The 901,123-nt window shown below is 68.1% G+C and carries 765 protein-coding genes, 3 tRNA genes, 1 other RNA gene, 23 pseudogenes and 1 riboswitch; of the genes and pseudogenes, 325 read left to right on the top strand and 467 right to left on the bottom strand.

Going from position 1 to position 901,123, the window contains the following annotated elements; all coding sequences use genetic code 11:
* The coding region (locus tag ABH933_RS04410) for a transposase domain-containing protein (protein WP_429415802.1) at nucleotides 1-275 on the bottom strand (275 nt) is incomplete at its 3' end.
* 1,168 nt (nucleotides 276-1,443) lie between these two features.
* Between ABH933_RS04410 and ABH933_RS04405 the strand changes: the two genes are divergently transcribed.
* Together ABH933_RS04405 and ABH933_RS04400 are read left to right on the top strand one after the other, a co-directional pair.
* On the top strand, nucleotides 1,444-3,903 hold the full coding sequence (locus tag ABH933_RS04405; protein ID WP_429415522.1) for a hypothetical protein: 2,460 nt from the start codon (nucleotides 1,444-1,446) through the stop codon (nucleotides 3,901-3,903).
* 579 nt (nucleotides 3,904-4,482) lie between these two features.
* Nucleotides 4,483-4,749 (top strand): NUDIX hydrolase, encoded by a 267-nt coding sequence (locus tag ABH933_RS04400; RefSeq protein ID WP_429415519.1) that lies wholly within the window; start codon nucleotides 4,483-4,485, stop codon nucleotides 4,747-4,749.
* Nucleotides 4,750-4,883: 134 nt separating this feature from the next.
* Here ABH933_RS04400 and ABH933_RS04395 read toward each other — a convergent pair whose 3' ends face one another.
* Nucleotides 4,884-5,024: a hypothetical protein gene (locus tag ABH933_RS04395; RefSeq protein ID WP_429415516.1), complete on the bottom strand. Its 141-nt coding sequence runs from the start codon at nucleotides 5,022-5,024 to the stop codon at nucleotides 4,884-4,886.
* A 25-nt stretch (nucleotides 5,025-5,049) separates the two neighbouring features.
* On the opposite strand from ABH933_RS04395, the gene ABH933_RS04390 reads away from it, so the two are divergent.
* The gene (locus ABH933_RS04390; protein ID WP_429415513.1) at nucleotides 5,050-5,595 is read left to right on the top strand and encodes a hypothetical protein; all 546 of its coding nucleotides are present in this window, start codon (nucleotides 5,050-5,052) and stop codon (nucleotides 5,593-5,595) included.
* Between the two features lie 31 nt (nucleotides 5,596-5,626).
* Here the strand turns inward: ABH933_RS04390 and ABH933_RS04385 are convergent, their stop codons facing one another.
* From ABH933_RS04385 to ABH933_RS04375, 3 genes and pseudogenes are all read right to left on the bottom strand, one after another.
* Nucleotides 5,627-6,394 carry a hypothetical protein gene (locus ABH933_RS04385; RefSeq protein ID WP_429415511.1) on the bottom strand — a complete coding sequence of 256 codons (768 nt, stop codon included), beginning with the start codon at nucleotides 6,392-6,394 and terminating at the stop codon, nucleotides 5,627-5,629.
* Nucleotides 6,395-7,073: 679 nt separating this feature from the next.
* The gene (locus ABH933_RS04380) at nucleotides 7,074-7,571 is read right to left on the bottom strand and encodes a hypothetical protein (protein WP_429415508.1); all 498 of its coding nucleotides are present in this window, start codon (nucleotides 7,569-7,571) and stop codon (nucleotides 7,074-7,076) included.
* 579 nt (nucleotides 7,572-8,150) lie between these two features.
* Nucleotides 8,151-8,309 (bottom strand): annotated as a pseudogene (locus ABH933_RS04375) (helix-turn-helix domain-containing protein); the annotation flags it as partial.
* Between the two features lie 213 nt (nucleotides 8,310-8,522).
* Here ABH933_RS04375 and ABH933_RS04370 point away from each other — a divergent pair.
* Complete coding sequence (locus ABH933_RS04370) at nucleotides 8,523-9,413, top strand: alpha/beta fold hydrolase (protein WP_429415505.1); 891 nt, start codon at nucleotides 8,523-8,525, stop codon at nucleotides 9,411-9,413.
* Nucleotides 9,414-9,883: 470 nt separating this feature from the next.
* Here the strand turns inward: ABH933_RS04370 and ABH933_RS04365 are convergent.
* Nucleotides 9,884-10,153: pseudogene (locus ABH933_RS04365) on the bottom strand (transposase); the annotation flags it as partial.
* A 153-nt stretch (nucleotides 10,154-10,306) separates the two neighbouring features.
* On the opposite strand from ABH933_RS04365, the gene ABH933_RS04360 reads away from it, so the two are divergent.
* Together ABH933_RS04360 and ABH933_RS04355 are read left to right on the top strand one after the other, a co-directional pair.
* Nucleotides 10,307-10,999 carry an alpha/beta fold hydrolase gene (locus ABH933_RS04360; RefSeq protein WP_429415502.1) on the top strand — a complete coding sequence of 231 codons (693 nt, stop codon included), beginning with the start codon at nucleotides 10,307-10,309 and terminating at the stop codon, nucleotides 10,997-10,999.
* Nucleotides 11,000-11,013: 14 nt separating this feature from the next.
* Nucleotides 11,014-12,006, top strand: a complete 993-nt coding sequence (locus ABH933_RS04355) for an MFS transporter (RefSeq protein WP_429415500.1) — start codon at nucleotides 11,014-11,016, stop codon at nucleotides 12,004-12,006.
* Here ABH933_RS04355 and ABH933_RS04350 read toward each other — a convergent pair.
* The gene (locus ABH933_RS04350; RefSeq protein ID WP_429415800.1) at nucleotides 11,919-12,734 is read right to left on the bottom strand and encodes an SDR family NAD(P)-dependent oxidoreductase; all 816 of its coding nucleotides are present in this window, start codon (nucleotides 12,732-12,734) and stop codon (nucleotides 11,919-11,921) included. The two genes, ABH933_RS04355 and ABH933_RS04350, sit on opposite strands and share 88 nt — an antisense overlap.
* Nucleotides 12,735-12,850: 116 nt before the next feature.
* Here ABH933_RS04350 and ABH933_RS04345 point away from each other — a divergent pair, with 116 nt between their 5' ends.
* Nucleotides 12,851-16,099: a protein kinase domain-containing protein gene (locus ABH933_RS04345; RefSeq protein ID WP_429415497.1), complete on the top strand. Its 3,249-nt coding sequence runs from the start codon at nucleotides 12,851-12,853 to the stop codon at nucleotides 16,097-16,099.
* An 870-nt stretch (nucleotides 16,100-16,969) separates the two neighbouring features.
* Here ABH933_RS04345 and ABH933_RS04340 read toward each other — a convergent pair.
* The 6 genes and pseudogenes from ABH933_RS04340 to ABH933_RS04315 form a co-directional block, all read right to left on the bottom strand.
* Nucleotides 16,970-18,100 (bottom strand): ankyrin repeat domain-containing protein, encoded by a 1,131-nt coding sequence (locus ABH933_RS04340; protein ID WP_429415797.1) that lies wholly within the window; start codon nucleotides 18,098-18,100, stop codon nucleotides 16,970-16,972.
* Nucleotides 18,101-18,167: 67 nt separating this feature from the next.
* A pseudogene (locus ABH933_RS04335) lies at nucleotides 18,168-18,380 on the bottom strand (IS256 family transposase); the annotation flags it as partial.
* Nucleotides 18,335-18,673, bottom strand: a pseudogene (locus ABH933_RS04330) (heat-shock protein HtpX). The pseudogenes ABH933_RS04335 and ABH933_RS04330, both read right to left, overlap by 46 nt.
* Nucleotides 18,674-18,979: 306 nt before the next feature.
* Complete coding sequence (locus tag ABH933_RS04325) at nucleotides 18,980-19,684, bottom strand: DUF5995 family protein (protein WP_429454915.1); 705 nt, start codon at nucleotides 19,682-19,684, stop codon at nucleotides 18,980-18,982.
* Nucleotides 19,685-20,410: 726 nt separating this feature from the next.
* The gene (locus ABH933_RS04320; RefSeq protein WP_429454914.1) at nucleotides 20,411-20,596 is read right to left on the bottom strand and encodes a hypothetical protein; all 186 of its coding nucleotides are present in this window, start codon (nucleotides 20,594-20,596) and stop codon (nucleotides 20,411-20,413) included.
* Between the two features lie 219 nt (nucleotides 20,597-20,815).
* Nucleotides 20,816-20,938: pseudogene (locus ABH933_RS04315) on the bottom strand (acyl-CoA dehydrogenase family protein); the annotation flags it as partial.
* 620 nt (nucleotides 20,939-21,558) lie between these two features.
* On the opposite strand from ABH933_RS04315, the gene ABH933_RS04310 reads away from it, so the two are divergent.
* The 3 genes from ABH933_RS04310 to ABH933_RS04300 all read left to right on the top strand — a co-directional run bounded on the left by ABH933_RS04310 (nucleotide 21,559) and on the right by ABH933_RS04300 (nucleotide 22,957).
* Nucleotides 21,559-22,206 (top strand): hypothetical protein, encoded by a 648-nt coding sequence (locus ABH933_RS04310; RefSeq protein ID WP_429415488.1) that lies wholly within the window; start codon nucleotides 21,559-21,561, stop codon nucleotides 22,204-22,206.
* 159 nt (nucleotides 22,207-22,365) lie between these two features.
* Entirely contained in the window at nucleotides 22,366-22,572 is a 207-nt protein-coding gene (locus ABH933_RS04305; RefSeq protein WP_429415485.1) for a hypothetical protein, read from the top strand.
* A 34-nt stretch (nucleotides 22,573-22,606) separates the two neighbouring features.
* On the top strand, nucleotides 22,607-22,957 hold the full coding sequence (locus tag ABH933_RS04300; RefSeq protein ID WP_429415482.1) for a sigma factor-like helix-turn-helix DNA-binding protein: 351 nt from the start codon (nucleotides 22,607-22,609) through the stop codon (nucleotides 22,955-22,957).
* On the opposite strand, the gene ABH933_RS04295 is transcribed toward ABH933_RS04300, so the two are convergent.
* The 4 genes from ABH933_RS04295 to ABH933_RS04280 form a co-directional block, all read right to left on the bottom strand.
* Nucleotides 22,920-23,621, bottom strand: coding sequence for a hypothetical protein (locus tag ABH933_RS04295; protein WP_429415479.1), 702 nt, complete (start codon nucleotides 23,619-23,621; stop codon nucleotides 22,920-22,922). The two genes, ABH933_RS04300 and ABH933_RS04295, sit on opposite strands and share 38 nt — an antisense overlap.
* Nucleotides 23,622-23,915: 294 nt before the next feature.
* Nucleotides 23,916-24,881 carry an aldo/keto reductase gene (locus ABH933_RS04290; protein WP_429415477.1) on the bottom strand — a complete coding sequence of 322 codons (966 nt, stop codon included), beginning with the start codon at nucleotides 24,879-24,881 and terminating at the stop codon, nucleotides 23,916-23,918.
* A 57-nt stretch (nucleotides 24,882-24,938) separates the two neighbouring features.
* A complete protein-coding gene (locus ABH933_RS04285; RefSeq protein WP_429415474.1) occupies nucleotides 24,939-25,577 on the bottom strand; it encodes a TetR/AcrR family transcriptional regulator in 639 nt (212 codons plus the stop codon).
* Nucleotides 25,574-26,473, bottom strand: a complete 900-nt coding sequence (locus ABH933_RS04280) for an NAD(P)-dependent oxidoreductase (protein WP_429415471.1) — start codon at nucleotides 26,471-26,473, stop codon at nucleotides 25,574-25,576. Before ABH933_RS04280 ends, ABH933_RS04285 begins: the two co-directional genes overlap by 4 nt.
* A 306-nt stretch (nucleotides 26,474-26,779) precedes the next feature.
* Between ABH933_RS04280 and ABH933_RS04275 the strand changes: the two genes are divergently transcribed.
* Complete coding sequence (locus tag ABH933_RS04275; protein WP_429415468.1) at nucleotides 26,780-27,475, top strand: aquaporin; 696 nt, start codon at nucleotides 26,780-26,782, stop codon at nucleotides 27,473-27,475.
* A gap of 211 nt (nucleotides 27,476-27,686) precedes the next feature.
* On the opposite strand, the gene ABH933_RS04270 is transcribed toward ABH933_RS04275, so the two are convergent.
* From ABH933_RS04270 to ABH933_RS04250, 5 genes and pseudogenes are all read right to left on the bottom strand, one after another.
* Nucleotides 27,687-28,097 carry a thiocyanate hydrolase gene (locus ABH933_RS04270; RefSeq protein WP_429415465.1) on the bottom strand — a complete coding sequence of 137 codons (411 nt, stop codon included), beginning with the start codon at nucleotides 28,095-28,097 and terminating at the stop codon, nucleotides 27,687-27,689.
* Nucleotide 28,098: 1 nt separating this feature from the next.
* Entirely contained in the window at nucleotides 28,099-28,806 is a 708-nt protein-coding gene (scnC, locus tag ABH933_RS04265; RefSeq protein WP_429415462.1) for a thiocyanate hydrolase subunit gamma, read from the bottom strand.
* 38 nt (nucleotides 28,807-28,844) lie between these two features.
* A complete protein-coding gene (locus tag ABH933_RS04260) occupies nucleotides 28,845-29,687 on the bottom strand; it encodes an SH3-like domain-containing protein (protein WP_429415459.1) in 843 nt (280 codons plus the stop codon).
* 330 nt (nucleotides 29,688-30,017) lie between these two features.
* Complete coding sequence (locus tag ABH933_RS04255; RefSeq protein ID WP_308166740.1) at nucleotides 30,018-30,656, bottom strand: HD domain-containing protein; 639 nt, start codon at nucleotides 30,654-30,656, stop codon at nucleotides 30,018-30,020.
* 46 nt (nucleotides 30,657-30,702) lie between these two features.
* Nucleotides 30,703-31,008, bottom strand: a pseudogene (locus tag ABH933_RS04250) (catalase); the annotation flags it as partial.
* Between ABH933_RS04250 and ABH933_RS04245 the strand changes: the two are divergent.
* A pseudogene (locus ABH933_RS04245) lies at nucleotides 31,008-31,236 on the top strand (catalase); the annotation flags it as partial. The pseudogenes ABH933_RS04250 and ABH933_RS04245 overlap by 1 nt on opposite strands.
* A 96-nt stretch (nucleotides 31,237-31,332) precedes the next feature.
* Here the strand turns inward: ABH933_RS04245 and ABH933_RS04240 are convergent.
* The 4 genes from ABH933_RS04240 to ABH933_RS04225 form a co-directional block, all read right to left on the bottom strand.
* The gene (locus ABH933_RS04240) at nucleotides 31,333-31,824 is read right to left on the bottom strand and encodes a MarR family winged helix-turn-helix transcriptional regulator (protein ID WP_429415455.1); all 492 of its coding nucleotides are present in this window, start codon (nucleotides 31,822-31,824) and stop codon (nucleotides 31,333-31,335) included.
* Nucleotides 31,825-31,895: 71 nt separating this feature from the next.
* Nucleotides 31,896-32,597 carry an SDR family NAD(P)-dependent oxidoreductase gene (locus ABH933_RS04235; RefSeq protein ID WP_429415453.1) on the bottom strand — a complete coding sequence of 234 codons (702 nt, stop codon included), beginning with the start codon at nucleotides 32,595-32,597 and terminating at the stop codon, nucleotides 31,896-31,898.
* Nucleotides 32,594-33,598: a quinone oxidoreductase family protein gene (locus tag ABH933_RS04230; RefSeq protein WP_429415451.1), complete on the bottom strand. Its 1,005-nt coding sequence runs from the start codon at nucleotides 33,596-33,598 to the stop codon at nucleotides 32,594-32,596. Before ABH933_RS04230 ends, ABH933_RS04235 begins: the two co-directional genes overlap by 4 nt.
* A 557-nt stretch (nucleotides 33,599-34,155) precedes the next feature.
* Complete coding sequence (locus ABH933_RS04225) at nucleotides 34,156-35,088, bottom strand: GlxA family transcriptional regulator (RefSeq protein WP_429415448.1); 933 nt, start codon at nucleotides 35,086-35,088, stop codon at nucleotides 34,156-34,158.
* 71 nt (nucleotides 35,089-35,159) lie between these two features.
* Between ABH933_RS04225 and ABH933_RS04220 the strand changes: the two genes are divergently transcribed.
* From ABH933_RS04220 to ABH933_RS04205, 4 genes and pseudogenes are all read left to right on the top strand, one after another.
* A complete protein-coding gene (locus ABH933_RS04220) occupies nucleotides 35,160-35,846 on the top strand; it encodes an HD domain-containing protein (RefSeq protein ID WP_429415445.1) in 687 nt (228 codons plus the stop codon).
* A gap of 38 nt (nucleotides 35,847-35,884) precedes the next feature.
* The gene (locus ABH933_RS04215; protein WP_429415443.1) at nucleotides 35,885-36,304 is read left to right on the top strand and encodes a Rid family hydrolase; all 420 of its coding nucleotides are present in this window, start codon (nucleotides 35,885-35,887) and stop codon (nucleotides 36,302-36,304) included.
* Nucleotides 36,305-36,369: 65 nt separating this feature from the next.
* On the top strand, nucleotides 36,370-37,584 hold the full coding sequence (locus tag ABH933_RS04210; RefSeq protein WP_429415440.1) for an MFS transporter: 1,215 nt from the start codon (nucleotides 36,370-36,372) through the stop codon (nucleotides 37,582-37,584).
* 1 nt (nucleotide 37,585) lies between these two features.
* A pseudogene (locus ABH933_RS04205) lies at nucleotides 37,586-38,041 on the top strand (NADH:flavin oxidoreductase/NADH oxidase); the annotation flags it as partial.
* 49 nt (nucleotides 38,042-38,090) lie between these two features.
* Here the strand turns inward: ABH933_RS04205 and ligD are convergent.
* The 4 genes from ligD to ABH933_RS04185 all read right to left on the bottom strand — a co-directional run bounded on the left by ligD (nucleotide 38,091) and on the right by ABH933_RS04185 (nucleotide 41,536).
* Complete coding sequence (gene ligD / locus ABH933_RS04200) at nucleotides 38,091-39,053, bottom strand: non-homologous end-joining DNA ligase (RefSeq protein WP_429415437.1); 963 nt, start codon at nucleotides 39,051-39,053, stop codon at nucleotides 38,091-38,093.
* Nucleotides 39,054-39,187: 134 nt separating this feature from the next.
* Nucleotides 39,188-39,382, bottom strand: coding sequence for a hypothetical protein (locus ABH933_RS04195; RefSeq protein WP_429415435.1), 195 nt, complete (start codon nucleotides 39,380-39,382; stop codon nucleotides 39,188-39,190).
* A 403-nt stretch (nucleotides 39,383-39,785) separates the two neighbouring features.
* Entirely contained in the window at nucleotides 39,786-39,998 is a 213-nt protein-coding gene (locus tag ABH933_RS04190) for a hypothetical protein (RefSeq protein ID WP_429415432.1), read from the bottom strand.
* Nucleotides 39,999-40,297: 299 nt separating this feature from the next.
* A complete protein-coding gene (locus tag ABH933_RS04185) occupies nucleotides 40,298-41,536 on the bottom strand; it encodes a thiolase family protein (RefSeq protein WP_215919440.1) in 1,239 nt (412 codons plus the stop codon).
* Nucleotides 41,537-41,949: 413 nt separating this feature from the next.
* Here ABH933_RS04185 and ABH933_RS04180 point away from each other — a divergent pair, with 413 nt between their 5' ends.
* The 4 genes from ABH933_RS04180 (at nucleotide 41,950) to ABH933_RS04165 (ending at nucleotide 46,505) form a co-directional block, all read left to right on the top strand.
* Nucleotides 41,950-42,144, top strand: a complete 195-nt coding sequence (locus tag ABH933_RS04180; protein ID WP_429415429.1) for a hypothetical protein — start codon at nucleotides 41,950-41,952, stop codon at nucleotides 42,142-42,144.
* A 178-nt stretch (nucleotides 42,145-42,322) separates the two neighbouring features.
* On the top strand, nucleotides 42,323-44,854 hold the full coding sequence (locus ABH933_RS04175; protein ID WP_429415427.1) for an ATP-binding protein: 2,532 nt from the start codon (nucleotides 42,323-42,325) through the stop codon (nucleotides 44,852-44,854).
* Between the two features lie 438 nt (nucleotides 44,855-45,292).
* Nucleotides 45,293-46,156, top strand: a complete 864-nt coding sequence (locus ABH933_RS04170; RefSeq protein WP_429415424.1) for an isocitrate lyase/PEP mutase family protein — start codon at nucleotides 45,293-45,295, stop codon at nucleotides 46,154-46,156.
* Nucleotides 46,157-46,193: 37 nt separating this feature from the next.
* Nucleotides 46,194-46,505 (top strand): hypothetical protein, encoded by a 312-nt coding sequence (locus ABH933_RS04165; RefSeq protein WP_429415421.1) that lies wholly within the window; start codon nucleotides 46,194-46,196, stop codon nucleotides 46,503-46,505.
* On the opposite strand, the gene ABH933_RS04160 is transcribed toward ABH933_RS04165, so the two are convergent.
* Both ABH933_RS04160 and ABH933_RS04155 read right to left on the bottom strand, forming a co-directional pair.
* Nucleotides 46,483-47,439 (bottom strand): cyclase family protein, encoded by a 957-nt coding sequence (locus tag ABH933_RS04160; protein WP_429415418.1) that lies wholly within the window; start codon nucleotides 47,437-47,439, stop codon nucleotides 46,483-46,485. The genes ABH933_RS04165 and ABH933_RS04160 overlap by 23 nt on opposite strands.
* A 221-nt stretch (nucleotides 47,440-47,660) precedes the next feature.
* Entirely contained in the window at nucleotides 47,661-48,800 is a 1,140-nt protein-coding gene (locus tag ABH933_RS04155) for an alpha/beta hydrolase (protein ID WP_429415415.1), read from the bottom strand.
* 209 nt (nucleotides 48,801-49,009) lie between these two features.
* On the opposite strand from ABH933_RS04155, the gene ABH933_RS04150 reads away from it, so the two are divergent.
* Entirely contained in the window at nucleotides 49,010-49,675 is a 666-nt protein-coding gene (locus tag ABH933_RS04150) for a HEAT repeat domain-containing protein (RefSeq protein ID WP_429415412.1), read from the top strand.
* A gap of 4 nt (nucleotides 49,676-49,679) precedes the next feature.
* Nucleotides 49,680-50,687, top strand: coding sequence for a HEAT repeat domain-containing protein (locus ABH933_RS04145; protein ID WP_429415409.1), 1,008 nt, complete (start codon nucleotides 49,680-49,682; stop codon nucleotides 50,685-50,687).
* Nucleotides 50,688-50,841: 154 nt separating this feature from the next.
* On the opposite strand, the gene ABH933_RS04140 is transcribed toward ABH933_RS04145, so the two are convergent.
* Nucleotides 50,842-51,405, bottom strand: coding sequence for a TetR/AcrR family transcriptional regulator (locus ABH933_RS04140; protein ID WP_429415406.1), 564 nt, complete (start codon nucleotides 51,403-51,405; stop codon nucleotides 50,842-50,844).
* Between the two features lie 123 nt (nucleotides 51,406-51,528).
* Between ABH933_RS04140 and ABH933_RS04135 the strand changes: the two genes are divergently transcribed.
* Nucleotides 51,529-52,371, top strand: a complete 843-nt coding sequence (locus ABH933_RS04135) for an alpha/beta fold hydrolase (protein ID WP_429415403.1) — start codon at nucleotides 51,529-51,531, stop codon at nucleotides 52,369-52,371.
* A gap of 51 nt (nucleotides 52,372-52,422) precedes the next feature.
* Here ABH933_RS04135 and ABH933_RS04130 read toward each other — a convergent pair whose 3' ends face one another.
* Nucleotides 52,423-53,841: a PLP-dependent aminotransferase family protein gene (locus ABH933_RS04130; protein ID WP_429415401.1), complete on the bottom strand. Its 1,419-nt coding sequence runs from the start codon at nucleotides 53,839-53,841 to the stop codon at nucleotides 52,423-52,425.
* Between the two features lie 109 nt (nucleotides 53,842-53,950).
* Here ABH933_RS04130 and ABH933_RS04125 point away from each other — a divergent pair, with 109 nt between their 5' ends.
* The 8 genes from ABH933_RS04125 to ABH933_RS04090 all read left to right on the top strand — a co-directional run bounded on the left by ABH933_RS04125 (nucleotide 53,951) and on the right by ABH933_RS04090 (nucleotide 63,323).
* The gene (locus ABH933_RS04125; protein WP_215919393.1) at nucleotides 53,951-54,799 is read left to right on the top strand and encodes a nitrilase-related carbon-nitrogen hydrolase; all 849 of its coding nucleotides are present in this window, start codon (nucleotides 53,951-53,953) and stop codon (nucleotides 54,797-54,799) included.
* A gap of 15 nt (nucleotides 54,800-54,814) precedes the next feature.
* The gene (hydA, locus tag ABH933_RS04120; protein WP_429415398.1) at nucleotides 54,815-56,236 is read left to right on the top strand and encodes a dihydropyrimidinase; all 1,422 of its coding nucleotides are present in this window, start codon (nucleotides 54,815-54,817) and stop codon (nucleotides 56,234-56,236) included.
* 14 nt (nucleotides 56,237-56,250) lie between these two features.
* A complete protein-coding gene (locus tag ABH933_RS04115; protein ID WP_429415395.1) occupies nucleotides 56,251-57,276 on the top strand; it encodes a TIGR03842 family LLM class F420-dependent oxidoreductase in 1,026 nt (341 codons plus the stop codon).
* Nucleotides 57,273-58,592: an aspartate aminotransferase family protein gene (locus ABH933_RS04110; protein WP_429415392.1), complete on the top strand. Its 1,320-nt coding sequence runs from the start codon at nucleotides 57,273-57,275 to the stop codon at nucleotides 58,590-58,592. Before ABH933_RS04115 ends, ABH933_RS04110 begins: the two co-directional genes overlap by 4 nt.
* A gap of 56 nt (nucleotides 58,593-58,648) precedes the next feature.
* The gene (locus ABH933_RS04105) at nucleotides 58,649-60,148 is read left to right on the top strand and encodes a CoA-acylating methylmalonate-semialdehyde dehydrogenase (RefSeq protein WP_429415390.1); all 1,500 of its coding nucleotides are present in this window, start codon (nucleotides 58,649-58,651) and stop codon (nucleotides 60,146-60,148) included.
* A gap of 27 nt (nucleotides 60,149-60,175) precedes the next feature.
* Entirely contained in the window at nucleotides 60,176-61,624 is a 1,449-nt protein-coding gene (locus ABH933_RS04100) for an NCS1 family nucleobase:cation symporter-1 (RefSeq protein WP_429415388.1), read from the top strand.
* Nucleotides 61,625-61,798: 174 nt separating this feature from the next.
* Nucleotides 61,799-62,629, top strand: a complete 831-nt coding sequence (locus ABH933_RS04095; protein ID WP_215919384.1) for an IclR family transcriptional regulator — start codon at nucleotides 61,799-61,801, stop codon at nucleotides 62,627-62,629.
* 88 nt (nucleotides 62,630-62,717) lie between these two features.
* Nucleotides 62,718-63,323, top strand: a complete 606-nt coding sequence (locus ABH933_RS04090; protein ID WP_215919382.1) for a TetR/AcrR family transcriptional regulator — start codon at nucleotides 62,718-62,720, stop codon at nucleotides 63,321-63,323.
* Between the two features lie 11 nt (nucleotides 63,324-63,334).
* Here the strand turns inward: ABH933_RS04090 and ABH933_RS04085 are convergent, their stop codons facing one another.
* From ABH933_RS04085 to ABH933_RS04065, 5 genes are all read right to left on the bottom strand, one after another.
* A complete protein-coding gene (locus ABH933_RS04085) occupies nucleotides 63,335-64,216 on the bottom strand; it encodes a TIGR03619 family F420-dependent LLM class oxidoreductase (protein ID WP_429415384.1) in 882 nt (293 codons plus the stop codon).
* Between the two features lie 157 nt (nucleotides 64,217-64,373).
* A complete protein-coding gene (locus ABH933_RS04080) occupies nucleotides 64,374-64,781 on the bottom strand; it encodes a hypothetical protein (RefSeq protein WP_429415381.1) in 408 nt (135 codons plus the stop codon).
* Entirely contained in the window at nucleotides 64,744-65,763 is a 1,020-nt protein-coding gene (locus ABH933_RS04075) for a hypothetical protein (protein WP_429415378.1), read from the bottom strand. Before ABH933_RS04075 ends, ABH933_RS04080 begins: the two co-directional genes overlap by 38 nt.
* A gap of 318 nt (nucleotides 65,764-66,081) precedes the next feature.
* Complete coding sequence (locus tag ABH933_RS04070) at nucleotides 66,082-67,848, bottom strand: sulfatase (protein ID WP_429415376.1); 1,767 nt, start codon at nucleotides 67,846-67,848, stop codon at nucleotides 66,082-66,084.
* A gap of 70 nt (nucleotides 67,849-67,918) precedes the next feature.
* Entirely contained in the window at nucleotides 67,919-68,749 is an 831-nt protein-coding gene (locus tag ABH933_RS04065; RefSeq protein ID WP_429415373.1) for a formylglycine-generating enzyme family protein, read from the bottom strand.
* A gap of 353 nt (nucleotides 68,750-69,102) precedes the next feature.
* On the opposite strand from ABH933_RS04065, the gene ABH933_RS04060 reads away from it, so the two are divergent.
* The 5 genes from ABH933_RS04060 (at nucleotide 69,103) to ABH933_RS04040 (ending at nucleotide 77,419) form a co-directional block, all read left to right on the top strand.
* Nucleotides 69,103-70,986 carry a sulfatase family protein gene (locus ABH933_RS04060; protein WP_429415370.1) on the top strand — a complete coding sequence of 628 codons (1,884 nt, stop codon included), beginning with the start codon at nucleotides 69,103-69,105 and terminating at the stop codon, nucleotides 70,984-70,986.
* 11 nt (nucleotides 70,987-70,997) lie between these two features.
* Nucleotides 70,998-71,873, top strand: coding sequence for an alpha/beta hydrolase (locus ABH933_RS04055; RefSeq protein WP_429454913.1), 876 nt, complete (start codon nucleotides 70,998-71,000; stop codon nucleotides 71,871-71,873).
* On the top strand, nucleotides 71,870-73,150 hold the full coding sequence (locus tag ABH933_RS04050; RefSeq protein WP_429415364.1) for an MFS transporter: 1,281 nt from the start codon (nucleotides 71,870-71,872) through the stop codon (nucleotides 73,148-73,150). The genes ABH933_RS04055 and ABH933_RS04050 overlap by 4 nt, the downstream gene beginning before the upstream one ends.
* A gap of 325 nt (nucleotides 73,151-73,475) precedes the next feature.
* The gene (locus ABH933_RS04045; RefSeq protein ID WP_429415361.1) at nucleotides 73,476-74,882 is read left to right on the top strand and encodes a sulfatase family protein; all 1,407 of its coding nucleotides are present in this window, start codon (nucleotides 73,476-73,478) and stop codon (nucleotides 74,880-74,882) included.
* 44 nt (nucleotides 74,883-74,926) lie between these two features.
* On the top strand, nucleotides 74,927-77,419 hold the full coding sequence (locus ABH933_RS04040) for a beta-glucosidase (protein WP_429415358.1): 2,493 nt from the start codon (nucleotides 74,927-74,929) through the stop codon (nucleotides 77,417-77,419).
* Nucleotides 77,420-77,632: 213 nt separating this feature from the next.
* On the opposite strand, the gene ABH933_RS04035 is transcribed toward ABH933_RS04040, so the two are convergent.
* Complete coding sequence (locus tag ABH933_RS04035; protein WP_429415355.1) at nucleotides 77,633-78,280, bottom strand: PadR family transcriptional regulator; 648 nt, start codon at nucleotides 78,278-78,280, stop codon at nucleotides 77,633-77,635.
* Between the two features lie 96 nt (nucleotides 78,281-78,376).
* Complete coding sequence (locus tag ABH933_RS04030) at nucleotides 78,377-78,550, bottom strand: hypothetical protein (RefSeq protein ID WP_429415352.1); 174 nt, start codon at nucleotides 78,548-78,550, stop codon at nucleotides 78,377-78,379.
* 26 nt (nucleotides 78,551-78,576) lie between these two features.
* Between ABH933_RS04030 and ABH933_RS04025 the strand changes: the two genes are divergently transcribed.
* Entirely contained in the window at nucleotides 78,577-79,419 is an 843-nt protein-coding gene (locus ABH933_RS04025; protein ID WP_429415349.1) for an LLM class flavin-dependent oxidoreductase, read from the top strand.
* Nucleotides 79,420-79,522: 103 nt separating this feature from the next.
* Here ABH933_RS04025 and ABH933_RS04020 read toward each other — a convergent pair whose 3' ends face one another.
* The gene (locus ABH933_RS04020) at nucleotides 79,523-79,894 is read right to left on the bottom strand and encodes a winged helix-turn-helix transcriptional regulator (protein WP_308166736.1); all 372 of its coding nucleotides are present in this window, start codon (nucleotides 79,892-79,894) and stop codon (nucleotides 79,523-79,525) included.
* A gap of 49 nt (nucleotides 79,895-79,943) precedes the next feature.
* Here ABH933_RS04020 and ABH933_RS04015 point away from each other — a divergent pair, with 49 nt between their 5' ends.
* Nucleotides 79,944-80,294, top strand: a complete 351-nt coding sequence (locus ABH933_RS04015; RefSeq protein WP_429415345.1) for a DoxX family protein — start codon at nucleotides 79,944-79,946, stop codon at nucleotides 80,292-80,294.
* Between the two features lie 213 nt (nucleotides 80,295-80,507).
* Here ABH933_RS04015 and ABH933_RS04010 read toward each other — a convergent pair whose 3' ends face one another.
* The gene (locus ABH933_RS04010; protein ID WP_429415342.1) at nucleotides 80,508-81,221 is read right to left on the bottom strand and encodes an alpha/beta fold hydrolase; all 714 of its coding nucleotides are present in this window, start codon (nucleotides 81,219-81,221) and stop codon (nucleotides 80,508-80,510) included.
* Nucleotides 81,208-81,729, bottom strand: a complete 522-nt coding sequence (locus ABH933_RS04005) for a hypothetical protein (protein WP_429415339.1) — start codon at nucleotides 81,727-81,729, stop codon at nucleotides 81,208-81,210. Before ABH933_RS04005 ends, ABH933_RS04010 begins: the two co-directional genes overlap by 14 nt.
* Nucleotides 81,730-81,746: 17 nt before the next feature.
* Between ABH933_RS04005 and ABH933_RS04000 the strand changes: the two genes are divergently transcribed.
* Nucleotides 81,747-82,316, top strand: a complete 570-nt coding sequence (locus tag ABH933_RS04000) for a hypothetical protein (protein ID WP_429415336.1) — start codon at nucleotides 81,747-81,749, stop codon at nucleotides 82,314-82,316.
* Nucleotides 82,317-82,378: 62 nt separating this feature from the next.
* Nucleotides 82,379-82,579: pseudogene (locus ABH933_RS03995) on the top strand (tyrosine-type recombinase/integrase); the annotation flags it as partial.
* Here the strand turns inward: ABH933_RS03995 and ABH933_RS03990 are convergent.
* Nucleotides 82,576-83,049 (bottom strand): YbhB/YbcL family Raf kinase inhibitor-like protein, encoded by a 474-nt coding sequence (locus ABH933_RS03990; RefSeq protein ID WP_429415333.1) that lies wholly within the window; start codon nucleotides 83,047-83,049, stop codon nucleotides 82,576-82,578. The pseudogene ABH933_RS03995 and the gene ABH933_RS03990 sit on opposite strands and share 4 nt — an antisense overlap.
* An 828-nt stretch (nucleotides 83,050-83,877) precedes the next feature.
* On the opposite strand from ABH933_RS03990, the gene ABH933_RS03985 reads away from it, so the two are divergent.
* On the top strand, nucleotides 83,878-85,014 hold the full coding sequence (locus tag ABH933_RS03985; protein WP_429415330.1) for a pyridoxal phosphate-dependent aminotransferase: 1,137 nt from the start codon (nucleotides 83,878-83,880) through the stop codon (nucleotides 85,012-85,014).
* A 2-nt stretch (nucleotides 85,015-85,016) separates the two neighbouring features.
* On the opposite strand, the gene ABH933_RS03980 is transcribed toward ABH933_RS03985, so the two are convergent.
* A complete protein-coding gene (locus ABH933_RS03980) occupies nucleotides 85,017-85,754 on the bottom strand; it encodes a GntR family transcriptional regulator (protein ID WP_429415327.1) in 738 nt (245 codons plus the stop codon).
* Between the two features lie 220 nt (nucleotides 85,755-85,974).
* Between ABH933_RS03980 and ABH933_RS03975 the strand changes: the two genes are divergently transcribed.
* The 5 genes from ABH933_RS03975 to ABH933_RS03955 all read left to right on the top strand — a co-directional run bounded on the left by ABH933_RS03975 (nucleotide 85,975) and on the right by ABH933_RS03955 (nucleotide 92,799).
* Entirely contained in the window at nucleotides 85,975-88,086 is a 2,112-nt protein-coding gene (locus ABH933_RS03975) for a hydantoinase/oxoprolinase family protein (protein WP_429415324.1), read from the top strand.
* Entirely contained in the window at nucleotides 88,083-89,846 is a 1,764-nt protein-coding gene (locus tag ABH933_RS03970) for a hydantoinase B/oxoprolinase family protein (RefSeq protein WP_429415321.1), read from the top strand. The genes ABH933_RS03975 and ABH933_RS03970 overlap by 4 nt, the downstream gene beginning before the upstream one ends.
* Nucleotides 89,843-91,192 carry an MFS transporter gene (locus ABH933_RS03965; protein ID WP_429415318.1) on the top strand — a complete coding sequence of 450 codons (1,350 nt, stop codon included), beginning with the start codon at nucleotides 89,843-89,845 and terminating at the stop codon, nucleotides 91,190-91,192. Before ABH933_RS03970 ends, ABH933_RS03965 begins: the two co-directional genes overlap by 4 nt.
* Entirely contained in the window at nucleotides 91,189-91,770 is a 582-nt protein-coding gene (locus ABH933_RS03960) for a cysteine hydrolase family protein (RefSeq protein WP_429415315.1), read from the top strand. The genes ABH933_RS03965 and ABH933_RS03960 overlap by 4 nt, the downstream gene beginning before the upstream one ends.
* A gap of 205 nt (nucleotides 91,771-91,975) precedes the next feature.
* A protein-coding gene (locus tag ABH933_RS03955) for an IS5 family transposase (protein WP_429415312.1) occupies nucleotides 91,976-92,799 on the top strand; the annotation gives its coding sequence in 2 pieces (ribosomal slippage) (nucleotides 91,976-92,332 and nucleotides 92,335-92,799; 822 coding nt in all).
* Nucleotides 92,800-92,955: 156 nt separating this feature from the next.
* On the opposite strand, the gene ABH933_RS03950 is transcribed toward ABH933_RS03955, so the two are convergent.
* From ABH933_RS03950 to ABH933_RS03895, 12 genes and pseudogenes are all read right to left on the bottom strand, one after another.
* Nucleotides 92,956-93,777 carry a class I SAM-dependent methyltransferase gene (locus ABH933_RS03950; RefSeq protein WP_429415309.1) on the bottom strand — a complete coding sequence of 274 codons (822 nt, stop codon included), beginning with the start codon at nucleotides 93,775-93,777 and terminating at the stop codon, nucleotides 92,956-92,958.
* 93 nt (nucleotides 93,778-93,870) lie between these two features.
* On the bottom strand, nucleotides 93,871-94,155 hold the full coding sequence (locus ABH933_RS03945; RefSeq protein WP_429415794.1) for a LysR family transcriptional regulator: 285 nt from the start codon (nucleotides 94,153-94,155) through the stop codon (nucleotides 93,871-93,873).
* Nucleotides 94,156-95,006: 851 nt separating this feature from the next.
* Nucleotides 95,007-95,678, bottom strand: coding sequence for a lysophospholipid acyltransferase family protein (locus ABH933_RS03940; RefSeq protein ID WP_429415306.1), 672 nt, complete (start codon nucleotides 95,676-95,678; stop codon nucleotides 95,007-95,009).
* 854 nt (nucleotides 95,679-96,532) lie between these two features.
* Nucleotides 96,533-96,826: pseudogene (locus ABH933_RS03935) on the bottom strand (IS256 family transposase); the annotation flags it as partial.
* A gap of 157 nt (nucleotides 96,827-96,983) precedes the next feature.
* Nucleotides 96,984-98,129, bottom strand: a complete 1,146-nt coding sequence (locus ABH933_RS03930; RefSeq protein ID WP_429415304.1) for an acyl-CoA dehydrogenase family protein — start codon at nucleotides 98,127-98,129, stop codon at nucleotides 96,984-96,986.
* A 158-nt stretch (nucleotides 98,130-98,287) separates the two neighbouring features.
* Complete coding sequence (locus ABH933_RS03925; protein WP_429415301.1) at nucleotides 98,288-99,160, bottom strand: lysophospholipid acyltransferase family protein; 873 nt, start codon at nucleotides 99,158-99,160, stop codon at nucleotides 98,288-98,290.
* Nucleotides 99,161-99,279: 119 nt separating this feature from the next.
* The gene (locus ABH933_RS03920; RefSeq protein ID WP_429415299.1) at nucleotides 99,280-99,831 is read right to left on the bottom strand and encodes a nuclear transport factor 2 family protein; all 552 of its coding nucleotides are present in this window, start codon (nucleotides 99,829-99,831) and stop codon (nucleotides 99,280-99,282) included.
* Nucleotides 99,832-99,874: 43 nt separating this feature from the next.
* Nucleotides 99,875-100,918 (bottom strand): PucR family transcriptional regulator, encoded by a 1,044-nt coding sequence (locus tag ABH933_RS03915; protein WP_429415296.1) that lies wholly within the window; start codon nucleotides 100,916-100,918, stop codon nucleotides 99,875-99,877.
* A gap of 41 nt (nucleotides 100,919-100,959) precedes the next feature.
* Complete coding sequence (gene hflX / locus ABH933_RS03910) at nucleotides 100,960-102,480, bottom strand: GTPase HflX (RefSeq protein ID WP_429415293.1); 1,521 nt, start codon at nucleotides 102,478-102,480, stop codon at nucleotides 100,960-100,962.
* A 70-nt stretch (nucleotides 102,481-102,550) separates the two neighbouring features.
* The gene (gene dapF, locus ABH933_RS03905; RefSeq protein ID WP_215919661.1) at nucleotides 102,551-103,444 is read right to left on the bottom strand and encodes a diaminopimelate epimerase; all 894 of its coding nucleotides are present in this window, start codon (nucleotides 103,442-103,444) and stop codon (nucleotides 102,551-102,553) included.
* A 129-nt stretch (nucleotides 103,445-103,573) separates the two neighbouring features.
* Complete coding sequence (gene miaA, locus ABH933_RS03900) at nucleotides 103,574-104,485, bottom strand: tRNA (adenosine(37)-N6)-dimethylallyltransferase MiaA (RefSeq protein ID WP_429415290.1); 912 nt, start codon at nucleotides 104,483-104,485, stop codon at nucleotides 103,574-103,576.
* The gene (locus tag ABH933_RS03895) at nucleotides 104,482-105,264 is read right to left on the bottom strand and encodes a hypothetical protein (RefSeq protein WP_429415287.1); all 783 of its coding nucleotides are present in this window, start codon (nucleotides 105,262-105,264) and stop codon (nucleotides 104,482-104,484) included. The genes miaA and ABH933_RS03895 overlap by 4 nt, the downstream gene beginning before the upstream one ends.
* A gap of 351 nt (nucleotides 105,265-105,615) precedes the next feature.
* Here ABH933_RS03895 and ABH933_RS03890 point away from each other — a divergent pair, with 351 nt between their 5' ends.
* Together ABH933_RS03890 and ABH933_RS03885 are read left to right on the top strand one after the other, a co-directional pair.
* Nucleotides 105,616-107,142, top strand: a complete 1,527-nt coding sequence (locus ABH933_RS03890; RefSeq protein WP_429415284.1) for a DUF349 domain-containing protein — start codon at nucleotides 105,616-105,618, stop codon at nucleotides 107,140-107,142.
* Nucleotides 107,143-107,282: 140 nt separating this feature from the next.
* Entirely contained in the window at nucleotides 107,283-107,906 is a 624-nt protein-coding gene (locus ABH933_RS03885; RefSeq protein WP_215919305.1) for a flavin reductase family protein, read from the top strand.
* A 13-nt stretch (nucleotides 107,907-107,919) separates the two neighbouring features.
* On the opposite strand, the gene ABH933_RS03880 is transcribed toward ABH933_RS03885, so the two are convergent.
* From ABH933_RS03880 to miaB, 3 genes are all read right to left on the bottom strand, one after another.
* Nucleotides 107,920-109,548: a hypothetical protein gene (locus ABH933_RS03880; RefSeq protein WP_429415281.1), complete on the bottom strand. Its 1,629-nt coding sequence runs from the start codon at nucleotides 109,546-109,548 to the stop codon at nucleotides 107,920-107,922.
* A 238-nt stretch (nucleotides 109,549-109,786) separates the two neighbouring features.
* On the bottom strand, nucleotides 109,787-110,536 hold the full coding sequence (locus ABH933_RS03875; protein WP_429415278.1) for an Rv2732c family membrane protein: 750 nt from the start codon (nucleotides 110,534-110,536) through the stop codon (nucleotides 109,787-109,789).
* A 223-nt stretch (nucleotides 110,537-110,759) separates the two neighbouring features.
* Nucleotides 110,760-112,298, bottom strand: a complete 1,539-nt coding sequence (gene miaB / locus ABH933_RS03870; protein ID WP_429415275.1) for a tRNA (N6-isopentenyl adenosine(37)-C2)-methylthiotransferase MiaB — start codon at nucleotides 112,296-112,298, stop codon at nucleotides 110,760-110,762.
* Nucleotides 112,299-112,407: 109 nt separating this feature from the next.
* Between miaB and ABH933_RS03865 the strand changes: the two genes are divergently transcribed.
* Nucleotides 112,408-113,136, top strand: coding sequence for an amino acid ABC transporter ATP-binding protein (locus ABH933_RS03865; RefSeq protein WP_215919656.1), 729 nt, complete (start codon nucleotides 112,408-112,410; stop codon nucleotides 113,134-113,136).
* Nucleotides 113,137-113,201: 65 nt separating this feature from the next.
* Nucleotides 113,202-114,029, top strand: a complete 828-nt coding sequence (locus tag ABH933_RS03860; protein ID WP_429415272.1) for a glutamate ABC transporter substrate-binding protein — start codon at nucleotides 113,202-113,204, stop codon at nucleotides 114,027-114,029.
* A 135-nt stretch (nucleotides 114,030-114,164) separates the two neighbouring features.
* Here ABH933_RS03860 and ABH933_RS03855 read toward each other — a convergent pair whose 3' ends face one another.
* On the bottom strand, nucleotides 114,165-114,842 hold the full coding sequence (locus ABH933_RS03855) for a LysR substrate-binding domain-containing protein (protein ID WP_429415269.1): 678 nt from the start codon (nucleotides 114,840-114,842) through the stop codon (nucleotides 114,165-114,167).
* A gap of 98 nt (nucleotides 114,843-114,940) precedes the next feature.
* Here ABH933_RS03855 and ABH933_RS03850 point away from each other — a divergent pair.
* The 3 genes and pseudogenes from ABH933_RS03850 to ABH933_RS03840 form a co-directional block, all read left to right on the top strand.
* A pseudogene (locus tag ABH933_RS03850) lies at nucleotides 114,941-115,684 on the top strand (FAD-dependent monooxygenase); the annotation flags it as partial.
* A gap of 165 nt (nucleotides 115,685-115,849) precedes the next feature.
* Nucleotides 115,850-117,193 carry a bifunctional o-acetylhomoserine/o-acetylserine sulfhydrylase gene (locus ABH933_RS03845; RefSeq protein ID WP_429415790.1) on the top strand — a complete coding sequence of 448 codons (1,344 nt, stop codon included), beginning with the start codon at nucleotides 115,850-115,852 and terminating at the stop codon, nucleotides 117,191-117,193.
* A gap of 306 nt (nucleotides 117,194-117,499) precedes the next feature.
* Complete coding sequence (locus ABH933_RS03840) at nucleotides 117,500-118,741, top strand: serine hydrolase (RefSeq protein ID WP_429415266.1); 1,242 nt, start codon at nucleotides 117,500-117,502, stop codon at nucleotides 118,739-118,741.
* Between the two features lie 167 nt (nucleotides 118,742-118,908).
* On the opposite strand, the gene ABH933_RS03835 is transcribed toward ABH933_RS03840, so the two are convergent.
* Complete coding sequence (locus ABH933_RS03835) at nucleotides 118,909-119,814, bottom strand: serine hydrolase (protein WP_429415264.1); 906 nt, start codon at nucleotides 119,812-119,814, stop codon at nucleotides 118,909-118,911.
* A 26-nt stretch (nucleotides 119,815-119,840) separates the two neighbouring features.
* Nucleotides 119,841-120,752 (bottom strand): LysR family transcriptional regulator, encoded by a 912-nt coding sequence (locus tag ABH933_RS03830; protein WP_429415787.1) that lies wholly within the window; start codon nucleotides 120,750-120,752, stop codon nucleotides 119,841-119,843.
* A gap of 230 nt (nucleotides 120,753-120,982) precedes the next feature.
* On the opposite strand from ABH933_RS03830, the gene bla reads away from it, so the two are divergent.
* The 3 genes from bla to ABH933_RS03815 all read left to right on the top strand — a co-directional run bounded on the left by bla (nucleotide 120,983) and on the right by ABH933_RS03815 (nucleotide 124,182).
* Nucleotides 120,983-121,855 (top strand): class A beta-lactamase, encoded by an 873-nt coding sequence (gene bla / locus ABH933_RS03825; protein WP_429415784.1) that lies wholly within the window; start codon nucleotides 120,983-120,985, stop codon nucleotides 121,853-121,855.
* Nucleotides 121,856-121,975: 120 nt separating this feature from the next.
* Nucleotides 121,976-122,959, top strand: coding sequence for an MBL fold metallo-hydrolase (locus ABH933_RS03820; protein WP_429415262.1), 984 nt, complete (start codon nucleotides 121,976-121,978; stop codon nucleotides 122,957-122,959).
* 47 nt (nucleotides 122,960-123,006) lie between these two features.
* Nucleotides 123,007-124,182: an erythromycin esterase family protein gene (locus tag ABH933_RS03815; RefSeq protein WP_429415259.1), complete on the top strand. Its 1,176-nt coding sequence runs from the start codon at nucleotides 123,007-123,009 to the stop codon at nucleotides 124,180-124,182.
* A 310-nt stretch (nucleotides 124,183-124,492) separates the two neighbouring features.
* Here the strand turns inward: ABH933_RS03815 and recX are convergent.
* The 3 genes and pseudogenes from recX to ABH933_RS03800 all read right to left on the bottom strand — a co-directional run.
* A pseudogene (recX, locus tag ABH933_RS03810) lies at nucleotides 124,493-125,104 on the bottom strand (recombination regulator RecX); the annotation flags it as partial.
* 607 nt (nucleotides 125,105-125,711) lie between these two features.
* Nucleotides 125,712-126,755 (bottom strand): recombinase RecA, encoded by a 1,044-nt coding sequence (gene recA / locus ABH933_RS03805; protein WP_429415256.1) that lies wholly within the window; start codon nucleotides 126,753-126,755, stop codon nucleotides 125,712-125,714.
* Between the two features lie 198 nt (nucleotides 126,756-126,953).
* Nucleotides 126,954-127,127: a hypothetical protein gene (locus ABH933_RS03800; protein WP_429415253.1), complete on the bottom strand. Its 174-nt coding sequence runs from the start codon at nucleotides 127,125-127,127 to the stop codon at nucleotides 126,954-126,956.
* Here ABH933_RS03800 and ABH933_RS03795 point away from each other — a divergent pair.
* Nucleotides 127,096-127,176 (top strand): annotated as a pseudogene (locus ABH933_RS03795) (CGNR zinc finger domain-containing protein); the annotation flags it as partial. The gene ABH933_RS03800 and the pseudogene ABH933_RS03795 overlap by 32 nt on opposite strands.
* 15 nt (nucleotides 127,177-127,191) lie before the next feature.
* On the opposite strand, the gene ABH933_RS03790 reads toward ABH933_RS03795, so the two are convergent.
* Together ABH933_RS03790 and ABH933_RS03785 are read right to left on the bottom strand one after the other, a co-directional pair.
* Complete coding sequence (locus tag ABH933_RS03790) at nucleotides 127,192-127,386, bottom strand: DUF3046 domain-containing protein (RefSeq protein ID WP_215919285.1); 195 nt, start codon at nucleotides 127,384-127,386, stop codon at nucleotides 127,192-127,194.
* A gap of 49 nt (nucleotides 127,387-127,435) precedes the next feature.
* Complete coding sequence (locus ABH933_RS03785; protein WP_429415250.1) at nucleotides 127,436-128,593, bottom strand: glycosyltransferase; 1,158 nt, start codon at nucleotides 128,591-128,593, stop codon at nucleotides 127,436-127,438.
* A gap of 212 nt (nucleotides 128,594-128,805) precedes the next feature.
* Here ABH933_RS03785 and ABH933_RS03780 point away from each other — a divergent pair, with 212 nt between their 5' ends.
* Both ABH933_RS03780 and ABH933_RS03775 read left to right on the top strand, forming a co-directional pair.
* Nucleotides 128,806-129,276 carry a cupin domain-containing protein gene (locus tag ABH933_RS03780; protein WP_215919281.1) on the top strand — a complete coding sequence of 157 codons (471 nt, stop codon included), beginning with the start codon at nucleotides 128,806-128,808 and terminating at the stop codon, nucleotides 129,274-129,276.
* Between the two features lie 19 nt (nucleotides 129,277-129,295).
* Complete coding sequence (locus tag ABH933_RS03775) at nucleotides 129,296-129,853, top strand: HD domain-containing protein (RefSeq protein ID WP_429415246.1); 558 nt, start codon at nucleotides 129,296-129,298, stop codon at nucleotides 129,851-129,853.
* Between the two features lie 13 nt (nucleotides 129,854-129,866).
* Here the strand turns inward: ABH933_RS03775 and ABH933_RS03770 are convergent, their stop codons facing one another.
* The 5 genes from ABH933_RS03770 to ABH933_RS03750 all read right to left on the bottom strand — a co-directional run bounded on the left by ABH933_RS03770 (nucleotide 129,867) and on the right by ABH933_RS03750 (nucleotide 134,788).
* Nucleotides 129,867-130,577 carry a PIG-L deacetylase family protein gene (locus tag ABH933_RS03770; RefSeq protein WP_429415243.1) on the bottom strand — a complete coding sequence of 237 codons (711 nt, stop codon included), beginning with the start codon at nucleotides 130,575-130,577 and terminating at the stop codon, nucleotides 129,867-129,869.
* 77 nt (nucleotides 130,578-130,654) lie between these two features.
* Nucleotides 130,655-130,825, bottom strand: a complete 171-nt coding sequence (locus ABH933_RS03765; RefSeq protein ID WP_215919272.1) for a hypothetical protein — start codon at nucleotides 130,823-130,825, stop codon at nucleotides 130,655-130,657.
* 337 nt (nucleotides 130,826-131,162) lie between these two features.
* Entirely contained in the window at nucleotides 131,163-132,098 is a 936-nt protein-coding gene (locus ABH933_RS03760) for a hypothetical protein (RefSeq protein ID WP_429415240.1), read from the bottom strand.
* A gap of 282 nt (nucleotides 132,099-132,380) precedes the next feature.
* Nucleotides 132,381-133,376, bottom strand: a complete 996-nt coding sequence (locus ABH933_RS03755; protein WP_429415237.1) for a helix-turn-helix transcriptional regulator — start codon at nucleotides 133,374-133,376, stop codon at nucleotides 132,381-132,383.
* Nucleotides 133,377-133,423: 47 nt separating this feature from the next.
* Nucleotides 133,424-134,788, bottom strand: coding sequence for an FAD-binding oxidoreductase (locus ABH933_RS03750; protein ID WP_429415234.1), 1,365 nt, complete (start codon nucleotides 134,786-134,788; stop codon nucleotides 133,424-133,426).
* 71 nt (nucleotides 134,789-134,859) lie between these two features.
* Here ABH933_RS03750 and ABH933_RS03745 point away from each other — a divergent pair, with 71 nt between their 5' ends.
* Nucleotides 134,860-135,777, top strand: a complete 918-nt coding sequence (locus ABH933_RS03745; protein WP_429415231.1) for a LysR family transcriptional regulator — start codon at nucleotides 134,860-134,862, stop codon at nucleotides 135,775-135,777.
* 10 nt (nucleotides 135,778-135,787) lie between these two features.
* Here ABH933_RS03745 and ABH933_RS03740 read toward each other — a convergent pair whose 3' ends face one another.
* The 5 genes from ABH933_RS03740 to ABH933_RS03720 form a co-directional block, all read right to left on the bottom strand.
* On the bottom strand, nucleotides 135,788-136,267 hold the full coding sequence (locus tag ABH933_RS03740) for a DUF4383 domain-containing protein (protein ID WP_429415228.1): 480 nt from the start codon (nucleotides 136,265-136,267) through the stop codon (nucleotides 135,788-135,790).
* A gap of 86 nt (nucleotides 136,268-136,353) precedes the next feature.
* Nucleotides 136,354-137,145, bottom strand: a complete 792-nt coding sequence (locus ABH933_RS03735; protein WP_429415225.1) for an amino acid ABC transporter ATP-binding protein — start codon at nucleotides 137,143-137,145, stop codon at nucleotides 136,354-136,356.
* On the bottom strand, nucleotides 137,142-138,050 hold the full coding sequence (locus ABH933_RS03730; protein WP_429415781.1) for an amino acid ABC transporter permease: 909 nt from the start codon (nucleotides 138,048-138,050) through the stop codon (nucleotides 137,142-137,144). Before ABH933_RS03730 ends, ABH933_RS03735 begins: the two co-directional genes overlap by 4 nt.
* 70 nt (nucleotides 138,051-138,120) lie before the next feature.
* Entirely contained in the window at nucleotides 138,121-139,029 is a 909-nt protein-coding gene (locus ABH933_RS03725) for an ABC transporter substrate-binding protein (RefSeq protein WP_429415222.1), read from the bottom strand.
* A gap of 455 nt (nucleotides 139,030-139,484) precedes the next feature.
* Nucleotides 139,485-140,690 carry an AI-2E family transporter gene (locus tag ABH933_RS03720; RefSeq protein WP_429415219.1) on the bottom strand — a complete coding sequence of 402 codons (1,206 nt, stop codon included), beginning with the start codon at nucleotides 140,688-140,690 and terminating at the stop codon, nucleotides 139,485-139,487.
* A gap of 555 nt (nucleotides 140,691-141,245) precedes the next feature.
* Here ABH933_RS03720 and ABH933_RS03715 point away from each other — a divergent pair.
* Nucleotides 141,246-141,401, top strand: coding sequence for a DUF6131 family protein (locus ABH933_RS03715; RefSeq protein WP_085998611.1), 156 nt, complete (start codon nucleotides 141,246-141,248; stop codon nucleotides 141,399-141,401).
* A 188-nt stretch (nucleotides 141,402-141,589) separates the two neighbouring features.
* Here the strand turns inward: ABH933_RS03715 and ABH933_RS03710 are convergent, their stop codons facing one another.
* Nucleotides 141,590-142,456, bottom strand: a complete 867-nt coding sequence (locus tag ABH933_RS03710) for a phosphatidylinositol mannoside acyltransferase (protein WP_429415216.1) — start codon at nucleotides 142,454-142,456, stop codon at nucleotides 141,590-141,592.
* A gap of 194 nt (nucleotides 142,457-142,650) precedes the next feature.
* Here ABH933_RS03710 and ABH933_RS03705 point away from each other — a divergent pair, with 194 nt between their 5' ends.
* The 4 genes from ABH933_RS03705 to ABH933_RS03690 all read left to right on the top strand — a co-directional run bounded on the left by ABH933_RS03705 (nucleotide 142,651) and on the right by ABH933_RS03690 (nucleotide 144,085).
* Nucleotides 142,651-142,878 carry a hypothetical protein gene (locus ABH933_RS03705; RefSeq protein WP_429415213.1) on the top strand — a complete coding sequence of 76 codons (228 nt, stop codon included), beginning with the start codon at nucleotides 142,651-142,653 and terminating at the stop codon, nucleotides 142,876-142,878.
* A gap of 96 nt (nucleotides 142,879-142,974) precedes the next feature.
* Nucleotides 142,975-143,445: a CsbD family protein gene (locus ABH933_RS03700; RefSeq protein WP_429415210.1), complete on the top strand. Its 471-nt coding sequence runs from the start codon at nucleotides 142,975-142,977 to the stop codon at nucleotides 143,443-143,445.
* Nucleotides 143,446-143,510: 65 nt separating this feature from the next.
* Complete coding sequence (locus tag ABH933_RS03695) at nucleotides 143,511-143,666, top strand: DUF6131 family protein (RefSeq protein WP_169816363.1); 156 nt, start codon at nucleotides 143,511-143,513, stop codon at nucleotides 143,664-143,666.
* 137 nt (nucleotides 143,667-143,803) lie between these two features.
* Nucleotides 143,804-144,085: an amidohydrolase family protein gene (locus tag ABH933_RS03690; RefSeq protein WP_429415206.1), complete on the top strand. Its 282-nt coding sequence runs from the start codon at nucleotides 143,804-143,806 to the stop codon at nucleotides 144,083-144,085.
* Nucleotides 144,086-144,359: 274 nt separating this feature from the next.
* On the opposite strand, the gene ABH933_RS03685 is transcribed toward ABH933_RS03690, so the two are convergent.
* Nucleotides 144,360-144,968, bottom strand: coding sequence for a TetR/AcrR family transcriptional regulator (locus ABH933_RS03685; RefSeq protein WP_429415203.1), 609 nt, complete (start codon nucleotides 144,966-144,968; stop codon nucleotides 144,360-144,362).
* 158 nt (nucleotides 144,969-145,126) lie between these two features.
* Between ABH933_RS03685 and ABH933_RS03680 the strand changes: the two genes are divergently transcribed.
* The 4 genes and pseudogenes from ABH933_RS03680 to ABH933_RS03665 form a co-directional block, all read left to right on the top strand.
* A complete protein-coding gene (locus ABH933_RS03680) occupies nucleotides 145,127-145,627 on the top strand; it encodes a nitroreductase family deazaflavin-dependent oxidoreductase (protein WP_429415200.1) in 501 nt (166 codons plus the stop codon).
* Nucleotides 145,628-145,718: 91 nt separating this feature from the next.
* Nucleotides 145,719-145,958, top strand: a complete 240-nt coding sequence (locus tag ABH933_RS03675; RefSeq protein ID WP_429415197.1) for a DUF6374 family protein — start codon at nucleotides 145,719-145,721, stop codon at nucleotides 145,956-145,958.
* Between the two features lie 554 nt (nucleotides 145,959-146,512).
* On the top strand, nucleotides 146,513-146,752 hold the full coding sequence (locus tag ABH933_RS03670) for a hypothetical protein (protein ID WP_429415194.1): 240 nt from the start codon (nucleotides 146,513-146,515) through the stop codon (nucleotides 146,750-146,752).
* A 12-nt stretch (nucleotides 146,753-146,764) separates the two neighbouring features.
* Nucleotides 146,765-146,938: pseudogene (locus tag ABH933_RS03665) on the top strand (response regulator transcription factor); the annotation flags it as partial.
* A 43-nt stretch (nucleotides 146,939-146,981) separates the two neighbouring features.
* Here the strand turns inward: ABH933_RS03665 and ABH933_RS03660 are convergent.
* The 4 genes from ABH933_RS03660 to eccD all read right to left on the bottom strand — a co-directional run bounded on the left by ABH933_RS03660 (nucleotide 146,982) and on the right by eccD (nucleotide 155,494).
* Entirely contained in the window at nucleotides 146,982-148,421 is a 1,440-nt protein-coding gene (locus ABH933_RS03660) for a hypothetical protein (RefSeq protein ID WP_429415192.1), read from the bottom strand.
* A 15-nt stretch (nucleotides 148,422-148,436) separates the two neighbouring features.
* Nucleotides 148,437-152,462, bottom strand: a complete 4,026-nt coding sequence (gene eccCa / locus ABH933_RS03655) for a type VII secretion protein EccCa (protein ID WP_429415189.1) — start codon at nucleotides 152,460-152,462, stop codon at nucleotides 148,437-148,439.
* 102 nt (nucleotides 152,463-152,564) lie between these two features.
* Nucleotides 152,565-153,920, bottom strand: a complete 1,356-nt coding sequence (mycP, locus tag ABH933_RS03650) for a type VII secretion-associated serine protease mycosin (RefSeq protein ID WP_429415778.1) — start codon at nucleotides 153,918-153,920, stop codon at nucleotides 152,565-152,567.
* A 104-nt stretch (nucleotides 153,921-154,024) separates the two neighbouring features.
* Complete coding sequence (eccD, locus tag ABH933_RS03645; RefSeq protein ID WP_429415186.1) at nucleotides 154,025-155,494, bottom strand: type VII secretion integral membrane protein EccD; 1,470 nt, start codon at nucleotides 155,492-155,494, stop codon at nucleotides 154,025-154,027.
* Between the two features lie 189 nt (nucleotides 155,495-155,683).
* On the opposite strand from eccD, the gene eccA reads away from it, so the two are divergent.
* Entirely contained in the window at nucleotides 155,684-157,504 is a 1,821-nt protein-coding gene (gene eccA, locus ABH933_RS03640; protein ID WP_429415775.1) for a type VII secretion AAA-ATPase EccA, read from the top strand.
* Nucleotides 157,505-157,543: 39 nt separating this feature from the next.
* On the opposite strand, the gene eccB is transcribed toward eccA, so the two are convergent.
* The 12 genes from eccB to ABH933_RS03580 form a co-directional block, all read right to left on the bottom strand.
* Entirely contained in the window at nucleotides 157,544-158,956 is a 1,413-nt protein-coding gene (gene eccB, locus ABH933_RS03635; RefSeq protein WP_429415183.1) for a type VII secretion protein EccB, read from the bottom strand.
* An 88-nt stretch (nucleotides 158,957-159,044) separates the two neighbouring features.
* Nucleotides 159,045-159,347, bottom strand: a complete 303-nt coding sequence (locus ABH933_RS03630; protein WP_429415180.1) for a WXG100 family type VII secretion target — start codon at nucleotides 159,345-159,347, stop codon at nucleotides 159,045-159,047.
* Between the two features lie 17 nt (nucleotides 159,348-159,364).
* Nucleotides 159,365-159,679: a WXG100 family type VII secretion target gene (locus ABH933_RS03625; protein ID WP_429415177.1), complete on the bottom strand. Its 315-nt coding sequence runs from the start codon at nucleotides 159,677-159,679 to the stop codon at nucleotides 159,365-159,367.
* Nucleotides 159,680-159,731: 52 nt separating this feature from the next.
* Nucleotides 159,732-161,102, bottom strand: coding sequence for a hypothetical protein (locus tag ABH933_RS03620; protein ID WP_429415174.1), 1,371 nt, complete (start codon nucleotides 161,100-161,102; stop codon nucleotides 159,732-159,734).
* Between the two features lie 22 nt (nucleotides 161,103-161,124).
* Nucleotides 161,125-161,814 carry a hypothetical protein gene (locus tag ABH933_RS03615; protein ID WP_429415171.1) on the bottom strand — a complete coding sequence of 230 codons (690 nt, stop codon included), beginning with the start codon at nucleotides 161,812-161,814 and terminating at the stop codon, nucleotides 161,125-161,127.
* The gene (locus ABH933_RS03610; RefSeq protein ID WP_429415168.1) at nucleotides 161,805-162,155 is read right to left on the bottom strand and encodes a YbaB/EbfC family nucleoid-associated protein; all 351 of its coding nucleotides are present in this window, start codon (nucleotides 162,153-162,155) and stop codon (nucleotides 161,805-161,807) included. The genes ABH933_RS03615 and ABH933_RS03610 overlap by 10 nt, the downstream gene beginning before the upstream one ends.
* A complete protein-coding gene (locus ABH933_RS03605; RefSeq protein WP_429415165.1) occupies nucleotides 162,155-162,496 on the bottom strand; it encodes a hypothetical protein in 342 nt (113 codons plus the stop codon). Before ABH933_RS03605 ends, ABH933_RS03610 begins: the two co-directional genes overlap by 1 nt.
* A gap of 224 nt (nucleotides 162,497-162,720) precedes the next feature.
* The gene (locus ABH933_RS03600; protein WP_429415163.1) at nucleotides 162,721-162,996 is read right to left on the bottom strand and encodes a hypothetical protein; all 276 of its coding nucleotides are present in this window, start codon (nucleotides 162,994-162,996) and stop codon (nucleotides 162,721-162,723) included.
* Nucleotides 162,977-206,143, bottom strand: a complete 43,167-nt coding sequence (locus ABH933_RS03595; protein ID WP_429415160.1) for a LuxR C-terminal-related transcriptional regulator — start codon at nucleotides 206,141-206,143, stop codon at nucleotides 162,977-162,979. Before ABH933_RS03595 ends, ABH933_RS03600 begins: the two co-directional genes overlap by 20 nt.
* A 32-nt stretch (nucleotides 206,144-206,175) precedes the next feature.
* A complete protein-coding gene (locus ABH933_RS03590; RefSeq protein WP_429415157.1) occupies nucleotides 206,176-206,643 on the bottom strand; it encodes a YbaB/EbfC family nucleoid-associated protein in 468 nt (155 codons plus the stop codon).
* 8 nt (nucleotides 206,644-206,651) lie between these two features.
* Nucleotides 206,652-206,999 (bottom strand): hypothetical protein, encoded by a 348-nt coding sequence (locus ABH933_RS03585; protein WP_429415154.1) that lies wholly within the window; start codon nucleotides 206,997-206,999, stop codon nucleotides 206,652-206,654.
* Nucleotides 206,996-208,189, bottom strand: a complete 1,194-nt coding sequence (locus tag ABH933_RS03580; RefSeq protein WP_429415152.1) for a hypothetical protein — start codon at nucleotides 208,187-208,189, stop codon at nucleotides 206,996-206,998. The genes ABH933_RS03585 and ABH933_RS03580 overlap by 4 nt, the downstream gene beginning before the upstream one ends.
* 183 nt (nucleotides 208,190-208,372) lie before the next feature.
* Here ABH933_RS03580 and ABH933_RS03575 point away from each other — a divergent pair, with 183 nt between their 5' ends.
* On the top strand, nucleotides 208,373-209,056 hold the full coding sequence (locus ABH933_RS03575; protein WP_429415149.1) for a response regulator transcription factor: 684 nt from the start codon (nucleotides 208,373-208,375) through the stop codon (nucleotides 209,054-209,056).
* Between the two features lie 67 nt (nucleotides 209,057-209,123).
* On the opposite strand, the gene ABH933_RS03570 is transcribed toward ABH933_RS03575, so the two are convergent.
* The 6 genes and pseudogenes from ABH933_RS03570 to ABH933_RS03545 form a co-directional block, all read right to left on the bottom strand.
* Nucleotides 209,124-209,423 (bottom strand): hypothetical protein, encoded by a 300-nt coding sequence (locus ABH933_RS03570; RefSeq protein WP_429415146.1) that lies wholly within the window; start codon nucleotides 209,421-209,423, stop codon nucleotides 209,124-209,126.
* Nucleotides 209,424-209,441: 18 nt separating this feature from the next.
* Nucleotides 209,442-209,747 carry a hypothetical protein gene (locus tag ABH933_RS03565; protein WP_429415143.1) on the bottom strand — a complete coding sequence of 102 codons (306 nt, stop codon included), beginning with the start codon at nucleotides 209,745-209,747 and terminating at the stop codon, nucleotides 209,442-209,444.
* A gap of 57 nt (nucleotides 209,748-209,804) precedes the next feature.
* Nucleotides 209,805-210,593 carry an ESX secretion-associated protein EspG gene (locus tag ABH933_RS03560; RefSeq protein WP_429415140.1) on the bottom strand — a complete coding sequence of 263 codons (789 nt, stop codon included), beginning with the start codon at nucleotides 210,591-210,593 and terminating at the stop codon, nucleotides 209,805-209,807.
* Entirely contained in the window at nucleotides 210,590-212,923 is a 2,334-nt protein-coding gene (locus ABH933_RS03555; RefSeq protein ID WP_429415137.1) for a hypothetical protein, read from the bottom strand. Before ABH933_RS03555 ends, ABH933_RS03560 begins: the two co-directional genes overlap by 4 nt.
* A 279-nt stretch (nucleotides 212,924-213,202) precedes the next feature.
* Nucleotides 213,203-213,340, bottom strand: a complete 138-nt coding sequence (locus tag ABH933_RS03550) for a hypothetical protein (protein WP_429415805.1) — start codon at nucleotides 213,338-213,340, stop codon at nucleotides 213,203-213,205.
* A gap of 140 nt (nucleotides 213,341-213,480) precedes the next feature.
* Nucleotides 213,481-213,636: pseudogene (locus ABH933_RS03545) on the bottom strand (YaeQ family protein); the annotation flags it as partial.
* Nucleotide 213,637: 1 nt separating this feature from the next.
* Here ABH933_RS03545 and ABH933_RS03540 point away from each other — a divergent pair.
* Nucleotides 213,638-213,691 carry a hypothetical protein gene (locus ABH933_RS03540; protein ID WP_429415772.1) on the top strand — a complete coding sequence of 18 codons (54 nt, stop codon included), beginning with the start codon at nucleotides 213,638-213,640 and terminating at the stop codon, nucleotides 213,689-213,691.
* Nucleotides 213,692-213,888: 197 nt separating this feature from the next.
* Here the strand turns inward: ABH933_RS03540 and ABH933_RS03535 are convergent, their stop codons facing one another.
* Both ABH933_RS03535 and ABH933_RS03530 read right to left on the bottom strand, forming a co-directional pair.
* On the bottom strand, nucleotides 213,889-214,278 hold the full coding sequence (locus ABH933_RS03535; protein WP_429415134.1) for a VOC family protein: 390 nt from the start codon (nucleotides 214,276-214,278) through the stop codon (nucleotides 213,889-213,891).
* Nucleotides 214,279-214,331: 53 nt separating this feature from the next.
* On the bottom strand, nucleotides 214,332-214,676 hold the full coding sequence (locus tag ABH933_RS03530; protein ID WP_429415131.1) for a saccharopine dehydrogenase NADP-binding domain-containing protein: 345 nt from the start codon (nucleotides 214,674-214,676) through the stop codon (nucleotides 214,332-214,334).
* Nucleotides 214,677-214,827: 151 nt separating this feature from the next.
* On the opposite strand from ABH933_RS03530, the gene ABH933_RS03525 reads away from it, so the two are divergent.
* Nucleotides 214,828-215,844: an AraC family transcriptional regulator gene (locus ABH933_RS03525; protein WP_429415128.1), complete on the top strand. Its 1,017-nt coding sequence runs from the start codon at nucleotides 214,828-214,830 to the stop codon at nucleotides 215,842-215,844.
* Between the two features lie 503 nt (nucleotides 215,845-216,347).
* The gene (locus ABH933_RS03520; RefSeq protein WP_429415125.1) at nucleotides 216,348-216,476 is read left to right on the top strand and encodes a hypothetical protein; all 129 of its coding nucleotides are present in this window, start codon (nucleotides 216,348-216,350) and stop codon (nucleotides 216,474-216,476) included.
* Here the strand turns inward: ABH933_RS03520 and ABH933_RS03515 are convergent.
* Together ABH933_RS03515 and ABH933_RS03510 are read right to left on the bottom strand one after the other, a co-directional pair.
* Nucleotides 216,470-217,270 carry an MBL fold metallo-hydrolase gene (locus ABH933_RS03515; RefSeq protein WP_067898530.1) on the bottom strand — a complete coding sequence of 267 codons (801 nt, stop codon included), beginning with the start codon at nucleotides 217,268-217,270 and terminating at the stop codon, nucleotides 216,470-216,472. The genes ABH933_RS03520 and ABH933_RS03515 overlap by 7 nt on opposite strands.
* A 286-nt stretch (nucleotides 217,271-217,556) precedes the next feature.
* Complete coding sequence (locus tag ABH933_RS03510; protein ID WP_429415121.1) at nucleotides 217,557-218,363, bottom strand: alpha/beta hydrolase; 807 nt, start codon at nucleotides 218,361-218,363, stop codon at nucleotides 217,557-217,559.
* Between the two features lie 187 nt (nucleotides 218,364-218,550).
* On the opposite strand from ABH933_RS03510, the gene ABH933_RS03505 reads away from it, so the two are divergent.
* Entirely contained in the window at nucleotides 218,551-218,751 is a 201-nt protein-coding gene (locus ABH933_RS03505; protein ID WP_429415118.1) for a hypothetical protein, read from the top strand.
* On the opposite strand, the gene ABH933_RS03500 is transcribed toward ABH933_RS03505, so the two are convergent.
* The 6 genes from ABH933_RS03500 to ABH933_RS03475 form a co-directional block, all read right to left on the bottom strand.
* Nucleotides 218,752-219,162 (bottom strand): DUF4345 domain-containing protein, encoded by a 411-nt coding sequence (locus ABH933_RS03500; protein ID WP_067898540.1) that lies wholly within the window; start codon nucleotides 219,160-219,162, stop codon nucleotides 218,752-218,754.
* Nucleotides 219,159-219,344 (bottom strand): MspA family porin, encoded by a 186-nt coding sequence (locus ABH933_RS03495; RefSeq protein WP_429415769.1) that lies wholly within the window; start codon nucleotides 219,342-219,344, stop codon nucleotides 219,159-219,161. Before ABH933_RS03495 ends, ABH933_RS03500 begins: the two co-directional genes overlap by 4 nt.
* A gap of 115 nt (nucleotides 219,345-219,459) precedes the next feature.
* On the bottom strand, nucleotides 219,460-220,029 hold the full coding sequence (locus tag ABH933_RS03490; RefSeq protein WP_429415766.1) for an anthrone oxygenase family protein: 570 nt from the start codon (nucleotides 220,027-220,029) through the stop codon (nucleotides 219,460-219,462).
* A 53-nt stretch (nucleotides 220,030-220,082) separates the two neighbouring features.
* Nucleotides 220,083-220,973 carry an alpha/beta fold hydrolase gene (locus tag ABH933_RS03485; RefSeq protein ID WP_429415115.1) on the bottom strand — a complete coding sequence of 297 codons (891 nt, stop codon included), beginning with the start codon at nucleotides 220,971-220,973 and terminating at the stop codon, nucleotides 220,083-220,085.
* Nucleotides 220,970-222,076 (bottom strand): alpha/beta hydrolase, encoded by a 1,107-nt coding sequence (locus tag ABH933_RS03480; RefSeq protein WP_429415112.1) that lies wholly within the window; start codon nucleotides 222,074-222,076, stop codon nucleotides 220,970-220,972. Before ABH933_RS03480 ends, ABH933_RS03485 begins: the two co-directional genes overlap by 4 nt.
* On the bottom strand, nucleotides 222,022-222,261 hold the full coding sequence (locus tag ABH933_RS03475; RefSeq protein ID WP_429415110.1) for a hypothetical protein: 240 nt from the start codon (nucleotides 222,259-222,261) through the stop codon (nucleotides 222,022-222,024). The genes ABH933_RS03480 and ABH933_RS03475 overlap by 55 nt, the downstream gene beginning before the upstream one ends.
* Before the next feature lie 414 nt (nucleotides 222,262-222,675).
* Here ABH933_RS03475 and ABH933_RS03470 point away from each other — a divergent pair, with 414 nt between their 5' ends.
* From ABH933_RS03470 to ABH933_RS03455, 4 genes are all read left to right on the top strand, one after another.
* A complete protein-coding gene (locus tag ABH933_RS03470; RefSeq protein ID WP_429415107.1) occupies nucleotides 222,676-225,471 on the top strand; it encodes a LuxR C-terminal-related transcriptional regulator in 2,796 nt (931 codons plus the stop codon).
* Nucleotides 225,472-225,741: 270 nt separating this feature from the next.
* Nucleotides 225,742-226,476, top strand: coding sequence for an SDR family oxidoreductase (locus tag ABH933_RS03465; protein ID WP_429415104.1), 735 nt, complete (start codon nucleotides 225,742-225,744; stop codon nucleotides 226,474-226,476).
* A gap of 163 nt (nucleotides 226,477-226,639) precedes the next feature.
* Nucleotides 226,640-227,356, top strand: coding sequence for a class I SAM-dependent methyltransferase (locus ABH933_RS03460; RefSeq protein WP_429415101.1), 717 nt, complete (start codon nucleotides 226,640-226,642; stop codon nucleotides 227,354-227,356).
* 60 nt (nucleotides 227,357-227,416) lie between these two features.
* Nucleotides 227,417-228,250 carry an SDR family oxidoreductase gene (locus ABH933_RS03455; protein ID WP_429415099.1) on the top strand — a complete coding sequence of 278 codons (834 nt, stop codon included), beginning with the start codon at nucleotides 227,417-227,419 and terminating at the stop codon, nucleotides 228,248-228,250.
* A 197-nt stretch (nucleotides 228,251-228,447) separates the two neighbouring features.
* Here ABH933_RS03455 and ABH933_RS03450 read toward each other — a convergent pair whose 3' ends face one another.
* Nucleotides 228,448-228,894: a MarR family transcriptional regulator gene (locus tag ABH933_RS03450; RefSeq protein ID WP_429415096.1), complete on the bottom strand. Its 447-nt coding sequence runs from the start codon at nucleotides 228,892-228,894 to the stop codon at nucleotides 228,448-228,450.
* Nucleotides 228,895-229,091: 197 nt separating this feature from the next.
* Nucleotides 229,092-230,024 carry a haloalkane dehalogenase gene (locus tag ABH933_RS03445; RefSeq protein ID WP_429415763.1) on the bottom strand — a complete coding sequence of 311 codons (933 nt, stop codon included), beginning with the start codon at nucleotides 230,022-230,024 and terminating at the stop codon, nucleotides 229,092-229,094.
* 137 nt (nucleotides 230,025-230,161) lie between these two features.
* On the opposite strand from ABH933_RS03445, the gene ABH933_RS03440 reads away from it, so the two are divergent.
* Both ABH933_RS03440 and ABH933_RS03435 read left to right on the top strand, forming a co-directional pair.
* Entirely contained in the window at nucleotides 230,162-230,371 is a 210-nt protein-coding gene (locus tag ABH933_RS03440) for a hypothetical protein (protein ID WP_429415093.1), read from the top strand.
* 310 nt (nucleotides 230,372-230,681) lie between these two features.
* Entirely contained in the window at nucleotides 230,682-231,287 is a 606-nt protein-coding gene (locus ABH933_RS03435) for a hemerythrin domain-containing protein (protein WP_429415090.1), read from the top strand.
* A 41-nt stretch (nucleotides 231,288-231,328) separates the two neighbouring features.
* Here the strand turns inward: ABH933_RS03435 and ABH933_RS03430 are convergent, their stop codons facing one another.
* On the bottom strand, nucleotides 231,329-231,658 hold the full coding sequence (locus ABH933_RS03430) for a multicopper oxidase domain-containing protein (protein WP_429415087.1): 330 nt from the start codon (nucleotides 231,656-231,658) through the stop codon (nucleotides 231,329-231,331).
* 42 nt (nucleotides 231,659-231,700) lie between these two features.
* Nucleotides 231,701-232,087 (bottom strand): DUF6223 family protein, encoded by a 387-nt coding sequence (locus ABH933_RS03425; RefSeq protein WP_429415084.1) that lies wholly within the window; start codon nucleotides 232,085-232,087, stop codon nucleotides 231,701-231,703.
* Between the two features lie 230 nt (nucleotides 232,088-232,317).
* Here ABH933_RS03425 and ABH933_RS03420 point away from each other — a divergent pair, with 230 nt between their 5' ends.
* Entirely contained in the window at nucleotides 232,318-233,574 is a 1,257-nt protein-coding gene (locus ABH933_RS03420; RefSeq protein WP_429415081.1) for a sensor histidine kinase, read from the top strand.
* Entirely contained in the window at nucleotides 233,571-234,263 is a 693-nt protein-coding gene (locus ABH933_RS03415) for a response regulator transcription factor (RefSeq protein ID WP_429415078.1), read from the top strand. Before ABH933_RS03420 ends, ABH933_RS03415 begins: the two co-directional genes overlap by 4 nt.
* Nucleotides 234,264-234,691: 428 nt before the next feature.
* On the opposite strand, the gene ABH933_RS03410 is transcribed toward ABH933_RS03415, so the two are convergent.
* Together ABH933_RS03410 and ABH933_RS03405 are read right to left on the bottom strand one after the other, a co-directional pair.
* Nucleotides 234,692-235,771, bottom strand: a complete 1,080-nt coding sequence (locus tag ABH933_RS03410; protein WP_429415075.1) for an isocitrate/isopropylmalate dehydrogenase family protein — start codon at nucleotides 235,769-235,771, stop codon at nucleotides 234,692-234,694.
* Between the two features lie 140 nt (nucleotides 235,772-235,911).
* The gene (locus ABH933_RS03405) at nucleotides 235,912-237,849 is read right to left on the bottom strand and encodes an alkyl/aryl-sulfatase (protein ID WP_429415072.1); all 1,938 of its coding nucleotides are present in this window, start codon (nucleotides 237,847-237,849) and stop codon (nucleotides 235,912-235,914) included.
* Nucleotides 237,850-238,161: 312 nt separating this feature from the next.
* Between ABH933_RS03405 and trxA the strand changes: the two genes are divergently transcribed.
* Entirely contained in the window at nucleotides 238,162-238,530 is a 369-nt protein-coding gene (gene trxA / locus ABH933_RS03400; protein ID WP_215919241.1) for a thioredoxin, read from the top strand.
* An 87-nt stretch (nucleotides 238,531-238,617) separates the two neighbouring features.
* Here the strand turns inward: trxA and ABH933_RS03395 are convergent, their stop codons facing one another.
* The 9 genes and pseudogenes from ABH933_RS03395 to ABH933_RS03355 all read right to left on the bottom strand — a co-directional run bounded on the left by ABH933_RS03395 (nucleotide 238,618) and on the right by ABH933_RS03355 (nucleotide 249,198).
* Nucleotides 238,618-239,055 carry a 2-keto-3-deoxygluconate kinase gene (locus ABH933_RS03395; RefSeq protein WP_429415069.1) on the bottom strand — a complete coding sequence of 146 codons (438 nt, stop codon included), beginning with the start codon at nucleotides 239,053-239,055 and terminating at the stop codon, nucleotides 238,618-238,620.
* A 447-nt stretch (nucleotides 239,056-239,502) separates the two neighbouring features.
* A complete protein-coding gene (locus ABH933_RS03390; protein ID WP_429415066.1) occupies nucleotides 239,503-239,700 on the bottom strand; it encodes a DUF4351 domain-containing protein in 198 nt (65 codons plus the stop codon).
* A 350-nt stretch (nucleotides 239,701-240,050) separates the two neighbouring features.
* Nucleotides 240,051-242,786: a DNA polymerase I gene (gene polA / locus ABH933_RS03385; protein ID WP_429415063.1), complete on the bottom strand. Its 2,736-nt coding sequence runs from the start codon at nucleotides 242,784-242,786 to the stop codon at nucleotides 240,051-240,053.
* Between the two features lie 83 nt (nucleotides 242,787-242,869).
* Nucleotides 242,870-243,565, bottom strand: a complete 696-nt coding sequence (locus tag ABH933_RS03380; RefSeq protein ID WP_245401359.1) for an ABC transporter ATP-binding protein — start codon at nucleotides 243,563-243,565, stop codon at nucleotides 242,870-242,872.
* Between the two features lie 249 nt (nucleotides 243,566-243,814).
* Nucleotides 243,815-244,759, bottom strand: a pseudogene (locus ABH933_RS03375) (ABC transporter ATP-binding protein); the annotation flags it as partial.
* A complete protein-coding gene (locus ABH933_RS03370) occupies nucleotides 244,756-245,985 on the bottom strand; it encodes a branched-chain amino acid ABC transporter permease (RefSeq protein WP_429415060.1) in 1,230 nt (409 codons plus the stop codon). The pseudogene ABH933_RS03375 and the gene ABH933_RS03370, both read right to left, overlap by 4 nt.
* A complete protein-coding gene (locus ABH933_RS03365; RefSeq protein ID WP_429415057.1) occupies nucleotides 245,985-247,022 on the bottom strand; it encodes a branched-chain amino acid ABC transporter permease in 1,038 nt (345 codons plus the stop codon). Before ABH933_RS03365 ends, ABH933_RS03370 begins: the two co-directional genes overlap by 1 nt.
* 134 nt (nucleotides 247,023-247,156) lie before the next feature.
* Nucleotides 247,157-248,353: a branched-chain amino acid ABC transporter substrate-binding protein gene (locus ABH933_RS03360; RefSeq protein WP_429415759.1), complete on the bottom strand. Its 1,197-nt coding sequence runs from the start codon at nucleotides 248,351-248,353 to the stop codon at nucleotides 247,157-247,159.
* Between the two features lie 227 nt (nucleotides 248,354-248,580).
* On the bottom strand, nucleotides 248,581-249,198 hold the full coding sequence (locus ABH933_RS03355; RefSeq protein WP_429415054.1) for an ANTAR domain-containing response regulator: 618 nt from the start codon (nucleotides 249,196-249,198) through the stop codon (nucleotides 248,581-248,583).
* Between the two features lie 199 nt (nucleotides 249,199-249,397).
* Between ABH933_RS03355 and ABH933_RS03350 the strand changes: the two genes are divergently transcribed.
* The 4 genes from ABH933_RS03350 to ABH933_RS03335 all read left to right on the top strand — a co-directional run bounded on the left by ABH933_RS03350 (nucleotide 249,398) and on the right by ABH933_RS03335 (nucleotide 251,528).
* A tRNA-Leu gene (locus ABH933_RS03350) sits at nucleotides 249,398-249,484 on the top strand.
* A gap of 165 nt (nucleotides 249,485-249,649) precedes the next feature.
* A complete protein-coding gene (locus tag ABH933_RS03345; protein WP_429415051.1) occupies nucleotides 249,650-250,162 on the top strand; it encodes a phenylacetaldoxime dehydratase family protein in 513 nt (170 codons plus the stop codon).
* Between the two features lie 150 nt (nucleotides 250,163-250,312).
* On the top strand, nucleotides 250,313-250,960 hold the full coding sequence (locus tag ABH933_RS03340) for a low molecular weight phosphatase family protein (protein ID WP_429415048.1): 648 nt from the start codon (nucleotides 250,313-250,315) through the stop codon (nucleotides 250,958-250,960).
* A 193-nt stretch (nucleotides 250,961-251,153) separates the two neighbouring features.
* Nucleotides 251,154-251,528 carry a hypothetical protein gene (locus ABH933_RS03335; protein ID WP_429415045.1) on the top strand — a complete coding sequence of 125 codons (375 nt, stop codon included), beginning with the start codon at nucleotides 251,154-251,156 and terminating at the stop codon, nucleotides 251,526-251,528.
* A 123-nt stretch (nucleotides 251,529-251,651) separates the two neighbouring features.
* On the opposite strand, the gene ABH933_RS03330 is transcribed toward ABH933_RS03335, so the two are convergent.
* From ABH933_RS03330 to ABH933_RS03280, 11 genes are all read right to left on the bottom strand, one after another.
* Nucleotides 251,652-252,566 carry an acyl-CoA thioesterase gene (locus ABH933_RS03330; protein ID WP_429415042.1) on the bottom strand — a complete coding sequence of 305 codons (915 nt, stop codon included), beginning with the start codon at nucleotides 252,564-252,566 and terminating at the stop codon, nucleotides 251,652-251,654.
* 1 nt (nucleotide 252,567) lies between these two features.
* Nucleotides 252,568-253,989: a pyruvate kinase gene (gene pyk / locus ABH933_RS03325; protein ID WP_429415040.1), complete on the bottom strand. Its 1,422-nt coding sequence runs from the start codon at nucleotides 253,987-253,989 to the stop codon at nucleotides 252,568-252,570.
* Between the two features lie 81 nt (nucleotides 253,990-254,070).
* Nucleotides 254,071-254,739 (bottom strand): amino acid ABC transporter permease, encoded by a 669-nt coding sequence (locus ABH933_RS03320; protein WP_215919229.1) that lies wholly within the window; start codon nucleotides 254,737-254,739, stop codon nucleotides 254,071-254,073.
* A gap of 15 nt (nucleotides 254,740-254,754) precedes the next feature.
* Nucleotides 254,755-255,513: a transporter substrate-binding domain-containing protein gene (locus tag ABH933_RS03315; RefSeq protein WP_429415036.1), complete on the bottom strand. Its 759-nt coding sequence runs from the start codon at nucleotides 255,511-255,513 to the stop codon at nucleotides 254,755-254,757.
* A gap of 121 nt (nucleotides 255,514-255,634) precedes the next feature.
* Nucleotides 255,635-256,126, bottom strand: a complete 492-nt coding sequence (locus tag ABH933_RS03310; protein WP_429415033.1) for a TM2 domain-containing protein — start codon at nucleotides 256,124-256,126, stop codon at nucleotides 255,635-255,637.
* A 240-nt stretch (nucleotides 256,127-256,366) separates the two neighbouring features.
* Nucleotides 256,367-257,548, bottom strand: coding sequence for a prolipoprotein diacylglyceryl transferase (lgt, locus tag ABH933_RS03305; RefSeq protein WP_429415031.1), 1,182 nt, complete (start codon nucleotides 257,546-257,548; stop codon nucleotides 256,367-256,369).
* Nucleotides 257,549-257,621: 73 nt separating this feature from the next.
* Nucleotides 257,622-258,413: a tryptophan synthase subunit alpha gene (gene trpA, locus ABH933_RS03300; RefSeq protein ID WP_429415028.1), complete on the bottom strand. Its 792-nt coding sequence runs from the start codon at nucleotides 258,411-258,413 to the stop codon at nucleotides 257,622-257,624.
* A gap of 290 nt (nucleotides 258,414-258,703) precedes the next feature.
* Nucleotides 258,704-259,966: a tryptophan synthase subunit beta gene (gene trpB, locus ABH933_RS03295; RefSeq protein WP_429415025.1), complete on the bottom strand. Its 1,263-nt coding sequence runs from the start codon at nucleotides 259,964-259,966 to the stop codon at nucleotides 258,704-258,706.
* Entirely contained in the window at nucleotides 259,963-260,787 is an 825-nt protein-coding gene (trpC, locus tag ABH933_RS03290) for an indole-3-glycerol phosphate synthase TrpC (protein WP_429415022.1), read from the bottom strand. Before trpC ends, trpB begins: the two co-directional genes overlap by 4 nt.
* 213 nt (nucleotides 260,788-261,000) lie before the next feature.
* The gene (locus ABH933_RS03285) at nucleotides 261,001-261,807 is read right to left on the bottom strand and encodes a Trp biosynthesis-associated membrane protein (protein WP_429415756.1); all 807 of its coding nucleotides are present in this window, start codon (nucleotides 261,805-261,807) and stop codon (nucleotides 261,001-261,003) included.
* 25 nt (nucleotides 261,808-261,832) lie between these two features.
* Complete coding sequence (locus ABH933_RS03280) at nucleotides 261,833-263,392, bottom strand: anthranilate synthase component I (protein WP_429415019.1); 1,560 nt, start codon at nucleotides 263,390-263,392, stop codon at nucleotides 261,833-261,835.
* Between the two features lie 504 nt (nucleotides 263,393-263,896).
* On the opposite strand from ABH933_RS03280, the gene ABH933_RS03275 reads away from it, so the two are divergent.
* The 3 genes from ABH933_RS03275 (at nucleotide 263,897) to ABH933_RS03265 (ending at nucleotide 265,602) form a co-directional block, all read left to right on the top strand.
* A complete protein-coding gene (locus ABH933_RS03275) occupies nucleotides 263,897-264,217 on the top strand; it encodes a hypothetical protein (protein ID WP_429415017.1) in 321 nt (106 codons plus the stop codon).
* A 115-nt stretch (nucleotides 264,218-264,332) separates the two neighbouring features.
* Nucleotides 264,333-264,935, top strand: a complete 603-nt coding sequence (locus ABH933_RS03270; protein WP_429415014.1) for a permease — start codon at nucleotides 264,333-264,335, stop codon at nucleotides 264,933-264,935.
* Between the two features lie 157 nt (nucleotides 264,936-265,092).
* Nucleotides 265,093-265,602 (top strand): MarR family winged helix-turn-helix transcriptional regulator, encoded by a 510-nt coding sequence (locus ABH933_RS03265; RefSeq protein WP_308166731.1) that lies wholly within the window; start codon nucleotides 265,093-265,095, stop codon nucleotides 265,600-265,602.
* Between the two features lie 30 nt (nucleotides 265,603-265,632).
* Here the strand turns inward: ABH933_RS03265 and hisI are convergent, their stop codons facing one another.
* The 4 genes from hisI to priA all read right to left on the bottom strand — a co-directional run bounded on the left by hisI (nucleotide 265,633) and on the right by priA (nucleotide 268,403).
* The gene (gene hisI, locus ABH933_RS03260) at nucleotides 265,633-265,989 is read right to left on the bottom strand and encodes a phosphoribosyl-AMP cyclohydrolase (protein WP_429415011.1); all 357 of its coding nucleotides are present in this window, start codon (nucleotides 265,987-265,989) and stop codon (nucleotides 265,633-265,635) included.
* A 67-nt stretch (nucleotides 265,990-266,056) separates the two neighbouring features.
* On the bottom strand, nucleotides 266,057-266,830 hold the full coding sequence (gene hisF, locus ABH933_RS03255; RefSeq protein WP_429415008.1) for an imidazole glycerol phosphate synthase subunit HisF: 774 nt from the start codon (nucleotides 266,828-266,830) through the stop codon (nucleotides 266,057-266,059).
* A gap of 4 nt (nucleotides 266,831-266,834) precedes the next feature.
* Nucleotides 266,835-267,668 carry an inositol monophosphatase family protein gene (locus ABH933_RS03250; protein WP_215919206.1) on the bottom strand — a complete coding sequence of 278 codons (834 nt, stop codon included), beginning with the start codon at nucleotides 267,666-267,668 and terminating at the stop codon, nucleotides 266,835-266,837.
* Nucleotides 267,669-267,671: 3 nt separating this feature from the next.
* On the bottom strand, nucleotides 267,672-268,403 hold the full coding sequence (gene priA / locus ABH933_RS03245; RefSeq protein ID WP_215919204.1) for a bifunctional 1-(5-phosphoribosyl)-5-((5-phosphoribosylamino)methylideneamino)imidazole-4-carboxamide isomerase/phosphoribosylanthranilate isomerase PriA: 732 nt from the start codon (nucleotides 268,401-268,403) through the stop codon (nucleotides 267,672-267,674).
* A gap of 219 nt (nucleotides 268,404-268,622) precedes the next feature.
* Between priA and ABH933_RS03240 the strand changes: the two genes are divergently transcribed.
* Nucleotides 268,623-269,153, top strand: a complete 531-nt coding sequence (locus ABH933_RS03240) for a hypothetical protein (RefSeq protein ID WP_429415005.1) — start codon at nucleotides 268,623-268,625, stop codon at nucleotides 269,151-269,153.
* 125 nt (nucleotides 269,154-269,278) lie between these two features.
* Here ABH933_RS03240 and hisH read toward each other — a convergent pair whose 3' ends face one another.
* Genes hisH through hisD form a run of 4 tightly spaced genes read right to left on the bottom strand, consistent with a single transcriptional unit; the run spans nucleotide 269,279 to nucleotide 273,082 of the window.
* A complete protein-coding gene (hisH, locus tag ABH933_RS03235) occupies nucleotides 269,279-269,947 on the bottom strand; it encodes an imidazole glycerol phosphate synthase subunit HisH (RefSeq protein ID WP_429415002.1) in 669 nt (222 codons plus the stop codon).
* On the bottom strand, nucleotides 269,944-270,612 hold the full coding sequence (hisB, locus tag ABH933_RS03230; protein ID WP_429414999.1) for an imidazoleglycerol-phosphate dehydratase HisB: 669 nt from the start codon (nucleotides 270,610-270,612) through the stop codon (nucleotides 269,944-269,946). The genes hisH and hisB overlap by 4 nt, the downstream gene beginning before the upstream one ends.
* A gap of 2 nt (nucleotides 270,613-270,614) precedes the next feature.
* Entirely contained in the window at nucleotides 270,615-271,739 is a 1,125-nt protein-coding gene (locus tag ABH933_RS03225) for a histidinol-phosphate transaminase (RefSeq protein WP_429415753.1), read from the bottom strand.
* A 5-nt stretch (nucleotides 271,740-271,744) separates the two neighbouring features.
* Nucleotides 271,745-273,082 carry a histidinol dehydrogenase gene (hisD, locus tag ABH933_RS03220; RefSeq protein WP_429414996.1) on the bottom strand — a complete coding sequence of 446 codons (1,338 nt, stop codon included), beginning with the start codon at nucleotides 273,080-273,082 and terminating at the stop codon, nucleotides 271,745-271,747.
* Nucleotides 273,083-273,271: 189 nt separating this feature from the next.
* Between hisD and ABH933_RS03215 the strand changes: the two genes are divergently transcribed.
* Nucleotides 273,272-273,673 carry a PPOX class F420-dependent oxidoreductase gene (locus ABH933_RS03215; RefSeq protein ID WP_429414993.1) on the top strand — a complete coding sequence of 134 codons (402 nt, stop codon included), beginning with the start codon at nucleotides 273,272-273,274 and terminating at the stop codon, nucleotides 273,671-273,673.
* A 70-nt stretch (nucleotides 273,674-273,743) separates the two neighbouring features.
* Here the strand turns inward: ABH933_RS03215 and ABH933_RS03210 are convergent, their stop codons facing one another.
* On the bottom strand, nucleotides 273,744-275,306 hold the full coding sequence (locus ABH933_RS03210; RefSeq protein WP_429414990.1) for a serine/threonine-protein kinase: 1,563 nt from the start codon (nucleotides 275,304-275,306) through the stop codon (nucleotides 273,744-273,746).
* A gap of 258 nt (nucleotides 275,307-275,564) precedes the next feature.
* Entirely contained in the window at nucleotides 275,565-276,455 is an 891-nt protein-coding gene (locus ABH933_RS03205) for an arylamine N-acetyltransferase family protein (RefSeq protein WP_429414987.1), read from the bottom strand.
* A gap of 170 nt (nucleotides 276,456-276,625) precedes the next feature.
* On the opposite strand from ABH933_RS03205, the gene ABH933_RS03200 reads away from it, so the two are divergent.
* Nucleotides 276,626-277,798: a winged helix DNA-binding domain-containing protein gene (locus tag ABH933_RS03200; protein ID WP_429414985.1), complete on the top strand. Its 1,173-nt coding sequence runs from the start codon at nucleotides 276,626-276,628 to the stop codon at nucleotides 277,796-277,798.
* Between the two features lie 126 nt (nucleotides 277,799-277,924).
* Here ABH933_RS03200 and nadC read toward each other — a convergent pair whose 3' ends face one another.
* From nadC to nadA, 3 genes are all read right to left on the bottom strand, one after another.
* Nucleotides 277,925-278,785: a carboxylating nicotinate-nucleotide diphosphorylase gene (nadC, locus tag ABH933_RS03195; protein WP_429414982.1), complete on the bottom strand. Its 861-nt coding sequence runs from the start codon at nucleotides 278,783-278,785 to the stop codon at nucleotides 277,925-277,927.
* Nucleotides 278,786-278,851: 66 nt separating this feature from the next.
* The gene (locus ABH933_RS03190; protein WP_429414979.1) at nucleotides 278,852-280,642 is read right to left on the bottom strand and encodes an L-aspartate oxidase; all 1,791 of its coding nucleotides are present in this window, start codon (nucleotides 280,640-280,642) and stop codon (nucleotides 278,852-278,854) included.
* A 2-nt stretch (nucleotides 280,643-280,644) separates the two neighbouring features.
* The gene (nadA, locus tag ABH933_RS03185) at nucleotides 280,645-281,670 is read right to left on the bottom strand and encodes a quinolinate synthase NadA (protein ID WP_429414976.1); all 1,026 of its coding nucleotides are present in this window, start codon (nucleotides 281,668-281,670) and stop codon (nucleotides 280,645-280,647) included.
* A gap of 77 nt (nucleotides 281,671-281,747) precedes the next feature.
* Here nadA and ABH933_RS03180 point away from each other — a divergent pair, with 77 nt between their 5' ends.
* Together ABH933_RS03180 and ABH933_RS03175 are read left to right on the top strand one after the other, a co-directional pair.
* On the top strand, nucleotides 281,748-282,506 hold the full coding sequence (locus ABH933_RS03180) for an NUDIX hydrolase (protein ID WP_308166729.1): 759 nt from the start codon (nucleotides 281,748-281,750) through the stop codon (nucleotides 282,504-282,506).
* A gap of 91 nt (nucleotides 282,507-282,597) precedes the next feature.
* Nucleotides 282,598-283,242, top strand: coding sequence for a DedA family protein (locus ABH933_RS03175; RefSeq protein WP_429414973.1), 645 nt, complete (start codon nucleotides 282,598-282,600; stop codon nucleotides 283,240-283,242).
* A gap of 14 nt (nucleotides 283,243-283,256) precedes the next feature.
* Here the strand turns inward: ABH933_RS03175 and ABH933_RS03170 are convergent, their stop codons facing one another.
* From ABH933_RS03170 to bioB, 5 genes are all read right to left on the bottom strand, one after another.
* Nucleotides 283,257-284,453, bottom strand: coding sequence for a dipeptidase (locus ABH933_RS03170; RefSeq protein ID WP_429414971.1), 1,197 nt, complete (start codon nucleotides 284,451-284,453; stop codon nucleotides 283,257-283,259).
* Nucleotides 284,454-284,524: 71 nt separating this feature from the next.
* Nucleotides 284,525-284,719, bottom strand: a complete 195-nt coding sequence (locus ABH933_RS03165) for a hypothetical protein (RefSeq protein ID WP_215919180.1) — start codon at nucleotides 284,717-284,719, stop codon at nucleotides 284,525-284,527.
* A gap of 260 nt (nucleotides 284,720-284,979) precedes the next feature.
* Complete coding sequence (locus ABH933_RS03160) at nucleotides 284,980-285,699, bottom strand: DUF2567 domain-containing protein (protein WP_429414968.1); 720 nt, start codon at nucleotides 285,697-285,699, stop codon at nucleotides 284,980-284,982.
* Entirely contained in the window at nucleotides 285,699-285,941 is a 243-nt protein-coding gene (locus ABH933_RS03155) for a hypothetical protein (protein ID WP_429414965.1), read from the bottom strand. The genes ABH933_RS03160 and ABH933_RS03155 overlap by 1 nt, the downstream gene beginning before the upstream one ends.
* 88 nt (nucleotides 285,942-286,029) lie before the next feature.
* Nucleotides 286,030-287,049, bottom strand: a complete 1,020-nt coding sequence (bioB, locus tag ABH933_RS03150; protein ID WP_215919178.1) for a biotin synthase BioB — start codon at nucleotides 287,047-287,049, stop codon at nucleotides 286,030-286,032.
* Nucleotides 287,050-287,161: 112 nt separating this feature from the next.
* Between bioB and ABH933_RS03145 the strand changes: the two genes are divergently transcribed.
* A complete protein-coding gene (locus tag ABH933_RS03145; protein ID WP_429414961.1) occupies nucleotides 287,162-287,764 on the top strand; it encodes a TetR/AcrR family transcriptional regulator C-terminal domain-containing protein in 603 nt (200 codons plus the stop codon).
* A 111-nt stretch (nucleotides 287,765-287,875) separates the two neighbouring features.
* On the opposite strand, the gene bioD is transcribed toward ABH933_RS03145, so the two are convergent.
* Both bioD and ABH933_RS03135 read right to left on the bottom strand, forming a co-directional pair.
* On the bottom strand, nucleotides 287,876-288,556 hold the full coding sequence (gene bioD, locus ABH933_RS03140) for a dethiobiotin synthase (RefSeq protein WP_429414958.1): 681 nt from the start codon (nucleotides 288,554-288,556) through the stop codon (nucleotides 287,876-287,878).
* Between the two features lie 34 nt (nucleotides 288,557-288,590).
* The gene (locus ABH933_RS03135; RefSeq protein WP_429415750.1) at nucleotides 288,591-289,778 is read right to left on the bottom strand and encodes an 8-amino-7-oxononanoate synthase; all 1,188 of its coding nucleotides are present in this window, start codon (nucleotides 289,776-289,778) and stop codon (nucleotides 288,591-288,593) included.
* A gap of 201 nt (nucleotides 289,779-289,979) precedes the next feature.
* Here ABH933_RS03135 and ABH933_RS03130 point away from each other — a divergent pair, with 201 nt between their 5' ends.
* Nucleotides 289,980-290,162, top strand: coding sequence for a hypothetical protein (locus ABH933_RS03130; protein WP_429414955.1), 183 nt, complete (start codon nucleotides 289,980-289,982; stop codon nucleotides 290,160-290,162).
* A gap of 11 nt (nucleotides 290,163-290,173) precedes the next feature.
* Here the strand turns inward: ABH933_RS03130 and ABH933_RS03125 are convergent, their stop codons facing one another.
* From ABH933_RS03125 to ABH933_RS03110, 4 genes are all read right to left on the bottom strand, one after another.
* Nucleotides 290,174-291,034 (bottom strand): class I SAM-dependent methyltransferase, encoded by an 861-nt coding sequence (locus tag ABH933_RS03125; protein WP_429414953.1) that lies wholly within the window; start codon nucleotides 291,032-291,034, stop codon nucleotides 290,174-290,176.
* 141 nt (nucleotides 291,035-291,175) lie between these two features.
* Entirely contained in the window at nucleotides 291,176-292,444 is a 1,269-nt protein-coding gene (locus tag ABH933_RS03120) for an adenosylmethionine--8-amino-7-oxononanoate transaminase (RefSeq protein WP_429414950.1), read from the bottom strand.
* Nucleotides 292,445-292,557: 113 nt separating this feature from the next.
* Nucleotides 292,558-292,956 carry a DNA-binding protein gene (locus ABH933_RS03115; RefSeq protein WP_429414947.1) on the bottom strand — a complete coding sequence of 133 codons (399 nt, stop codon included), beginning with the start codon at nucleotides 292,954-292,956 and terminating at the stop codon, nucleotides 292,558-292,560.
* Nucleotides 292,957-292,958: 2 nt separating this feature from the next.
* Nucleotides 292,959-293,210 (bottom strand): hypothetical protein, encoded by a 252-nt coding sequence (locus ABH933_RS03110; protein ID WP_429414944.1) that lies wholly within the window; start codon nucleotides 293,208-293,210, stop codon nucleotides 292,959-292,961.
* A 7-nt stretch (nucleotides 293,211-293,217) separates the two neighbouring features.
* Here ABH933_RS03110 and ABH933_RS03105 point away from each other — a divergent pair, with 7 nt between their 5' ends.
* On the top strand, nucleotides 293,218-293,583 hold the full coding sequence (locus ABH933_RS03105; protein WP_429414942.1) for a GNAT family N-acetyltransferase: 366 nt from the start codon (nucleotides 293,218-293,220) through the stop codon (nucleotides 293,581-293,583).
* Nucleotides 293,584-293,588: 5 nt separating this feature from the next.
* Here ABH933_RS03105 and ABH933_RS03100 read toward each other — a convergent pair whose 3' ends face one another.
* Together ABH933_RS03100 and ABH933_RS03095 are read right to left on the bottom strand one after the other, a co-directional pair.
* A complete protein-coding gene (locus ABH933_RS03100) occupies nucleotides 293,589-294,569 on the bottom strand; it encodes a quinone oxidoreductase family protein (RefSeq protein WP_429414939.1) in 981 nt (326 codons plus the stop codon).
* 69 nt (nucleotides 294,570-294,638) lie between these two features.
* Nucleotides 294,639-295,487, bottom strand: coding sequence for a helix-turn-helix transcriptional regulator (locus tag ABH933_RS03095; RefSeq protein ID WP_429414936.1), 849 nt, complete (start codon nucleotides 295,485-295,487; stop codon nucleotides 294,639-294,641).
* Between the two features lie 219 nt (nucleotides 295,488-295,706).
* Between ABH933_RS03095 and glgX the strand changes: the two are divergent.
* Nucleotides 295,707-297,836: pseudogene (glgX, locus tag ABH933_RS03090) on the top strand (glycogen debranching protein GlgX); the annotation flags it as partial.
* Nucleotides 297,837-297,949: 113 nt separating this feature from the next.
* Nucleotides 297,950-300,361 (top strand): malto-oligosyltrehalose synthase, encoded by a 2,412-nt coding sequence (gene treY / locus ABH933_RS03085; protein WP_429414930.1) that lies wholly within the window; start codon nucleotides 297,950-297,952, stop codon nucleotides 300,359-300,361.
* A 19-nt stretch (nucleotides 300,362-300,380) separates the two neighbouring features.
* Here the strand turns inward: treY and ABH933_RS03080 are convergent, their stop codons facing one another.
* Complete coding sequence (locus ABH933_RS03080) at nucleotides 300,381-301,553, bottom strand: DUF2235 domain-containing protein (protein WP_429414927.1); 1,173 nt, start codon at nucleotides 301,551-301,553, stop codon at nucleotides 300,381-300,383.
* Between the two features lie 316 nt (nucleotides 301,554-301,869).
* Between ABH933_RS03080 and dnaE the strand changes: the two genes are divergently transcribed.
* Nucleotides 301,870-305,421, top strand: coding sequence for a DNA polymerase III subunit alpha (gene dnaE / locus ABH933_RS03075; RefSeq protein WP_429414925.1), 3,552 nt, complete (start codon nucleotides 301,870-301,872; stop codon nucleotides 305,419-305,421).
* A 21-nt stretch (nucleotides 305,422-305,442) separates the two neighbouring features.
* Here the strand turns inward: dnaE and ABH933_RS03070 are convergent, their stop codons facing one another.
* Together ABH933_RS03070 and ABH933_RS03065 are read right to left on the bottom strand one after the other, a co-directional pair.
* A complete protein-coding gene (locus ABH933_RS03070) occupies nucleotides 305,443-306,480 on the bottom strand; it encodes a LacI family DNA-binding transcriptional regulator (RefSeq protein WP_429414922.1) in 1,038 nt (345 codons plus the stop codon).
* A gap of 342 nt (nucleotides 306,481-306,822) precedes the next feature.
* On the bottom strand, nucleotides 306,823-307,047 hold the full coding sequence (locus ABH933_RS03065; protein WP_429414919.1) for a hypothetical protein: 225 nt from the start codon (nucleotides 307,045-307,047) through the stop codon (nucleotides 306,823-306,825).
* 221 nt (nucleotides 307,048-307,268) lie between these two features.
* Here ABH933_RS03065 and ilvA point away from each other — a divergent pair, with 221 nt between their 5' ends.
* A complete protein-coding gene (gene ilvA / locus ABH933_RS03060) occupies nucleotides 307,269-308,624 on the top strand; it encodes a threonine ammonia-lyase IlvA (RefSeq protein WP_429414916.1) in 1,356 nt (451 codons plus the stop codon).
* Between the two features lie 172 nt (nucleotides 308,625-308,796).
* Here ilvA and ABH933_RS03055 read toward each other — a convergent pair whose 3' ends face one another.
* Nucleotides 308,797-310,065, bottom strand: a complete 1,269-nt coding sequence (locus ABH933_RS03055) for a serine hydrolase domain-containing protein (protein ID WP_429414914.1) — start codon at nucleotides 310,063-310,065, stop codon at nucleotides 308,797-308,799.
* 431 nt (nucleotides 310,066-310,496) lie between these two features.
* Between ABH933_RS03055 and ABH933_RS03050 the strand changes: the two genes are divergently transcribed.
* Complete coding sequence (locus ABH933_RS03050) at nucleotides 310,497-311,261, top strand: class I SAM-dependent methyltransferase (RefSeq protein WP_429414911.1); 765 nt, start codon at nucleotides 310,497-310,499, stop codon at nucleotides 311,259-311,261.
* 459 nt (nucleotides 311,262-311,720) lie between these two features.
* Entirely contained in the window at nucleotides 311,721-311,849 is a 129-nt protein-coding gene (locus ABH933_RS03045) for a hypothetical protein (protein ID WP_429414908.1), read from the top strand.
* 34 nt (nucleotides 311,850-311,883) lie between these two features.
* On the opposite strand, the gene treZ is transcribed toward ABH933_RS03045, so the two are convergent.
* Nucleotides 311,884-313,623 carry a malto-oligosyltrehalose trehalohydrolase gene (gene treZ, locus ABH933_RS03040; RefSeq protein WP_429414905.1) on the bottom strand — a complete coding sequence of 580 codons (1,740 nt, stop codon included), beginning with the start codon at nucleotides 313,621-313,623 and terminating at the stop codon, nucleotides 311,884-311,886.
* 211 nt (nucleotides 313,624-313,834) lie between these two features.
* Here treZ and ABH933_RS03035 point away from each other — a divergent pair, with 211 nt between their 5' ends.
* Complete coding sequence (locus ABH933_RS03035) at nucleotides 313,835-314,452, top strand: class I SAM-dependent methyltransferase (protein WP_429414902.1); 618 nt, start codon at nucleotides 313,835-313,837, stop codon at nucleotides 314,450-314,452.
* A 13-nt stretch (nucleotides 314,453-314,465) separates the two neighbouring features.
* Here the strand turns inward: ABH933_RS03035 and ABH933_RS03030 are convergent, their stop codons facing one another.
* The gene (locus ABH933_RS03030) at nucleotides 314,466-315,185 is read right to left on the bottom strand and encodes a response regulator (protein ID WP_429414900.1); all 720 of its coding nucleotides are present in this window, start codon (nucleotides 315,183-315,185) and stop codon (nucleotides 314,466-314,468) included.
* Nucleotides 315,182-316,960 (bottom strand): ATP-binding protein, encoded by a 1,779-nt coding sequence (locus ABH933_RS03025; RefSeq protein WP_429454917.1) that lies wholly within the window; start codon nucleotides 316,958-316,960, stop codon nucleotides 315,182-315,184. Before ABH933_RS03025 ends, ABH933_RS03030 begins: the two co-directional genes overlap by 4 nt.
* A gap of 418 nt (nucleotides 316,961-317,378) precedes the next feature.
* On the opposite strand from ABH933_RS03025, the gene ABH933_RS03020 reads away from it, so the two are divergent.
* Entirely contained in the window at nucleotides 317,379-318,644 is a 1,266-nt protein-coding gene (locus tag ABH933_RS03020) for an SLC13 family permease (protein WP_429414894.1), read from the top strand.
* A gap of 50 nt (nucleotides 318,645-318,694) precedes the next feature.
* Here ABH933_RS03020 and ABH933_RS03015 read toward each other — a convergent pair whose 3' ends face one another.
* From ABH933_RS03015 to ABH933_RS03000, 4 genes are all read right to left on the bottom strand, one after another.
* Entirely contained in the window at nucleotides 318,695-319,093 is a 399-nt protein-coding gene (locus ABH933_RS03015; RefSeq protein WP_429414891.1) for a VOC family protein, read from the bottom strand.
* A 106-nt stretch (nucleotides 319,094-319,199) separates the two neighbouring features.
* Nucleotides 319,200-319,559, bottom strand: a complete 360-nt coding sequence (locus ABH933_RS03010) for a hypothetical protein (RefSeq protein ID WP_429414888.1) — start codon at nucleotides 319,557-319,559, stop codon at nucleotides 319,200-319,202.
* Nucleotides 319,556-319,729, bottom strand: a complete 174-nt coding sequence (locus ABH933_RS03005; RefSeq protein WP_429414885.1) for a hypothetical protein — start codon at nucleotides 319,727-319,729, stop codon at nucleotides 319,556-319,558. The genes ABH933_RS03010 and ABH933_RS03005 overlap by 4 nt, the downstream gene beginning before the upstream one ends.
* A 198-nt stretch (nucleotides 319,730-319,927) precedes the next feature.
* Entirely contained in the window at nucleotides 319,928-320,509 is a 582-nt protein-coding gene (locus ABH933_RS03000; protein WP_429414882.1) for a TetR/AcrR family transcriptional regulator, read from the bottom strand.
* A gap of 117 nt (nucleotides 320,510-320,626) precedes the next feature.
* On the opposite strand from ABH933_RS03000, the gene ABH933_RS02995 reads away from it, so the two are divergent.
* Nucleotides 320,627-321,673 carry a beta-ketoacyl-ACP synthase III gene (locus ABH933_RS02995; RefSeq protein ID WP_429414879.1) on the top strand — a complete coding sequence of 349 codons (1,047 nt, stop codon included), beginning with the start codon at nucleotides 320,627-320,629 and terminating at the stop codon, nucleotides 321,671-321,673.
* A 36-nt stretch (nucleotides 321,674-321,709) separates the two neighbouring features.
* On the opposite strand, the gene ABH933_RS02990 is transcribed toward ABH933_RS02995, so the two are convergent.
* Together ABH933_RS02990 and ABH933_RS02985 are read right to left on the bottom strand one after the other, a co-directional pair.
* Entirely contained in the window at nucleotides 321,710-322,528 is an 819-nt protein-coding gene (locus tag ABH933_RS02990; RefSeq protein WP_429414876.1) for a PhzF family phenazine biosynthesis protein, read from the bottom strand.
* Nucleotides 322,529-322,645: 117 nt separating this feature from the next.
* On the bottom strand, nucleotides 322,646-325,117 hold the full coding sequence (locus ABH933_RS02985) for a cation-translocating P-type ATPase (RefSeq protein ID WP_429414872.1): 2,472 nt from the start codon (nucleotides 325,115-325,117) through the stop codon (nucleotides 322,646-322,648).
* Nucleotides 325,118-325,250: 133 nt separating this feature from the next.
* Here ABH933_RS02985 and ABH933_RS02980 point away from each other — a divergent pair, with 133 nt between their 5' ends.
* A complete protein-coding gene (locus ABH933_RS02980) occupies nucleotides 325,251-325,865 on the top strand; it encodes a Uma2 family endonuclease (RefSeq protein ID WP_429414870.1) in 615 nt (204 codons plus the stop codon).
* A 169-nt stretch (nucleotides 325,866-326,034) separates the two neighbouring features.
* On the opposite strand, the gene ABH933_RS02975 is transcribed toward ABH933_RS02980, so the two are convergent.
* The 3 genes from ABH933_RS02975 to lspA all read right to left on the bottom strand — a co-directional run bounded on the left by ABH933_RS02975 (nucleotide 326,035) and on the right by lspA (nucleotide 328,349).
* Complete coding sequence (locus ABH933_RS02975) at nucleotides 326,035-326,715, bottom strand: hypothetical protein (protein WP_429414868.1); 681 nt, start codon at nucleotides 326,713-326,715, stop codon at nucleotides 326,035-326,037.
* On the bottom strand, nucleotides 326,687-327,613 hold the full coding sequence (locus ABH933_RS02970) for an RluA family pseudouridine synthase (RefSeq protein ID WP_429414865.1): 927 nt from the start codon (nucleotides 327,611-327,613) through the stop codon (nucleotides 326,687-326,689). The genes ABH933_RS02975 and ABH933_RS02970 overlap by 29 nt, the downstream gene beginning before the upstream one ends.
* Nucleotides 327,614-327,689: 76 nt before the next feature.
* Complete coding sequence (gene lspA / locus ABH933_RS02965; protein ID WP_429414862.1) at nucleotides 327,690-328,349, bottom strand: signal peptidase II; 660 nt, start codon at nucleotides 328,347-328,349, stop codon at nucleotides 327,690-327,692.
* An 87-nt stretch (nucleotides 328,350-328,436) separates the two neighbouring features.
* On the opposite strand from lspA, the gene ABH933_RS02960 reads away from it, so the two are divergent.
* Entirely contained in the window at nucleotides 328,437-329,387 is a 951-nt protein-coding gene (locus ABH933_RS02960) for a hypothetical protein (protein ID WP_429414859.1), read from the top strand.
* Nucleotides 329,384-330,106, top strand: a complete 723-nt coding sequence (locus ABH933_RS02955; protein ID WP_215919131.1) for a sensor domain-containing protein — start codon at nucleotides 329,384-329,386, stop codon at nucleotides 330,104-330,106. Before ABH933_RS02960 ends, ABH933_RS02955 begins: the two co-directional genes overlap by 4 nt.
* Nucleotides 330,107-330,187: 81 nt before the next feature.
* Here ABH933_RS02955 and ABH933_RS02950 read toward each other — a convergent pair whose 3' ends face one another.
* From ABH933_RS02950 to ABH933_RS02940, 3 genes are all read right to left on the bottom strand, one after another.
* On the bottom strand, nucleotides 330,188-333,451 hold the full coding sequence (locus ABH933_RS02950) for an arabinosyltransferase domain-containing protein (protein ID WP_429415747.1): 3,264 nt from the start codon (nucleotides 333,449-333,451) through the stop codon (nucleotides 330,188-330,190).
* A gap of 177 nt (nucleotides 333,452-333,628) precedes the next feature.
* Nucleotides 333,629-334,156: a hypothetical protein gene (locus tag ABH933_RS02945; protein ID WP_429414855.1), complete on the bottom strand. Its 528-nt coding sequence runs from the start codon at nucleotides 334,154-334,156 to the stop codon at nucleotides 333,629-333,631.
* Between the two features lie 106 nt (nucleotides 334,157-334,262).
* Nucleotides 334,263-335,858, bottom strand: coding sequence for a DNA polymerase IV (locus ABH933_RS02940; protein ID WP_429414852.1), 1,596 nt, complete (start codon nucleotides 335,856-335,858; stop codon nucleotides 334,263-334,265).
* 62 nt (nucleotides 335,859-335,920) lie between these two features.
* Here ABH933_RS02940 and ABH933_RS02935 point away from each other — a divergent pair, with 62 nt between their 5' ends.
* Together ABH933_RS02935 and ABH933_RS02930 are read left to right on the top strand one after the other, a co-directional pair.
* Nucleotides 335,921-336,799, top strand: a complete 879-nt coding sequence (locus tag ABH933_RS02935; RefSeq protein ID WP_429414849.1) for a UTP--glucose-1-phosphate uridylyltransferase — start codon at nucleotides 335,921-335,923, stop codon at nucleotides 336,797-336,799.
* Between the two features lie 83 nt (nucleotides 336,800-336,882).
* On the top strand, nucleotides 336,883-337,170 hold the full coding sequence (locus ABH933_RS02930) for a hypothetical protein (protein ID WP_429414846.1): 288 nt from the start codon (nucleotides 336,883-336,885) through the stop codon (nucleotides 337,168-337,170).
* A gap of 41 nt (nucleotides 337,171-337,211) precedes the next feature.
* On the opposite strand, the gene ABH933_RS02925 is transcribed toward ABH933_RS02930, so the two are convergent.
* From ABH933_RS02925 to ABH933_RS02915, 3 genes are all read right to left on the bottom strand, one after another.
* Nucleotides 337,212-337,790: a C40 family peptidase gene (locus tag ABH933_RS02925; RefSeq protein WP_429414843.1), complete on the bottom strand. Its 579-nt coding sequence runs from the start codon at nucleotides 337,788-337,790 to the stop codon at nucleotides 337,212-337,214.
* Nucleotides 337,791-338,206: 416 nt separating this feature from the next.
* Nucleotides 338,207-338,668 carry an MFS transporter gene (locus ABH933_RS02920; RefSeq protein ID WP_429414841.1) on the bottom strand — a complete coding sequence of 154 codons (462 nt, stop codon included), beginning with the start codon at nucleotides 338,666-338,668 and terminating at the stop codon, nucleotides 338,207-338,209.
* Between the two features lie 4 nt (nucleotides 338,669-338,672).
* Entirely contained in the window at nucleotides 338,673-338,918 is a 246-nt protein-coding gene (locus ABH933_RS02915) for a hypothetical protein (protein WP_429414838.1), read from the bottom strand.
* Between the two features lie 91 nt (nucleotides 338,919-339,009).
* Here ABH933_RS02915 and ABH933_RS02910 point away from each other — a divergent pair, with 91 nt between their 5' ends.
* Together ABH933_RS02910 and ABH933_RS02905 are read left to right on the top strand one after the other, a co-directional pair.
* Nucleotides 339,010-339,264 carry a hypothetical protein gene (locus ABH933_RS02910; RefSeq protein ID WP_429414835.1) on the top strand — a complete coding sequence of 85 codons (255 nt, stop codon included), beginning with the start codon at nucleotides 339,010-339,012 and terminating at the stop codon, nucleotides 339,262-339,264.
* On the top strand, nucleotides 339,261-339,578 hold the full coding sequence (locus ABH933_RS02905) for a type II toxin-antitoxin system PemK/MazF family toxin (RefSeq protein ID WP_429414832.1): 318 nt from the start codon (nucleotides 339,261-339,263) through the stop codon (nucleotides 339,576-339,578). The genes ABH933_RS02910 and ABH933_RS02905 overlap by 4 nt, the downstream gene beginning before the upstream one ends.
* A gap of 289 nt (nucleotides 339,579-339,867) precedes the next feature.
* On the opposite strand, the gene ABH933_RS02900 is transcribed toward ABH933_RS02905, so the two are convergent.
* Nucleotides 339,868-340,842, bottom strand: a complete 975-nt coding sequence (locus ABH933_RS02900; RefSeq protein WP_429414829.1) for a proline dehydrogenase family protein — start codon at nucleotides 340,840-340,842, stop codon at nucleotides 339,868-339,870.
* Between the two features lie 4 nt (nucleotides 340,843-340,846).
* Nucleotides 340,847-342,496 carry an L-glutamate gamma-semialdehyde dehydrogenase gene (pruA, locus tag ABH933_RS02895; protein ID WP_429414826.1) on the bottom strand — a complete coding sequence of 550 codons (1,650 nt, stop codon included), beginning with the start codon at nucleotides 342,494-342,496 and terminating at the stop codon, nucleotides 340,847-340,849.
* 88 nt (nucleotides 342,497-342,584) lie between these two features.
* Between pruA and ABH933_RS02890 the strand changes: the two genes are divergently transcribed.
* Complete coding sequence (locus tag ABH933_RS02890) at nucleotides 342,585-344,231, top strand: PucR family transcriptional regulator (protein ID WP_429414823.1); 1,647 nt, start codon at nucleotides 342,585-342,587, stop codon at nucleotides 344,229-344,231.
* Nucleotides 344,232-344,395: 164 nt separating this feature from the next.
* Entirely contained in the window at nucleotides 344,396-345,058 is a 663-nt protein-coding gene (locus ABH933_RS02885; RefSeq protein WP_215919103.1) for a VOC family protein, read from the top strand.
* 73 nt (nucleotides 345,059-345,131) lie between these two features.
* Here ABH933_RS02885 and ileS read toward each other — a convergent pair whose 3' ends face one another.
* The 22 genes from ileS to ABH933_RS02775 form a co-directional block, all read right to left on the bottom strand.
* Nucleotides 345,132-348,308: an isoleucine--tRNA ligase gene (gene ileS / locus ABH933_RS02880; RefSeq protein ID WP_429414820.1), complete on the bottom strand. Its 3,177-nt coding sequence runs from the start codon at nucleotides 348,306-348,308 to the stop codon at nucleotides 345,132-345,134.
* 312 nt (nucleotides 348,309-348,620) lie between these two features.
* The gene (locus tag ABH933_RS02875; protein ID WP_429415744.1) at nucleotides 348,621-348,821 is read right to left on the bottom strand and encodes a hypothetical protein; all 201 of its coding nucleotides are present in this window, start codon (nucleotides 348,819-348,821) and stop codon (nucleotides 348,621-348,623) included.
* A gap of 100 nt (nucleotides 348,822-348,921) precedes the next feature.
* A complete protein-coding gene (gene wag31 / locus ABH933_RS02870) occupies nucleotides 348,922-349,755 on the bottom strand; it encodes a DivIVA-like cell division protein Wag31 (RefSeq protein WP_429414817.1) in 834 nt (277 codons plus the stop codon).
* Between the two features lie 73 nt (nucleotides 349,756-349,828).
* Nucleotides 349,829-350,131: a YggT family protein gene (locus ABH933_RS02865; RefSeq protein WP_215919099.1), complete on the bottom strand. Its 303-nt coding sequence runs from the start codon at nucleotides 350,129-350,131 to the stop codon at nucleotides 349,829-349,831.
* Nucleotides 350,132-350,255: 124 nt separating this feature from the next.
* On the bottom strand, nucleotides 350,256-351,044 hold the full coding sequence (locus tag ABH933_RS02860; RefSeq protein ID WP_215919098.1) for a cell division protein SepF: 789 nt from the start codon (nucleotides 351,042-351,044) through the stop codon (nucleotides 350,256-350,258).
* A gap of 128 nt (nucleotides 351,045-351,172) precedes the next feature.
* Entirely contained in the window at nucleotides 351,173-351,925 is a 753-nt protein-coding gene (locus ABH933_RS02855) for a YggS family pyridoxal phosphate-dependent enzyme (protein WP_429414813.1), read from the bottom strand.
* Nucleotides 351,926-352,001: 76 nt separating this feature from the next.
* On the bottom strand, nucleotides 352,002-352,727 hold the full coding sequence (gene pgeF / locus ABH933_RS02850) for a peptidoglycan editing factor PgeF (RefSeq protein WP_429414810.1): 726 nt from the start codon (nucleotides 352,725-352,727) through the stop codon (nucleotides 352,002-352,004).
* A 254-nt stretch (nucleotides 352,728-352,981) separates the two neighbouring features.
* Nucleotides 352,982-354,205 (bottom strand): cell division protein FtsZ, encoded by a 1,224-nt coding sequence (gene ftsZ / locus ABH933_RS02845; protein ID WP_215919094.1) that lies wholly within the window; start codon nucleotides 354,203-354,205, stop codon nucleotides 352,982-352,984.
* Between the two features lie 361 nt (nucleotides 354,206-354,566).
* The gene (locus tag ABH933_RS02840) at nucleotides 354,567-355,250 is read right to left on the bottom strand and encodes a cell division protein FtsQ/DivIB (protein ID WP_429414807.1); all 684 of its coding nucleotides are present in this window, start codon (nucleotides 355,248-355,250) and stop codon (nucleotides 354,567-354,569) included.
* Complete coding sequence (murC, locus tag ABH933_RS02835) at nucleotides 355,247-356,806, bottom strand: UDP-N-acetylmuramate--L-alanine ligase (RefSeq protein ID WP_429414804.1); 1,560 nt, start codon at nucleotides 356,804-356,806, stop codon at nucleotides 355,247-355,249. The genes ABH933_RS02840 and murC overlap by 4 nt, the downstream gene beginning before the upstream one ends.
* Nucleotides 356,803-357,966: an undecaprenyldiphospho-muramoylpentapeptide beta-N-acetylglucosaminyltransferase gene (murG, locus tag ABH933_RS02830; RefSeq protein WP_429414801.1), complete on the bottom strand. Its 1,164-nt coding sequence runs from the start codon at nucleotides 357,964-357,966 to the stop codon at nucleotides 356,803-356,805. Before murG ends, murC begins: the two co-directional genes overlap by 4 nt.
* Complete coding sequence (gene ftsW, locus ABH933_RS02825; protein ID WP_429414798.1) at nucleotides 357,963-359,426, bottom strand: putative lipid II flippase FtsW; 1,464 nt, start codon at nucleotides 359,424-359,426, stop codon at nucleotides 357,963-357,965. The genes murG and ftsW overlap by 4 nt, the downstream gene beginning before the upstream one ends.
* 167 nt (nucleotides 359,427-359,593) lie before the next feature.
* Nucleotides 359,594-361,042 carry a UDP-N-acetylmuramoyl-L-alanine--D-glutamate ligase gene (gene murD / locus ABH933_RS02820; protein WP_429415741.1) on the bottom strand — a complete coding sequence of 483 codons (1,449 nt, stop codon included), beginning with the start codon at nucleotides 361,040-361,042 and terminating at the stop codon, nucleotides 359,594-359,596.
* Between the two features lie 49 nt (nucleotides 361,043-361,091).
* A complete protein-coding gene (mraY, locus tag ABH933_RS02815) occupies nucleotides 361,092-362,168 on the bottom strand; it encodes a phospho-N-acetylmuramoyl-pentapeptide-transferase (protein WP_215919089.1) in 1,077 nt (358 codons plus the stop codon).
* Nucleotides 362,165-363,658, bottom strand: coding sequence for a UDP-N-acetylmuramoyl-tripeptide--D-alanyl-D-alanine ligase (locus ABH933_RS02810; protein ID WP_429414794.1), 1,494 nt, complete (start codon nucleotides 363,656-363,658; stop codon nucleotides 362,165-362,167). Before ABH933_RS02810 ends, mraY (ABH933_RS02815) begins: the two co-directional genes overlap by 4 nt.
* Complete coding sequence (locus ABH933_RS02805; RefSeq protein WP_429414791.1) at nucleotides 363,655-365,346, bottom strand: UDP-N-acetylmuramoyl-L-alanyl-D-glutamate--2,6-diaminopimelate ligase; 1,692 nt, start codon at nucleotides 365,344-365,346, stop codon at nucleotides 363,655-363,657. The genes ABH933_RS02810 and ABH933_RS02805 overlap by 4 nt, the downstream gene beginning before the upstream one ends.
* A gap of 174 nt (nucleotides 365,347-365,520) precedes the next feature.
* On the bottom strand, nucleotides 365,521-367,281 hold the full coding sequence (locus ABH933_RS02800) for a peptidoglycan D,D-transpeptidase FtsI family protein (RefSeq protein ID WP_429415738.1): 1,761 nt from the start codon (nucleotides 367,279-367,281) through the stop codon (nucleotides 365,521-365,523).
* 146 nt (nucleotides 367,282-367,427) lie between these two features.
* The gene (locus tag ABH933_RS02795) at nucleotides 367,428-368,456 is read right to left on the bottom strand and encodes a hypothetical protein (protein ID WP_429414788.1); all 1,029 of its coding nucleotides are present in this window, start codon (nucleotides 368,454-368,456) and stop codon (nucleotides 367,428-367,430) included.
* A 40-nt stretch (nucleotides 368,457-368,496) separates the two neighbouring features.
* A complete protein-coding gene (gene rsmH / locus ABH933_RS02790; RefSeq protein ID WP_429414785.1) occupies nucleotides 368,497-369,468 on the bottom strand; it encodes a 16S rRNA (cytosine(1402)-N(4))-methyltransferase RsmH in 972 nt (323 codons plus the stop codon).
* Between the two features lie 186 nt (nucleotides 369,469-369,654).
* A complete protein-coding gene (mraZ, locus tag ABH933_RS02785; RefSeq protein ID WP_429414782.1) occupies nucleotides 369,655-370,086 on the bottom strand; it encodes a division/cell wall cluster transcriptional repressor MraZ in 432 nt (143 codons plus the stop codon).
* A gap of 439 nt (nucleotides 370,087-370,525) precedes the next feature.
* Complete coding sequence (locus ABH933_RS02780) at nucleotides 370,526-370,945, bottom strand: DUF3040 domain-containing protein (protein WP_429414779.1); 420 nt, start codon at nucleotides 370,943-370,945, stop codon at nucleotides 370,526-370,528.
* 122 nt (nucleotides 370,946-371,067) lie between these two features.
* A complete protein-coding gene (locus tag ABH933_RS02775) occupies nucleotides 371,068-371,508 on the bottom strand; it encodes an SAV_6107 family HEPN domain-containing protein (protein WP_245401279.1) in 441 nt (146 codons plus the stop codon).
* Between the two features lie 239 nt (nucleotides 371,509-371,747).
* Between ABH933_RS02775 and ABH933_RS02770 the strand changes: the two genes are divergently transcribed.
* The 5 genes from ABH933_RS02770 to ABH933_RS02750 all read left to right on the top strand — a co-directional run bounded on the left by ABH933_RS02770 (nucleotide 371,748) and on the right by ABH933_RS02750 (nucleotide 376,979).
* On the top strand, nucleotides 371,748-372,398 hold the full coding sequence (locus ABH933_RS02770) for a GNAT family N-acetyltransferase (RefSeq protein ID WP_429414776.1): 651 nt from the start codon (nucleotides 371,748-371,750) through the stop codon (nucleotides 372,396-372,398).
* Nucleotides 372,395-373,993 carry a phytoene desaturase family protein gene (locus ABH933_RS02765; protein ID WP_429414773.1) on the top strand — a complete coding sequence of 533 codons (1,599 nt, stop codon included), beginning with the start codon at nucleotides 372,395-372,397 and terminating at the stop codon, nucleotides 373,991-373,993. Before ABH933_RS02770 ends, ABH933_RS02765 begins: the two co-directional genes overlap by 4 nt.
* Nucleotides 373,990-374,766, top strand: a complete 777-nt coding sequence (locus ABH933_RS02760; RefSeq protein WP_429414770.1) for a carotenoid biosynthesis protein — start codon at nucleotides 373,990-373,992, stop codon at nucleotides 374,764-374,766. The genes ABH933_RS02765 and ABH933_RS02760 overlap by 4 nt, the downstream gene beginning before the upstream one ends.
* A 148-nt stretch (nucleotides 374,767-374,914) precedes the next feature.
* Entirely contained in the window at nucleotides 374,915-375,607 is a 693-nt protein-coding gene (locus ABH933_RS02755) for an LppM family (lipo)protein (protein ID WP_215919072.1), read from the top strand.
* Nucleotides 375,608-375,770: 163 nt separating this feature from the next.
* Complete coding sequence (locus ABH933_RS02750; protein WP_429414766.1) at nucleotides 375,771-376,979, top strand: glycosyltransferase; 1,209 nt, start codon at nucleotides 375,771-375,773, stop codon at nucleotides 376,977-376,979.
* On the opposite strand, the gene ABH933_RS02745 is transcribed toward ABH933_RS02750, so the two are convergent.
* Together ABH933_RS02745 and ABH933_RS02740 are read right to left on the bottom strand one after the other, a co-directional pair.
* Complete coding sequence (locus ABH933_RS02745) at nucleotides 376,963-377,727, bottom strand: hypothetical protein (protein WP_429415735.1); 765 nt, start codon at nucleotides 377,725-377,727, stop codon at nucleotides 376,963-376,965. The genes ABH933_RS02750 and ABH933_RS02745 overlap by 17 nt on opposite strands.
* Nucleotides 377,728-377,891: 164 nt before the next feature.
* Nucleotides 377,892-378,911: a methylenetetrahydrofolate reductase gene (locus ABH933_RS02740; RefSeq protein ID WP_429414763.1), complete on the bottom strand. Its 1,020-nt coding sequence runs from the start codon at nucleotides 378,909-378,911 to the stop codon at nucleotides 377,892-377,894.
* A 257-nt stretch (nucleotides 378,912-379,168) separates the two neighbouring features.
* Here ABH933_RS02740 and ABH933_RS02735 point away from each other — a divergent pair, with 257 nt between their 5' ends.
* The 4 genes from ABH933_RS02735 to ABH933_RS02720 all read left to right on the top strand — a co-directional run bounded on the left by ABH933_RS02735 (nucleotide 379,169) and on the right by ABH933_RS02720 (nucleotide 384,609).
* On the top strand, nucleotides 379,169-380,335 hold the full coding sequence (locus tag ABH933_RS02735; RefSeq protein ID WP_429414760.1) for a polyprenyl synthetase family protein: 1,167 nt from the start codon (nucleotides 379,169-379,171) through the stop codon (nucleotides 380,333-380,335).
* A gap of 21 nt (nucleotides 380,336-380,356) precedes the next feature.
* Nucleotides 380,357-381,883, top strand: a complete 1,527-nt coding sequence (crtI, locus tag ABH933_RS02730; RefSeq protein ID WP_429415732.1) for a phytoene desaturase family protein — start codon at nucleotides 380,357-380,359, stop codon at nucleotides 381,881-381,883.
* Nucleotides 381,884-382,012: 129 nt separating this feature from the next.
* On the top strand, nucleotides 382,013-383,638 hold the full coding sequence (locus tag ABH933_RS02725; protein WP_429414757.1) for an alpha-(1->6)-mannopyranosyltransferase A: 1,626 nt from the start codon (nucleotides 382,013-382,015) through the stop codon (nucleotides 383,636-383,638).
* Between the two features lie 44 nt (nucleotides 383,639-383,682).
* Nucleotides 383,683-384,609, top strand: a complete 927-nt coding sequence (locus tag ABH933_RS02720; protein ID WP_429415729.1) for a phytoene/squalene synthase family protein — start codon at nucleotides 383,683-383,685, stop codon at nucleotides 384,607-384,609.
* Between the two features lie 49 nt (nucleotides 384,610-384,658).
* Here ABH933_RS02720 and ABH933_RS02715 read toward each other — a convergent pair whose 3' ends face one another.
* Nucleotides 384,659-385,027, bottom strand: coding sequence for an Rv2175c family DNA-binding protein (locus tag ABH933_RS02715; RefSeq protein WP_429414754.1), 369 nt, complete (start codon nucleotides 385,025-385,027; stop codon nucleotides 384,659-384,661).
* Between the two features lie 184 nt (nucleotides 385,028-385,211).
* Between ABH933_RS02715 and pknB the strand changes: the two genes are divergently transcribed.
* Nucleotides 385,212-387,143: a Stk1 family PASTA domain-containing Ser/Thr kinase gene (gene pknB, locus ABH933_RS02710; protein WP_429415726.1), complete on the top strand. Its 1,932-nt coding sequence runs from the start codon at nucleotides 385,212-385,214 to the stop codon at nucleotides 387,141-387,143.
* Here pknB and ABH933_RS02705 read toward each other — a convergent pair.
* The 3 genes from ABH933_RS02705 to ABH933_RS02695 all read right to left on the bottom strand — a co-directional run bounded on the left by ABH933_RS02705 (nucleotide 387,118) and on the right by ABH933_RS02695 (nucleotide 389,784).
* On the bottom strand, nucleotides 387,118-387,690 hold the full coding sequence (locus ABH933_RS02705) for a hypothetical protein (protein ID WP_429414751.1): 573 nt from the start codon (nucleotides 387,688-387,690) through the stop codon (nucleotides 387,118-387,120). The genes pknB and ABH933_RS02705 overlap by 26 nt on opposite strands.
* A 368-nt stretch (nucleotides 387,691-388,058) precedes the next feature.
* Nucleotides 388,059-388,385, bottom strand: coding sequence for a hypothetical protein (locus tag ABH933_RS02700; protein ID WP_215919062.1), 327 nt, complete (start codon nucleotides 388,383-388,385; stop codon nucleotides 388,059-388,061).
* Between the two features lie 13 nt (nucleotides 388,386-388,398).
* On the bottom strand, nucleotides 388,399-389,784 hold the full coding sequence (locus tag ABH933_RS02695; protein WP_429414748.1) for a class II 3-deoxy-7-phosphoheptulonate synthase: 1,386 nt from the start codon (nucleotides 389,782-389,784) through the stop codon (nucleotides 388,399-388,401).
* 162 nt (nucleotides 389,785-389,946) lie between these two features.
* Here ABH933_RS02695 and ABH933_RS02690 point away from each other — a divergent pair, with 162 nt between their 5' ends.
* A complete protein-coding gene (locus tag ABH933_RS02690; RefSeq protein ID WP_215919611.1) occupies nucleotides 389,947-390,444 on the top strand; it encodes a polyadenylate-specific 3'-exoribonuclease AS in 498 nt (165 codons plus the stop codon).
* 4 nt (nucleotides 390,445-390,448) lie between these two features.
* Here the strand turns inward: ABH933_RS02690 and ABH933_RS02685 are convergent, their stop codons facing one another.
* The 8 genes and pseudogenes from ABH933_RS02685 to ABH933_RS02650 all read right to left on the bottom strand — a co-directional run bounded on the left by ABH933_RS02685 (nucleotide 390,449) and on the right by ABH933_RS02650 (nucleotide 397,308).
* Nucleotides 390,449-391,069 (bottom strand): MBL fold metallo-hydrolase, encoded by a 621-nt coding sequence (locus ABH933_RS02685; RefSeq protein WP_429414746.1) that lies wholly within the window; start codon nucleotides 391,067-391,069, stop codon nucleotides 390,449-390,451.
* A gap of 89 nt (nucleotides 391,070-391,158) precedes the next feature.
* Nucleotides 391,159-391,884 (bottom strand): lysophospholipid acyltransferase family protein, encoded by a 726-nt coding sequence (locus ABH933_RS02680; protein ID WP_429414744.1) that lies wholly within the window; start codon nucleotides 391,882-391,884, stop codon nucleotides 391,159-391,161.
* 436 nt (nucleotides 391,885-392,320) lie between these two features.
* Nucleotides 392,321-393,295: pseudogene (locus tag ABH933_RS02675) on the bottom strand (ROK family protein); the annotation flags it as partial.
* Nucleotides 393,292-393,819 (bottom strand): hypothetical protein, encoded by a 528-nt coding sequence (locus ABH933_RS02670; protein WP_429414742.1) that lies wholly within the window; start codon nucleotides 393,817-393,819, stop codon nucleotides 393,292-393,294. The gene ABH933_RS02670 and the pseudogene ABH933_RS02675, both read right to left, overlap by 4 nt.
* The gene (locus tag ABH933_RS02665; protein ID WP_429415722.1) at nucleotides 393,816-395,114 is read right to left on the bottom strand and encodes an ArsA family ATPase; all 1,299 of its coding nucleotides are present in this window, start codon (nucleotides 395,112-395,114) and stop codon (nucleotides 393,816-393,818) included. The genes ABH933_RS02670 and ABH933_RS02665 overlap by 4 nt, the downstream gene beginning before the upstream one ends.
* A 44-nt stretch (nucleotides 395,115-395,158) precedes the next feature.
* Nucleotides 395,159-395,596 carry an SRPBCC family protein gene (locus ABH933_RS02660; protein ID WP_429414739.1) on the bottom strand — a complete coding sequence of 146 codons (438 nt, stop codon included), beginning with the start codon at nucleotides 395,594-395,596 and terminating at the stop codon, nucleotides 395,159-395,161.
* A gap of 46 nt (nucleotides 395,597-395,642) precedes the next feature.
* Nucleotides 395,643-396,053 carry a polyketide cyclase / dehydrase and lipid transport gene (locus ABH933_RS02655; RefSeq protein ID WP_429414736.1) on the bottom strand — a complete coding sequence of 137 codons (411 nt, stop codon included), beginning with the start codon at nucleotides 396,051-396,053 and terminating at the stop codon, nucleotides 395,643-395,645.
* Between the two features lie 91 nt (nucleotides 396,054-396,144).
* Nucleotides 396,145-397,308 carry a glycosyltransferase family 4 protein gene (locus ABH933_RS02650; RefSeq protein WP_429414733.1) on the bottom strand — a complete coding sequence of 388 codons (1,164 nt, stop codon included), beginning with the start codon at nucleotides 397,306-397,308 and terminating at the stop codon, nucleotides 396,145-396,147.
* A gap of 101 nt (nucleotides 397,309-397,409) precedes the next feature.
* On the opposite strand from ABH933_RS02650, the gene ABH933_RS02645 reads away from it, so the two are divergent.
* Complete coding sequence (locus tag ABH933_RS02645) at nucleotides 397,410-397,583, top strand: nuclear transport factor 2 family protein (protein ID WP_429415720.1); 174 nt, start codon at nucleotides 397,410-397,412, stop codon at nucleotides 397,581-397,583.
* Between the two features lie 54 nt (nucleotides 397,584-397,637).
* Here ABH933_RS02645 and ABH933_RS02640 read toward each other — a convergent pair whose 3' ends face one another.
* The 3 genes from ABH933_RS02640 to ABH933_RS02630 form a co-directional block, all read right to left on the bottom strand.
* Entirely contained in the window at nucleotides 397,638-398,645 is a 1,008-nt protein-coding gene (locus ABH933_RS02640; protein ID WP_429414731.1) for a hypothetical protein, read from the bottom strand.
* A gap of 30 nt (nucleotides 398,646-398,675) precedes the next feature.
* Nucleotides 398,676-399,686 (bottom strand): NlpC/P60 family protein, encoded by a 1,011-nt coding sequence (locus ABH933_RS02635; protein ID WP_429414728.1) that lies wholly within the window; start codon nucleotides 399,684-399,686, stop codon nucleotides 398,676-398,678.
* A gap of 194 nt (nucleotides 399,687-399,880) precedes the next feature.
* Nucleotides 399,881-400,468, bottom strand: a complete 588-nt coding sequence (locus tag ABH933_RS02630; RefSeq protein ID WP_429414726.1) for a C40 family peptidase — start codon at nucleotides 400,466-400,468, stop codon at nucleotides 399,881-399,883.
* Nucleotides 400,469-401,020: 552 nt separating this feature from the next.
* Here ABH933_RS02630 and ABH933_RS02625 point away from each other — a divergent pair.
* Nucleotides 401,021-402,865 (top strand): DEDD exonuclease domain-containing protein, encoded by a 1,845-nt coding sequence (locus ABH933_RS02625; RefSeq protein WP_429414723.1) that lies wholly within the window; start codon nucleotides 401,021-401,023, stop codon nucleotides 402,863-402,865.
* A gap of 78 nt (nucleotides 402,866-402,943) precedes the next feature.
* Nucleotides 402,944-403,219, top strand: coding sequence for an Lrp/AsnC family transcriptional regulator (locus ABH933_RS02620; RefSeq protein WP_215919045.1), 276 nt, complete (start codon nucleotides 402,944-402,946; stop codon nucleotides 403,217-403,219).
* A 40-nt stretch (nucleotides 403,220-403,259) separates the two neighbouring features.
* On the opposite strand, the gene ABH933_RS02615 is transcribed toward ABH933_RS02620, so the two are convergent.
* On the bottom strand, nucleotides 403,260-403,550 hold the full coding sequence (locus tag ABH933_RS02615; RefSeq protein WP_429414720.1) for a hypothetical protein: 291 nt from the start codon (nucleotides 403,548-403,550) through the stop codon (nucleotides 403,260-403,262).
* 150 nt (nucleotides 403,551-403,700) lie between these two features.
* On the opposite strand from ABH933_RS02615, the gene ABH933_RS02610 reads away from it, so the two are divergent.
* Together ABH933_RS02610 and ABH933_RS02605 are read left to right on the top strand one after the other, a co-directional pair.
* Nucleotides 403,701-404,420 carry a DUF2637 domain-containing protein gene (locus ABH933_RS02610; protein ID WP_429454912.1) on the top strand — a complete coding sequence of 240 codons (720 nt, stop codon included), beginning with the start codon at nucleotides 403,701-403,703 and terminating at the stop codon, nucleotides 404,418-404,420.
* Between the two features lie 44 nt (nucleotides 404,421-404,464).
* Nucleotides 404,465-404,881: a hypothetical protein gene (locus ABH933_RS02605; RefSeq protein ID WP_429414714.1), complete on the top strand. Its 417-nt coding sequence runs from the start codon at nucleotides 404,465-404,467 to the stop codon at nucleotides 404,879-404,881.
* Between the two features lie 61 nt (nucleotides 404,882-404,942).
* Here the strand turns inward: ABH933_RS02605 and qcrB are convergent, their stop codons facing one another.
* From qcrB to ctaE, 4 genes are read right to left on the bottom strand one after another with little or no spacing between them, the layout of a single operon-like run.
* A complete protein-coding gene (qcrB, locus tag ABH933_RS02600; RefSeq protein WP_429414711.1) occupies nucleotides 404,943-406,571 on the bottom strand; it encodes a cytochrome bc1 complex cytochrome b subunit in 1,629 nt (542 codons plus the stop codon).
* Nucleotides 406,568-407,722 (bottom strand): cytochrome bc1 complex Rieske iron-sulfur subunit, encoded by a 1,155-nt coding sequence (gene qcrA, locus ABH933_RS02595; RefSeq protein WP_429415717.1) that lies wholly within the window; start codon nucleotides 407,720-407,722, stop codon nucleotides 406,568-406,570. The genes qcrB and qcrA overlap by 4 nt, the downstream gene beginning before the upstream one ends.
* Before the next feature lie 20 nt (nucleotides 407,723-407,742).
* On the bottom strand, nucleotides 407,743-408,627 hold the full coding sequence (gene qcrC, locus ABH933_RS02590; RefSeq protein ID WP_429414708.1) for a cytochrome bc1 complex diheme cytochrome c subunit: 885 nt from the start codon (nucleotides 408,625-408,627) through the stop codon (nucleotides 407,743-407,745).
* A gap of 57 nt (nucleotides 408,628-408,684) precedes the next feature.
* On the bottom strand, nucleotides 408,685-409,296 hold the full coding sequence (gene ctaE / locus ABH933_RS02585; RefSeq protein ID WP_215919038.1) for an aa3-type cytochrome oxidase subunit III: 612 nt from the start codon (nucleotides 409,294-409,296) through the stop codon (nucleotides 408,685-408,687).
* 328 nt (nucleotides 409,297-409,624) lie between these two features.
* Between ctaE and ABH933_RS02580 the strand changes: the two genes are divergently transcribed.
* From ABH933_RS02580 to ABH933_RS02570, 3 genes are all read left to right on the top strand, one after another.
* The gene (locus tag ABH933_RS02580; protein ID WP_429414705.1) at nucleotides 409,625-410,071 is read left to right on the top strand and encodes a hypothetical protein; all 447 of its coding nucleotides are present in this window, start codon (nucleotides 409,625-409,627) and stop codon (nucleotides 410,069-410,071) included.
* A gap of 65 nt (nucleotides 410,072-410,136) precedes the next feature.
* Entirely contained in the window at nucleotides 410,137-411,192 is a 1,056-nt protein-coding gene (gene trpD / locus ABH933_RS02575) for an anthranilate phosphoribosyltransferase (RefSeq protein WP_429414702.1), read from the top strand.
* A gap of 100 nt (nucleotides 411,193-411,292) precedes the next feature.
* Nucleotides 411,293-411,754: a nitroreductase family deazaflavin-dependent oxidoreductase gene (locus ABH933_RS02570; protein ID WP_429414699.1), complete on the top strand. Its 462-nt coding sequence runs from the start codon at nucleotides 411,293-411,295 to the stop codon at nucleotides 411,752-411,754.
* 65 nt (nucleotides 411,755-411,819) lie between these two features.
* Here the strand turns inward: ABH933_RS02570 and ABH933_RS02565 are convergent, their stop codons facing one another.
* From ABH933_RS02565 to ABH933_RS02550, 4 genes are read right to left on the bottom strand one after another with little or no spacing between them, the layout of a single operon-like run.
* Nucleotides 411,820-412,272 carry a MaoC family dehydratase gene (locus ABH933_RS02565; protein ID WP_429414696.1) on the bottom strand — a complete coding sequence of 151 codons (453 nt, stop codon included), beginning with the start codon at nucleotides 412,270-412,272 and terminating at the stop codon, nucleotides 411,820-411,822.
* On the bottom strand, nucleotides 412,269-412,508 hold the full coding sequence (locus ABH933_RS02560) for an AMP-binding enzyme (RefSeq protein ID WP_429415714.1): 240 nt from the start codon (nucleotides 412,506-412,508) through the stop codon (nucleotides 412,269-412,271). The genes ABH933_RS02565 and ABH933_RS02560 overlap by 4 nt, the downstream gene beginning before the upstream one ends.
* A 30-nt stretch (nucleotides 412,509-412,538) precedes the next feature.
* Nucleotides 412,539-413,348: a 3-oxoacyl-ACP reductase FabG gene (gene fabG, locus ABH933_RS02555; protein ID WP_429414694.1), complete on the bottom strand. Its 810-nt coding sequence runs from the start codon at nucleotides 413,346-413,348 to the stop codon at nucleotides 412,539-412,541.
* A gap of 34 nt (nucleotides 413,349-413,382) precedes the next feature.
* Nucleotides 413,383-414,534 carry an acyl-CoA dehydrogenase family protein gene (locus ABH933_RS02550; RefSeq protein WP_429414691.1) on the bottom strand — a complete coding sequence of 384 codons (1,152 nt, stop codon included), beginning with the start codon at nucleotides 414,532-414,534 and terminating at the stop codon, nucleotides 413,383-413,385.
* Nucleotides 414,535-414,670: 136 nt separating this feature from the next.
* Here ABH933_RS02550 and ABH933_RS02545 point away from each other — a divergent pair, with 136 nt between their 5' ends.
* Nucleotides 414,671-415,333 (top strand): TetR/AcrR family transcriptional regulator, encoded by a 663-nt coding sequence (locus tag ABH933_RS02545; protein ID WP_429414688.1) that lies wholly within the window; start codon nucleotides 414,671-414,673, stop codon nucleotides 415,331-415,333.
* A 22-nt stretch (nucleotides 415,334-415,355) separates the two neighbouring features.
* Here ABH933_RS02545 and ABH933_RS02540 read toward each other — a convergent pair whose 3' ends face one another.
* On the bottom strand, nucleotides 415,356-416,270 hold the full coding sequence (locus tag ABH933_RS02540; protein ID WP_429414685.1) for a LysR family transcriptional regulator: 915 nt from the start codon (nucleotides 416,268-416,270) through the stop codon (nucleotides 415,356-415,358).
* Between the two features lie 69 nt (nucleotides 416,271-416,339).
* On the opposite strand from ABH933_RS02540, the gene ABH933_RS02535 reads away from it, so the two are divergent.
* Nucleotides 416,340-416,837: a GNAT family N-acetyltransferase gene (locus ABH933_RS02535; RefSeq protein WP_429414682.1), complete on the top strand. Its 498-nt coding sequence runs from the start codon at nucleotides 416,340-416,342 to the stop codon at nucleotides 416,835-416,837.
* Nucleotides 416,838-416,844: 7 nt separating this feature from the next.
* Here ABH933_RS02535 and ABH933_RS02530 read toward each other — a convergent pair whose 3' ends face one another.
* A complete protein-coding gene (locus tag ABH933_RS02530; protein ID WP_429415711.1) occupies nucleotides 416,845-417,798 on the bottom strand; it encodes an alpha/beta hydrolase in 954 nt (317 codons plus the stop codon).
* 287 nt (nucleotides 417,799-418,085) lie between these two features.
* Here ABH933_RS02530 and ABH933_RS02525 point away from each other — a divergent pair, with 287 nt between their 5' ends.
* Nucleotides 418,086-418,499: a hypothetical protein gene (locus ABH933_RS02525; protein ID WP_429414680.1), complete on the top strand. Its 414-nt coding sequence runs from the start codon at nucleotides 418,086-418,088 to the stop codon at nucleotides 418,497-418,499.
* 115 nt (nucleotides 418,500-418,614) lie between these two features.
* Here ABH933_RS02525 and ABH933_RS02520 read toward each other — a convergent pair whose 3' ends face one another.
* Nucleotides 418,615-419,160 carry a helix-turn-helix domain-containing protein gene (locus tag ABH933_RS02520; RefSeq protein ID WP_429414677.1) on the bottom strand — a complete coding sequence of 182 codons (546 nt, stop codon included), beginning with the start codon at nucleotides 419,158-419,160 and terminating at the stop codon, nucleotides 418,615-418,617.
* Nucleotides 419,161-419,217: 57 nt separating this feature from the next.
* On the opposite strand from ABH933_RS02520, the gene ABH933_RS02515 reads away from it, so the two are divergent.
* Both ABH933_RS02515 and ABH933_RS02510 read left to right on the top strand, forming a co-directional pair.
* On the top strand, nucleotides 419,218-420,525 hold the full coding sequence (locus tag ABH933_RS02515; protein WP_429414674.1) for an alpha/beta hydrolase family protein: 1,308 nt from the start codon (nucleotides 419,218-419,220) through the stop codon (nucleotides 420,523-420,525).
* A gap of 20 nt (nucleotides 420,526-420,545) precedes the next feature.
* Complete coding sequence (locus ABH933_RS02510) at nucleotides 420,546-421,781, top strand: serine hydrolase (protein WP_429414671.1); 1,236 nt, start codon at nucleotides 420,546-420,548, stop codon at nucleotides 421,779-421,781.
* A gap of 102 nt (nucleotides 421,782-421,883) precedes the next feature.
* On the opposite strand, the gene ABH933_RS02505 is transcribed toward ABH933_RS02510, so the two are convergent.
* The 5 genes from ABH933_RS02505 to cysD form a co-directional block, all read right to left on the bottom strand.
* The gene (locus tag ABH933_RS02505; RefSeq protein ID WP_429414668.1) at nucleotides 421,884-423,017 is read right to left on the bottom strand and encodes a sulfotransferase family protein; all 1,134 of its coding nucleotides are present in this window, start codon (nucleotides 423,015-423,017) and stop codon (nucleotides 421,884-421,886) included.
* Nucleotides 423,018-423,028: 11 nt separating this feature from the next.
* Nucleotides 423,029-423,808, bottom strand: a complete 780-nt coding sequence (locus ABH933_RS02500) for an SDR family oxidoreductase (RefSeq protein ID WP_215918999.1) — start codon at nucleotides 423,806-423,808, stop codon at nucleotides 423,029-423,031.
* A complete protein-coding gene (locus tag ABH933_RS02495) occupies nucleotides 423,808-425,010 on the bottom strand; it encodes a hypothetical protein (RefSeq protein WP_429414663.1) in 1,203 nt (400 codons plus the stop codon). The genes ABH933_RS02500 and ABH933_RS02495 overlap by 1 nt, the downstream gene beginning before the upstream one ends.
* A 36-nt stretch (nucleotides 425,011-425,046) precedes the next feature.
* On the bottom strand, nucleotides 425,047-426,906 hold the full coding sequence (gene cysC / locus ABH933_RS02490; protein ID WP_429414660.1) for an adenylyl-sulfate kinase: 1,860 nt from the start codon (nucleotides 426,904-426,906) through the stop codon (nucleotides 425,047-425,049).
* A 153-nt stretch (nucleotides 426,907-427,059) separates the two neighbouring features.
* Nucleotides 427,060-427,965: a sulfate adenylyltransferase subunit CysD gene (gene cysD, locus ABH933_RS02485; protein WP_429415708.1), complete on the bottom strand. Its 906-nt coding sequence runs from the start codon at nucleotides 427,963-427,965 to the stop codon at nucleotides 427,060-427,062.
* Nucleotides 427,966-428,197: 232 nt separating this feature from the next.
* On the opposite strand from cysD, the gene ABH933_RS02480 reads away from it, so the two are divergent.
* Nucleotides 428,198-429,016, top strand: a complete 819-nt coding sequence (locus ABH933_RS02480) for a helix-turn-helix domain-containing protein (protein ID WP_429414657.1) — start codon at nucleotides 428,198-428,200, stop codon at nucleotides 429,014-429,016.
* 149 nt (nucleotides 429,017-429,165) lie between these two features.
* Here ABH933_RS02480 and ABH933_RS02475 read toward each other — a convergent pair whose 3' ends face one another.
* Nucleotides 429,166-429,927: an SDR family oxidoreductase gene (locus tag ABH933_RS02475; protein WP_215918991.1), complete on the bottom strand. Its 762-nt coding sequence runs from the start codon at nucleotides 429,925-429,927 to the stop codon at nucleotides 429,166-429,168.
* 444 nt (nucleotides 429,928-430,371) lie between these two features.
* On the opposite strand from ABH933_RS02475, the gene ABH933_RS02470 reads away from it, so the two are divergent.
* Entirely contained in the window at nucleotides 430,372-431,664 is a 1,293-nt protein-coding gene (locus ABH933_RS02470) for an FAD-binding oxidoreductase (protein WP_215918989.1), read from the top strand.
* 104 nt (nucleotides 431,665-431,768) lie between these two features.
* Here the strand turns inward: ABH933_RS02470 and ABH933_RS02465 are convergent, their stop codons facing one another.
* Both ABH933_RS02465 and ctaC read right to left on the bottom strand, forming a co-directional pair.
* Entirely contained in the window at nucleotides 431,769-432,185 is a 417-nt protein-coding gene (locus ABH933_RS02465) for a cytochrome c oxidase subunit 4 (RefSeq protein WP_215918987.1), read from the bottom strand.
* A gap of 13 nt (nucleotides 432,186-432,198) precedes the next feature.
* Complete coding sequence (gene ctaC, locus ABH933_RS02460) at nucleotides 432,199-433,227, bottom strand: aa3-type cytochrome oxidase subunit II (RefSeq protein ID WP_245401314.1); 1,029 nt, start codon at nucleotides 433,225-433,227, stop codon at nucleotides 432,199-432,201.
* A gap of 432 nt (nucleotides 433,228-433,659) precedes the next feature.
* On the opposite strand from ctaC, the gene asnB reads away from it, so the two are divergent.
* Nucleotides 433,660-435,630, top strand: coding sequence for an asparagine synthase (glutamine-hydrolyzing) (gene asnB / locus ABH933_RS02455; RefSeq protein ID WP_429414652.1), 1,971 nt, complete (start codon nucleotides 433,660-433,662; stop codon nucleotides 435,628-435,630).
* An 82-nt stretch (nucleotides 435,631-435,712) separates the two neighbouring features.
* Here asnB and ABH933_RS02450 read toward each other — a convergent pair whose 3' ends face one another.
* Nucleotides 435,713-438,814, bottom strand: a complete 3,102-nt coding sequence (locus ABH933_RS02450) for an alpha-mannosidase (RefSeq protein WP_429414649.1) — start codon at nucleotides 438,812-438,814, stop codon at nucleotides 435,713-435,715.
* Between the two features lie 460 nt (nucleotides 438,815-439,274).
* Here ABH933_RS02450 and ABH933_RS02445 point away from each other — a divergent pair, with 460 nt between their 5' ends.
* Nucleotides 439,275-440,939: a purple acid phosphatase family protein gene (locus tag ABH933_RS02445; RefSeq protein ID WP_429415704.1), complete on the top strand. Its 1,665-nt coding sequence runs from the start codon at nucleotides 439,275-439,277 to the stop codon at nucleotides 440,937-440,939.
* A 418-nt stretch (nucleotides 440,940-441,357) separates the two neighbouring features.
* Here the strand turns inward: ABH933_RS02445 and ABH933_RS02440 are convergent, their stop codons facing one another.
* Together ABH933_RS02440 and cobT are read right to left on the bottom strand one after the other, a co-directional pair.
* Nucleotides 441,358-442,107, bottom strand: coding sequence for an adenosylcobinamide-GDP ribazoletransferase (locus ABH933_RS02440; RefSeq protein ID WP_429414646.1), 750 nt, complete (start codon nucleotides 442,105-442,107; stop codon nucleotides 441,358-441,360).
* A gap of 460 nt (nucleotides 442,108-442,567) precedes the next feature.
* Nucleotides 442,568-444,403 (bottom strand): nicotinate-nucleotide--dimethylbenzimidazole phosphoribosyltransferase, encoded by a 1,836-nt coding sequence (gene cobT, locus ABH933_RS02435; protein ID WP_429415701.1) that lies wholly within the window; start codon nucleotides 444,401-444,403, stop codon nucleotides 442,568-442,570.
* 340 nt (nucleotides 444,404-444,743) lie between these two features.
* Between cobT and ABH933_RS02430 the strand changes: the two genes are divergently transcribed.
* Nucleotides 444,744-445,118 carry a ClpX C4-type zinc finger protein gene (locus ABH933_RS02430; RefSeq protein ID WP_215918980.1) on the top strand — a complete coding sequence of 125 codons (375 nt, stop codon included), beginning with the start codon at nucleotides 444,744-444,746 and terminating at the stop codon, nucleotides 445,116-445,118.
* A gap of 127 nt (nucleotides 445,119-445,245) precedes the next feature.
* On the opposite strand, the gene ABH933_RS02425 is transcribed toward ABH933_RS02430, so the two are convergent.
* Nucleotides 445,246-446,202, bottom strand: coding sequence for a helix-turn-helix domain-containing protein (locus tag ABH933_RS02425; protein WP_429414642.1), 957 nt, complete (start codon nucleotides 446,200-446,202; stop codon nucleotides 445,246-445,248).
* Between the two features lie 86 nt (nucleotides 446,203-446,288).
* On the opposite strand from ABH933_RS02425, the gene ABH933_RS02420 reads away from it, so the two are divergent.
* Both ABH933_RS02420 and ABH933_RS02415 read left to right on the top strand, forming a co-directional pair.
* Nucleotides 446,289-446,453, top strand: a complete 165-nt coding sequence (locus ABH933_RS02420) for a hypothetical protein (RefSeq protein WP_215918978.1) — start codon at nucleotides 446,289-446,291, stop codon at nucleotides 446,451-446,453.
* Between the two features lie 8 nt (nucleotides 446,454-446,461).
* Complete coding sequence (locus tag ABH933_RS02415) at nucleotides 446,462-446,626, top strand: hypothetical protein (protein ID WP_429414639.1); 165 nt, start codon at nucleotides 446,462-446,464, stop codon at nucleotides 446,624-446,626.
* A gap of 92 nt (nucleotides 446,627-446,718) precedes the next feature.
* Here ABH933_RS02415 and ABH933_RS02410 read toward each other — a convergent pair whose 3' ends face one another.
* On the bottom strand, nucleotides 446,719-447,375 hold the full coding sequence (locus tag ABH933_RS02410) for a DUF3043 domain-containing protein (RefSeq protein ID WP_429414636.1): 657 nt from the start codon (nucleotides 447,373-447,375) through the stop codon (nucleotides 446,719-446,721).
* Between the two features lie 281 nt (nucleotides 447,376-447,656).
* On the opposite strand from ABH933_RS02410, the gene ABH933_RS02405 reads away from it, so the two are divergent.
* The 3 genes from ABH933_RS02405 (at nucleotide 447,657) to ABH933_RS02395 (ending at nucleotide 449,913) form a co-directional block, all read left to right on the top strand.
* Entirely contained in the window at nucleotides 447,657-448,007 is a 351-nt protein-coding gene (locus ABH933_RS02405; RefSeq protein WP_429414633.1) for a HesB/IscA family protein, read from the top strand.
* A 150-nt stretch (nucleotides 448,008-448,157) separates the two neighbouring features.
* A complete protein-coding gene (locus ABH933_RS02400; RefSeq protein ID WP_429414630.1) occupies nucleotides 448,158-449,129 on the top strand; it encodes a carbohydrate kinase family protein in 972 nt (323 codons plus the stop codon).
* 70 nt (nucleotides 449,130-449,199) lie between these two features.
* Nucleotides 449,200-449,913 carry an MBL fold metallo-hydrolase gene (locus tag ABH933_RS02395; RefSeq protein ID WP_429414627.1) on the top strand — a complete coding sequence of 238 codons (714 nt, stop codon included), beginning with the start codon at nucleotides 449,200-449,202 and terminating at the stop codon, nucleotides 449,911-449,913.
* A 93-nt stretch (nucleotides 449,914-450,006) separates the two neighbouring features.
* Here the strand turns inward: ABH933_RS02395 and ABH933_RS02390 are convergent, their stop codons facing one another.
* A complete protein-coding gene (locus ABH933_RS02390; protein ID WP_429414624.1) occupies nucleotides 450,007-451,107 on the bottom strand; it encodes a branched-chain amino acid aminotransferase in 1,101 nt (366 codons plus the stop codon).
* A 497-nt stretch (nucleotides 451,108-451,604) separates the two neighbouring features.
* Nucleotides 451,605-452,714: a glycine cleavage system aminomethyltransferase GcvT gene (gene gcvT, locus ABH933_RS02385; RefSeq protein ID WP_429414621.1), complete on the bottom strand. Its 1,110-nt coding sequence runs from the start codon at nucleotides 452,712-452,714 to the stop codon at nucleotides 451,605-451,607.
* A 283-nt stretch (nucleotides 452,715-452,997) separates the two neighbouring features.
* On the opposite strand from gcvT, the gene ABH933_RS02380 reads away from it, so the two are divergent.
* A complete protein-coding gene (locus ABH933_RS02380) occupies nucleotides 452,998-454,515 on the top strand; it encodes a leucyl aminopeptidase (RefSeq protein WP_429414619.1) in 1,518 nt (505 codons plus the stop codon).
* A gap of 45 nt (nucleotides 454,516-454,560) precedes the next feature.
* Here ABH933_RS02380 and ABH933_RS02375 read toward each other — a convergent pair whose 3' ends face one another.
* Nucleotides 454,561-454,917 carry an oxidoreductase gene (locus tag ABH933_RS02375; protein WP_429414616.1) on the bottom strand — a complete coding sequence of 119 codons (357 nt, stop codon included), beginning with the start codon at nucleotides 454,915-454,917 and terminating at the stop codon, nucleotides 454,561-454,563.
* 412 nt (nucleotides 454,918-455,329) lie between these two features.
* Between ABH933_RS02375 and sucB the strand changes: the two genes are divergently transcribed.
* The 7 genes from sucB (at nucleotide 455,330) to ABH933_RS02340 (ending at nucleotide 463,698) form a co-directional block, all read left to right on the top strand.
* On the top strand, nucleotides 455,330-457,108 hold the full coding sequence (gene sucB, locus ABH933_RS02370) for a 2-oxoglutarate dehydrogenase, E2 component, dihydrolipoamide succinyltransferase (RefSeq protein ID WP_429414613.1): 1,779 nt from the start codon (nucleotides 455,330-455,332) through the stop codon (nucleotides 457,106-457,108).
* A 31-nt stretch (nucleotides 457,109-457,139) separates the two neighbouring features.
* Nucleotides 457,140-458,033: a TIGR01777 family oxidoreductase gene (locus tag ABH933_RS02365; RefSeq protein ID WP_215923644.1), complete on the top strand. Its 894-nt coding sequence runs from the start codon at nucleotides 457,140-457,142 to the stop codon at nucleotides 458,031-458,033.
* Nucleotides 458,034-458,151: 118 nt separating this feature from the next.
* The gene (locus ABH933_RS02360) at nucleotides 458,152-458,691 is read left to right on the top strand and encodes an N-acetyltransferase family protein (RefSeq protein WP_429415698.1); all 540 of its coding nucleotides are present in this window, start codon (nucleotides 458,152-458,154) and stop codon (nucleotides 458,689-458,691) included.
* Nucleotides 458,692-458,762: 71 nt separating this feature from the next.
* On the top strand, nucleotides 458,763-459,497 hold the full coding sequence (lipB, locus tag ABH933_RS02355; RefSeq protein ID WP_429415696.1) for a lipoyl(octanoyl) transferase LipB: 735 nt from the start codon (nucleotides 458,763-458,765) through the stop codon (nucleotides 459,495-459,497).
* Nucleotides 459,498-459,521: 24 nt separating this feature from the next.
* On the top strand, nucleotides 459,522-460,571 hold the full coding sequence (lipA, locus tag ABH933_RS02350; RefSeq protein WP_429414610.1) for a lipoyl synthase: 1,050 nt from the start codon (nucleotides 459,522-459,524) through the stop codon (nucleotides 460,569-460,571).
* A gap of 117 nt (nucleotides 460,572-460,688) precedes the next feature.
* On the top strand, nucleotides 460,689-462,905 hold the full coding sequence (locus ABH933_RS02345) for an elongation factor G-like protein EF-G2 (protein WP_429414607.1): 2,217 nt from the start codon (nucleotides 460,689-460,691) through the stop codon (nucleotides 462,903-462,905).
* A gap of 43 nt (nucleotides 462,906-462,948) precedes the next feature.
* Nucleotides 462,949-463,698 carry a DUF4191 domain-containing protein gene (locus tag ABH933_RS02340; protein WP_429414605.1) on the top strand — a complete coding sequence of 250 codons (750 nt, stop codon included), beginning with the start codon at nucleotides 462,949-462,951 and terminating at the stop codon, nucleotides 463,696-463,698.
* 50 nt (nucleotides 463,699-463,748) lie between these two features.
* On the opposite strand, the gene ABH933_RS02335 is transcribed toward ABH933_RS02340, so the two are convergent.
* The gene (locus ABH933_RS02335) at nucleotides 463,749-464,273 is read right to left on the bottom strand and encodes an RDD family protein (RefSeq protein WP_215923648.1); all 525 of its coding nucleotides are present in this window, start codon (nucleotides 464,271-464,273) and stop codon (nucleotides 463,749-463,751) included.
* 375 nt (nucleotides 464,274-464,648) lie between these two features.
* On the opposite strand from ABH933_RS02335, the gene glnA (ABH933_RS02330) reads away from it, so the two are divergent.
* Nucleotides 464,649-466,085: a type I glutamate--ammonia ligase gene (gene glnA, locus ABH933_RS02330; RefSeq protein WP_429414601.1), complete on the top strand. Its 1,437-nt coding sequence runs from the start codon at nucleotides 464,649-464,651 to the stop codon at nucleotides 466,083-466,085.
* A 378-nt stretch (nucleotides 466,086-466,463) separates the two neighbouring features.
* Here glnA (ABH933_RS02330) and ABH933_RS02325 read toward each other — a convergent pair whose 3' ends face one another.
* From ABH933_RS02325 to ABH933_RS02290, 8 genes and pseudogenes are all read right to left on the bottom strand, one after another.
* Nucleotides 466,464-466,979, bottom strand: a complete 516-nt coding sequence (locus tag ABH933_RS02325) for an AMP-binding protein (RefSeq protein WP_429414598.1) — start codon at nucleotides 466,977-466,979, stop codon at nucleotides 466,464-466,466.
* A gap of 74 nt (nucleotides 466,980-467,053) precedes the next feature.
* Entirely contained in the window at nucleotides 467,054-468,274 is a 1,221-nt protein-coding gene (locus ABH933_RS02320; protein WP_429414595.1) for an MFS transporter, read from the bottom strand.
* Nucleotides 468,275-468,395: 121 nt separating this feature from the next.
* A pseudogene (locus ABH933_RS02315) lies at nucleotides 468,396-468,716 on the bottom strand (3-keto-5-aminohexanoate cleavage protein); the annotation flags it as partial.
* Nucleotides 468,717-469,527: 811 nt separating this feature from the next.
* Nucleotides 469,528-469,707 carry a hypothetical protein gene (locus ABH933_RS02310; protein WP_215923744.1) on the bottom strand — a complete coding sequence of 60 codons (180 nt, stop codon included), beginning with the start codon at nucleotides 469,705-469,707 and terminating at the stop codon, nucleotides 469,528-469,530.
* Between the two features lie 250 nt (nucleotides 469,708-469,957).
* Nucleotides 469,958-470,236: a 50S ribosomal protein bL37 gene (locus ABH933_RS02305; protein WP_429414591.1), complete on the bottom strand. Its 279-nt coding sequence runs from the start codon at nucleotides 470,234-470,236 to the stop codon at nucleotides 469,958-469,960.
* A gap of 18 nt (nucleotides 470,237-470,254) precedes the next feature.
* Nucleotides 470,255-471,178: an SDR family NAD(P)-dependent oxidoreductase gene (locus ABH933_RS02300; protein WP_429414588.1), complete on the bottom strand. Its 924-nt coding sequence runs from the start codon at nucleotides 471,176-471,178 to the stop codon at nucleotides 470,255-470,257.
* Between the two features lie 275 nt (nucleotides 471,179-471,453).
* Nucleotides 471,454-471,606 (bottom strand): hypothetical protein, encoded by a 153-nt coding sequence (locus ABH933_RS02295; protein ID WP_429454911.1) that lies wholly within the window; start codon nucleotides 471,604-471,606, stop codon nucleotides 471,454-471,456.
* 101 nt (nucleotides 471,607-471,707) lie between these two features.
* Entirely contained in the window at nucleotides 471,708-472,562 is an 855-nt protein-coding gene (locus tag ABH933_RS02290; protein WP_429414585.1) for a sigma-70 family RNA polymerase sigma factor, read from the bottom strand.
* A gap of 405 nt (nucleotides 472,563-472,967) precedes the next feature.
* Between ABH933_RS02290 and ABH933_RS02285 the strand changes: the two genes are divergently transcribed.
* Nucleotides 472,968-473,879 carry an oxygenase MpaB family protein gene (locus ABH933_RS02285; RefSeq protein WP_429414582.1) on the top strand — a complete coding sequence of 304 codons (912 nt, stop codon included), beginning with the start codon at nucleotides 472,968-472,970 and terminating at the stop codon, nucleotides 473,877-473,879.
* Between the two features lie 12 nt (nucleotides 473,880-473,891).
* Here ABH933_RS02285 and ABH933_RS02280 read toward each other — a convergent pair whose 3' ends face one another.
* Nucleotides 473,892-474,389: a nucleoside deaminase gene (locus ABH933_RS02280; protein ID WP_215923662.1), complete on the bottom strand. Its 498-nt coding sequence runs from the start codon at nucleotides 474,387-474,389 to the stop codon at nucleotides 473,892-473,894.
* The gene (locus tag ABH933_RS02275; RefSeq protein WP_429414579.1) at nucleotides 474,386-474,685 is read right to left on the bottom strand and encodes a hypothetical protein; all 300 of its coding nucleotides are present in this window, start codon (nucleotides 474,683-474,685) and stop codon (nucleotides 474,386-474,388) included. Before ABH933_RS02275 ends, ABH933_RS02280 begins: the two co-directional genes overlap by 4 nt.
* A gap of 97 nt (nucleotides 474,686-474,782) precedes the next feature.
* Here ABH933_RS02275 and ABH933_RS02270 point away from each other — a divergent pair, with 97 nt between their 5' ends.
* The 3 genes from ABH933_RS02270 (at nucleotide 474,783) to ABH933_RS02260 (ending at nucleotide 476,427) form a co-directional block, all read left to right on the top strand.
* On the top strand, nucleotides 474,783-474,905 hold the full coding sequence (locus ABH933_RS02270) for a helix-turn-helix domain-containing protein (RefSeq protein ID WP_429414576.1): 123 nt from the start codon (nucleotides 474,783-474,785) through the stop codon (nucleotides 474,903-474,905).
* A gap of 126 nt (nucleotides 474,906-475,031) precedes the next feature.
* A complete protein-coding gene (locus ABH933_RS02265; RefSeq protein ID WP_429414574.1) occupies nucleotides 475,032-475,871 on the top strand; it encodes a lysophospholipase in 840 nt (279 codons plus the stop codon).
* A gap of 94 nt (nucleotides 475,872-475,965) precedes the next feature.
* Entirely contained in the window at nucleotides 475,966-476,427 is a 462-nt protein-coding gene (locus tag ABH933_RS02260; protein WP_429414571.1) for a 6,7-dimethyl-8-ribityllumazine synthase, read from the top strand.
* Between the two features lie 136 nt (nucleotides 476,428-476,563).
* Here ABH933_RS02260 and ABH933_RS02255 read toward each other — a convergent pair whose 3' ends face one another.
* The 4 genes from ABH933_RS02255 to ABH933_RS02240 form a co-directional block, all read right to left on the bottom strand.
* Entirely contained in the window at nucleotides 476,564-477,778 is a 1,215-nt protein-coding gene (locus tag ABH933_RS02255; protein ID WP_429414568.1) for a serine hydrolase domain-containing protein, read from the bottom strand.
* Nucleotides 477,779-477,854: 76 nt separating this feature from the next.
* Nucleotides 477,855-479,153 carry an MFS transporter gene (locus tag ABH933_RS02250; RefSeq protein ID WP_429414565.1) on the bottom strand — a complete coding sequence of 433 codons (1,299 nt, stop codon included), beginning with the start codon at nucleotides 479,151-479,153 and terminating at the stop codon, nucleotides 477,855-477,857.
* A 46-nt stretch (nucleotides 479,154-479,199) separates the two neighbouring features.
* Nucleotides 479,200-479,595 (bottom strand): VOC family protein, encoded by a 396-nt coding sequence (locus ABH933_RS02245; RefSeq protein WP_429414562.1) that lies wholly within the window; start codon nucleotides 479,593-479,595, stop codon nucleotides 479,200-479,202.
* 23 nt (nucleotides 479,596-479,618) lie between these two features.
* Complete coding sequence (locus tag ABH933_RS02240; RefSeq protein WP_429414560.1) at nucleotides 479,619-480,992, bottom strand: bifunctional lysylphosphatidylglycerol flippase/synthetase MprF; 1,374 nt, start codon at nucleotides 480,990-480,992, stop codon at nucleotides 479,619-479,621.
* Nucleotides 480,993-481,551: 559 nt separating this feature from the next.
* On the opposite strand from ABH933_RS02240, the gene ABH933_RS02235 reads away from it, so the two are divergent.
* Entirely contained in the window at nucleotides 481,552-481,968 is a 417-nt protein-coding gene (locus ABH933_RS02235; protein ID WP_429414557.1) for a nuclear transport factor 2 family protein, read from the top strand.
* Between the two features lie 151 nt (nucleotides 481,969-482,119).
* Here the strand turns inward: ABH933_RS02235 and ABH933_RS02230 are convergent, their stop codons facing one another.
* From ABH933_RS02230 to ABH933_RS02220, 3 genes are all read right to left on the bottom strand, one after another.
* Nucleotides 482,120-485,134, bottom strand: coding sequence for a bifunctional [glutamine synthetase] adenylyltransferase/[glutamine synthetase]-adenylyl-L-tyrosine phosphorylase (locus ABH933_RS02230; RefSeq protein ID WP_429414554.1), 3,015 nt, complete (start codon nucleotides 485,132-485,134; stop codon nucleotides 482,120-482,122).
* A gap of 99 nt (nucleotides 485,135-485,233) precedes the next feature.
* Nucleotides 485,234-486,574: a type I glutamate--ammonia ligase gene (gene glnA, locus ABH933_RS02225; RefSeq protein WP_215923672.1), complete on the bottom strand. Its 1,341-nt coding sequence runs from the start codon at nucleotides 486,572-486,574 to the stop codon at nucleotides 485,234-485,236.
* A gap of 85 nt (nucleotides 486,575-486,659) precedes the next feature.
* Nucleotides 486,660-488,150 carry an alpha/beta hydrolase gene (locus ABH933_RS02220; protein WP_429415693.1) on the bottom strand — a complete coding sequence of 497 codons (1,491 nt, stop codon included), beginning with the start codon at nucleotides 488,148-488,150 and terminating at the stop codon, nucleotides 486,660-486,662.
* Between the two features lie 224 nt (nucleotides 488,151-488,374).
* Between ABH933_RS02220 and panB the strand changes: the two genes are divergently transcribed.
* The 6 genes from panB (at nucleotide 488,375) to ABH933_RS02190 (ending at nucleotide 493,979) form a co-directional block, all read left to right on the top strand.
* Nucleotides 488,375-489,223, top strand: a complete 849-nt coding sequence (gene panB, locus ABH933_RS02215; RefSeq protein WP_429414551.1) for a 3-methyl-2-oxobutanoate hydroxymethyltransferase — start codon at nucleotides 488,375-488,377, stop codon at nucleotides 489,221-489,223.
* Nucleotides 489,224-489,399: 176 nt separating this feature from the next.
* Nucleotides 489,400-490,482 (top strand): DUF4185 domain-containing protein, encoded by a 1,083-nt coding sequence (locus ABH933_RS02210; protein ID WP_429414548.1) that lies wholly within the window; start codon nucleotides 489,400-489,402, stop codon nucleotides 490,480-490,482.
* A 4-nt stretch (nucleotides 490,483-490,486) separates the two neighbouring features.
* Nucleotides 490,487-491,050, top strand: coding sequence for a hypothetical protein (locus tag ABH933_RS02205; RefSeq protein WP_429414545.1), 564 nt, complete (start codon nucleotides 490,487-490,489; stop codon nucleotides 491,048-491,050).
* Nucleotides 491,050-492,078: a prolyl aminopeptidase gene (gene pip, locus ABH933_RS02200; protein ID WP_429414542.1), complete on the top strand. Its 1,029-nt coding sequence runs from the start codon at nucleotides 491,050-491,052 to the stop codon at nucleotides 492,076-492,078. Before ABH933_RS02205 ends, pip begins: the two co-directional genes overlap by 1 nt.
* Nucleotides 492,078-492,977: a CHAD domain-containing protein gene (locus ABH933_RS02195; RefSeq protein WP_429414539.1), complete on the top strand. Its 900-nt coding sequence runs from the start codon at nucleotides 492,078-492,080 to the stop codon at nucleotides 492,975-492,977. The genes pip and ABH933_RS02195 overlap by 1 nt, the downstream gene beginning before the upstream one ends.
* 51 nt (nucleotides 492,978-493,028) lie before the next feature.
* On the top strand, nucleotides 493,029-493,979 hold the full coding sequence (locus ABH933_RS02190; protein ID WP_429414536.1) for an ADP-ribosylglycohydrolase family protein: 951 nt from the start codon (nucleotides 493,029-493,031) through the stop codon (nucleotides 493,977-493,979).
* 128 nt (nucleotides 493,980-494,107) lie between these two features.
* On the opposite strand, the gene ABH933_RS02185 is transcribed toward ABH933_RS02190, so the two are convergent.
* The 3 genes from ABH933_RS02185 to rnpB all read right to left on the bottom strand — a co-directional run bounded on the left by ABH933_RS02185 (nucleotide 494,108) and on the right by rnpB (nucleotide 496,691).
* Complete coding sequence (locus ABH933_RS02185; protein WP_429414534.1) at nucleotides 494,108-494,440, bottom strand: hypothetical protein; 333 nt, start codon at nucleotides 494,438-494,440, stop codon at nucleotides 494,108-494,110.
* A 758-nt stretch (nucleotides 494,441-495,198) separates the two neighbouring features.
* On the bottom strand, nucleotides 495,199-496,191 hold the full coding sequence (locus tag ABH933_RS02180; protein WP_429414531.1) for an SPFH domain-containing protein: 993 nt from the start codon (nucleotides 496,189-496,191) through the stop codon (nucleotides 495,199-495,201).
* Between the two features lie 91 nt (nucleotides 496,192-496,282).
* Nucleotides 496,283-496,691: RNase P RNA component class A (gene rnpB / locus ABH933_RS02175), an RNA gene on the bottom strand.
* 126 nt (nucleotides 496,692-496,817) lie between these two features.
* Here rnpB and ABH933_RS02170 point away from each other — a divergent pair.
* On the top strand, nucleotides 496,818-497,705 hold the full coding sequence (locus ABH933_RS02170) for an alpha/beta hydrolase (protein WP_215923678.1): 888 nt from the start codon (nucleotides 496,818-496,820) through the stop codon (nucleotides 497,703-497,705).
* A 48-nt stretch (nucleotides 497,706-497,753) separates the two neighbouring features.
* On the top strand, nucleotides 497,754-498,227 hold the full coding sequence (locus ABH933_RS02165) for an N-acetyltransferase family protein (RefSeq protein WP_429414528.1): 474 nt from the start codon (nucleotides 497,754-497,756) through the stop codon (nucleotides 498,225-498,227).
* 30 nt (nucleotides 498,228-498,257) lie between these two features.
* Here ABH933_RS02165 and ABH933_RS02160 read toward each other — a convergent pair whose 3' ends face one another.
* A complete protein-coding gene (locus ABH933_RS02160; protein ID WP_429414526.1) occupies nucleotides 498,258-499,436 on the bottom strand; it encodes a bifunctional RNase H/acid phosphatase in 1,179 nt (392 codons plus the stop codon).
* A gap of 81 nt (nucleotides 499,437-499,517) precedes the next feature.
* A complete protein-coding gene (locus ABH933_RS02155; RefSeq protein WP_429414523.1) occupies nucleotides 499,518-500,255 on the bottom strand; it encodes a zinc ribbon domain-containing protein in 738 nt (245 codons plus the stop codon).
* 176 nt (nucleotides 500,256-500,431) lie between these two features.
* On the opposite strand from ABH933_RS02155, the gene ABH933_RS02150 reads away from it, so the two are divergent.
* Nucleotides 500,432-500,875, top strand: a complete 444-nt coding sequence (locus tag ABH933_RS02150) for an OsmC family protein (protein WP_215923682.1) — start codon at nucleotides 500,432-500,434, stop codon at nucleotides 500,873-500,875.
* Nucleotides 500,876-500,896: 21 nt separating this feature from the next.
* Here the strand turns inward: ABH933_RS02150 and ABH933_RS02145 are convergent, their stop codons facing one another.
* Together ABH933_RS02145 and cobC are read right to left on the bottom strand one after the other, a co-directional pair.
* The gene (locus ABH933_RS02145; RefSeq protein ID WP_429414520.1) at nucleotides 500,897-502,027 is read right to left on the bottom strand and encodes a Nif3-like dinuclear metal center hexameric protein; all 1,131 of its coding nucleotides are present in this window, start codon (nucleotides 502,025-502,027) and stop codon (nucleotides 500,897-500,899) included.
* 165 nt (nucleotides 502,028-502,192) lie between these two features.
* The gene (cobC, locus tag ABH933_RS02140; RefSeq protein WP_429414517.1) at nucleotides 502,193-503,443 is read right to left on the bottom strand and encodes an Rv2231c family pyridoxal phosphate-dependent protein CobC; all 1,251 of its coding nucleotides are present in this window, start codon (nucleotides 503,441-503,443) and stop codon (nucleotides 502,193-502,195) included.
* A 44-nt stretch (nucleotides 503,444-503,487) separates the two neighbouring features.
* On the opposite strand from cobC, the gene ABH933_RS02135 reads away from it, so the two are divergent.
* The gene (locus tag ABH933_RS02135; protein ID WP_429414515.1) at nucleotides 503,488-504,003 is read left to right on the top strand and encodes a low molecular weight protein-tyrosine-phosphatase; all 516 of its coding nucleotides are present in this window, start codon (nucleotides 503,488-503,490) and stop codon (nucleotides 504,001-504,003) included.
* A 5-nt stretch (nucleotides 504,004-504,008) separates the two neighbouring features.
* Nucleotides 504,009-504,953: an SURF1 family cytochrome oxidase biogenesis protein gene (locus ABH933_RS02130; RefSeq protein ID WP_429415690.1), complete on the top strand. Its 945-nt coding sequence runs from the start codon at nucleotides 504,009-504,011 to the stop codon at nucleotides 504,951-504,953.
* Nucleotides 504,954-505,199: 246 nt separating this feature from the next.
* Here the strand turns inward: ABH933_RS02130 and ABH933_RS02125 are convergent, their stop codons facing one another.
* Complete coding sequence (locus tag ABH933_RS02125; protein WP_429414512.1) at nucleotides 505,200-505,334, bottom strand: hypothetical protein; 135 nt, start codon at nucleotides 505,332-505,334, stop codon at nucleotides 505,200-505,202.
* A 45-nt stretch (nucleotides 505,335-505,379) separates the two neighbouring features.
* Between ABH933_RS02125 and ABH933_RS02120 the strand changes: the two genes are divergently transcribed.
* Entirely contained in the window at nucleotides 505,380-506,951 is a 1,572-nt protein-coding gene (locus tag ABH933_RS02120) for a cation:proton antiporter (protein WP_429414509.1), read from the top strand.
* A gap of 434 nt (nucleotides 506,952-507,385) precedes the next feature.
* Here the strand turns inward: ABH933_RS02120 and ABH933_RS02115 are convergent, their stop codons facing one another.
* Nucleotides 507,386-508,285 carry a cobalamin biosynthesis protein gene (locus tag ABH933_RS02115; RefSeq protein WP_429415687.1) on the bottom strand — a complete coding sequence of 300 codons (900 nt, stop codon included), beginning with the start codon at nucleotides 508,283-508,285 and terminating at the stop codon, nucleotides 507,386-507,388.
* 477 nt (nucleotides 508,286-508,762) lie between these two features.
* On the opposite strand from ABH933_RS02115, the gene sigJ reads away from it, so the two are divergent.
* Entirely contained in the window at nucleotides 508,763-509,698 is a 936-nt protein-coding gene (gene sigJ, locus ABH933_RS02110) for an RNA polymerase sigma factor SigJ (protein ID WP_429414506.1), read from the top strand.
* A 25-nt stretch (nucleotides 509,699-509,723) separates the two neighbouring features.
* Here sigJ and ald read toward each other — a convergent pair whose 3' ends face one another.
* The gene (ald, locus tag ABH933_RS02105; RefSeq protein ID WP_429414503.1) at nucleotides 509,724-510,836 is read right to left on the bottom strand and encodes an alanine dehydrogenase; all 1,113 of its coding nucleotides are present in this window, start codon (nucleotides 510,834-510,836) and stop codon (nucleotides 509,724-509,726) included.
* A gap of 163 nt (nucleotides 510,837-510,999) precedes the next feature.
* Here ald and ABH933_RS02100 point away from each other — a divergent pair, with 163 nt between their 5' ends.
* From ABH933_RS02100 to ABH933_RS02090, 3 genes are all read left to right on the top strand, one after another.
* Nucleotides 511,000-511,515, top strand: a complete 516-nt coding sequence (locus ABH933_RS02100; protein WP_429414500.1) for a gamma carbonic anhydrase family protein — start codon at nucleotides 511,000-511,002, stop codon at nucleotides 511,513-511,515.
* Nucleotides 511,516-511,667: 152 nt separating this feature from the next.
* Entirely contained in the window at nucleotides 511,668-511,847 is a 180-nt protein-coding gene (locus tag ABH933_RS02095; RefSeq protein ID WP_215923696.1) for a hypothetical protein, read from the top strand.
* A 108-nt stretch (nucleotides 511,848-511,955) separates the two neighbouring features.
* Complete coding sequence (locus tag ABH933_RS02090) at nucleotides 511,956-512,576, top strand: TetR/AcrR family transcriptional regulator (protein ID WP_429414496.1); 621 nt, start codon at nucleotides 511,956-511,958, stop codon at nucleotides 512,574-512,576.
* On the opposite strand, the gene ABH933_RS02085 is transcribed toward ABH933_RS02090, so the two are convergent.
* On the bottom strand, nucleotides 512,573-514,315 hold the full coding sequence (locus ABH933_RS02085; RefSeq protein WP_429414493.1) for an Eco57I restriction-modification methylase domain-containing protein: 1,743 nt from the start codon (nucleotides 514,313-514,315) through the stop codon (nucleotides 512,573-512,575). The two genes, ABH933_RS02090 and ABH933_RS02085, sit on opposite strands and share 4 nt — an antisense overlap.
* A 772-nt stretch (nucleotides 514,316-515,087) precedes the next feature.
* On the opposite strand from ABH933_RS02085, the gene ABH933_RS02080 reads away from it, so the two are divergent.
* Nucleotides 515,088-515,348, top strand: coding sequence for a hypothetical protein (locus ABH933_RS02080; protein WP_429454910.1), 261 nt, complete (start codon nucleotides 515,088-515,090; stop codon nucleotides 515,346-515,348).
* Here the strand turns inward: ABH933_RS02080 and ABH933_RS02075 are convergent.
* The 3 genes from ABH933_RS02075 to ABH933_RS02065 form a co-directional block, all read right to left on the bottom strand.
* Nucleotides 515,335-516,141 carry an MspA family porin gene (locus ABH933_RS02075; protein ID WP_429414487.1) on the bottom strand — a complete coding sequence of 269 codons (807 nt, stop codon included), beginning with the start codon at nucleotides 516,139-516,141 and terminating at the stop codon, nucleotides 515,335-515,337. The genes ABH933_RS02080 and ABH933_RS02075 overlap by 14 nt on opposite strands.
* Nucleotides 516,142-516,215: 74 nt before the next feature.
* On the bottom strand, nucleotides 516,216-516,821 hold the full coding sequence (locus ABH933_RS02070) for an MspA family porin (protein WP_429414484.1): 606 nt from the start codon (nucleotides 516,819-516,821) through the stop codon (nucleotides 516,216-516,218).
* A 225-nt stretch (nucleotides 516,822-517,046) separates the two neighbouring features.
* A complete protein-coding gene (locus ABH933_RS02065; RefSeq protein WP_215923702.1) occupies nucleotides 517,047-517,850 on the bottom strand; it encodes a nuclear transport factor 2 family protein in 804 nt (267 codons plus the stop codon).
* 125 nt (nucleotides 517,851-517,975) lie between these two features.
* On the opposite strand from ABH933_RS02065, the gene ABH933_RS02060 reads away from it, so the two are divergent.
* Nucleotides 517,976-518,683: a SanA/YdcF family protein gene (locus ABH933_RS02060; protein WP_215923703.1), complete on the top strand. Its 708-nt coding sequence runs from the start codon at nucleotides 517,976-517,978 to the stop codon at nucleotides 518,681-518,683.
* Between the two features lie 4 nt (nucleotides 518,684-518,687).
* Here the strand turns inward: ABH933_RS02060 and ABH933_RS02055 are convergent, their stop codons facing one another.
* On the bottom strand, nucleotides 518,688-519,626 hold the full coding sequence (locus ABH933_RS02055; RefSeq protein ID WP_429414479.1) for a GlxA family transcriptional regulator: 939 nt from the start codon (nucleotides 519,624-519,626) through the stop codon (nucleotides 518,688-518,690).
* Nucleotides 519,627-519,768: 142 nt separating this feature from the next.
* On the opposite strand from ABH933_RS02055, the gene ABH933_RS02050 reads away from it, so the two are divergent.
* Nucleotides 519,769-520,188, top strand: a complete 420-nt coding sequence (locus ABH933_RS02050; RefSeq protein WP_429414476.1) for a DUF6010 family protein — start codon at nucleotides 519,769-519,771, stop codon at nucleotides 520,186-520,188.
* Nucleotides 520,189-520,231: 43 nt separating this feature from the next.
* Here the strand turns inward: ABH933_RS02050 and ABH933_RS02045 are convergent, their stop codons facing one another.
* Complete coding sequence (locus ABH933_RS02045) at nucleotides 520,232-520,891, bottom strand: methyltransferase domain-containing protein (RefSeq protein WP_429414473.1); 660 nt, start codon at nucleotides 520,889-520,891, stop codon at nucleotides 520,232-520,234.
* A 57-nt stretch (nucleotides 520,892-520,948) separates the two neighbouring features.
* Nucleotides 520,949-522,559: a dolichyl-phosphate-mannose--protein mannosyltransferase gene (locus ABH933_RS02040; protein ID WP_429414470.1), complete on the bottom strand. Its 1,611-nt coding sequence runs from the start codon at nucleotides 522,557-522,559 to the stop codon at nucleotides 520,949-520,951.
* A 14-nt stretch (nucleotides 522,560-522,573) separates the two neighbouring features.
* On the opposite strand from ABH933_RS02040, the gene ABH933_RS02035 reads away from it, so the two are divergent.
* Together ABH933_RS02035 and ABH933_RS02030 are read left to right on the top strand one after the other, a co-directional pair.
* Nucleotides 522,574-522,822, top strand: coding sequence for a hypothetical protein (locus tag ABH933_RS02035; RefSeq protein WP_429414467.1), 249 nt, complete (start codon nucleotides 522,574-522,576; stop codon nucleotides 522,820-522,822).
* Between the two features lie 171 nt (nucleotides 522,823-522,993).
* Complete coding sequence (locus tag ABH933_RS02030) at nucleotides 522,994-523,953, top strand: alpha/beta hydrolase family protein (RefSeq protein ID WP_429414464.1); 960 nt, start codon at nucleotides 522,994-522,996, stop codon at nucleotides 523,951-523,953.
* Nucleotides 523,954-524,090: 137 nt separating this feature from the next.
* Here ABH933_RS02030 and ABH933_RS02025 read toward each other — a convergent pair whose 3' ends face one another.
* Nucleotides 524,091-524,927: a hypothetical protein gene (locus tag ABH933_RS02025; RefSeq protein WP_429414461.1), complete on the bottom strand. Its 837-nt coding sequence runs from the start codon at nucleotides 524,925-524,927 to the stop codon at nucleotides 524,091-524,093.
* A gap of 119 nt (nucleotides 524,928-525,046) precedes the next feature.
* Here ABH933_RS02025 and ABH933_RS02020 point away from each other — a divergent pair, with 119 nt between their 5' ends.
* Nucleotides 525,047-525,499 carry an Lrp/AsnC family transcriptional regulator gene (locus tag ABH933_RS02020; RefSeq protein WP_215923710.1) on the top strand — a complete coding sequence of 151 codons (453 nt, stop codon included), beginning with the start codon at nucleotides 525,047-525,049 and terminating at the stop codon, nucleotides 525,497-525,499.
* 129 nt (nucleotides 525,500-525,628) lie between these two features.
* Here ABH933_RS02020 and ABH933_RS02015 read toward each other — a convergent pair whose 3' ends face one another.
* Nucleotides 525,629-527,020, bottom strand: a complete 1,392-nt coding sequence (locus ABH933_RS02015) for an AMP-binding protein (protein WP_429414457.1) — start codon at nucleotides 527,018-527,020, stop codon at nucleotides 525,629-525,631.
* A gap of 210 nt (nucleotides 527,021-527,230) precedes the next feature.
* Here ABH933_RS02015 and ABH933_RS02010 point away from each other — a divergent pair, with 210 nt between their 5' ends.
* Nucleotides 527,231-528,025 carry an SDR family NAD(P)-dependent oxidoreductase gene (locus ABH933_RS02010; protein ID WP_429414454.1) on the top strand — a complete coding sequence of 265 codons (795 nt, stop codon included), beginning with the start codon at nucleotides 527,231-527,233 and terminating at the stop codon, nucleotides 528,023-528,025.
* Between the two features lie 44 nt (nucleotides 528,026-528,069).
* Here the strand turns inward: ABH933_RS02010 and ABH933_RS02005 are convergent, their stop codons facing one another.
* The 4 genes from ABH933_RS02005 to ABH933_RS01990 form a co-directional block, all read right to left on the bottom strand.
* Nucleotides 528,070-528,744, bottom strand: a complete 675-nt coding sequence (locus ABH933_RS02005) for a Uma2 family endonuclease (RefSeq protein WP_429414452.1) — start codon at nucleotides 528,742-528,744, stop codon at nucleotides 528,070-528,072.
* A gap of 132 nt (nucleotides 528,745-528,876) precedes the next feature.
* Nucleotides 528,877-530,343, bottom strand: a complete 1,467-nt coding sequence (locus ABH933_RS02000) for an MFS transporter (protein ID WP_429415684.1) — start codon at nucleotides 530,341-530,343, stop codon at nucleotides 528,877-528,879.
* A gap of 159 nt (nucleotides 530,344-530,502) precedes the next feature.
* Nucleotides 530,503-531,771, bottom strand: coding sequence for a uroporphyrinogen-III C-methyltransferase (cobA, locus tag ABH933_RS01995; protein ID WP_429414449.1), 1,269 nt, complete (start codon nucleotides 531,769-531,771; stop codon nucleotides 530,503-530,505).
* A gap of 110 nt (nucleotides 531,772-531,881) precedes the next feature.
* On the bottom strand, nucleotides 531,882-532,289 hold the full coding sequence (locus ABH933_RS01990; protein ID WP_429414447.1) for a PPOX class F420-dependent oxidoreductase: 408 nt from the start codon (nucleotides 532,287-532,289) through the stop codon (nucleotides 531,882-531,884).
* Between the two features lie 232 nt (nucleotides 532,290-532,521).
* On the opposite strand from ABH933_RS01990, the gene ABH933_RS01985 reads away from it, so the two are divergent.
* The 3 genes from ABH933_RS01985 to ABH933_RS01975 are packed head-to-tail and all read left to right on the top strand — an operon-like array spanning nucleotide 532,522 to nucleotide 535,820.
* Nucleotides 532,522-533,199, top strand: a complete 678-nt coding sequence (locus tag ABH933_RS01985; RefSeq protein ID WP_429414444.1) for a TetR/AcrR family transcriptional regulator — start codon at nucleotides 532,522-532,524, stop codon at nucleotides 533,197-533,199.
* 4 nt (nucleotides 533,200-533,203) lie between these two features.
* Complete coding sequence (locus ABH933_RS01980; protein WP_429414442.1) at nucleotides 533,204-534,187, top strand: SDR family NAD(P)-dependent oxidoreductase; 984 nt, start codon at nucleotides 533,204-533,206, stop codon at nucleotides 534,185-534,187.
* 13 nt (nucleotides 534,188-534,200) lie between these two features.
* Nucleotides 534,201-535,820, top strand: a complete 1,620-nt coding sequence (locus ABH933_RS01975) for an AMP-binding protein (protein ID WP_429415681.1) — start codon at nucleotides 534,201-534,203, stop codon at nucleotides 535,818-535,820.
* Between the two features lie 27 nt (nucleotides 535,821-535,847).
* On the opposite strand, the gene ABH933_RS01970 is transcribed toward ABH933_RS01975, so the two are convergent.
* Complete coding sequence (locus ABH933_RS01970; RefSeq protein WP_429414440.1) at nucleotides 535,848-537,230, bottom strand: DoxX family protein; 1,383 nt, start codon at nucleotides 537,228-537,230, stop codon at nucleotides 535,848-535,850.
* Nucleotides 537,231-537,541: 311 nt separating this feature from the next.
* On the opposite strand from ABH933_RS01970, the gene ABH933_RS01965 reads away from it, so the two are divergent.
* The 4 genes from ABH933_RS01965 to ABH933_RS01950 all read left to right on the top strand — a co-directional run bounded on the left by ABH933_RS01965 (nucleotide 537,542) and on the right by ABH933_RS01950 (nucleotide 541,493).
* The gene (locus tag ABH933_RS01965; protein WP_429414437.1) at nucleotides 537,542-538,684 is read left to right on the top strand and encodes a phosphotransferase family protein; all 1,143 of its coding nucleotides are present in this window, start codon (nucleotides 537,542-537,544) and stop codon (nucleotides 538,682-538,684) included.
* 6 nt (nucleotides 538,685-538,690) lie between these two features.
* Nucleotides 538,691-539,809 (top strand): hypothetical protein, encoded by a 1,119-nt coding sequence (locus tag ABH933_RS01960; protein ID WP_429414435.1) that lies wholly within the window; start codon nucleotides 538,691-538,693, stop codon nucleotides 539,807-539,809.
* Nucleotides 539,810-539,938: 129 nt separating this feature from the next.
* Nucleotides 539,939-540,379 carry a hypothetical protein gene (locus ABH933_RS01955; protein WP_215923719.1) on the top strand — a complete coding sequence of 147 codons (441 nt, stop codon included), beginning with the start codon at nucleotides 539,939-539,941 and terminating at the stop codon, nucleotides 540,377-540,379.
* Between the two features lie 82 nt (nucleotides 540,380-540,461).
* Nucleotides 540,462-541,493, top strand: a complete 1,032-nt coding sequence (locus ABH933_RS01950; RefSeq protein WP_429414431.1) for a DUF2293 domain-containing protein — start codon at nucleotides 540,462-540,464, stop codon at nucleotides 541,491-541,493.
* Nucleotide 541,494: 1 nt separating this feature from the next.
* On the opposite strand, the gene ABH933_RS01945 is transcribed toward ABH933_RS01950, so the two are convergent.
* From ABH933_RS01945 to ABH933_RS01900, 10 genes and pseudogenes are all read right to left on the bottom strand, one after another.
* Entirely contained in the window at nucleotides 541,495-542,169 is a 675-nt protein-coding gene (locus ABH933_RS01945) for a cobalamin biosynthesis protein (protein ID WP_429414429.1), read from the bottom strand.
* A 90-nt stretch (nucleotides 542,170-542,259) separates the two neighbouring features.
* Nucleotides 542,260-543,819 carry a cobyrinate a,c-diamide synthase gene (locus tag ABH933_RS01940; protein WP_429415678.1) on the bottom strand — a complete coding sequence of 520 codons (1,560 nt, stop codon included), beginning with the start codon at nucleotides 543,817-543,819 and terminating at the stop codon, nucleotides 542,260-542,262.
* A gap of 121 nt (nucleotides 543,820-543,940) precedes the next feature.
* Entirely contained in the window at nucleotides 543,941-544,555 is a 615-nt protein-coding gene (gene cobO / locus ABH933_RS01935) for a cob(I)yrinic acid a,c-diamide adenosyltransferase (protein ID WP_429414426.1), read from the bottom strand.
* Nucleotides 544,556-545,203: 648 nt separating this feature from the next.
* Nucleotides 545,204-545,497 (bottom strand): annotated as a pseudogene (locus ABH933_RS01930) (MerR family transcriptional regulator); the annotation flags it as partial.
* Nucleotides 545,498-545,631: 134 nt separating this feature from the next.
* Complete coding sequence (locus tag ABH933_RS01925; protein ID WP_429414423.1) at nucleotides 545,632-546,231, bottom strand: cation transporter; 600 nt, start codon at nucleotides 546,229-546,231, stop codon at nucleotides 545,632-545,634.
* Nucleotides 546,232-546,372: 141 nt separating this feature from the next.
* Nucleotides 546,373-546,810 carry an NUDIX hydrolase gene (locus ABH933_RS01920; RefSeq protein WP_429414420.1) on the bottom strand — a complete coding sequence of 146 codons (438 nt, stop codon included), beginning with the start codon at nucleotides 546,808-546,810 and terminating at the stop codon, nucleotides 546,373-546,375.
* 90 nt (nucleotides 546,811-546,900) lie between these two features.
* On the bottom strand, nucleotides 546,901-548,067 hold the full coding sequence (locus ABH933_RS01915) for a DegT/DnrJ/EryC1/StrS family aminotransferase (protein WP_429414417.1): 1,167 nt from the start codon (nucleotides 548,065-548,067) through the stop codon (nucleotides 546,901-546,903).
* Nucleotides 548,064-548,702, bottom strand: coding sequence for a Gfo/Idh/MocA family protein (locus tag ABH933_RS01910; protein ID WP_429415675.1), 639 nt, complete (start codon nucleotides 548,700-548,702; stop codon nucleotides 548,064-548,066). The genes ABH933_RS01915 and ABH933_RS01910 overlap by 4 nt, the downstream gene beginning before the upstream one ends.
* 51 nt (nucleotides 548,703-548,753) lie before the next feature.
* A pseudogene (locus ABH933_RS01905) lies at nucleotides 548,754-549,148 on the bottom strand (Gfo/Idh/MocA family protein); the annotation flags it as partial.
* A complete protein-coding gene (locus ABH933_RS01900; RefSeq protein WP_429414414.1) occupies nucleotides 549,145-549,417 on the bottom strand; it encodes a hypothetical protein in 273 nt (90 codons plus the stop codon). The gene ABH933_RS01900 and the pseudogene ABH933_RS01905, both read right to left, overlap by 4 nt.
* 490 nt (nucleotides 549,418-549,907) lie before the next feature.
* On the opposite strand from ABH933_RS01900, the gene ABH933_RS01895 reads away from it, so the two are divergent.
* Nucleotides 549,908-550,747, top strand: coding sequence for an NAD-dependent protein deacetylase (locus tag ABH933_RS01895; protein WP_429414411.1), 840 nt, complete (start codon nucleotides 549,908-549,910; stop codon nucleotides 550,745-550,747).
* A gap of 267 nt (nucleotides 550,748-551,014) precedes the next feature.
* On the opposite strand, the gene ABH933_RS01890 is transcribed toward ABH933_RS01895, so the two are convergent.
* Nucleotides 551,015-553,087, bottom strand: a complete 2,073-nt coding sequence (locus ABH933_RS01890; protein ID WP_429414408.1) for a magnesium chelatase subunit D family protein — start codon at nucleotides 553,085-553,087, stop codon at nucleotides 551,015-551,017.
* Nucleotides 553,088-553,411: 324 nt separating this feature from the next.
* Here ABH933_RS01890 and ABH933_RS01885 point away from each other — a divergent pair, with 324 nt between their 5' ends.
* The gene (locus tag ABH933_RS01885) at nucleotides 553,412-554,155 is read left to right on the top strand and encodes an EI24 domain-containing protein (protein WP_429415672.1); all 744 of its coding nucleotides are present in this window, start codon (nucleotides 553,412-553,414) and stop codon (nucleotides 554,153-554,155) included.
* Between the two features lie 50 nt (nucleotides 554,156-554,205).
* On the opposite strand, the gene ABH933_RS01880 is transcribed toward ABH933_RS01885, so the two are convergent.
* Nucleotides 554,206-554,655 (bottom strand): GNAT family N-acetyltransferase, encoded by a 450-nt coding sequence (locus ABH933_RS01880; protein ID WP_429414405.1) that lies wholly within the window; start codon nucleotides 554,653-554,655, stop codon nucleotides 554,206-554,208.
* A gap of 21 nt (nucleotides 554,656-554,676) precedes the next feature.
* Nucleotides 554,677-556,191: a malate dehydrogenase (quinone) gene (gene mqo / locus ABH933_RS01875; protein ID WP_308166709.1), complete on the bottom strand. Its 1,515-nt coding sequence runs from the start codon at nucleotides 556,189-556,191 to the stop codon at nucleotides 554,677-554,679.
* A gap of 244 nt (nucleotides 556,192-556,435) precedes the next feature.
* On the opposite strand from mqo, the gene ABH933_RS01870 reads away from it, so the two are divergent.
* On the top strand, nucleotides 556,436-557,551 hold the full coding sequence (locus tag ABH933_RS01870; RefSeq protein ID WP_429414402.1) for an alpha/beta hydrolase: 1,116 nt from the start codon (nucleotides 556,436-556,438) through the stop codon (nucleotides 557,549-557,551).
* A 1-nt stretch (nucleotide 557,552) separates the two neighbouring features.
* On the opposite strand, the gene ABH933_RS01865 is transcribed toward ABH933_RS01870, so the two are convergent.
* The 3 genes from ABH933_RS01865 to map form a co-directional block, all read right to left on the bottom strand.
* Nucleotides 557,553-558,116: an alpha/beta hydrolase gene (locus ABH933_RS01865; RefSeq protein WP_429414399.1), complete on the bottom strand. Its 564-nt coding sequence runs from the start codon at nucleotides 558,114-558,116 to the stop codon at nucleotides 557,553-557,555.
* A gap of 67 nt (nucleotides 558,117-558,183) precedes the next feature.
* Nucleotides 558,184-559,758, bottom strand: a complete 1,575-nt coding sequence (locus tag ABH933_RS01860; protein WP_429415668.1) for a cobyric acid synthase — start codon at nucleotides 559,756-559,758, stop codon at nucleotides 558,184-558,186.
* Nucleotides 559,759-559,837: 79 nt separating this feature from the next.
* The gene (gene map / locus ABH933_RS01855; RefSeq protein WP_429414396.1) at nucleotides 559,838-560,701 is read right to left on the bottom strand and encodes a type I methionyl aminopeptidase; all 864 of its coding nucleotides are present in this window, start codon (nucleotides 560,699-560,701) and stop codon (nucleotides 559,838-559,840) included.
* A gap of 152 nt (nucleotides 560,702-560,853) precedes the next feature.
* Here map and ABH933_RS01850 point away from each other — a divergent pair, with 152 nt between their 5' ends.
* Nucleotides 560,854-561,861: an LLM class flavin-dependent oxidoreductase gene (locus tag ABH933_RS01850; protein ID WP_429414393.1), complete on the top strand. Its 1,008-nt coding sequence runs from the start codon at nucleotides 560,854-560,856 to the stop codon at nucleotides 561,859-561,861.
* 12 nt (nucleotides 561,862-561,873) lie between these two features.
* Here ABH933_RS01850 and ABH933_RS01845 read toward each other — a convergent pair whose 3' ends face one another.
* On the bottom strand, nucleotides 561,874-562,563 hold the full coding sequence (locus tag ABH933_RS01845) for a GntR family transcriptional regulator (protein ID WP_429415665.1): 690 nt from the start codon (nucleotides 562,561-562,563) through the stop codon (nucleotides 561,874-561,876).
* 248 nt (nucleotides 562,564-562,811) lie between these two features.
* On the opposite strand from ABH933_RS01845, the gene ABH933_RS01840 reads away from it, so the two are divergent.
* From ABH933_RS01840 to ABH933_RS01815, 6 genes are all read left to right on the top strand, one after another.
* A complete protein-coding gene (locus ABH933_RS01840; RefSeq protein WP_429414390.1) occupies nucleotides 562,812-563,927 on the top strand; it encodes a TIGR03364 family FAD-dependent oxidoreductase in 1,116 nt (371 codons plus the stop codon).
* Nucleotides 563,928-563,974: 47 nt separating this feature from the next.
* A complete protein-coding gene (locus tag ABH933_RS01835; RefSeq protein ID WP_429415662.1) occupies nucleotides 563,975-564,622 on the top strand; it encodes an HAD-IA family hydrolase in 648 nt (215 codons plus the stop codon).
* A gap of 122 nt (nucleotides 564,623-564,744) precedes the next feature.
* Nucleotides 564,745-565,806, top strand: coding sequence for a 2-aminoethylphosphonate ABC transporter substrate-binding protein (locus ABH933_RS01830; protein WP_215918848.1), 1,062 nt, complete (start codon nucleotides 564,745-564,747; stop codon nucleotides 565,804-565,806).
* Nucleotides 565,807-565,829: 23 nt separating this feature from the next.
* Nucleotides 565,830-567,032 (top strand): ABC transporter ATP-binding protein, encoded by a 1,203-nt coding sequence (locus ABH933_RS01825; protein ID WP_429414387.1) that lies wholly within the window; start codon nucleotides 565,830-565,832, stop codon nucleotides 567,030-567,032.
* Nucleotides 567,033-567,189: 157 nt separating this feature from the next.
* The gene (locus tag ABH933_RS01820) at nucleotides 567,190-568,077 is read left to right on the top strand and encodes a 2-aminoethylphosphonate ABC transporter permease subunit (RefSeq protein WP_429414384.1); all 888 of its coding nucleotides are present in this window, start codon (nucleotides 567,190-567,192) and stop codon (nucleotides 568,075-568,077) included.
* Nucleotides 568,078-568,079: 2 nt separating this feature from the next.
* Nucleotides 568,080-568,877 carry an ABC transporter permease gene (locus ABH933_RS01815; protein WP_429414381.1) on the top strand — a complete coding sequence of 266 codons (798 nt, stop codon included), beginning with the start codon at nucleotides 568,080-568,082 and terminating at the stop codon, nucleotides 568,875-568,877.
* 109 nt (nucleotides 568,878-568,986) lie between these two features.
* On the opposite strand, the gene ABH933_RS01810 is transcribed toward ABH933_RS01815, so the two are convergent.
* Nucleotides 568,987-569,346 (bottom strand): DUF4254 domain-containing protein, encoded by a 360-nt coding sequence (locus ABH933_RS01810; RefSeq protein WP_215918955.1) that lies wholly within the window; start codon nucleotides 569,344-569,346, stop codon nucleotides 568,987-568,989.
* Between the two features lie 550 nt (nucleotides 569,347-569,896).
* Here ABH933_RS01810 and ABH933_RS01805 point away from each other — a divergent pair.
* Nucleotides 569,897-570,760 (top strand): helix-turn-helix domain-containing protein, encoded by an 864-nt coding sequence (locus tag ABH933_RS01805; RefSeq protein ID WP_429414378.1) that lies wholly within the window; start codon nucleotides 569,897-569,899, stop codon nucleotides 570,758-570,760.
* 1 nt (nucleotide 570,761) lies between these two features.
* On the opposite strand, the gene ABH933_RS01800 is transcribed toward ABH933_RS01805, so the two are convergent.
* On the bottom strand, nucleotides 570,762-571,568 hold the full coding sequence (locus tag ABH933_RS01800; protein ID WP_429414376.1) for an ABC transporter permease: 807 nt from the start codon (nucleotides 571,566-571,568) through the stop codon (nucleotides 570,762-570,764).
* Nucleotides 571,565-572,377, bottom strand: coding sequence for an ABC transporter permease (locus ABH933_RS01795; protein ID WP_429414373.1), 813 nt, complete (start codon nucleotides 572,375-572,377; stop codon nucleotides 571,565-571,567). The genes ABH933_RS01800 and ABH933_RS01795 overlap by 4 nt, the downstream gene beginning before the upstream one ends.
* A 291-nt stretch (nucleotides 572,378-572,668) precedes the next feature.
* Between ABH933_RS01795 and ABH933_RS01790 the strand changes: the two genes are divergently transcribed.
* The 6 genes from ABH933_RS01790 to ABH933_RS01765 all read left to right on the top strand — a co-directional run bounded on the left by ABH933_RS01790 (nucleotide 572,669) and on the right by ABH933_RS01765 (nucleotide 588,342).
* Nucleotides 572,669-573,124 carry an AMP-binding protein gene (locus ABH933_RS01790; RefSeq protein ID WP_429414370.1) on the top strand — a complete coding sequence of 152 codons (456 nt, stop codon included), beginning with the start codon at nucleotides 572,669-572,671 and terminating at the stop codon, nucleotides 573,122-573,124.
* A gap of 52 nt (nucleotides 573,125-573,176) precedes the next feature.
* Nucleotides 573,177-585,083, top strand: a complete 11,907-nt coding sequence (locus tag ABH933_RS01785; protein ID WP_429414367.1) for an amino acid adenylation domain-containing protein — start codon at nucleotides 573,177-573,179, stop codon at nucleotides 585,081-585,083.
* Nucleotides 585,083-586,072 (top strand): ATP-binding cassette domain-containing protein, encoded by a 990-nt coding sequence (locus tag ABH933_RS01780; RefSeq protein ID WP_429414364.1) that lies wholly within the window; start codon nucleotides 585,083-585,085, stop codon nucleotides 586,070-586,072. The genes ABH933_RS01785 and ABH933_RS01780 overlap by 1 nt, the downstream gene beginning before the upstream one ends.
* Entirely contained in the window at nucleotides 586,069-586,917 is an 849-nt protein-coding gene (locus tag ABH933_RS01775) for an antibiotic transporter (protein ID WP_429414361.1), read from the top strand. The genes ABH933_RS01780 and ABH933_RS01775 overlap by 4 nt, the downstream gene beginning before the upstream one ends.
* Nucleotides 586,918-586,920: 3 nt before the next feature.
* Complete coding sequence (locus ABH933_RS01770) at nucleotides 586,921-587,739, top strand: ABC transporter permease (protein WP_245401188.1); 819 nt, start codon at nucleotides 586,921-586,923, stop codon at nucleotides 587,737-587,739.
* Nucleotides 587,740-587,829: 90 nt separating this feature from the next.
* Nucleotides 587,830-588,342, top strand: a complete 513-nt coding sequence (locus tag ABH933_RS01765) for a peroxynitrite isomerase (protein WP_429414357.1) — start codon at nucleotides 587,830-587,832, stop codon at nucleotides 588,340-588,342.
* A 399-nt stretch (nucleotides 588,343-588,741) separates the two neighbouring features.
* On the opposite strand, the gene ABH933_RS01760 is transcribed toward ABH933_RS01765, so the two are convergent.
* Both ABH933_RS01760 and ABH933_RS01755 read right to left on the bottom strand, forming a co-directional pair.
* Nucleotides 588,742-590,574 carry a penicillin-binding transpeptidase domain-containing protein gene (locus tag ABH933_RS01760; protein WP_429414354.1) on the bottom strand — a complete coding sequence of 611 codons (1,833 nt, stop codon included), beginning with the start codon at nucleotides 590,572-590,574 and terminating at the stop codon, nucleotides 588,742-588,744.
* Nucleotides 590,575-590,645: 71 nt separating this feature from the next.
* The gene (locus ABH933_RS01755; protein ID WP_429414351.1) at nucleotides 590,646-590,912 is read right to left on the bottom strand and encodes a PucR family transcriptional regulator; all 267 of its coding nucleotides are present in this window, start codon (nucleotides 590,910-590,912) and stop codon (nucleotides 590,646-590,648) included.
* A 198-nt stretch (nucleotides 590,913-591,110) separates the two neighbouring features.
* Here ABH933_RS01755 and ABH933_RS01750 point away from each other — a divergent pair, with 198 nt between their 5' ends.
* Entirely contained in the window at nucleotides 591,111-594,401 is a 3,291-nt protein-coding gene (locus ABH933_RS01750) for a protein kinase domain-containing protein (RefSeq protein WP_429414348.1), read from the top strand.
* A 372-nt stretch (nucleotides 594,402-594,773) separates the two neighbouring features.
* Here the strand turns inward: ABH933_RS01750 and ABH933_RS01745 are convergent, their stop codons facing one another.
* Nucleotides 594,774-595,580: a GntR family transcriptional regulator gene (locus tag ABH933_RS01745; RefSeq protein ID WP_429414345.1), complete on the bottom strand. Its 807-nt coding sequence runs from the start codon at nucleotides 595,578-595,580 to the stop codon at nucleotides 594,774-594,776.
* A gap of 76 nt (nucleotides 595,581-595,656) precedes the next feature.
* Between ABH933_RS01745 and ABH933_RS01740 the strand changes: the two genes are divergently transcribed.
* The 9 genes from ABH933_RS01740 to ABH933_RS01700 all read left to right on the top strand — a co-directional run bounded on the left by ABH933_RS01740 (nucleotide 595,657) and on the right by ABH933_RS01700 (nucleotide 604,908).
* The gene (locus ABH933_RS01740) at nucleotides 595,657-596,904 is read left to right on the top strand and encodes an aconitase X (protein ID WP_429414342.1); all 1,248 of its coding nucleotides are present in this window, start codon (nucleotides 595,657-595,659) and stop codon (nucleotides 596,902-596,904) included.
* Nucleotides 596,901-597,314: an aconitase X swivel domain-containing protein gene (locus ABH933_RS01735; protein ID WP_429414339.1), complete on the top strand. Its 414-nt coding sequence runs from the start codon at nucleotides 596,901-596,903 to the stop codon at nucleotides 597,312-597,314. Before ABH933_RS01740 ends, ABH933_RS01735 begins: the two co-directional genes overlap by 4 nt.
* 224 nt (nucleotides 597,315-597,538) lie before the next feature.
* Nucleotides 597,539-598,810, top strand: coding sequence for an SLC13 family permease (locus ABH933_RS01730; RefSeq protein WP_429414336.1), 1,272 nt, complete (start codon nucleotides 597,539-597,541; stop codon nucleotides 598,808-598,810).
* Nucleotides 598,811-598,846: 36 nt separating this feature from the next.
* A complete protein-coding gene (locus tag ABH933_RS01725; protein ID WP_429414333.1) occupies nucleotides 598,847-599,236 on the top strand; it encodes a YidH family protein in 390 nt (129 codons plus the stop codon).
* Between the two features lie 5 nt (nucleotides 599,237-599,241).
* Nucleotides 599,242-599,565 (top strand): DUF202 domain-containing protein, encoded by a 324-nt coding sequence (locus ABH933_RS01720; protein WP_429415658.1) that lies wholly within the window; start codon nucleotides 599,242-599,244, stop codon nucleotides 599,563-599,565.
* Between the two features lie 678 nt (nucleotides 599,566-600,243).
* Nucleotides 600,244-601,695, top strand: coding sequence for an FAD-linked oxidase C-terminal domain-containing protein (locus ABH933_RS01715; RefSeq protein ID WP_429414330.1), 1,452 nt, complete (start codon nucleotides 600,244-600,246; stop codon nucleotides 601,693-601,695).
* Nucleotides 601,696-601,751: 56 nt separating this feature from the next.
* Complete coding sequence (locus ABH933_RS01710) at nucleotides 601,752-602,945, top strand: FAD-binding oxidoreductase (protein ID WP_429415655.1); 1,194 nt, start codon at nucleotides 601,752-601,754, stop codon at nucleotides 602,943-602,945.
* Nucleotides 602,942-604,270 carry a (Fe-S)-binding protein gene (locus tag ABH933_RS01705; protein WP_429414327.1) on the top strand — a complete coding sequence of 443 codons (1,329 nt, stop codon included), beginning with the start codon at nucleotides 602,942-602,944 and terminating at the stop codon, nucleotides 604,268-604,270. The genes ABH933_RS01710 and ABH933_RS01705 overlap by 4 nt, the downstream gene beginning before the upstream one ends.
* Nucleotides 604,271-604,626: 356 nt before the next feature.
* Nucleotides 604,627-604,908 carry an FAD-dependent oxidoreductase gene (locus tag ABH933_RS01700; RefSeq protein ID WP_429415652.1) on the top strand — a complete coding sequence of 94 codons (282 nt, stop codon included), beginning with the start codon at nucleotides 604,627-604,629 and terminating at the stop codon, nucleotides 604,906-604,908.
* Between the two features lie 16 nt (nucleotides 604,909-604,924).
* Here the strand turns inward: ABH933_RS01700 and ABH933_RS01695 are convergent, their stop codons facing one another.
* The 3 genes from ABH933_RS01695 to ABH933_RS01685 form a co-directional block, all read right to left on the bottom strand.
* Nucleotides 604,925-605,791, bottom strand: coding sequence for a GNAT family N-acetyltransferase (locus tag ABH933_RS01695; protein ID WP_429414324.1), 867 nt, complete (start codon nucleotides 605,789-605,791; stop codon nucleotides 604,925-604,927).
* A 51-nt stretch (nucleotides 605,792-605,842) separates the two neighbouring features.
* The gene (gene ispG, locus ABH933_RS01690; RefSeq protein ID WP_215918831.1) at nucleotides 605,843-607,000 is read right to left on the bottom strand and encodes a flavodoxin-dependent (E)-4-hydroxy-3-methylbut-2-enyl-diphosphate synthase; all 1,158 of its coding nucleotides are present in this window, start codon (nucleotides 606,998-607,000) and stop codon (nucleotides 605,843-605,845) included.
* Between the two features lie 120 nt (nucleotides 607,001-607,120).
* Complete coding sequence (locus tag ABH933_RS01685) at nucleotides 607,121-608,020, bottom strand: helix-turn-helix domain-containing protein (protein ID WP_429454909.1); 900 nt, start codon at nucleotides 608,018-608,020, stop codon at nucleotides 607,121-607,123.
* 86 nt (nucleotides 608,021-608,106) lie between these two features.
* On the opposite strand from ABH933_RS01685, the gene ABH933_RS01680 reads away from it, so the two are divergent.
* Together ABH933_RS01680 and ABH933_RS01675 are read left to right on the top strand one after the other, a co-directional pair.
* Nucleotides 608,107-608,580 carry an RrF2 family transcriptional regulator gene (locus ABH933_RS01680; RefSeq protein ID WP_429414317.1) on the top strand — a complete coding sequence of 158 codons (474 nt, stop codon included), beginning with the start codon at nucleotides 608,107-608,109 and terminating at the stop codon, nucleotides 608,578-608,580.
* 91 nt (nucleotides 608,581-608,671) lie between these two features.
* Nucleotides 608,672-609,883: an NAD(P)/FAD-dependent oxidoreductase gene (locus tag ABH933_RS01675; protein ID WP_429414314.1), complete on the top strand. Its 1,212-nt coding sequence runs from the start codon at nucleotides 608,672-608,674 to the stop codon at nucleotides 609,881-609,883.
* Nucleotides 609,884-609,952: 69 nt separating this feature from the next.
* Here ABH933_RS01675 and ABH933_RS01670 read toward each other — a convergent pair whose 3' ends face one another.
* Both ABH933_RS01670 and ABH933_RS01665 read right to left on the bottom strand, forming a co-directional pair.
* Nucleotides 609,953-610,357, bottom strand: coding sequence for a hypothetical protein (locus ABH933_RS01670; protein ID WP_429454908.1), 405 nt, complete (start codon nucleotides 610,355-610,357; stop codon nucleotides 609,953-609,955).
* Between the two features lie 139 nt (nucleotides 610,358-610,496).
* The gene (locus tag ABH933_RS01665) at nucleotides 610,497-610,640 is read right to left on the bottom strand and encodes a hypothetical protein (RefSeq protein ID WP_429414308.1); all 144 of its coding nucleotides are present in this window, start codon (nucleotides 610,638-610,640) and stop codon (nucleotides 610,497-610,499) included.
* A gap of 255 nt (nucleotides 610,641-610,895) precedes the next feature.
* Here ABH933_RS01665 and ABH933_RS01660 point away from each other — a divergent pair, with 255 nt between their 5' ends.
* Nucleotides 610,896-611,573, top strand: a complete 678-nt coding sequence (locus ABH933_RS01660) for an endonuclease V (RefSeq protein ID WP_429414305.1) — start codon at nucleotides 610,896-610,898, stop codon at nucleotides 611,571-611,573.
* Here ABH933_RS01660 and ABH933_RS01655 read toward each other — a convergent pair.
* Together ABH933_RS01655 and dxr are read right to left on the bottom strand one after the other, a co-directional pair.
* Entirely contained in the window at nucleotides 611,566-612,783 is a 1,218-nt protein-coding gene (locus ABH933_RS01655) for a M50 family metallopeptidase (RefSeq protein WP_429414302.1), read from the bottom strand. The genes ABH933_RS01660 and ABH933_RS01655 overlap by 8 nt on opposite strands.
* 17 nt (nucleotides 612,784-612,800) lie before the next feature.
* Entirely contained in the window at nucleotides 612,801-613,946 is a 1,146-nt protein-coding gene (gene dxr, locus ABH933_RS01650; protein WP_429414299.1) for a 1-deoxy-D-xylulose-5-phosphate reductoisomerase, read from the bottom strand.
* Nucleotides 613,947-614,050: 104 nt separating this feature from the next.
* Here dxr and ABH933_RS01645 point away from each other — a divergent pair, with 104 nt between their 5' ends.
* Nucleotides 614,051-614,347 (top strand): DUF2631 domain-containing protein, encoded by a 297-nt coding sequence (locus ABH933_RS01645; protein WP_429414296.1) that lies wholly within the window; start codon nucleotides 614,051-614,053, stop codon nucleotides 614,345-614,347.
* Nucleotides 614,348-614,465: 118 nt separating this feature from the next.
* Here the strand turns inward: ABH933_RS01645 and ABH933_RS01640 are convergent, their stop codons facing one another.
* The 3 genes from ABH933_RS01640 to ABH933_RS01630 form a co-directional block, all read right to left on the bottom strand.
* On the bottom strand, nucleotides 614,466-615,287 hold the full coding sequence (locus tag ABH933_RS01640) for a LysR family substrate-binding domain-containing protein (protein ID WP_429414293.1): 822 nt from the start codon (nucleotides 615,285-615,287) through the stop codon (nucleotides 614,466-614,468).
* 22 nt (nucleotides 615,288-615,309) lie between these two features.
* Nucleotides 615,310-615,594 (bottom strand): hypothetical protein, encoded by a 285-nt coding sequence (locus ABH933_RS01635; protein WP_429414290.1) that lies wholly within the window; start codon nucleotides 615,592-615,594, stop codon nucleotides 615,310-615,312.
* A 122-nt stretch (nucleotides 615,595-615,716) separates the two neighbouring features.
* Complete coding sequence (locus tag ABH933_RS01630; RefSeq protein WP_429414287.1) at nucleotides 615,717-616,214, bottom strand: hypothetical protein; 498 nt, start codon at nucleotides 616,212-616,214, stop codon at nucleotides 615,717-615,719.
* A 661-nt stretch (nucleotides 616,215-616,875) separates the two neighbouring features.
* Here ABH933_RS01630 and ABH933_RS01625 point away from each other — a divergent pair.
* Nucleotides 616,876-619,359 carry an ATP-binding protein gene (locus ABH933_RS01625; protein WP_429414284.1) on the top strand — a complete coding sequence of 828 codons (2,484 nt, stop codon included), beginning with the start codon at nucleotides 616,876-616,878 and terminating at the stop codon, nucleotides 619,357-619,359.
* Nucleotides 619,360-619,414: 55 nt separating this feature from the next.
* On the opposite strand, the gene ABH933_RS01620 is transcribed toward ABH933_RS01625, so the two are convergent.
* The gene (locus ABH933_RS01620) at nucleotides 619,415-620,437 is read right to left on the bottom strand and encodes an NAD(P)/FAD-dependent oxidoreductase (RefSeq protein ID WP_429414281.1); all 1,023 of its coding nucleotides are present in this window, start codon (nucleotides 620,435-620,437) and stop codon (nucleotides 619,415-619,417) included.
* 336 nt (nucleotides 620,438-620,773) lie between these two features.
* On the opposite strand from ABH933_RS01620, the gene ABH933_RS01615 reads away from it, so the two are divergent.
* The 3 genes from ABH933_RS01615 to efeB all read left to right on the top strand — a co-directional run bounded on the left by ABH933_RS01615 (nucleotide 620,774) and on the right by efeB (nucleotide 624,562).
* Nucleotides 620,774-620,983, top strand: coding sequence for a hypothetical protein (locus ABH933_RS01615; protein WP_429414278.1), 210 nt, complete (start codon nucleotides 620,774-620,776; stop codon nucleotides 620,981-620,983).
* Nucleotides 620,984-621,052: 69 nt separating this feature from the next.
* Complete coding sequence (gene efeU, locus ABH933_RS01610; RefSeq protein ID WP_429414275.1) at nucleotides 621,053-623,275, top strand: iron uptake transporter permease EfeU; 2,223 nt, start codon at nucleotides 621,053-621,055, stop codon at nucleotides 623,273-623,275.
* Nucleotides 623,276-623,332: 57 nt separating this feature from the next.
* Complete coding sequence (efeB, locus tag ABH933_RS01605; protein WP_429414272.1) at nucleotides 623,333-624,562, top strand: iron uptake transporter deferrochelatase/peroxidase subunit; 1,230 nt, start codon at nucleotides 623,333-623,335, stop codon at nucleotides 624,560-624,562.
* Here efeB and ABH933_RS01600 read toward each other — a convergent pair whose 3' ends face one another.
* Nucleotides 624,563-625,540, bottom strand: a complete 978-nt coding sequence (locus tag ABH933_RS01600) for an ATP-binding protein (protein WP_429414269.1) — start codon at nucleotides 625,538-625,540, stop codon at nucleotides 624,563-624,565.
* Nucleotides 625,541-625,717: 177 nt separating this feature from the next.
* Here ABH933_RS01600 and ABH933_RS01595 point away from each other — a divergent pair, with 177 nt between their 5' ends.
* Complete coding sequence (locus tag ABH933_RS01595; protein ID WP_429414266.1) at nucleotides 625,718-626,275, top strand: hypothetical protein; 558 nt, start codon at nucleotides 625,718-625,720, stop codon at nucleotides 626,273-626,275.
* Between the two features lie 4 nt (nucleotides 626,276-626,279).
* On the opposite strand, the gene ABH933_RS01590 is transcribed toward ABH933_RS01595, so the two are convergent.
* From ABH933_RS01590 to ABH933_RS01580, 3 genes are all read right to left on the bottom strand, one after another.
* Entirely contained in the window at nucleotides 626,280-626,942 is a 663-nt protein-coding gene (locus tag ABH933_RS01590) for a Crp/Fnr family transcriptional regulator (protein ID WP_429414263.1), read from the bottom strand.
* A complete protein-coding gene (locus ABH933_RS01585; RefSeq protein ID WP_429414260.1) occupies nucleotides 626,939-628,924 on the bottom strand; it encodes an adenylate/guanylate cyclase domain-containing protein in 1,986 nt (661 codons plus the stop codon). Before ABH933_RS01585 ends, ABH933_RS01590 begins: the two co-directional genes overlap by 4 nt.
* A 97-nt stretch (nucleotides 628,925-629,021) precedes the next feature.
* A complete protein-coding gene (locus tag ABH933_RS01580) occupies nucleotides 629,022-629,621 on the bottom strand; it encodes a TetR/AcrR family transcriptional regulator (RefSeq protein WP_429415649.1) in 600 nt (199 codons plus the stop codon).
* 57 nt (nucleotides 629,622-629,678) lie between these two features.
* Between ABH933_RS01580 and ABH933_RS01575 the strand changes: the two genes are divergently transcribed.
* Complete coding sequence (locus tag ABH933_RS01575) at nucleotides 629,679-630,701, top strand: hypothetical protein (protein WP_429414257.1); 1,023 nt, start codon at nucleotides 629,679-629,681, stop codon at nucleotides 630,699-630,701.
* A gap of 143 nt (nucleotides 630,702-630,844) precedes the next feature.
* Here the strand turns inward: ABH933_RS01575 and ABH933_RS01570 are convergent, their stop codons facing one another.
* The 3 genes from ABH933_RS01570 to ABH933_RS01560 all read right to left on the bottom strand — a co-directional run bounded on the left by ABH933_RS01570 (nucleotide 630,845) and on the right by ABH933_RS01560 (nucleotide 634,651).
* Nucleotides 630,845-631,687, bottom strand: a complete 843-nt coding sequence (locus ABH933_RS01570) for an SAM-dependent methyltransferase (protein WP_215918790.1) — start codon at nucleotides 631,685-631,687, stop codon at nucleotides 630,845-630,847.
* Between the two features lie 233 nt (nucleotides 631,688-631,920).
* Entirely contained in the window at nucleotides 631,921-633,543 is a 1,623-nt protein-coding gene (locus tag ABH933_RS01565) for a prenyltransferase/squalene oxidase repeat-containing protein (protein WP_429414255.1), read from the bottom strand.
* A gap of 259 nt (nucleotides 633,544-633,802) precedes the next feature.
* A complete protein-coding gene (locus ABH933_RS01560) occupies nucleotides 633,803-634,651 on the bottom strand; it encodes a helix-turn-helix transcriptional regulator (protein ID WP_429414252.1) in 849 nt (282 codons plus the stop codon).
* Between the two features lie 139 nt (nucleotides 634,652-634,790).
* Here ABH933_RS01560 and ABH933_RS01555 point away from each other — a divergent pair, with 139 nt between their 5' ends.
* On the top strand, nucleotides 634,791-635,726 hold the full coding sequence (locus ABH933_RS01555; RefSeq protein ID WP_429414249.1) for an SDR family NAD(P)-dependent oxidoreductase: 936 nt from the start codon (nucleotides 634,791-634,793) through the stop codon (nucleotides 635,724-635,726).
* A 7-nt stretch (nucleotides 635,727-635,733) separates the two neighbouring features.
* Here ABH933_RS01555 and ABH933_RS01550 read toward each other — a convergent pair whose 3' ends face one another.
* Nucleotides 635,734-636,699 (bottom strand): Lrp/AsnC family transcriptional regulator, encoded by a 966-nt coding sequence (locus ABH933_RS01550; protein ID WP_429414247.1) that lies wholly within the window; start codon nucleotides 636,697-636,699, stop codon nucleotides 635,734-635,736.
* A 131-nt stretch (nucleotides 636,700-636,830) separates the two neighbouring features.
* Between ABH933_RS01550 and ABH933_RS01545 the strand changes: the two genes are divergently transcribed.
* Nucleotides 636,831-638,309, top strand: a complete 1,479-nt coding sequence (locus ABH933_RS01545; RefSeq protein ID WP_429414245.1) for an FAD-dependent monooxygenase — start codon at nucleotides 636,831-636,833, stop codon at nucleotides 638,307-638,309.
* Between the two features lie 46 nt (nucleotides 638,310-638,355).
* Here ABH933_RS01545 and ABH933_RS01540 read toward each other — a convergent pair whose 3' ends face one another.
* Complete coding sequence (locus ABH933_RS01540) at nucleotides 638,356-639,807, bottom strand: amidase (RefSeq protein ID WP_429414242.1); 1,452 nt, start codon at nucleotides 639,805-639,807, stop codon at nucleotides 638,356-638,358.
* A 127-nt stretch (nucleotides 639,808-639,934) separates the two neighbouring features.
* Here ABH933_RS01540 and ABH933_RS01535 point away from each other — a divergent pair, with 127 nt between their 5' ends.
* Nucleotides 639,935-640,639: a flavodoxin family protein gene (locus tag ABH933_RS01535; protein ID WP_429414239.1), complete on the top strand. Its 705-nt coding sequence runs from the start codon at nucleotides 639,935-639,937 to the stop codon at nucleotides 640,637-640,639.
* A gap of 55 nt (nucleotides 640,640-640,694) precedes the next feature.
* Here the strand turns inward: ABH933_RS01535 and ABH933_RS01530 are convergent, their stop codons facing one another.
* Complete coding sequence (locus tag ABH933_RS01530; protein WP_429414237.1) at nucleotides 640,695-642,176, bottom strand: hypothetical protein; 1,482 nt, start codon at nucleotides 642,174-642,176, stop codon at nucleotides 640,695-640,697.
* Nucleotides 642,169-643,914, bottom strand: coding sequence for an NAD(P)/FAD-dependent oxidoreductase (locus tag ABH933_RS01525; RefSeq protein WP_429414234.1), 1,746 nt, complete (start codon nucleotides 643,912-643,914; stop codon nucleotides 642,169-642,171). The genes ABH933_RS01530 and ABH933_RS01525 overlap by 8 nt, the downstream gene beginning before the upstream one ends.
* A gap of 167 nt (nucleotides 643,915-644,081) precedes the next feature.
* Here ABH933_RS01525 and ABH933_RS01520 point away from each other — a divergent pair, with 167 nt between their 5' ends.
* A complete protein-coding gene (locus ABH933_RS01520) occupies nucleotides 644,082-644,270 on the top strand; it encodes a hypothetical protein (protein ID WP_429414231.1) in 189 nt (62 codons plus the stop codon).
* Here ABH933_RS01520 and ABH933_RS01515 read toward each other — a convergent pair.
* Nucleotides 644,252-645,913, bottom strand: coding sequence for a bifunctional 3'-5' exonuclease/DNA polymerase (locus ABH933_RS01515; RefSeq protein WP_429414228.1), 1,662 nt, complete (start codon nucleotides 645,911-645,913; stop codon nucleotides 644,252-644,254). The two genes, ABH933_RS01520 and ABH933_RS01515, sit on opposite strands and share 19 nt — an antisense overlap.
* Before the next feature lie 116 nt (nucleotides 645,914-646,029).
* The gene (locus ABH933_RS01510; protein WP_429414225.1) at nucleotides 646,030-646,905 is read right to left on the bottom strand and encodes a fructosamine kinase family protein; all 876 of its coding nucleotides are present in this window, start codon (nucleotides 646,903-646,905) and stop codon (nucleotides 646,030-646,032) included.
* A gap of 213 nt (nucleotides 646,906-647,118) precedes the next feature.
* On the opposite strand from ABH933_RS01510, the gene ABH933_RS01505 reads away from it, so the two are divergent.
* The 5 genes from ABH933_RS01505 (at nucleotide 647,119) to ABH933_RS01485 (ending at nucleotide 651,362) form a co-directional block, all read left to right on the top strand.
* The gene (locus ABH933_RS01505; RefSeq protein ID WP_429414223.1) at nucleotides 647,119-648,585 is read left to right on the top strand and encodes an LCP family protein; all 1,467 of its coding nucleotides are present in this window, start codon (nucleotides 647,119-647,121) and stop codon (nucleotides 648,583-648,585) included.
* Between the two features lie 152 nt (nucleotides 648,586-648,737).
* Nucleotides 648,738-649,925, top strand: a complete 1,188-nt coding sequence (locus tag ABH933_RS01500; RefSeq protein ID WP_429414220.1) for a CE1758 family FMN-dependent luciferase-like monooxygenase — start codon at nucleotides 648,738-648,740, stop codon at nucleotides 649,923-649,925.
* The gene (locus ABH933_RS01495; protein WP_215918775.1) at nucleotides 649,922-650,410 is read left to right on the top strand and encodes a MarR family winged helix-turn-helix transcriptional regulator; all 489 of its coding nucleotides are present in this window, start codon (nucleotides 649,922-649,924) and stop codon (nucleotides 650,408-650,410) included. Before ABH933_RS01500 ends, ABH933_RS01495 begins: the two co-directional genes overlap by 4 nt.
* Complete coding sequence (locus ABH933_RS01490) at nucleotides 650,407-651,105, top strand: CE1759 family FMN reductase (RefSeq protein ID WP_429414216.1); 699 nt, start codon at nucleotides 650,407-650,409, stop codon at nucleotides 651,103-651,105. The genes ABH933_RS01495 and ABH933_RS01490 overlap by 4 nt, the downstream gene beginning before the upstream one ends.
* A complete protein-coding gene (locus tag ABH933_RS01485) occupies nucleotides 651,102-651,362 on the top strand; it encodes a (4Fe-4S)-binding protein (protein ID WP_429414213.1) in 261 nt (86 codons plus the stop codon). Before ABH933_RS01490 ends, ABH933_RS01485 begins: the two co-directional genes overlap by 4 nt.
* 36 nt (nucleotides 651,363-651,398) lie before the next feature.
* On the opposite strand, the gene ABH933_RS01480 is transcribed toward ABH933_RS01485, so the two are convergent.
* Complete coding sequence (locus tag ABH933_RS01480; protein ID WP_429414211.1) at nucleotides 651,399-652,565, bottom strand: epoxide hydrolase; 1,167 nt, start codon at nucleotides 652,563-652,565, stop codon at nucleotides 651,399-651,401.
* A 157-nt stretch (nucleotides 652,566-652,722) separates the two neighbouring features.
* Here ABH933_RS01480 and ABH933_RS01475 point away from each other — a divergent pair, with 157 nt between their 5' ends.
* The 6 genes from ABH933_RS01475 (at nucleotide 652,723) to ABH933_RS01450 (ending at nucleotide 661,982) form a co-directional block, all read left to right on the top strand.
* Nucleotides 652,723-653,295 carry a CGNR zinc finger domain-containing protein gene (locus ABH933_RS01475; RefSeq protein WP_429414208.1) on the top strand — a complete coding sequence of 191 codons (573 nt, stop codon included), beginning with the start codon at nucleotides 652,723-652,725 and terminating at the stop codon, nucleotides 653,293-653,295.
* Nucleotides 653,296-653,417: 122 nt separating this feature from the next.
* On the top strand, nucleotides 653,418-654,854 hold the full coding sequence (locus ABH933_RS01470; protein WP_429414205.1) for an ATP-binding protein: 1,437 nt from the start codon (nucleotides 653,418-653,420) through the stop codon (nucleotides 654,852-654,854).
* A 475-nt stretch (nucleotides 654,855-655,329) separates the two neighbouring features.
* Nucleotides 655,330-656,166, top strand: a complete 837-nt coding sequence (locus ABH933_RS01465; protein WP_429414202.1) for a vWA domain-containing protein — start codon at nucleotides 655,330-655,332, stop codon at nucleotides 656,164-656,166.
* On the top strand, nucleotides 656,166-656,984 hold the full coding sequence (locus ABH933_RS01460; RefSeq protein ID WP_429414199.1) for a hypothetical protein: 819 nt from the start codon (nucleotides 656,166-656,168) through the stop codon (nucleotides 656,982-656,984). The genes ABH933_RS01465 and ABH933_RS01460 overlap by 1 nt, the downstream gene beginning before the upstream one ends.
* Nucleotides 656,985-656,989: 5 nt before the next feature.
* Complete coding sequence (locus ABH933_RS01455; RefSeq protein WP_429414196.1) at nucleotides 656,990-659,131, top strand: hypothetical protein; 2,142 nt, start codon at nucleotides 656,990-656,992, stop codon at nucleotides 659,129-659,131.
* Between the two features lie 73 nt (nucleotides 659,132-659,204).
* Nucleotides 659,205-661,982, top strand: coding sequence for an AAA domain-containing protein (locus ABH933_RS01450; protein ID WP_429414193.1), 2,778 nt, complete (start codon nucleotides 659,205-659,207; stop codon nucleotides 661,980-661,982).
* A gap of 57 nt (nucleotides 661,983-662,039) precedes the next feature.
* Here ABH933_RS01450 and rlmN read toward each other — a convergent pair whose 3' ends face one another.
* The 5 genes from rlmN to ABH933_RS01425 all read right to left on the bottom strand — a co-directional run bounded on the left by rlmN (nucleotide 662,040) and on the right by ABH933_RS01425 (nucleotide 666,614).
* Nucleotides 662,040-663,149: a 23S rRNA (adenine(2503)-C(2))-methyltransferase RlmN gene (gene rlmN, locus ABH933_RS01445; RefSeq protein ID WP_429414191.1), complete on the bottom strand. Its 1,110-nt coding sequence runs from the start codon at nucleotides 663,147-663,149 to the stop codon at nucleotides 662,040-662,042.
* A 272-nt stretch (nucleotides 663,150-663,421) separates the two neighbouring features.
* The gene (locus ABH933_RS01440; RefSeq protein WP_429414188.1) at nucleotides 663,422-663,961 is read right to left on the bottom strand and encodes a Dabb family protein; all 540 of its coding nucleotides are present in this window, start codon (nucleotides 663,959-663,961) and stop codon (nucleotides 663,422-663,424) included.
* The gene (locus tag ABH933_RS01435) at nucleotides 663,958-664,272 is read right to left on the bottom strand and encodes a hypothetical protein (protein ID WP_429414185.1); all 315 of its coding nucleotides are present in this window, start codon (nucleotides 664,270-664,272) and stop codon (nucleotides 663,958-663,960) included. Before ABH933_RS01435 ends, ABH933_RS01440 begins: the two co-directional genes overlap by 4 nt.
* Before the next feature lie 103 nt (nucleotides 664,273-664,375).
* The gene (locus tag ABH933_RS01430) at nucleotides 664,376-665,290 is read right to left on the bottom strand and encodes an LLM class F420-dependent oxidoreductase (protein WP_429414182.1); all 915 of its coding nucleotides are present in this window, start codon (nucleotides 665,288-665,290) and stop codon (nucleotides 664,376-664,378) included.
* Nucleotides 665,291-665,378: 88 nt separating this feature from the next.
* A complete protein-coding gene (locus ABH933_RS01425) occupies nucleotides 665,379-666,614 on the bottom strand; it encodes an ROK family protein (RefSeq protein WP_429414179.1) in 1,236 nt (411 codons plus the stop codon).
* A 138-nt stretch (nucleotides 666,615-666,752) separates the two neighbouring features.
* Here ABH933_RS01425 and ABH933_RS01420 point away from each other — a divergent pair, with 138 nt between their 5' ends.
* The 5 genes from ABH933_RS01420 to dgoD are packed head-to-tail and all read left to right on the top strand — an operon-like array spanning nucleotide 666,753 to nucleotide 672,446.
* Nucleotides 666,753-667,802 carry a substrate-binding domain-containing protein gene (locus ABH933_RS01420; RefSeq protein WP_215918763.1) on the top strand — a complete coding sequence of 350 codons (1,050 nt, stop codon included), beginning with the start codon at nucleotides 666,753-666,755 and terminating at the stop codon, nucleotides 667,800-667,802.
* Nucleotides 667,793-669,328, top strand: coding sequence for a sugar ABC transporter ATP-binding protein (locus ABH933_RS01415; protein ID WP_429414175.1), 1,536 nt, complete (start codon nucleotides 667,793-667,795; stop codon nucleotides 669,326-669,328). Before ABH933_RS01420 ends, ABH933_RS01415 begins: the two co-directional genes overlap by 10 nt.
* Before the next feature lie 56 nt (nucleotides 669,329-669,384).
* Entirely contained in the window at nucleotides 669,385-670,467 is a 1,083-nt protein-coding gene (locus tag ABH933_RS01410) for an ABC transporter permease (protein WP_429414173.1), read from the top strand.
* Between the two features lie 57 nt (nucleotides 670,468-670,524).
* Nucleotides 670,525-671,304, top strand: a complete 780-nt coding sequence (locus ABH933_RS01405) for an SDR family NAD(P)-dependent oxidoreductase (RefSeq protein ID WP_429414169.1) — start codon at nucleotides 670,525-670,527, stop codon at nucleotides 671,302-671,304.
* On the top strand, nucleotides 671,301-672,446 hold the full coding sequence (gene dgoD, locus ABH933_RS01400) for a galactonate dehydratase (RefSeq protein WP_429414166.1): 1,146 nt from the start codon (nucleotides 671,301-671,303) through the stop codon (nucleotides 672,444-672,446). The genes ABH933_RS01405 and dgoD overlap by 4 nt, the downstream gene beginning before the upstream one ends.
* An 18-nt stretch (nucleotides 672,447-672,464) precedes the next feature.
* Here dgoD and ABH933_RS01395 read toward each other — a convergent pair whose 3' ends face one another.
* From ABH933_RS01395 to rpsB, 7 genes are all read right to left on the bottom strand, one after another.
* Nucleotides 672,465-674,141, bottom strand: a complete 1,677-nt coding sequence (locus tag ABH933_RS01395; RefSeq protein ID WP_215918758.1) for a metallophosphoesterase — start codon at nucleotides 674,139-674,141, stop codon at nucleotides 672,465-672,467.
* Nucleotides 674,142-674,310: 169 nt separating this feature from the next.
* Nucleotides 674,311-674,535, bottom strand: a complete 225-nt coding sequence (locus ABH933_RS01390) for a hypothetical protein (RefSeq protein WP_429414163.1) — start codon at nucleotides 674,533-674,535, stop codon at nucleotides 674,311-674,313.
* A 122-nt stretch (nucleotides 674,536-674,657) separates the two neighbouring features.
* Nucleotides 674,658-675,590 (bottom strand): phosphatidate cytidylyltransferase, encoded by a 933-nt coding sequence (locus ABH933_RS01385; protein ID WP_429415646.1) that lies wholly within the window; start codon nucleotides 675,588-675,590, stop codon nucleotides 674,658-674,660.
* A gap of 69 nt (nucleotides 675,591-675,659) precedes the next feature.
* Nucleotides 675,660-676,217, bottom strand: a complete 558-nt coding sequence (gene frr, locus ABH933_RS01380; protein WP_215918757.1) for a ribosome recycling factor — start codon at nucleotides 676,215-676,217, stop codon at nucleotides 675,660-675,662.
* Between the two features lie 69 nt (nucleotides 676,218-676,286).
* Complete coding sequence (pyrH, locus tag ABH933_RS01375) at nucleotides 676,287-677,015, bottom strand: UMP kinase (protein ID WP_215918756.1); 729 nt, start codon at nucleotides 677,013-677,015, stop codon at nucleotides 676,287-676,289.
* Between the two features lie 247 nt (nucleotides 677,016-677,262).
* Nucleotides 677,263-678,087, bottom strand: a complete 825-nt coding sequence (gene tsf, locus ABH933_RS01370) for a translation elongation factor Ts (protein WP_215918755.1) — start codon at nucleotides 678,085-678,087, stop codon at nucleotides 677,263-677,265.
* A 106-nt stretch (nucleotides 678,088-678,193) separates the two neighbouring features.
* A complete protein-coding gene (rpsB, locus tag ABH933_RS01365; RefSeq protein WP_215918754.1) occupies nucleotides 678,194-679,030 on the bottom strand; it encodes a 30S ribosomal protein S2 in 837 nt (278 codons plus the stop codon).
* Between the two features lie 999 nt (nucleotides 679,031-680,029).
* On the opposite strand from rpsB, the gene ABH933_RS01360 reads away from it, so the two are divergent.
* Nucleotides 680,030-680,497, top strand: coding sequence for a M23 family metallopeptidase (locus tag ABH933_RS01360; RefSeq protein WP_429414157.1), 468 nt, complete (start codon nucleotides 680,030-680,032; stop codon nucleotides 680,495-680,497).
* An 83-nt stretch (nucleotides 680,498-680,580) separates the two neighbouring features.
* Here ABH933_RS01360 and ABH933_RS01355 read toward each other — a convergent pair whose 3' ends face one another.
* Entirely contained in the window at nucleotides 680,581-681,345 is a 765-nt protein-coding gene (locus ABH933_RS01355; protein WP_429414154.1) for a siderophore-interacting protein, read from the bottom strand.
* A 266-nt stretch (nucleotides 681,346-681,611) separates the two neighbouring features.
* On the opposite strand from ABH933_RS01355, the gene ABH933_RS01350 reads away from it, so the two are divergent.
* Complete coding sequence (locus ABH933_RS01350; RefSeq protein WP_429414151.1) at nucleotides 681,612-682,127, top strand: DUF1990 family protein; 516 nt, start codon at nucleotides 681,612-681,614, stop codon at nucleotides 682,125-682,127.
* A gap of 208 nt (nucleotides 682,128-682,335) precedes the next feature.
* Here the strand turns inward: ABH933_RS01350 and ABH933_RS01345 are convergent, their stop codons facing one another.
* The 18 genes and pseudogenes from ABH933_RS01345 to ABH933_RS01260 all read right to left on the bottom strand — a co-directional run bounded on the left by ABH933_RS01345 (nucleotide 682,336) and on the right by ABH933_RS01260 (nucleotide 698,341).
* Nucleotides 682,336-683,259, bottom strand: coding sequence for a tyrosine recombinase XerC (locus ABH933_RS01345; protein WP_429414149.1), 924 nt, complete (start codon nucleotides 683,257-683,259; stop codon nucleotides 682,336-682,338).
* Between the two features lie 122 nt (nucleotides 683,260-683,381).
* Nucleotides 683,382-683,709, bottom strand: a pseudogene (locus ABH933_RS01340) (transposase); the annotation flags it as partial.
* 42 nt (nucleotides 683,710-683,751) lie between these two features.
* Complete coding sequence (dprA, locus tag ABH933_RS01335) at nucleotides 683,752-684,870, bottom strand: DNA-processing protein DprA (protein ID WP_429415643.1); 1,119 nt, start codon at nucleotides 684,868-684,870, stop codon at nucleotides 683,752-683,754.
* Between the two features lie 658 nt (nucleotides 684,871-685,528).
* Nucleotides 685,529-687,037 carry a YifB family Mg chelatase-like AAA ATPase gene (locus tag ABH933_RS01330; protein ID WP_429414146.1) on the bottom strand — a complete coding sequence of 503 codons (1,509 nt, stop codon included), beginning with the start codon at nucleotides 687,035-687,037 and terminating at the stop codon, nucleotides 685,529-685,531.
* Nucleotides 687,037-687,393 (bottom strand): YraN family protein, encoded by a 357-nt coding sequence (locus tag ABH933_RS01325; RefSeq protein WP_429454907.1) that lies wholly within the window; start codon nucleotides 687,391-687,393, stop codon nucleotides 687,037-687,039. Before ABH933_RS01325 ends, ABH933_RS01330 begins: the two co-directional genes overlap by 1 nt.
* Before the next feature lie 177 nt (nucleotides 687,394-687,570).
* The gene (locus ABH933_RS01320) at nucleotides 687,571-687,876 is read right to left on the bottom strand and encodes a DUF2469 domain-containing protein (RefSeq protein WP_011210678.1); all 306 of its coding nucleotides are present in this window, start codon (nucleotides 687,874-687,876) and stop codon (nucleotides 687,571-687,573) included.
* 122 nt (nucleotides 687,877-687,998) lie between these two features.
* Nucleotides 687,999-688,742: a ribonuclease HII gene (locus ABH933_RS01315; protein ID WP_429415640.1), complete on the bottom strand. Its 744-nt coding sequence runs from the start codon at nucleotides 688,740-688,742 to the stop codon at nucleotides 687,999-688,001.
* Between the two features lie 39 nt (nucleotides 688,743-688,781).
* Nucleotides 688,782-689,609 (bottom strand): signal peptidase I, encoded by an 828-nt coding sequence (gene lepB, locus ABH933_RS01310; protein WP_215918746.1) that lies wholly within the window; start codon nucleotides 689,607-689,609, stop codon nucleotides 688,782-688,784.
* Between the two features lie 106 nt (nucleotides 689,610-689,715).
* Nucleotides 689,716-690,057, bottom strand: a complete 342-nt coding sequence (gene rplS, locus ABH933_RS01305) for a 50S ribosomal protein L19 (protein ID WP_040826229.1) — start codon at nucleotides 690,055-690,057, stop codon at nucleotides 689,716-689,718.
* A gap of 147 nt (nucleotides 690,058-690,204) precedes the next feature.
* On the bottom strand, nucleotides 690,205-691,095 hold the full coding sequence (locus tag ABH933_RS01300) for a hypothetical protein (protein ID WP_429414139.1): 891 nt from the start codon (nucleotides 691,093-691,095) through the stop codon (nucleotides 690,205-690,207).
* A gap of 240 nt (nucleotides 691,096-691,335) precedes the next feature.
* Nucleotides 691,336-693,675: a Tex family protein gene (locus tag ABH933_RS01295; protein WP_429415637.1), complete on the bottom strand. Its 2,340-nt coding sequence runs from the start codon at nucleotides 693,673-693,675 to the stop codon at nucleotides 691,336-691,338.
* A gap of 284 nt (nucleotides 693,676-693,959) precedes the next feature.
* Nucleotides 693,960-694,196, bottom strand: a complete 237-nt coding sequence (locus tag ABH933_RS01290) for a hypothetical protein (RefSeq protein WP_429414136.1) — start codon at nucleotides 694,194-694,196, stop codon at nucleotides 693,960-693,962.
* A gap of 50 nt (nucleotides 694,197-694,246) precedes the next feature.
* Nucleotides 694,247-694,930: a tRNA (guanosine(37)-N1)-methyltransferase TrmD gene (gene trmD, locus ABH933_RS01285; protein ID WP_429415634.1), complete on the bottom strand. Its 684-nt coding sequence runs from the start codon at nucleotides 694,928-694,930 to the stop codon at nucleotides 694,247-694,249.
* A gap of 102 nt (nucleotides 694,931-695,032) precedes the next feature.
* A complete protein-coding gene (rimM, locus tag ABH933_RS01280; protein ID WP_429414133.1) occupies nucleotides 695,033-695,584 on the bottom strand; it encodes a ribosome maturation factor RimM in 552 nt (183 codons plus the stop codon).
* Nucleotides 695,585-695,827, bottom strand: a complete 243-nt coding sequence (locus tag ABH933_RS01275) for an RNA-binding protein (protein ID WP_067669576.1) — start codon at nucleotides 695,825-695,827, stop codon at nucleotides 695,585-695,587.
* A gap of 1 nt (nucleotide 695,828) precedes the next feature.
* A complete protein-coding gene (gene rpsP, locus ABH933_RS01270; protein WP_429414129.1) occupies nucleotides 695,829-696,266 on the bottom strand; it encodes a 30S ribosomal protein S16 in 438 nt (145 codons plus the stop codon).
* A 204-nt stretch (nucleotides 696,267-696,470) separates the two neighbouring features.
* Nucleotides 696,471-696,986, bottom strand: a complete 516-nt coding sequence (locus ABH933_RS01265; protein WP_429414126.1) for a Uma2 family endonuclease — start codon at nucleotides 696,984-696,986, stop codon at nucleotides 696,471-696,473.
* A 254-nt stretch (nucleotides 696,987-697,240) separates the two neighbouring features.
* Nucleotides 697,241-698,341, bottom strand: a complete 1,101-nt coding sequence (locus ABH933_RS01260) for an amidohydrolase family protein (RefSeq protein ID WP_429414123.1) — start codon at nucleotides 698,339-698,341, stop codon at nucleotides 697,241-697,243.
* 455 nt (nucleotides 698,342-698,796) lie between these two features.
* Here ABH933_RS01260 and ABH933_RS01255 point away from each other — a divergent pair, with 455 nt between their 5' ends.
* The 3 genes from ABH933_RS01255 to ABH933_RS01245 all read left to right on the top strand — a co-directional run bounded on the left by ABH933_RS01255 (nucleotide 698,797) and on the right by ABH933_RS01245 (nucleotide 735,254).
* Nucleotides 698,797-733,443, top strand: a complete 34,647-nt coding sequence (locus ABH933_RS01255; protein WP_429414120.1) for an ADP-ribosyltransferase — start codon at nucleotides 698,797-698,799, stop codon at nucleotides 733,441-733,443.
* A 2-nt stretch (nucleotides 733,444-733,445) separates the two neighbouring features.
* Nucleotides 733,446-734,222: a hypothetical protein gene (locus tag ABH933_RS01250; RefSeq protein ID WP_429414118.1), complete on the top strand. Its 777-nt coding sequence runs from the start codon at nucleotides 733,446-733,448 to the stop codon at nucleotides 734,220-734,222.
* A gap of 66 nt (nucleotides 734,223-734,288) precedes the next feature.
* Nucleotides 734,289-735,254, top strand: a complete 966-nt coding sequence (locus ABH933_RS01245; RefSeq protein ID WP_429414115.1) for a hypothetical protein — start codon at nucleotides 734,289-734,291, stop codon at nucleotides 735,252-735,254.
* A 78-nt stretch (nucleotides 735,255-735,332) separates the two neighbouring features.
* On the opposite strand, the gene ABH933_RS01240 is transcribed toward ABH933_RS01245, so the two are convergent.
* The 9 genes from ABH933_RS01240 to ABH933_RS01200 form a co-directional block, all read right to left on the bottom strand.
* Nucleotides 735,333-736,757 carry a glycosyltransferase family 39 protein gene (locus tag ABH933_RS01240; RefSeq protein ID WP_429414112.1) on the bottom strand — a complete coding sequence of 475 codons (1,425 nt, stop codon included), beginning with the start codon at nucleotides 736,755-736,757 and terminating at the stop codon, nucleotides 735,333-735,335.
* 296 nt (nucleotides 736,758-737,053) lie between these two features.
* Nucleotides 737,054-739,366 (bottom strand): hypothetical protein, encoded by a 2,313-nt coding sequence (locus ABH933_RS01235; RefSeq protein ID WP_429414110.1) that lies wholly within the window; start codon nucleotides 739,364-739,366, stop codon nucleotides 737,054-737,056.
* A 353-nt stretch (nucleotides 739,367-739,719) separates the two neighbouring features.
* Nucleotides 739,720-741,288 carry a signal recognition particle protein gene (gene ffh, locus ABH933_RS01230; protein WP_215918733.1) on the bottom strand — a complete coding sequence of 523 codons (1,569 nt, stop codon included), beginning with the start codon at nucleotides 741,286-741,288 and terminating at the stop codon, nucleotides 739,720-739,722.
* Between the two features lie 148 nt (nucleotides 741,289-741,436).
* On the bottom strand, nucleotides 741,437-741,748 hold the full coding sequence (locus tag ABH933_RS01225) for a hypothetical protein (RefSeq protein WP_429414106.1): 312 nt from the start codon (nucleotides 741,746-741,748) through the stop codon (nucleotides 741,437-741,439).
* Between the two features lie 242 nt (nucleotides 741,749-741,990).
* A complete protein-coding gene (locus ABH933_RS01220) occupies nucleotides 741,991-744,402 on the bottom strand; it encodes a [protein-PII] uridylyltransferase (RefSeq protein ID WP_429415631.1) in 2,412 nt (803 codons plus the stop codon).
* Between the two features lie 122 nt (nucleotides 744,403-744,524).
* The gene (locus ABH933_RS01215; protein ID WP_429414103.1) at nucleotides 744,525-744,863 is read right to left on the bottom strand and encodes a P-II family nitrogen regulator; all 339 of its coding nucleotides are present in this window, start codon (nucleotides 744,861-744,863) and stop codon (nucleotides 744,525-744,527) included.
* 4 nt (nucleotides 744,864-744,867) lie between these two features.
* Complete coding sequence (locus ABH933_RS01210) at nucleotides 744,868-746,229, bottom strand: ammonium transporter (RefSeq protein ID WP_429415628.1); 1,362 nt, start codon at nucleotides 746,227-746,229, stop codon at nucleotides 744,868-744,870.
* 272 nt (nucleotides 746,230-746,501) lie between these two features.
* Nucleotides 746,502-748,049, bottom strand: coding sequence for a signal recognition particle-docking protein FtsY (gene ftsY, locus ABH933_RS01205; RefSeq protein WP_429414100.1), 1,548 nt, complete (start codon nucleotides 748,047-748,049; stop codon nucleotides 746,502-746,504).
* Nucleotides 748,050-748,237: 188 nt separating this feature from the next.
* The gene (locus ABH933_RS01200; RefSeq protein ID WP_215918729.1) at nucleotides 748,238-748,645 is read right to left on the bottom strand and encodes an RpiB/LacA/LacB family sugar-phosphate isomerase; all 408 of its coding nucleotides are present in this window, start codon (nucleotides 748,643-748,645) and stop codon (nucleotides 748,238-748,240) included.
* Nucleotides 748,646-748,809: 164 nt separating this feature from the next.
* Between ABH933_RS01200 and ABH933_RS01195 the strand changes: the two genes are divergently transcribed.
* The 3 genes from ABH933_RS01195 (at nucleotide 748,810) to ABH933_RS01185 (ending at nucleotide 749,940) form a co-directional block, all read left to right on the top strand.
* On the top strand, nucleotides 748,810-749,199 hold the full coding sequence (locus ABH933_RS01195; RefSeq protein WP_215918728.1) for a DUF2237 family protein: 390 nt from the start codon (nucleotides 748,810-748,812) through the stop codon (nucleotides 749,197-749,199).
* A 100-nt stretch (nucleotides 749,200-749,299) separates the two neighbouring features.
* Nucleotides 749,300-749,551, top strand: coding sequence for a hypothetical protein (locus ABH933_RS01190; protein ID WP_429414096.1), 252 nt, complete (start codon nucleotides 749,300-749,302; stop codon nucleotides 749,549-749,551).
* Nucleotides 749,548-749,940, top strand: coding sequence for a GNAT family N-acetyltransferase (locus tag ABH933_RS01185; protein ID WP_429414093.1), 393 nt, complete (start codon nucleotides 749,548-749,550; stop codon nucleotides 749,938-749,940). The genes ABH933_RS01190 and ABH933_RS01185 overlap by 4 nt, the downstream gene beginning before the upstream one ends.
* A 61-nt stretch (nucleotides 749,941-750,001) precedes the next feature.
* Here ABH933_RS01185 and ABH933_RS01180 read toward each other — a convergent pair whose 3' ends face one another.
* Complete coding sequence (locus ABH933_RS01180) at nucleotides 750,002-750,766, bottom strand: TetR/AcrR family transcriptional regulator (protein WP_429414090.1); 765 nt, start codon at nucleotides 750,764-750,766, stop codon at nucleotides 750,002-750,004.
* A 107-nt stretch (nucleotides 750,767-750,873) separates the two neighbouring features.
* Between ABH933_RS01180 and ABH933_RS01175 the strand changes: the two genes are divergently transcribed.
* Together ABH933_RS01175 and ABH933_RS01170 are read left to right on the top strand one after the other, a co-directional pair.
* A complete protein-coding gene (locus tag ABH933_RS01175) occupies nucleotides 750,874-751,779 on the top strand; it encodes an NmrA family NAD(P)-binding protein (protein WP_429414087.1) in 906 nt (301 codons plus the stop codon).
* Between the two features lie 28 nt (nucleotides 751,780-751,807).
* Nucleotides 751,808-752,647: an enoyl-CoA hydratase/isomerase family protein gene (locus ABH933_RS01170; protein ID WP_215918723.1), complete on the top strand. Its 840-nt coding sequence runs from the start codon at nucleotides 751,808-751,810 to the stop codon at nucleotides 752,645-752,647.
* A 23-nt stretch (nucleotides 752,648-752,670) separates the two neighbouring features.
* Here the strand turns inward: ABH933_RS01170 and smc are convergent, their stop codons facing one another.
* From smc to ABH933_RS01155, 3 genes are all read right to left on the bottom strand, one after another.
* Nucleotides 752,671-756,279, bottom strand: a complete 3,609-nt coding sequence (gene smc / locus ABH933_RS01165; protein ID WP_429414084.1) for a chromosome segregation protein SMC — start codon at nucleotides 756,277-756,279, stop codon at nucleotides 752,671-752,673.
* An 87-nt stretch (nucleotides 756,280-756,366) separates the two neighbouring features.
* Nucleotides 756,367-756,927 (bottom strand): dihydrofolate reductase family protein, encoded by a 561-nt coding sequence (locus tag ABH933_RS01160; protein ID WP_429414082.1) that lies wholly within the window; start codon nucleotides 756,925-756,927, stop codon nucleotides 756,367-756,369.
* A 107-nt stretch (nucleotides 756,928-757,034) separates the two neighbouring features.
* Nucleotides 757,035-757,487, bottom strand: a complete 453-nt coding sequence (locus ABH933_RS01155) for a DUF1707 SHOCT-like domain-containing protein (protein WP_429414079.1) — start codon at nucleotides 757,485-757,487, stop codon at nucleotides 757,035-757,037.
* 208 nt (nucleotides 757,488-757,695) lie between these two features.
* Here ABH933_RS01155 and ABH933_RS01150 point away from each other — a divergent pair, with 208 nt between their 5' ends.
* The 4 genes from ABH933_RS01150 (at nucleotide 757,696) to ABH933_RS01135 (ending at nucleotide 762,494) form a co-directional block, all read left to right on the top strand.
* Nucleotides 757,696-758,928 carry an acyl-CoA dehydrogenase family protein gene (locus tag ABH933_RS01150; RefSeq protein ID WP_429414076.1) on the top strand — a complete coding sequence of 411 codons (1,233 nt, stop codon included), beginning with the start codon at nucleotides 757,696-757,698 and terminating at the stop codon, nucleotides 758,926-758,928.
* Between the two features lie 16 nt (nucleotides 758,929-758,944).
* On the top strand, nucleotides 758,945-760,093 hold the full coding sequence (locus ABH933_RS01145) for an acyl-CoA dehydrogenase family protein (RefSeq protein ID WP_429414073.1): 1,149 nt from the start codon (nucleotides 758,945-758,947) through the stop codon (nucleotides 760,091-760,093).
* Nucleotides 760,094-760,245: 152 nt separating this feature from the next.
* Nucleotides 760,246-761,598 carry an MFS transporter gene (locus ABH933_RS01140; protein ID WP_429454906.1) on the top strand — a complete coding sequence of 451 codons (1,353 nt, stop codon included), beginning with the start codon at nucleotides 760,246-760,248 and terminating at the stop codon, nucleotides 761,596-761,598.
* Nucleotides 761,599-761,654: 56 nt separating this feature from the next.
* Nucleotides 761,655-762,494, top strand: coding sequence for a DUF72 domain-containing protein (locus tag ABH933_RS01135; protein ID WP_429414067.1), 840 nt, complete (start codon nucleotides 761,655-761,657; stop codon nucleotides 762,492-762,494).
* Between the two features lie 54 nt (nucleotides 762,495-762,548).
* Here the strand turns inward: ABH933_RS01135 and thpD are convergent, their stop codons facing one another.
* The 6 genes from thpD to ABH933_RS01105 form a co-directional block, all read right to left on the bottom strand.
* Entirely contained in the window at nucleotides 762,549-763,445 is an 897-nt protein-coding gene (gene thpD, locus ABH933_RS01130) for an ectoine hydroxylase (RefSeq protein WP_429414065.1), read from the bottom strand.
* A gap of 15 nt (nucleotides 763,446-763,460) precedes the next feature.
* Entirely contained in the window at nucleotides 763,461-763,859 is a 399-nt protein-coding gene (locus ABH933_RS01125; RefSeq protein WP_429414062.1) for an ectoine synthase, read from the bottom strand.
* Between the two features lie 2 nt (nucleotides 763,860-763,861).
* Entirely contained in the window at nucleotides 763,862-765,121 is a 1,260-nt protein-coding gene (ectB, locus tag ABH933_RS01120; RefSeq protein ID WP_429414059.1) for a diaminobutyrate--2-oxoglutarate transaminase, read from the bottom strand.
* On the bottom strand, nucleotides 765,118-765,654 hold the full coding sequence (gene ectA / locus ABH933_RS01115; RefSeq protein WP_308166712.1) for a diaminobutyrate acetyltransferase: 537 nt from the start codon (nucleotides 765,652-765,654) through the stop codon (nucleotides 765,118-765,120). Before ectA ends, ectB begins: the two co-directional genes overlap by 4 nt.
* Nucleotides 765,655-765,785: 131 nt before the next feature.
* Entirely contained in the window at nucleotides 765,786-766,835 is a 1,050-nt protein-coding gene (locus ABH933_RS01110) for a HAMP domain-containing sensor histidine kinase (RefSeq protein ID WP_429414056.1), read from the bottom strand.
* 2 nt (nucleotides 766,836-766,837) lie between these two features.
* The gene (locus ABH933_RS01105) at nucleotides 766,838-767,548 is read right to left on the bottom strand and encodes a response regulator transcription factor (RefSeq protein ID WP_429414053.1); all 711 of its coding nucleotides are present in this window, start codon (nucleotides 767,546-767,548) and stop codon (nucleotides 766,838-766,840) included.
* A gap of 572 nt (nucleotides 767,549-768,120) precedes the next feature.
* Here ABH933_RS01105 and ABH933_RS01100 point away from each other — a divergent pair.
* On the top strand, nucleotides 768,121-769,311 hold the full coding sequence (locus ABH933_RS01100; protein ID WP_429415624.1) for a L,D-transpeptidase: 1,191 nt from the start codon (nucleotides 768,121-768,123) through the stop codon (nucleotides 769,309-769,311).
* Nucleotides 769,312-769,440: 129 nt separating this feature from the next.
* Here the strand turns inward: ABH933_RS01100 and ABH933_RS01095 are convergent, their stop codons facing one another.
* Genes ABH933_RS01095 through kdpF form a run of 4 tightly spaced genes read right to left on the bottom strand, consistent with a single transcriptional unit; the run spans nucleotide 769,441 to nucleotide 774,333 of the window.
* Nucleotides 769,441-770,415, bottom strand: a complete 975-nt coding sequence (locus ABH933_RS01095; RefSeq protein WP_429414050.1) for a potassium-transporting ATPase subunit C — start codon at nucleotides 770,413-770,415, stop codon at nucleotides 769,441-769,443.
* Nucleotides 770,415-772,571 (bottom strand): potassium-transporting ATPase subunit KdpB, encoded by a 2,157-nt coding sequence (gene kdpB / locus ABH933_RS01090; protein WP_429414047.1) that lies wholly within the window; start codon nucleotides 772,569-772,571, stop codon nucleotides 770,415-770,417. The genes ABH933_RS01095 and kdpB overlap by 1 nt, the downstream gene beginning before the upstream one ends.
* A 1-nt stretch (nucleotide 772,572) precedes the next feature.
* On the bottom strand, nucleotides 772,573-774,246 hold the full coding sequence (gene kdpA, locus ABH933_RS01085; protein ID WP_429414044.1) for a potassium-transporting ATPase subunit KdpA: 1,674 nt from the start codon (nucleotides 774,244-774,246) through the stop codon (nucleotides 772,573-772,575).
* Entirely contained in the window at nucleotides 774,247-774,333 is an 87-nt protein-coding gene (gene kdpF, locus ABH933_RS01080) for a K(+)-transporting ATPase subunit F (RefSeq protein WP_215918931.1), read from the bottom strand. It abuts the gene before it with no gap.
* A gap of 399 nt (nucleotides 774,334-774,732) precedes the next feature.
* Here kdpF and ABH933_RS01075 point away from each other — a divergent pair, with 399 nt between their 5' ends.
* The 7 genes from ABH933_RS01075 to ABH933_RS01045 all read left to right on the top strand — a co-directional run bounded on the left by ABH933_RS01075 (nucleotide 774,733) and on the right by ABH933_RS01045 (nucleotide 781,341).
* On the top strand, nucleotides 774,733-774,888 hold the full coding sequence (locus tag ABH933_RS01075) for a hypothetical protein (protein WP_429414041.1): 156 nt from the start codon (nucleotides 774,733-774,735) through the stop codon (nucleotides 774,886-774,888).
* Entirely contained in the window at nucleotides 774,885-777,392 is a 2,508-nt protein-coding gene (locus tag ABH933_RS01070) for an ATP-binding protein (RefSeq protein ID WP_429414038.1), read from the top strand. Before ABH933_RS01075 ends, ABH933_RS01070 begins: the two co-directional genes overlap by 4 nt.
* An 86-nt stretch (nucleotides 777,393-777,478) precedes the next feature.
* On the top strand, nucleotides 777,479-778,162 hold the full coding sequence (locus ABH933_RS01065) for a response regulator (protein ID WP_215918929.1): 684 nt from the start codon (nucleotides 777,479-777,481) through the stop codon (nucleotides 778,160-778,162).
* 127 nt (nucleotides 778,163-778,289) lie between these two features.
* Complete coding sequence (locus ABH933_RS01060) at nucleotides 778,290-778,772, top strand: OsmC family protein (protein WP_215918705.1); 483 nt, start codon at nucleotides 778,290-778,292, stop codon at nucleotides 778,770-778,772.
* Nucleotides 778,773-778,797: 25 nt separating this feature from the next.
* Nucleotides 778,798-779,079 carry an acylphosphatase gene (locus ABH933_RS01055; protein WP_429414034.1) on the top strand — a complete coding sequence of 94 codons (282 nt, stop codon included), beginning with the start codon at nucleotides 778,798-778,800 and terminating at the stop codon, nucleotides 779,077-779,079.
* A 24-nt stretch (nucleotides 779,080-779,103) separates the two neighbouring features.
* Nucleotides 779,104-780,168, top strand: a complete 1,065-nt coding sequence (locus ABH933_RS01050) for a hypothetical protein (RefSeq protein WP_429414031.1) — start codon at nucleotides 779,104-779,106, stop codon at nucleotides 780,166-780,168.
* A 3-nt stretch (nucleotides 780,169-780,171) separates the two neighbouring features.
* Nucleotides 780,172-781,341 carry a glutathionylspermidine synthase family protein gene (locus ABH933_RS01045; RefSeq protein WP_429414028.1) on the top strand — a complete coding sequence of 390 codons (1,170 nt, stop codon included), beginning with the start codon at nucleotides 780,172-780,174 and terminating at the stop codon, nucleotides 781,339-781,341.
* Between the two features lie 31 nt (nucleotides 781,342-781,372).
* On the opposite strand, the gene coaD is transcribed toward ABH933_RS01045, so the two are convergent.
* Complete coding sequence (coaD, locus tag ABH933_RS01040) at nucleotides 781,373-781,858, bottom strand: pantetheine-phosphate adenylyltransferase (protein ID WP_215918702.1); 486 nt, start codon at nucleotides 781,856-781,858, stop codon at nucleotides 781,373-781,375.
* A complete protein-coding gene (locus ABH933_RS01035; RefSeq protein ID WP_429414024.1) occupies nucleotides 781,819-782,490 on the bottom strand; it encodes a GtrA family protein in 672 nt (223 codons plus the stop codon). Before ABH933_RS01035 ends, coaD begins: the two co-directional genes overlap by 40 nt.
* A gap of 223 nt (nucleotides 782,491-782,713) precedes the next feature.
* Here ABH933_RS01035 and ABH933_RS01030 point away from each other — a divergent pair, with 223 nt between their 5' ends.
* The 9 genes from ABH933_RS01030 (at nucleotide 782,714) to ABH933_RS00990 (ending at nucleotide 788,446) form a co-directional block, all read left to right on the top strand.
* A complete protein-coding gene (locus ABH933_RS01030) occupies nucleotides 782,714-783,460 on the top strand; it encodes a DivIVA domain-containing protein (protein WP_429414021.1) in 747 nt (248 codons plus the stop codon).
* A gap of 133 nt (nucleotides 783,461-783,593) precedes the next feature.
* Nucleotides 783,594-784,196, top strand: coding sequence for a YceD family protein (locus tag ABH933_RS01025; protein WP_429414018.1), 603 nt, complete (start codon nucleotides 783,594-783,596; stop codon nucleotides 784,194-784,196).
* A 64-nt stretch (nucleotides 784,197-784,260) separates the two neighbouring features.
* Nucleotides 784,261-784,443, top strand: coding sequence for a 50S ribosomal protein L32 (gene rpmF / locus ABH933_RS01020; RefSeq protein WP_215918699.1), 183 nt, complete (start codon nucleotides 784,261-784,263; stop codon nucleotides 784,441-784,443).
* Between the two features lie 18 nt (nucleotides 784,444-784,461).
* The gene (gene rnc, locus ABH933_RS01015; RefSeq protein WP_215918698.1) at nucleotides 784,462-785,193 is read left to right on the top strand and encodes a ribonuclease III; all 732 of its coding nucleotides are present in this window, start codon (nucleotides 784,462-784,464) and stop codon (nucleotides 785,191-785,193) included.
* A complete protein-coding gene (gene mutM, locus ABH933_RS01010) occupies nucleotides 785,194-786,048 on the top strand; it encodes a bifunctional DNA-formamidopyrimidine glycosylase/DNA-(apurinic or apyrimidinic site) lyase (RefSeq protein WP_429414013.1) in 855 nt (284 codons plus the stop codon).
* Nucleotides 786,049-786,078: 30 nt separating this feature from the next.
* On the top strand, nucleotides 786,079-786,294 hold the full coding sequence (locus ABH933_RS01005) for a hypothetical protein (protein WP_429414010.1): 216 nt from the start codon (nucleotides 786,079-786,081) through the stop codon (nucleotides 786,292-786,294).
* On the top strand, nucleotides 786,294-786,719 hold the full coding sequence (locus ABH933_RS01000; RefSeq protein WP_429414008.1) for a PIN domain-containing protein: 426 nt from the start codon (nucleotides 786,294-786,296) through the stop codon (nucleotides 786,717-786,719). The genes ABH933_RS01005 and ABH933_RS01000 overlap by 1 nt, the downstream gene beginning before the upstream one ends.
* A 15-nt stretch (nucleotides 786,720-786,734) precedes the next feature.
* Entirely contained in the window at nucleotides 786,735-787,817 is a 1,083-nt protein-coding gene (locus tag ABH933_RS00995) for a PHP domain-containing protein (protein WP_429414005.1), read from the top strand.
* Nucleotides 787,818-787,969: 152 nt separating this feature from the next.
* The gene (locus ABH933_RS00990; RefSeq protein ID WP_215918695.1) at nucleotides 787,970-788,446 is read left to right on the top strand and encodes a DUF3060 domain-containing protein; all 477 of its coding nucleotides are present in this window, start codon (nucleotides 787,970-787,972) and stop codon (nucleotides 788,444-788,446) included.
* A gap of 63 nt (nucleotides 788,447-788,509) precedes the next feature.
* Here the strand turns inward: ABH933_RS00990 and ABH933_RS00985 are convergent, their stop codons facing one another.
* A complete protein-coding gene (locus ABH933_RS00985; RefSeq protein WP_429414002.1) occupies nucleotides 788,510-789,133 on the bottom strand; it encodes a LysE/ArgO family amino acid transporter in 624 nt (207 codons plus the stop codon).
* 71 nt (nucleotides 789,134-789,204) lie between these two features.
* Here ABH933_RS00985 and ABH933_RS00980 point away from each other — a divergent pair, with 71 nt between their 5' ends.
* On the top strand, nucleotides 789,205-790,110 hold the full coding sequence (locus ABH933_RS00980; RefSeq protein WP_429413999.1) for a LysR family transcriptional regulator ArgP: 906 nt from the start codon (nucleotides 789,205-789,207) through the stop codon (nucleotides 790,108-790,110).
* Nucleotides 790,111-790,260: 150 nt separating this feature from the next.
* On the opposite strand, the gene rsmD is transcribed toward ABH933_RS00980, so the two are convergent.
* Nucleotides 790,261-790,818 carry a 16S rRNA (guanine(966)-N(2))-methyltransferase RsmD gene (gene rsmD / locus ABH933_RS00975; RefSeq protein WP_429413996.1) on the bottom strand — a complete coding sequence of 186 codons (558 nt, stop codon included), beginning with the start codon at nucleotides 790,816-790,818 and terminating at the stop codon, nucleotides 790,261-790,263.
* A gap of 99 nt (nucleotides 790,819-790,917) precedes the next feature.
* Nucleotides 790,918-794,322, bottom strand: coding sequence for a pyruvate carboxylase (locus ABH933_RS00970; protein WP_429413993.1), 3,405 nt, complete (start codon nucleotides 794,320-794,322; stop codon nucleotides 790,918-790,920).
* Between the two features lie 218 nt (nucleotides 794,323-794,540).
* Nucleotides 794,541-794,759, top strand: a riboswitch (cobalamin riboswitch).
* A gap of 122 nt (nucleotides 794,760-794,881) precedes the next feature.
* Between ABH933_RS00970 and metE the strand changes: the two genes are divergently transcribed.
* From metE to ABH933_RS00955, 3 genes are all read left to right on the top strand, one after another.
* Nucleotides 794,882-797,152, top strand: a complete 2,271-nt coding sequence (gene metE, locus ABH933_RS00965) for a 5-methyltetrahydropteroyltriglutamate--homocysteine S-methyltransferase (protein ID WP_429413990.1) — start codon at nucleotides 794,882-794,884, stop codon at nucleotides 797,150-797,152.
* 74 nt (nucleotides 797,153-797,226) lie between these two features.
* Nucleotides 797,227-797,403 (top strand): DUF1737 domain-containing protein, encoded by a 177-nt coding sequence (locus tag ABH933_RS00960; protein ID WP_215918689.1) that lies wholly within the window; start codon nucleotides 797,227-797,229, stop codon nucleotides 797,401-797,403.
* 223 nt (nucleotides 797,404-797,626) lie between these two features.
* Complete coding sequence (locus ABH933_RS00955; RefSeq protein ID WP_429413986.1) at nucleotides 797,627-799,048, top strand: short-chain fatty acyl-CoA regulator family protein; 1,422 nt, start codon at nucleotides 797,627-797,629, stop codon at nucleotides 799,046-799,048.
* A gap of 194 nt (nucleotides 799,049-799,242) precedes the next feature.
* Here the strand turns inward: ABH933_RS00955 and ABH933_RS00950 are convergent, their stop codons facing one another.
* On the bottom strand, nucleotides 799,243-800,154 hold the full coding sequence (locus ABH933_RS00950) for an EamA family transporter (protein WP_429413983.1): 912 nt from the start codon (nucleotides 800,152-800,154) through the stop codon (nucleotides 799,243-799,245).
* A 163-nt stretch (nucleotides 800,155-800,317) separates the two neighbouring features.
* Between ABH933_RS00950 and ABH933_RS00945 the strand changes: the two genes are divergently transcribed.
* Nucleotides 800,318-800,464: a hypothetical protein gene (locus ABH933_RS00945; RefSeq protein WP_429413980.1), complete on the top strand. Its 147-nt coding sequence runs from the start codon at nucleotides 800,318-800,320 to the stop codon at nucleotides 800,462-800,464.
* Nucleotides 800,465-800,474: 10 nt separating this feature from the next.
* Here the strand turns inward: ABH933_RS00945 and recG are convergent, their stop codons facing one another.
* Together recG and ABH933_RS00935 are read right to left on the bottom strand one after the other, a co-directional pair.
* On the bottom strand, nucleotides 800,475-802,751 hold the full coding sequence (gene recG / locus ABH933_RS00940; protein WP_429413977.1) for an ATP-dependent DNA helicase RecG: 2,277 nt from the start codon (nucleotides 802,749-802,751) through the stop codon (nucleotides 800,475-800,477).
* A gap of 2 nt (nucleotides 802,752-802,753) precedes the next feature.
* Nucleotides 802,754-804,517: a DAK2 domain-containing protein gene (locus ABH933_RS00935; RefSeq protein WP_429413974.1), complete on the bottom strand. Its 1,764-nt coding sequence runs from the start codon at nucleotides 804,515-804,517 to the stop codon at nucleotides 802,754-802,756.
* 322 nt (nucleotides 804,518-804,839) lie between these two features.
* Here ABH933_RS00935 and rpmB point away from each other — a divergent pair, with 322 nt between their 5' ends.
* Together rpmB and ABH933_RS00925 are read left to right on the top strand one after the other, a co-directional pair.
* Nucleotides 804,840-805,031, top strand: coding sequence for a 50S ribosomal protein L28 (rpmB, locus tag ABH933_RS00930; RefSeq protein ID WP_011210730.1), 192 nt, complete (start codon nucleotides 804,840-804,842; stop codon nucleotides 805,029-805,031).
* A gap of 75 nt (nucleotides 805,032-805,106) precedes the next feature.
* A complete protein-coding gene (locus ABH933_RS00925) occupies nucleotides 805,107-805,667 on the top strand; it encodes an N-acetyltransferase family protein (protein WP_429413971.1) in 561 nt (186 codons plus the stop codon).
* Between the two features lie 10 nt (nucleotides 805,668-805,677).
* On the opposite strand, the gene ABH933_RS00920 is transcribed toward ABH933_RS00925, so the two are convergent.
* The 3 genes from ABH933_RS00920 to ABH933_RS00910 all read right to left on the bottom strand — a co-directional run bounded on the left by ABH933_RS00920 (nucleotide 805,678) and on the right by ABH933_RS00910 (nucleotide 807,726).
* Complete coding sequence (locus ABH933_RS00920; RefSeq protein WP_429413968.1) at nucleotides 805,678-805,944, bottom strand: hypothetical protein; 267 nt, start codon at nucleotides 805,942-805,944, stop codon at nucleotides 805,678-805,680.
* Between the two features lie 85 nt (nucleotides 805,945-806,029).
* Complete coding sequence (locus tag ABH933_RS00915) at nucleotides 806,030-806,707, bottom strand: uracil-DNA glycosylase (protein WP_429413965.1); 678 nt, start codon at nucleotides 806,705-806,707, stop codon at nucleotides 806,030-806,032.
* A gap of 62 nt (nucleotides 806,708-806,769) precedes the next feature.
* Nucleotides 806,770-807,726 carry a thiamine-phosphate kinase gene (locus ABH933_RS00910; RefSeq protein ID WP_429415620.1) on the bottom strand — a complete coding sequence of 319 codons (957 nt, stop codon included), beginning with the start codon at nucleotides 807,724-807,726 and terminating at the stop codon, nucleotides 806,770-806,772.
* Between the two features lie 121 nt (nucleotides 807,727-807,847).
* Here ABH933_RS00910 and ABH933_RS00905 point away from each other — a divergent pair, with 121 nt between their 5' ends.
* Nucleotides 807,848-808,492: a DUF3515 domain-containing protein gene (locus tag ABH933_RS00905; protein ID WP_429413962.1), complete on the top strand. Its 645-nt coding sequence runs from the start codon at nucleotides 807,848-807,850 to the stop codon at nucleotides 808,490-808,492.
* A 15-nt stretch (nucleotides 808,493-808,507) separates the two neighbouring features.
* Here ABH933_RS00905 and ABH933_RS00900 read toward each other — a convergent pair whose 3' ends face one another.
* Both ABH933_RS00900 and ABH933_RS00895 read right to left on the bottom strand, forming a co-directional pair.
* Nucleotides 808,508-809,605, bottom strand: a complete 1,098-nt coding sequence (locus tag ABH933_RS00900) for a D-alanine--D-alanine ligase family protein (RefSeq protein ID WP_215918680.1) — start codon at nucleotides 809,603-809,605, stop codon at nucleotides 808,508-808,510.
* Between the two features lie 33 nt (nucleotides 809,606-809,638).
* Complete coding sequence (locus tag ABH933_RS00895) at nucleotides 809,639-810,634, bottom strand: NAD(P)H-dependent glycerol-3-phosphate dehydrogenase (RefSeq protein WP_429413959.1); 996 nt, start codon at nucleotides 810,632-810,634, stop codon at nucleotides 809,639-809,641.
* A 117-nt stretch (nucleotides 810,635-810,751) separates the two neighbouring features.
* On the opposite strand from ABH933_RS00895, the gene cofC reads away from it, so the two are divergent.
* From cofC to ABH933_RS00880, 3 genes are all read left to right on the top strand, one after another.
* Entirely contained in the window at nucleotides 810,752-811,453 is a 702-nt protein-coding gene (gene cofC, locus ABH933_RS00890) for a 2-phospho-L-lactate guanylyltransferase (protein ID WP_429413956.1), read from the top strand.
* A gap of 89 nt (nucleotides 811,454-811,542) precedes the next feature.
* Nucleotides 811,543-813,756, top strand: a complete 2,214-nt coding sequence (locus tag ABH933_RS00885) for an RNA degradosome polyphosphate kinase (RefSeq protein WP_429415617.1) — start codon at nucleotides 811,543-811,545, stop codon at nucleotides 813,754-813,756.
* 130 nt (nucleotides 813,757-813,886) lie between these two features.
* Complete coding sequence (locus ABH933_RS00880; RefSeq protein ID WP_429413953.1) at nucleotides 813,887-814,786, top strand: NUDIX hydrolase; 900 nt, start codon at nucleotides 813,887-813,889, stop codon at nucleotides 814,784-814,786.
* A gap of 106 nt (nucleotides 814,787-814,892) precedes the next feature.
* Here the strand turns inward: ABH933_RS00880 and ABH933_RS00875 are convergent, their stop codons facing one another.
* The 3 genes from ABH933_RS00875 to leuC all read right to left on the bottom strand — a co-directional run bounded on the left by ABH933_RS00875 (nucleotide 814,893) and on the right by leuC (nucleotide 817,731).
* Nucleotides 814,893-815,516, bottom strand: a complete 624-nt coding sequence (locus ABH933_RS00875; RefSeq protein WP_429413950.1) for an HU family DNA-binding protein — start codon at nucleotides 815,514-815,516, stop codon at nucleotides 814,893-814,895.
* Between the two features lie 155 nt (nucleotides 815,517-815,671).
* Entirely contained in the window at nucleotides 815,672-816,280 is a 609-nt protein-coding gene (gene leuD, locus ABH933_RS00870; protein ID WP_215918675.1) for a 3-isopropylmalate dehydratase small subunit, read from the bottom strand.
* A 26-nt stretch (nucleotides 816,281-816,306) separates the two neighbouring features.
* Complete coding sequence (gene leuC, locus ABH933_RS00865; protein WP_215918674.1) at nucleotides 816,307-817,731, bottom strand: 3-isopropylmalate dehydratase large subunit; 1,425 nt, start codon at nucleotides 817,729-817,731, stop codon at nucleotides 816,307-816,309.
* 113 nt (nucleotides 817,732-817,844) lie between these two features.
* Here leuC and ABH933_RS00860 point away from each other — a divergent pair, with 113 nt between their 5' ends.
* Nucleotides 817,845-818,546, top strand: coding sequence for an IclR family transcriptional regulator (locus tag ABH933_RS00860; protein WP_215918673.1), 702 nt, complete (start codon nucleotides 817,845-817,847; stop codon nucleotides 818,544-818,546).
* Between the two features lie 101 nt (nucleotides 818,547-818,647).
* Complete coding sequence (locus tag ABH933_RS00855) at nucleotides 818,648-819,145, top strand: pyridoxamine 5'-phosphate oxidase family protein (RefSeq protein ID WP_215918672.1); 498 nt, start codon at nucleotides 818,648-818,650, stop codon at nucleotides 819,143-819,145.
* A gap of 289 nt (nucleotides 819,146-819,434) precedes the next feature.
* On the opposite strand, the gene ABH933_RS00850 is transcribed toward ABH933_RS00855, so the two are convergent.
* The 4 genes from ABH933_RS00850 to ABH933_RS00835 form a co-directional block, all read right to left on the bottom strand.
* Nucleotides 819,435-819,507 (bottom strand) — tRNA-Glu (locus ABH933_RS00850).
* A gap of 66 nt (nucleotides 819,508-819,573) precedes the next feature.
* A tRNA-Gln gene (locus tag ABH933_RS00845) sits at nucleotides 819,574-819,645 on the bottom strand.
* A gap of 130 nt (nucleotides 819,646-819,775) precedes the next feature.
* On the bottom strand, nucleotides 819,776-821,239 hold the full coding sequence (gene gltX / locus ABH933_RS00840) for a glutamate--tRNA ligase (protein WP_429413945.1): 1,464 nt from the start codon (nucleotides 821,237-821,239) through the stop codon (nucleotides 819,776-819,778).
* 14 nt (nucleotides 821,240-821,253) lie between these two features.
* Nucleotides 821,254-822,027 (bottom strand): fumarylacetoacetate hydrolase family protein, encoded by a 774-nt coding sequence (locus ABH933_RS00835; RefSeq protein WP_215918670.1) that lies wholly within the window; start codon nucleotides 822,025-822,027, stop codon nucleotides 821,254-821,256.
* Between the two features lie 149 nt (nucleotides 822,028-822,176).
* On the opposite strand from ABH933_RS00835, the gene ABH933_RS00830 reads away from it, so the two are divergent.
* Nucleotides 822,177-823,355 (top strand): MFS transporter, encoded by a 1,179-nt coding sequence (locus ABH933_RS00830; protein ID WP_429413941.1) that lies wholly within the window; start codon nucleotides 822,177-822,179, stop codon nucleotides 823,353-823,355.
* 67 nt (nucleotides 823,356-823,422) lie between these two features.
* Here the strand turns inward: ABH933_RS00830 and ABH933_RS00825 are convergent, their stop codons facing one another.
* Nucleotides 823,423-824,430 carry a 3-isopropylmalate dehydrogenase gene (locus tag ABH933_RS00825; protein ID WP_429413938.1) on the bottom strand — a complete coding sequence of 336 codons (1,008 nt, stop codon included), beginning with the start codon at nucleotides 824,428-824,430 and terminating at the stop codon, nucleotides 823,423-823,425.
* A gap of 138 nt (nucleotides 824,431-824,568) precedes the next feature.
* On the opposite strand from ABH933_RS00825, the gene ABH933_RS00820 reads away from it, so the two are divergent.
* Complete coding sequence (locus tag ABH933_RS00820) at nucleotides 824,569-824,808, top strand: hypothetical protein (RefSeq protein ID WP_429413935.1); 240 nt, start codon at nucleotides 824,569-824,571, stop codon at nucleotides 824,806-824,808.
* A gap of 75 nt (nucleotides 824,809-824,883) precedes the next feature.
* Here the strand turns inward: ABH933_RS00820 and serA are convergent, their stop codons facing one another.
* The 13 genes from serA to ABH933_RS00755 form a co-directional block, all read right to left on the bottom strand.
* Entirely contained in the window at nucleotides 824,884-826,482 is a 1,599-nt protein-coding gene (gene serA / locus ABH933_RS00815; protein WP_429413932.1) for a phosphoglycerate dehydrogenase, read from the bottom strand.
* Nucleotides 826,483-826,834: 352 nt separating this feature from the next.
* The gene (locus tag ABH933_RS00810) at nucleotides 826,835-828,886 is read right to left on the bottom strand and encodes an ATP-binding protein (protein ID WP_429413929.1); all 2,052 of its coding nucleotides are present in this window, start codon (nucleotides 828,884-828,886) and stop codon (nucleotides 826,835-826,837) included.
* A gap of 244 nt (nucleotides 828,887-829,130) precedes the next feature.
* The gene (locus ABH933_RS00805; protein WP_215918917.1) at nucleotides 829,131-829,334 is read right to left on the bottom strand and encodes a cold-shock protein; all 204 of its coding nucleotides are present in this window, start codon (nucleotides 829,332-829,334) and stop codon (nucleotides 829,131-829,133) included.
* 321 nt (nucleotides 829,335-829,655) lie between these two features.
* Nucleotides 829,656-829,787, bottom strand: a complete 132-nt coding sequence (locus tag ABH933_RS00800; RefSeq protein WP_429413926.1) for a hypothetical protein — start codon at nucleotides 829,785-829,787, stop codon at nucleotides 829,656-829,658.
* A gap of 122 nt (nucleotides 829,788-829,909) precedes the next feature.
* A complete protein-coding gene (locus tag ABH933_RS00795; protein WP_429413923.1) occupies nucleotides 829,910-830,119 on the bottom strand; it encodes a cold-shock protein in 210 nt (69 codons plus the stop codon).
* A 101-nt stretch (nucleotides 830,120-830,220) separates the two neighbouring features.
* Entirely contained in the window at nucleotides 830,221-832,062 is a 1,842-nt protein-coding gene (iolD, locus tag ABH933_RS00790; protein WP_429413920.1) for a 3D-(3,5/4)-trihydroxycyclohexane-1,2-dione acylhydrolase (decyclizing), read from the bottom strand.
* The gene (iolB, locus tag ABH933_RS00785) at nucleotides 832,059-832,952 is read right to left on the bottom strand and encodes a 5-deoxy-glucuronate isomerase (RefSeq protein ID WP_215918662.1); all 894 of its coding nucleotides are present in this window, start codon (nucleotides 832,950-832,952) and stop codon (nucleotides 832,059-832,061) included. The genes iolD and iolB overlap by 4 nt, the downstream gene beginning before the upstream one ends.
* A 90-nt stretch (nucleotides 832,953-833,042) precedes the next feature.
* Nucleotides 833,043-833,936 carry a Cgl0159 family (beta/alpha)8-fold protein gene (locus ABH933_RS00780; RefSeq protein WP_308166696.1) on the bottom strand — a complete coding sequence of 298 codons (894 nt, stop codon included), beginning with the start codon at nucleotides 833,934-833,936 and terminating at the stop codon, nucleotides 833,043-833,045.
* Nucleotides 833,937-833,976: 40 nt separating this feature from the next.
* Nucleotides 833,977-834,924, bottom strand: a complete 948-nt coding sequence (gene iolC / locus ABH933_RS00775; RefSeq protein ID WP_429413916.1) for a 5-dehydro-2-deoxygluconokinase — start codon at nucleotides 834,922-834,924, stop codon at nucleotides 833,977-833,979.
* Nucleotides 834,921-835,703, bottom strand: a complete 783-nt coding sequence (locus tag ABH933_RS00770) for an ATP-binding cassette domain-containing protein (RefSeq protein WP_429413913.1) — start codon at nucleotides 835,701-835,703, stop codon at nucleotides 834,921-834,923. The genes iolC and ABH933_RS00770 overlap by 4 nt, the downstream gene beginning before the upstream one ends.
* Nucleotides 835,700-836,767, bottom strand: coding sequence for an ABC transporter permease (locus tag ABH933_RS00765; RefSeq protein ID WP_429413910.1), 1,068 nt, complete (start codon nucleotides 836,765-836,767; stop codon nucleotides 835,700-835,702). Before ABH933_RS00765 ends, ABH933_RS00770 begins: the two co-directional genes overlap by 4 nt.
* Nucleotides 836,768-836,778: 11 nt before the next feature.
* The gene (locus tag ABH933_RS00760) at nucleotides 836,779-837,789 is read right to left on the bottom strand and encodes a sugar ABC transporter substrate-binding protein (protein WP_429413907.1); all 1,011 of its coding nucleotides are present in this window, start codon (nucleotides 837,787-837,789) and stop codon (nucleotides 836,779-836,781) included.
* 8 nt (nucleotides 837,790-837,797) lie between these two features.
* On the bottom strand, nucleotides 837,798-838,700 hold the full coding sequence (locus tag ABH933_RS00755) for a TIM barrel protein (RefSeq protein WP_429413904.1): 903 nt from the start codon (nucleotides 838,698-838,700) through the stop codon (nucleotides 837,798-837,800).
* Nucleotides 838,701-838,961: 261 nt separating this feature from the next.
* On the opposite strand from ABH933_RS00755, the gene ABH933_RS00750 reads away from it, so the two are divergent.
* The 3 genes from ABH933_RS00750 to ABH933_RS00740 all read left to right on the top strand — a co-directional run bounded on the left by ABH933_RS00750 (nucleotide 838,962) and on the right by ABH933_RS00740 (nucleotide 842,613).
* A complete protein-coding gene (locus ABH933_RS00750; RefSeq protein WP_429454905.1) occupies nucleotides 838,962-839,993 on the top strand; it encodes a LacI family DNA-binding transcriptional regulator in 1,032 nt (343 codons plus the stop codon).
* Between the two features lie 88 nt (nucleotides 839,994-840,081).
* Entirely contained in the window at nucleotides 840,082-841,089 is a 1,008-nt protein-coding gene (locus ABH933_RS00745) for a Gfo/Idh/MocA family protein (RefSeq protein WP_429413898.1), read from the top strand.
* An 84-nt stretch (nucleotides 841,090-841,173) separates the two neighbouring features.
* Nucleotides 841,174-842,613, top strand: a complete 1,440-nt coding sequence (locus ABH933_RS00740; protein ID WP_429413895.1) for an alpha/beta hydrolase — start codon at nucleotides 841,174-841,176, stop codon at nucleotides 842,611-842,613.
* A gap of 6 nt (nucleotides 842,614-842,619) precedes the next feature.
* On the opposite strand, the gene mraY (ABH933_RS00735) is transcribed toward ABH933_RS00740, so the two are convergent.
* The 4 genes from mraY (ABH933_RS00735) to ABH933_RS00720 form a co-directional block, all read right to left on the bottom strand.
* Nucleotides 842,620-843,696: a phospho-N-acetylmuramoyl-pentapeptide-transferase gene (gene mraY / locus ABH933_RS00735; RefSeq protein WP_429413892.1), complete on the bottom strand. Its 1,077-nt coding sequence runs from the start codon at nucleotides 843,694-843,696 to the stop codon at nucleotides 842,620-842,622.
* Between the two features lie 80 nt (nucleotides 843,697-843,776).
* The gene (locus ABH933_RS00730) at nucleotides 843,777-844,613 is read right to left on the bottom strand and encodes a hypothetical protein (RefSeq protein ID WP_429413889.1); all 837 of its coding nucleotides are present in this window, start codon (nucleotides 844,611-844,613) and stop codon (nucleotides 843,777-843,779) included.
* A gap of 11 nt (nucleotides 844,614-844,624) precedes the next feature.
* Nucleotides 844,625-845,404 (bottom strand): DUF4239 domain-containing protein, encoded by a 780-nt coding sequence (locus tag ABH933_RS00725; RefSeq protein ID WP_429413886.1) that lies wholly within the window; start codon nucleotides 845,402-845,404, stop codon nucleotides 844,625-844,627.
* A gap of 72 nt (nucleotides 845,405-845,476) precedes the next feature.
* On the bottom strand, nucleotides 845,477-846,019 hold the full coding sequence (locus ABH933_RS00720; protein WP_429413883.1) for an NUDIX domain-containing protein: 543 nt from the start codon (nucleotides 846,017-846,019) through the stop codon (nucleotides 845,477-845,479).
* A gap of 132 nt (nucleotides 846,020-846,151) precedes the next feature.
* Between ABH933_RS00720 and ABH933_RS00715 the strand changes: the two genes are divergently transcribed.
* A complete protein-coding gene (locus ABH933_RS00715) occupies nucleotides 846,152-847,144 on the top strand; it encodes a GIY-YIG nuclease family protein (protein ID WP_215918651.1) in 993 nt (330 codons plus the stop codon).
* Between the two features lie 2 nt (nucleotides 847,145-847,146).
* Here the strand turns inward: ABH933_RS00715 and ABH933_RS00710 are convergent, their stop codons facing one another.
* Nucleotides 847,147-847,488, bottom strand: a complete 342-nt coding sequence (locus ABH933_RS00710) for a VOC family protein (protein ID WP_429413879.1) — start codon at nucleotides 847,486-847,488, stop codon at nucleotides 847,147-847,149.
* 105 nt (nucleotides 847,489-847,593) lie between these two features.
* On the opposite strand from ABH933_RS00710, the gene ABH933_RS00705 reads away from it, so the two are divergent.
* Nucleotides 847,594-848,067, top strand: coding sequence for a DUF4352 domain-containing protein (locus ABH933_RS00705; protein ID WP_429413876.1), 474 nt, complete (start codon nucleotides 847,594-847,596; stop codon nucleotides 848,065-848,067).
* A 22-nt stretch (nucleotides 848,068-848,089) separates the two neighbouring features.
* Here ABH933_RS00705 and ABH933_RS00700 read toward each other — a convergent pair whose 3' ends face one another.
* The 3 genes from ABH933_RS00700 to ABH933_RS00690 form a co-directional block, all read right to left on the bottom strand.
* On the bottom strand, nucleotides 848,090-848,404 hold the full coding sequence (locus tag ABH933_RS00700; protein WP_429413873.1) for a nuclear transport factor 2 family protein: 315 nt from the start codon (nucleotides 848,402-848,404) through the stop codon (nucleotides 848,090-848,092).
* A gap of 32 nt (nucleotides 848,405-848,436) precedes the next feature.
* Nucleotides 848,437-848,787, bottom strand: coding sequence for an MmcQ/YjbR family DNA-binding protein (locus ABH933_RS00695; protein ID WP_429413870.1), 351 nt, complete (start codon nucleotides 848,785-848,787; stop codon nucleotides 848,437-848,439).
* A 268-nt stretch (nucleotides 848,788-849,055) separates the two neighbouring features.
* On the bottom strand, nucleotides 849,056-849,490 hold the full coding sequence (locus tag ABH933_RS00690; RefSeq protein ID WP_429413867.1) for a ribonuclease domain-containing protein: 435 nt from the start codon (nucleotides 849,488-849,490) through the stop codon (nucleotides 849,056-849,058).
* A gap of 206 nt (nucleotides 849,491-849,696) precedes the next feature.
* On the opposite strand from ABH933_RS00690, the gene ABH933_RS00685 reads away from it, so the two are divergent.
* Complete coding sequence (locus tag ABH933_RS00685; protein ID WP_429413864.1) at nucleotides 849,697-850,131, top strand: nuclear transport factor 2 family protein; 435 nt, start codon at nucleotides 849,697-849,699, stop codon at nucleotides 850,129-850,131.
* Nucleotides 850,132-850,357: 226 nt separating this feature from the next.
* Nucleotides 850,358-850,711, top strand: a complete 354-nt coding sequence (locus tag ABH933_RS00680; RefSeq protein WP_215918647.1) for a VOC family protein — start codon at nucleotides 850,358-850,360, stop codon at nucleotides 850,709-850,711.
* Between the two features lie 50 nt (nucleotides 850,712-850,761).
* Here ABH933_RS00680 and ABH933_RS00675 read toward each other — a convergent pair whose 3' ends face one another.
* On the bottom strand, nucleotides 850,762-851,259 hold the full coding sequence (locus ABH933_RS00675) for a hypothetical protein (RefSeq protein ID WP_429413861.1): 498 nt from the start codon (nucleotides 851,257-851,259) through the stop codon (nucleotides 850,762-850,764).
* Nucleotides 851,260-852,246: 987 nt separating this feature from the next.
* Here ABH933_RS00675 and ABH933_RS00670 point away from each other — a divergent pair.
* Nucleotides 852,247-853,035 carry a hypothetical protein gene (locus ABH933_RS00670; protein ID WP_429413858.1) on the top strand — a complete coding sequence of 263 codons (789 nt, stop codon included), beginning with the start codon at nucleotides 852,247-852,249 and terminating at the stop codon, nucleotides 853,033-853,035.
* Here the strand turns inward: ABH933_RS00670 and ABH933_RS00665 are convergent.
* Complete coding sequence (locus ABH933_RS00665; RefSeq protein WP_429413855.1) at nucleotides 853,032-853,679, bottom strand: HAD family hydrolase; 648 nt, start codon at nucleotides 853,677-853,679, stop codon at nucleotides 853,032-853,034. The two genes, ABH933_RS00670 and ABH933_RS00665, sit on opposite strands and share 4 nt — an antisense overlap.
* 215 nt (nucleotides 853,680-853,894) lie before the next feature.
* Between ABH933_RS00665 and ABH933_RS00660 the strand changes: the two genes are divergently transcribed.
* Nucleotides 853,895-854,779: an HNH endonuclease gene (locus tag ABH933_RS00660; protein WP_429413852.1), complete on the top strand. Its 885-nt coding sequence runs from the start codon at nucleotides 853,895-853,897 to the stop codon at nucleotides 854,777-854,779.
* A gap of 251 nt (nucleotides 854,780-855,030) precedes the next feature.
* On the opposite strand, the gene ABH933_RS00655 is transcribed toward ABH933_RS00660, so the two are convergent.
* Complete coding sequence (locus ABH933_RS00655; RefSeq protein WP_429413849.1) at nucleotides 855,031-855,651, bottom strand: HEPN domain-containing protein; 621 nt, start codon at nucleotides 855,649-855,651, stop codon at nucleotides 855,031-855,033.
* Nucleotides 855,652-855,664: 13 nt separating this feature from the next.
* Nucleotides 855,665-856,903 (bottom strand): DUF262 domain-containing protein, encoded by a 1,239-nt coding sequence (locus tag ABH933_RS00650; protein ID WP_429413846.1) that lies wholly within the window; start codon nucleotides 856,901-856,903, stop codon nucleotides 855,665-855,667.
* A 295-nt stretch (nucleotides 856,904-857,198) separates the two neighbouring features.
* On the opposite strand from ABH933_RS00650, the gene ABH933_RS00645 reads away from it, so the two are divergent.
* Nucleotides 857,199-857,615, top strand: coding sequence for a PPOX class F420-dependent oxidoreductase (locus ABH933_RS00645; protein WP_429413843.1), 417 nt, complete (start codon nucleotides 857,199-857,201; stop codon nucleotides 857,613-857,615).
* Between the two features lie 451 nt (nucleotides 857,616-858,066).
* Here the strand turns inward: ABH933_RS00645 and ABH933_RS00640 are convergent, their stop codons facing one another.
* Nucleotides 858,067-858,687 carry a DedA family protein gene (locus tag ABH933_RS00640; protein ID WP_429413841.1) on the bottom strand — a complete coding sequence of 207 codons (621 nt, stop codon included), beginning with the start codon at nucleotides 858,685-858,687 and terminating at the stop codon, nucleotides 858,067-858,069.
* A 575-nt stretch (nucleotides 858,688-859,262) separates the two neighbouring features.
* Here ABH933_RS00640 and ABH933_RS00635 point away from each other — a divergent pair.
* Both ABH933_RS00635 and ABH933_RS00630 read left to right on the top strand, forming a co-directional pair.
* Nucleotides 859,263-859,502, top strand: coding sequence for a hypothetical protein (locus tag ABH933_RS00635; protein WP_429413839.1), 240 nt, complete (start codon nucleotides 859,263-859,265; stop codon nucleotides 859,500-859,502).
* Between the two features lie 123 nt (nucleotides 859,503-859,625).
* Nucleotides 859,626-860,417 carry an SAM-dependent methyltransferase gene (locus tag ABH933_RS00630; RefSeq protein ID WP_429413836.1) on the top strand — a complete coding sequence of 264 codons (792 nt, stop codon included), beginning with the start codon at nucleotides 859,626-859,628 and terminating at the stop codon, nucleotides 860,415-860,417.
* Nucleotides 860,418-860,498: 81 nt separating this feature from the next.
* Here ABH933_RS00630 and ilvC read toward each other — a convergent pair whose 3' ends face one another.
* The 3 genes from ilvC to ABH933_RS00615 form a co-directional block, all read right to left on the bottom strand.
* Nucleotides 860,499-861,500, bottom strand: coding sequence for a ketol-acid reductoisomerase (gene ilvC / locus ABH933_RS00625; protein ID WP_215918912.1), 1,002 nt, complete (start codon nucleotides 861,498-861,500; stop codon nucleotides 860,499-860,501).
* Nucleotides 861,501-861,718: 218 nt separating this feature from the next.
* Complete coding sequence (gene ilvN, locus ABH933_RS00620) at nucleotides 861,719-862,222, bottom strand: acetolactate synthase small subunit (protein ID WP_429413833.1); 504 nt, start codon at nucleotides 862,220-862,222, stop codon at nucleotides 861,719-861,721.
* Nucleotides 862,219-864,147, bottom strand: a complete 1,929-nt coding sequence (locus ABH933_RS00615) for an acetolactate synthase large subunit (RefSeq protein ID WP_429413830.1) — start codon at nucleotides 864,145-864,147, stop codon at nucleotides 862,219-862,221. Before ABH933_RS00615 ends, ilvN begins: the two co-directional genes overlap by 4 nt.
* 356 nt (nucleotides 864,148-864,503) lie before the next feature.
* Here ABH933_RS00615 and ABH933_RS00610 point away from each other — a divergent pair, with 356 nt between their 5' ends.
* Both ABH933_RS00610 and ilvD read left to right on the top strand, forming a co-directional pair.
* Nucleotides 864,504-865,046: a PH domain-containing protein gene (locus ABH933_RS00610; RefSeq protein ID WP_429413827.1), complete on the top strand. Its 543-nt coding sequence runs from the start codon at nucleotides 864,504-864,506 to the stop codon at nucleotides 865,044-865,046.
* A 303-nt stretch (nucleotides 865,047-865,349) separates the two neighbouring features.
* Nucleotides 865,350-867,191, top strand: coding sequence for a dihydroxy-acid dehydratase (ilvD, locus tag ABH933_RS00605; protein WP_429413824.1), 1,842 nt, complete (start codon nucleotides 865,350-865,352; stop codon nucleotides 867,189-867,191).
* 94 nt (nucleotides 867,192-867,285) lie between these two features.
* On the opposite strand, the gene ABH933_RS00600 is transcribed toward ilvD, so the two are convergent.
* Nucleotides 867,286-868,098, bottom strand: coding sequence for a DoxX family protein (locus ABH933_RS00600; protein ID WP_429413821.1), 813 nt, complete (start codon nucleotides 868,096-868,098; stop codon nucleotides 867,286-867,288).
* A gap of 156 nt (nucleotides 868,099-868,254) precedes the next feature.
* Here ABH933_RS00600 and ABH933_RS00595 point away from each other — a divergent pair, with 156 nt between their 5' ends.
* Nucleotides 868,255-869,385: a PQQ-dependent sugar dehydrogenase gene (locus ABH933_RS00595; protein ID WP_429413819.1), complete on the top strand. Its 1,131-nt coding sequence runs from the start codon at nucleotides 868,255-868,257 to the stop codon at nucleotides 869,383-869,385.
* Between the two features lie 75 nt (nucleotides 869,386-869,460).
* On the opposite strand, the gene gatB is transcribed toward ABH933_RS00595, so the two are convergent.
* From gatB to ABH933_RS00575, 4 genes are all read right to left on the bottom strand, one after another.
* Complete coding sequence (gene gatB / locus ABH933_RS00590) at nucleotides 869,461-870,972, bottom strand: Asp-tRNA(Asn)/Glu-tRNA(Gln) amidotransferase subunit GatB (RefSeq protein ID WP_429413816.1); 1,512 nt, start codon at nucleotides 870,970-870,972, stop codon at nucleotides 869,461-869,463.
* A gap of 112 nt (nucleotides 870,973-871,084) precedes the next feature.
* Entirely contained in the window at nucleotides 871,085-873,589 is a 2,505-nt protein-coding gene (locus ABH933_RS00585; RefSeq protein ID WP_429413813.1) for an ABC transporter permease, read from the bottom strand.
* The gene (locus ABH933_RS00580) at nucleotides 873,586-874,386 is read right to left on the bottom strand and encodes an ABC transporter ATP-binding protein (protein ID WP_429413810.1); all 801 of its coding nucleotides are present in this window, start codon (nucleotides 874,384-874,386) and stop codon (nucleotides 873,586-873,588) included. The genes ABH933_RS00585 and ABH933_RS00580 overlap by 4 nt, the downstream gene beginning before the upstream one ends.
* 20 nt (nucleotides 874,387-874,406) lie before the next feature.
* On the bottom strand, nucleotides 874,407-874,727 hold the full coding sequence (locus ABH933_RS00575) for a hypothetical protein (RefSeq protein WP_429413807.1): 321 nt from the start codon (nucleotides 874,725-874,727) through the stop codon (nucleotides 874,407-874,409).
* A gap of 180 nt (nucleotides 874,728-874,907) precedes the next feature.
* Here ABH933_RS00575 and ABH933_RS00570 point away from each other — a divergent pair, with 180 nt between their 5' ends.
* The 5 genes from ABH933_RS00570 (at nucleotide 874,908) to ABH933_RS00550 (ending at nucleotide 881,732) form a co-directional block, all read left to right on the top strand.
* Complete coding sequence (locus tag ABH933_RS00570) at nucleotides 874,908-876,272, top strand: sensor histidine kinase (protein ID WP_429413804.1); 1,365 nt, start codon at nucleotides 874,908-874,910, stop codon at nucleotides 876,270-876,272.
* A gap of 50 nt (nucleotides 876,273-876,322) precedes the next feature.
* A complete protein-coding gene (locus ABH933_RS00565) occupies nucleotides 876,323-876,976 on the top strand; it encodes a response regulator transcription factor (protein ID WP_429415613.1) in 654 nt (217 codons plus the stop codon).
* Nucleotides 876,977-877,048: 72 nt separating this feature from the next.
* Nucleotides 877,049-879,583 (top strand): protein kinase domain-containing protein, encoded by a 2,535-nt coding sequence (locus tag ABH933_RS00560; RefSeq protein WP_429413801.1) that lies wholly within the window; start codon nucleotides 877,049-877,051, stop codon nucleotides 879,581-879,583.
* A gap of 145 nt (nucleotides 879,584-879,728) precedes the next feature.
* On the top strand, nucleotides 879,729-880,625 hold the full coding sequence (locus tag ABH933_RS00555; RefSeq protein ID WP_429413798.1) for a hypothetical protein: 897 nt from the start codon (nucleotides 879,729-879,731) through the stop codon (nucleotides 880,623-880,625).
* Nucleotides 880,626-880,700: 75 nt separating this feature from the next.
* Nucleotides 880,701-881,732: an ATP-dependent 6-phosphofructokinase gene (locus ABH933_RS00550; protein WP_215918630.1), complete on the top strand. Its 1,032-nt coding sequence runs from the start codon at nucleotides 880,701-880,703 to the stop codon at nucleotides 881,730-881,732.
* Nucleotides 881,733-881,749: 17 nt separating this feature from the next.
* On the opposite strand, the gene ABH933_RS00545 is transcribed toward ABH933_RS00550, so the two are convergent.
* The 5 genes from ABH933_RS00545 to ABH933_RS00525 form a co-directional block, all read right to left on the bottom strand.
* Nucleotides 881,750-882,904, bottom strand: a complete 1,155-nt coding sequence (locus tag ABH933_RS00545) for a hypothetical protein (RefSeq protein WP_429413795.1) — start codon at nucleotides 882,902-882,904, stop codon at nucleotides 881,750-881,752.
* A gap of 40 nt (nucleotides 882,905-882,944) precedes the next feature.
* Nucleotides 882,945-884,762: a serine/threonine-protein kinase gene (locus tag ABH933_RS00540; RefSeq protein WP_429413793.1), complete on the bottom strand. Its 1,818-nt coding sequence runs from the start codon at nucleotides 884,760-884,762 to the stop codon at nucleotides 882,945-882,947.
* Between the two features lie 62 nt (nucleotides 884,763-884,824).
* On the bottom strand, nucleotides 884,825-885,484 hold the full coding sequence (locus ABH933_RS00535; RefSeq protein ID WP_215918627.1) for a response regulator: 660 nt from the start codon (nucleotides 885,482-885,484) through the stop codon (nucleotides 884,825-884,827).
* Nucleotides 885,485-885,491: 7 nt separating this feature from the next.
* On the bottom strand, nucleotides 885,492-886,490 hold the full coding sequence (locus ABH933_RS00530; protein WP_429413790.1) for an undecaprenyl-diphosphate phosphatase: 999 nt from the start codon (nucleotides 886,488-886,490) through the stop codon (nucleotides 885,492-885,494).
* Between the two features lie 269 nt (nucleotides 886,491-886,759).
* On the bottom strand, nucleotides 886,760-888,043 hold the full coding sequence (locus ABH933_RS00525) for a sensor histidine kinase (protein ID WP_429413787.1): 1,284 nt from the start codon (nucleotides 888,041-888,043) through the stop codon (nucleotides 886,760-886,762).
* Between the two features lie 419 nt (nucleotides 888,044-888,462).
* Between ABH933_RS00525 and ABH933_RS00520 the strand changes: the two genes are divergently transcribed.
* A complete protein-coding gene (locus ABH933_RS00520; RefSeq protein WP_429413784.1) occupies nucleotides 888,463-889,299 on the top strand; it encodes a hypothetical protein in 837 nt (278 codons plus the stop codon).
* A gap of 98 nt (nucleotides 889,300-889,397) precedes the next feature.
* Nucleotides 889,398-890,768, top strand: a complete 1,371-nt coding sequence (locus tag ABH933_RS00515; RefSeq protein WP_429413781.1) for an alpha/beta-hydrolase family protein — start codon at nucleotides 889,398-889,400, stop codon at nucleotides 890,766-890,768.
* A 281-nt stretch (nucleotides 890,769-891,049) separates the two neighbouring features.
* Here the strand turns inward: ABH933_RS00515 and gatA are convergent, their stop codons facing one another.
* Nucleotides 891,050-892,519, bottom strand: coding sequence for an Asp-tRNA(Asn)/Glu-tRNA(Gln) amidotransferase subunit GatA (gene gatA, locus ABH933_RS00510; RefSeq protein ID WP_215918624.1), 1,470 nt, complete (start codon nucleotides 892,517-892,519; stop codon nucleotides 891,050-891,052).
* Nucleotides 892,516-892,812: an Asp-tRNA(Asn)/Glu-tRNA(Gln) amidotransferase subunit GatC gene (gatC, locus tag ABH933_RS00505; RefSeq protein WP_429413778.1), complete on the bottom strand. Its 297-nt coding sequence runs from the start codon at nucleotides 892,810-892,812 to the stop codon at nucleotides 892,516-892,518. Before gatC ends, gatA begins: the two co-directional genes overlap by 4 nt.
* A gap of 286 nt (nucleotides 892,813-893,098) precedes the next feature.
* Here gatC and ABH933_RS00500 point away from each other — a divergent pair, with 286 nt between their 5' ends.
* Nucleotides 893,099-893,749: an amino acid-binding protein gene (locus tag ABH933_RS00500; RefSeq protein WP_429413775.1), complete on the top strand. Its 651-nt coding sequence runs from the start codon at nucleotides 893,099-893,101 to the stop codon at nucleotides 893,747-893,749.
* A 38-nt stretch (nucleotides 893,750-893,787) separates the two neighbouring features.
* Here ABH933_RS00500 and ABH933_RS00495 read toward each other — a convergent pair whose 3' ends face one another.
* Together ABH933_RS00495 and ligA are read right to left on the bottom strand one after the other, a co-directional pair.
* A complete protein-coding gene (locus ABH933_RS00495) occupies nucleotides 893,788-894,318 on the bottom strand; it encodes a GNAT family N-acetyltransferase (protein WP_429413772.1) in 531 nt (176 codons plus the stop codon).
* Between the two features lie 135 nt (nucleotides 894,319-894,453).
* Nucleotides 894,454-896,589, bottom strand: a complete 2,136-nt coding sequence (ligA, locus tag ABH933_RS00490) for an NAD-dependent DNA ligase LigA (RefSeq protein ID WP_429413769.1) — start codon at nucleotides 896,587-896,589, stop codon at nucleotides 894,454-894,456.
* A 110-nt stretch (nucleotides 896,590-896,699) separates the two neighbouring features.
* On the opposite strand from ligA, the gene ABH933_RS00485 reads away from it, so the two are divergent.
* Nucleotides 896,700-897,119 carry a PPOX class F420-dependent oxidoreductase gene (locus ABH933_RS00485; protein ID WP_429413766.1) on the top strand — a complete coding sequence of 140 codons (420 nt, stop codon included), beginning with the start codon at nucleotides 896,700-896,702 and terminating at the stop codon, nucleotides 897,117-897,119.
* A gap of 84 nt (nucleotides 897,120-897,203) precedes the next feature.
* On the opposite strand, the gene ABH933_RS00480 is transcribed toward ABH933_RS00485, so the two are convergent.
* Nucleotides 897,204-898,625 carry a nucleobase:cation symporter-2 family protein gene (locus tag ABH933_RS00480; RefSeq protein ID WP_429413763.1) on the bottom strand — a complete coding sequence of 474 codons (1,422 nt, stop codon included), beginning with the start codon at nucleotides 898,623-898,625 and terminating at the stop codon, nucleotides 897,204-897,206.
* Nucleotides 898,626-898,871: 246 nt separating this feature from the next.
* Nucleotides 898,872-899,022, bottom strand: a pseudogene (locus ABH933_RS00475) (nucleotidyltransferase domain-containing protein); the annotation flags it as partial.
* Between the two features lie 171 nt (nucleotides 899,023-899,193).
* On the opposite strand from ABH933_RS00475, the gene ABH933_RS00470 reads away from it, so the two are divergent.
* The 3 genes from ABH933_RS00470 to ABH933_RS00460 all read left to right on the top strand — a co-directional run bounded on the left by ABH933_RS00470 (nucleotide 899,194) and on the right by ABH933_RS00460 (nucleotide 900,935).
* On the top strand, nucleotides 899,194-899,517 hold the full coding sequence (locus ABH933_RS00470; RefSeq protein ID WP_429413760.1) for a hypothetical protein: 324 nt from the start codon (nucleotides 899,194-899,196) through the stop codon (nucleotides 899,515-899,517).
* Between the two features lie 52 nt (nucleotides 899,518-899,569).
* Nucleotides 899,570-900,532, top strand: coding sequence for an NAD(P)H-dependent flavin oxidoreductase (locus tag ABH933_RS00465; protein WP_429413757.1), 963 nt, complete (start codon nucleotides 899,570-899,572; stop codon nucleotides 900,530-900,532).
* 208 nt (nucleotides 900,533-900,740) lie between these two features.
* On the top strand, nucleotides 900,741-900,935 hold the full coding sequence (locus ABH933_RS00460) for a hypothetical protein (RefSeq protein WP_429413754.1): 195 nt from the start codon (nucleotides 900,741-900,743) through the stop codon (nucleotides 900,933-900,935).
* 39 nt (nucleotides 900,936-900,974) lie between these two features.
* Here the strand turns inward: ABH933_RS00460 and ABH933_RS00455 are convergent, their stop codons facing one another.
* The gene (locus tag ABH933_RS00455; protein ID WP_429413751.1) at nucleotides 900,975-901,121 is read right to left on the bottom strand and encodes a DUF1059 domain-containing protein; all 147 of its coding nucleotides are present in this window, start codon (nucleotides 901,119-901,121) and stop codon (nucleotides 900,975-900,977) included.
* Between the last annotated feature and the right edge of the window lie 2 nt (nucleotides 901,122-901,123).

The following is a 901,123-nucleotide window of genomic DNA, read 5'->3' as shown; positions in this document are numbered from 1 at the left end:
GGGGCGGGCAAGGGTATCCCGGCCAGCGAGGCCGTGAGTTTGTCCCAGACCGCCCGATAACCCACCTCGGGGAACAAGCACATCGCCAGGAGGAAGTAGACCCCGACCCGAGACGGGAGATCACGCAACCGGCGCTGCACCGACCGGGTCTCCTCAAGGACCGCGTCGACAAGCTCGAAGGGCACCACCACGGTCAACTCGCCCAGATGACCGGCAGCGAACCGGCCCGCGGCCACGGTCACCGACCGAGTGATCGCCGCCAACGCGGGAGGCAGGGGAGAATGAAACGGCAACGGAGCTCCTCGGCGACAGGCTGTCTTGGTCGACTACCTGAACCAACGAGCTCCGTTGCCCTATGCCTGAAATCCTCAAATCGCTTGCGCCACCAGCGAAAACACTAACTACCCGGCCTTGGGTGAACCTCAGTTAGCAACAGTGCTGTCCCAGCTGTAGTGGGATGCGGGATCGTCGTCGTACTTGCTACCCCCACCGAGCCGGCGGTACTCCAACTTCAACATCACCAGCCACGCCTGCCGCCCCTCCGCGGATGGCAACGATGACAACTTGCCCTCAGCCACTAGGACCCTCATCCGATGTCAGCGGCGCGCCCCTCTGCCAGTAGCGCCGATCGAAAGTCAGTATGCCAAGGGGGACCGACACCTTTCGGGCACTACCCGGCCACCTACCAGAGCTCCGGACCACGCCCGGCCACTCAACGTGACTGCCGGGCTCACCAACCGCGCCACCGCTGCCCGGCCCCGTCGGTCCTCGGTCCCGAACAGCTGCCCCTCGAGATCGACACCGTGTAACCAAACTCCCGAGACAGCACACCTAGAGCGCGGCAGATGTTCAGCGCCCACAGCGATTTCGCGCCTTCGATGACGCAAACGCATCAAACCCCCCCATTGCCGGAAGGCCCGAACCCTCTTCTTGTGGTCGAATGTCCGAAACCCGCACCCGCCGCTGGCAACTCAACCGCGACCGAGAAGCTGGCCAGCCACGCCAACCGCAGCATCCGTATCCAACCCCGCCCCCTTGTGGTCCCGTCCCCACGCGCCCCGCTCGCCAACGCAACGTACGCGCCCAGCCCTCCTTTGTGGTTCGCTCCTTTGTGGTCTCTCTTCCTTGTGGTCCTCTTCTTCTTGGTGGTCTTGAAAACCTGCCCTGAGATCTTGATGGGTTTCCGTGCGCCGAAGGCGCATGTCAGGGCAGGTTTTCAAGACCACCTGCCGGGACTCTGCCGGGACTAGTTGAGTCCCGGCAGAGTCTCGGCACTATCCCGGCAGAATCCCGGCCGTTCTGCCGGTCAGACCGGATGGAAGCGCAACCCAACCATCACGAGAGAGCACCGCTGGCTGGTTTGTCGATATTGAGCACTGCACGGAGACCACACCATAAGATCAATCTGTCAAAGCAGTCTGACGATCGAAGTAGGGAACCGGATTGGAATCCAACCGAACCGATGAGTACGAAACCGACGGCTGGAGCAACGCCGAGCTGGCGGTACTGGAGGCGATCCGCCGGGGCGAGACGCTCGATCTGGGCTCCGGGGAATCATTAAATGAGCCGCTATCCGAAGCACGTCATTGGGGGGCTGACCGAATAGTTCGCGCGAGTGTCCTCACCCAACTTATTTTGAGCCCCCCTAAACACGACGAAAATGTTCCATTACGAATTACGCTGGCTGGCGCGCGAGTAACCGGCACTCTTGATCTCGGCTGCGGAGATTTGGCGCCATTTAACTTTACTCGATGCGCTTTTGACGAGCGCCCTAATCTCAATGATGCGAATGCGTCTTTCGTAGGCTTTGTAGGCTGTCGACTACCCGGCCTCAGTGCTAAGCGACTCAAATGCGAAGGAGCTATATGGCTAGACAAATTGGAATCAAGTTCCGAAGTTTCGTTTGAGGATGCCGAAATCTTCAGCCTGTCTGCGCGACAGGCTGAAGTCTCAGATAGTGCCGCATCTCATGCAGTTTGCTTATGTGGCGCGCGTATTTTGCACGATCTCAACATATCGGGAATTATTTCAAATGGATCCATCGGCGCTAATACGACCCGAGTCGGTGGAAATTTTTCGCTGGGCGACGCGAAACTTTCCGCTTCTAAAGGGTATGCATTGTCCGCTCGACTGCTCCGCACAGGAGGGTCTCTTAATTTCGGTGAGAAATTTCAATCGACCGGCAGCATACATCTAGACGGGGCCGAGATAGGCGGTTCAGTGAATATGGTGCGGGTAACAATCTCGGGAGATGGCGGGAATGCCGTTGACCTTGACCATGCCGTTGTCAAGCATGGGATCCATGCCCGGTTTGCTCATTTGAAGGGCTCATTGTCTTTTCATCACGCTACCATATCGTGCCAGGTCAACCTCGGAGGGGCACAGCTCGATGGGGATCGAGGAGATTCGATACGGGCTGATCACGCGTTCGTCGACGGAACTCTGCTCCTTAATAACAACATGACCGCGAAAGGTTCGATATACCTCCACGGGGCGCGAGTTGAATGCAACGTCAACATTGATACGCTGAAGTTAACTACCGATGACAACCGTAGGGTCGGCATAAGCGCTGATCATATTGAAATCGGTGGCGACTTGCTAGCAAAAGACGTGGACATTCGAGGTGGAATGGATCTGCAGGCCGCAACTATTAGCGGTGGAATATTCATGAGAAATGGTCACTGGGTTCCGCCAGCCCAAGGGGCTGCGCTAGCACTCGATAGAATGACGGCCAGTGGGATTGCGGCCGGGGGTTTGAAGTGCGAGGGCGTAATTTCGATGTCAGAGGCCCAACTCAATGGGCCAGTTGATTTCAGCGAGTCTACGATCGGTTCGGTATCTCAAAAGTCAATCAGCTTGGGTGGAGCAAAGATTGATGGGCCTTTTATTGCCGATCGGGCAATATTCAATGGAGCATTCGATGCTCCTAATTGTAATTTTAGAGGGGACCTCCGTCTGGCCGACGCAACCTTGAACGGTACGCCGGCGCATGGCGCTAGCTTGGGCACTCCAGCCGATCGTCGATACCGTGGCCATTGGCGAGGTACGTCGGTCCGGTTGACAGGAACATCTGTTCTTGGTGACGTGGACCTGCGAAGCGCCACGCTTACCCAATCCTTAGTGGTAAATTCGATGGAAATCGGCAGAACCCTAGACATAACTCGTGCAACACTGAGTGGACGTGATGTTCCGGCGCTAGTTGCGGACAATATTCACGCAGCTACACTAAAATTTTCCCCAAGTTCAATGCCTTTAGGGGAGGTGCGAATAGATAATGGTTCTGTCGAAACTCTGGAAGACGATCTAGCGGCGTGGCCTAAAGAGGGCAAGAGCAATATCGAGGGTCTTACCTATACGAAACTTGCATCTTCGACTACTACTAACGACCGTATTAACTGGCTGCTTGATGCCACCCCCAAATTCTCTCCACAACCATACGAGCAACTCGCATCTATATATGCATCTCAAGGGCTATTGGATGATGAACGTGATGTTCGTTTAGCTGCGGCTCGTCGCGCATACGAAGGCCGACGGTTGCCGACACGGATATGGGGAATGGTTCAGGACATATTGATCGGATTCGGCTACCGTCCCGTTCGAGTGCTGATCTGGGCATGTGCTATGTGGATTATTGGCGCACTTCTGCTAAAATTTGGGACAGGACACTGCAATGTGGGCGGTATAATTCAGTCAGGTTTATGTCCGGTCCGGGCGTCTGATCACCCGACTTGGAATCCATTTTTATACTCGCTTGACCTCCTCCTGCCATTTTCTTCGTTCGGGCAGGTCAATTCATGGAGGACAGGAGGACTGTCTATGGTCGTATCAGTGGTTTTAAGGGTTGGCGGTTGGCTATTGGTAACAACTGTGGCGGCCGCAATCGCGCGAAGCATACGGAGATGATTGAGTCCGTGTATTCGTAGGAACTCTGGGTAGTTGTTGAACTTCCGGGAGTTGGGGACCATCTGGGGACCACACGCCCTTGCGCTCCCACGAACATCTCCCGATCAGGCGGCATTCGAGTCAACATGCACATCGTGTTTGACGTGCGAAAATGGATCGGCTCCATTCCTGGGGGTCAGGTGGTCGCAGGTTCAAATCCTGTCAGCCCGACAGAAGAAAACCCCTTCCGACCTTGATCGGAAGGGGTTTCTTGCTATCTGACGATTCTGAGTTGGGGACCATCTGGGGACCGTCCTGGTACGCGGAGGTGCAGGGACAGCAGATTCCCGTCGTCCTGCAGGGCAGAACGACGCGCCGAAGCCGCAGAATCAGAGGTTCTGAAGGTTTATCCGCATCGGAACTCGATTCCAGCAGACCTCTGGGTTCGCCTGTTGGACAGCACCGCCGCCGAGCTCGACATCCTTCCGGCACTTCACCTGCGGCACACTTGCCCGCCGGCGACTTGTTCGAGACGTACATGACGAGCTTCGAGCATGTATGGAACGGAGCTCAACCAGCCCGCTTCGGAGAGGTTCACCGGTGACCCGGACCGATTACTTCCAGGACCCGAACGCCCCGACGCCGAACAGCATCAAGGTTGCGGCAAGTGCGCTCGTCCTCGACGGTCATGGACGGATCTTGATGATCCACAAGACCGACAACAACTTGTATTCGATTCCGGGTGGTGGACTCGAGACCGGCGAGACGGTATCCGAAGCCGTCATTCGTGAAGTCAACGTTCCAGCGAGCTACAACGACTGCGATGGATGCGGCCACGATCGGAGCGAGCGGAGCGAAGACCGGTAGCCAGTCCACCAGCGCACTTCCACGCGGCGGATCGGCAGTAGCGAGCCAGGACAATGACATGATTGGATGCTGCCATCCGCCAACATCTTTCGCTTACCTTCGCAGACGCTGCCGCCCCCGGGCGTGGGACGGGATCACTCGACCGGTACGAGATCCTGGATCCGCATCGGCCACGGATACCGGCCGGGCGCGTCCTGGACGGACTGGATCGTCGCGTGGTCACCGTCGATCTCGAGCACCTCGAACACGTTGACCCCGTGCTCGCCGATCCGCACATGCTGCCCGTTGAGAGGATCACCAATGACCCGCCATTTCGACCACTACGAGAGCCGGACTCCGGCGCCGGGCACCGTCGCAGCCTGGCTCAGACTCGGCACCGCACCCTCCGAACGCGTCCCCTGGTGGGCCGCGCAATGGCTCGCAGACGGCCACGACGGCCCAGCGCTGCGGGAACTGGCGGGTCTGAACGGGCGCGAACCCCGTACGGTGCGCGACCTGCTGCCCGCGGCCCTGGCCGAGGCCGGTGTCGAACTGACCATGACGCTCTCGGCCGCGGCGAGTGAAGCCTTCGGGCTCATCGCCGAACTGCACCTGACCGGGCAGGCCAGCGCACTATGGGTCGCCCAACAAGTCGAGCAGATCGTCTTCCACGCCGACTACGACGCCGAAGTCCAGATGCTTCCTCTGGCGATCTCTACGGGCTCGCCGACGAATGGGAGGGCGGCTGGGGCCGCACCGTGGAGAAGATTGAAGCCGAGGTCCGCGAACGCTGCATCGAGCAAACGCAGGCCACGTAGCACCCGCGGGGTCCTTGGGCAGACAGCCTCCGGACATCCGTGTGCGTGAGTACGGAAACCGACAATCGCCGTCGAGCTTGTCAGCACCAGGGCAGGCGAAGCGCTTCGAGTCCCGGCGCGGCCCGGAGCTCCTCGATCAGCTCGGTCGGGCCGGCCACCTTGGTGGCGCACAGGTCCCAATCTGACCAGGTGATCCAGGATCGGTCGGCGGCCCACAGATTCGAGGGTGAGCCGACGCCGCTCGGATGGTCGTACAGGTCCACAGCGCCGCCGAGAGGGCCCGAGACCGTGACTCCGGTGTCGAACTCACCACTGACCGCGGGGCCGAAGTACGCCACGCACGGGGTGCCAGCACCGCCAGGGGACCACGCGATCAGAACATCGATCAGCGTCTGCCACGACTCCCGATCGAGGGAGCCCTCAGCGGGCGGGCGGATGCTCACCGGCCAACTCCCGCTCGTGTGTGCGCCAGACAGGCTGCGGGAACCGGGGTACCGGCCCTCATCAACCGTCGGCTCGCCCAGCCGAGCCGCGAGTTCGGTCCAGCGCAGTCTCTTCCAGCCCGCTCCGGGGTGCTCGGAGCGGCCCAGCTCGTTGCCGATCACGACCGAGTTGGCTTCGAGGTCGAAGCCGGGGACCACCATCGGCTTCTCGTGTCCGGCAGCTAGCCGCTGCCGCCACTCCTGGTCGTAGGTGAGTTCCACTGAGCCCGACTCGCGTTCGTACATCGCGTTCAGCAGCCACACCGCATCCGGTCGTGAATCGATCTTGTACCCACACCATCCGAGATCAGTTTCGGGCGTACCGAGCCACGAAACCAGTTCTCGATCGGCGACATTCCAGTCCACGTCGGCGAGCGTACCCAGCTCCACAGCGATTTCGCGCCGCCGTTGACGCATATGCATCAAACCCCCATCACCGGAAGGCCCGAACCCTCTTCTCGTGGTCGAATGCCCGAAACCCGCACCGGTGGTCGGCCGTCGGCGTAGGGCAGTGAGTACCGCACGCGGCCGATCCATCCGCCGTCGTATCCGGTGGGCTTGCGGACCACCCGGGCACCTGGCCGTACTGGTGGCCGATCCGGCACCTCGTTCCTGTCGACCGCTGACAGATCCGGCTACGCGTCTTTCGGGCTGGTTTTGACCTTCCCGTCGCGGATGGACCAGGGGCAGATCATCGCACCGCCGGTACCACTCGACGACGTCCCGGACTTCCTCCCGCCCGGCCCGGCTACCCCGCCACCGGCCGATCCCGTCCCAGAGCCGCCGCCGGAACCAGAGCTACAGGAGACCGGTTCCACCGGCGGGCTTCGGCGGTGGCTGCGACGACGGTAACCATCATCGAATACCGTTCTCTACCAGGAATATACGGCAATATCCGCCCGTTTCTCGGCGGATACTACGGCGACCCCTGGAAGGACTGCTCATCGCACAGCCGAGGGGATTACGTGCGATGTGCTGATTCGGACATAAATCCTGGGGGACGCCGAGCCGCCGAAACCGGCTCCGACCTGCGCCGCAGGGTCGTTCAGGGTGGGCTGATTTGGTCGGCCCCCCGAGTGGCCCCCCGGTGTTTTGCGCCGTTCGCCGCCGGCTGCCGCGTACGAACTCGGTGACGAGCACGCGCGGTAGCGCTGAGCGCCAGTGCGACAGGGGCGGCCACGGCGAGGAGTTGGAGGCCGAAATGTTCGCCCGAGAGCTTGGTCCCGAAGAGATACTCGGGCCGGGGCGTCGCGTAGTTCTGACGGCGGGAGTTCAGGTCCACCGCCTTTGCCGCGACGGTGGCCATAGCCTGGCACCGGGCCTGCTCCCGCTCGTGATCGCAGGCGCTCCGCATTCGCTGTTCGAGCGCGGTGTCGACGGCTCGGCGCGCCCACGGGCCCAGCGGCTGCCCGTGGGCGTCGGCGTAGCGCAACATGTCGTAGCCGAGGTCGTGCGCCTGGCACGCGGTCCGGAATTCGGCGGGCAAGCGCACCGGCGAGGAACATTCGCCACCCGGATCGACCAGCAGCCCGTCCGTGATCACGGGCCGGTATCCACTTTCGTCGGCGAAATCCGTCGGAATCGCGACCGTCCCCGGATGTGCTCCGGTCAACTCCGCGACAGCCGCACGGGCTGCGGGATTTTCCGCAGCCGCAGGCGCACGGGCTGCGGGATTTTCCGCACCCGCAGAACCCACGGCCGCCCCGGCAACCGGCTGCGGGACAACGAACACCACGAGAGCCCCGAGCGCACCGAGGCCCGCCAACACCTGCCTCCGCCGCGATTTCCAGGTGACCCCAGCTAGGGAACGAGCAGTGCCAGGGCGGCGAGAATGCCCACGACCGGGACGGTTCAGCGCAGCCACGGCACGAAAGCGGTGCGCGACAGCAGGAATACGGCTGTCGGTCTCCGCAACGGGTGCATGATTGCTGACATCGCGCGGGAGTGTCGGAGCCTTCGAGTGCATGATCGGATCCCAGGGTCTCGGTGGCGGCGGTGTTCGTACCTCCAATTTCCCTGTTCGGCGGTACCTGCGACAGCAACCCTCGAGATCACTCCCGGCCCCCCGAGGGTGGGGCGGGATCTCACCCCAGGGTGCGGGCCCGGGAGTGAATCATTCGACCAGCTCGCGCATGTCCTGCCGGTAGACCGCGAGCACCAGCGCTTCGCGGGTCGGGAAGTGCCGGTACAGCGTGCCCTGCCCGACGTCGGCTCGTTTCGCGATCGTATGCAGGCTGACCTCCCCGGAGCCGGCCAGCGCCGCCCGCGCGACGTTCAGGATCCGGGTCCGGTTGCGCCCGGCGTCCGAGCGCCGCGAGGCCGAGCGGGGGAACGAGCAGTCTTTTTGCGACCGCCGGTCCGTCCTGCGTTGCTGATGCATCCCCGACCTAAGTCGCAGACTCCATCGTTCAATGGTGGTCAATCCAGTCGGGTAGGTGTTTCGCGAATGCGATCCGCAGCAGCTACTCCGTAAGCTTCGCCCGAGGAGGTTGACATGTCCGAAGACACACCGGCAATTCCGTCCTGGGTGCCCCGAGACTCATACCCCTTCGAGCACCGCTATCTCGACCTGGCCGGCACTCGCGTCCATTACGTCGACGAAGGCGTCGGTCCACCCATGCTACTTCTGCACGGCAACCCCACCTGGTCGTTTCTCTACCGTGAGTTGATCACCCATCTCGGCGGCCAATTTCGCTGCATCGCTTTGGATTACCCCGGGTTCGGCCTCTCACGCCCGGGCCCTGGATACGGTTTCACGCCCGCCGAGCACGCGAGGGTCGTCGAGCGATTCGTCACCGAGCTCGACCTGTCGGGTGTGACGCTCATGGTGCAGGATTGGGGCGGACCGATCGGGTTCGCGGTCGCGACGCGGCATCCGGATCGGTTCGCCGCGTTCGTGATCGGCAATACCTGGGCCTGGCCGAAATCGGATCTGGGAACGCAGGTGTTCTCCCGGACACTGGGCGGTCCGATCGGCCGCTACCTGATTCTGCGTCGAAACTTCTTCGTCGAGAGGCTCATACCGCTCGGTGTCCGGCACCGGAAGCTATCGGAGTCGGTGATGGACGCCTACCGTGGGCCGTTCCCGACGTCCGAGTCGAGGCGTCCGATGCACGTGTTCCCTCGCGAAATCCTCGGCAGCCGACCGTTTCTCGCCGAGATCGAGCGAGGGCTACCCGCCCTGGGTAACAAGCCCGCGTTGCTGGTGTGGCCGACGAAGGATGTGGCGTTCCGCGAACCGGAGCGTCGCCGCTGGGAGCGGGTCTTTCCCCAGCATCGCACCGTCATCCTGGAGGGCGCGGGCCACTACATCCAGGAAGACGCGCCCGAGCAGATCATCGCCGCGATCCGGGAATGGGCGCCGCAACGCGACGGCGAAGGTTGAACCAGCGACAGAACCGGGTGGTTGGCGTCGTTACCGGTGGCACTGTCGACCAATCCGGCTGACGCCCGCGCCAGCACGAACCTGGCCAGCCCACGCCTCCTCGACTTCACCCACTGTGAAGAACCATCAGTGGACCACTCATCCGGTCGACGGCGATGATGACAGTTCATTCTCTGGTTCTGCGGCAAGGGGAACCACACAACCGCTGGTCCAGTACAAGGCCCCGCGAGCAGGTGGCTGAGGAACCCGGCGGAGGCATCTGACGCAGGTGATTTCTGCTCGTGTGGGCGCTAAGGCTGATGGAAGCCATCCGGCTTATCCGGACTACGCTCAGCCTCTAGCTTCCGGATGGCGCAGCCGCGAGACTGGTTGTCGGAGTAGGCGAATCGTCCTCAGCTCGCGATTGGTGCTTCGTCCTCGCCGAATGTCGCTTGGCAGGGTGATGGGACCACCCTGGTCGATGTTCACTACGGCCGCCCACCGGCACGGCCTCGACGCCGCCGGTGCGCGGCCTGGTCCGCCGGGACCGGGATAGTCGCGGCGATCCCGTGACGACGCAACCACTCCCGGTTACCACGGCTGGAATACGCCTTGTCGGCCAACACCCGATCCGGTCGCACCCGCGCCCGGCCGCCACCGAGTTTCGGAACCGAAATACCGTCCAGCACCGCAGTGAACTGCGGGCTGTCACCGGCCTGACCGGCGGTGACCAGGACCGACAACACCCAGCAGCGCCGATCGTCCCTACGGAGCACTGTTTGTCTGGAATCTGGCGCAGCCGGCCAGAGGCGGCCCGCATGGCCAATTGACGGGATCGAGCGACATGCGCGTCCACCACGTAAAGTGACACGTTGGACGCCATCATGCATTGATACCGTTGAGGAGGAAATGCTATGGCCAGCAAGGCTAGCATCGTGTTTGCCCACGGGCTCTGGGCCGACGGATCGTGCTTCAACAAGCTCATCCCCACCCTCCAGGCTGAAGGCCATGAGGTGTTCGCCTCGCAGCACGGCCTCGACTCGCTCGAAAGCGATGTCGCGGCCGTTACCTTCACCATCAACCACGTGCCCGGCCCGGTCGTGCTCGTCGGTCACTCCTACGGCGGGACCCTGATCACCAAGGCGGGCGTTCACGACCGCGTCAAGGCTCTGGTGTACATTGCCGCACTCGGCCCGGATGAGAACGAGACGTCGCAGGACGAGCAGGACAAGTTCGAGAAGACGCCCGTCTTCTCGAAGATCGAGGTCAAGGACAACCGCGTCTGGCTCAAGCCCGAGGGCGTCGCCGACTTCTGCGGTGACCTCCCGGAAGCCGAGCAGCAGCTGGTCGTGTCCGTGGGCGCCGTGCCGGTCGCCGACCTCTTCAACCAGCAGGTTCCCGGCGTGGCTTGGCGCACGAAGCCGAGCTGGTACATCGTCTGCAACAATGACCGTACCGTGAACCCCGACCTGGAGCGGGCCGCCGCCAAGCGCATGGGCGCGAAGACCTATGACATCGACAGCAGCCACGTCCCGATGCTCTCGCACCCTGAATTCGTCCTCGACGTGATCCGTGACGCCGCCAGGACCGTCGAGGCACAGGCGTAGGCCTTCAGTCTTTCTTGATCAATGTGCCGGTGGCCATCATCGCGTTCATCGCGGTCCCGCGACTCGTTCCGACGAAACCTCGTGTGCGGCAGGACAACACCCGGCTCGACGGCATCGGCGCGGCATTGGTCACCGGAGCCGTCGCCGCACTTGACCTCGGACTGGTTGACAGCGGGCGAGCGGCAGGCACGACCACGGCAATCCGGATCGCCATCGGCGTCGGCTTGCTCGCGGCCTTCATGGTGCGGGAAATGCGTTACGCCACACCGTTGATCCCGCTTGACTTCTTCCGCGATCGAGACCGCGCTGTCGCGAACACGGCCAATGTGCTGTTCTGCTCGGCCATTCTGTCGATGTTGCTGTTCGTCTCGCTGTATATGCAACAGGTGCTGCACTACAGTCCGGCGCGCACTGGGTTGGCCTGGCTTCCGTTCTGTGCGTTGGTCACTGCGGGATTCGGTGCCGCCATGGGCTTCACGCCACGCCTCGGCGTCCGGCCGGTACTCACGACGGCGATGGCGGCAGCTGCGTGCGGCATGTTTCTGCTCTCGCGCCTCTCTCCCACCGGCAGCTACCTTGCGTTGCTGCCCGGCCTGTTGATCGCCGGGTTCGGCATGGGCCTGGGGTTCGTCTCGATCACGATCGCAGCGGTCGGCGAAACTCACGAGGACATCACGGGATTGGCGTCGGGGCTGGTGACCACGACACAACAGTTGGGCGGTGCGTTCGGCCTCGGCGTGTTCAGCACGGTGGCGTTTCATCGCAGCACCGGGCTCCTCGGCACCGGCGCGACGCCCGAAACCGCACTGACCCAAGGATTCCGGATCGCGTTCGAAGCCAGCACCGCAATCCTCGCGCTCGCCGCCTTACTCGCCGCATTCGGCGTCACCGCCGCCGCAGGGCGACCGGCCGAGGTAGCTCAGCCGCCCGCGAAGGAGGGCAGCACGTCTACCCAGGACGTCAGCGAGGCCGACGGATCGCGGGTGAGTTCGTCGCCGATGAGGTAGGCGGCAACATCGAGCATGCTGTCCATATCTTCGCCGTAGCGATCGGTGAGCGCGACACGAAGGTCGGCGATGGCGGCCTCGGGGGCCAAGTCGAGGGTTTCGCTGCTGCGACCGGTGAGATCGGCGATGGCGGCGAAGTCGGGGGCGTCGATTCCGTGGCCCGCCGACTTCTGCCACATCGCGCCACGCCAGAGCGCGGCCAGATCATCGTCGGTCGCATCGGACCGCAGCGCCGCCCGCAGGTCGGTGTCGCGGTCGCTGAACAGGCAGGACCGAATGCGACCGTCAGCGGTCAGCCGGGTGTGATACCGAGCGCCGGCGTGTGCGGCGAGCCCGGCGACCGACGAGATCCGGATCAGCCGGCCGCCGCCTTGGGCGCGCAGGTGGGGCAGGGCCGCGCGAGCCGTCTGGACGGCGCCGAGCAGGTTCGTCGTGATCTGGTGTGTGACCTGCTCGTCGGTGATCTCCTCCGCCGCGCCGAACAAGCCGTAGCCAGCGTTCACGACCACGACGTCGATCCGGCCCAGGTCCGCGAAGGCTGCGTCCACGACTTCGCGGACCTTCGGCAGATCGGTGACGTCGAGATGCCCGAGCCAGAACCGGTCGCCATACGCGGCTTTCAGGTCGTCGGCCGAACCTTCTCGGCGGACCGTGCCGGCAACCCGGTCGCCGCGCGCGAGCAGCTGCCCGGCCAGCTCGAGGCCGAAACCGCTGTTGACGCCGGTGATGAACCACGTGCGCGTTCGACCAGGCTGCTGTGCCGGCCACGGTGGGCGTCATGGTCCGGCATTGACGGCGAGGCTACTCTGGCTAGGACCCGCTAAGGTTAGGTCACGAGTAGCCGATGGTCGAGAGCAATCCGTTCCAAACACAGCGTGATGTTGGTGTTGCTGCCGTCACGGAGTTGAGTGCTGCCGGTTTCGAGGATGCGGAGGAAATCGGGCGGGGCGGTTTCGGCGAGGTGTATCGGTGTAGCCAGCGGGCTCTGGATCGCGTGGTGGCGGTAAAGGTGCTGACCGGAGAGGTCGACGAGAATAGGGCGCGTTTCTTTCGCGAGCAACGTGCGATGGGGCGGCTGACGGGGCATCCCAATATCGTCGATGTGCTCGAGGTCGGTGAGACCGCGAGCGGTCTGCCCTACCTGGTGATGCCATACCACTCCCACGGCTCCCTCGATGCACGCATTCGCCGCGACGGTCCGTTGTCGGTCGGAGAAGCGCTGCACCTAGGGGTGAAGATCGCGGGTGCGCTGGAAACGGCGCATCGGGCGGAGATTCTGCACCGCGATATCAAGCCGGGAAACATTCTGCTCACCGACTACGGCGAACCCGCCTTGACTGACTTCGGGATCGCCCATATCGCCGGTGGATTCGAGACGGCGACCGGCACGGTCACCGGTTCACCCGCGTTCACCGCGCCGGAGGTCCTCAATGGCGACGCCCCGAGCCGGGCCTCGGATGTGTACGGGGTGGGATCCACGCTGTTCTGTGCGCTGACCGGCCACGCGGCCTTCGAGCGCCGCAGCGGTGAGCAGGTGGTCGCGCAATTTCTGCGGATAACGAGGCAACCGGTCCCCGATCTGCGCAAGAGCGGCATGCCCGAGGGCGTGCGCGCGGTGATCGAGGCGGCGATGTCGCGCGACTCTCGGAACCGCCCAACCGCTGCGGAATTGGGTCGGCAACTGCAGCAGGTAGAGCACAATCATGGTTTCGTCGTTGATGAGATGGCCCTGCGTGGTGATGCAGGAGCCAACCGGGTATCGGCGGTGATGTCGATGCCGGTGGTAGAGAGCGGCATCGGGAACCTTCCCCTCGAACTCACCAGCTTCGTCGGTCGGCGGATCCAGGTGGCCGAGGTCAAGAATCTGCTGGCGGGGTCGCGTCTGGTGACGCTGACCGGAATGGGCGGGGTCGGCAAGACCCGGCTCGCACTGCGCGTCGCTCACAAGGTGAAGGGGGATTTCGCCGACGGCGTGCGGCTGGTCGAGTTGGGGGGTCTGCGGGATACGACATTGGTGGTCGACGTCGTGGCCGCCGCCCTCGGGCTGCGGAACCAGAGTGCCCGGCCGATGCTCGAGGTGGTGGCGGAATCGTTGGCCTCGCGCAATCTGCTGCTGGTGCTCGACAACTGCGAACAGGTGATCGATGCGGTCGCGACGCTGACCGAATCGCTGCTGAGGACCTGCCCACAGCTGCGGATTCTGGCGACCAGTCGCGAGGCCCTGAGCGTGGGCGGGGAATCAGTGTTCGCGGTGCCCCCCTTGGGAATTCCTGATCCGACGGACAAGTCGGCGGCGCGCTCCGACGCGGTGACCTTGTTCGCCGAACGTGCTGCCGCAGCTGTGCCGGGCTTCGACGTAACCGACGACACCAAGCTCACCGTGGCCCGGATCTGCGCCCGCCTGGATGGGTTACCGCTGGCGATCGAGCTGGCCGCGGCCCGATTGCGGACGATGTCGCCCCAGCAGATCCTGTCCCGGCTCGACGACCGTTACGACCTGCTGACTCGCGGGCGTCGCGGTGCCCCGATGCGGCAGCAGACACTGCGGTTGTGCATCGGCTGGAGCTATGACCTGTGTACGCCGGTCGAACAGCTGCTGTGGAATCAGCTGTCGGTATTCGCCTGCGGTTTCGAGCCCGACGCCGCCGAACAGGTGTGCGGCACCGACCTGACCGAGTCGGAATTGTTCGATGCGCTGTCCGCGCTGGTGGACAAGTCGATCCTGATCCGCGACGAAACTGACGGCGCGATCCGCTTCCGGATGCTCGAGACCGTCCAGGAATACGGCAAGGAGAAGGCCGAAGCCAGTGGGAAGTACCTCGAATACGCTCGGCGGCATCGACAGTGGTGCGAACGGCTCGCGACCCAGGCGGAGACCGAATGGGTCGGGCCACACCAGCTGCCATTGGTTGCCCGGCTGGAGCGGGAACTGCCCAATCTGCGCAAAGCGCTGGAATTCAGCCTGGCCGAGTCCAACGATTGCACGTTGCGGATGACCGCCGCCCTCCACATGTTCTGGACCCTGCGTGGACGGCTCAGCGAGGGCCGCCACTGGTGCGAGCGCGCGCTCGGCCACACGACCGGTGCGCCGACCACCGACCGGGCAAAGGCACTCCACGTAGCCGGTGTCACGGCCGCGATGCAGGGTGACCTCCCGGTCGTCACCGACACCATGACACAGCTCCGGACCCTGGCCGAGCAGACTGCCGAGCCGCTGGTCGCAGCCCTGCTCGCGCACGCCGAGGGAAATATGTGTCTTGCCGGAGGTAACGGTGATCTGGCTCGCGCAGGCGCCCTCCTCGCCGATGCCGTCGACACCTACGAAGCATCAGGAAACCTTAAACTGCAGCTGGACGCCCGGATTTCGCTCGGATGGGCCTACGCAGTGCACGGGGATACCGAACGGGCTCTCGCGGACCTCGACAAGGGGCTCGCAATCACCGAATCCGCCGGTGAGACGATGCTTCGTGCATGGTTGTCGTGGGCAGCGGGATTTACTGTGTGGCGAAGAGGTGATCCTGAGCGCGCCATGCATCTGCTGCAGCAGGGGATTCGATCGTCCCGGCTGGTGGCAGATCCGCTCGTCGCCGGGGCCTGTTTGGAGACGCTGGCCTGGATCGCAGCCGACCAGCACCATGCCCGGCGCGCCGCTGTCCTGATGGGTGCCGCCAATTCGCTGGGCCGTGTTACCGGGGGCTCCGCGCTCATGTTTCGCGATTTACACGTCTATCGTGAGGAATGCGTCCGGTCCAGCCGTAAGGCACTCGGCGAACGAGCATTCGTGGCAGCCCGCCAGCGAGGCGCCGCGATGAGTTTCGATACCGCGGCGGGCTTCGCACTCGGCGAGCGAGCCGAAGCCACCGAGCCGGACTTCCGTTCAGCAGGAAACCTGACCAAGCGCGAGCATCAGGTCGCCGATCTCGTTGCCCGAGGTCTGACCAACAAGGCCATCGCCGCCCGGCTGGTGATTTCACAGCGCACAGCCGAGGGACACGTGGAACATATCCTGAGAAAACTGGGCTTCACCTCACGCTTACAGATCGCCGCATGGGCCGCCGAACACAACACCCTGCAACCGGGCACCTCGGCCTAGCCGGACTTCGGCGCTTTACCTCCACGTGTCGAGACGCGCCTATCAGTAGCGGTGATGGGTACGCCAGTGTCGACAACTGGATCCATCGACGTCTGCGTACACGCCGCGTGGAGCAGTTCCCGAATGCATCGAGCGAAGCCTCAAACCCTCCACCGATGATCTTCGACAGCACCGTGTGGCAGGCGACCAACGCCCGCGACTACGAGTGTGACTGACGCCGGTGCATTAGCTGGCTGGGCACGCGGTCACAACAACCCGATCAGATACACCGCCGTGTTGCTGCGCGCCGGGCTCGCCACTGCCGTGGTGGTGAGCGCTGGCGTATTGCTGGAGTCCACACTCGAGTAGCCTCTCCCGGTTGTGCCGTTTCAATGCAAGCTGATCACTCATGCCGGTCGAGCACAGGATCTCTCGACGATCAGAGGGCCGTTGCACGACGCGGCGGCGGTGTGCCGATCTGCGGCAGCGTGATCGCCCTGTTCGTGCCAGCGATCTCCTGGATCGGCGTCGCGTTGGGGCTGATCGCCAAGAATCCCGGCGGTTTCGTGTAGATGCTGACCTGTCAATGCTGTAAGAGCCGCGCCGAGGGCCCGAACCTGCGATGGGTGCGGCTCCTTTCCAGTGGCTGTTGATCATGCTGCGAGTTGATAGTCGTTGGTGTGGACGCGCTGGTGTTCTCCGGCGATGTGGAAGTCCCAGTAGGCGGTTAGGTCTGCGTTGTCGATGAGGGCTCGGAGAGCGTCAAAGGGGCCAACATCGCAGCCCGCGTCGCATGGTTCCACTGGGCTCTTCTTTCATCTACTTCACAACGGCTTCCCCGCCGCGGAAACCCAGAAGGTAGAGCCCGCCAAAGAAGCGCAGGAGATATTGTCAAGAGCTGTGGATGCGGAGGCGCCTCCCTGGCCATTGGGAATCCGGTTGGATGTACGCCAATGCGAGGGTCGCGTTCCGGCGCACGACCGCATCCTCGTCATGGCAGAGGGCGACCACAGCTCTGAATGCCTCGACGTCGGTGGCGGAAGCGAGTTCCTGCAAGGCGAAAGCAACCGCTGCTCGTACCTCAGCGGCCGGATGACTGGCGTGTAGCAGGATTTCCGGCATGGCTCGGGCGTCGAAGTGGTGTCCGAGCCCCACGAGCACTCGCTCCAGCACAGTCGGCTCCTGTTCATCGGCGGCCCGTCGGCGCAGCAGATCCACTGTCCTGTCGTTCAACGATCCGACATCGTCGCCGAGGTCGACTCCGAAGCGCAGCAACACCTCCGCCGCGAAATGCCGTTGTCGCGGGTCAGGGGAAACGATCGCCGCTGTAGCGAGAACGAATGTCTCCTCGTCCCCCCGGGACTCCAGGACCCACGCCGGAAACCTTCGGCCGATGTGATCGGGATCTTCGTAGGTGAGGCCTCTTGCCATCAGCTCGGCGAAGGCGGGCCGGATCCCGAAGCTTTTCTCCAGCTCGGTCGCTATCGCGGCATGGCCGGTCTGGATCATCAAATGACCATTCGGTGTGCTGACCCGGATCGTCTCGACCGAGCCCAGCCCCTCGTCGGGCGCCTGTCCGCGCTCCACAACCATCTCGTCGCCGTCCGCTGCCCCGAGACGCCGACGCAGTTCCACCTCCGGATCCACCGTGAGCCATCGGGAAGCAATGTCCAAGGCGTCACGGCCTTCGTTGTTGCGGTGCCACAGTTCGACCGAGGCGGACATCAGTGCGATCGCAGCCGAGAGCGCTCCAGCATCGGCTGCCAGCATCAGTGGTGTCATGCCACCACTCGAGCGAGCGTTCGGGTCGGCACCCCACGACAGGAGAAGCTCGACAAGTTGCGCGTTGGCTCGGGCCGCGGCAATCCCTAGCATGGTGTTGCCGTCCGCGTCAGTTGCGTTGGTATCCGCACCAGCCTCCAACTGCGCTTCTGCTTGCCGCAGATCGCCATCCTGCACCGCCGCGATCAGTGCTGCGTTATCTCCCATGGAGTGATGGTGCCTGCTCCCTGTGAACGTCATGTCTCCCACTTGTGGCGGTTCTTCCCGCAGAAACGAGATGCCGTCAAGACTTCTGCTTCAACGAGTTTCACGCGACCTCCGTCCGGGTGGTCTCAGCCGGGTCCGTTGACCGGGTCGGCGTGATGTCGACGGGTCGTTCGAGCAGTTTGCCCTTGTGGAACAGCGCGCCGGCTCGGACGAGCGCGACCAGTTCGGGCGCGTTGACCTTGCGCAAGCGGGCTTGTACGGATTCGATCAGCTTGTAGGCCATCGCGATCCCGGCTGCTCGCGAGCCCGGCCCTGCCCGCGGATCGGGCGCACGGCGTCCACGCCTTTGGCCTGCGAGGTCTTCCAGGACCCAGTCGCGGTAGTCCACGCCCGGGAGTACGGGCAGACATCGCCGCAACCCATGGTGATCACGACATCGGAGGTATGGACCGTGTCCGGGGCGAGGATCTTCGGTGTCTGGGCGGTGATGTCGATGCCGAGTTCGGCCATCGCCTCGACCACAGCCGGGTCGATGGCCTGCGCAGGGGCCACGCGTGGGTTCTGACAAGCATGACCACCCAAGTGCTGCAGGCGTTTCGGCGACATCAGGCCGGGTAGCGCCGTTCGATGCCCGAGACCTGGAATGCGAGGTTCGGACTGATGCCTTATCGAGGTCAGGCGGCGCCCAGATAACGGCACGGCCACGCGCTCGGTTGAAGGTAGTGTCACCGAGGGCCGACCGCGGGCTGCCCCGGAGATCAGCCTGATATCCGGGGCAGCTTTCCGATCAAGCCGCAGCAACGCCGACCGGCTGATAGGGATGTGCTTCAGACTCGGTTTTCGACAGGGTCAGGAAATCGTCAGTGCCTGGGCAACATTCGTCATGCCCGGGTTGTCGAGTTCGCTGGCCTGTCAGCGTGGCATTGGAACGACGGGTGTGAGGAGCATTCGACCGGCGGTCGCGACGGATTGCTCGAGAGTTCGTAGTGTCATCCCGAACAGCTGCTTGTTGTCGCGCTGCATCCAGAGCACCTGGGTCGTGACCCACGCGGCGTCGCGGGCGCGGGCGATGCTGAAACTACTCAGGATGTGCTTGAGCGCTTCGGCGTCCTTGCTGGCCAGCTTCAGTAGCGCGGGCTCGTATTCTGCCCGGACCTGAGCCTCGATCCTGGCGAGCAACTCGTTCACCTTCAGGTAGTCGGCATGCACCGGTTTGGTATCCGGCGTGGTGCCCCGCTCCTTGCAGGTCTTGACCACCGCCAGCGCCAGATCGTGATTGATGTGCGCATTCATACCCGCCAGTGCGAACTGTAACGGCCACACGGTCCGATTCGACCGGGAATCGAAGACCGGTCTCCAGACCTCGTTGGGCTGGTTGCCGCGCTTGTCTGCGTCGACCGCGTCGAAATACAGCTGCGCGAAGATGACATCGAGACGTTCGATGAACGCGGAGTCCGCGAAGAAACCAGCGGTGAGCTGCTCTCCGACCAGTTCGGTGACCCGCAGATACATGTTGTTGAAACTCGCCACTCCATCCCGCGGATCGAGTTCGTCCTTGATGGCGCGCATTCGCCGGATAACTTCATCGACGGGGCCGGGGATCTGGACAGATGTCATGCTGTCAGCCTCCATGGGGTCGTTTCGTCCGTCATGCGGCATCGTGCCGACGCCGCGCTGAATGCATTGCGTAAACCATTCGTACGGTGTCGTTCTCGGTAAGATGTGATCACGCGGAAGCGGAACTCGACTAGTCCGCGGTGTCCATCCCTCCATCCCGGTCTCCGACGGGGTGGCTTCGGCACATCACCGAGAGTACAGATGGCAGACCCATCGCAGACGCACAATCGACGAATTCGGACACGCAGCCGGGCCGGGCTAGGCGGATGTGGCTGAGGCCATGTAGGCGGCCAGGATGATGGCGGTTCGCCGGGACCGCGGCATCACGCATCCACGCCAAATCCGACCTGCGCCTGTGCTTCTATTGGTACACCGACCACCAGCTCACCCCGCTCACCGTCGCCCGCACCGAGGCCGAACGGTACATGCGATAGATGCAGGAGATCCGCCACTTCAAACCCGCGACCGTCGCCCACCACCTGGCGGTGGTCGCTCGCTATCGGCGCGAAGTTCGTTCTCTGGGGGTCCGGGTCTGCGAGGCGACCGGTTGATGAACATCTTTGCAGCTCAGCGTCTTTCACAGCGACTGTGGCAGATTGCAACAGGTGTTGTGTAAGCACGACGATGACCGTGCTGCCGGTCTCGGAGTTGAGGGTGTCGATGAGGTCCGAACATGACTGCAACTCGCTGATCGACCTGGTTTGCTGGGCATCTGTGCGCTGCTGGTCATGGCCCGAGGAATAGTCGTTCGCATGGCAGGCGCCGCAGCAGTCGGCGGTCCTCGATGGTGCCGCGGATCAATTCGATCGTGCACCAATGCTTTCGTCTCCAGTCGTGGATCAAGTTGCGCACCGCCTCTGCGGTGGCCGTGTAGTCGAAGGCCACGCCGGCCAGCCAGATCCGAAGGTGCACATCACCTTCGGGTGGGAACAACCTTTCGGCGGTCACGGCCTATCACTTTCTCGGGCAACACAACGAAGGTAGTTCGCCAGCTTCCGGCCTTCCTTCGAAGTCACCGACCGGGACGCCATCGACGCCGCAATCCAATACCTCTCCACGGTCAATTCCTCATTCCTGTTTGCGCCGACACCAGGGGCTCGGTGTCCACTGGCCTGGGTGCCGGGCGGCTGATCACTGACGATTGCGTTGCACCCGGGCGTCGGCGTACATGCGTGCGATCGGGTATTCGAGCATGTAGCCGTAGCCGCCGAAGAGCTGGACGCAACGATCCACCACCTTGCCCTGGGCCTCGGTGGATGGCGTCCATTGCGACGCCGACGCGGCGCACCCACGGTTTGCGGTCGAGGTGTGGCGGTGAACGAAGGCGGGCGAGCGTGATCGGTCTCGACTTCGCCGCAGTAGCAGCCCTCGCAGTCGGCGCAGGCGGTGCTCGTCCGGGTTGTGCGGAGCGGATCGGGGGTGGGGAATCGGGAGGTTCCAGGCAAAACAGTCTTCCGGTCTTCTTCGGGTGATCTTGGTAACCGGGCCTCGCTGCGTCTTTACAGTCATTGATGTCAGCTATCGGTCGGGAGAGAGGCTGTGTGGAGATGGCGGACTGGGATTCGACGCGTGAGGAACGGACCGCTCGGCTGGGGGCGATTGCGGAGGGGTCCTGTTCGAAGGCAGCAACTACGTCCGATACAACAACTCGATCCAGGCTGTCGTGAGCTGACAAACCTGGCGCGGTGGGCGCGGGCGGATCTGAGCCCGCTGCGACCACCGGCGTCGGCCTGGGTGACGCACGATCGCAGAATGCGTCCGGGCGCTGCGACCGCCTGCTATTCGATGGCACATCGTCCCAGATACCTTGGCCGACAACTGTTTCCGATCATTTGTTTCGATGTGTTCGAAGTGATGAAAGGAAGAGGGAAGCGATGTCCGATCCCGATTACGAGTACATGTGTTTCCGGCTGGCATCGGTCCACCGCGGCTGGCGCGACAGAATGGGCTTCGGGAATACGCAGCCCACCGACGACGAGCTCGAGCAGAAAATCCTGGACCTGGACCGGACAAACCCGACGCTGAAAGCGGAACTGACCGCCGAGGCGATCGACTGGTGCGCCCGCGACGACGCCGCCTACGCCAAGTACCGGCCGGTACCGCCACCGGCGCCCACCGGCCGATACGCGTACAACGAACCGTTCATTCCACTGAGCCTGGACCTGGTCGATGGCCTGATCAGCAGGGGAATCGAGCAAGCACTCGACAGCGGCGACACGGTAGTCGTGCCGCTCGAGGTCGTCGAAAAAAACGCGAACTGGTTGTTCTTCATCGACGCCATCGATGTGGCGTGGGGCGGGAAACGTATCGCCGACTTCATCGCCGAGGTGAAGTCCAATGGAACCGAGCAGCGGGCCGCCGAGATCCTCTACCACCGGGTGATCCAAGACCCACGCCCGGCCTTCCTGCGGTTTACCTCCTGTCGCATCACCGCCCAATACAACGGGCAGAACAACCACAGCCGAAGTGACTCCCCGCAGTACGGTGATCCCCAGGACACACTGGACGGGCGAGTGGTTTAGCGCTGATCCAGCACAGCTGAAGTGACCGCGATTTCTCCGGGCCTGCCCCGGACTTCGGTCAGGGGCAGGCCGATCGCCACTGGAGCCCGGCCAAGAGATCCGGCACCCGAGCACTCACGCAACGCTGGTATGTCGGGATGGGTCAGTATCGTCCCGGTCATGACCGACCTCAGCCCGCTCGCCGCAGCCGCTCGGGCCGCGTTCGGCGACGCTGGTGTGCACGCGATCGTTCGGGCTGCCGCACCGTCCACGCCGTGCCGGGCCAGCCGCACCGGGCACGCGGTCGTGCTCGGGCAGTGGGTCGGCTTTCTTACGCCGCCGAAACGCCCCGTCACCACAGCCAAGCTCGCCTCCGAGACGGGTTGATTAGTCCGAACCATGTTGCCTCGCAGATTGTTCTGTGGTCGGATACCGATGCTTGACCGGGGTGCGCGGGCGCGGCATCAGGCGGCGGCGGATCGTCGTTCAGCGCCGGAGGAGCACGGCCGTATCGTCCAGCGAGCACGTCCAGGCTGTACGACACCGGGCGGCGATCATCTTGTCCCGCCTGCCCCCGCGCTACCGGACGGTGCTGGAGCTGCGCTTCCTGCAGGGCCGTACGCTCCGGCAGGCAGCGGTGGCACTCGGAACCAGCGTTGGCAACGCGACGGTCCTGCAACACTGCGCCCTTCGCCTGGCGGCGAAACTCGGCACCGGTGATCCGGCTGCGGACTTCACGGTCCCGGAGGGAAGACGCCCTGGCCCGGAGTGAGGATTCCGTCGGGGTCGTAGCGTTCATGGGCCGCCTCGAAGGCGTCCCATGCAAGGCCGTAGTGGGTGCGCCACTCCTCACGCGTGGTGGGTATGGAGCCGACCGGGTACTGGTAACCCCCGACGGCGCGGGCGCGCAGGTAGAGGGAACGGTTGGCCTCCACCATGTCCTGCGGGCTCTCGGCTCCGGGCGAGGCGGTTCTGAGCAGTGTGAACAGGACCACGCCGCTGGCGCCGACCTCGGTCTCGGTCAGGTCCTTGATGGCGGCCTCCACAAAGGCGTCGGTGCGGCTCGCGGGCAGGAACATGTTCGACCAGGGGTGCGGGCGGTACCACTCGCCGGTGGACTTCAAAGAGGCGACACCCGCGGCGAGCCGGTTGAGGAACTCGAAGTAGGACATGTCCTTGATCTGCCGGTCGCGGGGCTGGTCGCCCAGACCGCCGAGAAGCCTGGCGTCGTCGGGCGGGGTCGTGCCGTTGAAGAAGGCGACCGCTTCAAGCTGGTAACTCCAGCCACCGGAGTCGATCGGCAGCCCGAGCTCTCCCTCCACGTAGGCGAAGCGGCGGTCGTTGACCACGAGCCGCTGGTCGGCGGTCAGCGCGGCGACGCTCGGGTAGGAGAGCAGGTAGTGGCGGACCGTCGCAGGGGCGGGCAGCAGGCGCACGGTGGCCGTGGTGATGATGCCGCACTGTCCTCTTCCAGCCAGGGCCGCGTGGAAGAGGTCAGGGCGCGTCCCCTCGGAACACCTCCTCAGGGCGGCCTCCCCCGTGACGACCTCCAGCTCCACAACGTTGTCGGCTTGGGATAGTTCGAGTTGAAATTGCTGTCGGCCAGGATGTTTCGAGGCCGGATGTCGTCGAGAACGGTGTCGGCGATGTCGTCGCCCGCCTCGTGCCGGACGACTCGTTCGTGGGGAGGGAGATGGATCGGTGTGTGACGCAAGCCCGGTCCGTGGTGGTCAGGGCTGCCGTTGGGGATCGATCTCGGCGAGATCGTTCTCGGTGAGCCGGAGATCGGCGGCGGCGATGATCGGATCGACCTGCTCGGGCCGTCGGTAGCCGGTTATCGCGGCGTCCACTGCGGGGTTGCTCAGCGTCCACGCGACCGCGACGGCGCCGGGTGTGAGGCCGTAGCGGTCGGCGACCGTGCGCAGCCGCTGGGTGGTCGAAAGATGTTGCGACAGTTGCGGCTCGGTAAAGCGGGCGTCGTGTGCGCGCCAGTCGTTGCCGGGCAGCTGCGCTGCCCGTTCCCGGGTCATCGCACCGGTCAGCAACCCCGAACCCATCGGTGAGTAGACGATGACTCCGATGCCGGTCTTTTCGGCGTAGGGCAGGGCCTCGGCTTCGGCGGCCCGGTCGACCAGCGAGTAGGGCGGTTGCAGTGTCTCGACCGGTGCGATCGAGGCGATGCGGCGCAACTGGGCGACATCGAAGTTGGACACCCCGATATGCCGGACGATGCCCTGTTCCTTCAATTCCGCGAGCGCGGCCCAGCCTTCCTCGATGTCCGAATCCGGGTCGGGCCAATGGATCTGATACAGGTCGATAGCGTCCACACCGAGCCGCTCCAGGCTGGCCTCGGCCTCCCGGAGCACCGAATCCCGGCGCAGGCTGTGCCGGACATGTCCGGTGCCATCGTCGAGCAACGAGCATTTGGTGAACACGAACGGGCGCTTCTCGCTGTCCCGCAGCGCCACGCCGACCACGCGTTCGGATCGGCCGAAACCATAGGCGGCCGCGGTGTCGATCCAGTTGACACCGGCCTCGAGTGCGTGCTGGATTGTCGCGATGGACTCGGAATCCTGCTGTGGTCCCCAGCCGAACTCCCACTCACCGCCTCCGATGGCCCATGCACCGAAGCCGACGCGGGTGATCTGCATGCCGGTCGAGCCGAGTTCCGTGGTGGTCAACGCCTTGGTTGTCATATGTCCTCCTAGGGTGTTCGGTGAATCTGTGCAGTCCGGGCAGTTCGGCGACGACAGTCAGGGGTCCTGCCGGAGCTGCGGCCGGGTGATCGTGGTGTCGGTTCGAGGCCGGATACCGTCCAGGACGATGTCGACGATGTCCTCGACGAAGGTCTGATCGAGCGGGGCGTGGCCGTGCATCAGCCGGTGGTAGACGGGGCCGTAGAGCAGGTCCAGGACGGCTTCGGTGTGTGTGCGGGCGGGGATCTCGCCTCGGGCGATGGCTTGCTGCAGGATCAGGCGTCCGTGTTCACGGCGCTGGTCCAGGAAACGTGTGCGGTAATGGAGTGCGAAATCGGGGTCGGCGCGGACCCGGACGAGCAGGCCGGCGATGACCCGTCCGTAGGGGCGTCGGGTGAGCAGTTCTGTCCACGGCCACAGCAGGTTTCGCAGGTCATCGCGTAGCGATCCGGTGTCGGGGGGCTCGGGAACGGACCCCCATGTGCGGTACAGAGCGTCCATGGCGAGGGTTTCCTTGCCGGGCCACCAGCGGTAGATGGTGGCCTTGCTGACCCCAGCCGCTGCCGCCACCAGGTCCATGTTCATGGCGGTGACACCGTGCTCGAGTAGCGAGTCCATCGCCGCGTCCAGGATCGCCTCGCGAGCTTTCTCGTCGCGGGGCCGGCCGCGGTGCATCGTCGAGGGGGCCTCGGTCACCGTCGGCTCCCGATCCGCTCGTCGGTCGCCGGTATCCGGCCGTGCAGGGCTGCGTACAGCCCGGCCAGGTCGCGGTTGGCGTACCCGTGATCCACGGCGCGCTCGACCGCGTCGCGGGCGACTGTTGCGGTGGCCATGTGCATTCCGAGACCGGCCGCGGTGTCGGTCGCGAGGCACAGGTCCTTGCGCATGGCGCGGATATCGAACCACGCACGCTGGGGTAGATGCAGGGCCATCGGCGCGCGTGCCTGCAGCGCGGGCGACCCGATGGGGCTGTCGGTCATTATCGAGGCGGCCTGTGCGGGGTCGATCCCTGCTTTTTCGGCCAGCATCAGCGCTTCGCTGAAGGCGAGGATCTGGTTGGCGAGGCTGACGTTGATCGCCAGTTTGAGTGTCAGGGCCTGGGTTCGGGTTCCGACGTAGGCGACCTGGCGGCCCAGCCGGTACAGCAAAGGTTCGATGGCGGTGACCGCGCCGAACGGTCCACCGGCCATGATGACCAGGCTGCCCTCGGCGGCCGCGGGCACACTGCCGGACACCGGCGCGCTGACCATATGAGCGCCCCGGGACTCGACCTGGTCGGCGATTTCTGCCACGGTGCCGGGACCGACCGTGCTCATGTCGACCACGACCTGCCCGGACCGCAATCCGGCCACGATGCCGTCGGGGCCCTCGTACACCGCCTGCAACGCCGCATTGTCGGACACGGCCGTGAATACGACGTCCGCCGAGTCGGCGACCTGGCGTGGTGTGTCCCGCCAGATCATGCCGCGCGCGACGAGATCGGCCGCTTTCGCGGTTGTGCGGTTGGTGCCGTACACGGTGTTGCCGTCGAGCAGACGACGCGCGAAGCGACTTCCCATAGCTCCCAGGCCAACGAAACCTATTGCCGCCATGCGCATTTCCTTCCTGTCCCGGATACCGGCGCGATCCTGCGCGTATCAGTGATCGCTGCCGGGCGTCGACCGGATGATTGCGGTTGCCCGGATCGGACTCCGGGCTTCCACCCTCCGGTTCGACATCTCTGACAATTACAGTACTCCGAGTTTTGTATATCGCAAGGTGTGATACGTGAGCGTAACCCTGGGGTTGTCCTCGTAACCGGGCTGCAGCTGCAAACATAGGTCGCTCTGAGCATGAGACGGCTCGGCCTGCCTACCGTCATATATACGAGCCTGTCAGTTTCGGAAAGGTGGATCCTCATGCCAGATACGACAAATATCGACACGACCCGCGCCGACACGCTACGCGCGGACTCGGCGCTCGATATCGCCCGCAAACTCGCTGTCGAGGCGATCGGCACGTTCTTCGTGGTCTTCGCCGTCGGAGCCACCGCGCGCAGCGGAACTGCGCTGGCGCCGCTGGCCGTCGGAGCCGTACTGATGGTGATGGTGTACGCGGGCGAGCGCGTATCCGGCGGCCATTACAACCCCGCGGTCACCTTCGCGGCGCTCGTGCGCGGCCGGATCCGCCCTGGCACTGCCTGCGGCTACTGGCTCACCCAGGTGATGGCCGGACTGGTTGCCGCACTGGTCGTTCCGGCGGTCGTCGGCTCGCGTGCACCACAGCACATCGACCCCAGCCCCCGGATGCTGGTCGGCTCGCTTGCGATAGAACTCGCGTTCACCTTCGCGTTGGCGTTCGTGGTGCTCAATGTCGCCGCCGTTGGGCCACGGTTTCCCAACCCGATGCCAGCCTTGGCGATCGGATCCACAGTCGCGGCGGGAGGGGTCATCGTCGGCGGGATATTCGGTGCCGCCTTCAATCCGGCCGTCGTCCTCGGCGCGATCACGATGAACCTGTTCACGCCCGCCACACTGCTCTACATCCCCGCCCAACTCGCCGGTGCAGCAGGGGCAGGCCTCGCATTCCGACGGTTCCCTCCCCGCGACACCTGACCGGCATGTACTACGGCGGGCGGAACTCACTGTGGGAAAACGGAACTCGGCAGCGACAGCTGACGCAAGTCGTCGTTCCCGATACACCGCGTGGCTGCGCTGGTGAATCTCGACGCCGTTTATCGGGCAGTCCGACGGGCACTCCGAGTCGACTGCGGCGCTGTGGGATCGGCGGCCAGCAGATCGGACGGTGACGCTGGCATCGGCGATGTCAGGTTTCGAGGCGTTGCCGCACGGTCGCCATGCGATCGCGCAGCGCGTCCTGGTCGATGACACCGCGCCAGACCAGCGAATGGGCCAGCGCGAGCAATTGACTCTCGGGGAACGGCAGGTCCACGTACCGCTCCTGGGACAGGGCGTCCTCTTCGTTGCGACGGTCCCGGAACGACAGGACCGTTCCCGGCTGTACCAGGGAAGCGTCGTCGAGTGCGTCGCACATCCCGTCGAGACTGCTCTTCCACGGTGGCACGGGATTGTCGACCGACCACTTCCGGCTCAGCGCCGGCCACAGCTGCTCGTGGCGAGAGGCAAGGTCATCGAGCACTGGGACGTGAGTAGTCAATAGCGATGGGTCGACTTTCGCGACCACAGCGGACCGGTGCCGCTCGTCCGTGCCTGCCATGTCAGTTCCCTCCTCGATGCGCCTCGCGGATCCGGTCGGCCGTGACGTTCGCGCTCACGCCAGGCTTGGGCAGGGCGACGCCGATGAGGCAGTCGCGCGTGACGATCCGGGCCAGCTCGTCCTCGGACCAGTTCTCGGTGCCGTCGGGACGCATCGGCAGCACCATGAACCGATGCTTCTGGTTGGAGTCCTCGATGCGGATCTCGACGTCGGCGGGCAGGTAGGTGCCGAACTCGGCGAGGACGTCGCGCGGGTACCGGGCAACCCGGCGACGATAGTTGGGCGTGCGGTACCACTCGGGCGAGTTGCCCAGCAGCGGCCGCGGGTAACAGGAGCAGAGCGTGCAGACGATGACGTGATGCAGCGTCGGGGTGTCCTCGAGGATGTGCAGTGCGGTGAAGTCGCTGGGCGTGCCGAAGCCTGTGGGTTCCAGCCAGTCGACTCCGACGGCCTTGCACGCCTCGATCGGCTCGGCCAGGGCGGTGCGTTTGAACTCCTCGTCGAGCCAGCACTTGGCGACAAGCCGCGCTGCGGGCAGCGGGCCGATGCGTTCGGCGAACTCGGTGAACGCGCGATGGTCCTGCGCGGTGAAGATGCCCTTCTCGAGGCAGAGTTCGCGGACCGCGACCTCCAGGACCTCGAAGTCGGACACCTCTTCGACCATGGGTGCGGGCGGACGGTGATCGTGCTCGTGCCCAATCGTTGACATAGGTTTTTGAAGCCTTTCCGGAGGCGGAGTTTCGCGTCTCAAACGGCCTGGAGCCAGCGCTCGGGTAACTCGGTTTGCAGAGTGTCGGTCTCCTCGCCGGTGTAGTCCGGCCAGAGTTCGGTCATCTTGAAGCGGACGATGTAGAACCACTCGGGCCGGGGTGAACCGATGGCCTCGTAATCGAACGCCTCGTCTTCGGCGGCCGGAGCCTCGTAGGCGAGCGTCACGATCTCGCCGACGGCGCCGCGAACGAACTCCTGGGTACGGGTGTAGAACAGCGCCTGCCCGTCACGGACCCGCACCGCATCACCGACCGCGAATTCGGCCGGAGGCGCTTGACCGGCGTACACCTGCGGATCGCCCTTGCCGACCGCGTGCAGGTGGTGCTTGTTGCGGGGAATGTCCTTGCCGTCGGCGATGGTTCGCGGCTTCGGCTCCAGCAACTCGTGCGGCGCCAGATCGGCGACACGGGCCTTCACCTCGTTGTACCTGGCGGTGAGTTCGGTCAACGAGACCAGGTGCTTATCGATCAACACCCGCGCGACACCCAGCAACCACCGGCCGTAATAGGGCAGCCCCAAGTACATCGTGTTGCCCAGGTCGACGTTGTGCAGGCGCCTGCGCTCCTCCGAGAGCCAGATGCCACGCCACCCGAGCACCTCGGCCATCACATACGTGCTGTGCTCCCAGTGCTCGCCTTCCTTCTCGAGGAATTCGATCGGCGCATCGCGCATCCCGCCGACGTCGTGCGAGGTCTTCAGATATGCCTCGATGCGATCGTTCGACAGCTCGTACGGAGCATCCGGCAGGTCCTGAAAGGCGGACCGCAACCGACCGAGGAGGTCGAGCCGGTCGGCCCGCTCGCGCGCGGTAATCGTCATGACGGGATTCCCTTCCGTGAGCGATCTCGACAGGTAGCCGCTTTGCGTGTCAGCGCATGTTCCGGATGGCGCCTCGATCCTGTGCCCGCGGCCCGCGGACGGGTACTGACGTCACCGGGATAGTTCACATCCGTCCCCCTCAGGCCGGGAAACCCGTACGCCCCCTGGGTGCGAACCTCGAGGATCGTGTTGCTTCTTCGGACCTGCCGGGCTAAGAGCCAGTTACTCTCCCAACGGTAGCTCTATACGAGCCGAACGGCTATCACCAACGCACTCGATCGGGCCCTAGCCGCCGAGGCGTCGGCCGCCATCCACCGGACTCCCCAGTCCCTAGTTGGGCCAGGGGTTGTCCTCGATGACCTCGACCATGTCGGTTCGGGTGAACCCGGGCACGAAATGGGCGAGAACATCGGCGTTCATCGTCCCGAATGTGGTCTCCGGGCGATCGGCGAAGCCATGGGTGAAAGCCGCGAGAATCTGACGCTTGAAGTCTGGGCGAGGATGGGCAGCGACCACGGCCCGGATATCGGCTGGATCCAGATCGTGATAGCCGATTCCCAGAACGTCGGTCTCCACGCCCGCCGTGACCAGCGCGACCTCGGGCTCCATATGCTCAGGAATACCGGGGGTGGTGTGCAGCGCGATAGCGGTCCACACCCGCCGCAGGCTGTCGTCGTCGAGGCTGTGTGCGCCGAGAAAGCGTCGCGCCTCGTCGGCGCCATCGACCTCGAACCGTTGCCTCGTGGTGCGGTAGGCATCGGTCAGGCCCAGGTCGTGGAACATCGCACCGACGTAGAGCAACTCCTGATCGGGCTCCAAACCGCGCCGGCGTCCTTGAAGCATCCCGAAAAGGTAGACGCGGCGCGAATGATGGAACAGCAGTGGCGGCGAGCAGTCGCGCACCAATTCGGTCGCTTCGGCAGTCAGCCGGCTATCAGGAATTGGAATACCTGCAATGTGCTCGGTCACGAATGTCCTCCTTTCGTTTGGCCTGGCAACTTGTTCGAATTCGTCCGGCGCGCGGTCCGCCCTTCGAGTTGGGCACATACACCGGATCGCCAGGGTTCTGGTAGCGCATGGCGCCGTCTTTCGCCCACGATCGGACCTCGGTAGCGTGTGGCGAATTGACCGGATGCCGGTGTGCGTCGGCGTAGGAGAACCAGCGCCCGAGCAGTATCTTGTCGGGGCTGGGACCTGTGCCGGGGACCGCGTTGCTCGGCTCGAACGCCGATTCTTCGATGTCGGTGAAGTAGTTGGCCGGGTTACGGTTCAAGGTCATCCTTCCGACCTCGATCAGCGGATAATCGCCGTGCGGCCATATATTCTAGCCACACCTATATGTGGATCAACGCCGCAGGCGAACGGTTCTGGGTCAAGTACCATCTCGAGACCGAGCAGGGCATCAAGTTCTTGACCCAGAACGAAGCCGATCACATGTTCTCCATCGACACCGACTACCACCAGCGTGACCTGTGGTGGGGCGATCGAAGGCGGTGAGTATCCGAGCTGGACTCTGAAGATGCAGATCATGCCCCGCGACCGGTGCGAGGAAGGGAACGAACCACCGCGGCGCGGCCTCCTGTCGGGCAGGTCCGAGTTCGCCAACTGCGTTGCGGCGTCCATGAACTGAACGACGGAGGAAGGGCTAGGCGCCGTCCGATGGCGACGCGGCTATCGACAGATTCGCCGCGACTGATTCCAGCAGGCGCAGCAGCTGGCGCTGCTGGTTCTCGTTCATGTCACCAACCGTGTCGGCCTCGAGTTCGGTCCACAGCTGCTCGATGCGGTGACGCAAAGCCGTTCCGGCCGGGGTGGATTCGACGAGGGTGGCCCGCCCGTCCGTGGGGTCCGGGCGACGGCGAACAAACCCGGCCCGCTCGAGCCGCTGCACCGTCCGAGTCATGGACGCGGAATCGGTGTCGAACTCCACGGCCAGATCCGATTGCCGCTGCGGCCCTCGATCCCACAGATGCATGAGCAGTAGCTCATGGCCCGTGTGCAAGCCCAGGCCCTGAAGCAACTGCCGTGCCCGCATAGCGTGCAGCCGAGTGACTCGAATGAGGGCATTACTGACCGGGCCACCGGCGGCCGCGGTCGACGCGGGAACGCGGCCGCGGGGCTGTGGACCGGATGTCATGAGGAACAACATAGTGCTGTCTCGAACAGGTATCGGGGTGGCCGCGGACGGCGCTGTCGGGGCCACTGCGGTCAGCGCAGCACCAGACCGCCGTCGGCGACCAGGGTTTGACCGGTCAGCGCCGCGCCCGCGTCGGAGGCCAGGAACGCGACGGTCGCCGCCGTGTCGGTAGGGACCAGACGGCGGGGCAGGGCTTGCCGCGCGACCTGGGCCGCGAAATCGTCGTCCGAGTTGACCGTGCGTGACCCCGGCGTATCGGTCAGTCCCGGCGCCACCGCGGTCACCGCGATCCCGTCGGGACCGAGCGCCCGCGCCAGCGAGCGCATGATCCCTGTCAGTGCGCCCTTGCTGGCGACATAAGGGAGCAGGACCGGTGCGGGCGGTTCCCACAGTGTGTCGGAGGTGACGAAAATGATGCGGCCGAAGCCGCGTTCGGCCATGCCGGGCGTGAACGCCTGCGCGAGCCACAGCACCGATTCCACATTCACCGCCTGGACGTGGCGCCAGAGCCCGGCATCCAGCTCCTGGAGCGAAGCCTGGTCGAAGGCGCCCGCGCTGTGCACGAGAACGTCTGCGCGGCCGTAGCTTTCGAGGACCTGCGTGGCGGCCCGCCGGGTAGACCGCTCGTCGGCTAGATCGACGTCGATATCGCCACCGCGGTCGAGCACGACCGTGCGGTGCCCGCTCGCCCGCATTGCGTGCTCAATCGCGGAGCCGATCGCGCCCGCGCCGCCGGTGATGACGGCGACCCGTTCAGGTGTCGCGGCGGTCATGGCTTCAGCACCAATTTGCCGGTGGTGAAGCCCTTTTCGAGGCGGCGGTGGGCCTCGGCGGCCTCGGCCAGCGGCAGGATGTGAATCTCGGGGACGGCGATCGCACCGGAGGCGATCCGGTCGACCAACCGTCCCAGTGCGGCGCCCGCGTCGGTGAGGCGGTGCTCGAACCAGGTGCCGAGATTGAAGCCGATCAGGGCCTGGCTCGGGGCAGGGTCGTAGAGGAGCGGTTGCAGGGCGGCGGGGTTCAGGCCCGTTACGGTTCCGGAGACCGAACCGTAGACGATGACCCGCCCGAACGGCGCGAGGATCTTCAGCGTCTCCATCAGGCGTGCGGGGCCAGTCATCTCGAGGGCGACGTCGACGCCGCGTCCGCCAGTGAGCGCCGCAACTTGATCGGTCCAGTCCGGGGCGGTGTAGTCGACGGCGTGATCGGCCCCGAGCTTCAGCGCAATCTCACGCTTGGCGGCGGTACTTGCCCCGGCGATCACGGTGGCGCCCTTCAGTTTCGCGATCTTAACCGCATAGCTGCCCACACCCCCGGCCGCGGCTGGGACGAAGACGGTCTCGCCGGGCTCGAGGCGGGCGAGGTCTTCCAGCATCACGGTGGCGGCCAAGCCCGACACAACAATGCCCGCGCCCGCCTCAGGGGTCAGACCGGCGGGAATCGGGATCAGGCTCGCACCCCAGGCCACCGCGAGCTCCGCGTAACCGCCCGAGGCGTCGGTCCCGACGGTGCCGAAGACAGGGGTCCCGATCGGAAGGTTGTCGACGCCCGCTCCGACGGCGGCAACAGTCCCGGCCACCTCCGCGCCCGGGACGAATGGGCTGGGCGTCGGGACCGGGTAGACGTCGCCGCGGCGGCGCATGACGTCGGAGAAGTTGACCGCGGCGGCCTCGACCCGGACCAGCACTTGGCCCGGACCGGGCACCGGGTCGGGCAACTCCACCAGCCGCAATACCTCTGGGCCACCCTGGTGCGTCATCTGGATTGCTTTCACGTCAGAACTCCTCGGCCGCTTCACGTCACGGCGTCGTCGATCCGACGGCGCCGGCGGTCAGGCATTTACCTGTCCTGGTCAGGTAAACAGGCTTGATTGGGGTCCTATTCCTTGTAGAAGTAAGAACCTGTCCAGGTAGTCGGAAGTGCGCTGCACGCAGGCATCACCAGAATCCGGTGATGCCGGCTAGCCAAGATTGTTGCGATGCTCACGCCGGTTACCGCAATCCGAGGATCGGATCGAACTGGCGGACATCATGGTCAATCCTACTGCTGGTCTGACGCACGCCGGGAGGATTTCGATCGGTGCCCGGCAGGTACAACCGGCGGGCCGGACCAGTGCGGGCCCTCGCGCTCGGGATCGAACTCCCCGCACCAGCAGCAGTACGCCTCGTCGGTGACCGGTTCGAACCTTCGCGGATTGCCCATCGGCAGCCACCGCCGAGGAAGTCGCTGCTGCGCAAGAGGAAATCGTCAGAGGCATGGGCTGGTAGCCGGGCCTGGTGGGCCTGGCTGCCCGGCGGGGCCTGTGGCGAACGTGCGTCTGGCGTGCCGGCTTCAGCTCCTGAAGGTGCGCCGGTAGGCGGTGGGGGTGGTGTCCAGTACGCGCCGGAAGTGCAGTCGCAGGTTGGCGGCTGTGCCGAGCCCGCAGTCATGTGCGACGCGGTCCACTGGGTGATCGGTGGTCTCCAGTAGTTCTCGTGCCCGGCCAAGACGGGCGTGGAGCAACCACTGCAATGGGGTCGTGCCGGTCTCCTCGGTGAACCGGCGCATGAGTGTGCGCTGTGAGAGGCCTGCGTGCCGGGCGAGTTGGCGTAGTGTGACCGGCTCGCGGAGGCGTTGCAGAGCCCATTCGCGGGTGTCGGACAGCGACGCGTCGCCGGCTGCCGCGACGGGGGCGGGCACGTACTGAGCTTGTCCGCCTTCGCGGTGCGGGGCGGCGACCAGGCCGCGGGCGATACGGTTGGCTACTACCGCGCCGAGGTCGCGGCGCACGATGTGCAGACACAGGTCGATGCCGCAGCACACTCCGGCCGAGGTGAGGACGTCTCCCTCGTCGACATAGAGCACGTCGCGATCCACCGACACAGCGGGGAAATCGCGTTCGAAGTCATCGATGTACTGCCAGTGGGTGGTGGCGTGCAGACCGTCCAGCACGCCGGCCGCGGCCAGCGCGAAGGCGCCCGTGCAGATCGACACCATCCGCTTGCCCCGCTCGTGCGCCTCGGCCAGTGCGGCGAGTACCGGTTCCGGTGGTCGGCGGGGTGGCTCGGACCCCGGCACGACCACGGTGTCGGCGGCGCGCACCTGCTCCAGGTCTCCCTCGGCGAGCACCGTGAAGCCCCCAGTGGTGTGCACCTTCGCGGCGAAGGTGCACACGGTCATCTCGTACGGGGTCTCCGGCCGAGTGGAGAAGATCTGCGCGGGGATCGCCAGATCAAGGGGCATGACCCCGTCCAGGGCCAGGATCGCGATCCGATGAGCCGTCATGGCAATATTCTAACGGAGTGGGGCAATTTTGCCTATCGCCAGGTAAGAGCGGTTCCAGGCACGCTGGGGACATGACCGAAGCTACCCATGAGGCGACCACTGAGGGGTCGGCCGACCTGATCACGCTGCCCGGTACACCGCTCACCGAGGCCGTGGTGGATCTGATCCGCTCGGTGGAGACGCCGTCGGTGTTCAACCACAGCGTCCGCAGTTACCTGTTCGCCCGGCTGATGGCCGGCCGCCTCGGCCTGTCCGCGGGCAGCGACTACGACGACGACCTGTTGTTCTCCGCGTGCGCGATGCACGACCTCGGTGTGGCGCCGGACGGCCCGCACAGCCAGCGGTTCGAGATCGAAGGCGCCGATCGCGCCGCCGAATTCCTCGTCGAACGCGGGGTGTCCACATCGGACGCCGATCAGGTGTGGCAGGCGATCGCGTTGCACACCTCGCCAGGCATCGCGGAGCGCCGCGGCACACTGTGCGTGCTCGTCCGCGGAGGCGTCGGCCTCGACTTCGGCGGCCCGGTGGTAACCGACCACATCGACGCGCTCACCGACGAGCAAGCCGATGCCGTGCACGCCGTGTACCCGCGGCTGGACATGATCCGTTCGCTCACCGACGCGGTCGTCGCGCAAGCCGCGAAAAACCCGAAGAACGCGCCCCGCTACACGATCCCCGGCGAGTTCCTCCGTGAACGCGAGGCCTTCGGCCGGACCCGGATGGAGCACTCCTGCCGTTCGTCCCGCTGGGGCAACTGAACCCACGATTCGGTCACAACGAAAGGGAAACACTGAAAATGGCCATCCACACCGTCGAGATCCCCCAGGACTCCGAAGTCTTCGGAAAAACTGTCAGCGCTTTCGCGAGCTTCGGCTACTCCGCCGCGGTTCGCTCGCACGGGCATCTGTTCATTGCCGGCACGATCGGCCGCCGCGCCGATGGCACCATCCCCGACGACATCGAGGAACAAACCGAGATCGCCATCCGGCGCATCGAGGAAATCCTCCGGCTCGAAGGCCTCGACCTCTCCGCGCTCGTCGATGTGACCAGCTACCACGTCGACATCCACCAGCACCTGCCCGGCTTCGCCAAGGCCAAGGCGCAGCTGATCAACCCTCCCTACCCGACCTGGTCACTGATCGGCGTCAGCGGACTGGCCAGCCCCGGGCTGCTCGTCGAAATCCGCGCTACCGCCGCCTATCCCGACGCATCCTGACAGACCACCGTTCCTGGGCCCGGCTCCCGGGCCCAGGAACGGGTTACCACCTATTGGAATTCATCATGAAGACTGCCCGGCGCCCAGGCCTCCTGTTGCCGGCCTCGATCATCGTCTCGTTCCTGGCCTCCTCCAGCGCACCGACGCCGCTCTATGCCACGTATGCGGACCAATGGCATTTCTCCCCGATAACAACTACTGCCGTGTTCGGCACGTACGCCATCGCCGTCCTGGCCGCACTGCTGCTGCTCGGCAGGGCATCCGACCACCTCGGTCGCAAGCCGGTGCTGCTGGGCGCGCTGGCGTTACAGATCGCCGCCATGGTCGTGTTCAGCACAGCCGGCGACATCGGAGCCCTGCTCGCCGGGCGGATCCTGCAGGGAGTCGCCACCGGTGGCGCGTTGGGCACGCTCGGCGCGGCGATGCTGGACATCGACCGCGAACGCGGCACCCGCGCCAACGCCGCCGCCCCCGGGCTGGGGTCCGGGATCGGCGCGTTGTTCTCCGGCTTGATCGTCCAGTATCTGCCGGCACCCACCCGGCTCGTCTACGTCGTGTTCATCGGGGTCTTCGCCGTGCAGGCCCTCGGCGTGGCGCTGCTGCCGGAAACCACCGGCCGCAGGCCCGGACTGCGTGCCGCTCTCGTACCCGAACTCGCGGTGCCCCCGCACCTGCGTCGTGCTCTCCTCGCAGTGGCACCGGTGTTGTTCGCCGTGTGGTCACTCGGTGGCTTCTACGGCTCACTCGCCCCGGCACTGGCTCGGCAGTTGTCGGGCTCGGGCTCCGTGGTGATCGGCGGTCTCGGGCTGTTCGTGCTCACCGTGGTCTCGTCCGTCACCACCGTCGCATTCGTGCGCACACCACCCAGGACTGTGATGTTCGTGGGGTCCGCGCTACTTGTCCTCGGCTCGCTGGGGACCTTGCTGGCTGTCGAGGCGTCTTCGGTCACAGGATTTTTCGCCGGCACCTTCGTCTCCGGGATCGGTTTCGGTGCGGGATCCCAGGGCGGGATGCGCACCGTCGTGCCACTGGTCGCGGAACACGAGCGCTCAGGCGTTCTCTCCTCGATCTACGTGCTCTGCTACCTGGGCATGAGCCTGCCCGTCATCGTCGCCGGGATCCTCGTCGTGCACGGCGGTGGCCTGCCGGCCGCGACCCGGGACTACTCACTGTTCGTGGTCGCGTTCGCGGGCGCGACACTGATCACCCTCCTGCGCAGCAGCGGTACGAGACGCCCCGTGGACCTGACCAGCGCCGCGCACCACCAGGACATCCGCTGAGGTGCATTCGGCACACGGGTACCTGCTCCACGAGTTCCTCTCCCCGTTGTCCAACAGGCGGCCGGACTCCTACGGCGACTCGTTTCGGAACCGGGTGCGGTTTCTCATCGAAGTCGTCGACGCGGTCCGGACGGCCATACCCGACAGCACGCCTTTGCTCGTCAGGCTGTCCGCGACCGACTGGGTCGACGGGGGGTGGACGCTCGAGGAGACGATCGACCTGTCGGCCTTGCTGGCCGAGCGCGGAGTGGACCTCGTCGACCTGAGTTCCGCGGGCAACGATCCCCGGCAGCGGATTCCCCTGAGCCCTGGCTACCAGGTGCCGTTCGCACGCGCCGTACGGACCAAAACAGGAGTGCGCACTGCGGCGGTCGGCTTGATCACTGAACCGCGGCAGGCTGAGGAGATCCTGGCCGAGGGTGCCGCCGACGCAGTTTTCCTCGGCCGAGCGGCACTGCGTGAGCCGGCCTGTGACCAGAACCGCGCTACCTCCCATGGCCGGAAGGTCAGTTGTGCTCCGGCACCGAGACTTCCGTCGGCGAGCGGTCGAATCGGAGCCCGCGCCAGGACGGGTGGCGCAGACCGGTGGCGGTGCGTTCGCGGTAGGCGATATCGCCGACCAGATGCGGGGCGACCCAGTGCGCGGCGGCCGTGATCGACGGCGGGATCTCACCGGTGACCGGCGGTGCGGGAACGGCCAGGGCCAGCAGCTCGCGCTGTAGCGAGCGGCGGGTGGTGTCGCTGAACCCGGTCCCGACTGCCCCGAGCAGCACCAGCCGCCGGTGCTCGTCGTGGGCGGCGACGAGCAGGGATCCGAACATTTCGCTGCTGGTGTGGCCGGCCAGCCAGCCGACCACGATCACCTCGGTGGAGCGGCGAAGCGGGAGTTTGCGCCATGCCTGCGACCGCCCGGCCCGGTAGGTGCTGTCCATGCGCTTGCCGATGACGCCTTCGATGTCGTGCTCGGCGGCGACCTGCAGCATCCGAGACGCCGGGATGTCGCGGTAGGACGGCGAGAGCAGGACCGGGCCATGGGGCAGGCCCAGCCGGTCGAGGCGTTCACGGCGTTCCCGGTAGGTCAGTGTGCGCAGGTCACGGTCGCCGAAGCCCAGCAGATCGAACACGTACAGGCACGCCGGTACCGCCCGGATCAGCGCCGGGCTCGGTCTCGTCACGCCCAGGCGGTGCCCGATCCGGGAGAACCGCGGCACCCCGTCGCGGTCCGGGGCCACCAGTTCACCGTCGAGGGTGATCTCCCGCCCCGCGGCCAGCGATGCCAGGGCGTGGGAGATCTCGGGGAAGGCCGCGTTGAGGGAGTTGCCGTTGCGGCTGACCATGTGGCACACGCCGCCGGAAATCCATGCCAGGCAGCGGATTCCGTCGTACTTCCATTCGTAGGCGTACCGGGTGTCGTCGTCGGCGGGAGCGGGCCCGGTCGTGGCGAGCATCGGCGCCGGATGGCGCACCATACGCCGAACCCTACCCGCGAAAGATACCGAACGGTCGCATCATCGTGATGCTCCGGAATCCCGTACCCCGGGTGGAATTCGTCGGACTGTCCGTGCCGGGAACTACCGTTGTGTGCCGATCGAGCCGGTTCCGGTCATGTGGGTGTGGGTGGCTCGGCGGTGGGGTGCATGATGGCGTGCCACCACGATTCGAGCCGACTCGGCTCCGGCCAGCGCACCACCGGCAGATCGTCATCGGAATCGCTGGTGATGGCGGGTGTGGTCGTGTGCCGCTTTCCCGGTCGGCGAGCGAACGTGTCACTGCGTGGTTCGCGTGGGGTTGCTGTCATGGCGCACCTCCGAATTCCTGGCCCGACGCCCGGTCTCACCGGGGCGGGCTGGATTCGCAACTCGCGGCGGTGGTGTACGCCGGGGTCGACCGCGCGCGAGGAATGCCACATGGACCCGGGGGCAATGCCGAGGGGTCAGCGCCATCGCAGAGGGGCCGACCTGCGCCAGAGTAGGCATTCAAGGTCAACGGCAGGCTACGTCCGAGCCAATTTCCGGGACCTACACCCCGAGATCGAAACCTGGCAGGCCGCGTTCGGGAAACGATGAGCTGACGAACGTCAGCGCCCGGTCTGAACCGCCTGCGCTGTGACTCTCAGCGGCGGCCTAACACCACCGCGAGTGTCGCACGATCCCCGGCATCCGCCTCTCAGGTGCGGGCCGAGTCGTTTCCGGGGACGGGGTTCACGCGCGGGCCAGCTCCTCGGACATGCGGGCGGTGATGGTGACCAGCACGCGGGCCGCGATGGCCAGCTCCTCGGCGGAGACCGCACCGTAGGCGGCGCCCAGGATCTTGCCGGACGCGGCGCGCACCTGCGCGACCATGTCGCGACCGGCTTCGGTCGCTACATCGCCACCCGGCGACTGGTCCTCACCGCCCCCACTCTGATGGGCCACGTCGAATACCACCGTTCCGGTATCGAGAAACAGGTAATCGCCTGCACCACGCCTTCGCGGCAATCCCCACCGCCCTGGAACTCACGCCGGGCAGCGCGAAACAGCGTTGAGGAACCGTCCCGCCGGCTGCCCGCCGCCCCTTCACCGATGCGTGACGACTTCCGCTGATTCAGTGAACGTGCGGCATGGCGGCAGGCACCGCGCTGTCATGCCGCTGACGGTGCTGACCGAACCGGCCGGCGTGGGGAATCGGAAGATCCACTGGCCGTGCCGATCCGAGGCCGGCAGAACGAGATTTCTCAGGCGGCGGAAGGGTTTTCGAGGACGATTGCGACTCCTTGCCCGGATCCGACGCAGACTCCGATCGCGCCGTAGCGTGCATTGCGTTCCCGCAGTTCGGTTGCCAAGGTCAGGACGTAGCGGGCGCCGGTGGCGCCGAACGGATGACCGATTGCCACCGCGCCGCCGTTCGGTGTCAGCTTCTCGTCGGGAATGATGAAACCGCCCAGCTGGTTGGGCAGTTCACGCAGCACGCCCAGGGCTTGGGCGCTGAATGCCTCGTGTACTTCCCACACGTCGATCTGCTCGGGTGTCAGACCCGCGCGTCGAATCGCCAGCGGCAGAGCCCACGCCGGCGCCAGACCCATGTAGAGCGGATCGATCCCGTACACCGCGGACGACACCACCCGCGCCAGCGGTTCGACGCCGAGTTCGGCCGCGCGTTCACCCGAGGCCAGCACCAGTGCGCTGGCTCCATCGGTCAGGGGAGTCGAGTTCCCGGCGGTCATCTGCGTCGTCCCCGGCTGCGGGGGCAGCGACGCCAGCCTTTCGGCGGTGGTGTCGTCACGGATGAATTCGTCGTGTTCGAACAGGCGGGCGGGGGTCTTCCTCGTCGCGGCGATCTCTACCGGCATGATCTCTTTGGCCAGCCGCCCGGAATCCCGGGCCGCCTTGGCGTTTCGCTGCGTCCGGAGCGCGAACGCGTCGATCTCCTCTCTGGTCAGCCCGTAGCGGTCGGCGACGTTCTGTGCTGTCTCGATCATTCCGATGTAAGCATTGCGCGCCAGCAGCACCGGATTGGCGGGACCGCCCGCGCCCGCCCACATGGTGTCGAGCAGGATGACCGGGCCACGGGGGCCGAACGGGCTGTCGCCCTTCATGTACGCCCATCCCGACCGCGACATCGACTCGACGCCACAGGCGATCCCGACGCCCAGATCCCCCGCTTTGATCGCGTGCGCGACATTGACGGTCGCACTCAGAGACGACCCGCAGAACCGGTTGATCGTCGCCCCGGCCACCGTGTCGGGGAATCCCGCCGCCAGCGCCGCCCACCGCGCGACATCACCCATCCCCTCGTGGGCCGGATTGACGCAGCCCGCGACAATGTCCTCGATCTGATCGAGACCCACGCCGACGCGCTCGCACGCACCCTTCATCGTCATCCCCAGCAGGTCGTCGGCCCGAATGTGCGACAACGAACCACCGTATCGAGCGAACGGCGTCCGGACGCCACCGAGCACGAACGCTTCCGTCATCACGATCTCCTTCGAGAGTGTCGTCAGGGTCTCAACGATCGACCCGTCGCTGCTGCTTTCGATCTTGCCTCGATCCCGGAAAGGATTCCTCTCAGCCCAAAGGGACACCAGCACCGAGGCTACATTCGTCAGAATCCTGGCAGTATCGGACAGTCCGGCGAGCGAGCCGGGAGTCGAGGGACAGATCCGCGAAAAGGCACGCTGAGCGGTTTGGCTAGTCCGACAACGGCTGGCGGCGCATCCTCATCCCGCCGCACACCGTCACCACAATCCGCGACGCGATCGAGGACCTGCGCACCTCCGGACGGCCCAATCCGCTCGGGCTGCTGTTCCTCTCACGCACCGGTACCCCACACAGCCCCAACAACTTCGGCCGCGCATGGCGCGCCGCCCGCGGAGACAATTTCGCCTGGGTGACACCGCGCACCTTCCGCCGCGGCGCCGGCACCGCGATCGACCACGCCTGCGAAGACGCCGACCGCGCCGCACGGCAACTGGGCAACACCAAAGCCGTTGCCCAGCAGCGCTACATCGACGTGCCCGAGACGGTCCCCGACAACCGGGCCGTGCTCGAACGCTGGGCAACCGGCGACACAACGACCGAATAGGCCCCCCGCCTTGGCGTTTCGAACTGTACTTCACCACGCGCGCCGACCGTTGACCGTACAGACCCGTGCTTTCTGCCGGCGTGCCGGGCGACTACTCTTGGGGCGCATGTCGGCGTCGGATCAAAGCCATAGGAGTCCATCGGCGGCCGGTGGTGATTTCGTCGGCCGAGGTTCGGAGTTGGACAAGATCCGCACTTTGCTACTCGGTTCCGCTCCGTTGATTACGTTGACCGGTGCCGGTGGCATCGGGAAAACACGACTCGCGACCGAGACCCTGCGTGGATTCCGCAAGGCCAGTCGCACGATGGTCTACTGGGTCCGGCTGGCGCAGCTGGCGCGGGGCTCCGATGTCGACGCGATCGAGGCTGCGGTTGCACGGTCGGTGGTCGACGCCGACTCCTCGCGACGATCAGCCTGGGACACGATTGTCGATACGCTGACCGGTACGGATGCGGTGGGGCGGAGCCTGCAGACGGTGTTGGTGATGGACAACTGTGAGCATGTCCTCCTCGCGGCTGGACAGTTGATCGCCGAGTTGCTCGAGGCGGTGCCGGGGTTAACTATCCTGGCGACCAGCCGCGAACCGGTGGGGTGGGTCGACGAGCACGTGGTCTTGGTTCCTCCGTTGACGCAGAAGCAGGCTGTGACCTTGTTTCGTCAACGTGCCGAGCTCGTCGGCCACGTCGTGACCGGCGCTGACGAGATAGCGATGGCAACCCTGGTCTGCCGTCACCTACACGATCATCCGCTGTTTATCCGGCTGGCCGCCGCACGGCTGCGGTACCAACCGTTGGCCATGATCCTTCAGGAATTGAGCGGCGCGGCGACCGACAAGCGGCTGAAGTGGTCGCACGGGCCAAGCGTCGGTGCCGAACCACGCCACCGGGGGATCCGGGATGTCATTTCCTGGTCGTATGCCCTGTGCCAGGACAACGAACGGCTGCTGCTGGATCGCATGTCGGTCTTCGCCGCCGGATACGACACCAACCTCCAAGAGGACACCAGCTCCGTGCTGGATGTCGGGGCTGACCTGGAAGCCATCGAAGCGGTGTGCTCTGATCATCCGACACCGATCCTCGATCGCAATCAGGGGGAGCCGACGGTCGGTGTGGCGCATGAGGAGGTCGAGGGCTTGCTCGAGCGGCTCGCCGACCGGTCGCTGGTCATGGTGCACATCACGCCGACGACGGTACGGTACTCGCTGCTGGAAAGTATTCGGTTATTCGCCCAGCAGCGGCTGGCGGAACGGTCCACCAGCGAGGTGGACGAATCAGCGCGGATCGCCCAGCGTTACTGCCGATACTACCGAGACAAACTCGTCGCAGTACAGCGCAATTGGTACAGCCTCGACGAACAGCACTGGGCCCGCGGGGCGTGGGATAACATCGTGACCGCGATCGAGACAAGCATCGCTTCGGGCGAGCCCGCACTCGGCCTGGAAATCGCCGCAAACCTGATCGCCCTACCCGTCTTCAAGGGTTCATCCAGAGAGATACGCCAGTGGGCCGAACGCACACTGGAGGCTAGCCGCGCACTGACTCCGCAGCCGACCGAGCTCCAAATAGGCGCAATGACTTCGATCGGGTGGTTGTCGATGGTGCAAGGCAGCTACGAGGATCTGGAGCGGATGCTGGAGGAATGCGCGGCCGCCTGCATCGAAGATCCGAACGTCAGACAGAATTGGCGGACGGCACCGGAAACCGATATCGGTCTTCCCGCTCCGCTCGAATTCTTGTGGGGAGCGCAGCTGATGTTCGCTCAACGCGATGCGAGAGCTGTCACCGTGTTGTCGCGGGCCCGCGAAAAGTTCCATGCTCTTGGTGACTCCGGTGGTGAGGGGAGAAGCGAGCTCTACGAGGCATGGGCCACTGCCACGTTCGGATCTGCTCAGCAGGCGCTGCAGATTACACGTCGCCACCTCGATCACGCCACCGCGTCAGGAGTCGGATGGGCGAATTCCTGGGCCGAGTTGTGTCGTGCGGTGGCATTGGCCAAACACGGTGATCCCACCGAGGCATTGGCAATCGGCCGCACAACACTCGCGCGGCAGATGGCCGCGCACGACCAGTTCGGCGCGTCGCTGACGGTCGCTGTTCGGACATGGTCACTGGCGCAGATCATTACAGACTTGATCTCGACCGGAAGTACCGATCGGGCAAGACTGAGGACACTGGCCACCGAAATCGCTCAGCTCTCCGGAGGAGCCAAAACGCTGCGGGAAGGGTCGGGTTTCGATTTGGAGAATCTGGCGCTTATTGCCTATGAAAACAACAAAGCAAACGACGTCGCCCGTCAAGTATTGAGAGACGAGGTGTTCGCAGCCGCTTACCGGCAGGGCTCCCTACTGCGTCCCGAGTCTTGCGAGGTGCAGCGGCTGGCGCTGGGCACTTTGTCCATCGACAGGATGCCGCTGGACCATCCCGCCAGAGCGAACCTCCACTCGCGCTGGGACGAGCTGTCGAAAGCCGAGCGGCAGGTCGCGACGCTGGCCGCGGCAGGATGGACGAACACCGCGATCGCGGCCCGTAGAGGTAATTCCGCCAGGACGGTCGACGCACAAATGGCCGCGATCCTCCACAAGCTGACAATCACCTCACGAAAAGACATCATCAAGCTTATTCCCCAAGACCAGATCGGCCTGGTCCGGAAAGAAGTAGAAGAAGCAGCGAAGCGGCCGCCCCGTAGACGAATGATTGCTTCCAAGACTTAGACCGTATCTCACGCGGCTGCTATATTGCCCCGATGCCTGGGAGGGGCAGCGTGTGCAGAGCTGTGGATCGGGGCGATCATGATCAGGTCCGGACTATGACGGGTTCTGCCGGAGGCGAGCGGAGATGAAGGCGACAGGCAGCGTGGGCCCGCTGTTCTGGCGATCAGATTCCTGACGTTGCCGGCCATCATCGACGAGGCGGAAGACCGGCGAGGCTCAGGGCCGACCTCCGCAAGGTACGTCGGGTGCGTTCTCAGCGGCGAAGGAGCAGTCTGTAGATATCGGTTCCCGCCAGCGCAAGGCCCGGCGTCGCCGGGTCCGTGCTGCATCACCATCTCGGGGGTGAGCGGAGGTCGAGCTGTTCCACCGGATTCAGCCATCGTGACGGTCGGCCGGTCTCGCCGGCCGAGCGCCCTGCACAGCGGAAGGCAGAAGATCATGCAGTACGGCACTGCGTTGCGCGAGGAGATCGGCCGTTCGGCGGTGACACCGTTGATCGGTATTTTCGACATGTATTCGGCATCGATCGCCGCGCAGTATTTCGATGGGATGTTCGTGTCCGGTTTCGGGTTCGCTGCATCCTACTATGGGCTACCCGACGTCGGGTTCATCGCCTGGCCTGACATGGTCGGGTTCGTGCAGCGGTTGCGTCTGGCGTTTCCGGACCGGCATTTGCTGGTCGACATCGATGACGGCTACGCCGACGTGGAGGTCGCCTGCCATGTGGTCGAGCAGCTGGAGATGCAGGGCGCCTCGGGGGCGATTCTGGAGGACCAGCAGCGTCCGCGCCGGTGCGGTCATCTGGCGGGTAAACAGATCCTGCCGCTCGAGCAGTATCTGGAGAAGCTGAACCTGGTGCTGCAGACGCGCACCGATCTGGTGGTGGTCGCGCGGACCGACGCCACCGACGAGGACGAGATCCTGCGTCGTGCGGAGGCTTTGGCCGCAACCGACGCCGATGCTGTGTTGGTCGACGGTGTGCGCAGTGTGGAGAGGATCCGGCAGGTCCGCGGTGTGATCGGCGCGAAACCGCTGGTGTTCAACCAGATCGCCGGCGGGCTCTCGCCGCGGCTGTCGTTGACCGAACTCGAGGCTCTCGGAGTCGGTGCGGCGATCTACTCCACGGCGTGCCTGTTCGCGGCGCACGCGGCGATGACCGAGGAGCTGCTGAGACTGGGTTCCGAGGACGGACGCCTACGCCTGCCCGAGATCGGCGCCAGCGATGTGGGTGTGGCCTCGTCGACTGCCTTGCTGGAGGCCAACATCTCCCGCCACCACCACCGGCGCGCCGACCTCGCGTAGGCACGGTGACGCGGACCTCATCGCGCACCTGCTGAAATTGCTGATCGAACGCCCTCGCCCGGCTGGTGAACTGACGCTGCTGCCGACCCTCGGCGGGTGGGCGATGCCCTCGACACACGCCGCAATCACCGCGGCGCTCGCCGGCACGGTGTACCTCGTGACCGACTGGCGTTCGGCCCGGCTGCCGCGCCTCGCCGGAGCTGGACTGGCGGCCGCGGTGATCGTTGTCGCCGCATGCACTACCAGCGCATGCACTACCAGCGCCCAACTGGCCGAGTACCACGGGTGCGGGCCCGTCATGGCGTTGCACCCCTCGCGCGCCGCGGTCAGAACGTGGCGATCGGGTTGACCGGGCTGCCGGACGTACCAGCGAAGCGGACCGGCGCGACTGCGAGGTGGAAGTCCCACTGGCCGAGCGCGGCGGCGGTCGTCGCGCACAACTCCAGGTCACAGTTGTCGAGCAGCCACAGGCCCATCGCGACAAGACCCACAGTGTGAACCGGCAACGCCATGTCTTCGTACCCGGACGGCTGAACATCCTGGGGGGTGTCGGCGCCGATCAGCGCGACCTCCCGTTCGTGCAGCCAGGGCAGGCAGGACGCGTGCCAGCCGGCCTGCGTGACACCGCTGGTCGGACCGGCCTCGTGCCGGACGCGGCCGTAGCCGGTCCGCAGGAGTACCGCATCGCCGGATCGCACCCGCACCCCCTGGCGACGCTCGGCCTCCTCGAGATCTTCGGGAAACACTCCCTGTCCTGGTTCCAACCACGGCACATCGCGAACATTCGCGATGTCCAGCAGGACGCCACGGGTGATGATCCCGTTCGCCGCCGCCGTGACGGCCGCCCACGCCGATCCTGTGGTGGCATCGACCAATGAGTGTGGCCGCCCGTTGTACATCGTGCCGTCCCAGAAGATGTGGCACGGCGAGTCGAGGTGGGTGATGGTGTTGCCGTGGAACAGGATGCCGAGCCGCTCGTTCGAATAGCCCCAGTGCCGGTCGTTCCGGAATCCGGGCAGCAGCATGTTCCCCATCCCCGGCATATCGGCGGCGCACCGGCAGGTCGTCGTCGACCGCTCCATCTCCTCCGGCACAGCAACCTCCCACGCGCAGGACACGCTCCTGCCGTGGCGCACAGCCCGCGCCGCCGCCAGCCGGACGTCGTCGGTGATGTGGTTCAGCGTGCCGAGCTCGTCGTCATCGCCCCACCGTCCCCAGTTCGACAGCGTGTTGGAGTACCCGAGCACGTCGTCCTGTGTGGGCATCGGTCGCCCTGCCGTCATACCCAGCCTCAACTCCTCCGGCTACACGATTCGACGCACCGCGGACAGCGTATCCCGGTCCCCTTGGCCGCCATGGTCATTCGGCGCCATCCGTCGTCCGGCAACGCCCTCTCGGGTGTTCCAATCGACCGCGCTGGTCGTCGAGGAGAGGCCGCACCGAGGGCTCGCTACCGCGCTCTGACACTGCAGGCCGGTAACGCGCTGGCGGACGGGCCGCAGGTTCAGAATCCGTGGGCGCCCAGCCAGCTGTCGAGGTCGTTACGGAACTGTGCGGCTGTGGGTTCCACGGTCAGGCCGTGGGTGGCGCCGTCCAGGATGTCCGAGGTGACGTCGGTACTACCGGTGAACAGCTTCCCTTGGTAACGGGCACGATTCACGTCGAACACGCGGTCGTTGGTGCCGGTGAGGGTCAGCACCGGCACATGGATCGCACCGAGCCGAAGCGGGTCGATCGCGGTCGCCTCGGTCAGGGAGACCATGTCACCGCACGGGTTGATCGCACGCAGCGGAAGTGCGGCGGCGAGTACGGCCGGCGGCGACTGAGCCAGGAAGTCCTGGCGATAGGCGTCGACGCTCGGGGTCAGATAGCTGTATCCGGACGCACCGGCCGGGGACTTCCGGCCACCGGTGAGGCAGGTGGTTCCCCAGGACAGGGTGCCGGCCAGCAGCTCGGGTGTCAGGGCCAGATCGGAGTACGAGAGCACCCCGACGGCGTCCACATCACCGAACGAATACGCCTCGATCTGCGTGATCGCACCACCGAGCGAATGTCCCAGCAGCGCAACGTGTTCGAACGCCACCACCCCGCCGTCGGCCGAATAATCGCCCGATCGCAATTCCTGCACGATCTGGTGCGCGACAGTCGCCTGGCCGCCAACACAACTGAGCGTTCCCGCCGGCTGACCGCTGGCGCCGTAGCCGAGGCGGTCGATCGTGACCGACACGTGCCCGCGCGCGGTCATCTCCCGCACGTGGTTGTAGCCGGGCACGGCGCCGAACCGCCAGAACCACTCACCGACCTCGAGTCCGTGCAGATACAGTGCCGCGCCGGCGGCGGTGTGCCCGGCCAGCGCGCGCGCCGGACCGGTGAGGTGCCCGTGCACCGTGTAGCTTCGGCCGTCGGTTCCGCACGGCACCCCGGAGGCGTTCACGTTGCGCACCGAGAAGCTGATCTCCCGGTCGACGATGCCGTCACCGGGCGCCGCCGCGGCTCGAGGAACGGCCGGAATGGCAAGTGCCAGTAGGGAAATCACGGCGGCCAGAACGAAATGGGAAAAGCGCATTGATTCGGACCTTTCCGCAAGGCGCCGAGCCGCCTGCTTCTCGTAGTGGGTGACCCAGTGCTGATGTTCTGTGCTCACACGCTCAGCGGGGTGGTGGTCCCGCGTCGACCGCCAGGCCCGGGGCGTCGCAAGGTGCTCGCGGGCGAAGGCGCGAGAGAACGCCACCTCGGACGTGAATCCTACGGCCTCGACGCGTCGAGCGGAGTGCCGAGGTTTGCGGACTCTCGGTCATGAACTTGACCTTGCCACCGTGACAAGGTCTTCACTGGCCGTCGGAGGTGATTCCCATGAATTCGGTACACAGGAATACGCAGGACCCGCGATTGCTCGACGCGCTGGCGGCCGGGGATGCGTCGGTGCGGTTGCGGGCGGCGCTCGCGATCGGCACCCGCGGCGAGCCCGGTGACGTCGACGCGCTGGTGGCACGGTCCGCGATCGAGCCGGACTTCTTCGTCCGCGACATGCTCACGTGGGCGCTGACCCGCCTGCCGTCGCGGATCACGGTGCCGGCACTGTGCGGCGAACTGCGTTCCGAACGAACGCAGGCCCGCAGTCAGGCATTGCACACGTTGTCCAAGATCGCGGATCCGGAGGCCTGGCCCGCGATTACGCGGTCGTTGCTGCACGACGCCAACGACGAAGTGGCGCGAAGTGCCTGGCGCGCCGCGGTTGCCCTCGTACCCGAGGACGAGCGGGCCGGGCTGGCCGCGGAACTCGCCATGCAGTTCGGCCGCGGGGACCGGCAGCTACGCTCGAGCCTGAGTCGCGCGCTCGTCGCGCTCGGCGAGGTGGTCGAGCCGGTCCTGCAGGCGGCGGCGGCGAGCCCGGAACCGGCGGTGCGTGCGCATGCCGAGGCCACGCTGCGGCTGCTGCGCGATCCCGATGCCGCATTCGAATCGGATGTCGATGAGGCGAAGCGGGTCGTGGCGCTCGGTGCGGACGGGAGGAGATGACCGCGTGTTGATCGGTGAGGTGGCGCGCCGCTCGGGTGTGAGTGCGCGGATGCTCCGCCACTACGACGCCCTCGGGCTGGTCCGGCCGACGGGCCGCACCGTGGGCGGCTACCGGGAGTACCGCCCCGCCGACATCCGGCGGATCTTCCAGGTGGAGGGGCTGCGGTCGCTCGGGTTGTCGCTGCGCGAGATCGGCCGCGCCCTGGACGATCCCGGATTCGCCCCGTCCGCGCTGGTCAGGGACCTCATCCGGAACACCGAGGACCGGTTGAACCGGGAACGGGAACTACTCGAGCGGCTCCGGACGGTCGATGCGGCCGGCCCCTCCGACTGGCGGGACGTCCTGCGCCTGGTCGGACTCCTGCACGGACTGGGGTCGGAGAACGCCGCGCGGCGGCAGCAGGTGGTCCTGTCCCCCGCCGACGAGGTGCCGCTGCCCGCCGAACTGCTCGCCGAGGCGGTGCTGACCGAATCCGATCCGAACGTTGCCGGCGCCCTGCGCTGGGCGCTGGCGCGGACCGGCGGCGACGGCGTGGCGAGCATGGCCTCGGCCCTGCGTTCGGAGGACACCGACGTGCGGCGGCGCGCGGTCCAGGCCTTGGCCGAGTTGTCCGGCGACGACGTGACCCGGCTGCTCGCCGACGCGCTCGGCGATCCGGACTCGACGGTTCGCAGGCGCGCCGCCCTTGCCGCCGGGGCGCGCGGCCTCACCCGGGCAATCCCGGTACTGGTCGACATCGTGGTCGAGGGCCCCAACGACGTCGAGGCGGCCGAACTGCTCGGAGCATTCGCTGGGGACGCGCGGTGGGCGAACCGGATCATGGATGCACTCGATGCCGAACTCGTTGCGCACGAGGCGAATCCGGCGGTACGACTTCGCGTGACCCAGGCCCTCGCCGAAATGCCCGGCACCATCGCGCTTCCCACGCTGCAAGGGCTGGTCCGCGACAGCGATCGGGCCGTTGCCCTGCTCGCCTCGGCCCTCGTCGGTACGCTGAGCGCACCGAGCTGACTGCGGATCGAAAGCCGGTTCCAACTCTGAATGCACTGTTGCGCAACAGCATTCATGCTCATCGTCTGAGGGGCGAGATGGCCCGCGGCAAGGAGTAGGCGCTGTCGCTCATCGCCGGTCACTCCACCGCCGACACTCGTCGATGGGTCGGCCGCTACCGGAGCGCGACATCGAGGAGGATTTGTGCCGCGGCGCGGGCCTGATGGGCAGCCTCCGGCGTGCCCGCGATCGCGGCCGTGGTCTGCGCCCCCTCGGCGAGCAGGGCGATCTGGGGCGCCAACTCCGGCGGTGCGCCGACCTCGGCGACGAGCCGGGCGACATACTCGCCGAACGCGCGCTTCTGCGCCCGCACCGCGTCCCGCACCGCCGGGGACCCCGAGCTCAGCTCCCCGTAGGCGTTGATGAACGCGCACCCCCGAAAGTCCGGCGAACGGAACCACTGGTCGAGGAAATCGAAGATCGACAACAATCGCTCCCGGGCGGTCATCCCCGGTCCCACGACCGATGCCAGGCCGTCGTCCCACATGGCGGACCGGCGCCGCAATACCGCGGCGATCAGCTCGTCCTTCGAACCGAACAGCGAATAGATCCGCTTGAGCGAGACCCCGGCCGCCTCCCGCACCGCGTCCATGCCCACCGCCTGGATCCCGCGCTCGTAGAACAACGCGTCGGCGGCGTGGATGACCCGCGCACGAACGTCGTCAACCGGACTCTGCACCTGGTGATCCACCTCACACCTCTCTTTCACTTGCGCGGAGAACGCACGTTCTCTACGGTAGCAGATGCCACGGAGAACGATCGTTCTCTGGAGGTAGGGCATCACAATCGCGAGGAGTCAGTCATGGGATCCATCACCGTCGGCACCGAGAACAGCACCGACATCGAGCTGTACTACGAGGACCACGGCACCGGACAGCCGGTGGTGCTGATCCACGGCTACCCGCTCAACGGGGACAGCTGGGAGCTGCAGGCCCGCGAACTGCTGGATGCCGGATATCGCGTGATCACCTACGATCGCCGCGGGTTCGGGCGGTCGTCGAAGGTCGGCACCGGGTACAACTACGACACCTTCGCCGCCGATCTGAACGCGGTGCTCACCGCGCTGGATCTGCGCGACGTCATCCTGGCCGGATTCTCGATGGGCACGGGCGAGCTGGCCCGGTACATCAAGATCTACGGGCCCGAACGGATCGCGAAGCTGGCGTTCCTGGCGTCGCTGGAGCCGTTCCTGGTGCGGCGCGAGGACAACCCCGAGGGCGTGCCGCAGGAGGTGTTCGACGGCATCGCCGCCGCAGCGCGGGCCGACCGCTACGCCTGGTACACCCAGTTCTACAAGGATTTCTACAACCTGGACGAGAACCTCGGCACCCGCATCAGCGAGGAGGTCGTCCGGGCGAACTGGACCACCGCCACGACGAGCGCGCCGGTCGCCGCCTACGCGGTCGTCCCGACCTGGATCGAGGACTTCCGCGCCGACGTCGAGGCGGTGCGGGCCGCGGCGCTGCCGACCCTGATCCTGCACGGCACCGGCGATAACATCCTGCCGATCGACGCCACGGGCCGGCGGTTCGCGAAGCTGGTCCCGGGCGCGGAGTACGTCGAGATCGACGGCGCGCCCCACGGCCTGCTGTGGACGCACGCCGAGGAGGTCAACGCGGCGCTGCTGCGCTTCGTCAAGGCCTGATCGCGGGAGCGAACGGCCGGATGGCTCACCCCATCCGGCCGTTTTCGCGCGTTATCGCATGCCCTGTGTCGTCGGGCCGTTGGCACGGTGGGTCACGGATTCCCGATCCGGTCGGCCGAGGGAGAAGTAGTCACCGGACTGAGGTTCGCTGGAGGCGGCGAGGATTCGGGCCACTTCTTCGCCGCCGCCGCGCAACGGGGAGATCGTCACCCGGACCGCTTGCGGATGGTTGCGGGGCGCGGCGTAGAAGGGGCCGCCGGGTGCGACGCGAATTCCGTTGGCGGCCAACTGGACCAGCGCCGCGCGTTCGTCGGCGACGGGGACCCAGACATTGAGGCCCTCGCCGGGCGGGACCACGACTCCGTTGCGATCCAGGGCGTCGGCGAAACCGCTTCTGCGGATTCGGTATTGGGTGCGGGCGTTGTCGACCGCGCGGGTGGCGGTGTCGTCCCGCAGGAGTTCGTACAGCAGGCGCTGGAGAATCCGGGGAGTCCAGCCGGGACCCAGCATGCGGGTGGCCACGACCCGATCGATGACCTCCTCGGGACCGGACAGCGCCGCTATGCGCAGGTCCGGGCCATGGGATTTGGAGTAGCTGCGCACGTGCAGAACCCGGTCGGGCAGCCAGCGGCCGATGCTCAGGTCCAGGGCGGGGACGATGCTTCCGGAGTGGTCGTCCTCGAGGACCATGCAGTGGGTTTCGCTGCGGCGCAAGATCTTTGCCAGCTCCTCGATGCGTTCGGCGTCCATCGAGGCGCCGGTGGGATTCTGGGCGCGGGGCTGGATGAGGGCGGCGGCCGGCGCCAGGGTCAGGGCGCGCTCGAATTCGTCCGGGAGCACTCCCCTTTCGTCCATTGCCACCGGGATGGGTTGTGCACCTATGGATTCCAGATAGTCCAGGAAGTGGGGGAAGGTGGGGTTCTCCACGATCACCCGGTCGCCGTAGCGCACCACCGCGCGCAGGCCGCGCGCGACCGCATCCATCGCGCCGTCCACCACGGTGAGGCCGCCCGAGTCGGTGGGCCAGTCCCGCTGCAGCAGGCGCCCGAGTTCGGGCACCACCGGGGCCTGGTGATAGTCCGTGGGTTCGGAATTGAGCGCCACATGCGCCAGCAGCGGGCCGAGTTCGGGAAGCAGCGCCGGATCGGGGGTGCCGAGCGACAGATCGAGGCGGGCGGCGGTAGCCCCCTTGACCATTCGGCCCGCGCGCGGCGGCGCGGGCTGCGGGGCCGCGGACGTCGACTCGGCGACGAAGGTTCCGCTGCGGCCGCGCGAGACCACCAGCCCGGCCTGGGAAAGCGCCTGCCAGCCGTGACTCACCGTCGCGGGGCTGACGCCGAGTTGGGCGGAAAGCTCGCGCACGGTCGGAAGGCGATCGCCCGGGGCCAGCTCGCCGCTGCTGATCATGCGCGCGATGGCGCCCGCGATCCCGGCGGGGGTCGGATCATCGATTTCGATCGGTCTGCTCATTTTCACCTCGGGACGCGTCCGGCAGGTTTACCCTTCCGGTACTCGATGAAATATTCACGAAATGTTTAGCACCAAGAATAACAAAACATCGAGAAGGAGGAACCCCCCGATGACAACCATCAAGGCAGCCATCACCCAGGCCACATGGACCGGAGACAAGGAATCCATGCTGGCCAAGCACGAGAAGTTCGTCGAGGCGGCGGCCGCCGAGGGCGTGCAGGTGATCTGCTTCCAGGAGCTGTTCTACGGTCCGTACTTCGGAAATGTTCAGGACAAGAAGTACTACGAGTACGCCGAATCCGTGCCCGGGCCGACCACCGCGCGGTTCAGCGAGCTGGCCCGCAGGCACAACATGGTCATCGTGCTGCCGGTGTACGAGGAGGATCAGCCCGGGGTGCTGTACAACACCGCCGCGGTGATCGACGCGGACGGCAGCTACCTGGGCAAATACCGCAAGCACCACATTCCGCACCTGCCCTCCTTCTGGGAGAAGTTCTACTTCCGCCCCGGCAATCTCGGCTATCCGGTATTCGACACCGCCGTCGGCCGGGTCGGGGTCTACATCTGCTACGACCGCCACTTCCCCGAGGGCTGGCGGGCGCTGGGACTGAACGGCGCGGAGCTGGTCTTCAACCCGTCGGCCACCAAACCCGGTCTGTCCAATCGTCTCTGGGAGCTCGAGCAGCCCGCGGCGGCCGCGGCGAACCAGTACTACATCGCCGCCAACAACCGAATCGGCACCGAGAGTGACGAATTCGGCGATGCGGCCGTAACCTTCTACGGCAGTTCGTATTTCGTGGACCCGCGCGGCAACTACGTCGGCGAGGTCGCCTCCACCGGCACCGAGGAGCTGGTGATCCGCGAACTGGATCTGGGCCTGGTCCGCGAGGTGCGCGGGGACTGGCAGTTCTACCGCGACCGCCGCCCGGACTCCTACGACGCCATCGTCGCGCCGTGATCTGAAAGGCTCAGCATGCCAACCACTCTGATCACCGGCGGCACGGTCGTCTCCTCGACCGGCCGCACGAACGCGGACATCCTCGTCGACGGCGAGCGCATCGTCGCCCTGCTCGAGCCCGGCAGCACCGTGTTGGGCGCGAACCTGGCCGAGACCGCCGACACCGTCATCGACGCCACCGGAAAGTATGTCGTCCCCGGCGGCATCGACGCGCACACCCACATGTCGATGCCCTTCGGCGGCACCACCGCCTCCGACGATTTCGAGACTGGCACCCGCGCGGCGGCCTGGGGCGGCACCACCACGATCATCGACTTCGCGGTGCAGAAATTCGGGGAGCGGCTGCAGGACAGCCTGGCGACCTGGCACAAGATGGCCGAGGGCCAGTGCGCGATCGACTACTCGTTCCATCAGATCGTGGGCGATGTGAACAATGCCTCGCTGCAGGCGCTTCGCGAGCTGCCGAACGAGGGCATCACCAGCTACAAGCTGTTCATGGCCTATCCGGGGGTGTTCTACAGCGACGACGCGCAGATCCTGCGTGCGATGCAGACCGGCGCGGAGACCGGCCTGATGACGATGATGCACGCCGAGAACGGCCCCGCCATCGACGTGCTGGTGAGCCAGCTGCTCGAGCAGGGCAAGACCGACCCGTACTACCACGGCATCGCGCGGGCCTGGCAGCTCGAGGAGGAGGCCACCCACCGCGCCATCATGCTGGCCGACCTGACCGGCGCCCCACTCTATGTCGTGCACGTCTCGGCGAAACAGGCCGTGGCGCAGCTGGCCGCGGCGCGCGATCGGGGCCGCAACGTGTTCGGCGAGACCTGCCCGCAGTATCTGTACCTGTCCCTGGAGGATCAGCTGGGCGCGCCGGGTTTCGAGGGCGCCAAGTGGGTGTGCTCGACGCCACTGCGCGCGAAGGCGGACCACCACCAGGACCATATGTGGCAGGCGTTGCGCACCAACGATATTCAGATGGTCGCCACCGATCACTGCCCCTTCTGCATGAAGGGGCAGAAGGACATGGGAGTCGGCGACTTCTCCAAGATCCCCAACGGGATCGGCTCGGTCGAGCACCGGATGGACCTGATGTATCAGGGCGTGGCCGACGGCAAGATCACCCTGGAGCGCTGGGTCGAGATCACCTCCACCACACCGGCACGCATGTTCGGGCTGTACGGCCGCAAGGGCGTGCTTGCCCCGGGCGCCGACGCCGACGTGGTGATCTACGACCCGAACGGCCACACCTCCATCGGCCTGAACAAGACCCACCACATGAACATGGATCACTCCGCCTGGGAGGGCTACGAGATCGACGGGCACGTCGACACGGTGATCTCGCGCGGCAAGGTCGTCATCGATGACGGAAAGTACCTGGGCCGCAAGGGCGATGGGCGTTTCGTGCGCCGCGACCCCTGTCAGTATCTGATCTAGAATAGGAGCGGGCCATGCAATTCGGCGCTGTGTTGCAGTGTGATGCGCCCTCGGCGCGCACGGTGCACCTTGCGAAACTGGCCGAGGCATACGGCTTCAGCCATGTGTGGACCTTCGATTCACACATCCTGTGGCAGGAGCCGTACGTGCTCTACAGCCGAATCCTCAACGAGACCAAGCGGATCACCGTCGGCCCCATGGTCACCAATCCCGCGACGCGGGACTGGGCGGTGACCGCCTCCACCTACGCCACCCTCAACGAGGCGTACGGCAACCGGACGATCTGCGGTATCGGCCGCGGCGATTCGGCGGTACGGGTGGGCGGCGGCAAGCCCACGACCTTGCAGACCCTGCGCGATTCGATCCACGTGATCCGGGAGCTGGCCAACTCCCGGCCCGTCGAATGCGACGGGCGCACACTGCAATTCCCGTGGAGCACCGGTTCCGAGCTCGACGTGTGGGTCGCGGCCTACGGCCCGAAGGCCCTGGCGCTGACCGGCGAGGTGGCCGACGGATTCATCCTGCAACTCGCCGACCTCGACATCGCCGAGTGGATGATCGGCACCGTCAAGCAGGCCGCCGCACGGGCCGGCCGCGATCCGGACGCGGTGAAGATCTGCGTGGCCGCGCCGATCTACATCGGCACCGACCGCCAGCACATGCGCGATCAGTGCCGATGGTTCGGCGGCATGGTCGGCAATCACGTCGCCGATATCGTCGCCCGCTACGGCGCGGACGGCAGCGTCCCGCAGGCCCTGACCGACTACATCGCCGGGCGGCACGGCTACGACTACAACAAACACGGCCGCGCCGGAAACACCCACGCGGACTTCGTCACCGACGAGATCGTCGAGCGGTTCTGCATCCTCGGAACCCCCGCCGAGCACCTGGCAAAACTGCAACGCCTGGCCGAACTCGGCGTCGATCAGTTCGCCGGATATCTGCAGCACGACAACAAGGAGGAGACCATGCGCGTGTACGGGGATGTCCTCATCCCACAGCTGACGCCGGCGATCACGGCTGTGCAGGTGCCACAATGACCACGACACAGACCGACCTGGACGCCTACACCTACGACCTGGACCGCGCCCACGTCTTCCATTCCTGGTCGGCGCAGGCCACACTGCACCCGCTGGTGATCGCGGGCGGCCGGGGCACCACGGTCTGGGACCATGCGGGCCGGGAATACCTGGATTTCGCCAGCCAGATGGTGAATGTCAATATCGGGCACCAGCATCCGGGCGTGATCGAGGCGATCACCGCGCAGGCCGCGCGCCTGGCCACCATCGGTCCCCCGCAGGCCAATCTCGCCCGTGGCGAGGCCGCCCAGCGGATCACCGCCCTCGCGCCCGACGGATTCAACAAGGTGTTCTTCACCAACGGCGGCGCCGACGCCAACGAGAACGCCATCCGCATGGCGCGCCTGCACACCGGCCGGGACAAGGTGCTCTCGACCTATCGCTCCTACCACGGCAATACCGGTGCCGCGGTGGTCGCGACCGGCGACTGGCGGCGCATGCCCAACGAATACGCCCGCGGCCATGTGCATTTCTTCGGGCCCTACCTGTATCGCAGTGAGTTCTGGGCGGATTCGCCCGAACAGGAATCCGAACGCGCGCTGCGCCATCTCGAGCGGGTGGTGCAATCCGAAGGGCCGCAGACGATCGCGGCGATCCTGTTGGAGAGCGTGCCCGGCACCGCGGGCATCCTGGTGCCGCCGCCGGGCTATCTGGCCGGTGTCCGCGAGATCGCCGACCGCTACGGCATTCTGCTGATCTTCGACGAGGTGATGTGCGGATTCGGCCGCACCGGACGCTGGTTCGCGTTCGACGGCCACGGCGGGAAGCCGGACCTGATCACCTTCGCCAAGGGCGTCAACTCCGGCTACGTGCCCGTCGGCGGCGTCATCGTCTCCGATGCGGTGGCGCACACCTTCGACGATCGGGTGTTCCCGGGTGGGCTCACCTACAGCGGGCATCCGCTGGCCTGCGCCTCGATCGTGGGCGCACTGGATGCGATGGCGTCCGAGGGCATCGTCGAGCACGCCGCGCAGATCGGCCGCGAGGCGATCGGCCCTGCCCTTGCCGAACTGGCACAGGACATTCCGCTCGTCGGCGAGGTGCGCGGCGAGGGCGTGTTCTGGGCGATCGAGCTGGTCTCCGACCGGGCCGAGCGCACCCCCGTGTCCGCGGACACCATGGCGCGCATCAAATCCGGGCTGACCGAACGCGGCGTGCTGGTGTTCGGGGCCGACAACAGAATTCACGTGGTACCGCCGTGCGTGGTCACCGCCGACGAGGTGAAGACCGCGGCGGCCGCGCTCCGCGAGGTGCTCGCCGCAGCTCAGGAAGGCTAGTACTCACCCACCCCGCCGGCTCCGCAAGCTCCGCCGGCTCACCATCCCCGAAGGAGATGACTGTGACAAACATCCTCGACCACTGGGTGGACGGCAAGCCGTGGTCCGGCGAATCCGACCGCGTCGCACCGGTTTTCGACCCGGCCCTCGGCACGACGCAGCGCGAGGTGCGCATGGCCACGACCGCGGACGTGGGCGCGGCCGTCGCCTCGGCGGCGGCGGCGCTGCCCGGCTGGCGCGACAGCTCGATCGCCACCCGCAGCCGATTCCTGCTGACCTACCGCGAAATGCTCAACGCCCGCAAGGACGAACTGGCGCAGATCCTCACCGCCGAGCACGGCAAGGTGCTCAGCGACGCCGCCGGGGAGATCGCCCGCGGCCTCGAGGTCGTCGAATTCGCCCTGTCCATGCCGCATCTGACCAAGGGTGAGTTCAGCCAGAACGCGTCCACGGGCGTGGATGTGTACTCGGTGCGCGAGCCCGTCGGCGTCGTCGGCCTGATCACCCCGTTCAACTTCCCCGCCATGGTGCCGCTCTGGTTCTTCCCGATCGCGATCGCCGCGGGAAATACCGTGGTGCTCAAGCCGAGTGAGAAGGATCCCTCGGCCTCGAACTGGCTCGCGGAGCTCGCCAGCGAGGCCGGGTTGCCGCCCGGGGTATTGAATGTCGTGCACGGCGACAAGGAGGCCGTGGACGCGCTGCTGACCCATCCGGACGTCGCGGCGATCTCCTTCGTCGGCTCCACCCCCATCGCGCGCTACGTCTATCAGACCGCCTCCGCGCACGACAAGCGCGTGCAGGCCCTGGGCGGGGCCAAGAACCACATGCTGGTGCTGCCGGACGCCGATCTGGATCTGGCCGCCGACGCCGCCATCAACGCCGGATTCGGTTCCGCCGGCGAGCGATGCATGGCCGTGAGCGTGGTGCTGGCCGTCGACTCGATCGCCGACGAGCTGGTCGAAAAGATCGCCGAGCGGATGGGCGGGCTGCGCACCGGCGACGGCCGCCGCGGCTGCGATATGGGCCCGCTGATCACCCGGGCGCACCGCGACACCGTCGCCGGATATCTCGACATCGCCGCGCGCGACGGCGCCGATATCGTCGTAGACGGCCGCGAGGGTGAATTCGACGGCGCGGCAGAGGGTTTCTGGCTCGGCCCCACGCTCATCGACAACGTGCCGACCGGCTCGGAGGTGTACCGCGACGAGATCTTCGGCCCGGTGCTGTCGGTCGTGCGCGTGGACGGCTTCGAGGCCGGCGTCGAGTTGATCAATGCGTCACCCTACGGCAACGGGGTTGCCATATTCACCAACGACGGTGGTGCGGCACGGCGGTTCCAGCGCCAGGTGACCGTCGGGATGATCGGAGTCAATGTGCCTATTCCCGTCCCGGTGGCGTATCACAGTTTCGGCGGTTGGAAGGCGTCGATATTCGGTGACGCCAAGGCATACGGACCCTCCGGGTTCGCCTTCTTCACCCGTGAGAAGGCGGTCACCTCGCGCTGGCTTGATCCGAGCCACGGCGGCATCAATCTCGGGTTCCCGCAAAATAGTTAGCCCTCCCGGGAAGAGTTAGGAAAAGAGATGACAGATACACAGGTTCGGGAGCCCGAGGGCACACCGGAACGTTCGGCGCTGGTCAATCCGGACCTGACGCCCACCACGAGTGAGAATGCGGTGTGGCGCACCTGGGACCTGTTCTGTCTCTGGATGACCTCGGCGCACAGCATCGGCAGCTACGGCTTCGCGGTTGGCATGCTGGCACTCGGGCTGACCGGCTGGCAGACCATGCTGGCGCTGTTCGTCGGCGTGCTGATGCTCTGGGGCGGCAGCAATCTGATCGGCGTGGCCGGGCAGCGGGTCGGGGTGCCGTTCCCGGTGTTCGCCCGCGGCGCGTTCGGGATATTCGGCGCGAATATCCCGGCGCTGCTGCGGGCGCTGGTGGCGGTGTTCTGGTACGGCATCCAGACGTATCTGGCCTCCACCGCGCTGATCGTGCTGCTGCTGCGCGTGGCGCCCGGTCTGAAATCGCTGACCGTGCATAGCTTCATCGGGCTGTCCACGCTGGGCTGGATGTCGTTCCTGGTGTTGTGGGCGGTGCAGCTGCTGATCATCAGCTACGGCATGAATGTCGTGCGCAAGGCCTCGGATTTCGCGGGGCCGGTGGTGTGGATCGGCATGCTGGCCCTCGCGATCTGGATTTTCGCGAAGGCGGGCTGGAGCATCGATTTCGGCGCACGATCGGGCGCGGCGCTCTCGGGCGGCAAGACCGTGGCCGCCTTCGTCGGGGTGGCATTCCTGATGGTGGCGTTCATGGCCGGGCCGCTGGTGAACTACGCCGATTTCGCGCGTTTCTCGCCCAGCAAGAAGGCCATCGTGCGCGGTAATGCCTGGGGTATTCCGGTCAACGAGACCGCGTTCGTGGTGATTTCGATCATCATCTCGCTGGCCACCCTGAAGGTGTACGGCAAGGTGCTCTCGGATCCGGTGGAATTGGTTGCCCACATTCACGACAACACGATCGTGATCATCGCCGCGGCCGTGTTCGCGATCGCGACCGTCGGCATCAATGTGGTGCTGAACTTCGTCTCCCCGTCCTACGACATCTCCAATACCGCACCGAAATACATCTCGTTCCGCACCGGCGGCGTCATCACCGCCGTGCTGTCGATCCTGGTGCTGCCCTGGAAGCTGTGGGAGAACCAGAATTTCATCGTCTACTTCCTGGGCGGGGTCGGGGCACTGATGGGCCCGGTGTTCGGCATCCTGATCGTCGACTACTACCTGCTGCGCCGCCAGCGCACCGTTGTCGCCGATCTGTATTCCGAGGCGCCGCAGGGCCTTTACCACTACACCCGCGGCTTCAACCCGCGCGCGCTGATCGCCCTGGTGATCGCGGGCGTGGCTGGGGTGCTGGTGGCGCTGGTGCCGCATTCGCAGTACGTGACCGCGCTGTCGTGGCCGGTCGGCGCGCTGTTCGGCGGCGGACTGATGTATGTACTCAGCGCCGGGAGTCGTCCCGCGGCGGAGTGAGCCCGCTGCGCCGGCCGGTCTCGCGATCGGCCGGCGCAGCATCAACCCCAGATGCCCGTCGCACCCGGACCACCGAAAACTCGCGTTCCGAGCCGCGTGAAAACCCTGTGCAACGACGCGCCACACTGCTACCGTCTAACTAGAATCAATTTCAGTTTTTCGAAGGCGGATGGCATGACCTCGATGGTGAGCACCGATGCCCGATCCACGCCCGAGCGGCACACGCTGCCGCCCTCGATGATCGAGCGGGTCTCGTTGATCATGGATTGCTTCGATCGCCCGCACACCCGGCGGGCCCTAGAGCAGATCGCGCAGCAGACCGGCCTGCCCCGGTCCACCGCCTACCGGATCCTCGAACAACTGGTCCGGCTGCGCTGGCTGCGGCGCACGGCGAGCGGCTATCGGCTCGGGGAACGCGCCCTGTGCCTGGGCGGCCGCGAGACCGGGCACGACGCGTTGCGCGCCGCCGCGGCGCCGGTCCTGTTCGACCTGGCGCTGCGCACCGAGCTCGTCGTGCACCTGGCCGTCCTCGACGGCCCCGAGGTGTACTACCTGGACAAGGTGGGCGGTCGCGCGGCGGCCGACATACCGTCGCGGGTCGGCGGACGCGCCCCGGCCTCGTGTACCGCGCTCGGCAAGGCGATGCTGGCATGGCTCCCCCCGGAGCAGATCGATACCGAATACTCGCCCCGCCTGGTGCGCCGCACCCCGCGCAGCATCGGCGAGGGCGGGGTGCTGCACCAGCAGCTGGGCCGGATCCGGCGCGCCGGCGGGGTGGCCTACGAGCGCGGCGAATGTGTGCCGGGCATCGGCTGTGCCGCGGCCGCGGTACGCGGGCCCGACGGTCCGATCGGCGCGATCTCGCTGGTGGGTGCGTCCGATGCCGCGCTGGAAAGGGTTGCGCCGCAACTGATTCAGGCGGTACGCACGGTCTCCGGTGAAATGCACGGCTACCTGCGCACGATCGTCCCCGGCGCGCACGTGGGGCAGGCCTTCGCATCCTGACCGTGATCGGCAATCCGGCGCGTGGGCTCTATTCTGGGTGTTCCGTTTGTCCGTTGTCGTCTCCACTGCTCTTCAGGAAGGTACGAATATGGCGCGAATCGCCGAGGTGCGTTCACCGGCCGCGCCCGTATCCGAACGGCAGATGGTGCGGCGCGAGCGGATCCTGGACGCCGCCGCCGAGCTCGGGTCCGCCGCGGACTACGACCGGGTCCAGATGGTCGACGTCGCCAAGGCGGCGGGGGTGGCAATCGGCACGCTGTATCGCTACTTCCCGTCCAAGACGCACCTGTTCGCGGCCCTGTTCGATGCGAAGATAGGCCGGTTCCTGGACGCGCGGTGGGCCACCGGCGGCCCGGATCCGATCGCCGAGCTCGGCGAGAATCTGGTGGCGCTGAACCGCGAGCTGCTGCGCACGCCGCGCCTGTGCGGCGCGATGCTGCAGGCCGCCGCCGGAACCTACATGACGGGCCCCACCGAGGACGGCCTGATGTCGCAAACCGTACTGCCCCAGGCGATTCTGCGCACCCTCACCGAGCTGGCGCCCGACCGCGCGAACATGGACGTGATCCGCTTGCTCGTCTACAGCTGGTGGGGCGTGCTGGTATCGGCGTTGGGGCACAAGACCTCTCCGCGCCGCGCGGAGGACGACGTGCGCCTGGCAACGCGACTACTCCTGGCCGACTACGCCCGCTGAGCCGGTCGCGCTCAGGCCTGGACCGCCGGATCGGACCGTCGGGTGAGACCGAAACGTTCGGCGAATTGTGACATCCGGTCGAGCTGCTCCTCGGGCGCGCCGCCGCCGAAATCGACGACGAGACGGTCGACCCCATGGTCCGCGAGTTCCCGGACCTGGTCGGCGGACATGTCGGCCGATCCCCGCCTGGTGTACTCGAGTGCCTCCGGGTCGCGTCCCGCGTCGACCGCGGCCCGGCGGGCGAGCTCGAACTGCCGGTCGCGCTCGTGCTCGGTGAGCATGCCGCCGGGGAAGAAGCCGTTGCCGCGTCGTCCCGCGCGCCGGGCCGCGGCCGGGCTCGAGCCGCCGACATGGATCGGAAGCTCGCTTACGCCATGGGGTTTCGGGTAGCTGCAGATGTTGTCGAGGGCGAAGAACTCGCCGTCGTAACTGACACCGTCCGCCCCGCCGGACCACAGCAGGCGCAGCACATCGATGGCCTCGTCGGCGCGCCTGCCGCGACTGCGGAAGTCCACCCCCATGGCGTCGGCCTCCCCCGGCAGCGTGCCGATCCCGACGGTGAGCAACCGCAGACGCCCCCGCGACAGCACATCGATGGTCGCCAAGCGCTTGGCCAGCACCACCGGATGCCGGTACGGCAGCAGGAGCACACCCGTGCCGAGCAGTATCCGATGTGTCTGCCCGGCAACGAAACTCAGGCAATCGAGCGGATCGAAATACGGCAGCGTCGAGGGCAGCTCGCCCGCCCCGAACCGCGCGCCGGGATACAGCGCGATGTGATCGGTGACGTACAACCCCTCGAACCCACACCTCTCGGCATGCTGTGCGTAGGTGACGAGCCGATCGGGATCGGTGCCGTTGAACGCCGTGTAGTAGCTGGTAGCAAATCGCATACGGAAACTCCTGGGGTCGGTGCCGCCCGGCGGTGACCGAACGACGATGCCGCCGAACGCTAAACCCTGCCGCGAGCGTCAAGGCAAGACCGCGGTCGATCTCCGTGCCGCGCCGCCCAGAAGACCTGACCGCCTGAGGCATGTGCGACATACCCTTTCAGCCTTTGCCGCTGCCGCTGCCGCTGCTGGAGCCGGTGGCCAGCTTCGGCACCCGCAGCACAGAGTCGGGCACGCCGGCGCCGTCGGTTCCCTCGCCGTTCTTGGCGTAGGGGCTCGTGCCCGGCGGGGCGGCCAGGGTCTGGGGGTAGTTCCACGCGCCCCAGGCCGCCGCGCCGCCGCCCGCCAGAATCGTGCCGGCCAGCCCGCCGACCCCGGCGAACACGCCGATGATCGGCAGACCGGTGAGCAGGCAGCCCACGGTGAGGATCGCGCACGTGGCGAGCGCGACGACCGCGCCGAGGACCGCGCCCGCCACCGCGCCGGCCAGCGGGCCCAGCGCCGAGGCCAGACCCAGCTGGGCGAGACTGTCATTGGCGGCGCGCTGATTCTCGAGCGGCGAGGCCACCGGCTGGGCCAGGGGCCGCGCGCTGCTCAGGTCGGCGGCCAGTCGCAGGGTTCGGCCGTCGTGCGAAATCGACTGGCGGACATCGTATCCGCGGTCGGCCAGGCGAATCGACAGCGGCAGCTGCCCGACGGTCCGGCCGAGCTCGTCGACCACGAGGATGGAGTGCCCGTCCGGGGCGGCGGTGAAGTGCCCGGCACCCAATGATGTTGTCACCCAGCCGTTGTCGACGACGGTCCGGAAATCCACGCCGGCTCTGCGGCAGGCCGGGCAGCTGATCGGCGTACTTGCTGTGCCCGGGCGGTGCGGTCATGGTCGTGTAGTAATTCCACAGGCCCGCAATCAATCCGGGGGCGCCGCCGAGGGCGAGCCCGGCCAGCCCGCCGACCCCGCCCATCAGGGTCACGATCGGCACCACGGCGAGCACGCAGCCGATGGTCAGCACCAGGCACGAGGCGCCCGACACAACCAGACCGGCCCCGATGCCGACGACCGCGCCGATAACGGTGCCGATCAGCGAGCCCGCGGACAGGCCGAAGCTGACGGAGTTGATCAGGTCGTTCATGGCCAGCTGGTTCTCCAGCGGGGACGCGACCGGCGTCGCCACCCTGTGGCCCGCGGGCAGTCGCGGAGTCATGCGCAGGGTCTTGCCGTCGGGCGAGATCTGGGCGTCGATCGAATATTCCGCGTTGTCCAGGACGAAAGACAAAGGCACGGTGTCCTTTACCGCGCCCTGCGGGTCTCGCAGCTCGATGGAGCGGTTGCCGAGGGTGAAGGCCCCGGTCCGGATGGTCGCGAGCACGGCACCATCGACCACGTGCGCCCGGTATCCGGCGGCGACGGCCGCCGCGACGGTGTCGGGCACGACGGTCGCTTGGCTGGGAAGTGGGGCTGCTGAACTCGGGACGGCGACGGTGTTCGCGGCGGTGGCCACCGCGACCCCGGCGGCGAGCATTACGGCGCAGGTACCTTTGCGAATTCTCATGGGATTTCCTAAATAATTCGAGACACTCGCCCGGGTCGATGAATGAGGGTTGTCGAATCCGAGCGGCATCGATAAGGCCGCTGTAGCTTCCAGCGGCCGCGCGCGCTAGTGAACGACACTAGTTCACAGGAGGTTCTCATGGAGGGTTTTCGAGTCATTCAGGAAGATAAATTCAGCGCCCCGAACAGCTGCCGTCCGAAACAAAAAATGGCCGTGGCCTGCACATGTGCAGGCCACGGCCAGACAAATTCCCCCGACGCCTTACAGCGACGGTAATGCTCCAGAATTATGATCCGAGAATTTCGGCGAGCGGCAGCATCAGAGCATGGCGAGCTCTTTCGCCAGTTCCTGCAGACCCGCTACCGACACAATTCCGGCGGCCATGGACGCGAAATCGTAGAGCGCGAGCGGCCCGAGCATTTGCAGGAATTCCGAATCCGCGATCGCGGGCACGTGCCGGCGCAGCGCCTCGAGGGCCGCGGGATCGGCGATCAGGGTGTGTAGCGGCGATTCGAGCGACAAACGTCCCTGCGGGAATTCGTCCCGGCCCGGAAGCGGTTCCGCCGCGATCAACGCCTGCTCGCGTTGCGCCCGCACCAGCAGATGCTCGGCCCCGACCGGTCCTTCGACGGGCAGTCCGAGTCGCTCGAACTGGCTCGGCGGCGCATCGTTCGCGCGCATCAGCTCTACCATCAAATCGGCCATGCGGGACTCTATTTCGTCATCGACGAGCGGTTCGAGCTGGCCGGGATCGGCGAGCAGGTCGAACAGCAAGGTGCCGTGCATGAACGGGTTGACCAGCGATCGGCCCGATATGCGCAGCGGCCGAACGCCTTTGGTGAATTCGAACGGATCGGTCAGCTCCATCCCGTGCAGTTCCTGGGGCGTGAAACGGCCGCGCATGTGGGTCGGCATCAGCGTGTGCTCGAGCAGCGGCTCGTTGGCCGCCGTGGCGCAGGCGCGCATGTATACATAGCGGCCGTCGGTGACATTGACGTGGCCGCCGAAGATTCCGAACAGTCCGGCCGTGCGGGCACCGCTGCCCGCCGCGATCGGCAGCGGCGTGCCCTGCACGTCGGCGGGAATCCCCACGCCGAAGTAGTCGAGCAACGTGGGCGCCAGATCTATGGTCTGCACCAGCGACCCGCGCCGCTCCCCCGCGACCCCGGCGCGCGGATCCCATGCGAACAGCGGCAGGTGAACCAGCTCGTTGTACCAGGGCTGCACGGCCTTTCCCCACCAGCCGCGCTCGCCGAGCAGGAATCCGTGGTCCGTGTTGACGATCAGCATGGTGTCGTCCCACAGGTTCAGCTCGTCCATCATGTCCAGCACCCGCCCCAGCGAGTGGTCGCACATGGACAGCAGCGCCGCGTACTCGAGGCGGGCGTGCTCGACCTGGTCCGCGGTCTCGGTGACCCGCTTGTAGTCGGGCCAGTCGAAGTGCGGGCCATCGTAGTCGTGCGGGTAGAGATCCTTGTAGTTCTTGTGGCTGAAGAACGGCTCGTGCGGATCGAAGGTCTCGATCTGTACGAACCAGCGATCCGACGCCGCATTCGTACAAATGAATTCCAGGCCCGCGTCGAAGGTCAGCGTCTGCGAGTGCTCCGCCTCGGTCGGCATGTGCTGCCGGTTCACCCAGTCCTGGGTGTATTGCGGGGTGCGCATCCGCTCGAGGTCGTCGGCGGGCATCTCCGGCGGCGTGATCTGCCCCTTCCAGGGATCGGCCTCCTGCCCGCGGAAGAACTCCCAGGTGGTGTACCGGCCGTGATAGGTCGCGCCGCCATCCTCCCAGTAGTGCGGGTGGTCGCTGGCCAGGTGGGTGTGAATTCCGTACTGCTTCAACAGCTCCGGCATGGAGTCGTCGAACGGCTCGAGCGGGCCCCAGCTGCGGTGCAGGAAGTTGTATCGGCCGGTGTGGATTTCGCGGCGGGCGGGCATGCACGGCATCGATCCGGCGTAGGCGTTGTCGAAGGTGACGGTGCGCTCGGCGAGCCGGGCGAAGTTGGGCGCATGTGTCCAGTCGCATCCGTAGGGCGGCAGCATGCGCCGGTTCAGGCTGTCGAACATCACCATGATGGCCTTCACTGGCAGTCTCCTGGTCTCGTGGTGTCGGAACTCCGGTGCACGGTTACCGTGCCGGAATGATGTGCGGTGTTTATGCGGCGCAACGGAATCCGGTGTGCCCCGCGGCACTGTCCGGACTGTTGGCCGAGCGGGCCGCGACCCGGTAGCGGAAGCAATAGGATTCGTGACACATATGCGAGCCGCCGCGAATCACCTTGTCGCGGCCCGCGACCGGGCCGGTGGGGTCGATCGAGTCCGGCCGGTGTTCGGGCGAGAACCAGTCCGCACACCACTCCCAGACGTTGCCGCACATGTTGTACAGCCCGAACCCGTTGGGCTCGAACGCATCCACCGGGGCGGTGCCGCGGAACCCGTCGGCGGCGGTGTTCTTGCTGGGGAAGCTGCCGCGCCAGATGTTGCAGCGGTATTCCCCGCCGGGATCCAGTTCGTCTCCCCACGGATAGCGCGCGCCCGCGAGCCCACCACGGGCGGCGTACTCCCATTCCGCCTCGGTCGGCAGGCGCTTGCCCGCCCACCGGGCGTAGGCGTCCGCGTCGTTCCACGACACGTGCACGACGGGGTGGTTGCCGCGGCCGGCCAGGTCGCTGTCGGGACCCTCGGGCCGGTCCCACCGCGCGCCGCTCACCCCGCACCACCACGGGGTGCGCTCGGGGCGCGGGGACTCCCGCCGCAGGGCCGCGGGCAGGAAGCCCGCGAAGACGTACGACCATCCGAAGCGCTCGGCCTCGGTGCGATAGTCGGTGGCGTCGACGAAACGGGCGAACTGGTCATTGGTCACCGCGGCGGCGTCGATCAGGAACGGGGACAGGCGCACCTGGCGCACCGGCCCCTCACCGTCCCCCGGATAGCCGATCGGATCCGCGGTACCCATGGCGAACTCGCCGCCGGGCAGCGCGACCATGCCCGCGGTGTCCGGGCGACCCGGGTCGCCACCACGGCTCGGGCACGGCATCGCGGGGGCTGCCGCCGCGCCGCCACGGGCGGGGGGACAACAGCTTGGCCGCTCGGCAGCATGGTCGGTCGGGTGCATCGGATCCTAGACCTCCTGGCTCGGCTCGGCTCGGTCGCGCCCCCGCCGAGTGGGTGACGCGGCGCGTCGTTCCACACTCGCAAACTATGCCACTAGTGTTATAGCACCACCACTCGACAAATGGAATAGTTTCCACCTCGAAAACTATGGCACTTGTGGTATAGCTGGAGTGGACCCGCGCTCCCCGCGGCACGTTTCCCCTCTTCCTCAGAAGGACCGATCCCATGCCACTCGACCGGCCCAATATCCTCTGGATCGTCAGCGAGGACTGTCCGCCTCGCTTCGGCTGCTACGGCGATCCGCTGGCCGCCACCCCGAACCTCGACCGCCTGGCCGGCGACGGCGTCGTGTTCGATCACGCCTTCAGCGTCGCGCCGGTCTGCGCGCCCTCCCGCTTCGCCATGCTCACCGGGCTGCGCCCGGAAAGCCATGCACCCGCCAACCACATGCGCGCGCTCGCGCCGATGCCGTCCTGGCTGCGCACCTACCCCGAAATCATGCGCGACCAGGGCTATTACTGCACCAACAACGCCAAGACCGATTACAACGCGGCCGTCGACCCCGACGCGATCTGGGCCGAGTCCTCGAGCACCGCGCACTGGCGCAACCGCGCGCCCGGGGCACCCTTCCTGGCGGTGTTCAACTTCGACGGCACCCACGAGAGCTCGGTGTTCATGCCGACCGAACCCGGTGTAGACCCTGCCCGGGTGCGTGTGCCCGCCTACCTTCCCGGCACGCCCGAGATCCGCGGTGATATCGCACGCTACTACGACCGCATCGCCGCGATGGACGCCTACGTCGGCACCCTGCTCGCCCAGCTCGACGAGGATGGACTGACCGATTCCACGATCGTCATCCACACCTCCGACCACGGCGGGGTGAATCCGCGCTCGAAGCGCTTCTGCTACGACGAGGGGCTGCGGGTGCCGCTGATCGTCAAGGCGCCTGCGCGGTATGCCGGACTCTTCCCGGCGCCGGGCACCCGGGTGGCCGCCGCCGTCACCACCGACCGCATCCCGGCCACCCTGCTCGATGTGGCCGGCGCGACGCTGCCCGGTCACATGGATGGAAAGAGCCTGGCGCACAACGCATTCGATCCGGATGCCAGCTACGCGTTCGGCGGCCGCAGCCGCATGGACGAGCGCCTGGACGTGATCCGCACGGTCCGCGACCGGCGCTACCGCTACATCCGCAACTATCACCCGCACCGGCCGTGGGGGCAGCATCAGCCGTTCGCCTGGCTGGCCGCGGGCTACCAGTCCTGGGAGACCGAGCATCTCGCAGGCCGGTTGAACGAGACCCGGTCCACATTCTGGAACCCCAAGCCGGGCATCGAACTGTACGACCTCGACACCGATCCGGACGAGGTCCACAACCTCGCCGGTGACCCGGCCCACGCCGAGGTCGAGCGGCGGCTGGCCACGGTGTTGCGCGGGCACACCCTGGCCGTGCACGACAACGGTTTCCTGCCCGAGGGGTCGCCGCACGAGGGTTACGACGCCTCGCGCGCACCCGGCGCGTATCCGCTCGAGCGCGTCCTCGATATCGCCGATGCGGCGTCGGAACGAGGACCCGGCGCCACGGCCCGCTTCCTCGACGCGCTCGCAGACCCCGACGCCACGGTGCGACGCTGGGCAGCGATCGGCCTGCTGGCCAGCGGCGCCCCCGGGGAGGCTACCCGTGCCCGGCTGGCCACCGCCGTCGAGACCGAATCCGACGCCTTCGTGCTGATCCCCTGCCTCGAGACGCTCGCCCGCTACTGCGGCGACGAGCACGCGGTGGCGCGGCTGGCCGGGTATGTGTCCGCCGCCCAGCCGCTGCCGGTGCGGCTGGAGGCTCTCGCCGCCCTGACCGCATTGCCCGATGCCCGGCTGCTCCCGCACCGCGAGGCCCTCGCCGACGCTGCCAACGGTGTCGGCGGCTATGTCTCCGGCGCGGCGCGCTACCTGCTGGCCCGGCTCGACGGCACCTACACCCCGAGCATGGTGCTGTTCTCCGTCCCGGCCGAAACCGTGGCGCTGGCGGCAAAAATGAGCCCCCAGGCGGCGCAGATGATGGCGCGATTCCAGCAGATGCTGGCGCGACTCCAGCAGACCGGTCCCAGGTAGTCGAGGAAACAATGGTGAACAAAACCCGCCTGACCGGTTTCGTAGCCGCCGCGGCACTGCTGAGTGCGCTCGCGGTCCCCGGCATCGCCTCGGCACAACTCGCCGCACCCGGCATCGATGAGACCACCTACCCCACCGATCACGGCCCGATGCCCATGACGGTGTACCGACCGGCCGCCGAGCGGCCCGGAAACCATTATCCCGCAGCAATTTTCGTGCACGGCGGCGCGTGGGTGCAGGGCAGCCGGCAGCTCCTGGACAGCGAGGCGCGCGCTGCCGCGCAGCGTGGCCTGGTCGTCTTCGATATCGACTACGACCTGTCCGCGCCCCGCGCCCCCCGCGAGTACCGCGACGTCGAGGCGGCGATCGGCTATGTCCGCGCCGCCGCGGATCGCTTCGGGGTGGACCGCGACCGGATCGGCGGGCTCGGCACCTCGGCCGGGGCGAATCTGCTCATGCAGGCCGTGATCACCGACCATGCGCCGCTGGCCGCCGTCGTGGGGTGGTCGGGCCCTTACGATCTCACCGCGCACACCTCACCGAAGGACGTGACGATGGCGACGGGCTCTGCCGCGGCATATCTCGGATGCGTTGCGGTACTGCCGAATTGCCGGGACCGGGCCGCCGCGGCCTCGCCCGTACTGCACGTCTCTCCCGGCGCCCCGCCCGCCCTGCTGTTCAACTCCAGCGACGAACTCGTTGCCGCCACGCAGATAACCGAGCTCGCCGACCGGCTCCGCGCGGCCGGCGCGACGGTCAGCACCCAGCTCGTCCCGGGGCATCGTCACGCCGTCGCCTACAGCGATGTCGCGCTCGGGCCGACGCTGGACTTCCTGACCGAGCGCCTGAGCGTCACCAGCGACCGGCCGTCCGCGGGAGACCGATGAGCGAGCAACCCCCCGCTGGCGGCACCGGGGTTGCCATGAGTCTCGATGTGCCTGCGGCCGAACCGGTTTCGGAGGCCCGGCTACGCCGGCTGTTCCGGACCATTCCGTTCGCCAGCGTCTGCCCGCAGTTCAGTTACGGGATCGTCGGCTATTTCGCGGCCCTGCAGATCCAGAGCTTCGACAGCGTCCACAAGGTCGAGACGCTCGCGGTGCTGCACGCGTCCGTGGCGATCGCCTCGATGGTGGCCCAGCCACTGGTGGGCCTGATGTCCGATCGCACCCGCACGCGCTGGGGCGCGCGGACCCCCTGGATTCTCGCGGGCGCGCTCGTCGGCTGCGTCGGATTGGTCGCTGCGGGCGTATCGCGTTCCGTGGCAATGCTTCTCGCGGCCGCCGTGGTGGCGCACGTCGGATTCAACGCGCTCGGCGCACCGCTGACGGCGATCCAGCCGGACCGGGTCCCGGTGCACCGGCGCGGGCGCTATTCGGCGTTGGCCGGGCTCGGGACCATCAGCGGGGCCATGCTCGCGCCCGTCGTCGGCTCGTCCTTCGCCACCCGGATCGCAGCAGGCTACCTGGTGGGGGCCATCGCCATCGCGCTCACGGTGACGATCTTCCTGATCCTGAATCCGGACCGGGACAACCGCGCCGCACCGCGCCCGGACTTCTCGATCGGCGGATTCCTGCGATCCCTGTGGGTGAATCCGGTGCGGCATCCCGATTTCGCGTGGGTCTTCCTGGGGCGCTTCCTCATCTGCGGCGGCTACTACATGGTCCTGACCTTCCAGCTCTACATCCTCGAGGACTACATCGGGCTCAGCGTGCACGACGCCACCCATATGGCGCCGGTGCTGAGCATCGCGAGCCTGCCCGGATTCCTGCTCGCCACCAGCGTTTCGGGCGTGATATCCGACCGGATCGGGCGGCGCAAGCCCATCGTGCTGGTCGGCGGACTGATCATCGCCGGTTCCGCACTCATCCCGCTCGCCAGCCCGACCCGCGTCGGGCTGATCTGCTCGATCGTGGTTCTCACCATCGGCTTCGGCACTTTCCTCGCCGTCGACCAGGCGCTGGTGACCGAGGTGCTGCCCGGGAAAAGCAGCGCGGCAACCGATCTGGGAATCATCAATATCGCCGCAACCCTGCCGAACACCATCGCCCCGATGACCGCAGCGGCGATCGTCTCCGTCACCGGCGGGTACGGCGCGCTGTATCCGATCGTCGCGGCCGTCGCCGGACTCGGCGCGCTGGCCATCGTGCCGGTCAAGGCGCGCTGAATCGCGGGAAGGAGAAAGCCTATGACCAGGTTCGGCCACGCCACGATCGCCGGGCTCACCACGGTAATCACCCTGATGAGCGGAGTCGCAACGGCGGCACCGGTCGGTCATCGCGACAACGGGCTCACACGGGCGGACCATCGCACAACGGCCCCACCCGGCACTCCCGTCGAGGTTCAGGCGATCACGCCGCTGCCGTGCTGGACGACTGCGGTGCCCGCTGATTCACAGCCCATCCACGAGCACCGAAAGATGCTGAACCAGCGGCCAGTTCGGCATCACCAACGGCGTCATCGGGCACGCCGGCCAAGCCGCCCAGTACCGCATGGACACCGGCCACGCCCCACAGCTGCCCCGCCCGCTGCTCGGGCAGTACCTGGGTCTGTGCGGCTACTACACCGCCGCGATCTCGAGTTTCGCCGAGCGCCACCGCGCCCACTACTTCCTGGGCAACTTCCGCGAATCCATGCGCGCCACACCGGAGTTCGGCGACGAGCCCGCGAATGCCGTGACCGACAAGGCGATCGAGTGGATCGCGGGGCATCAGGACGAGGAGAACTGGTATCTGCACCTGACCTACTGGGACCCGCACACCGACTACCTGCAGGACCGGGAGTGGACCGAGCGGGCGGCTGCGGCGGGGCCGGCGCCGGCGTGGCCGGACCAGGCGGCGATCGATGCCCACCAGGACATCTACGGCCCCCGCACGGCCCGGGATCTGCACTACGCGACGGTTCCCCGCAAGAGCCGGGTGCCGCACAACATGCCCGACCAGATCGCCGACCGCGCCGATTTCGAGCACCTGATCAACGGCTATGACGGCGGAATCATGTTCTGGGACCACCACTTCGGACGACTGCGCGACGCCATCGCCGAGCTCGGCCTGACCGAGGACATCGCGATCATCATCAGCGCGGACCACGGCGAGTCCTTCGGCGAGCAGGGCTCCTACGCCGAGCACGGCCTGGCCAACGAGGCGGTCCACCACCTGCCGATGGTCGTGTACTGGCCCGGCGTCACCGATCGCGCCGAACGCCGGCGCAACGACGCGCTGCTGTACAACATCGACTACGCCCCGACCCTCTGCGAGCTGCTGGGCCTGCCGATTCCGTCCAAGTGGCAGGGCCGTTCGTTCGCCGGGGCGGTGCGCGGCGAGGCGATCGAGTCCCGCGACTACCTGGTGTGGGGGCACGGCGCACACACGTATCAGCGCGCGGTCCGCACCCATGACCACCTCTACATCCGCACCTATCATCCCGGGTGCTTCAAGGCCGAGTGGGAGTCGCTGTTCGACGTGAGCGCCGACCCCCACCTGACCCGGAATCTGATCACCGACGAGCCGGAGCTGGCCGACGCCATGCGCTCGAAGCTGCAGCAGTGGTGGGACTTCTACGCCGGAACGCCCGGCGCGCTCCCGGATCCGATGCAGGTCACCCTGCAGAACGGGCCGGTCCTGTACAACCAGCCCGAACAGTACATGGAACATCTGCGCGCCACCGGCCGCGCCGAGCAGGCCGAGGATCTGCACCGGCGGCTGCACCCGGACAACGGCGCGCTCGGGGCGTCCTGGACCGCGCAGGGCCCGCTGATGAATCCCGAGGAGCGCGCGCTGTTCCAGCGGTTCTTCGACGCGGCCAGGACCGAAGGATCCGGGGAGACCAAGGACAACGCCGCGATGTTCGCCCGCCTGCTCGGAGTGCGCTCCACCGCACCGCAGCAGGCCGACGCGTGAACCGAATCCCGCCACCACCAACACTTTCAGAGACCGGAGTACTCGTGAATACACCCCTGCACACCGACGCGCCCGAGCTCGAGGGCCATCTCGCGGCACTGGCCGATAAATTGAGCCTGGAACAGAAGGTCCGACTGCTCAGCGGCGCCTCGGTGTGGTCACTGCACGACGAGCCCGCCATCGGGCTGCGCTCGATCGTCATGTCCGACGGCCCGTCCGGTGTGCGCGGCGTCTCGATGGACGACCGCGACCCCTCCGCGAGCCTGCCGTCGGCCACCGCGGTCGCCGCGACCTGGGACGTGGACAAGATTCGCCGCCTCGGCGCGCTGATCGCCGCCGAGGCCCGCGCCAAGGGGGTCGATGTCGTGCTGGGCCCCACGGTGAACCTGCACCGATCCCCGCGCGGTGGAAGGCATTTCGAGTCGTTCAGCGAGGACCCGTGGCTGTCGGGAGTGCTCGGCGCCGCCTACGTCCGGGCGGTCCAGGCACACGGGGTCGCGGCCACGGCCAAGCACTACGTCGCCAACGACAGTGAGACCGACCGCTTCACCATGGACGTCCGAGTGGACGAGCGCACGCTGCGCGAGGTCTATTTGGCTCCGTTCGAGCGCATGGTCGCCGAAGGCGGTGCGTGGCTGGTGATGTCGTCCTACAACCAGGTCAACGGCGCCACCATGAGCGCCAATCCCCTGCTGCGCGAACCGCTCAAGGACGAGTGGGGATTCGACGGGGCCGTGGTCTCGGACTGGACCGCGGTGCGCGACACCGTCGAATCCGCCTCGTCCGGCCAGGATCTGGTCATGCCCGGCCCCGACACCGCGTGGGGCGAGGCGCTGCTGCGGGCCGTGCGCGCCGGGCAGGTCGACGCGGCCGTTATCGACGACAAGGTTCTGCGTCTGCTGCGGCTCGCCGCGCGCGTGGGGGCGCTGGATTCGGTTGCGCCCGTGGCAGATCAGCCCGCGCCGTGGTCGAATGCCGAGATTCGCTCGCTGTTGCGCGAGGTCGCCGCGGACGCCATGGTGCTGGTGCGCAACGACGGGTTGCTGCCGGTCGCACCGGCGGCCGGGACCCGGCTCGCGGTCATCGGCCATCATGCCCGCCGGGGCCGCAATCAGGGCGGCGGGTCGGCGATGGTCTTCCCGGAGGTCGTAGTCTCGCCGCTGGACGGGCTGCGCGAGACCTTCGGCGAGGCGCGGGTCGATTACGCCGCGGGGGTTATCCCGGAGCCGGAATTGTATGCCTTCGAACGGAATTCGGTCGTCGATCCCGGGACCGGGGCTGCCGGCGTCCGCGTGCGCTACCTCGATGCCGAGGGCACCGCGTTCGACGAGGAGATCTTCCCGACCGGACGTTTCGGGTGGATCGGCGACGAGCGGCTCGCCCGCGCCGCCACGATCGACGTGACCGCGCGCTACACCCCGGCCGCCGGCGGCTTGCATCGGATCGGCTTCTCCTGTCTCGGCGAGGTCGTCTTCCGGGTGGACGGCCGGGTGTTGAGCTCGGACATCGTGCGCCCGGAGGGCGATGACGTGGTCAAGGCGATCATGCACCCGCCCGCCCAGGTATTTGACATCGAGCTGGAATCCGCTCGCCCCGTGGACATCTCGCTCACCCTGCGGCCCGAGCTGCCGGGCGGGTTCCCGATCGCGCGCGTCACGCTCGGCACCGAGGACGTCTACGGCACACCGGCGCAGGAGCTCGAGCGCGCCGTGCGCCTGGCCGCCGACAGCGATGTCGCGGTCGTGGTGGTGGGCACCACCGAGAACCTCGAATCCGAGGGCTTCGACCGCTCCACCCTGGCGCTGCCCGAGGGCCAGGACGAGCTGGTGCGCCGCGTGCTGGCCGTCAACCCCCGCACCGTCGTGGTCGTCAATTCCGGCGGCCCGGTCGTCATGCCCTGGCTGGAGGAGGTCCCGGCCGTCCTGCTCACCTGGTTCCCGGGCCAGGAGTTCGGTGGCGCGCTGGCCGATGTCCTGTGCGGCGCAACCGAACCCGGCGGCCGCATCCCGACCACCTGGGCCGCTGCCGAGGCCGACGTCCCGGTCTGGGACGTGGAACCCCGCGACGGCCGGCTGGAGTACACCGAGGGCATCCACCTCGGATATCGCGCGTGGCTGCGGCTGGCAGCCGGCGGCGGGCCCGCGCCCGCCATCCCGTTCGGATACGGCCTCGGCTACACCACGTGGCGAATCGGCGAGCCGGAGGCGGTGGAGAACTCGGACGGGTCGGTCTCCGTCGTCGTGGACGTCGCCAATACCGGCGATCGGGCCGGCAAACACGTGGTGCAGGCCTACCTTTCGGTGTCCGGACCCTCCGCGGTCGATCGGCCGGTCCGCTGGCTGGCCGGGTACGCCGTCGTGCGCGCCAAGGCCGGGCAGACCGTCACCGCGCGGATGGAGATCGAGCCGCGCGCCCTGCGGCACTGGTCGGCCGAGCGTCACGAGTGGCTGCGCGAACCGGTCACCTTCGAAGTCCGCGTCGGCTCCAGCGTGACCGACCTCAGCGCGCCCACCGCGATTTCCCCAGCACGGCGCTGAGTCCCCCTCCGCGCGCTCGGCCGGGACGGCATTGCGCCATTCCGGCCGAGCGCGTTCACGATCTCGGCGGGCTGATCCTGCCCCGGCTGGCCGGGGTGGCCGATAACGCCTGGTTCGGCGCCGCCGATCGCACGTGGGCGGAGTATCGCGCGAACCTCGCGCCGCACGCGCGATGGTGGCGGCGCACCGGGTGGGACTACTTTCCCTCACCGCTCATCGACTCGTCGTGACGCGCTTGCCCTTCGGGGCCGGGGCTTGCGCGCCGTCGGCCGCGCCCTGGAGTGTGGCGCGGCCCTCCGCGCGCAGGCGGCCGCTGACCAGGTCCTCGCGCAGGCGCGCGATGTGCTCTATGTACAGGTCGATGCCATTGGAGCCCCACTCGTGCAACCGATTTCCGATGCCGAACTCGAGTTCGGCATCAAAGGCCGGGACCGCGTCGTAGTCCAGACTGCGGTCCCGATTGCGGTCACGCGCCACCTGCGCGCGCCTGGTGTCCAGCTCGGTATCGATCAGCCGCAGCAACTCGTCCTCGGTCAAGTAGCCGGCGAAGCTCAGGCGCGCCACGAATTCCCGGTCGGTGAACCACTCCGGCGGCGTGTACGGGCCCGCGAGCCACTCGCGCAGCGCGGTCAATCCCGCATCGGTCAGGTGATAGGTCTTGGCGTCCTGCGGGCCGGGGCGCGGATCCACCTCGAAGCGGACCCAGCCGTCCTCGTTCATCTTCGCCAGCGCGCGATACACCTGGCTCATCTGGGTATTCGCCCGCAGGAAGCGACCGTGCGCGTCGAAGTACTTCTTCAGCTCGTACCCGGTGGCCGGACGCAAGCCGAGGATGCCGAGCAGTAGCAGTTCCAGTTTCACCCCAGTGTCCTTCCACAGGTCATCCGGAGTGAGTATTCCACTAGTTGAGTAGAATTACCACTCGCCGGCATCGGCGTACCGGGCTCCGACGCGGCGTCAGTCCTCGACGAGTGCGGTGTGCGAGGTGTCTTCGAGGAACCGCCCCAGCAGGGTGGCAGGGGTTTCCAGGTCCTGCTCGGGCCACTGGGTCAGGGCGCGCTCGAGATGCCGTGCCGCACCGCCTCCCGGAGCAGCTGCCGCGCGTTCGCCGCTACCGTCAGCACTGACCACCCACCGACGCCGAGGAAGACGCTCGATTGAAAGTCTTTGCCGCCCTGGATCCGCGCCTGCCGCTCACGCAGGTGCCGGGCACCGCCCGCCGAGTCGAGGAGCTGGGATACGACGGGCTCCACGTCCCCGAGACGATCCACGACTCCTTCGCGGTCGCCCTGCTGGCCGCCGAGCACACCACCCGGATCACCCTGCGCACCGCGATCACCCTCGCCTTCGTCCGCAGCCCGACGCTGGTGGCCTACAACGCCTGGGACCTCGCGACGTTCTCCCGCGGCCGTTTCGAACTGGGCCTGGGCACCCAGATCAAGCAGAACATCGAGGACCGTTTCGGCATGCCGTGGACCGAACCGGTCACCCGCATGGGCGATTACGTGGCCGCGCTGCGAGAGTTGTTCGCCGCCTTCGCCACCGGCGGACCGGTGCATCACGAGGGCGAGAACTACCGGCTGACCCGGCTGCAGCCCTATTTCAACCCCGGACCCGGCGACACCGCCGCCCCACCGGTCTTCCTCGGTGCGGTCAATGCCGGAATGTGCCGTCTCGCGGGCCAATTCGCCGACGGCGTGATCACCCACTCCACCAACTCCGATCCGGGCTACCTGGCCGAGGTGGTCCGCCCGGCGCTGCGGGAGGGCGCCGACCGGGGCTCACGGACCCCGCCCGGCATCGTCGTGGCCGCCCCTATCGCCACCGGCGGCGACGAGACCGCGGTGCGGCGCGAACGCGAGCGCGCCGACTACGACACCCTGCCCGAACTCGTCCGCGAGCGCTACGACGGACTGGCCGAGGGCATCGTGCTGCCGCTGCCACCGACCGGACCGGCGGACGCGAGGCTGCGGCTCGCCATCGAATCGCTGCGTGGCTAGGGCCCGCAGTGACGTGTAGACCGGCAGGTCAGCGTCGCGGAAGCTGACTCTGATGGAACTAATTGTGCCGCAGTGGTTTTGAATGCAATTGAGCTGCCGTAACCTAGTACGTCTGGTTCGCGGCCGCTGATTCCTGAAAGTCGACGAGTGCTTCCCCGTGCGCTTGCGCCCACTCCGTCAGCATCGCTATCGGCTCCTGGAGCGTCCGGCCGAGCGGGGTCAGGCTGTATTCCACTCGTGGGGGCACTTCGGCATACCGCTGTCGATCGATGAGGCCGTTGCTCTGCAGGCGGCGCAGGGTCTGGGTCAGCACCTTCCGCGAGATCCCGCCGGACAGGGCAACAAGTTCACTGTGCCGCATGGGGCCATCTTTGAGCGCGTAGAGGGTGACTACGGACCACTTGTTCGCGATGACCTCGAGTGCAGTGCGCGCGGGACAGTCCGACATGAACATGATTTCGGTAGGGGCACTCACGGTCCGAAGGTTACCAAAAGGTACCTATCGGATTCCTAGGTTAGCCGTTATGCACATCGCAGCTCTGATCTTGTCCGTCCTACTCGCCGTAGCAATGCTCCAGTCCGGGGCGATGAAGTTCGTCCGCCCCGCGTGGATACGCCAATTTGCGGAAGCGGTCCACCTCACCACCTCCCAACTCACCGTCCTCGGGAGCCTGCAGATCGCGGCGACGGTCGGCCTCCTCTGGGGAATCTGGTTCCCGCCCTTCGCGATCGCCGCCGCGATCGGGCTGGCGCTCTACTTCACCGGCGCGATCGGGGCCCACATCCGCAGCGGCGACCGGAACATGCTGGGCGCCATGATCTTCCTGGCGCTCTCGATCGCGACGTCAGTCGTGCTCATTCTCACTGTCGCCTGAACTCTGAGAAGCAGTTCGATACGCCCTCAGGAATTTTCGGGGGCGGAGGCCTCCACTTCCAGCCTCACAGCAGGAACCACGCGGCGACGGCCGCCGCCGGTGACCAGTGGCTCACGCTCCCATCACCGGCATCACGGCTACCGTCTCCTCTCGCGCCTTATGCGAGCTACCGGCGGGGTAGCGGGTGCTCGTGGAGGCGGGATCGAACCCTGCTCAGGACGCTGCCAGTGCGTCGTCGCGTCGGCGCAGGCTGTCGAGCCAGTCGATGATGGTGCGCAGGGCGAGCCCGAAATTGCCTACCTGGCAGTGATTTTGGGCCTGCTCATGGCGGGTGAAGACGCGGGCGGTGAGCGAGCTGGTGGCGGTGAGCAGCGCGACCTGGTCGACGAAGTGCTGGTTCGGGATGTAGTGGTCCTCGTTGCCGTGCAACAGCAGCACATCCTGGGTCACCAGCGCCGAGACCGATGCTGTCTCGTAGTCGCGGTAGGTCTGGAACATCTCGAATGTGGTGTCGGTGGCGGTGGTGTGCTTGCCCTGCTCGATCGCCCATTCCAGCAGCAGGCTCTGCGCGGCGGCCTTGCTCATGAAGTCGTCGAGTTCGGCGGCGTCACCGTTGTCGAGCCACGAGAGCAGCTGCGCGCGAACCGATTCCGGGAAGATGTGCAGGTTGACATCCAGGAACGAGGTCATCACGCCGTAGCTGACGGTGCGGCGAACGCGCGGTTCGTGCGCGGCGGCGCGCAGGACCAGCCCGCCGCCCATCGAGAAGCCCATCAAAGTGACGTCGTCGAGATCGTAGAAGTCCAGCACGGCCGCGACCGGCGTCTGCCAGTCGGCCTGGAACGGCACGTGGGCCTCCTCGAGCGTCGCGCCCTGGCCCGGACCCTCGAACAGCACGACGTCGTAGCCCGCATCACGTAGGGCCAAGCCGGCCGCCAGCCACTCCTCGATAGGAGTCGAACCCGCCGAACACCACGATGGTGCCGAGCGACTCGGCCGGGGTGAATCGGTAGGCCGACAGCCAGCCCTGCTGGAACGGGATGCGGCCGTGGCTCTCGGCAGGCACCCGGTAGTGGTCGAGCACGGTCCGGATGAACCGGTCACGAGTAGGCAGCTTCCGAGCGTCGCCGGTGGGCAGAAAGAACTCGGCGATCCGAATGTAGGCGGCCCCCTTCAGGTTTTCGCCCGCAGACAGGGCCTTCTCGCCCAAGCCCAGGAAGATGCGGGCGAAGGTCGGGTAGTCGTCCACGTCGGCAACGGCCTCGCGCATCTCCGACAGCATGGTGGGGCCACCGACCCAGCTGTAGAAGCGGTTCATCTGGTAGTTGACACTCGCATCGGGATGCAGGTCGTGGTAGCCGATGGGGAGCGCGGCAAGCCGTCGGTCCAGTTCTTCACGAGCGGGCAGCGTAGAGACGGAAAGTGTCGAGCTCATGAGGTTCTTACTTACCATTGACCCAACCGGTCGATCCAACAACAACATTCGCGCCGCTGGGAACAACGAAGCGTTGTCGTGACGTTTCGCTAGAATCACTCATGACGCCGAGGCAACTGTTCTTCCAACTGAGAGCTGATCGCCGACGACAGGTGCACCTATCGCTGTGCGAGGATGCCCTGCCGACCTGGATCGGTTACGTCCAGGGCGAGCGCGCCCCGCTTCGCTACCGCGACTCGGTTGTCGGGATGTGGCACCACGTGGATGTCGAGCTTCCGGCCGATGCCCTTCGCTCCGCTCATGCCGGTGTGGATCTCGCGGATATCGGCAGCAGGTACCTCGAGCCCATCACCGCACTGCAAGACGACGATCTGGCCTTCCCCGACCCGGTCGAGTTCGCCTACTACGCGATCTACAACTGTTTTCGCAAGTACGCCCGCGGTGACGACATACCAGATTGGCTGATCGTCAACCAGGCCTTGTCGGTTCACGACGATAGCGAAGTGGCGTCGCGCCTGACGCGGACGATCGACGATGTCGGTCCAACTACGAGCGGGAATGCCGAGGATGTCGGACCGATGGAATAACGCCCCTCGCGTGCGGACGGCCTGCCTTGACCGGTCCCCCATGACGGGACCACAATCCGTGGTGCGCCGACGGGATGGGTGACCGCTTTCGCGCGGTCGCCAAGCAGGCGAAAGTGCCCGACTACTTCACGTGGCACGATCTGCGTCACTTCTACGCGCCGGCGCTCATTCGGAATGGCGCCTCGGTCAAGACCGTTCAGGTCAGGCTCAGAGCACCATTCTCCGTTCACGGCACGCCGCCCCGCATGAAAGCCTCGGGCTAGCGCGCGAACCGCCCGACGAGGGTGCCGCTGGCCAGCTCGTGGCCGCGCAACGCCGCCAGGAGATCGCGCGCGGTCGCGCCCGCCTTCAGCCCGAGCGGCTGGTCGGCGGCGAAGAGCGTGAAGACATAGCGGTGTGCGCGGTCACCCTTCGGCGGCCGCGGCCCAGCCCAGCCGGACCGCCCAAAGTCGTTCCGGCCCGCCGTCGCCCCAACAGGCAGGCCGTTCTCGCCGATGCCGGTCGTGGTGGGCGGGATTCCGGAGACGACCCAGTGCACGAACGTGCCCCGCGGTGCGTCCGGATCCTCGCAGACCAGCTCCAGCTCCGCAGTGCCGGCGGGGACGCGCTCCCACGTCAGCGGCGGTGACGCGTTACCCCCGTCGAGAGCGAAGTGCTCGGGAATCAACGCACGGTCGGCAAACGCGCTGCTACTAAGTTCAATGGCGTCGTTTACCTGCGGTCTCTCCGCCATCACACCCTCCTCCCATTGACTGAGCTACGGGTAGAAGCTTAGATACACTCCAGCAACCAAGTACAGCAATGGATTACTGCGGGCAGACATCCCGGAATCGGCATGGCAGGATCCTCGAGACAGCACAGCTAGCGAGTGTTCCAGTGGTTAGCCGCCGATGCGCCATTGCTAGACGTTCGTGGTCAACCCCCAACTGGAGACGGCCGCTTTGAAATGGTCGGTCAGCGCCTTCGTGCTGATCTCGGTCACCTTCACCTGTGTTCCACGCAACCCGCTGTAGGCCATACCTGGGCAGCGGAGCCGGCATTATGCGCGCGGAGGCGGTGGAGATGCGATTGGCGCCCGGATCGGGCCGCCGGCGATGGATCGGTCCGAGGCACGCAGCCGTCGTGGCGGTGTGCACGCGCAGGTGAGCGCTCGGCCGCTGCGCGGCGCCGGCGGCAACCCTGCTCCGGTCATTTGCGATGGGGCATTTCGATGCGCCGGTGTGGGCCCATTTCGGCGTCGAGCTGTTCGAGCTGCGGCCCATACGAGGCGAGAGTGCAGGCGGGCGCGGTGGTTTCGGACCAGCCTTGGACCCAGTGACGGCTGAGGGGGGTTGCGCCACCCGGCAATTCTGGACTGCCACGTTCGGATCGCTAGGTTCAACAGCCTCTGCTCGAACAGCTTCGAGCGGTGGCAACGAGCGCTTGTTGCGGGCTCTACGGTTCCCAGCCGAGTAGTCGGCCACCAGTCCTTCGACGGTGACGGCACCGGAACGGCGTGCCGAATCTCCGGCCGACGGTTAGTATCTTAACTCCACCAATGAAAGATACTAGAGGTGATTCGATGCTGGAGAGATTGCCAGCGCTAGTGCTATCCGAGCGTGTCGACGCCAAGGTTCGCGAAGGCCGGTCCTTCGTGCCGGTGCAAGGTGTCCCGATTCTGCCGATGCCTCCCCACGTTCTGGATGCGGCGCGGTGGACAGCCGAACATCCCGGTCCACGGATCAGCCGGGGGATGCCGGAGTTGAGGCAGGTGATAGCCGAGAAGCTGACCGAGGATATCGGGATCACGGTTCGCCCCGATTCCGGCTTGCTGATCACTCATGGCGCTCAGCACGGCATGAGTATCGCGTTGCGAGCATTGATAGCGCCAGGTGACGAGGTGCTCGTTCCAGCGCCCACCTACTTCTTCGACGGCCTGGTCCGGCTCGCAGGTGGCACTCCGCGCTACATACACACCACTGCCCGCGACGGGTGGCGCATCGATGTGAACGCCATCGCGGCGGCGATTTCGGCGCGAACGCGCGCGATCTTGCTCTGTAATCCGAACAATCCCACCGGTGACGTACCGACCCGAGAGTGTCTTCGCGACATCGTCACCCTGGCCGAGAGCCACGGACTCATCGTGTTCTCCGATGAGTCGTATGAACGCTACGTCCACGACGGTCCTGGCTACGTGCCGTTGATGTCCTTCAGCGGAATATCGGATCGGCTGGTCACGGTGACCAGTCTGAGCAAGAACTATGCCTTCACGAACTGGCGTGTCGGCTACGTCCACTCGAGCAAGCGCCTGATAGCCAAGATCCACACCGCGCTCGAGTGCGATGTAATCAACGTCGGCGACGTGCCGCAAGCCGCCGCCGTCGCTGCCCTCACCGGGCCATCGGACTGGCTGGACGGAGAGTTCGCAACGATGCGAGAGCGTCGAGACATACTCATGACCTGTCTGGCAGAGGCGAGTGTTCCCGCGGTAAGACCGGCAGCAGGGGTCTTTGTCTTAGCGGATCTCGCGGTGACGGGCAGGCATGGCAGCGATCTGGAAGAACTGCTGCTGGATGCGGGCATCCCGGCACTGTCCGGCCAAGGATTCAAGGGGCCGGCCGATCACGTTCGACTGTTGTATGGCGCCGCGCGGCCGGATGTCGAGGAACTCGGGCGGCGTATCGGATCAGTGGTATCCAACCCGCTGACGCGGGTTTGATGTCAGCCGTCGACGCCGATATCGGGAAGCGATATCGGCGTCGAGGTCACCGAGTGGCTGCGAGTCAGGGCATCGATGATCTCTCGGCGTGCTGCCTGCGTCCGACGTTGCATCGCATCGCGGGCGGCTACCGGGTCGCGGGCAACGATTGCGTCGAGGATCGCTCTTCGCTGCTCGGTGCGACCCGGTGGCATGGTGGGCGACAGCGTCACTGCCAGGCGAACGATCCGCTCGATCTCGTCGAACACGCTCACAATGCTCGCGGCGAGGCGCTGATTGCCGCTCCCGTTGGCGACTATCGCCTCGAACTCATAGTTCTGCCGTAGGCGCTCGTCCAAATGAGGTCCCGCGAGCTGGCCATATTCTTCGTCGACGCAAAGCTCTTCGAGGCGTGCGCGTTCCCGGTCGAGCAGTCCCCGTCGGGCCGTTAGCGCTGCTGCTTCGCTCTGGAGGAGAGTCCGCATGTCGCACAGGTCGGCCGCATCACCCAGAGTGATCGTCGAAACGACATAACCTGCCCGCGGTTGAGGAGTGACGAGTCCGTCGCGATGCAGCCGCGCGAGCGCCTCGCGGACCGGGGTCTTGCTGAGCCCGAGAACTGCGGCGACATCCTGTTCCGTGAAGTGCTGGCCGGGTGGTCGCTGCATCTCGATGATCTCGCGCTTGAGTCGCCTGTAGGCCCGATCCATCATCGTGCCCTCAGCATCTTTCTGCTGCAGGATCGCTGGTTGATACCGCACTGAGCCCCCGTTCGACGACTTGTACTGATACTACCGCCCTCCCAGAGACGTACCCGAAGGGGGTTGAAAGATATCAATTGCATCTTGTTGATATCTTTCAACCCCCCTATAGTCGAGTGACGCAGGACACTCCGACGGGTGACACATCGGCTACGCCGTACTCATGCCGTGCACCCGCGCTGCTGCGACATCGGATCGGAACAACGAATCAGGGAGATCGATGACCCCGTCAGATACACCCCGGCAGGACTCGGTCGGACATCCAGGGCTATGGCGCATCGGCGCCGACATCGGCGGCACCTTCACCGACGTGATAGCACTGGGACCAGATGCCCGGGTCGTGCCGATGAAGGTGCTCTCGACACCACCGGATTTCGAAAACGGTGTCATCACGGGTGTGACCACCGCGCTCACCGAGGCCGACATCGAAGCCGGCCAGGTCGCAGCCCTACTGCACGCGACAACGGTGGCGACCAACGCGATCCTGGAGATGGATGGCGCGCGCACCGCGCTGGTGACCACGAAAGGGTTCCGCGACGTACTCGAGCTGGGTCGGCTGCGTCGTCCGCTGCTGTACGACCTGTCGTGGAAGAAGCCGACCCCGCTGGCACGCCGCCGCTACAGGTACGAACTCGACCAGCGTATCCACGCGGACGGGCAGGTCGGCCGACCGGTGGACGACCGCGAACTGGTTGCCCTGGCCGACCGAATGGCCACCGACAACATCGAAGCCGTAGCGGTCTGCCTGATCAATTCTCACGTCCGCCCCGATGAAGAGCGAGAGGTGGCGCGTCGGCTACGAGAACTCCTGCCGCACGCCTACATCACCGCGTCGGTGGACATCTCTCCCGAGCCCGGAGAGTACGAGCGAACCAGCACCGCAATCGTGAATTCCTATATCGGCCCGGTAGTCGCCGATTACGTCACCGAGCTCGACCGCGGCATCCGGGGACGCGGCATCGACGCCCCGTTCTCGATCATGCAATCCTCGGGTGGACTGCTGGATGCCCCGTCCGTGATCGAGCGACCGGTGAACATCATCGAATCAGGTCCTGCAGCCGGTGTAATCGCGGTACAGAAACTGGCACAGCTTCTCGAACTCGACAACGTCGTCGCGTTCGACATGGGTGGCACGACCGCCAAGGCCTCGCTCATCGAGAATGGACAGCCGTTCGTTGCCAGCGACTATGAGGTCGGTGGCGGAATGAACATCACCCGGAGTATGAGCAAGGGCGCGGGATACGCCGTGCGGGTTTCCTCCATCGATATCGCCGAAGTGGGCGCGGGTGGTGGCAGCGTGATCGGCGTCGATGCTGCCGGCGCGCTACATGTAGGTCCCACCAGTGCCGGATCCCGGCCTGGGCCGGCCTGCTACGGCCATGGCGGCAACCGCCCAACACTGACCGACGCCAATGTCGTGCTCGGCTATATCAATCCCGACGTCATTGCCGGCGGCAGGGTCCGAATCCACGCTGAACTGGCCGACAAGGTCCTGCACACCATCGCCGACGTGATCGACACCGACACCGAGTCGGCGGCTTTGGGCGCATATCAAGTTGCTGTGTCGAACATGACCAAAGCCGTGAAGGCAGTCACCAGTGAGCGCGGTCGAGATCCGCGTGAGGCGACACTCATCGCTTTCGGCGGGGCAGGTCCGCTCTACGGCGCGGCACTGGCGCGTGAGCTCGGTATCGCCACCGTCATCGTGCCTGTCCATACCGGCCTGTTCAGCAGTCTTGGTCTGCTGGTAGCAGATAGCGAATATCAGGTGGTCAGTTCCAATCCCACGGAGATGCTGGATCCTGCTGCTATCGGTGCCGAGTTCGAGCGGCTCACCGAGACGGTGCTCGGTCACCTCGGTGCCGCGGAGGAGGTGCGGATCGAGCGCATCGTCGACATGCGATACCGCGGTCAGCGGTTCGCACTACGAATTCCACTGCCTTCCGGAACAGTCGATGCCGCCCTGCTCGCACAGACCTATGCGCTGTTCCATGCCGAACATCGCAAGACCTACGGACGTGCAGGGACCGATGATCTCGTTGAGATCGTCAACGTGCGGGTGCGCGGATTCGTTCCGAATCCGGTTGGTATCGACGAACTGCTGGCACTGCCCGCTGAGCACAGGGCGGCCTCGGCCACGCGGCGATGCCAGTTCGGTACCGCCATCGACACTCCGGTCATCTCGCGAGGTCAACTGACCACCGTTGGCAGACCTGGACCACTGGTAGTGGAGGACATGGACTCGACCACCCTTGTACCGCCGGGAGCCACCGCGCGGCTGGACATCTACAACAACATCATCATCGAGTGGAACAGCGAGGTAGAGGCATGAGTTCCAACATCATTCAGGACCCCGCTACCTTCGAGGTGTTCCGCAATGCGGTCTCGGGCCTTGCCGACGAAATGGCGATCACTATCCTGCGGACCGCTCATTCTCAAATCGTGGCGTCGAGCATGGACTTCTCGGCGGCGGTCTGCGACAGCAAGGGACGCATCATCGCCCAGGCCAATACGTGCCCGGTCCATCTCGGCTCCATCCCGGAGGCGATGGACGCAGTGTTGTCCGCCTTCGGTGATTCGATCCACGACGGTGACGTCTATATCCTGAACGACCCTGATCTGGGCGGAATGCACCTGCCCGACATCTTTGTCATAGCCCCGACCTACCACGACGATCAACTGCTCGGGTTCTCGGTGACCGTGGTCAACCACACCGATGTCGGTGGGTGGGCGGCAGGCTCGATGGCGGTGCAATCGACCTCGATCTTTGGTGAGGGCATCCAGATCCCGCCATCTCGCCTCACCGACGCGGGAGTCACCAACAGCGCCTTCTTCGAGCTCATCTTGCGCAATGTGCGAGAGCCCGACATGCTGCGCGGCGACCTGCAATCCCAACTCGCCGCCTGCTACGCCGGAAACGCCGGCCTGCGCGCTTTGGCAGACAAGCACGGGCGCACCGATTTCGAGCGGCTCACCGACGAATTGCTCGACTATTCCGAAGCTCTCGTGCGGCATGCGCTCACCGAGGCACCGGACGGCGTTTACACCTTCGACGACCAGATCGACGACGACGGCCTGGGAAGCGGACCGATCCCCTTCCGAGTCCGTGCCACCATAGCGGGCAGCACCATCGATTTCGACTTCGCCGGCTCGTCCAACCAGGTGCCGTCGGCGCTCAACGCCACCGCCTCGTTCACCCGCTCGGCGTGCTACGCCTCTGTGCAAGGTGTACTCGGCGCGGACATCCCCGCCAACAGTGGCTTCTATCGACCGTTCAGCTTCGAGATCCCCGCTGGTTCGATCCTCAGCGGCCGGCGACCAGCTGCTCGCGGCGCTCGTGGCCTTGTCGCATACCGGATTATCGACACGGTGCTGGGGGCACTGGCTCCCGCGTTCCCCGATCGAGTTCCGGCGGCCGGCGACGGCGGCCCGAACTCCGTCGCCGTCGGCGTGACCGAATCCCAGGGAACATCCGTCGTGCTGTGGGACATCCTTTGCGGATCATGGGGCGCCACCCCCACCGGGGACGGCAACGACGGAATCAGCCCACTGGGAGCCAATCTCGCCAATACTCCCGTCGAGGAGCTCGAACAGTCGGGACATGTGCGAATCGACGGTTACGGCTACCTGCCCGACACCGGCGGCCCCGGCACCTACCGAGGGGGGTTGTCCACCTTCCGGGACATGACCGTCCTGCACGACGGAGCCACAGTGCAGATCCGTTCAGATCGTCGAACCTCGCGTGCCTACGGCCTGGGCGGCGGCCAAGAGGGCGCTCCGTCTGCGAACATCCTCGACCCCGGTGCCGCTACCGAACAGTTGCTGCCCGCAAAACCGCACCTCACCGTAACTGCGGGATCACGCCACCGACAGGTAACCGCGGGCGGCGGTGGTTATGGCGACCCATTCGAGCGCGATCCACAACGTGTCCTCGACGACGTCCTCGACGGCAAAGTCACCGTTGCGGGTGCTCTCCGCGATTACGGAGTAGCCCTCGATTCGTCATGCACCGCAATCAATAGCGCCGAAACCCGCGTCGCCCGTGAGCAGCACGTCCGAGCAATAACCCACCCGAAAGAAGCATTATCGTGAACACCGATATCCCCGGGGGCTCGGTTCTCGACGACAGGGCACGAAAGCGCTTGTGGCGCAAGGTAGCACTTCGTATCCTTCCGCTCGTCGGTGTCGCATACATCATCAGCTACATCGATCGGGCGAATCTGGGCTACATCGCCAAACCGATGTCGTCGGACCTCGGCCTGTCATCCACACAGCTCGGACTCGCCGCGGGCCTGTTTTTCATCGGATACGTCCTGGTGGAAGTACCGAGCAACATGATGCTGCGCAAATTCGGGGCCAGGTTATGGATCAGCAGGATCGTTATCACGTGGGGCATGGTCACCGCTCTCACGGGCGCGGTTCATTCACCCGGACAGTTGTACTCGGCGCGAATAGCCCTCGGATTCGCCGAAGCAGGTCTGGCCGCCGGTATCCTGCTTTACTTGACCCAGTGGTTCCCGAACAAGCAACGCTCCTGGGCGATGTCAGCATTCTTTCTGACAATCCCACTCTCAGGTGTTATCGGCGCACCCATCGCAGCCGTCCTGCTTCAATGGGGCCGAGCTGTATTGGGAATCGCCGGGTGGCGCTCACTGTTCGTGGTCGAAGGTCTGGTGACCGTCGGGATCGGCATCGTTGTTCTGCTGCTGCTGCCGAATCGCCCACAAGACGCCACGTGGCTGACCGAGTTCGAACGGGACCACATCAGCGCGATCCTCGCCGAGGAAGCTGAAAACCACCAGGACCGTGGAGCATTGAGCGGGATGACCGAGGCATTGACCAGCGGGCGAGTGTGGGCGCTGGCCATGGCCTTCTTCGCCGTCGTCTTCGGTCTCTATCCCTTGGCGTTCTTCCTGCCCGCGATGATCAGCAGCTTCACCCAGGCCGTTGGTTCGGGCATCTCCAGCGTGCTCCTCGCCGCGATCCCCTCCGCGGTCGCGATCGTCGTCATGCTCGCCTGGTCGCCCGTCGCGCGTCACCGAACTGCCGTGTTCTCCACCGCGGTACCGATAGCGATCGGCGCACTCGGACTACTTGCCGCCACCATGACCCACAGCGGTCCACTGTTCATCCTGGCCGTGTGTGCCAGCGTTTCCGGAATCTATGTTGCGATGGCGCAGTTCTGGCGCATCCCACCGGTCACACTCACCGGCGCGGCGGCCGCTGCGGGTATCGGCCTGATCAACTCGGTCAGCAATCTCAGCGGATTCGTCGGCCCCTATGTCACCGGCGCAATCAAAACTGCCACTGGGAGCTACACCTACGCACTACTGATGATCGCGGCCGTCATGGCCGGCGGCCTGGCCATCCTGTTGACCGTCGGTCGCAGGGCCGAGACCGCTGCCCGGACGACGGCAACGCACGAGGTCGGCGCATGATGACTGAACAACACTGCACGACAGCACTTCTCGTCTGCGACGTCCAGACCGGAATCACCCGGGACTTCCCCTTCGCCCGGCCGGTCATCCCGGTTCTTGCCACCGCCGTCCCGGCAGCGCGCCGAGCCGGGGTCAAGATCGTCTACGTCCGGGCCGGTCTGCGGTCCAACGCAGCCGATGTGCACCCGAACAACCTGCTGTTCCAGCAGTTTCATGCACTGGGCACGACCTTTCACGAGAACAGCAGTGACACCCACATCGATGGGGACCTCGACATCGACCCCTCGGACATCGTTGTTCTCAAACGCCGCACCAATGCATTCGCGGCCACCGACCTGGATCTGGTGTTGCGCAGCAACCGTATCGAGCGCACTGTGATCTGCGGGGTCGCCACCTCGGCGGTGGTCACGGCGACCGTCTACGCCGCCAGTGATCTGGACTACGCGGTCACAGTCCTTGCCGATGCCTGCGCAGACCAGGACCCCGAGCTACACGAAGTTCTCACCACCCGGCTGTTTCCAGCCCGAGGCGTCGAAGTGACGACCACCCACCGCTGGCTCACCGCGCTCACCGCCTAACACCTACTCCCAGAAGACCATTCACCGCCCGGGTACTGCTTCATGCCCCGGTTACTTCGTCGCGTCACAACGATGTGAATCCCGATGAGAAGAAGGAAATTACAATGAGGAAAACCGCATTCACGGCTGCTTTAGACCGTGTCTTACGTGGATGTGATTCGTTTGCGGCGTGTCGGGATCGGTTGTGCCGCATGATGTTCGACTTGTGGTTGATGAGTTATCCAAACGCCTTGTCCCGGACGAGTTGTGGGCTCTGGCCGAGCCGCTGCTGCCGGAGTTCACTCCGCGCCCGCAGGGTGGTGGTACCGCACCGGTCGATGAGCGGGCGGTGTTCACCGCGGTGGTGTTCGTGCTGACCAGTGATTGCGCGTGGCGGATGCTGCCGCCGTCGTTCGGTGTCACCGTGCCTACGGCACATCGCCGATTCAGTGTGTGGACCGCGGCCGGTCTCTGGCGGCGATTACACCGCGCGGTGCTGGATGAGCTGGGAAGCCAGGGCTTGATCGACTGGTCGCGTGCGGTGATCGACGCGGCGTCGGTACGAGCGAAAAAAGGGGATCTATGACCGGGCCGAGCCCGGTCGACCGCGGCAAGTCCGGTTCGAAGATCCACGTGCTGTCCGATCGTGCGGGAATCCCCCTGGCCGTAGGGATTTCGGCAGCAAATACCAACGATGCCCAAGCGCTGAAACCGCTCGTGCAGGCGATCCCGGCGGTGCGGTCGCGACGCGGGCCGCGTCGCCGCAGACCGGGCAAGCTGCACGCGGACAAGGCATACGATGTCGCTGAGCTGCGCCGATGGGTTCGCGTCCGGGGAATCGGAGTCCGCATCGCCCGCAAGGGCATCGAGTCCGGCGAACGCCTCGGCCAGCACCGATGGGTGATCGAGCGGACAATCTCCTGGCTGACCGGATACCACCGGCTCAACATCCGATACGACCGCAAAGCAACGCACTTCCTGGCCTTCCTCACACTTGCCGCCACACTCACCTGCTACAAGAAGCTCGTAAAGGCGAAATCGGCGACATGAGACACGGTCTTAGTTTGCGCACCAAACAGTGCAATGGAGGGTCTCAAAATTCGTGGCATCTGCCAGCCGGTTGACCTGGTTGTTTTGGGTTTGTCTCACGCCGTGGCCATCGCTGTTTGTCTCAGTTCGATGGCATTTCTTGTGTGGTGGTGGGGTTCAGGGTTTGGTTGCCCGGATCGAGAAGGTCAGTGGGAGAGGGTTTCCCGGGAGCCGCCAGCGGCCGTCGGGTCCTTGTTGCATCTGGGGTAGCCGCTGGTATGTTGCCCAGTCGAACTCGTGCACGAAGTCGATGTGTAGTCCGGCGGTGACGGTTGCGGTGATGATGTCGCTGAGGGAGTGCTGCCACTCGTAGCAGACGGGGTGGTGCAAGGTGTCGGTGTCTCCGGTGTAGGAGCCGTGCTGTTCGAATCGGAACGGTTCCTGGCGGTGGAAGTAGCTGATTCCGGTGTCGAGTTCGGGCTGGTCGTCGCGGAGGATTCCGGTGAGTGGATGTCCGTCGGCGAGGTAGAACACGCCGCCGGAGTCGAGGTGTCGTGCTGCGATCTGGGCCCATTGGGTGATGTCGGGGATCCAGCACAGCACTCCGTGGGTCGCGTAGACGACGTCGAAGGATTCGTCGAGGACCTGGGGTAGGTCGTAGATGTTGGTTCGCAGGAACCGGGCTGGTAGATCCAGTTGGCGGGCAAGTGATTGTGCGAGGGTGATGGCTTCGTCGGCGATGTCGACGCCGGTCACCGTCGCTCCCAGTCGTGCCCAGCTCAGGGTGTCCATGCCGAAGTGGCATTGCATGTGCAGCAGTCGCTTTCCGTGGACCGGCCCGACTTCGGCGTGTTCGTGGGTGCCGATGCTGCTTCTGCCGGCGAGAAAGCCGTCGAGATCGTAGAACGCCGATCGCGCGTGCAACTGGGTTCGATCGTTCCAGTTCTGCCGATTTGCCTCGATGAACGTCTCGATGCCGGTGCCCGGTTGTGGCGTCATGTAGCCATCGTGGTGGTCGGCCGGGGCGGCTGCCACTGAATTTTTCCCGAGCTAAGACTCGATCTGCTGAGCCACTCGAACACACCGACTCCATCAGTCGCATTTCGGGTCAGCCCGCAATGCGCGGCATCGGGTTGTCTCGCTGCGGATTCGGCTGGTCTGGTCGAGCGCGTCGAGGACGGCTTGTCCGAGTGGTGTGAGTGTCATGGGTCGTTGTGCGTGGGCGCGGTTGAGGAGTTCGCCGCCCAGGTCGAGTTCGAGTTCGCGGATTCGGCGTCGGAGAACGTCGGCGTGGATGCCGAGGTTCTCTGCGGCGCTGGCGAGGGTGGGGTGGTGGCTGGCGGCGGCGACTTGTTCGAGTCGGCTGGGGCCATCGATCGCGGCCAGTGCTGGTTGCAGTAGTGAGCCACCCCGGTGAGTCCGGGGACTTCGAGGGTGTCAAGCCGCTGTGTCGCTGGACAGTTGACTCTGATGGCTGTAGGGCACCTATTCGTGCTGGTGAGCGGGGATATGATAAGCGCGATAAAACGACCGGAGAAAGGAGGTGAACACATGAGCGACATCGAGCAAGAGCCTCCCGCGGCTGAGGAGACTGGCGCGACGGAGGGTGAACAGTCTGCGGCCGAGGAGGCAGCAGCGCCGGCCGAGGCCCCTGCGGCTGAGGAGACTGGCGCGACGGAGGGTGAACAGTCTGCGGCCGGAGAGGCAGCAGCGCCGACCGAGGCCCCTGCCGAAGAAGCTGGAACCTAGGAGCGGGAGCTGAAGCGGCCGACAGGAGTCAATCGGCGGATGAGGGTTTCGCCCCCGGCATGAGTTGTCACGCACGACTCGTCGTGCGCGACGAAGGTGGAGCTGACGTGGGTATTGCTTGAAGCGGCAGCTCCACGGGACTTGTCCTGGGCGCTTGCGATGCGACACTGGCGCCTGTTGAGCTTGACCTCGCCGTAGAACGGGAGCTGATCGTGCAGGGCTAGGGAAATCGGAAGCGTCGTCTGGAGATCACCAGCAGCTGGGAAGGTCGATCAGGCAGCCACCGTCCGTATCGCAGATAGATTCCGGAGGGGGCCCAGCGCGCAAGGAACATCGCGCCCGGCTGGCATTCACGCTAATACCGGCCCCTGCCTGTCCCGACCCCTTACTATGCCAGGGGAGGGGAATTAGAGACACCGCTGCAATAGATCACGATCTCGACCGACCGGCTGGGAACACTGTGCGGTCAGCGACTACACCTACGCAGGGTTGTCACGGCGTGCGTACTCGTCCACGTACTCCTGCCCGGACGCACGGTGCAGTTCGGCCATCAGTTGATCCGTGGCCGCGCGCACCACACGCTGATCCTGCGCCAGCTCCGCGAACCGAGCCAGATCCAGTGGCGCACCGACCGTGATGCCGACCCGTCCGAACCGCAGTCGTCGCGACCCACGCGGGTTCACCTGCTCGGTCCCGGTCATCACCACCGGCAGGACCGGCGCTCCGGTTGTCAACGCAACCCGCATGACCCCGGTTTTGCCTTTGTACAGTCGCCCGTCCGGTGACCGGGTACCTTCCGGATAAATCCCCCAGATTCCGCCCTCGCGAAGAATCCGCTCTGCTGTCCGCAGTGCTCCCGCCGCCGCGTCCGCGTCATTGCGATCGATCGGCACCTGGCCTACCGCGGTAAAGAACCATCGCATCAGCCAACCCTTGAGCCCGGTCCCGGTGAAGTACTCCGCCTTCGCCACGAACGTCATCCGCCGCCGGATCATCAGTGCCAGGAAGAACGAATCTGCCACTGCTTTGTGATTGCTCGCCAGAATCACCGGTCCGGACTTCGGAATATGGTGCATTCCGGTAATCCTCGGTCGCCCGATCACCCACAGCACCGGCCCGATGACGACGTACTTGAACAGTAGGTACCACACACCGCGCTCCATCCGTAGACATGTGAGTTCGAACTGATGACTGGACCGCCGCCGCCACTGCCACGGTCGACCCGGCAACCTCCCCGCGAACACCTCGACATCGGTTGGTGGCCCTGGCGCTTCGCTCATCCGCGACCACCCATCCTCACGAGTCCATGGCAGGGACATACCCGCCCGGGGTCGTCTGTGTCGCCCGAGCGCTATCGCGTTTCACATCGGCGTCTTGTGCCATGTGAGATCCCCGAAAAGTCGGTTGAGTGGGATGAACTCGCTGGGCCGATCGCATCCTTACCAAAACCTCACCATTATGCAGCAACCTGTGAGCAACTGGCAGGGGTTCCGGACTGGCAAGAACAGGTATTCGCGTACCCGATATTCGGGGCGGAGTTGCGCGTAGTCACCGGCTGTGGTTGCCGGGGGCGTAGCGGTTTCGTCGGACGGGGCGTCAGGGTCACCGCCACCGAACGCGGAAACCGAGAGAATTTGCCGCTCAGTGTCCTACTCACTGGTCTGAACCGGATGTTGCGGGACTGAGGCCGCGTACCGCCTGGCCACAGGAGCCACGTCGATCCTCGCAATACTCGTGCGGCTCACCGCCTCGGAAGCCCTCCTGGGAAGGCCGAACAAGCGATGATCACAAGCGATGATCGTCGACGGGGCGCCCGTAGACGAGGATTTGTGTCAGTTCCAGGTCGATCGGTGCGGGCGCGTCCTTGATGCGGTGGAATCGGGCACCGAGACGGGCGGGTCCGTGGATGCACCGCACCACGACTACTGCTGCTGCGTCACAGGAGTGGATGTGGTCGATCTGGAGCTGGGCGTTCAGGGGGCTTTGCGAGGGTCAGGATTTGTCATCACGCAGCCCGTTCGGGACGTTCGACGAGGAGGCCGCGCTCGAAACAGGCTCCGGCGCGCACGAGAGCGACCAGGTGTGGTGCGTTGACCGATCGCCACCGGTGCTGAGCGGCCTCGATCAGTTTGAATGCCATCGCCAGCCCAGCGGCACGCGAGCCGGGCCCCTTGGTGACTTTCGTTCTCAAACGTGCCGTGGCGAAAGTGGATTCGATGGGGTTCGTGGTGCGCAGGTGGATCCAGTGCTCGGCCGGATAGTTGTAGAACTCGAGCAGCACATCGGCGTCATCGACATTTGTGGCCGGACCAGGAGACCCATACACGGGATGCGATCGATGGTGTCTTCACCCGCCCAGCGGGTGATACCTCAACGGGGTACCACCCGGAAAACGGTGCAGTTTCAGATCTGAACCGGGACCACAGCCTTCTCCTGACGGTGAAAACAGCCCCCTATCAGGCCAGTTTCAGCGAACGCCCGATGATCTCCTTCATGATCTCGGTCGTGCCGCCGTAGATGGTCTGCACGCGAGCATCCATGTACGCCTTGGCAATCGGGTACTCGCGCATGTAGCCGTACCCGCCGTGCAGCTGCAGGCACCTGTTGATGAGGTCGAGCTCCTCCTCGGTGCTCCACCACTTGGCCATGGCCGCCTCCTCGACGGTCAGCTTCCCCTGGTTCAGCAGTTCGATGCAGCGGTCGACGAATACGCGCACCGCGGTGGTCTTGGTGGCGAGTTCGGCCAGCACGAAGCGGGTGTTCTGCTGGGCGCCAATGGGTTTGCCGAATGCCTTACGGTCGCGCACGTACCGTACGGTCATGTCCACGCTGGCCTCCATGGCGGCGGCGGCCATGACGGCGATGGACAGGCGCTCCTGCGGCAGGTTCTGCATCAGGTGAATGAAGCCCTGGCCCTCGGTGCCCAGCAGGTTCTTGCCCGGCACGCGCACGTCGGTGAAGCTCAGCTCGGCGGTGTCCTGGGCCTTGAGGCCGATCTTGTCGAGGTTGCGGCCGCGCTCGAAGCCGGGCATGCCCCGCTCGACCACCAGCAGCGAGAATCCCGTCGCGCCCTTCTCGGGATCGGTCTGGGCGACCACGATGACGATGTCGGAATTGATGCCGTTGGTAATGAATGTCTTGGCGCCGTTGAGGATCCAGTCGTCGCCGTCCTTCACCGCGCGGGTCTTGATGCCCTGCAGATCCGAGCCGGTGCCGGGCTCGGTCATCGCGATGGCGGTGATGATCTCACCGGTGCAGAATCCGGGCAGCCAGCGCCGCTTCTGCTCCTCGTTCGCCAGATCCAGCAGATAGGGGGCGATCACATCGTTGTGCAGGCTGAAACCCAGGCCCGAATACTGTCCGCGGACCGTCTCCTCGGTGAGGATGGCGTTGTAGCGGAAATCCTTCACACCGCCGCCGCCGAACTCCTCGGGCACGGCCATGCCCAGGAACCCCTGCTTGCCCGCCTCCAGCCAGACGGCCCGGTCGACGATGCCCTCGTGCTCCCACTGCTCGTGATGCGGGGCCACATGCTGCTCGAGAAACTTTCGGAACGACTCCCGGAACAGCTCGTGTTCGGGTTCGAAAAGGGTGCGCTCCACGCCAACCTCCTAGGTGACCACATCGGCAACGTCGCCTGCAGCCCTACCGTACCCGGAAGTCGAATCGTCGTTCACTTCGAACCCCAGAAAAGGGGTTCCAACTGCGTTGCACAGGGCGATGCCGACGACGATGGCGTCCTGAACCCTGGTAAACCTGACTACAGCCCGATCGCCTGGCGCGCCCGGCCCCACAGGGTCCGCCCGCGATCGCGTTCCCGCTCGGCGAACAGGAACTTCAGCTCCTCCTCGAGGGCCTTGCGCACCACCTCCTGCAGCTCGGCGGCGGCCGCGTCCAGGTCCGTGGCATCGGCCCACGGCGTCGTCTCGATCGGCGTGCCCGCCGCGTAATAGAACCGTTCGGGCTTGGGCAGCAGCGTCGGCCCGAGGCCACGCACCAGCGGCGGGGTGAGGTTGCCGCGCAGCCCGAGCGCCTCCACGAGCATCCGCAGCGGCCGCATGGGCAGCTCGTCGCCGTCGAAGATGATGTCGTACGCGTCGTCGGCGCCGATCATGGCCAGCGGGACGATGGGCGCACCGGTTTCGATCGCCATCCGGGCGAATCCGGTGCGTCCCTCCCACTTCAGCACGTACTTCTCGCCCTTGCGGCGCACGGCCTCGCGGCCGCCGCCGGGGAAGACCAGCACCATCTCGCCCTGTTCGAGCAGGGTGCGGCAGTTCCCGCGGCTGCCCCGCACGCATCCGATGCCGTGCAGCGCGTGCCGCACGCCCGGCACCGTGATCAGCACGTTCTCCGCCAGCCCGCGCAGCGCACGGCCGGTCCGGCGGGCCAGCTCGGGCCACAGCACGGGGGTGTCGATGCCCAGGAAGTTGTGATTGCCCACCAGCAGCACCGGGCCGCCGGCCGGAATGTTGTCGAATCCGTGGAATACCGGGCTGGTCCACGCCCGGATCGGGGCGACGATCGCCTCGAGTGCACGAATATCAATCTCACGCAACGATATTCGTAGTGGCGCACCATCCGATAGCACCGGCTCGGCGGCGGTGGTCGTCGTCGAATCAAAGCCGGACAAGAAGCCCTCCCTGCAGGTTGTTCCTGTCCGACAGGATATCGGAGCCCGGGTAGGCCATGCCGACAAAGCATTACCGGGGGTCGCGCGATGATCGGCGCGGCCGGACCGCGCCGTTCACCTCACGAGTTCGCGTGCACGAGTTCCAGGTATTCCCTGGGCAATTCGTCGCGCGAGAGCTTGCGAATCTCGGCGGGGCCCGAATGATAGGAATCCTCACCCACGATGCGGCCCTGCTCGTCGATCGGCCACAGCAGCAACTGCCGGAACACGATCAGATAATCCGCATCCGGATCGTCCACCGGAATGCCGATCTGCGCGGCGTACGAACCGAGGTAGATCTGGCGCAGATAGCCCTCGGTGACCACGCAGCGGTCATCGACGACGAGCCGGTCGATGTCGAATTCCAAGATGTTCGAACGGCTTTCGACGAATGCCTGGTAATAGCCGCGCACGCCGTCGTCGGTCTTGGGCCCGACGTCCCGGCCGTCGTTCCAGAAGTGATAGTCCGGTTCGGGCGCCAGGGTACGCATCAGCCCGTCCAGATCGGGCACGGCCTCGGCCTTCATGTGCTCGATGACGATGCTCAGCGCGCGGCGATGCCGCTCGTCGGTGGTCTCCGCCAGGCGACGCTCCAACGGGGCCCAGGTGCGGTTCGGGTCAATGACGGCCATGTGCGAAACTCCTTCTTGCCGTACCGAATATGCCTGCCGATCATCACTGGTCGGCGGCCTCCGGGGCATCCGCCGGCCGTCGCGAGAATTCCGGGCTCGGCCCGACGCTCGTCGGGTCGCCACCCGCGAGCTCGGCGGACGACATCGCAATGCGGCGCACTGTGAGCACCAGCGTGGCCGTGAAACGGTCCACGGCATTGTCGACATCCCACCCCAGTGCGGCCTCCACCTGCGCGATCCGCGCCGCCACGGTGCTGTGATGCAGGTGCAGCTCGGTCGCCGTGCGCCGCAACGACCCGAAGACGCAGAACGCCTCGAGCGTGTCCACCGCTGCCGCGCCGGCCTCGGTGGCGGCGAATTCGTTGACCCGCATGACATCCCGGGTACCGAGCAGCCGGTGCACGGGCAGATCGGCCAGCAGGTCCAGCGAACCGAGCCGATCGAACGCGATCACGCGGCGGCCGTACCAGGTCGAGGACGCGAACCGCAGCGCCCGCCGCGCCTGCTCCCACGAGGTCGCCGCCGCCAGCGCACCCGCCCGCTCCCCCATCCCGACCCACGGCCCGGCCGCACCCAGCCGAGAAGACGGAAAGGCCTGCACCACAGCGGAATTCAGATCATCGGACAGTTCCCGCACCGCACCGGCATCCCCGATGAGCACCGCGGTCGTCGTGCCGATCACCCCCGACCGCAGCACGGGAGCCCGCTCGCCGATGATGCGCACCGCCTCCGCGGTGCACGGTCCCGCCACCGCCAGCACCCGTACCGCACGCGCCGGATCGATCCCGAGCAGCCGCATGGCTCGCACCCGGTCCGCGCGGGGCTCCCGCTCCGAGAGCACGACCTCGAGCAGCGCCGGATCGTCCAGCCGCAGCGATCCCGCCGACGGCCGCGCCGCGACCCGCAGGCAATGCCGCAACCGCTCCAGCAGGACCGCGTCGAGCGGATGCGCGATGCCGGGACGCTCGAGCCACACCGCCGGGTCCGCACCGATCGCCTCCGGCGGCGGCGCGGCACCGCCCGGCAGCAGCCGACCGGCCGCGTCGTATCGAATCGTCGTCCCCGAAGACCACACCGCGCCCGCCACGCATTACCCCGGTATACGGGCTCGACCGGGCGGGTCCGGGCTCAGTCCTGCAGTGTGGTGCCGGCGTGCGCGAATTCGGCCAGCGGTCCGGCCAGCGAGTGCGGGACTCGCGCGCGGATCCGGGTGCCGGACTCCTCGTGCTCGGAGCTGATGATGCGGCCGTCAGCGTGGATCCGGGAAAGCAGATCACCCCGGTCGTACGGCAACAGCACGCTGACCTCGACATCGAGCCCGCCGAGGATCTCCGCGAGCCGATCGCGCAGGTCTGTCAACCCGGCCCCGGTGCGTGCGGAGACGAACACCGCCCCGGGCAGCAACGCACGCAGATGCGCCAGGTCCGCCGGTTCGACCGCATCGATCTTGTTGACCACCAACAGCTCCGGCGGCGGCGTATAGGCCTGCCCATCGCGGCGGGCCCCCGCGTCGCGCTGCTCGCGCAGGACGTCGGTGACGACCTCGCGCACCGCCTTGATCTGCCCCTCGGGCATCGCGTCGGAGCCATCGACGACGTGCAGCAGCAGATCCGCGCCGGTGACCTCCTCGAGGGTGGAGCGGAACGCCTCGACCAGCTGCGTGGGCAGATGCCGCACGAAGCCGACCGTATCGGTGAAGACCACCTCGCGGCCGTCGTCCAGGGCGGCCCGACGCGTGGTCGGATCCAGGGTGGCGAACAGCGCGTCCTGCACCAGGATGCCCGCGCCGGTCAGCGCGTTCATCAGGCTCGATTTACCCGCGTTGGTGTAACCGACGATCGCCACCTGCGGGATGCCGCTCGAGGTGCGCCGCGAACGCTTGGTGTCGCGCGCGGTCTTCATCTCCTTGATCTCGCGGCGCAGCTTGGCCATGCGCTCGCGAATCCGGCGGCGGTCGGTCTCGATCTTGGTCTCACCGGGACCACGGGTGCCCACGCCGCCACCCGCACCGCCCGCGCGGCCACCGGCCTGCCGGGACATCGACTCACCCCAGCCGCGCAGCCGCGGCAGCATGTACTCCATCTGCGCCAGCGACACCTGCGCCTTGCCCTCGCGGGAGGTGGCGTGCTGGGCGAAGATGTCCAGGATCAGCGCGGTCCGGTCGATCACCTTCACCTTGACGACCTTCTCCAGCGCATTCAGCTGCGCGGGAGTCAGCTCACCGTCGCAGATGACGGTGTCGGCGCCGGTGTCGAGCACCACCGCGCGCAGCTCGTCGGCCTTGCCCGAGCCGATGTAGGTGGCCGGATCCGGCTTGTCGCGGCGCTGGATCAGCCCGTCCAGCACCTGCGAGCCGGCCGTCTCGGCCAGCGCGGCGAGCTCGGACATGCTGGCATCGGCCTGCGCGGCCGTGCCCTCGGTCCACACCCCGACCAGGACCACCCGCTCCAGGCGCAGCTGCCGGTACTCGACCTCGGTGATGTCGGTGAGTTCGGTGGACAGACCCGCGACCCGGCGTAGCGAACTGCGCTCCTCGAGCTGCAGTTCACCAACCGTGGGCTCGGCGGCCCAGCCGTTTCGGGCGTCGTCGTCCCGCGCCGGGTCGAACTCGTCGACGGGCGTGAACTCGAACGTTTCGGATTTCCTCATATGCCTCCATGCTCCCACGACTGAACGCATGGACGCACCCGAGTTATTTCGCGGTGCGGAAACACTCGGATCAGGCCGCGTCCCACCAGTCCCGGGCGACACGCCCGGAGGCCACCAGCTCCGAGGGCCCGCGCAACGTCGCCTCGCCCTGGGCGATGCATACGGTGACCTCTCCCCCAGGCACACGCACCAGCACCTCGCCGGTGTCGTTCGCGATCGAGAAGCCCTCCTGCGCCAGCGCGGCCGCGGCCGCCGCGACGGTTCCCGTTCCGCAGGAACGGGTTTCGCCGACGCCGCGCTCGTAGACGCGCATATCGACCGCGCGCGGCGTGGGCCAGGCGTCGCCGAGCGCGGTCAGGATCTCCACGTTCACGCCGTGCGGGAACATCTCGGGCTGGTAGCCGGGGGCCACCGTCAGGTCCAGTTTCGCCAGCGCCTCGGCCGTCAGGCCCGGATCCACGCACGCCAGATGCGGATTGCCGACATCGATGCCGATGCCCGGATAGGCCCAGCCGCCGATGGTGGCCGTCGACGCGCCCAGCTCGCGCACTCGTCCCATCCCGACGGTCACCTCGCCGCGGACCGGGTCTGCGGCATGGACGGTCACCGGGCGCGCCCCGGCGCGGGTGCCGACGACGAACTCGCCGGTGGTCTCGGCACCGATGGCCGCCAGGAAGTGGGCGAACACCCGCACCCCGTTGCCGCACATCTCCGCGACCGACCCGTCGGCGTTGCGGTAGTCCATGAACCAGTCGTCGGGACCGATCCCCTCGGCCAGCCCGTCCAGCACCCCGGATTCGACGAGCGGCTCGGCCCACGCCACCCGCAGCACGCCATCCGCGCCGAGGCCGCGCTGGCGGTCACACAGCGCCGCCACCCGGGTCTCGGTGAGCTCCAGCTCGCCCTCGGGGTCGAACAGGATCACGAAATCGTTCTGGGTGCCATGACCCTTGGTGAATTCGATATCGGGCACGTCCGCATTCTCCCTGTTCATTGCCGAGCCGCCTGCCGCGGGGCCGCGGACCGAACTGCCGGCCACTTGATCAACGCCCTCCACCGCGCAATTTCATCCGACACGACCGCCGCGCTCGGCTCACCGCCTGGGTGAGCGCACCAGGTCTTGCGCCACCTCCGGCAGCCGAGGATCGGCGCCGTCCAGCCACCGGACACGCGGATCGCGGCGGAACCAGGAACGCTGGCGGCGCACGTAGCGCCGGGTGCCGATGAGGGTGCGTTCCCGCGCGTGGTCCAGGTCGTATTCGCCGTCGAGATACGCCAGGACCTGCGCGTAGCCAATGGCGCGGCGGGCGGTCTGTCCCTCCCGCAGTCCGCGCTCGATCAGCGCGCATACCTCGTCGAGCAGGCCGTGCTCGAACATCGTCGCGGTACGCAGCTCGATGCGGGCGTCGAGTTCGGCGGTCTCCCGATCCACGCCGAGAATGATCGTGCCCCAGTGCGGCTCGCCGACCTGCGGTTGCGACGCCGCGAACGGACGTCCGGTGAGCTCAACGACCTCGAGCGCGCGCACCATGCGCCGACCGTCGGTCGGCAGGATAGTCTGCGCCGCAACGGGATCGGCGGTGCGCAGGGCGGCGTGCAGCGCCTCGACCCCGCCGTCCGCGAGCAGCGCCTCCCATTTCGACCGGACGTCAGGGTCCGTGGCCGGGAAGTCCCACCGGTCCAGCAGTGCCTGCACGTACATCATGGATCCGCCGACGATGACCGGGGTGCGCCCGCGCGCCATGATGTCCTCGACATCGGCGGTCGCGGCGAGCTGATACGCGGCGACGGTGGCGGTCTCGGTGACCTCGAGCACGTCGAGCTGGTGGTGGGTGATGCCGCGGCGCTGCGAGACCGGCAGCTTGGCGGTGCCGATGTCCATCCCCCGATACAGCTGCATGGCATCGATGTTGACGATCTCGCCGTCGAGGCGCTGCGCCAACTCGAGTGCGAGATCGGACTTTCCGGTCGCCGTGGGGCCGACTACCGCGATCGGGGTGATCACGCCCCGGCTCCCGGACGCCAGAGGCTCACGTGATAGCCGACGCCGAAGGGCGCGGCCCGATACAGGGTTTCCACGCCGGGGCGCCCGTCCGCGGCGCCGGCGCCGAACAGGCCCGCCAGAACCTGATAGGCCGCCCGCCCCGACACGCCCAGCTCCGCGCACAGGGTGGTATCCAGCTCCGCCAGCGCCGCGCAGTCCCCGGCGTCGAGCGCTCGATCGATCCCCGCCTGCGCAGCCTCGGCCCGGGAGTCCAGGTAGCCGGGCGCCTTGGTGGAGAGCGTGGTCGCACCGTCGGCGACGACCAGCACCCCGCGCGGCCCGGGCTCGGCACCCAGGTCGCGGCGCAGGCGCGCGCCCAGCGCCGCACAGTCCGCGACGGCCGAGTCGGCCGCGATCAGCCGCGCCTCGACGGTTGCTTCCGGGGCCACCCGCCCCCGCAGCCATCCCCCGATCAGCACCGGGAGCGGCAGGTCCGGATCGGGCGGCAGGCCGTCCGCCAGCGCCGAATCCGACAGCGCGACAGGCACATCCGCGCCGAAGCCGCGGAACGTGCCGACCGCGTCGACATAGTCGAGCTCGGCCCCGGCACCCTCGGGGGCGACGCCGACCACCGTCCACCGCATCGTCTCGCCCGCCAGCGCGCGCCCCGCCGCGAGCACCGCCTCCCGCAGCGCGGGCACCTGCGCCGCCGGATGCTCGTCGTCGACCGCCGGCCATCCGCCGCACAGCTCGGGGACCAGCACGGGCGGCGACGGAATCAACGCGGCAAGACTGAACACGCCGTCAACCGTAGCGGCCCATCGGATCGACCCGGCAGCGAAGTCGGCAGACCGCGCGGCAACCCGCGTGCCATCGAACACGGCGACGCATCCGGGTTCCCAGTCACCCGCACGCCCAGCTCAACCCGCCGGGCAACCCTCACTACCACGCATTTGCCGCCGTGGCTACCGCTGGCGGCCCCGTCCACGCGGCGCCGCGCACGGCCCCGGAGGCCCCCGCGCGCGGCCGTCGCGCTCACACACGGTGCGCCACCGAGGGCAAGAGGCGGCATATCTGACATCTGCCTGGTTGAATGGGATGAAGCTAGGGCGTAACCAGGCAGCCGTGACGCGCGGCAGGGACGAGGAGTGATGACCGAGAACAACGGAACCGAGAAGGCAGCCCAGCTCGACACCGGCACGGCGCAGCAGTCCAGCACCCCCGCACCGCGACCCACGCCAGCCGACGCCGCGCCGGAGGCAGGCGCCGCCGCGCCCAGGCCCGGGGGCACGGCTCCCAAGCCCGGCGGCCCCAAACCGGGCGCGCCCAAGCCCGGCGCCCCGCGACCGGCCACGCCCAAACCACAGGCCGCGCCGCACGAGGCCCCCAAGCCGCATGCGGTCACCCCGGCGGGCGCGCCGCAGGAGCATCCGCACCCGGTATCCGTGCCCGTGGCCAGCGATCCGAGCCGGTGGGGCCGCGTCGACGACGACGGCACCGCCTGGGTGAAGACCGCCGAGGGCGAGCGCATGATCGGCTCCTGGCAGGCCGGCGATGCCGCGGAGGGGCTGGCACATTTCGGCCGGCGCTACGACGATCTGGCCACCGAGATCGCCCTGCTGGAGGCGCGGCTGGCGGCCGGTACCGACGCCCGCAAGACGAAGGCGGCCGCGGTCACGCTTGCCGAATCGTTGCCGACCGCGGCGGTCATCGGCGATATCGACGCCCTCGCGCAGCGGTTGCAGGCCATCGCCGAGCACTCGGACGAGGCCGCCGCGCACGCCAAACAGGAGCGGGAGCGTTCGCGCCACGAGCAGACCGAGCGCAAGGAGGCCCTGTGCGCGGAGGCCGAGCAGATCGCGGCCGACTCCAGCCAGTGGAAGGCCGCGGGCGATCGGCTGCGCGAAATCCTGGACGAGTGGAAGACCATCCGCGGCGTGGACCGCAAGGTCGACGACGCGCTGTGGCGGCGCTTCTCCAAGGCCCGCGAGGCGTTCAACCGCCGCCGGGGCGCGCACTTCGCCGAGCTCGACCGCGAGCGCGCGGCGGCCAAGACCCGCAAGGAGGAGCTGTGCGCCCAGGCCGAGGAGCTGTCCGCCTCGACCGACTGGGCCGCCACCGCCGCCACCTTCCGTGACCTGCTGACCGAATGGAAGGCCGCCGGCCGCGCCCCGCGCGAGGCCGACGATCAGCTGTGGCGGCGCTTCAAGAGTGCGCAGGACGTGTTCTTCGGTGCTCGCAACGCCGCCGCCTCCGAGCGGGATGCCGAATTCGATCACAACGCCACCGCCAAGCAGGACCTGCTGGCCACGTTCGAGGAGCGCGTGGCATCCCACGTGGAATCCGATCTGGACACCGCGCGCACCGCACTGCGGGAACTGCAGGACAGGTGGGATGCCATCGGCAAGGTGCCGCGCGAACGCATGCAGGATCTCGAGGGCCGGCTCCGCGCCCTGGAGAAGCAGGTCCGCGACGCGGTCGATGCCCAGTGGCGGCGCACCGACCCGGAGGCGATGGCCCGCGCGGCCCAGTTCCGCGAGCGCGTGGCGCAATTCGAGGAGCAGGCGGCCAAGGCGCAGGCGGCCGGCCGCCTGCGCGACGCGGAGAAGGCCCTGGAACAGGCCAAGCAGTGGCGCGAATGGGCCGAGGCCGCCGAAGGGGCCGTCACCCGCCGCTGACGCTCGGCCCTGGCGGGTCGGCCGGGTCGTCAGGTCCCCCGCGAAGCTCCGAACCGCGTTGCGCGGCAATCGGACTCGGCGTCAGCGCCATGTCCGATTGCCGCCAGCGCAGTCTCGTGCCCACCTGCATCGTGGATCTCATGCATCAGGTCGTAGATCTCAAAGTCCTCTACTTCGGCACGCCGGTGGTGCTGATCGGCACTCGCAATCCCGACGGCAGCCCCAACCTCGCGCCCATGTCCTCGGCGTGGTGGCTCGGCGATCAGGGCATGCTCGGGATGAACACCGCGTCGCAGACCACCACCAACATGCTGCGCGAACGCGAGTGCGTGCTGAATCTGCCGTCATCGGATCTGGTGACGGCGGTGGACCGGCTGGCGCTGCTGACCGGATCGCCGGAACGGACCCCGCACCGAATCGAGAAGGGGTACCGCTACGAGCCGGACAAGTTCGGCGCCGCGGGGCTGACCCAGCTCGAGGCGGACCTCGTCGCGGCGCCCCGGGTCGCCGAATGCCCGATTCAGCTCGAGTGCGAGGTGATCTCCTCGGTCCCCTTCGGCTCTGCGGTCACCGCGCACACCGTCCGGGTGATCCGCGCCCACGTCGACGCGTCGCTGGTGATTCCGGGCACCGCGCACGTGGATGCGGACGCCTGGGATCCGCTGATCATGAAGTTCTGCGAGTTCTTCGGCGAGGGCACCCGGCTGCAGCCGTCCCGGCTGGCCGTCGCATGGCAGATCCCCCAGCCGGTGTCCAGCAGCTGAGCCGGCCCGCCGGTCAGTGCGGAATTGTCTGGCCCGGTCGCAGCACCGTTCCGCACTCACCGGTCCGCTGGTAGTCCGGCAGCAGGTGTGGCAGTACCTCTTCGGAGTACTGGCGTAGCTGCCGGAGTTGCTGTGCGTTGCGCACGACGTCCTTGCGGACCCAGTCCTCGTCCGAGTTGGCCATGTCCTGCGATTGATGGATCGGGTAGTAGTCGCGCGGCATCCGCGGATCGAGGGTGACACCGTGGGCCACCCAGACGCCGTGGACGTGAATGAATGTGGGCTTGCGGTCATTGAATACGTAGTCCGCGACGGTGACGCCGGCCTTGCCCGAGCGGATGTCCGCCATCCGCGCATCAGCGAGCCCGGCCAGATCGATCAGCCGCAGCCGCGAGGTCAGCGAGCTGCCGCCCATGTCCGGCGCGAGCAACGTGGCCTGGGGCAGGCCGAGGATGTCGGCGTAGCCGTTCATGTAGCGCCCGAACCGAATGGCGATCCAGCACAGCGGCACATCCGAATTGGCCCGATAGGCCCGCGCCGCATCCGCCAGCGCGACACCGGACGGGATCATGGCGAACACCAGCGCCAGCGCGACCAGCGCCCGGGCCCGGGTGCGCAGCCCGGCCAGTACCTGTGCCACCGAGATCACCACGACGAACGCGGCCAGCGCCCACACCGGGGTGGCAAACCGGAACTGCCCCATCCAATCCGGCTCCAGCACGCAGTAGGCGAGCATCGCCAGCGCCAGCGGAACCAGCAGCGCGACAACGCCGTCGCGCCACCGGCTCGGAGTGGCCAGGGCGAGCCCGAGCACCACGGCGGCCGCGATCACCGCCGACGCGCCCACATACTGCACCAGGTCCCCCAACCGGCTCAGGTCGTGCACGGCCGGGATAGCCTGCCGCTTGGCCACCGCGGTATTCGGGACGAGCCGGCCGAACTCGGCGAACCGCCACAGCACATAGGCCCCGAACGGAACCGCGAACGCGATACCCGAATACAGCACGTGGCCAAGCATTTTGAGCCACGTCGCCCGCCGGAACAGCAGCACCGAAACCAGCGGATACGCGGCCACGTAGATCAGGCCGTCGGGCCGGGTCAACGCCGCGACCGCCGCGAGCACCCCCGCGGTCACCGCCACCGACGGCGTCCACAGCCGCCCGTCCAGCACCGCGACCAGCAGCCGGACGGCCAGCACGCACGCCACCAACGCGAACAGCGAGTTCTCCAACCCCGAGAAGCACCAGATCACGAACGACGGAATCGCCGCCAGCACAACGCCTGTCGCGAACGTGATCACCGCGGGCCAGCGCGACACCCGGCGCGCGGCGACATAACAGGTGACCAGGATTCCGGCGCAGCACAGCAGCGCGATCGCCTTCGGATAGAGGACGAGGTCGGGGACGCCGAAGAGGCTGCCGGAGTCGAACAGGCCACACCACTTGCCCACCACCAGCACCGCGAGCCAGGTGGGATCGGAGAATCCCTCCACCGGCGCCGCCCCGGGCTGCAGCACCGGCCCGAAACCGTCGGCGACGCTGCGCGCATAGGCGAACGTGATGCCCGCATCGTCCACCAGCCAGTTGCCGTATTGCGCCGCGCGCCATGCCAGTGCGAGAACGCCGCCCACGATCGCGGCCATCGCCGGCCACGACGGCCGTAAACGCCACTGCCGCAGTCCCTCCCGCGGCCCGGCCGAAACCTCTTGCGGCCCCACGGAAACGTGCGGCCTCGCTGTCGTTACCTCAACCATTCATCAGATCCCCAGATTCGAAAGACGTTGCCAGGACACCGTTGCCAGCAGGCAACGGCCCTTGCACCCCTTGCGAATCTTGCCACAGCACCCGGTGATCCCGAGACCCACATCACCGCCCGAGGGACTAGTCCTCCTCGCCCATCAGCCAGCGGCGGCTGCGCTCCTCCTCCTCGGCGGCGGCGATGCGGCGCTGTTCCTCGGCCTCGAGTTGCACCGCGGTGCGGCTCCAGACGACCTTGAGCCAGTGGAACGTCAGCACGATCATCGCGATCGCGCCCAGGATCAGTCCGACCGAGGGCCCGGCGCCGCGATAGTTGCCGATGCCCGGGGTCTGGCGGTGCCAGATCGAAAGCACCCCGAACACGCTGCCGACGGCCGTCCCCGCCACCGCGACCCACGCGAACGCCCAGCGCCGGGTGAGCAGGGCCAGCGAGGAAAATCCGATGCCGAAGATCAGCACAAACCACTGGAACACCCGCGAGGGCAGCCCGATGCGATCGGCGGCGGCGGTGTCGTCGGAAAAGAGGATGTCCAGCCCGCGCGTATGCCCGGCGTGCGGCAGCACCAGCGTGAGCAGCAGCACGAAGACCGCGCCCGCGACCACCATCGCGCGGTACCCGGGGTCGATCTCCCCGGCGATCTTGCGTTCGACGGCCGCCAGGTCGTCGTGGTAGGACTCGAAGATCTCTGCCTGGTCCGGATTCACCCGGCCTGCCTCCTGTGTCTGGTCATCGCCGCTGGAATCGCCTGCCGCCCGGCCGGTCTCGCCGGTTGCCTCGGCGCCGCCGGTCGAATCACCGTGCGCCGTGTGATCGGCCCGGCGATCGCCGTCATCCGCGTCATCGGACGCAGGCCGTGCGTGTTCTTCGGACATCAGCTCTCCACCATTCGGTGCGATATCGGCGTGCGGTGATCGGGCCGTCGCGCTCCCCCGGGCCTCGCGCCCGAGCATCGCCACCGAGTCACGCCACCACCCTACGACTCGCCGCCACGGCACTACGACCCGGCGTCGTAATCGAGTGCTCAGACCACGTCACAAGCAGTACCACGACCCTGCGTCGAAGGCAGCACTACGACCCGGCGTCGTAATCGGATGTTCAGACCACGTCGCAGCCCGCGACGGCGGGCAGCGGTTCCGGCGCACCGATCCGGGGCAGGCCCAGCCCGACGCCGATCGGAGCGGTCTTGGGCGTGATGCCGCGTTCGTGGGCGTCTCCCGCCGGGGTGCGGCGGTGGCTGTGAATCTCGCCGTCGGCGATCAGGTGGTGCGGCGCGGCGGCGGTGATGTCGACGGTGACGATGTCGCCGGGGCGGATGTCCCGCTGCGCCGGCGGGCGGAAATGCACCAGGCGACCGTCGCGGGCCCGGCCGCTCATCCTGGCGGTGGCGGCGTTCTTCTTCCCGGCGCCGTCCGCGACCAGCAGTTCCACCTCGGTGCCGACCAGCGCGCGATTGGCCTCGAGAGAGATCTCCTCCTGCAGCGCGACGAGCCGGTCGTAGCGCTCCTGCACCACCGCCTTGGGAACCTGATCGGCCATCGTGGCCGCCGGCGTGCCCGGGCGGATCGAGTACTGGAAGGTGAATGCGCTGGTGAAGCGCGCCTGCCGCACCACGTCCAGGGTCTGCTGGAAATCCTCCTCGGTCTCCCCGGGGAAGCCGACGATGATGTCGGTGGTGATGGCCGCGTGCGGCATCGCCGCGCGCACCTTCTCGATGATGCCCAGGTAGCGCGAAGTGCGGTAGGACCGGCGCATGGCCTTGAGCACCCGGTCCGAGCCCGACTGCAGGGGCATGTGCAGCTGGGGGCACACGTTCGGGGTCTGCGCCATCGCCTCGATGACGTCGTCGGTGAACTCCGCCGGATGTGGCGAGGTGAACCGCACCCGCTCCAGGCCCTCGATGTGCCCGCAGGCGCGCAGCAGCTGAGCGAACGCGCCGCGGTCGCGCGGCTGCTCGGGATCGACGAAATTGACCCCGTAGGAGTTCACGTTCTGCCCCAGCAGCGTCACCTCGAGCACGCCCTGATCGACCAGCGCCTGTACCTCGGCCAGCACATCACCGGGACGGCGGTCGACCTCCTTGCCGCGCAGCGCGGGCACGATGCAGAAGGTGCAGGTGTTGTTGCAGCCGACCGAGATCGACACCCAGCCCGCGTAGGCCGACTCGCGTTTGGCGGGCAGCGTGGAGGGGAACGCCTCGAGCGATTCGAGAATCTCTACCTGGGCCTGCTCGTTGTGCCGGGCCCGCTCGAGCAGCACCGGCAGGGAACCGATGTTGTGGGTGCCGAACACCACGTCCACCCACGGCGCCTTGCGCACCACGGTGTCACGATCCTTCTGCGCCAGGCAGCCGCCGACGGCGATCTGCATGCCGGGCCGCTCCGCCTTGATCGGGGCGAGGTGACCGAGCGTGCCGTACAGCTTGTTGTCGGCGTTCTCCCGCACCGCACAGGTGTTGAAGACCACCAGGTCCGCGGTCGCGCCCGCCTGGGCACGGGTGTATCCGGCGTCCTCGAGCAGGCCCGACAGCCGTTCGGAGTCGTGCACGTTCATCTGGCACCCGAACGTGCGCACCTCGTACGTGCGAGAAGAGGCTCCCCCCTCCGGGGATACTGTCACCTGCGTGGACGAATTCACCCGTCCAGGGTATTACGCAAATACAGCCCTCTGGCCATAGGGTCTGCAGAGCATGAACGACGCTGCCGAGACCACCTCCGGCGCTGCCTCCACGGCCGCCCGGCCGCCGATGATCTCGATGCGCACGGTGGACAAGCACTTCGGCGATCTCCACGTGCTGCGCGATATCAATCTCGACGTGCCGCGGGGGCAGGTGGTGATCGTGGTCGGGCCGTCGGGTTCGGGCAAGTCGACGCTGTGCCGGGTCGTCAACCGCCTGGAATCGGTCGACTCGGGCACCATCGCCATCGACGGCGTGCAGCTGCCGGCCGCCGGTCGCGCGCTGACCAAGCTGCGCGCGGAGGTCGGCATGGTGTTCCAGTCGTTCAACCTCTTCGCGCACAAGACCATCGTCCAGAACGTGATGCTGGCGCCGGTCAAGGTGCGCGGCATCGACAAGGAGGCCGCGCGCACCCGGGCGATGGAGCTGCTGCAGCGGGTCGGCATCGCGGATCAGGCCGACAAGTATCCGGCGCAGCTCTCGGGCGGGCAGCAACAGCGGGTGGCGATCGCCCGCGCGCTGGCGATGAATCCGAAGGTGATGCTGTTCGACGAACCGACCTCGGCCCTCGATCCGGAGATGGTCAGCGAGGTGCTCGAGGTCATGGTCTCCCTGGCGAAGGAGGGCATGACCATGGTGGTGGTCACCCACGAGATGGGTTTCGCACGCCGCGCCGGGGATCGGGTGCTGTTCATGGCCGACGGCCGGATCGTCGAGGACACCGACCCCGAAACCTTCTTCACCGCACCGGCATCCGAGCGGGCCCGCGACTTTCTGGCCAAGATCCTGAGTCACTGACCCGAAGTACCGCACACTGAAGTAATGCCACCGATCACCTCCGCTCATATGAGAGAAGGCATTCGATGAGGATTACCCGTGCCCTCCGCATCGGCATCGGCGCCCTGGTACTCGCGGCGGCGGTGAGCGGCTGCGGCGGCGGCAGCTCCGAGACGGCCAGCCAGCACGCGGCGGGCGGAAAGCTCACCATCGGAATCAAATTCGATCAGCCGGGGCTGGGGCTCGAGCGCAAGGACGGCACGTTCTCCGGCTTCGACGTGGACGTGGCCACCTATGTCGCGGGCAAGCTGGGCGTCCGGCCCAGGGACATCACCTTCCGGGAGGCGCCCTCGGCCCAGCGCGAGACGCTGATCCAGAACGGCCAGGTCGACATGGTCGTGGCCACCTATTCGATCACCGACGAGCGCAGGAAGAAGGTGGATTTCGCGGGCCCGTACTACGACGCCGGGCAGAGCCTGCTGGTGCGCGCGGACAATACCGCGGTCACCGGGCCGCAGGCGATGGGCGGCAGGACACTGTGCACGGTTCGGGGTTCGACTCCGGCGCAGGACATTCAGCAGTACTTCGCGCCCGGGGTGACCCTGCGCGAGTACGACACCTATTCGCTGTGCGTGGAGGCGTTGAAGAGCAAGGCCGTCGACGCGGTCACCACCGACAACATCATCCTGTCCGGCTATGCCGCGCAATCCCCCGGCCAGCTGAAGGTGGTCGGCCAGCCCTTCACCATGGAGCGGCTCGGCATCGGTATACGCAAGGGCGACAAGGAATCCCGCGACCGGATCAACGATGCCATCCAGGCGATGATCGCCGACGGCTCGTGGAAGGCATCGCTGGAGCGGAATCTCGGCAGCTCCTTCATCGTCCCGGCACCGCCGCAGGTGGACCGATACTGACCGGTTGGGCTCAGCCTGAGCGCAACGGTCGACCGCCCCTGTCGCCGCGGGCATCCTGAAATGGCGCTGCTCCGGGCCGCCGAGCCCACGCCACTCCCGGTGGCCCGGGGCGGACGTCCACGGTACGGCTGATCCTCACGTTCGAAGTACAGTACGGACCCATGCCGCGGCGGTGCGGGCGAATACTCTTGCCGCTGGGCTCGTTTCGGTCTCGGCCAGGCGGATGAGGGCGATACGGGCACGGATGTCCGCATCGGCGATCGGAACCGCGACGACCTGGTCCGAGTGGGCGGCGGCAACCGCATGCGGCAGGATCGCGACGCCCAGGCCGCGGGCCGCGAGGCGGGCCAGCATGTGCGGATCACCGGCCTCGAAGACGATCCGGGGCCGCATACCGGCCGCCGCGCAGGCCGTGTCGAATGCGGCGCGCAGGCCCGCGCCGGGTGGCAGGCAGATCAGATCGCGCTCACACAGGGCCTCGAGCGTAATTTCTTCTCGCACAGCGTCATGCGCGGCAACCACCGCGACGACCGGCTCGTCGGCAAAGATCTCCGCGGCCAGATCCGCGGGCAGGCCCGCACCCACCCCGGCGAAGGCGAGATCGAGCCGTCCGGCCCGCAACTCCTCGATCGTGGCGTCGGAGGCGTTCTCCGACAACGTTATCCGCACTCCCGGATACTTCTCGTGGAACGCGCCGAGCAGGCCCGGCAGATCGAATGCCGACACCGAGGCGGTCATGCCCAGCCGCAGGTGGCCGCGGACCAGCCCCTCGAGTTCGGCCACCGCCTCGCGGGCCCCGGCGTAGGCCGCCAATGCCGCACGCGCATAGGGCAGTACAGCGTAGCCCGCCTCGGTCGGGGTCGCGGTACGACCGGAAGTGACAGCTTTTCGACCTCGAGAAACGAGTGGTCATGAACGAGCGGAACGTGTTGATCGCCGGCGCGGGCATCGGTGGCCTGACGGCCGCATTGAGCCTGCACGCGGCCGGAATCGACGCAGAGGTGATCGAGAGCGCCCGCACCATCGCGCCGCTGGGCGTCGGCATCAACCTGCAGCCGCAGGCGGTCGGACCGCGCGGTGCGGGTCACACCCTGGATCGCGCCTCCGGCCGCGAGCACACCCGCTCCGCGGGCGTGCTGATCGGCGCCGAGGGCCTGCATTCGGTCGTGCGCGCCGGGCTGCATCCCGGGCAGTCCGGGCTGCATTGGTCGGGCATGCGGATGTGGCGCGGAATGGTTGCGGCAGCACCGTTTCTGACGGGACGAACCATGCTGCTGGTCAACGGCGGGGACACCCGGATGGTGATCTACCCGGTGACCGAGGCCACCGCCCCCGGCGACACGGTGCTGGTGAATTGGGTTGCCATAGCGAAGGTTTCCGATCCGGGCACGATCCCCGACGACGCGGGCGTCGACCGCGCGGGACACGCGCGGGATGTGCTGCCGTTGCTCGCCGACTGGTCTCTGGGCAGCCTGGACGTGCACGCCCTGATCGCGGCCACCCCGAACATTCTGGAGTACCCGATGGTCGATCGCGACCCGCTCGAGCAGTGGGGGCACGGCCGGGTCACCCTGCTCGGCGACGCGGCCCACCCGATGTATCCGGTCGGCGCGAACGGAGGCTCTCAGGCAATTCTCGACGCGCGCGTGCTCGCCGCGGAACTCGCGGGATCCGACCCGGTCGAGGCGCTGGCGCGACACCATCGACGACGCCGCCTCGGCGTGACATCGCGGCGGCGGGCGGGCCACCCCGCCCGCCGCGCCGGAATCACGGCGCGTCAAAATATTTCCAGGTGGGGACCCATTTTCTACCGTTGCCGAATGACCTCCAACGAGCCCGCATCGCCCGGCGACGCCACCGCAGACCCCAGCGCCGCCTGGAGTTTCGAGACCAAGCAGATCCACGTCGGCCAGATCCCGGACGGCACCACCAACGCCCGGGCCCTGCCGATCTACCAAACCACCTCCTACACCTTCCGTGACACCGCACACGCCGCTGCCCTCTTCGGCCTCGCCGAGCCCGGCAATATCTACACCCGCATCGCGAACCCCACCCAGGATGCGGTCGAGCAGCGGGTCGCCGCGCTCGAGGGCGGCGTCGCCGCGCTGCTGCTGTCGTCCGGACAGGCCGCGGAGACCCTGGCGATCCTCAATATCGCAGGCGCCGGGGATCACATCGTGTCCAGCCCGCGGCTGTACGGCGGCACCTACAATCTGTTCCACTACACCCTGCCCAAGCTCGGCATCACGGTCGAATTCGTCGACGACCCCGACGATCTCGCGCAGTGGCGCGCCGCGATCCAGCCGAATACCAAGGCGCTCTACGGCGAAACGGTCTCCAACCCGCAGAATCACATCCTCGACATCCCCGCCCTCGCCGAGATCGCGCACGCGGTGGGCGTACCCCTGATCGTCGACAACACAGTTCCCACACCGTATTTGATCCAGCCGCTGCGGCACGGCGCCGACATCGTGGTGCATTCGGCGACGAAATATCTCGGCGGGCACGGCGCGGCGATCGCCGGTGTCCTCGTCGACGGCGGCACCTTCGACTGGACCGTGCGCGACGCGGAGGGCAAGCCTCGCTTCCCCGGATTCGTCGAACCCGACCCGAGCTACCACGGCGTCGTCTACGCGGATCTGGGCGCGCCCGCCTACGCCCTGAAGGCACGAGTGCAGCTGCTACGCGACCTCGGCTCGGCGATCGCGCCGTTCAACGCCTTCCTGATCAGCCAGGGCCTCGAGACGCTGAGCCTGCGGATCGAGCGGCATGTCAGCAACGCCCTCGCGGTCGCCGAATTCCTCACCGAGCGTGCGGAAGTCACGTCGGTCTCCTATGCGGGCCTGCCCTCCTCGCCCTGGTACGAACGCGGAAAGCAGCTGGCACCCAACGGAGTCGGCGCGATCATCGGTTTCGAGCTGGCGGGCGGGGTGGACAGCGGGAAGCGCTTCGTCGAGGCGCTGAAGCTCCACAGCCACGTCGCGAATATCGGCGACGTGCGGTCGCTGGTGATCCATCCGGCCTCCACCACGCATTCCCAGCTGACCCCGGAGGAGCAACTGGCCGCGGGCGTCACCCCGGGGCTGGTGCGCCTGGCGGTCGGCATCGAGGGAATCGAGGACATCCTCGCGGATCTTCGTGCGGGCTTCGAGGCCGCGCGGTAGAACCGGCCAACATTCGCTGGTCGTGGCCGCACCACGGCCGGCGGCCCGCATCGTGCTCGTGATGCGCCCGGCTTGCCTGGTGCATCGAGCTCCCTGGGTCCTCCGCGCACGGCGACCGGAACGCTTGCGAGCGGCCCCGAGTTGTCCTAGCGAGACGGGGGCTCACCCGGGGATGTGAAGTACCCCGTCCTCGCGGCAACGAGACCGGTCGAGTTGCACCCATATGCTGGGGGTCATGAGCGAGCGAACGGGCAACGCGACCACTCGAGTGGTCATGCCGGAGCCGAACGTCGGCGAGGTGGAGGCATGAGCACTCCCGCAGCACTGGTACCGGTCGCCGAGGATCTGGCCGCGGTCACCACCATCGGAGATGAGGACGATCCCGCCGCGGCCGGGCTGACCACCGCACACGTCGAGGCGCTGTGGGGCTCGGTGCAGCAGTGGTATCGGCTCGGTACCACTCCGGCGATCCAGGTCTGCCTGCGGCGCAACGGCCGGATCGTACTGAACCGCGGGATCGGGCACGGCTGGGGCAACGCGCCCGGGGACGACCCCGCCGCGGCCAAGGTGCTGGTGACCCCGGACAGTCCGTTCTGCGGATTCTCCACCGCCAAGGGGGTGGCCGCGGCGGTGATGTTCATGCTCATCGAGCAGGGCGTGTTCGCGCTGGAGGATCCGGTGTGCCGCCACATTCCCGAATTCGCCTCGAACGGAAAGCAATCGATCACCATCGGCGACGTGCTCGCGCACGCGGCCGGGGTGCCGTTCGTGACCGGACCGTACCGCGGCTTCGAGCTGGTCGTCGACGACGAGCTGGCCGCACGGGCGCTGGCCGATCTGAAGCGGACCTGGCCACGGCACCTGCGGGTCTATCACGCGATGACCGGCGGGTTGATCCAGCGGCTGCTGGTCCAGCGGGCCACGGGCAAGCGCATGCGCGAGCACCTGGCCGAGCAGATTCTCGACCCACTCGGCTTCCGCTGGAACAACTTCGGTGTCCGTCCCGAGGAGGTGGACCTGGTCGTGCCCAGCGTGCCGACCGGCCCGAAACCGTCCCGGGTTATGAAGTTCCTGGCGCACAAGGCGCTCGGCGGTGCGATGAACGGACCGATCTCCGAGCAGAAGAACCGCGACTTCCTCACCGCCGAGTTGCCCTCGGGCAACCTGGTCACCACCGCCTACGAACTCTCGCGTTTCTACGAAATCCTCACGCGCGGCGGCGAACTGGATGGCGTGCGCGTCATGAAGCCGGAGACCGTGCGTGCGGCCGCGGCCCCCGCGCCGTGGATACCGTCGGCGGCCGGGCGGGTGAGCGTGGCCGGCTACGAGCTGGGCGGCCGCCGCTCGAAATTCGGCAGCCACACCGAATCTCATTTCGGCCGTAGCGGTTTGACGACCCAGTACGGCTGGGCGGATCCGGCGCGAGGGCTGTCCGGAGCGATTCTCACCAGCGGCAAGGCATCCACGGACATGGAACGCCCGGTACAGCTGTGCGCACAGATCGCCCGCCTCATCGGGCCATCGGATGCGGCGGTGTTCACGCTGTGAACGGGACCGCGCGCGGCATTCGATTGCTCGTCCGCCGATCGTTGCCATAGGCCGATCCGGCACCAAAGGCAGCGTGGAGGGCAATCCTCCACCAAACGCCCTGTGCGGCTGCGCAAATCGCTGATCCGACCGGCGGACAATCGGCCTTGTGTCCGACATGTTTCGGTTCACAGCCGAATGCGCAACTCGTTGTGGATGATTCGGGCGGCCTTGGCCATGACGGCTTCCGCGCCCGGCTGCACAGCGGCGGGGACGCGCGACTGGGTGAGCACGGCGACGGCGAGGGCCTGCCCGTCGGCGTGCTCGACGACGCCCACCTCGTGACGGAAGTTGAGCAGCGTGCCCGTTTTGGACGACCAGCGCGAGGCGTCGGAGCTGAAGTCCGGCGCCAGACGGTGGCGAATAATGTTGTCCCCCATTATCTCCCGGGTTCTGGCCGCGGTCGCCGCTCCGATCGTGACCGGCCGCCACAGGCCCTGGAGCAGATCCGCGAAGGCCCGGGCCGAGCCGGTGTTCGCGTGGCTGATATCGAGCTGGGGCACCGCATGTCCGTCGCCGGTCGTAACCGCCTCGATGGCCAGGGCGTGGGCCAGGTAGGCGCGGGCGGGCTCGAAGGCCTCCTCCGGGGTCCGGGATAGGTCGTCCATCAGATGGCGCGCGGTGATGCCCTCGTAGCCGAGGCGCCGCAGTTCCGCGCTCACCGCCGCGGGCGGGGTGAGAGCGAACAGGGCGTCGGCGGCCGCGCTGTCGCTGATGGCGATGCTCAGATACAGCAGGTCGTCGAGCGCGATGGTGGCCGGATGCCGGAACTTGGCCACCCCGGTGGGCCCCGGTGTGGTGATCCGGCCCGGTGGCACCGTGATCGGCGTGCCGAGGTCCAGCTCGCCGCGCGCCACCCGCTCCAGGGTCGCGACCACCAGCGGCACCTTCACCAGCGACCCGGTCGGCCACTCGAGTTCGGCGTCGATGCCCAGCTCGTTCCCGGTGTCCAGATCGCGCACCAGAATCGAGCCGCGTAGCCCCGCGTTGTCGAGTTCCCGCCGCGCCTCGCGCAGCGCCGTGGTCATGCCCATTGCCGTCCCCGCATCCCGCCGCATCGTCAGTTGCCGTGCTCACGAGCGGATCCTTCGCCACCCGCACCGTCCTTCGGCACGCCCAGACACCGCCCGATCAGGGCCTGCGGCAGCGTCCGCAGGCGTTCGGCATCCTCATGCTGCCCGGCCTGGATGTCGTAGCCGCGTGCGGGTTCCAGCTCGCCGATCGGCCGCCATGCCAGGCCGAATTCGGCGGCCTGCACCGGTGAGCAGAGCAGCAGATCGGTCGAGCCGAGCACCTCGGCGACGGCGGTGACCAGCGCCTCGCCCACGACCACCTGGACCGGCTGCAGCCCGAGCGAGTCTCGCAGGCGCACCAGGCGATCCCGGATGTGTGGCACATCGTCCTCCGGCTGGATCCAGATCCGGCGGCGGCGGCTGTCGCGATCCGCACGCGAGGCCCGCAGCGTCTCGAGGTAGATCGGAGAGACGTGCGGCCCGCGAGTATCGGCCAGCCCCAACGGAATTCGCCACCGCCCGCGGTCGGCGGGGACGGCGACGAGCGCGGCGCGGACCTCCTGGGTGCGGGCGAGTTCGGCACGCTCGCGCGGCCCGGCCGGATGCAAATCGAGGTTCAGGCCGCACTGCTGCCCTCCGGCAACCAGCCTCGCCAGCGGGAGCGGACCGCAGATGGCGGGCACCGCCACCCGCAACGGCCGCCGTCGGGCGCGCTCGGCCTCGAGGTCCATCGCCTCGGCGAGCTCGATCAGGCGCCGCGCAGCCGGGAGCATGTCCCGCCCGAACGGCGTCAGCACTGCGGTGCGGGAGGTCCGATCGAGCAGCCGCGCCCCGAAATGCTGTTCCAGCGCGGCGATGCGACGGCTGGCCACCGATTGCGGGATCTGCGCCGCAGCGGCCCCGGCAGTAAAACTGCCGTGTCTGCTGACCGATACGAAGGCCCGGCATGCGGCGACCATATCCACGGCTATGCATTGTATGCCGATTCAGCATCGTTACAGCCATTACCGTCTTGGACAGCATCGCTTTCGAATGGGAGGCTCATCGGCAGCCGCCACTCCGCGGCCGCACGACTCATCGGAAGGCGACAATGAGGTTCGACTCCATTCGCGCGAAACGCCGCAGCGGACGCCCCCGGAGATACGGCTCCGGAATCCACCGGAGCGCTGTGGCTCTCATTGCGGCGACGATGCTCGGGCCGCTGACCGCCTGCGCTGCGGGGCATCCGGCGACATCCACGCGTACCACGCCCGCTCCGGAGACGACATCGGTCGGCGGCCAGGCGGTGCGCGATCAATTCGCGGGGCTCGAAACGCGATTCGGAGCGCGGCTGGGCGTTCTCGCCCTGGACACCGGTTCGGGTCACACCGTCGAATACCGCGCCGACGAGCGGTTTCCGTTCTGCTCGACCGCCAAGGCGATGACCGCGGGCGCGGTGCTCACCACCGCGGGACCGGACGAGCTCGATCGCCGTATCACTTACACCACCGCAGACATCCTTGCCTACGCGCCGGTCACGAAACAGCATGTGGCCGAAGGGATGACGATCCGCGAACTCCTCGACGCCGCGATTCGCCACAGCGACAACACCGCGGCCAACCTGCTGTCCGGCGTCCTGGGCGGTCCCAAGGCGTTGCAGCAGGACCTGCGGGCGATCGGCGATCAGGTCACCAGCAGCGATCGGCTCGAGCCCGATCTGAACGAGGCAACCCCGGGCGATACCCGCGACACCAGCACGCCCCGCGCCTTCGCGACGGACCTACGCACCTACGTCCTGGGCACGAGGCTACCCGCGGACAATCGGGCCTTGCTGACGGCGCTGCTGCGCGACAACACCACCGGCACCGACCTCATCCGGGCAGGTGTGCCGGCAGGCTGGGTCGTCGGCGACAAGACCGGCAACGGAAAGTACGGCACCCGCAACGACATCGCAGTGATCTGGCCGCCCGGCCGCGCCCCGATCATGCTGACCGTGATGTCCACCCGCGACCACCGCGACGACACCTACGACAACGCGCTCATCGCCCAGGCTACGGCCGATGCCCTGAAGGCATTGGGCTGAACCACAATTCAGTGCGGATGGCGTCGCGGCTGGACCAGCTCGCCATGATTCGCGAGTCACACCGCGGTGGATCGGGGTGGTGGTCGGTCAACTCACAATCGAGATCGATTCGAGGATCAAATGAATACGCAAGATTCGGCGCTGACCCGTCGCGGCCTGTTCGGCATCGGGGCCGGAGTGGCGGTGGTCGCGGGCGGCGCAGCATGCGGAACCGCAAGCGAGGGAACATATCCCGTGTCGCAATCGCCACGGAGGCTCACCGGAATTACGCTGCGCTGGTGGGGAAACAATGGCTGGCAGCTCCGGATTTCCTCCTCGAAGGGCGAGAGGTCGGTCTTGATCGACCCGTGGCTGACACGATTCGAGACCGGCACCTACACCGCGGCGGGTTCCGATCCGAACACGCCACTGTCGGTAGACACCGCGCTGATCGACCGCTACGTGGACAGCGGCGACCTGCGGGCGGACCACATCCTGGTCACCCATGGACATTTCGACCACATCACCGACGTCCCCTATCTCGCGCATCGCACCGGGGCAACCGTGATCGGCACCGAATCCCATCTGAATCTGTTGCTGGCGCTCGGCGCGCCGGAGAGTCAGCTGTCGGTGGCCAGCGGGGGCGAATACCTCGAGGGCGACGGCTACCAGATCCGGGTTATGCGCTCGCTGCATTCGCAGGTGGGGCCGCGCGCTCGGGTCCCGTTTCCCGGCACCCGGCCCGCCGCACCCCCGCCGCGCCCGCAGACGATCCGTGATCTGGTGGAGGGCGGGACGCTGGCGTATCAGGTGGACACTCCCGGCGGTTCGATGCTGAACCTCGGCGGTTCGAACTACATCGAATCCGAGCTGACGGGCCTGCGCCCGGACGTGCTGATGCTGCCGGTCGGCGGCACGAAGGTGCACGATTACGTTCCACGCCTCCTGCGCGCCACCGGAAATCCGCACTACATCCTGCCGACACACTGGGACGATTTCGACGTGCCGCTGGCCCGGCCCACGAAGGACACCGGCGGCCTGGACCCGTTGCGCCGAGCGGTGGCCGAGGCCGCGCCGGGGAGCCAGTTCGTTGTGCTGGAGCATCTGGGCACATTTCCCGCGTGACGCCGCCGCTTGACCTGAAGTTAACTTCAGGTGTGAGAGTTGGCGGCATGAACGTCACGACCGATTCGTCCTTGCATCCGGCCCCCCTCGGCGACTACCCGGCTCCGCGGCCACTCGACGATGCCGCGCTCGATCACATCGCGCTGTCTCTGTCCGCGGCGAGCGTGGTCGGGATCGGGGAATCGACCCGCTTCGCTCAGGAAACCTTCGCCGCGCGGGCGGCGATTTTCCGGATTCTGGTGCAGCGCCATGGATTTCGCACACTTGCCCTGCAGGACAGCAGCACCGTCGGTGCGGCCATGGACCAGTTCGTGCTGACCGGCGAGGGCTCGGCCGCCGCCGTGCTCGGTGCCGCGTGGCGGCCGTGGCGCACGGCCGAGATGGCGGCCGCACTGGAATGGATTCGCGATTTCAACCGCGACCACGCCCAGGATCCGGTCCGGATCATCGGCATCAAACCGGCACAGGCCGGGCCGGACGATTACGACGCGGTCGCCGCGGCCGTCCGGACCCACGCATCGGACCGGCTGCCCGAGCTGAGTTCGCATCTCGACGTCATCCGCACCGCCCATACCCTCGACGAGCATGTGCAGCGAGCGAACGGGACGCATCCGGGACGCCGATTCGCCGACCACGCGCACGACGCCGCGGCACTCCTGGACGCGCTGCCCACCATCCCCGCGGACGCCCGGGACCGCATGCGGCTGATCGTCGAGTTCCATGAAAACAGCGTCGCGGGACGAGGCAGCTTCGTCGGGGACGACGCCGTCTGGGCCGAGACGATCATCGAGCATCACCGCCGTACCGACCTGCGCACGGTCCTGTGGGATGGAATCGCCCACACGTCCGCGAGCGGACCGGATTTCGGCCTGACCGCCGGTGACGGCGACAATGTCAGCATCGGCAGCGTGCTGCGCGAACACTTCGGCCCCGCCTACGCCTCGGTCGCGATCGGCTTCCACCATGGCAACCTCGGCGTTGCCGAAGTTCCCGCCCCGGCACCGGATCTCGTCGATGCGGCCCTGGGTGAATCCGCCCTGCCGGCCCTCTGGATGGACCTTCGCACCACTCCGGTGCCTCGCCCGGCCGCACTGCGCACCATCAGCGGCGTCTATACCCCCGCAAGCGACGCGGCCGGACGGATCACCGTCGGCTCACTGTCCGGCGCGTTCGACATCCTGATCCACTTCCGCGAGGTCACCCCGGTCCGCTGGCTCCCATGAACCGCGATCCCGACTTTGGTGTCGACCGGAACCGCACGCCACCGCCAGGGTCCGGCTAATCCTCGCTTGCGGCCAGTTCCGCCTTGACGAAGACGTATGCCTGAGAGGACGGATAACCGCGACGGGCCAGCACACCTACCAGGCGGCTGATTTTCTTGTCGCGGGCCAGATCTGGTGGCATGCCGCGGAGCTTGCGACGGACCAGCTCCGCGGCGGAATCGTCAACGGGCGCCTCCGGATCAGATCTGGGGCCGGATCTCGCGGGATCGGGCGCTTCCCGGCGGGGCGGGTCGGGAAAATCTGCGGGCGCGAGCTCCGAGGACACCACGGCGAAGGCGGTGGACGGGTCGTAGCCGCGGCGGGCGAGCATGCCGACCAGGCGACGGGTTGCCTTGTCGCGGTCGAGATCTCGGGGCAGGGTGCGTAGTTTCTGACGGACCAGATCCGCGGCGCGGGTCCGTTCGTCATCGCCGCTGATGGCCTCGAGTGCCGGTGCGGAGTCCTCGGGTGCGATGCCCTTGCGGCGCAGTTCCTGCGCGAGCACCTTCTTTCCCTTGCCCGAATATGTGTGCCGGGAGTGCACCCATTGTTCGGCGAATGCCGCGTCGTCGATCAGTCCGACCTCGGCGAGCCGATCCAGCGCTCGCCCGGCGATCTCGGGTGTATATCCCTTGGCCGCCAGCTTGTCCGCGAGCTCGGCCCGGCTGCGGGCTCGGTCGGTCAGTAACCGCAGGCACACGTCCTTTGCCTGTGCCTCCGTCCCGCCCTGCGGCTCGCGGCCGGTGTCCGAACCGTTCCGCCGCGACCCGTGCCCGGCATCCGCGCCGCGCCGCTCCGATCCGCGGCCCGCCTCTGCACCGTTCCGCCGCGATCCGCGCCGGGTACGCCGCTCGGACTCCGCCGACTCATCATCGGGGGTCAATCCTCCGACGCGGCCTGCTTCACCCTCGATTCTTCGAGAGAGCTGCCGATCCGATGTTGGCACGTCGACGATGTCACCCCGTGGTCCTCGACCAGCGGAGCGCTCGGCCGCAACCGCGTTACTGCCGAACGGCCCTTCCTCCGACCGCTCGGCAGTATCGCCGCGTGGCTCCGCGCCACCGGGCGAGGGCCGATGTGCCCGGCCCCCTCGCGCCGGGCGGCCGACAGGATCCGTTGCACCGGGACGATTCCCGAATACCGGTTCGGCACGAGTCCGGACGAACTCATCGGCATCATCGCGAGCACATTCCTCGTCGCGAGGATGATCGCCCCGGAACTCCTCGCCGGAGTCCGGTGCGATCGCCCCACCATCGGATCTCCAGAGGCCGGTGGGTGCTTCGTTCTCCCCTGGTGCGGGACGCTTCCCGCGCCCCGAACGGCGGTGCGGCCGAGCCGATCCGGAGTGGTCGGCGGGGTCGTCCGCCCGCGACCGTCCTCCCGATTCCACCTGCTCGATCTGCCAGCGCAGCCGCTCCACCGCCTCGAGCCGAGTCACGCCAGGGGCCCGAGACGACCCGGACCCCGGCGTTTCCCGGTCCGGCATCGATTCAGAAGTCGACGGGCGCCTCGGCACCCGCGTCTGCGGTGACATCCGCACCGATGCCGAGCTTTTCCTTGATCTTCTTCTCGATCTCGTCGCGCACGTCGGCGTTCTCGAGCAGGAACTTGCGCGCATTCTCCTTGCCCTGGCCGAGCTGATCGCCCTCGTAGGTGTACCAGGAGCCGGACTTGCGGATGAATCCGTGCTCGACACCCATATCGATGATCGAGCCCTCCTTGGAGATGCCCACACCGTAGAGAATGTCGAACTCGGCCTGCTTGAACGGCGGCGCAACCTTGTTCTTGACGACCTTGACGCGGGTGCGGTTACCCACCGCGTCGGTGCCGTCCTTCAGGGTCTCGATGCGCCGGATATCCAGGCGCACCGAGGCGTAGAACTTCAGCGCCTTACCACCGGTGGTGGTCTCGGGAGAGCCGAACATCACGCCGATCTTCTCACGCAACTGGTTGATGAAGATGGCGGTAGTGCCCGAGTTGTTCAGGGCGCTGGTCATCTTTCGCAGGGCCTGGCTCATCAGGCGGGCCTGCAGGCCGACATGGCTGTCGCCCATCTCGCCCTCGATCTCGGCGCGGGGTACCAGCGCGGCCACCGAGTCGATGACGATGATGTCCAGCGCGCCGGAGCGCACCAGCATGTCGGCGATTTCGAGCGCCTGCTCACCGGTGTCGGGCTGGGAGACCAGCAGTGCATCGGTATCGACACCCAGCTTGCGGGCGTAATCCGGATCCATGGCGTGCTCGGCGTCGATCATGGCCGCGACGCCGCCGTTGGCCTGCGCATTGGCGATCGCGTGCATGGCGAGCGTGGTCTTACCGGAGGATTCCGGACCGTAGATCTCGACGATGCGCCCGCGCGGCAAACCGCCCAGCCCCAGGGCGACGTCCAGCGCGATCGACCCCGTGGGGATGATCGAGATGGGCTGGCGCGCCTCCTCACCGAGGCGCATCACCGCACCCTTACCGAAGCTCTTCTCAACCTGCGCCAGGGCGAGCTCGAGCGCCTTATCGCGGTCGTAGGCCTGTGGTGCCATCGTCTGTTCCCCTTCTCGCGGGTGGGTCCTTATGTGGTTAGCGCCCACAGTAGAGGGCGGCACCGACAAGTTCTGACGGCCAGCTTAGACGAACAGATGTTCGATGCAAGCGACGCGCCAGCACACCGCGCGAAACACTCGCCTCCCGCGGCCACCACCGGCCCCGCACCACATATCCACGGGACCGTCACCCGGCGATCATCCGAGCATCGGATTCGCCGGCGAGAGCTCCGGCGGTCCCCAGCGCAACGGAATCGCGTGCGCGATCTCGACCACCTCGTCGACGGCGAAAGCGATCGAACACTGCGCATCGGTCGCGAAAGTCCGTTCGTCCCAATAGAACGGCACCCGCCGCTGGCATTCGATGGCCACGTGCGGCGACCGGGCCAAGGCGGCCCGGCACTACGCCAGAAAATCCTGAGCTGTCAGCGGTCGGTCACCAGCGGCCGCGCGGCACATCGAACTCGGCGCACAGCGCGCGCCAGACATCGCGCGGATCGACGCCGTCCTCGATGGCCTGGGAGCCGGTGCGCCCGCCCATCGACGGCAGCACGTGATCGGACAGCAGGACATCGCCCCGGGACACCCCGAACTGGGTGTGCAGCATTTCCTGAAATTCCGTCAATCGCACTGTTCCGAGGGTACAGCGCACCGGATGCCGACGTCGTAGCGCACGCGGCTCACTCGGCTCCGGCCGCCACCCGATGGCAGATCTCGACCGGGTCCTCGACCTGCTCCACCGTCGCCGCGGCGGCTGCGGCGGCCCGCGAGAACGACGGCTCGTCCAGCATCCGCCGCACCGCGTCGCGCACCGACTCGGCGGTGAAGGGCCGGACCACGATCGAACTCCCCTGGCGGGCGGCACGATTCGCCAGCTCCCACTGATCGCCGCCGCCGGGCACGGTAACGATCGGCACCCCGGCGAGCAACGACTTGGCCAGCAGCCCGTGCCCGCCGCCCCCGACGACGACCGCGGCCCGCCGCAGCAGCTCGTCCTGGCGGCCCAAACCCGCGACGGCCCACGGCGGCAACTCCTGCGGCGGGGCGTCGAGCATCGAAATCGCCACGCGCACACCGGCTCCGTCGAGTGCGTCGAGGACCGACCGCGCCATTCCCCCGACACCGGTCTGCGCGGTCGACGGTGCGACCACCACCAGCGGATCCTCGCCCGCCGGGAGCGGCAGGACCTCGGCGGTCGGCTCCCAGAGCAGCGGACCGACCACGTGTGTGCGCTCCGGCCAGTCGGGTCGCGGCACCTCGAGCGCGGGCAGGGTAGCGATCAGCCGGGCCGTGGGGCCCGGATCCGCCCCGGGCAGACCGACACTCGTGCGCGCCGCGCCGCGCTGCCGGTCCCCGCGGGTGATCGCGCGCGCGGTCATGCCGCGCAGCACCGCATCTCGCGTCCGGCCGCGGAATCCCTCCCCGGGCGCGAGCCCACTTCCGATGGGCGGCAACGCCTTCGATGGGAGATACAACGGATGCGGCGACAACTCCAGCCACGGCACCCCGAGCCGTTCGGCCGCCATGCCGCCGCCCGCGGTCAGCACATCGGAGATCACCAGCTCCGGCAGCATGGCGCCCAGCTCCGGCAGGATCTCGGTGGAGATGTGCGCGGCACGCTCGTGAATACGCTGTCCCGCATCGCCGTCGTCGTCCTGTGGCCGGGGCGCGAGTCCCCGAAGCCGGCGCACCCCGATCCCGGCCGCGCGCGCCGCGTCGAACCATCGCGGACTCGTGAACAGCACCGGCTCGTCCCCCGCGCCCAGCAACCGCAGGCACAGCGCGATCGCCGGAAACGCATGTCCCGGATCCGGCCCTGCCACCACCGCCACTCGCATGGGCACAGACTGCCATATCGGGGCCCTGCGTCATCGCTCCCGTCCGGCCGTTCGACGGCGGGCCACCCTATCCTCTTGCGCCGGCGCCATGTCGGGCCCTGCCCCAGCGATCTCCCTGCCACAGCGATATCGCACGCTCCGAGCGGCACCAGTACCAGGCATTACCGGAGGCGATTGGTTAGCATGGCAAATCAGCCAGCGAGGAGGATGTCATGGCCGACGACCCGAAAGATTGGCGCGAGCACGGCGTCCGTGTGGTGCCCGGTGACCAACTCGACCCCAACACCGCGCAGACCCCGGGCATGCACCGCGAGGCCGCGGTCAGCCGGGCGATGACGGGCGCGGCACGGATCTGGGCAGGCACCGTGGCGATCGAGCCCGGCGCCGCCACCGGCGCGCACCATCACGGTCCGCTGGAGAGTGTCATCTACGTGGTCGCGGGCCGGGCCCGGATGCGGTGGGGCGAGCGCCTGGAATATCTCGCCGAGGCCGGGCCCGGCGACTTCATCTACGTACCGCCATTCGTCCCGCATCAGGAGATCAACGCGCAGGACGACGCGACGTTGCGGTGCGTGGTGATCCGCAACGACCAGGAACCCGTGGTGGTCAACCTCGATATCGACGAGGTGGAGGGCGAACCCGAGACCGTGCCGTGGGTCGATCCGCATCATCCCGCGCCGTGATCCCGGACGCACGCACCGCATGATCTCCCCGCTCACCACCGTGGACGAGCTGATGTCCCTGCTCGCCGACTGCGAGGATGCCTGGGACATGCCCGACCGCAGCGGCGATCCGGTCGACATCCTCGATCACGACCGCCAGTGCGCCGAACTGCTGCGCCGCGACCATCCCCGCGATGAGGAGCTACAGGTCGCGGGCCTGGTGCATGATATCGGCCATGCCCTGGTGCCCGGCGACGACGCGGGCCACGGCCGACACGGCGCCGCGGCGGTCCGCGAACTACTCGGCGCGCGCGTGGCCCGGCTGGTCGAACTGCACGTCGTCGCGAAACGCTATCTGGCGGCGACCGATTCGGGGCACGCGGCGAGCCTGTCGGCCTCGAGCCTGCGCACCCTGGTGACACAGGGCGGACCGATGAGCGCCGCCGAGGCGGCGGAGTTCGAGGCCGATCCGGACTTCGCCGCCGCGCTCACCCTGCGCCGTGCCGACGATGCGGGCAAGGTCGTGGGCCTTGCGGTGGGGGCGCTGGAATCCTGGCGCCCGGTCGTCGAGCGCGTCGCCCGGGCGGCTCGGCGGTAGCAATCCGGCTCGCTCAGCCGCCGAAATAGAACAGCTCGAATCCGACCGCGCGGGCCGCGGCGAACCCCTCGACAGGCTCGGTGGCCCGCTCGACGATCGCCCTGGCCTGTTCGGCCATCGGATCCGAGCTCAGGGCCCCGAGATAACGCCCATGCGCCGCAATCGATTCCAGGGCGGCATCGAAGGAATCGGTGACATCGACGGCGTGCGTGACGACCGGTCCGGCGACCGCCGCCCACCTGGCCGACCAGATGGGCAGGCCCCCCAGTTCGGGGAAGATCCACTCGTTGGCGGCATCGGCAATCGCGTCCAGCGCGGCCCGGCCGACCGCACGGTGGTCGGCGCTGTTGAGGTATCCCGGCTGCCATGTGCCGCCGAAATTGAACAGGACCACCATATCCGGACGATGCTGGCGAATCGCCCGGGCCAGATCGCGGCGCAGCGCCAGGCTCTCCTCGATCCGCCCGTCCGGATATCCGAGGAACTCCACCTCGTCCACACCCACGGCCTTGGCGGCGGCGATCTCTTCCGCCTCCCGCAGCGGCCCGGCCTGATTGGGCGGTAGCCCAGCGATCCCGGCCTCCCCGCTGCTGGCCAGCACATAGCGGATGTGCTTGCCCTGCCCCGTCCAGCGGGCCACCGCGGCCGCAGCTCCATACTCGATATCGTCCGGGTGGGCGACGATCACGAGCCCGCGCTGCCAGTCCTCGGGTACCTGCTCCATGTCACCTATTCAAGCATCGGAGACGACAAGGGGCCGCCCGGAACCTTCGGCCCGGGCGGCCCCAGCGTGCACGACGTCTACATCTTGTCGACCGTGGACTTCGAGCCCGACACCGCCTTGTACAGCAGGTACAGCCCGAACACCACGGCACTGATCATCAGGATCGGGAACAGCGCCTTGACCAGCGCGCCGACCACGATCAACGCCAGCCACACAAGCGCGACGACGCCCAGGATCTTCCAGAACATGTTCCATTCCTCCCGAAGGTTTCCGTCGAACCTTTCGTCTGCGTGATCCGACACCATCCATACTGCCGACTCCCCGCCGGAATATCACCAGGTCAGCGTCGATATCAGGGAAAAATCAGGGTTGTTCCGGAGGGGATGTGAGCCGTGCCGTCCCGAGCGCACGCCGCCGGCGGGACCACCCCTCAGACCCACCGCGAGATCCCATAAATCAGCACCAAAATCCGCCAGTCCTGACAACCGAGATGCAGAAAAGCCCCTTCAGGACGACGTGCAGATCGATTCAAGATCGATCGCACGCGACCCCGGCCTTTCCGAAGGCCGGGCCGACTTCATCCGGTCACCGGCATTGCCCCGCGTAGTACGCGTCCAACAGCGGCACCGGATCCAGCTCCTCGACCTGATGGCCCGCGTTGACGTGGTCGGTGAGGTCCTTTCCGTCCCGGGCCTGCACGATCCGGATCTGGCCCACGGTCCCGGCGAGGGTGCCCGCGACCCTGACGGCTCGGCGATAGCCGGGTGCGTCGCGATCGGCGATGATCCATACGCGACGGGCGCCGCGCAGCCAGGCCGCGTGGGCGTGATGCCAGCTCAGCGCGCCGCCGGCGTTGGTGGTGGCGAACAGGCCCGCGCGACGGGCGGTGCGGGCATCCCGTTCCCCCTCGCAGAGGTGGATGTCCGCACCGGCCGCGACCGCCGGCACGATATCGGGCAGCTGAAACGGGATGGCGGCGAATCCCCCACGCCGCCAGCCGGTCTCGGTCATATGCTCCTGCCAGAAATGCTTGTCGTGACCGCGCTCGCGGGGCGTGTGCCGACGGGTTACGCGACCCTCCGGGCTACCGTCCGGCCATCGGTAGATGTAAGTCGCGATCGTGCGGGCCCGCCCGGTGACGCGGCCCAGCTCGGGCCGATGCCGGTCCAGCGGCAGTCCGGCGATCAGGATGGCCCGGTCGGCCAGTGCCGGCTCCGCGGCGCGATCGACAGAACCCGTTGCACGACCGGATATTTCACGATCGAGCGGGCGATCGAAGAGGTCGCGAACCCGCAGGCCGAGGCGGGCCAGCACCGCCTCGTCGACGCAACCGGCGAAGCAGCGGACGACGGTCTTGCCCTTTCGCCGATTGTAGGCCACCCCCAGCGAGGGGTGATGAGAACGCCCGTCGCCCTCGTGCACGGGACACAGGTAGCGAATCCATTCACCACTGGGCCTGCCGGGGCCGCACGCGCGATCGAGCGCGGCGGTGACGGTATCCCAGGATCGATCGGCGCTCATACTGTCGTCCTCTCCCCCTCCGGTGTACCGCGCACCACTGCGATTCGCACGTATGTGCGAGAAATCGTGACGACACCGCGACCGGACCAGCCCCCACACCAGCAACGCAGACAGGGCACAGCCGGCATCGGCCCAGCACTCGGTCCTGCTGGGCCCCGACGAGCACCCCCTCGCCGAACTCGCCCCGAGACGCTGTCCGGCACACCCGCCACCTCGAGCACGACCCGAGTGCGGAAGGTCGACTGACCGCACCCAGGCCGGGATCGCCTGCCGCGGAACCGATTACGGCCGAGTTGTGTCCTCGGCTGCCCTGGGATCAGGTTCCACGGTATCGGCGACGGCCTCCGTGTAGCGGCGGGCGAGGGTGCGGATGTGTGTGATCAGTTCCGGTGGGTCGTCCACGCGGAAGTCCATCATCAACATACTGAGGTAGATGGCGATCGTCTCCAGAGCGTCGGCGCCGGTCAGCAGGAGGCAGGTGTGCTCATCGATCGGTTCGACCACGCCGACAGCGGGATTGATGCGGGCGACGACCGTTTCAGCGGGGGCGAGCACGGTTACGCGGGCATGTACGGCCCATCCTGCGACCGCGATCTCACGCAGGACGAACGCGACCAGATCGGTGTCGGGCAGGCGGCGAGCAGGGAAATATCGTCCGCTCGGCTCGACGGCGTTCATGGCTGCGACCGGAAGTGCCCGCCAGGATTGGGTTTCCAGGTCGTATGCGACCAAGTACCAGCGACGTTGCCAGTTGATCAGGCGGTAGGGTTCGACCTCGCCATCGTCGATGCGCAGGCCTGTCGTCGCGCGGATGGCTGCGGCGAGGGTGGCCAGGGTGTGTGCGGGTACAGGAGCGTCCGGCTCCCGCGAACCGGTTACCGCCGGCCCGATCTCGGTGACCCCGCGCAGCGCGGCCACCTTGCGCTGTAAATGTCTTGGAAGGATGCGTTCCAGTTTGGCCAGCGCCCGCGCCACACTCTGGTCGATATCGGCGATCCCGGTGGACCCGTCCTCGGCGAGCCCAACCGCCAGTGTGACCGCGACCGCTTCCTCGTCGTCCAACAGCAGCGGGGGCATGGCCTTGCCTTGACCCAGCCGATACCCGCCGACCGCGCCGCGTTCGGCGTGCACCGGATAGCCCAGTTCGCGCAGGCGCGTGATGTCCTGGCGCAGGGTGCGGTCGCTGACACCGAGCCGTGCAGCGAGCTCACTTCCAGCGTAGGTGCGTTCTTGCAGCAGTGACAGCAGGCGCAGCACACGCAGGGTGGTCGAGGTCACATCAGTGCCTTCCGGACGGCCGCGCCAACTGAACTCCCCCGCCGCGGTCAGCGCGGCCGGATATTGCGGTTGTGCCGGAACAGGTTGGCGGGGTCGACATCCGACTTGACCGCGGTGAGGCGCTCGTAGGTCTCGGTACCGTAGCCGGCCCGCGTCTGGGCCTCGTCGGCCCACTCAGCCCCGCCGTAGAGGAAGTTCAGGTGGTGGCCGATCGTCCACGGGGACAGCGCCTGTGCGATCAGGTCGTGACGCTCCCGCACCGATGTACCCTCGCCCTCCGGGCCGGTGATGAACCGGGCCACATATTCCGCGTCGCGGTGATCGATCGACACGGCGGCGAGTCCGGGCCGGCGCAGCGCGCCGCCCAGATGACGAAACCCGGCCACCACCGGAACCGATGACGTGGGACCGGTCACGTCCAGGAATGCCTGGGCCGCTTCGGGTGTCAGCTCGGACAGCAGCACGTTCGTGGCGGCGTAGGCGTGCGGGAAGGGCGGATCGCTGTAGATGGTTTCGGTCTCGGTGTACGGCATGGTGCGCACCGAATCCACCAGGCGCTCACCGATGGCGCGCAGCGGCTCGATCAGGCGCTCGCCCTCGGCCTCGGCGCCGGTATAGGCGATGTTGATCGTGGCGATGTACCTGCCGCGCAGCGGTTCCGGGATCACCGGGATATCCGGCATGGTCATCGCGGTGATCGCCGAGGTCATCTCCTCGGGAAGATCGCGGGTCCACCGGCGCCAGGCCTCGAGGGCGGGTGCGACGAGTTCGGTGTCGAAGGTGAGCTGGCCACCGTAGACCGTGGCGATCGGGAACAGCTCCAGCTCCAGCGCGGTGACGACGCCGAGGTTGCCGCCGCTGCCCAGCACCGCGCCGAACAGGTCGTCGCCGGGGGCCAGGTGGCGCAGGCGGCCGTCCGCGGTGACCAGGTCGATGGCGCGGACATGATCGGCGGCGTAGCCGTAGGTGCGGGCCAGTATGCCCAGACCGCCGCCGAGGTGGTAGCCGACCACGCCGACGGTCGGGGACGAGCCGTTCAGCGGGGCGAGGCCGTGTGTGGCCGCCGCCTCGATGAGGGCCTGCGCCTGCACCCCCGCCGCCACCCGGGCGGTGCGGGCGGCCGGGTCGACGACGACGTCGCGCATCCGGCGGGTGCTGATCAGCACGCCCCCCTCGGCGGCCACCGACAGCCCGTGGCCGGTGGCCTGGACCGCAATCGGAAGGTTGTGCCGCGCCCCGTATTCCACCGCGCTGCGGACGTCCTCGGCGTGCAGCGCGCCGACCACGAGTGCGGGCCGATGGGTGTACGCGGTCTGGAATCCCGCGATCTCCTCCTCGTACCCGGATTCGCCCGGGAGGAAGACGGGTCCGGCGACCTCGGGAAGTTCGGTGAGCGAGTGCGTCTGTGTCATGACATTGATCCTGCCCAGCCGCGCTCCAGAAGTACAACAGATAGATATTCTCGAAGCTATAATCATCATTTATGGAACTGCGGCAGCTGCGCTACTTCGTGACCGTGGTCGAGGAGGCGAATTTCACCCGCGCCGCGGCCCGTCTGCATCTGACCCAGCCCGGCCTGTCCGCGCAGATCCGGCAGCTGGAAAGGGAATTGGGGCAGCCGCTGCTGGACCGGTCGGGGCGGTCGATCACCCCGACCGCGGCCGGCGCGGCGGTGCTACCCCAGGCGCGGGCGGCCCTGGCTGCGGCACAGCGGATTTCGCAGACAGTCGACGAATTCACCGGGCTCGTGCGCGGGCACGTCAGGATCGGCTTGATCTCCGGCGCGGCCAACGACGAATTCGATGTCGCGGGAGTGCTGACGGCCTTCCATCGGGACCATCCGCAGGTCGCGATCAGCCTCACCGAGGACACCACGGACCGCATGCTGGCCGCCGTCACGCGCGGCGACCTGGATATCGCGCTGATCGGACTGAGCGGCGAGCCGGATCCGGCGTTGGGCGTCGAGATCGTGCTGGATACCCGGATCAATGCCGTCGTCGCGGTGGACGATGCCGAATTCAGGGATCGGACAACGCTTTCCGAGCTGCGTGACCGTCCACTGATCTGCCTGACCCGCGGCACCGGCATCCGCGGCGTGCTCGAACACGCCTGCGCCGCCGCGGGTTTCGCGCCACGCATCGAATTCGAGGCCGCCGCACCAGCATTGCTCATCAAGCTGGCCGCCGGTGGACTCGGTATCGCCATCGTCCCCGACATTCCGCCCGCGCAGGCCGCCGCCGCGGGCGTCCGCACGGTCGAGATCACCGACCCCGAGCTCCGCGGCCGCCTCGGCCTGGTCTGGCACGCCCGCGGACAGCTGGGCCCCGCCGCGAAGGTGCTGCTCGGTCAGCTGCGCATCGCCCTGGGCCGAGAGCTGCGCACTGCGATGGTCTCGAAGTGATGTCGACGCATCAGCGCGTGCGAACGGCGGAGTCCGCCAGCACCGCCCGCACGCCGCCGTTGAGCCCGGCCTGAATGCCGACCAGCCCCAACAGGATCACCCCGGTGGCAACGTGCACGACCGCGTCCATGTGGTTGTGCGGGAAGGTAAAAATCCAGGCGACGCGGTGCGAGAACCAGGCCCAGATGCCCGCGACGAAACCGCCACCGAGAGCCGCGGCAATGCACCACCACGCCGCCCACGACTTGCGGACCACCAGGAACAGCGCCGGGCCGAACAGTGCCAGACCGGCCACCGCGTGCCAGCCGTTGTAGTCCATACAGACGACCGAGGTCGTGGGCGCGTGCTCGCCGATGGCGAAGCTGGGCTGCGCTATCCACCCCGCGATGGCCCACACGACGTGCACAAGGGCGATGACGAACACCGCAAACTGCAGAAAACTCCAGCGCGGCACCGTATCTCGAGAAACGGCCGCATCACTGACACTCATTGCATGACCTCCCACCCGGCGGGCACTACGCAGCATTGCGTACTACGCAGCGTAGTTGACCGGGCCGCCGGGTGGAAGGAAACGCGCTAGAGAATCCGCGAGAGGAAGATCTGTGTCCGCTCCTGCTGCGGATTGGCCAGCACCTCCCGCGGCACGCCCGACTCCACCACGACACCGCCGTCCATGAACACCAGCTGATCGGCGACCTCGCGGGCAAAGCCCATCTCGTGAGTCACCACCACCATCGTCATGCCGGAGGCCGCCAGCTCGCGCATGACGGCCAGGACGTCGCCGACCAGTTCGGGGTCCAGCGCCGAAGTGGGCTCGTCGAAGAGCATCAGCTTGGGATCCATGGCCAGCGCCCGCGCGATCGCGACCCGCTGCTGCTGCCCGCCGGACAGCTGCGACGGATAGGACTCGGCCTTGTCCGCCAGGCCGACCCGATCGAGCAGCTCCTTCGCCCGGGTAATCGCGTCGGCCTTGCGGACCTTCTTGACCTGCGTGGGCGCCTCGATGATGTTCTCGAGGGCGGTGCGATGCGGAAACAGGTTGAAGTGCTGGAACACCATCCCGATATCGCGGCGCTGCCGGGCCGCATCGCGCGGACTCATCTCGTAGAGACGCTCGCCGCGCTCGGTGTATCCAACCAGCTCGCCATCGACGTACAGCCGCCCGGCGTTCACGGTCTCCAGGTGATTGATGCACCGCAGGAAGGTCGACTTGCCCGATCCGGAGGGCCCGATCATGCACAACACCTCCCCCTTGGTCACCTCCAGGGAAATGCCCTTGAGCACCTGCACGCTGCCGAAGCTCTTGCATACCTGCTGAGCCCGGATCATCGGGGTCGCAGCGTCGGAATTACTTGCGGTAGAGGTCATTTGCCCACATCTCCGAGGTGCCCGGCGGTTTCGACCAGCGCCCGGCGCTGACGCGCGGTCAACTCCCGGCTCGACCCGCGCGAGTAGTACCGCTCGAGGTAGTACTGCCCGACCATCAGCACGCTGGTGATGATCAGGTACCAGGTCGCAGCGACGAGCAGCAACGGAACCGGCTTGAAGTTCACCGCCGCGATGTCGTGCGCCCGGCCGTACAGATCGATGGTCAGCGGGATCGCGGTCACCAGCGAGGTGGTCTTGAGCATGCTGATCAGCTCGTTGCCGGTCGGCGGGATGATCACCCGCATCGCCTGCGGCAGCACCGTGCGCCACATCGTCTGCGTCCAGGACATGCCCAGCGCGACCGAGGCCTCCCGCTGCCCCTCACCCACGGAATTGATACCGGCCCGGACGATTTCGGCCATGTAGGCCGACTCGTTCAGGCCGAGACCGATCATCGCGAACAGGAACGGCGCCTGCCACTGCTGCACATCCCAATGCGTGAAATGTGGTCCGCCGAAGGGAATTCCGAGCTCGATGACCTTGTACAGCGACGGGAACAGGCCCCAGAACAGCAACTGCACGTAGACCGGGGTGCCGCGAAAGATCCACAGATAGCCCCACGACACCGAGCGAAGCACCGGGTTCGGCGACAGTCGCATGACCGCCAGGGCGACACCCAGCGCCACACCGATGATCATCGCCAGGACGGTCAGCTCGAGGGTCACCACCGCGCCGTCGAAGATCCGCACGTCGAACAGGTAGTCCCAGTAGGTCTTCCACTGGTAGCCGTCGTTGGTGGCGGCGCCGTAGAGGAACAGCGCCAACAGGATCGCGAGTACGACCGCCGCCAGCCACCGGCCCGGCCGCCGCAGCGGCACCGCCTTGATCGGCGCGGGCTCGGTCAGTGAACCGGCGGCGGGCGAACTATCCGCCGCGCCGCCGGTGGACTTTTCAGGGTCCGGTGAGTTCACCGTGTCAGCCCTTGGCCCCGTTGACCACCGACTTCGTGATCGCGCCCTGCTCGACACCCCAGTTCTGGCAGATCTTGAGGTAGTCGCCGTCGTCCATCAGGTGCTGCACCGCGGCCTGCAGGACCGGGCCCAGCGGCGAGCCCTTCGCGATCGGCCAGCCGTACGGCGCCGAGGAGAAGATCGCGCCGTCCGTATCGATCTTGCCCTTGTTCTGCTTGACGGCGTACGCGGTCACCGGCGAATCCGCCGAGAAGGCGTCCACCTGGCCCAGCACCAGCGCGTTCGCCGCGGCGGCCTGATCGTCGAAGGCGACGATATCGATCTTCGGCTTCCCGGCGTCGGTGCAGGCCTTGCTCTTCGCGGGCAGCTCGTCGGTCTCCTGGACCGTGGTGCGCTCCACCGCGACCTTCTTGCCGCAGGCGTTGTTCGGGTCGATCTGCTTGCCGACCTGCTGGGCCCACTGGCTGCCGGCGGAGAAGTAGTCGACGAAATCAACGGACTTCTCGCGGTCGGTGTTGTCGGTGAAGGAGGACATGCCGAGGTCGTAGGTGCCGGCCTGGATGCTCGGGATGATCTTCTCGAAGTCGGCCTGCTGGTAGTCGGCCTTGGTGCCCAGGGTCGCGGCGACCGCGTCCATCAGGTCCACGTCGAAACCGACGATCTTGCCTGTCGAGGGATCCTTGAACTCGTTGGGCGAGTACGGCAGATTGACACCGACCACCAGCTTGCCGGCCTGCTTGACCTTGTCGGGAAGTTGCGAGGCCAGGGAGTCGACCTTGTTCACCTGGACTTTGGCAACCGTCGGCGCGTTGCTTTCCGAGTTCTTGGTACAGCCCGTCAGCACCAACGCACCACCGGCGACAATACATGCGGCCCGCAGGATGTACCCGCGAGCTCCGGATCGAACAGACACAGCAGCCCTCCATGTTTGGGTGAGCGATAACACAACATCGCCCACCGTTCGAAATTTAGGCGATCAGGACCGACTGTGGCGGTCGGTTACAGAAGGTTAATGCATATCCGCCTCTCCGGAACCGCTCCCCGCCTCCCCGGAACTACTTCCCCGCCTCCCCGGGATTTCAGCGTGTCGTTGCTCAACACACCAGTTGCTCGTCGGGCCGGCGGTTGACGGCCATACTCGGTGGGCCCGTCCCCGGCGAGTTACACCTCCGAACGTCGTCGTAGATCTGCTCAGCTACCGAGCGGCCATCGATCCCGCGCGGGAACCACGGCTGCGTGTGCAACCCGAGTGGTTGCACCTCGAGTTCGGGCGGACGCTGCCCTATAGCCATGGCATCACGATGTCACGGCCGGGCCGCAATTCAGGACGAACGGTCCGCCGCCTCTCATTGAGCCGAACACCGATAGCTAGCGCTCGTCCAAGGATGGTAAGACCGTCTCACTGATGATCAGCAGCACCGCGGCGGCGACCGGGATGGCGAGCAGGGCACCGACGATCCCGAGCAGCGCGCCGCCGAGCAGTACCGACACCACCGTCACAATCGCCGGCACCCGGACCGTTCTGCCGATGATTCTGGGTACGAGTACGTAGTCCTCGAACAGCCGCAGGACGATGAAGAAGATGACGGTTGCCACTGTGACGGGCACCGATACGGTGAGCGCGACCAGGGCCACGATGATCCCGGCGATGGTGGAACCCACCACCGGGATCAGGTCCAGGACGGCGACCAGGACGGCCAGCAACAGCGGGTAGGGCACGTCGAAGATCAGCAGCCAGATGAAGGTCAACACCGCGGTTATCACCGAAATGAGCAAATTCCCGAGGATGTAGCCGCCGACCTTCACGAAGATCTCGTCGCCGATCAGGATCGCCCGCGGTCGGCGCGAACGCGGAAACAGCCGGTAGATCGAGGCGCGAACCTGTGCGAAATTGGCCATGAAGTAGCCGGTCAGCACAGCGACGATCACCGCGCCACTGACGATGCTGAACACGAGGCGGCCCGCGCCCAGGACACCACCGGCCAGCTTGGAGGAATCGGACCCGACCCCGTGCTGGACTCGGTCCCGGAGATGGAAACGAGTGTTGAGCACGTCGATGAGTGGATATCGGTGCGCAAGATGGTCGAGGTAGTCCGGAGCGTTGTGGACCAGCGCGCTACCTTGGGTGACCAGCGGAGGTATGGCGGCCGCGAGGAACCCGGCCAGCAAGCCGATCGCGACCACGAATACCGCGGTCACGGCGGCCCATCGCGGAAACCACGGCCGAACCAGCCACGACACGACAGGTTCCAGACCTATTGCCAGGAACAGCGCGAGGGTGATCAAGACCAGCACCTGACTGGCGGCGATCACCGCCTGGATCGCGCCGTAGGTCACCGCGACTCCAGCCGCGCCTGCCATGCCGACCATGAACGGCGATCGCGGATCGAATCGCCGCCCATGCTCGCCCAGCGGGTTCTGCGTCGTGCTGGCCTGCGCCGCCGCTTCCGCGATAACTATCGGTCCGCCTTCGTCGGTGGTGTGGGGTTGCCCGACCAGATCACTATGGCCCTGCTCCGCCCCGTCCGGCGTACGGCGCTCCTCGGTTCGGCCTTTGTCGTTGTCTTCGTTCATGGCGTGGATCCGCGGGGTTGGGTGAATGCGGCGGAGCAATCATGTCCGTCGGCGGAAAGGGACATACCCTCGCTCATCAGTCGAAAAGCATCGACAAGGTCGCCGATGCCCAAATGCGCGGCGATCCGTTGTCGGGGGGCGCCGGTGCCGTGACGATACAGGGTGATAGTCGGTGCACGGTCTTTTGATTCCCTCTGCCAGCTTGCGCAACGCCGTTTGCACCAGGCCCTGGTAGAAGAACTGCGTGATCCGTGCCGACCACACCGACCGGTGAACGTAACGGCCGGCTGATCCCTGTGCGGTGTATCCCAGCCCGAAAGCATCGCCGTAACACCGTCGAGCTGCGACTTCGATAAACAGAGGTGTACATCCCTGGCCCTCAGGGGTCTACTGGAACGTGCAGGCCATCGGGTTGATCGTCGTGGCTCTGTTCTTCCTGTGGCCGTGGTTGAGGCGGGCGCAGTGAGTAGTGCTGGCATTGCGCACATGACCGATCCCAGCACCAAAGGGTTTGTCGGGCCCTTCGAGTACAGTAGCGAAATCAGGTGGGCAGCCATGATTGTTCTCGGAGTCATCCTTCTTATCGTTGGGTTCATATTCAGTATCCCGATCCTCTGGACGATCGGGATCGTGGTCCTGGTCATCGGGCTCGTGTTACTGCTGTTGGGGTCGATGGGCCGCGCGGTCGGCGGCCGACGTCATTACTACTGACCCCCTGGATCGCGTTTGCGCTTCTGATCCGGGTCGCCGGACGCTGCCGTGCTGACCGCGCTCAGCGTCGGCCGTAGTCGACCCGTGTCAGAGCCCGGTCCACAACGCATTGGCCGTGATCAGCGCCTGAGTGACCTCGCCGAGTTCGGGATCGAGTTCGGCGGCGATCTCCCGCGCGGTCGTAGTGCCTAGGTGGGCCACACTGGTTGCAGCATGTGCCAGTCGGCGGGGTGGGCGGCGATGTTGGCGGCGAACCGGTCGGCGAGGCGCTGGGTGGTCGCGGCGATGCCGTCGGAGGTGTCCAGCGGCTGCTCGACGCTGAATCCCCACCCGTTGGGGGTGAACCAGCAGTGCACCGGCAGCAGTGGCGCCCCGGTGTCGATGGCGAGTCGGGCGGGTCCGGCCGGCATCCGGGTCGGTTCGCCGAAAAAGCTGACGGGCACGCCGTGGCCGGTGAGGTCGCGCTCACCGAGCAGGCCCACCACCCGTCCCTGCCGCAACCGCTCGACCAACCGCTCGAACGGCGGTTGGTCACCGCCGGCGAGGGGGATGATCTCGAATCCGAGGCGTTCGCGGTAGCGGGCGAACCGCTGAAACAACGCTTCGGGCCGAAGCCGTTCGGCGACCACGGTCGGGGTGGCCAACCGCTGTGCCGCCCACACGCCGGCCATGTCCCAGTTGCCGCTGTGCGGCAAGGCGAGAATCGCCCCGCGACCGTGTTCCATGGCCGCTGCGGCGTGTTCGATACCGGTCGCTGCGGCCTCGACTTCGTCGGCCAACGTTGTCGGATCCATGGTCGGCAGCCGGAATGCTTCGCGCCAATATCGTGCATACGAGCGCAGGCTGTCACGGATCAGCTCGTCGGGGACGTGATCGGGTGCCACGCCCAGCACGCGGGCCAGGTTGCGGCGCAACTGCACCGGGCCGCCGTTGCGGCGGGCGGCATGATCGGCGCAGGCATCGAACAACCGCACCGCCCACGGGTGCGGCAGCGCGCGCACCATCCGCCACCCTGCCGCATAGCCAAGGTCCCGCACACCGTCGGACACCGTCATCCCCCGGTTCCCTCCGAATCCGTGATCGACCGACGAGCACTACCGCCGCGACAGTCCTCACCAGGTACCCCGCTGAAGCGGGCGCGGTGGAGATCTTGATCGCTCGTTGTCAGTATGGGTGTTCTCCCCTCGCAGGTGCCGCATTTCCGCCGGGCTGTCACAACCGCAGCACACCGCCCGTGGGAGTTGTTGCGGTGGAAGAGATCACCAAGCCTTTTCAGCGGCCGCAACCCGGGCCCGGCACGCTGTTGATGGTCAGCGGCACCGTTGCGGTCGACGATCTCGAGCGCCACCGCCAGGATTGTGGCCCGGGTGATCTGCCCGTCGGGCTCGGAATTCGTCCGATCATTCGGTCATCGGCGCCGCACCTTCCTTTTGCAGGACAAACACAGTTCAGCCTCGAATTTACACTGCAGCTATAAAGTGTAGTTCTACACTGTTGACACTGTGGGTATGCGGTGGTTGAGTGAGTACTGCGACGCAGATCTAGTGGGCAACACGATGATCGTCATCATCGGTTGGTTGTTCTAGTCGCGGCCGTCATGGTCGGGCTGACGACCTCGCCGACCGGCAGTCCCACCTCGACGAGCAACGTCGGCGCGCCACTGCATCCCCCGCCCTCGACGACACGCGAGATACCCGCGATACCGGAGCCGACGGTGTTCTGCGTCGCGACCGATTCCACCATTTCGGATTCGGCAACCGATCCAGGGACCGCCACGCCGCCGGCAACCCGCACTCGGGGCGCGGCGGACGCCACCCGCATAGATGTTCGCCGCATCCGTGGCGACGGCACACACGAAAGGACCACCACCATGAGCATCGGTAAGAAGATCGCGCACATGGCCGAAGCCGCCAAGGGCGCCGCCAAGAAAATGGTCGGCCGGGGCACCGGCAACACTCGCCTGCGGACCGAGGGTCGTACCGATCAGGCCAAAGGCGATACCAAGCAGGCCGGAGAAAAGATGAAGGACACCTTCAAACACTGACGCCCCCCGCAACCACCGGTGTGGCCCACCGCCCTGTCACTCCCCACCGAAATCAGGTATCGGCCATGATCATTCTCGGGATCATTCTTCTCGTCGTCGGATTCCTGCTGAAAATCCAGATCCTCTGGGTCATCGGGATCGTGGCCCTCATCATCGGTCTGGTGCTCCTGGCCTTGGGGTCGATGGGCCGCGCCGTCGGCGGGCGACGCCACTACTTCTGACGCCGGTCGTGGTTCATCGGTCGACTCCAGGAGGCCAGTGATGCAGTGGCTGACACTGCTGGTGCTGGTATGGCTGATCATCGGCGCGATCGCCGCCGGACAACGCTCCGGGGTCAATCCCAAGGCGACCAACTGCCATGTGCCCCAACCCAGCCGCTGACAACATCGGTGCCCGGCACGCGGGCCGCGGTCAACCGAACCCATTCCCGACACCGGCGCCAACGTACTCGGCACGCGCCACACTTGTCGTGGACACGCTCCTCGAGGTCGGAGCCGACCGCACACTGTTCTCGGTCGACTATCCCTACGAATCCATGTACGAAATCGCGCCCTGGTTCGACAGCTGCCCGATCAGCGAGAACGATCGAGTCAAGATCGGACGGACCAACGCCGCCAAGCTGTTCGGCCTCGACGACTGAACATCGACGGGATGGCTCACGATGTTGGGGTGAGGGTTCACCCCGGCACCGTGGTCTGCAGATCAGTGTCCGGCCACGCCGAGGGGAGGCCATCTACCATCGAGCATCTGCGGCTCGGCGTGTGCGAAATGACCATTGCATCAGATGCGAGATTCTTCCATCTGATGACAATCGCGGGCGGCCGGAACCTGGTCGGGTGCAGAACGTCCGCTACTACCGCGGAGCGGTCGGTCGGCGAACGTCCGCTTCCGCCGAATAGCGTGCTCCTTCGCGATCACCTGGCGCGGGGGGTGCTGGTAAGCGCGGGCGCGACCCAGGTGCTGAGGTAGCTGCGTAGTTCTTGTCCGCGGCGTGGTGGTCGACCAGGGTCGATGACGAAGGACTGGACGATGCGGAGCATGTGTTCGACAAGCTGGTCCAGGTCGGAGCCGGTGATTCCGTCCGCGGTCCAGTCGACAGGGAAGCGTTGCAGGATCGAACGGCCGAATGCCAGTGCGGTGTCGGAGGTTACGCCGGAGGAGAAGGCGCTGGCGCGACCGGGCGCGAGTAGCAGGTTCAGATACTTCTCATCGGGCAGGCGTTCGAGGGTGTAGGCGATACCCTCCACCACCGCTGTGGCGGGGTCGTGGATCTCACTCAGATGCTCGGCGAGGACGTCGAGAAAATGTCCGGTCTGTGCGACCGCGGTCGCGGTCAACAGCGCTTCGGAGGTCGGGAAGTAGCGGTAAACGGTCTGGCGAGTGACCCCGAGATCGCGGGCGACCTGCGCGATAGTGAACTCGTTCCCGGATCGGTCCATCGCCGCGCGCGCGGCGGCCAGAATCCGGTCGACGGCTTCCTCGTCGTCGACCGGGGTCGCCCCTGACCATCCATGCGTGCGCACCCGGATTGCTCACCTCTTCACCTGCGTCGGCCGCGCCAAGGGTACAGGCCTGCGAGAGCCTGGCCCGCGGATCGGGATCGGGCGACGTATCCAACAGACTTGACCATACATGTACATCGAGATGTATGGTCATTGAGCTGTCGAACCGAAGGAACACCATGGCCGCCGTGACGCCCCCGCGCCCGAAACAACTCGACTCCCCGATGCTGCCGAAGATCTTCAAATACATGGGCAGGACACAAGTTTGGATCTATCGGCGCACCGGCGGCCGCATCGGCGGAAAGTGGCGCATCGGTGCCGGATTCCGCAAGCCCGTACCGACCCTGCTGCTCGAACATCGCGGCCGGAAATCCGGTTCCACCTACACCACGCCGCTGCTCTACATCACCGATGGCAGCGAGACGATCATCGTCGCGTCACAGGGCGGGCTTCCCAAACATCCACAGTGGTACCAGAATCTGCGTACCAACCCCGACACCCATATCCAGATCGGCCGCAATCGCCTTCCGGTGCACGCGATCACCGCCGACCCGCAACAACGTGCCCGTTTGTGGCCGATGCTCGTCGACGCCTACGCCGACTTCGACACCTACCAGGCATGGGCCGGGCGCGAAATCCCCGTCGTCATCCTTCAGCCCCGCACCGATACGGTCGGTTGAAACCCGACGATCTACCACTCCGGTGGAGCAACATCCTGTACTGCCGCACATCGGTCGTTCGGGAAGGCGTCTGCGATCTGTGACCGAATGAATGTTCGATAGAGATCGCGAAAGTCGAGGTATGCCTGCATGTCCGAGGATGGAGTTCGCGACCCGACAGATCGATGAAGTCCGTCGACAGCTCCTTGGCGCAGCAGCCTTCGGCAAGCACATCACACCCGATCAGCTCGAACGCATGGCGAGCAAGTTGGCCGCCGGTGTGCAGGCCCTAGACCTCCGAGCTGGTCTCGGCACCGGCGTGGCTCACATTGGTCAGGCGGTCGCAGACTGACATCTCTCCGAGCGCGCCCCTGTGGGCAAGCGACAGGTTGTCGACGGCGGCCGTTTGCCATCAATCTCGCCATTTAATGGTTGACGCCAGCTAACGACGCTAGCGCCCTCCAACGCTAGTGTTTGATATCACATGTCGGATCGGGTTAGATTTCAACGAATCACCAGTTCAGAGGACCAATACAGCCAACGCAACTCGACGCCGCCAGTCATTGACAACGACACCAACCGCGCGCTAGCGCTCCGCGAGTACATGGAGTTACCCATGTGCTGAATAAATGAAGGGCCGCAGGTCACGGTGCCTAACGGTACTGTGTGAGGTGCGACCACTTGTCATCTATTGGTCAAGAATTCCCCAGACGTCGTCGTAGGTCTGCTCACCTACCGAGCCGCCACCGATCGTGCGTGGGAACCACTGGCTGCGTGTGCAACCCGAGCGGCTGCACCTCGAGTTCGGGCGGACGCTGCCAGTGTGACATGCGGCGTGCCGCGGCGGGCTGGGTTGCGGTGACCCGTGAGGGCTGAGCGCATCGCCTCGAACGCGCAGCCGTCCTGATGGGCGCCAGCGAGGAACTGGACCGGTCGATGGGCAACGTCGTCAGCACAGTCCCGGTCATACCGCCGCATCACGACGAATGCGTCAGGCTGGCGCGATACGCCCTCGGCGCACGAGGGTTCGACGCGGCCATACGGCGCGGACAGGCCATGGGGATGGACGAGGCCGTCGCCTACGCCCTGCGCGAGCAACCCACCGATACGGCGGGCATTTCGGGTCCGTGTGCGGCCCTGACCTAGCGTGAACGGCAGGTCGCGGCCCTCATCGCCCAGGGCCTGACCAACAAGCAGATCGCCGCCGAGCTGACGATCTCCCAACGGACAGCCCAGGGCCACGTGGGACACATCCTGACCAAACTCGGATTCACCTCCCGCACGCAGATCGCCGCCTGGGTCGCGGAGGACGCCGACCGAAAATACGGTTGACCGCAAGCGGGATGTGCCGGGATCTCAGGGCCGACAACCGGTTTCAGCGAAGCGCGCGGGCTGTCTCGGGCACGGTCAGGCCCGCCAGGAAGAACTGGTAATACGCACCGTCGGCGTCGAACTCGGCATTCGCGCCCAGGACCTCGGCGACGAGCTCGCGCTTCACCGCGCGTTCTTCGGCGGCGGCCACCAGAGCCGCTGCCGCGGAACGCATATCGTCATCCGTATCGTCACCGGCGAGCTGCCGCACGATCAGGTCGGTAACCACCTCGGCCCTCCAGACACCCGGCACGGCCCGCGCGAATTCCGCTACGGACGGCGATTCGCCTCGATACCAGCCGTTGCCGTCCCACCAGTAGCAGAATGACAGCATGCCCTGTCCGGCACGGGGATTGAGGACTTGATCGGCCACCCAGAACGGGGCTCCCCGATACAGGTCGGGTAGATCCGCGCCGTCGTTGTAGGCGGCGTCCAGTGTGGGCGCCTCCCACAACCCACCGGACAGCACTGCCCGGCCGCCCGGCAGCAGCGACAGCGTGCTTCCGCTGTGCGACGCGCCCTCGAACCAGCCCTGGGCGGGCATGATCCGTGGCCCCAGCTCCGAACCGGCCGCGACGAACACCGCTGCCAGCGTCGCCCAGCGTGCCCACACGGCATCGAGCGGGGGCAGCTCGTCCACCGACGCCTCCGCGACCGTGCCGGCGGCGCTGTCCAGACTCTCCTCGAACGCGGCCTGGGCGGCGTCGCGCTCCTGGTCGCCGTCGTCGTCGATGTAGGCGGCCAGCCACACCGGCAGCCGGTCGCGCGGATAGATCTCGAGATCGTTCTCGTATGCCTCCGGCGACAGCAGCTGTTCCGGCGGGAACGGCTCCTCCCCGTAGTCGTACTCGACCTCGACATCCCCGTCCACGGTCAGGCCGAGGATCAACCGCCACCAGGGGCCGTCATCGAGCTGTGCGGTCGAATCACGCTGGTCCCGCGCAAGCTTCATGACCGCTTCGCTCGGGATCGCCTCGACGACCTGTTCGGGCCCGGTGTAGAACACCCGAGCCACGCCCTCGGTCGTGGTCAGTGCGAACACCGCGTCCAGGCGGGTCCATGCCTGCGGCGCGGCGGCGGCCAGCTGCCGCGCGAGATCGAACGCCAGCTCGCGCGAGTCGTCCTTGTCCGGATCGTCCTGTCCCGCATCGACCGCCGGCGCAGCGGCGGTTCCCGCTCCGGCTGTGCTGTGCGACATCCCGTCGCTGCCCGGGGCCGCGCTCGATTCGGCGGCGCCACCGACCTCCACTCCGGCACCCGGCGTCGCATCGGGTACTCCATCGGAATCCGCCGGCCCCCCGGCCGCCGGATCATCGGGCCGGCCGGGGTCGCCGGGTTCCAGATTCAAGCTGAAGACGACGTCGGGCGCGGCGGAACCTTCGGTGTGCGGGGCAAATCCGACGTCGGGCTCATCGGCGTCGCCCGTGGGGGGCGGGGTGTCCATGGTGCTCCTCGGGAGTTACAGCGGGGGCAGGTCGGCGACCTGGATCATTTCGTTGGGATGGTTGCGGGAGACGAGGGTGCCGCGGCCCGGCGGCAGTTTGGCCGAACGGACGTCGCCGAGCAGCACGCCCTCGTCGCGGGGGGCGCTCATCAACAGTGCGTCCACCGAAAGGTCCTTCAACGGGCCCAGTATCGGGTCGTAGAGGGCACGGCCGGCGCCACCGGAGCGCCGGGCGATGATCAGGTGCAGCCCCACGTCGCGGGCCTGAGGCAGGAAGTCCAGCAGCGGGGTCAGCGGATTGCTGGACGCGACCATGTCGTAGTCGTCGACCACGACGTAGATCTCCGGTCCGCTCCACCAGTTGCGCTCGCGCAACTGCCTGGGCGTGATGTCCGGTCCCGGAATACGCTTGGCCAGATAGCGGGAGACCTCCTCGATCGTCGGGATCGACGTCTGCGACGACGTGGAGTACCCGGCCAGATGATCCCCCTCGATCACGCCCAGCATGGTCCGCCGGTAGTCGATCAGGATCACCCGCGCCTGGTCGGGCGTTGAGTTCGCCACCACCCCGGTCACGATGTTGCGCAGCGTGGTCGTCTTGCCCGATTCCACGTCGGCGAAGATCATAAGGTGCGATTGCGCCTCGAAATCGAGTATCACCGGCTGCAATTCGGATTCCCCGAGACCCAACACCACTCTCGTGGGGCTCTCCTCGATCCCGGCACGGCGAGCCGCCTCGAGCACTTCATCGCGAGGCACCCGCTGCGGCAGCATGCGGACCTGCGCCGCCCGGTGGGACGGATACAGCTGTCCCAGTTGTTCTTTCGCCATCGTGACCCCCTCTGACAGGGTCGCGGGCTCGGTATCGGAATCCAGTCGAGGCAGCGCCAGAAGCATGTGCAGACCGTTCGGGGTGATGCCTCGGCCCGGCCGCGCCGGGGGCACCATCATCGCGGCGCGGCGGTTCATTTCCGAATCGCCCGGATCACCGAGACGCAGCTCCAGTTTGGTGCCGAGCTGGTCCTTGACCACCGGCCGGATCTCCATCCAGCGCGACGCGGCCAGTATCAGATGCACGCCATACGAAAGGCCCTGTGCGGCAATCGCATTGACGACAGGTTCGAGCGGCTCGAACTCCTCGCGGAACGCCGCCCAGCCGTCGATGACCAGGAACACGTCACCGTAGGCGTCCGCCGATAGTGTATCCGCCGCTCGTTCCGCCTCCGGCAGGGCCGCGAGCTGCGCCCTGCGCCTTCGGAATTCGTGCATGTTCTCGATACCCAACGCGAGGAAGCGTTCCTCGCGACGCCGCATCAACGAGGTGAGTTCGGCGAGCGTGCGGCGAACCCGATCGGCCTCCAGGCGCCCCGCGGCCGAGCCGACATGCGGCAGGCCGTTCAGCGCGGCCAGCGTACCGCCCCCGAAATCCAGGCAGTAGAACTGGATCTGATCCGGAGTGTGCGTGACCGCGGCTGCCATGATGAGGGTGCGCAGGGTGGTGGACTTGCCCGACTGCGGACCGCCGACCACCGCGACGTTGCCGTATCCACCGGCAAGGTCGACCACCAGCACGTCGCGCTTCTGCTCGTACGGCTTGTCGATGATGCCGATCGGCAGTTGCAGCCGACCGTTGCGGTTGACCGCGGCCCGCCAGTCCGGATCCGGCAACAGCATGTCCACCGACGGCGACACCTCCAGCGGCGGCAGCCAGACCTCGTGAGCGGGGCGTCCGTGGCCGCGTAGCCGCCCGACCACCACCTGCAAAAGCGATTCCTCGACCCCGCTCGCCTCGGCAGCGGCGATCAGCGAGTCCAGATCCGGCAGTTCGACGCGGGCCGGGCCGCTGGGTTCGGCGGTCTCAACCGCGGCGGCGGTGAAACGCCGCGGCGCCTGGCCGCGGACCGCGATTCCGCCGAAATGCCGAGCCCCGCGCGGCGCCACATAAGGCCCGGAGACGTAGCACGCGTTGAACCGCAACGGATCCGCCGCATCGGTTTTGAGGTACCCGGAACCGGGCTGGCTGGGCAGGTGGTAGGCATGGGTGATGCCCAGCACCTGACGGGATTCGTTGGCCGAGAACGTCCGCAAGCCGATCCGGTACGACAGGTGCGAATCCAGGCCCCGCATCCGGTTCTCCTCGAGCCGCTGCGAGGCCAGCAGCAGGTGGACGCGCAGGGATCGGCCCAGCCGCCCGATCATGACGAACAGCTCCGCGAAATCCGGCTTCTGCGAAAGCAACTCGGAGAACTCGTCGACCACGATGAACAGCGCCGGGAGCGGGTCCAGTGGCGCTCCGGCGGCCCGGGCCCGCTCGTACTCGGTAACATTGGCGAAGTTGCCCGCCGAACGCAGCAGTTCCTGGCGACGGTTCAGCTCGCCCGCCAGCGCATCGCGCATGCGGTCGACCATCGACAGTTCCTCTTCGAGGTTGGTGATCACCGCGGCCACATGCGGCAGCGGATCCAGCCCCAGAAACGTCGCGCCACCTTTGAAGTCGACGAGAACCAGGTTGAGCAGATCGGGCGAATGCGTGGCCACCAGTGACAGCACCAGCGTGCGCAGGAACTCCGACTTGCCCGAACCCGTTGCGCCGATGCACAGTCCGTGCGGCCCCATGCCGTTCTCGGCCGCTTCCTTGATATCCAGTTCCACCGGCGCACCGTCGGGGGTCACCCCGATCGGCACGCGCAGCCGCTCACGCGAGGTGCGGGCGCGCCACACCTGTGCCGGATCAATCTGCGCCGCATCCGGAATCCTCAGCAGCGCCATCAAACCCGGGTCGGCCCGCGGTTCGTCGCTGAGCTGCACGATTTGCATGCTGGTGGCCAGGCGGTAGGGAGCCAGCCGGCGTGCCAGGTGATCAGCGAGCGTGACGCCGACCTGATCGGCGGTAGCGAATTTCTCGACATTGCCCACTGACTTGACGGCCGCGGAACCGCCCGATACCACCAGCTGCAAGCCCCGGCGCACCGCGAGACCGCCCTGTGGGGCGGTCAGATCCAGCAGCGTGACCGAGTCCAGCCCGGCCTCGGCGACCAGGCGTTCGGAACCGTCGACATGGCCGTCGTCGATCACGACCACCAGGTGCAGCCGTCCCGGCGTCGGCGGCGCGTTGCGCATGAAACGTCCACGCTCGAGCAGCTCGTCCTGCAACGCGTCCTCGAGTTCGGCGAGCGACTCGTACATCATGCGGGCGCTGCCCAGCCCGTCACGCAGCCGTGGATGTTGCAGCTGCGGAAGCCATTTCGCCCAGGCCCAGTCCGGTCCGTCGGGCTCCTCGCAGACGATGGCCACCGCGATGTCATCCGGCCCGTGGAACGTGGCGAGCTCCGTGAGCATCGCGCGCACGAGCGCACGAGCCTGTTCCCGATCCCCTTCGAGATTCACCGCGGGAAATGCCCGCAGCGACAACGCTGTCGGCAACTCGTGTACGACCGAGTGGGTGCGCACGAAACGCCGCAGCGCCACCGTTGAGACAGGTTCGAGGTCCTCGACCGGCGCGGTCTCCGGCCATGCCAGCTGGGTGGCGATGCGGTGGCTGCCCACCCCGATGCGCACGTGGCCGAAATCCGGATCGTTGGGCCGCCGCTCCCACATTCGCCTGGTCCCTACCAGCGACGGGAGATCGATCGGCGCGGGATGGCTCCATTCCAGAGACACACGCTGCGATTCCCCGGTGTCACGGACGTCCTCGCGCAACTGGTCGAGGTAGCGGAAGTAGTCCTTGCGTTCCTCGTTGAGCTCGGCAGCGCTCTTCTTGCCCCCTCCAGCGCGGTTGAGGAACATGCCGCCCATCGACATCAGCATCATCAGCGGGAACATCAACCCGAAGGGGTTGGTCAGGATGGTGCGTCCCCCGGTCAGGAACATCATCGCCATCATGCCGGCGACCGCCGCCACCATGACCAGTGGCAGCAGTTTCGGCAGCAGCCCGCCCTGCAGGTTCCGCGCGAGTTCCGGGGGTGGGTTGACCATGACCTCACCGCCCGGAGGCCGCGGCGGGGCGATGCGTGGAAGGCGGACGAATCCCTCACTACCCATAGAATTCACTGCCCATATCAGCTCGTTATCATCCTCACCGGTCGCATGCTCGGTCGTTCCGGGAAACGTGCGAAGCAGCCCGCACTGTGCTGGGAGCGCCGATCAATAGTCCACGTCCTCGGTCATCTTGCGGCGGGCCTTGCCGCGAAACGGACCGGTGACCGCGGTACCCACCGCCAGTGCAAGCAAGCAGATGACCGCACCCCCCAGCGCGATCGCACGCGGGCGCGGATCGATCGTGGGCGGCTGCGCAGGGCGTGGCAGCGCCACGCCGAGGTCCGAGGCGGCCTGCGCGTCCGGCAATTGCGCGGTCAGGGCCGCAACCGGATCGACTATGCCATAACCGATTCGGTCGTCATGACCGCCGCCGGCGGCGTGCGCGGTCCGCACGATGCGGTCCATCACCTGCTGCGCGGACAGTCCCGGGAAGCGGGCACGGACCAGCGCCGCCACCCCGGCGACGAACGCGCTGGAGAAGCTGGTCCCGTCGATGGGCGCGGGCCTGCCTTCCTGGCCGGGGATGGCGTTGACCAGGCCGGTGCGGCCCGGCGTGCTGTCGAGTGAGTAAAGGTCCACGCCCGGTGCGGCGACCTGCACCCACGGGCCCGCGAGCGAGAACTGTGCCGGCGATCCGTCGTGATCAACCGCGCCGACCGCCAGCACGTAGGGGCTGAACCAGGCCGGGCTGGCAATGGTTTGCACCCCGGCCCAGCCGGATCCGTTCTGGGTCTTACAGGCGCCATCGTTCTCGACGTTACCGGCGGCGGTCACCACGACGATGTTGTGGTCGTAGGCATACTTCACCGCGGCACCCAGCACGCCGTCGCCGATCTCGGTTCCGGCTGCGGCGCAGGAGACTTCGGAGATATTGATCACCGTGGCGCCCATGTCCGCCGCGTGCAGGATCGCCAGCGCGAGCGTCTGCACCGTGCCGACTCCGCCGGGTGACATCTTGCCCGGCCCGTCGCGGTGGCTGTAGTCCTTGTCGGCGTACTCGAGGCTGAGCTGTCGGATGGACACGATCGCGGCATCGGGTGCGACACCAGCGAATCCGTCGTCGGGCCCCGGCTGTGCGGCGATGATCCCCGCGACGAGGGTGCCGTGCCCGTCGCAGTCGACGGTGCCGTCACTGCCGGACACATAGTCGCCGCCGGGAATCAACGCGGGCAGGCGCGGATGGCGGCTCACCCCGGTGTCGATGACCGCGACGCGCTGTCCCTGGCCGCGACTGAACTGCCAGGCCTGCGATAGATCCAGCGCAGCCTGCGCGCCCGGCGCGGCGTGCGGGAGCAGCCCGGTCAGCGTCGGGCGAGCACATTGGGACCGCTGTTCGGTCGCCCCGGGTGGCTGTGCGGGCAGGCCGGGTCTCGGCGCCAGGGCCGGGTTGATCGCGGGCGGCGTCGCAGCCTGCGCGACAACTCCGATGGGCGTAACAGCCACTGCCGGTGCGATATTCATACCGGTCGTGATCAGCAGCACCATGGTCACCGCACCACCGCGGAACAGCCGGCGCGCCACTGCGGCGTACACGGATCGCCCCGGGCACGCACGCTCGGAGCGGTTCATACGCTGCGCGCCACGGCGTAGAGGTCCATGGCCCACAGCGCCAATGGTGTGATCGTGGCGATGAGCAGGTATTCGGCCAACTCACCGGCGCGCCGCAGGACCGGGGACGGGTCGGCCGACCCGGCGGTGGATCCGACGACGAGCGCACCGCCAACCAGCACCAGCAGCGCGATCGCGGCCGGGACGAGGGCCGCATCGCTGCGCAGACCCGTACCGATCGCCACGCCGCACAGGGTGATACCGCCGCCGGTGACCAGTGCCGCGGTCTGGGCCAGGTCGGCGAAGGCTCGGCCGCGCAGGCACAGCACGAGGCCTGCCACGACCGCCAGCATCACCCCCGACCAGCGTTGGGTGGCACCGGAGTCCGCTGCCACCAGCGCACTCGCCGATGCGATGACGGTGGTTCCGATCACGATGCCGGAATGCAATTCGTTGGCCACTCGCGCGCGATCGGCCAGACCCGCAGCCTGCGCCAATGCCGTGGCGCCGACTGCGCCGATGCCCTCGATAGTCGGGCGCGGCTCGTGGTCGGCCGGATCGATACGCCCACCGGCGGTCGGGACCGGCGGCACCGGCAGGCGCGAGGCCGCCGCGGCCAGCCGGGCAGCAACCGACAGCACCACCAACGCGACCGGCAGCATGCCGGCACCGACCTTGCCGGCTGGATGGTGCCAGAGCACCGCCATCACTGCGGCCACACCGCCGAATACCGTGACGGTCGTGGCCGCGGCCGTCAGTGTCGCGCCCGCTCCCGTCAGCCGGTAGGCCAGGACGGTAACCACCAGCGCGACGGCACAGGCGAGCAACATATGCGCGCTGCCGAACCGGGTGGGCACGAACAGCGCGGCACCGGGCCCGATCAGGACGAGCGCACACCACATCAGGACCGGGACCGGCATCGCTCGTGCGCGGGTACGCGCCACTATCACTGCGGCAACCAGCGCCGCCAGCCCCGCACCAACCGCGACGCCGCCCGCCGACCGGGGGTGACCGGCGTCCTTGGCGAGCACCAGCAACACCAGTGCTGCCGGAGTTCCCAGGACGGCGGCGATCGCGGCCGTCCTTCGGGCAGCATCCGCAGTCCAGGCGCGGAACGTCGTCTCCGTCAACCGGGCAACGGCATCGATGACGTCGTCGAACAATGCCGGCGCCGAACCCGACCCGATCGCGCGCAGCACCAGCAGTTCACCGTCGCGCACTCCGGCCTCGGTGAGTGTGGCTTCCGGCTCGATCGGCTCCTGCCCGATCCGGGCGAGAGTCCAGTGCCGGGTGGGAATCGGCGCGTCGTCGCGCTCGACGGGATCGGGAGTACGGCCCTCGATCAGAGCCGCCACGTCGTCGATCATGGCCACGATAGGCACGGTCGTGGGTAATGCCAGGTCCACCTGCGTGTTGCCGCCGACCACCGAAACCCTCGACAGTTCGGGTGCACCGCCGACCCAATGGTCGTGCGCAGTATCGATCAAGGCCGTCCCCGGTGTCGAAGGGTTCTCGAACGCGCCGAGTGTATCGGCGATGACGGTTCGGAGGCGCCGGATCTTGCCAGCGGTGGGAAACCGCTTGCCACTGCGGCTTTTAGGGTATGTGAGCCGCCCTGTGCCACTACACCGACACACCCGTGGGTCGGCTGCACAACACTGGGAGCTAACTGTCGGATGAGCGGAAATCTGCAGGCGCAAAGGGTTTTCGACGCTGCTGTGTTGTCACTGGGGCTCGTGGTGGACGGCCGCCGAACCACGCCCGATCGCGACTACGCCAGGAAGGCGTTCCAGCGTGCCAGCGAATGGGATCCGACGATGGCCGACGCCTGGCTGGGACGGACCGCCGCAGGTGACATCACCCACGAGGTGATCCTCAACCTGTACCGGTCGAGCGCGGCCCTGGGTCGTGAGCAACGCCGCCTCGGGTTGCCACCGCGACAGCTCGCGGGCCGGTTCGTCGTCGGCGCGTACGTCGATTACCCGCTGTGCAGCGCTGTCGAGGTCACATTGGCGTATGCCACATCGCTCATCGGCGAGGGCGAATACGACGAGGCCGAACAGGTTCTCGACCGGCTCGCTCAGCAGCGGCGCGACCGCCCCGCGACCGAGGACTCGGCATTCGACGATTACATCTGCGCCTATGTCCGGGCGCATCTGCACCACACCACACAGCGGTGGAGCGACGTGATGACGGTGCTGGCCGGGTCGGCGGGCTGGACCGACAAGTACCTGGCGACAGGCGCGCACGTCATGGTCGGCTCGGCGTGCGCGCAGCTCGGGCTGTTCGGCGAGGCGATCCGGCGACTGGAGCTGGCCGAGTCGGGCCCGATCCCGGCCGCCCGCACCGCTGCCACGTACTGCCGCGGATTGTGCCTGCGCGAGCAGGGTCACGAGGATCAGGCACGCAGCCTGTTCGAGCAGGTCTATTCGGAGGCACCGGATTTCGAGGCAAACGCCGCGGCGCTACGCGACCCGAAGTTCCGGCTCACGCTGACAACGCGCGAACAGATCGCCGCACGCACCAACCGCTGGGATCCGGCCTCGGCGCCCGACCCTGCCGAATCCGAACGCCGCCAGCAACGTAACAGCGCCGACCAGCTCCTGCGGCACGCGCGGGTGGAACTGAACACGCAGGTCGGTCTCGCCGCCGTGAAAACCCAGGTGGCGAAGCTACAGTCGACGGCCATGCTGGCCAAGATCCGCGCCGACAAGGGGTTGGCGAGCGTGCCACGTGGGCAGCACCTGGCCTTCACCGGCCCACCCGGCACCGGCAAGACCACCGTCGCCCGGGCGGTCGCCAAGATCTATTGTGGCCTGGGGATCTTGAAGACCGACAAGGTCGTCGAGGCCAAGCGGATGGACTTCGTCGGCCAGCATCTGGGCAGTACGGCCATCAAGACTTCGGCGCTGATCGACACCGCGATGGACGGAGTGCTGTTCATCGACGAGGCGTACACGCTGATCCAGACGGGACTGGTCGGCGGGGATGCGTTCGGGCAGGAGGCGATCGACACCCTGCTGGCACGGATGGAGAACGATCGCGACCGCCTCGTAGTGATCATCGCCGGCTACGACGGCGAGATCGAGCGGCTGCTGGCCGCCAACGACGGTCTGGCATCACGCTTTTCCAAGCGCATCCGTTTCGAGTCCTACACACCCGACGAACTCGGTGAGATCGGCCGGGTCATCGCCGGTAAGCGCGATTCGACCCTCTCCGACGAGGCGATGGCGGTGCTGGTGCAGGCCTGCCGGGGCCTGTACGAACAGCAGCGCACCGAGGCCGGTGGGGCCGCCCGGCGCGCCATCGACATGGCCGGCAACGGGCGGTTCATCCGTAATGTCATCGAGATGGCCGAGGAGGAAAGGGAATTCCGGCTCACAGGTGAGGGCAGCAACCTGGACCTGCACGATCTGGACGAGACCGCACTGATGCGGATCGAAGCACAGGATATGCGCCGGGCTCTGGACGAAGTAGTAGGCGCACTGAGACTGTGACTCTCCGCCGGCCCGCCTGTGGTGCGGACCGGCGCAGACCTACGGTCCGGTCGGCAGCGTGTCGTGGGCGACCGCTGCGGCGTCCCTGCTCAGCATCGGCCCGCCGGCGAGGCGGCCGATTATCTCCCACGGCGCCGGTTTCGGGTTCTTGGGCATTCCGAGGATCGTGGCGGTAGCCGGATCCGGTATGCCGTAACGGATTCCGGTGTCGGTGATGTAGCACAGTCCGTCTCTGCGCACACTGTTGCGGTCTATTCCGGTGATCCGCACGAACTCTCCGGAGAACGGTGGCAGGTAGACCGCATCGACGCGGTCGGGATCGCCGTTGCCGTCCGCCATCTGGACCGGAGTCGCGGTGGATGGCAGCGGCCAGGCTCGGCCCACGAGCAGTGTCTGAACGGCATCGTGATTGTCGTCCGGGCGCGACCAGGACGAACACGCCACCGGCGACGGGTCGGTCGGCACGATCGCCGGGCGCCGTGCCGGGAAGCTGTCGGTCGGCAGCATATGCAGCACCGGTATCCCCGCCAGCGCATCCGGCGCCACGGTCACGATCTGACTGACACCCAGTGAGTTCGCATCCCGGATCACCTCCGCAGCGAACGGCGAAATCTGTTGCACCCCAGTGGGAAGCACCACGTACAGCTTATCGGAGCCGACCTCACTGACCTGGATCACCTGGCCGATCTTGGTGTTTCGTACCGGACCCGGTTGCCCCGCGCGGGGAATCGCCGGTGGGACCAGCGCCGGAACGGGGACGGTGGCATCCAGCAGTGCGGTTCCGATCGGGCGGGCCGCTACGCCCTGCAGTTCCAGCGCCCGGGCTATCGCATCGTTCCCGGTGTCGAGTTCGGCACGCTTGCCGTCGAACAGCAGATACGTCTTGCCCTGATCGGACACCAGCAGGGCCTCGTCGTGTCCGAGGGCGCGCGCGCCATCCGACAGATCCGGACGACCGGCCAGCACCAGGGTCGATGCCCCCGCAATCGGCGTGATCGCTTGGCACAGCGTCCATTGCGAGCCGTCGACCGCCGATCCGAGCAAGGCCGTGGGCGCACCGGGGATGCCCAGCAGCGGTCCCCGCGGATAACCGGCCAGCTTGGACTCGGCGACCGAGTCGGGTGTCTCCGCAGCGCCCGCGATCAGCCGCGCGGACGCGAGATTCAGCACCGGGGAGAGCTTTCCATTCTGCATCACGTACAGCCCGTCGCCGCCCTTGCCCACGATGATGTGCGCGTTGTCGACCGAACCTTGCGGCCGCAGCAACCCGAGCACCACGCATGCGCCCAGCGCCAGCATGCCCAGCACGGTGCCCGCGACCAGGGAACGGAACTGCACGCTCATCGGGTCGTGCAGCATCCGCACATCACGACGGATCAGCGCGTGCTCGAGCCGTTTGACGAGGAATAGATATCCATTGACCTGAGCCCTGGTGGTCAATTGCGAGGGCATTTTCCTCCGTACCGCCTACTGATGCTTCCAACGGCCGCAGCGGCGGCCCGCCGAGGCAGGCCGCCGTCGTATTTCGGGACGAGGGTCGTCAGATGATTCCGTCGAACGAACGGCCGACGGAGGTGTCCTTCTCGACGAAGTTGACGTGCGCCTGCTGGGCTGCGTTCACAGCCCCGCTCATGCTGCCGGTCGCTTCGTGCACCACCTTTTTCAGGTGAGCGACCGCGGCGGTGCAGGCGTCCAGACCCTCGCCCGACCACACCCCCTGCAGTTCCTGGTGTGCGCCGTGGATGCCGTCCAAGCAGCTGTGCAGCTCTCCGACATGGCCGGTCAGGGTGGCGTGGTAGTCCTCCATACCGGCGCCGTCATAGCGAGTCATCGGCGATGACATGTCGATCGTCCTTTCTCTTACACCAGGTTGGTGTGTTTGATGGCCTGGGCGCTGCCGGCCTCGGTCTCGGAGTAGTCCCGGTTACCGGTGCTCAGCGCTCGCGACACCGCGTCCAGGGCCGGCAGGATCTTCGAGTGCATGTGCGAATGCCAGTTCTCGTGGTGATCCTGATTCGCATTCTGAGCGGTCCCGCTCCAGTAGGACCGCGAATCCTGCACGGTCCCGGCGATCCGCTGCACGACCTGACGCATATGGTCCACGTGATCGGAGAGTTTCTGCGTCGCGCGGGCGTGCGCTTCCGCATCGATTTCGCGGATATTGTTTGTAGCCACGGTTTTCCTTTCGAAGTAGGGCTCTGAATGTGAGCCGGTCACCCCCACCGCCTCAGAGGGTCAATTCCTTCTCGGTGGGGTCCAGTGCCTGTGCGGTCGCTCCGACCACCGGCGTGACCAGGCCGTCGAGCCGGCCGACCACGTCAGCGCCGTGCTGGGCGTGGACGGCCGAACTGCGAGTCTCGACGTCGGCGGCCCCGGCCCGGCCCGCCATCCCCGGGGCGCCCATCGGCATCATCGGAGTGGCCGCCCGGTCGGCGGAGGCAGCGGGGGCGTACTCCGTCGCGGCCTGGGCCGCCGAGCCGGCGTGGGCCGCGGCAACCGCCGGGGCCTGCTCCACCGGCGCCGCCAGCACGGTCTCCTGCACCGATTCACCGAGCACGGGCGCTCCGACCCCGGACATCATGACATCGGGAGCCGATACGCCGCCGAGTCCTCCTGCGGCGGAAATCGCTTCGGCCGACGGGCCGAGCGGCGTCACCGACGACCGCGGCGCCGTGAGCAGCGGGACAGGCGGCGGCGCTGCCAACTCCGCAAGTTGCGCGACCGGCTGCGCGGCACCCTGGAGAGCGTTCGCCGCCTGAGTGATCCCGGTCCCCGCAGTGGCGGCCGCATCGGTCGCACTGTTCGCCGTGGTCGCGGCCGTTTTGGCAGTCGAGGCCGCCGTTTCAGCGGTCGTAGCGGCCGTTTTACCGACCGTCTTCGCGGTCGAGCTCCCGGCCGCGGTGGGGTTGGGCGCGCTGGTGATCGGCACGGGCTGGCCGACCGCGGTCATCTGGGCGGCCAGCGCACCGAGCTCGGCCTTGACGTGGGCGATCACCGCGGCCGCCTCCACCGATGCCTCCGCCGCGGCCGCGGCCCCGAAGGGAGCCCCACCCGGCACGGCGGCCGCGACGGTGAGCTCGCCGGCGAGTTTCGCTGCGATCGCGGCCAACTCGGCATTGCCGATCTGGACCACGGTCGCCGCGGCGGCCACCAGGGACGACATTCCGGTGGCCTGCTCCGAGACCGCAGCCGTGTTCGCCTGTGCCTCAGCGGATTTAGCTGCCGCCTGCTGGGTGCCTGCCCCTTGCAGGGAGCTCAGCAGGCCGATTGCGGTGGTGCCCAGCGAGATGACCGAGGTGAGCCCGTTGGCCACTTCCGATAGCACCTGGGTCGGATCGAGTGCACCCATCGAGGCGAGATTGCCACTGCCGATGTGACCGAACGAATCGGTGATCGGCTTCAACAGCGCGACCGGATCCAGCGCCGGAACCGGCGGCAGCCCGGGTAGCGGCGGTAACGGTGGCACCTGGGGCAGGGCCGGAATGCCCAGTCCAGCAAGAACCTGATCGACCGGCCGATACAGCAGCGATCCGACCGGACTGTTCTTCAAGATGTCCTGCACATCCTGCGGCAACGGCGCGGGCACTGGCTGGCTCATGCCTGCACCTCGCTGGCGCTTCTCATGCGGTCACGATCCCATTGGATTCCGGTGCGGCCGAAGGCGTATGCCCCGGTTGCGCCGGCTGCGCTCGATCCGGCACCGTCGCGGGCGCGGGGCCCGCGGTGATCGCGCTCGCCGGTGCCCCCGCGACCGCGGGTGCCGCCGCACCCGGCATCCCCGCACGGGCAGCGGCCTGTTCGCTCGCCTGGGCCTGCTGATTCGCCGCCGCCTGCTGATTTACCTGCGCCTGCTGGGTTGCGTGCGCCACCTCGCCACCGACCGTGGCAGCGAGTCCAACCCCTTCGCCCGCCACCTGCAACACCTCGGCGGCGACGGATGCGAGTTGACCGCCGGCGGGGGCGGCGGTCGACGAAACCGCCGACGATGCAAGGGAACTCGAATCGGCACTCGCCATCGCGAAGGGGACGGCCGAGTCGACCTCGGTCAGATCGTAGCCGACCGCCCCCGCATGCGCGGCGGCACCCGTGGACTCGTACACATCGGTCAGCTGCGTGACGGCCCGGGCATGGTTGGCCTGTGCGCAGGCGTAAGCGGCCAGGAATTCCGACCCGATCGGACCGAACACCGGCACCGCGGCCGCTATGGTGGCCGCCTGGTCGATCGCACCCGCGGTCTGCGTCATCGCGCCCTGGGTGAGGTGGAGATCACCGAACTGCCGCAGCAGATCTGTCACCATGACTACGGCCATCTCTTCTCCTCCTCCTGTGTTGCCGGGTCGGGAACAGCCACAGTCGATATCGGGTCCCCCGCGGCGTATGCAGCGATCAGGCTGCCGTGCTGGGCATAGGCCCGCCTCGCCGCCTGCTCGGCGGTGGCGACCAGAGTTCGCTCGAACTCCTTGGGGGACAGCCGCAGAATCGCCGAGGTGAGGCGCAGATCCACCATCTCGCCGTTGCCGTCGACCGTCACGGTGACCGCCCCGTCGGGTGAGCTCTCCTCGGTACGGATCGTGCGCAGCCGATCGACGAGCGCGTTCAACCGCTCGGCGTGGTCACGTAATCGGTCCACCGTGGCATCGACGTCGGACATCACATGTCCCCCAGTAAACTTCGCGGGGCGTAGTCGTATTCGTTCTCCGCTATGAACTCCGCAAGTGCCACCTGTTCGGTGGTGGGCAGTCCCAGCCCGTCCAATATCTCGGCATCCACTCCGGTCGCGGCGAGCTCGGTCCGGCGAGCCAGCCTGGCACGTGCGGATGCCTGCCGGCACAGCCGCAGGATCTCCCCTGCCAGTTCGTCCGGATCGCGCCGCAACTGGGCACGATCGACCGACACGGCGGTCGGCAGGCCCGTCTCGGTTGTCTTCACCGCGACACGGCCCGACCTCGATGTTGCTGCCCCGGTGATGAACTGCCGTTGGGGAACCGACATCGTGCGTTCCTCATCTCACTCGGTCGATTGCCGAATCGGTAGGCGTAACGGCCATCGACGTTACGTGCTCGATTCGTCTACCGATCAGCGGCGGCTTCCCGCGTTTGGGGAGACGGGTTACCGGGTAACGAAAGCCGCTCTGCCACAGGCGTGCCGGCGCTATTCGCGGCAACCCCCACGCGCGCCCGGACCCCATCGACATGCCCGGCGCCGGAGTCGCGAGATTACCCGTCCTCGGTGGACTCGGGGACGTCCATGCCGGCATCGCGCAGGACGCGCGCCAGCATGTCCGGATCTATCGGGTTCTCCGGCTCCTCGTCCAGCAGCGGGTTCTCCCGGGCCAGCGGAAGCAACTCGTCGTAGCCCGGATCGCCCGGCTCGAACTCCTCGAAACCGTCGAATGCGATGCCGTCGTCGGTCACACCACCCACCCATCGCACGATCGTCACGCCGTCGCGGGCGAGCATGGGCGGGGCGGAATCATCCGAATGCTCGTTCAAAATATTCCTCCAATTCGCGGGCGATCTTTTTGTTCCCGCAAGCGAACTTGCGCAGCTGTTTGTTGCCCAGCGACCACGCCGCGAACGCGTGGGCGAACGCCTCGACCGGTTCGTCGCAATAGTGCCACCAGTCACGATGGCCGCCAATGACCTGAAGCATCCTCTCGCACAGGTCCCGCCACTCCTTCCCCTCACTGAGCCAACGCCCGCCGGTACCGTAGGCGGCGTCGGCCGCATGCCCGAATTCGTGCAGGACCAGCATTCCGGGGCCGTGTCCCTTGGCCTTGGAGGAGTCCACGTACAACCGTCGTGGACCACCGCAGTACAGGCCCGCGACGCGGTCCCACGACACCCTCTCATTGGGTCCCTCGGGGTGATTGCGGACCGTATTCTCGAGGCCGGGCTGTTCTCGCACCGGTCTTTTGCCGATAATAATTCCACCGTCCGGCATGGCGTTCATGTGGTCGGTAATCCGCTGGTAGATATTCGGGCGCAGCCGTGCGATGTCCTCGACTGCCTGCGCGGTTTCCGCTGTGTTGTCCAGCCTGTTGATGAAGAGCCCGCCATCGATCGGCGGGAACGCCACGATGAACTCGCAGCCCTTCGACAGCTGCACCCGTTGGCCGGGGCGCAGCAACTCCTTCACGCCGGGCTCGATGGGTTTCCCGTCGATGTAGGTGCCATTTGTCGAACCTTCGTCACGGATCCACACCCGCCCCGACGGATGGACGCCAACGCTCGCGTGCCGCCAGGATATTTTCTCCCTGCCGGGCAGGCTGGTGGGCAGCAGCGGGCTCTCCCGGCCGATCAGTGCCGGCTCGCCGCCGCGCACGAGGTCGAGCGCCACGTCACCGGATGAACTGTTCAGCCGCACCGAGATGGACAGATCGGGTTCCCACCCGGACTCATCGGTGTATTGAGCGGATCCGTACCACTTGCCGAGGCGAATCCGGCTGCCGGGCCGGAGTCGCTTCGGCCCGGCGTCGGGGTCGACCTTGATGTTGTCGACCCAGGTCCCTCGAGTGGAGCCGACATCACGCAACCACAGCTCACCGAATTCATCGCGGTAAACGATGGCGTGCCGGCCCGACACCGACTCCTCCTCAGCGAGGTGACCAGCCATCGGCGAATCCAGGGCGCGGCCGATCGGCACCGCCTCGCCGCGCCGCAGGCGTAGCGGCGGGACGTTCTCATCGTCAGAGAGCCGCAGCGCCAATGGCTCTTCCTCGCCGACGCGGAGACCCGCATCCACACCTCCGAAGCGCAGGCGGTCCTGGAGAATCACATACCGCTTCTCCCCCGCCGGAACCTGCTCGCCGTTGACCTCGACCCCGCGTAGGCTGCGCGGGTTCGGATTCTGCACCCAGATCCGGCCGTCGAGGTCGCGGCCGACCACAGCTTCGTGGGGTTCCAGGAGATTCAGGACGGTGTACACGTTCAGGTGATCGATATCGACCCGAGCCTGCTGGCCCGGCTCGAGCTGGATCGGGCGCTCCCGCGGCTTGTCGAAATACAGTGCGATAGGCGAGAGTTCGATGTGCGCGCCGTCCCCGAAACTCGCCGTGCCGGCGAACTCGGGACCGAGCCCGATCTGATCGCCCGCCGTCAGGGTGACCTTTTGCCCGGGCGCGATCCTGTCCCCGTTGATCCATACTCCCGGTGATCCGGCGCGATCGCGGATCCACACCCGGCCGTCATGGTCGAGTCCCAGCTCGGCATGCTGCGGATCGACTCCCTCGGCGCCGTTCAGCTGGGTGGCGAAGGGCGAACGCTGATCGGTGCCGACCGGAACTGCTCGCCCGGGCTCGAGCCGCACCGGCATCGCATTCGGCCCGTTGCCGATCCGCACTTCGATCGGGTCGGTATCGGGCGGCGCATCCGGCGGGCGAAACTGCACATCACAGCGGCATCGACCGAGTTCGACGGTGTTGCCCGGTTCCAGGGTTCGCTGTTCACCCGGTCGAAGTGGGATGCCACCGACCCAGCTGCCGTTGGTCGAGCCGACGTCCTCGATCCACACCCGGCCGTTCTCGTCCATGCCGATACGTGCATGTCGGCCCGACACGTATTCGCGGCTAATCGTGCCGTGCGGCACCATGTCTCGGCCGATATCGACGAATTGCCCTCGGTACAGCGAGAATACGGGCCCGTCGGCGCCGAACAGCCGCACCTCCGCCATCTGGCGCACGAAATTCACACCGAGCTCGAACCCGCGCCCGAGCATGACCTTCTGGCCGTCATAGATCCGTATCCAGTTCTCACCGGCCAACTGCTTGCCGTCGACGAAGGTGCCGTTCAGCGAGCCGGCGTCGCAGAGAAAGACGTGGCCGCGCTCGTCCACCAGAATCTTCGCGTGGCTGTGTCCGACCCCGACCACCTGTGCGATGTCTCGCAGCGGGGAGCCGTCGCCGCGCCCGAGGACGTACACCCGGCCGGGAACCAGGCGGAGCGGGACACGTGTGCCGTCCGGTCCGGTCAGCAGCACATCGACATGACCGCCATCCGGATGGCGGTAGAACACGGTGCCGCCAGGGGGTACCGGTGGTGCAACCGGTTGGTGGCCGTCATGCACAGGGCCAGGATCCGGCTCGCCTCGCTGTTGCACTCGCGGCGATTGTTCTTTCCTGAAATGGCCGAGACGCGGATCGCTCGGCCAGTGTTGCGGCTGCCCGCGCTGTCCTGGAGGAACATTCCCTTCGGAGTCCGGACGCGGCTTGTTCTCGGGCTCACCTGCGGGTTCATTCGGGGGGCCGGTGATAGCGCCAGTGGGCTTGTCCTCGGGGTCGACCGTAACCGATTCATGACCGGGCACAGCGCGCAAGAGACCTTCGATCTCACTGGCAGACAACACATGCGAACCCCTACTACCCAGAGCACGATGCGCAATGATCCAAATCTTGCCGATATCCCGATAACGCTGCGTAGCCGCCCAACCCGGAACATCAACGCTCTCATCGAAATCGAAACCCCCTGCCCCAGACAGGAACTCATCCAACACCCCATCAGGCGGAGCATTCCCCTGGAAAGGACTGGGACCACGCACAACATTATTCTGATCAAGAACAAACACATTCGACCGCTCGCCGACAGGATCCCTATTCGGCAGATGGGTGAGAAGCACAACGTGTTTGGCGCCGTTCTGCTCGACCACCACCGTCACACTATCGACACCACTACCGGGATCCTGCACCACATCAGCCAACACACCCAGATCAGTAGTACCGATCAAAGCGAACTCCCCCGCAGTGACAGCCTCGATAAGCTCGTAATCCTCCACCTCCTCCGGCAAAGACACAGCCCCCACACCACGAGAACCAGCATCAATCCCCACCGACCTCGCCGCCGCGGAATACCACTCGACACACTCCTCACGGTCCGTCGGCCGGACGGAATCGCTCTCGGGAGACCCGATCCCGGAAACGTGGGATTCAGGATTCTTGTCCGCCTCCGACAACATCCCCGCAAGCCCGACCGATGTCGGCGCCTCCTCCATCACCGCGGTGGCTTCCGACTCGGAAGCCACCACGCCCGCCGAGCCATCGACCACCCCACCTGACCCCCTGCGACCCCAACCACCGGCAATCCTGGAGTCACGAGGAGCGAAAACCCCCCCGGCGGGAACGGCGTCGTTGCGGTGACTCGGTGCGGCCGCATCCAGCGCAGCGTCGCCGCCGGATTCGACCGCGATCTCACCATCCGCGCCGACGGCTGCGGCCCGACCCTGGCTGTCGAGGAAGACAGCCCACACCGGGCGGCCCGACGATCCATGTGGGACAACACTATTGGCTCTGAGCTGACCCCCGTCCGGGTCCCGCAACTCGATCCGCTCGTCCCCTTCTGCCGAAACGCGGCGCACCAGCCCGTAGGCGCGGTTCGGGTCATGACCATCGACCACGAGCACCGACACGCCGTTCCCCCGCCCAGCACCATCCAGCGACCGCCCCCACGTCAGCAAGTGGTCACGCAGCTCGCCGATATCGGTGAATTGCTGTAGCTGCGCACCCGTCATCGCTTGCAGGACGTCGCCGATCGAGGCATCCGGCCCCGTAGCGGCCATTTCGGAGAAGCTGTCGCCGTACATCTTCCGGAAGTCCTGCGCCAACAACCACGGCACCGCGTCGCGGCGCATTTGCTCCCAACTCGCCAAAACCTCTGCGGGCGAGGACCCGTCGCGGGTCAACGTCAACCAGTGCAGCACCCGCGCCGGATGCGTCAGTGGCAGCGACGGGTCGATCCCACCCGTCTTGCCCCCCTCGGCCAGCGCCTCGCCGGGCGAGAGATCTCCGTTCTTGATCACGTAGGAGGGAAGCCATCGCCACCACTCCTCGAATTCCAGATCTGCGGGAAGCAAATTCTTCTCACGATAGTAATCATAGGCCGACCGCAACAGCGTTTTCACCCTGCGAGACACCTTGAATTTGTTGGCCATATCCACCACGTGAATGAATTCATGGTATACGAGGTCGTACCAAATGTCCCCAGAAGACGCGCCCCATTTGCGGTCTGCCACCGCCGATTCTGCCCGTTCCGTCGCCTGCACGAACGCGGTAGCTTTCTCCAGGCTGACAGTGACCATCTGGCGATGGCTGTCCATGGTCCCATACGAACGCGTGGTCGCAAATACGGAATCAGAGCGGACAGGCCTGAATTCGACCGCCCACAGGTCGAAATTGCCGCCGTATTCCGCAATCGCATCACGTAGCGCGCGGTATACGGATTCGAGGAGCTCCTTCGGGATTGCCGAGTTCTCCCAGTGGCGGATACGAATATGGAGTTCGTCATAGATTCTGCGAACAATACGGGCCTTGGCTTCGCGCTCTCCCGGCAGCTGCGGATCGGCGGGGACGTCGACGTCCTGCGCCGAACTCGGCTCATCGAAAGTTGCCCACACCTCGCCCCACGACTCAACATTCGACCTGGTGGCCACGTCGAGCGGTCCAGACACCTCCGGCCCCACCGAAGCACGATCATGCAACTGGGGGTGCCAGTCGGTGTCCGTAACCAGGAAAGCCGGTGGATCGTCCCGGTGGTCTAGGTGCGGACGGTCTTGGTCGCATTCGACAGATATGTGCAGCGATCGGCGACCGGCATCCGTGGACATCCGAACCGTGAGACGTACCTCGAGCCCTTCTCGCAAATTGCGGCTCTTGTTCCACCCGAGGTCGGCCTGCTCGATCGACTTCAAACACTGGCCCAGATATCGCAATACACCGTGTCCGGCCTGGCGGACCAGTTCGCGTGCCGCTTCGATCTGCGCCGGATCCCGCCAACCGCGCTCGGACATCATGTCGCCGAGCGCCGACGCGACCTCCTCCACATCCTGACCAGCACCCGGCTCGAAGAACAGGGTCAGCTCAGCGTTCTCCCCCAGGTCGCGAATCGCCGCAGCATTCCGATTCGGCTGACCAACCAGATCAACACGACCACCGGACACCTCCGTTACAGGGACGCCTGGCCGTACCGAATCGGACGTGGTCTCGTGGGCATCCGCGTCCGGGTGAACGGCGGATCCATCGTCATCGTCGGCGTGGAATATCACCCACTGCTCAACTCCACCGGACCGACGCGGATACGGCGCGCCCGCCATATCTCGTCCCCGTCCCTCCGACAGATCCAGCGCCGACTCGGCGTCCGGACCGATCCGCGGCGCAGCAGCAGATCCGGCGCGGGACGAGCCACTCTCGCCTACCGGCGATTCCCCACTATGCCCGTCCCGATCCATGGAATCTGCCGGAACAGCGGAGGAACCAGCATCTTGTTGGTGCTCTTGCAATTTCATGCCTGGTTCGGTCCGCGGTATGCGCAGCCACCGCCGTATCCGGTTGCCGGCCAGCGCCACCGCCGCCGACCCGGCAACCACACCCACAACGGTCAGAACGGAATCGCCGCTCCCCAACCCAGCGGATGCTGCCGAGGCACCCACGACGATCTTTCCAGCCACCGCAACGGCAGGAATGCCGATCGCCCCGTGCCACGAAGTGCCGCGCTTACGCCAATCTCGTAGGACAGCACGGAATCCGTGTCCTTCCCGCCCCTCCACGCTCGGCGAAGCAGCGTGGCCTGGCGGGACCACGGACGAATCGCCTGCGCTCGCCTGCTGCGGCTCGGCGACGACATCCGCCTCCGACGCCCCTCGCGCGGCCTCGCCCCGCGGCTCGCCCGAATTCTCCTGCGACTCAGGTGTATTCGGGTGCTGCCAGCCGGCCGAGGCATCTTGATTTCCGTAAACGCCCCCCGCACTCCGGCCGTCCCGAGTTCGCCTCCGGACCCACCGGGTGCGCTTTCCTTCCTTGCGCGCAGCCGGACTGGCTGCTCGCCGGCGTTCGAGCTCGGCTGCGCACTGGGAGTGCTTTTCCAGTGCCGCCTCGAGTGTGTTCGCAATGCCGTCAGCGCGCAGCTGCTGAACCACGGCCTCGGCAAGTTCGAGCGGATCCGGCATCGGCTCTTGCTTGGTCCTCGCCACGATGTCCTGCATATTCGCATCGGACCAGTGGGCCCACAGGTAATCCCACAGCGCGCTCGCAACGCCGTCGGTGGCCCGCTGGAGTCGACGACGTTCCTCGAGCCGAGGCTGTATCCGGTTCTCGGCTAGCGACCAGGCTGCGGCAGCCCCGGCCACACCGACCAGAGCCAGAACGGAATATCCGACCGCTGGCCACACAGCGGCACCCACGCTGCCCGGCGCAATCTTCCCTACGGCCGAGGCCCTTTCGACCACCGCGAGACCAGCAATCGCGTGCTGAGAATTACCATGCCCATCGATTCCCGGCAGCAGGCCCCGGATGTGGCGTCGACGCCCCGTCGCACCCGGCGCAACCGCCCCGGCATCATCTGCAATAGCCCCATCCTCGGCAACACCCACACCGAGATGCGGAACCATTGGGGCGCATGAGGTAAGGGTCAGGGTGGTGTTGTCTTCGCCCCCGTTACACAGCGCTCGCTCCAGCAGCAGGGCGCCCATGCGGTGCAGGTCGGTGCCGTGGCCGCTGTCGAAGATGATGTCCATCTCGTGCGGTTCCGGGTTGGTGCCCCACAGCCCGTCGGTGCTGACCAGCACCACATCCTTCTCCGAAACCTCACCGGAGGTGGTGTAAGTCGAGTACATGGCGTCGTTCGCTGATGGTGGTCCGGCGTCTTTGCCCAGCACGTGGGCGACCCCATGGGCGTCGGGGTCTCGCATCGCCTCGCGCTGTGTCATGCCTACGTTTTCCACGTAGTACGGCAGCAGCGAATGATCCCGCGATACCGTCTCGGATTCACCCTCGGGCCGCAGCACTTGGATGCGAGCGTCGCCGACCCACCCCCCGACGTACCGGCCGGGCCGGCCGTCACGCCCCGGCTTGACCATGACGGCCGCGATCGTTGTCTTCGGGGGCTTCGCCTCGCCGGCGAATTCGTTGTCGGCCAACGCCTCCACCGCGGCCTGCGCGGCATCGATCGCCCGCCGCATGGCCAGGTCGGCTTCCTCGTCGGTGAAACTCCCCTGCTGGCCGGACGCGAAAGAAGCCAAACTGTTGCGGGCCGCGCGTGCAGCAGCTCGCGCGGCACGGTGAGCTTTCGTCGTCGATCCCACCCCATCGCACACCACCGAGATCCGGACCGGCCCCTCCGGGGTGCCGACCACCTCCATTTCCATCCAGTCCTGGTTGTCCTGCTTCTTTGCGTTCGCGCCCGCGTCGCTGGCCCCGAACATCGACCCCAGATCAACCGCGAAATCGGAAACAGGATCGGTGGCATCGCCTGTAGCCGTGGCATCCTCGGAAAACGAGACCGACCCCCACCCACCTTCCAACTCGGCCACCGGACGCAGCACGGGATCGGAGGCCAGCGCCTGCACCGCCGCGTGAACCTGCCCGATCACCTCACCGGGTGCCGCCGCCTCGGCGCGCCACCACGCTACAGCGGCACCAAGACTCAGCAACCGCTGACGCTGGTGCGGGGAAATATCCGCACCGAGCAGATCGGCGAACGCGTCAACTCGCTGCTTCGTCTCGCAGTACTCGGCAACCGCGGACCGCATCGCCCCCTGCAGCAGCTGCTCCTGTGGGCCCGGCCCATCGTCAACCGGACGCTCCGCCAGTCCATCCTCGTAGCTCGATTCGTCCAGATCACGCGCCGCACGCAACCCATCCGCGGCATCGATCATGGCCTGGCGCGCAACATCATGGGCGACAAGGGCTTCCAGCCCTGCCTGTAGCTGCTCCGCACCGGGGGTGTTCGGGTTGCTGCCGTCCGGCGTGGATGAAGTGGATGTTTTCCACGGTGTTTCCGAGGTCGAGGGCTTGCCGCCGGCTCCTTCGGGGGCGGCGCCGGGAGGTGGTGTGATGTCGATACGTCCCTCGCGCACTGCCTCCGCCAGTGCCGCTCGGCCTTCGAGATCAAGTTTGCGGACAATGCGGTCCAGATGTGTCCGGACCGTCCCGATCGATATCTGCAACTCGTTCGCGATTGCGACAGTCGACAGTCTTGCTGCGACACGTCCGAGGATTTGACGTTCCCGTTCGGTCAGCATGATATCGGTGGATCGGGAGGTGTCTGCGGGTGAGTCGACAGGGAGCTTGCCTGCTCGCAGTGCCGCCACCGCGATCGCTGCCCTGTCGCTCGCACCGAACGCTAGACCGCACCGATGGAGGTCGGTCTTGACGGTGTCCACGGACAGCGTCAGCTGTCGAGCGATTTCCTTGTTCGACAGTCCTGCAGCGACGAGTTCGAGGACCCGGGTCTCCCGTTCGGTCAGAGTGACTTCGGTGAACTGGGGTGAATCCTCGTCCGTGGGGAGCTCGCCTGCGCGGATTGCCGCCACCGCCATGCCGGCTCGATCGGTAATGCCGAGTTTGCCACCTATGCGCGCCAGATGGGTCTTCACAGTAGCTGCAGAAATCCCCAGCTGCCGAGCAATTCGATTGTTGGACAGGCCGTTTGCAACGCCGCTGAGGATCTCGATCTCGCGAGCGGTGAGGTCGTTGCGACTGGGAGTCTCCGGATTCACCGGGGGGTGGTCGGCAAGCGCGTTCTCATACACCAGGGTGGCGAGTCGTCCGACCGCTTCGCGCTGGCGATCACCGATTCGCTGCCTATGGCTGACCGCGACTATCGCTCGGGTGACGACCTGCTGTTCGGCCGGATCGAGTTGGTTGAAGGCTTCTCGATACGTTTCCCTCGTCATCAGCACCAAGGCCTGTTGCACTGGCTCGGCGACCGTCACCCCGGCATCGGACGCGAGGGCCGTCATGACCCATCGCCGATACTGCGCGTCCACGAAATCTACCTCCGGTACCCTCGCGGGCCCGGGGGCGGTCGTGGTGTCGCCGTCCGATGGCGCGTCGTTGCCCTTACCCTCTGTTGCAGGTCCAGCATCCGGGACTTGTGGATTGTCGGCGAGGTCGTCGTCGGTGTCGGATTCGACAGCGGCGGCAGATATCAAACCGGGGATCGCAAGGTCAAGGGCCCGGGCGACGGTGCTCTCTCGATCGCTGGTACCGAGCTTGACGCGGATATTCCTGAGATGAACTACCGCGGTTCCCTGCGATATTCCCAGGTCCGCACCGATTTCCTTGTCGGATTTGCCAGCGATGACCAAGGCGAGTACTTCACGTTCGCGGGCTGTCAGTACGGGGCCGGTTGGGTCAGCGGGCTGAGTTCGGGCGAGAAGGCCTGCGCGCAGTGCAGCCAATGCGAGCAGGGTTCGATCGCCGCTCCCGAACCTGCGGCCGATACGGAGTAAGTGGGTCTGCACAGTGTGAGGTGAGATCCCGAGGTCTATGCCGATTTCCGTATTGGACCTTCCCGCGGCGACCAGGGCGAGTACTTCACGTTCACGCTCGGTCAGCGCGAGATCTGTTGGATCGATCTCGGGAAGCAGGCCTGCGCGCAACGCCACCGCAGCAAGTGCGGTTCGGTCACCGGTTCCAAGCTTTCGACGGATATTCGTGAGGTGCTGGGTGGTGGTGGATTCGGATATTTCTAATGCCGCGCCGACCTCCGAATTCGTCTTGCCCTGGGCAACCAGTGTGAGCACCTCGATCTCGCGCTCGGACAACATGGAGACGGGCGTACCCTGACCGATGAGTATCCCTGCGCGGGACGCCACGGTCGCCATTTCGATTCGGTTACCGGTGCCGAGCTTGCGGCCGATGCGATACAGACTGAGTCCAACGCTGCGGAGCGAGACCGAGAGTTCGGTGGCGATTTCCCGATTCGTCATACCGCGGGCAGCGAGCTCGAGAACTTCGAGCTGGCGCGAGGACAATCCGTGAATTCGCGATCCCGAATGCGATATCGCTGCACCGGTGCCGTCACCGACACCAGCATCGCCGGCGGCAGATGCGTCGAGGCCCGCAGTATGCTCTGGCTCACCTGCGGTTTCGTTCGACGGGCCGGTGATGGGGCCGGTCGGCTCGTCCTCGGTCCCGGGCGGACCTCTCGGAGCCGTGTCGGTCGGCGGGTCACTCGGGCCGATGTTCTCGAAGAACCTGAACGACACCGCTGTCCCGCCATCCGGCGTCGAGTGATGCTCCCACGACCATTCGAGGTCCTCGAGCATGTCGATGGCGGGCCAACCTTCGCGGTTCGCCTCGCTGCGGGCAGGTGCCTGCTGATCTTCGGCCGTCACGGTGATCGTTGCAATGCGATGACCGGGCTCGCCGTGGATTTCAGCCGACACCCGCTGGGATGCCATGCGGCGCACCAATTCCCACGCGATCGCAGTCGCCACATCGGCCTGGTCGGGGAAGGGCCACTCGACCAGCGTGCGGTAGACGGGCTCCATGGCCTGCGCCGCGACGGCAAGACCGAAGTACCGGGTAGCGGTCTCGACCAGACGAGCGATCTGTGGGGGTGCGTCCGCTTGTCTGCTGATGCGGCGCAGCTCGTGCAGCGGATCGCTGCTGGCCGCCGGCATCCATCCAGCGCCGAGGTCCGGCACCCCGAGTATCGCAGCCAACTGCTCGTCGAGTTCGCTGGCCAGCTCCCGCAACTCCGCCACCGGCCTCGCATCCGGGTGACCGCCCATCGCATCCTGGACAGCGATGTCATAGATCAGACGCCTGCCGATCCAATGCGGGAGTTCAGCGAGCCGAGCCGGCAGTCCGTGTCCGGTCGGCTCGAGATCGTCTCCCCGGACCACTTCCATGACAACACGGATCGCCGACTCCGCCACATCGATCGCCTGCTTCACGCCACCGGGCAGGCGCAGCACCGACTCCGGCGGTACCCCGATTACCTCAGCCAGACGCGCCGCCTCGGAAGCGGTTTCATCCGGGGACCCGTTTCTGTGGCCTTCAGCCCATTCCTCCTGGTCAGGCATCTTCGGTGCGCGGCCGCGCTCGTCGTCCTGCGGTTCGGATGATGCCGTGGGCTGCTCCGCATATTCCCATGGCTCCTGCGAGTTCTCGGAACTTATCTGGCCCCGCCCCTGGACGGAATGGTGGCGCACGCCAGATGCTTCGGCGACGGGTTCGGTTGTGCCAGAGTCGAATTCCGGTGACTCAGCGATCTCACCGGCTGACCCGGATTTCGCCGAATCAGCGTCGATCAAATCGGCCCACACCAAACCATGATCGGACCAGCCCGGCGGCTGCCCGTCCCACATGTCACCGCCGGCGATCCAGCGCAGGCCACCATCGGTCCGGGTCGTCACCACGCCGCTTTCCACGACATGGGACTCCGATGACGAGTAGATCTGATCGGGTGCGCCGTGCCAGTCGGGATGCGGAACGGTTTCCTGTTCCGGCGACAGAGCGGCACCCATGCCGGCCTCTTCGAGGAGACCACCGTAGACGGTGCCCGGGCGATCAGTGTTCAGGTCAGCGGCGAGCACGGCCCGGCCGGAGATCAGCGGGCGTAACACGACCGCAATCTCATCGGCATGCACGGCGCCCGCAACCGACTCGTAGCTTTGCCCCAACGCGCCTAGGGGAGTTGGGTGCATGTTGACGAACTTCCGCCCACCAATTGTGACGACCTGCGCGAACCGGTCGTGCGGCTCGACCAGCTGGCCCTTGAAGCGCAGCTCCATCCGCGGGACAGGCAGCCGGTGGTCGCTGCCGGATTCGATCGGCCTACGGCTGATGACCGCGATATGCAGCCGTTTGCCCTCGGTGATGTGCGAGGGACACATGTCCGTCTCGTACACATAGTCGTACCCCAGCGCCTCGGCCAACCGCCGCGCCGTCGAGCCTTCGGCATCGGCCTCCGACTCCTGCACGCAGACGACGTCCGGATCGACCAGTTTCAGTAGGAGGCAGAAGTAGGAGAAACCACCAACATAGTCGAACGCGTCATACGAACGAGAAAGCATCGCGCCCGCGATATTAAACTGCGCGACCCGCAGTGGCCGTGACGAATCCACCCGCGCGCCACGATCGTGAGTGGGATCGAGCACCGCGCTACGCCTGTCAGCCGGCAACGCGGACACCAGATCCAGAAAATCGCGCGCCGCGTCCTCACCATGCTCCGCGAGTACTCGCGCATGCCACTCGGCGATCGCATCGTCCACCACACCTCGATCCCGCTCTGGCAAGGCAACGGGCTCACTTGCTGGACCAGAATCGTCGGCAAGGCTGTTCGCCGCCGACTCGGCGGAACCATCGATCGGCCACACCGAAGCCTCATCGGACGGCACCCCGGCATCACCACCGTCATCGGCTTCCTCCGGGCCGGAATCCAGCTCGCTTTCGGTCTCGAAACCGGGCTGGTTGGCACTCGCACCCGCCAGATCCGGATTCTCCGCGTTGACTATCCACGGGACGGAGCGCTGTCCGTCCGCCCCCCATGCCACCATCGGATCCGCCGCAGCCCTAGCTCTTTTCGCCGATGGAAGATCAAAAGCCTCGGCAACGGCCTCCGCCGACCCCGGAGCACTCGAGCGCCGCGGGGCAACCCTGGCACCAGTTTCGGCAGCAGGTGATGATGCGGGTTCATTCGGCGGGCCCGTGATGGGACCTCTGGGCTTGTCGGTCGGGTCGACGGTGACCGATTCGTGACCGGGCACAGCCTTGGCGCGCAATAGATGTTCGATCTCACTGGCAGACAACACATGCGAACCCCTACTACCCAGAGCACGATGCGCGATGACCCAGACCTTGCCGATATCCCGATAACGCTGTGTAGCCGCCCACCCTGGCACATGAATACGCTCGTCGAAATCGAAACCCCCTGCCCCAGCAAGGAACTCCTCCAACAACCCATCAGGCGGAGCATTCCCCTGGAAAGGACTCGGACCACGAACCACATTATTCTGATCCAGAACAAACACATTGGGCCGCTTACCGACAGGATCCCTACTCGGCAAACGAGTAAAAAGCACAACATGCTTCGCGCCATTCTGCTCGACCACCACCGTCAGGCTATCGACACCATTACGCGGATCCTGCACGACATCAGCCAACACACCCAGATCAGTAGTACCGATCAAAGCGAACTCCCCCGCAGTGACAGCCTCGATACGTTCGTAGTCTTCCGCCTTCGCCGGCAAGGACACAGCCTCGACACCACGGGAATCAGCATCGATACCCACCGACATCGCCGCCGCGGAATACCACTCCACACACTCCTCACGGTCCGTCGGCCGGACGGCGATATCGCCTGTGGACTTCTCGGTGCGGAGGGATCGAGCTTTCCAGCGGGCTACCTTGGTACCTCCACCGGTACGCCGCACCAGATAGCCTTTGTTGCGCAGCAGCGCATACGCCCATTCGACCGTCAGGTATGACAACGCCGGATCATTCCACAGATCGCGCACCGTAGGCAGGACAAGGTCCACCATCAAGGCGCCGGAAATGATCGCCTTGCGCAAGGCATCCGCCAGCTCAGGCCCACCGATGCGGATCTCCGTCCCTCGCGTCGCCGGCGATCCGAATCCGAGTATCTCCATCAAGCGCTCCGGCGAAATCCGCGGCCCTACGAAGATGCCCGAGTCGTCCGAAGCTGACCGTTCCGGCCAGCCGTCCGGGCTGGTGACCTGCATCCCGATCCCCGCAAGGTACCCCAGATACCCTTCATCTCGCAGCTGCGAGTAGGCCTGCTTCACCTTGTTGGACGGCAGCCCGGTGACCCTGCCGCAATCCCGCAGCGAGGGCAGAACCAGGCCAGGGGGCAAGTCTCCGCCACGAATCGCCTCGCGCAGTGCGAATACCAACGCCGCAGTGCCCGTACGGAATTCGAATTCATGCGATCCGGACGTCAGTATCTCCAGCAGATCCGCTGCGGCGATCTTCCCGACGGTCACCAAGCCCGAATCTTGCGACTCGTCCGCGGCCGGCCATTGCCCGCGGGGCGCCACCGTCGTGCCGGCCAGCCCGCGGCTGACCACCAGGTAGCCTTCCTTGCGCAATCGGCCGTAGACCTTTACCACGGTGTCCTTCGCTACCAAGCCCGGATACCTACCGAGCAACCGGACCGAGGGCAGCCGCGTACCTTCCGGCAACAAGCCGTCGTGAATCGCCGTCCGGATCGCGTGCCGCAGCGGCGCGAGGGAGCGGCCCGACCGCAACGCCAGGCCCGGGGATGCAGACCGGAGCAGGCTCATGAACTTGTGGCCGCTGAGGTCTACATCGAGAATTCCCCAGAAAACTGCCTGCATGACCGATGCGGTCCGATCCGATGTACCGAGTCGGCGATTGATCCGGGTGAAATGGGTTCTCACGGTTTTCCAGGACAAACCGAGGTCATTGCCGATCTCCTCGTTCGACAAGCCGAGACCAGCCAACCCGAGTATCTCGATCTCGCGATCGGAGAGCCTGGGCACGCCCCCTTCCGGTATCGCTTCGAACGAAACAGCGAGCGCGTTCCTGTCGATATCTCCTCGACGCAGCGCCTCGATGACTGCCGCGGTCCGGTCCCGAACGCCGAGCTGCCGCAAGATCGCTTTGTTGTGTGTCTTGATGGTGTTCTTCGACAGGAACAGCCGGCCCGCAATCTTCTCGTCCGACAAGCCCCGAGCCATCAGCTGCAGGATCTCGACCTTTTGAGAGATTGCCGCACGCGGTTCATTCCATGGTGCAACTATCGCGCTGATGTCGCCGCGACGCTGTAGGTAGCCTTCGGCATACAGCTTCGAATACGCCGATGCCAGCGCCGCCTGGGACAGCATCGGTCCAGAACGCAACCGCGAAACCGGGGGCAGTACGTCTCCAACAGCCAGTCGGCCCGATCGAATTGCCTCGCGCAAGACATTCGTCAGCACGAATGGGTGCATCCGGACCTTGTCGGCTCCCGCTGTCGGCACCAGCCGGATGTCGAGTATCTCGAACAGCTGTTGCAGCGTGATCTGCCGGCGCTGCACGAAGGCTGGGGGATCCGCCGACACCGTCGAAACCGAACCGTCATCGCCCTCGGAGTCCTTCGGCGCCATCTCCGGCGACTCCCCCCGGAAGTCGGCGGGCTCCGATTCCAGCGTCCCAGCGCCGACGTTGAACTCCGGACCCCGGCCGGTGCGCGGATCAGCATTCAGTGCCTTGAGCGACGCCACCGGCCACGCACCGTCGGTAGCGCCGGCCCACACGGCCAAGCCCCGATCCTTCTCGGCAACACGATAATCCAGCACGACGGAACCATCCCCCTCGTCCCTGTCGATCCGCGCCGGACCATCAGCCGGATGGGTATATACCAACCGGAACGCATGTCCCAGCTTCACCCCGGAACGCGGCGGCTGGGCCACGATCATCGACACCCCACCCTCGGGCAGCAGCTCCCGGTCCTCGAGCCACTTACCCCACACGCGCAACTCATCGCACAACGCAAATAAATCCGGCCAATACTGCGGCTGCCCGCCATACGCGTCGAACACGGCCGCTGCCGGCACACCATTTTCCGGATCCACCTCGGGAACAACAACATCCGAACGCCCCGACGCAGCCTTGAAACCAGCCAGAGTCGCCGCCGCACAGGAATTCAACCCAGACGGCCACCGCGGCCGCATCCCACCGGCCTCCGGACCGCGACGCGCTCGCGGGTTTCGCTTGCGGCGAGGCGCGAAGAATTCGCCTGAATCGACAGCCTCCCTGCCCGAACCCACGATCGAGCCATCGTCGCCGCCGGCCCTCTCCCCGCCATCGGCGCCATCGTCGGAGTCTGTATCCCGATTCGTACCCTCGTCGGCAGTGCCTCTGTTCCAGGGCAATTCGCCGTATCGGACGGTCCCGCGGGTCCAGCGACCGGCGAACGAGTGTGCGTCTTCGAAGGATTCGAGCTCCCGCGCCCAGCCGGACTCGAATTCGAACCATTCGGCGGCGTCGTAGTCGCGTTCGTGGTTGTCGGCCACTCCGAATCGGAAGTGGGGCTCGCCGCGGGTCTGCACCAGAGCCATGCTGAGCACCGCGCGGACGTCGGTTCCTGTCGATTGCTCGAGCTCACGCAGACGCTCGATCTCGCGCCGCAGCACAGTACGCATGGCCTCTTCGATGCGAGCCCGATCGGCTTCGGCCGGAACATATCTGGGCTTGCGCCGCAGCGTCAGGAACGATGTGACCTTGCCGAGTGCCTCGTCGAGGTCGGAGTGCGGCCCGATCGACACCTCGTTGTCGAACGCGGCCTTCTCCTCGTGCGGTCGATCGCCGACGGTGGATTCCGATCCATCTCGACGCCCGCGGGTCGGCGACTGCCACTGTGCCGACGCATCCTGCTCACCGTCCGCATGCGGGCCGCGGTCGAGCAGCGGCAGCCAGCCCAGCTTGCGCAGGAGGGGAATCGTGCCGAGTGAGGCGATCCCGAGCGCGGCATCCACCGTAATGAAACCGCCGTCGGCGCCACGGCCATTCGCTCGCCGTTTGTCCTGAACTCGCTTTGCGGCGTTACGGATCCGTTGGGTACGTGATCCGGTGGATCCGGAACCGTGTTGCCCGGTGGCGCCGTTCAGGGCTTTGCGGCGCCGGTCATAGAGCTCACCGAGGGGTATTCCTCGATCAGCGGCGTGGTAGGCGTTCACGACCAGGTCACAGACCATTCGCTGCCAGCGTGATTCCTGCACTCCGCTATCTCGGACGGCAACGAACGACCGCCTGAACATCAGCTTTCCGGCCGGCTCACTGCCGAATCTCATCAAATAGTAGACATCGGACATGTCGCCGAACTGAGCCGCGAGCTCCTGCTCGAACTCGAGGTCGAGCTGCTCGCCGGACAGACCTGGCCTTCTCGCGCGCAGATCCCGCAGGAGCGTCGCGGGTATCCGGTCGGCGATGTCGCGCCCACCGGCATACCAGACCGCGTCGGCGTACTCGCCGAGCAATCCTGTGCGAATGAAATTCCTCGCCGCTTCGGTACCGAGATACTCACCGGGAGCCAGCTCCATCAATCGTCGAATTCCGGGAATGGTGAGCACCGACTTGTTCAGCGCGATTCGGGTCGGGTACTGTGCACCATTCCGACGCGCACCGCGCTGCCGCATAAGCATGTGATCCCAGAATCCATTGTAAATCTGAGGGACACCAGCGCCCATTACCACGCTACCGAAGATTCCGAGGATGTTGACCCCGGACGCAGCAGCGGCCACCAATAGCGAAAGGCCGGCGCCGGCGACTACCCCACCGTTCCGCAGGAACAGGTTCGCCCTACGTGCCCTCGGACTGTAGTCCCACACGCCCGGTTCCGTCCGGCCGAATTCATCATCCATCGTGCGAGCTCGAAGCCGGGTACGCAGGCCCGGAAAATCCACCATCATCTGAGCGACCAGCTCGGCTACCGCAACAATGAGATCATCGTCATACGCCGTGTCCAGCAATTCCAGCCGAACCCCGAATCGGCGACGCAAGAATTTCAGTATCCGCGGCCGATCCCATTGCGTGAACAGTGAGCCGAATAGTTCGTGGTCTTGCAGGTAACCCCTGATGTTATAGCTCTCCTCCGGGTCGTAGTGGCTCAGCAGATATTCCGATTCCACCGTCTCCGGCAGCCAGTCGTCGATCGAATACGTCCCGTCCGCGCCCACCCGGATTCGCTTGAATTCGATGTGCTCCCATCGACCCATCCCCGGCAGGAAGCGGTCGAGCAGCGGTCGCGGATCACGCAATTCCGAAACGACCAGGATCGTCCCGTCGGGACACAACCAGGCCGGTCCGTGCTGCCGCGCGCCTCGGGCGGCGGCGTACTGTCGTTCCAGCGCCAACGCACAGGCAGCGCGCACCATCAATGCGTACTCGCACGCCGGAAGCTCGTCGACAATCCCGTCGGCGAACAGCGCCTCCACTGCCGCCTCGACAAGCTCCATCCGGTCCGGCGCCGGATCTTGCGACAGCATCTCCACAATCGGCTGCATGCGTTCGTCGCGCCAGTGAGTCTCACGGGCCGGGTCGGTTGACAGGTACTCCGAGAACTCGTCCCATGCGTCCCCACCAAACTTCCCGAGCATATCCTTCAGCAGAGCGGGGACGCTGATGGGCTCCAGCGAGCCGTCCGCGTGTCCGTCAGCATTGTCCGGATCATGCTGTCGCCCAGCATGATCCGTACCCGCTCCGCCGGATTCACCGGTCCTGGCCTCGTTGTCCTGCCCGGAATCGAGATCCGCCTCGGAGTTCGCGGACCGCGGCAGTTCGGAGGAACCATCGTCCCGCCCGGCTCCCGAGTCCGCCGGGTGCCCGGTGCGCGGTTTGTTCCGCCACCGGCGTATGCGGTTCTCGGCCAGCGACAACGCCGCCGAACCCGCGACCACACCAACCACACCGACCACGGTGAGAATGGTGTGCCCGCTCCCCGACCCCGCGGCAACAGCCGACGCGCCCACCGCCAATTTCCCGCCTGCCGCGAGCTTCCCGGCCGCCGCCACTGCCGGCAGACCGATCGCACCGGGCCCAGGGCTACCACGCCTGCCGAATCCCGATAGCACACCACGGATTCCACGCCTGGCCCGCCGGGCCTCACCCTGCGCGGCGGCACTGTCCGACGCACCCGGCGAACGCGTCGGCTGCTCGGACGAACCGTCCTGCGGCCCGCCGTCCGACGATGCGGTGATCGCGGCCTTCCGATCGTCCCCTGCATCGTCCTGCTCGCCGATACGAGAGTCGGGACCGGCTGGGATATCCGCGGTCCCCTCCACTGCTGCGCGGTCCAGCTCACCCGGCTGCGACGGTGGCGATGCGGCTCGAACGTCCGAACCGTCGGGCTGTGCGCCACCACGCAGCGTGAATTCGCCGATCGCCGCCGAGCCAAACGCAGGCCCGTGTTCGGCGACCCCGTCGGGCGCACCGCTTTCGGACTCGACCTCCACTGCCGGCTCGGCTGGTTCAGCCATGTCATTACCGTGACCGGCGCGTTCCGGCGGTGCGTTCGGCTGCCGGCTGGAGTCACCAGGCAGTTGGGTCGTCTGGGGTGCACCGCCGTCATCGACCTGACCGTCGGGCCGCCGCTCACCGTTACGGTCGAGCACGGCGACCCGGACGGTGCGGCCGGCCGGCTCCTGCGCCGGGGCGAGCGCCAATCGCAGACGGCCCCGGGCCGGGTTGATGTCGGCGACCGCGCCGTCCTTGGGCCAGAACGCGAATTCGCCGGAACCATCGTCGTCGGCGATGTGGACCACAGCCGAATACCCGTCGGGAAGGTCAGCCACGAACGCCAATGCGCCTGCGATAGTGGAAAATTCACGTGGCCGGTCACCGAGCAGGGATCCCCTGTCGGCGGTGACGACGGGGATCACCTCGCTGGGGTACCAGTCGTTGACGGCCAAGGCGATCAGTTGCGCTTCGGTGGACCATTGCGACCGTGGCTCCAGGCCGCGATCGCCGATCAGCGCGGCAGGTGAGTGGAGCCCGGGCGCATACCGGAAACCCTGCTGATCGAGATAACCCACAAGCTGCCGGTAACGCTCGGCAACACCCGGAATCGACTGCGGGGAAACGGCCGTGCACGCCATCAGATGAGCCAGACGCAACAGCTCGCGCCAGTAACGCAGGTACTGCCGGGCCTCCTGATCGACCAGGTCGATCTGGGCGCGCATGGTCGTGTATTCCTCGGTGCCGGTTGTCAGTTCGGCGAATTCGGTCAATGCCCGCAATCGTTCCTCCGGCACGTCCCCGGTGTGGCCGAGGGTGTATGCCCACGAATCGGGCCACGACGAGGAAGGTGGATTGATCGCATTCATCAGCGTGGTGTGCGCAGGGCTCGGTACACCCGCGGGAGACTCCGCGGCGGGAGCGCCGCGTGCGACGAGCATGGTGTCGATCTGCTGGACGCGCTCCCGGTCTGCGATGTGTTGGCGGGCGGCTGCGAGCCACACCTGCGCTTTGCCGGCATCATCGGGTACGAGCTCCGCCCACTGTCTTGCGAACTCGTCGATCCCCTCCCGCGTCCAATGCAGCGAGTTCCCATGGTCGAAGGTACGAAGACCTGCCGAGTCCGGATACTCGATGGCGCCGGTGAGGGTTCTGAGCCGCTCGTAATCGAGGGCCAGATTTACAGCCAGAACCGCCCGTTCCCGTTCGAGGCTCGCGAGATCACCAGCCGGCAGTGCCATTGCGGCCCGCTCACGCGCATGCTGCCGGCAGACTCGCACATACTCGGCCGCCCGCTCACGCGCAGTTGCCAGGACCGATCGACAGCCCTCGGCGCTGAGCCACGCCTTGCCGGACTCGAGCCATGCCTGCGCGCGAGTCTCGAGGCGATCCAACTCCGCGTCGATCGTGTCGGGGGCTACCTGGACAGAGCCCACAACCGACACCGGAAGACGCAGCGCTGCACGCACTTCTGCCGCGAGAAAATACTCATCGATCGCCAGGCGGGCGAGCATGCGGACGGCCGCGATCCCCGAGGGCAGCGGCTCATTCGAACTCGCAGTGCCGCGTGCAAGCTCGTCACCGGTCGACATCGTCTCGGACGACAGCTGCGGGAAATCCTCCTTGTCGCTGGCGACGGGTACGCCGTAGGGCTGAACCGCCGGCCTGGGTCCATCCTCCGCACGGCCCACCGGGAACGTATCGGAAATGCCCGAATAGTCGCGGGAAGCCACATCGACACCCCGCGTCGCAACGCCGTCTTCGGTCCCGTCGGCACCATCATGATGCCGGTCTGGGTCATCTGGTGATCGGCCGTCCAGAACCGAGATGACGTACTCCAACGCCGGGGTGAAGAGCTCTTCGACATTGAATTCGTCGCGCAGTTTCCGATATAAGCCGGGGGAAATCGCTTCGATACGCGCCGCGACTTCCCGCAGACCCGCCACGGTGCTCCGTGCGCTCACGAGCGCAGGCCAAAGCAAAGGATCGGCCGCCACCAGCAATTCGATTATCTCGGCCGCACTGGAAGAGTGTTTGGCGGCCAGACGGTCGCGCTCGGCTCGATAGATGTGCTTCACGGGCCAGGCGCTCTCCACTCCATCGGCGCGCTCCTGGATAAAGCTGCCCCGCGCATCCTCGCGGAGGAGACCGTCACGCAGACCCAAACTATCGGTGATGTACTTTACTCGCACATACTCGGCGAACCCTTCCTCGAATACACGACCTACCGCCGGGCCGAACGGAGGAATGACCATAAGCCCGCTCCGAGCTTTTTCCGGTGTAATGCCACTCTCCGTGATATGTAGGCGCAACAGGCGATGCCGGTTCGATCCGTGGGCGAGCTCATGCACCGCCAATGCCTCGGTATATTCCGGGCCGTTAAGCTCCTCGAGTTCTTTGTTACGGAATACGATCGCCGTATCCAGCTCGGAGATGTACCTACCTTCTATTTCTATCGAACTGTTGCCGCCGATCCTTTCCTGCACAAACTGCTGCAGCTCCGACATTCGGTCACTGTCCACGACAAGAAGCCGCACTCGACGCAGCCCCAACCCGATCACAAACGAATCGACACGGTCCAGGTCCAGACCATCCGTGCTCGAGGAGAACCGTGCGATCAACTCCCGTAGACAATCCGTGTAGATATTGTCGATCCACGCATCCCAGTCCATCGTGACAGGACGTACGCGCGACTCGCCAACACGCTCGAAATACCGCTTCTCTCCCGCATCGACCACAGGCTGGTCGCTCTGGGTATCCGCGACGGGCACGTTCGGGTCGGGCAGGCCCTCGGCACCGCGCCGGTTCACATCGCCGGCCACGGCCTGGTCCGAATCTCGCTGATCGGCCTCCCCCACAGACAATCCAGTGCCGTCCTCGGCATCCGGCCCCGAGTGCTCCGCTGCTGCCGGCGAGCCGGACGCCTCGTTCACCGGACCCTGCACCTGCGGGCCCGGACGGAATCGGCCCGCGGCGGCGAGCGCATCGACTTCGGCGACCACCCGGCGGACGCGCTCGATACCACCCGCACGATCGAGCAGATGGCCGAACGTGGCAATGATATCTTCCGGCGCTGTTCGGTACTCGGTACGGCCTTGATAGAACCCATACCGCTCGATCATGTGGCCGCCAAGGTCGGATAGCCCGCGAAGCACAGTGCCGGATCGAACATTCGTCACCACATAGTCCGACGAGCCCACCGTTCGATCCCGGAACGGCGAATCCTGAACACCCATCGTGCCGACCGCCGCTACGTCATAAACGCAATCACCCTCACCTGGATATCTCCCCACCCTGAAGTCTCGGGCGAGAGAATTGTTCCTACGCACGGCATCCCCGATCTCAGCATGGCTGAGCCCGAGACGGCGTACCACCTCGTTGTCACGAGCCATCGTCTCGAGCAGAGAATCGTCTGGCCCCAGAAAACCAGCCGACGACCCGATGAACTCGACACGATCGGTGTGATCCCAAGCATGCTCGTAATCGAACGGACGCATCCATTGCTCGAGCTTCTCGACCGGGATTCCGTTGATTTCGGTAAGGCTCAGGATCACCTCGGTCGAATTGTCCCCACCGACCACGAACCCGCCCGGCTCGGTGTGCGGCGTCACCGGCTCGATGCCCAGGTCTTGCCTCGTGACAGGTCGCAGGACCTCCGCAGCGATCGGCATGTGACCGTCGCCCGTGAGGGTGTACTCCAACCACCCGTTGCTCAGGCGCAATCCCGGCCGATCGTCCCGCCACCGTCCGAACGACGACGGATCTCCCGGCACGACGGTCAGTCCGACAATATGTGACTGCGCCAGCAGATCATTCGCCCCGGAGCCGGTGACCGGAGTCAACAGGGTGACCTGCCGGTCCGGACTCAACACCACCGCGAGTTCGATACCGCCACGATGCAAACGGAAAATCCCGGGCGCCACCTCCTCGAATCCGCCATCGACAAGCTGCTGCTCGAGCGGAATCCCCAAGCGCACCAACCGGCCCAGCTCGTCGCGGATGGACTCCGATTCTTCCCCGCCGAACGAACCACCATAGTTTGCGCCGAACGCCGCACGCATATCGAACGTGCGCCCACCACGATCCGGGCTTTCTTGGAGGCGGCGAGAAATCACCGGCAATCCATTGCGCCCCTCCGTCACAACAACGGCCAGAAAACGGGCACGGTCACTATTTGCGGACATATGGGGGGCAAACAGCCGAAGCTCGCCCGCCCTCGGCTCGATCAATAGGCCCGCAGCCTCGTAGAGTCCACCCCCCACCGGTCGGACCCCGGGGATCGCAGGTAGACGCTCGGCATAGTCCCGATCGTCCACAACCGAGGGCCACTGCCGCGAGCGGTCCGAGACATCGTCATCCGCACGATTACCCTGATCGCCTTGCGCAATGCGGTGGGCGACTGCGGTGTTCCACTCCTGCGGGCTCAGTGCCTGCAGCTTGTCGTTGTCGTAGTAGTCCCAGATCGGGTCCGACTGTGCGTTGCCGTCGTCAGAATCGTCGAATACGTACAGCTCTTCGACGTGCCTCTGGCTCTGGCTGTCGACCGTGACCCGGCGGTAGTCGATCTCGACGCCGTAGCGGCGGAAATCGCTCGGGGACATGCCGGTGGCCCGTTTCAACAGCGCAGGCAGGTCCGGGTGAGGTCCGGCGACGACGAGCCGCACGCGGTCGCGACCGAATACGATCCCGACGCCCTCCCCGAGCGGGACCGCGCCTTCTTCGGCGAGGACGTCGCGGGCGGCCAATACCGCTGCGGCTCGGCGGGCCTCGGGATAGTCCAACCGGCCGGCGATGACGTCGGGCCAGGCGTTCGTGTCTTGCGGCGTGCGCCAGGTTCGCCAGCCGGGCACCTCGGCGATCTCGCGGTCGAACCGCTGCTGCCAGGCTTCCTCGGATTCCGTCTCCGGTTCGCTCACAGGAAGATTCGCGGTCGGGTCGCGCAGGAACTTCTTGACGGCGTTCGCCAATTCTTGCTTGTCGGCTGCATGCAACCCGTCGAACCAGTTCGCGACCACGCGGCCAGACGTATCACCGCCGCTTTGGGCGATCCGGTATCCGTCCCGCAGGCTGCCCACCATGTACACATCGATGGGAAAGCCGCCGATCTCGATCGTGACAGGAAAACCGTTCACTTGATCGCGTCTGCGGGGGTTCCAGGTATTTCGGTCGCCGACATTCCGGTCGACCTGATGCCGGGCGGCGTCCCGGTCGGCCATGCGCCGGAAGACCGCTAGAGCGCCGAACTCGTCGTCGCTGGCCAGGGCTTTCTCATACAGTCGTGAGACCAGTTCGGCGAGTGAGGTTTTCGCGGTGATCCGGCCGAGCGGCCTGATCCAGGTACCGAACCCGACCCTGGGCTGCCGTTCCCGAACGCATTGCTCGACGTATTCGCGATAGCCGCGCAGCAGATCGGCCCGGATCGCGGCGTTCTCCATCTCCTGAAAACTGCGTGGCTTGACCGTCTCGGCGCCCGGTCCGGCCAGACGGACGCCCGCGGAACTGCGTGAGCGGTCGTAGTCTTCTGCCGCGACCTGCGCGAGGACGATCCGGTAGGCCGGCTCCGGATCCAAGGCACCGGCGAAATTCGGGTTGTGCGCGACCAGGTCGCGCAGTGCCGCGTCCGGGCGGTGTGCGGTGGTGAAGACGATCAGTGCATCGGGTTCGGCACCTTCGGTCCGGATGTGTACGACGTGCCCGCTCACCGGTTCGGCTTCTCCGGTATACAGCCCGACCCGGCTCCGTGCCTCGGTCACGAGTCGTTCACTGGCCACCCCGCGGGCCGACGCCTCCACGTCCAGAACCGACAATGCCTGGTGACGTTCGGCGACCACGGCACAGAACCGGAGGCGCCGCTGGATTTCGGCACGCCGCTGCTCCCATGAGCGCAGCCGACCGGCCAGCGTCGAGTACCGATCCATGCTGCTCTGGCCGATGAAATCCACGGTGGCATAGGCGAATTGGGCGAGATCCAGGTGCAGCTCGGCCGCCAGCGCCTGCCGATCACGTTCAGCGGACTCACGCATCGCGACGACCTGCGGTGAATCCGGTTGCAGCGAAAAGTAGTCGTCGATATTCAGTTCTCGGGACAGCCGCTGCAGTTCGTATGTCAGATCGTTGATCCGCAGGTCGAGAAGGCCAGGATCGGCGCGGACCTCAGTTTGCACGGCGGGTATCAGCTCCGGCACCAGAATCTCCGGCCGCTGATCGCCGAACTGCTCCGCCAGGTCCTCGTGCCGATCGCACACCTGCCGCAGCCGCGCCAACTTCTGGGCCTGCTGCTGCAGCCGCTTCCTGTCTTCCCCGAAGAACTCGCGAAGGACGTATGCGCCGGTCATGGTGGCCTCGTCCAGATCCGCGACCGGGACACCGATGAGGGTCGCCAACTCCTGGCGCTTGGTTGCATTCCGCTTGTCATGCTGGTCAATTCCGACCCGTAGCGAGACATGCCGCCAGTCAGCCGAATCCCTGCCCGGGCCGGCCATCCCGAGATCCCGCAGTAGCTGATCGCGCTCCGCCTCCAACTGCTGAATCTGGTCGAGCACGGCGGCCTCGTGCTCCAGGGCAGCGATCAGGTCGCTGCGTGCACGGGAAAGCGGCTCCCAGTACTCCTCGTATTCGCGGAGGGTGTCATCCCACTCCTGCTGCCACTGCGGCTCGGGATCCTGGTCCACACCGGTTCGGGCATCCAGGTCTTCGAGCCTCGCCCATGCCGTGACACGATTTTTGCGGGCGATGCGGTACCGCCGAGCCAACTCCTCGAGTTCGGACGCCCGTTCCCGCAGTTCCCGCACGCGGGCCTCGCTTCGGCGCAGTACCGCGGAATCGGCGCCAGATGCCTGCGCCACCGCCAGCTCGGCGACCGCCTTGCGCAAACGGCTGTCCAGTGAGTCGATAGCGACTCGCTCCGACGCCCAGTTGTTGCGCAGCAAGGTGAGCTCCGCGCCTAACATATCGGCCGGCGGCGGTTCGACCGCAGACTCGTCGTAGCCCGCCGGGATGGCCTCCGCCAGAGCGGAATTCAACTCGCCCCGAACGCGATCCTGCTTGCGGCCCATCACCTCCAGCTGCTCCAGCACGCCGATCAGCTGGCGGATCTCCAGAAACTCCTGGACCAGCTCCGCCTGCTGCCACCGCTGCTCCGATGCCCGCCGCTCGGCCGGGTCCGCAATCGTCTCCGGCAGCACCTCCGGGAACGGAGCCAACCGATCCAGGTCCTCGATGGTCGATTGCAGCACGGTCGTCTCGGTGATCTCCAAAGCCGCACTCAGCTCATCCACGATGTGGGCCAACTGATCACGCAGCGCCCCTTCGGCGCGGTGGCTGGGTTGCGTGTCGACGCTGATGCCGTAGTCGCGCGGAACTCGGCCACGTACCCGCTCCACTATGGGCCGCGCATGCTCAACCTCGTAGACCTCCGCCGCGACACGGTCGATCCGGGCAACCTCGGCAGCCAACCGGTAGTAGCTCTCTGCGGTTCCGGCGACATGCTGGGACCGGGCAAGTGCCCAGTGCAGCGCAGCTTCCATCCGATCGATGAGAGCGACTCGGCCGGCTAGTCGCTCGGCCACCTCGAACGGATCCACTTGTGAGGAGACGCCGAGGAAACGGCGTAAGGCCAGCTCTTGCTCCGGCGTCAGATCCGTGCGCTCCCGCTGATCCGCGAGCGTCCGCGCCAGCTTCCGATCATCGGCCAACGACCCCGTGTCCATGCCGAGCGCACTCTCGAGTGCTGCCCGCGCGTCATCGCGCGTTGCGAACAACTCTGCCCAGTGCGACGACTCGCGATCCAGGGTGTCGTGTTCGCCGAGCAGCACCTCACGCAGCCGCGCACATTCGGCCCGGTCCCCGCGTCGCATTCGGGCCAGGGCGTCGCCCAGATCCGTCAGCGCACCGCCCGGCGGCGGGGCCCGTTCCGGCAACAAGCGGCCGACCGGATCCGGTGCGACGTCCTTCCCGAAGGCCCTGCCCGCTCCGGTGGGGTCGTTCGGGTCGCCGGCGTAGAGGATCGCCATGCGGTCGAGCCGGTTCGTATACGGATCGGAGAGCACCTCGTCATCGGCTGCGAGCAGCGTCCGATCGGCGGGTATGCCCCGGTAGGGGGCGTCGATGTGCCAGTTCTGCGCCATCTCAATTCTGCCGTAGTCGCTGATGTGCAGCAGACCCGTGCGGGCCAACTCCTGATACGCCTTGGCAACGGTCCGGTCCGGCACCCCCACGGCGTGTGCCAAAGCCGTCACCGAGGGCAGCCGCTCTCCGGCGCTCGGCTCGGACGCAGCGATGAACTCGGTGAGTTTGCGTACCAGCATGGCGGAGTTGTGGTGCCACCGTCCGCCATCCCGCATCGCCCACGGAATGGTGGCGAGTATCCGTTCGCCGAAATCCGGTTCGTCCGAATCCAGCACCATATCGTCGTCGTGGCCTGGCAGCACACTGGACAACGCACGTTGCGCCCGGCCGAGGCTATCGTCGGCCGGCCGTACACCGTCAGCCAAGGCGTAGGGGAAGTAGCCGAAACCATTGTCGCGCAACAGACACTGGGTGAAGTGGCTGATCGCGGCGACCAGCTCTATCGGCCGTTCGGCCGCCCACCACTCCCGGTTGCCATGCAGTCGTTTCGAATCGGGCGCCACCGCCTCGACCAGGCGATGTGCCGGCACGACGCGGGCGCGCACCACGCCGCCGTCCGGCACGGACCGCGCCTTGACCACAGCGACACTGGCATGACCGAAGATGTCGAGCAGACCCCCAACCGGGGTCTGCACCGCACTGTGCACCAGTCGCCACTCCCCGTCGACCTGATGCTCTATCAGCACCGTGGGCCAGCCTGTGGCACTGTGCAGCGCACCGGTCAGCGCGTGCTGATCATGCCAACCGAAGAGCTCGAGTGCGTGCCCGTCGATGGTGTTGGCGATGAGCGTGACGCGGTCGAGGCCGGTGGCGGCGGGCGACCGCAGCAGGAACTCCAGCCTGCGCTGGAAGCCGAGCTTGAATGGCGTGCGCCGCACCTCATCGTCGCTGTTATCGAACGCCGCCGCATTCTGGGCCGGGTAAGCGGGCGCCGCCGCAAGGGCAGGGAATTCGTTGTCACGCAGCAGATTCCGCGCAACAACATTGATCAGCGCGACTGCCGCGGCCGGTAGTGGGGCGGCAGCCCACCGCAACGGGTCGCGATACTCCTCGTCGGCCACGTCCCGGATCTTGACCGGATGACCGTCCGCAACCCTGCGCACCACATCGTAGAGCGGGGTCTTGCCGAAGATGTCGAGCAGATCCCCGTCGGGGGTCTGCACCGCCCAGTGCGCCTGCCGCCATTCCCCGTCGACCTTCCGGTCGAGCGCCACCACCGTCCAGCCGGTCAGCGCATGCAACGCGGCCGCCAGGAGATGGCTCCGTTCGCCGGAGAAGAACTCCAGCTCCCGCCCATTGACTTCCCTGATGACCTCCTGTTTACGTCCATCGACAACAGCCCGGCGCGGTTCGAAGACGAACTCCTGACCGTCCGCCTGCAGTGACACCGGCCCGCTGAGGCCCAATGACAGCGGATTGGTGCGCGCCGCATGCTCTATGGCTGCTGCGTCGGCGGCCCGCTTCCGCTCGGCCTCCTCCGAAATGGTCCTGTCCAGCTGCTCGCTGGTGGCCTGATACCCCTCGCCGTGGCGCGCGCGAAGATGCCTCATCAAGACCGCGTACAGCACCCGCTGCCCATCGGTCGGCCTGCCGAACGGTTGCGAGACCTCGACAGCGGCCTCTACCAGAGCCGCGTGTTCGTCGATCCCCAAATTTCCGACAGGGAAAAAGACGAGAAGGCGGCGGAACGTGAGGGTGTGGAACTGTTCCCACAGCCATTCCTCGAACGACTTGCCCTGGTAGCCCTCGAGACCGAGGGAGGTGCCATGCCGGTACTGGCCCATCAGGGCGGGCAGTACGTCGTCGTAAACAGCCTTACCCGCGTCCCTGACCATGACCTCGGCGACCTGGTGACTCCCATCCTCACTCGTCACCGAGTTGGTGTACCGCAAGTTATCGCCGAAACTTCCTGGCTTGTACGCGTGACTGCCTGTGACGAAGAGTTGGTTGAGCACGATCGTGTTCGTTTCCGGGTCGAACATGCTCTTGACCTTCGGACCCAACAACCGGATATCGATTCGGTCGAAGTGCGCACCGGGATACCCGGCACTCATGGCACGTACGCCGCGGAGGAAGTCCGCGACCTTAAAGCGATCAAGGCCGTTCACCTCGTGCCCTGTGATCAGGATGCGGTATGCCTCAACCAGTTCGGGCACAGTGTCGAGGGTTCTGTCGAGTCCGAACAGGTCCCGTGGGAGCGGGTCGACCTCGGCGGCACCGACCGCATAACGCAGCTCCGGGTCCGGCCGTACCAGGCCGAACAGCAACCGGCACAGCACTTTCGACCCTTCAGTGGCATTGTCCCCGTTGACCTGAATGTCTTCGAGGGCCGCCCTGGCGGCATGTTCCAGGTCGAAGCGGGACGGCAGGAATATCCGTGTGCCGAGGGTCGTCAGACCGCGCCGGATTACCTTCTTACCGAATTGCGTACGCAGCCAACGGCGGAAGCCCTTCCCCGCGGTGCCGTTCCATTTCGGCACATACCCGTGCACATGCGACAGCAGATACCAGAACGCACATTCCCGCACGGGGGACGGCCGGTCCCGGCGCGCGCCGGCGTCGGCCTGGCCCGCGCGGAACTCGGTAACGGCCTCCTCGGTGATCTGCGACAACCACTCCCGCTGCTCGGGCGTAGGAGGCCTCCCGCCCAGCACCGGCTCCGCCCGGTCGAAGACCGCCGCCAGCACCTCCACGGCCTCGTCGACCTCGAGACCATGCTCCAACACCGCAGCAAACAGCCGTGCCTCGTCGGCCAATTCCAGGACCTGGCCGGATAGGGAATCCCGGTGCGGACGGTCCGATTCGCCGGGCATCGACGACGGGGAACCCGCCGGCTCTGCGCCGTGGGCCGGACCGATCGATGCGGCATTACCGTTCCGAAATTCGTCAGGGGCGGTCCCCGCATCGCGGCCGGCGAGTCCGCTCGGACCGGAGGTTGGCGGATGGGGCTCCTCGGAACCGGATTCGATGGTCTGATCGAACAGCACGTAGCCGACCGGCATCGACTCCGCCGGTAGAACGCCTGCTTGCACACTCACACGCAACCGCCCGTCCCCCGCCGCAACAGCGAGCGTTCCCGCTCGCCGCCGGCCGAACCGACTCCGAGGGACCATTCCGAGTGCGTCGATCAGCACCGACCTCACTGGATCCGCATCGAAACCCGCTGTCAGGCCGGCCAATTGGTCGAACAATGGTGCAGTCGCGTCGCGGATGCCCTTGCGATCTCCATGAAGCCGTACCGACCACGACGGACCGGCGCCGGCCGCCGATTCGACCCAAGCGAACTCGCCGAATAGCTCGCCACCCCAATTGTCCACAAGAACTCCCCGTGGCTCGGCCACCCGAATTCCCTCCAGCGACCCACGAACCACGGATCCGGACTCACTCGAAGTCCTCGTCAACGACAGCCGGACGCCATCTCCTCCCGCCACTCCCAGGCCGTAGTTCACCAGCAGGGCAGCGACATCCACCGCGTCAGCCAGCTCCCCCTCGCCCAGCAGCCGCGCCAGGTCCGAACGAATCTGCTGCTCCGACATACCGGGGGAGAAACTGGCAGAAACGGCATCGGAGCGCGACGGATCCGGGAGTTCGCCCGCGTCATCGTTACTCGGGGCGCTGCGAGGTATCCGGACCTGTTTCAGCGGAACAGGACTGGGTATCGCATAACGCTGTCCCGGGACGATATTGCCCTCGGAGTCATAGAGGATCGAATGGGTCTGGTAGACACCCTCGCGCGCCCTCAGCAGCTCGCCCGGCCGGACGAACGACTCCGCGCTGAGCAGTTCTTGTAGCTCACCGGATTCCCGCTGAACGTAGATCTCGCCACGGATGTTCTTCATGACATAGATCGCGGCCTGGAAGCCGGCCCGGCCGTCGGTATAGCTCACATCAGCGATCACGGCGGATGAGCCATGGCCCAAGTCCAGAAGTCGGCCGGCGGCATTCTCCAGGCGAGTCGACTTGACATCTGTCGCTGCGGAGGCGGCCGCCACCAGCGCGCGCAGCGTCGTGACACCGCCGACAGACTGAGCATCCAGGACGTCGCGGCCGTAGGAGTCGCGCAGCACCTTCGCGACGTGAGCGACCGAGCCGATCACCTGAGCATCCAGTGGGTGTGGCGGCAAATGAATCGGCACGTTCTCGGGAATAGGAGGGACCTGCCCGGTGGTGGCGTATTCGCGGATTGCCCACAGCGGCGTGCCCACCATTGCGCCGCGGATTTCCCCCTCTTGGCCGCCCTGTGCCAGCGCCTCGACCGCATTGAGTACGGTGATGTGCTTGCCGGTCTTGGGATCCCTTACGGCGATGAAGCAGTATCCAGGCAGGAGCGAGAACCAGTCCACGCGCGAGATCCCGGTGCGCTTTTCCACCTCCGCGTGCACGGCGATCAGCGCAGCCTCCAGGCCGTTGCTCAGACCGCCGAGAACGCCCGAACGTTCGCCGACAATATTGTCGCGCACGTGGAGGGCCTCGTGTACGACCGTGTCGTAGAACGTTTGCCCGGTGCCGTATCCGGAATGACCGGTTGTCGCGTTGTTCTGATGCTCCTGGGCCAGCTTGTCCGGGCGGGCCGCAAACCAGCGGCTGAGTACTATCCGGTACCGGCCACCCATGAACGGCATGGCCTCACCGAATGCCTCGAGACCTGTCGGGTACCCGAATTGCAGCTCGAGCGGATGGTCCACCAGGTCGGGAGCCAGGGCGAGCGCTGTGGCCAAACCACGCAGCGCGTCGCGGACCGCATCGACACCGACATCGGGGTGATCGTGGCCGGTAATGATCAAGTCCTGGTCCTGCCGCGGAAGGTTGCCGAGGAATTCCCGGACCAGGATGGCTTTGGCCTCGGCGGCCAGGTGGGGATGGCGGCGCGCGAGATCCGCGAGCATGCGTCCCCGTTCTCGGGGATCGGCGATGAATCGTTCCCGTTCGGCCGGGTCCGGCGGGGAGTATGTTCGGCCCTCTGCGCGCTCCAACCGGTCCACCGCCGCGTGTATACCGTCGAACTCCCGGCCGAGCGCAGCGGTGACCTCGGCGTCGAGCCGGGTTTCGGCCGGCTGCTCGAGCTGCGGGTACTGCTGAATCAGTGCCGCGACGCGCCGATCCCGTTCCAGGGGGTCGGCGATGAAATGCGTCTCCGCCAGCTCCTGCTCCGGGGTTCGCGGGGCATGCAGATCGAGCTGCCGGAAATTGTCCATGAGGCGCTCGTATTCGCTGTCCGACAAGCCCCAGCCTTCGAACCGCCCGTGTAACACCGCCACGTGCCGCCACACCGCGGCCACGATCCGACGCGGCACATCATGGTCCAGCCACTGCGAAGTCTCTGCCCGGAACCGCGCGGTGTAGGGGCTGTCGGCCGCTCCGATCACGACCTCCACCAGGCCGCGCAGCAATCCGGCAGGCGAGCCGGGATCGGGCGGATCCGCCCTCGTACGGCGGTATTGCGCCTCGTCCATGTCCCGGTATAGACACATACCACCGAAGTTGCTCGGGTTCTTGTAACGCCAAGGCGCAACGCCCACCAGCTCGGTGTCGACAGCGGTCTCGCCCATTGCTCGCCCGGCCTCTGCCCACCGCACAAGTTCCGGATCGGCGTTGGGCAACATCTCCTTGACCAGCTCCTCGACCGCAGTCACGGCCGCTCGCTCGACAAGGCTCGCCAGCTGCGCGCCCGTCAGATCCACAGTGTCGGTCGCGTCCCGGATGTATGTACTGCCATCGGGGAACTCGGCCAACTCCACCCGGACGTCACCCGACTCGCTGAGCACCGTCACCCGCGGTTCGCCGAACGATAGCGCCCTATGCACCCGGGCGTGGAAGGACGGCACCGCCGGAGCACTCCCCGCCTGCGGCGCGGACGCCTGGTATCGACCCGTCGCACCGCCCGTGCTCGACTGCTCGGCATCCCCATCGTGCTGGGGTGATTGTTGTTGGGCTGATTGCCGTTCCGCGTCCGAGAGATCGGGCGTCGAGAAGGCCAGGCCCGGATACTCATCCGGGTCGATCGCCAGCACACCCGTTGCCGCAGCAGGGCCGGGTGCGTCCGCCACAGCTGCACGCGCTGTCGGCTGCTCATGGGAGGACGCATCCCCGTCCGCGAGGACGCCTTCCGCCGGCGTGGTACCGGGCGTTTGTCCCGCGGGCGCAACGCTTTCGGTGCCCTCCGGATGGAGCATGTATCGCAGGCCCAGCGGCGCACCAGGGCCGAACGCCTCGAAGAATTCGACATCGTATCCGGTCTCCAGCAATTCGGCCTGCACCTGTGGATGCGTGCGCAGAAATTCTGCATACGCTTCGCGCTGGCGGTCTTCCGACGCAACCACGATCATCGTCGGGCGCGGGCCGCCCCGGTAGAGCACGACGTGATTGTCATCGTCGAATCGGGTGCCGCCACGCTCGAGCTCATCGAGATCATATTTTCCGCTGATGTACTCGTACGTCGCCCGCAACTCTGCGGTCTCGGGCTCCTCGGTGCGGATCTTGCGGGCGATGGCCCGTTTCTGATCGATCGCGAGCTGCTGCCCGTACTTCGATATTCCCTCGTTCTCCTTGTTCCGCGCTTCCGCATCGATCACGCCGTAGTCGGCCAGAATCGATTCCGCCCGAAGCATCCGGGGCCTGAGCGCGTCCACCCGGCGATTCAGGTCCGCAACGGCATCGGGGTCGTCGTGCTCGGACCGCATGTCCTCGAGCACCCGCTCCCAGTCGGACGAGCTGATCCGATCCGGGTGCGCGATGCCGAGACCGATTGCGAGCTTGTACATATCGGCCTCGGCCTTGGTCAGCACGGGCAGCCCGAACATGGCCCGGTACCGTGCGTCCTGTGGCGATGTCCAGTCGCGTCCGCGCGCGGATATGTACGTGAAGCTCTCGCCGATGGCCTCCTCGGCGTGCTCGTTGCTGTATCCGGAATCCGCTGCCCGCCACTCCGTTTCGCTCGTGATTACTCCGGCGGCACCAAGGACCGCAGCGGTGGCTCGCAGTCGCGGCGGCACTCGCGCGGCGGCATTGGTGATCAACCGTTCGGTGTGGATTGCTTCGGCGTCGTCGGATGCCTCGGAGGCATTCACATCGCTGCGGCCGGAACGACCACTCGCCAGATGACCCAGCTCATGGACGACCACCGCGACCAACGGATCCACGAAGGTCTCGCGGTAACGCCCCGATTCGGCCCTGCGGAGGTAGCGCTGTGCGGTCCTTTCCGGCTGCGTGTACCAGTCGGAATGGATGGTGACGATGCCGTCGATCGATCCGTCGTGACGGAAGATCCGCCGCGTGTCCGCCAGTGCCGACTTCGCCAGGTCGCCGACCCGGATGCGCGTCACCGGCAGACGGGGAATCTGCTGCAGGACAATCCTGACCGCGATTTCCACGGATTCGACGAGCCACACGGGCACGTCCGGGTTCAGGAACCCGTCCAAATAGACGCCACGCTCGGCCAGCCCCTCGATAATCGCCCGTTTCCTGTCGCGCGCTACCGGGTCGGCCGGCGCAATCTTGCGGCCGGCGCGGTAGGTCTTGCCGGCGACCCCTTCCAGGGCGCGGTACAGGGCGACCACTTCTTTGCGACGGCGTTTGATCTCCGTGCGCAAGCTCGCGCGCGATGTGTCCGCGGCAAGCAACTGGATCCTCCGCGCAAGATCGGACCGGCTCACCGCGTTCGACGGCGCCAGTGTCCCCTCTTGCACCCCTCGTAGCAGCTGCAGGTCGCGTTGAATGAGTTCGACCTGCTTGGCGAAGGCGTAGTCCCAGCCCGGACGATCCTGCCGGAGCCGGCCGCGCGCACGCAGACCGAGCAGCACGTCCTCCAGCAGGAAGTTCAGCCGCCAGCCATGCGCGACATCGTCCAACAACTCGTCGAAGCGATACTCGATATCGGCCGTCGCGGGGTCCTGACGGAGCTCGGCCACCGCGGCGGTCATACCGTCGAGGTCGAATCGGTGGCCGATCTCCGCGAGCGAGGCGATGACCTCCGCGCTGATCCGGCCGGATTGCCCGATATCTGCGAGGATTTCGTCGAAGGAATTTCGGTGACCGGCCAGCAGTGGGCCGCAGATCTGTTGTGTCCGGGCGGCCATATCCTCGAGAACCGCCACATCGGCGGTCGCGGCTCGGTAATTGCGGAGGGCCTCGCCGACATGACCGTCGTCGTCCACGTCGTCTCCGGCCGAGACCAGTACCGCGATATCCCCGAACCACCGCTCGACGTCGAGACCGAAGAACTCGCCGGCGCGCAACCCGGCAACGGCGGCACCGAAGGCCTTCTCGAAGAGCCGATCCGCATCGGGTCTGCCCGCCAGCGTGGTACGCACGACATCTGCGTAATGCGCCAGCACAGGATGGTTCGCCAGCTCCTGGCCATCGGCGACGACCTCGAGAACCTCACGAAGCCGGGTCAACTCCGTGACCAGCACGGCTGGATCGGCGACCGGGTACAGCGCGGCGCGACCGATCGCCCGCCAGCCTCCATCACGAAGCAGTTCGACAAAAGTGCCCGGATCGGCCAGTTGCGGTGGCTGCCAACCGGTGGTCCAGATTTTCCCTGCTCGATCGACCGCGTAACCGATCTCGAAGAGCGCCGGACCGAATACGAAAGTCTGCGCGATGTATACCTGCATTCCAGCGAATTCTTCGGCGGCGCCGAAAGCCGCGGTGATCATCCCGGGAAGGGCGGCGAATGCCGGGTTGTCGACGGGCGGATCCGCATAGCTGACATAGACGTCGACTCGCCCATTCTCATGGCGGTAGAAGCTGACCCGGCATGTGACCGTGACATCACCGAGCTCGATCTCCACCTGGAGATTTCCCGGCCGTCCGGCGTTGTCCGCCAGCCGCATCATTGAACCTCCACGCTGCGTTACCGCACGCAGCGAAAGGACACCGTCGAGCAGCTCCCCACCTACTACCAGCCCAGTGACCTGCGACCCGGTAGGCGTCGCAGGTGGATCGGGCAGCGCCTCGATATCGAGGCGGCCCCGGCCACTCGCAGATCGAACGCCGGAGGAATCGCCGACCGGCTCGTCGGCGCCGGAGAAAGGCGGCGATCCGTCGGCGGCGAGATCGGACGTATCCCAGAACTCCCCGGGCTGAATTCCCGCCAGTGCCAGCGGTCTGTTTTCGGCGCCGCCGGACCCGAACTGCGATGTGCCATCCGCCGCGCTGGTCAGGGGATGAACCGCAGCGAGGTAACCGGTCTGGGATGGGTCAAGGTTCGTCAACGGCGGGGCGGCGTTCGTCAACGGTGGCGCAGCCGGGCCGGTTTGCGGCAGAACAGCCGTGGGCGTCGCGGCACGCGCCTGCGCATCGTCAGTCGGCCCCTCGGCCGTCGACCGGGCGGGTTCGACGACGCCCAGCGCGATGAGCAGCTCCTCGGCGCACCGCAAAGCCGCAGCCGCCGACCACAATTCGGAGGCCGCGGCCAGCATCAGGCCGGCCTCCTCGTTGGTCACATCGTTGGAGTCGACGATGGCGGCGAAGCCCTCCGGAGTGATCATCCGGGCGGCGAGTTGCGCAAACGGCGGGGGCGAGCTGGATTCGGTGCCATCAGAGGACGCCCGATCCTCCTGCTCGCGGTGCTCGGCGGCCCGGGCATCGAGATCGGCGGCGACGGCTTGCAGGCGGTTCCACGCGCGGGTCCAGGCCATCGAGGCCACGGCATAGCCGAGCAGCAGGCCGGGTCCGCCGGGACGGGCCTGGCGTAGCTGGTTGAGCAGGCCGAATTGCCGGGCCACGACCTCGGTGACGGCCGTATCGCCGTTCTGTGTGAAGAGGATTTGCATCAGCTCGACGACAGTGGCGGCGAATCGGGTATTGAACACGGCGTCGGCCGACGAGACGGTCTGCGCGGCGCGAGCCTGCTTCTTCGACTCCGCAGACTCCGCCGGCTGTGACGACGCCACCAGCTCGGGGGTCGGGTCGGTGGCCTGGTCGGCGGCGGCCGGGACCGCTACCGGTGCTTGCGCGAGAGGCGAAACCGTCTCATCGATGTTCGCGGCGGGTGTGCGCTGATCTGCGACCGGTACATACCAGCCGTCCTGTTGGGCTTGGGCCTCCAGCGCCGCCAGCGCGGCATAGTCGGCTGCGCTGCCGTCCTGCACCTGCAGGTACGCCTCGCTGACCGTGCCGAGAAACGCCTCTCGCTGTCGCCTTTCCGTCTCGGACAGTCCAGCCGTCTCGCTGGGATCGGCATAATCGGCGACACTGGCGTAGAACTCTTCGGCGCGATCCTGATCGGTCGAATCGCCCCTGGCTCGGCTCACCCCGCCGCCGGGATCGGTCAACTGTCGGTCTGTGGTCCGGTCACCGGTGCCGGCGTGGGTCCGGCCGGAAGGTGCGCTGCCGGACGACGTCCCGGCCTCAGCGGCACGCTGCAGCGGATCTAGCGTGGCCGTCGGCGCCGCCTGCTCGGATCCGGTACCCGGGTTCGCCGCGGCGGATGCGGCAGCCACGGGCGGCGCGTGAACCTGTGTGTCACGGCGGAACTTCCGGGCGACGCTCGCCTGTTCCTCGGCCGCCTTTTCGGCCTTCCTGATCATCTCGTCCTGCGCGGCGGCGGCGCGCGCGTCGGCCGCGGCTGCGTTGTGCCGCGTCGCTTGCACCTCCAACCCGGCCGCGTGCTGTTCGGCCGCGGCGGCGGGATCCGCGGGCGCCTCGGCGGCCGACGCGGTGGCGGCGTCGTGCCTGGCCTGTGCGGCGTCGTTCTCGGCGACAGCTGTCACGGCGTCATCGGCGGCCTTGGCGTAATGGATGGTCGCGACCGCGACAGCGGGATCCTGCGCGCCCGTGTACAGCGGGTTGTTCAGCGAATCGACGATGAAGGCGTCGCCCGGGTCGCCATTGCGCCCGGCGCGCGCCGGGCGCTGGATGTTCTCGGAGGGCGCGTCGGGATCATGCCCCATGACCAGGACATAGAGTCCGCCCAGTTTGCGCACCGCGTCACTGATCGGGATATCGGCGCCACGACCCAGCAGTCCCGTCGCCACCGTCATCATGCCGAGTTGCCCGGCTTGCTCCTGAATGTGGATCAGATGTATTTCCGCCAGCGCGTTGGCGTCTCCGGCCCGCACCAGGTCGCCGTGCTCGACCGGATCGAACCACTCGCGGTTCTCGGGCGACTGCACCCATTCCATATCCTCATGTTCGAGGAACCAGCCCATGTCGATGCTGCTGTGGACCGCGATTCCCTTCTCGGTCAGCATGTCGGTAAAGGTCTCGACCATGTCGTTGTAAGGATTGATCACCAGCACCGGGCGTTGCTTCCCATTTTCGGCCGCAACTCGGTCTACGCCATCGGCGTACATTTGTTCATCCGTATGCCAGACCTGTTTTCCGATCTTCAGCCTGGACTTGAAATAGTCTCTGACCTCCATCAGGCCGTGTACCGAGAAACGTTGCCTGATCTCCTCGGCCGATTTGCCCAGCAGCGTCCCCGACATGACGAATATCGTGTCGTAGTTCTCGTCGCGGTAGCATTCGTCGTTCGTGATCACCGCCGCATCCTCGGAACCGCCGATGGCGGTCATGTGCGCATCGTGCTTGGCCTGAACCGCCTGCTGGAGGCCGTCTTGCCACTCGCTTTGCGACGACTGCTTGGCATCACGCATCGGCTTGCCGTCGACATCCCCCAACACGATCACCTTCTTGCCGTTCGCGTCGACATGCACCGCGTAATTGCGGTTTTCGATCATGTATTCGGCCTCGACGGTCCGGGTGAATATCTTCTTCTCGTCAGCGGTGAATTTCCGGCCAGGTTCTTCGAGTCGCTCCGCCCACAGCTTCTCCGCCTTGGCGACGACATTACCGTCCACCTTCGGATGGCCGCCCAGCCTGCCCCCGGGCATGCCGAACACGCGACGGGTGACACCGAAGTCCTTATCGGTCAGAGTTCCCGAATTTTTCTGCTCGACCAGGAATTCCCGCATATCCTTCCATAGGGCCTTCTCGGGCTCGCCCATTTCCTGGATCCCACCCTGACGCAGGTAGTGCGGTGTGTCCTGATCGACGAGGACCCGGTCCCCCTCATCGATGATCGCAAAACGCCCTTGCGGATCATTCCCGTACAATCTGCTCGTCTTGTTTTCGTCATCGGTGAGCAGAAGAATCGTCGGCACATAGGTTTCGTCAGCCGGACGGCCCGCATCCTCGAAGGTGCCGTGCGGATCCCATCGCTCGATCCGGTATCCCAGCAGTGATCCCGCCGCGACGTAGTACTCCTTGAGCGCTCGGTTGGCGAGCGTCTCAGTGGTCGTGATCACCTGAACGGTGCCTTCGCGGGCGGACACCCACAGCGACAGTCCGAGGGCCACCATGGTTTTGCCCTGCGCGGTACTCATCTGCGCCATCACACCGTCGCGCCCGCCCAGCATCGCCCAAACCTGGTTCCACCGCATCACCTTGCCGCCGCCGCTCGCATCGCCGCCGGTCGCCCGGCGGACCGATTCCAGGATCGATAGCAGGGCGGTCAGCTCGTCACCGTGCCGCTGCATTTCCGCCAGGTCGTCGCCGGACAGCTCCCGCATCGCCGCCCGCTGCGCCTTGTAGTAGCGCAGCACGCGGATCGCAGCCCGCCGATACAGATGGGTGTCGCGGGCACCTGGATCTGCGGTCGAATTCCTTTGGGACTCACTGAATTCGCGAAGTTTTTCGAGCGCATGCTCGGCATTGTCCTGGTGGGCTGCCACGCGCGCTTCGCGATCGAACAGCCCTTCCAGCCGCTGCACCAAGCGTTCGGGCAACGACCGCTTGGGTTCGCGGCGCTCGGGACCGGTGCGCGCCCGCTTCGACGGATCATCGGCGGCGTGCCCCTTGCCCGCTTCGGCGCCCGGCTCGGTCCCGTCCGGATGCGCCGCGGAACCGCCATCCCTTGTTTCCGCCCTGGACAAGGCCGCCTCGGCGTCGGCCATCGCCTGGCGCGCCTGCGTCACCCGGGGGTCGTCCGTGGCGTGCGCCTGCGCCTGCATCTCGGCCAGCATCGGGTCGAACGGCTCATGCTCGGCCTCGGCCTGGCGGCGCAGGGTGTCCACGTGCTCCCCGACGGCCTCGTTCACCGCCGCCTGATGGGCCGACCGCGCCTGCTCGAGAGCCGCTCGCGCACCCTGGACGACAGGATCCTCGCGGTCGTAGCGCTCCTGCACCGCGGTTCGCAGCACCTCCTCATGGACGGCCTCGGCGCGCTCGAGCTCGGCGTGCGCGTCCTCCACCGCCTTCTGCGCCCGCGCCACGGCGTGGTCCAATTCGGCCTCGCGCCTGGCGATCTCGTTCTCGACCGTGGTGCGGTATTCGGCCTCGGCGCGCTCGACCGCTTCTCGGAACGGCGCCAGTTCCTCCGCGACCCTCGCATCCACTGCCTGCGCGCGCCGGGCCGCCTCCTCCGCGCCGACCCGTTTCGGCTCCTCGCCGAACAGCTCGGACCGAATGCGTTGCCGCCGAGCCTCATCGGTCGAGGGCGACATCTCCTGTGCGAGCCGGGCCTTTGCCTTCTGGACCGCGATCCGCAACTCCCGCACGCGCGGATCCCCGGTCAGTACGCGTGTCTCCACTCCCGGCTTCTGCTGGTCACGCCGCTCAGTTGCCGACTCGAGCGCTGCCTGCCTGCGCTCCAGATTCTCCTGTGCCCCATCGACCTTGCCCTGGGCCGCGCGCACCCGCGGGTCCGACTCGGATGCCTCCTGCGACAGCTGTGCCCGCTGCTTCGCCTCCTTCGGGTCCATCTCGGGTGCCCGGCCGGCGGGTTGCTCGGCACGCCCGTCGGCGGCCTTCGTGGACGCGCCGCCCTCCGCGGTGTGGGTGGCGTGTTCATCCGTGGCGGCCGGACCGGGCTCCGCAACGTCGGCCGCTGTGGTCTCCTTCCCCACCTGCAGTGGCTCTGGATGCTCGCGCGCACCCGAATCGGCGGCGCCGGCACGACCCAGATCGTTCTCGTCGCTCGAGCGGTCGTGCGAAATCAGTGGGACAGCGCCCCCGGTGGCCTCGTCGCCCGTGTGCGAAGCCTCGCCACCGGTGTGCAGACCGTCGCCGCCGGTATGCGAGACCTCGCCGCCAGTGTGTCCAACCCCGCCGCCAGTCTGGAGACCCTCACCACCGGTTTGTGGAACCCCGCCACCGGTGTGGTTGGCCGCGCCGCCGGGAGGTGTGGCCTCGCCGGCACCCTCGAGGACCGGCTCGGCCCTCGGGGCGCCTGCGGGAGGCGGAGGGGCACCGGCGCCCGATGCCGGTATGCCGACCGTGCCTTCCTGAGTGCCGGGAGCGCCGGCAGGTGCCGCGTCCTTCTTGGTACCGGCGGCGACCTCCGGTGTGCCCGCCGCTCCGGCGTTTCCTCCCGCACCGGCGCGGCCCACCGAGGCAGCCGAGCCATCGGTCGGGAGCACCTTGCCTTGCGGGGCCTGGCCCGAACCCGCAGCGCCGCCGCGACCTTGGCCAACTCCGGCTCCCTCCTGGGGGGTGCCACCGCCACCTGCGGGCGGCGACGGTACACCGGCTTCCGCCTTCGCCCCTTCCGATGGCGCGGTCGGCACCCCCCCCTTCGGTGGTGGGCTTGCCGCCTCGGGGGCGGGCGTCGCGGGCGGTTTCGGTCCGCCGCCCTCGGCGTCACTCGGCGCAGCGTTCGCGCGCACCGAACCGCCCATGGGTACGGCAACCGCGCCGGCCGCTGCCGAGCCGTCGGACGGTGTCGCACCACTGCCGGCACCCTGCTGCCGGATCCAGCCGGTGTCGACGCCCTGCTTCCAGAGATTGTTGTAGTTGTCCGTGAGCCGGTTGTATGTCGCTGTGTCGGCCGGGTCGGCGGCTTTTCGAAGATTCGAGGCATCGACCAGCTGACGAAGATATGCCGCGCGGCTGACACGGTCACTATTGCCGACAAGCCACTTGGTCCCATGGCCGACCGTCTCCATGCCCGCGGTCAACGCCAGGTTGGTCGGACTGAACGAGTAATCGATCTGCGACCAGTTCACGCGACCGGTGTCGACAAACTGTTGCAGCGCCTGGCCCCCGATACCGGACACCCACATGGCACCCGAGGTCGCCAGGGTCCCGACGCCGATCTCGGCGACGTGCTCCAGCCCACCGGACAGTTCGCGGCCCAGCGCCTTCAGCACGGCGGGCATTCCGATCTCGACGAACGGCCGCGCCGCGCCCGCTCCGGCCCACGTCAGGCCCTCGCCGAGCATCTCGCCCAGGTCGAAGCCGTGCTGGGAGTGATCGGCGTTGCCCGCCAACTGGATCGCGGCGTTGAGCCCCATCCCCTTGAGGCCCTCGGTGAAGGCGCTTATCGCAAAGCGCTTCAGCAGTATTTCGACCAGGCGCCGTTCGCCCATCTGGGTAGCCAGTATCTCCAGTCGCCCACCCAGTTCCATGCCGGCTTCGCGGGCCAGGGCGAGCCCTTCCGCTTCGATGGCAGCCATCACCAACGGGCGCGCGGCGTTGCCCCACGGGGTCGTCGACAGCGCCCACGTGGCTCGGATAAGGCTTCCGAGAGTCTGCGTGGCGATGAAATCCATCTGCCACTGCGTGCTGCTCATCTGCTTGCCGCTCGCCTTGGTCACGGTCCCCGCAGCATGCAGTCCGTCAGCCAGGGCCGGAATCGAGCTGTCCCCGGACAGCATCGGACGCGCGGCATCGGTGAACGCGGCCGCAGCGGTACCCGTGTAGTACTGCGGCACCCGGTCCAGCGACGACTCGATGTCCGGGTACACCGACTCGTGCAGTTGGCGCGCCTGGTCATGGAGCACGCCACCGAAGTCCGCCAGCCCCGGACCGTCACCCTTCGGGTATTCCTGGAGCGTGGTGGGCTCGTACACCCACGATGGAAACAGCTCGAACGGCACTGTCGGTCTCTACCTACGCCCCGGTTCCACGATCACCAGGACCGGCGCAGCACGCCGCGGCCACCCGTATCGTCGCCCGCTTCGCCGGCGGGCTGCTCGGTGTCGGGCCGTACCAATGCGGACAGCGGATCCAGCGGGTCGGGCAGACCCGGCACCAGATCCTCGAGGCCCACCCCGGCCATGGCCTGTTCGTACGCGGGTTCCATCAGGTCTGCGGTCTTACGGGTCAACTCGGCGACGGCATTCTGATGTGCCTGGGTCACCGCGGCGGCGATCTCCGGGTAGTCCAGGTCATCGATGTCGTTGGCGAACTTGGTCTCGATGACCACGCCGTTGGCGTTCACCACGACGGTGACCCTGCTATTGCCCGCGGAACCCGTTGCAGTGAGTTCGGCCCACTGCTGGTGCGATTCGACCAGCGTGGTCATCTGCGCCTTGAGATGCTCCATGGCATCGGACAAGCGATTGCGCGCGGCCTCATCGATCACGATGTCGTCCATACGGCCGCCTACGCCTCGCCGCCCTGCAGCGCCACCAGAATGCCCGAGAGTTCATCGGTCAACTTCAGGTGCTTCACCGCGTACCGCAGGCCCTCGGCGAAACCCTGCTCACCACACATCGATTCCGACACATTCGACATCGCGCCCGGAACACTGCCCACCTGGGCACCCAAGCCGGTGCCATCGCCGAAGATCTTGTGGCCGTACGAGTCGTCGCCGCAGAGCCGCCGCAGCGTATCCACCGAAGCCTGGGTCTGGAAACTGGACTGGAACTGCGCGGCCTGCTGGCCGGCGTTCTCGATATCTGTCGCGGTCCTGATCATCTGTTCGCATTGAATCTCGATGCTGTCACTCATATCGCGTTCTCCTCCACATGCGACAATGCCGCCGTCCGACCGGCGATCTCCAGCTGATACAGGGCGGCGTCGGCGATCCCGTCCTCGACGTCGAATGCGGCCGTGAGATGGCGCCGGGTCACGACCCCGGCCTCGGCCGCCGCGATCAGTGCGGCGACCGACTTCTGTTGCGCCGCAGTCGGTTCAGGCGACACACACTGCAGCATGAGGGTGGTGAGTACGTGCGGATCGACCACACCGGGGATCGCGGTACCGAAGTCATCCGGCAACGGCGACTGCCCCCGATACCAGCGACGGCCGTCGTGCCAGTAGCAGAACGACAGCAGCCCAGTGCCCGCCCGGGGGTTGAGCACGGAGTCCGCCACCCAGTTCGGCGCCCCCGCATAGAGATGCGGAAGTCGGCGGCCGCCGTTGTACGCGGCATCGAGCTCCGGTGCGTCCCACACGCCTCCCGACAGCACCGCGCGCCCGCCGGGGAGCATGTACAGCGTCGACCCGCTGCGGCTGAAGGCGCCCTCGAAGACACCCAGCGAGGGCGCCACCCGCGGACCCAGCGGCGAGCCGGCGGCGACGAAGGCGGCCGACAAGACCGCCCACCGGGACCACAGCAGCGCGGGCTCGGGCAGCAGATCGCTCGAATCATTGGGCCGCACACCGTGTTCCGCGTCGGATCGCGCATCCGCCGCCGCTCGTTGCGGTGTCCTGGTCTGGCGCCCGTCGTGTCGCAGGTAGGCGGCGAGCCACACCGGGATCCGTTCCCGCGGGAAGCGAGCCAGGTCGGCTTTGTAGGACTGCGGCGCGAACAACCATCCCTCCGGGAAAGGTTCCTCGCCATAGTCGTACTCGATGCCGAACTCGCCGTCTACCTCCAAACGCAGGATCATCCGCCACCACGGCACGGCACCCTGCCCCGCGGTGAGCTCGCGCTGTTCGCGCGCCAGACGCATCGTCTCCGCATCGACCCCGAATTGGACGGCCTTGCCGCCGGCCTCCAACGAGACCCTCGCCAGGCTCTGATCGACGGTGAGCGCGAAGGTGACCACCATTCGCTGCCACCCGGTCGGCGCGGCCGATGCGACACGTCGCGCGATCTGCTCCGCCATCTCACGGGCACGCGAACCGACGGTGGCGCCGAGCGAATCGGACACCACCGCACCGGTTTTCGATTGCGTTCCCGCGGCGGATGACACGAGTGCAGCGTAAGGAGAACGCTCCTCCGCCCCACGCCGCCTTAATCGAATCTTAGGATCGACAGGCCCATTTCCCACCGGGGAGAAAACTCCCCGCTCACACCTATCATTCGATCACCCTGTGATCGGAATGGCATGCGGGCGAAGGACGGTGCCCGCCGGGCGGATAGGGACGGTGAAGGCGTGCGGATCGCGGTCGTCACGGACGACATCAGGATCGCCGATCCCCTGATCGACGCATTCACGGCGCACGGCCATCGGGCGACCCGTAGCGGGCGCAGCGACGAGCTGTTTTCGATGATCCATTACCTCGACGCCGTCATTTTGGACAGCAAACTGCAGGACCTGCCGGGAATTCACGTCCTGCAGCGACTGCGGGAGTTCAGCGATGTGCCGGTGATCATGCTGACCCCCAAGGGCGATGAGCACGGGATCATCCGGAGCCTGCATTCGGGTGCGGACGATTGCGTCACCAAACCGGCGCGGCCCGCGGAACTGATGGCCCGGCTGGCTGCCATCATCCGGCGCTGGATGACGCCGCTGTCGGTCGAGCCGGTGGTGATTACCGGCGACGTACGGATCGATCTCGCCGCGCGCAGTATCGACGTGGCAGGCAAACCCGTCGGGCTCACCCGCACCGAGTTCGACATCGCCGCCACACTTGCCGAATCCTCGGGAACGGCGGTGAGCCGTGAGCACCTGACCGATCGGGTGTGGGGAGATCCGGCGGGCCCCGCGTCGCGCCCCTTGGATGTGCACGTCGCGGCTCTGCGGGCGAAGCTGAACCGGCCCGGACTGATCACGACGGTCCGCGGGTTCGGGTATCGCTGGGGCCTCGAGACCATCGAAGCGGTTGCAGCGGAATGACCCGGGTGCAGCGATAGCGGGCAACGGATCTCGACGTCGACGGTGATGAGTACCGCCCACCTCGAACCTAGGTCTCGAACACCCGCCGAACGTGGTCGTTGGCTCCGAGGATGTCCTCGTGAGCGCCATGCCGTGCGGCGTTCAGGGCCTTCACAGCGCTCTTGAGGGCCGTCACGTCCCGCATCAGGATCCCGTGCTTCGCGAAGAAGTTCTGGGCGCCCGCACCTGCCCACACGTCTGGCTGTACGAGCTTGTTCGCCGTCGTGTTCAGGTCGGTCTCGAGCTGGTCGAGCGCGTTGTAGAACTTCGTGAGTGCGTCGCCGGCTTCGGCATGGGTACCAGAGTGGTGCCGGATCACGGATGCCATGGTTCTCCGTTCGAGCTGTCACACGAGATTGGTGTGCTTTATCCCTGTGGTACTAGTGGTTTCGGTGGCAACATAACCTTTACGGCCCGTGTCCAGCAGATCCTGAACCTGCTTCAGCACCGCCTGGGTCTTCTTGCCTTTGGCGGTCACGTCATGCGTGACATCCCCCCATGCCGAGCTGAAAGCGCCGATAATGCCGGTGGAGGTCGCATGGGTGACCGCGTTCAGCACGTCCTGGACGACTTCGCCCAACTTATCGAGCTGGTCGCCGTAATACTTGGTGAGCACGGCGTGCTGGTCGCTTCCGATCCCTCTGTCGGCCATGGCAATACCCTATCGAGGGGCGGACGCAAGTGCCGGTGTCTTAACCGGATCTGAAGATCACCGCGCCCGCTCGTCCCGCAGCGCCTGCACGATCGCGGCGATGCGAGTGTTGATGTGGGCGATCAGATTCGCGGCGTCGACCGGCACCGCGACCGGCGGATTGTCGTCCGTCAGCAGATACCGCCCGTCGTCCACGAGGTCACGCAGGTCGAACTCGAACGAAAGACACCCGCGCGGCCCGAACGCGGAACGCTCCTGCCGCAGCTTGATCCCGCCCACATAGGACATCGGCGCCGCGTGGAACCGGACCGCGCGAGACTGTGCGCTCTCCGCCGCGAACGCCCCGACCTGAACGGCCGAACGGCCGTGGGAATGGTCCAGCCCGTCGCCATCGCCGAGCAGCACGACATCTCCCCAGGTGCCCGGCGCGCTCGGCGGGAGCTGGTCCACAGCGACCCGCGCCAGGTCCGGCGCGCGGCATTCGGTGACCACGAATCCACCACTGTGCCATCGCGTTTCGCCGGGAATCTGCTTGACCACGACACCGTGCGCCGCCCGGCGCGCGGCATGGACCCGGACCATCCCCTCGGGACCGTCCGGATCGCGAATATCCCATGCGCAAATTTCCAGGGTGACATCCGGATGGGCCAATGTCTGCATCATCGGCGCCGGATCGAATCCCAGCGCCCCATGCGCCCGCTGCAGCGCCGTATACATCTCCCGGTCGTATTCGTCGGCAGTACTGGTACGGCTGATGAATGTGAGCGGCGATGGGAGCTCTACCTGCTTCGCCTCGGTCAGCAATGCGACGAATTCGGTATCGCGCAGTGTCCAGCCCGTATTCATTTCTCGTCGACGACGGAGATGCTCGTCAGCGGGGCGTCACCCATCGCCTTGTCGAGATGGCGCCGGGAGTTGAGATAACCGGGGGTGCGATGCCCCTTGTCGTTGCCCTTGGCCGCTGCGCCGGGGCTACCCATGCCGCCGCCGGGGTAGCCGCCGCCTCCTTCCGCTTCGGCCGGGACCGCGCCCCGGCCGAGTAGTTCCTCCTGGCTCGCGGCGAGCCCGCTGGCGCGCGGGAAGAGCTTGGCCGCGGCGGTCATGCCCGTCTTGGACTCCAGTGCGCTCGTTTCCCCGGCGATGTCTTCAGCCGCGGCCGCGCCCCCCGATCCACCCGGGCCGGAGGACACCACGCCCGACCGCGCCTCGTTCATCGCCGCGGTCGCGGCGGCGGCATCCGCGAATTGCTGTTGCTGGGACTGGCTCAATCCCTGCCCGGCGGTACTCAGGGCCTGCTGGGCCGCACCGGCGATCTGCTGGGCGCCGCTGGCGAGAGTGCTCGTCGGATCCGAGGACGGGGTGTAGGCGGCCGGGGTGGTCGCTCCGACCCCCGACGAGCCATCCGACAACGAACCCGGAGCGGCACCGGCGCCACTGTGTGTATGTACGGCATTGGCGAAATCGATTGCAGGCACGTCCCCACCGTTCGGCGCGCCGAGCCCGCTGCCGGCGCTCGGAATGGACGCCATGGTGGTCCGGGGGATGCCGCCACCGGTGGAGACGGACACAACTCCGCCACCACCAGCGGGACCACCCGGGCTCGACGGAACCCCAGGGCTCGACGGCCCCCCCGGGCCCGACGGATCACCCGGAGGGGTGCCCGGGTCGCCCGGGGCGTTGGTCACCGGCGCGGGAACGGAGATGACCGGAACATTCTTCGAAACCGGACCGTAGCTGTTGTAATACAGTTCGGTGTACATTCGCTGGTAATAGTCGGTCAGCGTTTTGTCGACAACGAGCGGATGATCAGGGCCGGCTACCCCGCCTTGATATATCACTTCGATCTTGTTATCCGGAACAGAAACATTCGTTTTCACCTGACCGGAATGTTTTGTCGGTAGGCTAGCCTTCCCAGAGGAAAAGGTAGTCCAGTCACGGTGCACTTTCGCCGGAATTATCGATTCGGACGGCGGAGTCGGGACAGTGGGCATATACTCTCTGGTGGTCGCCAGCCAATCCGCGGTGTTTTGCAAGAGCCAGCCCATGTACGACATGCTGCCGATCAGTTCCGGCCCGGTCGCGCTGTAATCGGACATCGCCTTGGCGGCGGCGTCGGCGCCGGTGCCGTACCATCCCGCAGTGGTCGTGGCCTGGCCCATCGCCTTGGTAAACCGGTCGAACCCTTCCTTCAGCCGCCCGGCCAGATACGTCCACACCTGCGCCTTATCGGCGACGAGTTGCGCATTGAGCTTGCTGAGCTGGTGCAGATCCGACCACTGCATCGAGTTCGTCGGCGCGGCCGTGAGGGCTTGGGTCGTCAATTGCCCGGAGTACCTGGGCGTTCCAGCCGGCTTCGCCCACATTGTCTCGGGACCGTTGAAATACTTGGACTTTCCATCCTGCAACTTCGCCTGCACCGCCGCAAGATTATCGAACTCGGGCAGCGACGACCAACCGGTGACGGAAGAGTCCGAAGTCTCGGCGAAGTCGGACCACGCCGTCGCATCACCCCACTTCGCGGAGGTCCAGGATTGGAACTTCCCAGGATCGGTCGGCACCTTGATCGGACTCATGTCGCCGAGCGTCAAACTGTGCCACGGATCGCTGCTCGCACCGCCGACCTGATTTACCATGTCGGAAAGCTTGGCATTCAAATTCGACATATTCTGCTCGAACGCCGACACCGAGCCTACCTTGGACGCGCTGTTGGCATCGGTCGCCTTCAGCAGACCACACGAATACTCGAAAGTGCTGACGATATTCCTCAGGATTGTATTCTGATGCACATCAATTACCCGGGTGATATTGTCGTGCGCGGTATTGAATTGAGCGATCAGATTTGCGGTGGACTGGACGCCCGGCGAGGAATACACCGGGTCACTCACCGCCGTGCCATCGGGAAGACCGGTCACCGCGCCGGGTTCGAGCCTCAGGTTACCGACCGCATTCGCGATGGCGCTCAGATATTGCGCCAGCGTGTTGCAGGCACTCACCGCGAGACTCGCGGCCGTTTCATCGAACTGGACACTTTTCGCGTCAGTGGGAACCTTTCCCGCCGAATCGAGTTGCACCCATTTCAGTTTGCCGTTACTGGCGTCCTGACTCAGTGTATTGAGGCTGTTCTGCACCGCATTCAGGTCCACCGGGCTGGTACCGGCCGGAGACGTCTGCGCCATCGCTCACTCCTTGCATCCTGGTGACCGAGCCCGCTCAGTCATGCCGGGATGCTAACCGCCGCACCGCCGTTCGCAGCAGTCACCGCTTCCCATCGCTGACAACCCGGTGCATCGGCGATGCTCTACGACGCGACCCGAGCATACGAAGGTGCACGGCGTCGGCGGCCGAACGAGTCACACTCGCCGCGACCGCACCCGGCATCGACGGCGACACCCTGCCCATAACAATCGAATGCCGGACCCGAGCCGAAATCCGATGTGCACGAACGGTTCCTCTGCTCAGGCCCCGGGAAGCCGGTATTCGACGATCGGGGCGTTCAGACCGGTCCCGTTCAGGTCCAGGTACAGCTGGCGTTGGGTGACCGATACAGTGGCGATATTACGACGTTCGACTGCGGCCACGGCGGCGTCGACCATATCGGGATCGATGGCATAGACGGGGAATCTCCTCGGCGCCGTGAATGCGCTTGCCGGACAGCGGTGCCAGGACCTTGGGGTTCGCGGTGGGTGTAGATCGCGACGCGGCCGGCCAGTTTGCTGCCACGATGTACCCGGTCCGCATCGGGAGCGCCGACCTCGATCCAGGCAGTCACGCGGCCGGTGAGGTCACGCACCAGCACGGCGGGCTCCTCGGCGCTGGAGACCCCGCCGGCGCTGAAGGCGATCCCCTCCTCGTAATCGAGGCCTGAGCAGCTCGAGAACGCCGCCAGCAAGATCGCCGAAGGGATGCGGGTCTTCCTCGTTCTTCTCGACGAGGCCGAGTCGTAGCTGGGCGTCGCAGCCTGGTCTCGTCGGTCCCTCAACTGGATGGTTGGATAGGTTGATCCGCGGGCTGCGTAACTGGCAACGTATAGATAGCGGCTGGCGAGCGGGCGACGGAGTCTCACCGTGCCAGTTCCCAGGCGTTGTTGGCGGGCGTTCCCAGTTCTTCTTGGCGGTTCCGTACGCAATCGGCCGCCGGACCGTCAATCCGATGCCGAATCGAGAAGCCGCCACGGCGGATTGAGCCGGTTGCCCCCGGCGTAGAACAGGCACAGCGGATGGCCGTCGGGATCGCGCAGCCGCGCCTCCCGCCACAACCACGACATGTCGGCGGGCAGGCTATCGAACCTCACGCCCCCTTCGACCAGCCGGACGCATTGATCGTCGAGGTCATCGGCCTCGAAGTAGATGGTCACCTGCTCGCCGTCAGGCACGGATTCGACCAGTTCGACCGAAAACGTGCTGTCGCCATCGGGACATTGGAACCGCAGATAATGGTCGTTCTTGACGATCAGCCGCAGTCCGAGCAGTCGATAGAACCGCTCGGACCGGCCGAGATCGGTGGCACCGACCGTGATCTGATTAAGCCGCATCTGCCCACTGTGCAACCTCGAGCACGGTACAGGTCAACCATCCGCGATCGGCATCAGCCGCCAACAATGACTGGGAGCCGCACAGGCGCCGCCAACGGTCCAGCCGACCGCAGCTGATTGTCATCGACCGCTGCGGCGACCACCGCCGCCCCGGAGACACTGAACGGCCCCGCGCAATTGATGACGACGTCGCTGCCGGTCAAGGCCGCGACCAATGCGGCGTGGTCGTCGGCACCGGCCACCCGGCGGTCGGCATCGGGGATGCCGACCTGAACCGCCGCGTCGTCGAGCCGCTGCTTGTCGCGGCCGACGAGCCGGACCTCCTCATTACGTCGGGACAACTCGGTGAGGATGAGCTTGGCCTGATAACCGTTGGCGCCATAGACAGCGATGACCATATCGACTCCCTGATTCGTGTCGGACTGCGCGCGACTGCGCAGCACATTGAAATTGAACCTAAAACCGATCACATGAGACGTTTAATGCGTTGAAGTCTTTCATTTATACGAATTCGTCTCGACGTGGATGGGGAGTTGATACTGTTGCCGGATGGATCCTTTGTCGGACGTGGTCGCGGCGATGCGTATTGGCGAGCCACATTCGGCACGGGTCACCCATCGCGCACCGTTCGGTTGGCAGTTGCCCGCAGTCGATGCCGCCGGATTCCATGTCGTGCTGGCCGGGACGTGCTGGTTCCTGCCACCCACCGGCGATCCGATCGTGCTGCGACCAGGCGACATCGTCTTCCTCCCCGGCGGTTGCACCCATGCCCTCGCCGACGACCCGGCAACACCACTACGCGCAGCAACGACAACGCTGCGCCGAGTGACTCCCGGACAGGCTGCATCGTCAGCACGCGTATCCGAACCCCGGCCGGAGACCGCTCTGCTGTGTGGCGCCTACTTGCTCGATCGAAGCCGGTCACACCCGATGCTCGCCGATCTTCCCGAGGTCATTCACCTTCCCGCACCGACAACGCGCCACAACCCAGCGGGAACAATCGTCGACCTTCTCGCCGATGAGCTCATCGGCGATCACCCCGGGCGCGATGCCATGCTGCGCGCGCTTCTGGACGCCCTGCTGCTACACATCCTGCGCAGCTGGCTCGATCAGCACGGCGATAGCGGCGCCGACGCGGGGTGGTCCGCAGCACTCCACGATCCAGCCGTCGCGACCGCGCTGTCGGCGATCCACGGCTCGCCCGGACACGGCTGGACCATCGCTGAACTTGCCGATCACGCCGGACTGTCGCGGGCCAGCTTCGCGCGCCGATTCACTACTTTGATCGGCCGGCCGCCCATCGCCTACCTCACCTGGTGGCGCATGACCCTCGCCGCCCGGCAACTACGCGACACCGACACCCCGATCCCGGTCATTGCCCGACAGGCCAGCTATGCATCCGAATTCGCGTTCGCCCACGCGTTCAAGAGCGAATTCGGCTGCCCACCAGGCCGATTCCGAGAGCAAACCCCTCCAGCCCAACCATCGGAAAGAAGCCCGGAACCATCGACCGACCCGCGCGCTCCTGCACATGCCGCCACCTGCACCACCAAATCCGAAAGATAGACCCGAACACGCCGACCCTGGGAAACCGCATCAAAACTTTCGGAACCCACGTCGATGATCGGCCTATCCGAAAAGTCAACCCGGACCGGACACCAGCAGTTCGTCCTGGATTTGCCTGGGCGTGATCTTGGGGTAGGTGTACTCGCTGACTTCGCCTGTGGGCAATTCAGCTGCGGCGAACATCTTCATGCCTTCGCGTTCATACCTTCGTGCGCTGCGCGGTGGAACGCACCGCCATGCCGAGGCATGAAACGTTGATGCCGGAGCCGGCGATCAGGGTTGCCGTGGAGCTGAACTGCCCGCTTCCGGTCCATTCGTGTGACCGGTCGGGCCACGCGGTATCCGAACCGCCGCTCACTGACCTTGAAGGAACACTGATGTTCGAACAGCGTGATCGTTGGCTCGAAGAACTGGGTGAGTGATTCCGGCTCAGATCACACTTCACTCTCCGAAATAGACTGCTCGCCAACATATTTCATGTCACAGCCCAAACCATCTCGAACGTGCCCCGCCAGACCGTCCCCCTGCTCGACCTCGCCGGTTACACCCCTGAGCCGACCGGAATCACCTTCACCACCCCAGCCGAAATCGCCCAATACTCCGCCACCAACACCGACGCTGCGTGTTATTGATCTGCAAGCCTGACATTTGAGAGTCGCGCATATGCGTCCGGGTCATGCGAGCTGAAGATAGTGACGTTGCTGTGCTGTTCGGAGTTGAGTTGGATGAGGCGACGGATGTTGGCTTGACGCGCACTGCGGATAGCGGTGCCCATCAGGTCGTATGTCCGTGTGAGGGCCGACGATATGGGATTTCGTGGATCGATTTCATGTCCGGCCAGGAATGAATCACCCGCGTGCAGCAGCCAGCCGTGGCCGGTGTCGACCGCAACGCCCGCGTGGCCTCTGGTGTGTCCGAATAGTGGCACAACGAGAATTTCCGGCGGCAGGCCGTCGAGGTCACGGACGGCTTCGAAACCGAACCATCGCTCGCAGCCCTCCTCGTTCACGGCCCATTTCGGACCGTATGCCCATTCGGCCTGGCGGTACCGGAAGCGATCATAGAGCCGACGTGATGTCATCGCCGCCCGGAATTCGGGGCCGTGCACGTGGACAGTTGCCTCAGGGAAGTCGGCGATGCCGCCGGCGTGGTCGAAGTCGAGGTGGGTGAGTATGACGTGCCGGACATCTGCGGCCGTGTATCCCAGTGACTTCAGTTGGCACACCGCGGTTTCATGCTCTAGCAGGGCCGCCCCGAATCGCCCGAGCCCTAGTACTTGCTTCGAATGACGGATAGCCTGCAACCCGTAGCCCGAGTCCACCAACACCAGGTAGTCGGCCATCTCGATCAGCAGACAATGGCCTACAAGCTGCCGTCGAAACGGAGGCAGACGAAATGTCGCGCAGTTGAGATGATGAACTTTCATCGATACAAATCCTCGAGATTGATCTGGTCTGCGCAAGGTCGACCTGGAATACGACACCCAGGTCAACCAGCTACGCGCGGAGGTCGAACAAGCGACTGCCGACGTGAAACCTAGCGCATCCTGCACCGACTACCGACGATGGCAGCCTTCGAGGAAACCATCACCGCTGCAATCGGATTGCATTTCTACCGACTCCGCTGAACAGGCCCCTGTGTCGGCACCGAGGTTTCGGTGGCACGTGTGCGGCGGGTGGCGATACCTGTCGACGGCAGTCAGGGTCTGCGATTCAGGCCAGATGCCGGCGCAGGAATTCCAACTGGGCGGCGACGGCCGGCTCGTATTGGTCGAGCAGGGCCGCGTAGTGGCCGCCCGGGAATCGTACGAGCTCTCCCCGCGGTGCTCGATGTGCGGCCTGGATCGCCGGCTCGGCGTAGGCAACGCCGTCGTCGTCGAAGGCCACAACGAGCAGAGGGCACTCGATCTGCGGTGCACTACGCGCCGGCCGGCCCAGAGCGGTGGCGAGAGCCGATCGGGCCGCGACTTCCTGGCGCCATTCCGGATATTTGTTGCCAGGGTTGAGCGCTCGGTCACCGTTGCGCGAATCGGGCATGGTGAGCGCGGACGCCGTGCCGTGTTCTCCGTTGAGTGCCACCAACCGTGGATCGCGGCCCAGCAGGGCACCGCTCGCATCCTTGACGGCTCTCCACACCATGCCGTTGAGTTCCGACAGCGTGGTATCCCCCTGACGCAGGGCGATCCGACCGGATGCCGGCCCATCGGCCAGTGGAGCCACGGCCATCGCCGCAGCAAGCCGATGGTCGCGCGAGGCAAGGCGGAAGATGTAGCCGCCCGAGAGGGAAAAGCCCCAGATCGCAATTTTGTCCCGGTTCACCTCGGGCAACGTGGTCGCGAATTCGATTGCCGCCCGCCAGTCGGCCAACTGTCGATCGATATAGACCACCTGGCGTGGTTCGCCATCGCTTTCCCCCATATGCCGAAAGTCGAACGCAAGCACTGAGAAACCCGCATCCTGGAATCGAGTCGCAAATGGATCCGTCGCCGGCTCCTTCGTCACACCCAGACCTCCGGCCATGACAACGCATGCACCGTTATCACCCGGATAGTGCCACGCGACACATTCCACGCCGCCGCTAGAGAATCGAACCTTCGTCCGCCTCATTGTGGTGGTCATCTTTACCTCTCTCGACGCAGTGGTCATCGAAATCGAATCGATTCGAAGCCATTTCTGACACCTATGACTAACTTGCTACTGCTGATGTGTGCCGAATCAGTTGCTGGACGATCGAGTGATGTTCCTGCTGTCCCAGATCGGCTATCACGTCTCGCGCAGGTTCACGACGCGGCTTGCCCCGCTCGGACTCGACCCCGCACACTTCGGGATCCTCAGCCATCTCGCCGCCGCCGGTCCGCCATCGGTGGGGTACACCGATTCGGCTGCGCTTCAGCAATCGAGACGGTAGCTATCGCGTCAGTTCTGCCAGATCCGCGCGTGCCGCACGCCCCGTGACCTTCTGCAGCAACGGGGTATAGATCAGTGGCGTGGCCAGTTCCACGACGATCATGGCGGTATAGAACCAGTGCGGCCACCCGACGTAGGCGACGGTCAGCAGCCGCACCAGCCCGCCGACGAAGAACACGAGCATCAGCAGGTGGACCAGGCCAGCGTGCCGGCGCAGATCCCGTGCGGCCCACACACAGGCGATACCGTAGCCGAGGAACAACACCATCGAGAACCGCATGTCGCCGTCCAGCGTGGCGTTCGGGGTATTCGCCCCGATGATCGTGCCCGGCCCGATCAGGATGTGCGCCAACGCGATCAGTGCACAGGCGATACCGAAAATGATGAGATACCAACGCAATACGGTCTTCACAACCGCCTCCTTCTCACGCAACCCGGAGCTTGGACCGGTTCGCTGTCTCCGAGGTGGGTCACCGCCGCCCGACCGGATCCGGTGATATCAGCGGCCGCCGTTGAGCTGACGAAACCCTCGTGCGTAAACGGCGAATCAGCCAGATTCGGCTGCCTGTCAACACTTTCCGCAACTTTCGTGATCTGCAGGTCGCCGTTCGAATTCGTGTTACCGGCGACGCCCGGATCTTGCCACTTCGCGATCAGACCAATAGGCGTCCCCCGCTGCCAATTCCGGCCCTACTCTGCCGTTGCGGCATCATGCCTTATCGGTTTGTCGACGGCCCGAGACCGCGAGCACATTCAAACATACGAATGCGACGGTGGCGGCGATGGTGCGGATCGCGTGCGCGACCTGCCAGTGATCTCGTTGAACAGCCCAGTCCGCTGGGGGCGCCCCGACGGTCCACCGACCTTCCGCGGCGGTGATCTGAACGTTGATCGCTGAGGAGATAGCGAACACGGTCAACAACAGCATCAACGCGGACAGCGCCCACCACTTGGCTGCCCCCGGCCGCCGGATCGTGACGACCACCGAGAGCGTCGCGCACAGCATCGCGGGAATCAATGTTGCACCGGAAAGCCATGGGATCCCGATGAGATTGATCTGCGCTACCTGCGTGTACACCGAGCCATCGAAGCGCCGCAGCTCCAATTCGAGGACAAGCAGGGTGAGCAGAGAGCCTGCATAGAGACCGGCGAACACTGGCCCGGCGAACCGGGCAACCTTGGCGGCAGGACCCATGACGCTGATACTCCTTACTGGGCAACCGATGCCGGAGAGCCGGTCAAATAATGTGAATTCAATATTATATGTATTCGATAGCATCACTCGTGGCACATGGAACTCGGTCGGGCCCCAGCGTCGACGACACGTTCACCTCACGCTGGCCCGGATGTTCCGCGCGGCGGCTCGGTTGTGCGGAACAGGTCAGCGAACTCCCGGATGATCCGGGCGAGTCTCGCTGGTTGGTCGAGTGGGATGAGCGTGTAACTATCTGCTATCTCGATCAACTGTGCGCGGGGGAGGACTTCGGCGAGACGTTTGCCGTGTTCGGGTGGCATTACGCGGTCGTCGGCCGCCCAAACCACAAGGGCGGGGCGATCGAAACTCGGCAGATACTCGGCCGAGGCGAGCAAGAAGCTCGTATCCGCCGCCGCGGCTCGCAGCATTCGCACTGCGTCGCGACGGATCTCCGGCTGAGCCAAGGTCGGCTCCATCCAACCGGCGACCGTTGCGTCTCCGCGTTTGGTCAGCCACCCGAACGCGAGCCGGCTGCGCCGCATGATGCGAAGCCGCATTTGCTGCATGAAGAGCCCGAACAACGCTGGCGAGAGCTTTCCAGTGAGCATGAGCAGCTTGCCGGTCAGCCCGGGAGGGAAGTTGTCGAACGCCTCGCACGAGACGAGTACGACCCGCCCCACGCGTTGTCGCGCGAGCGCGGTGCCATCGCCCATCAGTAGCTGGACAAGCGCGCCGCCGGTGTCATTGCCGACGAGGGTCACGTCGTACAGGTCGAGGCGGTCGAGGAATTCCGCGACCAGCTGGGCTATCGCGGGCAAAGACAGATCGGCGTCGGCGTGCATCCCGTGCCGATGCGCGCCGAGCGGCAATGTCGGCGCCACACATCGGTGGTCGACGGACAGTTCGGCAATTGGTCCGTCCCACAGCGAAGCGTCCATCATCAACCCATGCAGCAGCACAATTGTGGGGCCGTCACCGCCGGTGTCTTGGTAGTCGATAGTCCCTGCGGACAGCTCGATCTGCTTCATACCGTTCGCTTCCGCGAGGCATGGGGGACGCCGGAATGATCCGCTGCCGGATGATCGAACAGGTGCCGGCGCAGGAAGGATAACTGCGCTTCGACGGCCTGCTCGTGCTTATCCAAGAAGGGGGCGTAGTGGTTACCGGATATTTCGACGACCTCCCCGCGTGGAGCGCGGCTCGCCGCCTTCACGGATGGCTTGACGAGCGACGTCAGATCGTGGGCACAGACCATGACAAGTAGCGGCGACTGCACATGGGACGCGGCGCGGCCGGGTTGATAGAGAGTGAAGCGAAGCGCGGTACGGGCAGCGATCATCTGCTGCCAGTCCGGGTACATGTGCGAACGCAGTGCGAGTCCGGTGTCGATTCCGTCCGGCGTCGTGAGCATCGCGACGGTCCCGGGCTCTCCGACGAGCGGCACCAAGCGTGGCGGACGCCCTACGAGACTACCGAGGGCATCCAAAACGCCCAGGCCGGTGAAACGTAGCATCGCCAGTGGCTTCTGGTGGCGCATGGCGTTGCGGCTCAGGGCCGGACCATCGGGGTTCGGTGTCTGCGCGATCGCCGCGCCGAGCTGCGGGTTGCGCGCCGCGACCCGGAAGATGTGACCGCCGGTGGCGGAGAACCCCCAGATTGCGAGTTTGGCCGGATCGACTCCCGGCAGAGTCCGGGCGAAGTCGATCGCAGCCTGCCAATCGTTGAGCTGGCTTCTGGCCGAAAACGCGAGGCGCGGCTGCCCATCGCTCTCACCGACGCGGCGGTAGTCGAAAGCGAGGACCGCGAACCCCGCATCGTTGAATCGTTTCGCGAACTGGTCGGTGGCCGGCTCCTTGGGTACCCCGAACCCGCCGGCCATGATCACGCAAGCGCCGTTGGTTCCCCGATAATGCCAGGCGGCACATACAGTGTCGCCGCTGACGAATCGAACCTTCTTCCGTTCGACGGACTCGGATGTGTCCTGTTCGGTCATTTGGGGCGGTCCTTTCTGATATAGCTGGGTGCTGATCGGTATGACTGTCAGCTCGCGATGGGATGGCCGGTTGCGTCTCATTGCTACGTTCCATCCCTGGCCTCGTCGGGGCTCAGCCGACGCACCGAGACCAGACATAGCCCGAGATCACGGACTTTGGTCAGAACACCGTGCAACGCGGGTTGATCAGCAATCAGGCCAAAGATGGCGGTCTGAGTGGCCTCGCCGTTGACCTGCAGTCCGCCGAACCAGCAGGCCCACCGGTCGTCGAGGATGCCATCGACGCGGATCTCGTAATGCGCCGGCCATCCCGAGCCCGTCACACCCGCTCACAGTCCTGGCGCAGAACCAATGCCCGGCCGCATCGGCGCTGTCGCTCGAGGAGCCGGAGGGCGGCGGCCATGGCATGGGGCAAGGGGTTACGCATCGGGAGCGCTCCCCCGGCGCCTGCGGGACAGGTCGTGTACTGATCGAGCCTGAACGCATCCATTGCCGATTCCTTCTGCTGATGGGCATTTCCGTCACCGATACGCTACGAACGCCCCCCGGCCGGCGCGTCACCCAAAGGTGGATATGCAGGTGGAATCTTCGAAGACGCGTCCAGCCCGAAAGTGGTGCCAGGGCCGGCGCAGCATTCTCCGGTTGCCGCACATGCCGGGCGGTTCCGCAGCGGGAGCGCATGGTTGGCCCGCTATTACAATCGGCCCAGCCAGCAACCGAGCTAACCATCGCTGGACGTGCTGAGCGGCAGGTTACCGATGGCTGAGCCGTCCGCGGCTTACCCGTTACGAGGTGTCATGTCCGAGCAGGATGCGCTGCTAGCCACCAAATTGCGTGTGCCCGGGCTACGCCTGGGCTTCGTGCGCCGCCCGCGGCTCGTCGATCGGCTCGACGCAGATCTGGAGCAGGGGCTGGTGCTGGTCTGCGCCCCGGCAGGATTCGGCAAGACGGGCTTGCTGGCGGAATGGGCTCGAAGTGGCCGACGGCCGGTTGCCTGGCTGTCGCTCGATGCGGCAGACAATGATCCAGCGCGGTTTTGGCGGCACGTGGTTGCGGCGCTCGATCGGGCGCGCCCGGGAATCGGCGAGCAGGTCGGCCCGCTGCTGGGCCCACCTGCCCCAACCTCGTTCGAAGGACTGGTGACGGCGCTGATCAATGAGCTGGACGCCCGGTCTGGTGAGGACGAGGTATTGCTGGTCCTCGACGACTATCACCTGATTGATGCGCAGGCGATTCACGCCGCCCTGACGTTGCTGGTGGAGCACCTGCCGACAGGTCTGCGGCTGGTGCTGGCCAGCCGGTCCGACCCGCCGCTGCCGCTAGCACGGTTGCGGGCCCGGGGTCAGCTGGCTGAGCTGCGCGCCGACGAGCTCCGCTTCGCACCGGACGAAGCGGCGGCGCTGCTGCGGGGAGCGACTGGCGGCGGCTTGCCCGACGCGGCAGTAACGATGCTTACCGCCCGCACCGAGGGATGGGCAGCCGGCCTGCAGTTGGCCGGCCTCTCGCTGCGAAGCCAGGCGAATCCCGCCCAATTCGCAGCAGCGTTCAGCGGCAGCCACCGCTATATCCTGGACTACCTGGCAGGGGAGGTACTCGAGCAACTGAGCGAGCAGGTGCGCGGGTTCCTGCTGGAGACCTCGGTTCTCGAGCGCCTCAGCGGGGAGCTCTGCGATGCTGTCACCGGCCGGGCGGATGGCCAGGAGATGCTGGAAGGGATCGAGCTGGCTGGCCTGTTCCTCGTGCCGCTGGATGAGGTACGCGGCTGGTGGCGCTATCACCATCTGTTTGCCGAGCTGCTCCGCGCCCAATTGCAGCACGAACAGCCCGGACATGCCTCGGCCCTGCACCGAAACGCGGCAGCCTGGTGCGAAGAGCATGAGCTCGCCGACGAGGCCGTACACCACGCATTACATGCGGACGACACTGTCTGGGCTGCGAGAATGATCGAACGGTACTTTGACGGGACCTTCCGTCAGGGCGAGCAGGCAACGGTGCATCGTTGGCTTTCCGAACTGCCCGCCGAGGTCATCCGGTCACGGCCCCGCCTGTGCCTGGCGCAGGCGTGGATGGCGCTCGTGGGTAGCAACGTGGACGCGGCCGGGCCGCGGCTCGACGCTGCTCAGCGGATACCTGCAGACGCTGCTGAAGCGCCGTTCGAGCCATCGGTGGGCAGGGCCGCGAGCTGGCTGGCGAACGTCCCCGCAGCCATCGCACTCGCTCGTGCCTGGCTCGCCTATTTGCACGGCGACGCCGAGGCAACGGCCGCGCTCGCCGCGCGGACCCTAGCCGAACTCGACGAGGACGAGTGGATGCTGGAGTCCCTGACCTGGTGGCAACTGGGCTTGGCCGAATGGCTGCGCGGCAGGCTCGTAGAAGCCGAGCAGGCTTTCACCTCGAGCATCGCCCAGTGGCAGGGGGCGGACGAGCGTTCCCTGGCCGTTCGAGGTTACTACCACCTCGGCCAGGTGCAGCACGCCCAAGGCTACCTGGACGCAGCGCTCGGCGCGTACCAGCAGGCACTCGGGATCACCGCACCGCGTGGTGTGCCGACTCTGGCGACTGCCGGCATGGGATACGTGGGCACGGCGGAGGTGGCCTACCAGCGGGGCGATCTCGAGGCGGCCCTCCGGGACGTCACCGAGGGCATCGCACACTGCCGGCAGCTGACCTACACTCAGCCGCTGGCCGCGGGGCTGACGACGCTGGCGTGGATTCGGCAGGCCAAGGGTGATCCGGCCGGGGCCATGGAAGCGATCGGCGAGGCCGAGCAGCTCACGCTGGGCGCAACTATGGCCGACCCGTTCAACCCTGTTCCAGCGCAAAGGGCGCGGTTGCACCTCGCACAGGGCGACATCGTCGCGGCGGCCCATTGGACGAAGGAACGCGACCTGAGCGCGGAGGACGAGCCGGACTATTCCCGGGAGCCCGAGTATCTCGTGCTGGCCAGGTTGCTGCTCGCGCAAGACTTGCCCGGGCCGGCGCTTGCACTCTTGGAGAAAATGCTCACCGCGGCGGCCACCCAAGGCCGTGTGGGGAGCATCATCGAGATCCAGGCGCTACAGGCGCTGGCCCTCGCCGCTCGCGGCGAGGAGAACAACGCTGTCGACGCACTGGCCGATGCGCTCACACTCGCCTGCCCGCAAGGCTATGTTCGGGTCTTCGCCGACGAGGGTGCTCTAATGGGCGTCCTGCTCCGCCGACTGATCGCGGCCCAGCGGGCCGAACACGCCGCCCCCGTTGTGCCCCTCGGATATCTGGCCCAGGTGTTGCAAGCGCTCAGCCAGCACGGCGTCCAAGGTTCCGGGTCGAGTACCGCGGCAATGGTGCCGGGCCTGGTCGAGCAACTGACCGCCCGTGAGCGCGACGTAGTGGACCTGCTGGTCTCAGGCAGATCGAACCGGCGGATCGCCGACGAGTTGGTAGTCAGTGTCGACACCGTCAAGAAACACCTAACCCACATCTTCGGCAAGCTCGGCGCCGCCAACCGCACCGAGGCTGTTGCCCGGGCACGGCAACTGGGTTTGATTCGCTAGGAACGGCGTTCCGTCGGCATCGCGGCGACGCATCGCCGCCCGAACCAGCAAGGTTGCGTCGTTCATGCGGTACCGATAAAGTATGTAATGCATATATTATTGACCCGACATGATGGGTTCGGGTCGCGTCTCGAGATCATCGCAGCTCAGCTCAGACCGGACGCCAGGAGCAGCCCTCCCGCCTCTGGTACCGCGTTTCCTCCTGCGCCGACCCGCCGACCACCGATGACGCCGATCGCCGAACTCCATCCACCACCCATGGAGAATTGCATGCCGAATACCGATCGCGTCGCCCTTGTCACGGGCAGTGGACGCAGCATCGGCCGGGCGATCGCACTGCGTCTGGCCGCCGACGGGGCGCGGGTCATCGTCAACTACAAGAGCAACGCCGAGGCCGCCGGGCAGGTCGTCTCGACGATCGAAGGGGCCGGCGGACAGGCCACCGCCGTGCAGGCGGATGTGGCCGATCCGGTCCAGCTGGCGTTGCTGTTCGACGCTGCCGAACAATGGTACGGCGGTCTGGATGTGTTCGTGCACAACGCGTATGGGTTCGCCGCCGGCCCGATCGCCGGAGCCTCCGACGAGGACTACGCGCGGTCGTTCGCCGCCAACTCCCACGCCACGTTCGTCGCGTTCCGAGAGGCCGCCGGGCGGGTGCGCGACGGCGGCCGAATCGTCTACATCTCGTCGTCGGCCACTCGCGCAAGCGACCCGTCCGTGTCGGTGTACTCGGCGAGCAAGGCTGCGGGCGAGCAGTTGGTTCGAACTTTCGCCCGTGAGGTGGGGCCGCGGGGAATCACCGTGAACAGCGTATTGCCGGGACCGACGAATACCGATGCGATGCAACATATGAAGCACATGCTGGCGGAGCGGATCGCCCGCACACCATTGGGGCGCTTCGGTGAGCCGGAGGACATCGCCGATGTCGTGGGTTTCCTGACCTCTCATGACGCTCGATGGGTCACAGGTCAGAGCATCGCTGCCGACGGAGGCCTCACAGCGTGACAAGCCATGTCGCGCACTGCCATCGAACTCCTCGGCACCCACTGACTTTCCATTGCATCCGGATCGGCACGAGAGGGTTCTCACCCCGGGACGCGCGATACGCCGACGACGTCGTGCGCCGCGACAGGTCCGGTCGGCCGCTTCATGAGAAAGGACAACTCAGATGACCCACAGCAGCGCAGAACCGAACAACGAATCAGCTGGAGCCGACTTCGACCGGATCTATCGCGGCGAGCCAGTCGCGCACGGCTTGAACTTCGAGCGGGTGCCCTGGGATATCGGCAGGCCGCAGCCGCTGCTCATGGATTTCGAGAAAGCGGGCAGTATCACCGGCGAGGTACTCGACGCCGGGTGCGGGCCGGGCGATACCGCTATCTACCTGGCTGGTCTCGGGTATCGGGTAACCGGGCTCGATGTCGCGCCCACCGCCATCGACGAGGCGCGCCGGCGGGCGGCCGAGCGAGGCGTGGCGGTCGTGTTCGAGGTCTCCGACGCAACCGCCTTCGACGGATACGACGGCCGGTTCGACACAGTCGTCAGCAGCCAGCTCGTTCACTGCCTGAATTCCCAGCAGCGCCGCGCACATGTAGCCGCACTGACCCGGGTAATCACGCCCGGCGGGCGGCTGATCCAGTTCAGCGCCAACTTCGCCGACGGCGTCGAAACCTTTGGTCTGCATTCCATCTCGGAGGAAGAATTGCGCCGCTCGTTCACGGCGCCGGACTGGTCGATAGTCGGCTTACGAGCCGGACACATGGTGGGCGGCCGTCCGCCCGAGGCGTTGTTGAGCCAGTTCGCCCTGAACGACTTCCGCCCCGAATTCACCGCCGACGGACTGATGCTGATGCCGGTCTGGGCATTGGAAGCGCAGCGGCTCTGACGAACTCGCTGTGCGAGAGTCGCCGGATCGTCCGGGACCCAACTAGAGAAGGAGCTGCCCATGTATCTCGTCACCGGAGCAACGGGGGTGATCGGCCGACCACTCACCGACACCCTGCTCGCGAGCGGAGCGCAGGTCAGAGCGATGACTCGTCGACCCGACGCGCGCCTGCCCCGCGGCGCCGACGCCGTCACACCCGAGGACCTCGACTCCGCCCTGCGCGGCGTCGATTCTCTGTTCGTCCATCCGCGCGCAGCCAAGGACGACATCGCCGAGCTGCTCGCTCGCGCTGCGGCACACCACGTCGGACGCGTGGTGGTGATGTCGGCAATCAACGCCGACGACGACGTGTCACTTCAGCCCTCGTGGTTCAACGGCGACCGCAATACCGACGTCGAACGCGCGGTCGTCGACAGCGGAATGCCGTGGGTGAGCATACGGCCGAGTTCGTTTGCGATGAACACACTGTCGATGTGGTCCGGTCAAGTAGCCAACGGCGACACGGTGTTCGGTCCGTTCGCCGAGTTCGCGGAGCCACTCATCCACGAGCGCGATGTCGCCGATGTGATCGCCCGGGCGATGGTCGATGACTCACTTCTGGGTCGGAAACTCCCGATTACCGGCCCCGAGTCGCTGCGCATCGACCAGCTCGTCGCCATCATCGGAGAAACGCTTCAGCGCCCCTTGGGTTTTCACGAGGTTCCCGCCGAGATGGCTGCCGCGGGCATGACCGCGCACGGACTCGACCAGCGGTTCGTAGACGCCCTGATGACTCGATACGCCCGCGAGATCGAGCGACCGATCGCAGCGAATACCAACGTGGAGGACATCCTCGGCCGTCCGGCCCTCTCGTTCGCCACCTGGGTAGCCGACCACAAGGACGACTGGTCATAACCCGAGCCGTTCCATCTTGCGCACGACATGTCATATGTAGATGATGTGTTATGGAAGGCATATGTTATTTGTACGATAGAGTTCGACGTCTCGGCGGCGCGGCGCGGAATCGGCGGCACACATCCCCGATTTCGTGCCGCGCCACCTACCGCGAGCCGCACCTGCGACCGACCGAGTCCGGCAGCACATACGGGCGGTCAGCCCTCGGTCAACTCCTCCGCCGCCTGACGACCCGCTACGCCTGTCCGTTGTAGGAAGTCGGCGATCACCTCGAGCTCGGCACCGGAATAACGAGCACACAGCTCATCCATCCGGTTGTTCATCCCGGAGAACAACTCGAACAATTCCGAGTTCCGCTCGCGCACGGCATGCAAGGTGACCGCCCGACGATCCGAGGACTCCGGATCACGCTCTCGCACGATCCATCCACCCTTTTGCAAGCGGTCCAAGACTCCCGTCATCGTTGCGGGATGCAATCCGGCCCGCCGCGCCAGCGAGGAGGGCGACAGCGGGCCATATCGGTTGATCAGATCCAGGCATGTCCAATCGATATCCTTGAGCTCGACCCGGCCACCGAATCTGCGGTTGAGCAGTGACAGCTGAATATTCAAGTCACGCAACGCTTCCCGCACGTCCGCAGTCAACCTACGCCTGGTACGCGCCGGAGCCCGGCCTGCTACTGAATTCATCCTGCGCCACCTCGCCCACATTTATACGGTTTACATATCATACGCAAAGCCGAAGCCGCTGATAGCATCGGCTCGCCGCCGTGGCCGGGCAGATAGATCTGGAACTGTGTGAGGGGGAGCCTATCTGTCACCCGCGGACTCCGGCAATCGGTTCATTGGGTCGATCGAATGAACTCGCCAATTGTGCCGGCCAGAACGGGGCCTTGATCTTCCTGCACAAAGTGACCAGCGTTGACGATCGTCACGTGTGGTTGCCCAGCCGCGCCCGGAATATGCTCGCGAAACATCCGGGCGCCGTCGCCGACTCCGTAGTCGTTGTCGCTGAAAGCGCACAAGAATGGGGTCTGCATCGTCTCGAGAATGTCCCACGCCCGGCGGTTCGCCGCGGCCGCGTCGTCGAATGGCGCGAGGGGCACCAGTAGCGGAAATTGGCGGGCGCCCGCCAGATGTGACTCATCGGGAAACGGTGCATTGTAGGCCGCCAGAACCGCCGGATCGAGATCGGTCACGGTCCCGCGGTCGACGACCTGACCGATGTCGAAGGGACTCGAACGCTGACTGAGCTGCAGCCACAGGGCAAAGGAGCCTCCGAGATCCTGGTCACCGGTCGGAAACGAGGTGTTCGTGGCGACCACGCGACGAAACCGGTCTCGATGCTCTGCCAGCATACGCAGCCCCAGCAGACCGCCCCAGTCCTGGCACACCATGGTGATATCACGCAGGCCGAGACGGTCGAAGACGGTGTGTGCCAGCCAGTCGACGTGCGCCTGATACGTGTACACGAAACGGTCGATCGGTTTATCCGACTTACCGAACCCGATGAGATCGGGCGCCACGCAGCGATGCCCAGCCTCGACCAACGGCGGGATCACGTGCCGGTAAAGGAAGCTCCACGACGGTTCTCCGTGTAGTAGCAGGATGGTCTCCCCGGACTCTTGCGACGGCTCGGCGGGGCGTTCATCGAGATAGTGCACCCGCAACCGCGTGCTGATGCCGGCACCGGCCTCGATATCGACGTAGTGCGGCGCGAACGGGTAGTCGGGTAACCCTTCGAACCGCTCGTCGGGCGTTCGTGCAACCGCGATCGACCGTTCTGTACCGACGGGGACCTCCGCGTCGACCATCTCGCACTCCTCACGCCCAGCCACTTCCAGCAATAATATTGTACTCATATTATATGCTACAGATATTTTACGTGCACCTACTTCCTTCGGGAGGATTCGTGACCGACAGCGCCAGGGCCGTAGCCCGAGTCATGTATGCGGCGTTCGACAGCGGCAACCACGCCGCCGCGAAAGACATCTTCACGGCCGACTTCTGCGGCCACCCTCTCGGCGCAACCGGACCCGACAGCGTGACGCGGTCCTGGCGGCGGTTCCGCAAGCGTTCCCCCAAGCTCGGGTGGCTATCGAATATCCCCACCGACGAATAGGCGAAGCTTCAGCGTCACGCGACGGACCGGCCTGCGAGGCCCTTCCGGCCGATCGTCTGGAGCCGACGTCATCGATCGCAGGTGACGATCATCACGGAGATGATATTCTTTCCATATTGTATCTAAAAGAGATTACTTAGTAGCATCGTTGTACCCCACGGACATTGGGGCCGAAACACCAGTCGGCGTCGCATCGGCGCCGATCCAGGCAGCCGCACACCCCGGCCCGGTGCCGAACCTGTGACGTCGCGCTGCGTGAATCCGCCACGGGGCGGGAACAGCTGCCCGTTCCGCTATCGAAAGACCTGTGATGACTATTGATTTCGCCGTCATGTACGCAACACACGACGCCTTCCGCCGCGACCTCCGACGCCTGTCCGCAGCCGTCGAATCCGGCCACGCCGACTCGCCCGGCGTCGAAGCCGGGTGGTCGAACTTCGTCCGTCAATTGCATGTTCACCACACCGTCGAGGACGCCGCACTGTGGCCCCAGGTGATCGCCGCTGTGTCCGGCCGTCCGGACGACCTGGCGCTGATGGCCGAGATGGAGGCCGAGCATGCGGCGCTGGATCCGGCATTGGCCGCGGTCGAGGCCAGCCTCACCAGGCGAGCTGCCGACCTGCCCGAGCGCATCGACACGCTGTCGACGATCCTCGGCGAACACATGGCGCACGAAGAAAACAGCGCGCTCCCACTCATTCAAGAGGTTTTGACCCCGAAGGACTGGGACACTTTCCGCAGTGCGATGGCCCGCAAGCAGGGGCCGTCGGGGGCGGCGGTCTATATACCGTGGGTGCTGGATGACACCACACCCGACCAGCGCAAGCGTTTCCTGGCGGCGATGCCCGGCCCGGTCGCGGTAGCCAATCAGCTGGTTTTGCGGCGGCGCTACAACAGCAAGGCCCTGTGGCGATGATGGCCCAGCGATAGTCGGCTTTGCCCGCGTATGTGTGCGCTTCACCTCGTCCACCCGCACGATCGACCGGCGGTGGCCTCGGATCGGCCGCCGGTCGATCGTGGACGCGGTCGAGCCGCAGATCCGCGAGTTGTTGAACGCGCGTCCGACGATGCCGCCTGCTCGGCCAGGACATCGATCGTCATCTCCTGATAGCCGCCCAGCATCACCACGTCCTTGCGCAGCCCCGCGGTCGGGGTCCCGGCGATGTGGGTGATCTCGAAGGTGTTGCGGTGCAGGTGGATCGGGTGGATGTCATCGGTCGTGTTGCGCCACCGCAACCGATAGCGGCGGCCTCTGGTCAGATCGAAAACCGATGTGGCGTTGCTCATGTCGAACGCTGCACCGTGTGCCGCCCGATGTCCGGGCCGCTGTCATGACATAGGCATGGATCCGGCACCATGACTGGTTCGGCGGGAGCGGGCCAGGGCCAGCCCGCCCAGGAGCATGCTGATCAGCCCGAACACGACGGCGAGCCAGGCCCCGACTATCCCGTTGCCAGTGCCGGGCCCTCCCTTGGCGGTAGCCGACAGCACCACTCCGAGGACCATGCTGATCAGTCCCGCCAGCAGAGCCGCGATGGGCGTGCGTCTGCTGAGTCGGTTCCGGCCGCTCACGCGTAGCGCCAGCCCGCCGGTGAGGATGCCGGCCAGCCCGACCAGCGCGGTGATACTGGCCTCGAGTCGCCCGGAAGTCATGCCGTAGCCGACGGCCGACTTGACCGCGACTGCTGCGTCGGCCAACAGGTGAGGGACTGACATAGCGGATCCTTTCGGTCGAACAACGGCTACCGGGTCGGATCACCGAGGTCTCCGTCGTGCAATGGACTCGCAAGAATCGTCTCGTTCCACAACCGGGGCGGCATCCGTCGACGGGCGGTGCCCGATACGACGTTCGGCGTAGACGGCTCGCCTGGATTCGCGCTCCTGGACGTACAAGCTCACGCAGCTGACCGCAGGTCTATCGTCAGGGCAGATCCTATGATCGCACCATGCCGGATCGCATCACGTTGTTCCGCATACCTGTGTGGGTGCAAGACGTGCTGTTGGCGGCGTTCATCACTGTCATGCAGGTCCAGGGAACCCTCGTGCGTAACAGCGGGACACCCGAAGCCGTGTTGCGCCCGCTGTCCGAGCTTGGATATCTCGGCTACGTTCTGCTGATCGCCTCAGGCGTGGTCGTCGTCGTACGTCGCCGCTGGCCGGTCGCGGTGTTCGCGGTGACCGCGTTGGCCAGCGTGATCTACTACATTCTCGACTTCCCTGACGGGCCCGGATGGCTGGGCCTGTTCGTGGCTCTCTACACCCTCACCGCCCACGGCGACGGGTATCGCTCGCTGAAGGTGGCGGGTGTAGGGATCGTCGTCCTGACCGCGGTGTGGCTGATCTCCGCCGCCGATATCGAACCCCGGGCCGCCATTGGCTGGGTCTACTTCCGCATCGGTGTGTCGGTCATGAGTGCCACCCTCGGTGAGAGTGTCCGCTCGCGGAAATTCATTGCGGCACAGGCGCTCGAGCGCGCCGAGCTCGCGGAACGAACGCGTGAGGACGAGGCCCGCGCCCGGGTCGACGCCGAACGGCTCAGGATCGCCCGCGAAGTCCACGACACAGTGGCGCACGCCATCGCCATCATCAACGTCCAGGCCGGGGTCACCGCGCACGTGCTCGACAAGCGACCGGAACGAGCAGGCCAGACCCTGAAGGCCATCGAGCAGACCAGCTCTCGGGCACTGTCGGAGATGCGGGCCATTCTCGGAGTTCTGCGCGAGGACAACGACGACCGTGTCCCGCCCGAGGGTCTCGCGCAGCTCGAGGACCTCACTGCCATGGCGCGAGAGGCCGGGCTCGATGTCGACCTCGAAACCATCGTCCCGACCGCACCGGTACCCAGTGCCGTGGGCAATGCTGTGTATCGAATCGTGCAGGAATCGATCACCAATGTGATTCGGCACGTCGGACCGACCCATGTCACGATCGCAGTGAACTACTGCGCCGACGCGGTGGAGGTGCGAGTGGCCGACAGGGGTCGGCAGCCGGGTTCGAAAACCGTTGGAGCAGTTCACCATACGGATGGCGGCGGGGCGGACGGCGGGATCACCGGCATGGGCTCACATGGCCGCGGCATCCTTGGGATGCGCGAGCGTTGTGAGCTTCTGGGCGGGCACCTACACGTTGGCCCACTGGCGAGCGGCGGCTTCGCGGTCACCGCTCGGTTGCCTTGGACTCCGACCGGAATGGCGAGCGTATGAACAGCGTGGCAGGCGCATCGAACGGCGCTGTTCCGATCGAGGTCCTGCTCGTCGATGACGAGCAGTTGGTTCGGTCCGGGTTCCGGTTGCTGTTGGATACCGAGGACGACATCACAGTGGTAGGGGAAGCCGCCACCGGCGGCGAAGCCGTACAGAAGGCTCGTGCGCTGCGCCCGGATGTCGTACTCATGGACGTCCGCATGCCCAAGATGGACGGCATCGAGGCCACCCGGCAGATCGCCGCCACGACCGGGCTGCGCGACGTCCGGATCGTGATCCTGACCACCTACGATACCGATGCCTACGTCTTCGAAGGTCTGCAAGCCGGTGCCAGCGGTTTCCTGCTCAAGGACTGCGGCCCCGCCGAACTTCTGCACGGGATTCGTGTGGTCGCCGCGGGTGACGCCCTGGTCGCACCGCGCATCACGCGCCGCCTCATCGCCCAGTTCACCGTGCGTCAGGCGGCGAACAAGGCCGGTGAACAGCGGCTCGCGGTCCTCACCGAACGCGAACGTCAGGTCCTGTCGTTGGTCGGGCAAGGGATGAGCAACGACGAGATCGGTGCCGAACTCTTCCTCAGCCCGGCTACCGCCCGCACCCACGTCAGTCGCGCCATGGTCAAACTCGGTGCCCGCGACCGCGCGCAGCTGGTCGTCATCGCTTACCGCACAGGACTTGTCACCCCGTAGGGGCAACGGACTACTCGCCCTCAGCAACGGCAGTGCCCGCCCACCAGGAGTTGGATGCGGATCCACTCCGCCCGATCACGGCATCTCCGGGTCGTTGCTGCCCACCATCGCCGCTGGTGATTAATCCCGCCATTTAATGTCTGACGTCAACCAACGACGCTCATACACGCCAACGCCAGTAAGCGATTTCACAGCAGGAACGGGGCGGGCCTTGAACGTATTCGCAGGTCAGATGTCAAGTGTAACAACCACACCCAACGCTGTACGCTCTTGACAACGGCACCAATCGCAAGCTGGCTCGATGCGAGTACATGGAGTTACCCATATTCGTACGAAATCAGGTCTGCGTTGGCATCCGAATCGGTGAGCATCGAGTCAGACATCTCGGATTCGGGGCGGTGGACGCCCCAGCGAGGTGGCACCAGAGGTCACCACCGATGTAGCCGGGCGCGCACCTGCTCGGCGAATTCGCTGGTAGAGGCCAATCCGCCCAGATCCACGGTTGCTATACCGGCCTCGAATGTGGCCGCGACCGCCCGCTCGATGCGCTCGGCCGCGCGGGTGAGCCCGGCGTCGTCGCGGCGCGAGCCCAGCCAGCGCAACAACATCGCCGTGGACAGTTGCAGCGCAGCGGGATTCGCGCGGTTACGCCCGGCGAGCGTCGGCGCGGCGCCGTGCACCGCCTGTGCCATCGCCCGGTCCGTCGAGCAGTTCAGCGAGGCGGCGATGCCCAGTGAGCCGCCGAGCTCGGCGGCCAGGTCGGACAGGATGTCGCCGAACAGGTTCTCGGTGACGAGCACGTCGTAGTCGGCGGGCGCGCGGACCAGATGAGCGGCCGTGGCATCGACGTGCTCGTCATCGACGATCAGGCCCGGATACCGCGCGGCCACCTCGTAGCAGACATCGCGAAACAGGCCCATCGTCATCGGCAGCACATTCGCCTTGTGCACGATGGTCAGCAGGCCGCGGCGCGAGCGGGCCAGGCGGCATGCCTCGTGCGCGATCCGTTCGGTGGCGGCCCGGCTGAACACTCCTACGGACATCGCCACGTCCGGCGTGGGCTGGAACTCGCCGGAACCGGCGACCATGTTGCGGTCGGCGTAGAAGCCCTCGCTGTTCTCCCGCACGATCACCAGGTCCATCCCCGGAGTCGTGGCGCGCACCCCCGCGAACGCCCGCACAGGGCGGATGTTGGCGTACAGGCCGAACCGCTTGCGGATCGCACCGCCGGGCGGGGCGCCGGTGCGGTGTTCGGGCGCATAGGAGACGTTGTCGTGCGGGCCGAGGATCCAGCCCTCGAGGGTCTCGAGCATCTTCAGGGTCGAGATCGGTAGCGGGTCACCGCATTCGGCGATCGCACGCTGCCCCATCGGCAGCGGCAGCCATTCGATCGCCGGGGCCTCGACCACCGCCATCGCCTCGTCGGCCACGTCCCGGGCAGCCCGCACCACCTCGGGCCCGATGCCGTCGCCCTCGATCAGCCCCAACCGTACGGTGCGCGCGGTCACCGCTCACCGGCCTGGCTGATCCGCCGTGGGGCCACGGCCCGCTCGGTTCGTCGGGCAACCGATGAGTATCCACTGCGCACCACCCCATGCTAACCGCAGGTCAGCGGGCCGACCGCGGCGCCGGGCCGGCAACCGACGGGTCACGGGGTGACAATGGGGAACCAGAACGGGAACGTGTCGAGCAGCTCGAACAGGCCGGTGAGGGCGGCGCGATCGCCCTCGACGCGCACGCTTCCGGCGGCGATCTCCCGATCGAGCGTGCTCGCGCCGACGATGACGTTCTGGAAGGCGCTACGTTTCCAGTGCACGGCGGCGTCGGGATCGGGTAGGAGCTTGCCCGCGGTGTACACGAGGGTGGCGTTGCTGAGCCGGACAGCGAATTGTTCGGTGGTGCCGTCGATTTCGGCGAAGAACCAGTTGAAGCGGCCGGTGCGATGCCAGGCGGCGGGACCGTCGAGGCGGATGCCGAGGTAGTCCAGCAGCATCTCGAGGGTCATGGCGTCGAGCACGTCGGGTCCGGCCAGTTGAATGGTCCCCAGGTCTCGCACGCCGTGACGCAATTCCGTTGCGCCCATGAGATATTCATTTCGCCAGGGACCGTTCTCCGTCTGATAGCCCAGCTGTTCGAGCGCGTCGGCCTGCAGCGTGCGGGCGTCGGCGTTGCCGGGATCGGCGAACACCACGTGGGTGAGAACCTCTGCGACCCAACGGTATTCACCGGACTCGTAGGCGGTGCGGGCCCGCTTCAGCACCGCGTCGGCGCCGCCCATGTACTCGACGTATTTCGGGGCAGACCGCTCGGGGGGAAGCGGGTCGAGGTGCGCGGGATGGCTGTCGTACCAGCCGAGGTACCGCTGGTAGACGGCCTTGCTGTTGTGCCGGGCAGAACCGTAGTAGCCGCGGCAGTGCCATTGCCCGGCCAACCCGGGCGGCAGTTCGATTCGTTCGGCGATCTCGGACATGGTGTAGCCCTGATTGGCCAGCCGCAGCGACTGATCGTGCAGGTATTTGTACAGGTCGCGCTGCTGTTCCAGGAACGCGACGACGTCCGGGGCGCCCCAGCGGGGCCACTGGTGCTGGGCGATCACGACGTCGGTGTCGGCGCCGAACATCTCGATCGCCTCGTCGAGGACCTTCCACCAGGTCGCCGCGTCGCGGACCTGGGCACCGCGCAGCGTGTAGAGGTTGTGCATGGTGTGGGTGGCGTCCTCTGCCGAGCACAGCAGCCGCCTACCGGGGAAATGGATCAGGAATTCGGACGGCGCCTCGGTGCCCGGCGCCATCTGAAACACCATGTCGACCCCGTCGACGGTGCGCTTCTCGCCGGTGTCGGTCACGGTGTCGGTCGGCGCGATGAGCGAGGAGGTGCCACCGTGTGGGAGCCCGTTGCCCAGGCCGGCATTGATCTGCCCACGGGGCCCGCGGGCCAGCACCATCCCGTACATGTAGATCGCGCGCCGGGACATGGCGTTGCCGGCGTAGACGTTCTCGGCGACAGCCTCCTTCAGGAAGCCCTCGGGCGCGATCACCACGACCCGTCCGGCCAGCACGTCGGCCTCGTCGACGACTCCCTTGACGCCGCCGTAGTGGTCGGCGTGGCTGTGGGTGTAGATCACCGCCCGGACCGGACGGGCCGGGCGGTGCCGGAAGTACAAGTCCATCCCGGCCTTGGCGGTTTCGATGTAGGTCAGCGGATCGATGACGATCAGCCCGGTGTCGCCTTCGATGATCGTCATATTGGAGATGTCGAGGCCGCGAAGCTGATAGACACCGTCCATCACCCGGAACAGCCCGTGCGGCTTGTTCACCAACGCGTGCCGCCACAGGCTCGGATTCACCGTGTCGGGCGCGTCGGTGTCGGTGACGAATGCGTGGCCGTCGAGGTCCATCAGGGGGCTGCCGTCCGGGAAGGTGATCACCGGCGGATCGAGCGTGCCGACGAAGCCGCGGACCGAATCGTCCAGATCACGACGATCGTCGAGTGGCAACCCGGCGATGAAGTCCAACTGCGCCGCGCGGGTGGCGTCGGTGGCCGGCTTGGCGGCCGGCGCCGGATCCGAGGACTCTGTCTGGGGCATGACAACACCTTTCTGTTGGGCGCGGAACAACTCGGCCGCAACCAACCCACACTCAGGCGTCGAACCCCTACACGGTGACTGTAGCGAACTCCCGGCATATCGCGAACACCGTGATTCCCCGGCTACCGTGGTGGGTATTACCCACTACTGCGACCGTCGTTCCGGCTGGACGGTGCGGTCGACGCGCCACCGCGGCACCCCGCTGCGATGACGCTCACATGCCCACTGACCTGGACATGCCGACCAATACGCGTGGAAGATATCCGCGGCGTCCGGCGTTACACAGCACGCCAACGACAGGAGAGGACACCAATGGCCACCCAGACACTGACCGAGCAGAACTTCGACGAGGTAGTCACCGGAAACGATGTCGTGCTCGTCGATTTCTGGGCCGAGTGGTGCGGACCGTGTAAGCAGTTCGGCCCGACGTTCGAGAAGTCCTCGAACGAGCACCCCGACGTCGTGCACGGCAAGGTAGACACCGAGGCCCAGCAGGGCCTGGCCGCCGCGGCCAACATCCGCTCGATCCCGACCATCATGGCCTTCCGCGAGGGCGTGCTGGTGTTCGCACAGCCGGGCGCGCTGCCCCCGGCCGCCCTCGAGGATCTGGTGACTCAGGTGAAGGCCCTGGACATGGACGACGTGCGCAAGCAGCTCGCCGAGCAGGGCGAGCAGGCGTAACGACCCGTCCCAACGGATCGACTCGGATCGCCCCCGCCGCATTCGCTTGCGGCGGGGGCGATCTCGTGTCAGTGACCGTTCGGTAGTTCAGCCCGCAAACGAGTTGATGCTCGAAAGCATCGCCCGGACAGTGGATTCCGCGCCGTCACCCGCGAGGGCGGCGCCCCAGCCGCGGCGGCCGTGGAAATCGCACTGCACGAAAGTGGCTATGCCCGAGGCAGTTTGCCGCTGATGGAACTGCAGGATCTCGACCGGGTAGCCCTCGTCGTAGAGGGCCGAGGTCAGCGCGGCGACCGGGCTGCCGGCCGCCACGACGGTGCGCAGCCGATCACCGAATTCGAGGGTTGCGGTGTAGGTGGCGGACTCGCGGCGGCTACCCGCCGGGGTCCATTCGCCGAGCGTGATCGGTCCCGCGTGATCGCAGTACCGATCGTAGAACTCGGCGGGGGTCAGGCCGGTGCTCTCGGCGCGCATGGCGCGGGGAGCGGCGGTGATGAAGGCATGTGTGTCGATTGTGAGTGTCATGGCAGGTCTTCCCGATGCCTTGTCGTGTCAGGGGTGACAACGTGTCCGAATTGACGGGACCAGCGCAGTAAAGAATGAAGTTCATCGGCCGCAGCGAGGGGCCGGTCCGAATCAGACCCCGCTACGGCGGAGAACTACGAGAAGTCGACCGGCGGCCACCATCGCGGTAAGCGGCATGAGCACCACACGGTCGCGGTCGGCGACGTTGTGTGTAGCGCTGTGGCTAGCGGCGGAATTCGGCACGGCTATGAGGATATGGACCGAATCCGCAGATAGCAACCACAATCGCCCGGAACCGATGGGTAACTTCGTCACAAACGTCCGTAAACGGCGAACCAACACCCGACGACACGTCCGGCAACCGATTCGAGCGACCAGCCCCCGGCAGGCACAGACCCCAACCTGAGCCGCCCGCAACCCCCAAGCAACCTCCCAGAATCCGGTCGATCAGGCCAGCACCTCGTCCACACTGCTCCCGGTCAACACCCGACCGACCCACACGTCAAGCCTCTCGATCGTCGCTGCACGCACCTTCTGCTCGACAGCCTCGGACAGCGGACCGAACCGCTGAGCCAACATCTTCAGCAGCATCGACGCTTCACCCCGCGCTTCACCACGCGCTTCGAGCATTTCGGCGGTAGTCACAATGACCTCCTTGGCCTCCGGGCCCGAATCTCCGACGCCGCATCCTTCGGACGGCCGAGCATATTACGGAAGAACATGTCGTGCGGATTCGACGGGTCCCGGACCATGCCGCCCACCGTACACATTAATGCCATAGATTGCCCAAACTGCTTGTGCAGCTTAATCTTTCATGCCCTGCACCGAATTGTAAGACTGTGGCACATCGTCTTTGGAGTCTCACTTTGCGAGTCCTGATCGGCATGGAAGCGGACTACGGCGGGAGAAGGACCCGCAAGCGGCCAGCGGTACGCCTGGGTGGTCTCTACTCCCCGCCCTCGGCGAACCTGACAGGCACCGCCGAGGGCGGCGCCTCAGTGGGCGGCGGAGTCCCAGCTGCGGCCGACGCCTACCGAGACCTCCAGGGGGACCGACAGTTCGATGGCCTTGGACATGTGTTCGCGGGCAAGGGATTCCAGTTGGGCGCGCTCGCCCGGGGCTACCTCGAAGACCAGTTCGTCGTGGATCTGCAGGAGGGTGCGCGAAGTCAGTCCGGCCTCGTGGATGGCGCGCTGCACGTTGATCATCGCGACCTTGATGATGTCGGCGGCGGTGCCCTGGATCGGGGCGTTCAGGGCCATGCGCTCGGCGGCCTCGCGGCGCTGGCGGTTGCTGGAATCCAGGTCGGGCAGGTAGCGGCGGCGGCCGAACAGGGTCTCGGTGTAGCCGACCTTGCGGGCCTGATCCACCGCGTCGAACAGATAGTCGCGGATGGCGCCGAACCTGTTGAAGTAGACCTCCATCTGCGCCTTGGCCTCCTCGGCGCTGATCTTCAGCTGCTGGGACAGGCCGTAGGCGGACAGCCCGTACGCCAGGCCGTAGGACATCGCCTTGATGCGGCGGCGCATCTCCGGAGTGACCTCGGCGATCGGGATGTCGAACGCCTTGGAGGCGACGAAGCTGTGCAGATCCTCGCCGGAGTTGAACGCCTCGATCAACCCGGCGTCCTTGGACAGGTGCGCCATGATGCGCATCTCGATCTGGCTGTAATCGGCGGTCATCAGGGATTCGAAGCCCGGCCCGACGACAAAAGTGTCGCGAATGCGGCGTCCGGTGTCGGCGCGGATCGGGATGTTCTGCAGATTCGGCTCCGTCGAGGACAGGCGGCCGGTGGCGGCGATGGTCTGGTTGAAGGTGGTGTGGATGCGGCCGTCGTCGGCGACCGACTTCAGCAGGCCGTCGACCGTGACCTTCAACCTGGTCGCGTCGCGATGCGCGAGCAGATGCTCGAGGAACGGATGCTGGGTCTTCTCGAACAGCGACTCGAGCGCGTCGGCATCGGTGGTGTAGCCGGTCTTGGTGCGCTTGGTCTTGGGCATCTCGAGCTCCTCGAACAGCACCACCTGCAACTGCTTCGGGGAGCCGAGGTTGATCTGCTTGCCGATCACCCCGTAGGCCGCGCTCGCGGCATCGGCCACGCGGTCGGCGAATTCGGACTGCAGCTGCTCGAGCTCGGCGACATCGACCGCGATCCCGGCCTCCTCGAGCTCGGCCAGCACGCCCAGCAGCGGCAGCTCCATATCCGTGAGCAGACCGGTGGACTCGATGCCCCGCAGTTCCTCGTCGAAGGCGTCGGCAAGATCCGCCACCGCCCGGGCGCGCAGCATCTCACCCTGGGCCAGCTCCGCATCGACCTGACCCTCCTCGTCCAGCAGGGACAGCTGCGGCTGCTCATCGGATTCCACGCGCAACTCGCGCGAGAGATAGCGCAGCGACAGATCGTCAAGATTGAAGGTGCGCTGCCCGGGGCGCACGAGATAAGCGGCCAGCGCGGTGTCGCTGGACAGCCCACTCAGGCGCCAGCCACGCCCGCGCAGCGCATGCAAGGCGGCCTTCGCCTCGTGCACGGCCTTCGGCACCGCCGCGTCGGCCAGCCAGTCGCCCAGGGCCTTCTCGTCCTCCGGGGTGAGGCCGACGACATCGAAATACCCGCCCTCACCATCGGCGGCGGCGATCGCGATCGCCTTCACGTCGCCATTCACCGGGGTGCCGGTGCCGACCACCGAAATGCCGTGGCGCAGACCGGTCTTCCCGTGCTCGGCCAGCCAGGCCGCGACCCCGCCGGACTCGACCGCGCCGCCGCTGATCTCGAAGCCGCCCTCGGCCTCGGGCTCCGGCGCGGCCAGGGTGTCGAACAGCCGGTCGCGCAGCACCCGGAATTCCAGATCGTCGAACAGCCGGTGGATCTTGTCCCGGTCCCACGGCTGCTGGGCCAGCTGATCGGGTGTGTAGGGCAGCGGAACGTCCTTGACCATCTCGGTGAGCTGCCGGTTGAGCACGACGCTGGACAGGTTGGCGCGCAACGCATCACCGACCTTGCCCTTCACCTGGTCGACGCGGTCGACCAGGGTGGCCAGATCGCCATACTCGCGCACCCACTTGGCCGCGGTCTTCTCCCCCACGCCCGGGATGCCGGGCAGATTGTCGCTCGGGTCGCCGCGCAGGGCCGCGAAATCCGGGTACTGGGCGGGAGTCAGGCCGTACTTCTCCTCGACCGCCTCGGGGGTGAACCTGGTCAGATCCGAGACGCCCTTGCGCGGATACAGCACGGTGACATCGCCGTTCACCAGCTGCAGCGAATCCCTGTCGCCGGTGACGATGAGCACACGGAAGCCCTGCGGCACCGCCTGGGTGGTGAGCGTGGCGATCACATCGTCGGCCTCGTAGCCGTCGATCGCCATGACCGGGATGCCCAGCGCGCCCAGCACCTCCTGGGTGATCTCCACCTGGCCGCGGAACTCGTCCGGCGTGGTGGCGCGGTTGGCCTTGTATTCCGGGAACGCCTCGGTGCGAAAGGTCTTGCGGCTGACATCGAACGCCGCGGCGACATGCGTGGGCTTCTCATCGCGCAGCAGGTTGATCAGCATGGCGGTGAAGCCGTAGACCGCATTGGTGGTCTGCCCGGTGACGGTCTTGAAGTTCTCCGCGGGCAGCGCGTAGAACGCGCGATAGGCCAGCGAATGCCCGTCCAGCAACAACAGGGTCGGCTGCGCTCCCGAATCGGGGGCGGGCACGGTGCTGGGACGCTGATCGCTGGTGGCTGAAGTCACGGCACAGAGTCTAGGGACCCCCACCGACAAGCGTTGCCGGACCTGCCGGGATGACGAGAAATCCCCGTCATCCCGGCCGGTGCCTACGCCACGCCCAGGTAGGCCGACTTGACCGCCGGATCGGTCAGCAGCTGCCTACCGCCGCCGGTCTTGGTGACCTCACCGGTCTCCAGGATGTAGGCGCGATGGCTGCGCGTGAGCGCCTGCTGGGCGTTCTGCTCCACGAGCAGCACCGTGGTGCCCTGGGCATTGATCTCGCTGATGATCCGGAAGATCTGCTGGATCACCATCGGCGCCAAGCCCATCGACGGCTCGTCGAGCAGCAGCAGCTTGGGCCGGGCCATCAGGGCACGCCCGATCGCCAGCATCTGCTGCTCGCCGCCGGACATGGTGCCGCCCACCTGTTTACGCCGCTCGGCCAGCCGCGGGAACAGCTCGAAGACCCAGTCGACGGTGGTGTTGTACTCCGACTTCTGCTTGAAAGGCCGTGCGTGGCACCCCATATCGAGGTTCTCCTGCACGGTCATGCCCGGAAACACACCGCGACCCTCGGGCGCCTGGATCAGGCCCTCGACCACCCGTTCGTGCGCCCGCATGCGGGTGACGTCCTTGCCCCCGAACGTGATCCGTCCGCGGCTCAGCGGCAGCAGGCCCGACAGCGCGCGCATGGTGGTGGTCTTGCCCGCACCGTTGGCGCCCAGCAGGGTCACCAGCTCGCCCTGCGACACCTGCAGCGAGATGCCGTGCAGCGCCTGGATTCTGCCGTAGTTGACAACCATGTCCTCGACCACGAGCAGCGGTTCGGAACCCGTGCCCGAGCCGCCGGTCGTCAGCGCGCTCGCGGACACCGGATCCGAGCCCGTTGCCGCGGGCGCGGCGGGGACCGGCTCGGGCTTGCGGAAGGCAACGTCGGGCGTAGCCTCCGGATCGGGGACCGCCGGTATGACCGCCGTTTCGGCCGCCGCGGCCGGATTCACGAACACCGACGGTTCGGGCTCCGGCACCGCGGCGGCGGCCTCGGCCCCGGACTCCTGGTCCGGCACACCCAGATACGCCGCGATGACGGCCGGATCCTCGCGAATCTGCTGCGGCAGTCCGTCGGCGATCTTGCGTCCGAACTCCAGCACCACGATCCGATCCGTGACGCCCATGACCAGCCGCATGTCGTGCTCGATCAGCAACACGGTGAACCCGTCGTCGCGGATCTTGCGGATCAGATCCATGAGCGCCGATTTCTCGCTCGGGTTGAATCCGGCCGCGGGCTCGTCCAGGCAGAGCAGTTTCGGCTCGGTCGCCAGCGCGCGGGCGATCTCCAGCCGGCGCTGATCGCCGTAGGACAGGTTGCGCGCCTTCTCCACCGCACGCGGCGCGATGCCGACGAATTCCAGCAGCGCCATCCCGCGCTCGATGGCATCGCGCTCCTCGCGCCGATGCCGCGGGCTGCGGAACACCGCACCCGGAATCGAGGTGTGGTGCCGGGCGTCGGTGCCCACCACCACGTTCTCCAGCGCCGTCATCTCCCCGAACAACCGGATGTTCTGGAAGGTCCGGGCGATGCCCAGGCGGGTGATCTGGTTCCGCTTGGTCTTCGTCAACGGCTTGCCGTCGAAGAACACCGTGCCGGAGGTGGGGCGATACACGCCCGTGATGGCGTTGAAGCAGGTGGTCTTGCCCGCGCCGTTGGGGCCGATGAGTCCCAGGATCTCGCCGCGGCGGATCTCGAAACTCACCGAATCCAGTGCGGTCAGACCGCCGAACTTCATCGTCAGCCCGTCGGTGCTCAACAGCGGCGCACCGACCTCGGTCTCGATATCCCGGTGTGCGGCAACGACCTCCGCGACGGTGTCGGCATCGGCCAGCTCCGGCATGACGGCGTCGACGTCGAGCACGCCCGCGGATTCGACCTCGGGTTCCTGCGCGTAGCCGCCCGCCATGTCCTCGTTGTCGAACAGTGCGCCTCCAGGAGTCGTCATGCGTTCGCTCCCGTCGCCTCGACGGCCGCACCGGGTCGCCGCACCGCTCGATACACCTGGCGGGCGTAGGCGAGCAACTTCTGCCGCGCGGGGAACAGCCCCTGCGGACGGAAGATCATCACCACCACCAGCGAGAGACCGAAGAACAGATACTTGAAGTCACCCAACGACTGCCCGCCCACGTTCACCGACATGAACCGGTTGGGCAGGTAGACGATCAGGAACGCACCCACGATCACGCCGAGCTTGTTGCCCTGACCGCCCAGCACCACCGCGCACAGGAACAGCATCGAGTTGATGACGTTGAACCCGGTCGGGTTGATGAACTGCACCTGACCGGCGTACAGCGCGCCCGACAGGCCGCCGACGGCCGCACCGATGGTGAACGCCCACAGCTTGAACTTGAACGTGGGCACGCCCATGATCTCGGCGGCGTCCTCGTCCTCGCGGATCGCCACCCACGCGCGGCCGACGCGGCTGCGCTCCAGGTTGCCGACCAGCATCAGGACCACAACCACCAGCAGCATGCCGATCCAGAACCACCACACCCCGGAGTTGGCCCGGTCCAGCGGATTCGAGCTGTGCGAGCCGAGGTTGCCCGAGGAGAAGTAGCCGCCCGGATGGGTCTTGGACTCACCCAGATGCGGATACGAGATCGCCGACAGCCCGAGGCTGCCGTTGGTGACCCCGCCGAGGTTGTCCGCGAGCAGCCGCACGATCTCACCGAATCCGAGCGTCACGATCGCGAGATAGTCACCGCGCAACCGCAGTGTCGGGGTGCCCAGCACCAGGCCCGAGAGCGCGGTGATGATGATCGCCAGCGGCACACAGGCCAGCCACGCCCACTTCGTGTCGAAGAAGCCGCCGTTCGAGTGGAACGGACTGTTCGGGCTGGTCAGGATGCCGACGGTGTACGCGCCGACGGCGTAGAAGCCGACATAACCCAGATCCAGCAGGCCGGTCTGGCCGACCACGACGTTCAGGCCGATCGCGATCAGCGCGTACATGGCGAACTGCGCCATCACGCCGCCGAAGCTGGTGCCCGGGGTATTGATGATCGGCGGCGGGTACAGCGCGATCAGCCCCAGCACGATCACCGCCGGAACGCCGAAGGCCCACTGCTGTGGCCGGGACAGCCCGCCCCACCAGCCGCGGACCGCGTCGCCGACGCCGCGCGGCTGATCGGGCGGAGTCGGTGCCACCGGCACCTTGGTCGCCTCACTCATCACACACGCGCCTTCCCGAGACTCTCACCCAGGATGCCGGTCGGACGGAACATCAGCACCGCCACCAGCACCACGAACGCGACCACGTCGCGCCACTGGGTGCCGAACAGAATCTGGCCGTAGTCCTCGGCCAGGCCCAGGATCAGGCCGCCCAGCAGCGCGCCGCGCAGGTTGCCGATGCCACCGAGCACCGCGGCGCTGAATGCCTTGACGCCCAGGATGAATCCGCCGTTGAAGACGATGCCCTGGGGCACCTTCAGCGTGTACAGCGTCGCGGCCGCACCGGCGAGCAGGCCGCCGATGAGGAAGGTCAGCATGATGACGCGCTCGCGCGAGACGCCCATCAGCGTCGCGGTATCGGGATCCTGCGCGACCGCCCGGATGGCGCGGCCGAACTTGGTGCGGTTGATCATGATCTCGGTGACCGCGGCCAGCGCGATCGCCGCCAGCACGATCACGATTGCCACGTTGGTCACCGAAGCACCGAAGAGCGAGAACACCTCTTTGGGCTGCACCAGCTTGATGGGCTGCTGCGGATTGGTGCCGCCGAGACCGTGCACGATCTTCGGCAGCACGTAGTGCACGAACTCCTGCAGCACGAACGACATGCCGATCGCGGTGATCAGGAAGATCAGCGGCCGGGCGCCGCGTTTGCGCAGCGGCCGATAGGCCACCCGCTCGAGGCCCACCGCGGCGCCGCCGGATACCAGCATGCCGATGATCATCGCCACCAGGATGTAGACGATGGTCATGATGGTGCCCTCGGCATAGGTATTGCCGCTGGCGGTGAAGCCCACAAGCTCCAGGCCCACATACTGGCCGAACATGCCCAGCATGAATATTTCCGAATGGGCGAAATTGATCAGCCTCAATACGCCGTACACCAGGGTGTAGCCGACGGCCACCAGCGCGTAGATCGCGCCGTAGCTCAAGCCGTCGACCGTGAGCTGCCAGAACTGGTCGAACACCCCGGAAATGTTGAAATCGATAGTTCCCGAGGCCAGTAGCACGGGATCAGCCAAAGCGGTTACAGACATTCCAAACTCTCGTCATCGTGGTAACAGCGTGCAACGGGAGTTCCGATGTGCCCCCTCCGTGGTGACGGAAGGGGCGTGCACCGGGAGGGGGGTTCCCCCGGCCCGGTGCACGCTGTTGCCGATACGGCTGGCGCCTACTTGACCTGGTACATCCAGATCGTGGCGTTCGACAGCTCACCCGTGGCGTCCCACTTGTAGTGACGGGCCAGACCCTGGCTGTCGTAGCTGCGCACGTAGTTCAGCACGTCCGCACGCGTCACCTTGCCCGCGTCGATAGCCTTGAGCAGGATCGTGGTCAGGTCGTAGGCCTCGACCGAGTACACGCCCGGAGCCTGGCCGTTGAGGGCGTTGTAGTTGGTGGCGAAGGTATCCGGCGCCGGGCCGCAGGGGCAGGACAGCAGCGCATCCTTGCTGGAATCACCGGCCTGCTTGGTGAACTGCGGGTCGTTGGTGCCGTCGTCGGAGACGAAGGTCGCGGTCACGCCGCCCGAGCGCAGCTGCTCGACGAGCGGGGCCGCCTCGGCGTAGTAGCCGGAGTAGAAGATCGCGTCCGGCTTGGCGGCCGACAGCTTGGACACCGTGGCGGAGAAGTCCTTGTCACCGGTCTTCACATTGGCCGAGCACGAGGTGTCGTTGGCCGAGCCGAGGGCCGCGGTCACCGACTTGGCCAGGCCCACGCCGTAGTCGGAGTCGTCCTGCACCACGCAGATCTTCTTGAACCCGCCGGTGCCGGTCATGTAGTGAGCCACCGAGGGCCCCTGCACGTCGTCGTTGGCCAGGCCGCGGAAGAAGGTCTTCCAGCCGTTCTTGGTCAGGGAGGCGTTGGTGGCCGAGGAGGTCAGCGCCGGCAGACCGGCATCGCTGAGCACCTGGCCGGTCGCCTTGGTCTCACCGGAGAACGCCGGGCCGATCAGGCCAACGATCGACTGATCGCTGATCACCGTCGGGACCACCTGGGTGGCCTTCTGCGGGTCGCCCTCGGTGTCGAAGTTCTTCAGCACCACCTGGCAGCCCGGATTGGCCTTGTTGTGCTGCTGCACCGCCAGCTTCGCGCCGTCGTCGATATTGATGCCCAGGGCCGCATTCGCACCGGTGAGGGCGCCGGCCATCGCGATCGCCGTGGTCGGCGCGCAGGTGGCCTTGCCGTCACCGGCGGGATCGGCGGCAGTGGCGGCGCCCGTCTGCGACACCGCCTTGCCCTGTTGGTCGATCTGCACCAGCGCCTTGATCGACTGTGCGCCGCCGGCAGCGCTGCTGCCGCCGGAGTTGGTCGTCGTCGACTTGCTGCTGCATCCAGCCACGGCCAGGACGGCTGCGGCCCCGATCACCAATGCGCCACGGGCCACGCGACTGCGCGTGGAGCCCCGGGTGAGTGAACCAAGCAAGATACACCTCTATGTCCAGCGATCCCTCGGGTTCACCGAGGGGGCCGACCATGTCGGCCAAGCTCAGAACTTAGCGGGGTGACGTTAGCTCCGCATCACATTCGGACCATTTGTGTTACTTAGATCCCAAATATTGTTTCAACCGCGTTAACACAGCAGCTAATCCGCAGCGACTATGGCTTGGGCGTGAGATTCTCCAGCACGACCTCCGCAACCGCCTTCATCGTCGTGCGGCGATCCATCGCGGTGCGCTGAATCCATTTGAAGGCCTGCGGCTCGGAAAGCCCCTGCGTCTGCATCAGCACACCCTTGGCGCGCTCGACGAGCTTGCGCGTCTCCAGTCGGTCCGTCAGATTCGCGACCTCGTTCTCGAGCGCGCTGATTTCGTGGAACCGGCTCGCGGCCAGCTCGATCGCCGGCACCAGATCCGATTTGGTGAACGGCTTGACCAGATAGGCCATCGCACCCGCGTCACGCGCCCGCTCGACCAGATCGCGCTGACTGAATGCGGTCAGAATCACAACCGGTGCAACGCGTTTCGATGCGATCTCCGCCGCGGCGTCGATCCCGTCGCGACGCGGCATCTTGACGTCCATGATCACCAGATCGGGACGCAACTCCGTGGCCAGATCGACCGCCTGCTGGCCGTCGCCCGCCTCGCCCACCACCTGATAGCCCTCCTCGGAGAGCATCTCCACCAGGTCCATCCGGATGAGGGCCTCGTCCTCGGCCACGACCACCCGCTTGGCGGCAGCCCCATCCTTCTTCGCGCCCCCTGTTGACGTTCCCATAGACAGACCCCTCGTGGTTTCCGATGCCGACACCCGATGTTTACCGTCCGCCGCCGCCCTCGACGGACCGCCACGCATCCGAGTGCCCTAAAGAGTACCGTTCAACTACGCCCAGAACCCACCTACCCAGGGCGAACCGGGCAGCGTCACACCGATTGGGTGACCGGCCCTCTTACCCGCTATCATTTGCACCCGGTGCGCCGACTTGGCGGAACAGGCAGACGCGGCGGTCTCAAAAACCGTTGTCCTAACGGACGTGTGGGTTCGAGTCCCACAGTCGGCACCAAGAATCTTCACGAAATCTTCACGAGGCGAAGTGAACCGCCACGTGTTCTCGCTCGTAACCCCGGTAGCGGACCACCATGATCATCGCCGATCGAACCGTTCGGTGACGGGGTGCATAGATCCGCGTAGTGTGAAAACACGACCCCGGCTCGAATGGAGGTCGCCCGTGCGAGTTCAACGGCTCACCGCCGATCTGTCCGACTATCCGGACCTGGTCGTCATCTACCTCGGCATGCGGGTGCGGAAGCCGCGCGGCATACTCCGGCTACTCGGGCTCGGGCCCAAGCTCATCCGCTCGCATCGCGATCGCCCCGACGGGCTGCTGCTGCACGAGGACATCATCTGGTCGCTGATTCCGCCGCACTGGGGCGCGCGGCAGTACTGGCGCGATCTGGACAGCCTCGAACGCTGGACCCGCTCCGATCCGCACCGGGAATGGTGGCAGCAGTTCCTGCGCGATTCCGGCGGTACCGGATTCTGGCACGAGGCGTATTTCCTGCGCGGCGGCATCGACACCATGTACGACGATATGACCACCCCGACCGGCCTGGCCCGGGTGGCGCCGACCGTCGCGATGCGCGGGCGGCTGTTCTCCACGCGCGGCCGGGTCGAACAGGAGGATCCGAAGATCGATCCGGTCGTCGGCGAAAATACCTATTACCCGGAAAGTTCCGGATAAAAACAATCGCCGGCGATCTTTACACTCGGCAACCGGCCGGAAAACACCGCGTGGGTGACCCGCGACCCGGACATGAACTTATGACCGTGCCGATAGATCTCGGTCACCGAGACCTTCTCCCCGGGTCCGTCGCCGCCTACCGTACGTGCCATGCACGTCCTGTTCGTCTGCAACGGCAACGTGTGCCGCTCGGTGATCGCCGAACGTCTCACGCACGCGCTGGCGGCCGAATACGGATTCGGCGAATTGACCGCCGAGAGCGCGGGCACGCGGGCCCTGGTCGGATTCGGTGTGGAACCACTTGCGGCACAGACGATCACGGGACTCGGTGCGGATGCGCGCAATTTCCGCGCACGACGGCTGAAGCCCGAGATGATCGCGAACGCCGACCTGATCCTGGCCATGGCCGAGCAGATCCGCGACGAAGTCGCCGACCTGGTGCCCGAGGCCGCCGCCCGCACCTTCACCCTGCTGCAGGCGTATCGCATCGCGAAGGTCACCGGTGCGCGCACCGTCGCCGGCATCGATGCCGCCCGCAACGATCTCACGATGGTGGGCCGGGAGAACATCGCCGATCCGGTGGGGCTGCCCGCGGCGAAATACTGCGAGACCGGCGACCGCATCGCCGAGGCCCTGGTTCCGCTGCTGCTGGCGCTGCACCCGCACGCCGGCCGGTCCACGGCCCCGACTGAGCGCCCGCGGCTGGTGGTATTGCCAGGTGGACGCGCGCAGGGTCCGGCGCCGCGGCCCGGTCCGGCGCCGTCGCCGAATTCCGCTCGAATCGGCCGTCACGCCTGACAAATTCGGCGGGTGTGTACGCCGCATAGAGGGGGTATACGGAAGTGTCCTCCCCATTTACGCCGGAGAGCGACTACACTCCCCGGCGAATGGAACCGTGCTTTCCCCGTATCGCACCGCCGCCAAAGGTTCGACACAAGAACAGGACTCAGACATGCCGAAACGAATTTCGGATGTTTCACTCCATGTTTATGTGACACCCGAAACGCTCGAACGCGTCGTAACGGACGTGCGCGAGGTGGTGGACGACCACGTGGCAGACCGCGATCTGTTCGCGTGGCGCTTCACGCTACCGGTCGATCCCGATCAGCCGGACCATCTGGTGCTCGAAAACCAATGGCACCTGGACCATCCGGGCGCCGCCGCCGGCGAGCGCCGCACCTACGAGATCGCACTGAGCCTGGTCGGCGACGCGAAACTGCTCACCGAGGCGAACCTGGCCCAGCTGGAACGCCGGCTGATGCTGCGCATTTCTACCGAGGACGCGGTGCCCTACGAGATCCACACCCTGCATCGCGAGAGCTTCGACCTCGAAGAGAACCGCCCGCCCGCCTCCCCGCGACTTTAGCGTGCCGCTGCTTGCGACGAGACTTGCTCATCGGGCCGACGGTTGACGGCCTACTAACGGTGGGCCCGTCCCCGGTGAGTTACCCATGTCCTTACGAAATCACTTGTCCCGCTGCGACAAAGATCATTTGCTTCGAGCGGGGAAGTGGCGGATGACGCCCTCCTGGACGACCGTGGCCAGCAATTCCCCTGCGCGCGAATAGAAGTGCCCCATCGCCAGGCCGCGCTGCCCCGCGGCGACCGGCGACTGGGTCGCATACAGCGCCCACTCGTCGAACCGGAACGGGCGGTGGAACCAGATCGAATGGTTCACCGTCGCCGCGACGATGCGGTCGAGCCCCCACGACAGCCCGTGCGTGGTGATGATCGAGTCCAGCACCGTGGTGTCCGATGAATATCCCAGCGTCGCAACGTGAACCAGCGGATCGTCGGGCAGCGTGCCATCGGCCCTCATCCACACCCGGTTGTGGTTGAGGGTCTCCCCGGTTCCCTTGAGGATCCACGCCGGGTCGTTGGTATAGCGCATATCGATCGGGTGCGGCGCATTCACGAACATCTGCAGCCGGTCCTCGAGTCCCTCGAAGGACTCCTCGACCCGCGGCAGCCCGTCCGGATCGGGGACCTGCGGCCGCGGGGCGGCATGCTCGAGCCCCTTGCCGGAGTCCTGGAAGGACGCCAGCATGACGAACAGCTCCTGATCGTCCTGATAGGCCGTGACGGTCCGATTGGCGAAGGCACGCCCGTCCCGGTGGCGTTCCACCCGATACTCGATCGGCTTCTTCACATCACCACCGCGCACGAAATGCGCGTTGACTGCGTGCACCGGGCGCTCCGGTTTCGCCGGATCGGTGGACACCGTACGCCCGGCGGCCATGATCGCCTGAGCGACAAGTTGCCCGCCGAAGGTGCGGCTCCACACCTTCTCCGGGTGCTGGCCCAGGAAGGTGTCCTCGCCGGTCTGCTCCAGATCGAGGAGCCGGAGCAGCACCTCCAGATCGCCGTGTTCCGTCGACACCGATTCGCCCAGTGACGAACTCAACTCAGTGGTCCTCCTCGCCGATCCTGTGTACGTGAATGAGGTTGGTCGAGCCGATGGTGCCAGGTGGGGAACCGGCCACGATGACGACCAGATCGCCCTTGGCATACCGGTTCAGAGACAGCAGTTCCTTGTCCACCTGACCGATCATCTCATCCGTGGTGCGCACCGTCGGCACGATGAAGGTCTCCACGCCCCAGCTCAGCGCGAGCTGGCTGCGCACCTCCGGCAGCGGGGTGAACGCCAGCAGCGGCAGCGGGGTGTGCAGGCGGGCCAGGCGGCGCACCGTATCGCCGGACTGGGTGAACGCCACCAGCGCCTTCGCGTTGAGCCGCTCGCCGATATCGCGCGCGGCGTAGGAGATGACACCGCGCTTGGTCCGCGGCACGTGCGTCAACGGCGGTACGCGCGTGGAGGTTTCGGACTCCACGGCGTGCACGATGCGGGCCATGGTCTGCACCGTCTCGATCGGGTACTCACCGACCGAGGTCTCGCCCGAGAGCATCACCGCGTCGGCGCCGTCGAGCACCGCGTTGGCGACATCGGAGGCCTCGGCGCGGGTGGGCCGGGAGTTGGTGATCATCGACTCCAGCATCTGGGTCGCCACGATCACCGGCTTGGCATTCTCCCGCGCCATCTGGATGGCGCGCTTCTGCGCCAGCGGCACCTGCTCGAGCGGGAGCTCCACGCCCAGATCGCCGCGCGCCACCATGACCGCGTCGAAGGCCAGCACGATCGCCTCGAGGTTGTCGATGGCCTCGGGCTTCTCCAGCTTGGCCACCACCGGCACCCGGCGTCCGACCCGGTCCATCACGTCGTGCACGAGCTCCACGTCCGCCGGGGACCGCACGAACGACAGCGCGATGAAGTCCACGCCCAGTTCCAGGGCGAATTCCAGGTCCTCGATGTCCTTGTCGGACAGCGCGGGCACCGACACGTCCATGCCGGGCAGCGAGACGCCCTTGTTGTTCGAGACCGGGCCGCCCTCGGTCACCTTGCAGACCACGTCGTTGCCCTCGACGCGCAGCACGGTCAGGCCGACCTTGCCGTCGTCGACGAGCAGCCGGTCACCGGCCTTGGCGTCCTTGGCCAGCTCCTTGTAGGTGGTGGAGACGCGGTCGTGGGTGCCCTCCACGTCGTCGACGGTGATGGTCACCTCCTCCCCCGTCGCCCACACGGTCTTGCCGTCGATGAACCGGCCCAGCCGGATCTTGGGTCCCTGCAGGTCCGCCAGGATGGCCACGGAACGACTGGCTTGGTCGGCGGCCTTGCGAACCTTCTGATAGTTGGCAGCATGATCGGCGTGTTCGCCGTGGCTGAAATTCAGCCGGGCCACGTCCATGCCGCTGTCGACAAGTTCGCGGATCCGGCTCTCCGAGGCCGTTGCCGGCCCGAGGGTGCACACAATTTTTGTCCGTCGCATCACGGCTCGAGCCTAGCCCTGCCGCGAAGGCTTCGCTTACCGGGCATACCCTTCGCTATCAATAGGTCCGACCTATGATCTGCGTCATCGCGCGACGTGCCTCGCCAGCCGGGTTTCCAGGCGGGTTTGCGCAAATCCGAGCACCAAACAAATTACCCAGTAGTAAATGGCCGCCACGCCGTAGAGCGCAAAGAAATCGAACGTCGGCGCGGCCGCCAACTGGGCCACCCGCAACAGTTCGGTTACCAGGATCGTGGACGCCAGCGAGGTGTCCTTCACCAGCGAAATGAGCGTATTCGACAGCGGCGGCACCGCGATCCGCGCGGCCTGCGGCAGGATGATCGAGCGCAGCGTCTGTGAATACGACAGGCCCAGCGCCTCCGCTGCCTCCCACTGCCCCTGCTGCACGGACAGAATCGCCGCGCGCACCACCTCGGCCGCATAACCGCCGACATTAAGACTGAAGGCGATCACCGCGGCCGGGAACGGGTTGATCACGATGTTCAGCTCGGGCAGCGCGTAGAACACGATGAACAGCTGCACCAGCAGCGGAGTGCCGCGGATGATCGAGATGTAGAACCGGGCCACCGCGGCCACCGGCCACACCTTCGACATCCGCGCCAGCGCCACGAACAGCGCGATGACCAGGCCGATGCAGAAGCTGATCGCCGTCAGGGGCAACGTCTTGGTGACCGTCGCGGTGAGCATCGGCTCGAGGTTGTGGCGGATCAGCTCCCAGGTGGAGGAGTCCATGGATCGATTACCGGCCTATTTGCTGACGTCGGTGCCGAAGTACTTCTTCGAGATCGTGGCCAGGGTGCCGTCCGCGCGCAACTGGTCCAGCGCGGTGTTGATCTGGCCGACGAGCTTGCCCTCGTCCTTGCGGGCGGCGAAGGCCTGCTTGCTGGTGTCACCAGTCTGGCCCGCGACCCGCACCGAGGTGTCGCCGGTCTGCTTGATGTACTGACCGACCGCGAGGCTGTCGTTCACCATGGCGTCCACGCGGCCCTGCTTGAGCAACTGCACCTCCTGCACGAAGCCCTCCACTGCCTCGATCTTGCAGCCCGCGTCCGAGGCCACCTTGCTCCAGTTGCTGGTGGAGGACTGGGCGCAGGTCTTGCCGCGCAGATCGGACAGGTTGTTGATCGAGTGGTCGTCCGCGCGGGTCAGGATTTCGCCCTCGGAGGTGGTGTACGGCTGGGACAGCGCGTACTTGGCCTGCCGGTCCGGATTGATCGTCACCTGGTTGGCGATCAGGTCGAACCGCTTGGACTCGAGGCCCGCGAAGATCGAGTCCCAGGGGGTCTGGGTGAATTCGACCTTCTTGCCGAGCTTGTTCCCCACCGCCTGCGCAACCTCGATGTCGTAGCCGGTGAGCTTGCCGTCGCTCCCCTGGTAGCTGAACGGGGAATACGTGCCCTCGGTACCGACCTTCAGAGTGTTCGAGTCACTGCTGGTGCCACAGGCGGCGGTGAGGCCGGTGACGGCGGCGATGGCGAACACGGCGGCGAACAGCTTGCGGCGCAATGGGGTACCTCTCCAGCGGTCCGGGACGTACGGTCCCGGACACGACATACAGAACCGGAACAGCCTACGACATGCAGGCACGCGATCAGAGCACTGCGCTCGAGTTGCGCGAAACTCCCGCTCAGCTTTCCTGCAGCGGGCGGCCGAACGGGTCACGCACATTGCCGGTGAAGATCATGATCGCGTCGATCAGCGGCCAGATGCCGCCCAGCCCGCAGGTGAAGATGGTGACCAGCAGCTGGGCCACGGCGATGCCGTTGTACCCGAGGTAGAACCGCCCGGCGCCGAATCCACCGAGGAACAGCTCCAGCAGCCCCGCGGTCAGCTTCGACTTGTCCGAATACGGCTCACCGGCCATGTTGCGGCCGAAGGGGGCCTGCAGGTCGACGTTGGGCTGGCCGTACATCGGCGGGGTCGCGCCGTTGTACGGGTTGCCCTGGGTGTAGATCTGCTGGTTGTAGGGATCGGACTGGCCGTAGGGATTCGGCTGCTGCCCGAAGCCGTCCTGCGGCTGGCCGTAGGCTCCCTGTCCACCCATACCGGGGCCGGTGCCCGGCGCGCCGTACTGCGGTCCGTACCCGGGCTGCTGCTGGTAGGGGTCGGTCACTGACATGTTCCTTTCGTTCCCCCGGTCACCGTGCGACCGGACTCCCCGTCCCGCCGCCCCAGTTGGGCGGCCCGAACGTCGGTTCTCTTTCTACTCGGCGGATTTCGCCGCCGCATCCCCAGGCCCCCACGAGTTGCTGATCTGTAATCGCCTGCGGCACTGCATTCATTGCGGGACGCCCCGCAGAATGTGCCACAGCCGGACCCGAGATGTCGAGTCCGGCTGTGCCGCAGTTGATTTCGTATTCTACTTCGAGGACTTGCCGGGGCTGACCGAGTGGTCGGTCGCGTCGGTCTCCTCGGTTGCGGATTCGGCATCGGGCGCCGATTCCGGCTGCCCCGGCGTGGATTCGGGGCCGGGCCCTGCCTCCTCGTCCGCCGATTCCGGCTCCTCGGCCTCGGCTACCGCTTCGCTCTCCTCCGATTCGCCCGCATCCGTCCCGGCCTCCTCGGCGTTGCCCTGCGCCGATTTCGCGCCGTGAGTGCGCAGCGCGGACAGCTGCCACGGCCAGGGGCGGTCACCACCGGGCTGCAGAGCCTGCGCGGCCTCGCGCCCCTTCGTGGCGAGCAGGAAATAGGCGATGGCGCAGACGAATACGATCGTCGAGGTGAACGAGTTGATCCGGACGCCGAAGATGTGGGTGGCGTCGTCGTCGCGCAGCAGCTCCACCCAGAATCGGCCGAAGGTGTAGACCGCGACGTACAGCGCGAACAGCCGCCCGTGCCCGATGCGGAACCGCCGATCGATCCAGAGCAGCACCGCTACACCCAGCAGATTCCACAGCAGCTCGTACAGGAACGTGGGCTGCACGACCCGCTGCACGACGCCGGTGGACACACCGTTCATCATGTCCAGCTGCCCGTTGTGATCGAAGCGCAGGTAGACCTCGAGGCCCCACGGCTTGGTGGTGTCGCGGCCGTACAGTTCCTGGTTGAAGTAGTTGCCCAGCCGGCCGATGGCCTGCGCCAGCAGAATTCCGGGGGCAATCGCATCGCCGAAGGCGGGCAACGGAATTCGGTACACCCGGCAGCCGATCCAGGCGCCGATGCCGCCGAGCAGCACCGCGCCCCAGATACCCAGGCCGCCGTCCCAGACCTTCAGCGCGTCCCACGGATTCTTGCCCGGATCGAAATACCGGTACCAGTCGGTGGCCACGTGGTAGAGCCGCCCACCGACGAGCCCGAACGGCACCGCGAACATCGCCACGTCCAGCACCGCACCCGGTTTGCCGCCCCGCTGCTCCCACCGCCGCTCCCCCAGCCAAATCGCGACGACGATGCCGATGATGATGCAGACCGCGTACGCCCGCAGCGGCAGCGGTCCCAGGTACCACACGCCCCGCGGTGGGCTGGGTATATACGCCAGCACGGCACTGTGCGCGGCGGCGGAGTTCGAGACGACACTGTCGGCCAGGACTTGGAAGGTCACGCGCCCACCGTAACGGAGTCCCGTGACATCGCAAGAATCGGCGCCGCCAACCCCGGCTGACGCGGGCGGGACCCTAGGACGCCACCGTCGCCGATCGCACGCCCACGGCGAGGTCGGCGGTGAGGGCACGGACCGCGTCCAGGCCCTCACCGGCGGCGGTCACCAGCGCCGAGCCGACGATGACGCCGTCGGCGAAGGCCGCGGTCTCCGCGGCCTGGGCGCGGTCGCGGATGCCGAGGCCGACGCCGATCGGAATGTCGGAGTGGGTGCGGATGCGCGCACACAGGGCGGGAGCCGCCGAGGAGACCGCGTCGCGAGCGCCGGTCACGCCCATCGTGGAGGAGGCGTAGACGAAGCCGCTGCTGGCCTCGATCGTCATGGCCAGGCGCTCCTCGGTGGAGGAGGGCGCGACCAGGAAGATGCGGTCCAGGTCGTGCTCACGGGAGGCGGCCAGCCACTCGTCGGCCTCCTCCGGGATCAGGTTCGGGGTGATCATGCCCAGGCCGCCCGCGGCGGCCAGATCGCGCGAGAAGCTGTCGACACCGTACTTCAGCACCGGGTTCCAGTACGTCATCACGACGGCCTTACCGCCGGCCTTGGTGATCGCCTCGACGACCGTGAACACGTCGCGCACCCGTACCCCGCCGCGCAGCGCCTGCTCGGCGGCGGCCTGGATGGTGGGGCCGTCCATCACCGGATCGGAATAGGCGACGCCGACTTCGATGATGTCGCAACCGGATTCGACCATCGCGGTGCACGCCGCGATGGATCCGGCCAGATCCGGAAAGCCGGCCGGTAGGTAGCCGACGAGCGCGGCCCGGTGCTCGGCGCGGCACGCCGCGAACGTACTGGCCAGGCGGCTCATTTGTCAGTCTCCTCGTCGAACAGGCCGAACCACTTCGCCGCAGCGCTCTCCAATGTCACTGTCATGTCCTTGTCGCCGCGACCGGACACCGCGCTCATCGGACGCCCTCCTCGTCGAACAGGCCGAACCACTTCGCCGCAGCGCTCTCCAATGTCACTGTCATGTCCTTGTCGCCGCGACCGAACACCGCGCTCATCGGACGCCCTCCTCGTCGAACAGGCCGAACCACTTCGCCGCAGCGCTCTCCAATGTCACTGTCATGTCCTTGTCGCCGCCACCGGACACCGCGCTCATCGGACGCCCTCCTCGTCGAACAGGCCGAACCACTTCGCCGCAGTGTCCATGTCCTTGTCGCCGCGACCGGACAGGTTCACCAGAATGATTGCGTCCTTGCCCATTTCGCGGCCCAGCTGCAGCGCCCCCGCCACCGCGTGCGCGGACTCGATGGCCGGGATGATGCCCTCGGTGCGCGAGAGCAGCAGCAGCGCGTCCATCGCCTCGGCGTCGGTGACCGGACGGTACTCCGCGCGGCCGATGTCCTTGAGGTAGGCGTGCTCGGGGCCGACGCCCGGATAGTCCAGACCCGCCGAGATCGAATGCGACTCGATGGTCTGGCCATCTTCGTCCTGCAGCAGATACGAGTACGCGCCCTGGAACGCGCCTGGCGTGCCGCCGGTGAAAGTCGCCGCATGCCTTCCGGTTTCGACGCCGTCGCCCGCCGCCTCGAAGCCCAGCAGCCGCACGCCGGGATCGTCGATGAAGGCGTGGAAGATGCCGATCGCATTGGATCCGCCGCCGACGCAGGCGGTCACCGCATCGGGCAGCCGACCGGCCCGCTCGAGCAGCTGAGCGCGCGCCTCGATGCCGATCACGCGCTGGAAATCGCGCACGAGCAGCGGAAACGGATGCGGGCCCGCCGCGGTGCCGAAGGCGTAGTACGTGTCGTCGGCGTTGGTGACCCAATCCCGCAGCGCCTCGTTGATGGCGTCCTTGAGGGTCTGCGAGCCGCTGGTCACGGAGATCACCTGGGCACCGAGCAGGCGCATCCGGGCGACGTTGAGCTGCTGGCGCACCATGTCGACCGCGCCCATGTAGACCACGCAGTCCAGGCCGAGCAGGGCGCACGCGGTCGCGGTGGCGACCCCGTGCTGGCCGGCGCCGGTCTCCGCGATGACCCGGGTCTTGCCCATCCGCTTGGCGAGCAGCGCCTGGCCGAGGACATTGTTGATCTTGTGAGAGCCGGTGTGGTTCAGGTCTTCCCGCTTCAGGAAGATCCGGGCGCCGCCCGCGTGCTCCGAGAGCCGTCTGCATTCGAAGACCGGCGACGGGCGGCCGGTGTAGTCGCGCTGCAGCCGATCCAGCTCGGCCAGGAAGTCCGGGTCGACCCGGCATTTGTCGTATTCGGCCGTGACATCCTCGATCACCGCCATCAGCGCCTCGGGCACGTGCCGCCCGCCGTAGACGCCGAAGTGGCCGCCCGCATCGGGCTCGTGGCTGCGCTGGGTCACCCCCGCGCTCGCCGGTGGCAGCGGGGGCTGGGTGGTCTGGGTCATCGTGCGGCTCCCCGGCGCAGCGGGCGCGGGCAGGACGGGTGGGTGCCGGCCGTGGCCAGCTCCGAGACCGCCGCGCGCGGATCGCGACTGATCACCAGGCTCTCGCCGACCAGCACGGCATCCGCACCCGCTCCGGCGTAGGCAAGCAGATCGGCGGTGCCGCTGATCCCGGATTCGGCGACCCGGATGACCTCGGTGGGCAGCCCGGGCGCGATGCGCGCGAAGACGTCGCGATCCACCTCGAGGGTCCGGAGGTTGCGGGCGTTCACGCCGATGACCGAGGCGCCCGCCTCGAGGGCGCGATCGGCCTCCTCCTCGGTGTGCACCTCGACCAGCGCGGTCATGCCGAGCGATTCGGTGCGGTCGATGAGCGAGGCCAGCACGTCCTGCTCCAGGGCGGCCACGATCAACAGAATCACGTCCGCGCCGTGGGCGCGCGCCTCGTGGATCTGGTACGGGCCGACGACGAAATCCTTGCGCAGGATCGGCAGATCGACGACCGCGCGCACGGCGTCCAGATCATCGAGCGAACCGTGGAAGCGGCGCTGTTCGGTGAGCACGCTGATGATCCGCGCGCCACCGTCCTGGTACGCCTTCGCCAGGCTGGCCGGATCCGGGATGTCGGCCAGCTCGCCCTTGGAGGGGCTGGCGCGCTTCACCTCGGCGATGACTCCGACGCCGTCCTGATGCAGCGCAGCGAGCGCGTTGCGTGGGGAGGGGGCCGCCGCGGCGGCCTTCTTGACGGCCTGGAAATCCAGGTGGGCTTCCCGTGCGGCCACATCCGCGCGGACCCCGTCGAGAATCGAGTCGAGTACCGTCATCTGGCTCGAATCCTTTCTGGGGAGACGGACTTCATACCTGAGAATCCCCCCAGGCGCTGTCTCACCGGTGCGGTTAAAGAGTAAATGGCCACGTTCACACCGCCGACGCCGGGGTGTTCCTCGTCGCACCCCGAGCTCCGCCCCCGCATACCGCCGCGCTGCGGCCCCGGGCGCCACCGCGGACCGAGACCCCGTCGCGGGTGCGGGTACGCCTCACCGGTCACGTCCGGCCTCGTCGTCGGTGGGATCCGCGCCCGCGTCGAGGGCATCCCACAGCACCCGCTCGGACAGCGGCTGCGCGGGTGCGGAGTCGGGCTGGGGCGCAGCGGATTCCGCGGCGGACGTACCCGGCGCGGCGGCGGCGCCGGTCGTTGCCCCGCCGTGTTCGGCGGATGCCGCAGCGCCCTCGCCGGGCGACGAATCGGTCGCGGCGGCGCGCCGGCGCGCCACCTGTTCGGCCGCGGCCGCCCGCCGGAACACCGGATTGTCGTACTTTCCCGACATTCGCGCGGTGCTCTCGGGCATCCGGGCCAGCAGCACGCCCGCCGCGAAGGCGATGATCGCGCCGAGCACGCTGAGCGTGGCCGGGAACGCATAGACGCGCACCAGGTCCACGTGCGCCCGAGCGGGCAGGTCGACCAGGGTCGCCGCGCGCGAGCCGACCGCGCCGTGGTGGGTCAGCAGCGCGACCCCGGGTACGGCGGCCACCGCGGCCACCACCGCGACGACCACGCCGACCAGGCGGCGCAGCCAGCCCCGGGTGGCGAACACGGCCGCGACCGCGGCCAGCAGCACCAGCGCCAGCGGGGTGAGCGCGCCGAACCACACGCCGCCGTCGAGGCGGTTGGTGCGCGGGGTGGTGAGCCCGTCGGAGGACACGATGGTCACCCACGTCATCCGGGAGGCGATCCACAGCGCGGCCGCGGCCAGCACCAGCAGCACCACGGGACCGACCGGCCGGCGACGCTTGGCCGCCCCGTCCGGATTCTCGTGCGCCCTATCGGGTTCCACTGCGTTCATCATTCGGCATCCATATCTGTCCCCGTCACTCGGCATCACCGGGTTCCGGGGCGAAGGCGCGGACCGTCCGCGCCGCAGCAACGGCCTTGAGCACGGCCATCGCCTTGTTGCGGGACTCGTTGTCCTCGTATTCGGGCTCGGAGTCGGCGACGATGCCGCCGCCGGCCTGCACGTAGGCGATGCCGTCCTTCAGCAGCGCGGTGCGGATGGCGATCGCGGTGTCGGCATCGCCGGCGAAATCGAGATAGCCGACGACGCCGGCGTAGACGCCGCGGCGGGTCGTTTCCAGCTCCTCGATCAGCTCCATCGCGCGGACCTTCGGCGCGCCGGACAGCGTGCCGGCCGGGAAACACGCCTGCACCGCGTCCAGGGCGATGCGGCCGGGGGCGAGCTGCGCCGACACCGTGGACACCAGGTGCATCACGTGACTGTACCGCTCGACGTGGCGATAGTCGGTGACGCGCACCGTGCCCGGGGTACACACCCGGCCCAGATCGTTGCGGCCCAGGTCGACGAGCATGAGGTGCTCGGCGTTCTCCTTCTCGTCGGCCAGCAGATCCTTCTCCAGCAACACATCGTCCTCGGGAGTCGCCCCGCGCCACCGGGTACCGGCGATCGGATGCGTGGTGGCCACGCCGTCCTTCACCGTCACCAGCGATTCCGGGCTCGAACCGACGATAGAGAAGGCCGTGCCGCCGGAGCCGTCCGGAATGTGCATCAGGTACATGTACGGGCTCGGATTCGACGCGCGCAGCATCCGGTACAGGTCCAGCGGGCTGCCGTCGTAGTCCATCTCGAACCGCTGCGAGAGCACCACCTGGAAGGCCTCGCCCGCCTCGATCTCCTTGACCAGCCGCCGCACGCCCGCGCCGTGTTCCTCCGTGGTGTGCTGGCGGCGGTAATCCGGCTCGGGGCGGTCGAAGACCGAGACCGTCGATTCCGCGGGCGCGGCCAGCGCCGCGGTCATCCGGTCCAGCCGGGCTACCGCGTCGTCGTAGGCCTCGTCGACGCGCTCGTCGGTGCCGTTCCAGTTGACCGCGTTGGCGATCAGCGTGATCGCGCCCTCGTGGTGGTCGAACGCGGCCAGGTCGGTGGCCAGCAGCATCACCATCTCCGGCACGTGCAGATCGTCGACGGCCAGCTCCGGCAGGCGCTCCATCCGGCGCACGATGTCGTAGCCGAGGTAGCCGACCAGACCACCGGTGAGCGGGGGCAGGCCGGGCAGGCGCTCGGTCCGCAGCAACTCGAGGGAATCGCGCAGCGCGACCAGTGGATCGCCGCCCGACGGTGCATCGGCCGGAGTGGCGCCCAGCCAGGCCGCCTGCCCGTCGACCACGCTCAGCGCGGTGGGACTGCCCGCCCCGATGAACGACCATCGCGACCACGATCGCCCGTTCTCGGCCGACTCGAGCAGGAACGTGCCCGCCCGGTCCGCGGCCAGCTTGCGGTAGGCCGAGAGCGGAGTTTCCGAGTCCGCCAGCACCTTCCGGGTCACCGGGACCACCCGGTGCTCGGCCGCGAGGACCCGGAAGTCCTCGCGGGTAGTGGTGGTCGAGGTCCCCGGACGATCGGTTGCGCCGTGCATCTCCCCATCATTTCAGGGCCGGGTACCCCACCCCGGTGGCGGGGTGGGGTACCCGATTCGGGCGGGAACCGCATTATCGCCATATCCGGGAACGCTGGGCACTACCCTTACCAACGCCCGTTCGCGGCCGCCGGCACCGGCGGCCGCGAACGTGACGAAGACAGCCCGCCTGATGAAGCCCGCGCACCCGATCGCGGGGGCTACAAGAGACCCAGCAGTGCCCTGGCCAGCTGCGAATCACAGGGGGGCGAGCACGACCCGGCCGAACCGGCGTTACGCGGCCCGACCGGCATCTGATCGACCGCATCACCCTCAGCTAGACAACCAAACCGGACAGCGGGCCATCCGCCGGACCACCGGGGCGCGAGTCGTCGACGCGCCGTCCGTGTCCGGTTCGCCGGTGCTCGGCGCTCAGCGGCGCCAGTGCTGATCGCAGCGGCGAACCGGGCGGACCACGCCGGAGCGACGCGGTGGCCGCCGACACAGAGCGGAGCTCACATACCGATGTATCCCTCGCAACCGATGGCACCGGAGGGGCCCCGGCACGCGGCGCCGCAGCAGCCGATGGGCAACGTGCCCGGCCAGTCATCCCGGATGATGCAGATGAACCGGCAGCAGGCCGGGGGCACGACCAAATACAACGCGCTGGCCTCGTTCGTGACGTACGTCAAGGCCCTGGAGAACCTGGACCGGCGCAAGTTCCCGGACGAGTACGCGGAGCACAGCGACCGCATCAAGGAGCTCGAGCCGTTCCTGAAGGCGCACGGCATCCTGGACGTCATGGATGTCAAGAACCCCGAGGTGGCCATCCTTCTCGGGGTCTGACGACCGCCATCGGCAGGGCCGGGCCGGGCAACCGGTCCGGCCCTGTTCATTCCCGGGCCGGCAACCGGGCGTGTGTATCGCCGATTATCTGGCAAATCATGCTTACCCTGGTCGTATGACCTCGCAGCATGTCGAGCAATCGCCCAGCACCCACAAGTGGCGCAATCGGATCATCGGCGTGCTCGCGGTGGTCGTGGCGCTGGTCGTCGCCTACTTCATCCTGGCTTCGTTCATTCCGCGCTGGTGGGCGCAGCGCATCGCCGCCATGTCCGGGCACGGCAGCTTCTCCAAGGGCATCTGGTCCGGCCTGGCCCTGGGCTTCTTCTGCACGATCGTGCCGCTGTTCCTGCTGTTGGCCGTCGTGACGATGTGGCGGTGGCGGGGCGGGCGATTCCTCGCCGGCGGCTCGGCCGTGCTGGCCCTGGCCGTCGCGCTGCCGAATCTGATGACCCTCACGATCGTCCTGGGCGGCAGCAACGCCGCGCACGCGGGCGAGCGGGTGCTCGATGTCAACGCGCCGGGATTCCGGGGCGCCTCGCTGATCGGGGCCATCGTCGCCGCGGCCCTGTTCGTGCTGGTCCTGTTCCTGCGGATCCGCCGACGGCTGCGCACCCGCCGCGGCGCGAAGCACCGCAAGGCCCCCACCTACCAGCAACCGGCCGCCGCCCCCACCGCACCCGTCCCGGAACCACCGGCGGACAAGCCCTCCGAGCAGTAACGACACACGTGAGAGACGTCACGTCATACAGACCACCCGTGACCCGCGAGCGAAATCATGGCAAACTAACTCTCTGCAGGTGACCGTGGATTGAAGATTCAAGATTCACTAGTCTCGCTAACGAGATTACGTCACTTGGCTGTAAGAGAGGCGCGAAGTGACGAAGTGGCTTAACCCAGTCGAACAACGAGCGTGGCGAATTCTTGTCGCGCTGACGACGCGGCTGCCCGCGGCCATGGACACGCAATTGCAGCGCGAGGCCGGCGTCACCCACTTCGAATACGTTGTGCTCGAGCTACTGGCCGCCGAACCCGAACATCGACTTCAGCTCAGCGAGCTGGCCTCTAGAGCAAACGCCTCGCTATCCCGGTTATCCCACGTAGTAACGAAATTGGAGCGGCTGGGCTGGGCTCAGCGGCAGGTGCTGGCCGGGCGGCGCGGCGCGGATGCGGTGCTGACCGAGACCGGATACCGGAAGGTCCAGCAGGCCACGCCCGGCTACCTCGAGGCCGTGCACGGCCTGGTCTTCGACGGCCTCGACGACCGCCAGACCGAACAACTCCTGGAACTGGGCGAGGCGGTCGTCGCGCAGCTCGAGGCGGGGCTCACCCGCGGGATCGGCCGCACCAACGGCCAGCGGCCGGTCGACGAGGAAGCGGACACCTAGACCGGTTCCGCATCGGGCGTCTGCGCCGAATCAGTTCTGCCCCACCGGATCCGACAGCAGCACGTCCCCGTCCCAGCAGGTGTGGGTGCCTGTGTGGCAGGCCGCGCCCTCCTGGTCGACGATCAGCAGCACGGTATCGCCGTCGCAATCCAATCGCACCTCGTGCACGTACTGGGTGTGCCCCGAGGTCTCACCCTTGACCCAGTACTGCTGCCGCGAGCGCGAGTAATACGTCGCCTTGCGGGTGGCCAGGGTGCGGGCCAGCGCCTCGTCGTCCATCCACGCCATCATGAGCACATCGCCGGTGCCGCGCTCCTGCGCGACCGCGGCGACCAGCCCGGCCTCGTTGCGCTTGAGGCGGGCGGCGATAGCGGGATCCAGACTCACGTACACCGTTATACCAAGAGCGGGACATGTGCCGAACCGGGCGGTGGCGGCGCGCACCCCGGCCCGGCTACCGGACGACGATCCCCTCGGCGCGCATTGCATCCTTGACCTCGGGGATCGTGAGCTCGCCGAAGTGGAAGACGGTGGCCGCCAGGACGGCGTCCGCGCCCGCCTGGATCGCGGGCGCGAAGTCCGCGACCTTGCCCGCACCGCCGCTGGCGATCACCGGAACCGTCACGGCCGCCCGCACCGCGGTGATCATGGCCAGATCGAACCCCGCCTTGGTGCCGTCGGCATCCATCGAGTTCAGCAGGATCTCCCCCACGCCGAGTTCGGCTCCGCGCACGGCCCATTCGACGGCGTCGATACCGGTGCCGCGCTTGCCGCCGTGCGTGGTGACCTCCCACCCGGACGGGGTCGGATCCGTGCCTTCGGGGACGGTGCGGGCATCGACGGACAGCACGATGCACTGCGAGCCGAACCGCTCCGACATCTCGCGCAGGATCTGCGGATTCGCGATGGCGGCGGTGTTCACCGACACCTTGTCCGCGCCCGCGCGCAGCAGGCGGTCCACATCGTCGACCGTGCGCACGCCGCCGCCGACGGTGAGCGGAATGAAGATCTGCTCGGCGGTGCGGGTCACCACGTCGATCATGGTGCCGCGGTCGCCCGTGGAGGCGGTGACGTCGAGGAAGGTCAGCTCGTCCGCGCCCTGCGCGTCGTAGGTCGCGGCCAGTTCGACGGGATCGCCCGCGTCCCGCAGGTTTTCGAAGTTCACGCCCTTGACCACGCGCCCGGCATCCACGTCCAGGCACGGAATCACGCGCACAGCCAGTGTCATTCGTTCAGCTCCGTTGTGTGTTCAGTCCCCGGGCGGACTCGTCCACCGCGGTATCGATCATGTCCAGTAGTTCCTCGTGCACCCCCGGTGCGGCGGCGAGCACCGAACCCGACGTGATGGTCCACTCCTCGCCCCGCAGATCCGTGACCACTCCCCCGGCGGCCCGCACGAGCGCGACCCCTGCGGCGTTGTCCCACGGATGGTGGCCGAAGACGACGGCCCCGCCCAGCACCCCGGATGCGGTGAACGCCAGGTCGATTCCGGTGGAACCATGCATGCGGACCCGGCCCGAGAGCCGGCTCAGCGCGCCGAGCAGGTCGAAGCGGAACCGTCCGGGAATGCGGCCGTGCGCATCGAGATTGAAGGCGCCGAAGCCGATCATCACCTCGGCGAGTTTGCCGGGCGCCAGCGGCGGCGCCGGATCCCCGTCCACCAGTAGCGGCCCACCGACCGCCGCGGCGTAGCGACGGCCCAGCAGCGGCAACCAGGTCAGGCCCAGCACCGGCACGCCGTCCTCGATCAATGCCAGCAGAATCCCGGACAGGGGATGCCCCGCCGAATAATTGAAGGTGCCGTCGATGGGGTCGAGCACCCACGAGGTGCCCGAGCCGAGCTCGGGGCCGCCGAATTCCTCGCCGTGCACCGCGATCCCGGTGCGCTCGACCAGGCTCGCGGATACCGTGCGCTCCAGCTCGAGGTCCAGCTCGGTGGCGAAATCGCCACGCCCCTTCTCGACCGCGCTGGGCGCACCGACACCCTGCACGAAACGCGGTGCGGCCGAATCCAATACCTCGCTGGCGAGGGCGAGCAGCGTGACGCGCTCGGCGGGGGTCGTCATCGCCTAGCGCACCGCGGCCAATGCCTCGGGCAGCGTGAATCGCCCGGCGTAGAGGGCCTTTCCCACGATCGCGCCCTCGACGCCGTCCGGTACCAGCCCGGCGATGGCCCGCAGATCGTCGAGGGTGGAGACCCCACCCGAGGCGACGACCGGCGCTTCGGTGGCCTGACAGACCTCGCGCAGCAGATCCAGATTCGGCCCGGTGAGGGTGCCGTCCTTGGTGACGTCGGTGACGACATACCGCGAGCAGCCGTCTCGTTCGAGTCGCTCGAGCACCTCCCACAGGTCGCCGCCGTCGCTGACCCAGCCGCGCCCGCGCAGCCGGTACTGGCCCTCGGTCAGGCGCACGTCGAGGCCGACGGCGATGCGGTCGCCGTACTCGCCGATCGCGCGGGCGGCCCACTCCGGATTCTCGAGGGCCGCGGTGCCCAGGTTGACCCGGGCGCAGCCGGTGGCGAGCACGGCCTTCAGCGATTCGTCATCGCGGATGCCGCCGGACAGCTCCACCTTTACATCGAGCTCGCCGACCACCTCCGCGATCATGTCGCGATTGGAGCCGCGGCCGAAGGCGGCGTCCAGATCGACCAGATGGACCCATTCGGCGCCGGCCTGCTGCCAGGCCAGGGCGGCCTCGCGCGGCGATCCGTAGCTCGTTTCGCTGCCCGCCTCCCCCTGGACGAGGCGCACGGCCTCACCATTGGCGACATCGACGGCGGGGAGCAGCACAAGATTCACGGCAGTAGCCTACTGGGCATACCGGCCGGTCCCGGCCGCGGGCCTGGGCTGCACACCGCCGGGACCGGCCGTGGCGAGGTTTGCCGCGCGCCCCGATGGGCAACTCCAACACCACGCGTGTCAGTAGGCGCAGAACGAACTCGGACATCGTCCCGGGTGCGCATTCCGGGGTGGGACACGGGTTTCGTTCTGTTCGTCGAGCAACAAAGGGGTGCAGTCATGTCCCGGAGAGCATTGCGGCCCTCGATCCCCGCCCGCATCGTCCCCGTCCGACCGGCCGCGGGCGTCGGCATGGTGGCGCTGGCGAGTCTGGGTGTGATCCCGGGAATCGGCGCGGTCGCGGCGGCCAACCCGACCGATCCGGCACAGCTGGCCGCCTGCGATTTCGGCCGCCAGCTCAGTACCTACACCTTCACCGATTACGACGACTACAACCGCCGCGTCCTGGACCACTCCACCGGCCCGTTCCGCGATCAATTTCAGCGGACCAGCACGGACCGCCGCAATCAGGCCGTGGCGACGCACACCAGTTCCGATGTGCTGTCGGTGGAGTGCGGCACCGACACCGCCGATGCCACGCACGCGCAGATCGTGGTGTCCGTCGACGACACGACCCGCAGCGACGCGACATTGGGCCTGCCCCGCCCCGGGCGCAGCGTGATGCAGGTGTACCTGGACAACGTCAACGGCCAGTGGCTGACCGAGCGGGTCGATCCGCAGCCACTGCCGGTGAGTTCGCCCGCGCACTGAGCGCGGCAGAGCGCGCTAGGACGACCCGGCCGCGGTGGATCCGGAGGCCAGACCATTTCCCATGGCACACGCCCCTTTCGCCGTGATCCCCGACCGACTCCGACCTAATGGGCGCCGTCGGCAACCTACAGCGACCGCACCCAGTTGCGGAGCAACTGCGCGCCGGCGTCGCCGGATTTCTCCGGATGGAACTGGGTGGCCGACAACGGCCCGTTCTCGACCGCGGCCAGGAACGGGGCGCCGTGCTCGGCCCAGGTGAGCTTGGCCGGGGCGATCGCGCCGTCGTCGTCCCACGTCCAGCGCTGCGCGGCATAGGAATGCACGAAATAGAACCGGGTCTCGGCGTCCATCCCGGCGAACAGCACGCTGTCGGCCGGTGACTGCACCGTATTCCAGCCCATGTGCGGCAGCACCGGCGCGGGCAGCCGCTCCACTGTCCCGGGCCATTCGGCGCACCCGTCGGTCTCCACGCCGAATTCGACGCCGCGCTCGAACAGGATCTGCATGCCGACGCAGATGCCCAGTACCGGACGGCCCCCGGCGAGGCGCTTGCCGATGATGCGTTCGCCCCGCACCGCACGCAGCCCGGCCATGCAGGCCGCGAACGCGCCCACGCCCGGCACCACCAAACCGTCCGCGGCCAAGGCGATTTCGGGGTCGGCGGTGACGGTGACGTCGGCTCCGGCGCGGATCAGGGCACGGTTGGCCGAGTGCAGGTTGCCCGAGCCGTAGTCCAGCAGGGCGACGGATTTCGACCGGGGCGGTGGGGTGGGGGTATGTCTGGGCTCTGTCACAGCGTCCCCTTCGTCGACGGGACGCCGTTCACCCGCGGATCGAGCTCGACCGCGGCGCGCAGAGCCCGCGCCACGGCCTTGAATTCGGCCTCGGTGACGTGATGCTGATCGCGGCCGTAGAGCACCCGCACGTGCAGCGCGATCCGTGCGTTCAGCGCGATCGATTCGAACACGTGCCGATTCAGCACCGTGGAATAGGGTGCGCCGGGCCTGAGCGCGGAACTGGCCGATCCGGGGACCGGCGAACCCGGAATCACCGCGTGCAGCAGGTGATCCGGCTCGCCGATGTGGACGCAATAGGGCCGCCCGGACACGTCGACCGCCGCGTGCGCGAGGGTCTCGTCCATCGGGATGTAGGCGTCGCCGAAGCGGCGGATGCCCTGCTTGTCGCCCAGGGCCCGGCCAAGTGCCTGGCCGAGGACGATCGCGGTGTCCTCGACGGTGTGGTGCGCCTCGATCTCGATGTCGCCCTCGGAGCGAACGCTGAGATCGAAGCTGGCGTGCGCACCCAACGCGGTCAGCATGTGGTCGTAGAAGGGGACGCCGGTCGAGATGTCCGTCGTCCCGGTGCCGTCGAGGTTCAGCTCGACGACGATGCTGGACTCCTTGGTGGTGCGCTCCACCCGCGCCGTTCGCTGCATACTCGCCTTAATCTCGGTGCTCATACTCACGCGTCCACCCGCTCGGTGGCGGCCAAAATCGCACTGACCCGCAGGAATTCGTCGTTCTCGGCGGCCAGGCCGATGGTGACCCGCAGGTGTGCGGGGATGCCGACGTCGCGGATCAGCACGCCCTCGTCGAGGTAGTGCTGCCACGCCCGGGGTGCGTCGGCGAAGCGACCGAACAGCAGGAAGTTGGCATCGCTGGGCGAGACCCGGAATCCCATGTCCGCCAGCGCCTTCGCGACCCGGTCCCGCTGGGCAGCCAATTCCGCGACGGTGGCCAGGGTCTCATCGGCATGGCGCAGGGCCGCCCGCGCGGCGGCCTGGGTGACCACCGACAGGTGGTAGGGCAGTCGCACCAGCAGCATCGCATCGATCACCGCCGGCGCGGCGGCCAGATAGCCCAGGCGCCCGCCCGCGAAGGCGAATGCCTTGGACATCGTCCGGCTGACAACGAGTTTCGCGGGGAACCGGTCGATCAGCTCGATCGCACTGGGCACGGCGGAGAATTCGCCGTAGGCCTCGTCGACGACCACGACGCCGGGCGCGGCCTCCAGGATCCGGATAAGGTCCGGCTGCGGGATGCTGTGCCCGGTGGGATTGTTCGGGCTCGTCACGAACACCACGTCGGGGCGGCGTTCGGCGATGTGCGCCAGCGCATAGTCGACATCGAGGGAGAAGTCGTCGTTGCGCTTGGCTTCCACCCACTCGGTATCGATGCCCTCGGAGATGATCGGGTGCATCGAATACGAGGGCACGAAGCCCATGGCGCTGCGGCCGGGCCCGCCGAAGGCCTGCAGCAGCTGCTGCAGGATCTCGTTGGAACCGTTGGCGGCCCACACATTCGACACGTCCAGCACCACCCCGGTCTGCCGGGTCAGGTAGGTGGCCAGGTCGGTGCGCAGCGCCACCGCATCGCGGTCCGGATAGCGGTGCAGATCCGCCGCCGCGGCCCGGATCGATTCGGCGACGTCGTCGATCAGCGCCTGGCTCGGCGGATGCGGATTCTCGTTGGTGTTCAGCTGCACCGGGACGGTCAATTGCGGTGCGCCATAGGGCGATTTGCCGCGCAGGTTCTCCCGCAGCGGCAAGTCGTCCAGGGACACGGCGGACCCAGGAATGTGTGTCACGGTTGTCACGACAGCGCCTCGAATCGCGCCCGCACGGCCTGGCCGTGGGCGGGCAGATCTTCGGCATTCGCGAGCGCAACCACGTGTCCCGCAACGTCTTTGAGCGCCGCCTCGCTGTAGTCGACGACATGGATGCCGCGCAGGAATGTCTGCACGCTCAAGCCCGAGGAGTGCCGGGCGCAGCCGGCCGTGGGCAGCACGTGATTGGATCCGGCGCAGTAATCGCCCAGGCTCACCGGCGACCACGCACCGACGAAAACCGCTCCCGCACTGCGCACCCGGGCCGCGACGGCGGGCGCCTGCGCGGTCTGGATCTCCAGGTGCTCGGCGGCGTAGGCGTTCACCACGCGCAGCCCCTGATCCACGTCGTCGACGAGCACGACCCCGGACTGCTTGCCGGACAACGCCTCCGACACCCGGTGCCGGTGCTTGACGACCTCGAGCTGTGCGTTCACCGCGGCATCGACCGCATCGGCCAGGGCGGCACTGTCGGTGACGAGGACGCTGGCGGCCAGCACGTCGTGTTCGGCTTGGCTGATCAGGTCGGCGGCCACGTGCACCGGATCGGCGGTGGCGTCGGCGAGGATCGCGATCTCGGTGGGTCCGGCCTCGGCGTCGATGCCGACCAGGCCGCGGCACAGGCGCTTGGCCGCGGTGACGTAGATATTGCCGGGGCCGGTGATCATGTCGACCGGATCCAGGCGCTCGCCGGTGGTGTCGACGCCGCCGTAGGCCAGCAGGGCCACGGCCTGTGCGCCGCCCACGGCCCAGACCTCCTCGACGCCGAGCAGTTTCGCCGCGGCCAGGATCGTCGGATGCGGCAGGCCGCCGAACTGCGCCTGCGGCGGCGAGGCGACCACCAGCGAATCCACGCCCGCCGCCTGGGCGGGTACCACGTTCATCACGACGCTGGACGGGTAGACCGCATTGCCGCCGGGCACGTACAGCCCGACGCGCTCCACCGGAACCCAGCGCTCGGTGACGGTGCCACCGGGCACCACCTGGGTGGTCTTGTCGGTGCGCCGCTGATCGGCGTGCACGAGGCGGGTGCGCTCGATCGCGACCTCCAGCGCGGTGCGCACCGCGGGATCGAGGTTTTCGAGCGCGGCGTCGAGTTCGGCGGCCGGGACCCGGACGCACGCGGGAGCAACGCCGTCGAACTGCACGCTGAATTCCTGCGCCGCCTCGACACCCCGATCGCGGATCGCCTCCACGACCGGCCGCACATGATGCAGCACCGAGTCCACGTCGACTCCCCCGCGCGGCAGCGCGGCGCGCAGCTCGGCGGCGGTGGGAGTACGACCGCGCAGATCGACGCGGGCGAGCTCGATGCGGGTTGTCATAGCGGTGTGAAACCTCTTCTGTGCTGGTCATCGCCCGGGCGGGAAGTCACCGGACCGACTACCAGACTATCGGGTCGGCATAGTCATTTAGGCGTCGCCTCCGGCGCTGCGGGGCCGCGGGCGCGCAACGCCTCGCGATGTTGTTCGATTACTGGCGCAACCCATGTAGCAGCTGTGAGGAGAACAGATATGTCCGTCATCCCCGATAAGGCTCGCGACCTGCTGGTACGCCCGGTATTCGCCAGCCTGGGCACGACCCGGCCCGATGGCGCGCCGCAGGTGAACCCGATGTGGTTCGTCTGGGACGGCGAATTCATCTGGTTCACGCACACCAACTCCCGGCAGAAGTTCAAGAACCTGGCGGCCGAGCCGCGGGTGTCGATCTCGATCTTCGACCCGGACAAGCCCTACCGCTACATCGAGGTCCGCGGAGTGCTCGACCACATCGACCCGGACCCCGAGGGCGCCCTGTACTCGAGCCTGTCCCAGCGCTACGGCGGCGGTCCGGTCGTCCCGCCGGACGCCGAGGACCGCGTCAAGCTCGCTATCCGTCCCACAGGAGTGTCGGGTTACGCAGTCGTCCGCGATTAGTCGCGCCGGACGAACGGACGCCGTCGCCCTCGATATCGCATCGAGGACGACGGCGCCGGAAGTTGCGATCCTACTTGGTGTTGCTGTCGATGAGCGGGGTGCCGCTGCTGCCGAGGACCACCCGCAGGGTCATCGACCGCGACTTGCCGCCGTTGGTGACGTTCCCGACCCGCATGTCGACCGAGCCGTCGCCGCTGGCGGCGGTGCTCGTGCCGCCCGCCCCGGAGACGCTGCTCCACTTCGTCACGGGGTTCTTGGTCCAGTAGTTCTCGAACGACTGCTGGTCGCTGTACACCTGCTGGGCCGCCGGGGTCAGCAGGGACCAGGCATCGCTGAGATTGGCACTGCCGGATACCAGGTCGTTGTAGAACTGCTGAATCATGGTGGCGGCGGAGCCGGCATCGGCCTGACCGTTACTCTTGGTCTCGCCCAGGGCAGAGGCCGAGGCCGTCGTGCTCTGCGCGGCGGCGCTGGTCGAGGACGAATTGCCCTCCGTGGCAGACGAACTCGGGGGCGTACCGCCGAAGAGGGTGTAGATGGCCGCGCCGACGATGGCCACCGCGACCACGGCGCCGCCGACGATCAGCCACGGGCTGCGACGGCGGGGCGGCTCCGGCTCCACCGGCAGCCGATGCGAGCGGGTGGGGTGGGCGCCGGGGCGGGGCGGGCGCACGGGGGGCAGGTTGGGCTCCGAGACCGGTGCCTCCTGCGCCATCATCTCCGCGGTGGAGATATCCGCCTGTGCCGCACGACGATCCAGCGTGCGGGTAGCCTGGCGCCGCGGGGCGGAACGATGGGTGGCCAGCATTCTGGTCGCGACGGCGTCGTCGGCCCCGTCGGCGAAGTCGGCGAGCTGATCACGGACCTCGGTCATGCTGGGACGGTCCTCGGGCTCGAAGCTGAGGAGGTCCAGCAGGAGGTCGGTGAGCTGGCCGGCGTTGCGCGGCTGGCTGAGCTGGCCGTTTGCCGCCGCGTACAGCAGCGCCAGCGGATTCGGGTTGCTGCCGTAAGGTGGCTCGCCCTCGAGGGCGTGGAAAAGCGTTGCACCCAAGGCGAAGACGTCGGCGGCGGGGGTCGGCTCGGCGCCGCGTGCCACCTCCGGGGCGAGGTAGGCGGCGGTCCCGGAGATCAAGCCCGTCGCGGTGAGCGCGACGTCGCCCTTGGCCTTGGAGATGCCGAAATCGGTGATCTTGACCGTGCTGTTCTCGCCCAGCAGGATGTTGCCCGGCTTGACGTCGCGGTGCACGATGCCCGCCCGGTGCGCGGCCACCAGGGCCGAGGCCACCTGCTCGCCGATGCGCGCGACCTGCGCCAGCGGCAGGGTGCCCTGCGCGGACAGCACCATCGCCAGGCTCTGCGACTGCAGGTACTCCATAACCAGGCACGGATCACCGTTGTGGTCGGTGATATCGAAGACCACGATCGCATTGGGGTGCTGGAACCGGGCCGCGTTGCGCGCCTCGCGCGAGGCACGCTGGCGCACGATCTCCTTTTCGCCCGGAGGCAGGCTGGGCTGGGTGAGGATCTGCTTGATCGCCACCGACCGTTCGAGCCGCTCGTCGACGGCGCGCCAGACGATGCCTGTGCCGCCGCTACCGATCCGCTCGACCAGGCGGTAATGCCCTGCGATCACTTGGCCGGTTTCGATGGCACTACTCCGAATTCTTCGCGATCCGTGACTTACCCTGCGCGGTGGCCCGCGCGTGTTCCCGACGAGTGTAGCTGGCTCGGCGCCCGACGCCGACGCCGGAGTGTGATCCGGAGACAATATGTACGCACTCTGTGCGACGGGTGTGAGATCACCCTGCGACCCCGGCGAGATAAACCGTGTCGCATATCACATTTCACCCCGAAGGCGACCTGTCGCACACACCCGTTGATGCCGTGGCGACTAGGCGGCGCCGACGTCTCCTGCCCACCTCTGCGCCCAGGGCGCCGCGACGAGTGCGGCGGCATCGGCGTCGGAAAGTTCGATATCGAACGTCTCGGCCAGCGTCGCGGGGAGATCGGCCGGCGTCAATTCCTTTGTCTGCGAGGTGCCGTCCGGATACTCGGTCACCAGGGTGGCGGCATCGAGCACGTGATGCACCTCGGGATGGAACCGCTGCACGAACGGCCGGGCGACGAAGGGCGAGCGGGCGGAGGTGGACACGAAGTGGTTGCCCACCTCGAAGTCGATGCGGTACTGCGGATTCAGGGTGACGCTGTGCCGCAGGATCCAGCCGTCGCGGGCGAAGTGATGCAGCAGCCACTCCTCGCCGCCCAGCTCGCCCCGGGTGCGCTCGAGCCGGAATCGCCACTCCCCCGCCCGCACCTCGCCGGCATCGGGGTTCAGCTCGAGCGGTGCGAGCGGGCCGGCGCCGAATCCCACGTCGCACAGCCACACTCGCTCGTCCTCGGTGGTGGTGACGCGCAGCATCGAGTGGGTGGCGGGCCGCAGTCCGGCGCTCGCGCCCATGATCACCCGGCCCTGCAGGGCGGTGATGCCGAAACCCAGCCGCTCCAGCGCGGCGGCGAACAGGATCACGCTCTCGTAGCAGTAGCCGCCGCGGCGGCCGCGAACGAGCTTGTCCTGCAACGACTCCAGATCCAGCGGCACCGGCCGGCCGAGCACCGGCTCCAGGTTCTCGAACGGGATACTCGTGGTGTGCGCGAATTGCAGCGCGCGCAGCGTCTCGACGGTCGGCCCGCGCTCACCCCGGAATCCGATCAGCGCGAGGTACGCCTCGAGGTCCAGCGCATCGCCGTCCCAGTGATATGCCGGGTCCGCGGGCATATACATATGGCCTCCCTATCCAGTTGCCTCGATCAAGCCCTCGCCCCCGAATCATTATTCCGCACCAAGATCGCGGCCGCCGAATCATCCACTTCTCGCGGGCCGACCGGAACCGGCGACACCGCCGCCGAACGGTGATCCAGCGCTGTGCGGCCGGATCGGGATAGCATTCGCCCATGCGTTCGATGGATGCCGCGCAGCGGCGGGCCCGGCTGGCGACGCGACATCGGCTCGCATCCGCCACCCGGGTCGACGACCCCGCCGAGATCGCCCGCTCCCTGGTCGTCCTGCACGCCACCGATCCGGCGACGGTATTCCTGGCCGTGGCCGCCCGCAGCCGCGAACTCGAACCCGCCCAGGTGGAGCAGGCGTTGTATACGGACCGGACGCTGCTGCGGATGCTGGCGATGCGCCGCACGATGTTTGTCGCTCCGGTCGAGCTGGTCCCCGCCCTGCAGGCGGCGGTCGCAGACGCCCTGGCGGGCAAGCAGCGGCGCAACTACGCCAAATATCTGGAGCAGGTCGTCGACGGGGAGGTGGGCCCGTGGCTGGCGGAGGTGGAGGAGCAGACGCACCGGGAGCTGCTGGCTCGCGGCAGCGCCACCGGCGCGCAACTGGGCGCGGCGGTGCCACGGCTACGCACCCGGGTCGACACCGCGCCGGGCAAGCCGTATTCCACACCGACGAACATCACCACCTGGGTGCTGCTGACGCTCGGTTGCGAGGGCCGGATCGTGCGGGGCCGCCCGAACGGCACCTGGGCCAGCACCCAATACGTCTGGGAGCCGATCGAATCCTGGCTGCCCGAAGGGGTTCCCGCGATGCCCGCGGATCAGGCGCAGGCCGAGCTGGCGCGGCGCTGGCTGCTGGCCTTCGGCCCGGCGCCCGTCGCCGATCTGAAGTGGTGGACCGGCTGGCCCCTGGGCGAGACACGAAAGGCGCTGGCACAGCTGAAGATCGAGGAGGTCGACCTGGACGAGGGCACCGGCGTCGTGCTCGCCGACGATCTGGACTCGGTGCCCGTGCCCGAGCCGGGCCCCGCCCTGCTCCCCGCGCTGGACCCCACCCCCATGGGCTGGCAGTCGCGCGATTGGTTCCTCGGCCCACACGGCCCCGCGCTGTTCGACACCAACGGCAATATCGGCCCCACCGTCTGGTGGGACGGGCGGATCGTCGGCGGCTGGGGCCAGCGCGCGGACGGCGAGATCGCCTGGCGCCTTCTGGAAGACATAGGGGCGCAGGCGAAGTCGTCGATCGAGGCCGAGGCGGCGCGGATGCAGCGGTGGTACGGCGACGTGCGCGCCGTACCACGGTTCCGCACGCCGCTCGAGCGCGAGCTCACCGCCTGAGCCTCGCCGACCGCGGGATCCTGATCTGCGAGCCGACGGCCCCGTGGCGCCGCGAGCCGACGGCCCCGTAGCGCAGCGATACACGTAATCCGGTGCGCTACAGCGGGATTCCCGGCCGTGCGGGTATTACATGTCGAGCCCGAGGTCCAGCACTCGCACCGAGTGGGTCAGCGCGCCGACCGCCATGTAGTCGATGCCCGTGGCGGCGTATTCGGCGGCCATGTCCAGCGACAGCCCGCCGGAGGATTCGAGCTTGGTGCGCGGTGCGCGGGAGTCGCGGCGCTGCACGGCCGCCTGCGTGGCCCAGAGCGGGAAATTGTCCAGTAGCACCAGTTCCACGTCCTGCTCCAGCACCGCGTCCAGCTGTTCGAGGGTGTCCACCTCGACCTCGCAGGCGATATCGGGGGCCAGTTCGCGCACCGCGCGCAGTGCGGCCACCACCGAACCCGCCGCGGCGACGTGGTTGTCCTTGATCAGCGCGGCGTCGCCGAGGCCCATGCGGTGGTTGACCCCACCTCCGGCCCGTACCGCGTACTTCTGCAGGGACCGCAGGCCCGGCAGCGTCTTTCGGCTGTCGCGGATGCGGCATGTCGTGCCTGAGACCGCGTCCACCCACGCCGCGGTCGCGGTCGCGATGCCCGACAGGTGGGTCACCAGATTCAGCATCGTGCGCTCGGCGGTCAGCAGTCCGCGCGTGGGCGCCACCACGCCGAGCGTCACGTCGCCGGGCGCCACCCGGGCGCCGTCGGCCACCCGCTCGGTGACCTGGTAGTTGCCCGCGCCGAGCACCTCGTCCAGCACCAGCAGCCCGACGTCGATGCCGGCGACGGTACCGGGCTGTCGCGACACCATCGCCGCCTTCGCGGTGGCATCGGCGGGAACCGTTGCCGCGGTGGTGATATCGGGTCCGTACCGCAGGTCCTCGTGCAGCGCGGTGCGGATCAGGGTCAGGATCTCCTCGCGATCCAGTCCGGCATCCAAGCTCATCGTGCGCTCCTAGAATTCAGTCTCCGCTCGGCGGTCTGCCCGCCGAATCTCGTGCCCGGCATCGCTTTACGACGCCCTGGGCACCGTCAGCGGGGCCCAGTCGCCGGGCAGGGCGGCGCCGTCGGCGACCAGCTGCGGCCGGCCGTCGGCGCCGAGCCGGACCGGCAGGCTGCGACGCAGGTCGTCACGGGCGTCGGGGTGATCGGACCGGGTGTGGCAGCCGCGGCTCTCGGTGCGCGCGGTCGCCGCCACGAGCAGCGCGCGGGCGGTGAGTGTCAGGGCGGCGTCCTCGAGACCGGCGACAGCCGTGGACAGTCCGCCCGGCAACGTCGCGCCGGCGCGCGAATCATCGCCCACCGGAGCGAATTCCGAGTACCCGCCCGCCGAGACCGAGGCCGGATCAGGCGCGTCGGGAACGTTTCCGAACCCCTCCGGAGCCGCGCCCGCGGGCCCGCCGTGACGCTCCGCCCCGGCACCCTCGCGATCCTTGATCAGGCGCATCAACCGCAGCAGGCCCGCCCGCAGGCCGTCGCCGTCGCGGACGACGCCGGCGTGATCGGTCATCAATGCCTGCAACGACTCTCGATCCGCACGCGGGAAGGTCAGCTCGCCGATCTCGGTGACGGGATCCGATTCGCCGCGCCGCTCGGCCGCCGCCGCGCCGGCTCGCTCGCCCACCACCAGGCCTTCGAGCAGGCTGTTGGAGGCGAGCCGGTTCGCGCCGTGCAGACCCGTCCGGGCGACCTCGCCGGCCGCGTAGAGACCGGGCACCGCGGTGCGGCCGTGGGGGTCGGTGACGATGCCGCCGCACTGGTAGTGCGCCGCGGGCGCGACCGGGATCAGGTCGGTTCGGGGATCGATGCCCGCCGCCAGGCACGAGGCCGTGACGGTCGGAAACCGCTGTGCGAAGCCCTCGATCGCGCGACCGTCGAGATACACGTGGTCGTCCCCGAGCTCGTGCATCCGGGCCGCGATGGCCCGGGACACCACGTCGCGGGGCGCCAGATCGCCGCGCGGATGCACCCCCGCGGTCACCGAATTCCCCCGCGCATCCACGAGTATCGCGCCCTCGCCCCGCACCGCCTCGCTGATCAGCGGCCGTCGCCCGCGCCCGCCCCGGCTGAACAGCACGGTCGGATGGAACTGCACGAATTCCAGGTCCGCCACGGCCGCCCCGGCACGCAGCGCCAGCGCGATCCCATCGGCGGTGGCGCCCGGCGGGTTCGTGCCGCGGGCGTACAGCTGCCCGAGACCCCCGGTCGCCAGCAGCACCGCGGGCGCGTGCACGACGCCGAAACCCCTGTCCGACACCGCGACCACGCCCTGCACTCCGCCGGGGCCGGTCACGACGCGCACCGCGGCCGCGCCGAACAGCACCGGCATTCCGGCCGCGTTGAGCGCGCGCTGCACCTCCGCGCCGGTGGCGTCCCCGCCGGCATGAATGATGCGGCGGGTGCTGTGCCCGCCCTCCCGGGTGCGGGAGATCTGCCCGTCCCGGCCCAGATCGAAGACCGCGCCCAGATCCGTCAGCGCCGCGACGGCCTCGCGCCCGCCCTCCACGATCGAGCGCACCGCGCCTGGATCGCACAGTCCCACGCCCGCGACGACGGTGTCGTGCACATGCGACTCCACCGAATCACCGTGCGGCGCGACGACGGCGATCCCGCCCTGCGCGTACTGCGTGGAGGTGTCGTTCGGCCCGCCCTTGCTCAGCGTCAGCACCCGCAGGCCCCGCAGCGAGGCGGTGCGGGCGGCGGTCAGCCCGGCCACCCCGCCGCCGATCACCACGAGATCCGCCGTGGCCTCCCACCGAATCGCCGTATCGCCGGTGTCCCCCACCCGATTTCCGCCGGCCATGACTATTCCCCGCCGCCGGGGTTGCCGATGGCGATCATGCGCAGCACCGAATCCCGGCCCGCCGCGGCGGTTTCCGGGTCGACATGGACCTCGTCGCGATTCTCCACCAGGCAGCGCAGCAGCGCGGCCGGGGTGATCATCTTCATGTACTTGCAGGACGCGCGGTCGTTGACGGCCTGGAAGTCGATGCCGGGGGCGGCCTTGCGCAGCTGGTGCAGCATGCCGATCTCGGTGGCCACCAGGACCTGGGTCGACTTCGCGGCCTTGGCCGCATCGATCATGCCGCCGGTGGACAGGATGTGCACCCGGTCGGCAGGGAACGCGCCCTCGCCCGCCAGGTACAGCGCCGAAGTGGCGCAACCGCATTCGGGGTGGACAAACAGTTCCGCGTCGGGGTGGGTGCGGGCCTGCGCGGTCAGCTCGTCACCGTTGATGCCCGCGTGCACGTGGCATTCGCCCGCCCAGATCTGCATGTTCTCGCGGCCGGTCACTCGCTTGACGTGGGCGCCGAGGAACTGATCCGGCAGGAACAGCACCTCCCGGTCCGGATCGATCGAGGCCACCACGTCCACGGCGTTGGACGAGGTGCAGCAGATGTCGGTGAGCGCCTTGACCGCGGCCGTGGTGTTCACGTACGAGACCACCAGCGCCCCGGGGTGCTCGGCCTTCCAGGCGCGCAGCTCGTCGGCGGAGATCGAGTCGGCCAGCGAGCAGCCCGCGCGCTGGTCCGGGATCAGCACGGTTTTGTCCGGGCTGAGGATCTTCGCGGTCTCGGCCATGAAGTGCACGCCGCAGAACACGATCGTGTCCTCGGGCGCCTCCGCGGCGATCCGCGACAGCGCCAGCGAATCACCGACATGGTCGGCCACGTCCTGAATCTCGGGCAGCTGATAGTTGTGCGCCAGGATGGTCGCATTGCGCTCGCGCGCCAGCCGCTTGATCTCCTCGGCCCACTCCGGGGTGGCCTCGACACCCGTGAACCCCGTCGGCCCGTCCGTAACGCGCCCGGCAAACGTCGCAGTCGCCATGGCTGGCTCCTTCTCTCATGCGATCGGCACCCTCGCCGATTTCGCATACACCCGGTTTTCGACTTATAATCGAAAACGTGCCCCATAGTAGCACCATTCACGAATCGCTCACCGCCGTGTTCCAGGTTCGTCGCTTCCGCGACACCATCGACGCAGGTCAGCGGGACAGCGAACCGATCGATCCCGATACCCCGCGCTGTGCGCCGGGCTGGCGGACCGAACTGGCCGTGCTGCTGTGGCAGCGGGCGATGGAACCGCAGACCGGCACCTGGTCGCTACCCGGCGGGCGGCTGCGCGACGACGAGGACCTCGACGTGTCGGCACGACGGCAACTCGCCGAGAAGGTCGATGTGCGCGAGCTGCTGCACCTCGAGCAGGTCTGGGTGTTCAGCGATCCGCACCGGGTGCCGCCGCCGCGGCGCATCGCGTCGGCCTATCTGGGCCTGGTGCCCCTCACCGCGGACCCGAAGCTACCCGACGACACCCGCTGGTATCCGGTCTCGGCGCTGCCGGACATGTCCTTCGACCACGGCACCGTCGCCCGGCACGCCCGCGCCCGGCTCGCCGCCAAGCTCTCCTACACGAATATCGCCTTCGCCCTGGCCCCGCACCGGTTCAGCATGGCGATCCTGCGCGAAATCTACTGCGCGGCACTCGGATACGAGGTCGACACCACCAATCTGCAGCGAGTTCTGAGCCGCCGCAAGGTGATCACGCCCACCGGGGAGACCGCGGCGTCGGGGCGAGCGGGCGGCCGCCCGGCGGCGCTGTACCGATTCAGTGACGACAGGATCCGCGTCACGGACGAGTTCGCGGCGCTGCGGCCGCCGAGCTGAGGGCCGGCCCGTGCGCCGTCGGCTCGCGCGCACGGGTGTCGCGGTGGCCACACACGTGGGCCCACCCCCCGGCACCAGGTAGCGTGACAGCATGAACTCGCTGATGCAGCGGATCCTCGACATCGCGCCGGTCTGGGTCTATTTGACCGTCGGCCTGTTGGTGTTCGCCGAGGATGCGATCTTCGTCGGCTTCGTCATCCCGGGCGAGACCGCCGCGGTGATCGGCGGGATCGCGGCCAGCCAGGGCCATGTGCAGCTGTGGGCGATGATCCTGCTGGTGGTGCTCGCCGCGATCATCGGCGACAGCGTGGGGTACGAGGTCGGCAAGCATTTCGGCCACCGCCTGCTCGGCATGTCCGCGCTGGATCGATACCGGGGACGGCTGGATCGGGCGCAGGACTTCCTGTCTCGCCGCGGTGGCTCGGCGGTGTTCCTCGGCCGCTTCACCGCCTTCTTCCGCGCGGTGATGCCCGCGCTGGTCGGCACCTCCCGGATGCCGTACGGGCGCTTCCTGACCTTCAACGCCACCGGCGGCATCATCTGGGGCACCACGTTCGTGGTGCTCGGATTCGTGGCCGGGCACTCCGCGGAAAAGCTGGCCGCGAACGTCGGGCGCGGCATGACCATCACGGTGGTGGTGATCGTCGTACTGGGCGTGATCGTCTGGAAGCTGCGAGAACGCCGGCACGCCAAGGTCATCGAGGCGGAGTACGAGACCGCGCACAAGGACGGCTGAGCACCTACCCGGACTCAGCCGTTGCCGTCGAGCTCCTCGATGGTGGCGATCGAGGGCGTACGGGTGCGCTGCAGCTCGCGGGCGGCCCCCTCGGCGTCGCGCAGCACCCGGACGGCGTTGTGCCACAGCAGCTTTCCGATGTCCCGGGCCGACCATCGGCGTTCGAGCAGTTCCGCGACGAGATTCGGGTATCCCGCGACGTCGTCCAGGCCCGCGGTGACGAAGGCGGTGCCGTCGAAGTCGCCACCCAGGCCGACGTGATCGATGCCCGCCACCTCCCGCATATGGTCGAGGTGGTCGGCGATGGTCCCCACGGTCGGCACCGGGCGCGGATGCGCGGCCTCGAAGGCGCGCTGACACTCCATACCCGCCGGAGAGGTGTCCAGCGGATGGAAACCGTGCACGGTCATGTTGGCATCGGCCGCGGCGGTCCATTCGACGGCGGCGGGTAGCACGAATTTCGGGACGAACGTCGCCATCGCGATGCCGCCGTTGCCGGGCAGCAGCGCCAGCACGTCGTCGGGGACATTGCGCGGATGATCGCAGATCGCCCGCGCGGAGGAATGCGAAAAGATCACCGGCGCACGGGATGTCGCCAGGGCGGCCCGCATCGTGTCCGGGGAGACGTGCGACAGGTCGACCAGCATGCCCAGGCGGTTCATCTCACGGACCACCTCCCGGCCGAATCGGGTGAGCCCGTGCGCCTTCGGTTCGTCGGTGGCCGAATCCGCCCACGGCACATTGTCGTTGTGGGTGAGGGTCATATAGCGCACGCCCAGCCGGTACAGCGCGCGCAGCGTGGCCAGCGAGCAGTCGATGCTGTGACCGCCCTCGGCGCCCATCAGCGAGGCGATACGGCCCTGCGCCCGAGCCGATTCCATGTCATCGGCGGTGAATGCCGGATACAGCCGGTCGGGGAACCGCTCGGTGAATGCCCGGACGAAATCGATCTGCTCGAGGGTCGCGCTCACGGCGTGGTCCCCGGCCAGGTCGGAGCGCACGTATACCGACCAGAACTGGGCGCCGACCCCGCCCGCGCGGAGCCGATCGAGATCGGTGTGCAGGCTCGCGCTCTGATCCGCGGCCAGGTCGAGGGCGTCCATGTCGTAGTGGACGTGCGTGCGCATCGCCCACGGCAGGTCGTTGTGCCCGTCGACCACGGGGGTGTCGCGGAGCAGGGTGCGGGCGCGCTCGAGCTCGTCGGGGGTCATCAGCCTGTTCTATACCAACCGCGCGCCGCCCTCCCACCCGACACCTCGTCGAGCGTCACGACTCTTTCGAATCAGTCCTCGTCCCGCTTGCGGTGTTTGATGCCGCGCCGATATGCCCGCTTACTCGCAATGGGCTGGGCCGCACTGGATCTCCGCAACTCGTGCCGGTTGCGCCAGGCCGTGAGGCCGGCGCGTTCGGCGGGCTGCGCGGACGCGCAATCCGCCGACTCCGCCGAGGCGTGCGCGGGGGGCGTTGTGCTGTTCATCGCCGACCTCCTCTCGTGTGGCTCGCCGGTGTACGGGCGACCGATCGCCGTCGACGGTAACCCTCGTCGCCCGCACCTGCCACCCAATTATCGGCGGTCGTGTCGGTCGGTACGCCGACGATCGGCACGCACTCGCGCGAAATCACTTCCACACCACCGGATCCGGCAGCCACACGCCGTCGAATCCGGGTCGAGGCACAACCGGCGGCAACGAGCAACGAACTGCCGCAATCATCGAGGACCGGCCCGGTCCTCGCGCATCAATGGGACTCGACGCCCTCGAACGGTCCGGTGTTGCCGAACGACGCTCCGACGCTGGATACGGGAGTTCCGTAGGGGCCGTAGCTGACCTCGGAGGCGTACGGCCGTGCGCCGTCCGGGGATTCGGCCGCGCGTGGGGTGGCACCCAGGTCCCCGTGGGCGCTGATGGCGGCAAGTACCAGGATCACCAGCGCGGCGAACAGCGGCTGCACCAGCACCACGGTCCAGACGCCCGCCGACTGCGACGAGTGCATCCAGTGGTCGACCAGCGTGCGCCAGCCGGGAATCGTCGGCGGCAGCCCGACGATGCTGTGCAGCGGCGGATTCGACGCGTGCGGATGCAGGCGGCCCGCCACCAGCCCGCCCAGCCACGACATCAGCTCGGCGCCGGCCAGCGAGCCGATCAGCAGGGCGCACTGCAGGATCGGGCCGCGGGCCCGGCGCACGCGCCACGCCGCCGCGGCGGTCAGCAGACCGGTGACCATCGCGACACAGATGAAGATCGCCACCGCGTCGAACCGGTGCACGCTCTCCCCCGTCAGCGCCGCGCCCCGCCCGGGCTCGACGACCAGCACCCGCTCGGTCGGGGCCAGCAGCGCCCACACGGCCCCGCCCAGCGCGCTCACCACCAGCACGCCCAGCAGCACCCACAGCACGGCCAGCAGCTCGCGCCGCCGCGCGCCCGATGTCTCGGCGATGGTGACGCCCTGGTGGGCCATCAACGATGATCCAGCGTCTTCGAATCCAGGACCCCGTGCCGGGAGCATTTCGCCCACCAGCCCTCGGGACTCACCTGCACGATCATGCGACGCCCGCAGTGCTCACAGAACCGCGGGGGCTCGAGGCCCAGCGCCGCGGCCGCCGGGACCGCATCATCGATACCCGCGACGATTCGCTTGCCCGTGAACGGGTTGTAGCGCTCTTGCATCTCCCGCACTTCCACCTCGTCGGACCCCTCCATGAATCGTTGCGCTCGTCATCGATGTGCAGCTGCCGGGCTGCTCGACAATACCTGCAGCGTACCGGCGGCTCCCCGCCCACTCGCAGGGCTAGAGGGTTTCGTTGAGCGCCTTGATCGGCATCTTCAGCTCGCCGAGCAGATCCAGGTCGGCCTCCGCCGGACGGCCCAGGGTGGTCAGGTAGTTGCCGACGATGACGGCGTTGATGCCGCCGAGAATGCCCTGCTTGGCGCCGAGGTCGCCGAGGGTGATCTCGCGGCCGCCGGCGAAGCGCAGGATGGTGCGCGGCAGCGCGAGCCGGAACGCGGCAACGGCCTTGAGTGCCTCGGCCGCGGGCAGCACCTCGAGGTCGCCGAACGGGGTGCCCGGGCGCGGGTTGAGGAAGTTCAGCGGCACCTCGTCGGGCTCCAATTCGGCCAGCTGCGCGGCGAATTCGGCACGCTGCTCGATGGTCTCCCCCATACCGAGGATGCCGCCGCAGCAGACCTCCATCCCGGCCTCGCGCACCATGCGCAGGGTGCCCCAGCGCTCGTCCCAGGTGTGCGTGGTCACCACGTTCGGGAAGTGCGATTTCGCGGTTTCCAGATTGTGGTTGTAGCGGTGCACGCCCATCGCGGCGAGCTGGTCCACCTGCTCCTGGGTCAGCATGCCCAGCGAGCAGGCGACCTGGATGTCGACCTCGTTGCGAATGGCCTCCACACCCGCGGCAACCTGCGCCATGAGCCGCTCGTCGGGCCCGCGCACGGCCGCCACGATGCAGAATTCGGTGGCCCCGGTCTTGGCGGTCTGCTTGGCGGCCTCCACGAGGGAGGGAATATCGAGCCAGGCCGCGCGCACCGGGGACTGGAAAAGCCCGGACTGCGAACAGAAGTGGCAGTCCTCGGGGCAGCCGCCGGTCTTGAGCGAGATGATGCCCTCGACCTCGACCTCGGGGCCGCACCACTTCATCCGCACGTCGTGCGCGAGGGACAGCAGCTCCTCGAGCCGGTTGTCGTCCAGCCGCAGCACCTCGACGGTCTGTTCCTGCGTGAGCCCGACGCCGCGCTCGAGCACCTGCTCGCGAGCGATCGCCAGAATGTCGGTGTCGGTCCTGACGGGTGCCTGGGTCACTGCACGATTCCCTTCGTCGGGCCGGCCGGCCCCAACTTGAACGATGTTCTTGAACGGTGTTCAGGCTAGGGTAGTGTGGGTCCGGAGTCAAAGGCAGAAAGGTGACCAGCCCGTGCAGCTGCATCGCACCGACGTGATCGACGGCGCCGTCGCCATTCTCGATCAGTACGGCCTGGCCGATCTGACGATGCGCCGCCTGGCCACCTCGCTGCACGTCCAGCCGGGGGCGCTCTACTGGCACTTCCCGAACAAGCAGGCCCTGCTCGGCGCGGTCGCGGACCGCATCCTGGGGCCGATGGAGGATCCCGTCGATGCGGACGAGTGGTCCGGGCAGATCGGCGAGCTGGCGCACCGGCTGCGCTCCTGCCTGCTGGCGTACCGCGACGGCGCCGAGGTCGTCTCGGCCACCTACGCCTCGCGCCTGACCACCAGCAAGGGCCGGGAACGCCTGGCGGGCGCGCTGATTCGCGGCGGCATGACCCGCGAGGAGGCCGATCAGGCCGCCTACACGCTGCTGTACTACGTGCTCGGCGCGACGGTCGACGAGCAGTCCCGCATGCAGATGGATTCGGCCGGAGCGCTGGCCGAGCAGGACTCCCCGCTGTACGAGTCCCTCGAAACGAGCGACACCCGCAGCGCGACGGAGCGTTTCGACTTCGGCCTGCAGCTGTTCCTCGGCGGCGTGCGACACCTGCTGGGCAGCAGGGTCCGCTGAACGGACGGTAATTCCCGCGCGAATCAGTGTGTGACGGTGAGCTCTTCGAGTTCTTCGCTGCGCACTTCCCCGATGAACGGCACGACCGAATCCACTGTAAAACTCATCGGATCAGCCGAGGTACCGTGCAGCCCAGGACGATTCGAACCAGCCGGGTGCCGCGGCGGCGAACCGGTCGGTGGGCAGGGCACCCGAACCCGCGGGGATACTGCCGACGACGTCGACGCCGGTGACCGCGGCGAGGTCGCCGAGATTGCATCGCGCGGCCAGATCCGGCGCCGCGGGCCAGGATCCGATCACCAGCCCCGCGCAGGGCACGCCGGCGGCGGACAGGGCGCGGGTGGTGAGCTCGCTGTGGTTGAGGGTGCCCAGACCCGCGGCGGCCACCAACAGCACGGGCGTATTGAGCTTCTGCGCCAGGTCGAGAACGGTGAAATCGCCGAGCCGGACCAGCAGCCCGCCCGCGCCCTCCACCAGGGTGAGGTCGGCATCGGCCAGCGATTCGATGCCGGCGGCCGTCTCGGCCAGCGTCAGCAGCGGCTGCCCGCAACGGCGCGCGGCCGTGTCCGGGGCCAGGGGGTCGGGGTAGCGGGCCAATTCGAGCGTCCGGGTCACGCCCCCGAGCCGGGTGATCTCCGCCAGATCGCCGGGCTCGCCCGGGGCGACCCCGGTCTGTGCCGGTTTGCACACCGCCACCGAGCGACCCGCCGCGCGCGCGACGGCCGCCAGCGCCGCGGTCGCGACGGTCTTGCCGACGTCGGTGGACGTACCGGTCACGATCAGTACACTCATGAAAACCTCACTGTCACAGCCATATCGGCGACGATCACGCGGGCAGCGGCGCTAGCCCGGACGGGTCCGGTTCCAGGGCCCGTGCCTGCTCCAGTACCTCGCCCAGCACCGTTCCGATGGTGGCGATCTCGTCGTCGGTGAGATCGGCGCGGGCGGTCAGGCGCAGCCGCGAGGTGCCCTCCGGGACGGATGGCGGGCGGAAGCAGCCGACGTGCAGGCCGCGAGCGCGGCACGCCTGAGAGGCATCGTAGGCAACCTGCGCCCGGCCCAGCACCACCGAGACCACCGCCGAATCCGGCTGCGGCACACCGGCGATGCGGGCGATCTGCGCCGCACGGGACAGCACGCGCGCGCCCATGTCCGGGTCGCGACGCAGCAGTCCCAGCGCGGCGCGCGCCGCCCCGACGGCGGCCGGGGCGAGCCCGGTGTCGAAGATGAAGGTGCGCGCCGCATCGATCAGATGCGCCCGCACCCGCTCGTCGGCCAGTACCGCACCGCCCTGGGCGGCAAGGGCTTTGGACAGCGTCGCGGTGATGATCAGGTCGGGCTGCCCGGCCAGGCCGAGCTCGTGCACCAGCCCCCGGCCGCCCGCGCCGCGCACGCCGATGCCGTGGGCCTCGTCGACGATCAGCACCGCGCCGTTGGCCCGCACCACCCGGTGCAGCTCGGCCAGCGGCGCGAGATCGCCGTCGGCGCTGAACACCGAATCGGTGAGCACCAGCGCGCGTTCCTCGGTGCGGGCGGCCAGCAGCCGATCCACCGCCTCGACATCGTTGTGCGGCGCGACCTCGACGCGGGCCCGCGACAGCCGGCAGGCATCGACCAGCGAGGCATGGCTGCCCGCATCGGAGACCACCAGCGACCCGCGTCCGGCCAGGGCGGTCACCACGCCGAGGTTGGCGGCGTATCCGGAGGCGAACACCAGCCCCGCCTCCGCGCCCATGAATTCGGCCAGCTCCGCCTCGAACTCCTCGTGCGCGGTCGTCGTCCCGGTCACCAGCCGCGACCCGGTCGACCCCGCACCCCAGGTGCGCACCGCCTCGACGGCCCCCGCGATGACCTCCGGATGCCGCGACAGCCCCAGATAGTCGTTGGAGGCCAGATCGATCAGCCCCTGCTCCGGCGCCCGCGCCCGCAGCTTCCGCCGCAGTCCCGCGCCCACCCGCGCCGTGGCCCGCTCATCCAGCCAGCGCAGCGGGTCGCCGCCGCACTCCGCACTCATGGTTCGCTCGCTCACAGCGTGTGAGCATACTTGAACACCGTTCAGGATCAAGCCCCCGCATCGTTTCCGCCCGACGTCGAGCACTCGTGGGGCGCCGGCGCACGAGCGCTGCCCGAGTGATCGACCTCGAGACCATCTGCGGCGGTCGGACGGTTCGCTCTCGAGTCGACGCCGTCACGCGGATCTGGCAGCATCCGGGCCATGAGTGTGACGCACGCCCTGCTCGTCCAGTCCGTCGATGCCGCGCAGCACTATCAGGGGTCGGGAATTCTGCGGAAGATCCGGAACGGGGTGCTGATCTTTCTGCTCGTTGTATTTCTGATCGGGTTGTTCATCGGGCTCTTCGTCGGATACGCGATCGGCAAGTCGGCGGGGCGCCGCTGATCTCGGCTCGATCAGATACGCGCAACGGCGAGGCGGCACAGGTCGGCGGGTTTCAGGACATCCGCCCGTTGCCACAGGCGTTCCGGTACCGCCGCGCGTTGCGAAATATGGTGCGCCGCGGTGAATCCGGCCGCACGGAGTAGATCGGTCAGTTCGTCCGGGGTGTAGCAGCTGCGCCATGGCTCGCCGTGGTCGGCCGCGGCGGGAAGAGCGAATTCGGCATAGGCGGAACCGGTTTCGTCGCGCATGTGGGGCGGCAGGGCGTATTCCATGATCAGCTCGCTGCCGGGTGCGAGCCGTCCCAGTTTTGCGACCGTGGTTTCGATCGCGGCGCGGGTGAGGTACATGGCGACACCCAGCCAACTCACCAGGGCCGGACGCGCGGCGTCGAATCCGTGGTCCGCCAACCGTTCCCCGAGGTCGTCGCGTTCGAAGTCGGCGGGCACGAAGGATATTCGCCCCAGCGGCTCGACGCCCGCGTCCGAGAGGGCCCGCTTTTTCCACTGCTGGGTCCCGGGGTGATCCACCTCGAAGACCGACACGGCGCGCGCCAGGGACGCACGATAGGCGAAGGTGTCGAGTCCCGCTCCGAGCACCACATATTGATCGGAACCCGATGCAGCGAGCCGGGTTTCGGTGTAGCGGGCACGCGCCGTCACCTGGGCGCGGGTACCCGCCAGCACGATGTGATCGCCGTGCAGGCGGTGGTAGGCGATGAGCTCGTCGGAACGATCGCCGAGCAGCGCGGCCGCGACGGTGTCCTCGAAGAGGCAGGGCGGACGGTCGACCAGGAGATGCGCCGCGCGCGCGGCGGCCGCCATGAGTGCCGTGCGGCTGAGTTCCATACCGTCCATCGAAATTCTCTCCGTCATCCGAATATTCTTCGAGTACGAGCGAATACCGATAGTAGACAGAGGATTTCGGGATTTCTTCCATCATATCACACGGAAATAAATTTCCGATAACGGCGGAAATCCGGATTGAAGAAGAATGGGCCCCGCCCGTGGTTGGTCTCAGACCGAGGCCGCCGCAACCACTCCCGCGCAGATCCGTGCGATGTCGTCCGCGCCGCTGATGAACGGCGGCATCGTGTAGATCAGGTTGCGGAAGGGCCGGAGCCACACGCCGGAATCGACGGCGGCATGGGTGGCCTTGCGCATATCCACCGGGTGTTCCAGTTCGACGACGCCGATCGCGCCGAGCACGCGCACGTCCACCACGCCCGGAACCTCCTGCGCGGCTGCCAATCCGGCACGCAGGCCGGATTCGATGGCGGAAACCTCGGCGCGCCAGTCGCGCGAGAGCAGCAGTTCGATCGAGGCGACCGCGAGCGCGCAGGCGAGCGGATTGCCCATGAAGGTCGGGCCGTGCATGAGCCCGCCGTGCCCGGCGCTGATCGTCTCGGCGATGGCCGAGGTACACAGGGCCGCGGCCAGGCTCAGGTAGCCGCCGGTGAGCGCCTTTCCGACGCACATCACATCGGGGCGCACTCCGACCCGGTCGGCAGCGAAAAGCGTTCCGGTGCGGCCGAATCCGGTGGCGATCTCGTCGAAGACCAGCAGCACGCCGTGCTCGTCGCAGAGGCGGCGCAGGTCGGTCAGGTAGCGGGGATGATGGAAACGCATCCCGCCCGCGCCCTGCACGATCGGTTCGACGATCACTGCCGCCATCTCGTCGGCGTGCGCCGTCAGCAATCGCTCGAGCTCCGAAACATAGCCGGGCTCATAGTCTTTCGGCGGCACGGGGGCGAAGATCTGCTCGGCGAGCACATCGGTCCACAGCGAGTGCATGCCGCCGTCGGGATCGCAGACGCTCATCGGGGTGAAGGTGTCGCCGTGATACCCGCCGCGCCAGGTGAACATGCGCCGCTTTCCCGGTTTGCCCAGCGCCCGCCAGTACTGCAGGCACATCTTGGCCGCAACCTCCACCGACACCGACCCCGAATCGCACAGGAACACCTTGTCCAGCCCCGCCGGGGTCTGCTCGACCAGCAACTCGGACAGCCGCACCGCGGGCTCGTGGGTCAGGCCGCCGAACATGACGTGGCTCATCCGCCGCGCCTGCTCGACAAGCGCCGCGTCCAGCACCGGATGCCGGTAGCCGTGAATGGCGGCCCACCACGAGCTCATTCCGTCGATAAGCTCACGGCCGTCGGCCAGGCTGAGCCGCACACCGGCGGCCGAGGCGACCACCAGCGGTTCGGTCGTCGCCGGAAAGCCGCCGTAGGGGTGCCACACGTGGGCGGCGTCGAGCGCGGTGATTTCGTCGGGGGTCAGGGCCACGGGATTCCTTCACGAAAGCGTCCTTGAACGCTGTTCAAGTTACCATCCCGCCGAATCGCCGCCACACCGCATCGACACCACCTCGCGAGCCGAAAACCGCCGCGGGCCGCGATCTAGATCTTCACGATCCTGACTGTCGAGCCTTCGCAGAGTCGGGTCAGGTCGACCGGGTCGGACGTAAGCACGGTGACCAGTCCACGAGTAACGGCCCCCAGGGCGACGGCGGCCAGGGTGGCGTCTATCGCATACTTGTGCTCGCTCATATTGTGGCTGCGCAGCAAAGTGCTTGCGGTCATGGCGATTTCGCGCGTGATTGGATGGACATCGATGTGGCTCAGCACCCAGCTGATTCGCGCCTGATGCACCTTCGCGCCGTCGGCTTCGATCACGGTCATCGCAGTGGTCGCAACCCGCACCCCTGCCGTCTCGGCTGCCTCGACGAACAGGGGGGTGCGCCCCTGCTTACGGTAGAGGTGGGACAGCCCTTCGGAGTCAAGTAGAAGTAGATCCATACTCAGGCGGCACCGGCCTGTGCGCTTCGGTGATGGCGCTCGAATCCAAGTTCTTCGCGCGCGGCGGCGAGTTCTTCTGCAGTGAACGCCTCGTGATCGCGGTGGTAGTCGTCGATCAGCTCGCGCAACTTGTCCATCGCCACCCGATGCTCCAGGGCTTCGGCGATGTAGGCGGACAACCCGTCGCGGGCTCGCTCGCGGGCCTGCTCGGCGAGGTCCTCGGGTAGGCTGATCGAATACTTCTTACTGACCATGCCGCCGATGCTACCAGCGGTAACCATTGATTGTGGTGATGGCGACCTCCATCCGGGATTCGGGTCGACCCGAATCCGGCGGCGAACGGCTCGGCGCGGTGTTCTGCATGCGGGAGGACGAGGCCACCGCCCCGCCTGCTGCTGCTGGTGGAGCCGTCCGCGCGGACGGGGCGTCGGCTCCCCGCTGGTCGAGCACTACCTCGGATTCGCCGCCGCGGCCGGCTATCGCGAGATGGTGCTGTGGACCAACGACGTGCTGACCTCCGCCCGCCACATTTACCAGCGCGCCGGATTCGAGCTCGTGGAGTCCGCGCCGCACCACAGCTTCGGCAAAGACCTGACCGGGCAGACCTGGCGTCGCCCCCTGCACTGAGCCGGTCAGGACGGGACGACCTCGAGCACCAGTTTTCCTGTGGTGGAACCGGACTCGATGCGACGGTGCGCTTCGATCGCATCCCGCAGGGGCAGGGTCTCGACCCCGATCCGCAGCTTCCCGTCGGCGGCCGCGGCGACCGCCCGGCGCAGCGCAGCCCCCGCATCGGCGGGGTAGGCCGCGGAGAAGGCGGCCAGATTGAATCCGGAGACCGTCTTGTTGGTGAACCACAGCTCGTTGGACGACAATCCGACATCCTCGGCGCCGGAAGCGTTGCCCATCACCACCATTCGTCCCATCGGCGCGAGCCGGTCCACGCTGGCGCGCCGGGTGGGGCCGCCCACCATGTCGACCACGATGTCGAACAACCCCGCATCGGCGACGTCGTCGCGCAGGATCACCTCGTCGTAGCCGAATACCTTGGCGGCCTGGATCTTCCCCACACTGCCCACCGTGCCGACCACCCGGCCCGCGCCCAGCAGCCGGGCGGCCTGGCCGAGCTGACTGCCGACACCGCCGGCGGCCGCGTGCACCAGTACGCTCTCGCCGGGTTCGATGCGCGCGACGCGGTCGAGCACCAGGAACGCGGTCGTGCTGTTGGAGGGCAGCGCCGCGGCGGTGGCCAGGGGCAGGGACCGCTCGTCCACCGGCACGACCAGGTCGGCGGCGGTGACCACCACCTCGGCATAGCCGCCGCTGTCGACGATGGTCAGCGCCGCCACCGCCTGCCCCACGGACAGGCCCTCCACATCCGGACCGATCGCCCGGACGTGGCCGGAGACCTCGATGCCTGGCACGAACGGCAGCGGCACATCGACAACGCCCTGCCGGTAGAGGATCTCGGCGAAGTTCGCACCGGCGTAGGCCACGTCGATGGAGACCTGACCGGGCCCCGGCTCGGGGATGGTCACCGATGCTGCCCGGAGCACCTCGGCGGGGCCGAACTCGGGGATGGTGATCGCCGTCATCTGCTGGTTGTTGCTCATGACAACGATCCTGCGGCCCCCGCGACGAGGTAGGCAGTGTCGGCTTATGGGGGGTGTGACAACACCAGGCTATGCCCGCAGCAACCGCTCCAGCCGCTCGCTCGTCTCGGCGCCCACCGGGTTGTGCAGGATGAGATGGTGACCGGGCAGCTCGGGCACCGGGAACAGCGACGCCTCGAACACCATCACCCCGACCTCCGGATGGTCGACGACCTTGATCGCCGTCGTATGCTCGGCCGCGTCGTGCCGCGCCCACAGCTCCGCGAATTCGGGGCTGACCTGGGCCAGATCGCCCGCGATGCGGTCGAATTCGGGGTCGGCGGGGTAACGGGCGGCGTCGGCGCGGAATCCGGCGGCGACGTCGGGGGCGGCCTCGTCCCAGTGCTGGTGCATCACCCGGAACCGCACATTGGTGAAGTATGAGACCAGGCAGTTGTGGTCGGTGTCGCCGTAGCCGAATGCCGCGCGGGCGGCGTCGTTGACGGCCGTGAAGTTCCAGTGCCGGTCGCGGATGTAGCCCGGTCGCGGCGCCCAGGTGTCCAGCAGCCGCTGCATCTGCGGCGACGCCGACACCGAGGGTGCGGCGGACCGCTGCGGCGGATTCAGGCCCGCGAGCCGGTACAGGTGCGCGCGCTCGATGTCGTCGAGGGACAGCGCCCGCGCGACGGCGTCCAGCACGTCGTCGGAGACCTTGATATCGCGCCCCTGCTCGAGCCACGTGTACCAGGAGACGCCCACCCCGGCGAGCACGGCGACCTCCTCGCGCCGCAGTCCCGGCGTGCGACGCCGCCCCGCATCGGGAAGTCCGACCGCAGCGGGTGTCAGCCGTTCGCGGCGACTGCGCAGGAATTCCCGCAACTCCTCCCGGCGGCGGTCCCGGGCGACGCGACGATCCTGATTCACGGACGTACCACTCACCGTCTCACCATAGAACGCGCCGTTCACCCGGGCCGTTTCCAGCCATTTGCGCAGGTCGATCACCGATCGGCAACAAAGCGCACCCGGCCCGGTCGCGACGAGGAGAGCACAACGCGTCCGGCACCGATGCCGCGGCGGATATGCGGCGGATGTGTGCCGCGCCGCAACTGCCGCACCACCCGCACCGGCGGGTCCGCAACGCCCATTACTGTCGGGGGCATGGTTGCACCCGACGCCCTCGGTGACGTGGCGCCGCTCGGCGTCTGGCCGGGCGCCGCGTACCCGCTGGGCGCCACCTACGACGGCGCCGGGACCAACTTCTCGGTCTTCTCCGAGGTTGCCGAGCGGGTGGAGCTTTGCCTGATCGCCCGCGACGGCACCCAGGCCCGCATCCCGCTGGAAGAGGTCGACGGATACGTGTGGCACGCCTACGTGCCCGCCGTCGCGCCGGGCCAGCGCTACGGATTCCGCGTGCACGGCCCGTACGATCCCGAGCGCGGGCTGCGCTGTGATCCGAGCAAACTGCTGCTGGACCCGTACGGCAAGGCGTTCGCGGGCCGCTTCGACAACGATCCCTCGCTCTACACCTACGGCCGGGATTCGCTGGGGCACACCATGACCGGCGTGGTGATCAACCCGTTCTTCGACTGGGCCGACGACCGTCCGCCGCGGCGGCCCTACCACGAGACGGTCATCTACGAGGCCCACGTGAAGGGCATGACGATGACCCATCCGCGGGTGCCCCGCGAATTACGCGGCACCTACGCCGGAATCGCCCATCCGGCCGTGATCGATCATCTGAAGAGCCTGGGCGTCACCGCGATCGAGCTGATGCCGGTGCACCAGTTCCTGCACGATCGCATGCTCCTGGACAAGGGGCTGCGAAACTATTGGGGCTACAACAGCTTCGGATATCTCGCGCCACACTGTGAATACGCCGCCGATCCACGCGCCGGGGCCGCGGTCACCGAATTCAAGGCGATGGTGCGTGCCCTGCACGCCGAGGGCATCGAGGTGATCCTCGACGTGGTGTACAACCACACCGGCGAGGGCAACCACCTGGGCCCCACGCTCGCGTTCCGCGGCATCGACAACGCGGCGTACTACCGTCTGGCACAGGACGATCCGCAGCGGTACGTCGACTACACCGGCACCGGCAACAGCCTCAACGTGCGACACCCGCACACCCTGCAGCTGATCATGGACTCGCTGCGCTACTGGATCCTGGACATGCACGTCGACGGCTTCCGCTTCGACCTGGCCGCCACGCTGGCGCGGGAATTGCACGACGTGGACCGCCTGTCCACGTTCTTCGATCTGGTGCAGCAGGATCCGGTGGTGAGCCAGGTCAAGCTCATCGCCGAACCGTGGGACGTCGGCGAGGGCGGCTATCAGGTTGGCAACTTCCCGAGCCTGTGGACGGAGTGGAACGGCAAATACCGCGACACCGTGCGCGATTACTGGCGCGGTGAGCCGGCGACGCTGGGCGAGTTCGCCTCCCGGCTCACCGGCTCCTCGGATCTGTACGAGGCCACCGGCCGCCGCCCCGGCGCCAGCATCAACTTCGTCACCGCCCACGACGGTTTCACCCTGCGGGATCTGGTGTCCTACAGCGAGAAACACAACGAGGCGAACGGCGAGGAGAATCACGACGGCGAGAGCTACAACCGATCCTGGAACTGCGGGGTGGAGGGCCCCACCGACGACCCGCAGGTGCTGATGCTGCGCGAACGCCAGTCCCGCAACCTGATCGCCACCCTGGCTCTCTCGCAGGGCACCCCCATGCTGCTACACGGCGACGAGATGGGCCGCACCCAGCAGGGCAACAACAACGCCTACTGCCAGGACTCCCCGCTGTCATGGGTGGATTGGTCACTGGCGCAGAAGAATTCGGATCTGTTGCAATTCACCCGCGCGGCGTTCGCGCTGCGCTCCGCGCATCCGGTGTTCCGTCGCCGCCGCTTCTTCGACGGCCGCCCCTCCTCCGATCCGGACCGCGGCGGGCGGGACGCGGCGCCCGATATCACCTGGCTCACTCCGGGTGGCGCGGAAATGACCGCCGCGGACTGGGATTCGGGATTCGGCCGCTCGCTCGAGGTCTTCCTCAACGGCGCGCGAATCAATGAGCCCGGACCCCGCGGCGAGCGGATCTGGGACGATTCGTTCCTGTTGTGTTTCAATGCCCACGACGGCCCCATCGACTTCACCCTGCCCGGACCGGACTTCGGCGTCGGATGGTCTGTGGCGCTGGACTGTTCGGCTCCCACCGGGCGGGCCCGAGCACACTACGGCAGTGCCGCCGTGGTGCCGGTGCCCGCGCGTTGCCTACTGGTCCTGCGCCGGACCGACCCGCCGCCCGGGCCGGGCACGCCCGCGCCGGGCGCCGGGGACACCCACGCCGAGGGGGCCGCGTGGGCGCCGATGTAGAGCCACACGCACGCCATGATGAGATCAAGACCGAGATGACAGAATTCGCTACACCAGAATCGCTCACGATGCCGGTGGTCCGGCAGACCGCCGTCCGCAGCACCTACCGGTTACAGCTGCGCCCCGACGCACTGACCTTTGCCGATGCCCGCGCGATCGCGGAATATTTGCAGCAGCTGGGCATCTCGCACGTGTATTTGTCACCGATCATGACCGCGGTGCGCGGATCCACGCACGGCTACGACGTCACCGATCCGACCGCGGTGTCCCCGGCCCTGGGCGGGCCCGCGGGCCTCAAGGCCCTGTCCGATGAATTGCGCAGCCGCGGTATGGGTTTGATCGTCGATCTGGTGCCCAACCATGTGGGAGTGGGCGATCCGAGGCAGAACCCGTGGTGGTGGGATGTGCTGCGGCACGGCCGCAACTCGCAGTATGCGAGCTTCTTCGACATCGATTGGAGCCCGGGCAACGGAGCGGGTGGGCGGCTGGCGCTGCCGGTGCTGCAGAACGAGAACGATCCCGCCGCGCTGACGGTCGACCGTAGCGGCCCGGAACCGATACTGGCGCTGCATGATCTGCGCTTCCCGATCGCGCCCGGAACCGATGGTGAGAACCCGCTGCGGATCCACGACAGACAGCATTACCGGTTGGTCAGCTGGAAGGCCGGAATCTGCACCTACCGGCGGTTCTTCGCGGTATCCGGCCTGGCGGCGATCCGCCAGGAGGATCCCAAGGTCTTCGAGATCACCCATCGCGAGCTGGCCGCCTGGTGCGAACACGACCTGATCGACGGCGTGCGCGTGGACCACCCGGACGGGCTTGCCCATCCCGCGGCCTACCTGACGCGGCTGCGGCGGCTGATCGGACCGCGCCGGCTGCTGCTGGTGGAGAAGGTGCTGTCCAATCGCGAACCGCTGGACGCGAATCTGCCGATCGACGGCACGACCGGGTACGACGCGCTGGCGGATCTGGGCGGGGTGCTGATCGACCCGTCCGGGGAGAAGGTGCTCACCGAGCTGTCCCGCCGGTTCTGCGGACACGGCAGCAACGGCGCGTGGATCGGCAACAACGAGCACCGCATCAAGCGCGCGGTGGCGGAGACCATGCTGACGCCCGAGGTCCGCCGCCTGGTGGCCGCGATCAAACGCGATGCCAACGCCGAATCCTTCGACACCATGGCGCTGACCAACGCCACCATCGAGGTGCTGGCGTTCATGCCGGTGTACCGCACCGACTACGCGCCGCTGGCCGGCACGGTCACCACCGTGGTGACGAAGGTGTGCAAGCGCAACAGCGAGCTGTACGCACCGCTCTCGGTGCTGGCCACCGCGCTCGCGGTCAACGGCGAGGCGGCGATGCGGCTGCATCAGGTGGGCGGGGCGGTGACCGCCAAGGCGGTCGAGGACACCATGTACTACCAGGGCGCGCGGCTGGTGTCGCTGCAGGAGGTGGGCGGCAATCCGGCCCGGTTCGGGCGGTCGGTGCTCGAGTTCCATCTCGCCAACGCCGAACGGGCGCAGCGGTGGCCCGCGGGCATGACGACACTGTCCACCCACGACACCAAGCGCGGCGAGGACGTGCGCGCCCGGATCGGGGTGCTGTCGCAGGCCGCGGACCGCTGGTCCAAGGCGGTGATCGCCTGGAGCGCGATCGCACCACCGCCGGACGGCGCGACCGCACTGTTCCTGCTGCAGAACATGTTCGGGGTGTGGCCCGCGGACGGGCGATCGGCCGCGGCGGTGCCCGGCCTGCGGGAACGGCTACACCTGTTCGCCGAGAAGGCGGTTCGCGAGGCCGGTACCAAGTCCTCCTGGGAGGAGCCCGATCTCGATTTCGAGGTGGCGCTGCACAACTGGATCGACACCGTGATCGACGGGCCGGTCGGCGCGGAGCTGTCCGCACTGGTGAGCAAGCTGGCCCCGCACGCCTGGTCGGATGCGCTGTCGCAGAAGCTGTTACAGCTGTGTGGTCCCGGAATTCCCGATATCTATCAGGGCTGCGAGCTGTGGGAGGATTCGCTCGTCGATCCGGACAATCGCCGCCCGGTCGACTTCGGGCATCGCCTGTCGATGCTGCAAACGCTCACCGGCACACCGGAACCCGACGCCTCCGGGGCGGTGAAGATGTGGATCGTGGCATATGCGCTCTGGCTGCGCCGCGAGCGGCCCGACTGCTTCGTCGGTGGGACGTACACACCGCTGTTCGCCGCGGGCGACACCGCCGGGCATCTGGTGGCCTTCGCCCGCGGCCGCGCCGACGAGCCGCCACAGCTGATCGCCGCCGCCACCCGGCACAGCGTCCGGCTGGCCGAGAACGGCTGGGGCGACGCGGCCCTGGACCTGCCCGCGGGCACCTGGACCGACCGGCTGACGGGGCACACCTTCACCGGGCGCGTCCGCTTGGAAAAGCTTTTCACCCGCCTACCAGTCGCCCTACTCGTCCGCTGAGCAGTTCCCCGAGGCCGGCTCAGACCTCCTGCGGAACCGCGGCCTCGGTGGCTGCGGCGGGGCTCGCGGCCGGTGCGGCCGTGTGCTCCGTCGGTTCGGTGGGCATGCAGTTGTTGCAGTGTTCCGCCCAGCGCGTCAGGTTCGGCGGATCGTAGGTGGCGCTCGGCTGCGCGCACGAGGCCAGGTACACCCGCTGATCCTCCGGTGCGTCCAGGCGGCGCCAGGAGTCCGGGTAGAACCGGGTGCTGCGCGGATAGCGCAGCCGCGCGGCGAGATTCAGCAGCCGCCAGCCCATGGTCATCGAGTCGTGCGCGCGCACCGGGCCGGTCGCGGTCGCGCCGCGGGCGATCAGCTCCTCGAGCCGGTCCTCGTCGAATTCCAGCCCCTGGCCCTGCGCCTCGTGAACCATCCAGCGCAGCGACCGGTCCGAGAGCCGGCTGTCGGCCATACCACCCCCGACGTCGGTGTGGCTGCCCTCGAACCACACCTGCTTGACCCGGTCCGGCCGCTGCTGGGTCACCCCCGCCTCGTCGGTGACCTCCCACAGGCAGGGCGAGAAGATCCGGCGCCGGTCGTCGATGGCCAGTGCCTGCCGCGCGCAGTGCACGGTCCGCGCGAGCCGCAGATCGTGGAATCGGTAACGGCCCGAAGTGATTCCGGGCACACCCATCGCACCCACCGTATCGAAGACGCCGACGAACTTCATCGGCACCGGCCAGCGGCAGTGCTCGGAGCGGAACTGCGCCCACTGCGCCGGATCCGGATCGTCTGGATGATCCTTGCGCTGGCGGAAGATCCGCATCGCCTCCGGAAACGCCCCGTCGATCATCGCATCGGCGGTCAGCAGCCCGATCCGGTTGATCAGCCCGGACAGGCTCCGGGCGATATATGCGCCGCGGCTGAAGCCGAAGATGAAGATCTCATCACCCGGCTCCCAGTTCAGCGCCAATTGCCAGTACATGGTCGACAGCCCGGCATCCGCACCGAGACCGAACGCGCCGCCGAGATACTTGTCGGCCAGATATCCTCGCGAGCCGGGACCGTCGACATAGAACACGCGCTGCCCGATCGGGCCCCCGGCGGTTTCGGTGGCATTGAGCCGCACCGATTCCGCGATCTTGACTATGTTGGTCACCGAGGGGTTGCTCTCGGCTCCCCAGGTGCCGTCGCAACACACCACCAGTCGTTTCATAACACGATCCTCCCGCCCCATATGGTTCCGAATCCTGCGTAGCGCACTACCCGAATCGCCGCCACGCCCCCGTGCAGGTCTAATCATTCCCGCAAACCCCGCTCCCCACACACTCAATTTCCGCGTCGGCGGGAGCCGGGCGCCCCTCCCCGGCCGCGGAGCCGGGCCGATCGGCGCGGCGCGACCGGAGTGTCGCGCGAGGCCCACCGAGCCCACGCAGGTCACCGGGCCGCGTGCCCTATACCACGTCAGGGGTCCGGATCGGCACCGGCGCGGCGGGATTCAGGTGTCGGTGCCACGATCTAGAATCCAAGCCGTGTCAGCCTCGCCGGGATCGTTCGTTCACCTCCACAATCACACCGAGTACTCGATGCTCGACGGCGCGGCGAAGATCACGCCCCTGTTCAAGGAGGCGGAGCGGCTGGGTATGACCGCGGTCGGCATGACCGACCACGGCAACATGTTCGGCGCCTCGGAGTTCTACAACTCGGCCAGGAAGCAGGGCATCAAGCCGATCATCGGCATCGAGGCGTACATCGCCCCCGAGTCCCGCTTCAACACCAAGCGCGTGCAGTGGGGCGATCCGAGCCAGAAGGGTGACGACGTCTCCGGTTCGGGTGCCTACACCCACATGACGATGGTCGCGGAGAACGCGACCGGCCTGCGCAACCTGTTCAAGCTGTCCAGCCTGGCCTCGCTCGAGGGCCAGCTCGGCAAGTGGTCGCGTATGGACGAGGAGATCATCGCCCAGTACGCCGAGGGCATCATCGCCACCACGGGCTGCCCGTCCGGTGAGGTGCAGACCCGCCTGCGCCTCGGGCACGAGCGCGAGGCCCTCGAGGCCGCGGCCAAATGGCAGGAGATCTTCGGCAAGGACAACTTCTTCCTCGAGGTGATGGACCACGGCCTGTCCATCGAGACCCGGGTGCGCCAGGGTCTGCTGGAGGTCGGCAAGAAGCTGGGCATCCCCGCGCTGGCCACGAACGACTGCCACTACGTGCACCAGTCCGACTCCACCAATCACGAGGCGCTGCTGTGCATTCAGACCGGTAAGACCCTCTCGGACCCGACCCGCTTCAAATTCGACGGCAGCGGCTACTACCTCAAGTCCGCCGACGAGATGCGCGCAATCTGGGATGCCGAGGTGCCCGGCGCCTGCGACAACACGGTGCTGATCGGTGAGCGGGTGCAGTCCTACGAGGAGGTCTGGACCCACCGCGACCGGATGCCCGTCTTCCCGGTCCCCGAGGGGTACGACCAGGCCAGCTGGCTGCGCGAGGAGGTGCGCCGGGGCCTGCTGCGCCGCTTCCCGGGCGGCCCGCCGCAGAAGTATCTCGACCAGGTGGAGTACGAGATCGGCGTCATCCTGGAGATGGGGTTCCCGGCCTACTTCCTGGTCGTCGGCGACTTGATCAATCACGCCCGCGAGGTCGGCATCCGCGTCGGCCCGGGCCGCGGCTCGGCGGCCGGCTCGCTGGTCGCCTACGCGCTGGGCATCACCAATATCGACCCGCTGCCGCACGGCCTGCTGTTCGAGCGCTTCCTCAATCCCGAGCGCGTGTCGATGCCCGATATTGATATCGACTTCGACGATCGCCGCCGCGGCGAGATGGTGCGGTACGCCTCGGAGAAGTACGGCGTCGACAAGGTGGCCCAGGTCATCACCTTCGGCACCATCAAAACCAAGGCCGCACTGAAGGATTCGGCGCGCGTGCTGCACGGGCAGCCCGGTTTCGCGATCGCCGATCAGATCACCAAGGCGCTCCCGCCGCCGATCATGGCCAAGGACATCTCGGTCTCGGGCATCACCGATCCCGAGCACGAGCGCTACAAGGAGGCCGCGGAGGTCCGCGCCCTCATCGAGTCCAATCCCGAGATCGCGAAGATCTACGAGACCGCCAAGGGTCTCGAGGGCCTGATCCGCAACGCGGGCGTGCACGCCTGCGCGGTGATCATGTCCTGCGATCCGCTCACCGACGCGATCCCGGTCTGGAAGCGCGCCCAGGACGGCGCCATCATCACCGGCTGGGACTATCCCTCCTGCGAGGCCATCGGCCTGCTGAAGATGGACTTCCTGGGCCTGCGCAACCTCACGGTGCTCGGCGACGCGATCGACAACGCGAAGTTGAACCGGGGCATCGAAATCGACTTGGACGCCTTGCCGTTGGACGACCAGGCGACCTTCGAGCTGCTGCAACGCGGCGATACGCTCGGTGTGTTCCAGCTCGATGGCGGCCCGATGCGCGATCTGCTGCGACGCATGCAGCCCACCGCGTTCGAGGACATCGTCGCCGTCGGCGCGCTGTACCGGCCCGGTCCGATGGGCATGAACGCGCACAACGACTACGCGGACCGCAAGAACGGCCGCCAAGAGGTCAAGCCGATCCATCCGGAGCTCGAGGAGCCGCTGAAGGACATCCTCGGTGAGACCTACGGTCTGATCGTCTATCAAGAGCAGATCATGCACGTCGCGCAGAAGGTGGCGGGATACTCGCTCGGCCGAGCCGATATCCTGCGCCGCGCGATGGGTAAGAAGAAGGCCGAGGTCCTGGAAGCCGAGTTCGAGGGCTTCGAAAAGGGCATGGTGGACAACGGCTACTCCAAGGCCGCCATCAAGGCGCTGTGGGACACCATCCTCCCGTTCGCCGGGTATGCGTTCAACAAATCGCACGCCGCCGCCTATGGGCTGGTCTCCTACTGGACCGCCTATTTCAAGGCCAACTATCCGGCCGAATATCTGGCGGCCCTGCTCACCTCCGTCGGCGACGACAAGGACAAGGCCGCGGTCTACCTGTCCGACTGCCGCCGCCTCGGTGTCACCGTGCTGCCGCCGGATGTGAACGAGTCCGAGCAGAACTTCGCCTCGGTCGGCGCGGACATCCGGTTCGGGCTGGGCGCGGTGCGTAACGTCGGCACGAACGTGGTGGCCTCGATCATCGCCGCGCGCAAGGAGAAGTCCAAGTACACCGACTTCTCCGACTACCTGAACAAGATCGACACCGTCGCCTGCACCAAGAAGGTCACCGAATCCCTCATCAAGGCAGGAGCTTTCGATTCGCTCGGCCATCCCCGCAAGGGGCTGCTGCTGGTGCATTCCGACGCCATCGACGCGGTCATGTCGACAAAGAAGGCCGAGGCGATGGGCCAGTTCGACCTGTTCGGCGGCCTCGACGACGGCGACGACAGCATCTCGTCGGTCTTCGATGTGAAGGTCCCCGACGAGGAGTGGGAGTCCAAGCACAAGCTGGCGCTCGAGCGGGAGATGCTGGGCCTGTACGTGTCCGGGCACCCGCTCAACGGCGTCGAGCATGTGCTTGCCGCACAGGCGGATACGCCCATCCCCACGATCCTGGAGGGCGATGTCAAGGACGGCGCCCAGGTGACCATCGGAGGCATCCTCGCCTCGGTGAACCGCCGCATCAACAAGAACGGCCTGCCGTGGGCCTCGGCGCAGTTGGAAGATCTGACCGGTGGCATCGAGGTGCTGTTCTTCCCGCAGTCCTATTCGGTCTACGGCATGGATGTCGTCGAGGACGCGGTCGTGCTGGTGAAGGCGCGCGTCTCCGCGCGCGACGACCGGATCTCACTCATCGCCAACGATCTGGTGGTGCCCGACCTGTCCGCGGTCGGCATGGAGAAGCCCCTCGCGGTGACGATTCCGACCCGCCTGTGCACCCCCGACAAGGTCAGCGCCCTCAAGCGGGTGCTGTCCAGCCACCCCGGCACCGCGGACGTGCACATCCGGCACGTGGGTTCCCGCGAGAGGACCACGCTGCTCAAGGTCGCCGACAACCTGCGGGTGTCGCCGTCCTCGGCGCTGATGGGTGATCTGAAGGCGCTGCTGGGCCCGGGCTGCCTGGCCGGCTAGCGGCCCGGGGCATCGGCCCGCCTAGTGCACGGGCGGGCCGGAGCTCTCGCGCATCACGAGCTCCGGAACCACCGCGGCCGGGTCGGGGACGCGGCCCTCGGTCTCGAGCAGTTCCAGCAGCAGCCGCATGCTGCGCCGGCCCACCTCGTCGAAGTCCTGCCGGATGGTGGTCAGCGGCGGGGTCAGGTACGCCGCCTCGGGAATGTCGTCGAAACCGACGACCGAGATGTCCTGCGGGACCCGGATGCCGCGCTCGGCGAACGCACGCAGCAGGCCCAGCGCCATCTGATCGTTACCCGCGAAGACCGCGGTCACCCCGGGCTGATCGGCCAGCGCGAGGCCCGCGTGGTAGCCCGAGCGCGGGCTCCAATCGCCGCCGATCACCGGCAAGATCTCCGCGCCCGCGGCATCGAGGGTGCGGCGCCAGCCGTCGAGGCGATCGCGCGCCTCGATCGAGTCGCTGTCCCCCGACACGTGCCACACCGTGCGGTGCCCCAGGTCCAGCAGGTGCTGCACGGCCAGCCGGGAGCCCTCGAACTGGTCCACCGACGCCGCGGGCAGCCCCGCGTCCTGACCGGCCTCCACCGCCACCGCCACCAGCTGGGCGGGCAGACTGCGCAGCGCTGCCACGGAGGCCAGCTGGGGCGCGATGATGATGACACCGTCGACCCCCTGATCGGCGAGCATGTTCACCGCATCCAGCACGCCCTCCCGGTCGACCCGCTCGAGGGTGGCGATGCTGACGCCGTAACCCGCTGCGCGCGCGGCCCTTTCGATGCCCAGCATCATCGAGGCCGGACCATACAGCACGGTGTCGAAGGTGACGACGCCCAGCACCTTGGAGCGCCTGCTGACCAGGCCGCGCGCCATGGCATTGGGCCGGTAGTCCAGCTCGGCCACGGCGGCGAGCACCCGCTCCCGCGTCTCCGGGCGCACCTGGGGACTCCCGTTCAGCACTCGCGAGACCGTCTGATGCGACACACCGGCCAGCTTGGCCACGTCGGTCATCACGGCCGGGCGGTCCGTCCTGCCCGGGGGGTGCCCATTGCGGTCCCTCACATCACAACCTTCCGTGCCGCCGGCGTCGATCCATGATTCAGGTTAACGCCCGCACCGCCCCACCGGCCCGAGCGAATCGGGCCGAATCATCGTGGGCCTCAAGCGGTATCGCGGACGGACGCCCGGACTGCGCGCCGGGACGATCGATGTTAACGCTCACGGTAGCAAGTCCGAGGCCATCACCGCCACCATCGGATTCGAGTTCGAAAATCGGCAGTAGCCAACACCATTCGGAATCGATGCCCTGACATCGAGCCCGGATGACGATTCGCAGGCGCGGCGAACATCGACACCGAGCGGGAAAGGTCGACCACCGAGGCGCAGTGAGCGCACCATGTCGGGCTAGAGAACCGGGCGAATCCGGCTAACGAGCAGAGCCACGCTCCAGCGCAGCGCGCCCACCGCGGCGGCGGCGAGCACGGCGACCTGTGGCGATCCGACGATCAAGACCAGCAGCACGCAGGTCAGCAAGCCGAGGCCCAGAGCCTCCAGCTTGTACACCGGCCATCGGGTGCCGGCGATGTCGACGGTCCGCGCCACTCGCGACGGACGGTGCACCACTGCCATCACGTCAGGGTACACGGATGTCGAAGTTCGGTCCAACGAACATTTCGGGCGCGGTTCGCCGCCCACCTCCTCGCAGGCCCGTCGTCCGCGTCCTCGCGCGACTACCGCGAACCACCCTCCGACGCACGGCGGCGGCACGGAACCGGACCGCACCGCCGCCGACGAGCCGGAATGGTCATACTGGCCGATCAGCCGCGCTGCCGCCCGGCTAGCATGTTCGCGTGTCCAATCCCCTTGATGTCGCAGAGAAACTGTCCGGTCCATCGCCCGTGCTGAGCGCGGACGAGATCGATGCAGCGGCCAAGCGAATTTCGGGGATTATCGAGCCGACGCCGTTACAACGCGTCGAGCGGCTGTCGGGGTTGTCCGGGGCGGAGGTCTACGTCAAGCGCGAGGATCTCACCGCGGTGCGCTCGTACAAGCTGCGCGGCGCATACAACCTGATTGTGCAGCTCACCGAGGCCGAGCGGGCCGCGGGCGTGGTGACCGCCAGCGCCGGAAACCACGCGCAGGGCGTGGCGTACGCCTGCCGCGCGATGGGAATCCGCGGCCGCATCTACGTCCCGACCACGACACCCAAACAGAAGCGGGACCGGATCCGTGCACACGGCGGGGATTTCGTGGAACTGCTCGCGGTGGGCGACACCTTCGACGCGGCCGCGGAGGCCGCGGCCGCCGATGTCGCGCGCACCGGTGCCACGATGGTGCCGCCCTTCGACGATCCGCGTACCGCGGCCGGGCAGGGCACCATCGCCGCGGAAATTCTCGAGCAGCTCGGGCACGCACCCGATCTGGTGATCGTTCCCGTCGGCGGCGGCGGCTGCCTCGCCGGTATCGGCACCTACCTGCGCGAACGGTCGCCCGGCACCGCGATCCTGGCGGTGGAACCGGCGGGTGCCGCGTCCCTGACCGCCGCGCTGGTCGCGGGCGGGCCGGTGACACTGCCGCAGATCGATCCCTTCGTGGACGGCGCGGCGGTGCGGCGGATCGGCGATCTGCCCTACACCACGGTCGCGGGCTTCGGCGGGCAGGTCATCTCGCACGCGTCGCTGCCGCTGCTGACCGCGACCGAATCCCCCAGGGGCGCAGGATCTTTCCGCGTGATGCTGGTGGACGAGGGCGCGATCTGCACCGCGATGCTGGAGCTGTATCAGAACGAGGGGATCATCGCCGAGCCCGCGGGGGCGCTCGCGGTCGCAGCGCTGGCCGATGTCGGCGTGGAGCCGGGCTCGACGGTGGTGTGCCTGCTCTCGGGCGGCAACAACGACGTGTCCCGGTACGGCGAGGTGATCGAGCGCTCGCTGGTGCATCAGGGCCTGAAGCACTATTTCCTGGTGGACTTCCCGCAGGAACCCGGCGCGCTGCGCCGCTTCCTGGACGAGGTCCTCGGCCCGGACGACGATGTCACGCTGTTCGAATACGTCAAGCGCAACAACCGCGAGACCGGCGCCGCCCTGGTCGGCATCGAACTGGGCGCCCCTGCCGATCTGGAACCCCTGCTCGAGCGCATGCGGGAATCGCCCCTGCAGTGCGAGCGCCTGGATCCGGGATCTCCGGCCTACCGCTACCTCACCTGACGATGTGTGCCGGGTTCCCGTCCCTCCGGACCGGAACCCGTCACGGCAGATCTTGCGCTCGTCGTCTCGGCCACGTTCACGATGTGGTACATCCCCGATGAGGCCATCTCGAGCGGCACCCGCGGCCCGAGATGGCGGGGTGCCCGCCGCGCGACTCGCCGCGGGAGCGGGCCTAGGCGGCGCGGCGGGGGGCTGCTGGTGCGCAGCGGACGGTGGCGCGGGCGCCGCGCACGACCAGGGGCAGGATCCAGGTGGAGGCGATCTGGTCCCAGGCGAAGGTGCCCATGTCCAGGCGGTTGTGCACGAATCCGACCGACAGGCCCAGCTGCGGCTCGGCCCAGCCGAACGAGCCGCCCAGCCCGATGTGCCCGAAGCCGGTGCGCGAGCCCCCGGCCGGCATCGAGTGATAGCCCAGGTGCCACATCATCGGCATGTAGAACAGGGTGTGGTCGAGGCGGTAGGTCTCCACCCGGCGCAGCGCGGCGGCCGTGCGCGCCGAGAGATAGCGACGGTTCGACACCATCCCGCCGCAGGCCAGGGCGCCGTACAGGGTGGCGAGGGCGGGGGCGGTGCACACGCCGTTGCCCGCACCCAGTTCGGTGTCCAGGATCGGCGGATCGTCCCCCTCCAGGATGGTCTCGACACCGGGCAGGAACAGAGCGCGCGCCGCAGCACCGACAGGGCCGGGAATGCCGTAGGCGTGGCCCAGGAACATCGCCCCGATCGGCGCCCGGACCGCGGCCAGCCGCGAACCCCGCAGCGGCGCAACGACCGTCGGCGACCCGGCCGGCGGGCGACCCAGGTGAATACCGTCGACGCCGAGCGGCTCGGCCACCTCGGTGCGGAACAACTCGGCCATGCTCGCGCCGGTGATCGCACGCACCAGCCCCGCCAGCAGCCACCCGTAGGTGAGCGCGTGATAGGCGGGAACGCCCAGCAGCCGGTCGGGCGTCGCGGCGGCGAGGCGCTGCTCCATCAGCCGGTGGTCCAGCACATCGTCGGCCCCGGCCGCGATCGCGGGTAGCGACGACAGCCCGGCCCGATGGGTGAGCAACCGGCGCACCGTGATCCGGTCCTTGCCCGCAGCACCGAAATCCGGCCAGTACGCGGCGACCGGCGCGTCGTAGTCGAGCAGCCCCCGATCGGCGAGCCGGTGCACGACCGTGGAGGCGACGCCCTTGGTCGCGGAGAACACGATGGCGCCGGTATCCCGCGTCCACGCGGTCGCAGCGGCGGTTGCGGTGGCTGGGGACGCCTCCCCGATCCAGATGTCGACCAGCGGCTCGCCGTGCCGGAACACCGCCAGCCCTCCCCCGGCCCCGGGCCGATCCCCGACGAACCTGGCGAATGCCCGCACCAGCGGCCCGAACTCGGCGGCGGCGGACCCGCCCATGCCGGCGGGAAGGGTCGCCGGACCGGAAGAGAAAGCGTCGTTGCTCACATATCCACGGTACGGGCGTGCCGGAATCCCGGCACGGGCATCGGTGATATCGCCTACCAGTCGTGACACAACGAATGCCTCGGCCCGACTCGCCAGGCCGTCGTCATCGCGGGCCACGCCGGGACCGCACTGCCGGGACGGCTTTCACCAGCGCCGTCAGCACGTGAACGTCGTGGACGTTGGCGGCCGAGCGGCCACGGTCATACTCTGGCGAAGGTCCCTTAGCCGGCCGCAGGCGGTCGGTCTGCGGATGCCGGTGTGCGCCAAGCGAACCAGCCGACCAGCAACTCACGCACCAGCAGGAGGGTCCATCGATCACCGATCATCTCGATTCCCGCCGACACCGGGCAGTATTCGATCTCGCGCCGCATCCACACCCCAGTCCAGTTCTTGTACCGGTCACGAAGCTACCGGCGCGGCAGGCTGGTGTCATGACCACCGCCGCGGAACATTACGACCATCTGCTCGCCCCGCACTACACATGGATGCTGGGCGGTGACATCGATGCGACCGTCACGGCACAGGTCGACCTCCTGCACAGGCTGGGGCTCACCGTATGTGCCGAGGACCAGGCGGCGGCCGTGGACCTCGGCTGCGGCCCCGGACCGCAGACCCTGGCGCTGGTTCGGCTCGGTTACGCGTCGGTGATCGCTGTCGATACCAGTGCCGTTCTCCTGGCCGAACTTCGGAATCACGCCAATCGTCACGGTGTGAACCGGGTCGTGCGCCCCCTCCGTGCGGATCTGCGCGGCGCTCTGTCCAGCCACGCCACGCCCGGCTCGGTCTCGACCGTGGTCTGCATGGGCGACACCCTGCCGCACCTGCCGAGCCGCGCCGACGTGCAGCGGCTGATCACCGACGTCGCCTTGGCATTGCGCTCGGGCGGCAGCTTCGTCGTCACCTACCGCGATTTGACCGCCGAACGCCGCGGTACCGACCGGTTCATCCCGGTCCGCCACACCGACGACCAGATCCTCACCTGCTTCCTCGACTATGTCGACCAGGACACGGTGATGGTCCACGACCTCCTGCACACTCGCCTCGACGGGACATGGCACTTGTACACCGGTCGCTATCCGAAACTCCGGCTGCCGCACCAATGGCTGGCCGATCAATGCCGCACCGCCGGACTGGATGTGCGGCATACCGAAACAACCCCGCACGGCCTGCAAATCCTGCACACCGTCAAACCCTGATCCCCCAGCGCCTTTGCCCGACTGGCGGTGCCGCCGAAGTTCGTGAACAAGTCCGATCCCAGCGGCGCGATCCGAGTGCCATCAGCCATCCGGCTCGGCTTCCGAGGAACAGCGGTCTGGATCGCCGTCGGACGCCCAGCAGACACAGGCCCGGCAACAAGCTTCTGGCTGGGCACCGAGGACGTCATGGTCGTCTTCACCCCGGAAATGAACTCGCAGATAGGAATCCCGGAAATCCACTGAGCCTCCGGCCGCCCGACCGGAACAGCGCCCGTCCAAGCTACCGTCCCCCGGACGGCGCGACGTATTGCAAGCACTCGCCGAATTCGGCTGGGAGGAAAACGATTCGGCCGATATCAGATTGCTGCGGTGATTGATTCGGGCCAAACAACAATTGAGCCAGCGCTTCGGCACCGCACACTGGTATAGCCACAGCAACGACGGTCACGGTTGGCATTTATGCAGCTCGACCTGCTGTCCTACCGCGAAATCTCCGACTGCCCGACCGATCAGGAATGGATCGAGATAGTTGTGCCAGAACAGGTCGTCGGCTGCATCATCAGTTCTGCAGCGGGGCGAGCTCGATGATCTCGATGCATCCGTCCGGTGTGCGTCGCGAATGTCAGTGTGGCAGTGGTGCAGCGGTCGCCAGGACTGCGAACGAGTGGGCAGGCACAGTGGTATGACCGGGGTGTTGGTCGATCGGCGACCAGGCCAGTAGCGGGGTTCCGGTGATCGGGATGTCTACCGGATGGTCCGCTAGGTTGCATGCGATGTGAACATCGTTGCGGTGCAGGATGATCCAGCGGGCATCTTCGTCGTATTCGACGGCGAGGCGGTTCAGGCGGGGATCGGCGAGGCCGGGGTGGGTGCGGTGCAGAGAGATCAGCGCGCGGTAGCAGGCCAGTAGGCGCGCGCGCGAGGGGCTCTCCCGTTCGGACCAGTCCAGTTTCGAGCGCTCGAACGTGGCCGGGTCCTGGGGGTCGGGGATGTCGGTGGCGGGCCAGCCGTGATCGGCGAATTCGGCCCTGCGACCGGCGGCGACCGCGGCCGCCAGCTCCGGTTCGGGGTGGGAGGTGAAGTACTGGAACGGGGTTCGCGCACCCCACTCCTCGCCCATGAACAGCATCGGCGTGTACGGGGAGCCCAGTATCAGTGCCGCCTTCACCGCGAGCTGACCATCGGAGAGGTAGGCCGACGGGCGATCGCCGAGGGCGCGATTGCCGATCTGATCGTGGGTGCATGTGTACGCGAGCAGGGCACTTCCCGGCACCACCGCTGTGTCCAGCGGGCGGCCGTGCACGCGGCCGCGGAAGCTGGAATAGGTTCCGGCGTGAAAGAATCCGTGGCACAGCGTGTCGGCCAGGCAGCGCAGCGAACCGAAATCCGCGTAGTAGCCCTGCCTCTCGCCCGATACGGCGGTGTGCACGGCGTGATGCAGGTCGTCGTTCCATTGGCCCTGCAACCCGTACCCGCCGGCCGCGCGCGGGGTGATCAGGCGCGGATCGTTCAGGTCGCTCTCGGCGATCAGGGTCAGCGGGCGCCCCAGCCGCGCGGACAGCGCCTCGGTCTCGGCCGCCAGTTCCTCCAGCAGCCCGATCGCGCGGCGGTCCACCAGGGCGTGCACCGCGTCCAAGCGCAGTGCGTCGACACGGAATTCGCCGAACCACCGCAGCGCATTGCCGATGATGAAGGCGCGCACCTCATCCGAGCCGGGGCCGTCCAGATTCACACTCTGCCCCCAGGTGTTGCGCCCCTCGCTCAGATACGGCCCGAACCGCGGCAGATAATTGCCGGACGGCCCGAGATGGTTGTAGACCACATCGAGCGCCACCGCCAAACCCCTTGCGTGGCAGGCATTCACGAAACGCTGCAGGCCGTCCGGCCCGCCGTATGCCTCGTGCACCGCATACCACAGCACCCCGTCGTAGCCCCAGTTCCACACCCCGTTGAAGGCGTTGACCGGCATCAGCTCCACCGTGGTGACGCCGAGGCCGACCAGAAGATCGAGCCGGTCGATCGCGGCGTCGAAGGTCCCCTCCGGGGTGAAGGTCCCGATGTGCAATTCGTAGAACACCGACCCCGCGAGCTGCCGCCCGGTCCATCCGGAATCGGTCCACCGCGCCGGATCCGGCGCGAATACCGCCGATCGCCCGTGCACCCCGTCCGGCTGCCGGGGCGAGCGCGGATCCGGCAGCACCGCCGGATCGTCGTCGAGCGCGAATCCGTATCGCGCGCCGGGCCCGGCCGCGAGATCGGCCCGCCACCACCCGCCCGCGCCCGCGGCCATCGGATGCATGCGCCCGTCCACTTCGACCCGCACCCGCCGCGCCCGCGGCGCCCACACCTCGAACAGCGTCACCGCCCCAGCATCGCACGGGGCAACCGCAGGGGGGCGTCCACGGCTCGGGCCCGCGTCCCGGCGGCGCCGCGTCGTCAGGCGATCGTCTCGTCAGGCGATCGTCTCGTCAGGCGATCGTCTCGGCAGGCGCGGGAGCACTCGCGCGCGCGTCGAGAAAGTTCAGGGTCGGCTCAGGGTGGTCCCCGGGCAGACGGCTTGGGACAGTGGAGGGGTGAGTATCTACAGCGAGCAGGTCTTGCCTCGGATCGTCAATATGGCCTGTGGGCGGGCGGAGCACGATCCGATCCGGCGGCGAACCGCTGCGGAGCTGCACGGCCGCGTGGTCGAGATCGGGTTCGGGTCGGGGCACAATGTGCCGTTCTATCCCGACGCGGTGGAGTCGGTGAGCGCGGTCGAACCGGCCGATCTCGGCTGGAAGCTGGCGAGCAAGCGGCTGGCCCGGGCCACCGTACCCGTGCTGCGGGCCGGGCTCGACGGGCAGCAGCTGCCGTTCGAGGACGACAGTTTCGATACCGCGCTATCGACCTGGACCATGTGCACGATCCCGGATATCGATGCCGCGCTGCGGGAGCTGCGGCGGGTCCTGATACCAGGCGGCACAGTGCATTTCGTCGAGCACGGCCTCGCCCCCGATGCGAAGGTCCAGACCTGGCAGCACCGCCTGGATCCGGTCCAGAGCACCCTGTTCGGCGGCTGCCACCTCGACCGCGACATCCGCGGCACGATCGAGCGCGCCGGATTCGAGATTCGTGACCTGGACACCTTTTATCAGCATCCCGGCCCGAAATTCGTCGCCGCGCTGAGCCTCGGGGTCGCCGTCTCGCCGTAACCGGGTCGTCGCGCTAGGTGCGCGAGTTCGTCCCGGCGACGGCCGCGTACTCCTGCTCGGGGCGCCCCGTACTGCCGTATCGCAATTGCATGCGCAGCGCGCCCGCGGCCACCAGGTTGGCAAGGTAGCGCTGGGCGGTGGCGCGGGAGACGCCGGTGGCGGCGGAGACCTCCGCCGCCGACAGCGCCGCCGGAGAATCCCGGACTGCCCGCAGCACCAGATCCTTCGTCGGCGAGCCCGATGCCGCCGCGGGTCCCGCCACGCCGGCGGGGCGCAGCGCCTCGAGCGCCGAGTCGATGTCGCGCGGCGTGACGACCGGCGCGGACAGCAGGCGGCGATATCGGGCGTAACCGGCCAGCCGGGCCGCCAGGGCGGCATGATCGAACGGCTTGACCAGGTAGGCGAGCGCGCCCGCGGACAACGCCGCGCGCACCGTCTCCGCCTCCGTCGCTGCCGTGAGCATCATGGCGTCGCAGCGGATCTCGCGCACCAGATCGACCCCGGAGCCGTCGGGCAGGTAGACATCGATCAGCGCCAGATCGAATGCGGCGTCGCCGCCTACCCCCGCCCCACCGCTCCGCTCGTCGGCGGCGAGTGCGGACCGCGCCGCGGCCAGCGTGTGCACCGTCGCCCCGACGGTGAAACCCGGTAGCGCCGAGACGATTCCGGCATGCAGGTTCGCCACCCGGAAATCGTCGTCGACCACGAGCACCGTCAGATCGGATGGGATCATGTCGTTCCTTCCACCAGCACCCCGGGCAACCGGGCAATGAATTCCGCACCGGGCAGGTCCGATTCACCCCCGCCGCGATTCGCCAGCACCACATCCCCGCCCAGGGCCCGGGCCACCTGCCGCGACAGCGCCAGGCCGACCCCGCGCCCGCCGGGTGCTCCGCCGTCCGGACGGGTCGAAACCCCTTCGGCGAAGATCGATTCCGCCAGCTCGGCGGCGACTCCCGCGCCGCTGTCGGCGACCGCGATGTGCAACGTCGAACCCTCCTGCACGAGTTCGACCTCGACCAGCGGTAATCCCTGATCGACGGTTGCGGTCGCCGCGTCGCGGAGCTCGCGCCCGCCGGGTCGCCGCCCGGTGTCCTGCGCCGCGACCGCCGCCGACGGCCCGTCGTTCCCCGCGGCATCCGGTGGGTCGGCGTGCACGGATGTCCCCGCGCCCGTTCGCGCCGCCTCGATGGCGTTGTCCAGCAGATTTCCCAGCACCGTCGTCACGTCCACGGGCACAACGAGATTCGCGTCCACCCAGGTATTGGGGCCCAGGCGCAGTTCCACGCCGCTCTCGCGGGCGTGCGCGGCCTTGGCGGCCAGGAATGCCTGCAGGTAGGGATCGCGCAGGGTGTCCATGCCGGGCAGGGCCGCGCCGAGCGGGCCCGAGCCGAGCAGCTCGTCGATGTACTGCGACGCCTCCTCCGCGCGACCCCCGTGCAGCAGGCCGCTGAGCAGATGCAGGCGATTAGCGAATTCGTGACGCTGGGCCCGCAGCACCGTGCTCATGGATTGCACCGCATCGAGCTGGCGGGTCAGCGATTCGACGTCGGTTCGGTCGCGCACGCTGAGCACCGCACCCAGCTCGCGTCCCTCGCGGCTGACCGTGCGCGCGGTGACGACCAGCAGGCGATCCCCGACCGCGGCCGCGACCGGCCGGGCCGTGGCGGCACGGAACACCTCGGTGATCCGCGGGGTCAGGCCGAGCTCGTCCAGGCTCGTCCCGGCAGCGCCCTCGATCCCCAGCAGCCGACGCGCCTCGTCGTTGACAACCGTTGCGCGCCATCGGGTGTCGACGGCGACGACGCCCTCGCCGATGCCGTGCAGCACCGCGGCCTGTTCGCGGACCAGCTCGGCCAGCTCCGGCGGCTGCAGGCCCAGGGTCAGCCCGTGCCAGCGGCGGGCCAGCGCCAGCGCGCCCAGCACGCCCGCCAGCAGCGCGAATCCGGCCAGTAGCCCGGCCCGCCGCAGATCCCGCAGCAGCTGGTCGTGCACCGCCGCGGTCGAGATGCCCACGCTCACCTCTCCCACGACACCGGTGCTATTCGGTTGTCGCACAGGAACTTTCGCGCGGACTGATTCGCCGAGGGTGCCCCGCTGCCGGATCACCACCTCCGCACCGTGCAGCGCCGCGGAGGGGTCGGTGCTGACCATCTCCCCCAGCCGGTCGAGCTGCGGGTGCGCTAGGCGGATTCCGTGGGAATCGGTGAGGACCACGTACAGTGCGTCGTTGCGCGCCCGGGCATCCTCGGCGAGCGTCTGCAGCCGCCCCTTTGCCAGCTCCTGATCCGATTCCGAGCCCGTCGGCAAATTAGCCAATGAGTAGCGAGCGACATCTTCGCGCACCTCGGGATCCGCCGCGACGGTGCGCGCGATCGCCAGCGCCCGCTGCCCGTACTCCTCGGACACGCGCTGCTCACTCACATACGCGAACACGCCGAACGCGATACCCAGCGCCAGCGCAACCAGCAGTACCTGCAGTAACACGATCTGTGTTCGCATCCGCACACCGCGGCCGAACACGTACATCGCCGTCCGTTCTACCATAACTGAGCAGAATGAGCACAAGAGCGCCGCTCGGACAGCCCATTCGCTCACCGGTAGCGATACGCGAAGAGACCGGAGTCGGGTCGGCGCTCGACACCGGGAAGGACCGGCCGGGCGTCGCCGCGCGCCGCGGGAACGACCACCCTGCACACAATGCACAGAACGCGGGAATTGCAGGTTGCGCGGGTTGTGCGCACAACCGCGCGCACTGTGATCCGAACCACCTACTGTCGCAACGCGGCCGCACACCGACGTGCGGCCACGAGGTTCAGGAGCCGGTCACGAGCAACCCACCGAATGGTTCGAACGTCTGTCAGTAACAAAGCAAGTCATCGCCGGGCATGTGTTCCGCTCGGTGGTTGTTTCAAGGAGTTGTTCAGTGACTATGACCCAGGGGCTGTCCCTCGCCCTGCTGGTGGTCGTGCTGGTGGTGGCCGTCTGGCGCCGGATGAACATCGGTGTTCTCGCCCTCGCGGCCGCGCTGCCGATCCTCGTCCTGTCCCATGTGACGGCCGCCAAAATGTACGCGTCCTTCCCCGGCGACCTGCTCGTGCTGATCGCCGGCGTCTCACTGCTCTTCGCGCACGTGGAGCGCAGCGGCGCGCTCAGCGCCGTGGTGGAGAAGGTCTACGCCACGGTCGGCGACCGGCAGCTGCTCGTGCCGTGGGTGGGCTTCGTGCTGGCCGCGGCGCTGTCCTCGGCCGGTGCGTTCTCCACCGCGCCGATCGCCTTCCTCGTGCCGGTGGTCGCGCACTTCGGCGTGCGGTACCGCAGTTCCTTCTACGTGTCGGAGCTGGCAGTGGTAATCGGCGCGAATTCCGCGGGACTGTCCCCGCTCAACCCGACCGGCGCCAGCGTGCTGACCGCGGCGAAGCGACTGCACGCCCACTATTCGACCTGGGGCCTGTGGGCCGTCTCGGTGCTCGTCGCGGCCCTGGTGGTGCTCGCGCTGCAGCTGCTGGACAGGCTCCGGCAGCGGCGCGGCGCGGCGCCGGTGACCCCGGCTCCCGCAGTGACCACACCGGGGCATGCCCCCGAAGGCGAGGCACCCGCGGTGTCGAAGGCATACCTGTGGTGTTCCGGGCTGGCGCTGCCGGTGTTCCTGGCGCTCGTGCTGTTCGCGAAGTGGGATGTCGGCCTCACCGCGATGGCGCTGGTTGCCCCGCTGCAGATCGCATTCCGGCCGCCGGAGCGCGCGATCCTGGACCGCGTACCGTGGCCGAGCATCCTGCTCCTGACCGGGCTGCTGACCTATCTCGGGCTCATGCAGAACATCGGCACGATGAAATCGATCGAGGGCCTGCTGCACCATCTGGGCACCGGCGTCGCACTCATCCTCGTCGTCGCCTACATGACCGCACTACTGTGCAATATCGAAAGCTCCACCCTCGGCGTGCTGAATCTGATGATGCCGCTGGTGTTCACGGCCTTCCTCGGATCCGGGCAGCTGTTCCTCATCGTGTGCGCGGTCTGCGTCCCTGCCGCGCTGACCGTGATGAACCCGGTGCACGTCGCGGGCACGCTGATCATCGCCAACAGCGCTCGGGAACAACAGAACACGCTGTTCCGCAGGCTCTTCGTGCTGTCGGTGTCGTTGTCGCTGATCGTGCCGGGCATCCTCGGACTCGTGGCCGCCGCGAGCTGAAAAGCACTGGGCCGCACCGCCGGTGAGGGGGTGCGGCCCGATGTGCCGAATCACTGTGCGGGCCAGCCCCCGTACGGGACGGTCAGCATCTCCAGGGCGTGTCCGCTGGGATCCAGGAAGTACACGCCCCGACCGCCGTCGTTGTGGTTGATCTCGTTCTCGTGCTGCTGGCGGGGATCAGCCCAGTAGGTCAGGTTCCGCTCGCGGATCTTCGCCAGGCCCGCGTCGAACTCCTGCTCCGACACCAGGAACGCGTAGTGCGCCCGCTGGATGTCGGTGACGTCCGGTGCGACATCGGCGAAGTCGAAGGTGACCCCGTTCGCCACCGTGACCGGGACGAACCGTCCGGTCTCCGCCCCGACCTCCAGACCGAGAATCTCCGCCCAGAACTCGGCGGACTTGTGGCTGTCGTGGCTGGCGACAATGGTGTGATTGAACTGTATGGACACTGCCCCGCGCTCCCTTCACCTCGCGTTTCGCTGTCCATTCCACTCTTGCAAGCTCGTGCGCCCCGCACCACCCTGAGCCGCCCCGGAAATGTCCCGGATATTGCCCCTACGCCGGCGCCGCCTCGATGAACTGGAACACGCTGTTGAGCCCGTGGCCCGTGAACAGCATCTTGACGATGACCACGCCCATCGCCTCGAGATGGCGGGCCTGGCGCAGGTCACCGATGTCCAGGGCGCTGGCGCCCAGATCGGTGATCAGCGGCTCCACCAGCTTCTTCGCCGCGTCCTCCCCGCAGAACGGCACGGCCAGCGGGCGTCCGTCATAGCTGACCGGATCCAGCTCCCAGACGGTGTAGGCAGCGAGATTGAACGCCTTGACGACGCGGCTGCCGGTCGCGATCGCCTCGGCATGCTCGGCGAAAGACTTTCCCTCCCAGGTCATCAGGGAGAAATCCGCGGTGTTCACGGCATTGCCGCAGTCGATGACGACCTTGCCGGACAGGCTGCCCTCGCGCGCGCCGCCTCCAGCGCGGACTCCACGGCGTCCTTCTTCACGCCGAACAGCACGACGTCCCCGAATTCGGCAGCCTCGGACAGGCTTCCGCTGCCGGCCGCACCGATCGTGCCGATCTTCATCCCATGTCCTCCGCTGTGCTGCCGCATCGTCCCAGGACGCGGCCGGGCTCGGACGCCGACGCGGCGCCCACGCCAACGCCAACGCTACGACAGCCGGGCGACGCGCGACGCGCAATTTCGGCCGGACACCGGCCGTCCGAGCCGGGTGCGACCGACCGGCGCGGCGCGGCCACGCGCACGGCGAGCCCCGTGCCCGCGTCAGCGTTGCGGCAGGTAGTGCCGCAGCAGCACCGTCAACTGGGCGCGCGCGTCGTCGAACGGGTGCAGGGATTTCAGCGCGCGGCTCTGCACGATCGCGCCCTCCACCACCGACAGCAGCAGCCCCGCGACCGAACACGCGGTGCCCTGGTCCAGCCCCGCGGCGACCATGCCGTCCGCGAGCCTCGCGGTCCACTCGGCGAAGGCCTGGCCCGCGGTGGACTGCACCGTCGGATTCATCTCGTCCAGCGCGGCGGCCATCATGAACGACCCCTCGCGGTAGTCGCTGGATTCGAGCGGGGCGCGCCAGAAGGCCAGGAACTCGTCGAGCCAGCGCTCGACCGTCGGCGCGCCCGCCAGCGCGTCGGACATCCTCGCGATATGCGAGTACACGACCCGGGCGACGATCCTGGCTGCGGTCTCCACCAACTCCCCCTTTCCGGACGGAAAGTGCTGATAGAGCGAATTGCGTGAGGCATTACTGCGTTTGAGCAGCTCACTCAGGCCCGCCGCGTGCACACCGTGCTCCTGCACCGTGGTGATGGTGCTGGCGATCAACCGTGCGCGCGGTCCCGCTGCCATGGGGTACTCCTCCTGATGCCCTGACCCGTCACCGATTCGACTCTTGCTTGAACCGATCGGTTCATGTTAAACGTTAATCCTGTGAACCGATTGGTTCACGAGGAACGAAGGACCCGCATGCCCGCGCAGATCGCCACCGCCGCCCCCGTCGCCCATGCCGCTGCCCTCGGTATCGGCGCGTACCGGCCCCGCCGGATCGTCCCCAATGCGGAGATCGTCGACCGGATCGACTCGTCCGACGAGTGGATCCGCACCCGCTCGGGCATCGCCGAGCGCCGCTGGGCCGAGCCCGACGAGACCATCGTGTCCATGAGCACCATCGCCGCGCGCCGCGCGCTGGCGGCGGCGAATCTGACCGCCCAGCAGGTCGACGCGGTGGTCCTGGCCACCTCGTCGCAGATGGTGCTGGGTCCCTCGGCGGGTGCGGTCGTGGCGACCGAGCTCGGCATGCACGACACCGCCGCGTTCGACATCTCGGCCGGCTGCGCGGGCTTCTGCTACGCCCTGGCCAATGCGGCGACCCTGGTGCGCGCGGGTCAGGCTCGCCATGTGCTGGTGATCGGGGTCGAGCGCCTGTCGGATCTGCTCGATCCGACCGACCGCACGTGCGCGTTCATCTTCGCCGACGGCGCGGGCGCGGTGGTCGTCGGCCCGTCGGAGACCGAGGGCATCGGCCCGGTCGCGTGGGGTTCGGACGGCAGCCAGACCGCGGCGATCAAGCAGGACAAGGACTTTCAGCAGTACTTCGCCGAGGTTGCGGCGGCCGAGGCGAGCGGCGGCACCTCCGAGCGGCCGTACATCAGAATGAACGGAACCGCCGTATTCCGCTGGGCCGTCACCTTTCTGGAGAAGGCGTGCCGCGACGCGCTGAACCAGGCCGGGGTCACCGTCGAGGACCTGGATGCCTTCGTCCCGCACCAGGCCAACAGCCGCATCACCGACGCGCTGGTCAAGGCGCTGCACATGCCGGAATCCGTCGCCGTCGCCCGCGATATCGTCGAGACCGGCAACACCAGCGCCGCCTCCATCCCGATGGCCATGGAGCAGCTCCTGCGGTCGGGCGCCGCGAAACCCGGCGACACCACCCTGCTGCTCGGCTTCGGTGCGGGCCTGGCCTACGCGGGCCAGGTGGTGACGCTCCCGGCCATCGCTCCGCAGGACTGACCGCGCCGGCGGACCGGGCCCATCGATCGGCCCGGCTCAGTCCGGCAGCGTCACGACGCCGTCGAGGTACCGGCGGCAGCGTCCCAGCAGCAGCACCCGGTTGCCGTCCAGCACGCAGCGCAGCGCGCCGCCGCGGCGGGAGAGCTGACGGGCGCGCAGATCGTTGTGCCCGAGCTCTGCGGCCCACAGCGGGGTGAGCTGGGCGTGCGCCGAACCGGTGACCGGATCCTCCGGAATGCCGAGATCCGGCGCGAAGACGCGGGAGACGAAATCGACCGAATCGCCCCGCGCGGTGAGGATCACCGCGCGCGGCACCTTCGGAAACGCCCCGAGATCCGGCCGGGCCTCGCGGACCTCCCGCTCGGTGGCCACGACGATCACCTCGCCCTGCCCGGTCACCGCGCGGATCGGGTGCACGCCCAGGGCGGCGACCAGCACCGGATCCGGTATCACGTCCAGGGATTCGGCCAGCGGCAGATCCAGCACCAGTTCGTCGTCGTCGGTGCGGTCCACCGCGAGCCAGCCGCTGCGCGTGAAGAACTGCACGCGGTCCAGGCCCGGATGAATGTCCTCGAGCAGATGCGCGGCGGTCGCCAGCGTCGCGTGGCCGCACAGGTCGACCTCCGTGGCGGGGGTGAACCAGCGCAGGTGGTACGCGGGGCCCTCGCCCGGCGGGTCACCTGCCTCGAGTGGCAGAGCCGCAGTGTAGAAAGCGGTTTCGGCGAGATTGTTCTCCTCGGCGAGTTGCTGCAGCAGCCCGTCCGGCAGCCAGGACAGCAACGGCATGACCGCCGCCGGATTGCCGGTGAACGGGCCGTCGGCGAACGCGTCGATCTGATGCAGCAGCACCTCCATACTGCCGAAGGTACCCGCGTGCAATCGACACGCGATACAACGGGCGTACGGCGCGCCAAAGCAGGTGACCAGTTCCACACGTCCGTCCCGGTGCCGGGACGCGAAACCGCTTCGAATTCAGCCCTTTTCGGCGGACCGTCCGCGTTGCAGCGGATGCTGCGCCGACGCCGCTGAGTTCACCCGCCTCGCCCGCTCCGCAAGCTCCGCGCGCTTACCATCCCCGAGCAACCACCAGGCCAATTCGACCAGGACGATCCCGATCAGGCCGCACAGCACCGCCACCCCGGTCAGCTCGAGGTTCGACGGATCCAGCTGAAAGAAGTGCCGGGTGAACGGCACGCCGAACAGGATGACGTAGCCCACAACGGATCCGGCGATCAGCAGCAGCTTCCACCACACCCACGGCCGGGCCACGATCGCCAGCACCCAGACCGCCACGATCAGCAGCGTGATCAGGGCCGTCGTGCTCGCCTGCACCTTCTCCGCCTGGCTCTGATGGGCGCCGCGGTACGCGAACAGGTACGCCACGAACGTCATCGCACCGATCACCACCCCCGACGGCACCGCCAGGCGCAGCACCCGCGGCACGAAACCCCTACGCGCCCTTTCGTTGTTGGGCGCCAGCGACAGGATGAACGCCGGAATGCCGATGGTGAACCACGCCACGATCGTCACGTGCCGCGGCAGGAACGGATACGGGATCGGGTCGTAGTGGAAGATCTGCGAACCGATTCCGGCCACGCCGACCAGCACGGCCAGCAGCACCGAGTAGACGGTCTTGGTGAGGAACAGATTCGAGACCCGCTCGATGTTGCCGATCACCCGTCGCCCCTCGGCCACCACGTACGGCAGCGTGGAGAACCTGTTGTCCAGCAGCACGATCTGGGCCACCGCGCGGGTGGCCGGACTGCCCGCGCCCATCGCGACGCCGATATCGGCGTCCTTGAGCGCGAGCACGTCGTTGACGCCGTCGCCGGTCATCGCGACCGTGTGCCCCCGCGACTGCAGCGCGGACACCATGGCCCGCTTCTGATCCGGTCGCACCCGGCCGAAGGTGGTCTGCTGCTCCACGATCGGCGCCAAAGCGTCCTGGGCGGAGGGCAATTCGCGCGCGTCGACCGGATGATCTCCGCCGGTCAGGCCCAGCGACGTGGCAACCGCGCCGACCGAGACCGCGTTGTCGCCGGAGACCACCTTGATCGAAACCTGTTGGCCGGCGAAGTATTCCAGGGTCGCACGGGCGTCGGGCCGCACCTTCTGCTCCAGCACCACCAGCGCCACCGGAGTGACCTCGCCGGGCGCGCCGGGCGCGTCCACCGGCCGGTCGCTGCGGGCGAGCAGCAGCACGCGCAGTCCCTGCGCGCCGATTTCCTGTGCGGTGGAGGCGATCTCGGAATCCGGGTCCAGTAGTACGTCGGGCGCGCCGATGAGCCAGTCACCGTGCTCGCCGTAGGACATGCCGCTCCACTTTTTCGCCGAGGAGAACGGGGCGATGCCGGTGGACTCCCAGCCCGGCGCGTCGGGCAGCGCCTCCGCGATCGCGAGCATGCTGGCATTCGGCCGCGGGTCGTCGGCGGCGAGCATGGCCAGCACCTGCTCGGCCGGCGGCGTCGTGCGGGCGTCGCCCACCGGGCGAATCTCCGCGAGCCGCATGCCGTTCTCGGTGAGCGTGCCGGTCTTGTCGGCGCACACCACGTCGACCCGGGCCAGGCCCTCGATCGCGGGCAGCTCCTGCACCAGGCATTTGCGCCGCCCCAGCCGCACCACGCCGACCGCGAACGCGATCGTGGTCATCAGCACGAGGCCCTCGGGCACCATCGGCACCAGCGCGGCCACCATGCCGTTCAGGGCCTCCCGCCACGGCTGGTGGCTGGAGAACAGCTGGTTGTAGATCGTCACCAGGCCCGCCGGAATCAGCAGGCAGGTAATGACTTTCAGGATCGAGTTGATGCCGTTGCGCAGCTCGGAGTCGACCAGGGTGAACTTGCTGGCCTCGACGGACAGCTGGGCGGCGTAGGCATCGCGGCCGACCTTGGTGGCGCGATAGGCGCCCGAACCCGACACCACGAAACTGCCCGACATCACCTGCGCGCCCGCGGCCTTGTCGATCGCGTCGGCCTCACCGGTCAGCAGCGATTCGTCGACCTCGAGCAGTTCGCACTCGAGCACTTCGCCGTCGACGACGATCTGATCGCCCGGCCCCAGCTCGATCACATCGTCGAGCACCACCTCGCCGGGGGCCACCTCCCGCGCGGCGCCGTCGCGGCGCACGATCGGCCGCGCTTGCCCGACGATCGCCAGCTTGTCCAGGGTCTGCTTGGCGCGCAGCTCCTGCACGATGCCCACCACGCTGTTGGCCACGATCAGCAGCCCGAACATCCCGTCGATGATCGACCCGGTAGCCAACACCAGCAGGAACAGCACGCCCAGAATCGCATTGATCCTGGTGAAGACGTTGGCCCGGACGATATCGGCGACCGAGCGTCCGGTCCGGCCGGGAATCTCGTTGGTCCGCCCGTCCTGAACCCGCTCCTGGACCTCCACCCTGGTCAAACCGGTCGCGCGCAGTTCCCGCTGGGTAGTCGACATGCTCCCCAGCCTAGAGCGCACACCGTCCGCGACTACGGAAGCTGCACTGTTGCCGGATCCGCACCGCTGCACGTTGCGGGATCGCGATGCGATGATGTCTGATGGGCGCGCAAAGCGTGGGGAGGATCTGGTCATGACACTCGCAGCAACCAGCCGGAGGCAGACGATGACAGTCGAGACGGCACCGATCCCACCCGCGCGATCGATCACCGTGGAAGAGTTCGACGCTCTTCCCGTCGACACCAGCCATCGTTACGAGATCGAGAACGGACTCCTACTCGTGAACGCTCGCCCCGCGCCCCCGCACAGCCGTGCGATCTTTCGTTTGATGCTCCAACTCCACGCTCAAGTACCGGAGGGATTGGAGCCGTTCTCCGGACTGGAGGCAGAACTCGTCGGACGGTCACCGCGCCGAGTGCCCGACGTCGTCGTCGCGCCCGTCGAGGTCGACGAGCAGTCCCGGATTCGAGCCGATCAGATTGCCCTGGCCATCGAGATCGCGACCTCGGGCGAGTCGGCGGTGCGAGATTTCTCGGTCAAGGCCGGCGAGTACGCCGCCAACAGCATCGCGCACTACTGGGTCATCGACATCCTCGAAGCAGACTCGGCAGGCCTGACGATCTACACCCTGGACTCCGAGGGCAACTACCACATCACCCCGCGTACCACCGGAGTCGTCACCGTGGATTCGCCTTTCCCGGTCACCATCGATCTCGGTGCCCTCATCGCACGCCGCTCGACCCAGTAGGAGCACACGGTTCTTCCGGCATCTCGCCCGAGGGATCCACTGTCCGCGTTGGCAGGACAGTGCGGGCGCGGTGGCCTGCGGCATCGTCGGATCGGCCGTCTCGGGCAGCGTGGCACCGATGTCGGACCGTGGCCGTCCAGGCCCGCCGGGCCAGCGGGCGCCGACAGAGTCAGCGATCCGGTACCGGTCCGTCATCGGGGCCAGGTACCGCGAGGCCGGTCTGCTCCGGTAACAGCGGCACGATCGCGAACGTGTCGGCGGCGGCGTCGGGTGGCAACGCCTGCACTGCGCGAACACCGGCATGCGTAGTCAGTGTGCGCAATTGATCCAGCCGGCCGCGCACGACCAGGTTTACCGCGCAGGCACATCCTCCGTGCAGACGGGTGGCCATGACCGCGGCGATGCGGCGGGTACGGTCGTCGGAGGTCTCGGTGTTGTCCAGTGCGCCCGCTGCGGCTGTGGCCGAGGCTGTGGCGGCCGCATCCCCGGCGGGCACCGGCACGGTGATCGGCGGGGTGTAGACGCGATCGATCGGCACGTCGTAGATCACGTTCGAGATCCGCAGCCCCGGAACGGATTCAGGGATCCGGTCCGGGGTCACTCCGGCGCTGAAGGACACCAGAGCCCAGTGCTCGGCATTCTCCGTGCCCGACAAGGACTCTCGGGCTCGGGTCAGGTAATCGGCGACCGGCTCGCCCGAGTCCGGGCCGAGCCGGTCGGTCGAGATCACCGAGCGCACCGGCGGGTTGGCCCAGCCGAGGACCAGGATCAGGACGACGACAGCGACCGCGGCACCGGCGAATCCGGCGATGCGCAGGCGCTCACGCATGCCGCAGGACGTCCAGCGCATGCTCCAGATCTGCCGGGTACTCGCTGGTGATCTCGACCCAGCGCCCATCGGCGGGATGGGCGAAACCGAGCGAGCGGGCATGCAGCCATTGGCGTTCCAGCCCCAGCCGCTGCGCCAGGCGCGGGTCCGCGCCATAGGTGAGGTCGCCGCAGCAGGGGTGGCGGATCGCGGAGAAGTGCACCCGGATCTGGTGGGTGCGGCCGGTTTCCAGGTGGATGTCCAGCAGGCTGGCCGCCTGGAACGCCTCGACCGTGTCGTAGTGGGTGACGCTGGGCCGCCCGTCCGCGGTCACCGCGAACTTCCAGTCGTTGCCCCGGGCCCGGCCGATCGGTGCGTCGATGGTGCCGCTCGACGGGTCCGGATGTCCCTGCACCAGTGCGTGATAGCGCTTGTCGACGGTGCGCTGCTTGAACGCGCGCTTGAGCACCGTGTAGGCGTGCTCGGACTGCGCCACCACCATCACGCCCGAGGTGCCGACATCGAGGCGATGCACGATGCCCTGGCGCTCGTGCGCGCCGGAGGTGGATATCCGATAGCCCATCGCGGCCAGCCCGCCCACCACGGTCGGTCCGGACCAGCCGACCCCGGTGTGCGCGGCGACCCCGACGGGCTTGTCGACCGCGACGATGTCGTCGTCGGCGTACAGGATCTTCATGCCCTCCACGGGCGTCGCCTCGACGGTCAGCTCGCGCTTGGGCTCCGGGAACTCCACCTCGAGCCACGCCCCGCCGGCCAACCGGTCGGACTTTCCGGCCGGAGAGCCGTCGATCTGGACCAAGCCCTCCTCGGTGAGCGCCGCGACGGCCGTCCGCGACAGGCCCAGCAACCGCGACAACCCGGCATCCACCCGCATCCCGTCCAGGCCGTCGGGCACCGGCATCGCGCGTGTCTCTCTCACGACTGTGCCTCGCTGACGCTCGGCTCCGTCGTGAGCGAAGCCCGCTGTGCCCATGATTCGCTCCGCTGCGCTGCGCTCATTCGGCCTCCCCCTCTGTGTCGGAGTCGGAACGACCCGAGTGGGTGCGCCCCCCGTCCGGCTCGAATCCGAAAACGGTCAGTACCACGAGCAGGATCGCGCCGCACACGATGGCCGAATCGGCCATGTTGAACACCGGCCACCATTTCGTCACGGAGATGAAATCGACCACATGCCCCTGCAGCGGGCCCGGCGCGCGGAACAGCCGATCGGTCAGGTTGCCGATCGCGCCGCCGAGCACCAGGCCCAGCCCGACCGCCCAGCCCACCGAGCGCAGCGACCGCCCGATCCGGATCACCCCGACGACGACGGCCGCCGCGATGAGCGTCAGCAGCCAGGTCATCCCGGTGGCCATCGAGAACGCCGCGCCCGGATTGCGGATCAGGACCAGCCGCACCACATCGCCGATGATCGACACCGGCTCACCCGGCGTCATCTTCGCGACCACCAGGCATTTCGTGCCCAGATCCAGGGCGAACGCCACGGCCGCGACGACCAGCAGCACCGGCAGCGTGCGGCGCCGCAGCGATCCGGCCGCCGGTTCGGGCTCGGCATCCCGAGGCGATGCACCGGCCGCGGCGGCGGCCTCCTCCCGGGGCGGCTCGTCGTGGTCGTCGATGTGTTGCTCGCGCGGCCGGTCGATACTCACATCCGACATCATTCCTCATGGCTGTGACAGCCCCACCGCCCCGGTCGCGCGGTCGCGTCAAAGCAGATTTTCAGGTACCGGTCGTAACCTGTTCGCGTGACGGTGTTGTCTTCCCATCCCCGCACGAGGATCCGCGCGGCCCGCCCCGGTGTGGTGCTCATGGTTCTCGCGGTCGCCCTGTCGAGCATGGCTGTCGCATGCAGCGACATCACCGAGCCCCGCTCCGAAGCCGAAGTCGAACCATCCGCGCTGGACCAGGAGGTCACCATGCCCATCGCGGCGGTGGTGACCACGGTGCTGCAGCCCGGAGCGGAGCCGCGCGAGGCGCTGCGCCGCTCCTTCGCGGTGGGCAACACCCAGCAGGTCACCCTGCACACCGACCACCATATCGAGCAGCAGCTCAACAACCAGCCGGCGCACGATTTCTCCCCGCCCGCGATCACCATCCCGCTCACCGCGCGCACCGGCTCCGACGGCGTCGATCTGACCCTGGGCTCGGCCACCTCCTCCAATCCCGATCTGGCCCAGCAGCTGCAGTCCGCCGATGGTTCGCACGCGGGTTTCGCCATGAGCGACGTGGGTGCGATCACCGCGCTGCGGATGACCCCGACCCCGTCCACCTCCGAGGCTGCCCGCTCCGCGTTGGAGCAGGCCTTCTATCAGGCGGTCTATCAGTCGATCGCCTTCCCGGCCGACCCGGTCGGCGAGGGCGCGGTGTGGACCGTGCACCAGCGAGTGTCCGCCGACGTGCCGCTGAATCAGGTCACCACCGCGACCCTGACCAGGCGCGAGGGCAATCTGCTCACCATCGCGTTGGACGTCACGCAGACGCCGACATCGAAGGTCTGGGATCTGCCCAGCAACGCCGGCACGCTGGACATCGTCGACTACGTGATGCACGGTGCCGGCACCATCACCGTGGATCTCGTTCTGCCGCTACCGGTTTCGGGCTCGATCACCGTCGGCGGCAGCCAGTCCTATCGCGACCCCAAGAGCGCGGTACTGCTGTGCCAGAAGACCAGCACGCGGGTGCAGTGGGACCGGTGAGGCGCATCATCGGGCCCGGCCGCGCGGGCATCCTGCTGCTCGGCACGGCGCTGTTCGTTACGGCCTGCGGCTCGCACCACGGTAATTCGCTGCCGACGCTGGGCTCGGCGGCGACGCCCCCGCCCACCGTGACCGCCGCTCCCTTCGCCGATTCGGCCACGCTGCAGGCGAAGCTGCTCACCGCGGCCGATATGCCCTCCGGGTTCACCCGGATCGACGACGGTTCCGGCGGTAACGGCCAGACCCCGCCCGACCGCTCGCACACCGATCCCGCGGCGTGCGCGAAGGTGCTCGACGGGGTGACCAAACAGGTTCCCGGCGCGAGCGCCGCTGGCGCGGTGCACTATTCGTCACCGGATTTCGACAGCGTCGACATCGATGCGGCGAGTTACCCGAACAGCGCCGCGGCGCAGGCCTTCTCGACCGTCGAGGACCTGGTGCGCCGATGCACTTCCTACTCGGGCACCGACGCCGACGGCACTGCGGTCAGCTACCGGATCGGCGGGCTGAGCGAACCGAAGGCGGGCGACGCGTCGATCTCCTTCCAGGTCCAGACCTCCAGCCAGGGCCTGACGCTCTACTCCGCGGCGACGCTGGCCCTGGTCGGGAGCACGATCGTCCAAATCGCCCGCGCCGCACAGAAACCCGTCGACCCGGCCGCGCTGCGAGACCTCACCGATGCACAAATCCGGCGCCTGCAGGGGATCTCGGGGCCCTAGGCGAGCCTCGGGTCCGGGCAAGAAGCCCCGCGATGGAATCCGCGAACCGGAAACGGGTGCGGCGCACTGCGTCTGCCGGAGTTACCAGGCCGTATTGATGTGGCCCGGCGTCCACAGCCCGCCGTGGGTGTCCTGAGTGACCGCCGGGGTCGCCGGGACCGCGGACGGGTCGATCGGGGTCAGGCGCTGCAGCTCGCCCCAGTCCTCACGCCAGCCGTCCTTCAGGTAGGTGGCCAGCGTGCTCGAGCGCTGCAGCTCCTGGCTCCAGCCCAGCGGGCCGCCGCCGTCGTGGCTCTCCCACAGGTTGGTGTCGTGCGCGCCGCCCCGGTCGGGCAGGATCCGCCAGCCCGGGATCCGGGCGATGCCGTCCTTGTGGTCGTACGGCCGCTGGCACGGGAACTGCAGGCCCACCGCCCAATCCAGCAGCACCGGCTGATGCGATCCGATCAGGTCGTTCAGGGTCACCGTGTGCGGCACCCGCGGCGGGGTCAGCGCGATCCACTGGCCCGGATCGAGGCTGTGGGCACTGGCCACGATGCGAACGACATTCGCCTGGGCGGGAATCTGATCCAGCGGCACGCGCAGATTCCGCCACGAGGGTGCGGGCCCGATATCGATCGGTGTCACCCGGCCCAGCGCCTGCGCACCCGTGGCGGAATCGGTTGTGCCGTACTCGACCTCGACCGACTGGCCCGGGGTGACGATGCCGTCCTTGTCCGCCGAGCGGATGCGCCCGGCGGCGGCGATCGCGATGATGCCGCCGCGGTCGCCCGCCGCGGGCAGGCGGTACCAGCCGGTCGTCAGATCCGATTGGCCCTGCTGACCGGAGGTGCCGAGTTCGGGTGTGGTGATCGAGTTCAGGCCGAAGGGCAGTGGGGCCCCGTCGGTCTCGGTCCCGGTGTCACCGCCGGACTTGGTGTTGAAGGCTTTCGTGCTCGCGATACTGCTGGCACTGGTCGGCTCGCCGTCGGGGGTGAGGTCACCGATGCCGTTGGGCACGAACCCCGTCGCACCGTTGGAGAAATTGCGGAACGGATTGCCCGAGAGCGGGGTCAGCAGCGAGGCGTTCGGATCCGGCTCCACCAGTACATCGTTGGCCAGGCCGCACGGCTTACCCAGCACCGCATCGACATTCGAGGCGGCCAGCGAGAACCCCGGATACTGGGCCACCACGCCCTTGGCGAACGAGGCGACCTCGAACAGCACCAGGATCGCCGCCGCCACCGTCAGCGGCGGGATCTTCGCCAGCTTCCAGGCGCGTGGCGAAATCCGATGCGGCACACCCTTTTCCGGCGCCCGCACGTGCCACCACGCCGCCAGTGCCAGGAATACCGCCGCGGCCGCGACGAACACCTTCTCGAGTAGGAAGCCGTGCACCGAGGGCGGCTTGTCGTTCCACGGAATCCCGAGGCTCGATACCCACCACCACTGATTCACGCTGGTGAAGACCTGCGCCAGGATGAGCGAAACCACCGCCGCGAACAGTGCCCGATTGCGGGGCGACCGCAGGACGCGAGGCCCGACCGCGACCGCGGTGAGCGCGGCGACCGACCCGGCGAGTCCGGCGTAGACGCCGTTGTGGTGGGTGAACTTGGTCGGCGAGAGCGCCAGCAGCAGCATCGCGCCGAAGGTCAGCCCCAGCAGCCGCTTCGTCGGCCCGGGCGTGGTGAACGGAATCCGACCGCCCTTGCGCAGCAGCACGAACGCGCAGACCAGCAGGCCCAGCCACATCACGACCATGCCGAACCGGCGGCCGATGGAACCGTCGGCGGTCGGCATGAAAAGCCATTGATAGCTCAGATATTCGTCGTACCAGGGCGAGGCCGGACCGGCGATCTGGTGCACGCGATTGGTTTCGAACATGCCCGATAGCGGAATCACGGAGAACGCCACGGCCAGGATCAGCGAACCGGCCCCGGCCAGCGGCGCCAGCAGCGCCCCGTAGGCGCGCACCCAGCCCCACGCCGAGACCTCCGCCCCGGAATCGGCCCCCGCCAGTTCGCGGGCCCGCGTGATGCCGAACCGCGACACCGGCCGCATCCCGGCCACCAGCGGCGCGAAACAGATCAGGCCCGACGGGTTCGCCGTACAGGCGAACGCGGCGACGATGATCGCCAGCGCGTAGGGCAGCAGCCGCCGCATCGCGATCGACCGCTCCACGAAGCACCAGGTCAGCAGCACGCTCACGGCCACGACCGGCTCGGGGCGCAGCCCGTTGTTGTAGGGGAGCCAGATGGCCAGGAAGCCCAGCGCACCGGTCCAGACCACGACACGGTTATGGCGGACGGCCGCGCCGAATCGCGGAATCACCTCGCGGCTGATCAGCAGCCAGGACAGGATCCCGGCCAGCAGCGTGGGCAGGCGCATCCACGGGCTCGCGGTGCTCAGTTCGGACATCCGCGCCAGCAGGTCGAACCATGGTGTGCCGACCGGTGTTTCGGGCACGCCCCAGTAGCGGAAGTAGTTGGCCATGTAGCCCGACACCAGCGACACTCGCGCCATGCCGAACTGGTAGCCGTCATCGGAGGTGGTGGATCCGATGAAATACCAGACCACCAGCGTGCCGAAGACGACCGCGTCCACCGCCTTGAAGGTCCACCAGCGCTGCGGCAGCAGCCGCCGGAACCGGCGGCCGTCACGAATATCCAAGCGATACAGGGCAATCAGCGCGATGAGCGTGCACGCGATCGCCAGCACGGTGGCCGCGCGCTTGGCGACCGTCGGCACGATCGAGAACCGGCTGTCGACCTGCGCCGACGCGGTGGTACCGGCCGGGTGTGGCAGCTCGCTGAAGATGCCGACCAGCTGCGGACGCCAATCGCCGGTCAGGGTCACCGGATTCACCGGGGATCCGGCGAGTGTCGCTGTGGCGGAGGATATGTCGGCGTGCACGGTGTACGTGCAGTTCCGGAGCTGGGTCAACGGCACGTTCAGCAGCGACTGATTGCGCATCACCGTCTCGAACGTGGCCGGTTTGCCCTCGCGAGCGGGGTTCACCCGCGCGACGAAGCCGTACCGGTCCAGGTCCGGCGCACCGTCCGGCATGCTGGACAGCACCACCCCGCCGCGCGAACCCAGTTGCGCCACAGCCGAACACGGAATGCTCGCGTCAAAAGTCAAGGGGGCGTAGCTCACCAGCGGCGCGGTGATGCCGCGTGCGGAATTCTGCTGCGGCCACGAGAGTGTGGTGTGGTCGACGTGCACCGGAAGCAGCGGCACGGCGACGGCGAACAGCGCGCCCAGCAAGCCCGCGATGAACGCCACGATTGTGGACCGGTTCCGGCGGCCGGGGCCGGTTTTCTCGGGGTGCTCGCCAGCCGCGGGCGCCTCGTCGGCCCTCACCATCGTGTCCGTCACGGAGGCAGATGTTAGCGCGACCGCCTCGTAACCGGCGAAATCGCTTGACGATTCTCAGGTGGGCCTTAAGAAGCCCAGGGCCTCGTCTCCCCCAACCGCAGGACGGGCCGTGAACGCGGTTCGTACCACGATTCACGGCCCGTCCGGACGCGTAGGACCGTCTGCCTAGGTGCAGGCGGGCGAGGACTGGTTCAGGTTCTTCAGGCCGCTGCACGCCCAGTCCAGCGAGAGCTTCCAGGCGCCGTCCTGCGCGACGAACGGCACCACGGCGACGTTGTTCTGGCCGCCGTTGATGGAGAAGTTGGCCGTCGCGGTGAGATTGCCGCCGCCGGTGTTGGTCACGCCGGTCACGGTGATCTTGGCGTTGTTCTGCTGGTAGGCGGTGATCAGCTTGTTGATCATCTGCGGATCCTTCTGCAGCGCGGTCGAACCGTTCTGCAGGTACTGAACCTTCTGCGCGGCGGGCACATTCGGGTTCAGGGTCTCGGCCAGCTCCTTGTTCAGCTGTTCCACGGTCGGCGTCGGCGGGTAGTTCCCGGTGGTGGTGGTCGCCTCGGCCGCCGCACTCGTCGTCGTCATCGTCGCGTGATTGGAGCTCGAGTGCTTGTCACCGCTACCGCAGGCAGACAATCCCAACGCGGCCACCACGGCCAGCGTGGCGACGGCGATCCGTCCCGTCCTCTGAAGCTTCAATTCTCGTCCTTTACGTTCGAGTTGGTCTGTTACGTATGTGTGCACCGTGACAACTACCATCCGACCGGCGGCGCTGCACGAGTGGCCTCACGCTACCCGGGAACTTTCAACGAAGACTAAGGAGCGGATCGGCCGGGCCCAGATCCACATCGTCGGCAGAGAAGGTATACGCCGGTCCCGGCCCTGTCGAGCGGGTCTCGAATCGGACGGTGACACGGCCGTGTCCGCTGCCCTGCACCCAGCCGTGTCCGTGCTCGCGGTGGGCGACATCGCGGCCGGGATAGAAATATTCGGTGGTGTACGAGCGCGTGGGGGGCGGAACCGCATGTGCCGCTGCGGAAACGGCCTCGGGATCAGCGGAATCTCCCGGGCCGGCAAGAGTATCGGCCGGGCCCGCGGCGGACGCCGCGACGACGGTCGGCTCGGGGGCGACGAACTCCTCCAGGTCCGCCGCGACGCGCGGCGCGGTGTCCTGATCCAACTCCGGAAACAGCGACTCCTGCCGCACCTCCGACAGGCCGCCGTAACCGACACCGACCAACCGGATCGGCCCGAGCTGGGCCGGGTCGATCGCCGAGCGCAGCGCCGCGGCGGTGAGGGTGGCCGGATCCTCCGTCGCGTACGGCAGTGTGAAGGAGCGGGTCACGATGCTCATATCGGCCTTCTTGAGTTTCAGCACCACCGTGCGGGCGGCCCGGCCGTCGCGCTCCAAGCGGCGGTGCGCGGACGCGGCCATCTCCTCGATCGCGGACCGCAGCTGGCCCAGGCCCACGATGTCGGTCTCGTAGGTGGTCTCGGCGCTGATCTGCTTCGCCTCGGCCCGCTCGGCGACCGGCCGATCGTCCAGGCCGCGGGCGAGCCGGTGCAGCGCCGCGCCGATGCTGCCGCCCAGCAGCGAGACCGCCTCCGATTCGGGCAGGGCCGCGAACGCCCCGACGGTCTCGATGCCGACCGACCGCAGCCGCCCCTGGGCCACCGGCCCGACACCCCACAGCTTGCGCACGGGCAGGGCGGCCAGCAGGTCGCGCTGCTCCCCCGGCGAAATCACCCGCACCCCATCGGGTTTGGCCAGGCCCGAGGCGATCTTGGCCAGCTGCTTACCCGCACCGGCGCCGACCGAGGCGACCAGGCCCGTGCGCTCGCGCACCAGCGCGCGCAGCGATTCGCAGAATGCCAGCACCTCGGCCACGCTGGCCCCCGCCAGCTCGGCGGGCTCGCCGAACGCCTCGTCGAACGAGAGCGTCTCGAGCACCGGAATCCGCGAGCGCATCGCCTCGAAAACCTGCCCGCTGACCTCCCCGTACACCACCCCGCGCGGCGGCACCACCACCGCGGTGACCCCGACCAGCCGCCGCGCCTGATGCATGGGCATCGCCGAGCGCGCCCCGAAGACCCGCGCCTCGTAGCTCGCCCCGGCCACCACCCCGCGCCCACCCATGCCGCCCACCAGCACCGGACGACCGCGCAACGTGGGCCTTGTCAGCTGCTCGACCGAGGCGAAGAAGGCATCCATGTCGATGTGCAGCACCCAGCGCCGCGCGCGCTGCTCCCGCTCGGCCGGCGCATCCGACCCGGAATTGCTGTGGGATTCCTGCGCCACCGACCGGGCCACGTCGCCCGCCCGGTGCGCCTCGGCGACCCCGGAGGACTGCGGCTGACCAGGCAAAAGCCGTGTCGTAGCCGGGCCGGGATCGATATTCATATCCGGAAATCTACGCGCGGCTACCGACATATTCGGCCGCGGCCGTATGTGATGATCGGACAATGACTATCCGTAAGGCCGTGATCCCCGCCGCGGGCATCGGCTCCCGCCTGCTGCCGCTGACCAAGGCGATCCCGAAGGAGATGCTGCCGGTCGGCGACAAGCCGGTGATCGAGCACACCGTCCGTGAGCTCGTAGCCTCGGGCATCACCGACATCACGATCGTGGTGAGCGCTGGAAAGTCGTTGATCCAGGACCATTTCCGGCCCAATCCAGCGCTGGTGGCGCAGCTGCGCGCCGACGGCAAGGCCGCCTACGCCGACGCCGTGGAGGAGGTCGGCGAGCTGGGCCGCCTGGGCCACATCACCTACCTGGACCAGCACGGCCCGTACGGTAACGGCACCCCGGTGCTCAACGCCGCGCGGAACCTGGGCGAGGAGCCGATGCTGGTGCTGTGGCCCGACGACGTGTTCGTCGCCGAGGTGCCGCGCGCCCAGCAGCTCATCGACGCCTACAACAAGACGAAGTCCCCGGTGCTGGCGCTGATGCCGATGCAGCCGCAGGACTCGGTCCGCTACGGCGTGCCGGTCGTGGAGGAGACCTTCGACAACGGCCTGATGCGGATCACCGGGCTCGTGGAGAAGCCCAAGCCGCAGGATGCACCCTCGGCGTTCGCCGCCGTCGGCGGATACGTCGTGACACCGGGCATCATCGAGGAGCTCGACAAGCAGGTCGCCGAGTGGTACACCCACGGGACCGGCGAGGTGTACCTGACCGACGCGATCAACGCCTTCGCCGCCGCGAATGCCGCCTACGGCCAGGTGATCAGCGGCCGCTGGTACGACACGGGCAATCCGGCCGACTATCTGATCGCGCAGTTCGCCTCGGCGATGAACCACCCGCAGTACGGCCCGCGACTGCGTCAGCTGGCCGGCGGGTAACCGAGCGAAAGCTCCCCCGGCCGTACAGGAGGTCTTCGGCCAGGTCACCGCCGCCCCACCGCAGCTGCAGGACGAATTCTTCGGTGCGCTGCACAACTTCTGGAACGGCGCCGGATTCGTGGAGCGCGCGCAGCCTACTCTACTTCGGCGGCAACGGCTTCGAAGGCCGGATCGCGAGCCTGCTGCTGTGGTTCGCGGCGGGCCTGGTGACGCTGCTGGCCGCGAGCCGGTGCGAGCGCCGCTGCGCGGGGATCGCGGCGCAACCGAATACCGCCGCGGGGCGGCACGCGAGCGCGCTCACCACCGCGACGGCACCTCGGGAGACCGCGGTCGAGGCGGAGGAGGAAATGGCCGAGGTCGTCGGCGTGTGAGCACCGACGCCCCTGTCCCCCACCGCGATTCGCCGCTTATGTCAGAAGAAGCGGCGGATCGCGTAGATGTGGAACTGCCGCAGCGGCGAATAGACCACTCCGACGCCGTAGTCGTAGGCGTTGATAACCGTGCCGTTGCCGACGTACATGCCCTCATGCGAGCCGTCCGGGTTCAGCACCACGACATCGCCGGGCTGAATCGATCCCAGCGGCACCGGGCTACCCGCCCTGGCCTGCTGCCAGGTGGTGCGCGGCAGGAAGATGCCCACCCAGCGATAGGCCCACTGCACCAGTCCCGAGCAGTCGAAGGCGTTCGGTCCGGTGCCGCCCCACTGGTAGGGCTTGCCCACCTGGGTCTTCGCGATGGACAGCGCCGCCATCGCGCGGGGGCTGGCCAGCGGCACACTGGCCGAGCCGGTGGCGCTGCCCGACGCCGAGCCGCTGCCGGAACCGGAGGAGGCGCTGCCGGTGCCCCCGGCGATGGGATCCGACGCGCTGCCGGTCTCGGCGCTGCCGGTATTCGCGACGGTGGAGGCGGCAACCGGACCCGGAGCATCGGCGGTCGGCGCGGTGAGGGGAATTCCGGGATCGGCGACCGCCGTGGCGGTCGTCTCCGCCATCGTCGACAGGGTCAGGATCCCCATCACGGCCAGGAGGAGGAATCGGCGGGATCTGCTGTTGCGCCTCGGGGATGGTGAGCCGGCGGAGCTTGCGGAGCCGGCGGGGTGGGTGAATAACGTCGTTCGTGCCATGGCTCGCCCTTCGGGTGACACACCGCCGCGGCCAGTGACCCGGCGATCCGTCAGCACACAACGAGCGCAGGATGACCGCTTCCCCACGGGCATCTCGACCGGGACGACAAGCCTGGTGGTGCATATTTTCGGGTGGGTCGATCGGATGGAACGCGAAGCTCAACTAGACCGTCAGAGTTGCTCTGACATAGCTGTTGTACCTCAGGCCCCACGCACCACACAAGAACCAATGCGTAACAGGACAGAACTATCTCGGTCGGAACGGGGTTTCGGCGCCGCGCCGGCTAGACCTCGCTCAGCTCCCGATGCCGCGTCTCTGGCAGCGCGAGGATCGACACAAGCGATATCACCGCCATGGCGGCCATGAACAACCCGACCGCGGTGGCGCCGCGGGTCTGGCCGAGCTGGGCCACGATCAGCGGCGCCGCGCCGCCACCCGGCACGCCGCCGAGGTTGTAGGCGATGCCCGCGCCGGAATAGCGCACCTCGGTGCCGAACAACTCGGGCAGGAACGCGCCCAGCGGGCCCCACACGATGCCCATGCACAGCAGCGCGCCCGACAGGCTCACCGCGATCAGGATCGGGTTCCTCGTGTTCAACAGCGGGAACATCACCAGGCTCCACACCAGGCTGAAGACCGCCCCGGCCAGCATCAGGCGGCAGCGTCCGAGCACATCCGATCCGCGCGCCACCACGTAGGTCGAGACGCCGAGCACCGTCACCGCGATCAGGCTCAGGCCGAGCACCGTATTACGGGGAACGCCGAGGTTTTTCGCGGTGTACGTGAGGAAGTACGTGGACGCTGATGTAGGACGTCACGTACCCGATCACGATGGCGCCCGCACCGAGCAGCAGTTGCTTGGCATATCGCCTCACCACCGCAACGGCCCGCACCTTCGCCGCGTGCGCGGTGGCCAGGAACTTCGCGAACGCCGGAGTCTCGGCCACCCGCAGCCGGATCCGCAGCCCGACCGCCACGAGCACGAACGACAACACGGCACGTGCCAGCCCCAGGTTTGAGCCACGTCGCTATGACAAAGAAGATCGGCGCACACATTATCGGTGCATATTTTGGTATCATCCCCGTATGACACATGCGATGACAGTCCGGTTGGACGAGGAGACTTATCAGCAACTGAAGGACCTCGAAGCCGCCGGCGCAGCGTCGCGGTCGGCTGCCGTTGTCGAGGCGATCCGCGAGGCCTGGCATCACCTGCAGGAGCAGCGACTGCTCGACGCCTATCAAGCGGCGGTCGAGGAATCGCCGACTTACCCGTACGAGACCGCCGAAGAGCGTTCGACGTTGCGGACACGTCGTAACCGGCGGCAGGCCACCGCGTGACGGCCGTCGCACCGGTACGAGGCCAGGTCTACCGGGCCGACCTCGGCTACGGAGCCAAGCCCTGGCTGATCGTGTCCAACAATGCACGCAATCGGGTGACCGCCGCTGTGCTGGCGGTACGGCTGACTGCCACGAAGAGGGAGCTTCCCACCTGGGTGCCGCTCGGACCGACCGACCCACTCGGCGGGTACGTCAACACCGACAATATCGAAACCCTCGGCAAGAATGAGCTCGGGGACTATCTCGGAACCCTAGCGCCAGCATCCATATTGGCAGTGAACAGAGCACTCGCAGTCGCACTCGGCTTGCCGTAACTCCCCACCCGACGCCGCACCGCACGAGGCGGATTCGACCGAAACGAGGCGGTTGCCACGCTGCTCGGCGGACGCGACAAGTTGGCGTCACTACAGGGGCATCGCGCCCGCCGAGCAGCGGTTCTCTTCCCCGGCCGTCCAGCATTGCCGGGGAAAATTTCCGAGGTAGCCGGGCCGCTCCCCCCTCATCGGGAGCGATCCGGCCCTACCACTGCCTCGCCGAGAACTATAGCAGCATCTGCCATCGTTTGGTGGTACATGCCACTAATTAATGGAACAGTGGCGTGCGTCACAGCTCGGGGGCGGCTGCGCGCAGGAAGAACATCAGGTTCGCGGGACGCTCGGCCAGCCGCCGCACGAAGTAGCCGTACCACTGGTCCCCGAAGGGCACATAGACCCGCAGATGCTGGCCCAGCCCGATCAGCCGCTCCTGCTCGGCGGGCCGGATCCCGTACAGCATCTGGAATTCGAAGTCCGTACCGCCACGCGGCACGGCGGTCGCCAGCAGTGCCGCCGCCTCGATCATCGCCGGATCGTGCGTGGCCACCATCGGATATCCGCTGCCCCGCATGAGGATTCGAAGGCACCGCAGATAGGACTCGTCGACCTCGCGCTTGCGGCGGAAGGCCACCGATTCGGGCTCGCTGTAAGCGCCCTTGCACAGCCGGATCCGTGCGCCCTCGGCGGCGAAGGCACGGCTGTCGGCCTCGGTGCGCCGCAGATAGGCCTGCAGCACGGTGCCGACGGTCTCGGGATGCTCGCGCCGCAGCTCGCGCACGATCGCATGCGTCGATTCGGTGGTGGTGTGGTCCTCGGCATCGACGGTCATCCAGATCCCCGCCGCGGCCGCGGATTCCGCGATCGTGCGGGCGTTGCGCAGCGCGACGGCGTGGCCGTCGTCCGGCAGCGCCTGCCCGAGCGCCGACAGCTTCACCGAAACCTCCAGGGGCCGCGGACCGCGCTCGCCCACCTCGAGCGGCAGCTGGGCCAGCTCGCCGATCAGACGCAGGTACTCCCCCGCCACCCGCTCGGCCTGCGCGGGATCGTGGGTGTCCTCGCCCAGGTAGTCGATCGTCACGAATCTGTTGCGCCGCACCAGATCCCGCACGGCGGCCAGGGCGGCGTCGCGGTTATCGCCCGCGACGAACCGGTCGACGATGCGCCGGGTGACCGGCATCCGGGTGATGCTGCGTTCGGCGCGCGCGGAGCGCGCGGCGGCCAACAGCGCGGGCCGCAGAGGATTGGCCATGATTGGTGTACCCATCTCGCTACGCCTCCGATTCGCTCGCCTGATGCGGATATTCGTGCGACGTCGCCGGGACGAAGGTCTCCTTGATCGAGCGCGGTGAGGCCCACCGCAGCAGGTTCAGCGGCGACCCGGCCTTGTCGTTGGTGCCCGAGGCGCGGGCGCCGCCGAAGGGCTGCTGCCCCACCACCGCGCCGGTGGGCTTGTCGTTGACGTAGAAGTTCCCGGCGGCGAAACGCAGTGCCTGGCTCGCCTTTTCCACCGCGTGCCGGTCCTGGGCGACGATCGCGCCGGTCAGCGCGTAGGCCGAGCCCGCGTCGACCACACCGAGCATGTCCTCGAAGGCGCCGGGCCGCGCGTCGTCGTAGACGTGCACCGACAGGATCGGGCCGAAGTATTCGGTCCGGAACGCCTCGTCGCCCGGATCGTCGCCCAGCAGCAGGGTCGGATCGACGAAGTAGCCCACGCTGTCGTCGCAGGTGCCGCCCGCGGCGACGGTCAGGCCCGGCGTCGACTTGGCGCGCTCGAGCACTGCGGCGTTGCGGTCGAAGGCACGCCGATCGATCACGGCGCCACCGAAATTCGTGAAGTCGGTGACATCGCCGTACCGCAGCGCGCCAACCTTGTCGATCAGCTCCGCGCCCATCCGCGCCCACACCGAGCGGGGCACGAACGCCCGCGAGGCCGCCGAGCACTTCTGGCCCTGAAACTCGAAGGCGCCGCGAATCAGCGCCGTGCTCAGCACATCCGGATCCGCGGAGGGGTGCGCGAGCACGAAGTCCTTGCCGCCGGTCTCGCCGACCAGTCGCGGATAGCCGTGGTAGCGGTCGATATTGGCGCCGACCTCGCGCCACAGATGCTGGAAGGTCCGGGTGGAACCGGTGAAGTGGATGCCCGCGAGCCTCGGATCGGTCAGCGCGACATCGGACACCTCGGGCCCGAAGCCGTGCACCAGATTGATCACGCCCGGCGGCAGCCCGGCCGCCTCGAGCAGCCGCATCGTGTGATAAGCGGCGAGGGCCTGGGTCGGGGACGGCTTCCACACCACGGTGTTGCCCATCAGAGCCGGCGCGGTGGGCAGATTTCCGGCGATCGCGGTGAAGTTGAACGGGGTGATCGCGTAGACGAACCCCTCGAGCGGCCGGTAGTCGGTGCGGTTCCACACCCCGGGCGAGGACTGCGGCTGGCCGGCCAGGATCTCGCGGGCGAAGTGCACGTTGAACCGCCAGAAGTCGACCAGTTCGCACGGCGCGTCGATCTCGGCCTGATAGGGCGTCTTGGATTGGCCCAGCATCGTTGCGGCGGCAATGGTTTCGCGCCACGGCCCGGCTAGCAGATCCGCCGCGCGCAGGAAGATCGCGGCGCGATCGTCGAAGGGCAGTGCGCGCCAGGAGGATGCGGCCTCGGTCGCGGCGGTCACCGCGTCGCGGGCCTCCTGCGCCTCGGCCACGTGCAGCGTGCCGAGCACGGCCGCGTGCCGGTGTGGCTGCACCACATCGACCGCGGCTCCCGTGCCGGGACGATGGCGGCCATCGATCACGTGGCAGATCTCGGTGGGCTGCGCGGTCAACTCGGCCAGGGCCGCGCGCAACCGGGCGCGTTCGGGGCTGCCGGGCGCATAGGAGTTGACGGGTTCGTTGGACGGTACAGGGACCGTGGTGATCGCGTCCATAGCGAGAAATAAACACCCTCCGGTGTGCTCACCCCTTGTTCGACCGGACGAATTGCACGATACGTTTTCGTCCGATTGAATGAAGAGTGTGAGCCACTTCATTGCGCTGTCGGAGCTGCTGTCGGCGCTCACCAGCGCGGTCGTCACGCTGGTCGACGCGCCGGCGGGCGAGGAGGTGCTCGTCGGGTCGGTGGCGTTCATGGACGTCGACGATCCGGCCCTCGAGTCCCCGCCCACCCAGTCGCTGCCCGAGGTATACCTGCAGGTCGGGGTGAGCGACGCGGAGGCGCAGCGCTGGCTGCGGGAGCTGGCGGCGCGCTGCCCGTCGCAGTATCGCCCGCGGGTGGTGTTCTCCAAGGGCGCCGACCGGCTCGCCGCGGCGGCCGCCGAGGCCGGGGTGGCGCTGGTCGCGGTGCACCCGCACGCGCGGTGGGAGATGGTGCACGCACTCATCGGGCGGATCACCGGACACGGCGAGACACGCGGCACCACCGCGGCGCCGCCGCTGGATACCGACCTGTTCGGGCTGGCGCAGTCGGTGGCCGAGTCGACCCGGGGGCTGGTCACCATCGAGGATGACCAGTACCGGCTGCTGGCCTATTCGGCCGACAACACCGCCAGCGCCGATGCCGTGCGACGCCTCTCGGTGCTGGGGCGGCAGGGCCCGACCGGGTACCTACACTGGCTCCAGCGCGAGGGGGTCTTCGATCGGCTGCGCAATACCGGTGAGGCCGTGGAGGTTCCGGCCCAGCCGGAGTGGGATACCCGGCGGCGCATTGCCATCGGCATCCGGGAACCGGGTGGTCCGGGCATGCGTCAGCGCACGGTGCTCGGCACGATCTGGGTACAGGAGGGCGCCGAGCCGCTGGCGCCGGACAGTCCACGGGTCCTGCGCGGGGCGACATCCATTGCGGCGCGCGCCATCTGGCGCACCCGTCATGCGCCGACCGCCGACACGCTACTGATCCAGCGACTGCTCGGTGAGCACGGCGGCGACGTGGACATCGCAGCCTTCGCCGACACCTTCGGAATGGCGGTGAACGGTCGCGCGGCGATCGTCGGATTCGCCCGGCACACCGAGAGCGCCGAGGCAATGCACCGGGCCGCGGTCACACTCCGCCTGCACGCCAGCGCCTTCCGGCAGGACTGCGTGACGACGCTGATCGGCGACCGGCTCTATGTGCTGTTCCCCGAACACCATTCGGCAGAGCGGGTCACCTCGTGGACCCGGCAGGTGATCGGGCAGCTCGCCGAGCGGTCCGGGCTGAACCTGCGCGCGGCCATCGCCGCCCCGGTGGACGGGCTGGCCGACGCCGCACGCGCCCGCGCCGAGGTGGACCGTGTCCTGGACCGCACCGCCGAACTGCCCGCCGACGAGGCCGTCACCACCCTGGCCCGATCGCGCACCACGGTGCTCCTTGCCGAAATCCTCACCCTCATCGGCGATCGCCCGCAGCTGCGCGACCCGCGCCTGGACACGCTCGCCGAGTACGACGAAAAGTATTCCGCGGACCTGTGTTCCAGCCTGGAGGTCTACCTGGCACATCGCGGCGACGTCCGCGCGGCCGCGGCCGACCTGCGCATCCACCCCAACACCCTGCGCTACCGCATCCGCCGCGCCACCCAGCTGATGGGCCTGGATCTGGATTCCGCCCCCGACCGCCTGCTGCTGGAAATCCAACTGGCAGTACACCGTCAGGCCGACACCCCGCCACCGTCGCAGGTTCGGGCCTAGGCTCGAGGGCGTGAGTGAGCTTGCCAACGAACCATCAGCACAGCGCGCCTCGCGCACGACGGAGCCGAGCGCCAGCGAGGTGCAGTCGTGAGTGAGCTTGCGAACGAACCATCAGCACAGCGCGCCTCGCGCACGACGGAGCCGAGCGCCAGCGAGGTGCAGTCGTGAGCGAACTCGATCATCTGGTGCTGGCGACGCCGCGGCTGTCCGAGACCGTCGAGACGGTGGCCCACCTGACGGGCCTCGAGCCCGTCGAGGGCGGTCGGCACCCCGGGCGCGGAACCCGGAACTTTCTGCTGGGCCTCGGCGTGGGTCTGGGCCTGGGGCACGGCGGTTATCTGGAGATCATCGGCCCGGATCCGGACCAGCCCGAGCCCCCGAGTCCCCGGCCGTTCGATGTCGATTCGCTGGCCGGACCCCGGCTGGTGTCGTGGGCCGTGCGAGTGCAGGACATCGATGCGGCGATCGCCGCGGTCCGCGCACAGGGATTCGATCCCGGCGACGCGTCGGAGATGTCCCGCACCACCCCGCGCGGGGAGACGCTGCGGTGGCGGCTCACCGCCGGGTCCCCCACCGGCCTGGTTCCGTTCCTCATCGACTGGGGCGACAGCCCGCATCCCTCGTTCGCGCTGCCGCGGCTCAACCTGCTGCGGCTGACCGCGGTGCATCCCGATCCCGACGCGATATCCGCTCGGCTGCGGGCGATCTCGGTCGACGTGGCCGAGGCGGACGACGCACCCCGGACCGCGGTCGCGGTGCGCCCCGGGATCCGCGAGATGTTGTCGGCCGTGGTCGAGGGCCCCAAGGGAGCCGTCGCCCTGTTCTGACCGGGCCCGCTGTGCCGGACGGATTCTCGGAAATCCGCCCGGCACACCGGACCGCTCGGCCCTGGCGATCGAGTCAGGCCTTGGTGATCGAAACCTTGACCCCGCCGACGATCTCGGACGCCGCCGCGCCCGCGTCACCGAAGGTCAGTGTCGTGGCGAGGATTTCGCCCGCGATCAGATCGCGATGGGTGTGCGCCCAGGCACTGTGCTCGACGGGCACATCCAGGACGACCGTGATCCGGTCGGAGACGTCCAGGCCCAGCGACTTGCGGGTCTCCTGCAGGTCGCGGATGAGGTCGCGGGCCCAGCCCTCGGCCTCGAGCTCCTCGGTGACATGCGAATTCAGCACCACCAGACCGGAATTGCCGGGCAGGGCGGCGGTGGATTCGGGTTCGGCGGCCACCAGGCGCTGGGTGTACTCCTCGGGCAGGAGTTCCACTCCGGCCGCGGTGACCACGCCCTCGGGGCTCTCGGACCATTCCCCGGCCTTGACCGCCTTGATCACCGTCTGCACCTGCTTGCCCAGGCGCGGACCCGCGGCGCGGGCGTTCACGACCAGCTCGAAGCGGCCGTGCGCGGCAACATCCGCGGTCAGGTCGACCTTCTTGACGTTCACCTCGTCGGCGATCAGATCGGTGAAGGGCACCAGGGCCTCGGCGTCCGCGGCGGCCACGGTCACCTCCGACAGCGGCAGGCGCACGCGCAGATTCTGCGCCTTGCGCAGGCTCAGCACCGTCGAGCAGACCGTGCGGACCTCGTCCATCGCGGCCACCAGCTCCGGATCCCGCGGCAGCTCGTCGGCCCGCGGCCAGTCGGTCAGGTGCACCGAGCGCCCGCCGGTCAGCCCGCGCCAGATCACCTCGGTGACCAGCGGCAGCAGCGGCGCCGCCAGGCGCGCGGTGACCTCCAGCACCGTGTGCAGGGTGTCGATCGCATCGCGGTCCTCCTCCCAGAACCGCGAACGCGACCGGCGCACATACCAATTGGTCAGCGCGTCCGCGAACGAGCGCAGTTCCTCGCAGGCGGTGTCGATGTCGTACGCCTCGAGCGCATCGGTCATCACCTCGCGCGCCTGCGCCAGCTTGGCCAGGATGTAGCGGTCCAGCACATGTGGCGAATCGGTGCGCGGGGTACCGGGTTTCGAGGCGTACAGCTGCAGGAACGTCCACGCGTTCCACAGCGGCCGCAGCGCATGGCTCACGCCCTCGCGGATGCCGCGCTCGGTGACGATGAGGTTGCCGCCGCGCAGCACCGGCGAGGCCATCAGGAACCAGCGCATCGCATCGGAGCCGTCGCGGTCGAACACCTCGTTGACGTCCGGGTAGTTGCCCTTGGACTTGGACATCTTGAGCCCGTCGTCGCCGAGCACGATGCCGTGCGCGACAACGGACTTGAACGCGGGGCGGTCGAACAGCGCGGTCGAGAGCACGTGCAGGTTGTAGAACCAGCCGCGGGTCTGGCCGTTGTACTCGACGATGAAATCGCCGGGGTTGTGCGCGAACTCGGTGTCGGTGCCCTCGAACCACTCCTTGTTCTCGAACGGGTAGTGCACCTGCGCGTACGGCATCGAGCCCGAATCGAACCAGCAGTCCAGCACCTCGGGCGTGCGGCGCATCATCGACTTCCCGGTCGGGTCATCGGGATTCGGGCGCACCAGCTCGTCGATGGCGGGGCGGTGCAGATCCGCCGGGCGCACGCCGAAGTCACGCTCGAGCGCATCGAGCGAGCCGTACACGTCGATGCGCGGGTACTCCGGGTCGTCGGAGATCCAGACCGGGATCGGCGAGCCCCAGTAGCGATTACGGCTGATGTTCCAGTCGCGCGCGTTCTCCAGCCACTTGCCGAACTGCCCGTCCCGGATGTGATCGGGGACCCAGGTGATCTGCTTGTTGAGCTCCACCATCCGGTCACGGAACTTGGTGACGGCCACGAACCACGACGGCACCGCCATGTAGATCAGCGGCTGGCCCGAACGCCAGCTGTGCGGGTAGGAGTGCTCGATCGTCTCGTGCCGCACCAGCTTTCCGGCGGCCTTGAGATCCTTGATGATGACCGGGTTGGCGTCGAAGACCATCAGGCCCTCGTACGGCGGGACCATCGAGGTGAACCGGCCGCCCGGATCGAGCGGCTGTACCAGCTCGATCCCGTTGGCGGAGGCCACGTCCATGTCCTCCTCACCGAATGCCGGTGCCAGATGCACGATCCCGGTGCCGGAGTCGGTGGTGACGTAGTCGGCCGTCAGCACCCGGTGCGAGTTCGGGTGTCCGGCGAAGAAGTCGAACGGCGGCTCGTAGCGCAGGTCGGCCAGCGCGGCACCCGCGTACTCGCCGAGCACCTGCGGCTCCTCGCCGAACTCGCGCGCATAGTGCGACACCCGTTCGGCGGCAAGCAGATACTCCCTGCCCTCCGGCGCGCCGCCGGTGATCCGGATGTGCCGATACGTGATGTCGGGATGTACCGCGATCGCCAGGTTGGACGGCAGCGTCCACGGCGTCGTCGTCCAGATCAGCGCGCTGACCCCGTTCAGGGCGTGCAGCGGATGATCGCCCGGGACCCGCAGGACCATGCCGACGGTGACCGCCGGATCCTGGCGCATCCGGTAGGCGTCGTCGAGCCGGGCCTCCTGGTTCGACAGCGGCGTCTGCTCGTACCAGCTGTAGGGCAGGACCCGGAAACCCTGGTAGATGAGGCCCTTGTCGTACAGCGACTTGAATGCCCACATGACCGACTCCATGAAGTCCAGGTCGAGGGTTTTGTAGTCGTTGTCGAAATCGACCCAGCGGGCCTGGCGGGTCACATAATCGCGCCACTCACCGGTGTAGCGCAGCACCGAGGATTTGACCGCGGCATTGAATTTCGCCAGGCCCATCTCTTCGATCTGTGATTTGTCCGTGATACCGAGCTGCTTCTCCGCTTCGAGTTCCGCGGGCAGCCCGTGGGTATCCCAGCCGAATCGCCGCTCGACCTTCTTCCGCCGCATAGTCTGAAATCGAGGGATTAAATCCTTGACATACCCGGTCAACAGATGGCCGTAGTGTGGCAAACCGTTGGCGAACGGCGGGCCGTCGTAGAAGACGAACTCCTGTGCGCCGGAGCGGTTCTCGATGCTCGTGCGGAAGGTGTCGTCGGCGGCCCAGTAGTCGAGCACCCGCCGTTCCAGATCCGGGAAGGACACCTGCCCGCCCGCGCCCAGATCGACGCGGGGATAGGCGTCGTGGGGTGCGTTGCCTGGGGTTGTCTCGTCCGCCATCTCGGGGCGTGTCTCCTCGTGCCGGGCGCCTGCGGCGCAACCAGGGGCACGGGGACGATGCCGGCGCCGGTGCGCCGAAACCGCGGTACCACCCCGCTTGTCCGGTGCTGGCGGGCAGTGATAGCTCCGGACCTCTCATTGTGAGCTGTGACGGGCTCACCCGTTCGGTTCTACTGAGCGCCGCAGCTCGCGACGCCGTTCTTCCGAAAGCTCCCCGGTGATTGCCGGATCAACGCCGCACTTCGGGTTTGATTGTAGCCAGTGCGGTCAACACTATTTCCGGCGCACCTGACGGCCGGAGCGGACACAGCGTCAGTGTTTGACGTGACGACCGGGGCGCGATTGGGTGCCGTCATCGGAATCGCGCAGCGACAGCGCGCTCACCAGCAACAACACCGCGCCTATGACACAGACGACGATGCAGCCCCAGGCCCACACCACCGAACCGGTGGTCAGTGCTGCTACCAGCAGGGCAAATCCGATCGCCGCCAGGACGAGCGTCAGGACGAGCATGGTCACCCCCTAGGCGTGCCTGCGGGCTCGACGGTCTTCCGAGCACAACTTCGTGTTGCGCCAATCCCAGATTACAGAAGCGGCGGCTGTCGAGTCGAACTCAGTTGCCCTTGGCGAAGCTGGCAGGGACGTGGTTGCTGCCGGCCCCCTCGAATCCGTCGCCGCCGTCGACAGGCACCGCCGAGCCGCGGTTCTCCAGCTCCTCGAGCTGCGACTCCAGGTAGGACTTCAGCCGCACCCGGTACTCGCGCTCGAAGGTCTTGAGCTGTTCGATACGGCTCTCGAGCACGCTGCGCTGCTGGGTGATGGTCGCCATGATCTCGCTGTGCTTGCGCTCCGCGTCGGCCTGCAGCGAATCGGCCTTCTCCTTGGCCTGGCGCAGCTGGGTGTCCGAACGGTTCTGCGCATCGGTCAGCAGGGTTTCGGCCTTCTGGCGGGCCTCGGACACCATGCCCTCGGAGCGGGTGCGCGCCTCGCCGACCAGTCGCTCGGAGTTAGCCCGGGCGTTCGCGAGGAGCTGCTCGGCCTCGGACTTGGCATCGCTGGTGAGCCGGTCGGCCATTTCCTGGGCCAGGCTGAGCACCTTGGCCGCCTGTAGGTTCGCATCGGCAACGCCGGTGTCCTTGACCGGTGCGGGCTGCGCGATCGGCATCGGCGCCACGGGCGTGACCGGCACGGGCTTGGGCGGTTCCGGTTGCGGCGGAGCCTGTTTCACCGCCTGCGGCGCCGGGCGGGGGGCCGCCTTCGCATCGGACAGCTCGGCATCCAGCTCGGCAACCCGCTGGCGCAGGTCCGCGTTCTCCTCGATGAGGCGTGAGAGCTCCTGCTCGACCAGGTCGAGGAACGCGTCGACTTCATCCTCGTTGTAGCCGCGCTTCCCGATCGGCGGTTTGCTGAACGCGACGTTGTGCACATCGGCTGGGGTCAGCGGCATGGAAGGATCCCTTCACGCTTCGTACGGAGGTCTAGCGGTAGATCAAGCAAGCTATTCTTCTCGACCCATTCTGTCACACCGGCGCGCGCACCTGCCCGAGCGTGCCGGTGACGGACATCAAGATGAACACGATGAATATCAACACCATAATCGACAGATCGAGCCGAATTCCGCCCAAGTTCACCGGGGGTATCAGCCGTCGCAGCAGTTTCACCGGCGGATCCGTGATCGTGAAGACCACCTCGAGGAGGATGACGACGATCCCGCGGGGACGCCACTCACGGGCGAAGTTCCGGATGAACTCGACGATGATCCGGCCGATGAGCAGCAACCAGAAGACGAACAGCAGGAAGTTCAACACACTGAACAGGGCCACCCGCCCACTCTGCCTCAGATTCGGTGTCCTGCAAACTCCCCGCGCCGTTCACTACGGCGCGGCATCCCCCGCGCGTCGCGCGCCAGCCGGGTGCACGGCCGCGTCGCAACGTCCGATTCGAGCGTTATTTCTGGTTGTAGAAGCCGGTTTCGGCGATGCGGCGGCGCTCCTCGGCCGATACATCCACATCGGCCGGTGAGAGCAGAAACACCTTGGTGGCCACCTTGTCGAACGAGCCACGCAGCGCAAAAGCCAACCCGGCGGCGAAGTCGACCAGGCGACGGGCATCGGAGTTACTCATCTCCACCAGGTCCATGATCACGGGGGTGCCGTCACGGAAGCGCTCACCGATGATCGCGGCCTCGGTGAAGGTGCGCGGGCGCAGCGTGGTGATCTTGGACAAGGGGCCTCCGTCCTCGAAGACCGGCGAGCGGCGCGGGGCGGGCTCGAACCGGGCCCGCTCCTCCAGCCGACGCTCTTCCATCCTGCGCTCGACCTCGGGATCGACCGCCAGCGCACCGTGCGTGGTGCCGCGGATCATCGACGGGCCGGTGCCGAGACCACGCGAGCGCCCCGAGGGGGCCGACTCGATGCGGGTGGGCCGGCGCGGCGGCTCGTAGCGATCCTCCGGATAGGCGTCGTCACCGAACTCACTGCGCCTGGAGACGGTGTATCCGGGCTGGTAGGGAGCCTTATAGGCGGGCTCGGGGTAGTTCTGCTCCGGCTCGTAGCGATCGTCGTCGAAGCGGGAGCGGGCACCGCTCGCCTCGTAGCGGGGCTCGGCGAATTCGCGCGGGCGCCGGGCGCTGCGCTCCTCTCCACCCCGCGGGCCGCGGTCGTCGACGTAGTCGTCCTCGTATTCCTCGAGCGGAACCATGCCGAAGTAAGCCTTGAACCTGTGCAGCGTACTCATGCTGCCACCTCGCTGCGCTCGCTCATCTGGTCGACCTTCCTACGGCCCCTGGCCTGGGGTGTTGAAGTCTTGCTCAATCCTCTCAGCCCCAAGCATATGTTTCGAATGTGACTGATGAGGTTTGTTTGCTATCCCGAGGTTATCGGTCGAGCGCCCATCAAGGCGGTACCGACACGCACACACGTTGAGCCGTGTCGAATAGCCGCCTCCAGATCTTCCGACATGCCTGCGGAGAGTTCGGTCCCCGCGGGGTGTTGCATTAACAATCGGGCATGCAGGGCGGCCAGTCGAGCAAACTCCGGCTCGGGGTCAACACCCACCGGAGGGATCGCCATCAGGCCCGCGAGCTGCAGATTTTCCGAGTTTGCGACCTGATCGGCCAAAGCGGGCAAATCGTCCGGAAACACGCCGCCGCGACCGGGATCGCGGTCGAGGCTGACCTGTAGCAACACACGCAGCGGAGCGACGCGCGCACCGGCCTCGAGGGCGGCTCCCGCACCGGCGTCAAGGGCCGTTACCAGGCGCGAACTGTCCACCGAATGCACCGTATGCGCCCACCGGGCAACGGCTTTGGCCTTGTTGCGCTGCAAGCGCCCGATCATGTGCCATTCGATGCCGGGCAGACGGCGCAACCGGTCCACCTTCGCCCCGGCCTCCTGCTCCCGCGACTCACCGAATTCGCGCCGCCCCAGACCGTAGAGAATCTCGACGTCCGAGGCCGGAAAAAACTTCGTGACCGGCAGCAATCGCACCTGTGCCGGATCGCGCCCGGCGGCGTGGCAGGCGGCGTCGATCCGGTCCAGCAGGCCCGTCAGCGACCGCGACAGCGCCTCGGCGCGCGTCCCGGATTCGGTAGCGGCACTGGTTGATTCGCTCGTCATGACTCGGCTCCCCGGATTGCGACACTCGTCACGAAGCACCCCGGGCGTGTTCCCGGGCCGCTCTGCCCCTGCGCACTCACGCGGTTTCCATCCAGATAACACCCGCGATGCGGCCGGTCGGCGCGCCGCGGCGGTGGCTGAACAGCGTCCGGTCCTCGATCGTGCACCGCGGATCGACCGCGGCGGCGCCCACGCCCGCCGCCTCGAGCTGCCGCCGGATGCCCGCGCGCAGGTCCAGGCCCGGGGTGCCCTTGGCCGTCGTGGTGGCGCTGCCGGGCAGGTGCGCCTCGACGTCGGCACGCATCGCCGCCGGGACCTCGTACTGCCGCCCGCTGGCCGCGGGGCCGAGGAACGCGCCGATGCGTTCGGGACGGGCGCCGACCGATTGCATCGCCTCGAGCACGCGCGGCACGATTCCGATCCGCGCACCCACCCGGCCCGCGTGCACGGCCGCGATCACCCCGGCCTCGTCGTCGGACAGCAGGATCGGCACACAATCGGCGGTCAGCACCACCAGCGCCAGCCCGGGCACGGTCGTCACGAGCGCGTCGGTGACCGGCACGGGCTCCGGCCGCGGTCCGTCGACGATCGCCACCGTCCGGCTGTGCACCTGCTCCATCCAGACCAGCCGGTCGGGTGCGAGCCCGATCCCCTCGGCCAGCCGCACCCTGTTGCGGCGCACCGCGTCCGGATCGTCCCCGACGTGATCACCGAGATTGAACGAGTCGTACGGAGCCTTGGAGAACCCGCCCGCCCGAGTAGTCGTCACCCGTCGTGTACGGATCGTCGTCGCAGCTGTCATACCCCCGAGATTAGTAGCCCCGCCCCAGCGACCCATCATGCACGCGCGACTGGCTCACCCGTGAACCGGCAGCCGCCAGCACCGATCTCGCGGCACTCGCCGGTGCGATGCCCGCGTGACAACTGATTTCGTTAGAACTTGGGTAACTCACCGGGGACGGGCCCACCTCGAGCGGCCGTCACCCGCCGGCCCGACGAGCAAGCCACGCAGCAAGCAACGGCACGCTGAAGTCGCGGGGAGGCGGGGGAGCTTTCTCAGCGCCGCATGAAGGACGGCACGTCGACGTCGTCGTCCGAGTCCTCGTCGGGAGGCTGGATGTGCGCGCGGGAGTTGTGGGCGACCGTAGGCTCCACGGCCGGGCGCGGCTCGTAGGACGGTGCGGGGCCTCGGGATACCGGCGCCGCCGCGGGCGGAGGTGCGGGATCCGCGGTACGCGAGGGGAATTCGCGGGCGTGACTCTGGCCGACCTCCCCGGCCCGCGCCGTGCCGATGGTGGAGCGGGTGATCGGCGCGTCCAGGCGCCGCGTCGGAGCGCCGCTGTCGAACCCGGCCGCGATGACCGTGACGCGAACCTCATCGCCGAGCGAATCGTCGATGACGGTGCCGAAGATGATGTTCGCCTCGATGTGCGCGGCCTCCTGCACCAGCGAGGCGGCCTCGTTGATCTCGAACAGGCCCAGATCCGACCCGCCCGCGATCGACAGCAGCACCCCGTGTGCGCCGTCCATCGAGGCCTCCAGCAGCGGCGAGTTGATCGCCGACTCGGCGGCCTTGACCGAGCGGCCCTCACCGCGCGCCGAGCCGATGCCCATCAGGGCCGAGCCGGCACCCGACATCACGCTCTTGACGTCGGCGAAGTCGACGTTGATCAGGCCGGGGGTGGTGATCAGGTCGGTGATGCCCTGAACACCGTTGAGCAGCACCTCATCCGCGGAACGGAACGCATCCATCAGGCTGACGGCCGCGTCGCCCAGCTGCAGCAGCCGGTCGTTCGGGATGACGATGAGCGTGTCGCAGGATTCGCGCAGCGCCTGGATGCCGGCTTCGGCCTGGTTGCTGCGGCGCTTGCCCTCGAACGAGAAGGGCCGCGTCACCACGCCGATGGTCAGCGCGCCGAGCTTGCGGGCGATGCTCGCCACCACGGGCGCGCCGCCGGTGCCGGTGCCGCCGCCCTCGCCGGCGGTGACGAAGACCATGTCGGCGCCCTTGAGCACCTCCTCGATCTCGTCCTTGTGATCCTCGGCGGCCTTGCGGCCCACCTCCGGATCCGCACCGGCGCCCAGGCCGCGGGTGAGCTCACGACCGACATCGAGCTTGACGTCCGCATCACTCATCAGCAGCGCCTGCGCGTCGGTATTGACGGCGATGAACTCGACTCCCTTGAGTCCCTGTTCGATCATTCGGTTGACGGCGTTGACGCCGCCGCCGCCGATACCGACGACCTTGATCACTGCAAGGTAGTTGTGCGGGGGCGTCATGGGCTCTCGCCTTCCTTCGATCTAAAGCCTGTCGTTTTCGGAATCTCGGCAGAGCGCCGACCCCGGGTGGTTTCGGCCCGGCTAACCCGGGCTTCCGCCCGGAAACCCTAAACCTCAACCACAGGGTTGGAGTTATGTCAAGTATCCGACTGCTGCGGAACGCTATTCGTACCCGCCGCAATCCGCGCGCAGGCGCGCCGACGCGAGAACCAGAATCTTGTGCGATCCGTCTCGTCCGAGCCCGCCCCGCATCGTATCGCGAACCGCCACTCCCGGTGTGGTGAATCGTTCCTAGTGCCCGTGGCAGTTCGGCGTGTATCGCGACACGCGCCGAAAACTGCAAGGGCACAACGGGTATCACTCACCTTACCGTGACCAGGTCGGGACTCGAAACGTCGTATACCTTTCCGGGACGTGTGAGTACGGGCAGCACCACCGCGGCCTTGCGCACGGAATCGGCCGCGCCGCCCCACAACACGGAGCGGCCGTCGCGCAGATCCAGCTCGATGTCCGAAACCGACCGCGCCACAACCCCACCCACCTGGGGCCGCAGCCCCGGCGGGGTGGCGTCCAGCACCTGTACCGCGGCCCTGGTCACCGCGTCGCTATCGCTCGGATGATCGGTGGTGAGCTTGGGCACACCGGGAGGCGGTGGCTCAATGGCGAATTCGACGCCCTCGTCGTCGAGCAGGTGCGTGCCCTGCGGGCTGTCGAAGTACAGCGCCGCGGCGCGCTCGGTGATCGTCACCCGCACCGTGGACGGGAAGACCCGCTGCACCCGCACCTCGCGCACCCTGGGGACGGTGGCCACCCGCCGCGCGACGGCGTCGGTGTCCAGCCGCAGCATCGACACACCATCGGGCACCTGCAGCGCGTCGCGCACCTGCTTCTCGGGCACCGTCTTCAGGCCCTCGATGACCACGCTGCGCACCGCGAGCACCGGCGTGAACCACGCCACCGCCGCCAGCGCAATCCCCACCACCGCAACCGACAAGCCCCACAAGAGCATTCGGCGCGAGGGGGGCCACGCGGGCACGAGCCTCATCGCCCCGTGGACGGGCGCACCCGCAGGCCGTCCAGGATCTGGCCGCCGAGCATCGTCACATCGCCCGCGCCCATGGTGATCACCACGTCACCCGGACGGGCCAGGCCCGCGGCCTGCCGGCCCACCCGCGACATATCCGGTTGATAGTGCACGGGTTTGGAGACCGCCTGGGCCACCAGTGCGCCGTTCACCCCCGGCAGTGGCTTCTCACGCGCGCCGTACACGTCCAGCACCACGACCTCGTCCGCGACATCGAGGGCGGCGCCGAAGTCCGCCGCGAATGTCGCTGTGCGGCTGTACAAATGAGGCTGGAACACCACGATGACCCGGCCCTGCCGCGAGCGCGCGCCGTCGGCGGCCTCCTGGCGGACCAGCTCGGCCGCGGCGCCGAGCACCGCGCGCACCTCGGTCGGATGGTGGGCGTAGTCGTCGAACACACGCACCCCGTTCTCCCGGCCGACGAACTGGAATCTCCGGTGCACCCCGCCGAAACCCTCCAGTCCCTGCAGGATCTCCCCCACCTCGGCGGGAGCGACACGGCCGGCGGCGGCAGGCTGCGTCACCACGGAGGCCCCCGTGGACGCCGCATCGGGCACGGTGCGCCGGCCGTCGCGCGCGGCCAGCAGGGCCGCCAGGGCGTTCAGGGCCATGTGGCGTCCGGGCACGTTCAGGCGCAGCGTGCGCGGCGCGGGCTCGTCGTCGAGCTGGAACGTGGCCATGCCGCCCACATCGCGCGGCTCCCAAGCCAGCAGTCGCGCGCCGACCGGCACCGGGGCATCGGCCAGCTCCCCCGAGCCGTAGCCCAGGACGCGAATGTTCAGATCCCGGGCCGCGACCCGCTCGGCGAGGGCCCGCGAACCCGGATCGTCCAGGCACACGACCAGCAGTCCGCCCGGCGTGATTCGCTCCACGAAATCGTCGAAGACCTGTACGTAGGCCTCATCGGTGCCGAAGAAGTCCAGGTGATCGGACTCGATGTTGGTGACCACCGCGACGTCGGGATCGTATTGCAGCAGCGAACCGTCCGACTCGTCCGCCTCGGCGACGAAGAAGCCGCCCGTGCCGTGATGGGCGTTGGTGCCCGCCTCGTTCAGCTCGCCGCCGACGGCGAAGGACGGATCGAGCCCGCAGTGCTGCAGCGAGACGACCAGCATCGAGGTGGTGGACGTCTTGCCGTGCGTCCCCGACACCAGCAGCGTGCGATGCCCGCGCATCAGCTCGGCGAGCACGGCCGGGCGCAGCAGCACCGGCACCCCGCGCCGCTTCGCCTCCACGAGTTCGGGATTGTCCTTCGGGATGGCCGCATAGGTGGTGACCACCGCGCTGGGCCCGCCGGGCAGCAGATCCAGCGCCCCGGCGTCGTGGCCGATGCGGACCTGGGCGCCGCGGGCGCGCAGCGCGAGCACGCCGCGGCTCTCCTTGGCGTCCGAGCCGGACACCGCGCCGCCGCGGGCGAGCAGAATCCGGGCGATGCCGGACATGCCGGCGCCGCCGATGCCGACCATGTGGACTCGCTGCAACAGCGGGGACAGTTCGGTCTCTCGCTCGCCGGTCATCGCGCCGCCACCTCCATCACGATCCGCGCCACCGCGTCGGCGGCGTCCCGGTGACCCGCCCCGGCGGCGGCCGCGGACATACCGGACAGCCGCGGCGGATCGGTCAGCAGCGGAATCACCTCGTCTATCACGTATTTCGCCGTCAACTCCGCGTCGGGCACGATCTTTCCGCCACCCAGCGCCACAATCGGACGGGCATTGAGCTCCTGCTCGCCGTTGCCGTGCGGCAGCGGCACATAGAACGCCGGGAGCCCGACCGCCGACACCTCGGCCACCGTCATCGCGCCCGCCCGGCAGACCGCCGCGTCCGCCGCGGCATACGCCAGATCCATCCGCGACAAATACGGCACCGCAACGTATTTCGCGACATCGTCCGGGGCGGCGGCCACCTGGACCGAGTTCTTCGGTCCGTGCGCGTGCAGCACCGAAATTCCCGCCGCCAGCAGCTGTGGCGCGGCCGCGGAGACCGCCTCGTTGAGCGTGCGCGCGCCCTGCGAACCGCCGAACACCAGCAGCACCGGCCCGTCCGCGGGCAATCCGAAATGCTCCCGGGCGCTCGCGCGCAACCCCGCGCGGTCCAGCGTCGCGATCGCCGCGCGCACCGGAATTCCGACGATCTCGGCGTCGGCGCGGCCCGCGGCCCGCACCCCCGAATTCGCGACCGCGGCCAGCACCCGCGCCGCGCGGCGCGCGCCGACCTTGTTCGCGATGCCCGCCTTCACATTCGCCTCGTGCACCACCACCGGCACCGCCCGGCGCCCGCGCAGGCCGCGACCGGCGGCCAGATAGGCGGGCAGCGCCACATATCCGCCGAACCCGATGATCACATCGGCCCGCACGGCGTCGATCACCGCCCGGGTCTGCGTCACCGCCGCGCGGACCCGGCCGGGCAGGCGCAGCAGATCGGCGGTGGGCTTGCGCGGCAGCGGCACCGGTGGAATCAGCTCCAGCGGATATCCCCGTTCGGGCACCAGCGTCGTCTCCAGACCGCGCCCCGTGCCCAGCGCCGTGACCCGGATCGAGGGGTCCAGCCGGCGCAGCGCGTCCGCGACCGCCATCGCCGGTTCGATATGCCCGGCGGTGCCACCGCCGGCGACGATCACCGAGAGCGCCCGTCCCCCAGCCTCGTTCCCGCTGGGCCGCTCTGCGGACGTTGTCACCTGGAGTTACCCCGTTCTCTCGCGTGTGTCGTCGGATAGCTGGGCTCCCAGGCCCGCGTGCTCCGCCACGAGGCAGCGCCGCGGCTCTCGCGCCGTGCCGAATCCGAATCTACCCGGCGCCGGCCCGTCGGCAGTGCGCGCTGTGACCGCCGGCCGCCGCCGGACCCGCTGCTCAGGGACCGCGCGGGCGCGCGCCGACCGGCACTCGACCGCGCGGCACCGGGCCGGGCCGGGGTGTACATCTCCGGCCTGGGCAGCCGCAGCAACCTGCTGAACCGCCCATCCTGCCCCGCGTGCAGGGCCGATACCGCCTCGGGTTCGTGCCGGGCCGCATTGGCGATGATGCCGAACATCAGCAGGGTGATCGCCAGCGACGAGCCGCCCGCGGACACCAGCGGCAGCTGCAGGCCGGTCACCGGCAGCAGCCCCACGACGTAGCCGATATTGATCAGCGCCTGACCGGTGATCCACGTCGTCGCGGCGCCCACGAGCAACCGCAGGAACGGATCCACCGAGCGGGCCGCAATGCGCAGCCCGGTGTAGACGAACAATGCGAACAGCCCCAGCACCAGGGCACAGCCGAGGAATCCGAGCTCCTCGCCGATGATCGCGAAGATGAAGTCGTTGTGCGCGTTGGGCAGATAGCTCCACTTGGCCCGGCTCTGGCCCAGCCCGCGGCCCCAGATCCCGCCGTCGGCCAGCGAGAACATGGCCTGGCGCGCCTGATAACCCATACCCTGTGGATCGTCGCCGGGATTCAGGAACGCGCGCATGCGGTCCGACCGGTATCCGGCGGTCAGGGCCAGCACCAGCGCGGCCACGACGCCGGACAGCCCGATCGTCACGAACAGCCGCAGCGGCAGCCCGCCGAACCAGAGCAGCGCCACCAGGATGATGCCCACCGCGATCGTGGTCGACAGGTTCGGCTCGAGCACGATCAGCAGACAGCAGAGCAGCCCCGCCGGCACCAGCGGCATCAGAATGTCCTTGTATCCGGCGGACCGGACATCCTCGCGCCGCGTGGCCAGCAGGTGCGCGCCCCAGACGATCAGGGTCACCTTGACGATCTCCGAGGGCTGCAGATGTATGAAGCCGAAACTGAACCAGCGCCGCGAACCCTGTACCTCCGAGCCGATTCCCGGAATCAGCACGAGGACCAGCGCCAGCACCGACAGGGCGAACATCGGAAAGGACAGCCTGCGCAGCAGGCGCAGCGGAATGCGCAGCGCCACATAGAACAACACCGTGCCCAGGACCGCGAATATCGCCTGCTGAATGAACAGCGAATACGCCGAGCCGTCGTCGGCATAGGATTCCACGCTCGACGCCGACAGCACCATCACCAGGCCGAGCACGGTCAGCAGCGTCGCAATGGTGACGACGAGATGAAAGGAGGCCAGCGGGCGCGCCAGCCAGGCGCCGAACCACGTACCCGAATTCCCGCGCGCCGCTTTCGTCACGATGCCGCCTCGCTAGCGCTCGGCGCCACCGTGCCGGAAGGTCGCTGTGTCTTTGGTTCGCTCGCAAGCTCGCTCACGCCGCCGCCTCACTAACGCTCGGCGCCACCGAGCCGGAAGGTCGCTGTGTCATCGGTTCGCTCGCAAGCTCGCTCACGCCGCCGCCTCGCTCACTCCGGGCTCCCGATGTCTCCTTCGTCGAGCGCCTGCACCGCCGCGACGAAACTTCGTCCCCGGTGGGTGTAGTCGGCGAACATGTCCAGTGACGCCGCGGCCGGCGCCAGCAGCACCGTGTCACCACGATTCGCATAGCCGGCAGCGATCCGCACCGCGCGCGCCATCACCGCATCCGCACCGTCGAATTCGGAGGTGAGTTCCGCACTCATCCCTGCATCGTCACCCGAACCGAGCTCGACGACCGGGACATCGGGCGCGTGTCGCGCCAATGCCTCGGCGATGACCGGGGCATCCTTGCCGAACAGCACCGCCGCGACGAGCCGTTCGGCCGTCTCCTCGACCAGATCCTCGACATGCGCGCCCTTGAGCAGGCCGCCCGCGAGCCACACCACCCGCTCGTGCGCCAGGATCGACGAGCGCGCCGCATGCGGGTTGGTGGCCTTGGAATCGTCGACGAACTCCACGCCCGCCAGCTCCCGCACCGATGCCGCGCGATGCGGGCCCACCTTGTGCTCCTGCAGGCCCTCCTTGACGAATTGCGGTGCCACGTCGATGGATCGGGTCAGCGCCGCGGCAGCGAGCGCGTCGGCGACCCCGGCCGGTCCGGGCGGGCTGATGTCGCGCACCTCGGCCAGGATGGCGGCCTTGGTGAACGCGCGGTCGAGCAGCTTGCCGTCCACCACGCCCAGCTCCCCGTCGGCGGGCACGCCCACCCGGAACCCGACCGTGCGCCGCGCGCGCGACTTGCGGGCCAGTGCCGCGGCAACCGGATCGTCCAGGCCCACGACACCGACCCGGCCCATCAGCGCCCGCGCCTTCGCCGCGGCGTACGCATCCAGTCCGCCGTGCCAATCCAGGTGATCCTCGGCCACATTCAGCACCACGCCGGCCTCCGGTCGCACCGAGGGCGCCCAATGCAGCTGGAACGAGGACAATTCCACCGCCAGCACCTGCGGGCCCGGCGTGCGCCGCAGCGCATCCAGGATGGGCAGCCCGATATTGCCGCAGGCGACGCTGGGGATACCGGCCGCGCGCAGGATCGCGTGCGTCATCTGGGTGGTCGTGGTCTTGCCGTTGGTGCCGGTCACCACCAGCCACTTGCGCACCGGGCCGTACAGCCGCGCCTGATCGACCCACCAGGCGAACTCGACATCGCCCCAGACCGGTACGCCCTCGGCGACCGCGGTGGCGAGCACCGGCGAATCGGGCCGCCAGCCCGGGCTCGTGATCACCAGCGCGAAGCGGTCCAGCCCGCCGGGCTCGAGCAGGCTCTCGGTGGCCGCGGTGTCCAGCCCCAGTTCGGCGGCCTCGGTCATCGCGGCGGTCCCGGCGTCGGTGACGACCGGGCGCGCGCCGATATCGCGCAGCGGATCGATCAGCGAGCGCCCGGAGACGCCCCAACCGGCAACGAGAACGTCACGGCCACGCAGGAATTCGAGCATGGGCCCCGGTGAACGCAGGGCCCGCGGAGTGTGTTCGACCATTGCTGCTTTACCCGACCTGAGAGAGGTATTCGCTGTAGAACAAGCCCAGTCCGATCGCCGACGCGATGGCTGCCAGTAACCAGAACCGAATAATGACGGTAGTCTCCGCCCATTTACTGAGTTCGAAGTGGTGGTGGAACGGCGCCATCTTGAACAGTCGGTTGCGCGTGGTGCGGTATACCGCCACCTGCAGCACGACCGAGGTGGTCTCGGCGACGAACAGCGCACCGATCACGATCATCAGCAGTTCGGTCCGGGTGGTAATGGACAGCCCGGCGATCAGGCCGCCCAGGGCCAGGGAGCCGGTGTCGCCCATGAAGATCTTCGCGGGAGCCGCGTTCCACCACAGGAATCCGACGCAGGCGGCGGCACCGGCCGCGCATACCAGCGCCAGGTCCAGCGGATCGCGGACGTTGTAGCAGCCCGCCTCGGCGTGCACCGAGCAGGCGTTGCGGTACTGCCAGAAGGTGATGATCACGTAGGCGCCCAGCACCAGGCTCATCGAGCCCGCGGCCAGGCCGTCCAGGCCGTCGGTGAGGTTCACCGCGTTGGACCAGGCGACCACGACCAGGCAGACGAAGGCCAGGAAGATGATCACACCCATCGACACCGTCGTGATGTCGCGGACATAGGACAGATGCCGGCTGGCCGGGGTCTGCTTGTTCGCCCCCGGCCACTGCAGCGCCAGCACGCCGAAAATCACTGCCGCCGAAAGCTGCCCGATGTACTTGCCGGCCGCGGTCAGGCCCAGGTTGCGGCCCTTGCGCAGCTTGATGAAGTCGTCGATGAACCCGACCGCACCCAGCGCCGTAGTAAGGGACAACACCAGCAGGCCCGACACCGAGGGACCGTCGGCGTGATAGCCGATTCCGATCAGATGCGAACCCCAGTACCCGGCCCACAGTCCGGCCAGGATTGCCACGCCGCCCATGGTCGGGGTGCCGCGTTTGGCCTGGTGACTGGCCGGCCCGTCGACCCGGATCTCCTGGCCGAAACCGCGCTTGGCGAATATCCGGATCAGCAGCGGCGTCAACAGGATCGACACCGCCAGCGCGATCGCGGCCGCGAAAAGAATCTGTCTCATTGGCGCTCCTCCATCAATTTCCGCGCCACCGCCCACAATCCGACGGAATTCGAGGCCTTCACCAGCACCACGTCATCGGGCGCGAGCTCGGCCTCGAGCACCCCGAGCGCGGCATCGATATCGGGGACGAGGATCGATTCCTCGCCCCAGGAGCCTTCCATGACCGCACCCTGATGCAGCGCGTGTGACGGACGTCCGGTGCCGACGACGATCAGCCGATCCACATCCAGGCGCACCGCGAGGCGGCCGATGCGATCGTGTTCGATCACCGAATCCTCGCCCAGCTCGGCCATTTCGCCGAGCACCGCCCAGCTGCGCCGCTTCCCGCCGGTGCGTTCGGCCTCAGCGCGGGACATCGTCACCAGTGCCTTGAGCGCCGCGCGGACCGAATCCGGGTTGGCGTTGTAGGAGTCGTTGATGACGGTGACGCCGTCGGCGCGGGTGCGCACGTCCATGCGGTGCTTCGAGGCGGCGGTGGCGCCGGCCAGCGCCGCCGCGACGGTGGCGAGATCGGCCCCGCACTCGAGCGCGACCGCGGCGGCGGACAGGGCGTTGCCGACCTGATGCTCGCCGTGCACCGCCAATTGCACCGGCACCTCGGAACCCTTGGCGCGCAGCGTGAATCGGGCGCGGGCGGCCTCGTCGAGTTGCACGTCGACCGCGCGGATGTCCGCGTTCGCGGCCTGGCCGACGGTCACCACGCGGGCACCGGTGCGGGACGCCATGGCCGCGACGTTCGGATCGTCGGCGTTCAGCACCGCCAGCCCGTCCGGCGAAAGTGCCTCCACCAGTTCGCCCTTGGCCTGCGCGATGGCCTCGCGACCACCGAACTCGCCCAGGTGCGCGGTGCCGACGTTCAGCACCACACCGATCGCGGGCGGGGCGATCTCGGTGAGCGCCTTGATATGTCCCGGGCCGCGCGCGGACAACTCCAGCACCAGGAAGCGGGTGCCGGAGTCCGCACGCAGTGCGGTCCACGGGAATCCGAGCTCGTTGTTGAACGACTCCGGCGGCGCCACCACCGGACCGAGCGGCGAAAGCACCTGGGCCAGCAGATCTTTGGTCGAGGTCTTCCCCGAGGAACCGGTGACACCGACGACGGTCAGCTCGCCGCTCGTGCTCAGCCGCCGCACGCTCGCGTTCGCCAGCTTCGCCAGTGCGCCGAGCACCGCGGCCGCCGACCCGTCGGTGTCGTGCGCCAGCAGGTAGGCACCGGCGGCGGGCTGGTGCGCCGTCACGGGGGGAACCACGACGGCGGGAACCCCGACCGGGCGCGCCGCGAGCACGGCGACGGCGCCCGCGGCCACCGCGGCCGCGGCGAAGTCGTGCCCGTCGGCGTGCGCTCCGGGCAGCGCCAGGAACAGATCGCCGGAATGGATTCGGCGCGAGTCGAATTCGACCGCGCCGGTCACCCGCACCGCGGGGTCGGGGACGTCGTGCAGCGTGCCGCCGACGATCTCCGCGACCTCCCGCAGGGTCATCTCGATCATGAAACCGTCAGATCTGTGTTATCGGGCGCCGACCGCGGGCCTGACGCGGTCGACGCGGCTGTTTTTCGGGAGAGGGCCTCCGCCAGCACCTCGCGGTCGTCGAACGGATACTTCACACCCGAAATCTCCTGCCCTGTCTCATGCCCCTTCCCCGCGACCAGTACCACGTCGCCGGTCCGGGCCCACTCCACGGCCGCCGCGATGGCGGCCGCGCGCTCGCCGATCTCGACGACCTCGCCGCGCTCGCCCTCGGCGATCCCCTGCGCCCCGGCGGCGATCGCCGCCCGGATCTCCGCGGGGTCCTCGCTGCGCGGATTGTCGTCGGTGATGATCAGCAGCTCGGCACCGCGCGCGGCGGTCGCGCCCATCAGCGGGCGCTTGCCCGCGTCACGGTCCCCGCCCGCGCCGACGACCACGGCCAGCCTGCCCGCAGAGCCCCGCAGGGTTTCCCGCAACGTCGCGATGACCGATTCCACCGCGGCCGGTTTGTGCGCGTAGTCCACTACCGCGAGGAAATCCTGCCCCCGGTCGACCCGCTGCATCCGGCCCGGCACGTCCACCTCGGCCAGCGCCGCGGCCGCGACGCCCGCGTCCACCCCGGCCGCCGCGCACACCGCGATCGCCAGCAGCGCGTTGGCGATGTTGTAGCTGCCCGGAAGACGCAGCCGCACACCGAGTTTGAGCGCTGTGTCGTTGCATTCCCCCGCTCCACCGGCCCGGTCGTCCGGCCCGATCGCGGTGAACTGCTGCCCGCCGCCGTCGAGGGTCGTCGCGGCCACCGCGGTCCAGTCGGGCTCCGCGCCCTCGCCGGCGGCGCCGAGATCGGTCGCCACCGTCACCACGGGGGTACGGCCGCCGACCTCGCGTGCCAGCCGGCGACCCCACGCGTCGTCGACGCAGATCACACAAGAGTCCGCGGCAACCGAGGAGACCGCCGCGGGATCCGGTACGAACAGCCTGCGCTTGGCGGCGTAGTAGTCCTCGAAGTCGGCATGGAAGTCGAGGTGGTCCTGCGAGAGGTTGGTGAACGCACCCACGGCGAACCGCACCCCGTCCACGCGCCCCAGCGCCAGTGCGTGACTGGACACCTCCATCACCACCGCCTGCACGCCCTGCTCGGCCATCAGCGCGAACATCGCGTGCAGCTGCGGGGCCTCGGGCGTGGTCAGCGCGCTGGGCACCCGCTGCCCGCCGATGCGGGTCTCGATCGTGCCGATCAGTGCCGTCCGCAGCCCGGCCGCCGCCAGGCCCGCCTCGACGAGATAGGAGGTGGTGGTCTTGCCGGACGTGCCGGTGATACCGAGCACCCGCAGCCGCCGCGAGGGATTGCCGTAGATCGCGGCGGACAGCTCGCCGAGCACCGCGCGCGGATTCTCGTGCACGAGCACGGGAACGTCCACCGCGCCGATCAACTCGGCGCCCGCGGCGTCGGTCAGCACCGCGACCGCACCGCGTTCGATGGCGTCACCGGCGAAACGGGCCCCGTGCGCGCGCTCCCCGGCGAGCCCCGCGAACAGATCGCCCGGGCGCACCGCCTGCGATCGTTGTTCGATTCCGGTGATGACGACCTCGTCGAGCGCCCCGGCCGGACCCTGCGGGCGCGCGCCCGTGAGCTCGACGACCGTGCGCAGCGCCGTCGACGGCGGCGCCGCCGGACGCAGCACCTGCGGGCTGGGCTGCACGGGCACAAAGCTCCTCTCGGTCACACTGCGGGTCCGCTCGGCAAATCGTCCGCGGACGGATTCGGATCGACGAGTCAGGGTACCGACGCCGTGTCACGGCCGGGCAACGCGGCTGGGTATTGCGCCGGAACACAGGCATGATATTGGCTCGCCCGGTGCGGCCGATCACCCACCCGCCATTCACATCGCCTGGAGGACAAGCTCTTTCGCCGGCGGCGAGGGCGGCACCCGGTCACGCTGCAGCGCCCAGGAGGCGATGTTGTGGAACAGCGGGGCCGCGGACTGCCCGCCGCTGCCGTTGGAGCTGCGGATCGGAGCGTCCAGCATAATGCCGATAACGTAGCGCGGGTTGTCCGCCGGCGCCATTCCGGCGAACGTGATCCAGTAGCGGCTGTCGGAATAGCATTTGCACGCCTGGTCGATCTGCTGTGCCGTACCGGTCTTCCCGGCGATCTGATAGCCCGCGACGGCCGCCGGGGTGCCGGTACCGCTCTGATAGCCGCCCGTCGGGTCCTTCTGCACGATGGCCTGGAACATCTGCCGCAGCGTCTGGGAGGTCTTCACGCTCACCACCCGTACGCCGTCGGGCTGCTTCTCCTCGGTGCGGACGCCGTCCGGGGCGATCTTGGCCTTGATGATCCGCGGCGGGATCCGCACGCCGTCGTTCGCGATGGCCTGATACATCCCGGTCATCTGCAGCAGGGTCATCGAGAGACCCTGTCCGATGGGCAGGTTCGCGAAGGTCGAACCGGACCACTGATCGCGCGGCGGCACGCGGCCCGCGCTCTCACCGGGCAGCCCGGTACCGGTTCGCTGGCCCAGGCCGAATCGCTTCAGCATGTCGGCGTAGCGGTCCTCGCCGATGCGCTGCGCCAGCATCAGGGTGCCGACGTTCGAGGACTTGCCGAAGATTCCGGTCGTCGTATAGGGCACCACGCCGTGCTCCCAGGCGTCGTGCACGGTCACGCCGCCCATCTGGATGCTGCCCGGCACCTGATGCACCTCGTCCGGTGTGGTCAGGCCGTATTCGATGGCCGCGGAGGCATCGACGATCTTGTTCACCGAGCCCGGCTCGAACGCGTCGGTGACCACGGGGTTGCCCAGGCTCTCCGGCGTCCAGTACTGCGGTGACTGCGAGGGATTGAAGGTGTTGTCGTTGGCCATCGCCAGCACCTGGGCGGTGTGGGCGTCCAGCACCACCGCCGAGGCGTCCTGAGCGCCGGACATCTCCTTGGCCTGCTGGACCTGCTGTTGCACGTAGTACTGCAGATCCGAATCCAGGGTCAGCTCCACGCCGTTGCCGTTCACCGCGGGCTGGCGGTTGCGTTCGCTGCCCGGAATCATCGCGCCGTCGGAGCCGCGGTCGTAGGTGTGCGAGCCGTCGGTGCCGGCGAGGGTCGAATCCAGCGCGGATTCCAGGCCCACCTGTCCGTGCCCGTCCCAGCCCGTGGCGCCGATGACGTTGGCCGCCAGCGATCCGCCCGGATAGACGGGGGTGTCCTGGCGATCCATGCCGACCTCGGGGAATTCGTCGTTGATCTCCGAGGCGATCCGCGCATCGACGTTGCGCACGAGATAGACGAACGAATCGTTGCCGTGCAGCTTGGTCAGCAGATCTTCCTCCGACGGCGCATCCTTGCCCACCTTCTCGTGGATAGCGGTCGCGATCGCCTGCAGCCGTTTGTCCGGGTCGGGCGCCTGCGCGCTCTTGGCGTGCGCGTCGGCCAATTCCTTGCGCACCACGACCGGCTGGAAGGTCAGCGATTTGGTGGTGATGGTGAACGCCAGCGCGCGGCCGTTGCGGTCGGTGATCGAGCCGCGCTGCGCGTAGTCGACCACCTGCACGGTGCGCTGGCTGGCCGCCTCCGCCGACAGCTTCGGCGCGGATACCGTTTGGATCCACAGCAATTGCAGTGCCACGACCAACAGGGCCGACAGCATCACCACCCGGCCGGTGCCGAACCGGAGCCGGGTGGAGGTGTCCGGGCGCAGGCCGACCCGTGGTCTGGCGGCCGGGCGCGAACGCGGGGCCCGCGCGGATTTCCGCCTCGGCGCCGGCGTGCGGACACGACCACGACCCACCGGGCTCACCGGGCTCCCCCGGCCGGGGCCGCGGGTTCGGGCCTCGGAGCCGGGGTTTGGATCTGGGCGAGCGGGGCCTCCGCGACCGGATTCGCCACGGGCGCAGGCCGATCCACGGGCGCGGCCGCGACGGGCGGCGCCTGCGGAGCCGGGGCCGGTGCGGACGGCGTCGGGAGCGCTGGCGCCGAATTGGGTACCGGCGCGGGCCGATCCACCGGAGCGGCCGGAGCGGGCGCGGATGCGGCGGGGGCAGGTGCCGGGCTCTGCGGCGCGGCCGCAGGAGCCGGAGCGGCCGGGGCGGGAGCCGCGGGGGTCTGTGCCGGAGCGGTGACGGCACCGTGCGCCTCGACGTCCTGCGCGGCCGGCGGTTGCGCGGGAGCCGGGGTGCGTGGGGCGGCCGGGTTCTGGTTCTGCCCGGGCGTGACCGGGACGAGCCGTTCGCCTTGCGCCTGAACCATATTCGGCGGCGCCGCCGTCGGTGCGGCCGGCGAGGTGTTCAGCGGCGGGGCGGGCGGACCCGACTGGGCCGTCTCCTTGCCGATCACGGTCACGGTGCCATCGGGGGCGATCACCAGCCGCGCGGGATCCTTGGCCGGGATCATGCCGAGTTCCCGTGCCCTGCTGGCCAGTTCGGGGGCCGAATCCGCGGCCGCCACCTGCCGCTGCAGTTCGGCCTGCTCGTCGGTCAGCTGCTGATTGATCTTGCGAGCGCCGCCGAGCTGATAGCTGTCCTCGGCGGATCGGGTGGTCAGCAGCAGGGTGCACATCAGCCCGCAGCCGAGCAGGGCGATGATGGCGGCCACGAACGGAATCCGGCCCGACATCGCGGCCCGGCCGGGCAGCGGCGGCAGGCTCACGCCGCCCTCGAGCCGATTGCGGCGGCGGGCGTAGGCCCGTTTGGCGCCACCGGTCTTCGTGTTGTCGGTCTCGTGCGACGACCGCGATGCCGCGCGCCGCTGTGTGGTCCCGGTGTCGTATCGCTCCGTCGTTCGCACGGCGCGTCGTGGTGCGTCCACCCGTGTACGCACACTCATAATCGAGCCTCCCCTACCGTTTTCGCGTCGCCTGCTGAATTCACGGCGTCGCCTGAATTCGTTCCGCCGCCCGCATCCGTACTGGAGCCGCGCGCGGGTTGTCCTCGATCTCCGCCGCCGACGCCTTCTCCGCCCCCCGGGTCAGCACCCGGAATTCCGGCCCCATGCCCGGCAGTTCGACCGGCAGATCCATCGGTGTGCGCGATGCCGACCGCGCGGCGAACACATGCTTGACCACCTTGTCCTCCAGCGACTGATAGGACATGACGACGATGCGCCCGCCGATCTCCAGCGCGTCCAAGGCCGCGGGCAGGGCGGCCTCGAGTGATTCGAGCTCCCGGTTGACCTCGATGCGCAGCGCCTGGAAGGTGCGCTTGGCCGGATGCCCGCCGGTGCGCCGGGTGGCGGCCGGGATGGCGTCGTACAGCAACTCGACCAGCTGCGCGCTGGTGGTGAAGGGCTGGCGCGCACGGCGTTTGACGATCTCGCTGGCGATGCGGCCCGCGAACCGTTCCTCACCATAGGTTTTCAGCACCCGGGCCAGCTCGCCGTGACTGTAGGTGTTGAGCACGTCGGCGGCGGTCGGGCCGGTGGTCGGATCCATCCGCATGTCCAGCGGCGCGTCTACCGAGTAGGCGAAGCCGCGGTCGGCCTCGTCGAGCTGCATCGAGGACACACCCAGATCCATCAGGATGCCGCGCACCGAATCGGTCGCCGCCAGCCCGGCCTCGGTCAGCGCATCGGCGATGCCGTCATAGGTGGTGTGCACCAGGGTGATTCGGTCCGCGTACGGCTCCAGTCGCTCGCCGGCCAGGCGCAGCGCGTTGGTATCGCGATCCAGCCCGATGAGACGAATCTCTGGATAGGTGCGCAGGAAATGTTCCGAGTGCCCGCCCAGGCCGAGCGTGGCATCAATCAGAACGCCGCCGGATTCGAGTGCGGGACCGAGGATTTCATCGGCTCGATGCAGCAGGACGGGAACATGGCGGGGGGTGTGGTCTGCATGATCCACCTCGACCTCCCGATCCTGCTCACGTCTCCTACGCCGCACCTGGCGACGATCTATGCGGATTGGACTCACTAGTCGGTGGGCGAATGCCCCGGGGTCTCTGACCGAAGCACGGCACCTGGCGTTGGGGAAGTACGTCAGGGTCCATGCCCGGGCAGAGGCCGCAGGGCACTCGCCTCGCTCGCGGGGCTAGAAGATTCCGCCCAGCGACTCGTCTCTGGCCAGCGAGTAATCCTCCTCGTTCTCGGCGAGGTAGGACTCCCACGCCTGCTTGTCCCATATTTCGAGGAAGTCGACCGAGCCGATCACCACGCAGTCCTTGGACAGGTTGGCGTAACGGCGATGTTCGGCCGACAACGTGACGCGGCCCTGGGTATCCGGACGCTGCTCGTCCGTGGAGGCGGCCAGGGCTCGGACGAAGGCTCGTGCCTGCGGATTGTTCCGGGACGCCGCGGCGGCTCGCCGCGCGAGCGCGGTGAACTCCTCCTTCGGATATACGGCAAGGCTGTGATCTTGCCCCTTCGTGACCATCAACCCTCCCGCCAGTTCGTCCCGAAATTTCGCAGGCAACGTCAGTCGCCCCTTGTCGTCCAGCCGAGGCGTGTAGGTACCGAGAAACAATCCCCGACACCTCCCGTGTGATCACCTCGTCTTGGTAGGCCTCCGCTGGTGCGCGCTCCACATTACCCCACTTTCCCCCACTTTCAATCGAAAGCGAGGGTGATCTCGCTCCCCGCGCGCCCGATTTCGCAGGTCATACCAGCTATCACCGGGGTGGGGAGATTTTGCCGAGATCCGCGACACGCGAGCCGGAAGCGACGGGGAACCCGAAAACGATCAGCAAACCCGCGGATCGCACCCGGGCAGGTGGGCCATAGGGTGCGGGTGGGGGGGCCGGTGGGGAGAGGTGGGGAGATCTGGCGGGAGGGGGTGGGCAGCGCAGGACGGCACCGAAAATAAAACGACACGCCGCACAACGTACGGCGTGTCGTGGCACAGCCTCACTCCCGAAAGGAGTGGAACCGAAAACCTGGATCCGTCATACGGATCCGGGCCGGAGTCAATTGTCCTGTTCGAACCGGCGCCTGAACCGGTCCTCCATGCGGGCGGAGAAGCTGCCACCCGCCTTGCGCTGCTTGCCGCGGCCGGTGGCGGTGCCACCCTGCTGCGGATCCTCGCCGCGACGACCGGCGCCCGCCGCGCCCGAGCTACCCAACAACAGCAGCACGCCGGCACCGAACATCACGATGAATCCGAGCAGGCTGATGATCGGGAACCCACCGGGCTTCACGGGCAGGGCGATACCGGCGATAAGTAGACACAGGCCGAGGACGAGCAGGGCGGCCGATTGCAGTCTGCGTCTGCCCGTAGCAGAACGTAGGCGCCCACCTCGGACGGTCGAGGCGAACTTGGGGTCCTCAGCATAGAGCGCGCTCTCGATTTGTTCGAGCATGCGCTGCTCGTGCTCGGAGAGTGGCACGGTACCTCCCCCGGCACTAGGTGGTGGTCGCCTCCGGGTAGACGACAGACAGCCGACCTTGGCGGCTACCTGCCACCAATGATACGAGTTCGATCAGCGCGGTACCACCTACTCGCCGATGTTCACGCCGAGCCGTCGGCGAGCCACCCCGCGATCGGCCGCATCCGCGCCGCCGCGCTGATCGAATCCTCCACGTCGTGCAGGAACGCCCCTACGCGCGAGGCGAACTCGTCGGCCTGGCGCGCATCGATCGGCCGGTCCAGTCCGGCCTCGATCGCCGCGCGTGTCTCGGAGTGGGAGCTGAAGTAGTCCGACCACATCACGAACTCGGGCGCCGCCTGCTGCATCAGCACCCAGGCGTTGCGCGAGCGCGCCCGTGGCGCCCGGTCCGCGCCGGTGAGCGCCAGCACCGCGCCGGCGCCGCGCAGCGCGGCGAGATACGCGGTACGGAACCGCTCGCGTGGATCGGGTTCGGCCGCGGCCTGCAGCAACAGGCTGTCGGCCCGGTCCAGCAAACCGCCCGCCCGCCCCGAATGTCCTGGATGGTCCATCCGACCGGCCATCACGGCACCTCCAAGTTCGACCCCGTACGCGCGGCGCGCACATTACGCTCGATCCGACCAGCCATCGCGGCACCTCCAGGCTCAACCCCGCACGTGCGGGGAGCGCAGCACCCACCACACGAACCGAACAGGTTTTCGAACGCTTCAATCGAGTGTGAATATAGAGACGACCACCGACAACTTTCGCGCTCGTGCTCGCGACGAGCGCGAGGTGAGAACGAGAGCCGCGCCGACCGGATATGACCGCCGTCAGACTTCACCCCACCCCCGCCCCCGTCGTCGTCGACCTCACCGCGCCCGTCCTACGCACCCGATTGCACGACGCGCTGGCCGTCTACGTCGCCGCGATGGACTACCCCCGCGGCACCGAGCACCATCGCGCACCGATGTGGACCGAGCACATCTCCCGGCCCGGCTGGCAGGCCGTGGCCGCCGTGGTTCCCGACGACAACGGGCAGTTCGACCTGCGCAGCGCCCCCATCGTCGGCATCGCCTACGGCTACCACGGCGCCCCGCACCAGTGGTGGCACCAGCAGGTACACAGCGGCATGCGGCGCTCGGGCTGGGCCGAACACGCCGCGCGCGAACTGCTCTCGGACTATTTCGAGCTGACCGAGCTGCATGTGCACCCCACCGCCCAGGGCCAGGGCCTGGGCGAGCTGCTGCTGACGCGGCTGCTGCGCCACCGGACCGAGCGGGCCGCGCTGCTGTCCACGCCCGAGGTCGACTATGAGGACAACCGTGCCTGGCGGCTGTATCGGCGGCAGGGATTCACCGACGTGGTAAGGCATTTCGTGTTCTCCGGTGATACGCGGCGCTTCGCGGTGCTCGGGCGGCGGCTGCCGCTGGAGGCGCCCGAGGTGACCGCACCGCAGGAACGCGTGCGGTGACAGTCCTGATCGTCGGATCGGGCCACAACGCGCTGGTCGCCGCGTGCTACCTGGCCCGCGCGGGCGAGTCGGTCGAGGTGCTCGAGCGCGACGAGGTGCTGGGCGGCGCGGTCTCCACGGTGGAGCGCTTCCCCGGGCATCTGGTCGACCGCGGATCCTCGGCACACATCATGATCCGGCACACCGGCATCGTCGAGGAGCTCGAGCTGGAGCGGTTCGGGTTGCGCTACATCGATTGCGACCCGTGGGGTTTCGCGCCGGCCCCGCCCGGCACCGAGCTGGCTCCGCTCGTGTTCCACCGCGACCTGGACCGCACCTGCGCCTCGATAGCGGCGGCCTGCGGCAACCGGGACGCCGACGCCTACCGGCGCTTCGTGCGGACGTGGGGGCCGCGTACACAGCGGGTGATGCGGGCCTTCTCCGGTCCGCCCGGCCCCGGACGGCTGCTGCGCTCGTTCTGGGGGCTGAACGCGCGGCCCGACCGGGGCGGTGGGGCGGGGGTACGCACGAGCACAGCTGGCAGCGTGCTGTCCCGTGAGTTCCTGCAGTCCGGAGATGCGCTGCTGGACAGCTATTTCGACGACGAACGGCTCAAGGCGGCGCTGGCCTGGTTCGGCGCGCAGTCGGGCCCGCCGATGTCCGAGCCGGGCACCGCGCCGATGGCCGGATTCGCGGCGCTGATGCATACGTTGCCGCCCGGCCGGGCCGTGGGCGGAAGCGGCGCGCTGACAACGGCTCTGGTGGCGCGGCTGCGCGCGGACGGCGGGGTGGTGTCGTCCGGGGACGCGGTCACCGAGCTGCGCCGCGAGGGTGCGGGCTGGCGAGTGCGGACCGCTTCGGGGCGAAACCTGTTCGCACACACCGTCATCTCGGGCACTCATATCCTGACCACCCTGGATCTGCTGGGGCGCGGCGGATTCGACGCCGGCGTGCTCGACGACTGGCGACGGCGCATCCGGGTCGGCCCCGGCATCGGCATGGTGGTGCGCGCGGCCACCAGCGCGCTGCCCCGCTATCCGGGCGCCGCCGAGCACGAATCCGCGTGCGGGCTGCAGCTTCTCGCGACCGACCGAAGGCAGCTGCGCCTGGCGCACGGCGCCGCGCTGGCCGGGGAACTGCCGCCCCGGCCGGTGGTGCTGGCGATGAGCTTCAGCGCACTGGACTCGTCCATCGCGCCGCCCGGGCAGCATCAGCTCACCCTGTGGGCGCAGTGGCACCCTCGCCATCTGGCCGACGGCAGCGACTGGGCCGCACACGCCGAACGCGAGGGCGACCGCATCATCGCCGAACTCGACGCCGCCGCACCGGGTTTCGCGGACACCGTGCTGAACCGTTTCGTGCAGACCCCGGCCGATCTGGAGCGCGAGCTCGGGCTGCTGGGCGGCAATGTGATGCACGTGGAGATGTCGCTGGACCAGATGTTCTTCTGGCGTCCGCTGCCGGAGCTGTCCGGGCAGCGGGTACCCGGCGCGCCCGGGATGTATCTGACCGGCGCCTCGACCCACCCGGGCGGTGGCGTGTCGGGGGCCAGCGGACGCAGCGCGGCCCGGCTGGTGCTGCGGGACCTGAAGCGGCCCCGGCTGCGTCGACGGTGATCCGCAGACTTCCGGCGCTCGCCGCCGCGCTGCTGATCCTGACCCAGATCGCCTATCCCCTGACCTCCGGCGCGAGCCGGAACCGAGTGACCGCCGCGGTCGTCGTCCTTTCCGCGCTCACCGCACTCACCCATGCGGCGGCAACACGCGGACCGCGCTACGCCGCCGGATTCCTGGTGATCGTCTCGGGTCTCGGTCTGGCCGCCGAGATCCTGGGCACCGCAACGGGACTCCCCTTCGGGGGCTACCACTACGCACACGGCGGGCTGGGGCCCGAGATCGCGAGCGTGCCGCTGCTGGTGCCGCTGGCCTGGACCGGCGGGCTCTATCCGGTGTGGGTGGTGGCCGCACGCCTGTATCCCCGTGCCCGCCTGCGGATTCCGATGACGGCGCTGGGCGCGGTCGGCTGGGATCTGTTCCTGGATCCGCAGATGGTCGCCGCGGGCCGGTGGACCTGGTGTTCGGCGTGGCCCGGACTGCCCGGCATCGGCCATATTCCGTACACCAACTATCTCGGCTGGTTCGCCGTCGCGCTGCTCATGGCCGCGCTGTTGCAGCTGCTCGACCGCGCCACCGCCCGTCCCGCCGCCGCGTTCGCGGTACCCGCGGCGGTCTATCTGTGGACCTGGCTGGGCTCGGCCCTGGCCCATGCGGTGTTCCTGGGCATGCCCGCCTCGGCCGGGTACGGATTCCTGGGCATGGGCCTGCTGGGATTTCCGCTGCTGCTGAGCCTGATCCGGCCGGCGAGGTCGGCGCGCCCATCGGTCCGATGAGTCGCCCGGCGACCGCGCGGATCGTGCCTGTGCATGGGGCCGCGACGGGGCCCGGCCCCGCGCCGCGCCGACACCGAGCCGTCGCGTTCCGATGCGGTCGGCGTGTCATGGCACGATGTGAGCCGTGCAACCGAGTCCGACATCACCGATGCCCGCGATCACGAACACACCGGCCCGCCGCCGTACCTGGTCGGCGGTACTGCTGATCGCCCTGCTCATGCCGCTGCTCGCGGGATGTCTGCGGGTGCAGGTCTCGATGGGTGTGTCGTCGAACGACCGGGTGTCGGGGCGGATCGTCGTCGCGGTCGTGCCCGCCAATGCCAAGGACAAGGGACCTCAGCTCAAGGTTCCCCCCACCCTGACCGCCAAGGTGCGAGTCGAACCCTATGCCCAGGACGGCTACCTGGGCAGCCAGGTGTACTTCGACGATCTCACCTTCGGTGAGGTGGGTGAACTGGGCGGCCTCTCCAGCCAGACCCAGGGGATGTTCAACCTGCAGTTCGTCCGGACCGGCGATCTGGTGACGCTGTCCGGCCGCGCCGACCTGAAATCCGTCCCGCCGCAGGGCTCGGACATCCAGTTCACCGTCGCCTTCCCGGCCCGGGTGGCCACCACCAACGGCACCCGCGGGGGCGATTCGGTGGTGTCGTGGAAGCTGCCCGCCGGGGATGTCAGCACCCTGCACGCCGAGGTCAGCTACGCCGATCCCAATACGCGGTCGTTCGCGGGCTGGGCCGGGATCGTGGGCGGCATCACCCTCGCCGTCGCCGCCCTGGTCGCCGTCGTCGCCTATATGGCCCGCAACCCCGCCCCGCGCTACCTCACCCGCGAGAAGGTCTGACCCGCCCGCGCGGACGGCCTCCCCTGCGGCCGGGTTCCGGAAGCACTGGCACGACGCCGGATTCTGTGCATGAATGTCACCGGATGTGACATACCGGCACGCGATGGTGCACTGTGCGATTCGACCGATGTGAGGAAGGATCGAACGCGAGGATGGACGACGCATGAGAACCACACTGGCGCGGCTCGTTTCCACCGGGACGGCGATCGCGGCGGGCGGGTGCGCGCTGGCCGCGGTGAATCGGCTCGGCGTGCGGCAACTCGGCGTCGTGGGGCCGCCGGTCATCGAACCGGTGACGGTCTGCATCCCGGCGCGCAACGAGGCCGGGCGCTTACCGGGCTTGATCGCGGATCTGCGTCGGCAGCACGGGATTTCGCGGATGCGCGTGCTCGTGCTGGACGACCGGTCCGAGGACGACACCTACGCCGCCGCCCGCACGGCGGCCGCGGACGACGAGCGATTCACCGTGATCGCCGCGGAGGCGGAGCCGGAACCGGGGTGGACCGGCAAAACCGCCGCCTGCGCCCGGCTGGCCGAGATCGCCGGGGCCGGTGCGGATTCCGGCGCTGCCCCGGCCGGGGTGCTGATATTCCTCGACGCCGACGTCCGGATCGGCGCGGGCGCGATCGCCGCCGCGGTCGGCGAATTGCGGCGCACCGGTGCGGGATTGGTGTCCCCATGGCCGCGCCAGCGGGCCGAATCGACCGCCGAGGCGCTGGTGCAACCACTGCTGTGCTGGTCGTGGGCCTCGACCCTGCCGATGCCGCTGACCGGGCGCAGCCTGCGCCCCTCGACGGCCGTTTCCTGCGGGCAGTTCCTGGTCTTCGACGCGGCGGCGTACCACGCGGTGGGCGGGCATGCCGCCGTCGCCACGCGGATCACCGAGGATCTGGCCCTCGCGCGGGCACTGCGCCGGGCCGGGCAGCGCACCGAGGTGGTCGCCGCGGGACGCATCGCGAACACCCGGATGTACCGGGGCGCAACCGAACTCGACGCCGGCTATACCCGCTGGCTGTGGTCGGCCTACGGATCGGTGACCGGCAGCGTCGCGGTGGGCGCGGTGGCCGCGCTCGCCTACTGGGCGCCCCCGCTGGCCGCCGTGGCCGGTCGCGGTCGCCTGCGCCGCATCGGCCTGGCCGGATATGCCTGCGCCGTCGCGGGACGACTCGCCGCCCGCTCCCTCGAGTCCGGCGGCGGCCTCGAACGGGCGGACCTGCTTGCGGCCCTGGCACATCCGGTCTCCGTCGCCGCCTACCTGCGGCTGTCGTATCGCTCCCACCGCCTGCACCGGGCCGGGAAGCTCACGTGGAAGGGCCGCGCCGTCGCCGAGCGGGCCGAACTGGTCGGCAGCGGGCTCAACGCACCTCGGTGACGCCGACCGTCGGCAGGAAGAAGCAGTCGCGGTTACCGTTGCGGACGGTGCCGAACACGGCCGCCAGGACCGTGCCGGAGCCGGTGTCCACCGGCACCGCGCGCACGCCGCCCAGGGGCAGCGACGCGACCAGGAAATTCTGGATGGCCTCCCGCGCGAGCGGGCGCATCTTCTCGGGCACCTGAGCGGGCACCATCGTCGTGGCGACCTGCGTCAGCGTGCCCATGGGCGCCAGGCCGCCGCGGCCGGTGGCGGCGTTGAACCACAGCACCTGCATGCCGGAGGTGTCGGCGCCGTCGGGCCCGACACCGTAGGGCACGAACGCGAACATGGTCTGTCCCGATTTCACCGCGGACAGATCGACCCCGGGTACCTGCACCGTCGTCTTGGGCCACGGCCCCGGTACCGCACCGGCGATCGCCGGAACCAGGCCCATCGTGGTGCCCTGCCGGCAGAACGCCGCCGCCGACGGATACAGGAACGGCTCGATGCCGAAGCGCTGCAGCCCGTCGACCGCGCGCTGGTAAGCGTCCAGCGCATCGCTCTGGGCAGCGTCGGTGCGCCAGCCCGCGGCCAGCGCCGCGAGTGCACCGGCCGCCAGTGCCGAGGGATCCGAACCGGCCGCGACGGGGTCCACCGCGGGGGCAGGTGGTGGCGCGGCCACCACGGTGGAGGCGCCCGCGCAGGTCAGCGCCGCGGAGACGGTCACCGCACCGGCTATCCGAACGAGATTGCGCAACACGACCATCGGGGACGGTAAGCCGGCGGAGCTTGCGGAGCCGGTGGGGTGGGTCAACCTCGGGGACGGTAAGCCGGCGGAGCTTGCGGAGCCGGTGGGGTGGGTCAACACAGGGCTCTCCTCGTCGTCAGGGACGAACGAGAACGCTACGCGCAGCTAGAGCAAATCCACCGTTATTCGCGTGCGACACTCCGCAGCTGAGCCTCGACAGCCGACGGTGCCATGGTGTATCCGAGGTTGGTCAACACCTCGGTGGTGGCCTTGGCGAAGTTCAGCGTGATGAAATGCAGGCAGGGCGCACCCTCCGCAATCAGCCGCTGCCCGATCTCCGTGGCGATCTCGATGCCCACCTCGCGCACCGCGTCACGGTTGGCCTCGGGATCGTTGCCCGCGGCCCGCTCCAGGCGTGCCAGCAGCGCGGGCGGAAGGGTCCGGCCCGAGAGCTCCTCCGCGCGCTGCACGGTCCGCAGCGAGGTGATCGGCATGAGCTCGGGAATGATCGGCTTGGCGCCCTGCACCGGGTCGCACGCGATCACTCGGTCCCGCAGGCGCAGATAGTCGTCGACGTCGAAGAACATCTGGGTGATCGAATATTCCGCGCCCGCACGCAGTTTCGCGCACAGGTAGGCGGTGTCGTGGTCCAGGTCCGGCGAGCGGTGGTGCCCCTGCGGGAACGAGGCCACCCCGACGTGGAAATCGCCCAGGTCCCGCACGATGCGCACGAGTTCCTCGGCGTACTCCACGCCGCCGGGGTGTTTGTTCCACTGCCCCAGCGGATCCCCGGGCGGGTCGCCGCGCAGCACGAGCAGATTGCGGATCCCGGCGTCGACGTAGGAACCCACGATGGAGCGCAGCTCGGCCACGCTGTGCCCGACCGCGGTGAGATGCGCCACCGTGAGCAGCGTGGTCTCGGTGGCGAGCTGACCGGTCACCCGGGCGGTCCGGTCGCGGGTGGAGCCGCCCGCCCCGTAGGTCATCGAGACGAACGCGGGATGCATGCGCTCGAATTCGCGCGCCGCGCGCCACAGCCGTGCCTCGGCGGCGGCATCGCGCGGCGGATTGAACTCCACCGAGAACGGGATGCTCCCGTCGGGGCGCGGCCCCAGCTGCGCCACAATGGACCGAGTTCCGGAGACCTGCGGCGTCCGGGGTCGGCCAGGGGTCGATCGTCCCCGTACGTTGTCGAAGCTCACCGGCCCAGTGTAATGCGGACACCGTACGCATCCGGCCCCGCGCCCCGCAGTACTCGAGCGCGACGCGCCGAATCTGTCGGCCCAGCCGCAGGTGAGAGCCCCGTTTGCCACCTCGACGCGCCCGAGACGGCGCCACGCCCCCGAGGTTCGGCGTGCGGGGCCGAGGGACCAGGCGCGGCGACGGCGACACGCCCGCAAGACGCCCTCGACCGACGCAGTATCGTTCCCATCCAGGGACGCCCGCGCGTCCGAACCATATGCGTCAGCGTTTTCCAGCGGTGCTGTCGCGGCCATTCACCTGGGAGGTTTCGTTGCCCGCCGGAGCAGATACCTCGACCCGCCCGACCCCCGCGGACACAACCTGGCTGGTCGGCGCCGTCGAGGAGGCGTTGAGACGGTTCTTCGCCACACGCCGAGAGACCGTCGGCAGCATGGGGCCCGTGGTGATCGAGGCGATCGAGGCGCTGCAGAACTTCGTGCTGCGCGGCGGCAAACGCACCCGCCCGGCGTTCGCCTGGACCGGCTGGCTCGGCGCGGGCGGCGATCAGGACGGACCGCACGCCCCGGCCGTGCTGCGCGCCTGCGCCGCCCTGGAGCTGGTGCAGGCGTGTGCCCTGATCCACGACGACATCATCGACTCCTCCCGCACCCGGCGCGGCTTTCCGACCGTGCACGTGGCCTTCGAGGATCAGCATCGCTCCCGCGAATGGCGCGGCGACGCAGGGCATTTCGGCGCCAGCGTCGGCATTCTGATCGGCGATATGGCGCTGGCGTGGGCCGATGACATGGTCGCCGGCGCGCGGCTGGATCCCGCGGCGCGCGCCCGCTTCACGCCGGTGTGGGCCGCCATGCGCACCGAGGTGCTCGGCGGGCAGCTGCTGGACATCCACGGCGAGGCCGAAGCGGACGATTCGGTGGAATCGGCGATGCGGATCAACCGGTACAAGACCGCCGCGTACACCATCGAACGGCCGCTGCACCTGGGCGCGGCCCTGGCCGACGCCGATCCGGCGCTGATCACCGCCTACCGCGAATTCGGTACCGATATCGGCCTGGCCTTCCAGCTGCGCGACGACCTGCTCGGCGTCTTCGGCGATCCCGCCGTGACCGGTAAGCCGTCGGGGGACGACCTGCGCGAGGGCAAGCGCACCGTGCTCATCGCGGAGGCGCTGCGCCGCGCCGACGCCGTCGATCCGGCCGCGGCCACACTGATCCGGACCCGGATCGGCACCGACCTGAGCCCGGACGACGTCACCCGGCTCCGCGAGGTGATCACAGGCCTGGGCGCGGTCGACGACGTCGAGCGCCGCATCGCCGACCTCACCGACCGCGGCCTCGCGGCCCTGGCGGCCTGCTCGGCGACGCCCGGCGCGAAGGCACGTCTCGAGGCGATGGCCGTGGCAGCGACCAAGCGCGTCTCGTAAGGTCGCGCGCGGCACATGACGATGAAGACCGTCTCCGGCGCGACCGAACGCGTCGTCGTGGTCGGCGCGGGCCTGGCCGGGCTGTCGGCCGCGCTCTACCTGACCGGCGCCGGACACTCGGTCACCGTGCTCGAACGTGCGGACCATCCCGGCGGGCGAGTCGGGGTGTATCGCGGTCCGGACTACGAGATCGATTCCGGAGCAACGGTTCTCACGCTGCCCGAGCTGATCGGCGAGGCGCTGGCCGCTGTCGGAACCGACGCCGAATCCTGCGGCCTGCGCATTCATCCGCTGACACCCGCCTACCGGGCGCGCTTCGCCGATGGCACGACGATCGCGGTCCACTCGGATCCGGACGAGATGGCGGCCGAGGTCGCCCGCGCGTGCGGGCCGGACGAGGTCCCGCGCTACCGGCGGCTGCGCGACTGGCTGGGGCGGATCTACGGCGCGGCCTACGGGCCGTTCATGGACACGAACTTCGACTCCCCGCTGGATATGGTCACCGACCCAGGCAAACGGGCGGCCCTGACCGAACTCGTGCGGCTCGGTGCGTTCGGCCGGCTCGGGCCGCGCGTGCGACGGACCCTGCACGACGAGCGTCTCGCCCGGCTGTTCACCTTCCAGGCGCTGTACGCGGGCATGGCGCCCGCGCAGGCGCTGGGCGTGTACGGCGCGATCCCGAACATGGACACCTGCCTGGGCGTGTACTTCCCCGAGGGGGGCATGCGCGCGGTCACGGCGGCGCTGGCGCGGGCGTTCACCGCGGCCGGCGGGACGTTGGAATTGAACACCGAGGCAACGGGTATCGATTACCGCGACGGTCGTGCGCTCCGGGTGAACACCGCCTCGGGAACCTACGAGTGCGACGCCGTCGTCCTCACCGCCGACCTGGGCTCCCTGCGCCGGTTCGGGATCGCGCGGCGGCGCCCGCTGCGCGCCTCCCCCTCCGCGGTCGTCGCGCACGGCACCATCCCGGCCGAGATCGCCGCGGGCTGGCCGGTGCAGGCCCACCACACCATCGACTTCGGACGCGCCTGGGATCGCACGTTCACCGAGATCGCCGCCCGGCCCGGCCGGGGACGGCTGATGAGCGACCCCTCGCTGCTGCTGACCCGGCCCGCACTGTCGGATCCGGGTTTGTTCATCGACCGCGGGACCCGCCACGAGCCGCTGTCGCTGCTGGCCCCGTGCCCCAATCTAACTGCGGCGCCACTGGATTGGCCCCGGCTGGGCCCGCCCTACCTGCGCGAGCTGCTGGCGGTCCTGGAGGGCCGCGGCTATCGCGGCATCGCCGAGCACTTCACCGCCGACCACCTGGACACGCCGCGGACCTGGGCGGATCGGGGCATGATCGCGGGCACGCCCTTCTCCGCGGCGCATCTGTTCCGTCAGACCGGACCGTTCCGGACCCGCAATCTGCCGCGCGCCGCGGGCAACGTGGTGCTGGCCGGATGCGGCACCACCCCGGGCGTCGGCGTGCCGACCGCACTGCTGTCGGGAAAGCTGGCCGCCCAGCGGATCACGGGTTCGCGCGGCCGATCCGCGTGATGTATGCCATCCCGGCAACCAATCGACACGAACCGGCGCGCTAGTGTTCCTTCCGGACTATTAAACTGGCCCGCGACCTATTGACCGCGGTCTCGACCGCACCGGAATTGCTGGGGGGAACGACTACCTATGCCGACCCCCGAACCGTTGACCGCCACCGTGATACCCACGGCAACCACCGAGGCCCCGCAGACCGCGGCCACGGTGATGCCGCACACCCCGCGGTGGTGGCTGCGCTTCTCGGCCGATTTCTTCCGTAGCCCCGAGGGCAAGGCCGCGCTGCTCGGCTTCTGGGGTTCGCTGCTGATCACCGTCGGTGGTCTCGGCGCGGGCGCCACCCGCCGCAACGATCCACTGCTCGAGTCCGCGCACCTCTCGTGGCTGCGCTTCGGGCACGGGTACGCGCTGGCGACGATGGTCGTCTGGCTGGGCGTGCTGGCGATGATCATCGCCTGGGTCCGGTTGGGCCGCATCACGATCGGGCGCGACGCCGCCTACAGCGACGTGACGCTCAACGAGCTGCGCGCGATCGTCGGCATCTGGATCCTGCCGCTGCTGTTCGCGGTCCCGATGTTCAGCCAGGACGTCTACTCCTACCTGGCGCAGGGCGCGCTGCTGCGCGACGGCTTCGACCCCTACAAGGTGGGGCCGGTCGCCAACCCGGGCGTGCTGCTGGACAACGTGAGCCCGGTCTGGACCACCACCACCGCCCCCTACGGCCCCATCTTCCTGCTGCTGGGCAAGTGGATCACCACCGTCACCGGCAGCAACGTGGTGGCGGGCACCTGGGTCATGCGCTGGGTGATGCTGCCCGGTCTGGCGCTGATGATGTGGGCGGTCCCGCACCTGACCAAGCATCTCGGCGGTAAGCCGACGGTCGCCCTGTGGCTGGCGGTGCTCAATCCCCTGGTGCTCATCCACCTGATCGGCGGCGCGCACAACGAGATGCTGATGGTCGGGCTGATGGCCGCGGGGATCGCGCTGGTCCTCGAGCACCATCACACGTGGGGCTTCGTGGTGCTCGCGGTCGCCGTCGCGATCAAGGCCACCGCCGGTGTCGCGCTGCCCTTCCTGGTGTGGATCTGGATGATTCACGAGCGAGAACGCCGCGCGGCCCTGAACGAGGGGCCGCTGCCGCACCCTATGTGGACCTTCGCCAAGATCGGCGGGCTGGGCATCTCGATATTCGCGGTGGTCTTCGCGGCCGCCTCGGCCGTCGCGGGCGTCGGTATCGGCTGGCTGACCGCGCTGTCCGGATCGAAGAAGATCATCAACTGGCTCTCGCTGCCGACGATCATGGCGCACATGGTCACCTGGTTCACGCCGTGGCAGCTGGAATCGGTGCTGTACTGGACCCGGAGCATCTGTGCCGTCGCGCTGGTGGTGGTCCTGCTGTGGACGTGGTGGCGCTTCAAGCTCAGCGAGAAGGATGCGGTGATGGGCATCCTGATCGCGTTCATCGCGATCGTCATCCTGTCCCCCGCCGCGCTGCCCTGGTACTACTCGTGGCCGCTTGCTCTGGCCGCCGGATTCGCGATGTCCACCGGGACGCTGATGGTGCTGGTGGGCCTGTGTACCTGGCTGATGCTGGTCTTCGAGCCCGGTGGAGCCATCGGGATGTACAACTTCTGGCATGTCGCGGCGGCCACCTTCGTCGCGGTGGTGGCGGCGCTGTCGCTGCGCACGGTCGATCCGCTGCGGCTGCGCGGCGACACCGGCCGGACGACCGCCGACGCCGGCCCGCCTGCGCGATGACCACCGTCGCCGGCGACGGCGTCCGGGATTCGGCGGATTTCAGCATGACTATCGCCAACGCCACGAGCGGGGAGCTGTCGTCGGCGTATCGGCGGTGCCGGGCGATCGCCGCCGAGCACGGGCGCACCTACTTCCTGGCCACGCGGCTGCTACCGCCCGAGCAGCACCCGGCCGTGCATGCGCTCTATGCGTTCGCCAGGACCGTCGACGACATCGTCGATCACGGCGCATCCGAGGGCGACTCCGACGCGGCGCACCGCCTGGATCGGATCGAGCGGCGCCTGCGCGAACGACTGGACGGCGGTCCCGCCGATCCGGACGATCCCGTCCTGGCGGCGGTCGCGGACACCATCATCCGATATCGCATTGCGCCGCAGCACTTCTGGGTCTTCCTCGATGCCATGCGGATGGACGTCCCCGGAACCGCGCTGTTCCGCGCCCGCTACCGCACGATGGCAGAACTGCGCGAGTACATGCGCGGCTCGGCGGCCGCGATCGGGTTGCAGCTGCTGCCGGTGCTGGGCACGGTGGTCCCGGTGCCCGAGGCCGAACCGGCGGCGGCCGCCCTCGGCGAGGCGTTCCAGCTGACCAATTTCCTGCGCGACGTCGGCGAGGATCTGGATCGCGGGCGGATCTACCTCCCGACGACCGAGCTGGCGGCCTTCGGCGTCGAGGAGGAGCTGCTGCGGCACTGCCGCGATTCCGGCCGCGTCGAGCCGCGGCTGCGTCGCGCCCTGGCGCACCTGATCGCCGTCAACCGCGACCTCTATCGCACCGCCGAACCGGGCATCGGCCTGCTACGACCGAGGGTGCGTCCGGCGATCCGGACCGCCGCGGTGCTGTACGCGGGCATCCTGGACGAGGTGGAGCGGCAGGACTACGAGATCTTTGCCCGGCGCGCGGTGGTCCCGCGGCGACGCAGACTCCGCGTCGCGGCAACGGAATTCACGCTGCGCCGCGGCCGCGCGTGACCCCCGCACCCGCGTCGACCGGACGCGGGTGCGAAGGGGCGGGCAATCCTCAGAACGGATCGGCGGCGGCGCGGCGCAGCACCTCACGGGCGAGCGGGCCGTGCAGGGCATCGATCGGACGCCCGGGCAACGACTCGTCGTCGAGGTAGATCCACTGCAGGATCTCCTCGTTGCTGTATTTCGCGTCGCGCATCACAGTGATCAGGCCGGGCAGATGCTTGGTGATCTCGCCGTCGGAGTCGAAGAAATCCTTGGGGATTCCGGCGATGCCCTCGCGGCGGATCGCGATGATCTGATGATCTCGCAGCATCTGATGTACCCGGGTCACGGCCATCCCCAGCTGGTCCGCCACATCGGGCAGCGGGAGCAGGGTGACGGACTCCGGCAGGATGTCGTCGCTGCATGGAAATGCACTCACAACGAACACGGTAGTCGGTTTGCCGGAGCACGTCGTGAGACACCCACCGCGATTCCGCCTATACGATCGGGGGTGGCCGCCACCGGGGCGGCACTCGCTCGTCGCCGAGATCGTGCCGCGGATCGGCGCCATACCTAGAGGTGAGAGCTTTGTGAAAGTCGGAGGACAGCAGTTGATCGGCCAGATGCTGGACGGGCGCTACCGCATCGACGCACCGATCGCGCGCGGCGGCATGTCGATGGTGTTCCGGGGCGTGGACACCCGCCTGGACCGGCCCGTCGCGATCAAGGTGATGGATCAGAATTTCGCCGGCGACCCACAATTCCTGACCCGCTTCGAATTCGAGGCGCGGGCGGTGGCCAAGCTCAAGCACCCGTCCCTGGTGGCGGTGTACGACCAGGGCATCGACGGCGATCACCCGTTCCTGATCATGGAGCTGGTGGAGGGCGGCACGCTGCGCGAGCTGCTGCGCGAACGCGGCCCGATGCCCCCGCACGCGGTGGCCGCGGTCGCCGAGCCGGTGCTGGCCGCCATCGGGGTGGCGCATCACGCCGGGCTGGTGCACCGCGACATCAAGCCCGAGAATGTGCTGATCTCCGATGCCGGCGAGGTGAAGATCGCCGATTTCGGCCTGGTGCGCGCCGTGGCCGCCTCGAACATGACCTCGGCGAGCGTGATTCTGGGCACCGCCGCCTATCTCTCGCCCGAGCAGGTCACCAACGGCACCACCGACGCCCGCAGCGACGTCTACTCGTTCGGCGTACTGATCTTCGAATTGCTCACCGGCCGAGTGCCGTTCACCGGTGACACCTCGTTGTCGATCGCGTATCAGCGCGTCGAGAAGGACGTTCCGAGCCCGAGCGAATTCATCGAGGGCGTGCCGCCGGAATTCGACGACCTGGTCGCCCGGGCCACCGCCCGCGACCCCGCGCACCGCTTCGCCGATGCCGCCGAGATGGCCGGCGAGCTGCGGCGCATCGTCCGGGAGCTGGGCCTGCCCAGCTACCGGGTGCCCGCGCCCAAGGAGTCGGCCGAGCACGTCTCGGCGCGCTACCGGGCCGTGCCGCCCCCACCGCCGCCGGCTCGTACGGAAATGACCACGCGCCTCGCGCCCGACCAGCCCGCCTCGCCGCACACCCGGGTGCTCAGCGACACCCGCATGCACGCCCAGCCCACCGGATATGCCCGGCCGGCCGAGCCGGAGCCCTACTATCCCGAATACGCCGACAACCGCGGCCGATCCCGGCGGCTCGTGCTGATCTGGGCGGCGATCGTGGTGACGCTTGCCCTGCTGCTGGGCATCGGCGGCTGGTATCTGGCGGTGGAGCGTTATTCGCCGGTCCCTGCGATCGCGGGGATGGACACCACCACCGCGACCGCCGAGCTGCGCAAGGACGGGTTCTCCACCACGGTCCGCGACAAGGCCTCGGACACCGTTCCGATCGGCGGCGTCGTCGGCACCGATCCGTCCGCCGGGACCCGGGTGCTGAAGGGGTCGATGGTGGCGGTGCTGGTGTCGACCGGGCAGCCCAGGGTGCCGCAGTTCCGGTCGGGTCAGGACGTGAGCACCGTCGACCAGGCCATCCGCGATCAGGGACTGATTCCGGTCGACAGCGGCGAGATCGCCAGCACCGCACCCCAGGGCAGTGTGGCGCAGCTGAGTCCGGCACCGGGCACGGTGGTGCCCGGTGGCACCGACGTGAAGGTGTTCCGCAGCAAGGGATCCGTGCAGGTCACCATGCCCGATCTGAGCGGTCAGAGCACCGACGACGCCAAGGCGGCGCTGCAGCGCGCGGGAATCACCGTGCAGGACACCAGAACTCATTTCGACCCTCATTACAAGGCCGACCAGGTCGTGGGGACCGATCCGCCGGCGGGCACCTCGGTGCTGTCGGGTAGCTCGGTCACGCTGTATGTCTCGAATGCGGTTCAGGTGCCCGACGAGATCGGCAAGAGCGCGGCCACCGCGCGCGCCGAACTGGAGGGCCAGGGCTTCAAGGTCGTGGTGAACCGGGTGTTCAGCACCGATCAGGGCACGGTCCGCGTGCAGTCGCCGACCGGCGGTGCGAACGTCGAACCGGGCAGCACGATCACGCTGACCATCCTTCCCTTCTGACCGGCCGCGCGGCCCGCGCGGGCGCCGGGATTCCCACGCTCGCCTCGCCCAGCAGATCGGCCCCGGCGACACCCAGCCGGGTCGCGGCAAGGTCGATCGCCTCCCGCAACACCGCCTCCGCACTGACCCCGACAACCTGGGATTGCTCGCGCCGGCCGGTGCCGCGGATGACGCGAATCCGGCAACGCCACGCCTCCCCTGCCCGGTCCGCCTCCGGGCGCTCGATCGCCACCGAGACCGGGATCCCGTCGACGACCGTCTCGTAGGTAGCCAGGGCGGCCGCAGCGAGCAGGGCCGGGCGGCGCGCGCCGCCACCGAGCCGATCACCACCGGCAGCGCGCCGGGCGGCGCGGTCCTGCACCGCGGGCCGATCGGCGACCGGCCGGGCGGCGGCCTCGGATCGATGCACGCCCACGGGATCGACGAGTATGGGGCTCACAGCTATGGCATTGGCGATGACATCCGAGCCCGCGGCGTACCGGTCCGAATCCGTGGACGGCACATACATTCCCTCGAGCAACTCATCTGCTACCGATATAACCTTCATCAGGTCCTCCCGCGAAGTTTCCCGCATGCGGTTCGTAGAACTGAAGCACGAACACTGGAAACCTAACCCAGCAATTCGACCTCAGCAACAGTTTGGCAAACTTTCTCTCGATGTGATCCTACCCACATCACTAATCCCGGATCGAAAGTTGCCCCGGCACAACGGATTTCAACGGGAGACTGCCCTCACCGAGCTATCGTGAATGGCAGTAGTCGGCGAACTCATTGTCTCTACAACTCGACGGCGCCCATCCACCGATCAGGCGGAGTCGGCCGGAATCCACTGCCACACAGTAGATCCCCATCACGCACACGCCAGAATAGACAAGAATTGCCGCGAGTATGCCCGATTCGATCGATCGGCCCGATTCAGGCCACGGCGAGCAGTGGTGCGCCGGTCTCCGGGTCGTTGATCGCCACGACCGCATCGGTGGTGAACACATCCACCGGCGCCCCGCCGATGCTGGGGCTGATATTCGTGGTGACCTGCGCCGAGACCGCCGCGGGATCGAACCCCCAGGAGATGTTGAAGATCAGCAGGCGGCTGCCGTCGCGCAGCACCACCTCCGACGGGATGCCGTCGCGATCGCGGTCGCGCAGCAGCCGCAGAATGGTCCGGTCGGCGGGGTCCACCCGCAACATCCCGGCACCGCGGAAGACGAGGTTCACCGCCAGCCCCTCATCCTCGAAATCCATAGCGTCGGCAAGCCTAGCGCAGCATCTCGGCGACGAGGAAGGCCAGCTCCAGCGACTGCTGGGTGTTCAGGCGCGGATCGCAGGCCGTCTCGTAGCGGTCCTCGAGATCCAGATCCGAGATGTCCTGGGCACCACCGAGACATTCGGTGACGTTCTCACCGGTCAGCTCGATATGCAGGCCGCCCGGGTGAGTGCCCAGCGCGCGATGCACCTCGAAGAAGCCCTGCACCTCGTCGACGATGCGGTCGAAGTGCCGGGTCTTGTACCCGGTCGAGGACTCGTGGGTGTTGCCGTGCATCGGGTCACACTGCCAGATGACCTGATGGCCGGTGGCCTGTACCTTCTCGATGATGGGGGGCAGCACGTCGCGCACTTTGTGATTGCCCATGCGCGCCACCAGCGTCAACCGGCCCGGCTCGTTGTTCGGATCCAGCCGCTCGACGTACTCCACCGCCTGGTCGGGGGCGGTGGTCGGGCCGATCTTGAGCCCGATCGGGTTGGCCAGCAGTTCGGCGAACGCGATGTGCGCGCCGTCGAGCTGGCGGGTGCGCTCGCCGATCCACAGGAAGTGCGCGGACAGGTCGTACAGCACCGGATCGCCGGAGGTGTTCGTGGCCAGCCGCAGCATGGCCCGCTCGTAGTCGAGCACCAGCGCCTCGTGGCTGGCGTAGATCTTGGCGGCCTGCAGGCTCGGATCCTGCACCCGGCACGCGGTCATGAACCGCAGCCCCCGGTCGATCTCCTCGGCCAGCTGCTCGTAGCGGGCGCCGGCGGGCGACTGGGCGACGAAATCGCGGTTCCAGTCGTGCACCTTGTGCAGGTCGGCCATGCCGGCGCCGGTCAGCGCGCGCACCAGATTCATCGCCGCGCTCGCGTTGGCGTAGGCGCGGACCAGGCGCGACGGATCGTGTCCGCGCAGTGCGGGATCGGCGACGATGGAGTTGACCATGTCGCCGCGATAGGACTTGAGGCCCTTGGCGTCGGTGTCGGCCGAGCGCGGCTTGGCGTACTGCCCCGCGATGCGGCCCACCTTGACCACCGGCAGGCTCGCGCCGTAGGTCAGCACGACCGCCATCTGCAGCAGGGTGCGGATGTTGCCGCGGATGTGCGGCTCGGTGTTGTCGGCGAAGGTCTCGGCGCAGTCGCCGCCCTGCATCAGGAACGCCTCGCCGCGCGCGACCTCGGCCAGCCGGGCGCGCAGCTCATCCACCTCGGCGGGCATGCAAATCGGCGGCACGCTCTCGAGAACCGTGCGCATGTTCGCGGCGATCTCCGGATCCCACGATGGCTGCTGCAGGGCGGGGCGAGCGAGCGCGTCGTCCAGTCGCCGACGCAGCTCCGCGGGCAGCGGAGGCAGCTCCGGCAGGCGATCGATCGGTACGTCGACGGTCCAGTTCACGACATAAGAATAAAGTTCCCGCGGAACGCGCGCGAACCCGGAGGGTGGGGCACCACATCGGCGCGCCGCGAACACGCCGTAACCTCTACCGACGGACGGGCGCACGGCCCGCACCCGCCGGTCGCGATGCCCCGGCGCTGAACCGAGGGGAAACCGATCTCACTGCGCTACTTTTACGATTCGGAATTCATCGAGGACGGCGTGACGATCGACCTCGTCTCGATCGGTGTGGTCTGTGAGGACGGGCGCGAATATTACGCGGTCTCCAGCGAATTCGACCCCGACAAGGCGGGTCCGTGGGTGCGGCGCAATGTGCTGCCGAAGCTGCCCGCGCCCTCCTCACCGCTGTGGCGCACCCGGGCGCAGATCCGCGACGAGCTCTACCGGTTCCTCGTGCCGAGGCCGAGCGTGGAGCCGGAGCTGTGGGCCTGGGTGGGCGCGTACGACCACGTGGCCCTGTGCCAGCTGTGGGGTTCGATGGTCGATCTGCCCAATACGCTCCCCCGCTACACCAACGAGCTGCGCCAGCACTGGGAGATGGCCGGTCGGCCGGCGCTGCCGCCGGTGCCGGCCGATGCCCACGACGCGCTGGCCGATGCGCGGCACAACCTCGCGAAGTACGAGGCCATCGAGGCGCATCGGCGCATGCCGTCGTTGTAGTCCGTTACAGGTCTATGCTCTCGCCCGCGGCCGGCCGGCGGATCTCCTTGCCGGCCCGGTCGGCCTCGAGGGCCAGGAACTGGTCGACCACCTGCAATCCCCAGTCGTTCAGCAGGCCGTCGTGAATACCGAAGGTGCGCTGCGGATCCACCCGGCGCAGGTATTCGAGCATCGCGGGCACCGTCAGCCAGGGCGCGTCGACCGGCAGCAGCAGGGTCGGCACCTCGATCTCGGTGAGCGCGTCACCGGGGTGAAAGAGTTCGCCGTCGACCAGGAACCCGATGTTGTCGCACGGCGGGTAATCCGGGTGGGCAACATGGTGCTTCGATCCCGCGACCTCCACGTCGAATCCGGCGACCCGGAACTTGTCGCCGTGGTCGACGACGTGTACCCGGTCACCGAGGTCGGTCAGCTTCCGGGCCACGCCCGCGGTGGTGTAGATCGGCGCCGAAATGTCGTGCAGCCGTTCGGGATCGAAATGATCGAAGTGCTCGTGGCTGATCAGTACCGCGTCGGCACCGGCGACCACCTCCCGGCCGGGAGTCAGCAGCCCCGGGTCGAGGACGATGGAAGCACCGTCCTTGTCCAGCCGCACACATGCGTGACCGATCTTGGTTAGCCTCATACACACAGCGTGCCCAGCGGCCGCGCACCGCGGCAGGGTTGTTCACCGAGAGGCGAATCCCACGGCCGTGCAGACGGAGTGGGGCTCGGTCAGCTCGCGATGGTCTCGGGGACACGGTCGGCGGCGGGGCGGCTGCCCGACGGTACGCCCTTCTTCAGGCTGGAGGCGTAGACATCGACGTACTCGCGCTCGGACATTCGCATCAGGGCGTACATGATCTCGTCGGTGACCGCGCGCTCGACGAAGCGGTTGCCGCCCATGCCCTCGTAGCGGGAGAAGTCGATCGGCTTGCCGAACTTCACGCCCACCTTGCGCAGGCGCCACCGGAACGGCCCGGGCGGGCACACCTCGTCGGTGCCGATGAGCGCCACCGGGATTACTGGAACGCCGGTCTCCAGCGCCAGCCGCGCGACACCCGTCTTGCCCTTGTACAGGCGGCCGTCGGGCGAGCGGGTGCCCTCCGGGTACAGCCCGACCACACGGCCCTCGTTCAGCAGCTTGCGGGCGGTGTTCAGCGCGCTCTCTGCGGCATCGGCTCCGCTGCGGTCGATCGGGTACTGACCCGAACCCGCGAAGAACCACTTCTGCAGCTTGCCCTTGAGGCCGGGGGTGGTGAAGTACTCGGCCTTGGCCAGGTACGTGATGCGCCGCGGGCTCATCAGCGGCGTGAACAGCCAGTCGGTGAACGACAGGTGATTGCCCGCAAGGATGACCGGTCCATCGGCCGGGATGTTCTCCACGCCCTCGGCCGTCGGCCGGTTGAACAGGTGCATGAACGGCCCCGGGAACACGTACTTCAAGAACCAGTAGAACATTGCGTCCTTTCACCTCTACGGGGATGGTGAGCCGGCGAAGCTTGCGGAGCCGGCGGGGTGGGCAAATGCAGTGGAGTAAGCCGACGGAGCGTGCGGAGTTCGTGGGGCGGGTGAACACAGTGCGGTTCCGAGACCGGCGTCGTTGCGGGCACCACGGTCCGCTGCCGACTTTACCGCCGTCGACCAGCTGTGACCAAGCCCGCACGCGCGATTTCACATCATGGGAATATCGCCGTCACCGACGGGCTCCCGCCGCGCCATCCGGGCTGGGGCTGCGCGCCGGCGAGGTGGCCTTGCGGCGCTCGGGTCCGGCGGGCTCCGACCGGCTCTCGCCGGAATCGGACGCCCGCGGGGCGCCGTCCGCGGGTCTCGCGCGCGCCGCACCGCGCCCCCGTTTGGCCCGGCCCGGCGCCGACGCCGCACCGCCGGGGGCATCCTGCTCACCGAGGGCGGCCCGGGCCAGCTCGGCCGCGCCGATCATGCCCGCGCCCTCGCCCAGCTGTGCGGCGCGAATGCGAGCCATCGGCCGATGCCGTCCGCCGGTGATCGCCGCGGCGTAGTGCTCGCGGGCCTCGTCCAGGAACAGCCCCGCCGAGGAGCTCACCCCGCCCGCGATCACGATCAGGTCCGGATCGAAGAGGTCGCTGACGAACGCCAGCCCGAGCCCGAGCCAGCGCGCGAACTCGGCCATCACCAGCTGCGCCACCGGATCGCCGTCCTGCGCGGCCCCCGCCACCCGGCGACCGGTCAGCGAGCCGGGATCCCGGTAGGACTCGCGTGCGAGCACCGTGGAGCGGGCCGGATCGGTGGCCAGCATCTCCAGCGCGGTATCCACCAGAGCCGTTCCGCTGCAGTACCTTTCCCAGCAGCCGCGCTTCCCGCAGGGGCAGGCCCGGCCGTGCGGGACGACCTGCAGGTGCCCCAGTTCCGGTGCCACGCCGAAGCTTCCGCGGTACAGCTGCCCGCCGACCAGCAGCGCCGCGCCGATTCCGGTGCCGATGGCCACCAGTACCCCGTTGTGGGCGCCGGCCGCCGCGCCGAAGCGATACTCCGCCCACATCGCGGCGTTGGCGTCGTGCTCGAGGATCACCGGCAGCCCGAGCCGGTCGGACAGCCGGCGCGCGACGGGCGAGTCCTCCCACGGCAGATGCGGGGCGAATCGCACCGAGGTACGCGTCTCGTCCACGAATCCGGCCACCGCGAGCCCGACCGCGCCGATCGTGTTGCGCGCACACAACTCACGCACGGCGCGCTCGAGCCCGTCCTCGAGCGCCTGTTCCGAATGCGGGGTCGGGGCCTGCACCGTGTCGAGCACCTCGCCCGCGCCGTCGACGACCGACGCGCGAATATTGGTGCCGCCGACGTCGATTCCGACGGTCAGGGGCCGCTCCCGCCCGATGCGCGTGGTCATCGGTTGATCTGCACCGGGATCGAGACGTACCTGGGTTTCGTGCCGCCGGGCGGGGAATCGGGTCCGAGTCTCCCGGAACGCGATTCGGGTCCGGGCGTGGCGCGATCCCCTGCGGTGCCGGACGTCTCGCCGGAGGCCGGGAACTGGGCCGCATCGCCGGGCTCGCCGATCCGCCCCTCGGGCGGGGTGCCGGAATCGGTGGGCATGACGGGGTCGACCGGCACACCGGCCAGCGCCTCGCGCAACACCGTCACGATCGCGGTCCCGTGCCCGGCCAGAGCGGCGACCACGTCGTGGTGCTCCCCGCGCGCCAGTGCCGCCGCCGCGCACACCGGGCACCAGCCGCAGCCACCCCACTCGGCACGTCCTTCGGCCGACGCGCGGCGCAGCATCGGCTCGACCCGCTCGAGTACCGCCTCGGCCAGCAGCCGCAGTTCTTCGGTGAGCTCGCCCAGACCCGACTCGTGCGACGGGTCGTGCCAGTCGTCGGGGCTCCCCTCCGGGCCCGGCCGGTCGTCCGTCATCGCGGCCATACCTCGGGATCGGGACGGAAACGCACGACCAGGCGGCCGCCGTCGAGTTCGGCGCCCTCGACCGCACATCGCCGCAGCACCGGGGCCAGGCGCAGCCTGCGCCGGATTCCGTCCGCTCCCACGATCAAATCGTCCTCCACTCGTCCCAGGCGCAGCGTCGCCGGGTCGACCACGGGTAGTTGCAGTCGCAATGTGTACACCGACCGCAACCCGGTACCCGACTCCAGCTGTACCTGCGCCCCGACGGGCCGCGCGGCCGCGGTGTCCACCTCGTCGCCCAGCATAGGGTCTCCGGCGTCTTCCGCCCGTTTTCCCGGCATGTCCATCACCGCGAGCGGCGCCCCCGGTACCGCCGCGAGCGGCACGAAGGACAGGGCCGCCAACGATTGCAGGCCCACCGGCTCGGGCCCGCTGTGGTGGACGATCCGGACCGGCACCTCCGGTATTCCCGCGCGCAGCGCGGCCACGACGGCGAGCTGTTCGGCGCGGCGCCGCGCATACCACTCGACCGCCGGATGCCGGGTGGAATCCGCGGCGGCGGGCGCCGGTTCCAGCGGCGGCAGCACCTTGTTGACCACCACCTCCTCGAGCCGCAGCCCCAGCAGTGCCGCCGCCGAACGCATCCGCGCCGATTCGGCCGACGCGACCCGCTCGGCGACCGTGATCAGTCGCGCGCCGGTGCGTTCGGGATCGGCGAGCAGGTCGCGCACCCCGGTCACCGCGGTGGCGATGCGCTCCACGGTCGCGGCCAGGACCGCGAGCCGCACGTTCCGGCCGGACGCGCTCAACGCACGCGAGTGCGCCGGCCAGATCCGCTCGAGGTAGCCCAGGAGCGTGTCGGGACCGGTCACGATGCGGAGCATGTCCGCCGAGGGCGGGCAGTCCAGGACGATCACGTCCCAGTCGTCGTCGGCGGCGAATTCGGCGATCTCGGTGAGCATCAAGAGTTCCTGCACGCCGGGCAGCCCGGTCAGCTCGGCCGGGTCCAGCGCCGCGATGTCCACCCCGTGTTCGTGGCCGGCGCCGTCCAGCGTGCGGACCACGTCACGGAAGCGATCCTCCAGCAGCGCAAGGGAATCCAGCTCGATGACATCCAGATCGGGCAGCACCGTGGTGATCCCGGCCACCGTGCCGGGGTCGTGCGGGAACCGGAAGCCGAGCGCATCGCCCAGGGAGTGCGCCTGGTCCAGCGAGGCGAGCAACACCCGCTCCCCCGCATCGCGGTACGACATCGCGGCCGCGCAGGCGAGCGTCGTCTTCCCGACGCCGCCCTTGCCCGCGAACAGCTCCAGCCGGGTCGGCACGCCGGTTCGCCCCGGTCCGCTTCGCCTCAGCCCTCGACCCGCTTCTTGAGTTCCTTCAGGGCCGTATCGGTGATGACCTTCTCGGCCTTGCGCTTGAACATGCCGATCATCGGGATGGTCAGGTCCACGGTGAGTTCGTAGACGACCTGGGTGGTGCCGTCGGACTGCGCGATCAGCTCGTAGCTGCCGTCCTGGGCCTTCTGCAGGTCACCGCTGGACAGCTGCCAGCTCACCGCCTTGCCGTCCGGGCGCCAGGTATAGGACAGCACATAGGTGTCCTTGACGACGCCCGCGTCGAGCACGAACCGCGCGGTGTGCGCGCGGCCGTCGGGAAATTTGTCCAGGATCTCCACCGAACGCGCGGCCGCCACCCATTCCGGGTACGACTCCAGGTCGGCGATGACGGCCATCACCCGATCCGACGGGGCATCGATGATGATCGACCTCTGGGTCCGGTCGGCCATGGCTGAAAGCGATTCCTTTCCGGCGTGCGGTGCGGGAGAACGGGATTCAGGTGGTGACGAGGCGGGAGTGGGCGGGCGGCTCCCCGGCCGCGCGCCCTGCCTCCAGGCGCGCCTTGATCTCGAAGGACATCTTCTTGCCCGCGACGCGGCGGGCCCGATTGGCCGCCAGCAGTTCGCGCATCGCCGCCGGGCCCGCGGTCACGGGCCGCGCCGGCTCGGCATGCAGGAAGTAGTGCAGGATCACCCCGTCCAGCGAGGGCTCGAGCCACACCTCCATGGTGCCGGTCACCGCGCCTCCGACGGTCCACCGGATTCCCTTGTCGGCCCGGTCCTCTCGCACCTCCAGGGTGAGATCGGGCCACCAGCGGCGCCACCGGGCCCGATCGGCCAGCAGCTCGCCGACGGCGGACCCGGGGGCTGCGACAAATGTCTGGTCGGCCACCTGGATGCTACTCATGCAGGTGAGCTTAATGGACGCTGTCGGCGCAGCCGTCCCGAGACCGCGGATGGCCGGAGCGAATGCGGCCGGAGCGAATGCGGAGGTACGCCTAGCCCAAACGATCCGCGCCGCTCGACCGCACGTTCCCGTCGAGCAGGTCGCGCAGCCGCGCACCGCGGGCGTCCCACTGCCACTGCGACCGCACCCACTCCAGTCCGGCGGCGCCCATCTCCGCGGCGGCATCCCGGTCGGACAGCACCGAGACGATCGCATCGGTGATCTCCACCGGCGAGCGGCCGTCGACCACATGTCCGGTGCGGCCCTCCTGCACGGTTTCCGGTGCGCCGCCGGATTTTCCGGCCACCACCGGAACACCGCTCGCCGAGGCCTCGAGATAGACGATGCCCAGCCCCTCGACGTCCAGCCCGGCGCCGCGCGTGCGGCACGGCATCGCGAAGACGTCGGCGATGGTGTGGTGCGCCGCGAGCTCGGCCGAGGGCACCCGGCCGGTGAACACGACGTGATCGTCCAGCTCGAGGGCCGTCGCCAGCACGCGCAGGCGATCCTCGTACGGGCCACCGCCCGCGATCACCAGCACCGCGCCGTCGACCCGGTCCCTGATCTCCCGCATCGCGATGATCAGCATGTCCTGCCCCTTGCGGGGAACCAGACGGGACAGGCACAGGATGGTCGGCCGCTCGCCCAGGCCGTAGCGGGCGCGCAGCTCGGCACGCGCGGCCGGATCCGGTCGGAAGGCCTCGGCATCCACGCCCGGCGACAGATATTCCAGTGCCGCATGCGGTCCGAACGCGGCCGCGAACCGCCGCCGCGTGTACTTGCTGACGTAGGTGATGGTGTCGGTCGTATTGCCGATCGCGCGCAGCGACTGCCGCGCGCCCGGCAGCATCGACCATCCGACCTCGTGCCCGTGGGTGCTGGCCAGGATCCGCTGCGCACCCGCGCGCCGCAGCATCGGCGACAGCAACGCCAGCGGCGCGGCCGCGCCGAACCAGACCGTGTCGCAACGCTCGTCGCGCAGCAGCTTCGCCGCCCGCCGCAGCACCAGCGGCGTCGGGACCATCAACGTGGTGGGGTGGCGGATCACCTGGAAGGGTTGCTGCGCGTCGAACTTCAGGTGCGAATCCCCGCGCCACCGCGGCGCGTAGACGACCAGTTCGTCGGGCGGCAACCGCAGCGCCAGCGCGTGCAGGTACGACTGGATTCCGCCCGGTCGAGGGGGGAAATCGTTGGTGACCAGCAGGGTGCGCGCCATGCGGGCGAGTCTAACGAGAGTGGGCGACACCGTTCGCCCCGGCTCGATGGCCGTGAAATAACTTGTGCCGCATCCTGATCGCCGGTGGTATGGACACGTGACTGATTCCATCGCACTCGGCCGCCGGCGACGGTGACCGGGTCGCCCTGCGCTCCACGGTGCACGGCATGACCGAGAACGGCCAGACCGCGACGCTGGTCGAGATCTTCCGCGTCGCCGACGGTCGCATCGCCGAGTTGTGGGGCGCCAAGGGGATCCCCGACGGGGTCGCATAATGGTGCGCCGACACGCCGCGATTCCTGCCGCTGGACCGTCGTGACGGCGGCCGGTCACGCCGTCGCGTGGGATTTGATCCAGTCGCGCCAGCGGGCGACGAACCCGGCGTGGCCGATGCCGAGCGTCTCGCGCAGCGCACCGTCGAGCGCGGCCGCATCCTTGGGACCGGTTGCCATATGACGGTAGAAATCGACGAGTTTCGGCTCGCCGTATCGGTCGGCGACAAAGGCATTCGCGGACCAGCCCTGCTCGTAGGCCAGGGCGGCGTTGCCGCCGGGGGCCGGAGCGAAGGCGTCGTCGGACGGCAGATCCGCGGGTAGCACCGCCGCGCGAGCGTTCGCGGTCAGGGTGGGGGCGAGCTGGGCAAAGGCGCGATTCTCCCCGCGGTGGGCGGAGTATTCGGCGAAGCCCTCGAGGGCCCACTGCGGGGACCCGTCGACGGTCGCGGCGCGGGCGGCGACGTGGGTGAGCTCGTGGCGCAACGTGTCCCGCAGGCCATCGGCGCCCAGGCGATGGCCGGCGCCGACGCTGAAGACGACGCGCTGCCCGGTGGGCCGGGTGCCCGGGACGAAGGGATCCGAGACCGACGCGGCGGCAATCTGATCGGACACCTCGCCGGTGGCGTGGGTGAGGGCGGCGAATTCGGCGGGGCCCGACGCCACCGCGACCACCGCGGACCGCGCCCAGTCGGTCCCCCAGAGCTGGGTGACCGAGGCGACGGCCGCCCCGATGTCACCGGCCAGCGTGTCGACGTCGGCGCGCTGGTAGGGGTGCCCCAGCACCACGGACAGCCGGCCGTCCGTATCGGAAACCTGCTGTGTGACAACGGGTCCGTAGGACTCCATGGTCCGGCGCAGCTCGGTGAGCTGCGGATCGGCCGGAAGCGCCGGCTCGGCCGCCTCCGCCGCCGCGGGTGTGGGCCGCAGCGGCAGGGCCGAGCGCGGCAGCAGCACCAGCGCGCCCCCGATAGCGGTGAGGGCTATCACGGTCGCGACGGTGGCGACGAATTCGAACCGTCGTTTTGCGGCCAGCCAGCCGCGAACTTGCGTCAACGCAGTCATATCAGCACGCTCACGCTCACTTCGGTGTGGTTACGGCATCCCGATCCAGTACCGCCGCGCCCCGTAGTAGGGGAACGACCCCATCGGCTGCACCTGAACAGGCACGCCGAATGTCGATGCATGCAACAGCATTCCGTTCCCGGCGTAGATCCCTACGTGCGAGACATCGGAGTAGAAGAACACCACATCGCCCGGCTGCAACTGATCCCGGGCCACGGGGGTGCCGACCGTGACCTGCTCCTCGCTGGTGCGCGGCAGGTTGATGCCCACCTGATGGAAGGCCCACTGCACCAGACCCGAGCAGTCGAACTGGTCGGGACCGGTGGCACCCCAGACATACGGATCGCCGACCCGGGTGAGCGCGGCGGCCAGCGCACTGGTGCCGCTGCCGGGAACCAGACCCCGCAGCAGCGTCGATCGATCGAAACCGGGCGGGAACAGCGAACCGGACAGCGAGGCCCGGTCGCCCGCCGACAGCTGGCCCCACGCCCGGATCACCTGGGCGATCGCGCCCTGGAGATCGGCGCGCTTGCGCTCCAGATCCGTGCGTACCGCGTCCGCCTTCTGCTCCGCGGCGTGTGCGGAGTCCGCGGCCTTCGAGGCGATCGACTGAGCCGCGCTCGCCGCGTTGGTGGCCTTCGAGTACTGCGCGAGCTGCGCGCTGGTCTGGGTCTGCAGCACATCCAGCGTGGACATCTGATCGAGCAGCTGCTGCGGGGAGTCGCTGGCCAGCACCGAGAACAGCCGGTTGGTGCGGGCGCCCATATAGGCGGCGATGGCGGTCCGGTCCACGGCGGGCTGATACTTGTGGACCTGCGCCTGCGCCGCGGCGACGGCCTGATCGGCGATGCCCAGCTTCCCGTCGGCGTCGCGCTCGACGGCCTGCTTGGCGTTCAGATCCGCCTGCGCCTTCAGCGCCTGCTGATTGAGCTGCTCGGATTGGTGCGACAGATCCAGCAGCTTCTGCACGGCGTCGCTCGCGCTGGTGGGCGCGCCGACCGGGTCGGCGGAGGCGCCACCGCCGGATCCGGCACTGAGCATCAGCGCGCCTACCGCCAGTGACCCTCCTACCAGGCGTCTGGTTCGTCTGTTCCGATACTGGGCGGTCACTGCCTGCGCTGCCTCATTTCGTGTTCCGAGCTGGTCATCACGAAGGTCTCGATCAGGTTACGGAATGGCGACCGCCCGTGTCCAGCAGGGCACGAAATGATCACGGTCGCTGGACCATTGGTGAATCAGTAGCGGCGCGCCCCGGCGATCGGCATCGAGTACAGCGGCGCGACGGCGACGGGCTTGCCGTAGGTGGAGGCGTGCACGATATTGCCGTTGCCGACGTACAGGCCGGAGTGGCTGCCACCGTAGTAGGACACGACATCGCCGGGCTGCAGGCTGTTCAGCGCGACGGGCGCACCGGCGTTGAGCTGCTCGTAGCTGGTGCGCGGCAGGTCGCGGCCCGCCTGGGCGTAGGACCACTTCACCAGGCCCGAGCAGTCGAAGGAGTTCGGGCCGGTGGCGCCATAGACGTAGGGATCGCCGACGCGCGAGAGCGCGGCGTTGGCCGCGCGCTGACCGACGCTCTGGGCCTGGGCGGGGGCCGGCGCGGTGAGGCCCGGGATCTGCGTGCCGGGCGGGAGCAGGTTCGGCGGGATCGCGCCCTTCGGGATCGCGTTGAGCACCGGATCCGGCACATCGAAGTTGCCGACGCCCGGAATGACGACCGGGGCCGCCGAGGCGGGGGTGGTCGACAGCAGCAGCGCACTGAGGGTGGCAGCGCCGACGGCTCCGGCCGCAACGGCCCGGCGGGCGCTTCGGTTGATCGCCATGATGCGGTGACTCCTCATCTGCCCCGCGGCGCCGCAACCGGATGGTGCGTCGAGCCCCGCAAGGTCCGGCTCAGATTACGAACACATAACGGTCGCTTGTAAAGCCGTGACCACGCCCCAGCGGAGTTCGCAACTTTTGCGAAGCATGCGGCATGTGATATTTGTCATATCAATCACGAAACCATAACGATCGACTGTGACCTGGGAGTTCTCAGCAGGCTACCGGGGGGTAGATCCCGGTCGACGATTGCCGGTTTGGAATGCATTCGGTCGGGGAATCAGCATGTCGTCGGGATCATGCGGCCCTGAAGACGACCGAACAGTCCGAACTTTGCAGCGAACGACCGCACACGCCGACGGCACGCCTCAGGCATCGATCCGGATGATCTTCATACTCGAGACAATTGATCGCCGAATCAAATAAATGTGACCCTGCTCACATTTCTGTGCAATGAAGCGAATCGGCCTCACGTATCGAGTACCGCGCCGCCGAAATACCGGCATGCCGCGCGCCCGGATTTCCTGTCGTACCCCGGCAATACGCTGCACCCCGTGCCCCAGCCCGCGCCCCGACCGGCCCAGCTGGCGTTCGACGAGCTCGACACGCCGCTGTACGACATCACCTTCGTCGTCGTCGACCTGGAGACCACCGGGACCAGCCCGGACGGCGATACGATCACCGAGATCGGCGCGGTGAAGGTGCGCGGCGGCGAGATCCTGGGTGAATTCGCCACCCTGGTGGATCCGGGCCGCGCGATTCCCCCGCAGATCGTGCAGATCACGGGAATCACGACCGCGATGGTGTGCTCGGCGCCGCGCATCGAGGCGGTGCTGCCCGGATTCCTGGAGTTCGCGGCCGGGGCGGTGCTGGTCGCCCACAACGCGCGCTTCGACATCGGATTCCTGAAGGCCGCCGCCATGGCGTGCCAGACGGCGTGGCCCGCCTTCCAGGTGCTGTGCACGGTGCAGCTGGCCCGGCGGATCCTGCCCCGCGACGAGGCGCCCACGGTGCGGCTGTCCGCATTGGCCGAACTGCTGGGGGCGCAGACCCGCCCCACCCACCGCGCCCTGGACGACGCCCGCGCGACGGTCGACGTGCTGCACGCGCTCATCGGGCGGGTCGGCAATCTCGGCGTGCACAGCCTCACCGAGCTGATCGACTATCTGCCCGCGATCACCCGGCGTCAGCGCGCCAAGCGGGTGCTGGCCACGGATCTGCCCGCCGTGCCCGGGGTGTATCTGTTCCGCGGTCCCTCGGACGAGGTCCTCTATATAGGGACAGCGGTGAATCTGCGCCGCCGGGTGCGCACGTACTTCACCGGTTCGGAGACCCGCCCGAGGATGCGGGAGATGGTCACCCTCGCCACCCGGGTCGATCACGTGCCCTGCGCGCACGGGCTCGAGGCGGGGGTGCGGGAGCTGAGGCTGCTGCTGGCGCACACCCCGCCGTACAACCGGCGCTCGAAATTCCCCCAGCGCGCGTGGTGGCTCTCGCTCACCGAGGAGGCGTTCCCGCGCTTCACGATCACCCGTAGCCCGGCCCGGGATGCACTGGGGCCGTTCGGATCCCGAACTTCGGCCGCCGAGGTCGCCGCCCATGTCGCGGAGTATTGCGGCCTGCGCACCTGCACCACCCGCATCCCCGCGCACGGCCGCCACGGCCCCGCCTGCCCGCCCGCCGTGGTGGGCGGGTGTCCAGCGAACCGGAGCGAAACCTGCACCGGCGCGGCGGAATACGAGACCGCGCCGCGGGCCGTGCGCGATCTGTTCACGGGCCGCTCGGACGCGACGCTGCACGCCATGCGTGAACGGGTCGAATCCTGCTCCGCCACCGAGAATTTCGAGACAGCGGCCCGGATGCGGGACCGCACCGCCGCGGTGGTCCGAGCCCTGCGCCGCACCCAGCGCCTGGCCGCCCTGGCCCGCATCGCCGAACTCGTGGCCGCGCGCCGGGGTGAGGGCGGCGGGTGGGAGTTCGCGGTGATCCGATTCGGCCGCCTGGCCGCCGCCGGTGTCTGCGCCCGCGGAGTACCGCCCATGCCCGTCGTCGAGAAGCTGGTGGCCGCGGCCGAAACCGTGATTCCCGCCCGACTCGACGGCCGCTCCGCCGTGCCCACCGCCGATCTGCTGTACACCGATCCGGACGCCCCGGCGGCATTACGGCCGGACGCCGACCCGGACGACCACTATCCCCCGCTGCGCGGCGCGCTCCCGGAGGAGACGGGCCTGCTCGTGCGCTGGCTCGAGCAGCCCGGAACCCGCATCGTCAGCACCACCGACGGGTATTGCGAACCGCGGTCGAGCGCGGGTGCCTGGTTGTCCTGGCTCGAGCGCGCCGAGACGGCGGTGCGCACCGAGGCGGCGGGCCGGGACTATCTCGTCCACTCCGAGGCGTGACGCGCCGCCGATCGCCGCAGCGGGGCCGGATCAGGGCGATCGCACGCCCGGACGACTCCTGCAAATAGACTCGGCAGCATGATTACCGCGATCGTTTTGATCCACGCCGAGGCCGCCCGGATTCCGGAGACGGCGCAGGCCCTGGCGGAGCTCGAGGGTGTCACCGAGGTGTACTCGTGCGCCGGCGATGTCGACCTGATCGCGGTGGTGCGGGTCCGCGATCACGAGCAGATCGCCGAGGTGGTCACGGGCCACGTCAACAAGACCCCCGGTGTATTGCGCACCGCCACCCACATCGCGTTCAAGTCGTATGCGCGCACGGAGGTGGAGGCCGGGTTCTCGCTGGGGGACTGAGGATTCTGGCCGTCCGCCGCCGGGGAGCCACAACCGGCGGCTATCCGGTGAGGACGGACGCCCCGATCGAGGACGCCTTGGCGCCCGCGTCCACGGAGCTGGTGACTCCGCCGTTGCACCCGGGCAGCAGGTAGACGTGCGCCTCACCGGCGCTGTTGTTCACGATCCGCAATCGGAGCGGGAACTTGCGGATGGTGAGACAACCGGGGGTATCGGCATACGAATGGCCGTTGATGATCAGCGTGCCCTGCGCCGCCCGCGCCGGGGTGGCGCACACCAGGGTGCCCACGGCCGCACATCCGAGCATCGCCCCCACGATCGACATCCTCACATCTGGACTGTATCCAAAGCTTCCCCGCGCTACACCTACTACAACGAACCGTTTGCCCGGGACATCCGCATCCGAGGATGACCCAGCGCGCGGCAGACACGGACACCTGATCAACGGGTTTGCGGCAAATTAGCAGCTACGCTGCCTGGCATGTCAATGATCGGACCGGAACTGCCGGTCGACTTCGCTACGCTGAATGACGACCAACGATCCAGAAGTAGCTGGACGCGGCGGCTACGGTCGTTTCGGCCGCGACCCCTGCACGCCTCGGCGATCGTATCGTGCGTCGTTGCATACAAGGCGTTCGCGATGTCATACGACTCACTGCATCATCTCGCAACCCGCAACCTGGTCGCTCCCGGTCTCGCATCGAATGTTCCCATCGCGATCGACGGCTTGATGGTCGGCTCGGTCATCGCGACGGCGTCGTTCCGCAAGCGCGGAGCGGGGTGGTGGTACGCCACAGGTCTCTTCGTCCTGTCGACGCTGGTGTCGGTGCTGGGGAATGTCGAATATGCGCATGAGATCGGCGGGGACATCGTCGCGGTCATCCTCCATGCCGGAATGCCGGTCACGATGATGTTTGCGGTACACCTCACGCTCATGCTCTGGAACGACCGCAAGTACGGCGCGAACGCACCCGCGCTCGGCGCCGCCGACCGGATCGACGTCGACACCGTGGAATTCGTCTCGGAGCCCGCGCAGTTCGTCTCGGAGCCCGCGCAGGAGGAGAAAACGGCCCCGCTGCACGACGTGATCGCAACGCCGGTACGTGGGCTGCGGCACGTAACCCTCCCGCTCGACCCGCACCGTGCCGATGCCTTGCTGGGCGGCAAACACACTCTCGTCCACGCCGGGGAACGCAGCTGATCCCCGGATCCCGTCATGTCACGACTCGTCAACGGAGACAACGCATGTCATCAATCTCGTCACACCGGCCGGATGTGGGCCAATTCCGCGAAATTGCGGACCGGGTGGTATCGCTGATTCAGGCCAGCTCCGACCGCCCGGGGACTCTGAATCAATTCATCGAGGCCATGTCCAGCGCCGAGATGTTCACCGATCTTCTGATCGCGTATGCCAACCGGTGGTTCGTCGAGACCGGCGGCCAATCGATTCTCCTCGGGCCGGAGATGTTCTGGCTCCTGTCCTCACCCGATGCCCGCGGCGGCACTGTGATCGCCGATGCGATCCCCGAGGCCGACACCGCCCGTGGTTCGGGCGAGCGCAGCCGGAAGATGCTCTTGATCTGCCTGTTCGAGAGCCTGGCCCATCAGTCGTGGCCATCCATCGGCATCGAGCCCCGGATCCCGGTCAACGGGGTCGCCTGACCTCCTCAACAAGAAGGGCCCCGAGTCGTTTCCGACTCGGGGCCTTCGTTGTGGATCGAACTCAGTGCTCGTGCCCGCCGCCCTCACCGGCAGCCTGATCCTGGTACTCGGCCAGGATCTCCAGCTGCTTGTGGTGCTCGGCGTGCTCGATCGCGGTGAGCTCCGTGGCCTGGGCCGCGGGGTCCGCCTTGAGGAACGAGCCCATGCCCGGCTTGCCCGCCAGACCCAGCTTGTTCATCTTCTTGGGCACGGTCGCGCCCTGGTACTCCAGCGGGATCGGGTGGCCGTGCTCGTCGACCGGGCCCAAGGGCTGGTGGATCTCGATGTACTCACCGTGCGGCAGGCGCTTGATGACGCCGGTCTCGATGCCGTGCTCGAGCACCGCCCGGTCCGCACGCTGCAGGCCCAGGCAGAACCGGTACGCCAGCAGGTAGGCGATCGGCGGCGCGGTCAGCAGCGCGATGCGGAAGAACCACGTTGTCGCGTTCAGCGAGAGGTCGAACTTCAGCGCGATGATGTCGTTGTCACACGCGAAGGTCAGCACCAGGTAGAACGCGATCGCCATCGCGCCGATCGCGGTGCGCACCGGCACATCTCGCGGACGCTGGAGCAGGTTGTGCCGGGCGTAGTCGCCGGTCAGGCGCTTCTCGATGAACGGGTAGGCGATCAGGACCCCGAACACCAGGCCCATGATCAGCGCGACCCAGAACGGCGCCGGAACCGTGTACCGGCCCAGATACAGCTCCCACGGCGGCATCAGACGGGCCAGGCCGTCCGTCCACATCATGTAGAAGTCCGGCTGCGAACCCGCGGAAACCTGAGAGGGGTTGTAGGGACCCAGGTTCCAGATCGGGTTGATCTGCAGCACGCCACCCATGACCGCGACGATGCCGAGGGTGAACATGAAGAACGCACCCTGATCGGCGGCGAACACCGGGACGATGCGCGCGCCGACGACGTTCTTCTCGGTGCGGCCCGGTCCGGGGAACTGCGTGTGCTTCTGGTACCAGACCAGTGCCACGTGCGCCGCGATCAACGCCAGGATGATGCCCGGCAACAGCAGCACGTGCGCGACGTACAACCGCGGAATGATGATCGTGCCCGGGAAGTCACCGCCGAATATCAGCCAGTGCATCCACGTGCCAATCACCGGAATGCCCATCGTGATACCGCCGAACGCGGCGCGCAGGCCGGTGCCCGAGAGCAGGTCGTCCGGGATCGAGTAGCCGAAGAAGCCCTCGAACATCGCCAGGATCAGCAGCAGCGAGCCGATGATCCAGTTCGCCTCGCGCGGCTTGCGGAACGCGCCGGTGAAGAAGATGCGCAGCAGGTGGATGATGATCGACGCCGCGAACAACAGCGCCGCCCAGTGGTGCACCTGGCGCACGAACAGGCCACCGCGCACCTCGAAGGTGATGTTCAGCGCCGATTCGAACGCCCGCGACATCGTGACGCCGCGCAGCGGCTGGTAGGCGCCGTTGTAGACGACATCGGTCATCGACGGATCGAAGAACAGAGTCAGGTACACACCCGACAGCAGCAGGATGATGAACGCGTACAGCGCGATCTCACCCAGCAGGAACGACCAGTGGGTCGGGAAGACCTTGTTGATCGAGCGCTTGACGAAGGCTGCCATGTGGTAGCGCTCGTCCATTTCGTTGGCCTGTGCGGCCGCTTTGCTAGGGCTCATGAACGACGCTCCCAGTAGGCCGGTCCGAGCGGCTCGATGAAGTCGCCGTTGGCGACCAGGTAGCCCTCGGTGTTGACGGTGATCGGCAGCTGCGGCAGGGCGCGCGCGGCGGGACCGAAGATCGGCTTACCCCAGTGAAGCGCGTCGAACTGCGACTGGTGGCAGGGGCACAGGATGCGGCTGTCCTGCTGCTCGAAGAGCGAGGTCGGGCAGCCCAGGTGGGTGCAGATCTTCGAGTAGGCCCAGTAGTCGCCGAAGTTGAAGCTCTCCTGGCCCTTGCGCTTGACCGCCTTGGCGGAATCCTCGGGACGGAAGCGAATCATCATGACCGCGTTGCGGATACCGCGCAGCGATTGCAGGGTCTCCTCCTCGTTGCCGCGCCACTCTTCCTTCCACGGGAACACCGTCTCCATGCCACCCGCGTCGAGATCCTCGGGCCGCACCAGCACGATGTCCGAGGGACGACCGGTGTCCTTGCGGATGTAGATGGTCTGGCCCGGGTAATCCGGGGTCCAGCCCGACACCCACAGGGGCGACTTCTTGCCCTGCGCCCACGGGTTCTTGATCAGGCCGCCGACGAAGACGAACAGCGCGCCCACGCCGAGCACACCCAGGCCCAGGCCCGCGGTGCGGGTGATCAGCTTGCGGCGGGCCAGCGTGGAGGTCTCCAGCGCGTCGCTCAGCTCGGCGACCAGCGTCTTGCGCTCGACCTCGGGCGAGGCGCCATCGTGGCGATCCTGGATGGAGATTTCCGGCGGGATGAACTTCTTGCGGATCAGCACCATCGCCACGCCGATGGCCAGCACCGCGACGCCCAGCAGCAGGCCGTACAGCGGGGTGGTCAGCGAATAGATGCCCGCTCCGGACTCGTCGCGGGACTTGTACTGCCACGGCCAGAACAGGAAGACGCCGATCAGCGCGATACCCGCGATGGTCGACAGGACGAACCAGAACGCCACCTGGCGCTCGGCCCGCTTCTCAGCGCGCGTGCCCGGAACCGGCCAGCGCGGCGCGCGGTAGGCGACGTCGACGCCGTCCCGCTTGGTGCCGAGCTCGACCAGCTCGGCCTGCGACATCGCCTCGAGCTGTTCCTCGGAGGGGTTGAGGTTCTCGGGCGGGGTTGCGGCAGTGCCGTCCTCGGGCCGGCCCATGTCGTTGTGCTCCTTATCTGTCATGAGCGGGATCCGATCCACATCGCCGCACCGACGACGGCCACGATCCCGATCACCCACATCGCCAGGCCCTCGGTCGCGGGACCGAAACCACCCAGGCCGTAGCCGGCCTCGGGGTGCGACTCGGTGCGGTTCTTGATGTACGCGATGATGTCGCGCTTCTCGTCCGGGGTCAGCTGACGGTCGGAGAACTTCGGCATGTTCTGCGGGCCGGTGAGCATCGCGGTGTAGATCTGCTGCTCGCTGGCCGGGGCCAGCGGCGGGGCGAACTTACCGGAGGACAGCGCGCCGCCCTTGCCGGTGAAGTTGTGGCAGGACGCGCAGTTCATGCGGAACAGCTCGCCGCCGACGCCGAGGTCGGCGTTCTTGATCAGCGACTCCTGCGCGATCTTGCCGTCCGCGTCGCGCACGACGCTGGGGCCGCCGCCGTTCGAGGCGATGTACGCCATCAGCGCGTCGGTCTGCGCCTCGTCGAACTTCGGGGTCTTGCGCACGATCTGCGCGGCGTTCCACGGCGCGGGCATGCGGCCGGTGGACACCTGGAAGTAGACCGCGGCCGATCCGACGCCGATGAGGCTGGGGCCGCGGTCCTGCACGCCCTGCAGATTCGCACCGTGGCACGTGATGCAGGAGGTGTCGTAGAGCTGCTTGCCCTGGCGGATCAGCGAGGACTGGTCCTCGTCCGCGGTGGCGACCTGCGCGTGCGGGGTGAGCGCCGTGGCGGCGAAGCCGGCTCCGACCAGAGCCATCAGAAGTACCAGCCCACCGGCCAGCTTCCGGCGCATCCGGCGCTGTTTGCGGGTCTTGGTTGCCTGAGGGTTCCCGGCGCTGCCGACCCCTGGGCTGCTGGGCCCTTCTGGCACTGACGGGGGTGATGAACTCATCTAAAGTCCCTTTGGAGTAGACGGAACCGACTGATGCTGAAGTTGTCGCCCAGCGGGCTAGCGCACGAAGTAGATCGTGGCGAACAGCCCGATCCAGACGATGTCGACGAAGTGCCAGTAGTAGGAGACGACGATCGCGGCCGTCGCCTGCGCCGGGGTGAACTTGCTGACCTTCGTGCGGATCAGCAGGAAGATGAACGCGATGAGACCGCCGATGACGTGCAGACCGTGGAAGCCGGTGGTGATGAAGAACACCGAGCCGTAGACGCTGCTCGAGATCGAGGTGCCCTCGGAGTACAGGCCGTGGTACTCGGTGGCCTGACCGCAGACGAAGAACAGCCCCATGAAGAAGGTCAGCACGTACCAGCGGCGCAGACCGAACACGTCGCCCTTCTCCGCCGCGAACACGCCCATCTGGCACGTGAACGACGAGGCGATCAGCACGGCCGTGACCGGCACGGCGAGCTTCATGTCGAGTTTCGTCGGCTCCGGCGGCCAGACACCGTGGGCCTGGGCGCGGGCGACGAAATACATGGCGAAGAGGCCGGCGAAGAACATCAGCTCGCTCGACAGCCAGATGATGGTTCCGACGCTGACCATGTTGGGCCGGTTCAGCGAGTGCACACGCTGAGTTATGGCCGATCCTGGGGTCCCTACTGCGGTCGTCACGCCGGTAAGTATGACTCGTCGTAGTACGACAGGAGTACCCGGGTGCGAAAGTTGATGTTCCATGTCGGAACCCGCAGGGCTGGACGAGGTCTCATCCTCGTCCCGGCGTGCCCGTCCGGCTCACTGATCTTGGCAGGTCGGGGCCGGTTCTGCGGCGATTACACGGTCGATCCGCACCGACCCACCGGGGTCGGCCGGCTTGGCACCTACGGGCAATATTCGGCTTCTATTGTTGTGCAACGGGCGAGCGCGGCGTGCGGTTCCCGCCCGAGGAAACGGTCGGTTCCGGCGGGGTTCGGTACCCGATTTTCGGCGAGGGAGGAATGGGATGGGTGTGCGGGCGGCGTGGCGGCGACTCCTCGGGCGGGACGAGACGACGGCGTGGGATCCCGCGCGCGGGGATCTGGTGGTCGTGGTGTCGAGTTTCGACGACGTCGAATCCTGTTCGGCCGCGCTGGAAAGGGCCGTGAGCTGGACCGCGGCGGCGCCCGCGCTGCTGCGGCACCATCTGCGGATTCCGGCCGAGCAGGTCGAGGCGGTCGTCGCGATCGCCGCTCAGGACGACTACTCCCCCGCCGGGGCCGCCGCACCGGATCCCGAGCTGGTAATCCCCGGACCCGAGAACGGCGCGACGACAGTGGATTTGCTGCTGCAGCGGGTGCTGGTCCTCGATGCGCTGCATTGCTCGCGGGAGCGCTCCCGGATGGCCGGCCTGGCCCAGCGGCACGAGGGCTCGGTTTCGGGGTGGGACGCGCTGCAGCCCGAGCGAAACTAAGGTTGTCCTGCGGCATTAGGCTGCTACGAGCACGTGAGTGCGGAATATGCGACAGGAGACGTTTGATGAGCGCGCGCACCTGGCCGGGGATCCTCGGGACCCTCACCGACGGGGTCGATCTGACCGCGGAGGAGGCGGCGTGGGTGATCGACGAGATCTTCTCCGACAACGCCACGCAGGCGCAGATCGCCGCCTTCGGGGTCGCCGTCAAGATGAAGGGCCCGACCCCCACCGAGCTGGCCGGGTTCGCGGCGGGCATGCTCGGGCGCGCCAAGCAGGTGCCGCTGGATGCCGAGGCGATCGATATCGTCGGTACCGGGGGCGATCGGTCGGGCACCGTCAACATCTCCACGATGTCCTCGATCGTGGTGTCCGCTGCGGGGATTCCGGTGGTCAAGCACGGCAACCGGGCCGCGTCCTCCAAGAGCGGCGGCGCCGACGTGCTCGAGGCGCTGGGGGTGAAGATCGCGCTGGGCCCGAAGTCGGTGGCGCACTGCGTGCGCGAGGTGGGTATCGGGTTCTGTTTCGCGCCGATGTTCCACTCCGGGCTGCGCTATGCCAGCCCGGCGCGCGCCGAGATCGGCATCCCCACGGTCTTCAATGTGCTGGGACCGCTGACGAATCCGGCCCGGCCGAAGGCGGGGCTGATCGGTTGCGCGTTCGCCGATCTGGTTCCGGTGATCGCCGGCGCATTCGCCGACCGTGGCTCGAACGCCCTGGTGGTGCGGGGTAACGACGGCCTGGACGAGATCACCACGGCCGACACCACCGACGCCTGGATCGTCACGGGCGGGCAGTTGTCGCGGACCGCGATCGATCCGGACCGGCTGGGCATCGACCGCGTGCCACCGGAGGCGCTGCGCGGCGGCGACGCGTCGGTGAACGCCGCGATTGCCCGCGACATGTTCGCCGGGGCGCCCGGCGCCGTCCGCGACGCGGTACTGCTCAACTCCGCCGCGGCGATCGTCGCCTTCGAGCTCACCCCGGACAGCGCGGGCGTGGATATCCACGATGCCCTGGCCGGCGCCCTGATCCGGGTCGCCGACGCCGTCGACTCCGGCGCGGCGACGGACCTGCTGGACCGCTGGGCCGCCTTGAGCAACAAGCTGGGCGCCGACTGAGCCGAACCTCGCTCGAGGGCGGTTCCCCGTCCGCATTCCGGGTGTATGCCGGGCTGAACGTCACTAGAATTGCGGTCAGCACCCATCGAGGAGCGACGGCATGAGCTTCCAGAAGATTCCTGCAGGTAAGCGTGGCAATCCGGCGATGCGGATCAATCCGGTCACACAGTTCATGATCACGGCGATGCAGCGGTTTCACCGGTTCCGGGGCGACCGGTTCATGGGGATGGATCTGCTGTATCTGACCACCGTGGGCGCGAAGTCCGGCCAGGAGCGGCAGGTGACGCTGAGCCGGTTCCCCACCGAGAAGGGCTGGCTGATCGTCGCCTCGGCGGGCGGGGCGAAGGTGCAGCCTGCCTGGTACCACAACATCGCCACACACCCGGATCAGGTGTGGGCCGAGGTGGGCGGCAAGTCGTTCCGGGTGCGAGTGGAACAACTCGAGGGTGACCGGCGCGCGGACGCCTGGAAACGCATCAAGGCCGAGCAGCCCCGCTACGCCGGCTACGAAGACAAGACCGACCGCCTGATCCCCATCCTCGAACTGACCCCGGCCACCTAGCGATTGCGTGGCGCGGCCGGCCACCGGCAGCCGATCGACTCGGCGGCCGGTGGGCATGGCGGCACTCAGGACATATAGCGCACGATGCTCTCGGCGACGCAGGCCGGTTTCTCCGCACCCTCGAGTTCGATCGTGACGGTGCGGTCGGCCTGCAGGCCACCGGGGATGTCGCGGACCGCGTCCAGGGTGACGCGGGCACGGATGCGGCCGCCGACGGGAACCGGGGTGATGAACCGAACCTTGTTGAGGCCGTAGTTGATTCCCATCCGGATGCCCGCGACGGTGGTGGCCTGACCGACCAGGGGCACCGACAGGGACAGGGTGAGGAAGCCGTGCGCGATGGGGCCACCGAACGGGCCCTGGGCCGCGGCCGCCGGGTCGACGTGGATCCACTGGTGATCGTCGGTGGCGTCGGCGAAGGTGTTCACCCGCTGCTGGTCGATCGTCATCCAGTCGCTGACACCGATCTCGGTGCCCACGGCCGACTTCAGCTCGTTCAGATCCGCGAAATCTGTCATCGGTAGCGCTCCTTCAATTCTCGTTTGAGCACCTTGTGCGTGGGGCCCAGGGGCAACTCGTCGACGAACTCCACGCGGCGCGGGTACTTGTACCGCGCCACATGTTCCCTGGCGTATTCGATCACCTCATCGGCCGTCAGGGGCCCGGATGGCACGACCACGGCCAGAATTTCCTCGCCATAGGCCTCGTCGGGCACGCCGATGATCGCCACCTGCGAGATATTCGGATGCCGCAGCAGCCGTCGGGGTCGTCGCGGCGCGCTCGCTCACAGCCGCCGCCCGCCGTCGACGTAGAGGGTCTGGCCGGTGATGAACGACGCCTGGTCCGAGGCCAGGAAGGCGACGGCGTTGGCGATGTCCCCGGGCTGCCCGACGCGGCGTACCGGGGTGATCTTCGCGGCCTCGGCCTGCAGCTGCTCGGGGCTCACCCCGACGCGGGCGGCGGTGGCGGCGGTCATCTCGGTGACGATGAACCCGGGGGCCACGGCGTTGACGTTGATGCCGAACGGGCCCAATTCCATTGCCAGCGTGCGCGTGAGGCCCTGGATGCCCATCTTGGCCGCGGAGTAGTTGGCCTGGCCGCGATTGCCGAGCGCAGACACGCTGGAGGTGTTGACGATCTTGCCGTACTTCGCCGGAACCATGTGCCGCTGCGCCGCCCGGCTGCACAGGAACGCTCCGCGCAGGTGCACCGCCATCACGGTGTCCCAGTCGTCGACCGACATCTTGAACAGCAGGTTGTCGCGCAGTACCCCGGCGTTGTTGACCAGGATGTCCAGCGAACCGAGTTCGGCGGCAACGCGATCGAATACCGCGTCCACCTGCGTCTCGTCGGTGACGTTGCAGCCCACCGCGATCGCGGTGCCGCCGCCGGCGACGATCTCCTCGGCCGTTGCCCTGCAGGCATTCTCGTCGAGGTCGGCGATCGCCACCGCGATGCCGTCGGCGGCCAGGCGGGCCGCGGTGGCCGCGCCGATACCCCGCGCGGCGCCGGTGACGACGGCGACCCGGTGTTCACCCACCCCGCCGGTTCCGCGAGCTCCGCCGGCTTGCCACCCCGAGTGCTGTTCTGTCATTGGGGTTCTCCCGATTCGTTCGTGAAAGTTGTGCTCAGGCAAAGGCGCTCACGCCGGTCAGGGCGCGGCCGATGAGCAGTTTCTGGATCTGGCTGGTGCCCTCGTAGAGGGTCAGCACGCGCGCGTCGCGCAGGTACTTGGACACCGGGTACTCGTCGATGAAGCCGTAGCCGCCGAACACCTCGAGCGCCTTGTTGGTGGATCGCACCGCGCACTCGCTGGCGAAGAGCTTGGCCATCGAGGCCTCGGTGCCGAACGGCTTGCCCCTGTCCACCAGGTCGGCCACCCGCCAGGCCAGCAGCCGCGCGGCGTCCACCTCGACGGCGATATCGGCCAGGATCTCCTGCACCAGCTGGTAGGAGGCGATGGGCCTGCCGAACTGCACGCGCTCGGTGGAGTAGTGGACCGCGGCCTCGAGCGCGGCCCTGGCCACGCCGACGCAGCCCGCCGCCACCCCCATGCGGCCCTTGTCCAGCGCCGCCATGGCGATCTTGAAGCCCTGGCCCTCCTGCCCCAGGCGCAGCGTGTCCGGCACGCGGACCCGCTCGAAGACCAGTTCGGCGGTGCGCTGGCCGCGCAGCCCCAGCTTGCCGTGAATCTCGGTGCGGGTCAGCCCGGGGGTGTCGGTGGGGACCAGGAAGGCGGTAATGCCCCGGGCGCCCGGGCCGCCGGTGCGCGCGAAGACGAGCGCCACCTCGGCCCAGGTGCCGTTGGTGATGAAGATCTTGGTGCCCGAGATCAGCCAGTCGTCGCCGTCGCGCTCGGCCCTGGTGGTGAGATTGCTTGCGTCCGAGCCAATATCGGGTTCGGTCAGCGCGAAGCAGCCCAGCGCCTCACCGGCGCAGAGCCGGGGCAGGAAGCGCCGCTTCTGCTCGTCGGTGCCGTAATACTTGATCGATTTGGAGACCAGGCCGAGGGAGACCGAGACGATGCCGCGCACGGAGCTGTCGCCGCGGCCCAGCTCCTCGAGCAGCACGCAGTAGGCCAGCGCGTCGCCGCCGGAGCCGCCGTACTCCTCGGGGATCTCGATGCCCAGGAAACCCATCGCGCCGAGCTTGCCGACGATGGCCGGATCGACCGACTCGGCGCGGTCCCATTCCCGCGAGTAGGGAACGACCTCTTTGTCCACCCAGGCGTGGGCCACGTCGCGCAGTTCGCGGTGCGCCTCGCCGAGTTCGAAATCCATGATGCGGCTCCTAACCATACGGTGTTAGGTTTACGTCCCACACGGTAACCTAACAGTGTTTGGTTCTTCAAGGCGTCCCGGTGACCGGTGATAAATTCGACCCTTCGCCGGTCACCGACAGCAGGGAGGTGCGAGTATGGCCCGGCCCCGCGTGCCGCTGCTGAGCCGCGACCGCATCCGCGAGAGAGCGCTCGGGCTGATCGATCGCGACGGCCTGGCCGCGCTGTCGATGCGCAAGCTCGCCGCCGAACTCGGCGTGCAGGCCGCCTCCCTCTACGGCCACTACCCCACCAAGGACGACCTGCTCGACGACATCTCCGAGCAGATCATGGCGGCCGTGGACACCTCGCCGTTCGAGACCGGCGACTGGCGGCACGGGCTGCGCGAATGGGCGCGCTCGTACCGGGCCACCCTGGCGCAGCATCCGAATTTCGTGCCGTACCTGGCCACCGGGCCCGCACGCCGGAACGAGAGCCTGCGCATGGCCGACGCGGTGCACGGCGGCCTGGTCGCGGCGGGCTGGCCGCCCCGCCAGGCCACCATGATCGGCGCGGCCGCCCGCTACGTGGTGATGGGCTCGACGATCGGGTCGTTCTCCCGCGGCTTCGTCGACGACGTGCAGGTCTATCGCGACCGCTATCCCCATTTGGAGCAGGCCCACCTGCTGCGCGCCAAGGCGGACGAGATCGACTCGGAGAGTTTCGAATTGCTGCTCACCGCGTTCGTGGACGGGCTGGAGGCACGGTTCACGCAGGCGCGGCGAGGGCGAGCCGGGCGCCGGGGTACGGCCGAAGGCTGAGCGCGGGAAAGCGTTTCGCCGGTCAGGCGTGTCCCGGTATAGGCAGTAGCGCGAGGAAGTTCCGGACCAGGGGACGATCGTCGTCGGTGCGGTGGGCGAGGTACACCGTCGTCGCCGCATCGGTTTCGTCCAGCTCGAGGATCCGTACCGCGGGCGGGGCGTTGAATGTCGCGCTGCGCGGGGCGATCGTCACCCCCAGCCCCTCGGCGACGAGATACACGATGGTGGCCCAGGTCGATGCCTCCTGGACCACGCGCGGCCGGTGGCCCGCGGCCAGCAGCGGGCGCAGATTGAGGTCCTGCGCCCGCGCACCCGCGGCCCGCGGGAAGAAGACCAGTGGATCCTGCGCCAGTTCCGTGGCGACGATGCTGGCGCGCGCGGCGTGCCGATGGTCGGCCGGGAGCACCGCGACGAAGGGCTCGGTGACCAGCGGCACCGTGACCGTGCCCGGCTCGTCGTCCGGATCGCGGACGATCGCCATGTCCAGGCGGCCCTGGCTCAGCTGGGCCATCAGGTGCGAGGTGAATCCCTCGATGAGGTCCGCCTGCACCAGCGGATAGCGGTCCAGGAATCGGCGCACGCCGCGCAGCGTGTTCAGGGCCAGCACCGAGGGGACGTACCCCAGGTACAACCGCCCCTGGCTGCCCTGCCCGACGCGGCTGACCTCGTCGAGATCGCGCGCGGCATGGCCGAGGATGGCCGCGGCCCGCTCGCGCAGCACCACCCCCGCCGCGGTCAACGCCACATGCCGCGAGGTCCGTTCGAAAAGCCTGGCGCCCAGCAGGGTTTCCAGGCGCTTGATCTGCTGGGTCAGCGCGGGCTGGGCGATGTGCAGGCGCGCGGCGGCCCGGCCGAAGTGCAGCTCCTCCGCGACCGCGAGGAAATATCGCAGGTGCCGCAGCTCGACGCCGTCCAGCAGGCGTGCCGCATCGACCATAATTTCAATGTATCAATCCGACCTATCAAGTATTGGACGCGATCGGTCGCGGGCGACATGCTGGAGTTCGTGAACCCGCAGACCTTCTCCGGCGATCTGGTCGTCCGGCCGATGTCCTCCCCCGCCGACGCCCGCGCCTTCAAGGACCTCAACGAGCAGTGGATCACCACGCTGTTCGCCCTCGAACCGGCCGACCGCGCGGTGCTCGACGATCCGCAGGACGCGATCCTGGCCAAGGGCGGGCAGGTCCTCATCGCCCGCGACGGGCAGCAGATCGTCGGCTGCGTCGCGATCGTGCCCGAGGGCCACGGGGTCTACGAGATCTCGAAAATGGCCGTGGCGCCGGAGCATCGCGGGCGGGGTTTCGGCCGCACCCTGCTGAGCGCGGCCATCGACCACGCCCGCACGCTGGGCGCCACGGCCCTGTTCCTGGGCAGCAGCACTAAGCTTCCCACCGCGGTGCACCTCTACGAGCAGGCCGGATTCGTACACGTCCCGCCCGCGGACATCGGGCCGATGCCGTACGACCGGGCCGATGTCTTCATGCGCCTGGAGCTGACCGCCTGATCGCCGATCAGCGCACCCCGAGCGCCGCGAGGATCATCGGGCGCGCGGTGGCCATATTGCCCTGCCAGTAGGGCCAGGTGTGGGTGCCGTCCCCGATGTCGATGCGCGCGGGGATGCCCAGTGCCGCAACGCGATCGGCGAATATCCGGGCTGCGGTCATCGTCATCGCCTCGAGCCCCATCCCGTTCACCGTATTGCCGAATCCGTCCGCGAGATCCAGCGGACCCGGCAGGCCGTTGCCGCTCGAGACGTAGATCGGCAGTCCGCGCAGCCTTCCGGCCTGCACCGTGGCGTCGTTGCGGACCCAGGCGGGATCGGATCGCGGGCCCCACATGTCGTCGACGTTGAAGCCGCCCTCGTTCCGCATCGCCGCGCGCATCGCCTCGCCCCAGAGGGGGAACGTCGGATTCAGGAATCCGGAGAAGGATCCGGCGAATCGGAACTGATCGCGATGGTAGGCGGCCAATATCAGCGCGGCGTCACCGCCCATCGAGGGACCGACGATGGCATCGTCGGTCCGGGAGACGCCGTACCCCTGTAGGAAGGCCGGGAGCTCGCGAGTCAGGAAGGTTTCCCACCGGTAGGTCGTGGCCTGATGATTGGTGCTGCTGGGCCGGTACCAGTCGGTGTAGAAACTCGAGTGGCCGCCGACCGGAAACACCAGCGTCACATCGTCATCGGCGAACTGGCGCAGGATATCGGTGTCGGTGGTCCACTGATTGTGATCGGCCGGCGCGCGCAGACCGTCGAGCACGTACAGCGCCGTGCTCCCGCCGTGCGCAGCCCACCGCACCTGCACCGGGATCGGCCCCATGCTCGAGGGCACCGAAAGCTCCTCGAACCGCCCCGCACGCTGTGGCGCTGCGGCAGCGGCCGCAGTACCGATCGACACCGCCAGCAGCACGGCCGTCACGAGGGCGCCGATCCGCCCGCACCACCGCACGATCGCCCCGCGATCCATACCTCGCCCCGTTGCGCTCACCCTGACACCTCCCACCACGATCCCGGGCATCGACCCAGGTGACCCTACTCCTGCCGCATCCGACATCGGACTAACCGTTCAAATCGTGTCGGCAATCATTCTCGATACGCAGCAATACCGGGAATGACGAGACTTCACCCGGCAGCGCTCCTCGCGGCCGGTCCACTCGTCGAGACAGTAAGCGGCATGCGGTAATTCGATTGAGCGAGCCGGTGCCGGTCCGTAACATCGGGAACACGATTCGCGCACGCGAGGAGGTGGGACCCATGACGCTGCACATCACCGACGGGTTGATCACCAGCACCGTGACACCCGAGACCGCGCACCGGATCCCCATTGCCGAGTGCGGCATGTGGGTGCTGAGCTGGCTCCCCGACCGGGTGCTGACACGCGATCAGGCCATCAGCGGCCTGGTGCTCGACGAGACCCTCAGCGTCCCGGACACGGTCCATATCGAATTCGCCATGGAGCTGGCCGCATTCCGCGCCGCCGACCTCGGCCTGACGCTCCGGGAGGTCGTCCTGCGCCTGTGTGCGCGGATGCTGGAACGAGACCAGCTCGCACACAACGAGAACGGCGAGTCCGACGCCGTACCCGGTCCCGACTGTTCCGGGTACGGCGATCGGCCGCGCGCCCTTCTCATCCTGGCCCGTCGGCTCACGACCAGCACGATCGCATAGCCGGCGCCCAATCCATCGGCCAGACCCGTTGCCACTCGGGAAGAACCGGTGGCAATAGCAGGACCAGATCCACAACCGCCCGTGCGCCAACGGTTTTCGCTGGCCGAGCTGCGGTTCACTCCGGTTCGGGAGTGAGGTCGCCAGCCGGGAAAAATATTGGGCTGAGCAGATATCGGATCCGGTCGGGCGCGGGCTCGTTCAGCATGCGCGGCACGATCACCTCACGCAGGTCGCGCAGGAGCCCCTCCAGTTCGCCGCGGTCGAGCCAGACCGCGTGCTGCCGGTAGCCGACCAGATCGGCGACGGGGTCGGCGTCGTCGCGGTCGAGGTAGGCGTTGAACTCGGCGATCAGCACGGCCATCGCGGTGGTGAAGATGCGGCGATGGTCCTCGATCGTGGCCTGGGCGACCGTCTCCTCGTCGACCACGGCCCTGCCCCGGTTCAGGCGGTAGTGGCGCTCGACCGCGCCGCGCACCCGGCGCTCGCCGGCTACCTCCAGGACCCCGGCCGCGGCCAGGGCCTCGACGTGCCGGTAGACCATCGCCTTCGACACATCGGGCATCCGCGCGCTCAGCTGGGCGGTGGTGAGCGTGTGCCCGCCGCTCAGCGCGTGCACGATCCGCATCCGGGCGGGGTGCGCGACAAGTTCCAAAGCGTCCACTTCCCAATGTTCTCATATCTTGCTACCGTTCTCATAACACGAGAAAGGTTGTGAGGGATGATCCCAACACAGGACGAAGCCGTGGCCGTGGCCACCACCGTGATGGAACTGCTGCGCGCGGAGCGGTTCTCGGAGATCGAGGAACTCTTCGCGCCGAGACTGGCCGCGGCGGTGTCGGCCGACACCGTGCGTCTCGGGTGGATGTCCGAGACCGCGAGAATCGGGTCGGTCCGCGGCCTGGGCGCGATCACCACCGCGCCGCTGCACGACGAACTGATGCTGGCCAAGATTCCGGTCAATGGCGACAACAGCGGCATCGAGGTCCACATCTCTGTCGACGACGCGGGCAGGCTGCACGGATTCCGGCTCGCCCCGCCGAGCGAATCGGACTGGACGCCACCGAAATACGCGACACCACGGCGCTTCACCGAGCGGGAGGTCACCCTCGGGTCCGGCCCGCATGCGGTGTCCGGCACGCTCACCCTGCCCAAGGGCGACCGCCCCCGTCCGGGTGTCGTGCTGATCGCCTCCGGCCCCAACAATCGCGACGTCACCACCGGGCCGAACAAGCCGTTCAAGGATCTGGCGTGGGGCCTTGCCAGCCGCGGTGTCGCGGTGGTGCGTTTCGACAAGATCGGCCACGTGCACGCCGGGGTGGAGAACGTCCCGGGCTACACGATGGTCGAGGAGTATCTGCCGCACGCGCTCGCCGGTGCCCGGCTCCTGCGGGAGCAGCCCGGCGTGGACCGGGTCTACCTCGCCGGACACAGCGGCGGCGGCAAGGCCGCGGTGCGCGCCGCCGCGGCCGAGCCCTCGATCGCGGGTGTGATCATCATGGCCGGAGACACCGTGCCGCTCCCCCGCTCGATCATGCGCACCATCGACTATCTGACCGAGCTCGAACCCGACCCCGCCCCCGAGATGAAGACCGTGGCCGAGGCCACCGCGCGGGCGGCCGCGGCGACCGAGGATCCCGGCCTGTCGCCCGACACCCCCGGCTCGGAGCTGCTGTTCGGGATGCCCGCCTCCTACTGGCTGGACATGCGCGCATTCGACCAGGTGGCGACCGCGGCGGCGCTGGAGCGACCCATCCTGATCCTGCAGGGCGGCCGCGACTATCAGGTCACCCTCGCCGAGGACCTGGCCGGCTGGCGGGCCGGGCTCGCCGGGCACCCGGACACGACAATCCGCATTCTCGAGGCCGACGACCACATGTTCTTCCGCGGCAGCGGCCGCTCCACCCCGGCGGATTACCAAGCGCCGCAACATGTCGATCCCGAGGCCGTGGCCGCCATCGCGGACTGGCTGGCCCCCGCGCGCGACCGCGGGCGCATCGCCCGCCTGCTCAACCACCTGGCTCGATGAACACCCGAGAGGTAAGACCCATGACCGACACCGACACCGATCACGTTGCCGCGCAACTGCAATGGATAATCGAGGCCTCCGTGGCCGACCCAGCGCCGACGGCGAGCGAGATCGCCACACACCTCGCGCCCACGCTGCTCGAAAACGGTGGAAGCGACAGCATTTCGACGGCCCTCGCGAGCCTCGGACCACTGACTATGGGCCGGATACACACCCGCACAGCGGATCACGTGCACGCCTCGATGCACGGCCGCGACATCGAGATCCTGCTCGATCTGACCGTGAGCCCCACCGGACTCATCGACAGCCTCGCCGCCACCCTCGTCAAGCCCGCACCCACCTCGTGGGCCGAGCTCGACGCCCGGCTGGCCACACTGGCTCCACGAGCATCCTTCGCGGCGATGGAAATTCGGACCGACGGCCACTGCGAGCTGATCCACGGCCACGAGGCCGAGGTCCCCAGGCCGACCGGCTCGGCGTTCAAACTCTACGTGCTCGGCGCGCTCGGGCAGGCCGTCGCGCAGGGCTCGGCCCGCTGGGACGAATCGCTGAGGATCCGCGAGGACCACCGCAGCCCCGCGGGCACGATGCAGTATCTACCGGCGGGCACCGAGGCGCCGCTGTCCGAGTACGCGGATCTCATGATTTCGCTCAGCGACAACACCGCCACCGACCACCTGCTGCACCGCCTGGGCCGCGAGGCGGTGCAACGCCAGCTGGCGCTGTTCGGCCATGCGTCACCGGAGACGAATCGGCCGTTCCCGTCCACCAAGGCGTTCTTCCAGTTCAAATTCGACCCGGATTCCGGTGATGCCCACCGTTATCCGCGTTTGTCCGAACCGGAACGGCTGGCGATGCTGGAGCGCCTGGAGGCTCGGCCGCTGCCCGATCCGCGCCGGATCTGGCCCGAACCCCGGTTCATCGACTCGATCGAATGGTTCGCCTCCCCGGCCGACATCTGCCGCGCCTACGCCGGGCTCGCGAGCCTGGACCAGCCGGAGATCGATCACGCCCTGTCGCTGGGCGATGCCGGAATCGGCCTGGACCGCAACCGATTTCCCACCGTGTGGTACAAGGGCGGCCAGGAGCCGGGGGTGCTGACCCTGCAGTACCTGGTACGCACCAAGCAAGGCCACGGCCTGGTCGTCGCGCTGCTCATGTCCGATCCGGAGACCGCGCTGGACGCCATCGCGCCCCTTGCCGAGGGCCAGGCACTTATCCGCGGCGCCTTCGACCTCATGGACGACGCCGGCTGAACTCGGAGACGGACCGCACGGCGGCGAGTTCCACTGCCGCCGATGCGATCCCGCGTTAATCCGCATGGCGGTGCAATCGGATAGCCCTCCACCACCGCGGAATCAGCCCGGAAAGTGCGCCCGCACCTGATCCTCGGCGAGCCCGTACTCGGCGAGTTCGTAGCGGTGCACCGGCTTGCGGTCGCCGCTTCGGCTCTCCTGGTCCAGCGCGGTCATCGCGGCACGCGCGGCGTCGGTGAACTCGATACCGAAGGCACGGTAGATGGATTCGACCGTCCCGAGCGGATCGGAACGCAGATCCGCGAAGTCGACGTCGATGAACTGAGCCGGGTTGTGCCGCGCACGGGCGGCGGTGAACTCGCGCAACCCGCGCGACCACAGCTCCAGCTGTGTCTCGCCGATCACCTTGCCGGAGAACGTATTCGACCAGCCCTTCGTGGTGTGCTCGGACAGGCTGCACGAGGACGCCAGCACGGTCACCGGATCGCGGTGGGTCTGGATGATCAGCGCATCCGGATAAACCGCCAGCAGCGCGTCCAGGGCGAACAGGTGGCTGGGATTCTTCAGGATCCAGCGCCGCCGGTCGCCCAACCCGATCAGCTGCAGGTTCTTGCGATGCCGCACATAGGCATTCGTCCAGTCCTGTCCCTGCAGCCACTGCGAATAGGTCGGCAGATAGGCCAGGCTCTCGTACGCGATGGATTTCACGGTCTGGCGCAGCAGCTGCCAGCACTCCTCGACCTCCGCGGCGGTCATGTAGTGCAGCCCCATGAATTCGGGGTTCTCCAGGTGGTGCCGGGCGAAGCCCGCGTCGATCTGCTGGTAGATCGGGTTGTCGGCCCAGGTCTCCCGCGGCGGGCGCGGCTGCGGAAACTCGGTCAGCCACATCTCCAGCGCCTGATGGCCCGGATCCGCGGCCAGCAGCCGGTGCAGGGCGGTGGTCCCGGTACGTGGCAGGCCGGTGACGAAAATCGGCCTGGTGACCGGGGTGTCGGCATAGGTCGGGTGCGCCCGCCAGGACGCCTCGCTCAGCGCGCGTGCCACCAGCGCCCCGCGCAGGAAGTACCGATTCATCTTGCTGCCGAGCTCGGTGAGATCCGCGTCGCGCCGGTAGGACTCCAGCAGGACGCCCAGTGGCTCGCGGTAGTCGTCCGGGCCGAAGTCGGTGAGACCACAGACCTTGGTCGCGGAGGCGTGCAGGTCCTCGACCGTGCCCACATCGGTACGTACTGTCATCGCATTCCTTCTCAGAAGTGGTATTCGCCGCAGTTCACGTCGAGGGTCTGACCGGTGATGGCGCTGGACCAGTCGGAGGCGAAGAACACCACGGCGCGGGCGATTTCGTCCGGCTCGGGCAGGCGCTTCAGGTCCGACCGGCTCGCGGTCTGCTCGTACACCTGCTCGGCGGTGCTGCCGTACTTCTTCGCGACCTCGCCGAAGTACCACTTCAGCTGATCGCTCCAGATGTAGCCGGGCGCCACGGTGTTGATGCGAATCCCCCTGTCCCCCAGCTCCGTCGCGAGGGTCTGCGACATGGCCAGCAACGCCGCCTTGGCCACCTTGTAGCTGCCGTAACGGGGTTCGGAGTGCCGCAGCACCATCGAATTGATCATCACGACCGATCCCTGGGACTTGGCGAGCTCGTCGGTGCAGGCCTTCGTCACCCGCAGCCCGCCCAGCACGGTCAGCTCGACGCTGTCGCGGATCTGCTGAAAATCGGTGCGCTCCAGCGGTTTCATCGAGGGCACCGAGAAGGCGTTGTTCACCAGCGCGTCCACCCGGCCGAATGTTTCGACGGTGCGGGAGACCAGGTTCCCCACCGCGGCGTCGTCGGTGATGTCGGTGGGCACGCTCAGCGACACGCCACCGGCGGCCTCGATCTCGGCGGCCACTTCGGCCAGGCGGGATTCGGTGCGCGCGGCGAGCACGACCTTCGCGCCCTGGCCCGCGGCCTGCAGGCAGATCGACCGTCCCAGGCCGGGACCGACGCCGCTGACCACGACCACCTTGTCGTCGAGCAGTCCCACTACAGCATCCTCTCCGCGAAGGCGCGCTGCCGATCGGAAATCCGTGCGCGCCACCCCTCTTCGTCGATCCGGTTGGTGTCGTAGTGCGGCAGATACTTCGCCACCTCATCGACCGCCAGCACCTGCACACTCGGGCCGTCGGCCGCGGTCATCTCGCGCGCGACCCGCTGCCAGCGGAACTGCAGAATGCCGCGCCGGCGTCCGGTGGTTTCGATCCAGTTGGCGATGCCGGGATTACGCGCCGACACCACCATGCGGATCATGCCGTCCGGATCCACCTGCGCCTGCGCGCTGTTCAGGCTCGTCTGATGGTTGACGTAGTCCAGCGAGATGTACCAGCGGCTGCCCAGCTGGAAACCCTGATACGGCGCATCGGATTCGGGCACGGTGATCAGCAGCGCCTCGTCCTCGGCGAGATCGAAGTGCCCCACCGAGGAGAACTGCGTGCTCAGCCCGCCCGGAGTGAGCCGGGGCGCGGTGAGCGTGTTCACCGGCAGGTCCAGGTAGAACCACTTCGGGAAGTTGAACCAGGTGTGGATGCGCTGCACCAGCATTCGGGCCGCCGCCCGGTACCGCTTCCGCTGGCGGTCCAGATCCGACGGGACGGGCGCGGTACCGACGGTGTCGACGCGCTCGATGCGGATGGTGCCCTTGCGTTCGCGCGTCCAATCCCCGTACACCTCGCGCACCGCGAGCATCGAGGCGCCCTCGCCCAGCACGAAATAGTTCGGGCCGGGGTTCTCCTTGGGCGGGCCGAAGCGCAGCCGGTAGCCGCCGTCGGCATCGATCTCCACGCGCCGATCGTCGAAGGCGTCGTCGCCGTTGGGCACGTCGGTGGCGGTGTAATCGCCCTTGAGCACCTGGAAGCTGAGGTCCACCGTGCTGCCGCGGGTGCCGGTCACCAGGTACTCCGCGCCGGGTTCGACATTCGCGTGGTAGTAGAGCGTGTCCGGATTGTCCAGGCCCATCTTGGTATACGGCCCGGTCGAGCTGACGAACTGCGGATGGCTGGTGCCGTGCACGCCCGAGAGTTGCGTAACCGCGGCGATACTGCCCGCGAGGTATTCGTAGCCCTCGGCCAGATCGTGTTCGTCGGTGATGAAATCGGCCGTGGCGATGAGCCTTTCGGCCTCGGCGATCGCGGCCTGCAGCGGCGCGGACAACGGGGGTTCGGGTGCCGTCTGTGCGGGTGAGTGTTCCATTCGATACCTGCTTCGTGTCGTGGGAAAGGCGGTGCGCTACAGGAGTTCCAGCTCGTCCCGGATCCGGGCGGCAACCTCGGCGGGTGTGCCGTCCTCGGGGGTGAAGACGAACTCGGCGTGCTCGGGGCGCTCGTACGGGGAGTCGATGCCGGTGAACTCGCGCAGTTCCCCCGCCCGGGCACGGGCGTAGAGCCCCTTGGGATCCCGCTGCTCACACACGTGCAGCGGAGTGTCGACGAAGATCTCGGTGAACGGCAGGGCGCGCGTGGCGTGCACCTCCCGCGCCCGCTCGCGCTGCGCCGCGAACGGGCTGATCAGCGAGACGATCACCACCACACCGGCATCGGCGAACAGCGCCGCGACCTCGGCGACCCGGCGGATGTTCTCGCGGCGGTCGTCGTCGGAGAAGCCGAGATCGGCATTGAGGCCGTGCCGCAGATTGTCCCCGTCCAGCAGGTACGCCGGACGGCCCGCGGCCACCAGCTGGCGCTCCAATTCCACCGCGATCGTGGACTTTCCGGAGCCGGACAGCCCGGTGAGCCAGACGGTCGCGCCGCTGTGCGGCCGCTCGGCGCGCTCGACGGCGGAGCTGTGCCAGACCACCGATGCCGCGGAGGTCCCCGTCTCGCGCGCCACGATCATGCCCGCCGCCACCGTCTGATTGGTGGCCTCGTCGACGAGGATGAAGCTGCCGGTGCGGCGATTGTCCCGGTAGGGATCGAACAGCAGCGGTTGCTGGGCGCGCAGCGACAACCGGCCGATGTCGTTGAGCGCCAGGCTTTGCGAGCCGGTCTCGCGATGCAGCGTGTTGACGTCGAGCCGATAGTCCAGCCCCGTGACCCGCACCCGGGTGCTCTGGGCCGCGGTCCGCACGGAGTACTCCGCTCCCGGCCGCAGTACGGTGGAGTCCGAGAACCAGCAGACCATGGCGTCGATGTGGCGATCCACGTGCGGGCGATTACCGGGCCGGGCGAGCATGTCACCGCGACCCACGTCGATGTCGTCGTCCAGCGTGAGCGCGACCGCCATGCCGGTGAACGCCTCGGATACCTCCGCGCCGCCCGGCGCCCAGATCTCGCGCACCCGGGTGTTGCGCCCGGACGGCAGGACGACGACCTCGTCGCCGGGTTTGAAGATCCCGCCGGAAATGGTGCCCGCGTACGCCCGATGTGCCGCAACGGAATCCGCCGCCTCCGCCGCACCCGGACGCAGCACGTACTGGATCGGCAGCCGGGCATCGATGAGGTTGCGGTCCGAGGCGATGTGCACGTCCTCGAGGTGGCGCAGCAGAGTGGGGCCGGGGTACCAGGGAGTCTGCGCGGACGGCTCGACGACGTTGTCGCCCAGCAGCGCGGAGACCGGCACGAAGGTCAGGTCGCCGACGGTCAGTTTTGCCGCGAAATCGGCGAATTCGGCGCGGATCTCGTCGAATCGCTGCTCGGACCAGCCGACCAGGTCCATCTTGTTCACGCACACCGTCATGTGCGGCACCCCCAGCAGGGAGGCCAGGAACGCGTGGCGGCGAGTCTGCTCGACGACTCCCTTGCGCGCATCGACCAGGATCAGTGCGAGGTCGGCGGTGGAGGCGCCGGTCACCATGTTGCGGGTGTACTGCACGTGCCCCGGGGTGTCGGCGATGATGAATTTCCGTCGCGGCGTGGTGAAGTAGCGGTAGGCGACGTCGATGGTGATGCCCTGCTCGCGTTCCGCGCGCAGCCCGTCGGTCACCAGCGCCAGATCCGCTGCCGCGTCGCCACGTTGGGCGCTGACCCGCTCGATCGCCGCGAGCTGATCGGTGAACAGATTCTTCGAGTCGTAGAGCAGGCGGCCGATCAGCGTGGACTTGCCGTCGTCGACGCTGCCCGCGGTGGCCAGGCGTAACAAATTGCGACTCATGACTGCGCCTCGCTGGCGCTCGGCTCCGTCATGACCCGTGGACGCTGTAACACGATTCTCTCGCTACGCTCGCTCATGACTGCGCCTCGCTAGCGCTCGGCTCCGTCATGACCCGAGGACGCTGCAACACGATTCTCTCGCTACGCTCGCTCATCAGAAGTAGCCCTCTCGCTTCCGGTCTTCCATGCCCGACTCGGAGATTCGGTCGTCGGCTCGGGTCGCACCGCGCTCGGTCAGCCGGGTGACGGCGGTCTCGGCGATCACGGCCGCGGCGTCGGCGGCCGTGCTCTCGACGCAGCCCGTGCAGGTCGCGTCGCCGACGGTGCGGAAGCGCACTGTGGCCTCGGCGAGGGGCTCGTCGGCGCCCGGGGACAGATATCTGTTCTCCGCCAGCAGCATTCCGTCACGCCGGAACACCCGCCGCCGGTGCGCGTAGTACAGCGAGGGCAGCTCCACCGCCTCCCGGTCGATGTACTCCCAGATGTCCAGCTCGGTCCAGTTGGACAGCGGGAACACCCGAATGTGCTCGCCCGCACGGTGTTTGCCGTTGTAGAGGTTCCAGATCTCCGGGCGCTGGGCCCGCGGCTCCCAGGCGCCGTACTCGTCGCGGAAGCTGAAGACCCGTTCCTTGGCGCGTGCCTTCTCCTCGTCGCGCCGCGCGCCGCCGAACACCGCGTCGAACCGCTGCTCGGCGATCGCACGCAGCAGCGTCGTGGTCTGCAGCCGATTACGGGTCTGCCCGGGCAGTTCCACCACCCGGCCCGCGTCGATGTCGTCCTGCACCCGCGCCACCAGCAGCCGCGCGCCGACCCGGGCCGCGGTGCGGTCCCGGAACTCGATCACCTCGTCGAAGTTGTGACCGGTGTCGATATGCATCAGCGCGAACGGCAGCGGCGCGGGCCAGAACGCCTTGCGCGCCAGCTCCAGCATGACCGCGGAATCCTTGCCTCCCGAAAACAACAGCACCGGCCGCTCGAAGGTCGCGGCGACCTCACGGAATATATGCACCGATTCGGCCTCCAGGGCCGCCAGATGCGACAACTCGTATCCGGTCCGCATTACACGCTCACTCACTCACCGCATCGAAGAGAACACCTCCGCCATCATGACGGCCGGGCGAATCCCGGGTTGCGGTGTCGACTATTCGACGCTATTGTTCGGTATTGTGACACCGACGATAGGCCGTGCACGGCCCGCCGGTCAAGAACCTGTTTCAGAAAATGGCGGTTCGGGCGGCGGCACTCCGGAAAACAGCACCGCAGCGCCCGCATCCCCGCCCACGCACCGCGTCGTGCAGGTGATCGCACTGCTGTCCCGCCACCCCGCCGAGCGGCTGTCACTGGCGCGGATCGTCCGCGAGACGCCCCTGTCCCGCGCCACCGCCCACGCCGTGCTCACGCAGCTGACCGCCGACGGCTGGACCATCCGCGACAGCGACGGCAATTACGGCCTGGGCCTGGGCCTGCTCACCGTCGCCCGCCGCGCCGAAACGGCCTTCCCCCTGCGCCGGCTGGCCTTGGGACCGCTGCGGGAATTCACCGCGCGTCAGGGTATTCCGTCATTCCTGGCCGAGCGCGAGGAGGGCGCGGTCGTAGTCACCGAGGTCGCGGGCACCCCGCCGCTGCCCTGGATCCGCCCGGGCCGCCGCCTGCCGCTGGCGCCCCCGGTGGTCCGCGAATTCCTGGCGTGGGCACCGGATTCCGAGCGTGCGGCCTGGCTCGCCACCGCCGATCCGGCCCACCGCGATCGTCTCCTCGCCGTCCTGGACGCGGTGCGCGCCCGCGGCTATTCCGTGGAGCGCCTCGCCGACGATTCGGCCCCGATGCTGGGAGCCCTTGCGGCGCTTCGCAACTCCCCGGTCACCGATCCGCTGCGCAACCGCTTGGGCGCCATGATCGCCGACCTCATCACCATCGACTACCTCCCCGACGAACTGGGCCCCGAGAACGCCGTCGTCACGGTCGCCGCCCCGATCTTCCTGGGCCCCACCGTCGTCGCGGCCGTCGTCGCCTGCCCCGACACCCTGCTGTCGGCCGACGCCCTCGAGGCTCTGGGCGCCGCCACCAAGGCCGTCGCCGGCACACTGAGCGCGGCCCTGGCCCAGCACTGACGGCTACGAATCGAGCTCTGCTGCCGACAGCGATACCACTCGCCGGACCGGCGGCCGCAGAGCCATCTCGGCAACTGTGCCCCGCCCGGTCGCCTGACTTTCGGGTGACGGCCCGGTCGGGGACGACACGGTGAGCCCGCGACCTCCGACTACCCGAACAGCCGGTAGGGCTTGCCGCTGTAGGTGGCGACGTACTGCGCCCAGGTCTGGGTACCGTCCGTGTGGGACGGACAGGTGTTGAGCCCCTGACGGAAATCCCCGGCGACGGTGCCCGGCAACGGGATTCGGACCGCACGACGCGGGCCCGAGCGGGCCGCACGCCAGGTCTGTGCCATCTCCCCCAGCGTCAGCACCTCCGGACCGCCGAAATCCGGTGCGCGCCCGAGGGGTTCACCGACGACGAGCTCGGCGATGCGGGCGGCCACATCGGCGGTCGCCACGGTCTGGAAGCGGAAATCCAGCGGCAGCGGAGCGATCGGGAGCCGCTCGACAGAATGCAGGGCCTGGGCGATCAGATCGTGGAACTGGGTGGCCCGCAGGATGGTGTGCGGCACGCCGCTGCCCTCGATCAGCTGCTCGCAAGCCAGCTTGTTCCGGTAGTACCGGAACGGGATCCGATCGATGCCCACGATCGACACATACAGCAGATGCCGCGCCTCGCCCGCCGCCGCGAGCAGGGTGCGAGTCCCCTCGAGGTCCGGCTTGCCGAACTTCTTGAAGTCCGAGGCGGCGTGGACGATGAGATCCGCACCGTCGGCGGCCTCCCGCACCCCCTCCCCGGTGCTGAGATCCCCGACGTGAGTCCCGGCCCCGGCCCGCCGCGACAGCACCCGCACCTCGTGCCCCTGCAACCGTTCGACGATATGCCTGCCGAGGACGCCGCTGCCCCCGGTCACGAGAATCGTGGTCATAGCACATACCTACTCGCCCATCGGGCGCATTCACAAGATCTAGTCGCGCATGTCACCACGCGAAACGACCATCCGCGATGCGACGCTCTCCGATTCCCGACGACCGGTTCCCGACCAGCCGAAACGCAGCGGCCCAGAGTCCCACCGCCGCAATGCTCGACGCCAACCGGTTGCCGTCCTCGGACGCCGGGTCCGGTAACCCCGCCGAGAGCCGACCGAACCCTTACGACCAGCACCGATTCGTCTGCGGCGCAGCAGGATCGACGCGAGTTGTCCCACCGGCATGTGGACGGTTCGGCGTGTCTCAGGAACGCCGCACGTTCGGGGCAGACGGGAGGGCGTAACTGTGGTTAAGTTTGTGGCCATGAGGGAGCGCAGCGACCGGAAAATAAGCACAGTCACGAGCGTGCTCGTGCCGGAGCCGAGCGCCAGCGAGGTGGAGGCATGAGCACGTCGCTGTCCGCCCTCCCTGAGGAATATCTACCGCGCGATACCGCCGATGTCGTTCGCACCGTGCGCGATTCACGGCCCCAGCCGCTGACGGTCCGGGGTGGCGAACACGGCAGCGACCACGAGGGCGAGCACGACAGCGAACCGGCCCCACCCGATCGGCGCATCGTGCTGTCGCTGCGCCGGATGAACCGGGTGCAGGCCGTCGACGCCGAGGCGCGGCTGGTGCGGGTGCAGGCCGGCGCGCGACTGTCCGACATCGATCGCACCCTGGCCGCGCACCGGCTGGGCCTGCCCATCGTGGGCGATCACCGCGAGATCACCGCGGGTGGATTCGCCGCCGTGGGCGGCCTGTCCACGGCCTCGCACCGCTACGGCATGTTCAGCGACAACGTCGTCGGGCTCGAATACGTCGATCCCGAGGGACGATTCGGGACCTGCGGGCGCAACCACCATGCCGAGCGTTTCCACCGCATCCTCGGCGGGGCCGGGCGCACCGGCATCATCACCGCACTCACCCTGCAGGCCGTCGAGGTCGACAAGGATCACACCTGGCTGACCTCGGACGCGCACCGCTTCCTGGATTTCGACACCTTCGTCGAGCACACCCTCTCCTCGATCGAACACCCCGGCGACGCGATGCTGCAGGTGGGCCGCTGGGTCGACACCGCGCCGCTGCGGGTCTCACGCCCGGTCGGCACCGGCAACATTCAGCTGGGCACGGTGCGCTTCGGGCAGTGGTCCAGCCTGCATCCGACCGCCGCCACCCCATCGCTGCGGGCCCGGCGCGAACTCGGGGCGCGGGCGCGCAAATCGCTGGGCGCGATCGCCTCGGCGGCGAACGGGCGTGCCGGAATGCCGGTCCGCAACGCCGCCGCGGGCGCGCTGATGTTCTCCCCCAAGGTGCTGACGCTGCGCGACGCCGAATACCTGGCCGATACCGTGATCAGCTCGTCCGAGCGCGGACCGGCCTATCGCGTGGCGGTGTTCGCGCCGCTGTCGACCTACACCTCGGTCTTCCATCGCCTGCACGACCTGTTCTCGGAGTATCGCGAGCGCAGCGACTGCTTCACCGTCATCTCCGCCCTGACCTACGGCGTGCGCTCCCCCCGGCTGCACGAGCTCGCGGGCGAGGACCACGGTTTCATCAGCTTCACCTGCCGCCTACGGCCCGCGACCGGCTATCCCGGCCGATCCGGCACCACCGAGTCGCTGCGGGAGATCACCGCGGCCATCGAGGACATCTGCCAGTCCGAGCGCGCCCGCCGATACCACTCGCCCGAGTAGTCCGCGGATCGCCGCTCGTGCCGATATCCGGCAGGAGCGGCACCCGCAAACAGCACAGCGCCCCGGCCGAATTCGGCCGGGGCGCTGCTGGATTCTGCTGCGGGCTAGTGCTTCTCGGGACCGATGTGGTATTCGAACACCAGACCGGCGGCGGCGGCCAGGATGCAGATCACGCCGAGGGCGATCAGCCACAGCTGGAAGAACGCGAACCCGGTCGCGGTTACCGCAGCGGAGGCGGCCAGCAAGATGGGCCAGAAGCTACCGGGCGAGAAGAAGCCCAGGTCACCGGTGCCGTCGACGATCTCGGCCTCCTCGAAATCCTCGGGGCGCAGATCGAGACGGCGCGCCACGAAGCGGAAGTAGGTGCCCACGATCAGGGTCAGGCCCGCGGTCAGCACGATCGCGGTGGTGCCCGCCCACTCCACACCGGTACGGGACTGGCCGGTGAAGAAGGCGTAGATGACTGCCACGAGGATGAAGAACACCGTGAGCAGCTCGAAGATGCGCGCTTCGACCTTCATATCAGTTCAGTCCTTACTTGCTCTCGGCCTCGGACGCCGACCGCGCGGTGCGGTCGGGGTTGAACGGGTGGGTCGACACCGCCACCGGCGACTCCCCGATGCTCGACAGGGCCTCGGCAGTGGTCTCACCGGCCTCACGGGCCTTCATATACTGGTCGAACTTGTCCGGGGTCACAGCGCGGACCTCGAAGTTCATCATCGAGTGGTAGGTACCACACATCTCCGCGCAGCGGCCGACGAAGGCGCCCGTCTTCTCGATCTTGGTGATCTGGAAGATGTTCTCGGAGTGATTTTCCTTCGGGTTCGGCATCACGTCGCGCTTGAACAGGAACTCCGGCACCCAGAAGGAGTGGATGACGTCGGCCGAGGCGAGCTGGAACTCGATCACCCGGTTGGTAGGCAGCACCAGAACCGGAATCTCCGAGCTGGAGCCGACGGTCTCGACCTTGTCGTAGTGCAGGTAGCTGATGTCGTTCTCGGGCTTACCGTTGTCCGGGCCCGGCTGCGGGTGGCCGTGCGCCTGACGGTCCTTGTACTCGTCGAGGATCTGCTGGTCCATGCCCTGACGGGTCTTGTCGACGCCGTCGTAGGACGTGCCGTCGGTCATCGTCACGTGCTGGTAGCCGAACTTCCAGTTCCACTGGAAGGCCGTCACGTCGACGGTCACGTCCGGGTTCGGCTTCATCTCGGCGACGTAGTTCTGCACGACCACGGTGAAGTAGAACAGCACCGCGATGATCACGAACGGGATCGCCGTGTAGGTCAGCTCCAACGGCACGTTGTAGCCGGTCTGCCGGGGGAACTCCGGGGAGTTCGGCTTTTTGCGGTGGAAGGTGACCGTCCAGAACGTCAGGCCCCACACCAGCACACCCATCGCCAGCGCGGCGATGACCGACCACGTCCACAGCTCCCGCATCTTGGTTGCCTGCGGGGTCACACCCGAGGGCCACCCGAACCGCAGTACGGGATTGTCGATCGAGCAGCCCGAGACGGCCATGACGGTGATCGCCAAAGACACCGCCAGCCCGGCCCGCCGAAGCATGCGGCCCCGTCCGCCGGAGGTAGCGCCCCCGTCGGGCCGCGCCCCTATCGCTTCGCTCGCCTTGTGCGCCACGCTCAACGCCTTCCTGGTCGTCTATCCGACTCGGCGCCGCCCGGCTCGACCGGACGGCACATTTCAGCACGTTCGAGGAGCTCACCGGCGGGGGTGCTAACGCACGAACCAGCCCGGGAGTTCCCTGAGTACTACGCAGCGTAGACCAAACCGGGTACCGCGTTGTGCCCGGGTCGGATTCGACACCCCGGAGATCGAAACGGTGGAGGTAGCGGGGGCGCGGGCACATCCGGCGGCCCGCAGCGCCCCATCCCTCGGTCCTGTATCGCCCCACCCTGGAAAACCTGGATAGACTCTGTGACTGGATTTCAGACTTCTCCCTGCACGTACCCCGATCCCGGAAACGAGGTTCTCGACCCAGTGTGTGGCCTGCTCGGATTCCTGACCGCTGATGTGGCGGCCGACGACGTTGTCCACCAGGTGTACGAGGCGCTGCAGTGCGGGCGTCACCGTGGCCCGGACGAGCGCGGCACCTGGCACGACGAACACATCATCCTGGGCTTCAACCGCCTGTCGATCATCGATATCGAGCATTCGCACCAGCCGCTGCGCTGGGGGCCCGCCGAGAGCCCCGAACGATACGCGCTCGCATTCAACGGGGAGATCTACAACTACCTCGAGCTGCGCGAGCAGCTGGCGACCGAGCACGGCGCGCAATTCCACACCGAGGGTGACGGCGAGGCCATCGTCGCGGCCTACCACCACTGGGGCACCGAGGCGTTCTCGCGGCTGCGGGGAATGTTCGCGTTCGCGATCTGGGACACCGAGACCCAGCAGCTGGTGCTGGCGCGCGACCCGTTCGGCATCAAGCCGATGTTCCTCGCGACGGGCCCGGGCGGCACCGCCTACGCGAGCGAGAAGAAGAGCCTGCTGGAGCTGCTCCCCGCCCTGGGCCTTTCCGATGCGATCGACCCGCGGGCGCTCGAGCACTACACGGTGCTGCAGTACGTGCCCGAGCCCGAAACGCTGCACCGGGACGTGCGCCGGCTGGAGTCGGGCTGCTATGCGACGCTGCAGCCGGGCCGGGCCCCGAAGGTGACGCGGTATTTCGAGCCGACGTTCCGCGTGGTGCCGTTCGGCGAGCCGTCCGGGGCGACGGCGCACGCACCCCGCATCGCGGGCCGCCCCAACTCCCCCGAGCACCGCTATCACGAGATCGCGGAGGTGCTGCGAGATTCGGTCGCCAAGCACATGCGCGCGGACGTGACGGTCGGTGCCTTCCTGTCCGGCGGCATCGACTCCACCGCGACCGCGGCGCTGGCGATCCAGCACAACCCGAACCTGCTCACCTTCACCTCCGCCTTCGAGCGCGAGGGATACTCCGAGGCCGACGTCGCCGCCGAGACCGCCGCCGCCATCGGCGCCAAGCACTTCGTGCGGATGGTGAGCCCGGAGGAGTACGCCGCCGCGATCCCCGAGATCGTCTGGTACCTCGACGATCCCGTCGCCGACCCGGCGCTGGTGCCGCTGTATTTCGTGGCCAAGGAGGCGCGCAAGCACGTCAAGGTGGTGCTGTCCGGCGAGGGCGCGGACGAGCTGTTCGGCGGGTACACGATCTATCGGGAGCCGTTGTCGCTCAAGCCGTTCGAATATCTGCCCGGCGGGGTACGCAAACTCGTGGGCAAGCTCTCGGACCGGATTCCCGACGGCACCCGCGGCAAGAGCCTGCTGCACCGCGGGTCGCTCACCCTCGAGGAGCGCTACTACGGCAATGCCCGCAGCTTCAGCGACGCCCAGCTGCGCTCGGTGCTGCGCGAGTTCCGCCCGGAGTGGACCCACCGGGACGTCACCGCGCCGATCTACGCCGGCTCGCGGGGCTGGGACCCGGTGGCGCGCATGCAGCACCTGGACCTGTTCACCTGGCTGCGCGGCGACATCCTGGTCAAGGCCGACAAGATGACCATGGCCAACTCCCTGGAACTGCGGGTGCCGTTCCTGGATCCCGAGGTGTTCGCGGTCGCCGAGCGGCTGCCGTACGAGCAGAAGATCACCAAGGAGACCACCAAGTACGCGCTGCGGCGAGCACTGGAGGAGATCGTCCCGGCGCACGTGCTGCACCGTCCCAAGCTGGGATTCCCGGTGCCGCTGCGGCATTGGCTGCGCGGCCCGGAACTCTACGACTGGGCCGCGGCGCAGATCGCCGAGTCCCAGACCGACCACCTGCTGAACAAGGCGGCCGTCTCAGCGATGCTGGAGGCGCACCGCACCGGCGGAGTCGACCACAGCCGCCGGCTGTGGACGGTGCTGATCTTCATGATCTGGCACGGCATCTTCGTCGAGGACCGGATCAAGCCCGCTATCGAGCAGCCCACGTATCCGGTGCGGCTGTAGGTTTCGCCGCGAGGTCATCCGGAAGCTTCGGCCCGGATGACCTCGAGGTCGGAATGCCGGGTTGTGTTACGCCGCTGCGGGATCAGTCCGTAGGCGATTCTGCGGAGCGGGCGAAGCGGAGCGTGACAAGCTGAAAAGGTCGCAGCCGCAGGCGGACCCCAGCTCCTTCCGAACTCGCGGCACCCTGCGGACTCACAGCACCCTGCGGACTCACAGCACCCTGCGGGCTCGCAGCGTCATCCGGACTCGGTGGCGCGTCCTGCCCCAGCGGGCGCTCGAGCAGGTCACAGACCTCGAATCCGGTGGTGCCGAAACCCGGTGTCACCAGTGCCGAGGCGCGGCCGCCGTGCGCCTCGTAGACGCGCAGCACGACATCTCCGCTGCCGTCGTCGGCCAGTTTGACCGCGCTGGTCACCACGGCGTCGTTGTCGACGATGAACAGTGGCTCGACGGGGTCGGCGAGCCCCTGGCGCGGCGGGAGATTGATGCGATAGCCCTCGCGCACCGCGTCCCCGATCTCCGCGCCGGGAATCAGGGCATGCCGGAAGCTGTGCTTGCCCTGGTCGGTTTCCGGGTCGGGGAAGCGCGGCGCCCGTAGCAGCGAGGCGCGCAGGGTGGTCGTCGTGCCGCCATCGGCACGGACCGCGCGGGTCAGGTCGTGACCGTAAGTGGAGTCGTTGACCAGCGCCACGCCCCAGCCCGGCTCCGCGACGTGGACGAACCGGTGGTTGCACGCCTCGAATTTGGCGTACTCCCAGCTGGTATTGGTGTGGGTGGGCCGGAATACGTGCCCGAACTGGGTTTCCGAGGCATAGCGGTCGGCGTGAATGTCCAGGGGGAAGGCCAGTTTCAGGAATTTCTCGGTCTCGTGCCAGTCGACCACCGTGTGGATCTCCAGGCCGCGCGCGCCCGGCGGGAGTGACAGGGTCTGCACGACCGTGGATGCTCCGAACTTCCGGCCCACACGCAGCGCCGGGGAGCCGTGCGTGTCGGTGACGGCGGCAAGAAGGTACAGATCGGTGAGGTCGGCGACGCGATTGCGATAGAACATGTCGACATCCCAGGCGTCCCAGGAGTTCGGCAGATCGGGATGGAGCTGCAGCAGATTCGCGGCCGCACCCGGCGGCACCGTCTCGCGCCGAGTGCGCACCTCGACCAGCGATACCACCAGGCCACGACCGTCGACCTCGACCCGCAGCAGGCCGTTGTCCAGCACGAAACCGCCGCCGGCGCGCTCGGCCACCGAGCACAGCTCCGGCGGGTCCGCCGGGGCCGCGCCGCCCGCCGGAATCGACCGCCACGCATGCGGCGCCGGATTGCAGATGTTCGGCCCCGTTCGTTCGCCGCCGAGCACCCACTGCGCCCGCTCGATGATCGCCGTCAGCTCGGCGGCCACCTCCGCGTAGGTTCGCTCCGCCTCCCGGTGCACCCAGGCGATCGACGAGCCGGGCAGGATGTCGTGGAATTGGTGCAGCAGCACCGTCTTCCAGATCCGATCCAGCTCCTCGTACGGATACCCGGCTCCCTTGCGGACCGCCGCCGTGGCCGCCCACAGCTCGGCCTCCCGGAGCAGATGTTCGCTGCGCCGGTTGCCCTGCTTGGTCTTCGCCTGCGTGGTCAGCGTGGCGCGATGCAGCTCCAGGTAGAGCTCGCCGACCCACACCGGCGGATGCGCGTATTCGGCCTCCGCCCTGGCGAAGAAGGCACCCGGGCTGTCCCACGCCACCCGCGGCGAGCCCTCCAGATCGCGCAGGCGGGCGGCCTTGGCAAGCATCTCCCGCGTCGTCCCGCCGCCGCCGTCACCCCAGCCGGTCGGGGCCAGCGAGGTGCTCGCGCGGCCCTTGTCCTTGAAATTCCGTGCCGCGTGCGCGATCTCGCTGCCGCGCATCGAGCAGTTGTAGGTGTCGACGGGCGGGAAGTGGGTGAAGATGCGGGTGCCGTCGATGCCCTCCCACAGGAAGGTGTGGTGCGGAAAGCTGTTGATCTGGCTCCACGAGATCTTCTGCGTCAGCAGCCATCTGGACCCGGCGGCCCGGATGATCTGCGGCAGGCCCGCGGCGAATCCGAAGGTGTCCGGCAGCCAGGCCTCCTGGTTCTCGATGCCGAACTCCCGCAGGAAGAACCGCTTGCCGTGCACGAACTGCCGCGCCATGGCCTCGGAACCGGGCATATTCGTGTCCGATTCGACCCACATGCCGCCGCTGGGCACGAAACGGCCCTGTGCCACCGCGTCTTTCACCGCCGCGTAGACCTCGGGGCGGTGCCGCTTCAGAAAGTCGTACTGCGCTGCCTGGGACATCGTGTAGACGAATTCGGGCTCCTGGGCCAGCAGCGCGGTCATGTTCGCGGTGGTTCGGGCCACCTTGCGCACCGTCTCCCGCAACGGCCACAGCCATGCGGTGTCGATGTGCGCGTGCCCGACCGCGCTGATCGTATGTGCCGAGGGCGCGGCCGGAACGGCCAGCACCTCGGCCAGGCACGCGCGCGCCGCCGGCGCGGTAGCGTTCACGTCCTGCAGATCGACGCTGTCCAGCGCGCGCTCGATCGCGCGCAGAATGTCGAAGCGACGTGCCGAATCCCCCGGCAGCTCGTGTGAGAGTTCGCCGAGCACCTCGAGGTCCTGCACCAGCTGCCAGACCTCCTCGTCGAAGATCGCCAGATCCATTCGACCCAGCCGGTATTGCGGCTCATCCGTCGCGGTCTCCTTGTCGCCGAGGGTGTTCGGTGAGAAGAACGGGATCATCGGATTCGAGGCGGCCTCCACGTGCAGCAGCACGCGCTCTCCGCCGACGGCGGGCGCCGCCACCCGCACCCACTGGTTACGCGGGTGCAGGCCCTTCACCGGCGATCCGTCGGGCCGATACACCAGGCCCTCGCATTGAAAACCGGTCATCGACCCGTCGAACCCCAGGTCGATGACCGCTTCCACGGTCCGCCCCGCCCACTCCGCGGGCACCGTGCCCTGGACCGTGAGCCAGCTGGTGCCCCACGGCGCGCCCCACCGCGCGCCCGGCTCGACGGGTGTCCGCGGTGCGGCCAGTCCCTCCGCAACCGGCACCGGCTCGTCGGGTGCGACCCACATCGAGGCCTGCAGCGGCACCGACTCCGGGTAGATCGCCGGGGTGATGCGATCCTTCAGCACCCGGGCGAGACGATCTTCGATCAACCGGCGGTCATCGTGCATAACGACGGCTCCCATCGGATCCGGGACATGATCACCAAACGATCCCCATTGTCCGGTAAGGGGGTGAATTCCCGTGGTCATTGCGAGCGATGGCTCGCGCGGCCTGTCGGAGGTACGGCGCACGCACCCGGACCTGCGGTGCCCGATCCGGTCCGCGCCGAGCCGTCCGCAATCGCCAGGTGTTGGTTCATCTGGATTTTGCCGTGTCGTCGTACTCGGAGAACCGTGTGCGAGTTAGGTGATACCCATGACCGACCGCGAGGATTCCCCCAATTTCGGCGAGGGCGTCGACGGCAAGCCGGATAATCGCGCAGCGGGCGCCCAGCCTGGCAGCGAACCCGAATCGGGCGGAACAGGTTCGGGCGGAAGCACCGGGCCCGCCGTCGAGAACGCGGGCACCGAACCCGGCGGCGGCGATGCCGAGGCGAGGGGCGAACCCGAGCCAGGGGGCGTGACGAGCATGGGCGATTCCGCAGGCCGGGCCAATGCCGCAGCGGCGGATTCGTCCGGGCGGCGAGGGGTGAGCCGTCGATGGCTGTTCGGTGCGTCGGCGGGCGCCGCGGTGGCGGGTCTCGCCGTCGGTGCGGGCGGGGCGGTGGCCCTGCGGGACAACAACACCGGGGCGTCCGAGATATGGCCGCGGTCGGCGGAGCTGGCGGTGGGCGCGGACAAGGCGGGTGCGCCACGGGTCGCGGGGTTGCATCTGCAGTTCGGGGCCGACGCCGCGCGGGAAGCGGTGGTGTCCTGGCACACCGTGGGCTCGGTGCGCAAGCCAGTGGTGCGATACGGCACGGCCGCACAGGGTTTCGGCACGACCGTGGCCGCGGAGACCCGGACGTATCGGGATGCCAAATCCGGCATCGAGATTCAGGCCCACCACGCGCGACTGAGCGGCCTGACCCCCGACACCGACTACGTCTATGCGGCCGGGCACGACGGCGCGCCCCCGGATCTGGGCACCCTGCGCACCGCGCCCGCGGGCCGGGCGGCGTTCCGGTTCACCAGCTTCGGCGATCAGGGCACGCCCACGCTGGGCAAGGTGCAGGGTACTCCCGCGGTCGATGCGGGCCTGGGTTACGCGCTGCCCACCTACGTCAACGACAATCTGGGATCCCCGTTCGCGGGCGATGTGACCGCCGGGATCGAGCGGGTGGCGCCGCTGTTCAACCTCGTCAACGGCGATCTGTGCTACGCGAACCTGGCCACCGACCGTGTCCGCACCTGGAACGACTGGTGGGCCAACAACTCCCGGTCGGCCCGCTACCGGCCCTGGATGCCCGCGCCCGGCAATCACGAGAACGAGCTGGGCAACGGGCCGATCGGATATCAGGCGTTCCAAACGTATTTCACCGTCCCGGACTCCGGCAGCGAGGATCTCGCACGCGGGCTGTGGTACTCGTTCACGGTCGGCGGGATGCGGGTGATCGCGGTCGCCAACGACGACATCTGCTACCAGGACGCGGGCAGCAGCTATGTGCGCGGCTACTCCGGCGGCGCCCAGAAGCGCTGGCTGGAGGCCGAATTGGCAAAGGCCCGTGCGGACCGCGGGATCGACTGGGTGGTGGTCTTCATGCATCAGACCGCGATCTCCTCGGCCGACAAGTTCAACGGCGCGGACCTGGCGATCCGCCAGGAGTGGCTGCCGCTGTTCGACAAGTACCAGGTCGATCTGGTGCTGGCCGGGCACGAACATCACTACGAGCGATCGCATCCGCTGCGCGGGAACCTGGGCACCGAGACCCTCACCCCGCAGCCGGTTTCCACGCGCACCGATGTCATCGACACCAGCAAGGGCACGGTGCACCTGGTCATCGGGGGTGGCGGCACCTCGCTGCCCTCGAACCAGCTGTTCTTCCCCGGCAACCACTGCCGCGTGGTCACCGCCGTCGGCGACGTGAACCCCGCCACCGGCAAGAAGGCCCCGGTCTATGTGCTCGAGGACGCACCGTGGTCGGCCTTCAAGGACGCCGAGCACCCGTACGGCTTCTGCGCCTTCGACGTCGATCCCGGCCACCCGGGCGGCAACACCACCATCACCGCCACCTACTACGCCCTCACCGGGCCAACCAGCGACCTGACCGTCGTCGACAAGTTCACCCTCACCCGCCCCCGCTCCGACCGCTGACCGGGCGCCATCGGCGGTCCGAACGGATTCGACAACCCGTCGCGCATCCGGCGTGCGCGTCCCCGCGGGCAGGCCGATGATGACACTTGGGCCAGCGTGAGTACGAGGCCGCCGCGTCACCCACGACAGCGCACCATGGTCGCCGCCCCGGGACCGAGCGGCCGTTGAACGGACGACCAGTCGAGAACGCGGGGCAGGCCGATGATGACACTTGGACCAGCGTGAGTACGAGGCCGCCGCGTCACCCACGACAGCGCACCACGGTTGCCGCCCCGGGACCGAGCGGCCGTTGAACGGACGATCAGCGGAAGACGCCGGGCGGACCAATGGTCGGGAGTTGCGGTGGGACGCCGAGGATGTCATGGCTGGGCCGCCGGCGTCGCGCACGGACCAGCCCCCCGGCCGACGCGGCGCGCGATCAGGGGTGCAGAGTGGTCAGGGCGGCGACGATCGCGACGGTGAGTTCCAGTGCCGCGCCGAGGATGTCGCCGTTGAGGCCGCCGAAGCGGCGCACACAGTGCCGGGTCAGGAACAGGGCGGCGATGAGTGCCAGGGCGACGGCGAGCGGGCCGAGCGAGTAGTAGGGCGCGATCGCGAGCGCGGACAGGCCCATCGCGAAGATCGCCCAGGCCAGGGCGATCGGCACGGATTGGGTTCTGGCGACCAGCACACCGAATCCGGAGCCGGGGGCAGCCTCGGCGGGAAGCATGCAGGCCAGCACGACCGCGACCCGGCCCGCGGCGACCACGAGCACGATGGCGGGCCAGCGCCCGGACTCCGCGAGCGCCCCGAATGAAAACGCCTGAATGCCGATAACGAAGACCAACGCCGCCGCGCCGAAGGCCCCTACCCCGCCGCTCTTCATGACCTCGCGGGCCCGTTCGGGCGGACCGTAACAGCCCAGCCCGTCCAGGGTGTCGGCGACGCCGTCGAGGTGCATGCCCCGGGTGGCCAGCGCCAGCCCGCCCACCGTCACGAATCCGGCGAGCACAGTACCCATTCCGGCCGCCGTCAGCACCCACATCAACGCCGCCGCGCCGCCCCCGAGCAGGACGCCCACCACCGGCGCGAGCCCGATCGCCCGCGCCGCCACCGCCCGGTCGACGTCGTCCGGGCCGCGCACGGGCAGCACCGTCAGCCACGAGAACGCCAGCCGCACGCCGTTCATCGGCGCCACTCCCCCGCCCCGCCCAACCGCGCCGCTCTCATCGACTCCACTCCGCCGCACGCCCAACCGCCCATCAGCCTCACCGCCGGCGCCGCGCTTGTCGGCGCCGGGTGGCTCGGCGGCCGGCTGGGTCGCCGGGCCCCGAAGACCGCGCCCGCGCTGTGCGGCTGCGCCGCGGGCCGACGGCGAATCCGGCGATCGCCGCGGTCAGCGCATCGGCACCGGACACACCGCTGCGGGACCGCGCGGTCGCCAGCACCGACACCACTCGATCGTGCGGCCGGTCGCACACCACGCGTCGGCACCGCGCCCAGCCGAGCACCGTAATCGGCCACGCCCCTGACAGCGGACCGGCCTATCGTATGTCCCACCGCGAGGGGTCGATCAGCGTCGATGGAGTCCACAGCATCCTCGGCGCCGGCGGCGATGGGTGACCGGGTAGTCGGCATCGGTGTCCCGGTCAGGATGGGGCGTCGGTTGCGGCCGTGGCGGGCTCGTCCTTGGTGCTGACGCCCGCATCGGCAAAGGTCGCCATTTCCGAGAGGGTCGCGATGGCCGAGCGCAGGATCGGCAGCGCGGTGACCGCGCCCGAGCCCTCGCCCAGGCGCATGTCCATGCTCACCAGCGGTTCCAGGCCCAGTTTCGTGAGCGCCAGCTGGTGCGCGGGCTCGGTCGAGCGGTGCCCGGCCACCCACCACGCCTTGGCGCCCGGCGCGAGCGCGTCCGCGAGCAGGGCCGCGGCGGTGACCACGACGCCGTCCAAGATCACGGGCGTGCGGCGCACCGCGGCCTGGGCGAGATACCCCGCCATCGCCGCCAGGTCCGCGCCGCCCGCCACGCGCAGGAGCGCGGCCGGGTCCTTCAGGTGGGGGCGGGCCCGCCACATCGCGTCGCGGATCGCGGCGGTCTTGCGGATCCAGCCCGCATCGTCGACGCCGGTGCCCCTGCCCACGGCCAGCACCGGCTCGGTGTCGGTGATGGCGGCGATGAGAACCGTTGCGGGGGTGGTGTTTCCGATGCCCATGTCACCGGCGATGAGCAGGTCCGCGCCGCCGTCGATCTCCTCGTCGGCGATCGCCCGCCCGGCCGCCAGCGCGGCGTGCACCTGTGCCTCGGTGAGCGCGTCCTCGCGGTCGATGGCGCCGCTGCTGCGACGCACCTTGTGGGCCGAGACGGACGGATCGGTGTCGGCATCGACGGCGATATCGACCACGCGCACCGTCGCTCCCGACAGCCGCGCCAGGGCGTTCACCGCGGCGCCGCCGGCCATGAAATTGGCGACCATCTGCACGGTCACCTCGCTCGGGAAGGCCGAAACCCCGTGCCGCGCAATGCCGTGGTCCCCCGCGAACACCACCACCCGGGCCCGCTCGAACTGCCGCGGCGGACACACCCCCTGACACGCGGCGAGCCAATTGCCCAGGACCTCGAGCCGCCCCAGCGATCCGGCGGGCTTGGTCAGCTGCAGTTGCCGCTCCTGCGCCCGGACCCTGGCGTGCGGATCCGGCGGGGTCACCGTCTCGAAAACCGGTGCGCCACCGGACACGTCGTACATCGGGTCTGCGGCGGAGGGAATCGTCGACGCGGAAACCGTTGCGAGCGTTCCGTTCGCGGTGACATCGGATGATGTTTCCGCCGGACCCGGCTCGGACACGCGGGTCGCCGCGCCTTTCGAGGGGGCCGAATCCGCAACTGCCGCAGCCGTTGCCGTCGCCGCCGCCACAGTCGTAGCTTCGGCATCGGAAGCCGGTGCCGCGATACCACTTCCGGCCGCCACCCCGGCGCCCTTGATCCGCGTCGGCACCCCCGCGACGACCAGATACACCTCGTCGCACAGCGCCGCCACGCGCTGATTCAGGTCCCCGATCTCGTCGGTGAACAGCCGCGCGGACCGAGTCGCGGGCAGCACGCCCAGCCCCACCTCGGGGCTGACGATCACCAGCGGCTGCTCGTATCCCTCGATCGCCGCGACCAGCGCATCCGCATCAGGTGCGACGATCCCCCGCGGCGATTCCCACGCCGCGCGCGCGTCGATCCGCGCGGTCAGCCAGGTGCCCAGATCGTCGATGAGCGTCATCGGCGCGGACGCATTCAACGCGTCCACCGGATCACCCTCGACGACGCTCCAACCCTCCGGGCGCCGGCTCCGGTGCGCGGCCACCCGTTCGGCGAAGTCGGCGTCGGCCGGGTCCACCACCGCCGTCGCGATGTACCGCACCACCCCGGCCCGACCGGCCATTTCCTCGGCGAACGCCGACTTCCCGGACCGGGTCCCACCGAGCACCAACGCCCGCATGGGCCGTTCGCTCACGACTCCACCTCGCTGGCGCTCGGCTCCGTCGTGCGCGAAGCGCACAGTGCCCATGGCTCGCTCCGCTGCGCTCCGCTCACAACTCCACCTCGCTAACGCTCGGCTCCGTCGTGCGCGAAGCGCACAGTGCCCATGGCTCGCTCGCAAGCTCGCTCGCAGCATCGTTCAACACGCCAGAACGGTACCAATCACGCGCCGATGGCAGCATCCACGCACCACTACCGATCACGTCCGGATTCGTGCTTGTCAGGTAATCCCTGACGGCCTATTCTCGTGTCAGGTCGCTCCTGACACGAGGAGCTCTCCCTATTCGAAAGGCACGACAATGACCCCACCCGCATCGACCACGCCCGAGCCTCCCCGGTGCTCCTTCTGCGGCAAGGCCAATACGGAGGTAGACCGGCTCGTCGCCGGTCCCGGCGTGCACATCTGCAACGAATGCATCGCACTGGCCGACTCCATCGTCGAGGAATACGGGGTGAACCCCGCGCAGGCCCGCCTTCCGCTGTGGGAAACCCTGACCGAGGAGCAGATGCTCGAGCACATCCCCCGCGTCGCCGCCGTCGCCGATCAGGTCGAGGAGAACCTGCGCACCTGGGTGCAGGAGCTGCGCCGCCGCGGCGTCACCTGGACTCGCATCGGCGCCGCCCTCGGCATCACCCGCCAATCCGCCTGGGAGCGATTCTCCGGCGAAGAGTAGGCGCCGATCCGCCCCGGAATACCGTTGGGCGGTACTGCCTCACCAGGGATCCGCTGCGCGCCGGACGATCTCGCGCGCCACACCATCACCGCGAGTAACCGGCGCTCATGCCTGCGGGCCGAACGTGCTACACCCCGAAGTGGCGGCGGTATTCGGTCGGCGCTATACCCACCAGTCGCTGAAAGTGGTGGCGCAGTAGGGCTCCCGAGCCGAAGCCACACCTCGAGGCGATGCTCTCCAGGTCCAGGGCCGTGTCTTCGAGCAGGTGCTTGGCCTGCAGGATGCGCTGATTCGTCAGCCATTTCACCGGCGTGGTCCCGGCCTCGGCGGCGAAGCGGCGGGCGAAGGTGCGGGTCGACATCGACGACCGGGCCGCCAGGCTCTCGACGGTGTGCGGCAGCTCCAGATGTTCGTTCATCCAGCGCAAAGTCTCGCGGAGGCTGTCGGAATCGCACTCCGGCACCGGGCGTTCGATGAACTGGCGCTGCCCTCCGTCGCGCTGCGGCGGCACCACCATGCGCCGGGCGATCTTGTTGGCCGCGGCGCTGCCCAGCTCGCGGCGAACGAGGTGCAGGCATGCGTCGATTCCGGCGGCGGTTCCGGCGCTGGTGATCAGATTGCCCTCGTCGACGAAAAGCACGTCGGGATCGACGGTGGCCGCGGGGTACATCTGCGCCAACTGATCGACATAGCGCCAATGCGTGGTGCACTTGCGGCCGTCGAGCAACCCGGCCGCGCCCGCCAGGAAGGCGCCGGAACAGACCGTCAGCACCGTCGCACCCGCCGCGGACGCATCGCGAACGGCCTGCACCACACGGGGATCGAAGGCGCGCCCCGCCCCGAAGGGGAACGCGGGCACGGCGACCAGGTCCGCGTCGCGCAACTGATCCAGACCGTACTCCGGCGTGACGGCGATGCCCGGCGAACTCGACGCCAGCGGCTTACCCGGCTCGACCCCGCACACCCGGAAGTCGAACAGGGGCAACCCGTCGTCCCTGCGGTCCAGGCCGAAAACCTCACAGACGACACCGAATTCGAACATGGCCAGTGGGGCGCTGAGCACGACGGCAACCTTGGACAACACTCCCACAGTGTACGTGGCTGAATATTTATGAACAATGGCATCGCTGCCACTGTTGGCGCCAAGTTCATGGGCGCAAAATTACTGCCATGCTTACTTTTGCGCTTCTGTTCCTGACCATCACCGCACTGTCCGTCGTCCTGTACCGCCGAATCGGCGTGGGGCTCAACGGATCCACGGACGTCGTCGACCGCGACGCGCAACGGCTCCAGAGCGAGCTGCGCGCCCTGCTCGCCATCCACGATTACCGGTGAGGGCGGCCGTGCTGATATCTCTCCGAAATCGCCTGCGCCACTTCAACGCCACCGTCGACCAGCTCACCGCCCGAATGTTCACCTACGAACCATCCGAACCGCCCGGCATTCGCCCCTCCGACACCGCCCGCTTCGGCATCCTGCTGGGCGGTGCCGCCCGCGAACACTGCTGACATCCGCATGCAGAAACAACCGCACCCCATACCGGGATTCGCATCCTCATCAGCGAGTGCGAATCCCCGTATGGGGTGCGGCGGTTGGACGACTAGACGGCGTCGCCCGGATTGACCCGCGGCTTGGGTGCGCGCATGCGACGGATCTGCGACGCGCGCACGAAGGCGTACCAGCCCAGCGAGACCGACGAATCGATGCTGTCGGGGAAGCGCTCGCGCACCCGGCGGTTGATCGTCCTGCCGATGATCAGGCCCTCCGCGGCCATGAACCCCATCATCACCAGCATCGCCAGCGTGACGTACGCCTGCACCGCGGGGGTGAGGAACATCGTCACGATCAGGACCAGCGCGAGCGGCATGAACAGGCCGACCAGGTTGCGGCGGGCATCGACGAGGTCGCGCACGTAGGCACGAACCGGACCGCGGTCGCGCGGCAGCAGGTACTTCTCCTCGCCGGCGAGCATGCGGGCGCGCCGATCGGCCGAGGCCGCGCGGCGGTCGGCGGAGGCGGCCTTGCGATCGGCCTTGGTGCCCCGGTTGGCCTTGCGCCTGGCCCGGGCCTCTTTCTGCGTCATGGGGGCGGGCGCGACCGGACCGCGGCGCTTGGCCTCGGCGTCGCGCCGCTTCGGGGTCGGGCGCCCCTTACCCGTGGTGGTGGTGGACGTGGCCGAGCCGCCGGCCTCGGCGGCCGAGGTGTCGTCGGCGAGGTCGTTGCTGGCTGCTGCTTCGCCGCGGCGGAGGAACTTCACGCGACCAGGCTATTCGACGACCACCCTCGGGGGAAATGCGGTCCGCCCAGTTCGCTGTGTCTCGCGTCATACCGCACCGTTCAATCCCCGGTAACCCGGCGTTTCCGGGGGTGCACGGCCACGTCGGGTCCGCGCAAGTGGCAAGATTGGAATAGTCACCCCGCCCGGTGATGTTGACCGCTGAGGAGCCGTGCGCTGTTCCGGGTTGAACACAGGTCCTGTGCCGACCCACCCCGCCGACTCCGCAAGGTCCGTCGGCTCACCATCCCCCAGGAGAGTTCATGTCTGTGCAGAACGAGACCACCACCCACGGTGTGACTCTGACCGACGCCGCCGCCTCGAAGGCCAAGGCGCTGCTCGATCAGGAGGGCCGCGACGATCTGTCGCTGCGCATCGCCGTCCAGCCCGGTGGCTGTGCCGGCCTGCGCTACCAGCTCTTCTTCGACGATCGCGCCCTCGACGGCGACCTGATCGTCGAGTTCGGCGGCGTCAAGCTGGCAGTCGATCGCATGAGCGCCCCGTACGTGCAGGGTGCGGCGATCGATTTCGTCGACACCATCGAGAAGCAGGGCTTCACGATCGACAACCCGAACGCCACCGGGTCCTGCGCCTGCGGCGACAGCTTCAACTGACCTTTTGACCGGCGCGGGCCCAAGCTCCGCGCCGTAGCGAACTGGCGCGTGCGGTGACGCACGCGCCGCTCGCTTGTCTCGGCCCACGCAGGACGATCATCGCGGTACGGTGGGGGCCGACCTCGCATCGACAGTGAAGGACCGGGTTTCGTGACCATCGCAGTGTCGGCATCGATTGCGACAGACCATCTGATGCGCTTTCCGGGCAAGTTCTCCGACGTGTTGCTCGCCGATCAGCTCGAGCACGTGTCGCTGAGCTTCCTGGTGGACGACCTGGTCATCCGCCGCGGCGGCGTCGCGGGCAACATCTCCTATGCCATGGGCGTGCTCGGCCGCAATCCGCTGCTGGTCGGCGCGGTCGGCCGCGACTGGGGCGAGTACCGGGAATGGCTGGAGAGCAGCGGCGTGGACTGCTCGGCGGTGCTGGTCTCCACCAAGGCGCACACTGCCCGCTTCGTGTGCACCACCGACACGACGATGGCCCAGATCGCCTCCTTCTACCCGGGCGCGATGAGCGAGGCCCGCGATATCGACATCACCGCGCTGGCCGCGGACCGCGATCTGGAGCTGGCGCTGATCGGCGCCGACGACCCGGAGGCCATGCTGCGCCACACCGAGCAGTGCCGCGCGGCCGGAATCCCGTTCGCCGCGGATCCGTCCCAGCAGCTCGCGCTGCTTGACGGCGAGTCCATCGTGAAGCTCATCGACGGCGCCGAGTACCTGTTCACCAACGAGTACGAATGGGGCATCCTGCTGCAGAAGACCGGCCTGAGCGAGGCCGAAGTCGGTGAGCGCGTGGGCATCCGGGTCACCACGCTCGGCGCCAAGGGCGCGAAGATCGTCGACCGGGACGGCACCGAACTGCACGTCGACGTGGTTCCGGACATCGCGAAAGCGGACCCCACCGGCGTCGGCGACGGCTTCCGCGCGGGATTCCTGACCGGCCGCTCCGCCGGGCTCGGCCTGGAACGATCCGCCCAGCTCGGTTCGCTGGTCGCGGTGCTCGTGCTGGAATCGGTCGGTCCGCAGGACTGGACGCTGGACCGCGATGTCGCGGTCAAGCGGCTGCGCGAGGCCTACGGTGCCGAGGTGGCCGCCGAGATCGGCGCGCTGCTGCCGTAACCGGCGAGCGACGGGCACTCCGCAACTGCCTGGATGCGACCGATTCGCCCGCGACCCATAGGGTGTGGGCATGGGATCCGACCGTTTGTACTTCCGACAACTGCTCGCCGGGCGGGATTGGGCCGTAGGCGATCCGATCGCCACGCAGATGCGCAATTTCGCGTACCTGATCGGCGATCGGGAGACCGGTGAGTGCGTGGTCGTGGATCCGGCCTACGCCGCGGGCGATCTGGTGGACATCGCCGAGGCCGACGGGCTGCGGTTGAGCGGGGTGCTGGCGACCCATCATCATCCCGACCACGTGGGCGGCACCATGCTCGGATTCACCTTGCACGGCGTGCGGGAGCTGCTGGAGCGGGTGCAGGTTCCGGTGCACGTGCATGCGGAGGAACTACCGTGGGTCGCCAACGTCACCGGGATCGCGCCCAGCGAGCTGACCGGGCACGAACACGGCGACAAGCTCTCGGTCGGCGCGTTCGATATCGAACTGCTGCATACCCCGGGGCATACGCCGGGCAGCATGTGCTTCCTGTTCGAGGATCGGCTCGTCGCCGGCGACACGCTGTTCGTGCAGGGCTGCGGGCGCACCGATTTCCCGGGCGGGGACTCGGACTCGATGTTCCGCAGCCTGCGCTATCTGGCTGAGCTGCAAGGGGATCCGGTCGTGTATCCCGGGCACTGGTACGCCGAGGAACCCAGCGCCGCCCTGTCCGAGGTCCGCGAGAAGAACTACGTCATGCGCCCGCAGACCCTGGACCAGTGGCAGATGCTGATGCCGGGCTGAGCTGTCACATGGCCTCCGCTTCGCTCCGCCGGGCTTGCGGCGCCCCGAGGGCGTAGTGCCTACTGGTTCGCTGCGCTCACCGGCGCCGCAAACTCAGGCGAGCGTGCGCATCCAGCCGTGAATGTCAGCGAAAGTGCCGCGCTGGATACCCGTGAGGGTGTCCCGCAGCGCCATGGTGACCTCGCCGGGTTCGCCTCCGCCGACGGTGAATTCGCCGTCCTCGGAGCAGACGGTGGCGACCGGAATGACCACCGCCGCGGTGCCGCAGCCGAAAACCTCGGTGATTTCCCCGGATTCGGCGCCCTTGCGCCATTCCTCCACCGAAACCCGGCGCTGCTCCACCTCGTACCCGGCGTCGGCGGCCAGCGTCAGCAGCGAGTCGCGGGTGATGCCGGGCAGCAGCGAGCCGGACAGCTCCGGTGTCACCAGCCGCGCCTGCGATCCCGAGCCGAAGACGAAGAACAGGTTGTTGGTGCCCATCTCCTCGACATAGCGATGCTCGTGGGCATCGAGCCACACGACCTGGTCACAGCCCTTCTCGCTGGCCTGTTGCTGCGCCAGCAGCGAGGCCGCGTAGTTGCCAGCGACCTTCGCCTCGCCCGTGCCGCCGGGGGCGGCCCGCACGTATTCGGTGGACAGCCACACCCGCACCGGCTTGAGGCCGCGCGGGAAGTAGGCGCCCGCGGGCGAGCCCAGCAGCAGATACTTGTACGCCGCGGCCGGCTTGACGCCCAGGCCGGCCTCGGTGGCGAGCAGGAACGGCCGCAGGTACAGCGAATCCTCTCCCCCTGCGGCCGGCACCCAGTCGGCGTCGATCTCGAGCAGCTGGCGGATCGACTCGATGAACAGTTCCTCAGGCAGCTCGGCCATCGCCATGCGCCGCGCCGAGCGCTGGAAACGAGCGGCATTCGCATCGACGCGGAAGGTGGCGATGCTGCCGTCGCTCTGCCGGTAGGCCTTGAGCCCCTCGAAAATCGCCTGGCCGTAATGGAACACCATGGTCGAGGGGTCCATCGTCAGCGGGCCGTAGGGCTCGACACGCCCCTCACCCCACTGTCCGTCCGCGTAGTCGATCGTGACCATGTGGTCGGTGAAGTAGCGACCGAATCCCGGTGCCGTCAAGATCTCCTGTCGTCGCTGCGCCGAGGTGGGGGCGGGATGCGGAACGCGGGTGAACTGTGCGGCAACGGTCATGTCCCCGATCCTAGAACTCCCGGTCGGCCGCCCGCCGCGAGGTCCGAAAACGCCGACCGGCGCTGGGCAGACTGCTCAGCAAGGCGCCAGCGGGCGCTCGTGCCACGAAGCATGTCGCTACGCCCGAGACCCGATCCGCCGCAACACGACCGGACCCTGGATTCGGCGAGTGGCCAGCGGCGGTGAGCCGCCGGCCCCCTGTGGCGGTCGCCGACGAGGGCAATGGCGTCAGCGATGCGCCGGCGCCCGTACGTCTTCGAACGCGGCCGTGGTCCCGCTGGACACGTTGCTGGCCCGCGCACGCTCTCGAGCCGGTTCCGGACCGCTGCTCCGGAACATCAGGACATACGCGGAATCACGAACACAAAGCCCGGACCGCCGCTCCCGAACGTCAGGACGTATGCAGAATCACGAACACAGAACCCGGACCGCCGCCCCAGACCATCAGGACATACGCGGAATCACGAACGCAGAGCCCGGACTGCCGCTCCAGACCATCAGGACGTATGTGGCGTGACGAACGGGGGCCGCACCACCTCGGCACGCAGGCGGCGACCACGCACGTCGACGTGTACCTCGTCGCCCGGCTCGAGACCGGAGTCGGTGTTCAGCAGGGTCAGCGCGATGCCGACCTCCAGGGTGGGCGAGAAGGTACCCGAGGTGGTCTCGCCGACGGTCTCGTCGCCGCGCAGCACGGTCTGGCCCTGGCGCAGCACACCGCGGTCGAGTGCCCTGAGGCCCATCAGGATTCGGCGCGGACCGGCCGACTTCTCCTGTTCCAGTGTGGATTTGCCCCAGAACTCCGGCTTCTTCCAGCCGACCGCCCAGCCGGCACGGGCCTGCACCGGCGAAATATCCAACGACAGTTCGTGTCCGTGCAGCGGGTAGCCCATCTCGGTGCGCAGGGTGTCGCGGGCACCCAGGCCCGCGGGCTCGCCGCCGGCCGCGCGGACCTGCGTGACGAGCGCACGGAACAGGTCCGGCGCGTCGTTCCAGCGGGGCAGCAGCTCATAGCCGTGTTCGCCGGTGTAGCCGGTGCGGCAGACCCGGACCGGATGGCCCTGCCACTGCGAGTCCGCGTAGGCCATGTACTCCATCTCGGTCGGCAACCCGAGCGCGGCGAGTACCTGCGTCGACTTCGGCCCCTGGACCGCGAAGACGGCGTACTCCCGATGCTCGTCGGTGATCGTGATGCCCTCGGGTGCGACAGTGCGCAGCGCGGCGACGACCGCGGCGGTGTTGGCGGCATTGGGCACGAGGAAGATCTCGTCGTCGCTCACGTAGTAGGCGATCAGATCGTCGATCACCCCGCCCTCGGGCGTGCAGCACAGCGTGTACTGGGCCTTGCCGGGCCGGATCCGGCCCAGATCGTTGGTCAGCGCCGAGTTCACGAATGCCGCCGCACCGGGCCCGGCGACCGTGGCCTTGCCGAGGTGACTCACATCGAAGACGCCGACGCTCGTGCGCACCGCGGTGTGCTCCGCAACGGTCCCCGCATAGGACACCGGCATCTCCCACCCGCCGAACGGCGCGAATTTCGCCCCCAGCTCGACGTGCACATCGTGGATCGGCCCCTGCAGCAGGTTCGCGTCGCTCGGCTCACTCATGGCGCAACCCTAACCGCCGCCGCCCCCACCTCGTCCAGTCCCGCGCACACCCGCACCGGTGAGGGAAATCCGCACCCCGTCCAGCCAGGCACATCCGGCGTGTGCGGCCCCGAGTACGGGGTGCGGCGACCATTCCTTGCCTGCGGACCGCCGGTACGCGAAATGGCCCGGGCGTCGTCCGCACCCGGTCCCGGAAACGTCGCCTCACGTCAGGGCCCCCGCCGGGGGTGCGGCCGTGCCGTGCTGCGGCGGGAGCGGGAGCGGCACCAGTAGATTGGTCCGCATGACAGCTGTTGCAGATCGTTCGCTCGGGCCGGATCTCGCTCTGGTCGATTCCCTCAGTCCCGGAACCGATGTGCTGGTCGTCGGCATCGTCACCGGCGAGGAAGGGCCGGTCGTGGCCGGGAGCGACGACGCACTGGTCACCGGCGTCCTGGGCGCCGATGCGCTCGCCGCGATCGTGGAGAACCTGCGTGCGGTCGGTGCGAAGGGCAAGGCCGAGGAGCTCACCCGCATCCCGGCGCCCGCCGGGATGCCCGTCACGAGCGTGCTGGCCGTTGGGCTGGGCGCGCCGGACTCCATCGACGCCGAACAGGTGCGCCGCTCGGCCGGGGTAGCGGCCCGGGCCCTGTCCGGAGTGGGCACCGCTGCCACCACCCTGTCCCGCCTGGAAACCGGCCCCGGTCCCGCCGCGGAGGGCTTCTTCCTCGGCGCGTACTCGTTCACCGCCTTCAAGTCCGAGAAGTCCGCGCCCAAGCCCACCGAGGGGCCGCTCGCACGGGTGGAGCTACTGGTGGAGAATCCGGAGTCGGACAAGGACTTCCGCCACAACAGCCGGGTCGCCGAGGCCATCGCCCTGGCCCGCGACTTCGTGAACACCCCACCCAGCCACCTGTATCCGGCCGAATTCGCCGACCGCGCCAAGGCTTTGGCCGAGGCAGCCGGGCTGCGGGTCGAGGTCCTGGACGAAGAGGCATTGGAGGCGGCCGGTTACGGCGGCATCGTCGGTGTGGGCAAGGGTTCCTCACGCCCGCCGCGGCTGATCCGCCTCACCTACGCCGGCGGCGACAAGAAGGTCGCGCTGGTCGGCAAGGGCATCACGTTCGACACCGGCGGCATCTCCATCAAGCCCGCCGCCAACATGGAGAACATGACCTCCGACATGGGCGGCGCCGCGGCGGTCATCGCGGCCACCATCGCCGCGGCGAAGCTCGGACTTCCGATCACCGTCACCGCGACCGTGCCCATGGCGGAGAACATGCCCTCGGCCACCGCGCAGCGCCCGGGCGATGTGCTGACCCAGTACGGCGGCACCACGATCGAGGTCATCAACACCGATGCCGAGGGCCGCCTGATCCTGGCCGACGCCATCGTGCGGGCGTGCGAGGACGAACCCGACTACCTCATCGACGTGGCCACCCTGACCGGCGCGCAGCTGGTCGCGCTGGGCACCCGCACCCCGGGTGTGATGGGCACCGACGAATTCCGCGATCGGGTCGCGCGCATCTCGCAGGCCGCGGGTGAGAACGGCTGGCCGATGCCGATGCCCACCGAGCTGCGCGCGGACCTCAACTCCAAGGTCGCCGACCTGGCCAACGTGTCACCGCACCGCTTCGGTGGCATGCTTGTGGCCGCGCTGTACCTGCGGGAGTTCGTCGCCGAGGGTGTGCAGTGGGCCCATCTCGACGTCGCCGGGCCGGCCTACAACACCGGCAGCCCGTTCGGGTACATCCCCAAGGGCGGCACCGGCGTTCCGGTGCGCACGCTGATCGCGGTGCTGAACGACATCTCGGCCGAGTAGCCGCACGGCGAAACGGGCTCGCGGAGTTCACAACTCCGCGAGCCCTCAGTCCCCGATGCCGCGCAACTCCTGCTCGAGGGCCCGCCGCCGCTGGATACGACTGCGGGCGTTGTGATCGCGCATGCGCTGGGGGTAGCCCGTGCGGCGCACGTCGTACACGGGGACGCCCAGCCAGCTGGACAGCCGCCGCGCACCCCGCTCCCCCACCACCCTGCGGGTCCATTCGCCGTCGTGTGCCACCAGCACCACGGTGACATCGGTCACCGTCGTCTTCGGCTCCACGTATGCCTCCACGCCGACGTGGCCCCGCACCCACTCGGCCAGATAGTGAGCATCGTTTGCCGCACCCCCCGGCCCCCGGACACGATCCGCCGACTGGCGGAAACGATCCAGCAAACCCATCCCCGCCCACCTCCTGTTCCGTCCCCCGGGCGCCTTCTCGCCCGATCCATCGATACTGCCAGCACCCCGCCCGGATGGCCGCGCGAGCTCGCACGCGTGAGCGGAGCGAACCATGAGCCAGCTCGCCCGCCGCACGACGGAACCGAGCGCCAGCGAGGTGCAGTCGTGAGGCGCAACCACCGGACACGGCCCGCCCTGTGGTACACGCCGCAACGACGAGTGCAAGGATGGACAGTCGGAACACAAGAACCCCACACGGATCTCCGGTGCCACACACAATGTTCGGTGGCGGTCGGTGGCCTGTGCACGGCGCACCTGCCGCATAGACTCGGACCTCCGCCGCAACCCGCGGTGGGTGTCCGCCGAGAGACAACTGTTGTAACCCGTCGAGCAGTTATAGGAGTCAACGGACATGGCCTTCTCCGTCCAGATGCCGGCCCTAGGTGAGAGCGTCACCGAGGGCACTGTGACCAGGTGGCTGAAGCAGGAAGGAGACACGGTCGAGGTCGACGAGCCCTTGCTCGAGGTATCCACCGACAAGGTCGACACCGAGATCCCGTCGCCCGCCGCCGGTGTGCTGACCAAGATCGTCGCCAAGGAAGACGACGTCGTCGAGGTCGGCGGCGAGCTCGGTGTGATCGGCGCCGCCGACGAGGCCGCTGCCCCCGCACCGGCCCCCGCGCCCGCGCCGGCTCCGGCGGCCCCCGCCCCGGCGGCTCCGGCGCCCGCACCCGCACCGCAGCCCGTCGCGGCCGCACCGGTCCCCGCTGCTGCCGCGCCCGCACCGGCCGCCTCCGGCACCCCGGTGAAGATGCCCGAGCTGGGCGAGTCCGTCACCGAGGGCACCGTCACCCGCTGGCTCAAGCAGATCGGCGATTCGGTAGCGGTCGACGAGCCGCTGCTGGAGGTGTCCACCGACAAGGTCGACACCGAGATCCCCTCGCCGGTCGCCGGCACGCTGCTCGAGATCAGCGCGAACGAGGACGATGTCGTCGCCGTCGGCGGTCAGCTCGGCGTCATCGGCAGCGGCGTTCCCGCGGCCGCCCCGGCTCCCGCGCCCGCCCCGGCACCGGCTCCCGCGGCTCCCGCGCCCGCCCCGGCTCCCGCGCTCGCCCCGGCTTCCGCGCCCGCACCGGCCCCGGCGCCTGTCGCCGCGGCTCCCGCTCCGGCACCGGCTCCGGCGGCTCCCGCCCCGGCGCCGGCCCCCGCGCATGCGGCCGCCCCGAGCAACGGGAACGGCGAGATCCCCTACGTGACCCCGCTGGTTCGCAAGCTGGCCGCGGAGAACAACGTCGACCTGGCCGCACTGAAGGGCTCGGGCGTCGGCGGACGCATCCGCAAGCAGGATGTGCTGGCCGCCGCGGAGGCCACCAAGGCCCCCGCCGCCGCAGCTCCCACGGCTCCGGCACCGGCCGCCACCGCAACGAAGGCTACGGCCGCGCCCGTGGGCGTGCGCCCCGAGTTGCAGGCCCTGCGCGGCACGGTCCAGAAGGCCAGCCGCATCCGCCAGATCACCGCGACCAAGACCCGCGAGTCGCTGCAGACCACCGCGCAGCTGACGCAGACGCACGAGGCCGATCTCACCAAGATCGCCGCGCTGCGGGCAAAGGCCAAGGGCGCCTTCGCCGAACGGGAGGGTGTCAACCTGACCTTCCTGCCGTTCTTCGCGAAGGCGGCCGTGGAGGCGCTGGGCGTGCACCCGAACGTCAACGCCTCCTACAACGAGGACACCAAGGAGATCACCTACCACTCGGCCGTGCACCTCGGTATCGCGGTGGACACCGAGCAGGGCCTGCTCTCCCCGGTCATCCACAACGCCAGCGACCTGTCGCTGGCCGGTCTGGCCCGCGCGATCGCCGACATCGCCAACCGCGCCCGCACCGGCGGCCTCAAGCCGGACGAGCTGGCCGGCGGCACCTTCACGATCACCAACATCGGCAGCCAGGGCGCACTGTTCGACACCCCGATCCTGGTTCCGCCGCAGTCGGCGATGCTGGGCACCGGTGCGATCGTCAAGCGCCCCATGGTGATCTCCGGCAACGGCGACGAGTTCATCGGCATCCGCTCGATGTGCTACCTGCCGCTGACCTACGATCACCGGCTGATCGACGGCGCCGACGCCGGACGTTTCCTCACCACCATCCGGCACCGGCTGGAGGAGGCCGCGTTCGAGGCCGATCTCGGCCTGTAGTTCTCCTGGTAAGGAAATTCGGTAACGCAGCATGAGGGTTGTGATCGCCGGCTCGTCCGGTCTGATCGGAACGGCACTGGTGGTGGCGCTGCGCCGGGACGGGCACGAGGTGTCCCGTCTGGTGCGGCGTCCCGCCGCGGCCCGCGACGAATTCGCCTGGGATCCGGCCCGGGCGCAGGTGCCCGAGCGGGCCCTGCGTGGCGCGGATGCGGTGGTCAACCTCTGCGGCGCCGGCGTGGGACGACGCCGCTGGAACGGCACCTACAAGCAGGAGCTGCGCGACAGCCGAATCACACCCACCGATGTGCTGGCCACCGCGGTCGCCGCCGCGGGGGTGCCGACGCTGGTCAACGCCAGCGGGGTGCACTACTACGGCGGCGACACCGGTGATCGCGTCGTCACCGAGACCTCCCCCACCGGAACGGGTTTCCTGGGCAGCCTGTGCCGCGATTGGGAGGCGGCGGCACAACCGGCCGCCGACGCCGGGGTGCGCGTCGTGCTGCTGCGCAGCGCACTGGTGCTCTCGCGGCGCGGCGGCATGCTGACCATGCTGGAGCCGCTGTATTCCCTCGGACTGGGCGGGCGACTGGGCAGCGGCCGCCAATACATGCCGTGGATCTCGCTCGACGACGAGATCGGCGCCCTGGTCTTCGCCCTCACCCACGAGAGCGTGCGCGGCCCGGTGAACATGGCCGGACCCGCACCGGTCACCAACGCGGAGTTCACCCGCGCGCTGGCCCGCACCCTGCATCGGCCCGCCCCGCTGGTCGTCCCCGCGGTCGCGTTGCGGGTGCTGATCGGCGAGTTCGCCGAGGAGGCGATCCTGCACGGCCCCCGCGCCATTCCGGCCGCCCTCGAGGAGGCGGGGTATTCCTTCCGGCACAACACCATCGGGCAGGCCCTGTCCGCACTCTTCGCCGCCTGACGGGCGCTGTCGGGCCCGGCCCCAGCGCGGGATGAGGTCGGTCACTATCGGACTCGGCGGTTCATAGCGTGGGCGAATCGGCGGTTACCGTGGGATCGTGAGTGACAACGGGCATCGGGTGCCGATTCGTGACGCGCGGCCGACGGACCTGCCGGAGATTCTGGCGATCCACAACAACGCGATCGCCGAGACGACCGCGATCTGGGATACCGAGCCCGCGGACCTCGACGAGCGCCGCGCCTGGCTGCGAGACCGCGAGGCGGCCGGGTTCCCGGTACTGGTCGCCGACATCGACGGCGCCGTGGCCGGATATGCCAGCTACGGCCGGTTCCGGCCCAAGTCGGGCTACCGCTTCAGCGTCGAGAACTCGGTGTACGTCGCGGATCGGTTCCATCGCCGCGGGATCGCGACCGCGCTGCTGACCGAGCTGCTGGCGCGGGCCGAGCGCGGCGGCCGGGTGCACGCGATGATCGCCGCGATCGAATCCTCGAACACCACCTCGATCGCGCTACACGAGAAGTTCGGATTCGGGACCGTTGGGGTACTTCCTGAAGTGGGTCACAAGTTCGGCAGATGGATGGATCTGACATTGATGCAACTCACATTTGCCACCGTGGATCTCGCGGAATCAGGTAACGATAGCGTAACGTCCCAATAGTGAGTGAGCCCGTGAACATCCCCGCAGCAACCGGCGAGCCCCTGTTGACCGAAACCACCGCGCTCCCGGTGATTCCCCCCGCCCGCCGGCTCACCGAAACTGCCCGCTTCGACCAGACCCCGGTCGACGTCGACTATCTCGGCCTGGTCGAGTACCACAGCGCCTGGGAGCTGCAGCGCCGCATCGCCGCCGAGCGCGCCCAGGGCCACGGCCGGGATCGGCTGCTCCTGCTGGAGCATCCGTCGGTCTACACCGCGGGCCGCCGCACCGAACCGCAGGACATGCCGATCGACGGCAGCCCCGTGGTCCACGTCGACCGCGGCGGCAAGATCACCTGGCACGGTGCGGGCCAGCTGGTCGGCTATCCGATCGTGCGCCTGGCCGAACCGGTCGACGTCGTCGACTACGTGCGTCGGCTGGAGGAGGCGCTGATCGCGGTGTGCACCGGGCTCGGACTGGGCACCGGACGCGTGCCGGGCCGGTCCGGAGTATGGATCCCCGCGAACTCCCTGCAACCCGAGCGCAAGGTGGCGGCGATCGGCGTGCGCGTCGAGCGCGGCGTTGCGCTGCACGGCATCTCGCTCAACTGCGACTGCCCGATGAGCGGCTTCGACGCGATCGTGCCGTGCGGCATTCGCGACGCCGGGGTGACGACGCTGAGCCGGGAACTGCGCCGCGAGGTGCACGTGTCCGAGGTGCTGCCGCTCGTGGCCGACGCGATCGTGCGCGCCCTCGACGGCGACCTGCCGATTACCGATCACCATATTGCGCACGTCACACCGGTCGGAGCCGGAACCGGCGCCTGACGCGGCGGGCGTAGCATCGGTCGGGTGACTTCCGTCGATACCCCGACACCCAGCAATCCGGTTTCACCCAACGGCCGGAAGCTGCTGCGTATCGAAGCTCGCAACGCCGAGACTCCGATCGAACGCAAACCCTCGTGGATCCGCACCCGTGCCACCATGGGCCCGGAGTACACCGAGCTCAAGGGCCTGGTGAAACGCGAAGGGCTGCACACGGTCTGCGAGGAGGCGGGCTGTCCCAACATCTTCGAATGCTGGGAGGACCGGGAGGCCACGTTCCTGATCGGCGGCGAGCAGTGCACCCGCCGCTGCGACTTCTGCCAGATCGACACCGGCAAACCCGCCGCGCTCGACCGCGACGAGCCGCGCCGGGTGGCCGAGAGCGTGCAGGCCATGGGACTGCGCTACTCGACGATCACCGGCGTGGCCCGTGACGACCTCGAGGACGGCGGCGCCTGGCTCTACGCCGAGACCGTGCGCGCGATCAAGCGGCTCAACCCACACACCGGCGTGGAGCTGCTCATCCCCGACTTCAACGCCGTGCCCGAGCAGCTGGCCGAGGTGTTCTCCGCCCGTCCAGAGGTGCTGGCACACAACCTCGAGACGGTGCCGCGCGTGTTCAAGCGCATCCGGCCGGCCTTCCGCTACGAGCGGTCACTGGCGGTGCTGACCGCGGCCCGCGAGGCCGGTCTGGTGACCAAGTCGAACCTGATCCTGGGCATGGGCGAGACCCCCGAGGAGGTCACCCAGGCCATGCGCGATCTGCACGAAGCGGGCTGCGACATCCTCACCATCACCCAGTACCTGCGGCCCTCGCCGCGGCACCATCCGGTGGATCGCTGGGTGAAGCCGGAGGAATTCGTCGAGCACTCCAACGTCGCCACCGAGCTCGGCTTCGCCGGTGTGATGGCCGGACCGCTGGTGCGCTCCTCGTATCGCGCGGGTCGGCTGTATGCCCAGGCCATGACGCATCACGGCCGCGAAATCGCCCCGGAGATGGCGCATTTGGGCCAGGAGGGCACCGCCTCGCAGGAGGCGGCCTCGGTGCTGGCCCGCTTCGGTTCCGGAAACGCCTAGGGCAGAGCCCCCTCGCCATCGCTCGCGGTGTAGCTGCGGATCTTTCGAATCGGTGACACACGAAGGTCGCCGGTGGGAAGCTCGGATTAACCACACGTGTCTACCTCGGGAGCACAGATGGTCGAGAGAGCGAGTACGCCGGGCGTCAACGGCAAGGCGCTGACGGCGCAGCGACCGGAGGATATCCGCAATGTGGTGCTGGTCGGGCACTCCGGTTCGGGCAAGACCACGCTGGTCGAGGCGCTGGCAATGGCCACCGGCGCGCTGACCAGGGCCGGACGGGTCGAGGACGGCACCTGCGTCTCGGACTACGACGATATCGAGCAACGCCAGCACCGATCGGTGCAGCTGTCGGTGGTGCCGGTCGGCTGGGACGGGATAAAGATCAATCTCATCGATACGCCGGGATATGTCGATTTCGTCGGCGAGCTGAGGGCCGGTCTGCGCGCCGCGGACGCGGCCCTGTTCGTCATCTCGGCCGCCGCGGGCGCGGATGGCGTCGGCGGGCAGACGCTCGCACTGTGGGAGGAGTGCGCCGCGGTGGGCATGCCGCGAGCGCTGGTGATCACCCATCTGGACGCCGCCCGCGCCGACTTCGACGACATGGCCGCCACCTGCCGCGAGGTCCTGGGCGGCGGCGCGGCCGAACGCGTGCTGCCGCTGCATCTTCCGGTGTACGGCAAGCTCGGCGCCGACGGGCACCGGCCGGTGATCGGGCTGGTCGATCTGCTCACCGAGCGCGTCTTCGACTATTCCGCGGGGGCGCACACCCAGACCACGGCGACACCCGAACAGTCGGCGCTGCTCGAGCAGGCCCGCGGGCGCCTCATCGAGGGCATCATCGCCGAGAGCGAGGACGAGACCCTCATGGAGCGCTACCTCGAGGGCGAGCAGATCGATCTCGCGACGGTGGTCACCGATCTGGAGCGCGCGGTGGCGCGCGGCACCTTCCATCCGATCCTGATCGCGGCGCCGCCGCCCGAGGGCGCGCGCGAGGGGCTGGGCATGGTGGAGGTGCTGGACCTGATCGCCCGCGGATTCCCCACGCCCGCGGAGCATCCCGTCTCCGCGGCCGGTCCGGCGCGCGGCTCCCGGCCCGCCCCGCTGGCCTGCGATCCGGCCGCGCCGCTGGCCGCCGAGGTGATCCGGACGACGTCGGATCCGTACGTCGGACGGCTGTCGCTGGTGCGGGTGTTCTCCGGAACGCTGCGCCCGGACGAGACCGTACACGTCTGCGGCCACGGCGTCGCCGGGCACGGGCCGGACGGCGCCGGGCACGACCACGACGCCGACGAGCGGGTCGGCGCGTTGTCCGCGCCGTTCGGCAAGCAGCAGCGCCCGATCGGCGAGGCCATCGCCGGCGATATCGCCTGCGTCGGAAAGCTCGGTCACGCCGAGACCGGCGATACCCTGTCCGCCCGGGAAACCCCGCTGCTGATCGAGCCGTGGCCGATGCCCGAACCGCTACTGCCGGTGGCGGTGCGGGCGCACAGCAAGGCCGACGAGGACAAGCTGTCCCAGGGGCTGTCCCGGCTGGTCGCGGAGGACCCCTCGGTGCACCTGGAACAGAACGGCCAGACCCACCAACTGGTGCTGTGGTGCCTCGGTGAGGCACATCGCGACGTCGCACTGGAGCGATTGCGCTCCCGCTTCGGGGTGCATGTCGACACGATCGAGCACCGGGTGGCGCTGCGGGAGACGTTCGCCTCCACCGCGTCGGGCCGCGGCCGGCACGTCAAGCAGTCCGGCGGGCACGGGCAGTACGCGATCTGCGAGATCGAGGTGGATCCGCTGCCGGAGGGTTCGGGAATCGAATTCGTCGACAAGGTGGTGGGCGGAGTCGTGCCGCGGCAATTCATTCCGTCCGTGGAGAAGGGCGTGCGCGCCCTGGCCGCGCGCGGCATCGCCGCCGGATACCCACTGGTGGACGTGCGGGTGACGCTGTTCGACGGCAAGGCCCATTCGGTCGATTCCTCCGATGCCGCATTCCAGACCGCAGGGGCCCTGGCGCTGCGCGAGGCCGCCGCGGCCGCGCGCGTCAGCCTGCTCGAACCGATCGCCGAGGTGGCGGTCACGGTCAGCGACGACTACGTCGGTGCGGTGCTGTCGGACCTGTCCAGCCGCCGCGGCCGGGTACTGGGCACCGAACCCGCGACCGCGGGGCGCACCGTGATCCGGGCCGAGGTCCCGGAGCTGGAGCTGAGCCGCTACGCCATAGATCTGCGCTCGATCTCGCACGGGTCCGGGCGGTTCACGCGGGCATACTCGCGGCACGATTCGATGCCGCCGCAGCTGGCGGACAGTATCCGATCCCAGGCCGAGGCAACGGTGTGAACCGGGCGCGTCGACGCCGATCGCTGGCACTATCCTGAGTGACATGGCAGCAGGTAAGGGCGGCGCCGCGGCGTCGAAGGAAGCGAAGGCCGCAGCGAAGGCCGCGCGCAGGAAGGCGTCCAAGGAACGGCGCCAGCAGCTCTGGCAGGTGTTCCAGATGCAGCGCAAGGAAGACAAGCTGCTGCTGCCGATGATGATCGGCGCCGTCGTCGGCATCACCGCGATCCTGGTGATCATCGGCCTGTTCCTGCACATGCAGTGGTACATGCTGCCGATCGGCCTGGTGCTGGGCGGCCTGGTCGCATTCATCATCTTCGGCCGCCGCGCGCAGAAGAACGCGTATGCCCGCATGGACAGTCAGGCCGGCGCCGCGTGGTGGGTGCTGGACAATCTGCAGGGCAAGTGGCGGCCCACCCAGGCCATCGCCGCCACCGCACAGCTCGACGCGGTGCACCGGGTGATCGGCCTGCCGGGCGTCGTCCTGGTCGCCGAGGGCTCCCCGCATCGGGTCAAATCGCTGCTGGCGCAGGAAAAGAAGAAGACCGCCCGCCTCGTCGGTGACACCCCGATCTACGAGGTCGTCGTCGGCAACGAGGAGGGTCAGGTGCCGCTGAAGGAGTTGCAGCGCTACATGACCAAACTCCCCCGCAACATCGACGCCAAGCGCATGGATCTCATCGAGGGCCGGCTGTCCGCGCTGGCCACCCGCGGCGGGCCCGCGCTGCCCAAGGGTCCGCTGCCGGGCGGGGCGAAGATGCGCGGCATGCAGCGCACGGTGCGCCGCCGCAGCTGAGAATCCGCACATGCCGAAGGCCCGCCTTACCCGAGGCGGGCCTTCGTGCGTCAGCGGGAGCGGGCCAGCGCCGTTCCGGTGGCGCGGTCGTGCATGCCCCGGCCGTCGGAATCGGCGAACAGCGCGGGTACGACGAACACCAGAAGCACCTGGCGAACCAGCGCGCGCACGAACCCGACCGACGCGTCGGCATCCACCCGCACGACCCGCATGCGCAGGAAGAACTGGCCGGGGGTGAAACCGAACAGCGTCACGGTGGCGACGCCGATCACGAACCAGACCAGGAAGGTCGGCGTGGACAGCGCACTGGTGACCGCCTCGAAATTGGACGGCGGCTGCTGCCCGGCCGCGACGTGCATCTTCGCAATGATCCGCACGGGATCGGGCCGGACGATCAGCGCCGCGACACCCGTCGCGATGATCCAGTCGACGAACAGCCCCACGGTGCGCCGAGACATCGAAACCAGCGATCCGGCACCGGATTTCGGCAGTCCCAGCAGCTGGCCCGGGTACTCGTCCGCTTGCGGATCTCCCGCGTCGGGTCCGGACAGCCAGGAACCGGTAATACGTGCCATGCATCCAGCGTAACCACGGCCGAACCCGCGATTCACCCCGGTGGCTCGGCCGGATCCGCCGCGATACCCACGGGATTTGCCGCAAGGAAGCCGACGGCGACCCGGGACCGCGCGCGGAGTGTCCCCGGCCACATTTTTCGGGACCTTTACATCCGGTCGATACCGGGCGGTGGCAGGATATGCCTGCTGGTCGAGCATGCTCGTGGATCGCCCGGTCGACAGCGACGGCCGGGGCCCACGGGCATCCGCGGCCGGCACGACGTGTAACACCAGCGAAACACAACCTTGATTGTCGGGAAACACCGCATCCATAACGTTCAGCAGCGATGCCCAGCGATCGGCACGAGCTGGGAAACGATCCGTAAGGAGTACTAAGTGGCGTTCAGCACGGCCGACGAGGTCATCAAGTACATCAAGGAAGAGGAGGCCGAGTACGTCGATATTCGGTTCACCGACCTTCCCGGCGTGACGCAGCACTTCTCGATTCCGGCCAAGGCCTTCACCGCCGACCTGGCCGAAGAGGGTCTGGCGTTCGACGGCTCCTCGGTTCGCGGCTTCCAGTCGATCGACGAGTCCGACATGCTGCTGCTGCCCGACTTCAGCACGGCTCGGATCGACCCGTTCCGCGCGGCGAAGACGCTGAACCTGAACTTCTTCGTGCACGACCCGTTCACCCGCGAGGCCTACAGCCGCGACCCGCGCAACATCGCCCGCAAGGCGGAGGAGTACCTGCGCTCGACCGGCATCGCGGACACCGCCTACTTCGGCGCCGAGGCGGAGTTCTACATCTTCGACTCGATCCGCTACGACTCGGCCATGAACGGCGCCTTCTACGAGATCGACTCGATCTCGGGCTCCTGGAACACCGGCGCGGAGTTCAACCCGGACGGCACGCCGAACCGCGGCTACAAGGTTCGTAACAAGGGCGGCTACTTCCCGGTCGCGCCGTACGACCACTACGTGGATCTGCGCGACAAGATCTCGACCAACCTGCAGGACGCCGGTTTCGAGCTGGAGCGCGGCCACCACGAGGTCGGCACCGCCGGCCAGGCCGAGATCAACTACAAGTTCAACACCCTGCTGTCCGCGGCCGACGATCTGCAGCTGTTCAAGTACATCGTCAAGAACACCGCGTGGCAGGAGGGCAAGACCGTCACCTTCATGCCCAAGCCGCTGTTCGGTGACAACGGCTCGGGTATGCACGTGCACCAGTCGCTGTGGAAGGACGGCAAGCCGCTGTTCCACGACGAGGCCGGTTACGCGGGCCTGTCGGACCTGGCGCGCCACTACATCGGCGGCATCCTGCACCACGCCCCCTCGCTGCTGGCGTTCACCAACCCGACCGTGAACTCGTACCACCGCCTGGTCCCGGGCTTCGAGGCCCCGATCAACCTGGTGTACTCGCAGCGCAACCGCTCCGCCGCGGTCCGCATCCCGGTCACCGGCAACAACCCGAAGGCCAAGCGCCTCGAGTTCCGCGCGCCGGACTCCTCGGGCAACCCGTACCTGGCCTTCGCCGCCATGATGATGGCCGGCCTGGACGGCATCAAGCGCAAGCTCGAGCCCGCCGCCCCGGTCGACAAGGACCTCTACGAGCTCCCGCCGGAGGAGGCCAAGAACATCGCCCAGGCCCCCACCAACCTGGCGTCGGTCATCGACAAGCTCGAGCAGGATCACGACTACCTCACCGAGGGCAACGTCTTCACCGAGGACCTCATCGAGACCTGGATCGACATCAAGCGCACCCAGGAGATCGCCCCGATCAACCTGCGCCCGCACCCCTACGAGTTCGAGCTGTACTACGACGTGTAATCCTGACCTGCGTGTTTAGGCCCGATTCGGGCTCTCGGTACGCAGTGGGTACGCAGTAGAAGTAGTCGAGTCCATCCGTTCGATGATCACTCCCGTGATCACTCGGCGGGTGGACTCGTCTGTATCCGGCCACAGGTGACCGTACGTGTCCAAGGTCGTCTTCGCGGTCGCGTGCCGCATCCGCGCCCGCTCACCACGCCGCTTCTTCACCGCGGCCGACAGGATCAACGACGGTGGCAAACGACACGGCTTCTTCTGATCGCGGGAGCGGCCTTCCGTCCATCTGCGGCGAGGCGTGTGCTGGTGAGCTGGGTCGCTTTTGGTGTCGAGCCGCTCCCGGTGATCGTTGCGGAGGGTCCGAAGGAGTGTGAGCGGATCCTATTTCGCGGGTGCCGCGGGCTGGAGGGGGTCTTTGCAAGCGGGGACGTTGGGCGGGCAGGGCGCGAGGATGGTGGAGAAGTATTGGATGGCGGCGAACAGGGTGATGGGCCCACCTGCGAGGATGAGGCCGGTCATCGAGCCCACCGCGCCGAGGGTTGCCGCGCCGAGGACACAGCCTGCGATCGCGGCGCCAACGAAGGGCGCCAGCAAGACGATGACCGGGCTGCTCAGTACGGCACCGGCCGCGGCGCCGACAAGACAGCCGATTCCGCCTCCGAGTACCGCGCCGAGGATGGCGCTCACAGCGGCGCCGATGGTGACTCGCTGGGTGAAGGTGCCGAGGGCCTGTGCTTCGTGACCGGGTCCGATGCCACGGGCGACCAGCAGGTTGGCGACCTGGTTGGCCGTAGCGTCCACCTCGGCGTAGGTGAGGCGATCACCGGCGGCGACGAGCGCCTCCCGCCCTGGGGTGATGCGAGCTGAATCTTCCAGCAACACAGACAAATTGAGCATGACAAACCTTCATTGACAGGATTCGTGAACGGTGACCAGGCGGCCGGGCGGTAAGGATCGGCGAATGGGGCCGGTCAAGCTGATGGCGATACGGCCTGCAACCGAGCCGGCGCGTGCAGGTCGGCCGGGTGGGCACGCTTGCCGACAATCGCGACGGCCAGGACGACGAGGTAGACCAGCGGAACCAGCCGCAGCGCGGTGGCCAGCCCGTAGTGGTCGGCGAGAAGACCGACGACCAGCGGACCGGCCGCCAAACCGAAAACGTTGTTGAACAACACGGCCGTCCCGAACGCGGTAGCGCGCAGGCTCGCAGGGGTGAGACCGACGACCAGGGAAGACACCGCGCAATACACCGTCACCGTGCTCCACAGGCGAACGGGCTCGGTGCGGGCGACCCGGTCGCTGACCACGCCGCAGCCGATCATGCCGACGCCGATCAACAGCGCATACACCGCAGCGGTGAGACCAGCGCGATCGGGGGCCATCCCGTAGGAGCGGTTGAAGAAGCTGGGCAGCCAGGCCATCAGCACCGCCGACACGAACAGCTGCAGACCCCCGGCCAGATAGACGCACCACACCGGCACCGTGGAGAACAGGCTCGACAACGGCGCCCGCACGCTTGGCCCCGGGTCTTGCTGAGCAACGGCGTTGTCAGCGATGTAGTGGCGTTGCAGGCCACGTTCGGACACGAGCAGCCGGAACGCCACCACCAGCAGCAGACCGAAGACCGCCATCGCAGCGAAGGTCCAGCGCCATCCGATGTGGCGGGCGATCACCCCGCCCAAGGCGATTCCCAGAACCGAGCCGAAGGAACCGCCGGCGAGGAATGTCCCGCTGACTGAGGCCCGCAGCCGCGGGGCGAAGACGCTGACCACCACGGCAGCACCGACGCTGCCATAGGCGGCCTCACCGACCCCGAGCAGGAAACGAGCACCCAGCATCTGGCCGAAGTTGCCAGCGCATGCGCACAGCAGGGTGGCGACACTCCAGAAGGTCGCCATGATCAACAAGCTGCGCACCCGCCCCCAGCGGTCGGCAAGCAGGGACAGCGGCACCGTGCCCAACGCAACCATCAACGCGACCACGCTGGTGAGCGCGCCGAGCCGCGAATCCGACAGTCCCCATTGCGTTTTCAGATACGGGAACACCGCCGGCAGGACCTGCCGGGACATGTAGTCCGACAGCAGCAGCCCGAAAATCAGAGCGAACACGACCCACGGAAAGATCCGTGAGCGCCTCGGCGATGTGCCTGCGGTCCTCGCCGACGAGTCGGTGGGGGTGGTGGAGATGTCCATGGCGCTTCCTCGAGCCTGGTGGACCGGCGGAACGGCCGCGCACGGCCGGTCCGTCGGCGAACGAACAGGGCGGGTTGGGTCGGCCGCGATGTGCCCGGCCGACCCACTCGCCTGTGAAAGGTCAAGCGTGGTGCAGGAATCCGACCTGGCCGGGCTGCCGGTTGGGCGCGAACCCGATCTTGGCCAGCGCGTCGTCGGTGTCGGAGTAGGCCTCGTCGAACAGGTAGATCTCGCGCGACTCCTTACAGGACGCCACCCCGCGGCCGATCTCGTCGGCGATGCGGACCATCTGCTCGACCTGCTGTACCGAGGTGCGCCGCTCGCCCTTACGGCCCCACAGATTGTCCTCGATGCCGACCCGCACATGCTGACCCAACGCGATCGCGATCGTGCACATCGGGGTGACATTGCGCATGATCGTTTCGATCGTCAGCACCGCACCGTGATGGCGATGGTGACCTGATCGGGCTTGGGATCGAGCTCGGCCAGCAGATGGCGGGTGTCATAATCCAGCCTCCCTCGGCCGGCAGTCCGCCGAACTCGCCGTCGGCGCCACCTGCCGCATCCTGGGCGAGTTCCTCGGGCAGGATTGGCGCCCCCTGACCGTCTGCTTCACGTGGGCCTTGCGCCTTCGTCCAGTTCTGTACGCCCTCGGTTGCAGAAGCGAACCTGGACCGCCCCTTGCTGGGCGGGGGCGGCGATCTCAGTCCTGCGCGCCGCGTCCTGGGTGGGAAGCGAAGGCGGACAACGAACTTTCGGTTGCGGCTGTGTAGGAGATCGCACGGATCGTGCAGGCGTTGATCGTCACGCCCCGGATCCGGCAGCTCGCGGTGAGCTTCGGCCACTTCCGCACCACGACTACCGGGTCGGGATCGGAGGGCGAGCATGGGTAGCCCGTGTTCGCCGGCCATGCGGTCGACCCAATGGAAGAATTCCAGTGCCGATCCAGCGAACATGCGTCGTACCCGGTCCTGCAAGGCGCGCACGTCGTGGCCGGGCAGGAAGTCGCACTACGACGTGTAAATCGTCTGCAGCACAAACTCTTACGGCTGAGCCCCGGCCGATTCGGCTGGGGCTCAGCCGGTTTCCGCACGCTGCGGTTGCTCATCGCCCGTCCACCGACTCGACGCCGCGGCCCGGAAGTCCGCCGTCACGAGACAATCGGGCTGCCGTCCGAGTCCGGATGCCCGGCGAAACAGCCCGCCCACGAAACGGCCGCGGCATCCATCGGTGCCGCGGCCTGGAGTGTCGGGTCAGAAGTGCGGGTGGCAGCCGAGCGAGGCGCTGTAGACGGCCGGGCGGCCTCGGCTCGCGGCCAGGTTGGCGCGCTCCTCACGGGTGAGGAAGTGGCGCGCCAGGGAGCGGCGCGCGTAGTCGCGCAGGGCCGGGAACAGGGGACGGTGCTCGGCGCGGTGCGGGCGGGTGTGGAGCATGGCGTGAACTCCTCGATGATGCGCGGCGGTCCGGGAAACGTGTCACCGGAGGGCTCGCGGAGGTGGACTGATATCGGCGCGTGGTGCGATCGGGCGGGCCCGCCGCGTCGGCGTCAAGGTATCGAGGACAGTATTCCGGAGCGGGCGCGGCGATGAGACCGAGCGCTCCGCACTGATTGTTTAGACCTCATTCACCTTCCCTTCACCTTGCGAGAACTCCATTCTGCCATCAAATCGCGCAGGTCGTGCATCAATTTTTCGTGAAATCGGTGAGCGGCAAGGATTTCGGCCGTATCCAACTCGTAACCTGCACGCGGACGCTCACAGTGGCACACACGGGCGCCGCCGGCGAATCGGCGTCCGGTTCACCAACCGGGCCCGCCGGCGACGTGCACCGGCGGGCCCGCGTGTGGTTCCCGGCGATCGGATAGATCCCGACAGCCGGGCGAAATACCCAGGCGCCCGGCCGTTTACCGTGGTTGGCCTTCTTCCTGCGACGGGCGCGTTTCTTGTCGGCACGCTTGGACATCGCAAACCCCTATCTGTCTCAGTGAATTTCGGTCAGCTGGGCGGTGAGCCGGGCCAGGCGTGCACGCATGCTCAGGTTGTCCACGAGCGCAGCGGGTTTCGCCGGTTCCATCCGGACGTAGTAGCCGCCGTCCCGCACGGGCAGCTCCCGGACACAGAGCCGGGCGATCTCGGCGGCCACCTCGGCGGCCGGGCGGCCGACCCGGCCGTAGATCTTCAGCATTCCGGACTTCACGTTGCCCGGGTCGACGCTGATCGCGGTCAGCGCGCCGCGATGCGCCTCGGCGTAGGTGCGGGTGAACATCGCCAGTGCCAGCTTGGACTGCGCATAGACCGGCAGCTGGAGGTAGAGGCCCTGCTTACGGTCCAGATCGCGCCAGCCGATGGTGCCGCCGCGGTGCCGGTCGGAGGAAATGTTCACCACCCGGCCCGAGGCCGCGCTCAGCGCGGACGTCAGCGCGGTGGTCAGCACATACGGCGCGAGGTAGTTGACCTGCAGGGTTATCTCGTTGTCGTCGACCGTGCGCGTGCGGGCCTCGGGCGCCGCGATGGCAGCATTGTTGACCAGGACGTCCAGCGCGGGCACCGTGCGGGCGAGTTCCCCGGCCAGCTCCATGATCTCGGACATCCGCGTGAAGTCGGCGACCACCAGCCGCAGGCGGGACGCGTCGGCGCCGCTGTCGACCAGCTCACGCACGGCGCGCTCACCGGCGGAGGTGTCGGGCGCATGCATGATGACGGTGGCACCGTCGGCGAGCAAACGGCGGGTCAGGGCCAGACCCAGGCCGCCGGTAGCGCCGGTGATCAGCGCGATGCGTCCGGCCAGGAAGGCCTGTCCCGCGGGCTCCCGCTGGGAGGTCACGGGGTTCGCGGGCTGGGTGTGTGCGGGTTTCGGCTTGGCAGGCTTCGGAATTGCGGGCTTGGGAAATGTCGTCGCGGACATGAGGGAACCCTCTTCTCGGGTACGGCGCACGACGAGCCGCCGGTGCCGACGGCACGGCGGAGCGTCCTGCGAATCGGTTTGGTGAGGCGATATCGAGCCGAATCCGGATGTCCCGGCGGTGAATTCGTCACATAGTGAGCGAACGATCGACGCAGCCGGGCCCGCTCATGCAGAAGCGCAGCCGAGACGCGGGTACGAGCAGGTCAACGCCGATACAGGCGGAGCGCAGCCCTTCGGGGTTCTCGCGCCATGAATTCAGGCCGATGGAACGGACGTCAGCCGCACGATGGCGGCTCGTCCTCGCCACCGAAGCCGAAGCGCTCCACCATGGTCGGCGCGGGCTCGCGGCGGCACGGCGACAACCCGAGGATCCCGGGCGTACCCGGGATCCGGTGCGGGGCACGAGTGTTCGTGCGCATGTCGGCCATGCCACCATCAGACCCGCCGACGATATCGCCGGGCAAGTCCCCCGGCGCGTATTGACGAAAAATTTCCGGATCGCCCCCTCGACCGGACCGGCCCGTACCCGCTAGGACAGGGGCTGCAGGTCCAGGTCGGCGAGCAAATCCGGGTCGGCGAGCATGTCGATGGCGGTGATGCGCCCGTCGGTGACGGTGAAGTCGAACACCATCCTCGGCGCGCCGCCCGCCGACCACACCGCCCCGGCATTGCCGTCGATGAGCGTGAGCAGGGCGGCCTTGGCGCGGCCGCAGAAGGTCTCGGCCACGTCGCCGGCGCCGCGCACCTCGGCGGTGGCGCCCATCAGCGCCGCCGCGCCGTCCGCGCGTAGCACGACGTCCGGATCCAGCAGCGCCAGCAGCTCGGCGAATTCGCCTGCGCGAGAGGCGTTCAGGAATGCCTCCACGACCTGCCGCTGCCGGTCGCGATCCACCTCGACCTCCTCCACACCGCGCACGCGCCGGCGCGCCCGGCTCGCAAGCTGGCGGGTGGCGGCCGTGGACTTGCCCAGGATCGGGGCGATCTCGTCGAACGGCATGCCGAACAGGTCGTGGAGCACGAAGGCCAGCCGCTCCGGCGGCGAGAGCGTATCGAGCACCACCAGCAGCGCCGCTCCGATCGAATCACCCAGCAGCACATCATTTTCGGGCCCGGCGACCGCGGGCGGCTCGTGATCGATCAGCGGATCCTCGCGCCGGGTCTTGCGGGAGGACAGCATGTTCAGGCAGATCCGGCCGGTGACGGTGGTCAGCCAGCCGGCCAGATTCTCCACCTCGGTGGCGTCGGTGCGGCTCAGGCGCAGCCACGCCTCCTGCACCGCATCCTCGGCCTCGGCTGTGGAACCGAGGATGCGGAAGGCCAGCGCGCGCAGCCGGTCGCGCTGCTGCTCGAAGTGGCGTGCCAACAGGTCGGCATCGTTGGTCATGGTCGTCGGTCTCCTCCGCGTTCGGTTGATCTTCTCACCTCTGATGACCGCCGGCACGTCCCAGCTGTGACACGTCCGCGAACGAGTGCGAACTCGACCGATGTCGCCGATCCAGCTCCTGGACAAATAATCCGCCTCGGATGTCACATTCGGCGCTCCTCATCCGTCGTATAGGTACACGACACAGACGGCGCGGCGGGTACATCGCCCGGGCGGAGCAACGGAGCTCCATCCGCTACCGGTCCGATCCTCGACGAGGCGGACGGATCGGCCGCCGCGCATCCACGGCGGGATCCCCAGGGCCATCCTTGCCCTCATAGCGACATGATGAGAGACTTATGCAGCAATACTCTCATCATGTCGATGAGGTGGCCTCACGCAGCAGAGTGATCAAGGGAGATCCGCATGACCGCGTCCATGACCCCGACCGAGCGGCCCGACCGCGACCGCCCGGCCCGGACGCCCTTCACGCCCGAGAGCCGGATGTGGGACGAGGTCGGCCTGATCACCTTTCCGTTCACCGCCGGATCTGCCTTCCTGCTGCAGACGATGGAGCCCTCGATCGCCGCGGTGGTCGACGAGCATTCGACCTTCCGCACCGACCCGATGGGCCGTGCCATGCGCAGCATCGCCTCGGTCATGATGTGGATCTACGGCGGCGACGAGGCCCTGGCCGAGGCCGATCGGCTGCGCACGATGCACGCCTCCCTCAATTCCGTTGATGTGCAGGGTGTTCGGCACACCGCGCTGTCGTCCGGGCCGTGGGCCTGGGTACTGCACACCGCGGTCTACGCGTATACCGAGGGCAACCGGCCCTTCACCCGCACACCGCTGACCGAGGCGGACAAGCAGGAGTACTACCGCGAGGTCGTCCAGCTGATGCGCAATTTCTCGGTGGCGCCCAAGGAAATTCCCGAAACCTACGCCGAGTGGCTCGACTACTTCCACGACAAGGTCGAAAACCATTTGGTGGCAACCACTGTCGCCGACGACTTCCTGCGGGTGAGCCGCGGCGTGGGCGCGCCGTCCTTCCTGCCGCGCCCGCTGCGCCCGGCCTGGCGGATCGCCACCGCACCGGTGAGCCGCATGCAGTACTTCTTCACCGTCGGCACCACACCCCCGTCCGCCCGCGAGAAACTCGGCCTGACCTGGACCGCCACTGACGAGGCCGCCCTGCGCGCCCTCGGCTGGATCATCGGCCGCACTGTCCCCCGCCTCCCCGAACGCCTCCGCTACTTCCCCATCGCCTACGAGGCCCGCCGCCTCGAACGCGACCGCGCCCGCCTGCGCCGCATGATCGACCTGCGACCGGTATAGCTGCCGTTGATCTCAGTTCCAGAAGCCCTCGTGCACCGTGCGAGCCTCGGGCAGCTCGACCGGGCCGACAACCGGCAGTTCCCGCTGCCCGGCGGCGAAGACGGTCCGGCACGGCAGCGCCATCGTCGGGTTCTCCGGGCTGGCGCCCGTCAGGGCGAGCAGTTCGTCCTCGCCCAGGGCATAGACCACGCGGCCGATGCCGCCCCAGTAGATCGCCCCCGAGCACATGGCGCACGGTTCGGTGCTGGTGTACAGGCTGCAGGTGCGCAGGAAACCGGGCTCGTATCGCGCGGTTGCCATCCTGACCAGGTTCGTTTCGGCGTGGCCGGTGGCGTCTCGCCCGGTGGTGACCGTGTTCTCGGCCTCCAGCAGCACGGCGCCGTCCGGCCCGGCCAGCAGCGCGCCGAACGGATGGTTGCCGTTGGTCCGGGCGCGGCGCGCGATCGCGACCGCGGTGTGCAGGTGGTCGATGTCCCGGCCGGTCGGTGCCGTGATCGGGGCGGTGCTCATGCGGAGATCTCCTTGGTGTGCGGGGTGGATGCCGCGCCGGGCCGGACGTTCCGGGTCAGCGCGGCGTGAACGAGCCCGGCGGTCACGAAAGCGACTGCCGCGGCGAGGGATCCGAGCCCGGGATGACGCTCGGCGATCGGGCCGATCGCGGCCGCCCCGAGCGCGCCGCCGAGCACGATCGCCGCCAGCGCCTGCCACCAGCCCAGCCCGAATGCCGTGGTGGCGAGCATGCCGGTCTCGACCGCCGCGGCCGCACGCACAGAATCCGACAATCGCCGGGTGAGAGAGTGCGCCATGAGGTAGCCCCTTCGATCGTTCGTAGGAGATCCGTGCTGCGCAGTGCACCCAGTAGACCAGCGCGGAAGCCCTTGACAACAGCGGCGAAACGACCAATTGCGAGGCCGGAGCACGCTGCACTGCCGGATCGGGCGCATCGAAGTGCTCACCGGCAGGGATCTGGGGACGGCCCGGGACCGCGTCGATCTCTATCTCGCCTGCACGATCGACGAGATTTGAGATGACTCCGCCGGAGGCCGGCAATCCCCGACACGGTGGGATCGAATCGGACAATCATCCGACCGGTGCGGCGGCCGCGAGAGACAATGACCGCGACAGGGCGCGGTGCTGGCGAAGGGAGCGGTGATGGTCCGGAGTGAGACGGGCGAGTTCGACGGGCAGGACGGGCGCGTGTTCTGGCGCGCCTGGGTGCCGGAGGAGACCGTGCGCGGGGTGATCGCGCTCTCGCACGGCGTCGCCGAACACTCCGGGCGCTACGAGCATGTCGGGCAACGCTTGGCCGGCAACGGTTTCGCGGTATATGCCCTCGACCACATCGGGCACGGGCAGTCGGCGGGCGGCAAGGCGAACATCGGCTCGATCGACGCCGCAGCCGACAATCTGGCGACGCTGCTCGACCTCGCCTCGGCGCGGCATCCGGACGTCCCGCGCTTCGTGCTCGGGCACAGCATGGGCAGCCTGATCACCCTGTATCTGGCCACCCGCGCCCCGCTGGACGTCGCCGGGGTCGCGATCTCCGCACCGCCCCTGGACATTCCCGCCGTCCCGGCCGCGCAACGCCTCTTCGCCCCGCTACTGAGCCGCTGGACCCCGAATCTGGGTGTGCTGCAACTGGACTCGTCGATGATCAGCCGGGATCCCGAGGTGATCCGCGCCTATGACTCCGACCCGCTGACCTACCGCGGCAAGCTCCCCGCGCGCACCGGCGCCGAGATCCTGCGGGCCACCGAGATCGTCCGGGCGCGCCTGGATCGCCTCACCGTGCCGACGCTGGTCCTGCACGGCACCGCGGACGCCCTGGCCGCCCCGTCCAGCGCGGACACCGTCGAGGAGCGCGCGGGCGCGAAAGATCTGACCGTCATCCGCTATCCCGGCCTCTACCATGAGGTCTTCAACGAGCCCGAGCAGGACAGGGTGCTCACCGACCTCACGGACTGGCTCGACAAACACCTGACCGCGAGCTGACGAACCGACCTCGGCGGGAACCCGGCCGAGACCGGAGTCCCGCCCAGCGGCAGGCGCGACCGGGCCCGTCCCCTCGTCTCGGTAGGATCCGGGAATGAGTACTCCCACCGAGGGCAGGATCGCCTTCATTCGCGCCAGCTGGCACCGGCCCATCGTGACGCAGGCGTACGAGGGTTTCCTGGCCGAGTACCGCGACCTCGGCAACGATCCCACGGCCGTCGAGGTGTTCGACGTGCCCGGCGCCTTCGAGATCCCGCTGCACGCACAGCGCCTGGCCCGCAGCGGCCGCTACGACGCGATCGTCGCCTCGGCGCTGGTCGTCGACGGCGGCATCTACCGGCACGACTTCGTCGCCACGGCGGTGATCGACGGCCTGATGCGAGTGCAGCTCGACACCGACGTCCCCGTGTTCTCGGTCGTGCTGACCCCCCACAACTTCCACGAGCACAGCGAACACGTCGAGTACTTCACCCGGCATTTCGTGACCAAGGGCGCCGAGGCGGCCCGCGCCCTGGCGACCACGCTCAGCTCGCTGCGCGCGCTGCCGGTGCACTGAAAGCTATCGCTTGTCCACCAGCACGTTGATGGTGGCCTGATCGTTCGCGGTCCGGGGCTGTGAGTCGAGTGCGCCGCACTCGGCGGGAAGCGGGAACGGCCGCCGCAATGCCCGGTTTCCCGCGAGGGGTGCGGGCTCAGTCCTCGAGGGCGCGGTAGGTCAGGTCGAGGAACTCGTCGCCCAGCGGGATGAGCCACTCGCCGGCCACGATGACGCCGTTGGTCTGGACGAACAGCAGCGCGACGAGATCGTTGACCGGATCCGCGATCCAGCTGGTACCCAGGCCGCCCGGCCAGGACACGGTGCCGACGGCCGGGCCACCACCCGGTTGACGGGTACGAACCTGGACCCCGTACCCGAAACCCTGCTCGTCCCACATGGTTTGACCGAGCGGCGGGTTGAAGGGCGGGGCGGCGTGCTGTTCGAGGGTGAGGTAATCGCTCGACATGGCCTCGACGGTGCCGCGCGACAGGATGCGCGCGCCGTCGAATTCCCCGTGCCCCAGCAGCATTCGCGCGAACCGGGCGTAGTCCTCGACGGTCGATACCAGGCCCGCCCCACCCGAGGCGAACAACGGCTCCGCGGCCCAGGCCGTGGAATCCGGATGGTCCAGCACCGATCCGTCGCGGGCGTACAGGACCGCGAGCCGCTCGCGTTTCTCCTGCGGCACAACGAATCCGGTGTCCATCATGCCGAGCGGCGCGAAAATACGCTCGGCCAGCACCGTTTCGAGCGGCTGTCCGGTGATCCGGGCGATCAGCACGCCCAGAACGTCCGAGGCCGTGTGATAGCGCCACAGGGCGCCGGGCTGGGCGAGCAGCGGGAACTCCCCGACCCGGCGCATCCAGGCATCGGGCGCCAGCCGCTCGGCGTCGGGGATGCCCAGGGCCGAGGCGACCGGGTCGGCGGTCAGCGACATCAGTTGCGGACCGAGGCCGGAGCGCCCCCAACCCAGCCCGAACCGGTAGGTGAGCAGGTCCTCCAGGGTGATCGGCCGGTCGGCGGGCACGACATCCTCGGGCGAGCCGAACGGATCACGCATGACCATGCGGTTCGCGAGTTCGGGCAGCCAGGGATCGACAGGATCCGACAGCCCGATCAGGCCCTGCTCGACCAGCTGCAGCATGGCCACCGCGACAATCGGTTTCGTCATCGACGCGAGCCGGAAGACGGTGTCGCGTTCCATCGGCGCTCCCGCCTCGCGATCGCGCCATCCCGCGGTGTCCACCTGGACGAGCTCACCGTGCCGATAGATCGCGCCGACCAGCCCGGTGATCTCTCCGCGCTCGGTGTACCCCGCGAGGGCCTCGCTCAGCCGCTTCAGCCCGTCCGCCGAAAACCCGTTCGCCACAACCCGTTCCCTTCGCTACACAACGCCCAGGACAACCGGCGCTCGGCTCAGATATTCCCGCGACCTGCGCTGGACCTCATTTCCGGCGCGGACGTAATGTCAACGCACCCACCCCCGCGAGCACCATGTACACCCCGACCACCCACAGCCCCGCACGCTCGGTGCCGGTAAAGTCCTCGAGCCAGCCGGTGATGTACGGCGCCGCGAAACCGCTGATATTGCCCAGCGAATTGATCAACGCGATTCCGCCTGCCGCGGCCGCGCCGGACAGGAAGGTGCTGGGCAGCGCCCAGAAGGTCGGCAGCGCGGCCAGAACGCCGACCGCGCAGATCGTCACCGCGGTCATCGCCGCGAACGGATTGCCCAGGTACAGCGCGATCGGTATGGCGACGCCGCCGATGACGGACGGCAGCGCGACATGCCATCGCCGCTCCCCCGTCCGGTCGCCGTGGCGGCCCCACCACACCATCGCGAAGGCGCCGATAACGTAGGGCACCGCGGTGATCAGCCCGCGCTGCACCACCGAATAGTGCGCGCCGTACTGCTGCTGGAATCCGGCGATGATGGTGGGCAGGAAGAACCCGAGCGCGTACAGCCCGTACGCGATGCCGCCGTAGATCGCGGCCAGGCCCAGGATCCGCGGATGGGTGAGCGCCTTGCGCAGCGTCCAGTGCTCGGCATGCTCGAGTTCGGCCTCCTCGCGCGCGAGTTCGATGGCCAGCCACTCCCGCTCGGCCGCGCTCAGCCACGTCGCCTGCTCGGGCCGATCGGTGAGGTAGAACCATGTCAGCACCGCGAGTATCAGCGCGGGAACGCCCTCGACCAGGAACATGAATCGCCATCCGGCCAGGCCGAAGACGCCGCCGCCGTACCGGATGACCAGACTCGACAGCGTCGACCCGAGCGCGGTCGAGATCGGCACCGCCACCATGAACATCGCCACGATCCGCGCCCGGTAGCGCTGCGGGAACCAGTAGGTCAGGTACAGCAGGATGCCGGGGAAGAATCCGGCCTCGGCCACGCCCAGCGCGAACCGCAGCACGATCAGCACGGTCGCGTTGGGCACGAACACCATCGCGGTCGCGATTACGCCCCAGCTGAGCATGATCCGCGCCATCCAGCGCCGCGCGCCGAAGCGGTGCAGGGCGAGATTGCTGGGCACCTCGAGCACCAGATAGCCGAGAAAGAAGATGCCCGAGGCGAACCCGAATATCGTCTCGGACAGTTCGAGATCGTGTTTCATGCCGCTGGGACCGGCGAACCCGATGTTCACCCGGTCCAGGTAGTTCACGAAGTACAGCAGCCCGAGAAAGGGCACCAGCCGCACGCCGACCTTGCGCAGCGTGGTCCGGGAGACATCAGTGGCTTCGAACACCTGCGTACTTTCATGTCCGGATTGCCGGGTGTCAAGCAGCGCAGGGCTATGGGTACACGGCGATTTCGATCAGGTTGCCGTCCAGGTCGCGGCAGTAGTGCGAGATCATCTCGCCGAGCGCGCCGATCTTGGTCACCGGGCCGTTCGTGATCCCGACCCCGGCGGCGGTGAGCTGGCCGTGCACCTCCTCGGGGGTGCAGGTCGCGACGAAGCACAGATCCTCGGATCCCGCCGACGCCACCGCCCCTGTCTCCCAGACGGCTTCGTCCGTGTCGACCGGTCGCAGGTTGATCTTCTGGTTGCCGAAGACCAACGCCGTGCGCCCGGCTGGACCGAAGGTCTCCACCCGCATGCCCAGCACCCGCTCGTACCAGGCCGCGGTGGCGGCCACGTCGCGACAGTTCAGCACGATGTGATCGAAACGTTCCACGCCGAAACCCATGCGCCGCAGCGTACTCCGCGGAGCTAAACCTGCTTGCGGTGCGGGACGAACTCGAGGGTCAGCAGCGCCGCGGCGGTGAAGACGATCTCGCGCCAGCGGATCAGCACGAAGCGCTGGTTTCCGAACGAGTTGAACTTGCGCAGGAATCGGTACAGCGACTCCAGCCGGATCATCGGGTCCAGGGCGCGGGCCAGCATGTACAGGGCCTGCTTCGATCGCGAGCGCTGCTTGTCGCTGTACAGCTCGGGGAAGGCCGCGAAGGCCAGCGAGATGCGCTCGACCCCGTGCTCGCGGCCGTAGTCGACCAGGTCCACGATCATGCGCTCGTCCAGGCCGTTCGGGGCGTCCTTGCGCCGCCACGGAACATCCAGGCTCAGCTCGGTGCCGTGCCCGGCGGCGCCGTAGCGCTGGAAGCCGACAACGCGCCCCTCGCCGTCGCGGGCGAAGACCACCAGCATGCCCGGGTTCCGGCCGTCGAGCAGGTGGTCCAGGATCATCGAGAAGCCGCGGCTCTGCCGGCCGCGATGCCACTGGTCGACGATCTCGTACAAGGTGTCGCGCAGCTCCGGGGTGAGCTCGCGCTCGGGCACGATCTCGGTCTTGACGCCGAAGTTATGGGTGCGGCTCACGGCCTGGCGCAGGTTGCGGAACTTGCGGCCGACCATGTCGAAGCCGCCCACCTCGACGACCACGTCGCGCCCGATCGGGATCGCGCGCAGGCCGTGGTGCTCGGCCGCGCGGGTGCGCCACAGCTCGGTGACCTCCGGACTCGCGCCCAGCACCGCGATGCGCCAGCCATGATCCATCGCGAAATCGGAGAACTCCGCGACAAGACCGCCGAAGGCGGCGCGATTACCGATCGGATCCCCTGCCACCACCGCGATCCCGAACCGGGTGCGGTAGCCGATGGCCGCGGTCGAGCCGGTGTTGAAGAAGTAGGTCTTGGACGAGTGCATCGCGAACGGCGCCAGCGGATCGCCGACCGTCTGATCGACCAGCGCCTGTACCCGGTACCGCTGCTCGGGCTGCGGGCGCGAGCCCACCGGCAGCATCGCGATGCAACCGGTGGCGGCCAGGAAGACGAAGCCGATCAGCGGATGCGCGCTGCGATACGCCATGTTCGACAGGCCCAGCACGATCACCGCGATCGTGACGTGCGGCAGCGTGATCGGCCGGCGCAGATGCAGCCCGCGCGCGATGAACAGGCCCGAGATCGAGGCGGCGACGAACCAGCCGCGGTCCACACCCTCACGCGAGGCCCGGTCGGCCGCGTACACCAGCACCACGCCGACCAGCAGCAGCACCACGATCAGCGGCAGCCGCACGGCCCGGGCCGGCTGCAGCGCCACCTGCCGGTAGGTGCGATAGCCGGAGACCGCAGAGTTCAGTTCCGCCACGTCACAACCCCCGCCGCGACGGGAACGGCCGGTGGTGGGCGTGCGGCACGTCCACGAACATCCTCGACATCTTGGTCCCTCCGATGGTCGCGTCCTCACGACACACTATGCGGAACGCAGGTTCCGGGTCGATGGACCCCGGGGAAAGACCGCGCGGTAATTCCGCGTCATCCGGCCGAATCCGGTGCCCCCTCGTCTCGGCATCCACTTCGCCGATCTGCCCAGACTCGGCGCCGCAGTGCATGCGCGTCTGTACTAACCGATATCGCGTGAAACATGTTCCCGCAACGGGTTTATGTGTTGCCCCACACTGCAATCTACTCGAGACATTGAAAAGGCAAACTCGTAGCAACCTTTACGCCAGCAGAGCCCAGCCCGCCGAGCCTCGAGGCGAAGCTCCTCCGAGTACCCAAACCCATCACAGCTATCTCTCAGGCAGCGCCTATTGATACCGAACAGAAACATGAGCGATCCCGCTCCTTCCGCACGCCGGATCCCACCGTCGTCCGGGGACTATCGTTCGGAGACGACACACCGAACTCATCAGGAGAGGCGGGGCATGCATCCCTTCCGAGCCGCCGTCGAGGCACGCGACGAGACCGCCGTCGAGGCACTGCTGGCCGACAACGTGGTCTTTACCAGCCCGGTCGCCTTCAAGCCCTACCCCGGAAAGGCGATCACCGCCGCCATTCTGCGCGCGGTGCTGCGGGTCTTCGAGGACTTCCACTACGTCCGCGAGATAGCCGACGCCGGCGGCCGCGACCACGCCCTCGTCTTCGAGGCGAAGGTGGACGGCAAGCAGATCACCGGCTGCGACTTCCTGCACTTCGACGAGAACGGCAAGATCGACGACTTCATGGTGATGGTTCGCCCCCTCTCCGGGGCTCAGGCGCTCGCGGCGCGCATGGGCGAACAGTTCGAGCGCATCCAGGCCGAGGCCACGGCCCAGCTCCAGCGCGAGGCGGCCGGGGCGTAACCGTCGACCGGGCACCCCCGGCCCTCAGGTCGACGAACTCACTCGCCCATCCGTTCCTGCGCGGCGGCGACGGTGTCCTGCTCGCGCGGCGGAAACTCCGTGCCGATCGTGTGCCACGGGCGCACCGCATTTCTCCCACGCGCGGCGATTCTCAATCCCCGCCGAACACGCGCTCCACCACCGTCTTCGCCCGTCGCGTCACGCGCATGTAGTGGTCGAGGAATTCGCTGCCGTCGTCGTTGGGCCAGCCGGCTACGCGGGCTACGGCGGATAGTAGGCGGCCCGGTCCGGGGAGTTGGTCGGCGGGTTTGCCGCGCACCAGGACCAAGGCGTTGCGGGCCTTGGTCGCGGTCAGCCAGGCGGTGCGGAGGAGATCTACGTCTTCGGGACCGAGGAGGTCGGCCTGCTCTATTGCCTCCAGGGACTGCAGGGTGGAGGTGTTGTGCAGGGACTGGACCTCGTGGGCGTAGCGCAGCTGCATCAGCTGGACCGTCCACTCGATGTCGGCGAGGCCGCCGCGGCCGAGCTTGGTGTGGGTGGCCGGGTTGGCGCCCCGGGGCAGGCGCTCGGAGTCGACCCGGGCCTTGATGCGGCGGATCTCGCGCACCGAGTCGGCCGAGACGCCGCCCGCGGGATAACGGACCTTGTCGATCAGGTGGAGGAATCGGACGCCGAGGTCCTCGGCGCCGGCGACCTGATGGGCGCGCAGCAGTGCCTGCACCTCCCAGGGCTGCGCCCACTGGCGGTAGTACGCGTCGTAGGCCGCGAGCGTTCGCACCAGGGCTCCGTTGCGACCCTCGGGGCGCAACCCCGCGTCGACCTGCAACGGCGGATCGGTACTCGGCGCACCCAGCAGACGCTGTACCTGTTCGGCGATGCCGATGGACCACTTCACCGCGACCGTCTCGTCCTCACCAGCCCGCGGATCGCAGACGAACAGCACGTCCGCATCCGACCCATACCCGAGCTCCAGACCGCCGAGCCGGCCCATCCCGATCACCGCGATATCCGCGGGCGCGCGCCGGCCCAGCTCCGCCTCGCTGGCCCGGACCACCGCCTGCAGCGAGGCCTCGAGCACCGCCACCCACACCGAGGACAGCGCCGAGCACACCTGCGGCACCTCGAGCATGCCCAGCACGTCGGCCGAGGCGACCCGGGCCAGCTCGTGGCGGCGCAGCGACCGGGCCGTGGCGACCGCGCGGCGCGGATCGTCGTACCGCCGGGCGCCGGACATGATGCCCCCGCGCACATCGTCGGCCTTCGGGCTCAGCAGCAGCGGACCACCGGGGCCGTCGGCGAACATGCGGATCGTCTCGGGCGCATTGATCAGCAGATCCGGCAAATAGGCCGAGGAGCCCAGCACGATCATCAACCGCTGCGCGATCGCGCCCTCGTCGCGCAGCTCGCGCAGGAACCACGTCTGATCGTCCAGGCCCTCGGACACCCGGCGATAGGCCAGCAGTCCCTGATCGGGATTCGGTGTCTCGCCGAGCCATTCGAGCAACGTGGGCAGCAGCAGCGCCTGGATGCGGCCCTTGCGGCCCACCTCGCCGGTCAGCGCCTTGAGGTGACCCAGCGCGTTCTCCGGGGCCGCGTAGCCCAGGGCGGCGAGCTGACGCACGGCCGCGGCGGGGCTCAGCCGCAGCGCGTCGGCATCCAGGCGGGCCACCGAATCGAGCAGCGGGCGGTAGAACAGCTTGGCGTGCAGGCGGCGCACCCGCATCGCGTTGCGCTTGATCTCGCTCTGCAGCACGCCCACCGCGTCCTGCCGGCCGTCGGGGCGCATGTGCGCGGCCCGGGCGAGCCAGCGCATCCCCTCCTCGTCGTCGGCAGCGGGCAGGGTGTGGGTGCGCTTGAGCCGCTGCAGCTGCAGCCGGTGCTCGAGCAGGCGCAGGAACTCGTAGGAGGCGGTGAGATTGGCCGAATCGTCGCGACCCACGTAACCGCGGTCGGCCAGCGCCATGAGCGCCTCCACCGTGCCCTGCACGTGCAACGACTCGTCGGCCTTGCCGTGCACCAATTGCAGTAGCTGCACGGCGAATTCGACATCGCGCAGGCTGCCGTGCCCGAGCTTGAGCTCGCGCTCACGCAGATCGGCAGGCACGAGATCCTCCACACGCCGACGCATCGCCTGCACGTCGGCGACGAAATCGGGCCGCTCCGAGGCATTCCAGACCATCGGCATCAACGCCTGGCGGTACTCCTCTCCCAGTTCGAGATCGCCGGTGGCGGGCCGATTCTTCAACAGCGCCTGGAACTCCCAGGTGCGCGCCCACCGTTTGTAGTACGTCACATGGGATTCCAGCGTGCGCACCAGCGCACCGGCCTTGCCCTCGGGCCGCAACGCCGCGTCGACCTCGAAGAAGGCGCTCGAGGCCACCGACATCATCTCCGCGGCCAGCCGGGTGGCGGTGGTGTCGGCCGGTTCGGCGACGAACACCACGTCCACATCGGAGACGTAATTGAGTTCGCGCGCACCGCATTTGCCCATCGCCACCACCGCGAGGCGCACCGGAACGGGCTGGTCCCCGCAGATCCGCGCCACGGCGACAGCCAGCGCGGCGGTCAGCGCGGCATCGGCCATATCGGTCAGCTGCCAGCCGACCGTCTGGTATGGCAGCACCGGCTCGTTCTCCACGGTCGCGGCCAGATCGATCGCGGCCAGCAGCATCAGCTGATCGCGATACCGCTTGCGCAGCAGCGCGACCGCCTCGGGCCCGGAGATCCCGGCCCGGTACAGCATGGGCCCGGCATGCTCGCCGGTCTCGGGGGTGGCATGCACCGCGTCGAGCAGATCGGCGATCAGCTCCTCGCGCGTGGGCAGCGCCGGACGCCGTAGCAGCTGCCAACCGTCGGGATCGGCCACCAGATGATCGGCGAACGCGCTGGAGGAGCCGAGGAGCGCGAAGAGCCGGCCGCGCAGCGAAGTGTCGGTGCGCAGCGCCGAATCCAGTGCCGCCCACCGCGTTCCGAGCTGCTCACGCAGCCGGACCAGGGTCAGCAGCGCCAGATCCGCGTCGGGCGATCGGGACAGCGCCCACAGCAGGGGAACGCTGTCGATGTTGTCCCACGCCAACTCTCGCAATGACTCGGCTGCGGTCGGCTCGAGCAGTCCGAGCCGACCCACACCGGGCACCACGGGACGGGCGGTCGGTGGCCGTACCATGCTGCCAAAATTACACGGTCGGACCGCGCCCCCGGCACCACATACCCCCGTCCCGAGAGATTGTTCCCGGTTCGTGGCGCAGCGGTGCCGCAGGCGTGGCTACAGGCCCAGGTACTCCTTGAGCTCCCACGGCGTCACCTGCGCACGGTAGCCCGCCCATTCCAGGCGCTTGTTGCGCAGGAAGAAGTCGAACACGTGCTCGCCGAGGGTCTCCGCGACCAGCTCCGAGCGCTCCATCGCCTTGAGCGCGTCGTCCAGGCTGGCCGGGAGCTCCTTGAAGCCCATCGCGCGGCGCTCGGCGGGGGTCAGCGACCACACGTCATCCTCGGCCTCCGGCGGCAGCGTGTACCCCTTCTCGATACCGCGCAGGCCCGCGGCCAGCAGCACCGCGAAGGTCAGGTACGGGTTGCAGGCCGAATCGGGGCTGCGGATCTCCACCCGGCGGGAGGAGGACTTGTTCGGGGTGTACATCGGAACCCGAACCAGCGCAGAGCGATTCGACCGGCCCCAGGACGCCGCCGTGGGCGCCTCGCCGCCGTGCACCAGGCGCTTGTAGGAGTTCACCCACTGGTTGGTGACCGCGCTGATCTCCGGGGCGTGCTCGAGAATGCCCGCGATGAATGCCCGCGCGGTCTCGGACAGGTTGTTCGGATCGTCCGGATCGGCGAAGGCGTTGGCCTCCCCCTCGAACAGGCTCATGTGCGTGTGCATCGCCGAGCCCGGGTATTCGGGGAACGGCTTGGGCATGAACGTCGCGCGCACGCCCTCGTCGATCGCCACCTCCTTGATGAGGTAGCGGAAGGTCATCACGTTGTCGGCCATGGACAGCGCGTCGGCGTAGCGCAGATCGATCTCCTGCTGGCCCGGCGCACCCTCGTGATGGCTGAATTCCACCGAGATACCCATGGATTCGAGCGAATCGATGGCATGGCGGCGGAAGTTCGGTGCCGACTCGTGCACGACCTGATCGAAGAAGCCACCGGTATCGGCCGGAATCGGCGGCCTACCGTCCTGCGGGGTGTCCTGCAGCAGGAAGAACTCGATCTCCGGATGCACGTAGCAGCTGAAGCCGAGATCACCGGCCTTGTTCAGCTGGCGGCGCAGCACGTGGCGCGGATCGGCCCACGACGGCGAGCCGTCCGGCATCGCGATATCGCAGAACATGCGCGCCGAGTGCTGATGGCCCTTGCTGGTCGACCACGGCAGCACCTGGAACGTCGACGGGTCCGGCTTGGCGACCATGTCGGCCTCCGAGACCCGGGCGAAGCCCTCGATGGCCGAACCGTCGAAGCCGATGCCCTCCTCGAAGGCGCCCTCCAGCTCCGCCGGAGCGATCGCCACCGACTTCAGATACCCCAGCACATCGGTGAACCAGAGTCGCACGAAACGGATGTCCCGCTCCTCCAGCGTGCGTAGCACGAATTCCTTCTGGCGATCCATACGCGCGAGCGTAAGCATGGCTCGTTAAATCCGTGTTACATCCCGGCTCCCGACGCGCTAGAGATATCGTGCGGTGCCCCAACCGCTATCCGCAGGTGAGCCCCTTCGCCGGTTCCTTCAGGTCGATCAGGTAGCTCATGACCGCGTCGTCGACGCACTGCACCCCCCCGGACAGGAACACGGTGTGCCGGGTGCCGCGGTTGGTGATCAGGTCCGCACCCAGCTGCTGGGCCAGGTCCACACCCGCCTGATACGGCGTCGCCGGATCGTTGGTGGTCGAGATGACGACCGTCTTGGCCAGGCCCGGAATCGAGAGCTTGTGCGGGTTCTCGGTACTGGGCACCGGCCAGAACGCACAGGTGTCCAGCGGCGCGGCGTTGGACCCGTGGCCATCGTCCAGGAACGGCGCGGCCTTGCGGTAGGCGGCGTCCTGCTGAGCGGCCACCGCGCGGTCCTTGATCGCCGGATCGTCGACGCAGTGGATGGCCAGGAACGAGTCCTGGGAGTTGTCGTAGGTGCCGTTCTTGGCGCGGCCGTCGTACAGGTCGGCCAGCTCCAGCAGGATGTTGCCGGTGCCGTGCTGCAACTCGGTCAGGCCCTTGGACAGCACGTCCCAGTTGTCGTTGGCGTACAGCGTGTTCTGCACGCCGGTGATCGCGTCACCGTAGGTCAGCCCGCGGCCGTCCCTAGTGGGCACCGGGCGACCCCACAGCGGGTCGACCAGTTTCTGGAACAGCGCGGTCGCCTGCGCCGGATCCGAGCCCAGCGGGCAGTCCGGCTTGGTGGCGCAGTCCTTGGAGTACATGTCGAAGGCCTTCTGGAAGCCCGCGGCCTGCTCGACGGACTCCTGCCTGGGCTGCTGGTCGGGATCCACCGCGCCGTCCAGCACCATCGCGCGGACCTTGTCCGGGAACTTCTCCGCGTACGTGTAGCCCAGGCGGGTGCCGTAGGAGTAGCCGACGTAGTTCATCTTCGCATCGCCCAGCACCCCCCGGATGACGTCCATGTCCTGCACCACCTCGCGGGTGCCGACGTGGGCCAGGAAGTCGTTGCCGGTGCGGTCGGTGCAGTGACCGGCGAACTGCTTGTCCTCGTTCTCCTGTGCGGCGATGCCGGCGGCGTCGTTGGATTTGGACGGCTCGGCGCGCTCGGCGTCCCATTCCTTGGCGGTCAGGCACTTGATCAGCGGGGTGGAGCTGCCGGTGCCGCGCGGATCGAACCCGATGCGGTCGAAGCGCTGCGCGAGCTGGGTGTCCTGGCCCTGCTGGACCATCCAGACGCCGGACTGCCCCGGGCCGCCGGGGTTGAACAGCAGCGAGCCGATCTTCTGGCCGGTCGCCTTCAGCCGGGACACCGCGATCCGGGCGGTCGGGCCGTCGGGCTTCGCGTAGTCGATCGGCACGGTGATGTGCGTGCACTGCGCGTTCACCGGCAGCTTGCTGTCCGCATCGCCGAAGCCGTCGCACGTACCCCACTGCGGGGTCTGCTTGTAGAACTTGTCCAGCGCGGCGGTGTTCGGCGTGGACGTGGCGGACTGTTCCTTGGACGACGTGGAGCAGGCGGCGGCCACGCACATGAGGGCCACGACGACAGCGACTCGACCGGATCGCAACAGACCGGGGCGGTGGGGCGGGGGTACGCAGGGACACGGCATGCGGAAGATCCTCGCATCCCCGGCGCGTGTGATGAAGTCCATGGTCTAGGGGCGTTCACTCCGGTACCGGGCCGGTGGCATGCTGAAGACGTCATATCAACCCGGGGACCCGGATGGGCCTCGAGGAAACGACGAAAGGGACATCGATGTCCACATCCGATGCGGAAACCCCTGCTTACGGTGCTACGACGCGCACTTCCCGGCGAAAGACGCGAGTGCAGCACCTGCAGCAGATGAAGGCCGCGGGAGAGAAATGGGCGATGCTCACCGCCTATGACTACTCCACGGCGAAACTGTTCGAAGAGGCCGAAATCCCTGTCCTGTTGGTCGGCGATTCGGCCGCCAACGTCGTCTACGGATACGACACCACCGTGCCGATCACCGTCGACGAGCTGATTCCGCTGGTGCGCGGGGTCGTACGCGGCGCACCGCATGCGCTGGTGGTCGCAGACCTGCCGTTCGGCAGCTACGAGGGCTCCCCGCAGCAGGCCCTGGCCAGTGCCATCCGCTTCATGAAGGAGGGCGGCGCACACGCGGTGAAACTCGAAGGCGGCGAACGAGTCTCCGACACCATCGCCACGCTCGTCGCGGCGGGCATCCCGGTGATGGCGCATATCGGGTTCACCCCGCAGAGCGTCAACACCCTCGGCGGATTCCGGGTGCAGGGCCGCGGCGACGGCGCCGATCAGCTGATCGCCGACGCGATCGCGGTGCAGGAGGCCGGGGCGTTCTCGGTCGTGATGGAGATGGTGCCCGCGGAGCTGGCCGGGCAGGTCACCCGCAAGCTCACCATCCCCACCGTCGGCATCGGCGCCGGCGCGGATTGCGATGCGCAGGTGCTGGTCTGGCAGGACATGGCCGCCTATACCAGCGGCAAGACCGCCAAGTTCGTCAAGCATTTCGCGCAGCTGGGCGATCAGTTGCGCAGTGCCGCGGCGAACTACGCCGATGAGGTGCGGCGCGGGGTGTTCCCCGCCCCGGAGCACAGCTTCTGATTCCACGCTCGAATCCGTTGGCGCGGCGCGCGGTCGGCTATTGGGCTGACCGCGACGTCGCGGACGGGTAGGGTTCCTCGTCGTGATCACGGGGGAATGTCGGGCTACCGCACCGGCTTTCACAGCGGTGCGCGGCCGGCGGGCTCCCCGACCGCACCACCCGATGAAGGACACCCATGGCTCAAAGCGGTACCTATCTGTGCGACAACACCGGCGATTCGGCGGCCGGCTTCGGCCTCGGCTCAGCGGATCTCGGCATCCCCTACCAGCGCCCCGACGGTACGTGGGGCTACGTCTTCGGTGACAGCTTCACCGGCCAGGAGGCGACCGATCCGTATATCGGGAGCCCGGTCGTGCTGTACCAGAGCACCTTCGACGCCTCCGGACGGACCCCGATCGCCTTCACCGCGTCCCAGCCGAGCCCCAAGGTCGCGCAGGTGTTCAACTACAAGCACAACGCCGACAACGGATTCGGCACCGAGGTCAGCCGGATCCCCAACGACGCGATCACGCTGAGCCAGAACGGCAGCACCCGGATCTTCATCCAGTACACGTCGGTCAACGCCTGGGTACCACCGGGCAGCGCGAACGACGGATCGCTGATGGGCGGTGTCGCGTACTCCGAGGACGGCGGCGTGACCTGGAAGGATTTCGACCAGCACTGGCCGGGCGACGCGCAGGGCGGCAACGGCAGCCTCGAATTGATGTGGACCTTCGCCGGCGTGGATCCCGACGGCTATCTCTACATCTTCAGCAAGGCCTGGAACGGGAGCCACAACTACACCGGCGACAACGGGCTCATCCAGCTGTTCCGGTATCAGCCCGCGGACTTCTTCGCCGGAAACTTTGCCGCGCGCGAGAACTGGGCATTCCACGAGGGCTCCTGGCAATGGCTGCCCGCCGCGCAGGCCGGCGCGACACCGTTGTTCACGCCGGGCAACAGCATCGGTGAATTCTCGGTCAAGAACATCGGCGGCACCTACGTCATGAGCTATTTCGACGTCACCGACTACAGCATTCGCACCCGCACCGCCCCGCGCCCGGACCGGATCTGGACCGATCCGAAGACCCAGGTGGTGGGCAACCGGGACCTGGTGTTCTCGCGGTGGTTCCGGCCGGTGCTGAAGAACCTCTACGGCGGCTACATCCACCCCGGCAGCCCCGATCCGTCGAATCTGACGTTGATCATCAGCGCCTGGGACGGCAACCACGGCGACCGCCCATACACCGCCACCCAGTGGACGGGATTGTCCGCCTGAGGAGGTGAGCGCCCCCGTCACCGCCGGAGGTGGTGCGGTACTCGCGAACGGTGGCAAACTCGGTGCCAACGGATCAGGATTCGAGCAAAGGGAACAGATGGTACTGGCCCAGGCGAAAACGAAGCGGAGCCGACGGGCGACTCGCGGGGCGATGGGGGTGACGGGGGTCGCGGTGGCCGTCGCGCTGATCGCCGGGTGCGGGAGCGGCGGCTCGCCCGCGGGATCCGGTGGATCGCTGTCGAGCACGGCCACCACGACGGCCGCCGCGGCGCCCACCAAGGGCCAGGTCATCCCCGACCCGTCCGATACGGTCGCCCAGCAACTGTGCGACCAGATCAAACCGCAACTGTCGGACTGGCGGGTGCAGGGGCCGACGCTGGGCGGCACCGCGCTGAACATCACCGTGCACCAGTGGGCGCTGGGCAACGGCGGGCTGGCCATGAGCGCCCGGGTGCTGACCGACAAGGCGATGGTCGACCGCATCACCATCAAGAATTGTCCCGATATCCGCACGCAGGCGATCCAGGCACTGAATCTGCCGGATCTGGCCTCGGGCATCCTGTTCTGATGCGCACCCTGTATCCGCCCCTGGAAGTGAACCGCCACGGCATGCTCGATGTCGGGGACGGCCAGCAGCTGTACTGGGAGGAGAGCGGCAACCCGGACGGCAAGCCCGTGGTCTTCCTGCACGGCGGCCCGGGCGGCGCGACCTCGCCGTTCCACCGGCAGTTCTTCGATCCGAAGGCGTACCGGATCGTGCTGTTCGATCAGCGCGGCTGCGGGCGCTCCACCCCGCACATCGCCGACGGAGCGAGCCTGGAGGTCAACACCACCTGGCATCTGGTCGCCGATATCGAAAGGCTCCGAACGCATCTGGGCATCGAGCGCTGGCAGGTGTTCGGCGGCTCGTGGGGTTCCACGCTGGCGCTGGCCTATGCGCAGACCCACCCCGGCCGCGTCACCGAGCTGGTGCTGCGCGGGATATTCCTGTTGCGCCGCAAGGAGATCGACTGGTACTACAACGGCGCCGCCGGATATGTATACCCTGACGAATGGGAGAAATTCCTGGCGCCGGTGCTGGAGGCCGAGCGTCGAGGAGATCTCGTGAGCGAGCGCAGCATAGAGACAGCGTGGGGCACACACGAAGGCGGCGAGCGCCAGCGAGTCGACCTTGTCAGTGTCTATCACCGGCTGCTGCATTCCCCCGATGAGCAGGTCGCCACGGCGGCCGCCATGGCGTGGTCCACGTGGGAGGCCGCAACCAGCGCACTGCTCCCCCAGCCCGATCGCGTCGCGGAGATGGGCCAGGCGCGTTTCGCGCTGGCCTTCGCCCAGATCGAGAACCACTACTTCGTGCACGGCGGTTTCCTGGACGACGGCCAGCTGCTGCGCGATATCGACCGCATCGCGCACATTCCCGGCGTCATCGTGCAGGGCCGGCACGACATCGTCTGCCCGGCCGTGAGCGCCTGGGATCTGCACCGGGCGTGGCCCGAATCGCAGCTGCACATCGTGCCCGATGCCGGACATTCCGCCAGCGAACCGGGCATCGCCCATCATCTGATCGAGGCAACCGACAAGTTCCGGGACATCTGATGGTCGCGGCAGCCGGTTCGGCGCTCATCGACGCCCTGGGCGACGATGTGGACCGGCTGCTGCGGGCCGAGCCCGAGGTGCGCGAGGATCGCCCCGATTCCGTGCACGCCATGCGCGTGGCGACCCGGCGGCTGCGCAGCCTGCTGCGCTCCTATCGCCGCCTGCTCGAGCCGGGGCCGGTGGGCGAGATTCGCGACGAATTACGCTGGCTCGCAGCACTTCTCGGAACGGCACGCGATGCGGAGGTGCGCGCCGACCGCTTCGAGGCACTGCTCGCGGACGTGCCCGACGCCGAAGGTGCCGCCGCGCAGCGCCGCACGATCCGGCGGCTGGTGCGCACCGAGCGCGCTCATTATTCGGCCGCGCACCGGGTGCTGCTGCGCGAGCTCGACGGCCCCCGCTACGCGCAACTGGTCGAGACGCTGCGGAAGCTGCGCCGCCGCCCCCCACTGCGCCGGCGGCGCGCCGAGGCGGAGGCCACCCGAGCCTTCGGTTCGGTGCTGCGCAACGACTTCCGCGAACTGAGCGGCCTGGTCGGTGACGAGATCGCGCTGCGTGCGAACCCCGCGGTCACCGCGGCTCAGCGGATCGAGCACCTGCACGATATTCGAAAGTCCGCCAAGCGATTACGCTACAGCGCCGAGGCCGCCGCGCGAGTGCTGGGCGATCCGGCGACCGAACTGGCCGAGCGCGCCAAGAACCTGCAGACGGTACTGGGCGATCATCGCGACGCCATCGAGGCGATGGAGACCATCCGCACCACCGCCGCCCGCACCCGCACCACCGACACCTCCCCCTTCGACCGCATCTACCAGTCCGAGGCCGACGCCGCCCGCAAGGCCCTCGAACAATACGCTCCGGCTACGGAATTCATCCGCCTGCGCTACGACTCCCTCTGAGCCGCCCGGCACATACCGACCGCCCGGCGGGCCCGGTTATCATCGGACGCAATGTATGTCGACTTGATGCTCGATTCTCTCGAGGGACTGTCGGTGGGGGATGCGGTGGGCCAGCAATTCCCCGTCATGCGCCGATCCATTCCGGAACTGCTGGCGGGCGAGGTTCCACCCGGCCCGTGGGAATGGACCGACGACACCGAAATGGCCTGTTCGGTGGTCGCCGAACTCGCCGGTCACCGCACGATCGACCAGGACCGGCTCGCGATGTCGTTCGCGAAACGGTTCGATCCGGCCCGTAGCTACGGGTGGGGGGCGCAGCACCTGCTGCGCAAGGTTCGCCTCGGCCATCCCTGGCGCAAGTTGTCGGCCGCCGCCTTCGATCACCGCGGTTCCTGCGGTAACGGCGGGGCCATGCGGGTCGCCCCGCTCGGCGCCTACTTCGCCGGAAAGCCGGAAAAGGCCGCGGCCGAAGCGATCCTGTCCGCACAGGTGACGCACATGCATCCCGAGGGCGTCCTCGGCGCGGCCGCGGTCGCCGTCGCGGCGGCGATCGCCGCGCAGGCCCGGCTGCGCGACACCCGGCCCGGACCGGTCGAATTCCTCACCGCCGTCCTGGAACACCTCGACGGCGGCGAGACGACCGGGCTGATCCGCCACGCCCGCACGCTGCTCGGTGCGCCCCTGGACCGGGCGGTGAGCGAGCTCGGCAACGGCAGCATGGTGACCGCCCAGAACACGGTGCCCCTCACGCTCTGGGTGGCGGCCACCCACCTGCACGACTATCCCGCCGCGATCGCGACCTGCCTTGCCGCGGACGGCGACATCGACACCACCGGCGCCATCACCGGCGGGATCGTCGCCACCTACACCGGCACGGCCGGGATTCCGCCCGGCTGGCTCGCCGCGCGAGAACCGCTGCCCGACTGGTTGACCCGGGATCCCCGCGTGCGGCGCGGCGGAAAGGCCGGGTTCGGTCGCGTCCGGCAGTGGTTCTCGCGCTGACCGCGGCGCTGCGCGGCTGAGCGGGGCACGAAAAAGGCCGACCTCGGACCCGGTCCGGAGTCGGCCTCATTCGGCTCGCACCGCGCAGGAACCGCCGCCCGCGCAGCGGTTCCAGGCGCCGGTGCGAACTACCGCAGCGCCAGCATGGTGCCGCTCAGTTGATCGAACGGCCCGAAGACGGTGAACACGACACGTCCGTCCGGGTAGTGCGACGACAGATCCGCCGCCGAATCGAGCGCCTGCCCGAACGACGCCGCGGACGGGTGCGGGATCACCCCGATGGTCTGGCCGATGTGGGTCTGGTGCACCCATTGGGTGTCACCCGGGCTGAGGTCGATCCGGACCCCACCGTCCAGCGGCGTGACCGCGACCGCGGAGGCCGAGCCGGCCCCCAGCACAGCCAAAACCGAAGCGGCACCGGCGATCAGCGCACCGGCGGCCAACTTGCGAACTGCTCGCATATAGACAGAACCTGCTTTCCGACATTCGTTGACACCCATAGACCTCAGCCGCCACCCCCGGCGACGAAGTCATCCAACGCGCAATACCTTATGACGGCAATCACTGTTCCGGCCACTTCGACGCGAATCGCCGCGCGCGACACGCCGATAACAATCGGATGTCGGCCGAATTGGCCAGATTCCGGTCATGGCGAGTGGCGCATTGGAGACTCCGGAATCCGGCGAGGCATGCGGTGCCTGCGTTTTCGTGTGCCCGTGCGGATCGGACCGCCGGGTCGACCGCGGCCGCCGGGATTGCGGCAATCGGGCGGCGCGCCATGGCGTGCCCGTTGTCATCATCGGCGTGGCGCGACGGTGACCCAGCGCTCCGATCGACATGATTCAGAGCGGGTCAGCATAACTTCCGCCTCCGGTCGCGTCCGGTCCGGTGGGTCCGCGGCGCGCCCCGAAGTGGGACGACGCGGATGCGTATTCAGCAGTTTCTGCGCCACGGCCGGGCCGCTGTTAATGTGGCCGGAAGTTCACCGGGGACGGTCGACCCGCCTCGCTGAACCCGCACGCATCAACAACACCTGAGGGAGTTTCGCACCGAATGTCGTCCATCGTCTACGACTACCTGCTGCCTATTCTGGGACCCGAACAGGCCACGCACTGGGCCCAGATCCTGGTGATCGCCCCCGCGGGCTAACCGACAGCACGGTTTTTCCGCACCGACACAACGGCGGTCCCCATTTTCAGGGGCCGCCGTTTTTCGCGTTTCAGTCCCTGCCGACGTCTTCGGCGCTGTCGGCGTCTTCGACACTGCCGGGTGCCTGGCCGTGAACGACGGTCTCGTCGCCGGCGGCCGCCCCGACATTGTCCGTTGCCTCTTCATGGTCGGCCGCCCAGATACTGAGTGTCGTGTCCTCGGTGCCGACCGCCTCAGGCCCGTATGTCGTCCCGTCGGTGCCGGCCTCGTCGGCACCATCCTGCCCCGCGTTGTTCGCCCCTGGAGTGGACCGCTCCAGAAATCGCAACAGCTCCACGGGGAACGGCAGCACCAGCGTGGAATTCTTTTCCGCCGCCACCTCGACCACCGTCTGCAGCAGGCGCAGTTGCAGCGCGGCCGGTGCGGCCGCCATCGTCGCACCCGCGTCGGCCAGCTTCTGCGAGGCCTGCAGCTCGCCCTCGGCGGTGATGACGCGGGCCCGGCGCTCGCGCTCGGCCTCGGCCTGCCGCGACATCGAGCGCTTCATCGACTCCGGCAGCGCCACATCCTTGATCTCCACCCGGTCGATGTGCACGCCCCAGGACAGCGCCGGGCTGTCGATCATCAGCTCCAGGCTCTGGTTCAGGTGCTCGCGGTTGGACAGCAGATCGTCCAGATCGCTCTTGCCGATGATGTTGCGCAGCGAGGTCTGCGCCACCTGACCGATGGCGAACAGATAGTCCTGCACCTCCACCACGGCCTGCACCGGATCGATCACCCGGAAGTACACGACCGCATCCACCCGCACTGTCACGTTGTCGTGGGTGATGCCCTCCTGCCCGGGCACCGGCATGGTGACGATCCGCATCGGCACCTTGCGCATCCGGTCCACGAACGGGATCAGCATCCGCAGGCCGGGATCGCGCACGTCCCGCACGCGCCCGAACCGGAAAACCAGCCCCCGCTCGTACTGTTCCACGATCCGGAAACCGGCCCCGGCCCCGATCGCTCCGAACACGGCGCCGATCGCCACCACCGTGCCGATGATGCCCAAGATGTCCATATCGCACCGCCACGCGAGTTGCCCGGTACACCAACGAAACCGGGCCCTACATCGATGATGGCACTGAATGCGCTCACCGGCATGGGGACTTGAGACGAGTCGGTCTGTAAGCCGGATCCTGTCCCCGGCCTGCGCCGGGGGGCGACCATCCATCTGGGTGCACCGTCGCCGGGCACCTCGAGCGGTCCACCCGCGGGCTCGGGCGAGCAGCCCTCGAACACCCGCGCAGCCGCACTCGCGAGAATGCGGCCTTCGACCTTGCTCCAGGCGGGGTTTACCTAGCCGCCCCGGTCACCCGGGGCGCTGGTGCGCTCTTACCGCACCGTTTCACCCTTACCGGCGCATCCGCGCCGGCGGTTTCTTTTCTGTGGCACTGTCCCGCGGGTCACCCCGGGTTGCCGTTAACAACCGCCCTGCTCTGTGGAGTCCGGACTTTCCTCGGCACCGGGCGGCGACACATGCGTGCCCGTTCCCGTCGCCGCGGTCGCCCGACCGACTCGTCTGCGGGCATTATGCCGCATCGGACCCACACGTGGCGATTCCGATGCCCGCCTCCGCCCGTTTCAGGCCCATGACCGGGGATCCAGCTCAGCACGTCGGATCGGGAACAAGTACCGTATTCCGCCATGGAGCGTGTCGAGGTGGGGTTCCCGTCGGGAAGCGAGCAATGTGCAGCGTGGCTCTATCGGCCGGACGGCCCGCCGAAACCTCGACCCCTGGTGATCATGGCGCACGGCCTGGGGGCCAACCGGGAGATGGGTCTGGACCGCTATGCACGACGATTCGTGGCGGCCGGGATGGGCGCGCTGGTCTTCGACTATCGCCATTTCGGGGACAGCGAGGGTAACCCGCGCCAGCTGATCAGCATCCGCCGCCAGCGCGAGGACTGGCGCTCGGCGATCAAGTACGCGCGCACCGTCAAGGGGTTCGACGCTACCCGAATCGCCCTGTGGGGCACCTCGTTCGGCGGCGGCCACGTGCTGTCGATCGCGCACGAGGACGACTACCTCGCCGCGGTGGTCGCCCAGTGCCCGTTCACCAGTGGCTGGGCCTCGATGACGGCCAGGGGGCCGATCGGCACCCTGCGCGTGGGCACCATCGCGCTGCTCGATCAACTGCTCGGCCCGATCTTCCGCAGGCCGATCAAGGCGCGACTGGCCGGGCGCAAGCGGTCCGCGGCGCTGATGGGCGCCTCGGACGTGCCGGAGGGGTTCGGCCGCCTGGCCGAGGAGAGTGCGACGTATCAGCCGAAGGTCGCCGCCCGCATCGGATTGCGGGTGCTGTTCGATTCGCCGTGGCGGCGCACCAAGGGCATCAAGGTACCGGTGCTGTACTCGCTATGCGACGAGGATTCGGTGGCACCGATCCGCACCTCGCTCAAGGCCGCGCAGCGCACCAAGCACGCGATCGTCAAGCGGTACGAGATCGGGCATTTCGACATCTACTTCGACGACTGGTTCGAGAAGGCCGTCTACGACCAGACCGATTTCCTCGTCTCGGTGCTGCGCCCCTGATCCGCAATTCCATTGCCCCGTGCCCTGTCCCGGGGGCACTATCGGACCATGATCGTGCGACAGGTCGGGACGCAGGACTGGGAGACCGTGCGGACCGCGCGGCTGGCGGCGCTGGCCGGCTCTCCGCCCGGAACATTCGCCACCCTGCTGGAGGAGGCGCAGGATTGGGACGAGCAGCACTGGCGCGACTGGGCCGCCCGGCGCACCATGTTCGTCGCCGAATCCGACGCGGGCATGATCGGGTGCGTCGCAGGGACTTCCAAGGGCGAGGTGCCGGTCATGGTGTCGATGTTCGTCGCGGCCGAGGCCCGCGGCACCGGCACCTCGGACCTGCTGATCGAGGCGGTCACCAGCTGGGCGCGCGCGGGCGGGCACGCCGAGCTGCGGCTGTGGGTGGTGGAGGGCAATACTCCGGCCGAAAAGCTGTACCGGAGGCTTGGTTTCGTGCCCACCGGCCATTACCGCGAGACCCGGGTCCACGCCCCGGACCGCGAATACGAGATGACGCTCTCGCTTCGCTGAATTATGGATCTCGCGCTGCGCTGAGTGCCGCTACAGATAGGACGTGTCGTTGACCAGGCGGACCGAGGAGCCGCCGTCGGGGTAGAACTCGGCGATCGACAGCGAGGCCAGGTCCAGATGCAGCCGGTACAGCAGCGAGGGGCCCACGGCGAGGGCCAGCTGCAGCAGCGTCTTGATCGGGGTCACGTGACTGACCACGACGACGTTACGGCCCGGGTAGAGCCCGATCAGATCGGCGCGCACGGCCTCGATCCGCTCACGCACCGTGCCGAAGCTCTCCCCGCCCGGGGCGGGCACGGACGGATCGGCGAGCCAGCGCGCGTGCAGCTCCGGATCGCGCTGTGCCGCTTCGGTGAACGTGAGCCCCTCCCACTCACCGAAGTCCGTCTCGATAAGCCGGTCCAGCACCCGCACCGGGGCGTCCAGGGCCTGCGCGACCGCGTCGGCGGTCTCCCGCGCGCGCCCCAGCGGCGAGGTCACCACCGCGGCGATATCCCCCTTGGCCGCAAGGTATTTCGCCGCCCTGGCCGCCTGCTCGCGGCCGAGCGCGGTCAACGGCGGATTACCCCGGCCCGAATACCGCCGCTGCACAGATAGTTCCGTCTGACCGTGCCGCAGCAGCAGCAGCCGGGTGGGACGGCCCTGCGCGCCGGTCCAGCCGGGGCTCGCAAGCTGCTCCGGCTTCGCCTGCGCCGCACCGGCATCGGCCGGCCCCTCGGGCTCGCTGAGCGGGCGTAGCGCGGCGCCGGGAGTCTCCTCGGCCTCACGCACCTCCTCGACGACGGACCCGTCGTCCATCGCCTCGTTGGCGAGCCGATCGGCATGTGCGTTCTGCGCGCGTGGGATCCACGCGAACTCGACCCGGTCGAATCCCGCGACGAGCCGGCGGGCCCGGTCGGCGAGCGGAATCATGGCCGCGTGCTTGACCTTCCAGCGGCCCGACATCTGCTCGACAACCAGTTTGGAGTCCATCCGGACCTCGACCACGCGCGCGCCCAGTTCGCTCGCGGCCTCCAAACCCGCTATCAGCCCGCGGTATTCGGCGACGTTGTTGGTGACGACTCCGAGGAATTCCTTGCGCTCGGCCAGCACCCGCGCGTGATCGGCATCCCACACCACCGCGCCGTACCCCGCCGGTCCGGGATTACCCCGCGAACCGCCGTCGGCCTCGATGATCACGTTGGTCGTCACCGCGGTGCACCTCCACATCGGTCTCGTCGGTCCGGCCCGGCAGCGACTCTCGCATCGGAGCGGGTCGGGACAGTTGCGGCGATCTTCACCGCGGCCGCCTCACAGCCCGGATTGCTTGGTGCGCACCATGATCGCGCCGCACTCGGGGCAGCGGATCACCTCGTCCGGTGCGGCCTTGGCGATCCGGGCGATCTCGCCGCGGTCCAGTTCGATGCGGCACGCACCGCAGCGGCGGGCCTGCAGCAGGGCCGCGCCGACACCGTGCTGAACGCGCTGGCGGTCGTAGACCGACAGCAGTTCGTCCGGGAAGGCGCTGACCAGCTTCTCGCGGTCGGCGGCGCAGCGCTGCGCGGCCACGTCGAGGTCGGCCAGGGCCTCGTCGCGGCGGCGCTGCGCCTCGCCGAGATCCTCCTCGGCCTTGGTCAGGTTGGCGCCGGTGTGCTCGTGGTCGGCGACGGCGGCCTCGCGCCGCTCCATCACCTCGAGCAGGTCGTCCTCGAGTACACCGCGGCGGCGCTCCAGGCTGCCCAGCTCGTGCTGCAGCTCGGAGAGCTGTTTGGCGCCGACGGCGCCGCCCTCGAGCATGCCCCGGTCCCGCTGCTCGCGCTTGCTGACGCCGTCGATCTCGTTCTCCAGCTTGCGGATATCGCGATCGAGGTCGTCGAGCTGGATCTCGACCTTCACCGCCGCGTCCTTGCGGGTGATGCGTTCGGCCTCGAGCCGCTGCACCTCCTGCTCCTCGGGCAGCACCTTGCGGCGATGCTCGATCCGCGTCACTTCGGCGTCGACCGCGGCGAGGTCGAGCAGCTTGGCCTGGATCGATTGTTCGACATTCAACGCGGGAAGTACTCCTCAGCACTGTGGACTGGTGCGGCGCGGGCCCGGGTGGGCCGACACCGAAGGTCCCACGGTACTCCGCGTGCACCCGCACACACCTCCCCGCCACCCGTTTCGCCCGGATGGCAGCAGATAATTCGGCGGAGGCCGAAGCGATCATGTGACACGCTCGACCCGTGAGTGTCCATCATTACGAAGTCGAGGTCCGCTGGAGCGGCGCGACCACCGATTACCGCTCGTACTCCCGCAACCATGAGGCCCGGGTCCCGGGACGACCGCCGATTCCGAGCACCGCCGACCCCAAGTTCCGCGGCGACGAGTCCCGGTGGAATCCGGAACAGCTGCTGGTCGCGTCGCTGTCCGAATGCCACATGCTCTGGTATCTGCATCTGTGCGCCGAGGCCGGCATCGTGGTCACCGACTATCACGATGCCGCCGCGGGCGTGATGGACAACGTCAGCTTCCGATCGGTGACCCTTCGCCCCCGGGTGACGATCACCGACGCCGCGCGCGCTGACGCGGCCCGCGAGCTGCACACCGAGGCGCACAAGCGCTGCTTCGTGGCCAACTCGATGAATTTCCCGGTGACGCACGAGCCGCAGATCGTGACCGGAGCCTGACGCCAGGGCCGGGGCGCCCGTTCAGTCGTCCGCGGCGCCCACGGTCCAGGGGTCGGTGCGCAACGCGCTGACCCGAGTCTCGAGCCCCGGCAGCGCCGCCTTCACCACACCCGCGGCCTGGGCGCACCACGGGTACTCGGTGGCCCAGTGGGCCGCGTCTATCAGCGCCGGGCCGCCCGCACGCAGATGTTCGTCGGCGGGGTGGTGGCGCAGATCCGCGGTCACGTAGGCGTCCACACCGAGCCGGGATACGGCGCCCAGAAAGGAATCTCCCGCGCCGCCGCAGACCGCGACCGAGGCGATCCGCCGGTCGGGATCGCCCGCCGCGCGCACCCCCCAGGCGGTGGCGGGCAGCGCGGCGCGCACGCGAGCGGTGAAGCGGCGCAGCGTTTCCGGCTCCGGCAGCTCGCCGACCCGGCCCAGGCCCAGACCGGTCGGCAGGCTCGCCCGCTCGGTGACGTGATAAGCCGGTTCCTCGAACGGATGCGCGGACCGCAACGCCGCGAGCATCGCGGCCCGGGCCGACGGCGGCGCCACGACCTCAATCCGCTCCTCGCTCACTCGCTCGAGCGCACCGATCGTCCCGATCGCCGGTTCGGCGCCCGGCAGCGGGCGGAACTGCTCGACGCCCGGCATCCGCCAGCCGCATTCGCGATAGTCGCCGCTAGCGCCCGCCCCGGCCGCGAACAGGGCCGCCAGCACCGCGTCCGCGTCCGCGGGCGGCACGTTGACGGACCAGAGATCCACGGCCGCGGCGGATTTCGACTCGAGCGGGCCGGTGACGCGCAGCCCCAGCGCCTGCGCGAGGGCATCGGAGACGCCGGGATCCGCGGAGTCCGCGTTGGTGTGCGCGGTGAACAGCGCGCACCCGTTGCGGACGAGCCGGTGCAGCAGTGCACCCTTCGGCGTATCGGCGGCGACGGTGTCGACCCCGCGCAACAGCAGCGGATGGTGCACCACCAAAGCCTGTGCGCCCCAGTCGATCGCCTCGTCCACGACCGCGGCCGTCGCGTCGACCGCGAACAGCACCCGCGTCACCGTCTCCCCCGGATCGCCGCACACCAGCCCCACCGAATCCCACTTCTCGGCCAGCCGCGGCGGATAGGCGCCGTCCAGCACCCCGATCAGCTCTCCCAACCGCACCTGCGTCACCGCGATACCTCCTCGACTCCGGTCATCCCCGACTCATCGCCCATCCAACACGGCCTCGCCGGGCGCTCATCATCCATCGTCCCGTACCGCCCGAATGCCTGATATCGTCTCGGCATCCACGCCTGCTCGCCCACTGCCGCAAGGGGTTTCGGGCCCACGCCCGGATCACAGCCCGACTTCGCGCAGGGCAGCGATGAGCCGGTCGACCTCGGCTGGGGGGCGGACCGCTAGGCGCAGGTGGCCGGGGCCCAAACCGGGGAAGGTGTCGCCGCGGCGGACCGCGATGCCGGTCTCGGCGAGGCGCTTGCGGAGCAGTTCGGCGTCCGGGACGCGGATCAGGACGAACGGGGCGCGGGCGGGTTCGTGCACCGCGATGCCCAGCGCACGCAGGCGCGGGATCATTTCGGCCCGGTCGGCGGCGATATCCCGTGCGCGAGCGTGTGATTCGGCGACCGCGTCCGGATGCGCCGTCGCCGCGATCGCCTCCAGCTGCAGGGTGCCCAGCGGCCAGTGCGCGCGGCCGTGCCCCAGCCGGGCCAGCAGCGCCGGCGGTCCGAGGAAGTATCCGCAGCGCAGTCCGGCCAGCGCCCAGGTCTTGGTGAGGCTGCGCAGCACCAGCACGTCCTCGAACGGCTGTGCCGCAAGCGATTCGGGCTCGCCGGGCACGGCGTCGGCGAATGCCTCGTCGACCACGACGAGGCGCCCGGGCCGCCGCAGCGCGCGAATCGTCCGCGCGGGGTGCAGCACCGACGTCGGATTCGTCGGATTGCCCAGCACCACCAGGTCCGCCGCCTCGGGAATCAACGCGGGATCGAGTTCGTACGGCTCGGGCAACACCACCCGGGTCACCGCCACCCCGGCCTCGCGAAGCGCCAGCTCCGGTTCGGTGAACGAGGGATGGACGACCGCGGCAAGCCCCGCGGCCAGTCGCGGCAGCATCGCGAACCCCTCGGCGGCCCCGGCCAGCAGCAGCACCTCCTGCGGGGTGCGCCCATGACGCGCCGCGACCGCCGACCGGGCGGCGGCCTCCTGCTCCTGCCCCGGATAGCGCCCCAGCTCCCCCAGCCTCGCCGCCAGCCGCGCGCGCAACCATCCGGGCGGCCCGCTGCCCTGCACGTTGACCGCGAAGTCCAGCATCCCGGGGCGCGCGTCCACGTCTCCGTGATGCCGAAGCTTCGCCGGATCCACCTCACCTGGATCACCCGCACCGCCTAGCGCTCCGTACCCTCCTTCGGCGGTCTCGGCGGCAGCGTCCGATCCGGCGACCGTCGAGCGCGCGGGACCGGCATCGGTTCCCGAGGGCACGTGCGGCCCCTCGCTCCCGGCGTCCCATGCTCCGGCGCGCGCCGACAGAAGCCCTGGTGAGGGGCTCGTCGGCGACTGCGGCTCGGGTGTGGCCATGGTGTCCTCGGGCACAGCCGTCCACCCTACGTGGCCACCGCAGGCAGCGAACCGACACAATGGCTATTGTGGGCGAGCTGCACGTGACATTCATCTGCACCGGGAACATCTGCCGGTCGCCGATGGCCGAGAAGATCTTCGCCGCGTCCGTCGAGCGGGCCGGGCTCTCGGATCGGGTGCGCGTGAGCAGCGCCGGAACCACGCCCTGGCATGCCGGCGAGGATGCGGATCCCCGCACCACCGCGGTCCTGGCGCGGCACGGCTATCCGACCGGGCATGTGGCGGCGGTCGCCGGGCCCGACCACCTCCGGGCCGATATGGTCGTCGGCCTCGATCGCGGGCACGACCGCTACCTGACCCGCAACGGCGTACCGGCCGCGCGCCGCCGCCTGCTGCGCAGCTTCGACCCGGACGCCTCGACCACCGACGTCGAGGATCCGTACTACGGCGACGATCGGGACTTCGAGCGGGTCCGCGAGGAGATCGAGGCCGCCGTCCCGGGACTGCTCGACTGGGTGCACGACCAGCTCGGTGAACCGCGCGAGGCGCCACGGCGACAGGGCGAACCGCAATGAGCGTGCTGCGCCGGCTGACCTTCCTGCTGCGACCCAGCTGGGCGATTCTGGCCATCGTCGTGGCCGCCTTCGCGTACCTCTGCTTCACGGTGCTCGCGCCATGGCAGCTGGGCAAGAACATCTCGACCTCGCACCGCAACAACCTGATCGCCGATTCGGTCCGCGCCGCGCCCGTCGAGGTCACCACGCTGCTGAACACCCCGAACGCCAAGGACACCGAGTGGCGGCGCGTCACCGCCGAGGGCAGCTACGTGCCCGGCTCGACGGTGCTGCAGCGGCTGCAGCGCCTCGACGACAAACCCGCATACGGCGTCCTGACGGAGTTCCGGCTGCCCGACGGCCGCACCCTGCTGGTCGATCGCGGCCTGCTCGGGGCCCCCGACGGCGCACATCTGCCGGTGGTCACCGCTGCGCCGCCGGGCGCGGTGCGGATCGAGGGTCGCGTGCGCAAGTCCGAGGGCACGATTCCCGGCAAGGAGCCGATGACCGAGAACGGCTACCGGCAGGTGTATTCCATCGACACCACCCAGCTCTCGACCGTGCTCGGCACCCCGCTGAGCGGTATTCCGACCGGCGGCCCGGGCGGTTACGTGCAGCTGGGCGACGGCCAGCCGGGCGCGTTCACCCCCGAGGCGCTGCCGCAACTCGACGCCGGACCGTACCTGTCCTATGGCCTGCAGTGGATCGCATTCGGCGTCATGGCCCCGCTCGGCCTCGGCTACTTCGTCTACGCCGAGATTCGCGAGCGCCGACGCGAACGCGGGACGAGCGAGACGCCCTCGACTCCGGTCCCGGCCGAACCCGCCTACGCCGCAACCGATTCCACGGACGGCGTCCCCGAACCGGCCCCCACGGACCAGCCCCCGGAACCCGCCGCGGCGACCCCGACGCCACCGCCTCGGACCAACGCCGACCGCCTCGCCGATCGTTACGGCGGGGCCCGTCGCTGATCCGGCAGAACCTCGGCCGGAACAGCGGCTCCTTCGCCGGCCGACCGGTCGAGCCCGACATCGCATGGCCCGCACCGGCATTCGGAGTCGGCCGGCCGTCGAGCCGATCGGCGCCCTCGCGCCTTGGAGTCGGCGTCGTGGCTCAGGCCGTGCGTGAGGGAGACCCGGGATAACCACTACGCCAGGGCTGTTCAGCGCTAGCAAACACTCGGCATCGAGTCCCCGCCGCTCGTTCCCGAAAAATGATCAGCCAAACGTCAATGAACCGTTAAAGTTGTGCCAGGCGGGTCGGGAAGTCTGGTCGACGATTTCATCGTCCATGTCACGAGGTTTTTCCATGCCCTTATCCCCACCACCTCGATCGATTCCGTTCTCCGCCATCGGATCTCGTTCGGGTCCGGTACCCGCCGCATTGGCGCGGTCGCGATGAGCGCGGTATCGCCGTTCGCCGCCGCCGTCCTCATCGCCGCCCTCGTGGGCCTGGCGGCCGTGCTGTCCAATCGGCTGGGGCGATGGGTTCCGGTACCCGTGTCGGCACTGTTCCTGGTGGGGGCGGCACTGGCCTCCGATATCTGGCCCAGCCTCGAGACCATTCCGTTCGATGCCGTCGAGCAGGTGGTCACGGTCGCGCTGGTGGTGATCCTGTTCGACGGCGGCATGCAGATCGGCTGGCGGCAGTTCCGGGCGAACGCCGGCGCGATCGCGTGGATCGGCGTGGCCGGAACGCTGGCGACGGCCGTGGCGCTGGCGCTGGCCGCGCACACCCTGTTCGGCCTGGGCTGGCGGATCGCGCTGCTGCTGGGCACGGCACTGTCGCCGACGGATCCGGCGGTGGTGTTCTCGGTGCTGGGCCGTCGCGAGATCGGCGGCCGCAGTGGGGTTTTGCTGCAGGGCGAGTCCGGGGCCAACGACCCCGTCGGGATCGCGCTGCTGGTCGTGCTGCTCACCGCGACGCGGGTCGATATGCGGTCGGTCGGGGCGGTGGCCACCGGGTTCGCCGTGCAGATCGTGGTCGGCGCGGTGGTGGGCCTGGTGGGCGGGCTCGGGCTGCTGTGGTTCATGCGGCGGGTACCGCTGCCCGCGGCCGGGATGTATTCGCTCCGAGTTCTGATGTGCGCCATGGCAATCTACGCCGCCACCACGCTGGCGCACGGATCCGGATTTCTCGCCGTGCTGGTCGCGGGCGTGGTGATCGGGGGGCAGCGCGCGCCCTATCGCGCGGAGATCGAGCGATTCCATTCGGCGCTGGCCAATCTGGGCGAGATCGTCGCATTCGTCATGCTGGGCTTCACCATTCAGGTGACCGGACCGCACGGGGTCGTGCAGGGCGGCGCCTGGTGGATCGGGCTGGGCCTGGCGATACTGCTGATCGTGGCGATTCGCCCCCTGCTGGTCGGCGCGCTGACCTGGCGCATCCGGCTCGAGCGCGGCGAGCGGCTGTTCGTCCTGTGGACCGGGCTCAAGGGCGCGGTGCCGATCCTGCTGGGCAGCTTCATCGTGCACGCCGGGGTGCCGGACGCCCAGCGGGCCTACGAGATCATCTTCGTGGTGGTGGCCTTCTCGGTCGTCGTGCAGGGCAGTGCCGTGCCGATCCTCGCGCAGCGGCTCGGGCTGCCGCTGCGGACGGTGAATCCGCGGCCCTGGACCATGAATGCGCGATTCGAGGAGGAGCCCGAGAGCCTGCACCGGTTCACCGTGGCGGCGGGTTCGACCGCCGACGGCGCCACGGTCGCGGGACTGTCCTCGGAGGATCTCTGGGTGAGCGTGATCATCCGGCGCGGCCGGTTGGTGACCGTCACCCCGGAGACCCGGCTGCGCAGCGGCGATGAGGTGCTGGTGCTGGCCGAGCCCGCGGCCACGGCCGTCGTCGCCGCGCTGTTCCGGACCGATCCGCTTGGGCCGCACGCTCTTTCACGCGGTCCGACCGCCACGGGCCGCCGCTACTTCCGCTCGGCATCGCTCTGGTTCGAGCGGCTGGCGCCAGGCGGCTCGCAGTGACTGCGTGTGATTCATCGGCCGTCCCAGGATCGGTCCCCGCCGGTCGGCGCCCCGATCGTGGCGGACATAGGAGTTGTAGAACCCCAGGATCACGATGCCGCCCCACGCGGTGAGAAACACACCCACCCCGGGGGCGCCGATGCACAGCCCGAGGAATATGGCCGCCCACACCACCAGCAGTACCGCATCGAGAACTTTCCCCATCGAATCCCCGCTTTCCCGGCGGCGGATTACCGCCGACAACTGGGAGTTTATGCCGATGTAACACGGCCAGGTTTACATCCGGACGGAATCAATACGCGTATTTGCCGCTCCCCTCGACCACCGAACCGCGGACGCCGACGCAGCGCCGCACGACATTGCGGCGGTGGTCCGGCCAGGTACCTGTCGGGCATGACACCGGCGTACTCGCGTCGGCCGATGCGACGCCGCTGTCAGAAGGCGAGGGCTGCGGCTGCCGCTGTACACGCCGCGGCGCATTGAACGGCCGCGGACAGGCGCACGGCGCGGCGCAGATCGGCGACGTGGGGCGCGGGACCGTCGCCGAGGGTGGGGCGGATCTCGATGCCGTGCCGGTACTCCGTGCGTCCGCCCAGGGTGATGCCGAGCGCACCGGCCATCGCCGACTCCGCCACGCCCGCATTGGGACTCGGATGCTTTCCGGCATCGCGGCGCCAGGCGCGCAGCGAGGCCGCGGGGCTGCCACCGGCGAGCGGGGCCAGCGCCGCGGTCAGTGCGCCACTGAGCCGGGCCGGGAGCATATTGGCCAGGTCGTCGGTCCGGGCGGCGGCCCAGCCGAAGTCGCGGTAGCGCTCGTTGCGGTAGCCGATCATCGCGTCCAGCGTGTTCACCGCGCGGTAGCCCAGCAGGCCAGGAATGCCGGCGATCGCACCCCACACCAGCGGCGCCACGGTCGCGTCGGAGGTGTTCTCGGCGATGGATTCGACTGCGGCACGGGCCAATCCGTCCGCATCGAGTACCTCGGGATCGCGCCCGCACAGCGACGGCAGCAGCGCCCGCGCCCCGTCCACATCGCCCGCCTCGAGCCGATCCGCCATCTCCCGTCCGGTCCGCGCCAGCGTCGTCCCGCCGAGCACCGTCCAGGTGGCCAGCGCGGTCAGCGCGGCCGAGGCGACGAACCGCGCCGCCGCATCGCCACCCCGCGCGGAGCCCGCCCGCTGCGCCACGACGCCGACCAGGACCGTTCCGCCGACAAGCACCGCCTCGTGCATCACTCCCGCACCCCGGCTCGCGCGATACGTCCGCGACTCCAACGCCGCAGCGGCCGAACCGAATCCGGCCACCGGATGCCACCGCCGCGGATCCCCGAGCATCCGGTCCAGCGCAAACCCCAGCACCAGCCCCACTGCCGTCGACCACCGCGTACTCACCGAGCGAGGGTAACCCGGACGACCGACTCCACCGGTACTCCCTGTCCGCCGCAATCACCGCCGGTCCGATCCGGCGGGCCCAGTCCGCCGGACCGGACCCAGCAGGCCATGCCCGACAGGTGCAGCGGGCCCGGCTCGGCGGCCGGGTCCGACAGTCCGGGCCCAGTTGGTCGAATCCAGCGGGCCGAGTCCGGCAGGCCCGTCCCGGCGGGACGGGTCCGGCGGGACGGGTCCGGCGAGACGGGTCCGGCGAGTCGAGTCCGGCGAGTCGAGTCCGCCGGATCCGGCGAGTCGAGCGAGCCGAGTCCGGCGGGTCGAATCCAGCGGGTCGAACGCGCGAGCACCGGCCGCGGTGAGTTCCTGTCGGAGTAGGCCGATAGGCTCACCACAGGTGTGCGACGGACGTTAGGGATGCTGGCAGTGACTACCGATAACCCCGACGATGTCGATGGGATCGACCGCGCGGAGCTGGCGCGCCGGTTCGAGGAGCATCGGCCGTATCTGCGGCGGCTGGCATACAGCACGCTGGGCAGTCTCACCGATGCCGACGACGTGGTGCAGGACGCGTGGCTGCGGCTGCAGCGATGGCACGAAAATCGTTCCCCCGGTGAGCGAATCGACAATCTGCGCGCCTGGCTGTCCACCGTGACGGGCCGGCTGGCCCTGGATCAGCTGGGTTCGGCGCGCGCCCGCCGTGAGCAGTACGTCGGCGAATGGCTGCCCGAGCCGGAGGTCACCACCATCGACGATCCCGCCGACCGCATCACCCAGGACGAGCGGGTGACGACCGCCCTGCTGGTGGTGCTGGAATCGCTGACCCCGGCCGAACGCACGGCCTTCGTCCTGCAGGACGTCTTCGGCATGTCCGGACCCGAGGTGGCCGAGGTGGTGGGCCGCACCCCGGCGGCGGTGCGCCAGCTGGCCTCGCGCGCCCGCAAACACGTCGAGCAGGGCACCCCGCGCTTCCCGGCCAGCCACGACGAGCAGAAGAAGGTGGTCTCGGCGTTCGCGCTGGCGTGGCGCTCGGGCGACCTGAGCGCCCTGCTCGGCGTCCTGGACGAGAACGTCCTGCTCACCGCCGACGGCGGCGGCAAGGTGCCCGCCATCCGCCAGCCGGTGCGCGGCGCCGAGCTCATCGCCAAGATGTTCCTGGGCTGGTACCGCGCCGGTGCGGGCGCGTGGGGCCGCATGGTGGAGGTCAACGGCACCCCCGGGCTGCTGGTCTTCGACGGCACACACACCGGCGTGTTCTCGTTCACCATCGACAACGGCAGCATCACCGCGATCAACGCCGTTCGTAATCCCGACAAGCTGCGCAATCTGCCGACAGAGGGTGAGCCGGACTGGTACCTGTGACGGCTGGGTCGGGCTCCCGGCTTCCTCACGCCCCGGACGGCCCGCCGATCGCGACGAGCCCGTGTGCCTGCGCGACCTCGGCCGACAACAGGTGTCCCGCATCGGCAGTCAGCCCGTGGCCCAGGCCCGGGTGGGAGCGGCACGCCGCGCGCCAGCCGTGATCGGCGATCGCGCGGACGTACGGCAGGGTGGCGTTGGTGAGCGCCACGGTCGCCGTGTACGGCACCGCGCCGGGCATATTGGCCACGCAGTAGAACAGCACGTCGGCCACGCGGAAGGTGGGGTTGTCGTGCGTGGTGGGATGCGAGCTCTGAAAGCATCCGCCCTGGTCGATGGCGATATCGACCAGCACCGAACCGGGCCGCATCCGGGCCACCAGGCTGTCGGGCACCAGTTGCGGCGCCCGTGCGCCCGGCACCAGTACGGATCCGATCACCAGATCCGCGGCGAGCACCGCCCGTTCGACCTCGGCGGTATTGGATCCGACGGTGGTCAGCCGGCCACCGAAGCGGGCATCGAGCTCGCGCAGCCGCACCAGATTCGTGTCGAGCACCGTGACGTGCGCACCCATCCCGACCGCGACGGCCGCGGCGTTGGAGCCCGCGACGCCGCCGCCGAGCACCACCACCTCGGCCGGGCGAACTCCCGGCACACCGCCGAGCAGCACCCCGGAGCCACCGTTCGGGGACATCAGATGATGCGCGCCGGCCTGGACGCCGAGCTTGCCCGCGACCTCGCTCATCGGCGCCAGCAGCGGCAGCGATCCGGCGGGACCGCGCACGGTCTCGTAGGCGACCGCGGTGATCCCCGAGCGCAGGACTGCCTCGGTGCACTCCCGGGACGCGGCCAGGTGCAGATAGGTGAACAGTACCTGTCCTGCCCGCATCCGCGAATATTCCGGTGCGATGGGCTCTTTCACCTTCAGCACCAGTTCGCCCTCGCGCCAGGCCTCGTCGGCCGAGGGCACTATCCGTGCACCGGCGGCGAGATATTCGGCGTCCGGGAATCCGGATCCCTCCCCCGCGCCGGTCTCGACGAGCACCTTGTGCCCGTACCTGCTCAGCTCGCCCGCACCCGCCGGAGTCAGTGCGACCCGGCGCTCCTGTGGTTTGATCTCGCGCGGCACCCCGATTCTCATACCGCCATCGTCGTCCACCACCCACCCACACGCCACGATCCACGCCCGCGATTCGCAGATTGGCTACCAGAAGGCAACTGCGCGACCGCAATCCTCACCACAGTGGACAGCTTCCCGAGGCGTCCGTACGGCGTACGACCGGGGCGCGGGTAGGTTGACGATCATGATGATTCAACTGGGTGAGCACAGTCCGCAGGTCGACGAGTCGGCGTGGATCGCGCCGAACGCGACGGTGATCGGGCGGGTGCGCCTCGGTGAGCAGGTCGGCATCTGGTACTCGGCGGTGCTGCGCGGCGACCTGGAGGACATCACGATCGGCGCGCGGACCAACATTCAGGACGGCTGCGTGCTGCACGCCGACCCCGGCTTCCCGCTCACGGTCGGCGCCGGAGTCTCGGTGGGGCACAACGCGATCCTGCACGGCTGCACGGTCGGCGACGACGTGCTGGTCGGTATGGGCGCCACCGTCCTGAACGGCGCGGTGATCGGTGCCGGCAGCCTGATCGCGGCCAACGCCCTGATCCCCGAGAACGCCCAGATTCCGCCCGGCTCGCTGGTCGCCGGCGTGCCCGGCAAGGTCCGGCGCGAGCTGGGCGAGGCCGAGCTGGACCGGATTCGCCTCAATGCCGCGGTCTATCTGAACAATCTGGCCGTGCACCGCGACGGCATCCCGGTGTGACACATCACACACACGCCGGGACCGTGCGGAGAACTCTTGCTAGCATCGTCCCAGCGTGCCCGTGGTCCGGCCCGCGGAGCCGAGTCGGCAGGCGGGACACGGCAATTCCGTTCCGGGGGCGGCACGCGAGCGTTGGGCAAGGAGGTTTCACGGTGTCGTACGAGCAGAACGGTATGCACCGACCCACGGGGCGAATCAGTGTGGCCGATATTGCCGCACAACCGGGGGGCATCGAGGCGCTGCAGCGCCGTGTTCACGAATTGCGCTCCAGTGGAATAGATTTCGCTGCCAATGCGATCGAGCGAGAGATGGCGGCGCTGAACCTGCGCTGAGTGGGCGGGACGGTCGCCGTGGTGGTGCGCGGCCGGTGAGACAATGACTCTCCATCCATTCCGCCGTCCCCCATCGAACGCAGCCCCCACCGATCGACTGGAGTCCCGATGCCGTCTGTACCCCCCATCCTGGCGCGGATCCTGGAGAAGCCGCGGGCCGACGGCGAGCAGCTGCTCGAGAGCGCCCTGTCCGCATTCCTGGACTTCGGCATCAAACGCACCAGCATGGGCGAGATCGCCCGGCGCGCGGGCATCAGCCCGGCCACCCTGTACCGGCGCTTCGAGTCGAAGAACGAGCTGGTCGAGGCGGTCGGCGTGCGGGAGGCTCAGCAGTTCATCGCCGATATCGACCGGCGCGTACAGGACATCGCCGACAACGAGGATCAGCTGGTCGAGATCTTCGTCGTCTTCATCACCGCGCTGGCGCGCAACGAACTGTTGCAGCGGCTGCTGCGCACCGAACCCGAGCTGATCCTGCCGCGGCTGACCATCGAGGCGGGGCCGGTGCTGGCGGTCGGTCGCGCCTATCTGGCCGACAAGCTGCGCGGCCTGCAGAAGGTCAACGACGAGTTGGACTTCGACGCCGAGCTGGTCGCGGAGGTCATGGCGCGGCTGGCGCAATCCCTGGCGTTGACCCCCGACGGCCTGATCCCACTCGGCGACGAGCACGCCGCGCGCGAATTCGCCCGCAGCACACTGCTACCGATGCTGCGCGGGCACCGGCGCTAGGGCGCCGGCAGGTCCGCGCCGACGCCGAATGCCGCATTCACCCGCTCGTCGAGGACCCGTTGGTCCGGATCGACACCGGCGTCCACGCAGGCACGCACCCACGCCGCCAAGGCGACAGCGGACGAGGACGAAGGATCCGGAACCGGTAGCCGCGCAACGTATTGCGTGATCCACCGCCGCCGCCCCGCATAGAGCCGGTTGCCGCACACCGCATCGTAGAAGCGCAGCCCCAGCGCCGAATTCGCCACCCCCATCAGCAGATAGGCGAGCGCATCGCTGCCGATGTCGGGAAGCGACATCCAATAGCAGTCGCCGTTGACGATCGCTCCGCTCCGATCCAGCGCAAAGCGCGGCGCGACACTGATATCGGGAAAGACCAGCTTGGGATGCCGCCACAGATGCGGTCGCTGCGGCACCCAGATCTCGAACCATTCCCGCCCGCCCATGGTCACGTAGTCGCGGGCGGCCAGCGCGTCCTTGTGCTCGGCGAGATAGGCCGCGGCCGCGGGGAATTCGGCCAGGTCCACCGGGGTGCGCCGCTGCCGGTTCACGTCGTAGGGGTACAGCACCCGGGTCGGATGCGCCCGCGTGATCCGCCACGGCGCGAGGTCGTGGTGGGTCAGCAGATCGAACAGCAGCTCCGATTCCGGCCGCGGCCGCCGCCGCTCCCAGTCGTCGGAGATGAACACCCGGTCCGCGGTCGTCTTGATGCCCACGCGGATTCGCGCCACCTCGCCGAACGTCCGCCAGGTGCCCGCGCGAACCTGGCGCAGCCAGGCGTCGATCCCGGGCCGGGACATCCGCCACGGAGTCGCGGGATCCACCACCGATTCGCCGCCCGGCGCGGAACCCCCCGCGTCACCGGGAGATCCGCCCGGCCCGGGGAACTCACCGGGGTCGAGCAGGCCCGTCTCGATCACGATGTGGCGGCCGTCGTGCCGCACCGAGCAGTCCCGCGCCGCCGACAGCGCCGCGAAAAGATCCGTCCCGCAGCCGGGTTCGCCGTCGGCCTCGTAGGCGGAGACGTAGCGACAGGGGACGCGCAGCGGCGCCCGCACCGCGACGGTGACCGCGGGCAGCACCGCCGCCTCGAACAGCTTGGTGTCACCGAGATCGTAGAGTTCGACCGGGGCCAGCTCGGCGCGCAGCAGGGCGCGCAGATTGGCACCCGCCCTCGTGGTCAGAAAGCGGTTGGCACACAACAGGCCCAGTACGCCGCCCGGCCGCAGCAGCCGGGGAACACTGGCCACGAAGGGGTGGGTCAGATCGATCCGCCCCCGCAGGCCGAACCGGGTGCTGAGCATCCGGGCGGTCGCCGCGCCCAGCTGCTGGGTACGGACATAGGGCGGATTGGTGATGACCGCATCGAAGGAGTGCTCCTCCAGTTCCGATGCCGCACACAGGAAGTCTCCGACGCGCCAGTCGACGGACAGCCCGGCCGAGCGCTCGCGCGCCACGGCCACCGCCTCGGGATCGAGGTCGTATCCGGTCAGGCACAGCGCAATCCCGGGAAATCGCCGCGCGGCGGCCCGATGCACCGCCAGCAGCAGTTCACCGTCGCCACACGCGGGATCCAGGATCCGCAGCCGTCCGTGCGGCACAACGTGTTCCAGCATCCGCTCGGCGAGGAACTCGGCGAGCCGGACCGGGGTGTAATGCCTGCCGTGCCGCTTGCGCACCCCTGCCCCGGCGGCCGCACTCACCCGCCGGTCCGCCGCGCGCCCGCCCCGGCCGTCCATACCGGCACATTCTGCCCGGGACAGCCCGCGAAGTCCGGGTGACGAGCCGATACGCTGCCGAGTGGAGCCACAGATGCTGGCATGTCAGCCGAAAGCGAGCCCGAATTGCCGCCGCCCACCGACCGGATGAGGTTCGTCGTCACGATCGCGCCGCCGGCGTCGTACCGGTACCGGGAGGCATTTCGCGAGGTGGCCGAGACCGTTCATGCCGCGCTGCTGCACCTGGGCCACGTCAGCATCCTGTCCGACGACCTGCGAATCCCCAACCGGCGGCACATCGTATTCGGCAGCAACACGCTGTCGTGGTGGGACCTGGAGGTTCCGGACGACGCCATTCTCTACAACCTCGAGCAGATCGTGCCGGGATCGAAGTGGGCGCAGGACGAATTGCTGGCGCTGTTCCGCCGCCACACCGTCTGGGATTACAGCCGGTACAACGTCGCGGCGCTCGCGGCGGCGGGCGTGCGGAACGTCCAGCACGTGCCGATCGGCAGCGTGCCGGAGTTGGAGCGAATCCCGGCGGCCCCGGTGCAGGACATCGATGTGCTGTTCGTCGGCGAGCCCAACGACAGACGGCGCGCGCCGATCGAGCGACTGCGTAAGGCCGGGGTGAACGCCCGGGCGGTCAGCAACGTCTACGGCGCATCCCGGGACGCGCTGTACGCGCGGGCGAAAATAGTCCTGAACATCCAACTACGACCTGCGGGTCTTCGAAATCGTCCGGGTCTCGTACCTGCTGGCCAATGGCATCTTCGTGGTGTCCGAGGACTGCGTGAACGACGACGAGACCGCGGAATTCTCCGATGCGGTCGTCTTCACCGGGTACGACCGGATCGTCGAGACGTGTCTGCGCTATCTCGCCGATCCCACGGCCCGAGCCGTCCGTGGCGCCGCGGGCCGGGAGATCATGCGGCGCAGGCCGGCCGCGCGGTACCTGCACGACGCCGTCCTGGGGCTCCGCGCCGCACCGGACGGCCCTCGCCTCGACCGGGCCGTCGACCCGGCCGAGGCGCCACGGCTCAGCCGAGGCTGAAGGGCTTGCCCCAGAGCGTCTGCGTGGAGTCCATGACGTTGTCCTGGATGACGATCGTGGTGTACGAGCGGGCCTCGGCGTATCCGGCGCAGCCATCGATCGAGATCGTGTGGTCGACAAACTGATTGGTGCCGGAGGTCCCGGTGAAGTTGTAGACCTGGATCTGCTTGGTGGCCACCTGGCCCGGCTTGAGCGTGATCGACATCGATGGGTCCGTGTACGGCGTCGGGGTCGAACCGTTGAAGGTCACACCGCTGTACCCGGTGCCGACCGTCAGTCCGCCGCCGCCACCACCGCCGCCGCCCCCACCGCCGTTGCCGTTGCCACCCCCGCCTCCGCCGCCCCCACCGCCGTTGCCGTTGCCGACGGCGTCGTTACCGCCGCCCTGATCCCCGCCGCCGTCGCCGTTGCCGTTCTGCGAGTTGTTGTTCTGCCCGGAGGAATCCCCGCTGGCGTTGGCGTGCACACCGGACCCGAGATCGATCTGGCAACCGACGAGGTAGCCGGTCTCGATGTGCCCGCCGGTGACCTTGATGTTCGCCGGCGCCTTGGCATTCACCGTCGACACCGCCGAGACCCACGCGTTGCGCGAGAGCGGGCTCGCGGCCATCGATCCGGAGATCGTCGCGCTCTCCCCGGTTCGGTCGACGTGCACCTGCACCCCGTCGTGGGTGGTGTACCCGGCATGGCCGTCGGGCAGCGGCACGCGCGTGTCCGCGTCGGCCGTCCCCGCGACGAGCAGCAGCGGCACGCACGCGCCCGCCACGATCGCACTCCCCAGCGCACCTCGCACGGCACGGTTCCTCTCCTGCGGGCCGAATATCTTTGCGGCGCCGGCGTTCATAGCAAATCTCGTCCCCATCGCGATCACCCGATACTGAACGGCTGGCCGTAGAGGGTCACCTCGGCGGTGCCGCGGTCGTTGGTGACGGTCAGCGTGCTGTAAGCACGTGCCTGCGCATATCCCGCACACCCGCCGACCTGCACGCCGCGGTCGTGATATTCGACGCCGATCGCGCCCGCCTTGGGGTCGATCTTCTTGGTGTCGAACTTGACCTGTGCCACGGCGCCGGGCACCAGGTTGATGCTGGGCACGATCTCCGGCGTCGCGCTGCTGGGGCTCACATACATATCTCCGCCGAGCGAGAGCCCGCCGGACAGGTCGACCTGGCAGCCCACCAGATATCCGGTGACCAGCTGACCGCCGGTGGCACCCGGGACAGTGGCGAAGACGGTGGCGGACATGCTGGCGGTGCGCGAGAGTCCGTTGAAGGCGATCGACGGGGAGATGACGGCCTGTTCGCCGGTGCGGCTGAAATCGACCGGAATTCCAGTCGCGGTCGTCAGGGCTTGTCTGCCGTTGGGTAGCGGTACCACGGTATCCGCATGCGCTGCGCCACATCCGAGCAGCACCACGGCCAGCCCCGCCCCTCCGCGCGTGAGCCAACGACCGGCTCCGGTAACCAGATTCATATTTCCTTCATCAGTCGGACGACTGGCAAAAATCCATATGCCAGGGCAAACGCAGCCTACGCTCGTTGATCTAGGTAAGCGTCAGCTGTGAATCAGCCGGGAATTCGCGGTGAGCGGGATCGAATCGATGGCTTTCCGGAACAGGATGCCAGGTCATAGCCGTGTACAGAATTGACCGGAGAATACTCCGTTCCATCCGGCGAGAATAGCCGACCCTCCGGTCCGCTATTCGGCGAGAAATGCGCGCGCGGCCGCGATCTGCCCGCCGCGCGCCATCATGATTTCCACGATGCCGCGGCGCGCCTGGCCCGCCTCCACCGAGATTGTCACGTAGCGCCCGGCGACAAGGGTCTTGCCGGCCTCGGCCCCGGCGGCCCGCGCGACGAACTCCTCCGCGTCCACCACCGTTCCCGCGGGCCATTCCAGCACCGCCCCCGGCGCCAGCGCCGCGCGCACGGCCCGGGCATTGCCGCGCGCGGCCTGCTGCAGCAGCTCGGTCGCCTTCCGCCGCCCTGCCGGGCCGACCCGCACGAATCCGCGCGCGAAACCCAGGGCGCCGCCCACTCCCTGATTGCCCAGCAGCTGCGGGGTCAGCTTCGCCCCCGCGGCCAATCCCCGCGGGCCGGCGCCGAGCAGCTGCGCGATCATCGTCGGAAGCTCCCAATGCGCGTGCAAGGTAACGATTTTCAGCTCGCCCCCCACCCGCTCGACGTCGTACCGCAGATGCATCGGCACCCGCAGCGTGACACCGGTGGACATGGTGGTCTCGATATCCAGATCCCGGTAGACGGTCATCCCGCACACCACATCGTTCTCGACGAAGAACGCGATGCCGTTGGGCCCGATGAACGTGTCGTAGAAGCGCTCGATCGCCGCCCGCCCGGTATGCGGGCGCGATCCGACCGGATCCTCGACGGTGGCGCCGGGCGCGAACAATCCCACCCAGGCGGCGCGGTCGTGTGCGGCCACGGCCCGAGGCGACGCCTCGACGGTGGCCAGGAGTTCGGCGGCGGATGCGTTGGCGGACATCATTTCCCTTCGTGACGTGGGGCGACAAGCCCATGAACCAACCTATAACCTGTTCTATTTCGTGTGGGGTGAACGAGTGTAAATTCATTACCTCTCGGGCCCGGCAATCGGGCAGACTGGCGGCCATGGGTCTGCGTACAGCGCCGGCGGGGGCGGGAACTCGCACGAAGTCATGGCTGCGGCCGAGACGACTGCTGAGCATCGCGGCGGTGGCCGCGCTCGCGGCGGTGGTGGTGGCCGGCGCCTCGATCGGATGGATCCGATATCGCGCGCACGGCCTGGAGTACTCCACGGCGACCGTGCCGTCCTCGGACGTGGCACTGGTGCTGGGCGCGGAGATCTACCCGGACGGGCGGCCCTCCCCCTATGTCGCCGCCCGGCTCGACCTTGGTGCGGACCTGCTGCGGGCGGGCAAGGTGAAGGCGCTGCTGCTGTCCGGCGACTACGGCCACCGGGACTACGACGAGCCCGATGCCATGCGCAAGTACCTCGTCGGCAAGGGAGTGCCCGCCGACAAGCTCGCCGTCGACTACGCGGGCTTCGACACCTACGACTCCTGTTCGCGGGCATACCGCATCTTCGGTGTACGCCGGGCGATCGTTGTCACCCAGGACTTCAGCGTCCCGCGCACCGTCGCACTGTGCCGCTCGGTCGGCCTCGAGACCACCGCGGTCGGCGACCACACCCAGGCGCACAACCTGACCTACGACAAATGCTGGGTGCGCGACCAGCTCGCGGCCACCAAGGCGATCTATTCGATTGTGGTGCAACCCGATCCGATCCTGGGCCGCCAGGAGACCACGGTCCGCGACGCGATGGCCGCGAATCGGTAACCCGTCAGCGGAAGGTGCGCCGATAGGCGTGCGGGCTGACGCCGGTGGTGCGCTTGAAGCCGTCGCGGAACGCGGTGGGGGAACCGAATCCCACCACGGCGGCGATACGGTCGACGGTGTGATCGGTCGTCTCCAGCAGATGCTGAGCCCGCCGGACGCGGGCCCGCCGCACCCACTGCAGCGGAGTGGAACCGGTCTGCTCGCGAAAGTGCCGGATGAGGGTGCGCGGGCTGGTCCCGGCCCGGGCGGCGATGATCCCGACGGTCAGCTCCTGCGCCAGATTGTCCTGCAGCCATTGAATTGTCGGCTCCAGCGTCCCGCCCCGCGGGGCCGGCGGATGCGGCTGCACGATGAATTGCGCCTGTCCCCCTTCGCGTTCCAGCGGCATCACCGACAGGCGTGCCGCATCGGCCGCCACCGCGGAACCGTAGTCGCGGCGAATCATGTGCAGGCACAGGTCGAGTCCCGCCGCCGCGCCCGCGGAGGTCAGGATCCGGCCGTTGTCGACGTACAGCACATCAGGATCGACATCGATGTCCGGATGCATCGCCGCCAGCAGATCCGCGGCGGCCCAGTGCGTGGTGGCGCGCAGGCCGTGCAGCAGTCCGGTGGCCGCCAGCGCGAAGGTGCCCGAGCAGATCGAGGCGATCCTCGCACCGTCCGCGGCAGCCTCCAGCAGCGCCGCGCGCACCGACTCGGGCAGCGCGGTCACGGGCTCGGCGGTGCCGGGAACGACGACCGTATCCGCGCCGCGCAGCCCGTCCAGGCCCCACGGCGCGCGCAGGGTGAACAGCCCGGCGTCGACCTCCGGACGCCGCGCGCAGATCCGGATTCGATACCCCGGACGGCCGTCGGCCAGCCGGGTGCGGGAGAACACCTCGATCGGGGTGGACAGGTCGAACGGGATCACCCCGTCGAGCGCGAGGACGGCCACGGTGTGCACGGTCCGAGCCTAGCCCCGGGGTTGGCGTTTTTCCGTTGGGGGTTGTCGAAAATGCCACTGGGCGGTGGCCAGCGGCGCACCTAGCGTCGTCGGTGGGTTCGCACCGGAGCCCGGACACCCACTGCCCGAGGAGATTTCGTCCATGTCCTACGTCGCGCCGATCGTGATCGGCATGCTCTACGCGCTGCTGAACTCCCTCATTCGCGAGCCGCACCGGCGCCGGTTCAATGCCGTCATGGTGGCCGGAGCCGGCGCCGCCTATCTCAGCGGCGGCGGGTTCGGCGTCTGGGAGCTTCCGTTCACCGCCGTCATCACCTACTGCGCCTACCGCGGCCTGGAATCGTGGCGCTGGATCGGCGTCGCCTGGCTACTGCACACTGGGTGGGATCTACTGCACTATCTGAAGGGACATCCGATTCTGCCTTTCGCACACAATTCCTCGCTGGGATGCGCGATCTGCGATCCCGTCATCGCGGTGTGGGCGATCCGCGGCGGACCGGGCCTGCGTGGTGATGGTTTCCCGCGCCGGTGGTCCCGCCGGGCGCAGCCGGAAACCGCCTGATCACCTGGCATCTCTCGGCGACGGCCCGGACCCCACCGCGATCTCACCCGGGCAGGCTCTGCATCACCAGCCACAGCCGGCGGGGCAACTCCCCTTCCTCGAAGCCCTCCACTCGCTGCAGGGTCCACCCGTCGGCGAGGGTGTCGACCAGCTCTCGGGAGAAGAAGTGCACCGCGAATCCGCCGTGCTCGAAAATATCGTCGCCGCGGGCGATTCCGGCCCCGTAGTGCGCGTCGCCGGTGTGCCGCACCGTGTACACCAGCGTCCCGCCGGGCCGCAGCACCCGCCGGACCTCCGCGCCCAGGGCGAGGATTTCCTTGGTGGACAACGCCATACACAGCAGCATGTGGGCGAACACGGCGTCGACCGACGCATCGGCCAGCGGAAGCGGTTCGCGCACGTCTGCGACCGTCGTCTCGACGGACAGCCCGTCGAGACGCGCCCGGTCCTGTAATTGGCCGAGCCCGGTGGAGCTGAAATCGGTTGCCCGCACGTGAAATCCGAGGCGGGCCAGATACAGCGCGTCCCGGCCGTGCCCCGCGCCCAGCTCGAGCACGTCGCGCGCACCGGCGTCCCGGAACACCGCGCCCGCCTCGATCGCGGCCTGCGAGGGCTGGTCGCCGTACATCTCCGGATGTGCCCGATAGGTCTGCTGCCAGTGTTCTCGCTGGGTGTCGGCCAGGTCCCGCTCGGCGTCCCGCATGCCCTCATCCTGACCGACGGGCGCCCGCGGGCCGGACACCGGGTGCCCGCGCCGCAGTCAGCGCCAGCTGGGCAGCCAGAGGTGGGCCTGCCAGTCGCCGACCGTGACAGGCCAGCCCGTCATGATCGGCCACAGCCAGGCGAAGTTCGCCACGACCAGCCCCACGTACAGGCACACCAGCATCAGGCTCAGGGTTTGCCGTTCGCCGCGCGCCAGGAACCGGGACCCGACCGCAGCCGGATACAGGCCGGGCCCGGAGCCGCCCGGATACGCCGCGCCGCGCGCGAACGGGGCGGGGCCGAGGATGTCGCCCAGCACCAGCGCGATGCCGATCACCAGGAACGGAGCCATCGGCACCGCGTAGAAGAAGTACATCTGCCGGTCCAGGTCCATGAACCACGGCAGCAGACCGGCCAGGTACCCCACCAGCATCGCGGCGTACCGCCAGTCGAAACGGGTCACCGTCCGCCAGATCCCCCACCCCAGCATCGGCAGCGACACCCACCACATCGCGGGCGTGCCGATCAGCATCACCGCCGACACGCACGACGCCTGCCCGCAGCCGGTGACCCCGGTGTCGGCGTAGTGGTACAGCATCGGCCGCAACCCCATCGGCCACGACCACGGCTTGGACTCCCACGGATGGTGGTAACCGCCCGAATTGGTCAGGCTCTCATGGAATTTCAGTGATTCGCCCTGGTTGTGCCACAGCGAGCGCAACGCGTCCGGGATCCAGGACCAGGTGCCCCCGGCGCCGATCGCATTGCCCACCGAGTACCGGTCGTAGCCGTCCTCGCTCGCGAACCACAGGCCCCAACTGCCCAGATACACCAGCAGCGGTATCGCGACCAGCGCGTACAACGCCGGGACGATGTCGCGCACGATCGTGCCCAGCCACGGTCGCGGCACCCCGTACGCCCGCCGGGCGGCCACATCGAACAGCACCGACAGCAGCCCGAACGCCACGATGTAGTACAGGCCGGACCACTTCACGCCGGTCGAAAGTCCCAGCAGCACACCGGCACCGAACCGCCACCACCGCACGCCCAGCCGGGGGCCCCACGCGCTCACCGCGATTCGCCCCTGCGCATCCGCGCGGGCCAGCCGTTCGCGCACCACGTCGCGGTCCACGATCAGGCAGCCGAACGCCGCCACCACGAACAGCGCCTGGAAGATGTCGAGCATGCCGATGCGCGAGGTGACGAACGTGACGCCGTCGCAGATCAGCAGAATTCCCGCGATCGCGCCGAGCATCGTCGAGCGGGTCATCCGGCGCGCGATCCGAACGACGAGCAGCACCAGCACGATTCCGACGATCGCCGCGGAAAACCGCCAGCCCCACGGGGTGTAGCCGAAGATCGCCTCCCCCAGTGCGATCATCTGCTTCCCGACGGGCGGGTGCACGATGTAGCCGTAGGCCGCGTTGTCCTCCACCCCACCGCCGTTGAGCATTTCCCAGCCCTGATGGGCGTAGTACTTCTCGTCGAAGGTCGGCGTGCCGCCATCGGTCGGGTACGGCAGATTCAGCAGCCGGGTGATCGCGGCGAACGCGGTGATCACGAGCGTGACCACCCACCCGCGCAACCGATCCGCGGGCCCGAAATCCGGGGACGGGCGTCGCGGCGCCGGACTGGAGGAGCTCGGTCGCACATCGATCACCTGGGCCACAGTAGTGATGGTATGTGGTCGCCCTCACCACCGATCCTCGGCGTTGCGCGCCGAGTCGCGCAGTTTCCGGCGGCCGGCATGTCACCGCCACCGTGCTGGAGGCCCACGGCCTCGTCGAACGCCTTCCCCATCCCGGCGACCGGCGTCGCAAGCTGGTGACGCTGACGGCCGCCGGACACGCGGCCATCGCCACCGCGAACGAAATCATGCTGCGCACGCCCCGGCCATCGGGGCGCTCTCGGCCGCCGAACTCCGGCAACTGACCGCGTTGCCGACCCGCATTCGCGACGCGGACGGCTGACCTAGCCTAGCGCATCCGTTGACAAAGCGGAGCGCTGTTCCATATTGTTCCGGAACAGCGCTCCGTTTTCATTCCGGGCGCGGACACTCCCGCGACGCCGACCGTGCGCGCGGAACTCGATGAAAGAGGCGTTATGAAGACACCGTTTACCGAAGCTGCCGGATTCCCGATCGCTGCCGCATCCACCCCCGTCATCGCCTTCGCGCCGGTGGTCCTGCCGGTGCCGGGCCGGACAGTGGACCTGCGGATCAAGGTCTCCGCACCCGCCACGGGGAGCGATTTGCCGGTGATACTGCTGTCACACGGCCACGGACCGTCGAACTTCGTATCGTCCCTGCACGGCTACGGGCCGGTCGCGGACTTCTGGGCGGCGCACGGCTTCGTCGTCATCCAGCCGACCCACCTGGATGCGATGATGCTGGGCCTGCGCGAAGCCGACGACCCCGATGCCCCGCTGTACTGGCGCTCGCGGGCGCGGGACATGCACCACATCCTCGACCACCTCGATCTGATAGAGGCCGCCGTTCCCGGACTGAGCGGGCGCCTGAACCACGACCGGATCGCGGCGGTCGGGCATTCCATGGGCGGGCACACGGTCGGGCTGCTGTGCGGCCAGCAGGTCACGGTCGAGGGAACTCCGGTGGATCTGGCCGACGCCCGGGTCAAGGCGGGTGTGCTGATGGCACCGGCGGGCGGCGGTCAGGACGTCTCCGCCTTCGCCGCGGAGCACTATCCGGTCCTGCGCGCCACCAGCTTTGCGACGATGACGACTCCCGCCCTGGTGATCGTCGGCGACAACGATTGGAGCCCGCGCTTCTCCGAGCGGAAGGACTGGCGCAGCGACGCGTACTTCCACAGCCCGGGTCCCAAGAGCCTGCTGACGCTGTTCGGCGCGGAGCATGCCCTGGGCGGGGTGTCCGGGTACGACTCGAAGGAGACAACCGATGAGAACCCCGAGCGTGTCGCCGCGCTCCGGGCGCTCACCTGGGCCTACCTGCGCAGCACGCTCTACCCCGGCGATTCCGCCTGGGCCGATGCGATCGCCGCGCTGTGCGATATGCCAGAACCCTTGGGGCGCATCGAATCCAAGTAGAACCCGCGCGGTGGGGCGGGACCGGCCATCACCCTCGGCGCGACAGCAGGGCCGTCCCGACGATCGGGTCGGGCGCATCGTGCACCAGGTGCGCCCCCACACCACGACTCCACCTGCCGGGCAGCCCATTCATCGGCTCACCGCCTGAGACCACCGGCTGCGGCACTCTCGAGAACCGCACTCCGATGACCGAATATTCCGGCCTGCAACGTATTTCGTCCCCAGCCGACCAATCGGCGAAACAGGTGATCCATAGCAAACAGTCCGATCAGGGCGATACCGAATGCCGCAGCGCCCCACGGGCGCAGGCCGTAGGCGAGAGTCAGGGCGAAGACCAGAGTGCCCGGGCACGAATGCAGGGCGCCGTTCAGCAGGTTCTCGGCCGCGGGGAATCCCGCCCTGCGGTGGGTCGTGAGGGCGATGATCCACAGGCCCACGGGTGCGCAGGCCAGCAGGCCCGCCAGATGCGCGCCCAGCACCGGCTCGAATTCGGTGAGGCACACCATAATCGAGGCGATGACCAGCATCCGCACGGGCAGCTCCCAGCGCGCGGGATTCGTCGTCGCGGCGGGCGCTGCCACCGGCGGCCACAGCAGCAGTGCGGCCGCCGTCGCGACGACGACAAGGACCGCCATGACGGGAGCGGATCCGATCGCGGCCACGAGTATCAGTGCGGCGCCGATGATTCCGAGCGTGACCACGACCGCCGCCAGCGGGCTCCGAAGCCGCTGGCCGAGACGGCCGTATCCGACGCCGAACACAACCACCACCAGCAGACCGGAGGCCACGCCCGCGGCGGCCTGCGCGGCGGCGGTTCTGCCGTCGGTGATCAGAATGATCGCGAGAAAGGGGAAGGAGTAGAGGGGCAGACCGGCCACCCGGCCCCCGAGTCGGTGACCGAGCCGTCGCTGGAGCGCAGTTATCACAAGGATCGTCATCACCGGCAAGGCCACGCGCAGAATCAGAACATCCATGCGGTTCACGTTTCCATGACATCTCCCGAATATGGCTCGTAAATCTGTTGATATAGGAGCATCTCACCGATTAAAGCTCGACACTTGCCTCGATAGGCCGAGTTATTCACAATCAATGCATGGACGATATCGACCGCTCACTGGTCCGGCTGCTGATGCGGGACGCCCGACGCACCTACAACGAACTCAGCAAGGATGTGCGGCTCTCGGCGAACACCGTCGCCGACAGGGTGCGCCGCCTGCACGCCTCGGGCGTCATCGGCCGCTTCCGGGCCGAGTTGGATCCCGCCGCCCTGGGGCGCGGTTTGAGCATGGTCGCCGACGTCCGCCTGCGCGACGATATCGACCGCCTGAGCTTCGAGATCGCGGTTCGTTCTGTCCGCCAGGTGGTTTCGGGGGCTCGAATGACCGGGGAGTACGACTACCAGCTGCGCCTGGCCTGCATCGACCCGGCGGAGTACGAGACCGTGGTGGATCAGCTCAAGCGCCAGCACGGCGTCCGGGAGATCCGCAGCCGGCTCGTGTTGCACGACATGGACATCGATGCGGGCAATCTCCTCGATTTGGACTGATCACCCTGCGCCCCATGCACTTTCCGCACTGATGGGTGCCACCGGACCATGCGAATCACGGGAGTGGATGCCGAGCGCTTCCGGCCCGTCGGCGACCGTTCCGGCGGCAGGCACGTGTGGGCCGTGGCGTTACCGGTGTCCGCCCTCGTTCCCGCTCAGCGCGGCGGTAAGGGCGGGCCGATCGAGTTTCCCGCGCGGTGTGCGCGGCAGGCTGTCGAGGCTCAGGATCCGGACGGGCATGCTCGGCCCGGGCAGTGTGCCCCGGAGCAGCCGCCGAATTTCCGGCACGGTCGGAGCATCGGCGCTCGCGACGATCGCGGCGGCGGGCACCTCGCCCATGCGCGCGTCCGGCACCGCGACGCAGGCCGCCTCCGCGACGCCGGGGATCGCGGCCAGGGCGGTCTCCACGGCGGTGAGGTCCACATTGAACCCGGCCCGGATCAGCATGTCCCCGGCGCGGCCGAAGAGCTGTAGTTCGTTGCCGCACACCAGCCCCCGGTCCCCCACCGACATCCAGCCGTCGACCGGACCGCCCACGACGCCCGCGGCGGTGAGGTACCCGTCGAACAGCATGTCGCTGCGGACGAAGACCAGCCCGTCGCGAACCTGCGCCTCGACCCCGGCGAACAGCTGCCCCGCCGAATTCTCCAGTTCGGAGCCGAGCCCGCGGTCGAACGAGACGAAACTCAGCTCCGAGGCGCCGTAGAAGTGCACGAGCGAGGCGTTCGGCAGCAGGGCCCGCAGCGCCTCCCGGCCCGAGCGGGGCCAGCGGGCCGCGGACGAGAGCACCTCGCGCACGCTTCCGATCGGCCCCGGCACCGATCGCACGGCGTCCCAGGCCAGCGTCGGCACCGAATACAGGTGTGTCGCACCGCCGTTCAGCGATATCTCGACCGACCGCAGGTCGACGGTCGCGCCCCGGGTCAGGGCATGCAGGGCGCCGTACAGGAAGTGCGTGTGGTCGAGCACGCCGGGCACCGCGACCCGGTCCCCCACGCCGATGCCGAAGGTGGCGTCGGAGCGATCCAGGGTCGCGGCCCACGATTTCTGGTTGCGCACAAACAATTTCGGTTCACCGGTGGTACCGGAGGTGATGCCGACCAGTAACTCGCCGCCGGGTTGCGCAACGCCGAACCGGCCTTCTGATTCCAGGTCCGCGGCGGTGTGTATCGGTCCCTCGAGCCCCATGCGCCGCAGTCGCGGATGCTGGCGCGCCTGCGCGATCACCACGCCGGCCGCGGTAATCCTGAGCATCCGGGCCAGCTGATCCGGCGGCAGATGCCGATGCAGCAGCACCACGCTCACCCCGGCGCGCATGGCCGCCACCACCGCGACCAGCGAGTCGATATCCGAGGTCGGGAGCACCGCAACACGATTCATGCCCAGCAGTCCGGCGGCGGTGCGGGTGACGCGCCCCCAGAATTCGCGATATCCGATCTCGCCGTGCCGCGACACCACCGCGGCCGCCTCCGGATGCGCGGCGACCCGCCGGGCGATGCGCGCGGCCAGTAGCTCGGTCATCCGCTCGAGCCTACCGACGGCGTCGCTACCGGACAGGACCGGGCCATCGAAGCTCACCCGCGAACGAAGCCATGTTCCACACCGCGCCGACCACCCTCGCACCGAGTCGCCGAGGGCCGGGTAATTCCGGGCTGGAGGCGCGAATTCCTACCCAGGTATGTCGACGACGCTCACATTGGCTGCTAGACGTAGTCCATGCAGACTTCGGGTATGAAACTGAACGGTTCACGGGTGCTGGTCACCGGGGCCACCGGCGGCATCGGCGAGGCGATCGCCGCCGCGTGTGCCGCGGCGGGCGCGAGCGTGATCGTCTCGGGGCGGCGGGCCGAGGCCGTGACGAAGGCGGCCGCGCAGGTCGGCGGGAAGGCGGTCGTCGCGGACCTCGCCGCGGACGGCGCGGTCCAGTCCCTGCTCGCCGAGGCGGGCGAGGTGGATGTCGTGATCGCCAATGCGGCCCTACCGGGCTCGGGCGATCTGTTCGACTACACCCCCGAACAGATCGATCGGGCGATCACGGTGAATCTGCGTGTGCCGATGTTGTTGGCGCGCTTGGCAGGTGAGCAGATGATCGCCCGCGGCCGGGGGCATCTGGTGTTCATCAACTCGCTGTCCGGCAAAACCGCCTCGGGCGGCGCCTCGATCTACAACGCGACGAAGTTCGGCCTCCGCGGATTCACGCTGGCATTGCGCGAGGACCTGCACGACCGGGGCGTCGGAGTGTCCAGCATCTATCCGGGCTTCATCCGGGATGCGGGCATGTTCGCGAAGTCCGGCGCGAGCCTGCCGCGGGGCCTCGGGACCCGCACCCCCAAGGACGTCGCCGATGCGGTGGTGAAAGCGGTGGAAAACAACATCGCCGAACTCGATGTCGCGCCGGCACCCCTGCGGCTGGGCGGCGCCATCGGCCTGGCCCTGCCGAAACTTTCCGTCCGCCTCTCCCGCCGGATGGGCGCGGAGATCATGGGCCAACTCGCCGAGGGCCACCGCGTCCGCGACATGCGGTAAACCGCGCGTCCGGCCACGATGGCGGCCGCGGCCACCGTATGCACTCATCCGCGGCCACACTCGGAGCAGCGGGGACCGGATCGCATGAAGCGGGCGCTACCGCCGACCCGGTAGGCCGCCCGGGCGGAACCCGGGGCGCAGACGCGGATCCCGGACAGGTCGACGTGCACCGGGTACGGGACCGCAGTGGTGAGGGTTTCGGCGTGAACGCCGGCCGGCGCCGGGTCGTACGCACCGGACTCGTCGTCGAGCCAGTACTGGTAGACGATCGGGCGGTCGTCCTGTCCGCGCTCGACGCGCCAGAAGTTGGCGATTCCCGCGGCGGCATAGAGCTGTGGTTTTCGGAACCACTCGTCGCTGTGGGAGATGGTCGACACGATCTCCACCACGAGGGCCACCGACTCGGCGGGCACATACTCCGGCGCGCAGCCGGCCGGTACCCGTGACTCGTCGACGACCACGATATCCGGCCTGGCGACAGTGAATTCATCGGCCAGCAGGCGCCGATCGGCGAATACCGCATACGGCGCGCGGCGCGCCCGCTGCAGCCCGCCTGCCAACGTCTCACGAGTAACCCTGTGCCAGTACCCGATTCGCCCCCGCGCAACGATCCGCCCGGCGATCAACTCCCAGTCGAACGGCAAATCCCGCCTACTGACCTGCTCATAGGTAAACCCTCCGCGAGCACCCCGCACCCGCTCGACCGGCCTGGTACCCATCGACCCCACCTTCCCCACCGCGGAGGCATCCCCAACCCCCGATCCGCCCCCACGCTAGCCCTCCGCGGCCCGAAACCCCAGCTCATCCCGACATCCGCACCCGGACATCCATAGCCATCGCCTGGCGAGGCTTCAGGACTGCTGAGCTTCCTTCTCGGCATGCTGCGCCTGAGCCAGCTGTTCGGGCGTGTACCGCAGCGAGATACCGATCAGGCCGACGACGATCGAACCGAGGCCACACAGGAGCAGCACCAGCGTGTAACCGCTACTGAGGGCGGTGATTTCGTGGGGGGTCATATCGGCTGCCTTACCCGTTCGACCGCCCATGGCCAGGGTGCGCGAGGCCGCGACGGGGCTCAGCAGCCCCACCGCGAGTGGAGTACCGAACGCGAAGATCATCTGGCCGATTGCCGACAGCGGCCCGACCTCGGACACCGGCACACCGACGAGAAGGCATTGTGGCGCAACGACGATAACGATGCCGACGCCGAATCCGGCCACCAGCAACAGGATCAGCAGCGTCGGAAAATAGTGCACCGAGCCGTCCAGAGTCGAACCGTACAGCCCGGCCGCCGCGAGCAGTACCGCCGCGGTGCCCAGCAGCCACCGCGGTTTGACCAACTGCGCGGCCATGGAGGTGACGGCGCTTCCCGCCCCGGCGCCGAGGGTGAACGGAATGGACGCGAGGCCGGCCTCCAGCGGGCTGAACCCGACGACGTTCTGCAGGAACTGGGCCACGAAGTAGGTCATCGCGCCGAGCACACCCGAGCCGAGCAGCAGGGCGACAAAGGTCACCGCGCGCTGGGGGTCGCGGAACAGGCCCAGCGGCAGCACCGGGTTCTCGGCAAATCGTTCCGCGGCGACGAACGCGGCCAGCAGCACGAACCCGGCGATCAGGGAGCCCACGATTGCCGGGCTGGTCCAGCCCATCTCGGGCCCCTCGGTCGCGCCGAAGACCAGGCTCGTGCATCCGAGCGTGCCCAGTACCGAGCCGCGCACGTCGAGCGGAATCCGGTGATGGTCGGTGTCGCGGAGCGCGAAGACGGCGCCGAGCACGATGAGCACGCCGATCGGCACGTTGATCAGGAAGATGAACCGCCAGCTCAACTGGGTCAGCGCCCCGCCGATCACGAGACCACCGACCGACCCGACCGCGACCATCGACCCGAAGATGGCGATCGCCTGGGTTCGCGCCTTCCCGGGCGCATAGGTGCTGACGACCAGCGCCATCGCCGTCGGTGCGGCCATGGCGGCGCCGGCGCCCTGAACGGCGCGCGCGGCAATGAGCATCGCCTCGTCCTGCGCCAGTCCGCAGAACAGCGAGGCCAGCGTGAACACGGAAACACCGATGATCAGCATTCGCTTGCGGCCGAACATGTCCCCGATCCGGCCGCCGAGCAGCATCAGCCCCGCGAAGGTCAGGCCGTACGCCGTGACCGTCCATGCACTGCCGGAGCTCGACAGCCCCATCTGATGCGGATCCTGCAGCCGCGGTAACGCGAGGATCACGATGGTCCCGTCCAGCACCACCATCAGGTTCAAACCGCTGAGCACCAGGATCGGCAGCCCGAAGGCCCGCTGGGTCACCGGATATTCCATCGTCACAGCGGGATCATCGGGCACAGTGTGCCACTGTAACCGATACCTTCCGTACCAAGAATGCGCCCGCTCCCGGCCATACTGTCCATTCTCCTCGGCTGCGCACCGCGTTCGATCCGCATCGCGCGCTGTTGCACTCCGGCCTCGACCTCGGCCGGATCACTGCCCGCCGGACGCAGATTCGAGAGGAGCGGGGGCGCCGGTGGCGAAACCGGCCGTGGGCCCGATCACAATGATCGCCGGGGGACGAATGCCCTCACCGCGCACGCGCTCGGCGACCGTCGCGAGGTCGGCGCGCAGCACGCGCTGGGTGCGCAGGCTGCCCTCCTGTACGACGGTGACGGGGGTGTCGGCGGGACGGCCGCCCTCGAGCAGAGCGGCGGCGAACTTGTCGATTCGCTCGACCGCCATGAGCAGCACCAGCGTGCCGCGCAGGCGGGCCAGCGCGGGCCAATCCACCAGGGAGTCCGGATGATCGGGTGCGATATGGCCGCTGACCACGACGAATTCATGGGTCACGCCGCGATGCGTAACCGGAATCCCGGCCAGCGCGGGCACCGAGATGGCGCTGGTCACGCCGGGCACCACCGTGACCGGAACACCCGCGGCCACGCACGCCTCGAGTTCCTCGTAGCCGCGGCCGAAGACATAGGGGTCACCGCCCTTGAGCCGGACCACGAACTTGCCCGCCTTCGCGCCCTCGATCAGCGCGGTATTGATGGCCTCCTGCGCCATCGCGCGGCCGTACGGAATCTTCGCGGCGTCGACGACCTCCACCTCGGGCGAGAGCTCGGCGAGCAGCTCGGGCGGCGCGAGACGATCGGCGACAACGAGATTCGCGCGCGCCAGCAACCGCCGCCCGCGCACGGTGATCAGATCCGGATCACCGGGCCCGCCGCCGACGAGCGCCACGCCGGGCGCGGCGGGTTCGGAATCGCCGGTGACCATCCCCGACTGCAGCGCCTCGAGCAGAGCGTTGCGCACGGCGGCCGAGCGGCGGTGCCGTCCCCCGGCGAGCACCCCGAGGGTCATGCCGTCGTAGCGCGCGGTCGCCGGGGTGACGGCGGTGCCGCGCCGGGCGTTGTCCGCGCGCACGCAGAAGATGCGGCGGGTTTCGGCCTCGGCCACCACGGCGGCGTTGGTGTCCGGCTCGTCGGTGCACGCGATCGCGTACCAGGCACCGTCGAGGTCGCCGCCGACATACTCGCGCAGTTCGACGGCGATCTGCCCGGATGCCGCCATCGCCTCGACGGCCGGGGTCACGGTGCGGCTGATCACGCGCACGTCGGCACCCGAGGCGATGAGGAGGCCGAGCCGGCGCTGCGCGACCGTGCCCCCGCCGACGACCACGACTCGGCGATGGGCCAGATCGAGCCCGACCAGATAGTTCGGGTCACCTGTTTGCTGATCGTCCTGCGTGTTCGGCACAATTTTCGAGCCTACGGGCTGCGCGGGCCCGATCCGCAACCGCCCACGCTGGAGGAAAGCTACGGGATGGCAAGCCGGCGGAGCTTGCGGAGCCGGCGGGGTGGGTAAGCTCAGAGCAGCCCGCGGACCTTGTCTGGGGTGATCCGCACGATCACCCGGTCGGCATCGTTGACCGAGCTCGGGTTGAACTCGAGATACGGCTTGCCGGTGTACTTCAGCGACAGGCGATCCGGCAGTTCCTTATCCGGATCCGGCGTGATCGTCACGGTGCCGCGGATCTCCGCGTAGGTGAACGGGCTCTCGGGCGGCACGATCATCACCGTGACGCGCGGATCGCGCACGATGTCGCGGTACTGCTGGCGGCCGACGGTGGTGGAGTACACAAGCTCGTCCCCGTCGCGTTCGATCCAGATCACGGTGAGATGCGGCTGCCCGTCGCGGCTCAGCGTGGCGAGTGTCGCGTACACCGGGGTGTTGTCGATGTGCTTCTTCAGGCCATCGGAGAATTCCACTGTCATATCGGATGCGAACCCGGCGTCGCACCGACTCATTCCCGTACCCGCGATACCGCGGAATTTTCGGAGCATCCGATGCTTCGTCCGCCCGGGTTCGGCCGCACCACAGGGGATTTCGTGACCGCTGCCGTGGTCTCGGGGCCTCTGTACTGAATCGGATTCAAATCTACCTTGCCCGGTTCGAGGAGCCGCATTACGCTTCGAATCTGAATCCAATTCAAACAATGGAGGCACGGTGGTCGGCAACCGACGCGGCGGTACCTCGCGCGCCGCGCTGCTGGAAGCGGGCAGAACCGCGTTCAGCAGTGACCGGTACGAGGAGGTGTCGATCGTGGATCTGGCGCGCTCACTCGGGGTGGCGGCGGGCTCCATCAGCTACCACTTCGGCGGTAAGCGCGGCTTCTACCTCGCGGTGCTGGAGCTGGTGGCAGAGGAATTCTGGGGGGAAATGCTGTCGATGCGCGGGCCCGCGCTCGAACGGCTGAACCGAGGCGTGGATCGGCTGCTGGATCATGCTCTGGCACAGCCGGGTTCGTTCGAAGCACTGCTGGCCGACACCGCCGATGCCGAGGTTCGGCAGATCCGGGATCGGCATCGGCAACGCTTCGCCGAGGCGATGGTGACCGAGGTCGCCGGCACCGACGCGAGCGCGGTACTGCGGGCGGCGGTCAACGGCTGGCTGTCGTTCATCGACGGGATCGTGGTGTATTGGCTGCACTCCCGGGAGTTGTCGCGCGAGCAGATCCGCGAGCTCATCGTCACCAACTTCTTCGGCACCGTGCTGGGCGCGGTCCGCACGGATCCGGATATCGAGTTGACCCAGCGGGTCGTCGACGCGGTGCTGTCGGACCCGAAACTCTTGTCCTTCATCGGTTTCCATGCGGCGACCGGCGCCGTCGAGAGCAAGGAGTAGGTCGATGGCCGAATACTTTCCGCAGGGCCCGGCACGGCTGGTGCATCATCCGCTTGCGCGTGCCGCGGCCGGCGTGATCGGACCGCGCGGGCTGCGGCGCGCCGATCGGCTGCGGCACGCGGTCGAGGGCAAGGTGGTCGTGATCACCGGTGCCTCGTACGGCGTCGGCGAAGCCACCGCCGAACTGTTCGCCCGGGCCGGGGCACAGGTGGTGCTGGCGGCGCGATCGCTGGACCGGTTGCAGGAGGTCGCGGATCGGATCGTTGCCGCCGGCGGGCGAGCGAACGCCTATCAACTGGATTTGACCAGCGAGCAGTCGATCACGGAGTTCGCCGCGGCGGTGCTGTACGACTTCGGCGGCGTCGACGTCCTGGTCCACAATGCGGGCAAGTCGCTGCGCCGGTCGATACATCTGTCCTACGACCGGCCGAAGGATGTCACCGCCACGACCGGCGCGAACTACGTCGGCCCGATGCGGCTGACGCTCGCGCTGCTGCCGTCGATGCGCGCCCGCGGCAGCGGCCACATCGTGAATGTGTCGACGGTCGGAATCATGTTTCCGGTCGTGCCCAAGTGGGGCTTCTACCTGTCGTCGAAGGCGGCCTTCGACTGGTGGATGCGCGCGGTCGGCATGGAGGCCCGCGCGGACGGCGTCACGCTGACCACCTTCTACGCGGGCCTGATGCATACCCGCATGAGCGCGCCGAGTGCCTGGATGCGGGTGCTGCCCGGGCAGACCCCACGCGACGCCGCGCGCGTGATCGCCCGGGCCGTGGTGGACAAGCCGCGCACGATGACCCCGCTGTACGGTCACCCGTCGGCGATCATGGTGCCGCTGTTGCGATTACCGCTCGAGATCGTCCTCGGCTTCCTCTACCGCTATCTCGGTGATACGCGGGCATCGCTGGCCGGCGCGGGGATCCGGACCGCGCCGCCGATGGACAGCGCGGACGCCGGGGATCCGGAGGCGCGCCGTGTCGTCCGCTGAATTCGGCCGCCAGATGCGGCAGTGGGCCACGGCCTTGCCCGCGGTCCTGCGTTCGGGAATCCTGGCCCCGGTCGGGCCGGTCGCCGGGGCGAAGCTCGCGGCGAGCATGCACAGGTTCGGACCGACACCGGCAATGCTGCTGGCCGCCAGCGCGATCCGTCACCCCGACCGGGTGGCCATCATCGACGACACCGGCGAGCTGACCTATCGGCAGCTGCAGGAGCGGGCCGAGACGGTCGCGGCCGGGCTCTTCGCGCTCGCGCCGTCCAGGCCGCGGTCGGTCGGCATCCTGTGCCGCAACCACCGCGGCTTCGCGATCGCCATGAGCGCCGGAGCGCAGCTCGGCGCCGAGCTGATCTTCCTCAATACCGAACTGCCCCAGCAGCAGTTGCAGGCCATCCTGCATCGCCACGACCCGGACGTGCTGATCTTCGACGGGGAATACGCTGCCGCGGTCCAGGATTCACGGTACCCGGGCATCCGGGTGCTGGCCTGGCACGATCCGGATGCCGCGCCGCCCGGGGTACCGACCCTGGATCTGCTTGCCCGGCAACGGCACCCCGCACCACCGCCGTCGCGGCGCGCGGTGCGGCTCACGCTACTGACGTCCGGTACAACCGGCGTCGCGAAAGGGGTGCCGCGGGCGGTGCGACCGCGCGCGATAGCGGAGCTGTGCGCGACCGCCATGAGCACGCTGCAGCTGCGCTCCCGCGACGTCGTGTCGGTTGCCCCGCCGTTTTTTCACGCGTACGGACTCGCCGCGCTGCTGGGCCCGCTCACGCTGGGCGCCACGGTTGTGTGCCACCGCCGCTTCGATGCACGACAGGTACTGAACGACATTGCGCGGCACAGGGTCACGGTGCTGAATGTGGTCCCGGTCATGGCGGAGCGACTACTCGCGACGGGGCCGGACACCGCCGATCTGTCGTCGCTGCGGCTGATCCTCACCGGCGCCGCGCCGATCTCACCGACCAGTGTGTCGGCGGTCATCGATGCCTTCGGCCCGATCCTGGTCAACGGCTATGGCTCCACCGAGGCCGGGCTGGTCGCCGTCGCCACCGCCCGCGACCTCGCGGAACAGCCGGCCACGCTCGGCGGGCCCGCACTCGGTGTGTCACTGCGAATTCTGCGGCCGGATCGCTCGCGGGCGACGGCCGGGGAGACCGGAATGATCTTCGTGCGTGGCGGATTGGGCTATGAGGGGTACACCCCCGACGCCGTCTTTCAGCCGCAGGCCAAGGAAGTCGTCGACGGCCACGTCAACACCGGCGACATGGGGTACCTGGATGCGCAGGGGCGGTTGTACATCGACGGCCGCTCCGACGACATGATCGTCTCCGGTGGCGAGAACATCTTCCCCGGCGAAGTCGAGGACCGCCTGGTCGCGCACCCCGATCTGGCCGACGCGGTCGTCATCGGCGTCCCCGACCCCGAATACGGAGAGGTCCTGCACGCGTTCGTCGTCGGGGTCCCGGGCCGTGCGGTGCCCTCCGAGGATCAGCTGAAACGGCACGTGCGGGCCGGGCTGGAGCGGTACAAGGTGCCCAAGCGGTTCATCATGATCGAGCAGATACCGCGCAACCCCAGCGGCAAGGTGCTGCGTTCGGCACTGCGGACTTGGGACGCGTCGTGATCGACACCGGCCACGATCGCGCGCTGACTACCGTTCCTGCGGAGCGTTCTGCACCCAGTGAAATCCACCGTGGCGCACGGGAAACGCGTCGGCATCGAACCGCTGCAGCGCGATGGTCACCGCATGCCCGCCCACCTCGCCGGTCAGCGCCGCGCGGTCCGGCGTGGGCTGGGAGAAGGTCAGCGCCCCCAGCGGCTCGGGCCGCTCGGCGATCGTCGCCAGGACGATCCGCCGGCTGCCAGGAGCGACGGTCGCCCGCGCGTACTCGATCGTGTCGTCCATACGCTGATAGGCCACGACACCCGGATACTCGAACACCATTCGGCGCCAGCGGGTCTGGTCGGTGACCAGCGGCGGCACGACCTGCCCGTCACGGGTGAACTCCGACACCGTCCAGATGCCGTACAGCGGCGGCTTGATGTGATCGGGGCCGATCTCTTGATAATCCCGCAGCCCGACGTGCACCAGCCCGGTTCCCACCCACACGCCGATGATCACCTGCACCAGCGCGGCGATGCGCCGCGCCCGGACCCCGCGGAAGGGGTATGGAGCCCTCGAGGGCCCCGCCGCGCGTCCCAGCAACACCGAGGCCAGCCGGCGCGCCTCGGGCGCCACCAGCAGCAGGCTCAGCAGCATCAGGTGAAACGACAGAGTCTTGACCGGCACGTCGAAGGTCATGTTCAGCACGAAGACCTGCGCCATGTCCACCAGCGCCAGCATCGCCCCGAGCAGGGCGGTGCGGGGAATGAACAGCAGCACACCGGCGGCCACCTCGGCGGCGCCGAGCAGCATCTCGTACGGCTGAGAGGCGCCGACCTGATTCCACAGCACTCCGATCGGGGTGAGATCTCCGTACGGTGTGAGCAGGGTGGTCAGCGCCGGCCTGGGCATCTGGGTCGGAATCAGCTTCGCGAAACCGTAGGACAGCATCTGCCCGGCCAGCAGCAGCCGGACGACCAGCAGAAACCAGCCCGCCAGGCGTCGGTAGGCGATGCGGCGGCGATCCAGGAGCGTCCACACAGCCGTGGCAACCAGCGCGATCACGAGCAGGCAGAACAGCTGCACCCAGAAGATGGCCTGATCGCCGCTGCCGCTGAGATATGCCCGCGCGCCGACGCCGAAGACCACGCGCCCCACCCATCCGAGCGCGGGTTCGAACAGCCGCTGCATCCACACGCCCGACCGGGGCGACAGTGAGCCGAGGAACCATCCCGCACCCATCAGCGTGATCTGCGAGATCGTCAGGCAGAACAGCCCGAAATAGACGAAGCAGAAGCGGAACGCCATACGAGTGAGCGGATTCCACCCCGCCTCCGGCCCCTCTGTGTCCACGCGTACCCCCACCCCACCGCCCCCGTCAGCACTCTCCTGCACCTCGGGCCGATTCTCCTCCGCCGCAGTCGTTGTCATGTGCACCCCCTATCCGATGAAGCCGCTGACGATTTCACAAGACCGCACCGCCTCGGACATCCGGACGATGCCATCCTTGATACACCACGCCACCGACATCACCGCATATCCGCACGAACCGCGTCGACGCCTCGATCCCCGGGCAATCGCGGGTCCCGGTGAGCGGAACTGCGCGAAATCGGCACCGGATTCACCACCGGCCACGACTAGAACGCGTTACATTCCCTCCATCGCGCCCTCCGGTCACGACGGCGCCGCACCCGTCGGCGACCGGTGGCACGCAGGCACTTCTCACGCTCAGGAGGTCCCACATGGCGGCCGAATCCGATCATGATCCCGAACAGGCCTGGCACCTGACCGTCAGCACCCGCGACCTGGATGAAACCGCCGCCCGCCTGGCGAGCTGGCTGGGCACGAAGGTGGACTGCGCGGGGGCGGCGAAGGTCACCGGCCTGACCCGCCCGCAGGCCGGGGGCATGTCGTCCACGACGATATTGTTCGATGCGAGCTGGGAGGCCGGCGGCGAGCCCGGCGGCGGATCGTTCGTCGCCCGGATGGCGCCGGAGCCGCAGTCGTTTCCGGCATTCGAAACCTACGACCTGACACGGCAATTCACCATTATGCAGACGGTCGCCGCGCAGGCCGATGTGCCCATACCGGGACTCTGCTGGCTCGAGGAGGACGAATCCGTCCTGGGCGCACCATTTTTCGTGATGCGCCGGGTGGACGGCAGGATTCCGGAGGACAACCCGCCGTACGTCTTCGTCGGGTGGCTGCACGATGCCACCCCACAGGAGCGAATGCAACTGACCCGCAACACCATCGAGATCATCGCCAAGATCCACGACATCGCCGAGCCGGTCGCGAAGTTCCCGATGCTGACCACGCCCGGCGCCGAGTCGGCGCTGCGCGCGCACGTGGACGCCGCCCGTGCCTGGTACCACTGGGCCCTGGCCGACGACGGCTATCCGATTCTATTGCTGGAGCGGGCATTCGAGTGGCTCGAGCAGCACTGGCCCGAGGATCCCGGTCCCGACGTGCTCAGCTGGGGTGATTCGCGCCCGGGCAACATCATCTACCGCGAGTTCGATCCGATCGCGGTGCTGGACTGGGAGATGGCGGCGCTGGGACCGCGCGAGCTCGACGTCGCGTGGGTCATCTTCATCCACCGCTTCTTCCAGGACATCGCCACCCGATTCGGCCAGCCGGGCCTGCCGGACTACCTGCGCCGCGCGGACGTGGTCGAACACTACGAGGCGATCACCGGATATCGCCTGCGGGACCTGGACTTCTACCTCGTCTACGCCGCACTGCGGCACGGGGTGATCATGGCCCGGGTCAAGCGCCGGATGATCCACTTCGGCGAGGACACCGACACCCCGGACCGCGACGACTACGTCATGCACCGCACCTGTCTCGAGCAGTTGCTCGACGGCACCTACGACTGGGAGTGAGAGATCGTGCCCGAATCCACCGGCCCCGTACCCGTTCCGCTCGACGAGTACCCGATCCACCAGACCCCGCTGTCGCTGGCCCGCGTCGCCAGCAGCGACCGGAACTTCTACGACCGCAGCTATTTCAACGCCCACGACCGGACAGGAGGCACCTTCCTGGTGACGGGCATGGGCGTCTATCCGAATCTCGGCGTCACCGACGCCTACGCCTGTGTTCGCCGCGGCAATATCCAACGCGCCGTGCGCTTTTCGACCGAACTGGGCGATCGCGCGCTGGAGCAGCGAGTCGGCGGCTACCGGGTCGAGGTGGTCGATCCGCTGCGCCGCCTGCGAATCATCTGCGAGCACGACGATCTCGGCTTCGATCTGACCTGGACCGGCTCGTCCCCCGCCGTGATGGAGCAGCCGCATCTGATCCTGGCGCACAATCGCCCGATCATCGACGCCTCCCGCTTCGCCCAGCTGGGTTCGTGGGAGGGCACCCTCAGCGTCGAGGGCGTCGACCTCGCCGTGGACCCGCAGGTCTGGATGGGCAGCCGGGACCGCTCCTGGGGCATCCGGCCGGTCGGCGAGACCGAACCGGCGGGCCGCGCGGCCGCGCAGGGAGCGGGCGGATTCTGGTGGCTGTACGTGCCGCTGCGGTTCGACGACTTCTCGATCATCGTGATCGTGCAGGAGAATCCGGACGGCTTTCGGACACTCAACGACGCCACCCGCATCTGGGCCGACGGACGGGTGGAGCAGCTCGGCTGGCCCCGGGTGCACATCGAATACCGGTCGGGCACCAGGATTCCCGTCGCGGCGCGGCTGGAAATGACCGCGCCGGACGGCAAACCGGTCGAGGTGGAGGTGAGTCCGCAGACCTTCGTGCCGCTGCACGTCGGCTGCGGCTACGGCGGCGATCCCGACTGGCAGCACGGCACCTGGAAAGGAACCGATTGGTCTTCTTCGGTGCGCTACGACCTCACCGACCCCGCTGTCGCGGGGCGCATTCCCTGGGGCGTCATCGACCACGTCGCGCAGGCCCGCTGCGACGACGCCGAGGGCTGGGGCCTGTTCGAGCACGCCAGCCTGGGTCGCCACGATCCGACCGGATTCGCCGACTGGACCTCGGTCGCCCCCTGAGCGCGCGCATCCGCCGCCACCGCGTCCCGCCGCGCCTGCGCCGATGTGACCCGGCTCTCGGGTAGCCTGCCAGCGATTACAAGCCCGGACCGCTCGCGTCCGGGACGGCACAGCGAAAGGCGAAGCACCATGAGAGCATCGGTAATCTCGCGTGTCGCGGCCGGAGCCGTGCTCGCGGCGGCCACGGTGACCGCACCGGCACTGCTGACACCGGCGGCATCCGCCGCACCGGAATCGGCCATCTCGGTGTCGATGGCGGGATCGGCCCTAAGCCCGGTCAACACCGGCACCATCGGGTGTCGGCAGACGGCCGTGGCCACGGTGAAGAATCCGGACGGGAGCCCGGTGTCCCAGGGCAACGTCGACTTCTTCAGCCATCTCGCGGGACTGAGCGGCAACCTGGTCGGCACGGCACGGATATCCAAGGGCACCGCCAGCGTCGTGTGGGCCCCGGACCGCGCGGGCGAGCACGTCATCAGCGCCATCTACTACAACGACGGCGCCGGGGTGCAGCCGGTTGCCGGCTCCGCGGTGATCAGGGTGCTCCCGTTCCCCGGCGTCTGCGTGTAGCCGGCACCCGGTCGCGGGCGGGCGCTCGGTAGCCCGCCCGCGGCACACCTGCCGGCTACCGCCGTGCCCTATCGTCGGGTCCATGCCCAAGCTCCGGACAAGAGTGATCGCGGCCGCGGAAGCGGCACTGGCCCAGCGCAAGTACGTCTCCCCGGTGGATGTGCTGGTCGGATTGGGCTGGTTGCGGTCGGCCCACGTCGAGCAGTGGCGGCAGGGCCGGGCGACATCGCTGCAGCAGCTTGCCGCGGTCGACGCAGGCCGCATGCGCGAGGCGGTGGCACTGCTCGGCGAGTGGGCCCGCGCGGGCGGCCTCACCCCCAGCGACACCGCCTATATCGCCGGAACCCGCGACCAGGCACCGCTGTCCTTCGTCGCCGGCGGGGACGACGCGGAGTTCCGCATCCATTGGCTCTCACCGAATCTGAGCCCGGCCCGGCGCGAGCAGCTCGTCAAGCGCCAGAACAAGGCCCCCGATCTCATGGTGGTGGAGGCGGCCTCGGAGTGGAGCTGCGCCGAATGTTCGGGCACCGGACCGTATCTCATCATGTCCGACGCCGGAGCGTTGTGCCTGACCTGCGCCGACCTCGATCATCTCGAATTCCTGCCCGCCGGGGACGCGGCGCTGAGCCGCCGCGCCAAGAAGGAGAGCACCCTGGCAGCGGTCGTGGTCAGATTCAATCCCCGCCGTAAACGCCACGAGCGCAAGGGAATTCTGGTCGAGGAGCAGGCCCTTTCCCGAGCCGAGGAGCAGTGCCTGGCCGACGAGGAGGCGCGGCTGCGCCGCCGCGAGCGCGATGCGGTGCGGCGGGCCGATCAGGACGTCGAATTCCAGGCGCGGATGACCGCGGAGATCCGGACGCTGTTCCCGCACTGCCCCGCCGAGCGCGCGACCCTGATCGCCGACCATGCGGCCCTGCGCGGCAGCGGCCGGGTAGGGCGCAGCGCCGCGGCGAAGGTACTCGACCGGGAGGCGGTCACGCTGGCGGTGGTCGCCTCGATTCGCCATCTCGACACGGACTACGACCATCTGCTCATGCAGGGCGTCCCGCGCCGCGAGGCGCGCGCGAAGATCCGGCCGACCCTGGATCGGGTACTCGAAGCGTGGCGCGGGTGAGCTAGGCCGAGCCGGGACGCGCGACCGCGATCGTGACGGCATCGATCACGGTCTTCGTAACGACAAGATGCCCTGTGCCATAGCACTTTACGCAGGCCAGCAGTGCGGCTGCCTCGGCGACGCTGGCGGTGGCCAACGCCGCGGCCGTGCGCTGGGCCGGATTCGGCACCTCGACCTCGGCAAGCTCCGCCGGTGAGAAAGCCACTGTCGACGCTCGCAATTCGCGTGCCGCGCGTTGGAACCCTGGCTCGCGCGCGCGCCGATCGACGGTGGCAAGACATCGAACGCCGCTGTCCCCCACGATTTCCCGCACGGCGTGCACGATTGTCTCCCCCGCCGTGCCCGGGCGGCATCCGACGCCCACCACCGGACCCGATATGGCGGACCGATCCCCTGCAAGCCCGGCCCGCACACTCTCGGCCCACGTACCGCCGTCCGGCCCCTCGCCGGTCCGGCCGTCACCGCCGCTGCCCGGCCCGCATTCCTCGGCAGCGACACCGTCGTCCGGGCGAAGTTCGCCGCCGGAACCCACCGGAGTGCGCTCGTCGATCACCGCGGGCCGGGTGGGCGCTACCCGTCGGTTCACGAGACCGGGCCCGAGCACCACAACCCGTGTCCGGGCATGGTCTGCAACGGGGCCCAGGAGCGCCGACTCCGGCCCGGGCGGCTCATACATCGGTCCACGAGACCAGGCCAGAGCACCACAACCCGGGTCCAGGCATGGTCTGCAACGGGGCCCAGGAGCGCCGACTCCGGCCCGGGCGGCTCATACATCGGTCGGGTCCGCGGCGAACTCGGCGGCCGCAGCGACGAATCGTGCGACCGCCGAGGGATTCCCGGCGGGGTGAGTATGCAGGTAGGACGCGTGCACCCGGCGGACCACAGCCCCCTCGCGGATCGTCTCACCGATGGGTGCACGCCAGGCCCATGCGGGGGTTTCGGGACCGGCGGCGGTCAGGCGGGTGCGGTGGAATTCGTGGCCGCGCACGCGTTCTCCGGACGTCCACAGCGGAGAATTGCTCAGCGCCACCGCATCCCGGTAGCCGAGGGTCAGGCGGGGACCGAATTCTGCCGTGGCGTCCACGACTCCGGCCATCCGATGACCGTCGAGGCTCTTGGCCAGGTACAGCAGCCCCGCGCATTCGGCGTGCACCGGCATACCGGCCAGGCACGCCCGGCGCACGGCGTCGAGCAGTCGCTCGTTCGCGGCCAATTCGGCCGCGTGCTCCTCCGGGAAGCCGCCCGGCAACACCAGACCGGCGGTGCCGGTGGGCAACTCGTCACGGAGCGGATCGAAGACCACCACCCGAGCGCCCGCCGCCGCCAGCAGTTCGCGGTGCTCGGCATAACCGAACGTGAACGCCGCCCCACCCGCCATCGCGATCGCGGGCGCGGGATCAACGACCCGAACCGCGCCGGCGGTCGCAGGCACGACGCTCCCAGCGGCAATCGACCGGCCGAACCGGGCACCGAATGTTCCTGCGCCGGAACGGCCTCCAGCGGTACGACCGGATGTAGCCGCCGCTTCGAGGGCAGGCTTTCTTGCGGCTGAGGGATCGACGCTCGAAAGCTCATGGGCCGCCGTCAGCTCCGCGACCGGATCCCAGATCGGGCCGCTGTCCCGGGCATCGGCCAGGCGCGCTATCCCCGCCAGATCCACGTGCGCGGCAACGAGTTCGATCATCGCCTCCACCGCCGAACTGGCCGCCGACCCGTGCTCGACAGCCGGTATCAGCCCCAGATGCCGTGAGGGGACTGCCAATTCGCTCATGCGCGGCAGCGCACCCAGCACCGGCAGGCCCACCCGGTCGCAGGCCGCGCGCAGCACCTGCTCGTGCCGTTCGCTGCCGACCCGATTGAGAATCACCCCGCCCAGGCGGATCTCGCTGTCGTAGGTGGCGAATCCGTGCAGCAGGGCGGCCAGGCTCTGGCTGTGCCCGCGGGCGTCCACGACCAGGACGACGGGCGCGCCCAGCAGCGCGGCGATCTGCGCGGTCGAGCCCTCCGCCACGGGTGCGGCCTGGTGCTCGTCGATGCGGCCGTCGAACAGGCCCATCACGCCCTCGACCACCGCCAGATCGCAGCCCTGTGTCCCGTACCGGTACAGCGGCAGTATCCGTTCGGCACCCACCAGGACCGGATCCAGGTTCCGGCCCGGTCGCCCGGCCGCCAGGCCGTGGTATCCGGGATCGATGTAGTCCGGACCCACCTTGAAGGGGGCCACCGCGTGCCCTGCCCGACGCAGCGCTCCGATCAAACCCGTTGCGAGCGTGGTCTTTCCGCTGCCCGATGCGGGGGCCGCGATCACCACCGCGGGGGTGTTCACCACGCGCTCGATTCGCGCGGCTCACACGACCGCCGCTCGGCGACTCCGGCCGGGGACCGCCGCGTCCTGGCGATCACGGCGAGTCCGGTGCGGACGTTCGCGCGGGAGTGGTTCGTGCGGTTCACCATTCGATACCGCGCTGCCCCTTGCGGCCCGCGTCCATCGGATGCTTGGTCTTGGTCATCTCGGTGACCAGGTCGGCGGCGTCGATCAGCGCCTGCGGCGCGTCGCGGCCGGTGATCACCACGTGCTGATTGCCGGGGCGGGTGCGCAGTGTCTCGACCACCTCGTCCAGATCGACCCAGCCCCACTTCAGCGGATAGGTGAATTCGTCGAGCACGTAGAAGCGGTGCTGCTCCGCGGCCAGGCGTCGCGCGATCTCGCGCCAGCCGGACAGCGCCGCGGCCGCGTGGTCCTCCTCGCTGCCCTGCTTGCGCGTCCAGGACCAGCCCTCCCCCATCTTGTGCCATTCGACGGCGCCGCCCTCGCCGGTCTCGGCGTGCAGCCGCCCGAGCGCGCGAAAGGCCGCCTCCTCCCCCACCTTCCACTTGGCGCTCTTCACGAATTGGAACACCGCGACGTCGAACCCCTGATTCCAAGCCCGCAGCGCCATCCCGAACGCCGCGGTCGACTTGCCCTTGCCCGGCCCGGTGTGCACCGCGAGCACCGGCTGATTGCGCCGCTGCCGGGTGGTCAGCCCGTCCTCGGGAACCGTCTCGGGAACACCCTTGGGCATCGATTCCGCTCCTTCCGCATATGAACTGCCGACCCACGTTGCCACATCACCGCCGGACCACCATCCCCGCCCCGCGTGGGCACGGCGTCGACCGGTCACGAGGGCCCGCGTCATGGCCGATGACAGGGCCCAGCTCGACATCCGGCATGCCGAGCCCTCGGAACGACCGGCCGGATCAATACCGGCGTCCGTAGGCTGCCGACCGAGATCACAACCTCCGCGGCACGGCGCGCGGGTCCTAGTGGCGCTGCCCGACCGGCGGCGGCCTGGTGCCTGACCACACGCCTGATTGCCGTTGCACGAAACCCTGCAGCTGCGGACAGTAATGAGATCGGTCGGAATCCGATGCGATCGGCCTCGGAGGCGCCGTCTACGGCGGCATGAGTGGACGCTGTTGCGCGGCGGAAGGCGGACTATGTACCGCGCCGGGCGTACATGATGATCGCGACGCCGATCAGGAGCGCGTACCAGCACCGCGCCGAGCCCGATCGGTGCCCACCGTCGTCGAGTCGTGTCCGGGTTCACAGCCACAGTCGATGCCCTTCGCGGGCGCGGGGTGATGTCTGCAGCGAACGGCAGTGGGCAACAGGGGCTTTCGCTGCACGCGAGCAGGTCATCGCAGCCCGCGGCCAGTGCTGCCCGCAAGGTGTCACGCACGGCCGTCAGCTCCGCGAGCTCGGCGTCGACCTCGGCGAGTTCGGTGAGCGCCCGCGCGTGCAGGCCCGCGTCGGGGCGACGGTGGGCCGCAGTGGCTTCCAGCAGGTCGGCGACTTCCTCCAGGGTGAACCCGAGTCGCTGGGCGGCCTTGATGATCCGCAACGTCATCACCGCTTGCTCGGGATAGAGCCGGTGCCCGCCCAGGGACCGGTTCGGTTCGGCGAGCAGCCTACGACGCTCGCAATAGCGCAGGGTCTGGATGTTCACCCCCGCCGCCGCGGCGACCTCACCGGTACGCCCGAACGTAGTCGCGTGCGTTCATCCGGCCTCGGATCGTCTCTGCCCGTTGATCTTCGGCTCGTCGCGCCGGCCGGTTCGGCCAGACGGGGGAAGCGACAGTTCTGTACGTTCGTTTCTGGTTAGTGATCGCCGAGGAAGGTCTCTCTCACTTCGCGCAGCGCATAGATAACAAGCACGTACCCGGCCAGCGGATCGGCCCACCACCAGCCGGCCAAGCTGTTGAGCACGAGTCCGAGCAGCACCGCCGCAGCGAGCAGACCGTCGATCAGGGTGACCCGGCCTTCGGTGGTCAGGACCGGATTTCCCAGCGCGATCCCCGTGCGCGCTTTGCCTGCGGCCAGACCGAACATGACCAGCGCCGTGATCGCTGTCCAGGTGATCCCCAGCGGGGAATGCCGAGGATGAAACCCGGTAGCCAAGACCACGGTCGACTGGACCAGGAGATAAACCGCCAACGCGGCGAAGCCGCCGCCGATCAGCCGCAACGCAAGCCGTTGACGTGCCTCGCCGGTGCCCGACAACTCCCAGATCACGACAGCGGAGGCTCCGATCTCGATCAGAGAGTCCAGCCCGAATCCGGCCAGCGCCACCGACTTCGCGGAGATCGCAGCGACGGCGAGAATCACGATGCCGACCACGTTCCAGGCCAGAGTGATGTACTCGAGGAAGAACCCTCGCCGAAGGAGGCTCCCACGAGTCGCGCCATCAATCTCAGTCACCACGGCAGTCTCACACGAACGCACCACATTGCTCATATTTCGTTAAGCTGACCAATGGAAAATTTCCCTGAGCTGCGCTAATCCCAGTGTGGCCGTGTCACCATCGGCGACACGGCCATTTCTGTGGATGTTGCGAGAGTGCTACAGCTCCTGGTACGTGGTGAGTATTTGACGCACGGCATCGGTGACCGGCGTTTCCTCGGTCAGTGCCGTCCAGGTGTAGGCGTCGTGCTCTTGGAGCGTGACTGGTTCCGGGCTCTGCACGTCGACGGCGAAGTTGAACTGGCGGCTGTTCTTGCCGCTGCCGGATTGGTAGTCGAAGCTGCCGAGGTAGGTGCTGGCGGCGGTGACGCCGAGTCCGGTTTCCTCCTTGACTTCTCGGATGAGGGCTTGATCGAGTGTTTCGCCGGGTTCGACCTTGCCGCTGGGCAGTTCCCAGATGCCGCCCATGAAGTCGTCCGGGGGTCGCTGAAGTAGCAGTACCTTGCCGTTGTGCTGGACGACGGCACCGACGACAAGTTGTTGTACGCCATCACTTTCGGCTTGGGCGGTCAGTTGTTCGATCAGGGCGGAATCCATGAATTTATCCCTTCAGATCATCGACGTGGTGGATCACTTTGCGGATGGCGTTGACGTACCGCATGGCGATCGGGAGGTCTTCCCCCGGTGTCAGACCGGCAGCTTGAGCGTGTTTCGGTGGATGTGTTCGGCCTGCGGGAAGTCGCCGGGCTGGTAGGCCAGCTTGCCGTCGTACTGGGGGAACAGCGGCCCCGGTTCCTGGAACAGCGGTAGCAGGTTGAGCGGGCAGGTTGAGCCCGGTCGGTCCAGCTCAACGCAGCCCTCTGCCTTGAGGGCTCCATAGAATCGTTCGATGGGCAGCCCGTCGAATTGCTGTTCCTCATATTCGAGGGCCAGGCCGTACCAGGAGGAACGCACGTCGGAATCGTGCCAGGGTACAACTAGGCCGTCGGCATCCTCCAGCGCTTCGCAGATCTGCTCGGCGACACTTGCCCGCCCGTCGAGGTATTTGTCCAGTTGGCCGAGCTGCTCCAGGGCGATGGCCGCGGCCATCGGGTGGATGCGGTGCTCGAGGCCCATCCCGGTGACGCTGTAGCGGCTCAGGCCGAAGCTGGCTGGTATTTCGTTGCGGCACCGTTTGTTGTACTGACCGTGCAGCAGCACTCGGTAGTAGACGTGTTCGTCGTCGGTGAGGATGAATCCGCCCTCGCCCGCGGACAATGGTTTGGGGCCGTTCATGCTGAAGGCGCTGGCACGGTCGAAGGTACCGACCTTCTGTCCACCGACCATCGCGCCGTGGGCGTGCGAAGCATCTTCCAGGAGTTGCAGGCCGTACACGTCCGCCAGGCTCTTCAGGCTGCGGATTTGCGCGGGCATTCCCCACATGTGCTGTACAACAATGGCTTTGGTGTGTTCGGTGATGCGCCGGGGGATGTCGCGGGGGTCCAGGTTGCCGCTGCTGTCGCAGTCCGCGAGCACCGGAATCGCGCCGAGGTGCAGCAGCGGCGTTACCGTGGCAAAGAAGGTATAGGCGGGCACGATGACTTCGTCGCCAGGGCCGATCCCGCAGGAGGCGTACATCGAGTACAGCGCTGCGGTGCCCGAACTGGTCAAGACCGCGTAGCGCACACCGAAGTAGCTGCGCAGCGCATCCTCCAGTCGAGCGATGACGCCCGAGCGGTCGTAGATCGAGATACCTTCCTCCAGCTGGTCGAGCACCGCGTGAGCGGTGCTATCGGTGATCGGGGGCCAGGCGAAATGTGGCCCTGCGTCGGTGATGGCCGGGGTTCCGCCGAGCAGGGCCAGAGGCGAGGTCACAACAACTCCTTGGGGTTAACCGATGCGTGGGTGCGGGCGGACTCGTAACAAGCGGCAACGAAGCTCATATGCGCCAGGTTCTCCTGCGGCCCACTGAGATTCGGCCTGTCTCCCTCGATGACATGACGGAAGTAGTCGATCTGACTGGCAGCGGCCGAAGGCCATCCCTGTTCGCGGACCAGTGACTCGATGACCTCGCCGCCATTGGTGAGGCGGCGCAGCCGGCCACGCTCCAGATGCACGATGCCTCTGCTTCCGACCAGGCGGATTTCTTCAGCCTTCGGGCCAATGAATCGTGAAAGCAACAGCGAGCCGTACAGGCCGCCGTCGTAGGCGAAGTGGATCAGCGCGGTGTCTTCGGCGTCGTAAGTTCGATCGGGCCTGGCACTGACCGACAGATCCGCCGTGATGCGATCCGGCAGGCCGAAGTACCAGAGGATCAGGTCGATGAGGTGGTAGCCCATGTCGATGACGCAGCCACCACCGGCGGTTGCCGTACTGCCGCGCCACCCTTCGGACGGGTCGTCCACGTGCAGTGTGTAGCGGGCGTCGATGGCGAACGGTGTGCCGATCTGGTCGGCCAGTCGGGTGAAGCTGGTGTAGATCGGATTGAACCGCCGTTGCAGGGTCACCATGAGCCGAATGCCGGACCGCTGGCAGATCTCGGCCAGTTCTTTCGCCTCGCCCATCGTGGTGGCGAAAGGCTTCTCCTTGAGCACATGGACGTGACGTTCGGCAGCGGCTTCGATGACTGCCCGGCCGACATCGTGCGGCACGCATCCACGACGAGATCGAGCTGTTCGTGAGCGAACATCTGCCGAAAGTCCGTGTAACCCGGAACGTTATGGCGAGTTTGCTGTTCCCGGACAACCTCGGCGTTCTCGTCGCAGATCGCGACCAGTTCGGCGCTGTCAGTTGCGTCGAGTCCTGGAAGATGGTCATCGAGCGCTTGGTGACCGAGCCCGACAACGCCCGCGCGGAGTAGTGGCCTCGGCTCGTGTGTCAAAGATATTGTGCGCCAGGATGGTTCGGCAGTTGTCTTGGGCGCTACGCACGTCTTGGTGCTACCGAGCGATCTCATTCGATCCCCCGTAGCCGTTCGATGGTGTTAGCTGGAATGCCCAGTTCGCACCAGGTGACGAGCCCGCCCTGCTCCGGGACAAATCGGCCGTAGCGATGGCTCAGCCTGACAATCTGATCGCTCAGCGGCAGGTCACTGAGAGGATGCGAACCAACCTGCCGGGCATCCCACACCTCGATCACCACTCGCTGATCTGTCCGGGCTACGCGCACCGTCAGCTGTTTCAGGTCGGTGATCTCGCTCCACTTGGGCTGTCCGCCCTTCTGCAACGAGCTGCACACTCGCACGTACTGTCTAGGCCTTTAGAGTGACCACCGCTAGGCAGATCTGGCGCACTCCGGCTGGCCTTGTAGTCCCGAACCGGCCGGACCACACTCGACCTGGGGAGGGGGTGTTCCTAACGACTTGCAACCTTCGGTATGAGGGCGCGTGTGTTTGCCGGGGGCGGCCCCCACTCAGCCATCGCGGCCTGCCCGGTCACGGGTCCGCTGCTGATGTGCAGACACGGGGCGTCACCACACTTCACCGACGGTTCGACTTGCTTTATTCAGAGAAGGCACCCATCCCGCTGACCGTCCGCGCTCGAGGTTTCGTGTGCACAGCGCCCACCGCTCGCGTAGATCTCGAGTCGGCACCCGAGGCGATCGCGGACCCGTCGAGCGGCGCTGCCGAACAGCACCGCCTCCGAGACCGATCGCAGGCAAAGACGTTCGCGCACGGCGATCGGACCGGACCCGGCGGGGGTCGTACGCTGGAATCATGCCGGAAGCGACCACTGTGAGCACCGATGTCGAGCGGGTGCTCGAGCTGATCGCGGGGCGCCGGATGGCGGTGCTCACCGGCGCGGGGATATCCACCGACAGCGGCATACCCGACTATCGCGGGCCGAGTTCGCCGCCGCGCAATCCCATGACGTATCAGCAGTTCGTGGGCGACGCGGAGTTCCGGCAGCGATATTGGGCGCGCAATCACCTCGGCTGGCGGCGGATGGACGCGGCGCGGCCGAATCCCGGGCACCGGGCGCTGGCCCGGCTGGAGCGGACGGGCATGGTCGGCGGGGTGATCACCCAGAACGTCGACCTGCTGCACACCAAGGCGGGCAGTCACCGGGTGATCGATCTGCACGGCACCTATGCGCGGGTGCGGTGCCTCGGCTGCGAATTCCTCATCTCCCGCATGGCCCTGGCCGATCGACTCGAGGCCGTCAATCCGGGATTCGCCGAGTCGGTCACCGACGGGCTCGAGGTCGCGCCCGACGCCGATGCCGTCGTGGCCGACACGGCCGGCTTCCGGATGGTCGACTGCGAACGCTGCGGCGGGATGCTCAAGCCCGACATCGTCTACTTCGGCGAGAACGTGCCCAAGGCCCGCGTCGCGGAGTCGTTCGACCTGGTCGACTCGGCCGAGGCGCTGCTCGCGGCCGGATCCTCGCTGACGGTGATGTCCGGCCTGCGCTTCGTCCGGCACGCGGCCAAGTCGGGACGACCCGTTGTCATCCTCAACCGCGGCCGCACCCGAGGCGATGATCTGGCCGACCTCACCGTCGACGCGGGCTGCTCGGAAATGCTCACGGCGCTCGCGGACGCCCTCACCCCGTAACGTCCTGAGCGCGGTCATCTCGACGCACGGAACGCTGCCCGGTCCGAGGCTGCATCGTCGATCGTTGCCGCCTCGAATGCGTTCCGGCACAGGCTCATACACCCACCGGCCTAGGTGCCCGGCGACCATTGCCGCCGGGATCGCGGATGCGCCGCGGCAACAACAATCGGCCGCGGCGAACTGCGGAGCGCTGGAACCGGTGCGGAGGGTCGGCACCACCGGCCCGGCAGTCCGGGCCGTATCGGCAACCCGACTCGGAGACGAGAGCTACGCCGCGCGGGAGCCGGGCCCGCCCCGCGACGAGACTCCCGCTCGCACCACACCGGCGACGGAATCACCCGTGATCTCGGCCAATTGGATGTGGGTGGCGCGCAGGTCGCGGGCGAGGTCCGCGGCTAAGCCCAGGCGGATCATGCCGCGTTCGCAGTCCACCACGACTCCCGCGACGCCCTCGCGGGCCAGGGTGCGGGCCGCGGCGCGGGCGCGCGGGACGGGATCGACGCCGCCGGTCGCGCGCCCGTCGGTGAGCAGCACCACCATGGCGCGGCGCTGCGGGTCGCGCACGCGCTCGCGGTGCACGACCTCGCGTGCGGCGTGAAGTCCCTGTGCCAGTGGCGTTTTGCCGCCGGTGCGCAGGCCTGCCAGGCGGCGCACGGCGATATCGACCGAGGATGTGGGCGGCAGCACCAGTTCGGCCTCGCTGCCGCGCACCGTGATCACCGCGACCTTGTCCCGGCGCTGGTAGGCGTCGCGCAACAGGGCCACGATCGCGCCGGTCACCGCGGAGAGGCGATCGCGCGCGGCCATCGAACCCGACGCGTCGACCACGAATATCACCAGATTGCCCTCGCGCCCTTCGCGATACGCGCCGCGCAGGTCGACGCTCTCGAGGGCGAGCGGCCCGGAGAACCGGCCGCGGGCGCGCTGGTGGGGCGCGGCGGCGAAGACCGTGCCGAGCAGATGCAGTCCGGCGGTCGCATCGGGCGTCGCCCGGACGACGCGGCCGTGCCGGGTGTGCGCGCGGGAACGGCGGCCGGGTGCGCCCTCGCCGACCCCCTGGATCTCCCAGCGCGGCGGGCGGGCAACGGAATTCGCGGGCGTGCCGGTGGTCCGCTCTGGCGCGCGTCCACCGCCGGGGTGGTCGGGCCCGCCGTCGGGGTCGTCGTCGGGACGGTCGGGTCCGGGACCGTGGTCGTGCGGGCCGTGTTCGTCGGGCCCGTCCTCGCCGGGGCTCGAATCCGGGTCGTCGCGCCTCGCGGAATCCTGTTCGGCGTCACCGAAGCCGCGGTCGTCAGCCGGGTCGCGCGGATCGGGCTGCTCCGATTCGCCCTCCCCCCTGTCGGATTCGCGCTCGGCCCGCGCGGCCTCCTGCTCGGCCTGCCGCATCGCCTCCTCGAGCTGCTCCTCGCTGATCCCGGGCTCATCGAACGGATCGCGCCGACGCCGGTGCGGCAGCGCCAGTTCCGCGGCGATCCGCACGTCGTCGGCGGTGACGCGGCGGCTTCCACGCCAGGCCGCGTGCGCGGTGGCGGTGCGCGCGACGACCAGGTCCGCGCGCATGCCGTCGACGTCGAAACTCGCGCACAGCGCGGCGATCCGCCGCAGCTCGACATTGTCCAGGAGCACCTCGCCGACCACATCGCGGGCAATCAGGATGCGATCGGCGATCTCGCGGTCGGAGCCGGAGTAGCGGGCGGCGAATCCGTCCGGATCGGCCTCGTAGTCGAGGCGGCGGCGCACCACCGCCATGCGCACGTCCACGTCGCGGGATGCGGCCACATCCACCGTGAGCCCGAACCGGTCCAGCAGCTGCGGGCGCAGCTCACCCTCCTCCGGGTTCATCGTTCCGACGAGCACGAACCGGGCCGGATGCGAGTGCGACACCCCGTCGCGCTCGATGTGCACCCGTCCCATGGCCGCGGCGTCGAGCAGCACGTCGACCAGATGATCGTGCAGCAGGTTCACCTCGTCGACGTAGAGCACGCCGTGATGCGCGGCCGCCAGCAGCCCGGGCCGGAACGCCTGCTCCCCGTCTCGCAGCACGCGCTGCAGATCCAGCGAGCCGACCACCCGGTCCTCGGTCGCGCCGACCGGCAGCTCCACCAGCCGCGCGGGCCGCGCACCGCGCTCATCGGCCACCGGCGGCAGCAGCTGGGCCAGCGCCCGCACCACGGTCGACTTCGCCGTCCCCTTCTCCCCGCGGACCAGCACGCCGCCGATCCCGGGATGCACCGCGCACAGGATCAGCGCCAGCTGCAACTGCTCCTGCCCGACCACCGCCGAGAACGGAAACCCGGCCTCACCGGAACTCACGGAGATATCAGCCAACGACTCGGACACTCCCCAACTCTATTGCGCGCGACGCGCCCCACCCTCGCCGCCCTCACGTGAGCAATCGCACGCACACAATCCTTCGCACCCTCGATACCACGATCAGCACTCGCGATAGGGCCCGACGTGACTCCCCGCGCCGAACGGGCTCCGCCGAGGAAACCTACCGACACGGGCCCTGATCTGCTCCGCAGGATCACCGAGCACTGAGCCACCCTGGTGATCCTGATCCCCGGCCACCGCGAGGCCGTCGAAATCCTCGGCCCCGGGGGAACTCCCGCTACAGCAATCGCTTTCGGCTTGCACACCACATATGCTCCGCGCGTGCGTGATATGGCAACCGGATTCGGATATCTGCTGCAGGGGCAGCGTTGGGTGGGGGCGCATCGGCGTCAGCTGGGGTTCGGGCTGATTCCCGGGCTCATCGCGCTGGCACTGTATCTGGCCGCGATCGTGGCGCTGGGATTGTTCGTCGGCGACCTCGTGACGTGGGCGACGCCCTTCGCCGATCATTGGGCCGCGCCGTGGCCGGGGGTGCTGCGCGGTTTCCTGGACGTGCTGCTGATGGTGTTGTGCCTGTTCCTGGCGGTGATCATGTTCACGGCGCTGACCCTCGCGCTGGGGCAGCCGTTCTACGAGGCGCTGTCCGGACACGTCGAGCAGTCGTTGTCGCCCGGAATTCCGGTGCCCGAGTCGGGGCTGTCGGTGGGACAGATGATCGGGGACGGAATCCTGCTGGTGCTGCGGGCCGCGGTCTGGGGCGCGGCGCTGTTCGTGGCCGGATTCCTGCCGGTGATCGGGCAGACGGTGATCCCGGTGATCGGCATCGGCGTCACCGGATTCTTTCTGGTCCAGGAGCTGACCACGGTGGCGATGCAGCGGCGCGGCATCGATCTGCGGCAGCAGCTGCGATCGCTGCGCTCGCGCCGGATGCTGGTGTGGGGCTTCGGAATTCCGCTCGCGGTGGCATTTCTGGTGCCGTTCGTCGCGGTATTCCTGATGCCGGGGGCGGTCGCGGGCGCGACCATGCTCACCCGCGAGGTGTGCCGCACGGCGCCGGCTCCCGCTCGGCACTGAGGATCCGAACAGGCGGTCCCGCAATCGTTCTCGATTGCGGGACCTGAGCATCAACCCCGTCGCATCGGAATGTGCGGGATGCCGTCCTCGATGTACTCCTCGCCGTCGACGGCGAAGCCGTGCTTGATGTACATATCCTTCAGATAGGTCTGCGCGTTCAGACGCACGGTGGCCGAACCGGTTTCGGCCAGCGCCGCCTGCAACAGCCGCGTGGTGTACCCGTGTCCGCGGGCCGCGGGCGCGGTGCACAGGCGGCCGATGCGGAACGATTTCACCCCGTCCGCGTGTTCCTCGAGCAGTCGCAGGGTGCTGATTGCCTCACCCTCGTCGTCGAGCCACAGGTGCCGGGTCTCCGGCAGTAGATCGAACCCGTCCAGCTCGGGATATGCGCACTTCTGCTCGACGACGAACACTTCGACACGAAGCTTCAACAGCTTGTACAGGGTGGCGGTGTCGAGATCCGCGGCCCAGGACCGTTTGAGAGCAACCGTTGACATCATCGCGCCTTGCTATCACATAGTTCAGTTTTGCGCGAGTTCTGCCTGCGGAGTGTTGCCGACCAGGCCCAGCGCCCGGGACGACCAGTCCCAGATCTCCTGGTACAGACCCTGGTTCTCCGATAGCTTGACGCCCAGCGACGGCACCATGGCCTTGAGTTGCGGTGTCCAATCGGCGTATTCGCGCGGGAAGCACCGCTGCAGCACGTCGAGCATGGCGCTGACGCAGGTGGAGGCACCCGGCGAGGCGCCGAGCAGACCCGCGATCGAACCGTCGGCCGCGGTGATGACGGCGGTGCCGAGCTCGAGCACGCCGCCGGCGCCCTTGCGGCGGATGATCTGCACGCGCTGCCCGGCGGTGATCAGCTCCCAATCGTGCCCGTCGGCGCGCGGGACGAACTCCTCCATGGCGTTCACCTTGCCCGCCGGGGACTTGAGCAGCTCGCTGACCAGGTACTTGACCAGGCCCATCTCGGTGAGGCCGACGCCGAGCATGGGGGTGAGATTGCCGGGACGGATCGACTTGAACAGGTCGCCGTACTTGCCGTCCTTGAGGAACTTCGGCGTCCAGCCCGCGTAGGGGCCGAACAGCAGGCCGCGCTTGCCGCCGATCACGCGAGTGTCCAGGTGCGGCACCGACATCGGCGGCGCGCCCACCGCGGCCGCGCCGTACACCTTGGCCTCGTGCTGGGTGATCAGCTCCGGGTTGGTGCACCGGAAGAACTGGCCGCTGACCGGGAATCCGGCGAAGCCCGCGATCTCCTTGATCCCGGAGTGCTGCAGCAGCGGCAGCGCGTAGCCACCGGCGCCGACGAAGACGAACTTCGCGTTCACCGTGCGGACCGCGCCGGTACGGGTGTTGCGCACCTTGACGTTCCAGCTGCCGTCGGACTGCTTGTTCAGGTTGCGCACCTCGGTGCCGAACGCGATATCGGCACCCGAGCGGCCCAGGTAGGCCAGCAGCTGCTTGGTGAGCGAACCGAAGTCGATGTCGGTGCCCTTGGAGCTCCAGTTCAGCGCGACCGGATCGGAGAAGTCGCGGCCCTTGGCCATCAGCGGCAGGCGCGCGGCGAACTCGTCGGGCGAGTCGATGAACTCCATGCCCTCGAACAGCGGGTGCCGGGCCAGCGCCTCGTAGCGCTTGCGCAGGTAGTCCACGCCGTCGGCGCCGTGGGTGAAGCTGACGTGCGGAACCGGGTTGATGAACTCGGACGGGCTGCCCAGCACGCCATTCTCCACGGCGTAGGACCAGAACTGCCGCGAGACCTGGAAGCGCTCGTTGATGTCGACGGCCTTGGAGACATCGACCGAGCCGTCGGCCTTCTGCGGTGTGTAGTTCAGCTCGCACAGGGCGGAATGGCCGGTGCCCGCGTTGTTCCACGGGTCACTGCTCTCCGGAGCGGCGGCGTCGAGGCGCTCGAACATCGTGATGGACCAATCGGGCTGCAGCTGGCGAAGCAGCGCGCCCAGGGTGGCACTCATGATGCCGGCACCGATGAGGACTACATCGGTCTTTTCAGTCATCGCAGCGTTCGGCACGGGTACTCCGACTTCCTTGTCCTTGTGCGCGGTCGCCTCCGGGCGGACCAACTCTGGCCATTGTGTTGTGCGTCACCGGAATTCCGGCAAGTAGGGCGGGCCTGAGGTTACCCGCCGTTCACTTCAACCTAATTCTGCCCCTGTCCATGCCCCATTCTCCAAACTCCTACACCCGCTCCGACCGGGCATTCGGCGCCGCTCACGTCGCTGAGCGGGTCGAATGCGGGTCGAATATCGTGGAGTTGTGACCAAACGAACGCCGCTAGCACAACCACGGACCGACCCCTGGCAGCCCGATGTGCTGGGCGTGGGGTACGAACAGCGCCGCATCCCGCTGGGCGACGACCCGGACGGCGAGGGCACGGTGGAGGCCACCCTGGTCCGGTACACCGGCTCCCCGGCCGGCGATGCCGGCTCCGACGACCCCACCCCGGCCACCTCCGGGACCGCGGACGCCGCATCCGACCCCGGCGACGCGGCATCCCGAGCCACCGTGCCCGGCACCGACGCGCCCACCGCGGCGGTGCTCTACGTGCACGGCTTCACCGACTACTTCTTCCAGCAGCACCTGGCCGAGCACATGGCCGGGCAGTCGCACCGCTTCTACGCACTGGATCTGCGCAAGTGCGGACGCTCGCGGCTGCCCGGCCAGACTCCCCACTACGTGAGCGATCTGGCGCTCTACGACGCGGAGCTGAACGAGGCGCTGCGCATCGTGCGCGAGGAGACCGGCCTGCCCGTGCTGGTGATGGCCCACTCGACCGGCGGCCTGGTCGCCTCGCTGTGGCTGGACCGGCTGCGCCACGCCGAGGGCACCGCCGGGGTGACCGGCCTGGTCCTGAACAGCCCGTGGTTCGACCTGCAGGGGCCGTCCTATTACCGGACCATCGGCACGCCCCTGATCGACGGGCTGGGCCGGCTGCGGGCGATGACCCGCATGCCCGGCGCGGAGCTGACCACCTACGGCGACAGCCTGCATCAGAGTGTGGCGGGCGAATGGGACTACAACCTGGATTGGAAGCCGCTGACCGGTTTCCCGGTGCACTTCGGCTGGCTGCGCGCGATCCGGCGCGGGCACGCGCGGCTGCAGCGCGGTCTGGACATCGGAGTGCCCGCGCTCATCCTGCGCTCCAAGGTCACCCGGTTCATGCGCGCCTACGGGCCGGCGGCCGACGTGGCCGACGTGGTGCTGGACGTGCGACAGATCCAGCGCTGGTCGGGCTGCCTGGGCGGGCGGACGAACATCGTGCCGATCGAGGGCGCGCGCCATGACGTGTTCCTGTCCTCGGCACCGGTTCGCACGCAGGCGTTCGGGGAGCTGGACTCCTGGCTGCGCTGGCTGGCGCAGCGACAGGACTAACTCACCACTGCCCGCTGCGCAGCACGATCTCGGTCGCCAATTCCTGCGCGGCCTCGGTGGCGGGTTCGGCGACGTCGACCTGCGCCACCCGGAATTCGCCCCAGACGTGCCGTCCGGCGGTCTCGGCGACCGTGCGCGGCAGCCGTTTGGTGGCGATGACGGTCGTCGGGATCTCCACCGCGGGACAGGTGGAGTCCGCGACGACGCCGTCCGCGCCCGGGGCCGCGGGATGCCCGCGCCCGGCGACGACCAGGCCCATCACCCGGCCGAAGCCGCGCGCGGCCAGCTGCCAGGCCAGGTCCGCGCCGGCGCCGCAACCGGCGAGGTTCGCCCACGGCACACCCAGCTCGTCGAGAATGCTGTAGACCGTCGGCGCATCCAGCCCGTCGATGCTTTCGAACGCGATCGTGCGCAGGTCGGAGTTGTGCAGCCGGGAACACACCTGGTCGTAGACATCGGCCGCCGCCTGGGCGTCCGGCAGCAGTACAACGGTGTGCCGGAACTGCTCGCCGCCGATTCGGACGGTCCACGCGCGGTCACCGACCGCGATCCGCCGAGTTTCCATGACGCTCCACGCTACACGGCGCCCGCCGGTCGGACCGCGTGTCGTCGGCCACGGCAACCGCCGTCGGTCAGCGGCGCACGGTGAGGGTGGGTACGCCGGGCGTGGCGCCCGCGGTGATCAACTGCTCGAGGGCGGCGGTGTCGAGATGCTTCTCGATCAGGTCGGCGAGCAGATCCAGTTGGGACTCACGCTCGACGGCGACCGAAATATCCTCTGCCACGCGGAATCCCGGGCGTCCCGCCCGGGCGGCGACCTCGCACAGCCAGGCACGGCGGAAATCGTCGGACTCCAGCAGCCCGTGCAGATGGGTCCCCCAGATCGCCCCGCGCACACTGCCTTCGGTGCTCCCGTCGGCGAGCTCGAGCCACGCCCGGTCACCGCTGCGCCGCGCCCGGCCGTAATGAATCTCGTAGCCGTGCATCGGGACTCCCGCCGTACCGGCCGGCGCCGGGGCGGGCGCGTCATCGGAGGCATCGAGGGCCTGGCTCGCACCTCGACCGGTGGTGTGCCGCAGCACCTTCGGCTCGGCGAACTCGATGTCCAGCTCCAGCAGGCCCAGGCCCGCGACCGCGCCGGAGGCAGATTCGACCTCGTCGAATATGCGTTCCGCCAGCATCTGGTATCCGCCACAGATGCCCAGGATCGGGCAGCCCGCGGCGGCCCGCGCGACCACGGCCTCGGCGATTCCGGTGCGGCGCAACCATTCCAGATCGCCGACCGTGGACTTGCTGCCGGGCAGGACCACCAGGTCGGCATCGGCGAGGCGGGAGGGGTCGTCCACCCAGCGCACGCTGACCCCGGGCTCGCAGGCCAGCGCCTCGATATCGGTGGAGTTGGAGATGCGTGGCAGCCGGATCGCGGCGACGGTCAGCCACTGCGAACCCAGCGGCGGGCGCGAGCGGCCGACCGGGGCGTCGGCGAGCGTGCCGAGCGAGTCCTCCGCGTCGATCCACAGTCCCTCGGCGAAGGGCAACACGCCGAGGGTGGGCCGGCCGGTGAGCGCGGTCAATCGGTCGAGCCCGGGGCGCAGCAGGTCCACATCGCCGCGGAACTTGTTGACGATGAATCCCGAAATGAGCCGCTGGTCATCGGGTTCCAGGATCGCCACGGTGCCGAACAGATGCGCGAGCACCCCGCCGCGATCGATGTCGCCGACCAGCACGACCGGAAGATCGGCCGCCCGGGCCAGCCCCATGTTCGCCAGATCCGTTGCACGCAGGTTGATCTCGGCGGGCGATCCCGCGCCCTCGCAGATCACCACGTCGAATTCGGTACGCAGCGCGGCCAATTCGTCGGCAACGACGCCCAGCAGGTGCTGCCGGTGCCGGAAGTAGTCCTTCGCGCCGACCGTGTCCACCGCTCGACCGCGCACCACCAGCTGCGAGCGCCGGTCGCTGCCGGGCTTGAGCAGCACCGGATTGAACCGCACGCTCGGTTCGAGCCCGCACGCCCGCGCCTGCAACGCCTGCGCCCGCCCGATCTCCCCGCCGTCGAGGGCGACCACGGAGTTGTTGGACATGTTCTGGGCCTTGAACGGGGCGACCCGGACTCCCCGCCGGGCCAGCATGCGGCAGATCCCAGCCACGACAACGCTTTTGCCCGCGTCGGAGGTCGTTCCGGCGACCAGCAGCGCGCCCTTCACAACTGCCGTTCCCGGTCGCCGGAGCCGCGCCTCGAACCATTTCGGCGCTGCCACACGGCATTCCGGCGTGCGGGGCTGTTCACGGCAGGGTCAGGATTTCCGCGCCGTCTTCGGTCACGACCAGGGTGTGTTCGAACTGGGCGGTCCACTTGCGGTCCTTCGTGACGACCGTCCAGCCGTCTTTCCAGATCTCGTAGTCGATGCCGCCGAGGTTGATCATCGGCTCGATGGTGAACGTCATGCCGGGTTCGATGACCGACTCGACCGACGGCTGGTCGTAGTGCAGGATCACCAGGCCGCTGTGGAAGGTCGGGCCGACGCCGTGCCCCGTGAAGTCACGCACCACGCCGTAGCCGAAGCGGTTGGCGTACGACTCGATGACGCGGCCGATCACGTTCAGCGCCCGGCCCGGCCGCACCGCCTTGATGGCGCGCGTGGTGGCCTCGCGGGTGCGCTCGACCAGCTGCCGCACCTCCTCGTCGACGTCTCCGGCCAGGAACGTGGCGTTGGTGTCGCCGTGCACGCCGTCGATGTACGCGGTCACGTCGATGTTGACGATGTCGCCGTCCTCGATCACGGTCGAGTCCGGGATGCCGTGGCAGATCACCTCGTTCAGCGAGGTGCAGCAGGACTTGGGAAATCCCTTGTAGCCCAGGGTCGACGGGTAGGCGCCATGATCGCACATGTACTCGTGCGCGATCCGGTCGAGCTCGTCGGTGGTGACCCCGGGCGCGACGGCCTTGCCGGCCTCCTCGAGCGCCTGAGCGGCAATCTTGCCTGCGACGCGCATCTTCTCGATCGTCTCGGGCGTCTGCACCCAGGGCTCGTGGCCCTCGTTCGCGGTCTTCTTCCACGCGTACTCCGGGCGCGCGATCGAACGCGGCACCTCACGGATCGGGGACTGGACGCCGGGTACGAGCGCCTTACGGGTACGGACTGCCATGCGAACAGATTATCCGCACACCAACCCCGTTCTCTCGGCTAGTCCCGGCCCTCGCGCTGGTCCGGCGGCGCCCTCCCACACCGGGGAATTTATCCGGACCACGGTCCGTTTAGGATGTCGATATCAGCGGCACCAATCAGAAGGACTGGGCAATGGAACTTGGATTGACAACCTTCGCCGAGCGGCACGCGGTGGGCGGCCGTCCGGCGCCGAGCGCGGGCGAGCGGTTGCGCCAGGTGGTCGAGGAGGCGGTGGCCGCCGAGCGCGCCGGACTGGACATCTACGCCGTGGGCGAGCATCACCGGCAAGACTTCGCGGCGTCCGCCCCCGCAGTCGTGCTGGCCGGCATCGCCGGGCGCACCGAGCGCATCCAGCTCTCCAGCGCCGTGAGCGTCCTCAGCTCCGCCGATCCGGTGCGGCTGTACCAGGAGTTCGCGACGCTGGACCTGCTCTCGAACGGCCGCGCCGAGCTGATGGCCGGGCGCGGATCGTTCACCGAATCGTTCCCGCTGTTCGGCTACGACCTCGCCGACTACGACGATCTCTTCGAGGAGAAGCTGGGCCTGTTGCTGCGCCTGCGCGACGAGGAGCCGGTCACCTGGTCCGGACGATTCCGCCCGGCACTGCACGAGACGACCGTGTACCCGCGCACCGACCGCCCGCTGCCGGTGTGGATCGCCGTCGGCGGCAGCCCCGAATCGGTGGTGCGCGCCGGACTGCTCGGCCTCCCGCTGGCGATCGCCATCATCGGCGGTCAGCCCGCGCGCTTCCGCCCGCTGGTCGACCTGTATCACCGCGCGCTCGAGCAGGGCGGGCACGAGCCGCAGCCGGTCGCGGTGCACGCGCACGGCTATCTCGCCGACAGCGACGAGCAGGCCGTGGCCGACTTCTACGAGCCCTACGCCGCGGCCATGTCCGGACTTGGCCGCGAACGTGGCTGGGGCCCAATGACTCGCACCCAGTTCGAGGCGCTGCGCTCCCCCGAGGGGTCGCTGTTCGTGGGCACGCCCGACCGCGTCGCGGAGAAGATCGCCGACGTGCGCGACACTCTCGGACTCTCCCGCTTCATGCTGCACCCGAGCGTCGGCACGCTCCCGCACGACCGGGTGCTGCACGCGATCGATCTGCTCGGCGAGAAGGTCGCCCCGCAGGTGCGTTGAGCGAGTTCAAATCTACTCGCGCAGATGGGTTTCGAAGGCCATGCGGTCGCCACGGTAGAGCGACCGGACGCGCTCGATGGGTTCCTCATCGACATCGACGGTGCGACGATGCAGCAGGATCATCGGCAGGGCCGTGGTGCATTCCAGCAGCGCGGCCTCCCGCGGGGTGGGCAGCACCGTCTCGATGCGTTCGGTCGCGGACCCGAATTTCACGCCCGAGGCGCGGACTGCCGCGTAGAGCGAGGTCGTGGGGTCGTAGCTCGCGCGTAGCGACCCGAAGCGGTCCAGGGGCATGAATGTGCTTTCCAGTCCGACCTTTTCGCCGTCGGCGAGTAGCACGCGCTCGAGATGCATGACCGGGACACCGGGACCCACACCGAGCGCGCGGGCGGTCGCCTCGTCCGCGGGAACGTCCGCCCAGGTGACCAGGATCCGTCCAGGCTTGCGACCCAGGCTGATCGCGCCCTCGGTGTAGGAGCGCAACGACAGCGGCTGCACCATTTTCGGGCGCGATACCACCGTGCCGCGACCCTGGCGCCGAATCCTGCCCTGCACCAGCAGCTCTCGCAGCGCCTGGCGCACCGTCTCGCGGGCCACCTCGAACCGCGCCGCGAGATCGCGTTCGGAGGGGACCGGATCGCCCTCGTCGAGCCGGTCGAGAATCGCCTCCACCTCGGTGCGTACCCGATAGGTCTTCGACATCGGCTCGAAAGCGTCGCCCACACGGGCATTTTCGAGCACGACGCCGCCGCGCCGCGCATCGCCCCCGGCCGCGGCGCTCTCCGAGTCATAACGAGCGGACATCGCACCTCCTCGGCCGCACTCTCCGGAATCCCACCCGCGTCGCATTCACGTCGCCAGCGTACCAATAATTGGTCTATACCAATTGTTAACCCAGCGTTCTCACGGGCCACACCCAAAGGTCTAGACCATTGCGCATCATGCTTGGCATGCGATTGGTCATCATCGGCGGCGGGATCCTCGGCACCGCGCACGCCCTGGCCGCGGTCGGCCGCGGGCACACGGTCGTGCAGGTGGAACGAGAGGGCGAGGCCCGCGGCGCCACGGTCCGCAACTTCGGTCTGGTCTGGGTATCGGGCCGCAGCGAGCGCGAATTGGAGATCACCCTCCGCTCGCGCCGCCTGTGGGAGGAGATCGGCGGACGGATCGCGGGCGTCGGATTCCGCCCGGCCGGATCCATCACACTGGTGCGCACCGAGGCCGAACTGGCCGTCGCCGCGGCGGCCGCGGCGGCACCGAGCGCCGCCGAACGCGGTTTCGAGCTGCTCGAACCGGCCCAGGTGCGCGAGATCAACCCCGCGCTGCGGGGCAAATATCTTGCCGGACTGCACTGCTCGACCGACGCCGCGGTGGAATCGCGGCAGGCCATGCCCGCCCTGCGCGCCTACATGCAGGCCACCGGCCGCTACACCTTCTACGCCGGCACCGAGGCCCGCGCGATCAGCGGCGGCACCGTCACCGACGACCGCGGCCGCCGCTTCGATGCCGATCTGGTGCTGGTCTGCCCCGGCGCGGCGCATTCGGGCCTGACGCGGGAACTGGTGGGAGACATCCCCGTTCGGCGCGTGCGACTGCAGATGATGCAGACCGCGCCGCTGGGCGAGCCGCTGACCACCGCCATCGCCGACGGCGACAGCTTCCGCTACTACCCCGGCTTCGCGGGTCCCGAGCTGGACCACCTGAACCGCGAGGAATCCCAGGCGTTCACCGCGGCCCAGCACAAGATGCAGCTGCTGTGCGTGCAACGCCTGCACGGCGGGCTCACCATCGGAGACACCCACGAATACGACGAGCCGTTCGCGTTCGACGTCGACGAGGCGCCCTACGAGCACCTCACCGCCGTCACCGAGGAACTGCTGGGCCGCAAGCTGCCCCAGGTCGTGCGCCGCTGGGCGGGCGTCTACAGCCAGAGCATCGACCCGGGCGCCATCGTCACCCGCGCGCAGGCCGCCGACAACGTCTGGGTGATCACCGGCCCCGGCGGGCGCGGCATGACCCTGGGCCCCGCGCTCGGCGAAGAGACCGCCGACCTGCTCAACCTGTGAAAGGAATCACGTTGTCCGAGAAGCAGATCGAACTGGCCGTGCTGGACATGGCCGGAACCACGGTGGCCGACGGCGGACTGGTGCTGCGCGCCTTCGATGCCGCCGCCACCGCCGCGGGCATTCCCGCCGACGGACCGGAGCGGGCCGCCGCCACCGAGTACGTGCTGGAAACCATGGGCCAGTCCAAGATCACGGTCTTCCGCGCCCTGCTCGGCGACGAGGACCGCGCCCAGCTGGCCAACCGCAGCTTCGAGGCCGCCTACGACGAGTTCGCCGCCGATGCCACGCCGATTCCCGGTGCGGCCGAGGCGATCTCGCGGCTGCGCGCGGGCGGGGTCAAGGTCGCGCTCACCACCGGATTCAGCCGCGGCACCCAGAACCGGCTCCTGGACGCGCTGGGCTGGGGCGAGATCGCTGATCTGACGCTCTGCCCGGCCGAGGCCGGACGCGGGCGGCCGTATCCGGACATGGTCCTCACCGCGCTGCTACGCCTGGAGATCGACGCCGTGGATCGCGTTGCGGTCCTGGGCGATACGAGTAGCGACATCGCCACCGGACGGGCCGCCGGCGCCCGGATCGTAGCGGGCACGCTGACCGGCGCGCACAACGAGGACCAGTTGCACGGCGCGGGCGCCACGCACGTCGTGCCGTCGGTGGTCGAATTCGCCGATCTGCTGCTGGCCGAACGGTCCTGACCCGAGCCCACCCCTTGATTCCCCGCCCCTGCGACTCCCACTCGACCCACCCACCCCATCGGTTCCGCAAGCTCGAACCGACTCACCATCCCCGTTTCCCCTGAACGAAAGTTGCAGTCATCGTGCGTATTCCGACTCCCCGCCTCGCACGCACCGCGCTCATCCTCGGCACCGCCGCGGCCGTCACCCTCACCGCCGCGGCCTGCGGCGGCACCGGCACGAATGCCGGCGGCGGCAAGACCGTCACCGTGTACTCCGCCGACGGCATGGCCGACTGGTACAAGCCCGAGTTCGCCAAGTTCACCCAGCAGACCGGCATCGCGGTCAACTACGTGGAGGCCGGTTCCGGAGAGGTGGTGAACCGGGTCGACAAGGAGCAGTCCAACCCCCAGGCCGATATCGTGGTGACGCTGCCGCCCTTCATCCAGAAGGCCGACCGGAAGGGCCTGCTGCAGGACAGTGGCGTGGACACCAGCATGGTCGCCGCCACCGACAAGGCCGCCGACGGCAAGTACGTGAATCTGGCCGACAACTACCTGACGTTCATCGCCAACCCGTCGGTGGACACCTCGAAGATCACCTGGAACGACCTGCTCGACCCCAAGTACAAGGGCAAGGTCCAGTACTCCACCCCCGGACAGGCCGGTGACGGCACCGCCGTGCTGGTGCTGCTGCAGCAGCTGATGGGCAAGCAGGGCGCGCTGGACTACCTGGCCAAGCTGCAGGCCAACAACGTCGGTCCGTCGTCCTCGACCGGTAAGCTGCAGGCCAAGGTCGACAAGGGTGAGCTGCAGGTCGCCAACGGCGACGTGCAGATGAACCTGCAGGACATCAAGGACAGCGGCGTCAAGTTCAACCTGTTCTTCCCCGCCACCGACGACGGCAAGCGCAGCACGGTCTCGCTGCCCTACGTGATGGGCCTGGCCAAGGGCGCACCGCACAAGGACAGTGCGGCCAAGCTGATGAACTTCCTGCTCACCGCCGACGTGCAGAAGACCCTCGGCCCGGATGCCTACGCGGTGCCGGTCCGTACGGATCTGGCGAACCAGGCCGCGGCGGGCACCGGCCCGTCCGCGAGCGCGACCATCGCGGGAGTGACCGTGGTGCAGCCGGATTGGAACGCAGTCAACGACACCCTCGAAGCCGACGTCGCCGCCTACAACAAGGCCACCGGCCAGCAGTGATGTCGAACCCCAGGAGCGCATCCATGTCCGCACCGACGCCCGGCGTGAAAACCGCGGCGCACAGCGTGAATTCGGCGGCCGCCGACACCCAGCCCGCGATCGTGTTCGACCGCGTGGGTGTCAGCTACGGGCGCGGCCGCAAGTCCACGGTCGCACTGGCCGACTTCTCGCTGCGGGTGGCCGCGGGCGAGACCGTTGCGCTCCTGGGGCCCAGCGGTTCCGGGAAATCGACCGCACTCGAGGCCCTGGCGGGATTCGTCCGGCCCACCTCCGGCTCGGTTCGCCTCGCCGGACGCGACGTCACCGATCTCTCGCCCGCCAAGCGGGGCATCGGCGTCGTCGTGCAGTCCTACGCCCTGTTCCCGCACATGCGGGTCGCCGACAACGTCGCCTTCGGCCTCCGGTCACATCGGGTGCCGCACAAGGAGATCGGCGATCGGGTCCGCGAGGCGCTGGAGATGGTCGGGATGGGCGACTACGGCCGGCGGCTCCCGCGCGAGTTGTCCGGCGGGCAGCAGCAGCGGGTAGCCATCGCCCGCGCCCTGGCGATCCGGCCCGCGGTGCTGCTGCTCGACGAGCCGCTGGCCGCGCTGGACGCCCAGCTGCGCCAGTCCATGCTCACCGAGCTGCAGCAGCTGCGGAAGGCCCTGCCGGACACCGCGATGCTGTACGTCACCCACGATCAGTCCGAGGCGCTGGCGCTGGCCGACCGGATCGCGGTGATGCGCGACGCACGACTGGTCGACATCGATACCGCCGAGAACCTGTGGCGCCGTCCGCCCAGCTCGTTCACCGCGGCCTTCCTGGGCGGCGCGAACCTGCTGTCGTGCACGGTGAAACACATCTCCGGCACCGTCGCGCTGGTGCAGACCGGCGAGCAGACGCTGCGGGCCGAGGCTCCGAAACCTGGTGTGGGCCAGCTCGACTGGACACCGGACGACGACGGCCTGCTGTGTGTGCGCCCGCACACCGTGCAGATCTGCAACACCAACGAGCGGGACGCGGTGCTCGCCACCATCGTGTCCAGCGTCTGGCGCGGGTCCACGACCCGGCTGAGCCTGGACGTCACGGGTCTGCCCGCCGAGCTGACCGCCGACGTCCCGGGCCACGTGGATACCGCCGTCGGCGCGGTCGTCGGGGTGAGGCTGCCGGACCCGGCGGGCGTGCTCATTCCCGCCGCGGTCGGATCGGCCTCCGCCACACCGGTGACGGAGGGGCGAGCATGATCACCGTCCGTCGTCCCGGCGCACGGCCCGCCGCACACCTGGTCCGTGAGGGGGATCAGGTGTGCCGCACGCGCCCGAGCGCCGGCGAGGAGCGGAGCGAGTCATCGACACAGGGCGCACCGCGCATGCCGGAGCCGAGCGCCAGCGAGGCGCAGGCATGAGCGCACCCACAGTTCTCGAGCCCACCAGGGTGGCCAACCCCGCCACCCCTGCCCCGCAACGCAACTGGCGTCCGATCGTGTGGTCGATTCCCCCGATCGCGGTCGTCCTGGTGATCGCCGTCTATCCGATCGCGCGGGTGCTGACCGAATCGGCCTCGTCCCCCGGCGCGTGGTCGCAGGTGCTGGGGTCCACGGCGTTCCGGAATGCGCTGTGGCGCACCGTGTTCATCGCGGTCTGCTCCACGGCCGGATGCCTGGTGCTGGGGACGTTCCTGGCCGTCGTGCTGGCGTTCGTGCCGTTTCCGGGCTCGGGCGTGGTCGGGCGGCTCATCGATACGGTGCTCACACTGCCGTCCTTCCTGATCACGCTGGCGTTCACCTTCCTGTACGGCACCGTCGGCGCGCTCAACGCACTGATCACCCAGCTGACCGGAAAACACGCTCCCGCACTGAACTTCCTGTCCACCCCGACCGGCGTCGTGCTCGCCGAGATCACCTACTTCACCCCGTTCGTGGTGCGGCCGCTGCTGGCGGCATTCGCGCAGCTGCCGCGCGAGCAGCTGGATGTGGCGGCGAGCCTGGGCGCCTCGCCGTGGCGGGTGCTGCGGCAGGTGGTGCTACCCGAGGCATGGCCGGCCCTCGCCGCGGGCGGCAGCCTGGTCTTGCTGCTGACGCTCAACGAATTCGGCATTGTGCTGTTCACCGGCGCCAAGGGCGTCATCACCCTGCCCGCGCTGATCTACACCCGCGGCATTGTCACCTTCGATCTGCCGGGGGCGGCGGTGCTGGCCACCGTGCAGGTGCTGCTGTCGCTCACGCTGTACATCGGCTATCGGCTGGTCTTCGCCCGGTTCAGCACATCTCGAACCAGCCAGGAGGGCTGATCATGCTGGTGTGGACCCGCCGCGGCCGGGCCGTCGTGCTCGCGGTCTTCGCGTTGCTGGTGCTGGTGGTCTTCGCCGCCCCGATCGCCACGGTGGTCGCGGCCGCCCTGGCCGGCCGGTGGTCCGGCGCGCTGCCCTCGCACCTGGGTTTCGCGAACTTCTCGCGCGCACTGTCCGGCGAGCAGGCCGCGAGTCTGCCGGTGAGCCTGCAGACGGCGCTGCTGGCGGGCGCGATCTCGCTGGTGCTGGGCACCTGGGCGGCGCTGTCGGCGCGCGAGGCCCCGCGCTGGTGGCGGCGCATCACCGACGCGGTGTTCCATCTGCCGGTGGCCGTGCCGTCGGTGGCGATCGGGCTGGGCGTGCTGATCGCGTTCAATCAGCGGCCGTTGCTGCTGGGTGGCACGAAATGGATTGTGATCGTGGCGCATTCGGTGCTGGTGCTGGCATATGCGTTCAGCGCGGTGGCCGCGGCGCTGGACCGGCTCGACCCGGCATACCGCCAGGCCGCCGAATCCCTCGGCGCGGGCGGCGCGCGCGTGCTGACGCGAATCACGTTGCCGCTGTTGCTGCCCGCGCTCGGGGCGGCGGCGGGCTTGGCGGTCGCGCTGTCGATGGGTGAGCTGGGCGCCACCATCATGGTCTACCCCGCGACCTGGAAGACGTTGCCGATCACCATCTTCGCCGCGACCGACCGCGGTCAGGTCTTCGATGCGGCCGCGAGCACCACGCTGCTGGTCGCGGTGACGCTGGTGGTGCTGTTGATCCTGGGGCGGGTGCGCGGGCGGGCCGCGCTGCGATGAGAGCCCGGCGTGCCGCGCCAGTCGACCACGCGGCACGCCGGGCGGGGCGCCCCGTTGCGCCCGCCGTCACAGGCGGGCAATGACCTTGTCTACCATCGAATCCGGACGGTCACTGCTCGGGCAAACGACGACGGCCACCGGCCACGTCGATTACGAGATCAGTGTAACCGTCGACAAGTTCGGCAAGGTGATACCAGCGTTTGTGGGTGTTGTCACTGCGCGGACCGTCGCGATCGATGGCCTGATTCGCATCGACCCAGCTGCGGGCCATGCGATCGACCACCGCGCCGAGGCTTTCGGTGTGCAGTGAGGCGCCGTTGCGGTGCTGCGGCATCTCCTGTCCCACCCAGTCGTTGATGTCGTCGACGAGTTCGCTGCGGCGGCAGTCGATCTCGGCGATCATGGCCGGGTCGTGCAGCTGGACGCGCCGGGAGTGCATCTCGGCCAGCGCGTGGGCAGAGCGCAGCAGCGTCTGGTCGTCGAAGCGGCGGCCCTGAAATGCACACAGCAATTGCGGCGCCGTCGGCAGCACGCCAGCTATCGACATGGTCATCGACGCACCCCGAAAACTGTGGACTGCACCACTGTTTGCACCAACATAATCGGTCTCCGGATTCAGTTGTACCGTCATCGGATCGGTGGTTCAGAACTAGGCTAGCTCGGATCATGCTCTTACAGATGCAAGAACGCAAGATTGCGTCCGCCCGCTTTTTGTCAACCTCCGTTACCCCCTACCTGGGCGCGGATCATTCTGAGCGACAGTCGCTTCCGATCGAATAAGCACACTGGACGTCCGGTTTTCCCATGTCGGGAATGCACGCCGCGGGGCTCGCAATTTCGGCCATATCGATCCGCTACCGGAGAATCGCGCGCCGGGGCCGCGACAGAACCATCCGTGGTGAGGTCGCAGGCGGTATGCTCGGACGCCTTATCACCGCAAGCCGGTTGCGGGGGCGCGGCGGCAGGCGAAGGCTGAATTCGAGCGGTGGGCTCCGAATGCGCAAAGGAGATGGCGCGCGATGGCAGGTAAGCGCACTGTGCTGACGGTCCAGCTCAGGCGGCTGGCGGTACTACTGCACGAGATGCGGGAAGAGGCCGAGGTCAGCAAGGAGACGGTCAGCGCCCGCACCGGGATCAACGTCACCACGCTCTACCGGATCGAGACCGCCCAGGCCCGCCCGCAGCGACGCACCCTGATGGCGATGCTCGAGCTGTACGGCGCCACCGAGGAGCGCCGGTCCGATGTGATGAAGCTGCTGCAGGAGGCGCAGAAGCCCGGCATGTCGCGGCCGTTCGAGGCGGCGGTCTCGGAGGTGTACGCCGCGTACATCAACTTCGAGACCGAGGCGCTCTCGGCGCGGCTGTTCCAGACCTCGTTCATTCCGGGCCTGCTGCAGACCGAACGGTATGCGTGGGCGGTGCTGGACACTGCGATGCCGAAGGTCGAATCGTCGGTGATCGAGCAGCGCCTGCGCGCCCGCGTCGAACGCGCGAAGATCCTCGCACGCGCCAACGACCCGCTCGAGCTGTGGGTGGTGCTGGACGAGGCCGCGATCCGGCGGGTGGTCGGCGGTCCCGACGTGATGCGCGAGCAACTCGAGCGCCTCACCGCCGACTGCGAGAAGCGCAACGTGATCCTGCAGGTGCTGCCGTTCGACTCCGGCGCGCATCCGGCGATGGTCGGATCCTTCGTGGTGCTGGACTTCCCGAATCCGGCCGATCCGGAGCTGGTCTACGTCGAGGGCATCGCGGGCGACGATATCGTCGAGGGCCACAACGAGATCCGGCGCTTCGGCGTGATGTTCGACCAGCTGCGCGCCATGGCCCTGAGCCCGCGCGATTCGGCCGCACTGATCGCCGACGCGGCGCACAAGCTGCGCTGAATCAGGCCCTGCTCGCGCGGGTATAACCGACGGCGGCGGGCACGGCGAACACCACCAGCGCACCCAGTGACCAGGCCAGCGTCGCAAGCAGCGGCCCGCGGACCGGGCCACCGAGCGACAGGCCGCGCATCGCATCGATCGCGTACGACATGGGCTGATGCGCCGCGATCGGCTCGGCCCATGCCGGATATGCGGCCAACGGCACGAATCCCGTCGAGAAGAACATCAGCAGCGACGACCCCAGCGAAATCGCCTCCACCAGTGCGGTTCTGGCGGTGAACACCGCGGCCGCGGTCACCAGGGCGGCGAATCCCAGGCCGTACACCATCGGCACCCCCAGCAGCGCGATCGCGGCCGGGATTCCCTGGCGGAAACGGAATCCCAGCGCCACCCCCACCCCGAACAGCACCAGCGTGCAGACCACGATCCGGACCCCCTCGGCCAGAATCCGCGCCAGCAGCCCCGAGGCGCGATGCACCGGCAGCACCCAGAATCGGGCCAGCAGTCCCGCATCCCGTTCGCGCCCGAGGGTGATCGCCCCCGCCACCGACCCGGACATCACCGCCACCAGGGTCACCATCGGCACCGACCCGTAGAGCGCGCTCGCCCCCGAGAAGGCCGAAATCTGACGCCCAAGCACGGTATTGAGCATCACCAGCAGCAGCGCCGGGAGCCCCAGGGACCCCACCACCGTCAACGGGTCACGGCGCCATCGGATCAGCAGCCGCCGGGTCTGAAGAAGAGTCTGCGGCAGCAACTTCCGCCAGGTTTCGGTGGGGCCGGTGACCTCCGGCAGCACCGCGGTCACCGATGCCTCCGCGCGGCGACGACCCCCGAGCCCGCACCGAACGCCACGAGCGCGACCAGCAGCCAGGCGATCCCCGGGCCCAGGGCCGACCAGCTCACCGCGCCCGCGCCGCCCGCGCCGCCCGCGCGATCCCCCGCCAGCACCCGCATCACGTCGACGAACTGCGAGACGGGCTGATTGCGCGCGAAACCCCGGATCCAGCTCGGGAACTGGGCCGCCGGGGCGAATCCGGTGGAGACCATGCCCAGGATCAGCTGGGGCAGTACCAGCGCCTGCGTGGTCGCCTCGGGGCTGCGCGACAGCGCTCCGATCAGATCGCCGGCCAGGCCCAGCATCAAGCCGAGCAGCAGCGTGTAGACGAGGAAACCGACCGTGTCCCACCAGCTTCCATAGAAGCGGAAGCCGATGATGTGACCGCAGACCAGGCCCGCGCACAGCGCGATGACCACCCGGTACAGCGTGGCCGCGATGCGCGCGGCCAACGGCGCGGCGGTGGGCATCGGCATGGCGGCGAATCGTTCGTCGAGTCCGTCACGGCTATCGGTGGCGGCCCGCAGCGCCGCCGTGGTCGCGCAGAACGAGACCGCCTGCATGACGATCATCGGCATCAGGAACTGCGCGTAGCTGCTCATGCCGAAGCCGAAGAGCGTCATCACCCGGTTCAGCGGCACGAAGAATCCGATGGTGAACACGCTCGGCGTGAGCAGCGCGGTCAGCACCTCGCCGTTGCGCAGCGAGGGCCGCACGATGCGCAGCGTCAGCACCCACCACTGCCGGATCGGCAGCACGAGCACTGCGGCAGTGCTCACCCCCGCCTCCGCAAGCTCCGCCGGCTCACCGTCCCCACGGTCGGCAATCGCGGTATGCCCGTCCATCCGTCCACGCTCCGTCCCGCGTCAGCCAACCGGTCGTCTCCATCTCACCAGATGAGGCGGGCGAAGTGACGGATTTGCGGACGTCAATCACCCCAGGGTGCACCGCGACCACCCCCTGCGGGGCCAGCGACCACTACTGGGGATGCTGTCGAATCGCCCGCCGGCCGACCAGATTGGAATCACCGCGACCGCGAGCGAACCCGAACTTAGAAGGGGCCTGTAGCAATGCCGAAGATCATCGACCCTACTGCCGAGATGCACAACATCTCCGCAGCTCCGTCCACATATGACGGCCCCCGCCGCGTGCGGTCCGCGGCCACCACCGAGATCGGAACACTCGATCAGCACAAGCTGGACTGCTGGGCCAACCGCATCGCCAGAATGTTGCTGCGCCGCGGCGCCCACCCCGGCGCGCACATCGCCACGGCCGAGCTGCCGGTGCTGGAGGGCGCGGTGACCCGCTGGGCGATCACCAAGATCGGGGCAATCCCCGTGTCGGCGGCCTCCGGCCCGCTGCGCGACCGAGCGGGCATCGGCGTGACGACCCGGGCCCGGCGGCCCGAGCCGGACACCGTCTCCTGGCTGGTCCTCGATGACCACAGCACCCTCGTCGAGTACCTGACCGGCTCGGACGCCCCGATCACCGACGCCGAACTGGGCGTGACCCGCCAGGCGTGCTGACCGACCCCACCCCAACCACCCGCAACCACGAGCCGAAGGCCCACAGAAATAGATGACCCAGCAGCTCACCGCTTCCGATCCCGGCTTCGAACAGTCCCCGTCAGCCCCGGCTCAGCCGCACGCCACCCACGCCTCGCCGCGCCCGGTGAACGGCGCGCTGCCGCATGCCACCGCCCTGCGGACCCACGCCTGCGACACGTCCGGCTCAGCCGGCGACACCGGCGCCCCGTCCTGCGGCACCGCAGTCCCCAACACTCGCCTGCCACTCGATGCCGCTCCCCTCCCCCCGGGTGCGTTCCCGCTTTCGGCGGCGCAGCGCGGAATCTGGTTCGCCCAGCAATTCGGGGGCGAAACACCGATCTCCATCGCGCAATACGTCGATATCGCGGGACCGGTTGACATCGAGGCGCTTTCGCGCGCCCAGCGCCGGGCCGGGCGGGAATTCGGCACCGGATATCTGCGGCTGATCGACGTCGGCGGGCTGCCCGCGCAAATCATCGACCCCGGCCTCGACGATACGATCCGGACCATCGACCTGCGCGGGGAGGCCGATCCGGAGGCGGCGGCGCACGCCTGGATGCGCGCGGAGTATGCCGCGCCGCTGGATTTGCTGGCCGACCGGCTGGTCGAGGTCGCGATGCTGCGGCTGGCCGACGAGCGCTGGTTCTGGTATGCGCGGCTGCACCACATCGTGCTCGACGGCATGGGCCTGCTGGCGCTGGTGCGGCGCACCACCGAGATCTACGACGCCGAGATCGCCGGCGCGCCGGTCCCGCCCGGCCGGGCCGACGAACTGCGCCGGGTCGTCGAAGATGATGTGGCATACCGCAATTCGCCGCGTCTGAGCACCGATCGCGACTACTGGCGCAATCATCTGCGGGGACTGGCCGCGCCGGTGACACTCGCGGGCCGGACCGCAGCGGTGGACGCGCAGCCGAGTGTGGTCAGCGCCGAATTGCCCGCCGGGACCGCGCGACTGATCGACGACATCGCCGCCGAGCGCGCGTCCAGCACCGCCCCGATCGTGGTGGCTGCCTTCGGCGCCTACCTCGGGGCGATGACCGGATCCGCGGAAATCACTCTCGGACTGCCCATTTCGGGCCGCACCACCGCGACGCTGCGACGGTCGGGCGGCATGGTCGCCAATGTGGTGCCGCTGCGCCTGGGGCTGCGACCGGACCTGACCGTCGGCGAGCTCATCGGGGCGACCCAGGCCGAACTCACCGGGGCGCTGCGCCGCCAGCGCTACCGCCAGGAGGACATCATTCGCGACCTGGGCTGGGCCGCGGACGACATCACCTCCTTCGGCCCGACGGTGAACCTGATCCTGGCCGACACCGCGATCACCCTGGGCGAGGTGACCGGGCGGCTGCACGTGCTGACCTCCGGGCTGATCGACGACCTCTTCGTCAACGTCTATCCGGGCGTGGGAGGGCAGGCCACCCACATCGACTTCCAGGCCAATCCGAACCTGTACGACGAGACCGAATTGGCCGGCCAGCATCGGCGTTTCCTGTCATACCTGTCCCGGTTCGCGGCCGCGGGCGCCGATACCGCGCTGTCGGCCCTGCCGGTGACCGAACCGGACGAGCGTGCCGCGCTCGCCCCCGTCCGCGGGCGCGAAGGTGTTGCGGCACGGCCCCTTCCGGAGCTGCTCGCGGCGGGAGCCGTCGATCCGGACGCGCCCGCGCTGCGCTGTGACGACACCGAGCTGACCTATCGCGAGCTGACCGATTCCGCCCAGTGCCTGGCCCGGCTGCTGATTTCCGCCGGTGCGGGACCCGAACGCATGGTGGCCCTGGCCACCCCGCGGTCGGCGGAATCCGTCCTGGCCTGGTACGCCACCGCCCTGTCGGGCGCGGCCTTCGTGCCGATCGACCCGGGCTATCCCGCCGATCGCATCGAGCACATGATCTCCGACAGCGGTGCCCGGCTGGGCATCACCGTCTCCGGCGTGCGAAATATGCTGCCGGACAACGTGACCTGGCTGGTGCTCGACGATCCCGCCCTGCGCGATCAGCTGGCCGAGCAGGATCCCGGTCCCGTGTCCGACGCCGATCGCCAGAGGCCCATACATCCGGACCACACGGCCTACATCATTTACACCTCGGGCTCGACCGGCCTGCCCAAGGGCGTCACCGTATCTCACCGCGGGCTTGCCGATCTCGTCGCCAGCACCGGTGCTGCGCTGGGCATTGCGGCGGATTCGGTGGTGGCGCACGCGGTCTCGCCGAGCTTCGACATCTCGGTGGAGGAGCTGCTGGTGCCCCTCGCCTCGGGCGGGTGCGTCGCGGTCGTCCCGCCGCGGGCGTATGCGGGAGCCGAACTGGCCGACGTCCTGCGCAGCACCCGGGTCACGCATCTCAACGTCACCCCGGTGGTCGCGGGCTCGCTGGATCCGGCCGGGCTGCCGGACCTGGGCACGCTGGGCGTCGGCGGCGAGGCCGTGCCGCCGGAGCTGGTCGAGGCCTGGCGCGGGCGCACGATCCGGAACGGTTACGGCCCCACCGAAACAACCGTCACCGCGACGTGGTCCGGTCCGCTGACACCGGGCGAACCGGTGACGATCGGGACGCCCGTGCGCGCCGCGAGCGCCGTCGTCCTCGACCCGTGGCTGCGCCCGGTGCCGCCCGGGGTGACCGGCGAGCTCTACCTCGGGGGCACCGGCCTGGCCCGCGGCTATCACGGCCGCGCCGCGCTGACCTCGGAGCGGTTCGTCGCCGATCCGTACACGCCCGGCCGACGCCTCTACCGCACCGGGGATCTCGTCCGGTGGATGCCGCGCGGCGACCGGACGGAGCTGGACTATGTGGGCCGCAGCGACATTCAGGTGAAGATCCGCGGATTCCGGGTCGAGCTCGGCGAGATCGACGCGGCCCTGCGGGCCGCGGGGGCCGAGGCGGCGGTCACCGTCGGCGCCCGGACCCCTTCGGGCGCTACCGCGCTCGTCGCCTATGTCGTCGCGCCGCACAGTGATTCGCACGCCTTGACCGCCGCGCTGATTCGGACGCTGCCCGCGCACATGGTCCCCGCCCGCATCGTGCCGCTCGCTCGGCTACCACTCACGCCCGCGGGCAAGCTCGACCGACGCGCGCTACCCGACCCCGACTTCGGCGCCGTGACCGGTGCCGGGCGGCCGCCGACCACGGACCGGGAGCGGCTGCTGTCCGAGCTGTTCGCCGAGGTGCTGGGCCTGGAGTCGCTCGGCGTCGAGGACAACTTCTTCGCCCTGGGTGGCGACAGCATCATTGCCCTGCAGCTGGTCTCCCGAGCGCGGGCGGCCGGACTCGGATTCGGCGCGCGAGAGGTGTTCGAGTACAAGACGGTCGCGGCCCTCGCCGCGATCGCCACCGATACCGAGACGCCGGCGGTGCCGGAACTGCCCGGCGGCGGGCTGGGTCCGATCGAGCTCACTCCGATCGTGCAGGCCATGCTGGAATCCGGCTCGGCCGAATCCGGCTTCAGCTGGCGACGTTTTGCTCAGGCCGCGCTGATCGGGCTGCCACACGATCTCGATCCCGTCGAGGTGGTCGCCGCCCTGCAGAAGCTCGTGGACCACCACGACATCCTGCGGAGCACGTTGCGCAACGACGGCAAAGGCTGGGAATGGGTTGTCGGCGAACGCGGTTCGATCAATTCGGCAAATCTGCTCGAGGTCGTATCCGGAACAGACCCCGACAACGTCGAGACCGCGCTCCATCGCGCCGCCGACGGCCTCGATCCGACCATCGGTGTCGTTGCGCGTTTCGTGCTGATCGCCGGGTCCATAGACGCGAAGTCCGAGACAGCGCCGCAGTTGTGGCTGGTGCTGCACCACCTGGTGGTCGACGGCGTCTCTTGGCGCATCCTGCTGCCCGATCTCGCCACGGCGGCCGCCGGTGCGGAGCTGCGGCCGGTCGGCACCTCGTTCCGCCGGTGGGCGCACGGCCAGCGCGCCGAGGCGCGGGCGCGAGTCAGCGAAATGCCCTACTGGCGTGAGGTTCTCGCAACGGCCGATGCGTTGCCCGGCACGCTGGACCCGGCGCTGGACGTTGCCGCCACGATGCGGCGAGTACGGACGACCATCGCGCCCGACGTCGCCGCCACGGCATTGGAGGTGATTCCGGACCGGTTCCACTGCGGCCCCGAGGTGGCATTGCTCACCGCTCTGGCTCTCGCGGTAGCGCGCTGGCGCGAGACCACCACCACGTTGCTCACGCTCGAGGGGCACGGCCGCGAGGAGTCGCTGCTGCCCGGCGCCGACATCGCCCGCACCGTCGGGTGGTTCACCAGTGTCCATCCGGTGGCGCTGGACGTGACCGGCATCGATCTCGACGACGCCTACGCGGGTGGCCCGGCCGCCGGGGCCGCGATCGAAGCGGTCAAGGAACAGCTGCGCGCCGTGCCGGACAAGGGCATCGGATTCGGGCTGCTGCGCCAACTGAACCCGGACACCGCCCCGGAGCTCGCGAGTCGTCCCGATCCGCTGCTGAGCTTCAACTATCTCGGCCGCGCCGCAACCGGCGACATGCCCTGGTTGCCACGCCGTTTCGAGGCCACCCAGGACGACCGTGCACCGCTAGCCGCCGCCCTCGACGGGAACGCGCTCATGGGCGACTCCGGCCTCGAGGTGACGTGGGCCTACGCCTCGCGGATCCTGTGTGAAGACGAGGTCGACGCCCTCGCGAAGTTGTGGGCGGGCGCGCTGGATTCCCTTGCCGCACACGCGCTCAGCGACGGCGCCGGGGCGCACACCCCGTCGGATTTCGATCTGGTCCGGCTCACCCGGCCCGAACTGGACCGGTGGGCCCGGGAATATCCCGACCTCGTCGACGTCCGCCCACTCTCACCGCTGCAGCAGGGCATGCTCTTCCACGCCCGCTACGACGCCGCCTCGGAATCGGCGGCCGACGACTACGTCGTGCAGACCCGCCTCGACCTCGGCGGCGGCATCGATTCCGCCCGGCTGCGGGCGGCAGCGCAGGCGCTCGTCGACCGCCACGACATCCTCAGATCCGCCTTCGCCGACGGCGCGGACGGCCCGCGCCAGCTGGTCGTCGCGACCGCCGAACTCCCCTGGCGGGAATTGGATCTCACCGAGCCCGGCGCGGAATCACTCGACCGGGTGGTGGCCCGCGATGCGGCGACCGCCTTCGACACGACCCGCGCGCCGCTGCTGCGCCTCACCCTCCTGCGCACCGCCCACGACACGGTCACAGTGCTGATGACAAACCATCACCTGGTGCTCGACGGCTGGTCGACCCCGGTGCTGGTGCGCGAACTGCTCGCCGGTTACGTGGGCGCCGCGCTGCCACCCGCCGCGTCCTATCGCGGCTACCTGTCCTGGCTGGCCGAGCGGGACGAAGCCGGATCGCTTGCCGCGTGGAGCGATTCGCTCGCGGGCATCGACGCACCGACCCGGGCGCTGCCCGCCGGCGCCGGGCGCGCGCCCGGCGCCGCGGAAACGGTGTCGGTGGATCTGCCCGCCACCGCGGTCGCCGCGCTCGGGGACGCCGTGCGCACCGCCGAGTCGACCGTCAACACGGCGATCCAGGCGGCCTGGGCGCTGGTGCTGGCCATGGTCACCGGCCGCACCGATGTGGTCTTCGGCGGCACCGTGTCCGGGCGGCCGCCGCAGCTGGCCGGCGTTCAGGACATGGTGGGGTTGTTCATCAACACGGTGCCCGTGCGCGTGCGCCTCGACCCCGGCGAACGGGTCGGTGCGCTGCTCACCCGCATGCACGCCGAACAGGCGCGGCTGCTGGACCATCAGCACATCGGCCTGTCCGCGATCCACCGCGCGGTCGGGATGCCCGAATTATTCGACACCCTGGTCGTTTTCGAGTCGTATCCGCTCGATCGTGCGGCCCTCTCACAGGCGTTCGACCTGGCGGGGTTGCGCATCATGGACGTGTCCGGCACCGACGCGACACCGTACCCACTGAATCTCATGGTGCTCCCGCTGCGCGACGATGACGGCGATCGGCTGCGGATCTGCGTGAAATACCTTTCGGGCCACCTGGATACCACGACGGCCCGGTCGCTGCTGGAACGCTTCGTCTCGCTGCTGGGGCAGATCGCCGCGGACCCGCACCGCCGGGTTGCGGCGCTGCAGCACTGCACCGAGTCCGAACGCGCCACCCTGCTGCCGGTTCGCGGTGCCTCGCCCTCCGCCAACGGCGCCCGGCGCCCGGCCCCCGTGGCAGCAATTCCGGATTCCGCTGTGCCGCAGTCGTTGCCGGACATTCTCGCGGCCGGCGCGGCCATCGCCCCGGACGCGATCGCGGTCGCCGCCGACGGCCGCTCCATGACGTACCGCGAGCTCGACGCGTGGTCCAACCGTTTCGCCCGGGTACTGCTGGGCCGCGGCGTGGGGCCGGAGGTCTTCGTCGTCGTCGCGCTCACGCGATCGGTGGAATCGGTGGTCGCGGTGTGGGCGCTGGCGAAGACCGGCGCGGCGTTCCTGCCGCTGGATCCCAGCTATCCGGTCGAGCGCATCGAGCACATTCTCACCGATTCCCGCGCCCCGATCGGCCTGACGGTGTGTGCGGTGGGCGAAACGCTGCCCGGCAGCATCGACTGGCTGCTCCTGGACGACCTCAACACGCTGCGCCACGCACTGACCGTGTCACAGGAGCCGATCACCGATGCCGAACGCGGCCTACCGGTCGCCATGGACCAGACCGCCTACCTGATCTACACCTCCGGCTCCACCGGAAAGCCCAAGGCGGTGCAGGTAACCCATCGCGGCCTGGCGAATCTCGTGGTCGCCCAGCGCGATTCGATGGGCGTCGGGCCCGGAGCCCGGGTCCTGCAGGTCGCCTCGCCGAGTTTCGACGCCTCGGTCTTCGAGCTGCTCGCCGCGCACGCGGCGGGCGCGTGCCTGGTGCTGTCCCCCGCGCAGGTGTACGGGGGCGGCGAGCTCGAGGACCTGCTGCGCGCCGAGCGGGTGACCCATGCGGTGATCACGCCGTCCGTGCTCGCGACCATGGATCCGCACGACCTGGGCGAGCTGGACGTGCTGGCCGTCGCGGGCGAACCGGTCGGCCCCGAGGTCGTCGCCGCCTGGGCGCCGGGACGACGGATGTTGAACCTGTACGGCCCCACCGAATTCAGCATCTGGGCCACGGGCCCCGCGCGGCTCACGCCCGGGAGCCCGATCACGATCGGCACACCGATCCGGGGTGCGCGGGCCGTGGTGCTGGACACCTGGCTGCGTCCCGTCCCGCCCGGCGTCGCCGGGGAGCTGTACCTGGCGGGACCGGCGTTGGCGCGCGGTTACTTCCACCGGTTCGCGCTCACCGCGGAACGTTTCGTCGCCGATCCGTTCGGCGAACCCGGCGCCCGCATGTACCGCACCGGAGACCTGGTGCACTGGGTCGAGGACCGGCGGCCACACGGGACCGGCCTCGCACTGGAATACCTGGGGCGCAGCGACTTCCAGGTGAAGGTGCGCGGCCTGCGCATCGAGCTGGGCGAGATCGACGCGGTGCTGATGCGCGAGCCGGAGGTCGGCTACGCGGCCACCATCGGTGCGCCCGGCCCGGCCGGCGCAACGGTGCTGGTGTCGTATGTCGTTGCCGCCCCGGGACATCGGATCGACGTCGAGGGGCTGCGCGCCCGGGCCGCGGCGGCGTTGCCGGGCCACATGGTGCCCGCCGCGGTCGTGGCGCTGGACGAGGTGCCGCTCACCCCGGTCGGCAAGCTCGACCGCAATGCCCTGCCCGCACCGGATTTCACGGACTCGGAACGCCCGTACCTGGCGCCTCGGACCGAGGCCGAGCGCACCCTCGCCGAGGTGTTCGCCGCGGTGCTCGAGCTCGACCGGATCGGCATCGACCGCTCGTTCTTCGAACTCGGCGGGGACTCGCTCAGCGCCACCAGGGTGGTCGCCCGGGCGAATTCGACCCTGGGCACGGCGATCACACTGCGTGATCTGTTCGAGGCGCCGACCGTGGCGCTGCTGGCGGCGCGGCTCGAACCGGCATCGACGCGGGCCATCGCCCTGACCCCGCGCCCACGCCCGGATCGTATTCCGCTCGCACCGGCGCAGCAGCGCATGTGGGTGCTCAATCGGCTCGATACCGCCTCGGACGCCTACAACATTGTTGCCGCGCTGCGGATCACCGGCGACCTCGACGTCGTCGCGCTGCGAGCGGCCGTCGGCGATGTGGTTGCGCGGCACGAGATCCTGCGCACGATGTACCCGGACGACGAGCAGGGGCCGCGTCAGGTGGTGCTGGATGCCGAGGGATCGACGCCGCCCGTCCGGATCACACCCGCCGAAACGGGGGTGGCGCTGGGGGATCTGATCTCCGAGACGGCGTCCGGCGGATTCGATCTGACCACCGAGATACCGCTGCGGATCGCGCTGTTCCGGCTGGCGTCCGGCGTCCACATGGTGGTCCTGGTCGTGCATCACATCGCCGCCGACGGAACGTCGATGGCGCCGCTGGCCGCCGACCTGGTGACCGCCTACGCCGCACGCGCACACGGCGGCACCACCGAGACGGCCCTTCCCGCGCTTCCGGTGCAGTATGCCGACTACGCGCTGTGGCATCGCGATGCACTCGGCGCGGAATCCGATCCGGAATCCCTGGTGGCCAGGCAGATTCGCTTCTGGCACGAGCGACTGAGCGCGGCTCCCGCCGTGCTCGACCTGCCGATGGACCGGCCCCGCCCCGCACGGCAGTCCTTTCGCAGCGCGGAACTGGAATTCCTCATCGATCCCGAGCTGCACACCGGGCTCCTCGACCTCGCCGCCGCGACGGGCGCGAGCCTGTTCATGGTGCTGCACGCCGCACTGGCCACGCTCCTGGCCCGTCTCTCGGGCACGGATGATGTGGTCATCGGCACCGTCGTCGCGGGGCGCGGCGACCCGGAGCTCGACGGCCTGGTCGGTATGTTCGTCAACACCCTCGCACTGCGCACCACCATCGATCCGAATTCTGGTTTCGCACAGCTGGTTTCCGAGGTCCGCGAGGGCGACCTGGATGCCTTCGCCCACGCGGACGTGCCGTTCGAACGCCTGGTGCAGGTGCTGGACCCACCGCGGTCGGCCGCACACCATCCGATGTTCCAGGTCATGCTGTCGCTGCAGAACTTCACCGAACCGGCGCTGGAGCTGCCGGGGCTGCGGGTCGAGCCGGAGCCGTTCGAGCGCGCGGCCGCGCAGTTCGACCTGAGTTTCGATCTGCGCGAACGCCTCTCGGGCACAACACCCGCGGGCATTCACGCCACGCTGACCTACGCCACCGATCTCTTCGACCCGGATTCCGCGGCCGACCTCGCGACCCGCCTGCGGCGCCTGCTCGATGCGGCACTGGCCACCCCCGATCGGCCCGTCGCCGAGCTCGATGTGCTCGCGGAATCCGAGTGGGCGGCACTGGTTCCCGTGCGCGGCATGCCGACCACTGCCCCGGCACGCCGCGAGATCACGCTCGCCGAACTGTTCGAGGCGACCGCGGCGTCCCATCCCGACCGCCCGGCGATCGTCTCCGGCGACCGCACCCTCACCTACCGGGAGCTGGACCGCAGCTCCGCGAACCTGGCCCGGGAATTCGTCCGGGCCGGTGCGGGACCGGAAACCATCATCGCCCTGGCACTCCCGCGCGGCATCGAACTGCTGACCGCCGTCTGGGCGGCCGCCAGGTCCGGAGCCGCCTTCGTGCCGGTCGACCCGAACTATCCGCGCGAGCGCATCGACCAGATGCTGACCGACTCGGGGGCGGCGCTCGGAGTCACGACCCACGCTTTTCGAAACCGGCTGCCGGACACCACATCCTGGATGGTCCCGAACGAATCCGCAGCGCCCGGAACCGAGGTGGCCACCGACGCCACCGCCGTCCACCCGGACAATCCGGCATGGGTCATTTACACCTCGGGCTCGACCGGACGTCCCAAGGGCGTCGTCGTCACCCATCGTGGCATCGGCGATCTCGTTGCGGCACTGTCTGATCGGCTGAGCCTGGACCGCATCTCACGGGTGCTGCTCGCCGCCTCGCCCAGCTTCGACGCCTCGGTGTTCGAGGCGCTGATGGCGTTCGCGGCCGGCGCGGTCGCCGTGGTCGCGCCGCCGGAGGTCTACGGCGGGTCCCCCCTGACCGATCTCATCACCGCCGAGCGCGTCACCCATGCCGCCCTGACGCCCTCGGTCCTGGGCACGATGGACCCCGCGGCCGTGCCGAGTCTGCGCAGGCTCGGCACCGGCGGCGAGGCCCCCGGGGTCGAACTCGTGCGAGCCTGGGCTCCCGGGCGCACGATGACCAATGTCTACGGCCCGACCGAATTCACCACCTGGGCAACGAGTTCGCCGTTGGTCCCGGGCGAGCCGATCACCATCGGCGGTCCCCGCGACGGCACCGCGACGCTGGTCCTGGATGCACGCCTGCGCCCGGTTCCCCCGGGCGTCGCGGGCGAGCTCTATCTCGGCGGATCCGGCCTGGCCCGGGGATACCACCGCCGCCCGGACCTGACCGCGGCCCGCTTCGTGCCCGATCCGTACGGGGCGCCCGGCGATCGCCTGTACCGCACCGGAGACCTGGTGCGGTGGACCGGAAGTCCGGATACACCCCGGCTGGAATACCTGGGACGCACCGATTTCCAGGTGAAGGTGCGCGGCCAGCGCATCGAACTGGGCGAGGTCGACGCGGCCCTGTCGCGTTTTCCGGGCGTCGGCCAGGCCGTCACCATCGGCATCCGCGCACCCGGTGGAACGACCTCCCTCGCGGCGTACGTGACGCCCGCTCGCGGCGCCGACAGTACGGAACACGCCATCTCCACGCTGGACGCGGATGCGCTGCGCACGCATGCCGAGAGCGTCCTGCCTGCCTCGGCGGTCCCCTCCGCATTCGTCATCCTGGATCGACTGCCGGTGAACGCGGTCGGCAAGCTCGACCGCGCGGCCCTGCCGGAACCGGAATTCGCTGATGCGGCAACCGAATACCAGGCCCCGGCGACCCCCGCCGAGCACCTGCTCTGCGAGATCGTGGCCGACCTGCTCGGCCGCGACAGGGTCGGGGTCCGGGATTCGTTCTTCGCGCTGGGTGGTGACAGCATTGCCGCGGTCCATCTGGTGTCCCGGGCACGGGAGCGGGGCCTGGCCCTGACCCCGCTGCAGGTCTTCGAGCACCGCACGGTCGCCGCGCTGGCCGCCGCCGCGGATTCGCCCGGCGCCACGGCCGCACCGGATCTCACGGCCGCCGCCCTGGGGCTGGAGGTGGTGCTGCCGATTCGCACGACTGGCGAACGCCCGGCGTTGTTCTGCATCCATCCCGCCTCCGGAATCGCCTGGCCCTACCTGGGTCTCGCGGAACTGCTGCGCCCCGGACGGCCCGTCTACGGCCTGCAGGCGCCCGAGCTGAGCGGGCAGGCGGCCCCGGCGAGCGTGGACGAGCTCGCCGACCGCTATCTGCGCGAGATCCGGCGGATCCAGCCCGAGGGGCCGTACCACCTGCTGGGCTGGTCACTGGGCGGCGTCATCGCCCACGCCCTCGCGGCCCGATTGGAAAGCGAGGGCGACGCAGTGGGTCTGGTGGCCCTGCTCGACTCCGATACCGCGGATCTCGGGGACGAGGCGGTCGAGCAATTCGGCGTCGGCGCGCTCGTGAACACCTTCGGCGCGCCGTTCGGCCTGCCCGCGATGCCGCCCGAGGCGAGCGCCGAGGAGGTGGCGCGGCTGCTGGCCGAGCGGTTCGGCACCGCGGTGCTCGATGCACTGACGCTGGAGCGAATCACCGCCTCCTACAACGCATCGGCTCGCATGCGCCGCGGCTATCGCCGCCCGGTATTCGGCGGTGACCTGCTGTATTTCACCGCGACCGTGGGTCGATCGGACCTGACCGGCCCCGAGGGCTGGCGCCCCTACGTGCGCGGCGCCATCGCCGCCCACGACATCGACGCGGCCCACGACGCGATGACCGCGCCACACGTATTACCCCGAATTGCCCGAGTAGTGGACGAGTACCTGGAGGCACCGTAGTGAATTCCGTTGACGGAGTGGTCGTAGAGGGAGTGGCGAAGTCCTTCGGCGCGGTGAACGCGCTGCGCGGCATCGACTTCCGGGCAGCGCCGGGCGAGGTGCTGGGCATCCTCGGTCCCAACGGCGCGGGCAAGACGACCATCGTGAACATCCTGTCCACCCTGATCGCGCCCGACCGCGGCCGGGCGACGGTGGCCGGGCACGATGTCGTCGCCGACCCGGCCGCCGTGCGCCGGTGCATCATGCTGACGGGCCAATTCGCCGCGCTCGACGAGATGCTCACCGGCCTGGAGAATCTCGTGCTGTTCGGCCGCCTGATGGGTCTGCGCAAGCGCGAGGCCCGCGCCCGCGCCGACGAGCTGATCGCCGAATTCGGGCTGGAGGCCGCGGCCCGCCGCCGGGTCGGCACGTATTCGGGCGGGATGCGCCGCCGCATCGACATAGCCTGCGGCCTGGTGGTGCGACCCCGGGTGGTCTTCCTGGACGAGCCCACCACGGGCCTGGATCCCCGCAGCCGGCAGGGGGTGTGGGAACTGGTCTCGGAATTCCGCGCGCACCACATCACCACGCTGCTCACCACGCAATATCTCGAGGAGGCCGACGCGCTGTGTGATCGGATCATCGTCGTCGACCACGGCAGGGTCATCGCCGAGGGCACCCCCGACGAGCTGAAATCCCGGACGGGCGGCAGCTACTGCGAGGTGGTGCCGCTGAACGCGCAGGACCTGCCGGCGATGGCCCGGCTCCTGGGCGACCTGATCCCGAATCACTGTGCGCTGCTGCCCACCGCGGGTCGCATCTCGATACCCGCGCCCGACGGCGCCCGAACGCTGACCCGGGTACTGCACCGGCTGGCAGGCTCCGAGATCGAGCTGCTGGACATCGCGCTGCGCCGCCCCTCGCTCGACGAGGTCTTCCTGCGCCTCACCGCGGCCACCGCGAACACCCGGCCGGCCTCGGTCCGCGACGCCGCCGAGGTGCCCGCATGACTACCGCCACAACGGTTCTCGACCACCGGAGAACCGCCGACCAGACCACGCCCAGGCATACGACCGCGACGACGCTGCGGCAATGGTGGGTGCTCACCGCGCGCCTGGTCGTGCCCGCCCTGTGGTCGGGCGAGGTCTTGGGTTCGGTGTTCGCGCCCGCCGCGTTCACCGCCGGGTTCTATGTGCCGCTCAACCGCGTGATGTCCTTCGCCGGTATGGGATTCAGCAGCTACGCGCAATTCGTCATGCCGCTGGTGATCCTGCAGGGCGCGCAGTTCACCGCGATCTCCGCGGCCTTCCGCTCGGCCACCGACGCGGTGTCCGGCCTGGACCGGCGCTTCGGGGCGATGCCGATCGCGCCGCTGGTCCCGCTCGGATCGCGCATGTCCGGCAACATCGTCCGGCTGCTCATCGCCGAGACCGCGGCGGTCGCCTGCGGTTACCTCATCGGATTCCGCTTTCGCCTCGACGCCGCCCACACCGTCGGATTCCTGCTGCTGTCACTGGCACTCGGGATCATGCTGACCCTGGGCGCGGACGCGATCGGCACCGCCGCCGGCAGTCCGGAGGCGACCACCCAGGCCCTGGTGCTGCCGCCGTTGATCTTCGGCATGCTCTCCACGGGGCTGGCCCCGGCATACCAGTTCCCGCACTGGATTCAGCCCTTCGTGCGGAATCAACCGGTCTCGCAGTTCGCCGTCGCGCTGCGCGCCCTCGCCGGGGACACCGGCGGCAATGCGGGCACGATCAGCTGGTCACTGCTGGCCCCCACCCTCGGATGGCTGATGGCCGGTCTGGCGCTGGGCGCGTATTTCGCTGTGCGGCTGAATAGTCGGAGGGCGTGAGACATGAGCGTGCCACCGATGGAGACAGCCGGGATGATCCGGTACCCCGAGGGCTCGGCCGCCGCGCTGCTGCGGCACACCGTCGTTCAGACCCAGCGGCTGCTGCTGCGCTGGTCCCGCAGCCCGGTCACGCTGGTGGAGACGCTGGTCTTCCCGGTGCTGCTGCTGGTCATGCTCGACATCGTGGTCGGCAGCCAGATCGAGCGCTTCTCCGGCACCAGCGCCCTGTACGGGTCGGTGCCTATGGTCGCGATCATCGGCGCCCTGTCCGGGGCGGCGGCGAGCGGGGTGATCCTGGGCCGCGAGCGCGAATCCGGCCTGCTGGCCCGCCTCTGGGTGCTGCCGGTGCATCGGGCCTCGGGCCTGGCCGCCCGGGTGCTCGCCGAGGGGTGCCGCATCCTGGCCGGAACCGCGGTGGTCGTGGTGGTCGGCCTGCTGCTCGGATTCCGGTTCCAGCAGGGTCCGGCCGCCGCGGCCGCCTTCGTCCTGATCCCGGTGCTGCTCGGGCTGGCGGTGGCCACGATGGTGACCGCGGTGGCCGTGTTCACCGCCAAGGCGACCCTGGTGGAGGGCATCGCGGTGCTGAGCTCGCTGCTGATGTTCTTCTCCACCGGATTCGTCCCCCTGGCCGCCTATCCGCGGTGGATTCAGCCGGTGGTGCGCGAGCAGCCGCTGTCGGTGGCGGTGGACACGATGAAGGCGTTGTCGCTGGGCGGTCCCCTCGCCCGCCCGCTCGCTCTCACCGTCGCGTGGTCGCTGGGCCTGATCCTGGTCTTCGCGGTCCCGGCGGCCTTCGGCTACCGCCGGGCCAGCCGCCGGTGAGCCCGGGACGATCCGCCGTTGTCAAGGCCCCCTTCGCATCTTGTCGCGAATCGGCGCATCGACTAGGCACCGGGCACTCTCGGGCGCACTATGCTGACCGCCGTGCTCGAACCGCAATCTCCCGTCACGCCCCACCCCGACATCGCCCATCTGGCCCCGCTGCTGGGCACCTGGCGCGGCTCCGGCCACGGCGAGTATCCGACCATCGAATCCTTCGACTACGACGAGGAGATTCACTTCGGTCATGTCGGCCGCCCGTTCCTGACCTACCGACAGCGCACCCGCCACGCCGGCGACGGCCGCTCGCTGCACGCCGAGACCGGCTACCTGCGCTGCGCCGGCCCGGACCGGATCGAGCTGATCCTCGCGCACCCGACCGGCATCACCGAGATCTGCGAGGGCACCATCGAGCTGGCCGAGGACGGGCTGCGCCTGGAGATGGGCTCCACCCACATCGGCCGCAGCAGCACCGCGAAGCTGGTCACCGCGCTGGGCCGCAGCTTCCGGCTGGTCGGCGACACGATCGACTACTCGCTGCGGATGGCCGCGGTGGGGCAGCCCGAACAGCACCACCTCGCCGCCACCCTGCGACGCGCGGAGTAGTAACCCAACCGAGACGACATTGTGACCCATCCGCTGACCTGCACGATTGTGCGGTTTTGCCGGTATCCGGCCGCGGATGGGGGTTGTCCCTGCATGGCGTGCCGTCTTACCGTTTTTGGATCAGCTAACACCTGGCGACCACGATTCGAACCCTTCGCCTTTCCCTCACCCACACGGGAGAACGCCCACCCATAGGGAGAAGACTATGAAGCGGTCGGCTCTAGTAGTTTTCACCGCGGGAATGATCCTCGCCGGCGCTGGCGCCGTGGAGATACTCGGCGACAATTCGGACGGCGGCAACTCGCCGGCGCACACGAATGCCCCCGCCGGCGCACACGACGACCTGAAACCTCTTCACGAACGCTGAACCGAAGCAAAACCCCACTGCCGCAAAAATTCTCACGCTCCCGATGGCACCGCGAGCAGCATATCGCGGGTCACCGCCACCGCATTGTCGGAGCTACCGCCCTCGACCAGCAAGGTCGCCCACGCCATATCGCCGCGGTATCCGATGAACCACGAGTGCGATCCGCCCTCCACCTCCGCCTCGCCGGTCTTGCCGTAGACCTCGCCCTGATCGGCGATCCGGTCGGCAGTCCCGTCGAGCACCACCTTGCGCATCATCTGCCGCAGCCCGACGATGATCTTCGGCGCGGGTGCGGATCCGGCACCGGCCACCGTCGTCGGGTGCCCCGACAGCAGGTAGGGCACCGGCGTGGAGCCGTGCGCCACGGTGGCCGCGACCAGCGCCATCGCGAACGGGCTCGCCAGCACCCGGCCCTGCCCGATCCCGTTCTCGGTGCGCAGGGTCTGATCGCCGGTCGGCGGGACCGACCCCGAGGCGGTCGGCAGCCCGGCGATCGTATAGTCCGGGCCCACACCGAATTTCGCGGCCGCGGTGGTCAGCGCATCCCCCGGCAGCCGGCTGGCGATCTTGGCGAAGGCGGTGTTGCAGGACCGGGCGTAGGCCACCGCCATCGAGGTGTCGCCGAGGCTGAATTCGTCGTAGTTGGGGATCGTGCGCTGTCCGATCACGATCCGGCTCGGGCACGGCACCGTGCTGTCGGGCTCGGCGATACCCGCCGACATCGCCGCGGCCGCGGTCACGGTCTTGAAGGTCGAACCCGGCGGATACAGGCCCGAGGTCGCCACCGGGCCGTCGCTGTCGGCCTGTTTGTTCTGCGCCACGGCCAGCACCGCGCCGGTCGAGGGCTGGACGACCACCATCATCGCCTTCTCGGTGCGGCCGTCCACCGCGCGCTGCGCCGCGTTCTGCACGTCGCGGTCCAGGCTCAGCGCGAAGGACGGGGCCGGTTGCGGCGCAACCTCTTTCAGGATGTCGGTGTCCACGCCGTTGGCATTGACGGTGACGACGTCCCAGCCGGATTTGCCATCGACCTCGTCGATGACGGTCTTGCGCACCTGGGTGATCAGGTCCGGCGCGAAGTTCCGGTCGGTGGGCACCATGTCCCACTCCTTGGCCATGGTGACCCCGGGCAGTCCGAGCAGCGCGTCGCCGATCTGGTCGAACTCCCAATCGGTCAGCTGCGCAACGGTATCCGTGCCACCGGCCTGGCGGGCGGCAGCCAGGATAGCGGCCGGGGTGAGGGTGTCGTCGAACCGCGTCAGCACCGAGCTCAGCGTGTTCACGGTGTATTGCTGATCGGTGGCATCGGCCAGGGTGAGCGTGATCCGGTGCACCACACCGGGTATCAACACATCGGTGCCCGAGCGCTCGTTGACCCTGGCGCGCGGAGCAGGGGTCTCGCGCAGCGCCATCGTCTGGGTGTCCCCGAGCCGGGGATGAATGTCCGAGGCCATCCAGCGCACCTGCCAGCGGCCGTCGGTGCGGCCCATCGGCAGTTCCCCGGAGTAGGTCCAGACGCGTCCCCGGGCCAGATGCCATTCGTAGGTGTAGTTCACCGTGGCGGTATCACCGCTGATGTGGGCCGAGCCGGTGTGCGCCGACATCTGCTGTGCACCCAGGTTGTCCCAGGCCGCCGCGAGCGCGGCCCGTGCCCTGTCGGGCTGATTGGTCATACCTGCCGCGGACCCCACGTCGTGGCGGGCGAGTGCGGTGACGAAATCGTCGGCGGCCACGACCGGCCCCTGCGGCCCGCCACCGCACGCACCGGTCGCCGCCCCGACCACGGCGGCGGCCAGCACGATCAGCATCCGGTGCCGCACTCGCCCATTCGTGCGGTACCAGCAGGGATTTCGCAGCGTCGCCATCGCATCGAATGGTATCCAGGCAATGTGCCCGCTAACCGGTCGACACACGGGAGAACGCGCTCGCCGTCACCTCACACCAGGCAGGCCAGGTACATCGCGACCGCGATCTTGGGGTCGCGGGGATTGCGGCCGGTCAATGCGGCGATCTTGTCGAGCCGGTAGACGACGGTATTGCGGTGGATCGACAGGCGCGCGGCCGTCCCGACGAGATTGAATCCGCTTTCACACCAGGCAATCAGCGAATCCCGCAGGGCCGCATAGTCGGGCTCGATCACCAGACGCGCGAGCTGCGCGTCGGCGAAACGGGCGCGGGCGCCGTGACCCGCGGCGTCCAGCAACTGCAGGACGCGAAGATCCGCGATGTCGGCTATCGCGATGTCGGCGCCGGATCTCGGCGAACCCAGCCGGAGCGCGGCGGACGCGTCCGCCAGCGAATCCCTCGATTACCGTGTGGTTGCGCTTGCGTGGGATACGCTGAGGATTGTCCGACAGCGAGCGCCTTTTTCAGTTGCTGTGGATTTGGTGGTGGACTGTTGATGAGCGAGGATGATCCGTTCCGGACGTTTCGCGATGAGTCTGCGCCGGTCACGGACGAACTGAGCGCAGCCGGTTTCGAGAACGCCGAAGAGGTCGGGCGGGGTGGGTTCGGGGTGGTGTACCGCTGCACCCAGCCCTCGTTGGATCGGACGGTGGCGGTGAAGATCCTGACCGCCGAGCTGGATCAGGAGAATCAGGCGCGGTTCTTCCGGGAGCAGCGGGTTATGGGTCGGCTGACCGGCCACCCGAACATCGTCACGGTGCTGCAGGCCGGTACCACTGCCGGCGGGCGCCCCTATCTGGTGATGCCGTATCACCCGTTGGACTCCCTGGATGTGCAGATCCGTCGCCAGGGGCCGCTGCCGGTGGAGTCCGTGCTGTGGGTCGGGGTGAAGATCGCCGGGGCGCTGGAGTACGCGCATCGGTTGCACATCGTGCATCGGGACGTGAAGCCGGGAAATATTCTGCTCACCAATTACGGTGAGCCGGCGTTGTCGGATTTCGGTACCGCGCGCATCGCCGGCGGGTTCCAGACCGGGGCGGAAACCGTGACCGGATCTCCGGCGTTCACCGCACCGGAGGTGCTGGAGGGGCAGGTTCCGACTCCGGCGGCGGACGTCTATGGGCTGGGTGCCACTTTGTTCTGTGCGTGGACCGGGCATGCGGCGTTCGAGCGGCGCAGCGGGGAGAACGTGGTCACCCAGTTTCTGCGGATCACCACACAACCGGTGCCGGATCTGCGCGAGCACGGCATCGCCCACGACGTCTCGGCGGTGGTGGCGGCGGCGATGAGCCGCGATCCCGGCGAGCGGCCGTCGGCGGTGGCGCTGGGCGAGGCGATCCGGCAGGCGCAACGCCACCACGGGTTCTGTGTCGATGAGATGGCGCTGCAGGGCGAGCCGGTCCCGCAGCGCCGCGACCGCGAGCCGCCGACACGGGGATGGCATCCGCCACCGGCGATGGTGGTGGGTCATGGTGGAGCAGGTAGCCCGCCGCTGGAGCTGACCAGTTTCGTGGACCGGCGCACCGAAGTGGCGGAGGTGAAGAATCTGCTGGCCTCGTCGCGGCTGGTGACGCTGACCGGGGTCGGTGGGGTCGGCAAGACACGGTTGGCGCTACGGGCCTCCTCGGCTGTGCGACGCGATTTCGCCGACGAGATGTGGTTTGTCGGCCTGGCCAACGTGTCGGATCCGTCGCTGCTGGTGGATGTGGTTGCGGGCGCGCTGGGTCTGCGTGATCAGTCGGCACGGCCGTTGCGCGAGGTCGTGGTCGAGTACCTGTCGGCTCGGCGGGCGCTGCTGATCTTGGACAACTGCGAGCAGGTGGTGGCGGCCGCAGCGGAGTTGGTCGAAACGCTGTTGCGGGCATGTCCGAACCTCCGGATCCTGATCACCAGTCGGGAAGCGTTGAATATCGCCGGGGAGGCGTTGCTGCAGGTGCTGCCGCTGACGGTTCCGGATCCGGGCCGGGCACCATCGTTGCGGGGACTGCCGCGGTATGACGCGGTGACATTGTTCGCCGACCGCGCCGCCGCCGCGGTGAACGGCTTCAAGCTCGGCGACAATAACGTAGTCACCGTCGCCCGCATCTGCGCCCGCCTGGATGGATTGCCGCTGGCCATCGAGCTGGCGGCGGCGCGGATGCGGATGATGTCGCCGGAGCAGATCCTGGGGCGGCTCGACGATCGGTTCGCGCTGCTGACTCGAGGCAGCCGCACCGCGCCGACGCGGCAGCAAACGCTGTGGTTGTGTATCGACTGGAGCTATGAGTTGTGCACTCCGGACGAGCAGCGGTTGTGGGCCCGTTTGTCGGTGTTCGTGGGCGGTTTCGAACTCGAGGCCGCGGAGCAGGTGTGCGGATACGATATGGCGCCGGGCAGCGCGCTCGATGTGCTGTTCTCGCTGGTGGACAAGTCGGTCCTGATCCGGGAGGAATCCAATGCCGTCGTGCGGTTCCGGATGCTCGACACCGTGTGGGACTACGGTCGGCACAAGCTGCAGGAGTCCGGCGAAGCCGATCTGCTACGGCGTCGGTACCGCCACTGGTATCAGCGGTTGGCGCTGGACGCCGAGGCCGAGTGGGTCAGCGATCGCCAGATCGACTGGGTCGCGCGCCTGGAACGCGAAGAACCCAATCTGCGGGAGGCGCTCGAATACAGCCAGGCAGACAACACTGAGGAGGCGGCCCAAACCGGACTGCGCACAGCCGGCGCACTGTGGCTGTTCTGGACGTACTTTGGCCTGCTCGGAGAAGGCCGGCGTTGGATCGACCGCATCCTGGCCCACCCGAAGGTCTACTCGATACCCGACCGTGTCAAGGCGCTGCACACTGGCGCCGTGATGGCTGCAATCCAGGGTGACCTCGAAGCGGCAGCCGCCTTGGTGCAGCAGGCACGCGCGCTCGCCGAGCAAGCTCCCACTCCGGAAATCCGAGCGCTGGTCGACTATGCCCAAGGCTATCTGGCGTTCTACGGGGGTGACCTCGCTTCGGCCTCGGCCGCCCTCGAACGCGTCATCGAGGTGTTCGGCGCGAATCCGCGAGAGCCTCGGTACGTCGGCGCTTTGATCACTCTCGGTTTGAACCATGCCATGCACGGCGACCCCGCGCGAGCGATCGAATATCACGGGAAAGTACTGGCGATCACCGAGAAATACGGCGAAACGGTGTTCCGGTCCACCGCGCTGTGGGCCCTGGGCACCGCGGTATGGAAGCAGGGCGACCGGCGACGGTCACAAGAACTGCTCCTGGAAGCGCTGCGCATCAACCGGCAGGTGGGCAGCGCTATGCTTGCCGCGCAGAGTCTCGAGGCGCTTGCCTGGATCGCCGCTGCCGATGGGGCTGCCGAGCACGCCGCCGTTCTGTTGGGAGCCGCGGGCGAACTGTGGCAGTCCATAGGGAACATCCTGTTCGGCGTCCCGGGGCTGTTGGCCTACCATGAGGAATGCGACCGGACGGTGCGTGCCGCCCTCGGCCCACGCGGATTCGCAGCGGCCTTTCGGCGCGGCCAGGTGAAGGGCATGGACGCCGCGGTGGCCTACGCACTCGGGGAACAAACCACGGACGCCGCGCGCCCGTCGAGTCCGTCCGTGGAGCTGACCAAACGTGAGCGGCAGGTCGCAGCACTGATCGCCCAAGGCCTGACCAACAAGCAGATCGCCGCAAAACTGGTCATCGCGCAACGTACCGCCGAGGGGCATGCCGAACATATCCTGACCAAGCTCGGATTCACCTCCCGCGCCCAGATCATGGCCTGGGTCCTGGAAAATACTGAGCGATTGAACGGTGCTTAGGAGGCCGCTGACAGACGAGCCGGGAGGGAGTTGGGGCGGGGGACTATTGGCATGGGGTCCGCTGCGCGGCCTGTGAGGACCCGGGCCCCACAGGCCTTCGGCGCTGGTGAGCCCCGCCGGATGAGACTGCGCAGGTTGAGCCCGGCGGTGCGGCGCGAGAGCTACAACGTGAGCACCCCGAGCATGCGCGCCCGGAACGGTCACGAGGAGCGGAGGCACGCTCCTTCATGCCATCAGGGACTGTACTGAGCCCCCGTTCGGATCTCGGGACAGGGACCCGGCCGGGTTCAGATGCACCGCTGGTCGGACTGCCCGACGCCGCGCCCGGCGGCCCTACCCGACCCAGGGATGAGATCGCCCTGGACCACGACTTTAGTCTAGGCCGGGGTCACGCATTACCAACTCTGGGCCCGGTCGGCTGAAGGAGTACGAGACCTTCTCGAGTTCCGTGGCTTCTACGGTGAGTCGAAGTTCGAACCGATCGGGTAGCAGGTAGTACGTGGCGTGCTCCAGAAGCCGGTCGTCCGCATCCATCGTTTCTCGTTGCATGACCAGCAGCGGGTGCCCGGTTGCGACGCCTAGCGGGTGCGCCAGGTCTTCCGGCGCACTTTGACTGGTCAGCGTTATTCGTGCATAGCTGAGAGCTAGCCCCAAGTTGTCCTGGAGCACCTGGTAGATGGGGTGTTCCTCGATCTCGGCGCGGGAGATCCGCTGACCGAACGGATCGGGCACTGCGAGGTCAGCTACGGCTTGAGGTGCCCCGTCGATCGTATAGAGCCGGCGTATCATCAGCGCTCCGTCCATTGGGTGAGTCATTTGTGGCGGTAGCTGAGGTTCGCTAACCCATTCGAAGCGCAGTATCTGTCCTTCAGGAAGCTTCCCGACGCTGGCGAAGATCGAAATGAACGGCCTGAGCTGATCCAGCGGATGCACGATACGCCGAGGTGCCACGAATGTCCCGGCTCCCTGCCGGCTTACCAGTAGTCCCTCCTCGACGAGCCCGCTCAGCGCCCGGCGCACCGTCGTCCGGCTGACCCCGTAGCGGTTGACCAGTTCTTTCTCGGTCGGCATCTGGCTGTCCGGTGCCATCTGCGACACCTGCGCGCGCAACCGCTCGGCCAGTTGCTTATGTATGCTCGCGCTACCCCTGGTCAGGCCAGAGTTGTCTTCGATTGACATCAAACCTGCTCTCGACTTGTATCCTGTTGTATGTTAGGCTCTGGGATATCAGCATACCAGTCAATGTGGAGGGGTAATGCAGCTAACTTCGTTGGAACGCGACATGTTGGATGGCCGTCACGGTGACGCGCTCGCCGACATCCTGCGTGAGCAGGTCAGTGTCGGAGAGTTCTTCGGCGCAGAGCGATTTGTGGAGATCACCAACGCCCACTTCATGGGTGACCGTGAGGTGTTCGGCCAGGCAGGCACCAACTATCTGCAGCGGTTGGCCTCGGCAGAGGTCTCGGTCAGGGTTCCTACCACGCGCAATGCGCAGTCGGTCGACTTCGAGCAGGCGCACCTGTTCGCCCAGTCTCCCGAGTTGGTCGACGGAGAGAAGGAGACTCGGGTTTTGCTGCGGCGCCTCGGGGTCTCCACGGTGAACACCTGCATCGGCTACCAGAGCGTGTACCAGCCGAGGCTCGGTGAGCACGTGGCGTGGGGTGACACTGGCACGGTCGCGTACGCGAACGCGGTGCTGGGTGCCCGCACGAACTACGAGTCTGGCGCGGCCGGCCTCGCGGCGGCCTTGACCGGACGTACCCCGGAGTACGGGTTCCACCTGGACGTTCACCGGCGAGCCAACGTCCGGGTGCGAGTCACCGCCGCGCTCCCTGACCTGGCGGACTGGGGCGCGCTCGGCGCTGTAATCGGCGAGCGGTGCCGCGGCTATTGGAATGTTCCGGCCGTGGAGCTTGTGAACCGGGAAGGACCGGTGTCAGACGAGCTCAAGCACTTCGGCGCGAGCCTGGCCAGCTTCGGCTCGATGGCGATGTACCACATCGTAGGCACCACTCCGGAGGCCCCGACCTTCGCCGAGGCCAACAGCGGCCGCGAACTGATCGACGAGTTCGAGGTGACGCAGGACGACATCGACGCCGTGTTCGCCCGGGACCTCGCCGACGGGGGCAATGTCGATCTGGTGGTGTTCACCGCGCCACAGCTGTCCTTCTTCGAGGTGAAGCGGATCGCCGAGCGACTCGAGGGACGCAAGGTTGCCGACTCCGTCCGTCTGATCATCACGACCAACAGCATGACCTGCGAGGCGTTGCGCGAGGGGGGACACCTGGACGCCATCGTCGCGGCCGGCGGCATCGTGCTGCGCGGAACCTGCTGGTACGTGATGGACCCGGCGGCGCAGCGTGAGCACTTCGGCTGGCGCAGTCTGGCCACCAATTCGGCCAAGCTGGTGAACATCATCCGGGCCCATGGCTATCGACCGGCTTTGCGCCGCACCGACGAATGTATCGACGCCGCACTGACCGGAAAGGTGGCCGGGCGATGAGTGATCTGGTCTTCCATGTCGCGCAGGCGACCGGCCCGCTGGTCGAGGCCCCGGCCGTCGTCAGTCCGGTGCCGTTCAGTGCTCGCTACGACCTCGATCGAACCACCGGCGTGATCTCCCGCGAGGACCACCCGCTGCGCGGAGAGTCGGTCAAGGGCAAGATCTTGATCGCCCGCGGGGTGCAGGGGGGAGTCGCGGCGGGCTGGGCCTTTTTGGCCATGCGCGGTCTCGGTGTCGGGCCGCGTGGGATGCTCTTCGGCGCGACGAACCCGGTCATGGTTCAAGGCGCGGTCACCGCCGGCCTCACGATCGCTGCCGGCGTCGACCCCGCGTTCTTCGACAACGTGTCACACGGTGACACGATCCGGCTCGATCCAGCGGCTCACGAGGTCACCATCCTTCGGAACTAGCAGGCGCCCGAACTCGGCCTGCCGGGGGGACCTGGCGGTCGAGTGCCGTGGTGGATGTCGTTGCGGGCCATGCGTTCGGGTCAATGGCATCTGTGCAGTGTTGGCTGACGACGTCGCCAAAGTCTGTTCGTCAACGCGGTCGGTCGACAGCTCCCAGCTGTCGACGTCTGCACCCCTCTCACCCGGACGCCTGCCTGACTCACAACACCGCGATTAGGGACAAGATGTCGCTACTCCAAGTATTCTCCCTCGTCCTTCTTATCGCTGCTTTCGCCTTCGCGATCTGGCGGCATATCAATGTTGGCCTGGTGACCATTTCGGCGGGCTTTATTCTCACCACTGTGGCAGGTGTTCCTGTCGGGACATATTTCAAATATTTCCCCGGCAGCCTGGTGATCCTCATTGTCGGAGTTACGTATCTGTTCGGGCATGTTCTGCGAAACGGTGCCATCGACCGACTGATCGGCATCACCGAACGCGCCACCGGGAGGCGGGACTGGCTCCTGCCGTGGATTATGTTCGCGGTCGCCGCGCTGCTCAGCGGGATCGGAGCCCTTCCGACGGCTTCGCTCGCAATTGTCATCCCCATCGCCATTCGTACCGCCCTGCTGCGTGACATCAATTTGATGCTGATGGGCGTTGTGACCGTTATGGGCGGTCTGGCCGGCGGTTTCTCGCCAATCAGCGTCTGGGGTCAGCTGGTCGGCACTCTCGTTACCCATGCCGGCCGTTCGGAGTCCTCGATTGGACTGTTCGTCATCGAATTCGGTCTCAATCTACTGGTGGCGGTAGCCGCATTCATCATCTACGGCGGCGTTGGCCTGATGCGGCGCAAAACCACGACTGAGCTGGGGCCGTCAGAGGGACCGTCCGCCTCATCCGAGCAGGGGGGCAGGTTCACGCGCTCCCAGATCGGTTCGCTAGTCGGGCTCGTCGTCTTTGCCGGTGCGGTCCTGGTGCTCCCCGTCGACGTCGGGCTGACGGCATTCGTCGTCGGGCTGATCCTGCAGCTGGTGTTCCGGCCGGCCGAGAGGGAGATCATCCGTGACCTACCCTGGTCGGTGGTGCTGATCGTCAGCGGCGTCCTGCTCTACGTCGGGCTGCTCGACAAGCTCGGCACGTTCGACGCCATCGCGCATCACCTCCAGGGCATCAACAGTCTGAGCCTGACCATCCTGGCGCTGGCTTTCGTCGGTTCACTCTTTGCGTCCTTCGAGTCATCGTCGGTCGCTGTCCTGGGCATCGTGATCCCGGTAGCGCTGCAGGTCACACACGGCGCGACCGATGCGGGATTGCTGCTCATCCTGTGTGCGGTGTGCTGGGCGATCGTGACGATCAGCACCAGTCCGTACCACCTCTGCGGCGGCCTCGTGCTGGTCAGCAGCCCCGAGGGCGTACAACCGCGGCTGTTCCGGCAGCTGCTGATGTGGTCGTTCGGCGTAGCAGTGGTCATCCCACTGATCGGCTGGACAATCCCCTTCGTCGTCTCCGGGTGAACCCGGAGGTCACGCATCACTACGAGGAAGCTCCGCATGGTAATTGACCGAGGGACGACCGGCGACGAGCCGGACACCGCTGTCGAGGAGTTCGAGCCCGACTACCGCTTCACGCTGGCCAACGAGCGCACCTTCCTGGCGTGGCTGCGGACATCGCTTGCCCTGTTGGCCGCCGCAGTCGCCATCGTGCACGTCGCGCCGGAGCTGTTCGCTCCCGTCGCACGGCATCTCGTCGGAGGCGTACTGGTCGCGCTCGCCATCTTCACGACCGGGGCCGGGCTGTACCGGTGGGGAAAGGTCGACGCCGCCATGCGGCGAGGCCTGCCGTTGCCCCGGCATCGGATGCCGATGTTGCTCGCGGCCGGGCTGCTACTTGTCTCGGTGCTCGGGTTCGCGTTGGTGATGAGCGGCGTGGTGTCGGGGTGAGCGAACTGATCCCGCGTAAGCCCCCGGACGACGGCCTGCAGGCTGAACGCACGTCGCTGGCGTGGAGCCGCACGGCGTTCGCTGTGCTCGCGAACGGTGTTCTACTTCTTCTCCGGGACCTGTACCCGTTCACCGGGCCGCTACGGCTGCTGCCCGCCCTGATGGCCGTCGTCGTCGCCCTGGTTACGTATGCCGTCGGTAGGCAGCGGCAACGAACGTTGCGCCAACGACCGCTGCCCGCGGTCATCACCGCACGTCGCCACATCCAGGGGATCGGAGTCGCCATACTCGTCTTGATTTTCGCGACGGCCGTCGCCCTGCCGGTTTGATGGCTCCTCATTATGAAGCGTTGAGGCGTCCTCTCACGTGGTGCTCGTCCCTGTCGGGCAGGTGCCGCCCGTGTACGGATGACAACTTGCATACCTTTGGGAGTGAAGTGGAGGCCGTCCGGACCGTTACCGCCGTGCGGGCCCACTTGACCGGCACGGTGCTTGCCTTAGGGCTCGCGCCGGAGTCGGTCACTTCCCTCACCTGGCCCTCGGAACCCTGACGTGCCTGACGGCGGCCCGCAGCACGGCGGCGCGTGCAGGTGGCGCAGCTGTGTGACGGCATCGACCGCGCTGCGTCCTGAGGGGTGGGGGGATGGGTGGCCAGCACTGGCCCGCCGCGGGCTGGCGCGACCGCCTTCTTCACCCGTCGGGGCGCAGCGGCAGAACGCCTCCGGGTGGACGATCCGGCACGCGACCCGTTCCAGGCACTGCAGCACCGCCTGCGAGCAGCTGGGCGTACCTCCTCGGCCAGCGACTCGGCCTTCAGCCCGCGTAGTCCACCGCTGCCAGCTCACGCGACACCGAGCTCGATGAGAAGGGTCGCTGGCCGGTCTTGACCGAGCCGGGACCTTCGAGCTAAGGTGCCGATGGCCGATGAGTTGTATTCTAGTTGTATATGGTTCAGCATCTGAGTTGTATTCAGTTGACCAAGGCGGCCGACGACCGAGGAGGTGGGCGATGACGCCCTTGCGGCTACGTACTGAGTTCATCAAGGCAGTGGGAGCCAACGGCGTGGTGGACGACCCCCTGGAGCTTCGCACCTACGAATGTGACGGGCTGACGGGTTACCGGGTCATTCCCTCTCTGGTTTTGCTGCCGCGCGACGCGGCGGCTGTCGCGGCAGCAGTGCGGATCTGTGCTCGGGAGGGGGTGCCGTTCGTCGCTAGAGGGGCCGGAACCGGCCTGTCGGGTGGTGCCCTTCCGGCCGCTGACGGAATCGTGATCTCGTTGCAGCGATTGAGGTCGATCATCGAGGTCGACCCGGTGAACCGGCGGGCGATCGTCGAGCCCGGCGTCACCAACCTCGACATCACTCGAGCCGCCGCACCGCACGGCCTTTACTTCGCGCCGGATCCGTCGAGCCAGCAGGTCTGCACGATCGGTGGCAACGTCGCCGAGAACTCCGGGGGCGCGCACTGCCTGAAGTACGGGTTCACGGTGCACCACATCCACGAGATCGAGGTGGTACTGCCCGATGGGTCGATCACCACGCTCGGCGGAGACTCGCCGCACCAGCCGGGTTACGATCTGCTCGGAGCGTTCATCGGCTCCGAGGGCACCCTTGGCGTGGTCACCCGGATCACGGTCAAGCTGCTGCCCCGTCCGGCATCGGTGCAGACCCTGGTCGCCGACTTCCCGTCGGTCGAGCAGGCCGGTGACACCGTCACCGCCATCATCGCAGCGGGCATTATCCCGGCGGCGGTGGAGATGATGGACACCTTGGCCATCGAGGCCGTCGAGGAGGCGGTGAGCGCGGGCTACACGCTCGGCGCCGCTGCGGCGCTGATCGTCGAGCTCGACGGCCCGGCCGACGAGGTCGCGGTCCATCTCGAAGAGGTGCAGAAGTTGTGCCGCGACAATGGCACCACCGCCCTGAATCTGGCGGCCTCTGCCGACGAGCGGGCCAAGATATGGAAGGGCCGGAAGGCGGCGTTCGCCGCCGTCGGCCGGATCAGCCCGAACTACTTCGTCCAGGACGGCGTGGTCCCGCGAACCCGGCTGGCCGAGGCTCTGACCCGGATCGGCACCCTTGCCGACGAGGCGGGCCTGCGGGTCGCGAACGTGTTCCACGCCGGGGACGGGAACCTGCATCCGCTGGTTCTCTACAGCGAGGCCAACGGCGAGCACGAGCGGGCGGAGCACCTGTCGACGTCGATCGCCGAGCTGTGCGTCGACCTCGGCGGGTCGCTGTCCGGCGAGCACGGGATCGGCATGGACAAGGCGTGCTCCATGCCGCGCCAGTTCACCGAGTCCGATCTGGCCACGATGGCGCTGCTGCGAACCGCCTATGACCCGGCCGGTATCTGCAATCCCGGAAAGCTCCTGCCCACACCACGGCTGTGCGGCGAACGCCCCGGGCCACACCACCCGCACCCGCTTGAATCCGCGGGTCTGATCGAACGGATGTGACTGTGCAGGCGACCCCAATCGGGGCGGGCGCTGGTTCGCTGAACGCGACACCTGGAATGACGCTTCGCCCGACTTCACTAGACGAGCTGCATACGGCCCTCGCCGACACGGCTCGCACACACCCCAGGCTGTTGATCGCCGCCAATGGCACCGCGGCCGACTGGGGCGGACGCCCCGAGCCGGCGGACGCGTCGGTCGATGTCACCGGGCTGTCGGGCGTGCTCGTCTACAATCCCGCCGACATGACGATGGCGGTCCGTGCCGGGACACCGCTCGCCGTCGTCCAGGAAGAGCTGTCGAAGAGCGGACAACGAGTGGCCTTCGACGCCGCGCGCGTCGCCAGGGGCGCGACCCTCGGAGGGCTGTTCGCCACGGCCGACGGGGGGCCCTCCCGCCAGTGCTTCGGAATCCTGCGCGACCTGGTCATCGGCGTGACCGTGGTGCTCGCGGACGGTACCGTCGCGCGGTCCGGCGGGCATGTCATCAAGAACGTCGCCGGCTACGACCTGGCCAAGCTCTTCCACGGGTCGTTCGGGACGCTCGGCGTCGTCGCCGAGGTCGTCCTGCGCCTGCATCCGCAGCCCCGTGCCGAGGCGACCGTCGAGGTCGCGGGCACCGCCGAGGAGGCTTTCGCCTCCGCTGGGCGGATCATCGGATCGGCGCTGGATGCCGCGGCCCTGGAGTGGGTGCACGACGATGACGCCGGTGGCCGGATGCTGGTCCGGTTGGAAGGCACTCCTGACGGTGTGACCGAGCGTGTCGCAACCGCTACCGCGCTCTCCGATGGCCGCGCGCGGACGCTCGAGGCGGACGCGGCGGACGCCGCTTGGCGGGCGGCCGCAGCTGTGGCCGACGGCACCGATGGCGACACCGTGCTGCGGGTCGGCTCGCTTCCGTCGGAGGGGCCCAGGCTGGTCGGCCTGATCGCGGCCGTCGCCGCGGAGTCGAAGGTAGACGTCGCTCTGAGCAGCACGATCGCTGCCGGCGTGCACACGGTGCGGCTGCGCGGAGGCGATCGGGGAGCACATGACCAGGTGCTCGCAGCGCTGGGCCCCGTGGTCGGTGCCGCGTGCACCGTGCATCGGCGGGACGGGCTCGGCCCGGACACCTCGTCGTGGGTTGCCCCGCCGCCCACTGCCCCGCTGATGCGTGCGATCAAGCAACAGTTCGACCCGCAGGGGCGCTTTGGCAACGGACGCTTCGCACCCTGGCTCACCACCCCCGGACCTCGAGAGAAGAAGACGTCATGACCGAGATCGCAGATGCCGGTACCTCAGGCTCGTTCGACGAGCACCACCCTCCCCGACGTGAGCTGCTCGATGACTGCGTGCATTGCGGCTTCTGTCTGCCGACCTGTCCCACCTACGCGGTAACCGGCGAAGAGATGGAATCTCCCCGCGGCCGGATCTACCTGATGGACCTCGCCGCCCGTGGCGAGGTGAGCCTGGACGAGGCGTTCGGGAACCGGATCGACTCATGCCTGGGCTGCCTGGCCTGCGTCACCACCTGTCCCTCCGGCGTGCAGTACGACAAGTTGATCGAGGCTGTGCGGCCTCAGGTCGAGCGGCACGTGCCCCGCACGTTCGCCGACAAGCTGTTCCGCAAGTTGATCTTCATGGTGTTCCCGTACCCACGCCGGCTTCGGCTCGCCGCGCTGGGCGGGATCGCCTATCAGCGCCTCGGCATCCGCGCACTGCTGCACCGACTCGGTGTGATCGCCGCGTTGCCACCCCGGCTGCGCGCGATGGAGGCGCTGCTGCCCAGGACCACCGTGCGGAAGCTCTTCACCCGCACCGCCCCGTTCACGCCTTCGGCCGGCAAGTCCCGCCTGCGCGTGGGCCTGCTGGCCGGCTGCGCCAACCGAGTCTTCTTCGGCGACGTCAACGCGGCGACCGTCCGCGTGCTCGCCGCCGAGGGCTGCGACGTGTACGTGCCGCAGGAGCGCCAATGCTGCGGCGCGCTTTCGGTCCACGCGGGCCAGGAGGAAGACGGCTTGGCGCGGGCGCGGGAGACGATCGACCTCTTCGAGCGTTATGACCTCGACGTCGTTGTCGCGAACGTCGCCGGCTGCGGCTCGACGCTCAAGGAGTACGGCGAACTGCTCCGCGACGACCCGGAATACGCCGAGCGCGCCAAGGCGTTCGCTGCCCGGGTCCGGGATGTGAACGAGCTCGTCGCCGAGCTGCCGCAGCAGGCACCGCGCAATCCCATCGTGACCAAGGTCGCCTACCACGACGCGTGCCACCTGGCCAATGCCCAGGGCATCCGCAGCCAGCCCCGCGAGATCCTCCGGGCGATCCCCGGGCTCGAGGTGTCCGACATCGCCGAGGCCGACCTCTGCTGCGGCTCGGCCGGCATCTACAACATGGTGCAGCCGGAGAAGGCCGAAGAACTCGGCAAGCGGAAAGCAGCGAATCTCCAAGCCGTCCAGCCGGACGTCGTCGCCACCGCCAACGCCGGCTGCCTTCTGCAGATTCGCCGGTTCCTCGACGCTGGCGTGCCCGTCGTCCATCCGATCCAACTGCTCGATGCCTCCATCAGGGGTGTCGACCTGCTGAAGGAAGAGACAGCGTGACCATCCGCTACCTCGTCAACTACTCGATCATCTTCACCGAGTTTCCCATACTGGAACGCCCCGCCGCCGCGCGTGCCGCCAGCTGTAGTGTCACTTTGGGCAGGCCGCGGTAGCGGGCCGGCGTAGGCCGCAGGCGGTGACGGCCTGGTGGATAGTGGATGCCGCGTCGGCACGCAGAGCGTATTTGTCCTTCTACTACACCGACTGATCGCAGGCGATCGAGTCGGCGCGGCTCACCGAACTCCAAAGCGTCGGCCTGGTCGAGCGCGAAGTGGACCCGAGACCGCCGATCACCGCGACCTATCGCCTCACCGAACGTGGCCAGGGACTCGGCCCGGCGATGGACCGCTGCGAGTATGGGCCGGCGCCGCTGTCGACGACGAGGGTCGACCGATCCGAAGGCAATCGACTGGGACACCGCGCGCTACCGGACGGGGCTGCGACCGATGACACCCGATGGACCGCCGCTGATCGGGCTCGGCAGGCACGACAACCTCTACTACAACACCGGCCACGGCCACGTCGGATGGACGATGGCCTGCGGATCGGCGCGCATACTCGCCGACCTCGTCGACGAGCGCGGCCCCGATATCGATCCGTCGCCCTATTCACCGATAGGCCGCAACCGGCACCGCTGATCGGGGCGCAGTGCGTTCAGTCGACGAGCACCGTGGCGAAGGTGGCCACCTGACGGAAACCGATCTTCGCGTACGCGCGCCGCGCGACCTCGTTGTAGCAGTTCACGTACAGGCTCGCGGTGCGACCGGAGGCGACGACGGCATTGGCGACCGCGGCGGTGCCCGAGGTGCCCAGGCCCACACCGCGACGCTCGGGGTGGACCCAGACGCCCTGGATCTGGCCGGTGCGCCGGGACACGGCGCCCACCTCGGCCTTGTAGACCACGCGGCCATCCTCGAAGCGCGCCCAGGCGCGGCCGGACTGGATCAGGCTCGCCACCCGGCGGCGATAACCGCGCCCGCCATCGCCCGCGCGGGGGTCGACGCCGATCTCCTCGGTGAACATAGCCACCGCGGCCACCAGGTAGCGGTCGAGTTCGTCGGCACGCACCCGGCGCACCTTCGGATCCGCGGGCACCAGCGCGGGCCCGTCCAGGGCCAGCAGCGGCTGCTCGGGCCGCAACTCGCGGGGCGCGCCCCAGCGCTGCGTCAGCAGCTCCCACAGCGGCAGCGTCAGCTCCTGCCGGCCGACCACCGAGGAGCACACCCGCGCCGAGCGCGTCGCACGCTCGGCGAAGGCCCGCAGGTCGTCGCGGCTACCGCGCAGCGGGATGAGATTGGCGCCCGAGAAGCACAGCGACTCTCCGGGCCCACCGCGGCTCCACAACTCGCCGAGGCCGCCGTTGCGGGTCTCGATGCCGTGCTCCTGCAGCCGCGCAGCAACCATGCACGCGGCCACCGGATCGGTGTCCAGAATCTGCAGCGCGAGTGCCAGATCGCGATTCGCGAGCTGGCGGGCGCCGGACAGCCGGCCCCGTCGAGTCGGTTCGAGCACACTCCGCACGATCACAGCCTGCCATGAACCGCCATGTCGTGCGGGTCTTTCCCCGCGCCGCTACCGGACGGTGACAACCGGCCCGCCCGCGTCGGCGCCCTCACCCATCTCCTCGGCGATGCGCATCGCCTCCTCGATGAGGGTCTCGACGATCTGGTGCTCGGGCACGGTCTTGATGACCTCCCCCTTGACGAAGATCTGGCCCTTGCCGTTGCCCGAGGCCACGCCCAGATCGGCCTCGCGGGCCTCGCCGGGACCGTTCACCACGCAGCCCATGACGGCCACGCGCAGCGGCACCTCCATGCCCTCGAGCCCGGCGCTCACCTCGTTGGCGAGGGTGTAGACGTCGACCTGCGCGCGCCCGCACGACGGGCACGAGACGATCTCCAGCTTGCGCGGGCGCAGGTTCATCGACTGCAGGATCTGGTCGCCGACCTTGACCTCCTCGGCCGGCGGCGCGGACAGCGACACCCGGATGGTGTCGCCGATGCCCTCGCTCAGCAGCGCACCGAACGCCACCGCCGACTTGATGGTGCCCTGGAACGCGGGCCCGGCCTCGGTGACACCCAGGTGCAGCGGGTAGTCGGACTGCGCGGCGAGCTGGCGGTACGCCTCGACCATGACGACCGGGTCGTTGTGCTTGACCGAGATCTTGATGTCGCCGAAGCCGTGCTCCTCGAACAGGCCCGCCTCCCACAGCGCCGATTCGACCAGCGCCTCCGGGGTGGCCTTGCCGTACTTCTGCATCATCCGCTTGTCCAGCGATCCGGCGTTGACGCCGATGCGGATCGGGATGCCCGCGGCCGAGGCGGCCTTGGCGACCTCCTTGACGCGGCCGTCGAATTCCTTGATGTTGCCCGGATTCACCCGCACGGCCGCACACCCCGCGTCGATGGCGGCGAAGATGTAGCGCGGCTGGAAGTGAATATCGGCGATGACCGGGATCTGCGACTTCTTGGCGATCGTCGCGAGCGCGTCGGCATCCTCCTGGCGGGGGCAGGCCACGCGGACGATATCGCAGCCCGAGGCCGTGAGCTGCGCGATCTGCTGCAGGGTCGCGTTGATGTCGTGGGTTTTGGTGGTGGTCATGGACTGCACAGAGATGGGGTGATCGCTCCCCACCCCCACGGTGCCGACCATGAGCTGACGAGTCTTACGTCGCGGTGCTAGGACCGCCGCGGGTGCGGCGGGCATCCCCAATGCGATGCCACTGGTCACGTTCAGCTGCCTACTTTCGTATCTGCTCGGGATCCGCTGCCGAGTCTAATGCCGGTGGACTATCGGGTGGCGTGTGAGTAGGCCGACATGGTCTCGTAGGGAGTCTTCACCGTGCACGGTTTATTCGTAGCGGCGCGCGGTTTGGTTCTGCACACCTGCACATTCACCGGTCGTTCGCCGCGTCGGCCAACCCCACGCCACGTCGTCCACGGCGAGAAACGGCTCGGCTACCACCGCCGCCGGGGTCACTCCGGTGTATGCCACCACATCCCGGTGCAGGTGGGATTGGTCGGCGTAGCCGAGGTCGGCGGCGACCGTGGCCGGGTCGCGGCCCGCAACCAGGGCGTGGACGGCGTGGTCGAAGCGGACCAGTCTCGCGGCGCTCTTGGGCGGGAGGCCGAGCTGGGATCGGAATCGGGTCCACAGCCGCTTGCGGCTCCAACCCAGTTCGGCCGCAAGGTGTTCGATACGTACCCGGCCGTGGTCGGCGACTATGCCGCGCCACGCCCACGCCACCTCCGGAGCCGGCTGCGCCGCCTCGGCGTAGCGGCGCGCCAGCCAGCCGTTCGTCAGCGCGAAACGGTCCTCCCAGCAGGGGAATTCGTGAAGCCGTTCGGCGAGGCGGGACGCCTGCGGGCCCAAGAGCTCGTCGAGGGTCACCACGGCGTCGTCCAGGTCGGCCACGGCCCCGCCCAGCACCGCGCGGGCGACCATCGGCGACAGCCGCACCTGCAGGCATTCGTAGGTCTCGACCCGCAGGGCCCGCAGCGGTCCGCCGAATCCGAGGCCGGTGACGAAGCTGCCCCGGTGTTGCCGCCCGGCGGCGTCCTGCGCGGTGACCGCGCCGCCGAGTACCAGAATCAGGGTGACGGACGGGTGCGGGATCAGGCGGAGGGCGGGCGGGGTAATGCCGCGGTCGCCGAATCCGGCCATGCTGACCCCTGGCACGCGACTCGGTCGCGCCGGACATGCTATGTCCCACAGCATCTCGTCGTCACGCGCGGTCGCGCCAGCCCTCATCTCCCCATGCTACGCAGGCGGGCCCCGGAACTTCGGCTCGCGCCACGACCTTGCGCCACCAAACCGGGACATCTAACATCCCTGTTATGAAGATGGGCGAGGGTGTCGAGTGGAGCCTGCACTGCTGTGTGACGCTGGCCTGGCTCGACGAGTCCGGGCCGGTGCCGATCGGACGGATGGCCACCTGGTTCGATCTTCCGCCGGAATATCTGAAGAAGCGGCTGCAGCCGCTGGTCCGAGCCGGAATTCTCGTCTCCACGCCGGGCATTCGCGGCGGGTTCGAGCTGGCACGGCCCCCGGAGCGAATCACCATGCTCGACGTGATCACCGCCGTCGAAGGCGAGGTGAATCCGTTCCGCTGCACGGAGATTCGGCAGCGCGGGCGCAGCGGTGAGCTGGCCGGCCCGGAATTCAGCCGGGCGTGCGGCATTTCGGTGGCCATGCGCCGGGCCGAGCTGGCGTGGCGGCGGGAGCTGGCCGCGCAGACGATCGCCGATCTTGCGGCGGGCGCTCCGGCCGCCTCGGCCGCGCGCACCCGCAGGGGATTCAGCACCGACTGAGCCACAACCGGCCGCGAAATGTGGCTGATACCAGGTTGATTCATAACCAAAAAGGGGATAATAAATATCCCTTTTAGACCAGGAGGAGATCATGACCGGAATCGTGGTGCTGGGCGGAGGTTTCGCCGGGGTGTGGAGCGCGGCGAGCGCGGTCCGGCTCGCCCGGCAGGTGGGACGCGACGTGCCGGTGACCCTCGTCGCCCCCGGTGACGATCTGGTGATCCGGCCGCGCCTGTACCAGGCCGAACCCGATCGGATGCGGGTCGCGCTCGACCGGGTGCTGGGGCCGATCGGGGTGCGGCGGGTGGCGGCCACGGCCACCGCGATCGGCACCGAAGCGCGCACGATCGGCGCCGTGGGCCGCGACGGCCGCAGCATCGAAATCGGCTGGGACCGACTGATTCTCGCGACCGGAAGCCAACTGAGCAGGCCCTCGATGCCGGGCTCGGAGCTGCTGCACGACGTCGACACGCTGCCCGCCGCGGCGGCGCTCGAGGCGCACCTGCACAGTCTTCCGGACACGCCACCGCGCGAGGGCCGGTACACCGCCGTCGTCGTCGGGGCCGGTTTCACCGGTCTCGAGATCGCTACCGAGCTGGTGGGCCGGCTCGGCGCCGTCGCGGGCGATGAGCCGGTCCGGGTCGTGCTGGTGGAACGGTCCGGGGAGATCGGCCACGAACTCGGCCCCGGCCCGCGCCCGCAGATCCTCGAGGTGCTGTCGAATCTCGGTGTGGCGCAACGTGTCGGCGTGAGCGTGGCCGAAGTGCAGCCGGATCTGGTCGTCCTGACCGATGGCACGCAGATCCCCGCCGCGACCGTCGTGTGGACCGCGGGCGTGCAGGCCAGCCCGCTGACCGCGGATATCCCCGCCGCCTGCGACCGGCTCGGACGGCTGGCGGTGGACGAGAATCTGCAGGTGTCCGGCGTGCCGGGCGTGTATGCCGCGGGCGACACCGCCGCCGCGGCCGCCGAACCGGGACGGACCGTGCTGCAGTGCTGCCAGCACGCCCTGCAGCTGGGCAGATTCGCCGGGCACAACGCGGCGGCCGGACTGCTCGGCCTCGAGCCGGTGCCGTTCACCGCCACCCCCTACGTCACCTGCCTCGACCTCGGGGTCGACGACGCGGTCTCCACCCGGGGCTGGGATCGCACCGTGGTCTCGACGGGCGCGGTCGCCAAGGCTCGCAAGCGGACGGTCAACGAGGTGTGGATCTACCCGCCCACCGACGATGCGGACGAGCTGCTGCGGCAGGCCGACTACCGGTTCTCGGTGCGGCAGCTCACCGAACCGCAGCTCGCATAGCTGTCCGTGGCGGATCCGTGCATCGACGTGCGCGGATCCGCCGTGGGACGCCGTCGGCTCAGGCTCGGATCATCCGAGTGTGAACACGTTGGCCGTGCCCTGCACGACCGTTTCGCCCGGATCCACCAGCGCGGCCCGCACCTGCACCTGCTGCCCCCGGTTCACCGGCTGTCCGGTCAGGACGACGATGGCCTCGTGCTGGGCGCTGTCGCAGACAACCGAGTTGTTCCGGCCGGTGGCCTGCGGGTGGTCCGCCTGCGGCGCGCCGACCATCACCTCCACCGCGGCCACGCCGCGTCCCTTGTCGCAGCTGTAGTTCACCTTGACATTGCTCGGGCCGACGCCGGTGATGGTGATGGCGTTCGCGGCGAATGCGGGTCCGGCGGCCAGCACCAGGGCCGCTCCCACCGCCCCGGCGGCCGTCGTCAGACGAATGATGTGCCGAAATTTCCCCATGGTGACCATTCTCGTCATTCCTCCTGTGTCGCGGATCGGATCGCTGACCACACTCAGAACACGCAGTGGCGCTCATCGCGCCACTTCCCCATCGTCCCTCACATCCACACCACACACACCAACCGGGGCCCGATTCCGCCCCCACCCCACGGGTCCGCTATGTCCGGCCGCCGCCCGGCCCCACACCCCGCATACAGCCGCGCAACGAGTCGATATAGGTGGTCATGGCGCGGGTCGGCAGGCCCGCCTCCAGCAGGCCACGGATGTGCACTACCTGATCGACGAGGCGCTCGTCGTACATCGGGCAGGCGTTCCGGCGCCGCTACCTCGACGAGGCGCTGGACTATGTCACCAATCACCCCGGAGTCTGGGTGACCACCAGCGACGAGATCGCCGAGCACTACCGGCGCACGGTGTTGCCCGCCTGAGCGGATGGTCGCTTAGGTTGTGCTGCAATCGATCACGAGCGATCACGCGGCTGTCCAGGCAACCGTCTCCCGGCGCCGCCACGACACCGTCATGCCCCACGAGGACCCCCGCCCGATAGATTGGGGGCATGCGTCTGGCAATGACGGCCGAACTCCCCACCGATCCGGAAGCGGCGCTCGCCCTGCAGGATCGGCTGCGCGGCCGGGTGGATCCGACGAACCCGAGGCCGCCGGAATTCCGGACCGTGGCCGGGCTCGACTCCGCGTACGACGACGAGGGCAATGTCGTTGCCGCCGTGGTGGTTCTGGACGCCCACACCCTGGAGCCGATCGACACCGCGACCGCGCGCGGCACCGCCGTGTTCCCCTACATTCCCGGACTACTCGCCTTCCGCGAGCTCCCCACGACCATCGCCGCGCTCGAAAATCTCGGCACCACACCGGATCTGCTGATCTGCGACGGACAGGGCCTGGCGCACCCGCGCCGGTTCGGACTCGCCTGCCATCTCGGGCTGCTGACCGGCCTGCCGACGATGGGCGTGGCGAAAACGGTGTGGGGCAACCACTCCGAGCCGGGCAACGAGCGCGGGGACGCCAGCGACATCCTGCTCGACGGCGAGATCGTCGGGCGGGCGGTGCGCACTCAGCGGGGCGTCAAACCGGTCTTCGTCTCGGTCGGCCACCACATCGATCTGGACACCGCCTGCGCCACGACCCTGGCCCTGAGCCCGCAGTTCCGCCAGCCCGAGACCACCCGCCGGGCCGACCACCTGTGCCGGACCCTGCTGCGGTCCGGCGTCAGTTGAACAGCTTGATCGGGTTGATGATGTCCGCGGCGAGCACCAGCACCATGTACGCGCCGCCGATCACGACGACCACATACGTCGCCGGCAGCAGCTTCATGTAGTCGACCGGGCCGCCCTCGCCCAACCCGCGCCGCCCGCGCAGCACGTTGCGGATCTTCTCGTAGAGGACCACCGCGATGTGCCCGCCGTCCAGCGGCAGCAGCGGCAGCAGGTTGAAGGCGCCGAGGAAGAAGTTCAGGCTCGCCAGCACGAGGATGAAGACGTTCCAGAGCCCGTGCTCGGCGGTCTCGCCACCGATCTTGCTCGCCCCGTACACGCTGACCGGGGTGTTCGGGTCGCGCACGCCGCCGGTGACCGCATGCCACAGGTTCACCACCTTGGTGGGCATCTGGGCCAGCGATTCGAAGGTCCGCTCGAACATCTGCCCGGTGAACACGATCGAACCGGGGATGGCCGTGAGCACGTTGTAGTGCGTCGTGTCGTAGTAGTCCTGGCTGACGCCGACCTTCTCCGCGATCACCGGCTCGAGCGCGGCCTTGTTCGTCTTCGGGTCCATCGGATAGGTCTTCACCTGCTGCGGGGTGACCGTGATGTGCAGGGTCTGCCCGCCCCGCTCGACCGTGTAGTCGATCGGGCCGTTATGGCTCTTGGTGTGCTCGGCGATCTCGCTGATGTTCCGCACCGGCACGCCGTTGACGGCCACGATCTTGTCGCCGCGACGCATGCCCGCCTGCTGCGCCGGACCCTCGCCCGGGCAGCTCGGATGGCTGCCGTCGGCGTTGTCCGAGCACACATTCGAGACCGCGATCTGGTTGTCCGGCGGCGAGTCCAGCCGGGGCAGCCCCCACCCGACGGCCAGGATCACGATCAGCAGGAAGCCCAGCACGAAGTTCATCGCGATGCCGCCGAACATCACTACCAGGCGCTTCCAGGTGGCCTGCCGGTACATCGCGCGATCCAGGTCCTCCGGATCGATCTCGTCCAGCGCGGTCATTCCCGCGATATCGCAGAAGCCGCCCAGTGGCAGCGCCTTGAGGCCGTATTCGGTCTCGCCGCGACGGAACGAGAACACCTTCGGCCCGAATCCGATGAAGTACCGCCGCACCTTCATGCCGGTGGCCTGCGCGGTCCACATATGCCCGCACTCGTGTAATGCCACCGACGCGGTGATACCGAGGGCGAACAGCACGAATCCGATCGCGAACCCCATACGGTGCCGAGCCCTTCCTACAGTTGGTTGCCTACGAGCGTGCGCGCACGCTCCCGCGCCCACGCATCCGCGGCGAGCACATCGTCCAAAGTACTGGGTTCGGCGCGCCACTGATCGGCCGCGTCAACCACGGCCGCCACCGTGCGCACGATACCGGGGAAGCTGATCTGCCCGTCGAGGAATGCCTGCACCGCGATCTCGTTCGCAGCGTTGTAGACCGCCGTCACACTTCCCCCGGCCTGCCCCGCCCGGCGGGCCAGTTCCACGGCCGGGAACACCGCGCTGTCCACCGGTTCGAACTCCCAGCTGAAGGATTGCGTGAAGTCCAGCGGCGCCAGGACGCCGGGCACCCGATCGGGCCAGCCCAGCGCCAGCGCGATCGGCAGCTTCATATCGGGCGGGCTGGCCTGGGCGATGGTGGAGCCGTCGGTGAAGGTGACCATCGAGTGCACGATGGACTGCGGGTGCACGGTCACGTCGATGCGGTCGTAGGGAATGCCGAACAGCATGTGCGCCTCGATCAGCTCGAGGCCCTTGTTGATGAGGGTGGCCGAGTTCAGCGTGTTCATCAGGCCCATCGACCACGTCGGGTGGGCCTTGGCCTCGTCCGGATTCACCGATTCGAGCATCTCGGCCGTCCAGCCGCGGAACGGGCCGCCCGAGGCGGTGAGCACGAAGCGGTCCACCTCGGATGCGCGCCCGCCGCGCAGGCACTGGGCCATCGCGGAATGCTCGGAATCGACCGGCACGATCTGACCGGGCTTGGCCGCCCGCGTCACCAGTGAGCCGCCCGCGACGAGGGATTCCTTGTTGGCCAGGGCCAGGCGGGCGCCCGATACAAGGGTGGCCAGGGTGGGCTCGAGCCCGAGCGAGCCGACCAGGGCGTTGAGCACCACGTCCGCCTCGGCGCGGCGCACGAGTTCGGTCACCGCGCCCGGACCGGCAAGGGACACACCGAGTTTTGCGGCGGCGGCCGGATCCGCGACGGCCACCTCGGTGGCGCCCGTCGCCCGGATCTGCTGCGCCAGTAGGTCGGTGTTGCCGCCGCGCGCGGCCAGTCCGGCGACCTGGAACCGATCGGGATTCTCCGCGATCACCTCCAGGGCTTGGGTGCCAATGGAACCGGTGCTGCCGAGGACCAGGACTCTCACGATGTCGGACACAGTTCCAGTATCCAACGGCCGATCCGGCAACACCCCCTCACCCCGCTGGCTACGACGGACGGTCGTATGCCACCATGGTGACCAACAGTCCTAGCCCGTAACCGATGGGAGCGAACGTGGCCGCCACGGAAATGGAACCCGCCAAGAGCAATGCGGTCGTCACCAAGGTCGACCCTGCCGAGGTTCCGTCCGCCGCCTGGGGTTGGAGCGGTGAGTCCCGGCGCACCTTCAAGGTCGCCGGTTGGGTCGTCGTGGCCATCCTGCTGTGCTACCTGTTCGAGAACCAGCAGGGCAGCTCGTCGGGTTCGGGCAACATCGGGTACATCTTCTGCGTCCTGTCCGCGATCAGCCTGGCCGCGATCCTGATCCGGGATTCGATCATGAAGAACAAGCCCCGCTAGTCTCGGCAACACCGGCCGCCCGGGCGACGTGAGTCGCCCGGGCGGTTTGCTGTGCGGACAGGCTCGCGAATCGCGCGAGCTGCACGGCGTCACGAGCGCGCTGGGGCCACCGGTCGGGCTACCGCCGCCCGCGTCGCTGCCCCTTGCCGCCGGTCGACTTCCCACCCGCGGAGGAGCGCCCGGACTTCCCGGATGCCGGCTTTCCTGCTCCGGACCGTCCCGCCTTACCACTTGCCGCACGTCCGGCGACGGAATTGCCCGCCCCCCTTGCGCTTGCGGACTTGGCGGTCCCGGTTCCGGCGCCCGATTTCTTCCCGGCCTGCGCCCGGCCACCACCGGACCTGCCGCCTCCACGGGCCGCGGAATCACCCCCGTCGGACCGCTTGCCTCGCGTGCTCTGCGCGGTGCGCCCGCGCACGACGCCGATGAAGTGCTCGACGTCCTCGCGCTCCGGTTCCGTCGGCCAGGCCAGCGCGATCTGCGTCTCCGGCACGCCGATGACCGTGCGAAAGACCAGATCCTTGCGATGATGCAGCCGAGCCAGCGAATGCGGCATGACCGCCGCCCCGCCGACCGCGGCGACGAGCTCGACGGTATCGGCCAGCGCGTCGATATCGGTGGCGTCCTGCATCCGCTCGTCGGCCAGCTCGGCGGTGCCGACCTGCTCGAACAGCGCGATCGGATGATCCTTCGGCACCACGACCACCGGCAGCTCCCGATACAGCGGGATCGCGTGCAGGCCCTCACGGTCGATCGGCAACCGCACGAAACACATGTCGACCCGCCCGTCCCGCAGCGCACCCTCCTGCTCGGCCTGCGGCACCGCAACCAGTTCGAGCACGTCCTCGGGGTAGCGTTCGGCCCAGATCCGTGCCCATTTGGACACGGTCACACCCGGCACGTATCCGACCCGCAGCGCATCGGGAGCAATCCGGTTCATGCGACCAGCGTATTGGATGCGGTCATCGGGTCCCCGGCCCGCACCATTCGCGCCGATAGTCGGCCCAGTTCTGTTGTGTTGCCGTGAAATCGACATACAGCGCGACCCCGAACGCGCGCCGGCCCGGCGCGGTGCGCCCCAGTCCCAGCCGGATTCCGTGCACAGCCGCGGCCACCGTCTCGGCGTTACCGTGGTGCCCGTAATCGTCCGCCCAGAACACCGGCACACCCATCAGCAGGTCCACCGCGGGCGGGGTGACGATGGACTGCTCGGCGAGGTAGCCGCTGTACAGCGACGCCGTGGGCATCCGGCACCGGTCAGGGCCACGCCGAGGTGATGCAGGCCGGGCAGCGGATCGAGCTGCGGCGCCGACAACCGACAGCACCGCATGACGCGCCGCGGTAACCGCGCGGGTGCGCTCCAGCAGCGTCAGATAGTCCGGGGATCCGAGCGGACCGGCTCCAGATCGTCATGGACGCCGTCGAATCCGAGGTCCAGCACCTGTGCCGCGGATGCCACGATCCGGTCGCGAGTGGCCGGATCCTCCAGATGCAGCGCGTCGTGCGCGGGCGCCACCAGGTCGCCGAGCCAGGACTGCACCCGGACCCCGGGCAGCATTCGATGCACCGCGGCAACGAACCAGGCCGCGCGGGGCGAGAGCGCACGCGGCAGGCGGCCGTCGTCGGAGAGCGGGCCGGTATGCACATACAGATCCCGAATCCCGCTGCCGGACAGCTGTTTCGCGAGCGCACCCACATCGGCATCGGACTTGCGGCCATCCACCCACGCATGCCCCAGCCAATACGCATCGTGCCCGCTGCCGCGCACACCCGCCGCGGACTCCCCGGCCCCCTCGTCCCACAGCGCACCCATCCCGATCCCGCAAACAACCACCAGCAGACCGGAAACCAGCCCCGGCACCGTCACCGCGCGCCGCCATCGCGTCCATCCGCGCCATCGCCCCCGCACGACCCCGGCGATCCGCCCACCCCGCCGTCGTTCCGCATCCCGCGATGCTACCGACGGTACGACCGAACCCTTGCGTGTGCCGGACCTGTCCACGACCGCATCCGCGCCGGCCGTCGCCCGCGCTCGAGGATACGGATATACCGATCACTTCCAGCGGATCAGAACCCCGATCGGAATCGTGTGTGGCGGCTGTACATTTCCAGACCTTACGTACCATTAAGAATGTTTTCATTCTCCGAAAGATCAAGCTCCGAGAACAGCCGCGGAAGCGGATAGGACCGATCCCTTGCGACCACATGTAGACGACGCTAGACTCGTCGCAGCAATCCGGGGGCACTCCACAATATCTGGCGGCTCGCTACACCGATCAATATCACTGCATTACAAAGGTATACATGCACGAATTGCAGCAAGGCCCCCAGGGCCCCGCGACCGCCGATCGCCCCATCCGCGCCTCGGTAGCCGATATCGCCGCACCGGGCTCGAGACGCGAGAGTTGCTGTAGCTAACAAACTTTAGCCACCACCCCACCCGCGGCACGCTGCGGCACACAATTGTCGACATTGACATCGGGACAATATCGAATGGAACGCGTTCTGATTCAACGACACTATTTCCGATGCAGCCGGATAATCGCGTTGATCTCCCGTCACAGTTTAGAGTTGCCGTCCGTTCGAAGAGCACTTTCGTACGTGTACGAGCAGCGTGCAATCGGAATGCCTGTACGCCCGGTTCGATCAGAGCCGAGACCATGACCGCATTCCGTCCTCATGCCGAAAACCAGGCACGGCAGGTCAACATCGCCGGCGGTAATCGCGGCCCGATCATCACCGCGACCGTCCATCAGAGTCCTGCGAGACCGCCGCGTCCACGGGTGAGCAACGCGCTGAGACGAGACCTGGAGATATTCCTCGGGCGCGACGGTGAGCTACGCGGCATACTCGACACCGCGGGCCCGGGCCGCACGGCGTCGATCATCACCGTGGACGGAATGCCCGGGATCGGGAAGACCGCCCTGGTGACCCGTGCGGCACACCGGCTCGCCGACGCATTCCCCGACGGCCGGTTCTTCGTCGAACTGCATGCTCATACGCCGGGCCGAGACCCGGCCCTTCCGGACAATGTCCTGGGCTCACTGCTCACCGATCTGGGTATCGACCCGCGCGACATTCCCGGCACCATGGAGGGCCGCCGCAATCTGTGGCGGGATCGACTGACCGACAAGCGAATTCTGCTCGTACTCGACGATGCGGCCAACCACGCCCAGATCGAACCGCTCCTGCCCTCGGACCCGCAGTGCCTGACGCTGATCACCAGTCGCCGTCGGCTGGTCGCTCTCGACGGCGCGGTCCCACTGCCGCTGGACACCCTCGCACCCGATGCCGCCGCGGAGCTGTTCCTCACCCTCGCACGCCGCCCGCCGGTGGTCGACGAGCGATCCGCGGTGGCCGCGATCGCCGGGTTGTGCGGGTATCTTCCGCTGGCGATTGCCCTGCTAGCCGGGCGTCTGGCTCACCACACCACGTGGACCATCGACGGACTCGCGGACCAGTTCGCCGCCGCACACGATCGGCTCGACGAACTCGACGCAGGGTACGGCGTCGCACTGCAGGCCGCGTTCACGATGTCGTATCGGGATCTGCCGCCCGACCGGCAGCGGCTCTTCCGCCGGGTCAGCCATCATCCCGGAACCGATTTCGACATTCTTGCCGCGGCCGCGCTCGACGATTCCGGCCCCGCCGCTACCGCGCGGGAACTCGAAGCGCTCTATACCGATCACCTTGTCGAGGAAACCGCTCGCGGCCGCTACAAGATGCATGACCTGCTGCGGGAATTCGCACGCACCCTGGCCGCGGCCGATCCGCCCGGCGACCGCGCCGGAGCGCTCGACCGTCTCCTGGGGCACTACCGCCGCGGCGCCCACAGCGCCGAGCATCATCTGGCCTTCCTCACCCGTCCCACCGCCGCAGCCGCGGCCGCCGAGGCGCCAACCGTTCCGAGTACACCCCTCATCTTCGATCGTGCCCAAGCCCTGGCATGGATGCGCGCCGAACGGGTGAACCTGCGGGCCTGCCTGGAATACGCCGCGACGCACAATCACCCCGAACACATGGTGGATCTCACGAACGCGCTGGCGAGCTTCCTCGATCAGGACGGGCCGCGGCCAGACGCGATCGACCTGCACAGCCGGGCGGTCGAGGTCGCACGCCGCGCCGGCTACCAGCTCGGAGAGGCGGTCGCGCTCAACGAGTTGGGGCGGTTGCGGGAGCTGACGGGTGATTACCCGTCAGCGGTCGATCTGCAGGAGCGAGCGCTCACGATCTACCGCACCATCGGCAACCGTCTGGGCCAAGCCAACACGGTCAGCGACCTCGCCCGGCTACACCGCCTCGCCGGCAGGCATCATGCGGTGCCCGGCCAGCAGGAGGCGTTGGCGATCTATCAGGAGATCGGTGACCGTCGTGGCGAGGCCAACACCCTCAATGATCTCGGCAGGTCACACCGCTTCGCGGGCAACCACGCCGCTGCCGAATCTTTGCATCGCGGTGCGCTGCAGATGTACCAGGAGATCGGTCATCATCTCGGCGAGACATTCACACTGTACGAGCTCGGCCGGCTGCACGAGGAGACCGGCGACAATTCGACCGCCATGGAGATGTACGAGAGCGCACGAACGATCTCCCGCCGCAGCGATATCCGCCTCGGCGAGGCGGTCACCTGCTACCGGATGGGCCGGATTCACGAGAAGGCCGGCGAATACCGCATCGCCACAAGCCTTCTCGACCGCGCGCTGATCGCCTTCCGCGGCATCGACTGCCGTCCCGGCGAGGCATACACCCTCCTACGGCTCGCACGCATGGCACAGGTCGGCGGGGATCTGCCGGGGGCCGATGGCCTGTGCCGACAGGCCTTGGATGCGTATCCGCCGGTCGGCACCCGCCTGATCGCCCCGCCCACCCCATCGACCGGCCGTCAGCGCGGCATGGCACGACTGCACGGCTGGCCGGAGATGCTCTCGCTCGCTCCCGACGGCACGACCGTCATCCTTCCGACGCATGCCCATGCCACCGATGATCGGCCCGATCCTGTTGTTTCGCCATAGAATCCAGCTGCATCGTGACGCCGGCCCCCCGGACAGAACCGCTTGCCGGGTTCGCTCATACCCCGTGTCGGCGCTCGCCGCCGACCAGCTCGCCGACCTCGGCCTCGTCTGCTGCGGAGAAGGCCTGGCCGTGTGCGGCGAGCGCGGTGTCGATTTCCTCCTCGATCAGGGACATGTTGATCTGGGCGCCGGCCATGGCGCCCTCGGCCGCGGCGTTGCCGACCTGGGCCATGGGGTTGCTGACGTTGCCCGCGAGCCAGACTCCGGGGATCTCGCTGCGGCCCATGGGGTCGGCGGGGAGGTAATCGCCTGCGCCGCTGGGGTGTTCGACCGGGGTCAGGCCCAGGCCGCGCAGGAAACCGGTACGCGCGACGATCCTGCTGTGGACCGCCACGGCAGTGCGCGGGACGACGGTACCGTCCGCGAGGCGCACGCCGGTGACGCGATCGCCGGAGATTTCCAGCGCAACCACGGCGCCCACGACCACCCGGATCCCGCGTGCGGACAGCTGCGCGGCCTGTTGTGCGCCCGGCCTACCCGCCACGTGGGTGAAGTACACGACATCGTCGCTGAGCTGGCGGAACAGCTGTGCCTGATGCATGGACATCGGCCCGGTGCCCAGCACCCCGATCGCCTGATCGCGGACCTCCCAGCCGTGGCAGTACGGACAGTGCACGACACCGCGGCCCCACTGTTCGCGCAGTCCGGGGATATCGGGCAGCTCGTCCACCACACCGGTCGTCACCAGCAGCCGCCGCGCCCGCATCGACCGGCCGTCCGCGAGGGTGACCGCGAATCCGGCGCCGTCGCGGGCGGCGTCCACGACCTCACCGCGCACGATCGTGCCGCCGTATCCCGCGACTTCCGCGCGGCCGCGCTCGAGCAGCTCCCCCGGCGGCGTTCCGTCGCGGGCCAGTAATCCGTGCACCCCGTCGGCGGGCGCGTTGCGCGGTGTGCCCGAGTCGATCACCGCCACCGACCGCCGCGAGCGGCTCAGCATGAGGGCTCCGTTCAGCCCGGCGGCGCCACCGCCCACCACGATCACGTCGTATGCGTCCCGCACTTGCTCGGTCACCATGACCACCTCCTTCTCGTCCTCCACGATCCGGATATCAGTCGATTTCAGCAAGCGATATTGCGGAAAAAGCAAGAAGCGTCATGCTCCGGGTCCGACTGATGCCACGACACCACCGAACCGAGCGGCGAGGAGAGTCACCGCGCTGCGAGATGCGTTGCACGCCAGTGGGCGTCACATCCGCCTGACGGGCGGCGGCATCTCGCCGGGAAGTGCAGGATCACTTGCCGCACAATCGAAGCCGATTCCTCGAGCGACCCGTGACGTAGCCCGCGGCCGAATTCCGCCGACGGTTTGCTGGAGTGAAACACTCTGCGCCCCAGCGCGATATCAGCAAACGTGAGCACCATTGCACTTCCCCTGGCGCCGACCGACCGCCGGGCCGCGGTCCGGCGACTCGTCGCCATCTTCGGCTCGATGAACGATCTGATCGAGCTGCTCGATTCCGATCCCCGCGGCGCGGCCCTGGCCCGCGCCCACCACACCCGCAACCTGATCGGCGAGCTCGTGGTCGACTTGGCGGGCACCGCCGCCCGCACCTCGGCCTGAATCCCGCCGTTCCACTGAGCGAACAATCCGCGATCCGAGTCCACGAACAATTGGACGATCGACATAGGTATGCCTTACCTTGTCTATGTGAACTGGGCTGAGGCGGTACCGAACCTTCTGATCTGCCTGCGGGAAGGTCTCGAGGCGGGCCTCGTGGTAACCATCCTGCTGGCGGCCGTGCGCAAGGCGTCCTCCGCCGCACGACCCGTCTCCACGGCGCCGATCTGGCTCGGCCTGCTCGGCGCGATCTCGGTGGCCGGCAGCTTCGCGGCCGTGCTGACGTATTCGACCAGTGTGCTGTCGAGCAGCGCACAGCAGGCCGTCGGCGGCATCCTGAGCGTGCTGGCGGTGATCATGGTCACCGCGATGATCTTCTGGATGCGCCGCACCGCCGCCACCCTCTCCAAACAGCTGCGCGGCGAGGTGGTGCGCGCCGCCGCACTGGGCGCCGGCGCGCTGGCGCTGACCGCGTTCCTGGCCGTCGGGCGCGAGGGCCTCGAGACCACGCTGTTCGTCTGGACCGCCGTCAAGGCCTCGGGCGCCACCATCGCGCCGCTGATCGGCGCGGCGCTGGGCCTGGCCGTCGCCATCGCGCTGTGCTGGCTGCTCTACCGCCAGAGCGTGCGGTTCAACCTCGGGGTGTTCTTCAACCGGACCGCGGTGCTGCTGATCGTCATCGCCGCCGGTGTGCTCGCCTACGGGCTGGGCGATCTGCAGGACGCGGGCCTGCTGCCGGGTTCGGCGTGGATCGCCTTCGACCTGACCGCGCATGCGGATCCGAACTCGTGGTGGGTCTCGATCATCTCCGGCATCACCGAGCTCACGCCCAAGATGACTGTGCTGCAGGTCGTCTCGTGGGTGGTCTATCTTGCCGTCGTCATCCCCCTGTTCGTCCGCGCGGGCCGCCCGGCCGTCACCGCGCGGGTCGCCACAGCTGCGAACACCGGAACCGCCGCCGCCACAGCCGAATCGAGCAGTGCCGCGACAACCTCGGAAACACCCGGCGCGCCCGACGCCGTGACCGCCGTATCCGCGCAGACCGAAAACGCCTCGAGCGCAGCGGCGAGCACCGACACAGCGACGACGGACACGGAAACAGCCGACTGGTGGGAGCGCATCGCCGGTCCCCGCCTGCCGCTGGTCGCCACCGCGCTGGTGGTGGTCCCCGTGGTGGCCGCCGGCGCCGCGATCGCGCTGCTCCCCTCCAGCGAGTCGGGTTCGGTTCAGGCCGTGTCGATCACCGACAAGTCCTGCGCGCCGGAATGGAAGTCCGGACAGCCCGGCACCCAGACCTTCGCGGTGCAGAACAAGACCGGCAAGGCGGGCGAGATCACCCTGCTCGACGCGGGCGGCGCGGTCGTCGGCGAGATCGAGACCATCGGCCCGGCCACAACCGCCGACATGACCGCGACGCTGAGCAACGGCCGGTACACCATCGCCTGCCTGATGTCGGGTCAGCCGCGGGCCACCTCGGCCGGCGTGCAGGTCAGCGGCGCGTCGGGCACCGCGCCCACGGCCGTCAAACCGGTCACCGCCGACGATCTCACCCCGGCGAACAACGCCTACCAGGCCGCCGCGGCGCAGGCGCTCACCCGCCTGACCGGCGCCCTGGGCGCGGTCCGCAACGATCTGCAATCCGGCAATATCCCGGCTGCACAGGCGGATTGGCTGGCTGCGCAGCAGGAGTGGGAGCGCGTCGGCGCCTCCTACAACAGCTTCGGCGACGCCGGAACCGCCGTGTCCGGGCTACCCGACGGCCTACAGGGCGGCGTCACCGACGCCGGCTTCACCGGACTGCACCGCCTCGAATACGGACTCTGGCACGGTCAAGCCCCCGACCAGCTGCTGCCGGTGCTGGACAAGCTCGACGCCGATGTGGCGAACGTCCAGAAGAACCTGGGCAACAACGACCTGGCCGGCGATCCGACCAATCTACCGATCCGCGCCCACGAGATCCTCGAAGACGCATTGCGCGACCATGTTTCGGGCATCGACGACCAGGGCTCCGGCGCGGCCTACCCGCTGACCGACGCCGACATCGACATCACCCGCACGGTGCTGGACCAGCTCGGCCCGCTGATCGAGGAGCGCTCGCCCGGACTGCACGCCACGCTCACCGCGCGGCTGGACACCCTGCACGCCGCCCTGCTGGCCACCCAGGACAACGGCCGCTGGCGTCCGCCGGTACAGACCCCGCAGGCCCAGCGGCAGGTCGTGCTGGCCGCGCTCAGCGGCGCGCTCGAGCAGCTGGCCCTGGTGCCGCGACTGCTCGAGGTCCCCGTCCAGCACTGAAATCCCCTGCCCAGCACGTAAACCCGCCCACCCACGACAGGTAAGAAGGACCACACGATGGATGTCAGTCGCCGCAGATTCTTTTCCGGCGCCGTCGCGGGTGCGGCCGGGACCGCGCTGACCGCCGGCGTGCTCGCCGAGGGCGCCCGGGTGGACGCGGCCACCACCGGGCAGTCCGCCGCGGCCGCGTCGTATCCGTTCCACGGCGTCCATCAGGCGGGCATCCTGACCCCGGGCCCGGCGCAGAAGCAGAACGCGGCCTGCTACGCCGCCTTCGACGTCACCGCCGCGAACCGCGGGGAACTGACCGAGCTGTTCAAGACCCTGACCGGTCGCGCCCGCTTCCTCACCGCGGGCGGCGCCGCCCCGGATCTCGGTGTGGGACAACCGCCCTCGGACAGTGCGGTGCTGGGCGCCGACATCCCCGCCGACGGCCTCACCGTCACCACCAGCCTCGGCGCGAGCCTGTTCGACGACCGGTTCGGTCTGGCGAAGGTCAAGCCGGCCAGGCTGGGCCCGATGCGGATCTTCCCCAACGACTCTCCCGACCCGGCGTGGATGCACGGCGATCTGCTGCTGCAGCTGTGCGCTAACCACCCCGACACCATCCATCACACGCTCCGCGACATCACCCGTCACACCCGGGGCGCGATGCAGCTGCGCTGGAAGATCGACGGCTACAACTCGCCGCCGCGGCCGTCCGGCACGGGCCGGAACCTGTTGGGCTTCAAGGACGGTACGGGCAACCCGACCGGCTCCGACGCCGAAGCACTGATCTGGACCGACAGCCCGGACGAACCGGCCTGGACGCGCGGGGGGACCTATCACGTGGTGCGCCTGATCCGTATGCTGGTGGAATTCTGGGACCGGGTCGGAATCACCGAGCAGGAGAACATGTTCGGCCGCCGCCGGGATTCGGGCGCGCCGCTGGACGGTAATCAGGAATTTGACACCCCGAACTACCACGCGGATCCCAAGGGCAGCGTGATCCCGCTGGATTCCCATATCCGCCTTGCCAATCCGCGCACCCCGGACACCGCGCGGCAGCAGCTGGTCCGCCGCTCCTACAACTACGACCTGGGCCTGGATCCCAACGGCAACATGGCCGCCGGGCACATCTTCACCTGCTTCCAGCAGGACGTCGTGCGCCAGTTCGAGGCCATTCAGACGCGCTTGGTCAACGAGCCGCTGGTCGACTACGTGCAGCCTTTCGGCGGCGGCTATTTCTTCGCCCTGCCCGGGGTGCGCGACGCGAAGGACTGGTACGCCCGCGCGCTGCTGAACTGATTACGCCGGGGAACCGATGACCTCGGCCGTCGGCCGCAGGTGCGGCCCGAGGACGAAGTCCGGGTCCACCTGGTCGGCGGATTCCGCACCGGCCCAGGCGTTCGCGTTGCGGAGATGGAACTCCACGGCGTGCCGCTGGTAGGCGGACCAATCGCGAACCGTGCCGTCCAGGTGCGCGCGAATGGTCGCCAGCGCATTCAGATTCGCCGGCTCGAGGTCGCCGATCGGGCGGATGTGCCCGCGCTCGGCGGCGCGCACGTGCCCGGATCGGTCGATCCAGCACAGCAGGTTCTCCCCGACCTGCCCGCGCAGGAATTCCAGATCCTCCGCGTCACAGACCTTGTTGCCGACCACCGCGATGCGGATGCCGAAATCCTTGGCGTAGCCGGCATATTGGCGGTACACCCCGACGCTGCGCAGGGTGGGCTCGCACACCAGAGCGGTCAGATCGAACCGGGTGAACAGGCCCGAGGCGAACGAATCCGCGCCCGCGGTCATGTCCATGACGACATACTCGTCGGCGCCATCCACCATGTGGTTGAGCAGCAGTTCGGCCGCGCCGACCTTCGAGTGGTAGCAGGACACCCCCAGATCCTCGTCCGACTCGGCGAACGGGCCCGTCACCGCCACCCGCGCTCCGGCGATCTCGCGCACGCACGCGTCGTAGATCGGATTGGGTTCGACGACACCCACCAGCCGCGAGCCTGCGCCCGGGGGCGTGGTCTTGATCATCGCCTCGGCCGAGGAGATGCGCGGATTGTCCCCGCGCAGATACTCCTTGATCAGCGGCAGGTGCGCGCCCAGCGTGGGCAGCGCCGCCGCGGTGTCCTCGTCGGTGCCCAGCGCGGCGGCCAGATGCTGATTGATATCGGCATCGATCGCGAGCGTGGGTAGCCCCTGATGGACGAGGTAGCGCACGAACAACGAGGACAGCGTGGTCTTACCGCTGCCGCCCTTGCCGACGAACGCGATCTTCACGAATAACCCCTCTCACTTTCCGGAAATGATTCCCATGTTCATTCGATGCGATACAGTACCGCACGCCATCGCTCTGTCGGCGCGAACACACAGCGGATGTCTCTGCGCGAACAGAACATTCGTCCCCGGAAACGAAGAATCATGTGCAACGCCAACGCACATCATTCGGAGGACCCCATGTCGAAAGTCACCACCCTGATCAGCACGGCCGCCGCCGCGTTCGCCACGGCCGCGGTGCTGGCCCTGTCCGTGGCGCCTGCCGCGACCGCGGCCCCGACGCCGCCGGCGCCCACCGCATCGGCACCGGTCCTCGCGAAAACCCAAGGGTGGCTGAACATCTACAACGGATCCGCGCCCCAGGGCACCAACAACGTCGAGCTGCGCGTGGTCATCGACCCGACCGTCGGAATGCGCGTCACCGACGCGGCCGGCCGCTCGCTCTACCGGTTCGACAAGGACACCCCGAAGCCGTCGCAGTCGAACTGCACCGGCGCCTGCGCGACCACCTGGCCGCCGCTGCTGGTCAGCAAGGGTCAGAACCTGTACGTGGACGGCATCAACCCGCAGCTGACCGGCTTCATCGAACGGCCGGACGGCTCCTGCCAGATCACCATCGGCGGCTGGCCGGTCTACTACTTCTCCAAGGACGCGAAGCCGGGAGATCTGCTCGGGCAGGGCGTGGGCGGCACCTGGTTCGCGGTCAACCCCACGGGCGGCAAGGCGGTGGCGAAGTAGCGGGCTATCCGGCGGCGGCGCGTTGCAGCGCCGCCCGGTCGACCACGGTGATCCGGCCCCGGGTCAGGGTGAGGATCTCGCGCTGCTGCAGCTCGCGCAGCACCTTGTTCGCCGTGGCCCGCGTGGTACCGGCCATGGAGGCCAGATCGTCCTGGTTGAGCCGGATCTCGGCGGTCGGATTCGGTCCGCCGTAGATCCGGGCGAGGTCCACCAGCCGCCGCACCACCCGGGTCTCCACCGGCAGATACAGCGCTTCGAGCACCTGCGCCGACAGCCGGCGCACCTGGGCGGACAGCGTGCCGATGATGACCCGGTCGATCTGCGGGTACCGCTCGCGCAGCGCCGCCAGCTGCGCGCGGCTCAGGCTCAGCGTCTCGGCGTCCTCGATCGCCTCGACGGTCGCGGTGCGCCGCGAATTGCGGTCCGCGAGAGCCAGTTCGCCGAACGAGTACCCCGGACCCAGCATGGTCAGCGTCGCGGTGTTGCCGAACGGGGTGGCCACGCGCACGATCATCCGGCCGGACTTGATCAGATGCAGGGTGTCACCGAGATCGCCCTCGTGACAGACGATCTCCCGGCGCTTGAACCGCCGCGGCGTGCAGGAGGCGAGCACGTCGCGCCGCTCCTGCTCGCTCAGACCCCGCAGGATCTCGAAATCGGTTGTCACCGCAGTCCATCCAGCACATAGCAGGTCACGGGTTCACTCCGGCCTTTCACGGTCACGGTGCCCCGGCTGCGCACCACCGCGCGCGGGCCGAGCTGGTCGTAGGTCAGCGAGCCGATGAGCACCGTCCCGGGCTCGGCCAGACTCTCCAGCCGCGCCGCGAGATTCGTGGTGTCACCGATCGCCGTGTAGTTCCGCATCTGTGGCGCACCGACATTGCCGACCAGGGCCGGGCCGGTGTTGACCCCGACCCGGAACCTCGGCCAATCGGGATGCCGCGCAGCGGTTTCGGCGACCACCCGCTGCAGCGCGAGTCCGGCGCTGGCCGCCCGCAGCGCATGATCGGGCTGGCGGGCCGGAGCGTTGAACACGGCCATCACCGCGTCGCCGACGAACTGCACCACAGTCCCGCCGCAGTTCAGGATCTCCGGAACGATGACGCCGTAGTACGTATTGAGCATGTCCACCACCGCTTCCGGGGTCGAGGACTCCGAGAACGGCGTGAATCCCGAGAGGTCGGCCATGAGCACGGTGACCTCGGCCCGGCTGCCACCCAGCCCGGCCTGGGTCGGATCGGCGATCAGCGCCGTGGCCACCGAGGGCGACATGTAGGACCGGAACAGCCCGTCGAGCTGCTGATACAGCCGGGCGTTCTCGAGCATGACCGAGGTCCGGTCGGCGAACGAACGCAGCAGCGCCAGATCGGCATCGCCGAAACCGCCGGCCTCCCGGCGCACCTCGAGCACCCCCGCGTAGCTGCCCTTCACGATCAGCGGGAATGCGACCGCGGCCGGATCCGCGGGGCCGCCGTCCGGGAAGACCATGTCCGCGCCGTGAATCAGGCCCAGCCGGAACCGATCCCGCTCGAACGCCGTCGACACCAGCGACAGCACCTCACCGAGCAGCTCCCGTTCGTGGCGAATCACGTTGGACCGCTCCCCGATCGCGGCCAGCACCCCCAGCCGTCGCACCTGCTCGCGCTCGTTGCCCAGTGCAAAGGCGCTCTGCTGCAACACCGCAACCTGACGCTCGGTGAGACCGAACCGCCTGGCCAGGTGGACGCCCACCTCGCCGAGCGGCTCGCCCGAGGCGACGCCGCCCTCGGCGCGCTCACGCAGCGCGTCGACCATCTCGTTCAGCGCCCGCGCGTAGTCGCGCTCGAGCACGGCCATGGTCTGGCGCAGCGTGACGCTGTCGAACAGACCGAGAGTCGAGCCCTCCCTGCGGAATTGCAGATGGGCACTGATGGAGATGAGCACGAACGCGGCGAGCATCAGCACGTGCCACTCCCACCACGAGGCGTGCCAGCTGCGGCCGAATCCCACCGCGAACAGCGCCTCGGACAGCAGCACGAACGCGGTGAGCACCGACAGCAGCACCAGGCCGCGACGCCGGATGAACTGGCGGACATAGCGATACGCCGCCAGGAAGTAGCAGGCCGATCCGGCGAAGGCCACCCCGATCAGCGGTCCCTGCGCCTCCATCGCCGACGGCACGTGGTTCAGCGGCGGCAGTTCGGCCATCGACACCACCGCCCACGCGCCCAGCAGCAGCACCGGCAGCGCGGACAGCGCCCACTCGAACCGGTACAGCCGCGCGGCGGCGACCGGGCCGTACTCCAGCGACGAGGCCAGGGCCGCGACACCGCCCAGCCCCAGCCCGACCGGTACGGCGTACACGAATCCGGCGTTGGGCGCGTGCAGGATCACCCCGGGCGTTGCCAGGGCGTGCAGCGCGAGGAAGCCCGCGCTGAACTGGAACACCAGCGACACCAGGACCAATCGGAGGTCGCGCCGCATCCGCGCGGCCCGGAACAGCATGACGCCCAAGGCCAGCGCGACGACCGCGGTGGCCAGCACCAGCCAGAAATGGGTCACGTGGTGCTCGTAGTCCATATCCAGCGGAGGCTGCGATACCAGCAGCCACAGACCGATCGCCGGTAGCGAGAGGTGTCCCAGCCAGAGCAGCACCTTGACCTTCGACACCCCCCGAACGCTACCGTGCACCCGCGGCCGCCACCAGCAGACACGAACAGCACCGGCCGGTATCGCGTGGCGCGCGGGCGTTTCGGCGGGTGTTGCGTTATTCGGCGGCGGCGAGCGCCGGTTCGAGCGGGGCGAGCGCGGCACGGAGCAACTCGGGCAGCGAACCGGTGAGGACGACGAAGCCGCCGGGCGCCGACGTCTGGGTCACCCACCGCTCGAGCGCGACACGGATCGCCGCCGCGACGGAGGCTGCCAGCACTCGTGCGGTGAGGTCGCACGCGTCCGTTCCGCCATTCGGATCCGCGGCCACATTCGCATCGATTCCGCGCAGCCGACTCCCGATCGCCGCCGCCAGCGGGTGTTCGATCGCGGCCGTCGTCCCGAGAAACGCCTCGCGCAGTGCGGGATTCGTCGTGATCAGCACGAGCGCCTCGCGACCGCGCTCGCCCGGATCGGTGTACTGCTCCACGATCGCCTCGACGACGGCAGCGGCCAGCGGCAGCTCGTCGCGGGCGGCGACCGCGGCGGCGACCCGCGCCTCCCTTTCCGCGGTGACGGCCGCGACGATCGCCTGCTCGCGGCTGGCGAAGTAGTTGTTGTAGGTGCGCGGCGAGACGCCGGCCGCCGCGGCGATGTCGTCCACGCGCACCTGGTCCGGCCCGCGTTCCAGCGCCAGCCGCAGGGCCGCCTCCCGCAGGGCCTCGCGGGTGGCCTGCTTCTTTCGCTCGCGCAGTCCGGGATGCGTGGCAAGGGAATGACGTACGACACCGGCTTCATCGGCCGGGGCAGCACCTCGCGGGAGGAGTTCGATCCCGCGGTCGTCCGGCGGGAGCTGGAGATCATCCGCGACGACCTGCACTGCACGGCCGTCCAGATCACCGGCGGCGATCCGGAGCGGCTGGATCTGGCCGCCCGCTACGCCGCCGAGCTCGGGCTGGAGATCTGGTACTCGCCGTACCCGCTCGAGCGGACGAGGGAAGAGATGCTGTCGCTGTTCGCCGACTGCGCGGAACGCGCCGAGCGGCTTCGTGATTCGGGCGCCGAGGTCGTCTTCGTCGCCGGAGTCGAACTGACCCTGATGAATCCCGGCTTCCTGCCCGGCGACGACCCCATGGACCGCGTCGACCGGCTGTTCGCCGATCCGGGCGACCGTCCCGCGCTCCTGGCCGCGGTCAGCGCCCGCCTCGACGAATTCCTCGCCGAGGCGGTCACGCTGATCCGCGCCCGATTCGGCGGCCGAATCACCTACGCCGCCATACCTTTCGAACGGATCGACTGGTCCCGCTTCGATATCGTCTCGATCGAGCTGATCCGGTCCGCCGAGGTAGCCGGCCAGTTCCGGGACGGCGTGCGCACCCTCGTCGCGCAGGGTAAACCGCTGGCGATCACCGGCTTCGGCACGGCCACCTGGCGCGGCGCGCCCGACTCCGCGCCCCGCAGCATGGAGATCGTCGAATACGACGAGGCCACCGGCGCCCCGATTCGCCTGGACGGCACCTACATCCGGGACGAGGAGGGGCAGGCGGGCTATCTCAGCGAGCTACTGGAGATCTTCGATTCCGAGGGCGTCGACAGCACCTTCGTCTTCCTCTTCGCCCTGTACAGCCACCCCCACCGGCCCGACGGCGACCCCCGCGACGACCTCGACCTGGCGGGCCTGGGCATCGTGAAGGTCCTCGAGGGCCGCCACGGCGACACCTACCCCGATATGCCCTGGGAACCCAAGGCGGCCTTCACCGCCGTTGCCGAGCACTACCGCGAACGGGCCCGGCACTAGCGCGGACCTGGCCCGGGCAGCAACGAACCCGGTTCGGCCGCGCCACCGAACCGGTTCTCGCGCAGCGGGTCTCCGGCGCCCTATACCGCAGCACCCCGAGGCCCTGGCAGGGCTCGGGGTGCTGCTTCGCGTGGGGGAGGCGATCAGGGCTTGCGGCCCATGCCCGCCCAGATCCAGGCGTTCCCGGTGTCGGGACCGTCCTCGTACAGCGGCTTTTCGGCGAGCTCCGGGTGCCACCTCTCGAGGGTGACGATGCCCGGCTCGACGAGTTCCGTTCCGGCGAAAAGCTTTTCGGTCTCGGCGCGGGTGCGGGGGTTCATCGGGATTCCCGCTCGCTCGCAGGCCTGTACCGCCCGCTCGGTCGCGGCGGGATTGAACTCCGCAGTGGGATGACTGATCGTCAGGCTGCTGCCCGAGGGCATCGCCTTCAGCAGTCGTGCGATGATGCCCTGCGGATCCTGCGCATCGCGGAAGTACATCATGATCATGGTCAGCGTCAGGGCGATCGGGCGATCCATGTCCAGAACCTCGTGCAGCACCGGATTGTTCAGGATCGACTCCGGGTCGTACAGATCGGCGTGGATGAATGCGGTCCTGCCCTCGTCGGTGCTACCCATCAGCGCACGGGCGTGCGCGAGCACCAGCGGATCCTTGTCCACGTAGACGACGCGCGCGGCCGGATTCACCTCCTGGGCCACCTCGTGCGTATTGCGGGCGGTCGGCAGGCCGGTACCGATGTCGAGGAATTGCGTGATGCCCAGTTCGCTGATCGCATAGCGCACCGCGCGACCGAGGAAGGCGCGATTGTGGCGCACCATCGTGCGAATATCCGGGACGTGGGTGGCGATCTCGTCGCCCAGGACTCGGTCGGCCTGGTAGTTGTCCACACCCCCGAGCCAGTAATCGTAGAAGCGCGCCTCGTGTGCCTTGGTGGTGTCGATAGTGGTCGGCAGCCCCGAACCGATCCGGCTGCTGCTATCGGACATGCTGTTCCTCTTTCCGCGGGTCGTCGCGCAGGATCTGCCGATCTCACCACATCGAACTGAAATCCTCGCGTGACGAATCGCCGGAGTGCACGACGCCAGGATATTCCCGGTTCGCCCCTCTCTATGCGGGGAATCCAGTCCGATCGACACCGCGGTCGAGATCGCTGCGCGACAACGAGTTCGATCCGGTGATCGGTGTGTTCTACTAATACCGTAGTCGTCGGCCGAGACTCTCAAATCGCCCGCTCCCCCGACGCGGGATCATCGGGCGCGCCCAGGCGGCGGGTCAGATGGCCCAGCGCCAGCAGCGTGAAGATGTCGGCCAGCACCGGGACGGTGAAGCGCAGTGGCCGCGGCCCGATCGAGTCGGAGATCGAACCGATGGTGCCGTCGTCCCGCTGGTGTTCGAGAAGGTAGGCCACCGCGCGTGCCGCGGGCGCCGGATCGTCCTGCCGGCACACGGCAACGAGCGCGTACGCGGTACTGATCGGATCGCTGGCCCGGCCATCCTGTTGTCCCCAGCCACCATCGCCGTGCTGCCCGTCGAGCACGAGGGTCATGATCCGATCGGTCATCGTCCGCAGCGAGGCGGGGCGATGGCCGGGATTGCGCGTCGCCGCGAGCAGAGCGCGGAACACGGTGTGGTGCCTGCTGCTGGACCAGTCCGGCGGGAAGGATCCGTCCGGGCTCTGCTGGCGCGCCAGGTATTCCAGCCCGGTGGTGATGGCCTCGGCGTGACGGTGCCAGTCCGGGGTGAGCGCGTCGACGGCGGCGGCCGTCATGCAGGCCTCGGACTCCGCGCCGGCGATATAGGTGGGGAATCCGCCGTCCGGGTTGCGGACCGCCAGCAGCGACCGCCTGCCGCGGGCGATCTGTTCACGGTATCGGCCGGCATCGAGGCCGTGCAGGAACTGCACCGCGACCGAGGTGTCGTCGACGTCGGTCTGCCAGGATAGGTCCGTGTAGGACCAGCCACCGCCGGGCTGCTGCCGGGACACCAGATTCGAGGCGACCGCGTCCAGGACGTGACGGGGCGCATGGGCAGCGGCCAAGGCCACGCCGGCGGTTGCGGTGCACCAGGTGTCGGTGTCGCTGACGAAGGGCATGCCGCCGTCCGCGCGCTGGTGTTCCATGACCTTCGCGACTCCGTCGGTCACAACGTCTTTCGTGCCGGGCAGGCGGTGCAGGGCGTGCAGCACCCACAGGAAGATCAGGACGTTGCTCTCCCAAACATGGCTCCCGTGTTGGGTTTCCAGCAGAATCCGGACGTCCTCGTCGCCGATCCGATCGGACTGCCCGGTGGCATCCGCGAGCACGATCTTCACGGCGGTGACCTGTGCGACGGCCCAGCAGTGCAGGCCCGCGAGGCTGAAACCAGCGGGGTCGAGCGGGCCGCCGGGAGGCAGGCCGTACAGCGCGAAGATCGCGTCGAACATGGCCTGTTTGCGCGCCCCGGTGAACTGGGGCGCCTGGACGAGGAACGCCTCGGCCAGTCCCCTGGGTGCGCCCTCGACCTCGGCGCGGGTGAGGGCCAGGTCGAGCAGGAGCCGATCCAGTGGATCCGCGGGCGTCTGGGCGCACAGGTAGTCGATGAGGCGGATGCGCCGCTCGGGCGCCAACCCGGTCCGTTCCAAGAGGTTCAGCGCCAGTATGGATTCCAGGATCCGGCTGTGGCAGGGGTCGCGAACCGCGCCGTCGGCGCCGATCCGGGCCGTCACCGCGGAACGGAGCCGTGCGGTTGCGGATTCGAGGGCGGAGGGGAAAAGTTCACGGGGCCAGCCCGCCTGGGCGGTACTGGGCGTAACAGGTCGCATGATGCTGTTCTTCTTCTGGTGATTCGGTGAAAGGTTCGCCACCACAATACTTTTCGGTGCGGACCAGACTGCCCGCAGCACGTCGATCGCGTACCGGTCCCGGAATTTCGGCGAGGAGCTCGTCCGTGCAGGCCGACGAGTCTCGATGCCGGGAACCGACATACGCTGGCGGACATACCTCAGCATCGTCCTCCCCCGGCGTCCCGCACGGTGCCGAAATAGCGATCTTGCATATGCGAGAACAGAATTTCGCCGGTCGCGTCCCGGCCTCCCACCGGCCACGGCCGCCGAGGAATCTCTGCTATTCGGTGAGGGTTTGGGTGCCGAGTACCGCCGCGATCGCGAGCCGGTCCGCATCCTCGCTCCCCGGTTCGGCCGTGTAGACCATGATGCGCAGATCGCTGCCCGCAACGATGAGAACGTCGCAGTCCAGGGTGATCGGCCCGACGTCGGGATGCGCGATGGTCTTGTGCAGCGAATGCTCCTGTTGCGGAGGCGGGACCGCGCCGGATTCCCACAGCTCGGTGAATTTCGGGCCGGCCGCGGTCAGCTCGACGACGAGGCGGCGCAGCCGGGAATCGTCCGGATATCTCGCGACGGTCATCCGCAGATCCGCCACCAGCGCGGATACGAACTCCGCCTGCTCGGCCGGGGTGCGCACCGTCCGGTTGCCGGCCCCGAAGAGATTGCGCCAGACGGCATTCCGTTCGATCCCGGTCCAGTGCGTGGTCTGGCCCATCAGGGCGTCGTACGGCGCGTTGGCGACGATCAGGTTCCATGCGGCGTCATACACGACGACCGGCGTGTACGCGAACCGATCCAGGAGGCGCTGCACGCTGGGCGTGATCCGGGTGGGCACCACGCCCGGTCCCGGCGGGACGCGTCCGGCCAGGCGGAACAGGTGCTCCCGTTCGGGGCCGGTGAGCCGCAGCGCACGCGCGAGCGATTCCACGACCTGCTCCGACGGCGTGGTCGCGCGTCCCTGCTCGAGCCTGGTCAGGTAGTCGACGGAAATCCCGGCGAGTTGAGCGAGTTCCTCGCGGCGCAGCCCCGCGGCGCGCCGACGACCGCCGACCGGGACCCCGGCCGCCGCCGGAGCGATGCGGTCGCGCCAGCCGCGCAGCGCGCTACCGAGCTCCAGCATGTCCATCGGTCCAGTATGCGACACTGCGACGGGGCCATCCTGGCCCTGCCTTTCCCAGGAAAGACGCACGACTGGCTGATCGCCGGGGCGCGCCGGACGCTCGATGCATGACCACAACCACCCGTCATCGAAACGGAGAGGGATCATGTCGACCATCGACCCGGGAACCATTCTGATCACCGGCCCGACCGGCGGTTTGGGGCGTGCCGCGACGCTGGCGATGGCCAATCGGCCCGCGGCGCAACGCCCCGACCTGATCCTCGTCGGGCGGCCCGGCGCCGCCCTCGCCGAGGTCGCCGACGCGGCGCGGGCCGCGGGTGCCGACGCGCACGCGGTCGGCTGCGATCTCGGGCGGCTGGCCGAGGTGCGGGCCGCGGCCGGGCAGGTCCGAGATCTGCTCGGCGCGAACACCGTTCGCCCGCTGCGCGGGCTGGTGGCCAACGCCGGGGTCTCGGTGCTGGATACCCGCACCGCCTCGGCGGACGGCTACGAGCTGACCTTCGCGGTGAACCACCTGGCCCACGCGCAGTTGATCGGCGATCTGGTCGACTCGTTGTCCGCCCCCGCGCGCATCGTCCTGCTGGGCTCGAACACCTATTACGAGAATCTCCCGCGCCGAATCCTGGGTGTTGCGGCCGCGGAGTGGCGGGACCCGATCGAGCTGGCACGGCCCGCGGCGGCCGGAGTGTCCCCCTCGATGCGGACCGGCGGCGTCGCCTACTCGAATTCCAAGCTGGCGATCCTCTACTACGCCCACGAGCTCCAACGGCATGTGCCACAGGGTGTTTCGGTGATCGTCTTCGAACCGGGCTTCATGCCGGGTACCGGCCTGGGGCGCGCGGCGAGCCCTGCACTGCAGCGTGCCGCCCGAGGGGTGGGGAGAATCCCCGGAGTGTCGGCGCCACGGACCTCCGGCCCGGCCCTGGCCTCCGTCGCCCTGGACGACCGCTGGTCGCACCTGCGCGACGGCGCGTTCGTGGTCATCGACAGGGAGCGTGACGTGCGGCCGTTCGCCGTCGACCGCGCGCGGGAGAGCAGGCTGTGGGACGCCACCGCCGAACTCCTGAAGGCGACCGAATAACCCGGCGCTACAACCGGTTCGCAGCCTGCTTGACGGTCTTGATCACCGGGGCGGTCTCGATGTGGGTGATGGCGGGCAGCGCGGCCACCCGGGTGGTCAGGTATCGGTACAGCTCGCGCTGGTTCGCGCACACGACGCTGGCGTAGAGGTTGGTCGGGCCGGTCGTGGCGGCGGCGAACGCGACCTCGGGGTGCTGGGCCAGCGCCGCACCGGCCCGCTCCAGGTGCGCGGGGGCGACCGAGAGCCACAGCAGCGTCCGGGTGCCGGTGCCGAAGAGACGCAGGTCGACATCGATGTCCTGGTACAGCACCCCGCGCTCGCGCAGCTCGGTCATCCGCCGCCGGACCGTCGTCGGCGACCAGCCGGTCACCGCGGCCAGCTGCTCGAGCTCGGTCCGTCCGTCGGCGCCCAGGGCGGCGAGCAGTTTCCGGTCGCCGTCGTCGAGGTGCACCGGTCCCGGTCGCAAACGCATCGGCGGCGGGCGCAGTCGCGCGATCTCCGCCTCGGTCAGCACGCCGAACTTGGCGATCAGGCTGTCCGCACCGCCGTAGAAGGCATGCAGCACCGAGTGCGCGGTGACACCCTCCACCCGCGAGGTGCGGGGAAGCTTCGCCAGCAGCAGCGCCTCGCTGTCCGCCGCGTTGTCGGCCCGGACCACGCACGTGATCTCGGTGCCGCCGGACGACAGGCTCACCCAGGAGGTGTCCGATCGCCGGGCGAGCGCCTCGGCGACCGGAAACGCCGCGGCGGGCGCGCAACGCACCCGCAGGAACCACCACATCGCACCCAATGCGATCGGGTCGACCGCCCAGAACACCCGCACCGCACCCATAGACCGCAGACGGGCGTACCGGCGGGCGATCGTCCGGTCCGACACACCGAGCACCTCCGCGATGGTGCTGAACGGGGCCCGCCCGTCGAGCTGCAGGGCGTGCAGCAGCCGGCGGTCGAGCTCGTCGAAGTCGGATTCCACCGAATCGACGGTACCCAATGTCGAATATCGACACCATCGTCGCGGATTCTGGCCCATGCGGTCCGCCCGGCGGAGTGTAGCTCCTGTCCCGATCGAGGCGATCGGGAAACGACACGATATGGGGAGAAATCATGGACACCGATGTGCTCATCGTCGGCGCGGGCCCGACCGGCCTGACGTTGGCCAACGAGCTGCTGGTCGCGGGCGTGCGGACCGTGCTGGTCGACAAGCTGTCGCGGCCGAGCGAATTGTCCAAAGCGGGGGGCGTGCAGTCCCGCACGCAGGAGAGCTTCGATCAGCGTGGCCTGCTGGAACCGCTGCTGGCCACCGGCGACTACCCGGACGGCACCGCCCACTTCGCGGGCATCCCGCTGCCCCTGACCCGGGAGCGGCATCGCCGGCCGTGGCGGTCCATACCGCAGGTGGCGATCGAGGCATTCCTCGGGGAACACCTTGCCGCACAGGGCATTCGGGTCTCGCGCGACTACGACCTGATCGACCTCGCCCAGGACGCGGACGGCGCCGCCGCGACGTTCGCGAACGGCGAGCGCGTGCGTGCCCGCTTCGTCGCCGCCGCCGACGGCGCCCACAGCACCGTGCGGTCGCTGCTGCGCGCCGAGTTCCCGGGGCGGCCGGGCACCGCGACCGTCGTCGCCGCGGACGTGCGGCTGGGCGGCGCGGAGACGGCGATGCACACCTGGGGCGAGGACGGCCATTGGTCCGCGACGTTCCCGCTGGGCACCGACGCGCAGGGCAGGCCGCTGCGGCGGCTGGTGCTGGGTGGGCCGAATCATTCACTGCCCCGGGAGATTCCGGTCACCGAGCAGGAGATCCGGGACGGCCTGAGTCGTCTCTTCGGGTCCCGCGTGCACCTGCTCGAGCTACGCTACGCCCGCCGCATCACCAATGCGGCGAGGCAGGCCGCGCAGTACCGGCACGGTCGGGTGTTCCTGGCCGGGGATGCCGCCCATATCCACCTTCCGATCGGCGCGCAGGGCATGAACACCGGGATCGGGGACGCGCTCAATCTCGGGTGGAAGCTCGGCGCCGCCGTCGCCGGCTGGGCACCAAAGGATCTACTGGACAGCTACCACGCCGAACGGCATCCGGTGGCGGCCGCCGTGTTGCGGAACGTCCAGGCGCAGAGCCTGCTGATGGACTGGGAGGGCACCCGCGACCCGGACGTGGCGGCCGCCAAGGACCTGTTCGCCTCGATGGCACAGCTGCGAGACGTGCAGTACCACCTCGACGACATGTTGTCCGGCATGGGAATTCGCTACCCGATACCCGGCGCGCAGAACCATCCGCTCGTCGGGCTGCCCGCACCGGACGCGCCGCTGGGCTCGGCCCGTGTGCACGAGCTGCTGCGGTCCGGCCGCGGTGTCCTGCTCGACCCGGCCGACCGGTTCGGTGCGATCGCCGATCCGTGGTCGGATCGGGTCGATCGCGCGGGTCGGGGGTCGGACGTCGAACCCATGCTCATCCGCCCCGACGGCTACGTGTGCTGGGCGGGCCCGCCGGAGGAACTGGAACCGGCACTGGGCCGCTGGTTCGGTACGCCGGTCGCCGTGAACGGCGTTGCGCGCCTGGATATTCCGGCTACTGCCTAAAGCACGTCGCGGCGATGCGCCAGAACATCGCGGGCGGCATCGCCTCCTATTCCGGCGCCACGAAGCCGCCGATCCGCTCCTCGAGCAGTTCGGCCAGCCGCAGGGGCGTGCGGTCCTCGAACATCGGACCGATGAGCTGCACCCCGACCGGCAGGCCCTCGGGGGACCGGCCCGCCGGAACGGCGGTGGCGGGCAGGCCGGGCATGGTCGCCGTGCCGGCCCAGACGAGCTGGTCGCCGAAGGGGTACTCGACACCGTCTATATCGATCCGGCGCGACCCCAAGTCGGGATTGGGGTCGTGCGGGAAGGCGGGCGTCGGCGTGATAGGGGCCACCACGACATCGAACTGCGCGAACAGTTCCCGCCAGCCCTGGCGGTGCAGTTCCCGGCGGCTGGTCGCCGCGATCCAGTCGCGCTGGCTGAACACCGCGCCGCGCATCCGCGCCGCGTCGAGGCTGCGGTCGTCCGGGGCGAATGTGGCTGCGTGGACCCGCATCTGCTCGTAGGCGGCCTCGGGAAAACCGGCGGCCAGGGTCGACAACAGCAGCTCCATGTAGAGCACCGCGGCGTCGACCGGATCGGGCAGCAGCGGACTGTGCCACTCGACGCGGGCTCCCACATCGGTGAGCGCGTCGGAGACCCGGTGGATCGCGTCCCGCACGGCCGAGCCGGTCGGTATGAGCGGATGATCCTCGAGGACCAGGACGCGGAAGTCACCGAGGCGCTCGTGCCGCGCGGGCGGCAGGGCCAGATCGAACGCGACGCCCAGCGTCAGCGGATCGGCTCCGGCCATCACATCCAGCAGCAGCGCGAGATCGCGGGCAGTGCGCGCCATCGGGCCGACGACCGCCAGGTCGCGATCGAACGGCAGCGCCGGCGTGGGCGGCGGGACATGACCGCGATTCGCGACGAGTCCCAACGTCGGCTTGTGGGCGTACACACCGCAGAAGTGCGCCGGATTGCGCAGCGAACCGCCGATATCGGAGCCGATGGACAGCGCGCCGAATCCGGCCGCCAGGGCCGCCGCCGAACCGCCGGAGGATCCGCCCGGCGTCCGGGTCGGGTCCCACGGATTGTTGGTGACACCGTAGATCTCGTTGGCGCTCTGCAGATCTCCCAGCATCGGCGGCACATTGGTCTTGCCGAGCACCACCGCGCCCGCGGCCTTCAGCCGCGCCACCGACAGCGCATCCTCGGTGGGCACATAGTCCGCGAACTGCGGCAGCCCCCACGTCGTCGGCAGCCCGGCGATGTTGTAGGACTCCTTGACCGTCACCGGAATACCCAGCAGCGGCCGGTCCTCCCCGCGGGCCCGCGCCGCATCGGCCTCGCGCGCCGCGGCCCGCGCCCGATCGAAGTCGGGCACGCAGATCGCGTTGATCGCCTTGTCGTCGCGCTCGATCCGGGCGATCGCCTCGTCGGTGAGTTCGGTCGAGGTCACCTCACCCGCACGCAGCGCGATCGCAAGCTCTTCGGCAGACCGCAAGCTCCACTCCATGGGAGCGACAGTATCGGCCGCGGGCGGGCCCGGCCACCGATTTGGTCGGCAGCCTGTCCCTCACCCGGGCAGGTAGGCCGTCGGCGGAGAGCTGTAACGCCACCCCACGCAGGCGCCACCGAATGACATGACGCAATACGACGACCTGCGTGCGCTGTTCATCAACTGCACCCTCAAGCGATCCCCGGAGCCCAGCAATACCCAGGGCCTGATCGATGCCAGTGCCGGGATTCTCCGCACACACGGCGTGGCGGTCGACCACATCCGGGCCGTGGACCACGACATCGCGCCGGGCGTGTGGCCCGATATGACCGAACACGGGTGGGCGAGCGACGAATGGCCGGTCCTGCAGGAGCGCGTCATGGCCGCCGACATCCTGGTGCTCGCCGGCCCGATTTGGTTGGGCGACAACAGTTCCGTTACCAAGCGCGTCATCGAGCGGCTGTACGGAAACTCGGGCATCCTGAACGACGCGGGCCAGTACGCCTACTACGGCCGGGTCGGCGGGTGCCTGATCACCGGCAACGAGGACGGGATCAAGCACTGCGCCATGAACGTGCTCTACAGCCTGCAGCACCTGGGCTACACCATCCCGCCGCAGGCCGACGCCGGCTGGATCGGCGAGGCCGGACCTGGTCCCTCCTACCTGGATCCGGGTTCGGGCGGTCCCGACAACGACTTCACCAACCGCAACACCACGTTCATGACCTGGAACCTGCTGCACCTGGCCCGGATGCTGAAGGACAACAACGGGATTCCCGCCCAGGGCAACCAGCGCTCGGCCTGGGACGCGGGGTGCAGGTTCGACTACCAGAACCCCGAATACCGCTGACCGACCAGCGATTCGGCCCGGAGGTCCCCCGCACGCCTCCGGGCCGACCGTTCACTCACCCGACGAGCACGGGCATAAGCACAGCGATGAGTACTACGAGACTCCACAGCGCCGGAGCCGAGCCCAAGATCTGCCGATACCGTGCCCGGGCCCGTTCGGCGGCGACCTCGCTGCGGGTGAGATACCAAGGGCTGACCCGTTGTTCGAGCCGCTGATAGACCAGTCCCAGCGCCGCCCCGTATCCGAGATGTCCGACCAGCGACGGGAATCCCGCGGCCAGCGAGTCCGGGCTCCACACCGGCGCGTGGCCCAGCAGCAGCGGCAGCAGGGTGAGATACCCCAGCACCCACCACAGGAATCCGTAGCTCACGCCCCAGCCGAGCCCGGAGGCGGGATCGAAGCTGCGGCCCCGGAACCAGACCGCGTAGCCGATCCCGATGATCACCGAGATGATCAGGTGCACAACGATTCCCACCCCCGCGGAGCCGGAACCGAGCAGCGCCGCCACCCGCGGCAGGAAACCGATCGCCACCATCACGCCGGTGAAGACGACGCCGCCCACCAGCCCGGCCAGGATGCCGTGCAACACCCCCGTCACACGGTTGCCGCGCAACCGCTCGCCCGTCCCCGCGAGGGCGTCCGACGACACCGCCCGCACCAGTCCCATGAGCCACCCGAAGACCACCGCGATGCCGACGCCGAGCAACAGATATCCGGGCAGCGTCGGCACGGCGTGCCGGGCGGCGCGCACCGACCAGTCCAGCCCGTGGCCCGACAGCAGCGACGGCAGGGTCAGCCCGGCGACGATCCACCAGATGAATCCGTACGCGACGCCCCGGATCATGCCGGGCCCGGTGCCCTCCCCGCGGACGCCGAACAACAGCGGATACCCCGCACCCGCGAGCACGCCGACGAACAACGACGAATAGCCGCCCGCCGCCATCGAGGTCGCCGCGGCGAGCAGGGTGCCGGTGACCGCTCCGGACAGCACCGCTATGGCGGCGGTGCGCAGGTCGACGGTGTCCGCGGTGTCCGCGCGCCGCCGCCGTGTCAGCAGCGCGAAACACATTGCGGTGACCGCCCCGTACAGCAGGTGTCCGACGAGGCTGGGCAGTAGGCCCTGCGCCGTCGCCACATCCCAGCGCACCGCCCGGCCCAGGAACAACGGCAGCAGCGTGAGCGGCCCCAGCAGCCACCACAGCGCCCCATACACCAGCCCCCACGACAGCAGTTCGCCGATTCGCCGCTCCTGACGGGCGACCAGAATGCCGAAGCCGGCGCCGATGACGGCGGCGAACAGCATGTGCACCACGAACCCGACGATCGCCGAGTCGGTGCGCACGATGGCGGCGACGGTCGGCAGGAATCCGATCGACAGCATCACCCCGCCGAAGACCAGCCCACCCGCGAGTCCCCCGAGCGCCCCGGCCGACGCGGCGATCCAGAACGTGAGATCCCCGGTCCGGTCGTCGCCACGGCCCGCGGGGACCGGTGGCGCATGTGTCGCGGTGCGGTGGTTGAAACCGATGTCACTCATGGCCGTTCCTGTTCCGGGACGATGGGGCGGCGACGGGCGTTGCCGCGGGCACGCGCGCGCCCGGACCGGGCGCCGCATCCCGGATCAACGCGATGTCCCGCGGGAAGACGAGATCCAGTAGCCAGTCGGCGAGCACCCGCAAGCGCTTGTCCCCACCCGGCAGTTTGCTCAAATACACAGCGCGCCACAGGATCCAGCCGGTGAATCCCGAAACCCTGCGGCCCAGTACGAGTCCGGCCGCACGCTGATGGCCCAGCGACACCAGGACACCGAGCGCACCGAAACGGAACGGCCGCGGCGCGCGCTCGCCGATCACGGCGGCGATGTTGTCGGCCACCGTCTTCCCTTCCCGCAGTGCGTGCTGCGCCGTGGGCGGATACCAGCCGGCGGTCTGCGCCGGATCCGGGATGCGGGCGCAGTCGCCGACCGCCCACACACCGTCCAACGCCGGAACACGCATGGTCGCGTCGACTACCAGTGCACCGCGATCAGTGGCGGCTCCGAGTGCCCCGGCCAGCGGATTCGGCCGATTTCCGGCGGTCCACGCCAGCGTCGCGGTCGGCAGTTCCTCGCCCGTCCCCAGCCGGACGCCCCGGGCGTCCGCCCCGACCAGCCGGGCGCCCAGCCTGAACTCGATGCCGCGTTCGCGCAGGATCGACAGCGCGTAATCGCCCAGCTCACCGGGCAGTTCGGGCAGCAGCCGATCGCCGGAGTGCACCAGCACGCAGCGCGGCGACAGGCCGTGCAGCCGCGGATAGTAGTGCCGCACATCGTGTATCAGATCGAACAGCTCGGCGATCAGTTCCGTGCCGGCGAATCCGCCCCCCACCACGACGAACGTCAGCAGGCGATCCTGTTCGGCCGGATCGGGTTCGGCGTCGGCCCGTTCCAGCACCCCCAGGACGTGGTTGCGCAGGCGGTCGGCGTCCTCGATCGACTTCAGCGCGAAGGCGTTGTCGCCCACGCCCGGCAGGTCGAAATAGTGCGGCACGGCGCCGACGGCGAGCACCAGGTGGTCGTACGGAACCCGTTGCGGCCCACCGCCGACGACGGTGACATAGGCGTTACGGGAGGCGGTGTCGATCGAGTTCACCCGCCCGTGCAGGAACGACGCATGCGCAAGCGCCGCCCGCACGGGGGCGCTGACATGCCGATCGGCGAGCGCGCCGGCGGCCACGCCGACCAGCAGGGGCGTGAACAGCAGGGAGTTCGAATCACTGATCACGGTCACGTTGATGTCGAGGCCACGCGCGATCAGCGCGTCCAGCCTCCGCGCCGCGGCGACACCACCGAACCCGCCGCCCACGATCACGACATGCGGCTTACGGGATGCCGCCGGTTCGGGATCGGTCCCGAACGCCGCGGCGAGCCCGCAGTACAGCACGCCTACCAGGGCACCCAGCAAGCCGGTGCGCACCAACTCGTCGTAGCCCGCGACCGCCGCGCCGATGGACCACGTGGGCACGTGACCCGACAGCAACGGCACAGCCGTCGAATTCCAAGCGACCCAGTCCAGCAGCCCCAGCAGCAGTCCGAGCGAGAAGGCCACGGCCGGAAGCGGTTTGCGGTCACGCAGCAGCAGCGCCGCGATCACGCCGAAGACGACCGCGTGCAGCAGCCACAGCCCCCACCACTGCGCCGAACCGGCCGCGCCCTGCGCGATCGCGGCCGCGCCCGTGATTCCGCCGCCGATCAGCCCGGCTCCGGCACCGATCGGAATACGACTGTCGAACACCATGATTCACCTCCGTCGCTCTGCGGGCGGCCGAATGTGCGGCCGCCGGGCGGGATTCCGTTGCTTCATGGGACCTCTCATCGGACGGGCGTGTGCTGCACAGGTAATCCGCTCGGGCCGCAGGCACGAGATCTCCCGCGGCATCGCCGGGGGCAGGCAGCGGTGTCGTAGTGAAGTGGGCGGTTCGCACGCGGGCGTTACAGCCCGGCTGCTCGTTCTCCGACCACACCGGAATCGCCGCCTACAAGCCGATCGTCTCGATCGACGACACGCCCGCCGGGGTGGACCGCTGGGGGCGCTGTTCACGCAGCTGCACAACCAGCGCGGCGATGGCGAGTGTTCATTTCGCGTCGCCGTAGCACTCCACCACCGCTGTTGTGCACGGGAACCGAACGGGCGTCGGGCCGAAGGCGAGTGTGCCCGCGGCGTCGGCGGCGGCGGCGATCATGTCAGCGACCGTGGCGGCCTCCTCCTGCGGGCAGTGCACGATCACCTCGTCGTGCTGGAAGAAGACCAGCTCGGCGCGCAGGCCCTCGCTGTGCATTGCGTGGCGCAGCCCGGCCAGGACCAGTAGTGCCCAGTCCGCGGCGCTGCCCTGGACGACGAAGTTCCGGGTGAAGCGGCCGCGCGCACGCGCGGCGGGAGTACTGCCGTATCCACCGGAACCCTCCCCGTCGTCGGCCGGCTCGAAGGATGCGGCGGGCGGGCAGGTGCGGCCGAACCATGTGCGCACGAGGCGGCCCTCCTCTCCCGCCCGCGCCGCATCGTCGACGTACGCCACCGCCGCCGGATATCTGCGGCGCAGCTCGGCGAGGTGGGTGAGGGCATCCCCGGACGTCTGACCGTAGATCGCACCCAGCAGCGCGATCTTCGCCTGCGCGCGATCGCCGCCGAAGGCGCGGGCCGCCAGGTCCGCGTACAGATCCTCGCCGCGCCCGGCCACCTCCATCAGCCCCGGATCCCGCGAGATCGCGGCCAGCACCCGCGGTTCCATCTGATCGGCGTCCGCGACCACCAGCCGCCAGCCCGGGTCCGCGCGGATCGCCTGCCGGACCACCTTCGGGATCTGCAGTGCACCACCGCCATTGGTGGTCCATCGGCCGGACACCGTACCGCCCGGCAGGTATTCGGGACGGAACCGGCCCCCGCGCACCCACTGCTCGATCCACGACCAGCCGTGGGCGGTGTACAGGCGGTACAGCGATTTGTAGGCCAGCAGCGGGGCCACCGCCGGATGATCTATCTCCTGCAGCTCCCATTTCCGGGTGGAGGACAACGAGATTCCGGCGCGGCCGAACGCCTTGACGATGTCGCCCGGCAGGTCGGGCCGTACCCGTACGCCGGGCCCGAAGGCGCGCGACACCTCCTGGGCCAGCTCCGACATCCGGCGCGGCTCCCCACCCGAAATGCGCTCTCCCAGCAGCGAATCGAGCAATTCACGATGAATGTCGGCGCGCCAGGGAATCCCGGCCCGCGACATTTCCGCGGCGACCAGCATGCCCGCCGATTCGGAGGCCAGGAGCATCCGCATCCGCTCGGGATGTTCGGCCGCGGCCGTGCGGGCGACCTGACCCTCGTATACCCGCAGCAGCGCGGTGAATTCGTCCGTGCCGGGCGGGAGCGGCACCGGACCCGAGTCGAACAGGGTCGGCTCGGTCTGCGCGGCCTGCGCGGGAGCATCCTGCGGGACGGGCAGGCCCTGCATCCGCGCCCAGGCCGCCGCCAGCGAGCGCGCCTGCCCCGACTGCCCCTGCTCGTGCCCGATCAGCAGCGCCTCCGCCGCCTCCACGTCGTAACAGCGATCCACCCGTACACCGGCCGCCAGCAGCGGCCGATAGATCTCGGCGGTCGACCGCCACACCCACCGCTCCGCCTCCGGCCGCGAACGCACCGCCTCGGCGACCGAGGACGCGTACTCCATCGGCCCCGCCGGACGACCGGCGGAATCGAGCGGGCACACCCGCGCGCCGCCCTCGCTCGTCCGCGCCACCGCCCATCTCATGCCCCGAGTTTCGCAGCGGGCACCGACATGTCGGCCGAACCGGCCGGCCCGAATCCCGTTGCCCCACGTCCTGGCCGAGTTCGCGGGTCGGCCGGTAACCTGACGCCTCCGGCGGCCTACCCCCGCCCCGGCCCACCGGCCGCAGCGCGCACCAGACCCGCGAAGCCGGGGCCGAAGAGTGTGGTGTGTACCAGCGCCAGATGCAACTGGTGCAGCCCGATGCGATCCTCCCAGCCGGACGCGAGCGGGTATATCTCCTGGTAGGCGGCGATAATTCGATCCAGATACCGAGTGCCGCCGAACAGCTGGAGAGTCGCAAGGTCGGTCTCCCGGTGCCCGCCGTGTGCGGCGGGATCGACCAGCCAGGCCCGCTCCACACCCCACAGCAGGTTTCCGGGGTGCAGATCTCCGTGAATCCGGGCGGGCGGCTCGGCCGGCGGGTCGATCGCGGCGAGGGCCGTCTCGACTGCCGTGACATCCGCGGCGGTGAGCGCACCCGCATCCCTGGACGCACACAGATAAGGCGCTATTCGCCGCGATCGGTACCACTCGAGCCAGGTGACATCCGCACCGGGCGGTGTGTTGTCGAGGGGTTCGGTAGCGATATAGCCGCGCCAGGGAGCCCCGAACCTCTCGCACGAAGCGTGGTGCAGCGTGGCGAGGCGTCGGCCGAAGTCCTCGGCGCCCGCCGGCGTGGGTTCGCCGTGGTCGATCCACTGCAGCGCGATCGCCCCGGTGTCGACTGCGATCACCTCGGGCACCGGGGGTCCGCCAGGCACGGTGAGCCAACGCAGCCCGGCGGCCTCGGCCGCGAAGAAGTCGTCCGCGGGCACCTCGGCCCGCCGTTTGACGAACAGCTCGCTGCCCCCGTCCAGGGTTAGCCGCACCGCGGTACAGACATCGCCGCCCGGCACCGGAGTTTCCCGAATTCGCTGGTGGTGCAGGGAAATACCCAGGTTGCCGGGGTTGGCGCGCAGCCAGTCGAGGTCCATCCGCCGAAACTACACTCCGGCCATGTATCGCGGTGCCCCCATCGAGGCCCTTTTCGGGCGTATGTTCGAGGTCTCTCGCGAGTGGAGGCCCGATGCGAACTCACCGATCATGCGCATCGCCGTCGGCAACTCGGCCCACCCTCGCATCATCGCTCGGAAACGCCTCGATACCGTACGCCGAGCACATGGCCCCGCGTAACTGGAGGATTTTTTATGAGCGGCGACTGGTCGGGACGGGGTGGGCAGGGCCCGCAACGGCCGGTGAACCCCGGCAACCAACCGCCGCGCGGGCCGCAGCATCCGCCGGCCGGGCAGGGCTACCCGCCACCGGAGAACATGCGGTTGCGGCGTCCCGTGAATCCGGGCAATCAACCGCCGCGCCGGCCGCCCGAGCCGCCGCCGGGGTACGGCTCGCGGCCCCCGCAGGACCCGAGGGCCCGGCGGCCGATGACCCCCGGTGGCCCCCCGCCGCGCAGACCGCAGCGCCCGCCGACCGCGCCGCGCAGACCGTCGCCGCGACGCTGGTGGCGGAACATCCGCCGGGTGCTGGTGCTGCTCGTCGTACTGATGCTGGCTCTGGTGGGGTACTACACCTACCTGTTCGCGAGCATGTCCGGCACCATGGCCTCCTCCCACGCCCTGGACGGCGCGCCCACCTCCTCCAGCGGCACGAACATCCTGCTGATGGGCCTGGACACCCGCAACGACCAGAACGGCCAGGCGCTGCCGCCGGCGATCCTGTCCCAGCTCCACGCCGGTGACGGCGAGGAGGGCGGCTACAACACCAACACCCTCATCCTGATCCACGTCCCGTCGGGCGGCGGCAAGGCGCAGGCGTTCTCGATCCCCCGCGACGACGGGGTGCAGGTGCCCGGCTACGGCATGCTCAAGATCAAGGAGGCCTATGGCAACGCCAAGGCCGCCGCGGAACAAACCGCGGCCAAGCAGGGTGTGACGGACCAGCACCAATTGGAGACCATCGGCCGAGAGGCCGGACGAAAGCTGGAGCTGGAGACGGTCCGCAATCTCACCGGCGTATCCATCGACCACTTCGCCGAGGTCAGCCTGGCCGGCTTCTATGATCTGGCCAACGCCCTGGGCGGGGTCAAGGTCTGTCTGAACAACGCCGTCAACGACTCCGCGTACTCCGGTGCGGTGTTCCCCGCGGGCGTGCAGAACCTCAACGGCGCCCAGTCGCTGGCGTTCGTGCGGCAGCGGCACGGCCTGCCCAACGGCGACCTCGACCGCACCCACCGCCAGCAGGCATTCCTGGCGTCGGCGTCGCACAACATCCGCAGCGCCGGCACGATCCTCGACCCGTTCAAGATGTCGGACATGACGAACGCGGCAAAGCGCGACGTCGTCATCGACAGTCGTTGGAACGCCTTCTCCATGGCGCTGCAGCTGCGCTCCCTCACCGGCGGCAACATGGTGTTCCAGACCCTGCCGATCGAGGACTTCTTCACCCTGAACGGCGAGAGCGCCAACGAAATCGATCCCGCCAAGATCCGCGAGATCATCCAGTCCACCTTCTACGGCACGAACACCTCCGCCGCCGGCGGAACCAACTCCCCCGGCGACGGCTCCGGCCCCACCGCACCGACCCAGCCGTCGGCCCCCGGCCCCAGCGGCCCTGCGGTGCAGGCCAATTCGGACGGCGGGGTGCCCTGCGTGAACTAACGTCCCGGATCCCGGCCGGCCCGAGCGTGGCCAGCCACCGCACACACAGCGCAGCCGTCAGCTGATTCCGCCGCCCGGAATACTTGCGCAGTCATGTTGTTGAACTGCTTGCGCAGTCAAGCATATTGCGGATGCGCTCGAAAGGAGACGCCATGCAGTTCGGAATCTTCAGCGTCGGTGACATCGCCCCCGAGCCGGAGACGGGCTACACGCAGAGCGAGGCGGAGCGGATCCGGAACATCATCCGGGTCGCGCGACGCGCCGATGAGGTAGGCCTGGACGTGTTCGCGCTCGGCGAGCACCACAACCCGCCGTTCGTGCCCTCCTCACCGACGACGCTGCTCGGGTACATCGCCGCTCTGACCGACAAGCTGATACTCAGCACCGCCGTCACCCTGATGACCACCAACGACCCGGTGAAGATCGCGGAGGACTACGCGATGCTCCAGCACGTCGCCGACGGCCGGCTGGACCTCATGGTCGGTCGCGGCAACACCGTCCCGGTCTATCCGTGGTTCGGCAAGGACATCCGGCAGGGTGTGGCCCTGGCGCTCGAGAACTACAACCTGCTGCACCGGCTCTGGCGCGAGGACGTCGTCGACTGGGAGGGAAACTTCCGCACTCCGTTGCAGGGGTTCACCTCCACGCCAAGGCCTTTGGACGACGTGCCGCCGTTCGTCTGGCACGGCTCGATCCGCACGCCGGAGATCGCGGAGCAGGCCGCCTACTACGGCAACGGGTTCTTCGCGAACCACATCCTGGCGCCGAACTTCCACTTCAAGCCCCTGGTCGACCTCTACCGGCAGCGGTTCGAGCATTACGGGCACGGCACCGCCGACCAGGCGATCGTCGGGCTGGGCGGAATGTCGTTCATCGCCAAGAACTCCCAGGACGCGGTGCGGACGTTCAAGCCGTACTTCGAGAACTATCCGGTATTCCGCGGCTCGCGGCTGGAGGACCAGATGGCGCGCACACCGATCACGGTCGGCAGCCCCCAGCAGGTCATCGACAAGGTGCTGACCTTCCGGGACGGCTTCGGCGATTATCAGCGCCAGTTATTCGCCCTCGACGGGTTGTCGCTTCCGGTCGAGCTCGCGCTGGAGCAGGTCGAGCTGCTCGGCACCGAAGTTGTTCCGGTGCTGCGCAAGGAGATGGCTTCGCGCCGGGCGCCCGGTGTTCCGGACGCACCGACCCATGCGTCGCTCGTCACCGCCAAGTACGGCGACGGCGCGCCGCGCCAGCCGCGACCGAACCCGAACCGCGGCGACAACCTGTCCGGCACCTCGCCCTACCAGGACAGCGATCCAGACATGCAGGCTCGCTTCCCGGTGATCGCATGAGTTCCGGACCGCAGGAGTCCCGGGGCATCCGGCTCGCGCTCGAGGCGTGGGAAGCCCTGTTCCGGGCCCAGGCCACCCTCGCGCTCGAGTTCGAGCACGAGGGTGACTGGGGCGAGCTGCTGCCGCGCGAATACGGTGTGCTGTACGCACTTTCGGCGGCGCCGGACGGGCTGCGGCTGACCGAGCTGTGCGACGACGTACTGCTCACCCAGGCCGGGATCTCCCGGCTGGTGACCCGCCTGGAAGCACGCGGGCTGGTCGTGCGCGGCGACGACCCGGACGATGCGCGCGCGTACCGCATCCGGCTGACGCCGGACGGAGTCGCCGCACAGCGACGAGCCGGCCGGGCGCACGCACTGCACGTCTCCACGGCAATGACCAGGGGCCTCGACGACGACCAGCTCCGCAGCCTCCGGGACCTCAGCCTGGCGCTGCTGGCCGCCGCTCCCCCACGGAACCGCAACTCCGAGAGGAAATCCCGATGACCGACACCACAACCGTCGCGGTCGTGAGCGCGGGCGTGAGCTCCCCGTCCTCGACCAGACTGCTCGCCGACCGGATCGCACAGGCAGCGGTGGACGCCCTGGGCGTCGCCGGGATGCCCGCCACCGTCACGGTGATCGAGCTCGGCCCGATCGCCGTCGAGATCGCCCGCTCCCTGGTGTCGGGTTTTCCGACCGGCGCCGTCCAGGACGCGATCGACAAGCTCGCCGCCGCGGACGCAATCGTCGCGAGCACACCGGTGTACAAGGCCGGAATCAGCGGACTGTTCAAGTCTTTCGCGGACCTGATCGACAACGACCTGCTGATCGCCAAGCCGGTGATTCTCGCCGCGACCGGCGGATCCGCCCGGCACGCGATGGTGGTCGACGACCAGCTGCGCCCACTGTTCGCATTCCTGCGCAGCGTGCCGGTACCAACGTCGTTGTACGCCGCGCCCGAGGACTGGGGCTCGGCGGACCTGGGCAAGCGAATCCGCCGTGCGGCAAACGAATTGGCCGCGCTGCTGCGCAGCGGCGCCCCGCGCGACATCGCCGAGGGCAACTGGGACGGGTACCAGCACCAGTTCTCGGGCAATGCGACCCGCGCCGAAAAGTCCACCGCCGATATCGATTTCGGCAGCGACCTGATGCGGTTGGCCGCCGGCGGATCCCTGCGGCACCATCCGGAGCGGTCATGACCGAACAGTCACCGGGCCCGATCCGGGAGTACCGAACCGATGGGATCACCGTCACCTGGGAGGCCGCGCGCTGCCGGCACGCGACCGAATGCGTCCGCGGACTCCCCGCGGTGTTCGATCCGGCACAACGCCCCTGGATCCGACCCGACAACAGCAACGCCGACGCGCTGGCCGAGGTCATCGACCGCTGCCCGAGCTTCGCACTGGGCTATCGCACCGACGACGGCCGGACCCGGGTCCCGCCCGCAGCGGACTGAGATCGACAGCGGCACAGCGATATCGGCGCCGAGCCATTACCCGGCGGCCAGCACCGCCGCGAGACCTTCCCGCACGTCCCCGACGAAATATTCGGGGACCTCCAGCGACGGGAAATGCCCTCCCGCTTCGGGCAGGGTCCATCGCACGATCTGCCGGTACCGCTCCTGCGCCCAGGGGCGCGGGCACTTCTCGATGTCGCGGGGATACACACTGATAGCCGACGGGATGTCGACCCGGAGCTCGGGGTCGAGCGCGAGGTGGCTTTCGTAATAGATGCGGGCCGCCGATGCGCCGGACCGCGTCAGCCAATAGAGGGTGACGTCGTCGAGAAGGCGATCTCTCGAAATCCTTTCGAACGGACTGTCTTCGGTGTCCGTCCACTCGGCGAACTTGTCGAGGATCCAGGCGAGCAGCCCGACCGGTGAGTCGACGAGCGAATAGCCGATCGTCTGCGGACGGGTTGCCTGCTGCTTCGCGTATGCCGCGCGGTAGAGCCAGAAATCGCGAGTTTCCTCGGTCCAATTGCGCTCGACCGTCGTCAGCCCGTCCGTGGTCAGCCCGGGCGGAGCCTGCGCGGTCGTGGTGTGGATGCCCAGAACCTGCTCCGGGAACCTGCCGCCGAGGACCGTGGTGATCACCCCTCCCCAGTCGCCGCCCTGGGCTACGAATCTGTCGTAGCCGAGCCGTTCCATCAGCTCCACCCATGCGGCCGCGATCTTTTCGATTCCCCACCCGGTGGTGACGGGCTTATCGCTGTAGCCGAAGCCCGGTAGCGACGGCGCCACGACGTGAAATGCCGGTGCGTCAGCATCTTTCGGATCTGCCAGCTCGCCGACGACGTCGACGAACTCGGCAATGCTGCCCGGCCAGCCGTGCGTCATGATCAGCGGACTGGCATCTGCGCGCGGGGATCTGCGGTGCAGGAAGTGGATTCCCAGACCGTCGATGGTGGTGCGGAACTGGCCGATCCGATTGAGGCGCGCTTCGAACGAGCGCCAGTTGTACCCGGTGCGCCAGTAGTTCACGACATCGATGAGGTCGGCGAGAGGCACGCCCTGTCCCCATCGGCGACCGGGCGCGGCGCGCTGGACCGTCTCGGCTTCGGGCAGCCGCGCCGCAGCGAGTCGCGCGCGAAGATCGTCGAGGTCGGCGTCGGATGCGTGGGCTTCGAAATCTTGCACGTCGCTGGTTGGACGGCTCATGAGATGTCACTGCCGAAGCGAGCTGCCGTGGTGGCGATAGTGCCGGGTGCAGCGTCGGTAACGAACCATCGCATGAGACCTCCTTGGTGACCATAGAACCGGCTAAGACGGTTCTAACATGTCTCAATATCGGCTCGCAACCGGCTAAGGTGGTTCCATGCCTGCCCAGTTCCCTGAATTCCGTCTCGGCAACGTGCTGGCGACCAGCTTCACGGGCACGCTGTCGGAGCGTCGCGGCATCCCCATCGAGCGCATCCCCACGCCGCAACGACTCGTCGACTGGCTGACAGTGAGCGGCCTGGCCGTGGAGTCCTGCACCCCTGCCCAGCTCGAACTCGCCCGGGAACTGCGGGAATCGATTCACGCCGCCGCAACAGCCGCCGCGATCCAAGACGCCCTCCCCGCGGCCGCGGTCCAAATAATCAACGACCGTAGCGCCCAGGGCCGAGCCGCAGCCATCCTGACCCCCGAGGGCACCCGGCAATGGCGCCTCAACCCGGCCACATCCGTAGAAGACGCCCTGGGCGTAATAGCCGCAGACGCGATCAGCATCATCGCAGGCGAACGAGACGGAAAACTGGCCCTCTGCGCATCCCCCACCTGCCGAGCCGCCTTCTTCGACACCAGCCAAAGCCGCACCCGCAGATGGTGCGACATGAACACATGCGGAAACCGCCAGAAGAAGGCGCGCTTCAACGCCAATCAGCGCAAAAACCCCGGATCAGCATGAACGTAATGCACCGACAGACACCACGGCTCATCAAAGGCGCACCTTCGCTGCACTTCCATCAGAGATACTATCGCATGCGATAGTATCTACAGCGGGAGTATCCTCGCCGTAGGAGGTATGATTTGGTCGACTTCATCGGGCGCCAGCGCGAACTGAACACGCTCGCCGCGGCCTTGGCCGGGGTGCAGGCGGAAATCGGAACAGCGAGGCCCGGGCGCTGCCTGATCATGCGCGGCCGCCGCAGGATCGGCAAGTCCGCACTTGTGGAGGAGTTCGTCCATCGGAGCCGAGTGCCGAACGTCTTCCATACCAACGAGATCGGCTTCGGCACCGATCCATTGACTGAATTCGTCGACGCCGTGCGCATCTCCACGCTGCCTGACACCGATGTCTTCGCCGAGGCCGTGCCCGGCAACTGGACCGCGGCGTTCCGTCAGCTCGCGGGCATCTTGCCCGACGATCGCCCGAGTATCGTGGTGCTCGACGAACTGCCCTACCTTATGGACTCCGCCGGCGCGTTCGAGAGCGTGCTGCAACGGACCTGGGATCGCGAACTCTCCCGCAAACCGGTGCTACTCATCCTCATCGGCTCCGATCTCGCGATGATGAGCGCGCTGACCTCGTACGGACGGCCGTTCCATCAACGCGGAACCGAGATGCGACTCGGACCACTCAATCCCGCCGATGTGGCAACAATGACCGGCCTCGACCCGGCGGCGGCCTTCGACGCCACCCTGATCACCGGCGGACTGCCCATCGTCACAGCACGGTGGCGTCTGGGCGAAGATGTATGGGCCTTCCTGTCCCGAGAACTAGCGGATTCGGTAAGCCCGCTGATCGTTTCCGCACAACTGTCCCTGGCCGCCGAATTCCCGGATCAAACCCAGGCCCGACAAGTCTTGGCGGCAATCGGCAGCGGCGAGCGCACCTTCACCAACATCGCCCGCGCCGCCGGCGGCATAGCTCACTCCACCCTCTCACGCGCAACCGAGCTGCTGACGGACAAAGGCATCGTCGCTGCGGAACTGCCGATCAGCCTCACCCCCTCCAAGGAACGCCGATACCGCATCACCGACCCATACCTGCGCTTCTGGCTCACCTTCCTCGGCCCCCACCTCGCCGAACTGGACCGCATGCGCCCCGACCTCACCCTCGAACGAATTCACCGCGGCTGGACAAGCTGGCGAGGCCGCACTGTCGAACCCCTGATCCGGGAATCGTTGGCGCGCTTACTACCCGCGCATGACATCCCGGCAGTCCCCGCGATCGGCGGCTACTGGACCCGCAGCAACGACGTCGAAATCGACATCGTCGGCGCGGATCGCGAGCCCGTCGCGCACGCGCTGGCGTTCCTAGGATCCATCAAATGGCTGGAGAATTCACCATTCGACAACCACGACCTGACCGCACTCCAGCGCCACCGCCACCGAGTGACCGACGACCCGATCCCACTGATCGCAGTCACCCGCTCTGGAGCGACAACCGAACACCTCGATGCCGTTTTCACCCCCGCAGATCTACTCGAGGCATGGGGGCCGCACGACAACCGGACCCGGTGAGCGGGCCAGCGTTTCCTGCCTACCCGGTACGCCGCCCGACCGGAGCCGCCTCATAGCAGGGCGAGGAGCACCGCAGACCCCGGGAGCGCCTGGACGCATTCTGCGAGCCTGCCGGCGCCCTCTGACAACTCAACCCGGCCGGCCGGTATGTGAAGTCTCATTTGCAATGTCATACAACGAAACTCGACACTAGTGACACGAAATCTGTTCCTGCTCCGATACTCTGACCAATGTCGCCGCGATAGCGGCGGCGGCCCACGGCGTCTTCCTCCTGGTTCCGCAGTTCGCGATCGCGGGGGCAATCGCGCTGTGGTCCGCGAAAGTCATACACGCACAACGTCATTGATCGACTCATTGGCTACAGGGGCCGACAGCGTTCCGATTGACACCATCCCGGCGATCCGATTTCATTACGGTAGACGCGGTTTCGGGCGCACGCCTGTCGTGTCCGGGGTTCACACAATGGGGAGTACACATGCCGTACACGGCGGAGATCAGCCGCACCAATCCAACCTGCTTCATTTTCCTCGTCGATCAGTCGACATCCATGGGCGACCTGATCGGCGGCGAAGTCCCGCAGAAGAAGGCCGACGTCGTCGCCGACGCGATCAACCGGCTGTTGACGGAGCTAGCGGTCAAATGCGCCAAGGAGGAAGGAGTCCGGGACTACTTCCATGTCGCGGTAATCGGGTACGGCGCTACCGTCGGGTCGGCCTTCTCCGGTTCGCTCACCGGCCGTGACCTGGTGCCGCTCAGCGAGGTTGCCGATAGCCCGGCGCGCGTGGAGGAACGGTCGAAGAAGATCCCCGACGGCGCGGGCGGACTGGTCGAGTCCACGGTGCAGTTCCCGGTATGGATGGACCCCGTCATCGGCGGCGGCACACCCATGAATCGCGCGCTCCGTTACGCGGAAACCCTGGTGCGAGGCTGGATCGCGCAACACCCCGGCGGCTTCCCACCCATCGTCATCAATCTCACCGATGGTGAATCGACCGACGGCGCCCCCACCGAAGCCGCCGCCGCCATCACCTCGCAGGCAACCGCCGACGGTGCGGTCCTGCTGTTCAACCTGCACGTCTCCGCAACGGGTCGCTCGCCGGTGACCTTCCCCGGCTCCGATGTCGGTCTGCCCGACACCTACGCGCAAACACTGTTCGCGATGTCGAGCGTGCTGCCCAGCCACATGCGGTCATACGCCGCGGCGCAAGGGCACCAGATCGGTGAAACCACAAGAGGATTCGTCTACAACGCGGACATCACCTCGGTCGTTCAATTCCTGGACATCGGGACCCGCGCGACCGAACTTCGGTGATGACACCGGGCCTGTACGTCACCCATCTGGTCGTGCCCAAGCGCGGCTCAACCGCGGCGGAGTGCGAGGACGCGGTGTGCGTACTGCCACAGGCACCCTTCGACGAACTGGCCTCGGGCCCGATCGCCGCGAGTGTGTGCGACGGAGCGACCGAGAGCATGCTGTCCAAGGATTGGGCCGCGCTGCTCGCCGCCACGTCGGCCACGAGAGCCCTGTCCGATCCGAAGTTCTTCGGAACTGGCGCGGCATTCGAGGACTTCGCCGCCGAAGTGGTGGCCCGCTGGGATCCATGGCTGGCCGAGTACTCGTCCAATCGGGCCGCGGCAGGCCGCCCGCTGGCGTGGTACGAGCAATCGAAACTGGTGGGTAGCACGTTTGCGACCATGCTCTGTGTGCTGGTCACGCCGGAACGCGTCGCCGAATGGCGGTGGCAGGCAGCCGCTTTGGGCGACACCTGCGTATTCCATATCCGTGATGAACTGCCACTCAGCGCGTTTCCGGTGCAAAACGCCGAGGAGTTCGGGACGAATCCCAACCTCTTCGGCAGCCGCAACCACGACACCGCACTGCTGTGGGAGCGCACCGAGATCACCGAGGGCGTATGTGTTCCCGGTGACCGGCTACTGCTCATGTCCGACGCATTGGCGGCCTGGTTCCTGGCGGCCTCCGATCCCACCGCCGCGCTACACGAACTGCTGGAGTTCGGCGGTCCGCACGACTCGAGCCGATTCTCCGATTGGCTGGACACCCGCCGAGACCGGCAAGAGGTACGAAACGACGATGTCGCGCTGATTCGAATCGATTTCGAGGGCCGGTGACGCCGATGGTCACGACCACACCCCGGGAATTTCCGACCGCCGGCGCCTATCAGGAAGCCCTTCAACATCCGGGTATCTGCTTCACCGACGCCGAGCTGAAGAGCTCGGTCCCCGAGCTCACCAAACTACGTCAGCCCCGCCCGATCTCCGGCGCCTTCGCCAGTGTCTTCCCGGTGACCCACCAGGCCAGCGGAACCCGGTATGCCATCAAGTGCTTCACCCGCTACATCCCGGACCAGCAAGCGCGATACAGCGCGATCAGCGATCAACTGGCCACACTCTCGGCCGCCAGCCTCTCCCAACCGTGGAAAATCGGTTTCGAGTACCTACCCGACGCCGTCCTGGTCGGCGGGACCAGATATCCCATCCTGAAAATGGAGTGGGCGCAGGGCCTGACCCTGTCGGCATGGCTGGACCTTCATCACGACGATCGGCCGGGTGTCGATCGGCTCGCCGAACGATTCGCGGGTCTGATGTCCGATCTCGAAGCGCACAGCATCGCGCACGGTGATCTACAGCACGGCAATCTCCTGGTCACCGGGGACTGCACGCTCCGACTGTTGGACTACGACGGAATGTACGTGCCCGCGTTGGGCGGATTGGGCGGAACCGAGCGCGGGCATCGGAACTATCAGTCGCCGCATCGCGGAAACAACGACTTCGGCACCGACCTGGATCGCTTCTCTGCCTGGGTCATCTACGGGGCACTCAAAGCCATCGCGATCGATCCATGCCTGTGGCGGCAGTTGCACGAACCGCAGGGCGAGTATCTTTTGCTCGCCGAGGACGATTTCACGAATCCTGACTTCTCACACCGCTTTCCGGCCTTGCTCACGCATACGAATCGAGAGGTCCGGCAGCTGGCGGAGCGGCTGCGATCGCTCACCGCACAGCCGCTGGCCGCCCTGCCCACCCTGGCGACCGCAATGACCGGCGTGGTTGCCGCCCCGCTCGCGACAGCCGCGATCACCACCGCCCAGGGGCTGCCGGGCTGGATGACAGGGCATGTGTCGGCAACGCTCTCCCCAGCCCACCGACCTCTGTCCACGACCGCGCCGCTGCCGCGATTCGCCGGACGCGGGGCCCGGGACGTCATGGCCGTGATCCTGCTGGTGCTGTTGATCGCCGTCGCCCTGCCCGCCCTACTCGTCCTCACTCCCCCGCTGGCCGTGATCCCGCCACTGATGGCCGTGCTCCTCGTGCGGGCGGTACGGCACGCCAGACCCGAAACCGCCGAGCTGCGGCGACATCTCGGGGAACTCCGGCAACGGCGGGCGGACATTGCCGACGTTGCCACGGCCGCGGCGGTCGTGCACAGTGAACAAGCACAGTTGGATCAGCTCGAGAACCAGCGATTACAGCAGCTACCCGCTCAGCGAAAGTACTGGCAGGACAAGTACAACGCGGACCTCGCGGCTATCGAACAGGAAAAACAACGCACGCTCATCGCCATTGACCGAGAGCGAAACGACCTCCACGTCACATTGCGAATCCGACTGGACCAGGCCCTCGCCGTCGAGAGGACCACGTTTGTCCGGCAACAGCTGACGCGGTTCCCGATTTCAGCGGCCGATATCCCCGGCATCGGTCCTCGCCTGACTAATGAACTCGCCGCACAGGGCATTCGAACAGCAGCCGACTTTACCGGCATCAGCCTCAGCGCACCCGGCGGTGCGTACAACTCGGTGACCGCCTACCTCCACACCGCCCTGGGATCGGTCTATGTCAAAGGCATCGGCGAGGTAAAAGCCACCGCATTGGATAACTGGCGCGCCACACACACCGCCCGAATCCAGGCGCGATTCACGCGTGCCGAGCCGTCCAACGCCTACGCCATACGATCCGACCATGAGCGTGAAATGAGCAGGCTGGCTCTGCGGCAGCAAACGACGGAAACCGAAGTCGGACCGAAAAGGGATCGGGCCAAACTGCAGTACGAGGCGCAGTCGACCCAGCTGGCGTCCGAGGCCGCCAACGCTACGGCGTTCGCCGCGCACAAGCGGCAGGAATTCGCCAAGCGCCTCCTGGCCTTGCAACACGCCCCGGCCGAACTCGCCGCACTCGATCAGCGGATCGCGGCGGCGACCATCCATCGCAGGAACCTGTCCCAACTCAGCTACATCCGCTTCACCCTAACCGGCCGCTAAACACCAGAGATACTGCAGCACAACGATTTCCCTCACGGCAACCTCATTAACCGGCAATCGACAGGGGGCTCCGATGGTAGATCCAACTCAGCAGGCAGTACTGATTCGGAAATCAGCGGACGAGCCGTTCCAGAATCGCACCGCGGACGTGGCGGCGGTGCAACCCACGGCGGATCGTACTCGCATCACCTTTCACACGGGCGGAACCTTTCCCTACGGGCAGCAACGAGCGCTCGTATTGCAGCATCCGCAGGCCGTACCTCTCGGTCCGCATCAGCGCATCCTGGTCGACGGCAGACCTCGCGACGGAGTGACCGCAGCCTACCGATTCCAAGGAGGCGGGCAGGATTGGTGGCATATATTCCCCGGTGAAAAGCACTCCTTCTCGGCGTACCGCGGGGATCGGATACAGGTCATACGCGTCGGGGCATACCATCCGCAGGCCGACCAGTTACTGGCCTACTGGCGCGCTGTCGCCGCGCGCCTGCCGGAGGAAGGGCAGACGCTTCGGGAGGCACACGAGCGGCCGTTGTTCGTGCATCCGGACAGCGCGCTCCATCGTTATCTCCATCGAACCCCGATCGAGCAGGTCGAGCGGCCGGTATCACCGCCGCTGTACCCCTTCGACACGAATCTCAGCCAACGCGCGGCTATCGACAATTGCTTGCGCCACCCGATTTCGGTGATCGATGGCCCACCCGGCACCGGCAAGACGCAGACCATCCTCAATCTGATCGCCAATATCATTGTCGATGAATCCAAGACGGTGGTGGTCGTGTCGTCGAACAATTCGGCCGTGGACAATGTGCACACCAAACTCGTCGAGGCCGGATTCGGTTATGTCACAGCAAATCTCGGCAACAACAAGAAGAAGGCGAAGTTCTTCCTGGAGCAGCCCGCGCGAAATCTGATCGTCCAGCAACTGGGGTCCGCCGCATCGGCGCCCCTGCCCCGCGCAGAGGAAATGACCGCCCGGGATCAGCGTCTGATACGGCTGCGTGAAATCGAACGCGATCTCGCGGACCTGCATATCGAGCATGCCGCCTACGAACTGGAACGTGTGCACTTCCGGGCCTACTTGGAACGGCACGAACTGCCCGACCAGGAGCAGCTACCGGTACTGCGGTGGCGGCCGGCCAAGATTCTCGCCTTCATCGCCGACACCGATCCGGAACTGGCGCGAGCCACAGGAATCGCGGGTGTGGTGGACCGGATCAGCAAATACTTCAAATATCGTTCCATGCGCCATGCCGACGCCCAGGACATCGATATTGTGTTCCGGCTGCATCAGCTCTACTACGACGCGAAGATCACCGAACTCGAGCGCAAGATCGAATGGGCACGAAAGTCATTGGAGGCATCCAACTTCAGCGATCTCGCCGCCCAGCAGCAGCAACTCTCCGTTGCCTGGCTCACCGAGAGCCTGCGTCAACGCTATGCGGAACACACCCCGCGGTCGTACGACTTCGGATATCGGCGAGACTGGCGGCACTTCACCCGCGACTATCCCGTTATCCTGAGCACCTGCCATTCCCTCGAAAATAGTATCGGCACAGGACAACTCGTCGACTATCTCATCATCGACGAGGCCTCGCAGGTAGACCTGGTCGCCGCCGCCGTGGCACTGGCTCACTGCCGCAACCTGATCGTCGTCGGCGATCTGCGGCAGCTACAGCCTGTTGCGAATATTCCGGAATCAGTCACCGGATCCGCCCCGAATCCCGCGTACGACTATCGGAAGCAGAGCATTCTCTCGTCGCTGACCGACATCTACGGCACCTGGCTGCCGCGGGTCCCGCTGCGCGAGCACTACCGTTCCGATCCCCGCATCATCGGCTTCTGCAATCAGAAGTTCTACCAGGACAACCTCGTTCCGTTCACTCGCAGTACCCCGGGCTACCAATCCATGGTCGTTGTCCGCACGCCACCGGGTAACCACATGCGCTGGCTCGACGAAAGAACGGGCAAGCGCGGCGGGCGAATCAACCAACGCGAGATCGATATCATTCGCCAGGATGTGCTGCCGCGGTACTGCGCCGAATTTCCGGACGACCAGGTCGGTGTTACCACGCCGTACCGGCCGCAGGCGAACCGGGTTACCGATGTGCTGAACTCGAGCATCGAATCCGACACCGTCCACAAATTTCAGGGCCGGGAGAAGGCGGCGATCATCATGACGACGGTGCTGGACAATAGACCGGATATCGAGAAGGCGCTGACATTCGCCGACTCCCCGGAACTGATCAATGTGGCCGTATCCCGCGCACGGAAACGCTTCATCCTGGTCACCCATCATGATCTGCAGCCCAAGAGCCGGAACCTGCGCGATCTGATCGGCTACATCCGCTATCAGTTTCCGGACAAGGAGTTCTTCGACAGCCCTGTTGTGTCGATCTTCGACCTGCTGTATAAAGACTATTCCGCGGTGCTGTCCACACTCGCGAACCACATCCGGGACGAGTCCAAACATCTCTCGGAGAACATCATGCGAGCCGCGCTGGAACAGGTCCTGAACGAACCCGACTTCCAGGGTTTCTGGTACAACGAGCAGGTCCACATCAGACACCTCCTGCCTGACACCGACCGACTCGACCGGCGGCAGCTCCAATTCACGCGATCCCGATCCGCCTCAGTGGATTTCGACCTCTACAACCGCATCACCAAGCAACGCCTGTGCGTGATCGAGGTCGACGGCTTCGACTACCACGAAAACGCCCCGCACCAACTCGAACTCGATGCCATCAAAAACGCCATCTGCGCCGCATACAACGTCCCGATCTTACGCTTCCCCACCACCGGAAGCGCAGAACTCGACCGCCTCCGCACCGAACTCGCCGCGCTGATCGGCTGAGACTCGTGCCATGGTCCGGCTGCTGTGCAACGCCGGGCTGCGGCACCCTTCGACCTATCAGCCCTCAGCGGCGAGCTGGCCGCACGCCGCGGCGATCTCCTGACCCCGCGTATCGCGCACCGTGCACGGCACACCCTGCGCCTCCACCCGCCGAACGAACTCCCGCTCAACAGGTTTCGGCGACGCATCCCACTTCGAACCCGGGGTCGGATTCAACGGAATCAGATTCACGTGCACGCGCGAACCCAGCGCCTTGTGCAACTTCTTGCCCAACATGTCCGCACGCCACGGATGATCGTTGATGTCCCTGATCAACGCATACTCGATCGACACCCGGCGACCGGACTTGTCCGCGTAATATCTTGCCGCATCAAGCACTTCGGCGATCGGCCAACGATTGTTCACCGGCACCAACGTATCCCGCAACTCATCATCCGGAGTATGCAGCGACACAGCCAAAGTCACCGACATACCCTCGTCCGCGAACTTCCGAATAGCCGGCGCCAGACCAACAGTCGAAACCACCACATTGCGCTGCGAAATCCCGAAACCATCCGGAGCCGGCGACGTAATCGCACGAACCGCACGAATTACACGCTTGTAGTTCGCTAGCGGCTCACCCATGCCCATGAAGACGATGTTGGACAGCCGTCCCGGGCCTCCCGCCACCTCGCCGTCGCGTAACGCCGCCGCGGCGGCGCGTACCTGGTCGACGATTTCGGCGGTGGACAGGTTGCGGTTGAGGCCGCCCTGGCCGGTGGCGCAGAAGGGGCAGGCCATGCCGCAGCCGGCCTGGCTGGAGATGCACAGGGTGTTGCGGTCGGGGTAGCGCATGAGGACCGACTCGAGCAGGGTGCCATCGCCTGCGCGCCACAGGGTCTTGCGGGTGGTGCCGTCGTCGCAGGCGACGTGGCGAACCTCGGACAGCAACGGAGGGAACAGCGCCTCGGCCACCCTCGCGCGCAGCGGGGCCGGTAGGTCGGTCATCCGTTCCGGATCCGCGACCAGGCGTCCGTAGTACTGCCGGGCTATCTGGTCGGCGCGGAACTTGGGCAGGCCCAGCTCCTGGACCGCCGTACGGCGCTCGTCCGCGTCGAGGTCGGCGAGGTGCCGCGGGGGCATGCCGCGGCGCGGGGCATCGAAAACGAGCGGAAGAGGGGTAGCCATAGCACCCACCAGTGTCCCATCCGTGCGCCGGGCGATGTGGTCAGGGGAGAGTCGAACCGATCACACCCGGCCCCGACGACGTCTGGGCGCCCGCGCCAGCGGGCCGATCGAGCCGAACCGACGCCAATCAGCCGGAATATCACCAGGTCGGCAAGCTCACAGTCGGCACCGGGCCGTCGAGGCGGCATCCGGGGCACGTCGCAACGGACCCGGCTCGGCCGAACATCACCCGACCGCGGCACCGGCGCGACCGGCCCCGGCAGTCAGGCCGATCAGTACCGCAGCACCGGCCCCTCGGCCCAGCGGAACAGATGGGCGTACCCCGGCTCCACGATCGAGGCCGGCGACTCGGGGTCGAACCACCGGTCCACGCAGGTCCAGTGGTACGGGTGGCAGAGGTATTCGCCGTTAAGGCCGTCGAGGTCGGCGAACTCCTGCTCCCAGGCATGGGTCCACGGTCCGGTGGCGGTGCGGCTCAGCGCCCAGGAGTGGATCGAGGAGATGTAGCGCGGCATGGCCGTCAGCGCGTCCTCGAATCGCCGCACGGTGTCCTCGGGCGTGCCGGGACGCACGCGCAGCAGCAGCGTGCGTTTGATGCGCGGACCGGCCAGCGGCGCGTGCACGGCCAGCACCGGGGTCAGCGGCACCACATCGGCCGACGCGGGCACGTCCGGCCACGCCGCGGTCACCTCGTCGGCCACCACGTCCCAGGTCATGCCGAGGCCGCCGGTACTACCGGGCAGATCGGGACCGCCCGAACCCTCGAGCGGACCGGCCGCGTCGGATTCGGTTCGAATCACCCAGCGGGTCATGACGGATCTCCCATCGGCTCCAGCACGCTGCGGTCGCGGGACACCACATGCTCATCGGCCCAGGCCCAGAACTCGGCCACCGCCGGATCGCCACCGGCCGCACCGCGCATCCCGTAGAACGGGTACACGCCGTCGATCTCCCACAGCACATGGACGGTGATCGCCCCGACGTCGGCGAACGACCGCCAGCGCCGCACCACTCGCATACCGCGCCGCTGCGCTCCGGGCAGATACTCGCGCTGCCAGCGCTCCAGCCACGTGCCGACGTCGTCGAGCCGAATCGTGATGCGGTCCAATATGTTCACAGCCACGGCTGCACCTTGCCGACGCCCGCGACCCCGACTCCGCCGCGACGCCCGATCGCACCACGTCCTCCCCGACGCCCGATTCCAGCGTGCACTGCGCTGCGCCCGCTCACAGTGTGCTCACCACCTGCTCGCGGAAGCGGTCGACGTACGCGGGCAGGCCCGTCAGTCCCGCGGGTCCCAGCAGGGATTCGGGCCCGTACATCGGCGGGTAGATCACCAGCCTGGTCGCGCCCGCATCGGTGTAGCCCCGGACAAAGTCGGCGTCGAACTCCCGGGTGGGATCACAGGATCCGGGCCACGCGGTGAGTTCGACCGCACCGTCGTCGCGTCCCGCGGCCGCGGCCTCCGTCCGGACCAGGTCCGCGCCCTCGGCGAATCCCTCCGGGGTGATCGTGTACGGGAACCACCCGTCGCCGATCCGACCCGCCCGGCGCACAGCCGGTTCGCTGTTGCCGCCCAACACGATCGGCACCCGTCCGGATGCGGGCCGCGGCTCGCAGAACAGCGGATCGAACGAGTAGTGCTCGCCGTGGTAGGCCGCCGGGGCATCGCGCCACAGCGCGCGCATCGCCTCGATGCTCTCCTCCAGACGGGCGCCACGCTGCCGGAACGGCGCCCCCACCGCCGCGTATTCCTCCTGCTGCCAGCCGATTCCGAGCCCGAGCAGCAGCCGGTCCGCCGAATGCAGTGCGATCGTCGCGGCCCGCTTGGCCAGCACGACAGGGCTGTGCAGCGGAGCCACCACCATCGCGGTGCCGAATCGCAACGCCTCGGTCGCCCCGGCCATGAAGGCGATCGTCTCGAGCGGATCGGTCATCGGGACGCCGTGCTCGGGTCCGGGCATCCGCCCGTCCGCAGAGTAGGGGTAGCGGGCCTCGTAGCCGTCCGCCACGACCACGTGCTCGACGGTCCAGAGCGATTCGACGCCACATTCCTCCAGCGTCCCAGCCAGGTCCCGGAGAAATCCGCCCGACGTGACCAAGCCCTCGACGTAGGGCAGCAACATGCCAATCCGAATCATGCACCGAGCCTGCGAGGTGACCTGCAACACATCCAGCCTCGATCCCGGTCAGCAGGAAGGCGCGGAGGAATCCGAGGCCGAGGGGAAGCTAGGTCGAGCTCGCGCGCTGGGCCCGGCGTGCGGCGATCGAACCGAAGGTCTCGCGGTCGGCGAGGAACGCCTCGAGCGCCAGGGTGGCGGCGCCGAGGCTGGCCGGGTTGTGCGGCAGGGTGCACAGTTGCAGGGAGACGGCCTCGAAGGGCGCGGTCATGGCATGCTCGGCGGCAACCCGCCGGGTGGCCTCCAGCAGCGGCTCGCCGAGGAGGTTCGCCACCAGATCGCCGAAGACCATGGTGCGCGGATTGAACAGATTCACCAGATTCGCGACGGCGACACCGAGGTAGTGGCCGGTGATCTCGATCACCGTGCGCGCCAAGGTATCCCCGCGTGCAGCGGCTGTCGCAATGGCCGCGATGGTGGCGGCGTCGTCGGACCGCAGCAGACCACTGCCCGGATCGTGCTCGCGCAGCGTGGCCACGATGCCGGGCGCACCGACATAGGCCTCCACGCAACCTCTTCGCCCACACCGGCATTCGCGCCCGTCCAGCACCAGGATGGTGTGCCCCCACTCCCCCGCGCTGTTGCCGACGCCGCGATACAGCGCGCCGTCGATCACCACACCGATGCCGACCCCGGCCCGCAGCGTGAGCACGATCAGATCGTCCACGTCGCGGCCCGCCCCGAACCACAGCTGTGCCACGGCGCTGGCCTTGAGCGGATTGTCCAGGTACACCGGATGCGAAAGATGCCGCTCCAAGAGGCTTTTCAGCTCGATGTCGTGCCAGTCCCAATACGGCGAGAAGACCGAGACCCCGCGCTCGGGTTCGACCGGCCCGGGCACGCTGAGTCCGACGCCCAGCACCCTGCCCGCGTCGGCACCGACCAGCTCGCGGATGCCGCGCGCTATCAGCGCCACCACATCCTCGGGCCGGGTGGCCGTCGGCTCGACCGGAATCTCCACCGAGCGCAGCACCGTCATAGTCAGGTCGAACAGGTCGAAGTGTATTGCCGTTTCGGCGATGTCGACCCCCGCCAGCATCCCGCGCTCCGGGTTGATCGCCAGGCGCGCCCGCGGGCGCCCGACGCTTGCCGCATCGTAGCCGAGCTCCGCCAGCACCCCGACGTCGAGCAGTTCGGCGATCATGTTGCCGACCGTGGCGAACGACAGCCCGGTCGCCTTGGCAACCTCCTGGCGACTGATATATCCAGGCGCCGCGGCATACACCGCCTGCAGGACGGCGAATCTGTTGCGGCGCCTGATGTCACGCGCGGTCAGCTGGTACACGCCAGGGATCCTTCCGCTTCGGCGCCACTCGTCCGAAATCACTTCGACCAACGGTATTTACAACAGTTACCAGAAGTCATAGTGTGACCGCCACCACCAAATAATGCCGACTGTGCGGCAGATCACCTAGGAGTGTCCATGTCCTGGACCCACCATCGTCGTTGGACCGGCGTAGCAGTGTGCGGATTGGCGCTGGCCCTGGCCACCTCCGCCTGTTCCTCCGGCAAGGAATCCGGCTCTGCCGCAAGCGGACCCCAGCACCTGACCAGCAAGATCAGCCTCGTGTACGCCCAGAAGCAGGGCGACCAGGAGTATTTCATCGACGAGGCCGACGGCGCCAAGGCCAAGGCCGCCGCGCTCGGCGCGGACCTGAAGGTGGTGGATCTGGGCAACGACGCCAACAAGGCGATCAGCGAGACGCAGAACGCGGTGAGCCAGAAGGCCAACGGCATGATCGTCGTCCCGCCGGACCCGGCGGTCGGCCCCCAGGTCGTGCAGCTGACCAAGGCGGGCAACGTCGCGCTGCTCAGCTCCGACGACCAGGTCTGCGTAACCGGCCCCGACCCCTCCAAGTGCGATGCGAAGGATCTGCTGCCCCGGGTCGGGTTCAGCGGCACCCAGATGGGGACCGATGTCGGCACCCGCGCGGGCGAGGACTTCAAGAAGTCCGGCTGGAACCCCGCGGACACCGCGATCGTGGACGCCTGGAAGCAGGACGTGACCGTCTGCACCGACCGGGTCAAGGCCAACGAGAAGGCGTTCGCCCAGGCCGCGGGCGCGCCCGTGCGGGTGATCGAGGTCGGCACCGACAACACCCCGTCCGATGCACAGAACAAGATCTCCGCGACGGTCGCAGGCAACCGGTCGGTGAAGCACTGGATCGTCATGGGCTGCAACGACGAGAACGTCAGCGGCGGCGTCTCGGCGATCCAGAACGCCGGCTACTCCGCCGACGACGTCCTGGGTGTGGGCCTCGGCGCCTACCTGGCGTGCAAGGAGTGGCGCAGCGGCAAGCCCACCGGATTCAAGGCCGCGCTGTTCATCAACGGCACCGATGTCGGCGCGCTGGCCGTCCAGACCATGGTCGACTACCTGAAGAACGGCAAGGCGATGCCGGCGGAGGCGTTCGCGCCCACCAAGATGGTCGATGCGAGCAACTGGCAGCAGTCGGGGCTGAAGTGCAGCTGAACGACCAGCGGGGCGGGCTGCGCGCGAACGCGATCTCCAAGAGTTTCGCCGGCGTGCCCGCCCTGCGCGAGGTGAGCGTGGACTTCCCCGCGGGCGTGGTGACCGCACTGATCGGCGAGAACGGCGCCGGAAAGTCCACGCTCATCAGGATTCTCGGCGGCGATCACCGTCCCGACGGCGGCGATCTCGAGCTCGACGGCGCACCCTTCGCCCCTGCCACCCCGGCCGCGGCGCGCACCGCCGGGATCCGGGTGATCGCCCAGGAGCCCGAGATCGTGCCGCACGTCTCGGTCGCGGAGAACGTCTACCTCGGCGAATTGCCCCGCCGTGCCGGACGATTCGTCGATCGGGCGGTCCTGAACGCCCGGATGCGCGAAGATCTGGCCCGGCTCGGCTTCGAGCGCGCCCTGGATCCGGACGTGCTCGGGTCGAAACTGACCGCCGCGCAACGCCAGCTGGTGGAGATCATGCGGGCGCTGACCACCGAGGCCAGGGTCATCGCCTTCGACGAGCCCACGTCCTCACTGTCCGACCACGAGACCGAGTCGCTGTTCGCACTGATCGGGCGGCTGCGCGAGCAGGGCCTGGCGGTCATCTACGTCTCGCACCGGATGCGAGAGATCTTCCAGGTGGCCGACCGGGTGGTCGTGCTGCGGGACGGCGCGATGGTCGGCGAGCGATCCACCTCCGAGACGACCGATCGCGAGATCGTGGCGATGATGGTCGGGCGCGATCTGTCGACGGTGTTCGCGCGCAAGCACAATGTGCCCGGCCGGGTCCTGCTGGAGGTCGATGCGGTCACCACCGACGACGTGCGCGAGGTGAGCCTGACGGTGCGGGCCGGGGAGGTCGTCGCGCTGGCCGGATTGGTCGGCGCGGGACGGTCCGAGCTGGCCGGAGCACTGGTCGGGGACCTGCAGATCCACTCCGGCGAGGTGCGAGTGGACGGCACGCGGCTGCACCTGCGCCAGCCCCGCGATGCGGTGCGCGCCGGCATGGGATATGCGCCCGAGGAGCGCAAGGCACAGGCGCTGCTGCTGCACCGCGGCGTGCGGGACAATATTTCGCTGGCGGTGCTGGATCGGCTGCGGCGGTTGAGATTCGTGCGCCGGGCCGCCGAAACCCGGCTGGCCCGAGAGTATGTCGACGCCCTGCGGATCCGAACGCCCTCGCTCGAGCAGGAGGTACGCAAGCTCTCGGGTGGCAATCAGCAGAAGGTGGTGCTGGCGCGCTGGCTCGCCCGCAAGCCCACGGTGCTGATCCTCGACGAGCCCACTCGCGGTGTCGATGTCGGCGCCAAGATCGAGATCTATCACGTCATCGAGGAATTGGCCGAATCCGGTGTGGCCGTACTGGTCATCTCCTCCGAGCTGCCCGAGGTGCTGGGCCTGGCCGACCGCATCGTGGTCATGCAGCAGGGACGGGTGACCGGCGAGCTGAGCCGCGACGAGGCCAGCGAGGAGGCCATCCTCGCGCTGGCCATGGCCTCGGACCTGACCGCCGCGGACTCGGCGCCGACACCCTGACGACTCATACATCCGGCGCCGACGGGCCCAGATGATCTCTCCCGCAAGGATTCTCAATGACCGACCAGAGCACGACCCCGCATCCGGCGGCCGGCCCCACCTCCGACTCCTCTCCCGGCGCGCCGGAATCCTCCACCGCGCGCCGCCTCGACTCCTCCGCCCTGACCCCGCGCCGAATACTGCGCGCGATCGGCCCGGGCAACCTGAGCCTGATCGGTGCGCTGGTCGTGCTGGTCATCATCTTCAGCTCCCTCAACGGCGGCTATCTCTCGACCGGGAATCTGGCCGGAATCGGTGACGCGGTCACGGTTTTCGGGCTGCTGGCCGTCGTGCAGACTGTGGTGATCATCTGCGGCGCGATGGATATCTCGGTCGGATCGCAGGCCGGGGTCGCCTCGGTGATCAGCGCGATGGTGTTCACCTCCATGGGGAGCAACCCGTGGCTGGGCATCCTGGCGGCGATCGGATTCGGCGTGGTGCTCGGAATCGTCAACGGCATCATCATCGTCTACGGCCGGGTCAATCCGGTGATCGCGACGCTGGCCACCCTGGCCGCCTACAAGGGCCTGGCGCAGTTGATCTCGGGCGGCAAGGCGCAGGGCTTCGTGCTGGACAACGACCTGTTCATCTTTCTGGCGCGCGGCAAGGTGCTCGGGCTGCCGGTGCCGGTGATCATCCTGGCGGTCGTCTCGATCGGCGTGCATGTGCTGCTGAAGTACACCGATGTCGGCCGCAACATCTACGCCATCGGCGGCAACGACACCGCGGCCCGGCTCTCGGGCATCAACATCAACAAGTACCTGATCGCGGTCTACGTACTCGCGGGCATCGTCGCCGCGATCGCCGGAATCATTCTCACCGCGCGCACCGGATCGGGCCAACCGGTCTCGGGGAGTGAGGGTTTGGAGCTGCAGTCGATCACCGCCGCGGCCCTGGGTGGCAGCGCACTCAAGGGCGGCAAGGGCACGGTCGCGGGCACGCTGCTGGCGGTGCTGCTGCTCGGCGCGCTGAACAACGGGCTCAACGTGGTCGGGGTTAACACCTTCTGGCAGAACGTCGCTCAGGGCGCGCTGCTGGTCGCCGCGGTCGTCATCCAGCAACGGCGCAGCGGTGAGCGTGCGGTCGGGCTGCCAACGTAGTCGGCGCGGGCACGACATGCGGCGAGTCGGAATATCCTGCACCGCTGGGCATTCGGCGTGCCCGAGCCGATCATGACGGCGGCATCGCGTCGGCTGACCGGCCGGGTCGCGGTCGTCACCGGCGCCGCTTCGGGAATTGGGGCGGCAACCGCCGCGCGCCTGGCCGAGGAGGGAGCCGCGGTGGTGCTCGCGGACATCGCCGAGCGCGGCGACGACGTCGCCACCGGACTGCGCGCCGAGGGATACCGAGCCGCTTTCGTATCGTGCGACGTGTCCCGCGAGGATGATTGGACCATGCTCGCGGGCCGGGTTCACCGGCTGTTCGGGCCGCTGGATGTGTTGTGCAGCAGCGCATTCACACATCGGAACGCCGCGGCGCACGAACTGACACGACAGGCCTGGGACGAGGGCCTGGCGGTCAACCTCACCCCGCTGTTCCTCGGCGTCCGCACCTTCCTCGAGGACCTGCGCGCCCGCCGTGGCAGCGTCATCGCGATCTCCAGCGTGCACGCCCACTTCGGCCTGCCGGGACGGCCCGGCTACGCCGCGGCCAAGGGCGGGCTGACGGCGCTGGTGCGTCAGCTCGCGGTCGAGTACGGGCCCGAGGGCATCCGCGTGAATGCCATCCTGCCCGGCCCGATCCTCACCCCCGCCTGGGACGGCATCGACGACGCGGGCCGGCGCGCCTCGGCCGCGGCGACCGCGCTGGAACGCCTCGGCGATCCGGACGAGATCGCCTCCGCGGTGGCGTTTCTCGCCTCATCCGATGCCTCCTACATCACCGGCGCGGAGCTGGTGGTGGACGGCGGTTGGAGCGTTCGCAAGGAATCCCGATGAAGATCACCGCCCTGACCACCTACCTGGTCGCGCCGCGCTGGTGTTTCCTGCGGATCGACACCGACGAGGGCCTGATCGGCTGGGGCGAGCCGGTGGTCGAGGGCCGCGCGCAGACGGTCGCCGCGGCGGTCGCCGAGCTCTCGGACCACCTCGTCGGCGCGAACCCGATGAGTATCGAAAGGCATTGGCAGACACTGACGAAGGGCGGCTTCTATCGCGGCGGGCCGATCCTGTCCAGCGCCGTCGCGGGCATCGATCAGGCGCTGTGGGACATCACCGGCAAGGCCCTGGGCATACCAGTCTGGCAGCTACTGGGCGGGGCGGTGCGCGAGCGGATCCGGATGTACGGCTGGATCGGCGGCGACCGCCCGGACGACGTCGCCGCCGCAGCGCTGGAGCGAAAGTCCCAGGGCTACACGGCGATCAAGATGAATGCCGCCGCGGAGCTGGAACCGATCGACACACCGCGCGCGACCCGGGAGATCGTCGAGCGGGTGGCGGCCGTGCGCGCCGCGGTCGGCGAGGACTTCGATATCGCCGTCGATTTCCACGGTCGCCTCAGCATGGCGATGGCCCGGCGTGTGCTGCCGCTGCTGGAGCCCTATCTGCCGATGTTCGCCGAGGAGCCGCTGGTACCCGAGCTCGGCGATCGGCTCGGCGAGATCACCGGCGCGACGAGCATTCCCATCGCCACCGGCGAAAGGTTGTACTCACGCTGGGATTTCGCGGCTGCGCTGCGCGCGGGCATCGCCGTGGCCCAGCCCGATCCGTCCCATGCGGGCGGGATCTCCGAGGTGCGCAGGATCGCGGCCCTGGCCGAGACATACGGCGCGAGCCTGGCCCCGCACTGTCCGCTGGGCCCGATCGCGCTGGCCGCGGCCCTGCAGGTCGGCTTCGCCACCCCGAATCTGCTGATCCAGGAGTCCAGCCTCGGCATCCACTACAACAGCGGGACGGATCTGCTGGACTATCTGCTCGATCCCGCCGTGTTCGACCTCCGCGGCGGCTACGTTGCGCGTCCCGACGGCCCGGGCCTCGGCCTGACGATCGACGAACGCGCCGTGGCCCGCGCGGCGGAATCCGGTCACCGCTGGCGCAATCCGATCTGGCAGCGCCGGGACGGTTCCCTGGCGGAATGGTGAACGGGCGCGGGTGCGCTGTTACCGCCGCACCAGCCGCCGGAAGGTGACTTTGTCGAATTCGCGGCCGGATGCGTCGACGGCGGTCACATCCATCTCGCTGGAGAACACCCCGGGCCGGACGTCCACGCGGATGAACGAATAGCGGCTGAAGCGCACCCGCGACCACTGCGCCGCCTCGAACTGCTGCTTACCATCGCGATCCCACAGCCCGGACTTGGCAACGGCGGTGTCGGGCAGCTCGTGACCGCGATAGGTCTCCCCGAAATCGAATTCGCCGTGCGCCGCACCACCACCGCCGACCACGTAGTAGACGGTCCCGTCGGTCTCGGGGTAGACGATCGAGTTGTCCGCGGCCACCCTCGTCGCACGACCGCCGCGAATCGGATCGGTGCGCTCGAAGCAATGATTGTGCCCCTGCAGCGCCAGATCCACGCCATAGCGATCGAACAGCGCCGCGAACGCCCCGCGCACCCCATCGTCGCTCGCGCCGCCCACGCCGGTCGCATAGGCGCATTCGTGAAAGAAGCAGACGATGAAGTCGATCGCCGGGTCGGCGCGCAGCGAGGCCAGGGTCCGCTCGAGCCAACTCGTCTGCGCGCCACCGGAATAGCCCAGATTGGCCTGATACTGGTAGCACGCCTCATTGGCGTCCAGCGAGAGCACCGCGACATTGCCGTAGCGGAACGAGTACACCGAGGGGCATCCGGCGGGACCGTTGCCGGGCATATCCAACCGCTTGGTCAGCCCGCCGTATCCGTGCGTGCCGTAGACCGCCTCCATGTCGTGGTTGCCGGTAGCGAACATCCACGGCACGCGCGCGGCGCTGGATTCGATCAGGTGGAAGTAGTCGTCCCAGACAAACGGGTTGTAAGCGTCGATGCCCTTGGTCTTGGGCGCTGCGCTGGGCACGAACCAATCCGTCCCACCGCCGTGCGAGGGGTCCGCATAGCTGATATCGCCGGCCAGAATATGGAAGTCCGGGTTCGCCGCGACGATCTGGCGCTGGATGGCGTCCGCGTTGCGCGATCCGGGCGCATCGCCCTTGCCGTACTTGTTGCGATACGCGCCGGGCTTCATGCCGGCGGGCTGCGACGGCATGTCGTCGGTGCCCTGATCGCCCATCATGGTGAAGCGGAACGGCACCAGCGCCGCGCGCGAGCTCGGCATCGCGGTCGCAGCCGCAGCCACCTCACTCACGAAGCCATCGGAGGTGCGCCACCGGTAGAAGTGCGGAATCCGCCCCGGCAGACCGTCCACCGGAGCGTGCACATAAAACTGTTCCGCGGCCAGCACTCCGCCGTCCGTGCGCGGCAGCTGGGTGACCAGATTGCGCACCTCCGCCTCGACGCTCGCACCCAGCGCGGGCGTCGGGCCGTGTTCGAGATAGACCTTCCCCCGGCTCGGATTGCGCGACAGCTGCGCGGAGAACCGCAGCTGGCTGGCGGCATCCGGGCCGAAGCCGACGTGCCTGCCCGCCACCGCCAGCGGGGCATCTTGGGCATAGGCCAGCGCGCCGAACGAGGAGAAACCGGCGGCCACACCCGCCGCGGTGCTGCCACGCAGAAACGAGCGGCGACTCACGGGGTGCCGCCGCAGATACGACCGGTGCCAGTCGTACTGCTCGTCCATCGTCATCCGCGCCGCCGCGGCCGCGGGAATGCCGGTGTCCGGCGCCAGGCCGTCAGGGTTGAGCATGGGAAACCTTTACCGGTCGTTCGGGTGGATCCAACTCATCCAAATGCGACCAGATTACGGAAGACCTACGCTCCGATGAACAGGCAGGCCTCCCAGGCATGCACGGAGGCCGGTCGCGCACGCCGGTCGAATGCGGTTCTGCGCCGGGCCATCCCGGCTCCCGGACTCATCAGGCCACGCTCGGGGCGGACAGATTGTCCACCCGTTGCTGAGGCGGCGCGTCGTGGTTGGTACCCGCGGGGTGGACCGGGTCGCGCTGGCTCTGGCACGGCACATCGGCCTGGTAGACGTCTTCGCAGGCGGGCAGCGGATGCTCCGCCAGGGCTGCGCCGGCGCCGAATACCGGGCCGAGCGCGATCGCGGCTCCTGCGGCGGCGATCATCACGGTATGCATGGTGGTTCCTTCCGTCCGATGGAATCTGCACCACTCATCCAACCCGCGACAGCTGTGTATTTGCTGCCAAAGGGCGCGGAATTCGCCTATAGCTCAATAGATTTCAATGATTGAAACCTGAATTACAACAGCGCGGTCAGCACCAGCCACGATACGAACGCCGAGGGCAGCATCGAATCCAGGCGATCCATGATGCCGCCGTGCCCGGGCAGCAGGGTGCCCATGTCCTTGATCCCCAGCTCGCGCTTGACCTGGGATTCGATCAGATCGCCGGAGGTGGCCACCAGCACCACCGCGACACCGAGCAGCACGCCGATCATCGAATTGGCCTGCAACAGCAGGGTCACGGTGAGCAGACCGCCGATGACGCAGAACACCAGCGAGCCGGCGAAGCCCTCCCAGGACTTCTTCGGGCTGATGGCCGGAACCATCGGATGCCGCCCGAACAGCACGCCCGCCACATATCCCCCGACGTCCGAGCAGACCACCAGGATCATGAACGTCAACACCCGCAGATTGCCGCGCGGTTCGGTCAGCATCACGATCGCGAAGGAGGCCAGCAGCGGAATCCAGGACAGTACGAAGATCGTGATCGCGGTGTCGCGCAGGAAGTTCCGCGGCGTCGCGGAAAGCCCGTGATCGAACAGTCGCCAGGCCATGCAGATCAGGACCGTGAGCCCGAATGCGCCCGCGACGCCGTGCGTTCCGTACGGCCAGGCCAGCCAGATCATCGCCTGCCCGCCCACCAGCAGCGGAATGCGCGGCACCAGCACGTCGGCCTCGCGCAGCCGCTTGGCGACCTCCCAGGTGGCGATGGCGATGGCGACCGCGATCACCCCGACCAGGATCTTCGGGGCGAACAGCAGGATCGCGATGAGCGACAGGCCCAGGCCGAAGCCGACCGCCAGCGCGGCTGGTAAGTTACGGCCGGCCCGAGAGGATTTCGCCGGTTCCGGGGCAGTCGGCCGCTCGGACGGCTGCTCTCCCTGTGCGTCCGGAGTACCGGGTGCTTCGTTCGCCGGCGTGCCCTCGCCACCGGACGCCTGTTCGGCCATCATCGTCCCGTTGTTCACGTATCCGTCCACTCCGTCCCCACCCCGGGCAGGCACTCGTTGCCGGGCCTGTCAGACCTCGAGCAGTTCCGATTCCTTGTGCTTGACCAGCTCATCGATCTGCCCGACGTATTTGCCGGTGGTCTTGTCCAGTTCCTTCTCCGCGCGGCCCACCTCGTCCTCGCCGGCCTCGCCGTCCTTCTGGATGCGGTTCAGCTCCTCCATCGCCTTGCGCCGCACGTTGCGGATGGCGATCTTGGCGTCCTCGCCCTTGGACTTGGCCTGTTTGACCATCTCGCGGCGACGCTCCTCGGTGAGCTGCGGAATGTTCACCCGGATGATGTCGCCGTTGTTCGACGGGTTCACGCCCAGATCCGAGTTGCGGATCGCGGTCTCGATGGCCACCAGTTGCGCCTGCTCGTAGGGCTTGATGACAAGCATCCGAGGCTCGGGCACGGTGATGCCGGCCAGCTGGGTGATCGGCGTCATGGTGCCGTAGTACTCGACGACGACCCGGCTGAACATGCTCGGGTTCGCCCGGCCAGTGCGAATGGATCCGAGATCGTCCTTCGCCACCGAGACGGCCTTTTCCATCTTCTCCTCGGCGTCGAAGAGTGCTTCTTCAATCACGACCGTTTCCTCCACAGCGTTCGTCGTTGTCGGTTCCAGGATCCATCGAGACGCACCGCCCCGGCGAATTCAGGACCGAACCAGTGTGCCGATCTTCTCGCCGGCCACCGCGCGGGCGATATTTCCCTTCGTCAGAAGATTGAACACCAGAATCGGCATCTGGTTGTCCATACAAAGGCTGAAGGCGGTGGCATCGGCGACCTTGAGTCCCTGCTCGATCACCTCTTTGTGGGTGATCTCGGAGAACATGGTGGCCTCGGCATCCACCCGCGGGTCGGCGGTGAACACGCCGTCGACCGCCTTGGCCATCAGGACCACCTCGGCGCCGATCTCCAGAGCGCGCTGGGCCGCGGTGGTGTCGGTGGAGAAGTAGGGCATGCCCATGCCGGCGCCGAAGATGACCACCCGGCCCTTCTCGAGGTGCCGCTTGGCCCGCAGCGGAATGTAGGGCTCGGCGACCTGGCCCATGGTGATCGCCGTCTGCACCCGGGTGTCGACGCCCTGCTTCTGCAGAAAGTCCTGCAGCGCAAGGCTGTTCATCACGGTGCCGAGCATGCCCATGTAGTCCGAGCGGGCGCGCTCCATGCCGCGATCCTCGAGCTCGGCGCCGCGGAAGAAGTTGCCACCGCCGATCACCACCGCCACTTGCACGCCGGTCGCGACCACCTCCGCGATCTGCTCGGCTACGGTCTGCACCACATCCGGGTCGAGCCCGACATTGCCGCCGCCGAACATCTCCCCGCCCAGTTTCAGAAGTACTCGGCGATAACCCTTACGGGCCGGTTCCGGGTCGGACATCGGTCTCCTTCTCCTCGGGAGGAACTCCCCCGCCTCCCCGCGACTTCAGCGTGCCGCTGCTTGCCACGAGACTTGGTCGTCGGGCCGGCGGATGACGGCCCGCTCAAGGTGGGCCCGTCCCCGGTGAGTTACCCATGTGCTTACGAAATCAGTTGTCGTGTTGGCATAGAACAATGCCACAAGTGCCAATGAGCCCCTCACGCAGATCCTGTGCGCAAGGGGCCCATCGACTCGATCTTGGGCGAGCTTACGCCTGGCCGACCTCGAAGCGCGCGAAACGGGTCACGGTGACACCGGCCTCGTCCAGCAGCGCCTTGACGGTCTTCTTGTTGTCGGTGACCGACGGCTGCTCCAGCAGGACGACGTCCTTGTAGAAGCCGTTGACGCGACCCTCGACGATCTTCGGCAGGGCGGCCTCCGGCTTGCCCTCCTCCTTGGCGGTCGCCTCGGCGATCTCGCGCTCCTTGGCGACGAGCTCGGCCGGGACGTCCTCGCGGGTGAGGTACTTGGCCTTGAGCGCGGCGACCTGCATGCCGGCGGCGCGAGCGGCCTCGGCGGCGCCCTCACCCTCGCCCTTGTACTCGACCAGCACGCCGACGGCGGGCGGCAGGTCGGTGGCGCGCTTGTGCAGGTAGGTCGCGACCGGGCCCTCGAAGGACACGACGCGGCGCAGCTCGAGCTTCTCGCCGATCCTGGCGGCCAGCTCCTGCACGGCCTGGTCGGCGGTCTTACCACCCAGGTCGACGGTCTTCAACGCATCCAGGTCGGCCGGGCGCGACTTGGCGGCGGCGGCGAGGACGCCGGCGGCCAGCTCCTGGAACTCCGCGTTCTTGGCGACGAAGTCGGTCTCGGAGTTGATCTCGATCATGACGCCGTCCTGCGCGGCGACCAGGCCCTCGGCGGTGGAGCGCTCGGCGCGCTTGCCGACGTCCTTGGCGCCCTTGATGCGCAGGAACTCGACGGCCTTGTCGAAGTCGCCGGCGTTCTCCTCCAGAGCCTTCTTGCAGTCCATCATGCCGGAGCCGGTGAGCTCGCGGAGCCGCTTGACGTCAGCGGCGGTGTAGTTCGCCATCCTGGCGAGCCTCCTTCGGTGGGAGTGGGTGTCAGGTCTCTAGCGCCACCATGCCGACCGCTTCCGAACAGGAAGGGTCGGCACGGTGAAGTTCCGAGCGGAGTTTCTAGCTCTCGGCGGCCGCGGGCTCGGCGGCCGGAACTTCGGCGGCCTCGTCGGCGGCCGGAGTGGCCTGAGCCAGCAGTTCCTGCTCCCACTCGGCGAGCGGCTCGCCCGCGGCACCGGCCTCCGGCTTCGAGTCGCCACCGGCGCGCGAGGCACGAGCCTGCACGCCCTCGGCGACGGCGGAGGCGACAACCTTGGTCAGCAGCGCGGCCGAGCGGATCGCGTCGTCGTTGCCCGGGATCGGGTAATCGACCAGGTCGGGGTCGCAGTTGGTGTCCAGGATCGCGATGACCGGGATGTTCAGCTTGCGAGCCTCGCCGACGGCGATGTGCTCCTTGTTGGTGTCGACGACCCAGATGGCGGAGGGGACCTTGGCCATGTCCCGGATGCCACCGAGGGTGCGCTCCAGCTTGTTCTTCTCACGCGTCAGCATGAGGATTTCCTTCTTGGTGCGACCCTCGAAACCGCCGGTCTGCTCCATCGACTCCAGCTCCTTCAGGCGCTGCAGCCGCTTGTGGACGGTCGAGAAGTTGGTGAGCATGCCACCGAGCCAGCGCTGGTTCACATACGGCATACCGACGCGGGTGGCCTCGGCGGCGATGGACTCCTGCGCCTGCTTCTTGGTGCCGACGAACAGCACGGTGCCGCCGTGGGCGACGGTCTCCTTGACGAATTCGTACGCCTTGTCGATGTACGTCAGGGTCTGCTGCAGGTCGATGATGTAGATGCCGTTGCGGTCGGTGAAGATGAAACGCTTCATCTTCGGGTTCCACCGGCGGGTCTGGTGACCGAAGTGCGCGCCGCTGTCGAGCAGCTGCTTCATTGTTACGACAGCCATAGCTGCGTATCCCTCTTTCGTTGCTGGTTGCCACAGGGATCGGCGACCCCTGCCCTGGCGTCCACGGCCGCCGGACCCCGATAAGGGGACCAGCCGACGGCTCTTGCGCTGGACGCGCGAAGTCGGTCCGCGATGAGCGAACCGCGGGATCAGTCTACGAGCCCGCGGCCAGAAGTCCTAAACGGGGTGCTGCGGGACCGTTAACCCCAGGAGATGGGAAGCACGATTTATTCACATCCGGGGGAGTTGTCCACACTCGCCGAAGAAGGCCTTTCGCGACACGAATACGCGATGCACGGTGTGGACATGAACGCACTCAGCACGAGGCGAGGACGCCACCGGGCCGATCGCGGACACCACCGCGCGTGCCCGGCGTACAGCTCGTTCAGGAGTGAACAACGCCCCGCTCGCAGCTACCACGAGCTCGACCTCGTCGGATTCGACCACAGTCACCATTGCGCCGTACCCGATCGATACCGCACAGGTTCTGGTAGCCGCATCCGGCGGCACGAGGTGCGCGTCCGTACCCACACCGAGCACGGAAACTGGCCTATCCGGCACCATCCGCTCCCCGCCGACCGCGGTGCGATCGGCAACAGACACCACGGTCTGCCCGGATGCACGCATACCGATCGGGGACAGCGGCCGATTCGGGATTGCTCGCATCCTGCCGACCGTGGTCTCGACCACCGCGAGCGCACACTCGCTCACGGGACCGGCGGACGCGGCCCCCTCCGCAGCCGATACCGATCGCAGTCCGGAGAAAACAGCCGTGACGGCGGGCCGCGCCATCCGCGCCCCGGCACATACGGCCCAGGGCGAAATCCGGACCGTTCGCATGCCCCCGGGCATGGTCCCCGCCGCGGCCGCCACCGTGCGCAGACTCGCCGGAGCCGACTGCATCGGATCACCGCAATCGTCCTCGGCTGGCTGCTGATTCCGGTCCTGTCCGCGACGCATGCCGATACGAGTACGGGCGGCCTCCACCGGCCGCCGGACGTGCGCCAGCCGGTCACGCGCCGATACGACGAACCGGCCCGCCCGCACCCTGGAGGTTTCGGGTGGCCACTGCGGCCGCGGCCGCCGGTTGTGCGGCGGTTCGACATACCCCTGCACGATTGGCTGCCCGGGCATCGGGGAGTCGATCTCGGCGGCGTCGCGAGGCAGCCGGTCCTGGCGTCCGGGAACGGCGTGGTGGCGTTCGAGGGTGAGGTCGCCGGAAAACCGGTGGTATCGATCGATCACCCCGGCGGGCTGCGCACCACATATGAGCCCGTGCGGGCGTCGGTTCCAGTGGGGCACAGGGTGGTTCGCGGCGAGGTGCTCGGCGCGCTGGAACCGGGACATCCCGGCTGCAGCGCAGCCTGTCTGCACTGGGGGCTGCGGCGCGGGCGGGAGTATCTCGATCCACTCGGCCTCATCCACTTCGCGCCGCTACGACTCAAACCAGTGCGGCCGGACGGGTGACGAACCCGGGCGCCCTACACCGATTGCCGAAAGCCTCTGTGCTGCAATCATTCCCGGATGGACCCCGCGCGTTCTCCCTGCGGCTACCGGCGTGCGCCGACCGATTGGCCCTCGCTTTCGGCAAGCTCGCGCTTCCACTGCCGGAAGGTCTCCTCGGTGCGCCCGCGGCGCCAATAGCCCGAGATCGAGGCACGATCCGCCGGGACGTTGCGCTCCTTGCGGATATACGGGCGCAGGTTGTGCATGACGGCATGCGCCTCGCCATGAACGAAGACGTGGACCTGCCCCTCGCGCCACGGCTCGGCGCGCACCGCCTCGGCCAGCGCCGAGCCGGGCTCGCGATCACCGCGATGCACCCAGGTGAGCTCCACGCCGGCGGGGCGGGCGAAGTCCAATTCGTCCGAGGGACCGGCGACCTCGACGAAGACCCGGCCCACCGCCAGTTCCGGCAGTGCGGCACACGCGGCGGAGATGGCAGGCAGCGCCGATTCGTCACCGGCCAGCAGATGCCAATCGGCGTCGGAGCTGGGGGCGTAGGCGCCACCGGGGCCCGCGAGCTCCAGCGGATCGCCCGGCCTCGCGGCGGCGGCCCAGGGGCCCGCAACACCCTCCTCGCCGTGGTAGACGAAATCGATCGCGATCTGCTCCAGCTCGGGATCGATCGAGCGGACCGTGTACGTGCGCGTGGTCTCGCCGTCCTGCCCCGGAAATTGCAGCTTGACATAGGCGTCGGTGAAGCCGTTGGGCTGGAATGCCGCGAACGCGGGGCCGCCCAGATGGACCCGGATCAGATGGTCGGTCAGGCGTTCGGTGCGCCGGACCACAAAGGACAAACGGGTACGAGCCAAGGGACACCTCCATATTAGGGTTACCTAATAGACGATAACACGAAGTATCACCGATAGCTCGCGATATGTCTACGAAGACTAGTTCGGCAACTTCCGAAGTACCCGCGGTCGGTGCGCAGGTACTTCCGGCCCGCGACGATGAGGCCTCGCGTGGGCTCACCCGAGAAGGCCGTCGGCCGGCTCGCTTACGCCTGCGGTCGAGGTCGTGAGCGAGCCCACGACCGAAGCAGTGACCTTGCGTCGGCGGCGTGAGCCAGGATGGACGCATGCCGCACGAACCCGACGTCCCGCCCTTCACCTATTCCGAAACCGGCTGCACCAATGGTGAATTCCCGCCCGGCTATCACCAGTTCCGGCTGCGGCGGCCGATCGGCACGGGCCGGCCCCTGTTCGACTCGGCCGCCGAGCAGATCCTGGCGTACCGGATGCAGCGCGGGACCGGCATTTTCGACTCCGCGAGCGCACCGGCCGCAGCCCCGGGCACGGCTCTGACCGTCCGCCTGGGCATCGGCCCCATCGCGATCACCGCACCCTGCCGCGTCGTCTATGTGCTGAATGAACCGGATCGCCGCGGCTTCGCCTACGGCACGCTGCCCGGCCACCCCGAGATCGGCGAGGAACTGTTCGCCGTGGAGTACGAAGCGACCACAGATGCCGTCTACGGCCTGGTCGCGGCCTTCTCTCGCCCAGGCGCCTGGTACGCCCGGTTGGGCGGACCGGTCACCCGGCTACTGCAGCGCTACATCGCCGGAAAATACATCGATACAATCCGGCCGAGCTGACCGGTAGACGTCTCAGCGGAGAATTCCTGGCCTCCGGTGGTCCGACACTCGGCGCAGATGTAAAGCCGCCCAGGCACTTCCAGTGTGCGGATCGGCGCAGTTCACATCGCACTCGGAACCCGGCAGTGGGTGCAGTCTCCGGCGCCGACGGACTGGCATCCACGATCACGGACCCTGCCGGCCGCTCGCATTCGGCCGTGGATTCCGCTCAGGCTCGGGGATGAGCCTGGTCGTGGACCTTCTTGAGGCGCTCGATGGAGACGTGGGTGTAGAGCTGTGTGGTCGCCATGCTGGCGTGACCGAGCAGTTCCTGCACGATGCGCAGGTCCGCCCCGCCCTCGAGCAGATGTGTCGCCGCAGTGTGGCGCAACCCGTGCGGACCCATGTCCGGCGCACCGGGAATTGCCGAAACTACCTCGTGCACTACGGTTCTGGCCTGACGCTGGTCGAGCCGGCGACCGCGGCGGCCGAGCAACAGCGCCCGCCCCGATTCGGCATTCGCGAAGTCCGGGCGGCCCGATCGCAGCCAGTCCCGCAGCGCCTCATCGGCAGGTCCCCCGAACGGGACGGCGCGTTCCTTGTTGCCCTTGCCGAGCACCCGGACCAGGCGGCGCTCCGAATCGATGTCGTCGATGTCCAGCCCGCACAGCTCGCTCACCCGGATCCCGGTGGCATACAGCAGCTCCACGATCAGCCGATCGCGCAGAGCCATCGGATCCTGTTGCGCCGCACCCGACTGCGCCGCATCCATCGCCGCGGCGGCCTGCTCGCGCCCCAGTACCGCGGGCAGTACCCGGTGTGCCCGAGCCGACCCCAGGCGCGGGCCGGGATCGACGGCCAGCCGCCCGGCGTGGGTCAGCCAGGCGGTAAAGGTGCGCGCCGCCGAAGCCCGCCGCGCCATGGTCGTGCGCGCCGCCCCGGATCCGGACTGCTCGGCCAACCAGGACCGAAGCAACGCCACATCGATCTCCCCCACCCCGGAATCCGCTGCCCGAGAACACAAGTGTGCCAGTAGCGACCGCGCATCGGCCACATAGGCCCGCGCGGTGTGCGCCGACCTGTTCCGCCCGAGCCGCAGATGCCGCCCGAACTCCTCGAGCAGGGCCTCCAGATCCTCGGGCAACGCGTCCATACCCTCCACGGTCACCGCACCGGCCGCAATCGGCAAGTTCCCGCGCCGTACAGGCAGGCAGGCCGGTTGCCTTCCCACGTCGGTTGCGGGGCGGTCTCACACCATCTCCGCAGGCGAGAACCGCGGTCGATCGCCACCACTGTGCGCCCGTACCAGTCCGCCTTGTATTCCAGCATCGATCGCACGCGCCACACTGTGATTGCGGACCATGTTCCGCACATTCAAGTCCTCGATCGCCACAACTTGGTTTTCGTTGATCAATCGGGTCGAGAGCTTGTTCAGGTGGTCACGACGCCGGTCGACAATGCGGGCGTGGATACGAGCGACTTTCAGTCGGACCTTCGCACGATTCCTCGAACCCTTCTGCTTTCGAGACAGGGCGCTGGCCCCCGACACTGTCACCTGCGACGGCAATTCGCCCTCTGGCAGGGGACGCGACCACCGGGCCTCCGAGTCACCCCCGAATCGGCCGCTTTCACCGTCTGAAGGCCATTACGGCCCTGCGCGCGACGCGATCCTGAACCAGCCGGAGTGGTCCGATCCGACCAGGCCCGCTAGCTCCAGGGCCGCGAGCACCGCACGCACGCTCGCCGGCTCCAGGTCGCACTGCTGCACCAGCTCCATCGGCAGCCGCGAGCCAATTGCGGGAAGTGCCGCGTAGATCAACGCCTCGACGCCGGACAGCGAGTCGCCCGGACTCGGGCGAGGGTCGCCGGGCAGTGACAGGCGCAACGGGCCGGCCTCGTCGATGATCTCCTCGGCGCGGCTGACCAGTAACGCTTCCCCCTCACGAATCATGCGATGACACCCCACCGAGGTCGACGAGGTAACCGGTCCGGGTACGGCCAGCGCCGGGCGGCCCAGGCGGCGAGCCCATTTCACGGTGTTACGCGCGCCGCTACGCAGCCCCGCCTCGACAACCAGTACACCGTCGGCGAGTGCGGCGATGAGCCGATTCCGGGCCAGAAAGTGCTCCTTGCGAGCGGCCACGCCGGGCGGATATTCGCTCAGGACGAGCCCGGCATCGGCGATCTCGGCCAGCAGTTGCGCATGTGCCGCCGGATAGGGCCGATCGACCCCGCACGCCAGCACCGCGATCGTCGGCGCCCCCGAGGCGAGTGCCGCACGATGAGCGGCTCCGTCGACCCCGAAGGCCGCGCCCGAGACAATTGTCCACCCGCGCGCCGCGAGGTCGCTGGTGATCTGCCCGGTCACCAGCTCGCCGTAGCCGGTGCTGCACCGCGAGCCCACCACCGCCAGGGCCTGCTCGCTGGAGCCCAGCAGCGACAGCGGTCCCCGTGCCCACAGCACCAGCGGCGTCGACGCGTCCTTGTCGCGCCCCGGGTCGAGCTGGCTCAACCCGAGCAGACGCCACGCGGGCCACTCCGGATCGTCCGGGGTGATCACCCTCCCGCCCAGTCGCGCCATGGCATTCACATCTCTTTCGGCGCAGTCGATCCCACGACGCCGCTCGGTCGGCCCCCGCAACGACTCCGGCAGATCGCACTCGCGCACGGCCCGCGCCGCCTCGACGACTCCGATCTGTTCGATCAGTGCCGACAGCGCCGCGCACGGCCCCTGGACCACCCGCGAGAGGTACACCCACGCCAGCAGCCGCTCGTCATCCACGGACGGGAGAAACACCGTCACCGGCAGCTCCGCAACCGCACCCCCGGCCGTCGCGGCATCAACGCCGACGGAATCGTCGGCGGCGTCGAAACCCGCACCCGCGCAATCCCGCAAACCGACAGCGGACCCCTCGGTATCCGTCGGCACCCGATAACCGTCCGCGGGATGGGCCGCCGCGATCGTCTCCGGATGCTCCGATGTGCTCTCCGCGGAGCTGGTCACCGCTTCCTCAAACATTGCCAGCCCTCCCATTCGGTAATGCGCCCAATCGCGACAGCCGGCCTTCCGTGGACGCCGCGTGTCGTATTCCGAAGTGCCACCGGCTCATCCGCTCCGACGCGCGGTCGCTCGTCCGCGCCTGTGCCCGGTAACAGCGGGCCGCGCCTGTACCTTGCACTGACAACTCGATCGCAAACACAGCTCCCCACCGCCCGCTCCCGGCGCAAAACAGCTCGCCACCATCCATTCCCGGCGCAAACACTGCGCCACTGCGCGTTCCCGATGTCAGCACCCCTCACCACCATCCGCCCCCAGCACATCACAGCCCGCCACCGCCCGTTCCGGCGCAAACACAGCTGGCCACTGCGCGTTCCCGGCGTCAGCACCGCTCGCAGCCCATCGGCGGGCTCGCCGCACGCACTCATGCCGCACCTCGCTGACGGAAGTTCAGCGCCTGCATGACATCCTGCGTGTTCGGCACCTCTCCCCCGCGCAAGTCGCAAATAGTCCAGGCAACTCTGATGGCCCTATCCGCGCCTCGGGCCGACATCCGGCCCAGCCGCAGGGCGTTCTCCACCGGCACCAGCGCCTCGGTCGGCAGCCGGAAGCGCTGGCGCAGAGTATGTCCGGGCACCTCGGCGTTGGTTCGCCAGCCGTACTCCTGCCAGCGCTCCGCGGCCGCACGGCGCGCCAACTCGACCCGCCCGCGGACCACCGCGCTGCTCTCGGCCGCCGCGGCGGCGAACGCACCGGCGGCCTGACCGTGCATCTGGCACCAGATATCGATCCGATCCATCAGCGGCCCCGACAATTTGCCGAGATAGCGCCGCCTGGCCAGCGGCGCGCAGATGCAGTCGACATCGCGAGCGGGGGCGCACGGGCAGGGATTGGCGGCCAGGATCAGTTGGAAGCGGGCCGGATACCGGGCCACGCCGTCGCGGCGGGCAATGCGAATCTCACCCTCCTCCAACGGAGTTCGCAACGCCTCGAGCACCTTCGTGCCGATCTCGGCGCATTCGTCGAGGAACAGCACCCCGCGGTGCGCGCAGCTCACCGCGCCCGGACGGGCCGAGCCGGACCCACCGCCGACCATCGCCGTCACCGACGTCGAATGATGTGGGGCGACGAAGGGCGGGATGGTGATCAGCGGATGGTCGCCGGGCAGTGTGCCTGCCACCGAATGAATCGCGGTGACCTCCAGCGCCTCCCGCTCGCTCAGTGGCGGCAGCAGCCCCGGAAGCCGTTGCGCCAGCATTGTTTTACCGATCCCGGGTGGACCGGTGAGCAGGACATGGTGGCCTCCGGCCGCGGCCACCTCCAGTGCCCATCGCGCCTCGTCCTGCCCGACCACCTCGTCGAGATCGTCGCCGGTACGGGCGCACGAGGGCAGAGCGCCATCGGGTTTGCGCAGCTGTCCCTCGCCGCGCAGCCAGTCGATGAGCTCGCGCAGGGTTGCCGCGCCGAGGACCGTGATTCCGTCGACCAGCCCGGCCTCCGCGAGTGCGGATTCGGGTACCACCGCCGTCGTCCGGCCCGCACCGCGCGCGGCCAGCACCGCGGGCAGCACCCCGCGTGCCTGCCGCACCCGGCCGTCGAGGGCCAGCTCGCCCAGCAGCACCGTGCCTTCCAGGCGCGCGGAGGGGATCGCGTCGCCCGCGTCCAGGACCGCCGCGGCCAACGCCAGGTCATAGACGCTGCCGACCTTCGGCAGCGTCGCCGGGGACAACGCCAGGATCACTCGCCCGTCGGGCCATTTCTCCCCGGAGTTCTGCACCGCGGCGCGCACCCGATCCCGCGATTCCTGCAGGGTGGTGTCGGGCAGGCCGACCAGATGCACCGACGGCAGGCCCTGTCCGACATCCGCCTCGATCTCGACCAGCTGCCCGTCCACTCCGGTCACCGCCACCGAGAAGGCCCGGCCCAGCACCATCAGAACACCGCCTTCAGGTGCTCGAGGACCGGCTCGCGGGCCGGTGCGAGCAGCACCGACACCACATCGAAGCGGATGTGCCGCCACGGCCCGGCCTGCTCGTGCAGCCACAGCAGCGCCAGCCTGCGGATGCGCTGCTGTTTGGTGAAGGTCACCGCCTCGGCCGGGGTGCCGAATCCGCGTCCCGAGCGGGTCTTCACCTCGACGAAGGCGGTAACCTCCGCATCCCGGACAATCAGATCCAGCTCGCCGTAGCGGCAACGCCAGTTTCGCTCGACGATCTCCATGCCGGCCGACTGCAGAAACTCCGCGGCCAGCTCTTCCCCGTGTGCGCCGAGCGCCAGATTATGTGCCACCCGGCCAGCTTGGCGTTGGCCTGTACCGGTCCCCTGCGGGCGACCTGCGGAAACAGAAAGCCTGTGGAAAGCCTTGCGGCTGTGGACAACACGGCGCCGACACGCGGATCGCCCGTCGAGCCGCACCCGGTCGAACGATGCGCGGCGCCCCGGCTCGGCCGGCAGCGCCGCCCACGTCTACTCCGGCAGGCGGAGGTCCGGCTTCTCCAGCTCCTCGATGTTCACGTCCTTGAAGGTGATGACGCGAACGTGTTTGACGAACCGCGCCGGACGGTACATGTCCCACACCCAGGCATCGGACATGCGCACTTCGAAGTAGACCTCACCGTCGGCGTTCTGCGGCCGCAGTTCGACAGAATTGGCCAGGTAGAAGCGGCGTTCGGTCTCCACCACGTACGAGAACTGACCGACGATGTCCTTGTACTCCCGATACAACGAGAGTTCCATCTCGGTTTCGTACTTCTCGAGGTCCTCAGCACTCATGCCTCCACCTCGCTAGCGCTCGGCTCCGGCATGAGCGCTGAAAGCGCTGTGCCTATGCTTCGCTCGCTGCGCTCGCTCATCTGGTGGAAAGTCCTCCCTCTCTCGCCGATCGTGTGCAGATATCATCTCGCATGCGCGCGAGCGGGGGCCACCCGCCTCACCCCGGGCGATTCCGGTTCCGCCGCCCCGGCTTCCACGCCGTCGGTCGAGCGCACGTTCCGCCAGCTCCGGCGATGCTCGCTGCTGGGCCCCAGACGATTCAGCGCCGCAAGATGCTCGGGCGTGTTGTAACCCTTGTGCGCGGCGAATCCGTAGCCGGGCAGCCGTTGATCGAGTTCGACCATCATCCGGTCCCGGGTGACCTTGGCCAGGATGCTGGCCGCCGCGATGCACGCCGCGCTCGCGTCGCCGCCGATCACCGGCAGCGAGGGCACCACGATCCCGGGCACCCGGAATCCGTCGGTCAGCACGTAGCCGGGCCGCTGTTCGAGGCCCGCGACCGCCCGCCGCATGCCCTCGATATTGGCGACGTGAATGCCGATGGCGTCGATCTCCCAGGCCGGGATCACCACCACCCGATAGGCCAGTGCGCGCCGCTGAATAATCGGAAACAGCTGCTCACGAGTCGTCTCGGACAGCTTCTTGGAGTCGTCGAGCCCGGCCAGCGAGTCGTAGGCCTTGGGTGCCAGCAGGCAGGCCGCCACGACGAGGGGGCCCGCACAGCAGCCCCGCCCTGCCTCGTCGACGCCGGCCACCGGCCCGAGTCCACTGCGAATCAGTGCCGCCTCGAGAGTGCGCAGGCCCGCCGCCCTGCGCATCACCACCCGCGGCGGCCAGTCTCCGGGACGATGCCCGTTGCGCGCCACTGCAGCCACAGTTCGATTATCCTTCGCGCCCCGGCGGTCTCAGTTCCTCTGGGGGTCCTGGGCCCGCACCGGCCCGATCCGTCCCGGCGGCCAGATCTTGAAGACCGCCTTGCCGCGCACGTCCTTGATCGGCACGGTCCCGGACAGCTCGTCGTCGACGTGGGCGCGCGAATCGGCGGATTCGTTGCGGTTGTCGCCCATCACCCACAGATTGCCGTCGGGCACCTTGATCGGGCCGAATTCGCGGCCGACGGGATTGATCGACAGGCCCATCGGGGTCTTGACCGCGAACGGCAGGCCGGGCTGATACGGATCGAGGTAGTGGGCGTACGGCTCGTCCAGCGGTTTGCCGTCGACCTCCACGCGACCCTGCGCATCGCAGCACTGCACCGTTTGGCCACCGACCGCGATTACGCGCTTGACCAGGTCGTTCTCGTCCGGCGGCACCAGGCCGAAGAAGGAGAAGAAATTCTGGATGCCGCGCACGACCGTATTGGTGGAGCGGTTCGAGTGGTAGTCGCTGTTCCAGGAACCGGTCGGACCGACGAAGACCACCACGTCACCCGGCTTCGGATCGCCGAAATCGTAGCTGAGCTTCTCCACGTAGATCCGGTCCCCGGTACAGCCCGGGCAGCCGTGCAACGTGGGCTCCATCGACTGCGAGGGGATCACGTACGGACGACCGATGAACGTCACCACCAGCGCCGCGATCACCGCCGCGATCACGATGAGGATCGGCAGCTCCTGCCAGAACGGGCGCTGCTTCTTCTGCTTCTTCGCCCGGGACCGCCGACGACGCGGCGCGGCATCACCCACACTGTCTTCGTCCAAGCCGGCCACCCTCACCGAGTCGATGTCGTCTGCCACGCCGAACAGGTTATCCCGACAACCCGGCAAACGTTGACCGGGCCACGGATACACGAAACCCCCGGGCCGATGGACCGGGGGTTCGTACCGACGCGGAGCGCGAAGCTCAGCGCTTCTCCTTGATCTTGGCGGCCTTGCCGCGCAGATCACGCAGGTAGTACAGCTTGGCACGGCGGACATCACCGCGGGTCACCACATCGATGTGATCGATGTTGGGGCTGTGCACCGGGAAGGTGCGCTCGACACCGACGCCGAAGGAGACCTTGCGAACCGTGAAGGTCTCGCGGATGCCGCCACCCTGACGCCGGATCACGGCGCCCTTGAAGACCTGGATGCGCTCCTTGTTACCTTCGATAACCTTCACGTGCACGTTGATGGTGTCACCGGGCCGGAAGTCCGGGACGTCGCTGCGCAGCGACTTTTCATCGACAAAGTCGAGGGTGTTCATTTCCGTCCTTTGGAGTTCGCGCGAACAGAGGAACCTGGCGGCGCGCAGTCTGCGCTCGACCGGTTCGTGCTCCGGATATGGGCGGTGCGCTGGGCAGAATTCGCCCAGGGCAACCCGAGTATTGTGCCAGATCGGCTCGGCCGATCGTTAATCGGGTCCGTGACCGGGCCGTCGCGGAGCGGCCATGTGCGGAAGCAAGGGGCCGAGCGGGTGCGGGGGCGCGGGCACCACCGTACGGGCCAGCTCCTCCTCCGCCGCCCACCGCATGTGTTCGACGACATTCGGCTTACCGGCGATCAGGTCCTGCACGAAGATCTTGGCCCGGATCACCGGCCGGCGGTACCGGCGTTCGCGCCGGATCGACCGCTGCATCAGCCGGGGTCGCCCGGCATATCGCCAGCGTGCCCACGGCGCCCCGGGCCGGCTCAGCCGCAGCGCACCGACGAAAAGCAGCGGCAGGAAGAACATTCCGAACAGCCCGGTCCAGATCTTGCCCTTGGCGATGACGATCGCCGCGAGGGCCAGATTCACGAACGCGAACACGCTGATGAAGGTGCGGCCCAGAGGGCTGTGATCGTGCCGGATACCGCCGATGTCAAGCAGCCAGAGCGGATGAAAGCCGAGCAGCAGCAGACCGGTGACCGCCAGCGCCACGAATACCGCGTCCACCGAGGTGCGGCCCTGCTCCTCCCAGTAGACATCGCGCAGGTAGTAGATGAGCGCGAACTCGTCGAGCACCAGGGCCGCACCGAGGCCGAACACCGACGACAGCGCGCTCACCGCGCCCACGCCGCTGCTGTACATCGTGACCAGTCCGATTCCCGACAGCAGCACCAGCACCACGCCGAACACCATGTGGTGGATGTGCACGTCGCCCGCGCGCACGTTGCCGGGCCACCAGCGCACCTGCTTGCGGATCAGCCGCACGGACAGACGGATCAGCAGGAAGCCGACGATGAATCCGAGCAGGAAGCACAGCAGCGGCAGCCGGCCGTGCGCGACCACGGTGTCCTCCAGCCACCGTCGCAAGTCAGCCATCTTCACCTCGCCTCCCCGCTCGCGCCACCTCGCGAGTCGGATCCCACAGCCACATTGTGCAGGAACCAGCTGTGCCGCCCGGTGAACTACGGCCGACCTTGCGCCGCCACCCGGGCATCGAGCAGAAGCAGGGCGCCGCCGAACAGCGCTCCGGCCCCGCACGTCAGCGCGCAAACCTCATCCGGCGCGAATTTCACGATCCGCCACCCGGATTCCATCGTTACGACCGAATCCGGCTGGCTACTTCCCGAATCCGGCCCGGCGCAACGCGTCGGCCATCGAACCGGTGGGCTCGGGGGCATTGCGGCGCTGCGAGTTACGATCCTGCCCGCCGCGGCCCTGGCCGCCTTGTCCGCCGCGGCCACCCTGCCCGCCGCGGCCCTGGCCTCCGCGCCCCTGACCGCCCTGCTCCTGCTGGCGCGGGTTGCCGCCGCCGCGCTGGCCCTGCTGGCGCGGGCGCGAATCGCCCTTGTCCGGTTTGCCGGGCTCATCGTCCAGCCGCAACGACAGTCCGATGCGCTGCCGGGCCACGTCGACCTCGAGTACCTTGACCTTCACCACGTCGCCGGACTTGACGACCTCGCGCGGGTCCTTGACGAAGTTGTGCGACATGGCCGACACGTGCACCAGCCCATCCTGATGGACGCCGATGTCGACGAAGGCGCCGAAGGCGGCCACATTGGTGACCACGCCCTCGAGCACCATGCCGGGCTGCAGGTCGGCAACCTTCTCGATGCCCGCGGCGAACTCGGCGGTCTTGAACTCCGGGCGCGGGTCGCGGCCCGGCTTCTCCAGCTCGGAAATGATGTCGGTGACGGTGGGGACTCCGAAACGCTCGTCGGTGAAATCCGCGGGGCGCAGCGAGCGCAGCACCGCGGTGTTGCCGATGAGTTCGGCCACACCGCGACCGGTGGACTCGAGCATCCGGCGCACCACCGGATAGGACTCCGGATGCACCGCCGAGGTGTCCAGCGGGTCGTCCCCGCCGCGGATGCGCAGGAAGCCCGCACACTGCTCGAAGGCCTTGGGACCCAGCCGCGGCACCTTCAGCAGGGCGCTGCGACTGCCGAACGGACCGTTCTGATCGCGATGCGCCACAATGGATTCCGCCACCGACGTCGCGATGCCCGACACCCGCGAGAGCAGCGGTACCGAGGCGGTGTTGACATCGACGCCGACCGCGTTCACCGCGTCCTCGACGACCGCGCCCAGCGACCGAGCCAGCAGTGTCTCCGAGACGTCGTGCTGGTACTGGCCGACGCCGATGGACTTGGGGTCGATCTTCACCAGCTCGGCGAGCGGATCCTGCAGACGGCGCGCGATGGAGACGGCGCCCCGCAGCGAGACGTCCATGTCGGGCAGTTCCTGCGAGGCGTACGCGGAGGCGGAGTACACCGAGGCCCCGGCCTCGGACACCACGATCTTGGTGGGCTTGTTCTCCGGGATCCGGGAAATCAGCTCCGTGGCCAGGGCGTCGGTCTCCCGCGAGGCGGTGCCGTTACCGATGGCGATCAGCTCCACGTTGAACCGGGCGACCAGCGCGGCGAGCACGGCCAGGGACTTCTCGGTCTGCCCCTGCGGCTTGTGCGGGTAGATGACCTCGGTGGCCACGGCCTTGCCCGTGCTGTCCACCACCGCCACCTTGACCCCGGTGCGGTATCCGGGATCCAGGCCCATCGTGGCGCGCGTGCCCGCGGGCGCGGCCAGCAGCAGATCGCGCAGATTGGTGGCGAACACGTCGACCGCGTCCTTCTCGGCGGACTGCCGCAGCCGCATCCGGATATCGATGCCGAGGCTGACCTGCAGCTTGGTCCGCCACGCCCAGCGCACGGTGTCCAGCAGCCAGGTGTCGGCGGCGCGGCCCTGATCGGCGATGCCGAACTTCAGCGCGATCCGGCCCTCGTAGATCGTGCGCTCGCCCTCGGCGAGTTCTTCCGCGTCGGACTCGAGGTGCAGGGTCAGCACCTCCTCCTTCTCCCCGCGCAGCAGGGCCAGGATGCGGTGCGAGGGCAGCTTGTCGAACGGCTCGCTGAACTCGAAGTAGTCGGCGAACTTCGCCCCGGCCTCTTCCTTGCCGGCGCGCACCCGCGAGCTGACCTGCCCGCGATTCCACATCAGCTCACGCAGCTCGCCCACGAGATCGGCGTCCTCGGCGAAGCGCTCCACCAAGATCGCGCGGGCGCCCTCGAGCTGGTCGGCGGTGTACTGCGCCGGATCGGTGGTGGGATCGCCGATCAGCGCGTCGGCGACCGGCTCGTGCCCGGCCTCGCGCGCGATCTGGGCCTTGGTGCGCCGCTTCGGCTTGTAGGGCAGGTAGATGTCCTCGAGGCGCGCCTTGGTCTCGGCCAGCATGATCTGCTGCTCCAGCGCGGCGTCCAGCTTGCCCTGGCCTCGAACGGATTCCAGGATCGAGGCCCGGCGCTCGTCTAGCTCGCGCAGGTAGTGCAGCCGCTCCTCCAGCTGGCGCAGCTGTGCGTCGTCCAGGCCGCCGGTGACCTCCTTGCGGTACCGGGCGATGAACGGAACGGTGGACCCGCCGTCGAGCAGTTCGACCGCGGCGCGTACCTGTTCGTCGCGCACGTTGAGCTCGGTGGCTAGGCGGCGGCCGACGCTGGCTAGGTGGACCGTCGCTGTTCCTGCCGGAGCCGCGGGCGCGGAGCCGACGGCGCTGCCGGTTTCGGCGCTGGCCGTTTCGGTGCTGACGGGTTCGGAGGCTGTCGTCACGCCCGCAGACACTACCGTCGACCTCCGACAGCAAACCAGGGTGCCGCGCCGCCGCGCCGCGCGGCCGCACCCCTTTCCGCCCATCGCACGCCGTTCCGGTTGCGAAATCCACGCTCCCCCAGCGCTATTGCCCGACGCGACTACGCGCGCCGAATCGCGGCTGGCAGATACCCCAGCAGGTCGTCGACGAGGTCGGCCGGGTCGGCGCGCCCCTTTCCGTCGGCGGCCAGATGCCCCGCCGCGGCCAGATCCGCCGCCCCGTGCGCCTGCGCGCGCAGCAGCGCCGCCAGTCGTTCCGGGTTCCCCGGGACTGCCTGGTTGATTCGTCGCGCGGGATATCGCGGCGCACAGAGTCCACCGGGATCACACGACGGCATTGCGGCACACCGGAATACCGCCGCTGTATCCGAGGGCGGGGCGTGGGTACCTACTCGGGCGGGAGCAGGTCGGGGCGGCGCTCCTGGGTGCGGGCCAGTGACTGTTCGCGACGCCAGGCATCAATCTTGGCGTGGTTGCCCGACAGCAGGATCTCCGGAACGTCCAGCCCGCGCCAGCTGACCGGACGGGTATAGCTCGGCCCCTCGAGCAGCCCGTCGGAGAACGAATCCTGTTCGTGGGACTGCCGATTGCCCAGGACGCCCGGGCGCAGGCGGACCACCGCCTCGGCCATCACCAGTACCGCGGCCTCGCCGCCGATCAGCACGTAGTCGCCGATGCTGACCTCCTCGACCCGCACCCGGCGCGAGGCATCATCGAAGACTCTTTGATCGATGCCCTCGTAACGACCGCAGGCGAAGACGAGATGCCGCTCACCGGACCATCTCTGGGCGGTGGCCTGCGTGAACGGGACTCCGGCGGGGGTGGGCACCACCAGGAGGGCGTCAGCGGGACAGACCTCGTCGAGCGCGTCGCCCCACACGGTGGGCTTCATGACCATCCCCGGGCCGCCGCCGTAGGGGGAATCATCCACGGCCTTGTGCACGTCGTGGGTCCAGCGACGCAGATCGTGGACTTCCACCTCGACCAGGCCCTTGTCGATGGCCTTGCCCAGTAGGGCCGTCCGCAGGGGCTCCAGGTACTCGGGGAAGATCGTGATTACGTCCAGGCGCAGCGGCCCGGGTGCGGATTCGGTCGAGGATGCCGCCCCGGACTCGCCCGCCGCCTCGTGACTCGACGCCGCGTCACGTGGTTCGGCGAATCCGTCGCTCATCGCTCACTCCTTGTCCGGCAACCCTTCCGGGTCCAGCAGGCCCTCGGGCGGATCGATGACGATCAGGCCCTCGGCGATCGATACGGTGGGAACGATCGCGTTGACGAAGGGAATCAGGATCTCCCGCTGCTTGCCCTCGGCATCCTCGGCGGTCACCGAAAGCAGTTCTCCCGCAGCCGAATGCAAGACCTCCGCGACGGTACCAACCACGGTGCCGTCGGCCAGCTGCACCGAGAGTCCCTCGAGCTCATGGTCGTAGAACTCGTCGGGATCCTGCGACGGCGGCAGATCGTCGGTGTCGACCAGAAAGACCATGCCGCGCAACGCATCCGCCGCGGACCGTCCGGCGACACCGCGCAGATGCACGAGGAGCCGGCCCGAGTGCTCCCGGACCGACTCGACGGTGTATTCCTGAACCGACTTCGCGCGCGGCATGCGACCCCGCAGGACCACCCCCTCGGCGAAGCGCAATTCGGGCTCGTCGGTGCGGATCTCCACGACGAGTTCGCCGCGCACTCCGTGCGACTTGGCGACCCGCCCGACAACCAGTTCCATCTACTGATCGGTGTCGACGACGTCGACCCGAATGCCCCGGCCGCCGATCCCGGACACGAGGGTGCGCAGCGCGGTCGCGGTACGACCGCCCCGCCCGATCACCTTGCCCAGATCGTCCGGGTGCACATGCACCTCGACGGTGCGGCCGCGACGGCTGGTGATCAGCTCGACGCGGACGTCGTCGGGATTGGCAACGATGCCGCGAACCAGATGTTCGACAGCATCGGCGACGACGGCAGACATATTATTCAGCAGCCTCGGTCTCGGTGGCGGCCTCGGCGGCCTCCTCCTTCTTGGCGGCCTTCTTCTTCGGGGTCACGGCCTCGGCGACCGGCTCGTTGTCGGCCGCGGCCAGGGCGGCGTTGAACAGGTCCAGCTTGGACGGCTTGGCGGCCTTGGTCTTGAGGGTGCCCTCGGCGCCCGGCAGGCCCTTGAACTTCTGCCAGTCGCCGGTGATCTCCAGCAGGCGCTGGACGGGCTCGGTGGGCTGCGCGCCGACGCTCAGCCAGTACTGCACGCGCTCGGAGTCCACCTCGATCAGCGAGGGCTCTTCCTTCGGGTGGTACTTGCCGACATTCTCGATGGCGCGGCCGTCGCGGCGGGTGCGCGCATCGGCGACGACGATGCGGTACTGGGGGTTGCGGATCTTGCCGAGCCGCGTGAGCTTGATCTTGACAGCCATGGGCTTGCCTTTCGGATGGGTCGGCCTGGGCCGACCGAATGGTCACGGCGCAATTCAGCGACCCGCACGGCTTGCGGGCCCGGTTTCGCGTTGAGTGTGTGACCGCCGCGCGGTACGTAACCGGAGACGGGCTGCACTTGTCCTCGACGAGGACGGTTGTTCATTGTGCCAGACGGGCGATGTGACCTGGAAATCAGGCCCTGATCAGCGCGGCTGCGCCGTCGGAACCTTTACTGGGACGGGTCCCGGGGCCGTCACCACCTCACCGGCGTCAGCGTAGGCCACCTGCTCATAACTGCTCTCGCCCAGTCGGTAACCCCAGAACCTCATGGGCTTGCCCTTCGGAAACTCCACTAGCCAGAGGTAGCGCACGCCCGCACTGGCATACGCCGCAATCTTGTCATCACGCTCTTGACGGGTATTTCCCGGCGACCAAAGCTCGACGGCCAGTTGAAGACTATTTGCACCGAAGCTGGTCTGGTCGATATCCGTATCGATGACGGCGATATCTGGAATCACACCGGTTCGGAACCGCGTGCTGATCCGAATCCCTATCCCCGGTAGAACGCGCAAATCGGTCCGACCAGCACCACGGAGGGCGTCCCGAAGTAGAACAATCAGTTCGATCAGCACGTGCTGGTACAAGCTGGTGGGCGGCGGCGTCACGTGCAGGTACCCCCAGATGAGCTCGAGTCGAGATCCATCGGACGGGTGCTCCATTGTCAGCTACTCGTCCAGCGTTGTGGGCCCCAGCGGGTGGATCGTCGCAACCTCGGCGGTCATCGTCGTCTCCCAACGGAAATCAGGCGGAAAGGCAAGGCAGTACCTGTACGCACAACAGTGTACCGATCACATCGCAGCAGGTCGCCGGTGGAAAATCAGCATCGGCGCGGCGCGGCGGACCCGCCGGTTTCTGGAATTTCCAGTAATTCGGATCCCTGCCGACCAGGTTCAATTCGCACGCAGCACGGGCATCACCGATGCCCGGTGACCGGATCGCGACGGGGGTACACCTGGCCTCGAAGCACGACGTAGGCGGGTGCGGAAAGCACTTCCGGACCGGTCCTCGGGTCCGCCTCATACACCACGAAATCCGCCGAGGCCCCGTGTTCGATCCCCGGACGCCCCAGCCACTCGCGCGCATTCCACGACGACGCACCCAGCGCCTCGTGCCGGGACAGGCCCGCGCCGGCCAACGCGTCGATCTCCTCGGCGATGCGGCCGTGCCTGATCGAGCCGCCCGCGTCGGTACCCGTATATATCGGCACGCTCGCGGCATGGGCGTTGGCGACCGTGTCGCGCACGCGGCGGTGCAGGTCGCGCATGTGCGCGGCATAGACGGGGAATTTGGTTGCGCTGTCGGCGATTTCGGGGAAGGTCGCGATGTTGACCAGGGTCGGCACCAGGGCGGTGCCCTGGCGGGCCATCATCTCGATGGTGTCGTCGGTCAGGCCGGTGCCGTGCTCGAGGCAGTCGATGCCGGCGCCGATCAGTCCGGGCAGCGCGTCCTCGCCGAAGACATGGGCGGTAACCTGGGCGCCCTCCCGGTGGGCGGCGTCGATCGCCTCCTTCAGGATCGCATCGCTCCACAGCGGGCGCAGATCGCCGACGGAGCGGTCGATCCAGTCGCCCACGATCTTGACCCAGCCGTCGCCGAAGCGCGCCTGTTCGGCGACGATCTCCGGCAGGTCGCGCTCGTCGTCGAGTTCGATGCCCAGTTCCCGGATGTAGCGCTTGGGCCGGGCGATATGCCGACCGGCGCGGATGATCCTCGGCAGATCTTCGTGATCGTCGATGAAGCGGGTGTCGATGGGCGAGCCCGCATCGCGCAGCAGCAGCGCGCCGGCGTCGCGCTCGGTCTCGGCCTGGGCGATCGCGCCCGCGCGGTCCTCGTCGCCGCCGCCGTAACGCAGGCCGACGTGACAGTGCGCATCGACCAGGCCGGGCACGATCCAGCCTGTGTCGCACAGGGTTTCGGCATCTCGAACGGGCTCGACGGAGATCAGGCCGTCGTGCACCCACAGATCGCGCACGTCGTTGCCCGGAAGAACCACTCCCCGCAGATGCAATCGCATACCGCCTCCTGGTTGCGCCCCATGTTTCCGATCACAAAATACTGTCCACGCCGATAACAGTCACGCTCCCGCGCACGAACGGGCGTGTGACACATCGGGTGTGAAATACACTGTGGCAGGTCGGTTGGAGCGCACGAGACCCGCTGCGCCGGAAACGTTGCCGGTCGATGGCCGGCCGCCGATGTCCGTCCCGCCGCGGCCCGATGGGCATGTCAAGGGGTATAGCAGAGTAAAGTTTCCCATAGAGTTGGTGTGGCGGTGTGGCCGAGCCAGATTGTGTTGAGCATCAGGAGAACTCGACGTGAACAACGATGAAACCGGCGTCGGCCGCACCGAGTCGCGCCGGGCGATCGACGGGACTCTTCGCTCGACCGCCGTCTCGTCTCCGCAGTTGCTTTCCGTTCACCGCTGAATCCTGATGGCACAACGGATCCCGCGCTGAGAAGCACCGATCGATGAGTCTCGAGATCCCCCCAGGGTTGCAGTGGTTGTCCTACCTGGCGGGTTCGTCGTGGCCGAAGGGTGATGAGGACAAGCTCTTCGATCTGAGCAAGGTGTGGGGCGTCGCGGCGACCGATCTCGAGAACATCATCCCGCAGTTGCATGCCGCGTGCGATGCCGCGCTGGCGAATTATTCCGGTGGCGGCGCGGATCAGATGAAGACCCAGTTCGACGGGTTCTTTACCGGGGACAACTCGATCGAGAACATGGTCAAGGGCCTGCAGCAGATCGAGGAATCGGTCTACGACTGCGGCACCCAGACCGAGTACGCCAAGCTGCAGATCATCATCATGCTCGCGATCATGGCCGCGGAGATCGCGTACGCGCTGGCCACGCTGTGGGGGACGTGGGCGGTGGGGGTGATCGAGGCCGAGGGTGCGGGCCTCATGCGGATCATCGCGCGCACGCTGGCCGAGAAGCTGGCCGCGCAAGCGGCGAAGGTGGCCGAGAAGCCGTTGTGGAAGCTGGCCGCGATCGAGGCGCTCAAGCAGGGCGGCATCGGGATGGCCTCGGATGCGCTGGCCCAGGGCATCGAACTGGCGCAGGGGCACGAGCATTCGTTCAACCTCAAGCAGATGCTGGTCTCCGGCGCGGTCGGCGCGGTGTCGGCGGGGGTCGCGACCCCGGTCGGGCATTTGGGCGGGCAGTATCTGGGCAAGCTGGTCGCGGGCGATAAGGGGATGACCTGGTGGAAGGCGGGTCTGGTCGCGGTCGGTTCGGGTATCCCGGCGGGGATGGTGGGTGCCGGGGCCGGGAGCCTGACCAACGGAATCCTCACCGGGCAGTGGGAATTCGATCCGGTCTCGCTGCTGGGTGGGGTCGGTGGTGGTCTAGTCGGTGGCGTGCACGGGGTGCTGGGTCATGTCCAGGGCAACTTCGGCCTGCACGGACTGGACGAACACGGCGAACAACTCCCCGCCTACACCGACGAACGCCCACCCGCCTACGGCGACGGTTCCACGGACAAGACGGGTAAGACCGACCCCGGCTCCCGCTACACCCCGGACACACCGAGCGCCACGAACGCGAACGTGCGAGCCGAACGCCTCGCGGGCGAGCCCCTCGAGGTCACGAACGCCCGCCTCGACGAATCGGCCGGCGGCAACGAGCCGGTCATCGGCGCCTCGACCACGGCAACCTCGCGGGGCGATACCGGCGCGGGATCGAATCCGGGAGCGCGGCGAACCACCCCGACATCCGTCGGGAACATCGGATCCACCCGCAACGTGGCCGCGGGCTCCTCCGGCTCCCGCAACGGCAGCACCCGCCACGCCCCCTCGACCGGCAACGGCACACCCCGCACGAGCACCGGGTCCTCGACCGCGCGGCCGAAGCCCACGCCGAGTGAGCAGCGCACCGCCACGAACGGGAACAGGGCCGCACGGTCCGCCTCGGCGGGCGGGGACGGCCGGACCTCCCTCGAACGCAATCCGGTCGCGCAGCACACCGGCCGGACCGCGCCCGAGCGCACCTCCGGCACGGCCCGTGAATCCTCGAAACCCGCAGCCGCGCAAACACTGTCGTCCCACGCCGAACCCGCGACGACCAGGCCGGTCCAGCCACCGCGCCGCTACTCGGCGACCTCGACCGTCGCGGACGGATCCACCGGCCACCTCGACCCGCTGCGCACCGACACCGATCACACCGCCCCCGCCACCGGCAGTAGCCCGCTTCCCACGACGACCCGCGACATCCCGTCCCGCCCGGACTCCCCGGTCGGCGACTACCGCAGCGACAGTGACAGCGACAGCATCTCGGACACCCACGGCATCTGGGACAACGACGACGCCCGCAGCCAGTACAGCGATACCGAATACAGCGACACCGGCAGCGAGTACGGCGATAAGGACCTGGGCACCTCCGGGACCGATACCGCCGGAGGCAGCCCGTTGCGCCCGGTCGCCGAGACCGAAAATATCCAGGGGCGCGACCCGTCCCTCTCGGTTACCCCCGAGAGCAAGACGACCCCGATGGGCCGCGACCCCGATTCCGTGGACGCTCCCGGTCCCCGCCCGCTCGGCACCGAGGGCAGTAATCCGTTGCGCCGCACCGGAAGCGATCAAATTTACGACCCCTCCACACCGCTGGGCGCCGACGGAAAGCCGACCGGCGAGGTGCGTCGCGGTGACGCCCGAATCGACGCGGGCACAGGCAAATCCGGTGATCCCGCATCCCGGATCACCGCGGACCGGCGCGCACCCGGCGACCGCGAACCGGCCGATACTCCGGCGGCGCGGGCATCGGCCTCGGACAAGCCGCAGGCGGGTATCGAATCCCGCACCACCCGGCCCGAATCCGGCAAACACGATGTCACCGCGCCACGCGACGTCCCGGCGGCGACCGCGCATGAGCACGAGGTCGCGCAGGCTCGTGAGGAAGGGCTCAAACGGACGCGCAGGCGGGTCGTGGAGGCGGAAACCCGTGCCGCGCAAGAGCGTCAGGCACAGACCGACCGGATCACCTCCTCCCGGCAACGCGTCGAGTCCGCCGAGCGGGCGTTGCACGAGGCCCGCGACCACGACGTGCCCGCCGCGCAGGACGCACACGATCAGGCGGTCGCCGAGCATACGAAGACCGTCGACGACGCCCTGACCAAGCTGCTGACCGCGTCGCGCTCGGCGGGCGGCGAGCGGTGGGAGGCATACCAGCGCGGGGAGCTGGACCGGGCGGAGACCTTCAAGGCGGTCGCGCAGGAACGGGTCCAGGCCGCCCGCGCGGCGGCGGATGCGCGGCAGGAGTATTACGAGCTGCGGGCCGGATCGGGTAAGCCGTCGGACAAGTCGGGGCCGTTGACCAAGCTCACCGACACCGAGCTGGAACACACGATCAAGCACGGGACGGACAACGAGAAGAACGCCGCGCTCAACGAGCTGTCACGCCGAGTGTCCGGGAAGGTGAAGCGGTTCACCCAGGACATGGCGGACCTGTTGATGGAGCACGCCCCGGTCGAGGTCGATACCGGCGAGGGCAAGGAGATGCTGGTCATCCTGCGCTCGGTGCGCATCGCCCTGGACGACGGCCTGGCGCACGTGATGACCTCCAGTGATCCGCTGGTGGATCACATGCAGCACGAGTTCCTGAAGCTGGTCGGCGAGCGCACCCTGAATCTGAAGGTCTACCACCTGGATTCGGATGAGCCGTTCCCGCACCGCACCGACGGAGAATCCCTGATCGTGGTGGGCACCGCCCAGGACTACGGATTCCGCGCGGTCAAGGAAGCCCAGGCCATGATCGACAAGCTGAAGGACGCCGGGCTGGCCGGCGACGACCTGAAGTCCCTGCAGACGAGCCTCGAGTCCGCCCGGGACTTCCCCGCCTACAAGACCCTTCTCGACGACGCCGCGCAGGCCCGCGGCCTGAAGGACCGCTACGAACCGTTCCCGGGCGGGAAACTGACCGTCGACGAGATCGACGCCCAGCTGATCGACGAGCAGACCCACTACGTGCTCTCCCCCGGCAAGGCCGACGCCGCGAGCCCGGAATTCGTGGCGAACACCAAGGACCTCTGGGGAAACTTCCAGCGCGCCAAGGACGAAGGGGCGCTGGAGGCGGCCGATTTCGGGAAGAACCCCGACATCCCCGGAATGTTCAACTCCCGCCTGACCGATGCCGGGCGCGGCAAACTCGAAACCCTGCTCGGGCGCCCGCTCACCGACCACGAGGTCGAGGAATACGCGCACGCCGCCCAGGCCGAGTGGGGACCCAGCCAGGACACCGACTATCACGTCAATGACGAGGGGAAAATCAAAATCATCTCCTCGGCCACCAACGACCAGCTCATGGACGACCCGGAGAAACAATCCTCCAGCCGCTGGAACGGGTTCGCCAAATACCTGGAGGTCAAACACGGCTCCGGCGACGGCAGCAACATCACCGCCGACCCGGAATACTCGATCAGCATCACCGGTAAACAGTTGTTCTCCGGCGGGCACTTCGAGATCCGCGGCACCTCGGGCACCCTGCTCACTCCCACCGAGGAGACTCCGCGCGGCGTCGAGGACGTCATGCACGACGAATACGGCACCGGCCCCATCGCGCGGGTGGAGCGGTTCTTCACCTCACAACTGGATCGGCGCCCGGACCAGCACTTCGCCGATAAATCCAGCAAATTCACCCAGATGGCCAGGGACATCCTGGATACCGCGTTCGTGAGGAACGAGGACACCGGCGAACTCGAGCAGAAGGGTCTGCCACAGCTGGGGGTGGCCATGGATAACGCCGATGTCGCCCGCCTCGCGTCCGCGTTGAAGGACGAGGCCGCCGCCCGCGGGGTCGATGTCCACTTCGAGGCGATCGACGCCGCGTGGATGGACTCGTTCGGCAGCAAACGCGCCGCCTACGACCGGCTCCAGGAGATCATCGCCGCGGGCGGCCAGCTGGGGAAGATCACCCTCGGGAACAAGGTGATGAGCCGCGGCGTGGACATCACCCCGGTCAAGGAGGCCTTCAAGGAAGTCGTCGACGAGGACGGCAACGTGAAGGTCACGGGCGGCCTGAAGGTGAAAATCAGTGGCGGCCCGGCCTATTCGGCCCGCGTGAACCATCAGGTCGAGACCCGCGCCGCCCGCAGCGGCGACCTCGCGCGCGGCCGGGAAAACGGCGGCACCCCCGGCGAGGCCGTGCACTACATCTCCCCCGAGGACTACCGATCGAGCGCCCCGACTCCCCGCGTCAAGGTCCTGGTCACCCGCTACCAAGACGCCGCGACCGCCCACACGCGGGCCACCGAGGCGCACGAGACCGAACCGACCGCCGACAGCGAGGCCACCCTCGAACACACTCGGAACGACCTCGACCACGCCGTGGGCGACCTCCGCAAGTACGCCACCCCTTGGCAGAAGGCCGCCGTCGAACAGCAACTCGTCAACTCCCGCCGGGCACACGACTACGCCGCCAACGCCCCACCGGCGCACGAGTCCGCCGCCCACCAGCCCGCCACGCCTCCTCCCAGAACCGACGGCAGCCAGACATCCGAGGCCACCCCGCCGCATACCGGCCACACACCCGTGGACCTGGACACACTCTTCGGCGCTGCAATCGGCAACACCCACCCCGTCATCGTCGAGCAGGCCCGCAACGACTGCGCCCAGCAGGTCCTGCAACGCCTCGCCGACGAGTCCCCCGACAACCACGACATCGCCCCGCCCACGGAGCCGGTCGGCCTGCACGGCATGGACGCCGTGGACTTCCAGACGCGCTCGGCGGGAACGCTGCAGACCTTCCCCGACCACGCAGCCATCGCCCAGCAACTCCGTCGGCTCGGCGCCGGAGCGAAGGCCGTGGTCGTCGAGAAGTACACGGGCGCGACCAACCGGCACGGCATCGGCGCACACGCCCTCTATCTGAAAAATACCAACGGCGAAGACATTTCGGTCTGGGATCCCTCGAGCGACCGGGAATACCCCCGCGAATCCCACACCCCCCATAACCTCGCCGGCATCACCGCCGCCATGTACAACCCGCAGGGCCAGGCCGAAATCGTCCCCGGCTACGACACCGTCGGCACCCAGCTCATCGGCACCGCACGCATCGGCTCGACCCCTACAAGGAACGTAGAGCCGGACATCCCCACCTTCGTCATCACGGATCCATCCGGGGCGCCGCAGGCACACGACGCCGACGGCCACCACCCGGAACAGTCCCCCCTCGGGCACCCGACGAACACCGAGACGAATCCGGCAACATCGCACGAGCCACTGGAGGAATATGACCGCGCGGTGTTTGCGCCCGCGCGGCCGCCCGCACCTCCCGCGGCGGACCGAACGGATTCGGTGGTGTCGCGCGCTGTCGAGGAATTCGAGGACATTTTCGACCAGCCGCTCAGACTGGAACAGCTGTATCACGCGCTACAGCCGGAGTGGCCGGACCTGTCGTTCGATGACCTGCAGACGTTGCGGACACACTCCTATCTGGAGAACGGGATGTCGCCCCCGACGGTGGCGCGGGAGAACATGGATGCCTTCGTGCACGGCATCTGGGACCGCCGCGAGTCGTTCCCGAACGTGAATCACATCTACAACGCATACCTGGACCGGGGAGCGGGTGAGCGGCCCGACGCTCGCACCTTCAGGGATGAGGTGGTGCAGATCCTCGCGCACCGTGCCCCCGGCTCCGCGCGGCAGGCCGACATGGAGGAGATCGGGGTTCTCACGCCGGACAACGCCGGCAACTGGGCGCCCGAAGACATCCCGGTCGTACATTTCGCTCGGGAGAATGCCCGCCCCGAGGACGGCAGATTCAAGATTTACGTGAATGCGGCCGGCAACGCGCGGTCCCGGGTGCTCGCCCACCTCGTACGCGAGGTTCTCGACGACCCCGACCGGTTCCCGGGGGTCGGCGAGGTGAAGGCGTTCGGCCCGGGGGAGCGGCGGGTGGACAACGTCGTGGCCTACGTCAGCGATATGGACGCGGTGTATCGGGTGCTCGCCTGGTTGCGGGAATTCCAGGCCGGTCACCTCGATATGTTCCTGTGGGACGCGCCGACGGGGTCCGAACAGGAGCTGGCCGGTGTCGGCTTCGCCGCCGAAGCACTGGAAGGTAGCTTCGGCTCCTCTCGGGCCTCCGCGATCGCCACGGCGCTCAACATGCACCGTCACGGCACATTCGACGACTTCTATAACGAGGTGCAGAACCAGTTCATCCTCAGAGATATTGATCCCGATGAGGTGCACCTGAACCTGCCGCTCGAGGACGACACCGTCTCCGAGAGCGACGAGGAATCCCCTCGCACAGTACCGGCATTCGAGCCCATGGACGTCGACTCCGACTTCGGCCCCACCGAAGACCACGGCCCAGGTCCCGGATACTTCACCGGCTCCGAGTACACCGACAACGAGTTGCACTGGCTGTTCCAGGACGAGCCCGGGCCCCGGGATGCGCAGCAGGATCCGTACAGCGGGCGCAGGTGGTTCTCCTCGGCGGTCCCGGACAACCCTGCGGTCCATGGGCTCAGCACGATCGGGACGGCACAGCACACCGTGGTGATCGCCGCGGATGGCCGGGCAGTGGTGATAGGGCCCACGGCGAGGGTGCGAACGGGTGGATCGCCCCTGTCCGGCGATTCTGACATTCCGATCTGGCTGGATTCGAACCCCGCCGAGGTATTTACGATGGCCGCCGGGCTGCGCGAGATGTTCGATTGGTCCGCGCATCCCGACGGCGGATGGGCGGGCACGCCGAAACAGAGCCCGCAGCACGGGGGAACCGGGCGGCTGCTGTTCACGACCGGCCAGGGATCGGTCGTGGGGTGGGGACCCGGCACCCTCGTACCGAGCAGGCCGGCCGCGGGCGGGCTGAAGGTCGAGCATCAGGGCTCACTCGTCGTGCTTCCACCGGACGCCGTGCACGCGCTGGGCATGGACGGCCCCTCGGAATCGGCAGTGCCGATATCCGCGGATCCGCTGTTCACAGAGACGGACTCGCGGCCGACCCCACGCCGGGCCGATGTGCACGGCAATATCTGGCCGGATCGCCCCGGGCTGCTGCGCAATCTCGGTGACATCGCCGAGCAGGACCCGCAGGCGCTGGCGGACATGTTCCACGCCTACCCCGACGGCACCGTCGGGATCCGATTCTTCGTCGACGGCATGCCGCGCTGGGTACGGACCGACCGCAGCCCGCTGCACTTCCCCTCGAACGGCAAGCCGCTCTGGCCGGCACTGCTGCACAAGGCCTATTCGATTGTGCGATTCGAGACCGGTCCAGCAGCAACGATTTCGGCCCGGCCGTTCGACGCGCCCATCGATCCCGATTCGGTACCGGTACGCCCCATGCCGCGACCGCTGCGAGAACCGGGGCGGACGATACAGACCTCGACCGCCGCCCTGTACCGCGACGGCGGGCCGGTGGCGCGGGATGCGGCGCAGGGCAGCATCGGAGACTGCTACCTGGTAGCGCCGCTGAAGAATATCGCTAGCCGGAATCCCGAGGCCATCCGGAGCATGATCAAGGAATATCCGGACGGAACTTTCGCCGTGCGATTCTTCGCACCGGGCGGCATTCCGACATGGGTGCGAGTTACCCCGGAATTCCATGCCGACGACAACGGCGCGATGATCTATGCGGTACACGACGATCAGCATGCGCTGTGGCCGGCGCTCATCGAGAAGGCGTATGCGTCGTGGAAGGGCGGTGACTTCCAGAATATCGTGAGCGGTAACCCGTCGATCATCATGACGGAACTGTTGCCGCCGTACGAGGCGGGAAGCTTCGACTCCATACACCAGCCCACGCGCAGCGTTGAAATCATGACATTCCTGCATCCGATGCGGTTCGATATCGATACGCTGCACGAGCTGATCTCCGAGCAACTGGACGGGAATACGACGCCGGACACCTTCACATTCGCGAAACGGCTCGCCGGACTGCAGGACGAATGGCACGATGAATGGCACTACGGAGATACGGAACTCCACTCCGACAGCTTTCAGGAATTCCTGGAGTACCACCTGGACGATGCGGAGCTGAACCACTGGTCGGACGAAATCGCCGCCCTGCGCAACCACCTGTACGAAGTCTACGACACCGAGGAACCGCTGACGAGCGACGTCACCGTGCGCCATATCGCCGACTTCCTCCGGTTCACCCTCGGACGCGGTGACACGATCACCCTGAGCACACCCGATTCCGGGAACTCCTGGGACAATCAGACCAAATACCCGGGAATCGTGGGGGGCCACGGATATTCGGTGCGCGGCGTACGATCCGAGCTCGACGGCAGCATCATGCTGCAACTCGAAAACACGTATCGAGAAAACTCGAGAGTGCTGGACCCGATCGACGGCATCACCTATGGCGACGGCGCCGAACTGGATGTCGATATCGAGCATCTGAACAAGTTCAGCTCGATCAATATTCGTGGCACCGGTGTGCGCTTCGCCCTCGGCGATCCGGACCCCGCGGAATCGCAGGCCCGGCAATTCATCCAGGCCGAACCGCCCGCCACCCACTCCACGCAGGCCGATACCGGCGGCACCTCGGCGCACGAACCCGTCGACGGCGACTCTTACTTCGGCGCCGATCTCCTGCGAAAACTGGAGTGGGAACTCCCCAGCGACCCCGGCCACCCGGATCTCACCCGGACCCGCTACGACCACCCAGACCTCGCGCGCCCGGTCCTGTCCGACCAGGAGCGGCTGGAGAACCTCAGCCCCGAGGACAAGAAGAGGCTGCTGCCGACGCCGGGCGTCCCGATCACGATGACCGGCGGCGACGGCCTGATCATGGTCGACGGCTCGGGCACGGTGCACCGCCTGCCCGCCTCGGGGAGCGTGACGGCGACACGCGTCGACGCGTCGGACGCGGGGACCACCACCCCGCGGCACTACGTGATCGAGCATCCGGACGGCACCACCGCCACGCTCCCCGTCGCGCTGACGAGAGGCTTCAAGTACCGGCCGGGCACCGACGGCGGCCCCGGCACGCTGCGCTGGAACGTCCGGGGCGGCGCGGTCCGATTCGCCGCCCGCGACGACGCGGGCCAGGAGGGCCTGTTCCAGGTACCGCACGGAACCGAGTTCGTCATGCGCGAGGGTGACTCGCCGCGGCGGTGGATCAAACTCACCAACAGGCCGGAATGGCTCGAGGTCAACGCCCCTCATGACATCGTGCCGGAGCTGCCGCCGCTCGTCACCCTGCACGACACGCCGCTGTTCGGGCTGGACAAACAGGGCATGCCGCGGCCCAGACCGCAGGAGGCTCGTCAGGGCGCATCGGACAGCTGCGCCCTGGTCTCCGCGATGAAGCATCGCGCCGAGAACGATCCGGACTCGATCGTCGAGGCAATGCATGATCACGGCGACGGCACCGTCAGTGTCCGCTTCACCATCGCCGGCGTGCCCGAATGGACCCGCGTCGAGAAGAGCATCCACGTCGCACCGGGCACCGAGCAGGGCTATTTCATCGGCCACTCCCCCGGAGAGCCCCTCTGGGCCGCCATGCTGGACAAGGCATACACCGTCCGGTTCGGCGGTGCGAACGGCTACCGCGGCATCACCGGCGGAGACGACGCCGGCAAGACGGCCGGGCTCCTCGGCAAGGGCTTCCACCAGGCCGCCCCGGATTCGATACAACAACCCGTCCGCAGTGTCGACTCCGCGGATCCGCTGAACCCGCTCCGGTTCGACGCGGACACCCTGCACGCCCTGGTGAGTACCGCGCTGCCCGACGGCCGCCGGGCGGATGTTGCGTTCTCGCATCGCTTCGCCGACACACTGACCCACTGGGAGGACACGCTCAGGCAGCGGTACACACCGACGTGGCAGCGACTCATCACCCTCCACGGGAACGACACGGCCACCAGGGACGCCGAGTGGCGCACGTTCCTCGCCGACGAGCAGCAGAACCTGCCCCGGGCTTTCCGCGACTACCTGAACGACCGGTATCCGGGGGAATGGCCGGACGAGAAGAAGGCTCTCGCAGACTATTACGACGAAGTACACCGCGGGCCCGCCGAGGATCGCCTGCTGCCCGATCGGTATCGGATCGCGGCCCGGACGTTCGCGAAGCAGATCGACTACGCCCTGCGGCGGGACACCACCGTACTGCTCGTGAGCGCCCGCCTCCCGGACGTGAACAGCGTGCCGGGGTTGATCGACAACCACTCCTATGCCGTCCTCGGGGTCGAGTACAACGCCGAGACGGGCGCGCCGGAGCGGCTGCTGCTGGAAAACCCGTGGGACACCCACGAGGAATACCCCGAACCGGGCGACGGCGTCGAATACCGGCTGATGCCGCCCGCGGGCAGGCTCGTCCCCGACCGGACGGGCAAATATCTCGTGGCCGAGGACGGCGCCACATACCACACCGACGAGCACGGCACGCAGTACCGCAGAGATCCGAAGCCGCCCGGCACGCGGGGCCGTCGCCCCGTGTATGGCCTGTCCCCCAAGGGAATACGGTACTTCTGGGACTCGGAGGGCATGGAGTACCGGGCGTACCCGGACGGCACCAGGATGCAGATAACGCCGGACGGTGCCGAGTACAAGACGGTCAAGGAGGGCGACTCCTACGTCTCCTACGGCCAGCGGCCGGGCGGAGAACCGACTCGGCTCGCGGAGCCCCTCGACCTGTGGGCCCCCGTTCCGTCGCGCGGCGGCATCGTCGCGGTCGACCTCGCCCACCTGTCGAAATTCACGACCGTCGGGATGAGCGGCCCGGGCGCACACGGCCTGTTCGGACCGGAACCCACCGCCACCGCGGCGACCCCCACGCTCGGCGCGCACCGTGGCACGCAACCGCCCGCCCCCTCGACGACCGGCAACGCGCCCAGCGGCGGCTCGCGGCCGAGATCGGCCGCACCCGACCCGGTCCGCGACGAGACCGGCGGCTCGGAGCATCCCGCCACCGCTGTCACGGAATCGGCGTCGCCCGTCCGCCTCGCGTCCGACTCCGGCCAGGACGACGCCTCCCGCCCGTTCACGCTCGCGCAGCACCCCGGCGTGTCCGGCGACGGTTTCCTCGCCCGCGGCTTCTGGGGCCGCTACGGCGCGGCCGGCGTACTCATCAGAAATATCGACGAGCACGGGGACGAGCATTTCCTGATCGCCAAGTCCGCACCCGGCTACTCCCAGGGAAACTGGCAACTACCCGGCGGGGCACTGCACTCGAACGAAACACCGGCACAGGGCGCAACACGGGAGACCATCGAGGAACTGGGGGCGGCACAGGACTACCTCGGCAGCCTCGTCCTGGCCGGCACCCACGTCGTGGAGGGACCCCGGGGCTGGAGGTACACCAATCTGACCGCCGACGCCCCCGCCCGATTCGATCCGGTCCTGGACGGGGACGAGACGCAGGAGGCACGCTGGGTGACCCGCGCGGATCTCCTGGCCATGGCGGCGAATGGCGAACTGCATTCGGCCTTCGCCCAGAACCTGCCGTCGATTCTGGACACACTCGACTCGAGATCGACCACGCATACGACACTCCCCGACGACGTCCTGGCCTCGGCTGAACGCGACCCGTACGACAGCGACGACGACTGGAACGACTGGCCGGACGACGACCACCCCGACTCGGAGGCAGGCGACGATGTCCCCGAACCCGAATCCGGTACCGCCGGTTCCCCGTTCGTTCCGCAGGGACTCCTGGCCCGCGGCCGGACGACCGCCATGGCCATCCGGATCGCCGACGGCAGTGCACCGGAAACCGCGGCGCCCCGCTACGATTCGCGCAAACGCCCACGGTCGGATTCGGAGCTCGACGACCTGGAACAGCCACGACGGACCCAGCCCGCCGGGAACGAGATTCGGACCGCCCCCGCGGGTCGCGCCGACTTCCCCCTGCCGAGCATCCAACCGCGGAGCGGCACACCGGTTCTCGCCGTCACCCTCACCCGCCCGGACGGAACCGCCGTCGCCCTGTCCGACGGCAGCGCGCCATCGTCACCCCGGACGGACGACACATCGCACCTCACGGCCGAACCGTCCCACGACCAGGCGAACGCCTCGCAGCGCTACGACTGCGGTCCCCGCACCATCGACGAACTCCTCAGGCGCACAAACAGTCCCATCGTCCGCCGGATCATCGCCCAGGCCTATCTCGCCGGAATCACCCGCGAACAACTCGAGCACGCCGCCGGCGCCTGGTTACGACCGTTCGCCGACCACGCCGACATCGCCCGGCAGCTCCTGGCGCTGGGCCACGGCCACATCGCCCTGGTCGTCGACGATTACGCCACCATCGACCGGAACGGCGTCGGCGCCCACGCCTATCTGCTGGTCAACGACCACGGCACCCTCACCGTCGTCGACCGGGGACTCGATGTCGAACACCAATTCCCGCCCCGGCCACAACGAGAGCTCTCCGGCGCCCACGCCGTCCTCTACACCCCGCAGGGCCGTCCGGCCTATTCCGCCCCGCATCCCGGAGACCCCGCTACCGACCCGGCCCACCCGCTGGGCCACATCGCCGCCGACGGCATCCGCCGCTTCCACAGCGACGAGGCGGGCGCCGCCTTCGCCCGCACCCGCCTGCACCTCTGGCCCCACCTGACGGACGAGGTCCGCGCCGCACTGCACGCCTACGAGGAGGTGTCACAGGTCAATACCGTGCTGCGGCAGGGAATGTCGGACACCGAACTCGCCGACTGGATCGATCGGCTGCGCGAGAGCAGCGACATCATGCGGGCGCTGGAAGGCCCGTACGGTAGCGTCCGCGATCTGTCCACGATGCCCGACCGGCGAAATGCGCTGCTCGCCAACGACTCCCGCACCGCCCGCGAGGACAGGGAGCTGCGGGCGCTCGAGACGGTGCTGCACGACCCCCGGCCCGCGGCCCGGTGGGAGCAGATCGAGGAGGACGCCGAGAACTACAACGAACTCGCCGAGAGGTACAGCGAATACTTCGACCGGCCCTTCGATCCGGGCGCCGTCCGCCATCACATCGCCCTGCTGGACCACGCGACCAGCCGGCCGCTGCCGCTGACCGAGCCGATCCGGGTGATCCGTGGGCTGAACGATATCGACTTCCTCGCCACCGATGAGCACGGCGGCATCGTCAATGTCCCCCAGCGCGATCCCGGATTCCTGTCCACCTCGATCCGCACCGGCGCCGCCGAGTCGTACCGCCTGGAGCTGGTCGTGCCGCCCGGCGCCCGGGGCGCCTACATCGGCGACGACGGCGTCTTCCCGAGTCAGCAGGAGCTCCTGCTGGCGCGCGACACGCACTACCGGATCACCGGCGTCGAGGAGATGCCCGACGGCATCACCGTCCTGCACGCCGTCGTGGAGCCGTCGCCGGTATCCGCCGAGGCCGCCAGCACCTGGCCGCGCATCGCCCTGGGACCGGACACGAACCTGCAGCACCCGGCGGATGCGGACGATCCGTTCCGGCTGGACTCCGATCCCGAGGACGAGGACGCACACGACCCGTACCGGCTCGACTCCGATCCCGAGGACGAGGACGCGTTCGGCGGCGACCTGCTGGAACGGCTCGGACACGACCCCGCCCACCTGCCCGAGCCGGAATACGAATCCGATGACGATCCGTACCTGTCCGAGGAGCAGGACGATCCCTCCCATCCGTTCCGGCCGGCGCGACATCCCGGCGCGGCCGGCGACACTTTCCTCGCCCGCGGCTTCTGGGGCCGCTACGGCGCGGCCGGCGTACTCATCAGAAATATCGACGAGCACGGGGACGAGCATTTCCTAATCGCCAAGTCCGCACCCGGCTACTCCCAAGGGAATTGGCAACTACCCGGCGGGGCACTGCACTCGAACGAAACACCGGCACAGGGGGCAGCGCGGGAGACCATCGAGGAACTGGGGGCGGCACAGGACTACCTCGGCAGCCTCGTCTTGGCCGGCGCCCATATCGTGGAAGGCCCCGGCAGCTGGCGGTACACCAACCTGACCGCCGACGCCACCACCCGATTCGACCCGGTCCTGGACGGGAACGAAACAGAAGAAGCACGCTGGGTCACCCGCGCGGACCTCCTGACCATGGCCGCGAACGGCGAACTGCACTCGGCCCTCACCCAGAACCTCCCGTCGATCCTGGACACCTTCGAGTCCGGATCGACCACGTATACGACCCTGCCGCAGGACCTCCCGGAGGCCGAATACGACCCGTTCGGCAGCGACGCCGGCTCGCAGGAAGACGAACAGCCCGAGTGGGAGGTCGGCAGCGACGGTGTCATCGTGTTCGAATCCGATGCCGCCGGTTCCCAATTCGGCCATCACATGCTGCGTGTCTGGCCCGACGTGCCGGCCGACGAGCGCTCCGCCGTGCACGCGTACGAGCACACCGCTGTGGTCAACAACCTGCCGCGCCGGAACATGTCGGACGCGGAGATCACCCGCTGGATCGCCGGACTGCGCGAGAGCGCCGAGACGAAGGATCTGCTGACCGGCCGGCGCGACACCCCGCCGAGTCTTGCCGCGCTGCGTCGCAGGCAAGCACGTCTGCAAACCAGAGATCAGCTCACATCCCGTCAGGCACAGGTGATGCGAGCCCTGGACGCGGTCCTGTCCGACCCCCGGCCCGCGGCCGCATGGGAGCGGATCCAAGCCGAGGCCACCCGCTATCGCCTCTACGAAGATGCCTACCACGAGCACTTCGACGAGGAGTTCGGGCCGGATGTCCTGCGGCGGCAGCTGGCGCTGCTGGATCGGGCGACCGACCGCGCGCTACCACTGGACCACCCGATTCGCGTCGTGCGCGGCCTCGACGACGTCGACTTCCTGGCCGTCGACCAGAACGGCACCCCGCTGCGGGACCAGGACCCCCGGCTGCTGATCGGTGTCCCGCAGCGAGAGCCCGGCTTCCTGTCCACCTCGGTCAGCGCCGGAGCGATCAACTTCGCCTCCGACGCGAAGTATCGCCTGGAACTGACGGTGCCCCGGGGCACGCGCGGCCTGTACGTCGGCCTCGACGGCTACGCGCCGACCCAGCAGGAACTGCTGCTGCCGCGCGATACGCCGTACCGGATCACCGAGGTCGAATACGACCCCGACGAGGGGGTCACGGTGCTACGCGGCATCGTGGAGCGGCACACGGACCCGGCATCGTCCTTGCTCCCCGCCCCGGCACACCCGGCTCCTATCCACGACCCGGCGAACGAAAGCTCCGTCGAGGACGGCGTGCGCCGGTTCCCCACCGATATCGCGGGCGGCCGCTTCGGCGCCCGGACACTGGACTTCTGGGACAGGCTGCCCTCGGCGGTGCGCGCCGCACTGCGCACGAATTCGCAAGCGCCGCTGATCACCAACCTCCTCCGGGGCACCTCGTCGGACGAGGACCTCGCCGCCCGGATCGACGAGTACGCCCGCAGCGAGGAGATCCACGAGGCGGTGTCCGACCACTTCGGCAACCTGGCCGCCATGGCCTCCCGGCGAGACGAACTCGACGGCCAAGATCACCACACCGACGACGAGGAGCGGGAAAGGCAAGCGCTGCAGGAGATTCTGTCGGACGAATCCCCCGCGGACCGGTGGGACCGGATCGCATCCGACGCCTGGGCGTATCTCGACCTGAAATCGCTGTTCTCCGAGCACTTCGACCAGGACGTCACCCCGGAAACGGTGCGGCGGTACATCACTCGGCTCGATCAGGCGACCCGCCGTGAGCTGCCGCTGACCGAGCCGATTCGCGTCGTCGGCGCCCTGGACGATATTTCGTTCCTCGGCGCCGGAGAACCCGAGGATCTGATCGGCGCCGTCCGGAAAGACCGAGGCTACCTGCCCACCTCCCTCGGCCCTCGCGTGCACGATGCGCGCAGCGATGCCCCGTACCGCCTGGAGCTGACGTTGCCGCCCGGCACGCGCGGCGCCTACCTCGGCGGGCACGGCGCGGACCCGCTGCGGAACGAGCTCCAGCTCGCCCGCGACACGCAGTACACGGTCACCGGCGTAGAGCGCGGACCCGACGGCGTTGCCGTCCTGCACGCCACCGTGATTCCGACGCCCCGGCCGGGCACGCCGACATTCGAACCGGAGCGGGACGACAACTACTTCGGCGACGACGTGCTGGAGAAGCTGGGATTCGAGCCCTCCGGTGCGTCCGATACCCCTCAACCGCACCTCGATCGCCCCGGCCTCGAACCGCCGGTACTGCCCGACGACGAGCGCCTGCTCGACGACCAGGGCCGCGAACGACTCTCGGCGCAGCAGAAGGAGACACTGCTGCCGACACCCGGCGTGCCGGTCGAGCTGCGGCCTCCGCGGGGTAGGGGCGACATGAACGCCCTGCTGCTGGTGGACCACGACGGCCGGGTGCACCGGCTGCCGAACATGTCCGAACCGGTGCGCGCGCGGGAGGTCGAGGAGGACGGACACCGGTACTACGAGGCCCGGATTCCGGGCAGGCCGCTCGTTCGTATCCCGGTCGCGCTCACCGACTCCCGGACGTTCACCTTCGAACCGCCCCGCGGGACCGACCCCGACGGCCTGCTGAGCTGGGGCACGTCGAACGGCGAAGTCCGATTCCTCGGAGTCGACGACCTCGGCCGGACGGCCCGGATGAGCGTGCCGTACGACGCCCCCCTCGTGGTGACCCGCCGGGGGCCGTCGTCGTGGTGGCTGAAGCTCCCGGGATTCGGGGCACGGGCCGGCGTTACGGCGCCCGCCGCCCTGTTCCCGGCGCTGCCCGCACTCGCCGCCCGGCACCACGACCCGATCTTCGGGGAACACGGGCCTGTACCGCAGGATGCGCGCCAGGGCGATGCCGGCGACTGCCTCCTGATCTCGTACCTCAAACAGCTGTCCGCCCGCAATCCGCAGGCGATCCGCGAGATCGTGCACGATCACGGCGACGGCACCGCGAGCGTCCGCTTCTTCACCGGCGGCCAACTCGAATGGGTACGCGTCGAAAAATCGATCTACGTCTCACCCGATACCGGCAACGGCGTCTTCGCGGGCCATCAACCGGGAGAACCGCTGTGGGCCAGCATGATCGAGAAGGCCTATGCGCTCCGATTCAACGACGGCAACGGCTTCCACGGCTTCGACCTCGCGGGAAATCTGGTCGCCGAGCCGGCGGAACGCCTCGGTAAGGGCTTCTATCAGGCAGCGGATGGGGGTCGGCGGCAACCCGTCCGGAGCGTCGACGACCGCGACTTCCTGCATCCCCTCCGACTCGACGCCGACACGCTGCACGAGCTGGTGAACAGTCTCGTCCTGCGCGATCGGGTGCCCACCGGGCTGACGAACGACGAGATCCCCGCGGCCGACCCCGAGTTCGCGCGCGCCCTCGGTGACACCTACGACGACTGGGCCGCGCACTGGGCTCGGGAGCACCCCGATTCGACCCCGCCGAGCCCCCACACCCTGGACACCACCGCGGACCTCGGTTCGCCCGGCTACTTCCGACGGTACCTGGACGAGCGCCTCCCCGACCGGTGGGATGCCGAAAAGGACGCCCTGGCACGGTATCTCGACGGTGTGTACGGCGGTGAGGCCAAGGAACGATCGCTGCTCGCCCATTCCGGAACCGCCGCCCGGACCATCGCGGATCGGATCGAATACGCGCTGCGGCGCGGCACCGCGGTGATCATGGGCACCCGCATGTTCGGGCCGGATCGCGAGGACATCACCGTCGTGCGCGGTCTGATGAGCGGCCACGCCTACGCGGTGCTCGGGGTCGAGCACGACGCGGATGGCGCACCGGTGCGGCTGCTGCTGGAGAACCCGCACGACGACAACGAGTCCTACCCCGAACCCGAGGACGGCATCGAATACCGCCTCGACCCCGAATCCGACCGCCCCCTCACCGACGCCCACGGCAACCATCACCGCATCGCCGCCGACGGAACCGAATACGTCGCGCGGACGACCGGCACCCAGCACCGCTGGTACCCGGACGGCTCGGCGTACACCATCGAGCCCGACGGAACCCGCTACTACGTCACCGGCCGGGACGACACCCTGCACATCACCTACCCCGACGGCACCAGATTCTGGCGGACGGCCGACCGGACCGAACACTGGACGACCCCGGACGGCGACCGATACATCAAACGACCGCGCGACGCCGAGCCGCTGCCCGATGACGACCGGATCGACCCGCCGGATCTGACCATCCCGCGCCGCGGCGGCCTCATCGCGGTGGACCTCGCCCACCTACCGAAGTTCGCCACGCTGGCGATGAGCGGCGCGGGCGCGCACGGCCTGTACGGACCGAACCGGGCCGAACCGAGATCCGATGTGCCGCAACATCCCGCGGCGCCCCCGAGCGCCGACCGGACCACGCGGCCCTCGATCACGGCCCCCCGGCGCGCCGCCGCGGCGCCGTATCGCCGCGGCGCGGCCTTCGCCTCGCGGATAGGCTCCGGGCCGGGTGAAACCTATCCGGCCGAGCTGGGCGGGCAGGATTCCGCGCAGGATGGCAGCTACCTCGTGGACCACCTGTTCCACGAGCCGGCCGCTCAGCGGGGCGGCACGACCACCACCACCGAACGACCGCACGTCAACCCGCCCGGCTCGCGGCCTCCGGTCCTCCGGCGCGGCCAGCTCCTGCACAACCTGTCCGGGCCGCGGCGCGATGCGCTGTTCCAGGAACCCGGTGTCCCGTACAAGCTGCCGCATCCGGGCGGTCAGCGGGATGCCCTCATCTTCTTCGACCACCTGGGCAACTTGGAGGATCTGCCCGAAACCGGCAAGGACGTGCCGGCACGATTCCACCAGCCGGCCAATGGCTTCGACTACTACGAGATTTCGCCGCCGAACGGGCCGACGTGCTTCGTGATGAAGGAGCTGGCGCAGGACTTCACCTTCGTCCCCGGCCCGGGCGGCGGCCCCGACGGCACGCTGAGCTGGAACGTGCCGGGCGGCGAGGTCCGGTTCGCGGGCTACGATGCGAGCAATCAGCCACACACCCTGAAGATTCCGTTCGAGGTCCCGCTCGCCGCACGGCCCGGGCGAGGCCCCTGGCGGTGGCTGAAATATCCCGGCATCGACAACTGGACGCGGGTCAATACCCCTCCGGGTGCGCTCAGGCCGCTGCCCGAGATCCGCCTGCGGCATCGGGATCCGATCTTCGGCCCGGACGGATTGCCCAGGCCCGAGGAGGTGCGGCAGGGCGCCGTCGGCGACTGCGCGCTGCTGGCCGACCTGAAATCGCTCGCCGCACGCGATCCGCGGGCACTCGCCGAGGTCGTTCACGACCACGGGGACGGCACGGCCAGCGTCCGGTTCCTCACCGAGGACAGGCCCGGCGAACCCCGGTTCGACTGGGTCCGGGTCGAGAAGTCCCTCTACGTCAGACCAGGCACCGAGACCGGGTACTTCGTCCATCACGAACCCGGGCAACCGCTCTGGGCCACCCTCATCGAAAAGGCCTGGGCGATCCGTTTCGGCAGGGGCGACGGATATCTGGCCATCGACTTCCAGATTCCGCTCGTGGCCGGCGCCGAACGCCTGGGCAAGGGTTTCCACCGCGCCTCCGGCGGGGTCTATCCGCAGCCCGTCCATCGCGTCAGGGACTACGACTACGCGCACCCCCTCAGGCTCGACGTCGATACATTGCACGACCTGGTGAGCAGTTACATCCTGCGGGATCGAGTGTCCACCGGCGAGATCCCGAGGGCCGACCCCGCGTTCGCCCGCGCCATCGGCGACACCTACGACGACCTGGACAGCGCGACCCGCACCCAATACTTCTCGACCCGCGGACGCCTGCGCGCCCAGCATGCGAACGACCAGGCCGCATACGACGCCGCCTGGAGGAATTTTCTCGACAACGAGCATTTCATCACCTCGAACGGCTTCCGCAACTACCTTAACGAGCGCTTCCCGCAGCAGTGGGCACGCGAAAAGGAAGCCCTGGCACAGTATTTCGACGAGATATTCGGCGGAAAACCGGCAGCCAGGCTGCTGACCGACAGAGCGAAGACCGGTGTCGAGTCGATCGCGCAGCGGATCGACTGGGCGCTCCGGCGCGACGGCACCACGGTATCGATCGCCACCGCCCAGTTCGGAGAGGGGGTCGAGAATGTCACCGAGGTGCCGGGACTGGTCGGCACTCATGCCTACCTGGTCCTGGGCGTCGAACGCGACGCGACCGGCAGACCGGCGCGGCTGCTGCTGGAGAACCCGCACGACGACCAGGGACGCTACCCCGCCCCGGTCGACGGCGTCGAATACCGCCTGGACCCCCGCCCCCGGGACCGGATCACGGACTCGAAGCCCCAGGATCCCAACGCACCCCGCTACGAGATCCGCCCCAACGGCACCCAGCTCCGCCACGACCCCGACGGCACCACCTACGGCATAACCCGCAGGGGAGCCCGGTTCTCCCGACGCGCGGACGGCAGCCTCAACTACACCTACCCAGACGGCCGCCGCACCCGCCGGACCGCCGACGGCACGGCCTACCGCATCGACCCGGACGGGGCGACCTGGCGCAGGGCCGCCGGCACCACGATCTGGACCCAGGCCCCCTGGACCAATCCGGCGAACGATCCGGCCACTCCCCGGCGGGGCGGCGTCGTCGCGGTCGACCTCGCGCACCTGGCCAAATTCACGGCGCTCGGCGTGCAAGGCCCCGCCGCGTACGGGCTGTACGGCCCCCCGCATCGAGCCGCACGACCACCGCTCGACAACGACGGCGAGGACAACATCCTCGGCGGACTGTTCGACGAGCCCGAGGAGCGCACCGACCTCCTCGACGGCGCGGAGGACAACCTCTTCGGCGGACTGTACAAGGAGCCCGAGGAACCCACCTCTCTCCTCGACGGCCCGGAGGACAACATCCTGGGCGACCTGTTCACAGAGCCCGCCGCCCCGAGGCCACGCTCCCGCCCCCTGTTCCGCCTGCCCTTCCGCCGAACACAACGCGCCACAGCCACTCTCGCCTACACCCGCCCCGACGGCAGCATCGCGCGGATCGGCTACGCCCGCGGCGGCCACAACCATGTCGGCTACGTTCCGGCGGCGTACGACTCCGAGATCCACACCACCACGGGCCACTACGGCGGCGCCACCCACGCGCACGAATTCAGCCCGGCGGACGGCGACACCTACTTCGGCGACGACCTGCTGGAGACGCTGGGCATCGACCTCCCCGGCCCCACCCACGTCGAGCGGCCGGACTTCGAACAGGCGGGACTCGACCGCCCGCTGCCGCTCGCCGACGATCGGCGGCTGCTCGACGACCTTGGCAGACAGCAACTCTCCGACGAGGAGCGCGACCGCCTGCTGCCCATGCCCGGCGCAGCGATCACCCTGCAGCCGGGAAGCGACCAATTCCTCACCCTCATCGATCGTGACGGCCGGGAGATCCCGCTGCCGCGAAAGATGTCCAGGATTCGCGCCCGGGAGATCGTGGACGACGGGGAGCGGTACTACGAGATCCGGGAGCCGGGCGAGCCGCGCATCCGCATCCCCGTCGCCCTGGCGGACGCGGGCTTCCGGTTTCGGCCGCCCCGGGGCTCCGACCCCGACGGGCGGTTGAGCTGGACCGCGGACGGCGGTGAGGTCAGGTTCCTCGGAGCCGACGCGCACGGCCGACCGGCCGCCGTGCGCGTCGCGCCCGACTCGCCCGTGGTGGTGACGCACCTGGGTGGCTCGTCGCGGCGGGTGAAGCTCCCCGACGGCGAGCCAGTCGAGATCACTGCCCCCGACCAGCTGTTCCTGGATCTACCCGATATCGCGGAGCGGCACGACGATCCGCTCTTCGGGCCGGAGGGACCCCAACCGCAGGACGCCCGACAGGGCGGGACCGGCGACTGCATCCTGATCGCCTATCTCAAGCAGCTGGCCGCCCGCGACCCGCGAGCGATCCGCGAGATCCTGCACGATCACGGCGACGGCACGGTCAGCGTCCGGTTCATGGTCGGCCGCACGCCGACCTGGGTCCGCGTCGAGAAATCGATCTATGTGCGGCGCGGCGGGGACAGCGGGTACTTCGCCGGTCACGAACCCGGAGAACCCCTGTGGGCCAGCATGATCGAGAAGGCCTACGCGATCCGGTTCAACGAGGGCAACGGCTATTACGGCTACCCGCTACTGGCCAAGCAGGTGGCCGAGCCGGGAGAGCGCCTCGGCAAGGGCTTCTACCGGGCACCGGACCGCCCCGCGTACGCGGCGTGGAATTCCGAGCTGAACCGGATGGTCACGGTCGAACAGCCGGCGCGGCAGCAGCCCGTCAGCAGCGTCAAGGACAGTGATTTCCTGCATCCGCTCCGGTTCGATGCCGACACGCTGCACGAGCTGATGATGCGCGCCCGGGTGCGCTCGGACGTGACGAACAACCAACTGGCCGAGGCCGATCCCGAGTTCTCGCGCCTGGTGGCGGACAGCTACGACCACTGGCAGAACCGACGGCTGGCCCAGCGCACTGCGGAGTGGGACCGGCTGCACCGCACCCATGGCAACGACACCGCCGCGATCGACGCCGCGTGGGAGCGGTTCGAGGCCACCGAGGAGTTAAGGACACCCCGCGGCTTCCGCGCCTATCTGGACGAGCGGCTCCCGCAGCGGTGGGAGGCCGAAAAAGCCCTGCTGGCAGCGTATTACGACACCATCTACGGCGGGGACGCCAAGGACCGCGCCCTGCCCGCGAACTCCTGGGCCGCCCGGGCGATCGGGCAGCGTGTCCGCTACGCGCTGGATCGCGGCGACAAGATCCTGATCGGCACCGAAAGCTTCGGTGGCCGGGACGAAGACGATACCGCGGTGCCGGGTCTGGTCCAGGGGCACGCCTACGCGGTGCTAGATGTCGAGCACGACGAGACCGGCACCCCGGCGCGGCTGCTACTGGAGAACCCGCACGACAGCAACGCGCTCGTTGTCACGCCCGCCGCCGGCATCGAATACCGCCTCGACCCGGAAGCCCGCGGACCGGCCGACGCGAACGGTCACCGGCACCGCATCGCCCCCGACGGCACCGAATACGGTGTCCGGCCCAACGGCACCCAGTACCGCCACGATCCCGACGGCGCCGCGTACACCATAGATCCGGACGGGACCCGGTATTACAGCCGCGGCACGGACGACACGCTGCACATCACCTATCCCGACGGCAGCAGATACTGGCGGACGGCCGACGGGACCGAATACCGCAGGACGGCCGACGACGCGGTCACCCGGAAACGACCGAACGACAACGCATGGCGGCCCACCCGCATCCGGCAACCAGACCTGACCATCCCGCGCCGGGGCGGCGTGCTCGCCGTCGACCTCGAACACCTGCCGAAATTCAGTAATCTCACGATGAGCGGCGCCGGCGCGCACGCGCTCCTGGACAAGCCCGAACCGCAGACGGCCCCCCAGGGCACGGTGCCGCACCGCCCCTCGGGCGCCGAGCTCCGGACTCCGCCGGCGTCCGAGCCCGAACGGCAGGAGAACGAACCCCCGGCGCTCGACGAGGATCTACGCCCGGAGGACCTGCCGAAACTCGGCGTTCCGGTCACCGTGCCGGACCTCGGGGGCCCGGACGACCTGACCCTCGTCGACGACAGCGGCCAGATTCACCAGCTCCCGGCCGCCGGTGCGACCTATGCGACGCTCGTCGCCCCGCCGGACGCGCGGCACTACTACGACCTTCATCTCGCGGACGGGCAGACGCGGCGGATACCCGTCGATCTGATGGGCGGCTTCGATTTCCAGCCCGGCCCGCCCGGCGGCCCCGGCACGCTGAGCTGGGATCAACCGGGCGGCGAGGCCCGAATCCTCGGCCACGACGCGTCCGGCACGGCGATGGTGATGGCGGTGCCGTACGAGTACACCGTCGTGGCGAAGCCCGGATCCGGGCCGTGGCGGTGGATCACCTACCCCGGGAGCACGACCTGGCTCCGCGTCAACGCCCCGCACGACGTCCTGCCCGAGCTGCCGGCACTCGTCGATCGGCGTGCCGACGACCTGTTCGGGCGGAACGGGCTGCCCCGGGCGCAGGACGCACGCCAGGGCGCCTCCGGCGACTGCTCCCTGCTGGCCACGCTCAGGACCAAGGCCGACACCAATCCGCGGTCGATCCTGCGGATGCTGCACGACCACGGCAACGGCATCGTCTCGGTCCGATTCACCACCCACCGCACCACGGACCCGGACACCGGCGCCGAGATCCCGCACTTCGAGTGGGTGCACGTCACCAAGGAGATCTACGAGACACCCGGCTCCGCGACCGGTCACTTCGTGCGCCACGAACCGGGAGAACCCCTGTGGGCCAGCATGATCGAGAAGGCCTTCGCCCAGCGCTTCGGCAAGAAGGACGGCTACCACTCGCTCACGGACGGAGCACACGCCGGCCACGTGGCGGCGCTGCTGGACGAGGGCTCGTACCGGGCCGAGAGCGCACCGGGCTATCAGGCCTGGAATTCCGAGCTGCAGCGGGTGGTGACGGTCGAACAGTCGGCGCGCCAGCAACCCAGCCGCAGTGTCCACGCCGAGGACATCCTGAACCCGCTGGCCTTCGACGCCGAGACCGTGCACGGCCTCGTGCGCACCTACCTCCTGCACGACCGGGTGCGTTCGAACATCAAAAACACCTGGGTGCCCAAGGCCGACCGCGCGTTCTCGCGGGCGGTCGCCGACAGCTACCGAGACTGGTACCGGCAACGTGACGCCGTGCACGACCAGAAGAAGGCGGAACTCGACGCCGCCCATCCGGACGATCCGGCCGGCTGGGACGCCGCGTGGGAAACCTTCCTGAGCACCGACGGCCTCGGCGCGCCCGACGGGTTCCGCGCCTACCTGGACCAGCGGTTCCCGGATGCCTGGCAGACCGAAAAGGACGCGCTGACAAGCTATTTCCGCGAGACCCACGGCGGACCGGCCGAACATCGGCTGCTGAGCAACCGGTCCCGGGCCGCCGCCCAGCTGCTCGGCCGGCAGATCCACTACGCGCTCACCCGCGGCACCGGGGTGACGATGGCGACGCTCGAGTTCGGCAATACCCACGAAAACAGAACCGCGGTCCCGGGATTGGTCGGCGGCCACGTCTTCGCGGTCCTGCGGGTCGAACACGACCGGACCGGCAAACCCGCGCGGATTCTGCTGGAGAATCCGCACGACCAGGAGGGCGCCTACCCGGTCGTCCCGGCCGCGGGCCTCGACTATCGCCTCGACCCGGGCGCCGACCACTACGACACCGACGCATCGACGGGCGCCCGCTACCACCGGGTGCCGAACAGGAACGCGGACGGCACATCCGACGGCACGTACATCGAATATGGCGTCCGCTCGGACGGCACGCAGTATCGCAGGTACAGCGACGGACCCGAGTACCGCATCGCGACCGACGGCACGCGATACCGGGAGGACCCCGACGGCACGCTGTACCGCCTCGACCCCGACGGCGCACGGTATCGCCGGGTGGGCCAGGTCGAGTATCGGACCGACGCGAACGGCGAGAAATTCCGGAGGGACCAGACGACCAACTGGCTTCCCGACCCGGACCGCATCGACCCGGCGCGGGATATGACGATTCCGCCCCGGGGCCTGATCATCGCGGCCGACCTGGCGCATCTGCCGAAGTTCCAGGCCTTCGGTATGACCGGCCCCGGCGCGCACGCCCTCTACGACTCGGACCACCCCGGCCCCAAGGCCAAGCCCGCCACCAGGGCGATCCCCCCGACCTTGCTACCCCGGACCATTCCGACGTCCGACATCGAGGACGGCGAGACCTATTTCGGCTCCCTGACGAACCATATCGAGGAGACCGACGCCGCGTACGCGCGCCACGACACCGGTGTCGAGCGAACACGATTCGATCCGACGGACCTCGAGCCTCGCGCCCTGCCGCACAACGATCGCCTGGAGAATCTCACCGCCGCCGAGAAGGCGACACTGCTGCCGCTCGCCGGATTCCCCGTCGCGATCCCGCATCGCACGATGCCCGACGGCGGCGACATGCTCACCCTGGTCGATCACCTGGGCCAGGTGCTCGAGCTGCCCGCCACCGGCAGTGTGCCCGCGAGACTGGCCGCGGCGAACGGGCGCCCCCAGTTCGTCATTCGACTGCCGGACGGTCGGATCCGGCGGATCGACGCCGCGCTGATGTCCGATGCCTACCGGCCCGGTCCGACGGGCAGATCCGGCGTGCTGAGCTGGAACGTGCCGGGTGGGGCGGTCAAGATCCTCGGCTACGAACACGGCGATAAGCCGACCCTGACCCCGGTGTCGCTGCCCAACGGCGGCGCCGTCGTGACGAAACCCGGGAACGGATCCTGGCGATCGGTGCGGATCCCGGGCACCCGACGATGGATCGACGCGGGCATTCCCCGCGATATCCTCCCGCAGCCGGTGCGACCAGTCACCCGGCACGACGATCCGCTGTTCGGGCCTGACGGGTTGCCGAAATCGGGAGATGCGCGCCAGGGCGCGGCCGACAACTGCTTCCTGGTCGCACCGCTCGAGCGCATTGCCGACACCGATCCGCAATCGATCGTCGACATGCTGCGGGATCGCCGCGACGGCACGGTCGAGGTCCGGCTGCGCGTGAACGGGGCACCGACCTGGGTCCGCGTCGAGAAGCGCGTCTACGCCCGCTGGGGCAGCGACCGCGGATACTTCATCGACCACCGCCCCGGGGAACCGTTGTGGCCCGCCATGATCGAGGCGGCCTACACCCAGGTCTTCGGCGGCGACGAGGGCTACCACAGCTACCGGGAGGGCGGCCTCCCCGCGGAGGCCGCCGAACGTCTCGGCGTGGGCTCCTACCGGGCGCCGTCCGGGCCTACGTACGAGGCATGGGATTCCGCCCAGAACCGGATGGTGACCGTCGCGCCGCAGGCACGACGGCAACCCGTCCGCAGCGTCGATGACGGCGGCTTCCTGGATCCGATGCGGTTCGATGTCGACACCGTGCACGAACTGCTGGGCGGCGATATCGAATTCGCCCGCGAGATCGCCGACAGCTACGACGCCTGGCAGCGGGCGACGCTCGCCGCGCGCGAATCCGAGCATCGGCGCCTCGCGTCCATTCACGGCGCGGATCAGGCCGCCTACGACGCCGCGTACGCCAAATTCCTGCGCACCGAGGATCCCGGCTCCCCCAGCGGGTTCGGCAAACTTCTGGACCGGACGTTCCCCGGACGGTGGAGCACCGAAAAACGAACTCTCCTGGACTATTACGTTGCGATGTACTCCGGTGACCGGAGGCACGCGGTACTGCCCGACCGCTACTCGATCGTCGGCGAGACGGTAGGCAACAGAATCGACCACGCCCTGCGGCGGGGTACCACGGTGACGATCACCACCAGCGAATTCGGTGTGGGACACGAGAACTCGACCGCCGTGCCCGGATTGCTCGGCTTCCACGTCTATTCGGTTCTCGGAGTCGAACGCGATGCCGTCGGCACGCCCGTGCGGCTGCTGGTGGAAGACCCCTACGATTCCGTCGGGGGCTATCCCGCCCCTGCCGGGGGCATCGAATACCGGCTCGACCCGGAGGGAATCGACTACCCCGACGGCGCCTCGTACCGCCTGGCTCCGGACGGCACCGAATACGGTATCTACTCCAACGGTATTCAGTACCGCCTGGATCCGGACGGTACCGAGTACGGCACGGACGGGCACGGATACCGCTACGTCCAATTCCCCAACGGGGTAGGCGACGAGGTGCACTCCGACGGCCGCAGGAGCATCCGCCTGCCCGACGGGACCGTACTGTCGACGACCCCGGACGGCCTCCCGTTCCGGAGGCTCCCGGGCTGGACCGCGGACGCTCCCGATCCGGGGCGCATCGATCCCCCCGATATGACCATTCCCCGCCGCGGCGGCATCCTCGCGGTCGATCTCGTTCATCTGCCGAAATTCTCCGGCCTGGGGATGAGCGGCCCCGGCGCGCTGTCGCAGTACGGACCCGAGCGCCCGGCACCGACGCGCACCACCGCCGGGCGTGGGGCCGGGGGCACCCTATCGGTCGACCGACCGCAGGACGGCTCGGCACCACCACCAACCTCGCAACTCGACGACGCCGCCGCCCACGATCGGATCGCCGCCGACGCCGCCCCGGCTCCGGGATACCTCGACGGCGCGGTACGCCGATTCCACAGCTCCGAGGAGGGTGAGAAGTACGGCCGCCGATACCTGCGCGCGTGGGACCGGCTGTCCGAACCCGTACGCGCCGCCCTGCACACCTACGAGAGCAGCGGTCTGGTCAACCAGATACTGCGGCACTTCTCGGACCGGGAGCTGGGCACCGACTGGGCCGCCCGGCTCCGCGACAGCGGCCGGATCGCGTGGGTGCTCTCCGCCCACACCGACGATCCCGATCTCACCGCCATGATCGAGCGCCGACATGAGCTGGCCGCCACGGATATTCACGCCGACGAGGACACCGCGGCGGAAATCCGGGCATTGGACAGGGTGCTGAACGACCCGCGACCGGCGGCGGCATGGGAACAGATCCGGGCCGACGCCGATCTGCACCGCACGCTGAGCAAGCGCTTCAGCTTCTACACCGACCCCGACGCCGTCCGGGAACACATCGAACTGCTCGACGAGGCCACCGACCGTCCGCTACCCCTGCACGAACCGGTTCTCGTCGTCCGCGACCTCACGGACATCGGCTTCGCGACGATCGACGAGCACGGCACCACCCTCGCCGATCTCGACCTCGACGATCCGGATCCCCGACGCCTGATCGGCACCGTCCAGCACGAGCCCGGATACCTGTCCACCTCGGTCGGCCCCGAGACCGTATGGGGGCGCGACTACCGCCTGGAACTGGTGGTGCCGCCCGGCGCCCGCGGGGTCTACGTCGGCGACGACGGCGTCTATTCGACTCAGCGGGAACTCGTGCTGGCGCGCGGCACCGCCTACCGGATCACCGATGCGTGGACCGACGAGGACGGCACCACCGTGCTGCGTGCGGAGGTCCTGCCGCCGTCGGACTCCGCACCCGACGGTGCGTCCGCCGCACCGGATCCCGGTTCCGGCGATCGGCAGGGTCCCGCTCACACCGAACCCGCCGCGACGACCGGTACCACCGCGGGCTCGACCGTCCACCCCACCTTCGCGCGGCCACCGGCCCTCGAAATACACCACAGCACAGCAACTCTGGCCATCACCCGTCCCGACGGGTCCATCGTCCGGATATCCGACGGCAGCACCCGACGATCTGGCGTCTCCGATGACACCACCGACACCACCGCCAACGCCACCGACGCCCGAACCGGCGCCGCCGCGCACACCGCCGACCGTCCCCCGACGCCCGACGGCGTCGCGAGCGCGCCGGACCCGCGCCTCGAATCGGATGCCGCCGAGTCGGCCGAGCCGCTCAACGACTGTGCGTCGCTGACCGTCGACGAGTTGCTGGCGCGCACAGACAGCCCGGTGGTGCTCCGCCTGCCTCCTCCGCGAGGCCCGTCCGGGAACTCGCGGAGCGAACTCGAATTCGCCGCGGGCGCGCGGCTGAGATCGTTCCGGGACTACGCGGCGATCGCCGAGGACCTGCGCGCCCTCGGCGACGGCGCGGTGGCGCTCGTGGTCGACTCCTACACCTCCGTCGACCGGTACGGCATCGGCGGCCACGCCTACCTGATGGTCAACGAGCACGGCACGATCATCGTGGTCGATCGGGGCCTCGATCAGGTACACGGATTCCCGCCGGTGGCGCTGCGGGAGATGTCCGGCACCGAGGCGATTCTGTATACCGCGCAGGGCATTCCGCGCGACTTCGTCCGACACGCCTACGGTCCGGTCCACGATCCCGCGGATCAGGGCCTGATCGGCGACGACGGGGTGCGCCGGTTCGATTCCGACGCCGCGGGCGACAGCTTCGGCTTCCACCGGCTCAACGTCTGGCACGACCTGCGGGACACGGTGCGCGCCGCGCTGCACTCCTATGAGGACACCCAGGTCGTCAACTTCGCGCTGCGCAACGCCGCGACCGACGCGGAGCTCGACGACTGGATCGAGAACCTGCGCCGCAACACCGAGGTCGTGCGGATCGTGAGCCGTCCGCGCGGGTCCATCGCGAGATTCGCCGCGCTGCAGGAACGACGGGATGCGCTGGCCGCCAAGGACAACCGCACCGAGGCCGATGACGAGCAGTTGCGGCTGATCGAGGACATCCTGAACGACCCGCGCCCCGCCGCCCGGTGGGAAAGGATCGCCGCGGCCGCCCGGCTCGATCGCATCCTGCGCATGCACTACGACATGCACTACGACCGGGATTTCGATCGGGACGCCGTCCGCCACGAGACCGCCCTGCTCGACGAGGCCACCCGGCGTCCGCTGCGCCTGAGCGAGCCGATTCGAATCGTCCGCGCCCTGAAGGACATCGACTTCATGGCGACCGACGAGCACGGAACACCGCTGGGCGACGGGGACCCGCAGCGCCTGCTGAACATCATCCAGCAGGACCACGGCTACCTGTCCACCTCGGTCGCGCCCGGCACGGCCCGCCTCGCGGGCGGATCCAATTACCGTGTGGAACTGACCGTTCCGCCCGGCGCGCGCGGTGTGTACCTCGGCAACGACGCGACCAATCCGGAGCAGCACGAACTCCTGCTGGCGCGCGATACCCGCTACCGGATCACCGGCGTCGAGCAGGACTCCGACGGAATCACCGTGCTGCACGCCGAGGTGCTGCCCCCGCCCGCCGAGGAACCGGCTCGCGACGAACTGCGCGTCGGCTCGCGCGAGCGCGGAACCGATGAATCGGCTCCCCGGCCCACCCAACCGACCGCGGCCGAGACGACGGACGGCGGCACGGCGCATGTCTCGGCACCCGGCGACCCGCGCGGCCCCGCCGACCATCCCGGGCTGCGCAACAGCGAGGGCATCCCCGCGACCGTGCGAAACATTCTGAATCGCAAGCACATTCAGCTCGAGATCGCGCGGCTCGACGCGACCGCCCGCGCCGGGAGACCGTCCTCGGGCGACCGGCGGCAGCTGCGAAACCTGAAATCCGCGCTCACCGACCTCTACACCGCCGAACTCGACGCCGCCCTCGCCGCACCGTCCGGCGGCGGAACCCCGGGGTACCTGCTCTCCTTCGACCAGGAGCCCAAGGGACGGCACGGTAGTGCGAGCCTCGCGTTCGGCGCGGACACCGCGGGCACGGTGTTCTGGCGTGCTCCGGAGGGCACGACGATCGGCTCGACGGCCGCGCGGCTGCTTCGCGCATTCACCGGCCCCCGCGATCGGATCCGGCACCGGCTCGACGCGGCGGTCTCCGACGGCAGCACACCGCATTCCCTGATATCCATCGAGAAGCCCCGGACCCGCATCGGCCTGTCCTCCGGGCACAACAACCTGTGCGGCCCGCTCACCGTGGCCGAACTCCTGCGCCGCACGAACAGTCCCCTCGTCCGCCGCCTCGCCCATCGCCTGGGGCTGAACGGCGTCACCCGGGAGGAGCTCGAACACGCGCTCGGGGCCTGGCTGCGTCCCTTCCACGCTCATCACCACATCGCCGACCAGTTGCTCGCCCTGGGCCATGGTCACCTCGCGGTCGTCGTCGACGACTACGCCACCACCGACGACGACGGCATCGGGTCGCACGCGTATCTGCTCGTCAACGATCATGGCGCCATCACCGTCGTCGACCCCGGATTCGATGTGGCGCATGCGTTCCCGCCGCAGCCCCGGCGCGAACTCGGCGCCACCCGCGCCGTCCTGTTCACCCCCCACGGCCACCCGGCCCACCCCGCCCCGGACCCCGCCGATCCGGCCGCACATCCCGCCCACCCCCTGGGCCACATCGCCGCCGACGGCATCCGCCGCTTCCACACCGACGAGGCCGGGGCCGCGTTCGGCCGCACCCGCCTGCGCACCTGGCACCTGCTGCCCGAACAGGTGCGTGCCGCGCTCCGCGCGTACGAGGAATCGTTCCTGGTCAATACCGTGCTGCGGCAGCACATGTCCGACGCCGAACTCACCGCCTGGGCCGAGCGGCTGCGCGAGAGCAGCGAGATCACTCAGCTGCTGACCGCGATCCACGGCCGGGTCCCGGAGCTGTCCTGGATATTCGGCCGACGAGACATGCTGCTCGCCGACGCGTCTCGGTCCGCCGACGAGGACAGGGAGCTGTCGGCGCTGACCGCCATCCTGAGCGACGCCCGGCCCGAGGCCCGGTTGGAACAGATCGAGAGGGACGCCGAACTCTACGACGAGATCTCCGCGAACCACGGCGAGCACCTCGGCCGGAACTTCGGGCCGGACACGATCCACGACCAGATCGCCCTGCTCGACCATGCGACCGCACGCCCGTTGCCGCTGACCGAACCGATCCGGGTCATCCGCACCCTCGACGATATCGACTTCCTCGCCACCGACGAGCACGGCAACATCATCAACGTCCCCCAGCACGAACCCGCCTACCTGTCCACCTCCGTCCGCGCCGGCGAACGACTCGCGCCGTACCGCATGGAGCTGATCGTGCCGCCCGGCGCACGCGGCGCCTATATCGGCGACGACGGCATCCACCCGGGCCAGCAGGAACTCGTCCTGGCGCGCGGCACCAACTACCGGATCCTCGCCGTCGAAACGGACCCCGACGGCGTCACGGTCCTGCACGCCCAGGTGGAGCCGCCGACGGCCACCGGCGGCGGCCGGCGCATAGGTCTCGACGGCCAGGACACGACATCGCCCCCCGGCGACCCGATGGAACTCGACGGTCAGGACACCGCATCGCCCGCATCGGCGAATACCGCACCGATCTGGAATCCCCTGCCGGACAACCACGAGCACCTGTTCGAGGCCCTGTCGCGACTGCGAGGAACTCCGACGGCGCGCGACGCGCGCACGGCGCTCGCCGACCGCATCGAGCAGAATTTCGACAGGACTCTCGGATCGTTCATCACACCCCGGTCGCGCGAGATCAACCGGGCCGAGCAGACCCGCCGCGGCGGACTCGACGCCCACTATCGAGACGGCCGGCTCACCCCCGACCAGTGGACCGCCGAAACGAGCCGCCGACGGCAATTCGACACGGGTTTCGAACAGTATCTGCGGAACGAACTGCGGCAGTTCATCGCGGGCCTGCGCGCACCGCACTTCCCCACCGATCACATGATGAGCTTCCTGCTTCCCTTCGTCGCCCGGGAGCTGTCGCTCAATCTGATCGTGCTGCCCCCCGACGGCCCGCGTATTCTGCTCCAGCACAACACCTCCGGCGCACCGTTCGCGATGCTGTACGGCTCCGTCGAGCGCCCCGGGCAGATGCGGATGGCGATGGCCGCCGACGGCAGCGCCTTCGCGCTCGACCCGGCGCACCTGAACACCCCGGCGGCGTTCACCCCGCCACCCGGCCACGCGCCGTCGCCGCCGCCGGCCGAAACCGGGCACGGCATCGGACATCTCGACGACGACGGCGTCCGGGTATTCGACACCGACGCCGACGGGCTGCACTTCGGCAATACGGTCCTGGACCGGTGGCACGAACTGGATCCGGCGCAGCGGCACGCGATCTGGGCCTATTTCGAACACGCGGAGATCAATTACTTCCTCCGGCGCGGACTCGACCGCGCGCCCGCGATGCTCGATCGCATCGCCGAGAACAGCGCATCGGTCACGCTGCTGACAGCCCTGACCGGGCCGGGCACGCTGTCGCTCGCCACCCTGGCGGCGGCGTACCGCGGCGGTGAGGCGGCCGTGCACAACAGGATCGGGGATCCGGACCGGGCGAGGGCGACCTGGCAGCGGCTGCGCGCGATCATCGAAAGTCCGGCACCGGACCGCGCGCTGAGCAGAATGCTCGAGGACCACACCGAGGTGGGTTGGGCCCGCACCTACTACCAGCGCTACTTCGGCCTGCCGAGAAGCCCCGAAACCCTCGGCCACTTTGCCGATCTGCTCGATCAGGCGACCCGGCGGACGCTGCCGATCACCGAACCGCTGCAGGTCGTGCGGGGTCTGCACGACGTCGAGTTCATGTTCGACACCGACGGAAATCGCCTAGGCGACAGGAATCCCGGACTGCTCGAGGGCGCCGCACAACAGGAACTCGGTTACCTGTCGACCTCGGTCGGCCGGAACATGGTCGTCACGCCGGACGGTGAATTCCGGTACCGGCTCAATCTCACCCTGCCCGCCGGGACCCAGGGCCTGTGGATCGGAGAACACGGCGGCCTGCCCGGCGTCGCCGAGCTCATGCTTCCCCGCGGGACCGTCTACATCATCGTCTCGGTGACGCAAGACCCGGACACCGGCGTGATCGTCCTCGACGCGGAGGTCGTGCCCGCGGATATGATCGAACAGATCGATTCGGAGTAATAATGAGCAGCAGCACTCCCACCGGCTATCGCCACTGGACCCGGCGGCCCGTGATCTACCTGCCCGTGCATCGGCGCGGCCAGGTCATCGGGTGTGTGTGGGCCTCCCCCGACCAGCACGCCGCGGGTTTCGAGCGCATCCTGGCGGTGGCCGGTCGCGATCTGGACTGCGTGATCGCCTGGGAGACAAGGCTGAACGAGGCGGCCTCGGCGGGACTCACACCGGCCGCGGCCCTCGAGCGATTGATCGGGCGGCCCGAGGACCCGATCGCGGGCGGTGTCCCGGCCGGTCTCCGTCCCACCGGCTCGCCAAGCCTGGACCAGCTGTGGAATCGGCTCAATCCGGACGGACCGCCCCTCGGTGAGGGCCCGCTGATCCAGGACGGCACGTATCCCGACGGCACGCCCGCCGACCGGTCCGACGGCTGGGGTCCGCTGGTCAGCGCGCCGCTGCAGACCTATCCGGCCGACACCGGCTCGGCTGTACGGTATCTGCCGGTCCGGATGGATTCGGCGGTGGTCGGCTACGTCTGGGCCGCGGTCACCGGCGATGCGGCCGGATACCTGCCGCGGGCACAGGCGGGACGCACCGGCGAAATCGCGGCGGGCCTGTGGCAGTTGCGATTCAGCGACGGCTACCGCGCGGGACAGCCGGCCACCGTGGCGTTGAGCGGATTTCCCGCGTTCGCGGCCGATCGGCTGTCGGGCGTCATCGGCCCCGAGGTCACCGCGGCCGAGGCGCCCGGCCTGGCGGACCTGCGGCAACTTGCCACAGAATGATATCGGGGCGCCGCGAATGGTAACGCGCATACGCTCGGCGGCGTTGTATCTGTGTAGGAGGTAGCGATGACTGAGCCGGTCAGTATCAATCCCGAGGGATTGCGCAATGCCGCAAATCAATTCGACGCCATCAGCGATACCACCAGGCAGATTCTGAACACGCTCACCGGCGGGTGCAACGCCGAGGGCGAGCCCTGGGGCGACGACAAGGCGGGCAAGAAGTTCTCCGAGGGCGACAAGGGCTATATCGCCAACCGCGACGGCACCTTCAAGAACCTGGGCCAGCTGGTCGATCTGTTCGGGCAGAATCGCGACAACCTGCGGGATTCGGCGAAGACCTTCGAGCAGAACGAGGCTACGGCCGCCGCCAATGCGACGCATCAGAATCAGAACGGGCCGTCCGGCTCGGGCAATTCCAGCGGCTCGGGCAGCTACGGCCCGTCGTCGTACTCCCCCAACGCGCTGTATCGCCGCATGGAGATGACCCGTCTGACCCCCCGGCAAGAACAACAACAGCTCCAGCCCGAAGAGGCCCTCCGCCGGCAGGACGCGCAGCCACTCCAGCCGCGCGAGTACAACCAGGGGACCCCGTTGCAACCCCGCGAATACAACCAGGGCACCCCGCTGCAACCCCGCGAATACGACCCGCAACAGCCCCTACAGCCGCGCGAATACACCCGAGGCGTCCCGGCCACCGAGGTGACCCCCGAGGGATACACCTACAGCCCGGAACAACCCCTGCAACCCCGCCAGTACTACGCTCAGCAGGGCATTCCAACCACCGAGCCACGCCTGTACGACTCCACCGAGGGAACGCCCCTGGTCTACGGCCAAACCCAGCCGCGCTACTACGAGGCGACCGCGGGAACTCCGGAGGTCTACGGCCAAACCCTGCAGCCCCGCGAATACAGCGCGGAGATTCCCGCCGTCGAGGGAGACCGGGTCGAGGCGACGCCCGAGCAGCCGCTCCAGCGTGAGCAGGTCTTCCCGAGGATCCAGGACCAGCCCGTCCAGGACCCGAACCAGGCCTAGGACGCTCGGCCGCGGCCGAGCGTCCGTGCTGGACAACGCGCGGGCACCGGATGAGAGACCCTGCACCGGGCGAAGCCGTCAGGTCATGTCGAGGTGCCGCAGGCTCGGCCAGAATCGTTCCCACGGCTCGCGCCGGTCGGTGCACAGCCACGCCCGCTGATCGGTGCCCGGATCCGTTCTGTCGCCGAGCAATCGGCGGCACGACCCGAAATGGCCGCGCAACTCGTCCGGCGACGTGCCGATGTACAGCACGGCACGCGCGGAATCCGGTGGCGGCGGAAAGTATCCGTAGCCGCGGCTGGTGCTGTACGCCGCCGGAAGATCGTGCGAGTACACGTCGAGGTACGAGGCGACGATGTAGGACTGGCCCATGATGATCGCCGACCGGCGGTCCTGCTCGGGAAGGGACTGGTAGGCGGCGGCCGTCAGCCGCACGATCCGCTGTGGCGCATCGGTTTTCGCCGACGTCGCGGCCACGGCGAGCATGCTTGCGGCCCCGGCGATGCTCAGTGCACACGCCGGCCATACCACCCAGCCCCGGCGGCCACCGGCCAGTCGACGCCGCTGGAATCCGACCGCGCCCGCGGCGAACAGCGCGCCGTAGAACCCGCCGAGGTAGTAGGGCCGCCCGGCGGTCGCGACGAAGACGAGGTACAGCACCACCGCGGTCACGGCGAGGAACCGATACGGGCGCAGCCGCGCGTCGCGCAGCAACCCCCAGATCCCGTAGAGCGCCAGCACCGTCCCCGCGACACCGGCCATGAGAATCAGCGATACCGCGATTCCCGGACGGCCGCCGTACAATTCGTTCGCCTCGGTGGACAGCACCGAGCTCATGTGCAGCTGCGGCCAGCCGTTGCGCGCCTGCCACACCAGTGTCGGCAGCGCCAGCAGCGCTCCGACGGCGGCGCCGGCCCACAGCATCGGCCGCCGCAGCAATTCGCGCGGGCCGCAGACGGCCACCGCCGCCAGCAGCACCATGCACAGCAGGATCACCTGGAATTTGGTCTCCGCGGCGATTCCGGCGACAACGCCCGCCGCGAGCAGCAACCGGTCCTCGCGCAACCGGATCCAACGCACCAGCAGCCAGATGAGCAGCAGCCACTGCACCGGCTCCAGCGTGTACGGGGTCAGCCAGTGCCCGTCCATGGTGAACCACAGCGCAGTCGCCTGCGCGACCGCGGTGAGGAGCTGCGCGCGCCGATCACCGCCGAACTCCCGGGCGATCAGCGCCGCGACGACGACCGCCGCCGCGGTGGCGAGCACCGCCGGTATCCGCAGCGCCACCAGCGATTCGGGGGCGAGCCAGTCCATCGCGGCCGCCAGCGCCGGTGCGACCGGCGGCTGGTCGGCCGAGCCCCAGGCCAGATGGTGGCGGCCGATCGCGAGCATGTAGGCCTCGTCGAACCAGTAGCCACCGATCGCGCCGCAGACGAGCTGGACTACTGCGACGACGCCCGCGACCGCGAGCACGGCCCGCGTCGCGAATGCGGGAGCGTCCACGGTGGACGAGCGGGACACTACCGATAGCTGCAACGTTCAACCCTTCGGTGCGAATCCAGGGCGCTGGATCTTTGTCACAGCGATCGTGCCGCGAGAACACGTGCGGCACATCGGCCGCCACGCCTGCTTCGCATACGACCGGAGTCGCACTCCACCGCGGCCTCCTCATCCCCGCGGATGACCAGCACTCATCCCTTCGACCAGGCACGCGGCGTCGCGACGGCAGCGCATCCGCCCAAGCGCCGCGTCACCTGCGTGAGGTCCGCCGCCGACGGCGCGCCCGGCGTCAGGGGCCGTCACCTCAGGCGGCCGCCGACTCCGGCAAGTGCGGTCCCCCAGCCCGGCCGAACCGGATCGGGGTGATCGTCGCTCGGCGCCGCCAGCGAATTCCATGGCGTCCGCTTCGCGCCCGACGACCACTGATCGGTGTCGGTGGCTGCGGCGACGACCGCGCGGGCCCGCCGAAGCCGGTGCGGGTCGGCGGGATTCGCGAGCACGTCGTTGGCGGCCTGCAGGGTCAGCCGCGCGTGCCGGTTCCCGATCGACTGCATCATGCGACCGGCGTCGACGGCGTTCATGCCGTGCAACATCTCGGTGGCGGCGGCGGGATCGCCGCTCGCGAGCTGCTGCAACTGCGTTATCTTCGCCTTCGAGGGAGCCTGCATGTAATCCTCCACGAAGTCCTCCTGCGCACGGGTGAGCGTCACGGGCGCGGAGTTGGCGCGGTGGAAGCTGAACGCGGCCGCTTGCATGGTGGCCAGGTCCGCCGCGACCTCGCCCGCGTCGCCCGTGCCGTCGATCAGGCGCAGGGCGGAGTCCTGGGCGCGCTGCACCGCGGACACCATGTGTCCCAGGCGCTTGTCGCCGAGAGTCCAGGTACCCGCATTCGCCTCGACGATCCCCCACGACCGGAGGGCGGCGAGCTTCACCTTCTCGTTGGTGAATCCGGCGCCGGTGAGCGCGCCGTACGCATCGCTCACCTTGCCCCCGACGTCGTGCAGGGCCTGCAGGGCCGCGGCCGCGCCGCGCACGGTGTTGATGCCGCCGTTCTGGTGGGCGGCCTCCCGTGCGGTGGTGGCGAACAGCCTGCGGTTCATATACGACTGGGCATAGAAGCCCTTCGCGCCGCCGGTGCCCTTGCTGCCCCAGAATCCCCACTGTCCCAGCGACGCGGCTCGTTCCGTACGCGACCACGGGCGCAGCGGCGAGCGCGTCTTGCCCCAGAGCCATTCGGTCGCAGCCGAATTGCCGATCGTGCTGACGGCTCCCAGCCCCACGAGCAATTTGTTCGACGAGAGCGAATGATGCGCCCCGACGGTGCCCATCCCCAGCGCGGTCCCCCCACCACCGCCGGAGGCGTGCGCCCCGCCGCCGCCCTGAATCGCGAGCGCGAACTTGTTCGCCAGCCATTCGTTGCCGTGGTCCAGCCCGGCGCTGATCCGCCGCAGCTGGGAGACCGCGACGATCTCCACGATCGCACCGACGACGAAGACGACCATGACCTCGCCGCCCGCCATGTCGAACAGGTCGTTCAGGAACAGCACGTAGATGCCGAGGAAGATGGTGAAGATCGTCATCCGCGCCGCCGCGATGACCCCGTCGACCATGTTGCGCACCAGGAACGTCTGGGTGAGCCCGTAGACGAATCCGCCCGCGGCGAATCCGAAGATCGACATCAGGCCGTGGTAGATCGTGTCCAGCGCGGACTTGATCACCTTGATCGCCAGCACGGCCGCGAACAGCAGCAGCATGCCGCCGAGCAGGAGCAGTAACAGCCCGGTCCCGATCTGGTCGAAGCTGGGGTTGTCGGCCGCGGACTTCGCCGACGCATCCCCGCATCGGGCGATGCCGTTCTTCACCTGGCCCTCGCTACCGGCATTCACGCCGACGGACCATGCCGCCCCGCACGCGGACTGTTCGTCGAGCACGTGCCCGAAGTTCCACACCTGCAACGGATGTCGCGCGAAATTGTCCGCGAGCATGCCCTGCATGGTCGCTACCAGACCGGCCGGGTTCGTGGTGTCCTCACCGGTCAACCCGGCGGCCACCGAGATGCCCAGATCGCGCCCCTGGGCCAGCAGGCCGTCCGAGGAGAACGCGTCGGCCAGCGGCTGCGCCAGGTATATCGGACCGGCCACCGCGACCGCGAGCATGGTGACCACCTGCAGGGTCGCCTTCGAATACAGCCCGCGGACAACGAAATACGCCACGCAGAACGCGCCGATGGTCGCGGCCGTGATCAGCATGATCGGGGTGGCGATCTGCCCGCTCAGGGCCTGCGAGATCCCCGTGAGCGGCTTGGCGAACCACCGCAGCCAGGCGAAGCTCAGCGCGTACCCGATCAGCCAGATAGCCATCGTCACAATGACTTTCCAGCCCGCGAACTCCAGGCCGAGCACCATGGAGATCCCGGTGTCGCCCGGATTGAGCAGGCTGCCGTGATTGGTGGCGTACAGGTAGTTCGCCAGCGGCACACCGGAGGTGTCGGTGATGTGCATCCAGCCCAGCGCGCTGCTGGTCGAGGATGCGGCGGCCATGGCGCCCGGAGCCGCGCTCGCCGTCGCGCCCACGATACCCGGGACGACGACGAGCCCGACGACGATCAGCATCGTCCGGACGAATCGTCGCCACCCCGGCGACGCGCGTATCCGGTTGCACCGGTGCGACATCGCACGCGCGCATCGCTGTACGGCCGAATCGGCGCGAACCGATATTCGGATGTTCCCCACTGAGTTTCTTCTTCCGGACGTCGTTGGACACGACTACACAAGGACAGGCTCGAGTGCCCTCAGGGCTGCTCGACAGTCCCCGGAAAAAGCCATCCCGAAGGTAGCGTCGTCGCGTTAACGACCCGGGTCGCGCGCGCGAACACAGTACGACCAAAAGCGTTCGGCGCGTTGACATTCGTTCACGCCACGACCTCGGCCGTTAACCTGCTCGTCACCGAATCCGGTTGTGCCGCTTAGTTTTTCGGGAATTTCAGCTTAGACAGGTCGATTCCCTCCAGCCCCGGCGGCAGCTGATTGAGTCCGTCGGGCATGCCCGACAGATCCGGCATGCCCGGCGGCATCGCGGGCATGCCCGGCATGCCGGGGAATCCGCCGCGCATCTTCGGCGGGGTCGGACCGCGGCCGCCCTTCTTGCCCTTCTTGCCCTTCTTGGTGTTGGCGCGCCGGTTGCCGCCGCCGGGCAGGCCCATCTGACGCCCCATCGCGGCCATCATCTTGCGCGCGTCGAAGAAGCGGTCCACCAGCTGATTCACATCGGTCACGGTGACGCCGGAGCCGTTGGCGATGCGCAGCCGGCGCGAGGCGTTGATGATCTTCGGGTTGGCCCGCTCCCCCGGAGTCATGCCCCGAATGATCGCCTGTACCCGGTCCAACTGCTTGTCGTCGACAGCCGCGAGGGCGTCCTTCATCTGGCCGGCGCCGGGCAGCATGCCGAGCAGATTGCCGATCGGGCCCATCTTGCGGATGGCCAGCATCTGATCGAGGAAGTCCTCGAGCGTCAGCTCGCCCGAGCCGATCTTGCGCGCGGCCTCCTCGGCCTGCTGCGCGTCGTAGACCTGCTCGGCCTGCTCGATCAGGGTCAGCAGATCGCCCATGCCCAGGATGCGGCTGGACATGCGATCCGGATGGAAGACGTCGAAATCCTCGAGCTTCTCACCGGTGGAGGCGAACATGATCGGCACGCCCGTCACCTCGCGCACCGACAGCGCCGAACCGCCGCGCGCGTCGCCGTCGAGCTTGGTGAGCACGACGCCGGTGAAGCCGACCCCGTCGCGGAACGCCTCGGCGGTGTTGACCGCGTCCTGACCGATCATCGCGTCGAGCACGAACAGGATCTCGTCGGGCTTGACCGCGTCGCGAATGCCCACGGCCTGCGCCATCAGCTCGGCATCGATGCCCAGTCGGCCCGCGGTGTCGACGATGACGACGTCGTACTGCTTGGCCCGGGCCTCCTCGATACCGGCCTGTGCCACGCCGACCGGGTCCGCGGCCGAGATGCCGAGGGGATTCTCACCGCCGCCGACGCTGGTGCCCGGATGCGGGGCGAACACCGGCACTCCGGCGCGCTCACCGACCACCTGCAGCTGGGTCACGGCGCCGGGACGCTGCAGGTCGCACGCCACAAGCAACGGTGTGTGCCCCTGCTCCCGCAGCCATTTGGCGAGCTTGCCCGCGAGGGTGGTCTTACCCGCACCCTGCAGACCGGCCAGCATGATCACTGTCGGCGGGGTCTTGGCGAACTGCAGCCGCCGGGTCTCGCCGCCGAGGATCGCGATCAATTCCTCGTTGACGATCTTGACGACCTGCTGCGCCGGATTCAGCGCCCCGGAGACCTCCGCCCCCTTGGCGCGGTCCTTGATCCGCGCGATGAATCCGCGCACCACGGGCAGCGCGACGTCGGCCTCGAGCAGCGCCAGGCGGATCTCCCGCGCGGTGGCATCGATATCGGCGGGTGACAAACGTCCCTTGCCGCGCAGGTCGCTCAGAACACCGGTCAACCGGTCGGAAAGGGACTCGAACACCGATCGCGCTCCTGATCTCGAGGGACTGTCACTCGACGATCCAGGGTAGTCGGCGATCCCCGGGGAATGGATTCGCCCTCGTCATTCCGGGTTGTTCGCGGCCCCGCGGGCACACTTCGGCCGGACGGATCGGCAGGTAACCCGAGATCTACTCGAGCGATCGACGCCTGGGGCGCGGCGCCTGGCGGATGTCGCGATTCTCGCTGGCGATCATGCCGAGCGCCTCGCGACCGGTCAGCCCCAGCTCCAGGGCCATCGAGTCGAGCATCGCCCATTCGGCGGCGGCGAGCTGCCGGTCGCTGACCGTGGACGCGATGGTCATCGCCGTCACGGCCTGCTGCCCGGACAGTGTGCGGCCGGGCAGCCAGGACACCACCCACCGGTCGCCACCGACACACCGGGCGATGTGCGTGGTCAGATCACTGGTCATCATCGATGCGGAAACGACTTCAATTGCCACCGGCCCGCTCCCTTATGCTCGAAAAGCTCGGACAAGCCTCGAACAGCACCCGCGGCATGAAGGTCGGCGCCTGCTCATGCCCGAAATCCACGCTCTACAGCTCGGATCCGGTCTGATCGTAGAGTGGCCCGCATCACACGGGACAGCGCTTGCAGCAAATCTCACGCAACAATCTGGTTAACCGGCGGACGCCGAGTTTGCCAGCAAAGTCGCAGTCGGGGCGATTGTGCGGTTCCGGCCGCCTAATCCGCATCCGCGGGCGGCTTCGGCGGCTGCGGATGCGGAACCACGGCCAGCAGCGCCTCCTCGATCTCCGCCCGGCGCGCAGCGGTGTCGGCGTCGTCGAGATCCAGGCAGAACGCGTCGACCACCGCGGTGCCACGGGTAACCGCCTTGGCCCAGCGCACATTCACCCCCACCACGGCCAGTGCCCCGGCCAGCCGCGACAACAACCCGATCCGGTCCTCGGCCCGCAGTTCGAGCAGCGCCTGCCCCGGGCTACCGCCCTCGGCCCACAGGACGCGGGGCTGCGCCTGCGCGTAGGGCCTGGGCGACAGGCCCGCCTCGCGTTCCTTCTTGTCCAGCACCGCAGCCAGATTCAGCTCGCCGTTGATCGCGCGGATCAACTCCTGGCGCAGCAGTCCGGCATCGGGTGGGTCGCCGAACTTCGGGCTCACGACGAAGGTGTCGATCGCCGAATCCCCCTCGGTGCCCAGCGAAGCCGACAACACCCGCAGCGAATGCAGCGCCAGCACCCCGGCGGCCTCGGACAGCAGGCCCGGAGTGTCGGGGGCGATCACCGTGACGACGTGGGTGTACCGCCCGTCACCGGGCGCCAGCTCCACGTGCACGCCGCCGGCCTTGGCCTTGACCAGCAGCTCGGGGTCGATCGAATCCGGTTGCGGCGCCTGCTCCCCGGCCATGGCCAGCCTCGACCGGCGCACCAGCTCACCGATGAGCGAGGCCTTCCAATCGCCCCACACCCCGGGACCCGTGGCCAGCGAATCGGCCTCGGCCAGGGCGTGCAGCAGTTCCAGCAGCTGCGGATCGCCGTCCAGGGCCCGCACCACCGCCTCGGCGGTCTCCGGATCCGCCAGATCGCGCCGGGTCGCGGTGTCCGGCAACAGCAGATGGTGCCGCACGATCGCGCTGAGGGTGCGCACGTCCGCGGGCCACAGGCCCAGTCGCCGGCCGATCTGCGTCGCCAGCTCCGCGCCGACGATGCTGTGATCCTCGGTGCGCCCCTTGCCGATATCGTGCAGCAGCGCACCCAGCAGCAGCAGATCCGGCCGGGCGACGCGGGTGCTCAGCGCCGCGGCGTAGGCCACGGTCTCCACCAGGTGACGGTCCACGGTCCAGGTGTGCACCGCATCGCGCGGGGGCAGATCGCGCACCGCGCCCCATTCGGGAAACAGCCTGCCCCACAACCCCGTCCGGTCCAGCGCCTCGATCGCGTCGAGGGTGCCGCGGCCGGTGCCCAGCAGTACCAGCAGATCGTTCAGCGCCTCGCGCGGCCACGGCTCGCGCAGCTCGGGGGCGTCCTCCGACAGCCGGTTCAGCGTCGTCGCCGACATCGGCAGTCCGGTCTGCGCCGAGGCCGCGGCCACCCGCAGGATCAGGCCCGGATCCCGTTGTGGGCGGGCATCGCGCGCGAGCACGACCTCACCGGCGTGTTCGACCACCCCCTCATCGAGTGGTCGGCGCACCGGCATCCGCCGCAACCGGGCCAGCCCGCGCCGCGGCAGCGCGTTGCCCGCGGTCCGCAGCCCGACATCGACCGAGTAGCCGACCGTGCGCGCCGCATCGGTGAGCGTGCGGGCCAGATCGAACCGATCGCCGATGCGCAGCGCGCTGCCGATCTCGTCCGCGTCCTGGGCGCGCAGCTGATCCCGGGCACGCCCGGCCACGCGATGCAGTTCGGTGCGCACATCCAGCAGCCGACGATGCGCCTGTTTCAATCCGCCGCCGGGCACGTCCGGGCCCAGCCCGGGCATCGCGTCGGTCAACTGGGCGATGGCCAGGGCATCGAGCAGTTGGATATCGCGCAACCCCCCGCGGCCGTTCTTCAGATCCGGTTCGGCCCGGTGCGCGATCTCACCGCTGCGCCGCCACCGGGTCTGGGTCTGCTCCACCAATTCGGGGAAGCGGGAACGGATTCCGGTCCGCCATTCGCGCCGCACCCCGCCGATCAGCAGATTGCTGAGCTCGGCATCGCCGACGATGTGCCGCGCGTCCAGCAGGCCCAGGGCGGCGGTGAGATCGTCGGCGGCCACCCGCAGCGCCTGCGGGACGGTGCGGACGCTGTGATCGAGTTTGATGTGGGCATCCCACAGCGGGTACCACAGCCGATCGGCGACCTCGGCCACGCGCTGGGGGTCGACGTCGTCGTGCAGCAGCACCAGATCCAGGTCCGAGTACGGCAGCATCTCCCCGCGGCCCAGCCCGCCGACCGCCACGACGGCCAGGCCGCTGTCGGCGGTGATGCCCAGCTCCGCGCCCTTGCCGCTGAGCCACAGCTCGTGCAGGTCGACCAGCGCCTGGCGCAGCGCGTGGGCGTCCAGCCGCGGGTGGCGGGTGTCTCCGCCCTCCAGCAACTGATTGCGGGCACGCACCAGATCCGTAGCGCCGCCGGGCATCTCGTCCTTCACCTGCATAACCCACACCACCCAACCATCATGCGGGCGGCTCCGCCCCGACCGTCACGATCGGATGCGGAGCCGCCGCTCGATACGGTATTGCGCCGTTCGATCCGCCAATTGCGTTGCCGGAACCGGTATTACAGGGCGTCCGCGCCGCGCTCGCCGGTCCGTACCCGGATCACCGAGTCGACGGGAGACACCCAGACCTTGCCGTCACCGATCTTGCCCGTGCGCGCGGCCTCGACGATCACCTCGACGACCTTCTCGACGGAGGCGTCGTCGACCACGACCTCCACGCGCACCTTCGGGACGAAGTCGACCGAGTACTCCGCGCCGCGATATACCTCGGTGTGCCCCTTCTGGCGTCCGTAGCCCTGCACCTCGCTGACGGTCATACCAAGGACGCCCGCCTGCTCCAGGCCGCTCTTGACGTCCTCGAGCGTGAACGGTTTGACGATCGCGGTAATCAGTTTCATGGCGTCATGCCTCCTTGACAGCGTCACGTGCCGTGCCACCCACAGCAGTTACAGCAGCAAAATCGTATGCCGTCTCCGCGTGCTCGGACTCATCCAAGCCCTCGAATTCCTCTTCGTCGCTTGCCCGCAGACCGACGGTGAACTTGATGATGTAGGCCAGGATCAGCGACACGACGAACGAGAAGGCCAGCACCGAGAAGGCGCCGATCGCCTGCTTGCCCAGCTGGCCGAAACCGCCGCCGTAGAACAGGCCCTTCGCGCCGTTGAGGCTCTGCGAGGCGCCGGACTCGGGCGCCAGGAACAGGCCGATCATCAGGGTGCCGATCACACCGCCGACAAGGTGCACGCCGACCACGTCGAGTGAATCGTCGAACCCGAACTTGTACTTCAGCCCGACCGCCAGCGCACACGCGATACCGGCGACGACGCCGATGACCAGCGCGCCCAGGATGTTCACCGAGGAGCACGACGGGGTGATCGCGACCAGGCCGGCCACGATGCCCGAGGCGGCGCCGAGGCTGGTGGGCTTGCCGTCGCGGATCTTCTCCACCAGCAGCCAGCCCAGCATGGCGGCCGACGTGGCGAACGTGGTCGTCAGGAAGGTGGAACCGGCCAGGCCGTTGGAGCTGACCGAGGATCCGGCGTTGAAACCGAACCAGCCGAACCACAGCAGACCGGCGCCCAGCATGACGAAGGGCAGGTTGTGCGGGCGCATCGGGGACTTGGGCCAGCCCTTGCGCCTGCCGAGCACGATGCACAGCGCCAAGCCCGCGGCGCCGGCGTTGATGTGCACCGCGGTCCCGCCGGCGAAGTCGATGGCCTGCAGCTTGTTCGCGATCCAGCCGCCCTGGTGCACCAGGTTGCCCGCGGCGTCGGTGACGTTGAAGTCGAAGACCCAGTGGCAGACCGGGAAGTAGACCACGACCGCCCAGACGGTGGCGAAGATCAGCCAAGCGCGGAACTTGAGCCGGTCGGCGACCGCGCCGGAGATCAGCGCGACGGTGATGATGGCGAACATCAGCTGGAAGGCGACGAAGACCGTCATCGGGATGGTGCCCGCCAGCGGAATGGTCACCGCGGCCTTTGCCGCGACGTGGTTGGCCGGATCGGCCGCGACGGCGGCGGACCCGTTGGACCCGATCAGCCCCTTGAGGCCGAAGAACTGACCCGGATCGCCGATCACGCCGAACTTGTTGTTGCCGAAGGCCTCCGAGAATCCGAAGATCGCCCACAGGACGCCCACGATGCCCATCGCACTGATGCTCATCATGATCATGTTGAGCGCGTTCTTCCCGCGGACCATGCCGCCGTAGAAGAACGCTAGCCCAGGGGTCATCAGCAGGACCAGCGCGGAGCTCGCCAGCATCCATGCGGTGTCACCGGTATCCGGCACACCGAGCAAGGGGTACGCCACCTTGTTTCCTCCTCATCTCGGGCCCGGCCAAAACGACGGCTACGAGCCTGCACAGAAGGTTCGCTATTCGGTGTTTCATCCGTGCCGCCTGCGTGTTTCGCATGCGTGAACGGATGAACCTGCTGTGTTGCTAGCACGTTTCGTGCGCTACACAGCGCTTTCGGGCTCACCGTGAGGCGCGTGTCGCGAGGAGGATTTTTCGGGCAAAGGCCGTGGTCAGCCGCTCAGCCGAGCAGGGCGTCGACGAAGGCGCCGGGTTCGAAGGGGGCCAGGTCGTCCGCGCCCTCGCCCAGGCCCACCAGCTTCACCGGGACGCCGAGCTCGTGCTGCACCTGGAACACGATGCCGCCCTTGGCCGTTCCGTCCAGTTTGGTCAGCACCACGCCGGAGATGTCGACGACCTCGGCGAAGACCCGGGCCTGGTTCAGGCCGTTCTGGCCGACGGTCGCGTCGAGCACGAGCAGCACCTCGTCCACGGCCGCCTTCTTCTCGACCACGCGCTTGACCTTGCCCAGCTCGTCCATCAGGCCGGTCTTGGTGTGCAGGCGGCCCGCGGTGTCGACCAGCACGACGTCCACGCCGTTGTCGATGCCCGCGCTCACCGCGTCGAAGGCGACCGAGGCGGGGTCGGCGCCCTCGCGCCCGCGCACGGTCTCCGCGCCGACCCGCTCGCCCCACGTCTGCAGCTGGTCGGCGGCCGCGGCGCGGAACGTGTCGGCGGCGCCCAGCAGCACCCGGCGGCCGTCGGCGACCAGCACACGGGCCAACTTGCCGGTGGTGGTGGTCTTGCCGGTGCCGTTCACGCCGACGACCAGCAGGATCGAGGGGTGATCGTCGTGCGGGAGGGCGCGAATCGAACGGTCCAGTTCCGGCCGTAGCGCCTCCACCAGGACCGCCCGCAGGGCGGCGCGTGCCTCGTCGGCGGTGCGGACGCTGCGGGCGGCCAGCTCGGCCCGCAACCGCTCCACGATCGTGCCGGTGACCGAGGTGCCGAGATCGGCCATGACCAGGGTGTCCTCGATCTCCTCCCAGGAGTCCTCGTCGAGGTCACCGCCGCCCAGCAGGCCGAGCAGGCTCTTGCCCATGGCGGTCTGGGACCGGGCCAGCCGCCCGCGCAGGCGGGTCAGGCGCCCCGCGGTGGGGGCGATCTCCTCGAGCTCGGGTGCGGGAGTCGGGGCCGGCGCGGGTGCCTCGGGCGCGATGGTGGGTGCGGCCTCGGTGGGCGCGGTGGGCGCGGCCCCGGGGGATGGCACTTCGGTAGGCGTCGGCGCGAGAGCCCCGTCGGGCTCGGCAACGGGAGGTGTGACAGCCTGGGCGGCCGTGTCCGTGCCGGGTTCCGCGGGGGCCGTCTCGGGCGACGGAGCCTCGGCTTCGGTCGGCTCGGCCACGGCCGTTTCCGGGGTGGCGGTCGCCGCCTCGGTAACCCCCGCCTCGGGCTCGGGTAGGCGGATATCGGTGATCGAGCGCCGCGCCGAGTCTCGCGGGATCGCCGCGTCGTCCCCGACGTGCGGCTGGCCCTCGTCGTCGGTCCGCTCCTCCGGCACGGGCTCCGGGCGCGGCGGGGTGAGCGTGCCGGTCCCCGCGCCGCCCTGGCTGAAGTTGAATCCCCCGGACGCCGAATATCCTCCCGACCGGTCGACGATCTCCTTGTCGGGCGCGGCGGAGGTCAATGTCACCCGGCCGCGCCGGTACCGGACGAATCCGGCGACGACCAGGGCCACCACCAGCACGGCGGCGATCACGGCGATCAGAATCCAGGCTTGCGCAGTCACGGGCCCATCCTGTCAGAAGACCGGCCGGTACCGGTGCGACGCCTGGGCAACCCCGTTCCCGACCGGGAGATTTGCCTCACCGGGCCCGCGAGCCGGAGCCCGACCGCGCGTGCGCTACCCCGGCAACGTTCGCGACCCCGGAAACGCCGACTCGTCCCCGGGTTCGGGGGCTCGACGGCGATCGTCCGTCAGCCCAGACGACGGTAGTTCGGAGCCTCGGACTCCTCCGGCGCGGTCGTGAGGAATGTCTCGAGCATCTCCTCGGCGACAACGGCGGAGGTCAATCGCAGACCCAGGGCCAGCACGTTGGCATCGTTCCAGCGGCGTGCGCCGGCGGCGGTGTCGCGATCGGTGCACAGCGCCGCCCGCACCCCCGGCACCTTGTTCGCCGCGATCGAGACGCCGGTACCGGTCCAGCAGCACACCACCCCGAACTCGGCCCGGCCCGCGGCGACCGCCCGCCCGACGCCCTCGCCCACATCGGGCCAGGCGATGCCCTCGCCGACGACGTCGACCTCGTGCCCGCGCTCGGTCAACCACTCCCGCAGGTGCCGGGTCAGGTCGGTGGATTCGTCGGTTCCGAACGCAATCCGCATGTCCGCCAGCGTAGTTGCCTAGCACATCTGCCGCCTCGGGCCGGTCAGGGACACGCCGGAATCGGCGCCCCCAACGGACTCAACCTACCGACCGGTTTGCCCTTCTCCACACCACGCGCCGGAAGCAGCGGCGAATCCACCACAGAGACAATAGGATCGGCGAGGTGACCGATCGAAATGTGCTTGGGGGACCGCTGGAGGAGTGCGGCACCGATCCTCTCACCGGCTTCTACCGGGACGGGTGCTGTAGTACCGGCCCGGAAGACCTGGGCAGCCATACGGTGTGCACCGTCGTGACCGCGGAATTCCTGGAGCACCAGAAATCGATCGGCAACGATCTGAGTACCCCGCGCCCGGAGAACAACTTCCCGGGACTGCAACCGGGGGACCGCTGGTGCGTGGTCGCGGTGCGCTGGCTGCATGCCCATGAGGACGGCGTCGCCGCCCCCGTCGTGCTGGCCGCGACGCATGAGAACGCCCTCGAGGTCGTGCCGATGGATACGCTGCGCAAATACGCGGTCGACGTCCCCGACGACGTCAGCGACCTGTTGTAACGGCATCCTCACACCCGTTTCGGCCGTCGGCGCCGCGCAGGCGACCGGAACAGATGTGACGAGACCGGCACCCACCGCATCCCCGCGTACCGTCGATGTGGTGACCTGGTGGAATACCGGCCTCGATACCGCCCTGCATCGATGGCGCGAGCGCCGAGCGCGCGAGCGGCAGTACCCGATGGGCGCGGGCCTCGACGAGATATTCGGCCCGGCCCGCAAGTACGTCCGCGAACGCATGGAGTGGGTCGCGGTGGCCAAGATCGACGATCGCGTGTCCGGCGACGACCCGATCGTCGACCTGGGCACCGGCACTGTGACCATGCCCACTCGCGACATCGGCGACGACCGATGACCGCGCAGGTCCGCATCGTTCCGTATACCGCCGATCATCTGGCCGGGGTCGTCGCGTTGTGCGCGGCGCAGGGCTGGCCGAGTCTGCCCGCCGATACCGCACGCGCCGGCGCGGCCTTGCGCGCGCCGGGCGCCGTCACGCTGGTCGCGGTCGAGGCGGGCGGGGTGGTCGGCTTCGCCCACGCCCTGAGCAACGGCTGGTGGGGGTATCTGTCGCTGTTGCTGGTCGCCGAATCCCACCGCGGCGCGGGCATCGGCCGCCGCCTGGTCGCCGAGGTCTTCCGGACCGGCGGCATCACCCGGCTCGATCTGCTCACCGACGACGCCGGCGGGTTCTACCGCTCACTTCCGCACAAGACCCTCGACGGCTTTCGCGTGTACCCGCCCTAATGGGCGCCGTCGGCGAAGCCGTCCGAAACCGCGCATGGCCGGAGCGAATGCGGAGGTACGCCTAGCCGGCGCGATGACGGCGGCGGTGCGCCTTCTGGCGGCAGGCCGCCGAACAGTAGCGCGCCGGGCGGCCCGCGCCGGTGGGCCGCAGCCCCGAACCGCACAGGGAGCAGCGGGCGGTCGCGGGCGCCGTTTCGTCACGACTTTCGTTACTTTCGGCGAGCAGGACGCCACCTTTCGTTACGGGGTGCGCCCGTAACGCGTCCAGCGTGAGTCGCGCGGCCGGGCACAGCCCGTCGGGGGTCCCCGAAACCCGTTGCATCGCCACGCATCCGGCAAATATCGCCGTGACGTCGGCGACGGTGACCTCGGGGCGGACCGCGCCCCGGCGCTGCGCCTCCACGAGCACCGCGTGCAGCGCCCGGTGGAACCGATCGCCCGCCCCGCGCATCACCGCACGCGGCCAGCCGTCGTCGGCGGTGATCATGTCGCAGACCGCCTGACTGCGCGGGGACGAGACGACCACCGCCGCGCATAACTCGAAGAATGCCTCCCCAACGTCCGGCGCGGCGAGACAGTCGTTGGCCCGCACGGTCATTCGGTCCAGCCGCTGCTGCATCACCGCCTCGAGCAGATCGGACTTCGTCGGGAAGTGCCGGTAGACGGTCCCGGCCCCGACCCCGGCGCGCCGGGCGATCTCCGCCAGGGAGACGCCGGTGCCGTGCTCGGCGAACGCGCGCTGGGCGGCGGCCAGCACCAGCGCCCTGTTGCGGCGGGCATCGGCCCGCCCCGCGGCGCTCTCGACAGCGGTTGCGGTGGAGGTCATTTCGTTACGCACACCCTCGGGGAGATCTGGCGAACCGAGCGGGGCCGCTCGTATCGTCCGAGATACGGGTTATCCAACCCGGATTCTACCGAACGGACAGGACCAGCATGTCTCCTCAGAAAGAGCTCATTCTCGTCACCGGCGCGACCGGCAAACAGGGCGGCGCGACCACCCGGCGGCTCCTGGCCGACGGGTATCCCGTGCGGGTGCTGGTGCGGGATCCGCAGGCCCCGGCTGCGCGGGCGCTGGCCGACCTCGGCGCGCAACCGGTCGTCGGCGACCTGGACGACCCCGCCTCGCTCGACCGCGCGGTCACCGGGGTGCGCGGCGTCTTCGCGGTGCCCCCGGCGGCGTTCGGGCCCGGCGGCTGGGACGTCGAGCTCGAGGCGAGCCGCGGCGCCGCCCTGGTCGAGGCCGCCCGCCGGGCCGGGGTCGACCAGATCGTCTTCACCGGTGTCGCCTCGTTCACCGGCGACACGAATTGGGGCAGCGGTGGCAAGCGGCGGATCGAACGGGCGGTGGCGGCCTCGGGCATGCGGTACACGATCCTGCGGCCGGTCCGATTCATGGAGAACTACCTCGCCGGCGTGGTGCTTCCCCTGGACGGCTTCGTCGACGGCGTCCACCGCCATCTCTTCCCCGCCGATCGCCCCGTCCAGGTGATCGCGGTCGACGACATCGCCGCGGTGGCCGCCATCGCGTTCGCCGATCCGGAGCAATACACCGGCCGGACGCTGGAGCTGGCCGGCGACGCGGTCACCCCGCTGGCGGCGATGGCCGCCATCGAGCGCGCCACCGGATATCCGGTGCGGTACGAGGAGATCACCGAGGCCGACGCGGCGGCCATCGGCGCGCAGCTGGCGAACACCTGGCGCCTGGCGCACAACGGGGACGGCTGGCATGCCGACATCGAACTCATCCGGGAAATCCACCCGGGCCTGCAGACCCTCGAGACCTGGCTCGCCACCACCGGTGCGGCGGCGCTGAAATCCCTGCTGGCCGAGCAGCACTGACGAAAAGCCCCGGCGAAAGGTTCACCCCATGCCCCGAGAACTCGACGAATGGCACGCACGCACAGGCGGTTTCGTCGCCCGGCCCAGCTTCGACGAGTACGCCGAGAAGTACGCGAAGTATTTCGTCATGCAACGCCGCGACGGCATCCTCGAGCTGCGGATGCATACCGATGACGGTCCCGCGCACTTCGATTTCGCGGTGCACAACGCCTGGGCGCAGGCGTGGCTGGAGATCGGCAACGACCCGCGGAACGAGGTGGTGATCCTCACCGGGACCGGAGACCGGTGGCTCGGCGCCCCCGACACGGCCCCGCAAGACCCGGCCGAGTCGGCGCGGCGCATGACCTCCGGCCCGTTCCCGCCCGACTTCGGTTACGAGCACGGCTATTACGACGCGACCAAACTGGTGGAGAACTTCGTGTTCGGCATCGATGTCCCCACGATCTCGGCGATCAACGGCCCGAGCATCGCGCACACCGAGTTCGCGCTGCTGTGCGACATCACCCTGGCCGCGGAGACCGCGACCATTTCCGATCCGCACTTCCTGGCGGGCACCGCACCGGGTGACGGCCAGCAGCTGACCCTGCAGGAACTCGCGGGCACCAAGCGCGCCTCGTATCACCTCTATACCGGGCTGCCGATCGACGCGCGCCGCGCCCTGGAACTCGGACTGGTCAACGAGGTCCTGCCGGCACCGGATCTACTGCCACGCGCCTGGGAGCTCGCCGAGACGATCATGAAGCAGCCGCGCACGACCCGGCGCCTGACCCACGCCATCGCGGTCCGGCCGTGGAAGCGACGCCTCGTCCACGACCTCGGCTTCGGCACGGCCCACGAGATGTTCGGTATCGGCGCGCAGTCCCGGTAGCTCGGGTCGGGCCGAGAGGCCGCTCAGGCGTTCGCGCCGACCAGATTTTCCCCGCGCAGGCGCTGGGAGATGACCTGGGTGATGCCGTCGCCGCGCATGCTCACGCCGTAGAGGGCATCCGCGATTTCCATCGTCGGCTTCTGGTGAGTGATGACGATCAGCTGGGATTTCTCGCGCAACTGCTCGAACAGGCCGATGAGACGGCGCAGGTTGGTGTCGTCCAGGGCCGCCTCGACCTCGTCCATCACGTAGAACGGGGAGGGGCGGGCACGGAAGATCGAGACCAGCAGGGCGACCGCGGTCAGCGACTTCTCGCCGCCCGACAGCAGCGACAGGCGCTTGACCTTCTTGCCGGGCGGGCGCGCCTCCACCTCGATGCCGGTGGTCAGCATGTCCGTCGGATCGGTCAGCAGCAGCCGTCCCTCGCCCCCGGGGAACAGCTTGGCGAAGACGCCGACGAACTCCTTCTCGACATCCTCCCAGGCCTCGGTGAACACCTGCAGGATGCGCGCGTCCACCTCCGCGACGACGTCCAGCAGGTCCTGGCGGGCCTTCTTGACGTCGTCCAGCTGGGTCGACAGGAAGTTGTAGCGCTCCTCGAGCGCCGCGAACTCCTCCAGCGCAAGGGGATTCACCTTGCCCAGGGTGCTGAGGTCCTTCTCCGCACGCTTGGCACGGCGCTGCTGGCTGGCCCGGTCGTACGGCATCGGCTGCGGTTCGCTCACCGTCTCGCCGCGCTCCCTGGCCTGCTCGTACTCGTGCCATTCCAGTGCCGAGGGCGGCGTGGGCACGTGCGGGCCGTACTCGGCGATCAGATCGTCCAGGGCCAGCCCGAACTGCTCGCCGATGGTCAGCTCCAGCTGCTCGATGCGCAGTGCGGCCTCGGCGCGGGCGACCTCGTCGCGATGCACGGCATCGGTCAGCTGGGTGAGCTGGGCGCTCAGCGCGCGCACGCGCTCCTTGACCTGATCGACCTGCCCGGCGCATTCGGTGCGACGGCGCACCAGCTCGTCGCGCCGCGCCGACGCCTCGGCGACAACGGATTCCAGCTCGGCGGCAACCCGTTCGGCCGATTCGGCGACGACCGCCGCGACCGCGGCGGCCTGGCGCCGCGCGGCCTGTGCCCGCTCGGCCCGGGCCCGGGACTCGCGCTCGGCACGCGCGGCGCGGCGCAGCGAATCCGCCTTGCCCCGTACCGATTCCGCGCGTTCCTCGGCGGTACGCCCGGCCAGCCGGGCCTCGACCTCCATGGCGCGGGCCTCGGCGAGCGCGGCCGCGGCCTCCTCGCGCTGATAGCCGGCGGCCTCGGTGCCCGCGTCGGCGGCCGAATCCATATCGGACTGTTCGGATTCCGCGCGCCGCAACCGATCCTCGAGCTCGGCCAGCTTCTCGGAGTTCTCGTCGCGGGCGGTCTCGGCGGCGGACCGCTGGGCCACCAGCCGATCGCATTCGGACTGCGCGGTCCGCGCCGCCTGCCCCAACCGGCCCAGCCGGTCGTAGATCGCGACCATCGACTGATCGGATTCGTGCAGTGCCAGCAGGGTCTGGTCGACGGCTTGCTTGCGATCGGACTGTTCGGCCAGCGCACCCGCCAGCGCCGCCTCGAGCTCTTCGGCCTGCCGCTGCCAGGACGCGAGTTCGGCCGCGGCGGAGTCGATATCGGCCTGGATCTCGAGCTGGCTGGGCGCGCGGTCCGAGCCGCCGAGCAGCCAGCCCGACCCGGCGACATCGCCGTCACGGGTCACCACGCGCAATTCCGGCCGCGTGGACAGCAATTCGGCCGCGACCGAAAGATCCTCGACAACAACGGTTCCCGCGGACGCCGCCGAGATCGCACCCCGCATGTGTGCCGGGCAGTCCAGCACATCGGCCAGCCACCGCGCACCGGCGGGCAACCCGCCCGACGGCGGATTCACCTGTGCCGCACCGCCGTACACCAGCGCGACGCGGCCGCCGTCGGCCTCCTTCAGCGCCCGCAGCGCGGCGTGGGCGACCGTGCCCGCCTCGGCGGCGACCGCATCGGCGAGCGGCCCCAGCGCCGCGGCGACGGCCGCCTCGAATCCATTGTGCACCTGCAGAATTCCGGACAGCGGCCCGAGCAGTCCCGTGGCCTGGTGCTCGAGCAGCCAGGCACCGCCGTCGCGGCGGGCCAGCCCCATCGTCAGCGCCTCGATCCGCGCGGCGAGCGAGGCGACCTTCTTACCGGCCTCCCGGTCCCCCTCGCGCAGTTCGGTCACGCGCTGATCGGCCAGCTCCTGGGCCTGGGCGGCATGCTCGTAGGCGGCGTCGAGCGCCTCCTCCCCCGCGTCGAGCTCGCCCAATTCGCTTTGCACCTGCTCGAACTCGGCCTCCGACGCGGATCCGCGGGCCCGGGCCTGCGCCAGCTCGCTCGACAGGCGCGCGATCTCGGAGTCGCTGGACTGGGCGCGGTGGCGCAGGGTGTCCACCTGACCGGACAGCCGGGCCAGCCCCTCGCGACGGTCGGCGATCGCGCGGACCGCGGCCAGATGCGCCTGTTCGGCGGCCTTGGCGGCCTGCTCGCGCTCGTACAGCTGATCCCGGGCCGCCTCGAGGGTCGCCGCGGCGACCTCGACCGCCTCGAGCAGTTCGGCCTCCTGCTCCTCCACACGCGCGGCCTCGGCCTCGAGCTGGTCGGGATCGCGCCCGTTGCCGGTGGGCTGCTCGATGGTCAGGTTGCGGGCCCGGTCGCGGGCGATGCGGATGGTCGCATTGACCCGCTCGACCAGCGCCGAGAGCTGGAACCAGGTCTGGGCGGCCGCCTCGGCGCCGGGCGTGAGGCGCGAGAGCTGGAATTCCTGTTGCGCCAGTGCGGCATTGGCGGCGTCGAGCTCAGCGTGCACGTTGATCTGCTGCTCGCGCGCGTAGGCTTCCTTGCTCTGCTGGCTCTGCAGCTCGTTGCGGCGGGTCACCAGATCGTCGGCGGCCAGGCGCAGCCGCGAATCCCGCAGATCCGCCTGCACGGTGGCCGCGCGGCGCGCCACCTCGGCCTGCCGGCCCAGTGGCTTGAGCTGGCGGCGCAGCTCGGTGGTCAGATCGGTGAGCCGGGCCAGATTGGCCTGCATGGCCTCGAGCTTGCGGACCGCCTTTTCCTTGCGCTTGCGGTGCTTGAGGACCCCCGCGGCCTCCTCGATGAAGGCGCGGCGGTCCTCGGGACGCGACTCCAGAATGGCGGCGAGCTGGCCCTGCCCGACGATGACGTGCATTTCGCGGCCGATGCCCGAATCGCTCAGCAGCTCCTGCACATCCATCAGGCGGCAGGTGTTGCCGTTGATCTCGTATTCGCCGGCGCCGTCGCGGAACATCCGGCGGGTGATGGACACCTCGGAGTAGTCGATCGGGAGGGCGCCGTCGGAGTTGTCGATGGTGAGCGTGACCTCGGCACGGCCCAGCGGTGCGCGGCCCGCGGTGCCGGCGAAGATGACGTCCTGCATCTTGCCGCCGCGCAACGCCTTCGCGCCCTGTTCACCCATGACCCAGGTGAGCGCGTCGACCACATTCGACTTGCCGGAGCCGTTGGGCCCCACCACGCAGGTGATTCCGGGCTCCAGGCGCAGCGTCGTCGCGGACGCGAAGGATTTGAACCCCTTCAGCGTCAGACTCTTCAGGTGCACAGCAGGCCAATCTACCTGCTGTCAGCGGATTGCCCCGCGTATGCCGGGTGAACGCGTTCCCCGGACGGCCGCGGACCGGCGCTCGGCTCAGCGCGTGCGCTGGTAGCGAAGGTAGACGACACCGGAGCCGAAGATCCGCGACTCGACCAGCCGCAGGTCCAGTGACTTGGGCAGCGGCGGGAAGTACGGGGTGCCACCACCGAGGACGATGGGCCGGACGAACTGACGGTATTCGTCGATCAGGTCCTCGGCGATGGCGGCCGCGGCCAGGCCCGCCCCGGCGACGGACACCACGCCCTCCCCCGGCTGGTCCCGGAACCCGGCGATCTCCTTCGCGAGGTCATCGGTGGCGAGCCTGGCGTTGCCCTCCACCGCGGTGAGTGTCCGGGAGAACACGACCTTGGGGATCGGCCGCCAAATCCGGGCGAATTCCAGCTCGTCCTCGTCGGACATGGTCTGCTCGGCGGTCTCCCACACCAGCATCGCCTCGTACAGGCGGCGGCCGCACAGCTCGGCGGCGATGTGGCGGGTCTGCTCGACGTGGAAGCGGAAGAGCTCGGCATCCGGTGCGGTCCAGCCGATCTCGTCATCGGGTCCCGCAATGAATCCGTCCAGCGAGACGGCCATGGAGTAGATCACGGGCAGCATCGGATCCTCCTTTGCGACGCCCGCCATCCTGCCACCGCCCACCGGGTGCCGTCAGGATTTGCGACAACCCGTCCGCGGCATACCGACGCGAACAGCCGCGCCGAATGTCAGACCCGCGCGCGGTCGTAGACGCGAGCCCGGCCGCGGCAGGCGCGCGCCTCCCAGCCCGCCGCCGCGCGGAAGATCAGCGCCGCACCCCAGGGGCCGATCACCCACAGCGGCCACGGGTAGGTGAGCTCGCCCGCGCCCAGGGATACCAGTCCCCAGATCAGCAGGCACAGCGCGCCGACGCCGACCCATGCCGCACCCTCGATGCGCTGCCAGATCGGGAAGCGGCTGCGGGTGACCGGTGCGTTCGCCGGTGCCCGGCGGACGGGCAACTCCGGCAGGTCCGCCAGCACCTGCTGCAGGTCCTCGCGGGTGGTGGTCGCGTAGACCGAGGCGACCCGCTGGTCGAATTCGTTCAGATCGATGCGACCCGCGCCCAGATGCCGGGCCAGCAGGTCGGCGACCTGCTGCCGCTCGGCATCGCCGACGCGAGTTCCAGGCGAGATGTCCATGTCTCATGTCCTATCGGAGGGCCATGTTCCAAAGTGGAATATAACCCAGTATCCGCCTTCCAAAGTGGAATGTCCAGAGGGCGCACCTTTCTAGTAAGGATTGCCCGCTCGATGTATCAAGGGTCTACTAGCTAAGTTAACGATCATTTGCGCTCATCCATGAGTAAATGAGAAGGTAGAGCTCCACTTATCGCACAAGGAGTTCTTTGTGGATCTGGACTGGTCACCCGCGGATCTGACCTTCCGCGACGAGGTGCGGGAATTCCTCGACGAGCATCTGACCCCCGAGCTGCGCCGGGCCGGACGGCTGGCCACCAGCGTGTACCCGGACCATGAGGCGAGCATGCGCTGGCAGCGGATCCTGCACGAGCGAGGCTGGGCCGCCCCCGCCTGGCCGGTGCAGTATGGCGGCTGCCCATGGAGCCTGACCCAGCACTACATCTTCGATCGCGAATCGACACTGGCCGGGGCGCCGGGGCTGTCCCCGATGGGCATTCGGATGGTGGCCCACGCGATCATCGCCTTCGGCACCGAGGAGCAGAAGAACTACTTCCTGCCCGGAATCCTCACCGGCGAGGTGTTCTTCTGCCAGGGATATTCCGAACCCGAGGCGGGCTCGGACCTGGCCTCGCTCACCATGGCCGCGGTGTCCGACGGCGACGACCTGATCGTCACCGGCAGCAAGATCTGGACAACCCATGCCACCGAGGCGAATTGGATCTTCGCGCTGGTGCGCACCGCCAGGCTCGAGCGCAAGCAGCAGGGCATCACCTTCGCGCTCATCGACATGAACACCCCCGGCATCCAGGTGCGCCCGCTGGTGATGACCTCGGGCGAACAGGTCCAGAACCAGGTTTTCTTCGATGCCGTGCGGGTCCCGAAAGCCAATGTGCTGGGCCGCATCGACGACGGCTGGACCGTGGCCAAGTACCTGCTCAACTTCGAGCGCGGCGGCGGGGCGGTCGGTCCCACCCTGCAGGTGATGGCCGAATCGCTGGCGGCGCACGCAACCTCGCAGCCCGGGCCGAACGGCGGTGCGCTGCTGGACGATCCGGCATTCGCGGCCAAGCTCGCAGATATCCGGATCCGCGCCGACGTGCTGGAGATCCTGGAATACCGCACACTGTCGGCGATCTCGCGGGGCAAGGATCCGGGCCCCGCCGCCTCGGCGCTGAAGATCCTCGGCACCGAGCTGAGCCAGCAGCTCACCGAACTCACCCTCGAGGCCGCCGGACCCCGCGGCCGCGCCTATCAGCCGCATGCGGCCATGCCGGGTGGCCCGGTGGCCGATTTCGTGCCGCCCGCCGACGGATACCTGAGCGGGCACGAGTGGCAGGCGGTCGCACCGCTGCGGTACTTCAACGACCGCGCCGGGTCGATCTATGCGGGCAGCAACGAGATTCAGCGCAACATCATCGCCAAGGCCGGCCTGGGCCTGTGACGGAGGGGACACTGAGATGGACTTCGAATACACCGCGGAGCAGCAGCTGCTGCGCGATACCGTCACCGAGTTCCTGGCGGCGCGATACGACCTCGAGAAGAGCCGTACCGCGGCCCGGGTCGGCATCGGCCGCCAGCCGGAGATCTGGCGGGCCTTCGCCACGGAGGTCGGCATCCTGGGCGCCGCACTGCCCGAGGAGGTCGGCGGATTCGATGGCGGGCCGGTCGAAACGCAGATCATCGCCGAGGCGCTGGGCGGAGCACTGGTCGTCGAGCCGTACCTGGACACCGTGGTCGTGGGTGCCGGGCTGCTGCGGCGCGCCGGCGGGGAGCGTGCCGCGGAACTGTTGCGGGGCATCGTATCCGGCGAGGTGATCACGACACTGGCCGCGCTGGAGGCGGATTCGGGCTACGACCTGTCGCGGGTGTCGACCACCGCGCGCCGCGACGGCGAGGGCTGGATTCTCGACGGCGCCAAGACATCCGTCACGACCGCACCGCTGGCCACGCACCTCCTGGTCACCGCCCGTACGCCCGGCTCCGCGGGCCTGTCGCTGTTCGTCGTGGACGCGGAGGCGACCGGGCTGAGCATGCACCCCTACCGGACCATCGACGAGCGCCGCGCCGCGGACCTGGTCCTGGACGGCGTGACGGTCCCGGCCGACGCGCTGCTGGGCTGGGAGGGCGCCTCGGACGAATCCCTCGCCCTCGCGGCCGACGAGGCCGTCGCCGCGATCACGGCCGAGGCGGTCGGCGCGATGCGCCGCGTACTGTCCGACACCGTCGAATACGCCAAGCAGCGCAAGCAGTTCGGCGTCCCGATCGGAAGCTTCCAGGTGCTGCAGCACCGCATGGTCGACATGCACCTGGAACTCGAACAGGCCATCGCCGCAATGTATCTGGTGACCCTGAAGCTCGGCGCCGCCCCCGCGGACCGGTCCCGCGCGGCCGCGGCGGCCAAGGCCACCATCGGCCGCGCCGCCCGCTTCCTGGGCCAGCAGGCGGTCCAGCTGCACGGCGCCATGGGCATGACCGAGGAACTCGCCATCGGCCACTACTTCAAGCGGCTGACCGCGATCCAGTACGAGTGGGGCACCACCGACCAGCACATCGCCCGGTATGCGGTGCTGACCCGAGCGGTCGACGCGAATTCGGCTGCCACGTAACGCCGTTCCGGTCGCGGCTCGAGGCCGGCTCACAACAGCCGGCTTCCCGCCGCTGGGGGCTCATAACACGATCGTCATATGCCACACTACATTTCCGACATCACAGAATGGTCGGCAGTGATTGCACCTTCGATCAATGTTTGTAGGCCGTCTTGACCGGACAGTCCACGCCCTGGCGGCGGGAAGCTACTTCTGATTCCCAGTCCACCTTCACCGCACCGCGCATCATGAAGAACAGAGACTTTCTGCTGCTGTGGTCCGGCAATGCCGCAACCCATATCGGCTTGAAGGGGGTGATGCTCGCCTACCCGCTGTTGGCGCTGGTGCTGACCAATTCACCGGTCTCCGCGAGCTTGGTGACCTTCGCGCTCCAATTGCCCGGTTTGATCTTCCAGGTGCCCTCGGGTGTCGTGGCGGACTACTGGGATCGGCGGCGGGTCCTGCTGATCTGCCAGCGCGCGGGGCTGACCGCAACGGTGCTGGCGACGATCGCGGCCACGGTACAGCCGCCAGGTCTGACATACCTGCTCGCTGTCGCGGCCTTCGCCGAAGGAACGGCATACGTCTTCTTCAACACCAGTGAGCTGGGCCTGATCCGTGACATTGTCCCCGAACCGGACCGCGCGGCGGCCTTCGCGTTTCTCGAGGCCGAAGAACCGATCGCGAACATGGGCGGGCGGGTATTCGGTGCGGCGGTCTTCGGCATCGCCCGCAGTCTTCCATTCCTCGCGAATGCCGCTTCCTACCTGTACTGCCTGTGGACGCTGGCGAAGATTCGCCAGCAGGCTCCGGCCAAACCGGAAACGAAAGCCCGTAGGCCGGCACAGATCTGGGGCTGGGACAACGTGTTGGCCGGTGTCCGGGAATTGTGGGCAGACCCGTTCGTGCGAGGTTCCACGCTCGTCGGCGGAATGGCCAACGGCATTTGGCAGATCGTCATATTGATGATCACCCTGAAGGTCACAGACGGTGGATACTCCACGTGGGTGATCGGTGCCGTGCTGAGCACTACCGGTTTGGGCGGGTTGCTCGGCGCGACCCGAGCGCCCCGGATCGCCGAACGGTACAGCCCCAAGATCGTGCTCGTTGCCGGGGTGTGGGCCTGGCTTGCGGTCTGTGCCGCCATGGCGGCCACATCGAACCCGCTCCTGCTGGGAATATGTTTTTCGGGAGTCGGTGGCGCCGGGACGATCCTGGGCGTTTCACTGACTTTGCATCGAACCCGCGTATTTCCCGACGACCATGTCGGCCGGATCTTCGGCGCCACCAAATTCATCTCCCACGGTGGCACGGCCATCGGCGCGCTGCTTGCCGGCGGCCTGCTGAAATCGTTCGGCGCAACGACGACGGGATGGATAGCGACCGGCTGCCTGATCGCTATAGCGGCGTACGCCCGGCGCCTGCCGGATCCCTGGACGCCCGCGCCGGACCCCGTTTCCACCGTCACCTCTCCCCCGGTCAACTGGATCGAACAACTATCCCGCAAAAGCCCGGAGGGCCGGTGACCATCAACGCCCTGGCTGACCGCCGGCAGGCACCGACCACGCGATAGCGTCGTCGCATGCGGTTGGCGGTGGGATGTGCGCAGTGGACGCACACGGCGTGGCAGGAACGGCAGCCCGATCCGCGGATGCGGCTGCGCGGCTATGCGGACTGGTGCACCGCCGTGGAGGGAAACACGACCTTCTACGCGATCCCGGCCCGCAAGACGGTCCAGACGTGGGCGGATCAGACGGCGCCGGAGTTCCGGTTCGTGCTGAAGCTGCCGAAGACCATTACCCACGAACGCCGGATGCACGGGGCCGAGGACGATCTGGCGACGTTCCTGTCCGCGATCGAGCCGCTCGGGTCGCGCACGCATGCGCTGTGGGTTCAGCTGCCCGCCTCGTTCACGCCGACGGATCTCGGTGCGCTGGCGGGCTTTCTGCGCCGACTGCCGGCGCAGTACCGGTATGCGGTGGAGGTTCGGCACCCCGCGTTCTTCGGCGACGACCGCGCGGCCCAGCAGCTCGAGTACGTGCTGAACCGAGTCGGTGCCGAATGGATACCCTTCGACACCACAACACTTTTCGCGGCCCGACCGACCAGTCCCGGCGAACGCGAGGCGTGGAGCAAGAAGCCACGCCTTCCCCGCCGCGACCGCGCGCTCACCGAATTCCCGATCGTCCGCTACCACGGCCGCGACGATGCCGCGACCACGATCGCGGGGTGGCGGCCGTGGGTGTACACCGTCGCCGAGTGGCTGCGGGAGGGCCGCTCCCCGACGGTATTCGTGCACACCCCCGACAACGCCCAATCCCTGGTGCTGGCAAGGCAATTCCACGATCGGGTCCGCGAGGTGCTGCCCGAACTGGATCCCCAACCCGAGCCCGCACCCACGGACCCGATGACGCTGTTCTGAACGAAAATCACGGCCGCGCAGTGGATCCGCGCGACCGTGATATCGAGCAAGGGCTCAGCGCACCGGATCGAAGTCCCGGGACGCGATGTACGTCGGCCGGGGCATCGGCGCGGAATACGGTGTGGTGAGCGCGTTCTCGACGCTGTTGAACACCAGGAAGATGTTCGAGCGCGGGAACGGGGTGATGTTGTCGGCCGAGCCGTGCATGATGTTCGAGTCGAACAGCAGTGCCGAGCCGCGGGCGCCGGTGAACTGCGCGATGCCGTGCCGGTTGGCCAGCTCGGTGATGTGAGCGTGGGAGGGCACGCCGATCTGCTGCTCCTGCAACGATTCCCGGTAGTGGTCCGCCGGGGTGGCGCCCTGACACGGCACGTAGGTGCGGTGCGAGCCGGGCATCACCATGAGGCTGCCGTTGAAGGGGTAGTTGTCGGTCAGCGCGATGGACAGGCTGACCGCGCGCGGCCCGGGCATCCCATCCTCGGCGTGCCAGGTCTCGAAGTCCGAATGCCAATAGAATCCGGTGCCCTCGAAACCTGGCATGTAGTTCACCCGGCTCTGATGGATGTAGACCTCCGAACCCAGGACCCGTCGGGCCAGGCCCGCGACGCGGGGATCGCGCGCCAGCGCGGCCACCTTCTCGCTGATCCGGTGCACCTGGAAGATCGACCGCACCCGGTTCGATTTCTTCTCGATGATCACCCGCTCGTCCAGCCGCAGCTCCGGATCACCGGCGAGCCGTTCGGCCTCCGCCGAATACTCCGCCACCTCGGCGGGCGAAAGCAGCGCATCGATGATCGAGAATCCGTTGGTGTCGAAATCCGCGAGGTCGAAACCATCCGGCGACCCCGAGTCGATCCGGCCCCACACCGTCGGGTCGGTGCGTTCCGCCAGCGGGGCGGGTCCCGGTGTGCGAGTGGGGTACCGGTCGATTCGATTGTCGGCCAACGTCATCGGGGTGGATCCTCCTTAACTGAACTGATCTACTGCTACCAGCGGGTACACGCCGTTCTCGTCGTGCACCTCCTGCCCGGTCACCGGCGGATTGAACACACACAGCATCCGCATCTGCGTGCGGGTTTCGACGCGATGCCGCTCGTGCCCGTTCAGCAGATACATCGAGCCGGGGCCCAGCTCGTAGGTGACCCCGTTGTCCAGGTCGGTGAGGGTGCCTTCGCCCTCGACCAGCCAGACCGCCTCGACGTGGTTCTGATAGTGGAACTCGTGCACGGTTCCGGCCTGAATCGTCGTCTCGTGGAACGAGAATCCGACTCGGTCGCCACCCAGCACGATGCGCTTGCTGCGCCAGCCGTCGGCGGCGACGTCGCGATCGGTGCCGGTGATTTCCGCCGTGGTCCTGACAATCATGGTCAGTTGCCTCCCCGCACGGCGTGCACGGCCGAGGTCAGGATGCCCAGCCCGTGTTCGAGCTCGTCATCGGTAAGCGTCAGCGGCGGAAGCAATTTCACCACCTGATCCTCGGCGCCGGAGGTCTCCACCAGCAGCCCGTTTTCGAAGGCGATGCGGCAGACCTTACTCGCCTGCGAGGCGTCTGCGAAGACCAAACCCTGCACCAGACCGCGCCCGCGGGTGGAGATTCCGGTGTGTTCGTCCGCAACGGCGCCGAAGGCTTCGTGGATCCGCTGTCCCTTGGCCGCGGTCGACTCCTCGAGCCGGTCGTCGGACCAGAAGTGTTCCAGCGCAACCTTGGCGGTCACGAATGCCGGGTTGTTGCCCCGGAAGGTGCCGTTGTGCTCGCCGGGCGCCCACTGGTCCAGCTCGCGGCGCATGAGCACCAGCGCCAGCGGCATGCCGTATCCGCCAATGGATTTGGAGAGTGTCACGATATCGGGGGTGATACCGGCGATCTCGAAGGAGAAGAACGGGCCGGTGCGTCCGCAGCCCATCTGCACATCGTCCACGATGAGCAGAATGCCTCGCGCGGAGCACAGGTCGGCCAGGCGGCGCAGCCACTCGGCGCGCGCGACGTTGACCCCGCCCTCGCCCTGCACGGTCTCCACGATCACCGCGGCGGGCCGGTCGACCCCGGAGGAGTTGTCGTCCAGGACGCGCTCCATCCAGGTGAGCTCGCCGCCGTCGAGGTAGCCGTCGTACGGCATCGGGTTGACATGCACCAGCGGCACGCCCGCACCGGCCCGCTTGGCGGCGTTGCCCGTGACCGCCAGCGCGCCCAGCGTCATGCCGTGAAATGCGTTGGTGAAGTTCAGAATCGTGGTGCGCCCGGTCACCTTGCGCGCCAGCTTCAGCGCCGCCTCGACGGAGTTGGCGCCGGTCGGCCCGGGGAACTGCACCTTGTAGTCCAGCCCGCGCGGATCCAGCAGGACCCGTTCGATGGTCTGCAGCAGCTCGGCTTTGGCGACGGTGGACATATCGAGGCCGTGCGTAATACCGTCGCGCGCAATGTAATCCAGCAGCGCCTGCTTGAGAACCGGGTTGTTGTGCCCGTAGTTCAGCGCGCCCGCGCCGGCGAAGAAGTCCAGGTACTCCCTTCCGTTGCCGTCACGCAGCCACGCCCCCTGGGCGGTATCGAACAACGTCGGCCATGCCCGGCAGTAGCCACGAACATTCGACTCCATCGATTCGAAAACAGTCATCTCAGCGGTGGTCATCGTTCCTCCGTGGTGTTGCCGCCACCGTTACGCAGTGGCGAGATCCGGTACAGGTCTTCGGATTCGTGCCCGTCCGGAAAATCTTCGGGTGTAAACAGCGTCTCGCGAGTCAGCTCCGCGCCATGACGGCGGGCGAGCGATGCGAACATCGCCAACGAGGCCTCGTTGTCCGGGGAGACCGTCGTCTCCAATACTGAAATACCATGCCCGGCAACGTCGTAAACCAATCGATCGAGCATTTTTACGCCGATCCCACGACCCCGGAAGGCGTGGTCGACGGCAACCTGCCAGATGAAGAGCACATCCGGCGCCTCCGGCCGCAAGTATCCCGTAACGAATCCCACAATGGCGCCGTCGATTTCGGCGACGACCGACGTGGATCGGAAGTCGCGGCACCACAGTAGATATGCGTAGCTCGAATTGGCGTCCAGCACTTGGGAATCCACGGCCAGGCGCCACATAGGCGCGCCGTCACCGATTCGGGGCGCGCGGATGTCCACAGCACCGCCGGATGCCTTCGATGGAGTCGGGATGGGTTGCGTTGGGAGAGATTCGGAACTCGAGGACGTTCTCCACGTTCGGGTTTGCGTCACATATCCAGGTTTGCCAACGAACTTTGAGGAGACCCGGTCGGCTACATTACGGTCGTGTTACGGGTATTTTTTCAGTGAGTTTCATCACTTAACGGCATCTTTACGATGAACCGCGCACCGCCCCCCGGCCGATCGACGCATTCGACCCGACCACCATGTGCCGCAACGGTTTCCGCGACCAAGGCCAGTCCGATCCCGGTGCCCGTTCCCGCGCGGCGACTGCGGCGCACCGTCACGAAACGTTCAAATATCCGCTGCCGATCCTCGGGGGCGACCCCCGGACCGGCATCGTCGACTGTGATCACCACCTCACCGCCCACCCGCCCCGCGGTGAGCGCGACCACACCGCCGCCGTGCCGCTCGGCGTTCTCCAGCAGATTCATCAGCGCACGTTCGAGTTCGAGTTTGCGGCCGGTGACGGTCGCATCGATCGAAACCCGTAACAATTCGGGGGAATAATGCAGTTCCGCGAGGGTGTGCTGGAGCAGTTCCCGCACCGACAGCGGCTCGGCGTCGGCGCGGTGCATGCGGGCCTCCGCGCGGGCCAGCGCCAGCAGGTCGTCCAGCAGTCGCTTGAGATGGTCCAGTTCGGCCCGCACCAGGGCCAGCGCCTGGCGGGAACGCTCGGGCAGCTCCGCCTCGTGCCGGGCCATGACGCCGACGCTGGTGGTCAGCGTGGTCAGCGGGGTGCGCAGTTCGTGGCTGACGTCGCCGACCAGCCGCCGTTCCCGGTCGATGCGCTGCTGCAGCGAATCGACCATGGCGTTGAACGCGTCGACGGTTGGGGCCAGGTCCGGGTCGTCGGTATCGGGCAGCCGCGTGCCCAGCTCGCCCGAGGCGATCCGGGCGGCGGTGCGGGTGACGCGCTGCAGCGGTTCGAGCAGCCGGCGGCTCAGCCACAGCCCGACGAACGCGCCGATTCCCGTGCCGCAGACCGCGCAGACGATCAGGGTGATCCACACCCCGCGATCCACCACCGACACCGCCGCCGCCAGCACCGCGGACACCAGTCCGGCGGTCACGGCGAACGCGATGACGGCGCGGCCACGCAGACTCTGGCTATGCGACAGCAACCGGCGTCGCCCGGGCGACGCCGGGGGCGCCGGATCAGGTCCGGACACGCTCAGCGCTGTACATCGAGCCGATACCCCAGGCCTCGCACGGTCACCACGACGACCGGATCCGACGGATCCCGCTCGATCTTGGTGCGCAGCCGCCGCACGTGCACGTCCACGATCCGCTCGTCACCGAAAAATCCACGGTCCCAAACTCTTTCGAGCAGGACACTGCGGGAGAGCACCCGGCCCGGCGTCTCGGCCAGCTCACACAGCAGCCGGAACTCCGTCAGCGTGAGGTGCAGCTCCTCCTCGCCCCGGTGCACGGTGCCACCCTCCGGCGAGAGCACGAGCGGGGTGTCGGGATCGGCATCGAGCACCAGCTCCTGCGGGGTCTGCGGCTCGATCATCTGATTGGCGCGCCGGCGCAGCGCCCGCATGCGGGCGGTGATCTCCTTGATCTCGAAGGGCTTGGTCACGAAGTCGTCGGCACCGGCCTCCAGCGCGGCCACCACGTCGTGGGTGTCGTCGCGGGCGCTGACCACGATGATCGGCACATCGTGATCGCGGCGGATCTCGCGAATGCAGGTGAAACCGTCCATGTCGCCGAGCATCAGATCCACGATCATGACGTCGGGGGCGCCGTAGTCGCGCAGATGTTCCAGCGCATCCTCGGCCTCCTCGGCCTCGGCCACGTCGTAGCCCTCGTCCTCCATGGCCAGCCGCAACGCGCCGCGGACCCGGTCGTCGTCCTCCACGATCATCAGGTTCGCAGTCATAATCCATTCCCTAGCTGGCACGCGGCGAGGGCGCCCTGGAGCTCGGCATCCTCTTCGGGCAAACGCCACTGGGGGGTACCCGAGATCACGCTGAGGTAAACGTAGGGCAATCGAAGCGCCCCGATCAACCGCCCGCGGCCCGACACATAATGATGCGGAACCGTTATCGGCCTGTTACATTGAGATTTGCCGCCGAACGGCACCGATGTGATTACCGCCACACAGGGGTCACATCCACGATATGGACCGCCACAACCAATCCGCCCGGACCGCCCGTCCGGGGAGAAGAAGCCGAAAGGTAGCGGAGTACCCACAACTGAACAGGGAAAACCTACGGCTATCCATGTGATGCGCCGCGGCTCTCGCATGCCCCGTAAGCTGGGGCCGAACAGTTCGGCGATGGCGGGTAGCGGGGGCAAGTCCTGACGCTCGCACAGGCAAGTGCAGGAGACACCATGTCAGGTCGCCCACGACGGAGCGACGGCCGTCACGGCGTGCAATACCTTCCAGGCGTGCAAGACACGAGCGGGGCTCGCGGCACCCGCCGCGGCGTATCCCGCAGCGGCATCGCGATGTGCCTCGTCCTGGCGGCGGCATTACTGGCCGCCTGCTCGTCCGGCCCCGGGTCGGCCCCCAAGGCCCCCGCGCCGGCGAAACCGGCCGGACCGGCCATCACGGTGACCCCGGCGGGCGGCACGAATATCGACCCGCTCGGCAAGATCCAGGTGAGCGCCTCGCAGGGCCAGCTGACCTCGGTCACGATGACCAACGAGGACGGCAAGCAGATCGAGGGCATCTTCACCCCTGACAAGACGGCGTGGAAGCCCGCGAGCCCACTCGGGTACAACCACACCTACACCGTCACCGCGCAGGGCCTGACCCTCACCGGCCCCAGCGGCCCGGCGAAGGCCACGTTCAGCACGATCACGCCGAGCAACCAGACCAAGGCGTATCTCACCACCACCGGCCAGGCGCCCATCGGCGACGGCGGCACGTTCGGCGTCGGCATGGTCGTCGTCGCCCACTTCGACGAGCCGATTCCGGACCGGGCGGCCGCCGAACGGCACCTGAACGTCACCACCGATCCCCCTGCGCAGGGCTCCTGGTACTGGCTCGACGACCAGAACGCGCACTGGCGGCCTGAAAAGTATTGGGCCCCCGGCACAAAGGTGAACGTCGCGGCGAACCTCTACGGCGCCCAGCTGGGCAACGGGCTGTACGGGCAGGAGGATTCCAAGGCCTCCTTCACGATCGGCCCCTCGCACGTCTCGATCGCCGACGACAACACCAAGCAGGTCCAGGTCTTCGAGAACGGCAAGCTGATACGCACCATGCCCACCTCGATGGGCATGGGCGGCACGCAGGTCGTCAACGGCAAGACCATCTACTTCTGGACCATGCCCGGCACGTACACGGTGATGGGCCGGGGCAATCCGGTGATCATGGACTCCTCGACCTTCGGCCTGCCGGTCAACTCCCGGCTCGGCTACAAGGAGGCCATCAACTGGGCCACCCAGATCAGCGCCGACGGTATCTATCTGCACGAGCTGCAGTCGACGGTCTGGGCGCAGGGCAACACCGACACCTCGCACGGCTGCCTGAACCTGAATCCGGCCAATGCCCAATGGTTCTACGGCTTCTCCAACCTCGGCGACATCGTCGAGGTGCACAACACCGGCGGCCCGGCCCTGCAGGTCTGGGACAACGGCGACTGGACCCTGCCGTGGGACCAGTGGCTGCAGGGCAGCGCGCTGAACAGATAACGCGCCCCGCACAAATCACCGCGAACCAAAACAGCAAGGCGGACAATACAATCCGATATAGCAAGGGCCGGTCCTCCCGTGGGGAGGACCGGCCCTTGCCGCCTTACCTGCTCACCGGCTCACCGGAACTCAGCTCGCCTTGGTGTACGGGAACAGCTTGTCCAGATCCAGGTTGAGCTCGAGCACGTTGACCCTCGGCTCACCCATGAAGCCGAGCGCGCGGCCCTGGGTGTGTTCGGCAACCACCGCGCGGACCTTTTCCTCGGATACCTTGCGCGCCTTGGCAACCCGCGGAATCTGGATGTTCGCGTAGGCCGGGGAGATGTCCGGGTCCAGACCCGAGGCCGAGGCGGTCACCGCATCGACCGGCACCGGGGTGTCGACCGAGGCATTACCGCGGATCGGCACGATCTGGCCCTTCGAGTAGTCGGCGCCGACCGTCGCGCACTGCACCGCGATCCCCTTGTAGAACGTCATGAACGGCTTCGGGGTCGTCGGGCAGGGCTCGTTGACGCTGATCACCTGCGTGGGATTCTGCACGTTGCCGTGCGAGTCCCGCGGACCCATCACCGCGAGCACCGCCCCGACGCCGCCGGAGGTGCAAAACGGCCGGCTGCCGTCCACGCCCTCCAGGGTGCCCACCGCCTGGCTGCGCGAGCACACCGTGCTCAGCAGCGCCTGGGTGATCTTCACGTTCTTGGGGTTCTTGGTCGCGTCCGGATCCTTGGGATCGGCACTGGCGATCGTGTCCACGATCGACTCCGGGCCCATGTTGCCGAACGTGGAGCTGGCCGGATCGTAGCCGTCTGGGATCGGGCTCACGCCCGTCTTCGGGTCGGCCGCGGGCACCGCGTTGGTCGGACGCGTCTGGAAGTACTGGTTCAGCGCGTTGCCCTTACCGTCGGTGAACGCCTGGCCGATCAGCTTGCTGCCCACGACCTTTCCGTTCACCGTGATCAGCGACCCCTCGGCCCTGCTGTGCAGGCCGGGCAGCTGCGCCACAGCGAAAACCGCGGCGGGATAGCCGATTCCGAGAATCACCGTCATGACGAGCAGGCAACGTAGCGCGGCCACGTGCTGCCGGATCCAAGTCGACATTCGCATTAGGACATCCCGGGGAAGAATTGGATGATCAGGTCGATCACCTTGATGCCGATGAAGGGCATGATGATGCCGCCGAGGCCGTAGATGTAGAGGTTACGGCTGAGCAGCTTGGACGCGCTCGAGGGACGGTAGTTCACCCCTCGCAGCGCCAGCGGGATCAGCGCGACGATGACGAGCGCGTTGAAGATGACCGCGGACAGGATCGCGGACTGCGGGGAGTGCAGCCGCATGATGTTCAGGATGTCCAGGCCCGGGAACAGCGACACGAACATCGCGGGAATGATCGCGAAGTACTTGGCGATGTCGTTGGCGATCGAGAACGTGGTGAGCGCACCGCGCGTGATCAGCAACTGCTTGCCGATCTCGACGATCTCGATCAGCTTGGTCGGGTCGGAATCCAGGTCGACCATGTTGCCGGCTTCCTTGGCTGCGGAAGTACCGGTGTTCATGGCGACGCCGACGTCGGCCTGGGCCAGGGCGGGAGCGTCGTTCGTACCGTCGCCGGTCATGGCGACCATGCGGCCGCCCTCCTGCTCCTTCCTGATCAGCGCCAGCTTGTCCTCGGGAGTGGCCTCCGCGAGGAAGTCGTCGACGCCCGCCTCATCGGCGATCGCCTTGGCGGTCAACGGATTGTCACCCGTGATCATGACCGTCCGGATGCCCATCTTGCGCATTTCGTCGAAACGCTCGCGCATGCCCTGCTTGACGACGTCCTTGAGGTGAATAACGCCGAGCAGCTTGGCCTTGCCCTCGCGCACCTCACCGACCACCAGCGGCGTGCCACCGGCGGCGGAGATCCCGTCGACGGTTTGCCCCAGCTCCGCGGGAACCTCGCCGCCCAGCGACCGCACCCATTCGGTGACCGCGCTCGCGGCGCCCTTGCGCAGCTGATGCCCGTCGGACAGATCCACACCCGACATGCGGGTCTGGGCGGTGAACTCCACCCAGGTGGCGCCGGTCAGCTCGCCCGCGGTGCGCTCGCGCTTGTTGAACGCCTGCTTGGCGTACACCACGATCGAGCGGCCCTCGGGGGTTTCGTCCGCAAGGCTGGAAAGCTGTGCGGCATCGGCCAATTCGTCCGCGGTGACACCGGCGACGGGCACGAAGTCCGAGGCCTGGCGGTTACCGAGGGTGATGGTGCCGGTCTTGTCCAGCAGCAGGGTGTTCACATCGCCCGCGGCCTCGACCGCGCGGCCGGACATGGCCAGCACGTTGCGCTGCACCAGGCGGTCCATACCGGCGATGCCGATGGCGGACAGCAGCGCGCCGATCGTGGTCGGAATGAGACACACCAGCAGCGAGACCATCACGATGCCGGTCACGCCGTAGTGGTTCAGCGTCTGGTTGTCCGCGACGCCGGGGTTGTTGGCCTTGGAGAAGATGGCCAGCGGCTGCAGCGTCGCCACGGCGAAGACGAAGATGATCGTCAGCGCGGCCAGCAGGATGTTCAGCGCGATCTCGTTCGGCGTCTTCTGCCGCGAGGCGCCCTCGACCAGCGCGATCATCTTGTCGATGAACGAGCCGCCGGGCTCCTGTGTGATCTTGACGACGATCCGGTCGGACAGCACCGTGGTGCCGCCGGTGACCGCGGAACGGTCACCGCCGGACTCGCGGATCACCGGCGCGGATTCACCCGTGATGGCCGACTCGTCCACCGAGGCAATGCCTTCCACGACGTCGCCGTCGCCCGGAATGACCTGCCCGGCCTCGACGACCACGTAGTCACCACGCTGCAGCTCCGGAGCCGCCACGCTCTCCTCGACGACGGCAGCGCCGGGAGACCAGTTCACCAGTCGACGAGCGACGGTGTCGGTCTTGGCCTTTCGCAGCGTGTCGGCCTGCGCCTTGCCGCGGCCCTCGGCGACGGCCTCGGCCAGGTTGGCGAAAAGCACTGTCAGCCAGAGCCATACGACGATCGCCCACGCGAAGAAGGTGGGCTTCGTGACCGCGAGCACGGTCGTCCAGATGGCGCCGATCTCGACGATCAGCATCACCGGGTTCTTGTACAGCGTGCGCGGATCCAGCTTCTTCAGCGCATCCGGCAGCGACTTCACCAGCATCTTGGGATCGAACAGGCCGCCCGAGACCCGGCTCTTGTGCGCCGCGGCGGGGTGCTGCTCCTGCGCCGGATTCTGATCAATGGTTGGTGTGGTCATATCAGTGGATTCCTTCAGCGAGCGGCCCGAGCGCGAGCGCGGGCAAGAAGGTGAGGGCGACCAGGATGATCGTCACGCCCGCCACCATGCCGACGAACAGCGGCCGGTGCGTGGGCAGGGTGCCCTCGGAGGCAGGCGTATGTCCTTGCGCGGCAAGCGAACCGGCCAGCGCGAGCGCGAAGATGATCGGAATGAACCGGCCGAACACCATGGCCAGACCCAGCGCGGTGTTCCACCACGGGGTGTTGGCGCTCAGACCGGCGAAGGCCGAACCGTTGTTGTTCGCCGCGGATGTGAAGGCGTACAACACTTCCGACAGGCCGTGCGGACCGGTGTTGGCCATCGCCGCGCGCTCGCCAGGCAGCGCCATCGCGACGGCGGTGCCGATCAGCACGATCAGCGGCGTGACCAGGAAGTAGGCCGCGGCCAGCTTGATCTCGCGCGGATTGATCTTCTTGCCCAGGTATTCCGGGGTGCGCCCGACCATCAGACCGGCGACGAAGACTGTGATCACGGCCAGGATCAGCATGCCGTACAGACCCGAGCCGGTACCACCCGGCGCGACCTCACCCAGCTGCATGTTGAACATCGCCATCATGCCGCCGGTGCTGGTCAGGGAGTCGTGCGCGGAGTCGACCGCGCCGGTCGAGGTCAGCGTCGTGGCGGTGGTGAACGTCGCGGAGTTCGAGACGCCGAACCGCTGCTCGATGCCCTCCATCGCGGACCCGACCGCAGTCGGGACCGTGCCGTGGTGGTGCAGCTGGAAGAAGTTGGTCAGGATCACGCTGAACAGGGCCAGCGAGCCCATCACCGACAAGATCGCGTAGCCCTGCTTCGGGCTGCCGACCATCCGGCCGAACGTGCGCGGCAGCGAGAAGCTGATCACCAGCAGCAGGAAGATCTCCACGAAGTTGGTCCACGACGTGGGGTTCTCGAACGGATGCGCCGAGTTCACGTTGAAGAATCCGCCGCCGTTGGTGCCCAGTTCCTTGATGACCTCCTGGCTGGCCACCGGGCCGCCCGGCAGGGTCTGGGTTCCGGTGTTGGCGACCGTGGTCGCGGTCTGCGACCAGAGGTGGAAGTTCTCGATCACACCGCCCGCGATCAGCACGATCGCGAAGACGAACGCGATCGGCAGCAGAATCCGGATGGTGCCCCGCACGAGATCCACCCAGAAGTTGCCCAGATCGCCGGTGCGATGCCGGGCGAATCCGCGCACCAGCGCGATCGCCACGGCGATGCCGACGGCCGCGGACACGAAGTTCTGCACGGACAGGCCGCACATCTGAACCACATGGCCCATCGTGGTTTCACCGGCATAGCTCTGCCAGTTGGTGTTCGTGATGAAGCTGATCGCGGTGTTCCAGGCCAGATCGCCGGTCATCTTGGTGCCCGGGTTGGTCAGATGCCACGGCAGGTGGCCCTGCACGATCTGCAGGAAGAACAGGAACAGCACGCTGATCGCCGAGAAGGCCAGCACGCTGCGGGCGTAAACCGCCCACGTCTGCTCCACCCCGGGTTCGACGCCGATGAGCTTGTAGATGACCCGCTCGGCCCGGGAGTGCTTCTCGCTCGAGTACACCCGGTACATGTAGTCGCCGAGCGGAATGTGCACCAGGGCGAGCGCGATGATCAGGGCCGCTATGAAAACGATCCCCGCGGTAGTCGTGTTCACCTAGAACCTTTCGGGGTACAGCAGCGCAGCAACCAGATAGACGGCGACGCCGACGGCCAGAACCAGACCGATGATGTTCTGCGTCACAGCCGCTCAACTCCCCGCTGGATCAGCCCGAGTAGGGCGAAGATCGCCACGGTTACCACCGTGAACACCACGACAGACATGTCGAACCTTTCTTGGACAAACGCCGCATACGAGCGACGCAGTGAGTCAAGCGTTCAGATGGCCCGTTTTCGAGTTCCTTGACACCTTCTTAGCGCCTCGGACGTCCGCATTGACGGACCACTTACGGGTGTTCCCCCTGTGTCGCCCCCGGGGCGTAAAGGTCCAGATCAATGCCGTCAAGAAAGCGTCAACGAGGCCGTACGGCGCGGCGTCGGCGGTAGACAGGGTAAAGCTCGGCAACGCATGTCCAGCGGCCGGCGCTGATGAGCCTAGAGGACATCGATGTCCGGCGTGAGCCGAGAATCAGCGAGGAGAAACATGACCACCGGCGCGCTTGCGGCATTGACGACCGTCGGCACGGCGTTTTCGGTCGGTGCGCTTGTCCTGCGCGCGCTTGCTCGCGCGGCGACGCCGCTGCGGGTGCGCGTGCCTACGTACCCGCACCCGCCCCGACGCGAGATGATGAACAGGTGAAACGCGGTCAGCTTCGCATATATCTCGGTGCCGCCCCGGGCGTGGGCAAGACCTTCGCCATGCTCGGCGAGGCGCACCGGCGCATCGGGCGCGGCCGCGATGTGGTGGCCGCGGTGGTGGAGACGCACGGCCGCCCCAAGACCACCGAACTGCTCGAGGGCATGGAGCGCATCGCCCCCAGGATGATGTCCTACCGCGGCACCACGCTGCCCGAACTCGACGTGGAGGCCGTGCTGCGCCGCGCGCCCGCGGTGGTGCTGGTCGACGAGCTCGCGCACACCAACGTGCCCGGTTCGAAGAACGAGAAGCGCTGGCAGGACGTGCACGAACTGCTGGACGCGGGCATCGACGTGATCTCGACGGTCAACGTGCAGCACCTGGAGAGCCTGAACGACGTGGTCGAGCAGATCACCGGCGTGGTGCAGCGGGAAACCGTGCCCGACTGGGTGGTTCGCGGCGCCGACCAGGTGGAGCTGGTCGACATCACCCCGGAGGCGTTGCGGCGCAGGATGTCCCACGGCAACGTCTACGCCGCCGACAAGGTCGACGCGGCGCTGCGCAACTACTTCCGTCCCGGAAACCTCACCGCGCTGCGGGAATTGGCACTGCTGTGGCTGGCCGATCAGGTGGACGCCGCGCTGGCCAAGTATCGCGAGGACCACCGGATCACCGATATCTGGGAGGCGCGCGAGCGCGTCGTCGTCGCGGTGACCGGCGGGCCGGAGTCCGAGACGATCGTGCGCCGCGCCAGCCGCATCGCCACCAAGTCCAGCGCCGATCTGATCGTCGTGCACATCGTGCGCGGCGACGGCCTCGCCGGGGTGTCGACGCAGCGGATGAACCGGCTGCGCGACCTGGCGACCGGCCTGGGCGCCAGCTTGCACACGATAACCAGCGAGGACGTGCCCCATGCGCTGCTGGACTTCGCGCGCGGGGTGAACGCGACCCAGCTGGTGCTGGGCACCTCGCGCCGCTCGCGCTTCGCCCGCATGCTGGACGAGGGCATCGGATCGACCGTGGTCCAGCTCTCGGGCAAGATCGACGTGCACATGGTCACCCACGAGGAGTCCAACCGCGGATTCCGCTGGCGCGCGCTGCTGCCGCGCGAGCGCAAGCTGACCTCCTGGGCCGCGGCGCTGGCGGTTCCGGCGGTGATCACTGCGGTCTGCTTCTATTTCCTGGACAAGCACCTGGACCTGGCCGGGGAGAGCGCGCTGTTCTTCATCGGTGTGATCGGGGTCGCGCTGCTGGGCGGCGTCGCGCCGGCCTCGCTCTCGGCGGTGCTGGGCGGTCTGCTGCTGAACTGGTTCTTCGTCTCCCCTCGCTACAGCCTGACCATCGGCGACCTGAACAACTTCCTGACCATCGTGGTGATGGCGATGGTCGCGGTCGCGGTGGCCGCGCTGGTGGACATCTCCAAGCGCCGAACCAGTCAGGCGCGCACCGCATCCCGGCAGGCCGAACTGCTGACGCTGTTCGCCGGCGCCGTGCTGCACGGCGCGGATCTGCACGATCTGCTCGAGCATGCCCGCGAGACGTTCGGCATGCGCGCGGTCAGCCTCGCGAACGGCGACGATGTCGTCGCGTGCGTCGGCGAGGGGCCCGCGCGCCGGGTCAAGGATGCCGACACCGCCATCGAGGCCGGGGACGACGAGCACTGGCTGCTGCTCAACGGCCATTCGCTCACCGCCGCGGACCGCCTGGTGCTGGGCGCGGTCGCCAATCAGGCGGCCGGTCTGGTGCGGCAGCGTCAGCTCTCGGACGAGGCGCAGGCCGCGGCCGGGGTGCTCGAGGCCGACCGGCTGCGCCGCGCCCTGCTGTCGGCGGTCAGCCACGACCTGCGCACACCGCTGGCCGCGGCCAAGGCCTCGGTCTCGAGCCTGCGCAGCGACGACGTGGAGTTCTCCCCGGAGGACACCGCCGAACTGCTGGAGACCGTCGAGGAATCCGTCGATCAGCTCACGGGCCTGGTCGGCAATCTGCTGGACTCCTCGCGGCTCGCGGTCGGAGTGGTGAAGCCCCAGCTGAAACGGGTGTATCTGGAGGAGGTCGTGAATCGCGCGGTCGTCGGCGTCGGCATGGGCACCCGCAGCCTGCGCCGCGCGGTGATGGACCGGGTGAAGGTGGAGGTCGGCGATGTCGCGGTGCGCGCCGACGGCGGCCTCCTGGATCGGGTGCTGGCCAACCTGATCGATAACGCGCTGCGGTATTCGCCCCCGGACACGCCCATTCGGGTCACCGCCGAGCAGACCGGAGACCGCGTGTCGCTGACGGTCGTGGACTACGGTCCCGGGGTGCCGACGGGGCTGGAGGATCAGCTGTTCGAGCCCTTCCAGCGCCTCGGCGACCGCGACAACTCCACCGGCGTCGGGCTGGGGCTGTCGGTGGTGCGGGGCTTCGTCGAGGCGATGGGCGGCACCGTACACGCCGAGCCGACGCCCGGCGGCGGGCTCACCATGGTTATCGATCTACCGGCCGATCAACAGGAAGAGGAGAAACGGTGACGACACCGGCGAGTTCGAACGACGGGGACCGCCCCGGCGGCTCGCGTGTGCAGGGCGGGGCCCGCGATCGCGACCAGCCCGGCGCCGTGCAGACCAAGGTGCTGGTGGTCGACGACGAGCCGCAGATTCTGCGCGCGCTGCGGATCAATCTGTCGGTGCGGGGCTACGAGGTGATCACCGCGGCCACCGGCGCCGCGGCGCTGCGGGCCGCGGCGGAGAAGCATCCCGACGTGGTGGTGCTCGACCTGGGCCTGCCGGATATGGACGGCATCGACGTGCTGGCGGGCCTGCGCGGCTGGAGCCAGGCGCCAGTGATCGTGTTGTCCGCGCGCACCGACTCCGCGGACAAGGTCGAGGCGCTGGACGCGGGCGCCGACGACTACGTGACCAAACCGTTCGGCATGGACGAGCTGCTGGCGCGACTACGGGCGGCGGTGCGCCGCGGCGCGACCGCGACGGAGGGTTCGGATCCGGTGGTGGAGACCTCGTCGTTCACCGTGGACCTGTCGGCGAAGAAGGTCATCAAGCACGGCGGCGACGTGCATCTGACGCCGACCGAATGGGGCGTACTCGAGATGCTGGTGCGCAATCAGGGCAAGCTCGTGGGGCGGCGGGAGTTGCTGCGCGAGGTGTGGGGCCCGTCGTATGCCACCGAAACCCATTATCTGCGTGTGTATCTCGCGCAGCTGCGACGCAAGCTCGAGGACGATCCGTCGCACCCCAAGCATCTGCTCACCGAGGCGGGCATGGGATATCGGTTCTGTGTCTGACCTGTCGAACCCATCGCGTCGCGGGCGGGGTGGAGCCGGGCCGAGCCGCTTCGCCGCAGGGCGCGCACGCGGTTGCGTTCGCAACAGTCGAATGCGGACAAAGCGGTAGTGATGGCAGGATCGGGGCATGGCTGAACAGTCCTCCAACGGCAAGGCACAGACCTCGACCGTCGCGGCGACCACCCGGGCTCCCAAGACCCCGACCTCCCTGTGGGTCGAGCGCACCGCCACCCGGCGCTACACCGGGCGCAGCTCGCGCGGCGCGGAGGTCCTGGTCGGCTCCGACGGCGTGCCCGGCGTTTTCACCCCGGGCGAGCTGCTCAAGATCGCGCTGGCGGCCTGCACCGGGATGAGTTCGGACTTCCCGCTGTCGAACCGGCTCGGCGAGAACTATGACGTGACCATCCGGGTTTCCGGCGACGCCGACCGCGAGAACGAGGTGTACCCGGAGCTGAACGAGATCGTCGAGCTCGATCTGTCCGAACTCGACGAGGCCGGTCGCGAGCGGCTGCTGGTGACGGTGCAGCGCGCCATCGACAAGGTGTGCACCGTCGGACGCACCCTGAAGGCGGGCACCACGGTGAACCTGTCGTTCCAGGCGGACGAGTGAACGTGCGCATCCGGAAGGTAGCCGGATGAGCTCCGAGCATGTGCGGGTTGTCGCCTGGGTGCACGGCCTCGTCCAGGGCGTGGGCTTTCGCTGGTGGACCCGGGCCCGCGCGCTGGAGCTGGCGCTGGTCGGCTCGGCCCGGAACACCAGCGACGGCCGGGTCCATGTCATTGCCGAGGGCCCGCGCGAGAATTGCGAGAAGTTACTGGCGCTGCTGCGTTCGGGGACGACGCCGGGTCGGGTAGACCTGGTTGTGGAAGACTGGAGCGCCGCCCAGGGCGGGCTCACGGGATTCGTGGAACGGTAAGCGGCGGGGAACAGGGAGTCATCGGTGGCAACGGAACATCCGGGCATGGACGCATACCGTCCGAGCCCTGAGGGCACAGGCGATCCCTCCGCGGACGAACCCACCACGCGCATGCCGCATCCCGAGCAGCCGCAACCGAATCCCACGCTGCCGATGCCGGGCATGCCGCACGCCGAATCCCCCGGTGGCACCGGCGAGCCCGCATCCGCCGCACATCCGGGCCAGGCGGGCCCGGGTGGGTCCGGGGCCGGCTCACCCGATCCGACGGTGGCAATGCCGGGCATGCCGTACTTCGGAACCCCGGGGGGCACCGCCGGATTCGACCCGGCACCGCGCCCCGGCCCGGGATTCGCCCAGCCCAACCCGACGCTCGCGATGCCGGGCGTGCCGAATCCGCTTGCGGGGCTCGGCTATCCGGCGGACCCGTCGGCGGCCGCGGGGCCCGATGTCGGCGGTGCGATCTACCACTCCTCCGACGAGCCCGGCCCGTCCGGCGAACACGAGATCGGCGGGGCCGTCTATCCCTCGTCCCCGGATCACCCGCGCGGCAGCATCTCGCGCCAGGAGGCCGGTGTCACCCAGCCTCGCCCGCCGACGGTGGCCGAGGCGCGGGCGCGGGACAAGGCCCGCAAGCGCGCGGAGGAGGCCGAGCGTGCGGCCGCGGAGGCCCTCGAGGCCAAGCGGAAGCGGCGCAGGAAGGCGCTGATCGGCGGCGCCGCGGTCGTCGGCGTGGCCGCGATCGTCGGCGCCGGCTATCTCGCCTGCCAGGCCGCCGAGCAGCCCGATGTCACCGCGTACTGCGTCAGCGACAACACCAACGGCCAGCAGACCGTCGTCAACGACAACGACTGCGTCGCCGCGCAGGCCTACGCCACCAACGCCGGCTACTACCACAGCGGCCTGCCGGCCATCTTCTTCTTCAACGGCCACCAGTACCACTACTACTACGGCGGCACGAACACCATCGGCCGCCCGCCCACCGGTGGCAGCTTCAGCGAACCGAGTGGCGCGCACATCAGCACCAAGAGCGGCACCGTCATTCGCGGCGGGCTGGGCTCCAAGAGTGGCGGAAAGTCGGGAGGTTCCTAGGTCATGCGCCGGGTACGTGGAAGGTCGCGGGCGAGCTGGCAGCGCATCATCGCCGATCAGGGCCTGGTATTCGGTTCCCCTGGAACAGATTCCAACGGGCAGCCACGCCCGTACTGGGACGAATCGGTGCACTACGAGTTCGATCTCGACGAGATCCTCGCGATGGAGGCGCAGGTCGAGGTGCTGCACACGATGTGCCTGCACGCCGCCGAGCAGGTGGTGCTGACCGAGAGATTCGCCGATTTCGGTCTGCCGCAATGGAGTTGGGGCCCGATCACCGAGTCCTGGCACCGTAGCGACCCGTACGTCTACGGCCGCTTCGATCTGCGCTACGACGGACGCGGCCCGGCAAAACTGCTGGAGTACAACGCCGATACGCCGACCTCCCTGCTGGAGGCGGCGATCGTGCAGTGGCACTGGCTGACCGATGTGTATCCCGACGACGATCAGTGGAATTCGTTGCACGAGAAGCTCGTCGAGCGCTGGGGCGAGCTGCGAAAGACCCTGCCGAAGGGTGGGCTGCACTTCACGTGGTCCTCGGCCGATGCCAGCGGCGAGGACAACGTCACCACCGCCTACATGCAGGAGACCGCCGCGGAGGCCGGATTCGACACCGTCGCACTGCCGATCGAGGAGGTCGGCTGGGACACCGAGCTGGACCGCTTCGTCGACCTGGCCGAGGCGCCCATCGAGTCCATTTTCAAGCTGTACCCGTGGGAATGGGCCCTGGACGACGACTTCGGACAGCGCGTGGTCGGCTCACTGCCGCAGACGACGTGGGTCGAGCCGCTGTGGAAGACCCTGCTGTCGAACAAGGCGCTGCTAGCCGTGCTGTGGGAGATGTATCCCGGCCACCCGAATCTGCTGCCCGCCTACATCGATGACCCGCACGAGCTCACCGAGTACATTCGCAAGCCGAAGCTCGGCCGCGAGGGCGCCAACATGACCATCGTCGGCGCGGGAATGGAAACCGCGACCGGCGGGGTCTACGGCGAGGAGGGCTACATCTACCAAATGCTGGACCCGCTACCGGATTTCGACGGTCAGCGCCCGGTGCTGGGTGCGTGGATCGTCGGCGACACGGCCGCGGGCATGGGCATCCGCGAAACCCCCGGCCTCATCACCGACGACACCTCGACGTTCGTGCCGCACCGGATTCCGGCGAAGCCGTGACATGGCTCCGCTCCGGCGGAGCCGGGCCCGGCTAGCCCCTACGCTCGGCCAGGCGGGCCAGCAGCCGCTTGTGCACCGACGGCGGCAGCATGTCCGAGACGTCGCCGCCGAAGGTGGCCACCTCCTTGACCAGCGAGCTGGACAGGAAGCTGTGGACCGGATTGGTGGCGATGAAGAAGGTGTCCACGCCCGAGAGCTTGTTGTTCATCTGCGCCATCTGCATCTCGTAGCCGAAGTCGGTGGCATCGCGCAGCCCCTTGACGATGGCGGTGATGCCCTGCTCCCGCGCGAAGTCGACGAGCAGGCCGTGCCAGGATTCCACCCGGACGTTGGGCAGATCCGCGGTGACCTCGCGCAGCATCTCCATCCGCTCGTCGACGGTGAACATGCCCTGCTTGTTCTTGTTGATCATCACCGTCACGACGACCTCGTCGAATTGCGCCGCGACGCGGGCGAAGACGTCAAGATGTCCGTTGGTTACCGGATCGAACGATCCCGGGCAGAGTGCTCCAGCCATGGTCGAAACCTAACAGGCCCGTGGGTGGGAAACACCCACAGGCGCAGGGTCAGGAACCGCAGGGTGCCCACGCCCGCGGTGACGACGATGACGGCAATCGCCTCCGGGATATCGCCGAGCCCGGGGGCCAGGAAGTCCAGCAGCGCCAGCGCGGCCGAGGTGATGCCCAGCCCTGCCAGCGCCAGACCGCCGCCCTCCAGCTGCGCGGTGAGCCAGCTGACCCGGTCCGAGGCGCGAAAGGTCAGGCGTCGGTGCAGCTCGTTGGCGATGGCGGTGCTCACCACCGACCCGGTGAGGTTGGCCAGCTGCGGGCCGCCGCCGTAGCAGGCCATGAACAGCAGGAAGTAGCCGATATTGCTGAAGCCGCCGACCAGGGCGAAGCGGATCAGCTGGGCGAGCCAGCGATCGCTGCGAAGATACACCCCGAGACGGGCCAGCTGCCGGCGAAAGGGCAGGGTCGCGGTCCGCACCTTGTCGGTCGCGGCGAGCACGGTATCCGTGGCGGCCAGCACCGTATCGGTCGCGGCATTGACGGCGTCGGTGGCCGCGGCCTGCATGACATCAAGGGTGTCGTCGGGCGCGGGCCGGGGATCGTCCCCCGCGCCCGGATGTACCGGATACACGACAGCCATGCTCAATTCCGATCGACATTGCCGGACCAGGTCCGGCTATCTACCGCTCGGTAAATAATTTAACACCAACCGGAGTCATTGCCTCCACTTGATTCTGTGGCGTTGGAAACACCCGCCGACACACCGCGAGTGAACTGGGTCCACTTCGGTGCCGAGGGGCACACTGGCTTACGGCGGCATGGAGGTTCGCCGTGGTAAGTCGGTATGAGAGTGGGGTAGCAAGATGTATCGCGTATTCGAGGCCCTCGACGAGCTGGTCGCGATCGTCGAAGAGGCGCGCGGCATCCCGACCACCCGCAATTGCGTCGTGCCGCGCGGCGACATGCTCGAGCTACTCGACGACGTCCGCGAGGCCATCCCCGGCGAGCTGGACGACGCGCAGGACGTCCTCGATCATCGCGACGGAATCGTCAACGACGCCCGCAGCTCCGCCGAATCCACGATCACCAGCGCCAACGATCAGGCCGAGCAGACCGTCACCGGCGCCCGCGCCGAGGCCGACCGCCTGCTGGCCGATGCCAAGGCACACGCCGACCGCATGGTCGCCGAGGCCCGCGCGCACGCCGACCACCTGGTCGCCACCGCCACCGCCGAGGCCGAGCGGGTGGTCGCCGACGGCAAGGCCGAATACGAGGCCCGCACCGGCCGCGCCCGCACCGAGTCCGAGCGCATGATCGCCGCGGGACAGGCCTCCTACGAGCGCTCGGTCGCCGAGGGCCAGTCCGAACAGGACCGCCTCGTGCAGCAGACCGAGGTCGTGCGGGCCGCGCACGGCGAGTCCGCGCGGCTGATCGATTCCGCACAGGCCGAGGCCGATCGCCTGCGCAACGACTGCGACCAGTACGTCGACAGCAAGCTCGCCGATTTCGAGGAGACGCTGCACACCGCCCTGCGCACGGTCGGCCGCGGTCGGCACCAGCTGCGCAGCGGTACGGGCGTACCGGATTACGCGAGCGAATTTCGCAGGTGATCCCCTTGCTCCCCGGGGATGGCAAGCCGGCGGAGCTTGCGGAGCCGGCGGGGTGGGTAAGTTTTGGGCTGGCGATGCGAATTCGGTATCGTAGGGTGGTTGCCCATCCACCGCCCATGAGGAAATGAGCTCAATGCCCGCCGAATCCGGTTCCGGTTCGCGTCGTCGTCAGACGGACGCGGGCTTCGTGCTGGACACCCGCAGCCTCGGCCGCAAGCCGGGGTCGATGAAAACCCTGCAGCGCACGGTGACCGTGCCGGAGAAGATCGGCCTGGATCTGATCGGCATTCCGGCGGGAGCCGAGGTGGAGCTGGATCTCACGCTGCAGTCGGTGTCGGAGGGCGTGCTGATCACCGGTTCGGTGTCCGCGCCGCTGGCCGGTGAATGCTCGCGCTGCCTGGAATCGTTCACCGACGAGCTCGAACTGCAGGTGACCGAGCTGTTCGCCTACCCGGACAGCGTCACCGAGCAGACCACCGAGGAGGACGAGATCCACCGCCTCGTCGACGACATGATCGACCTGGAACCGGTGGTCGTGGACGCGGTCGGGCTCGAGCTTCCGCTGCAGCCGCTGTGCGAGCCGGACTGCCCCGGACTGTGCGCCGAATGCGGTGTGCGGATGGCGATTGCGGGTTCCGATCACGGGCATGAGATACTGGACCCTCGCTGGGCCGGGCTTGCCAAATTCACGGCCGAGTCCCCCGGCACCGGTGGCACTGCCGCCGAGCTGAACTAGACGTAAGCAGATTTCTTGCCGAGCCGCGCGGCCCGGCAAGTTCGAAGACAGAGGAGAAGTTGAAGTGGCCGTTCCGAAGCGCCGGATGTCCCGTTCCAACACCCGCTCGCGGCGCAGCCAGTGGAAGGCCACCGCGCCGACCCTGATCACCTGCCCGAACCGCGCGTGCGGCGAGAAGACCCTGCCGCACACCGCGTGCCCGAACTGCGGTACCTACAAGGGCCGCCAGGTCGCGTCCGCAGTTTGATAACACCGGCAGCGCACCGTGACCGCCAGTAAGGACGGCGCGGACTCGCCCTCGGGTGAGTCCGCCGACCATACGAGCCTGCTCGAGGCTTTGGGTGTCGACCTGGGCGAGGAGCTGCTCCGGCTTGCCCTCACCCATCGCTCCTACGCCTACGAGAACGGTGGCCTGCCCACCAACGAACGCCTGGAGTTCCTGGGCGATTCGGTCCTGGGCCTGAGCATCACCGAGCGCCTGTACCTCGAACATCCGGACAAGTCCGAGGGCGAACTGGCGAAGCTGCGCGCCAGCGTGGTCAACATGCATGCGCTGGCCGAGGTCGCGCGCGCCCTGGGCGAGGGCGGCCTGGGACGGCATCTGCTGCTCGGCAAGGGCGAGGAGATGACCGGCGGGCGCGACAAGCCGAGCATCCTCGCCGATGGCATGGAGTCACTGCTGGGCGCGGTGCATCTCGAGCACGGCATCGAGGTGGCCCGCGGCGTGGTCCTGCGGCTGTTCGCCGATCTGCTCGAGCGCGGCCCGCGGATGGGCGCCGGCCTGGACTGGAAGACCAGTCTGCAGGAGCTGACCGCCGAGCGTGGGCTCGGCGTGCCCTCGTACGAGATCACCTCGACGGGCCCCGACCACGACAAGGAGTTCACCGCCACGGCGGTGATCGGTGGTCAGGCCTACGGCAAGGGCGTCGGCCGGTCCAAGAAGGAAGCCGAACAGAAGGCCGCCGGCGCTGCCTGGCGGGCCCTGAACGAGGGCTAGATGCCCGAACTTCCCGAGGTCGAGGTCGTGCGCCGCGGCCTGGCCGATCACGTTGTCGGCCACGTCATCGAATCCGTCACGGTGAAACATCCCCGCTCGGTGCGCAGGCATGCGCTCGGCGGGGATGATTTGGCCGCGCGTCTTTCCGGGCTGCGCGTGGAAACCGCGCAGCGTCGCGGCAAATTCCTGTGGCTGACCTTCGACGATCCCGAAACCGCCCTGGTCGTTCATCTCGGCATGAGCGGGCAGATGCTGGTCGAGTCGGCCGATGCGCCGCTGGAGAAGCACGCGCATATCGTCGCGACCCTCGATTCGGGTGCACAGCTGCGATTCGTCGATCAGCGCACCTTCGGCGGGTGGGCGCTGCATCCGGTCGTCGAGGTCGACGGGACGACCGTGCCCGAGGCCGTGGCCCATATCGCCCGCGATCCGCTGGATCCGCGGTTCGACGCCGACGCGGTGGTGAAGGTGTTGCGCGGCAAGCACTCCGAGATCAAGCGGGTGCTGCTGGATCAGACCGTCATCTCCGGGGTCGGCAACATCTACGCCGACGAGGCCCTGTGGCGGGCGAAGATTCACGGTGAGCGCATCGCCGCCAAGCTCACCCGCCCGGATCTGCACCGGCTGCTGACCGAGGTGCACGCGGTGATGTCCGAGGCGCTGCGGGCGGGCGGCACCTCCTTCGACGCCCTGTACGTCAATGTGAACGGCCAGTCCGGCTATTTCGAACGCTCCCTGGCCGCCTACGGCCGCGAGGACGAGCCCTGCCGCCGCTGCGGCGCGCCGATCCGCCGGGAAAAGTTCATGAACCGCTCCTCGTACTCCTGTCCCCGCTGCCAACCCAGGCCGCGCTAGTTACCGCCGGTATACCGGTATACTTCAGGTATGTCCGACATGACGACGATCAAGGTTCCGAAGGCGATCCGTGACAGACTTCAGCAGGTCGCGGTATCGAGCGGGGTGACACTGGCACAGGCGATCGATCAGCTTCTCGACAAGAACGGTGCGCGGCCGAAGCCCACCGTCGGAGGCTATCGCAGCGACCGGCCGCTCTCCGCCGAAGAGATCGACCGGGAGCTCGGCATGAGCTTCGGAGCCTGATGACGATCATCGTGGATACCAGCGCGATTCTCGCGTTGTTCGACGAGTCGTACAACGAGCACGAGTCACTGGCTCGAATCGTCGATAAGGCCGATGAACGCCTCGTAGTGTCGCCCATGGTCGTTGCCGAGGTCGACTACATGTTGTACACCCGGCTCGGCTCTCGTGCGGCTCGCGACTTCGCCGCGGATGTGGCCGGCGGGGCCTACGACCTGGCTGAGTGGACAGCCAACCATCACGCTGCGGCGCTCGCGGTCACAACGAAGCATGGCGACGACTACATCGGCATCGCGGATGCATCGAACGTGGTGCTGGCCGATCGGGAACGCACGGACCGGATCATGACACTCGACCAGCGACATTTCCGAACCCTGCGTCCACTGTGGGGGTTCGCCGCTTTCGTACTCCTTCCGTACGACGTCTGAACGCGGACGAAGTCGATGGCGGAACAGGATCCGGTTGCGGCGCTGCGGGAGATCGCCTTCTGGATGGAACGCGATCGCGCGCAGTCACATCGGGTCAAGGCATACCGTCGGGCCGCCGATACCGTCGCGGCGCTGTCGAACCAGCGGTACGCGCAGTACACCGAAAGCGGTCAGTGGCAGGACATTCCGGGCATCGGGCCGAAGACGGCCGCGGTCATCGCGCAGGCGAGCGCCGGGCGGGTGCCCGATAAATTGACCGAATTGCGTTCGGCCGCAAAGCCGATCGCGCCGGAGGGGGCGGCACTGCGCAAGCTCCTGCGGGGCGATCTGCACACCCACTCGAACTGGTCGGATGGCGGCAGCCCGATCGAGGAGATGATGCGCACCGCCATGGCGCTGGGCCACGAATACTGTGCGCTGACCGATCATTCGCCGCGACTGACCGTCGCCAACGGCCTGTCCGCGGACCGGTTGCGCCGCCAGCTCGACGTGGTCGCCGAGCTCAACGCCGAGCTCGCGGCGCTTCCCCACCCCGCCGGCTCCGCAAGCTCCGCCGACTCACCATCCCCGCCGTTTCGGATCCTGACCGCGATCGAGGTCGACATCCTCGACGACGGCGCCCTGGATCAGCGCGCGGATCTGCTGGCCGAACTGGATATCGTTGTCGCCAGCGTGCATTCGCATCTGCGGGCCGACAGCGAGACGATGACCCGGCGCATGGTGTATGCGGTGGCGAACCCGAACGTCGACATCCTGGGCCACTGCACCGGGCGGCTGGTGGAGGGCGAGCGCGGCATCCGTCCGGAGTCGGAATTCGACGCCGAGGTGGTGTTCGAGGCGTGCCGTCGCTACGGGACCGCCGTCGAGATCAACAGCCGCCCCGAGCGGCGCGACCCACCCGGGCGCCTGATCCAGCTCGCGGTGGAGATCGGCTGCTACTTCTCCATCGATACCGACGCCCACGCCCCCGGACAACTGGACTGGCAGGGCTACGGCTGCGCCCGAGCCCTGGCCAACGGGGTCCCCGCCGAACGGGTCATCAACACCTGGCCGCTGGAGCAACTGCTGGCATTCGCGCGCGCCGAAGCGAGCGCCTGACGGTCGCTGTCCCCGGTGAGGTATCCGGCGGGCAAACCGCGAATTCGACAGGCGGACGCGGGATCCCCGACCGTGATGCGCGGGATGCTCCCGGCCGTCACGCGCGCTACGGCTATCGTTCTCTTGCCCCGCAACGACAGAACGGATCAAGTATGACCGCGAATTTCGCTCGCCGTATCCCCGCCGCCGCTGCCACCGCCGCGCTGATCGTCTTGACCGCCGGCGCTTTCGCCGCCGGCAGCGCGGCCGCCACGCCTCCGGCCGCGCCCGCCACGACCGCCGATCCCACGCCGGACCTCCCGTTCCCGGGCGGTGTCAGCGTCAGCCCCGACGGTATCGGTCTTCCCGGCGTGCAGCTGCAGTCGGACGGTTCGATGAACATCACGGGTGACAACGCGAACAAGGTCGTCGCGTGCGGCGGCAAGAACATCGGGATCGCGGGCAACAACAACACCCTCACCGTGACCGGAGGCTGCGGCATCGTCACCATCTCCGGGAGCGGCAACCACATCACCCTCGACTCGGCCGCGACCATCACCGTGACCGGCCAGAACAACAACGTCGCTTACCGTTCCGGCACTCCGCCGGTCAACAACAAGGGCGCCCACAACCTGGTCCACCGCGCCTGATCCACCGCCCCGGACCTGGTCGATACCGCCGGGTCCATCGGGGGCCGCCGGTACTGTTCCGGCTCAGTGCTTCAGCACGAGGACCAGGCCGAGGGTGAGCATGACGACTGCGACGGCGCAATCCAGTACACGCCAGGCGATCCGGCGGGCGAACAGCGGCCCCAGCAGTCTCGCGCCGAAGCCCAGCCCCGAGAACCACACGATGCTCCCGAGCATCGCCCCCGCGGCCAGGAACCACCGATTCGACCCCGCATAGGTGCTCGCGAACGAGCCGAGCAGAACCACGGTGTCGAGATAGACGTGCGGGTTCAGCCAGGTCAGGGCGAGGCAGGTGAGCACCGTGGCCCCGAGGGCCATGGACGCCTCGCCCGCCTCCCCGGCCAGCGTCGCCGGCGATAGCGCCCGCCGCGCCGCCAGCACCCCGTACCCGAGGAGAAATGCCGCCCCGGCGTACCGGGCCACCAGCAGCACCGCCGGGGCCGCGCGGACGACCGCGCCCAGCCCGGCCACCCCCGCGGCGATCAGGACCACATCGGACAGCGCGCACACCGCGACGACGGCCGTCACATGCTCCCCGCGAATCCCCTGCCGCAACACGAACGCGTTCTGCGCACCGATCACCACGATCAGCGACAGCCCGAACCCCAACCCCGACAGGGCCGCCAGCGCGGCCGATGCGACATCCATGCCCCCACGCTAAGGTCGCGTACCTGGTCAGACCAGCTAATCTTTTTCAAGCATCATTACAATTTCTTACTATGGACCTGCAGCTCGATCAGCTTCGCGCCCTGGACGCGGCGGTGGCCGAGGGGACGTTCGAGGCCGCCGCGCGGCACCTGCGCCTCACCCCATCGGCGGTCAGTCAGCGGATCAAGGCGCTCGAGGGGGCGGCCGGGCGCATCCTGCTGCAGCGCACGAAACCGGTGCGGCCCACCGAATCCGGGCTCGCGGTGCTGCGCCTGGCCCGTCAGATCGATCTGCTCACCGGCGACACGGCGCGCGAACTCGGCAGCCCGACAGGCGAATCCGACGAGCCTACCGGCGTCGACCATCCCGTGCGGATTCCGATCGCGGTCAATGCCGACTCGCTCGAGACCTGGGTGATGCCCGCCCTCGCCCGCGGCCCGGCGGGTGTGTGCTTCGAAATCCACCGGGAGGACGAGGAACACACGACACGACTGCTTCGCGACGGCACCGTGATGGCCGCCGTCACCGCCACCGCGCAGCCCGTGCAGGGCTGCCGGGTGCGACGGCTGGGCGCGATGCGATATCGGCCGATGGCCACGCCGGCATTCGCCCGCACCTGGTTCCCCGAGGGCACCACGGTCCGGGCGTTCGCCGCGGCGCCGGTGGTGATGTTCGACCGCAAGGACGATCTGCAGGATCGGCTGATGCGCCGCCGCACCCGCCGCCCGGTGAACCCGCCCCGGCACTACATCCCCGCCACCTCCGGGTACGCCGAGGCGGTACGGCTGGGCCTGGGCTGGGGCATGCTGCCCGAACAGCAGCTCGGCACCGGGCCGTACGCGCGGGACCTGATCCGCATCGACGACACGCTGCACGTGGACGTGGTGCTGTACTGGCAGCAGTGGCGGCTGGACTCCCCCGCGCTCACCGCCGTCGCGCAGACCATCGCCGCCACCGCGGCGACATCCCTGCGGTGAGGGCTGAGCAACGGAAGTCGTTGCGGCAAACATCCAGCCCACCGCCGGCCCCCCATCGGATGAGGCGTGTGTCGACTGCTGCGCTATGACCTCCACGGCCCGCTGCCGGGGTCGACCCCAGATCCGTGCGAATCGGCCGGCGACCAGGCGTCAGGGTTCGTAGTCGGCCAACTCGACGCGCGTCTCGCCGTACTTGCGCGGCTTCTGCGCGGAAAAGTGTGCGGGCCAATCGGTTTCGGCGGACCGCGTGGCCCGCTCGACGACGACCAGCGCGCCGGGATGCAGCCAGCCGTTCGCCACCAGCGACCGGAGATCGGCGGTGACCTCGGCCGCCTCCAGCGCGTACGGGGGATCGGACAGCACCAGATCGTACGGCTCGGCCGGTACCCCGGCAAGCACCGAAGACACTGTGCCCGTCCGCAATTCGCCGCCCGGAAGGCCGAGTTCGGCGATGTTGCCGCGCACCACCGCCGCGGCCTTGCGATCGGATTCGACCAGCAGTGCGTGAGATGCGCCGCGGGACAACGCCTCCAGCCCCAGGGCGCCGGACCCGGCATACAGGTCCAGCACCCGGATGCCGTCGAAATCCATTCGGGCACTGAGCATGCTGAACAGCGCCTCGCGCACCCGGTCCGACGTCGGCCGGGTCCCCGCGGGCGGCACCCGCAGGCGCCGCCCACCGGCGAGCCCGGCCACGATGCGGGTCACCGCGGCACTGCTTTCCCGCTCACGACTGCGCCTCGCTGGCGCTCGGCTCCGTCGTGCGCGCGGCGCACTGTGTCGATGGTTCGCTGCGCTGCGCTGCGCTCACTCGGCCGCGGTCTCGTTCAGGCGCACGTCCACGAGCAGATCCCCGCCCTCGACCTGCTGCACCTTGCCGATGGCGACGCGCGCGATCGTGCCCGCGCGCGGCGCGGTGATCGCGGCCTCCATCTTCATGGCCTCGATCGTGCCGATGGTGTCGCCCGCCGCGATAACGTCCCCCTCGGAGACGACGAGGGTCACCGCACCGGCGAACGGCGCGGCGATGTGGCCGCTGTTGGACTTGTCGGCCTTCTCCGCGGCCGGAACCTCGCTGGCGATCGAGCGGTCGCGGACCAGGATCGGGCGCAGCTGCCCGTTCAGGATGCACATCACCGTGCGCATGCCGCGCTCGTCCGGCTCGGAGATGGCCTCGAGCCCGATCAGCAGGGTGACGCCCTTCTCCAGCTGTACCCGGTGCTCCTCGCCGTGCCGCAGGCCGTAGAAGAACTGATTCGCCGACAGGCTGGAGGTGTCGCCGAATTTCTCACGGTGCTCGGCGAATTCGCGGGTGGGTCCGGGGAACAGCAGGCGGTTCAAGGTGTCCCGGCGCCGCGCCGAATCACCGTTCAGTCCCGCCTCGTCCTGGGCGGTCAGCTGGGTCTCGGGCTTGGCCGGGCCGCGCCCGGTCAGCGCACGGCTGCGGAACGGTTCGGGCCAGCCACCGGCCGGAGTGCCGAGCTCGCCGCGCAGGAATCCGACGACCGAGTCCGGAATGTCATAGCGGCCGGGGTCGGCGGCGAAGTCCGCGACGTCCACCCCGGAACCGACCAGCGACAGCGCCAGATCGCCGACCACCTTCGAGGACGGGGTCACCTTCACCAGACGGCCGAGCAGCCGGTCGGCCGCGGCGTACTTCGCCTCGACCTCCTCGAACCGGTCGCCCAGGCCCAGGGCGATGGCCTGCTGGCGCAGATTGGACAGCTGCCCGCCCGGAATCTCGTGCTCGTAGACGCGCCCGGTCGGGCCCGGCAGCCCGGACTCGAAGGGCGCGTAGCCCTTTCGCAACGCCTCCCAGTAGGGCTCGAGATCGCAGACATTCTGCAGATTCAGGCCGCTGTCGTGGGGTGAATGCGCCGCGGCGGCCACGATCGCCGAGAGCGGGGGCTGAGACGTGGTGCCCGCCATGGGCGCCGACGCACCGTCTACCGCGTCGGCCCCGGCCTGCCAGGCCGCCAGGTACGTCGCCAGCTGCCCGCCCGGGGTGTCGTGGGTGTGCACGTGCACAGGCAGATCGAAGTTCTCGCGCAGCGCGGTCACCAGGGTGTGCGCCGCGGGTGCGCGCAGCAGCCCGGCCATGTCCTTGATGCCGATGATGTGCGCGCCGGCCTCGACGATCTGCTCGGCCAGCTTCAGGTAGTAGTCCAGGGTGTACAGGTTCTCGTCCGGATTGGACAGATCCCCGGTGTAGCTCAGCGCCACCTCGGCCACGGCCGTGCCCGTCTCGCGCACCGCATCGATCGCCGGGCGCATCTGATCGACGTTGTTGAGCGCGTCGAAGATGCGGAAGATGTCGATCCCGGTCGCTGTCGCCTCGGAAACGAAAGCGCGCGTGACCTTTTCCGGGTACGGGGTGTAGCCGACCGTGTTGCGGCCACGCAGCAGCATCTGCAGGCAGATGTTCGGAATCGCCTCGCGCAGCGCGGCCAGGCGCTCCCAGGGATCCTCGTGCAGGAACCGCAGCGCCACATCGTAGGTCGCGCCGCCCCAGCATTCGATCGACAGCAGTTCGGGAGTCATCCGCGCGACGTGCCCGGCCACCTGCAGCAGGCTGTTGGTGCGCACGCGCGTGGCCAGCAGCGACTGGTGCGCGTCGCGGAAGGTGGTGTCGGTGACGGCGATTCCCCGCTGTTGCCGCAGGGCCTGCGCGAAACCCTCGGGGCCCGAACGCAACAGGCGCTGGCGGGACCCGTCCGGCGGCGGCACGGTCAGATCCAGCGCGGGCAGCTTGTCCTGCGGGTACACCGCGGTCGGTCGCTGGCCGTGCGGCTTGTTGACGGTGATATCGGCAAGGTAGGTGAGGATTTTGGTGCCGCGGTCCGCGGATCCGCGCTGGGTCAGGAGGTACGGGCGTTCATCGATGAACGAGGTGGTGATCCGCCCGGCCCGGAAGTCCGGATCGTCGAGCACCGCCTGCAGGAACGGAATATTGGTGGACACGCCGCGGATCCGGAATTCGGCGACCGCGCGCCGCGCCCGCGCCACCGCGGCGGTGAAATCCCTTCCGCGACAGGTGAGCTTGACCAGCATCGAATCGAAGTGGGCGCCGACCTCCGCGCCGAGGTTGGCCCCGCCGTCCAGGCGGATGCCGCTGCCGCCCGGACTGCGGTAGGCGGTGATGCGCCCGGTGTCGGGCCGGAATCCGTTGGCCGGGTCCTCGGTAGTGATCCGGCACTGCAGCGCCGCGCCCCGGATCGAGATCGAATCCTGGCTCAGGCCGAGTTCCTCCAGGCTCTCCCCGGCCGCGATCCGCAGCTGGGAGGCGACCAGGTCGACATCCGTGATCTCCTCGGTCACCGTGTGTTCCACCTGGATGCGCGGATTCATCTCGATGAACACGTGATTGCCGCGCTCGTCGAGCAGGAACTCCACCGTGCCGGCGCAGCTGTATCCGATCTGCCGGGCGAAGGCGACCGCGTCCGCGCAGATCCGTTCCCGCAGTGCCGGATCCAGATTCGGCGCGGGCGCGAGCTCGATCACCTTCTGATGGCGCCGCTGCAGCGAGCAGTCGCGTTCGAACAGATGGATGACGTTACCGCGGCCGTCGGCAAGGATCTGCACCTCGATGTGCCTGGGATTGATCACCGCCTGCTCGAGGAACACCGTCGCATCGCCGAACGCCGATTCGGCCTCGCGCATCGCGGCCTCGACCGCCTCGCGCAGCTGGGCCCGATCGGCGACCCGGCGCATGCCGCGCCCGCCGCCGCCCGCGACGGCTTTGACGAAGACCGGAAACTCCATCTCCTCGGCCGCGGCCAGCAGCTCCGGCACGTCCGCCGAGGGCGCGCTGGAGTTCAGCACCGGCAGTCCGGCCGCCCGGGCGGCGGCGATCGCGCGTGCCTTGTTGCCGGTCAGCTCGAGCACGTGGGCCGAGGGGCCGATGAACGTGATGCCCTCGGCGGCGCACGCCGCGGCCAGGTCCGGGTTCTCCGACAGGAAGCCGTACCCGGGATAGATCGCATCGGCACCGGCGGTCTTGGCCGCCTTGATGATCTCCTCGATCGACAGGTAGGCCCGGACCGGGTGTCCAGGGACGCCGATCTGATACGCCTCGTCGGCCTTGGTCCGGTGCACCGAGTTGCGGTCCTCGTAGGGAAATACCGCGACGGTCCCTACTCCGAGTTCGTAGGCGGCACGGAACGCACGAATGGCGATTTCCCCGCGGTTGGCGACCAGCACTTTGGAGAACATTCGATAAAGGTACATGCCGGTGAGCAGGCCTTGCGAATTCGAATGGAGTTCGCAAAATCCTAACAACGGCAGGTGGGGAACTGCGAAGTTTGCGTAATCCGGACGAAACTCGACGGCTCGGTCGTCGGCCTGTGCGCGAATGTGGACGCATCGCGGATCGCCTATGCTTGACAACGCAGCTGGTTCGCTGCACCGGCGAGTTGGAGCCCCGAGCGTCGTGCGGCAGCGTCGAACCCGGTCCCTCAGGGCCGGGTGAGAGGGAACCCGGTGGGAATCCGGGACTGTCCCGCAGCGGTATGCAGGAACGACCGCCGTCATCAGCACTGGGTGCACACCTGGGAAGCGACGGCCAGTAGGACACACCCCGGCACGACCGGGGTGCGCTCGTCAAGGCGGCGCCTGTAAGTCCGAAGACCTGCCCGCTGTGCCGGATACGCCGTATCCGGCGGCCACCGCCTCGTGGATCGGGCGGGCGGACCCCGGTGCATCACACACACACTCTGGGCTCCGTCTGCGCATATACGGCGGTGACCGTGGCTACCAGCACTGGAGCAATTCCATGACTGTCATTCCGCACACACCGTTCACCGCGACGGTCCCCGGCATTCCGCGAATCGGGCCGCGGCGCGAGCTCAAGCGGGCGATCGAGGGCTACTGGGCGGGCCGCCTCACCGCGGATGAACTGCACGCCGTGGCCGGTGGCCTGCGTGCCGACCAGCTGCGCGCCCTGCATGCCGCGGGACTCGACTCGGTGCCGATCGGCACCTTCTCGTACTACGACCAGATGCTCGACACGGCGGTCCTGCTCGGCGCGCTGCCGCCCCGGGTCGCGGGCATCGCCGACCCACTGGACCGCTACTTCGCGGCGGCGCGTGGCACCGATGGCATCGAACCGCTCGAGATGACCAAGTGGTTCGACACCAACTACCACTACCTGGTGCCCGAGATCGGCGCGGACACCGCATTCACCCTGCACCCCGAGAAGGTGCTCGGCGAGCTGCGCGAGGCGCGGGAGCTCGGCATCCCGGCCCGTCCGGTGATCATCGGCCCGGTGACATTCCTGAAGCTGGCCAAGGGAATCGACAGCGCGGCGCCCCTGGCCAGGTTGGCGGAGCTGCTGCCGTTGTACCGAGAACTGCTGGGGCAGCTGGCCGCCGCGGACGCGCAGTGGGTCCAGATCGACGAGCCGGTGCTGGTCACCGATCTCACCGACGAGGAGATCGTGCTCGTCCGGAACACCTATGCGGACCTGGCTTCCGCGCCGACGCGGCCCGCACTGCTGGTCGCGACGTACTTCGGACGACCGGGCCCGGCGCTCGAGGTGCTGGCCGGGACCGGCATCGAGGGCATCGCACTCGACTTCGTCTCGGGCACAACCGTTTCCGACGTGACCTCGATCCCGGCGCTGGCGAACAAGCTGCTGGTGGCGGGCGTGGTGGACGGGCGCAACGTGTGGCGCACCGACCTCGACGACGCGCTCGCCACGCTGGGCACCCTGCAGGGCGCGTCCGGCTCGCTGGCTGTCTCGAGCTCCAGTTCGCTACTGCACGTACCGTATTCGCTCGAGCCCGAGGCCGAGCTGGACCCGGCGCTGCGCTCGTGGCTCGCCTTCGGCGCCGAGAAGGTCCGCGAGGTACAGCTGCTCGCCCGGGCGCTGAGGGAGGGCACCGAGGCCATCACCGACGAGCTGACCACCGCCCGCACCGCGGCCCGGAGCCGCCGCGACGACCCGCGCCTGCACGTGGGCACCGTCCGCGCCCGCCTGGCGGCCCTGGGCCCGGACGCCGAACATCGCGCCCCGGCCGAGGAACGCCGTGCGCTGCAACGTGATCGGCTGCACCTACCGCTGCTGCCGACCACGACCATCGGCTCCTATCCGCAGACCACCGCCATCCGCAAGGCGCGGGCGGCGCTGCGCGCCGGGGAGATCACCGAGGCGCAGTATCGCGAGCAGATGCGCGCGGAGATCACCGATGTGGTTGCGCTGCAGGAGAAGCTGGGACTGGACGTGCTGGTGCACGGCGAACCCGAGCGCAACGACATGGTGCAGTACTTCGCCGAGCAGCTCGACGGATTCGCCGCTACCGCGAACGGCTGGGTGCAGTCCTACGGCACCCGCTGCGTGCGCCCGCCCATCCTGTTCGGCGACGTGGTGCGCCGGGAACCCATGACCGTGGAATGGATCTCGTACGCACAGTCGCTCACCGACAAGCCGGTCAAGGGCATGCTGACCGGGCCGGTGACCATTCTGGCGTGGTCGTTCGTGCGCGATGATCAGCCGCTGGCGGATTCGGCTCGCCAAGTGGCCCTTGCCATCCGGGACGAGACCGTCGATCTGCAGACCGCGGGCATCCGCATCGTCCAGGTCGACGAGCCCGCCCTGCGGGAGCTGCTGCCGCTGCGCGCGGAGGCCAAGCCGGACTACCTGAACTGGTCGGTGGCCGCGTTCCGGTTGTCCACCAGCGGAGTATCGGATGCCACGCAGATCCACACGCATCTGTGCTACTCCGAATTCGGTGAGGTCATCGACGCGATCACGGCGCTGGACGCCGATGTCGCCTCGATCGAGGCGGCGCGCTCGCACATGGAGGTGCTGGACGATCTGAACTCGGCCGGATTCGATCTGGGCGTCGGACCGGGCGTCTACGACATCCATTCGCCCCGGGTACCGACCGTGGAGGAGATCAGTGCCGCGCTGCGGTCCGCCCTGAAAGCCGTTCCGGCCGAACGGCTCTGGGTGAACCCCGACTGCGGGCTGAAGACCCGCGGGCCGGTCGAGGTGGAAGAGTCGCTGCGCAACATGGTCGCCGCCGCGCACAGCGTGCGCTGAGCTCTGGCGAATGAGGTGGCCTGCCCGGCTTCGGCCGGACGGGCCGCCGTCGCACCGGGGCTACCCTCGAACTCATGACCACTCCGGAACCCCTGCGCTACCGCCTGATCACCGGCCCTGACGACGCCACCTTCTGCCAGCGCATCAGTGCCCTGCTGGACGAGGGCTACCGGCTCCACGGCTCGCCGTCGGTGACCTTCGACGGCACGACCGTCATCGCCGCCCAGGCGGTGATCCTCGACCCGCGCTAGGCGTACCTCCGCATTCGCTCTCAGTCGGCTATCTCCCGGAAACTCCCCAGGGAGCGGATGGTGACCGCGGCACCTCACCTCTGACCCGCTCCCGGTGAAATGATCATCCTTCGCACAGTACGCACCGGTAACAGGGCCCGCGGTACCTCGCAGTAGCAGATTTTTTTCCGGCAATCCGCGAGGGAACTGCAATGATTGCGAAGGCCTGCAGTACCATCTGCGAGTGCGCAAGATGTATGCGGGTGCCCGACTACGGCGGTTGCGCGAGGAACGTCGGATGACCCAGGCGGCCCTGGCCAAGTCCCTCGAGCTGTCCCCCAGCTACCTCAACCAGCTCGAGCGCGATCAACGCCCGCTCACCATTCCGGTACTGCTGAAACTGAATTCGACGTTCGATCTCGATGTGCAGTTCTTCGCGGCGGACTCGGACGCCCGGCTGGTCTCGGACCTGCACGAGGTGCTGGTGGAGGCCGGCGGCGGCACCGCACCCCCCGCCGCGGAGGTCGAGGACCTGGCCACCCGCCTGCCCGAGGTGGCCAAGACGATCGTGGCCATGCACCGCCGGCTGCGCGCGGCCACCGATCAGCTGGACCTGCTGTCCTCCAAGGTCGCGACCCCGACGGGCGCCCCCGGCGTGCCCATGCCGTACGAGGACGTGCGCGACTTCTTCTACGACCATCACAACCACATCCCCCAGCTCGATCTGGCCGCCGAGCAGCTGTTCGAGGAGTCCGGCCTGACCATCGGCTCGCTGGACCGCCAGCTGGCCCGCGTCGCCGAGGAGCGCGCCCGGGTGACGGTGCTGGTCCGCGGCGACGGCGCAGATCCGGCCATCCCCAAGCGCCAGTACGATCCCGAGACCCGCACCCTGACCCTGGCCCGGCGGCTACGCCCCGGGCAGCGCGCCTTCCAGATCGCCACCACGCTGGCGTTCCTGCTGTATGGGCGGCTGCTGGACGAGGTGCTGGGCGGGACCCCGTCGCTGTCCGGCGAATCGCGCGCGCTGGCCCGGGTCGGGCTGGCGAACTATTTCGCGGGGGCGCTGGTGCTGCCGTACGGAAAGTTCCTGCGCTCGGCCGAGGAGTTGCGGTACGACATCGACCTGCTCTCGCTGCGCTTCGAGGTGGGCTTCGAGACCGTCTGCCATCGCCTCAGCACGATGCAGCGGCAGGGCCAGCGCGGGGTGCCGTTCTTCTTCGTGCGCACCGATCGCGCCGGGAACATCTCCAAACGCCAGTCCGCCACGGCATTCCACTTCTCCCGGGTCGGCGGCAGCTGCCCGCTGTGGGTGGTGCACGAGGCGTTCGCGAATCCGGGCCGGGTGCTGACCCAGGTCGCCTCGATGCCCGATGGTCGCCGCTACCTGTGGGTCGCTCGCACCACCAACCCCGCGCCCCGCGGGTTCAACACGGCCACCAAGGAATTCGCGATCGGGCTGGGCTGCGATATCGAGTACGCCGACCGCCTGGTGTACTCCAGTGGACTACAACTCGACGACCCGGCAGCCGCGGTCCCCATCGGCGCGGGCTGCAAGGTGTGCGATCGCTCCTCCTGCCCCCAGCGGGCATTTCCGCAGATCGGACGTCCGCTGGCCGTCACCGAGACGTCATCGGTCGACCTGCCGTACCCCCACGCCGTGCGCTGAGCGCACCCATCCATCGGCCCGAGGGCCCGCCCGTCCCTGGGACTCGACGGCGGGTATCGGCCCCGCGCCAACCCCTACTGACTTCGTCCCGGACGTCTTCATCGGGGAAGCCGAGAACGATCAGCCCCTCGATGACGGATTCCATTGCCGCTGTTGCCATGTGGCGATGGTCGACACGAGGACCGACAATTCCGCTAGGGCTCGGCGCGGCCGGTCCGGGTCGCGCCCGCGGACGCGGCCACCACGCACGCGATTCCCGCCCACTCCGCCGGATTCATCGCCTGCCCCAGCACGATCAGCCCGGCGACGGTCGCGACGGCGGGCTCGAGGCTCATCAGCACCCCGAACACGCGCGGCGGAATCCGGCGTAGCGCCTCGAGTTCCACCGAATAGGGCAGCACCGAGGACAGCATCGCGACCCCGAATCCGGTCACCAGCACCACCGGATGCAGCAGTGCCGCGCCCGCCCCAGCAATGCCGATCGGGGCCGTGAGCACGCCACCGAACGCCATCGCCAGAGCCAATCCGCCACCGCCGCTGGTCTTTTCGCCGAGTTTCGCACTGAGCAGGATGTAGCCCGCCCAGCAGGCCGCCGCGCACAGCGCAAGCACCACGCCCGTCCACGGCACCGTCCCGGCCGAGCGGGTCAGCAGCAGCACCCCGCCCCCGGCCAGCACCGCCCAGACGGGATCGATCCACCGCAGGGACCCGGCCAGCGCCACCGCGAGCGGGCCGAGGAATTCGATGGTCACGGCCATGCCCAGCGGAATGCGGGAGATCGCCTCGTAGAAGGACAGGTTCATCAGCGCCAGCACCGCACCGTAGCCCAGCACGACGGGCAGCGCCCGCCACCCGATCCGCAGCGAGGACCGCCAGAACACCAGCAGGACGACCCCGGCGAAGCCCAGGCGCAGGCTCACCGCACCGGCGGGTCCGGTCGCGGCGAACAGCTCGGTGGCCAGCGCGGCACCGAGCTGCACGCTGACGATCCCGGCCAGCACCAGCAGCGTGGGCGGCACCCCGCCGATCCCCTGCCGCACCGGCAGCCGCGAGAACACCTGCGGCCACGAGACTCTCCGCGCCCGCCCGAAATCGATCGCGACCACCGGCACACCTCCACTGTCTCCGCGGCCTCCTCACACAACCGCCGGTCCTGCCTCCCGAGCAGCATCCCACCCGGCACCGACACAATTCCAATCGGAAGAGGCGTCAGGACACAACGCCACATGCGGCTCGCGCCTTCCCGGTCCAGCGTCATCGAGCAGGACCGTGCCGATCACCCATCCGGCACGGAAGCAGGCGCTGACCGACCTCTGCTCCCGGTTCGAGTGGGCGGCCGACTCCGACGTCGCATCCGCGGCGACCGAACAGATCGCGGCCGAGCAAGCCGCGGCCACCAGGGGTATGGGCTGGTAGCCGGGCACACCTATGACTTGGCCAGGTACTCCAGGCGTTCGCCGTCGACTGCGGCCCGCATCATCGTGGCCAGGCCCGGATGCTTCTCCAGTGTCGGATCGGCCTCGACGACCTCGCGGGCGAGCTGCTGGGCGGCGGTGATCACCTCGAGGTCGTCCAGCAGCGACAGCAGGCGCAGGCTGCGGGCCGTGCCGGACTGGGCCGCGCCGAGCACATCGCCCTCGCGGCGCTGCCGCAGGTCCAGCACCGACAGCTCGAAGCCGTCCAGGGTTCCCGCGACGGCCTCCAGACGGGCCATCGCGCCGCCCATCGGCGAGGTCTCGGTGATCAGCAGGCACAGGCCCGGATGCTTGCCGCGCCCGACCCGCCCGCGCAGCTGGTGCAGCTGGCTGACCCCGAAACGGTCCGCGTCGACGATGGCCATGACCGTCGCATTGGGCACATCGACGCCGACCTCGACGACGGTGGTGCAGACCAGCACGTCGATCTCGCCGTCGTTGAACGCGCGCATCACCGCGTCCTTCTCGTCACCGGGCAGGCGGCCGTGCAGCAGCCCGACCCGCAGACCGGCCAGCGCCCCCGCGCTCAGCGTCTCGAAGACGTCCCGTGCGGCATGCGTGGCCGGCCCCTCCTTCTCCTCCTCGGCTTTCGCCTTGCGGCCCTTGCCCTTCGCGGCCGGGTTCTCGTCCTCGTCGTCGCCGATGCGCGAGCACACCACGTACGCCTGGCGCCCGGCCTCGACCTCCTCCCGGATCCGCTCCCACGCCCGATCCACCCAGCTCGGATGCGTCTTGGCGGGGACCACCCGGGTGGTGATGGGCGAGCGTCCTCGCGGCAGCTCGGTCAGCGTGGAGGTCTCGAGATCGCCGAGCGTGGTCATGGCTATCGTGCGCGGAATCGGGGTCGCGGTCATCACCAGCAGATGCGGGCTCATCCCCTGCTTGGCCTTGACGCGCAACGCATCCCGCTGCTCGACGCCGAACCGGTGCTGCTCGTCCACGATCACCATGCCCAGGTCGTAGAACTCGACGGAGTCCTGGATCAGCGCATGGGTGCCGATCACGATGCCCGCCTCGCCGGTCACCGCGTCCAGCAGTGCGGCCTTCTTCGTGCTCGCCGACATCGAGCCGGTCACCAGGACCACCTTGGTGGCGTTGTCCGCCGCACCCAGCTCACCGGCGGTACCCAGATCGCCGAGCATGCCGCGCAGCGATCGGTAATGCTGGGCGGCAAGCACTTCGGTCGGCGCCAGCAGCGCGCACTGCTGTCCGGCGTCGACGACCTGCAGCATCGCGTGCAGCGCAACGATCGTCTTGCCGGATCCGACCTCGCCCTGCAGCAGCCGGTGCATCGGATGGGCGCCCGAGAGATCCTCGGAGATCTCGCCGATCACCTGCCGTTGCCCGGCGGTCAGCTCGAACGGCAGCCGCTTGTCGAAATCCGTTGCGATGCCGTCGGTCCGGGGCGGGCACGGCCGGGCCGCGCGCCCCTCGGCGTCGTGGCGGCGCTCGGCCAGCACCAGCTGCAGTGCCATCGCCTCGTCGAAACGCAGACGCTCCCTTGCCTGTTCGATATCGGACTTGCTCTCGGGCAGGTGGATCAGCCGCAGCGCATCGGAGACCGCGAGCAGCCCTCGATCCTCGCGAAGATGCTGCGGCAGTGGATCATCGATCGGATCGAGCTGGTCCAGCACCTGCCGCACGCAGGCGAGCACATCCCAGCTCTGCACCTTGGCCGTGGCCGGGTAGACCGGCACGTATTCGCGCTCGAAGAACGAAACGTCCACGCCCCCGTCGCCTTTGGCGCTGCGGGCCAGCCCTCGCAGGTCGCCGCTGCCGCGCACCGCGGTGAGATTCTCCACCGTCTCCCCTGCCTCCGGCAGGATCAGGTACGAGGGATGCGACAGATTCCAGCGGTCCGGCCGCCACCAGTGCACGGTGCCCGACATCATCGCCCGCACACCCTGTTTGACCAGATAGCTCACCTTGTCGCCGTTGAAGAAGGTGATATCGACGGGTTTGGCCGAGCCGGCGTCGAGCTCCACCTTCAACAGCCGCCCGCGGCGGTTCTTCATCGGCCGCAGTTCGGTCTTGGTCACCGTGCCGACCACCGTGAGGTGCGCACCCTCCTCGGGGGCCTCCTCGGTCAGCGGCTGGCCCTGGGTGACGTAGCGCAGGGGGTAGTGGCGCAGCAGATCCTCGACGGTGTGCATGTCGAAGGCGTCGGCCAGCGGTTCGGCGGCCTTGACCCCGAGCACGTGGTCCAGGCGGTCCCGCAGTGTCGCCATCGCTACTCAACCCCGATCTGCACCAGATCCACGGGCTGGCCGCCGGCATAGGCGACGACCTCGACCCCGGGAAATATCGCTGTGATGTGTTCGGTCAGCTCGTCGCCGAGCCCCTCGGGCGCCCGCGCGCCCAGCAGCAGGGTGACCAGTTCCCCGCCCAGACCGAGCATCCGATCGAGCAGGGTGGCCGCCGCCGCGTGCGGATCCGGATCGATGACGACCACGTCGTTGCCGACCAGCCCCAGACCATCTCCGCGATTGCAGGTGCCCACGATGGTCAGCGCCCGCTCCGGCGCGATACGCAGTGCGCCCCATCGCGTTCCGGCGGCCGCCTCGGACATGGCGAAGGCGTCGTCGACGGCGATCCGGGCGGCGTCGTGCACCGCCAGCGCCGAAAGTCCCTGCACCATCGACCCGCTCGGCAGCATCAGCACCTCGCGCGGGCGCACCCCGGCGGTGCCGCGGCGCGCGGCGACACCCACGGCGACCAGTTCGTGCGCGGCCAGGGCGCCGTTGGGCAGCACCAGCACCTCGCGCTGAGGCATCCGCCGGATCGCCGACAGCAGCGCCTCGGCGGTGACCTCGCCGTCCAGCACGGCCGCGCCCGCGTCCTCGAACAGCCGCGCGGCCCCGGCGCCCGCGGCCACCGCGAGGATGCCGCGATCGGGAGCGCCCTGTGCGGCAAACGGATTCACCGCGAGGCCCTCGATGCGGATGTGGCTCAGGCTCCCCGCGGCGAGCCCGGCCTCCACGGCCGCACCGGCATCGGCGCAGTGCACGTGCGCCGACCACATGCCCTCCCCGTCGCCCACGACGACGACCGAGTCACCCAGCCGCGCAAGGTGATCGCGCAACGTTCCGATGCGTCGTTCGTCCGTGCCGGACAGCAGGTACATGACCTCGTATTGTGGCCGCGAGATTTCGTCCGGAGGGCCCGCAATGGAGCCACTGTGCCGGTCCGTTACGCCGAGTCCTGATGCGACGACCGGTATTCCGTGTCTTTCCGGGCGCGGGTCGGCACTCTCGGGTGGGGCCACCTCGACGACGCGCGAGGTATCGTCACCGACCTCTGTGCTCGCTCCGCCGCGGGCTCCCCGGCCCCGGCCCCTCGGTGCCTCGTACACCTGCCGGACCGGCGAATGGCCGATGATCACCGTGACCAACTCGTCCAACAGCACCAGTAACCCACGCGCTCCCGCGTCCACCACTCCCGCATCCCGCAGCACCCCCAGCTGCGAGGGCGTATCACCCAGCGCCTTGACCGCGCCGTCGGCCGCGGCCAGCGCCACCTCGGCCAGCGTGTGCTCCGAGCAGTCCGCCGCCTGGTCCGCGGCGGCCTCGAGCACGCTGAGCATGGTGCCCTCGACCGGCACGCTCAGCGCCTCCCGCACCAGTACCGCGGCCCGCCGCAGCGCATCGCGAAGGGTCCGCGCGGTCAGGGGTCCGTTCTCGACGGCCTCGGCCAACCCGCGCAGCACCTGCGACAGAATGATCCCGGAGTTACCCCGGGCACCGCCCGTCGCCGCCCGGGCCATGGCCGTGGCCACGACGCTCGGCAATCTCTCCGGGTTCGGCACGGCCCCGGCCGCATCGACCGCGGCACGCATGGTGGCCAGCAGGTTGGTGCCGGTATCGGCATCGGCTACGGGGAAGACGTTCAGCGCATTGATCTCGTCACGGTGACGTTCCAAACCCGCCAGGCACAGCTGCCCCCAGCGCACGAGCGCAGCTCCATCGAGCACCTCCCGGACCCCGGGCACCGTCACCGTCCCTTCCTCTATATATGTGTCACCACGTCGACCTCGGCGAGCAATGCCCAGATCCCCCCGCCAGCCTAATCAACGGCACCGACAGTCCGTCGCGACGGACTGGTTCCCGGCTATGACCCAGCACACCGGGCCGGGCCCGCCGCGGCCGCGATTGGACATCGATCGCCGCCGACGGCTACTCTTGCAGGGTTGCCTCGCGCGGCCGTAGATTCGGCTGCGCTCGCCAGCGGTCTCGCGGGCAGGCATTGTTGACACGTTTCCGGACAGGCCGTCCCCACGGGGGCAGCGGTCCCCACATGACATGAAGGAGCTCGCGACTATGGCTGCCGTCTGCGACGTCTGCGCCAAGGGCCCCGGCTTCGGTAAGTCGGTTTCGCACTCGCACCGGCGCACCAACCGTCGCTGGAACCCGAACATCCAGACCGTTCGTGCGCAGGTCGCGCCCGGCAACACCCGCCGGATGAACGTCTGCACCTCCTGCCTGAAGGCGGGCAAGGTCGTTCGCGGCTGAGCTGCGCACCCTGTTCAACAGCGCCCCGGCACCCGCAAGGGTGATCCGGGGCGTTCTCGTAGCTGGGACAGGCCGATGACGACTCCCTCGCACCCTTGGCGGATCGTCCCGCTCACCGCCGAACACACCCGCGGCCTCGCCGAATGCCATATCGCGTGCTGGCGCGAGGCATACCGGGGACTGGTCCCCGATCACGTGCTGGACGCCTTCGACGTCGAACGCCGCGCGCAGCAGTGGGAACGCATCCGGGCACAGGATCCGGAACCGATCCACATCGCTCTGCTCCACGACGAGACGGTCGTCGGCTTCGCGGGCTCGGGCCCCTCCCGCGACGACCCTCCGGTTGCCGCCCGCGAACTACGCGCGATGTACGTGCGCGCCGCCTGGTACGGCACCGGCCTCGCCGACGACCTGATGCGCGCGGCAATTCCGGGCATCTCCCGATCCGGGCGAAATGTTGTCGGGACAGCGGAAAGGCCCGGGCCCGTCCCGTCCACCCACTCCCTGTGGGTGTTCGAGGAGAATCCCCGGGCCCAGGCCTTCTATCGCGCCTACGGTTTCGAACTCGACGGCACCCGCAGAGCGGAGCGGTTCTCCCCCTCGGTCGAGGTTCGCATGATCCGCCGGGCCGAGTGAGCGGCCGAACCTACCTCGCCCCGCCGATGCACTGCACGTTGGCGCTGATGCTCTGCAGCGCGCACAGCCCGAAGGCATTCACCTGCGAGGACAACGACGCCGAACCCGTCTGCGGGTCGTAGAGCTCGAAGACCGGGCCGCCCTGCTGGGTATTCGCCGCCGGGACCGGGGCCTTTACCAGCGGAATGCTCCTGGCCTGGGCCGCCGCCGGCGCACCCAGGACTGCGGCTCCGGCGGCAACGGCCACGATGGCACCGCGCACGGACTTGATCTGCATACAACTGCTCCTATTTCCTGTTTCCTGGCAGCGAGTATTGGCCCCGACGCCACCCACTGCAATTTCGCTCGAACTCCCGCACCGGTCAGGGCAGTCGCCAATCGACCGGGGCGGCCCCCAATGTACCGAGCAATTCGTTGGTACGGGAGAACGGCTTCGATCCGAAGAATCCCCGGGAGGCCGACAGCGGTGAGGGATGGGCGGATTCGATGTACGGCACGCTGCCCAGCATCGGCTTGAGGGTGGACGCGTCGCGGCCCCACAGGATCGCCACGAGCGGCTGGTCCCGGGCCACCAGTGCGCGAATCGCCTGCTCGGTCACCGCCTCCCAGCCCTTGCCCCGATGCGAGCCGGCCTCCCGGGGTTGCACGGTCAGTACTCGGTTCAGCATCAGCACCCCCTGGTCCGACCACGGCGACAGGTCGCCGCAGGACGGCGTGGGGTATCCCAGATCCTTGGAGTACTCGGAGAAGATGTTCGCCAGGCTGCGGGGCACCGGCGAAACATCCGGAGCCACCGAGAAACTCAGGCCCACAGCGTGTCCCGGCGTCGGATAGGGGTCCTGACCGACGATCAGCACCCGCACCTTGTCCAGCGGCCGCTGGAACGCGCGCAGCACGTTCTCCCCCTTCGGCAGATACCCGCGCCCGGCCTCGTTCTCCGCGCGCAGGAACTCGCCCATGGCGGTGATGCGGTCGGCGACCGGCGCCAGCGCCTCGGCCCAGCCCGTATCGATGATCTCCGGCAATGTTTTTGCGCCCATGCCGGAAGAACTTAGCGTGGCCGATCTCACCGCGACAGCTGGCCCTGAGTTCACCGGTGGCGCTAGAAGGATTCCCACCCGACCGGTCCGGACCACCGGGCCCCGTCGACCGTGACACCCGCGCCGTCGGCCACCCTGCCCACCTGTCGCCAACCGGCCGGAAGATGCTGTCCCGCACGGAATGTCGCGACGAACGCATGGTCCTCGCCCCCGGTCAGGATCCACACCAGCGGATCGGCCCCGAGCGCGGCGGCGACCGGCTCGAGGGCCGCGTCGCGGACCGCGGTCGAGTCGAGATCGACGGCGACAGCGGAGGATTCGGCGATATGCCCGATATCCGCGAGCAGTCCGTCGGAGACGTCGGTCATGGCCGTGATCGGCGCACTCGACGGCAGGTCGAGTACCGCGCGATAGGGCGGGCTCGGAATCCGGTGTGCGGCAACCACGTCCGGGTACGACCCCGGATCGAGCCCGGCCGACAACACGCCCAGCCCGGCCGCCGACCAGCCCAGGCGACCGGCGACCGCGACGACGTCACCCGGCGTCGCACCGGACAGCAGCACCGGCGCGCGCAGCGGATTGCCGAAGGCGGTCACCGAGATGATCAACAGCGGGGCGCGCACCACATCACCGCCGGCGATGGACGCACCCGCGCGCTCGGCCTCGGCCCACATGCCCTCGACGAAGCCGTCCACGAAGGCGACCGGGGTGTCGGCCGGGCAGCCAAAGGACACCACGAACGCACTGGGGGCCGCGCCCATCACCACCACATCGGCGGCGTTCTGCGCGATCGCCTTGGCACCGATGTCACGGGGGCTCGACCAGTCCAGCCGGAAATGCCGATCCTGCACCAGCATGTCGGTGCTGACCACGAATTGCCCGGCCGGTGCGGCCACGACCGCGGCGTCGTCGCCGGGACCGAGCAGCACCCCGGGAACCTGGGTGCGACCGGCGTTCATCCGCGCGATCAGCCCGAACTCGCCCAGCTCACGCACGGTGCCGGTGCTGCGCTCAGTGATGGCCGTCTCCTTTCGTCAACCGCGCCGGGGATCGCGGACGTCCGCGAGGCTACCCTCGAACCCGAAACCGATGATCACCAGCCACGATCCGGGCACCGAGACGAATGGAGACGATTCGCGGATGAGCAGCGAGACGGACCGGCCGGGCACGGCCGAGATCACCGACGACGTCGCGAAGGCCGATCCCGCCGCCGCGTCGTCCGACCGCTACAGTGTCGACGACGACGGCCCGAAGCGCTCCCCCGCGCTCATCGCCACCGCCGTTGCCCTCCCGGTCGCCCTGATCATCGCCGTCCTGATCATCGCCGTGTTCCAGGGCAGCCACGTCACGCGCGATCCGCTGGCCCTGGGCTCGGTCCCGCAGCCCGCGTCCTCGGGCCCGGGCTGCACCGCCCTGCTCCCGGCCCTGCCCGCCAAGCTCGGCGACTACACCCGGTCCGAACTGGCCAAGCCCGCTCCGCCCGCGACCGTGGCCTGGCAGCTCCCCGACGGCGGCGATCCGATCGTGTTGCGCTGCGGCCTGGACCGCCCGGCGGAATTCACCAAGGCGGCCGCCCTGCAGGTCGTCAACGGCGTCAACTGGTTCGAGGTGCGCGACCCGGCCAGCGGCAACACCTCCGGCACCTGGTACATCGTGGACCGCAGCACCTACATCGCGGTCACGATGCCCGACAAGGCCGGACCGACGCCGCTGCAGGATCTTTCGAACACCGTCACCAAGGTGCTGCCCGCGCAACCGCTCGACCCGGGCCCGATCCCGAGCTGACCCGGTACCGGGAATTCAGCGCAGCCCGGTGCCGCGGGCCAGTGCCGTCTCCACGAGGGTGCCGACCAGCGCGGCGTTGTCGATGCCGGTGGCCTCCCACATGCGCGGGTACATCGAGATGGCCGTCATGCCGGGCATGGTGTTGATCTCGTTGATCACCGGGCCGTCCGCGGTCACGAAGAAGTCGACGCGCGAGAGCCCCTGGCAGTCCAGGGCGCGGAAGGCACGCACGGCCATGTCCCGAACCTGTTGCGTGAGGTCGTCGTCCAGCTTTGCCGGAATGTCGAACTCGCATACGTCGTCGAGGTATTTGGTGTCGAAGTCGTAGAAGTCCGGGGCCGCGGTCGCGGACTCGTCCGGCATCCGGATCTCGGCCAGGACACTGGCCTGTACCCGGCCGTCGGGAAATTCCAGTACGCCGCATTCGATCTCGCGCCCGGCGATGGCCGCCTCCACGATGACTTTCGGATCGTGCTCTCGCGCAACGGCGATGGCCTCCTCCAGCCGATCCCAGGCATCCACCTTGGTGATGCCGATGGACGAGCCGCCACGCGCGGGCTTGACGAAGACCGGAAGGCCCAGGCGGGCGCGTTCCTGCTCGCTCAGGGTCGCCGTGCCGGGCCGCAGGACGACGTGGTCGCCGATCGGAATCCCCTCGGCGGCAAGCAGCTTCTTCATGAACTCCTTGTCCATGCCGGTGGCGCTGGCCAGCACGCCCGGCCCGACGTAGGGCAGCGAGGCCATCTCCAGCAGGCCCTGCACCGTGCCGTCCTCGCCGAACGCCCCGTGCAGCACCGGGAACACCACCTCGACCGCGCCCGGGCCCTCACCGCCGCCGAGCGGGAGCAGGCTACCCCCGCGCGTGGGATCCGCGGCGAGCACCAGTTCGGTGCCGGAGCCGTCCACCGACGGCAGCGCGCGGTCCGCGATGGCCAGGGCACGCGCATCGGATCCGCTCAGCACCCAGGTCCCGTCGCGGGTGATGCCGATCGGCACGGCCTCGTACCGTTCGGGGTCGAGGTTGCGCAGCACGAAGCCGGCGGACACACACGACACCGCATGCTCGTTGCTGCGGCCGCCGAAAACCACCGCGACCCGAATCCGGTTACTCATGCCCGGAACCGTACCCGCAGAACGGCGAGATAATCATTCGGGCTTGATGCTGCGGCCCAGCAGCCACCCGACCGCGTCGGCCACCGACAACCCCTCGTGACAGACCTGGTGCACCGAGGTCGTCAGCGGCATCTCCACGCCGTGGCGTTCGGCCAGGGCCCGGATCGAAGTGCAGGACTTCACGCCCTCGGCGACCTGACCGTGGGTGGCCTGCTGCGCGGCCTCCATCGATCCGCCCGCGCCCAGCACGTGCCCGAAGGACCGGTTGCGCGACAGCGGTGAGGTGCAGGTGGCGACCAGATCGCCGACCCCCGCCAGGCCCGCCAGCGTCACCGGATTGGCCCCGAGCGCGACGCCCAGGCGGATGATCTCGGCCAGCCCGCGGGTGATGAGGCTGGCGATCGAATTGTCGCCCAGGCCCATTCCCGAGGCGATTCCACAGGCCAGCGCGATGACGTTCTTGCAGGCGCCGCCGATCTCGCAACCGATCACATCGGTGTTGGTGTACGGCCGGAAATAGCCGGTGGCGCAGGCGCGCTGGACGAGTTCGGCGCGCGCGGTGTCGCTGCAGGCCACCACCGAGGCGGCGGGCTGCTCGTCGACGATCTCACCCGCGAGATTCGGCCCGGACAGCACCGCGATCCGGCCCGCGTCCGCCCCGGTGACCTCGGCGATGACCTCGCTCATCCGCATCAGCGTGCCGGTCTCGATGCCCTTGGCCACGCTGAGCAGCGTGGCGTCGGGGCTGATCGCCGCGCGCCAGTTCGCGAGATTCTCGCGCAGCGACTGGGCCGGGACGGCCAGCACGACGATCTCCGCGCCGTCGAGCGCGGCCGCGTAGTCGTCGGTCGCCCGCACCCCGTCCAGGCGCGCATGGCTCAGATAGGCCGGGTTGTGGTGCTCGGTGGCCAGCACCTTGGCCACCTCCGGCCGCCGGGCCCACATCGTCACCTCGGTGCCCGCGTCGTTCAACACCTTCGCTAATGCGGTGCCCCACGATCCCGCACCCATCACTGCCGCACTGGTCACGAATCCGATAGTGCCATCAGTTCCCCCGGCCGCGCTGCGATACCCGACGGTTCGCCGCTCGCGCCGTCGCGTACGGCATGACATCCACCACAGCGCCGGACATGCGACGATGGGCGCATGCGTCCGGATGCCGTCCACGCCGTGATCGCGGTGAAGAACCTCGAGCGTGCCAAGAGCCGACTCGCCGACGAGCTGCCGCCCGCCGACCGGTCCCGGCTCGTGCTGGCGATGCTGTCCGACACGGTGAATGCCGCGCTTGCCGCGGGCATCGGCTCGGTCACCGTCGTTACGCCAGATCCCCTGGTGGCCGCCGCGGTGCGCGCGCTGGGGTGCGTCGCGCATCCGGATCCCGCCGCGGGCACCGACCTGCTCAACTCGGCCCTCGCCGACGCGGCCGCGGCCGTGCGCGGGCGCCACGGCGCGGTCGATCTGCTTGCCCTGCAGGCGGATCTGCCGGCCCTACGGCCGGCCGAGCTCGCCGACGCGCTGGACACCGCGCCGGCGACGGGCCGGGCGCTGGTGGCCGACCACACCGGCCGGGGTACCGCGGCCCTGCTGGTGCGCGACGGCACCGCACCGCTGGCCCCGCTGTTCGGCCCGGATTCCGCCCGCCGCCATGCCGACTCGGGCGCAAAGGATCTCGTCGGCGATTGGCCGGGTCTGCGGCTGGATGTCGACACCGCCGCGGACCTGAACGCCGCGCTGAGCCTCGGCGTGGGTCCGGCCACCACCGCACTACTGCAGGACATCGGGTGGCCCCGCCGCGTTCACGAACAGCTCACACGGAGGTGCGACACGGGTCATATGTGTGCTCAATAATTTGTAAGCCAAGTAATTGCTATCTATTGCGTCGATGGGGGAACCGGCGGCACCCGCTTCAGACATAAGGAATGATTGTGACCGTGCCCATGAGCGATACGGAGACCGTCCAGTCTCAGCGACTACCCGCCGCGCCGCCCGCGGCCGCGCAGCCGGCCACCAGCACCGCACTGCCGCAGTTGCCCGTCGATCGCTATCTCAACCGGGAGTTGAGCTGGCTGGACTTCAACGCCCGCGTGCTCGCCCTGGCCGAGGACCGTTCCGAACCGCTGCTCGAGCGCGTGAAGTTCCTGGCCATCTTCGCCTCGAATCTCGACGAGTTCTACATGGTCCGGGTGGCCGGGCTCAAGCGCCGGGCCGAGGCCGGGCTGTCGGTGCGTTCGGCCGACGGCCTCTCCCCGACCGAGCAGCTGGGCCTGATCGCGGCCGCCACCCAGGAGCTGGCCTCGCGGCACGCCCGGTTGTTCCTGGACGAACTGCAGCCCGCACTGGTCGAGCAGGGCATCGCCATCATCGGCTGGGCGAATCTGGACGACGATGAGCGCCAGCGTCTTTCGGGATATTTCCAGGACCAGGTCTTCCCGGTGCTGACCCCGCTGGCCGTGGACCCCGCGCACCCGTTCCCCTACATCAGCGGCCTGAGCCTGAATCTCGCTGTGACGGTGAAGGATTCCGAGACCGGCGGCGAGCACTTCGCGCGCGTGAAGGTGCCGGACAATGTGGACCGGTTCGTACGCGTGCGCCGCAGCGCCGCGACGCAGGGCGCCCGCACCTCCTCGATCCGGGAGGCCGACGCCGCCGCCGGATCCAGCCTGGCCGCATTCCTGCCGATGGAGGAGTTGATCGCGGCGCACCTGGATCAGCTGTTCCCGGGTATGGATGTGGTGGAACATCATTCGTTCCGTATCACCCGCAACGCCGACTTCGAGGTGGACGAGGACCGCGACGAGGATCTGCTGCAGGCCCTGGAGCGGGAACTCGCCCGGCGACGGTTCGGATCTCCTGTGCGCCTGGAGGTTTCCGACGACATGACCGAGCACATGCTCGATCTGCTGCTGCGCGAGCTCGATGTCGACCCCGGCGATGTCATCCAGGTGCCCGGTCTGCTGGATCTGTCCTGCCTGTGGCAGGTCTACGGGGTGGACCGGCCCGCGATCAAGGACGCGCCGTGGGTGCCGACCACCCCGCCCGCATTCGGTGAGAGGGAAACGCCCCGAAACGTTTTCGCCGCCCTGCGCGAGGGGGACGTGCTCGTCCACCACCCGTACGACTCGTTCTCCACCAGCGTGCAGCGATTCATCGAGCAGGCCGCCGCCGATCCGCAGGTGCTGGCGATCAAGCAGACGCTGTACCGCACCTCGGGCGACTCCCCCATCGTCAACGCGCTCATCGACGCCGCCGAGGCCGGCAAGCAGGTCGTGGCCCTGGTGGAGATCAAGGCCCGCTTCGACGAGCAGGCCAACATCAAATGGGCGCGCGCCCTGGAACAGGCGGGCGTGCACGTGGTCTACGGCCTGATCGGGCTCAAGACGCATTGCAAGACCTGTCTGGTGGTCCGGCGCGAGGGCGCCACCATCCGCCGCTACTGCCATATCGGCACCGGCAACTACAACCCGAAGACCGCGCGCCTCTACGAGGACGTCGGATTACTCACCGCGGCACCGGAAATCGGCGCCGACCTCACTGACCTGTTCAACTCGCTGACCGGATACTCCCGTAAGGCCACCTACCGGAACCTGCTGGTAGCGCCCAGCAGCGTGCGCTCGGGCATCATCGAGCGGATCCAGCGCGAGACCGAGCTCGCCGAGCAGGGCCACGACGCCCGAATCCGGATGAAGGCCAACGCGATCGTCGACGAGCAGGTGATCGACGCGCTGTACCGGGCGTCGCAGGCCGGGGTGCCGGTGCAGATCGTCGTGCGCGGCATCTGCGGGCTGCGCCCGGGCGTGCCGGGCATGAGCGACAACATCGAGGTGCGCTCGATCCTCGGCCGCTTCCTCGAGCATTCCCGCGTCATGCATTTCCAGGCCCAGGACGAGTACTGGATCGGCAGCGCGGACATGATGCACCGCAACCTGGACCGGCGCGTGGAGGTCATGGCGCAGGTGAAGGATCCCCGGCTGTGTGACCAGCTGGCCGTGGTCTTCGATTCGGCCCTGTATCCGGCCACCCGCTGCTGGGTGCTGCGGCCCGACGGTACCTGGCAGGCGCATCCGACCGAGGCCGAGGTCATCCAGCAGGGCGAACAGGTGCGCGACCACCAGGAGTACATGATGCGCCTACGGCGGCCGGGCCAGCAGTGAGTGGAGCGCAGCGGAGCGAACCATCGGGCGGGCGTGCATCACGCACGTCGGAGCCGAGCGCCAGCGAGGCGGAGACGTGAGCGGTTCGGCAACACCGGATCCCGGGGACGTATCCATATCCGATCCCCGGGTGACCGCGAATATTCTCGGCGCCGGTGCTGTCGTGTGGCGGCGCCGGCGCGGCGGTGCGGTCGAGGTGGCGGTGGTGCACCGCCCCAAATACGACGACTGGTCGCTGCCCAAGGGCAAACTGGACCCCGGCGAGACCCCGATGGTCGCGGCGGTGCGCGAGGTGGCCGAGGAGACGGGGCTGAATACCCGCCTGGGCCGCTATCTGGGCAGCGTCACCTACCCGGTGCCCGGACATCGCAAGCTCAAGCGGGTGGATTACTGGGTCGCCACGATCAACGACGGCGAATTCACCAGCAATTCGGAAGTGGACGAATTGCATTGGTACAACTTGGACGGGGTAATGGGCGCGCTGTCCTATCCGATGGATCGCTCCATCATCCGCCAGTTCCTGCGTCACCCCCCGGATACGGAAACCCTCCTACTCGTCAGGCACGCCAAGGCGGGACGCCGGGACCGCCTGTCCGGTCCGGACGACGACGAGCGCCCGCTCGACAAGACCGGCAGGGCACAGGCAATGGCCTTGGTCCCCAGCCTGATGGCCTTCGGCCCTACCGAGGTTTCCGCGGCGCCGGTGCAGCGCTGCGTGCAGACCGTCGAACCGCTGGCCGAGGCGCTCGACGTGAGCATCGCCGCCGAACCCCTCTTGACCGAAACCGCTTATGCCGCAGGGCCGGACGCCGCCCTGAAGCGGGTTCGGCAGCTGGTGTCGCCGGGTGCGGTGCCGGTGATCTGCAGTCAGGGCAAGGTGATTCCGCCACTGCTGGCCGAGTGGGCCGAAATCGATGACGTCACACTGCCTCCCGCACGCAATCGCAAGGGCACCGTGTGGGTGCTGTCGGTGGCCAACGGCCGCCTGGTGGCAGCGGACCATCTCGACAGGTCGCTGCGCGAACGCTGAATCCGCTCTGGGAGACCAAGTTCCGGGCGGCCGTCCAGGAAAGATCAGGCCTGACACACCAATCGGCCCCGACTGCCATGCAGCCGGGGCCGTTCTCGGTTCGGTCTCAGCGACGCTTGGTGGCGGTCCGCTTGGCCGCCGCCTTCTTGGCGGGCGCCTTCTTCGCCGTGGTCTTCTTGGCGGTGGCCTTGGCGGCCGCCGCCTTCTTCGCGGGCGCCTTGGCGGCCACGGTCTTCTTGGCGGTGGTCTTCTTGGCCACCGTCTTCTTCGCCGCGACCTTCTTGGCGGGCGCCTTGGCGGCGGTCTTCTTCGCGACAGCCTTCTTGGCGGCCGTGGTCTTCTTGGCGGCCGTCTTCTTGGCGGCTGCCTTTCTGGCGGCGGTCTTCTTCGCCGCGCCCGACACCGGTGCTGCCACACCGCGTTTCACGGCCGGACCGGCCGCTGCGATCTTCTGCTTCCCAGCGATGATCGCCTTGAACTGCGCACCGGGACGGAACGCAGGGACCGAAGTGGGCTTGACCTTCACGGTTTCGCCGGTACGCGGGTTACGCGCCACTCGCGCAGCGCGCTTGCGCTGTTCGAACACACCGAAACCGGTGATGGTGACGCTGTTGCCCTTGTTCACCGCGCGCACGATCGTGTCGACAATCTGCTCGACTGCCGCAGTGGCCGTGCGCCTGTCAGTACCCAACTTTTCGGTCAGAACGTCGATCAGTTCCGCCTTGTTCATTGAATCCTCCGCAGACTAATGGCCCGTCGTCGGACCGACTAGGTACCACGGTAAACCTTCAATGGGCAAGAGTCTATGTGCCACGCCAAATTTCATGTGGTGTGGCACACGCACAGCTACCGCGATTGGTAGCTCCCAGCTAACGCCCAGTCCGATTACGCCCGCGAAATTGGCTCCGGAATGGTCTTGGGTTTCCAACCGGGCCTACCCTTTTCGAACCCGTCGATCGCGTCTTCCTGACGCAGAGTCAGGCCGATGTCGTCCAGTCCCTCCAGCAGCCGCCACCTGGTGTAGTCGTCAATTTCGAAGGGCAACACGACGGTTCCGAGGGTCACGGTGCGCGCCTCGAGGTCGACGATCAATTCCTGACCGGGCTGTTCCTCGAGCATCTTCCAGAGCAATTCGACATCATGTTGTGACATCCGCGCGGCCAGCAGTCCGCCCTTACCGGCGTTGCCACGGAAGATGTCGCCGAAGCGCGAGGAGATGACGACCCGGAAGCCGTAATCCATGAGTGCCCAAACGGCGTGTTCGCGTGAGGATCCCGTACCGAAATCCGGACCGGCCACCAGGACACTACCCCGGTTGAACGGCTCGGTGTTGAGAATGAAGCTCGGATCCGAGCGCCAGGCCGCGAACAGGCCGTCCTCGAATCCCGTTCGGGTCACCCGCTTCAGATAGACCGCGGGGATGATCTGGTCGGTGTCGACATTGGACCGGCGCAGCGGCACCCCGATCCCCTTGTGCACCTTGAAGGCTTCCATGAGTTCTCCTGAGTAGGTAGGGACGGTCAGTTCAGATCGGCCGGTGAGGACAGCGTTCCGCGCACCGCCGTCGCCGCCGCGACCAGCGGCGAAACCAGGTGCGTACGGCCGCCTTTGCCCTGCCGGCCCTCGAAATTGCGGTTGGAGGTCGACGCGCAGCGCTGACCGGGGGAAAGTTGATCCGGATTCATACCCAGGCACATCGAGCAACCCGCCTGCCGCCATTCCGCGCCCGCGGCGGTGAAAATCTCACCCAACCCCTCGGACTCGGCCTGTGCGCGCACCCGCATCGAACCCGGCACGATCAGCATTCGGACGCCGTCGGCCACCTTGCGGCCCTGCAGCACCCCGGCCACCGCCCGCAGATCCTCGATCCGGCCATTGGTGCACGAGCCGACGAATACGGTGTCGACCGACACCTCACGAAGTGGAGTACCGGGCTCCAAATCCATATAGCGCAGCGCCTTCTCGGCGGTCTCGCGCGCGGTTTCGTCGGCCATATCGGCAGGATTCGGCACCGCCGCGCCCAGCGGAACGCCCTGTCCCGGGTTGGTTCCCCAGGTCACGAACGGTGTCAGGGCCGAAGCATCGATGTGCACCTCGGCGTCGAACTCGGCGCCCGGCTCGGTCGCGAGGGCATCCCAGGCCGCCACGGCCGCATCCCAATCCGCGCCCCGGGGCGCGTGCGCGCGGCCCTTCAGGAACTCGTAGGTGGTCTCGTCGGGAGCCACCATGCCCGCCCGCGCGCCCGCCTCGATGGACATGTTGCACATCGTCATCCGCGCCTCCATCGACATGGCGCGCACGGCCTCGCCGCGATACTCGATCACGTAGCCCTGGCCGCCACCGGTGCCGATCTGGGCGATCACCGCCAGAATGACGTCCTTGCTGGTCACCCCGTCGGGCAGCGCGCCGTCGATGTTGACCGCCATGGTCTTGAACGGGCGCAACGACAGCGTCTGGGTGGCGAGCACGTGCTCGACTTCGCTGGTGCCGATGCCCATCGCCAGTGCGCCGAAGGCGCCGTGCGTCGAGGTGTGCGAATCGCCGCAGACCACGGTGGCACCGGGCTGGGTCAGGCCCAGCTGCGGGCCGACCACGTGCACGATGCCCTGCTCGATATCGCCCATCGGATACAGGCGGACACCGAATTCGTCGCAATTGCGCCGCAGCGTCTCGACCTGGATGCGAGAAACGGGATCGGCGATCGGCTTATCGATATCAACGGTCGGGACGTTGTGGTCCTCGGTCGCGATGGTGAGATCGGGCCGGCGCACGGGCCGACCGGCCGCACGCAGGCCGTCGAAGGCCTGCGGACTGGTGACCTCGTGCACCAGGTGCAGGTCGATGTAGATGAGGTCGGGCTCGCGCGCCTCGCCCTCGCCCGCGCCGCGGGCGACGACGTGCTGGTCCCAGACCTTTTCCGCCAGTGTGCGTGGCCGCTCGGCCATAACCGCTGACTCCCTTCGCTAGCCATCCGCGCCGCCGTGGGCCGGCGACGCGATCTCGGATGGGTGTGTCCCGAATTTGCATATCTCACTATTCGGGACGCTAATATCGCTTTATGAGACAGCATAGCGGTATCGGGGTGCTCGACAAAGCCATGGCCGTGCTCTACGCGGCCGCCGAGCAGCCGTGCGGGCTCAACGAGTTGTGCGCGCGGACCGGCCTGCCCCGCGCCACCGCGCACCGCCTCGCGGTCGGGCTGGAGACCCATCGCCTGCTCGCCCGCGACGGCAACGGCCTGTGGCGACCCGGACCCGCACTGTCGGAGCTGGCCACGACCGCCGCGGACCCGATCGTGGAGGCCGCGGCCGCCATCCTGCCGCGGTTGCGGGAGATCACCGGGGAGAGCGTGCAGCTGTACCGGCTGGATGGGCATTCGCGGGTGGCGGTCGCGGCGCTGGAGCCGTCGTCCGGGCTACGGGACACCGTCCCCGTGGGCGCGCGCCTGCCGCTCACCGCGGGTTCGGCGGCCAAGGTCCTGCTGGCCTGGGCGGATCCGGAAACGCAGCGCAGCGTGCTGGCCGACGCGGTCTTCGGCGAGCGGGCGCTGACCGAGGTCCGCAGGCGCGGCTGGGCGCAGAGCGCGGCGGAGCGCGCGGCCGGGGTGGCCAGCGTCTCCGCGCCGGTGCGCGATTCGGCGGGCAACGTGGTGGCGGCGGTGTCGGTGTCGGGCCCGATCGACCGGATGGGACGTCGTCCCGGCGCGCGCTGGGCGGCGGATCTCGTGGCGGCCGCCGACGCCCTGCACAAGCGGTTGTGAGGTACCCCGGGCAAGGCCGTGACCAGGTCCGCGAATACCCGCACTCGATGTGACGAAGACCGCTGTGAGCGGCGCCATACGCCGTAAATTACAGTCGGATCATGGGAGTCAATCAACGCGCACAGATCGTGATGTCGGACGACGAGATCACCGATTTCCTGGGCCGCAGCCGCATCATCACGCTGGCAACCCTCGGGTCCACGGGCCTGCCGCACCTGACGGCCATGTGGTACGGCGTGGTCGACGGCGAGATCTGGTTCGAGACCAAGGCCAAGTCGCAGAAGGCGGTGAACATCCGCCGCGACCCGCGCGTGACGGTGCTGATCGAGGCGGGCGACAGCTACGACCAGCTGCGCGGGGTGTCCATCGAGGGCCGCGCGGAGATCATCGACGACACCGAAGCCCTGTTCAAGGTCGGCGTGAGCGTCTGGGAGCGCTACACCGCCCCCTACACCGAGGAAATGCGCCCCTACGTGGAGCAGATGCTGAACAAGCGGGTCGCGGTCCGCGTGATCCCCGAACGCACCCGCAGCTGGGACCACCGCAAGCTGGGCCTGCCGGCTATGGCTCCGGGCGGCTCCACCTGGCAACAGGATTGAGCTGGCAGCAGGATTGAGGAAGACCGGCCCAAGCGAGGAATCCCGGCACTACCAGCTGAGGTAACCGATCCCGATGCATCTCAGCTGTACCGCCCAACCCCGATGCCCCGATGTCACTCAACCGAGTCCGGTATCCCCAAACGCAACCCGCCCAACTTACGTGCCCAGCGGGAAGCGGGGGGTCCGGGGGGGGCGAAGCCCCTCCGGGCCGGGGGCGTGGGGCGCCCCCACAATAATGACGAAACAAACCAGGCTCATGCTCTCCATGAGCATGAGCCTGGGATTTGTGTAGTCCCGACGGGATTTGAACCCGCGCTACCGCCTTGAGAGGGCGGCGTCCTAGGCCGCTAGACGACGGGACCTCGGACGAGTGTTGCCAACCGAAGCTGGTTCCCACCGCCAACCGAGCTGACGGTGAGCACACTCTGCTGGGGTACCAGGACTCGAACCTAGAATGGCTGAACCAGAATCAGCTGTGTTGCCAATTACACCATACCCCAATGACCTGGGCTTTCGGCCTCCAACCCGTGGGCTGGGGGCTTGTTTCCGGGCCGCGGAGAAGATTACCAGCCCACTACCGGGATTTTCCAAATCGCCTGGTCAAAGCCGGTAGTGGGCGGCATATTCGCCTCAGCCGCGCGCGGCGGCCGCGTGCAGCCGCCGCATGGTGATCTCGCGCCCGAGCAGTTCCAGCGACTCGTACAGCGGCGGGCTGATGTGTGAACCCGTCACCGCAACCCGCACTGGCGCGAACGCCTTGCGCGGTTTGAGGCCCAGATCGTCCACCAGAGCCGTTTTCAGCGCCCCCTCGAGCGCGGTTGCCGACCAGTCGGAAACGCCCTCCAGCGCCTTGATGGCGGCCTGCAACACCGGTGCGGCGTCGGCGCCCAGATTCTTTTCCGCGGCGGCCTCGTCGACGCGGAACTCCGAAAGGGGCACGAACAGGAACTTCAGCAGATCCCAGGCATCGCCGAGAACCACGATCCGGGTCTGCACCAACTCCGCGGCGGCCGCGAAAAGCGCGTCGTCGACCTCGGCCCCGATGTGGCCCTGACCGGTCAGGTAGCTGCGAAGTCGACGGGCGAAATCAGCGGGCTCCAGCAAACGAATGTGCTCGGCGTTGATCGCGTCGGCCTTCTTCTGGTCGAACCGGGCCGGATTCGAATTTACTTTCGATATATCGAATGCCGCGACCATCTCTTCCATCGAGAAGATGTCGCGGTCCTCACCGATGCCCCAGCCCAGCAAAGCCAGGTAATTCAGCAAACCCTCGGGAATGAATCCCCGGTCGCGGTGGACGAACAGATTCGACTCGGGATCCCGCTTGGACAACTTCTTGTTGCCCTGCCCCATCACGAACGGCAGATGACCGAACTGCGGGGTGAACTCGGCGACCCCGATCCGCTGCAGGGCCTCGTACAGGGCGATCTGCCGAGGGGTGGAGGACAGGATATCCTCGCCACGCAGCACGTGCGTGATCTTCATCAGGGCGTCGTCGACCGGGTTCACCAGCGTGTACAGCGGGTCCCCGTTGCCCCGGGTGATGGCGAAGTCGGGGACCACCCCGGCCTTGAAGGTGGTCTCGCCGCGCACCAGATCGTGGAAGGTGATGTCCCGCTCGGGCATCCGCAGCCGGAGCACCGGGGCGCGGCCCTGGGACTTGAAATCGGCGATCCGCTCGGCGGTGAGGTCGCGGTCGAAGTTGTCGTAGCCCAGCTTCGGATCGCGCCCGGCCGCGCGGTGGCGGGCCTCGACTTCCTCTGGGGTGGAGAACGATTCGTACGCCTCGCCCGCCTCCAGCAACCGGCGCACCATATCGAGATGAATCTCACGCCGCAGCGACTGCCGGTATGGCTCATATGGGCCACCGACCTCGGGCCCCTCGTCCCAAGTGAGACCGAGCCAGCGCAACGCGTCCAGCAGCGCGCGATACGATTCGTCGGAATCGCGTGCGGCATCGGTATCTTCGATGCGGAAGACGAACGCGCCGCCGTGATGGCGGGCGAACGCCCAGTTGAACAGCGCCGTCCGGATCAAGCCGACGTGCGGCGTGCCGGTCGGCGACGGGCAGAATCGGACCCGTACGTCTGTCATATCCCTACTTTCGATCAGCGTTTGGCGGCAACGGGATTGGTGAGGGTGCCGATGCCCTCGATCGTCACGGAGACGTTCTGCCCCTCTTTCATCGGACCCACGCCCTCCGGGGTGCCGGTGAGAATGACATCACCGGGCAGCAGCGTCATCACCGTGGTGATCCACTCGATCAGCTTCGGAATATCGTGCAGCAGAAGTGATGTCCGGCTGCGCTGTCGAACCTCGCCGTCGAGTTCGGTGATGATCTCCAGATCTGTTGGGTCCAGCTCTGTTTCGATCCATGGCCCGAGCGGGCAGAAGGTGTCGTATCCCTTGCCGCGGGTCCACTGGCCGTCGTGGCGTTGCTGGTCGCGGGCGGTGACATCGTTGGCGACCGTATAGCCGAGGATCACCTCGCGTGCCCGCGCGGCCGGCACGTCCTTGCAGGGGCGGCCGATCACGATCGCCAGTTCGCCCTCGTAGTCGACCTGAGAGGAACTGGGCGGCAAGACGATTGCGGCGTTGGGACCGGCGATCGCGGTGTTGGGCTTGAGGAAGATCACCGGATCGGCGGGCGCCTCACCGCCCATCTCCCGGGCGTGTGCGGCGTAGTTCTTGCCGATGCACACCACCTTGCTGGCGAGGATCGGCGCCAGCAACCGCACATCCGCCAGCGGCCAGCTGCGGCCGGTGAAGGTGGGGGTGCCGAACGGGTGTTCGGCAATTTCCCGGGCCGTGGAATCGGGGCCCGCTCCCTCGATGCTCACGAACGCGACCCCATCGGGGCTGGCAACTCGACCTAGACGCATGGCTCGCAGTCTATCCACCTGGCGGTATGGACCAAACCACCCGGTCGGCGGGGCACGGGCGTTCGCATTCGTGCGGGTTGCGGTGTACGGTGAGCCAGTGTTTCACAGGGTAAGACTGTGATCCCATTATATGAGATAGAGGTGAGGAAATGGCCCCCGTGATCCAGGAGCGCACCACCCGACGGTGGACCATGCTCGCCCTGGGAGTCTTCGCGCAGGCCGCCAGCGCGGTCATGAGCAACGGCGCACCTTTCCTGTTGCCCGCCTTGACAGCTCGCGGAATGCCTTTGGCCACAGCCGGTCTACTGGTGGCCATGCCTATGGTCGGGATGGTGTGCACCCTGGTGGCCTGGGGGTACGCGGTGGACCGGTTCGGCGAGCGCACCGTGCTGATCGTCGGCCCCGCGGTGATGTTCGCCGCAGGCGCTGCGGCCGCGACCACGACGAATTACGTTGCGCTGGGGGCATTGCTGCTGCTGGCCGGCATCGGCGCGGCCAGCACCAACGGCGCCAGCGGCCGGGTCATCGCGGGCTGGTTCCCGCCCGACCAGCGCGGACTGGCCATGGGAATCCGGCAGACCGCCCAGCCGATCGGCGTGGGCATCGCGGCCATGGCGATTCCCGCAATCGCTGCGGCGCACGGGTTTTCCACGGCCGTGCTGGTACCGGCACTGATGGCGGGCGCGGCCGCGATCGGCTGTGCGATCGGGATCGTCGACCCGCCCCGGCCGGAACGCTCCGGCGCACAGTCGAATTCGGACAACCCCTATCGCGGGGACTCGACATTGTGGCGCATTCACGCCGTTTCGGTGCTGCTGGTGATCCCGCAGGCCACCGTGTGGACGTTCGCACTGTTGTGGCTGAACCACGACGTCGGTTTGTCCCTGCCGGTGGCGGGCGCGCTGGTCACGGTCACCCAGGTGCTGGGTGCGGCCGGGCGGATCGGCGCGGGCAGGTGGTCCGACAAGGTCGGCAGCCGCCTGCGCCCGCTGCGGACCGTCGCGACCGCCGCGGTCGTGTCGATGGCCGCCCTGGCCGCCGCGGCCTGGCTGCACTGGTGGTGGGCCGCACTGCCGATCCTGGTGGTGGCCTCGGTGATCACCGTTGCGGACAACGGCCTGGCCTTCACCGCGGTCGCCGAGATCGCGGGCCCGTTCTGGAGCGGCCGCGGCCTGGGCATTCAGAACACCGGTCAGTATCTGGCCACCGCCGCGGTGGCCCCGGCCTTCGGCGCCCTCATCACCGCCGCGGGGTTCCCGGCGGCCTATCTGGCGGCGGCCCTGTTCGCGGTCGCCGCGGTCCCGCTGGTCCCCCGCGACCGCCGCTAGTACGAACGGTATACGGACGAAAGGCCCCGCACCGGAGGGGATTCCGGGTGCGGGGCCTGCTCGCAGGCTACACCGAGGCGGCGATGCGGTCACCGATTTCGACGGTGGACGAGGTGCCCGAGCGCGAGGCCAGATCCTTGGCGACGGCGGACTCGATGCGGGCGGCCTCCTCGGACTTGCCGAGGTGGTTGAGCAGCAGGGCCACCGAGAGGATGGCCGCGGTCGGGTCGGCCTTGGACTGGCCCGCGATGTCGGGCGCCGAGCCGTGCACGGGCTCGAACATCGACGGGTTCGTGCCGGAGGCGTCGATGTTGCCCGAGGCGGCCAGGCCGATGCCGCCGGAGACCGCGGCGGCCAGGTCGGTGATGATGTCGCCGAACAGGTTGTCGGTGACGATCACGTCGAAGCGGCCGGGATCGGTGACCATGTGGATGGTCGCCGCGTCGATGTGCTGGTAGGCGACCTCGACGTCCGCGAATTCGGCGCCGACCTCGTCGACCGTCCGCTGCCACAGCGATCCGGCGAAGGCGAGCACGTTCGTCTTGTGCACCAGCGTCAGGTGCTTGCGGCGCTGCTGGGCGGCGGCGAAGGCGTAGCGGACCACGCGCTCGATACCGAAGCGGGTGTTGGTGCTGACCTCGGTGGCGACCTCGTGCGGGGTGTTCACCCGGATGGCGCCGCCGGTGCCGGTGTACGGGCCCTCGGTGCCCTCCCGGACCACGACGAAGTCGATCTTCGGATCGCCCGACAGCGGGCTGCTCACGCCCGGGAACAGCTTCGACGGGCGCAGGTTCACATGATGGTCCAGCTCGAACCGGGTGCGCAGCAGCAGCCCCCGCTCGAGCACGCCCGGGGGCATCGACGGGTCGCCGATCGCGCCCAGCAGGATCGCGTCGTGCTGCTTCAACTCCGGCAGCACATTGTCCGGGAGGATCTCGCCGGTGGCATGGAACCGCTTGGCGCCCAGGTCGTATTCGGTCTTCTCCACTCCGGGCACCACCACGTCGAGCACCTTGAGCGCCTCGGCGATGACCTCGGGACCGATGCCGTCGCCCGGGATGACAGCGAGTTTCATGAATTCCAGCTCCGTTCGGATGTGACGAGTCCGTCCGTCACCCTAGCCGGTACCGACTTCACCCCTGCCACCAGGGCAAACCGCTCTCACCCAGTGGGATCGCGAGGTCCGGTGGCCTCGGCGGGTACCGTTCGGTGAATGTTCGACAATCTTCGAATCGAGCGCAAGGTCAATCGGCTGGAGCGCAAGCTCGATCTGATCATCCGGCATCTGGGCATCACCGATCCCGGCGCCATCGACTACACCGAGATCGACCAGCTTCTACAGCGTGGCAAGAAGATCCAGGCCATCAAGCTCTACCGCGATCAGGATCCGGCGGCCGGACTCGCCGAGGCGCGGGACGCGGTGGAGGCACGGGATTCCCGACCGGAGCGCTGAAACCTTCCACCGAACGCATCGGGCCCCTTCCACTCTGCGTGGAAGGGGCCCGTATTGCGTTGCCGGAGAGACGAATCAGCTCAGGTCGACCTGAGCGACCTTGACGGCGCCGACGGCCTCGGCGATGGCGGTCTGCAGCTCGACCGGGACATCCTTGTTGACGCGCAGGATGACGGTGGCGCCCTCGGCCTCCAAGTCCTGGGTCAGCTGCGCGGCCAGAATGTCGATGCCGGCGTCGCCGAGCCTGGTGGCCAGGCGCCCGAGCTGGCCCGGCTTGTCCTCGTAGTTGAGGACGGCCAGGTTCAGGCCCTCGGCGCGCATGTCGTAGTTGCGACCGTTGATGTTGACGATCTTCTCGACCTGGGCGGGCTCGGTCAGGGTGCCGGCCACGTTGAGGGTGCGGCCGTCGCCGAACACCGCGCGCAGGTCGACCAGGCTGCGGTGCGACGGGCTCTCCGACGCGGTGGTAACGGTCGCCTCGATGCCGCGATCCTTGGCCATCGCCGGCGCATTGACGAAGGTGACCTGGTCCTCGACCAGCGCGGAGAAGATACCGCGCAGCGCCGAAAGCTCCAGCACCGCAACATCTTCAGAGGACAGCTCGCCACGCACCTGCACCTCGAGGCTGACCGGCAGCTCGTCGGCGAGGGCGCCCAGCAGCGCGCCCTGCTTACGCACGATCTCCAGCCACGGGGCAACGATCTCGTTGACCGCGCCGCCGGTCACGTTGACCGCACCGGGCACGAACTCACCACCGAGAGCCAGGATGACGGACTTGGCGACGTCGGTGCCCGCGCGGTCCTGCGCCTCGGCGGTGGAGGCGCCCAGGTGCGGGGTCACCACGACCTGCGGCAGCTCGAACAGCGGGCTGTCGGTGGAGGGCTCGGTCTCGAACACGTCGATACCGGCCGCGCGCACGTGGCCGGAGGTGATGGCATCGGCGAGCGCCTGCTCGTCGATCAGACCGCCGCGGGCGGCGTTGACGATGATGACGCCCTTCTTGGTCTTGGCAATCGTCTCGGCGTTCAGCATGCCCTTGGTTTCGGGGGTCTTGGGCAGGTGAATGGAGAGGAAGTCGGCGCGCTCGAGGACCTCGTCCAGGCTCAGCAGCTCGATGCCCAGCTGGGCGGCGCGGGCTGGGGAGGTGTAGGGGTCGTACGCGATGACCTTGGTCTCGAAGGAGGCGAGGCGCTGCGCGAAGAGCTGGCCGATGCGGCCCAGGCCGATGACGCCGACGGTCTTGCCGAAGATCTCGACGCCGTTGAACTTGCTGCGCTGCCAGGTGCGCTCGCGCAGGGTGGCGTCGGCCGCGGGGATCTGGCGGGCGGCGGAGAGCAGCAGGGTGACGGCGTGCTCGGCGGCGGTGTGGATGTTGGAGGTCGGCGCGTTGACGACCATGACACCGCGCTCGGTGGCCGCGGGCACGTCGACGTTGTCCAGGCCGACGCCCGCGCGAGCGACGATCTTCAGATTCTTACCGGCCTCGAGGACCTCGGCGTCGACGGTGGTGGCGGACCGAACCAGCAGCGCGTCGGCCTCGGGCACCGCCGCCAGTAGCTCGGGCCGATTGGGGCCGTCGACCCAGCGCACCTCGACACCGTCACCGAGCGCATCGACGGTCGACTGGGCGAGCTTGTCGGCGATCAGAACAACAGGACGGCCATTTTGGCTCACTGGGGGCACTCCTGGGGAATGGGGATCGGCATTTACCGCCGCCTAGCTTAATCGGCCGGATTCCGGAAAGTGGTGCGGGTGGGCGGATCGCGCGAGCGCGTCGTCGACCGGGTGACCTGAGTCTCACCTGGTCGATCGCCTATTCCACCACTCCCGGCCGCCGCCCGCTGTCATCCCGGCTTGCCGGGACGCATGGCATTCCGGGACCTCGGCTGCCGAGGTGACGACGGGCACCGCATCTACGCCGGGCCGTGCCGCCACCTCATGGGCGCCGTCGGCGGGCGCCGTCGGCGGGCGCCGTCGGCGAAGCCGTCCGAAACCGCGCATGGCCGGAGCGAATGCGGAGGTACGCCTACCCCGCCTGCTCGTGCCCGGCAGGCTCGGACTCCTCCTCGGCACCGCGCATCGCGTACACCCGCTCCAGAAAATCCCGGTGCGCGCGCAGCGTCGAATCCAGCAGCTCGCGCCAGGTGCGGCGGTCGATGCGGGAGTCGCTGTCCAGCGACGAGCGCGAGGCCGGACGCAGCTTGTCGACGTGGTCGACGATGAAGGTGAGCCTGCGGCGCGGGACCTGGGCGCCGATGCGGGGGTTCTCGGTGAGGAACGTGTCCAGCGAGTACAGGTAGTTGATGGCGCGGTTGTACTCCTCGTCGGTGAGGTGGTAGTCCATCCGCTTGATCTCCACGATCCATAGCTCGCCGGAGTCGTGCAGCAGCACGAAGTCCGGTTCGCGCTTCTCGCTGCCGATCGCGGTGGTCACCAGTGCCGTCCCGAATTTCTGCGCATACCAGCGTTCGAAGCTGGCGCGCACCCGCTCGAGCGATTCGTTCATGCCCAGCGGCGTCCACTCCGGGGCGAGTAGCCACGGCGCGCGCTCGATGAGCTCCTGGAAGGGCCGCTCGAGCGAGCGGCGGTCGTCGATCAGCACGCGCAGCTTGTCCACCACGGCGACCCGCTCACCGGCGATCTGCCCGAGCGAATAGATCTCGGCCACCCGGGCTCGCTCGAACAGCGCCACCACCACATCCAGGCGCGGATCGGCATCCACCGCGATCTGCTGGAGCGTCTCGAGCAGGCTGCGCTGCGGTCCCAGCGACAGCGCCAGGCGCACAGTGCTTTCCACATGTCCGGGATTGTCGAGGGCGGCGCGATCCTTGTTGGCCACCAGGATCCGGGCCGCAGCCACGACCGACTCGCGAAACATCTTGTCCCCCGGCGCGATCGCCTCGAGGGTCTGGAAGATATTCGACTTCTCGACGAACTCCTCCCATACCCGGCTCCGGATCGAACGCTCCCCCATCCGCCCGATCTCGGCGATGAGGTGGCGCCCCCACGCGGCCAGGGCCTCCCCGCGCCCGGAGTTCCAGATGATGTCCTGACGGTCCGAGCGCACCAGGTCCTCGTCGTCGTCGAGCCAGTCCACATGGATGGCGCCGACCAGATAGGACCGCAGCTTGAACTCGCCGGCGAATCCGTGTCCGATGCCGAAATCCCGTGTCTGCGCGACGATCTTGCCGCGCGCATAGATCCGCACACCGGCCATCGCCTCGTCGCGATAGGGCTGCTTGGAATAGGCGATCCACCCCGTGACCGGAAGGAACTGCCGCCCCGCGTGGACCGGGCGCGAGGACACGTCGATGCGGGTCTCCTCCATCACATCGATCGGCAGGTCGCTCAGGATGAAGCTCTCGCGGGCGCCCAGCGCGGCACTGTTGTGCACCTCGACCCGCCAGTCCGGGCGCTCGATGCCGAACCGCGCGGCCAGCTGCCGGTTCAGCTCGGCACCCGAATTCACCCGCTTGCGAAAGAAATCCCGCAGGATCACCGTCGTACCGCGCTGCGGGCTGAGGGTGCCGTCATGCGATCCGATCGCCGGGAAGTAGTCACTTTCGGTGTCGCTCAACATATCGTCGAGATCCATCACGATGTGCGAGACGGGCCAGCCGTCTTCGGTGCGGTCGGACTCGCCACTACCGGCGCTGATCACCTCGATGGTCCGGCAGATCCCGAAGGCCGCGAGCTTGCCGATTCCCTTGCGGCCCATGACCGGTCGCCGCCGTTCCCGCGACAGGTCCGAGCCGGTTCGCACGCGCCGGTCGGAGCCGACCATCAGATAGTGGTCGTTGATTTCGTCGGTGGTCATGCCATGGCCGTTGTCCGACACCACGATCTCGTACTGTGGTTCCTGCGCACTGCGCACGGTGCCGGCCAGGGTGATGCCCCACGGTAGCCACACCGCCACCTCGGTGGCGTCCGCATCGTAGGAGTTCGCGATGAGCTCGGCCAGTACCGCCGAAACCCGGTCGTAGAGTTTGATTCCCAGCTTGTCGATCGCCAGGCGGCTGATCCGCATCGTGTACTTGTGATCGGTCCACGCATGGTCGTCGCGCACTTCGTCGTACATGTCGGGCCTCCCGCGCGCCCGCTCGGCAGCCGCCGTTCAGCTACCTCTCCACCCCATGTTGCGTGGCATCGTTGACCAGGGGTTTAACGGTAAACATCCAGGTCGTCACAACCCGGTTCCGGAAATGCCACACATCTCGGAATCATTACCGACCGGTCTGCCGGAAACCCGTTGGCGCACAACGGCTCCAGAAACGCAAAAGGCCCCGCACCATCGGTACGGAGCCCTGCCAAGTCGCGGTGACTCAGATCACGCGGACGCCCTGGGCCTGAGGACCCTTCTGGCCCTGGCCGATCTCGAACTCGACGCGCTGACCCTCATCGAGGGACCGGAAACCCGATCCGGAAACAGCCGAGTAGTGCACGAACACGTCGGGACCACCGTCGTCCTGAGCGATGAACCCGAAGCCCTTCTCGCTGTTGAACCACTTCACAATGCCTTGCGCCATTTCATACCTTCTGTAGACGAGCCAGGCCAGCAAACGTCCGCTGAGCCCGGTCTCGATGTTCCATCGTGCCATGCCGAACGGTGGCCGCGCCACTACTGTCGCGACGAACACATGTTTGCGACCCATATGCCAGCTACCTGGCAAGCCGCTATTTCATTGAGTGTTATCCCAGCGAGATATCGCGGGAGGCGCCGATGGTCTTGACTATTCCAGCATCGAGCCCGAACGAATCAGGACGACCGGTACCGAAAATACGGCCGGCCCCGGACAAACAATGCCCGAGGCCGGCCGTGGGTCGATTCATTCGACCATCATGCGAGCTCAGCCGCCGAAAGAACCCGTCCACAGCGTGTTCACCAGGCCGTGGAACGCAGCGCTGCCCGTGCTCAGAACGCCGTGCAGTGCAGCGGAACCAGTGTCGATGATAACGGGGATCATGGAATTGCCTTTCATTGTTGCAACCCGGCTGAACCGGCTTTCAACAGGCGTATCGAGCAGTCCGAAACAGTCGTTAGCCAGACTTGCGGAAGAGTGGCTGAGGCAACAAAATCATCCGACTGTGTGCCACGCCACAATCAGTTCGGCACGACCCGGACGTCCTTGGCCTCGGGACCGGTCTTGGTGTGGCGGATTTCGAACACCACCCGCTGCCCCTGGGCCAGCGACCGGAAGCCGGCGCCCTCGAGCTCGGTGTAGTCGACGAAGACATCGGGTCCACCGCTGTCCTGCGTGATGAACCCGAAGCCCTTCTTCGTGTCGAACCACTTCACGGTGCCCTGTGCCATATCACTTACCCTCTCGCCGGCGGGCCAGCCAGACCATAGCGAGACATGCAAGTGCCCGTCCAGGTTTCGCCCTCTCGGATCCTCCCGCACGGGTGCGGAGTTCATGGCCGCAAATAGCGGACTTGGCCGGGTTTAGCCGCGTCGTACGCCTCGCGGCCCGATAGCTGGGCGGGCACGCCGACCTCCCACCAGGCCCCGGCCTCGGTCCAGGCCGACGGCTGGGTGCGCACCACGACCACCGCGGGTCGCGATTGCTGTACGGCCGCGCCCCGGGCCCGGAGATACGCGTCCCGAAATCCGTCCAGGTCGGTGGCCGTGAATACCGCGCAGCCCAGGGAATGGGCGTGGGCGGCGAAATTCACCCGCGGCGGAGCCGGGTGATTTGTCCGGCAATCGCGGTACAGATTATTGAATCCGTTGCCGCCCTGCCCCTCCTGCAACCGGGCAATCACCGCATAACCGTCGTTGTCGCAGACGACGGCCACCAGTGGATGGCCCGCGAACGCCGCGGAGAACAGCTCGGAATTGAGCATCAGATACGACCCGTCGCCCAGCATGGTGGTGACCAGCCCGCGACGATGCGCCAGCGCCGCGCCCCACGCTCCGGCGAGTTCGTATCCCATGCAGGAGAATCCGTATTCGACGTCCATACTCGGCCCGTCGCCACCGGATCGCCAGCCGCCCACCAGCTCACCCGGCATGCCGCCCGACGCGGTCATCACGTAGTCGGCCGGTTCGCTGAGATCGTTGACCGCACCGACGATCTGCGCGTACGTCGGGATGCCGGGGGTGGGCTCGCGCAGGTCGTCGATGTGGTCGTCCCACTCGCCGCGCACCGTGGCCGCGCACGCCGTCCAGTCCGGTGCCGCCTGCCAGTCCCCCAGCTCGGGCCCCAGCTCCTCCAGTGCCGCATCGGCATCCGCGACCACGGCGATCGCACCGTGCTTGACCGCGTCGAATCGGGCGGCGTTGATGCTGACCATCCTGACGTCGGGGCGGAACGCCGTCCACGACGCGGTCGTGAAGTCCTGCAGGCGAGTTCCCACCGCAAGCACCAGATCCGCCTCGGCGGCGAGGGTGTTGGCCGACGCCGATCCGGTGATGCCGAGCGGCCCGGCATACAGCGGGTGGTCGTGCGGCACCAGAGTACGTCCGGCCGTGGTCTCGGTAACTGGAATGCCGTGCCGCTGAGCGAATTCCAGCGCCCGCGGCCCGGCCCCTGAATACCGGACGCCGCCGCCGAGTATCAGCAGCGGGCGCCGGGCCGAACGCAATGCCGTTGTGGCACGAGCCAATGCCGTGCGGTCGGGGCGCGGCCGGGTGAGGGCGTGCACCATCGGCGCGAACAGCGAGCCCGGGAAATCGGCGGCCTCGGCCTGCACGTCCTGCGGCAGTGCCAGAGTCACGGGCCCGGCATCGGCGGGGTCGGTGAGCACCCGGGCGACCTGCGGCAGGGTGGCGATCAGCTGCTCGGGGCGGGTGATCCGATCGAAATAGCGGCTGACGGGCCGGAAGGCGTCGTTCACCGTGATCGTCGGATCCCCGAAGTTCTCCACCTGCTGTAGGACCGGATCCGGTGCGCGGCTGACGAAGGTGTCGCCCGGAAGCAACAGCAGCGGAAGGCGATTTGCGTGTGCGACACCGGCGGCGGTCACCATGTTCAGCGCACCGGGCCCGATCGAGGAGGTGGCCACGCCGACCTGCCGCCGATGGGTGGCCTTGGCCAGGCCGACCGCGGCCAGGGCCATGCCCTGTTCGGTGTGGCCGCGCCACACCGGAAGCACATCGCGGCGTTCCTCGAGCGCGGTACCCAGGCCCAGCACGTTGCCGTGCCCGAATATCGCGAAAACCGCCGGGAACAGCGGGACCTCGCGGCCGTCGAGGGTTTCGGAGTGCTGGGCGATCAACCAGGCGACCAGCGCCTGCGCGGTGGTCATTCTCATCGGCGCACCCGTCCCGTGTGGTCGGTAACCGGGCAGCGGGTATCAACCGGCGTCGCATCCCACTCGGCGCGCACCCATCCGTGCGACGGATCATCACAGAAGGCCATGGACCGTTCGGCCGCCGGGCCCGCAAGGACATTCAGGTAGTACATCGGATAGCCGGGCGCGGCGGCACACGGTCCGTGGTAGCCGCGGGGTATCAGGAACACATCCCCGTCGCGCACGGCGACGTTCTCGTCCAGGGCGCGGTCGGCGGTGTAGGTGCGGTGCATTCCGAAACCCTCTCTGGACGGGGTGATTCCATCGCGCCCGGCGATGCGGAAGTAGTAGATCTCCTCGTTGACCACCTCGCACTCGCTCGCCTCGTCGTGCTTGTGCGGAGGATACGAGGACCAGTTGCCGTCCGGGGTGATCAGTTCGCAGGCGTTGAGCTTGTCCGCGTGCTCCCAGGCGCCGGGCGTACCGAAATTGGCCACCTGGCGGGTGGCCTGGCCCGCACCACGCACCTCGACCGGAACATCCTCGGCAGCACCGTATTTCGGTTCGAGTCGCCGCTCACAGCGGGCCATCGGCAGCGCGATCTCCGCATCGCGATCCGCAGAAAGCTCCACCTCGGCATCGCGTGGAACGTAGGCGAAGTCGGTGACTCGCGTGAATACCGAATCCCGGCCGGACAATTCGAAGACCTCGCCATCCACCCGGACGGTGCAGCCGCCGGACAGCGGCAGCACGAAGGCCTCGTAGTCGCCGGTGTGCACCGACCTCGCCCGCCCAGCGCTCAGCCGCAGCACTCGCAGTCCGGCGTAGGACCACCCCGCGACCTCGGGGGACAAAAGTATGGGATCGTCCCCGTCGGAGAGCTCTCCCGCCGGGTAATGCAACTTACTCATCGTGCTGCCTCCCATTCCGATCCGTAGCTGTGTCGGCCGCCCTGTCGTCCAGCCCGCTTCCGGCCGGAATCACCAGGCCGACCGAGGAATTCACCGTGCTTCCTTCAGGATCATCGCCGCCGCCTCGACCGCTCCCGCCACGTCACCGTCGGGCGGATAGAGCAGGCTGCGCCCGACGACCAACCCCCGGGACACCTCGTGCCGCAGCGCCCCGCCCCAGGCGGCCAGATCCGCCGCCGGATCCCCCGAGGGCACTCCGCCCAGCATCAGCACCGGCAGGGTTGTCGCGTCGAGCACCGAGATATCCTCCGGCGCTGGTATTTTCAGCCAGGTGTAGGCCGAGGTCACGCCCAGCCCGGACGCGACGGTGATCGCCCGCTGCAACGAGGCCGAATCCTTGTGCATCACCAGCGATCCGGATGCGTCGCGGTGGTACGGCAGCGGCTCGACCATCGCCATCAGGCCGTGCGCCGCCAGTTCCGACACCGCGCTCGCGCAGGCCTGCAGGGTGGGAATCGTGCGCGGATCCGAATCCACCAGCCGCAGCAGCATTTTCCCGCCGTCCAGGCCGAAATCCACCAGCGATTGCGCATCGTAGCCGGTGAACCGGTCCTCGATCTCCCAGTCGGCCCCGGCCAGGCCGCCGCGGTTCATCGATCCGATGACAACCTTGTCGTGCAGTGCGCCCAGCAGCAGCAGTTCCTCCACCACGTCCGGGGAGCCGAGCACCCCGTCCACCGCCGGGTTGTCCAGCGCGATCAGCAGGCGCTCGAGCAGCGTGCGGCGATCCGCCATCGCGGTCCGGTCCGAGCCGACGCCCAGCGCACCACGCGCGGGATGGTCGGCGGCCACCAGGAACAGGGTGCCGCGCTCGGACAGCAGGCTCGCCCGTCGCCGGCGTGCGGCGTAGGCGCGCCGGACGGCCTCGGGTTCGGTGCCGCGCAGGCGCAGCAGCTCGCGCCAGCGTTCGTCGGTCAGATACACACTCTCTCCTCCGGTCGACTCTCGCGGGCCGCGAATCGCCTCACCCACACAGCAATTCCTCGATCTCGGCGGGTGTGGGCATTGCGTCGGCACACGCCAGGCGCGAGGCGACCAGCGCCCCGGCGGCATTCGCGTACGCCGCGATTCGCTGTGGATCCCAGCCCGCGAGCAGTCCGTGCACCAGCGCGCCGCCGAACCCGTCACCCGCGCCGAGCCCGCACACCACCTCGACCCGGCACGGCGGCACCGTCCACCGCCCGCCGGCGGCATCGGCCACCAGCACCCCGTCCGCGCCACACTTGATCACCGCCAGCTCGACCCCGCGCTCGAGCAGCCGGTCCGCGGCCTGATCGGGGTCGGCCGTGCCGACCGCGACCTGCGCCTCGGTTCGGTTGCCCACCACCACATTCACGTGATCGAGCATCCAGCCGATCTCGCGCCGGGCGGTCGGCTCGTCGGGCCAGAACATCGGCCGGTAGTCCAGATCGAGCACGGTGTGTCCGCGGCCCGCTCGGCGCTCCAGTACGGCACGCTGGGTACCGCGTCCGGGCTCGGCGCTGACACCGGTCCCTGTCACCCACAGCAGAGGCACCGAATCGATGACATCCCAGGGGATTTCGTCGGGGGTGAGGGTCAGGTCCGGGGCGATCGGGGCGCGGTAGAACAGCAGCGGCGGATCGGCGGGCGGATTCAGCTCGCAGAAGACCACCGGTGTCAGCAGATCCGGGGAGGTCGACACGTACTCGGGCGAAACCCCGAACTCCGACAGGGCCGTTCGTACGTATTCGCCGAATCCGTCGGCGCCGACCTTGGTGAGTACCGCGCTGCGCCGCCCGAGCCGGGCCGCGGCGACGGCAACGTTCGTTGCGGTGCCGCCGAGGAACTTAGCGAAGGAGCTGACCTGTGCCAGCGGGACTCCGCTCTGCTGGGGATAGAGGTCCACGCCGACCCGGCCGATGGTCAGCGCCTCCAGAGATCCGCCGATCACGACTGCACCCGCTCCAATTCGTGTTGCAGCGCAGCCAGTTCCGCCCCTCCGGCCATCTGGCGGGTGAGCTCGGGCAGGTCGATCTCCGACTTCTCGTAGGATCCGAGCATCGCGCCGCGCTTGAGCAGCAGGAACCGATCGCCGACGGGATAGGCGTGGTGCGGGTTGTGGGTGATGAGGATGACGCCCAGGCCCCGATCGCGGGCCTGCACGACGTAGCGCAGCACCACCCCGGCCTGTTTCACACCCAATGCCGCGGTCGGTTCGTCGAGAATCAGCACCTTCGCGCCGTAGTGCACGGCCCGCGCGATCGCGACGCACTGCCGCTGCCCGCCCGAGAGCGTGCCGACGGGCTGCTCGAGGTCGCGCAGTTCGATGCCCATGTCCGACAGGGCCTTACGGGTGATCTCCCGGCTCTCGGCCCGGTCGAGCATCCGCAGTGGCCCGATGCCGACCGTGGGTTCGGACCCCAGCACGAAGTTGCGCCACACGCTCATCAGCGGCACCACCGCCAGATCCTGATAGACGGTGGCGATCCCGCGATCCAACGACTCACGCGGAGAGGCGAATCGGACCGGCTGCCCCTCCACCTTCAGTTCGCCCGCATCGTGCTGGTGCACCCCGGCGAGGATCTTGATCAGTGTCGATTTGCCCGCGCCGTTGTCACCGAGCACGCAGGTGACCTCGCCCGCGTTGACGACGGTGGACACGCCCTCGAGCGCCACCATGCCGCCGTAACTCTTTCCGATGCCGATGGTTTCGATGAGCGTGCCGGTCATCGCCGAACCCTTTCCGCTCGCTTCTTGAATTCGTTGTTCACCAGCACCGCCGCCAGCAGCAGCACGCCGAGGAACAACATGAACCAGTCGTCGTCCCAGCGCGCGAAGACGATGCCCTGCCGCGCCATTCCGAAGATCAACGCGCCCAGCGCGGCCCCGACCACCGATCCGAAACCGCCGGTGAGCAGGCAGCCGCCCACCACCGCCGCGATGATGAACTGCAGCTCGAGCCCCACGCCCTGATTGGCCTGCACGCTGCCGAATCGCAGGATGTTGCAGGAACCGACGACCCATCCGGCGAAGCCGGTGCCCATGAACAGCAGGATCTTGGTCCGGACCGCCGGCACGCCGACCGCGCGGGCACTGTCCAGTGCACCGCCGACCGCGAAGGTCCAGTTCCCGAAACGGGTGCGCACCAACAGGATCGAACCCAGCACGGTCAGCACGATCCACCACAGCACCGACGCCTGGAGCTGGGCGCCGCCCAGATTGATCGTGGAGGCGAACACCGAACCCGCCGAACTGTATCCGGCCGCGCCGCGGATCCCCGATACCTCGACGGTGGCGGTGACCAACCGGGTCACACCGAGGTTGAGTCCCTGCAGGGCAAGGAAGGTGCCGAGCGTGACGATGAAGCTCGGTAGCCCCGTGCGCATCACGACCCACCCGTTGAATGCGCCCACGGCCAGGGCGAATACGAGCGATACCAGCAACGCCGCCCAGACGTTCCAGCCGGCGTGCACCGCAAGCAGCGCGGTGACCAGCGAGGTGGAGGCCGTCATCACCCCGGCCGACAGATCGAACTCCCCGCCGATCATCAACAGCGACACCGCGACCGCCATGATGCCCAGCGTCGAGGAGTCGTCCAGCCAGTTCGCGATGCCCAGCGGACTCAGGAACTTGTCGGTGATGACGGAGAAGAACACGAACACCAGCACGGCGCCCAGTAGCGCGCCGAGCTCCGGTCGCACGATCGTGCGCTGCCACAGGGTGGGGCTGGACACCGGCTCCGCCCCGGAGGGTTCGGACGGTTCGGTCTGCGACGGCGTTGCGGCAATACTCAATTCATCGCCTCTCAGCGCGTGCCCTGCGACACCAGCGTCGCGATGGCATCGACATTGTCCTTGTCGACGAAGGCCGGCCCGGTCTGCACCGGTGCGCCGCCGCCGACGGTGTTGCGGTTGGACTTGTACAGCGCGAGCATCGCGATGGGCAGGTATCCCTGCTCGTACTGCTGCTGATCGACTGCGAACAGCAGCTTGCCCGCCTTGATCGCGCCGACGACGTCACTGTTCAGGTCGAAGGTCGCGACGACGGCCGCGGAGCTCGACTCCTGGACCGCGTCCACCGCGCGCGCGGCGACCTGCGAATTCAGCGTCAGCACCGCGTCGATCGAGTGATCGGCCTCGAGTGCGCCCTTGATTCGCGACTGGGCGTCGGTCGGGTTGTTGATGTCGACCTGCAGCGTGGTGGTGTTGCCGCCGAAGCCGGTCGTCGCGCCCTGGCAGCGCTGGTTGTCACCGATATTGCCCGCCTCGTGAATGACGCAGAGCAGCTTGTGCTTTCCGGCCGCGGCCAGGCGCTTGCCCGCCCCCGCACCGGCAGACTCCTCGCTCTGCCCGACGTGCCCGATGGCCCCGACGCTGACGCTCTGTTCCTCACCGGAGTTGATCGTCACCACGGGAATCCCTGCGGCGACGGCCTTTTGGATGGACGGCTTCAGCGCGTCCGGATTGGCCATCGACACCACCAGACCGCCCACGCCCTGGGCCACGGCGTTGTCGATCAGCTTGGCCTGCTGGGTGGGATCACCCGAGGACTGGTAATCGACCTTGATGCCGAACTGTTTCCCGGCGGCGTCGGCGCCGTTCTTGACCACGTTCCAGAACGCGTCGCCCGCGCTGCCGTGGGTGACCACCGACACGGACTTCAATGTCCCTGTCGCACTGGGCGCCTGGGCGGTGGGCGTCGAGTTCTCCGCGGCGGGCCCGCTGCAGGCGGCCAGCAGCGCCCCGGCGGCGAGCCAGGGCAGCACGCGCCGCCACCGCGAACGGGTGCTGCGGGCCGAGACGGACTTCGTTGTCATTGCATCTCCTACATTCCGGCGGAAACCATGGCGGCGCCGATGCCTTCGAGGCGGCGCAAGCTGCGTTGGGTATCGCGGCTGGGACCCGCCGCGGTGTCGGTGGGCGCCAGCGCCGTGTCCTGTTCGAGGACGTACCAGCCTCGATATCCGGACTCGTACATGCACCGCACCAGGGAGTCGACATCGACGTCACCCTCGCCCAGCGGCACATACAGCCCGTTGCGCACTGCAGCGCTGTATTCCATTGCACCGCTGCGGATCCGGTCGGCCATATCCGCGCGAACATCCTTGAGGTGAATATGGCCGATGCGGTCGGCATGTCGGCGCGCCAGTGCCACCGGGTCGGTGCCGCCGATCAGCAGGTGTCCGGTGTCCAGGCACAGGTCCAGATCGGAATCCGCGAGCAGGCGTTCCACCTCGGCCTCGGTCTCCACCAGGGTGCCCACGTGCGGGTGCAGTACTGTACGCAGGCCGTATTCGGCGGCGAGATCGCGGATACCGGCGGCGGTGTCGAGCAGCGTGCGCCATTGCTCCCGGTCCAGCTGCGGGCGGGAATCGTAGCCGTCGACGCCGGTCGCGGCCGCGAGTACCAGCACTTCGGCCCCGGCGGCGGCGAACAGCTTCGCGTTGGCCCGCGCCGCGGCCAGCGCCGCCTCGGGCTCGACATGCAGGGGTAGCGCCACGAATCCGCCGATCGCGGCGATTCCATAGGGGGCCAGCAGTTCCCGCAGCGCGTTCGGCTCGCTCGGCAGGTATCCGGGCGGGCCGAATTCGGTGGCGGCCAGGCCGAGCGCGGCCATCTCCGTGAGCACGGTCGCCGCGTCGAGCACGTGCCCCCAACCGGGCACCTCGCAGACTCCCCAGGAGATCGGTGCCGCGGCAATGCGCAGCGGATGCGTCGGTTCGGTCATCGGGACTGCTCCGGCCTGTCGGTGTATCTTTCGCGCCACCATTGGAGCGCTCTAACAATGTAACCTGTGTCACGACGATGTCAAGGGTCGAATGTAGCGCAGCTTCAACATATCTACCTGGAAGAACGCGCGACATTCGGACAGATTTCCGCTCTGCCTGCGTGCGAGCCGAACACATTAGAGCGCTCTATTGCTTGGAGCGCTCCAACCCGGTAACGTCCGGACACAGAGTTCCGCCCACACTCCTGGGAGAAAGCCACCATGCCGCGACCGACGATGGAAGACGTTGCCGCCCTTGCCGGCGTCTCCCGCGCGCTGGTCTCCCTCGTCATGCGCGATTCGCCGAAGGTCAGCGAGCACCGGCGCCGCGCGGTGCTGGCCGCGGCCAAGGAACTCGGCTACCGCCCGCACGCGATGGCGCGCTCACTGGCCAGCCGCACTTCCAACATCGTCGGCGTCATGGTCTCGGACCTGCACAACGCGTTCTTCGCCGATGTGGTCGAGGCCATGGATACCGCCGCCCAGCAGGCCGGGCTGGAACTGATCCTCAATACCGGCCGCCGCAGCGCCGCCCGCGAGCGCGGCGCGCTGGCCAGCCTGCTGGCCTTCCGGCCGGGAGGGGTCATTCTGCTCTCGCCGGTACTCTCCGCCGCGGCCATTCGCGAGGCCGCGACGCAGTGCCCGGTCGTGCTGGTCTCACGCAGCTCGACGGTGCCCACCGTCGACACCGTCAACGATGATGGCGAGAACGGCACGGCCCTGGCCGTGGATCATCTGGTAGCGCTGGGACATCGGCGCATCGTGCACTTCGACGGCGGCGCGGCCTTCAGTGCCACGCCCCGGCGCAAGGGCTATGTCGCCGCCATGACCCGGCACGGCCTCGAGCCGATGGTCATCCCGAGCGAGCATACCGACGCGGCCGGCATCGCCGCGGTGCGCAAACTCCTGACCGTGTTCTCCCCTGCCAACTTTCCGACCGCGCTGGTCTGCGGCAACGATTTCAACGCGGTCGGTGCGATGTCCGCGCTCGAGGAGGCGGGTCTGTCGGTGCCACAGGACGTTTCGGTCGTCGGCTACGACAATTCGTCACTGGCCGCCCTGCGGCACATCGCGCTCACCACCGTCGATCAACCCCGCACCGAGATCGGGCGGCTGGCGGTCGAGGCGCTGGTCGAGCGGCTGCGCACCGATCGCACCGATCCGGTCCGGCAACGGGTGCAGCCGTCGCTGGTGGTCCGCTCCACCACCGCCGCGCCCGCGGATCTGTTTCCGGCACAAGGAAACACCGCATGACGGGGCTCCGCAATCAAAGTCCGACCCGGCCCCTGGGCCGCCGGGTCACGCGGGCACTCCACGGCCCGGACGAAAGGGCAGGTGTCACATGAGTATCAGGCTGGGCCTGGCCGGTACGGGCCGCATCGGCGCCGCGCACGCGGAAACGCTGCGCTCACTGCCCGGGGTCGACGCGGTCGTCGTCGCCGACGCCGACGCCGCACGCGCCCGCGATACGGCCGCGAAGCTCGGGGTGGACTTCGCCCCCGATATCGAGGCACTGCTGGCTACGGACCCGACCGGCATCGTCATCGCCACACCGACCGATTCGCATCCCGAACTCATCACGCGGGCAGTCGATCTCGGCATTCCGGTGTTCTGTGAGAAGCCGGTGGCCGCGGATATCGACGGCACCCTGGCGGTGATCCGGCACCTGGAAGACTCCACCGTGCCCGTGCAGATCGGCTTCCAGCGCCGCTTCGACGCAGGGTACCGCGCGGCGCGGGCCGCGGTGCGGTCACACGAGCTCGGCTGGCTGCACAGCCTGCGCGCCACCACCCTGGATCCGGCTCCCCCACCGGCGGAATACATTCCGCGCTCCGGCGGGCTGTTCCGGGACTGCGGGGTGCACGATTTCGACATCATCCGATGGGTCTCGGGCCGCGAGGTCGCCGAGGTGTTCGTGCTGGGCGCCAATCGGGGCGAGCAGTTCTTCCGCGACGCGGGCGATGTCGACACCGCCGCGGTCGTCCTGTCTCTCGACGACGGCACCCTCGCCACGGTCTCGCTCGGCCGGTACAACGGCGCGGGCTACGACGTGCGCCTGGAGGTGCTCGGTTCGAAGGGCAACGCCGTTGTCGGCCTTGATGATCGGGCCCCGCTGCACTCGGTCGAGCCGGGCCACCCGGCCGCGACCCTGCCCGCCTATCCGAACTTCATGGAACGCTTCCGCAGCGCCTACGCCGAGGAGCTGGCCGTCTTCGTCGAAGTCGCCACCGGGGCGGCCGAAAACCCTTGCCGCCCCGCCGATGCGCTGGAGGCGTTCTACATCGCCGAGGCCTGCGAACTGTCGCTGCACCAGCGCCGTCCGGTCGCGGTCGAGGAGGTGCGGCGCTAGTGGCCGGACTCATACCCCGGGGTTAGACCGAAACCACTCGAGAGGGTGATTCGCGCCCCGGACGACGGCAGACAAGATCGGCCCATGTCATTGCGCCACACCATGATCGCCGGGGTCTCGGCCCTGCTCCTGACCGCGGGAGCGACCGCCGCCTGTTCCAGCGCGCCACCGTCGCCCCTCACCTGGCGGCCGTGCCCGGAGAACGCCGCCTTCGAGTGCGCGAATCTCCCTGTGCCGGTGGACTGGTCACATCCCCGAGGCGCGACCATCGATATGGCCGTCATCCGCAAGCACACCGAGGCGGCCACCCGGATCGGCACCCTGATTTCGCTGCCGGGCGGGCCGGGTACCTCCGGCGTGGACCAGATCCTGGAGGGATCCCTGCATTTCTCGCCCGGCCTGGCCGAGCACTTCGATCTGGTGAGCTTCGATGCACGCGGCGCCGGGCGGAGCCATTCGATCCTATGTGATGCCGGGCTGGCCTCGACGTGGCCGAATCTGGTGCCCGACAACGGCGCCCGCCTCGACGACGTGCGGTCCTACGTGAGGCAGCTCGCCGACAGCTGCCGCCACTACACCGGCCCGCTGTTGGACCACATGGACGCGGCCAGCGTCGCACGGGATGTCGAGGCGCTGCGAAAGGCACTGGGCGAGAACACCGTCACCCTCTACGGCCGATCCTACGGAACCATGTACGGCCAGGCTTACGCCGAAATGTACCCGCAACGCATGCGCGCCCTGCTGCTGGACAGCGCCGACGACCATAGCCTGGACGGGCCCGGATTCCTCGACAGCGAGGCCCGCGCCGCGCGGGATACGTTCGCTGAGTTCACCTCGTGGTGCGCTCGCGAGAGCTCCTGCGTGCTGCACGGCGCCGATATTCCTGCGCTGTACAACGTCTTGTTCGCTCGCGCGGAGCGCGGTGACCTGCACGCCTCGGACGCATCGCACCGCCCGCTCTCGCCGCTCACGCTCAGCCAGGCCCTCACCCAGCATCTGTCCCGGCCCGACTGGCCCGGCGTGGCAACCGATCTGCGGGCGCTGAGCCAGGAGCCCACCGGCAGCGCACCATCACCCGCCGTCCCGCATCCGAGCGGTGTCCCCATGTCGATGGCGCCCCTCGAGGTCTGCGCCGATTGGCGTTTCGACATTCCGGGCCAGGCCGACTGGGCGCGACTGTGGCGCGAGCAGAACGACAATGCGGGCACCCTGCGCGCCCACTTCGCCTGGGCCGCAGGCAGTCTGTGCTCGGCCTGGCCCACGCCGCCGCCGAATCCGCCGCACGCCCCGCACGTCCACGATGCGCCCCGGATCCTGCTGATGGAGTCTCTGTACGACCCGGCCACGCCCTACGAGTGGGCTACACACATCGCTGCCGACACCCCGGGCACGACACTGCTCACCTACGACGGCTGGGGCCACGGCATCTACGACCGCACGCCGTGCACGGTATCCGCCGGAGACAACTACCTGATCAATCTCACACTGCCGCAACCGCATACGCATTGCGCAGCGGCCGGATAGCCGGGCTCAGCCGACCATATGCAGATATTCGCCGTAGAACAGTGCCAGGCCCACTGCGGCGGCGATCCCACCGAGCACCCAGAAACGAACGATCACCGTCGTTTCGGCCCACTTGCTGAGCTCGAAATGGTGATGGAAGGGCGCCATCTTGAACAGCCGGCTGCGGGTGGTGCGGAATACCACGATCTGCAGCAGCACGGAGGAAATCTCCATGACGTACAGCGCCCCGACCACCACCGTCAGCAGTTCGGTCCGGGTCGTGATCGACAATCCGGCCAGCATTCCACCCAGGCCCAGCGCCCCGGTGTCGCCCATGAAGATCCGCGCGGGGGCGGCATTCCACCACAGGAATCCCATGCAGGCCGCCGCCCCCGCCGCGCACACCACGGCCAGATCTAGCGGGTCGCGCGCGTCGTAGCAGCCGATCCGGGGCCGGGCGGCACACGCGTTGAGGTACTGCCAGATCGTGATGACCACGTACGCGCACAGCGCCAGGCTCATCGACCCGGCGGCCAGCCCGTCCAGGCCGTCGGTGATGTTCACCGCGTTCGACCAGGCCACCACCAGAAAGCAGACCGCGACCAGGAAGCTGATGACGCCGAACGACACGGTGTTGATATCGCGGACGTAGGACACGTGCCGGCTGGCCGGGGTCAGCCCGGTGGCGCCCGGGAAACGCAAGGCCAGCACGCCGAATATCAGCGCGGCCGAGATCTGCCCGATGAATTTCCCCGACGCGGTCAGCCCGAGATTGCGGCGCTTGCGGACCTTGAGCAGATCGTCGATGAATCCGACGACGCCCAGCGCCGTCGCGAGGCCCAGGACCAGCAGGCCCGAGGCGGTGATTCCGGGCGGATGGTTGCTCACGCCGATCAGGTGCGCGCCCAGGTATCCGGCCCACATCCCGATCAGGATCGCGATGCCGCCCATGGTCGGTGTCCCGGCCTTGGACTGGTGGCTGGCGGGGCCGTCGACGCGGATCTCCTGTCGCACATTGGTGCGCGCGAACCATTTGATCAGTAGCGGCGTCAACGTGATCGAGACCGCGAGGGCGATCATCGCCGCGTACAGAACCTGCTTCATGCGCCCCCGAACCACCGAGTTGCTGCCGCCGACTACTCCGGCGGACTGCACCGATGGTAACCATGGCGAAAAGCCGCGCCCTAGGCGCGCGCCCGCTGACCACCTCCCGAGGTCCGGCCGCGGTACGCCGCGATCACCGAGACGACCAACACCGTCACCAGTTCCAACACGTTCCACGCGACAGGCGCTGCGGGCGGCGAGGATTCGGCGATGGGCTCGGACTCGGGCACGACTCGCGACGGCGCGGGCACGATCGCGGGCGGTGGCGGTCGCAACGGGGCGGGCATGCGGACCGGGGCGATCGGCGGGATCGACGGGATCGGCATGGGAATGCGCAGCGGCAGCCCCGGTGCAGGAGGCGGGATTCCGGGCAGGAGCAGCAGGCAGGTCAGCAGGGCGCTACCGGTGAGGGCGCTGCCCACCGCGACGCTGCCGAGCGACGATCCGCTGGACCCGACACCGACCGTGCCCGGGCCGACGAGACCGCTGCCGGTCAACAGGCCCAGCAGGATTCCGCTGCCGTCGGCGACGGCGCTTCCGGCACAGGCGGTTCCGACGCTGCCGGAGTTCAGGCCGAGCGTATGGGCCCATGAGGCATCCGGGGCGGCGACCTCGCGCGCGGGCGGGGCGGGCACGGGTGCCGTCCCGACCTGCGGCATGCGCGGCGGCGAGGTGTGGACAGCGATCGGGCCGAGTCGCAGGGCATTGTCCCGCGGGCCCGGGTTACCGCTTCCGCTCGCGACAATGCCACTGCCGGAGGCGAAGCCGCCCGATCCGGTCGTGCTGCTCCCGGTGGCGAAGGCCCCCGGCGGCGGCACGGGCGGATCCGCGGCCGCTGGGATGCCGCCCAGGCCCAGCGGGCCCAGCACGGCTGCGGCCGCCAGACCTCTCTTCAGCGCGCCTGTTCCGGATGCCATGTGCGCGAACCTCATTCGTTGCCGGTCACCGAGCTGATCTGTTGATACCGTGACAGAGCCTGGTCGAAGGCGTCGTGCGAGACGACGACCACACCGGCATAGGGCTGATCGAGCTTGTGGATCTCCAGCAGTGCCGAGCCGACCACGACCCCGAGCAGCCCGGTCATCACGACACTTCGCCAGCTCACCCGCACCCCGGACAGCACCGGATTCAGCAGCAGCAGGACGGTGCCGAATAGCAGCACGACATTGAGGAATCCGGAAATGCTGTGCCCCTGGTCCAGCGTGCGATCGCTACGCGCCTCGGCGACCTTCTCGAGGCTCGCCAGGGCCCGTGAACGCTGATCGGTGACCACCGGATCGGTCGAGCGGACCGCCGTCACCGCCTCGCGCGCGGTGTCGAGGGTGTGCTGCGCGGTGGGGCTCAGCCGCCCGTGCTGGTTCATCATCGGCCAGTCCTGGCTCACGACCTGATGGGTGTAGGCCTGCAGCAGGCCCTCGATCCGCTGCTGATCGGGCTCGGGCATGAAGTGCGCCGCCCAGTAGGCGTCAACCAATCCCTTTGCCTCGGTGACGGTGTGGCTGTGCGCGTTCTGAAATTGCTGCCAGCAGATCACCACCACGAAGGCGACCACGGCGGTGAAGAACGTCTTGCTCAGGTCCAGCACCAGCGTGCCCGCGGCCTCGTCGCCGGTGTGGCGCCAGGACTTGGGGCGCAACCGATCCCCGATCACGAAGACGGCCATCGCCAGGATCGCCGCCGCGACCGCGACGATCAGTTCCTGAGTCATGCCGGGTATTCGTGGCGGCCGGTGACCCCGGATGTGTTGCCGTCCGCCGGCCGCGTGTCGCCCCGGCGGGTCTCAGTCGGCCGGTACGGGCTCGCCGCGCTCCAAATACTCCGTGCCGCCCTCGCGGTATGCCGCATAGGCCCGCTGCAGGCGGATCGCCAGCCGCGGCGCCACATAGTCCTCGAGGGCCGCGATCGGCACCCACTCCCAGCGATCCAGCTCGCTGTCCTGCAGCACGACGGCGGACTCGTCGCCGAGTTCACCGCAGTCGAAGACGAACAGCAGCCGGTCGGTCCCGTCGTGCGGGGACCAATCGCAGACCAGCAGCCGCCGCGGCACGCGCGCGATGCCCAGCTCCTGCGCGATCTCCCGCCGGCACGCCTCGACCGGCGCCTCACTCACATCGACGAAGCCCCCCGGGATGTCCCAGTCGTCCCCATAGGTTTTGTGCACCAGGAATACCGACTCCTCGCGCACGAACAACGCACCTGCGGCCAACCACGGTCGGGCGAAAACCTCTGGAGTGTAATCCGTTTGCTCGAACGAGGCATGCATGCCCACACCGACCTCACCAGCCCTCACCACGAGGGCTTCACTTCCGGAAACCGTACCCATTCGCCGACCACGATCTCATATCGCCGCCTCACCGCGCCGACCTTTGGAATCGCCCTGCGGCAACCCCGTCGAAAGGCCCTGATCGACGCCCAAAATTACCCCGCCGTCAGGCAACTCTGATATCGATGTGGCATGGCGAACGATGGACCAGAGCCCGAGTACCGATTCACGTGCTACACCGTGTCCGGCCTGGGTACCGTCACGCCGATCCTGGCCGCCGAGGCGACCCTGTGCGGGTTGTACGTCCTGCACTTCGCGGACGGCGAGGCCTACGTGGGGCAATCGGTCAATGTCGCGGCCAGATTCTCCGCGCACGCCCGGATGTGGAACGACATCGAAACGCTCGACTTCGCCCCCTGGCCCGCCGACGATCTCGACCGTGCCGAGGACCGCCTGATCGAACTGCTGGAGCAGACCAAGGAACTGCGCAACAAGCAGTGGGTGTACCTATCCGCGGACGACAAGGACGACGACGTCACGGCCGAGCGGGCCCGCGAGATCGTATTGCCCTGGAACCGCACCGCACGGGTGACGGTCGATTCGGGCGCCACCTCGGAGCATCGGCTGCGCTACTGGGAACTGCACCGGCACAACGACTATCCCGCGCTGCGCGCCGCAATCGCGCTCTACATCAACGAAACCGTCCCCGATCCGGTGAATACCCAACGCTACCTGTGGAATATCTCCGCGTTACCCACCCGCTCCAAGTACGGCCGCCGCCTCATGACCCTGCGCTGCGGCAACCTGGAGACGCTGTTCGTCTCGGAGAGCAAGCTGGATGACGGCAGCCTCTACACCACGATTCGCATGAATGTCGATGTGCCCCAGGGCATGACCGATGAGGACCTGAGCATCGACAGCGACCTGTTCCACGCGCTCCCGGGCACCTACCGCAACCAGCGGGTCTGGTCCTGGGTCTTCGGCCTCTACGACCTCATCGAGGAGGACATCAACGTCGACTCGGTCACCGGCGGGCACGACTTCTTCGACCTGGCCTACAGCCTCAACATCCGGATGATGCGCCGCGGGGTATCGCGCTACGCCAAGAACCACAACCCGGATCTGGCCGATGACGTGCTGGCCGAGGCGTATCGGCAACAGATGGATTTCGGCGAGGAGCAGTAGGCTCAGCCCGGCAGTCCGCCGAACCCGATCTCGTTGCCGTCCGGGTCGTAGTATGTAATCTTGCGGACTCCATTGTCGAAAGTCTCGCGCTTCGCGGGTTCCAGTCCCCGCCCGGCGATTTCGGCCGCGCGGGCGTCGAGGTCCTCGACGATCATCGTGTGCACGGCATGGCCGGCGTCCTCCGGGCGCTGCACGATGTACATCAGCCGATATTCGGCGAGCTCCCAGACCGCCTCGGTGTCATGCGGAAAGGATGAGGGCGGCATGCCCAACAGGCGCTCGTACCAGGCCAGGGCCGCGGTGAAATTACGCACCGGAATTCCCGCGAACAGGTACAGGGTCATGGCCTCATGCTATTTGGTTTCGAGACCTGGCAGTCGCTGTGCGGGTTCGGGTGTATCAATCGTGGATCCGCTGTGTGGTCCGCCGGGTGGATCTACTCTTGGCAGGTGCGCTGGTTTCTCGTTCTGCTGGCAGGGAGTGTCCTGCTGACCGGCTGCACGAGCGCGCCGGTCCGAACACCTCCACCCGTCACAACCACGACCCCCTATGCGCGCACGCCCGGTGACTGCGCAAAGCTGACCGTCACGCCCCTGGTCGTGCAGCCGGGTATCGGCTATGTGATCGGCACCCACGCCGAGTGGGATCCCAAGGGCCAGTTCGTACGGATCCGGGTGGCGATCACCAACTCCGACGCCACTTATCACACGACCCGCACCTCGGACTATCGGCTCCTGGATGCCGCCGGCGCCGAATATCCAACGAGCGTGGACGCGATGCGCATCAAGCGCCAGCCCGATGCGGTGGAGATCGGCGCGGGCGACCGCCTGGAAGTCGAGCTCTGGTACGACATCCCGACGACCACTACCGCCCGATCGCTGCGGGATACGGTGTGCGGCACGGTAATTCAACTGACCACCTAGCGGCCGCCCGTCCGCCGTCCGATCAAGCTTGGCCGGTATCGAAGCGAGAGATTTTGTCGCCGTCGACAGTGAAACGCCACGCCGTGCGCATCGCACCCCAGCGGTCGTTGGTGAACTGCGCAACCAACGCCCGCCCGCCATCGGTCACCGATTCGACATCCATCCGGCCATTCGTGCCGAAGATCTCGCTGCTCACCCAGTTCGCGACGTCCCGATCGCTACCGTCGTCGGACATCGCGACATCCTCGGTGAGGACGTCGTAAAAGGCGTTCTGATCTCCCGCATTCACCGCATCGACGAACTTCGACACCACGGGGTCGAGTTGAGGTAGAGACATCGTGCGACCTCCCGATTGTTGGGACCGAACCGTCATCGCCCAATACTCGTACTCGGATGGTCGTGCAGAAACTTCGGCACCACCATGCGCCAGGCATCGACCACCAGCTCGCGCATCCGGTGCTCGTCCAGCGCTGCCATCGAACAGTCCACCCAGTTGTACCGCTGATCCGACACTGGCGGCATCAGGAACGTCTCCGGTTCCGCGGCAATAAGCGCCGGCCGTTCCTCCTTCGGATAGGCGAACCCCATGACGGTCTCATCCCGCGAGAAGGCGACATACACGATCCGCCCCACCCGAAACTTGATGCGATCGCGCACAATCACCTCATACGAGCGCGGCAGTCGCACCGCCACGTCGCGTACGCCGTCCACTGTGATCACCTGCCGATGATCGCAGGGGGCACCGACATATTCCGGCCCGATTAGGGCGACGGAATCCACCTGGCAGCTACAGACCGAACCCGGTTTCCGCCACAGAGCACTACCGGGGCCGACCGGCGCACACGTGCAGCGATCACGCCGACCTTCTCCAGATGTAGTGATGGCCCGGATGGCACTGCCATGTTCGACCCCAGATTGCGCTGCCCCACGGCTGAGCCGGAGCCGAGCTGCCGCGCATACTCAGCCTTACCCACAGCGGACCAGCGCGTCAACGCATTTGGCAGAATCTCGCATAGTGATCGCCTGTGTACCAGGCCGTTCCGTCATCACCGGTAACGATCCGCTCGGCATCGCGCGTCTGACCCGGCTGCTTCTCGTTGACGTCCCACTCGGTGTAGTGCACGGGATTCCCATTGGCCCCCGTGCGCGGCAGCGACCCTTCACGATCGGTCCAGGTGGTCCCGCCCTTGGTACCAGACCCGTCGTTCGGCGGCCATTCCCCGGCATCGATCAACTTCAACGTCTGCCACGCACGATCGGGAATCGCGCAGCCCACCTGCTGAATCTGGGTCGCGGCCACGGTAATCCCCGGCGTCCGCACGGCATCGGCCCCGCCGAGCAGCACCGACATCGCGGTGAGGCCGGCCAGCACCACGGCGGCCAGCGACGCAACAGCCTTGGACTGCAATCGTTTCGACGACATGGGATCCCCTATCCTCAACTGCCCCACACCAACTGTTGGTGCTCCGTAGAGCTGTCAGCCTGACATCCCGGGGTGAATGAATCGCCAACATCGCCGAAATAGTGTCGTTTGCCGGCACCGAGCCGTGGGACCGCTACGTCGGCGGGCGTGGGACAACCAGCAGGCGTTACCTCCGAGATAATCGCCCCTGCGCCGACGCCATGCGAATGTCGTGTGTACAGGCAGTCGGCACCACAGCAACAGACGCCACCCGAGCCACCGTCGACGCCTTGCTCGCCGCCCGCGCCAACGGCGACACCGACAAACTCACCGCCCTGTTCGCCGACGAGGTCGACTGGCGGCTGGCCGAGAATCCCGTGGTCCCCTGGATCAGGCCGCGTCGGACCGCCGCCGAATGCGCCGCACAGTTCGATGAGTTGATGGCCCACACCGTCTCCCAGGACGCCCAGGCCAGTATCGACACTTGCCTGATCGACGACACGGACGCCGTCCTCTTCGGACACCTCTCCGGAACCGTACGTGCCACCGGCAAATCATTCGGGGGCCCCCTCGCACTGCGCCTGACCGTTGAGAACGGTCGCATCACCCGGCACCACCTGTACGAGAACAGCGTCTCCATCGCCGCGGCCTGCACCAAGTGACTTCTATCCCGATCACGGGGCCTAGGCTGCGAAACCTGCTGCGCCGCCGTGACTTCCAGCGTCCAGTGCCGAACTCGCAGCTACAGGGCCCAGCACAACGTCGATTCGAGGCGGCATCGGTAGCTGACATCGATCCACACCACCTCGAAGGCGTCAAAGAGGCTGCTGCACCTGATGATTGCTCCACACCCGCCGATCAGGGTGACCGCACAGGAATACTGACGAAATGACGAACCGCTGGATCGGCGTAACAATCGACTGCCTAGACGTACCCCGAGTAGCCACCTTCTGGAGCACCCTCCTCAACCGCCCCCAGGGCCCCTCCGAACCCGGCTGGATCTACTTGGGCCACCCCAACGACCCCCACCCCCGCCTAATCTTCCAACCCGTCCCCGAACCCAAACACGGCAAGGTCCGCCTACACCTGGATATCGCCGTAGACAACATCGACGAGGGCATCGCCCAGGTGATCACCCTCGGCGGCCGGCACACCGGCGAGCGACACGAGTACCCCCAGGGTGTGGTTGTCGTAATGACCGATCCAGAAGACCACGAATTCTGCCTGGTCGAGTATTACTGATTCTGAGCACAGCCGGAATCCGTCCACTTCGAGCGAAATAACCTCGTCCTTCATAACCGCCGCGACCGGTCGCGAGTCATACGGCCCGCCGCTTCCAATGCGCTCATGGCCTTCGCCTTCTGCCTGCAACCACCAGGGTCGCAGTTCAGGTGCACTTGCATACACCGATGAGCCGCGTCGACTTCGAGCAACTGCGCAGGCGTGGAGTAAATCCGTAGCAACGAACGCATCTCTGTGTGCTCAGTTCTAAACACGCTCTCGTCGATATTCGACTCATCAGCGCGGCGCACCGTATCTATACTCGGCCACAAACAGGCGGCCATCGCCGCTACGACGACTGCTACACCCAGTGTCGCCAGAAGCGACAGGACCGTCCCCCAACTCCACACCATGTCCATCGCGGCATCGGAGGAATCCAGCGAATAGCGCTGATGCTGAAATGATTTCGTAGCACCGTAACTCAGTTCACACGATCGACTTCGAGCCGCTGAAGCGCAGTCCCCCACGCCCCACGGCACGACCGTGTTCATGGCGAGCAGATCGCTCACCGCTCGTGCCGACCGGAGATACGGGCTCGGAGGCAAACGGTGGAGGGGAACACCGTCTCGATGTTGCATATCTCGCGAAACAACTCGGGCTCACCGATATGACCGAGGTCCGGAGTGATGATGACGTCCACACTGTACCCACGTACGACCGAAAGCAGCCGCGAGGACGAATCCTCTACCACAACACCGTAATAGAGCACGAGTCGCACTAGCCTATAATCACGCTGCAGCGCGTGCTTTTGGACGCTCACCTCGTTGTCCGGCCACCCGGGCAGCGAGCTGTCGATATATCCGATCGCGCCACGCAATCCGATCGGCGCACCAGTCGACGATGCACCGTGGGGTGGGTGCTCGAAGGTATCCCATCCGGTCCGACCCGATGCGAATGCGAAGGGATGAATAACGTTCGGCACCATTCTGAATTCCTCCCAGATTATTGGAAAGCACCCACCGCCGAGGAACACTCGGATACGGGTTGGTGGCATCCGATGCCCGGAGCGGGCATCATCGACCCGGCGGCGGGGCTGCTTCAAGACTCGCTCGAAGTGGCACGCGGATGAAGCCACACGGCAGCTACGGAACCTCTACGCTGCAGATACGGACCGGCGAGCGCAGGCGGTGTAGATCGCAATGAGCGTGACCAGATGGACGGGTAGAGAAGTTCGGGCACTTCGCACTGACGCGCTGCGCATCACGCAGCGCGAGTTCGCCGAGCAACTCGGCTGCAGCGAGGCCGTGGTCCGAAAATGGGAAGGCCGAGGCGAGACGATCACCCTCGTCCGCGAATTCGCATCCGCGATGGATACTGTGCTGCGGCGCCTGGACCAACACCAACTCGAGCGCTTCCGAGATGGGCTCACCGCTCGGCAACTGTCGACCACCGACGCAGACAGCGCGGCCACCGCCGTCGCGACACGCCTCCCAGATCTGCGAAGAGCCCTGGACTCCCACGACATCCCGGATGACGGACCGATCCGGTCGCTGGCGTTGCTGCGCCGAGCAGTTGCCTCGATCATCGTCGATCGACTCAATTCGAACTACCTGCGCCTCGCCTGCGAGCTGCCATCCTTACTGGACGAGCTACACCGCGCACGCCTGCAGCAGCCCGAGGCCGGCGTCAATTCCCTTCTGGTACAGGCATACCGAGCGGCCGATGCAATCGCTGACAAGTACGGCTATCCGGATCTCTCCGCCCGCATCATCGCAATGATGAACGACGTTGCCGATGACGACCTGCTTGCCGCCACCACTGCATATGTCCGCACCGAACTCTTCTTCGGCAACCATCAGTTCGCAACCGGACGAAAGCTCCTCGAGCGCGCCGCCGACTCTGTCAATCCAGCTGATTCGATCCGCGCCGCAGCAACTTTCGGCGCGTTGCATATGCGCGCTGCGGTCGTGGCCGGGCGTGAATTTCTGACCGAGACGGCCCGCGCGCATCTGGTCGAAGCCGAGCGCGCAGCACAGAACGTCCCCGAAGCGGCCTACCTCGGAACAGCATTCGGACAATCATCGGTTCGAATCCACCGAGTCTCCCTCAGCGTTGAACTCGGCGACATCGATACCGCACTCGCTGTCGCGCGCGCCTGGGCGCCCGGTGCCGAAGTGCCCGCCGAGCGCCGCTCGCACTTCTATATCGACGTCGCCCGCGCCAATCTGCAAGCGAGCAGACATGACGAGGCGCTGACCGCGATCAACACGGCCCGCTCGATTGCACCCCAGCACACCAACAGTCACCCGCAGGTACGAGACATGTTGACCCGACTGAGCCTCTAACCAATGACCTCGACCAGCTCATCGAGGGAACCAACCACCCAGTCAGCCTGTCCATCGGCCGCGACCTCGTCCGACCACAAATACCCCCACGGCCCCCGCCGGATCAACGCACACCGAAGACCGGCTGCACGAGCCGGAATCACGTCGTTGTCCCGGTGATCCCCCACGTACAGAATCTCTCCCCGCTCACCAGGCGCAAACTCGACAACTCGATCGAAGAACGCCGAATCCGGCTTGGCGACACCCCATTCCCCCGATGTCGCAATCGCATCACACGGAAGATCCAAAGCCCTCAACAGCTCAGCCGCACGAACCGTCTGGTTCCCAGCCACCCCAACCCACACCCCCCGCTCCCGCAACGCCGACATCGCGGCCCGAACATCCGGATACAGATCCCCCTCCTGGATCTCTTCCCCACGCCCGGCCGCCTCACGAAGCTCCCGCTCCCGAACCACATCGAAGCCAGGCCGAAAGTACTGAAACGTCTCCGCGTTGTTCCGCCCAGCAGCAGTGATCGCCCCGAGCACCGCTGAGAACGTGTGTCTAGGAACACCAATCCAGTCGGCCCAGGCCCCGAACTCCCGGGTGTCGTCCAGCAGCGTCTCCCCCACATCGAAGACGACCGACCTGATCAACACGATCACCTCCTACGCGCGCCGACTACCAGTACAAACCTGAGCCTACGGCCAGCGGTACGCACGACTCGCTGCAGAGGAGCCGACCACACCGGATTGCAGATAGGCCCATGCCTACATCCAACTTCCGCCACCTAGTGACGGGCGACTTGCCCAGTGTCGTTTTGATATCTCTCAGCACGACAGATCAACACCGGCGAGTGCAGGTATGGAAAGCTCGACATGTGGATGATATTGCCGAAAGAGCGTTGCGCGAAGCCATCTTCGAACGTCTCAGGCGGATGGTGCGCGAACACGAATTTGTGACACGTCAACAGCTCTGGAACTTTGAGATCGACGGCGCGGTACTTCATCTCGTCGACTGGAGTCGAGGGATCCGAAATCCGGCCGAGATGAACGGAACCCTCTCCATATTGTCGGATCCCAACGGCAAGTACCCCGACCAGCAGCTGCCCGGAGGCCTCTTCGCATACTCTTACCGCGAGGGCAACACCGACGGCGACAATCGGAAACTTCGAAGCGCCTTCGAACTCAGGCTACCTATGATCCTCTTCAGAAAGATCTCCGACGGCATCTTCGTTCCGATCTTTCCGGTGTATGTCGTCCAGGACGACGCCGAGAACAGGCGGTTCCTCATCGCCGTCGATGAAGCGCTTCGGTCGATAAGCAACCCGATCAACCCCAAGCCCCTGGAGAAGGAATACGCGGCCCGCATCGTCAACCAACGGCTCCACCAGCCAGAGTTCCGAGGGAAAGTCCTACGCGCCTACGAATCACAGTGCGCAATCTGCAATCTCAAACATCCCCAACTACTCGATGCGGCGCACATCATTGCAGACGGAAAGCCACACGGCACCCCGACAGTCGACAACGGCCTGAGTCTATGCAAAATCCATCACGCCGCATACGATTCCAACCTCCTCGGAATCAACCCGGACTACGAAGTCGTCATCAGTCCCGAGCTCCTGAAAGACGAGGGCGGTCCGATGCTCAAACACGGGCTACAGGAGATGGACGGCAGGCAATTATTCGTACCATCGAAAAGAAGAGACCGACCATCACGAGAGCGATTGGAGGAGCGGTTCGCCGACTTCCTGAAAGCTAACTGATCACCTACGCCGAGAGCTGGCTTCATCTCAATAAGCTCCATATCCAAACCCCAGTCTATGGAATCTAGCAGGGTAAGCCCCAGGCTTGGTGACCCGTAAAAGTCGGCGAGGACAGACCGACCGGCCTGTCCTCGCCGATTCAGCGCCGACCGGGGTAGAAGGAATGGTCCTGAGGGGCAGCCAAACCACAGGACTCAAACCCGAAGCCTCACACCTATTAGAATTACAATTCAACTGGACGTCAATGCAAATCATTTCTTAGCCAACTGAATAAGCATTCCATCGATTTGTCCGAAACCATCGCGTATCATTCGAACCCGTTTTAATTCTTGCTCCGGATCCGGCTGCCAATTCACCTTCCTGCCCTGATGGGCGGTTTCACCGCGCTGAGTCGCCCACGCATCGACCGTATGGAGCCAGCTTATATCGATGTCATCCACCTCCACTCCAAGTGGCAGTAGAATTCGGAGCAGGTTCTTCTCTTTTATTCCATGATTCTTCGACCTTATATAATGGTAGAAGTCATCTCGAGCCTGATCGACACGCGCATGTAAATCCGGCGAACGCTTCTGAGGTGGAGCGATTATGGACGACGGCTCCTCTTCAGTTCTCTCCTTGTATGCCAACAGTGAAACCAGCAATCTAGATGGAGTTCTACTCTTCTTCCATGACCTAAACGCTGTATTAAGCGCAACCTGCGCGCTCTCCTCGATGTATGACTCAAACTCAGCGTGCACTAAAACCCGAAAGGACAGAGTACGATCGTGCACCCGACTTGGATATTGCCCCGTAGGGGAGAAGTGTCTGGGGAGCAAATTGTTTCGCAACTCAGTAATTCGGCGCGATAGCTGATTATATCGCTGCGTCGGCATCCGAAATACCCATCTATTTAACGATCCGATTGTCGACGAGTTCGGGTATGCGGAACTCGGTATCAAGCACCGTCGACAAGACATTACCCCACCGCTCCAGGCGCCTGTGCGTCGCTTCCGGGGTCTTAGTGGTAGTTTGAATGGACTCGACGAAGCGATGATCGGTCTCACAAAGCTCTTCGAATCTGCGCTTCACTTCAAGCCTATTATCACGCGCACGATCTCGAATATCGGCAGAAATAAAATAGTAGATCATAATGTCAAATACGGCGCGATTGAAGCGGCCTTCATATTTCTCGCCCGACCATCTTGTGAATGCGTCGTCGCCAAATATGTCGAATGTTACATCGATCGCAGCGTCACATTCCTTTCCCGCTATTTCGATTGAGTCGGCCGACTTTTCCCATCGGGAGTTCAGATCCTTCACCGTATCATCCAAAAATCTCGCCAAATTACCCGTATAGCTATTGAGTCTGAAGTAGAATCCATAGAAACGGAGAAGGACCTCCACGTCCCGCATGCGAAAGTCTGGTTTAGTAAGGTTCAGGGCACGCTTCAGAGATACACTATCGGCGGACTTGTCATCCAGATAATTCGTAAAGGGCCCCGGATGAAGCGCTTGCCGGAGCTCCTGCGGAGAAAGTTTGACACTGCCGGTATTCAATCGCAAGAAAACTACATTCAAGAACTCATCATTAGGCCAGCTGCGTACGACCACCGTGCGTATGGTCTGGTTGAGAAATGAATTAAGATCATCAATACGAGCCGGGTCGCTATCGAGCTTGTCGAGAGTAAACCTTCGCAAATCCTTCCGGACCTCTAATCCGGCCAGAGAAAGCTGCTCGAAACCTTCATTCAGCCCTTGAGTTCCGAAGGTCGACCCCGCCGCGAACTGACTTAGCGTAAGTAGCCTTTGCTTCCCATCTAGGACAATGAATTTTCCGCGTCGTTCCTTATCTTCAGCAAGAACAATTTGTGGAATAGGAAGACCGAGAACAAGCGATTCAATAAATCTACTCTTCCTAGTCTTATCCCAGGCATCTCGCCTCTGGAACCTTGGGTTTAACTGTATATTCCCCCTCTTTAGCTGACTCAGAATTGTCTCTGAAGTCCAGTCGGTATCGGTCACCACTGCATTGGCAATATCTTCTGACTTGATCGGATTGTCGTCACCACCCGATTCATCTCCATCCTTGTCATCCCATTCATTCGTCAATATGACCACCACCGCCGACCTTTCATAGGCTTCCAATTTTCACATTCCCTCGTCTCGATGAGCGAGAACATGAGCATCTACTTACGTCGCACCGCCAAGATTCGATTAATTAAATCAAGCGCTCCCCACTGAATCATATCGGACCTACGACCCAAATAGGTCGAATAATCTATTCTTGATGACATCAGTCGATTTGTCAACGGTAGACAGCATAGGCTCAATGGAGGTATTTTAAAGCGCTCTACCTTACTCAGCCCGAAATAAGTCCACGATTCGCCATATCGGGACACTTGTTGACCTCAACCTCACTTGAGGTCATAGCATCGCATCCATGCCCTTCACCGAGATCGAACGCACCTACCTCCTCACCCACCCTCTCGGCCGCCTGGCCACTGTCACCCCCGGCGGCCTCCCCCTCATCGCCCCCGTCGGCTTCCAACTCAACCCCGACGGCACCATCGACATCGGTGGCCCCAACCCGAACTCGCAGCGGTACCGGAACGTCAAAGCCAATCCGAACGTCAGCTTCGTGGTGGATGACATGACCCCGGACGATCCGGGCGAGGTCAAGCCCGGTTGGGGGCGTGGTGTCATCATTCGCGGGGAGGCCGAAGTGTTGGTCGTCGAGACTCCGCCGGTGGCCCCGGAGTGGTTTGCGAATCAGATCATTCGGATTCATCCTCGGCGGATTCACAGCTGGCATATCGATCCGGGCAACCCTGAGGGTGAAACGCGGACCGTCGCATAGGGGTTGCCCCGGAGGAGGGGTCATCCTCCGGGATGGTTTCACCCGGAACTCGTGCCAGCACCCGTGACCATCGACTCGGAACCCGCGAGAGTGTAAGCGGGGCAATCGAGTTGAGAGGGGTCACCGTGTTTTCGATTAGTAGACGTCTGGTTGCGGCGGGCGTGATCGGCGCCGTTTCGGTTGCCGTGCTGGCGATTCCGGCTCAGGCTGCGACGGTTGGCAGTTCGCCCGCTGCACAGGTGCGGCGCGATCAGTGGACCAATCCGTGGGCTGAGCCGGGGCCTTGGAACCGGTGGAATCCTCGAAGCCACCGGGACAACTGGGATTCGTGGAACCATTACCGGCATCACCATCCGCGATGGCAGTCGGGATCGTTCAGCGGCAACTGATTTCGGGGCAGGGCCGTTGTTCGGCACTGCTCGGGAGGCCGCGTGAATGGGTGGCCGGGCCGTCAGTCCGAGGTACTGGGTTCGGTCCGGTGGTGCCGGCGCCATTTCCACAACACCACCCCCAGCACCACGACGACCACGAGCACTACCGCCACCCACGAGTTGATTCGTTTCAGAATCACCGCGAACGACTGCCCGATCGCATACCCGGCCATCACCATCGCCGAACCCCAGATGATCGCGCCTGCCGTACTCGCCAGGAGAAAGCGTCGGTAGCGCATCGTGGACATGCCGACCAACTGGGGCAGCATCGTTCGAAAGAAGGTGCTGAAGCGGCCGACTACCAGGGCCTTTGTGCCGTGGCGGTCCAGGAACCGGCCGGATCGGTCCAGGCGGTCGCGATAGCGTTCGAAGATCGCCCATCGCAACAATCGTTCGCCGTAGAAGCGGGCGAAGCCGAATCCCATGCTGGCACCGACGATCGCGGCCACCACTACCAGAGCCAGGGTGGTCGGCAGGTCGAGATGTCCGCGGTTCGCGGCGACGCCGGCCAAGACCGCCGCGGTATCGCCGGGCACCAGCAGTCCGAAGACCATCGCCTCCTCGGCGCACACCAGCAACGCCACGACCAGGTAGGTCCACACCGGCGAGAAGCTCAGTATCCGCTCCACGAGCGAGTTCATACCCTCGACGGTATCCACTGCCGGACGCCGCCGCCCACACTATTCGTTGACACCGCACAGGCGCTTCGGCGTCAGCTCAATTACAGGTCCAGCGGCACAACGGGGCAGGCCGGCTGGTCCTACCACCCGCACACGCTCAACATGAGCTACGGCGTGCCCGACCGCGACACCTTCCGGGGCACGCGGACCCGGCATGTCGACGAGCGCGGAAGGGGTAACCGGCGGCCGGTCGGGCAGCGCCGATCCAGAGGCGCGGTTATCGGCCGTCACGCCAATGGGTGGCCAACGCACAACAAGCAGATCGACAACCAACAGGGATGCCGAGTCATTGCTGATATAGCAACTTCCAACCATCGATTCCCCCAAACCATCGTCACAATTGGGCCCGCTTCCCAGTTGCGCCGACATACCCCGAGACCAGGGAATTTTCGCATTCCGGAAGTCAATCCAGCTGTAACGGACCCCAGTGAATGCCAGATATTAGCGATGGGTCCAGATCGCCGCATACCCATGCGACGCTCACCCACACCGCAGCTAACGCATCGAAGCTGCAGTTGAGTTGGAAGGATTTTGCATTGCTGTCGAAGACCCGCAAGAACCTCACGCGTGCCGTCCTGGCCGGCGCGATCATCGCGGCTCCCGCCGCCGCCCTGGCCGCCCCGGCCTCGGCCGCCCCGGTGACCGCCGCCCCGGTTGATCGCCACGGGGATCACGACGGCTGGCACGGTGGCTGGGACCGCGGCTGGGATGGTGACCACTGGTTCCACCCGGACTGGTTCCGGCACTTCCTGCCCACGGGCTCCGACTGGGACTGATCTCCCGCTTGATCCGTGGATTGCGGCCCGGCACCCGGGAAGGGTGCCGGGCCGCCGTTCGCGATGGTGGGCCGCCGACAACCGATCGCTTGTTACGATCAGCGCAGCTCCAGAGGAGGTGCGGTGTCGGATATCGAGCGAGTACCCGAAGGGATCGACCCGTCGACGCCGAGCGCGGCGCGGGTATACGACTACTTCCTGGGCGGCCGGGACAATTACGCGGCGGATCGAGCTCTGGCCGAATGGCTGCTGTCGATCGCGCCGGACAGCCGGACCGTGGCCCACCTCAGCCGGCAGTTCGTCCTGAAAGCCGTTGAGCTGATTGCCGAGGCGGGCATACGGCAGTTCATCGACATCGGTGCGGGCATTCCCACCTCACCCAGCGTGCACGAGGTCGCCCAGAAGGTCGACTCGGCGGCAACGGTGGTGTCTATCGACTATGACCCGATCGTGCACGCGTACGGGAACGCATTTCTGTCCGGCACGCCGGGCGTGACGACGATGCAGGCCGACGTCCGCCGACCCGACGACATCATCGACCGGCTGCGGTCCGGCGCGCTGATCGACTTCGAACAGCCAGTGGCGATCCTGCTGTGTAGCATCCTGCACTTCGTGCTGGACGACGAACATCCGGCCGAGATCATCGCGCGGTTCCGCACCGCGATCCCGTCGGGCAGCTATGTGGCTTTCACGCACCCATCCGACGAAGTCAGTCCGGCCGGCATGGCTCAGTTGACATCCCACAACGTCGGCAGTCCAACGCAATTCGTCTCCCGCTCCCGGACCGAGCTGGCCGGATTCTTCGACGGATTCGAGTTCCTCGGAGGCGGGGTGGTGCCGGTGCAGGACTGGCTCGACGGCGAACAGCCCACGACCCAGATGGTCTGGCTGGGCGGCATCTGCCGCAAACCATGACCGCCGCGAGCATCCGCATCGTCACACGGCCGAGGGCCCGCTCACCTTTCGGCGAACGGGCCCTCGAAGCAGCGAAAACCCTTACGCGGTCTCGGTGATCGGGCGATCCACCCAGCTCATCAGCCCACGCAGCTTGGCACCGGTGACCTCGATCGGGTGCTCGGCGTTCTGCTTACGCAGCCCCTCGAGCTCCTTGTTGCCGCCCTCGACGTTGGCGACCAGGCGCTTGACGAAGGTGCCGTCCTGGATGTCCTTCAGGATGGCTTCCATGCGCTTCTTGGTGTCGGCGTCGATGACGCGCGGGCCCGAGAGATAGCCGCCGAACTCGGCGGTGTCGGAGACGGAGTAGTTCATGCGGGCGATGCCGCCCTCGTACATGAGGTCGACGATCAGCTTGAGCTCGTGCAGCACCTCGAAGTAGGCCATCTCGGGGGCATAGCCCGCCTCGACCATGACCTCGAAACCGGTCTTGACCAGTTCCTCGGTGCCACCGCAGAGCACGGCCTGCTCACCGAACAGGTCGGTCTCGGTCTCCTCCTTGAAGGTGGTCTTGATGACGCCCGCGCGGGTGCCGCCGATGCCCTTGGCCCAGGACAGCGCCAGGGCCTGGCCCTCGCCCTTCGGGTCCTGGTCGATGGCGATCAGGGCCGGAACGCCCTTGCCGTCGACGAACTGACGGCGGACCAGGTGGCCCGGGCCCTTCGGGGCGACCATGCCGACGGTGACGCCGGCGGGGGCCTTGATCAGGCCGAAGTGGATGTTCAGGCCGTGGCCGAAGAACAGCGCGTCGCCGTCCTTCAGGTTCGGCTCGATGTCCTCGGTGAAGATCTTGGCCTGCGCGGTGTCGGGGGCGAGCACCATGATCACGTCGGCCCACGCGGAAACCTCGGCGGGGGTGCCGACGGTCAGACCGGCCTCCTCGGCCTTCTCGCGCGACTTGGAGCCCTCCTTGAGGCCGATGCGGACCTCGACGCCCGAGTCGCGCAGGCTCAGCGAGTGCGCGTGCCCCTGCGAGCCGTAACCGATGACGGCGACCTTGCGGCCCTGGATGATCGACAGGTCGGCATCGTCGTCGTAGAACATCTCGACAGCCACTGGTGTTTCCCTTCTGAGAGGCTCATCCCCGGCGGGCGGGGAATGTGCGGTGCACGCCGAAGCGCACGTTCAGTTCAATTCATCAATTTCGATCGGACCCCGCAGCTGCGGGAAGCAGTGCGCCAACCTTCGATCGGCGACCACATTAGTCTCCGGTGCACCGCATCTTTGCAGTGCCCATCCATTACCTGCTGGTAGAAAGCCTGCTATCGCGTCGCAGTGATCGACTTCGGCCCGCGGCCCACCGCGACGACACCCGACTGCACGATCTCCCGGATCCCGTACGGCTCCAGCATCCGCAGCAGCGCATCGAGCTTGGAGCGCGTCCCGGTCGCCTCGACGGTCAGCGCGTCCGGTGAGACGTCGATCACCTTGGCGCGGAACAGATTCACCGACTCGATGACCTGCGTCCGCACGCTCGCGTCGGCGCGCACCTTCACCAGGATCAGCTCGCGGGCCACCGAGTTGTCGGCGTCCTGCTCGACGATCTTGATGACGTTGATCAGCTTGTTCAGCTGCTTGGTGACCTGTTCGAGGGGCAGATCCTCCACCGTCACCACGATCGTCATGCGCGAGATCTCCGGGATCTCGGTGCCGCCGACCGCGAGGGACTCGATATTGAAGCCGCGGCGGGAGAACAGCGACGCCACGCGTGCCAGCACGCCCGGCTTGTCCTCCACGAGCACGCTCAGCGTGTGGGTCGTACTCATTCGTTCTCGCCCTTCTGTTCCCGCCCGTGCGCCATCGCCTCGTGGATGACAGTCGGCTCGGCGGCCGCCTCGTCGTCGTCGAACAGCGGGCGGATGCCGCGCGCGGCCATGATCTCGTCGTTGGAGGTGCCGGCGGCGACCATCGGCCACACCTGCGCGTCCTTGCCCACGATGAAATCGATCACCACGGGGCGGTCGTTGATGGACTGCGCCTCGCGGATCGCGGCCTCCACGTCCTCCTCCTTCTCCACGCGAATGCCGTGGCAGCCAAGGGCTTCCGCCAGCTTCACGAAGTCGGGGATGCGCAGGGTGTGAGTGCCCAGGTCGGTGTTGGAGTAGCGCTTCTCGTAGAACAGCGTCTGCCACTGCCGGACCATGCCCAGGTTGCCGTTGTTGATCAGCGCGACCTTGATCGGCACGCCCTCGACGGCGCAGGTGGCCAGCTCCTGATTGGTCATCTGGAAGCAGCCGTCACCGTCGACCGCCCACACCTCTTTGTCCGGCGCGCCCATCTTGGCGCCCATCGCGGCCGGAACGGCATAGCCCATGGTGCCCAGACCACCGGAATTCAGCCAGGTGCGCGGCTTTTCGTACTTGATGAACTGGGCGGCCCACATCTGGTGCTGGCCGACACCGGCGCAGTAGATGGCGTCCGGACCCGCGAGCTGGCCCAGCTTCTCGATGACGAATTCGGGCGACAGCGAACCGTCCGAGGGCGGATTCCAGCCCAGCGGGTAGCTCGTGCGGATGTTGTCCAGGTAGCTCCACCACTCCGAAAGTTCCAGCAGCGGAGCGCCCTTCGCGGCCGGGTCGGCCTTCAGGGTCTCGATCAGCTCGGCGATCACCTCGCGGCAGTCGCCCACGATCGGCACATCCGCGTGGCGGTTCTTGCCGATCTCGGCCGGGTCGATATCGGCGTGAATCACCTTGGCGTTCGGAGCGAACGAGTCGAGCTGTCCGGTGACGCGGTCGTCGAAGCGCGCACCTAGGGTGATCAGCAGGTCCGACCTCTGCAGCGCCGCAACGGCTCCCACGGTGCCGTGCATGCCGGGCATGCCCATGTTGAGGGTGTGGCTGTCCGGGAACGCACCGCGTGCCATCAGGGTGGTCACCACCGGGATGCCGGTCAGCTCAGCCAGTTCCAGCAGCTCGGCCGAGGCGTCGGCCTTGATGACGCCGCCGCCGACGTACAGCACGGGGGCCTTGGCGTCCATGATCATCCGGGCGGCCTCGCGCACCTGCTTACCGTGCGGCTTGGTCACCGGACGGTAGCCGGGCAGGTGCATCTCCGGCGGCCAGCTGAACAGGGTGTTCGCCTGCAGCACATCCTTGGGGATGTCGACCAGCACCGCGCCGGGACGGCCGGTGGCGGCCAGGTGGAAGGCCTCGGCGATCGTGCGCGGGATGTCGATCGGGTCGTTGACCAGGAAGTTGTGCTTGGTGACCGGCATGGTGATGCCGGAGATGTCGGCCTCCTGGAAGGCGTCGGTGCCGATCAGGCTGCGGCCGACCTGGCCAGTGATGGCGACCAGCGGCACCGAGTCCATCTGGGCGTCGGCGATCGGGGTGACCAGGTTGGTCGCGCCCGGGCCGGAGGTGGCCATGCACACGCCGACCTTGCCGGTGGCCTGCGCGTAGCCGGTCGCCGCGTGACCGGCGCCCTGCTCGTGCCGGACCAGGACGTGACGCACCTTGGTGGAGTCGAAGAGCGGATCGTAGACCGGGAGTACCGCACCACCCGGAATGCCGAAGACCGTGTCGACGCCGAGCTCCTCGAGGGAGCGGACGACCGACTGCGCGCCGGTGACCCGCTCGGGCGGGATCTGGCGGCGGTTCGGGGCGGCAGTAGCCGCAGGTGTCGGCTGGGTAGCCGTGGGCGCGGGCCTGCGGGCACTGGGCCCGGGCCGAGCGGTAGGTGCGCTCACCGTCTTGATCCTTTACTGCTTGTCGTTCTTGCGGAACTGACCTGAACACAAAAAAGCCCCCGACAGCCAAGGCTGGTCGAGGGTGGCGCGTCGCAGCTGCGAGCTGAAGTAGTCAGTCTCAGCGCTGGACGCGCCGGCCGATTACGAGGAGCTCGATTCGATTCACGCCAACGACGGTATGTGTGCGTGAGGCGTGGAGTCAAATTACTTGACATTGGCGTCCCATTATGTGAGACAGGGCGGTTATCTGTGTCCGTTCGCCATAATGCGAGGATGAGGGTGTGTCCTCGTCGCATCAGTCCGTGCCACCTGCTCGATCGTCCCACACCGCCGAGGCGGGAGCCGATACGGGTCGGGTGATCAGAATCCCCCGCCTGGTTCACATCGGGGTTTTCCTGCTGCTGTTCTGCGCGGCATTCCCGTTCTTCGGCTGGCCCCAGGTGATGTGGATTCTGTTCGCGATCCCGGCGGCGGCCGCGATCTGGGTCGAGCGGACCCGCACCACCGTGTCCGCGGCCGGGCTGGACCTGCAGACCTTCTTCGGCTCCCGGCATATCGACTGGTCACAGGTGCAGGGCGTGAGCATCCCGAAGCGGGGATATGTGCGCGCGCACCTCACGGACGGGTCCGAGGTGAAGCTCCCCGCCGTCGGCTACGACCGGTTGCGCGCCCTGATCGAGGCCTCCGGCGGCCGCATTCCCGACCCGTTCGCCGCGGCGGAAGAGGCGGAGGCGGCCAAGGCCGAGGCGGAGCGAGCCGAAGCGGAGCGGGCCGAGAATGTGTCGGAGAACACCGACGGCGAGAGCACCGAAAACACGACACCCGCCACGGAGGGGCCGGACATTACGGAGGGGCCGGCCATTGCCGAGGCCGACACCGAGCCCACGTCCGGCACCTGAACGATCGGGCACCTGAACGCGGATCCGTCACCCGCATCGGGACTGCCGACATTGCGGGTCAGCCGCGCACGCATCCGCGCGCAGCTAACCGGCCAGTCGTAGGTCGCGCGGCGAGGGAATACCGGCCGCGGTGTATACGCTGGTAGTGGTGCGCTCGCGTCCGGGACACGATCGACGCGCGGCGCACACCACCCGCCCACCGGCGGTCCACCACCTCCTCACTCGGGAGTAACGTAAATAGGCCGTTCAGGCACTCGCTGTCGCTGAACAGCCCCCGCGACGAGATTCGAGGACCCAACACTCATGCCACCGCTTCGTTCACGCACCACCACGGCCGGACGCAATGCCGCAGGCGCACGCGCGCTGTGGCGGGCCACCGGCCTCACCGACTCCGACTTCGGCAAGCCGATCGTCGCCATCGCGAACTCGTACACCCAGTTCGTGCCGGGCCACGTGCACCTCAAGGACGTAGGCGAGATCGTGGCGGGCGCGGTGCGGGCCGCGGGTGGCGTGCCGCGCGAATTCCACACCATCGCCGTCGACGACGGCATCGCGATGGGCCACGGCGGCATGCTGTACTCGCTGCCCAGCCGCGAGATCATCGCCGATTCGGTGGAGTACATGGTCAACGCGCACACCGCCGACGCGCTGGTGTGCATCTCCAACTGCGACAAGATCACCCCGGGCATGCTGAACGCCGCGATGCGGCTGAACATCCCGGTCGTGTTCGTCTCGGGCGGGCCGATGGAGGCCGGTAAGGCCGTGGTCGTGGGCGGTGTCGCGCAGGCGCCGACCGACCTGATCACCGCGATCTCGGCCAGCGCGTCCCCCGATGTCGACGACGACGGCCTCTCCGAGGTCGAGCGCAGCGCCTGCCCGACGTGCGGTTCGTGTTCGGGCATGTTCACCGCCAACTCGATGAACTGCCTGACCGAGGCGCTGGGTCTGGCCCTGCCCGGCAACGGCTCCACGCTGGCCACCCACGCGGCGCGCCGCGCGCTGTTCGAGCGGGCCGGAGCCACGGTCGTCGAGATCGCGAATCGCTGGTACCGCGAGGACGACGCCTCGGTGCTGCCGCGAAACATCGCCAACGCCAAGGCATTCCGCAACGCGATGGCCCTGGACGTGGCGATGGGCGGCTCGACCAACACAGTGCTGCACACCCTGGCCGCCGCGCAGGAGGGCGAGATCGACTTCGATCTCGGCACCATCGACGAGATCTCGCGCCGGGTGCCCTGTCTGTCCAAGGTCTCCCCCAACTCCGATTACCACATGGAGGACGTGCACCGCGCCGGCGGCATCCCCGCCATCCTCGGCGAGCTGCGCCGCGGAGGACTGCTCGAGACCGACGTCACCTCCGTGCACACCCGCACCCTCGACGAGTGGCTGGACACCTGGGACATCCGCTCGGGCAAGGCCAGCGACGAGGCCGTCGAGCTCTTCCACGCCGCACCGGGCGGCGTGCGCACGACCGTGCCGTTCTCGACCGATAACCGCTGGTCCTCGCTGGACACCGATGCCGACAACGGCTGCATCCGCGATATCGCGCACGCCTACACCGTCGAGGGCGGGCTGTGCGTGCTGCGCGGCAATATCGCCCTGGACGGCGCGATCCTCAAGACCGCCGGCATCGACGAGGACCTGTTCACCTTCGAGGGCCCGGCCGTGGTGCTCGAATCCCAGGAGGACGCTGTCTCCGCGATTCTCGCCAAGAAGATCCAGCCGGGCGATGTGGTGGTGATCCGCTACGAGGGTCCTGCGGGCGGACCGGGCATGCAGGAGATGCTGCACCCCACCTCGTTCCTGAAGGGGTTGGGCCTGGGCAAGGTGTGTGCTCTGATCACCGATGGCCGCTTCTCCGGCGGCACCTCGGGCCTGTCCATCGGGCACATGTCCCCCGAGGCGGCTAGCGGCGGCGCCATCGGCCTGATCGAGAACGGTGACCGCATTCGTATCGATGTGCACACCCGCGCGCTCGAATTGCTGGTCTCCGACGAGGTTTTGGCCGAGCGCCGCGCGAAAATGGATGCGCGCGAGCGCCCGTGGCAGCCGGTCGGCCGGGATCGCACCGTTACCACCGCACTTCGGGCGTACGCGGCACTGGCGACCTCGGCCGACAAGGGCGCGGTTCGCCGGGTGCCCTGAGCAGACCCAGCAAGAAGGCCGGGGACTCGCGACGAGTCCCCGGCCTTCGGCGTCTGTCCAGTCAGGACAGGTGGAACAGCAAGGACAGGATTCCCTACCTGGAGATCCCGTGGAACGGATTGCCGCCGTGCAGGTAGAACCAGCTCGCGGCGGCCGCGATCAGCGCCAGGACGAGCACCGCGAACGAACCGAACATCGGGCGGGTGGCCCAGCCGCGGTTGCGGTCGAAGGACAGGCGGCCAGGGCCGGTGAGGATCAGCACGGCGGCCAGGCCCGCGAGGATCGACTCCAGTTCCACTGTCTTGTACTGGAATCCGGGGGCCATCCCCTCCTTCCACAGCCACGCATCGGTGATCGAGGCCAGCACGGCGCCCGCGGCCAGCGGCGTGGCCAGGCCCAGGATGATCAGGATGCCCCCGCCGACCTCGGAGACGGTGAGCAGCGACGCGGACAGCTCGACGTGCTTCCAGCCGCCGTGGGCCAGCATGTCGCGGGTGCCGCCGAGGCCCGGGCCGTGGAACCAGCCCGCCAGCTTCTGCAGGCCGTGATAGAGGAAGGTCAGGCCCAGGACCAGGCGCAGCCCCAGCAGGCCCAGATCCTGGGTGCCGCGCCGGGCATCGGCGCGCGGGCGACGCAGCCGAGCCGCGCCGTCGGGGGGCGTGGGGGCCGGGGGAATCGTGGCGAAGGCGTAGGTGGCCGCGACCGGATCGCCCGCGGGCGGGTCCTTCCTGGTCAGCTTTTCGGTTCGCGCCTCCGCGCCGTGCAAGTCGGGGGTCGCCGCGGGAACATCCGGGTCGAGGCCGAGTTCGTCGTCGGTGCGTGGAACATCCCTGCCGATGGTCTTCATGGACGGGAACTCACCAGTGGGCGCGTCGTAGGGACTGCCCGCTGGCTGCCCGGGTGACATCGGCCCGGAGCGTACATTCGGCTTCTCGGTCACCCGAGAAGACTATGTCGGCACGACGGCCCGCGGGGTGTGTCCAGGCGGCGTGTCCGCGCCACGCGACCGGGCCGTGTCACCCCCTGCGAGCGCCCGCGTGGGTATTTCCGTAACGTCTTCGGCATGAGTTTGGTTGTCGCCGGCCGTGTCGCTGTGAGCGTGGTTGCCACCGCCGGTCTGCTGGCCGGGTGCGCCAGCTTCGACGATTCCGCGTCCAAACCGTTCACTCCCGCGCCGAAGATCATCCCCGAGGGTTCGGGGCCGACCACCACGCCCAGCGTGCCGCCCTCGGCCGCGCGACGCCCCGCCGGACCGTGCGTCGACCCTGATCCGGCCGTCGTGGTGTCCTGCCTGGATACCACCGGCCAGCTCGCCGTCATGCCCGACGGGCAGCAGGCCGTGGTCCCCGAGCGCGTCACCGGACGAATCGTGAAGGTCGTCGCGGTGGATCCCAGTCAGGTGCCGCCGGCTCCGGCCGAGGTCGCCCGGCTCGACGTCGACGCCACGGGCGACGGCGGACTCAGCGATGTCACATTGTCGCCAACATATGCGCAGGACGGGCTGATGTACGCGTACATCACCACGCCGAGCGACAATCGGATCGTGCGCATCGGCGCGGGCGGCGTGCCGAAGCCGATTCTCACCGGAATCCCGAAGGGCCCCACCGGTAATCGCGGTTCCATCGACTTCGTCTCCCCCACCCAGATGGTGGTGATCACCAGCAATGCCGGTAACCCGGCGCTGGCCACCGACCCGAATTCGCTGGCGGGCAAGCTGTTCACCATCGACAACCCGGCGCCGGGCAACGCGACGCCGAAGGTCATCGCCTCGGGCATCGGCGTCGCGGGCGGCGTGTGCCCGGATCACAAGGACACCATCTGGTTCACCGACCGCGTCGCCACCCAGGACCAGCTGCAGCGCATTGCCCCCGACGGCACGGTGAGCACCGGCTGGACCTGGCCGGACCGGCCGGGAGTTTCGGGCTGCGCGGCCGCCGCCGACGGCGTCGCGGTCTCGCTGACCGGCGCCAAGGCCCTGGCCTTCGCGACCGCCGACCCGAACACCCACGCGATCACCACCCCGCCGATGCTGGTGGCGCAGAACAAATACGGCGCACTGAACGGCGCATCCCTGTCCCCGGACGGCTATGTATGGGTCGGCTCGGCCAACAAGCCCTCGGTCACGGGCCCCCTGGACGATCGCATCATCCGCATCCCACCGCCGAAGGGCGGCAGCAGCGGCAGCAAGGACTAGCCGAACCCGAAAACGAATGCGGCGCACCGATTCCGAACCGGTGCGCCGCAGTCGTTCTGTCAAAGGCCGGCCCGACTAGCTCACGCCGCAGGCGGCAAGCACCAGCTCGCGCACGCGCGCCGCATCCGCCTGGCCGCGGGTGGCTTTCATGACGTCACCGACGACCTTGCCGGCGGCCTGGACCTTGCCCGACCGGATCTTCTCGGCGATGTCGGGGTTGGCGGCCAGGGCCTTGTCGACCTCGGCCTGCAGGGCCGAGTCGTCGGAGACCATGCCCAGGCCCTTGGCCTCGACGATGGCGCCGGGCTCGCCCTCGCCGGCCAGGACGAAGTCGACGACCTGCTTGGCGACCTTGCTGTTGATGGTCTTGGCCTCCACCAGGGCGGCGACCTCGGCGACCTGGCGCGGGGTGATGGGCAGTTCCTCGAGGGTCCGCTCGGACTCCTTGGCCTGCTCGGTGAGGTAGTTGACCCACCAGGCGCGCGCGGCGTCCACCGAGGCGCCCGCGTCGACGGTGGCGATGATCAGGTCCAGGGCGCCGGCGTTGATCAGATCGCGGAACACCTCGTCGGACAGGCCCCAGTCGGCCTGGATGCGGGCGCGGCGCAGCCACGGGTACTCGGGGATGGTGCCGCGCAGCTGCTCGATCCAGGCGGCGTCGGGGGCGATCGGCTCCAGGTCGGGCTCGGGGAAGTAGCGGTAGTCCTCCGCGGACTCCTTCGGGCGGCCGGGCGAGGTGGTGCCGTCGGTCTCGTGGAAGTGGCGGGTCTCCATGAGGATGCTGCCGCCCGCGGCGAGCACCGCGGCCTGGCGGCGCATCTCGAACCGCACCGCGACCTCGACGCTCTTGAGCGAGTTCACGTTCTTGGTTTCGGTGCGGGTGCCGAATTCGCTTGCGCCCTTGGGCATCAGCGAGACGTTCGCGTCGCAGCGCAGCGAGCCCTGCTCCATCTTCACATCGGAGACGCCGAGCGATTTCAGGACCTCGCGCAGCGCGGTGACGTACGCGCGGGCGACCTCGGGCGCGCGCTCGGCGGCGCCGGTGACCGGCTTGGTGACGATCTCGATCAGCGGCACACCGGCGCGGTTGTAGTCCAGCAGCGAGTGGCTCGCGCCGTGGATGCGGCCGGTGGCGCCGCCGACGTGCAGCGACTTGCCGGTGTCCTCCTCCATGTGGGCGCGCTCGATCTCGACGCGGAAGGTGGAGCCGTCGTCCAGCACGACGTCCAGGTGGCCGTTCACGGCGATCGGCTCGTCGTACTGGCTGATCTGGTAGTTCTTCGGCTGGTCCGGGTAGAAGTAGTTCTTGCGCGCGAAGCGGCCCCACGGGGCGATCGAGCAGTTCAGCGCCAGCCCGATGCGGATCGCCGACTCGACCGCCTTCTCGTTCACCACCGGCAGCGAGCCGGGCAGGCCCAGGCAGACCGGGCAGACCTGGGTATTCGGCTCCGCGCCGAACTCCGTCGGGCAGCCGCAGAACATCTTGGTCGCCGTGCCCAGCTCGACGTGGACCTCCATGCCCAGCACCGGCTCGAACCGGTCGACGACATCGGCATAGTCCATCAAGTCCACCGTGGGTGCAGTCATGCCGACAAGTCTAAGGACAGCCCCCGACTTCCTCGCCCCCGTCCCCCGTCCGGAGGGATGAAAGCCCTCACCCGCCCGAGCTCGGGTGAGGGCTCCCCTCCTGGGTTGCCGGTCAGTCCGCGGCTATCGCCTCGACGATCGGCATGCGAGCCGCGCGCACCGCGGGCGGTATGGATCCCACGAGCGCGAGGATCAGTGCGGCCGTGGCATAGACCAGCAGCATCGGGCTCGGGCTGTAGACCACCGGAATGGTCATGGCGCGTTCGAACGCGATGTCCGCAAGATACTGGAGTGCCCCGCCCACGGCCAGCCCGAGCAGCGCCCCGCACAGGCCGATGCCCGCCGCCTCGGTCAGGACCGCGCGCAGCAGGAAGCGGCGGCTGGTGCCCATCGCCCGCAGCACACCGAGCTCGCGACGGCGCTCGAGTACCGAGAGCATGAGCGTATTGAGCAGCGCCACGGTCGATACCAGCACCATGATCCACAGGATCGACGTGGACAGCGACGTGCCCTGCTCCACCCCGCGGGTCGTCGCGGCGAGCGCGCCGCGGCCGCTGTCGAGGTGCAGGCCCGCGGGCAGTGACCTGCGGATCAGATCCATTTCGGCGGCCGGGTTCACCCCCGGCGCGAAGCTCACCCCGAGAATGGTCTCCCCGGGCCGGTCGTACCACTGCCGCATCACGTCCAGGTCCAGCAGCACGGTTCCCACGATCGCCGAGAAGTACGGAACCACCTGCAGCACCCGAACGCGGTGCACGCCACTCGGAGTCGGCAGGTCCACCTCCGCCCCCTCCCGCACGCCCAGGGATCGGGCCACATCCCCGGACAAAACAATGCCCGCTCCGGACGCCATCAGATCCGGTACGCCGGGCTTCAGCTCATCGATCAGCCCGACCGGGTCCCCGCGCTCGTACGCCTGCAGCATCACCTGGCCGCGTCCGAGCGTGGCGAAGGCCATCTGCGCCGAGCCGATACCCGAAACACCGGGCAGCGCACCGATTTTCGCCTTCAGATCGGCGGGCAGCAGCGGCCCGGTGGGAAACTGCCCCATCGAGGTGGGACTGATGTAGGCGTCGCGGCGGGCCAGATCGGCGAAGGTCGCACTCGCCGAGTCGACCAGATTGCGCGAGGCGCCGCCCATCGCTACGACCGAGCTGATCCCCACCATGACGGTCATCACCGTCGCCCAGACCCGCTGCGGCGCACGCTCGACCGTGGTGGCGCCCAATGCCCCCGGCGCCCCGAAGATCCGGGCGATCGCCGCGGTTGCCCGGACGATCGGCCCGGTCGCGGCGAAGCACACGTGAAGTGCTCCGGTGACCGCCAGCGCGAGCGAGGCCATCGCGTACCGGCCGATGTCGGCGCCGGCGACGAAGACCGCCACGACGAGCATCGCGATGCCGATGATCAGTGCCGCCCACCGGAACAGCGGACTCACCAGATCGGATTTGGACACCCCGACCGGCGCCAGGGCCTCGATCGGCTCCACCTTGTAGACCTGGCGCGCGGCACTCGCGGCGGCCGCCATGCTGGCGACCACGCAGGCGGCGATCGCCACCGGGACAGCGTATCCCGGCACCATGTAGTCGGTGCGCGCCTGTACCGAGGCCACCATCGCCGGGGGAAGCTGATTGATCGCGAGGCGCCCCGCGAACGCCCCGACGACCGAACCGATTACACCGCCGATCAGCCCCAGCAGCGCCGCCTCGGCGATCAGGTCGCGCACCATCGGCGCCCGCCGCCCGCCGATTGCCCGCAGCATCGAGAGCACCGGACGTCGTTGCGCCACGGCCATACTCATCGCGTTGTAGATCAGGAAGGCCGAGACGATCAGCGCGGCAACCGCGGCCATCGCGGTCGAGTAGCTCACCAGCTGGATGGCCCCGCCCGCCTGCGCGGCACGCAGCCCCGGATCGGCGACCACGGCGCGACCGCCCACCACCTTCGTCAGTTCCGAACGCAGCTGTGTCACATCGGCGTCGGCGGCGGGCACGATCTCGATCGAGTCCAGCGAGCCGGCGCGATTCATGATCTGCTGTGCCATCGGCAATGTGGCCACGACGATGTGCCCGTCGTTGACCTGACGGGACGTCGCGTCGTCGAGCACGCCCGCAACGGTCACCCGCGCCGCGCCGAGGGTGAACTGCTCACCCTTCGTGTAACCCGTTGCGGCGCCGACCAGGACGCCGTTGGGCACGGCGAGCATCGCGAACGCTTGACTGCCGATCGAACCGTTCAGGGAGCTGTCCAACTCCATGACGGTCGCGTCCGCGCCGATCACCAGGGTGTGATCGGCGCTCACCGGCGCCCGCAGCATCGGCACCGCCGCCGCCACCCCCGGCAGCGCCCGGATCGGCTGCAGCAGTTGCTGATCGAATCCGCTGTCGGTGATGCCCGAGACCTCGAGCGCGGCCTTGCCGCCCAGCGCCTTGGACAGCTTGCCGACCGACCCGGTCACCGATCCGGAGATGCTCAGGACCGAGACCAGCAGCGTCGCCGATACCGCCAGCACGGTCAGCGACATCAGGGTGCGCCCGCGGTGCACCAAGAGTTCGCCGATATTGAACAGCCGCAAGCGATCCCAGGCCGCTCGCGGCGAAAATGCGGACGTTGTCACGGACGGACCGCCTGCGCCTCGGCGATCCCGGATCGCACGGCGGCGGGCTCGGGCGCGTCGTCAGCGCTCACGTCGTCGGGCGCATGCGGCCCGGCATGGTCGTGCGCCGTCCGTCCGGCATGCTCCCCCGCCACGATCGAGCCGATTCGCCCGTCCCGCAGCGTGATAACCCGATCGCAGTAGTGTGCCGCGCCCATGTCGTGTGTCACCATCACCACCGAATTACCGGCCTCGGTGATCGAGCCGAGCAGTTCCAGAATCGCCGCGCCGGTCTTGGAATCGAGATTTCCGGTGGGCTCGTCGGCCAGGATCAGCGGCGGATCCATGATCAGCGCCCGCGCCACCGCGACCCGCTGCATCTGCCCGCCGGACAGCTCGGCCGGGCGGTGCTCGGCCCGATCGGCCAGGCCGACGAGCTCGAGCAGTTCCAGCGCGCGCGGTTTGGCCTTGCGTAATCCGGTGCCGTCCAACAGCTTCGGGATGGCGACGTTCTCCCATGCGGTCAGCGTGGGCAGCAGGTTGAAGAACTGGAACACGAAACCGACTCGGTGCCGCCGGAATTCGGACTGCCGGTCGTCGCCCAGACCGCCGATCTCCTCGCCCTGGAAGACGATCGATCCCGAATCCGGAGAATCCAGCGCGCCCAGCAGATGCAGGAGCGTGGATTTTCCCGATCCGGACGGACCGACGATCGAGGCGAACTCACCCGCGCCGATACTCAGGCTGATGCCGTCCAGGGCGCGCACACGCTGCTGCCCCACCCGGTATTCCTTCACGACGTCGGTCAGTTCCAACATGCGGTGCCCTTCTTGCCGAATCAGCTCGCCAGCGCCATCCGTTCATGCGGACGCGGGGCGTCCTGGACGTCGAGTAGCGCCCGCAGCGTGGGCTGTTCGGCGGCCAGTTCGAGATATGCCTCCGCCGGAGACTGTCCTTGCAGCAGAGCCATATCCAACTTCGCATGTACATGGTTGTTCCAGCGGTACCGTAGCGCAGCAAGCACGCCCGCGGGCCCGCCGAACAATCGTTCACAATCCGGAAGTTCCTCGAACAGGCCCGGAGCCGCCGGATCGACGGCCGCCCGGGCCAGGACCTCGTGCAGGATCTCGGTTCGGCTGTGGTGATCGGTCCATGACATCGCACCCACCCCTTCCCTGTTTCGCCGTCGGTGCTGTGCCAACGACGCTACGGACGCCGCGGTCCGGAAACCTCGTGCCGAGGGCGTGAGTTGTTCCCCGCCGGTCTCCGCCCCCGGTAGGAGAGCGCGCCCGCTCCGGGAACGATGTACCAGGGAGTAGGCGGTCGCTAGCCTGGTCATATGGAGGTGATCCGGGTCATAGTGTTCGCGGCCTGCGGCGGGCTGCTGGTGTATGCGGCCTGGAAGGTGGTCACCGGCTGGCGGCACGCCCGCCAGCGCGTAATCGACTTCCACCGCGATCCGTACGGCACCTTCATACGGCACCTGGAGGAGCTGCCGTTCGACTACCCTCCGGCGGTGATCATCGTCGCCGACCTGGGGGCGGCGGTGGCCGCTCTCACCGGCACGGTGCAGCGCAGTCACTACTTTCCCACCGCTGTCCCGATCCTCGCGATGATCCTGGTGAGCTTCACGTTCCCGGTGATGACACTGTTCGGGGCCCTGCCCCGGCCGGTGGCGCTGGCCACGGTCGGACTGGTGGCCCAGGGCCTGTTCCTGCTGCAACCCGTGCCGCTGGACGCCTCGCCCTCGGTGCTGTTCGTCATCACCGGCGAGATCGCGGCGATCGCTCCGAAACGCATCAGCCTGCCCTTCACCGGTATCGCGATAGCCGAGCTGGTCGTGTTCCAGGCGGTCGGGTACACGATCGATGCGCTGCCCTTCTACATCGTCGGCGTCATTCTCGGCACCCTGGTCGGCATCATGATGCAGTACCAGCGGCTGTATCTCTATCAGGAGCGGGAGAACCAGGAGATCCGCGCCGCGCAGGCCGCCGACGCCGAACGTCACCGCATCGCCCGCGAGGTGCACGACGTGATCGCGCATTCGCTGAGCATCACGCTGCTGCACCTGACCGCGGCCCGGCACTCCCTGCAGACCGACCGCGACGTGGACGAGGCCATCGACGCGCTCGCCGACGCCGAACGCCTGGGTCGCCAGGCCATGGCCGATATCCGTCAGACGGTGGGCCTGCTCGACCAGCGCCCGTCCAGCCTGACCCCCGAGCCGACACTCGACGACATCGAGGATCTGGCCGAGGATTTCGGCCGCGCCGGGCTGAACGTCGACTTCTCACTCTCCGGCGACACCCGCGCGGTCTCCGCGACGACGGGCCTGGCGCTGTTCCGGATCAGCCAGGAATCCCTCGCCAACATCGCCAAGCACGCCCCCGATGCCGCGGCCACCCTGCGCATCGAGGTGACCGACAGCGAGGTCACCGTCCTGGTGACCAACACGATCGACGACCCCGCGCCGGTGCGCCGCGGGCGGGGCATGGGTCTGCCGGGAATGCGCCAGCGCGCCACTCTCATCGGCGGCACCCTCACCGCGGGACCGAACCGGGGCGGGTGGGAGGTGCGCGCCGGATTCCCGATCGCCGCTGCCCGCCCGGTTCTGCCGTGCGGGAGCCCCGCACCGGACGCCCCACTGCGCATCGTGCGCGAGGCATTCAGCTCCGTTACTCGAAAGCTCCAGGAGGGCATGTGATCCCGGCTACCCCGACGAACGCCGAGGAGACCGGGGACGACGTCGTCGTCGTGCTGGTGGTCGACGATCAGGAACTGGTGCGCGGCGGCCTGCGCCGAATCCTGCGCCGGCGCGACGGATTCCACGTCACCGAGTGCGCCGACGGCGACGAGGTGCCCGCGGCCCTGGCCGCCCAGCCCGCCGATGTGGTGCTGATGGATCTGCGGATGAAACGCCTCGGCGGAATCGACGCCACCCGCACCCTGCGGGCCCGCGCCGACGCGCCCCCGGTGCTCGTGCTGACCACTTTCGACGACGATCAGCTACTTTCTGGCGCACTGCGGGCGGGCGCGGCGGGGTTCATCCTGAAGGACTCCCCCGCCGAGGATCTGATCCGCGCGGTGCGCACCGTCGCCGACGGCGGCTCGTGGCTCGATCCGTCGGTCACCGGACGGGTGCTGTCGGCCTACCGAACGGTCCGCCCGACCCCCGCCGGCGGCCGCAGCCGCCTGGACGAGCTGACCGCGCGCGAACTCGAGGTGCTGCAGCGGATCGGCCGCGGGCGGGTCAACACCGAGATCGCCGCGGAGCTGGGTATCTCCGAGGTGACCGTAAAGAGCCACGTAGGGCACATTTTCGGCAAGCTCGGGTTACGCGACCGGGCGGCGGCGATCGTCTTCGCGTTTGACCACGGCGTGGTAACACCCGGAGAATCGTCTCGATAGAGGGGCAGGCAATCCCGGTGCGGCAGCCGGGCACCGGTGTCACACCCTGCCCAGGGAGTGGAGGTTTCACGGGTGAACGCGACGCGATCACGAGCCGGGAGCAGATTCGGCCCGTACGAGCTGCGCTCACTCATCGGCCGCGGCGGCATGGGCGAGGTCTACGAGGCGTACGACACGCACAACGATCGCGTGGTTGCCCTGAAGTTGCTGCCTGCGGAGCTGGCGCAGGATCCGACCTACCGCGAGCGATTCCGCCGCGAATCCCATGCCGCGACGCGCATCGCCGATCCGCACATCGTCCCGATCAATCGCTCGGGCGAGATCGAGGGCACGCTCTATCTCGACATGCGCCTCATCCGGGGAGACGATCTGCGCGCGCTGCTGCGCCGCCAGGGCGCGATGGATCCCGAACGCGCCGTGCACATCGTCGCGCAGGTGGGCGCCGCCCTGGACGCCGCGCACGCCGCCGGGCTGGTGCATCGCGACGTGAAACCCGCCAATGTCCTTGTCACGCCGACCGATTTCGCATTTCTGACCGATTTCGGCATCGCCCGCAGCGAGGGCGACAGCTCGACCACCATGGTGGGCATCACCGCCGGTTCGTACACCTACATGGCCCCCGAGCGCTTCGACTCCGGCCCGATTACCGGGCGCGCGGACACCTACTCGCTGGCCTGTGTGCTGTTCGAATGCCTCACCGGCGCAACGCCCTTCGCGGTGCAGAACGTCAGCACGCTGATCCGATCGCATCTGTCCGATCCGCCCCCGCGGCCCAGCCTGTACCGGCCGGACATCCCGGAGGCGCTGGACGCGGTGATCGCGCACGCCATGTCCAAATCGCCCGCCGATCGCTTCGCCAGCACCGGGGAATTCGCGGGCGCCGCGCGGGCGGCGGTGGGGCTGACCGCCGGATCCGAGCCCACCACACGGGAATACGTGCCCGAGCCGGAGCACGAGGCCCCGGCGCCGTCCCGGCTCGCGCCCGGACCGGGTGCGCCGCCCCCGGTGCCCGAGACCACGACATTCCAGCCGTTCGGGCCGCAGGGCCCGACAATCGCGGCCCAGTTCCAGCCGCGCGGGGAAGCGCCGCCGGAACAGCCGCGGTCCGCCGATCCGATGCCCGGCTCCCCGACGACGGTCATGCGTTCCGGTGCTCCGTCACCCGGCGCCGAGCGGAACTACCCGGGCGCACCCGCATCGACGACCGATTCGCCGGCCGGTGCCATGCCCCGGGGACCGGTGCCGTCCACGGAATCCTCCGACGACACTCCGGGCGCCGCTGTACAGCGCAGTTACACCACCACCGGCTCGCTGCGGATCATCGCACCGCCCTCCCCGGAGGACCGGGACACCGGCAGCGATCTGCCGGTGATCACGCCCACGGACGCGACGCAGGTGCGTCGCGAGGAATTTCAGTTCACCCCCCTGCCGACGCGGGAAACCGCGCGGGATCAGGCAGCATCGACGCCCCGGGCGGTCACGCCGGCCCCCGGCGTATCCCCGCAGACGACGAAGATGCCGGTGCAGGGGCTGAATCTGCCCGCGTCCGAGCAGAATCCGTCGACGCGGGGACTCGATCTGCCGCCGCAGTCGCCGGCCCTGCCGCAGCGTAAACCGCGCGACACGTCACCGCGGACCGAACTGCTTCCGTCGCCGGGCACTGCCGGCCCCGGGCGAAACGACGTCTACCGGTCCGAATCCGGCGACGAGACCACCTACATGCGCGCCGAACCGGACGCCTACGGCGAATACGACCGGGGCGACGAGCACGGCCGGTACGAGCACGGCGGATACCCCCTGAACGAGTATCAGGAGGAGCCGCATTCGGCGCGCGCCTACAACTCGGCCGAGGGCTATGACCACGCCGGGTACGAACATGCCTCCGGCACAGGCGAGTACGGCTATTCGGAGGCCGAATACGCCGCCGAGGGCGAATATGCCTACGCCGAAGGCGAGTACCACGGCGCCGCGGGCGAATACGGATACGCCCAGCACGAATACGGCTCCGCGGAGGGCGAATACGAGTACGCCGAGGGCGAATACGCCGGCGCCGAGGGCGAATACGAGTACGCGGAGGGCGAATACGGCACGGCCGAGGACAAGAAGCCGCCGGCCAAGCGCTCGGTGGCGCTGCCGGTCGTACTCAGCGTCCTCGGCATCGCCGTGGCCGTAGGCGCGGCGGTGATCGGATGGCAGGTGCTGGGCAAGCCCGGCGGCAGCACCACCACCGGCGCCGCCAACGTCTCCACCGCCGCACCGGTCGTCGCGACCACCGGCCCCGCCGGCGCGCCGGTGACCTCGGCCGCGGACACCACCACCAGCGCCGCCCGCAAGACCCCGCCGGCTGGGGCAACCGTCTGCCGATCCACCTCGTCCACGGAGACCCCGTATACCAAGTCGGCCGTGGGCTCGGGAACGACCTGCGGATTCGCCGAGGCGGTTCGCAAGGCCTATGCGGCCGAGTCCTCCGAATCCGGTACCGCCACACCCTCGTCGGTGGTCGCTGTCAGTCCTGCCACCGGGAAGTCATACACGCTGAGCTGCACGGCGACCGGTCGGCTGATCACCTGCACCGGCGGCGACGGCGCGATGGTGTACCTGTACTGAGCACCGCCGGACATGGCTCGCCGTTCGTCACAAATAGGACACCTTCGGTCGCTCCGGTTGACCGCAGGACCACGACGGCACAGAATTCCTCGACCAACCGGTGGCCCGTGCACGAGCCACCGCGCGAAAGCTGGAGGATAGCCGGGTGTACGTAGCGGGAACGCTGGGCAGGCGCGGCGGACGCCTCATCGCGGCGGTGTGCGGGCTCGCCCTGACCGTCGCGGCCTGCGTGGGATGTTCGGCCAAGCCTCCGCAGGACGACACGGCGGGGGTGTTGTCGCGGCCCGTCAACGCGGCCCCGGGCGCGGTCGTCGCGATGCCGGGCACGCTGGCCGCGGACTTCGCCACGCTGCTGCCGACGCTGGGCGGCCACGCCGGGATGGCGATCATGGCCGCGGGCGGCAATGTCGTAGCGACCATGGGCGACTGGAAGACCGGCCCGGCCTGGTCGACGATGAAGATTCCGCTGGCCCTCGCGACGCTGCACAGCGACAGCAACACGCCCGGCTACGAGCTCTCCGCGGCGATCACCGAATCCGACAACAGCGCCGCCGATCAGCTGTGGCAGTCCCTCGGCACGCCCGATCAGGCCGCCGCGCAGGTCGCTGCGATTCTGCGCCAGGGCGGCGATACCACCACCCAGGTGCCCGCGAACCGCGCACGAGCGGACTACTCTGCCTTCGGCCAGGCCACCTGGGCCCTCACCGATCAGGTGCGGTTCGCCTCGCGCCTGCCCTGCCTGCCCAATGCCGGCACGGTGACCGATCTGATGGGCAAGGTGGTGTCCAGCCAGCAGTGGGGCCTGGGCCATGTCGACAACGCGTCCTACAAGGGCGGGTGGGGTCCCGATCAGGCGGGCAACTATCTGGTCCGCCAGCTCGGGCTGGTCCAGACACCCAACGGTCAGATGGCGGTCGCCGTTGCCGCGCAGGCGAACTCGGGCGGCCTCGACGACGGCGAGGCGATGCTGACCAAGATCGCGCCCCTGATCGTCAAGCATCTGGGCGACCTGCCGGCCGGGAAATGCCAAACGGGACATTGAGCCCACAGGGCCCGGCACCGACTGTTCACGGACCCGAATCCTCGCCGTCACGGCAATGACGGCATGATGGGCGGCATGCGCATCGGAGTCTTGACCGGAGGCGGAGACTGCCCAGGACTGAACGCGGTCATCCGAGCCGTCGTCCGCACCGCGAACGGCCGGTACGGCGACGCGATCGTCGGCTTCCAGGACGGGTGGCGCGGCCTACTGGAGGATCGCAAGATCCAGATCCTCAACGACGACCGCACCGACCGCCTGCTCACCAAGGGCGGCACCATGCTCGGCACGGCGCGCACCAATCCGGACGTCCTGCGCGAGGGACTCGGCCGGATCAGGCAGACCCTGGACGACAACGGCATCGACGCGCTCATCCCGATCGGCGGCGAGGGCACCCTGACCGCGGCCAGCTGGCTCGCCGATGAGGGCGTACCGGTCGTCGGGGTGCCCAAGACCATCGACAACGACATCGACTGCACCGACACCACGTTCGGGCACGACACCGCCGTCACCATCGCCACCGACGCCATCGACCGGTTGCACACCACCGCCGAATCGCATCAGCGCGTCATGCTGGTGGAGATCATGGGCCGGCACGCGGGCTGGATCGCGATGAACGCCGGCATCGCCTCCGGCGCCCACCTGACGCTGGTGCCCGAGGTGCCCTTCGACGTCGACGAGGTGTGCACGCTGATCAAACGCCGCTTCCAGCGTGGGGATTCACACTTCATCTGCGTCGTTGCCGAGGGCGCGAAGCCCGCCGAGGGATCCTTCGCGCTGCGGCAGGGCGGCATCGACGAATACGGGCACGAGCGGTTCACCGGGGTGGCGCACCAGCTGGGCGTGGAGATCGAGCGCCGCATCGGCAAGGAGGTGCGTACCACCGTGCTCGGGCACGTGCAGCGCGGCGGCACCCCGACTGCCTACGACCGGGTGCTGGCGACCCGTTTCGGCGTGCACGCCACCGAGGCCGTGCACGACGGCCAGTTCGGGCAGATGGTGGCGCTGCACGGCAACGACATCAACCTGGTGCCGCTGTCGGAGGCCACCAAACAGCTGAAGCTTGTGCCCACCAACAGGTATCAGGAAGCGGCCGCCTTCTTCGGCTGAGCCGTATCGGCCGATCGCTACGGCATCGCCGCGCCGGACGGCGCCGATACTGCACCAGCCGGTCCCGCGTCCGTCGAGCCGGCCTGCTCCATCCGGCGGCTGCGGTACCGCACCAGCGCCCACAGCAGCACCGCCTCCGCGATCGCGGTGAACACCGTGAGGAACTGGCTGAAGTAACTGGCCAGCACGTTGACCACGGTCAGCGAGACGACATCCGACCAGATGCCCAGCCGCAGCGCGGTCTCCTCGTGCCCGCGCAGCCACGCCACCGCGGCGGCCGCGCAGCCGATGCCCACCGCGGCCTCGGCCACGGCGGCGATCGACAGCCCCACCATCGACTTCCAGCCGTGGCCCTGGGTGACGTCGAGCAGGTGGTTCAGCTGCGGCCAGCGCGAATGCCATCCGGCGATCACGACACCCGCCAGGATCAAGCGCAGCAGCGACCAGATCGCGTGCGCGATCAGCACCGCGATCAGCACGACGCGCAGCGCGGGCAGCGGCAGGAAGCGGTTCTCGAACCGGACACCGAGGCGAGCCAGGCGCCCGCCGACGGTCGGCGCGACATCACAGGACACCGCCCGCACGTAGTTGGTCAGCGCCGCGTGGAGTTCGCGCTGCTGCGGACCGCACCCCTCGATGTCCACCGCGCGCAGCTCGGCCAGCAGCAGCTCGCGGCGCTGGGAGGTCAGGCGGGTGCCGACGAACTGGCCCACCTCCTGGGTGACCGCGCCCAGCGCCTGCTCCGGTGAGCGGGCCGTGCGGTGCGCCGAGGTCCGCGCGACCGCGACGGTCAGCAGGAACACCAGATAGATGATCGGCGCGGCCAGCGGGAAGAAATAGTTGTTGTTGGAGGTGATGAACTTGCCCACCTCGTCGATGAACAGACCCAGCCCGACGCCGGACAGCAGCGCCGCCCAGATCATCGCCCGCCGGCCCGAGGACATCAGCAGCAGCAGGACGGAGATGACCAGCAGCAGGCCGCCGAACAGGGCGTGGGCGATGTGATAGGTGCCCCCGCCGATCTTCGGGTATCCCGAGGCCATCAGGTACAGCCGGGTGATCACGACGGTGAGCCCGAAGGCCACCGCCATCAACGTCACCAGCCGCCCCGCCTCCGGCCGCCACCGCATCCTCATGCCCTGTGCGCCGATCATGAGTGTCCACACTGTCACATGACGATCCGGCGGCGGTGGACGATCGGGATTCCGGCGCCTACAGCGGGGTCTTGTCCCACCACTGCGCCAGCACCTCGTGCGGCGGGGTGTCCGAGCCCGGCTCCGCCGAACCGCTGTCGTAGGCGTACAGCACCGCGGTGGCGCGGGACGGATCGGCGTCGAAGCTGACCACCATCTCGGCGGTCTCGGCGTGCTCGTCGTCGGACTCGGCCCAGCTGCGCTGGGTGTAGCTGCTGTCGCCCTTGCTACCGGACGCGGTGCTGTTCGGCGGCACCGCGGCCAGCGCGGCCCGGGCGTTCGCGGCGGTATCGAACACCACGATCGCGTAGCCGAGCGAGGTCTGACGCGAGGTGCATTCCCACGCGCCGAGCCAATTCGCCTGGGCCAGTGGACCACTGCGCCGGGTCCGGCCGCCGGTCTGCAGCACCTTTCCGGGTTGCCCCTGGGTGCTGCGCTCGCAGGCGACCCGGCCCTGATACGCGTCACCGGAGCTCGAATCCCCCTGCGGCAGCAGCGTCGGGAAGTACCGCGCAATCGCGGCGACCGGATCCTGCTGGCCGGGGACGGAGGTCGCCGAGGGTGGTGCGCCCCCCGTCGGCCGGGCAGCATCGGTGGCCAGACCGCTCTGCCGCAGACCGGGATTCACGCCCGTGGTCCGGTGCGGCGAACCACCCGACAGCATGAAGAGTCCCGCAACGACCACGACCAGTACGGCCACCACGCCGAGTACCGCCCATAGCAGCGCACTCGACGATCGTCTTCTATGACGTTGCAGCAAAACAGAATTCGGAGGAAATCCGGTGGGGTTCGGGGACAGCAGCGGCGGTGCGGCCGGCGGAACCGGGGGGACGGACGACGGCGCCTGAGGCACAGGCTGATTGGGAAGTTGCGGCGGCACGGCCGGATTCACGTGACCGTTGAGCGGGGCGCCCGGCGCCAGCGGCGGCGCACTCTGCGGCGCGGCCGCGCCCACCGGCATGCCCGGATATCCCCCGCCGGGCACCGGCAGCGCCGCCGGCTTCGGCGCCGTCAGAGCGTGTTTCGCCGCGGCCGCGAACTCCGAGCAGGTGGCGAATCGGTCCGCCGCTCGCTTGGCCATCGACCGGGCCAGCACGAGATCCATCGCCGGATTCAGTCCCGCGCGCCGCGCGCTGATCGGCGGCACCGGCAGTTGCAGATGCCCGTGGATGAGCTCGTTGGCATCCTCCGAATCGAAGGGCCCCGCTCCACACAGCAGCCAGTACAGCGCACAACCCAGCGCATACTGGTCCGAGCGATTGTCCAGCGGCGAACCGGTCATCTGCTCCGGCGAGGCGTAGGCCAGTGTGGCGGTGAACATCCCGTCCTGGGTGAGATGGGTGGAGTCCTCCCGCAGCCGCGCGATGCCGAAGTCGGTGAGGTAGACCCGCTCCCCCTTGCCACCCACGGCGCGACCCAGCAGAATGTTGGCGGGCTTCACATCCCGGTGCAGCACCCCGTTGCCGTGCGCGTAATCCAGTGCGGCCGCGACACCCTCGATGATCTGGACCGCCCGCGCCGGCGGCAGCGTCAGCGGATTCACCGTGGCCGCATCCACACCGTCGACGTACTGCATGCTGATCCACAGCTGTTCGTCCTCGATCCCGCGGTCGTAGACCTCCACGATGTTCGGATGATCGAGCTGGGCGACCAGATTGGCCTCGCGTTCGAAGCGGGCGCGGATCTCCTTATCGGCGAACAGTTCTCGGTTCAGCAGTTTCAGCGCGGTCTGTCGCTGTAGCCGCGGATGGCGCGCCAGGTAGACCGACCCCATGCCGCCCTGCCCGACCAGGTGCTCGATCGTGAAACCGGCGAACACGTCACCGCTGCGCAACAACTCACGATCCCCTTCCAGCGGTGGCTCATCGCGTCACGCGATCCTACTCGAACCCGACCTGCTCAGCCCGGCGTCACCAGGCCCGATTCGTAGGCCAGCACCACCGCCTGCGCGCGGTCGCGCAGATCCAGCTTCGAAAACACCTTCGATACATGGGTTTTCACGGTCTGCTCGGCGACGAATAGGGCCTTGGCGATCTCGGCGTTGGACATCCCCCGCGCGATGAGCTCGAGCACCTCACGTTCGCGCGGGGTGAGCGAGTCCAGCGCCGGGGACGGCTTGGGCCGGGCACGGCGGCGGGTGACATCGGCGATGAGCCTTCGGGTGACGGTCGGGGCCAGCAGCGCCTGCCCCTCGGACACGACACGCACCGCCCGGACCAATTCGTCGGCGGGAGCGTCCTTGAGCAGGAATCCGCTGGCGCCCAGACTCAATGCCTCGTAGACGTAGTCGTCGATGTCGAAGGTGGTGAGCATCAGCACCCGCACGGGCGGGTCGAATCCGGCCGCGAGGATGGCCCGGGCGGCGTCCAGGCCGTTCATCTCCGGCATACGCACGTCCATCAGCACCACATCGGGGCGCAGGCGTTTGGCCTCGGTGACCGCGACCCGGCCGTTGGGCGCGTCCCCGACGACGCTGATATCGGACTGCGCGGCCAGCAGCGCCCCGAAGCCCTGCCGGACCATCGCCTGGTCGTCGGCGATCAAGACGGTGATGGGCACGCCCGCCTCACACGGCAAACTTGATGACCGACAACAGCCCCGCGATCAGGCAGTACACCGCGAACGGCAGCATGGTGCGAGTCTTGAAGAACCGCTCCAGGAATCGCACCGCCAGCCAGGCGGCCGCACCGGCGACGATCGCACCGACCAGCGCCTGCCCGCGGATACCGTCGCCCTGATGCCCCAACAGCTCCGGCATCTTCAGCACACCCGCGGCCAGAATGACCGGGGTGGCGAGCAGGAAGGCGAACTTCGCGGTGTCCTCGTGATCCAGGCCGCGCATCAGCCCGCCGACCATCGTCAGGCCCGAGCGGCTGAATCCGGCCAGCAGCGCGCCGGACTGGGCCAGGCCGATGCCGAGCGCGTCCTTCACGCTCAGGGCCGCGAGCCGCTCGTCCGAGGCCAGGTGGGTCTCCTCGTGGACGTCGTCGTACTCGTCGTAGCCGTCGTACTCGTCGTACTCGTCGTAGTCGCCGTGTCGGCGCGCGGCCCGATCCTCCGCCTCGGCGAACCGGCGCCCGTATTCGGCCAGCGACGGCGCATTGCGCCGCTTCATGCCCTCGCCCACGATCAGCACCACGCCGTTGAGCATGAGGAAGATGCTCGCGTAGATGGGTGTGGCGAACAGGGTGCGCAGCGGATGTTCCAGCGCCAGGCCCAGCAGGCCGACGGGAATGGTGGCGACGACGATGAGCCATGCCAGCCGCTGCGCGGAGGTCTCGATGCGGCGGGTACGCAGCGTCTGGACGAATCCGATGATGATGTCGCGCCAATCGCGCCAGTAGTACCCGAGCAGGGCCAGCGCCGTCGCGACGTGCAGGGCGACCACGAACGCCAGATACGGCGTGCCGTTCTTGGCATCGCCGTCGGTGACCAGCTTCTCCCACGTGCCGCCGACCCACGCCGGGACCAGCACGGAGTGGCCGAGGCTGGAGATGGGGAACAACTCGGTCACGCCTTGCAACGCGCCGATCACGATGGCTTGGATGTAGGTGAGCATCGCCACGAGTCTCGCATGTGTGCGCCCGATCCGCCGCACCAGTTCCGGTGCGGGGTCGCGAGCCGGTACAACGCACACCGGCACGCGCGTCGGACCAGCGGCGGTCGCGCTCCGGTGCGCGCGACCGCTCACCTCCCGACACACATCGCGCGCTCCACCGACCCGAGCGCCAACAGCACGCACGGCGGACCAAGGGTCGGCCTGCGTCGACATCGACGCAGTGTGGAAATCCAGCAACGGCATCGGCGACCGTCGCGGATGCCAAGGTGCGTACGTTACGGCAGGGCCGGTGGTTTGACCGCAGCGGCGATGGCATCGTTCGACGACGCCTGGGCCAGGGGCAACAACGTGCGCACCCGGAAACCACCCTCCGTCGTGGGGCTCGCGGTGAGGGTGCCGCCGATGGCCTCCGCACGGGCGCGCATGCCCGAAATGCCCGTACCGTTCGCCGATCCGTCGGCCGTGCCGGGCGCGGTATCGGCCTCGGGACAATCCCGGATTCCGCTCGTACCAGGGCCATTGGTGACCACCAGCTCCACGATGCCGACGCGCACCGCCATGCTCGTGTGAACCGGCGCGCCCGGCGCATGGCGCGACGCGTTCGACAGCGACTCCTGCACAATGCGATACAACGCCAGACCGATGGTGTCCGGAATGTCGTGCAGCACACCGTCGATCGACCAGTCGATCGGCACGCCGGCGCGACGCACACCTTCGAGTAACGCGAGCACATCGGCCGCCGCAGGCTGGGGCGCATGATCGGGCAACTGTCCGTCGCTGCGCAAAACCCCCAGCATGCTGCGGATCTCGTTGAGTGCCTCGCGCGCGGACGCGCCGATCGACTCGAATTCCGCTCGCGCCGCCGGTGAGACGCCCTCGACCCGATAGGGCGCGGTCTGCGCCTGCACCACGACCATCGACATGTGATGCGCGACGACGTCGTGCAGGTCGCGGGCGATGCGGGCCTTCTCCTCGAGCACCGCCCGGCGCGCCCGCTCGAGCTCGTTGACCTCCTCCTGTTCGACCAGTGCCCGCCGCGAGAGCACGAGCCAGCGCACCAGCAGCCCGAACAGCACCAGTCCGGTCATCGCGATCGGCCAGCCGAAGGCCGAGGAGGCGAACGAATCGCCGGTGGCGGCCATCGTGGTGGCGAACAGCAGCGAGGAGGACACCCAGGCCACCACCACGATCTGCATCTGCGCGCGGATCGCGACGGCGAACAGCAGCGGGAAGAGCACCAGGATGTGCACGACCTGGAACGGCAGGTGGTTGTTCGGCTGATGCGGGATCGCCAGGGCGATCAGCAGTGCCGAGCCCGCCGAGATCGCCCATCCTAGGGCCGGATTCACGCGTATGAGCACCAGCGGGAACACCGCGAGCCCGGCGATGAACGGCTGCGCGGCCGCGGGCACCTGATGGGTGATGTGCAGCGTCGGCCACGCCACCGCGAACAGGATCGCGGTCACGACGCCGACGACCACATCGAATGCCTGCTGCGCCTGCCGCGGGTCACGTGCCGTGCGTGCCACCGTCCGCGCCGAGCGCGTCATCCGAGCCATACCTAAGACAGTAGGAATCCGAGCGCGCCCCCGCCGTCATACCCCCGGGTGAATTCCCACCCCCTACCCCGGTACGGGGTGCGCCAACGCCTCCCCCGCCACACCCGCCCACGAACAGATCCCCAGCGTGAGGCCCGATTCCGTCGCCGATTCCTACCGTCGGCACCATGAGTGAGTCCCCCATCCCGGTCCCACCCGCCGACCCTGTCCCCACTCACCGGCCCCCGTGTCGCACGGACGCGCCCCGTCCCGGGTGCGAGTCCCCGAACGCTGTCTGGTCGGCCTCCGCAGCCGAGGAAGGGGCGGTCACCGCCGAGGATGTCGCCGATCACGTCGCTCGGCAATCGCGCTCGGCCGACAGATCCGCACCCGATACACGGCGCGGCACCGAGTGCGAATCCAGGGAGCATGTCAGGCAATTGCCGGACGAGTGCGAGTTCACCGAGAGCACGCGAGAATCCGACGGCGATGTGGCGGCGCCTGGCGACACCGGCGCGGCGTTTCACCACGTGCCCGGACCATCGCCCGCGCCGTCGACAGGGTCCGAGCCCGAGCAGGGCGGACGGGCGGGCCGGTGGTGGGCGGGGGCATTCGTGGCGGCGGTCGCCGCGGTGTCGGTTCTCGCGGTGGCACAACCGGTTTCGGCTGCGACGTCGGGTGGTGGTGGCGAGGATCCGGCGGCGCGGGCCGCGGTGGTGGAGCTGACCGGAGCGCATCCGGCGGCGGTGGAGATTCCGGCGGGGTTCGCCGCGGAGCACGGGTATCGGCCGGTGGTCCGCGGCGGATTGCTGGTGGATCCGTTGGGCGCCTGCTCGTCCCCCGTGCCACTCCCCGCCGAATTCGTCACCGCGTGCCGGGCGCACGACCTCGGCTACGACATGTTGCGCTACGCCGACGATCGCGGCCGGCCGCTGGGCCCGTGGGCGCGGCAGGCCGTCGACGCCGTGCTGGACCGGCGCATGCATGCGGCCTGCGATCACCGGCACGGCCTGGACCAGGGACGTTGCCAGGTCATGGCGAGTGTCGCGAGTACCGCGGTGGACCTGAACTCGCGCCGCCAGAACTATGCGGCGCCCCGGCCCGAGTACCTGTTCGGCGCCCGGCTGTCCGGCAAGCGGCTCGGCCACCAACTGCTGGCCGTCGGCGCACCCGCATCCCTGGTGCTCGCGGCGCTGGCCCTGCTCATGGTGGAACTCGTGCGCCGCAAGCGCCAGCGCGTCACGGCCTCCGGCGCGAGTCGGAAGTACCAGCGATGACCGCTGCAGGAGCGGATCGGGCCGGTCGCTCCCGGGCGGTCGCACGGCTGCCGCGCACGCATGAAACGTCGTATTCGTCACGATTACAGGAACTTTCGATGACCAGAGTATTGGCAGACTCTTCCGAGCACGGCTCCGACAATGATGAGCTGGAAACGGCCGCACCTCGCCGCCCGGGCACCGGCGCCGCGATCGCGGTCACTCTCGGCGTCGCCGTCTCGCTCGCGCCCGGTCTGCTGCCGCGCACACCGACCGCACAGGGATTGCTCACCGGGGTGCTCGTCGCGCTCGCAGTCGGAGTCGGCGGCCTGCTGCGAATGCTGCTGCGACGTGGCCCATTCGATCCCGATCGGCGGCTGCGGATCCCGATCCTGGCCGGCTGCGCGCTGGTCGTGGCCGCCGCCGTGGCGCAGGCCTGGCGGTGGCAGAACCGGTTGCGGACGGCCATGGGCTTCCCGCACGCCGGCCTTCTCTACTGGCTGGAATGCGCAGTCGGCGCGACCCTGGTCGCGGCCACCCTGATCGGCGTGTGCGGCGGAATACGGTGGGCGACACGCCGAGTGCGCCGGGCCCGCGGCCTCACCGTGGCGCTGATCGCGGCGCTCGCGGTGCCCCTGGCCCTGCTGCCCACGCTGACCGGGTCGCAGCGCCCCGCGCGGGCCGCGGCCGATCCCACTGGGCCGCAGGCTGTCTCCTTGACGGCGGCGGACCGGACCGGACCGGCGATGAACTGGTCGTCCCTGGGTAGCGAGGGCCGCAGATTCATGTCCGGGCCCGGCCGCGCGATCCGGGTGTATGCCGGCCTGGAATCGGCGCCGGACCTGGATTCCCGTGTCGCCCTGGCGATGCGCGAGCTGGAGCACTCGGGCGGGCTGAGCCGGGGAAATATCGTGGTCATGGTGCCGACCGGCTCGGGTTGGGTCGACGCGAACGCGGCGACCGGGATGAGCCGGCGGTTCGGTGGCGACGTGGCGATGGTCGCCCTGCAATACACCGACACCCCGAGCTGGGTGAGTTTCCTGTTCGACCGCCGAACGGCCGAGCTATCCCAACGGGCCTTGTTCAGCGCGCTCGAACACCGCCTGTCCGGGCTGAAACATCCACCGCACCTGTACATATACGGGCAGAGCCTCGGTGCGACCGCGGGCAGCGCGGTGTTCACCGACGACGCCGATCAGCGGCGCCGCGCCTGCGCGGCGCTGTGGGCGGGCCCGCCGGCCGATCGTGTACATCGCTCCGGCGCGACGGTTCTGGCCAATTCGTCCGATCCGGTGGTGCAGTGGTCGCCCGAACTGCTGTGGCGGGCACCCGATCTCACCGGCGTGCGCCCGGATGCCCCACACCCACAATGGGTCCCGTTCGTCACATTCGTCCAGACCAGCGCGGATCTGCTGTCGGCCCTGTCCACACCGCCCGGCCACGGGCACCGATACGGCATCGATCAGGGCACCGCGTTGGGCGGCTGTTGACAACTCGCACATCTCACCCGGCGGCCGTTCACATAGCTGTCCACCCATGGGGACAACCGAATTCGCGCCGTCACGACCGGATTCTCAAAAAGTTGCCCACAACTTGCCAACACAGTTTGCGCACACCCGGCAATATCGGAAGGGCCCTATTCACATGCGTATCCACCTGTGGACAGCGCACTTTCGCGCAGTTGCGCACAGCCCCGGGGAACCTCGGCGCACACCACACACAACAGGAACGCCGGGACCTGCGTCCCGGCGTTCCCTGTCGTGTTGTGTCTCTAGGCGATCGGTCCGCGGGCGGCCTCGTACGCCGCACCCACCCGATACAGCCGATCGTCGGCCAGTGCGGGCGCCATGATCTGCAACCCGACCGGCAGTCCGTCGTCCTTACTCAGCCCCGACGGGACCGACATCGCGCAGTGACCGGCCAGGTTGGTCGGCAGCGTGCACAGGTCCGACAGGTACATCGCCAGCGGATCGTTGACCTTCTCCCCCAGCTTCCACGGGGTGAACGGGCTGGTGGGCGACACCAGCACATCCACCTGCTCGTAGGCCCGGTCGAAGTCCTGCGCGATCAGGGTGCGCACCTTGAGCGCCTGACCGTAGAAGGCGTCGTAGTAGCCGGCCGAGAGCGCGTAGGTGCCGATCATGATGCGGCGCTTGACCTCCGGGCCGAACCCGGCCTCCCGCGTGGCCGCCATCACCTGTTCCGCGCTGTGGCGACCGTCGTCGGCGACCCGCAGGCCGTAGCGCATCGCGTCGAATCGCGCCAGGTTCGAGGACACCTCGCTCGGCAGGATCAGGTAGTAGGCGGGCAGCGCGTGCTCGAAGTTCGGGCACGACACCTCGACGACGTCCGCGCCGAGATCCTTCAGCGCGGCCACGGCCGCGTCGAAGGAAGCGATGACGCCCGGCTGGTAGCTGTCCGAATGCAGCTCCTTCACCACGCCGACCTTCAGGCCGCGCAGATCGCCCTGCGCCCCCTGCCGGGCCGCGGCGACGACATCGGGGACGGGCACATTGCGCGAGGTGGAATCGCGCGGATCGTAGCCCGCGATCACCTCGTGCAGCAGGGCCGTGTCGAGCACCGTGCGGCCGCACGGGCCGCCCTGGTCCAGCGACGACGCGCACGCGACGAGTCCGTACCGCGACACCGTGCCGTAGGTGGGCTTGGTGCCGACGGTCGCGGTGACCGCGGCGGGCTGGCGGATGGATCCGCCGGTGTCGGTGCCGATGGCCAGCGGCGCCTGGTACGAGGCGAGCGCGGCCGCCGAACCGCCGCCCGATCCGCCGGGAATGCGCTCGGTGTCCCACGGGTTGCGGGTCGGGCCGTACGCGGAGTTCTCCGTCGACGAGCCCATCGCGAACTCGTCCATATTGGTCTTGCCGACGATCGGGATGCCGGCCGCGCGGAGCTTGGCGGTCACCGTCGCGTCGTACGGCGATACCCAGCCCTCGAGGATCTTCGATCCGCAGGTGGTGGGCATGTCGGTGGTGGTGAAGACGTCCTTGAGCGCCAGCGGAACACCCGCCAGCGGCGAGGCGACGGTCCCGGCCGCGATCGCCCGGTCCACCTCGGCCGCGGTGAGCAACGCCTGCTCGCCCGCGACGTGCAGGAACGCGTTGAGCTCGCCGTCGACCTCCGCGATGCGCTGCAGATGCGCCTCGGTGACCTGCACCGAGGAGACCTCGCGCGAGTGGATCTTCTCGGCCAGTTCGGCCGCCGACAGCCGGGTCAGCTCGGTCATTCGGCCTCTCCCAGGATCTGGGGAACCAGGAACCGCTGCTCGTCCACCGCGGGCGCGCCCGACAGCGCCTGCTCGGGGCTCAAGCACGCCACCGGCACATCGGGGCGGGTCACGTTCGTGGTCGGATTCGGCGACGCGGTGGCCGGGACGTCGGCGGCGACCTGGGAGATCACCTGGACGTGGCTCAGGATCGAATCCAGCTGACCCGCATACAGGTCGAGCTCTTCATCGGTCAGGGCGAGCCTGGACAACCGGGCGAGGTGTGCGACCTCGTCGCGGGAGATGGCGGGCACCGCGGGACCCCTTTCGGCGGGCGGGTTCAATAAGGTTCGGCAGGTTCAGCCTAGCGAGTCTGCCACCAACGGCACGCACAGGAGCCGGTCCGCCGCCGGACACCGGGTTGACCGCTCAAAGTCACCCCTGGTTCGGGTGGCACGAACGACCGGATTCGGCCGACAATGCCAGTGGAATACGTCACCGCGAATGTATCGGTTCGTGTACCCCACATCGCGAGTGTAAAGATGGCCAGGCTCGGGTACCCGTCCGAAAGTCTCGGTCGCACAGGAAGAAGGAACGCACGTGTCATTTTTGCTCCGCGTGCAACTTCCGGATCGCCCAGGAAGTCTCGGATCGCTGGCCCTCGCCCTGGGGTCGGTAGGCGCGGATATCCTCTCGCTCGATGTCGTCGAACGCGGCGCTGGTTACGCGATCGACGACATCGTCGTGGAGGTGACCCCGGGCGCACTGCCGGATACGTTGATCACCGCCGCCGAATCGATCGAGGACATCCGCGTCGATTCCCTCCGGCCGTATTCCGGCGTGCTGGACACGCACCGGGAACTCGAGCTGATCGACCAGGTGGCCAGCGCCCGCGACGACCGGCTGCAGGTGCTCGTCGACGGCGTGCCGCGGGTGCTGCGCGTCGGCTGGAGCACCGTGCTCGACATCGGCCCGCAGGGCGCCTTCCGGGTGGTGGGCAGCCAGAGCGCACCAGAGACCCAGGCGGCCACGGCCCCCTGGATGCCGCTGGAGAAGCCGATGTCCCTCGACGGCGAGGCCGACTGGGTGCCCCAGATCTGGAAGGACATGGACACCAAGCTGGCAGCCGCCCCGCTCGGCAGCACCAGCAAGGTACTCATGCTCGGCCGACCCGGCGGCCCGGAGTTCCGCCCGTCCGAAATCGCACGCCTGGGTTACCTCTCCGGCATCGTCGCCACGGTGCTCGGCTAGCGGCTCGCCGCCGGCACACCCCGGCGACGGCCGCTCGCCTACGCCGGGCGGGCCGTCGACACCGCTGATGTGTCGCCTATGGGCAGCCGCATCACCGTCAGCGGTTTACCCGCATCGGTCACCCAATCCCGTTCCGGCACATGGACGAAGCCCAGCCGCTCGTACATGCGGCGGGCATCGGCCATGAGAGGCATGGTCGTCAGGACCACGGCAGCGAAGCCATCGGCCCGGGCCGTGTCGATCACGGTATGCACAAGGGCCGCACCGACTCCGGCGCCGCGGGCGCGCTTGCCGACGGCGAGCATCCGGAATTCGAGTTCGCCCGTGCGGGCTATATCGGAGAAGGGAGTCCGCGGACGCGCGATGGTGACCGAGCCGAGCACCTCACCGTCGCGCGCGGCGACCAGGACATCCGCCGACCTCGCCCGGGTGGCGGTGTCGGACAGTTCGGCAACGTACGGGCTCTCCGGATCCACATGCCCCTCACCGACATAGATCTCGACGGTCAGCGCACCGATCGCGGCGTACTCCGTCTCGCGCGCCGGGCGAATCTCGAAATTCCTGCTCACGACTCCACCTCGCTAGCGCTCGGCTCCGCCGTGCGCACAGCGCGCTGGCACATCGGTTCACTCCGCTCCGCTCCGCTCACACCCTCACCTCACCGATACTCGACCCCGCCATGCATACCACCGTCGCGCGCGGCGCTACTCCCCACCCTCGCCGGCCTGGGGCGGCGTGAGGGCCTCGGGTCCCTCCTCGAGCAGTCGGCGGAACCCGTCCTCGTCCAGGATCGGCACGCCCAGTTCCTCGGCCTTGGCCGCCTTGGTACCGGGCGCATCGCCGATGACGACGAAGGCGGTTTTCTTGGAGACCGATCCGGCCGCCTTGCCGCCGCGCACCAGGATCGCCTCCTTGGCCTCGTCGCGCGAAAAGCCCTGCAGCGAACCGGTGACCACGATGGACATGCCCTCGAGATTGCGCTCGATGGAGGCGTCGCGCTCGTCCCGCATCCGCACGCCCGCCGCGCGCCACTTCTCGACGATGGTGCGATGCCAATCGACGGTGAACCATTCGAGCAACGCGGCCGCGATGGTCGGGCCGACGCCGTCGACATCGGCCAGCTCCTGGTCCGAGGCGGCCTCGATGCGGTCCATGCTGCCGAATTCCGAGGCCAGCGCGCGGGCCGCGGTGGGCCCGACGTGCCGGATGGACAGCGCCACCAGCACCCGCCACAACGGGCGATCCTTCGCCGCATCGAGATTCTGCAGCAGGCGGCGGCCGTTGGCGGACAGGCTGCCGTCCTTGTTGACGAAAAGCGTTGTGCCGAGCAGCTTTTCCTCGGACAGATCGAACAGATCACCCTCGTCGGTGAGCACGCCGGATTTGAGCAGGTCGATCGCGGCCTCGTAACCGAGCGCCTCGATGTCGAACGCGCCGCGCCCGGCCATGTGGAACACCCGCTCGCGCAGCTGCGCGGGGCAGTACCGCTGATTCGGGCAGCGGATGTCGGCGTCCCCCTCCTTGGCCGGGGCGAGCTCGGTGCCGCATTCGGGACAGCGAGTGGGCATCACGAAGGCACGCTCGGTGCCGTCGCGCGCGTCCACCACGGGCCCCAGCACCTCGGGAATGACATCGCCGGCCTTGCGGATGGTCACCGTGTCGCCGATCAGCACGCCCTTGCGCACCACCTCTGCGGCGTTGTGCAGGGTGGCCATGGCGACGGTCGAGCCCGCGATGCTGACCGGCTCCATCACCGCGAACGGGGTGACCCGGCCGGTACGCCCGACATTGACCTGGATGTCCAGCAGCCTGGTGGTCGCCTCCTCCGGCGGGTACTTGTACGCGATGGCCCAGCGCGGGGCGCGGGAGGTGGCGCCGAGCCGGCGCTGCAGGGAGATCTCGTCGACCTTGACGACCTGGCCGTCGATCTCGTGCTCGATGTCGTGGCGGTGCTCGCCCCAGTACGCGACCCGGGCCAGCACCGCATCGGCGCCCTGCACCCGCACCGTGTGCGCGGAGACCGGCAGCCCCCACGCCGCCAGGGCGCGGTACGCCTCGTACTGCGAGGCCGGGCTGAAACCCTCCATCCGGCCGAAGCCGTGGCAGATCATCCGCAGCCGCCGCTGCGCGGTGACCGCCGGATCCTTCTGCCGCAGCGATCCCGCGGCCGTGTTGCGCGGATTCGCGTACGGCGCCCTGCCCTCGGCAACCATGGCGACATTCAGGTTTTCGAAGTCCTCCAGCCGGAAGTACACCTCGCCGCGCACCTCGAGCAGCTTGGGGACCGGGAATTCGGCGGTGGCTGCGAGTTCGGCGGGGATGTCCTCGATGGTGCGGGCATTGAGCGTGACATCCTCGCCGGTGCGCCCATCGCCGCGGGTGGCCCCGCGCACCAGGCGGCCGTCCTCGTAGACGAGGTTGAGCGCGACGCCGTCGATCTTCACCTCGCAGACGAAGTGAATGTCCGGGCCGGTCTCGGCCTCGACCCGAGAGATCCAGGCGCGCATGTCCTCCGCGTCGAACACGTTGTCCAGCGACAACATGCGCTCGAGATGATCGACGGCGGTGAAATCGGTCGCGAATCCGCCGCCGACCAGCTGGGTCGGCGAATCGGGAGTGCGCAGATCCGGATGTTCCCGCTCGAGCCCCAGCAACTCCTGGAACAGCGCGTCGAACTCGCCGTCGGAGATGATCGGTGCGTCCCGTACGTAGTAGCGGAACTGGTGCTCGCGGACCTCCTCGGCCAGCCGCTGCCACCGCAACCGCACCTCCGCGGTGGCCGCACCGACCGCACCCGGTGTCGTCGATTCCCTCGCCAGCTCACTCACGACTCGAACCATATCGTCCCTCGCCGACATTTCGCCGTGCCCTCGGCATGCGCGCACGCGGACCGCCGACGCACACGCCCCGCGACCGGAACACGGACCGCGGAAGCCAGGTTGCACTGCGTATGGAACTCGCCGCAGCACTCGATTTCGCCCGCGCGCACACCCGCTCGGTGCTCACCACCCTGCGCAGGAACGGCCGCCCGCAGCTCTCCAACGTCTCCTACTGGCTCGCCGAGGACGACCTGTTTCGGATCTCGATCACGGCCGACCGGGCCAAATATTTCAATCTGCGGCGTGAGCCGTGGGCCGCGCTGCACATCACCCGGCCGGACTTCTGGGCGTACGCGGTGATCGAGGGCGAGGTGGAGCTGACCCCGGTCGCCGCCGAGCCCGACGACGCGACCGTCGCCGAGCTCATCGCCTACTACCGCGGCCTGTCGGGCGAGCACCCGGACTGGGACGACTACCGGCGCGCCATGGTCGCCGACCGCCGGCTGATCGCCCGCATCCGGCCCACGCACGTGTACGGCATGCTGCCCTGAGCCGGAATACGCTCGGCCGCCGCAGCTCTCGGTACCGACATTGAATTCGGGACCGAAAGCCCCTCAGCGGCGGCCGGATATCCCTCAGGGCTCGATGTCGTCGTCGATCCGCTCGCCGAACCGATCGCGATTGTCCTCGGCCGCCGCGAAAACCGAAGCGCCCGTTCGCTTCCCGAATTTCCACTCGTTGAATGCCACATTCAGCACGACCGCGACGATGGCCGTGGCGCTGATCCCGGAGTTCAGCACCACTCCGACCTTGTCCGGAAACGCATCCCAGAACTTCGGCGCCGCAATGGGAATCATGCCGACGCCGATCGCGACGGCCACGATCACCATGTTCAGGTTGTCCTGATAGTTCACGCGCGACAGCGTGCGAATCCCGCTGGCCGCAACCGATCCGAACAACACCAGTCCCGCGCCGCCCAGCACCGGATACGGGATACCCGACACCACCGCCCCGACCACCGGCAGCAGCCCGAGCAGCACCAGAATGAGCCCGCCGGTGGCGACCACGAACCTGCTCTTGATACCGGTCAGTGCCACCAGACCGACGTTCTGCGCGAACGCGCTGCACGGGAACGAGCCGAATACCGGCGCCACCGCGGTGCAGGCCATATCGGCGCGCAGCCCGTCCGCCACCCGCCTGGCATCGACCTCGGTGCCCACGACCTCGCCGATCGCGAGGATGTCGGCCGTGGTCTCGGTCATGATGACCACGATGACGATCGTCATCGCCACGATCGCACCCACATCGAAGCGCGGCGAGCCGAAGTGGAACAGCTGCGGGGGCGCGACCAGGCGCGCGGTGCGCACCGCGGAGAAGTCCGCGTGCCCCGCGGTCGCCGCGACAATCGTGCCCGCGACCAGCCCGATCAGGATCGACAGCCGCGAGATCGCGCCCTGGAACAGGCGGCTGATCACCAGGATGATCAGCAGGGTCAGACCCGCGAAACCGATATTGGCCATGGATCCGTAGCCGGGCTTGCCGGGGTTGTTACCCATCGCCCAGCCGAACGCGACCGGCATCAGCGACATGCCGATCACGGTGATGATCGAGCCCGTCACCACCGCCGGGAACAGCCGCACCAGCTGCGCGAAGAACGAGGACAGCAGCAGCCCGATGACCCCCGCGACCATCACCGAGCCGAACACCTCGCGCAGCCCGCCCGCATGCGAGATCGCCACCATCGTCGACACGCTCGCGAAGGACACGCCCTGCACGATCGGCAGCCGGCTGCCGAAGGGCCCGACACCGAGGGTCTGCAGCAGGGTGGCCAGGCCCGCGACGAACAATCCGGCGGTGACCAGCAGCCCCATCTCGGCCGCGGACAGCCCGGCGGCGCCGCCGACGATCAGCGGCGGCGCGATCACCCCGCCGTACATGGTGAGAATGTGCTGCATGCCGTACGCGACGAGCTGCCCGGCCGGATATTTCGCATCCTCGGGGCGCTGCGGGCTCGCCGCGCCCCGATGCCGTGCAAGTTGCCATGCGAAACGCCTCATGGCCCACTTCCTCTCTTGATGCGGAACATATCTTCCGCCGTCCGGAAGTGTTCCACGACACATCCAGGCACATGCCCGAATTTCCCGAGAGATTTCGTATATCTCGCCGATGGACGGTGAGCCCCGGTCAGAGCGCGTCCGACTCCGAGCAGTTCCAGAACTTCCCGAGTTCGGCCTCGCTCAGCGCACGCACCCGCGCGATCGCCGCGGATATATCGTCGTGCGTCATCGCCTCGATCTCCCCGTCAACCCCGCTCAACCGGGCTCGGGCGAGCAGCGTCTTCTCGTTGGTCACCCATTCCCCGCGCGCCGCGAGGATGGCGTGCGCGAAGCACGATGCGGCCACGGCGATCTGCCCGGCACACTGCGTGATACGACCGTGCGGGGCATGGTTGCGGTGACCGCGGACAGCGAAGACAGTGCGTCGGAGGTCGTTTCGAGGAACGTGTCTTCGTCCACAGCCGCTCCCTCTGAAATAGGTTTGTCGGCAATTCGCGGGACCGATACCATCCCTTGGCAATTGGGGAGGGATCAGAGTACTTCCCGCACATCAGATTTAGGTTGGTTCATGACTTCGTTGGTCAAGCGCCTCGGGTTGCCCCTCGCCGTCCTGGCGTGCACCGCCGTCCTCGCGGGATGCAATGGTTCCTCGAAATCCGATGCGTCTTCGAGCAGTTCGGACGGCGCGAACACCCACTCGGCGGTGTACATGTCCGAATGCAAGGCGATGGTCAAGATCTTCTCCGACAAGAGCCTGCCCGCCTCGGCGCGCGATCCCGAGACCGTGGTTAACGGCTTCAAGAACGGCCCGGAGTGGAAGGTGCTGACCAGCCAGCAGCAGACCGATGCCGTGGCGGGCATCCGCAAGGCCGGCACCGGCTCCTGCGACTGACCCCGTCCCGCCGGCGGGGGTCCCGGCTCCCCACACCTGGCAGTATCGAGCCATGACACTGCGCACCGCATTCACCGACGCCCTGTCGATCCGGCACCCGATCGCCTCGGCCCCGATGGGGGGCGAGGCCGGTGGCGCGCTCGCCGCGGCGGTGTCCGAGGGAGGCGGGCTCGGACTGGTCGGCGGCGGCCACGGCGATCTCGGCTGGCTCGAGCCGGAGCTGCGTCTGGCCGCCGCCGGCACCGAAAGGCCATGGGGTGTCGGATTTCTCACGTGGGGGGTGCGGGAGGCGGCGATCGCGCGGGCCCTGGAATTCCGGCCCGCGGCGGTGCTGCTGTCGTTCGGCGACCCCACGCCGTTCACCGATCGGATCCACGCCTCGGACGCGCTGCTGATCCTGCAGGTGAGCGATGTGGACTCCGCCCGCCGCGCGCTGGATCTCGGCGCCGACATCATCGTCGCCCAGGGTTCCGACGCGGGCGGGCACATGGGCGAGAACGGCACGGGCACACTGTCTTTCGTGCCGACGATCGTCGATCTCGCCGGCCCGGTACCGGTGCTCGCCGCGGGTGGCATAGCGGACGGCCGGGCGCTGGCAGCGGTCCTGACGCTGGGCGCGGCGGGGGCGATGATCGGCACGCGGTTTCAGGCCACCGCGGAGTCCCTCGTCGACCCGAAGGTCCGCCAGGCACTGGTGAACGCCCACGGCGAGGACACCGAAACGAACCGCACCCTCGATATCGCCCGTGGTTCGGCCTGGCCGCATCGTTATCCGGCCCGCACCCTGCGTAATGCATTCCTGGATACCTGGCGCGGGCGCGACGAGGAGTTACGCGCCGATCTGGGCACCCAGCGGGAGTTCACCGAGGCCATGGCGCGGGTGGATCTCGACGCCGCGCCGGTGTGGGCCGGTCAGGCCGTCGACCGGGTCACCCGCGTGGACTCGGGCGCCGAGGTCGTCGCCGCCCTGGCCGCCGAGGCGGAGCGCGCCCTGTCCGGCATTCGCATCGACTGAGCACCACAAAACCAGCCCCCTGGACACCGAACGACGCCGACGCCGTTCGAATCCCCAGCTGCCCGCCCTGCCGAATGCCCTCGTCAGGAGGCGGTTGCCGAACGAACTGGACGGCTTGTGCCGGTCGGGACCTTCGGCCCTCCCCTGGGAGGAAATTCTGCGCAAAAGTAGGAAAACTGGCCGCACCCCCCAATGCCGAGGTGGTCCGATGAACAAGTTCGACCGACGGATCCGGTTGTCTGCGATCCAGGTCCACTGGTCCCGCCAACGTGGGGCGTTCACCGCGACATCCGATCAGTTCCCGGGCGTCACCCATTGCGACGATTGCTCCCTGGCCGCCCTCGATGGGTTCATAGATCGGGTCAGCGGACTGCTGAGGCTGGACGCGGTGGGTATCGCCTGAGATGTCCGCGCCTGTCCCGCACGCCGGTCGCGGCGCGGATCAGTACGCGATGAACAGGATCTCGTCGCGTGAGTAGTCGTGCCCGGGGTGCTTCTCGGTCAGGTGGGCCTGCGTCTTGGCGACCAGATCGTCCTCGTCGGTGCCGACGATCGATTCCCCGCAGGGGCAGTTCAGTCGTGTCTTCATCG

Origin of the sequence: Nocardia sp. GP40 (assembly GCF_050434125.1) — a bacterium.
Classification (GTDB): Bacteria; Actinomycetota; Actinomycetes; order Mycobacteriales; family Mycobacteriaceae; genus Nocardia; species Nocardia albiluteola.
The sequence above is the reverse complement of the archived record's forward strand: the minus strand, read 5'-3'. Positions and strand labels throughout refer to the sequence as shown.

Excerpts from the sequence above, each read along its gene's own strand:
- ABH933_RS03530 (WP_429415131.1), bottom strand. The coding sequence starts at position 214,676 with ATGGTCATCGCTGTCTATGGCGCCAACGGTTATCAGGCCAAGCTCATC.
- ABH933_RS02365 (WP_215923644.1), top strand. The coding sequence starts at position 457,140 with ATGAGGGTTGTGATCGCCGGCTCGTCCGGTCTGATCGGAACGGCACTG.
- ABH933_RS02775 (WP_245401279.1), bottom strand. The coding sequence starts at position 371,508 with ATGGCCGGTCGGATGGACCATCCAGGACATTCGGGGCGGGCGGGCGGT.
- ABH933_RS01060 (WP_215918705.1), top strand. The coding sequence starts at position 778,290 with ATGGCTGAACAGTCCTCCAACGGCAAGGCACAGACCTCGACCGTCGCG.
- ABH933_RS01785 (WP_429414367.1), top strand. The coding sequence starts at position 573,177 with ATGACCCAGCAGCTCACCGCTTCCGATCCCGGCTTCGAACAGTCCCCG.
- ABH933_RS02540 (WP_429414685.1), bottom strand. The coding sequence starts at position 416,270 with ATGGTCGATGCGGCACGCCTGCTGGACGGCGTCGAGCTGCGGCACCTG.
- ABH933_RS01490 (WP_429414216.1), top strand. The coding sequence starts at position 650,407 with ATGACCGACACCACAACCGTCGCGGTCGTGAGCGCGGGCGTGAGCTCC.
- ABH933_RS02630 (WP_429414726.1), bottom strand. The coding sequence starts at position 400,468 with ATGGCGATCAACCGAAGCGCCCGCCGGGCCGTTGCGGCCGGAGCCGTC.
- hisD (WP_429414996.1), bottom strand. The coding sequence starts at position 273,082 with ATGACAACCCGCATCGAGCTCGCCCGCGTCGATCTGCGCGGTCGTACT.
- ABH933_RS03310 (WP_429415033.1), bottom strand. The coding sequence starts at position 256,126 with ATGTCAGTGACCGACCCCTACCAGCAGCAGCCCGGGTACGGACCGCAG.
- ABH933_RS00640 (WP_429413841.1), bottom strand. The coding sequence starts at position 858,687 with ATGAACTCGCTCGTGGAGCGGATACTGAGCTTCTCGCCGGTGTGGACC.
- ABH933_RS02510 (WP_429414671.1), top strand. The coding sequence starts at position 420,546 with ATGACCGACACCGACACCGATCACGTTGCCGCGCAACTGCAATGGATA.
- ABH933_RS01200 (WP_215918729.1), bottom strand. The coding sequence starts at position 748,645 with ATGCGGATTGCGTTCGGAACCGACGAATCCACCGACCTGACCCGGCAC.
- ABH933_RS03670 (WP_429415194.1), top strand. The coding sequence starts at position 146,513 with ATGGGCGCCAGCGAGGAACTGGACCGGTCGATGGGCAACGTCGTCAGC.
- ABH933_RS01530 (WP_429414237.1), bottom strand. The coding sequence starts at position 642,176 with ATGAGTGACATCGGTTTCAACCACCGCACCGCGACACATGCGCCACCG.
- pruA (WP_429414826.1), bottom strand. The coding sequence starts at position 342,496 with ATGGACGCGATCACCACGGTCCCTGTACCGTCCAACGAACCCGTCAAC.
- ABH933_RS00525 (WP_429413787.1), bottom strand. The coding sequence starts at position 888,043 with ATGGCTCGGATGACGCGCTCGGCGCGGACGGTGGCACGCACGGCACGT.
- trxA (WP_215919241.1), top strand. The coding sequence starts at position 238,162 with ATGGCCACCCAGACACTGACCGAGCAGAACTTCGACGAGGTAGTCACC.
- ABH933_RS02450 (WP_429414649.1), bottom strand. The coding sequence starts at position 438,814 with ATGCACGATGACCGCCGGTTGATCGAAGATCGTCTCGCCCGGGTGCTG.
- ABH933_RS04160 (WP_429415418.1), bottom strand. The coding sequence starts at position 47,439 with ATGACGGCAGGGCGACCGATGCCCACACAGGACGACGTGCTCGGGTAC.
- ABH933_RS01515 (WP_429414228.1), bottom strand. The coding sequence starts at position 645,913 with ATGAGATGGGCGGTGGCGCGGACGAGCGAGGGCGGCGCGCGGGTGTGC.
- ABH933_RS02735 (WP_429414760.1), top strand. The coding sequence starts at position 379,169 with ATGCGTCAGCGTTTTCCAGCGGTGCTGTCGCGGCCATTCACCTGGGAG.
- ABH933_RS04170 (WP_429415424.1), top strand. The coding sequence starts at position 45,293 with ATGCAGTACGGCACTGCGTTGCGCGAGGAGATCGGCCGTTCGGCGGTG.
- ABH933_RS02975 (WP_429414868.1), bottom strand. The coding sequence starts at position 326,715 with ATGCGCTGGACGTCCTGCGGCATGCGTGAGCGCCTGCGCATCGCCGGA.
- ABH933_RS03135 (WP_429415750.1), bottom strand. The coding sequence starts at position 289,778 with ATGAGTGCGGAGTGCGGCGGCGACCCGCTGCGCTGGCTGGATGAGCGG.
- ABH933_RS02660 (WP_429414739.1), bottom strand. The coding sequence starts at position 395,596 with ATGGCCGACCGGACCCAGAGGTCGATCATCATCGATGCCCCGTCGGAT.
- ABH933_RS03050 (WP_429414911.1), top strand. The coding sequence starts at position 310,497 with ATGACCACCGCCGCGGAACATTACGACCATCTGCTCGCCCCGCACTAC.
- ABH933_RS03585 (WP_429415154.1), bottom strand. The coding sequence starts at position 206,999 with ATGAGTGACAGCATCGAGATTCAATGCGAACAGATGATCAGGACCGCG.
- ABH933_RS02465 (WP_215918987.1), bottom strand. The coding sequence starts at position 432,185 with ATGAAGGTCGAAGCGCGCATCTTCGAGCTGCTCACGGTGTTCTTCATC.
- ABH933_RS00700 (WP_429413873.1), bottom strand. The coding sequence starts at position 848,404 with ATGTCTCTACCTCAACTCGACCCCGTGGTGTCGAAGTTCGTCGATGCG.
- ABH933_RS01075 (WP_429414041.1), top strand. The coding sequence starts at position 774,733 with ATGACCACCGGCGCGCTTGCGGCATTGACGACCGTCGGCACGGCGTTT.
- hisB (WP_429414999.1), bottom strand. The coding sequence starts at position 270,612 with ATGAGCACCGAGATTAAGGCGAGTATGCAGCGAACGGCGCGGGTGGAG.
- ABH933_RS03565 (WP_429415143.1), bottom strand. The coding sequence starts at position 209,747 with ATGGCCGACAGAGGGATCGGAAGCGACCAGCACGCCGTGCTCACCAAG.
- ABH933_RS02680 (WP_429414744.1), bottom strand. The coding sequence starts at position 391,884 with ATGTTCTACTGGTTCTTGAAGTACGTGTTCCCGGGGCCGTTCATGCAC.
- ABH933_RS01510 (WP_429414225.1), bottom strand. The coding sequence starts at position 646,905 with ATGGACCTCGACTGGCTGCGCGCCAACCCCGGCAACCTGGGTATTTCC.
- nadA (WP_429414976.1), bottom strand. The coding sequence starts at position 281,670 with ATGGCGACTGCGACGTTTGCCGGGCGCGTTACGGACGGGCCGACGGGG.
- ABH933_RS02840 (WP_429414807.1), bottom strand. The coding sequence starts at position 355,250 with ATGAGGCTCGTGCCCGCGTGGCCCCCCTCGCGCCGAATGCTCTTGTGG.
- ABH933_RS01895 (WP_429414411.1), top strand. The coding sequence starts at position 549,908 with ATGCCGGAAGCGACCACTGTGAGCACCGATGTCGAGCGGGTGCTCGAG.
- ABH933_RS03535 (WP_429415134.1), bottom strand. The coding sequence starts at position 214,278 with ATGCGGCTTAATCAGATCACGGTCGGTGCCACCGATCTCGGCCGGTCC.
- ABH933_RS00455 (WP_429413751.1), bottom strand. The coding sequence starts at position 901,121 with ATGAAGACACGACTGAACTGCCCCTGCGGGGAATCGATCGTCGGCACC.
- ABH933_RS02380 (WP_429414619.1), top strand. The coding sequence starts at position 452,998 with ATGACAGCTGTTGCAGATCGTTCGCTCGGGCCGGATCTCGCTCTGGTC.
- ABH933_RS02655 (WP_429414736.1), bottom strand. The coding sequence starts at position 396,053 with ATGAGTAGCATCCAGGTGGCCGACCAGACATTTGTCGCAGCCCCCGGG.
- ABH933_RS02525 (WP_429414680.1), top strand. The coding sequence starts at position 418,086 with ATGACGCTGCACATCACCGACGGGTTGATCACCAGCACCGTGACACCC.
- ABH933_RS00580 (WP_429413810.1), bottom strand. The coding sequence starts at position 874,386 with ATGTTGGAACTGACCGACGTCGTGAAGGAATACCGGGTGGGGCAGCAG.
- ABH933_RS01345 (WP_429414149.1), bottom strand. The coding sequence starts at position 683,259 with ATGGACGCGTTGCCCGAGGATCTGGAGGCCCTGCTCGAGGAGTTCGGG.
- ABH933_RS01175 (WP_429414087.1), top strand. The coding sequence starts at position 750,874 with ATGTCTCCTCAGAAAGAGCTCATTCTCGTCACCGGCGCGACCGGCAAA.
- ABH933_RS03975 (WP_429415324.1), top strand. The coding sequence starts at position 85,975 with ATGACCCCGTCAGATACACCCCGGCAGGACTCGGTCGGACATCCAGGG.
- ABH933_RS02325 (WP_429414598.1), bottom strand. The coding sequence starts at position 466,979 with ATGCTCAATTTGTCTGTGTTGCTGGAAGATTCAGCTCGCATCACCCCA.
- tsf (WP_215918755.1), bottom strand. The coding sequence starts at position 678,087 with ATGGCGAACTACACCGCCGCTGACGTCAAGCGGCTCCGCGAGCTCACC.
- ABH933_RS03005 (WP_429414885.1), bottom strand. The coding sequence starts at position 319,729 with ATGAAGATCGGCACGATCGGTGCGGCCGGCAGCGGAAGCCTGTCCGAG.
- ABH933_RS02470 (WP_215918989.1), top strand. The coding sequence starts at position 430,372 with ATGAGCACGTCGCTGTCCGCCCTCCCTGAGGAATATCTACCGCGCGAT.
- ABH933_RS02275 (WP_429414579.1), bottom strand. The coding sequence starts at position 474,685 with ATGGCGCACTCTCTCACCCGGCGATTGTCGGATTCTGTGCGTGCGGCC.
- ABH933_RS03680 (WP_429415200.1), top strand. The coding sequence starts at position 145,127 with ATGGCCGCCGTGACGCCCCCGCGCCCGAAACAACTCGACTCCCCGATG.
- ABH933_RS04280 (WP_429415471.1), bottom strand. The coding sequence starts at position 26,473 with ATGGCGGCAATAGGTTTCGTTGGCCTGGGAGCTATGGGAAGTCGCTTC.
- ABH933_RS04005 (WP_429415339.1), bottom strand. The coding sequence starts at position 81,729 with ATGAGCTCGACACTTTCCGTCTCTACGCTGCCCGCTCGTGAAGAACTG.
- ABH933_RS01655 (WP_429414302.1), bottom strand. The coding sequence starts at position 612,783 with ATGGGGTTCGCGATCGGATTCGTGCTGTTCGCCCTCGGTATCACCGCG.
- ABH933_RS00680 (WP_215918647.1), top strand. The coding sequence starts at position 850,358 with ATGACGAACCGCTGGATCGGCGTAACAATCGACTGCCTAGACGTACCC.
- ABH933_RS01135 (WP_429414067.1), top strand. The coding sequence starts at position 761,655 with ATGCGGTTGGCGGTGGGATGTGCGCAGTGGACGCACACGGCGTGGCAG.
- ABH933_RS02720 (WP_429415729.1), top strand. The coding sequence starts at position 383,683 with ATGACTATCGCCAACGCCACGAGCGGGGAGCTGTCGTCGGCGTATCGG.
- ABH933_RS01740 (WP_429414342.1), top strand. The coding sequence starts at position 595,657 with ATGCAGCTAACTTCGTTGGAACGCGACATGTTGGATGGCCGTCACGGT.
- ABH933_RS03205 (WP_429414987.1), bottom strand. The coding sequence starts at position 276,455 with ATGTATATGCCCGCGGACCCGGCATATCACTGGGACGGCGATGCGCTG.
- ABH933_RS00995 (WP_429414005.1), top strand. The coding sequence starts at position 786,735 with ATGGCGGAACAGGATCCGGTTGCGGCGCTGCGGGAGATCGCCTTCTGG.
- ABH933_RS02620 (WP_215919045.1), top strand. The coding sequence starts at position 402,944 with ATGATTACCGCGATCGTTTTGATCCACGCCGAGGCCGCCCGGATTCCG.
- ABH933_RS00460 (WP_429413754.1), top strand. The coding sequence starts at position 900,741 with ATGAACAAGTTCGACCGACGGATCCGGTTGTCTGCGATCCAGGTCCAC.
- ABH933_RS01540 (WP_429414242.1), bottom strand. The coding sequence starts at position 639,807 with ATGGAGTGGAGCTTGCGGTCTGCCGAAGAGCTTGCGATCGCGCTGCGT.
- ABH933_RS03415 (WP_429415078.1), top strand. The coding sequence starts at position 233,571 with ATGAACAGCGTGGCAGGCGCATCGAACGGCGCTGTTCCGATCGAGGTC.
- ABH933_RS04100 (WP_429415388.1), top strand. The coding sequence starts at position 60,176 with ATGACAGATACACAGGTTCGGGAGCCCGAGGGCACACCGGAACGTTCG.
- ABH933_RS03100 (WP_429414939.1), bottom strand. The coding sequence starts at position 294,569 with ATGAGCAACAACCAGCAGATGACGGCGATCACCATCCCCGAGTTCGGC.
- ABH933_RS00960 (WP_215918689.1), top strand. The coding sequence starts at position 797,227 with ATGACCACTCCGGAACCCCTGCGCTACCGCCTGATCACCGGCCCTGAC.
- ABH933_RS01725 (WP_429414333.1), top strand. The coding sequence starts at position 598,847 with ATGGTAATTGACCGAGGGACGACCGGCGACGAGCCGGACACCGCTGTC.
- ABH933_RS03605 (WP_429415165.1), bottom strand. The coding sequence starts at position 162,496 with ATGTCGGTTCCCCAACGGCAGTTCATCACCGGGGCAGCAACATCGAGG.
- ABH933_RS01235 (WP_429414110.1), bottom strand. The coding sequence starts at position 739,366 with ATGCTGATCGTCGTCGGGCTCGTCGTCGTCCCGGGTATCGTGGGCGCG.
- trpC (WP_429415022.1), bottom strand. The coding sequence starts at position 260,787 with ATGACGGTACTCGACTCGATTCTCGACGGGGTCCGCGCGGATGTGGCC.
- ABH933_RS03775 (WP_429415246.1), top strand. The coding sequence starts at position 129,296 with ATGATCTCCCCGCTCACCACCGTGGACGAGCTGATGTCCCTGCTCGCC.
- ABH933_RS01910 (WP_429415675.1), bottom strand. The coding sequence starts at position 548,702 with ATGGTGACCCTGCAACGGCGGTTCAATCCGATCTACACCAGCTTCACC.
- ABH933_RS01805 (WP_429414378.1), top strand. The coding sequence starts at position 569,897 with ATGGCAGGTAAGCGCACTGTGCTGACGGTCCAGCTCAGGCGGCTGGCG.
- ABH933_RS02305 (WP_429414591.1), bottom strand. The coding sequence starts at position 470,236 with ATGTCCAAGCGTGCCGACAAGAAACGCGCCCGTCGCAGGAAGAAGGCC.
- ABH933_RS02210 (WP_429414548.1), top strand. The coding sequence starts at position 489,400 with ATGGCTCAAAGCGGTACCTATCTGTGCGACAACACCGGCGATTCGGCG.
- ABH933_RS03200 (WP_429414985.1), top strand. The coding sequence starts at position 276,626 with ATGCGTTCGATGGATGCCGCGCAGCGGCGGGCCCGGCTGGCGACGCGA.
- ABH933_RS01450 (WP_429414193.1), top strand. The coding sequence starts at position 659,205 with ATGGTAGATCCAACTCAGCAGGCAGTACTGATTCGGAAATCAGCGGAC.
- ABH933_RS03885 (WP_215919305.1), top strand. The coding sequence starts at position 107,283 with ATGCATCAGGTCGTAGATCTCAAAGTCCTCTACTTCGGCACGCCGGTG.
- iolD (WP_429413920.1), bottom strand. The coding sequence starts at position 832,062 with ATGAGAATGACCACCGCGCAGGCGCTGGTCGCCTGGTTGATCGCCCAG.
- ABH933_RS00745 (WP_429413898.1), top strand. The coding sequence starts at position 840,082 with ATGAGTATCAGGCTGGGCCTGGCCGGTACGGGCCGCATCGGCGCCGCG.
- cobT (WP_429415701.1), bottom strand. The coding sequence starts at position 444,403 with ATGCGGGCGTTGGTGCTCGGTGGGACCCGGTCCGGGAAGTCGGCGTTC.
- rlmN (WP_429414191.1), bottom strand. The coding sequence starts at position 663,149 with ATGGCTACCCCTCTTCCGCTCGTTTTCGATGCCCCGCGCCGCGGCATG.
- ABH933_RS02405 (WP_429414633.1), top strand. The coding sequence starts at position 447,657 with ATGTCTGTGCAGAACGAGACCACCACCCACGGTGTGACTCTGACCGAC.
- ABH933_RS03435 (WP_429415090.1), top strand. The coding sequence starts at position 230,682 with ATGACTATTGATTTCGCCGTCATGTACGCAACACACGACGCCTTCCGC.
- recG (WP_429413977.1), bottom strand. The coding sequence starts at position 802,751 with ATGGCGACACTGCGGGACCGCCTGGACCACGTGCTCGGGGTCAAGGCC.
- ABH933_RS03695 (WP_169816363.1), top strand. The coding sequence starts at position 143,511 with ATGATCATTCTCGGGATCATTCTTCTCGTCGTCGGATTCCTGCTGAAA.
- ABH933_RS04065 (WP_429415373.1), bottom strand. The coding sequence starts at position 68,749 with ATGGTCGCGCTGCCCGGCGGCGAGTTCGCCATGGGTACCGCGGATCCG.
- ABH933_RS01640 (WP_429414293.1), bottom strand. The coding sequence starts at position 615,287 with ATGAACCGGATTGCTCCCGATGCGCTGCGGGTCGGATACGTGCCGGGT.
- qcrB (WP_429414711.1), bottom strand. The coding sequence starts at position 406,571 with ATGAGCCCTAGCAAAGCGGCCGCACAGGCCAACGAAATGGACGAGCGC.
- ABH933_RS03250 (WP_215919206.1), bottom strand. The coding sequence starts at position 267,668 with ATGACGACCCCCGCCGAGCGCGTCACGCTGCTCGCCCTCGCCAGCGAG.
- trpA (WP_429415028.1), bottom strand. The coding sequence starts at position 258,413 with ATGAGCCGCCTGGCCAGTACGTTCGCGGCGTGCCGCGCCGAGCACCGG.
- ilvN (WP_429413833.1), bottom strand. The coding sequence starts at position 862,222 with ATGAGTACGACCCACACGCTGAGCGTGCTCGTGGAGGACAAGCCGGGC.
- ABH933_RS00655 (WP_429413849.1), bottom strand. The coding sequence starts at position 855,651 with ATGCCGACGCAGCGATATAATCAGCTATCGCGCCGAATTACTGAGTTG.
- ABH933_RS03620 (WP_429415174.1), bottom strand. The coding sequence starts at position 161,102 with ATGAGCCAGCCAGTGCCCGCGCCGTTGCCGCAGGATGTGCAGGACATC.
- ABH933_RS02995 (WP_429414879.1), top strand. The coding sequence starts at position 320,627 with ATGCCCGCGCAGATCGCCACCGCCGCCCCCGTCGCCCATGCCGCTGCC.
- ABH933_RS01145 (WP_429414073.1), top strand. The coding sequence starts at position 758,945 with ATGGACTTCGAATACACCGCGGAGCAGCAGCTGCTGCGCGATACCGTC.
- ABH933_RS02030 (WP_429414464.1), top strand. The coding sequence starts at position 522,994 with ATGAAGACACCGTTTACCGAAGCTGCCGGATTCCCGATCGCTGCCGCA.
- mraY (WP_215919089.1), bottom strand. The coding sequence starts at position 362,168 with ATGAGACAGATTCTTTTCGCGGCCGCGATCGCGCTGGCGGTGTCGATC.
- ABH933_RS03745 (WP_429415231.1), top strand. The coding sequence starts at position 134,860 with ATGGAACTGCGGCAGCTGCGCTACTTCGTGACCGTGGTCGAGGAGGCG.
- ABH933_RS01645 (WP_429414296.1), top strand. The coding sequence starts at position 614,051 with ATGGGAGCGAACGTGGCCGCCACGGAAATGGAACCCGCCAAGAGCAAT.
- ABH933_RS00970 (WP_429413993.1), bottom strand. The coding sequence starts at position 794,322 with ATGTTCTCCAAAGTGCTGGTCGCCAACCGCGGGGAAATCGCCATTCGT.
- ABH933_RS00800 (WP_429413926.1), bottom strand. The coding sequence starts at position 829,787 with ATGAAAGGCAATTCCATGATCCCCGTTATCATCGACACTGGTTCCGCT.
- ABH933_RS01555 (WP_429414249.1), top strand. The coding sequence starts at position 634,791 with ATGTCGACCATCGACCCGGGAACCATTCTGATCACCGGCCCGACCGGC.
- ABH933_RS02670 (WP_429414742.1), bottom strand. The coding sequence starts at position 393,819 with ATGACGGACGACCGGCCGGGCCCGGAGGGGAGCCCCGACGACTGGCAC.
- ABH933_RS00465 (WP_429413757.1), top strand. The coding sequence starts at position 899,570 with ATGACACTGCGCACCGCATTCACCGACGCCCTGTCGATCCGGCACCCG.
- ABH933_RS03175 (WP_429414973.1), top strand. The coding sequence starts at position 282,598 with ATGAACTCGCTGATGCAGCGGATCCTCGACATCGCGCCGGTCTGGGTC.
- ABH933_RS02475 (WP_215918991.1), bottom strand. The coding sequence starts at position 429,927 with ATGACCACGATTCTCGTGACCGGGGGCAGCGGCGTCCTCGGCAGGCAT.
- pgeF (WP_429414810.1), bottom strand. The coding sequence starts at position 352,727 with ATGACAGCTGCGACGACGATCCGTACACGACGGGTGACGACTACTCGG.
- ABH933_RS01275 (WP_067669576.1), bottom strand. The coding sequence starts at position 695,827 with ATGTCTGCCGTCGTCGCCGATGCTGTCGAACATCTGGTTCGCGGCATC.
- ABH933_RS00925 (WP_429413971.1), top strand. The coding sequence starts at position 805,107 with ATGACGACTCCCTCGCACCCTTGGCGGATCGTCCCGCTCACCGCCGAA.
- bla (WP_429415784.1), top strand. The coding sequence starts at position 120,983 with ATGCTCGGGCCGCTGACCGCCTGCGCTGCGGGGCATCCGGCGACATCC.
- ABH933_RS02375 (WP_429414616.1), bottom strand. The coding sequence starts at position 454,917 with ATGGGTTTGCTGGATCGTTTCCGCCAGTCGGCGGATCGTGTCCGGGGG.
- ABH933_RS02115 (WP_429415687.1), bottom strand. The coding sequence starts at position 508,285 with ATGCTCGGGGATCCGCGGCGGTGGCATCCGGTGGCCGGATTCGGTTCG.
- ABH933_RS02185 (WP_429414534.1), bottom strand. The coding sequence starts at position 494,440 with ATGCGAGCAGTTCGCAAGTTGGCCGCCGGTGCGCTGATCGCCGGTGCC.
- ABH933_RS01035 (WP_429414024.1), bottom strand. The coding sequence starts at position 782,490 with ATGGCTGTCGTGTATCCGGTACATCCGGGCGCGGGGGACGATCCCCGG.
- ABH933_RS01990 (WP_429414447.1), bottom strand. The coding sequence starts at position 532,289 with ATGACAGTGGAATTCTCCGATGGCCTGAAGAAGCACATCGACAACACC.
- ABH933_RS01955 (WP_215923719.1), top strand. The coding sequence starts at position 539,939 with ATGAGAGCATCGGTAATCTCGCGTGTCGCGGCCGGAGCCGTGCTCGCG.
- ABH933_RS02795 (WP_429414788.1), bottom strand. The coding sequence starts at position 368,456 with ATGAGTGTGCGTACACGGGTGGACGCACCACGACGCGCCGTGCGAACG.
- ABH933_RS01125 (WP_429414062.1), bottom strand. The coding sequence starts at position 763,859 with ATGATTGTCAGGACCACGGCGGAAATCACCGGCACCGATCGCGACGTC.
- ABH933_RS01715 (WP_429414330.1), top strand. The coding sequence starts at position 600,244 with ATGACGCCCTTGCGGCTACGTACTGAGTTCATCAAGGCAGTGGGAGCC.
- ABH933_RS03865 (WP_215919656.1), top strand. The coding sequence starts at position 112,408 with ATGATCTCGATGCGCACGGTGGACAAGCACTTCGGCGATCTCCACGTG.
- ABH933_RS03570 (WP_429415146.1), bottom strand. The coding sequence starts at position 209,423 with ATGGCATCCGTGATCCGGCACCACTCTGGTACCCATGCCGAAGCCGGC.
- rpsB (WP_215918754.1), bottom strand. The coding sequence starts at position 679,030 with ATGGCTGTCGTAACAATGAAGCAGCTGCTCGACAGCGGCGCGCACTTC.
- gatB (WP_429413816.1), bottom strand. The coding sequence starts at position 870,972 with ATGACTGCACCCACGGTGGACTTGATGGACTATGCCGATGTCGTCGAC.
- ABH933_RS03510 (WP_429415121.1), bottom strand. The coding sequence starts at position 218,363 with ATGGCCGGAGGTCTGGGTGTGACGAAGGAGCCGGCGACGGATCCATTT.
- ABH933_RS04220 (WP_429415445.1), top strand. The coding sequence starts at position 35,160 with ATGACCGAAGCTACCCATGAGGCGACCACTGAGGGGTCGGCCGACCTG.
- ABH933_RS01865 (WP_429414399.1), bottom strand. The coding sequence starts at position 558,116 with ATGGAAACTCGGCGGATCGCGGTCGGTGACCGCGCGTGGACCGTCCGA.
- glnA (WP_215923672.1), bottom strand. The coding sequence starts at position 486,574 with ATGGATCGCCAGAAGGAATTCGTGCTACGCACGCTGGAGGAGCGGGAC.
- ABH933_RS00985 (WP_429414002.1), bottom strand. The coding sequence starts at position 789,133 with ATGGATGTCGCATCGGCCGCGCTGGCGGCCCTGTCGGGGTTGGGGTTC.
- ABH933_RS02440 (WP_429414646.1), bottom strand. The coding sequence starts at position 442,107 with ATGAACGGCGTGCGGCTGGCGTTCTCGTGGCTGACGGTGCTGCCCGTG.
- ABH933_RS00990 (WP_215918695.1), top strand. The coding sequence starts at position 787,970 with ATGACCGCGAATTTCGCTCGCCGTATCCCCGCCGCCGCTGCCACCGCC.
- ABH933_RS00915 (WP_429413965.1), bottom strand. The coding sequence starts at position 806,707 with ATGGGCGCAAAAACATTGCCGGAGATCATCGATACGGGCTGGGCCGAG.
- ABH933_RS04240 (WP_429415455.1), bottom strand. The coding sequence starts at position 31,824 with ATGACATCCGGTCCACAGCCCCGCGGCCGCGTTCCCGCGTCGACCGCG.
- ABH933_RS03765 (WP_215919272.1), bottom strand. The coding sequence starts at position 130,825 with ATGTTCTGGAAGATCCTGGGCGTCGTCGCGCTTGTGTGGCTGGCGTTG.
- ABH933_RS03890 (WP_429415284.1), top strand. The coding sequence starts at position 105,616 with ATGACCGAGAACAACGGAACCGAGAAGGCAGCCCAGCTCGACACCGGC.
- ABH933_RS00485 (WP_429413766.1), top strand. The coding sequence starts at position 896,700 with ATGGAACTCGCCGCAGCACTCGATTTCGCCCGCGCGCACACCCGCTCG.
- ABH933_RS01525 (WP_429414234.1), bottom strand. The coding sequence starts at position 643,914 with ATGGTGTTCGACAGTCGTATTCCGATCGGTGCCGGAGCCGGGCTGATC.
- ABH933_RS03750 (WP_429415234.1), bottom strand. The coding sequence starts at position 134,788 with ATGACACAGACGCACTCGCTCACCGAACTTCCCGAGGTCGCCGGACCC.
- ABH933_RS01770 (WP_245401188.1), top strand. The coding sequence starts at position 586,921 with ATGAGCGTGCCACCGATGGAGACAGCCGGGATGATCCGGTACCCCGAG.
- ABH933_RS03920 (WP_429415299.1), bottom strand. The coding sequence starts at position 99,831 with ATGGCCGTCATTGACCCGAACCGCACCTGGGCCCCGTTGGAGCGTCGC.
- ABH933_RS01320 (WP_011210678.1), bottom strand. The coding sequence starts at position 687,876 with ATGAGTGCTGAGGACCTCGAGAAGTACGAAACCGAGATGGAACTCTCG.
- ABH933_RS03660 (WP_429415192.1), bottom strand. The coding sequence starts at position 148,421 with ATGGACACCCCGCCCCCCACGGGCGACGCCGATGAGCCCGACGTCGGA.
- ABH933_RS03525 (WP_429415128.1), top strand. The coding sequence starts at position 214,828 with ATGGATCCTTTGTCGGACGTGGTCGCGGCGATGCGTATTGGCGAGCCA.
- ABH933_RS03160 (WP_429414968.1), bottom strand. The coding sequence starts at position 285,699 with ATGGCCCACCAGGGCGTCACCATCGCCGAGACATCGGGCGCGCGGCGG.
- ABH933_RS02610 (WP_429454912.1), top strand. The coding sequence starts at position 403,701 with ATGTCAATGATCGGACCGGAACTGCCGGTCGACTTCGCTACGCTGAAT.
- ABH933_RS03115 (WP_429414947.1), bottom strand. The coding sequence starts at position 292,956 with ATGGATCTACTTCTACTTGACTCCGAAGGGCTGTCCCACCTCTACCGT.
- ABH933_RS03815 (WP_429415259.1), top strand. The coding sequence starts at position 123,007 with ATGAACGTCACGACCGATTCGTCCTTGCATCCGGCCCCCCTCGGCGAC.
- fabG (WP_429414694.1), bottom strand. The coding sequence starts at position 413,348 with ATGACAGAACAGCACTCGGGGTGGCAAGCCGGCGGAGCTCGCGGAACC.
- ABH933_RS04185 (WP_215919440.1), bottom strand. The coding sequence starts at position 41,536 with ATGACGGAAGCGTTCGTGCTCGGTGGCGTCCGGACGCCGTTCGCTCGA.
- ABH933_RS01420 (WP_215918763.1), top strand. The coding sequence starts at position 666,753 with ATGTCCTGGACCCACCATCGTCGTTGGACCGGCGTAGCAGTGTGCGGA.
- ABH933_RS00900 (WP_215918680.1), bottom strand. The coding sequence starts at position 809,605 with ATGAGTAACCGGATTCGGGTCGCGGTGGTTTTCGGCGGCCGCAGCAAC.
- ABH933_RS04260 (WP_429415459.1), bottom strand. The coding sequence starts at position 29,687 with ATGACGATTACCGCGCGCGAGCGGGCCGACCGGCTCGACCTCCTCGGT.
- scnC (WP_429415462.1), bottom strand. The coding sequence starts at position 28,806 with ATGTCAACGATTGGGCACGAGCACGATCACCGTCCGCCCGCACCCATG.
- ABH933_RS01350 (WP_429414151.1), top strand. The coding sequence starts at position 681,612 with ATGCCGCACGAACCCGACGTCCCGCCCTTCACCTATTCCGAAACCGGC.
- ABH933_RS03340 (WP_429415048.1), top strand. The coding sequence starts at position 250,313 with ATGCACGTCCTGTTCGTCTGCAACGGCAACGTGTGCCGCTCGGTGATC.
- ABH933_RS01545 (WP_429414245.1), top strand. The coding sequence starts at position 636,831 with ATGGACACCGATGTGCTCATCGTCGGCGCGGGCCCGACCGGCCTGACG.
- ABH933_RS02340 (WP_429414605.1), top strand. The coding sequence starts at position 462,949 with ATGGCAGCAGGTAAGGGCGGCGCCGCGGCGTCGAAGGAAGCGAAGGCC.
- ABH933_RS04225 (WP_429415448.1), bottom strand. The coding sequence starts at position 35,088 with ATGACGGCTCATCGGATCGCGATCCTGGCCCTGGACGGGGTCATGCCC.
- ABH933_RS01765 (WP_429414357.1), top strand. The coding sequence starts at position 587,830 with ATGCTGACCGCCGTGCTCGAACCGCAATCTCCCGTCACGCCCCACCCC.
- ABH933_RS04050 (WP_429415364.1), top strand. The coding sequence starts at position 71,870 with ATGAGCGAGCAACCCCCCGCTGGCGGCACCGGGGTTGCCATGAGTCTC.
- ABH933_RS04215 (WP_429415443.1), top strand. The coding sequence starts at position 35,885 with ATGGCCATCCACACCGTCGAGATCCCCCAGGACTCCGAAGTCTTCGGA.
- ABH933_RS02010 (WP_429414454.1), top strand. The coding sequence starts at position 527,231 with ATGAAACTGAACGGTTCACGGGTGCTGGTCACCGGGGCCACCGGCGGC.
- ABH933_RS04045 (WP_429415361.1), top strand. The coding sequence starts at position 73,476 with ATGGACACCGGCCACGCCCCACAGCTGCCCCGCCCGCTGCTCGGGCAG.
- gltX (WP_429413945.1), bottom strand. The coding sequence starts at position 821,239 with ATGACAGACGTACGGGTCCGATTCTGCCCGTCGCCGACCGGCACGCCG.
- ABH933_RS01000 (WP_429414008.1), top strand. The coding sequence starts at position 786,294 with ATGACGATCATCGTGGATACCAGCGCGATTCTCGCGTTGTTCGACGAG.
- ABH933_RS03395 (WP_429415069.1), bottom strand. The coding sequence starts at position 239,055 with ATGACACTCACAATCGACACACATGCCTTCATCACCGCCGCTCCCCGC.
- ABH933_RS02295 (WP_429454911.1), bottom strand. The coding sequence starts at position 471,606 with ATGGCCGACATGCGCACGAACACTCGTGCCCCGCACCGGATCCCGGGT.
- ABH933_RS01460 (WP_429414199.1), top strand. The coding sequence starts at position 656,166 with ATGACACCGGGCCTGTACGTCACCCATCTGGTCGTGCCCAAGCGCGGC.
- ABH933_RS01665 (WP_429414308.1), bottom strand. The coding sequence starts at position 610,640 with ATGTACGACGAGCGCCTCGTCGATCAGGTAGTGCACATCCGTGGCCTG.
- ABH933_RS02190 (WP_429414536.1), top strand. The coding sequence starts at position 493,029 with ATGTATGTCGACTTGATGCTCGATTCTCTCGAGGGACTGTCGGTGGGG.
- ABH933_RS01215 (WP_429414103.1), bottom strand. The coding sequence starts at position 744,863 with ATGAAACTGATTACCGCGATCGTCAAACCGTTCACGCTCGAGGACGTC.
- ABH933_RS01430 (WP_429414182.1), bottom strand. The coding sequence starts at position 665,290 with ATGATTCGGATTGGCATGTTGCTGCCCTACGTCGAGGGCTTGGTCACG.
- ABH933_RS03045 (WP_429414908.1), top strand. The coding sequence starts at position 311,721 with ATGCAGCTCGACCTGCTGTCCTACCGCGAAATCTCCGACTGCCCGACC.
- ABH933_RS03215 (WP_429414993.1), top strand. The coding sequence starts at position 273,272 with ATGTCCGTCATCCCCGATAAGGCTCGCGACCTGCTGGTACGCCCGGTA.
- ABH933_RS03275 (WP_429415017.1), top strand. The coding sequence starts at position 263,897 with ATGTATCCCTCGCAACCGATGGCACCGGAGGGGCCCCGGCACGCGGCG.
- trpB (WP_429415025.1), bottom strand. The coding sequence starts at position 259,966 with ATGACCCAGACCACCCAGCCCCCGCTGCCACCGGCGAGCGCGGGGGTG.
- ABH933_RS04090 (WP_215919382.1), top strand. The coding sequence starts at position 62,718 with ATGGCGCGAATCGCCGAGGTGCGTTCACCGGCCGCGCCCGTATCCGAA.
- ABH933_RS01030 (WP_429414021.1), top strand. The coding sequence starts at position 782,714 with ATGTATCGCGTATTCGAGGCCCTCGACGAGCTGGTCGCGATCGTCGAA.
- ABH933_RS03480 (WP_429415112.1), bottom strand. The coding sequence starts at position 222,076 with ATGTCTGGTCTCGGTGCGTCGGCTGAGCCCCGACGAGGCCAGGGATGG.
- ABH933_RS02245 (WP_429414562.1), bottom strand. The coding sequence starts at position 479,595 with ATGGGTTTCGGCGTGGAACGTTTCGATCACATCGTGCTGAACTGTCGC.
- ABH933_RS01970 (WP_429414440.1), bottom strand. The coding sequence starts at position 537,230 with ATGACAACGACTGCGGCGGAGGAGAATCGGCCCGAGGTGCAGGAGAGT.
- ABH933_RS04135 (WP_429415403.1), top strand. The coding sequence starts at position 51,529 with ATGGGATCCATCACCGTCGGCACCGAGAACAGCACCGACATCGAGCTG.
- trpD (WP_429414702.1), top strand. The coding sequence starts at position 410,137 with ATGAGCGCGCGCACCTGGCCGGGGATCCTCGGGACCCTCACCGACGGG.
- ABH933_RS01105 (WP_429414053.1), bottom strand. The coding sequence starts at position 767,548 with ATGACTGCGAACCTGATGATCGTGGAGGACGACGACCGGGTCCGCGGC.
- ABH933_RS01920 (WP_429414420.1), bottom strand. The coding sequence starts at position 546,810 with ATGGATTCCGCCCTGATCGAACAACTGACCGCCCAAGCCGAAAGTGAT.
- ABH933_RS01760 (WP_429414354.1), bottom strand. The coding sequence starts at position 590,574 with ATGGCGACGCTGCGAAATCCCTGCTGGTACCGCACGAATGGGCGAGTG.
- ABH933_RS03320 (WP_215919229.1), bottom strand. The coding sequence starts at position 254,739 with ATGGACTCCTCCACCTGGGAGCTGATCCGCCACAACCTCGAGCCGATG.
- ilvD (WP_429413824.1), top strand. The coding sequence starts at position 865,350 with ATGCCACCGCTTCGTTCACGCACCACCACGGCCGGACGCAATGCCGCA.
- ABH933_RS03985 (WP_429415330.1), top strand. The coding sequence starts at position 83,878 with ATGCTGGAGAGATTGCCAGCGCTAGTGCTATCCGAGCGTGTCGACGCC.
- ABH933_RS02290 (WP_429414585.1), bottom strand. The coding sequence starts at position 472,562 with ATGACCAACGATGCCGACCTGTTGGCACGCCACTTCGAGCAGCAGCGC.
- ABH933_RS02420 (WP_215918978.1), top strand. The coding sequence starts at position 446,289 with ATGCTTACTTTTGCGCTTCTGTTCCTGACCATCACCGCACTGTCCGTC.
- ABH933_RS03490 (WP_429415766.1), bottom strand. The coding sequence starts at position 220,029 with ATGCTATCGAATACATATAATATTGAATTCACATTATTTGACCGGCTC.
- ABH933_RS01155 (WP_429414079.1), bottom strand. The coding sequence starts at position 757,487 with ATGGACATCTCGCCTGGAACTCGCGTCGGCGATGCCGAGCGGCAGCAG.
- ABH933_RS02935 (WP_429414849.1), top strand. The coding sequence starts at position 335,921 with ATGACTATCCGTAAGGCCGTGATCCCCGCCGCGGGCATCGGCTCCCGC.
- ABH933_RS02230 (WP_429414554.1), bottom strand. The coding sequence starts at position 485,134 with ATGGTACGGCCACCGACCGCCCGTCCCGTGGTGCCCGGTGTGGGTCGG.
- ABH933_RS00710 (WP_429413879.1), bottom strand. The coding sequence starts at position 847,488 with ATGACCCTGTACCTGTTCGCGGGAATTCCGGTGCGTAATTTCACCGCG.
- hisF (WP_429415008.1), bottom strand. The coding sequence starts at position 266,830 with ATGACACTGGCTGTGCGCGTGATTCCGTGCCTGGACGTGGATGCCGGG.
- recA (WP_429415256.1), bottom strand. The coding sequence starts at position 126,755 with ATGGCACCACAGGCCTACGACCGCGATAAGGCGCTCGAGCTCGCCCTG.
- ABH933_RS03840 (WP_429415266.1), top strand. The coding sequence starts at position 117,500 with ATGAGCACTCCCGCAGCACTGGTACCGGTCGCCGAGGATCTGGCCGCG.
- ABH933_RS02085 (WP_429414493.1), bottom strand. The coding sequence starts at position 514,315 with ATGGACGGCCGGGGCGGGCGCGCGGCGGACCGGCGGGTGAGTGCGGCC.
- ABH933_RS03430 (WP_429415087.1), bottom strand. The coding sequence starts at position 231,658 with ATGAGCAACGCCACATCGGTTTTCGATCTGACCAGAGGCCGCCGCTAT.
- ABH933_RS04130 (WP_429415401.1), bottom strand. The coding sequence starts at position 53,841 with ATGAGCAGACCGATCGAAATCGATGATCCGACCCCCGCCGGGATCGCG.
- eccA (WP_429415775.1), top strand. The coding sequence starts at position 155,684 with ATGAGCGGAAATCTGCAGGCGCAAAGGGTTTTCGACGCTGCTGTGTTG.
- treY (WP_429414930.1), top strand. The coding sequence starts at position 297,950 with ATGACAGAATTCGCTACACCAGAATCGCTCACGATGCCGGTGGTCCGG.
- ABH933_RS01330 (WP_429414146.1), bottom strand. The coding sequence starts at position 687,037 with ATGGTGCTGGGCCGGGCCTTCTCGGTGGCGGTGACCGGAGTGGACGGG.
- leuC (WP_215918674.1), bottom strand. The coding sequence starts at position 817,731 with ATGGCCGAGCGGCCACGCACACTGGCGGAAAAGGTCTGGGACCAGCAC.
- ABH933_RS02545 (WP_429414688.1), top strand. The coding sequence starts at position 414,671 with ATGGCCCGGCCCCGCGTGCCGCTGCTGAGCCGCGACCGCATCCGCGAG.
- ABH933_RS02875 (WP_429415744.1), bottom strand. The coding sequence starts at position 348,821 with ATGCTCGTCCTGACGCTCGTCCTGGCGGCGATCGGATTTGCCCTGCTG.
- ABH933_RS03555 (WP_429415137.1), bottom strand. The coding sequence starts at position 212,923 with ATGGCGCAGACGTCTCCGGCCGGTACCAGCCCGGTGGACCTGAATGCG.
- ectB (WP_429414059.1), bottom strand. The coding sequence starts at position 765,121 with ATGACCACCGCTGAGATGACTGTTTTCGAATCGATGGAGTCGAATGTT.
- ligA (WP_429413769.1), bottom strand. The coding sequence starts at position 896,589 with ATGGTTCGAGTCGTGAGTGAGCTGGCGAGGGAATCGACGACACCGGGT.
- ABH933_RS02160 (WP_429414526.1), bottom strand. The coding sequence starts at position 499,436 with ATGTGGAGGTGCACCGCGGTGACGACCAACGTGATCATCGAGGCCGAC.
- ABH933_RS03780 (WP_215919281.1), top strand. The coding sequence starts at position 128,806 with ATGGCCGACGACCCGAAAGATTGGCGCGAGCACGGCGTCCGTGTGGTG.
- ABH933_RS02550 (WP_429414691.1), bottom strand. The coding sequence starts at position 414,534 with ATGGATTTCGAACTCGGCGAGGCGCACCGCGAACTGCGCGACGTGGCC.
- map (WP_429414396.1), bottom strand. The coding sequence starts at position 560,701 with ATGGCAGTCCGTACCCGTAAGGCGCTCGTACCCGGCGTCCAGTCCCCG.
- ABH933_RS00480 (WP_429413763.1), bottom strand. The coding sequence starts at position 898,625 with ATGAGGCGTTTCGCATGGCAACTTGCACGGCATCGGGGCGCGGCGAGC.
- ABH933_RS03615 (WP_429415171.1), bottom strand. The coding sequence starts at position 161,814 with ATGGCCGTAGTCATGGTGACAGATCTGCTGCGGCAGTTCGGTGATCTC.
- ABH933_RS04110 (WP_429415392.1), top strand. The coding sequence starts at position 57,273 with ATGACCACGACACAGACCGACCTGGACGCCTACACCTACGACCTGGAC.
- ABH933_RS01475 (WP_429414208.1), top strand. The coding sequence starts at position 652,723 with ATGCCTGCCCAGTTCCCTGAATTCCGTCTCGGCAACGTGCTGGCGACC.
- ABH933_RS02685 (WP_429414746.1), bottom strand. The coding sequence starts at position 391,069 with ATGAGGCTAACCAAGATCGGTCACGCATGTGTGCGGCTGGACAAGGAC.
- ABH933_RS00980 (WP_429413999.1), top strand. The coding sequence starts at position 789,205 with ATGGACCTGCAGCTCGATCAGCTTCGCGCCCTGGACGCGGCGGTGGCC.
- ABH933_RS04195 (WP_429415435.1), bottom strand. The coding sequence starts at position 39,382 with ATGACAGCAACCCCACGCGAACCACGCAGTGACACGTTCGCTCGCCGA.
- panB (WP_429414551.1), top strand. The coding sequence starts at position 488,375 with ATGTCCACATCCGATGCGGAAACCCCTGCTTACGGTGCTACGACGCGC.
- ABH933_RS02505 (WP_429414668.1), bottom strand. The coding sequence starts at position 423,017 with ATGACAGTACGTACCGATGTGGGCACGGTCGAGGACCTGCACGCCTCC.
- ABH933_RS01885 (WP_429415672.1), top strand. The coding sequence starts at position 553,412 with ATGGCAACCGGATTCGGATATCTGCTGCAGGGGCAGCGTTGGGTGGGG.
- ABH933_RS03610 (WP_429415168.1), bottom strand. The coding sequence starts at position 162,155 with ATGTCCGACGTCGATGCCACGGTGGACCGATTACGTGACCACGCCGAG.
- ABH933_RS02640 (WP_429414731.1), bottom strand. The coding sequence starts at position 398,645 with ATGACTGCGTTGACGCAAGTTCGCGGCTGGCTGGCCGCAAAACGACGG.
- ABH933_RS02985 (WP_429414872.1), bottom strand. The coding sequence starts at position 325,117 with ATGTCGACTACCCAGCGGGAACTGCGCGCGACCGGTTTGACCAGGGTG.
- ABH933_RS03105 (WP_429414942.1), top strand. The coding sequence starts at position 293,218 with ATGCTACCAGCGGTAACCATTGATTGTGGTGATGGCGACCTCCATCCG.
- ABH933_RS01535 (WP_429414239.1), top strand. The coding sequence starts at position 639,935 with ATGACGCAATACGACGACCTGCGTGCGCTGTTCATCAACTGCACCCTC.
- cysC (WP_429414660.1), bottom strand. The coding sequence starts at position 426,906 with ATGAGTCGCAATTTGTTACGCCTGGCCACCGCGGGCAGCGTCGACGAC.
- ABH933_RS03710 (WP_429415216.1), bottom strand. The coding sequence starts at position 142,456 with ATGACGGTGTCCGACGGTGTGCGGGACCTTGGCTATGCGGCAGGGTGG.
- ABH933_RS00835 (WP_215918670.1), bottom strand. The coding sequence starts at position 822,027 with ATGCGTCTAGGTCGAGTTGCCAGCCCCGATGGGGTCGCGTTCGTGAGC.
- ABH933_RS02125 (WP_429414512.1), bottom strand. The coding sequence starts at position 505,334 with ATGGCGGAGAACGGAATCGATCGAGGTGGTGGGGATAAGGGCATGGAA.
- ABH933_RS01660 (WP_429414305.1), top strand. The coding sequence starts at position 610,896 with ATGCGTCTGGCAATGACGGCCGAACTCCCCACCGATCCGGAAGCGGCG.
- ABH933_RS00550 (WP_215918630.1), top strand. The coding sequence starts at position 880,701 with ATGCGCATCGGAGTCTTGACCGGAGGCGGAGACTGCCCAGGACTGAAC.
- ABH933_RS01220 (WP_429415631.1), bottom strand. The coding sequence starts at position 744,402 with ATGCAGGTGAAGGACGAGATGCCCGGCGGCGCTACGGATCTGGTGCGT.
- ABH933_RS01005 (WP_429414010.1), top strand. The coding sequence starts at position 786,079 with ATGTCCGACATGACGACGATCAAGGTTCCGAAGGCGATCCGTGACAGA.
- ABH933_RS03280 (WP_429415019.1), bottom strand. The coding sequence starts at position 263,392 with ATGCACGGCGCAACCGATCGTCCGGGGACCTCGACCACCACTACCCGC.
- ABH933_RS00885 (WP_429415617.1), top strand. The coding sequence starts at position 811,543 with ATGAGCGATACGGAGACCGTCCAGTCTCAGCGACTACCCGCCGCGCCG.
- ABH933_RS02025 (WP_429414461.1), bottom strand. The coding sequence starts at position 524,927 with ATGGATGTTCTGATTCTGCGCGTGGCCTTGCCGGTGATGACGATCCTT.
- ileS (WP_429414820.1), bottom strand. The coding sequence starts at position 348,308 with ATGGCGGACGAGACAACCCCAGGCAACGCACCCCACGACGCCTATCCC.
- ABH933_RS01260 (WP_429414123.1), bottom strand. The coding sequence starts at position 698,341 with ATGCGATTGCATCTGCGGGGAGTGGTTCTTCCGGGCAACGACGTGCGC.
- ABH933_RS01480 (WP_429414211.1), bottom strand. The coding sequence starts at position 652,565 with ATGAGCCGTCCAACCAGCGACGTGCAAGATTTCGAAGCCCACGCATCC.
- ABH933_RS01300 (WP_429414139.1), bottom strand. The coding sequence starts at position 691,095 with ATGGCTGACTTGCGACGGTGGCTGGAGGACACCGTGGTCGCGCACGGC.
- ABH933_RS02220 (WP_429415693.1), bottom strand. The coding sequence starts at position 488,150 with ATGTGCGTGGCCGCCGCCTGCTCCACGTCGTCCAAGGAACAGTCCGCC.
- ABH933_RS02300 (WP_429414588.1), bottom strand. The coding sequence starts at position 471,178 with ATGTCCGCGACGACATTTCCCAAGCCCGCAATTCCGAAGCCTGCCAAG.
- ABH933_RS02950 (WP_429415747.1), bottom strand. The coding sequence starts at position 333,451 with ATGGTGAGGGCCGACGAGGCGCCCGCGGCTGGCGAGCACCCCGAGAAA.
- ABH933_RS02580 (WP_429414705.1), top strand. The coding sequence starts at position 409,625 with ATGGGTGTGCGGGCGGCGTGGCGGCGACTCCTCGGGCGGGACGAGACG.
- qcrC (WP_429414708.1), bottom strand. The coding sequence starts at position 408,627 with ATGAGTTCATCACCCCCGTCAGTGCCAGAAGGGCCCAGCAGCCCAGGG.
- ABH933_RS02770 (WP_429414776.1), top strand. The coding sequence starts at position 371,748 with ATGACCGCCGTCAGACTTCACCCCACCCCCGCCCCCGTCGTCGTCGAC.
- ABH933_RS03950 (WP_429415309.1), bottom strand. The coding sequence starts at position 93,777 with ATGACGCCACAACCGGGCACCGGCATCGAGACGTTCATCGAGGCAAAT.
- ABH933_RS03630 (WP_429415180.1), bottom strand. The coding sequence starts at position 159,347 with ATGTCATCGCCGATGACTCGCTATGACGGCGCCGGTATGGAGGACTAC.
- ABH933_RS03000 (WP_429414882.1), bottom strand. The coding sequence starts at position 320,509 with ATGGCAGCGGGACCGCGCGCACGGTTGATCGCCAGCACCATCACCACG.
- leuD (WP_215918675.1), bottom strand. The coding sequence starts at position 816,280 with ATGGAAGCCTTCAAGGTGCACAAGGGGATCGGGGTGCCGCTGCGCCGG.
- ABH933_RS02260 (WP_429414571.1), top strand. The coding sequence starts at position 475,966 with ATGAGTACTCCCACCGAGGGCAGGATCGCCTTCATTCGCGCCAGCTGG.
- ABH933_RS03990 (WP_429415333.1), bottom strand. The coding sequence starts at position 83,049 with ATGGCGGAGAGACCGCAGGTAAACGACGCCATTGAACTTAGTAGCAGC.
- ABH933_RS00855 (WP_215918672.1), top strand. The coding sequence starts at position 818,648 with ATGGGAGTCAATCAACGCGCACAGATCGTGATGTCGGACGACGAGATC.
- ABH933_RS03835 (WP_429415264.1), bottom strand. The coding sequence starts at position 119,814 with ATGGGCATGACCACGGCGCTGCGCGAGGCGCGGCGGGAACTCGACAAC.
- ABH933_RS00920 (WP_429413968.1), bottom strand. The coding sequence starts at position 805,944 with ATGCAGATCAAGTCCGTGCGCGGTGCCATCGTGGCCGTTGCCGCCGGA.
- ABH933_RS01675 (WP_429414314.1), top strand. The coding sequence starts at position 608,672 with ATGACCGGAATCGTGGTGCTGGGCGGAGGTTTCGCCGGGGTGTGGAGC.
- ABH933_RS03365 (WP_429415057.1), bottom strand. The coding sequence starts at position 247,022 with ATGTCTGTAACCGCTTTGGCTGATCCCGTGCTACTGGCCTCGGGAACT.
- ftsZ (WP_215919094.1), bottom strand. The coding sequence starts at position 354,205 with ATGACGCCCCCGCACAACTACCTTGCAGTGATCAAGGTCGTCGGTATC.
- ABH933_RS02390 (WP_429414624.1), bottom strand. The coding sequence starts at position 451,107 with ATGACCGTTGCCGCACAGTTCACCCGCGTTCCGCATCCCGCCCCCACC.
- rpmB (WP_011210730.1), top strand. The coding sequence starts at position 804,840 with ATGGCTGCCGTCTGCGACGTCTGCGCCAAGGGCCCCGGCTTCGGTAAG.
- ABH933_RS02530 (WP_429415711.1), bottom strand. The coding sequence starts at position 417,798 with ATGGATCGCGGGGCGATCGTGCGGTGGTGCGGGCGGATCGGCGCCCTC.
- ABH933_RS00830 (WP_429413941.1), top strand. The coding sequence starts at position 822,177 with ATGGCCCCCGTGATCCAGGAGCGCACCACCCGACGGTGGACCATGCTC.
- pyrH (WP_215918756.1), bottom strand. The coding sequence starts at position 677,015 with ATGTCCGACCCGGAACCGGCCCGTAAGGGTTATCGCCGAGTACTTCTG.
- ABH933_RS01840 (WP_429414390.1), top strand. The coding sequence starts at position 562,812 with ATGCGATTGGTCATCATCGGCGGCGGGATCCTCGGCACCGCGCACGCC.
- ABH933_RS04305 (WP_429415485.1), top strand. The coding sequence starts at position 22,366 with ATGACCGACCTCAGCCCGCTCGCCGCAGCCGCTCGGGCCGCGTTCGGC.
- ABH933_RS02335 (WP_215923648.1), bottom strand. The coding sequence starts at position 464,273 with ATGGCACGTATTACCGGTTCCTGGCTGTCCGGACCCGACGCGGGAGAT.
- ABH933_RS01025 (WP_429414018.1), top strand. The coding sequence starts at position 783,594 with ATGCCCGCCGAATCCGGTTCCGGTTCGCGTCGTCGTCAGACGGACGCG.
- ABH933_RS01255 (WP_429414120.1), top strand. The coding sequence starts at position 698,797 with ATGAGTCTCGAGATCCCCCCAGGGTTGCAGTGGTTGTCCTACCTGGCG.
- ABH933_RS01775 (WP_429414361.1), top strand. The coding sequence starts at position 586,069 with ATGACTACCGCCACAACGGTTCTCGACCACCGGAGAACCGCCGACCAG.
- ABH933_RS02000 (WP_429415684.1), bottom strand. The coding sequence starts at position 530,343 with ATGGAATATCCGGTGACCCAGCGGGCCTTCGGGCTGCCGATCCTGGTG.
- ABH933_RS02090 (WP_429414496.1), top strand. The coding sequence starts at position 511,956 with ATGCCGTCTGTACCCCCCATCCTGGCGCGGATCCTGGAGAAGCCGCGG.
- ABH933_RS02650 (WP_429414733.1), bottom strand. The coding sequence starts at position 397,308 with ATGGCGCGCACCCTGCTGGTCACCAACGATTTCCCCCCTCGACCGGGC.
- ABH933_RS01250 (WP_429414118.1), top strand. The coding sequence starts at position 733,446 with ATGAGCAGCAGCACTCCCACCGGCTATCGCCACTGGACCCGGCGGCCC.
- ABH933_RS01560 (WP_429414252.1), bottom strand. The coding sequence starts at position 634,651 with ATGGACATGCTGGAGCTCGGTAGCGCGCTGCGCGGCTGGCGCGACCGC.
- ABH933_RS00795 (WP_429413923.1), bottom strand. The coding sequence starts at position 830,119 with ATGGCACAGGGCACCGTGAAGTGGTTCGACACGAAGAAGGGCTTCGGG.
- ABH933_RS03285 (WP_429415756.1), bottom strand. The coding sequence starts at position 261,807 with ATGAACGCAGTGGAACCCGATAGGGCGCACGAGAATCCGGACGGGGCG.
- ABH933_RS02135 (WP_429414515.1), top strand. The coding sequence starts at position 503,488 with ATGGCTATTGTGGGCGAGCTGCACGTGACATTCATCTGCACCGGGAAC.
- mutM (WP_429414013.1), top strand. The coding sequence starts at position 785,194 with ATGCCCGAACTTCCCGAGGTCGAGGTCGTGCGCCGCGGCCTGGCCGAT.
- ABH933_RS02940 (WP_429414852.1), bottom strand. The coding sequence starts at position 335,858 with ATGAATATCGATCCCGGCCCGGCTACGACACGGCTTTTGCCTGGTCAG.
- cobO (WP_429414426.1), bottom strand. The coding sequence starts at position 544,555 with ATGCCCAAGGGTGTTCCCGAGACGGTTCCCGAGGACGGGCTGACCACC.
- efeB (WP_429414272.1), top strand. The coding sequence starts at position 623,333 with ATGGATGTCAGTCGCCGCAGATTCTTTTCCGGCGCCGTCGCGGGTGCG.
- ABH933_RS00515 (WP_429413781.1), top strand. The coding sequence starts at position 889,398 with ATGACCAGAGTATTGGCAGACTCTTCCGAGCACGGCTCCGACAATGAT.
- ABH933_RS02235 (WP_429414557.1), top strand. The coding sequence starts at position 481,552 with ATGCATCCCTTCCGAGCCGCCGTCGAGGCACGCGACGAGACCGCCGTC.
- ABH933_RS00730 (WP_429413889.1), bottom strand. The coding sequence starts at position 844,613 with ATGGCATCCGGAACAGGCGCGCTGAAGAGAGGTCTGGCGGCCGCAGCC.
- ABH933_RS04360 (WP_429415502.1), top strand. The coding sequence starts at position 10,307 with ATGGCCAGCAAGGCTAGCATCGTGTTTGCCCACGGGCTCTGGGCCGAC.
- murC (WP_429414804.1), bottom strand. The coding sequence starts at position 356,806 with ATGACCGGCGAGCGAGAGACCGAACTGTCCCCGCTGTTGCAGCGAGTC.
- ABH933_RS01455 (WP_429414196.1), top strand. The coding sequence starts at position 656,990 with ATGGTCACGACCACACCCCGGGAATTTCCGACCGCCGGCGCCTATCAG.
- ABH933_RS02700 (WP_215919062.1), bottom strand. The coding sequence starts at position 388,385 with ATGGATTTCGAGGATGAGGGGCTGGCGGTGAACCTCGTCTTCCGCGGT.
- ABH933_RS02635 (WP_429414728.1), bottom strand. The coding sequence starts at position 399,686 with ATGCTCAGTGCCGGATCCGGCGGTGGCGCCTCCGCCGACCCGGTCGGC.
- ABH933_RS03770 (WP_429415243.1), bottom strand. The coding sequence starts at position 130,577 with ATGGAGCAGGTACCCGAGGACTGGCAGCGCGGGCTCGTGATCGTCGCC.
- hflX (WP_429415293.1), bottom strand. The coding sequence starts at position 102,480 with ATGAGGAAATCCGAAACGTTCGAGTTCACGCCCGTCGACGAGTTCGAC.
- ABH933_RS01575 (WP_429414257.1), top strand. The coding sequence starts at position 629,679 with ATGACGTACGACACCGGCTTCATCGGCCGGGGCAGCACCTCGCGGGAG.
- ABH933_RS02050 (WP_429414476.1), top strand. The coding sequence starts at position 519,769 with ATGTCCTACGTCGCGCCGATCGTGATCGGCATGCTCTACGCGCTGCTG.
- ABH933_RS01705 (WP_429414327.1), top strand. The coding sequence starts at position 602,942 with ATGACCGAGATCGCAGATGCCGGTACCTCAGGCTCGTTCGACGAGCAC.
- ABH933_RS02990 (WP_429414876.1), bottom strand. The coding sequence starts at position 322,528 with ATGGAGGTGCTGCTGCATCAGATCGACGCGTTCGCCGACGGCCCGTTC.
- ABH933_RS03125 (WP_429414953.1), bottom strand. The coding sequence starts at position 291,034 with ATGACGGAGAGAATTTCGATGGACGGTATGGAACTCAGCCGCACGGCA.
- ABH933_RS02515 (WP_429414674.1), top strand. The coding sequence starts at position 419,218 with ATGATCCCAACACAGGACGAAGCCGTGGCCGTGGCCACCACCGTGATG.
- ABH933_RS04290 (WP_429415477.1), bottom strand. The coding sequence starts at position 24,881 with ATGACAACCAAGGCGTTGACCACCACGGAACTCGGCTCGACCGGCATG.
- ABH933_RS01505 (WP_429414223.1), top strand. The coding sequence starts at position 647,119 with ATGAGCGGCGACTGGTCGGGACGGGGTGGGCAGGGCCCGCAACGGCCG.
- wag31 (WP_429414817.1), bottom strand. The coding sequence starts at position 349,755 with ATGCCGCTGACCCCAGCCGATGTGCACAACGTCGCGTTCAGCAAACCG.
- ABH933_RS02725 (WP_429414757.1), top strand. The coding sequence starts at position 382,013 with ATGCCGACCCCCGAACCGTTGACCGCCACCGTGATACCCACGGCAACC.
- ABH933_RS04095 (WP_215919384.1), top strand. The coding sequence starts at position 61,799 with ATGACCTCGATGGTGAGCACCGATGCCCGATCCACGCCCGAGCGGCAC.
- ABH933_RS04105 (WP_429415390.1), top strand. The coding sequence starts at position 58,649 with ATGACTGTGACAAACATCCTCGACCACTGGGTGGACGGCAAGCCGTGG.
- coaD (WP_215918702.1), bottom strand. The coding sequence starts at position 781,858 with ATGGCTGGAGCACTCTGCCCGGGATCGTTCGATCCGGTAACCAACGGA.
- rimM (WP_429414133.1), bottom strand. The coding sequence starts at position 695,584 with ATGGAACTGGTTGTCGGGCGGGTCGCCAAGTCGCACGGAGTGCGCGGC.
- ABH933_RS01980 (WP_429414442.1), top strand. The coding sequence starts at position 533,204 with ATGGCCGAATACTTTCCGCAGGGCCCGGCACGGCTGGTGCATCATCCG.
- ABH933_RS02755 (WP_215919072.1), top strand. The coding sequence starts at position 374,915 with ATGCCCGCGATCACGAACACACCGGCCCGCCGCCGTACCTGGTCGGCG.
- ABH933_RS04150 (WP_429415412.1), top strand. The coding sequence starts at position 49,010 with ATGAATTCGGTACACAGGAATACGCAGGACCCGCGATTGCTCGACGCG.
- ABH933_RS00805 (WP_215918917.1), bottom strand. The coding sequence starts at position 829,334 with ATGGCGCAAGGCATTGTGAAGTGGTTCAACAGCGAGAAGGGCTTCGGG.
- ABH933_RS03465 (WP_429415104.1), top strand. The coding sequence starts at position 225,742 with ATGCCGAATACCGATCGCGTCGCCCTTGTCACGGGCAGTGGACGCAGC.
- ABH933_RS01625 (WP_429414284.1), top strand. The coding sequence starts at position 616,876 with ATGCAGCCGGATAATCGCGTTGATCTCCCGTCACAGTTTAGAGTTGCC.
- ABH933_RS04370 (WP_429415505.1), top strand. The coding sequence starts at position 8,523 with ATGTCCGAAGACACACCGGCAATTCCGTCCTGGGTGCCCCGAGACTCA.
- ABH933_RS04340 (WP_429415797.1), bottom strand. The coding sequence starts at position 18,100 with ATGACGTTCACAGGGAGCAGGCACCATCACTCCATGGGAGATAACGCA.
- ABH933_RS01495 (WP_215918775.1), top strand. The coding sequence starts at position 649,922 with ATGAGTTCCGGACCGCAGGAGTCCCGGGGCATCCGGCTCGCGCTCGAG.
- ABH933_RS03080 (WP_429414927.1), bottom strand. The coding sequence starts at position 301,553 with ATGAAACGACTGGTGGTGTGTTGCGACGGCACCTGGGGAGCCGAGAGC.
- ABH933_RS01245 (WP_429414115.1), top strand. The coding sequence starts at position 734,289 with ATGACTGAGCCGGTCAGTATCAATCCCGAGGGATTGCGCAATGCCGCA.
- ABH933_RS02310 (WP_215923744.1), bottom strand. The coding sequence starts at position 469,707 with ATGCTCCACACCCGCCCGCACCGCGCCGAGCACCGTCCCCTGTTCCCG.
- ABH933_RS01385 (WP_429415646.1), bottom strand. The coding sequence starts at position 675,590 with ATGGCCGAACAGGCGTCCGGTGGCGAGGGCACGCCGGCGAACGAAGCA.
- ABH933_RS04060 (WP_429415370.1), top strand. The coding sequence starts at position 69,103 with ATGCCACTCGACCGGCCCAATATCCTCTGGATCGTCAGCGAGGACTGT.
- ABH933_RS01815 (WP_429414381.1), top strand. The coding sequence starts at position 568,080 with ATGCTGGTGTGGACCCGCCGCGGCCGGGCCGTCGTGCTCGCGGTCTTC.
- ABH933_RS01945 (WP_429414429.1), bottom strand. The coding sequence starts at position 542,169 with ATGTATGAGCCGCCCGGGCCGGAGTCGGCGCTCCTGGGCCCCGTTGCA.
- ABH933_RS03515 (WP_067898530.1), bottom strand. The coding sequence starts at position 217,270 with ATGAAAGTTCATCATCTCAACTGCGCGACATTTCGTCTGCCTCCGTTT.
- ABH933_RS01635 (WP_429414290.1), bottom strand. The coding sequence starts at position 615,594 with ATGCCCACGGCGTCGCTGTACAGCGGCTACCTCGCCGAGCAGTCCATC.
- metE (WP_429413990.1), top strand. The coding sequence starts at position 794,882 with ATGACTGTCATTCCGCACACACCGTTCACCGCGACGGTCCCCGGCATT.
- ABH933_RS02855 (WP_429414813.1), bottom strand. The coding sequence starts at position 351,925 with ATGACGAGCGAATCAACCAGTGCCGCTACCGAATCCGGGACGCGCGCC.
- ABH933_RS03845 (WP_429415790.1), top strand. The coding sequence starts at position 115,850 with ATGACCTCCAACGAGCCCGCATCGCCCGGCGACGCCACCGCAGACCCC.
- ABH933_RS03355 (WP_429415054.1), bottom strand. The coding sequence starts at position 249,198 with ATGGGAACGTCAACAGGGGGCGCGAAGAAGGATGGGGCTGCCGCCAAG.
- ABH933_RS01095 (WP_429414050.1), bottom strand. The coding sequence starts at position 770,415 with ATGCGAATGTCGACTTGGATCCGGCAGCACGTGGCCGCGCTACGTTGC.
- sucB (WP_429414613.1), top strand. The coding sequence starts at position 455,330 with ATGGCCTTCTCCGTCCAGATGCCGGCCCTAGGTGAGAGCGTCACCGAG.
- ABH933_RS04270 (WP_429415465.1), bottom strand. The coding sequence starts at position 28,097 with ATGGCAGGCACGGACGAGCGGCACCGGTCCGCTGTGGTCGCGAAAGTC.
- ABH933_RS01730 (WP_429414336.1), top strand. The coding sequence starts at position 597,539 with ATGTCGCTACTCCAAGTATTCTCCCTCGTCCTTCTTATCGCTGCTTTC.
- ABH933_RS03560 (WP_429415140.1), bottom strand. The coding sequence starts at position 210,593 with ATGAATACGGGCTGGACACTGCGCGATACCGAATTCGTCGCATTGCTG.
- ABH933_RS02285 (WP_429414582.1), top strand. The coding sequence starts at position 472,968 with ATGACCGCGTCCATGACCCCGACCGAGCGGCCCGACCGCGACCGCCCG.
- ABH933_RS03485 (WP_429415115.1), bottom strand. The coding sequence starts at position 220,973 with ATGAAGCAGATCGAGCTGTCCGCAGGGACTATCGACTACCAAGACACC.
- ligD (WP_429415437.1), bottom strand. The coding sequence starts at position 39,053 with ATGGTGCGCCATCCGGCGCCGATGCTCGCCACGACCGGGCCCGCTCCC.
- ABH933_RS00825 (WP_429413938.1), bottom strand. The coding sequence starts at position 824,430 with ATGAAACTCGCTGTCATCCCGGGCGACGGCATCGGTCCCGAGGTCATC.
- ABH933_RS02120 (WP_429414509.1), top strand. The coding sequence starts at position 505,380 with ATGAGCGCGGTATCGCCGTTCGCCGCCGCCGTCCTCATCGCCGCCCTC.
- ABH933_RS01950 (WP_429414431.1), top strand. The coding sequence starts at position 540,462 with ATGCCCAAGCTCCGGACAAGAGTGATCGCGGCCGCGGAAGCGGCACTG.
- ABH933_RS02910 (WP_429414835.1), top strand. The coding sequence starts at position 339,010 with ATGACACATGCGATGACAGTCCGGTTGGACGAGGAGACTTATCAGCAA.
- ABH933_RS01685 (WP_429454909.1), bottom strand. The coding sequence starts at position 608,020 with ATGAGGGCTGGCGCGACCGCGCGTGACGACGAGATGCTGTGGGACATA.
- ABH933_RS01745 (WP_429414345.1), bottom strand. The coding sequence starts at position 595,580 with ATGTCAATCGAAGACAACTCTGGCCTGACCAGGGGTAGCGCGAGCATA.
- ABH933_RS01170 (WP_215918723.1), top strand. The coding sequence starts at position 751,808 with ATGCCCCGAGAACTCGACGAATGGCACGCACGCACAGGCGGTTTCGTC.
- ABH933_RS03370 (WP_429415060.1), bottom strand. The coding sequence starts at position 245,985 with ATGAGTGAGGCGACCAAGGTGCCGGTGGCACCGACTCCGCCCGATCAG.
- ABH933_RS03675 (WP_429415197.1), top strand. The coding sequence starts at position 145,719 with ATGTTCGATAGAGATCGCGAAAGTCGAGGTATGCCTGCATGTCCGAGG.
- ABH933_RS01975 (WP_429415681.1), top strand. The coding sequence starts at position 534,201 with ATGCGGCAGTGGGCCACGGCCTTGCCCGCGGTCCTGCGTTCGGGAATC.
- ABH933_RS00600 (WP_429413821.1), bottom strand. The coding sequence starts at position 868,098 with ATGTCACCCGGGCAGCCAGCGGGCAGTCCCTACGACGCGCCCACTGGT.
- ABH933_RS01185 (WP_429414093.1), top strand. The coding sequence starts at position 749,548 with ATGACCGCGCAGGTCCGCATCGTTCCGTATACCGCCGATCATCTGGCC.
- ABH933_RS02320 (WP_429414595.1), bottom strand. The coding sequence starts at position 468,274 with ATGGACATCTCCACCACCCCCACCGACTCGTCGGCGAGGACCGCAGGC.
- lspA (WP_429414862.1), bottom strand. The coding sequence starts at position 328,349 with ATGTCGGATGTGAGTATCGACCGGCCGCGCGAGCAACACATCGACGAC.
- ABH933_RS03460 (WP_429415101.1), top strand. The coding sequence starts at position 226,640 with ATGACCCACAGCAGCGCAGAACCGAACAACGAATCAGCTGGAGCCGAC.
- ABH933_RS03420 (WP_429415081.1), top strand. The coding sequence starts at position 232,318 with ATGCCGGATCGCATCACGTTGTTCCGCATACCTGTGTGGGTGCAAGAC.
- ABH933_RS00575 (WP_429413807.1), bottom strand. The coding sequence starts at position 874,727 with ATGTCATGGACCGATCACCACAGCCGAACCGAGATCCTGCACGAGGTC.
- ABH933_RS03425 (WP_429415084.1), bottom strand. The coding sequence starts at position 232,087 with ATGTCAGTCCCTCACCTGTTGGCCGACGCAGCAGTCGCGGTCAAGTCG.
- ABH933_RS00715 (WP_215918651.1), top strand. The coding sequence starts at position 846,152 with ATGGCGAACGATGGACCAGAGCCCGAGTACCGATTCACGTGCTACACC.
- eccB (WP_429415183.1), bottom strand. The coding sequence starts at position 158,956 with ATGCCCTCGCAATTGACCACCAGGGCTCAGGTCAATGGATATCTATTC.
- bioD (WP_429414958.1), bottom strand. The coding sequence starts at position 288,556 with ATGAGTGTACTGATCGTGACCGGTACGTCCACCGACGTCGGCAAGACC.
- ABH933_RS01835 (WP_429415662.1), top strand. The coding sequence starts at position 563,975 with ATGGCCGGAACCACGGTGGCCGACGGCGGACTGGTGCTGCGCGCCTTC.
- ABH933_RS00750 (WP_429454905.1), top strand. The coding sequence starts at position 838,962 with ATGCCGCGACCGACGATGGAAGACGTTGCCGCCCTTGCCGGCGTCTCC.
- ABH933_RS03690 (WP_429415206.1), top strand. The coding sequence starts at position 143,804 with ATGTGCCCCAACCCAGCCGCTGACAACATCGGTGCCCGGCACGCGGGC.
- ABH933_RS04085 (WP_429415384.1), bottom strand. The coding sequence starts at position 64,216 with ATGCGATTTGCTACCAGCTACTACACGGCGTTCAACGGCACCGATCCC.
- eccCa (WP_429415189.1), bottom strand. The coding sequence starts at position 152,462 with ATGGGTAGTGAGGGATTCGTCCGCCTTCCACGCATCGCCCCGCCGCGG.
- ABH933_RS03760 (WP_429415240.1), bottom strand. The coding sequence starts at position 132,098 with ATGAGCGCCGATCGATCCTGGGATACCGTCACCGCCGCGCTCGATCGC.
- ABH933_RS03970 (WP_429415321.1), top strand. The coding sequence starts at position 88,083 with ATGAGTTCCAACATCATTCAGGACCCCGCTACCTTCGAGGTGTTCCGC.
- ABH933_RS00875 (WP_429413950.1), bottom strand. The coding sequence starts at position 815,516 with ATGAACAAGGCGGAACTGATCGACGTTCTGACCGAAAAGTTGGGTACT.
- ABH933_RS00740 (WP_429413895.1), top strand. The coding sequence starts at position 841,174 with ATGTCATTGCGCCACACCATGATCGCCGGGGTCTCGGCCCTGCTCCTG.
- ABH933_RS01180 (WP_429414090.1), bottom strand. The coding sequence starts at position 750,766 with ATGACCTCCACCGCAACCGCTGTCGAGAGCGCCGCGGGGCGGGCCGAT.
- kdpB (WP_429414047.1), bottom strand. The coding sequence starts at position 772,571 with ATGACCACACCAACCATTGATCAGAATCCGGCGCAGGAGCAGCACCCC.
- gatA (WP_215918624.1), bottom strand. The coding sequence starts at position 892,519 with ATGACCGAGCTGACCCGGCTGTCGGCGGCCGAACTGGCCGAGAAGATC.
- ABH933_RS00645 (WP_429413843.1), top strand. The coding sequence starts at position 857,199 with ATGCCCTTCACCGAGATCGAACGCACCTACCTCCTCACCCACCCTCTC.
- ABH933_RS00470 (WP_429413760.1), top strand. The coding sequence starts at position 899,194 with ATGACTTCGTTGGTCAAGCGCCTCGGGTTGCCCCTCGCCGTCCTGGCG.
- ABH933_RS01570 (WP_215918790.1), bottom strand. The coding sequence starts at position 631,687 with ATGTCCGATAGCAGCAGCCGGATCGGTTCGGGGCTGCCGACCACTATC.
- ABH933_RS04210 (WP_429415440.1), top strand. The coding sequence starts at position 36,370 with ATGAAGACTGCCCGGCGCCCAGGCCTCCTGTTGCCGGCCTCGATCATC.
- ABH933_RS02810 (WP_429414794.1), bottom strand. The coding sequence starts at position 363,658 with ATGATCGAGATGACCCTGCGGGAGGTCGCGGAGATCGTCGGCGGCACG.
- ABH933_RS02860 (WP_215919098.1), bottom strand. The coding sequence starts at position 351,044 with ATGAGTACGCTGCACAGGTTCAAGGCTTACTTCGGCATGGTTCCGCTC.
- mycP (WP_429415778.1), bottom strand. The coding sequence starts at position 153,920 with ATGAATATCGCACCGGCAGTGGCTGTTACGCCCATCGGAGTTGTCGCG.
- ilvC (WP_215918912.1), bottom strand. The coding sequence starts at position 861,500 with ATGTTCTACGACGACGATGCCGACCTGTCGATCATCCAGGGCCGCAAG.
- rpsP (WP_429414129.1), bottom strand. The coding sequence starts at position 696,266 with ATGGCTGTCAAGATCAAGCTCACGCGGCTCGGCAAGATCCGCAACCCC.
- crtI (WP_429415732.1), top strand. The coding sequence starts at position 380,357 with ATGAAGACCGTCTCCGGCGCGACCGAACGCGTCGTCGTGGTCGGCGCG.
- ABH933_RS04345 (WP_429415497.1), top strand. The coding sequence starts at position 12,851 with ATGGTCGAGAGCAATCCGTTCCAAACACAGCGTGATGTTGGTGTTGCT.
- ABH933_RS03110 (WP_429414944.1), bottom strand. The coding sequence starts at position 293,210 with ATGGTCAGTAAGAAGTATTCGATCAGCCTACCCGAGGACCTCGCCGAG.
- ABH933_RS03720 (WP_429415219.1), bottom strand. The coding sequence starts at position 140,690 with ATGAACGAAGACAACGACAAAGGCCGAACCGAGGAGCGCCGTACGCCG.
- ABH933_RS01465 (WP_429414202.1), top strand. The coding sequence starts at position 655,330 with ATGCCGTACACGGCGGAGATCAGCCGCACCAATCCAACCTGCTTCATT.
- ABH933_RS03130 (WP_429414955.1), top strand. The coding sequence starts at position 289,980 with ATGAGTGTGACGCACGCCCTGCTCGTCCAGTCCGTCGATGCCGCGCAG.
- ABH933_RS03270 (WP_429415014.1), top strand. The coding sequence starts at position 264,333 with ATGACCTCGCAGCATGTCGAGCAATCGCCCAGCACCCACAAGTGGCGC.
- ABH933_RS01825 (WP_429414387.1), top strand. The coding sequence starts at position 565,830 with ATGTCCGCACCGACGCCCGGCGTGAAAACCGCGGCGCACAGCGTGAAT.
- ABH933_RS01845 (WP_429415665.1), bottom strand. The coding sequence starts at position 562,563 with ATGTCGAAGACCTATCGGGTACGCACCGAGGTGGAGGCGATTCTCGAC.
- cysD (WP_429415708.1), bottom strand. The coding sequence starts at position 427,965 with ATGCGGACCGGATACGAGTTGTCGCATCTGGCGGCCCTGGAGGCCGAA.
- ABH933_RS01500 (WP_429414220.1), top strand. The coding sequence starts at position 648,738 with ATGCAGTTCGGAATCTTCAGCGTCGGTGACATCGCCCCCGAGCCGGAG.
- ABH933_RS03875 (WP_429415278.1), bottom strand. The coding sequence starts at position 110,536 with ATGTCCGAAGAACACGCACGGCCTGCGTCCGATGACGCGGATGACGGC.
- ABH933_RS03155 (WP_429414965.1), bottom strand. The coding sequence starts at position 285,941 with ATGGAGGGGTCCGACGAGGTGGAAGTGCGGGAGATGCAAGAGCGCTAC.
- ABH933_RS01880 (WP_429414405.1), bottom strand. The coding sequence starts at position 554,655 with ATGATGTCAACGGTTGCTCTCAAACGGTCCTGGGCCGCGGATCTCGAC.
- ABH933_RS00570 (WP_429413804.1), top strand. The coding sequence starts at position 874,908 with ATGGAGGTGATCCGGGTCATAGTGTTCGCGGCCTGCGGCGGGCTGCTG.
- ABH933_RS01210 (WP_429415628.1), bottom strand. The coding sequence starts at position 746,229 with ATGCTGGCGAGCTCCGCGCTGGTCCTGCTGATGACCCCTGGGCTAGCG.
- ABH933_RS02800 (WP_429415738.1), bottom strand. The coding sequence starts at position 367,281 with ATGCTGTCGGCCCTGTTGGTCGTGGCACTGCAATTGCTGTGGATCCAA.
- ABH933_RS02070 (WP_429414484.1), bottom strand. The coding sequence starts at position 516,821 with ATGAATCTGGTTACCGGAGCCGGTCGTTGGCTCACGCGCGGAGGGGCG.
- ABH933_RS04325 (WP_429454915.1), bottom strand. The coding sequence starts at position 19,684 with ATGACATCTGTCCAGATCCCCGGCCCCGTCGATGAAGTTATCCGGCGA.
- ABH933_RS02015 (WP_429414457.1), bottom strand. The coding sequence starts at position 527,020 with ATGACCGAGCTACTGGCCGCGCGCATCGCCCGGCGGGTCGCCGCGCAT.
- ABH933_RS03590 (WP_429415157.1), bottom strand. The coding sequence starts at position 206,643 with ATGGACGACATCGTGATCGATGAGGCCGCGCGCAATCGCTTGTCCGAT.
- ABH933_RS02750 (WP_429414766.1), top strand. The coding sequence starts at position 375,771 with ATGAGAACCACACTGGCGCGGCTCGTTTCCACCGGGACGGCGATCGCG.
- ABH933_RS03030 (WP_429414900.1), bottom strand. The coding sequence starts at position 315,185 with ATGATCCCATCCGATCTGACGGTGCTCGTGGTCGACGACGATTTCCGG.
- ABH933_RS02925 (WP_429414843.1), bottom strand. The coding sequence starts at position 337,790 with ATGGCGGAGACGACCGCCACGGCGGTCGCCGATCCCGGAATTCCCCTC.
- ABH933_RS02020 (WP_215923710.1), top strand. The coding sequence starts at position 525,047 with ATGGACGATATCGACCGCTCACTGGTCCGGCTGCTGATGCGGGACGCC.
- hydA (WP_429415398.1), top strand. The coding sequence starts at position 54,815 with ATGCCAACCACTCTGATCACCGGCGGCACGGTCGTCTCCTCGACCGGC.
- ABH933_RS00905 (WP_429413962.1), top strand. The coding sequence starts at position 807,848 with ATGAGCAGCGAGACGGACCGGCCGGGCACGGCCGAGATCACCGACGAC.
- ABH933_RS01100 (WP_429415624.1), top strand. The coding sequence starts at position 768,121 with ATGTGCCTCGTCCTGGCGGCGGCATTACTGGCCGCCTGCTCGTCCGGC.
- ABH933_RS00760 (WP_429413907.1), bottom strand. The coding sequence starts at position 837,789 with ATGACAACGAAGTCCGTCTCGGCCCGCAGCACCCGTTCGCGGTGGCGG.
- ABH933_RS00820 (WP_429413935.1), top strand. The coding sequence starts at position 824,569 with ATGTTCGACAATCTTCGAATCGAGCGCAAGGTCAATCGGCTGGAGCGC.
- ABH933_RS03820 (WP_429415262.1), top strand. The coding sequence starts at position 121,976 with ATGAATACGCAAGATTCGGCGCTGACCCGTCGCGGCCTGTTCGGCATC.
- ABH933_RS01395 (WP_215918758.1), bottom strand. The coding sequence starts at position 674,141 with ATGCTCAACCCTGACGGCCTGGCGCCGGACACCGGCATTCCCGCGGCC.
- ABH933_RS02005 (WP_429414452.1), bottom strand. The coding sequence starts at position 528,744 with ATGGGTACCAGGCCGGTCGAGCGGGTGCGGGGTGCTCGCGGAGGGTTT.
- nadC (WP_429414982.1), bottom strand. The coding sequence starts at position 278,785 with ATGAGCTTGGATGCCGGACTGGATCGCGAGGAGATCCTGACCCTGATC.
- ABH933_RS00720 (WP_429413883.1), bottom strand. The coding sequence starts at position 846,019 with ATGGGTACGGTTTCCGGAAGTGAAGCCCTCGTGGTGAGGGCTGGTGAG.
- ABH933_RS00725 (WP_429413886.1), bottom strand. The coding sequence starts at position 845,404 with ATGACTCAGGAACTGATCGTCGCGGTCGCGGCGGCGATCCTGGCGATG.
- ABH933_RS02980 (WP_429414870.1), top strand. The coding sequence starts at position 325,251 with ATGACACTCGCAGCAACCAGCCGGAGGCAGACGATGACAGTCGAGACG.
- ABH933_RS01670 (WP_429454908.1), bottom strand. The coding sequence starts at position 610,357 with ATGACGAGAATGGTCACCATGGGGAAATTTCGGCACATCATTCGTCTG.
- ABH933_RS01790 (WP_429414370.1), top strand. The coding sequence starts at position 572,669 with ATGCCGAAGATCATCGACCCTACTGCCGAGATGCACAACATCTCCGCA.
- ABH933_RS01965 (WP_429414437.1), top strand. The coding sequence starts at position 537,542 with ATGGCGGCCGAATCCGATCATGATCCCGAACAGGCCTGGCACCTGACC.
- ABH933_RS00755 (WP_429413904.1), bottom strand. The coding sequence starts at position 838,700 with ATGACCGAACCGACGCATCCGCTGCGCATTGCCGCGGCACCGATCTCC.
- ABH933_RS02100 (WP_429414500.1), top strand. The coding sequence starts at position 511,000 with ATGATGATTCAACTGGGTGAGCACAGTCCGCAGGTCGACGAGTCGGCG.
- ABH933_RS02605 (WP_429414714.1), top strand. The coding sequence starts at position 404,465 with ATGTCATCAATCTCGTCACACCGGCCGGATGTGGGCCAATTCCGCGAA.
- ABH933_RS02060 (WP_215923703.1), top strand. The coding sequence starts at position 517,976 with ATGGGTCTGCGTACAGCGCCGGCGGGGGCGGGAACTCGCACGAAGTCA.
- ABH933_RS02705 (WP_429414751.1), bottom strand. The coding sequence starts at position 387,690 with ATGAAGGTTATATCGGTAGCAGATGAGTTGCTCGAGGGAATGTATGTG.
- ABH933_RS01710 (WP_429415655.1), top strand. The coding sequence starts at position 601,752 with ATGACGCTTCGCCCGACTTCACTAGACGAGCTGCATACGGCCCTCGCC.
- ABH933_RS00690 (WP_429413867.1), bottom strand. The coding sequence starts at position 849,490 with ATGTCGTCGAAACGATTGCAGTCCAAGGCTGTTGCGTCGCTGGCCGCC.
- dgoD (WP_429414166.1), top strand. The coding sequence starts at position 671,301 with ATGAAGATCACCGCCCTGACCACCTACCTGGTCGCGCCGCGCTGGTGT.
- ABH933_RS03715 (WP_085998611.1), top strand. The coding sequence starts at position 141,246 with ATGATTGTTCTCGGAGTCATCCTTCTTATCGTTGGGTTCATATTCAGT.
- ABH933_RS03165 (WP_215919180.1), bottom strand. The coding sequence starts at position 284,719 with ATGAACAGCACAACGCCCCCCGCGCACGCCTCGGCGGAGTCGGCGGAT.
- ABH933_RS04075 (WP_429415378.1), bottom strand. The coding sequence starts at position 65,763 with ATGAGAATTCGCAAAGGTACCTGCGCCGTAATGCTCGCCGCCGGGGTC.
- ABH933_RS03405 (WP_429415072.1), bottom strand. The coding sequence starts at position 237,849 with ATGCCCCAGACAGAGTCCTCGGATCCGGCGCCGGCCGCCAAGCCGGCC.
- ABH933_RS03960 (WP_429415315.1), top strand. The coding sequence starts at position 91,189 with ATGATGACTGAACAACACTGCACGACAGCACTTCTCGTCTGCGACGTC.
- ABH933_RS01750 (WP_429414348.1), top strand. The coding sequence starts at position 591,111 with ATGAGCGAGGATGATCCGTTCCGGACGTTTCGCGATGAGTCTGCGCCG.
- ABH933_RS03550 (WP_429415805.1), bottom strand. The coding sequence starts at position 213,340 with ATGGTCGACGCCGCCGTGGCCGCAGTCGAACGTCGTAATATCGCCACT.
- ABH933_RS02165 (WP_429414528.1), top strand. The coding sequence starts at position 497,754 with ATGATCGTGCGACAGGTCGGGACGCAGGACTGGGAGACCGTGCGGACC.
- cofC (WP_429413956.1), top strand. The coding sequence starts at position 810,752 with ATGCGTCCGGATGCCGTCCACGCCGTGATCGCGGTGAAGAACCTCGAG.
- ABH933_RS04235 (WP_429415453.1), bottom strand. The coding sequence starts at position 32,597 with ATGACCGCCGCGACACCTGAACGGGTCGCCGTCATCACCGGCGGCGCG.
- ABH933_RS02395 (WP_429414627.1), top strand. The coding sequence starts at position 449,200 with ATGGGATCCGACCGTTTGTACTTCCGACAACTGCTCGCCGGGCGGGAT.
- pknB (WP_429415726.1), top strand. The coding sequence starts at position 385,212 with ATGCTGGACGGGCGCTACCGCATCGACGCACCGATCGCGCGCGGCGGC.
- ABH933_RS01680 (WP_429414317.1), top strand. The coding sequence starts at position 608,107 with ATGAAGATGGGCGAGGGTGTCGAGTGGAGCCTGCACTGCTGTGTGACG.
- thpD (WP_429414065.1), bottom strand. The coding sequence starts at position 763,445 with ATGACGTTGGCCGACAATCGAATCGACCGGTACCCCACTCGCACACCG.
- ABH933_RS01045 (WP_429414028.1), top strand. The coding sequence starts at position 780,172 with ATGCGCCGGGTACGTGGAAGGTCGCGGGCGAGCTGGCAGCGCATCATC.
- ABH933_RS03190 (WP_429414979.1), bottom strand. The coding sequence starts at position 280,642 with ATGGCCGGCGGAAATCGGGTGGGGGACACCGGCGATACGGCGATTCGG.
- ABH933_RS00595 (WP_429413819.1), top strand. The coding sequence starts at position 868,255 with ATGAGTTTGGTTGTCGCCGGCCGTGTCGCTGTGAGCGTGGTTGCCACC.
- ABH933_RS01055 (WP_429414034.1), top strand. The coding sequence starts at position 778,798 with ATGAGCTCCGAGCATGTGCGGGTTGTCGCCTGGGTGCACGGCCTCGTC.
- ABH933_RS02170 (WP_215923678.1), top strand. The coding sequence starts at position 496,818 with ATGGAGCGTGTCGAGGTGGGGTTCCCGTCGGGAAGCGAGCAATGTGCA.
- ABH933_RS04390 (WP_429415513.1), top strand. The coding sequence starts at position 5,050 with ATGACCCGCCATTTCGACCACTACGAGAGCCGGACTCCGGCGCCGGGC.
- ABH933_RS03380 (WP_245401359.1), bottom strand. The coding sequence starts at position 243,565 with ATGGTTGTCAACTACGGCAGAATCCAGGCGCTGCACGGCATCTCGCTG.
- ctaC (WP_245401314.1), bottom strand. The coding sequence starts at position 433,227 with ATGCTTCGGCGGGCCGGGCTGGCGGTGTCTTTGGCGATCACCGTCATG.
- ABH933_RS01735 (WP_429414339.1), top strand. The coding sequence starts at position 596,901 with ATGAGTGATCTGGTCTTCCATGTCGCGCAGGCGACCGGCCCGCTGGTC.
- ABH933_RS03785 (WP_429415250.1), bottom strand. The coding sequence starts at position 128,593 with ATGCGAGTGGCGGTGGTGGCAGGGCCGGATCCGGGACATGCGTTTCCG.
- ABH933_RS02745 (WP_429415735.1), bottom strand. The coding sequence starts at position 377,727 with ATGGTCGTGTTGCGCAATCTCGTTCGGATAGCCGGTGCGGTGACCGTC.
- ABH933_RS04275 (WP_429415468.1), top strand. The coding sequence starts at position 26,780 with ATGCCAGATACGACAAATATCGACACGACCCGCGCCGACACGCTACGC.
- ABH933_RS02345 (WP_429414607.1), top strand. The coding sequence starts at position 460,689 with ATGGTCGAGAGAGCGAGTACGCCGGGCGTCAACGGCAAGGCGCTGACG.
- ABH933_RS01265 (WP_429414126.1), bottom strand. The coding sequence starts at position 696,986 with ATGGAGCACCCGTCCGATGGATCTCGACTCGAGCTCATCTGGGGGTAC.
- ABH933_RS03455 (WP_429415099.1), top strand. The coding sequence starts at position 227,417 with ATGTATCTCGTCACCGGAGCAACGGGGGTGATCGGCCGACCACTCACC.
- ABH933_RS03740 (WP_429415228.1), bottom strand. The coding sequence starts at position 136,267 with ATGAGTGTCAGTGATGCGGCCGTTTCTCGAGATACGGTGCCGCGCTGG.
- ABH933_RS03735 (WP_429415225.1), bottom strand. The coding sequence starts at position 137,145 with ATGACCTCTACCGCAAGTAATTCCGACGCTGCGACCCCGATGATCCGG.
- ABH933_RS01485 (WP_429414213.1), top strand. The coding sequence starts at position 651,102 with ATGACCGAACAGTCACCGGGCCCGATCCGGGAGTACCGAACCGATGGG.
- ABH933_RS04015 (WP_429415345.1), top strand. The coding sequence starts at position 79,944 with ATGCACATCGCAGCTCTGATCTTGTCCGTCCTACTCGCCGTAGCAATG.
- ABH933_RS03830 (WP_429415787.1), bottom strand. The coding sequence starts at position 120,752 with ATGGTCGCCGCATGCCGGGCCTTCGTATCGGTCAGCAGACACGGCAGT.
- ABH933_RS01160 (WP_429414082.1), bottom strand. The coding sequence starts at position 756,927 with ATGCTGCCCGTGATCTACTCCATGGCCGTCTCGCTGGACGGATTCATT.
- ABH933_RS00770 (WP_429413913.1), bottom strand. The coding sequence starts at position 835,703 with ATGACCGGCACGCTCATCGAAACCATCGGCATCGGAAAGAGTTACGGC.
- mraY (WP_429413892.1), bottom strand. The coding sequence starts at position 843,696 with ATGAAGCAGGTTCTGTACGCGGCGATGATCGCCCTCGCGGTCTCGATC.
- ABH933_RS03880 (WP_429415281.1), bottom strand. The coding sequence starts at position 109,548 with ATGGCCGCGATCGTGGGCGGCGTTCTCGCACTGGCATGGCGCGCGGCG.
- ABH933_RS01290 (WP_429414136.1), bottom strand. The coding sequence starts at position 694,196 with ATGCCGTCGTGTGATCCCGGTGGACTCTGTGCGCCGCGATATCCCGCG.
- ABH933_RS03065 (WP_429414919.1), bottom strand. The coding sequence starts at position 307,047 with ATGGCAGTGGTGCACCGTCCGTCGCGAGTGGCGCGGACCGTCGACATC.
- ABH933_RS02280 (WP_215923662.1), bottom strand. The coding sequence starts at position 474,389 with ATGAGCACCGCCCCGATCACGGCACCGACCGGCCGGGACATCGACCAC.
- ABH933_RS01850 (WP_429414393.1), top strand. The coding sequence starts at position 560,854 with ATGGAACTTGGATTGACAACCTTCGCCGAGCGGCACGCGGTGGGCGGC.
- ABH933_RS01700 (WP_429415652.1), top strand. The coding sequence starts at position 604,627 with ATGGGCCGGCGCCGCTGTCGACGACGAGGGTCGACCGATCCGAAGGCA.
- ABH933_RS02900 (WP_429414829.1), bottom strand. The coding sequence starts at position 340,842 with ATGGGTACACCAATCATGGCCAATCCTCTGCGGCCCGCGCTGTTGGCC.
- ald (WP_429414503.1), bottom strand. The coding sequence starts at position 510,836 with ATGAGAATCGGGGTGCCGCGCGAGATCAAACCACAGGAGCGCCGGGTC.
- rplS (WP_040826229.1), bottom strand. The coding sequence starts at position 690,057 with ATGAACACCCTCGACTTTGTCGATGAAAAGTCGCTGCGCAGCGACGTC.
- ABH933_RS00810 (WP_429413929.1), bottom strand. The coding sequence starts at position 828,886 with ATGTACGACGAAGTGCGCGACGACCATGCGTGGACCGATCACAAGTAC.
- murD (WP_429415741.1), bottom strand. The coding sequence starts at position 361,042 with ATGCTCGAATTCCTGCGTGGCCGTGACGTTCTCGTTGCCGGTTGGGGC.
- ABH933_RS01595 (WP_429414266.1), top strand. The coding sequence starts at position 625,718 with ATGTCGAAAGTCACCACCCTGATCAGCACGGCCGCCGCCGCGTTCGCC.
- ABH933_RS00860 (WP_215918673.1), top strand. The coding sequence starts at position 817,845 with ATGAGACAGCATAGCGGTATCGGGGTGCTCGACAAAGCCATGGCCGTG.
- ABH933_RS02430 (WP_215918980.1), top strand. The coding sequence starts at position 444,744 with ATGACCCCACCCGCATCGACCACGCCCGAGCCTCCCCGGTGCTCCTTC.
- ABH933_RS01410 (WP_429414173.1), top strand. The coding sequence starts at position 669,385 with ATGACCGACCAGAGCACGACCCCGCATCCGGCGGCCGGCCCCACCTCC.
- ABH933_RS02265 (WP_429414574.1), top strand. The coding sequence starts at position 475,032 with ATGGTCCGGAGTGAGACGGGCGAGTTCGACGGGCAGGACGGGCGCGTG.
- iolB (WP_215918662.1), bottom strand. The coding sequence starts at position 832,952 with ATGAGTAAGTTGCATTACCCGGCGGGAGAGCTCTCCGACGGGGACGAT.
- ABH933_RS04115 (WP_429415395.1), top strand. The coding sequence starts at position 56,251 with ATGCAATTCGGCGCTGTGTTGCAGTGTGATGCGCCCTCGGCGCGCACG.
- ABH933_RS02495 (WP_429414663.1), bottom strand. The coding sequence starts at position 425,010 with ATGGAACACTCACCCGCACAGACGGCACCCGAACCCCCGTTGTCCGCG.
- ABH933_RS02195 (WP_429414539.1), top strand. The coding sequence starts at position 492,078 with ATGGTCGCGGCAGCCGGTTCGGCGCTCATCGACGCCCTGGGCGACGAT.
- pip (WP_429414542.1), top strand. The coding sequence starts at position 491,050 with ATGCGCACCCTGTATCCGCCCCTGGAAGTGAACCGCCACGGCATGCTC.
- ABH933_RS01620 (WP_429414281.1), bottom strand. The coding sequence starts at position 620,437 with ATGGTGACCGAGCAAGTGCGGGACGCATACGACGTGATCGTGGTGGGC.
- ABH933_RS03240 (WP_429415005.1), top strand. The coding sequence starts at position 268,623 with ATGTCCCGGAGAGCATTGCGGCCCTCGATCCCCGCCCGCATCGTCCCC.
- ABH933_RS02565 (WP_429414696.1), bottom strand. The coding sequence starts at position 412,272 with ATGACAGATTTCGCGGATCTGAACGAGCTGAAGTCGGCCGTGGGCACC.
- ABH933_RS02180 (WP_429414531.1), bottom strand. The coding sequence starts at position 496,191 with ATGGACATCTTGGGCATCATCGGCACGGTGGTGGCGATCGGCGCCGTG.
- ABH933_RS04125 (WP_215919393.1), top strand. The coding sequence starts at position 53,951 with ATGACAACCATCAAGGCAGCCATCACCCAGGCCACATGGACCGGAGAC.
- ABH933_RS02065 (WP_215923702.1), bottom strand. The coding sequence starts at position 517,850 with ATGTCCGCCAACGCATCCGCCGCCGAACTCCTGGCCACCGTCGAGGCG.
- ABH933_RS02445 (WP_429415704.1), top strand. The coding sequence starts at position 439,275 with ATGGGCGATTCCGCAGGCCGGGCCAATGCCGCAGCGGCGGATTCGTCC.
- ABH933_RS04055 (WP_429454913.1), top strand. The coding sequence starts at position 70,998 with ATGGTGAACAAAACCCGCCTGACCGGTTTCGTAGCCGCCGCGGCACTG.
- ABH933_RS04310 (WP_429415488.1), top strand. The coding sequence starts at position 21,559 with ATGTCCGATCCCGATTACGAGTACATGTGTTTCCGGCTGGCATCGGTC.
- ABH933_RS01390 (WP_429414163.1), bottom strand. The coding sequence starts at position 674,535 with ATGCATACCGTGATGATCGCCGCCGCAGGAGCCGCGATCGCGCTCGGC.
- qcrA (WP_429415717.1), bottom strand. The coding sequence starts at position 407,722 with ATGGGCCGGCCCGAGGACGGCACTGCCGCAACCCCGCCCGAGAACCTC.
- efeU (WP_429414275.1), top strand. The coding sequence starts at position 621,053 with ATGCCTTACCTTGTCTATGTGAACTGGGCTGAGGCGGTACCGAACCTT.
- ABH933_RS02045 (WP_429414473.1), bottom strand. The coding sequence starts at position 520,891 with ATGCGGGACGCCGAGCGGGACCTGGCCGACACCCAGCGAGAACACTGG.
- ABH933_RS02570 (WP_429414699.1), top strand. The coding sequence starts at position 411,293 with ATGAGCTTCCAGAAGATTCCTGCAGGTAAGCGTGGCAATCCGGCGATG.
- ABH933_RS01820 (WP_429414384.1), top strand. The coding sequence starts at position 567,190 with ATGAGCGCACCCACAGTTCTCGAGCCCACCAGGGTGGCCAACCCCGCC.
- gcvT (WP_429414621.1), bottom strand. The coding sequence starts at position 452,714 with ATGAGTGAGCCGAGCGACGCGAACCTGCTGCAGGGGCCGATCCACGAT.
- ABH933_RS00685 (WP_429413864.1), top strand. The coding sequence starts at position 849,697 with ATGTCGTGTGTACAGGCAGTCGGCACCACAGCAACAGACGCCACCCGA.
- ABH933_RS01440 (WP_429414188.1), bottom strand. The coding sequence starts at position 663,961 with ATGACCCGCTGGGTGATTCGAACCGAATCCGACGCGGCCGGTCCGCTC.
- ABH933_RS03860 (WP_429415272.1), top strand. The coding sequence starts at position 113,202 with ATGAGGATTACCCGTGCCCTCCGCATCGGCATCGGCGCCCTGGTACTC.
- ABH933_RS03170 (WP_429414971.1), bottom strand. The coding sequence starts at position 284,453 with ATGACCCCCGACGAGCTCGAGCGCGCCCGCACCCTGCTCCGCGACACC.